This window comes from Psychrobacter sp. AntiMn-1 (assembly GCF_001854065.1).
In the GTDB taxonomy this organism is placed as follows: Bacteria; Pseudomonadota; Gammaproteobacteria; order Pseudomonadales; family Moraxellaceae; genus Psychrobacter; species Psychrobacter pacificensis.
The window spans coordinates 1,153,428-2,076,173 of sequence record NZ_CP012969.1 but is presented as its reverse complement, the minus strand read 5'-3'; the positions used below and the strand labels follow the sequence as shown (position 1 = coordinate 2,076,173).

General features: G+C 44.2%; 797 protein-coding genes, 20 tRNA genes, 1 other RNA gene, 11 pseudogenes and 1 riboswitch (2 of these 830 running past the window's edge). Of the genes and pseudogenes, 433 read left to right on the top strand and 396 right to left on the bottom strand.

Annotation, left to right across the window (positions count from 1 at the left end; translation table 11 throughout):
* The 5 genes from AOT82_RS08805 to AOT82_RS08785 form a co-directional block, all read left to right on the top strand.
* On the top strand, window positions 1–631 hold the 3' portion of the coding sequence (locus tag AOT82_RS08805) for an ABC transporter ATP-binding protein (RefSeq protein ID WP_071002697.1). The gene continues 86 nt to the left of window position 1, outside the view; only the last 631 of its 717 coding nucleotides appear in the window; its start codon lies off the left edge, out of view; it ends in the stop codon at window positions 629–631.
* Complete coding sequence (locus AOT82_RS08800) at window positions 628–3,255, top strand: ABC transporter permease (protein ID WP_083328909.1); 2,628 nt, start codon at window positions 628–630, stop codon at window positions 3,253–3,255. Before AOT82_RS08805 ends, AOT82_RS08800 begins: the two co-directional genes overlap by 4 nt.
* Before the next feature lie 143 nt (window positions 3,256–3,398).
* Window positions 3,399–4,349 carry a hypothetical protein gene (locus tag AOT82_RS08795; protein WP_083328908.1) on the top strand — a complete coding sequence of 317 codons (951 nt, stop codon included), beginning with the start codon at window positions 3,399–3,401 and terminating at the stop codon, window positions 4,347–4,349.
* Window positions 4,346–5,047 carry a hypothetical protein gene (locus AOT82_RS08790; protein ID WP_071002696.1) on the top strand — a complete coding sequence of 234 codons (702 nt, stop codon included), beginning with the start codon at window positions 4,346–4,348 and terminating at the stop codon, window positions 5,045–5,047. Before AOT82_RS08795 ends, AOT82_RS08790 begins: the two co-directional genes overlap by 4 nt.
* Window positions 5,048–5,393: 346 nt before the next feature.
* Window positions 5,394–6,710: a valine--pyruvate transaminase gene (locus AOT82_RS08785; protein ID WP_071002695.1), complete on the top strand. Its 1,317-nt coding sequence runs from the start codon at window positions 5,394–5,396 to the stop codon at window positions 6,708–6,710.
* Window positions 6,711–6,840: 130 nt separating this feature from the next.
* On the opposite strand, the gene AOT82_RS08780 is transcribed toward AOT82_RS08785, so the two are convergent.
* The 5 genes from AOT82_RS08780 to hisB all read right to left on the bottom strand — a co-directional run bounded on the left by AOT82_RS08780 (window position 6,841) and on the right by hisB (window position 11,091).
* Window positions 6,841–7,704 carry an ATP-dependent nuclease gene (locus AOT82_RS08780; protein ID WP_071002694.1) on the bottom strand — a complete coding sequence of 288 codons (864 nt, stop codon included), beginning with the start codon at window positions 7,702–7,704 and terminating at the stop codon, window positions 6,841–6,843.
* A gap of 325 nt (window positions 7,705–8,029) precedes the next feature.
* Window positions 8,030–8,962, bottom strand: coding sequence for a DJ-1/PfpI family protein (locus AOT82_RS08775; RefSeq protein WP_083328906.1), 933 nt, complete (start codon window positions 8,960–8,962; stop codon window positions 8,030–8,032).
* Window positions 8,963–9,114: 152 nt separating this feature from the next.
* On the bottom strand, window positions 9,115–9,492 hold the full coding sequence (locus tag AOT82_RS08770; protein WP_071002693.1) for a hypothetical protein: 378 nt from the start codon (window positions 9,490–9,492) through the stop codon (window positions 9,115–9,117).
* Window positions 9,493–9,663: 171 nt separating this feature from the next.
* Window positions 9,664–10,299, bottom strand: a complete 636-nt coding sequence (gene hisH / locus AOT82_RS08765) for an imidazole glycerol phosphate synthase subunit HisH (RefSeq protein WP_071002692.1) — start codon at window positions 10,297–10,299, stop codon at window positions 9,664–9,666.
* A 144-nt stretch (window positions 10,300–10,443) separates the two neighbouring features.
* On the bottom strand, window positions 10,444–11,091 hold the full coding sequence (gene hisB / locus AOT82_RS08760; RefSeq protein ID WP_071002691.1) for an imidazoleglycerol-phosphate dehydratase HisB: 648 nt from the start codon (window positions 11,089–11,091) through the stop codon (window positions 10,444–10,446).
* A 399-nt stretch (window positions 11,092–11,490) separates the two neighbouring features.
* Between hisB and AOT82_RS08755 the strand changes: the two genes are divergently transcribed.
* From AOT82_RS08755 to AOT82_RS08740, 4 genes are all read left to right on the top strand, one after another.
* Entirely contained in the window at window positions 11,491–11,913 is a 423-nt protein-coding gene (locus AOT82_RS08755) for a hypothetical protein (RefSeq protein WP_071002690.1), read from the top strand.
* Between the two features lie 122 nt (window positions 11,914–12,035).
* Window positions 12,036–12,111: transfer RNA gene (locus tag AOT82_RS08750), tRNA-Phe, on the top strand.
* Window positions 12,112–12,304: 193 nt separating this feature from the next.
* Entirely contained in the window at window positions 12,305–12,796 is a 492-nt protein-coding gene (locus tag AOT82_RS08745) for a DUF4385 domain-containing protein (RefSeq protein WP_071002689.1), read from the top strand.
* Window positions 12,797–13,036: 240 nt separating this feature from the next.
* Window positions 13,037–13,720, top strand: a complete 684-nt coding sequence (locus AOT82_RS08740) for a phosphoglycolate phosphatase (RefSeq protein WP_071002688.1) — start codon at window positions 13,037–13,039, stop codon at window positions 13,718–13,720.
* Between the two features lie 49 nt (window positions 13,721–13,769).
* Here the strand turns inward: AOT82_RS08740 and AOT82_RS08735 are convergent, their stop codons facing one another.
* On the bottom strand, window positions 13,770–15,356 hold the full coding sequence (locus tag AOT82_RS08735; RefSeq protein ID WP_071002687.1) for a YifB family Mg chelatase-like AAA ATPase: 1,587 nt from the start codon (window positions 15,354–15,356) through the stop codon (window positions 13,770–13,772).
* 375 nt (window positions 15,357–15,731) lie between these two features.
* Here AOT82_RS08735 and hemN point away from each other — a divergent pair, with 375 nt between their 5' ends.
* Window positions 15,732–17,225 (top strand): oxygen-independent coproporphyrinogen III oxidase, encoded by a 1,494-nt coding sequence (gene hemN, locus AOT82_RS08730; protein WP_071003728.1) that lies wholly within the window; start codon window positions 15,732–15,734, stop codon window positions 17,223–17,225.
* Window positions 17,226–17,302: 77 nt separating this feature from the next.
* On the opposite strand, the gene AOT82_RS08725 is transcribed toward hemN, so the two are convergent.
* The 4 genes from AOT82_RS08725 to AOT82_RS08710 form a co-directional block, all read right to left on the bottom strand.
* Window positions 17,303–18,184, bottom strand: a complete 882-nt coding sequence (locus tag AOT82_RS08725) for an SPFH domain-containing protein (RefSeq protein ID WP_071002686.1) — start codon at window positions 18,182–18,184, stop codon at window positions 17,303–17,305.
* 90 nt (window positions 18,185–18,274) lie between these two features.
* On the bottom strand, window positions 18,275–18,871 hold the full coding sequence (locus AOT82_RS08720) for an NfeD family protein (RefSeq protein WP_071002685.1): 597 nt from the start codon (window positions 18,869–18,871) through the stop codon (window positions 18,275–18,277).
* Between the two features lie 192 nt (window positions 18,872–19,063).
* A complete protein-coding gene (locus tag AOT82_RS08715; protein WP_071002684.1) occupies window positions 19,064–19,615 on the bottom strand; it encodes a porin family protein in 552 nt (183 codons plus the stop codon).
* Window positions 19,616–19,833: 218 nt separating this feature from the next.
* The gene (locus tag AOT82_RS08710) at window positions 19,834–20,373 is read right to left on the bottom strand and encodes a porin family protein (RefSeq protein ID WP_071002683.1); all 540 of its coding nucleotides are present in this window, start codon (window positions 20,371–20,373) and stop codon (window positions 19,834–19,836) included.
* A 283-nt stretch (window positions 20,374–20,656) separates the two neighbouring features.
* Between AOT82_RS08710 and AOT82_RS08705 the strand changes: the two genes are divergently transcribed.
* Together AOT82_RS08705 and AOT82_RS08700 are read left to right on the top strand one after the other, a co-directional pair.
* Entirely contained in the window at window positions 20,657–21,889 is a 1,233-nt protein-coding gene (locus AOT82_RS08705; protein ID WP_071002682.1) for an 8-amino-7-oxononanoate synthase, read from the top strand.
* A gap of 50 nt (window positions 21,890–21,939) precedes the next feature.
* On the top strand, window positions 21,940–22,797 hold the full coding sequence (locus AOT82_RS08700) for a methyltransferase domain-containing protein (protein ID WP_071002681.1): 858 nt from the start codon (window positions 21,940–21,942) through the stop codon (window positions 22,795–22,797).
* A gap of 128 nt (window positions 22,798–22,925) precedes the next feature.
* Here AOT82_RS08700 and dnaK read toward each other — a convergent pair whose 3' ends face one another.
* On the bottom strand, window positions 22,926–24,866 hold the full coding sequence (gene dnaK, locus AOT82_RS08695; protein WP_071002680.1) for a molecular chaperone DnaK: 1,941 nt from the start codon (window positions 24,864–24,866) through the stop codon (window positions 22,926–22,928).
* Window positions 24,867–25,050: 184 nt separating this feature from the next.
* Window positions 25,051–25,650 carry a nucleotide exchange factor GrpE gene (gene grpE, locus AOT82_RS08690; protein WP_071002679.1) on the bottom strand — a complete coding sequence of 200 codons (600 nt, stop codon included), beginning with the start codon at window positions 25,648–25,650 and terminating at the stop codon, window positions 25,051–25,053.
* 449 nt (window positions 25,651–26,099) lie between these two features.
* On the opposite strand from grpE, the gene AOT82_RS08685 reads away from it, so the two are divergent.
* Window positions 26,100–27,494 carry an alpha/beta hydrolase gene (locus tag AOT82_RS08685; RefSeq protein WP_071002678.1) on the top strand — a complete coding sequence of 465 codons (1,395 nt, stop codon included), beginning with the start codon at window positions 26,100–26,102 and terminating at the stop codon, window positions 27,492–27,494.
* Window positions 27,495–27,511: 17 nt separating this feature from the next.
* On the opposite strand, the gene AOT82_RS08680 is transcribed toward AOT82_RS08685, so the two are convergent.
* The 8 genes from AOT82_RS08680 to fmt form a co-directional block, all read right to left on the bottom strand.
* Window positions 27,512–28,648: a metallophosphoesterase gene (locus AOT82_RS08680; RefSeq protein WP_071002677.1), complete on the bottom strand. Its 1,137-nt coding sequence runs from the start codon at window positions 28,646–28,648 to the stop codon at window positions 27,512–27,514.
* An 87-nt stretch (window positions 28,649–28,735) separates the two neighbouring features.
* Window positions 28,736–29,707: an epimerase gene (locus AOT82_RS08675; protein ID WP_071002676.1), complete on the bottom strand. Its 972-nt coding sequence runs from the start codon at window positions 29,705–29,707 to the stop codon at window positions 28,736–28,738.
* Between the two features lie 327 nt (window positions 29,708–30,034).
* Window positions 30,035–30,664, bottom strand: a complete 630-nt coding sequence (locus AOT82_RS08670) for an L-threonylcarbamoyladenylate synthase (protein ID WP_071002675.1) — start codon at window positions 30,662–30,664, stop codon at window positions 30,035–30,037.
* 123 nt (window positions 30,665–30,787) lie between these two features.
* Entirely contained in the window at window positions 30,788–32,041 is a 1,254-nt protein-coding gene (gene dprA / locus AOT82_RS08665; protein WP_071003727.1) for a DNA-processing protein DprA, read from the bottom strand.
* 57 nt (window positions 32,042–32,098) lie between these two features.
* Complete coding sequence (locus AOT82_RS08660; RefSeq protein WP_071002674.1) at window positions 32,099–33,208, bottom strand: LysM peptidoglycan-binding domain-containing protein; 1,110 nt, start codon at window positions 33,206–33,208, stop codon at window positions 32,099–32,101.
* Between the two features lie 324 nt (window positions 33,209–33,532).
* Window positions 33,533–34,954, bottom strand: a complete 1,422-nt coding sequence (gene thrC, locus AOT82_RS08655) for a threonine synthase (protein ID WP_071002673.1) — start codon at window positions 34,952–34,954, stop codon at window positions 33,533–33,535.
* 46 nt (window positions 34,955–35,000) lie between these two features.
* Complete coding sequence (locus tag AOT82_RS08650) at window positions 35,001–36,584, bottom strand: transcription antitermination factor NusB (RefSeq protein WP_071002672.1); 1,584 nt, start codon at window positions 36,582–36,584, stop codon at window positions 35,001–35,003.
* A gap of 80 nt (window positions 36,585–36,664) precedes the next feature.
* The gene (fmt, locus tag AOT82_RS08645) at window positions 36,665–37,753 is read right to left on the bottom strand and encodes a methionyl-tRNA formyltransferase (protein ID WP_071002671.1); all 1,089 of its coding nucleotides are present in this window, start codon (window positions 37,751–37,753) and stop codon (window positions 36,665–36,667) included.
* 314 nt (window positions 37,754–38,067) lie between these two features.
* On the opposite strand from fmt, the gene AOT82_RS08640 reads away from it, so the two are divergent.
* Window positions 38,068–40,932: a response regulator gene (locus AOT82_RS08640; protein WP_071002670.1), complete on the top strand. Its 2,865-nt coding sequence runs from the start codon at window positions 38,068–38,070 to the stop codon at window positions 40,930–40,932.
* A gap of 196 nt (window positions 40,933–41,128) precedes the next feature.
* Here the strand turns inward: AOT82_RS08640 and AOT82_RS08635 are convergent, their stop codons facing one another.
* From AOT82_RS08635 to rpmH, 8 genes are all read right to left on the bottom strand, one after another.
* Window positions 41,129–41,803, bottom strand: coding sequence for a riboflavin synthase (locus AOT82_RS08635; protein ID WP_071002669.1), 675 nt, complete (start codon window positions 41,801–41,803; stop codon window positions 41,129–41,131).
* 437 nt (window positions 41,804–42,240) lie between these two features.
* Window positions 42,241–43,296 (bottom strand): bifunctional diaminohydroxyphosphoribosylaminopyrimidine deaminase/5-amino-6-(5-phosphoribosylamino)uracil reductase RibD, encoded by a 1,056-nt coding sequence (ribD, locus tag AOT82_RS08630; protein WP_071002668.1) that lies wholly within the window; start codon window positions 43,294–43,296, stop codon window positions 42,241–42,243.
* A gap of 113 nt (window positions 43,297–43,409) precedes the next feature.
* On the bottom strand, window positions 43,410–43,868 hold the full coding sequence (gene nrdR / locus AOT82_RS08625) for a transcriptional regulator NrdR (protein ID WP_071002667.1): 459 nt from the start codon (window positions 43,866–43,868) through the stop codon (window positions 43,410–43,412).
* Between the two features lie 87 nt (window positions 43,869–43,955).
* On the bottom strand, window positions 43,956–45,392 hold the full coding sequence (mnmE, locus tag AOT82_RS08620; protein ID WP_071002666.1) for a tRNA uridine-5-carboxymethylaminomethyl(34) synthesis GTPase MnmE: 1,437 nt from the start codon (window positions 45,390–45,392) through the stop codon (window positions 43,956–43,958).
* 207 nt (window positions 45,393–45,599) lie between these two features.
* On the bottom strand, window positions 45,600–47,282 hold the full coding sequence (yidC, locus tag AOT82_RS08615; RefSeq protein ID WP_071002665.1) for a membrane protein insertase YidC: 1,683 nt from the start codon (window positions 47,280–47,282) through the stop codon (window positions 45,600–45,602).
* Between the two features lie 215 nt (window positions 47,283–47,497).
* Complete coding sequence (gene yidD / locus AOT82_RS13670; protein WP_083328905.1) at window positions 47,498–47,866, bottom strand: membrane protein insertion efficiency factor YidD; 369 nt, start codon at window positions 47,864–47,866, stop codon at window positions 47,498–47,500.
* Window position 47,867: 1 nt separating this feature from the next.
* A complete protein-coding gene (gene rnpA / locus AOT82_RS08610; RefSeq protein ID WP_071002664.1) occupies window positions 47,868–48,239 on the bottom strand; it encodes a ribonuclease P protein component in 372 nt (123 codons plus the stop codon).
* A gap of 200 nt (window positions 48,240–48,439) precedes the next feature.
* A complete protein-coding gene (gene rpmH, locus AOT82_RS08605; protein WP_007394757.1) occupies window positions 48,440–48,574 on the bottom strand; it encodes a 50S ribosomal protein L34 in 135 nt (44 codons plus the stop codon).
* 590 nt (window positions 48,575–49,164) lie between these two features.
* On the opposite strand from rpmH, the gene dnaA reads away from it, so the two are divergent.
* From dnaA to AOT82_RS08580, 5 genes are all read left to right on the top strand, one after another.
* Window positions 49,165–50,610: a chromosomal replication initiator protein DnaA gene (dnaA, locus tag AOT82_RS08600; RefSeq protein ID WP_071002663.1), complete on the top strand. Its 1,446-nt coding sequence runs from the start codon at window positions 49,165–49,167 to the stop codon at window positions 50,608–50,610.
* A 159-nt stretch (window positions 50,611–50,769) separates the two neighbouring features.
* Window positions 50,770–51,945: a DNA polymerase III subunit beta gene (gene dnaN, locus AOT82_RS08595; protein WP_071002662.1), complete on the top strand. Its 1,176-nt coding sequence runs from the start codon at window positions 50,770–50,772 to the stop codon at window positions 51,943–51,945.
* Between the two features lie 129 nt (window positions 51,946–52,074).
* Window positions 52,075–53,325 (top strand): DNA replication/repair protein RecF, encoded by a 1,251-nt coding sequence (gene recF / locus AOT82_RS08590; RefSeq protein ID WP_071002661.1) that lies wholly within the window; start codon window positions 52,075–52,077, stop codon window positions 53,323–53,325.
* Between the two features lie 533 nt (window positions 53,326–53,858).
* The gene (gyrB, locus tag AOT82_RS08585) at window positions 53,859–56,489 is read left to right on the top strand and encodes a DNA topoisomerase (ATP-hydrolyzing) subunit B (protein WP_083328904.1); all 2,631 of its coding nucleotides are present in this window, start codon (window positions 53,859–53,861) and stop codon (window positions 56,487–56,489) included.
* A gap of 126 nt (window positions 56,490–56,615) precedes the next feature.
* Window positions 56,616–57,185: a manganese efflux pump MntP gene (locus tag AOT82_RS08580; RefSeq protein WP_058025216.1), complete on the top strand. Its 570-nt coding sequence runs from the start codon at window positions 56,616–56,618 to the stop codon at window positions 57,183–57,185.
* Window positions 57,186–57,291: 106 nt separating this feature from the next.
* Here AOT82_RS08580 and rlmF read toward each other — a convergent pair whose 3' ends face one another.
* Both rlmF and AOT82_RS08570 read right to left on the bottom strand, forming a co-directional pair.
* Window positions 57,292–58,329, bottom strand: coding sequence for a 23S rRNA (adenine(1618)-N(6))-methyltransferase RlmF (gene rlmF / locus AOT82_RS08575; protein WP_058025215.1), 1,038 nt, complete (start codon window positions 58,327–58,329; stop codon window positions 57,292–57,294).
* A gap of 76 nt (window positions 58,330–58,405) precedes the next feature.
* The gene (locus AOT82_RS08570; protein WP_071002660.1) at window positions 58,406–59,098 is read right to left on the bottom strand and encodes a LysE family translocator; all 693 of its coding nucleotides are present in this window, start codon (window positions 59,096–59,098) and stop codon (window positions 58,406–58,408) included.
* A 518-nt stretch (window positions 59,099–59,616) separates the two neighbouring features.
* On the opposite strand from AOT82_RS08570, the gene AOT82_RS08565 reads away from it, so the two are divergent.
* From AOT82_RS08565 to AOT82_RS08550, 4 genes are all read left to right on the top strand, one after another.
* Window positions 59,617–60,417: a crotonase/enoyl-CoA hydratase family protein gene (locus tag AOT82_RS08565; protein ID WP_071002659.1), complete on the top strand. Its 801-nt coding sequence runs from the start codon at window positions 59,617–59,619 to the stop codon at window positions 60,415–60,417.
* Between the two features lie 259 nt (window positions 60,418–60,676).
* Window positions 60,677–61,528: a sce7726 family protein gene (locus tag AOT82_RS08560; protein ID WP_071002658.1), complete on the top strand. Its 852-nt coding sequence runs from the start codon at window positions 60,677–60,679 to the stop codon at window positions 61,526–61,528.
* Window positions 61,529–62,467: a sce7725 family protein gene (locus AOT82_RS08555; protein WP_071002657.1), complete on the top strand. Its 939-nt coding sequence runs from the start codon at window positions 61,529–61,531 to the stop codon at window positions 62,465–62,467.
* Between the two features lie 35 nt (window positions 62,468–62,502).
* Window positions 62,503–63,480 carry an RES family NAD+ phosphorylase gene (locus AOT82_RS08550; protein WP_197496652.1) on the top strand — a complete coding sequence of 326 codons (978 nt, stop codon included), beginning with the start codon at window positions 62,503–62,505 and terminating at the stop codon, window positions 63,478–63,480.
* A gap of 198 nt (window positions 63,481–63,678) precedes the next feature.
* Here AOT82_RS08550 and AOT82_RS08545 read toward each other — a convergent pair whose 3' ends face one another.
* Window positions 63,679–64,173, bottom strand: a complete 495-nt coding sequence (locus tag AOT82_RS08545) for a cupin domain-containing protein (RefSeq protein ID WP_071002655.1) — start codon at window positions 64,171–64,173, stop codon at window positions 63,679–63,681.
* Between the two features lie 272 nt (window positions 64,174–64,445).
* Between AOT82_RS08545 and AOT82_RS08540 the strand changes: the two genes are divergently transcribed.
* Window positions 64,446–65,519 (top strand): MalY/PatB family protein, encoded by a 1,074-nt coding sequence (locus tag AOT82_RS08540; RefSeq protein ID WP_237182776.1) that lies wholly within the window; start codon window positions 64,446–64,448, stop codon window positions 65,517–65,519.
* Between the two features lie 181 nt (window positions 65,520–65,700).
* Complete coding sequence (locus tag AOT82_RS08535) at window positions 65,701–66,195, top strand: hypothetical protein (protein ID WP_083328902.1); 495 nt, start codon at window positions 65,701–65,703, stop codon at window positions 66,193–66,195.
* A 271-nt stretch (window positions 66,196–66,466) separates the two neighbouring features.
* Here AOT82_RS08535 and AOT82_RS08530 read toward each other — a convergent pair whose 3' ends face one another.
* The 4 genes from AOT82_RS08530 to AOT82_RS08515 form a co-directional block, all read right to left on the bottom strand.
* Window positions 66,467–67,426, bottom strand: a complete 960-nt coding sequence (locus AOT82_RS08530; protein WP_071002654.1) for a glycosyltransferase family 2 protein — start codon at window positions 67,424–67,426, stop codon at window positions 66,467–66,469.
* Window positions 67,427–67,457: 31 nt separating this feature from the next.
* Window positions 67,458–68,612 carry a hypothetical protein gene (locus AOT82_RS08525; protein WP_071002653.1) on the bottom strand — a complete coding sequence of 385 codons (1,155 nt, stop codon included), beginning with the start codon at window positions 68,610–68,612 and terminating at the stop codon, window positions 67,458–67,460.
* 3 nt (window positions 68,613–68,615) lie between these two features.
* On the bottom strand, window positions 68,616–69,887 hold the full coding sequence (locus AOT82_RS08520; protein WP_071002652.1) for a glycosyltransferase: 1,272 nt from the start codon (window positions 69,885–69,887) through the stop codon (window positions 68,616–68,618).
* Between the two features lie 122 nt (window positions 69,888–70,009).
* Window positions 70,010–71,617 carry a glycosyltransferase family 2 protein gene (locus AOT82_RS08515; protein ID WP_071002651.1) on the bottom strand — a complete coding sequence of 536 codons (1,608 nt, stop codon included), beginning with the start codon at window positions 71,615–71,617 and terminating at the stop codon, window positions 70,010–70,012.
* A 518-nt stretch (window positions 71,618–72,135) separates the two neighbouring features.
* Between AOT82_RS08515 and guaA the strand changes: the two genes are divergently transcribed.
* Window positions 72,136–73,746: a glutamine-hydrolyzing GMP synthase gene (guaA, locus tag AOT82_RS08510; protein WP_071002650.1), complete on the top strand. Its 1,611-nt coding sequence runs from the start codon at window positions 72,136–72,138 to the stop codon at window positions 73,744–73,746.
* A gap of 105 nt (window positions 73,747–73,851) precedes the next feature.
* The gene (locus tag AOT82_RS08505) at window positions 73,852–75,825 is read left to right on the top strand and encodes a DUF2075 domain-containing protein (RefSeq protein WP_071002649.1); all 1,974 of its coding nucleotides are present in this window, start codon (window positions 73,852–73,854) and stop codon (window positions 75,823–75,825) included.
* A gap of 72 nt (window positions 75,826–75,897) precedes the next feature.
* On the opposite strand, the gene AOT82_RS08500 is transcribed toward AOT82_RS08505, so the two are convergent.
* The 3 genes from AOT82_RS08500 to AOT82_RS08490 all read right to left on the bottom strand — a co-directional run bounded on the left by AOT82_RS08500 (window position 75,898) and on the right by AOT82_RS08490 (window position 78,711).
* Complete coding sequence (locus tag AOT82_RS08500; protein ID WP_071002648.1) at window positions 75,898–76,902, bottom strand: YhdH/YhfP family quinone oxidoreductase; 1,005 nt, start codon at window positions 76,900–76,902, stop codon at window positions 75,898–75,900.
* A 221-nt stretch (window positions 76,903–77,123) separates the two neighbouring features.
* Window positions 77,124–78,101 (bottom strand): zinc-binding dehydrogenase, encoded by a 978-nt coding sequence (locus tag AOT82_RS08495; protein WP_071002647.1) that lies wholly within the window; start codon window positions 78,099–78,101, stop codon window positions 77,124–77,126.
* Window positions 78,102–78,456: 355 nt separating this feature from the next.
* On the bottom strand, window positions 78,457–78,711 hold the full coding sequence (locus AOT82_RS08490; RefSeq protein ID WP_071002646.1) for a DUF2798 domain-containing protein: 255 nt from the start codon (window positions 78,709–78,711) through the stop codon (window positions 78,457–78,459).
* A gap of 200 nt (window positions 78,712–78,911) precedes the next feature.
* Here AOT82_RS08490 and AOT82_RS08485 point away from each other — a divergent pair, with 200 nt between their 5' ends.
* A complete protein-coding gene (locus tag AOT82_RS08485) occupies window positions 78,912–79,268 on the top strand; it encodes an aspartate/glutamate racemase family protein (protein ID WP_227517207.1) in 357 nt (118 codons plus the stop codon).
* Window positions 79,269–79,329: 61 nt separating this feature from the next.
* Here AOT82_RS08485 and AOT82_RS13850 read toward each other — a convergent pair whose 3' ends face one another.
* Window positions 79,330–79,488, bottom strand: coding sequence for a hypothetical protein (locus AOT82_RS13850; RefSeq protein WP_156770986.1), 159 nt, complete (start codon window positions 79,486–79,488; stop codon window positions 79,330–79,332).
* A 410-nt stretch (window positions 79,489–79,898) separates the two neighbouring features.
* On the opposite strand from AOT82_RS13850, the gene AOT82_RS08480 reads away from it, so the two are divergent.
* Complete coding sequence (locus AOT82_RS08480; RefSeq protein WP_071002645.1) at window positions 79,899–80,849, top strand: alpha/beta hydrolase; 951 nt, start codon at window positions 79,899–79,901, stop codon at window positions 80,847–80,849.
* Between the two features lies 1 nt (window position 80,850).
* Here AOT82_RS08480 and AOT82_RS08475 read toward each other — a convergent pair whose 3' ends face one another.
* Window positions 80,851–81,897, bottom strand: a complete 1,047-nt coding sequence (locus tag AOT82_RS08475) for an NAD(P)H-dependent flavin oxidoreductase (protein ID WP_071002644.1) — start codon at window positions 81,895–81,897, stop codon at window positions 80,851–80,853.
* 216 nt (window positions 81,898–82,113) lie between these two features.
* Here AOT82_RS08475 and AOT82_RS08470 point away from each other — a divergent pair, with 216 nt between their 5' ends.
* Window positions 82,114–83,022, top strand: coding sequence for an abortive infection family protein (locus AOT82_RS08470; protein WP_071002643.1), 909 nt, complete (start codon window positions 82,114–82,116; stop codon window positions 83,020–83,022).
* Window positions 83,023–83,121: 99 nt separating this feature from the next.
* On the opposite strand, the pseudogene AOT82_RS14330 reads toward AOT82_RS08470, so the two are convergent.
* The 5 genes and pseudogenes from AOT82_RS14330 to AOT82_RS08450 all read right to left on the bottom strand — a co-directional run.
* Window positions 83,122–83,265, bottom strand: a pseudogene (locus AOT82_RS14330) (hypothetical protein); the annotation flags it as partial.
* 91 nt (window positions 83,266–83,356) lie between these two features.
* A complete protein-coding gene (locus tag AOT82_RS13845) occupies window positions 83,357–83,503 on the bottom strand; it encodes a hypothetical protein (RefSeq protein ID WP_156770985.1) in 147 nt (48 codons plus the stop codon).
* Between the two features lie 18 nt (window positions 83,504–83,521).
* Window positions 83,522–84,064 carry an acyl-CoA thioesterase gene (locus tag AOT82_RS08460; protein ID WP_071002642.1) on the bottom strand — a complete coding sequence of 181 codons (543 nt, stop codon included), beginning with the start codon at window positions 84,062–84,064 and terminating at the stop codon, window positions 83,522–83,524.
* Between the two features lie 74 nt (window positions 84,065–84,138).
* On the bottom strand, window positions 84,139–85,188 hold the full coding sequence (locus AOT82_RS08455; protein WP_071002641.1) for a YheT family hydrolase: 1,050 nt from the start codon (window positions 85,186–85,188) through the stop codon (window positions 84,139–84,141).
* A gap of 335 nt (window positions 85,189–85,523) precedes the next feature.
* Window positions 85,524–86,126 (bottom strand): YigZ family protein, encoded by a 603-nt coding sequence (locus AOT82_RS08450; RefSeq protein ID WP_071002640.1) that lies wholly within the window; start codon window positions 86,124–86,126, stop codon window positions 85,524–85,526.
* 197 nt (window positions 86,127–86,323) lie between these two features.
* On the opposite strand from AOT82_RS08450, the gene AOT82_RS08445 reads away from it, so the two are divergent.
* Window positions 86,324–87,028, top strand: coding sequence for a pseudouridine synthase (locus AOT82_RS08445; protein WP_071002639.1), 705 nt, complete (start codon window positions 86,324–86,326; stop codon window positions 87,026–87,028).
* 270 nt (window positions 87,029–87,298) lie between these two features.
* Complete coding sequence (locus AOT82_RS08440) at window positions 87,299–88,360, top strand: disulfide isomerase DsbC N-terminal domain-containing protein (protein WP_227517132.1); 1,062 nt, start codon at window positions 87,299–87,301, stop codon at window positions 88,358–88,360.
* A 140-nt stretch (window positions 88,361–88,500) separates the two neighbouring features.
* Here AOT82_RS08440 and AOT82_RS08435 read toward each other — a convergent pair whose 3' ends face one another.
* The gene (locus AOT82_RS08435) at window positions 88,501–89,151 is read right to left on the bottom strand and encodes a DUF2939 domain-containing protein (protein ID WP_071002637.1); all 651 of its coding nucleotides are present in this window, start codon (window positions 89,149–89,151) and stop codon (window positions 88,501–88,503) included.
* A 414-nt stretch (window positions 89,152–89,565) separates the two neighbouring features.
* On the opposite strand from AOT82_RS08435, the gene dnaJ reads away from it, so the two are divergent.
* The 3 genes from dnaJ to AOT82_RS08420 all read left to right on the top strand — a co-directional run bounded on the left by dnaJ (window position 89,566) and on the right by AOT82_RS08420 (window position 92,639).
* Window positions 89,566–90,690, top strand: a complete 1,125-nt coding sequence (gene dnaJ / locus AOT82_RS08430) for a molecular chaperone DnaJ (RefSeq protein WP_071002636.1) — start codon at window positions 89,566–89,568, stop codon at window positions 90,688–90,690.
* A 184-nt stretch (window positions 90,691–90,874) separates the two neighbouring features.
* Window positions 90,875–91,705: a 4-hydroxy-tetrahydrodipicolinate reductase gene (dapB, locus tag AOT82_RS08425; protein WP_071002635.1), complete on the top strand. Its 831-nt coding sequence runs from the start codon at window positions 90,875–90,877 to the stop codon at window positions 91,703–91,705.
* A gap of 40 nt (window positions 91,706–91,745) precedes the next feature.
* Window positions 91,746–92,639 carry a type II and III secretion system protein gene (locus AOT82_RS08420; protein WP_227517131.1) on the top strand — a complete coding sequence of 298 codons (894 nt, stop codon included), beginning with the start codon at window positions 91,746–91,748 and terminating at the stop codon, window positions 92,637–92,639.
* Between the two features lie 82 nt (window positions 92,640–92,721).
* On the opposite strand, the gene AOT82_RS08415 is transcribed toward AOT82_RS08420, so the two are convergent.
* Together AOT82_RS08415 and def are read right to left on the bottom strand one after the other, a co-directional pair.
* A complete protein-coding gene (locus tag AOT82_RS08415) occupies window positions 92,722–93,897 on the bottom strand; it encodes a type III PLP-dependent enzyme (protein ID WP_058024748.1) in 1,176 nt (391 codons plus the stop codon).
* 114 nt (window positions 93,898–94,011) lie between these two features.
* Window positions 94,012–94,566, bottom strand: a complete 555-nt coding sequence (gene def, locus AOT82_RS08410) for a peptide deformylase (RefSeq protein ID WP_071002633.1) — start codon at window positions 94,564–94,566, stop codon at window positions 94,012–94,014.
* A gap of 202 nt (window positions 94,567–94,768) precedes the next feature.
* Between def and AOT82_RS08405 the strand changes: the two genes are divergently transcribed.
* The gene (locus AOT82_RS08405) at window positions 94,769–95,287 is read left to right on the top strand and encodes a helix-turn-helix domain-containing protein (RefSeq protein ID WP_071001283.1); all 519 of its coding nucleotides are present in this window, start codon (window positions 94,769–94,771) and stop codon (window positions 95,285–95,287) included.
* Window positions 95,275–96,114, top strand: coding sequence for an IS3 family transposase (locus AOT82_RS08400; RefSeq protein ID WP_227517198.1), 840 nt, complete (start codon window positions 95,275–95,277; stop codon window positions 96,112–96,114). Before AOT82_RS08405 ends, AOT82_RS08400 begins: the two co-directional genes overlap by 13 nt.
* Window positions 96,115–96,188: 74 nt before the next feature.
* Here the strand turns inward: AOT82_RS08400 and AOT82_RS08395 are convergent, their stop codons facing one another.
* The 6 genes from AOT82_RS08395 to erpA all read right to left on the bottom strand — a co-directional run bounded on the left by AOT82_RS08395 (window position 96,189) and on the right by erpA (window position 102,524).
* Window positions 96,189–96,443 (bottom strand): GlsB/YeaQ/YmgE family stress response membrane protein, encoded by a 255-nt coding sequence (locus AOT82_RS08395; RefSeq protein WP_058024727.1) that lies wholly within the window; start codon window positions 96,441–96,443, stop codon window positions 96,189–96,191.
* A 373-nt stretch (window positions 96,444–96,816) separates the two neighbouring features.
* The gene (gene mpl, locus AOT82_RS08390) at window positions 96,817–98,304 is read right to left on the bottom strand and encodes a UDP-N-acetylmuramate:L-alanyl-gamma-D-glutamyl-meso-diaminopimelate ligase (RefSeq protein ID WP_071002632.1); all 1,488 of its coding nucleotides are present in this window, start codon (window positions 98,302–98,304) and stop codon (window positions 96,817–96,819) included.
* 240 nt (window positions 98,305–98,544) lie between these two features.
* Window positions 98,545–99,057 (bottom strand): copper resistance protein NlpE N-terminal domain-containing protein, encoded by a 513-nt coding sequence (locus tag AOT82_RS08385; protein ID WP_227517130.1) that lies wholly within the window; start codon window positions 99,055–99,057, stop codon window positions 98,545–98,547.
* 585 nt (window positions 99,058–99,642) lie between these two features.
* Window positions 99,643–100,173, bottom strand: a complete 531-nt coding sequence (locus AOT82_RS08380) for a disulfide bond formation protein B (protein ID WP_071002630.1) — start codon at window positions 100,171–100,173, stop codon at window positions 99,643–99,645.
* A gap of 52 nt (window positions 100,174–100,225) precedes the next feature.
* Entirely contained in the window at window positions 100,226–101,800 is a 1,575-nt protein-coding gene (gene gshA, locus AOT82_RS08375) for a glutamate--cysteine ligase (RefSeq protein WP_083328986.1), read from the bottom strand.
* A gap of 343 nt (window positions 101,801–102,143) precedes the next feature.
* Entirely contained in the window at window positions 102,144–102,524 is a 381-nt protein-coding gene (gene erpA, locus AOT82_RS08370) for an iron-sulfur cluster insertion protein ErpA (RefSeq protein ID WP_058024722.1), read from the bottom strand.
* A 555-nt stretch (window positions 102,525–103,079) separates the two neighbouring features.
* Between erpA and AOT82_RS08365 the strand changes: the two genes are divergently transcribed.
* On the top strand, window positions 103,080–105,110 hold the full coding sequence (locus AOT82_RS08365; RefSeq protein ID WP_071002628.1) for an ATP-binding cassette domain-containing protein: 2,031 nt from the start codon (window positions 103,080–103,082) through the stop codon (window positions 105,108–105,110).
* 107 nt (window positions 105,111–105,217) lie between these two features.
* Here AOT82_RS08365 and AOT82_RS08360 read toward each other — a convergent pair whose 3' ends face one another.
* Both AOT82_RS08360 and AOT82_RS08355 read right to left on the bottom strand, forming a co-directional pair.
* Entirely contained in the window at window positions 105,218–105,580 is a 363-nt protein-coding gene (locus tag AOT82_RS08360) for a septal ring lytic transglycosylase RlpA family protein (protein WP_071002627.1), read from the bottom strand.
* Window positions 105,581–106,199: 619 nt separating this feature from the next.
* Complete coding sequence (locus tag AOT82_RS08355) at window positions 106,200–107,294, bottom strand: IS4 family transposase (RefSeq protein WP_071001282.1); 1,095 nt, start codon at window positions 107,292–107,294, stop codon at window positions 106,200–106,202.
* A 264-nt stretch (window positions 107,295–107,558) separates the two neighbouring features.
* Between AOT82_RS08355 and AOT82_RS08350 the strand changes: the two genes are divergently transcribed.
* The 4 genes from AOT82_RS08350 to AOT82_RS08335 all read left to right on the top strand — a co-directional run bounded on the left by AOT82_RS08350 (window position 107,559) and on the right by AOT82_RS08335 (window position 109,937).
* Window positions 107,559–107,858, top strand: a complete 300-nt coding sequence (locus AOT82_RS08350; RefSeq protein WP_071002626.1) for a Bor family protein — start codon at window positions 107,559–107,561, stop codon at window positions 107,856–107,858.
* 12 nt (window positions 107,859–107,870) lie between these two features.
* Window positions 107,871–108,164: a Bor family protein gene (locus tag AOT82_RS08345; RefSeq protein WP_071002625.1), complete on the top strand. Its 294-nt coding sequence runs from the start codon at window positions 107,871–107,873 to the stop codon at window positions 108,162–108,164.
* A gap of 332 nt (window positions 108,165–108,496) precedes the next feature.
* Window positions 108,497–109,513, top strand: a complete 1,017-nt coding sequence (locus AOT82_RS08340; RefSeq protein ID WP_071002624.1) for a DnaJ C-terminal domain-containing protein — start codon at window positions 108,497–108,499, stop codon at window positions 109,511–109,513.
* Between the two features lie 100 nt (window positions 109,514–109,613).
* Entirely contained in the window at window positions 109,614–109,937 is a 324-nt protein-coding gene (locus tag AOT82_RS08335) for a chaperone modulator CbpM (protein WP_071002623.1), read from the top strand.
* Window positions 109,938–110,014: 77 nt separating this feature from the next.
* Here AOT82_RS08335 and sstT read toward each other — a convergent pair whose 3' ends face one another.
* The 4 genes from sstT to AOT82_RS08315 form a co-directional block, all read right to left on the bottom strand.
* Window positions 110,015–111,217, bottom strand: coding sequence for a serine/threonine transporter SstT (sstT, locus tag AOT82_RS08330; RefSeq protein ID WP_071002622.1), 1,203 nt, complete (start codon window positions 111,215–111,217; stop codon window positions 110,015–110,017).
* Window positions 111,218–111,573: 356 nt separating this feature from the next.
* On the bottom strand, window positions 111,574–112,041 hold the full coding sequence (locus AOT82_RS08325) for a DNA polymerase III subunit chi (RefSeq protein ID WP_071002621.1): 468 nt from the start codon (window positions 112,039–112,041) through the stop codon (window positions 111,574–111,576).
* A 75-nt stretch (window positions 112,042–112,116) separates the two neighbouring features.
* Window positions 112,117–113,775: a leucyl aminopeptidase gene (locus tag AOT82_RS08320; protein ID WP_071002620.1), complete on the bottom strand. Its 1,659-nt coding sequence runs from the start codon at window positions 113,773–113,775 to the stop codon at window positions 112,117–112,119.
* Between the two features lie 180 nt (window positions 113,776–113,955).
* The gene (locus AOT82_RS08315; protein ID WP_071002619.1) at window positions 113,956–114,573 is read right to left on the bottom strand and encodes a cysteine hydrolase family protein; all 618 of its coding nucleotides are present in this window, start codon (window positions 114,571–114,573) and stop codon (window positions 113,956–113,958) included.
* A 484-nt stretch (window positions 114,574–115,057) separates the two neighbouring features.
* Here AOT82_RS08315 and AOT82_RS08310 point away from each other — a divergent pair, with 484 nt between their 5' ends.
* Window positions 115,058–116,347 (top strand): LPS export ABC transporter permease LptF, encoded by a 1,290-nt coding sequence (locus AOT82_RS08310; protein WP_071003725.1) that lies wholly within the window; start codon window positions 115,058–115,060, stop codon window positions 116,345–116,347.
* The gene (lptG, locus tag AOT82_RS08305; RefSeq protein ID WP_071002618.1) at window positions 116,347–117,555 is read left to right on the top strand and encodes an LPS export ABC transporter permease LptG; all 1,209 of its coding nucleotides are present in this window, start codon (window positions 116,347–116,349) and stop codon (window positions 117,553–117,555) included. Before AOT82_RS08310 ends, lptG begins: the two co-directional genes overlap by 1 nt.
* A 90-nt stretch (window positions 117,556–117,645) precedes the next feature.
* Here lptG and AOT82_RS08300 read toward each other — a convergent pair whose 3' ends face one another.
* A complete protein-coding gene (locus AOT82_RS08300) occupies window positions 117,646–118,266 on the bottom strand; it encodes a class I SAM-dependent methyltransferase (protein ID WP_071002617.1) in 621 nt (206 codons plus the stop codon).
* 205 nt (window positions 118,267–118,471) lie between these two features.
* Between AOT82_RS08300 and AOT82_RS08295 the strand changes: the two genes are divergently transcribed.
* Window positions 118,472–119,179 carry a hypothetical protein gene (locus AOT82_RS08295; protein ID WP_227517129.1) on the top strand — a complete coding sequence of 236 codons (708 nt, stop codon included), beginning with the start codon at window positions 118,472–118,474 and terminating at the stop codon, window positions 119,177–119,179.
* Window positions 119,180–119,858: 679 nt separating this feature from the next.
* Here AOT82_RS08295 and AOT82_RS08290 read toward each other — a convergent pair.
* The 7 genes from AOT82_RS08290 to recN all read right to left on the bottom strand — a co-directional run bounded on the left by AOT82_RS08290 (window position 119,859) and on the right by recN (window position 125,214).
* Window positions 119,859–120,197, bottom strand: a complete 339-nt coding sequence (locus AOT82_RS08290; protein WP_071002616.1) for a DUF3817 domain-containing protein — start codon at window positions 120,195–120,197, stop codon at window positions 119,859–119,861.
* 47 nt (window positions 120,198–120,244) lie between these two features.
* The gene (gene xerD / locus AOT82_RS08285) at window positions 120,245–121,183 is read right to left on the bottom strand and encodes a site-specific tyrosine recombinase XerD (protein ID WP_071002615.1); all 939 of its coding nucleotides are present in this window, start codon (window positions 121,181–121,183) and stop codon (window positions 120,245–120,247) included.
* A gap of 29 nt (window positions 121,184–121,212) precedes the next feature.
* Window positions 121,213–121,539 carry a sulfurtransferase TusA gene (tusA, locus tag AOT82_RS08280; protein WP_071002614.1) on the bottom strand — a complete coding sequence of 109 codons (327 nt, stop codon included), beginning with the start codon at window positions 121,537–121,539 and terminating at the stop codon, window positions 121,213–121,215.
* A gap of 57 nt (window positions 121,540–121,596) precedes the next feature.
* Window positions 121,597–122,100: a hypothetical protein gene (locus tag AOT82_RS08275; protein WP_071002613.1), complete on the bottom strand. Its 504-nt coding sequence runs from the start codon at window positions 122,098–122,100 to the stop codon at window positions 121,597–121,599.
* Between the two features lie 85 nt (window positions 122,101–122,185).
* The gene (gene ruvX, locus AOT82_RS08270) at window positions 122,186–122,686 is read right to left on the bottom strand and encodes a Holliday junction resolvase RuvX (protein ID WP_071003723.1); all 501 of its coding nucleotides are present in this window, start codon (window positions 122,684–122,686) and stop codon (window positions 122,186–122,188) included.
* A gap of 126 nt (window positions 122,687–122,812) precedes the next feature.
* Window positions 122,813–123,376 (bottom strand): YqgE/AlgH family protein, encoded by a 564-nt coding sequence (locus AOT82_RS08265; protein WP_071002612.1) that lies wholly within the window; start codon window positions 123,374–123,376, stop codon window positions 122,813–122,815.
* 158 nt (window positions 123,377–123,534) lie between these two features.
* Window positions 123,535–125,214 (bottom strand): DNA repair protein RecN, encoded by a 1,680-nt coding sequence (gene recN / locus AOT82_RS08260; protein WP_071002611.1) that lies wholly within the window; start codon window positions 125,212–125,214, stop codon window positions 123,535–123,537.
* Between the two features lie 719 nt (window positions 125,215–125,933).
* On the opposite strand from recN, the gene ppnP reads away from it, so the two are divergent.
* Together ppnP and rlmB are read left to right on the top strand one after the other, a co-directional pair.
* Window positions 125,934–126,269, top strand: coding sequence for a pyrimidine/purine nucleoside phosphorylase (ppnP, locus tag AOT82_RS08255; protein ID WP_058023616.1), 336 nt, complete (start codon window positions 125,934–125,936; stop codon window positions 126,267–126,269).
* A gap of 246 nt (window positions 126,270–126,515) precedes the next feature.
* Entirely contained in the window at window positions 126,516–127,286 is a 771-nt protein-coding gene (gene rlmB / locus AOT82_RS08250) for a 23S rRNA (guanosine(2251)-2'-O)-methyltransferase RlmB (RefSeq protein WP_071002610.1), read from the top strand.
* Here rlmB and coaE read toward each other — a convergent pair.
* From coaE to pilB, 4 genes are all read right to left on the bottom strand, one after another.
* Entirely contained in the window at window positions 127,249–127,935 is a 687-nt protein-coding gene (gene coaE, locus AOT82_RS08245; RefSeq protein ID WP_071002609.1) for a dephospho-CoA kinase, read from the bottom strand. The genes rlmB and coaE overlap by 38 nt on opposite strands.
* A 103-nt stretch (window positions 127,936–128,038) precedes the next feature.
* Complete coding sequence (locus AOT82_RS08240) at window positions 128,039–128,941, bottom strand: prepilin peptidase (protein ID WP_071002608.1); 903 nt, start codon at window positions 128,939–128,941, stop codon at window positions 128,039–128,041.
* A gap of 7 nt (window positions 128,942–128,948) precedes the next feature.
* Complete coding sequence (locus AOT82_RS08235) at window positions 128,949–130,172, bottom strand: type II secretion system F family protein (RefSeq protein ID WP_071002607.1); 1,224 nt, start codon at window positions 130,170–130,172, stop codon at window positions 128,949–128,951.
* A gap of 220 nt (window positions 130,173–130,392) precedes the next feature.
* Complete coding sequence (gene pilB, locus AOT82_RS08230; protein WP_071002606.1) at window positions 130,393–132,108, bottom strand: type IV-A pilus assembly ATPase PilB; 1,716 nt, start codon at window positions 132,106–132,108, stop codon at window positions 130,393–130,395.
* A 667-nt stretch (window positions 132,109–132,775) separates the two neighbouring features.
* Here pilB and tpiA point away from each other — a divergent pair.
* From tpiA to pnp, 14 genes are all read left to right on the top strand, one after another.
* On the top strand, window positions 132,776–133,588 hold the full coding sequence (tpiA, locus tag AOT82_RS08225; RefSeq protein WP_071002605.1) for a triose-phosphate isomerase: 813 nt from the start codon (window positions 132,776–132,778) through the stop codon (window positions 133,586–133,588).
* A 215-nt stretch (window positions 133,589–133,803) separates the two neighbouring features.
* A complete protein-coding gene (gene secG / locus AOT82_RS08220; RefSeq protein WP_021814138.1) occupies window positions 133,804–134,112 on the top strand; it encodes a preprotein translocase subunit SecG in 309 nt (102 codons plus the stop codon).
* 142 nt (window positions 134,113–134,254) lie between these two features.
* Window positions 134,255–134,338 (top strand) — tRNA-Leu (locus AOT82_RS08215).
* Between the two features lie 124 nt (window positions 134,339–134,462).
* Window positions 134,463–134,539 (top strand) — tRNA-Met (locus AOT82_RS08210).
* A gap of 443 nt (window positions 134,540–134,982) precedes the next feature.
* Window positions 134,983–135,483, top strand: a complete 501-nt coding sequence (gene rimP / locus AOT82_RS08205; RefSeq protein WP_058023609.1) for a ribosome maturation factor RimP — start codon at window positions 134,983–134,985, stop codon at window positions 135,481–135,483.
* Between the two features lie 137 nt (window positions 135,484–135,620).
* Window positions 135,621–137,105, top strand: coding sequence for a transcription termination factor NusA (nusA, locus tag AOT82_RS08200; protein ID WP_071002604.1), 1,485 nt, complete (start codon window positions 135,621–135,623; stop codon window positions 137,103–137,105).
* Between the two features lie 151 nt (window positions 137,106–137,256).
* Entirely contained in the window at window positions 137,257–139,992 is a 2,736-nt protein-coding gene (gene infB / locus AOT82_RS08195) for a translation initiation factor IF-2 (protein ID WP_071002603.1), read from the top strand.
* Between the two features lie 202 nt (window positions 139,993–140,194).
* Entirely contained in the window at window positions 140,195–140,584 is a 390-nt protein-coding gene (locus AOT82_RS08190) for a ribosome-binding factor A (protein WP_071002602.1), read from the top strand.
* Window positions 140,585–140,593: 9 nt separating this feature from the next.
* Complete coding sequence (gene truB / locus AOT82_RS08185; protein ID WP_071002601.1) at window positions 140,594–141,682, top strand: tRNA pseudouridine(55) synthase TruB; 1,089 nt, start codon at window positions 140,594–140,596, stop codon at window positions 141,680–141,682.
* Between the two features lie 335 nt (window positions 141,683–142,017).
* Window positions 142,018–142,542, top strand: a complete 525-nt coding sequence (locus AOT82_RS08180; protein ID WP_071002600.1) for a type 1 glutamine amidotransferase domain-containing protein — start codon at window positions 142,018–142,020, stop codon at window positions 142,540–142,542.
* A gap of 92 nt (window positions 142,543–142,634) precedes the next feature.
* Window positions 142,635–142,796, top strand: a complete 162-nt coding sequence (locus AOT82_RS13840) for a hypothetical protein (RefSeq protein ID WP_156770984.1) — start codon at window positions 142,635–142,637, stop codon at window positions 142,794–142,796.
* Window positions 142,797–142,922: 126 nt separating this feature from the next.
* The gene (locus AOT82_RS13945) at window positions 142,923–143,099 is read left to right on the top strand and encodes a hypothetical protein (RefSeq protein ID WP_167669387.1); all 177 of its coding nucleotides are present in this window, start codon (window positions 142,923–142,925) and stop codon (window positions 143,097–143,099) included.
* Between the two features lie 374 nt (window positions 143,100–143,473).
* The gene (gene rpsO, locus AOT82_RS08175) at window positions 143,474–143,740 is read left to right on the top strand and encodes a 30S ribosomal protein S15 (protein ID WP_058023603.1); all 267 of its coding nucleotides are present in this window, start codon (window positions 143,474–143,476) and stop codon (window positions 143,738–143,740) included.
* A 723-nt stretch (window positions 143,741–144,463) separates the two neighbouring features.
* A complete protein-coding gene (gene pnp / locus AOT82_RS08170; protein ID WP_071002599.1) occupies window positions 144,464–146,566 on the top strand; it encodes a polyribonucleotide nucleotidyltransferase in 2,103 nt (700 codons plus the stop codon).
* Window positions 146,567–146,679: 113 nt separating this feature from the next.
* On the opposite strand, the gene AOT82_RS08165 is transcribed toward pnp, so the two are convergent.
* The 4 genes from AOT82_RS08165 to AOT82_RS08150 form a co-directional block, all read right to left on the bottom strand.
* Window positions 146,680–147,243, bottom strand: coding sequence for a hypothetical protein (locus AOT82_RS08165; RefSeq protein WP_071002598.1), 564 nt, complete (start codon window positions 147,241–147,243; stop codon window positions 146,680–146,682).
* A gap of 28 nt (window positions 147,244–147,271) precedes the next feature.
* Complete coding sequence (locus tag AOT82_RS08160; protein ID WP_071002597.1) at window positions 147,272–147,820, bottom strand: hypothetical protein; 549 nt, start codon at window positions 147,818–147,820, stop codon at window positions 147,272–147,274.
* Between the two features lie 142 nt (window positions 147,821–147,962).
* Window positions 147,963–148,220 (bottom strand): YheV family putative zinc ribbon protein, encoded by a 258-nt coding sequence (locus AOT82_RS08155; RefSeq protein WP_071002596.1) that lies wholly within the window; start codon window positions 148,218–148,220, stop codon window positions 147,963–147,965.
* Complete coding sequence (locus AOT82_RS08150; protein WP_071002595.1) at window positions 148,221–150,422, bottom strand: M3 family metallopeptidase; 2,202 nt, start codon at window positions 150,420–150,422, stop codon at window positions 148,221–148,223.
* A gap of 704 nt (window positions 150,423–151,126) precedes the next feature.
* On the opposite strand from AOT82_RS08150, the gene AOT82_RS08145 reads away from it, so the two are divergent.
* The 5 genes from AOT82_RS08145 (at window position 151,127) to AOT82_RS08125 (ending at window position 155,451) form a co-directional block, all read left to right on the top strand.
* Window positions 151,127–152,239, top strand: a complete 1,113-nt coding sequence (locus AOT82_RS08145) for an AOC03_06830 family ribosome hibernation factor (protein WP_058023597.1) — start codon at window positions 151,127–151,129, stop codon at window positions 152,237–152,239.
* Between the two features lie 204 nt (window positions 152,240–152,443).
* Window positions 152,444–153,199, top strand: a complete 756-nt coding sequence (locus tag AOT82_RS08140) for an endonuclease/exonuclease/phosphatase family protein (RefSeq protein WP_071002594.1) — start codon at window positions 152,444–152,446, stop codon at window positions 153,197–153,199.
* A 178-nt stretch (window positions 153,200–153,377) separates the two neighbouring features.
* Window positions 153,378–154,403, top strand: coding sequence for an NADP-dependent oxidoreductase (locus AOT82_RS08135; RefSeq protein ID WP_071002593.1), 1,026 nt, complete (start codon window positions 153,378–153,380; stop codon window positions 154,401–154,403).
* Between the two features lie 226 nt (window positions 154,404–154,629).
* On the top strand, window positions 154,630–154,956 hold the full coding sequence (locus AOT82_RS08130) for a hypothetical protein (protein WP_071002592.1): 327 nt from the start codon (window positions 154,630–154,632) through the stop codon (window positions 154,954–154,956).
* 6 nt (window positions 154,957–154,962) lie between these two features.
* Window positions 154,963–155,451 carry an EcsC family protein gene (locus AOT82_RS08125; RefSeq protein WP_083328900.1) on the top strand — a complete coding sequence of 163 codons (489 nt, stop codon included), beginning with the start codon at window positions 154,963–154,965 and terminating at the stop codon, window positions 155,449–155,451.
* Window positions 155,452–155,483: 32 nt separating this feature from the next.
* On the opposite strand, the gene AOT82_RS08120 is transcribed toward AOT82_RS08125, so the two are convergent.
* From AOT82_RS08120 to AOT82_RS08110, 3 genes are read right to left on the bottom strand one after another with little or no spacing between them, the layout of a single operon-like run.
* Window positions 155,484–156,101, bottom strand: a complete 618-nt coding sequence (locus AOT82_RS08120) for an alpha-ketoglutarate-dependent dioxygenase AlkB family protein (protein ID WP_071002590.1) — start codon at window positions 156,099–156,101, stop codon at window positions 155,484–155,486.
* A 20-nt stretch (window positions 156,102–156,121) separates the two neighbouring features.
* Window positions 156,122–157,012 (bottom strand): alpha/beta fold hydrolase, encoded by an 891-nt coding sequence (locus AOT82_RS08115; protein WP_071002589.1) that lies wholly within the window; start codon window positions 157,010–157,012, stop codon window positions 156,122–156,124.
* A gap of 37 nt (window positions 157,013–157,049) precedes the next feature.
* Window positions 157,050–158,963: an ABC transporter ATP-binding protein gene (locus tag AOT82_RS08110; RefSeq protein ID WP_071002588.1), complete on the bottom strand. Its 1,914-nt coding sequence runs from the start codon at window positions 158,961–158,963 to the stop codon at window positions 157,050–157,052.
* Between the two features lie 361 nt (window positions 158,964–159,324).
* Here AOT82_RS08110 and AOT82_RS08105 point away from each other — a divergent pair, with 361 nt between their 5' ends.
* Entirely contained in the window at window positions 159,325–160,173 is an 849-nt protein-coding gene (locus tag AOT82_RS08105) for a hypothetical protein (protein ID WP_071002587.1), read from the top strand.
* Window positions 160,174–160,350: 177 nt separating this feature from the next.
* Window positions 160,351–161,241: a fructose bisphosphate aldolase gene (locus tag AOT82_RS08100; RefSeq protein ID WP_058023584.1), complete on the top strand. Its 891-nt coding sequence runs from the start codon at window positions 160,351–160,353 to the stop codon at window positions 161,239–161,241.
* A gap of 74 nt (window positions 161,242–161,315) precedes the next feature.
* On the opposite strand, the gene thiC is transcribed toward AOT82_RS08100, so the two are convergent.
* Entirely contained in the window at window positions 161,316–163,442 is a 2,127-nt protein-coding gene (gene thiC / locus AOT82_RS08095) for a phosphomethylpyrimidine synthase ThiC (RefSeq protein WP_227517128.1), read from the bottom strand.
* 246 nt (window positions 163,443–163,688) lie between these two features.
* Window positions 163,689–163,844, bottom strand: a riboswitch (TPP riboswitch).
* Window positions 163,845–164,136: 292 nt separating this feature from the next.
* Between thiC and pstS the strand changes: the two genes are divergently transcribed.
* The 5 genes from pstS to phoU all read left to right on the top strand — a co-directional run bounded on the left by pstS (window position 164,137) and on the right by phoU (window position 169,319).
* Window positions 164,137–165,309: a phosphate ABC transporter substrate-binding protein PstS gene (gene pstS / locus AOT82_RS08090; protein WP_071002586.1), complete on the top strand. Its 1,173-nt coding sequence runs from the start codon at window positions 164,137–164,139 to the stop codon at window positions 165,307–165,309.
* Between the two features lie 209 nt (window positions 165,310–165,518).
* On the top strand, window positions 165,519–166,472 hold the full coding sequence (gene pstC, locus AOT82_RS08085) for a phosphate ABC transporter permease subunit PstC (protein ID WP_071002585.1): 954 nt from the start codon (window positions 165,519–165,521) through the stop codon (window positions 166,470–166,472).
* A gap of 153 nt (window positions 166,473–166,625) precedes the next feature.
* The gene (gene pstA / locus AOT82_RS08080) at window positions 166,626–167,438 is read left to right on the top strand and encodes a phosphate ABC transporter permease PstA (RefSeq protein WP_392397101.1); all 813 of its coding nucleotides are present in this window, start codon (window positions 166,626–166,628) and stop codon (window positions 167,436–167,438) included.
* Between the two features lie 77 nt (window positions 167,439–167,515).
* On the top strand, window positions 167,516–168,436 hold the full coding sequence (gene pstB / locus AOT82_RS08075) for a phosphate ABC transporter ATP-binding protein PstB (RefSeq protein ID WP_071002584.1): 921 nt from the start codon (window positions 167,516–167,518) through the stop codon (window positions 168,434–168,436).
* A gap of 100 nt (window positions 168,437–168,536) precedes the next feature.
* Window positions 168,537–169,319 carry a phosphate signaling complex protein PhoU gene (phoU, locus tag AOT82_RS08070; RefSeq protein WP_058023580.1) on the top strand — a complete coding sequence of 261 codons (783 nt, stop codon included), beginning with the start codon at window positions 168,537–168,539 and terminating at the stop codon, window positions 169,317–169,319.
* An 83-nt stretch (window positions 169,320–169,402) separates the two neighbouring features.
* Here phoU and AOT82_RS08065 read toward each other — a convergent pair whose 3' ends face one another.
* Both AOT82_RS08065 and argH read right to left on the bottom strand, forming a co-directional pair.
* Window positions 169,403–169,693: an oxidative damage protection protein gene (locus AOT82_RS08065; protein ID WP_071002583.1), complete on the bottom strand. Its 291-nt coding sequence runs from the start codon at window positions 169,691–169,693 to the stop codon at window positions 169,403–169,405.
* 573 nt (window positions 169,694–170,266) lie between these two features.
* The gene (gene argH, locus AOT82_RS08060) at window positions 170,267–171,640 is read right to left on the bottom strand and encodes an argininosuccinate lyase (protein ID WP_071003720.1); all 1,374 of its coding nucleotides are present in this window, start codon (window positions 171,638–171,640) and stop codon (window positions 170,267–170,269) included.
* A gap of 239 nt (window positions 171,641–171,879) precedes the next feature.
* On the opposite strand from argH, the gene AOT82_RS08055 reads away from it, so the two are divergent.
* The 6 genes from AOT82_RS08055 (at window position 171,880) to AOT82_RS08030 (ending at window position 177,985) form a co-directional block, all read left to right on the top strand.
* The gene (locus AOT82_RS08055; protein WP_227517127.1) at window positions 171,880–172,905 is read left to right on the top strand and encodes a histidine kinase; all 1,026 of its coding nucleotides are present in this window, start codon (window positions 171,880–171,882) and stop codon (window positions 172,903–172,905) included.
* A 244-nt stretch (window positions 172,906–173,149) separates the two neighbouring features.
* Window positions 173,150–173,887 (top strand): LytR/AlgR family response regulator transcription factor, encoded by a 738-nt coding sequence (locus AOT82_RS08050; RefSeq protein WP_071002581.1) that lies wholly within the window; start codon window positions 173,150–173,152, stop codon window positions 173,885–173,887.
* A gap of 204 nt (window positions 173,888–174,091) precedes the next feature.
* Window positions 174,092–175,135, top strand: coding sequence for a hydroxymethylbilane synthase (gene hemC, locus AOT82_RS08045; protein WP_071002580.1), 1,044 nt, complete (start codon window positions 174,092–174,094; stop codon window positions 175,133–175,135).
* A 95-nt stretch (window positions 175,136–175,230) separates the two neighbouring features.
* Window positions 175,231–176,220, top strand: a complete 990-nt coding sequence (locus AOT82_RS08040) for a uroporphyrinogen-III synthase (RefSeq protein WP_071002579.1) — start codon at window positions 175,231–175,233, stop codon at window positions 176,218–176,220.
* A 185-nt stretch (window positions 176,221–176,405) separates the two neighbouring features.
* Window positions 176,406–177,443: a hypothetical protein gene (locus tag AOT82_RS08035; protein ID WP_071002578.1), complete on the top strand. Its 1,038-nt coding sequence runs from the start codon at window positions 176,406–176,408 to the stop codon at window positions 177,441–177,443.
* Window positions 177,444–177,496: 53 nt separating this feature from the next.
* A complete protein-coding gene (locus tag AOT82_RS08030; RefSeq protein WP_392397098.1) occupies window positions 177,497–177,985 on the top strand; it encodes an acyl-CoA thioesterase in 489 nt (162 codons plus the stop codon).
* Window positions 177,986–178,117: 132 nt separating this feature from the next.
* On the opposite strand, the gene ribBA is transcribed toward AOT82_RS08030, so the two are convergent.
* Window positions 178,118–179,230 (bottom strand): bifunctional 3,4-dihydroxy-2-butanone-4-phosphate synthase/GTP cyclohydrolase II, encoded by a 1,113-nt coding sequence (gene ribBA / locus AOT82_RS08025; RefSeq protein ID WP_071002577.1) that lies wholly within the window; start codon window positions 179,228–179,230, stop codon window positions 178,118–178,120.
* A gap of 310 nt (window positions 179,231–179,540) precedes the next feature.
* The gene (locus tag AOT82_RS08020) at window positions 179,541–180,830 is read right to left on the bottom strand and encodes a replication-associated recombination protein A (RefSeq protein WP_071002576.1); all 1,290 of its coding nucleotides are present in this window, start codon (window positions 180,828–180,830) and stop codon (window positions 179,541–179,543) included.
* Between the two features lie 418 nt (window positions 180,831–181,248).
* Between AOT82_RS08020 and AOT82_RS08015 the strand changes: the two genes are divergently transcribed.
* Together AOT82_RS08015 and AOT82_RS08010 are read left to right on the top strand one after the other, a co-directional pair.
* Window positions 181,249–181,779 (top strand): type IV secretion protein Rhs, encoded by a 531-nt coding sequence (locus tag AOT82_RS08015; RefSeq protein ID WP_392397100.1) that lies wholly within the window; start codon window positions 181,249–181,251, stop codon window positions 181,777–181,779.
* A gap of 84 nt (window positions 181,780–181,863) precedes the next feature.
* The gene (locus AOT82_RS08010) at window positions 181,864–182,760 is read left to right on the top strand and encodes a hypothetical protein (RefSeq protein WP_071002574.1); all 897 of its coding nucleotides are present in this window, start codon (window positions 181,864–181,866) and stop codon (window positions 182,758–182,760) included.
* Window positions 182,761–182,894: 134 nt separating this feature from the next.
* On the opposite strand, the gene gltA is transcribed toward AOT82_RS08010, so the two are convergent.
* Window positions 182,895–184,175: a citrate synthase gene (gene gltA / locus AOT82_RS08005; RefSeq protein ID WP_071002573.1), complete on the bottom strand. Its 1,281-nt coding sequence runs from the start codon at window positions 184,173–184,175 to the stop codon at window positions 182,895–182,897.
* Window positions 184,176–185,204: 1,029 nt separating this feature from the next.
* Between gltA and sdhC the strand changes: the two genes are divergently transcribed.
* The 12 genes from sdhC to AOT82_RS07945 all read left to right on the top strand — a co-directional run bounded on the left by sdhC (window position 185,205) and on the right by AOT82_RS07945 (window position 202,675).
* Window positions 185,205–185,591 (top strand): succinate dehydrogenase, cytochrome b556 subunit, encoded by a 387-nt coding sequence (gene sdhC, locus AOT82_RS08000; protein ID WP_083328899.1) that lies wholly within the window; start codon window positions 185,205–185,207, stop codon window positions 185,589–185,591.
* A 20-nt stretch (window positions 185,592–185,611) separates the two neighbouring features.
* Window positions 185,612–185,998, top strand: coding sequence for a succinate dehydrogenase, hydrophobic membrane anchor protein (gene sdhD / locus AOT82_RS07995; protein ID WP_227511562.1), 387 nt, complete (start codon window positions 185,612–185,614; stop codon window positions 185,996–185,998).
* A 354-nt stretch (window positions 185,999–186,352) separates the two neighbouring features.
* Entirely contained in the window at window positions 186,353–188,203 is a 1,851-nt protein-coding gene (gene sdhA / locus AOT82_RS07990; protein WP_071002571.1) for a succinate dehydrogenase flavoprotein subunit, read from the top strand.
* 206 nt (window positions 188,204–188,409) lie between these two features.
* The gene (locus AOT82_RS07985) at window positions 188,410–189,120 is read left to right on the top strand and encodes a succinate dehydrogenase iron-sulfur subunit (protein WP_058023969.1); all 711 of its coding nucleotides are present in this window, start codon (window positions 188,410–188,412) and stop codon (window positions 189,118–189,120) included.
* Between the two features lie 938 nt (window positions 189,121–190,058).
* A complete protein-coding gene (locus AOT82_RS07980; RefSeq protein ID WP_071002570.1) occupies window positions 190,059–192,944 on the top strand; it encodes a 2-oxoglutarate dehydrogenase E1 component in 2,886 nt (961 codons plus the stop codon).
* 153 nt (window positions 192,945–193,097) lie between these two features.
* Window positions 193,098–194,333 carry a 2-oxoglutarate dehydrogenase complex dihydrolipoyllysine-residue succinyltransferase gene (gene odhB, locus AOT82_RS07975; RefSeq protein WP_071002569.1) on the top strand — a complete coding sequence of 412 codons (1,236 nt, stop codon included), beginning with the start codon at window positions 193,098–193,100 and terminating at the stop codon, window positions 194,331–194,333.
* A 257-nt stretch (window positions 194,334–194,590) separates the two neighbouring features.
* The gene (gene lpdA / locus AOT82_RS07970; RefSeq protein ID WP_071002568.1) at window positions 194,591–196,045 is read left to right on the top strand and encodes a dihydrolipoyl dehydrogenase; all 1,455 of its coding nucleotides are present in this window, start codon (window positions 194,591–194,593) and stop codon (window positions 196,043–196,045) included.
* Window positions 196,046–196,203: 158 nt separating this feature from the next.
* Window positions 196,204–197,370 carry an ADP-forming succinate--CoA ligase subunit beta gene (gene sucC, locus AOT82_RS07965; protein WP_058023973.1) on the top strand — a complete coding sequence of 389 codons (1,167 nt, stop codon included), beginning with the start codon at window positions 196,204–196,206 and terminating at the stop codon, window positions 197,368–197,370.
* Between the two features lie 98 nt (window positions 197,371–197,468).
* Window positions 197,469–198,344: a succinate--CoA ligase subunit alpha gene (gene sucD / locus AOT82_RS07960; RefSeq protein WP_058023974.1), complete on the top strand. Its 876-nt coding sequence runs from the start codon at window positions 197,469–197,471 to the stop codon at window positions 198,342–198,344.
* A 335-nt stretch (window positions 198,345–198,679) separates the two neighbouring features.
* On the top strand, window positions 198,680–199,552 hold the full coding sequence (locus tag AOT82_RS07955) for a UTP--glucose-1-phosphate uridylyltransferase (RefSeq protein ID WP_071002567.1): 873 nt from the start codon (window positions 198,680–198,682) through the stop codon (window positions 199,550–199,552).
* Window positions 199,553–199,554: 2 nt separating this feature from the next.
* Window positions 199,555–201,231, top strand: a complete 1,677-nt coding sequence (gene pgi / locus AOT82_RS07950; protein ID WP_071002566.1) for a glucose-6-phosphate isomerase — start codon at window positions 199,555–199,557, stop codon at window positions 201,229–201,231.
* A 37-nt stretch (window positions 201,232–201,268) separates the two neighbouring features.
* Window positions 201,269–202,675, top strand: coding sequence for a UDP-glucose/GDP-mannose dehydrogenase family protein (locus AOT82_RS07945; protein ID WP_071002565.1), 1,407 nt, complete (start codon window positions 201,269–201,271; stop codon window positions 202,673–202,675).
* A 345-nt stretch (window positions 202,676–203,020) separates the two neighbouring features.
* On the opposite strand, the gene AOT82_RS07940 is transcribed toward AOT82_RS07945, so the two are convergent.
* Window positions 203,021–204,508, bottom strand: coding sequence for a phosphomannomutase (locus tag AOT82_RS07940; RefSeq protein WP_071002564.1), 1,488 nt, complete (start codon window positions 204,506–204,508; stop codon window positions 203,021–203,023).
* A 244-nt stretch (window positions 204,509–204,752) separates the two neighbouring features.
* Between AOT82_RS07940 and mazG the strand changes: the two genes are divergently transcribed.
* From mazG to yjgA, 8 genes are all read left to right on the top strand, one after another.
* A complete protein-coding gene (mazG, locus tag AOT82_RS07935) occupies window positions 204,753–205,619 on the top strand; it encodes a nucleoside triphosphate pyrophosphohydrolase (RefSeq protein ID WP_071002563.1) in 867 nt (288 codons plus the stop codon).
* Entirely contained in the window at window positions 205,603–205,995 is a 393-nt protein-coding gene (locus tag AOT82_RS07930; RefSeq protein WP_071002562.1) for a ComEA family DNA-binding protein, read from the top strand. The genes mazG and AOT82_RS07930 overlap by 17 nt, the downstream gene beginning before the upstream one ends.
* A gap of 166 nt (window positions 205,996–206,161) precedes the next feature.
* The gene (gene pcnB, locus AOT82_RS07925) at window positions 206,162–208,306 is read left to right on the top strand and encodes a polynucleotide adenylyltransferase PcnB (protein WP_071002561.1); all 2,145 of its coding nucleotides are present in this window, start codon (window positions 206,162–206,164) and stop codon (window positions 208,304–208,306) included.
* 13 nt (window positions 208,307–208,319) lie between these two features.
* The gene (gene folK, locus AOT82_RS07920) at window positions 208,320–208,829 is read left to right on the top strand and encodes a 2-amino-4-hydroxy-6-hydroxymethyldihydropteridine diphosphokinase (RefSeq protein ID WP_071002560.1); all 510 of its coding nucleotides are present in this window, start codon (window positions 208,320–208,322) and stop codon (window positions 208,827–208,829) included.
* 118 nt (window positions 208,830–208,947) lie between these two features.
* The gene (panB, locus tag AOT82_RS07915) at window positions 208,948–209,748 is read left to right on the top strand and encodes a 3-methyl-2-oxobutanoate hydroxymethyltransferase (protein WP_071002559.1); all 801 of its coding nucleotides are present in this window, start codon (window positions 208,948–208,950) and stop codon (window positions 209,746–209,748) included.
* 50 nt (window positions 209,749–209,798) lie between these two features.
* Window positions 209,799–210,701 (top strand): pantoate--beta-alanine ligase, encoded by a 903-nt coding sequence (gene panC / locus AOT82_RS07910; protein WP_083328898.1) that lies wholly within the window; start codon window positions 209,799–209,801, stop codon window positions 210,699–210,701.
* Window positions 210,702–210,751: 50 nt separating this feature from the next.
* Entirely contained in the window at window positions 210,752–211,732 is a 981-nt protein-coding gene (rapZ, locus tag AOT82_RS07905; RefSeq protein ID WP_071002558.1) for an RNase adapter RapZ, read from the top strand.
* A gap of 48 nt (window positions 211,733–211,780) precedes the next feature.
* Entirely contained in the window at window positions 211,781–212,293 is a 513-nt protein-coding gene (gene yjgA, locus AOT82_RS07900) for a ribosome biogenesis factor YjgA (RefSeq protein WP_071002557.1), read from the top strand.
* Window positions 212,294–212,392: 99 nt separating this feature from the next.
* On the opposite strand, the gene AOT82_RS07895 is transcribed toward yjgA, so the two are convergent.
* Window positions 212,393–213,013: a thiol:disulfide interchange protein DsbA/DsbL gene (locus AOT82_RS07895; RefSeq protein ID WP_071002556.1), complete on the bottom strand. Its 621-nt coding sequence runs from the start codon at window positions 213,011–213,013 to the stop codon at window positions 212,393–212,395.
* Between the two features lie 500 nt (window positions 213,014–213,513).
* Here AOT82_RS07895 and ubiG point away from each other — a divergent pair, with 500 nt between their 5' ends.
* From ubiG to AOT82_RS07870, 5 genes are all read left to right on the top strand, one after another.
* Window positions 213,514–214,362, top strand: a complete 849-nt coding sequence (gene ubiG, locus AOT82_RS07890; protein ID WP_071002555.1) for a bifunctional 2-polyprenyl-6-hydroxyphenol methylase/3-demethylubiquinol 3-O-methyltransferase UbiG — start codon at window positions 213,514–213,516, stop codon at window positions 214,360–214,362.
* Window positions 214,363–214,445: 83 nt separating this feature from the next.
* Window positions 214,446–215,156: an HAD family hydrolase gene (locus AOT82_RS07885; RefSeq protein WP_071002554.1), complete on the top strand. Its 711-nt coding sequence runs from the start codon at window positions 214,446–214,448 to the stop codon at window positions 215,154–215,156.
* 98 nt (window positions 215,157–215,254) lie between these two features.
* Window positions 215,255–216,091: a YciK family oxidoreductase gene (locus AOT82_RS07880; protein ID WP_071002553.1), complete on the top strand. Its 837-nt coding sequence runs from the start codon at window positions 215,255–215,257 to the stop codon at window positions 216,089–216,091.
* Window positions 216,092–216,333: 242 nt separating this feature from the next.
* Complete coding sequence (locus tag AOT82_RS07875) at window positions 216,334–217,128, top strand: substrate-binding domain-containing protein (RefSeq protein ID WP_025651116.1); 795 nt, start codon at window positions 216,334–216,336, stop codon at window positions 217,126–217,128.
* Between the two features lie 177 nt (window positions 217,129–217,305).
* A complete protein-coding gene (locus AOT82_RS07870) occupies window positions 217,306–217,572 on the top strand; it encodes a DksA/TraR family C4-type zinc finger protein (RefSeq protein ID WP_071002552.1) in 267 nt (88 codons plus the stop codon).
* A gap of 71 nt (window positions 217,573–217,643) precedes the next feature.
* Here the strand turns inward: AOT82_RS07870 and AOT82_RS07865 are convergent, their stop codons facing one another.
* Together AOT82_RS07865 and ompR are read right to left on the bottom strand one after the other, a co-directional pair.
* Window positions 217,644–218,855, bottom strand: coding sequence for a CobW family GTP-binding protein (locus tag AOT82_RS07865; protein ID WP_290127453.1), 1,212 nt, complete (start codon window positions 218,853–218,855; stop codon window positions 217,644–217,646).
* 67 nt (window positions 218,856–218,922) lie between these two features.
* Entirely contained in the window at window positions 218,923–219,681 is a 759-nt protein-coding gene (ompR, locus tag AOT82_RS07860; RefSeq protein WP_071002551.1) for an osmolarity response regulator transcription factor OmpR, read from the bottom strand.
* A 376-nt stretch (window positions 219,682–220,057) separates the two neighbouring features.
* Here ompR and AOT82_RS07855 point away from each other — a divergent pair, with 376 nt between their 5' ends.
* The gene (locus AOT82_RS07855) at window positions 220,058–222,601 is read left to right on the top strand and encodes a Tex family protein (RefSeq protein WP_071002550.1); all 2,544 of its coding nucleotides are present in this window, start codon (window positions 220,058–220,060) and stop codon (window positions 222,599–222,601) included.
* 115 nt (window positions 222,602–222,716) lie between these two features.
* Here AOT82_RS07855 and AOT82_RS07850 read toward each other — a convergent pair whose 3' ends face one another.
* Both AOT82_RS07850 and AOT82_RS07845 read right to left on the bottom strand, forming a co-directional pair.
* Window positions 222,717–223,310 carry a hypothetical protein gene (locus AOT82_RS07850; RefSeq protein WP_071002549.1) on the bottom strand — a complete coding sequence of 198 codons (594 nt, stop codon included), beginning with the start codon at window positions 223,308–223,310 and terminating at the stop codon, window positions 222,717–222,719.
* Window positions 223,311–224,032: 722 nt separating this feature from the next.
* On the bottom strand, window positions 224,033–225,319 hold the full coding sequence (locus AOT82_RS07845; RefSeq protein ID WP_071002548.1) for a saccharopine dehydrogenase family protein: 1,287 nt from the start codon (window positions 225,317–225,319) through the stop codon (window positions 224,033–224,035).
* A gap of 427 nt (window positions 225,320–225,746) precedes the next feature.
* On the opposite strand from AOT82_RS07845, the gene AOT82_RS07835 reads away from it, so the two are divergent.
* A complete protein-coding gene (locus tag AOT82_RS07835; protein ID WP_021814049.1) occupies window positions 225,747–225,902 on the top strand; it encodes a DUF1328 domain-containing protein in 156 nt (51 codons plus the stop codon).
* A gap of 107 nt (window positions 225,903–226,009) precedes the next feature.
* Here AOT82_RS07835 and AOT82_RS07830 read toward each other — a convergent pair whose 3' ends face one another.
* From AOT82_RS07830 to AOT82_RS07815, 4 genes are all read right to left on the bottom strand, one after another.
* A complete protein-coding gene (locus AOT82_RS07830) occupies window positions 226,010–226,303 on the bottom strand; it encodes a 4a-hydroxytetrahydrobiopterin dehydratase (protein ID WP_071002546.1) in 294 nt (97 codons plus the stop codon).
* A 109-nt stretch (window positions 226,304–226,412) separates the two neighbouring features.
* Window positions 226,413–226,706, bottom strand: a complete 294-nt coding sequence (locus AOT82_RS07825; RefSeq protein ID WP_071002545.1) for a GNAT family N-acetyltransferase — start codon at window positions 226,704–226,706, stop codon at window positions 226,413–226,415.
* 224 nt (window positions 226,707–226,930) lie between these two features.
* Window positions 226,931–228,298 carry a fatty acid desaturase family protein gene (locus tag AOT82_RS07820; protein WP_071002544.1) on the bottom strand — a complete coding sequence of 456 codons (1,368 nt, stop codon included), beginning with the start codon at window positions 228,296–228,298 and terminating at the stop codon, window positions 226,931–226,933.
* Window positions 228,299–228,458: 160 nt separating this feature from the next.
* On the bottom strand, window positions 228,459–228,836 hold the full coding sequence (locus AOT82_RS07815; RefSeq protein WP_227517125.1) for a 2Fe-2S iron-sulfur cluster-binding protein: 378 nt from the start codon (window positions 228,834–228,836) through the stop codon (window positions 228,459–228,461).
* Window positions 228,837–228,916: 80 nt separating this feature from the next.
* Between AOT82_RS07815 and AOT82_RS13665 the strand changes: the two genes are divergently transcribed.
* The gene (locus AOT82_RS13665; protein ID WP_071001282.1) at window positions 228,917–230,011 is read left to right on the top strand and encodes an IS4 family transposase; all 1,095 of its coding nucleotides are present in this window, start codon (window positions 228,917–228,919) and stop codon (window positions 230,009–230,011) included.
* On the opposite strand, the gene AOT82_RS07805 is transcribed toward AOT82_RS13665, so the two are convergent.
* On the bottom strand, window positions 229,921–230,865 hold the full coding sequence (locus AOT82_RS07805) for a hypothetical protein (protein ID WP_071002541.1): 945 nt from the start codon (window positions 230,863–230,865) through the stop codon (window positions 229,921–229,923). The genes AOT82_RS13665 and AOT82_RS07805 overlap by 91 nt on opposite strands.
* A 431-nt stretch (window positions 230,866–231,296) precedes the next feature.
* Here AOT82_RS07805 and ettA point away from each other — a divergent pair, with 431 nt between their 5' ends.
* A complete protein-coding gene (ettA, locus tag AOT82_RS07800; protein WP_071002540.1) occupies window positions 231,297–232,958 on the top strand; it encodes an energy-dependent translational throttle protein EttA in 1,662 nt (553 codons plus the stop codon).
* Between the two features lie 98 nt (window positions 232,959–233,056).
* Here ettA and plsB read toward each other — a convergent pair whose 3' ends face one another.
* Complete coding sequence (gene plsB, locus AOT82_RS07795; protein WP_083328896.1) at window positions 233,057–235,996, bottom strand: glycerol-3-phosphate 1-O-acyltransferase PlsB; 2,940 nt, start codon at window positions 235,994–235,996, stop codon at window positions 233,057–233,059.
* Between the two features lie 247 nt (window positions 235,997–236,243).
* Here plsB and ybaK point away from each other — a divergent pair, with 247 nt between their 5' ends.
* Complete coding sequence (ybaK, locus tag AOT82_RS07790) at window positions 236,244–236,732, top strand: Cys-tRNA(Pro) deacylase (RefSeq protein ID WP_071002539.1); 489 nt, start codon at window positions 236,244–236,246, stop codon at window positions 236,730–236,732.
* 88 nt (window positions 236,733–236,820) lie between these two features.
* Complete coding sequence (locus AOT82_RS07785) at window positions 236,821–237,195, top strand: 5-carboxymethyl-2-hydroxymuconate Delta-isomerase (RefSeq protein WP_071002538.1); 375 nt, start codon at window positions 236,821–236,823, stop codon at window positions 237,193–237,195.
* A 78-nt stretch (window positions 237,196–237,273) separates the two neighbouring features.
* On the opposite strand, the gene AOT82_RS07780 is transcribed toward AOT82_RS07785, so the two are convergent.
* On the bottom strand, window positions 237,274–237,750 hold the full coding sequence (locus AOT82_RS07780; RefSeq protein ID WP_071002537.1) for a hypothetical protein: 477 nt from the start codon (window positions 237,748–237,750) through the stop codon (window positions 237,274–237,276).
* Window positions 237,751–237,864: 114 nt separating this feature from the next.
* A complete protein-coding gene (locus AOT82_RS07775) occupies window positions 237,865–239,685 on the bottom strand; it encodes an acyl-CoA dehydrogenase C-terminal domain-containing protein (protein WP_071002536.1) in 1,821 nt (606 codons plus the stop codon).
* A gap of 498 nt (window positions 239,686–240,183) precedes the next feature.
* Between AOT82_RS07775 and AOT82_RS07770 the strand changes: the two genes are divergently transcribed.
* The gene (locus AOT82_RS07770; RefSeq protein ID WP_071002535.1) at window positions 240,184–241,308 is read left to right on the top strand and encodes an FUSC family protein; all 1,125 of its coding nucleotides are present in this window, start codon (window positions 240,184–240,186) and stop codon (window positions 241,306–241,308) included.
* A 36-nt stretch (window positions 241,309–241,344) separates the two neighbouring features.
* Here the strand turns inward: AOT82_RS07770 and aroE are convergent, their stop codons facing one another.
* Window positions 241,345–242,208 (bottom strand): shikimate dehydrogenase, encoded by an 864-nt coding sequence (gene aroE, locus AOT82_RS07765; protein ID WP_071002534.1) that lies wholly within the window; start codon window positions 242,206–242,208, stop codon window positions 241,345–241,347.
* 364 nt (window positions 242,209–242,572) lie between these two features.
* Between aroE and AOT82_RS07760 the strand changes: the two genes are divergently transcribed.
* Window positions 242,573–243,259, top strand: coding sequence for a hypothetical protein (locus AOT82_RS07760; RefSeq protein ID WP_227517124.1), 687 nt, complete (start codon window positions 242,573–242,575; stop codon window positions 243,257–243,259).
* A 12-nt stretch (window positions 243,260–243,271) separates the two neighbouring features.
* Window positions 243,272–244,249 (top strand): aminotransferase class IV, encoded by a 978-nt coding sequence (locus AOT82_RS07755; protein WP_071003716.1) that lies wholly within the window; start codon window positions 243,272–243,274, stop codon window positions 244,247–244,249.
* Here AOT82_RS07755 and AOT82_RS07750 read toward each other — a convergent pair.
* Both AOT82_RS07750 and AOT82_RS07745 read right to left on the bottom strand, forming a co-directional pair.
* Complete coding sequence (locus AOT82_RS07750; RefSeq protein WP_071002532.1) at window positions 244,246–244,959, bottom strand: DNA-methyltransferase; 714 nt, start codon at window positions 244,957–244,959, stop codon at window positions 244,246–244,248. The two genes, AOT82_RS07755 and AOT82_RS07750, sit on opposite strands and share 4 nt — an antisense overlap.
* A gap of 79 nt (window positions 244,960–245,038) precedes the next feature.
* Entirely contained in the window at window positions 245,039–245,239 is a 201-nt protein-coding gene (locus AOT82_RS07745) for a DpnD/PcfM family protein (RefSeq protein ID WP_071002531.1), read from the bottom strand.
* 171 nt (window positions 245,240–245,410) lie between these two features.
* Here AOT82_RS07745 and AOT82_RS07740 point away from each other — a divergent pair, with 171 nt between their 5' ends.
* Window positions 245,411–245,905 carry a hypothetical protein gene (locus tag AOT82_RS07740; RefSeq protein WP_071002530.1) on the top strand — a complete coding sequence of 165 codons (495 nt, stop codon included), beginning with the start codon at window positions 245,411–245,413 and terminating at the stop codon, window positions 245,903–245,905.
* Here the strand turns inward: AOT82_RS07740 and AOT82_RS07735 are convergent.
* Window positions 245,902–246,666 (bottom strand): DpnI domain-containing protein, encoded by a 765-nt coding sequence (locus AOT82_RS07735; RefSeq protein ID WP_071002529.1) that lies wholly within the window; start codon window positions 246,664–246,666, stop codon window positions 245,902–245,904. The two genes, AOT82_RS07740 and AOT82_RS07735, sit on opposite strands and share 4 nt — an antisense overlap.
* A 170-nt stretch (window positions 246,667–246,836) precedes the next feature.
* Here AOT82_RS07735 and mltG point away from each other — a divergent pair, with 170 nt between their 5' ends.
* Window positions 246,837–248,117 carry an endolytic transglycosylase MltG gene (gene mltG, locus AOT82_RS07730; protein ID WP_071002528.1) on the top strand — a complete coding sequence of 427 codons (1,281 nt, stop codon included), beginning with the start codon at window positions 246,837–246,839 and terminating at the stop codon, window positions 248,115–248,117.
* 185 nt (window positions 248,118–248,302) lie between these two features.
* Entirely contained in the window at window positions 248,303–248,935 is a 633-nt protein-coding gene (gene tmk, locus AOT82_RS07725) for a dTMP kinase (RefSeq protein WP_071003715.1), read from the top strand.
* A 155-nt stretch (window positions 248,936–249,090) separates the two neighbouring features.
* Here the strand turns inward: tmk and AOT82_RS07720 are convergent, their stop codons facing one another.
* Window positions 249,091–251,400, bottom strand: a complete 2,310-nt coding sequence (locus AOT82_RS07720) for a cation:proton antiporter domain-containing protein (RefSeq protein ID WP_227517123.1) — start codon at window positions 251,398–251,400, stop codon at window positions 249,091–249,093.
* 1,021 nt (window positions 251,401–252,421) lie between these two features.
* Here AOT82_RS07720 and AOT82_RS07715 point away from each other — a divergent pair.
* From AOT82_RS07715 to AOT82_RS07685, 7 genes are all read left to right on the top strand, one after another.
* The gene (locus AOT82_RS07715) at window positions 252,422–253,837 is read left to right on the top strand and encodes a Do family serine endopeptidase (protein ID WP_392397099.1); all 1,416 of its coding nucleotides are present in this window, start codon (window positions 252,422–252,424) and stop codon (window positions 253,835–253,837) included.
* A gap of 654 nt (window positions 253,838–254,491) precedes the next feature.
* Complete coding sequence (dapA, locus tag AOT82_RS07710; RefSeq protein WP_071002526.1) at window positions 254,492–255,397, top strand: 4-hydroxy-tetrahydrodipicolinate synthase; 906 nt, start codon at window positions 254,492–254,494, stop codon at window positions 255,395–255,397.
* Window positions 255,398–255,519: 122 nt separating this feature from the next.
* Window positions 255,520–255,834: a hypothetical protein gene (locus AOT82_RS07705; protein ID WP_227517122.1), complete on the top strand. Its 315-nt coding sequence runs from the start codon at window positions 255,520–255,522 to the stop codon at window positions 255,832–255,834.
* A gap of 209 nt (window positions 255,835–256,043) precedes the next feature.
* Entirely contained in the window at window positions 256,044–256,757 is a 714-nt protein-coding gene (gene purC, locus AOT82_RS07700; protein ID WP_071002524.1) for a phosphoribosylaminoimidazolesuccinocarboxamide synthase, read from the top strand.
* Window positions 256,758–257,153: 396 nt separating this feature from the next.
* Window positions 257,154–257,477, top strand: a complete 324-nt coding sequence (locus AOT82_RS13835) for a DUF600 family protein (protein ID WP_156770983.1) — start codon at window positions 257,154–257,156, stop codon at window positions 257,475–257,477.
* 285 nt (window positions 257,478–257,762) lie between these two features.
* Window positions 257,763–258,395: a DNA-3-methyladenine glycosylase gene (locus AOT82_RS07690; RefSeq protein ID WP_071002522.1), complete on the top strand. Its 633-nt coding sequence runs from the start codon at window positions 257,763–257,765 to the stop codon at window positions 258,393–258,395.
* 37 nt (window positions 258,396–258,432) lie between these two features.
* A complete protein-coding gene (locus AOT82_RS07685; protein ID WP_071002521.1) occupies window positions 258,433–258,744 on the top strand; it encodes an NGG1p interacting factor NIF3 in 312 nt (103 codons plus the stop codon).
* Window positions 258,745–258,914: 170 nt separating this feature from the next.
* Here the strand turns inward: AOT82_RS07685 and AOT82_RS07680 are convergent.
* The 4 genes from AOT82_RS07680 to AOT82_RS07660 form a co-directional block, all read right to left on the bottom strand.
* Window positions 258,915–259,990, bottom strand: a protein-coding gene (locus tag AOT82_RS07680) for an IS3 family transposase (protein WP_379542921.1) whose coding sequence is annotated in 2 segments (ribosomal slippage) — window positions 258,915–259,769 and window positions 259,772–259,990 — 1,074 coding nt in all. Because the reading frame shifts where the segments join, the coding sequence is not laid out codon by codon here.
* Window positions 259,991–260,106: 116 nt separating this feature from the next.
* A complete protein-coding gene (locus AOT82_RS07670; RefSeq protein ID WP_071002520.1) occupies window positions 260,107–260,487 on the bottom strand; it encodes a hypothetical protein in 381 nt (126 codons plus the stop codon).
* 187 nt (window positions 260,488–260,674) lie between these two features.
* Window positions 260,675–261,259, bottom strand: coding sequence for a hypothetical protein (locus AOT82_RS07665; protein WP_227517121.1), 585 nt, complete (start codon window positions 261,257–261,259; stop codon window positions 260,675–260,677).
* A gap of 930 nt (window positions 261,260–262,189) precedes the next feature.
* A complete protein-coding gene (locus AOT82_RS07660; RefSeq protein ID WP_071002519.1) occupies window positions 262,190–262,393 on the bottom strand; it encodes a CsbD family protein in 204 nt (67 codons plus the stop codon).
* Between the two features lie 685 nt (window positions 262,394–263,078).
* On the opposite strand from AOT82_RS07660, the gene AOT82_RS07655 reads away from it, so the two are divergent.
* Window positions 263,079–263,780 carry a TetR/AcrR family transcriptional regulator gene (locus AOT82_RS07655; protein ID WP_071002518.1) on the top strand — a complete coding sequence of 234 codons (702 nt, stop codon included), beginning with the start codon at window positions 263,079–263,081 and terminating at the stop codon, window positions 263,778–263,780.
* Window positions 263,781–263,829: 49 nt separating this feature from the next.
* Window positions 263,830–266,028 (top strand): molybdopterin oxidoreductase family protein, encoded by a 2,199-nt coding sequence (locus tag AOT82_RS07650; protein ID WP_071002517.1) that lies wholly within the window; start codon window positions 263,830–263,832, stop codon window positions 266,026–266,028.
* Between the two features lie 94 nt (window positions 266,029–266,122).
* Here AOT82_RS07650 and AOT82_RS07645 read toward each other — a convergent pair whose 3' ends face one another.
* On the bottom strand, window positions 266,123–267,448 hold the full coding sequence (locus tag AOT82_RS07645; RefSeq protein WP_071002516.1) for a D-amino acid dehydrogenase: 1,326 nt from the start codon (window positions 267,446–267,448) through the stop codon (window positions 266,123–266,125).
* A 91-nt stretch (window positions 267,449–267,539) separates the two neighbouring features.
* Complete coding sequence (gene ygfZ / locus AOT82_RS07640; protein WP_071002515.1) at window positions 267,540–268,292, bottom strand: CAF17-like 4Fe-4S cluster assembly/insertion protein YgfZ; 753 nt, start codon at window positions 268,290–268,292, stop codon at window positions 267,540–267,542.
* Between the two features lie 314 nt (window positions 268,293–268,606).
* Here ygfZ and AOT82_RS07635 point away from each other — a divergent pair, with 314 nt between their 5' ends.
* The 3 genes from AOT82_RS07635 (at window position 268,607) to AOT82_RS07625 (ending at window position 272,372) form a co-directional block, all read left to right on the top strand.
* On the top strand, window positions 268,607–268,960 hold the full coding sequence (locus AOT82_RS07635) for a zinc ribbon domain-containing protein YjdM (RefSeq protein ID WP_071002514.1): 354 nt from the start codon (window positions 268,607–268,609) through the stop codon (window positions 268,958–268,960).
* A 106-nt stretch (window positions 268,961–269,066) separates the two neighbouring features.
* The gene (gene hemL / locus AOT82_RS07630) at window positions 269,067–270,368 is read left to right on the top strand and encodes a glutamate-1-semialdehyde 2,1-aminomutase (protein ID WP_071002513.1); all 1,302 of its coding nucleotides are present in this window, start codon (window positions 269,067–269,069) and stop codon (window positions 270,366–270,368) included.
* A gap of 282 nt (window positions 270,369–270,650) precedes the next feature.
* Window positions 270,651–272,372 (top strand): AMP-binding protein, encoded by a 1,722-nt coding sequence (locus AOT82_RS07625; protein ID WP_071002512.1) that lies wholly within the window; start codon window positions 270,651–270,653, stop codon window positions 272,370–272,372.
* Between the two features lie 125 nt (window positions 272,373–272,497).
* Here the strand turns inward: AOT82_RS07625 and AOT82_RS07620 are convergent, their stop codons facing one another.
* Window positions 272,498–272,833 (bottom strand): Mpo1-like protein, encoded by a 336-nt coding sequence (locus AOT82_RS07620; protein ID WP_392397123.1) that lies wholly within the window; start codon window positions 272,831–272,833, stop codon window positions 272,498–272,500.
* Window positions 272,834–273,287: 454 nt separating this feature from the next.
* On the opposite strand from AOT82_RS07620, the gene ppx reads away from it, so the two are divergent.
* From ppx to AOT82_RS07595, 5 genes are all read left to right on the top strand, one after another.
* Entirely contained in the window at window positions 273,288–274,850 is a 1,563-nt protein-coding gene (ppx, locus tag AOT82_RS07615) for an exopolyphosphatase (RefSeq protein WP_071002510.1), read from the top strand.
* Window positions 274,851–275,015: 165 nt separating this feature from the next.
* The gene (locus AOT82_RS07610; RefSeq protein WP_071002508.1) at window positions 275,016–275,819 is read left to right on the top strand and encodes an acetyl-CoA carboxylase carboxyltransferase subunit alpha; all 804 of its coding nucleotides are present in this window, start codon (window positions 275,016–275,018) and stop codon (window positions 275,817–275,819) included.
* A gap of 134 nt (window positions 275,820–275,953) precedes the next feature.
* Complete coding sequence (tilS, locus tag AOT82_RS07605; RefSeq protein WP_071002506.1) at window positions 275,954–277,510, top strand: tRNA lysidine(34) synthetase TilS; 1,557 nt, start codon at window positions 275,954–275,956, stop codon at window positions 277,508–277,510.
* Window positions 277,511–277,833: 323 nt separating this feature from the next.
* A complete protein-coding gene (proC, locus tag AOT82_RS07600) occupies window positions 277,834–278,667 on the top strand; it encodes a pyrroline-5-carboxylate reductase (RefSeq protein ID WP_071002505.1) in 834 nt (277 codons plus the stop codon).
* A gap of 142 nt (window positions 278,668–278,809) precedes the next feature.
* A complete protein-coding gene (locus AOT82_RS07595) occupies window positions 278,810–279,379 on the top strand; it encodes a YggT family protein (RefSeq protein ID WP_071002503.1) in 570 nt (189 codons plus the stop codon).
* A 131-nt stretch (window positions 279,380–279,510) separates the two neighbouring features.
* Here AOT82_RS07595 and AOT82_RS07590 read toward each other — a convergent pair whose 3' ends face one another.
* Entirely contained in the window at window positions 279,511–280,305 is a 795-nt protein-coding gene (locus AOT82_RS07590; RefSeq protein ID WP_071002501.1) for a hydroxymethylpyrimidine/phosphomethylpyrimidine kinase, read from the bottom strand.
* A gap of 345 nt (window positions 280,306–280,650) precedes the next feature.
* On the opposite strand from AOT82_RS07590, the gene AOT82_RS07585 reads away from it, so the two are divergent.
* From AOT82_RS07585 to AOT82_RS07575, 3 genes are all read left to right on the top strand, one after another.
* Window positions 280,651–280,740, top strand: a tRNA-Ser gene (locus AOT82_RS07585).
* Between the two features lie 184 nt (window positions 280,741–280,924).
* Window positions 280,925–281,001: transfer RNA gene (locus AOT82_RS07580), tRNA-Arg, on the top strand.
* A gap of 244 nt (window positions 281,002–281,245) precedes the next feature.
* Window positions 281,246–281,956 carry an RDD family protein gene (locus AOT82_RS07575; protein ID WP_083328891.1) on the top strand — a complete coding sequence of 237 codons (711 nt, stop codon included), beginning with the start codon at window positions 281,246–281,248 and terminating at the stop codon, window positions 281,954–281,956.
* Between the two features lie 45 nt (window positions 281,957–282,001).
* Here the strand turns inward: AOT82_RS07575 and AOT82_RS07570 are convergent, their stop codons facing one another.
* From AOT82_RS07570 to AOT82_RS07520, 11 genes are all read right to left on the bottom strand, one after another.
* A complete protein-coding gene (locus AOT82_RS07570) occupies window positions 282,002–282,976 on the bottom strand; it encodes a calcium/sodium antiporter (RefSeq protein WP_071002499.1) in 975 nt (324 codons plus the stop codon).
* A 188-nt stretch (window positions 282,977–283,164) separates the two neighbouring features.
* Complete coding sequence (gene panD, locus AOT82_RS07565; RefSeq protein WP_010196068.1) at window positions 283,165–283,545, bottom strand: aspartate 1-decarboxylase; 381 nt, start codon at window positions 283,543–283,545, stop codon at window positions 283,165–283,167.
* A gap of 100 nt (window positions 283,546–283,645) precedes the next feature.
* Window positions 283,646–284,227 (bottom strand): aminoacyl-tRNA hydrolase, encoded by a 582-nt coding sequence (gene pth / locus AOT82_RS07560; RefSeq protein WP_071002498.1) that lies wholly within the window; start codon window positions 284,225–284,227, stop codon window positions 283,646–283,648.
* 457 nt (window positions 284,228–284,684) lie between these two features.
* Entirely contained in the window at window positions 284,685–285,374 is a 690-nt protein-coding gene (locus tag AOT82_RS07555; RefSeq protein WP_071002496.1) for a 50S ribosomal protein L25/general stress protein Ctc, read from the bottom strand.
* Between the two features lie 407 nt (window positions 285,375–285,781).
* Window positions 285,782–286,729, bottom strand: coding sequence for a ribose-phosphate pyrophosphokinase (locus AOT82_RS07550; protein ID WP_057758042.1), 948 nt, complete (start codon window positions 286,727–286,729; stop codon window positions 285,782–285,784).
* Between the two features lie 110 nt (window positions 286,730–286,839).
* Window positions 286,840–286,915: transfer RNA gene (locus AOT82_RS07545), tRNA-Gln, on the bottom strand.
* A gap of 240 nt (window positions 286,916–287,155) precedes the next feature.
* Window positions 287,156–287,231: transfer RNA gene (locus AOT82_RS07540), tRNA-Gln, on the bottom strand.
* A 167-nt stretch (window positions 287,232–287,398) separates the two neighbouring features.
* The gene (locus tag AOT82_RS07535) at window positions 287,399–287,983 is read right to left on the bottom strand and encodes a hypothetical protein (protein ID WP_143007399.1); all 585 of its coding nucleotides are present in this window, start codon (window positions 287,981–287,983) and stop codon (window positions 287,399–287,401) included.
* A gap of 1 nt (window position 287,984) precedes the next feature.
* Window positions 287,985–288,947, bottom strand: coding sequence for a 4-(cytidine 5'-diphospho)-2-C-methyl-D-erythritol kinase (gene ispE / locus AOT82_RS07530; protein WP_071002493.1), 963 nt, complete (start codon window positions 288,945–288,947; stop codon window positions 287,985–287,987).
* 90 nt (window positions 288,948–289,037) lie between these two features.
* Window positions 289,038–289,667: a lipoprotein insertase outer membrane protein LolB gene (gene lolB, locus AOT82_RS07525; RefSeq protein WP_071002491.1), complete on the bottom strand. Its 630-nt coding sequence runs from the start codon at window positions 289,665–289,667 to the stop codon at window positions 289,038–289,040.
* Between the two features lie 178 nt (window positions 289,668–289,845).
* Complete coding sequence (locus tag AOT82_RS07520; RefSeq protein WP_071002489.1) at window positions 289,846–291,783, bottom strand: tetratricopeptide repeat protein; 1,938 nt, start codon at window positions 291,781–291,783, stop codon at window positions 289,846–289,848.
* 551 nt (window positions 291,784–292,334) lie between these two features.
* Here AOT82_RS07520 and hemA point away from each other — a divergent pair.
* The 4 genes from hemA (at window position 292,335) to AOT82_RS07500 (ending at window position 296,537) form a co-directional block, all read left to right on the top strand.
* Window positions 292,335–293,726 carry a glutamyl-tRNA reductase gene (gene hemA / locus AOT82_RS07515; protein WP_071002488.1) on the top strand — a complete coding sequence of 464 codons (1,392 nt, stop codon included), beginning with the start codon at window positions 292,335–292,337 and terminating at the stop codon, window positions 293,724–293,726.
* Between the two features lie 516 nt (window positions 293,727–294,242).
* Entirely contained in the window at window positions 294,243–295,379 is a 1,137-nt protein-coding gene (locus AOT82_RS07510; RefSeq protein WP_071002487.1) for an aminotransferase class V-fold PLP-dependent enzyme, read from the top strand.
* 205 nt (window positions 295,380–295,584) lie between these two features.
* A complete protein-coding gene (locus AOT82_RS07505) occupies window positions 295,585–296,022 on the top strand; it encodes a YeeE/YedE family protein (RefSeq protein ID WP_071002485.1) in 438 nt (145 codons plus the stop codon).
* 95 nt (window positions 296,023–296,117) lie between these two features.
* Window positions 296,118–296,537 carry a DUF6691 family protein gene (locus AOT82_RS07500; protein WP_071002483.1) on the top strand — a complete coding sequence of 140 codons (420 nt, stop codon included), beginning with the start codon at window positions 296,118–296,120 and terminating at the stop codon, window positions 296,535–296,537.
* A gap of 96 nt (window positions 296,538–296,633) precedes the next feature.
* Here AOT82_RS07500 and AOT82_RS07495 read toward each other — a convergent pair whose 3' ends face one another.
* On the bottom strand, window positions 296,634–298,298 hold the full coding sequence (locus tag AOT82_RS07495; RefSeq protein ID WP_071002482.1) for an AMP-binding protein: 1,665 nt from the start codon (window positions 298,296–298,298) through the stop codon (window positions 296,634–296,636).
* Between the two features lie 399 nt (window positions 298,299–298,697).
* On the opposite strand from AOT82_RS07495, the gene AOT82_RS07490 reads away from it, so the two are divergent.
* Window positions 298,698–300,833, top strand: coding sequence for an NADPH-dependent 2,4-dienoyl-CoA reductase (locus AOT82_RS07490; protein WP_071002481.1), 2,136 nt, complete (start codon window positions 298,698–298,700; stop codon window positions 300,831–300,833).
* A 319-nt stretch (window positions 300,834–301,152) separates the two neighbouring features.
* Here the strand turns inward: AOT82_RS07490 and AOT82_RS07485 are convergent, their stop codons facing one another.
* Together AOT82_RS07485 and AOT82_RS07480 are read right to left on the bottom strand one after the other, a co-directional pair.
* Window positions 301,153–301,716: a hypothetical protein gene (locus tag AOT82_RS07485; RefSeq protein ID WP_071002480.1), complete on the bottom strand. Its 564-nt coding sequence runs from the start codon at window positions 301,714–301,716 to the stop codon at window positions 301,153–301,155.
* A gap of 104 nt (window positions 301,717–301,820) precedes the next feature.
* Window positions 301,821–302,825, bottom strand: a complete 1,005-nt coding sequence (locus AOT82_RS07480; protein ID WP_071002478.1) for a lipoate--protein ligase — start codon at window positions 302,823–302,825, stop codon at window positions 301,821–301,823.
* A gap of 238 nt (window positions 302,826–303,063) precedes the next feature.
* Between AOT82_RS07480 and AOT82_RS07475 the strand changes: the two genes are divergently transcribed.
* The gene (locus AOT82_RS07475; RefSeq protein ID WP_071002477.1) at window positions 303,064–303,870 is read left to right on the top strand and encodes a DUF2971 domain-containing protein; all 807 of its coding nucleotides are present in this window, start codon (window positions 303,064–303,066) and stop codon (window positions 303,868–303,870) included.
* 222 nt (window positions 303,871–304,092) lie between these two features.
* Here the strand turns inward: AOT82_RS07475 and AOT82_RS07470 are convergent, their stop codons facing one another.
* Window positions 304,093–304,347, bottom strand: a complete 255-nt coding sequence (locus tag AOT82_RS07470) for a hypothetical protein (protein ID WP_071002476.1) — start codon at window positions 304,345–304,347, stop codon at window positions 304,093–304,095.
* Window positions 304,348–304,973: 626 nt separating this feature from the next.
* Between AOT82_RS07470 and AOT82_RS07465 the strand changes: the two genes are divergently transcribed.
* Together AOT82_RS07465 and AOT82_RS07460 are read left to right on the top strand one after the other, a co-directional pair.
* Window positions 304,974–305,903 (top strand): DMT family transporter, encoded by a 930-nt coding sequence (locus AOT82_RS07465; RefSeq protein WP_071002474.1) that lies wholly within the window; start codon window positions 304,974–304,976, stop codon window positions 305,901–305,903.
* Between the two features lie 241 nt (window positions 305,904–306,144).
* Window positions 306,145–307,251, top strand: coding sequence for an alkene reductase (locus AOT82_RS07460; RefSeq protein WP_071002472.1), 1,107 nt, complete (start codon window positions 306,145–306,147; stop codon window positions 307,249–307,251).
* Between the two features lie 98 nt (window positions 307,252–307,349).
* On the opposite strand, the gene AOT82_RS07455 is transcribed toward AOT82_RS07460, so the two are convergent.
* A complete protein-coding gene (locus tag AOT82_RS07455; RefSeq protein ID WP_237182774.1) occupies window positions 307,350–308,315 on the bottom strand; it encodes a pirin family protein in 966 nt (321 codons plus the stop codon).
* Window positions 308,316–308,332: 17 nt separating this feature from the next.
* Here AOT82_RS07455 and AOT82_RS07450 point away from each other — a divergent pair.
* Window positions 308,333–308,548 (top strand): annotated as a pseudogene (locus tag AOT82_RS07450) (IS1595 family transposase); the annotation flags it as partial.
* Between the two features lie 29 nt (window positions 308,549–308,577).
* Here the strand turns inward: AOT82_RS07450 and AOT82_RS07445 are convergent.
* On the bottom strand, window positions 308,578–309,279 hold the full coding sequence (locus AOT82_RS07445) for an IS1 family transposase (protein WP_071001266.1): 702 nt from the start codon (window positions 309,277–309,279) through the stop codon (window positions 308,578–308,580).
* A 60-nt stretch (window positions 309,280–309,339) separates the two neighbouring features.
* Here AOT82_RS07445 and AOT82_RS07440 point away from each other — a divergent pair.
* A pseudogene (locus AOT82_RS07440) lies at window positions 309,340–309,786 on the top strand (IS1595 family transposase); the annotation flags it as partial.
* Between the two features lie 216 nt (window positions 309,787–310,002).
* Here AOT82_RS07440 and AOT82_RS07435 read toward each other — a convergent pair.
* A complete protein-coding gene (locus tag AOT82_RS07435; protein ID WP_071002468.1) occupies window positions 310,003–311,286 on the bottom strand; it encodes an NAD(P)/FAD-dependent oxidoreductase in 1,284 nt (427 codons plus the stop codon).
* A gap of 437 nt (window positions 311,287–311,723) precedes the next feature.
* On the opposite strand from AOT82_RS07435, the gene acs reads away from it, so the two are divergent.
* The 3 genes from acs (at window position 311,724) to pgsA (ending at window position 316,445) form a co-directional block, all read left to right on the top strand.
* Window positions 311,724–313,685: an acetate--CoA ligase gene (acs, locus tag AOT82_RS07430; RefSeq protein WP_071002467.1), complete on the top strand. Its 1,962-nt coding sequence runs from the start codon at window positions 311,724–311,726 to the stop codon at window positions 313,683–313,685.
* Between the two features lie 237 nt (window positions 313,686–313,922).
* Entirely contained in the window at window positions 313,923–315,086 is a 1,164-nt protein-coding gene (locus tag AOT82_RS07425; protein ID WP_071002466.1) for an NAD(P)/FAD-dependent oxidoreductase, read from the top strand.
* A gap of 678 nt (window positions 315,087–315,764) precedes the next feature.
* Window positions 315,765–316,445, top strand: a complete 681-nt coding sequence (gene pgsA / locus AOT82_RS07420) for a CDP-diacylglycerol--glycerol-3-phosphate 3-phosphatidyltransferase (protein WP_071003712.1) — start codon at window positions 315,765–315,767, stop codon at window positions 316,443–316,445.
* Window positions 316,446–316,543: 98 nt separating this feature from the next.
* Here pgsA and AOT82_RS07415 read toward each other — a convergent pair whose 3' ends face one another.
* The gene (locus AOT82_RS07415) at window positions 316,544–317,038 is read right to left on the bottom strand and encodes a pyridoxamine 5'-phosphate oxidase family protein (RefSeq protein WP_071002464.1); all 495 of its coding nucleotides are present in this window, start codon (window positions 317,036–317,038) and stop codon (window positions 316,544–316,546) included.
* Window positions 317,039–317,383: 345 nt separating this feature from the next.
* The gene (locus tag AOT82_RS07410) at window positions 317,384–317,878 is read right to left on the bottom strand and encodes a pyridoxamine 5'-phosphate oxidase family protein (RefSeq protein ID WP_071002462.1); all 495 of its coding nucleotides are present in this window, start codon (window positions 317,876–317,878) and stop codon (window positions 317,384–317,386) included.
* 438 nt (window positions 317,879–318,316) lie between these two features.
* Here AOT82_RS07410 and purL point away from each other — a divergent pair, with 438 nt between their 5' ends.
* The 5 genes from purL to AOT82_RS07385 all read left to right on the top strand — a co-directional run bounded on the left by purL (window position 318,317) and on the right by AOT82_RS07385 (window position 323,935).
* The gene (gene purL, locus AOT82_RS07405) at window positions 318,317–322,306 is read left to right on the top strand and encodes a phosphoribosylformylglycinamidine synthase (protein WP_071002460.1); all 3,990 of its coding nucleotides are present in this window, start codon (window positions 318,317–318,319) and stop codon (window positions 322,304–322,306) included.
* Window positions 322,307–322,457: 151 nt separating this feature from the next.
* The gene (locus AOT82_RS07400; RefSeq protein ID WP_025643795.1) at window positions 322,458–322,793 is read left to right on the top strand and encodes a type II toxin-antitoxin system RelE/ParE family toxin; all 336 of its coding nucleotides are present in this window, start codon (window positions 322,458–322,460) and stop codon (window positions 322,791–322,793) included.
* Window positions 322,783–323,064: a NadS family protein gene (gene nadS, locus AOT82_RS07395; RefSeq protein ID WP_025643793.1), complete on the top strand. Its 282-nt coding sequence runs from the start codon at window positions 322,783–322,785 to the stop codon at window positions 323,062–323,064. The genes AOT82_RS07400 and nadS overlap by 11 nt, the downstream gene beginning before the upstream one ends.
* A gap of 178 nt (window positions 323,065–323,242) precedes the next feature.
* Window positions 323,243–323,380, top strand: a complete 138-nt coding sequence (locus tag AOT82_RS13830) for a hypothetical protein (RefSeq protein ID WP_156770982.1) — start codon at window positions 323,243–323,245, stop codon at window positions 323,378–323,380.
* A 159-nt stretch (window positions 323,381–323,539) separates the two neighbouring features.
* The gene (locus tag AOT82_RS07385; RefSeq protein ID WP_071002456.1) at window positions 323,540–323,935 is read left to right on the top strand and encodes a hypothetical protein; all 396 of its coding nucleotides are present in this window, start codon (window positions 323,540–323,542) and stop codon (window positions 323,933–323,935) included.
* A gap of 201 nt (window positions 323,936–324,136) precedes the next feature.
* Here the strand turns inward: AOT82_RS07385 and AOT82_RS07380 are convergent, their stop codons facing one another.
* The 12 genes from AOT82_RS07380 to AOT82_RS07325 form a co-directional block, all read right to left on the bottom strand.
* Window positions 324,137–324,340 (bottom strand): hypothetical protein, encoded by a 204-nt coding sequence (locus tag AOT82_RS07380; protein ID WP_071002454.1) that lies wholly within the window; start codon window positions 324,338–324,340, stop codon window positions 324,137–324,139.
* Window positions 324,341–324,355: 15 nt separating this feature from the next.
* Window positions 324,356–325,105 (bottom strand): type 1 glutamine amidotransferase, encoded by a 750-nt coding sequence (locus AOT82_RS07375; RefSeq protein ID WP_071002452.1) that lies wholly within the window; start codon window positions 325,103–325,105, stop codon window positions 324,356–324,358.
* A 25-nt stretch (window positions 325,106–325,130) separates the two neighbouring features.
* A complete protein-coding gene (locus AOT82_RS07370) occupies window positions 325,131–325,877 on the bottom strand; it encodes a pyridoxine 5'-phosphate synthase (RefSeq protein ID WP_071002451.1) in 747 nt (248 codons plus the stop codon).
* A 171-nt stretch (window positions 325,878–326,048) separates the two neighbouring features.
* A complete protein-coding gene (locus AOT82_RS07365; RefSeq protein WP_071002450.1) occupies window positions 326,049–326,936 on the bottom strand; it encodes an N-acetylmuramoyl-L-alanine amidase in 888 nt (295 codons plus the stop codon).
* Between the two features lie 96 nt (window positions 326,937–327,032).
* Complete coding sequence (locus AOT82_RS07360; RefSeq protein WP_071002448.1) at window positions 327,033–327,281, bottom strand: hypothetical protein; 249 nt, start codon at window positions 327,279–327,281, stop codon at window positions 327,033–327,035.
* A 14-nt stretch (window positions 327,282–327,295) separates the two neighbouring features.
* Window positions 327,296–327,793 (bottom strand): type II toxin-antitoxin system HicB family antitoxin, encoded by a 498-nt coding sequence (locus AOT82_RS07355; RefSeq protein WP_071002446.1) that lies wholly within the window; start codon window positions 327,791–327,793, stop codon window positions 327,296–327,298.
* Window positions 327,786–328,046, bottom strand: a complete 261-nt coding sequence (locus tag AOT82_RS07350) for a type II toxin-antitoxin system HicA family toxin (protein ID WP_071002444.1) — start codon at window positions 328,044–328,046, stop codon at window positions 327,786–327,788. Before AOT82_RS07350 ends, AOT82_RS07355 begins: the two co-directional genes overlap by 8 nt.
* A 213-nt stretch (window positions 328,047–328,259) precedes the next feature.
* Window positions 328,260–328,988, bottom strand: a complete 729-nt coding sequence (locus AOT82_RS07345; protein ID WP_156770981.1) for an MOSC domain-containing protein — start codon at window positions 328,986–328,988, stop codon at window positions 328,260–328,262.
* Window positions 328,989–329,198: 210 nt separating this feature from the next.
* Window positions 329,199–329,612 (bottom strand): ribosome silencing factor, encoded by a 414-nt coding sequence (rsfS, locus tag AOT82_RS07340; protein ID WP_071002442.1) that lies wholly within the window; start codon window positions 329,610–329,612, stop codon window positions 329,199–329,201.
* A gap of 131 nt (window positions 329,613–329,743) precedes the next feature.
* Complete coding sequence (locus AOT82_RS07335) at window positions 329,744–330,664, bottom strand: nicotinate-nicotinamide nucleotide adenylyltransferase (RefSeq protein ID WP_071002440.1); 921 nt, start codon at window positions 330,662–330,664, stop codon at window positions 329,744–329,746.
* Between the two features lie 359 nt (window positions 330,665–331,023).
* Window positions 331,024–333,171, bottom strand: a complete 2,148-nt coding sequence (pta, locus tag AOT82_RS07330; RefSeq protein WP_071002438.1) for a phosphate acetyltransferase — start codon at window positions 333,169–333,171, stop codon at window positions 331,024–331,026.
* A gap of 134 nt (window positions 333,172–333,305) precedes the next feature.
* Window positions 333,306–334,538 carry an acetate/propionate family kinase gene (locus AOT82_RS07325; RefSeq protein WP_071002436.1) on the bottom strand — a complete coding sequence of 411 codons (1,233 nt, stop codon included), beginning with the start codon at window positions 334,536–334,538 and terminating at the stop codon, window positions 333,306–333,308.
* Window positions 334,539–335,260: 722 nt separating this feature from the next.
* Between AOT82_RS07325 and lptM the strand changes: the two genes are divergently transcribed.
* From lptM to AOT82_RS07300, 4 genes are all read left to right on the top strand, one after another.
* Complete coding sequence (lptM, locus tag AOT82_RS07315; RefSeq protein ID WP_071002432.1) at window positions 335,261–335,575, top strand: LPS translocon maturation chaperone LptM; 315 nt, start codon at window positions 335,261–335,263, stop codon at window positions 335,573–335,575.
* 46 nt (window positions 335,576–335,621) lie between these two features.
* On the top strand, window positions 335,622–336,998 hold the full coding sequence (lysA, locus tag AOT82_RS07310; protein ID WP_071002430.1) for a diaminopimelate decarboxylase: 1,377 nt from the start codon (window positions 335,622–335,624) through the stop codon (window positions 336,996–336,998).
* Between the two features lie 213 nt (window positions 336,999–337,211).
* Window positions 337,212–338,099, top strand: a complete 888-nt coding sequence (dapF, locus tag AOT82_RS07305; protein WP_071002428.1) for a diaminopimelate epimerase — start codon at window positions 337,212–337,214, stop codon at window positions 338,097–338,099.
* A 52-nt stretch (window positions 338,100–338,151) separates the two neighbouring features.
* Window positions 338,152–339,171 (top strand): tyrosine recombinase XerC, encoded by a 1,020-nt coding sequence (locus AOT82_RS07300; protein ID WP_227517120.1) that lies wholly within the window; start codon window positions 338,152–338,154, stop codon window positions 339,169–339,171.
* 42 nt (window positions 339,172–339,213) lie between these two features.
* Here AOT82_RS07300 and AOT82_RS07295 read toward each other — a convergent pair whose 3' ends face one another.
* On the bottom strand, window positions 339,214–340,113 hold the full coding sequence (locus AOT82_RS07295) for a nitrilase-related carbon-nitrogen hydrolase (protein ID WP_071002426.1): 900 nt from the start codon (window positions 340,111–340,113) through the stop codon (window positions 339,214–339,216).
* A gap of 298 nt (window positions 340,114–340,411) precedes the next feature.
* On the opposite strand from AOT82_RS07295, the gene rpoN reads away from it, so the two are divergent.
* Together rpoN and hpf are read left to right on the top strand one after the other, a co-directional pair.
* A complete protein-coding gene (rpoN, locus tag AOT82_RS07290; protein WP_071002424.1) occupies window positions 340,412–342,058 on the top strand; it encodes an RNA polymerase factor sigma-54 in 1,647 nt (548 codons plus the stop codon).
* Between the two features lie 359 nt (window positions 342,059–342,417).
* Entirely contained in the window at window positions 342,418–342,798 is a 381-nt protein-coding gene (hpf, locus tag AOT82_RS07285; protein ID WP_071002423.1) for a ribosome hibernation-promoting factor, HPF/YfiA family, read from the top strand.
* Between the two features lie 227 nt (window positions 342,799–343,025).
* Here hpf and thiS read toward each other — a convergent pair whose 3' ends face one another.
* The 4 genes from thiS to AOT82_RS07265 form a co-directional block, all read right to left on the bottom strand.
* Window positions 343,026–343,226 (bottom strand): sulfur carrier protein ThiS, encoded by a 201-nt coding sequence (gene thiS / locus AOT82_RS07280; protein WP_058025626.1) that lies wholly within the window; start codon window positions 343,224–343,226, stop codon window positions 343,026–343,028.
* Between the two features lie 148 nt (window positions 343,227–343,374).
* Window positions 343,375–343,749: a DUF423 domain-containing protein gene (locus AOT82_RS07275; RefSeq protein WP_071002422.1), complete on the bottom strand. Its 375-nt coding sequence runs from the start codon at window positions 343,747–343,749 to the stop codon at window positions 343,375–343,377.
* 24 nt (window positions 343,750–343,773) lie between these two features.
* Complete coding sequence (gene rpoH, locus AOT82_RS07270) at window positions 343,774–344,637, bottom strand: RNA polymerase sigma factor RpoH (protein ID WP_197496783.1); 864 nt, start codon at window positions 344,635–344,637, stop codon at window positions 343,774–343,776.
* A gap of 241 nt (window positions 344,638–344,878) precedes the next feature.
* Window positions 344,879–345,346, bottom strand: a complete 468-nt coding sequence (locus AOT82_RS07265) for a sulfurtransferase TusA family protein (protein WP_071002420.1) — start codon at window positions 345,344–345,346, stop codon at window positions 344,879–344,881.
* A 476-nt stretch (window positions 345,347–345,822) separates the two neighbouring features.
* Between AOT82_RS07265 and AOT82_RS07260 the strand changes: the two genes are divergently transcribed.
* Entirely contained in the window at window positions 345,823–347,361 is a 1,539-nt protein-coding gene (locus tag AOT82_RS07260; protein ID WP_227517119.1) for a M48 family metalloprotease, read from the top strand.
* Between the two features lie 104 nt (window positions 347,362–347,465).
* Here AOT82_RS07260 and AOT82_RS07255 read toward each other — a convergent pair whose 3' ends face one another.
* Both AOT82_RS07255 and rpsU read right to left on the bottom strand, forming a co-directional pair.
* Entirely contained in the window at window positions 347,466–347,915 is a 450-nt protein-coding gene (locus AOT82_RS07255; RefSeq protein ID WP_058025631.1) for a GatB/YqeY domain-containing protein, read from the bottom strand.
* Between the two features lie 205 nt (window positions 347,916–348,120).
* Complete coding sequence (rpsU, locus tag AOT82_RS07250) at window positions 348,121–348,336, bottom strand: 30S ribosomal protein S21 (RefSeq protein ID WP_010195908.1); 216 nt, start codon at window positions 348,334–348,336, stop codon at window positions 348,121–348,123.
* Between the two features lie 369 nt (window positions 348,337–348,705).
* On the opposite strand from rpsU, the gene AOT82_RS07245 reads away from it, so the two are divergent.
* The 4 genes from AOT82_RS07245 to crcB all read left to right on the top strand — a co-directional run bounded on the left by AOT82_RS07245 (window position 348,706) and on the right by crcB (window position 351,339).
* Window positions 348,706–349,071: a hypothetical protein gene (locus AOT82_RS07245; RefSeq protein ID WP_071002418.1), complete on the top strand. Its 366-nt coding sequence runs from the start codon at window positions 348,706–348,708 to the stop codon at window positions 349,069–349,071.
* A gap of 89 nt (window positions 349,072–349,160) precedes the next feature.
* Window positions 349,161–349,664 carry a c-type cytochrome gene (locus AOT82_RS07240; protein ID WP_071002417.1) on the top strand — a complete coding sequence of 168 codons (504 nt, stop codon included), beginning with the start codon at window positions 349,161–349,163 and terminating at the stop codon, window positions 349,662–349,664.
* Window positions 349,665–349,885: 221 nt separating this feature from the next.
* Window positions 349,886–350,923, top strand: coding sequence for a tRNA (adenosine(37)-N6)-threonylcarbamoyltransferase complex transferase subunit TsaD (gene tsaD, locus AOT82_RS07235; RefSeq protein ID WP_071002416.1), 1,038 nt, complete (start codon window positions 349,886–349,888; stop codon window positions 350,921–350,923).
* Between the two features lie 44 nt (window positions 350,924–350,967).
* On the top strand, window positions 350,968–351,339 hold the full coding sequence (gene crcB / locus AOT82_RS07230; RefSeq protein ID WP_071002415.1) for a fluoride efflux transporter CrcB: 372 nt from the start codon (window positions 350,968–350,970) through the stop codon (window positions 351,337–351,339).
* A gap of 200 nt (window positions 351,340–351,539) precedes the next feature.
* On the opposite strand, the gene AOT82_RS07225 is transcribed toward crcB, so the two are convergent.
* The 6 genes from AOT82_RS07225 to potA all read right to left on the bottom strand — a co-directional run bounded on the left by AOT82_RS07225 (window position 351,540) and on the right by potA (window position 356,718).
* Window positions 351,540–352,061 (bottom strand): DUF2247 family protein, encoded by a 522-nt coding sequence (locus AOT82_RS07225; protein ID WP_197496645.1) that lies wholly within the window; start codon window positions 352,059–352,061, stop codon window positions 351,540–351,542.
* Window positions 352,062–352,149: 88 nt separating this feature from the next.
* On the bottom strand, window positions 352,150–352,602 hold the full coding sequence (locus AOT82_RS07220) for a PH domain-containing protein (RefSeq protein ID WP_071002413.1): 453 nt from the start codon (window positions 352,600–352,602) through the stop codon (window positions 352,150–352,152).
* 226 nt (window positions 352,603–352,828) lie between these two features.
* Window positions 352,829–353,719: a LysR family transcriptional regulator gene (locus AOT82_RS07215; RefSeq protein WP_071002412.1), complete on the bottom strand. Its 891-nt coding sequence runs from the start codon at window positions 353,717–353,719 to the stop codon at window positions 352,829–352,831.
* 91 nt (window positions 353,720–353,810) lie between these two features.
* The gene (gene potC, locus AOT82_RS07210) at window positions 353,811–354,599 is read right to left on the bottom strand and encodes a spermidine/putrescine ABC transporter permease PotC (protein ID WP_071002411.1); all 789 of its coding nucleotides are present in this window, start codon (window positions 354,597–354,599) and stop codon (window positions 353,811–353,813) included.
* On the bottom strand, window positions 354,599–355,477 hold the full coding sequence (gene potB, locus AOT82_RS07205) for a spermidine/putrescine ABC transporter permease PotB (protein WP_071002410.1): 879 nt from the start codon (window positions 355,475–355,477) through the stop codon (window positions 354,599–354,601). The genes potC and potB overlap by 1 nt, the downstream gene beginning before the upstream one ends.
* Window positions 355,477–356,718: a spermidine/putrescine ABC transporter ATP-binding protein PotA gene (gene potA, locus AOT82_RS07200; protein ID WP_071002409.1), complete on the bottom strand. Its 1,242-nt coding sequence runs from the start codon at window positions 356,716–356,718 to the stop codon at window positions 355,477–355,479. Before potA ends, potB begins: the two co-directional genes overlap by 1 nt.
* A 431-nt stretch (window positions 356,719–357,149) precedes the next feature.
* Between potA and AOT82_RS07195 the strand changes: the two genes are divergently transcribed.
* From AOT82_RS07195 to AOT82_RS07185, 3 genes are all read left to right on the top strand, one after another.
* Window positions 357,150–357,788: a carbonic anhydrase gene (locus AOT82_RS07195; RefSeq protein WP_058025641.1), complete on the top strand. Its 639-nt coding sequence runs from the start codon at window positions 357,150–357,152 to the stop codon at window positions 357,786–357,788.
* A gap of 154 nt (window positions 357,789–357,942) precedes the next feature.
* A complete protein-coding gene (gene gloA, locus AOT82_RS07190) occupies window positions 357,943–358,500 on the top strand; it encodes a lactoylglutathione lyase (RefSeq protein WP_071002408.1) in 558 nt (185 codons plus the stop codon).
* A 77-nt stretch (window positions 358,501–358,577) separates the two neighbouring features.
* Window positions 358,578–359,549: a mechanosensitive ion channel family protein gene (locus tag AOT82_RS07185; protein ID WP_071002407.1), complete on the top strand. Its 972-nt coding sequence runs from the start codon at window positions 358,578–358,580 to the stop codon at window positions 359,547–359,549.
* 270 nt (window positions 359,550–359,819) lie between these two features.
* On the opposite strand, the gene AOT82_RS07180 is transcribed toward AOT82_RS07185, so the two are convergent.
* The 3 genes from AOT82_RS07180 to ribA all read right to left on the bottom strand — a co-directional run bounded on the left by AOT82_RS07180 (window position 359,820) and on the right by ribA (window position 362,249).
* A complete protein-coding gene (locus tag AOT82_RS07180) occupies window positions 359,820–360,293 on the bottom strand; it encodes a c-type cytochrome (RefSeq protein WP_058025644.1) in 474 nt (157 codons plus the stop codon).
* Window positions 360,294–360,583: 290 nt separating this feature from the next.
* Entirely contained in the window at window positions 360,584–361,582 is a 999-nt protein-coding gene (hemF, locus tag AOT82_RS07175) for an oxygen-dependent coproporphyrinogen oxidase (protein ID WP_071002406.1), read from the bottom strand.
* 7 nt (window positions 361,583–361,589) lie between these two features.
* Entirely contained in the window at window positions 361,590–362,249 is a 660-nt protein-coding gene (gene ribA / locus AOT82_RS07170; RefSeq protein ID WP_071002405.1) for a GTP cyclohydrolase II, read from the bottom strand.
* Between the two features lie 533 nt (window positions 362,250–362,782).
* Between ribA and dxs the strand changes: the two genes are divergently transcribed.
* Together dxs and AOT82_RS07160 are read left to right on the top strand one after the other, a co-directional pair.
* Window positions 362,783–364,840, top strand: a complete 2,058-nt coding sequence (gene dxs / locus AOT82_RS07165; protein ID WP_071002404.1) for a 1-deoxy-D-xylulose-5-phosphate synthase — start codon at window positions 362,783–362,785, stop codon at window positions 364,838–364,840.
* A gap of 353 nt (window positions 364,841–365,193) precedes the next feature.
* The gene (locus AOT82_RS07160) at window positions 365,194–366,021 is read left to right on the top strand and encodes an inositol monophosphatase family protein (RefSeq protein WP_071003709.1); all 828 of its coding nucleotides are present in this window, start codon (window positions 365,194–365,196) and stop codon (window positions 366,019–366,021) included.
* Window positions 366,022–366,078: 57 nt separating this feature from the next.
* Here AOT82_RS07160 and AOT82_RS07155 read toward each other — a convergent pair whose 3' ends face one another.
* Complete coding sequence (locus tag AOT82_RS07155) at window positions 366,079–367,506, bottom strand: WS/DGAT/MGAT family O-acyltransferase (RefSeq protein ID WP_071002403.1); 1,428 nt, start codon at window positions 367,504–367,506, stop codon at window positions 366,079–366,081.
* Window positions 367,507–367,640: 134 nt separating this feature from the next.
* Window positions 367,641–368,423: a thiazole synthase gene (locus tag AOT82_RS07150; RefSeq protein WP_197496782.1), complete on the bottom strand. Its 783-nt coding sequence runs from the start codon at window positions 368,421–368,423 to the stop codon at window positions 367,641–367,643.
* A 383-nt stretch (window positions 368,424–368,806) separates the two neighbouring features.
* Between AOT82_RS07150 and gspE the strand changes: the two genes are divergently transcribed.
* The gene (gene gspE / locus AOT82_RS07145) at window positions 368,807–370,360 is read left to right on the top strand and encodes a type II secretion system ATPase GspE (RefSeq protein ID WP_071002401.1); all 1,554 of its coding nucleotides are present in this window, start codon (window positions 368,807–368,809) and stop codon (window positions 370,358–370,360) included.
* 146 nt (window positions 370,361–370,506) lie between these two features.
* Here the strand turns inward: gspE and AOT82_RS07140 are convergent, their stop codons facing one another.
* Window positions 370,507–370,983 carry a RidA family protein gene (locus tag AOT82_RS07140; RefSeq protein ID WP_227517118.1) on the bottom strand — a complete coding sequence of 159 codons (477 nt, stop codon included), beginning with the start codon at window positions 370,981–370,983 and terminating at the stop codon, window positions 370,507–370,509.
* Between the two features lie 86 nt (window positions 370,984–371,069).
* Window positions 371,070–371,798 (bottom strand): DUF4442 domain-containing protein, encoded by a 729-nt coding sequence (locus tag AOT82_RS07135; protein ID WP_071002399.1) that lies wholly within the window; start codon window positions 371,796–371,798, stop codon window positions 371,070–371,072.
* 309 nt (window positions 371,799–372,107) lie between these two features.
* Here AOT82_RS07135 and AOT82_RS07130 point away from each other — a divergent pair, with 309 nt between their 5' ends.
* From AOT82_RS07130 to AOT82_RS07020, 22 genes are all read left to right on the top strand, one after another.
* Window positions 372,108–373,571, top strand: a complete 1,464-nt coding sequence (locus AOT82_RS07130; protein ID WP_071002398.1) for an McrB family protein — start codon at window positions 372,108–372,110, stop codon at window positions 373,569–373,571.
* Window positions 373,572–373,583: 12 nt separating this feature from the next.
* Window positions 373,584–375,128 (top strand): McrC family protein, encoded by a 1,545-nt coding sequence (locus AOT82_RS07125; protein ID WP_227517117.1) that lies wholly within the window; start codon window positions 373,584–373,586, stop codon window positions 375,126–375,128.
* A gap of 233 nt (window positions 375,129–375,361) precedes the next feature.
* Window positions 375,362–375,438, top strand: a tRNA-Pro gene (locus tag AOT82_RS07120).
* Window positions 375,439–375,546: 108 nt separating this feature from the next.
* Window positions 375,547–375,623, top strand: a tRNA-Arg gene (locus AOT82_RS07115).
* 42 nt (window positions 375,624–375,665) lie between these two features.
* Window positions 375,666–375,741: transfer RNA gene (locus AOT82_RS07110), tRNA-His, on the top strand.
* A gap of 434 nt (window positions 375,742–376,175) precedes the next feature.
* Complete coding sequence (locus AOT82_RS07105) at window positions 376,176–377,111, top strand: AraC family transcriptional regulator (RefSeq protein WP_071002397.1); 936 nt, start codon at window positions 376,176–376,178, stop codon at window positions 377,109–377,111.
* A 291-nt stretch (window positions 377,112–377,402) separates the two neighbouring features.
* Window positions 377,403–378,458 (top strand): hypothetical protein, encoded by a 1,056-nt coding sequence (locus AOT82_RS07100; RefSeq protein WP_071002396.1) that lies wholly within the window; start codon window positions 377,403–377,405, stop codon window positions 378,456–378,458.
* 228 nt (window positions 378,459–378,686) lie between these two features.
* Window positions 378,687–379,889, top strand: coding sequence for a type II secretion system inner membrane protein GspF (gspF, locus tag AOT82_RS07095; RefSeq protein ID WP_071002395.1), 1,203 nt, complete (start codon window positions 378,687–378,689; stop codon window positions 379,887–379,889).
* 558 nt (window positions 379,890–380,447) lie between these two features.
* A complete protein-coding gene (gene gspG, locus AOT82_RS07085; protein ID WP_058025683.1) occupies window positions 380,448–380,888 on the top strand; it encodes a type II secretion system major pseudopilin GspG in 441 nt (146 codons plus the stop codon).
* 241 nt (window positions 380,889–381,129) lie between these two features.
* Window positions 381,130–381,696, top strand: a complete 567-nt coding sequence (locus tag AOT82_RS07080) for a protein-disulfide reductase DsbD domain-containing protein (protein WP_071002393.1) — start codon at window positions 381,130–381,132, stop codon at window positions 381,694–381,696.
* A gap of 53 nt (window positions 381,697–381,749) precedes the next feature.
* Complete coding sequence (gene dsbD, locus AOT82_RS07075) at window positions 381,750–383,912, top strand: protein-disulfide reductase DsbD (protein ID WP_227517116.1); 2,163 nt, start codon at window positions 381,750–381,752, stop codon at window positions 383,910–383,912.
* Between the two features lie 369 nt (window positions 383,913–384,281).
* Window positions 384,282–385,694, top strand: a complete 1,413-nt coding sequence (locus tag AOT82_RS07070; protein WP_071002392.1) for a phospholipase A — start codon at window positions 384,282–384,284, stop codon at window positions 385,692–385,694.
* 52 nt (window positions 385,695–385,746) lie between these two features.
* On the top strand, window positions 385,747–386,571 hold the full coding sequence (locus AOT82_RS07065; RefSeq protein WP_227517115.1) for a ComF family protein: 825 nt from the start codon (window positions 385,747–385,749) through the stop codon (window positions 386,569–386,571).
* A gap of 268 nt (window positions 386,572–386,839) precedes the next feature.
* Complete coding sequence (locus AOT82_RS07060) at window positions 386,840–387,337, top strand: GspH/FimT family pseudopilin (protein WP_071002390.1); 498 nt, start codon at window positions 386,840–386,842, stop codon at window positions 387,335–387,337.
* The gene (gene pilV, locus AOT82_RS07055) at window positions 387,337–387,906 is read left to right on the top strand and encodes a type IV pilus modification protein PilV (protein ID WP_071002389.1); all 570 of its coding nucleotides are present in this window, start codon (window positions 387,337–387,339) and stop codon (window positions 387,904–387,906) included. Before AOT82_RS07060 ends, pilV begins: the two co-directional genes overlap by 1 nt.
* A complete protein-coding gene (locus AOT82_RS07050; RefSeq protein ID WP_071002388.1) occupies window positions 387,906–389,087 on the top strand; it encodes a PilW family protein in 1,182 nt (393 codons plus the stop codon). The genes pilV and AOT82_RS07050 overlap by 1 nt, the downstream gene beginning before the upstream one ends.
* A 40-nt stretch (window positions 389,088–389,127) precedes the next feature.
* Window positions 389,128–389,991: a PilX N-terminal domain-containing pilus assembly protein gene (locus tag AOT82_RS07045; protein WP_071002387.1), complete on the top strand. Its 864-nt coding sequence runs from the start codon at window positions 389,128–389,130 to the stop codon at window positions 389,989–389,991.
* A 65-nt stretch (window positions 389,992–390,056) separates the two neighbouring features.
* Window positions 390,057–394,193: a PilC/PilY family type IV pilus protein gene (locus AOT82_RS07040; RefSeq protein ID WP_071002386.1), complete on the top strand. Its 4,137-nt coding sequence runs from the start codon at window positions 390,057–390,059 to the stop codon at window positions 394,191–394,193.
* On the top strand, window positions 394,168–394,767 hold the full coding sequence (locus AOT82_RS07035; RefSeq protein WP_269466039.1) for a prepilin-type N-terminal cleavage/methylation domain-containing protein: 600 nt from the start codon (window positions 394,168–394,170) through the stop codon (window positions 394,765–394,767). Before AOT82_RS07040 ends, AOT82_RS07035 begins: the two co-directional genes overlap by 26 nt.
* On the top strand, window positions 394,767–395,207 hold the full coding sequence (locus tag AOT82_RS07030; RefSeq protein ID WP_071003705.1) for a prepilin-type N-terminal cleavage/methylation domain-containing protein: 441 nt from the start codon (window positions 394,767–394,769) through the stop codon (window positions 395,205–395,207). The genes AOT82_RS07035 and AOT82_RS07030 overlap by 1 nt, the downstream gene beginning before the upstream one ends.
* A gap of 399 nt (window positions 395,208–395,606) precedes the next feature.
* The gene (locus AOT82_RS07025) at window positions 395,607–396,116 is read left to right on the top strand and encodes a pilin (RefSeq protein WP_071002385.1); all 510 of its coding nucleotides are present in this window, start codon (window positions 395,607–395,609) and stop codon (window positions 396,114–396,116) included.
* 237 nt (window positions 396,117–396,353) lie between these two features.
* Entirely contained in the window at window positions 396,354–396,824 is a 471-nt protein-coding gene (locus tag AOT82_RS07020) for a pilin (protein ID WP_083328885.1), read from the top strand.
* 85 nt (window positions 396,825–396,909) lie between these two features.
* Here AOT82_RS07020 and fdxA read toward each other — a convergent pair whose 3' ends face one another.
* On the bottom strand, window positions 396,910–397,233 hold the full coding sequence (gene fdxA, locus AOT82_RS07015; protein ID WP_071002384.1) for a ferredoxin FdxA: 324 nt from the start codon (window positions 397,231–397,233) through the stop codon (window positions 396,910–396,912).
* Between the two features lie 97 nt (window positions 397,234–397,330).
* The gene (mutS, locus tag AOT82_RS07010) at window positions 397,331–400,435 is read right to left on the bottom strand and encodes a DNA mismatch repair protein MutS (RefSeq protein WP_083328884.1); all 3,105 of its coding nucleotides are present in this window, start codon (window positions 400,433–400,435) and stop codon (window positions 397,331–397,333) included.
* A gap of 459 nt (window positions 400,436–400,894) precedes the next feature.
* On the opposite strand from mutS, the gene secA reads away from it, so the two are divergent.
* Window positions 400,895–403,687, top strand: coding sequence for a preprotein translocase subunit SecA (gene secA, locus AOT82_RS07005; protein ID WP_071002383.1), 2,793 nt, complete (start codon window positions 400,895–400,897; stop codon window positions 403,685–403,687).
* A 232-nt stretch (window positions 403,688–403,919) separates the two neighbouring features.
* Entirely contained in the window at window positions 403,920–404,450 is a 531-nt protein-coding gene (locus tag AOT82_RS07000) for a hypothetical protein (RefSeq protein WP_071002382.1), read from the top strand.
* Between the two features lie 98 nt (window positions 404,451–404,548).
* Here AOT82_RS07000 and AOT82_RS06995 read toward each other — a convergent pair whose 3' ends face one another.
* From AOT82_RS06995 to AOT82_RS06975, 5 genes are all read right to left on the bottom strand, one after another.
* Window positions 404,549–405,115: a YsnF/AvaK domain-containing protein gene (locus AOT82_RS06995; protein WP_071002381.1), complete on the bottom strand. Its 567-nt coding sequence runs from the start codon at window positions 405,113–405,115 to the stop codon at window positions 404,549–404,551.
* A 242-nt stretch (window positions 405,116–405,357) separates the two neighbouring features.
* A complete protein-coding gene (locus tag AOT82_RS06990) occupies window positions 405,358–406,206 on the bottom strand; it encodes a DUF2382 domain-containing protein (RefSeq protein WP_071002380.1) in 849 nt (282 codons plus the stop codon).
* A gap of 456 nt (window positions 406,207–406,662) precedes the next feature.
* On the bottom strand, window positions 406,663–407,844 hold the full coding sequence (locus tag AOT82_RS06985; protein WP_071002379.1) for a thiolase family protein: 1,182 nt from the start codon (window positions 407,842–407,844) through the stop codon (window positions 406,663–406,665).
* A 143-nt stretch (window positions 407,845–407,987) separates the two neighbouring features.
* Window positions 407,988–409,346 (bottom strand): homoserine dehydrogenase, encoded by a 1,359-nt coding sequence (locus tag AOT82_RS06980; RefSeq protein WP_058025677.1) that lies wholly within the window; start codon window positions 409,344–409,346, stop codon window positions 407,988–407,990.
* Window positions 409,347–409,732: 386 nt separating this feature from the next.
* On the bottom strand, window positions 409,733–410,587 hold the full coding sequence (locus AOT82_RS06975; RefSeq protein ID WP_071002378.1) for a DsbC family protein: 855 nt from the start codon (window positions 410,585–410,587) through the stop codon (window positions 409,733–409,735).
* A 420-nt stretch (window positions 410,588–411,007) separates the two neighbouring features.
* Between AOT82_RS06975 and AOT82_RS06970 the strand changes: the two genes are divergently transcribed.
* Window positions 411,008–411,937, top strand: coding sequence for a DUF808 domain-containing protein (locus AOT82_RS06970; RefSeq protein WP_071002377.1), 930 nt, complete (start codon window positions 411,008–411,010; stop codon window positions 411,935–411,937).
* Between the two features lie 125 nt (window positions 411,938–412,062).
* Here AOT82_RS06970 and AOT82_RS06965 read toward each other — a convergent pair whose 3' ends face one another.
* Window positions 412,063–416,265: an Rne/Rng family ribonuclease gene (locus AOT82_RS06965; protein WP_071002376.1), complete on the bottom strand. Its 4,203-nt coding sequence runs from the start codon at window positions 416,263–416,265 to the stop codon at window positions 412,063–412,065.
* 1,200 nt (window positions 416,266–417,465) lie between these two features.
* On the opposite strand from AOT82_RS06965, the gene AOT82_RS06960 reads away from it, so the two are divergent.
* The gene (locus tag AOT82_RS06960) at window positions 417,466–418,476 is read left to right on the top strand and encodes an RluA family pseudouridine synthase (RefSeq protein WP_071002375.1); all 1,011 of its coding nucleotides are present in this window, start codon (window positions 417,466–417,468) and stop codon (window positions 418,474–418,476) included.
* A 139-nt stretch (window positions 418,477–418,615) separates the two neighbouring features.
* Window positions 418,616–419,329, top strand: coding sequence for an HAD family hydrolase (locus AOT82_RS06955; RefSeq protein ID WP_071002374.1), 714 nt, complete (start codon window positions 418,616–418,618; stop codon window positions 419,327–419,329).
* Window positions 419,330–419,414: 85 nt separating this feature from the next.
* Here the strand turns inward: AOT82_RS06955 and yihA are convergent, their stop codons facing one another.
* A complete protein-coding gene (gene yihA, locus AOT82_RS06950; protein WP_071002373.1) occupies window positions 419,415–420,182 on the bottom strand; it encodes a ribosome biogenesis GTP-binding protein YihA/YsxC in 768 nt (255 codons plus the stop codon).
* Between the two features lie 670 nt (window positions 420,183–420,852).
* Here yihA and AOT82_RS06945 point away from each other — a divergent pair.
* The 4 genes from AOT82_RS06945 (at window position 420,853) to AOT82_RS06930 (ending at window position 423,961) form a co-directional block, all read left to right on the top strand.
* Window positions 420,853–421,188, top strand: a complete 336-nt coding sequence (locus tag AOT82_RS06945) for a c-type cytochrome (RefSeq protein WP_058024226.1) — start codon at window positions 420,853–420,855, stop codon at window positions 421,186–421,188.
* 323 nt (window positions 421,189–421,511) lie between these two features.
* Complete coding sequence (locus AOT82_RS06940) at window positions 421,512–422,180, top strand: c-type cytochrome (protein ID WP_071002372.1); 669 nt, start codon at window positions 421,512–421,514, stop codon at window positions 422,178–422,180.
* Window positions 422,181–422,471: 291 nt separating this feature from the next.
* A complete protein-coding gene (locus AOT82_RS06935; protein WP_071002371.1) occupies window positions 422,472–423,602 on the top strand; it encodes a hypothetical protein in 1,131 nt (376 codons plus the stop codon).
* Entirely contained in the window at window positions 423,578–423,961 is a 384-nt protein-coding gene (locus AOT82_RS06930; protein ID WP_227517114.1) for an RnfH family protein, read from the top strand. Before AOT82_RS06935 ends, AOT82_RS06930 begins: the two co-directional genes overlap by 25 nt.
* A 50-nt stretch (window positions 423,962–424,011) precedes the next feature.
* Here the strand turns inward: AOT82_RS06930 and AOT82_RS06925 are convergent, their stop codons facing one another.
* On the bottom strand, window positions 424,012–424,431 hold the full coding sequence (locus tag AOT82_RS06925) for an outer membrane protein assembly factor BamE (protein WP_058024230.1): 420 nt from the start codon (window positions 424,429–424,431) through the stop codon (window positions 424,012–424,014).
* Window positions 424,432–424,758: 327 nt separating this feature from the next.
* On the opposite strand from AOT82_RS06925, the gene fur reads away from it, so the two are divergent.
* Window positions 424,759–425,193, top strand: a complete 435-nt coding sequence (fur, locus tag AOT82_RS06920; protein ID WP_058024231.1) for a ferric iron uptake transcriptional regulator — start codon at window positions 424,759–424,761, stop codon at window positions 425,191–425,193.
* Between the two features lie 136 nt (window positions 425,194–425,329).
* Here fur and AOT82_RS06915 read toward each other — a convergent pair whose 3' ends face one another.
* A complete protein-coding gene (locus AOT82_RS06915; protein WP_071002369.1) occupies window positions 425,330–426,451 on the bottom strand; it encodes a PilT/PilU family type 4a pilus ATPase in 1,122 nt (373 codons plus the stop codon).
* A gap of 119 nt (window positions 426,452–426,570) precedes the next feature.
* Entirely contained in the window at window positions 426,571–427,626 is a 1,056-nt protein-coding gene (locus AOT82_RS06910) for a type IV pilus twitching motility protein PilT (RefSeq protein WP_071002368.1), read from the bottom strand.
* Window positions 427,627–427,991: 365 nt separating this feature from the next.
* Between AOT82_RS06910 and AOT82_RS06905 the strand changes: the two genes are divergently transcribed.
* Complete coding sequence (locus tag AOT82_RS06905) at window positions 427,992–428,720, top strand: YggS family pyridoxal phosphate-dependent enzyme (protein ID WP_071003702.1); 729 nt, start codon at window positions 427,992–427,994, stop codon at window positions 428,718–428,720.
* Window positions 428,721–428,820: 100 nt separating this feature from the next.
* Here the strand turns inward: AOT82_RS06905 and AOT82_RS06900 are convergent, their stop codons facing one another.
* Window positions 428,821–430,095 carry a hemolysin family protein gene (locus tag AOT82_RS06900; protein ID WP_071002367.1) on the bottom strand — a complete coding sequence of 425 codons (1,275 nt, stop codon included), beginning with the start codon at window positions 430,093–430,095 and terminating at the stop codon, window positions 428,821–428,823.
* A gap of 502 nt (window positions 430,096–430,597) precedes the next feature.
* Window positions 430,598–432,289, bottom strand: coding sequence for an NAD+ synthase (locus tag AOT82_RS06895; RefSeq protein ID WP_071002366.1), 1,692 nt, complete (start codon window positions 432,287–432,289; stop codon window positions 430,598–430,600).
* An 825-nt stretch (window positions 432,290–433,114) separates the two neighbouring features.
* On the opposite strand from AOT82_RS06895, the gene AOT82_RS06890 reads away from it, so the two are divergent.
* From AOT82_RS06890 to epmA, 3 genes are all read left to right on the top strand, one after another.
* The gene (locus tag AOT82_RS06890) at window positions 433,115–434,272 is read left to right on the top strand and encodes an AI-2E family transporter (protein WP_071002365.1); all 1,158 of its coding nucleotides are present in this window, start codon (window positions 433,115–433,117) and stop codon (window positions 434,270–434,272) included.
* 77 nt (window positions 434,273–434,349) lie between these two features.
* The gene (locus tag AOT82_RS06885; protein ID WP_071003701.1) at window positions 434,350–435,468 is read left to right on the top strand and encodes a 4-phosphoerythronate dehydrogenase; all 1,119 of its coding nucleotides are present in this window, start codon (window positions 434,350–434,352) and stop codon (window positions 435,466–435,468) included.
* A gap of 86 nt (window positions 435,469–435,554) precedes the next feature.
* The gene (gene epmA / locus AOT82_RS06880; protein WP_071002364.1) at window positions 435,555–436,571 is read left to right on the top strand and encodes an EF-P lysine aminoacylase EpmA; all 1,017 of its coding nucleotides are present in this window, start codon (window positions 435,555–435,557) and stop codon (window positions 436,569–436,571) included.
* 160 nt (window positions 436,572–436,731) lie between these two features.
* Here epmA and AOT82_RS06875 read toward each other — a convergent pair whose 3' ends face one another.
* The 6 genes from AOT82_RS06875 to AOT82_RS06850 form a co-directional block, all read right to left on the bottom strand.
* Window positions 436,732–437,373, bottom strand: a complete 642-nt coding sequence (locus tag AOT82_RS06875; protein ID WP_071002363.1) for an NAD(P)H-binding protein — start codon at window positions 437,371–437,373, stop codon at window positions 436,732–436,734.
* Between the two features lie 231 nt (window positions 437,374–437,604).
* Complete coding sequence (locus AOT82_RS06870; RefSeq protein WP_071002362.1) at window positions 437,605–438,054, bottom strand: YaiI/YqxD family protein; 450 nt, start codon at window positions 438,052–438,054, stop codon at window positions 437,605–437,607.
* Window positions 438,054–439,382: a 5-(carboxyamino)imidazole ribonucleotide synthase gene (locus AOT82_RS06865; protein WP_071002361.1), complete on the bottom strand. Its 1,329-nt coding sequence runs from the start codon at window positions 439,380–439,382 to the stop codon at window positions 438,054–438,056. The genes AOT82_RS06870 and AOT82_RS06865 overlap by 1 nt, the downstream gene beginning before the upstream one ends.
* 197 nt (window positions 439,383–439,579) lie before the next feature.
* The gene (gene purE / locus AOT82_RS06860; protein ID WP_058024241.1) at window positions 439,580–440,131 is read right to left on the bottom strand and encodes a 5-(carboxyamino)imidazole ribonucleotide mutase; all 552 of its coding nucleotides are present in this window, start codon (window positions 440,129–440,131) and stop codon (window positions 439,580–439,582) included.
* A gap of 99 nt (window positions 440,132–440,230) precedes the next feature.
* Window positions 440,231–441,196: a metallophosphoesterase gene (locus AOT82_RS06855; RefSeq protein ID WP_071002360.1), complete on the bottom strand. Its 966-nt coding sequence runs from the start codon at window positions 441,194–441,196 to the stop codon at window positions 440,231–440,233.
* Window positions 441,197–441,279: 83 nt separating this feature from the next.
* Complete coding sequence (locus AOT82_RS06850; RefSeq protein ID WP_071002359.1) at window positions 441,280–441,888, bottom strand: rhomboid family intramembrane serine protease; 609 nt, start codon at window positions 441,886–441,888, stop codon at window positions 441,280–441,282.
* Between the two features lie 414 nt (window positions 441,889–442,302).
* Between AOT82_RS06850 and AOT82_RS06845 the strand changes: the two genes are divergently transcribed.
* Window positions 442,303–443,937, top strand: coding sequence for a hypothetical protein (locus AOT82_RS06845; protein ID WP_071002358.1), 1,635 nt, complete (start codon window positions 442,303–442,305; stop codon window positions 443,935–443,937).
* A 469-nt stretch (window positions 443,938–444,406) separates the two neighbouring features.
* Window positions 444,407–445,999 carry an OmpA family protein gene (locus AOT82_RS06840; RefSeq protein WP_071002357.1) on the top strand — a complete coding sequence of 531 codons (1,593 nt, stop codon included), beginning with the start codon at window positions 444,407–444,409 and terminating at the stop codon, window positions 445,997–445,999.
* A 133-nt stretch (window positions 446,000–446,132) separates the two neighbouring features.
* Here the strand turns inward: AOT82_RS06840 and nagZ are convergent, their stop codons facing one another.
* Window positions 446,133–447,218, bottom strand: coding sequence for a beta-N-acetylhexosaminidase (nagZ, locus tag AOT82_RS06835; protein WP_071002356.1), 1,086 nt, complete (start codon window positions 447,216–447,218; stop codon window positions 446,133–446,135).
* Between the two features lie 525 nt (window positions 447,219–447,743).
* On the opposite strand from nagZ, the gene AOT82_RS06830 reads away from it, so the two are divergent.
* Window positions 447,744–449,954, top strand: a complete 2,211-nt coding sequence (locus AOT82_RS06830; protein ID WP_071002355.1) for a carboxy terminal-processing peptidase — start codon at window positions 447,744–447,746, stop codon at window positions 449,952–449,954.
* A 558-nt stretch (window positions 449,955–450,512) separates the two neighbouring features.
* Here the strand turns inward: AOT82_RS06830 and AOT82_RS06825 are convergent.
* Window positions 450,513–450,998, bottom strand: a complete 486-nt coding sequence (locus AOT82_RS06825) for an FKBP-type peptidyl-prolyl cis-trans isomerase (protein ID WP_071002354.1) — start codon at window positions 450,996–450,998, stop codon at window positions 450,513–450,515.
* 323 nt (window positions 450,999–451,321) lie between these two features.
* On the opposite strand from AOT82_RS06825, the gene AOT82_RS06820 reads away from it, so the two are divergent.
* On the top strand, window positions 451,322–453,334 hold the full coding sequence (locus AOT82_RS06820) for a M61 family metallopeptidase (RefSeq protein WP_071002353.1): 2,013 nt from the start codon (window positions 451,322–451,324) through the stop codon (window positions 453,332–453,334).
* 128 nt (window positions 453,335–453,462) lie between these two features.
* On the opposite strand, the gene copM is transcribed toward AOT82_RS06820, so the two are convergent.
* Window positions 453,463–454,314, bottom strand: a complete 852-nt coding sequence (gene copM, locus AOT82_RS06815) for a CopM family metallochaperone (protein WP_071002352.1) — start codon at window positions 454,312–454,314, stop codon at window positions 453,463–453,465.
* 287 nt (window positions 454,315–454,601) lie between these two features.
* On the bottom strand, window positions 454,602–455,216 hold the full coding sequence (locus AOT82_RS06810; RefSeq protein ID WP_071002351.1) for a pseudouridine synthase: 615 nt from the start codon (window positions 455,214–455,216) through the stop codon (window positions 454,602–454,604).
* Between the two features lie 617 nt (window positions 455,217–455,833).
* Here AOT82_RS06810 and icd point away from each other — a divergent pair.
* Complete coding sequence (gene icd / locus AOT82_RS06800) at window positions 455,834–457,093, top strand: NADP-dependent isocitrate dehydrogenase (RefSeq protein ID WP_071002349.1); 1,260 nt, start codon at window positions 455,834–455,836, stop codon at window positions 457,091–457,093.
* A gap of 259 nt (window positions 457,094–457,352) precedes the next feature.
* Here icd and AOT82_RS06795 read toward each other — a convergent pair whose 3' ends face one another.
* Window positions 457,353–459,572, bottom strand: coding sequence for an NADP-dependent isocitrate dehydrogenase (locus AOT82_RS06795; RefSeq protein ID WP_071002348.1), 2,220 nt, complete (start codon window positions 459,570–459,572; stop codon window positions 457,353–457,355).
* A gap of 621 nt (window positions 459,573–460,193) precedes the next feature.
* On the opposite strand from AOT82_RS06795, the gene AOT82_RS06790 reads away from it, so the two are divergent.
* The 4 genes from AOT82_RS06790 (at window position 460,194) to AOT82_RS06775 (ending at window position 464,660) form a co-directional block, all read left to right on the top strand.
* Complete coding sequence (locus tag AOT82_RS06790) at window positions 460,194–461,543, top strand: GNAT family N-acetyltransferase (RefSeq protein WP_071002347.1); 1,350 nt, start codon at window positions 460,194–460,196, stop codon at window positions 461,541–461,543.
* Between the two features lie 76 nt (window positions 461,544–461,619).
* Window positions 461,620–462,123, top strand: coding sequence for a chorismate--pyruvate lyase family protein (locus AOT82_RS06785; protein WP_071002346.1), 504 nt, complete (start codon window positions 461,620–461,622; stop codon window positions 462,121–462,123).
* A 728-nt stretch (window positions 462,124–462,851) separates the two neighbouring features.
* The gene (gene glyA, locus AOT82_RS06780; RefSeq protein WP_071002345.1) at window positions 462,852–464,108 is read left to right on the top strand and encodes a serine hydroxymethyltransferase; all 1,257 of its coding nucleotides are present in this window, start codon (window positions 462,852–462,854) and stop codon (window positions 464,106–464,108) included.
* 93 nt (window positions 464,109–464,201) lie between these two features.
* Window positions 464,202–464,660 carry a hypothetical protein gene (locus AOT82_RS06775; RefSeq protein ID WP_071002344.1) on the top strand — a complete coding sequence of 153 codons (459 nt, stop codon included), beginning with the start codon at window positions 464,202–464,204 and terminating at the stop codon, window positions 464,658–464,660.
* Between the two features lie 175 nt (window positions 464,661–464,835).
* Here AOT82_RS06775 and AOT82_RS06770 read toward each other — a convergent pair whose 3' ends face one another.
* From AOT82_RS06770 to AOT82_RS06750, 5 genes and pseudogenes are all read right to left on the bottom strand, one after another.
* The gene (locus AOT82_RS06770; protein ID WP_071002343.1) at window positions 464,836–465,534 is read right to left on the bottom strand and encodes a ZIP family metal transporter; all 699 of its coding nucleotides are present in this window, start codon (window positions 465,532–465,534) and stop codon (window positions 464,836–464,838) included.
* Between the two features lie 180 nt (window positions 465,535–465,714).
* A pseudogene (locus tag AOT82_RS06765) lies at window positions 465,715–466,320 on the bottom strand (sodium/glutamate symporter); the annotation flags it as partial.
* A 33-nt stretch (window positions 466,321–466,353) separates the two neighbouring features.
* Window positions 466,354–466,758, bottom strand: a complete 405-nt coding sequence (locus AOT82_RS06760; RefSeq protein WP_227517113.1) for a barstar family protein — start codon at window positions 466,756–466,758, stop codon at window positions 466,354–466,356.
* A gap of 1 nt (window position 466,759) precedes the next feature.
* Window positions 466,760–467,503 carry a ribonuclease domain-containing protein gene (locus tag AOT82_RS14225; RefSeq protein WP_071002342.1) on the bottom strand — a complete coding sequence of 248 codons (744 nt, stop codon included), beginning with the start codon at window positions 467,501–467,503 and terminating at the stop codon, window positions 466,760–466,762.
* A gap of 122 nt (window positions 467,504–467,625) precedes the next feature.
* Window positions 467,626–468,927, bottom strand: coding sequence for a glutamate-5-semialdehyde dehydrogenase (locus tag AOT82_RS06750; RefSeq protein WP_071002341.1), 1,302 nt, complete (start codon window positions 468,925–468,927; stop codon window positions 467,626–467,628).
* A gap of 364 nt (window positions 468,928–469,291) precedes the next feature.
* Between AOT82_RS06750 and AOT82_RS06745 the strand changes: the two genes are divergently transcribed.
* From AOT82_RS06745 to AOT82_RS06700, 10 genes are all read left to right on the top strand, one after another.
* Window positions 469,292–469,597, top strand: a complete 306-nt coding sequence (locus AOT82_RS06745) for a hypothetical protein (RefSeq protein ID WP_071002340.1) — start codon at window positions 469,292–469,294, stop codon at window positions 469,595–469,597.
* Window positions 469,598–469,935: 338 nt separating this feature from the next.
* The gene (locus AOT82_RS06740) at window positions 469,936–470,733 is read left to right on the top strand and encodes an ABC transporter ATP-binding protein (protein ID WP_071002339.1); all 798 of its coding nucleotides are present in this window, start codon (window positions 469,936–469,938) and stop codon (window positions 470,731–470,733) included.
* 301 nt (window positions 470,734–471,034) lie between these two features.
* The gene (locus AOT82_RS06735) at window positions 471,035–471,835 is read left to right on the top strand and encodes a transporter substrate-binding domain-containing protein (RefSeq protein ID WP_227517112.1); all 801 of its coding nucleotides are present in this window, start codon (window positions 471,035–471,037) and stop codon (window positions 471,833–471,835) included.
* Between the two features lie 129 nt (window positions 471,836–471,964).
* Window positions 471,965–472,870 carry a transporter substrate-binding domain-containing protein gene (locus tag AOT82_RS06730; protein ID WP_071002337.1) on the top strand — a complete coding sequence of 302 codons (906 nt, stop codon included), beginning with the start codon at window positions 471,965–471,967 and terminating at the stop codon, window positions 472,868–472,870.
* A gap of 68 nt (window positions 472,871–472,938) precedes the next feature.
* On the top strand, window positions 472,939–473,895 hold the full coding sequence (locus AOT82_RS06725) for an ABC transporter substrate-binding protein (protein ID WP_071002336.1): 957 nt from the start codon (window positions 472,939–472,941) through the stop codon (window positions 473,893–473,895).
* A gap of 449 nt (window positions 473,896–474,344) precedes the next feature.
* Window positions 474,345–475,079, top strand: coding sequence for an ABC transporter permease (locus AOT82_RS06720; RefSeq protein WP_071002335.1), 735 nt, complete (start codon window positions 474,345–474,347; stop codon window positions 475,077–475,079).
* 12 nt (window positions 475,080–475,091) lie between these two features.
* Window positions 475,092–475,817: an ABC transporter permease gene (locus AOT82_RS06715; protein WP_071002334.1), complete on the top strand. Its 726-nt coding sequence runs from the start codon at window positions 475,092–475,094 to the stop codon at window positions 475,815–475,817.
* A gap of 105 nt (window positions 475,818–475,922) precedes the next feature.
* Entirely contained in the window at window positions 475,923–476,639 is a 717-nt protein-coding gene (locus tag AOT82_RS06710; RefSeq protein WP_083328883.1) for a fumarylacetoacetate hydrolase family protein, read from the top strand.
* 283 nt (window positions 476,640–476,922) lie between these two features.
* Window positions 476,923–479,148, top strand: a complete 2,226-nt coding sequence (locus tag AOT82_RS06705; RefSeq protein ID WP_071002333.1) for a PhoX family protein — start codon at window positions 476,923–476,925, stop codon at window positions 479,146–479,148.
* 259 nt (window positions 479,149–479,407) lie between these two features.
* Window positions 479,408–480,901 carry an alpha/beta fold hydrolase gene (locus AOT82_RS06700; RefSeq protein ID WP_083328882.1) on the top strand — a complete coding sequence of 498 codons (1,494 nt, stop codon included), beginning with the start codon at window positions 479,408–479,410 and terminating at the stop codon, window positions 480,899–480,901.
* Window positions 480,902–480,936: 35 nt separating this feature from the next.
* Here AOT82_RS06700 and AOT82_RS06695 read toward each other — a convergent pair whose 3' ends face one another.
* The 3 genes from AOT82_RS06695 to hslO form a co-directional block, all read right to left on the bottom strand.
* Window positions 480,937–481,368 (bottom strand): hypothetical protein, encoded by a 432-nt coding sequence (locus AOT82_RS06695; RefSeq protein WP_071002332.1) that lies wholly within the window; start codon window positions 481,366–481,368, stop codon window positions 480,937–480,939.
* Window positions 481,369–481,602: 234 nt separating this feature from the next.
* Window positions 481,603–481,824 (bottom strand): hypothetical protein, encoded by a 222-nt coding sequence (locus AOT82_RS06690; protein WP_071002331.1) that lies wholly within the window; start codon window positions 481,822–481,824, stop codon window positions 481,603–481,605.
* Window positions 481,825–481,928: 104 nt separating this feature from the next.
* The gene (gene hslO / locus AOT82_RS06685) at window positions 481,929–482,909 is read right to left on the bottom strand and encodes an Hsp33 family molecular chaperone HslO (RefSeq protein WP_071002330.1); all 981 of its coding nucleotides are present in this window, start codon (window positions 482,907–482,909) and stop codon (window positions 481,929–481,931) included.
* A 407-nt stretch (window positions 482,910–483,316) separates the two neighbouring features.
* Here hslO and AOT82_RS06680 point away from each other — a divergent pair, with 407 nt between their 5' ends.
* The 11 genes from AOT82_RS06680 (at window position 483,317) to AOT82_RS06630 (ending at window position 497,574) form a co-directional block, all read left to right on the top strand.
* Window positions 483,317–484,303: a glutamate/aspartate ABC transporter substrate-binding protein gene (locus AOT82_RS06680; RefSeq protein ID WP_156770980.1), complete on the top strand. Its 987-nt coding sequence runs from the start codon at window positions 483,317–483,319 to the stop codon at window positions 484,301–484,303.
* 89 nt (window positions 484,304–484,392) lie between these two features.
* Window positions 484,393–485,139 (top strand): amino acid ABC transporter permease, encoded by a 747-nt coding sequence (locus AOT82_RS06675; RefSeq protein WP_071002328.1) that lies wholly within the window; start codon window positions 484,393–484,395, stop codon window positions 485,137–485,139.
* Window positions 485,136–485,807, top strand: a complete 672-nt coding sequence (locus AOT82_RS06670; RefSeq protein ID WP_071002327.1) for an ABC transporter permease subunit — start codon at window positions 485,136–485,138, stop codon at window positions 485,805–485,807. Before AOT82_RS06675 ends, AOT82_RS06670 begins: the two co-directional genes overlap by 4 nt.
* Before the next feature lie 174 nt (window positions 485,808–485,981).
* Complete coding sequence (locus AOT82_RS06665; protein ID WP_071003697.1) at window positions 485,982–486,713, top strand: amino acid ABC transporter ATP-binding protein; 732 nt, start codon at window positions 485,982–485,984, stop codon at window positions 486,711–486,713.
* 330 nt (window positions 486,714–487,043) lie between these two features.
* Window positions 487,044–488,303: an FAD-dependent oxidoreductase gene (locus AOT82_RS06660; RefSeq protein WP_071002326.1), complete on the top strand. Its 1,260-nt coding sequence runs from the start codon at window positions 487,044–487,046 to the stop codon at window positions 488,301–488,303.
* 305 nt (window positions 488,304–488,608) lie between these two features.
* Window positions 488,609–490,387, top strand: a complete 1,779-nt coding sequence (locus AOT82_RS06655; RefSeq protein ID WP_071002325.1) for an AMP-binding protein — start codon at window positions 488,609–488,611, stop codon at window positions 490,385–490,387.
* A gap of 126 nt (window positions 490,388–490,513) precedes the next feature.
* A complete protein-coding gene (locus AOT82_RS06650; protein WP_071002324.1) occupies window positions 490,514–492,124 on the top strand; it encodes a carboxyl transferase domain-containing protein in 1,611 nt (536 codons plus the stop codon).
* 171 nt (window positions 492,125–492,295) lie between these two features.
* Window positions 492,296–493,114: an enoyl-CoA hydratase/isomerase family protein gene (locus AOT82_RS06645; protein ID WP_071002323.1), complete on the top strand. Its 819-nt coding sequence runs from the start codon at window positions 492,296–492,298 to the stop codon at window positions 493,112–493,114.
* Window positions 493,115–493,184: 70 nt separating this feature from the next.
* On the top strand, window positions 493,185–495,302 hold the full coding sequence (locus AOT82_RS06640) for an acetyl/propionyl/methylcrotonyl-CoA carboxylase subunit alpha (RefSeq protein WP_071002322.1): 2,118 nt from the start codon (window positions 493,185–493,187) through the stop codon (window positions 495,300–495,302).
* A gap of 15 nt (window positions 495,303–495,317) precedes the next feature.
* The gene (locus tag AOT82_RS06635; protein ID WP_071002321.1) at window positions 495,318–496,238 is read left to right on the top strand and encodes a hydroxymethylglutaryl-CoA lyase; all 921 of its coding nucleotides are present in this window, start codon (window positions 495,318–495,320) and stop codon (window positions 496,236–496,238) included.
* A gap of 148 nt (window positions 496,239–496,386) precedes the next feature.
* Window positions 496,387–497,574: an isovaleryl-CoA dehydrogenase gene (locus tag AOT82_RS06630; RefSeq protein ID WP_071002320.1), complete on the top strand. Its 1,188-nt coding sequence runs from the start codon at window positions 496,387–496,389 to the stop codon at window positions 497,572–497,574.
* 135 nt (window positions 497,575–497,709) lie between these two features.
* Here AOT82_RS06630 and AOT82_RS06625 read toward each other — a convergent pair whose 3' ends face one another.
* Together AOT82_RS06625 and AOT82_RS06620 are read right to left on the bottom strand one after the other, a co-directional pair.
* Window positions 497,710–498,438, bottom strand: coding sequence for a pantothenate kinase (locus AOT82_RS06625; protein WP_071002319.1), 729 nt, complete (start codon window positions 498,436–498,438; stop codon window positions 497,710–497,712).
* Window positions 498,439–498,509: 71 nt separating this feature from the next.
* Complete coding sequence (locus AOT82_RS06620) at window positions 498,510–499,481, bottom strand: biotin--[acetyl-CoA-carboxylase] ligase (RefSeq protein ID WP_071002318.1); 972 nt, start codon at window positions 499,479–499,481, stop codon at window positions 498,510–498,512.
* 180 nt (window positions 499,482–499,661) lie between these two features.
* On the opposite strand from AOT82_RS06620, the gene AOT82_RS06615 reads away from it, so the two are divergent.
* Complete coding sequence (locus AOT82_RS06615) at window positions 499,662–500,465, top strand: sulfite exporter TauE/SafE family protein (RefSeq protein WP_071003696.1); 804 nt, start codon at window positions 499,662–499,664, stop codon at window positions 500,463–500,465.
* Window positions 500,466–500,613: 148 nt separating this feature from the next.
* On the opposite strand, the gene AOT82_RS06610 is transcribed toward AOT82_RS06615, so the two are convergent.
* The gene (locus tag AOT82_RS06610; RefSeq protein ID WP_156770979.1) at window positions 500,614–501,186 is read right to left on the bottom strand and encodes an IS630 family transposase; all 573 of its coding nucleotides are present in this window, start codon (window positions 501,184–501,186) and stop codon (window positions 500,614–500,616) included.
* Complete coding sequence (locus AOT82_RS06605) at window positions 501,134–501,463, bottom strand: IS630 transposase-related protein (RefSeq protein WP_071002316.1); 330 nt, start codon at window positions 501,461–501,463, stop codon at window positions 501,134–501,136. The genes AOT82_RS06610 and AOT82_RS06605 overlap by 53 nt, the downstream gene beginning before the upstream one ends.
* A 56-nt stretch (window positions 501,464–501,519) precedes the next feature.
* Between AOT82_RS06605 and AOT82_RS06600 the strand changes: the two genes are divergently transcribed.
* The 7 genes from AOT82_RS06600 (at window position 501,520) to AOT82_RS06570 (ending at window position 513,263) form a co-directional block, all read left to right on the top strand.
* Window positions 501,520–502,395 (top strand): STM4504/CBY_0614 family protein, encoded by an 876-nt coding sequence (locus AOT82_RS06600; RefSeq protein ID WP_071002315.1) that lies wholly within the window; start codon window positions 501,520–501,522, stop codon window positions 502,393–502,395.
* 12 nt (window positions 502,396–502,407) lie between these two features.
* Entirely contained in the window at window positions 502,408–503,349 is a 942-nt protein-coding gene (locus AOT82_RS06595) for a hypothetical protein (RefSeq protein ID WP_071002314.1), read from the top strand.
* A gap of 66 nt (window positions 503,350–503,415) precedes the next feature.
* Window positions 503,416–507,339 (top strand): AAA family ATPase, encoded by a 3,924-nt coding sequence (locus AOT82_RS06590; protein WP_071002313.1) that lies wholly within the window; start codon window positions 503,416–503,418, stop codon window positions 507,337–507,339.
* 215 nt (window positions 507,340–507,554) lie between these two features.
* A complete protein-coding gene (locus AOT82_RS06585) occupies window positions 507,555–508,571 on the top strand; it encodes a cell division protein ZipA C-terminal FtsZ-binding domain-containing protein (RefSeq protein ID WP_071002312.1) in 1,017 nt (338 codons plus the stop codon).
* Between the two features lie 346 nt (window positions 508,572–508,917).
* Window positions 508,918–510,984, top strand: coding sequence for an NAD-dependent DNA ligase LigA (gene ligA / locus AOT82_RS06580; RefSeq protein ID WP_071003695.1), 2,067 nt, complete (start codon window positions 508,918–508,920; stop codon window positions 510,982–510,984).
* Window positions 510,985–511,184: 200 nt separating this feature from the next.
* Window positions 511,185–511,940 carry a hypothetical protein gene (locus tag AOT82_RS06575; protein WP_143007400.1) on the top strand — a complete coding sequence of 252 codons (756 nt, stop codon included), beginning with the start codon at window positions 511,185–511,187 and terminating at the stop codon, window positions 511,938–511,940.
* 465 nt (window positions 511,941–512,405) lie between these two features.
* Window positions 512,406–513,263 carry a MauE/DoxX family redox-associated membrane protein gene (locus AOT82_RS06570; RefSeq protein WP_156770978.1) on the top strand — a complete coding sequence of 286 codons (858 nt, stop codon included), beginning with the start codon at window positions 512,406–512,408 and terminating at the stop codon, window positions 513,261–513,263.
* Between the two features lie 36 nt (window positions 513,264–513,299).
* On the opposite strand, the gene AOT82_RS06565 is transcribed toward AOT82_RS06570, so the two are convergent.
* The 3 genes from AOT82_RS06565 to AOT82_RS06555 all read right to left on the bottom strand — a co-directional run bounded on the left by AOT82_RS06565 (window position 513,300) and on the right by AOT82_RS06555 (window position 517,263).
* On the bottom strand, window positions 513,300–513,836 hold the full coding sequence (locus AOT82_RS06565; RefSeq protein WP_071002310.1) for a hypothetical protein: 537 nt from the start codon (window positions 513,834–513,836) through the stop codon (window positions 513,300–513,302).
* A gap of 207 nt (window positions 513,837–514,043) precedes the next feature.
* A complete protein-coding gene (locus tag AOT82_RS06560; protein WP_071002309.1) occupies window positions 514,044–514,454 on the bottom strand; it encodes a hypothetical protein in 411 nt (136 codons plus the stop codon).
* Window positions 514,455–514,788: 334 nt separating this feature from the next.
* Window positions 514,789–517,263, bottom strand: coding sequence for a YgiQ family radical SAM protein (locus AOT82_RS06555; protein WP_071002308.1), 2,475 nt, complete (start codon window positions 517,261–517,263; stop codon window positions 514,789–514,791).
* A gap of 519 nt (window positions 517,264–517,782) precedes the next feature.
* Here AOT82_RS06555 and AOT82_RS06550 point away from each other — a divergent pair.
* Together AOT82_RS06550 and AOT82_RS06545 are read left to right on the top strand one after the other, a co-directional pair.
* Window positions 517,783–519,093: an ammonium transporter gene (locus AOT82_RS06550; protein ID WP_071002307.1), complete on the top strand. Its 1,311-nt coding sequence runs from the start codon at window positions 517,783–517,785 to the stop codon at window positions 519,091–519,093.
* Window positions 519,094–519,103: 10 nt separating this feature from the next.
* Window positions 519,104–519,736 (top strand): hypothetical protein, encoded by a 633-nt coding sequence (locus tag AOT82_RS06545; protein ID WP_071002306.1) that lies wholly within the window; start codon window positions 519,104–519,106, stop codon window positions 519,734–519,736.
* 92 nt (window positions 519,737–519,828) lie between these two features.
* On the opposite strand, the gene AOT82_RS06540 is transcribed toward AOT82_RS06545, so the two are convergent.
* Both AOT82_RS06540 and AOT82_RS06535 read right to left on the bottom strand, forming a co-directional pair.
* The gene (locus tag AOT82_RS06540) at window positions 519,829–520,584 is read right to left on the bottom strand and encodes a hypothetical protein (RefSeq protein WP_083328878.1); all 756 of its coding nucleotides are present in this window, start codon (window positions 520,582–520,584) and stop codon (window positions 519,829–519,831) included.
* A gap of 146 nt (window positions 520,585–520,730) precedes the next feature.
* On the bottom strand, window positions 520,731–521,198 hold the full coding sequence (locus tag AOT82_RS06535; RefSeq protein ID WP_071002305.1) for an Lrp/AsnC family transcriptional regulator: 468 nt from the start codon (window positions 521,196–521,198) through the stop codon (window positions 520,731–520,733).
* Window positions 521,199–521,442: 244 nt separating this feature from the next.
* Between AOT82_RS06535 and rarD the strand changes: the two genes are divergently transcribed.
* The gene (rarD, locus tag AOT82_RS06530; RefSeq protein WP_237182795.1) at window positions 521,443–522,462 is read left to right on the top strand and encodes an EamA family transporter RarD; all 1,020 of its coding nucleotides are present in this window, start codon (window positions 521,443–521,445) and stop codon (window positions 522,460–522,462) included.
* Window positions 522,463–522,734: 272 nt separating this feature from the next.
* Here the strand turns inward: rarD and smpB are convergent, their stop codons facing one another.
* The gene (gene smpB / locus AOT82_RS06525; protein WP_071002304.1) at window positions 522,735–523,211 is read right to left on the bottom strand and encodes an SsrA-binding protein SmpB; all 477 of its coding nucleotides are present in this window, start codon (window positions 523,209–523,211) and stop codon (window positions 522,735–522,737) included.
* Between the two features lie 252 nt (window positions 523,212–523,463).
* On the opposite strand from smpB, the gene coaD reads away from it, so the two are divergent.
* Window positions 523,464–523,982, top strand: a complete 519-nt coding sequence (gene coaD, locus AOT82_RS06520) for a pantetheine-phosphate adenylyltransferase (protein ID WP_071002303.1) — start codon at window positions 523,464–523,466, stop codon at window positions 523,980–523,982.
* 44 nt (window positions 523,983–524,026) lie between these two features.
* On the opposite strand, the pseudogene AOT82_RS14325 reads toward coaD, so the two are convergent.
* Window positions 524,027–524,077 (bottom strand): annotated as a pseudogene (locus tag AOT82_RS14325) (hypothetical protein); the annotation flags it as partial.
* Here AOT82_RS14325 and AOT82_RS06515 point away from each other — a divergent pair.
* From AOT82_RS06515 to recO, 11 genes are all read left to right on the top strand, one after another.
* Window positions 524,078–524,326 (top strand): YfhL family 4Fe-4S dicluster ferredoxin, encoded by a 249-nt coding sequence (locus AOT82_RS06515; RefSeq protein WP_058024492.1) that lies wholly within the window; start codon window positions 524,078–524,080, stop codon window positions 524,324–524,326. It abuts the pseudogene before it with no gap.
* A 55-nt stretch (window positions 524,327–524,381) separates the two neighbouring features.
* Window positions 524,382–525,701: an adenosylmethionine--8-amino-7-oxononanoate transaminase gene (bioA, locus tag AOT82_RS06510; protein ID WP_427593771.1), complete on the top strand. Its 1,320-nt coding sequence runs from the start codon at window positions 524,382–524,384 to the stop codon at window positions 525,699–525,701.
* A 2-nt stretch (window positions 525,702–525,703) separates the two neighbouring features.
* Window positions 525,704–526,420, top strand: coding sequence for a dethiobiotin synthase (gene bioD / locus AOT82_RS06505; RefSeq protein ID WP_071002302.1), 717 nt, complete (start codon window positions 525,704–525,706; stop codon window positions 526,418–526,420).
* Window positions 526,421–526,514: 94 nt separating this feature from the next.
* Window positions 526,515–526,897, top strand: an RNA gene (gene rnpB / locus AOT82_RS06500) — RNase P RNA component class A.
* Window positions 526,898–527,019: 122 nt separating this feature from the next.
* A tRNA-Met gene (locus AOT82_RS06495) sits at window positions 527,020–527,096 on the top strand.
* Between the two features lie 404 nt (window positions 527,097–527,500).
* Window positions 527,501–529,300, top strand: a complete 1,800-nt coding sequence (gene lepA, locus AOT82_RS06490; protein WP_071002301.1) for a translation elongation factor 4 — start codon at window positions 527,501–527,503, stop codon at window positions 529,298–529,300.
* A gap of 102 nt (window positions 529,301–529,402) precedes the next feature.
* The gene (gene lepB / locus AOT82_RS06485; RefSeq protein ID WP_071002300.1) at window positions 529,403–530,305 is read left to right on the top strand and encodes a signal peptidase I; all 903 of its coding nucleotides are present in this window, start codon (window positions 529,403–529,405) and stop codon (window positions 530,303–530,305) included.
* 143 nt (window positions 530,306–530,448) lie between these two features.
* A complete protein-coding gene (locus AOT82_RS06480) occupies window positions 530,449–530,841 on the top strand; it encodes a DUF4845 domain-containing protein (protein WP_223334848.1) in 393 nt (130 codons plus the stop codon).
* Window positions 530,842–530,944: 103 nt separating this feature from the next.
* Window positions 530,945–531,742, top strand: a complete 798-nt coding sequence (rnc, locus tag AOT82_RS06475) for a ribonuclease III (protein WP_071002298.1) — start codon at window positions 530,945–530,947, stop codon at window positions 531,740–531,742.
* 248 nt (window positions 531,743–531,990) lie between these two features.
* On the top strand, window positions 531,991–533,022 hold the full coding sequence (gene era / locus AOT82_RS06470; protein WP_083328981.1) for a GTPase Era: 1,032 nt from the start codon (window positions 531,991–531,993) through the stop codon (window positions 533,020–533,022).
* A gap of 62 nt (window positions 533,023–533,084) precedes the next feature.
* Window positions 533,085–533,861 carry a DNA repair protein RecO gene (recO, locus tag AOT82_RS06465; RefSeq protein WP_071002297.1) on the top strand — a complete coding sequence of 259 codons (777 nt, stop codon included), beginning with the start codon at window positions 533,085–533,087 and terminating at the stop codon, window positions 533,859–533,861.
* Between the two features lie 205 nt (window positions 533,862–534,066).
* Here recO and AOT82_RS06460 read toward each other — a convergent pair whose 3' ends face one another.
* Window positions 534,067–534,795 (bottom strand): GspH/FimT family pseudopilin, encoded by a 729-nt coding sequence (locus AOT82_RS06460; RefSeq protein ID WP_227517195.1) that lies wholly within the window; start codon window positions 534,793–534,795, stop codon window positions 534,067–534,069.
* A gap of 863 nt (window positions 534,796–535,658) precedes the next feature.
* Between AOT82_RS06460 and AOT82_RS06455 the strand changes: the two genes are divergently transcribed.
* The 3 genes from AOT82_RS06455 (at window position 535,659) to mscL (ending at window position 539,758) form a co-directional block, all read left to right on the top strand.
* On the top strand, window positions 535,659–536,843 hold the full coding sequence (locus AOT82_RS06455; protein WP_071002296.1) for an OmpA family protein: 1,185 nt from the start codon (window positions 535,659–535,661) through the stop codon (window positions 536,841–536,843).
* A gap of 348 nt (window positions 536,844–537,191) precedes the next feature.
* A complete protein-coding gene (gene typA, locus AOT82_RS06450; protein ID WP_071002295.1) occupies window positions 537,192–539,042 on the top strand; it encodes a translational GTPase TypA in 1,851 nt (616 codons plus the stop codon).
* Window positions 539,043–539,314: 272 nt separating this feature from the next.
* Window positions 539,315–539,758 carry a large conductance mechanosensitive channel protein MscL gene (gene mscL / locus AOT82_RS06445; protein WP_058025799.1) on the top strand — a complete coding sequence of 148 codons (444 nt, stop codon included), beginning with the start codon at window positions 539,315–539,317 and terminating at the stop codon, window positions 539,756–539,758.
* A 113-nt stretch (window positions 539,759–539,871) separates the two neighbouring features.
* On the opposite strand, the gene AOT82_RS06440 is transcribed toward mscL, so the two are convergent.
* From AOT82_RS06440 to cysM, 6 genes are all read right to left on the bottom strand, one after another.
* Complete coding sequence (locus AOT82_RS06440; RefSeq protein WP_071002294.1) at window positions 539,872–540,312, bottom strand: hypothetical protein; 441 nt, start codon at window positions 540,310–540,312, stop codon at window positions 539,872–539,874.
* Between the two features lie 290 nt (window positions 540,313–540,602).
* Window positions 540,603–541,532 carry a bifunctional DNA-formamidopyrimidine glycosylase/DNA-(apurinic or apyrimidinic site) lyase gene (mutM, locus tag AOT82_RS06435; RefSeq protein WP_071002293.1) on the bottom strand — a complete coding sequence of 310 codons (930 nt, stop codon included), beginning with the start codon at window positions 541,530–541,532 and terminating at the stop codon, window positions 540,603–540,605.
* 55 nt (window positions 541,533–541,587) lie between these two features.
* Window positions 541,588–544,125: a RelA/SpoT family protein gene (locus AOT82_RS06430; RefSeq protein WP_071002292.1), complete on the bottom strand. Its 2,538-nt coding sequence runs from the start codon at window positions 544,123–544,125 to the stop codon at window positions 541,588–541,590.
* A gap of 380 nt (window positions 544,126–544,505) precedes the next feature.
* Window positions 544,506–546,059, bottom strand: coding sequence for a 23S rRNA (uracil(1939)-C(5))-methyltransferase RlmD (gene rlmD / locus AOT82_RS06425; RefSeq protein WP_083328877.1), 1,554 nt, complete (start codon window positions 546,057–546,059; stop codon window positions 544,506–544,508).
* 62 nt (window positions 546,060–546,121) lie between these two features.
* Window positions 546,122–546,946 (bottom strand): 3'-5' exonuclease, encoded by an 825-nt coding sequence (locus AOT82_RS06420; protein WP_071002291.1) that lies wholly within the window; start codon window positions 546,944–546,946, stop codon window positions 546,122–546,124.
* Window positions 546,947–546,973: 27 nt separating this feature from the next.
* Window positions 546,974–547,930 (bottom strand): cysteine synthase CysM, encoded by a 957-nt coding sequence (gene cysM, locus AOT82_RS06415; protein WP_071003687.1) that lies wholly within the window; start codon window positions 547,928–547,930, stop codon window positions 546,974–546,976.
* A 573-nt stretch (window positions 547,931–548,503) separates the two neighbouring features.
* On the opposite strand from cysM, the gene AOT82_RS06410 reads away from it, so the two are divergent.
* The 10 genes from AOT82_RS06410 (at window position 548,504) to tsf (ending at window position 562,079) form a co-directional block, all read left to right on the top strand.
* The gene (locus AOT82_RS06410; RefSeq protein WP_071002290.1) at window positions 548,504–551,971 is read left to right on the top strand and encodes an ATP-binding protein; all 3,468 of its coding nucleotides are present in this window, start codon (window positions 548,504–548,506) and stop codon (window positions 551,969–551,971) included.
* A gap of 488 nt (window positions 551,972–552,459) precedes the next feature.
* Window positions 552,460–553,272, top strand: a complete 813-nt coding sequence (locus tag AOT82_RS06405; RefSeq protein WP_071002289.1) for a crotonase/enoyl-CoA hydratase family protein — start codon at window positions 552,460–552,462, stop codon at window positions 553,270–553,272.
* Between the two features lie 293 nt (window positions 553,273–553,565).
* Window positions 553,566–554,825, top strand: a complete 1,260-nt coding sequence (locus AOT82_RS06400) for a multidrug effflux MFS transporter (protein WP_071002288.1) — start codon at window positions 553,566–553,568, stop codon at window positions 554,823–554,825.
* A gap of 353 nt (window positions 554,826–555,178) precedes the next feature.
* Window positions 555,179–556,051, top strand: coding sequence for a substrate-binding periplasmic protein (locus AOT82_RS06395; RefSeq protein ID WP_058025791.1), 873 nt, complete (start codon window positions 555,179–555,181; stop codon window positions 556,049–556,051).
* 12 nt (window positions 556,052–556,063) lie between these two features.
* Complete coding sequence (locus tag AOT82_RS06390; RefSeq protein ID WP_071002287.1) at window positions 556,064–558,274, top strand: ATP-binding protein; 2,211 nt, start codon at window positions 556,064–556,066, stop codon at window positions 558,272–558,274.
* A 62-nt stretch (window positions 558,275–558,336) separates the two neighbouring features.
* Window positions 558,337–558,699: a response regulator gene (locus AOT82_RS06385; RefSeq protein ID WP_058025789.1), complete on the top strand. Its 363-nt coding sequence runs from the start codon at window positions 558,337–558,339 to the stop codon at window positions 558,697–558,699.
* A 30-nt stretch (window positions 558,700–558,729) separates the two neighbouring features.
* Window positions 558,730–559,179, top strand: a complete 450-nt coding sequence (locus AOT82_RS06380; protein WP_058025788.1) for a chemotaxis protein CheX — start codon at window positions 558,730–558,732, stop codon at window positions 559,177–559,179.
* A 38-nt stretch (window positions 559,180–559,217) separates the two neighbouring features.
* Entirely contained in the window at window positions 559,218–559,667 is a 450-nt protein-coding gene (locus tag AOT82_RS06375; RefSeq protein ID WP_071002286.1) for a chemotaxis protein CheX, read from the top strand.
* A gap of 394 nt (window positions 559,668–560,061) precedes the next feature.
* On the top strand, window positions 560,062–560,835 hold the full coding sequence (gene rpsB, locus AOT82_RS06370; protein WP_071002285.1) for a 30S ribosomal protein S2: 774 nt from the start codon (window positions 560,062–560,064) through the stop codon (window positions 560,833–560,835).
* Window positions 560,836–561,197: 362 nt separating this feature from the next.
* Window positions 561,198–562,079 (top strand): translation elongation factor Ts, encoded by an 882-nt coding sequence (tsf, locus tag AOT82_RS06365; RefSeq protein ID WP_071002284.1) that lies wholly within the window; start codon window positions 561,198–561,200, stop codon window positions 562,077–562,079.
* Between the two features lie 195 nt (window positions 562,080–562,274).
* On the opposite strand, the gene AOT82_RS06360 is transcribed toward tsf, so the two are convergent.
* The 4 genes from AOT82_RS06360 to hflX all read right to left on the bottom strand — a co-directional run bounded on the left by AOT82_RS06360 (window position 562,275) and on the right by hflX (window position 566,513).
* Complete coding sequence (locus AOT82_RS06360; RefSeq protein ID WP_071002283.1) at window positions 562,275–563,084, bottom strand: lytic transglycosylase domain-containing protein; 810 nt, start codon at window positions 563,082–563,084, stop codon at window positions 562,275–562,277.
* 505 nt (window positions 563,085–563,589) lie between these two features.
* Window positions 563,590–564,279 (bottom strand): LrgB family protein, encoded by a 690-nt coding sequence (locus tag AOT82_RS06355; protein ID WP_071002282.1) that lies wholly within the window; start codon window positions 564,277–564,279, stop codon window positions 563,590–563,592.
* Window positions 564,280–564,295: 16 nt separating this feature from the next.
* A complete protein-coding gene (locus AOT82_RS06350) occupies window positions 564,296–564,730 on the bottom strand; it encodes a CidA/LrgA family protein (RefSeq protein WP_071002281.1) in 435 nt (144 codons plus the stop codon).
* A gap of 349 nt (window positions 564,731–565,079) precedes the next feature.
* Entirely contained in the window at window positions 565,080–566,513 is a 1,434-nt protein-coding gene (gene hflX, locus AOT82_RS06345) for a ribosome rescue GTPase HflX (protein ID WP_071002280.1), read from the bottom strand.
* A gap of 307 nt (window positions 566,514–566,820) precedes the next feature.
* Here hflX and AOT82_RS06340 point away from each other — a divergent pair, with 307 nt between their 5' ends.
* Window positions 566,821–567,621, top strand: a complete 801-nt coding sequence (locus tag AOT82_RS06340) for a lysophospholipid acyltransferase family protein (protein WP_071002279.1) — start codon at window positions 566,821–566,823, stop codon at window positions 567,619–567,621.
* Between the two features lie 135 nt (window positions 567,622–567,756).
* Here the strand turns inward: AOT82_RS06340 and AOT82_RS06335 are convergent, their stop codons facing one another.
* Complete coding sequence (locus AOT82_RS06335) at window positions 567,757–568,797, bottom strand: aldo/keto reductase (protein ID WP_071002278.1); 1,041 nt, start codon at window positions 568,795–568,797, stop codon at window positions 567,757–567,759.
* Window positions 568,798–568,844: 47 nt separating this feature from the next.
* On the bottom strand, window positions 568,845–569,342 hold the full coding sequence (locus tag AOT82_RS06330) for an FKBP-type peptidyl-prolyl cis-trans isomerase (RefSeq protein WP_071002277.1): 498 nt from the start codon (window positions 569,340–569,342) through the stop codon (window positions 568,845–568,847).
* Window positions 569,343–569,503: 161 nt separating this feature from the next.
* Here AOT82_RS06330 and AOT82_RS06325 point away from each other — a divergent pair, with 161 nt between their 5' ends.
* Window positions 569,504–570,172, top strand: coding sequence for a DUF1294 domain-containing protein (locus AOT82_RS06325; RefSeq protein WP_227517194.1), 669 nt, complete (start codon window positions 569,504–569,506; stop codon window positions 570,170–570,172).
* Between the two features lie 20 nt (window positions 570,173–570,192).
* The gene (locus tag AOT82_RS06320) at window positions 570,193–571,005 is read left to right on the top strand and encodes a hypothetical protein (RefSeq protein ID WP_227517193.1); all 813 of its coding nucleotides are present in this window, start codon (window positions 570,193–570,195) and stop codon (window positions 571,003–571,005) included.
* 129 nt (window positions 571,006–571,134) lie between these two features.
* Here AOT82_RS06320 and lspA read toward each other — a convergent pair whose 3' ends face one another.
* The 4 genes from lspA to AOT82_RS06300 all read right to left on the bottom strand — a co-directional run bounded on the left by lspA (window position 571,135) and on the right by AOT82_RS06300 (window position 577,394).
* Window positions 571,135–571,785 carry a signal peptidase II gene (lspA, locus tag AOT82_RS06315; RefSeq protein ID WP_083328875.1) on the bottom strand — a complete coding sequence of 217 codons (651 nt, stop codon included), beginning with the start codon at window positions 571,783–571,785 and terminating at the stop codon, window positions 571,135–571,137.
* The gene (gene ileS, locus AOT82_RS06310; RefSeq protein ID WP_071002276.1) at window positions 571,778–574,639 is read right to left on the bottom strand and encodes an isoleucine--tRNA ligase; all 2,862 of its coding nucleotides are present in this window, start codon (window positions 574,637–574,639) and stop codon (window positions 571,778–571,780) included. The genes lspA and ileS overlap by 8 nt, the downstream gene beginning before the upstream one ends.
* A gap of 452 nt (window positions 574,640–575,091) precedes the next feature.
* Window positions 575,092–575,649, bottom strand: coding sequence for a protein disulfide oxidoreductase (locus AOT82_RS06305; RefSeq protein ID WP_071002275.1), 558 nt, complete (start codon window positions 575,647–575,649; stop codon window positions 575,092–575,094).
* Between the two features lie 107 nt (window positions 575,650–575,756).
* On the bottom strand, window positions 575,757–577,394 hold the full coding sequence (locus AOT82_RS06300) for a carbon-nitrogen hydrolase family protein (RefSeq protein ID WP_071002274.1): 1,638 nt from the start codon (window positions 577,392–577,394) through the stop codon (window positions 575,757–575,759).
* Between the two features lie 534 nt (window positions 577,395–577,928).
* Here AOT82_RS06300 and AOT82_RS06295 point away from each other — a divergent pair.
* Window positions 577,929–578,558 carry a BLUF domain-containing protein gene (locus tag AOT82_RS06295; RefSeq protein ID WP_071002273.1) on the top strand — a complete coding sequence of 210 codons (630 nt, stop codon included), beginning with the start codon at window positions 577,929–577,931 and terminating at the stop codon, window positions 578,556–578,558.
* Window positions 578,559–578,654: 96 nt separating this feature from the next.
* Here AOT82_RS06295 and AOT82_RS06290 read toward each other — a convergent pair whose 3' ends face one another.
* The gene (locus AOT82_RS06290; RefSeq protein ID WP_071002272.1) at window positions 578,655–580,097 is read right to left on the bottom strand and encodes an FAD-binding oxidoreductase; all 1,443 of its coding nucleotides are present in this window, start codon (window positions 580,095–580,097) and stop codon (window positions 578,655–578,657) included.
* A gap of 335 nt (window positions 580,098–580,432) precedes the next feature.
* Between AOT82_RS06290 and serA the strand changes: the two genes are divergently transcribed.
* Window positions 580,433–581,659 (top strand): phosphoglycerate dehydrogenase, encoded by a 1,227-nt coding sequence (gene serA, locus AOT82_RS06280; RefSeq protein ID WP_071002270.1) that lies wholly within the window; start codon window positions 580,433–580,435, stop codon window positions 581,657–581,659.
* A gap of 146 nt (window positions 581,660–581,805) precedes the next feature.
* On the opposite strand, the gene trhO is transcribed toward serA, so the two are convergent.
* A complete protein-coding gene (gene trhO, locus AOT82_RS06275; RefSeq protein ID WP_083328874.1) occupies window positions 581,806–582,879 on the bottom strand; it encodes an oxygen-dependent tRNA uridine(34) hydroxylase TrhO in 1,074 nt (357 codons plus the stop codon).
* A 293-nt stretch (window positions 582,880–583,172) separates the two neighbouring features.
* Between trhO and AOT82_RS06270 the strand changes: the two genes are divergently transcribed.
* Window positions 583,173–586,391, top strand: coding sequence for an Eco57I restriction-modification methylase domain-containing protein (locus tag AOT82_RS06270; RefSeq protein ID WP_071002269.1), 3,219 nt, complete (start codon window positions 583,173–583,175; stop codon window positions 586,389–586,391).
* 94 nt (window positions 586,392–586,485) lie between these two features.
* On the opposite strand, the gene AOT82_RS06265 is transcribed toward AOT82_RS06270, so the two are convergent.
* The 3 genes from AOT82_RS06265 to metX form a co-directional block, all read right to left on the bottom strand.
* Window positions 586,486–587,067 carry a tetratricopeptide repeat protein gene (locus AOT82_RS06265; RefSeq protein ID WP_071002268.1) on the bottom strand — a complete coding sequence of 194 codons (582 nt, stop codon included), beginning with the start codon at window positions 587,065–587,067 and terminating at the stop codon, window positions 586,486–586,488.
* A gap of 400 nt (window positions 587,068–587,467) precedes the next feature.
* Window positions 587,468–588,085, bottom strand: coding sequence for a methionine biosynthesis protein MetW (gene metW / locus AOT82_RS06260; protein ID WP_058025768.1), 618 nt, complete (start codon window positions 588,083–588,085; stop codon window positions 587,468–587,470).
* Complete coding sequence (gene metX / locus AOT82_RS06255; protein WP_071003682.1) at window positions 588,082–589,434, bottom strand: homoserine O-acetyltransferase MetX; 1,353 nt, start codon at window positions 589,432–589,434, stop codon at window positions 588,082–588,084. Before metX ends, metW begins: the two co-directional genes overlap by 4 nt.
* 443 nt (window positions 589,435–589,877) lie before the next feature.
* Here metX and hemH point away from each other — a divergent pair, with 443 nt between their 5' ends.
* The gene (hemH, locus tag AOT82_RS06250) at window positions 589,878–590,897 is read left to right on the top strand and encodes a ferrochelatase (protein WP_058025767.1); all 1,020 of its coding nucleotides are present in this window, start codon (window positions 589,878–589,880) and stop codon (window positions 590,895–590,897) included.
* Between the two features lie 115 nt (window positions 590,898–591,012).
* On the opposite strand, the gene AOT82_RS06245 is transcribed toward hemH, so the two are convergent.
* The 4 genes from AOT82_RS06245 to AOT82_RS06230 form a co-directional block, all read right to left on the bottom strand.
* Window positions 591,013–591,363 (bottom strand): hypothetical protein, encoded by a 351-nt coding sequence (locus AOT82_RS06245; protein ID WP_071002267.1) that lies wholly within the window; start codon window positions 591,361–591,363, stop codon window positions 591,013–591,015.
* Between the two features lie 267 nt (window positions 591,364–591,630).
* A complete protein-coding gene (locus tag AOT82_RS06240) occupies window positions 591,631–592,167 on the bottom strand; it encodes a hypothetical protein (protein ID WP_071003681.1) in 537 nt (178 codons plus the stop codon).
* A 265-nt stretch (window positions 592,168–592,432) separates the two neighbouring features.
* A complete protein-coding gene (gene polA / locus AOT82_RS06235; protein ID WP_071002266.1) occupies window positions 592,433–595,411 on the bottom strand; it encodes a DNA polymerase I in 2,979 nt (992 codons plus the stop codon).
* Window positions 595,412–595,634: 223 nt separating this feature from the next.
* Window positions 595,635–596,048, bottom strand: a complete 414-nt coding sequence (locus AOT82_RS06230) for an organic hydroperoxide resistance protein (protein WP_071002265.1) — start codon at window positions 596,046–596,048, stop codon at window positions 595,635–595,637.
* A 254-nt stretch (window positions 596,049–596,302) separates the two neighbouring features.
* Between AOT82_RS06230 and AOT82_RS06225 the strand changes: the two genes are divergently transcribed.
* The 13 genes from AOT82_RS06225 (at window position 596,303) to rimI (ending at window position 607,589) form a co-directional block, all read left to right on the top strand.
* The gene (locus AOT82_RS06225; RefSeq protein WP_071002264.1) at window positions 596,303–597,205 is read left to right on the top strand and encodes a hypothetical protein; all 903 of its coding nucleotides are present in this window, start codon (window positions 596,303–596,305) and stop codon (window positions 597,203–597,205) included.
* Window positions 597,206–597,386: 181 nt separating this feature from the next.
* Window positions 597,387–598,982: a peptide chain release factor 3 gene (locus AOT82_RS06220; protein ID WP_071003680.1), complete on the top strand. Its 1,596-nt coding sequence runs from the start codon at window positions 597,387–597,389 to the stop codon at window positions 598,980–598,982.
* A 362-nt stretch (window positions 598,983–599,344) separates the two neighbouring features.
* Complete coding sequence (locus tag AOT82_RS06215; protein ID WP_083328872.1) at window positions 599,345–600,199, top strand: DUF3298 and DUF4163 domain-containing protein; 855 nt, start codon at window positions 599,345–599,347, stop codon at window positions 600,197–600,199.
* 116 nt (window positions 600,200–600,315) lie between these two features.
* The gene (locus AOT82_RS06210; protein WP_071002263.1) at window positions 600,316–601,524 is read left to right on the top strand and encodes an FHA domain-containing protein; all 1,209 of its coding nucleotides are present in this window, start codon (window positions 600,316–600,318) and stop codon (window positions 601,522–601,524) included.
* A 237-nt stretch (window positions 601,525–601,761) separates the two neighbouring features.
* The gene (gene trpE, locus AOT82_RS06205) at window positions 601,762–603,258 is read left to right on the top strand and encodes an anthranilate synthase component I (RefSeq protein WP_071002262.1); all 1,497 of its coding nucleotides are present in this window, start codon (window positions 601,762–601,764) and stop codon (window positions 603,256–603,258) included.
* 194 nt (window positions 603,259–603,452) lie between these two features.
* Window positions 603,453–603,528, top strand: a tRNA-Thr gene (locus AOT82_RS06200).
* Window positions 603,529–603,595: 67 nt separating this feature from the next.
* Window positions 603,596–603,679: transfer RNA gene (locus tag AOT82_RS06195), tRNA-Tyr, on the top strand.
* A gap of 85 nt (window positions 603,680–603,764) precedes the next feature.
* A tRNA-Gly gene (locus tag AOT82_RS06190) sits at window positions 603,765–603,838 on the top strand.
* 103 nt (window positions 603,839–603,941) lie between these two features.
* Window positions 603,942–604,016, top strand: a tRNA-Thr gene (locus tag AOT82_RS06185).
* Between the two features lie 211 nt (window positions 604,017–604,227).
* Complete coding sequence (locus AOT82_RS14095; protein ID WP_071002261.1) at window positions 604,228–604,545, top strand: DUF6122 family protein; 318 nt, start codon at window positions 604,228–604,230, stop codon at window positions 604,543–604,545.
* Between the two features lie 275 nt (window positions 604,546–604,820).
* On the top strand, window positions 604,821–606,011 hold the full coding sequence (gene tuf / locus AOT82_RS06175; RefSeq protein ID WP_071002260.1) for an elongation factor Tu: 1,191 nt from the start codon (window positions 604,821–604,823) through the stop codon (window positions 606,009–606,011).
* 268 nt (window positions 606,012–606,279) lie between these two features.
* The gene (locus AOT82_RS06170) at window positions 606,280–606,807 is read left to right on the top strand and encodes a peroxiredoxin (RefSeq protein WP_071002259.1); all 528 of its coding nucleotides are present in this window, start codon (window positions 606,280–606,282) and stop codon (window positions 606,805–606,807) included.
* Between the two features lie 290 nt (window positions 606,808–607,097).
* Window positions 607,098–607,589 (top strand): ribosomal protein S18-alanine N-acetyltransferase, encoded by a 492-nt coding sequence (gene rimI / locus AOT82_RS06165; protein WP_071002258.1) that lies wholly within the window; start codon window positions 607,098–607,100, stop codon window positions 607,587–607,589.
* Window positions 607,590–607,668: 79 nt separating this feature from the next.
* Here rimI and AOT82_RS06160 read toward each other — a convergent pair whose 3' ends face one another.
* The 3 genes from AOT82_RS06160 to trxB are packed head-to-tail and all read right to left on the bottom strand — an operon-like array spanning window position 607,669 to window position 609,972.
* Window positions 607,669–608,103 carry a MerR family transcriptional regulator gene (locus tag AOT82_RS06160; RefSeq protein ID WP_058023725.1) on the bottom strand — a complete coding sequence of 145 codons (435 nt, stop codon included), beginning with the start codon at window positions 608,101–608,103 and terminating at the stop codon, window positions 607,669–607,671.
* A 33-nt stretch (window positions 608,104–608,136) separates the two neighbouring features.
* A complete protein-coding gene (gene aat / locus AOT82_RS06155) occupies window positions 608,137–608,949 on the bottom strand; it encodes a leucyl/phenylalanyl-tRNA--protein transferase (RefSeq protein ID WP_071002257.1) in 813 nt (270 codons plus the stop codon).
* The gene (gene trxB, locus AOT82_RS06150) at window positions 608,950–609,972 is read right to left on the bottom strand and encodes a thioredoxin-disulfide reductase (RefSeq protein WP_071002256.1); all 1,023 of its coding nucleotides are present in this window, start codon (window positions 609,970–609,972) and stop codon (window positions 608,950–608,952) included. It lies immediately after the preceding gene.
* Between the two features lie 837 nt (window positions 609,973–610,809).
* Here trxB and AOT82_RS06145 point away from each other — a divergent pair.
* Complete coding sequence (locus tag AOT82_RS06145) at window positions 610,810–614,139, top strand: DNA translocase FtsK (RefSeq protein WP_071002255.1); 3,330 nt, start codon at window positions 610,810–610,812, stop codon at window positions 614,137–614,139.
* A gap of 233 nt (window positions 614,140–614,372) precedes the next feature.
* Window positions 614,373–615,866 carry an amidase gene (locus AOT82_RS06140; protein ID WP_071002254.1) on the top strand — a complete coding sequence of 498 codons (1,494 nt, stop codon included), beginning with the start codon at window positions 614,373–614,375 and terminating at the stop codon, window positions 615,864–615,866.
* A gap of 49 nt (window positions 615,867–615,915) precedes the next feature.
* On the opposite strand, the gene AOT82_RS06135 is transcribed toward AOT82_RS06140, so the two are convergent.
* The 8 genes from AOT82_RS06135 to dapC form a co-directional block, all read right to left on the bottom strand.
* The gene (locus tag AOT82_RS06135; RefSeq protein WP_083328871.1) at window positions 615,916–616,809 is read right to left on the bottom strand and encodes a DODA-type extradiol aromatic ring-opening family dioxygenase; all 894 of its coding nucleotides are present in this window, start codon (window positions 616,807–616,809) and stop codon (window positions 615,916–615,918) included.
* Between the two features lie 82 nt (window positions 616,810–616,891).
* Entirely contained in the window at window positions 616,892–617,380 is a 489-nt protein-coding gene (gene rlmH / locus AOT82_RS06130; RefSeq protein WP_071002253.1) for a 23S rRNA (pseudouridine(1915)-N(3))-methyltransferase RlmH, read from the bottom strand.
* A gap of 89 nt (window positions 617,381–617,469) precedes the next feature.
* Window positions 617,470–618,018, bottom strand: a complete 549-nt coding sequence (locus tag AOT82_RS06125; protein WP_071002252.1) for a DUF421 domain-containing protein — start codon at window positions 618,016–618,018, stop codon at window positions 617,470–617,472.
* A gap of 149 nt (window positions 618,019–618,167) precedes the next feature.
* Entirely contained in the window at window positions 618,168–618,653 is a 486-nt protein-coding gene (locus AOT82_RS06120) for an ABZJ_00895 family protein (RefSeq protein ID WP_071002251.1), read from the bottom strand.
* Between the two features lie 149 nt (window positions 618,654–618,802).
* On the bottom strand, window positions 618,803–620,791 hold the full coding sequence (dacB, locus tag AOT82_RS06115; RefSeq protein WP_083328870.1) for a D-alanyl-D-alanine carboxypeptidase/D-alanyl-D-alanine endopeptidase: 1,989 nt from the start codon (window positions 620,789–620,791) through the stop codon (window positions 618,803–618,805).
* 99 nt (window positions 620,792–620,890) lie between these two features.
* Window positions 620,891–621,496: a 3'-5' exonuclease gene (locus AOT82_RS06110; protein WP_178379268.1), complete on the bottom strand. Its 606-nt coding sequence runs from the start codon at window positions 621,494–621,496 to the stop codon at window positions 620,891–620,893.
* A gap of 34 nt (window positions 621,497–621,530) precedes the next feature.
* Window positions 621,531–623,477, bottom strand: coding sequence for a DUF294 nucleotidyltransferase-like domain-containing protein (locus tag AOT82_RS06105; protein WP_071002250.1), 1,947 nt, complete (start codon window positions 623,475–623,477; stop codon window positions 621,531–621,533).
* Between the two features lie 142 nt (window positions 623,478–623,619).
* On the bottom strand, window positions 623,620–624,852 hold the full coding sequence (dapC, locus tag AOT82_RS06100; RefSeq protein WP_071002249.1) for a succinyldiaminopimelate transaminase: 1,233 nt from the start codon (window positions 624,850–624,852) through the stop codon (window positions 623,620–623,622).
* A 253-nt stretch (window positions 624,853–625,105) separates the two neighbouring features.
* Between dapC and AOT82_RS06095 the strand changes: the two genes are divergently transcribed.
* Window positions 625,106–625,777 carry a hypothetical protein gene (locus tag AOT82_RS06095; RefSeq protein ID WP_071002248.1) on the top strand — a complete coding sequence of 224 codons (672 nt, stop codon included), beginning with the start codon at window positions 625,106–625,108 and terminating at the stop codon, window positions 625,775–625,777.
* A gap of 35 nt (window positions 625,778–625,812) precedes the next feature.
* Here the strand turns inward: AOT82_RS06095 and glnD are convergent, their stop codons facing one another.
* Together glnD and map are read right to left on the bottom strand one after the other, a co-directional pair.
* Window positions 625,813–628,569, bottom strand: coding sequence for a [protein-PII] uridylyltransferase (gene glnD / locus AOT82_RS06090; protein ID WP_071002247.1), 2,757 nt, complete (start codon window positions 628,567–628,569; stop codon window positions 625,813–625,815).
* A gap of 241 nt (window positions 628,570–628,810) precedes the next feature.
* Window positions 628,811–629,602 (bottom strand): type I methionyl aminopeptidase, encoded by a 792-nt coding sequence (map, locus tag AOT82_RS06085; protein ID WP_392397124.1) that lies wholly within the window; start codon window positions 629,600–629,602, stop codon window positions 628,811–628,813.
* A gap of 299 nt (window positions 629,603–629,901) precedes the next feature.
* On the opposite strand from map, the gene AOT82_RS06080 reads away from it, so the two are divergent.
* The 8 genes from AOT82_RS06080 (at window position 629,902) to AOT82_RS06055 (ending at window position 635,897) form a co-directional block, all read left to right on the top strand.
* Window positions 629,902–630,978, top strand: a complete 1,077-nt coding sequence (locus tag AOT82_RS06080; protein ID WP_071002245.1) for an esterase/lipase family protein — start codon at window positions 629,902–629,904, stop codon at window positions 630,976–630,978.
* Between the two features lie 27 nt (window positions 630,979–631,005).
* Window positions 631,006–632,106, top strand: coding sequence for a lipase secretion chaperone (locus AOT82_RS06075; protein ID WP_071002244.1), 1,101 nt, complete (start codon window positions 631,006–631,008; stop codon window positions 632,104–632,106).
* A gap of 173 nt (window positions 632,107–632,279) precedes the next feature.
* The gene (locus AOT82_RS14255; RefSeq protein WP_257785223.1) at window positions 632,280–632,411 is read left to right on the top strand and encodes a hypothetical protein; all 132 of its coding nucleotides are present in this window, start codon (window positions 632,280–632,282) and stop codon (window positions 632,409–632,411) included.
* Between the two features lie 436 nt (window positions 632,412–632,847).
* Window positions 632,848–633,336, top strand: coding sequence for an META domain-containing protein (locus AOT82_RS06070; protein WP_071002243.1), 489 nt, complete (start codon window positions 632,848–632,850; stop codon window positions 633,334–633,336).
* Between the two features lie 156 nt (window positions 633,337–633,492).
* Window positions 633,493–634,512, top strand: a complete 1,020-nt coding sequence (locus AOT82_RS06065; RefSeq protein WP_071002242.1) for a PD40 domain-containing protein — start codon at window positions 633,493–633,495, stop codon at window positions 634,510–634,512.
* Between the two features lie 141 nt (window positions 634,513–634,653).
* The gene (locus tag AOT82_RS06060; RefSeq protein WP_071002241.1) at window positions 634,654–635,208 is read left to right on the top strand and encodes a hypothetical protein; all 555 of its coding nucleotides are present in this window, start codon (window positions 634,654–634,656) and stop codon (window positions 635,206–635,208) included.
* 15 nt (window positions 635,209–635,223) lie between these two features.
* Window positions 635,224–635,370, top strand: coding sequence for a DUF2256 domain-containing protein (locus AOT82_RS13660; RefSeq protein WP_083328869.1), 147 nt, complete (start codon window positions 635,224–635,226; stop codon window positions 635,368–635,370).
* Window positions 635,371–635,396: 26 nt separating this feature from the next.
* Window positions 635,397–635,897 carry a hypothetical protein gene (locus tag AOT82_RS06055; RefSeq protein WP_071002240.1) on the top strand — a complete coding sequence of 167 codons (501 nt, stop codon included), beginning with the start codon at window positions 635,397–635,399 and terminating at the stop codon, window positions 635,895–635,897.
* 2 nt (window positions 635,898–635,899) lie between these two features.
* On the opposite strand, the gene AOT82_RS06050 is transcribed toward AOT82_RS06055, so the two are convergent.
* Window positions 635,900–637,864 (bottom strand): AAA family ATPase, encoded by a 1,965-nt coding sequence (locus tag AOT82_RS06050; protein WP_083328868.1) that lies wholly within the window; start codon window positions 637,862–637,864, stop codon window positions 635,900–635,902.
* A gap of 19 nt (window positions 637,865–637,883) precedes the next feature.
* On the bottom strand, window positions 637,884–641,687 hold the full coding sequence (metH, locus tag AOT82_RS06045; RefSeq protein WP_071002239.1) for a methionine synthase: 3,804 nt from the start codon (window positions 641,685–641,687) through the stop codon (window positions 637,884–637,886).
* 570 nt (window positions 641,688–642,257) lie between these two features.
* Here metH and AOT82_RS06040 point away from each other — a divergent pair.
* Together AOT82_RS06040 and AOT82_RS06035 are read left to right on the top strand one after the other, a co-directional pair.
* Window positions 642,258–642,812, top strand: coding sequence for a fasciclin domain-containing protein (locus AOT82_RS06040; protein ID WP_071002238.1), 555 nt, complete (start codon window positions 642,258–642,260; stop codon window positions 642,810–642,812).
* Window positions 642,813–643,242: 430 nt separating this feature from the next.
* Window positions 643,243–643,863 carry a fasciclin domain-containing protein gene (locus AOT82_RS06035; protein WP_071002237.1) on the top strand — a complete coding sequence of 207 codons (621 nt, stop codon included), beginning with the start codon at window positions 643,243–643,245 and terminating at the stop codon, window positions 643,861–643,863.
* A 220-nt stretch (window positions 643,864–644,083) separates the two neighbouring features.
* On the opposite strand, the gene AOT82_RS06030 is transcribed toward AOT82_RS06035, so the two are convergent.
* On the bottom strand, window positions 644,084–645,622 hold the full coding sequence (locus tag AOT82_RS06030) for an alanine/glycine:cation symporter family protein (protein ID WP_071002236.1): 1,539 nt from the start codon (window positions 645,620–645,622) through the stop codon (window positions 644,084–644,086).
* A 1,018-nt stretch (window positions 645,623–646,640) separates the two neighbouring features.
* Here AOT82_RS06030 and AOT82_RS06025 point away from each other — a divergent pair.
* The 4 genes from AOT82_RS06025 to AOT82_RS06010 all read left to right on the top strand — a co-directional run bounded on the left by AOT82_RS06025 (window position 646,641) and on the right by AOT82_RS06010 (window position 650,358).
* A complete protein-coding gene (locus AOT82_RS06025) occupies window positions 646,641–647,267 on the top strand; it encodes a LemA family protein (protein WP_071002235.1) in 627 nt (208 codons plus the stop codon).
* Window positions 647,268–647,384: 117 nt separating this feature from the next.
* On the top strand, window positions 647,385–648,572 hold the full coding sequence (locus AOT82_RS06020; protein ID WP_071002234.1) for a TPM domain-containing protein: 1,188 nt from the start codon (window positions 647,385–647,387) through the stop codon (window positions 648,570–648,572).
* A gap of 98 nt (window positions 648,573–648,670) precedes the next feature.
* Window positions 648,671–649,195 (top strand): TPM domain-containing protein, encoded by a 525-nt coding sequence (locus AOT82_RS06015; RefSeq protein WP_071002233.1) that lies wholly within the window; start codon window positions 648,671–648,673, stop codon window positions 649,193–649,195.
* Between the two features lie 167 nt (window positions 649,196–649,362).
* Window positions 649,363–650,358 carry an adenosine deaminase gene (locus tag AOT82_RS06010; protein ID WP_071002232.1) on the top strand — a complete coding sequence of 332 codons (996 nt, stop codon included), beginning with the start codon at window positions 649,363–649,365 and terminating at the stop codon, window positions 650,356–650,358.
* Window positions 650,359–650,455: 97 nt separating this feature from the next.
* Here AOT82_RS06010 and AOT82_RS06005 read toward each other — a convergent pair whose 3' ends face one another.
* Window positions 650,456–651,256 carry an SIR2 family NAD-dependent protein deacylase gene (locus AOT82_RS06005; protein ID WP_071002231.1) on the bottom strand — a complete coding sequence of 267 codons (801 nt, stop codon included), beginning with the start codon at window positions 651,254–651,256 and terminating at the stop codon, window positions 650,456–650,458.
* A 35-nt stretch (window positions 651,257–651,291) separates the two neighbouring features.
* Here AOT82_RS06005 and AOT82_RS06000 point away from each other — a divergent pair, with 35 nt between their 5' ends.
* Window positions 651,292–651,654, top strand: coding sequence for a hypothetical protein (locus AOT82_RS06000; RefSeq protein ID WP_071002230.1), 363 nt, complete (start codon window positions 651,292–651,294; stop codon window positions 651,652–651,654).
* A gap of 269 nt (window positions 651,655–651,923) precedes the next feature.
* On the opposite strand, the gene AOT82_RS05995 is transcribed toward AOT82_RS06000, so the two are convergent.
* Window positions 651,924–652,000: transfer RNA gene (locus AOT82_RS05995), tRNA-Arg, on the bottom strand.
* Between the two features lie 352 nt (window positions 652,001–652,352).
* Between AOT82_RS05995 and AOT82_RS05990 the strand changes: the two genes are divergently transcribed.
* The 4 genes from AOT82_RS05990 (at window position 652,353) to queF (ending at window position 656,028) form a co-directional block, all read left to right on the top strand.
* Window positions 652,353–653,009, top strand: a complete 657-nt coding sequence (locus tag AOT82_RS05990; RefSeq protein WP_071002229.1) for a c-type cytochrome — start codon at window positions 652,353–652,355, stop codon at window positions 653,007–653,009.
* A gap of 299 nt (window positions 653,010–653,308) precedes the next feature.
* Window positions 653,309–654,271, top strand: a complete 963-nt coding sequence (locus AOT82_RS05985; protein WP_071002228.1) for an ABC transporter ATP-binding protein — start codon at window positions 653,309–653,311, stop codon at window positions 654,269–654,271.
* 29 nt (window positions 654,272–654,300) lie between these two features.
* Window positions 654,301–655,074 (top strand): ABC transporter permease, encoded by a 774-nt coding sequence (locus tag AOT82_RS05980; protein WP_071003675.1) that lies wholly within the window; start codon window positions 654,301–654,303, stop codon window positions 655,072–655,074.
* Window positions 655,075–655,158: 84 nt separating this feature from the next.
* Window positions 655,159–656,028, top strand: coding sequence for an NADPH-dependent 7-cyano-7-deazaguanine reductase QueF (gene queF / locus AOT82_RS05975; RefSeq protein ID WP_071002227.1), 870 nt, complete (start codon window positions 655,159–655,161; stop codon window positions 656,026–656,028).
* A gap of 117 nt (window positions 656,029–656,145) precedes the next feature.
* Here queF and AOT82_RS05970 read toward each other — a convergent pair whose 3' ends face one another.
* Window positions 656,146–657,864 carry a proline--tRNA ligase gene (locus AOT82_RS05970; protein WP_071002226.1) on the bottom strand — a complete coding sequence of 573 codons (1,719 nt, stop codon included), beginning with the start codon at window positions 657,862–657,864 and terminating at the stop codon, window positions 656,146–656,148.
* A 715-nt stretch (window positions 657,865–658,579) separates the two neighbouring features.
* On the opposite strand from AOT82_RS05970, the gene AOT82_RS05965 reads away from it, so the two are divergent.
* Window positions 658,580–659,323, top strand: coding sequence for a DUF4230 domain-containing protein (locus AOT82_RS05965; protein ID WP_083328867.1), 744 nt, complete (start codon window positions 658,580–658,582; stop codon window positions 659,321–659,323).
* Between the two features lies 1 nt (window position 659,324).
* Here AOT82_RS05965 and AOT82_RS05960 read toward each other — a convergent pair whose 3' ends face one another.
* Window positions 659,325–660,944: a cryptochrome/photolyase family protein gene (locus AOT82_RS05960; RefSeq protein WP_071002225.1), complete on the bottom strand. Its 1,620-nt coding sequence runs from the start codon at window positions 660,942–660,944 to the stop codon at window positions 659,325–659,327.
* Window positions 660,945–661,151: 207 nt separating this feature from the next.
* On the opposite strand from AOT82_RS05960, the gene AOT82_RS05955 reads away from it, so the two are divergent.
* The 7 genes from AOT82_RS05955 to AOT82_RS05925 all read left to right on the top strand — a co-directional run bounded on the left by AOT82_RS05955 (window position 661,152) and on the right by AOT82_RS05925 (window position 669,392).
* Window positions 661,152–661,823 (top strand): phosphoribosylanthranilate isomerase, encoded by a 672-nt coding sequence (locus tag AOT82_RS05955; protein ID WP_071002224.1) that lies wholly within the window; start codon window positions 661,152–661,154, stop codon window positions 661,821–661,823.
* A 135-nt stretch (window positions 661,824–661,958) separates the two neighbouring features.
* Window positions 661,959–663,233, top strand: a complete 1,275-nt coding sequence (trpB, locus tag AOT82_RS05950) for a tryptophan synthase subunit beta (protein WP_227517192.1) — start codon at window positions 661,959–661,961, stop codon at window positions 663,231–663,233.
* 140 nt (window positions 663,234–663,373) lie between these two features.
* Entirely contained in the window at window positions 663,374–664,198 is an 825-nt protein-coding gene (gene trpA, locus AOT82_RS05945; protein ID WP_071002223.1) for a tryptophan synthase subunit alpha, read from the top strand.
* Between the two features lie 484 nt (window positions 664,199–664,682).
* On the top strand, window positions 664,683–665,627 hold the full coding sequence (gene accD, locus AOT82_RS05940; RefSeq protein ID WP_197496777.1) for an acetyl-CoA carboxylase, carboxyltransferase subunit beta: 945 nt from the start codon (window positions 664,683–664,685) through the stop codon (window positions 665,625–665,627).
* A gap of 186 nt (window positions 665,628–665,813) precedes the next feature.
* Entirely contained in the window at window positions 665,814–667,172 is a 1,359-nt protein-coding gene (locus AOT82_RS05935) for a bifunctional folylpolyglutamate synthase/dihydrofolate synthase (protein WP_071002222.1), read from the top strand.
* 248 nt (window positions 667,173–667,420) lie between these two features.
* Window positions 667,421–668,563, top strand: coding sequence for an SPOR domain-containing protein (locus AOT82_RS05930; RefSeq protein WP_071002221.1), 1,143 nt, complete (start codon window positions 667,421–667,423; stop codon window positions 668,561–668,563).
* A 298-nt stretch (window positions 668,564–668,861) separates the two neighbouring features.
* Window positions 668,862–669,392, top strand: coding sequence for a DUF2726 domain-containing protein (locus AOT82_RS05925; RefSeq protein ID WP_071002220.1), 531 nt, complete (start codon window positions 668,862–668,864; stop codon window positions 669,390–669,392).
* A gap of 62 nt (window positions 669,393–669,454) precedes the next feature.
* On the opposite strand, the gene AOT82_RS05920 is transcribed toward AOT82_RS05925, so the two are convergent.
* From AOT82_RS05920 to uvrA, 16 genes and pseudogenes are all read right to left on the bottom strand, one after another.
* Window positions 669,455–670,423: a DUF1853 family protein gene (locus AOT82_RS05920; protein WP_071002219.1), complete on the bottom strand. Its 969-nt coding sequence runs from the start codon at window positions 670,421–670,423 to the stop codon at window positions 669,455–669,457.
* A gap of 797 nt (window positions 670,424–671,220) precedes the next feature.
* The gene (locus AOT82_RS05915; RefSeq protein WP_071002218.1) at window positions 671,221–671,532 is read right to left on the bottom strand and encodes an addiction module antidote protein; all 312 of its coding nucleotides are present in this window, start codon (window positions 671,530–671,532) and stop codon (window positions 671,221–671,223) included.
* On the bottom strand, window positions 671,525–671,851 hold the full coding sequence (locus AOT82_RS05910; protein ID WP_071002217.1) for a type II toxin-antitoxin system RelE/ParE family toxin: 327 nt from the start codon (window positions 671,849–671,851) through the stop codon (window positions 671,525–671,527). Before AOT82_RS05910 ends, AOT82_RS05915 begins: the two co-directional genes overlap by 8 nt.
* A 160-nt stretch (window positions 671,852–672,011) precedes the next feature.
* Window positions 672,012–675,275 carry a type ISP restriction/modification enzyme gene (locus tag AOT82_RS05905; RefSeq protein WP_071002216.1) on the bottom strand — a complete coding sequence of 1,088 codons (3,264 nt, stop codon included), beginning with the start codon at window positions 675,273–675,275 and terminating at the stop codon, window positions 672,012–672,014.
* 97 nt (window positions 675,276–675,372) lie between these two features.
* Window positions 675,373–675,672 carry a helix-turn-helix domain-containing protein gene (locus AOT82_RS05900; RefSeq protein WP_071002215.1) on the bottom strand — a complete coding sequence of 100 codons (300 nt, stop codon included), beginning with the start codon at window positions 675,670–675,672 and terminating at the stop codon, window positions 675,373–675,375.
* A 264-nt stretch (window positions 675,673–675,936) separates the two neighbouring features.
* Complete coding sequence (locus AOT82_RS05895; protein ID WP_071002214.1) at window positions 675,937–678,477, bottom strand: DUF927 domain-containing protein; 2,541 nt, start codon at window positions 678,475–678,477, stop codon at window positions 675,937–675,939.
* A 106-nt stretch (window positions 678,478–678,583) separates the two neighbouring features.
* Window positions 678,584–678,973 (bottom strand): hypothetical protein, encoded by a 390-nt coding sequence (locus tag AOT82_RS05890; RefSeq protein WP_071002213.1) that lies wholly within the window; start codon window positions 678,971–678,973, stop codon window positions 678,584–678,586.
* A complete protein-coding gene (locus AOT82_RS05885; RefSeq protein ID WP_071002212.1) occupies window positions 678,966–679,499 on the bottom strand; it encodes a hypothetical protein in 534 nt (177 codons plus the stop codon). The genes AOT82_RS05890 and AOT82_RS05885 overlap by 8 nt, the downstream gene beginning before the upstream one ends.
* Window positions 679,492–679,767: a hypothetical protein gene (locus AOT82_RS05880; protein ID WP_071002211.1), complete on the bottom strand. Its 276-nt coding sequence runs from the start codon at window positions 679,765–679,767 to the stop codon at window positions 679,492–679,494. The genes AOT82_RS05885 and AOT82_RS05880 overlap by 8 nt, the downstream gene beginning before the upstream one ends.
* Window positions 679,768–680,055 (bottom strand): helix-turn-helix domain-containing protein, encoded by a 288-nt coding sequence (locus AOT82_RS05875; protein WP_197496749.1) that lies wholly within the window; start codon window positions 680,053–680,055, stop codon window positions 679,768–679,770. It lies immediately after the preceding gene.
* A 4-nt stretch (window positions 680,056–680,059) separates the two neighbouring features.
* Entirely contained in the window at window positions 680,060–680,350 is a 291-nt protein-coding gene (locus AOT82_RS05870; protein ID WP_227517191.1) for a helix-turn-helix transcriptional regulator, read from the bottom strand.
* A gap of 222 nt (window positions 680,351–680,572) precedes the next feature.
* A complete protein-coding gene (locus AOT82_RS05865) occupies window positions 680,573–681,079 on the bottom strand; it encodes a hypothetical protein (protein WP_071002209.1) in 507 nt (168 codons plus the stop codon).
* Window positions 681,045–681,428, bottom strand: a pseudogene (locus AOT82_RS05860) (transposase family protein); the annotation flags it as partial. The gene AOT82_RS05865 and the pseudogene AOT82_RS05860, both read right to left, overlap by 35 nt.
* Window positions 681,429–681,436: 8 nt before the next feature.
* The gene (locus AOT82_RS05855) at window positions 681,437–681,877 is read right to left on the bottom strand and encodes an IS5/IS1182 family transposase (protein ID WP_071002207.1); all 441 of its coding nucleotides are present in this window, start codon (window positions 681,875–681,877) and stop codon (window positions 681,437–681,439) included.
* A gap of 46 nt (window positions 681,878–681,923) precedes the next feature.
* Window positions 681,924–682,136, bottom strand: coding sequence for a hypothetical protein (locus AOT82_RS05850; RefSeq protein ID WP_071002206.1), 213 nt, complete (start codon window positions 682,134–682,136; stop codon window positions 681,924–681,926).
* 211 nt (window positions 682,137–682,347) lie between these two features.
* Complete coding sequence (gene uvrA / locus AOT82_RS05845; RefSeq protein WP_071002205.1) at window positions 682,348–685,260, bottom strand: excinuclease ABC subunit UvrA; 2,913 nt, start codon at window positions 685,258–685,260, stop codon at window positions 682,348–682,350.
* A 671-nt stretch (window positions 685,261–685,931) separates the two neighbouring features.
* Between uvrA and AOT82_RS05840 the strand changes: the two genes are divergently transcribed.
* The 12 genes from AOT82_RS05840 to AOT82_RS05785 all read left to right on the top strand — a co-directional run bounded on the left by AOT82_RS05840 (window position 685,932) and on the right by AOT82_RS05785 (window position 699,919).
* On the top strand, window positions 685,932–687,296 hold the full coding sequence (locus AOT82_RS05840) for an MFS transporter (RefSeq protein ID WP_071002204.1): 1,365 nt from the start codon (window positions 685,932–685,934) through the stop codon (window positions 687,294–687,296).
* 86 nt (window positions 687,297–687,382) lie between these two features.
* Window positions 687,383–687,997: a single-stranded DNA-binding protein gene (gene ssb, locus AOT82_RS05835; RefSeq protein ID WP_071002203.1), complete on the top strand. Its 615-nt coding sequence runs from the start codon at window positions 687,383–687,385 to the stop codon at window positions 687,995–687,997.
* 817 nt (window positions 687,998–688,814) lie between these two features.
* Window positions 688,815–689,489 (top strand): hypothetical protein, encoded by a 675-nt coding sequence (locus tag AOT82_RS05830; RefSeq protein ID WP_071002202.1) that lies wholly within the window; start codon window positions 688,815–688,817, stop codon window positions 689,487–689,489.
* A 75-nt stretch (window positions 689,490–689,564) separates the two neighbouring features.
* Window positions 689,565–690,083 carry a BLUF domain-containing protein gene (locus AOT82_RS05825; protein WP_071002201.1) on the top strand — a complete coding sequence of 173 codons (519 nt, stop codon included), beginning with the start codon at window positions 689,565–689,567 and terminating at the stop codon, window positions 690,081–690,083.
* A gap of 57 nt (window positions 690,084–690,140) precedes the next feature.
* Window positions 690,141–690,578, top strand: a complete 438-nt coding sequence (locus AOT82_RS05820; protein ID WP_071002200.1) for a BLUF domain-containing protein — start codon at window positions 690,141–690,143, stop codon at window positions 690,576–690,578.
* Between the two features lie 454 nt (window positions 690,579–691,032).
* Entirely contained in the window at window positions 691,033–691,356 is a 324-nt protein-coding gene (locus tag AOT82_RS05815; protein WP_071002199.1) for an H-NS histone family protein, read from the top strand.
* A gap of 242 nt (window positions 691,357–691,598) precedes the next feature.
* Window positions 691,599–692,435: a type II secretion system protein N gene (gene gspN, locus AOT82_RS05810; RefSeq protein WP_083328865.1), complete on the top strand. Its 837-nt coding sequence runs from the start codon at window positions 691,599–691,601 to the stop codon at window positions 692,433–692,435.
* Complete coding sequence (locus AOT82_RS05805) at window positions 692,436–693,332, top strand: type II secretion system protein N (RefSeq protein WP_071002198.1); 897 nt, start codon at window positions 692,436–692,438, stop codon at window positions 693,330–693,332. It begins immediately after the preceding gene.
* A 78-nt stretch (window positions 693,333–693,410) separates the two neighbouring features.
* Window positions 693,411–695,669 (top strand): type II secretion system secretin GspD, encoded by a 2,259-nt coding sequence (gene gspD, locus AOT82_RS05800; RefSeq protein ID WP_071002197.1) that lies wholly within the window; start codon window positions 693,411–693,413, stop codon window positions 695,667–695,669.
* A gap of 512 nt (window positions 695,670–696,181) precedes the next feature.
* Entirely contained in the window at window positions 696,182–697,168 is a 987-nt protein-coding gene (locus tag AOT82_RS05795; protein ID WP_071002196.1) for a TatD family hydrolase, read from the top strand.
* Window positions 697,169–697,237: 69 nt separating this feature from the next.
* A complete protein-coding gene (locus AOT82_RS05790; RefSeq protein ID WP_071002195.1) occupies window positions 697,238–698,119 on the top strand; it encodes a tRNA threonylcarbamoyladenosine dehydratase in 882 nt (293 codons plus the stop codon).
* A 21-nt stretch (window positions 698,120–698,140) separates the two neighbouring features.
* A complete protein-coding gene (locus tag AOT82_RS05785; RefSeq protein ID WP_227517190.1) occupies window positions 698,141–699,919 on the top strand; it encodes a GAF domain-containing hybrid sensor histidine kinase/response regulator in 1,779 nt (592 codons plus the stop codon).
* 218 nt (window positions 699,920–700,137) lie between these two features.
* Here the strand turns inward: AOT82_RS05785 and efp are convergent, their stop codons facing one another.
* Window positions 700,138–700,710, bottom strand: coding sequence for an elongation factor P (gene efp / locus AOT82_RS05780; protein WP_058025610.1), 573 nt, complete (start codon window positions 700,708–700,710; stop codon window positions 700,138–700,140).
* A gap of 162 nt (window positions 700,711–700,872) precedes the next feature.
* Between efp and epmB the strand changes: the two genes are divergently transcribed.
* The 8 genes from epmB (at window position 700,873) to AOT82_RS05740 (ending at window position 711,841) form a co-directional block, all read left to right on the top strand.
* Window positions 700,873–701,880, top strand: coding sequence for an EF-P beta-lysylation protein EpmB (epmB, locus tag AOT82_RS05775; RefSeq protein WP_071002193.1), 1,008 nt, complete (start codon window positions 700,873–700,875; stop codon window positions 701,878–701,880).
* Window positions 701,881–702,171: 291 nt separating this feature from the next.
* Window positions 702,172–703,911, top strand: coding sequence for a hypothetical protein (locus AOT82_RS05770; protein ID WP_071002192.1), 1,740 nt, complete (start codon window positions 702,172–702,174; stop codon window positions 703,909–703,911).
* Between the two features lie 476 nt (window positions 703,912–704,387).
* Complete coding sequence (locus AOT82_RS05765; RefSeq protein ID WP_071002191.1) at window positions 704,388–706,475, top strand: EAL domain-containing protein; 2,088 nt, start codon at window positions 704,388–704,390, stop codon at window positions 706,473–706,475.
* 58 nt (window positions 706,476–706,533) lie between these two features.
* Window positions 706,534–706,992, top strand: coding sequence for a c-type cytochrome (locus tag AOT82_RS05760; protein ID WP_071002190.1), 459 nt, complete (start codon window positions 706,534–706,536; stop codon window positions 706,990–706,992).
* 48 nt (window positions 706,993–707,040) lie between these two features.
* The gene (locus AOT82_RS05755) at window positions 707,041–708,069 is read left to right on the top strand and encodes an AAA family ATPase (protein ID WP_071002189.1); all 1,029 of its coding nucleotides are present in this window, start codon (window positions 707,041–707,043) and stop codon (window positions 708,067–708,069) included.
* A 171-nt stretch (window positions 708,070–708,240) separates the two neighbouring features.
* Complete coding sequence (locus AOT82_RS05750) at window positions 708,241–709,212, top strand: DUF58 domain-containing protein (RefSeq protein ID WP_227517189.1); 972 nt, start codon at window positions 708,241–708,243, stop codon at window positions 709,210–709,212.
* A complete protein-coding gene (locus AOT82_RS05745; RefSeq protein WP_071002187.1) occupies window positions 709,209–711,440 on the top strand; it encodes a transglutaminase family protein in 2,232 nt (743 codons plus the stop codon). The genes AOT82_RS05750 and AOT82_RS05745 overlap by 4 nt, the downstream gene beginning before the upstream one ends.
* Window positions 711,441–711,553: 113 nt before the next feature.
* Complete coding sequence (locus AOT82_RS05740) at window positions 711,554–711,841, top strand: DUF4031 domain-containing protein (protein WP_071002186.1); 288 nt, start codon at window positions 711,554–711,556, stop codon at window positions 711,839–711,841.
* Window positions 711,842–711,932: 91 nt separating this feature from the next.
* Here AOT82_RS05740 and AOT82_RS05735 read toward each other — a convergent pair whose 3' ends face one another.
* Complete coding sequence (locus tag AOT82_RS05735; RefSeq protein ID WP_227517188.1) at window positions 711,933–712,130, bottom strand: DUF302 domain-containing protein; 198 nt, start codon at window positions 712,128–712,130, stop codon at window positions 711,933–711,935.
* Between the two features lie 110 nt (window positions 712,131–712,240).
* Window positions 712,241–713,107, bottom strand: a complete 867-nt coding sequence (locus AOT82_RS05730) for a LysR family transcriptional regulator (RefSeq protein WP_071002185.1) — start codon at window positions 713,105–713,107, stop codon at window positions 712,241–712,243.
* 311 nt (window positions 713,108–713,418) lie between these two features.
* On the opposite strand from AOT82_RS05730, the gene AOT82_RS05725 reads away from it, so the two are divergent.
* Window positions 713,419–714,528, top strand: a complete 1,110-nt coding sequence (locus AOT82_RS05725; RefSeq protein ID WP_197496776.1) for an S-(hydroxymethyl)glutathione dehydrogenase/class III alcohol dehydrogenase — start codon at window positions 713,419–713,421, stop codon at window positions 714,526–714,528.
* A gap of 118 nt (window positions 714,529–714,646) precedes the next feature.
* Here AOT82_RS05725 and AOT82_RS05720 read toward each other — a convergent pair whose 3' ends face one another.
* Complete coding sequence (locus tag AOT82_RS05720; protein ID WP_071002183.1) at window positions 714,647–715,300, bottom strand: DsbA family oxidoreductase; 654 nt, start codon at window positions 715,298–715,300, stop codon at window positions 714,647–714,649.
* 460 nt (window positions 715,301–715,760) lie between these two features.
* Between AOT82_RS05720 and AOT82_RS14220 the strand changes: the two genes are divergently transcribed.
* Both AOT82_RS14220 and AOT82_RS14215 read left to right on the top strand, forming a co-directional pair.
* Window positions 715,761–716,111 carry a nitroreductase family protein gene (locus AOT82_RS14220; protein ID WP_335725903.1) on the top strand — a complete coding sequence of 117 codons (351 nt, stop codon included), beginning with the start codon at window positions 715,761–715,763 and terminating at the stop codon, window positions 716,109–716,111.
* Between the two features lie 57 nt (window positions 716,112–716,168).
* Window positions 716,169–716,354 (top strand): hypothetical protein, encoded by a 186-nt coding sequence (locus tag AOT82_RS14215; RefSeq protein ID WP_237182793.1) that lies wholly within the window; start codon window positions 716,169–716,171, stop codon window positions 716,352–716,354.
* A 112-nt stretch (window positions 716,355–716,466) separates the two neighbouring features.
* Here AOT82_RS14215 and AOT82_RS05710 read toward each other — a convergent pair whose 3' ends face one another.
* Together AOT82_RS05710 and AOT82_RS05705 are read right to left on the bottom strand one after the other, a co-directional pair.
* The gene (locus tag AOT82_RS05710) at window positions 716,467–717,306 is read right to left on the bottom strand and encodes an IS3 family transposase (RefSeq protein ID WP_227517198.1); all 840 of its coding nucleotides are present in this window, start codon (window positions 717,304–717,306) and stop codon (window positions 716,467–716,469) included.
* The gene (locus AOT82_RS05705; protein ID WP_071001283.1) at window positions 717,294–717,812 is read right to left on the bottom strand and encodes a helix-turn-helix domain-containing protein; all 519 of its coding nucleotides are present in this window, start codon (window positions 717,810–717,812) and stop codon (window positions 717,294–717,296) included. The genes AOT82_RS05710 and AOT82_RS05705 overlap by 13 nt, the downstream gene beginning before the upstream one ends.
* 387 nt (window positions 717,813–718,199) lie before the next feature.
* Between AOT82_RS05705 and AOT82_RS05700 the strand changes: the two genes are divergently transcribed.
* The 6 genes from AOT82_RS05700 to AOT82_RS05675 all read left to right on the top strand — a co-directional run bounded on the left by AOT82_RS05700 (window position 718,200) and on the right by AOT82_RS05675 (window position 724,981).
* Window positions 718,200–718,856: a 2Fe-2S iron-sulfur cluster-binding protein gene (locus AOT82_RS05700; RefSeq protein WP_071002182.1), complete on the top strand. Its 657-nt coding sequence runs from the start codon at window positions 718,200–718,202 to the stop codon at window positions 718,854–718,856.
* A complete protein-coding gene (locus AOT82_RS05695) occupies window positions 718,853–719,845 on the top strand; it encodes an FAD binding domain-containing protein (RefSeq protein ID WP_071002181.1) in 993 nt (330 codons plus the stop codon). Before AOT82_RS05700 ends, AOT82_RS05695 begins: the two co-directional genes overlap by 4 nt.
* 2 nt (window positions 719,846–719,847) lie before the next feature.
* Entirely contained in the window at window positions 719,848–722,271 is a 2,424-nt protein-coding gene (locus tag AOT82_RS05690) for a xanthine dehydrogenase family protein molybdopterin-binding subunit (RefSeq protein ID WP_071002180.1), read from the top strand.
* A 124-nt stretch (window positions 722,272–722,395) separates the two neighbouring features.
* Window positions 722,396–723,688: an XdhC family protein gene (locus tag AOT82_RS05685; RefSeq protein WP_071002179.1), complete on the top strand. Its 1,293-nt coding sequence runs from the start codon at window positions 722,396–722,398 to the stop codon at window positions 723,686–723,688.
* Complete coding sequence (locus AOT82_RS05680; protein ID WP_071002178.1) at window positions 723,685–724,395, top strand: nucleotidyltransferase family protein; 711 nt, start codon at window positions 723,685–723,687, stop codon at window positions 724,393–724,395. The genes AOT82_RS05685 and AOT82_RS05680 overlap by 4 nt, the downstream gene beginning before the upstream one ends.
* Window positions 724,396–724,420: 25 nt before the next feature.
* A complete protein-coding gene (locus AOT82_RS05675; protein ID WP_414706386.1) occupies window positions 724,421–724,981 on the top strand; it encodes a GNAT family N-acetyltransferase in 561 nt (186 codons plus the stop codon).
* Between the two features lie 53 nt (window positions 724,982–725,034).
* Here the strand turns inward: AOT82_RS05675 and AOT82_RS05670 are convergent, their stop codons facing one another.
* The 10 genes from AOT82_RS05670 to hutU form a co-directional block, all read right to left on the bottom strand.
* Entirely contained in the window at window positions 725,035–725,670 is a 636-nt protein-coding gene (locus AOT82_RS05670; RefSeq protein WP_197496747.1) for a class I SAM-dependent methyltransferase, read from the bottom strand.
* A 376-nt stretch (window positions 725,671–726,046) separates the two neighbouring features.
* Window positions 726,047–726,661: a hypothetical protein gene (locus AOT82_RS05665; RefSeq protein ID WP_071002176.1), complete on the bottom strand. Its 615-nt coding sequence runs from the start codon at window positions 726,659–726,661 to the stop codon at window positions 726,047–726,049.
* 67 nt (window positions 726,662–726,728) lie between these two features.
* Window positions 726,729–727,358: a hypothetical protein gene (locus AOT82_RS05660; protein ID WP_071002175.1), complete on the bottom strand. Its 630-nt coding sequence runs from the start codon at window positions 727,356–727,358 to the stop codon at window positions 726,729–726,731.
* Window positions 727,359–727,457: 99 nt separating this feature from the next.
* The gene (locus tag AOT82_RS05655; protein ID WP_071002174.1) at window positions 727,458–728,207 is read right to left on the bottom strand and encodes a PhnD/SsuA/transferrin family substrate-binding protein; all 750 of its coding nucleotides are present in this window, start codon (window positions 728,205–728,207) and stop codon (window positions 727,458–727,460) included.
* 3 nt (window positions 728,208–728,210) lie between these two features.
* On the bottom strand, window positions 728,211–728,705 hold the full coding sequence (locus AOT82_RS05650) for a PAS domain-containing protein (RefSeq protein WP_071002173.1): 495 nt from the start codon (window positions 728,703–728,705) through the stop codon (window positions 728,211–728,213).
* 83 nt (window positions 728,706–728,788) lie between these two features.
* Window positions 728,789–729,151: a roadblock/LC7 domain-containing protein gene (locus AOT82_RS05645; RefSeq protein WP_071002172.1), complete on the bottom strand. Its 363-nt coding sequence runs from the start codon at window positions 729,149–729,151 to the stop codon at window positions 728,789–728,791.
* Window positions 729,152–729,394: 243 nt separating this feature from the next.
* Window positions 729,395–730,720 (bottom strand): imidazolonepropionase, encoded by a 1,326-nt coding sequence (gene hutI / locus AOT82_RS05640; protein ID WP_197496746.1) that lies wholly within the window; start codon window positions 730,718–730,720, stop codon window positions 729,395–729,397.
* Between the two features lie 62 nt (window positions 730,721–730,782).
* Window positions 730,783–731,814, bottom strand: a complete 1,032-nt coding sequence (gene hutG, locus AOT82_RS05635; protein WP_071003668.1) for a formimidoylglutamase — start codon at window positions 731,812–731,814, stop codon at window positions 730,783–730,785.
* Window positions 731,815–731,856: 42 nt separating this feature from the next.
* Window positions 731,857–733,419 carry a histidine ammonia-lyase gene (gene hutH / locus AOT82_RS05630; RefSeq protein ID WP_071002171.1) on the bottom strand — a complete coding sequence of 521 codons (1,563 nt, stop codon included), beginning with the start codon at window positions 733,417–733,419 and terminating at the stop codon, window positions 731,857–731,859.
* Window positions 733,420–733,482: 63 nt separating this feature from the next.
* Complete coding sequence (hutU, locus tag AOT82_RS05625) at window positions 733,483–735,195, bottom strand: urocanate hydratase (protein ID WP_071002170.1); 1,713 nt, start codon at window positions 735,193–735,195, stop codon at window positions 733,483–733,485.
* A gap of 296 nt (window positions 735,196–735,491) precedes the next feature.
* Here hutU and AOT82_RS05620 point away from each other — a divergent pair, with 296 nt between their 5' ends.
* From AOT82_RS05620 to AOT82_RS05605, 4 genes are all read left to right on the top strand, one after another.
* Window positions 735,492–736,244 (top strand): UTRA domain-containing protein, encoded by a 753-nt coding sequence (locus AOT82_RS05620; protein ID WP_071002169.1) that lies wholly within the window; start codon window positions 735,492–735,494, stop codon window positions 736,242–736,244.
* Window positions 736,245–736,593: 349 nt separating this feature from the next.
* Window positions 736,594–737,430 (top strand): amino acid ABC transporter substrate-binding protein, encoded by an 837-nt coding sequence (locus AOT82_RS05615; RefSeq protein WP_071002168.1) that lies wholly within the window; start codon window positions 736,594–736,596, stop codon window positions 737,428–737,430.
* Window positions 737,430–738,167: an amino acid ABC transporter permease gene (locus tag AOT82_RS05610; protein ID WP_071002167.1), complete on the top strand. Its 738-nt coding sequence runs from the start codon at window positions 737,430–737,432 to the stop codon at window positions 738,165–738,167. Before AOT82_RS05615 ends, AOT82_RS05610 begins: the two co-directional genes overlap by 1 nt.
* Before the next feature lie 76 nt (window positions 738,168–738,243).
* Window positions 738,244–738,987 (top strand): amino acid ABC transporter ATP-binding protein, encoded by a 744-nt coding sequence (locus tag AOT82_RS05605; protein WP_071002166.1) that lies wholly within the window; start codon window positions 738,244–738,246, stop codon window positions 738,985–738,987.
* Window positions 738,988–739,209: 222 nt separating this feature from the next.
* Here AOT82_RS05605 and AOT82_RS05600 read toward each other — a convergent pair whose 3' ends face one another.
* The 4 genes from AOT82_RS05600 to AOT82_RS05585 form a co-directional block, all read right to left on the bottom strand.
* On the bottom strand, window positions 739,210–740,163 hold the full coding sequence (locus AOT82_RS05600; RefSeq protein ID WP_071002165.1) for a DMT family transporter: 954 nt from the start codon (window positions 740,161–740,163) through the stop codon (window positions 739,210–739,212).
* A gap of 222 nt (window positions 740,164–740,385) precedes the next feature.
* Complete coding sequence (locus AOT82_RS05595; RefSeq protein WP_071002164.1) at window positions 740,386–741,033, bottom strand: anthranilate synthase component II; 648 nt, start codon at window positions 741,031–741,033, stop codon at window positions 740,386–740,388.
* Between the two features lie 33 nt (window positions 741,034–741,066).
* Window positions 741,067–742,485 (bottom strand): anthranilate synthase component I family protein, encoded by a 1,419-nt coding sequence (locus AOT82_RS05590; RefSeq protein ID WP_071002163.1) that lies wholly within the window; start codon window positions 742,483–742,485, stop codon window positions 741,067–741,069.
* Window positions 742,486–742,572: 87 nt separating this feature from the next.
* Window positions 742,573–742,848 carry a Trp family transcriptional regulator gene (locus AOT82_RS05585; protein WP_058024441.1) on the bottom strand — a complete coding sequence of 92 codons (276 nt, stop codon included), beginning with the start codon at window positions 742,846–742,848 and terminating at the stop codon, window positions 742,573–742,575.
* Between the two features lie 515 nt (window positions 742,849–743,363).
* Here AOT82_RS05585 and AOT82_RS05580 point away from each other — a divergent pair.
* Together AOT82_RS05580 and AOT82_RS05575 are read left to right on the top strand one after the other, a co-directional pair.
* Window positions 743,364–745,436 carry a TonB-dependent receptor domain-containing protein gene (locus AOT82_RS05580; protein WP_071002162.1) on the top strand — a complete coding sequence of 691 codons (2,073 nt, stop codon included), beginning with the start codon at window positions 743,364–743,366 and terminating at the stop codon, window positions 745,434–745,436.
* Between the two features lie 266 nt (window positions 745,437–745,702).
* The gene (locus AOT82_RS05575) at window positions 745,703–747,040 is read left to right on the top strand and encodes a PepSY-associated TM helix domain-containing protein (RefSeq protein WP_071002161.1); all 1,338 of its coding nucleotides are present in this window, start codon (window positions 745,703–745,705) and stop codon (window positions 747,038–747,040) included.
* Between the two features lie 93 nt (window positions 747,041–747,133).
* On the opposite strand, the gene AOT82_RS05570 is transcribed toward AOT82_RS05575, so the two are convergent.
* The 4 genes from AOT82_RS05570 to AOT82_RS05550 all read right to left on the bottom strand — a co-directional run bounded on the left by AOT82_RS05570 (window position 747,134) and on the right by AOT82_RS05550 (window position 751,394).
* Complete coding sequence (locus AOT82_RS05570; protein WP_071002160.1) at window positions 747,134–747,904, bottom strand: iron ABC transporter ATP-binding protein; 771 nt, start codon at window positions 747,902–747,904, stop codon at window positions 747,134–747,136.
* A 75-nt stretch (window positions 747,905–747,979) separates the two neighbouring features.
* The gene (locus AOT82_RS05565; protein WP_083328864.1) at window positions 747,980–749,065 is read right to left on the bottom strand and encodes an iron chelate uptake ABC transporter family permease subunit; all 1,086 of its coding nucleotides are present in this window, start codon (window positions 749,063–749,065) and stop codon (window positions 747,980–747,982) included.
* 114 nt (window positions 749,066–749,179) lie between these two features.
* The gene (locus AOT82_RS05560) at window positions 749,180–750,157 is read right to left on the bottom strand and encodes an ABC transporter permease (protein ID WP_071002159.1); all 978 of its coding nucleotides are present in this window, start codon (window positions 750,155–750,157) and stop codon (window positions 749,180–749,182) included.
* A gap of 199 nt (window positions 750,158–750,356) precedes the next feature.
* Window positions 750,357–751,394 (bottom strand): siderophore ABC transporter substrate-binding protein, encoded by a 1,038-nt coding sequence (locus AOT82_RS05550; protein WP_083328862.1) that lies wholly within the window; start codon window positions 751,392–751,394, stop codon window positions 750,357–750,359.
* Between the two features lie 511 nt (window positions 751,395–751,905).
* On the opposite strand from AOT82_RS05550, the gene AOT82_RS05545 reads away from it, so the two are divergent.
* The 3 genes from AOT82_RS05545 to AOT82_RS05535 all read left to right on the top strand — a co-directional run bounded on the left by AOT82_RS05545 (window position 751,906) and on the right by AOT82_RS05535 (window position 754,133).
* The gene (locus AOT82_RS05545; protein ID WP_071002157.1) at window positions 751,906–752,886 is read left to right on the top strand and encodes an energy transducer TonB; all 981 of its coding nucleotides are present in this window, start codon (window positions 751,906–751,908) and stop codon (window positions 752,884–752,886) included.
* Between the two features lie 108 nt (window positions 752,887–752,994).
* Window positions 752,995–753,681 (top strand): MotA/TolQ/ExbB proton channel family protein, encoded by a 687-nt coding sequence (locus tag AOT82_RS05540; RefSeq protein ID WP_071002156.1) that lies wholly within the window; start codon window positions 752,995–752,997, stop codon window positions 753,679–753,681.
* Between the two features lie 50 nt (window positions 753,682–753,731).
* On the top strand, window positions 753,732–754,133 hold the full coding sequence (locus AOT82_RS05535) for an ExbD/TolR family protein (RefSeq protein WP_071002155.1): 402 nt from the start codon (window positions 753,732–753,734) through the stop codon (window positions 754,131–754,133).
* Between the two features lie 200 nt (window positions 754,134–754,333).
* Here the strand turns inward: AOT82_RS05535 and AOT82_RS05530 are convergent, their stop codons facing one another.
* Window positions 754,334–754,867 carry a DUF2799 domain-containing protein gene (locus AOT82_RS05530; RefSeq protein ID WP_071002154.1) on the bottom strand — a complete coding sequence of 178 codons (534 nt, stop codon included), beginning with the start codon at window positions 754,865–754,867 and terminating at the stop codon, window positions 754,334–754,336.
* 400 nt (window positions 754,868–755,267) lie between these two features.
* Between AOT82_RS05530 and AOT82_RS05525 the strand changes: the two genes are divergently transcribed.
* Window positions 755,268–755,870: a hypothetical protein gene (locus AOT82_RS05525; protein ID WP_071002153.1), complete on the top strand. Its 603-nt coding sequence runs from the start codon at window positions 755,268–755,270 to the stop codon at window positions 755,868–755,870.
* A 293-nt stretch (window positions 755,871–756,163) separates the two neighbouring features.
* A complete protein-coding gene (topA, locus tag AOT82_RS05520) occupies window positions 756,164–758,830 on the top strand; it encodes a type I DNA topoisomerase (RefSeq protein ID WP_071002152.1) in 2,667 nt (888 codons plus the stop codon).
* 83 nt (window positions 758,831–758,913) lie between these two features.
* Here the strand turns inward: topA and AOT82_RS05515 are convergent, their stop codons facing one another.
* From AOT82_RS05515 to lon, 4 genes are all read right to left on the bottom strand, one after another.
* Entirely contained in the window at window positions 758,914–759,471 is a 558-nt protein-coding gene (locus AOT82_RS05515; protein WP_071002151.1) for a superoxide dismutase family protein, read from the bottom strand.
* 195 nt (window positions 759,472–759,666) lie between these two features.
* Window positions 759,667–760,701, bottom strand: a complete 1,035-nt coding sequence (locus tag AOT82_RS05510; RefSeq protein WP_071002150.1) for an META domain-containing protein — start codon at window positions 760,699–760,701, stop codon at window positions 759,667–759,669.
* Between the two features lie 30 nt (window positions 760,702–760,731).
* The gene (locus AOT82_RS05505) at window positions 760,732–761,856 is read right to left on the bottom strand and encodes an META domain-containing protein (RefSeq protein ID WP_071002149.1); all 1,125 of its coding nucleotides are present in this window, start codon (window positions 761,854–761,856) and stop codon (window positions 760,732–760,734) included.
* A 143-nt stretch (window positions 761,857–761,999) separates the two neighbouring features.
* Window positions 762,000–764,600, bottom strand: coding sequence for an endopeptidase La (gene lon, locus AOT82_RS05500; protein ID WP_227517187.1), 2,601 nt, complete (start codon window positions 764,598–764,600; stop codon window positions 762,000–762,002).
* A 425-nt stretch (window positions 764,601–765,025) separates the two neighbouring features.
* Here lon and AOT82_RS05495 point away from each other — a divergent pair, with 425 nt between their 5' ends.
* Window positions 765,026–766,387 (top strand): Na+/H+ antiporter family protein, encoded by a 1,362-nt coding sequence (locus AOT82_RS05495; protein ID WP_071002148.1) that lies wholly within the window; start codon window positions 765,026–765,028, stop codon window positions 766,385–766,387.
* 113 nt (window positions 766,388–766,500) lie between these two features.
* Here AOT82_RS05495 and AOT82_RS05490 read toward each other — a convergent pair whose 3' ends face one another.
* Complete coding sequence (locus AOT82_RS05490; protein ID WP_071002147.1) at window positions 766,501–766,755, bottom strand: hypothetical protein; 255 nt, start codon at window positions 766,753–766,755, stop codon at window positions 766,501–766,503.
* Window positions 766,755–767,471 carry a 5-formyltetrahydrofolate cyclo-ligase gene (locus AOT82_RS05485; protein WP_071002146.1) on the bottom strand — a complete coding sequence of 239 codons (717 nt, stop codon included), beginning with the start codon at window positions 767,469–767,471 and terminating at the stop codon, window positions 766,755–766,757. The genes AOT82_RS05490 and AOT82_RS05485 overlap by 1 nt, the downstream gene beginning before the upstream one ends.
* Window positions 767,472–767,627: 156 nt before the next feature.
* Between AOT82_RS05485 and fumC the strand changes: the two genes are divergently transcribed.
* Window positions 767,628–769,031, top strand: a complete 1,404-nt coding sequence (gene fumC, locus AOT82_RS05480; protein ID WP_071002145.1) for a class II fumarate hydratase — start codon at window positions 767,628–767,630, stop codon at window positions 769,029–769,031.
* Window positions 769,032–769,221: 190 nt separating this feature from the next.
* Window positions 769,222–770,313 carry a DUF4238 domain-containing protein gene (locus AOT82_RS05475; protein ID WP_071002144.1) on the top strand — a complete coding sequence of 364 codons (1,092 nt, stop codon included), beginning with the start codon at window positions 769,222–769,224 and terminating at the stop codon, window positions 770,311–770,313.
* 145 nt (window positions 770,314–770,458) lie between these two features.
* Here AOT82_RS05475 and AOT82_RS05470 read toward each other — a convergent pair whose 3' ends face one another.
* The 4 genes from AOT82_RS05470 to AOT82_RS05455 form a co-directional block, all read right to left on the bottom strand.
* Entirely contained in the window at window positions 770,459–771,274 is an 816-nt protein-coding gene (locus AOT82_RS05470) for a MipA/OmpV family protein (protein WP_071002143.1), read from the bottom strand.
* Window positions 771,275–771,414: 140 nt separating this feature from the next.
* Entirely contained in the window at window positions 771,415–772,437 is a 1,023-nt protein-coding gene (locus tag AOT82_RS05465; protein WP_071002142.1) for a rhomboid family intramembrane serine protease, read from the bottom strand.
* A 106-nt stretch (window positions 772,438–772,543) separates the two neighbouring features.
* Window positions 772,544–773,731, bottom strand: a complete 1,188-nt coding sequence (locus AOT82_RS05460; protein ID WP_071002141.1) for an alpha-hydroxy acid oxidase — start codon at window positions 773,729–773,731, stop codon at window positions 772,544–772,546.
* Window positions 773,732–773,769: 38 nt separating this feature from the next.
* Complete coding sequence (locus tag AOT82_RS05455; RefSeq protein WP_058024101.1) at window positions 773,770–774,081, bottom strand: glutaredoxin family protein; 312 nt, start codon at window positions 774,079–774,081, stop codon at window positions 773,770–773,772.
* A gap of 208 nt (window positions 774,082–774,289) precedes the next feature.
* On the opposite strand from AOT82_RS05455, the gene mtgA reads away from it, so the two are divergent.
* The 6 genes from mtgA to AOT82_RS05430 all read left to right on the top strand — a co-directional run bounded on the left by mtgA (window position 774,290) and on the right by AOT82_RS05430 (window position 779,068).
* Window positions 774,290–774,976, top strand: a complete 687-nt coding sequence (mtgA, locus tag AOT82_RS05450) for a monofunctional biosynthetic peptidoglycan transglycosylase (RefSeq protein ID WP_071002140.1) — start codon at window positions 774,290–774,292, stop codon at window positions 774,974–774,976.
* A gap of 357 nt (window positions 774,977–775,333) precedes the next feature.
* Window positions 775,334–777,478: a polyphosphate kinase 1 gene (gene ppk1 / locus AOT82_RS05445; RefSeq protein WP_071003664.1), complete on the top strand. Its 2,145-nt coding sequence runs from the start codon at window positions 775,334–775,336 to the stop codon at window positions 777,476–777,478.
* Between the two features lie 360 nt (window positions 777,479–777,838).
* Window positions 777,839–778,009 (top strand): hypothetical protein, encoded by a 171-nt coding sequence (locus AOT82_RS13940; protein WP_197496744.1) that lies wholly within the window; start codon window positions 777,839–777,841, stop codon window positions 778,007–778,009.
* Between the two features lie 69 nt (window positions 778,010–778,078).
* Entirely contained in the window at window positions 778,079–778,324 is a 246-nt protein-coding gene (locus AOT82_RS05440; RefSeq protein WP_071002139.1) for a hypothetical protein, read from the top strand.
* 58 nt (window positions 778,325–778,382) lie between these two features.
* The gene (locus AOT82_RS05435) at window positions 778,383–778,742 is read left to right on the top strand and encodes a hypothetical protein (RefSeq protein WP_071002138.1); all 360 of its coding nucleotides are present in this window, start codon (window positions 778,383–778,385) and stop codon (window positions 778,740–778,742) included.
* A gap of 131 nt (window positions 778,743–778,873) precedes the next feature.
* Window positions 778,874–779,068, top strand: a complete 195-nt coding sequence (locus AOT82_RS05430; protein ID WP_071002137.1) for a hypothetical protein — start codon at window positions 778,874–778,876, stop codon at window positions 779,066–779,068.
* A 173-nt stretch (window positions 779,069–779,241) separates the two neighbouring features.
* On the opposite strand, the gene AOT82_RS05425 is transcribed toward AOT82_RS05430, so the two are convergent.
* Window positions 779,242–779,898: a tRNA-(ms[2]io[6]A)-hydroxylase gene (locus tag AOT82_RS05425; protein WP_071003663.1), complete on the bottom strand. Its 657-nt coding sequence runs from the start codon at window positions 779,896–779,898 to the stop codon at window positions 779,242–779,244.
* An 872-nt stretch (window positions 779,899–780,770) separates the two neighbouring features.
* Here AOT82_RS05425 and AOT82_RS05420 point away from each other — a divergent pair.
* The 12 genes from AOT82_RS05420 to AOT82_RS05360 all read left to right on the top strand — a co-directional run bounded on the left by AOT82_RS05420 (window position 780,771) and on the right by AOT82_RS05360 (window position 796,370).
* Window positions 780,771–782,969, top strand: a complete 2,199-nt coding sequence (locus AOT82_RS05420; RefSeq protein ID WP_071002136.1) for a malate synthase G — start codon at window positions 780,771–780,773, stop codon at window positions 782,967–782,969.
* A gap of 610 nt (window positions 782,970–783,579) precedes the next feature.
* Window positions 783,580–784,689 (top strand): porin, encoded by a 1,110-nt coding sequence (locus AOT82_RS05415; RefSeq protein ID WP_071002135.1) that lies wholly within the window; start codon window positions 783,580–783,582, stop codon window positions 784,687–784,689.
* 297 nt (window positions 784,690–784,986) lie between these two features.
* Complete coding sequence (locus AOT82_RS05410; protein ID WP_071002134.1) at window positions 784,987–786,072, top strand: porin; 1,086 nt, start codon at window positions 784,987–784,989, stop codon at window positions 786,070–786,072.
* Window positions 786,073–786,262: 190 nt separating this feature from the next.
* Window positions 786,263–787,894 carry a CTP synthase gene (locus AOT82_RS05405; RefSeq protein ID WP_071002133.1) on the top strand — a complete coding sequence of 544 codons (1,632 nt, stop codon included), beginning with the start codon at window positions 786,263–786,265 and terminating at the stop codon, window positions 787,892–787,894.
* A gap of 222 nt (window positions 787,895–788,116) precedes the next feature.
* Window positions 788,117–788,992, top strand: coding sequence for a 3-deoxy-8-phosphooctulonate synthase (gene kdsA, locus AOT82_RS05395; RefSeq protein WP_071002131.1), 876 nt, complete (start codon window positions 788,117–788,119; stop codon window positions 788,990–788,992).
* 27 nt (window positions 788,993–789,019) lie between these two features.
* On the top strand, window positions 789,020–789,274 hold the full coding sequence (locus tag AOT82_RS05390; RefSeq protein WP_071002130.1) for a heavy-metal-associated domain-containing protein: 255 nt from the start codon (window positions 789,020–789,022) through the stop codon (window positions 789,272–789,274).
* Between the two features lie 232 nt (window positions 789,275–789,506).
* The gene (locus tag AOT82_RS05385; RefSeq protein ID WP_071002129.1) at window positions 789,507–789,731 is read left to right on the top strand and encodes a heavy-metal-associated domain-containing protein; all 225 of its coding nucleotides are present in this window, start codon (window positions 789,507–789,509) and stop codon (window positions 789,729–789,731) included.
* A gap of 345 nt (window positions 789,732–790,076) precedes the next feature.
* Window positions 790,077–792,434: a heavy metal translocating P-type ATPase gene (locus AOT82_RS05380; protein WP_071002128.1), complete on the top strand. Its 2,358-nt coding sequence runs from the start codon at window positions 790,077–790,079 to the stop codon at window positions 792,432–792,434.
* A 325-nt stretch (window positions 792,435–792,759) separates the two neighbouring features.
* Window positions 792,760–794,076, top strand: coding sequence for a phosphopyruvate hydratase (gene eno / locus AOT82_RS05375; RefSeq protein WP_058024089.1), 1,317 nt, complete (start codon window positions 792,760–792,762; stop codon window positions 794,074–794,076).
* Window positions 794,077–794,237: 161 nt separating this feature from the next.
* On the top strand, window positions 794,238–794,546 hold the full coding sequence (locus tag AOT82_RS05370) for a septum formation initiator family protein (protein WP_058024088.1): 309 nt from the start codon (window positions 794,238–794,240) through the stop codon (window positions 794,544–794,546).
* A 130-nt stretch (window positions 794,547–794,676) separates the two neighbouring features.
* Window positions 794,677–795,411: a 2-C-methyl-D-erythritol 4-phosphate cytidylyltransferase gene (ispD, locus tag AOT82_RS05365; protein WP_071002127.1), complete on the top strand. Its 735-nt coding sequence runs from the start codon at window positions 794,677–794,679 to the stop codon at window positions 795,409–795,411.
* A gap of 350 nt (window positions 795,412–795,761) precedes the next feature.
* Complete coding sequence (locus tag AOT82_RS05360; RefSeq protein ID WP_071002126.1) at window positions 795,762–796,370, top strand: BLUF domain-containing protein; 609 nt, start codon at window positions 795,762–795,764, stop codon at window positions 796,368–796,370.
* Window positions 796,371–796,645: 275 nt separating this feature from the next.
* Here AOT82_RS05360 and AOT82_RS05355 read toward each other — a convergent pair.
* The 3 genes from AOT82_RS05355 to pyrC form a co-directional block, all read right to left on the bottom strand.
* Window positions 796,646–796,721 (bottom strand) — tRNA-Glu (locus AOT82_RS05355).
* 531 nt (window positions 796,722–797,252) lie between these two features.
* A complete protein-coding gene (gene rnt, locus AOT82_RS05350; RefSeq protein ID WP_223333204.1) occupies window positions 797,253–798,032 on the bottom strand; it encodes a ribonuclease T in 780 nt (259 codons plus the stop codon).
* A gap of 164 nt (window positions 798,033–798,196) precedes the next feature.
* On the bottom strand, window positions 798,197–799,267 hold the full coding sequence (pyrC, locus tag AOT82_RS05345; protein ID WP_071002125.1) for a dihydroorotase: 1,071 nt from the start codon (window positions 799,265–799,267) through the stop codon (window positions 798,197–798,199).
* A gap of 293 nt (window positions 799,268–799,560) precedes the next feature.
* Here pyrC and AOT82_RS05340 point away from each other — a divergent pair, with 293 nt between their 5' ends.
* The 3 genes from AOT82_RS05340 to AOT82_RS05330 all read left to right on the top strand — a co-directional run bounded on the left by AOT82_RS05340 (window position 799,561) and on the right by AOT82_RS05330 (window position 801,808).
* A complete protein-coding gene (locus tag AOT82_RS05340) occupies window positions 799,561–800,799 on the top strand; it encodes an argininosuccinate synthase (protein ID WP_071002124.1) in 1,239 nt (412 codons plus the stop codon).
* A gap of 165 nt (window positions 800,800–800,964) precedes the next feature.
* On the top strand, window positions 800,965–801,270 hold the full coding sequence (locus AOT82_RS05335) for an IS630 transposase-related protein (RefSeq protein ID WP_071002123.1): 306 nt from the start codon (window positions 800,965–800,967) through the stop codon (window positions 801,268–801,270).
* On the top strand, window positions 801,245–801,808 hold the full coding sequence (locus AOT82_RS05330) for a transposase (protein WP_197496735.1): 564 nt from the start codon (window positions 801,245–801,247) through the stop codon (window positions 801,806–801,808). The genes AOT82_RS05335 and AOT82_RS05330 overlap by 26 nt, the downstream gene beginning before the upstream one ends.
* Before the next feature lie 49 nt (window positions 801,809–801,857).
* Here AOT82_RS05330 and AOT82_RS05325 read toward each other — a convergent pair whose 3' ends face one another.
* Complete coding sequence (locus tag AOT82_RS05325) at window positions 801,858–803,135, bottom strand: hypothetical protein (RefSeq protein ID WP_071002122.1); 1,278 nt, start codon at window positions 803,133–803,135, stop codon at window positions 801,858–801,860.
* Between the two features lie 141 nt (window positions 803,136–803,276).
* Here AOT82_RS05325 and AOT82_RS05320 point away from each other — a divergent pair, with 141 nt between their 5' ends.
* Window positions 803,277–803,792 (top strand): L,D-transpeptidase, encoded by a 516-nt coding sequence (locus tag AOT82_RS05320; protein WP_071002121.1) that lies wholly within the window; start codon window positions 803,277–803,279, stop codon window positions 803,790–803,792.
* Between the two features lie 252 nt (window positions 803,793–804,044).
* Here AOT82_RS05320 and AOT82_RS05315 read toward each other — a convergent pair whose 3' ends face one another.
* Window positions 804,045–805,631 carry a CYTH and CHAD domain-containing protein gene (locus tag AOT82_RS05315; protein WP_071002120.1) on the bottom strand — a complete coding sequence of 529 codons (1,587 nt, stop codon included), beginning with the start codon at window positions 805,629–805,631 and terminating at the stop codon, window positions 804,045–804,047.
* A 154-nt stretch (window positions 805,632–805,785) separates the two neighbouring features.
* Window positions 805,786–807,372 carry an isocitrate lyase gene (locus AOT82_RS05310; RefSeq protein WP_071002119.1) on the bottom strand — a complete coding sequence of 529 codons (1,587 nt, stop codon included), beginning with the start codon at window positions 807,370–807,372 and terminating at the stop codon, window positions 805,786–805,788.
* 653 nt (window positions 807,373–808,025) lie between these two features.
* Here AOT82_RS05310 and AOT82_RS05305 point away from each other — a divergent pair.
* Both AOT82_RS05305 and AOT82_RS05300 read left to right on the top strand, forming a co-directional pair.
* A complete protein-coding gene (locus AOT82_RS05305; RefSeq protein WP_071002118.1) occupies window positions 808,026–809,015 on the top strand; it encodes a LysR family transcriptional regulator in 990 nt (329 codons plus the stop codon).
* A gap of 366 nt (window positions 809,016–809,381) precedes the next feature.
* Entirely contained in the window at window positions 809,382–810,761 is a 1,380-nt protein-coding gene (locus AOT82_RS05300; protein WP_071002117.1) for an NAD-dependent succinate-semialdehyde dehydrogenase, read from the top strand.
* A 270-nt stretch (window positions 810,762–811,031) separates the two neighbouring features.
* On the opposite strand, the gene purN is transcribed toward AOT82_RS05300, so the two are convergent.
* Both purN and purM read right to left on the bottom strand, forming a co-directional pair.
* A complete protein-coding gene (gene purN, locus AOT82_RS05295; protein WP_071002116.1) occupies window positions 811,032–811,715 on the bottom strand; it encodes a phosphoribosylglycinamide formyltransferase in 684 nt (227 codons plus the stop codon).
* Window positions 811,715–812,764 carry a phosphoribosylformylglycinamidine cyclo-ligase gene (purM, locus tag AOT82_RS05290; RefSeq protein ID WP_071002115.1) on the bottom strand — a complete coding sequence of 350 codons (1,050 nt, stop codon included), beginning with the start codon at window positions 812,762–812,764 and terminating at the stop codon, window positions 811,715–811,717. Before purM ends, purN begins: the two co-directional genes overlap by 1 nt.
* A 323-nt stretch (window positions 812,765–813,087) precedes the next feature.
* Here purM and AOT82_RS05285 point away from each other — a divergent pair, with 323 nt between their 5' ends.
* The 3 genes from AOT82_RS05285 to AOT82_RS05275 all read left to right on the top strand — a co-directional run bounded on the left by AOT82_RS05285 (window position 813,088) and on the right by AOT82_RS05275 (window position 816,119).
* Window positions 813,088–814,194 (top strand): AI-2E family transporter, encoded by a 1,107-nt coding sequence (locus AOT82_RS05285; RefSeq protein ID WP_071002114.1) that lies wholly within the window; start codon window positions 813,088–813,090, stop codon window positions 814,192–814,194.
* Window positions 814,195–814,510: 316 nt separating this feature from the next.
* The gene (gene hda / locus AOT82_RS05280; RefSeq protein WP_071002113.1) at window positions 814,511–815,314 is read left to right on the top strand and encodes a DnaA regulatory inactivator Hda; all 804 of its coding nucleotides are present in this window, start codon (window positions 814,511–814,513) and stop codon (window positions 815,312–815,314) included.
* Between the two features lie 103 nt (window positions 815,315–815,417).
* A complete protein-coding gene (locus AOT82_RS05275; protein ID WP_071002112.1) occupies window positions 815,418–816,119 on the top strand; it encodes a DUF2057 family protein in 702 nt (233 codons plus the stop codon).
* Window positions 816,120–816,238: 119 nt separating this feature from the next.
* On the opposite strand, the gene AOT82_RS05270 is transcribed toward AOT82_RS05275, so the two are convergent.
* Window positions 816,239–816,724, bottom strand: a complete 486-nt coding sequence (locus tag AOT82_RS05270; RefSeq protein ID WP_071002111.1) for a Dps family protein — start codon at window positions 816,722–816,724, stop codon at window positions 816,239–816,241.
* Window positions 816,725–816,980: 256 nt separating this feature from the next.
* Window positions 816,981–817,640, bottom strand: coding sequence for a YcxB family protein (locus AOT82_RS05265; protein WP_071002110.1), 660 nt, complete (start codon window positions 817,638–817,640; stop codon window positions 816,981–816,983).
* Window positions 817,641–818,126: 486 nt separating this feature from the next.
* Between AOT82_RS05265 and serS the strand changes: the two genes are divergently transcribed.
* The 5 genes from serS to AOT82_RS05240 all read left to right on the top strand — a co-directional run bounded on the left by serS (window position 818,127) and on the right by AOT82_RS05240 (window position 825,415).
* Window positions 818,127–819,413, top strand: coding sequence for a serine--tRNA ligase (serS, locus tag AOT82_RS05260; protein WP_071002109.1), 1,287 nt, complete (start codon window positions 818,127–818,129; stop codon window positions 819,411–819,413).
* A 295-nt stretch (window positions 819,414–819,708) separates the two neighbouring features.
* Window positions 819,709–821,706 carry a transketolase gene (gene tkt / locus AOT82_RS05255; protein ID WP_071002108.1) on the top strand — a complete coding sequence of 666 codons (1,998 nt, stop codon included), beginning with the start codon at window positions 819,709–819,711 and terminating at the stop codon, window positions 821,704–821,706.
* Between the two features lie 83 nt (window positions 821,707–821,789).
* Window positions 821,790–822,797: a hypothetical protein gene (locus AOT82_RS05250; protein WP_071002107.1), complete on the top strand. Its 1,008-nt coding sequence runs from the start codon at window positions 821,790–821,792 to the stop codon at window positions 822,795–822,797.
* A gap of 64 nt (window positions 822,798–822,861) precedes the next feature.
* Window positions 822,862–824,379 carry a hypothetical protein gene (locus AOT82_RS05245; RefSeq protein ID WP_071002106.1) on the top strand — a complete coding sequence of 506 codons (1,518 nt, stop codon included), beginning with the start codon at window positions 822,862–822,864 and terminating at the stop codon, window positions 824,377–824,379.
* Window positions 824,380–824,419: 40 nt separating this feature from the next.
* Window positions 824,420–825,415, top strand: coding sequence for an NERD domain-containing protein (locus AOT82_RS05240; protein ID WP_071002105.1), 996 nt, complete (start codon window positions 824,420–824,422; stop codon window positions 825,413–825,415).
* A gap of 12 nt (window positions 825,416–825,427) precedes the next feature.
* On the opposite strand, the gene AOT82_RS05235 is transcribed toward AOT82_RS05240, so the two are convergent.
* The 9 genes from AOT82_RS05235 to exaC all read right to left on the bottom strand — a co-directional run bounded on the left by AOT82_RS05235 (window position 825,428) and on the right by exaC (window position 835,374).
* Window positions 825,428–826,399 (bottom strand): peptide ABC transporter ATP-binding protein, encoded by a 972-nt coding sequence (locus AOT82_RS05235; protein ID WP_071002104.1) that lies wholly within the window; start codon window positions 826,397–826,399, stop codon window positions 825,428–825,430.
* Window positions 826,396–826,689 carry an oligopeptide/dipeptide ABC transporter ATP-binding protein gene (locus tag AOT82_RS14210; protein WP_237182792.1) on the bottom strand — a complete coding sequence of 98 codons (294 nt, stop codon included), beginning with the start codon at window positions 826,687–826,689 and terminating at the stop codon, window positions 826,396–826,398. The genes AOT82_RS05235 and AOT82_RS14210 overlap by 4 nt, the downstream gene beginning before the upstream one ends.
* On the bottom strand, window positions 826,599–827,468 hold the full coding sequence (locus AOT82_RS05230) for an ABC transporter ATP-binding protein (RefSeq protein ID WP_237182791.1): 870 nt from the start codon (window positions 827,466–827,468) through the stop codon (window positions 826,599–826,601). Before AOT82_RS05230 ends, AOT82_RS14210 begins: the two co-directional genes overlap by 91 nt.
* Window position 827,469: 1 nt before the next feature.
* Window positions 827,470–828,384, bottom strand: a complete 915-nt coding sequence (locus AOT82_RS05225) for an ABC transporter permease (protein ID WP_058023779.1) — start codon at window positions 828,382–828,384, stop codon at window positions 827,470–827,472.
* Between the two features lie 151 nt (window positions 828,385–828,535).
* Window positions 828,536–829,552: an ABC transporter permease gene (locus tag AOT82_RS05220; protein WP_058023778.1), complete on the bottom strand. Its 1,017-nt coding sequence runs from the start codon at window positions 829,550–829,552 to the stop codon at window positions 828,536–828,538.
* Between the two features lie 242 nt (window positions 829,553–829,794).
* The gene (locus tag AOT82_RS05215; RefSeq protein ID WP_237182790.1) at window positions 829,795–831,366 is read right to left on the bottom strand and encodes an ABC transporter substrate-binding protein; all 1,572 of its coding nucleotides are present in this window, start codon (window positions 831,364–831,366) and stop codon (window positions 829,795–829,797) included.
* A gap of 688 nt (window positions 831,367–832,054) precedes the next feature.
* Entirely contained in the window at window positions 832,055–832,381 is a 327-nt protein-coding gene (locus tag AOT82_RS05210) for a DUF779 domain-containing protein (RefSeq protein WP_058023776.1), read from the bottom strand.
* Window positions 832,382–832,581: 200 nt separating this feature from the next.
* On the bottom strand, window positions 832,582–833,610 hold the full coding sequence (adhP, locus tag AOT82_RS05205; RefSeq protein WP_071002103.1) for an alcohol dehydrogenase AdhP: 1,029 nt from the start codon (window positions 833,608–833,610) through the stop codon (window positions 832,582–832,584).
* Between the two features lie 237 nt (window positions 833,611–833,847).
* A complete protein-coding gene (gene exaC / locus AOT82_RS05200) occupies window positions 833,848–835,374 on the bottom strand; it encodes an acetaldehyde dehydrogenase ExaC (RefSeq protein WP_071002102.1) in 1,527 nt (508 codons plus the stop codon).
* A gap of 326 nt (window positions 835,375–835,700) precedes the next feature.
* On the opposite strand from exaC, the gene AOT82_RS05195 reads away from it, so the two are divergent.
* The 3 genes from AOT82_RS05195 (at window position 835,701) to AOT82_RS05185 (ending at window position 839,096) form a co-directional block, all read left to right on the top strand.
* Window positions 835,701–837,638 (top strand): AAA family ATPase, encoded by a 1,938-nt coding sequence (locus AOT82_RS05195; protein ID WP_071002101.1) that lies wholly within the window; start codon window positions 835,701–835,703, stop codon window positions 837,636–837,638.
* A gap of 126 nt (window positions 837,639–837,764) precedes the next feature.
* The gene (locus AOT82_RS05190) at window positions 837,765–838,913 is read left to right on the top strand and encodes a type I glyceraldehyde-3-phosphate dehydrogenase (protein WP_071002100.1); all 1,149 of its coding nucleotides are present in this window, start codon (window positions 837,765–837,767) and stop codon (window positions 838,911–838,913) included.
* 92 nt (window positions 838,914–839,005) lie between these two features.
* A tRNA-Ser gene (locus tag AOT82_RS05185) sits at window positions 839,006–839,096 on the top strand.
* 233 nt (window positions 839,097–839,329) lie between these two features.
* On the opposite strand, the gene AOT82_RS05180 is transcribed toward AOT82_RS05185, so the two are convergent.
* The 10 genes from AOT82_RS05180 to AOT82_RS05140 form a co-directional block, all read right to left on the bottom strand.
* Window positions 839,330–839,860 carry a formyltransferase family protein gene (locus AOT82_RS05180; protein ID WP_071002099.1) on the bottom strand — a complete coding sequence of 177 codons (531 nt, stop codon included), beginning with the start codon at window positions 839,858–839,860 and terminating at the stop codon, window positions 839,330–839,332.
* Window positions 839,853–840,944, bottom strand: a complete 1,092-nt coding sequence (locus AOT82_RS05175; protein ID WP_071002098.1) for a GNAT family N-acetyltransferase — start codon at window positions 840,942–840,944, stop codon at window positions 839,853–839,855. The genes AOT82_RS05180 and AOT82_RS05175 overlap by 8 nt, the downstream gene beginning before the upstream one ends.
* A gap of 120 nt (window positions 840,945–841,064) precedes the next feature.
* Window positions 841,065–841,289 carry a Com family DNA-binding transcriptional regulator gene (locus AOT82_RS14320; protein ID WP_083328859.1) on the bottom strand — a complete coding sequence of 75 codons (225 nt, stop codon included), beginning with the start codon at window positions 841,287–841,289 and terminating at the stop codon, window positions 841,065–841,067.
* Window positions 841,290–841,444: 155 nt separating this feature from the next.
* Complete coding sequence (locus tag AOT82_RS05170; protein ID WP_071002097.1) at window positions 841,445–842,167, bottom strand: phage baseplate protein; 723 nt, start codon at window positions 842,165–842,167, stop codon at window positions 841,445–841,447.
* A 9-nt stretch (window positions 842,168–842,176) separates the two neighbouring features.
* Window positions 842,177–842,701, bottom strand: a complete 525-nt coding sequence (locus AOT82_RS05165) for a hypothetical protein (protein WP_071002096.1) — start codon at window positions 842,699–842,701, stop codon at window positions 842,177–842,179.
* Window positions 842,698–843,744, bottom strand: coding sequence for a baseplate J/gp47 family protein (locus AOT82_RS05160; RefSeq protein ID WP_071002095.1), 1,047 nt, complete (start codon window positions 843,742–843,744; stop codon window positions 842,698–842,700). Before AOT82_RS05160 ends, AOT82_RS05165 begins: the two co-directional genes overlap by 4 nt.
* Entirely contained in the window at window positions 843,744–844,115 is a 372-nt protein-coding gene (locus AOT82_RS05155; protein WP_071002094.1) for a phage GP46 family protein, read from the bottom strand. Before AOT82_RS05155 ends, AOT82_RS05160 begins: the two co-directional genes overlap by 1 nt.
* Window positions 844,105–844,584, bottom strand: coding sequence for a phage baseplate assembly protein domain-containing protein (locus AOT82_RS05150; RefSeq protein WP_071002093.1), 480 nt, complete (start codon window positions 844,582–844,584; stop codon window positions 844,105–844,107). Before AOT82_RS05150 ends, AOT82_RS05155 begins: the two co-directional genes overlap by 11 nt.
* A gap of 7 nt (window positions 844,585–844,591) precedes the next feature.
* The gene (locus AOT82_RS05145) at window positions 844,592–845,653 is read right to left on the bottom strand and encodes a phage baseplate assembly protein (protein ID WP_071002092.1); all 1,062 of its coding nucleotides are present in this window, start codon (window positions 845,651–845,653) and stop codon (window positions 844,592–844,594) included.
* The gene (locus AOT82_RS05140; protein ID WP_071002091.1) at window positions 845,643–846,854 is read right to left on the bottom strand and encodes a DNA circularization protein; all 1,212 of its coding nucleotides are present in this window, start codon (window positions 846,852–846,854) and stop codon (window positions 845,643–845,645) included. The genes AOT82_RS05145 and AOT82_RS05140 overlap by 11 nt, the downstream gene beginning before the upstream one ends.
* Before the next feature lie 156 nt (window positions 846,855–847,010).
* On the opposite strand from AOT82_RS05140, the gene AOT82_RS05135 reads away from it, so the two are divergent.
* Together AOT82_RS05135 and AOT82_RS05130 are read left to right on the top strand one after the other, a co-directional pair.
* Entirely contained in the window at window positions 847,011–847,364 is a 354-nt protein-coding gene (locus AOT82_RS05135; protein WP_071002090.1) for a DUF1889 family protein, read from the top strand.
* An 8-nt stretch (window positions 847,365–847,372) separates the two neighbouring features.
* A complete protein-coding gene (locus tag AOT82_RS05130) occupies window positions 847,373–847,978 on the top strand; it encodes a hypothetical protein (RefSeq protein WP_071002089.1) in 606 nt (201 codons plus the stop codon).
* On the opposite strand, the gene AOT82_RS05125 is transcribed toward AOT82_RS05130, so the two are convergent.
* From AOT82_RS05125 to AOT82_RS05065, 13 genes are all read right to left on the bottom strand, one after another.
* On the bottom strand, window positions 847,975–850,014 hold the full coding sequence (locus tag AOT82_RS05125) for a phage tail tape measure protein (RefSeq protein ID WP_071002088.1): 2,040 nt from the start codon (window positions 850,012–850,014) through the stop codon (window positions 847,975–847,977). The genes AOT82_RS05130 and AOT82_RS05125 overlap by 4 nt on opposite strands.
* Window positions 850,015–850,023: 9 nt before the next feature.
* Window positions 850,024–850,227, bottom strand: coding sequence for a hypothetical protein (locus AOT82_RS05120; RefSeq protein WP_071002087.1), 204 nt, complete (start codon window positions 850,225–850,227; stop codon window positions 850,024–850,026).
* 17 nt (window positions 850,228–850,244) lie between these two features.
* Entirely contained in the window at window positions 850,245–850,574 is a 330-nt protein-coding gene (locus AOT82_RS05115; protein WP_071002086.1) for a hypothetical protein, read from the bottom strand.
* A 37-nt stretch (window positions 850,575–850,611) separates the two neighbouring features.
* Window positions 850,612–850,992 (bottom strand): hypothetical protein, encoded by a 381-nt coding sequence (locus tag AOT82_RS05110; RefSeq protein ID WP_071002085.1) that lies wholly within the window; start codon window positions 850,990–850,992, stop codon window positions 850,612–850,614.
* Between the two features lie 139 nt (window positions 850,993–851,131).
* Entirely contained in the window at window positions 851,132–851,929 is a 798-nt protein-coding gene (locus AOT82_RS05105) for a phage tail protein (RefSeq protein ID WP_071002084.1), read from the bottom strand.
* A gap of 27 nt (window positions 851,930–851,956) precedes the next feature.
* Window positions 851,957–852,709, bottom strand: coding sequence for a BspA family leucine-rich repeat surface protein (locus AOT82_RS05100; RefSeq protein WP_156770974.1), 753 nt, complete (start codon window positions 852,707–852,709; stop codon window positions 851,957–851,959).
* A gap of 89 nt (window positions 852,710–852,798) precedes the next feature.
* The gene (locus AOT82_RS05095; protein WP_071002082.1) at window positions 852,799–853,038 is read right to left on the bottom strand and encodes a hypothetical protein; all 240 of its coding nucleotides are present in this window, start codon (window positions 853,036–853,038) and stop codon (window positions 852,799–852,801) included.
* Between the two features lie 9 nt (window positions 853,039–853,047).
* Complete coding sequence (locus AOT82_RS05090) at window positions 853,048–853,683, bottom strand: phage protein Gp37 (protein ID WP_071002081.1); 636 nt, start codon at window positions 853,681–853,683, stop codon at window positions 853,048–853,050.
* A gap of 8 nt (window positions 853,684–853,691) precedes the next feature.
* Complete coding sequence (locus AOT82_RS05085) at window positions 853,692–854,123, bottom strand: gp436 family protein (RefSeq protein WP_071002080.1); 432 nt, start codon at window positions 854,121–854,123, stop codon at window positions 853,692–853,694.
* Window positions 854,124–854,178: 55 nt separating this feature from the next.
* Entirely contained in the window at window positions 854,179–855,087 is a 909-nt protein-coding gene (locus AOT82_RS05080) for a Mu-like prophage major head subunit gpT family protein (protein WP_071002079.1), read from the bottom strand.
* A gap of 52 nt (window positions 855,088–855,139) precedes the next feature.
* Window positions 855,140–855,562 (bottom strand): hypothetical protein, encoded by a 423-nt coding sequence (locus AOT82_RS05075; protein ID WP_071002078.1) that lies wholly within the window; start codon window positions 855,560–855,562, stop codon window positions 855,140–855,142.
* Between the two features lie 45 nt (window positions 855,563–855,607).
* Window positions 855,608–856,705, bottom strand: a complete 1,098-nt coding sequence (locus AOT82_RS05070; RefSeq protein WP_071002077.1) for a phage protease — start codon at window positions 856,703–856,705, stop codon at window positions 855,608–855,610.
* A gap of 314 nt (window positions 856,706–857,019) precedes the next feature.
* Entirely contained in the window at window positions 857,020–857,502 is a 483-nt protein-coding gene (locus tag AOT82_RS05065; RefSeq protein WP_227517186.1) for a phage virion morphogenesis protein, read from the bottom strand.
* A gap of 52 nt (window positions 857,503–857,554) precedes the next feature.
* Here AOT82_RS05065 and AOT82_RS13825 point away from each other — a divergent pair.
* Window positions 857,555–857,650, top strand: a tRNA-OTHER gene (locus AOT82_RS13825).
* A 1-nt stretch (window position 857,651) separates the two neighbouring features.
* On the opposite strand, the gene AOT82_RS05060 is transcribed toward AOT82_RS13825, so the two are convergent.
* The 11 genes from AOT82_RS05060 to AOT82_RS05010 form a co-directional block, all read right to left on the bottom strand.
* The gene (locus AOT82_RS05060) at window positions 857,652–859,007 is read right to left on the bottom strand and encodes a phage head morphogenesis protein (protein WP_071002076.1); all 1,356 of its coding nucleotides are present in this window, start codon (window positions 859,005–859,007) and stop codon (window positions 857,652–857,654) included.
* Window positions 859,008–860,660 (bottom strand): DUF935 domain-containing protein, encoded by a 1,653-nt coding sequence (locus AOT82_RS05055; protein WP_071002075.1) that lies wholly within the window; start codon window positions 860,658–860,660, stop codon window positions 859,008–859,010.
* Between the two features lie 27 nt (window positions 860,661–860,687).
* On the bottom strand, window positions 860,688–862,280 hold the full coding sequence (locus AOT82_RS05050; RefSeq protein ID WP_071002074.1) for a hypothetical protein: 1,593 nt from the start codon (window positions 862,278–862,280) through the stop codon (window positions 860,688–860,690).
* A complete protein-coding gene (locus tag AOT82_RS05045) occupies window positions 862,280–862,825 on the bottom strand; it encodes a DUF3486 family protein (protein WP_071002073.1) in 546 nt (181 codons plus the stop codon). Before AOT82_RS05045 ends, AOT82_RS05050 begins: the two co-directional genes overlap by 1 nt.
* Window positions 862,826–862,828: 3 nt before the next feature.
* Entirely contained in the window at window positions 862,829–863,140 is a 312-nt protein-coding gene (locus AOT82_RS05040; RefSeq protein WP_071002072.1) for a hypothetical protein, read from the bottom strand.
* A 9-nt stretch (window positions 863,141–863,149) separates the two neighbouring features.
* On the bottom strand, window positions 863,150–863,473 hold the full coding sequence (locus tag AOT82_RS05035; protein ID WP_071002071.1) for a hypothetical protein: 324 nt from the start codon (window positions 863,471–863,473) through the stop codon (window positions 863,150–863,152).
* Entirely contained in the window at window positions 863,470–863,673 is a 204-nt protein-coding gene (locus tag AOT82_RS05030) for a TraR/DksA C4-type zinc finger protein (protein WP_071002070.1), read from the bottom strand. Before AOT82_RS05030 ends, AOT82_RS05035 begins: the two co-directional genes overlap by 4 nt.
* Entirely contained in the window at window positions 863,674–864,045 is a 372-nt protein-coding gene (locus AOT82_RS05025) for a hypothetical protein (RefSeq protein WP_071002069.1), read from the bottom strand. It lies immediately after the preceding gene.
* 99 nt (window positions 864,046–864,144) lie between these two features.
* Window positions 864,145–864,795 (bottom strand): lysozyme, encoded by a 651-nt coding sequence (locus AOT82_RS05020; protein WP_071002068.1) that lies wholly within the window; start codon window positions 864,793–864,795, stop codon window positions 864,145–864,147.
* A gap of 314 nt (window positions 864,796–865,109) precedes the next feature.
* Complete coding sequence (locus AOT82_RS05015; protein ID WP_071002067.1) at window positions 865,110–865,520, bottom strand: Mor transcription activator family protein; 411 nt, start codon at window positions 865,518–865,520, stop codon at window positions 865,110–865,112.
* Window positions 865,513–865,953, bottom strand: coding sequence for a gp16 family protein (locus AOT82_RS05010; RefSeq protein WP_071002066.1), 441 nt, complete (start codon window positions 865,951–865,953; stop codon window positions 865,513–865,515). Before AOT82_RS05010 ends, AOT82_RS05015 begins: the two co-directional genes overlap by 8 nt.
* A gap of 259 nt (window positions 865,954–866,212) precedes the next feature.
* On the opposite strand from AOT82_RS05010, the gene AOT82_RS14250 reads away from it, so the two are divergent.
* Window positions 866,213–866,347, top strand: coding sequence for a hypothetical protein (locus tag AOT82_RS14250; protein ID WP_257785222.1), 135 nt, complete (start codon window positions 866,213–866,215; stop codon window positions 866,345–866,347).
* A 68-nt stretch (window positions 866,348–866,415) separates the two neighbouring features.
* Window positions 866,416–866,571, top strand: a complete 156-nt coding sequence (locus AOT82_RS13820) for a hypothetical protein (RefSeq protein ID WP_156770973.1) — start codon at window positions 866,416–866,418, stop codon at window positions 866,569–866,571.
* Between the two features lie 5 nt (window positions 866,572–866,576).
* Here AOT82_RS13820 and AOT82_RS05005 read toward each other — a convergent pair whose 3' ends face one another.
* The 11 genes from AOT82_RS05005 to AOT82_RS04955 form a co-directional block, all read right to left on the bottom strand.
* On the bottom strand, window positions 866,577–867,173 hold the full coding sequence (locus AOT82_RS05005) for a hypothetical protein (RefSeq protein WP_071002065.1): 597 nt from the start codon (window positions 867,171–867,173) through the stop codon (window positions 866,577–866,579).
* Between the two features lie 126 nt (window positions 867,174–867,299).
* Window positions 867,300–867,662: a hypothetical protein gene (locus AOT82_RS05000; RefSeq protein ID WP_071002064.1), complete on the bottom strand. Its 363-nt coding sequence runs from the start codon at window positions 867,660–867,662 to the stop codon at window positions 867,300–867,302.
* A 13-nt stretch (window positions 867,663–867,675) separates the two neighbouring features.
* Window positions 867,676–868,311 (bottom strand): DUF3164 family protein, encoded by a 636-nt coding sequence (locus AOT82_RS04995; RefSeq protein ID WP_071002063.1) that lies wholly within the window; start codon window positions 868,309–868,311, stop codon window positions 867,676–867,678.
* A 32-nt stretch (window positions 868,312–868,343) separates the two neighbouring features.
* Window positions 868,344–868,631, bottom strand: coding sequence for a hypothetical protein (locus AOT82_RS04990; protein WP_071002062.1), 288 nt, complete (start codon window positions 868,629–868,631; stop codon window positions 868,344–868,346).
* A gap of 20 nt (window positions 868,632–868,651) precedes the next feature.
* Window positions 868,652–868,921, bottom strand: coding sequence for a hypothetical protein (locus AOT82_RS04985; RefSeq protein WP_071002061.1), 270 nt, complete (start codon window positions 868,919–868,921; stop codon window positions 868,652–868,654).
* Window positions 868,918–869,331 (bottom strand): hypothetical protein, encoded by a 414-nt coding sequence (locus AOT82_RS04980; protein WP_083328858.1) that lies wholly within the window; start codon window positions 869,329–869,331, stop codon window positions 868,918–868,920. The genes AOT82_RS04985 and AOT82_RS04980 overlap by 4 nt, the downstream gene beginning before the upstream one ends.
* Entirely contained in the window at window positions 869,319–869,567 is a 249-nt protein-coding gene (locus AOT82_RS04975) for a hypothetical protein (RefSeq protein WP_071002060.1), read from the bottom strand. The genes AOT82_RS04980 and AOT82_RS04975 overlap by 13 nt, the downstream gene beginning before the upstream one ends.
* A complete protein-coding gene (locus tag AOT82_RS04970) occupies window positions 869,560–870,234 on the bottom strand; it encodes a hypothetical protein (RefSeq protein WP_156770972.1) in 675 nt (224 codons plus the stop codon). The genes AOT82_RS04975 and AOT82_RS04970 overlap by 8 nt, the downstream gene beginning before the upstream one ends.
* A 103-nt stretch (window positions 870,235–870,337) precedes the next feature.
* Window positions 870,338–871,099: an AAA family ATPase gene (locus tag AOT82_RS04965; protein ID WP_071002058.1), complete on the bottom strand. Its 762-nt coding sequence runs from the start codon at window positions 871,097–871,099 to the stop codon at window positions 870,338–870,340.
* A 90-nt stretch (window positions 871,100–871,189) separates the two neighbouring features.
* Entirely contained in the window at window positions 871,190–873,460 is a 2,271-nt protein-coding gene (locus tag AOT82_RS04960; protein WP_197496733.1) for a Mu transposase C-terminal domain-containing protein, read from the bottom strand.
* Window positions 873,461–873,486: 26 nt separating this feature from the next.
* The gene (locus AOT82_RS04955) at window positions 873,487–873,810 is read right to left on the bottom strand and encodes a helix-turn-helix domain-containing protein (RefSeq protein ID WP_083328857.1); all 324 of its coding nucleotides are present in this window, start codon (window positions 873,808–873,810) and stop codon (window positions 873,487–873,489) included.
* A 203-nt stretch (window positions 873,811–874,013) separates the two neighbouring features.
* On the opposite strand from AOT82_RS04955, the gene AOT82_RS04950 reads away from it, so the two are divergent.
* Both AOT82_RS04950 and AOT82_RS04945 read left to right on the top strand, forming a co-directional pair.
* On the top strand, window positions 874,014–874,514 hold the full coding sequence (locus AOT82_RS04950) for a hypothetical protein (RefSeq protein WP_071002056.1): 501 nt from the start codon (window positions 874,014–874,016) through the stop codon (window positions 874,512–874,514).
* Window positions 874,515–874,612: 98 nt separating this feature from the next.
* Complete coding sequence (locus AOT82_RS04945; RefSeq protein ID WP_071002055.1) at window positions 874,613–874,834, top strand: hypothetical protein; 222 nt, start codon at window positions 874,613–874,615, stop codon at window positions 874,832–874,834.
* A 319-nt stretch (window positions 874,835–875,153) separates the two neighbouring features.
* Here the strand turns inward: AOT82_RS04945 and AOT82_RS04940 are convergent, their stop codons facing one another.
* The 3 genes from AOT82_RS04940 to AOT82_RS04930 form a co-directional block, all read right to left on the bottom strand.
* The gene (locus tag AOT82_RS04940; protein WP_227517185.1) at window positions 875,154–875,885 is read right to left on the bottom strand and encodes a hypothetical protein; all 732 of its coding nucleotides are present in this window, start codon (window positions 875,883–875,885) and stop codon (window positions 875,154–875,156) included.
* Window positions 875,886–876,237: 352 nt separating this feature from the next.
* On the bottom strand, window positions 876,238–876,570 hold the full coding sequence (locus AOT82_RS04935; RefSeq protein WP_071002054.1) for a CopG family transcriptional regulator: 333 nt from the start codon (window positions 876,568–876,570) through the stop codon (window positions 876,238–876,240).
* Window positions 876,571–876,759: 189 nt separating this feature from the next.
* Window positions 876,760–876,835: transfer RNA gene (locus AOT82_RS04930), tRNA-Asn, on the bottom strand.
* 492 nt (window positions 876,836–877,327) lie between these two features.
* Between AOT82_RS04930 and AOT82_RS04925 the strand changes: the two genes are divergently transcribed.
* From AOT82_RS04925 to AOT82_RS04875, 11 genes are all read left to right on the top strand, one after another.
* The gene (locus AOT82_RS04925; RefSeq protein WP_071002053.1) at window positions 877,328–877,672 is read left to right on the top strand and encodes a DMT family transporter; all 345 of its coding nucleotides are present in this window, start codon (window positions 877,328–877,330) and stop codon (window positions 877,670–877,672) included.
* Between the two features lies 1 nt (window position 877,673).
* Window positions 877,674–878,267 (top strand): TetR/AcrR family transcriptional regulator, encoded by a 594-nt coding sequence (locus tag AOT82_RS04920; protein WP_058023770.1) that lies wholly within the window; start codon window positions 877,674–877,676, stop codon window positions 878,265–878,267.
* A gap of 106 nt (window positions 878,268–878,373) precedes the next feature.
* Window positions 878,374–879,876 carry a betaine-aldehyde dehydrogenase gene (gene betB / locus AOT82_RS04915; RefSeq protein WP_071002052.1) on the top strand — a complete coding sequence of 501 codons (1,503 nt, stop codon included), beginning with the start codon at window positions 878,374–878,376 and terminating at the stop codon, window positions 879,874–879,876.
* A gap of 104 nt (window positions 879,877–879,980) precedes the next feature.
* Window positions 879,981–881,681, top strand: coding sequence for a choline dehydrogenase (gene betA / locus AOT82_RS04910; RefSeq protein ID WP_071002051.1), 1,701 nt, complete (start codon window positions 879,981–879,983; stop codon window positions 881,679–881,681).
* Window positions 881,682–881,958: 277 nt separating this feature from the next.
* Window positions 881,959–884,004, top strand: a complete 2,046-nt coding sequence (gene betT, locus AOT82_RS04905) for a choline BCCT transporter BetT (RefSeq protein WP_071002050.1) — start codon at window positions 881,959–881,961, stop codon at window positions 884,002–884,004.
* 242 nt (window positions 884,005–884,246) lie between these two features.
* A complete protein-coding gene (locus AOT82_RS04900) occupies window positions 884,247–884,735 on the top strand; it encodes a M48 family metallopeptidase (RefSeq protein WP_058023766.1) in 489 nt (162 codons plus the stop codon).
* Between the two features lie 387 nt (window positions 884,736–885,122).
* Window positions 885,123–886,061, top strand: a complete 939-nt coding sequence (locus AOT82_RS04895) for a DMT family transporter (RefSeq protein ID WP_071002049.1) — start codon at window positions 885,123–885,125, stop codon at window positions 886,059–886,061.
* 217 nt (window positions 886,062–886,278) lie between these two features.
* The gene (locus tag AOT82_RS04890; RefSeq protein ID WP_071002048.1) at window positions 886,279–888,039 is read left to right on the top strand and encodes a TrkH family potassium uptake protein; all 1,761 of its coding nucleotides are present in this window, start codon (window positions 886,279–886,281) and stop codon (window positions 888,037–888,039) included.
* A 78-nt stretch (window positions 888,040–888,117) separates the two neighbouring features.
* Complete coding sequence (locus AOT82_RS04885) at window positions 888,118–888,819, top strand: potassium channel family protein (RefSeq protein WP_058023762.1); 702 nt, start codon at window positions 888,118–888,120, stop codon at window positions 888,817–888,819.
* A 43-nt stretch (window positions 888,820–888,862) separates the two neighbouring features.
* Complete coding sequence (locus tag AOT82_RS04880; RefSeq protein WP_071002047.1) at window positions 888,863–889,405, top strand: DUF3124 domain-containing protein; 543 nt, start codon at window positions 888,863–888,865, stop codon at window positions 889,403–889,405.
* 62 nt (window positions 889,406–889,467) lie between these two features.
* A complete protein-coding gene (locus tag AOT82_RS04875) occupies window positions 889,468–889,881 on the top strand; it encodes a PaaI family thioesterase (RefSeq protein WP_058023760.1) in 414 nt (137 codons plus the stop codon).
* A 102-nt stretch (window positions 889,882–889,983) separates the two neighbouring features.
* Here AOT82_RS04875 and AOT82_RS04870 read toward each other — a convergent pair.
* The 9 genes and pseudogenes from AOT82_RS04870 to AOT82_RS04835 all read right to left on the bottom strand — a co-directional run.
* Window positions 889,984–890,295, bottom strand: a pseudogene (locus tag AOT82_RS04870) (c-type cytochrome); the annotation flags it as partial.
* A 58-nt stretch (window positions 890,296–890,353) separates the two neighbouring features.
* On the bottom strand, window positions 890,354–890,701 hold the full coding sequence (locus AOT82_RS14085; RefSeq protein WP_227517184.1) for a cytochrome c: 348 nt from the start codon (window positions 890,699–890,701) through the stop codon (window positions 890,354–890,356).
* Window positions 890,670–890,861, bottom strand: coding sequence for a hypothetical protein (locus AOT82_RS14080; protein WP_227517183.1), 192 nt, complete (start codon window positions 890,859–890,861; stop codon window positions 890,670–890,672). Before AOT82_RS14080 ends, AOT82_RS14085 begins: the two co-directional genes overlap by 32 nt.
* 104 nt (window positions 890,862–890,965) lie before the next feature.
* On the bottom strand, window positions 890,966–891,760 hold the full coding sequence (locus AOT82_RS04860) for a PAP2 family lipid A phosphatase (protein ID WP_071002045.1): 795 nt from the start codon (window positions 891,758–891,760) through the stop codon (window positions 890,966–890,968).
* 92 nt (window positions 891,761–891,852) lie between these two features.
* Entirely contained in the window at window positions 891,853–892,323 is a 471-nt protein-coding gene (locus AOT82_RS04855; protein ID WP_083328856.1) for a diacylglycerol kinase, read from the bottom strand.
* A gap of 239 nt (window positions 892,324–892,562) precedes the next feature.
* On the bottom strand, window positions 892,563–893,909 hold the full coding sequence (locus tag AOT82_RS04850; RefSeq protein WP_071002044.1) for a sensor histidine kinase: 1,347 nt from the start codon (window positions 893,907–893,909) through the stop codon (window positions 892,563–892,565).
* Window positions 893,910–894,036: 127 nt separating this feature from the next.
* Entirely contained in the window at window positions 894,037–894,732 is a 696-nt protein-coding gene (locus tag AOT82_RS04845) for a response regulator transcription factor (RefSeq protein WP_071002043.1), read from the bottom strand.
* A 74-nt stretch (window positions 894,733–894,806) separates the two neighbouring features.
* A complete protein-coding gene (locus AOT82_RS04840; protein WP_156770971.1) occupies window positions 894,807–896,510 on the bottom strand; it encodes a phosphoethanolamine transferase in 1,704 nt (567 codons plus the stop codon).
* A gap of 160 nt (window positions 896,511–896,670) precedes the next feature.
* Window positions 896,671–897,360 carry a Crp/Fnr family transcriptional regulator gene (locus AOT82_RS04835; RefSeq protein ID WP_071002042.1) on the bottom strand — a complete coding sequence of 230 codons (690 nt, stop codon included), beginning with the start codon at window positions 897,358–897,360 and terminating at the stop codon, window positions 896,671–896,673.
* 85 nt (window positions 897,361–897,445) lie between these two features.
* On the opposite strand from AOT82_RS04835, the gene AOT82_RS04830 reads away from it, so the two are divergent.
* The 3 genes from AOT82_RS04830 (at window position 897,446) to AOT82_RS04820 (ending at window position 901,977) form a co-directional block, all read left to right on the top strand.
* Window positions 897,446–898,237, top strand: coding sequence for a class II aldolase/adducin family protein (locus AOT82_RS04830; protein ID WP_071002041.1), 792 nt, complete (start codon window positions 897,446–897,448; stop codon window positions 898,235–898,237).
* Window positions 898,238–898,653: 416 nt separating this feature from the next.
* Complete coding sequence (locus AOT82_RS04825) at window positions 898,654–901,011, top strand: sensor histidine kinase (RefSeq protein WP_071002040.1); 2,358 nt, start codon at window positions 898,654–898,656, stop codon at window positions 901,009–901,011.
* A gap of 33 nt (window positions 901,012–901,044) precedes the next feature.
* Window positions 901,045–901,977 (top strand): response regulator, encoded by a 933-nt coding sequence (locus AOT82_RS04820; protein ID WP_071002039.1) that lies wholly within the window; start codon window positions 901,045–901,047, stop codon window positions 901,975–901,977.
* A 123-nt stretch (window positions 901,978–902,100) separates the two neighbouring features.
* Here the strand turns inward: AOT82_RS04820 and AOT82_RS04815 are convergent, their stop codons facing one another.
* Complete coding sequence (locus AOT82_RS04815; protein ID WP_237182789.1) at window positions 902,101–902,451, bottom strand: TSUP family transporter; 351 nt, start codon at window positions 902,449–902,451, stop codon at window positions 902,101–902,103.
* A 5-nt stretch (window positions 902,452–902,456) separates the two neighbouring features.
* Between AOT82_RS04815 and AOT82_RS13640 the strand changes: the two are divergent.
* A pseudogene (locus AOT82_RS13640) lies at window positions 902,457–902,672 on the top strand (GntR family transcriptional regulator); the annotation flags it as partial.
* A gap of 153 nt (window positions 902,673–902,825) precedes the next feature.
* Here the strand turns inward: AOT82_RS13640 and AOT82_RS04810 are convergent.
* Window positions 902,826–903,521, bottom strand: coding sequence for a hypothetical protein (locus AOT82_RS04810; protein ID WP_071002038.1), 696 nt, complete (start codon window positions 903,519–903,521; stop codon window positions 902,826–902,828).
* A gap of 179 nt (window positions 903,522–903,700) precedes the next feature.
* A pseudogene (locus tag AOT82_RS04805) lies at window positions 903,701–903,961 on the bottom strand (GntP family permease); the annotation flags it as partial.
* A gap of 542 nt (window positions 903,962–904,503) precedes the next feature.
* Between AOT82_RS04805 and AOT82_RS04800 the strand changes: the two are divergent.
* Entirely contained in the window at window positions 904,504–905,367 is an 864-nt protein-coding gene (locus tag AOT82_RS04800) for a LysR substrate-binding domain-containing protein (protein ID WP_071002036.1), read from the top strand.
* Window positions 905,368–905,763: 396 nt separating this feature from the next.
* Entirely contained in the window at window positions 905,764–907,167 is a 1,404-nt protein-coding gene (locus AOT82_RS04795; protein WP_237182799.1) for an aspartate ammonia-lyase, read from the top strand.
* Between the two features lie 136 nt (window positions 907,168–907,303).
* On the opposite strand, the gene rluF is transcribed toward AOT82_RS04795, so the two are convergent.
* The 5 genes from rluF to AOT82_RS04770 all read right to left on the bottom strand — a co-directional run bounded on the left by rluF (window position 907,304) and on the right by AOT82_RS04770 (window position 911,757).
* On the bottom strand, window positions 907,304–908,290 hold the full coding sequence (gene rluF, locus AOT82_RS04790) for a 23S rRNA pseudouridine(2604) synthase RluF (protein ID WP_071002034.1): 987 nt from the start codon (window positions 908,288–908,290) through the stop codon (window positions 907,304–907,306).
* 110 nt (window positions 908,291–908,400) lie between these two features.
* On the bottom strand, window positions 908,401–908,679 hold the full coding sequence (locus tag AOT82_RS04785) for a peptidylprolyl isomerase (RefSeq protein WP_071002033.1): 279 nt from the start codon (window positions 908,677–908,679) through the stop codon (window positions 908,401–908,403).
* A gap of 177 nt (window positions 908,680–908,856) precedes the next feature.
* Window positions 908,857–909,711 carry a patatin-like phospholipase family protein gene (locus tag AOT82_RS04780; RefSeq protein ID WP_071002032.1) on the bottom strand — a complete coding sequence of 285 codons (855 nt, stop codon included), beginning with the start codon at window positions 909,709–909,711 and terminating at the stop codon, window positions 908,857–908,859.
* Between the two features lie 147 nt (window positions 909,712–909,858).
* Window positions 909,859–910,332 carry a DDE-type integrase/transposase/recombinase gene (locus tag AOT82_RS04775; protein ID WP_083328853.1) on the bottom strand — a complete coding sequence of 158 codons (474 nt, stop codon included), beginning with the start codon at window positions 910,330–910,332 and terminating at the stop codon, window positions 909,859–909,861.
* Between the two features lie 723 nt (window positions 910,333–911,055).
* Complete coding sequence (locus AOT82_RS04770; protein WP_071001266.1) at window positions 911,056–911,757, bottom strand: IS1 family transposase; 702 nt, start codon at window positions 911,755–911,757, stop codon at window positions 911,056–911,058.
* A gap of 250 nt (window positions 911,758–912,007) precedes the next feature.
* On the opposite strand from AOT82_RS04770, the gene AOT82_RS04765 reads away from it, so the two are divergent.
* From AOT82_RS04765 to AOT82_RS14075, 4 genes and pseudogenes are all read left to right on the top strand, one after another.
* Window positions 912,008–913,171 (top strand): zinc-dependent alcohol dehydrogenase, encoded by a 1,164-nt coding sequence (locus tag AOT82_RS04765; RefSeq protein ID WP_071002031.1) that lies wholly within the window; start codon window positions 912,008–912,010, stop codon window positions 913,169–913,171.
* A gap of 544 nt (window positions 913,172–913,715) precedes the next feature.
* Window positions 913,716–914,315, top strand: coding sequence for a recombinase family protein (locus AOT82_RS04760; RefSeq protein ID WP_071002030.1), 600 nt, complete (start codon window positions 913,716–913,718; stop codon window positions 914,313–914,315).
* A gap of 167 nt (window positions 914,316–914,482) precedes the next feature.
* Entirely contained in the window at window positions 914,483–914,614 is a 132-nt protein-coding gene (locus AOT82_RS14245) for a hypothetical protein (protein ID WP_257785221.1), read from the top strand.
* Window positions 914,601–915,371: pseudogene (locus AOT82_RS14075) on the top strand (IS3 family transposase); the annotation flags it as partial. The gene AOT82_RS14245 and the pseudogene AOT82_RS14075, both read left to right, overlap by 14 nt.
* A gap of 291 nt (window positions 915,372–915,662) precedes the next feature.
* On the opposite strand, the gene AOT82_RS04750 reads toward AOT82_RS14075, so the two are convergent.
* The 3 genes from AOT82_RS04750 to AOT82_RS04740 all read right to left on the bottom strand — a co-directional run bounded on the left by AOT82_RS04750 (window position 915,663) and on the right by AOT82_RS04740 (window position 917,952).
* A complete protein-coding gene (locus AOT82_RS04750) occupies window positions 915,663–915,947 on the bottom strand; it encodes a putative quinol monooxygenase (protein ID WP_071002029.1) in 285 nt (94 codons plus the stop codon).
* A gap of 192 nt (window positions 915,948–916,139) precedes the next feature.
* Complete coding sequence (locus AOT82_RS04745; RefSeq protein WP_071002028.1) at window positions 916,140–917,138, bottom strand: zinc-binding alcohol dehydrogenase family protein; 999 nt, start codon at window positions 917,136–917,138, stop codon at window positions 916,140–916,142.
* Window positions 917,139–917,211: 73 nt separating this feature from the next.
* Window positions 917,212–917,952 (bottom strand): SDR family oxidoreductase, encoded by a 741-nt coding sequence (locus AOT82_RS04740; RefSeq protein WP_071002027.1) that lies wholly within the window; start codon window positions 917,950–917,952, stop codon window positions 917,212–917,214.
* 230 nt (window positions 917,953–918,182) lie between these two features.
* Here AOT82_RS04740 and AOT82_RS04730 point away from each other — a divergent pair.
* Both AOT82_RS04730 and AOT82_RS04725 read left to right on the top strand, forming a co-directional pair.
* Window positions 918,183–919,258, top strand: a protein-coding gene (locus tag AOT82_RS04730) for an IS3 family transposase (protein WP_379542921.1) whose coding sequence is annotated in 2 segments (ribosomal slippage) — window positions 918,183–918,401 and window positions 918,404–919,258 — 1,074 coding nt in all. Because the reading frame shifts where the segments join, the coding sequence is not laid out codon by codon here.
* Between the two features lie 41 nt (window positions 919,259–919,299).
* Window positions 919,300–920,178 carry a LysR family transcriptional regulator gene (locus AOT82_RS04725; protein WP_071002026.1) on the top strand — a complete coding sequence of 293 codons (879 nt, stop codon included), beginning with the start codon at window positions 919,300–919,302 and terminating at the stop codon, window positions 920,176–920,178.
* 296 nt (window positions 920,179–920,474) lie between these two features.
* Here the strand turns inward: AOT82_RS04725 and AOT82_RS04720 are convergent, their stop codons facing one another.
* From AOT82_RS04720 to AOT82_RS04710, 3 genes and pseudogenes are all read right to left on the bottom strand, one after another.
* Complete coding sequence (locus tag AOT82_RS04720; protein WP_071002025.1) at window positions 920,475–921,524, bottom strand: zinc-dependent alcohol dehydrogenase family protein; 1,050 nt, start codon at window positions 921,522–921,524, stop codon at window positions 920,475–920,477.
* Window positions 921,514–922,509: a zinc-dependent alcohol dehydrogenase family protein gene (locus AOT82_RS04715; RefSeq protein ID WP_071002024.1), complete on the bottom strand. Its 996-nt coding sequence runs from the start codon at window positions 922,507–922,509 to the stop codon at window positions 921,514–921,516. The genes AOT82_RS04720 and AOT82_RS04715 overlap by 11 nt, the downstream gene beginning before the upstream one ends.
* Before the next feature lie 203 nt (window positions 922,510–922,712).
* Window positions 922,713–922,746 (bottom strand): annotated as a pseudogene (locus tag AOT82_RS04710) (monovalent cation:proton antiporter-2 (CPA2) family protein) (it continues 1,780 nt past the right edge of the window).

Genomic DNA, 922,746 nt, shown 5'->3' with positions numbered 1-922,746 from the left:
TGTGCAAGTCGGTGAGCAAAAATTGTCTATCATTAAGGACGTAGATATTTATGTCAATGCTGGCGAGTTTGTGGTCATCATGGGCAAATCAGGCTCGGGTAAATCGACCTTGCTGGGCTTACTCGCAGCACTAGACTATCCTGATAGTGGTACAGTATCGCTGGCAGATCAAACGCTCAGCAGCTTGGATGAAGACTCACTTGCAGTTATTCGTCAACAGGACATGGGTTTTGTCTTTCAGTCATTTCATCTACTGCCGACCCTAACTGTCGCCGAAAACATCGCCTTTCCTCTTGATATCGCAAGGCATCCAAACCCAGCACGAGTCAACGAGCTGATTGATGCGGTTGATTTGGGTCATCGCCGTCACAGCTTACCCAATCAGTTATCAGGTGGTGAGCAGCAGCGTACGGCTGTGGCACGAGCGCTAGTATCGCATCCTAAAATTGTCTTTGCCGATGAGCCAACGGGTAACTTGGATGAGCAAAATGCCGATCAAGTTATGCAATTATTATTAGACTTACGCCAGCAGGTTGGCTCGGCACTGGTAGTCGTGACTCACGATCCTGCGCTTGCCGAGATGGCAGATCGCGTCATTACCATGCATGACGGCCGGATTGTACCGACATGAATGAAAAGCTGACAGACAACACATCGACTGATATAAAAAAGACTGATACCAGTATGCGTCAAGAGACCAGTTATTCTAGCGGTATCCTCAATCAACTTTTCACCAAAACACTAGGCTCGCAAGCACTCAGCCGTAGCTGGTGGCAGCGCTGGGTGTATCCAGTGTTGTTTCTACTCACATTGACCTTGTCACTTGCAACCTACCTGACCCTCGATTCTGTGCAGCAGTCTGTCGATCGTTATATCAATGACAATCAGCGCGCACTCGTTGGTGGGGATTTGATCTTAAACAGTAAGCAAGATTGGCCAAGCGAGGTATTGGCGCAAGTAGAAACCATCCCCGATACGCAGACCGTGTATGACTATCAGTTTAGCGCCATGCTCGTCACCGATGAGCAAACTTTGCTTGCCAGCGTCAAAGCCGTCACACCGTCTTATCCTTTGTACGGTACCGCTGAGCTTGCCTCAGGAAAGCCACTGTGGGAGCAACTAACCGCTGACAATATCGTCGTCGCCCCAGAAGTGCTCAGTAGCCTAAATGCTAGTGTCGGCGACCGTATCGATATTGGCGATGCGCAGTTTACGATCAGTGATGTGCTGACCAAAGAGCCTGATCGACCTTTGACCGCCTTTGGTTTTGGTGGGCGGGTCTTAATGAAACAAGATGCGTTAGAGGCGACCAATCTACTCGGTCAGCGCAGCCGCATCAATTACCGTATCGAGATAGCAGGTGATCCTGAACTGATAAGCACGCAGCGCAAAAAGCTCACAGGCATACTGACCAGCTATCCTGATATCGAGCTCTCTGATGCCGAGTCAGCAGATACTTCGGTCTCACGTATCTCTGATAATGTATTGATGTTTTTAAAGTTACTTGTCATCGCAGTGTTGCTACTCTCTGCGGTCGCCATGTACGGCGTCATTAGCGCGTTCGTTAGTAAGCAGCAGTCCAATAATGCCATTCGTTTGGCGTTAGGCGAGCCGCTTGGTTCACTCAAACGTAGCTATTATCAATTGCTTATCGTCACCACCGCCATTGCTTGTATTGCCGCGATTGTACTTAGTCTGGGTTTGCTTAAAATTGGTCAGCCGTATCTCGTGGCTATCTTACCTGCTGACGTGGGTCTATCTATCAATCCAATTAGCGCGATTAAGACCATTGTGATTGCCTTAGCCCTCACGTTGCTGATAGCGCAGCGTGGTTTAAGCGCGCTTAACACCACCAAACCCGCGACCCTACTCAATCAAGGGGCAAGTACGCAGTCGCAAAACTTGCCTTGGTATCGACGCGTGCCATTACTGTGGTATGGCTTGGTGATGACAGGGCTGTATGCCTTCTTTGCTTATGAAGTGGGCTCGCTGTCATTAGGCGCGCAATTATTGGGCGGCTTGATCGGCTTTGTGGCGATATTTTGGCTATTGGCGCGTGGGTGGCTGTGGTTGCTTAATAAGCTAGCGAGCAATGCCAAGGTCAGTTGGATGCAGCGTATCGCCATTCATAATCTGGCGCGCAAGGGCAATCAGTCCGCATTATTCTTTGTCACTTTATCGCTATCGGTTGCGGTGCTGACGCTCATCACCACACTCAATCACAGTATCAATGCGCAGTTTATCAATGCCTATCCTGAAGACGCGCCCAATCTGTTTTTGCTCGATGTGCAAAGCGATCAACATGACGATATTGATGCGATCATTGAGGCGCCTGTCACTTATTATCCGGTCATTCGTGCGCGTGTAGAGACGGCGAACGATGTACCGGCAAAAGATATCGAGCCTGAGGATGGCTTTGATGATCCCACGCGGGTGTTTAACTTAAGCTACGCCGATACGGTGATGGATACTGAGTACATCACTGAATCGCTCACAGACGATGCGCTATATACGCCTATCGATGCGACAAATGAACAAATCAAACCCCTATCTATCTTGGACACTGCCGCCAGTATGCTCAATGTCGGCATGGGCGATCAGGTGCGCTTTAACATTCAAGGTATCGAAATCGTCGGGCAGATCACCAGTATTCGCACGCGCTATGAGCGTGGCCCAAGTCCGTATTTTTACTTCTTGTTTGAGCCGTCGGTGCTGTCCGCTGCCCCGCAGATTCAGTTTGCTACCGCGCACGTATCAGAAGATACCATTCCAGAGCTACAAGGCAAACTGGTACGCCAGTTCCCTGCGGTCACGACCATCGATGGCACGGCTATTGCCAAGCAAATTCAAGAGCTGGTGGTACAAATGAGCCGCTTGGTCTATGTGTTTACTTTGCTTGCCCTACTCACTGGCGTCATGGTGCTGATCAGCTCGCTGCTGTCTACCTCGCAAGATCGTATGAAGGACAGCGCGTCATTTAGACTGCTCGGTATGCAAAAGCGCGATCTGTATATGCTCAATATTTTAGAGTTGGGTGTGCTTGGTATTAGCGCGGCAACCTTTGCCGTCGTTATCGCTAGCGTTGGCGCTTGGGCGGCTATCACGCAGTGGTTTAATCTGCGCTTTAGCGTGCCGTGGGCGAATCTGGCTATTGGTGGCGGATTGCTGCTTGCCTTACTGCTAGGTATTGCTATTATTTATGTACGCTTGGTGATTGGGCGTGGGATTATGGCTCGGGTACGGGCAATGATTTAGTGAAAACTCTAAGTCTTTTATAATTCAATCTTTAATATCAATACCTAGACAAATAGACCGACCCTATGTTACTCAACACTTGCTAGTAGAATAGCCATCATATATATTGACATACCAAAATATTTCTAGCGAACAGGGTTTTTATGGATATACCGAGTAAAGAGGAAGTTATAGATTTTGTGCACAAGAACTTCGGCCAAGAAAGCTCTAAGAATCTAAAAAACATCAGTAAAGGCGGAAATAACAATCAAAAAGGCAGAGACTACGAAAACCAATTCTTGCTTTATAAAACTTTTGAAATAGCTAATAAGTACCCTCATAGTTGTGCTAATCAAATCGTTGATTCTCAAGTCATTGGTTTTGTAGATGATATTTGTCATATTGACTATGAGGTAAGCACAAAGTACAATTTTCAAGCTAAAAATTCGTCTGGAGATGCGGCTAAATGGACAGATGAGATTAGCAATCGTTTCCGAAAACAAAGAAGTATTGATGCTAATCTTTTTAAGGTTGACACCACGGAGAACTGCTTATTAGTTTCGAGCAAAAAACATGCCTCAGAGAACCAAGAGAAAATCCCTATTGATTTAAAGAATAATGATACTTGTGAATACTTTGAGTTTTACCCAAACATATATGACCTAGTTCGCAATACTGACTTGTATCAATATATTGCCAAACTTATCGAACGTCCTTCTAGTTCTGAGTGTGATTATGCTGCTATCTTAATAAATGGCGTTTTGCAGGCTGGAAAGCATAAAACTATTGAAGATATTTTCAAGCAAGCAGAGTCTGATGCGAACCCAAATCCTTTCATAAAATTTCGTACCCATACTGCTCAAATTCCTAATTGGGTACAACAAATATTGACAAAATATTCACATTGTGTTGTGTATAGTTTAAACTATGACAAGTTGATCCTTGATGTAAACGGAATGAAGGTAACATGTAGTGTACAGTTTCTAAGAGAAGTTCCTGAATCCGTAATGAAGAGCACTACAAATATCCAAAAATTAGTGAGCTTGATGCTGTCGGTTACTGGTTATAATATTATGAAATCTCTAGAGTCCTCCAATATGGGAGAGATAAAATGAGTAGAATTTACACCTCTATTGCTACACCTGAAGCACAAAAGCAACTTAACTGTCTTTTGAAAAGCTCAGATGTGCCTAAATTATATCAGTCAGCTATGAAAGAGTTAGGTAGACTCCTAGCTGAAGCTATTTTACCTGATTTTATAAAACAGAAAAGTACTGAGGCTATTGTAGTTTCAACTGCCGAAGATGCTGATTATCTTCAGTATGGCGTATCAGCTACATTGAAAAGCAATAAGGTAAATACTAAGCTCGCTGTATTTTGGAATCATCATTACCAGTTACCTAGCCAAACTAGCGTAGCACCAATTCTTCATAGCTTTATTGAACCAAACTATGAAGATATAGATAATGTTATAATCGTTAAATCTGTTATGTCAGGTAGCTGTGTGGTTCGTACTAACCTTATTGAGATGTTAGACAAAATTAATAAGATTAATAAAATATATATTCTTTCACCTGTAGCTCATGAAAAATCTGAACAAAAATTAAAGGACGCTTTTCCAAAGGAAATTTCTAGTAAATTTGAGTTTATTTGTTTTGCTATAGACGATAGAAAAAATAAGGAAGGTGAAGTTGTTCCTGGCATAGGAGGCCAAATCTATAACTTATTAGGCTTAGATAACCAACCAGCTCTCACAGGATATATGCCTAATGTAGTTAAAGATCTTGCTTTTGCTGATTTAGAATATTCTTGAATAACGAGAAGCTTTGGAAGATACTACTATTTTAAATAAGTAGTTCTTTTTTCTTGCTTCGGAACAATTAATATTAAACTAGCACCTTACTTAATAAATAGAATTTAGTGAGTAGTTATTTACTTCTTTTCTAAACACCCTTACTAGAAATTTTCTTAGCCTCACAAACCCAAAACGCCTTCTACTCCCATAGAAGGCGTTTTTTTTGCTTCACAATCTGTATAGAAATATAAGTCAATATCTGCCCCGCACTTTGCTTATTTTATAGCCCTCATTTGCTATACTAGCCCCACTTTATCGGTTAAACACCCACTTATAACACCCTCCCAAACAGCATGGTAGCCTTATGAAATTCTCAAAGTTCGGTCAAAAATTTACCCAACCCACCGGCATCTCACAATTGATGGATGATCTGGGCGACGCGCTCAAAAGCGATCAGCCAGTCAACATGCTGGGCGGTGGTAACCCTGCCAAAATTGATGCCGTCAATGAGTTGTTTTTGGAGACCTATAAGGCGCTGGGCGTTGACAACGATGCAGACGTGCCCAACAGTAGCGCGATTATCAGCATGGCGAACTACTCCAATCCGCAAGGGGATGCTGGCTTTATCGATGCGTTGGTTGGCTTTTTTAACCGTCATTATGATTGGAGTCTCACGGCAGACAACATCGCTCTGACCAATGGCTCACAAAATGCGTTTTTCTATCTGTTTAATCTGTTTGGCGGTGCTTTCACTGATGAGCAGAACGAATCTGTCGACAAATCCATTCTACTGCCATTGACCCCTGAGTATATCGGCTATAGCGATGTGCATGTCGAAGGTCAGCATTTCACTGCCGTATTGCCGCATATCGATGAAGTGACGCATGATGGCGAAGCAGGCTTCTTTAAATATCGCGTGGATTTTGACGCGTTGGAGAACTTGCCCGCGTTAAAGAAAGGTCGTATCGGGGCGATTTGCTGCTCACGCCCGACCAACCCGACGGGCAACGTGCTGACCGATAACGAAATGGCGCATTTGTCCGAGATTGCTAAGCGTTATGACATTCCGCTGATTATTGATAACGCCTACGGTATGCCCTTCCCCAATATCATCTACTCTGATGTCAATTTGAACTGGGATAACAATACGATTCTGTGTTTTAGCCTGTCGAAGATTGGCTTGCCCGGTATGCGTACCGGTATTATCGTCGCTGATGCTAAAGTGATTGAGGCGGTCAGCGCGATGAATGCCGTGGTCAATCTAGCGCCGACACGTTTTGGAGCAGCGATTGCCACGCCACTGGTCGAAAACGACCGTATCAAGCAGTTATCTGATAATGGGATTAAGCCTTTTTATCAGCAGCAAGCGAAGACCGCAGTTACCTTACTTAAAAAAGAATTGGGCGATTACCCGCTAGTAATTCATAAACCCGAGGGCGCAATATTCTTGTGGCTGTGGTTTAAGGATTTACCGATTAGTACCTCTGAGCTGTATGAGACTTTGAAAGAAAAAGGGACGCTTATCGTACCGAGTGAATACTTCTTCCCCGGTGTGGATGTCAGTGACTATCAACACGCGCATGAGTGTATTCGCATGAGTATCGCGGCGGATGAGGACACGTTGGCCAAAGGCATTGCGGTGATTGGTGAGGTGGTGCGAAAGCTGTATGATGGTGAGTAGTCCGTTCTAAAAAACATGTTTTGAAAGTAAAAGGTAATAATGAATTATCACTACTACATTTTATTAAGCCTAGTAATAAACCTTCAAAATATATTTATGAATTGCAAGACACTGCTAATGTATTCTAAGACTAATTAGTTAAAAAAACTTCAAATTTATCACTTTTGATTATATCTATCATTTTCTTAGTAGATTCGTGGATTTCTTCTTCTGTATAAGGTTGATTGTACGTATTCTCTGGATGGTGAATACTGTGCCTTATATAAGACATAAGAGTAAGAAGATTCGTACTAGTATTGCCATTGCCATTATCTCTTATCCAGCTTTTACTTTTTTCTACACTGTGCTCTTCATGTAACCAGCTATCTAGTTTTTTAGAGTTATTTTTATTAGTGATAGAAGAGATATATCCATAAAGTTCATTATGAAAATCAGTTGAGCATATTTCGTAAGTAAAATAGTTTATTTCGGCTAATGTAGGCGAAAAAGAAAAAGTTCTCATTGTTTCAACCGCGATTGCATGGGCTGATTGATTAACCTTCTTAGTCATGTACGTGCAGATATCATCACTAGCAAAATGTTTTAAAAGAAAAGGGGAATGAGTAGTAATAAAAACCTGTTGGTGCCTTGAAATTGTGATTATAGATTCAATTAAAGTTTTTTGAGCTCTAGGGTGAAGAGAAATCTCAGGTTCATCAATAAAGAAGAATAAAGGTTTTTTCAAATCTGAATTGCTTGGATGTTTAATTAAAAAATCAGCATATACTTTCATTACAGCTAGTGCGAATGCTCTCTGCACTCCGCTACCTTTTTTGTAATCATCAATAGTTTTATCTTTTGAAACACCAGACCTTAAAAAATCTATCGCCTTAAAAACTGTAGTTTTACCTGTGTTATTCTCTCCAACTAAGCATACGACCGGCTTATTAGTATCAAAAACAATTGTCTCTGCAAAAGCTTTAAAGTTTTCTAAAATTAGCTTGCTAATTTTCATACTCATCCTTGGGTAATATTTTTACGAATTATCATAAGTTTAGAAAAGTTAAATTTTACGTAAAATATACACAACTACTGAAAATAAGTCTATATTTTTGTTTCTTCGACTGAAAACCGTTGTCCATTTGTTCAAAACATAAGTTTAAAAAGGTGGTAGCTAGGTGTTAACAGGGTTATACAAACTCTGACTGATGACATCCATGTGATTGGTGAAGTGGTGCGTGAGCTTTATGATGAAGCTAAGTAAAACCATCTCTTTTTGAATGTAAAAAACGGACTAATAAATAGTCCGTTTTTTTATATAATGACTTTATGAAAACGATCTAACCAAACTCTTTTAGTAAAGCTTTAGCACTCATTTTACCAAAGTCATTTGCCGCGAGTGGCCCATCGCCTGAGATAAGCTTTCTATCTTGATGCGTTTGTCCTGAGACCAGTTTATTATCAATAGTAACGCCTAAATCTTCTAACTTTTTACCAAAGTACCATGGCATCGTACCAGGCAGATAGCCAATTTTTGGCATTTGCTTATCCATAACCGTCGGGAAGGCTACCATCTTATAGCCTTTGAAAATAAAGTTTTTATTAGCGTTATCGTCTTGCTTAGAGCTATCAGGACTTTCTAAATTAGCTGCTAGTAGAGCAGCTGGTCCATGACAAATTGCCAAAGTAAAGAGGTCCTTTTTATGACCCCAGCGTAGCAATGCGCCAAGGTTTTTATCTTCCGGCAAGCCGAGCATCGCGCCATGACCACCGGGAATAAAGCTCGCCGCGTATTCAGTGCTGTCTGCCATATCGTTTTTGACGAAGTCAGCGATACTATTAGGATTGTTAAGCTTGGACTCGTACTCGCTATAGATTTTTTTGACGTCGTCATCGTCCTCTGGCATCGCCCACTGCTCGACCTTGACCGACTCGCCTGTTGGCGTAAACACATCCACGTCGAAGCCTGCTTTTTTAAAATGTAATAACGGCACCATCATCTCCACCGGATGATTACCGGTATCAAATCTATTGCCGTTCTCCATAGTCATATACTGCTCTTCGGTACAGACCATCATGATTTTCTTATCGCCCGTATATGGATTATCATAATTAGTATGATCGTAGTTGGTTTTATTCGGCGCAGCTATCTTTAGCGATGATGTTGAGGGAATATAAATGCCTGCTTCAGTTTCTTGCGGCTCTAAGCCTAGCGTATTGTTGGCGTTGTCTAAGGTGTCTTTGGCTTTATCTAATAGATCTTGCATATTCATAGTGGCTTCCTTTTTTATGATTTATATTTATTGAGTAGCTATTTATTAAGTAGCTAGAAATGATCAATCTAAGGTAACAAATGAAGACAGCATTAAATAGATGAGAATTTTTATGTTTCGTAAGCTTTGTAAAGCAGGATTGAAAAACTGTTTTAACGGGTTTTCTTTAGTAGCTTACTTGGTGAGCTGCTCGCTTGAAAAATCCTTGTCCACTTATTTAAAGCAAACAGCACGAAAGGCAGCAGGCAGGTATTAATGAGATCATGAATACTTGCTTTAATATCTGTACCTTTTAGAGCCAGAAGGCCTTTTGGCACGATGATGTGACGATTGTCGAAATATTCACCTAGCAGTGCTACGCTAATGACGACTAATAGTGCTAAAAAGGCTCTGATAGTCTGATTCTTAATGATAGGGCGTAAGATAAACATGCTGAGCAGATAGACGCCGACGCCGATGTAAATGTGTAACGCATCTTTGGCAAGGCCAGTTGTTTCAACAACGTTTATTTTAAAGGTGTTAAAGTCCACTAGAGTATTCCAAATATAAGCGAGCAGAAAATGATTGAGCGTATCACTAAACAATAATAACTAAAAATTGATAGTTAAGAATGACAATAGTGGAGAATAAAAAAGGTAGATTATACAAGCGATAATCTACCCTATTCTGAAGCAAATGTGCAATTTACGTTTACTGCCTATCTACACATTCCACTCGACAAAATTCTTTAGCAGTTGCAAGCCAGCGGTATGGCTCTTCTCAGGATGGAACTGAGTGGCAAATAGGTTGTCTTTGATGATACTGGCACAAAACGGCTGGCCATAATCACAGATAGCGGCGACTTGAGAGTTATCGTTAGGCGCGCAGTAGTAACTGTGCACAAAGTAAAAGTGCGCGTTGTCCTCGATACCGTGCCAAAGCGGATGGTCAAAATTCATACCACTAATCGTATTCCAGCCCATATGTGGTACTTTTATCGTTGCGCCTTGTTTGTCTTTCCACGTAGGGTCAAACGCTTCTACCGTACCGTTTAAGATGCCAAGGCAATCTGTACCACCATTTTCAGCCGATTGCTCAAATAACGCTTGCATCCCCACACAGATGGCCATCACGGGTTTGTTAAACACTGCATCGCGTACCACGTCATCAATGCCTGCCTCATGCATACCAGCGATACAATCACGCATCGCGCCAACGCCAGGGAAGACGATTTTATCAGCGGCAGCCACGACTTTGGGGTCGTTAGTGATGGATACCTCCGCGCCGACATTGGTGAGTGCCTTGCTAACCGAGTGCAAGTTACCCATGCCATAATCTAATAGTGCAATTTTGGTCATTGATTGGTTCTCGTTTTTGAATCGTTTTTATTATATTTGATAACAGCGGATGAGGTACAGATAAAATCCTGCGACGAGCAAAAGCGCCAACTGTACAAGCCGTGCAATAAGCGCGGCTGTGACCGTAGCAGCACCGCACTATCCTTAAAATGCCTCTTTGGTCGACGGTAAGGTATTTAGCGCTCGCTCATCATATTCACACGCCATACGCAGGGCGCGAGCAAAGGCTTTAAAGGTAGATTCGATTTGGTGATGGCTGTTTTTGCCTTTGAGGTTATCCAAATGTACGGTCATCCATGAATGATTGACGAAGCCGTAAAAGAATTCGCTAAACAGATCGACATCGAAGGTGCCGACATGCGAGCGCGTAAACGGAATATCCATGTGCAAGCCTGGACGCCCTGATAGATCGACGACCGCGCGCGTCAACGACTCATCAAGCGGCGCATAAAAATGTCCGTAACGGCGGATACCTTTTTTATCGCCCAAAGCTTTGTTAAACGCTTGGCCCAAAGTAATACCGGTATCCTCGACACTATGATGATCATCGATAAAAGTGTCGCCGACGCATTTGATATCTAAGTCAAATAAACCATGACGCTTGATCTGATCAATCATATGATCCAAAAACGGTACGCCCGTGTCTACCACGCCTGTGCCTGTACCATCGAGGTTGATGGTACAAGTGATTTGCGTTTCGGCAGTGATACGCTCAACGGTCGCGATGCGCTCAGGGCGACCATATAAATTTAGGTTTGTTGCTTGATTTTGCTCAGTTGCATTGGCTGTCATGGCTATTCTCTATCGGTTTTTTATCAGTGAAAAGCGGTCAATTATAAATAGGGTAAAACATCGCCCATTGCTGTCTGTTACATTGAGGCTAGCGCTGCCATCAGCGTCAGCAAAAAATGTATGAAAAAGTGATATATACAAAAGATATCAATATATTAGGGTTGATGTGTATCACATATGATTTAGCCTCATCATAGCAAACCCTAACATTTACTGCCACGACCAAGCGCTAAACCGCGCACAAATTTACGTCATTCTGCTAAAATAGTGTGTTCAGTATTATCAATCATGACTGGCGCGAACGTTGACAGTCTCACCTTTATGGCACTACTCTCTATGACATAGTGCGGTGTCATACTGACTTTATACTATAAAAACCCTCTGTTTATAGGAACTGCTATGCCTTTAGAAGCGATCGCCATTAATAGCTTGGATGCGCCACTTATCAAAAAACCTGCTCGCGATAATGAGCTAGCAGAACGCTTGCAGGCATTGTACGATAGTGATGATGCGCAGCCTGATGGTGCTGAGGTGTTAAGCATAGTGGCGCAAGGATTCAAACGCGGGCAATACCTCTATGTTGGTATGTTCAATGATAAGCCTATCGCTGCGGTAGCCTGTTTTGATGATGGGCAGACCGATGCCAAGCGTTTGCAATATCTGACGGTACATCCAGAGAACCGTAAACGCGCCATCGATGCCAAATTTATTAAACTGGTCTATGATGCCGAGGTCAAAAAAGGCGTGCGTGAATTTGTCCCTGCGGATGCTGATATTCACCGAATCATGAGCGAGTACGAACTCCTGCGCGTAAAAGACTAAATATCGAGTAAATAGGGTTTATTTCGCCAATATTTGATTATTTATCGACTTTTATGAGATATAACGCAAAAATCACTTGACAGCCGAGCCTATATTTAGTTTAATAGCGCCTCAACGAAGACGGCTCGATAGCTCAGTCGGTAGAGCAACGGATTGAAAATCCGTGTGTCGGCAGTTCGATCCTGCCTCGAGCCACCATTCGTTAATAGATTCTAAAAAGCCCCGAACAGCAATGTTTGGGGCTTTTTTTATGTCTGTTATTTATATCATCGCTCGCTTTACTCACGGTTGCATAACATTTTTGTGCTGTTTTCTACACCGCTTGGCTCAGTATACTCAGTAACTATGAATGAATAGATACCCATCATAGTACAGAGCCTAGGTGGCAGATATGAGAGAATTTGATTACGACTTGGATTATAAAAATCTTGATCTGCGCGCGCATCCTGAGTTATATCGTGTTGGTCGTGGTGAGCAAGGCGTATTACTTGTAGAGCCTTACAAGTCTGAAATCCTCCCGCATTGGCGTTTTGCCACGCCTGATATCGCCCGCGAGAGCAGTGAGACGATTTACCAGATGTTTTTGGATTATCTAGCTGACGATGATTTTGTCGGTGCAGATATGGCGCGCAAATTTATTCAAATGGGCTATACCCGCGCGCGTCGCTATGCCAATCACAAGGGCGGTAAAAAATATAAAGGGCCAGTACCTGATGACAAAAAAGGCCAAAGCGGCGCCCATGGTCGCGAAGAGTTACCACGACAAACCGAAGACCCGATCAAGGCAGAATCGGCGCGTATTTTTAAGCAAAAATGGGACCAGTGTCGTGAGAACGAAGATTATCTAAGAATGAAAAAAGAACACCGCGCGCGTTATAGTTGATCCAATTTAAGAGTGGTACAAGGCAACCGAGTGCAGATGTATACGTCATACTTCAAGCGAGGTTAACGCTGTAACGCTTTTTAGTGGATTGACTATATAAAGATGTCGAGTAACTGCTAATGCTCATAAACTTGAGAATATAACAACACTAAATTGACCAGTCTTAAAATACTACCGTGCCAAGGTATAACACGGAATATCTAACACAATAAATATAATGATTTTTAATAGTGAGGAACAATGAATAAGCAACTCTTAATTTTTGATTTTGATGGCACACTCATTGATAGCGTGCCCGATTTGGCCGATGCCACCAATGCAATGCTGACCACGCTTGGTAAAGACACCTACCCAATTGAGACGATACGCAATTGGATAGGCAATGGTTCACGAATGCTTGTAGAGCGTGCTTTGGTCGGTGATATCACTGTCCCAGAGGGCGCACTGACCAAAGCCGAGGCCGATCACGCAGAGCAGATATTTTTTGAAGCATATACTAAGATTGGTGGTAACAAAACCGTTGCTTATCCCGATGTCGATAGTGGCCTTAAACAACTTCACGCGGCTGGCTACACGCTCGCTCTAGTGACCAACAAACCGCTTCGTTTTGTCCCCAAAATATTGCAAACATTCGGCTGGCAAGATCTGTTTAGTGAAGTGATGGGCGGCGACAGTCTATCCACCAAAAAGCCAGATCCAGCGCCCCTACTGCATGTCTGTACTCAATTGGGGATTACTCCTGACCAAGCGATTATGATTGGCGATTCTAGAAACGACATCTTGGCGGGTCAAAACGCCAATATGGACACGCTTGGACTATCCTATGGTTATAACTACGGGCAAGACATTCGTGAGCTCGGCCCAACCGAGGCGTTTGATCATTTTACGGATTTGGTTACTTGGATTATGACAGATAACATCTAACCCATAAAAGCATCTATCAAACGGATGTGATAGTTGGCTCAAACGAAGACTACTCCTTACTACGATAGCTGAGCGCCTCTGACACATGGGCGCTATTAATATCTGTACTGTTGGCCAAGTCCGCGATAGTACGCGCGACTCGTAACACCCGATGGTAGCCGCGTGCGGATAAATTCAAGCGCTGCTGAGCAAGTTGCAATAGTTGTTTTTCGCTGTCGCCTAATTTGATATATTCATCGATTTCGCTCGGGCTTAGCTCATTATTGACTTTTTGTTGTCGTTTTAATTGATGCTGATGCGCGGCTGCTACTCGCTCGCGTACTTGTTTGGAAGTTTCGCCTGCCTGCGCGCTTTGCAAATCAGCAATCGGCAATGCTGGTACGGTAATATGCAAATCAATACGATCTAATAGTGGCCCTGAGAGTTTGTCTTGATAGCGTTTGATTTGCTCAGGTCGACAGCGGCAGCGCCCTGAGGTATCGCCATCATAACCACACGGGCACGGATTCATAGCAGCGACCAGTTGAAAGTTGGCTGGAAAGGTCATTTGCGAGTTAGCACGGCTAATAGTGATTTGCTTGGCTTCTAACGGCTGGCGCAATACCTCAAGCACGCTCCGATCAAACTCTGGCAATTCATCAAGGAATAACACGCCTTTATTGGCAAGCGTAATCTCGCCCGGTTTGGGCCGTGAACCGCCGCCAACCAACGCCACGGCTGATATGGTGTGATGCACTTGCCTAAAGGGACGTGTGCCGTAATCGTAATCACTGTCTGCCACTGAATACGTACTAGCTACCTCGAGCGCATCCTCATCACTGAGATCAGGCAATATCGTCGGCAAACGTGAGGCCATGAGCGTTTTGCCAGAACCCGGTGGCCCTGTAAACAATAACGAATGACCGCCAGCTGCTGCTATCTCTAGCGCGCGGCGGGCATGGTGCTGTCCTTTGACATCGGCTAAATCCACTTGATAGCCTACATGCTGCGGTGCTGGACTGGGTGTGACCACCTCCAAGCAGTCATAAGATCCGCTTGGATCCGCCAGTGACTGCAAGTGGTTACATACTGCTTTTAGACTCTTCGCTGCCAATATCGTCACACCATCAACGCGACTGGCCTCACGACCATTGTCAATCGGTACGATTAATTGTGGTGCGCTCTGTAAGGTAACATTTTGCTCATTTTTTACAGAGTCACTCGCCTTTGACAACGTTTTCGACAACGTTGATGTCAATCCTTCTGCCTTAATCGCGCGAGCGACAGCCAAGCTACCGGTCACCTGCCGCAGCTCACCGTTGAGTGCCAACTCGCCAATAAACTCAAACCCCGATAATACTTCTGGCTCAAGTTGTCCGCTTGCCGCCAATATCCCAATAGCGATTGGCAAGTCCAGACGCGCGCCATCTTTAGGTAAATCAGCAGGTGCTAAATTAATCGTTAGACGCCGATTGGGAAACTGAAAACCTGAATTAAGAATGGCAGAGCGTACTCTGTCTTTACTCTCGCGCACGGCCGCTTCAGGTAGACCAACGATGGTTAGTGCTGGTAACCCTTGCGATAAGTGAACTTCGATGATGACTTTAGGTGCATGCAAACCGACAACTGAGCGAGTATAGACTTGAGCAAACGACATCAGCGTTTCCTAATATTAGAGATTAATCGATGATAAAGTATTATTTATCAGCGTGCAAATGTCGTGTTTTATAAAAAATATAGGTAGGACATTAAAACAATCATCTCAAACCAAAGCCGTCAATATTAATGCTAAAAACCATCACGATATACCATACTAAAAGTAGGGATTTGGTATAATAATGACCATATTTTAAGACAGTTGCTATAATAGCCAAGCTGTTACTGCAAACGTTATCATCTGGCAGCACAAAAAAGCGACGCTATAGCCACTATGGGTCAAAACGAGGAATACCGCATGACAGATTATTCAGCACAAACTAACCCGCAGCCCTACAATGATGCGGAAGCGCCGCCGTCGACCACGCGTCCTGTTATGCAACCAGACAACCCTTATGCCAGTACCCGCGGTAGTATTACTAGTAAGCAGCTACCAGCATTCGATGAAGCCATCATCAATAAGTACAATCGTTCAGGTCCGCGTTATACCTCTTATCCAACTGCTCTAGAGTTCACGCCGATACCTGAGAATATTGGAGTAAATGGTTTTGAGGCAGTTGGTCTTGAGACGAAAATCTTGCAGAATCGTGAGTCACGCGCGCCGTTGTCTTTATACTTTCACATTCCGTTTTGCCGTCACCTTTGCTATTACTGCGCCTGCAATAAGATTATTACCAAAAAAAATAGCGACTCTGGTGATTATCTGCAGTATTTAATGGCTGAGATTGCCCTTAAACGCCGCTTGCTGTCTGTGCCAGAAGGTAGCGATAAGCCCTTGGTCAAGCAGCTGCATTTGGGCGGTGGTACGCCAACGTTTTTGCGTGATGAAGAGATGGTTAAGCTGTGGGAGTTTTTACAGACGCAGTTTGAGTTTTTGAGTGATGATGAAGGCGACTACTCTATCGAAATCGACCCGCGTGAGCTGAGTGATAATACGCTAAAGATATTACGAAACCTTGGTTTTAATCGTATCAGCTTAGGCGTGCAAGACTTAGATGAAACGGTACAAATCGCGGTCAATCGTGTGCACTCAGTAGAGCTTATTGAGAATGTATTAACAGAGGCGCGAGGGCTTGGTTTTCACTCCATCAATATCGATCTGATTTATGGTTTGCCGCATCAAACGCCTGACACGTTAGACAAAACGGTACAACGTATCATTGAAATGTCACCAGATCGTCTGTCTGTCTTTAACTATGCGCATCTACCTGAGCGTTTCAAAGCCCAACGTCAGATCAAAGATGAAGACCTACCTAGCCCAGCAGCTAAGCTCGCTATGCTCGGCAACACCGTTAACACGCTAACCGAAGCGGGCTATCAATATATCGGTATCGATCACTTTGCTAAGCCTGACGATGAGCTAGCGATCGCCCAGCGCGAAGGAAAATTACATCGTAATTTTCAGGGCTACACCATCATGGGCGATTGTGATTTATTGGGCTTTGGTGTCTCATCCATCAGTCAAATTGCCAATAGCAATACGCGCTATATCCTGCAAAATGATACTGATTTGCAAAACTATCAAGCTAAGATTGATGCTGCCAAAACCAATCCTATGGTCATGCCTGCGGTGAAATATATTAAAACGTCCATCAAAGATCGCTTACGTGAATATGTCATCATGAACCTGCTCTGCCACGACTATCTTGATTTTAAAGATGTGAATCAAAAATTCGGTATCGATGCGATTACCTACTTCATCAATGAGATTCAACAGCTGGGAGAGATGCAAGCAGATAGACTGATTGATATGGATGCTGCTGGCATTCGCGTCTTACCTAGGGGCCGCTTGCTTGGTCGCAATGTTGCCATGGTATTTGATGAATATTTAGAAAAAAAACACAAAAACCGCTTCTCAAAAGTTATCTGACATAACGATTTGGCAGCCAATTATTAGCCATTAAAAAGACCTCAAACGAGGTCTTTTTTAGAAATTTTTTGAAATATTTACAGCTTTAATTTATCGCCTACCATCCCTTTAACAGTGCTCAAGATATCGGCTGGCAACACCACCATTTTTGAATTGTCAGACTCCGCTAGTTGACGAATAGACTTGATGTACTGCTCGCCAAGTAAGTAGACAATCGGCATCTCTTCATCACCCATCGCCGCTGTGATAAGACGAATTGATTCCTCCGAGCCTTTGGCCAGTACTACTTGCGCTTCGGCATCGCGGCGTGAGGCTTCCAGACGTCCATCTGCTTCCAAAATAGCAGCTTGTTTTTGACCATCGGCACGAGTAACGGTCGCTCGGCGTAGACGCTCTGCTGCGGCCTGCTCTTCCATAGAGGCTTGCATGGTTTGCGAGGGATTAATGTCTTGAATCTCTACAGTTTTAAGCGTAATACCCCAATCTGCGATGTCTTCTGAGATCGCATGTTTGAGCAATGCTTTGATCTCATCACGACTCGATAAAGCATTATCTAGATCCATCTCGCCGATGATCGAGCGCAAAGAGGTTTGTACCAAATTGCGGATACCATGTTCATAATCTTCAATACCATAGACCGCTTTGTCTGGACGCAAGATGTTGATATAAGCCACAGCATTAGCGATGATCACGACGTTATCACGGGTGATGACTTCTTGAGATGGGATATCTAGTACGATGTCCTTTGTGGTGACTTTATAAGCGACTCTATCCACAAAAGGAATGATGATACTAAAGCCAGGCTCTAGTGTTTGCTGATATTTACCCAGCCGTTGCACGACCCACTTGTACCCTTGCGGGACAATACAAACGCCTTTAAAAACGGTAAAAATCACCAATGCTGCCAACACCAGCATCACGATACCGACGCCATTTAAACTACTCAAGATACTACCCATGTGATTCTCCTTGACCCTTGCTTTATTTGCCAGCGACGTGATTTATGTCCTTTTTTTCTTAATTTAAAAATCTTTAGTACCTGATAACGTTTATTTGCTAGTACCTGTCTCTTTGAGATCAGGTTTGTGCAAACTCAGTCTACTCGCTTTAGATTGTTTGGTCGGCACTTGACTGTTAATCGTCGGAGTAATGTTTGGCCGTATGGTTTTGGGTGCTTGGAGGCGCTGCGTGGGTGCAACCACCATCTCATCGCCGACCACCTTTATGACCACCACACGATCACCTGTCTCGACATTCACGCCTGCTGTGCGACATGGCCACTCATCTGCACCCCAAATAGGCACGTTAAAGCGCACCATACCTGAAATGCCTTTTTGCGGTTTGACCACGATCATGCCCGTCTCACCAATAATCAGATCGCTACTTTGCCCCATCTTTTTACGGCTCATTGACAGCGGCTTGATGTATTTGACCCAAACAAACATAAACAAAACCGATAGCGTAAGCCAGATCAGTACTTGAAATAATAATGGAATGGGGAGCAACCACGCTAAGGCAGCAACGATCACCGCAGCCGCACCAAACCAGAGGCTAGCAAAGGTCGGAATAAATATCTCAGCAATCATCAAAGAGAAGCCTAACACCAACCAATGCCAAGGTTCAATCATCCAGATAGTCTCAATCATCGCTGTCTACTCCTGTATCTGCCTACCTTCCAATGTAGCACAGTTTTGCAGATAATATTATCTTAAAAATCAATTACCTATTATTATTTATGGTGTGGTATTTTGATAAAACAAGCACAATGAATGCTAAAATTGACACAAAAAAACGACCACTTAAAGTGATCGCTTTTAGTCATCCACACGAATCAAAGCTTAGAATTTGTAATGTGCACCAAGAGTTAATAGCGTAAGGTCTTCAGCAACATAGTCATATTCAGCTTCAACACTCATATTAGGATTGAAGTTATAACCCAAGCCAATACCGCCAGCTACACCACTGTCGCTATCGCTGTCACTTCCAGAGTTTCCAAGAAAATCCTCAGCAGAAACTTCAATCTCAGCTTTAGCAAAGCCTAGTTTACCTTTCGCATATAAACCAGTATTTGGGAATGCATAACGGTAAGTACCATAAGCACCATAAGTTTTTAGATCAAATTCAGCGTCAATACCACTGATACCTGTATCAACATCAGCGTCATTAGAACCTACATACTCAATCTCAGCACCAAAGTTAGGATCGAAGTTATAACCAGCATAAACGCCATATGCGGTTGGATCATCTAAATCATCAGCATCTACCATGAATTGACCAGCTTTAATACCAACGTATGATTGGCCAGCACCATAAGAAATGGCTGCTTGTGCGCTCATGGTCATTACTGAGCCCGCGATTACTGCAAGTAACGTTTTTTGTAGATTTTTCATAAAGTATTTTCAACCTTGGATTCAATAAACAAATAATTTGTTTAATATCAAATACTACTCAACTATTTTCTACTTGTTATTAGTAGTGGCGGTATCATACCAAATTATTTGTCAAAGTAAACATGTGTTGCAAAAATATTTTACAGGCATAAAAAAACGACCATATAAAATGGTCGTTTCTTCGTTTTTGACTATAGGTACAAGTACGCTATATTATCTTAGAACTTTAAGTTAGCGCCTACAGTAAGCAGCTTAGTATCTGCATCACTATCCATCATGGCATATTCTGTTTCGACATTGAAGTTAGGATTCACTGCGTAACCAAGACCGATACCACCAGCAATGCCAGTATCACTGACTGAGTCATTGTTACCGTTATCAAAATCAGCTTCTAACTCTGTCTTAGCGATACCAAGTTTACCTTTGGCATATAGTGCAGTATTTGGGAACATATAACGGTAAGTACCGTACGCGCCATAAGTTTTGGTATCATAGTCGCCAGCATTGTTATCTAGGTCAGCATCATCTGAACCAACATATTCAACTTCCATACCAAAGTTAGGATCAAAGTTGTAACCAGCATATACACCATAAGCAGTTGGATCGTCACCGCTTACATCATTGTCAAATTGACCGATCTTGGCACCAACGTATGGTTGACCAGTGTAGCCGTTACCATAAGTGACAGCTGCATTTGCACCTACAGTAAGTAAAGAACCAGTTGCTAGTGCAAGTATAGTTTTTTGTAGAGTTTTCATTATTAGCTCCTTCAAGTAAATTTGGACAAACAAGTTATTTAGTTGTATTGACCATTTGGCCGTATCGCCTTGTTTGCTAACGATGGGTACATAGTAACAAACTATTTCAGACACTCTGTCAGTGTTTAATGGTATGAGAGTTAAGATTTGAAAGCATTTGTCAGTGCTCGGGTTACAAAGGCTGATATATGAAACTTTTTGTTACACATCCCGTTTTTGTGCAATAATCCCTACTCATTGTGTTCCGCATATACTGACGAATAAAGAAAAAGGACGGCTCTGCATGTCAGCTTTTATCGACGCGCAGCTACAAACTGCGCTCTTACAACTCAAAGACAAACAGCAGTATCGCAAATTACCAGATATCGAACACCACGGACGGTATGTAATCGCTGATGACAATACCCTATTAAATATCGCTAGCAACGATTATCTAGGTTTGGGCAGTGATGCTGAGTTGCAGCGTGAGTTTTTTGAATTTATTCAGCAATCAATGGACTGTTTGCCCAAAATGAGCGCAACATCATCGCGTCTGTTAACTGGCAATGATACACAGCTACAGGCGTTAGAGGATGAGCTACAAGCATGGTATGAAACCGCAGCTGGAATAAATCAAACCGCGACGAAATCTGCGTTGGTATTAAATAGTGGCTACCACGCCAATATCGGGATCTTACCTGCATTGACTGCACTACCAGTGAAGACGGTTATTTTGGCAGACAAACTGGTACATGCCAGTATGATTGATGGTATTAAACTCAGCGAAAGCAAACGCTGTCTGTATCGCCGCTATCGACACAATGATTATGCGCATTTGGCTACTATGCTTATGCAGGTTGAAGAGGATGTGGAGCGTATCATCATCGTCACCGAAAGTATTTTTAGCATGGACGGGGATCGTGCTGATCTACCCGCTTTAGTTAAGCTAAAAGCCATTGACAGTCGTATTGAGCTGTATGTCGATGAAGCCCATGCCGTCGGTGTGCTTGGCGCGCAAGGATTAGGGCTGGCTGAAGAAACAAACACCTTGGCTGATATTGACTACTTAGTAGGAACCTTTGGTAAAGCATTTGCCTCCGTTGGTGCTTATATTCTATGTGACAAGATCGTTAAGTCATGGCTGATTAATCAGATGCGTCCGCTGATTTTTAGTACCGCGTTGCCACCAATCAATCATGCTTGGACACGGTTTATTTTGGCAAAAATGCCACAGCTACAGACGCGGCGACAGCATTTGGCGCAGATTTCATTACAACTGAGCCAAGCCATTAGCCCTGAATATCGCGTGGCATCGGCAGCAAAAGATCCTATTTACGAGTCACCCATTGTGCCTTATATTTTAGGTGATAATGCTCGTACGATGACAAAGGCAAAACAACTCCAAGACGCTGGATTTTATGCGCTGCCTATCAGACCACCGACCGTTCCTACTAATACGTCACGTATTCGCTTGGTACTCAACGCAGCCATTACCCATGCTGAGTGCGAGCGCCTAATCATGCAATTATCCATATGACGGCAGCAGTTTTTGATGCTCATTATAAACTTTTATGTGAAAGAGCGATTATGGAACATCCCCTCACTACTTCCGAGCTGAGTGCCCGCAAGCAGAGCATTGCGCGGCATTTTTCTCAAGCCAGTCAGTACGATAAACATGCTTATATTCAGCAGCAGGTTTGTCAGCACTTATTAATGGCTATCGATAATACCCATCAAGACAGTGTGCTTGAGGTCGGTGCAGGCACGGGACAACTAACGCAGCTACTAGCAAAATATGTACAAAGTGAGCGATGGTCTATCAACGAGTTATGTGAGCAGCAAGCCACTCATTTACAGGAATTGTTGCCACAAGCACAAATCCTTATTGGCGATGCGGAAACCATGGATTTAGGCGGTGAGCATAGCTTAGTCATCAGTGCCAATGCGATTCAGTGGTTCGATAACCCACTGCATTTCATTGCACAGTCAGCCTCACGGCTAAAACCTAATGGACAATTATTACTAAGCACCTTTACCCCAGATAATTTCTTGCAAATAAAAACCCTAACAGGACAAGGATTGCATTATCCAGATATTAGTGAATGGCAATCAGCGCTAGATCAAGCGGAATTTCAACACATAAAGCTATCAACACAGCGTTTCAATGTGCCATTTGCCCAGCCTTATGATGTGCTCAAACATATGAAGATGACAGGTGTATCGACCAATCAAATAGATAGCAATCAAACCTGTGGCAAGCAAACCTATGACAAGCAAACGATTGGTAAGCAAACATCTAACACACAGCCTTTTGTCTGGACCAAAACCCGCTTGCAAGCATTCGAGCGCGATTATTGGCAGCAATTTTCGGGCATAGATGAGGACGGTCAACCTTGCGTGTATCTGACTTATGACGTACTAATCGTTGATGCGCATTTACCATAACGGCACGCTTGAAAATATATACTTAAATATCAGGCATAAAAAAACGCATCTCGAAAGATGCGTTTTTTTTGATCTAGCTAATTTAATCTAATTAACGATTAAATCAGCCTTGAACATCAAGTCATTGCTTACTTTTTGTCTTCGTCTACTTCAGTAAACTCAGCATCAACGACATCGTCATCCGCTTGGTTGCTACCAGTAGCGTCAGCACCTTGTTGGAACTGGCTTGGATCCATACCCTCGCTACCTGCGCCGCTGTCAGCATAAATCTTCTGGCTAACTGGCAAGAATGCATTGTCTAGCGCTTCAAGCTTGGCTTTGATTTCGTCATGGTCGTCTTCTTTCGCCGCCGCTTCAAGCTCAGTGATCGCAGACTCTACTGTTGATTTTTCTTCGTCAGTGACTTTATCTTCTGCTTCTTTCAGCGCTTTTTGTACGGCGTGGATACGACCATCTGCTTCGTTACGAACTTGCGCTAAGTTAGCGAACTTCTCATCTTCAGCAGCATTAGCCTCTGCATCACGAACCATTTGCTCGACTTCTTCGTCCGACAAGCCAGAATCCGCCTTGATCTGGATGCTCTGTGCTTTACCAGTACCTTTATCAGTTGCTGAGATGTTCATGATACCATCAGCGTTGATGTCAAAAGACACTTCGATTTGCGGTAAGCCACGTGGTGCTGGTGGGATATCCGTCAAGTCAAAACGACCAAGCAGTTTGTTTTGGTTAGCGATTTTACGCTCACCTTGATATACCTGAATCGTTACTGCTGGCTGGTTGTCTTCAGCGGTTGAGAATACCTGTGATTTCTTGGTAGGAATCATGGTGTTTTTCTCGATAACTGGCGTCATAACACCGCCCATCGTTTCGATACCTAGCGTCAATGGCGTTACATCAAGTAGCAATACGTCAGTTTTATCACCAGACAATACCGCACCTTGGATTGCCGCACCAGCTGCCACAGCTTCATCAGGGTTCACGTCTTTACGTGGCTCTTGACCAAAGAACTCTTGTACTTTTTGTTGTACAAGTGGCATACGAGTCTGACCACCAACCAAGATTACATCGTTGATATCGCCAATTTTTAGGCCAGCATCTTCAAGGGCAGTTTTACAAGGGTCCATGGTGCGCTGTACTAGATCTTCGGTTAGGCTTTCAAGCTTAGAGCGGCTGATAGTGATGACCAAGTGCTTAGGACCACTGCTGTCAGCAGTAATATAAGGCAAGTTCACTTCAGTGCTTTGTGCACTTGATAGCTCAATCTTCGCTTTTTCAGCTGCTTCTTTTAGACGTTGCATCGCAAGAGAGTCACCTTTTAGGTTAACATCTTGCTCTTTTTTGAACTCATCTACCAAATAATCGATCAACGCTGAGTCAAAGTCCTCACCACCTAGGAACGTATCACCGTTGGTCGCTAGTACTTCAAACTGTTGCTCGCCATCGACGTCTGCGATTTCGATAATTGAGATATCGAAAGTACCACCACCCAAGTCATATACAGCAACGGTGCTATCGCCTTGCTTTTTGTCCATACCGTAAGCAAGTGCCGCAGCAGTTGGCTCGTTGATGATACGTTTTACATCAAGACCTGCAATTTTACCCGCATCTTTGGTTGCTTGACGCTGTGAGTCATTGAAGTAAGCAGGTACGGTTACAACTGCCTCAGTCACGCTCTCACCAAGATAGTCTTCTGCTGTTTTTTTCATTTTTTTCAAGATTTCAGCAGAAACCTGTGGTGGCGCAAGCTTTTTACCGTTGATTTCTACCCACGCATCGCCGTTGTCTGCTTTAGCGATTTTGTAAGGTACCATACCGATATCTTTTTGCACGACTTTGTCATCAAAACGACGACCGATCAAACGCTTAATCGCAAACAAAGTGTTGCTTGGATTGGTGACCGCTTGACGCTTAGCTGACTGACCAACCAATGTTTCGTCATCTTTATAAGCGACGATTGATGGTGTGGTACGCGTACCTTCAGCATTTTCGATGACTTTAACCTTGTCACCTTCCATTACTGCTACACACGAGTTAGTCGTACCTAAATCAATACCAATTACTTTACCCATAATCAATTGCTCCTAATTTATTTTTAACTATAAATACTTATTTATCCAGACCGTAGTCGGTCACTTGTTGCTATATATCGGTTTGCTTGTTGTATTTTTCAAGGCGATAATCAAGCAAAAACAGTCTTTCATGTGATTTTTTGTGAAAAACCTTCATATTAGTAGGGTTTAACCCCAAAAAATATTATTGACCAACACGTACCATGGCTGGACGTAGTAGACGACCGTTTAAGCTATAGCCTTTTTGTAGGACTGTACCGACGGTGTCAGCTTCTGCTTCTGAATCGATACCCACTGCTTCATGGAAATCAGCGTTAAATTTCTCACCTTCTGGATCGACCACTTCTACGCCGTGACGTGTAAGTACAGAGACCAATGCTTTGTGGGTTAATTTCACCCCTTCAGCGACTGGGTCATTCGCGTCTGCGTTTTCGATAGCGCGCTCTAAGTTATCGACGATATCGAGTAGCTCTTTGGCAAATTTTTGAAGAGCGAATTTTTTACTCTTATCCGCTTCTTGCTCGGCGCGCTTTTGTGCATTGTAAGCTTCAGCGTTGGCGCGAGCAGTGCTTTCTTTGGCTTGCTTCACTTCACCTTCTAACTCAGCGATACGCGCTTTGAACGTATCAAGATCGATCTCGTTTTCGATAGTGGCTTCTTCACCTGAGTTGTTCTGTGGATCAAACTCGTTCATGGTTTCTTCTAAGATGCTGTCTTTGTGATCAACATTATCATGTGCCACTGTTTGATCAAAGTTTTCTTGGTTGGTATTTTGCTCGCTCATGATAGCTCCTTGGAATGTCAATAATAATTGAGATAAGACACAATAAATCAGCCAAACGCTGGCTGTATCATGCCTTTATCAGATACTTAACGGTTATCACTCATTTTTTTTATTAATACGCTCTAATAGCTGCTTGATAAAGGTAATAAGTATAAATTTCAAGCCTAAAGTAAAGGAATTTTTCGCATTTACGACAAATATGGTTAGATCTTTCTTTAAAACAAGTACTCAGCATTTCTGGGCTGTGTCAACTGGTCTCAACATACGTTAACAAAACGTACAAAAAACCGTCAATTACTCTAAATAGGTTACCGTTGCTACCCACGCCATTACTAAATAACACCCTGCTTTACGCACTACTGCCTTATTATTGCTACAAATATTATTCCTTATCTTAAAGTGTACGCTGATGTAACAGTAAACACTCAAAAACAGTTATGAGAGATATTATGTCTAATTTAACACTATCATCAATCAATACCTTACTGAACAAAACATTGATGACGCTGCATTTGGCGTCGAACGATGAGATGATTGGTGAAGTGAAAGACAACGGTGTACAAAAAAAGCGTTTGAGCGTGAAAGAAAAAATGCTCAGTTATAACCCAATGGCACATTGCCAACCACACACTCTGCACTATGCGATGAAAGGTCTTGGCTATCTACCAACACCAGTATTAGAAGGTTTGATTGGTTACTTAAAAGGGCCTCACTCAAAACAATATCAGCACGCCAATGCTCATTTGCGCCTGATCCTCGCGGTGAATAGTCATCTTAAGACGCCATTAGAGCTAACGCCCATGCATGAACTCCGTGAAAGGTTTGCTGCTGATGCGGTGGCGATGCAAGCACCAAGCGTATGGCACCAAGCAGGTGGCAGTATGCTAAGTAACATCAAACCTTTTATCAAAAAGGGTGAAACACCTGTCAATTGGGAAGATAAAACCATAGCCAACGCGGATGATGGCGATATGACCATTCGCTGCTATCAGGCAGGTACCAAGAGTATTGGCGCTAAAAAAAGACGTGCTCATAACCCTGACCAAACAGCCATGTTGTTTTTTCATGGTGGTGGTTTTTGTATCGGTAGTGTCGATACACATCACGAGTTCTGTCACGCAGTCTGTGAGCAGACTGGTTGGCCTGTGGTCAGTGTGGATTACCGCTTGGCTCCTGAGTGTCCTGCACCTGCAGCGTTAAAAGACTGTATCACCGCTTATGCTTGGTTGGCTGAGCATTGCCATACCTTAGGTGCCTTACCGTCACGCATCGTTCTTGCAGGCGATAGCGCAGGTGGTGGCCTTTCTACCTTGATTGCACAGCAACTCACCGCACCAAACGAAAACGCTTGGTTAGATTTGGGTGCAGATGGTCAGAAAATGTTTGATCTATTAAAGAAGCTGCCTGCGCCGCTAGCACAGATGCCGCTGTATCCTGTGACTGATATCGAGACAGATTATCCGAGTTGGGAGCTGTATGGTGAAGGCCTGCTATTGGATCATGCTGATGTGGCAGTATTTGATGCCGCTTGTCTTGAGAATAGTCCGTTGCCACGCATACATATACTCAATTCGCCAATGCTTGGTGATAATAGCAAAGTATGTCCCACCTATATCGTCGCTGCTGAACTCGATGTATTGCGTGATGAGGCATTTGCTTATGCCAAACAGCTAAAGAGTTATAAAGTTCCTGTTGAGACCCATACTGTGCTGGGCGCACCGCACGGCTTTATTCATTTTATGAGCGTGCATCAAGGACTTGGGCAGGAAACAAAAAATATTATTCATGGTTTTGGCGGCTTCGTCCGTGAGGTCATTAGTACAAAATCGCGGCTCGCGGCATAGCGGTTAACTGGAACTAGCTATTTATTAGTATGATCAGAAACGGTAATTAACCAAATCTCTGAGCGTGAGCCCAATCGAAACGGAATACCCCAAAAGCCATAACCCGAGGACACCACAAAATGTCCTCTGCCAATGGCCTCATACCCATAGCCTAATCGGTTGATGGCGCTCACGATAAAGTTGGCGGGGAATACTTGTCCATTGTGAGTGTGTCCTGATACCTGTAGATCGATTGGTAACTGGCTGTGCTCATCAATATCGCTTGGTCTATGATCCAGCAGTATCACTGGCTGTGAAGTATCAACGTTCGCGAGCAAATCCGTTGTCGCGACACGCTGGCGTTTATGATTATCAAAACGTCCAACCAGCCATATAGGCTGACCCTCATGTTCGATACCAAACACGTCATCATTTAATAAATGTACGCCTGCATCGACTAACGCTTGGCTGATTGGCTGTTCGTGCCCATACAAATCATGATTACCCAATGTTGCATAGACGCCGTATGGCAGGCTACTGCATAGCTCAGCTAAGTTTTTTGCCATATTATAGCTATTAAACGCATCTGTATTGTCATCCATGATATCGCCTGGCATAAGCAGCATATCAGCCTGCGAGTCAATCATTAGACAGTTCAACCTATCTATCGCTGCTACGCCAAATAGTCGTCCTAGATGAAGGTCACTCGCGACCGCAATGCGCAGTGGTTTAGCGAGCGGTTTGTTGATACTAATGGACAGCTTACGTACGACTGGCACATAAGCACTATATAATGCGAAACCGAACAACCCTAAGAATATCACCAATGCAAGCGCTCGTAGGCCAATAAAAATCATATTAGATTCATATGACGAGGCGCCTAAGAGTGGTGTTACTAGCCAGTATCCACCATAGAATAGGGTTATCAGCAATGCCGTGAGCAGCATAAAATGCATAACCAACATCCAACCGCTAACCCAGCGGTAGCTATTGGCAAATACTCTTTTGACACTTAATATCAACAATCCATTAGTAATAATAAATATAGCAGACCATATAGCGATCTGAAGCGTTGGCGTGATCCAAGGCTGTAACCACCACTGTAAGCTTAGAGCAGCACCCGCACTAAACAGCTGCAAGAGCAAAAAAATGATGATGAAAAATGCGTAACGCATGGATTGCCCTTAGACAGAAATACAATCTAGTGAATATTTAATATAAGCCGACCTTCTTATGTTTCACATGAAACAATCATGATGTAACTACTTTTGATCCTCTAATGCCTGTTTGAGTGTCACGTGCTTGAATGTGTAGCCTGCATCTGATAGCGCTTGTGGCAGCACCTTTTGACCATCTATTAGTAGCGTCGACATCTCACCAAACATCAGCTTAAGTAAAAACTCTGGCAAGGTAAAAAGTGTCGGCCGATGTAACCATGAGCCAAGCGTTTTAGTAAAAGTATGGTTACTCACAGGATTGGGCGCCGTGAGATTATAGACAAAGGCTGGCGTATCACTTCTTGTCTCTATGATATTATCGTTATGTGAAACTCTTTGTTTATGGCCAAATTGACTAGCAAGATGCTGCTCAATAATAAAAATCGCCGCCCCCACCCAATCGTCACGGCTAATCCAGCTCATGATTTGTTGACCATCACCCAACTGCCCGCCAACGCCAAACTTAAATGGCAGTAGTAATTTGGCCACCATACCACCTTCAGGATGTATCACAACGCCTGTTCGTATAATAGCGACAGGGACATCGTAACCAGTCGCTTTGAGCGCCAAGCTCTCCCACTCCTCACATAAGCGATGGGCAAAGTCTGTCTCAAAACTGCTGTGTTCAGTCAATGGCTTATCACCTTGCGTGCCGTACCAACCGATTGCTGAGCCGCTGACGACTAGTTTTGGCTTTGTTGCCGTACGTTCGATGAAGCTTAATATCGATTGAGTAGGCTTAATACGACTGGCTATTAATTGCTCTTTGCGCTCATCGCTCCAACGCGCGTCAGCAATACCTGCGCCAGCTAAGTTCATTATGACATCAAAGCTCATGTCAGACTTTTTAAGCTCGTCATAAGTCATCATATTAATGTCATCAGGATGAGCTTGATTGCTATCTCTGGTCAACCAAGTAATCATCACCTCTTTACCTTGTGTGCGATACCGTTCGATTAACTCTTGGCTAAATGCACTACCCAAAAACCCTGAGCCACCACTAATTAAAACCTTCATAGCCTACTCCCTATGTGTACCAAATATCGCAGCGATGACCTATTGCTGAAAGATTCATCGTTCAATAAAAATCAGCTCCTTTTAACTATCGTCTACTTTTTTGTCGTTTTTATCAAAATGACTTTTACATACTTTTAGTAAAGCAACGGGAACTAAGGAAGCGGCTTTAGCGATAGCTAGCGCTGAGACGGTATATTTTGCTATGGCTACAGAACGATAACCATAGTAATCTTCAGCTAGTGAAATATGGTTTATCGATGGCGACAGCACAAAAAAGACAGTACAAAAGACTAGGCTATAATGGTATGAAAGGTCGTTTATTGCCTACTAACGAATGACTGAGCCTGTCGTTGCATCACGGATTTGGCTGGGTAAGATATAACCTAGAGTATCAGCCTGAAAATAGCCAATCTGCTCACCGAAATAACCATAGGCAGTGTCAAAGGTGCTAGCAGGCGCTTGACCTGATGGGTTGCAGCTAGTCGAAACAATGAAGCCAAATGGGTTATTTTCGCTGACCATCTGTTGGCACAGTTCTCGTATGATAGGATGGGCGATGACCCTGACTGCAATGGTCTGATGCTCACCCATTATCCATGAGGGCATCGTGGTCGAAAGTGTCTGAGGAATGGGTAATAACCAAGTATGCGCTTGGCGATTGTGTAGCTCGCTGTCATTAACATCTGACTGCCAGCTATCGATAATTTGCTGGCGCTGGGCATTATTTAAAGACGCTAGTAGAGGTGACAAACGCTCTACGCTATCGGTAATGACGATCATGCCTTTGGCTTGCGGACGTTGTTTAATATCCAAGATACGCTGCACAGCGGCTTTGTTATAAGGGTCGCAACCAATACCCCAAACGCTTTCTGTTGGGTATGCAAGTAGCTTTGCTTCTTTAAGCCAGTTTGCAGCTTGTGTGGCAGAGTCAGTGATAAAAGGTATAGATTGGCTCATAGCTTACATGTTTCATGCTGGAATAGAGACACTAATAATAGCACAAGAGACAGTCTGACTAAGGTAGCGATATTTAGAACCCATTCTACTTATTCTTATGTGGCAGGTAGGAGTATCGATACGCTATACACGTAAATAGCGTCCGCCTTGCACACTGATGACGCCCATTAGTTCAAGTTCCATCAGCTGTCCAATGAGCTGTGGCGCGGATAGTTTGGTTGCGATAATCAGCGCATCTAAATCCTGTCCGTGCCAGTCAAGACGCTCATAAATGTCGGTCAAATGCTCAGGTACAATAACCTCACTACGGCTAGATTTTATATTAGAAGATTTTTGCTCACTATGCGCGGTAAGCGAGCGTTTGTCTATATTTGACACAGCGAAGGGATGGCGAATGTCCGACTGAGACTTATCAGAGCGCATCGTTGCCTCCTTTTGTATATACGATCGACGATCATAATCGAGTTGACCATTGACGTCCTCTAACACCTGCTGAGGATGATAAATCAGCGTTGCGCCTTCACGTATCAGATGATGACAACCCTCGGCATTGCTATTATCAATATGACTTGGAATGGCAAAGACTTGTTTGCCTTGCTCAGAGGTTAAACGGGCGGTAATGAGCGAGCCACTTTTGATCGTCGCTTCGGTCACAATCGTGGCTAGACTCAGCCCAGCAACCAGACGGTTACGGCGCGGAAAGGTATGTTTGTGCGGCTGAGTATGCGGTAATAGCTCACTAATAATACAGCCACCTTGCTCGATGATTTGAGCAAATAACTGGTCACGATGATTGGGATAATTCACATCAATCCCTGTCCCCATCACGCCGATAGTACGACCTTGATAGTCAAGATCAGTCTGCGCCAAAGCTCCTAGATGAGCCCGTTTGTCCACGCCTATCGCCAGACCACTGGTGATGACATACCCTGCCTGTGCCAGATATTGCGCCATATCGAACGTGATTTTTTGGGCATGGGCTGTTGGTTTTCGGCTGCCCACGATAGCAATTTGAGCCTGATGCAGACGCGCGCTATTTCCTCGAAAGAACAATAATGGCGGCGGATCATAAATATGAAGAAGCTGAGCAGGATAGTCGGGCTGACCGGCAAACAATAAACCATAGCGCCCGTCTGTAAGTGCTTGCTGTATCTTATCAATAGCAGCACGTGTCTGCTCTGGCTGCTCATGGCGTTTGAGATGGGTATGATGGAGTCCTAACTGCTTCCAAGCGCCTACTGTAGCCTGCCAAGCAAGCTGCGCATCACCATAAGTCGTTATGAGCTTATGATAAGCAGACAATGATGCATTCACCTCATACCATAGCGCCAATATGGCGCGCTGATCATCGGATAAAGAAGAGGTGACTGCGGTCATTGTCATCTGTCTCGTTTGGGCAAACTTAGTAAAATCGCTTCACAAAGCCTTATGTGCTTATAGATAAGGGGGTGGCAATAGTTGGTCGCCAACATTGAGTGGTAGTTCAGAGTCAAGTACGTAAGCATAGCTGATGTTGTCAAAGGTATTAAACACCATCACCATACCGCTTGGCTCATTGGGCAAGCGTACCGGCATGTCATTATCTCTTACGTCCCTGACCAGCGGGCCTTTTTGATAAACGGTCAGTACATCACCTGGTTTGGCACCATGCAAGCTGCCTAAATTGATCGCTACCACGCTGCCTTTAGCGGCAGAGCTGATTGAGTCCATCACCCGCACAATCATACCACCACGACTGACGCTGGCAGGCGTTGGATAAAAGACAGGTGGGATAGCGTTGTCCAACTCGACAAACACACGATCACCTTCACGTACTTCTTTGTCGTAACTGTCAGTAAGCTGTAAGCTGGTAATACCATTCGTTTCTGTCGATGTGACAAGACCAGTCGCGACTTGTGTGACTTCTAGGCCGATAACCTCTTGAGTTTTGGGATCCACATATAGGTCACCCTCACGGTATACCCCGTAGCGCTGACCCACGATAAGCGGGACGCCTTTGGCATAGACTTTATCCCCGCTTGCGGTGATTAGATTGCGATTTTTGGATGCCAAAATATACGGTGTGGTATTGAAATCTTCTGGATTTACAATGAGGGTTTTATCCAGCCAATGCTGAATAGCAGACCATGGTACAGGCGGGATACTATTAGCAGTCGAGGTGATCGCGACGGTGCTGGCAACCACATTACCTGTTAGCTGCTTTTCAATACCTGCACAGCCCTCACCAGTATCAACCCCTACCAAAGTCTTGCCCTGAATGACACACAGAATAAGAATATCATCAGGATAAATAAGGTTTGGATTTTTTATTTGCTTGTTGGTGGCCCAAATCTCTTTCCAGCGCCACGGACTGTCGAGGTAGCGACCTGCGATATCCCATAGCGTATCGCCTTTTTTGACGATATAGCGATTGGGTGCATCTGCTTTTATGGTAGGTGGTGGATTATTGGCGTGGGCTGTGGTCATCAACATGGCACTGCTAAATGTCGTAACTAATAATCCTTTTGCCAGTGCTTTTGCTGTCTTTTTTAAGCTCATCTTCATCGTTATATCCACAATAGGCACCACTGTTTCGGTCACAATAAACCACACTCGTTTTTTACCAAATCCATAAAATATTTTATAAAAATAATTTAGATTATCAGTAGTTTATAGGTGATTTTATCATAACAACGATAGGGCAGCTGTTCAGTATAATTGGCTAGAAATATTCCGAAAAAAGCGTCTAGCAGCATGATGGCTCGCCGACGCTGTTTCTAATACTACAATTATCTATACCATAACACAATCATAAACACTTTATTACAATGGTGTAACTTTTATACAAACGCTTCTATCTATAGAAGATGAACTCAAAACGTTTATCGCTTATGCTAGATTTGGTTCAACATGTTGACGAATTTGCTCAGCAACCAATTCAGCTTTGTTCTCTAGTACAGTCACATGTTGTGGCAGGCTTTCTAAACCTTCCGTGTGAGCTGGACGCTCGATGTCGATTTGCCCCACTGCTTCAATAATAGTGTCAGCAAATTTAACAGGCAAGGCCGTCTCTGCACAGATAATGACTTCGCCTTCACGCTGTAGCTCTTTGGCAACCTTTATCCCGTCAGCTGTATGCGGATCGACAAGTTCGCCATGCTGTTCATACAATGCTTTGATCGTGTTTAAGCGATCGCTATGGGTTGATTTGCCAGCAGCAAAGCCATAACGCGTATTGACCGCCTCCATCAAATCAGACAAGTCAAACCCTTGACCTGATTTTACACCGTCAAATAACTCATGAACGCGTGCGCTGTCTTTATCCAGCAACAAGTAAACAAAACGTTCAAAGTTTGAGGCTTTTGAGATATCCATTGATGGACTTGAAGTCACGTAAGTTTTGTCAGTGGGACGTGGCTGATAAGCACCTTGATTGAAAAAGTCATTGAGGACGTCGTTTTCGTTGGTGGCGACGATCAAACGCTCAACGGGCAAGCCCATTTCACGAGCGATGTGACCGGCACAAATATTACCAAAGTTACCTGAAGGCACGCTAAAGCTGACTTTTTCATCATTGCTTGTCGTCACCGCAAAATAGGCTTTAAAGTAATAAACGATCTGCGCGAGGATGCGTCCCCAGTTGATAGAGTTGACCGTGCCCAAGTCATACTGTGCTTTAAAATCAGCATCTTGTTGCAGCGCTTTGACGATATCCTGACAATCATCGAACATGCCATCGATCGCGATATTATGAATATTATCGTCGGTCAAGCTGTACATTTGTGCGCGCTGAAACTCACTCATTTTGCCATGCGGTGATAGCATAAAGACTTCGACGTTTTCTTTACCGCGCAATGCGTATTCCGCCGCACTACCCGTGTCGCCACTGGTCGCGCCGATAATGGTAATACGCGCCCCTTTTTGCTTGAGCACATATTCAAAAGCATTGCCCAAGAACTGCATGGCCACGTCTTTAAACGCCAGCGTTGGGCCGTTTGATAATCCTAAAATGTATAAGTTGTCTTCGAGCTTGCGGACAGGAACAATGTCATCAGAGCCAAATATATCAGCCGTATAAGTGCGATCAATAATGTCCTTTAGATCCGCATAAGGAATGTCTGTAGCAAAGCGCTGCATAATCGCAAGTGCCAGCTCTGGATAGCTCAGCGTACGCCACTCATCAAGGACAGCGCCGTCAACGGTCGGGTAATGCTCAGGCAGCATCAAGCCACCATCTGGCGCAAGCCCCATCAATAGTACGTCGCTAAAATCCATTGGCGCTGTCTGACCACGGGTACTAATATATTTCATTAGATTGTCCTGTCTACAATAATGTTATTCAATAGTTAAAAACGGTTTATTCAGCAGTCTTTTGCAATAACGCATAATAAAAACCATCGCCACTCTCGCTATCGATTGGCAAGCACTGGCGACCAATCGTTTGCGCGATACCCCAATTGCAAGCCTCGGTAAACTCAATCACTGCCGCATCATTATGATGAGTGATAAAGTCCTGCATTTGCTCGACGTTTTCTTGCTTTAAGATAGAGCACGTGACATACAGCAAATAACCGCCAGCTTTCAATTGTGGCCATAGGTTATGCAAAATATCGGCTTGCAGCAAGGCGGTTTGCTCGATGTCTTCTTCGGTACGCAAAATACTAATATCAGGATGACGGCGAATCACGCCCGTTGCGGTACAAGGAGAATCCAATAATATTGCATCGAATACTGGCTCATTTGTCGCAGCTTTTTTATTTTTGCCATGCTGCCATCTGGTGGCATCAGCGCAGACAACGTTAAGGGCGATATTTTTTTCAGCTTGCTCTAAGTCTTGCTGTTTTAGATTGAGACGCTGTAGATTGTCATAGATGCGTTCGATGCGCGGTGCTTCATTATCGATAGCGGTCAGCTTGAGTTTAGAAGCTAAAGGCTTTGCTTCCGCATCATCTTGTTTCACGTGAAACAACGATGAAGAGTCATTTGAGCTGAGCAACTCCAACCAGTGGGCAAGCTTGCCACCAGGCGCCGCGCAAGCATCTAAAATATGTATCTCGTTATTGGTATTTTCCGTATCAGATTTTTCAGCGTTGAGCTTTGCCATTAACGCTTTATTGATGATAGGTGCCGCAAGCTGAGCATGCATATCTTGCACGCTGGCAATGCCTTCGGAAAAATGAGGCAAAGCATTGACAGCGGTAGTCTGATGCAGTCTTAAGCCTTTGGTCGATAGTATTGTAGTAGTCTCTGACGAGTTTGCTACGTTAAAACCAGTCGTTAGCTCAACGATATCTGCATCAATTTCTGCGCCATACAGCGACTGTTGATAATCCTCTACTGAAGTAACTGCAGAGTTGACTCGCAAAAACATCGGTGCCACTTGGCGTAAGCCCTGGGTCAGCGCATCGTACTGCTCACTCCAATCTTGCTTAAGCTGATAGGCAAGCCAATTCGGTAAGCTGTGTTTTTTATCACACTTCTTACGGAATTTACTCGGGTTCTTAGCGACTTTGCGCAAAATAGCGTTGATTAAACCAGTTGCATGGGCAAACTCAATCTCTTTTGCCGCTTCAACCGTTTCATGAATCGCGGCATGATCTGCCACTTCCAAATACAGTAACTGCACCAAACCCACTTGAATTGTGGTACGAACTTCTACTTCGTCAATAGGGTTGTCCGCTAGCGTGTCGAGCAATCGTGCAAGGGCATGCCATTGACGTAATGTTGTGAGCAATAAAGCATGCGCAAAACCTTTATCACCATCGTGCAGACTGTTTAATAATGGGTCAAGCACGCTTGAGAGCGAATGACCATTTTGAATAGCAAGCAAGGTACGAATCACGCGAACGCGAACGCTGCCATTCATGATTAGATTGCTTGATGGCTTGAGCTTGTTGTTTCTAGGTGCATTGTTTTTAGACGCGCTATTGGTTTGTCTCATGAAGTTGTGTTTCCTTGACGTCTGATCGATCGCGTCTTGTGCTAGTAGGGTTAAATGTCATTAACGCTATTTAGATGAAGCTATTTTGATTCTGCTGTGAATTGATCACCGTCGTTTAGCTGATTACCATGACAAAGCTGTTCCGCGGTCATCGGCTTACCACCAGCAAACTGTAATTTAGTTATCGCCAATGTGTTGCTGAGTTGTACGTCATGAGCGGCATTATCGTTTGCTTGTTCAGCCTCTTGACCACAAGCGACTAAGATGGCTTTGCGTCCCACACTCACGACTGTACCCGCAGGCTTATCTGTTTTTTGTGTGGTATTGATGGGTAGTGCAGCGAGTATTTTGACGCGTTGCCCATTTAGAAAGGTATAAGCGCCTGGCCACGGTGTCAACCCACGAATTTGGCGCTCGATGGTAGCAGCGGGCTTTGTCCAGTCAACCTCGCCTTCGGTTTTTACGAGCTTTTCGGCATAGTTTGCCTGACTGTCATCTTGGGCAACGGCCTGTGCTTGGTAATGTGATAACTCTTTTAATACTGTAGCGATAGCCGTCGCCCCAAGCGCTGCCATCTTATCATGTAGGCTCGCTGCCGTCTCATCAGGCTCTATACTAGCGCTCACCTTATAGAGCATATCACCAGTATCAAGCCCTTTATCCATCTGCATGATGGTGATACCTGTCTCATCATCACCTGCTAATAATGCACGATGAATAGGTGCGGCACCGCGCCAACGTGGCAACAATGAGGCATGAATATTTAGACAACCATGCGTGGGTGTGGTCAATACACCAATAGGCAAAATCAAACCGTAGGCGGCGACAATCATAAGATCTGGCTGATACGTACGCAACGTCTGTCGTGCTGCCATGCCCTCTGTGCTGGATTTTTTGAAGGTGACTGGCTGCTCTACCGCAATATCGTTCGCTAATGCCACTTCTTTGACAGCAGAGGCTGATAGCTTTTGGCCGCGTCCTGCCTTGCGATCTGGCTGGGTATATACTGCGACAATATTGATATTGAGGGCGTCTTGCTGGCGAATGAGCGCTTCTAGACTAATGGCAGCAAACTCAGGCGTGCCTGCAAATACTACCCTTAGTCGCTCGGTAGATAGTTTATTATTGTTTATAGATGTATTAGACAGATCAAAAGTGGCAGTAGTCATAGTCTTGCATTATATAAGGTTAATTTGCCCATTATAGGTGAGTTTACGATGTTGTGCCATAATTGTGGTAGTCTCAATCCAGTATGACTAATGACGATTTTTGCCTTTATAATATAAAAAGTGTCATTGCTCTAGTTATCGACCTTTTTATAGAATAAAAATACTTCTTCAGCAATACTCTATAAATAACACACTATTATTCTGCTATAGATAATAAAAAGGTATCAGTACCAAGGTTTTGAATAAATCAATTACTATAACAAACGATGATGATTTCACTATATGTTTTTGTGTCGATATAGGGCCATGCTCTCATGCAACAGTTTAAGTCCTTACAGCGATTATTGATCTTCTATGCATCGACCTTGCTGGTCATGCTATTGCTGTACTATGTCACGTTTTTTGATGGGTTGAGACATCATAGCGAACAACACAGTATAGATACTTTTCATGCATTACAGTACAGTATTACTGAGCATGCCGCGCCTATCGATGTAGAAATAGAAAAAATCCTAAAACAGCCTGCTTTTGACCATATCAGTTATCAGCTTATTTTGATGATGCCATCTGGGCAAACCTATATCCATCGTAAGACTCGACCTAATGAATCAGCTTTTACGACAGTAACGTTTCCAACAGTCAATGCCGCCACTTTTTCTAAGGACAATCAAAGTGCTTATACAGTCAGTAGTAGTGCTTTAACAGGAACGATAAAGCTCGAAAGTGGTCATCAGGTTTATATTGTGTTGCGCTATGAGCCTTTGACTGTCGAATGGACCTCGTACCGTTATTGGCTACCATTAACGGTGGCTTTGATACTATTTTTTATTGCTTTATTTTACATGCTCCACCGTCGAACCAACTGGGAGCAGCTAATAGCTTACACTGATAATTTGAGTGTTCATGCAAAAGAGTCTTATACGCCGCCGCCCTTTTTACAAGAAAAGTCCACCACTGAGTTTTTGCTGCTAGGTCATGCACTGAGCCGTGTCAGTTATCAGCTACACAACGACTATCGACGTATCAAAACATTAAATCATCGTTTGGAGCGCTTGGTTGATCAGGCACCACTGCCAATGCTGATGAGCTTACGTCATGGTCAGATTAGTTTCTATAATCAACGCTTTGAAACAATATTTACACCCTCTACCAAAAACGGACACAGGCATATAATCACTGATTTCGTCATGGGCAAAGACGAGGCTACTCAGCACATACTTCAAACGCTAGCTGGTTTACAAGTCTCGCGTACATTGACCGTCTACGGAATACAAAACAAACAAAACTACCAGTTGCATGCCACTCCATGGTTCGGTGAGCATGGACAAGTTCATGGTTTTACGGTAATGCTTAATGATATCAATGAGCTGGTTAATCAGAACGAGCAGTTGCAACAGCAAAATAAACAGCTACAGCAAAAGGTTGATGAGTTCAATAAACTTAGGTTTGTCATCGGTCATAAGTTGCGCATACCGCTAGAAGCTATGATCGATATCCTTGAGCCAATCGATCCGAACACGTTGAATGCAAGACAAAACATAACATTAGATACTTTGATTACCACCAGTCAGAACATGCTCACCGCACTCAACGAGACGCTACATATAGGAAATATCGAGGTTAGAAAAACTCGCCTTAATATTGAGCCCGTCGATATTTATAAGCTTGGTCAGGAAGTTAATGAGCTAATCATAAATGATACGAGGCAAAGAGGGCTTGAGCTGATTTACTTTTTTGCCCCAGACTGTCCGCGCTCTATTGGTACTGATGACGTGCGTCTCCGGCAGATTTTGCTGAATCTACTGCATAATGCCGTAAAATTCACCCCCTCCGGACATGTCGCACTTATTATAGAACAAACTGACTACGAGCAAATGTCAGAGGCTAACAAAGAGACCTTACAGTCTATCAATAAAAACCTTACCGCAGATGCAGTGAGTTGCTGGGTGCGCTTTAGTGTGCAGGACACTGGTATCGGTATCACATCTGCCAAACAGCATCAGCTCTTGTCGTACTTAAATAAACCCCATAGCCAAGATATCAACCCAGTAGCGCAAAATGCTATCGATACAGGGTTGGGACTAAAAAACGTCAATAGCTTTGCGCGATTACTAGGCGGCTTTATAGAACTAACCAGTACCGTGAATGAAGGTAGCATGTTCAACCTTTATTTGCCTTGCCGACGCCCAAACTATCAGTCGGTATATCATCCTAGTCAGCACCTAAATCATATTTGCCTAATCGCGATCGTCCACCAGCCGCTTGTCGCGCAACATTTACAGCGGCTTTGTGAGCACTTAGCGATATCTAGCACTATTTATACTGCTGTAGACCTAGCGACTATAGAGCAATTAACAGAACGCCTAAGTCAAGATCAGCAAAGCTTGGCACCCATACTTCTACTAGATTATGAGTACTATGATACCAGCGCGATCTTAGTTGGTAATAAGCCCGATACTGACAGCTCAGCGAAATATCAAAACTCATTATCACAAGAGCAGGCTGACCTCACAAAACCCCATTTAACGCACAGCAATCACATAGTCACTAGCATCGATAGACGGCAGGCATTAAATAGCCTACTCGCTAATACATCCTTACCTAAAATACTATTTAGTATGAAACCTGAGCGCCGTATACCCTCTATGTTACTCGATCAATGCGATGGCTTTTTGGCAAAACCTTTAGATAGTGCGCTATTACTGTCTGAAATCCTGCGCTTGACAATGCCAGCTAGAAAAAAGCTAACACAAACACAAGATATTAAAGAGAACATTAGCGAGACAACTGCTCAAGAAGAAAGTTCGCAGCCATTATCACCCCTTATCTTAGTGGTGGAAGATAGCCCAACCAATCAAAAAATAGCCTGCAAAATGCTAAGTAAACTTGGCTATCGCAGTATCGTTGCAGAAGATGGTCAGCAAGCGCTTGATATATTAGCCAGCCAGCGTGAAGAGATCTCCCTCATTTTGATGGACTGCCGGATGCCAGTCATGGACGGTCTACAAGCTACTCAGGCAATCCGCGCACAAGACGACGATATACCTATTGTCGCACTAACGGCGAATAATACAGAAGAGGATCGCAAGGCGTGCATGCAAGTGGGAATGGATGAGTTTTTATCCAAGCCTATCCGTAAAGAGGATCTAGAAACCGTTCTACAAAGCTTTATACCCTAAACGTTAATAACAAAATCACCCTCTCAACATTATAGTTGAACCAATTTAAGAGCGGTACAAGGCAACCGAGTGCAGATGTATCTGTCATACTTCAAGCGAGGTTAACGATGTAACGCTTTTATAGTGGATTGACTATACTTTGATTTCGTAATATGGACAGGGTGAATATTTAAACAGGTAAGTACAGCCTCAAACGTTATTTCATAAAGCCATTATCTGCTAAAAAAGCTTCTGTAATTTGGCTTTGAGGATTTGCAGTATTCATACCACCAGATTGTGATTTATTTAGCAAACGCTCCAAATAGCGTGCAACGATATCCACCTCTATATTCACCTTACTGCCTACCAGCCAGTGTTTCGCAATATTAGTCACTTGTGCCGTATGCGGGATAATATTTAAAGAAACGATATTGTCACGTACCAGATTGGTAGTCAAACTAATCCCATCTACCGTGATAGAACCTTTGGTCGCTGTATAGTGCGCCAACTCTTGTGGTATCTCAATCTCAATATAAATAGAACGTGCGTCTTGCTGTAGTTTACTGACGACACCTACCCCATCCACGTGACCGGCAACAATATGGCCACCAAAACGAGTCGTTGGTAGCATCGCTTTTTCTAAATTGACCGTATGACCTGCTTTTAATGCTTCTAGCGCTGTTCGAGCAATAGTTTCACGTGAAACATCAACAGAGTAATGGTTATTACCTAGCTCTACAACAGTCAAACAGATACCGTTCGATGCAATAGAATCACCGAGCTTTACGTCGCTAAAATCTAGGTCGTTAGACTCTATTGTTAAGCGTATATCACCGCCCGTTGGTTGCATCGATTTTACGGTTCCAACGCTTTCTATAATTCCAGTAAACATATCATCCTCATCTCGTTATTATAATGCTGCTATAAACACATCACTTTATTTATCAAATACTTACCCAAATTTCTTAGTACTGTCTTTCTGAGTACACTTCGCAGTGAAACACACGGGAAATGAAGGCGGTCATAGGATAGATTGTGGATAAGTAAGTATAAGTCAATAGAATATTCTTAAAGTTTTTATTAATTATAGAGTTATCCACAATGATGCTAAATTTAGTTTAGCGCTCGCAACGTAAGATTTAAAAAAACATAAGTTATTGATTAGTATATAATTTATCATAAAAACTCAAAAATAATCAGCTTTTCATGTTTCATGTGGAACAAAGTTATACACAGTTTCATGTGGAACATTTAAAATAGTAACGTACTTATCCACATATAGTTCACATTATAAGCATTTTGCGGATAACAAAATCACAAATAAGCAACCTACAAAGGCAATAGCGTTAATTTAAGGTCAGAACCAAGTTTCTCATAATTATAAATATCGAAGCGCAACTGTTGAGCCAGTGAGATAGGATTGAAATTGACCATTGGTCGCGCTTGATCACCAAGGAGACAAGGCGCCTGATAAACAATCAATTCATCGACCAGCTGCTGACTCAAAAAACTTCCCGCAACGCCAGCACCCGCCTCCACCAAGACATCATAACACTGATGGTCTCTGACTAATGTTGCTAGTAAATCAGTGAGATCATCTGTGCGCCAATAAATCGTATCTGTACGGCGGCACAATTGATAATCAGACTGAGCACTGTGCTCTAAACGCTGACGTCTATCGAGCACTACAATCTGAGGTGATGGTATTTTTTCGGGTAATACGCCTAGTTTATTTGAACGCACGTTGAGCTGCGGATCATCAGCTATCACTGTCTCACTACCGGTTATGATTGCCCCACTTCGTGCGCGTATCTTTTGTACATCTTCGCGGGCTGCGTTTGATGTAATCCATTTTGACTCACCAGATGCCATCGCGGTGCGACCATCTAGGCTAGTCGCTATTTTTAATCTGACATATGGCATCTGAGTCCGCATGGCTTTTAAAAACCCGCGATTTAATGCTTCTGCCTGCTCCGTCAGTATGCCAACTGTCACTTCAATACCAGCTTGCTTAAGTAGCTTTACCCCGCGACCTGCCACCTGTGGATTGGGGTCTAGGCCGGCAATCACAACACGCTTTACATTAGCTTTAATAAGTGCCAACGCACACGGCGGTGTACGGCCTGTATGGCTGCATGGCTCTAGAGTCACATAAGCCGTTGCGCCCACTGCTCGATCGCCTGCTTCTTTTAATGCAAATACCTCTGCATGTGGCTCACCAGCTTTCGGATGAAACCCTTGACCGACCACTTCTTCAGTTTGGACGATGACACAACCTACTACTGGATTTGGCCTAGTAGTATATAAACCGAGCTTAGCTTGTTCGATAGCAAGCATCATAAAGTAGCGATCTTGCGCATCTTGAGAGTGATTTATAGTTGGCATAACAGTAGGCTTATGAATGATTGGTAATAATTACGGAGAATTTTATTTAATAATCTAGGCGCTTTGAACTCAAAATCAGTTTAATAGTTAGACATATTTATTGATGTACCAGCTTATTTGTCATTTGGACGGATATTGGCAATTTCCTGATGAAAAGCATCAATGTCTTGAAAGTCGCGATAGACGCTAGCAAAGCGCACATAGGCAACATCATCTAAAGTTTTTAGCTCACTCATGATGATTTCGCCCAAGACTTTACTACTGATTTCACGCTCACCCATCTGTCTGACGCGTTTTTCAACTCGGCTGATCATTGCTTCTTGCTCATCGATAGTGATGGGGCGCTTTTGCAAAGGCAATAAGATAGACCGACGCAGCTTTTCATTGTCGTAAGGTTCAATCTTGTTGCTGGATTTGATAATCCTTGGCATCACCACTTCTACCATCTCAAACGTTGTAAAACGCTCTTGGCAACTGTTGCATGAACGGCGGCGACGCACTTGCGCACCTTCTGCAGCAAGACGTGAGTCAATCACTTTTGTCTCTGATGCATTACAATACGGGCAGTGCATAGCAATTCCTTCTTTTATGACTAAGAATAAAAGCAAAACTTATGAGATAGACAAATGTATTGAGTAATAGATAGAGTTATTCAACCGTTATTTACCAATACAAAAACTACCAAATATTTTGCCAAGCAAATCATCAGCACTAAACTCACCTGTAATCTCACCCAAACTCTGCTGGGCCTGACGCAAGCTTTCAGCAACCAACTCACCTGCTTGGAATACCGTCAACTGCTCATGCGCCTCTGTTAAACAGTTGGCTGTCCGTTTGAGAGCATCTATATGACGAGTACGAGCGATTAAGCTATTTTCTGGTGGATGAAAACCTACCTTAGCGCATAGTGCTTCGACTAAATTATCGATACCAGCGCCTGTTTCACATGAAACATTAACTTGTTCGTAGCCTCTATCTTTGATTTCGGCTTGCATCGTAGAGGCAGATTTTTCGCTACTATCATCGCTCAGTAGATCACTTTTATTGGCAATGATGAGTAATCGTTTGGCATCTGGCAGCTCGCCGAATAACTGCTCAGCCAATTGCAACGGCGTGCTTTCTTCTTCAACATCGCGAGTCACATCGTAAACCATCAGCAGCATATCAGCTTGGGTAATGGCGGTACGGGCACGCTCAATGCCGATACGCTCTACGGTATCCTCTGTATCACGTAGGCCTGCCGTATCGGTAAGGTGAAGTGTCAAACCATTGAGCACGACCGTCTCTTGCAGCGTATCACGCGTGGTGCCAGCGACATCGGTCACGATAGCACGTTCTTGCCCTGCTAGACGATTTAGCAGGCTTGATTTACCAGCATTTGGCCTACCTGCTAGGACAACATGGATACCATCACGTAAGAGCTGACCTTGCTTTGCCGTGGCTAAGACTTGCTGTATCTTATCTTGCGTTTGCTCAAGTTTACTCTGTATCACGCCGTCAGATAAAAAATCGACATCTTCTTCATCAGGGAAATCAATGGCAGCTTCAACGTGCAAGCGCAAATGAATCAACTGTTCTAATAGCTGGTTTATTTTTTGGGAGAACTCACCACTTAGTGAACGAATCGCACTACTCGCGGCCGCCGCACTGGTCGCATCAATCGCATCAGCGATCGCCTCTGCCTGCACCAAATCCAACTTATCGTTATCAAAAGCGCGATAAGAAAACTCTCCGGCACTCGCTTGTTTGGCGCCTAATTCAAATACACGTGCAAGCAACTGGTTCTGCAAAATAACGCCGCCATGCCCTTGCAGCTCAATCACATCTTCACCCGTGAATGAGTGCGGACCTTTAAAGAACAGTACGAGCCCTTCATCAATAACGGTGCCATCCGCCTGATAAAAGCGGCAGAAGCTAGCCATACGCGGCGTAAAAGCAGTTTTACCCGTCAGCGCGCAGGCCATGGCATAAGCACGGCTACCTGACAGACGTATAACACCCACACCCCCTCGCCCAAGTGGCGTTGCAATCGCAGCAATCGTGGCGAGTTCCGATGTATTAGGTTTTTCAGAAGAATTAGGTGTGGCTAATGCCATCTCTAAGGAATCCACAATAACTCTCAATAACTAAAAATCCCATTATAGACGTCTGTGCTCATAGTGACAAAGCAAACTTTGAAACGCGGCCTAATCGTTGATATTTTCTCTTCAATGTTGATAAGCTGTGGATAACCTTTTAGCACTCATAAAAAAACCACCGCTTGCGCGATGGTATTTGTTTTTATCCTTCTGATAGAGCGTCAGTTAGTCAACTATTTTTACCGTGCGACGTTTCTGCTCTTCTTCGACTTTCTTATTTACAATATATTGCTGAGTCATACTGAACAAGTTGTTCACTGTCCAATATAGTACCAAACCTGCTGGGAAGAATAGCATGAATGCGGTAAAGATAATTGGCAAGAACTTCATGACTTTTGCTTGCATTGGATCTGCTGGCTGCGGGTTTAACTGTTGCTGGATGAACATGGAAACACCCATCAATAGCGGCAAGATGAACCAAGGATCCATGGCTGAAAGATCGCGAATCCACAGAATCCATGGCGCATGACGCAGCTCGACACTCTCTACGAGCACCCAATACAAAGCTAAGAAAATTGGCATCTGCATCAAGATAGGTAGACAACCCGCCATCGGATTGACATTCTCTTCTTTGTAGATGGCCATCATTTCTTGCGACATTTTCATGCGGTCGTCGCCATGCTCTTCTTTTAGCGTTTTTAGTCTCGGCGCAATAGCGCGCATTTTTGCCATTGAATAGTAGCTCTTATTAGAGAACCACATCAAAGCAATTTTGACTAGAATGGTGAGGATAATGATTGACCAACCCCAGTTACCCACAACTTTATGCACACCTTCCAAGATAGCAAACAAGACCTTTGATATTGGCCACAATAAGCCGTAATCAACCGTCTTATTCAGACCAACTGCCACATCTTTTAGCTCAGACTGTACTTTTGGACCTGCATATAGTGTGGCATCCAACGTCACTTGCTTGTTTGGTGCGACATTGACTGGCTGACTGTTAAAGCCAATAAAGTAGTCGTTACCAGTCTCGCGGGTAAAGAATTTACCCGTGAAGTTTTCAGGCGTCCATGCAGAGACAAAATAATGCTGTACGATGCCAACCCAACCTTTATCACTGGTCGTCGTCAACTCGCCATCGCTGAAGTCTTTAAACTTCAGTTTATTATAAGGATCATCTGGCGTACCCCATGCACCACCTAGATAAGTCGCCATGCTCAGCGCGCCTTTATCAGACATACCAGGATCTTTACTATCATCGCGTTTTAGCTGCGCAAACATCTGGCCTTGCCACGCATTGGTAGAGGCGTTTTGAATTTTGTAGCTAATATCGATCGGATATTTGTTTTCAGTAAAGGTGAATGTCTTGGTGATTGTCACGCCATCTTTTTTGTAAGTAAGCGGTACTGACAATGTCTGTTGCCCTGCTTCCATTACATAGTTATTAGTGGTGTGGCTATAAATCGCACGGCCTTCTGCCGTATCAATACCATTTTGACCAATCAAGCCAGACTGAGCCACGTATACACGGTTGCTGTTGTTTTCTAGCAATACGAAAGGCTTATCGCTATCGAGCGTTGCGTCATACTGCTTGAGCGCAGCATAGACAATATCACCGCCTTCTGGATTGATTTTAATATCATAGCGATCGGTCGTTACCGTGATTAATCCTGTGTCCTTTGCAGGGGCCGCTATCACAGCTGCGTTATCCACAGGTAGGGTCTGAACCGGAATATCACCTGCGGCACCAGTGGTAGAAGGAATGTCAGCACCTACTGAACTTGTAGTTTCTGGCACTGCTTCTACAGCTGGTGCATCGGCATAATCATCTCGCCATGCCAAAATCAGCAGATAAGCGGTAATTAACATCGCAATGATGATCATCACCCGAAATATCTTTTGCATAAACCTTTCCTAGATTAAAAATTAGGGAATGAAAAATTAGGGCATGTGTCATGACTATATTGCATAGTTATCATCATGATCGATAACCGCGTTGAGAGTCATTTACATAAAATGTGCATTATTTTACTAAAAATCTGCTTCAAATGATACCAAGAGTGTGGATAACTTGTGGGTAAGTCATTGAAGATGATATCTAAAGCCCGAAGTTATGATTTTTATGTTGTCTTCATTAAGTAGTTAAGACGTGGCACATACCCCTGACGATCTCGGTAAACACCCCATCCTCTACTATCGCTACTCGTTGTGGAAGGTATATATTGATACCGATAAGAAGATAAAGGGAGCGGGACAAAATCAATGCCGTGTCCACCAAGCGGATGACATTTACTAAGACGTTTTAACAGCAACCAACTACCTACACGAGTGCCATGCCACGCCAAAGCTTGTTTACCATAGTTTGAACAGCTGGGATAGTAACGGCAGCGAGCAGGTATGATAGGGCTAATTATTTTTTGATAAAATTTTATTATATTTAATATAAAAACAAAAATTATTTTATTTATCAAAACTAATAATTTTTTCATTTTATTTTTTTTCTATTTTTTTAAAAATATTATTTATTTCATTTTTCAATTCTTTATTATCAATATTCTTTATCGATTTTTTTACTATAAAAACAATATCTTTATTTTCTAATTTAAAAGCTTTTGTACGGAACTGCTCACGGATATGTCGTTTAATCAAATTTCGAACGACAGCAGTAGGCACTTTACGCTTAGTAATCGCCATACCGATACGTGGCTTGTCACAGGCACTGGGTCTCACAAACGCCATCAAGTGACTCTGATGTATCTTACGCTCAGGTGCGTCAAACACTTCACGAAACGCTGCTGGTGTCAGTAGGCGCTGCTCTTTAGTAAAATTGGCTGTAGGTGTAGCTAAAAGAGATTTGGGCATGGTATGACCTAATATGATAGGGAATGGCGATATTAAAGATAATAGCAAAATATAGAAACAAAAAAAGCGCCGATGCGGGCGCTTTTAATATATGGCTAAGTGTCAGTTGTGATGATTGACTATTGCAATCTATAAACAATAGGAGCACAACAAGCAATATTAGCCATGCTTATCGCTATCTACTGACTACTGACTACTGATTATACAGTTAGACGATGACGTCCTTTAGCACGGCGACGAGCTAAGACCTGACGGCCTTTTTTAGTTGCCATACGAGCACGGAAACCGTGAGTACGTTTACGCTTGATCACGCTTGGTTGGAATGTACGTTTCATAACTCACCTATCAAAATAATGGACTAAATTCGTAATAACGGAGGATTATACCATCCAGTATAGTTTTGGTCAATAAACTAATTTAGCCTGTTTTCAGAGATTTAGTTTCTGCTATCAGACTGCTAGATATTATTTGTTCAATACTTCCGTTTTGTTTAACCAGTGTTTTTAGTTGACAGTAAATAATTTCTGAAGTTATCCACAGTTTTGCATGAAATCTATAACAATAATTAATTAATATATATAGGTATTGTTGTTATTGGGACCTTGCTTATCTGTGGCTAACTCCACTTTATCGTTATTTATCAAAACACTAGGCTATGGGTAAGGTTGTGGATAACCTGTGGGCTAAATATGGATAACTTATCTTTTTGAGTTATCCACAAAAATATCCACAGTCTTATCCCCAAAAAACAAGGTTTTATCCACAGGGTATTTATGTTAGATTAGCCCCTACTTCGTGTGTGACTTCTCATAGCTTTCCAGTGTGACTTTTAACACAGTTAATCACTGTTGATACCAAGTATTTCTGTAGAAGGTCAGGCTATTAAAGTTAATTATTATTGCAAATTATAGGGTTAGTATTTTTCATGATAGACACAGCAAATATTTGGGATAAATGTCTGAACGATTTGCGCTATAACGTTAAAGACAACGTTTTTACCATGTGGCTGAGGCCTCTATCAGCTTATCAAGAAGCACAAACTCTGATCATTCTTGCGCCTAATGATTATTTTGTCACGTATATCAAAAAGAACCATCTTCAAGATATTCAGCAATTGGTTGCTAAGCACAGTCAAGGTAGCATTGAGGAGGTTGTTGTCCGTGTTGATAATGCTGGACGTGAGGTAGACGATAGTCAGCAGACAAAATCAGGCTCATTATTTTTGAAGGATAAGCCCTCCCCTACTCCATCTGAGCATAAATTTGAATCTATCCATCATAATAATTCAAAAGCAGATATCGACGCTAATATGCGTCAGGGAGAACTAAACGACTCGGCTGATGCTAAATCACTGAGCTATCTCAACCCTGACTTTACTTTTGAGACATTTGTCACTGGTAAGTCGAACAATCTGGCTTACAAGGCCTGCTATGAGCTTGGTAAAAAACAATCAAAAAATCGACACAACCCTTTATTTATATATGGACCTTCTGGATTAGGAAAAACGCATTTAATGCATTCTGTAGCACATCGATATCTAAAAAATAATCAAAGTTTTTATTATTTTACTTCTGAAAAATTTATAAACCAATTAGTTTATTCATTAAGAAATAATAAAATAGAAGATTTTAAAAAGAAAATAAAAAAAGTAGATTTATTAATTGTAGATGATATTCACGTCTTAGCAGGAAAGACCAAAAGCAGTAATGAATTTTTAACATTGTTTGCAGATTTTACCAGTGGTGACAAACAACTGATTTTGGCTTCTGATCGTCATCCATCACAAATGACGGAATTTGATGAGCGCTTTAGATCGCGATTTTCTTGGGGATTGACAGTCGCAGTTGACCCTCCTGAGATTGATACTCGCGTGCAAATTTTGCAGAAAAAAGCCGCTTCTTATGGCATGGTGCTGCCTAAAGAGTGTGCATTATTTATCGCTCAAAACGTGGTATCCAATGTCAGACGTTTGGAGGGTGCTCTCAATCAAGTTTTTGCAAATGCTAATTTGACAGGTGCACAGATTACTCTTGAGATGGTGCAATACGCGTTAAAAGACATCGTCGCTATGCGTGTACAAGCCGTAAATATGGATAATATCCGAAAAATAGTCGCTGAATACTATGATGTAACGGTGAAAGACATTATGGGGCGTAAACGTACGCGTAGCATCGCCAGACCTCGCCAAATAGCGATGGCCTTATCGCGTGAGTTAACAGGTGATAGTTTTCCTGAAATTGGTCAATCATTTGGTGGACGTGACCATACTACAGTGATGCACGCTTGCGATAAAGTAAATGAATTACGAGCAGCAGATCCGGCGTTTGACAAGGATTATAAGACGCTAGCGTTGATGTTACAGGCAGGTTAGTAGAGTAAGTCTTCACTGTATTTTAGGGAGAAAATATCGTTTATAATATTGAAAATATAAGCAGATAGATGCTCTGTAGATTATAGTCGGTAGACAAGGTATTATTAGACGATTACGTCAAATTTTTATAAAAAATCATTCAAATAAGAGTAACTAAGCATGCAATTATCGATCAATCGAGAATCGTTACTAAAAGCTATCAACTTGATCGCCAAAGCCGCTGATAAACGCCATAATATGGTGATATTGGGTAATATTAAGCTGCAGTTATCAGAGTCCGAGCTTATCTTGACAGCCTCAGATTTAGAAGTGGAGCTGACATCGACCTTGAAATTGCCTGCTGGTGCTTGTGTTGAAGCAGGAACAACGACGCTACCTGCAACAAAACTAAAAGATATTTGTAAGTCTTTACCTGCACAAGCCCAAGTTAACCTAGCGACTCAAGCGAATGAGCGTTGTTTGCTTACCAGTGGCAAGAGCCGTTTCACGCTAGGCACCTTACCAAGTGAAGACTATCCAAGCTTGGGCAATCCTGAAAATATCACGCCGTTGAACATCAGCCGTAGTCGATTGACAGATTTGATTCACAAAACTCAGTTTGCGATGGCAATTCAAGATGTACGTTATTATTTGACGGGTATGCTGTTTGATGTTTCACAGCAGCAGCTTACGACCGTTGCGACTGACGGACATAGATTGGCCTTGGCACGTAGCGTTATAGATGTGAGTGCTGATCTGAGCATGCAGGCTATCTTGCCACGTAAGGCAGTGATCGAGCTTGAGCGTTTGGCGACTGAGCTTGGCAAAATGCTAGGCGATAAGGACAATGCAGTTACGCTGAGTTTTGGGCGTGAGTTTTTGCAAGTGAGCTTACCATTTGGCGATGTAGATAGTGCAGGGCAAGTCAGCCAAAACCTAATGGTGACGTTTACTGCCCGTTTGATTGATGGCAAATTCCCTGATTATCGCCGCGTCATGCCAAGCAATACCGATAAGCTCGCGTTATTTAGTCAAGAAAAAATGACTGACGTATTACGCCGGGTTGCGATTTTAAGTAACGAGAAATCTCGCGGTGTGGTCTTTAATTTTGCCAGTGATGGTATGATAGAAGTACGTGCCAATAATGCTGAGCAAGATGAAGCCGTGGAGATGCTCCAAGCCAAATACCAAGGCGAACCAATGGAGTTATCATTCAATGCTGCGTATCTACAAGATGTGCTAAATGTTATTCAAGGTGATTTGCAGATGCATATGAGCCAATCGAATGCTTCAGTGTTGGTCAATCAGCTTAATGATGAGTTCCATCAATACGTCATCATGCCGATGCGTATATAGTCTGATTTTTTGCACATCATACAGCATTGAACCGCGCTAGCATCTTTTGAGTATTTACGCGGACAGCTTAAATTTAAATAAACTTTTGCTTGCTTTGAAAGCTGAAAATAATGGGCGGCTATCGATATCATGATTGAACGTCTACAAATATCAAATCTGCGCAACCTCACACAAGTTAATTTGCAGTCGACCGTTTGCAACGTTGTCATCGGTGCAAATGGTAGCGGCAAAACATCTTTACTTGAAGCGATATTCTTATTATCGAGAGGCAAAAGCTTTCGCCATCACCAGCCAAAACGTTATATACAGCACCATCAGAATAATACAACCGTATATGCTAGGCTCAATGATAGTCGTACGTTAGCCATTCAAAAACAAACAGATGCGACAACCATTCTGCGTCTTAATCAAGCTACTGTCTACAATCAAAGTATATTGACTGAGCAGCTGCCCACGCTACTGATAGATCCTTCAACGATGGATATGTTAGAGCAGGGTAGTGCCAGTCGTCGCCAGCTATTAGATTGGTTGGTGTTTCACATGAAACAAGGTTTTCACCCACAATGGGTCGCCTATCAACGCCTGTTAAAACAGCGCAATAGTTTACTAAAAAAGACTCGTCAATTGACTCAAGTCCAGCTAGCTGAGCTAAAGTCTTGGGATAAAGGACTAAGTAATCATGCGGCATTGATACATCATTATCGTGAGCAAGTATTTACTGAGTGGCAGCCTTATTTTGCCAAAAGTGTTCTGCAATTGTTGCCGTCTTATGCTGAGCAATTGAGCCTAAGTTATAACGCTGGCTATGACACTAATGTCGCGCTTGATGTACAGCTTAATGAGCGATTAGAGCAGGATTTACAGTTAGGATATACCCGTATAGGCAATCATCGCGCCGATATCCACGTACATTGGCGCTCTGATAATACTGTACGGTCTGATGATGTTATAGTACGGTCTGATGATGTTATAGATAGTCAGGCGACAAATACAAATACAGCGTCCTCAAACCATGAGGTAAATGCTAAATTACCAACTCTAAAAGAGCAGGCAGCAAATGTATTGTCTCGCGGCGAAAAAAAACTGTTGATTACGGCACTGCGACTGTCACAGCTGCCTTTATTGCTCAATGATAATAAAGATAGCGCTTCGTTCGATAATAACTCAACATCGAGAGCGACCCCTGTCGTGCTACTAGATGACATCACCGCAGAGCTAGACGATAGGGCGATAGGTATTCTTTTATCAACATTAGCGCAGCTGCCTTGTCAGGTGTTCATGACCAGCTTGACGGATGATATCGTACCTCTGGTTAATGAGTTGTGGTCAAAACCTAGATTGTTTCACGTGAAACAAGGCCAGATATTGTCTGTTGATTAATTCCTGTTGATTAATTCTTAGTTTCTTATCATCCCTTTAAGCCTTTTCCTGCCTACTTATAACTCCTTTATACGTCCTTTATTGAGTATCACAGTCACGACTATCACTCATACTAGCTATTAGGTAAAGACACTGACTCATAAGTCGTAAAACTCCCAGTAAACAGTGACTTACAGACAAAAAAATGCTAAAATAACCCTTTATTTTTGTCCTGTTCTCAGCAATTTATCTGATAGCATCATATAAAAGATTTCTATTTTTTGTTTCTTTGTAAGTAGTTGATAATTAAATATTTTATTTATTTCAATAGTTTTAACAATGGCTAGAAAAACAAAGACTATTACTAATAAGTAATTTGCCAATTTTATCTCTATGCAGCCTTTTTGAGGTTAACGGTGGTTAGTGGTTTAGCTGCTCACATGCACTCTAAGTTATGAATAATAGACGTTAATTTTAAGATGCCATTATGTAGCGGACTTTTTATAAGTGCGCTAACAATAAATGGCTGATTATGGCTAGATTAAGGAATGTACATGAGTGATTCATTACCTATTGACCACGAGCAATTGATAGACGACAGTGCTACTGAAGCCGCTGTGCCTACTGTAGTTTCAGAAGTATTACCTTCTGATTATAGTTCTAAGGATATCCGTGTACTACGTGGGCTAGAGGCTGTACGCGTGCGCCCTGGTATGTATATCGGTGACACTGACGATGGCACAGGCTTGCATCACATGGTCTTTGAGGTCGTGGATAACTCTATCGATGAGGCGCTGGCCGGTCACTGTGATCAGATCGATATCATCATTCACGAAGATGAGTCTGTCAGTGTGATGGACAATGGCCGCGGTGTGCCAGTCGATATTCATCCAGAAGAGGGTGTATCAGCAGCTCAGGTTATTATGACTGTCTTGCATGCAGGCGGTAAGTTCGATGATAATAGCTATAAAGTATCAGGTGGCCTGCATGGTGTTGGGGTGTCGGTCGTCAACGCGTTGTCTAAAAAGCTTGAGATGAATATCTGGCGTGAAGGCTATCATTACCATCAGACCTATACTGATGGCGTACCTGACGCTGATATTCAGCAGATGGAAGCGACCGATCAAACCGGTACGCAAATCCGCTTTTATCCAAGTAGCGACGTATTCACCGGCACAGTTTTTGAATATGATATTTTGGCAAAACGCCTACGTGAGCTGTCATTTTTGAACTCTGGTGTGCGTATCGTTCTGACCGATGAGCGCATTGATAAGCGTCATGAGTTTGAGCACAAAGGTGGCTTGCTAGAATTTGTCAGCTACATCAATGCAGGTAAAGACGGTATCAATGAAGTTTTTCATTTTACCAGTCAACAAGACGACGGTATCAGTGTCGAGGTTGCGCTGCAATGGACCGATACGTATAACGAAAAAGTGCTGTGCTTTACCAATAATATTCCGCAAAAAGATGGCGGTACGCATCTATCAGGTTTCCGCTCAGCACTCACACGCGGCCTAAATAGCTATATGGATCGCGAGAATTTATTCAAAAAAGAAAAGGTCGCGGCGACTGGTGATGATGCTCGTGAAGGCCTAACGGCTATTGTCTCGGTGAAAGTGCCGGATCCGAAATTCTCAAGCCAGACCAAAGACAAGCTGGTCTCAAGCGAAGTCAAGTCTGCCGTTGAATCAGCGATGCATGATAAGTTCAATGACTATCTGCTAGAGAATCCAACGGCGGGTAAAGCCATTGCTAATAAAATTATGGAAGCAGCACGGGCGCGTGACGCCGCTCGTAAAGCGCGAGAGATGACCCGCCGCAAGACGACTCTGGATATTGCAGGTCTACCGGGAAAATTGGCTGACTGCCAAGAAAAAGATCCAGTACTATCAGAGCTATATATCGTGGAGGGTGACTCTGCAGGTGGCTCAGCCAAACAAGGTCGTAGCCGTAAGACTCAAGCGATTTTGCCACTAAAAGGTAAAATTCTAAACGTTGAGCGTGCGCGCTTTGACAAAATGCTATCGTCCGCTGAAGTGGGTAACCTGATCACGGCACTTGGCTGCGGTATCGGCCCTGATGAGTATAATCCAGACAAAGTGCGCTACCATAAAATCATCATCATGACTGATGCCGATGTGGATGGCTCACACATTCGTACCCTGCTGCTGACGTTCTTCTTCCGTCAAACGCCTGAGCTGATCGAGCGTGGCTATGTATATATCGCCCAGCCGCCGCTATATAAAGTGAAAAAGGGTCGTCAAGAGCTATATCTAAAGGATGACGAAGCGCTAAAAGCGTATCTATTGTCATCAACCATTGATAGTACCAAGCTACATGTTAGCGCGGATGCGCCTGCTATTACAGGGCAAGCGCTTGAATCATTGCTGAATGATTATAACCAAACTCAGCTGATCAAAGCGCGTTTGCAGATCCGCTTCCCATTGGTCATCTTGGATGCGTTGACGCACACGCCAAAGCTATCCGTTGATATGACTTATGATGAGTCTGCGATGCAGGACTGGCAAAAAGCCATGCAGGCTCAGCTTGACGTCTTTGGTAGTGAGTTAAATCCTGAGATTGAATTGGTCAATATTCATGCACCGCAGCCACAAGATATGGATTCAGCGGCTGCCGATCTATTGGGTATGACACCTGCAATTGGCACTGAGGCCGCAAGCACGGCAGAAGGCGAAGCATCAGACAATGAGGCTTTATCTACTAAGGCGCAGTGGCTACCACGTGTCACAGTCTATGTGCATCAACTGGCACACCATTATCTGTTAGATGCTAGCTTCATCAACTCAAGTGAGTATGGCAAACTGTTACGTCTATCAAGCGAGTGGAACACCCTGCTTGAGGAAGACGCCTTTATTCGTCGTGAAGCAAGTGCGGGCACGACTAAAGATATTCCAGTACGTGACTTCGATTATCTCTGGCAGCAAATGATGCTCGACGCGCGTCGTGGTCTGGCTATCCAGCGCTATAAAGGTCTAGGTGAGATGAACGCTGACCAGCTATGGGATACCACGATGGATCCAGAAAACCGTCGTATGCTACGTGTCACTATCGAAGATGCGATTGCCGCTGATCATATGTTTACCTGCTTGATGGGTGATCATGTCGAGCCGCGTCGTGTCTTTATTGAAGAAAATGCGTTAACCGTCTCAAATCTAGATATCTAATTTTGAAACTGATCAGTAACAACGTATAAAAATACCGCGTCGTCTATCGAAGCGGTATTTTTGTTTCACATGAAACCTTTTTTATAAAGTTAATCATACCTGCTATTCGAGTTAAGAGAAAATACCATGATTGAAGTAGTGCTGCTCGCGATTGCACTCGCGATGGATGCGTTTGCAGTATCGATAGGAATGGGCGCAAAGTCACAGAAACAAAGCCAGCAATATGCACGTCATCTCGCTATTTATGCCGCATTATATTTCGGTATCGCGCAGGGTGTGATGCCGCTCATTGGGTATTTATTGGGTGCAGCGCTGTTGGGATGGTTGGCGGCGGCCGCGCCTTGGATCGGCGGTATCATCTTGATTGCTCTGGGTGGCAAGATGCTGTACGAAGTGCTCAGTGGTGAGGATGACGAAGAAGATATTGACGTGGGCGGTAGTGTCATTAGCCATCGCACCATGTTTACCCTTGCTATTGCTACCAGTATCGATGCCATGGCAGCAGGATTTACGCTCAATTTATTGGCGTTAAACGCATGGCTTGCCTGCTTGATTATCGCGGTTGTAACGGCTGTGTTTGGCTGGCTCGGGGTCTATTTGGGACGTCGCTCAGGCACATGGCTAGAGGATAAAGCCGAAGTATTGGGCGGTGTGGTACTGATTGCGATTGGTATCAAAGTCATGTTCTTTGGCTAATCTATTTAGAGTTTCACTTAGCCTTTATGCAAAAAGCACCGCCTTGAGTATCAAAGCGGTGCTTTTTTGTTTCACGTGAAACTTAGGCGTATTATGTATTCAACGACTACTCTTCGTCGGTATCAAAGCGCCACGCGAGTACACGAGTGCTCTTTTGACCTTGGCTCATCTCAATGATACGCATCTGCGCGACATTAAGCTGCTTTAATAGTAGTTGTAAAGGTTTCACATTTTCAGATTTTGATACTAACGTCGTGAACCAGCCAACATGCTCTGCAAAGCTTTGGCTTTCTTTTGCCATCTTGGTCAAAAACGCAATTTCGCCACCTTCACTCCACAATTCTTTATGCTGACCACCGAAGTTTAGGTTTTGCGCCGCGTTACCTGACTTGGTTGAATGACGGCTGATTTGCTCGCTTTCATTTTTACCGCGATGGCGTTGCAGGTTGTGCTGCTTGCGGCTATTGGCTTCCATCGCTTCTTCTAATGAGGCGTGAAACGGTGGGTTACACACCACCACATCGAAGTAATCTTGACGACCAATGATGTTTTTAAAGATGAACTTAGGCTCAGGCTGTAGCTTTACTTTGACCGCGCTTTTTAGCTTAGGATTGGCGTCACAAATGAGGGCGGCAGTATTGACCGAAACCGGATCAATATCGCTTGCGGTAAAGCGCCAACCATAGCTTTGACTACCGACAATCGGATAGATCGCACTGGCACCCGTACCGATATCTAGCGCGTGAATCTCTTTACCGGTTGGCGGTGTGTTGTCGGCATTCACGTGCGTGGTTTGCGCGAGTAAATCCGCAATATAGTGAATATAATCGGCACGGCCAGGAATTGGCGGACATAGATAGCCGTCAGGAATATCCCAAAACTTAACGCCGTAATAGTGCGCCAACAATGCTTTATTTAGCACACGAACTGCTTGATGATCCGAGAAATTAATCGTCGGCTCGCCTTTGGGGTTGGTGATGGTATGCTCAGCAAGCTCAGGCAACGCGCGAGTCAATACGGCAAAGTCGTAACGACCTTGATGTGGATTGCGCGGATGCAATTGACCGAGTTTTTTGGCGGTCGCAGGCGATCGGTTTCTGTGTTTACTATTGGCAGGATTACGGGTCATGGGCTTACTTGTCATAATGTCAGGCTACGATATATGGATATAAGTCAGCAGTGTAGCAGATTTCACCGCTCGCAAATGAGTTATCGATGGCCTATCGATGACGCAAGATCAGGTTGAGCCCCAATACGATCATCGCAGACCCCAACACACGGTCGATCCAATGCTCAAAACGCTGAAGTCGTCGATGAATTGCAGGGACAGAGAGTAGCATCACCACGGTGCTAAACCATGCCATCTGTAGCACCATCATCCAGACGCCATAAATCGCCAATTGCCAAAGTGGGATGGCTGGCGATAGCACAAGGGTAAAAATCGCCACAAAATAGACAGGCGCTTTTGGGTTGAAGACATTGCAGAAAAACCCGCGACGCAATGTGGTAAAAGTATCGTTAGGTGTTGTAAATTTGGTATGAGTAGAGGCGTCTTGCTTTGCTTGTAAATGATCAATAGGTGCGTTCTCTTGCGTTACTAACGCTGTTAGTTCTAATGGCTTTTTAGGTTTGGCCTGAATACCTTGCCACCCCAGATAGATCAGATAGCCACCGCCCAGCCATTTGATCGCGGTCAATAGCGGCTGCGAGTGGGCAATCACCGTTGCCAATCCTAGCACTGAATAGATAATGTGTACCGATAATCCTAAGGTAATACCCAAACTACAAATCAAACCAGTACGCCGACCTTTGGCTAATGTCTGCTGCGAGACCAACACAAAATCAGGCCCTGGTGAGGCGGCCGCCAGCAAGTGAACGCTCGTGATTAGCAAAAACCCATGCCAAAACTCCATAAAACCCTCTGTACCCTATCCAGTCTGAATCATAGTTGCACTTATCACAAATGAGGTCAACTTTTATCTATTATCGCGCCATTCGAGTCATTGCTATCGCTTGTGTTATGGCTATATGCTGTCTATATTAAATGAAGTATTAAAAATAGTCCTATCGACAAATCGCTATAAATAAGCGATCAAGATTCGACGATATAACTAGGGCGTGTTGAACATTCGCAAATAGGCACTGCTGATTGCTAAAATTGTTCCAGACAAGGCACAAAGCGACGATAATGCAGATGCCTTAACGAGATTTGTAACGCAGTATGGGGCAATTTTAGCATCAGCCCCAACGATAAAAGCAGGGGACAGGACTCTTTTTTGCCGCTTCATCGTTAAAAATAAGCGCTTAGAATGACTAAACTTATTATTTTTAACATCGAATCGCCTAAAAAATAGTCGCTGTCAGTGCCATGGTCGAATGTTTAACACGCCCTACTCACTTCATAAAAAATAACTTTGACAAGGACATCACCATGACGACGGACAGTACCACGCAAGACAACCGCATTACTTATGACACAGACGGCACTATTTGCCTGATTGGGCTAAACCGCGCCAATAAACGCAATGCTTTTGACAGTCATATGATTACCCAGCTATCTGATGCATTGACTCGATATGAAGACGATGAGCATCTACGCTGTGCGCTTATCTTTGCGCATGGCGATCACTTCACCGCTGGGCTCGATCTGGTCGAGCTACAAGATAAGCTAAACGATGGTGTGTTTGAGTTTGATGATAATCAAATTGATCCGTGGGGCATTAGTGGACGCTTACGTACCAAACCTGTGGTGGTGGCGGTCAAAGGCACGTGCTTTACCGTGGCTATCGAGTTGATGCTCAATTGTGATGTGGTCATCGCAAGCGACAACTGTAACTTTGCGCAAATGGAAGTCCAGCGCGGCATTATGCCATTTGGCGGAGCGACGGTACGCTTTGTCGCGGCGGCAGGCTGGCAAAAAGCCATGCCATATCTACTCACGGGCAAAGCGTTCGATGCGCAAACGGCTGATCGACTGAACTTGGTCAGTGAAGTGGTGGCAAATGGGTCTGAGTACGAGCGCGCATTAACACTGGCACAAGAGATCAGCAAAGCTGCGCCGCTGGGCGTTAGAGGCGCGCTGTCTTCCGCGCAAGATGCGAGCCGCAATGGTGCCGCGAAGGCACTGGCTAATATCCACAGCTATTTGCCGCCACTCTTTCATTCAGAGGATGCAAAAGAGGGCGTGATGGCGATGGTTGAGAGACGTGAGGCTGAGTTTAAGGGGATGTAAACTGAAAATTTAGACGATTTTTGATTAAATTGTCTAAGTTATAGATAACTGTGATAATTGAGTAAAGTTGCTTATATGAGTAGCATATTAACTAAATAATATTATGTAGCGTTGCTATATTAGAACCATATAATCTAATTCATATTTAGTATTATTATATTTATAGTAGATACGATATAATTGCTAGGTTAGCAGGCTTGATATTTAAGGTAAAAGATGGTAGGCGTGCAAAAAAATATTCAGTTATTCGGGAACTTAAATGTCTACAGATATTAATCAGCTTAGAGATTTATCAACACTTTTCACAAGAAGTGAAATACTTCGATTGTTGAAAAATGACTTTGGCTCAGTTGATAAAAAATTAATAAGATATGATTTGATAGATAAAAGAAGAGGAAGTACATATTTAAAAATATTTAAAGAAGAGTATAGAAAACTCCAAAAAAACTATCAAAATGAATATGTTGTAAAAAATGAGTTTCTAAATCAGAAATTGATAAAGGAAATAGGTAATAGACACTCAGTAATTTTTAATGAAATGAGACTGGGTGGTGCAACTGCTGATTTAGCTATTTTTAATGGGGTATCTAAGGTATTTGAAATAAAAACAATACTTGATAAAGAGTATAGATTATCAAAACAGTTAGAGGTTTATAAAAAAATATTCAATGAAGTTTATGTTATAGTTCCACAGGAAAATGTATTACAATATATGAAATACGACAGTAACGTAGCAATTATCTCTTATGATTCAGAAATGACAGAATTCAGAGTAGAAAGAGAGGCGATAAAAAATATTGATATTGATATTGATGTTCTGATGAATGTTCTGCATTCTAAAGAGTATCTTAATATTACATATGATTACTATGATGAATTACCTGAAATAAATGCTTTTAACCAATTTGAAGTATGTAAAAGTTTAATTTCGAAAATACCATACGAAAAGCTTAACTATTCATTTATAGAAGCTATGAAGAATAGAAAAGTATACAACTCATTTTTTAACAAGGTCAATAATGAATTTAATCAGGTTTGTCTTTCATTGAATTTGAAAGAAGAGCAAAGGAAGGATTTGATTAATAAGTTAAAGACTCATAAGGTGTGTTAAATGTACTATCCATACTTAAGAGGTAGACAGTTCGAATTAATAACAATTAGAGATTTAGCATTAGAGAATGCTTTAGAAAAAGTCACACCTGTCATTGAGCCTGTTAAAGAAAATTTTAATAGCTTAAGTCTTGCTAATAATATATTTCTTGAAAGTGGATTTAAGCCCTTCTTAATAGTAAATCCATCTGTAGGCGAAGTTGTAGGAGATAAAGAGCATTTCCTACAATATATTAGTAAGCTAGAAAGCTCAATGTATAAACCTGCTTTCCACTATTCTGATAATGCAGAATATATCTTGGAATGTATCCATAAGTACAACTTAGAAGACACTATGATTATTGGTCTAGATGACTTCACTAAAGAAGATAGTTTGATTGAACTTTGTAGTAATAATAGTATAAGTCACATCATGCTTTTAGAGCCTCACAGGTATAGGTCTTTAGATAGAAAGATTAAAGATTTAAATAAGATTTATATTAGATTAGATGATCTATTTGAACGTCAACAAAAAAATGCAGATTATCTCGAAATCCCTGCTCACAAATTTTCCGAAGAGCATTTGTACTATAAAGATGACCGATACCAAGGGTTTAGCGATTTTACTGTTTTATCTAAGGAGTATCTCGAAGGTGGAAGTGTCCCAAGAGCTGTTGTTATAAATCTGACTTATATTAATGAAGAGATGAATGATCAAATTTGGATAAGACATTTTACTTCTGATACAAATGATTCTATCTCCAATGTACAAGGAAAATTTGCCGAAGCTACCAAAAAAGCTATCAAGTTCTGTGAAGAGTTACCGCTAGAAAATTCAGGTACAGATGAGCTTAAAAAGTACTATGAAGAATTAAAGTATCCTGGTCTTGGTACTGTGAAAAAGATAACTATCAAAAACCATTTGCTAGTCGTTAAAAAGTATTTAGATAAAATATCATGAATAGTATATGTGAAAGTTGCTTCGAAGATAGAGAGTTGAAAGGTTTTATCCTCTCTCAAGGCGAGCGTGGGTCATGTTGTTTTTGTGGCACTGATGATAAAAATATAATAAAAATTGATGAGTTATTAGATTTTTTTGACGAGCTTTTAGGTAATTTCGAGACACATCCTGATGGTATTGGACTTCTAAGCCTCATTCAAGGTGATTGGAGCTTATTCCGTAACAACGAGACAGGTATTAAGTTTCTTAATATAATTATCGATAAGTTAGAAATAAGTTTTTTTCATGCAGATGTTCTAGTTAACTATAGCCAAGAAATTTTAAACAATGTAAATTACTGGTTTGATTTGAAAGAGCAGCTAAAATGGGAAAAGAGATACTTAATAGATGTTAACTATCTGACAGATGAGCTAGGATGGGACGGTTTTTTCGAAAGTAAGTTTGTAGTGAGTAAAGATGACGTCTTATATAGAGCTAGATTACATCATAGTACAAACGATGAGAAATTTTCTCCTGATAAAATGTTCTGTCCACCTAAAGAAATTAGTACAGCTGGTCGTGCTAATCCCATGGGTATTCCTTACCTATATTTATCAGATCATGAAGAAACTATACTATATGAGATTAGATCCACGTATTTAGATGAAGTTTCTGTAGGTAAGTTCTCAGTCAAAAATGACTTAGACAGAGATGTAGTAATTTCTGACTTTACTGAAGTTTCTACAATATATCATCCAAATGAGGTAAATAAAAAAATAAAGTCTAGACTATTAAAAAGACATATTAGTAGAGATTTATCTCAGCCTCTCAGGAGGTATGACTCAGAATTAGATTATATACCTACACAATTTATCTGTGAGTTTATTAAAATTTATACAGGTGTGGAAGGCTTGAAATTTACTAGTTCACTGCATAACATTGGTAATAACTATGTGATTTTTAATCAAAACTTATTTGACTGTTTTGAGGTTAAAAAGGTAAATATTTCAAAGGTGAAGATAGGGTATAATTGATTTCGACTAAAGAAAATGTTATTTCTATTAGACTTCTTGCATAAGTCATCGTCAGCCCTTGTAACTCCGTCAGTGGAAGTCAATGAACTGGTACTTTTGCAAGAGGTCTATTGAAAGCTATATTCTAATATTTTTCTGAATTTTGCTGCTTAATTCAAAAAATTTAAGAAAGGTGTCCAACTTTAAGTAGCCTTACCCTCAAACCTCACCCAAATCTTCCAAATCCACATACTCCTTTTTGCCATGTATCTTATACATCTTACGGTCGATCTCTGGATACAGGGTAATATCGATCGGTGGTCGGCTGCCGCCCATCAGGTAAGTGGCATCGGCATCGCTCTCATTGCGCATCGAATGCGCCGCGCCATGTGCAGGAAAGCCAACAAAATCTCCAGCACTCAGCTGATAATGCTCATCACCATAGCGCAGCGACAGCTCACCTGACAGCACATAAATGAACTCATCCGACTCTTCATGATAGTGATGGGTCGTCGTCTCATCTCCCGCTTCCACCCGTACGAGGTGCAAGCCAAACTTGGTCAGACCAACGATATCACTGAGCGATACCGTATGGCGGATAGCGTGCTCATTGAACTGGTGGATATGCTTAGTCTCAGGCGTGTTGTCGATATCGGATTTGGTCAAGACGTATGCTTGCGTGTCCTTAGGCGGCTTTTGTTCTGGTGTCGTCATCATCGGTCTCCTTGGTTGATGCTTTGAGTGTATACCACTATTAGCCAATAGTAACAGGTTTTAAAAGGGACGAGATAGGCGTGATGTTGATAATCAGACAGCGGCTTTATATATCCTGCATAAAGCGATTGTTGATGACGCCATTCCTGTTGTACCCTGAACCATTATTTTAAATGAAGGGGAATGCGGGTGTTGTATAACTTTGATGAGGCGATAGACGTGGTACGGGGTCGCTTAAATGGCACTATAGCGATGATACGATTCCGCTGTGGGTGGCGGATATGGATTTTAAGGCCGCACCGCCTATCTTAAACGCGATTGAGCAAGCCGTACAGCATGGCATATTGGGCTATACCAAACCTACTGAGGCGCTATATGACGCCATTATCGAGTGGCATGGCAGTCGCTATGAGTTACCGCTTGCTAAAGAAAATATTTTGTTTTCCCCGGGTGTCGTCCCAAGCTTAGCGCTGATGATGAACGTCTTTACCGAGGTAGGGGATGCGGTGCTGGTCCATGACCCTGTGTACACGCCCTTTATGAGCAAAGTCACGCAAAATAAGCGCACGCTGGTGCGCTCAGCGCTGGTGGAAGCGGACGACAAATACCGTCTGGATTTGGACGATATGGAAACCAAAATCATCAAGCACAATATCAAGCTGTACTTTCTGTGCAATCCCCACAATCCGGGCGGGCGCGTGTGGACGGCGGATGAGCTGAATGCGGTGCTAGACTTGTGCAAAAAGCATGATGTGGCGATTGTCAGTGATGAGATTCATCAGGATTTGACCTTGCGCGGGCATACCTTTACGCCGTTTTTAACGCTGGCACAAGGTTATGAGCACAAGGTGGTGAGTCTGACCTCGATGACCAAAACCTTTAATATCGCGGGGATCAAAGGCTCGCTGATTTTTGCTAAGGATGCCGCACTGATAGAAAAAATTGACGCCCAGCAGCATCTAAACGATGAGTATGAGCTCAACATGTTCGCCTATGCGGCGATGCACAGCGCCTATCGTGACGGCGGTGAATGGTTGGCGCAGCTGCTTGTCTATATTGAGGATAATATTGAGTTTACCTTAGATTTTTTGGCGGACAAGTTGCCCAAAATCAAAGTCATGCGCCCAGAAGCGTCCTATCTGATTTGGCTGGATTGCTCAGCATATAGTCAAGACGACGAGCAGCTTTATGATATTTTACGTGCGGCGAAAGTGGAGCTCAATGCTGGAATCAAATATGGTGAGGAAGGACATCTCAAAATGCGTATCAATGTTGCCTGTCCGCGTATGCTGTTAGAAGCGGGTTTGGCGCGGATGGTGATGGCGTTTGAGGGATTGGGTGGTTAAGGCATTATTGAGAAAATGGGCAATGCCTTATTGCTGACTTAGTGAAACAAGCAAACTATTGATTCTATTAATCGAGATCAAACATGGATGAAAAAGTTAAAGCATCATGGAAGCGTGTACTTCACCCCACGACGCTTAAAAAAATATCATTACAGCCTCTATATTTTCGATGGGCTTCGAAATGCTCAAGAATAGTATTGTTGAAAAGATAAAAGGCTTTTTTACTAATGGGTTCGATGAAAATGGAATGATTGTTAGCGCTGAGTATAAAGAAAAGGTGCTTGTCTTGAATAGAAGCCGACTCTATGCATCTTTAACGTGGCTACGAGATATGGGTGCCATTGATGATGAAGATTTAGAGAAATTTGAGTATATCAAAAGGTGCCGCAACACCTTAGCTCATGAAATGTTAACATTTGCTTCGTCTGGGATTGACTTTGATGTCACAGAAACTTTTGAAGAAATGGTCGGTTTATTGAGAAAGATAGAGATTTGGTGGTTTGTAAACCTAGATATGGTAATAGACCCAGAGGCTTATCCTGAAGATCTAGATTTAGAGCAGGTTACTCCAGGTCCAGTATGGGGTCTTCAAATGCTTATTGACGTTGCGTTAGGTTCAGAGGATGAAGCGCAAAAATACTATAATTACTTTGTCGCAAACTCGGACAAAGTTTAAGATGTGCATTTCCTCGGAATTTTTCAACTCTCCTACAACTAGCTGCGAATGTATGTTGAATTGTACAAAATAGTATGGTCTAAATTTTCAACCACTTCTAAGCTAAAAATACTTATCACACCAAAGCTCAATCGGTCATAACCATTGAGCCTTAATATCTATACAGTTACTCTATCGGAGATAGCTCACCATGCGCGCTTGAGCGCAGGTACTGTTTGGGCGCTTTCACTTTTGCACCAAGCTCGCTCGCCACATATCAGTAAAACCACCTCTAAACAAACGGTGCATCAGGACAATGCGCTTTTTCCAGCTCACTCTCCGTAGGCGCACGCAGCAGCGTAATCGGCGCTGTCTGCGCCGCTTGCCACTCAATCAAGCCAAGCTCGGCAAACTCACCCAGCCAGCCGCCCATAGGCCAATGTTGCCACTGATCATAAAAACGATTGGCATTGATAACGATGCTGTCCAAGTGATTCAGCGGCGGACGGCAAACGCCATGCTGCTGATGATAGACTAGCTCCCCAGTCAGATAAAACGGCATGCCGCACACGCGGGCGCGAAATGCAAAGTCGGTGTCCTCCGCGCCGTAGCCGACATAAGCGGTGTCAAAGCCGCCAAGCGCCTCAAACTGCTGGCGCGTGATGGCAAAGCATAAGCTCCAAAACGCGCCAAAGTCCTCGGTCTGCGTCATCGCGGCAGGCGCGAGTGAGTCTGTGGGCGCAAAGTTGGGACGGTAAGGGTTGTATACCGAGAGCGCATCTAGCGCGGCGTCATTCAGCATCCCTGCTGCCAGTGATGCCGACTCGGCGGCTGACAGCGGGCGCGTTAGATATTTGGGCTGCCCCATCAGCAGCGCGTTAGGATGCACCGTGAGCTTGCTATACAGTCCAGCGATGCTGTCCGCCGCAACCAGACAATCGACATCTAAGAATATCAGCGCATCATGGCTGGCGTGTGTGGCGCCGATATTGCGATTGTGCCCGATATCAAAGCGCGCTTGCTTATCGTTGCCATCATTCGTGGTCGGTATCTGTACGATGTTCAGCGCGTATTCGTTTAGGCGCTTGGGGTCGGCGTCGTTATTGACGATGATGACTTCGGCAGGTGGCGTACTGCTGTTGGCAAGGGCGGCAAGCAGATTGTATAAGTGCGTGTTGCGTCCATAACAGGTAGTGATGACGCTCACAGGCGCGGTCGGTCGCTTCGGGGAGATTGGGTCGTGATGCATCATAGGCTTAGTTTTTCTTATTATTAAATGAATATTAACGCTCAGGACGCAGCGCAAGTTTTGGCAACAGCCACTCATAAAACCATGCCTTGGTATCGTCATAGTCGCCAAAGCTGTGCATCAATGCGGCTGCCGAGGTGTCCAAATCAGGCACTGTTTGCAGGGTAGCGGTCGGCGTAGGCAACTGCCCGTTATCATTTTGCATTGTTTTACAAAAGTCATCCCAGCCCAGCGCCCGACCTTGCGCAATCAAGGCATTAGCGGTGGCGACTTGCTCGTCATGCGGGCGCGCATCAGGCTGTACGATAATGGGCGTCTGCTCGTAGTAGACCTGCGCGATGCTGTTTAGCCCGCACGCCATCAATATTGCATCGCTATGAACGATAAACGGGCGCACGTCTTTGACCTGCGTGGCAATATCGACCAAGTGGCGCATGTTATCACTAATAGGACCGAGCGAGATGATAAAGGCATCGGGCAATAGCTCACGCAGCTTGGGCAGGCGCGCATCAATCGCTTGGTGTCCGCCATAGCCTTTTATCACCGTGATGATGGGCGCGCCCTCACGATACGGCTGAGCATCATCTTTTAACTCATTGAGTAACGTCAAAAACTCGGAACGGGTCAAATCCGTACTGGGCGCTGTACCGATAAAATCCAAATATAGGCTTTTCTTTGGCATCCATTCTGGCGTGTCTATCGCTTCAAGGGCGCGCGGATACGGTGCGAGCATTGCCAGCGCCCCTTTAAAAGCCTCTACGTGCGGCATGTCATCCCGCACGCCAGTCAGGCGAACGTACAGGTAGGGCATACTGATCGTGCGACACAGCATGGCAATTTCCACACTAACATCAATGATCATCAGATCAATCTGCCGCGCGTCTAGCGCCTGTATCAGCTGATAGCTGCGCGCTTGAATGTCGCGATTGCCCACAGGCGAGTAGTGCAGGCTCTCAGGTTGCCAGTAGTGTCCCGCGCGACCTTTGAGTATATCGTCTGCGTGCTCATCTTCAGGCGCGAGGCGGACGACTTGCGCTTCACTGATATTGCTAAAGCTATAGTCCGCCGCAGACACGCTGGTAAAAACCGTGAACTGCGCGCGCACAGGCTCAGGCAGTAGCGCCGCCAGCTTGTCCGCCTGCCGACAATGCCCCGAGCCGTGATGATGGGCGTAATAACCGATGCGCACCCCTTAACCCTCAGCGTGCTGTGGTAAGGTGTCGAGACTTGACGTCGCTTGTGGTGGTGGCATCGAAGGTAAATGTTTGGGCGTGGCAGCACTGGGCTTTTGCGCTGTGGATAGCGATTGTTGTTCTGGTGTCAGCGTCTGATAATACAACTCCAAATAGCCATCGACCATCGTGGTATCAGCACAAAATAACTTGGCACGCGCACGGCACGCCGCCCGTGAGATGTTTTTGATGCTATAAAAGGCTTTGATAAAGGCGGCTTTGTCTTCTTTAGCGACCACAATGCCCGTTTCAGACGTGACAATCTCTGCGCACGCACCCACATCAAAGCCAATCACAGGCGTGCCGCAGGCGAGACTCTCTGCCAATATCAGCCCATACGGCTCATCCCACGTGCTGGTAAACAGCATCGCCGTCGCTTGACCTAAGTAGCGGTTAATCTCTGCTTTGGTTTTGTGACCGACATAGTCGAGCAAATCGCTGCCTTGCTGCTTGTCTTGGAGTAATAACGGCGCGACAGATTGTTCAAAATACTGCGCGTTGCTCTTAGGTCCTGCGATAATCAGGCGCTTGCCCGCCGCCAAGCAATATTGCATTGCCAAATGCGTGCCTTTTTCAGGACAAATACGCCCATACCACAGATACACCTCGTCATCGATGGCCTCAAGTTGCGCGTCAAAAGAGTCCACATCAATACCGTTATACACCACTTTAGATGGCACAAATTCGGCAAACAGTTTTTGCTGATAGGTACTAATCGAGGTGAATTGCGTATCGGTGCCCAGTTGTAGGGTCAATAATGCCAAGCGCAGCTGCGGAAAAATCGGCGTATGAAAGGTGGTAAAAAAGCGCTTGCCAAAGACCTGACCCATCATCATCGGAATGTGGTGCAAGCTGTGATTGTGTACCACATCAATCTCGCCGCGTCCGTCACGCTCGATAATATCGCGTAGCGCATGTTGATAGGCGAGGTACTGATACATCTCCTCGCGCCCCATCGCCACCGACTCATGCTCGTTTGGATAGACCATCGCCTCAAATTCTTGACGCGACAATAGCGGTACAAGGGTCGCCTTCGTCTGACTGTCAGCATGCGCGTAAAGCAGCACCTCGTGCCCCGCCGCGACCAGCTTATCACACAGCAGATGCGTAATCATCTCAAGCCCACCTGCGTAAGGCTCAGCAATCGGGTATAAAGAATGCGCAATGATAGCAATGCGTAAGGGTCGCTTCTGCGGCGTGACAGAAGCAGTGGGTAAAGATAAAGGGGGCATAATATTTCCTATGGCGGCGCTTATTCATCATCGTTATGGCCGCCGCTGTTATGTTGTTGTTATTGAAAATAAAGGTAAAAGTCAGGACAAAAATATGCGCAAAATAAAAAGTAAAATAAAGGTTAAAAGTTGATGGTCTGCTTATCTTGTACGCGATCAGTCGTCTCGATAAAGGGCATTTTTTGAATGTTTAGTGGTTTTACATATTCTGTATTTAATAAGGGAAAAGGTGCTGATGGTTCTGGTAAAGAAAGTAGGTACTCGGCTTCACTGGCCGCGCTGTAATTGGCTAAGGCAAGTCTTGCGGCAATGAGTTTTAAACCAAAGACGGTGAGCGCGCAGGCAAATAATATCGGGGAATAGGCCGCAGACAGCGGTGATACTAGTAGAGCAGTGAGTGCATTTAACATCAATAGTAATTTGGGTAAGGCACGGCGATTGGCGTGCTTTAGCGCTGATTGTGTGGCATCAGGAGCGATTTTTGGGGTACACACAAAGGGCTTTTGCCGTCCCCACAATACAGGCAACCAGCACAGCGCACCCACTTCCCAAAAGTTTAAATGCATCAGCCATGTGCGTAAGCGTTTGGCGATGGTGTGTCGATAGCCGCGCTGCATTTGCTGGGTGAGTGGGGCTTGGTCGCGTAAATATGCCCATAAGCGGCGCAGTAAAAATACGCCGTAACCTGTATAGACGACAGCCAAAATCGGTAACGCCCATGTGCTGTCATGGCCCACCATTAATGCAAACGCCATTACCATCACCGTGATAAGCTGAAGCAGGATTAAAATCCCTGTGCCATTGACCCATGCACTAAGCTGCGACAAGTGCGCGCGCTGATAACGGCGCTGCTCAGCTTTGCTGTGTTTGGTTGTCGCCATACTCGCGGCATACGTCGGATGCAGACGACGTAACAATGGCGCGGCAAGATAGCGACAAAAAATCTGCATATTGCCATATACCCAGCGCTGACGCTGTGCCAATAAATCACACAAGGTTGCGGGCAGCAGTCCTGTTGCAATCACTGTAGGAATAAAGGCGCTACGCATATCATGCTGATGCATGAGCACTCCCATCTGCGCGTCTTCGGTGATTGATGCGCCCGACCAGCCGCCCAGCTGCTGCAAATCACGACGCCGAATGACTGCATACGTGCCTGTCGATAAGGCGCGCATACGATTGCGCGGCTGATATAGGTGGTGGTTAAAGTAGTGATTCAGCTCGCTGTGAATGTCCTCAAGATGGGCGCTGCGATAAAACTGCGGAAACTGTAATAGTGTGTGCTCAGGATAGTCGTTAATGGCTTGTACCATCACCTCACGGGCATGCGGCAATGCTTCATAATCGCTATCCACCACCACGATATGACTACAGCGTCTATCCATCCATGCCAGCGCTAAGTTAAGCGCACCCGCTTTGTAGCCTGCAATCTCATCAATATGATAAAAGCGCACGTTGAGCGCGGCATCTAGCGATTCACAAAAGGCGGCCAGTGGTTGATAAAGAGATTTATCCGTATGGTTATTATCAATAATTAAGATTTCATCCACTGCCTGTTTGACAGCCAATAACGACTTAATGGTTGCAATCACAATCTCAGGTGGCTCCGCTCGTGTCATTAGCTGGAAGCTAAAGGCAATCGCGGCAGCAGTCGACTGAGATGATACGGGCGCAAAAACAGTATCTTGCACACCGTGCATCATACGAGACGCAGACGTTAAAGGAGTCATAATCTTTTATTCTTATCGTTATTAAGCTGTGGACGCTGGAAAAAGGGCCAGCAAATAGCGCTTTGGTTTTAATGAAATATTTAATTGGCGCTTGAGAGAACAATTTCATAGTAATACAAAGTTTGGTAACATATTGATTATTAAGTGTTAGTTTCTGCACTATCTCGTAATGTTACGTAAGTTTTTCAGTCATTAACTTAAGAAATTTAGTGAAGCATCGAAAATATAGAGACGAGGAGTCTGTATAAAAGAATAACTGGCGAAAAATAGTGAAATATAACCGCAAAAAAAATCCCGCCGTAGCGAGATTGTTTTGCTAGGGCGTGTCCCTATTTTAAAAATGGTGATAAAAAGGTTTATAGCGATAGGCGTTAAAAATCTGTCTTAGTCATGTCCTTATGTTGAGTGCGTCAACGCTTGAAAAAAATAGTTAAGAATAAAGCGCATATCAACCGCCATTCATGGCGCTAAACTTGTTAAAATAGGGCACCAATTTTTTATTGATGGATACTCACCTTATGACGACCGCATCATCGACGCCAACTATCAAGCAAGACCGCATTTTAATCCTCGATTTTGGCTCGCAATACAGTCAGTTAATCGCCCGCCGTGTGCGCGATTCTGGGGTATTTTGTGAGATGTTCCCTTATGACATCGACACTCAGCGTATCATCGATTTTGGTGCCAAGGGCATCATTTTATCGGGTGGCCCTGAGAGCGTCCATGCAGATAACAGCCCGCGTATCAATGACGCGGTGTTTGACCTAGGCGTGCCTGTATTGGGTATTTGCTACGGTATGCAAGCGATGGCAGATCGTTTTGGCGGGCAGGTTCATGCCAGTGATATCCATGAGTTTGGTGCGGCGACCATCGAAGTAAATGGTCACTCGCAGCTGACTGACGGTATCGAAGACAGCAAGACTGACGGCGCGGCTGCCAAGCTAAACGTTTGGATGAGCCATGGTGATAAAGTCATCGAAGCGCCTGAAGGCTTTGACATCGTTGCTAGTACGCCAAGCTGCCCGATTGCGATTATGGCTAATGATGACAAGCAATACTACGGTCTACAGTTCCACCCAGAAGTGACGCACACCCTACAAGGTCAAGCGCTGCTAGGTCGTTTTGTCCATCAGATTTGCGATTGTGCTGGTGAGTGGACGCCAGACAATATCGCTGATATGCGTATTGCGCAGCTCAAAGAGCAAATCGGTGACAAGCAAGTATTGCTCGGACTATCGGGCGGCGTGGACAGCTCAGTCGTTGCAGCACTACTGCACAAAGCCATTGGCGATCAGCTGACTTGTGTGTTTGTGGATAATGGTCTCTTGCGTCTGCATGAAGGCGATCAAGTGATGCAAGTGTTTGCCGAAAACATGGGCGTCAAAGTCATCCGTGTTGATGCCGAAGATCGTTTCTTAACCGCGCTGGCTGGCGAGTCGGATCCAGAGAAAAAACGCAAAATCATTGGTAAAACCTTCATCGACGTATTCGCTGATAGTGCGCGTCAAGTGAGCGAGCAGAGCGATGGTAAAGTTGTTGAGTTCTTAGCACAAGGGACGATTTACCCAGACGTGATCGAATCTGCTAAGTCACATCAAGGTAAAGCACACGTCATTAAGAGCCATCATAACGTTGGCGGTTTGCCAGATGACTTGGCGTTTGAATTGGTTGAGCCGTTACGCGATCTATTTAAAGATGAAGTGCGTAAACTTGGTATCACCCTTGGTCTACCAGAGAAGATGATTTACCGTCATCCGTTCCCAGGTCCAGGTCTAGGCGTGCGTATCTTGGGCGAAGTGAAAAAAGAATATGCTGATATCCTGCGCCTTGCCGATGCGATCTTTATGCAGGAGCTGGAGCGTTCGGGCTGGTATGACAAAACCGCGCAGGCCTTTGCGGTATTCCAGCCAATCAAATCAGTTGGCGTGGTCGGTGATGGCCGCCGTTATGCGTGGGTAATCGCGCTACGTGCAGTTGAGACCGTGGACTTTATGACCGCCCGCTTTGCGCATCTGCCGTATGATTTGATTGAAACGGTATCCAACCGCATCATGAACGAAATCAAAGACGTGTCGCGCGTGACTTATGATGTGTCGAGTAAGCCGCCTGCTACTATTGAATGGGAGTAGGGTTTATTTAGTACTTAAAAAGAAAAGAACGTAGCCTTGATGGTTGCGTTCTTTTTTTATAAATGCATCATTGAACTTAGACGATAACTAAGATAAGGATATTCTGTGCAACGCGCCTACTACTCAAACTCAATTCAAGAGTTTTTATTGAATTCCGAAGATAGCATTCTAGGTCAATTAACAGCAAATCATAGCAATAGAACACTTGAAGAATTACAGGTCACTGCGTGGCGAAAACAAATTAAAATTTTAAAAGACCAGCTTGCTTCATTTGAAGGGCAAATCTATTTTGAATTTGCCATACCTAGGATGGGTAAAAGAGTAGATAATATAATTATTATAAATAATGTCATCTTTATCGTCGAGTTTAAGGTTAGCGACGGAGGTTATTCAAAACATGCTATAGAACAAACTATTGACTATACCATTGATCTAAAGAATTTTCATGAAGGCAGTCATCATGCTAAATTAGTACCCATTTTGGTTGTAACAGAGGCTAAAACGTCTATCTTTGTTGAAGACAATATAACTATTATAAATCATCAAGATGTTGCTAAAACAAACCAATATGATTTAACTCAAACGCTTAGCCGTTTTATCAATGAGGATACTTCAGCTGTCGATGTACTACGTTGGGAAAACTCAATTTATAAACCTACTCCGACGATAGTTGAGGCTGCTCAGGCACTATATAAAGGTCATAATGTCAAAGAAATCACGCGATCAGACTCAGGTGCTATCAATCTCAGTAAAACGACAGATCAACTGAATCGAATTATTGAAGAATCAAAGCACAATGAAAAGAAATCTATTTGCTTTGTTACCGGTGTACCTGGTGCTGGGAAAACCTTGGCTGGTTTGAATATTGCCGTTCAAAGAATGAAAGCTGATGAAGATGAGCATGCTGTTTTTCTTTCTGGTAACAGTCCTTTAGTTGAGGTATTGCGAGAAGCTTTGACTAGAGATGCTGTAGATATATCTAAACAGACAGACGACAAGCTGACTAAAAAACAAGCTGCTATAAAAGCGAATGCGTTTATACAAAATATTCATCACTTTCGAGATGATAATCTGAAATCTGTAAAAGCGCCAACTGAGAAAGTAGTTGTTTTCGATGAAGCACAAAGAGCCTGGACTCAAGCACAAGCCAGCTCTTTTATGAAAAGAAAAAAGGGTCTTGAAAACTTTAATATGTCAGAACCTGAGTTCTTAATTGACGTTATGAATAGACATAATGAATGGTGTACCATTGTATGCTTGATCGGAGGTGGCCAAGAAATTAATACTGGTGAAGCCGGATTAGAAGAATGGATAAATTCTCTAGGCAAGAAATTTTCAAATTGGGATATTTACTACTCTGAACAAATTCTTGATAGCGACAACTATGTTAAGTCTCAAAGTGCTAAGAACTGGTTGATAGAGAATGGTCATAGTGAGTCCGAATTACATCTGGCTGTATCAGTTAGATCATTCCGGTCTGAGAAGCTATCTTATTTTATTCACGAGCTTTTAGACTTAAATTATAATGCCGCTAAAAATATTTATGCACAGATTAAAACGGATTATCCTATTTTCATTACAAGAGATATTGACGCTGCTAAAAAATGGTTACGAGATCAAGCAAAAGGAAGCGAGAGAATCGGGTTGATTAGTTCATCTGGTGCCAAAAGATTAAGACCTTTGGGTATAGACGTTAAAAATACTATTTCAGCACCTAGCTGGTTTTTAAATGGTAGTAGGGATATTCGTTCCTCTTACTTTTTAGAAGAGGTAGCGACAGAGTTTGATATACAAGGTCTAGAAATCGATTGGGCATGTGTGGCTTGGGGTGGTAATTTTCATTTAAAGGATGGTAGCTGGCAGTATTTAAACTTTAAAGGCACTAAATGGCAAATCATTGGTCAAGAGATAACCAAGGAATATTTAAAAAACACCTATCGCGTATTACTCACTAGAGCTAGACAAGGTATGATTATTTATATACCAAGAGGTGATACTCTTGATCATACAAGACCTAAAGAGTATTACGATGGCACTTGGAATTATTTAAAGTCAGTTGGAATTCAAGAATTGAAGTAGTTTATACAATAATAAGAACACCCACTGCTTGAGTGGGTGTTTGTGTATAAAAATAGACGAGTTATCAAAACCCTAACCCCGAACATTCACCACATAACGCCCAACCACCTTACTCGAAATAAAGCGATCTAAGTATTCAGGCGTTTGCTCAAGGGTAATTTCTTCAGCATAACCCTCAAGGTCAGGCAATTTCATATCGGTTGAAACGCGCTGCCAAATCGCTTTTTTGTCCTCAAGTGGGATAAGTACCGAGTCGATACCCAATAATGACACTGCTCTGGTGATAAATGGCATGACCGTCATCGAAAACTCCGCACCGCCCGCTAGGCCGCAACTGGTCACTGCGCCGCCCGCTTTGGTTTGCTTGAGCAAATTAGCTAGATAATCGCCACCGAGCGTATCAATGGCATTGGCCCACAGCTCACGGCCGATAGGTTTGCTACCGATTTCATTGATCGTATCGCGATGACGGACTTCGCTTGCGCCAAGATCTTTTAGATAATCGCTTTGTTCAGGCTTACCTGAGAAGGCGATAACCTCGTAGCCCAATTGACTTAATATAGCGATACTGATACTACCGACGCCGCCCGTTGCGCCCGTGACGGCGACTGGTCCGTCTTCAGGTTTTGCGCCCATTTTCTCAAGCTTTTGCACGCTTAAGGCTGCGGTTAGGCCGCCAGTACCATAAATCATTGCTTCTTTTAATGTTAATGATTTTGGACATTCTATCGCCCAATCAGCGGGTATCGAGATTATCTGGCCAAGCCCGCCTGCGGTGTCCATGCCGAGATCATAGCCGAATACCAATACTTCTTGCCCTGCGCTAAACGTGCCTGATTTGTCACTGACGACGACACCAGCCGCGTCAATACCAGGGGTATGCGGATAGTTTCTGGTGATTCTTTTATTGCCCGTGGCTGACATGGCATCTTTGTAGTTCAATGATGAATAATTCACTTCGATGAGCAAGTCATTCTCTGGTAAGTCACTGACTTTGCGCTCTTGAATGCTTTTTTTGAATTCGCCGTCGTTAGTTTCTTCAACGACTAAGGCTTTAAATGTTTTCTCGTTTGACATAGTGATATCCCTATTACGTTTTATTGTTTATGTTCATGAGTCATGGCTTAACTATCGCATGCTTCATTATCTCATGACTACAAAGTCACTAAAGCAAAAAAATCCCACTGTACTTCAGGATAAATACAAACGGGCTTCTTCTTATTTTATGCTACCTCTGATGATAATAGTCATTGAAAGGTTAGTGTGTAAATTATAGTTTTGACAATACTTTAAAGTTACTAAGGTTTTAATAGTACCTTACCTTTTTTGCCAGATTGCACATCACCTGAGGCGGCTTTGGTAATCTCATCAAGCCCATAAACCGCTTCAATTGGTAATTTTAGATTGCCGTTGGTCGCGCGCTCTAGTAGTTCATCAATCAGACGCTGTTTGTTGTCCAGATCCATTTCTTGGCTGGTTTTGCTGCCCCAGAAGCCTTTGACGATAGCTTGCTTAAAGATCAGGCTGCCAGCGTCTAGTTGCATTGGTTTACCTGACATAATACCAAACGAGACCAACGTGCCGTTGCTACCGAGTAACGATAGCAGCTCATTGCTTGATTCGCCACCGACGGAGTCCACAGCAGCGGTGATCTTGTCCTTACCGATGATAGCGCGGACTTGGTCTTGCCAGTCATCATCAGCGGTGACGACATTGTTTTTGATATCTAGCGCGGTCAGCTCTTCTAACGAGTCTTTGCTACGCACGAGATTAATGGTGTTCACACCGCGTGCCGCTGCCAGCATGGCTAGTGTTTTACCAACAGCACCATTAGCCGCATTATGGATGATCCATTGTCCACTATCTACTTCTAGGAATTCAAGCAGCATCAAGGCGGATAATGGCATAGCAATCAGCTGCGCGGCCAGTTCGTCTTCGATGCTATTAGGGATGACAAATACCATATTGGCAGGGGCGACAAAATACTCTGCCCACGTTTCGTGCACACTGGCACAGGCCACGCGCTGACCGATGCTTAAGTCTGTGACCTCATCACCGACCGCATCAATAATTCCTAACGCTTCACTACCGCCAACCGCTGGCATTTCTGGCTTGTAGCCGTATTGCCCGCTGACCGTTAGCATGTCGTGGTTATGAATGGGGGAAAAGATGGTTTTGATACGGACTTCGTTGGCAGCAGGCTGCGGCATAGGACGCTCGCCCACGCTCAGTACGTCGGAAGGTTTGCCAAAGTGATCATAAGTAGCAACGCGCATAAATCATCCTTAATCAATTATTTGTTGTTATGTGTGTGGGACCCAGACCATCACATTATGGTTATGGTGTAGCTATCGTACTGTGTGATCTGGTTTAAATATAATCAGTATGAGTCATACTATAGATAACAATAGACTGGTCGTCTAGTAAATAGATGATAACATTATGTATGGTTTTGTTTCAGGTGGATTAAATGCTCAGGCATTGTCTTGACAGCATAGATATTGATTGCTGCATTTGATAAAGATGAGCAGTCGCCATACTGATCATGTACAGACATAGTGCTTGAGACGTCAATGACACGGCGCTATATGGAAAGAGATTGACTATATAGAGGCTTAATAAAATAGGGACTTAATAAAACTCAATGCGACTAAGGATGTGCTCCTGCACCATATAAGCACAAAAATACGCGCTGGGCCACGCCACGATAAAGGCCAATCCCCACGAGTGCATCAGCTCGGTAAAAAAACCGTCAATATAGCCCACCTTTATAAGCAATAATACGGTTGAAATGATGAGTGACATCATCATCGCCATAAGACCGGTAAAGATCAGGCGATAGTATTTGCGGCGGGTGCGTATTCTGATGGTGGGAAAGTTGGCCATAGTTTCGATTGTCCTACAAGTGATAGCAGTGCTCATGATACTCCGTGATGACGGACTGGTAAAATCGTTATTATCAATCGTCAGGTTTGCTATAGATTCATAACCATCTTTTTATCTTGAGAAAAACAATATCTCTAGATAATGCGCTCTTCTAGAGAGCAACTTTTGCTACGATAATCTATGATAAGTAAGACTAAACGATAAATAGGAAAATAGCGCTATTGGATACGCAGTTTACGATGACGCAGGGTTTTTATAAGCAGCGTCTGATTGATGCAGGATTAAAAGTATTGATACCTGCCGAGGACGAGCGGGCAGAGGTACATCGTATCATCAAAAAAGAGCTGTGCGTCGGTAAGTTCAAAGACAGCTCACGCGAATATTATATCGATGTCATAACTAAGCTTGCTGAGCAAGGAGCAGAGGGGGTGATACTAGGCTGTACTGAGGTTGGCCTGTTGATCACGCAAGACGACAGTCTGATCCCTGTATTTGATACTACAGTGATTCATGCCGCCGCTGCGGTAAGGTTTTTAGTGGATAAGGATTTTACTTGAATAATGCAAAGAGTAAATAAACTGTGCTGCTAGCGCTTATCCTTATTAACTCAGGACAGATCTAACTACTACCATGAACCTTTTTGTACACTTTGATGATACGGCGCAGCGGTAACCGTCTCCATGGTGTCGTTGGCAAGGCAAATAGGAGCATGGTTTTGGCGATAGCCCCTTTGGTAAGGTCACGCGATTTACTGGAGGGCGTACTCGTGTCGCTCAAGGTGCATCCTTTTATGCCACTTTGATTGGGCTTTGATAAGTGTCAGTTGGGTTTATAGTCGAACCACTATTAAAGTGTTACAGCGTTAGACTCGTTTAGCCTACTACTGTAGTACTTGCACTCGTCTGCCTTGTACCACTTTTAATATTGATTGACTATAATTGAGAATAGATAGTGAGCTTAGGGTTGTAGTTATAACCACTACTGCTATAAAGCGCTCCTATTATAAATAACAATGCTTAAGCTATCTGGGCTAGAAAGGTAAACAAGAGCTAACGATAGTCTTGTATATGAACATAGAAGATAAGGTTTGACTAGAAGGTTATAAATTAAAAAATCTAGGCACAAGTTTAGCGCTAAAATCAAAGTCAGATTTTGTTTCCGCCTTAATTCTAAACAAGGATGTCTTTATGCTATTTAAACGCTTAGGCCTTGCCGCACTATTTAGTCTCTCTATCGTAGGCTGTACCACAGCGCCCAATACGCTTGCCATTAACACTACCCAAAAAATTATCCAATATGAGCGCAATAAGTCTGATCTGGATGTCAAATCATTCACGCTAACTTCTGGCGACAAGTTAGTTTATGCCGAAAATAACAATCTCACCGCCGAGCCACTACTTCTCATTCACGGTTTTGGCGGTAATAAGGACAACTTCACCCGTATCGCTGACGAGTTAGAGAACTATCATCTGATCATTCCTGATCTGCTGGGTTTTGGTGAGTCGAGCAAACCTATGAGCGCAGACTATCGCTCACAGGCACAGGCCATGCGCTTACATGAGCTGTTGCAAGCTAAAGGATTGGCAGGCAATATTCACATCGGCGGTAACTCGATGGGCGGCGCGATCAGTGTCGCGTATGCTGCAAAGTACCCAAAAGACGTCAAGAGTCTGTGGCTTGTCGATAGCGCAGGGTTTTGGTCAGCAGGCGTGCCAAAATCGCTTGAGGGCGCAACCCTTGAGAACAACCCATTGCTGATCAATAGCAAAGAGGACTTCTATAAGATGTACGATTTTGTCATGTATAAGCCGCCTTATTTGCCCAAGTCAGTCAAAGCGGTATTCGCGCAAGAGCGTATCAATAACAAGGAGTTGGACGCCAAAATCCTTGAGCAAATCGTCACTGATAATGTCGAGGAGCGCGCTCAAATCATCGCGAACTATCATATTCCAACGCTCGTGGTTTGGGGTGATAAAGATCAAGTCATCAAACCTGAAACGGTCAATGTGATCAAAGACATCATCCCGCAAGCGCAAGTCATTATGATGGAAGATATCGGTCACGTGCCGATGATAGAGGCGGTAGAGCAAACGGCGGAGGATTATAAAGGGTTTCGTGCAACGCTGAAGGGTCAGTAATTCACAAACCTTTTATTAATCGTGTCAGTAAGGCGTCTGTACTTTCGTTTTTGACTAACGTGACGCCTTGCCCTGCCCATAACGACAGATGCTCGGCGTCCAAACGCTTGGCCGCATCCGCTCGCATAAACTTGGTCATGGCGTTTAATTGTGGATAAGGCGGTAGCGCATCTGCACACTCAAACTGAGCAAAATCACGCAAATAGTTGTTTAATAATCCACGTGCAAGCTTGCCTGAGAACAATCTGGTTAAGCGCGTCTCAGTACTGCGTAACCCTTGACTGGCATCAATAAGCGCTTGTTTATACGTATCATTAATACCGCATTGATCTGTGGTCAAAAACGCCGTTCCCATTTGCACAAGCTCAGCGCCTGCCGCTTGTACTGCCTTGATATCCTGTCCCGTCATAATGCCACCTGCGGCAATCAACGGAATATCTGTGCAAGCGTGCGTTTGGCTAATCAGCGTCAATAATCCTAGAGGATCAGTTTCACTTTGTGGCAACCAGCCACCGCGATGACCGCCAGCTTCTACGCCTTGTACACAAACTGCGTCTGCCCCAATATCACTCCATGCTTTCGCTTCCAGTGGATGGTTTGCCGTACCGATGACGCGCGTACCGACACGTTGCAGACGCTGAACTTGCTCGGCACGGATAATACCAAAAGTAAAACTGGCGACAGGCACAGGGTTGTCATAGAGGACTTGCAACTGCTCAGCAAAGCTCTGTGCTGGACGCGTGGGTAGCGTAAATTCTATATTCTGCTCTTGGTAATAATTACTCAGCCAATTCGGCATGGCGGTGTCAAAGCTGCTCGACTCCTGCTCAGATAGCACCATCAGATTGACCATAAAAGGACGGTCGGTCAGGGTCTTAATCGTATCGATTTGGCTATTCAAAACGTCTGGCGCGGTCATGCCAGCGCCTAATGAACCCAGTCCACCAAAGTTACTGACACTCGCAATCAGCTTAGGGGTGGTGGCACCGCCTGCCATTGGCGCTTGGATAATCGGATAGGTGAGGTTAAGTGTATTGAGTAAGCTCATGAATGGCTCCTTTTTATTAGGATATTTGCATGACTTACTGTAACAGAGGTAGGCGGTGCGCGTGTTGGATAGTGTTTATTTAGTTGCTGAATAGGGTGGTGGGTTTTGGCTATAAATTCGTAGTTAAAATAGTTGACTATAAAACTGTAGTTAAAGCTTATTAATGCATATACTTGATATTACTAAATGTCTAGCCAAAGAAAGTTGAAATAAATAATGAATAAAATATCTCAAATTACTCGACGCAATATATTTGATATCTTAAAAATAGAAGAGATTTGGTGGGCAGGAAAGCTAAATGAAACAGAGTTTTTATCTAGAATTTATGATTTAGAGAGCATGCCTTCTACAGATTCTAGATACGAAAATGCCGCAGGTGATATATGGCAACACAGAATTAATAATTATGACTGGGAGGATGATTGGGTATTCAGTGATGCAAGATTTAACTTGCTAAATTGCGATGACGCCTCTCTTTTGAACTTTCTCTGTCTGATGATACATCCAATGGTAAGAACTGATCAAAAGGAAGTTGAAAGAATAACAAAGGTACTCAACGATAATTTGTATCATGATGAGTTCGAGATTGTTGAAACAACCAAAATATCTGGTAGACCAGTTTTTAGTGGAAAAATGAAGTTTACAGGAAAAACATCGATCGAAAGAAAAAGTAATGAAATCAAAGTTATTTTTAACGCTGAGTACGTTTCTCAGCAGATTAACTTAATGGAATCATCAATTGAAACTTCACCTTATCAAGCGATAGGAGTAGCGAAAGAGTTGATTGAAACTGCTTGTAAATCAATCTTTAAAAGTAGGCAAGAAGAATACAATAAAAACTGGGACTTATCTAAATTAATGAAAGAAACCACTAAGCTGCTCAAAATTACGCCTGACAATATATCTAATGAAGCAAAAGCAGCGAGTTCGATACGACAGATTCTAGGTAGCTTGTCTGCTGTTGTCCAAGGCATTGCAGAGGTTAGAAACGAATATGGTAGTGGTCATGGCAAAGATAGTGATTTCAAAGGTCTACAACCTAGGCACGCTAAGTTAGCAGTTGGAGCATCATCTACCTTAGCTATATATCTACTAGAAACACATGAAATGAGAAAAGATAGCTAAGAAAACTGACCCATTTTTATAACTCAGCAGCCCAACCACATCATCACCGCTAATCAGCAAATTCCAATGATACGCCCTAAACAGACTGAATCTAGTTCTCTATTTCAACAAATTTATCGTTAGTATGATGCCGAACCCGTCTGGATCAGTCAGCTCAATACCGTTTTCATTCCAATAAAGATTTTGTGAGGTAACTGCTAGTATCTCTGCCTGTTTCGTTCTCTCTATAATGGCTTGGATTTCCTCTTCACTATCTAACTAAGTAAAATACGATCAAATTGTCCTTGTCAGGATGATGGTTTGCTTTATCAGCGGAATAGGTAAACTCCATATGCTAATCCTGATCGGGAAATCCTAAAAAAACACCATCGTAACCATTATGATCTTTGAAGCCGCCCAGCTTTTCCAGTCCAATAATATTCTGATAAAAATCAATAAGGGTGCCCAAATTATTGGTGTGCCGTGCATATCGAAATTTCATAAGTATCCTTACTCAATCCTAGTACTGCGGTGGCCATGGACGATCACGATCGCTCTCTATCCATTCGGCGACATAGCCGGTTGGCGGCATATCCCAATCAGATTGTCCCAATACTGCCAGTACTTGTGCCGTGTCAATCACCCGACCGCCTTTGGTCACGCCCGTACGCAGTAGCGCAGATGAGCAAGGTTTGCCCTTGACCCACATGGATTGTTCAATATAGAGCCAACGCGCATCGATACCGACGATTTTGGTTTTTAGCGTGACCTTTTCAAACGCACGAATACGCTTGCGATATTGGATGGTACTGCCAGCGATGACCAGACCCCAACGCTGTTTTAGCAGCTGCGTGCCAAGTCCGCTACGCACCGCAAAGTCCATACGCCCCAAATCATACAGCGTGAATACGCGACCGTTATTCATCTCCAAGAAGTTATCGATATCCGTCAGGCGACAGCGAAACTGGATCTCGCTGGTTTCTTTTAGGGTCAAGGTATCGCCCTTTTTTGCTTTTAAGGCGGCATGAGCGATGGTGCTGGCATAACGGATAAATGGGTACATAAAGTCGTCTCGAAGGTTTAAAGGACAGTATTAAAAATCGTTAAATTAGGAGCTATTGTCAGGGCTACTTAGGCCTATTTTTTACGTGACTCGACCCCAATCCAATTGAAGTACGCACTCACCGTTTCGGGTATCCAGTTAATATCAAATTTTGAAGATTTGCCATTAGTATTATTTTTTGCTCGACCTTTATCTGAGCGATAACGCAAATAGCCGATATGTCCACCGTGCTCAGTATCTAAGATAGTGACGCTATCAGAGACATCGTTTGGTGTCGCGGTAAAGCCAATAAACGGATCGTCCTTTGCACTGATGAGTAATAAAGGCTTGGTCACTTTGATCAAATAGGGAAGGGCGGACGAGGCTTGATAGTAGTGGTTGTTAGAGCGGTAGCCATGACGCGGCGCGGTAAAGATATCATCAAAGTCACTGATGCGATTGACCGCTTTGATCGAGTCGATCTCCTCTTGAGTAATGTCATTGGCTAAGGCTTTTTTGATAATTGGGTTGAGCAAATAAGGCGTATAAATACGATGACTTAAAAAGCTATGCATACTAAGCGCCGCTGATGACATATCAACAGGGGCGGAGATAACTACGGCACCTTTACAAAGAACCTTGTCTTCGTATTCGCCCATATATTTTGCCAGTGCATTGCCACCTAAAGAGACACCGACTGCATAGATATTGGCGTATTTTTCGCTTAGGTTTTGCAGCATGTAGTGCACTTCGCCCGTATCACCTGCATTATAAAACACCCGTCCACTAGCTGGAATACCACCACAACTGCGGAAATGGGCGACCACAAAGTGCCAGCCTTGCGCGTACATCTGATAAGCCAGAGCGCGGGCATAATGGCTATCGCTACTGCCTTCCATACCGTGGAACAAAACGATTAATGGCGTTTGTTCAAGTTCACCATTTTCTGAATGTTCTATAGGATGCGCATCATAAAAATCGTAAGCAATATCGCTTTCGTCCAAAGAGTCTTTTTCGACTTCGCGGCGATAAGTTGGTGCTTTTGGCGCAAAGAACTTGGGCAAGATGCTTTGCAAGTGTGGATTGGTCAGCCAAAAGGGCGGCTTAAAAGGCGCTGGAGAAAAGGGTTTGGTTGAGGTTGACATATTTTGGTCTTATTTAATGATCGTGGAAAAGCAAAAAAGTAGCGTGGTGAGGTTTTTTATCATAACGCCAGCACTGACGAAATCCAATAATTTTCAGTGAACGCATGATTACTGAAATGGCTGACAAGCTAATAAATGGCGACTGAATACAACTATAGTAAAACCGTTATAAAAATGGTATAGCAAGATTAAACGCTATTTTTCGCAGCCTCTAGAGACGCAGTCACAGCAAGCAAGAAAAGTAGCATTTAATCGAGTGCGTTTTCTATGCTGTATCAATTTTATTGAGGTTCTACTATGTTTAAGCGGCTAATGAGAAAGGTTAATCAGGTTTTTTAGACTTCTGGCTGATCCAATACACGACCATCCATCGCCAGCCGCTCTTTTAGACTCTCGATATCTGCCTGTGCCAGTGTTGCGGTCAGCGTGACTTGTTTGCTATAGGCGACATCATCAATATGACCGCCCAAGCTCTCTATCATATAGCGGCATTGTGCCTCGGTCGCAAACTCTGCGAGTATCTGAATCTGTGTCATGGGTACATACGGGTTCAATGTCATCTCATCGACCGCGGCTTGGGCCGCGCCTGCATAAGCGCGCGTCAGACCACCAGCGCCCAGCTTGATACCACCGAAATACCGCACCACGATAATGATCACATTGCCGATGGACTTGTGCTGCAAGACATTTAATATTGGTCTGCCTGCGGTGCCGCTTGGCTCGCCGTCATCATCGAAACCTGCGCTGGTCGTATTGTCAGGGTCACCAATGATGTAGCCCCAACAAAAATGCCGTGCATCTGGATATTGTTCGCGCAGTTGTTCCACGTGAAACATGGCCTCTTCACGCGAGATCACCGGATACGCGTAAGCAATAAACTCAGATTTCTTAATTTCTAGGCGCGCGGTGACGGCGCGTTTTAGGGTTTGATAGCTCATATTTCATCAGGCTTAGGTTGGATATGGTAAACTTAGCTAACTGTCACTGTCGTCCATATTGGCCGCAGTATTCATTTTATTTTTCATTATAGTACCATTTCTAACCATCGAAGATAACGAGACGCTCATGGCTGAGTGCTGGTGTCGTTAGTTTCTGATTTAGGGCTGGTATCATAAAACCGATGGTAGTAAATAGTATGCGTTTAGATAAATTTATCAGTAAAGCCACCGAGCTGTCACGCAAAGAGTCCAAAAAAATCCTCCACGCCTCTGAGGTCACCGTCAATGATGAGGTGGTCAAAGACCCTGGCCTACATGTCGATATTATCAATGATGAAGTGCTGTGGGCAGGCGAGCCGCTCTCGGTGGCGACGGGTAATCGTTATATCTTGCTGCATAAGCCTGAAGGCTTTGAGTGTACGTTAAAGGCCAAAGAGTATCCTATCGTCACCGAATTGATTGCCGTACCAGAGCTAGGCAGTTTACGTATCGCAGGTCGCTTGGATGTCGATACCACAGGCGCACTGCTGCTTAGCGATGATGGCGGCTGGCTACACCGCGTCACAAGTCCCAAGCACGAGCACGCCAAAGTCTATGAGCTAACGCTTGCTGATCCTATGAATGAGGAGGAGCAAGCCCACGCAATCAAAAAGGTGGGCGAAGGTATCTTGTTAGAGGGCGATTATGAGCCGACCAAACCGGCTACCCTTGAGTTTATCGATGAGACGCATGCGCGGCTTACGCTTGAGCAAGGCAAATATCATCAGGTCAAACGTATGATGGGCTACTTCGGTAATAAAGTCGTCGAGCTGCATCGCGCTAGCATTGGCCATATTACTTTAGACGGGTTAGAGCGTGGCGATAGTCGCTTTTTAACGCCTGAGGAAGTTGAGAAGTTTTAGGGGTACTTACAAGTATATCTTTAGATTTACGGTAGGGTGCGCCTCGCGCACCTGACATCCAAGACATCCAAGTTGAGCTTTATAACTTGTTTTATCGGCCTCTATTGCGCCTCCCTTAAGCTCAAGTAGCGATTTGCAAAAGTAACTGGCAAACCCTCCGAAAACTTAGCTAATGTGCTAAAGTCCTGATATCTTTTCACTCTACTTTTTTAAATAGTGTTTTAAGACGAAATACTGATTGCTATTGGTATATAAACGCTACTTGCTAGGATGACTGCTGTGAAACTACCTCTACTTAAACCTATTAGTTTTATTAGTGCACTGCTATTAACGGCGACGGCTTGCGCCCAGCCTGCGACTTCAACCGATGAAAATACTAAGATGACACAAAGTGCGGCAGCAGACAAAGTCAGGGCTGACACTGATAACCATTTGCGCAAGGTATTGACCGAGGTTGGTATCAAAGCGCAAATCTTATCTATCGAACCCTCTAATTTACCTAATATGTATCAGGTCGATCTAGCAGGACAACCGCCGCTACATATCACCGCTGATGGCAAATACGTCATCCAAGGCGAGCTACAAAAAAACCCAAGCCCACGTAAAGTGAAGCAAACCCCAGCGCGAGCCACTAGCGCGCAAGCAGGCGAGTATGTCAGCGCGGCGGTGAAATCCTCACTACTAGAGAATATGAGTGCGCTGAAAAACATGAGCGCTAAAACGCCATTTTTTTATACCGCGGTACCGGGCGTGATTTGGGGCGCAACATTAGAAGGCGTGCCGTTTTTACTCTCAGATGATGCGCAATACATTACTGATGGCGAGATATCGGTGATAGAGAATGGTCAATTCACAGGACTTGATGAGACTTTTGAAGCGAATAAAAACAAATCTGTCTTTGCCTCACTAGATGAGTCGCAGCTGATTACTTATCCGGCAACGACTACCGAGCGCGCCGTTATTTATGTTGCAACTGATGTGAATTGCCCGTACTGCCGAATGCTACATAAGCAAATGGCAGATCTCAATGCCAAAGGCGTCACCGTCAAGACTATCGGTTATCCTATATATGAAGCGTCACCTGCGCAGATGCGCGGGATCTGGTGTCAAGCGGATGAGGGCAGTCGCCGTAACGCTCTAGACAAGGCAATGCTACAAGGCCAGATGACGCCAGCGCCTGCCAGTTGTAACACGGATTACGTGACACCTAATCGTGAAAGGGCGGCAGGACTTGCAGTGATAGCGACGCCTGCTATCTACCGTGAGGATGGCGTGCTGTATCAAGCAAGTTTTGAGAGTCCTGAGTTTTTAGAATTTTTGGGTATCGAATAATCACATTGGTGTCGTTCACATTTTAGTGAATAAAGATTTTAAATCACGCCACAAAAAACCGCTTTATGAGCTGATTCATAAAGCGGTTTTTATCGTTTGACTTATCAAAATGTTGAATATCAAAAGCGGTCTCAATTCGTCTATGGCAAAACAATATCGACGATCTTCCACTGAATCAAGCCTTGGCGCTGCATCTCTATCGTGAGCGGATAGCCTTTGACTTGACCGCTGATAGCAAAGCAATTGATACCGCAGTAGCTCAATGTTGGCTTGTCACTATCGTTGCCTTGTGCGGCTTGTTGCTCAAGCTCCGCGGCTTGTTTTTTCATGACTTGCTGGATTTGGCTCTTGACCACCGCATCGACGTCGCCGCGCTGGATGATCAAGCTTTGAATGAGGTTTCTGAGATCGACCTGATCGCTTGCGATGGCCCATGCCGCCGCCAGCTCTTTGGTTGCTGTATTGGCTTGACCCTGAGTGTTAATGACTTTTTCGATATTTTGCGGGGTGATGGCACCATCGACGGCCTTTGTGATAAAGCCGTTGGCTGCTTGGGTTAATGCGTCTCCGCCGAGCTCAGCGATTAATGGATACTTTGTCATGGTCGTGGCAAATTGATCAGTCAGCTGATGTTGAATGCTTGGACGCACTTGCTCGTAATCAATGGTCGCTGCGATAGCGGCACCGTCTTTGACCTCATAAGCATTTTTGAGCTGATACGCACTGTAATAAGGGGAGCCTGCATAGACGGCTACGGCAATGACAATCAATAAAACAATCAGCTTTTTCATAAGATGGGGAACCTTGTCGCAAACGTCATGGGTATAAATGACCGTAGATATGGCGATAAATACTAGCACGACTCGTCATTATTCAGGTATGAAAAGCTTTGTAATAATCTTAATAAATCGTGTATACCGCCGACTCAAGACCTCAACTATGAATTTCATGACTTAAGCGCTTGATAAATCAGCAGACCATCTCCATAAATAGCGCAAACTTTTTATAATTGATTTGGCTAAGTAGCCCCCACCGTATTTTTCGTTACATGCACATATTATCATCCTGTGACATTGTGGTTTGCCATGTTTCACATGAAACGTTGCTGTGTGATTGTGTATGAGATGAAGGCCGTTAATGGTAAAAGCTGATCAAAGCTAACGAACTGACGAGCTGGTGGTGCTACGAAGACGATAGGAGAAACCATGAGTAAACGCGATTTTTATGAAGTATTAGGTGTCAGCAAGACCGCTGACAGCAAGGAGATTAAGCGAGCCTACCGCAAGCTTGCCATGAAATATCATCCAGATCGCAACTCTGATGACCCTGATTCTGAAGACAAATTCAAAGAAGCCTCAATGGCTTATGAAGTACTGAGCGATGAAGAAAAGCGCTCAGCGTATGACCGCATGGGTCATGCTGCCTTTGAAAATGGCATGGGTGGCGGTGCAGGCGGCGGCAACTTCCAAGACATCTTTGGCGATATTTTTGGTAACTTTGGCGATATCTTCGGTCAATCACGTGGCGGTGGTGGTGGACGCACGCGTCGCGGCTCTGACTTGCGCTATGTGATCGAGCTGACATTAGAAGAAGCAGTACGCGGCTGCAAAAAAGAAATCAGCTTCACCGCGCCAGCGCCATGTGATACCTGTGATGGTAAAGGTGCCAAAGATGCCTCTGATGTCGTGACCTGTCAGATGTGTCATGGTCAGGGTCAAGTGCGCATGCAGCAAGGTTTCTTTGCCGTGCAGCAGACTTGCCCACAGTGTGGCGGCTCTGGTAAGCAAATCAAAAACCCTTGCCCTGACTGTCATGGTAATGGCGTCAAAGACAAATCACGCACGCTAGAAGTATCTATCCCAGCGGGCGTCGATGATGGTGATCGCGTCCGTCTGGCAGGTGAAGGCGAAGCTGGCGCCGCAGGCGTACAGAACGGCGACTTGTATGTCGAAGTACGTGTCAAACCGCACAACGTCTTTACTCGTCAAGGCGCGGACCTCTATATGGATGTACCAGTCAGTATCACGGATGCCGCACTTGGTAAAGAAGTTGAAATCCCAACCTTGGATGGTAAAGTAAAAATCAAAGTGGCAGAAGGGACGCAGAGTGGCAAACTGCTACGTGTACGCGGCAAAGGCGTGACGCCAGTACGCACCACGATGAAAGGCGACTTGATCTGCCGTGTGGTCATCGAAACCCCTGTCAATCTGACTCGTGAGCAAAAAGATCTATTGCGTCAGTTCCAAGATACGTTAGATGATGACAGTAAGCATCAGCAGTCGCCACATAAAAAATCATTCTTTAAAAAGATTGGCGATTTGTTTGACTGATTATTTAACTCAGACAGACTGTTGCTAGATAGCCATACTGAGAGTAAGCCCAAAGGTTTCACATGAAACCTTTGGGCTTTTTCTTGTGCTGATAAAAAACCACTCAGTTAACGATATTTGTTAAACTGACGATAAATGATATCCAAAAATAACCCACCAAATATAAAGTATGTAAGGTAGCGATATGAGTCAAGAAACAACAGAACAAACCATTAAAGTTGGTGTCATCGGTGCAGGTGGTCGTATGGGTCGTATGCTTATCGAAGCGGTACAAAATAATCCTAAGACCATCCTGAATGCAGCGATTGAGCGCCAAGGATCGAGTCTCGTCGGCGCGGATGCAGGCGAGGTGGCAGCTATCGGACGTTTAGAGGTGCAAATCGTTGACGAGCTAGAGGCTGTAATTAATGACATCGATGTGCTGATTGACTTTAGCTTGCCTGATGCGACTGAAAAAAACATGCAAGTTTGTGCCGAGCATAATGTCGCGATGGTCATTGGCACCACAGGATTTAATGAGGCGCAAGAGCAGGTATTGGCAAAAGCCAGTGGAAAAATCGCTATCGTCTACGCAGGTAACTATTCAACCGGCGTTAACCTGTCATTGAAACTACTTGGTATGGCAGCCACAGCATTTGGCAATGAGGCTGACGTAGAGATCATCGAAGCGCATCACAAACACAAAATCGATGCACCATCTGGCACGGCATATATGATGGCAGAAGCCGTCGCAGAGGCGCGCGGACAGAATCTAAAAGACGTCGCTATCTACGGACGCGAAGGACAAACGGGTGAGCGTGAGTCGGGCACAATTGGTATTCATGCCGTACGCGGTGGAGAGATCGTAGGCGACCATACCGTGATGTTTATCGCTGATGGTGAGGTGGTTGAGATCACTCACCGCGCACGAGAGCGCATGACTTTTGCCGCAGGTGCTGTACGTGCCGCAACTTGGGTGACCGAGCAAGCCGTTGGGCAATATGATATGCAAGATGTGCTGGGGTTGAATGATTAGAGCGCATTGACGATGACTTAAAAAAGGTGAGGAGATGCAGGTGAATCGTATAAAGCACGAATTGGCTAGTACCATTCTTAAGGTGAATATTACCAAAAATATAAGCTTGCCCGCGTTTGCCCTAAGTTTGGCTGTCCTACCAATCACCGTACAAGCCAGTAACGTCCAAACCTATGTGATTGACACTTATGGCGGTGTGTCGCTACTGCCAGTGGTAAGGCAACAACTCAATAATAGCGCTGATGGCGGCACTGTCAGCATCTACCAAGGTAAGCTAGTACTAATAACAACACCCCGCAATTATCAAATGATACAGCAGCTACTCACGCAGATTGACCGTCAGCCACAAGCGCTCACAGTCGCTGTGCGTGTTGGCAATAGCAGCAGCGTTCAGGATAATATTCGTCAGGGTCAGGTTATTATTACCAAGCGCAGTATTCAGGGATCGGGTGTTTGGAATCAAAGTAACGGCCAGAAGCAAAGCAGCAGTTTATATCAAGTACAGACGCTTTCTGGTAGTGCCGCTAGTATCAGTACAGGCACGCTCTATTCATTGACGCAGAACTATCGTGCCACTATTCAACCAAATTATCACTATCCCATTGACCGTCAGCCAAGCGCGCAGATTATTATTCAGCAGCAGGTACTACTGCCAACGACGCAAGGCATTGCTGTCACACCGCGTCTACTACCGAATGGTCAAGTCGAAGTGAGGTTGTCACAAGTTGAAGAGCGACTGGCGCGATCCAAATCATCCTACAATAGGTACGGCACGAGCAGTAATAGCATTCAAAGTCAAAGTCTGAACAATACAATCATTGTGCCGCGCGGACAATGGGTGACGATCGGTGAGATTTCACAACGCTCAACCAGCAGCGGCAGTCGAACGACCAATAGCATTAATAGTGTACCGATAGCTCTGCTGGTTCAATAGCTCATTGTGCAAATGGCTAAATACAAAAAAGCGCGGTGTTATTAATAGCACCGCGCTTCTCTATAAATGATAGGTTCAAACCCTAGTCAATATAAACCACTTCAAGCGGCGGGAAGCCATTGAACTCAACTGATGAATACGAGTTGGTATAAGCACCTGTGGTTAGCCAATAGATTTTGTCACCAATCTCAAGCTCTTCTGGCAGCTGATAACCTGCTTCTTCGTACATGATATCGGTTGAGTCACAGGTTGGTCCTGCCAGTACGACCGTCCCTTCACTGGTAGACGTTTCCATCTTGGGAGTATAAACAGGATATTTGATGGCTTCGCCGAGCGTCTCGATTAAGCCTTGGAATAAACCAACATCCGTATAGACCCAGCGCGCCAAATCTGTGTCTGACTTACGAGAGATCAGTACCACATCACTAACCAAGACACCTGAACCACCAACGAGGGAACGACCTGGTTCTAAAATAATCTCAGGCATCTCATCATCATTATAATCATCAGTCAAATAGCTGGTAATCTCTTCTGCATAGACCTTAATAGGATTGACTTCGCTGATGTAGTTGGTTGGGAAGCCGCCACCTAGATTGATCATTTGTAGCTTGATGCCTTCTTCGTTCTTCATCCAGTCAAACATATATTTAACTTTGGCTAATGCATCATCCCATGCCGCAACGTCTTTTTGCTGGCTACCCACATGGAACGAGATACCATAAGGTACCAAGCCAAGCTCGCGCGCCTGAATGAGTAAATCAATGGCCATATTAGGGTGACAGCCAAACTTACGAGATAATGGCCATTCTGCTGTCTCTGATCCTTGTACCAATATGCGCACAAATACTTTAGAACCAGGTGCGTGTTTGGCGATATTTTTAAGATCGGCTTCTGAATCAGTCGCGTACAGATCGATACCTTTTTCAAAAGCATACTTAACATGGTCGGCTTTTTTGATGGTGTTGCCATAAGAGATGCGTGATGGCTCAACACCGCAATCAAGCACACGATCCAGCTCATAGATAGAGGCACAGTCAAAGTTGGAGCCAAGCTTTGCCAGCAGATTGATGACTTCAACCGCAGGACTGGCTTTCATCGCATAATGCAGTTTGGCATTCGGGAACAGGCTGACCATCTCATGATATTTGGTCTCGATACGACTTAGGTCGACCACTAAAAACGGGGTCTCACGACCCTCAGCAGCTTTGGTAAATTTCTGCCAGCTGGCAGGGTCAAAATATTGGTCAATTTTGATCATGGTCATAGTAGTAAACCTTTGGTGAGAACAGTATCTGCTAAAAAATTGGCACCATCTAGTGGATATCAGAGAGTAACATCCACTATAGGCATCATTATGTAAAGGAGAAAGAGATTAAGAACTGATGGGTTGTGACTGCTGCTCAGCGGACTGGGCGCCTTGCTTTTCGCGTATCTTGAGGACTTTACGAACTTTATCACGGGCACGTGTCTGTTTCAAACGAGACAGATAATCGACGAATATCACGCCGTTGAGATGATCCATTTCGTGTTGGATACAGACGGCAAGCAAGCCTTCTACCACCTCATCAATGACGTCGCCGTTTTCGTCTAATGCTTCGATACGTACTTTCTTAGGGCGCTCGACTTTGTCGTAGACATCTGGGACCGAAAGACAGCCTTCTTCGTACGGTTGTTTTTCTTCTACCAATGGCGTGACCTTTGGATTAATAAACACTCTTGGCGCATTTTTGTCTTCGGACAAATCCATCACGATGAGCTGAATATGACGATCGACTTGGCTTGCAGCAAGGCCAATGCCTTGAGCATCATACATTGTCTCAATCATGTCTGAGATTAAGGTTTTGATTTCAGCAGTCACTTCCTTGACTGGCTTGGCAATCGTGCGCAAGCGAGGATCTGGGTAACTTAAGATAGGGAGTAGTGCCATAACGCTCACCTCAATGATAAGGACAAAATAGGGTTGATATTATAAGATAAATGGGGACAAAAGTAATGCTTATCAATACTTTCCCGTCTATATCAGGTCTCATGCATTCACAAATTAAAGACTTTGATAGGTATCTGGACACAAAAAAGCCTCACTTATGAACTGCCCCCCATAAGTTGGACACAACTTATGGGGTATTTTTATGCGCTACGATCTAGACTTTAAGCTTGAAGTCATCGCATACTATATGCAAGGACATACTGGTCGTGCTACAGCTGAGGAATTTAACCTAGATAATAAGATAGTTATCAAATGGGTTAAGCAATATCAAAGCGGTGGTATTGAAGCTATCAAACCAAAGACCAGCAAAGCTTACTATAGTCACGAGTTTAAACACAAAGTCATTACAACGATGCTTAGCCAAGGCTTAAGTCAATTGGAAGTTGCTTTAAGGTATAACATCAGCTCACCGGCGCTTATTAGTCACTGGCATAAAGCGTATCGACTAGAAGGCATATCTGGACTCATCTCCAAACCTAAAGGTAGAACCGTCATGAGCAAACCCTTCATTACAGACAAACCAGAGGATGAAAAAAGCTTAGCAGAATTGAAGCGTGAGAATGAGTACTTACGTGCAGAGGTTGCCTACCTAAAAAAGCTCGATGCCTTGCTCAAAGCGGAGGAAAAAGCAGGCAAAAAGCAAGGCTCATCGAAGGACTAAGAGAGCGCTGCTGTTTATCTGACTTACTTAAAGCCGCTGGTATGCCTAAAAGCGTCTTTTACTATCATAGAGAAAAGCTTGGTGATAAAGATAAACATGCTGACTTAAAACAGCGTATTACTAAGCTGTATCACCAGCATAAAGGCAGGTACGGCTATCGTAGAATAACGGCAGCGCTAAAGCAGTTAGGTAGCCATTACAATCACAAGCTCATCGCTAAGCTTATGCGTCATTTAAACTTAAGTGCACGGATTCGACGACAAAGATATCGCTCTTATAAAGGTGTACAAGGCAAAATTGCAAAGAATTATTTAAAGCGTCAGTTTCATGCAGATAGACCAAACACACGCTGGCTCACTGATATTACTGAGTTTAAGGTAGGTGATCATAAGCTATATTTATCACCGATACTCGATTGTTATAACAATGAGATCATCAGCTATACGCTCTCAAAGAGACCTACCTATGATTTGGTTAGCAAGATGCTAGATAAGGCGTTAGATAAGATAGATACGCACCAGAACAACCGTTTAATGCTGCATTCAGATCAAGGCTGGCATTATCAGATGAGACCGTTCAGTAAGGCGCTTAAACAGCACGGTATTAAGCAAAGCATGAGCAGAAAAGGCAACTGCTTGGATAATGCGCTGATGGAGGGGTTCTTTGGTACGCTGAAGTGCGAGACGATTTATATTGAGAAACCAAAATCGATTGAGCAGTTAGAACAACAGATTCATGAGTATATGCATTATTACAATAATGAGCGTATTCAACTCAAACTAAAAGGACTGAGCCCTGTGCAGTACAGAACTCAGTCCTTGGTATAAACTAAACCGTCCAAGTTTCGGGGGTCAGTTCATTAACGCAAGGCTTTTTTGTAGATATTCTATCTAGTCGGTAATTATGCACGGCGTTTGTTTACAATCATTTCATACAAAAATAGCAAAATGATCGCACCGATAACTGAGAAGATAAGACCAGTAAAACCGCCATCTGCGTTGATACCAATTAAGCTCGCTAAGAAGCCACCTAACATGGCACCGACGATACCCAATACGATCGTCATGATCCAGCCCATAGGGTCACTACCTGGCTTAATAGCACGTGCCAATAAACCTGCAACCAAACCGACGATAATCATCCAAATAAAGCTCATGTTATTCTCCTAAATTATGAATATTTATAATATGTTGCTAATTTAATAACTCCATTGTAAAGATTCCTCAAACGCAAGAGTAAGCAAAAAATGTTACCTGTGTAGGGCCTATGTGAGGAAAAAGTCAGATTTGCTATTACGTAGGTGCAATAGGTAAACGGAAGGTTACAAAGGTAGCCATGGTGCTAACAGAATGGCGTATCAATCATTTAGCCACGACAGAAGAATTTGATAAGGATAGGGAATTAAATAAAAAAAGCGTAGCCCGTCTATGAGACAGCCACGCTTTTGTTTAATACTAATTTTTTAGATACTAATTTTAGGGTTTAGGGTTTAGGGTTTAGGGTTTAGGGTTTAGGGTTAAATCAATCGTTTATTTATCACGCAATGCCGCTAATAGACGCTGATGAATCCCCTCAAAACCACCGTTGGACATCACGACTATTGCATCACCTGCTTGAGCATGACTACTGATATGTTCAATAATAGTATCGACACTAGACATTACGTGCTGGTTAATGATGGAGTCACTTGTAGCCGTGGCTTGTTCGATGACTTCTCTCAAACCCCATTCCAGTCCCGCTGGCTCATACCACAATGTATAGTCAGCGAGGGCAGCTGACTCAGCCAAGCTGTCTTGGTGAATACCCATTTTCATGGTATTACTGCGCGGCTCAATAATCGCCCAAATACGTCTGCCAGCCAGTTTCTTTTTGGCACCGTCTAATGTTGTGGTAATCGCAGTAGGGTGATGGGCAAAGTCATCAAAGACTAAGACATCGTTTACATCACCGATCAACTCCATCCGCCGTTTGATACCAGCAAAAGCCGATAATGCGGCGCAAGCGGTAGAGATGCTGACACCGACATCATAAGCGGCCGCGACGGCAACCAAGGCATTATTGACGTTATGAATACCACTCATGCCCCAGTCGATGACAGCTACTTCTTTATCAGCAGCAAAACTGACTTGAAATTGACTGCCATCTTCGCGAATGAGTTCCGCTTGCCAGTCGCTATTGTTTTTAAGCGTACGGTCGTTTTTACTGGTATTAGATGCGGTCGTATCGATGACAGCAGTACGCCAGATAGGGGTCCAAACGCCTTTTGCTAACGTATCTTCTAAGCTAATAGTTGCTGCAGGCATGATAATTTTTCCGGTACTTGGAATCATACGTACCATATGATGAAACTGCGTTTGGATCGCATTCAAGTCAGCAAAAATATCGGCGTGATCAAATTCTAGGTTGTTCAAGATAGCGGTGCGCGGACGATAATGAACGAATTTTGAACGTTTATCAAAAAACGCAGAATCGTACTCATCAGCTTCAATGACAAAATAACCAGAAGGGACTGTCGTATCATCGTCAGTTTTTTCTGCCCCTAGATAGCTGCTGTGTGCAAATACCTGCTGTAAGTGCTCATCAGTGGTATTGACCAGTGGCACACCGCCAATTAAAAACCCTGTATCGATACCAGCGTAATGCAATATCCAAGCAAGCATGGTTGTCGTTGTGGTCTTACCATGAGTACCAGCAACCGCTATCACGTGGCGCGATTGCAGCACTTGCTCTGACAAAAACTGCGGACCTGACGTGTAGCGCAGACCCGTATCTAGCATATATTCAATCACATCCATGCCACGCTTCATCGCATTACCAACAACGACCAAGTCTGGCGCTGGTTGCAAATGCTTTACGAGATAGCCTTCTTCAATAGTGACGCCCGCATTTTCAAGTTGGGTAGACATAGGAGGATATACGTTGGTATCTGAGCCAGTAACGGTATGCCCAAGTTCACGCGCTAATAATGCCAGCGAGCCCATAAAAGTACCACAAATACCAAGAATATGAATATGCATAGACGTTCCGTAAGAGCTTGAATAAGAGAAATAGAGAGAGTAAAAATAAAGTTTTGAGTGCTGAGCTGTTATCAATCGTGACTAACGTTTTAATCAGTCATTGCCATGGCAGTAGTCTGGCAGACAAGCGATCATTGTAAAGTAAACGCTGGTCGATGACCAACAAAAAACGCCTAACAAGTAGGCGTTATCTAGCTGATAAATGCTGTCTTATTTGGCAGCATACCAAGCACTTGCTGTCTATTTACGTGACAACGTATAGTCATTATTTAGGTTTTTTTGCTCATCTATCAAAATCAGATGATTGTCTTGAATATAATAAGACTCAATATGTTTGTCTTCATATACAATGGTAATTTTGTCTTTATCTTGACGATAGACGCCAGACTTAAGTAACGGTGCGCGCTGTTGTTCAGCATCGTGATGGGTGCTGGATTTTAGTACAGAGCCATCAGAAAATAGGTTCAAAGTGACATCGATACTATCGCAGTCTTCACAAGGTACCATACCACCATAATCACCCATTAGCGTGGCTTGTAGCGCACTACTGTTCGATTCTGAGTGTATAGTAGAAGGGTGCATATGCCCCTCATTACTGGACTGAGCAGCAGCAATAAGTGATTGCCCTTCTGTAGATTCATTCAAACTGTCATCAGGATTTGACTCAGACATACTGTTGCTTTCTATCTCTTCTGATGTGCTCTGCGGAGCAGACTCTGCTGATGCGTCGACAAATGAAGCTTTAGTCCTCATGTCTTGATCAGAATTCGAGGAGGCACTATCACAACCTATCAATAGCACACAGAGTGGTACCGCTAATAAGGACGGTCCCCAGCGTCTAATGACAGTAGATGTGGTAGAGCAAATAGGTGCAAGATATATCATGGTCATACCAAAAACAGTTTTTGAATAGCGTTTTTAAAAATCACCTATGCCACTGGCAACCGTTATCAAGATAATCTTGTTGCCAAAAAAGAGAGACAAGGGGTCGTATAAACGTTGCGATAATATAGATATTGGAATTTGAGAGCGTAGCTGATCTTTGAAATGTAGACAATTTATCGCTCAAAAGCGACGGCGCTCTCATAACTTCTCACTAAAACTACCCACTGAAAAAACAGGCTGTCTAAAGGTATCAAAGGGTTACAGATATATCTGTGGACTTTTTGTTGTGTTCAATATGCTTGGTATAGCAAAGTAGGCTCTATCAGTTTGTCTAACATAGGTAATAAAAGAGGTTTAACAGTCGCAGATAATAAAGCAGACATTGCATAGCAGAGTATGAATGTCTGTTTAGAAAGAAGTGATAACGGTAAAATATAAAGTGATTTTAATGAACTATCGAGCGATAGACTGGTTGGTGATAGGTCGCACGATACGCCACAGTATCACCCCATGCGCCACAAGAAGTACGCTAAATAGGATCAACGACAGCTCAGGGATACTAAGTCCGACAAACGTCCAATCGATAGAAGCACACTCACCAGAACCTGCAAATACTTCTTTGAGCACTTGCAACATAGGCAAGGTATCTAGCCAATAGTCCAAGCCTGGGCCGCATGACGGTACTTGATCGGCAGGTAGGTGCTGTAGCCAAACATGGCGTATAGCCACAGCAGTAGACCAGCCAATACCTGCCAAACTACCAAGCCATAATAGCAACTTCACCACTTTGGATTTTGGATTAAACAATGCTGATATCAGCGCAAAACCGCCCATGACTATTAGACCAATACGCTGAAAAATACAGAGCGGGCAAGGCGAAAGCCCTAGATGGCGCTGTAAATAAAACAGCGCAAAGCTCATGCCTATTATGGCCATCAATACTAAAAATATTTGTAAGTTACGGTAAGTGGTCAGCTGTCGCATGGTGCGTTACTCTTATGGTTTCATCTATACAGAGGTTAGGAGGCAATCAGGTTTAGCGATACTGCTGTAAAAAGTCCATAAAGTCTTCTGTCTCAGACTTCTCAATCTCAGCCTGCTGCAAGATAGACTTTTCTGCCAATACTTCGTATTTCGCTTGGGTGTTTGGACTGAGAGTCTGCTGCAATAATGACTCGCGATGCTGCTGCGCTAATGTAAAACCAAGCTGCCATAGACTACCTAAGCGTTTGCTATCAGAGTTTACTTGGGCGGAGATCGTCGACTCAGAATGTCCGGCTTTGCCTTGCATCAATGCCACTGCAGCACGGTAGTCATTGCCACCATAATGAGCGTCCAGCAATGCAGCAAGTGGCTGCATACGCTCCAGATGCATCAGCATCCAGCCCTCAAGCGATTGCTCTTGACCGTTATTGATGATGTGTAAACCTTCACGGCGACCTTCGTTGACCACACGCTCTAGATTAATAGCGAGTGCTTCTTCTTCTTCAGGCAGCAAATCAGGTGAATCGCTGAATAGACAGTAGAGCGCCATCACTTCTAAAAAGCAAGCACTAGAGAGACGAATACCAACATCGCTATAAGGATCGAGATCAATAGCACGAAACTCAACATAAGCAATACCGCGACGCTCAAGCGCTTCGGTTGGTGTCTCACCACTCATCGCAATTTGCTTAGGACGGATAGGGCTATAGTATTCATTTTCTATCTGAAGGATATGATTATTGATCTGAATTGGGTTGCCATCTTCATCTTCCAGACCAAGCTTGGCAAAGCTCTCATGCGGTGTTTGGATCGCGCGGCGTAGTCCAGCGACATACTCTGGCAAATAGTTATAACGAATATCTAGCTGCTCTTGCACGCTATTGGTATAGCCAAGTTTGCCCATACGCAGGCTGGTGGCAGTCGGTTTATAGTAGGTTGAGTCATTTAGACGCTCTAGATCATGCTCACGCCCAGCAACAAAACAAGGACATACGCTTGGACTTGCACCCAATAAATACAACACAATGCTGGTCAGTCGCTTAAAGTTGCGAATAAGCCCTAGGTATTTTTCGTTTTTGAATTCTGTTAGCGTCTGCTCTTGTGCCGTTGGGGTTTGCGCTTGCCACGTTTCAAAGAGCGTGTCACCAAAAGATAGATTGTAATGTAACCCTGCGATGGTCTGCATACGGCGACCATAACGGATACCAAGACCACTGCGATAAAGGGTTTTTAGCTTACCTGTATTAGAGCTACCATAATCAGCCAGTGGAATATCTTCATCTTTAGAAGACAACATACAAGGCATAGATAGTGGCCACATCAGCTCGCCTTCCGGCATGCCTTGATACACCAAGACATGCAATTGACGCAGCATATTGAGTGTCTCTTTTGGCGAAGCTTTTGGTTCGGTGATAAGCTCAAGTAGGCTTTCTGAATAATCGGTAGTAATAAAAGGATGGGTCAATTTTGATCCGAGTTTGGCTGGATGCGGCGTCTGTGCCAAAAAACCATCAGGCCTCACGCGCAGCCCTTCTTTTTCGATACCGCGGAGCATACCCGTTAAATGCTGGCTGTCAAACCAATTGGGAATGTCAAAATTAACAAAGCTACTCGCAAAATTACTCATAATAGTCATCTATTGTTATTCATTATGGCGGATCAAAGCACGATGGGCGTTTGTCCATAAAAGAGGTAAATGTTCGGTCAATAATTCCGTCAGTTTAGCTCAAAGCCGTATTGAAAACCACGAACAATTACAAATACGATAAGCTTTGAGCAGGACGTTTGGGCTAGATTTTTCTCAGTATTTTTGATGAAATTGGTCAGCACGGATACTTTGCGGATTCATCAATATTGGCAAAAAAGCATCTACCCAAGAGATAGATGCTTTGACAGTCATGCTATAAGCAATCAAACACAGTGCCAACGCACCATGGCATCATCCATACAGTCATGGCGTTGTCGTCAGTTTAAATAGAAAATGACGAGCCACAGCCGCAAGTGGTGGTGGCATTGGGGTTGGTCACGACAAAACGTGCGCCTTCTAACCCTTCAGTGTAGTCAACGGTAGAGCCTTGCAAATATTGATAGCTTAGCGAGTCAACAACCAAGGTCACATCACCATTATCAAAATTGGCATCGTCTTCATTTAAGTCGTTGGCAAAGTTAAAGCCATAAGAAAAACCTGAACAGCCGCCGCCCGTCACATAGACGCGTAGCATAAGTTCACTATCACCTTCTTCTTCGCGCAGACGGCGTACTTTTTGTGCCGCACTGTCGGTTAGGCTTAATACCGTAGGATCTACTGGCTGATTTGAGCTTGGATTAAATTGGTTGGCTGATTCGTTCATATCTACCTCAGTTGCTAGGATCAAATGCGGTCGTCGTCCTGTTTGGGTTTGCAACAAAATGATTGCAAATAAAGATACGCACGGCGTTTGATTTAATTGGGTGCTGTCGTTATGGCAAAGCTATTGGTGCATTATAAGCTGTTTGTGCAATATCAATACGGTGTTTGTGCCACCAAAGCACTTTATTGATGATAAGCACTTATCTTTAGCAGTATATCATAATGGGGGTAGCGATTCGCTTGTCAAGAGTCATCGTCCTTACCAAAACTGATGAATCAAAACTTTTATAGCTATCAAGGTTATACTCATTATGTGTGCGAGAGTATATGGCTGCCAAAGGCCTTATTATAGTCATTCGTATCGATAGGCTGACAAGGATTATATAATCTAGGGTCATTGGCATAAATACTTAATTTTAAAACACTTCGTTTTGAAATAGTTATTTAATAGTTTGCCTATGCGGCAAGCGTTTGAAATAATAGCCGCCAGTTGGCATACCCTATGTGTGTTTCTTATTGCCCTATATTTATATTATTGCTGAGATGAAGAAATTATATGATCGAATTTAAAGACGTTGGTGTTCGCCGTGATGGTCGTGAATTGTTTGCAGGTGCAAGCTTTCAGCTACATCCAGGTCACAAAGTTGGCTTAACAGGCAACAACGGCACCGGCAAATCGACTTTATTTGCCTTATTGTTGACGCAAATGGGCAAGGGCGATACCGAGGTCACGCTCGATAAAGGTGAGGTCAGTATTCCTGATAGCTGGCATGTCGCGCATATGGCGCAGGAAGTCGGAGCCAGTGATCAGACGGCAATTGATTACGTGTTGAGCGGTGATGAGCAGTGGTATGAGATCAATGCAGCGCTCAATGACTTAAGTAGCGTCAGTGATGAGCAAATTGGCGTCTTGCATCAGCAGTTCGATGAAATCGATGGCTACCGTACGCCAACCAAAGCGGCACAAATCATGGCAGGCCTTGGGTTTAACACCAGCCAGCACGAGCTGCCTGTCTCAGGGTTTTCAGGTGGCTGGCGCATGCGCTTAAACCTCGCCAAAACTTTGATGAGCCGCGCTGATCTGATGCTACTCGATGAGCCGACTAACCATTTAGACTTAGACGCCATTCTCTGGCTTGAGACTTGGATCAATGCTTATACTGGACTGGTCATCGTCATCTCGCATGACCAAGCGTTTTTGGATGCTACCGTCGGTCATATCTTGCACGTCGAACAACAAAAAATAACCCTTTATACGGGTAATTATCAACAGTTCATTCGCACCCGTCACGAGCGCATGGCGCAGCAGCAGCAAGCGTTTGAGAAGCAAGAAGCGACCAAGGCACATCTGGATGATTTCATTCGTCGTTTCCGTGCCAAAGCCAGTAAAGCCAAGCAAGCCCAAAGCCGTATCAAACAGCTAGAGCGCATGTCGGAGCTCTCACCAATGATGGCTGATAACCCATTCTCTTTTCGCTTTTATGAACCGGCAAACATGAGCTCACCGCTGATTGAGCTGACCCATGCAGATATTGGCTACAGCGAGACGCCGCTACTGCGTGATGCCAATGTGCAAGTGACGCCGGATACGCGTATTGGCCTATTGGGCATGAATGGCGCAGGTAAATCCACACTTATTAAGGCATTGGTCGGTGAGCTGAAAATTTTGTCAGGTACTTACCGCGTGTCAGACACCCTTAAGCTTGGCTACTTTAATCAGCATCAAATGGATATCTTGGATGCCAAAGCCACGCCGATAGAAATGCTGCGCCGCCTAGCAGGCAAGACCTCTGATGCCGTGTTACGCTCATTTTTGGGCAGCTTTGATTTTCGTGGTGATCGTATCGATACGCCAAGTGAGCTGTTTTCTGGTGGTGAGCGTGCACGCTTGACCTTAGCGTTGATCGTCTGGCAACGTCCCAACGTCCTTGTCCTCGATGAGCCAACCAACCATTTGGACTTACAAATGCGCCAAGCATTGACGATCGCCTTGCAAGGGTTTCAGGGCGCGGTGGTATTGGTGTCGCATGATCGTGAGCTAATTGCCAATGTCTGTGATGAACTGTATCTGGTACATGATGGTCAAATCGATGAGTTTGACGGTGACATCAGTGACTACGGCAAATGGCTGGCAGAAAAGCGTAAGCAAGAAAATTTACAAGACAAAAGTAGCAGTAAGAAGAAAAGCAAGAAAGAGAGTAAAAAATTCGTTTCACGTGAAACAGGCAATAGCCAAGTGACTAATCAAGTGAGCAATACAGCACCTGATAATACATCAAAAAGTAACACTGCGACCCCAGCGCTTAGTAAAGAAGAACAACGCAAATTAGCCGCTGAACAGCGTAAACGTACTGCACCTATCCGCCGCGAGATAGAAGAGACAGAAAAAGCACTTGCCAAGATTGAAGGGCAGCTTGCAACGCTTGAGGAAAAGCTAGCTGATACCAAGTTGTACGAAGAAAGCCGTAAGGCGGACTTACTGGTCTTATTGAATGAGCAAACCGCGCTACAGCAGCAGCACAGCGATAACGAAGAAAAATTGCTGCTATCGATGACGACGCTGGAAGAGATGGAAGCGGAATTTTAGTAGCAAGTTATATGAGATTTGGCTGTTAAGAGATTTTCGTCGTAAGTAATCAAACATAAAAAAGGGAGGGCATCAGCCCTCCCTTTTTTACATCGTTTTTTGCAACATTATTCTTTACGGTATTTACCATCACCGTAGGACAGTACTTTCATTGTGGTCGTACAAAGCTGGCAATCGATTTGACTAGCAGCAGCTTTCGATAAATCAAGAATACGGCCTCGAATATAGGGGCCTCGGTCTGTGATTTTGACCACGACACTTTTTTTTGTTTTTTGGTTGGTCACTTGAACTTTTGTGCCAAACGGTAACGTGCGATGGGCAGCGGTTAGTGAGTTCATGTTAAAGATACTACCACTTGCAGTGCGTTTACCATGAAACTTACTGCCGTAATAACTGGTATTGGCCGCAAAAACTGTGGTACTCAGTAATAGTGATAACGTGACAACCAAAGACTTAATTAAATGTGACATTCATGACCTATAAGCAATTTATGAAATAGACAGCGATGCTTGCCTATGTTGTCATACCCCTATGAGTATGAATAAGGAGGGGATTTTACAAGATATAGATTGTCAAACTATTACAGCCGTGTAAAAAACTCACGAGGTCAAACGCTTGTTTTTTAAGGAAAAAATATCATTTTTGACTAAAAATAATGGAGGGATGAGTACTGAAGATAGACTTATAGAGAATGGTTCTTATTAAGAAGTCAACAAGAAACCAGAAAGTAAATAACAAAATGTAAATAAGTGTTATATAAATACGAATACTATCGATATAGTAAGTTTTGACCGCGAAAAGCCTACCGAAAACAGTCTGTTTTATTGTAATAAAAAGTTTCTATTTTATTACTAAACTGTAAAAAAACCAAAATTATTGATTGCTTTGGGCTGTTTGAGAAAACTGGTCATATCGTATGGCGAGTCGTTAAGAAAAACATGGTGGTTCATGGCTGTTAAAAAACAGAGGTTGGAATATTTCAGTAAATATAAACAACAATCATTGAGTAAAAAAGACGATCTAATCACTTTTAGTAATCATTAGGCGGCTTTATTTTTGTCTTTATCTTCTCTGCACACGACAAAAAAATCATCCCCACCCGATTTTCATAGGTTTAGGGGTTAAAAAGCTAACTAACTGTCGAAATACAGTCTTATCATTGTTAAAGAACACCAAGTGAAGGCCCTCAATCAACACATCCAGGCCAAGCGCAAACAAACTGGCTTGAGGTCGAGCGTTTGACTTTAACTTGCGCTTTAACGGCTTATCTTTGTCTTTATAAATACCGACATGATAAGCCCAACAAAATGCTAAGGCGTTCACTGCGACTAATTTACTGACCCGATCAAGATGGGTTAAGTGGGTATCTTCAAGATTAAAGCCACGGCCCTTTAGACAAGCAAATAAAGTCTCAATCTCCCAACGCTTAGCATAGCTTGTCATCGCATCCACTGTTTCTAGTTGATTGGTTGCGACAATCACTAAACCATAGTCTTTATCACGCTTGGCAAATACTCGAACCAAACAACCATCGACAGTCAGTATTCGCCCATGTCGATATGTTTCTTGATGGCTAACATGGCGCAATAACTCTTTAATCTGTACCAACTTGCCATGATGATTCTTAACTTTACTGTTCTTCTTAATCCGTATGGCAAAGGGTATGTGATTATTGGTGAGCCAGTTAAACCATTTTTCGCCAACAAACTCTCTGTCTGCTACTATCATCTCAAGGTTATCTTTGCCAAATTGTTTGATAAACCGCTCAATAAGTTCACAGCGTTCAAGATGGTTTGTATTACCTCGCTTATCTAGCATTTGCCAGTATAAGGGGATGGCTATCCCTTTATATACCACCCCTAACATAAAGATGTTGAGGTTACTTTTACCCCATTTCCAGTTGGTGCGGTCAATGGTTAAGGTGACTTCGCCTAGCCCAAATAGTCGATATATCATTAAAGCCAGTTGATCGTAGTCTATCCTCGCTTCGGCAAAAAATCGCTGTAGTCTGCGATAGTGACTGTCGGTCTTGCCACCCTTAGGAAGGTGTCTTGCTGTTTTTTTAAGATTACTGCTTTGAGCAGTAATCAGGGCTATTATCATTAGGCTCAAACAATTGATTCTTGCCTTGTTCATGCTCAGGTTTTGGGTTAAAGTCTCACTAAGTCTGTTAAAGTTTGGCATGGTCTATTCGTCTTAAAAATTACTATTATGCCTTTGCTTTAACAGACTTTTTTGTTTTTTTGTCGTGTGCAGAGCTTTATCTTATATTTTTCAATTTTCGTTACATCAATAAAAGTCAGTGATATAAAGCATTCTAGGAAGTCATCTAGAGCAATATTTACTATAGAGATATATTTCTATAAGTTTTCTTACAAAACAGTTGCATAAATGAGACTTTAAGATTAGAGTTTTCGACCCAACAAATATTAACTAATGGAGTCACGTATGAAAAAAATTGTTGCTGTGGCATTGCTCGCTGTTTTGACACCAGGATGTGCGACGCAAAACTATCTTGTGTCTTCATCGACTGCACCGACAGCCGCTACAAAGGCTGATGCTGATAAAATGCAGACTTTCTTTGTCAGCGGTTTGGGTCAAGAGCAAGACATTGATGCGGCCGAAGTTTGCCAAGGCAAAGAGAATGTGGCTAGTATCCAAACGCAAAGCAACTTTATCAATATTGCGCTAGGTTTTATATCTTCAGGTATCTATACCCCACGCCAAGTCCGTGTTTACTGCAAGTAAGGAATAATGAATATGAAAAAACTACTAACAATGGCAGTGATGGGTTCAGTATTATTGGTATCAGGTTGTGCAACCCAAACAGGTCTTATTCAACCAACTCAAAATACCACTCCAGAATATACTAAGTCACAGACCTTCTTTATTGGTGGTATTGGGCAAGAACAGACTGTAAACGCTGCTGAAGTATGCGGCGGCGCACAAAATGTTGCCAAAGTTCAAACAGTACAAGAAGCCAAAGACATCGCACTAGGTTTGGTCACTTTTGGCATTTATACCCCTCGTACGGCTAAAGTTTTCTGTCGATAAGAAACGCTATCAATACCTCACATCATTTATTTTGACCATTAATTGATCGATGTTGAGCGCTGTATCTTAGAGCCGTTAAAAAAAGAGCAAACAGTCACTGTTTGCTCTTTTTTTTTGTGGTGAGTATTGGTCATCAGTGATGACAGAAATGCTGCAATGAATGGGTAAGATTACTGGTAATATTTTTATAACGGTGTTTATTTTGATTATTGCTATCATAAAGTATGGACTATAAAAAATGACTATACCGAACACTAATATTGATCGATATGATCCATTCTACAGTCGGCATTTCGGTATGACTGATATGTTTTTATGTTGAGGAAAATAACATGGCAGAAAAAAATTACTATGACATTTTAGGGGTCAAGAAAGACGCCACAGACGCCGAGATCAAAAAAAAATACCGTAAGCTTGTGCGTCAATTCCATCCTGATGTCAGTGATGATCCAGACGCGGATAGTAAGATTGCTGAGATTAATAACGCTTATGAAACCATTAGAGATAAAGACAAACGTGCCGAATACGATGCGATGTTGGACAACCCGTTCGCTGGACAAGGTGGTGCAGGCGGGTTTGGTGGTTTTGGCGGTCAGGCGGGAGCGTCGCAAGGCGGTTTTCGCTGGGAGGATATCAAAGGCCAGTTCGGCGATGGCGAAGCATTTGGCGATGGCGGCTTTCGTTTCGATGATATTTTTTCAGCGTTTGGTCGCGGGGCGCGTGGTTCATCCAGTGGTCGCTCTCAAAGCCAAGGGTTTGACCCTTTCGGTGGCGGTTTTGGGACGCAAGATAGTAAAGGTCAGGACCAGCATGCCGAGATTACGGTCGATCTGTCTTCGGTTTATCAAGGGGACAACTATAGCATCAAGTTAAACGTTCCTGTGCGTCAGCCTAATGGCGAGGTGAGCTACGACAACAAAACGCTCAAAATTAAAATTCCAAAAGGCATTACTGATGGCAAGCAAATTCGCTTGAGCGGGCAAGGTGCTGCTGGCAGTAGCAACGGCAAAAATGGTGATTTGTTCTTAAAAGTAAAAATCCGCCATGATGACAATATCCGTATCGAAGGTGCAGACGTTTACCAGACTGTCAATATCGCACCATGGGAAGCCGCATTGGGTGAAAAAATTAATGTCAGCACGCCAGCAGGTACGCTTGGAGTGACCATACCCAAAAACAGTAAATCAGGTAGCAATCTGCGTCTAAAGGGCAAAGGTATCCCTGCCAAGCAAGCGGGCGATTTATACTTGACCTTAAATATCATTAACCCTGATGTCAGTAGCGATGCGGCAAGACAGGCTTATGAGCAGCTCAAGCAAGCCTTTGCCGACACCACTATCAACCGTTAATCCATGCGCTTGATGGTCGACATTCATCATGATAGTCAATAGTGAGTCATCAAGATGAATGCACCAAGGATGAAATAAAGAGAAAACGAGGATAATAGCTATGAAACACTCGCCTGAATTTACCGATATCATTATGAGCTTAGATGAGCTTGTCTCTGCTTGTGGCCAAGAGCGCCAATGGGTCATCGAATTGATTGAAGAAAGTATTATTGAATACGATGTGCCAGAACGTGAGCAATTCACTGGCTATCAGCTGACCACCGTGCGCCGTGCCTCACGACTCAGCCGTGATTTTGATGCCAGCGTGCCTGCCATTGGCTTGATACTTGAGCTGTTAGATGAGGTTGAGCAGCTGCGTCAATTCAAACGTCAGTCTGAGCGCCAAACGCCTATCATAGAGGTTGAGATCGACAGTATAAAGTAGTTAAGACCTAAAAATACCGCACAAAAAAAGGCCTTTATTAGGCCTTTTTTTATCGACAGAAAATGCTTTGCTAAAAATTAACGTGAATAAGTAGGATCAGCTGCTGCGGTAAATAATACATCAGTTGACGAGTTCAGAGCCGTCTCTGCCGAGTCTTGAATCACACCGATGATAAAACCAATGGCAACCACTTGCATGGCGATGTCGTTCGGTATGCTAAATAAGCTCGCTGCCAAAGGAATGAGCAGCAACGAACCACCAGCAACACCAGAAGCACCGCAAGCACTAATCGTCGCCACCAAACTCAATAGAAGCGCTGAAGCAAAAGACACCTCAATGCCCAAGGTGTGAGCGGCAGCAAGGGTTAACACGTTGATGGTAATCGCCGCACCCGCCATGTTGATAGTTGCCCCTAGCGGGATGGTCACTGAGTAAGTATCTTCGTGCAATCCAAGCTTACGCGCTAGGTTCATATTCACAGGAATATTGGCAGCCGAACTGCGCGTAAAGAAGGCTGTAATTCCTGATTCGCGTAGACATCTGAACACAAGTGGATAAGGGTTTTTGCCCGTCTTAACAAACACGATAATAGGGTTTGCGACCAAAGCGATAAACAGCATACAGCTGATCAGTACCATCAAAATACGGGCATAGCCTGCTAGCGAGGCAAAGCCTGTCTCAGCGACCGTACTGGCAACCAGACCCAAAATACCAAAAGGCGCTAGGGCAATAATCCACTTGACCACTTGTGAGATAGCATCAGCAAAGTCACCAACGACATTGCGGGCTGTGTCGCTGGCTTGGCGTAGCGCAAAACCAATGATGATGGCCCATGCCAAGATACCGATATAATTGGCCTCAGCGATGGCATTGACCGGATTGGCAACCAAATTCATCAATAGGTTGGTCAATACTTCTTTTAGGTCGGCGGGGGGAACTTGCGCGATATCGGCGTTGACCAATACCAGATCAGTGGGGAACAAAAAGCTGGCACCAACGGCAGTTAAGGCAGCCAAAAAAGTGCCAAACATATACATGATGAGCACAGGCTTGACATAGACTTCATTGCCACTGCGATGTTGGCTAATCGCCGCCATGACCAAAATGAACACCAGTATAGGCGCTACGGCTTTTAGTGCACCAACAAACAATGTACCAAGTAGCCCTATGGCGATACCGATACTTGGTGCTAGCCAACCGATCAGCACCCCCAACACCAAACCAATAATAATGAGCGGCACCAGCCCGATACGCTGATACACCGCAATCAATGAACGCATTTGTACATCCTCGACATCTGTCAAAAGTAAATGAATTGTTTGAGCAAAAATTTATCGAGGGATGGTAGCATTTTTTGACATATTCGCATACCGCTCATATAGTCAATCAATATTAAAAGTGGTACAAGGCAGACGAGTGCAAGTACTACAGTAGTAGGCTAAACGAGTCTAACGCTGTAACGCTTTAATAGTGGTTCGACTATAGCAGTGGAGGCGACGTATAAAGTGAAAAGTAACAGGTAAAATATAACGAGTGTGCTCAAATGTGGAGCAAGTATAGACGAAGGCAAATTAGCAAAAATGCCTAGGGCGTGTTAAAAGTAGTGACAAGGTAAAGAGAGAAATAAACGGCAGCGCTATACCCTAAAGTGGGTCAACTCATAGCCTAATTGCTGATAGGCTTTATATTTGTGGCGACCTTCTTGGGTACTGGTAGCATCAGGTCGGATCAGCTCAAGGACGCGAGAGGGCTTGGCATTATTGGTCGTAGCCATAAAGCCAGTCACCGGACGTGTCGTTGTATTGAGCACGATACCATTAAAGTCTGCTGGCATATAACTGCCGAGCAATACGGGCGCTAAAGATTTGTCGGCGTCAGAGTCATCGGCTTTAGAATGAATATCCGACAGGCATTGATGCGGTATAAAGCTCGTGGCATCTTGTGCCCAAAGTGCTCTATCTAGCTCTGCTAGCAACGTTTCATCTTCGATCAAAATCAACAAAGACTGCGTGCTTTTGTTCAGCGCTGTTTGAGTCAACTGACAAATAAAGCCCAAGAAATCTTGGGCTTTACTCTCACTTAATACATAAAAACTGATCTTCATAGAATGGTTTTCATAAAGTATTTGATAAAATAGCATTTATCAATAGACGGTCGTTAATGCACTGCCATTGATCGATTAAGCCATATCCGCGCTGTTTTTCAGGTACTGCATAAATAGCGGTACTGGACGACCAGTTGCAGCTTTGTCTTTACCTGAGTTCCATGCGGTACCAGCAATGTCTAAATGCGCCCATGCCTGACCTTCTTCAATGAAGCGAGACAAGAAGCAAGCGGCAGTCACTGCGCCCGCACCTTTACCACCGATGTTTTGGATATCAGCAATTGGCGAGTCAATCAGTGCTTGATACTCATCATCAAGTGGCATGTGCCAGATAAGATCACCTGATAAGTTGCTCGCATTCTCGAGATCAAATAACACATCTTCATCATTACTAAAGACTGCCGAACGCACATGGCCCAATGCAACCACGCAAGCACCCGTCAATGTGGCGACATCGATGATGGCTTTTGGATTATAGCGCTGTACATAGCATAAAGTATCAGCCAGTACCAAGCGACCTTCGGCATCGGTGTTCAGAATTTCAACAGATTTACCATTCATGGCTTTGACAATATCGCCTGGGCGCGTGGCATCACCTGATGGCATGTTCTCAGCACAGGCGAGCGCACCGACCACGTTGATTGGTAGACGTGCTTCACATAAAGCTTTGATAGTACCAAGTACTGAGGCTGAACCACCCATGTCAAACTTCATCTCATCCATTGCCGCGCCTGGCTTGATTGAGATACCGCCTGAATCAAAGGTCACGCCTTTACCGACCAAGACGATAGGCGCATCATCATTTGTAGCTTGTGCATTATTGTCGCTAGCTTTGCCGGCTTTCTTAGCGGATTTTTTGGTTGGTAGTTTATCAGTGAGCGCTTTTTTTAGACCAGTCACTTTTGCGTTGCTAATCGTTTGCTCGGTGGTGCCAGCGTTTGCACTAAATGAGGATTTACCGCGGTACTCCATGATGACAAGCTGACCTTCTTTGGTAGAACCTTGAGCCACTGATAAGAAACAGTTCATACCCAGCGCTGACATCTCGTCTTCACCGAGTACCTTGACAGTCAATAGGTCAGGATAGGTTTTTGCAAGTTCTTGTGCTTGCTCTGCCATATATGCAGGGAAACAAATATTACCTGGCTCATTGGCGACGTCACGAGTGAGGCTTTGACCGGCGAATACTGCCTCAGCAAATGCGAGTGCAGGCTGTAGTGAGTTATCAGCTAACAGATAAACATCAGTCAATACAGGCGTTGCTTGCTCAGATTTATATTTGTCAAAGCGATAGCTGGCTGCCAATAGGTTTAGGGCAAATTGACCAAAATGGCTTTCTTCTAGCGCATCACCTAAGGCAACGGTAATAGACGATACACGCTTTTGCGTGCTGCTATAGATGGTCTTGGCAATTTTTTGCAGTACGGTATTGCTGAATTTGTCCGTGTTACCAACACCAACCAACAATAGCTGTACAGGGTTTTGTTTGGTGGTTTTTTTATCCCCTGCCAATGCATAATCAGCAACGGTCTCACAGGCTGTGCCCTTAAAATGAGAGACTTCAATCAATTGCTCAATACGAGCGGTATAGTCTGTCAGCATGGAGTTGGCAAGGATGTTTTTCTTATCATCGACCAAGACCACCAGACAAGCGTCGTCTTTACTTTTGGCTTCTTTTTTGAGGATTTTTTGCGTATGCGTCTTTGGCAGGTGCTGAGATAATTTGATATTCATATAGTTATCCTTATTAGAGTTATGAAAATGATGCAATTGCTGGTGCCTGTTAGATTATTGGATTATTTGGCTTGTAGAGCAATCACGATAGTGTAGCATATTGCGATGATGGTGCGCAGTTTGCACCGTTTAGGTAAAATGTCGGAACCGTTTTACTTGATCAGTGGTTAGGGATTCACGCTAACCTTTCACCAACTCATCAGTCGTTACTAACGCACTAAACCTGTCTTGTAGCGCTGCCATCGCGGTGTCATGCATGACCTCAGCACTGATGGTTTTTCTAGTAGCACTTGGGAGATCGCGAGTGGCACAGGCGTCGTGACAGACAAAATTGTCAAAACCCAGATCAAAGGCAGCTCTCACACTGGAACTTACGCACATGTGGCTCATAAAACCTGCAAAAATAATTTGTTGTTTGTTTGCAGACGAGAGTAGTGATTGTAGCTGCGTATCATAAAACGCATTGGGATGGTTTTTGACAATCACGGTTTCACCATCATGCGGCTGTAGCTCTTCGACGATCTCGACGTTAGATGATAAAGGATCAAAGACATTGCCATTTTCTGCACCGTGATGGGTGATGTGAAAGATAGGGACATCTTGCTTGCGGGCTTTATCCAGCAATAGTCGTGCGTTGTCGATGGCCTTAGCGCCTGCTTGACCTAATGGCATGGCACCATTGACATACTCGTTTTGATAATCGATAAATACGAGGGCGCAATTTGACCAATCAAGTGTATCGAACTCACCACCAGCAAGTTCAAGTAAGGTTGCGGGCGTAGATGTGGTATTAGTCATTGGTATTCTCCATCACATTAGATGACATAAAAATAGTTTTATCCGTCAGTCAGTTTAGCAATTAATAACAGAGATAGAGATTCGATGATACGAATGACAAACAAACCTTTCCAAACTAAATAAAAAACGTATTGGAGAAAACCCTGTTAAACCAATTCCATATAAGATTTCATTAACGATTTATCCGATATTTGATATGTTTATCGTCTACCGATAGTAATGCGCTATCAGTAAGGTGTACGTAATGTTTGCAAACACATTTCACAGCCATTTTTAGGCAAAACATGCTAGGATTAGCGGTTATATTTGTCGCTTGTGTTTGTTGAGTAGGACTAATCAGTCACTCAGTAATTGTCAATATTATTTGAACGTATATGATGCCCATGATGCATTGTTATTGTGCTCAAATATGACGATAGACCCCCCAATCCATCATGCGCATACCAACTGTTTAAGAGTACCCATTGTGATATTACGCCGCTATATGACTCGACAAGTTGCCTTGACCACTGCTTTGGTGCTGGGGTTTTTGGTAGTAATGATGCTAGGCGGTCGTTTGATACGTTATTTTGGCATTGCTGCTGAAGGCCGTTTGGATATTAGCCTGCTGTTTACGATCATCGGGTACAACCTGCCGTATTTTCTAGAATTGATATTACCGCTAGCCTTTTTTATCGCGTTGATGCTGGTGTTTGGTCGTTTATATGTCGATCAAGAAATGGCTGTCATCAATGCCAGCGGCGTGTCTCGCGGTAGGCTGGCGCGCCTGATGACACCATTGATATTAGCGTTGTTTGTCGGTGAGGCGGCGCTATCTATTGTAGGCAAACCATGGGGCGTACGCTCATCCGAGGCGGTGTGGCAGCAGCAAGCATTGACCAGTGCGTTTGATCTGATTCGTCCGAATGAGTTTATAAGCAGCGGTAACTACCATCTATACGTGGGTAGTCTCAGCGATGATAAGAAAAAACTACAAGATGTGATATTGATCCAATCTGAACCGACGCCAAAAGGCAATACTGGCAAAAGCGCTGATATGAATAATACGATTGATCAAGAAACCGCTGATCAAATGGGCATCTCTGATATGCCAAAAGATATTATAAATAGAGATGCAAAAGACATCAGTAAAGACACCATCACGCTCGCCAAGCGTGCTGAACAGGTCAATACGGGCAATAGTGGTGTGACCCAGTTGGATTTGTTTCAAGGTCGTCGTTACGAAGTGGGTGCAGGCAGCTTGAAATACAATCAAGTCGCCTTTGACCGTTATCGCATCACCCTCACCGAATCCTCACAAGAGGTCATCACTGAAGACAATATCGAGACCCAACCGATTGGACCTTTATGGCAGGCGGCAACAGGTGATGCACAAGCTGACACCAATAATGCGCTGCGTGCTGCTCAAGGTGAGCTTGGCTACCGTCTGGCACTGCCGTGGCTGATGATTATCGCACCGATGCTGGCTGTACCGCTTGCGCAAGTGCGTCCACGCCAAGGGCGTTGGTTGCGTCTATTTCCCTCTATCTTATTATTTGTCAGCTGTGCGCTAGGCATCATCTCGCTTAAGAACGCAGTGAGCAAAGGCAGTATTAGCGTATGGGCTTACGCATGGCTGGTATTAGGCTTTATGGCACTAGCGCTTTATTTGAATTGGGGTAGCCGTGTGCAACATCGTCTGCGCTTTCGTAAACAAGAAAATAGATTAGCCGCCGCCGCGCCTATCAGCAGTCTGGACAATCAACACAATAGCTCACAAGGAGGGCAGTCTTAATGCGCTCTTTATTTGCTAAGTCTGCAGGGGCTGGTCAGCTGGCCAAAAAACCTGCCAATTTAAAAGTCCTCAGCCGTTATGTCAAACTCAACGCCTTACTTGCTATTATCGCGGCCGTCGTTGGTTTATGGGCGTTACAGCTGGTCTTTTCTTACTTATCAGAGCTCGATTCGTTAGATGACAGTTATACGATGGGGCAGGCACTCAAGTATATCTTTTATCGCTCGCCTTACTTCTTAGAGCAATTCATCCCAACGGGTGCGCTACTCGGTGCCGTCATAGGATTGGGCTTACTTGCTAATAAAAGTGAGCTGGTCGTCATGCGTGCGGCTGGGGTCAGCATCTATCGTATCGTCGGCTGGGTGTTACAACCTGCCTTCATTTTTGTGCTACTGGCATTGGCGATTAATCAGTTCGTGCTACCGCATTCCAATCAATTGGCAAAGCAAATAAACGATGAGGACAACACATCGCTAGTCACTTCGGTGCGCGGCTATTGGACGGTGCAGCCACGCTTTGAAAATGCACAAGATGGCAGCGCGACACCTGATGGCAGTGATATTTTATATATCGATTATGCCGATGTTGCCGGTAATATCGGCGAGGTAAAACGTTGGCATTTAGATAACAACGGTAATCTGCAAACGGCCGTTCATGCTAATGGCGGAAAATATACGGGGCGTGAGCCTATCGATGTGACCAGTGACAAGCCAAGCGAGCAGTATCGCTACGAATGGCAGCTGAACGACATGGTCGAGCTTAGCATTAATCAGGGCTTTGAGAGTAGCCAAGCCGTTTCACCATCAGATACGCTCAGCTTACCATTCGCTCCAGAGTCGGTGTATCTACTGACGCGCAAGGCAGAGGATTTGTCTCTGACGCAACTATACGAGCATCGTCAGTTTATGCAAGAGCAGGGCAAGCGCTCCTTGGATCATGAAGTGGCGTTTTGGCAAAAGCTATTATCACCTTTATCAATATTGTCACTGGTCATTGTTGCTTGCTCATTCGTCTTTGGCTCGCTACGGACGCACAGTTTGGGCTTGCGTATCGTGGTGGCTTTGCTGTTTGGCTTGCTCTTTAGCTATATTCAGGACTTGGTCGGATTTATATCGCTTGCTACAGGATTTTCGCCCATGCTGATGGTGTTATTACCGATTATCGGTAGTGCGCTATTGGGTGGTTATTTGATAAAACGCCAGATGTAGAAAGACAGTTGGTCATACAAAACAAAAAGCACGCTAGATCTATTTTAGCGTGCTTTTTTATGACGATCTTTTATGGTTGGATGCTGAAGACTAATCTTTGGTCGCCATAGTAATCGTATAGGTTTTGCCCTGCTTGATTTTTTCGCTATTACCGAACACTTCGGTAAACGAGCGCTTCATAAACTGACGTAAGCCATTGATCGTCACCACATAAAAACGCCCACCTTGACGCATGCGGGCATAAGCATCGAGGAAATACAGATAATGCTGCTCTTTACCGACTTTGGCAGGCAAGTTTGACATCACAAGGCTAAAGTCTTTGTCGGCTGCCACATGATTAAAGCCATTGGATAAATGCACATCGACGTTTTTTAGACCATTTTTTTCGCAGTTACGGCGCGCATATTCTACCGCCATAAAATCTTTATCAATCAAAGTATGCTGACCGTTTGGACATTCGCGCGCCGCCGTCATGCCAAGCACACCATAGCCACAGCCCAAGTCGATTGAATCATCATCTTCTTGGAAATCTACATAATCAAGCAGCATCAAACTGCCATCATCGAGCTTTTGCGGTGAAAAAATACCCCACGTGGTTGCAAAATCAAACGGCTTACCTAGTACGTCATCCGTAAAATGTATATCTTCGCGCCAGTGTTTGGCTTTTTTGAGGAGGTCGGCAGGGGGACGGTGGTTTGTAGAGTGGCTCATGGGATTCTCAAATAATAGATAGGTAAAAGGTTAATAAGCTATGGCAGGTATTGTAGCGAGAAAAGGGTAGGTTTGCAGCTATGGATTACAAACGTTTTTCAGTCAAACTGCTAAAAAAATATTGATACTATTAAAAGATAAATTATGCTTTTATCAAAATAGGTAAGTGCACAAATCCTACAGCGGTGACTCAAAGGACAATAATGTGACAAATAATCTTAATAAAGATTGGACACCAACATTCGGTACCGTCTATACATGGTTTGCCATGGATAAAAATGGACGGATTGCCGTTCTGGTGAATAACTGCTGGGGTAACCTACCGCAGTCAGTTTTAAATATCCCTAACGCTGAGCTATTGTTAGATGACTTAAATGAATACATGTGGGAGGAGTCAAAAACATATACGAACTATCCGCAGGATAAAGCGGGAGAGCTAATAGTGGATCTATATTCTTATTGGAGTAATAAGGATAGGTACCGCAAAAAAGTTTCGATAAGCACTGTCGGTAAAATTGGAAAATGGCATGGATACATTATTGACTTGTACTGCTTTTTCGAAAACAAAATGATGAGTCGCAATAAGATTACTAAAGAATTAACTGCTGAGCTTAAGCGAATAAAAAATTACAGTGATGCGAATTTATCGGTAAATAAAGGTTGCTTTTTATATTTTGCAGTAGACGGGTACAATGAAGGTGATGACTATCCAGTAGGCTATGAGGGTGCGACCAAAATGGGCGATTATTACCGTTATCTTGTACCTACAATCTACGCATCTATTGAGGATTTTCCACAAGCGCTTTGGCACGGTATAGCCGTTTCAGACACCCTAGACTTTACCAAAGATAGAGTCCTTGATAATAATAAGATCAATACCTATTTTACTAGGAATTATCAAATCACTAACTAACTCATAACCCTTATTATGCGCTTAATGATAGTAATCCGAAGGCGACCAGTTTGTTATCGACCAAACCCAGACTGATACCATTATCAGTACTATAGTCGGTTCACTATAAAATCGATACAATAAGATTAAACGCTATTTTTCGCAGCCTCTGGAGACATAGTCACAGCAAGCAAGAAAAATAGCGTTTAATCAAATGAATTTATTATCCTGTATCGTTTTTATTTAGACTTAACTATAACAGTACTTCCATTATAGTTTCTTAATAATAAGCTTTCTGAATAATTAATTTTATGAATGTTGAGAGATGTGAAAATAATTTTTTGGTCTATAGGCGTATATTCAAAAGGCTCTCTGTAGTAATGAATCTTTTGATGGTCAAAAGTAAAACCTATCACTACACTGTTTAGAAGATAAAATTGTAAAACACCATAAGAGTATATTTCGTAATTTTTACCTTTCTGTGGCTCATATTCTATAGGCTCGCCAAAAATATTTATAACCTTACTCTTATTCGCTTTTAACGCTAAACCATTGAATTTTTTTTGTTACTAAGAATTCTTCAATATTTTGAAGCGATACTGTCACTACTCAACCTCATTGATCGCTTACTACACACAACGTCTACAAACTTGCTATTACCACATACGGATAAATTTCCGTAAATAAAATAATTTCTAGACTACTCCCCCAAACGTTTCTTTAACACATGATCAAACACAAACGGCCCAAAGGGTAAAAACGAGCCAAGCACACCAGCAGGGAGCGCCCACAGCGGCATTTTGATTTTATGTGCCGTGATAAAGAGCACCACAATATAAGCGATGAACAACACTCCATGCACAGGCCCGACGTAGCCCACCATTTCAGGCATATTCAGCATATATTTGAGTGGCATGGCGATACCCAGTAGCAGCAAAAAAGACGTGCCTTCCAAATAACCCATCACGGTCAGTTTTTTTAGCGCAAATGCTTGTGCGTTAGTGAGAGTGGGCTTGGATGATGGTTGAGATTGCGGCACAGTATGATCCTTTGCTGATGAGTCAATATATAAATTAAGCGCTCGCGCTAACCACGTGGATGATGCACCGCATGCAATTGCTGCAATCTTGCCGTCGCTACATGGGTATAAATCTGTGTGGTAGACAAATCACTATGACCAAGCAATAGCTGTACACTACGCAGATCGGCGCCATGATTGAGCAAATGCGTGGCAAAGGCATGGCGCAGCGTATGCGGTGATAGTTCCTTGTCGATACTGGCTACTTTGGCGTAACGCTTGATAAGATACCAAAAGTTCTGCCGCGTCATATAGCCGCCTTGCGCGGTCAAAAACACTGCTTGGCAATTGCCAGATTTTAGATGGGCAATCAGATCGCCGCGCCCATGAGACAGATAATCTTCTAGCGCATCGCTGGCGTATTCACCGAGTGGCACCAGTCGGGTTTTATTGCCTTTACCTGTGATTTGTAGCCAGCCTGCGTTTAGATTGACTTGTTCAAGTGACAGATTAATCAGCTCACTGACGCGCAAACCGCAGGCATAGAGCACTTCTAGCATCGCTTTGTCACGCAATCCAAGCGCCGTACTGGTATCAGGTGCGGCAAGGAGATTATCGACATCAGCCTCGGCCAAATCCTTTGGTAACGGGCGTCCAAGCTTTGGGCTTTTGATACGCTCGCAGGGATTGTCTTCGCGCAGATTGCTCGCTATCATCCATAAATAGAACTGACGCAGACTTGAGAGCATACGCGCTTGGGTGCGTGGGGTTTTACCATCTTGGGCAAGCAGCGAAAGGCAGTGCAGCACATCATCAGGCTGCCAGCGGGTCAGGGCGAGTGGGTTGGTCAACTCACAAGAACGCAAGTCGCGCACATACGCATTACGGGTACGCGTCGCCAAACCACGTGCTAGCATGGCTTGACGAAACTCAGTCATATAAGACGGTTCATCATCGACTGCCAGCGCTTTGGGCTGACGCTGTTGTACGGCGCGGTCACGACTCATAAGATGCTCGGATATAGGTCAGATATAAGTTAACCACTTTTTTTCTTCACCACATAACGATACAGCGTCGCGCTTGCTGGCATGGTGTCATCGCCATCAATAGTGATTTCATCAGGGTCAGCGTCTAGGTTGATGTTTTCTGCCAGTGTTTCTTGAGTCATCAGCTCATGACCCAGATGACGACAGAAATTTGGAATGTCGCGAGTGGTAGCAGGGTCAGTGGCCAGTATCTCAATCACCTCACCGCTATCTGCTTTTCGGATGACTCGGTGCAGCATCATCACAGGCTCAGGACAGATCAGCCCCTGCGTGTCTAGATGATGGTCGATGGTCGTATCTGGTATAGAAGTAGTCATAGTCATTATCGTAAAGCTAAGTAGGTAGGTTAAAGAATGGATCGTTTGTTTAATCACTTACTGAGGTGTACTGTCTAGATCGTCTACGGCTGTTGTCTCTTTGTCAGTATTTGCCACGTCTAAGAAGTTAAAAAAGCGCTTAAAACTGACTTTGAATAAAAATGCCACACCCAACCAACAGGACAGTCCTAACCATGCCGTATCAGCAAATAATAAGCCACCGATCAATATGATGGTCGATACGCCAATACTCATGGCAATCATCGAGGGTTGGTTTAAGCGATAACGATAAACCACAAAAGCATCATAAAGCGTAATGGGAATGGTCAATGCAACCAAGGCATAGGGCAGATTGTAAAACAGTTGATACAGTAGTTGATTATCATGAAATGTCTTGATACTGGCAATAGTACCAAAGACCGTAAATGCGAAAATAGCAGCATAAATCAGGTAAATCGCTATCTGATTTGCACGCTGCGCGCCTCTAATACGAGCAATAGCAAGCGGAGCAAAACCAGATTGCGACTTAGTATGCAAGTCTTGGTCTAGGGCAGTGGTCATAGTAATCAGTCATTTATCTGTGAGTAGGTACGATGTAGCAAAATGGTGCGACAGAAATAACAGTTTCTTCTACCTATCTGCCTAATTAGTCTGCTTTGACCGCATCAATAGCGATACTACTATTTGGATCCGCAAAGTAAGTCGACATCAGGATACAAGCAGAGATATCATCAATCGGATCACGTTCATGCTTGATCCAGCCGTTGTCCCATGCGATTTCTCTTGCTTCGATAGAGGTTAAACGCTCATCACATAATGATACGGTCACTGGCAGATGCTGCTCCATAATTCTATGCGCCAGCCGCCGCGCGAATTTATGTGCGCGTTTTGAGAGCATGGAGCTGCTACCATCCATATTAAGTGGCAGGCCGACCACGACTTGTGCCACGCCCCAGACTTTGATAATACCGATGAGGTTGTCCCAGTCGGGCTGACCATTATTCATCGCCAAGATGTCAAAAGCGCGTGCGGTTTGGGTCAAGCTATTACCGAGTGCCATGCCCATTTTTTTGACACCATAATCTAGCGCCAAAATAAGATGCGGTTTGATCTTTGGTTCAATGGCATCAATCTCAATGTCACTCATATTGCCACTAACCTTGCCATTAGTGTCAATGTCATCATCAATGGTATCTTCATCATTTGCTATAAAAGGGCTATATACCATATTAAAGGCTATCCTTTTTTATCTGTATTCATAGAGCATGTGCTATTAAGCATGACCGATGTCACTGCTAAGATAGTCAAAGTTGACGCCGATTTTGTCAGCGGCGATTTGCCAGCGCTCTTCGAACGGCGTATCAAACAATAAAGTCAGATCGGCAGGGCAGACGAGCCAATCACCATTACCCAGTTCTTGGTCTAACTGTTTTTTGCCCCAGCTGGCATGACCCAAGCACAGTTGATAGTGACCGACACCTTGACCTGCCGCGATACGCTTTAGAATATCTTGGCTGGTGGTGATGCAGACATTCTCTGAAATCGCAAAAGAAGACGCCCATTCAGGCTGACCTGTATGCAGCACAAAGCCCACCTCAGGATACATAGGGCCACCTTCTAACGCCACATCTTCCATCACTTGCGGATTAGTCACTTCAATATCTAAATCTTCTAGCAGTTTACCCACTCGCGCCTGCTCTAACGGACGATTGACCATTAGACCTAGCGCACCATGCTTATCATGGCGGCAGATATAAATGAGCGCCTGCTCAAACCTTGGGTCTGACAGCTCTGGCGCCGCAATTAAGAAGTGGTGAGTCAAATTGGTATTAGGCATAGAAACAAACACAACCGAATAATAAGGGTGAGAGACCACTATATGGTGATAACCAATAGAAAAGCAAGATTCGCGCCAATTGCTACTAACCGATACAGAGATTTAACAAGTGTCTTTATCTGTCGCACTGTTCAAATCTCTTAATCGTCTATTCGGCGTTATTTGACATCAGACAGCAAGCTACGAGCATGATCGCGAGTCACATCAGTGATCGTGACGCCACCAGACATACGCGCCAGCTCATCTACTTGCGCTTGATCGGTTAGGATTATCAGCTCACTTTCGGTCTGTTCTTGATGGTGCTTTTGTACCAAGATATGTTGGTGCGCTTGCGCCGCGACTTGTGCTTGGTGAGTGATCGCGAGCAATTGCTGCGTTTGCCCAAGCGCGCGTAGTAGCTCGCCGACCACCTGCGCCGTACCGCCGCTGATACCGACATCGACTTCATCGAATACGAGCATGGGTTTGGCAGCGTTGTTATCAGCGTTGGTTGCTTGCAAGACTTGCATGACCAGCGCCATTCGTGACAGCTCACCACCTGAGGCGATTTTATGCAGTGGCTGCATGGGCATACCGACATTGGCACTGAACAATAAATCAATATCGTAGCAGCCATGTGCATTGTACTGGCTAGGCTCTGTCTTTTTGGTAAAAACGAACTCGCAGCGCGCATTGGGTAAGGCAAGCGGTTGTAGTTGTTCTATAAGCTGTTTACTAATGGTTGGTGCCGCTTTTGTACGCTCTTGATTTAGCTGTGTGGCCAGTGCTAGATAATCCTGCCAAGCTTGCTCAATTTGCGCGGCCATCGCATCACTGCTCGGCTCGTTTTCTAACTGCTCTAATTGCTCTTGCCAAGCTTTTGCTTCATCAATCAAATCGCTCGCTGGCAAGTTGTACTTACGTGATAAGCGATGACCTAAACTGATGAGATTGTCTAATGCTTGTAAGCGCTCAGGGTCGGGCAGTTGCTGCTCGGCATAATCTGACAGTAGCGCCGTCACCTCGGTGATTTGTTGCTGCGCCAAATGCAGCTGCTCAGAGGCTTGCTCAAAGGTTTGGCTGACACCAACTTGATGATCGCAAAGTTTGATTACTTGCCCGAGCAAGGTCATTACATCTGGCTCATCGGTATCGTTGTCGAGCAGATGCAAGCCATGACTGGCTTCCATCATCAAAGCTTCAATATTAGAGAGCTCCTCGTGCTCAGATTCAACTTCTGCATAGTCCACAGCCAATAGAGGGGTGATGTCTGCCAGTTGGCTTTGTAAAAGTTGAATACGGTCTTGACGCTGAGCCTCGCGACTTGCAATATCATCAGCGCGACGCTTTAGCTGCTGATACTGCTGATAGCTACTGGCTGTCTGACGCGTGAGTGGCGTTATTTGTGCCATCTCATCGAGCCAATTCACCACAAACTGCGGCTTGAGTAAGGCTTGCTGAGCATGTTGGCTATGAATATTAACCAGTAATGCGCCCAAGCTTTTTAGCTCAGCCAAACTGGCAGGCGAACCATTCAACCATGCTTTTGAGCGACCAGTATTGCTCAGCTGCCGCCGAATAAGTACTTCAGGCTCGTCTAGCGCCCGATCATTCTTGGCAAACCATTCGGCAATGACGCTGTTGTTGTGTACATCAAACTGAGCATAAATTTCTGCGTTGTCTGCGCCATGTCTGACCATCGCGCTGTCTGCGCGTGCACCTACACACAAGGATAGTGCATCCAGCAATAACGACTTGCCAGCCCCTGTTTCACCAGTGATGACATTGAAGCCTTCCGCCATACTCAGCTCATGCTGAGCGATCAATGCAAACTGATGTAAAGTTAATGATACTAGCATCAACGCCTCTCATGACAGACAATGAACTTCATATAAATCTTAAGAAGCCATCTATAAAATAAGATAAATAAAGCAATGAATTTATCTATTTAACGACACTAAATAGATAAACATTGTAGGCAAACAGTATGGTGCTAAATGTTCTCAAATACAAACATTAAGGGAGTGTATAATCGAATTTGTGATTGGAAGATTACCACAAAATTATCAAAAACTGGCAATGAGTAATCGCTGTAATATCAATCATTAAGAGGGTTGATTATAGCAAAATTATGTCTATATACTAAGCGCGATTTCGGACAAAATTCATAAAAATAGACCCAGTATAATGATGTGTTAATGGCATAAAAGCAGATAAATAAGCCCATTTGAGCCCAGCATCAAATAGTATTTTCCTAGTCGCTTTAACAAACTTTATAGAGATAATGTGGTAGCATAATCTCACATAATGATAAAATCTTCTTGTTATATTGATGACATACGGTGCATGATAACGAGTCATGATTTTGTAAAATTACAGGCGTATAGTGAGAAGAGTATGCCAATCAGTCATTATTCCAAAGCGTTTTCATAGAACCTGTGGCTACTCTTAGCACGCAGATATCTAGTAGAGAAGGATACCGCACTCAGTGCAGAGAGGTGTGTTGATGACGCGGCTCTAGCGGTAACCAGTTACTTATTTTTTAGTTTTACCATAATTATTTGATAAGGAAGCCACTATGACAGCGGCGCAATTTACTAACGTAACAGTTAATGCCCAAGCGACAGTATCTTATGATGGTCGCTGTTCCAGCCATACCATTATGTTTGAAGACGGTCGTCACAAAACCTTGGGTGTGATCTTACCTTGTGATAACTTGGTCGAGCATTATCACTTTAGCACCAATACATCCGAGCGTATCGAAATCACCGGCGGCGAGTGTGAAGTGAAAATTAATGGTGATGACGAGTTTAGCTACTACCGTGCTGGTCAATCGTTTGTTGTCGAAGGCAATAGCGGTTTCAATCTACGTACCGAAGAAATCGTCCAGTATGTCTGCCATTTAGAAGGTTGATATTATCAACAATGCGATTAAGTTAATATTGGCTGCAATTAAGCTAGTATCATCAGTGAACAGCTAACGCCATCAAATATTAATGACCAAACAATAAACAATATCAGATTGGTATTGTTTATTTCTGTTTTTAGTGCTGACTTAATCGCTCCCTCATTGCCAACGAGTTGCAGTGCTCAATGCCAATGACATTCTTCTTATTCCATCGCTTAGCGCGATATCCACCTAATACTTAATAGGCCTGTTATGGCAAAACCCATTTATTTTTACGGCATTCATGCCATTGATGCGTTACTTAAACACCGCCCTTTGGATGGTCTTAGCTTGTTTGTGCAACAGGGACGCGAGAGTGACAGCCATGTACAAGCCATTATGGCTGAGGCGGAAGCTAATGGTATCAGTATCCAGCCGACCCGAAAAGATAAGCTGACACAGCTATGTGGTAGCCCGCAGCATCAAGGCGTGGTACTCAATGCTCGTCCGCTAGGTTTTGCTGATGAAGGTCTGCTTGATACCATTATTGGTCGCGAACAGTGCTTATTGTTAGTGCTAGATCAAATCACAGACGCACATAACTTTGGCGCTTGCTTGCGCACAGCCGTAGCAATGGGTGTGGACGCCGTGGTTTGTCCGAAGCACCATGCAGCAAGCCTGACGCCCACAGTCGCTAAAGTATCTGTTGGGGCCGCAGAGATGATGCCGATTATTAGTGTCACCAATTTGGCACGTACACTTTCGCACATCAAAAACGCAGGAGTATTTGTGTTTGGTACGGCGCTCAATGCCGATGCGAAGCCTATCCATGCCGCTGATCTGACTGGCAAAACAGCCATCATTATGGGGTCAGAAGGAGAGGGGATGCGCCGCCTGACAATGGAGAGCTGCGATGAGCTGGTTTATATTCCGATGTCAGGAAACGAGCATGGCAACCTACAAAGCTTAAACGTAAGCGTCGCTACTGGTATGGCACTGTATGAGGTTAATCGCCAGCGAACTTTAGCTGCTGGGCAAGCGTAAGGTACTCTTGGTGTAGGGGTTCTAGCTGTAAGTATAGAGAGGCAAGGTCGCTCTCGTTAAGTATGATATCGTCTGCATGACGATTGCGCTCTTCACGACTAAGCTGGTTGGTCATAATGGCTTTGATTTTTTGAATACTTTGATCATCACGCTGACTGGCACGCGCAAGCTGCGTGTCTTCGGTGGCATCCATCACAAGGATACGTTGGCATAAATTGGCAAGACCTGCTTCTGCTCCCTCAATGAGTAGAGGTGCGGACAATACCACATAAGCTGAGGTGCTAGACTCTAACTGTGCTTTGGCTGTCTCACGTATCGCTGGATGCGTGACCGCCTCAAGCTCAATAAGCGCTTCAGGGTTTGCAAATACGTGCGTGCGTACGGCCGCTCTATTCATTGATCCGTCATCATTTAATACCCAATCGCCAAATCTTTTTTGGATTTTGCGCAGAGTATCGCTGCCTTTAGTAACGATCTCATGAGCGATCACATCGGCATCGATAATATCGATCCCTTGCTCAGAAAACCAAGCACTAGCAGCGGATTTGCCACTACCGATCCCGCCTGTTAAACCAACGACGAGCGTCTTGTTTTTTGTCTGTAGATTCTGTGGTTGACGCGAATAAGATTGTGCGGCTTTATTTGACATAATGATGGCTTATTTGACAGAGGTAGTAAAAGCAGTGACTAATGAAGAAATTGCTTATCAATAATCGTTACTGTAGATTAGGGGAAAATTTTACTATCAAGACTCAGTAAGTATACATACCAAGATACCAGCTGACGATATCTGAGCCGTATAATAAAGCAACAATGCCTGCGACAGCAATGTAAGGACCAAAGGCAAAAGGCCTGCTCTCACCTTGTTTTTTCATCAAGATTATTCCGACGATCGACCCAAGCAAGGATGATAATAAAATAATTAATGGCAACATCATGGGCCCGAGCCAAGCACCTAATACTGCTAGTAATTTAAAATCACCTTGTCCCATCCCATGTTTCTTAGTGATTAAGTAGAATACTTTAACGACGATCCAGAGTGATAAAAATCCGAAGAGTAAACCCCATATCGACTGCGTTGGTGAGACAAACCAGCCTTGTGAGTTGACGGCCAATCCTAGACCTGCTAGTGGAAAAGTCAGGCGATCGGGTAGTAGCTGCGTATCAAAATCAATACCGGTTAGAGCCACTAGTGTCCACACTAAAACGAGCGCTGACAATCCAGTTGCATTGACACCGAATTTGTAGATCACGAGCACCGATAGTAAAGCGGTTACTAACTCAACTACAGGATAACGCAAACCAATCGCAGCTTTGCAGTTTGAGCAGCGCCCTTTTAGTGCCAGCCAGCTGATTAAGGGTATGTTTTCATACCATCTGATCTTATGAGCGCAATGGGGGCAGCGTGAGGCAGGTCGACTCAAAGTAATGGGTTGGTCAGTAGCCACGACATTCGCTATAGGTAACGTATGCTCGCGTGGCATATCTGCCTGTTCGCTCATAAATTGGCTACATTCTTGTCGCCAACCGTAAATCATCATAAGTGGGATACGATGAATCACAACATTTAAAAAACTGCCAACACAAAGACCTAACAAACCAAATACGACCAAGGCTAGAGCTATATTTTCTTGTAGTAACTGTATGAATTGCATTAAACCATTATCCTACGACTGAGCCCATTTGGAAGATTGGTAAGTACATCGCAATGACCAGACCACCAACTAATACACCCAGTACAGCCATGATCATAGGTTCCATTAAGCTGGTCAAACCATCAACGGCATTGTCGACTTCGTTTTCGTAGTATACAGCGACTTTATCTAGCATGTCTTCCAAGCTACCAGACTCTTCGCCGATACCCACCATTTGAATAACGAGACTTGGGAATAAATTGGTTGAACGTATGGAGAACTGTAGTTGCTGACCAGTAGAAACGTCATTTTTGACCTGTTGAGTGGCGTTATAAAACACGACATTGTTGGTCGCACCAGCAGTAGAATCTAGCGCATCAATGAGAGGTACACCAGCGGCAAAAGTCGTAGATAGCGTACGAGCAAAACGCGCAATAATTGCTTGATAAGCAATATTACCAAAAATTGGTGCTTTTAGTACCGCACGGTCTAAAAAGTCACGGAATTTTTTAGAGCGTTTTTTGGCTTCTGAAAATCCGATAATAGCCCCACCGATAAAAATAATTAAAATAAACCACCATGCTTTCATCCACTCAGACATACCCACTACCATTTGAGTAAAAGCAGGTAGCTCTGCGCCAAATGACTCAAATAGGTCTGAAAATACAGGCACGACTTTTATTAGTAGAATCATAGTAACGATAATGGCAACTACGATGACAGCAATCGGATATTTTATTGCTTTCTTAATCTTTGCTTTTAGTAGTTCGCTTTTTTCTTTGTAAGTCGCTACACGCTCAAGCATGGTCTCTAGCGCACCCGATTGTTCACCAGATTCGACGAGTGAGCAGAATAGATCATCAAAGTAACGAGGGTGTTTACGTAGGGCGGAAGCAAAGGTGCCACCTGCTTCGATATCAGCTTTGATTTGTAGCACCAAGTCTTTCATACTTGGATTATCAAGCGAATCTGCTACAATTTCAAAAGATTGAGTCAGCGGGACACCTGCTTTCATCATCGTTGCCAATTGTCGCGCAAAAATCGCAATATCAATGGCTTTAATTGGTTTTTTGAAGGTGTAGAGCGGTTTTGGTTTCTTCTTGATACCTTTAACCGTGATCCCTTGCTTGCGTAAAGTTGCTTTGGCTAACTCTAAGCTACGACTAGTGGTTTCGCCTTTCACCTTTTGTCCACGTCGGTTTACGCCATCATAGACAAAGTCCAACAGCATGTCAGTCTTAGCTTTTGCCATATTACTACCCTCGAAATTGTCTAATATAGATATTGCAAACATAAAGCAGAATACCAGACAAAATTATTGGCTGGTATACTTTATTTTAGCGCAAAAAACCAGTGCCTATCTGTTTTATTTTTAAGTATATCTATTAGATAGTATTTCTACGTTAGGAGCCTTTAGAAAGAAAAATACTAGAAGATTAATAGCTGCATATACGACTTAATGCTTATGCTACTTATTCAGAAGTAACGCGCATCATTTCTTGAATACTAGTGACACCTTGCAGAACTTTTAAAACCCCAGAACGGCGTAGATCTCGAAAACCATTTTTGAGCGCCGCATCTTTGATATCTATGGCATTGCCATCTTCCATAATGATACGTGAGATGTCGGGGCTGACCTTCATCACCTCATAAATACCTACACGGCCTTTATAACCTTCACGGCACTCATTGCAGCCCACTGGCTCATAAATCACGTTGTCTGGATTATCCAAATCTGCATCAGTAAAACCAATCTCTAGCAAACTTTGACGAGGGATATTGATCGGTTTTTTACAGTTCTTGCACAGTCGCCGTGCCAAACGCTGGGCAATGACTAGGTTAACTGAGGTTGCAATATTAAAAGAAGCCACACCCATATTACGCAAACGCGTCAAGGTTTCAGGTGCTGAGTTAGTATGCAAGGTTGAAAGCACCATGTGTCCTGTTTGTGCCGCTTTAATAGCGATCTCGGCAGTCTCCAAGTCACGAATCTCACCAACCATGACAATATCAGGATCTTGACGCAAAAAAGACTTGAGCGCATTAGCAAAGGTTAGGCCGACCTTAGCGTTGACATTGACCTGATTGATACCTTCAAGGTTAATCTCCACAGGGTCTTCGGCGGTTGAAATATTGGTGGCACCAGTGTTTAAGATATTGATACCTGTGTAAAGAGAGACTGTCTTACCAGAACCAGTAGGGCCAGTAATCAGTAGCATACCTTGCGGTTTGTGCAGCGCTTCTAAAAACATCTCCTGCTGATCGGGTTCATACCCTAGCGCATCAATACCAAGCATGGCTGATGAAGGATCTAGGATACGCAAAACGATTTTTTCACCGAATAAGGTCGGTAACGAGTTCACACGGAAATCAATAGCTTTAGTTTTAGAGATTTTGAGCTTGATACGTCCATCTTGCGGGACCCTACGCTCTGAGATGTCCATCTGTGACATGACTTTCAAACGCGCTGCGATTTTGTTGGCCAGTTGGACTGGCGGATTGGCTATCTTTTCCATCACGCCATCAACACGGAAACGTACTCGGAAGGATTTTTCGTAAGGTTCAAAATGCAAATCAGAGGCACCCATGCGAATGGCATCGACCAACATTTTATTAACGAATTTTACAACAGGTGCCTCATCGACCCCATCGCTAAGCTTCGTTTCACCGTCATCGTTACCTTCATCACCATCTTCAAAATCAACATTCAAGTCACTATTAGAAAAACTATCAAAGCTCTGCATCGTATCAGCGTAAACGCTTTCGATACGCTTTTTTAGCTTGTTTTCTTCAACAACAATCGTTTCAATAGACAAGCGAGAATTAAAGGCAATAGCATCAATAGCATCAACACGAGTTGGATCACTGAGCGCTACAAATAAGCGTTGGCCGCGCTTGAATAATGGCAATGCATTAAACTTACGGACGATTTTTTCATCGACTAAGTCCTTTGGAATGACATCAGTGCTGAGCGCATCGAGATCGAACAAGGGATCGCCAAAGGCTTGTGATAACATTTGAGCAAGGTCATAAGAATCAGCCAGTTTATTGTCTACAAGGTACGGCACCAATCCGATTTTCTGCTCCTGCGACTCAATCTGTGCCGTTTTCATATTTGCTTCGCTAACGACACCATCACTGATGAGCTGCTGCGCTAGACCACCATATTTACTGGTTGTAATAGACATTATGACCTCTCCTTGATAAAGGGTTTGCACACCGCTTTAGAATACAGGCTACTATATATGCTTTAATATATTTGCGGTAATGGATGCGTATTTTGATTCAGCAAGTTATTTCTACTTCTTTCGTAATAACTTAGAGAGCATTTAGGGCGTGTTGAACATTCGACCATGGCACTGACAGCGACTATTTTTTAGGCGATTCGATGTTAAAAATAATAAGTTTAGTCATTCTAAGCGCTTATTTTTAACGATGAAGCGGCAAAAAAGAGTCCTGTCCCCTGCTTTTATCGTTGGGGCTGATGCTAAAACTGCCCCATACTGCGTTACAAATCTCGCTAAGGCATCTGCATTATCGTCGCTTTGTGCCTTGTCTGGAACAATTTTAGCGATCAGCAGCGCCTATTTGCGAATGTTCAACACGGCCTAATAATTTTTAATTTCTGTTAGACACAATATACGACTTTACTTTATTTTAGTTTAAAGGCTTTCTACAAATGATTAAACAATCAATACGTCAAAATCTCTGTTTTTAGTTGTCATTTTTGAACATAGGTATTGAAAAGCACCGCTGCTTCTGGCAGCACACTACTATAGCACTTACGAATTATTTGTTATACTGGCGCGCATATGAGCCGAATTGGCGCGAATACATGAGACAAGGTAAATAAGTATGCAAGCTTGGGTGATCGGTAATTGGAAGCAGAATCCAGCAACTAGCCATGATGTTGATGCGCTGTTAAATGACCTGCTGACTAAGGTTGATGCTAAAAATCAAGCTAAAATGCCAACCTCTAGTAGTCAATGCAAATTGATGGTAGCACCAAGCTGTATTCATTTGGCCGCAGTCAGTGCACGCTTAGCAAATACTTCAATAATCAGCGCCGCTCAAGACGTGAGCGCTCATAGTGCAAGCACAGGCGCTTACACTGGAGACTGCTCAGCACAGCAAGTCGCAGATACAGGAGCTACTTGGACGATACTTGGTCACTCTGAGCGTCGCCAGTATCATAAAGAATCTCATGACTGTCTAATAAATAAACTGTCTCATGCGTTTTCTCAAAATCTTGGTGTGGTGTTCTGTATCGGCGAAACGCAAGAACAGTATGATAATGGTCAAACACTTGACGTTATCAATGAACAACTCTCAGTGATTAAAGATATGCTTGTTCAGCAACCAGATTTAGCAGCATCGTTATCTGAAAAGCTACTCGTCGCTTACGAACCTGTCTGGGCAATTGGTACAGGTAAAGTACCGACTGTGGCAGAGGTCAGTAAGACTCATCAACATATCAAGCAAACCGTTGCGGGCTTTGCTGACATAGCAGCTGCGATTACCGTACTGTATGGCGGTAGCGTTAATGCTGATAATGCTGATAGCTTTGCTTCTGACTCTATGATTGATGGCGCATTGGTTGGCGGTGCCTCATTGAAAGCAGATAGCTTCTTAGCGATCGCTGATGCTTTTAGTCAAGCGAATGCTTAATCGAATAAATAACGCTCAGATATCAGTATCATAGCTGATAGACAGTATGGTTTTATCAGTTGGTAAAAGTAGGTTTAACAGTACCCTTGCAATCGTGTACAATGCGCCTTATTTATATAATCGATTTGGTATCATCAGATGCTAGTCATTATTTTTATTAACCTTATGTTTTATTTTCCGTTATCAGTCGTCATTACGCGGCAAAAGAGGCCACCATGTTTACGTTTATATTAGCCCTGCATATTATCGTGGCCATTGCCATGATCGGCTTGATTTTGATACAGCATGGTAAAGGGGCAGATGCTGGGGCTTCTTTTGGTGCCGGCTCATCAGGTACCGTATTTGGCGCGGCGGGAACTGCTAACTTTTTGACGCGTGCGACTGCAGTATTGACGGTCATATTCTTTATTACCAGTATGACGTTGGCGGTGCATGCCCGTAAGCAGGCTGAAGATCAGTTTCGTCTAGATGCGCCAGTTTCAGCACCGCAAACGCCGCGTCCATTGACGCAAAATCCTGAATAAGTGGCTTTTGAGTAGTCAGCGCTTGCTATTTTGGTAGGTTACATTTACAATGCTTTTCTGTTTTCGCAAGTCCTTATCTATTAATGCCTACCTTACGCATTATATATAGTAGATAGGAAGTTAGAGAACAGGGTGGTAAAATGCGATTGTGGTGGAATGGTAGACACGCCATCTTGAGGGGGTGGTGGCGAAAGCTGTGGGGGTTCAAGTCCCCCCAATCGCACCAAGTTTCACAGACGCCGCATAGCGTCAGGTTGGATTTTTTAGTAGCAACCACTTAATTTATAATTATTTTAAATAAAGTGTTGACACTTCTACATTATCTCCCTATAATATGCGTTCTAGATTGATGCGGGGTGGAGCAGTCTGGTAGCTCGTCGGGCTCATAACCCGAAGGTCGTTGGTTCAAATCCAGCCCCCGCTACCACTTTTTATACTGATGTCTTGTACACTAAATTTGTCAGTACCGATTAACCCACCATAATGTTTGTGGGTTTTTTTGTATCTGAAGGTCAGTGTTATCGCGGTATCTATCCTACTTATGCTAAGCTCTAGGTCTATAGAGTACGATATTACTCGTCACTGGTCATCATCGGCCGCCACTGGCACGATGCTCCTTAAGCAACACTATCTTTTATTCCTCACGCTTTTATCGATAGTAGTGCTTTATAACTAATAAAAGCATTGTTTGGCTGAGCTTGATGTTTTTTAGGCTCGTCCCTATATAAACGCACAACATCTGTTATATGTTTGTGGTTTACCATTATATAATGACCGTAATTCTTACTATATATAAGTACGAAAAGAGCAAAGCTTTGATACGGTTTACTAAGTACGATAGATAAGCGAATAGGAAAATACAAAGAGATTATGAAGCTTTCGACTAAAGTTGCAGAACTGACTAATATTATTGCCCCTGCTGTGGCCGCTTGCGATGTGTCGCTATGGGGTATAGAATTTGCGCCACAAGGCCGTCGCTCTTTATTGCGTATTTATATTGAGGCATTGCCAGAAGAGCAAGCCCAAGATAAGCACGTTACTATCGAAGACTGTGCCGCAGTGAACCATCAAGTAAGCGGTATCTTAGAAGTTCATGATCCTATCGCTGGTGAATATATTTTAGAAGTGTCTTCACCTGGTTTTGACCGTGCATTTTTCTCAGATGAGCAGATGCATGCCTATGTGGGTCAAACAGTAAGCTTACGTTTGATTCAAGCTATCGGCACAGGTGATCAAAAACGTCGTAAAGCAACAGGTACATTAGATAGTATCGATGATAAAGTTTTAAAACTGACGTCAAGCGATGGTGAGCAGTTTGAGATTGCATTAAGTAATATTGATAAAGCCAACTTAGTTTACGAAGATGCCTAACGACATATTATTAGGCAGCTGCTCATAGATCAGCAGTGTCATCTTCAAATAGCTTATGTGGCTTATAGTAACTATATGATAGCAACACCCAAATTATAAAATTTAAGTCAATCAAAAAATGATAGGACAGGTATAGCATGAGTCGTGAAATCTTAACGGTAGTAGAAACTGTCAGTAATGAAAAGGGCTTAAATCCTGAAGACATCTTTGAAGCCATAGAAGACGCTTTGGTGGTATCGACCAAGAAAAAAGTATATACTGAGCAGCCAGAAGTGGCTGTGCGAGTAGCTATTGACCGTGCAACTGGCGATTATGACACTTATCGTTATTGGACCGTGGTTGCAGATGAAGACCATGAAATGCCTGCTTGTCAGCTTGCTATCACAGATCTTGATCAAGAAGAATGGTCAATTGGTGATATCAAAGAAGAGCAAATCGAATCGATTGAATTTGGTCGTATTGCAGCCACTCAAGCAAAGCAGGTCATCATCCAAAAAATCCGTGAAGCTGAGCGCGCACTTGTGGCAGACGCTTTTGAGCCGCGTGTTGGTGAAATGATGTATGGCGAAGTCAAGAAACAGACACGTGATGGCTATATCATCGACTTAGGCGACAATGCTGAAGGCTACTTGTCACGCGATCAAATGTTGCCACGTGAGCAGCTACGTCCAAAATCACGTATCAACGCCATCTTATATCATGTAAACCGTGAAAACCGCGGTGCACAGCTATTGTTATCTCGCACGCATCCTGAAATGCTATCAGCATTGATGCAAAAAGAAGTACCTGAGATTGCAGAACAAATTATCGAAATCCGTAACGTCGCTCGCTTGCCGGGCACCCGTGCTAAAATAGCCGTGAAGACCAACGATCATCGGATTGATCCTGTTGGGGCTTGTATTGGTATGCGTGGTACACGTATCCAAGCAGTACAGCAAGAGCTAGATGGTGAGCGTATCGATGTTGTGGTTTGGTCAGATGATCCAGCTCAGTTCATCATCAGCTCTTTAGAACCAGCTGATGTCAGCAGCATCATCTTAGATGAAGACACTCAAACAGCAGATATTATCTTTAGCACCAACGATCAACTGGCACGCGCGATTGGCTCACAAGGCCAAAACGTACGCTTGGCCTCTGAGTTGACTGGCTATAAGCTGAATATGATGCTCGAAGAAGAGTACAAACAGCGTCAAGAAAACGAATCAAAAGCATTTATTGAATTATTTTATGATCGCCTAGAAGTTGATCAAGATCTAGCGCAGGCGCTGGTTGATATTGGTTTTACCAGTATCGAAGAAGTGGCCTATGTGCCAGTCGATACCTTCTATGACATTGAAGGGTTAGACGATGAAGCAATCGACATGATTCAAGAACGTGCTAAAGACGTCGTCATTGCTGATGAGCTGGTCAAACAACAGAACATGAAAGAGCCAAGTCAAGAGCTTCAAGAGCTTGAAGGTATGACAGTCAGCTGGGCCTATAAAATGGCACAAAAAGATATTATTACCGTGGATGATTTGGCAGAACAAGCCGTCTTCGATCTAGAAGATATCGAAGGATTAGACTCCGAAACTGCAGGAAAACTCATCATGAAAGCTCGGGAATCTTGGTTCGATGAATAAGCGGTAACTGCATATCGCTGTCTTTTGGTGATATGCTATTGAGAATAAAGTGCTGGTGTCTACATACTGTAAATACTGGCCTTAACCCAATCATTTGTAGCCAACAACTGAATTGAACATATAGCAAATAATAGACAGTAGGTGATAATAAATGGCAGATAAGACCGTCAAAGAACTGGCAGAAATGGTAGGCAAAACTACAAGTGCTGTAAAGCAGCAACTGGTAGATGCTGGCCTGCCTGCTCGCGCAGAGGATGACCTAGTCACCGAGTTTGAGCAAGAGAAGTTGGTGACGTATTTAAAACAAAGTCATGGTCAAAACGAAAAGCGTCGTATTAGTCTCAAATCTAAGACAACGAGTACCGCTCGTGTGACTGGCTCTTCGGGTAAATCTAAGAGCGTTAATGTTGAAGTACGCAAAAAGAAAGTATTTGAGAAGCCGGATCCAAAGAAAATAGCTGAAGAATTAGCCGCGCGAGAGCAGGCTCTCATTGAATCTCAAGAGCGTGCTGCTAAAGAAGCAGAAGAACGTGCTGCGACCAAGAAAAAAGCAGAAGAGCGCCAAGCGGCAACTTTAGCTGCAATGCGTGCAAGCTTAGGCTCTAGCAAAAAATCAGACGACAAAAACGATGATATTTCTACGTCAGTTGTCGTCAAAAAAGGCGGTAAAGCGAGCAAAGCCACCGTTGAAGTCAAGCCTAAAGAGCAGCCGAAGAAAAAGGTTGCTGCTACTAAACCTAAAGTTGAGACAGCTGCTGAGCGTAAAGCTCGTGAAGCACGCGAAGCCGAGGAAGCACGTTTACGTGAAATTGAGGCAGAAACACGCCGCAAGCAAGCAGAAGAAGCGCAAAAGCGTACGCTTGAGCAAATGCGTAAAATGGCTGGTAAATATACCGATCGTGAGCCTGTGGCAGAAGTGCGTAAAGATGAACCATTGGCTGAAGGCCTGGTCGGTGATGCATTAGAAGAGTCATTTGAAAAAGAACGTCGCGAAATCAAACGCGGTGCAAACAGCACGGGTGCTCGTGGTCGTCGTCGTAAGAATCAAGATGAGCGTGAAATCAAAAACCGTAAAAACGGTTTGCGTTCAACACAAGCCTCACAGCACAAGTTTGAAAAACCTGTCGAAAAAATCGTCTATGATGTTGAGATTGGTGAGCAAATTTCAGTTGCAGATCTTGCACAGCGTATGGCAGTCAAGGCTCGTGAAGTCATTAAATTACTGATGAAAATGGGTGAAATCGCTCGCGAATCAGATACCATCGATCAAGCGACAGCAAGTCTGATCGTTGAAGAGATGGGTCACAACCCTGTCCTTGTCAGTGATACCAAGGTCGAAGACGATCTACAAGATGCTGTCGATGAGCGCAGCAGTAACGTGCAAACCCGTCCACCTGTCGTCACTATCATGGGTCACGTTGACCATGGTAAGACCTCATTGCTTGATAAGATTCGCGAGACCAAAGTAGCGACTGGCGAAGCAGGTGGTATTACTCAGCATATCGGTGCTTATCACGTAGAAACCGATCGTGGTGTTATCACTTTCCTTGATACTCCCGGTCACGCAGCGTTTAGCGCAATGCGCTCACGCGGTGCTCAGGCAACTGATATTGTTGTACTTGTCGTCGCAGCTGATGATGGCATGATGCCACAAACGGCAGAAGCGATTGATCATGCACGTGCTGCTGGTACGCCAATCATTGTTGCTATTAATAAAATGGATAAGCCAAATGCTGATCCTGACCGTGTTCTCAATGAATTGACAACGAAAGAAGTCGTCACAGAAGAATGGGGCGGCGACACACCAATGGCCCGTATTTCAGCTAAGACAGGCGAAGGTATCGACGACTTACTAGAGTTTATTAGCTTGCAAGCTGAGTTAATGGAGTTAGAGGCGCCACTAGACGGTGCTGCACAGGGTGTGGTTATTGAATCAAGACTGGAAAAAGGTCGTGGCCCTGTGGTTAGTGTTCTAGTTAAGAAAGGCACGTTGAAACAAGGCGACTTGGTTCTAGCTGGTGAGCACTACGGTAAAGTACGTGCACTAACGGATGAGAATGGTCAACGTGTTAAATCAGCTGGCCCTTCTATTCCTGTAGAGATTTTAGGTCTGCCTGAAACACCTGCGGCTGGTAGTGAATTCTTAGTAGTAACGGACGAGAAAAAAGCGCGCGAAGTTGCGGCCTTTAGAACCAACCGTGAGCGTGAGCGTCAACTTGAGCGTCAAAATGCCATGCGTTTAGAAAGCATGTTCGATCAGATGGGTCAAGGCGATGTGTCATTCTTGAACATTGTATTGAAGACAGACGTACGTGGTTCACTTGAAGCACTACTAGCTGCCCTAAATGAATTGTCTACTGATGAAGTAAAAGTCAGAGTTATCAGTTCAGGTGTTGGTCCTATCTCTGAGTCTGACGTAACACTTGCAGAATCTAGCGAAGCGGTATTGTTAGGCTTTAACGTCCGTGCAGATGCCACCGCACGCCGTAAAGCAGATACAGCTAACATGGATATTCGTTACTATAGTGTCATCTATGGTTTGATTGATGATGTGAAATCTGCAATGAGTGGTATGCTTGCTCCTGAACATCGTGAGAAAATCCTTGGTGTTGCAGAAGTTCGTGAAGTATTCCGCTCTAGTAAGTTTGGTGCGGCTGCTGGTTGTATGGTGGTTGAAGGTACAATCTATCGCAACAAACCTATCCGCGTATTACGTGATGACCAAGTTATCTTTACTGGTCAATTGCAATCATTACGTCGTTATAAAGAAGACGTCAATGAAGTACGTACTGGTATGGAATGTGGTCTGGCCGTTCGTGGCTATGATGTCGAAGCTGGCGATAAGATCGAAGTCTTTGAAATTCAAGAGTTCGCCCGTACTATCTAAAGCCGCTGTTCGATAACAGAGTATGTAGCAATGCAATATGCCAAATGTGCTGAGCATGCTAGATACTCTGTCGATATTCAGCGGTACTTAGGCCTATCAGGTACACCCTGCTAGGCCTTTTTTAGCAAATATCATTACTACATTTTTTAGCAAACAGTTCTATATATTAATAACAATAAGCCCATTAAAGTAAGGTAACAACATGAACCAACGTCTACAACGCTTATCCGATCAGATCCAGCGTGAGCTTGCTGTTCTTATTCGTGATGAAGTCAATGATCCTCGTCTAACAGGCTTTGTCACAATTTCCAGTGTCAAAGTGAGCCCAGATTTAGGCTATGCAGATATCTATGTCACTATCATGGAGCCTGAGCTCAATGATGCCATGACTAAGACCAATCACGAAGAAAGCGTCAAAGTATTAAATAAAGCAGCAGGGTTTTTGCGTACTGAGCTGAGCCATAGCCTAAAAACACGTACTACGCCGCGCCTACGCTTTCACTATGATGAAGTGACTGCTCGTGGTAACTACATGATGGACTTGATTAATAAAGCCGTCAACAAAACTGAGCAAAACGAGAATGACGAGTAAGTTATTATTATGTCTATAACGTCTAAGCAACCTGATAAAAAAGCCAGCAAAGCACCTGAAAAAATAAAAGTTTCAGGGGTTATCTTGGTGGACAAACCCAAAGGTATGACTTCACAGCAAGTTGTGTCGAAAGTGAAGTATTTGTTTAAGTCACCGATACACGATAGCAAAAAGGCTGGTCATACTGGTACGCTTGATCCGATGGCAACTGGTTTATTGCCGATTTGCCTAGGCGAAGCGACCAAGTTTAGTCATTATCAACTGGATGCTGACAAGTCTTATCAAGCAACGATTTTGCTTGGTAGTCAAACCGATACGGGTGATGCAGACGGTCAAGTGGTGGCACAATCATCTATTCCAACATTTGATGATGTTTCATTGGCTACTATCGCACAGCAATTTCTGGGCCCTCAGCAGCAGATACCACCGATGTATTCAGCATTAAAAAAAGATGGCAAAAAACTGTATGAGTATGCCCGCGCTGGTATTGAAATTGATAGGCCACCGAGAGATATCATTATTAAGGCGATTGAGCTGCATGCGATTGATGATATACAGATTTGTTTGACAGTCACTTGTACCAAAGGGACTTACGTACGCGTATTAGCAGAGGATATTGCAAAAAAGCTAGGAACGCTTGGACATTTAACGGCATTGCGTCGCACGCAAGTCGGTAATTTTAGTATTGATGATTCTATTGCACTATCGGCTTTAGAAGACAAAGACTTAGATAGCCGACACTCTCAGTTATTGCCTGTCGATGCGTGTATTGATATCGATGCTGAGTTGGTACTGACCGAAGAACAGTGCGCGCGCGTACATATGGGACAGCGCTTAAACGTATCCGATAGCTTGATAGGTAAGCTTAGAGATTATGTTGCAAGCAATGCTGCTCATCAAATATCCCATGCCAGTGAAGCAGAAACCAATATTGCTGGTTCTGATATCGGTACTGAAGACAGCATGGACATCTCGCAGCCTTTACAGCACGAGTTAGCTGTTGATATACGCTTGCTAAATGAGCAAGGAGCATTTCTTGGATTGGGCGCCATTAGCCTCAATGGACGCTTACAGCCCAAAAAGCTTATCCAACGTTGAGGCTGTATTAATAAATGCTGATCAGTAGGCAACGGTTTTTGTCTGCTTTACTAATGGTTTACACTAATCACATACCGTCACATTTTATTGCAGGTTTCGCCTATGGTGAAACCTGTTTTTTTTATACAGTGTATATACCAGTTAAGGACAGCTGCATAAAATGAAAATGGACGACAATAATAACCAAAAAATAGAATTATAACCAAGGACATTTTCTAATAAGTATAAAACCAGTCAAGGGAAGACTATTAACGATGTATAACATTAATGAATGATAAAAATATTAAAACAAATGAATTAATACAAACTCAATGCTAAATACAAAAGGAAATATTATGAAAACGATCGCTTTTTTACTACACAATAACTTCGAGCAAGCAGAATATGAAGATGTGAATAACCAGCTAAAAAACAAAGGTTATAAGACGCTACTGATCACTACGAACGATGCTAAAGAAGTCCAAGCCATGCAGCAGGATGTAAATAAAGGTGATACCTTTACTGCTGATATCTTCGTAAAAGATGCAAATGTTTCCGATTATGATGCATTGGTATTGCCAGGTGGTACAGTGAACGCTGATACTATTCGTGGTAACAAAGACGCTCATAAGGTTATCAATGCCATTAACGACGCAGGTAAACCATTAGCTGTGATTTGTCATGCACCTTGGGCACTTATCAACACGGGCATTGCTAAAGGCAAAACACTAACCGCCTATCATACGCTGCAAACCGATCTAGAAAATGCTGGTGCGACGTACGTCGATAAGACTGTACAAGTCGATGGCAATTTAATTACTTCACGTAATCCAGATGATATCAGTAATTTTGTCGATGCTATCGACAAAGCATTGTCTTAAATTTTGCTTTATTTATTGAAAGATGAAAAATTAAAAATTCTCAACTATTTATAATTACAATTAAAGATATAATTACAATTAAGGAAAATATTATGTCTAACTCTAACCCAAATGATACTGAACTTGAGCAACAACGTGCTGAATCGGCAACGGCCGCTCTTAAGAGTCAAACTGAAGACAACCATACTGAAAACAGCGAAGCAGCAGCAGACCGCATTGCTAGTAATGTAAAAGATGCTAAAGAAGACAAATAGTATCTTTGTGTGTCATTCAGCCTAGAATGGTACAGCTGCATTTGGCTTTAGCTTAGTAGCAATAATTATCTTAGTATTGGTAACTGTAAAATAGATATTTTGAAAAATAATAATGTAGGAGCTAACATGAGTAACTCAACAGATAATATGGATGCGCAAGAAAAAAAAATTCAGCAATTATCAGAAGACATTGATCCTGGTGAGGATGCTACTCCTGATAGTTTGGCAGAAGCCACCACAGCGTCACCACTTGACGATGACGAGCTAGGTGGCAATGCAACACAAGATGATATTAACAAATAAGCAAACATTGTCATCTGTTGATAAACTGTCCTCCCATTAAGGCCAGATCTAAATTTACAAGTTTTATGAAAAACTGCTGATAGTTCAGCAGTTTTTTGTTATAATTGCCCTCACATTTAAATCAGGTTTTGAATAATGTATGTTAGTTAGATCCACACCTTAACTAGGTGTTGACGTTGATAAATATAATGCATACGTTCAAACGTGTTAAATGGTCGTTATCTTTAACTGAATTTGTCGTACACTAGGTCAACTCTAGTAATGCAGGGTTGTCCTGAATGGCGCGCAAGTTATTTTATTTACTATTCTACTGCTTTTAATCTGACTCAAATTGTAGTCCGTTTTTAAAGTTTTTAGCATTGCCGGAGATATTTATGCTAACTAATACCGATCGTGAACAAATCATCGCTCAATACCAACGTGGCGAAAACGACACTGGCTCCCCAGAAGTTCAAGTAGCTTTGTTGAGCGCTCGTATCAACGATTTGCAGAATCATTTCAAAGAACATAAAGCTGACCATCATAGCCGTCGCGGTCTTATCCGTATGGTTAACACGCGTCGCAAATTGCTTGATTACCTAAAAGGTAAAGATCTTGGTCGCTACACCACTCTTATCAGTCAGTTAGGTCTACGTCGCTAATCTAACGACAATAATACGAGTGGGTGGTAAAACAAAGGACGCCATTATATGGCAGAATCTTAAAATTTTTGCTAACCGCTTGGAACTTGTTTGTTGTTATCGATAAAATAGATTTTTCTAAAAACGGTGTGGAATAGTTTCACGCCGTTTTTTTATGCTTATTCATTTTGAAAGCTATGTTTAGATAGCACCATTTGTCTAAAACACATCAATGTCGACAAACATCAGCTACCAAAAATAATGATAATGATGCTGATTGGGCGTTAAAATCAGTATTTTCTATCGATAACGGCTCTGTTCTGCAATTAATTGGTCAATGGCTATAAATCACTGTAAAATAATGCCTTGTGAGTTCGATAGTATATCTACTGAATATATAGCGACTACTGATAAAGTACTTGTCTCTTAGCTTACTGCGTAAATAGCTGATTCTTGAGAGCGTAGACATAGCCTGGACGGTCTTTAGCGCCGAAGTCTTTTGACTTAATGTCTGTTTGATAGTATTTATAGTAAAGCCAAAATTGAACGACCAAATATACATAATAGTACGATGTCTAGCACGAAAAGATATATGAAATAATTAGGTAAAGTTATTGGCATTGATTGAGATGATTTCTAATAGAGAGATTGTCAGTTAATGACCATATACACAGAATTTTAATGACAGATATCAGGTTTTTCAAAGCTGATATCACTTTTGTCAGTCAACATTAGGAAGATTATATGACAATGTTTAATACCATTAAGCGTGAATTTCAGTACGGCGATCAGCAGGTCGTTATCGAGACAGGCCGAATTGCCCGTCAAGCAAACTCTGTATTAGTACATATGGGTGGCGTGACCGTACTTGTCGCAGCAGTCGTAAAATCAGAAGCCAAAGAAGGTCAAAACTTCTTTCCATTGACCGTAAACTATCAAGAAAAAATGTACGCTGCGGGTAAAATCCCAGGTGCTTACGGCAAACGTGAAGGCCGTGCGAGCGAGTTTGAAACGCTGACCTCTCGCTTAATCGACCGTCCGATTCGTCCGTTATTTCCTGAAGGTTATGTAAACGAGATTCAAATTACTGCCACCGTCGTGTCATCAGACAAGACGCAGCACGCAGACATCGCCGCGATGATTGGTGCATCAGCGGCATTGGCAATCTCAGATGCGCCGTTTAACGGTCCTATCGCTGGCGCACGCGTTGGCTTTATCGATGGCGAATACGTGCTAAACCCAACGCTTGAGCAGCTAGAAACCAGTGACCTTGACCTTGTGGTTGCGGGCACCAAATCAGCAGTATTGATGGTTGAATCAGAAGCAGCAGAGCTGTCAGAAGACCAAATGTTAGGCGCAGTCTTGTACGGTCACGAGCAGCAACAAATCGTCATCGACAACATCGTTGCCCTTGCTGAAGAAGTGGGCACACAAAAGCAAGAATTCACCGCGCCTGCTGCCAATGCTGAGCTAGAGTCTGCGGTAAAAGAACAGTTCGGCGACAAAATCGCTGAAGCCTACACCATCACTGAAAAGCAAGAGCGTTACGCGGCCCTTGATGAGATTAAGCAAGCCATCATTGAGAGCCTAGCAGGTGATGCTGAAGCGGACGACTACAGTGACAAAGTGTCTGAGCTCAAAGACATCTATGAAGAACAAAAATACCGCACCGTGCGTGACAATATCTTGTCAGGTAAGCCGCGTATTGATGGTCGTGATCTTGAGACGGTTCGTGCACTTGACGTACAAGTGGGTGTTCTACCATATACACATGGTTCAGCACTGTTTACCCGCGGTGAGACGCAAGCATTGGTGACAACCACGCTTGGTAACACCCGTGATGTCAATATGATTGACTCACTAGGTGGCACGATTCGCGACCATTTCATGCTGCATTACAACTTCCCACACTTTTCAGTAGGTGAGACGGGTCGTGAAGGCGCGCCAAAGCGTCGTGAAATCGGCCATGGTCGCCTTGCACGCCGCGGTGTACAAGCGATGCTTCCAGATAGCGAACGCTTCCCATACGTCATCCGTGTGGTATCAGAAATCACTGAATCAAACGGTTCATCTTCTATGGCGTCTGTTTGCGGTGCAAGCTTGGCGTTGATGGATGCAGGCGTACCATTAAAAGCACCAGTTGCTGGTATCGCGATGGGTCTGGTTAAAGAAGGCGAGCGTTTTGCTGTCTTGTCAGATATCTTAGGTGACGAAGATCATCTAGGTGATATGGACTTTAAAGTAGCCGGTTCTAAAAACGGTATCACTGCACTACAGATGGATATCAAGATTGAAGGTATTACCCCTGACATCATGGAGCAAGCGCTTAAGCAAGCCCACGCTGGTCGTATCCATATCTTGGACGCAATGAACCAAGTATTGCCTGAGAGCCGTACTGAAATCAACGCTCATGCACCAAACTATGCCGTTATCGAAATCAACCCAGACAAAATTCGTGACGTTATCGGTAAAGGCGGCGCAACTATCCGTCAGCTAACCGAAGAGACTGGTGCGGTTATCGATATCGATGACGCTGGTACGATTCGTATCTTTGGTGAAAACAAAGCAGCGACTAAAGCCGCTATCGGTAAAATCGAAGCAATAACTGCTGAAGTTGAAGTTGGCAAAACTTATGAAGGTACGGTTGCTCGTATCGTCGACTTTGGTGCGTTTGTTAACCTATTACCAAACACTGATGGCCTAGTGCACATCTCACAAATCGCAGAAGAGCGCGTAGAAAATGTATCTGATTATCTGAAAGAAGGTCAGGTCGTTAAAGTGCTTGTGCAAGACGTTGATAACCGCGGCCGTATCAAACTGACGATGAAAGGTGTTGAGCAGAACTAAGGCTCAGTATTTGATGTAGTTTGATTCATAAAAACCGCCTTGGGATGCTCTTATGAGTGCCCAAGGCGGTTTTTTTATGGGCGCAAAAAAGTGATGACTGGCTAGAGAGCCATTTATAAATCAATGCTTTTGGGCATATGTATATCGATACGCAGTTTTGGTAGGTCTTGTAAATACGTGGTCAATAATGGCAACGTATCAGTCTGCCAATCTAGAGGTAGCGAATTTATACTCCCATTTTTATTAGATATAGGATCGCGAGGATTATCGGAGATAAGCGGACGAGCGAGTAGCGCAACCCTACGGATACCCTGATAGCGTATGAGCGGAATTAATTTCTGCTGTAGGTCAATCAAAGCCGCGATGAGCCAACGCGACCGCGCAGGATGGTATGGGTGGTTTGATACAGCAAGGTTGGCGATATAACTTGGTTGATTGCCGTTACTACTGATGCCAAGACCAGATTGCTCACGTGTGCGCTTATACAGTAAGCAGCTGCCAACACTCAGACTGCCATCACGGCACACGCTATGATAATGATGATAGTTATCAGGAAACAATGTTTTGGCTCGCGTGAGCACAGGGTCTAGAATGACACCAGCGTTATTGACAGGTAAAACAAGCAGCTGTGCATTGCTATTTAAAATAGAGGCATGCGTAAGTTGCAGAATCGCCATTATAGACCTCTTTGTGAAAATCCTACGTTTATTGTGTCTCTGTACTAGTAGAGCTATCCGCTTCTAATTGTGCTATTTGCTGTTCAAGTAGAGCGATTTGTTCTGCTTTCATATCGGTTAGCTGTTTATTCATTGCCAATTGCTCAGCAGCCAACTTTTCTTGTTCAGCTAAGCGTTTACGTTCATCTTCTAAACGATCAATTTCTTCTTTGGCTAAGCTGTCCGTCTTTGGCAGCGGTGCATTTAAGATAGCTTTAGGGTTTCGCGTTTCAACACCCTTATTGTCGTCTGCACTGGCGCTTTCATCAGTGAAACTGCTGTCAGTGAGTACAGTGTCAGGCTCATCAGTTATGATGTGTGGAGTCGAAGCCGCTTGAGCAGCCTCGGTTTGCTTATTCATCGTAGTTGATTGAATGATAGGTGAAACCACTTCTGGCTCGGGTTTTACCCAAAGTAAGTAACCAACAGCAATGAGTATCACCGCAAAAATAAGGATAATCCAAACTCGTCGGCCAGCTGTCGCAGATGTTGCCCTAGAAGGCTTGGTCGATAAAGGGCGCATTTTTTTACGGTTCATATTATGATCGATTTGTGTCAAGAATATAAGTAGACCTACTATAGCAAACTCAAAATAAAAAGCCTATCTATTGATAGATAGGCTTAAGTCAGTATGAAATAGTGAGTTGCTTAGGTGGTAGTCTAGAAACAACACTGGATAACTAGGGTTTGAACTTGACTGTACCACTGGTGCCTGTTGTCATGGCATCGCGAGCAAGCTGATCCTCAAGATGGTTTTTGGCGCTGATGGCATCAGGGTCAGGGCGATGTTCCGAATGTCCGCATTTTGTGCATTCGATGTATTCATCTGGCGTTGGCGTAACAATATTTATCTGTACCACAGCGTCCATCTCCTGGCATTTTGGACAGCGCACTCCTGCTAAAAATCGACGTTTAGGGCTTGATGACTGATAGCGCATTTAGATAGCCTCGCGTGTTGTTTGAGCATTTGCAGCATCAGTATTCTTTGCATCAGTGAAACCGTTATGGCGTAGCAAGGCATCTATGTTCGCACTACGGCCACGGAAGTTTTCGAAATTGGTTTTGGCTGGAAAACTACCTCCAACAGACAGGATCGACTCACGAAAAGCTTTACCTGTTGCTGGGTTAAAAATGCCCTCTTCTTCAAACTTACTAAACGCATCTGCCGAGAGCAGCTCAGCCCATTTATACGAGTAATAACCTGCAGCATAGCCACCTGCGAATATATGGCTGAAGCCATTGGCAAAGCGGTTATAGTCAGGTGTTTGCATGATAGCGATATCGCTACGCACGGCATTTAAAGTCGCTAAGATACCCTCATAATTAAGTGCTGGTGTATGGGCATGAATCAGCAAATCAAACAGCGCAAACTCAATCTGGCGCAGCGTTTGTAGGCCGCTTTGGAAGTTTTTGACAGCCAATAGTGCATCAAGTTTGTCTTTAGGCAGTGGCTCGCCAGTGTCGACATGACTGCTAATAAGGGCAATGCCTTCAGCATCCCAAGCCCAGTTTTCCATAAACTGACTAGGAAGCTCGACGGCATCCCATTCGACGCCATTGACACCCGCGACATCACCAACGGTCACTTGAGTTAACAAATGATGTAAGCCGTGACCAAATTCGTGGAATAAGGTCAGCACCTCATCATGGGTCAATAAGCTTGGCTTGCCATCAAGTGCGGGCGTAAAATTGCCAACCATGAAGCAAACAGGTAGCTGCTGATGGTTTTGTTCCTCGTAACTGTAACGAGATTGAAAACCACTCATCCAAGCACCGCCGCGCTTGCCGCTACGAGCAAACAAATCAAAATAAAATCCGCCAATCAATTGATCATCAGCATCAAACAGTTGGTAAAAACGTACGTCATCGTGCCAGCGTGATACAGAATGATCATCTGCACCCTCATAGCTTTGCTCTTGTACTGTAATACCATATAGACGTTCGACAATGGCAAACAAACCGCTCGTCACTTTTGGCAATGGAAAGTACGGACGAATCTCTTCTTGTGACAAGCTAAATTCACTTTGTTTTACTTTCTCAGCGATGTAGGCGCTATCCCAAGGTTGCAATTCATCAATGCCATAATCCTGCGCATACCTCTGTAACTTTGCTAAATCTTTCTGCGCGGCTGGGGTCGCTTGAGTGGCCAAGTCACGCAGGAACGTTTCTACCTCTGAGACACTGTCTGCCATCTTAGTCGATAGGGATACTTCAGCATAATTATCAAAGCCTAATAACTTGGCCTTTTGTTCACGTAAGGTGAGAATTTGGCTCATGATGTCAGCATTATTTAATGACTCACCTTTAGCATTGGTATGCGTATCAAATTCAGAGGCGCGCGTGACATAAGCGCGATACAGCGTTTCCCGTAAGCTGCGGTCATCAGCGTGGGTCATAACCGCTAGATATATAGGAATGTTCAAGCTTGCGACATAATAAGGCGTCGGAAGCGCGTCTATATCTGTTTGACTCAGGGTGCCATTAGCAAGCTCACGAGTCTTGAACTGTTCACCTGCATCTGCCAATAGCGCCAAACCGCTCTCTGTTAAGCCTTTTAGCTGATTTGGTTGTAGAGGCAATGCAAAGGCTTGGGTTGCATCCAAGATACGATCTGAGAATGTCGCAGATAAGGTAGATAGCTCACTTTGAATAGCAGCAAATTTATCTTGCTCAGTCTTAGGTAATGCCACCCCTGATAACTCAAAGCTACGTAGTGCCAGCTCGATCGCCCGCGCACGTGCCGGCTCAAGTGCCGCAAAAAACTCGGTATCATCGACGATCGTTTGATAGCGGGTAAAAAGTGGCTGATGTTGACCAACCCGCGTCCCGTAAGCCGATAACTTGGGCAGTAGCTCGTGGTGGACATGACGAATCTCATCGTTACTCATCACGCCATTGAGATGAGACAAGATTCCCCAGCTACGATCCAGCGCTAGATTGATATGATCAAACTGCATCACATCTGCCAGTGCTTGCTCAGCGCTTAATTTTGCAATGCCAGTACTATTGTCAGCCCCCGCCGTCAAGTTATCTAAGAAACTATTGGCATCGTCGATAGCATTGATGACTTGGGTTTGTAATGTACTTGGCGCAGCATTGGTAAAATCAACAAGGCGCAAATCTGAAGAAGGAAGAGACATAAAGGTATCCGATATTAATGATTATTATGAAAGAAAGATTAGGCAAACGTAGCTTTTAAATCGCGCTTGATACGAGCTAACTTTGCGATGTACTACGACTCGCGCCATTTAAAATTTATATTTAGTTATATAAAAGATGGGTTCATTTAGTCAAAATACAACCTGAGTACTTATAAACTAAGAGTGAATGCTTAAACTAAAAGTGAATGCTCAAAGGAAACGACAAATAATAAATAATATAGTAAGTTGAGATATAGTGAATTCAGTATAAAAACGATACAGTGGGACTGGGATAAGTTTTTCGCAGCCTCTGTCTGCGTAGGCACAGCACGCAAGGAAAATTTAGACCAGTTCCACCTAGATATATAATGTATCTGTTTTATTTAGGACTGACTATAGTAGAAATCTTTAACAATACAGAGTGCTCTACTTACAAAGGGCTATCATTTGCTTGCAAATTAACCCTATAGCGAGCTTAGGGTAGCTGTTAGCATCAATATAAAGGAATTTAAAAATTGTACGCCGATCAGGCGTACAGATAGACAATGGATAAAAAATATTGATGAATTGACAGTATAATTCGTTGTTTACCGACAATGATTAGAGCTGCTATTAATAATAAATAAGGCAAGATGCCCTGACATTGTACTCATAAAAGAATGTATAAAATCGAAAGTAAATGATAATAAAACAAGGAGCAATATATGAAAGCGACTCTTAAAAGCTTACGTGAAACCAAAGCCAATCCAGCGGTAAGTATCTTTGTTAAGACCCACCGAGCACATCCGGCGAACGAGCAAGATCCTATCGCTCTAAAAAATCAGTTGAAAGTTGTCGAAGACCGCCTAAATAAAGAATATGATAAGAGTACAGCGACGACTATTTTAGATAATATTCATGCAAAGACCAAAGAATTAAATCATAACTATAATCTCGATACTTTAGCGATATTTGCTAGTACAGATGATGTGCAAATCGTCCGTATGCCAATCGATACGACCGAGCGCGTTGTCATATCAGACAGCTTTGCCACTCGTGATTTGGTGCGTGATATGGCCAGTGCGGTACATTACTATACGGTTGTCCTAACCCGCGATAATTCTCGTCTGATTGAAGCATCAAATGATCGCGTCATTAGAGAGTTTGATAAAGATGACGACATACAAAATAACATGGAAAATATCCAGTTTCCTGTTGAAAATAACGGGCTATATACCACAGGTGACGGTGGGTCAGATCGCTCATCAAATAATGAAAGCAGCCACTTAAAAGAATACTTTAATCAAGTCGATAAAAGCGTACAAGAGCTATGGGGTGAGCACAAAATGCCACTCGTGATCGTTGGTGACGCCAAAAACATCGGTTACTATAAAGAAGTCTGCGACCGTCCAGACAACATCATTGCTACCGTGTCAAATGTTACTAATTTAGAAGATGGCAGCGCTCAGCATATCGTTGATAGTGTACAAGAAGCGGTAGAAGAATACCGTACATCATTACATCATGCTGCTTTGGGCGAAATCGATAAAGCCCGCGGTGCAAATATGCTGCAAACTGATCTGCAGGAAGTATACCGTAGTGCATTCCAAGGCGCCGGCGAGACCCTTTACGTACGTCGTGGCTATATCCAATCTGCCAAAATTGATGAAAAAGCGCAAACTCTAAGCCTTGTAAGCGACGCTAGCGCAGAAGGCGTGACTGATGATGCGATCGGTGAAATCATCGAGCATGTCATCCATAATGGTGGTAAAGCTGTATTTATGCCACAAGATATCATGGGTGAAGATCAACCAATCGCGTTAGTTACTCGTTACTAATTTAACGATGATCTAACAATGACACCTACGTGCGATATTCATTTATGAATTAGCCATTAATAATGGATAGGTGTAATATGAGAGCATTGGTTCGATATGAGCCAGTGCTCTTTTTATTTCTTTCATTACTATCACTCTGGGTGTTATCGTAGCTGAGCTATTGATTTTTACTCCATAAATATTGAGCGTACAATTAATCAAATTATGACTACCACCTCTTTTGTTTTAACCAGCTACAACATTCATAAAGGCATGTCACCACTAAACCGTCAGGTGAAAATGCAAGGTATTGCTCAAGCGTTAGAAGCGGTGGGCTCCGACATCTTATGTTTGCAAGAGGTACAAGGGCAAAACCTTAAACGCAATATGCAATATAACGAATATCCCAATCAGTCTCAGCATGAATGGTTTGGCGAATTTTTGGATTTAGAAAATAGCTATGGCAAAAACTCAGAATACGAGAATGGTCATCACGGCAATGCCGTATTAAGCCGGTTCCCATTAGACCCAAAGCACAATGTCAATATTACCGTCAATAGGCTAGAGCAGCGCGGCGTCCTGCATTGTGAAGTGCAGCCTATCGGTTGGGACAGACCAGTTGTTGTACTGTGCGCGCATCTAAATCTGTTTGAGCGTGACCGTATTAAGCAGTATCAGGCTATCAGCGATTATGTAAGAAATGAGATTGCACCTGATCAACCGCTCATCTTGGCAGGCGATTTTAACGATTGGAAAAAGATGTCTTGCGACAAACTGGCAACTGAGCTTGGTATGATAGAAGCATTTAGACATTGTCATGGCAAATTGCTACCGACATTCCCCGCAAAACTGCCAGTGCTCAGTTTAGATCGTATCTATCTGCGTAATTTGGTTGTCAAAGACGCATGGGTACATGGTGGAAAGCCGTGGTCATCATTGTCGGATCATTTGCCGATTAGTGCAAAGCTGATGCTGCCCTAATACTTTCTTAATACTTGGTGGTGATGTGCTCGGATGCACTGCCTTGATAATCTATCGAGACTAAAACATCTTTTTAGCAAAAATACTATCGACTAAAATCGCCCCTTATGAAATAGTCATCTAACTTGAAATAAATAGTAAGCACTAACTAATAAACAAAATATAAGGATATATCACTATGGCAACGCCATCTACTAACGACAATAACCAACAACCTCAACTCCCCAATACCCAGCACGCTGCCCTGATACGTGAATTCGGTGAACCAGAAGTAATGATATATCAGGATGGTGTCGACATCCCTGAATTACAGGACGATCAGGTATTGGTCAAAGTCGCCTATGCCGGTATCAACCCTGTCGATTATAAAACCCGCCAAGGCAAAGGGTGGGGCGCAGAAAATATACAAAAACAAAAATTCGACAATAACCAGCCTGCTATTTTAGGGTTTGACGTATCAGGTACAGTGGTTGATAGCAGCAGCGATGAGTTCGCTATTGGAGATCGCGTTGCCGCCTTGACCTTTACTGGTGGTTGCTATGCGCAGTACGTGGCGGTAGACACCAAAATGCTTGCCAAAGTGCCAGAGAATGTGACATTAGAGCAGGCAGGGGCATTGCCGTGCATTGGGCAAACAGCGCTACAGTTTGTGGAATTTGCAGATATCAAAGAGGGTGAGCATGTCGTAATCAATGCACCAGCAGGCGGCGTCGGTCACTTATTAATACAGCTATTAATGGACAAAGTAAGCCGTGATGATATTAAGGTCACAGTTATTTGCTCACCAGAAAAATATGCCAAGCTCGGTGAGCTTATCGATACTGACAAGCTGGCAGGCTGGATTGATTATACCAAAGACGAAGCGTTCCCTGACTTGCAAGCCGACGTACTACTTGACTTAGTTGGCGATGATGCTGGCGTGCGCGCCCTGAGTGTGCTCAAATCGGGCGCGCGCGTGAATGTGTTGCCAACCATTTGGGTCGATAAACTCAAAGAAGCAGGCGAGCAAAAAAGCTTAGAAGTATCAGGGTATAAAGCGCAGCGTAGTGGTGATGATATGGCGCGTGTTTTACAGCAAGTCGCTGATGGTCAATTAACCTTAAAAATCCAAAAAATCTATCCTTTATCAGAAGTGGTAGCCGCGCACCATGAGCTACAAAAGGGCGATGCATTCGGAAAAATTGTCCTTGCTGCTTCTGAATAAGGGGCGCTAACCAGTTTTTTAAAAATCATAGGATCCTTTACGTACTTCATAAAGCTCTACAAGAATGGTGTCTCTGACAACACAACAGGCCTACTCTCTAATGTTGTCTGCTGTAGGATAGTGAGAGACACGCTGATAAATGAAGTAATAACAAAGGATGTTCTATGACTATGAATAAAGACATTGAAAATAAAGTTACAGAGAATAAAAAACAGACAAAAAAGTCATGGATCATGTCGCCTATGAAGCGCAAGTGCGTGAAGAAATAGAAGCATGGAAAAACCCTGATAAAGGCGTTTTGGACAAAGCTTTTGTGGTCCTTAATACGCCTATTGTCGCGGCAGGTGATGCATTAATGGATGTGCCGCAATTCGGCGATGCCTTAAAAAAAGCAACTGAGCAAACCATCAGTACTTTGAGTAATGCCGCCAATTGGACATTGAACACTCAAGGCGTTATCGAGAGCTATCAAGAGGAGCCTGATTTTGAAGGCTCGTCAATCAAGACGCTTTCTGATATTAAACATCTACCAATTGCGGTTGTCGATAAATAAGTCAAGCTGCTCAAAAGTAAATATGTCGCGCTCACCAGTGTGCAAGGCGTGACGACAGGGGTGGTTGGCTGGGTAGGTATTCCAGCCGATGTGGTGGGTCTTATCACTACCAATCTACGCGCTATCGGAGAGTATGCGACTTACTATGGCTTTGACATGAATGATAAAGGCGAGCAGTTGTTTGCCATGTCTTTGTTGGCGGTGGCTACTTCTGCCTCTGCTGAAGCGCGCAAAGCAGCACTGGATGATACCCGTGCGATGATTAAAGATCCAGAAACGCAGACATTTAATCAGATTAATGAAGAGGTCATGTCGCGGGTACTGCGTCAGACAGCAACCAAAGTGGCCACCAATATGGTCAAAACGAAAGCCGCGCAAATCATTCCTGCGGTGGGTGCAGTAGTGGCAGGTGGCGTCAATGCCAACTATACGGCCAATGTCTGTGAAGCGGCGTATCAATGCTACCGTGAACGTTTTTTAGATCGCATTGCATAGGTAATCGTTTACTCAACCTGACCATGGCAATTTTAGTTTGCAAGCATTTGACGAAATGTCAGGCTAATCCGTCCAGTATCGACTGTTTTTGTTTTCGTGATTGTATGCTTCCAAAAGCGCTGTGTGTCCCCATGCATGACAATTAATTGTCCAGACTCAAGATAAAGCGCGACTTTTTCTTGAGTTTTTTTGTGCTTAAAGACAAATTTGCGGGTGGCACCAAGGGAGAGAGATGCAATGATTGGTTGATGACCGAGCTCTTTTTCATCATCGGCATGATAGCCCATGCCATCAGTGCCAGTTGGATAATAGTTGAGCAAGCAGGTGTTGAAATGTGCTGCAATACCGATGTCTGCCAACGCTTTTTCTATATATTGTTTCACGTGGAACACTATATCTGACCATGGTATTGTCTGTCGCGTATGCCCTGAATACTGGTAATCTGCATCCGTGTCTCCCATCCAGACAATTTGGCGAGTCGTCACATGAGTTTTACCAAATAACGTCACTATATCCGATTGCCAAGGCAACCCATTTAGCAACGTATTATAGAGGACATTGGCATCGTTTATGACTATGCCTAGATCGTTTACATTACCATCATAGGGCAATAAATTATCTGTAGGTGTTGGGGCAAAAAGGTCAGTCATAGATCAATAGTTATCTCTCATTATTTGCTGCGTTGATAGTGCTCTTGAATGATCTGAGCACACAGTTTGGGCGCTTCCATTGGCAGTAGGTGACCATAGTCTAGCAATGAGATGATGCTGCTATCAGGCACAAATTTTTGCCATTGTTGTCGTACCTTATCATTGATGAATAAAGTAGGCTTACCGGTAATCAGCGTATAGGGGCAGCGTAGTTTTTTGAGCGCGGCATCGATATGAGGTGCGCTAAAATAGTTGGCCAGCTCTTGCTCTGGAGCAAACATCAAGCTGTAACTTCCATTTGGATTTTTGCTCAAGCTCTGTTCGGCAAATATCTGCAAGTGTTCATCACTGATGCGTCTATAAGCACGCTGCGCACGCAAGTTGTCATAATAAGCATCGACACTCGGCCACGTAGATTGCCGATTTACTGTGCTTTTGAAAGGCTCACGACTCAGCAGGATAGAGCGCGGTAACAGATTATACAAAATAGCTTGGTTTTTGGTGAATGTGACAGGCTCTATCAGATATAGCTGCGAAAACAGCTCTGGACGTTTGGCTGCTGCCATGGCTGTGGCGGTTGCGCCTTGTGAATGTCCGATACCGACGACAGGCTTATCTTGTGTTTTTTCTAAAAACTCAATAAGCAGGTCAGCATCTTGCTCACGCGTTAGACGACGGCTGTGCGGTTTGTCATACCAATAGCCACGCAGGGCAAGTGAGCTGATATCAAACTCAGTTGCCAGCTCATTTAGCAATGGCGTATAGGTACCAACGGTGAAACTATTACCACCATAAAAATGCGCGGGTGTGCGGCGATGGTTATCTGTTTGAACTGACTGATTGAGCTGGCTAAGATGATAGTAACGTGCTTTTTTACCATCAAGATTGATGCTGTTTGTAAATGCTTCCATAAAATAAACACTTCCTTGTGATTTATTTTGATGGGTCTTAGTTGTCTTCACCTAAGAAACCACCGCTTTGACGTTGCCATAATTTAGCATAGACGCCATCGCGTGCGAGCAGCGCCTCGTGACTGCCTTGTTCAATAATACGCCCTTTGTCCATCACTACTAGTCGATCCAGTGCCGCAATGGTTGATAAACGGTGGGCAATGGCAATCACGGTTTTGCCAGTCATCATGTCGTTTAAGCTTTCAGTAATAGCAAATTCGATTTCAGAGTCAAGGGCACTCGTGGCTTCATCAAGCAGCAAAATTGGTGCGTTTTTCAGCATTACGCGGGAGATGGCGATACGCTGGCGCTGACCACCTGAGAGTTTGACGCCGCGCTCACCGACCTGGGTATCAAGGGCGGTGTTGCCTTTGTCATCGCTTAAGTCTTTGATAAAGTCCCATGCTTGGGCTTGCTTAGTGGCTTCAATAATTTCAGCATCGGTGGCATCTGGACGACCATAAGCAATGTTTTCACGGATGGTACGATGCAATAATGAGGTATCTTGGGTCACCATACCAATTTGCTGGCGCAGTGACTCTTGAGTGACCTCATCAATTGCCTGTCCATCAATAAAGATTTTGCCACTATCGACATCAAAGAAGCGTAGTAGTAAATTCACCAAGGTTGATTTGCCTGCCCCAGAGCGTCCGACCAGACCGATTTTTTCACCTGGTTTGATGTCCAAATAAAAGTCATCTAGCAGCTTCACACGGTTGCTCGCCAGTGCGGTACCTGCATTGTGCGCCTCATCGACGCGCGCGCCTTCATCATCGGCAGCGATCATATCCTCTTCGTAACCAAAATCAATATGATCAAAGACAATACGACCATCAGTGACCGTTAGTGTTTGCGCATTAGGTTTATCGACGATTTTTTGCGGGGCTGATAGAGTACGCATACCATCTTGTACCGTACCAATACTCTCAAACAAACTGGTGGTCTGCCACATAATCCAGTGGGTCAAACCGTTTAAGCGCAGTGCCATAGCAGTCGCTGCGGCAATCGCACCAACACCAACATCACCTTGTTGCCACAAATATACACCGATAGCTGCAGTCGAGCCAATCAAAGTCACACTGATGGCATGGTTGACGACCTCAAGATAGCTGACCCAGCGCATCTGTGCGTGTACCGTACCCAAAAACTGATTCATCGCGTATTTGGCATAACCCAATTCGCGCTGCGAGTGGCTAAACAGCTTGACGGTCATGATATTGGCATAAGCATCGGTGATGCGTCCTGTCATCAACGCACGGGCATCCGCTTGGACAATGGCCGTACGTTTGAGGCGCGGAATAAAGTACCACATGGAAAGCCCAAACAGTACAAACCAAACCGCAAATGGAATGAGCAGCAAGCTGTCTAGATTAAACAAAATCACCCCAGTAGTGACAAAATACACCACCACATACATCATCATATCGGTGATGGTCATCACTGTATCACGCACGGCCAATGCCGTTTGCATCACCTTTGCTGAGACACGTCCTGAAAACTCATCTTGATAAAACTGCATCGACTGCCCAAGCATTCGGCGGTGAAAACGCCAGCGCATCTGCATCGGAAACACGCCTTGGATCACTTGAAAATGTACCAATGACGATAAGGCAATCCAAAATGGGCTGAGGATTAACACAGCAAACATCAGCAGTAGCATGTCGCTTTTTTCTGCCCACAGTGTCTGCGGGGTATAAGCACCCAGCCAATCCACCAAGTTACCAATCCATGCAAACAACATGGCCTCATAGACCCCAACACCTGCGGAGAGGATCATAAATAAGAACAGCCAGCCACGTAAACCATGAGTACAGGCCCACAAAAACTTCAACAACCCCTTACGAGGCAATGGCATGGGCGTTTCTGGGAAGGCAGGAAGACGGGATTCAAAAAAACGAAAGAGAGCGTTCATAGGCGGCAATAATACGTCAAAACAGAGCGGTTTTGAGTCGTTACTTATGTTAATAAAATAGCAGGGTATTTTATCAAAACTTGGCAATCAGGCGTGCAGTAAATTGTAATTGATCCATGCATAGTGCTTTTGGTTGATACGTTATTGCCAATAACGCGCGTGGAAATACGGATAAATAGATTGCTGTCAAAAATATATTTTGCTACCTTCTAGACCGCAACTGGCTTAGTTGATCGAATGATGAGCGTTGTAATCATATTTTTTAATGAAATCAGTTGAATACAAAGCGGCTTACTTGATGCTGCGCCACCAGTGTATGGATAATAAATACCCAGTACTAGGGTTCAAAAGGTAGGCCTTAATGATGTATCTAACCATTGCGGTGCTGTGTAGCGTCGCTGTTTCAGTGCTTTTAAAAATACTACGCCAAAAGAAAATGGATATTCGTCAGACCATTGTCGCAGGTTATCCCGTCGCTTTTTTACTGACTTGGCTTTTATTAAAGCCCGATGTCGGCGCCATACATGCGCTAGACAGTGCTTGGGGCATCATCATCGCGCTTGGGATCTTGCTACCGGCCGTGTTTATTATCCTTGGACGTGCTATTGAGGCGGTGGGTATGGTGGCAACGGATGCCTCCCAGCGCTTATCATTGATTATTCCGATCATTGCCGCTTTTTTGCTATTTGGTGAGGTGCTGACAGGTACGCGTGTGCTGGGATTGGCACTTGGCTTTTTGGCACTAGGAGCACTGGTTTATCGACCACAGCAGACAGATACCCCTAAGCAAACAAAATACACACCGCTGTGGTTATTCGGTGTATGGGCGGGTTACGGCATCATCGATATCTTGTTTAAGCAGGTTGCCAAGCAGGGTACTGCTTTTCCGTTGACACTGTTTGTGAGCTTTGGAGTCGCAGGTTTATTATTACTCGTCTATCTGCTCGTCACTCGGGTGCGCTGGCAGGCAGACGCCCTTGTCGCTGGATTGCTACTTGGCGCGCTCAACATGGGTAATATTTATGCTTATGTCAGAGCCCATCAAGTGCTCTCCGATTCATCCAGTATTGTGTTTACGGGGATGAACGTGGGTGTCATCGCAGTCGCCACATTGATCGGAGTGGGCGCGTTTAAAGAACGACTCAATCGCATCAATTTGGTGGGGTTGCTACTTGCAGTATGCTGTGTGGGCGTCTTATTTTTGGCGTGAGATAAGTTGTCCAAGGAAGGATAAAGTAGAATTTTTAGCAAAGTTGTCACGTTTTCTATATAGGCATACTTATCATCCTATGATAAGGTCATCTACAAATAGCAGACCTTATATAGGTGATAGAAAGCTTGATTTATAATGTTTAATTTCACTCAATAAAAATAGGATGTACTTTCAATGGAATACGACAATCAGTTGCAGCGCATAAAAGACGGTTCAGGGTTTATCGCTGCGCTCGACCAAAGTGGTGGCAGCACACCAAAGGCTTTAGAGAATTACGGCATCAGCGGCGATGAGTATGAGAATGATGAGGCCATGTTTGATTTGGTGCATGAGATGCGTGCCCGTATCATGACGTGCGACTGTTTTGACAATGAGCGTGTGCTTGGTGCGATCTTATTTGAAGATACCATGGAGCGTGACGTCAATGGTAAGTCGACCGCCAACTATTTGTGGGAAGACAAGCAAATCGTTCCATTCTTGAAGGTAGATAAAGGTTTGGCGGAGCAGATGAGCGGCGTCCAAGTCATGAAGCCGATGCCTAATCTAGATCTGTTGCTAGATAAAGCCAAGAACTATCCAGTATTTGGTACCAAGATGCGCTCAGTCATTTATGAGCCAAATGTCGATGGTATTGAGCTCGTTGTACAGCAGCAATTTGATGTGGCCAAGCAAATCATCTCAAAAGGCTTGATGCCAATCGTTGAACCAGAGGTCAATATTGATAGTGCCCAAAAGCATGATTGCGAAGTGCTATTAAAAGCCAATATTTTGCGTAATCTGGAACGCTTAAATGACGAACAGCAAGTAATGCTCAAGCTGACATTGCCCGAAGAAGCAGGATTTTATCAGGAACTGGTCGACCATCCAAAAGTGCTCAAAGTCGTGGCGCTATCTGGTGGTTATAGCCGCACTGATGCGTGCGCGAAGCTCAAACAAAACCCCGGTATGATTGCCAGCTTCTCGCGCGCCTTTACCGAAGGGTTGAGTAAGCAGCAAAGCGATGAAGAGTTTGCCGATACCATCAATACGTCGATTGAGGAGATTTATCAGGCGTCGAAGGTTTGATATTACTAAATACATAAACTAAAAAAGCCCAAACCTGATAGTCAGGTTTGGGCTTTTTTATTATAGTAAAAAGCTTATACCTCTTTGTATAACTGGCGTCCTTCCTTGTTGTATTTTTCCATCATCTCAGCCATGCCTTGACGGACTTCTTCAGCACTGGCTTCGCCTACTTGTCCGACCAGTTCTGTATCGACTTTTTTGATCAAATGATCATCATCGCTTAAGTCGCCTGATTGCGGCGTTACCTTTTTATTGGCGGCATCTTTGTCCAGTCCTGCTGCATACTCACGCACGTTTTGCGTAATTTTCATGGAGCAAAACTTCGGACCACACATAGAGCAAAAGTGTGCCGATTTATGCGCATCTTTTGGCAAGGTCTCATCGTGATATTCGCGCGCGGTATCAGGGTCGAGCGCCAGATTGAACTGATCATCCCAGCGGAATTCAAAGCGCGCTTTGGATAGCGCATTATCACGCGCCTGTGCACCAGGGTGACCTTTGGCAAGGTCGGCGGCGTGTGCAGCGATTTTATAGGTAATAATGCCGTCTTTGACGTCTTTTTTGTTTGGTAGCCCTAAGTGCTCTTTTGGTGTGACATAGCATAGCATCGCGGTACCAAACCAGCCAATCATCGCCGCACCAATCGCACTGGTGATATGGTCATAACCCGGGGCGATGTCAGTCGTTAATGGGCCCAAGGTATAGAAAGGCGCGTCCGCACACAGATCAAGCTGCAAGTCCATGTTTTCTTTGATACGGTTCATCGCCACGTGTCCAGGGCCTTCAATCATCACCTGTACGTCGTGCTCCCATGCCACTTTGGTCAATTCACCAAGCGTACGTAGTTCGCCAAACTGCGCCTCATCATTGGCATCTTGCAAGCAGCCGGGGCGTAGGCCATCACCTAGACTGAACGCCACATCGTATTGCTTCATAATCTCGCAGATATCTTCAAAATGCGTGTATAAAAAGCTCTCTTTGTGATGCGCCAGACACCACTGCGCCATGATAGAGCCGCCGCGTGAGACGATACCTGTCAAACGCTTTGCGGTGAGCGGTACATAGCGGAGCAGGACGCCTGCGTGAATGGTAAAGTAATCCACACCTTGCTCGGCTTGCTCAATCAAGGTATCACGGAATATCTCCCACGTCAGATCTTCAGCGACGCCATCGACTTTTTCTAAGGCTTGATAAATCGGTACGGTACCAATCGGCACAGGAGAGTTGCGGATTAGCCATTCACGAGTTTCATGAATGTGATTGCCCGTCGATAAATCCATGATGGTATCCGCGCCCCAACGCGTGGCCCATGTCATTTTGGAGACTTCTTCATCAATCGATGAGCCGAGCGCTGAGTTGCCGATATTGGCATTGATTTTTACCAAAAAGTTGCGCCCGATAATCATTGGCTCAGATTCAGGGTGGTTGATGTTGTTGGGGATAATTGCACGTCCAGCGGCTACTTCATCACGGACAAACTCAGGGGTGATAATTTTGGGCATATTGGCACCGAAGCTCTCACCCTCATGTTGACGCATGTCAGTCAGTTCATGCTGCTTTTGCGTCTCACGTATCGCAATATATTCCATCTCAGGGGTAATGATGCCGCGACGCGCGTAGTACATCTGAGTGACGTTTTTCCCTGCTTTGGCACGGCGCGGTTTGTCAATATGAGCAAACCTGAGGTTGGCAGTGCTGATATCACGAGCACGTGCTTGCCCGTATGAGCTAGACAGACCGCTTAGTTGCTCGGTATCACCGCGCTCGGCGATCCAGTTTTCACGCAGTTTGGGTAGACCGCGGGTCAGATCAATCTCGACATTGGGGTCAGTGTACACGCCTGAAGTATCGTACACATAAAAAGGCGGATTGTGCTCGCCATCCTTATCACCCGTACCGCCAACTGGCGTATCCGTTAAGCTGATTTCACGCATCGGTACTTGAATATCAGGCCGTGAGCCTTCGATATAGACTTTGCGCGAGGCGGGTAGGATACGGTGTAAGTCGCGCGCGTCTTCTTCAAAGCGTGCATCACTGGCGGCGCGGTGGGCAGGTGTCTTTAGCGCGTCGGCTTTTTTATCGGCTTTGGTGTCTGATACGAGAGGTATGTTATCGGCTGGGTTGTGCGTTTGGACTTGTGATGGCGCTGAGGCACTGTCTAAAGAGGCATTGTCAAAAGAGCTGCTGTTTGAAATAGTCATATGCTGTCCTAGCGTGTTGGTTTTTGAATAAAAGCAACACCGCCAGTAGCTGCGGGGCAAACACTCGTCATTCAGACAAATTTATATTATCAACACCTAACAGCGAGCAAAGAAATTGTCGCGGTTAATGGTCATCAAATAGTGGACGCCGCTTTCTATCTTCTCTCGTTATCTACGTATGCGGCGTGCATCGTTAGACAATAGCGATGATAAAAAAGTATTTTTACGCGTCCGTTGTCATCAATAACAACGTGCTTAAGACTTCCCTGCGTCGGTACTAACCGCATCAGGTTCGGCGGGTGATCTCTCAGCGAATGTAGATAGGTGGCTACTTTTATCAATGTTTAACTATAAACGTTTAATAAAGTAGGCCAATGCTACATCGCACCCCGAGTCTGTCAGTGTTGTAAATCTTCTTCATACTAACAAAATTCTGCGTTAACGGCTAATGGAATTTGGATGAAAATATCAGGCGCTTATTTTGCTATTTAGCATGGATACAAAGAACAGGAGTTATTGATAGTAATTAAAATTCCTTGATATTACTGATACTTAGAGGCGATTGCTAAATATTGTGTAAAGCGAATGCAGGATTTGAGAGGTTGTCATTAAACTGTCATAAAGATTTGGCAAGATAACGCTCATATCACAAACAATGCTTTTTTATATCGTTGTTAAATTTCAGGAGTCCTACATGCGTTATTCGTTATTAGCAGTGGCCGTTAGTTGTACATTAATGCTTACGGCGTGTAATAAGTCAACAGAAACGGCAGAACCAGCTGCTGATACGACCAGTAGCGCCGCTACCACGGCTGAAACCACCACGCAGACTCAGGCAACGCCTTCTGCTGACACGGGTTTCAAATCTGCTGAAAACATTGCCATGAATATCACAGGTGCAGGCGCATCATTCCCGCAGCCGATCTATGCCAAATGGTCTTCTGACTATAACGCTGCCACAGGTGGCCAAGTCAACTATCAATCTATTGGCTCATCTGGTGGTATCAAACAAATCCAATCAAAAACCGTCGATTTTGGTGCTTCTGATGCGCCATTAACACCTGAAGAGCTTGAAGAGTCTGGTCTTATCCAGTTCCCAACCGTGATTGGTGGCGTTGTGCCAATCGTTAACATCGATGGCGTTGAGCCAGGTCAGTTGAAGCTAGATGGTGAAACCTTAGCCAATATCTATCTGGGTAAAATCAATAACTGGAATGATCCTGCGATCAAAGCCTTGAACCCAGATTTGACTTTGCCAGATGCCGCCATCACCACAGTATTCCGCTCAGATGGTTCAGGTACGACGTTTAACTTTACCGATTATCTCGCCAAGGTATCACCAGATTGGAAAGACAGCGTTGGGGTTGATAAAACGGTCAAGTGGCCAACCTCTGCGACTGGTGCAGGTGGTAAAGGTAATGAGGGCGTCTCAAGCTACGTCAACCGCATGAAAAACTCTATCGGCTATGTGGAGTATGCCTACGCCAAGCAAAACAACATGTCACATGCCGCGCTTAAAAATGCCGCGGGCAATATCGTGCAGCCATCTGCTGAAACCTTTGCCGCCGCTGGTGACATCGATTGGTCACAACAAGAAGGCTTTTATAAAGTCATCACCAACTCTGAGACGGATCAAGCATGGCCAATCGCTGCTGCTACTTTCATCTTAGTACACAAGCAACCAGAGAATCCTCAGCAAGTCGCTGGCGTGTTGAACTTCTTTGACTGGGCGTATACCCAAGGTGATGATGATGCCATGGCGCTAGACTATGTCCCATTCTCTGATACAGCAGTGGCTCTATTCAAAGAGAAATGGAATGAGGTCAAAGGTAGCGATGGACAGCCTGTTTATAAGCCAGCGCAATAAACGATCTGTACAAGCTGCTTAATGACTTTTTGATTTCCTCTTAAGCCACTATTCTCCGGTAGTGGTTTGAGAGGTTTTATCACAGCAAATTTGACCAAAACACTAATCGCTATATTTCACGATAATCATTAGTCAAGTTGCGTTTGCTGTCATAAAACGAAATGAACACCCTGATTTTTTGAATTCACCCATTCAATGCTGAGACACTTATGACAGACTTAAGGTCCCAACTGGCTAAACAAAAACGTTACGACGCTTTATTTGTCAATTCTACCAAAGCGTTTGCCATACTCGTCCTCCTATCGTTAGGGGGCATTTTGGTGTCTCTGATTGTTGGGGCGTGGCCGAGTATCCAAGAGTTTGGTCTGGGGTTTTATAGCAGTAATAATTGGGATACGGTTTCCAATGAGTACGGGGCACTCGCGCCTATTTATGGCACCTTGGTGACGTCATTTATCGCGATTGTTATCGCTGTACCAGTCAGTTTTGGTATTGCGATATTTTTGACCGAAATGTGTCCAAAGTTCCTCAAAAAACCGCTTGGCATTGCCATTGAGCTGTTGGCAGGTATTCCTTCTATCATTTATGGGATGTGGGGCTTGTTTGTCTTTGCGCCTTTCTTTGGTGAGCATATTCAGCCATGGTTTATTGAGCATGTGGGCCCGCTACCTATCATCGGTAAGCTGTTTACAGGCGCACCCATGGGACTAGGGATGTTTACCGCGTCCTTGGTACTTGCCATCATGATTATCCCTTTTATCGCTGCCACCATGCGTGATGTTTTCTCTGTGGTGCCAGATCTACTCAAAGAGTCGGCCTACGGTATGGGTGCGACGACGTGGGAAGTGATGTTCAAGATTATCTTGCCTTATACCAAAGCGGGTGTCGTTGGCGGCGTGATTTTGGGACTGGGTCGTGCGCTCGGTGAGACCATGGCAGTGACTTTCTTGATCGGTAATGCGTTCAATATCAGCCCAAGTCTATTTACTTCTGGTGTGACCATCACCTCAGCATTGGCCAATGAGTTTGCCGAAGCGTCAAGTGAGCTGCATCTAGCATCTTTACTACATCTGGGCTTAATCTTGTTTATTATCACCTTCATCGTGCTGTCGTTGGCCAAACTGATGCTCATGCGCATGGATCACAAAGCAGGTAACCGATAAGCCTAAGCATGGTTATTGGATCTCGATTGATATTGATAAAAGATATGGGAAATAAATAGTATGGCTGCTAACAATGCGATGAATGCGCCCATGACCACCAAGCCAAGCAGCGTGGGGCGTTACAACAAGAGTCTGTACAACAAACGTCGCTGGATGAATAAGCTGGGTTTGGGGTTTGCCATGTCAGCCATGGTGTTTGGCTTATTTTGGTTATCATGGATCTTGGTGACGCTGTTTATTGAAGGCTTCCAAGGCATGGTGCAGCTGCCAATTTTTACCGCTGACACGCCACCGCCGATGAGTCCAGGTGGTTTGCGCAATGCGATCGTGGGTTCTGCCATGCTGGCGTTTTCAGGGTTGTTCATCGGCGCACCCATCGGGCTTATGACTGGTATTTATTTGTCTGAGTTTTCTAGAGGCAGTATGCTTGGCCAAGTGACGCGCTTTTTGAACGATATTTTATTATCGGCACCATCCATTGTCATTGGTCTGTTTATATATGCTTTAATGGTCAAAGGTCAAAGTTTCTCTGGTTGGGCAGGCGCATTGGCATTGGCATTGATTGTCATTCCAGTCGTCGTACGTACCACAGAGAATATGCTGAATCTGGTACCCAATAGCTTGCGCGAAGCGGCTTATGCACTTGGCACGCCCAAGTGGAAAATGGTGACGCAAGTGACTATCAAGGCTGCCAAAGCGGGACTGACGACAGGGGTACTTTTGGCTTTTGCTCGTATCACTGGTGAGACGGCGCCATTACTATTTACCGCCCTCAATAATCAGTATTTCAGTACCGATATGGGTCAGCCAATTGCCAACTTACCCAATACCATCTATCAGTTTGCGATGAGTCCTTATGATAATTGGCACACACTGGCATGGTCAGCCGCGCTGCTGATCACAGCGTCGGTCTTGGTATTGAATATTTTGGCAAGATTTATTGGCAATCGCGGTCAGGTCAAATAAAGACAGATATCGCTGCAAAGATACCAAGTATTTACTTATATTTATACGAAATACACTAAGCTAGGTTGGATAATATTATGAATGATGTCGTAAGCAAAGCCCGCACAGAAACAACGGCTGATCGCTTTAACAGTACAACAGACAGCTTGTTAAATAGAACCACGTCTCATAGTGCGCAATCGCAGCAACCCAATACTGCTGACTTCACCAAGCAAAGTATTCATGATATGCCCAAAAACATGCCCAAAGCAAAAATGGAAGTCCGCGATCTTAACTTTTACTACGATGATTTTCAGGCATTAAAAAACATCAATATCGATATCGCAGAAAAGAAAGTAACGGCGTTCATTGGTCCGTCAGGTTGCGGCAAATCGACGCTGCTACGTACCTTTAACCGCATGTATGATCTGTATCCAGGAATGCGTGCAGAGGGCGCTATCAACCTTGATGGGCGCAATATTTTGGGCAAAGACATCGATGTCAACTTGCTACGCGCGCAGGTCGGTATGGTATTTCAAAAGCCAACCCCGTTTCCCATGTCGATCTATGACAATGTTGCCTTTGGTGTCAAACTCTATGAGAAGCTCAGCAAAGACGAGCTAGATAATCGCGTGGAGTGGGCACTAAAAAAATCGGCGCTATGGCCAGAAGTGAAAGATAAGCTAAAAGCATCCGGCCTGTCGCTATCAGGTGGTCAGCAGCAGCGTCTGTGTATTGCCCGTAGTGTCGCAACCAAGCCTGAAATATTGCTGCTCGATGAACCAACCTCTGCGCTTGACCCTATCTCGACGGGCGCTATCGAAGATCTGATAGAAGATCTCAAAAATGACTATACCATCGCCATTGTTACCCACAACATGCAGCAAGCGGCGCGGGTATCAGACTATACCGTCTATATGTATCTAGGCGATATGATCGAGATGGGTGAGACCGATCAGATCTTTACCAAACCTACCCAAACTGCGACAGAAGATTATATTACTGGTCGCTATGGCTAGGGCCGATTAATTAGTACTGAAGAGCTAATACTGAAGTTGGGTCGTTTCACTCAATCAGCATATCGCGCTACTAAAATATAGATTTCAGGGAATACCTCTTATGCAAAGTGATAAGCATATCTCCAAAAGTTTTGACCAAGATCTTGATGAAGCCATCCGTTTGTTCTTATACATGGGTGATAGTGCTGCCAACCAAGTGGCCAAAGCGATTCATGCACTTATTGATAGAGACGAGACACTGGCGCAAGAGGTCATCGAGATGGACTTTGATATCAACCGCATGGAGGTTGAGCTCGATGAACATATTTTATTGTTGGTTGCCAAGCGTCAACCTGCCGCAGGAGATTTGCGTCTGGTTATGTCGATCAGTAAAGGCGTGGTAGATTTGGAACGTATTGGCGATGAGGCGGTAAAAATCGCGAAAATGGCCAGCAGAATTGCCGCACAAGGCAAATCGTCTTACGGCTATGCTGAAGTGCAGCATTTGAGCAATCAGGTAAGACTGATGCTTAACAACGCACTAGAAGCCTTTAGTCAATCAAATGCTGAGCAGGCGTTTGAGGTCATGCGCAATGACAGTGTGGTCAATAACGAATATCAATCTGCCATTCGCGCGTTGATGACCTATATCATGGAAGACTCAAGACAAGTCTCAAAGGTTATCAATATCATGTGGATTTTGCGCTCGCTTGAACGTATCGGCGATCATGCGCAAAACGTGGCGGAGCTGGTCATCAACTATATCAGTGGTCAAGATGTACGCCATTCAGACTATGCCATGGTCGAAAAAGCAGTGCAAGAAGCCAATGATCGTCTGGCTGCTCGTCAAGTGAGCACGATGTCAGTCGACGACTACGAAGCTTTAGAAAGTAATGACGACTAATAACGCAGGCAAAATAGTCTTCTTACGTAAAAAACGCGCTTACTATAGCGCGTTTTTTATGGGCGTAATGCAGTGGTCTCAGCCTAGCTTTCTGGCGTCCAGCCTTGAGCGCGCTCATAGTCTTCATTATCCAAGAACTTATCACGTTGCTCGGTCAAGAATTTTTTAGCTTCAGGATCCATCATGCTCAAATGATTCTCATTGATAAGCATGGTTTGATGTTCTAGCCACTCTTTCCATGCCTTGTCAGAGACTGTGTCTTGTAGCTCTTGGCCTTTTTTGTTAGGGAAGGGCGGATGCGGCATTTTTGGTAGTTCTTGCTTGTATTTGCGGCAAAACACGGTATTGTCTTGGGGATTAAAAGTCTCAGTCATCAGGTGTTCCTTATTTATCATATTAGGCCATGCCATCAATTAGCCCATTAAATCATTTAGCGGTCTTAAAATGGCTACATCTTGTCAAACATCGTCAAAAACTTTGTGAATATACCGATATTCTCTGCAGTTTTTTCCTTGTTTGACTACCATTTATCTTATTTTAAGCCTCGCTATCTAAATGATGATATGCCCTAGCAGGCAAATTAAATAATCATATGAGCCTATGATAACGCTCTTGGTCAATTTAGCAAAGGGTATCTCGTGTCTGTTATTAAACAGACACAAATCTATAAGGTGTTATCAGCACGTCTTGCCTTTATTCTGATTTATCGTTTCATATCAGATAGACAAAGAAAGCGCGAAAAAAGGGCGGGTAGCTGATAGTAAGTTATAGTTAATTCAGTTTAAAAGAGATATAAGACAACCGAGCGCAGATGTAACTGTGATACTGCAAGTGAGGTTAACGCTATAGCTCTTTTATAGGGGATTGACTATAAATAAAAAACACCCGCATCAATAGCGGGTGTCAGATGTAGCGCGGTCAGTTCACTTATGCTTAAAACGATATGATCAAGCAAAGGCTTTTAAACGAGCGCGGCCATTGATTACGGCTTGCTTGACTTGATTTGGCGCAGTACCGCCCAGATGGTCACGAGCTGCTAGTGAGCCCTCTAGCGTGAGATAGTCAAAGACATCCTCACCGATGGCATCGCTGAATTGCTGTAGTTGTGCCAAGGATAAGTCACTGAGATCAACGCCTTCTTTAATGCCTAGTGCAACCGCATTACCCACGACTTCATGCGCATCACGGAATGCAACGCCTTGACGGACCAGATAATCTGCCAAGTCAGTGGCAGTAGCATAGCCTTTCATTGTCGCAGCACGCATACTTTCTTTGTTGGGGACGATGTTGGGCAGCATATCAGCAAAGGCAAGTAGTGAGCCTGTTAGCGTGTCAACACAATCAAACAAAGGCTCTTTGTCTTCTTGGTTGTCTTTGTTGTAGGCGAGTGGCTGGCTTTTCATCAGGCTGAGTAATGTCATCAGCTGACCAAAGACACGTGCCGCTTTACCGCGTACCAATTCTGGCACGTCAGGGTTTTTCTTCTGCGGCATGATTGATGAGCCAGTACAGAAACGATCTGGTATCTGCACAAAGTTAAACTGCGCTGACATCCACAGAATAATCTCTTCGCTCATACGTGACATGTGCATCATCAGAATCGAGGCGGCGGAGGTGAACTCAATCGCAAAATCACGATCTGAGACGGCATCGAGCGAATTTTGACAAATACCTTCAAAACCCAATAGCTCAGCGGTGATTGTACGATCAATCGGGAACGTCGTGCCAGCGAGTGCGGCGCTACCAAGTGGCATCTGATTGATACGGCGGCGGGCGTCAATCAAACGCTCAGTATCGCGATACAACATCTCAAACCACGCCATTACATGGTGACCAAAGCTGACAGGCTGAGCGGTTTGTAAATGCGTAAAACCAGGCATAATGGTATCGGTATGTTGATCAGCCAGATCAAGCAAGCCACTTTGTAAGCGTATGAGCAGCTCGATAATATTATCGATCTCTTCACGTAACCACAAACGAATGTCGGTCGCGACCTGATCGTTACGGCTACGACCCGTGTGTAGTTTTTTGCCAACAGCGCCTATAATATCAGTGAGGCGTGATTCGACATTCATGTGCACGTCTTCGAGGGCGATTGACCAGCTAAACTCACCTGCTTCGATCTCACGTAATACTTGATGAAGACCGTCGATAATGGTGGCCACTTCATCAGCAGTCAAGATATCGCATTCTTTGAGCATCGTTGCATGGGCAATCGATCCTTGAATATCGTGACGAGCAAAGCGTTGGTCGAAGCCGACAGAGGCGGTAAAGGCAGCCACGAAGCTGTCCGTCGCTTCACTGAAGCGTCCACCCCACATCTGCTGGCCCTGAGTACTGGTAGGGCTGTTTTGTGCATCTTTGTTTGTTACTGAGACATTCGTGCTAGAATCAGAAGCAGATGAATTTTTACTTGATTCAGGATTAGTAAGGTTTGAAGAATTGGCGTTCATATTGGTACAAGACAAGTCAAGAGAGTAAGAACTCAAGTATAGCAAATGATGAGGTTGCCTTACTAGCTACGCGCTTAGAGTTTTTTATTCCAAAACTCATGGAGATCATGAGGCCTTTGCAGTGGCTGACATATATTGCTCTTTGGTCACTGTTTCTCACAGTGATTGAGCGGCATGGTCTGTCCAGTTGGTCGGACTTTATCATCAAGCTTGTTGCGCGAACCATACAAAACGGTTTGACCGTTATACCTGCATTATATTTGGTAGATTATCTGCGCCCTGTCTTCAAAAATGCCAGCATTCCGAGTGTGAGTGTGCGTATCGTCATGCTGATGATGTTTGCCGCGACGGTTTCTATGGCTTTAGTCGTTTTGGTTTTGATTAATATGGGTTTGATGGAATATGATCGTCAAGCTTTTATGACCAATCTGTTTTTCAATACCGTACTGACGGGCGGTTTTACCATTGTATTTTTATTATACTTTTTGCGTAGCTACCGTGAGCTTAATGCGCTCAAGCTATCGTTTGAATACAAATTGACTGCACAGAATGACTTAATAAAAGCCCGCACCGCGCCTCACTTCTTCTTTAATACCATCAACACACTGGTCTCACTCATTGAGTCCAATCCGTCAAAAGCCTCTGCTTTATTACAAAACGTTTCGGTCTTATATCGTGCCAGTTTTAGCGGCGAACGTGAGATTAGCTTTGAAGAAGAAGTGGCGCTGTGTGAGCATTATCTAGCGATCGAGTCTAGCCGTTTGGCAGACAAACTCGAGGTCCATTGGGATTTGCCTGATGAAGATATTATGTATGATATGGTGATTACAGCGTTAACCTTACAAAGCGTACTGGAGAAAATGCTACTCAATGTGGTTGAGATGACCACTGAAACCATCCATTTTAATATTAAAGTCACTTGGGAGCAGCACAGAGTAGCTATTCAGATCGACGTCGAACTTCCCACAAAGACCTTAATCATTAACCATAATTTGCGTCAGCATATGGATTTTTATATTCAAGCGGATCGATTACGTGCGTACTTTGGTCAAAGCGCTGATATCCAAAGCACAGTTACTGGTAACCACATCACTACCATTATTGACTATCCCTTACAAGACGTCAGTTTATAACTTTTCCTCTTTTACCGTTTTTTATGATGTTCTCAGACACTATATTCTTATTATAAGATGTTGTGGCATATTTATTGCATCGTCTTTTATATCTATATGGTTATTGCGATTTTTATCTGGCAATTATTGACAATGAATGGTTACTATCAAAAATATGATGCAGAAAATTTCACCATATTGAACTGGTCAGTACATTCGTCATACCATCGAAACATATTCAGTAGAGTTTGGGGTGGGAGCTTACATGCGTATTGTAGTTTGTGATGATGAGCCTTTAGCGCGTGAGCGTTTGGTCAGAATCGTACAGGAGTCAGGTCATGAGGTGGTTGCTCAAGCTACCACAGGGGCAGAAGCGATTGTCGCCGTAAAAACTCAGCAGCCTGACATTATATTATTAGACATTCGTATGCCTGAGATGGATGGGGTGCGCTGTGCTCAAGAGCTGGACAAACTTAATCATCCACCAGCCATTATATTTGTCACCGCTTACGATCATTATGCGATAGCGGCACTAAAAGCCAATGCAATTGGTTATCTGTTGAAACCGGCAAACAAAGACGAGCTATTAGAAGCACTGAACAAAGCAAAAAACCTAAACGCGGCGCAATTGAACGAAATTCGCAAGCTTGCAAATCCAGCGGCGCGTCCGATACGCGAGCATATTGCTGCTCGTACCCATCGCGGGGTCGAATTGATTAAGCTCAAAGATATCTATTATTTTGCGGCAGATCAAAAATACGTCAAAGTACGTCACAAAGATGGTATGGTATTGATTGATGAGACCCTAAAAGAGCTAGAGCGAGAGTTTGATGATCGTTTGTTCCGTGTGCATCGCAACGCTATTATCAATCTGAATTTTTTAGACTTTTTAGAAACCCTAGACGCTGGACAATATCAGATACGTTTTAAAGGAATCGATGAGACGTTAGCCGTGAGTCGTCGTCATCTGCCAGCCTTACGTGACAAAATCCAAAGCATGTAATAGGATGTTTTCAGAGCGACATAATCATCCCATATCATCAAACCCTTATTTATGCTTAAATAGGGGTATTTTTTTGCGCCAGCATTTACTATCTCTGATGTGAGTCGATCATTTTTTGTGGCAAGTTTTCCTAATCGCTTAGCACCAACTTAGCACTGACATTGTAGCATTTAGATTATAGTACCGAATTTATTGAGGCCCTTTATGAGCAATCTGCAGCAACCTGCTTTGACTACCTTAACCATCGCCACGCGACAGAGTCCTTTGGCTCTATGGCAAGCGGAGCATATTCGTGATCGCTTACTGGCGCTCTATCCTGAGTTGACAGTTGAGTTACTAAAAATTGTCACTAAGGGTGACAAGATTTTGGACACACCTTTGGCCAAAATTGGCGGTAAGGGTTTATTTGTCAAAGAGCTCGAGCAAGCATTGTATAACAAGCAAGCAGATATTGCGGTACATTCGCTAAAGGACGTACCGATGCAGCTGCCTGAAGGCTTGACACTAGGTGTCTATTGCAAGCGTGCTTCACCAACTGATGCTTTTGTCTCAAATACTTATAATAGTATTGATGAATTGCCGCAAGGTGCAGTTGTTGGGACTTCAAGTTTGCGCCGTCAATGTCAGATCAAAGCCTACCGCCCAGATCTACAGATCAAAACCTTGCGCGGCAATGTCGGTACGCGTTTGGGAAAATTAGATGCAGGCGAGTATGATGCCATTATCTTGGCGACCAGTGGCTTGCAGCGTATTGAATTAGATGAGCGGATACGTGGGCAGCTAGATATTGATGCCTGCTTGCCTGCCGTTGGTCAAGGTGCGTTAGCCATTGAATGCCGTGAAGGTGATGACGAGGTGTTGAAATTACTAGCGCCATTGAACGATGATAAAGCGCGTATTCGCCTTATCGCTGAGCGTGCGCTTAACCGTCACTTGGAGGGTGGCTGCCAAGTCCCGATTGCAGCCTACGCAGTGTTGCAGATGGCGGATGAAACCAGTGCGAATAACGATGACAATGGTGAAAACGGCAACAACGATAACAACGATAACGGTAATGTATTGTGGTTACGTGGTCGAGTGGGTAAAGCGGATGGTAGTAAGCTGTTAAAAGCAGAAAAGCGAGTGACATTGGTTGGTACACAAGACGAGCAAGAGTCGCAGGCAAATCAGCTCGGTATTGATGTTGCCAATATACTACTTGCTGATGGTGCAGGGGCTATCTTGTCAGCGATTTATCACGCTGAATAGCGTATTCACTTTGTCATACTGAGTCATTGATCCACATATCCACTGTTTGGTCGATGATTCAGTCCATTCTACAAGCCTTTTGTCGTGGTACATCTATGTCATCAACGTCAACTAAAGCTAGGTCTACTCATAAAAATCAATCCACTGATGGGTCGGTGCCAAAAATTGTCATCAATACGCGGCCGATAGCACGCGCTGCGCCATTGACGAATCATTTGCGAGCAGCAGGGTTCACGGTGGTTGAGATACCGATGTTGACGTTGCAGCCGCGCCCAACGACTGGCGATGACCTAGCATTGATGCGTGCGTGGCTAGCAGGTGAATATAAGGCTCTGGTCATCATAAGCCCAACGGCGGCCACTTCTGGGTTGAATGTTTGGCAGTCGCTTGTGTACAGTGAGCATGACGATAGTAGTTATGCGCAACCGGACAATAAAGCAGCCAACATAGCTTCTGAAGCTTTGGTAGCCCCAAGTCAAATCATTGCAGTGGGTCAAGCAACCGCTACGGCATTGACCCAATCCAATATAGACTCGGCAAACTACCAAGTACGACAGCCTGAAGTTGCCAATAATGAAGGTATGCTAGCAATGCCTGAGATAGAGCGTTTACAGGCGGGTGATAAGCTTTTGATATGGCGCGGACTGGGCGGGCGACGATTATTGGTCGATACTTTACAAGCACGCGGTGTACATATCGATAGTATTGCGTGGTATAAGCGTACAATGCCTACCGAGGCAATGACTCAGTATCAGCAGTGGCAAAAAGATTTTTTTGTATGTAATCAAACGACAAATACAACACCAAAGCAAGCAAAACCTATCGTCGTCGTGAGTAGTGGCGTTGCTTTTGAGCATTGGACGAGCATCGTCCAAGGTGCAAGAGAAAAAATGTCAGAACCAAAACGTAGTAATGACATAATGACTGATGCAAGAGATAATTTGCCACTCACGCTAGCAGACTTTTCTTATGTCGTATTGGGTGAGCGCTTAGCAAATATGGTTGCAGCGCAGCGCTTGAGCTATTGGCGCGTAGAGGATTTGGCGCCAGACACCATTCTTTCAGCCATCACTACCAATACTTAGACTTAGGGCGTGTCCCTATTTTAAAAATGGTGATAAAAATGAGATAAATCACAGGCAAACAGCGTCAAAGATTTAGCCATTTTTAGTCCATTTAGTGACAAACGTTTGAATTGGGGACATGCCCTAATTTTATAATTTCTATTTGATTTAAATATGTTTATACCTACCCATCACGGTACTGTCTTATGCCAATGAATTCTGAGTCTTTATCTAAGGATCCTTCTGCTATACAGCAGCGTCGGCAAGCAAATATCTTGCTGCTGCGGATGCAGTGGTTGGTCATTTTGCTGCTTATCGCGGCATTACTCTGGCTCTATATTAGTCAGCAGCGTTTTCAGCACAGTGTCAATGAGCGGTTGCAGAGCAATGAGCAGGTTGTCAGTCGTCTAAATGAGATGGACGATCGTTTATTTGCCATGAGTCAGCAGACATTGCCAGAGCCTAGAATCAAAGCCAGTAGCCAAGCGCAAAACCAGCTGGATTTACTACGTATTCAAATAAAAGCCGCTGACAGATTGCTAGCAGACAACAATGATAGTGCCGCGATCGAGTTGTTGCGAGGTTTGCATTGGCAATTGGCACAAAGTAGCAACGAGATTGCACCTGCATTGACCGTCGTAATCAAGCAAAGTTTGCTTAAAGACATCGAGCGATTACAAGCGCAAAGCTCACAACCTAGCCCCTGGCAAATACAAAATCTTGCGATTCAAAACATCCAAGAGTTTTTGCACAGTCATGAGCGCCTTGGGAGTTACGAGGGTACTGATATCCAGCGCCGAGAGCTTGTCGATGCAGCAACCAAAGATGCGTCATCGCAATCAGCAACGACTGGGTCTGCTGATAAGTCATCTCGTAACGAGGTGACATTGACGCGTAGACAACTGACGATTCATGAAGTCATCATGACGTTGAATCTGGCGAGCCAAGCGAGCAATATGCGCGAGCAGGATCAACTGATCAATTATTTGACCCAAGCGCGCAAACAGCTAAAAACCTTACTACCTAAATCATCGGTTAGCAATGGCAAAAACTCCGCGCAAGTTGGCGCCATTGGCATTGCTCCATCCGACAAAAAGCCAAAGGGTACGGACAACAACCTAGAGACCATGCAGTCGCCAAATGATATACCAGAGGTCATTGCCTGGTTTGACCAACTGATTGTCAATGCTCCTAAGCCAACACCCTTGTTAACCACACAGATTTTGGATAAGCCACAACCTTAATCGATACGGTTCGAAACAGCTATATATAGACAACATGAGACACAAGGTAAGTTATGACCAATATGAGTGAAAAGCCAGATTTTATGTCTGAGGTAGCAAGTGATCGACCTGAAGTACTGGCGCATTACCCAGTGATTCATTATCAGCCGATTCATTGGGGTGAGATGGATGCCTTTAACCATTTAAATAACGTGGTGTATTATCGTTATTCTGAGTCAGCGCGCATTGGCTATTTACATGCGTTAGATATGTTCGATGGCAGTATGGTCACCGTCTTAGCACAGTCGAGCTGCCAGTATTTGCACCCAGTGACCTATCCTGATACTTTGTTATTGGGCGTTCGCTGTCAGCGTCTGGGCAATACCAGTATTGCGATGGAATATAGCTACTATAGTACAGCACAAAACAAAATCGTTGCGACCGCTGATGCCGTCGTAGTGCGTCTCGATAGTGATGGGAAAGGTAAGTTACCGTGGACAGCAGAAGAACGTGCGCGCTTACTGGCATTAGAGGCAAAATTTGGTCATACCCCTGAATATTAGAATAGGCTTTAGCTGCGTTGATGACCTATCTCGGATAGTGTTATATAACCATCAAAAATAAAAAAGGCGCGCTAACATTATCGTAGCGTGCCTTTTTTCATGACTTTTCTCAGGCCATTTTCCAAGTAGATTTTAGCTCTCTTGCGGGGCGTGCACAAAATCCACCACATTGAGATCAAAACCTGATAACGCATAAAACTTCATGGGCGATGACAGTAGACGCATATCACGGACGCCTAAATGACGTAATATCTGTGCACCAACGCCGATACTGCGATAAGGCTGCTGGGTGATGGTCGATTGTGACTCATTGTCCAAGGCTTTATCTAATGCATCTCCTAGATCGACCGGCTGATGATTGCCGACCCAAACCAACACACCGCGCTCTGAGGCGCTAATCTCTTCTAGCGCTGATTGGACGCTCCAGCCACTACGACCAGTCATATCATTTTTGGCGGCAAATAAATCACGCAGCGGGTGGAAACCGTGGACACGTACGGTACTCACGCCTTCGCTCACATCTCCTTTTACCAAGGCGATATGAGTTTCTTCAGCGCCGAACTCGCGGAAACGGTGCAAGGTAAAAGTGCCATGTTCTGTTTCAAAAGGACGAGTTTCGATTTCCTCTACCGTTTGCTCATTGGCGATGCGGTAGTTGATGAGATCAGCAATGGTGCCCATCTTGATGTTATGCTCTTTGGCAAATATCTCAAGATCATCGCGACGTGCCATGGTGCCATCAGCGTTGATGATTTCTACAATCACCGCTGCAGGCTCCAGTCCCGCTAGGCGAGCCAAGTCGCACCCTGCTTCTGTGTGGCCTGCACGGTGTAGAACGCCGCCGTTTTGTGCCATGATAGGGAAAATATGCCCAGGCTGCACGATGTCTTCTGGTTTGGCTGCCGAAGATACAGCGGCTTGAATAGTGCGAGCACGGTCAGCCGCTGAGATACCTGTGGTCACGCCTTCAGCCGCCTCAATCGATACTGTAAAGTTGGTGCTAAATTTTGCCTCGTTGCGATCTGACATCAGCGGCAATGCCAATTGCTGGCAACGCGCTTGTGATAGCGTCAGACACACCAAGCCGCGCGCGTGGGTAATCATAAAGTTAATGTCTTCAGGACGAACATGGGTCGCCGCCATGATGATATCGCCTTCGTTTTCGCGGTCTTCATCATCCATCAAGATGACCATTTTTCCAGCACGAATGTCTTCGATAATCTCAGGAATCGTATTTAAACTCATAGTAAATCTCAATATTTTATTATTAATAAATATGTGTGGTTTGTAATATAAAGGGTTGTCGGCTCATTGTAGCAGTAGTTGGTAACACGTGCTGTTGCCGTTGAGCAAATCGTTTGATCATCGTAGCAACCAAATATGAAAATGTTTCATGATTCTTATTCATCATGACGATAGGTATTTTAACGGTTTTTGCCTCAGCGTGCTGACCCAAAGCTGAACTATAACGCTTAGTCTTTTAAAAACAGGGTTCAGTTTTACCAATAGTATATGCAACTAACTTTCAAACCTTTTGATCCAGTGGGTCAATAGATCAGTCGTTACTGGCCGCTTGGCTTTTTAGCCACGCCATAAACTGCTTGCTATGCTGTTCTCGCTGGTTATCGGCAAACTCATAAAAGCTCGTGCCTGCTAAGTTTTCTGGCAAATAGCTTTGAGGGTAGTAGTGATTGGGATAATCATGCGGGTAAGCATAACCTTGACCATAGCCTTGATTGCGCATCAGTTTGGTCACGCCATTACGTAGATGTAGTGGTACTGGCGAGGCGTCTTTTTCTGCTAACGCCATCGCTGCATTGATCGCTTTATACGTGCTGTTACTCTTTGCACTGGTGGCTAAATAGACCACCACTTGCCCTAGGATAATACGCGCTTCTGGCATACCGATGGATTGCACACTGCGCAGGGCTGCATCAGCGAGGAGTAGGGCGTTTGGGTTGGCATTGCCGATATCTTCACTGGCTAAGATTACCAATCTGCGCGCGATAAATTCAGCTGGCTCTCCGCCCACCAGCATTCGCGCCATCCAGTACAGCGCCGCGTCAGGATCTGAGCCACGCACTGATTTGATCATGGCTGAGATAATATCGTAATGTTGCTCGCCATCTTTGTCATAACGTACCAATGCCGTCTGCGCCACTCGGCTGACCAGTTCGTCATCGATGACAATCGGTGATTGCTTGGCATCCGCTGTTTGAATCGCCAGCTCTAACAAGTTTAGTGCTTTTCTGGCATCGCCGTGGGCCAGTTGGCTGATGGTGTCTTGTGCCTGCAAGTCGATGGTGAGCTTTTTGAGTATATGGTCTTCCGAGAGTGCCCGCCGTAATACCGCACTGATTTGCTCAGGCGTTAATGGCTCTAAACGATACACTTGGCAACGTGACAACAGCGCGTTATTCACACTAAACGACGGATTCTCTGTCGTGGCGCCAATCAGTGTAATATCACCAGACTCTACCGCGCCCAATAATGCATCTTGCTGCGCCTTATTAAACCGATGAATCTCATCGATAAAGACCACTGGTGACTCAAATGCCAGTGAGTCTTTGCTATCGAGCACCTCGCGCAACTGCTTGACCCCAGTATTCAATGCAGAAAGCGCATGAAAAGGTCGATTGACCGCATCAGCCAATAGCATTGCGATGGTCGTCTTACCGATACCTGCTTCGCCGTGCAAAATAATAGAGGGCAGATGCCCTTGTTCGACCAAACGCTGTAAAGGTGCGCCAGTGGCCAAAAGATGCTCTTGGCCAATAATAGCCGCGAGAGAAGCAGGGCGCATACGCTGAGCAAGAGGGGTGTCGGCATGAAAGTTAGGCGGCATAAGGTTCTCTATTGAAAAATTAAAAAACGGTCTATTGGCTAAAGTGGCGGCCATTGAGAGATTTTATAGTCAAATCTAAATAACGACATACTCGTCTATAGTTATCATTTCTATTGAAGTGAAAAGCGTTTGTTTGCTTGGCATGATTCTCGCAGCAACTTTACTATGACAATGAGTATTAGACATCAGCAGTCAAAGTAGGCTACTTTATAAGTATGGTACTTGCTATAAGCAATACACGCTAGGCTAACGCAAAAACATGTTAATGAAAGCTAACGAAGCGTATAGCTTATGTCCCCAGCACTTTATTTTTAATCATTCATCCTTACTAACGGTTCAATGGTAACGATCAGAATGATTGACCAAACACCATTTATTATCACTGGCCTATCAACGATAAGGTATTGCACTGACTATGATGAGACCACCTCTCAAGCGTTTATTGAACCGATACTCACGTAATATTGCAAAAAAGCAGCAGTCGCGTTGTCTGACAGTTGGTGAGATCGCGTTGGCACGCTCAGTGTTCGGTGACAGTATCAGATTAGATGAAGTGCGACTAAAAACCACTTGGTGGGTTCTCAAAAGTTATGCGGTGAGTCCGAATGGTAATGTTTACTTTAATCCCGCCGATTGGATCACAGATTTTAGTGTGGCCTCGTTAGGCAAGCAAAGCTGGCTCATCCATGAGCTCACCCATGTGTGGCAGTTACAGCAAGGCTTGAAAGTGGTACGCGGTGCCCTTATCGATCGGCGATATGATTATGTGCTAGAGACGGGTAAGTCCTTTTTTAAATACGGTATCGAGCAGCAGGCGCGAATGGTTCAAGATTATTTTGTGCGCCGTCAAAAAGGACAGGATTGTCAGGATTTAGAAGCCTGTATACCATTTTTGACAGTAAACGACATGACTGACAAAAAACGCGCCAACAGCAATTTTACTATTTAAACTGCCTCATAGTAAGCGAAAAGCCTACGTGCATCACCATTTTAGCTTTTTATATTTTAGCCTTATTAAAGGATATTTACGCTTATGTTTCGACTTTTGCCAGTAAAGCCTAATGTTGATACTTCTGCTAGCTCAGCTCTGGCCGCAGTAGCGCTAACGGGCGTGCTATTTCTGACCGGCTGTCAGCAGCAAGCTGACGCACCGCCTGTATCAGATGAGGCTCAGACAACTGAAAAAACAAGTGAGGAAGACAGTCAACCTATGCAGCAAAGTGATTCTGCTGCGGCGCGTATAGAGCAGTTTCAGCCTATATACGTTGCGCAAGCGCAAGGGCTACAGCGTCGACTACAAGCAGAGTATGAGTCACTGGAAGCGGCAGATACTTCAGATAGCGAAGAGTCGCTATTACTCAATGGAGCGACTAACGATTCAGCTACTCTTACAGAAAATGCGAATAGCGCCAATTCCGAACCATTACCAGCTGATAGTCCAGTAGAAGCTAACGCTACCAGTGAGGAAGGTTCGGATACAGAGATGAATACAAGTACGGAAGTTGGAGAGCGTGACTTAACGGTATTAAAACGTATTAGCCTTGAGCCGCGCAAACCGATTATATTGACGGAAGAGCAGATCATCGAGCGATATCAGCAAACGATGGCAGCGTTATATCAGCCTGTGACCACGCCCCTTAGTGCAGAAGATGCGGATACGCTAATCAACATAGCGACCTTAGTTCCTCAGTTATTTGAGCATGCAGAGATTGCAGGAAGGGTCAGTGCAAAAAGCCCTGCGCTGGCTCGGTTGATTATTCAGCACCAAGTATGGGAGCAAATAGAAGCGCAGCAAGTGGTTGATATGCAGCAAATGAAGCAACAACAGCAGCAAGAATTTGAAACGCTCATGGCCAAATTCAACGATACGATTAAAGGATATGACGAGCAGATTGCTAAATATGAGCAGACGTTAAAAGAGTTTCAATAACGGTTTAAATGATACACATAGTAACGAGTTTGCCAATAATTGGATGAAGTATATCCAATAGTATCTATCCCATCATAGCAATAAAAAATCCCGCACGATGGCGGGATTTTTTATTGTAAAGATACTATTTTTGATTACTTACGGTCTTCAACCTTGACAAAGTCACGGCGCGTTTCACCAGTATATAACTGACGTGGACGACCGATCTTGTATGGGGCGCTGTGCATCTCTAACAAATGGCTGATCCAACCTGAAGTACGAGCCAGTGCAAAGATTACCGTAAACATTGATGTTGGGATACCGATGGCTTTTAAGATAATACCAGAGTAAAAATCAACGTTTGGATATAGGTTACGCTCGATGAAGAACGGGTCTTCTAGTGCAATTTTTTCGAGTGCCATTGCCAATTCAAGTTTAGGATCGTTGACACCAAGTGCTTCTAATACTTCATCACAAGTCTCTTTCATGACTTTCGCACGTGGATCGAAGTTTTTGTAGACACGGTGACCAAAGCCCATTAGCTTCACTTCACGGCTTTTCACTTTTTCCATAAATGCTGGCACGTTTTCAACCGTACCGATTTCATCAAGCATTTCTAGTACAGCTTCGTTGGCGCCGCCATGCGATGGACCCCAAAGAGCTGCGATACCAGCAGCGATACAGGCATAAGGGTTGGCACCCGTTGAGCCGGCTAGGCGCACAGTAGAAGTCGAGGCGTTTTGCTCGTGGTCTGCGTGCAAGGTGAAGATTTTGTCCATGGCGCGGGTGACGACGTCGTTTGGCTCATAGTCCACATCAGCAGGAGTCGCAAACATCATGTACAAGAAGTTCTCAGCGTAGCTAAAGTCGTTACGTGGATACATGAACGGTTCGCCCTGCGAGTATTTATAGCTCATCGCCGCAAGCGTAGGCATCTTAGCAATCAAACGAATAGCTGTGATTTCACGATGCTCTTCGTTGCTTAGGTCTAGGTTGTCATGATAGAACGCTGATAACGCACCAACGACACCAACCATAATGGCCATTGGATGCGCGTCACGGCGGAAACCTTCAAAGAATTTACGCAATTGATCATGAACAGCCGTATGTTCACGAATTTTTTCAAAGAAATCTGCCTTTTGCTCAGCGTTAGGTAGCTCGCCATTTAGCAACGCATATGCCACTTCTAGATATTCAGCATGGTTTGCTAACTCGTCGATAGGGTAGCCGCGGTGTAATAATTCGCCTTTGCCACCATCGATATAAGTAATTTTTGATTCAACGGGAGCAGTTACTTTAAAACCAGGGTCATAAGACCAAAATCCTGATTCTTGCAAAGCAGCAACATCGATAACTGGGCGCCCTAAAGTACCTTCAATAATAGGAAGTTCGTATTCTTCACCATTCACGGTTAGTTTGGCATTAGTGTCAGCCATAAATTGCTCTCCATTGTTTTTGATTCGTTAGAATAAAATTACTACAGACGCATACCTCACGTCGTTATCTGTCAAACGGCAAAATCCGTTTCACTCATTTAATACGCAAGGTATATTAGCAGCAATTACTTGTGATTTGAAAAAACTTTTATTGACCGTGGGTCCAATTGGCACGGCCTAGCGGTGGTTGTTCGCTGTAATTTTTGTATCAAAATATGTCTGATTGGTTATTTTGCGCCAAACTTTCTGTTTATTAAACATGTTTACAACGTCAATATTGACGTTATATTTTGGGGTTTGTCGCAAAAACGCAGCAGGATTTTCGCAAAAAACGAGGCTACAAACAGACAGGGCATGAGCAGTAGACAAGTTAAGTGTCGATCATAATTGTCAAAGGTAAGCGTTTTCCACATTCAGTATTGCATATATCTATTCGTTTGTTAATTAAGTGTGTGACTTTATTACTTTAGGGATAAATTTGTAATTATCGCCCAGTCATTTTATAATTGCAGGAATTGACTGGCACTAGCTTTGTGCGAATTGATAAGTGGTCATGATATAGTGTCGCCTAGAGCTTACTTTATACATGCTTATTTACGATTGTCTGGTATTTTGATAAACCAAACCGAATTCTGTGGTTTAAATGTTCTTGTTAACTGCTCTATTTTTAGATGCTCAGCACCAGTATTTAGTGCTCAGTACAAGGTTTATTTTGATAGAGAAGACATATTAACGTTGTCTGGCTATTCATACGACCAATAAAAATAGACTGGTTAGTCGATCTTACTCATGTTTATTTTCTTTGTTGTATAATAGATAGGTTGTTTTGTAGGCCTGTCAGCTCGACAAGCGACACTAAACAGCTTATCAATACCTTATATACATGATTCTTTCTTCATATTTAGCACAAACTAAAAGAAGTCAGCTAGCTCTTCCTTACTTTATTCGTCTCGTGTGTTGCTCGATGCTCAACTGATACCATTTTTGTCAAGCGTTGATAGCAGATACAGGAGTATAACCGCAAAAAGGATGCCCGCTGTGAAAAGCAACCGACCTATTGATCTGCCTCTAAGCCAAGTGATTAGCGTTAATCGCTCACCGATCGCAATCGCCTCTATTTTGCATCGTATCTCTGGCATTATTTTATTCTTATTAATTCCTGTTATGCTGTGGCTATTACAGAACTCATTGGCGTCGCCTGAGAGTTTTGAGACCGTATTTGACAACGTACTTGTGCGCTTTTTGGCATGGATATTTGTTGCCGCCATTGCATATCACTTCGTGATGGGTATCAAACATTTATTTGCTGATATGGGCATGAACGAAGAGCTAAAATCTGGCCGCGCTGCCTCTATGGTCAGTTTTGTAATTGCAGCGATTTTAGTTGTCGCGTCATTTATATGGGTGATGTTCTAATGATTAAAAATGATTCAGGAATCAAAAGTGCTACTGGTCTGACAGGTTCAGGCTCACGCGATTGGATTATTCAGCGTATTAGTGCTGTTGTTTTAGCCGTTTATAGTGTGGTGTTGCTGGGTTTCTTTTTGACCCACGGCGATGTCACGTATCTTGAGTGGTCATCATTCATGACTAGCCTGCCAATGCGTTTATTTAGCTTAGTTGCTGTACTTGCATTAGCTGGCCATGCTTGGGTGGGAATGTGGACAGTATTTACTGACTATATTACGACAGGCAAACTGGGCTCAAGCGCAGCAGGTTTACGTTTAGTGCTACAGTCATTGATGATTATCGCTATTTTAGTATTTCTATTTTGGGGCATCATGATTTTTTGGGGTAACGGCTTTAGTGTCGTTGCTGTTTAATGATTGAGTGACCAGCTTTAGTATTGATATAAGCATCTATATATAACGGATGCGCGCAGCTGGTATGTCAGCTGATAGAGTAGTTTAAAAGTATCCGTTGATAGCCAAAAATAGTCATAGCATTGGACCAACAGCGCCCACTATTTAGATTGTCGCTGAATGAGCAACAAGGTTGAGCAGGTTTGGTTCAGTATAACGATAGATATGCAAATTAAGTGGTCAAAGACTGTTATATCCTCTTCTTTAATAAGTGCATGTAATGGCCAAATAAAAGCCCTTAAACCTGCAATAAGAAGATTTTAAAACACGCTTTTCATTTACTTATAAGCATTAATAGGCATTAGGAAAACCGTAATGGCAACTAGACAAGACAATACCATTAGTAATATTAAGACCCTAAACTACGATGCAGTTATCGTTGGTGGCGGTGGTTCAGGTATGCGCGCTTCATTGCACTTAGCGGAAGCGGGTATGAAGGTTGCAGTCCTGACCAAAGTATTCCCAACACGTTCGCACACGGTTGCCGCTCAGGGTGGTATCGGTGCAAGTTTGGGCAACATGAGTAACGACAACTGGCACTTCCATTTTTATGACACCGTAAAAGGGTCAGATTGGTTAGGTGACCAAGACGCTATCGAGTATATGTGCCGTGAAGCACCAAAGGTAGTCTATGAGCTTGAGCACATGGGCATGCCGTTTGACCGTAACGAAGATGGTACGATTTATCAGCGTCCATTCGGCGGTCATACGTCAAACTATGGCGAAAAAGCGGTACAACGTGCGTGCGCTGCTGCTGACCGTACAGGTCACGCATTGCTACACACGCTGTATCAGAAAAACTTACAGCAAGGCACTGAGTTCTTTATCGAGTGGATTGCGCTTGATTTGATCAAAGACGAAGCGGGTAACATCAACGGTGTTATCGCTCTTGAGCAAGAGACAGGTACTGTTGCGGTATTCCAAGCACCAGTTACTGTTCTAGCAACAGGTGGTGCAGGTCGTATCTTTGCCGCTTCTACCAACGCTTATATCAACACTGGTGATGGTATTGGTATGGCAGTTCGCGCTGGTATCCCACTACAGGATATGGAGTTCTGGCAGTTCCATCCAACGGGCGTTCATGGTGCAGGTGTACTATTGACCGAAGGGTGCCGCGGCGAAGGTGCTATCTTGCGTAACAAGGATGGCGAAGCTTTCATGGAGCGTTATGCCCCAACCGTTAAAGATTTGGCACCACGTGATCTCGTATCGCGCTCTATGGACCAAGAAATTAAAGAAGGTCGTGGTTGTGGCCCTAATGCTGACCATATCGTCATGGACATGACCCATTTGGGTGTCGACACTATCATGAAGCGTCTACCGTCAGTATTTGAGATCGGTAAAAACTTCGCCAACGTTGACATTACTAAAGAACCTATTCCAGTTATCCCAACCATTCACTACATGATGGGTGGTATTCCAACCACTATCCATGGTCAGGTAATCGTGCCGGATCTAGAGGCAGGTACAGATGAAGACGGTTTATATGCTAATGGTAACGTCGTTAAAGGACTATACGCTATTGGTGAGTGCGCTTGTGTGAGTGTACACGGTGCCAACCGTTTAGGTACCAACTCACTACTTGATTTGGTTGTGTTTGGTCGTGCTGCTGGTAAGCACATTGTTGATGAGTTCCATCAAAATGATCATAACTACAAACCACTTGATCCGCATGTACTTGATATCACGGTTGGTCGTTTAAACAAATTGCAGCAATCAACATCAGGCTACAATGCACAAGACGTGGCTGATGAGATTCGTGCGACGATGCAGAAACACGCCAGTGTATTCCGTACGCAAGCCATGATGGATGAAGGCGTTGAGAAAATTTTAGCGCTGGGTGAGAAAGTCGAACAAATCCATTTGGGTGATAAATCACAAGTCTTCAACACTGCTCGTATCGAAGCGTTTGAAGTGGCAAACCTATACGAAGTAGCAAAAGCGACGATGGTATCAGCCGCGAGCCGCCACGAAAGCCGCGGCGCGCATAGTGTCTCTGATTATGATCGTCCAGAAGATGATGACTATGCACCAAACGGCCGTAATGACCACGATTGGATGAAGCATACTTTATGGTATTCTGAAGGCAACCGTATCATTTACAAACCAGTTCGCAAAGTGCCACTGACTGTTGACTATATCGAACCAAAAGTTCGCGTCTATTAATCCTAGACTATGCGCTCGATATAAACAGAAAGCTTAAACGTTTTATCCCTTATTCATTTATTAAAAAGGTGACCGCCAGCTACATGCTCATAGGAGTGCTGCTAGGCTATTAATTGATATTCAATTATCAGTAGTGATTAGTAGCCAGCACTCATATGTTGCAATCTTTGTATGCCCGCCATCACCTACGTGTGGAGTTTAGCATTATGAGCCGAGGTACTCGCACCATCGAAATCTATCGCTACGATCCTGATGTGGACGCAGCCCCACGCATGCAAACTTATACGATTGAATTACTTGATTCAGATCGTATGTTGCTTGACGTGTTATTACGCCTAAAGAAAGAAGATGAAACAATCACTTTCCGCCGCTCTTGCCGTGAAGGTATTTGTGGTTCTGATGGCATGAACATCAATGGTAAAAATGGTCTAGCATGTCTAATCAACATGAACACGCTACCAGAAAAAGTAACCGTTCGTCCGTTACCTGGTTTGCCAGTGGTTCGTGACTTGGTTGTTGATATGAACCAATTCTACGAGCAATACGAAAAAGTACATCCGTACTTAATCAATGATCAGCCAGCACCCCCAACTGAGCGTCTGCAGTCTCCTGCTGAGCGTGAAAAGTTAAATGGTCTGTATGAGTGTATTCTGTGTGCATGCTGCTCAACGAGCTGCCCATCTTTTTGGTGGAACCCTGATAAGTTCTTAGGTCCATCAGCGTTGCTACATGCGTATCGCTTTGTGGCTGACAGCCGTGACGGTGACACGCAAGCACGTTTGGCGCGTTTAGACGATCCGTTCAGTTTATTCCGTTGCCGCGGTATCATGAACTGTGTGTCAGTTTGTCCAAAAGGCTTGAACCCAACCAAAGCAATCGGTCATTTACGTAATATGTTGATTGATCAAGCTGGTTAATTGTTTTGATTATTATTGACTAACAAAAACACCACCTATTCATTAGGTGGTGTTTTTGTTAGTCAAAATCACTGATTATAGTAGTATTAATTTTCTGATTACTATTGTTTGAAGTGGGCTTCTATTGGTAGCGATGAATAATCCTGCCGGATAGGTAGAACAAGAAGCCTAGTACACTGGTGAATAATAGAACGTTAGTCTATCCGTAAATCCGTACGGGCGATACGTTAGTCATATGCAAGAAGACATATTGTATAAACAGTCAATCTATACAATCAGATACACGTAAAGTTTGGTATAATTACATCCTGAACTTGATCAAACATTGCGAAGTTTGTTTCCAATGCATTAAAAGTAGCATTTATACGGGCTATTGCATTAATACAATAAAACGTTATGTATACAATAACGATGCTTCTATAATTGATAATAGATATTCATTACGTAAATACTTAGTATTGAACAAACAAACTATATCGCAAAAAACGCTCATGATATGCTATACAGCAATGCATGTTTATCTGAAACAATAAGATTTGTTAGCAAATAGCGGATATTTCAGCGATAATAGCCAGTTTATAGGCTAGCTGAAAGATTGACCATTTATTAATAATTTATCATTGATGAATTGGTTATGGCTAAAAGAAGTATATATAAATTAATGTTGTGAAACGAGCCAGATCAGAAAACTGAGTGTTCACAAATAAATTTATTTTTAACATAGGTGTTGCAATAAGACTTGTTATCACTATTTAGCATTACTTGCTCTTTTAGACAATGACAGCAATATTCTATAGTGACGGCAATACTTAGGGATAAAGGGTTTTATCGAACTGTATTCAATGGGGTATGACGAATTGTCTAAACGCCTAGCATACAACGACTGACACCATAATAAGCACGATTCCATTCATTTATCTATCAAATAGACGATTATTATGAATAGTATAACCAAAGAAAAAGCGGGCCAAGGACATACTGAACTGGCCGCCGATAATGCCAGCTATATAGAAGCTCTTTATGAGCAATACCTAACGGACCCTGATAGTGTTGACACAGATTGGCAAGCGTACTTCGAACAGTACAAATCGTCAAATGATGCTCAGCATAATGCTATTAAAGACCAATTTTTGTTACTTGCCCGCAATCAAACGGCGAACAAATCGAGTAACGAAAGTACCGGTACAAGTAGTAGTAATTCAGACAACTGTACTGATCCAAAGCAAATGGGTGTACAGCAACTCATCTCCGCATACCGCCGCCGTGGTCACCGCCGCGCCAAGCTAGATCCATTGAACTTACATCCACGTGCAGAAGTGGAAGATCTGACCCTAGCTTATCACAACCTATCAGAAGCCGACCTTGATACTGTATTCCCAACCAATGATTTAGTGATCGGTAAAGACGAAGCGCCATTGCGTGAAATTATCGAGATCATGGAGCGTGTTTACTGCCGCCATATCGGTATTGAGTATATGCATGTGACCACCAGCACTGAAAAACGCTGGATGGAAGAGTATGTAGAAAGCAATCTAGGCTATATCAAGTTTGACAAAGAAAAGCGTTTGTCTATTCTTGAGCGTCTAACAGCGGCCGAAGGTCTAGAAAAATATTTGGCGCGTAAATATACAGGCGTTAAGCGTTTTGGTCTAGAAGGTGGTGAGAGTTTCATACCTGCAGTCAATGAAATCATCCAACGTGCTGGTGGCTATGGTACAAAAGAGATGGTCATTGGTATGGCTCACCGTGGACGTCTAAACGTGTTGGTCAATATTTTGGGCAAAAACCCTGCAGACTTATTTGATGAGTTTGACGGTAAAGTGCAGCCAGAAAAAGGCTCAGGCGACGTTAAGTATCACAATGGTTTTTCATCTAACGTGATGACCCCAGGTGGTGAAGCGCATTTAGCCTTAGCATTTAACCCATCGCATCTTGAAATCGTTGCACCAGTACTACAAGGCTCAGTACGTGCACGTCAAGTGCGCCGTAATGATCAGCCGTCATTAGATAATACTGGTGGCAACTCAGTGTTACCTATCGTTATCCATGGTGATGCGGCTTTTGCTGGACAGGGTGTGGTTCAAGAAACCTTCCAAATGTCACAGACCCGTGCTTATACCACTGGCGGTACTGTACATATCGTTATCAATAACCAAGTTGGCTTTACCACTAGCCGTCAAGAAGATGTTCGTTCAACCGAATATTGTACTGATGTCGCAAAAATGGTACATGCACCAATCCTACACGTGAATGGTGATGATCCTGAATCAGTCGTTTTCGCGGCTCAATTAGCCTTAGACTATCGTCATCAGTTTGATAAAGACATCATTATTGACTTGTTCTGCTACCGTCGCAACGGTCACAACGAGGCAGATGAGCCTTCAGCCACTCAGCCATTGATGTATGCAGTTATTAAGAAGCTGCCAACGACACGTACCCTTTATGCACAAAAGCTCATCGCAGAAGGTATCTTAAATACTGAAGAAGAAAAACAGTATGAAGATAATTATCGTGAATCTTTAGACCGTGGCGATTACGTTGTCAGCTCACTGGTTCAAGAGCCTAACGAGCAGCTATTTGTAGACTGGAAGCCTTATCTAGGTCATGACTTGGTTGACGATTGGGATACCAGTGTTGATATCGAAAAGCTCAAAGGTTATGGACGCCGTATGGCTGAGATGCCAGAAGGCTACAAGCTACAGCGTCAGGTTCAAAAGGTTGTTGAGCAGCGTCTAGCCATGCAAACAGGCGAAGAGCCTCTCAACTGGGGTGCCGCTGAGACATTAGCCTATGCATCATTAGTTGATAACGATGATGTCTTGGTACGTATTACTGGTGAAGATGTCGGCCGTGGTACATTCTCACATCGTCATACTGAAATCTACAATGTTAATGATGGCAGCATGTATGTGCCACTTGCTCATTTGAGCGAGAAACAAGCACGCTTTGCAACTTATAACTCGTTATTATCAGAAGAAGCTGTATTGGCCTTTGAATATGGCTATGCAACCACCGTACCGAATGCTTTGATCGTTTGGGAAGCGCAGTTTGGCGATTTCGTTAACGGTGCTCAAGTTGTCATTGATCAGTTCATCTCAAGCGGCGAGACCAAATGGCAACGCGTTTGTGGTTTGACCATGTTGTTACCACATGGCTTTGAAGGTCAAGGCCCTGAGCATTCATCTGCTCGCCTTGAGCGCTTCTTACAGCTATGTGCTGAAGACAATATGCAAGTCATCACACCAACGACGCCCGCGCAAATTTTCCATGCCTTACGTCGTCAGGCGATACGCCCAATTCGTAAGCCTTTGATCGTTATGTCACCAAAGAGCTTATTGCGTCATAAGCTAGCAACTTCTCATTTAGAAGAGCTTGCTAACGGTAAGTTCGAAACGGTATTGCCAGAGATGGACGATCACAACGCAGACAAAGTGACTCGTATGGTGCTATGCGGTGGTAAGGTTTATTATGATCTACTAGAACAGCGTCGCGCATTGGGTCTTGATCATGTTGCGATCGTCCGTATCGAACAGCTCTACCCATTGCCAGAGCAACGTTTGGTCGCTGAGATTGAAAAATACAGCAACTTGACCGAGATTGTATGGACGCAAGAAGAGCCATTGAATCAGGGCGCTTGGTACTACTTAGCACCGCATATGTTCCGTATTGTTGTACCACATCCAACAAAAGCAAAAGTGATGGAGCCCGTGGCACGTCCTGCTAGTGCAGCACCTGCAACAGGATCTCCAAAACTGCATGCACAGCAACAACAAGCACTGATTGCTGGTGGCCTTGGTGTAAGTGTTGATGAATTAGCTCAATAATAGATTGTCTATTAAGATTATAGAAGATAAATGAATCAGGCGATGACAGTCAGTATGTTTTAATATTCCGCCAAATAGCATTATTAAAACGATACTGATTGCCTATCACGACTTAATAATAAGTATGAATATCCAAATCTAAGGAGTATATCGATGGCTGACATCAAAGCCCCCGTTTTTCCAGAATCGGTTGCCGATGGCACAATCGTTGAATGGCACGTCACTGAAGGTCAACAAGTAAGTCGTGACGACCTACTAGCTGAAATCGAAACTGATAAAGTGGTACTAGAAGTCGTTGCACCAGATGACGGTGTATTGACCAAAATCGTCAAAAACGTTGATGATACTGTATTGTCCGACGAGCTGATTGCTGAATTTGAAGCAGGCGCAAGTGCTGGTGAAGCACCAGCGGTAGAGACAGATCAACCCGCTGCGCCAGTACAGCCAAAACAAGCTACTGATGGCGGTGAACCAGTACAAGCTACTGACAAAAAAGACGAAGCAGAGCACAAAGATCAAAGCCCAGCCGTCCGTAAAGCGGCAAAAGAGTCTGGCGTTGATCCTAAAGATGTGGAAGGTAGTGGCCGCGGTGGTCGTGTCACCAAAACAGATATGGCAAACCCAACACTAAAATCAGACAGCAGCATCAAATCAGACAGCGGTCGTCCTGTAGCAGAATCAACGGGCGAGCGTACTGAAAAACGCGTTCCAATGACGCGCTTGCGTAAACGTGTTGCTGAGCGTCTATTATCAGCATCACAAGATACCGCGATGTTGACGACGTTTAATGAAGTGAACATGAAGCCATTGATGGACATGCGCGCTAAGTACAAAGAGAAGTTCGAAAAACGTCATGGCGTACGTTTAGGCTTTATGTCGTTGTTTGTAAAAGCGGCAACTGAAGCGCTAAAACGCTTCCCAGCAGTCAATGCTTCACTAGATGGTGATGACATTGTTTATCATGGTTTTTATGATATCGGTGTAGCCGTATCATCAGATCGTGGTCTGGTCGTTCCTGTACTGCGTGATACTGACCGTATGGGTATGGCGGACATCGAAGCCAAAATCCGTGAATATGGTAGCAAGGCGCAAGAAGGCAAGCTTGGTCTAGACGAGATGACGGGTGGTACATTCACTATCTCGAACGGCGGTGTATTTGGGTCATTGATGTCAACCCCTATCTTGAACCCACCGCAAACTGCCATCCTAGGTATGCATGCGATCAACGAGCGCCCAATGGCGGTCGACGGTAAAGTTGAGATTTTACCAATGATGTACCTAGCGCTGTCTTATGACCATCGCATGATCGATGGTAAAGAAGCGGTACAGTTCCTAGTAACTATCAAAGAGTTGGTCGAAGACCCAGCTATGTTGTTACTAGACTTGTAAGCTTCTAAGCTTGTATTGGCAACCGCTGATACAAGCTTTTTAGCTTTGGTACAGATAATAGCTCTACTTGATAAGCAGCAATTGATTTGCTGCTAATTATATTCAAAGAATTTAATAATGGTGACTGATGCTCAGTGATCGATAAGTTAGTCTTTCTCACGGACATAGCGTATTAGCTATCAAGTGTAGACAATGCTGAGCGTTTGGTAAAAAAAAACAGTTTAAATAACACATAAAATTAAAAATAGGAACGTACTATGAAAGACAATTATGATTTAGTCGTCATCGGCGGCGGTCCTGGTGGTTACGAAGCAGCGATTCGTGCAGGCCAGCTCGGTATGAGTGTTGCTTGTATCGAAAAGCGCGTTTATAAAGGCGAGCCAGCACTTGGCGGTACTTGCTTAAATGTCGGTTGTATCCCATCAAAAGCCTTGCTTGACAGCTCACATCGTTATGAAGCAACTAAGCATGACCTTGATGAGCACGGTATCAGCACTGGTGATGTGGCTATCGATATCGAGCAGATGATTGCTCGTAAAGAAGGCATCGTAAAACAGTTGACTGGCGGTGTTGCTGCACTACTAAAAGGCAACGGCGTAGACTGGCTACAAGGCTGGGGTACTCTTGTTGACGGTAAAGGCGCGGACAAGCAAATCAAATTCACCGCCCTAAGCGATGACAGTGAAACCACCATCACTGCCAAAAACGTCATCCTAGCGGCAGGCTCAGTGCCTATCGAGATTCCAGTAGCGAAGACTGACGGTGACCGTATTGTTGATTCAACTGGCGCGCTTGATTTCACTGAAGTACCTAAGCGTCTAGGCGTTATCGGTGCTGGTGTTATCGGTCTTGAGCTTGGTTCAGTATGGCGTCGTCTGGGTAGCGAGGTCGTCGTATATGAAGCACTTCCTAGTTTCCTAGCTGCTGCTGACAAAGACATCTCAAAAGAAGCCGGCAAAATGTTCAAAAAGCAAGGTCTTGATATCCGCGTTGATACCAAAGTCACCAATGCTGAAGTACAAGGTGATCAAGTTGTCGTCACTAGCGAAAGCAATGGCGAATCGAGCGAGGAGAGCTTTGACAAGCTAATCGTTTGTGTTGGTCGCCGTGCTTATTCTGAAAAGCTACTTGGTGAGGACAGCGGTATCACGTTGACCGAACGTGGTCTTATCGATGTCAATGATCAGTGCAAAACCAACCTTGATGGCGTTTATGCGATCGGTGATTTGGTCCGTGGTCCTATGCTTGCGCATAAAGCGATGGAAGAAGGCATGATGGCCGTTGAGCGTATTCATGGCGAAAAATCTCAAGTTAACTATGACACTATCATCAATGTCATTTATACTCACCCAGAAATTGCATGGGTAGGTCTGACTGAGCAAGAAGCTGAGGAAGCTGGCTACGAAGTGAAGACCGGCTCTTTCAACTTAGCTGCTAACGGTCGTGCATTAGCGCAAAGTGAAGGCCAAGGCTCTATCAAAGTCGTCGCCGATGCGAAAACAGATCGTTTGTTAGGTATGCATGCGATCTCTGCTGGCGCTGGCGATATCGTCCATCAAGGTATGATCGCAATGGAATTTGTCTCTAGTATTGAAGACTTGCAGCTGATGACATTTGCGCATCCAACGATTTCAGAAGCAGTGCATGAAGCGGCGCTATCTGCAGATGGCCGTGCTATCCACGCTATCCAGCGCAAAAAGCGTAAGAAATAACTAGTTGCTCGTTTAATTATTATCGATTTACAACCTGATTGGGGTATCGCTATTTTGGCGATGCCACAATCATGAGTGCGTCAGACGTATGATTCATATGTATATGTGCGCACTTGATTTCACTTTTTATTAATTGTAAAAAATAAAGGATACAATCAATGAATTTACATGAGTATCAAGCAAAAGAGCTATTAAAAAGCTACGGATTGCCAATTCAAGAAGGCATCATCGCCCATAACGGCGACGAAGCTGCTGCAGCTTTTGATAAAACCCCAACGGATATCGCGGTAATTAAAGCGCAAGTACATGCTGGTGGCCGTGGTAAAGCGGGTGGCGTAAAACTTGTCAAAACTCGCGAAGAAGCCAAGCAAGTTGCTGAAGAGCTGATCGGTACTAACCTAGTAACGTTCCAAACTGATGCTGATGGTCAGCCAGTCAACTTCGTATTGGTTGCAGAAGATATGTATCCAGTACAAACTGAGCTATATCTTGGCGCTGTTGTTGACCGTGCGACTCGTCGTGTGACGTTCATGGCCTCTACCGAAGGCGGCGTAGATATCGAAGAAGTAGCACACAACACACCAGAAAAAATCTTCAAAGTACACGTTGATCCTTTAGTTGGTTTAATGCCTTTCCAAGCGCGTGACGTTGCGTTCAAACTTGGCCTTGAAGGCAAGCAAATCAATCAATTTGTTAAATTGATGACTGGCGCCTATAAGGCATTTGTTGAAAATGACTTTGCATTGATGGAAATCAACCCATTAGCCGTTCGTGAAAACGGCGAAATCGTTTGTGTTGATGGCAAAATTGGCATCGACTCAAACGCCCTATATCGTCTGCCAAAAATCGCAGCACTACAGGATAAAACTCAAGAAAACGAGCGTGAGCTTAAAGCCGCTGAGTTTGACCTAAACTATGTTGCTCTAGAAGGTAACATCGGTTGTATGGTTAACGGTGCTGGTCTTGCCATGGCGACCATGGACATCATCAAATTGTATGGCGGCAAGCCTGCTAACTTCTTGGACGTTGGCGGCGGCGCAACCAAAGATCGCGTTGTTGAAGCGTTCAAAATTATCCTTGAAGACAGCAGTGTTGAAGGCGTACTAATCAACATTTTCGGCGGCATCGTACGCTGTGACATGATTGCAGAAGCGATTATTGCTGCAGTAAAAGAAGTTGATGTACAAGTTCCTGTGGTCGTGCGTTTAGAAGGTAACAATGCTGAGAAAGGCGCGCAGATCTTAGAAGAGTCTGGTCTGAAATTAATTTCAGCTCAAGGTCTTTCTGACGCCGCGCAAAAAATTGTCGACGCTGTTAAAGCGTAATAGCCAAAGCGTAATGACGGCAGTGGCATATTGAAATGCTAATGACAGCTGAAGCCTGCTGCCATCATTACAAGACAACCGAATACAAGGAAAATATAATGAGTGTATTAATCGATAAAGATACCAAAGTATTGGTACAAGGTTTTACTGGTAAAAACGGTACGTTCCATTCAGAACAAGCCATCGAATACGGCACCAAAGTAGTTGGCGGCGTAACCCCAGGTAAAGGCGGTCAAACGCACCTAGGCTTACCAGTGTTTAACACAATGGCGGAAGCCATGGAAGCGACTCAAGCTGACGCTTCTGTTATTTATGTACCAGCACCATTTGTACTAGATTCTATTGTTGAAGCCATCGATGCTGGCGTTAAGTTGATCGTTGTGATCACTGAAGGCGTACCAACTATCGATATGCTAAAAGCAAAACGCTATCTCGAAGAAGCTGGCGACGTGCGTTTGGTTGGTCCTAACTGCCCAGGTGTTATCACGCCAGGCGAATGTAAAATTGGTATCATGCCAGGCCACATCCATCAGCCAGGTAAAGTGGGCATTATCTCACGTTCTGGTACGTTGACTTATGAAGCGGTTGCTCAGACAACTAAGCTTGGTTTTGGTCAGTCAACGTGTATCGGTATCGGTGGTGACCCTATCCCTGGTATGAACCAGATTGACGCGCTAAAACTGTTCGAAGCAGATCCACAAACTGAAGCAATCATCCTAATTGGTGAGATCGGTGGTACTGCTGAAGAGGAAGCTGCTGCTTACATCAAAGACCATGTAACTAAGCCAGTTGTTGGTTATATCGCTGGTGTTACCGCTCCTGAAGGCAAGCGTATGGGCCATGCTGGTGCTATTATCTCTGGTGGTCAAGGTACTGCTGAAGAGAAATTCAAAGCGTTTGAAGATGCTGGCATCGCGTACACACGTGACCCATCTAAACTTGGCGACAAACTAAAAGAAGTTACTGGCTGGTAAGATAGACATTAGTCTATAGTGAAACTACTAAAACTATATTGAAATGTTAAGAAGACACCCCTACAATGGGGTGTTTTTTTATATCTGAAAATCCTATGAAAAGCGAGATATTGGCCATTACTTATAAAGATTGTATCAGTTTTCATAAACATGTTATTTTGAATGATATGGCTCGTAATTTTTGATTCAGGGTTCTTGAACTGATAATTTCTGTATATCTGCTGAGACGTTTGATATTAGCAAGGTACAAATCCAAATCGCTATAATATCTACTAAGTATTTGCTAAGTTAGCATTATTTTACCTAACCTACTTTCTTAAAACAGTCCTCTTATTATGAAAAAAATTACTCATGCTGTTATCCCTGTCGCAGGCTTTGGTACGCGTATGCTGCCATTGTCTAAATCTGTGCCAAAAGAATTGTTACCGCTTGGCAATCGTCCTGCTATCCATTATGTGGTCGAAGAGGCTATCGCTGCGGGTATCAAGCATATTGTCTTGGTCGGTCATGCACAAAAAAGCGCGATTGAAAACTACTTCGATATCAATGCTGAGCTAGATAATCAATTACGTCATAAAGGTAAAGATGAGCTGGCTGATAGTTTAAATTGGCTACCAGAGGATGTAACGGTATCAATGATACGTCAAGGTAAGGCCTTAGGTTTGGGGCATGCAGTACTAGCTGCGCGTCCTATCATTGGCGAGCATGATTTTGCTGTATTGCTCCCTGATGTCGTTCTCGATCCGTTTACTACTGATATGGCTGCTGATAATTTGGCCTTTATGATTGATGCTTTTAGTCATGACGGCCATTCGCAAATATTGGTAAATGAAGTTGCTGACGAAGATGTGCACAAATACGGTATCGCCAAACTTATCGATACCAGTCATATAGATGAGTTTGGCGACGTTAATGCCAGCTTTGGCGTGGCAGGTTTTGTAGAAAAGCCAAGCTTAGCAGAAGCACCATCAAACCTAGCTGTCGTAGGGCGTTATGTTTTTAGCAATCATATTTTTAATTACCTCGCAAACACTAAAGCCTCAGTCGGTGGTGAGATTCAACTGACTGATGCTATCGATGCGCTTATTAACGAATATGGTGTGAATGTGACAACGATGCGCGGTGCCAGTTATGATGCCGGTGACATGCGCTCGTATATGCAAGCGTTTATCTATTTTGCCGAGCAGCAATTAGCAGATGAAAAATAGCGATGGATAAGATAAAGGACGATAAGAAGTATCATAGCGCTCGCCGTTCCAAATACTGGGAGCAGTTGCAAACGCTTGCGGCGCAGCCATGGTCGCTGGCAAGTTTATTTGCGCAAGATGACAGTCGTGCGACACGCTTTAGTGCGCAAGCTGGCGCGCTGTACATGGACTATAGCAAGCAGTGTATCGATGAGCGAGTTATGGGTGCTTTATTGCGGCTAGCAGATAGCTGTGAGCTGTCCGCTCGAATTGATGCATTGATGCAAGGCGCGATGGTCAACAATAGTGAAGAACGTGCGGCCCTACATACAGCACTACGTCTGCCTGAGAATGCAGAGCTACAAGTTGGTAAGCAAGATGTGGTTGCCGATGTACATCATAGTTTGGCACAGGTAGCGAGATTATCCGAGCGTGTCCGTAGTGGCACATGGCGAGGGTTCTCAGGTAAGGCCATCACCGATGTGGTTAATATTGGCGTTGGCGGTTCTGATCTTGGGCCGCTCATGGCGACTGCTGCGCTTGACGAATGGGCAGATACGGAAATCGGTGTACATTTCGTCTCTAATATGGACGGCACTCAGCTTGATAATCTACTAAAGCACCTCAATCCTGAAACCACATTATTTATTATCTCTTCCAAATCCTTCGGTACGGTTGATACCTTATCTAATGCCAAAACCGCACTGTCTTGGTTACTTGCGACGGCGACGCTGCGCGCTGGTACTGAAGACAGTGTGTTGCGTCGGCACTTTATTGGAATATCAGCCAATAGTGAAAAGATGAGGGTTTGGGGGATACATCCTGAGCATCAATTAGAGCTTTGGGAGTGGGTTGGAGGCCGGTTTTCTTTGTGGTCAGCGATTGGGCTAGCCATTGCTATTCGTGTTGGTATGAATAGGTTTAGGGAGCTACTAAGTGGTGCTCACAGTATGGATGAGCATTTTGCACAGGCGCATTTTACAGATAACTTACCAGTATTGCTAGGGCTGCTAGCTATATGGAACAGTACGTTTTTGAGGGTGAATGCCCATACCGTATTGCCTTATGATGGACGGTTGGGCTATCTGCCTAGCTACTTGACCCAGCTTGAAATGGAAAGTAATGGCAAGTCGGTCACTCAGCACGGCGACCATATTGATTATGATACTTGCCCAATTCTGTGGGGCGAGATTGGTTCAAACGCTCAGCATGCCTTTTATCAGCTACTGCATCAAGGCACGCAGCAAGTCTCCTGTGATTTTATCGCTTGTGTACGCCGTTATAGTGGCGAGGTGCAAAACGCCTCGTTGCAACAACAGCATGAGCTATCTTTAGCAAACTGCTTAGCGCAAAGTCGAGTCTTGGCATTTGGCAATGCTGCTGTCACAGAGGCATCGAATAGTGATGCAAAAACGGTATCCAGTGCAGATAAATACAAATATTACCGTGGTAATCAACCATCGACTACCTTGCTTATCGATGAGCTTACGCCTCATAGTTTGGGTGCGCTGGTTGCGCTCTACGAGCACAAAGTCTACGTGATGGCCAGTATTTGGGATATCAATCCGTTTGATCAATGGGGGGTTGAGATGGGCAAGCAAATGGCAGAGTCTGTGCATGACGCTATGCAGCAAGAGGCTCACAGCCAATTTGACACTTCTACCGACCAGTTATTACAGCATATCAAAAAACTGTCTTAGTAATACTGATCAATCAATAATGTAAAAAGGTACACTCATGGGGACTGCTACAAACGATCAATGTATGCCTTATAATGGATTTGCATCAAACCCATTGACCAGTTCCAATGTGTGTGTGCTGGTTGGCCATAGTATCGAAGCGATTACCAGTGCCGTGGTGCTGGCAAGTTTAGGTCAACGCGTTCATCTGTATGCAGATATAGATCTATTGGCTCAGCAGATACAGCAATATAGCTTTGAGCATCATCTGCAAGCGCTATGGCAAATGTATGTACAGCAGCGAGTTATTACAAGTCAAGCATTGCCAGATAGTGCAGAGACGTTAATACAATATTATGAAACGGCAAATCATGATGACAGCCACGTCGTCAGTCAGAGCATTCATAGTGATGATCAAAATAAAGTGGCGCTTTACTGGTTGTTTTTAGACAGTATTAAGTCTGCGTGGACAGAAGATGGTTGGATTCGGGCTTTTAATCAAAGCCATCAGCAGGCATTACCTGTAATAATGAGCGGAATTAAGGAATTAGGCGCTGTATCAGCACTATCTGAGCGTCTACAGCGAGCGTGGGTCTATTATATACCGTTTGTTTTTTTGCAAGATGGTGATGCTTATAACTCCATGTTGAACCCTGCATTATGGTTGCTGGGTGAAAAAACAGCAGACAGCAACCAACATTTAGAGATGTTACAGCCGTTAATGCAGCATGCTCGCGCCGCTCATCATGCCGATATCGCAACGATAGAGTTTGCGCGTAGTAGTATCATGGCGATGCTCGCGACCCGGGTGAGCTTTATGAATGAGATGTCACGCTTGGCGGATAGCCAGCAGGTGGATATCAGTCAGGTGAGTCGTATTATGGGGTTGGATGAGCGCGTAGGCAGTAGCTATCTACAGGCAGGATGGGGGTTTGGCGGTAATACACTACCTACCGAGCTGGCTAAGTTACAGCAGTCGAGCAAAATGCATAGTTTAGACATGCCTCTTTTACAGTCTGTCGTGCATATTAATGAGGACCAAAAAGAGCTGATATTTCGCAAGTTTTGGCAGTATTTTGATGGTTTCATTGACAATAAAACCGTCATGATCTGGGGTGGCAGTTATAAAGCAGGCTCAGGCCGTACCGCAGGCTCAGCCATTCATCCATTGTTAGCATTACTGTGGTCTTATGGTATCCGTACACTGGTTTATAGTGATAAAGCACAGGGTGAGCTTGCTGCACTGTACGAACAACAACCATTGCTTGAATTGATTAGTAGTCCTTATCAGAGAATCAATGATGCTCAGGCCGTTTTTTTGATCAGCTGGTCGCCACGAGAGCGATTGGATATTGATAAAATCAATCAGCAAGCCATGCCAGTATTTGATGCGCAAAATACATTTACTCGATCGCAAATTGATCGCTTAGTAGGCGACTATGTGGGCATTGGTCGAGCTAAATAGTTTTATTTAACATTAGGGCGTGTTGAACATTCGACCATGGCACTGACAGCGACTATTTTTTAGGCGATTCGATGTTAAAAATAATAAGTTTAGTCACTCTAAGCGCTTATTTTTAACGATGAAGCGGCAAAAAAGAGTCCTGTCCCCTGCTTTTATCGTTGGGGCTGATGCTAAAATTGCCCCATACTGCGTTACAAATCTCGCTAAGGCATCTGCATTATCATCGCTTTGTGCCTTGTCTGGAACAATTTTAGCGATCAGCAGTGCCTATTTGCGAATGTTCAACACGCCCTATTCATTATCAAAAAAGCTCGCTAACCATGATTAGCGAGCTTTTTTATGATTTTATGCTGGTACTGCTCCTTGTACCGCTAGCCATTGCTGAATTTCTTGCGTTTTACTAGCCAATAACGAGTGATCGCCGCGACTTTCGATATTCAATCTAATCAGTGGTTCAGTATTTGAAGCACGCAAATTGAAGCGCCATTCGCCAAAATTTAGGCTTAAGCCATCAAGCAGAGATTTAGTTGGATTGTCGATACTAAATTTTTCTTCAATGGCACTGATGATGGTTGGGGCATCATGAGTCGTGAGGCGGAAGTTTAGTTCGCCTGAGCTGGGATAAGATTGAATATAACCTGTGACCAATTCTGATAAGGTCTTACCTGTGATAGACAGCAGCTCAATGGTGAGTAACCAAGGAATCATACCGCTGTCGCAATAGAAAAAATCACGGAAGTAATGATGGGCCGACATCTCGCCACCATAGACCGCACCTGACTCGCGCATGATTTGCTTGATAAAAGAATGTCCAGATTTACTGATTACAGCATTGCCATTATGCGCTTCGATAACCGCTTCAGTATTATATATCACTCGTGGATCATAGACGATTGACTCACTCGGGTATTTGTTCAAAAATGCTTGAGCGAGCATACCGACGATGTAGCTACCATCAATGAACACGCCATTTTCGTCAAACAAAAAGCAGCGATCAAAGTCACCGTCAAAAGCAATACCAAGATCCGCTTTGTTTTCTAGTACGGCTTGCTGAGTCGCCAGTCTATTGGCTTCAATCATTGGATTGGGAATACCGTTAGGGAAGCTACCATCAGGCGTATGATGCAACGTGATAATTTCAATGGGTGCACCAGCTTGCGTCAGTCTATTGATTAACAAGTCAACGACTGGACCTGCACTGCCATTGCCGGAGTTAATAATCAGTTTAAGGGGCTTTAATTTATCAATATCGATAAAAGTCATGACATGATCGATATAAGCACTTTTATCAGTCAATAATTGCAACTGTCCTGATTGATTGTCAGTGGTAAATTGTCCTGATTCTGCCAATGCCTGAATCTCTGCCAAACCGTCATCCGCACTGATAGGTTTTGAATGTTCTTTGACCAGTTTGAGGCCATTATAGTTGATAGGGTTGTGACTGGCAGTCACCTCAATACCGCCTAGCGCCTGATAATAACTGGTGGCAAAATACACCTCTTCTGTCCCTGTCATACCTAGGTCAATCACATCAATCCCTGCATCCATGATACCTTTGATAGCCGCTTGTTTTAATTGCTCACTAGAGTGGCGAATATCACTACCAATGACAATAGCTGGTTTTAGATCTGCCATATCATTGGTTTTATTTTCAATGGCTGCCTGATAGCGCTGATACAAAATCTGAGCAAAAGCCCGACCAATACGGTAGGCGATGTCTTCATCGAGATTGACGCCAAGCTCACCGCGTATATCATAGGCTTTAAACGAGTTGATGGTGATAGCATTGAATTCCATGGCTGGCTGATAGCTGGTGGTCGCAGAAGTCGACATAATGATAAAATTCCTTGCGCGTGAGCAATGATAAAATAAGAAAGTAGATAGCATAATTATAAGCCAATCAGGGTTCAATGATACATTAACTACTCAATGAGTTAGACACATGTCGATATGTATGACGCAGATTTATGCTGATCGATCACTAAGCCTCGTACTACACTGACATACGAGAATGATAAACTATACGCTATACCAAACCAAAAAATGGCATGATAAATAAGATATAAGAGTATTTCCTATGAGTATTTTAGACAATAAAATTACCGTACCTAAGCCCGTGCAAGGAACGCCAGACGCTACTGGAAAGCTTGATGATCTGCTGGCTTTGATGGCTCGTCTACGAGCAGATTGTCCGTGGGATAGGAAACAGACCAACCATAGCCTTATTCCGTATGCCATTGAAGAAGCCTATGAGCTGGGCGAAGCAGTGCAAAGCGATGATGATGAAGATATCAAAGGTGAGCTGGGTGATGTCCTATTACAAGTCATCTTTCATTGTCAGATGTACGCTGAACAAGGGCGTTTTGATATGAGTGATGTCATTACGACTTTACAAGAAAAGCTGGTTCGCCGTCACCCTCATGTATTTGAAGCCGAAACGCTCAAGGACGATGCCGCAGTAAAAATACGCTGGGATGAAATTAAAGCGGAAGAGCAACAGGCACGCGAAGCACGAGGTAAGTCAAAACGTCGCTTAGATAACGTAAAAGCCGGTAGTGCTCTCATGCAGGCACAAAATGTACAAAAACAAGCGTCAACGCTGGGTTTTGATTGGGACGGTGTTACTGGTGCCGTCGAAAAGCTAGACGAAGAGATTGCCGAGCTAAAGCATGAGCTAACAGATAAATCTATAGTCGAGATCAAAGCCAATATCAGAGAGGTAGAAAAGGAATTAGGCGATTGCATGTTTGCGCTCGTCAATGTCGCACGTAAACTAAACCTTGATGCAGAAGCCGCTACCTTAACCTGCGTACATAAATTTAAATCACGTTTTGGTTATATTGAGGAGCAATTAGCATTAAGTGGTAAGCGTTTGGAGGACAGCGATATAACCGAAATGGATGCATTGTGGGAAGCGGCGAAACAACATGAACGCTCATCATAAAATTTCGTCTCACAGTTATATTTCGCCCAGCAGCTACACAGCAATGTCTATTGTTAGTCTTTTATGCGCTCTGCTGATGCTTAATAATGCCCACGCTGCTCCCTGTTTTGAGAACCCTCAGCGCGCTTACAATTATCTGTTGGCACAAGAAAATGCCAAAATACAGGCACGAGATGAAGCCACCGTAAATATCAATCGTGCCAGTGAAGGCGAGCTGGTATCGCTGAATGGTATTGGCAGCAGTAAAGCCCAGGCGATTATTTTATATCGTGAAATGTTTGGTGAATTCAAAACAGTAGATGAGTTGGCAAAGGTGAAAGGTATTGGTGCAAAAACGCTTGAGAAAAATCGAAGACGCTTAAGTGTGCAAGATTAATAGCGGTATTTTGCATTAATCAATCCCAATATTGACAAAATAGCATGTAAGTAAATGTCATAACACACCCAGCACGTGCAAAATTTGTTAAACTAGCGGGTACATCCGCCTGATAAACGCTGTGTTATTCAGGGGTGGTTAAAGAATACCGGCGAGGAGTAGATGCATGGCCGAGCGTGCCGCCAAGCAGTTAGAACTGAACAAATCTGAATTACCCAATTCCATTACTGAAGTGATTGCCACATTGACCCGAGCTGGGTTTGATGCGTATATTGTTGGTGGCGGTGTGCGCGATACCTTATTGGGTCTGCGCCCAAAAGACTTTGACGCCGTGACTGATGCCAAGCCGCACGAGATTAAAGACGTCTTTGGCAAGCGTTGCCGTATCATCGGTCGCCGCTTCCAATTGGCACATGTATATTCAGGTCGCGAGTTAATCGAAGTGGCGACGTTTCGTGGTCCACCAACGAGCAATGCCAATACCAATCAGGACGGTATGATCCTGCGCGACAATGTGTGGGGCGATATCAAGCAAGACTTTGCCCGTCGTGACTTTTCTATCAACGCGCTTTATTATCAGCCGCTCAAAGGCGTGGTTCATGATTTCTGCGGTGCGCTTGATGATATTGATAATAGAATCATTCGTCTATTGGGTCATGCGCCAGTGCGTATCGAAGAAGATCCAGTAAGACTATTACGTGCGCTGCGATTTAAAGCCAAATTGGGCTTTGAGTTTGATGATGCGTTATCCGATCAGTTTCATGATGGTAATTGGGCGCTGCTTGAGCAGATATCGCCACATCGTCTCTACGATGAAACACAGAAGATGTTTACCGGTGGCTATCTAGTGCCACTGTTGCCACTATTGTTTGAGTCTGGCGCGATCGATAGCCTCATCATTTATCCACCAGCCGAGCCAAGCGCCTTAGTCAATCAAGTGGCCATCAATACCGACAAGCGTATTGCGGCAGGCAAAAGCATCAATCCAGCGTTCTTTTATGCAGCGCTATTGTGGGAAAACTATTTGCATCAATTGGCAAAAGCTAAAAAGCGCAATATGCCGTTTGCTGAAGCACAAATGCATGCCGCTGGTAAAGTCATTGACCGTCAACGCATCAAAACCGCTATTCCAAAATTTGCTGAGCAGTTTATCCGTGATATTTGGATATTGCAGCCAAAACTTGCGGCTCCGCGTAGCAAGCAAATCGTTCAGCTCTCTGAGCATCCGCGCTTTCGTGCGGGTTTTGACTTCTTATTATTGCGTGAGCAATGCGGTGATGCTGAGCATCCATTGTCAGAGTCGACGAATGGCATGGGCGAGTGGTGGCAGACGTATCAGACATTGTCTGAGCGAGAGCAGCAGCAAGCGATTGAAGCGTTCGACGAAAATATTCGCCGCGGTGCCTATAAAAAAGGGCAACGTAGCCGCGGACGCAACCGCCAAAAACCAGAAGCAAATATCACTGATCACTCACCATCTAATCAGAACAGTGCAAAACAAAGTAAAGCCAATACTAGTACTGATAAAGGTAGGAATGATCAGACAATGGTAAATGACCCATCAAATATCCCAGCACGTCGTCGTCGCGCTGCCAGTCAGACCAAAAACACTGGTAAAGAATATGATACGCAGCAAGTCAAGCAAGACAGTAATGAGCTTGCTCAGCTACAGCAGCTATCGCTTGCCAGTAATAACCAAGCGACAAACAAAGGCCATCACTCTAAACCTGCGCCACTGTTCGTTATAGAGCACGAAAAAGTTGTGCCACCGCTACAAAAGCAACTATTAGATGAGCAAGCATCGCAGCCGAAGCGCAAGAATGCACCTGTGCAAACGGATAAAGCTGATCATTCAGATAGTACTCAGTTGTCTAAAGCTAATTCGTCAGAGGTTAAGGCAACATCTGATCAGGTAAAACCAACTCGCTCAATCGCCAGATCGCCAGCGCTTGTCAGTATGAATAACGAGCCGATTCCGCACAAGCGTCGCCGTCGTCAGCCTACTGTTGATAGTACAAATAGTGTCGAGTTGCAAAGCAAAGCTGATAAAGAACAATCAACAGCGAAGTATGCGAGAAAAGCACTTAAGTCAGTAGCGTCATCAGCTAGTCCAGCTGATACTACAGAAGCAAAAACTGTAGCGCGTGAAGGGACAAAGAAAGCGGCTACACCAACAAAGGTCAAGAAACCAGTCAAAGCAAAGACTGAGCAAGTTAATAGTAATCAAGCGCCTGCTGTTAAAGTGACCGATGATAAAGGCCCTGTGCCATCAAAACGCCGTCGCCGTCAGCCTAGTACTGACAGTGCCTGATATGAATAACAGTATGAATGATAGTCACTGGGTTACCTGTTATGTGGGCCTAGGTAGCAATCTATCTAATGAGTTGGGCTCGCCTATAGACCATTTGCAGCAAGCGCTTGAAAGCATGAAAAAGAGTGAGAAAATACGCGAAATTAGCGTGTCTTCTTTTTATGCGTCAGCGCCAATGGGTCCACAAGACCAGCCAGACTTTATCAATGCGGTTGCTGGGTTTGAAACGGTAATGACGCCTTTTGAGCTGCTTAGTTTTTGTCAGCAGTTAGAAAGCATGGCCAAGCGGGCACGTTTGCGCCGCTGGGGTGAGCGTAGTCTAGATGTCGATATTTTACTATATGGTGATATGCAGATTGCCGAACCACAGCTAACGGTTCCGCACGTTGGACTATGCGAGCGTAATTTTGTATTAATACCACTGCGAGAGTTAGCGCCACATTTGACTATCGTAGAAACACCAATAGCTGATTACCCACAAAGTCATGATTGGACAGGCTTAAAATTATTATCAAACGACTGATCTGCAGTGGCTTATCATAACTGATTAAGTATCAGATACTTTTTATGATAGCTCACTAACGCTCGCTAAAATGATAGACATTGATAATTAAAGGCATTGCAAGTTAATTGAGGGTCATATGACAACATTATCTACGTTGAATAAATTTAAAAAAGAGGGTACTAAGTTTACTTGCTTGACGTGCTATGACTCAATGTTTGCACGGATGATGGATAAGGCACAGATCGATACGATTTTGATTGGTGATAGTCTAGGTATGGTCGTGCAAGGCCATGACTCAACACTACCTGTAACCGTCAATGATATGGCCTATCACACAGCCAATATCGCTCGTAGTAATAAACACGCTTTGATATTGGCTGACCTGCCGTTCATGAGTTATGTGACGTTGCCAGAAGCCATTGCCAATAGCCGCCAATTGATGCAAGCAGGGGCGCATGTGATTAAGGTCGAAGGCGGTAGTGAGCTCTGTGAATTGGTGACGACTTTAGCGCAAGCAGGAACGCCTACTTGTGTACATCTTGGTTTGACTCCGCAATCGGTCAATGTCTTTGGCGGCTATAAGATTCAAGGCCGCGGTGACGAAGCGGCTGACAAATTGCTCGCTGATGCTAAGGCAGTGGTTGATGCTGGTGCAGCGCTTTTGGTGCTAGAGTGTGTGCCGGCAGCACTTGCCAAAACAGTGACAGATGCTGTTGCTGTACCAGTCATTGGCATCGGTGCAGGCGCAGATACTGATGGTCAGGTACTGGTGATGCATGACATGTTGGGCATGGTACACGGTCGTGTGCCACGTTTTGTACATGACTTTTTGACCGATGAGCGCAATCATGCACGCAGTATTGAAGGGGCTTTTGCGTTATATCAGCAATCAGTACGTGAGGGCAGCTTTCCAACTGAACAGCATCAATTTAGCTAATCTATTTGAGCTTTCAAATATCAGAATATTGAAATATAAGAAAAACTACCATGTCTCCAATTATTTATCATGATATCCCATCACTACGTGCAGCGCTTCAGCCTTATCGTGGTCACCAAATTGACAAACAAGACCGTCAGCAGCGTATTGCGTTAGTACCAACAATGGGTAATCTGCATCAGGGTCATATAGAGCTGGTAAAAATTGCTAAACAGCATGCGGATATCATCGTCGTTAGTATTTTTGTCAATCCTACTCAGTTCGGTGTGGGCGAGGATTTTGATAGTTATCCGCGTACACTAGACGAGGATGTGGCTAAGCTTGCCACTGTTGGTGCAGATTATGTGTTTGCGCCAAGCGTTGATGCGATGTACCCAGTATTACCACCACCGACTACTGTATTAGCTGGCGCTATTAGTAGCCAACTATGTGGTCAATCACGTCCTGGTCATTTTGATGGCGTTGGTATCGTTGTCTCTAAGCTTTTCAACATTGTGCAACCAGATGTGGCGATATTTGGCCAAAAAGACTATCAGCAGCTGGCTATTATTAAGCAGTTGGTGCGTGATTTGAGCTACCCAATTGAGATTATTGGTGCACCTATTATTCGTGCTGATGATGGGCTAGCGCTCTCCTCACGTAATCAATACTTAACCGAATCTGAGCGACAAGTTGCGCCTATACTGCATCGAGAGCTACAAGATTTGGCAGAGCAGTTGAAAGGTGGTGGTATTAGTCAGCAAGCGTTTGAATCATTACTAAAAGACAAGCGTACACGCATTAGTGATGCAGGTTTCACGATCGATTATCTAGAAGTAAAAACTGAAGCGCTGGGTTCTGTCGTAAGTGACTCTACAACTTTCAATATAGAAAATAAAAACATTGTTATTTTGGTTGCAGCATGGCTGGGACGCGCACGTTTATTGGATAATCAGTTAGTAGTGGTGGGGTAAACCCTTCGGTACATATTGTATCGGATGCAATGAACTAGAATGGGTAGATCATGAATATGAATCAGGATCAAAGCGAGAATCAAGCTGCATCGACAACGCCAAAAATATCAGCGTCAAAAATATCAACGGATAAACTCAGTATCTTAGTGGTATCAGGACGTTCAGGCTCAGGAAAAACCTCAGTACTGAATATCTTAGAGGATTTAGGTTACTACTCTATTGATAATCTACCGTTGTCTTTATTGCCGAGCGCCGCGCACAAGCTGGTAAAAGAGAGCGGTATCAATCGCATTGCCCTTGGCGTTGATATTCGAACGCCGCGCGCGGATCTGTCCAATTTTGCAGCAACCTATGCAGCATTAAAAGACACTTACGGCAGACAAGCTGTTCAAGTATTATATGTGACCGCGCAGGAGAGCACCCTGATAGCGCGTTTCAATGCGACGCGCCGTGTACATCCACTCATGTCTCAGGATGTCGATAGTGACAATGCAAACCATGTCGTATTCAATCTACCTGCCGCGATCAAAAAAGAAGTTGAGCTGTTAAAGCCCATCTCTAGTCAAGCAGATATCAAGATCGATACAACGACTTTAAATATTCATCAGTTAAAAGACAGGTTACGCGAACACATTGGCATGGACAATCAGATTGTGATCAATCTGTTATCCTTTGGCTTTAAGCATGGCAGTCCGATTGATGCTGATTTTGTATTCGATGTCAGGATTTTGCCTAATCCACATTGGAATCCTGAGCTGCGTGCCTCGACAGGGCTCGATGCTGAAGTCAGCACGTTTTTTGCAGAGTATCCTGAAGTGGCTGAAATGCTAGATGATATCGATAAGTTTTTGACACGTTGGCTACCAGAGTTTTTGCACAATAATCGTCATACAGTGACGGTTGCGATCGGTTGTACCGGCGGTAAGCATCGTTCAGTATTTATCACCGATCATCTACAGCGTCGCCTCGCTGATACGATGCCAGAAGGTGTAAAGGTACTGGCAAAGCACCGTGAAAAAAGTCGTTGGTAGTTATATTCAGCACTATTAATTTATTACTTATTATTTTGGAAAGCTTTTATGATTGACTGGTCAGAACAAGATATGCGTGTCTCGCGCACAGAGCTCAAAAAAGCCCACGAGCGCTTACAGCAGTTATCCATACCACTCGCTAGCCTCTCAAAAAAGCAGTTAAAAACGTTGCCAGCTAGTGATTATTTTATGGCTGAACTCATGGCATTGGCCGATATTACCAGCGCCAATGCTCGTAACCGTCAGACCAAACGCGTCGGTAAGCTCATCAGCGAAGAAAATCGCCACGAGTTGGTCAAGGCATTGTTTGATGCATTTTTCCCCAAAGAGCAGGTGTCTAAAATTGAAAGTTGGTATGATCGTCTAAATATCAATGATGAGGGCACGCTCAAGCAATTTGTCAAACAATACAAAGCCTCTGAACACAACAGTATGTATCAATTACTACTATGGATTGAGTACGCCAAACATATGCAAGACGACGAGCTAATGGCAGAATCCAAAGCAGACTTGGCAAGCTATATTCGCGAAGTGGCGATCTTGTCGCAATTGAAAAAATAGATATACGATAGTAATATCGACTAGATTTTAGAACGCAAAAAAGCCAATCAATGACTGATTGGCTTTCTTGTATGCGCTGTATAAGCTTGTATATAGAGGCTATTTTTTCTCAGCGCGAGCTTTATCGACTAGATATTCAACCACTTTAGGCACCTTAGCATCTTCACCTGTGACTACATATTTGCCTTGTACGACTACAGCAGGTACGCCAGTAAGCTGATAGCGCTTAGCGCCTTCTTGTGAGCGACCAATTTTTGTGCCAACAGCAAATGAGTTGTAAAGACTGTTGAATTTCTTCTCATTCACGCCTTTTGATGCGTACCATTTACTCAATGATGATTGATCAAACAGTTTTTTGCCATCTTTGTGGATCGCGTCAAACAAGGCAGAATGGGTTTTGTCTTCGAACCCTAAAAGCTGAGCCGCATAAAAACCACGAGCATTGGCTTCCCAAACAGGGTTTAGTGCTGCTGGTGTTTTAAAGAATACGACATCTTTGTCTTTAGTCTTTGCCCATTTCTCCATATGTGGATCAAGCACATTACAGTGCGGGCAGCCATACCAGAAAAACTCACGAACAATAATAGCATCACCGCTGATGGTCTCTGGATTGTCTAGCACACGATAATCTTTTCCAGCGACATAGTCTGCAGCTTGTGCGCCCATAGAAGCAAGTCCAATGGCCATTGCCAGACCAGTCAATGTAATGACACGTTTCATACTTTATCCTTAAGATGTAGGGATTTAGAGTTTGTTAAAGGGTTTGTGTATCTATGGCGCTTATAATACATGATATCTGAGCGAGAAGAATTTCAATATACTTAAGTGACATAATATTGAGGTATCGACTATGATAACGTAAAACGTGGGCGCTTGTGAATCGGATTCTTAACCGACAGTTGTAAAGCTGTTAGCTATTATTTAAGGTATCTTACTTACGCTGCTTTGTATTTTTATCAATATTATCCGCTCATTTATATTTTTAGATCAGATCTCTCTATACTAGGAGTAATTGTCGATAATATGAATGAGTATTTTTATAATAGGCCGTATAACGGCGCTATTACAAAGCAGCTAGCACACAAACTTAGGTGTTTGCCCAGTCTATTCACAATCAGTGACGATGTACTTACGACAAAGAAGCTGCGCTCATGATAATATTGAACACATAATCGTGCACCTTCTACGATAATAATGATAACGACAACAAAGGAAATACTATGAGCTCAGCCTTATCTTCTTCGCCAACATCGAGCGATACAACCAAAAACCGCTTCGATGATACAGTAACGAATACGATAAACGTCGATCCCAGCGAAGTCGAAAAATTTAACAACTTGGCGAGTGAATGGTGGAGCAATACAGGTGCATTTGCAACCTTACATGAAATCAATCCATTACGCTTAAATTGGATAGAAGAAAACGTCAAACGGGGTTATCAAAACGACGCTAACAATGGCAACAACACTGGCGCGATCAAAACAGCAGAGCAAGGGCTCTCTGGTAAAAAGGTACTGGATGTCGGCTGCGGCGGTGGCATATTATCGGAATCTATGGCGCGCCGCGGTGCGGATGTGACAGGGATTGATTTGGGCGCTGAAAACCTCAAGGCCGCAACCGTACATGCCTCACAGAGCGGGTTAGAGAACACATTGCGCTATCAGCATATTCCAGTTGAAGAGCTAGCAAAAACGCATGCAGGTCAGTTCGATGTGGTGACCTGTATGGAGATGCTGGAGCATGTGCCTGATCCTAGCTCAATTGTACAAGCGTGTTATGAGCTACTAGCGCCTGGCGGCGTCTGCGTGCTCTCAACCATCAATCGCAACCCAAAATCGTATTTGTTTGCCATCGTTGGGGCAGAGTATGTATTGCGATTGCTCGACCGCGGCACGCATGATTATGCCAAATTTATCACGCCAGCTGAGCTAGACAAAATGGCCATCAATACAGGATTTGCACGCCAAGATATCATCGGTTTGCATTACAATCCCTTGACCAAGCGTTATTGGCTTGCTCAAAATGTCGATGTCAATTATATGATCGCCGTTCAAAAGCCATTGGTTTAACGCGGTAGATTTGACACTGTAGACGGCTTTCTTTATCCATTGTAATTTTACTAAACACGTTATCAATCTCAAGAGCATTCACTATGAGCCAATTTGTAAAAGCTGTTTTATTTGACCTTGATGGCACGTTAATCGATACTGCCGCGGACTTTGTGCGTATGATTGGTAAAATGAGCCTTGAAAATAATTGGCAAGCGCCGTCCGAGACAGATATTCGTGAGCAAGTTTCTGCGGGTGCATCCGCTATGGTGCAATTGATGCTCAGACATAACGATCAGCTAGAGGTTGGCGAGGACGAGTTACTTAATTTTCGTCAACAGTTCCTAGATGACTATGAGGCCGACATCTGTGTCGATAGCTGCTTGTTTGATAGCCTTGACGCGGTGCTGGCAGATCTAGAGAGCAAAGGCGTACCGTGGGGTATTGTCACCAACAAGCCCCGCTATCTGGCAGAAAAACTGCTCAATAAAATGCAACTTGATGAGCGCTGTGCCGCTTTGGTCTGTCCAGACGATGTATCACGCTCAAAACCGGATCCTGAGCCGATGTATATGGCCCTAGAGAAACTGGGCATCCCTCGCGGTGCCGCTGGCTCTGTGCTCTATGTGGGCGATCATATCCGTGATATTGAAGCGGGCAACGCCGCTGGCATGCCAACCATTTTGGCCGCTTATGGTTATATTCCGCCTGAAGATCAAAAGACGCTAAAGAAGTGGGGAGCTGACTATATTGTTGAGACCCCTGAGCAGTTGAAAAAATTGCTGCTTTCTTCTGGCAAATTTGAGTATTTATAGACTGGTTTTTGGGTAGTAAATCGTCAGTATGAGTCATCTTGAGTTCATACTGATAAGCATATATTTTAATGATTCAACGATAAGTAGTGAGTAATACCATGAGTGACAATATCAATCAGCCAGCTAATCAGACAAACAACCAAAAAAACGTTCAAAGTCTTACTCAACCTTTGACTCATGACGATATTCGCAATTTTGTGCCACCTACTCATTGTCTAGATGGAAAAACTATCTTAGTGACAGGTGCAGGGGATGGCATTGGCCGTGTTGCAGCATTAACCTATGCTCGCTATGGCGCTACAGTATTACTACTAGGTCGTACCAGCAGCAAGCTCGAGTATGTCTATGACGAGATTGAGAGCCTTGGCGGTAAACAGCCTGCTATGTTGCCGATGAATCTAGAAGGGGCGACCTATGCTGAAATGCAGCAGCTAGAAGGATTGATTGATAAAGAAGTTGGTCAGCTGGATGGTATTTTGCATAATGCGGGTGTGCTTGGGCAATTGACGCCACTTGAGATGTATGACGTTGATACATTCGCTCAAGTCATGAAGGTTAACTTTACAGCGACCTTTATGCTCACCCAAGCATTGCTACCACTGCTAAAAGATGCCGATCATGGCTCTATCGTCTTTACGTCTAGCACTGTAGGTACGCATCCTCGTGCGTTTTGGGGCGCTTATGCGCTCTCTAAGCAAGCGGTTGAAGGTATGAGTGATATCTTTACTCAAGAAACTCAAAACACCACCAACCTGCGCTTTAACTGTGTCAATCCGGGTGCTACTCGCACCAATATGCGCGCTCATGCTTATCCAGGGGAGAACCCTATGAGCTTAAAAACACCTGAAGATATTATGGCAGGCTACGTCTGTTTGATGAGTGATGCCAGTATTGGGGTGCGCGGGCAAGTTGTTGAGTTGCAGCCAAAAGATTAAGAGGTGTTACTTAAACTTGCATGAATACAAAGCGTAAAAGTAATTTGGGTAGCTATAGTTGATACTAAATGAAATAGATGCGTCGTACTAGGATGCGAAACTGGTATAAATTTTCTTTAGTTGCTTGATGTGCTAATAGAAGCTACAAAAAATATATACCAACAGCAAGATATCTGTTTTATAGTAAATACGACTCTGTTTTTTGTCAAAACTACCAATGATTTTTACTTAGGATAATACTTATGAATAAGTCCATTGCTGCTGCATGTGTGCTGCTAAGTTGTACTTCAGCTTTTGCGCAAACCACGCTTTTTGATCCTTCCATCGAGCACAATCCTCAGGATGGTGTCATAAAGCTGTATGGAGCAGGTGGCCCACATACCGCTTTAAGAAAAGTGGCAGATGTCTGGGAAAAGCAAGGTGGTACCAAGGTAGAATTAATAGCAGGACCTGAAGACAAATGGTCGGCTGACGCTCAAGCTGATGCCGATGCTCTGTGGGGAACTTCTGAGCAATCAATGACTGCATTTCTTGAGACATACGAAACTTTTGATCATGAAAAAGTTGAACCCATTTATATCCGACCAGCAATCATAGCTGTACAAAAAGGAAATCCTAAAAATATACGTAGCTTTGATGATTTATTAGCTAAGGGGATTAAAATAGTTGTGACCGAAGGTAAAGGAACATATAACACTTCGGGTACTGGAGTTTGGGAGGATCTCGCAGGACGCAAAGGAAGCTTAAACGATATTGCTCGTTTTCGAGATAATATAGTAGCGTATTCTTTAGGATCTGGAGCCAGTTTTAAAGCATTTAAAGATGAAAAAGCAGATGCTTGGATAACTTGGCCGAATTGGCCGCTTAATAATTCCAAAGATATGGACATGGTTAGTATAGATAAGGATCGAGCTATCTGGCGTGATTTAAACATCGTTGTATCACCAAAAGCTGATCCTCAAACAAAAGATTTTCTTAACTTTTTAATCACTAAAAAAGGACAAAAAATCATGAAAACAGAAGGGTGGCAACGCTGAGTAGAAGGTTTTAGGCATACACTCTTAAAAAGTAAATACCCTAAATATAATTCTCACTAATCGTTCAAACACATTTGTTATTTGCATATTGTAATTAGCAATAACCACCCCATCTATTTGTTATTAAAGAATTTATCTATAAAGCAATGATCATTAAAAAATAAATAGGATGGGATTATGGCAGGTGGCTGGTCAAGAGATGGTGCTGAGCATGAGCAAATGGATGCAACGGTTAATGATGCGTTAGAGCGCGCAAGACGCTCATTGCCAACAGGTGTGAGTGCAGAGTTTTGTGACGAATGCGGTAATTCTATTCCGGAGGCGCGGCGACTAGCGTTGCCTGGTATCCAGCATTGCGTCAGTTGTCAGACAGCGCTTGAGCAAGAGGCAAAGGCGGTGGAGCTATTTAATCGTCGCGGCAGTAAAGACAGCCAATTGCGCTAAAAGGAAGAAGAAAGCAAAAGGGTGGGCATTGCTAGATAACATAGCAATGCCCGCCCTTTTTCTGTCTGTTGCTATATAACCATTGCCATCAGTTCACGATCGCAATCCTCCCAATTTATAGAAGCTGCTGACGCTTTGGCATCATGTTCAGTTTCTGTTTTTTCTGTAGCTGTATCGACAGCATTGCCTAGTTGCAAAATGATTTCTAGCCGACTATCAGTCTGTGGATCGATTGTTTTGGTGGTTAGACTACCAGGGTTAAAATTGATCTGCAGCCAGCCATCAGAAGTATGAACCACGCCTTTGATACGTTGCCAATTTGGCAAATTCAATAACCAATTCTGTAAATCGTCAGCGTTTAGTATGTAGTGTGCAGGTAATCGCCATCCAGCCAACTGAAAATCCTGCTGCTCTTCATGATAGCGATAGGGCAGATCACTATTAGCACTAGCCTGAGCTTCTGTCTCATCGGTAGATGAACTCGATGATGGTACAGTTGCTAAAGAATGGGTTTGAGACTGCAAGCCGATCATCGGTTTGTGAAGATGAGTGATACTGATTTTACGTTGATTTGCGATGATATGGCTGGGCTTGTCGAGTTGGTAGTTTAGACCTGCTATGTATTCCTTGGTTAATGGGGTGTTTGATGCGTCTGTTGTCTCAGTTATTAGTTCGGATACTGCCCAAATGATTTTCACTTGTGAATTTAGCTTGGCTATCCACTCTATCAAGGTGTGTTTTTCGCTACTACTTAGTTGATCATAACGATTGACGATCAGCACATCGGAATCACGAACATGCGCTTGAAAACCCTCATGATCACGATATTTAATCTGTTGCCACTGCTCGCCACTCAGTACAGTTATCAACGTATTCATCTGTAGTGCGGTTTGCCAATGCGGCGCACTGAGCTGTAATATCAGCTCGCGTGGATGTGCCAATCCTGTGGGTTCAATAAGCAGTCTTCGCGGGTGATGGTCATTAAGCAGTCGACTGATCGCAATTTGTAAGGGCAGTTGACTGGTACAGCAAATACAGCCGCCACTGACTTCACGCATGGCGATATTCTGTTGCTCAAGATCGTTATCTTGAGAGCTTGCCAATAGTGCACCATCAATACCGATACGGCCAAACTCATTGATTAATAGCGCCCAGCGCTCGTCATTAGGTTTTGTGGCAAGTAGCTGATTGATGACGGTGGTTTTGCCAGCACCTAAAAACCCTGTCACTAATGTGCAGGGTATGTTTTGAAAAATAATAGGGTTTTTCACAGATATGCTCATCATATCGGCACGTGTTTATGAATGACCAAACACGGCCTATATTAAAAGAAATGTCATCAGTCAAAGGTTATTCACTCTTGACGGTTTCTACCTCAGCTTCATCAGGAACGAACACATAGCCCACGCCCCATACGGTCTGAATGTAGCGAGCTTGTGAAGGGTTGTCTTCAATCAAGCGACGCAAGCGTGATACTTGCACATCGATAGAGCGCTCCATCGCACCCCACTCACGACCACGAGCAAGGTTCATCAACTTGTCACGGGTCAACGGCTCACGTGGATGCTGAACTAAAGCCTTTAACACCGAAAACTCACCTGTCGTCAAAGTGACGACATTCCCATCACGTTTGAGCGTGCGAGTCGATAGATCTAATGTCCATGGACCAAATTCAACCACTTCTAATTGGTGACTTGGTGCCCCTGGAAGCTCACGGTTCTGACGACGCAACACGGCTTTGATACGCGCCAATAGCTCTTTTGGGTTAAACGGCTTAGGCAGGTAATCATCTGCACCCGCTTCCAAACCTGCGATACGGTCAGCATCGCCACCTTTAGCAGTCAGCATAATGATCGGAATATCCGCATTGTCCGCACGTAGGCGCTTACAGATGCTAATACCGTCTTCGCCCGGTAGCATCAAATCTAACACAACCAAAGAGAAGAGCTCACGTTGCATGAGTTTGTCCATCTGACTACCATCATGGGCAGTACGAACGACGAAACCATCGTCTTCTAAGAAGCGCTGTAGCAAAGAGCGCAGGCGAGCGTCATCATCGACAACTAAAATACGCTGAGTCAAAGTATCGGGGCTGTTGTTATCAGTCATACAGGCATCCTCTTATAAAAATTATTGTTAGCAGAAATGACGAGTAAAAAGCGATGAGTAAAGCACTGCCATTAATTATCGTTATTTAATGATGGATCAAAACAAGCACGTCATAAAACCAAAAACTATTGTTCAATATATCAGCACATCTCAATATTTGTGCTATGGATACTTTAGTGTATAAGATTGCACTGCGAATTGCATCACTCATAAGAATAAATGCTGTATGCGTTTGTTTAACAAGGCTACAGAACGTTTGATATAAAACGTTTTATGCCGCAAAACAGGCGATAATTAACGAAAAGATAAAAAGGATTTTTATTCATGCAGCTTTTGCTATAATGCAAAACTACATTTCTCAACGATTGATACGTATATGAGTAGCACTGATACCTTAACGTCATCTCAAACCTCGACAAATGCACAGGTTTTGGATGCAACCACACACGCGAATATTCACGACAAGCTTGCTCGCGCGCTTGGCATTAAGACTGCTCAAGTCAATGCGTTTGTGAAGCTTTATGATGAAGGCGCAACGGTTCCTTTCATTGCGCGTTACCGCAAAGAAAAAACGCAAAACCTTGATGACGCGCAGCTGCGTGCTCTCGAGAAGTCTCTGAATTATGAGCGTGACATGGCCACCCGACGCCTCAAAATCACTGAGCTACTGAGCACGCAAGGCAATTTGACCGATGAGCTGCAGACGCGTATCGATAATGCGACGTCAAAGCTTGAGCTTGAAGACATCTATCTGCCATATCGTCCGCGTCGTCGTTCACCGGCTGCCAAAGCACGTGCCGCTGGACTCGATGCTGCTGCGCAAGCTGTCTTGACGCAAGAAATCACCCCGACAGAGGCGCTGGCTGATTATCAAGTTCAGTCAAGTATCACTGATGATAGTGGTAATGAGATCGACGTTGACTTTAGCGATATCGACAAGCAGCTTGCTGGTGTGCAAGCCATTATCGTTGATGAGTGGACGCAAGCATTGGGGTTGTTGGACAACTTACGCAATGGTTTTGCCAAAACTGCCAGTATCGTATCGAGCGTTGCGAGCGAAGAAAAGCGTGAAGTTGGCGAAAAGTTCAAAGACTACTTTGAGCATAGCGAAAGCCTGGCTCGACTGCCAAACCATCGCCTATTAGCGATGTTACGTGGTCGTCAAGAAAACGTCTTGGGTCTAAAAATCGAAGGCGAAGACGCACCATTTATCGAAAAAATTATCAATCATTTCGATGTCGATGCCAAAGCGCCAGCAGCACGCCGTGAGTTTTTGACAGAGGCGGCCAGTAGTTTGTGGAAAGACAAATGGCGTCCACATATCGAGCACCGCTTACTGACCGAAAAGCGCCTAGCTGCAGAAGCAGATGCGATTGATGTGTTCGCTAGTAACTTACAGCATTTATTGATGGCTGCACCAGCAGGCCCTAAAGTGATCTTAGGTGTCGATCCTGGTATCCGTCATGGCGTAAAAATGGCTATTGTGGATGCGCAAGGTCATGTCATGTCAGATAGCGAAGAAAAACCTGTCATCGCGACGGTTTATCCGTTTGCCCCTGACAACAAAATGGATGAAGCCAAAAAAGTCATTGATGAGCTATTAAGTACTTATGATGTTGATTTGGTCGCGATCGGTAATGGTACGGCAAGTCGCGAAACCGATGCGATGATTAAAGAGATTTTGGCCGCGAACGCTGCACTTAAAGCCAAAGCTGTCATCGTCAATGAATCAGGCGCTTCCGTCTATTCGGCGAGCGAGCTTGCTAGTGATGAGCTTGCCAATTTAGACGTGTCGGTGCGCGGTGCTGTGTCTATCGCACGTCGCTTGCAAGATCCGTTATCAGAGCTTGTCAAAGTCGATCCAAAAGCCATCGGTGTAGGTCAGTATCAGCACGATGTGAACCAAAACCAGCTCGCAGATAGTCTTGATAAAGTGACTCAAGATAGCGTGAATGCGGTTGGTGTTGATGTGAATACAGCGAGTCCTGCTATTTTGGCACATATCGCGGGTCTGAACCGTAATGTGGCGCAGCAAATCGTGACTTATCGCCGCGAGCACGGGGCATTTGATAGCCGTGAAGCACTCAAAAATGTTCCACGTCTAGGCGCTAAGACCTTTGAGCAAGCAGCAGGTTTCTTACGCATCCATAATGGCAGCAATCCACTAGATGCGACAGGCGTGCATCCAGAGAGCTATGCCTTGGTTGATAGCTTACTCGCACAAGCCGGCAAGCCTTTATCAGAAGTCATCGGTAACGATGGTGTACTGAATGCTATCGATACGACTGCGCTGGCTGCTAACGATGATAATGTCAGCGTAAAAGCGATTATCGAAGAGCTTGCTAAACCTGCACGCGATCCACGTCCTGAGTTTAAAACGGCTAACTTCCGTGATGATGTCAATAGTATCAAAGATTTGAGCGAAGGTATGCAGCTTGAAGGTGTGGTCACTAACGTAACGGCCTTTGGCTGTTTCGTTGATGTCGGTGTACATCAGGATGGTTTGGTCCATATCTCTCAGATGGCCAATGACTTTGTCGCAGATCCCATGAACCGCGTCAAACCTGGTGATATCGTATCGGTTCGTGTTATTTCTATCGATGAAAAACGTGGTCGTATCGGATTTAGTATGAAGCCTGAGTCTGAAAAACCTGTCCGTACGGCTGCTAAGTCTACTGCAACCAGTACAGATGGTGAAAAAGTGAGCCGTCCACGCAGTAATCAGGCGAATAGTGACCGTCCAAATAATAGTCGTTCTGCTGCTGATAAGCGTTCGTCTAAGCCACGTGGTAAACGTCAGGACAATACGAATAGTAACCGTAGCAAACCGATCAAAAACGATAAAGCGCAAGCACCTAGTAAAATGGGTACACTTGGCGCCTTGTTACAAGAAGCTGGCGTGACTAAAACTAAGAAATAGCCAAAATTTATAGCCGTGTGCAACAAAAAAGGCAGCCAATTGGCTGCCTTTTTATATGTCACTTATTGATAGTAGTAAACTGTTAATCATACTATTCAATCAAGCACTGTCATTATTAACGAATGGTGAAACGACGGTTTTCGTTAAATTCCACTTGACCAGGCTGAGTCGCTAAAAGCTCACCACGACGGTCTTTTTTCTTTTCTTGTAAGGTACTAGTAGCATTTGCCGTTTTATTGTTAGAAGCGGCTTCACCTGCAATTAATGGCTGATAGTTTGAATTACTGTGCTGCATATTTGGCGTTTGTGTACGTTGGGTAGACTGTGAAGAAGCTGCACCCGTTGTCGCTGGCATATTGCCGTTCATTGTAGGCATATTACTATTGCTCATAGTGCCAGACTTATCATTCATCTTGTTATTCGATTCGTTCATTCTGTTGTCAGAGTTGTTCATACCCTTGTTCGAATCATTCATCTCGCTACGAGAGTCATTCATCTTATTGCTAGAGTTATTGATGTTGACCTGACTAGACTGTGCAGCTCCCAATTTACCAGTTGGTCCTTCTACACCGACTTGTACATTGCTTTTAACAGAGCTACTTGGCATACGTGATTGCATAGAATCACTGCTGTTGGTCGGCATAGCCATTGCAAGTGTAGGCAATGCAAGTGTAGTACCTAAAATTAACGATAAAATATTCTTTTTCATTATAAAACTCCAAATTCGATAAATGAACAATGATTAAAAACAGCTGCCATATCTATATATAATTATGTCTAAAATGCAGATAATTGAGGACAGCCTAATTTTGGTTAGACCTTACTATAATTTGTAAAAACAAAGTACCAGTTATATAACAGACATTTCAGTAGTAAACTCATTAAGGTTCTAACAGCTTGGTGTATTGTTGTGACGTTATGAAACTATTAAGCCCACATCTCATTTAAGAAATGAAGTAAGCATTTGGATCTATTTTATTCAACAATGATATATTTACCAGTATTTGTATCGATAACAGGCTGCTAAAAACCTTTATCTGGCACACGAACTACTGGAAAATTTTGACTAATATCAATTCGATCAATAACATTGTTTTAGAGAAATATTTTTACTAGATGATGTTTTTTGAAGTGAACTTTGATTAAAATTTTTAAATGAATATTCTCTATAACAATCAAACCGTAATGTATTTTGTCCTAGCGTATTGAGGAGAATATGGCTGTGCCATTAGACTAAAAATCTGTAGCATAATGTACTAAAAAATCGAAAAACCGCAACATTGATTACCAAAAAATACGCTATTAGTATTCGCTAATATGATAGCTGAGCGCTATAAAATTTGCGTATTAAAAAACCGCACCTTGTTATCAAGATACGGTCATGAAAATCATCAGCATTAATAAATCATTATTTAAATGTTTTACATTCGGTTAACCATCGATAACTTCAAAGCTTAGACCTGAATGTTCTTCTAAACGGGCTATGAGCTTATCACCCATCGCAGAGGCAGGCGTCCAGAATCCGCCACCAACGTCTTCTTTACTGATATCTTGTGCCAGACATAATGCTGCCTGCGCGAGCATACGAGAAGTGCTACCGTAACCAGGATCTTTATCGCCGGTAACTTTGACCGTGATGGTGTCGTTTTTAGCTGTTTGACCGAAATGGCGAATATCAAAGTAGCCATTTTCCTGCTCATCCTTAGAAGGGCCTGTGCCTGCTTTAGGCAGAACATGCTTGGACAATAACTCACGGCTTGGTTTAATCATCATGGCAGTGGCAAATCCTAGTAGACCCGCGCTCATCGCGTAGCTTGATAACTTACCTTTGACACCATCTTTCATCCACATGGCTTCGTCATATTTAAAATCGCGACCGTATTCGTAACCGAGTAGCTGGTTACTGCGATGGACAATACGTGTGTTGATACTCGCCATCACAAAGGGCGCCAACCAACGTTTATGGGTGCTGTCGTATTCTGGTTTGCTGACATTGTCTTGACGTACATTGGGCACATCTGTGTCATCGTTTAGTAGATAAGGGTTGGCTACTTGCTTACGGCGTGATTTATCTTCACCAACTTCTTCGAATATCGTCGCCATCGAGGCAATCGTACCACCAGAGATGCCGCCTTTTGCCGCCTTTACGCGCATGTGAATCACATTACAAGCTTCTCCGAACTTCTCTTCTGCTTTGGTTTGCGTAAAGTAAACGCCCAAATCTGATGGGATAGAATCAAAGCCGCAAGAGTTGACAATCCGTGCGCCGCTTTGTTTGGCAGTCTCTTGATATTTGTCCATCATGTCTTTGATAAAGATCGCTTCACCAGTAAGATCGACGTAATCGGTACCGTTTTCGGCACAAGATTTAATAAGAGGTTCGCCATATTTGAGGTAAGGGCCGACGGTTGAGATGATGACTTGTGTCTGTTTGGTCATTTCATCAAGGCTGGCAGAGTCTTTACTATTGGCAATGACGATATCTACTTTGCTCTCAAGTTTCGACTGTAGCTCATTGAGTTTTTCTTCATCACGTCCTGCAATTGCCCAAGTGACATTAGAGCCATCTTTCTTTTTAGCATTGGATAAAAAATTGGTTAAATAGTGAGCGGTTATTTGTCCGACAAAGCTTGTTGCGCCATATAAGATGACGGCATAAGGGCGGTTGTCGCTAGTATCTTGTTGTGCGGGTTTTGCGGTATCCGTCTCGGTACTCATAAGTATTGTCCTTAATATATTGGATGATAATGTGACTTTAAACTATAAACCAAGTGGTGTGAATAAGTTAGAAGTTTATGGGGTCGCGACAGTTTTCATTGCCAAATCTCTTTTTCAGAAATTTTTGATGTTATTTATATGCAACCATAAGACAATCAATAATTTAGCAAATAAGGTGCTCATCATCCTAAATAATATGTTTATAGACACAAGAAAAAAATAAAAGGTGTTAACACTTGCTACAAACTTTACATAATCTACTGACATCATTACTAAAATGCACGTTGTTTAAAGAGAAATATTGCTAGTCTATGTTTGTAAGCAGATATGACTGGTATTAGAAAAAAAAGTTAAATCAATACTATATTAAATCAATACTATATAAAATTTACTATCTGATTTTTAACAATTATTTGAGGAGAATATTATGTTTCGTTGGGCTATTATCTTTGCGGTAATCGCACTGCTAGCAAGTTTATTAGGATTTGGCGGCGTCGCAGGACTGTCTGCTAATCTGGCATACATCTTCTTAGCAGTCGCTGTGATTTTATTTATTGTGGCGTTTGTTAGTCGCAAAATGTAAACACAGCTTATTACTATAAAAATCCAATAAAAAAAGACCCTCAATTGAGGGTCTTTTTTTATATTCAACTAAAGTACATCATTTACTCATTTAACAGAAATATAAGGCTATAGACGTTTGGGTTGCACGATATGCTCCATGCGTTTAGCAAGGCGAATGTCTAAACTAGAAACGCCGCCGGTGTCCTGATTGGTTAGGCGTACCTCGACTATATTGTATATATTACGCCATTCCGGATGATGTTCGAGTGCTTCAGCATAGAATGCCGCTTGGTTCATAAAACTCATCGCCTCAATAAAATCGCTGAAGTGATAGGTCTTGACGATACTATTGCCATCACGCTGCCAACCAGCAAGCTCTTCTAACTGTAGATCAATTTGCTTGTCAGATAAACTACTCATATTAATAACCTTTATTGTTATACGGATTGGTTTATTAAAAGTTATATTGGGATGGATCTCCTAATCTAAAATTGCTGCATACCAGTTGTTTGGGATAAAGGGCGGTAAGCTATACCAAATCTTGGTACTCAGGGTGCTTGCTGATATATGAGGCCACAAACGAGCATTGCGGCACAACCTTTTTATCATGTTCACGGGCGTAATCTAGCGCATGTTTGACTAGCGCTGAACCGACACCTTGACCGCCTAACTGTCGCGGAACGATCGTGTGGTCATAGACGAGGGTGTCATCACGGTCTTGATAGCTGATATAGCCCGTCTGACCATCGACGGTAGTCTCAAAACGATTCGCTGCTTGGTTATGTGTGATATCTAGTGCTGATTTAGTGGTTTGGTTACTCATGATACAACTCCATTTATTATTATCGAATTTTTAATAACTGCCATATTTTCTAAGGATGAATGAAGAAGGCAGATTTATTAAATACTATGTCATCAGTAAATATTTTGTGCTTGGTTGAGTATGTATGATTGATATCAAACAATCTAGTCGCTTACCGTAATAGTCGTTATGACGATTGTTAATAGTATTAATGTCTTTTAATCTGCGTTAAAAATGTGAATATATCACCATATATAAGCTATCGCTTTACGAACGACGGGTGGTAAGAATCGACTAAGTCCCTTTGCTGTCTCGCTCTCTGGTGTCGACTTATGTGAATGAGTGGTAGTATCCGCAGCCGATACCGACTGGTAGGCTTGCCACTCTTGCTCGCTGGGCTTACTAAAGTGATGAATACGTCCTATTACTTGTCGTAGCTGTGTGCTAAAACGCCCAGTGTTGTAAGGCAAATCATATTTATGACAGATGGCTTTTACTTGCGGGGCAATACTGGCATAGTGGCTAGCTGGCATATCAGGAAAGATATGATGCTCAATCTGATGAGACAAATTGCCAGTCAAAATGTGAAACCATTTATTCCCTTTGATATTGCTAGAACCCAAAATCTGACGCACATACCAGTCGCCTTTGCTCTCATCAGTATCGAGATGGGTATAGATATGCGCTTGCTCAGTGAAATGACCACAGAAAATCACCGCCCACGTCCACAGGTTACGAACCGTATTGGCTACTATGTTGCCACTCAGTGTACTCATAGCGCTACGACAACCTAGGGTCAAGGCGGCTATGGCTGGCAAGGCAATATAGTCTTTGCCTACTTGTCGGCCAATTTTGGCAAATAGTGCACGAGATTTTTGTTGCATGATTTTATGCAAGTCAGGGGAGTCGGCGTATTCATCGACACTGATCTGAATATCATGAAAGGCAACTGCCCATTCAAAGCCAAACGCCAGCACCGCTGTACTAAACATATTGTAGCGATCTTCTGGCGTCCAAGGCTGCTCATCAGTGACCCGAATCAAATGATAGCCAACGTCATGATCTCGACCAACAATATTGGTAAACGTATGATGTAAGTAGTTATGCGAGTGTTGCCACAATGGCGCAGGGCAAACAATGTCCCAGTCAAACTTTTGACTGTTCAGATGCGGGTGCTGCATCCAGTCGTATTGACCATGCATGACATTATGTCCAAGCTCCATATTGTTGAGTATCTTGCTAAAACTAAGCATTGACGTACCCAATAGCCAAGTACCTATCTGCGAGCGGCGTGATGACATGCGTCCTGCGACAGCCAGTAAACCACGGGCGACAAGCTCACTATAAACCACAGTCGCATAAATCCGCTGAATGTATTTGGCGTCATCGCTACCTAATGAGTCCATCACACCTTTATATAGCGCATTTAATTCTACTGCCAAGGCATCACTTTGTGCTTTTGTTAAGGGTGCATGGGTCACTGTTGGATAGCGAATTTGCTGTGTTGATATAGTTGGCTGCTCGCTACTATCTCTTGCTAACGGTGCATCGGACAACGGCGTCAAGATAGGTACGGCAGAATGTGCGGTGTTAACAGGTGGTAATAAGCGCATATATAATCCTTAACCGAAACGGCACGAATAAGCAGCACTGGGTTCGGTTTGATGAGTCATCTGAGTTTTAGCATACAATATGAGTTAACATCAGTCTATTTTTTGGTTTTAATAGGTCGATAGTAAGGGGTTGGTGGTCGTATTTTTAATTTCAGCAGTGCTAGATGTCTAACACCACGTCTGTCATAGCGATATTGATGCAGGTTTGGATAGACTCGTAGCCATCACTACTTATCTTGCCAGTTTGGATGTTTTTGACCACGCCGCTCACTTTATTGCAGCGGCACAACTGGCAAATTCCTTGCCTACAACCATGCGCTAGGCGTATACCTGCATTTCCGGCAGCGACCAATAATGTGGTGTCGCTATCGAACTGCCGTTGCCGTGAGCGTAAGTACACCGTATGCGACTCTGTCTGTAGTGCATTATCTAGTACTTGATTACCACCGCTATCAAAATCAGGCAGTGCGCTACCGAAATTCTCTATAATAATATTGTCACGTAGCTGATTGCCCTGCGGTAAAATGATTTCTGACACTGCTTTCTCTGCACACGACAAAAAAACAAAAAAGTCTGTTAAAGCAAAGGCATAATAGTAATTTTTAAGACGAATAGACCATGCCAAACTTTAACAGACTTAGTGAGACTTTAACCCAAAACCTGAGCATGAACAAGGCAAGAATCAATTGTTTGAGCCTAATGATAATAGCCCTGATTACTGCTCAAAGCAGTAATCTTAAAAAAACAGCAAGACACCTTCCTAAGGGTGGCAAGACCGACAGTCACTATCGCAGACTACAGCGATTTTTTGCCGAAGCGAGGATAGACTACGATCAACTGGCTTTAATGATATATCGACTATTTGGGCTAGGCGAAGTCACCTTAACCATTGACCGCACCAACTGGAAATGGGGTAAAAGTAACCTCAACATCTTTATGTTAGGGGTGGTATATAAAGGGATAGCCATCCCCTTATACTGGCAAATGCTAGATAAGCGAGGTAATACAAACCATCTTGAACGCTGTGAACTTATTGAGCGGTTTATCAAACAATTTGGCAAAGATAACCTTGAGATGATAGTAGCAGACAGAGAGTTTGTTGGCGAAAAATGGTTTAACTGGCTCACCAATAATCACATACCCTTTGCCATACGGATTAAGAAGAACAGTAAAGTTAAGAATCATCATGGCAAGTTGGTACAGATTAAAGAGTTATTGCGCCATGTTAGCCATCAAGAAACATATCGACATGGGCGAATACTGACTGTCGATGGTTGTTTGGTTCGAGTATTTGCCAAGCGTGATAAAGACTATGGTTTAGTGATTGTCGCAACCAATCAACTAGAAACAGTGGATGCGATGACAAGCTATGCTAAGCGTTGGGAGATTGAGACTTTATTTGCTTGTCTAAAGGGCCGTGGCTTTAATCTTGAAGATACCCACTTAACCCATCTTGATCGGGTCAGTAAATTAGTCGCAGTGAACGCCTTAGCATTTTGTTGGGCTTATCATGTCGGTATTTATAAAGACAAAGATAAGCCGTTAAAGCGCAAGTTAAAGTCAAACGCTCGACCTCAAGCCAGTTTGTTTGCGCTTGGCCTGGATGTGTTGATTGAGGGCCTTCACTTGGTGTTCTTTAACAATGATAAGACTGTATTTCGACAGTTAGTTAGCTTTTTAACCCCTAAACCTATGAAAATCGGGTGGGGATGATTTTTTTGTCGTGTGCAGAGCACTGCTTTATATAAGCCGGCTAATAACGCTTGTGAACCGCAGGCAAATATCTGCGTATCTGCCAAAGGTAGATTAAGTGATAATAAACCCTCTGCACTTAAGTATCGTTCGCCAGCCAGATAAGTAGCAGGATTATCTGTATGAATCAGATGATAGCTGAAGGCTGGATAGGTATCGCTCAGTTGTTGCCACTGATGTTGAAACTGGGCAAGTTTCGTTCGATTATAATGTAGCAACGCCACCTGATGTCCGTCTGCTAGTGCTTGCGTAATAAGTCCTAGCATAGGCGTGATACCGCTACCGCCAGCGACAAATAACAAAGGGTGCAGTTTTTGGTTATTTGGTTCTCTATTATCTAAACTTGTCTTTGCCTGTGCCAAAGTAAAATGACCCAGTGGCATACTGGTATCAACGATGCTAGATAGCGACAGTTGCTTGGTCAAATAGTCAGATACTAACCCTTGCGGTTTAACAGCAATAGTAACCGTATGACGTTGGCTTTTTGCTGACTTAGTAATGACGGCATCATCTTGCCACCACAATGGTTGATTCGCCAATCCTACGATTGAATAGCTGCGCTGATGATAAACCCCATCGATAAAAACACGTAAATCAAGATACTGACCGCCTTGCCAATCATCTGTCCCTTTGGATATCTGCTGCCTAAACGCTTGATTGGTCTCAAATTGCAGTGCGATCAAATCCTCACTCATCTCATATCGAGCAATAAGGCGTAGCTTGGGTGTCGTCAATGACCAAAACGGATGTAAGCGCGACCCGATAAAATCGACAAACGCACGTTGAACTATTTCAGGGCGATAGCCGTTGGCCATTAATCAGTACCTGTATAAATATTATTAAAAATATATGAGAAATAATGACTCAGCTTATAGCCAGTTTCATTAATGGCATACTAAACCATTATTTTTTGCGCTGTTAAGCCACTCTAATATGTTAACGGCTATTGATTAACTTTGCGAAAGTTTTGATGCTATTTTTTGTGGTTTTTATCAAACAGCAATGAATCAGAATGTTAAGCTCGTAACCTCAGAAAAATATTTTTGCCCGCTTTTATCCAGAAACAGCGATACTCTATGACAAAAGCTGCAAAACAAGGGGTAAAACAACCTGTTAGCTTGCAGGGTATGCGCCACAATGCGATAATGAACGATAATTTGTAACCCTGATTTTGAGTTACGGCACGCTTGGCAGCAGCGCTGAGTGGTATTTGCTGTTCTCTTCTATGCAGTCTATCGGAGTGTTAATGGCTCAATATATTTACACGATGAACAACGTGTCAAAACTTGTTCCCCCTAAGCGTGAAATCTTAAAAAATATCAATCTGTCCTTTTTCCCGGGTGCCAAAATTGGTGTCTTAGGCATCAATGGGGCAGGTAAGTCGACCTTGCTACGTATTATGGCGGGTGTGGATACTGAGTTCAGCGGTGAAGCACGTGCGCAAACAGGAACCAAAGTTGGTTACTTGCCGCAGGAGCCACAACTCGATGACAGCAAAGATGTGCGCGGCAACGTCGAGGACGGCATGCGTGAGGCGTTAGATGCGTTAGCGCGCTTAGACCAAATCTATGCTGAGTATGCCGAACCGGATGCTGATTTTGACAAACTTGCTGAAGAGCAGGGCAAAATGGAAGACATTATCCAGTCATGGGATGCACACAATCTAAATAACCAGTTAGAGAAAGCCGCCGATGCGCTACGTCTGCCACCATGGGACGCGGACGTGAGTAAACTGTCAGGTGGTGAAAAACGCCGTGTTGCTTTATGTCGCCTGCTACTATCACGTCCCGATATGCTGCTACTCGATGAGCCTACTAACCATCTGGACGCCGAATCAGTCGCTTGGCTTGAGCAATTCTTGCAAAACTATAGCGGCACTATCGTTGCCATTACCCATGATCGTTATTTCTTGGATAATGTGGCGCAGTGGATTTTGGAGCTTGACCGAGGCTATGGCTACCCGTATGAAGGTAACTATACTGAATGGTTAGAGCAAAAAAACAAGCGCTTAGAGGAACAACAGAAGCAAGAAGAGTCGTTTGCCAAAGCGCTGAAAAAAGAGCTTGAGTGGATTCGTAAAAATCAAAAGGGTCAGCAAGCGAAGTCTAAGTCGCGCGTACAGCGTTTTGAAGAGCTGAACTCAAAAGAATTCCAGCAGCGAAATGAGACCTCAGAGATTTATATTCCGCCCGGTCCGCGTCTAGGTAATAAAGTTATCGAGGTCAATAACATCTCCAAGTCGTTTGGCGATCGTTTATTGTATGAAAACCTAAGCTTCAATGTCCCAGCGGGTGCTATCGTTGGTATCATCGGTCCAAATGGTGCGGGTAAAACCACGCTATTTAACATGATTACTGAGCGTGATACCCCAGATACTGGTTCGGTTGATTTGGGCGAAAGTGTCAAGGTTGCCTATGTCGGTCAGGTGCGTGACAACCTAGACGACAAAAAGACCGTCTGGGAAGAAGTATCAGACGGTCTTGACATGATTACTGTCGGTGACTACACCACGCCAAGCCGTGCGTACATCGGCCGCTTTAATTTCAAAGGCTCAGACCAGCAGAAACATGTCGGTCAATTATCAGGTGGTGAGCGTAACCGCTTGCAATTGGCAAAAACCCTAAAGCAGGGCGCAAACGTACTGCTACTCGATGAACCCTCGAACGACTTGGACGTTGAAACCTTACGTGCGCTAGAGGATGCGATTCAAGTATTCCCAGGTACGGTCATGGTCGTCTCGCATGATCGCTGGTTCCTTGACCGTATCGCCACCCACATCTTGGCGTTTGAAGAAGAAGGCCCAGTGTGGTTCGATGGCAACTACAGTGAGTTTGAAGCCTATCGTAAAAAGACAATGGGTGATGACGCCACGCCTAAGCGTGCTAAGTATAAGAAAATCACCAACTAATACCATTGTTTGGTATATTGGAACTGCATAAAAAAAGACCGCTAATCAATAGCGGTCTTTTTTGTTTAGCTTAATTGTTTAAAAGTCATGACTAACGATTAACGCTTACGCCCAAATTTACGCTGCTTTTTATTACTAATCTCAGTAATAGCACGAGTGATTTCTTCTTCGTTTAAACTTGCGACTTGCTGCAAGATTTGCATCATATCAGGCGTCAGCACATATTTGGCATGACTGGCGATGTCATTGATACGATGGTCAAAGGTCAATATGCCCGTTTCATCATCTTTTTGTAGATAATCAAGACGAGTCAAAGCGCTGATAAAGCTAGTAAATAATGCGCGATCAAAGAAGTCAGGAATATCATCGGCATACAGTACAGACAAGCGTTGTCCAAGCAAATGGCACAGGTCAACGACTTCGCTTTCGGTCAGATTACCAGAGCCCTGCTGAGCGAGTAGGGCAAGCGTCATAAAATAACGCTCAAGACTTTGCCCAACGGGTGTCGCCAGTACTTGTAGCTGTTGATAGCGCTTGCTATTAGACTCAGGAACACTAAGCGTGTCATCACCCAACTCAACAATCAACCCATGAGAGAGTAAACTATCGACTTTTTTGTTGAGCGTCTCCGCCAAACCATGCGCTGGGTAGTATAAGAACAGCTCACCTTGCAAGAATGGGTATAACTGCTCAGCGATACTATCTAAACGACTGCGTTTGATACGGCCGTTACGTGCCACTAGCGCTGATAAGAAAGACAGCAAGATAAAGACGTGTAGAATGTTATTGCGGAAATAGCTGAGCAATGCCGCTTGCTTGCCAGCGACCTGAATGATATCGCCCAAGATGTGCGGCGTACGCTCTATGAGTTTTAGCTTGATGCCATAATCAATGATTTCTTGCGGGCTCATATCTGTGATGACAGTGTCATCTGCATAAGGAAGCTGTTGCGCAAGGCCTTGGTACAAAGCGATTTGCTCACGGCAACTGTTTTCATCCAGTGCCGCTTTCGGTGCGGATAGTAGTACCAATGATAGCAGCGACACAGGCGTTATCACGGCAGCTTTATTGATGTGCTGCATGACTTTTACACCGATATTATCGACCATGGCACTGGCTTTTTCATCGAGTGGGGAGTCGGTGCGATCGGACGGTAAGCTGTTGGCTGGAACATCGAACTTTGTCATAAAATCGCTAAGATGCAGCGGTGTACCAAAACTTAGATGTACATTACCAAAAATACGCTCAATTTTACGACCCACTTTGAGTAGCCCAATCAACGATTCTGATTCTTTTGGTTTGCCCTTTAACTCACCGATATAAGTGCCGCCTTCCATAATACGCTCATAACCAATATAAGTTGGGATGAACACCACAGGCTTATTGGTTTGACGTAACTGGCTATGTACCGTCATCGCCAGCATACCCATTTTGGGCGGTAGTAGGCGACCTGAACGTGAGCGACCACCTTCAATGAAGTACTCGATCGGCGTATTACGCGTGATAAGGGTATGCATATATTCACGCAATACGGCGGTATAAAGGGCATTGCCACGGAAGCTACGACGAATATAAAAAGCGACAGCGCCGCGCAATAACGGTCCCAATACTGGCACATCTAAGTTATCACCTGCTGCGATATAAGGGATACTCAAACCGCGTTTATAGATGACATAAGACAACAATAGATAATCAACATGGCTGCGATGGCACGGCACATAAATCAGCTCATAATCGGTCGCAAGGTCACGTACTCGCTCAAAGTGATGGACTTCGACACCGTCATATAACTGTGTCCATAACCACGTTAAAAACTTATAAAACCCACGAATAATGGAATGAGAATAGTCATTCACCATCTCATTGGCGTATCCTCGCGCTTGACTACGAGCGTCGCGTACGCTGGTGCCTTTTTCGGCAGCTTCCAGCTCTATTGCGTGCTTAATCGCTGGCGAGTAGACCAGTTTATCGACCAAATTACGTCTATCCGACAAATCAGGGCCCAGCATACTGGCGCGCTGCTTGTCTAAATAAATCGTCAATTGCTGCTGTAGCATCCGCACGAGTTCACGATTGCCATCAGCAGCCGCCACGAGCGTATAGCTAGGTGATTTTTCAGCATCAGTTTTGACATCATTATCCGTCGTTGCTGATTCAGTATCTTGTGAGTCTGTAGCAGGTGAGCTTTTAGTACTTGAATCCTCAGAAACCAAATCTTTAGAAACCAAATCTTTAGAAACCAAGTCTTTAGAAGCTAAGTCTTTAGAAACTGAGTCTTTAGAAACTGAGTCTTTAGAAACTGAGTCTTTAGAAACTGAGTCTTTAGAAACTGAGTCTTTAGAAACTGAGTCTTTAGAAACTGAGTCAAAAACGTTAGGGCCCGCGCTTTCACCTTTGAGGCTATCATTGATGATAGTACGCAAATCTTGGGGTGGGTGGAATTGTACAAAGGTATCACGGCCCATCACGCCGATATTAAATAACTGCTTGCTGATACTCGGGTCTTGCCAATTGTCAGCGGTTAATAGTTTAAATAGCGAGTCTTCTTTTTCAGGGGCGCGTCCCCACAGGATAGATACGGGTACTAGGCGCACCTTTAGCTCTGGATATTGCAATACCGCAGAGACTAAGCGAGAAAGGCGCGGAGACAACTGATTGTCTTTGGCACTTGGGTGATTCAAAAATATGATGGCTGCATTTTCTTTGATATTGTGAGCCGCGTCATTGACCCCAACCAATGCAGGCGGCAAGTTATGCTCTTGCGTCTGCAAATCGATCAAAATACTGTTGGAGCGAGAATAATCCTGTAGCACATAAAATCTAAGTACCTGCTCGTCGCTATCAAAATCAGGCAATTCACCCAATAATTTCGGTTTGACAGCAACATCGAGTAGCTGTCCCGATAGTTTACGATACAGCTGATTGATCGGCGCGTTAGCGTAAGGCTTGGTGACGATTGGACTCGCGTCAGTTTCAGAAGTGCGGTCAGTGCTGACTGGCGCTTTAAAAATCCGTTTTTTTAGGAACTTCGGTATCATAATCAGTATCAAAAATAGTCAAATATGTTGCGCTTATGATGCCATAAAAGCCACTAAAGCGATATATAGTGTCTGTATATACTGCTAATATTAATACTATTGGGTTACTCACTAGTAAGCGAGCAGTGATATAAAACGGTCAAGTATTTGAAAGTTACGATATTTGGCGTAATAATATATTGATGCCATGTCTATTTAATCCGTATGACGCCTATTCTTTAGTTCTATTTTATTAAGCCGAAATATTATGACGCCAGCTATCGATCTTGCCAAAAAACGCGGTCTTGATTACCGCATACACGAATACACGCATGACAGTCATGCGGCCTCTTTTGGTTTAGAAGCCGCAGAAAAGCTTGGCATGGCGGCAGTGCAAGTGTTCAAAACTTTGGTGGTATCGACCGATACTGGCGACCTTGCAGTTGCGATATTGCCAGTAGATAAAACCCTCAATTTTAAAAAAATGGCCAAAGCCTTATCCGCGAATAAATTGCTGTCCTGCAAAAAAGTACAAATGGCAGATCCCAAGCAAGTAGAGCGTAGTACCGGCTATGTGTTGGGCGGCGTCAGTCCACTCGGGCAAAAAAAGCGCCTAAAAACAGTCATAGATAGTAGTGCTCAAGATCAGACAACGGTCTATGTCAGTGGCGGTCGTCGCGGTTTGGAGATTGAGTTACCACCAGCGCAATTAGCCAACACACTTGATGCGCATTTTAGTGCGATTACTGATGAATAATACAAATAGACGTTTTACGGCGATGAGGCAGAGCGCGTAAACTTATCAGCCAGATCTTCTATTACTTTTTATATTTAAGGACATAATCATGCCGCATTTAACCATTCAAGCCACGCCCAATGTCAGTATCCCTCACGAAGAATCATTGCTAAAGTCGCTCAACAAAGCATTATGGGACAGTGGATATTTTGGTAAGCCGACAGATATCAAAACACGTATCTTACCTATTGAGACGTTTTTGGTGGGTGTGGAAGATGATGAGCAAGCGAATGGGTTTATCTATGCCAATCTAAAACTGATGAGCGGCCGCGATATAGAGACTCGTAATCAGCTGGCTGAGCTCTTGGTCTCTACCATCGAAGAAAAGATCGGAGACGAGCAGTCAGGTCGTGCGGCACTGCAAATATGCGTAGAAGTCGAAGAGATTAGTGCGGTATATCATAAGAAGATGCTAGGTAGTTAATGTTGAACGCTCTAACCTTTTCCAAAGCGACTTATTCTATTTTGAATGTTATAGTTTGGAGGTGTTAAAGATCTATAGTTAAGCGGGCTTGCACAAAGACTGACTAGCAACCTTTGGTAGTATCATGACCTCAACTTTATAGCCTGCTGTTTTGCCATGAGTGGCCATAAGATTACGTGCGATACGCAAACGGTATTTTCCCGTTTTAGGTAAGCAGCCTTGATAAATGATACCGCCTTTGGTGCCATCTTGGGTACCATCCGGCATATGCAATACACCAACGTTAGCAGTCTCGGGCGTACCTGCAAGTGGTGCAATGTTAATAACGGCATATTGCTGACTGGCAGCATCGAAACGATACCACTGTTCATCGGTATGAGGAGCGAGTTTATCAGTGACGACGCTAGTAACAGCGCCTTTTGCAAAATGTAGAGTACTATCGCTACTTTTGGCCGCTGCACTGCTGATGCCAATACTGACGAGCGTGGTGCTAATGACCAATGCTCGTATATATCGAGCAGCTAAAGCCGCGTTTTTATCGTTAGGTAAAACCATTATTTGCTCCTAAATTACAGGTTGCTTTTGATAGTCTTTAATCATAATACGGTCAGTTAAACACAAAAAAGCGCCTAAATGATAGGCGCTTTTTTGTGGATTATGAATACAGTGTTAGTCTAGAAAAGCAAAGTTTTCGCTGTCCATCTCTGTCATGCTATTGCTTGGTGCGACCATGGATTCAGCATGTCCAGAGGTACGTGGTAGCAGCTTGTCAAAATAGAATTCGGCTGTTTGAATTTTCGCTTTATAGAATTCTGGTGCTTCTGTGCCACCATTTTCAAGCTTGTCATAAGCGACCGCTGCCATACGTGCCCAGTGGTAGCCCATCATGACGTAACCTGAGTACATCAAGAAGTCATCTGATGCGGCTGAGATGATTTCACGGTCTTTACGAGCCATTAGCATCAAGCGTACTGTCAAGGTGTTCCACTCAGCGCACAGCTTGGTAAGTGCCCAAACAAATTTACGCATGTCTTTATCAAGGGCATACTCGCCGCACCATTTCATGATGCTTGAGGTATAGTCACGGATGATTTTACCTTTAGATTGCAAGATGACCTTACGGCCTAATAGATCCAATGCCTGTACGCCAGTCGTACCTTCGTACATGGTTGCAATACGGGCATCACGAGCAATCAGCTCCATGCCCCATTCTTTGATATAGCCGTGACCGCCATAGATTTGCTGACCATGTTTGGCCGCTTCGATACCAAGCTCAGTCAAGAAGCCTTTTAGGATGGGGGTATAAAAACCTAGCTTGTCATCCCATTTTTCAAACTCTTCTTCATCGCCATTGGCGATGCCTTGTGACATTTTGTCCGCATAGCGTGCTGAATGATAAAGCATTGAGCGACCGCCTTCAGCAAAGGCTTTTTGCGTCAATAGCATACGGCGTACGTCAGCGTGGTGGATGATCGCATCAGCTACTTTTTCAGGATCTTTGGTACCAGAAAGGGTGCGCATAGAGCGGCGTTCTTTGGCATAGGGCAATGCATTTTGGAAAGATAGCTCCGTATGTGCCAAACCTTGGATACCTGTACCGATACGAGCAGTATTCATAAAGGTAAACATCGCTTTTAGGCCTTTGTGCGGTTCGCCAATTAGGTAGCCAGTAGCACCATCGAAGTTCAACACACAGGTAGAAGACGAGTTGATACCCATTTTGTGCTCGATTGAACCGCAAACAACAGCATTGCGCTCGCCAGATTCGCCTTCAGCATTCGGCGTGAATTTTGGTACGATAAATAGCGAGATACCGCGTGTACCCTCTGGCGCATTTGGTAGGCGTGCTAAAACAATATGAATGATATTGTCCGTTAGATCATGCTCACCACTTGAGATGAAGATTTTGGTGCCACTGATTTTGTAGGTACCGTCATCCTGCGGGGTGGCTTTTGACTTTACCTGACCCAAGTCGGTACCACATTGAGGCTCGGTCAAACACATCGTACCTGACCATGAGCCTTCGACCAGCTTTGGTAGATAAAGGTCTTTTTGCTCATCTGTACCATACTGAAGCAGCGTGTTGATACAACCAGTTGAGAGGCCAGAGTACATCGCCCACGGCCAGTTGGCAGTACCGATCATTTCAGCTTTGATTAAGTTGATTGATGTGGGTAGGTTCATTCCGCCGTACTGTTCAGGATACGAGATACCTTGCCAGCCGCCTTCTACAAATTGGTCATAAGCTTCTTTAAAGCCTTTTGGTGTGGTGACTTCGCCATTTTCAAAATGACAGCCTTCTTCATCGCCTGATTGATAGATAGGAGCAAGGACGTTTTCAGCAAAATCTGCCATACCCTGTAGGATCATATCTATGGTTTCAGGATCCGCGTTTTCGCCATTGTCTAGGCTTTTATAATGCGTTTGGTAATCAAATACATCATTAATCAAAAATTTGATGTCACGTAAAGGTGCTTTGTAAGTTAACATAATCGCTCTCTTTGGTTGGTTCGCTATCATGGACTTACGACGCAGTATTTGAGTCAAAAGTCATGTCAGCGATGTGTCATTATTTTAATCGAGATAGATACTATATCTGTTGTTATGAGTGCTAGTAATAAACAGCGAGTCCATTGTGAAGGGCTTTAGGACGTCCTTGTTGAGCGTCAGCTATTATTGCGTTGATATGATTATAAATCTTATAGACCAATAAATATACAATTCATAACTATTATTCATGACTTTTACCTTAATTAATTAATTTTAGTTTTATGAAGTGGCTGATATATGTGCTGGATATGCTCAAAGATCATCTGTTATAGATGATTGATGATAAGCAGAAGACCGAAGAGTAATAGACATAATATAGTCGAACCACTATTAAAGTGTTACAGCGTTAGACTCGTTTAGCCTACTACTGTAGTACTTGCACTCGTCTGCCTTGTACCACTTTTAATATTGATTGACTATAAATAAGGCAGACCCTCTATGAGTGAGTCAAAATTACACAAACAAACCTCTTGGTTGACCGCGCTATTCACGCGTATTAAGGGGCTCATTGATGGTGAGCTTGGGCATTTACTAACCGTCAATCGTAGCCGAAGACCCTGGCATATGCCTATTGTTGCTGCGATTGCGATCAGTTTTCCAGTATTTGTGGGCGCTTACTTTGGTGACTTATCTGCTGGAATCAAAGCGTCGCTAGGGTCAATGATTATTTTAAACCTGCCATTGGTGGGCGGATTACCTTATCGGCTAGTGACAGTGATGGCTTGGGGGTTTGCCATGATACTCAGCTTTGCGCTGGGTTTGATGGCGCAGCAATTACCTATACTCAGGCTGCCTGTCTTTATGCTTGTTGCGCTTAGCGTGGTGATGTTGGGTCGTTATTATAAGCAGCCACCACCAGCAGGGCTATTTACATTGATGGCTGGGGCAATCGCGCTGTTTATTCCTGTCCCGTTAGATCGAGTGCTCTCAGCGATAGGGCTTGTGTTATTGGGTAGCGGATCTTCGATGTTGCTCGCGCTACTGTATACACTGTTTTTGCTCGCCACACGTCCTATTGCCCCTGCGCCTAGTTATCATTATGAGCCAGATATGATCAGTGATAGCCTCATTGTCGTAAGTTTCATCAGTCTGGCGTTGGTAATAGCAGTTTTATTAGACATGCCTTATCCATATTGGGTGGCAATGAGCTGCTTTATTATTATTCAAGGCATCCAGCTGCGAACCATGTGGATCAAGCAATTGCATCGTATATTGGGTACGTTGGTTGGTATGGTGGTTGCCAGTTGGATGCTGTCTTGGGGGCTATCGAGATGGGGTGTCGCCGTGGCTATATTATGTATGATGCTATTGATTGAGTCGTTTGTCGACCGGCATTATGGGCTGGCGGTGATTTTTATTACACCCTTGACGATATTTATCGCAGAGTACGGCAGCACGATGCCGGTGCCGCCAGTGGCAGGAGATGTCATTCATACACGCATGATTGATACGGCACTTGGCTGTGTGATTGGTCTGAGCGGTGGTTTGGCCATCCACTCTACACGATTGCGTGAGCCACTGCGGCGTTTGGAGGATTGGCTGCTGCTGCGCTTTAGTGAATAAAAAGCAGCAGTTTGATGCTGCTGATTAAGAGTTCCATTAAGTATTTTGATTCAGTGCTTCTGTTGCTTTTGAGACATCAACTGTATGACCAGTCCAGCGCTCAAAACTCAATGCTGCTTGTCCGATGAGCATGCCGTAACCTTCAGACGTTTGGGCATCACGCGCCGCGAAATGCTGCAAAAAGGGTAGGTCGCGCCCATACATCATGTCATAAGCGTATTGACAGTGTAGAGCATCATCCAGCGGCAGTTTATCGCCTGATAAGCCAATAGATGTGGCATTGATAATCATATCAAACGTGCCGCTCAAATCCTTGGTGGCACAGGTCTGAATCTGCTGCGCTGCAATCACCGAACTTGCTGCGCTCAGCTCGTCCACCAAATCTACCGCTTTACTCACGGTGCGATTGGCAATAGTCAGTGAGCCAATACCTGCTTCAATCAGCGGTAGTATGACACCGCGTGCCGCGCCGCCTGCGCCAATCAGGGCAACGCGAGCACCGTCCAGTGGCCAACCTAAGCGTGTTATGTGATTGACGAGCCCTTGTCCGTCCGTATTATCGCCGTATATGGCCTCTTTTATCGACGCGCCTTGTTGTAGTAGCGCCTCATTTATCATGAGGGTATTGACCGCGCCTGCTGTTTTGGCATGCTCTGACAAGCCGCCGCGCGCCGCACAGCAGTCATAAGCGACTTGCTTAAAGGGTACGGTCACATTAGCACCCATACCGCCACCATGAAAAAACGCCTCAATGACCGCTGTAAAACTGGCAGCATCGTCAGGGCAATACTGGCGCTGATAGCGAATATCAATACCAGCCTGTAAGGCAAACTGCGCATGAATTTCAGGGGATTTGCTGTGGGCAATCGGGTTGCCAATAACGATGAAGTGTTGGGTCATAAAGGGTCCATTGGCTAAAATAAACAAGGCATCGTCAACATGCCTCGTTGATGATTAATTATCATAAGCGATAACCTAATAATTGACAAACCAATGGCTCACTTCATAAGCCTTATATCGGGCAGAGTTTGATGAGTGATATATTTAACAAATATGTACCCTCTTGGAACGTTATGTGTAACCTAAAAGGTAGTCAAGCGCTGAGCAGTTGGGTAAACTATCGATTATATGTTAATTAGTATAATATGCTCTAATGACTGTTAGGTTATAACTTTTATTACATACATTCTTTATTAAAAAATCCTTTGTTATCGGTGGCTTGTGGGCCAGCTCGTTAATATTCTTTTAAGATCAATCTAAAAGTGTGAGTAAATTATCTATGTGGAACCATAACCTTCAGACTCTTCTAGTCGGTACGATAATGGCAGTTAGTGTGACGCTTGGCGGCTGTGATAGCACCAAAGAGGATGCTCAAAATCCAGAGACAAACGCTGAGAGCAGCGAGCAGGCTGTGGCTGAGGCTCCTGTAGAGAACAGCGCGGTAGACAATCCTGATCTAGATGGCGCGACCGCCCAACAAGGTACACCAGTAAAATACGATGTCTCGGCATGGAACGCTGACAAGGGCGAGCCCCTTGGCACCGATGAGTTAGATAGTATCAAGTCAGCATTTGGTAAAGTAATAAGTACGGATGAAAATAGCCTAGACTATGCCAGTAATCCTGCCACCAAATATCGCTTTATGAAGACGGACGCGCCTTATCTAGATATTATCGACTCCGAAAAATACCTTGAGCTTGGCTGGTATTATGCCAATCCGACCGATTCTGATAAAGAAAAAGAGTTGAGCCAAGACCATGCCAAAAAAGCCTACCAACTATCGCGCCGACTGATGGGTGATGAGGGTGGCAAAATGGTCGCTGATATGCTCAGTAATCAAATCATCAAAAACAGAGTCATTGGCGGACAGAAAGTGGAACTGGCAAAATGTGAGTTTTATAGCTGTATGCTAGTCATCAATAAATCCGCTGCCCAAACAGACAATAGCTAAGCGATGCTAGACATGACGTCACTGCCCAACAGCTGGGTATGTCTATATCCACAAGACGATACGGCAACTAGCAAAGCGGTGACACTGTCGCCAGACAACCGCGGCCTAGCATATGCGGATGGATTTTTTACGACCATGGGTGTGATGGACGGACTCATCCTATGGGCAGACTACCATCATCAGCGGCTCATCTCCCATGCCGACGCCTTGCAGTTAGATATAGACTGCGAGGAATTACTGGCAGTATTAAAAATATATGCCCAGCAGCTAGAGCAGGGTATGCTCAAGCTCGTGGTGACTCGCGCCGCACAAGACATTCGCGGTTATGGCTATGTACCAAGTGAATCAGGAAGTGCTTGTGAGATCTGGCTAAAACCGGCTGTTATGAGAGTCTCCACGGCTGTGGTACTGTCATTACCTGATGGCAATCTAGTACCCATGCAGCCGAATGCCTCGGCGATATGTTTATCTTCACAGATTGCCTGCCTGCCGCCATCGCTGGCAGGACTCAAAAGCCTGAGCCGCCTAGATAATGTCCTTGCCAGTGGCGAGCTACAGCGTATAAAAGCTGAACCACTGGCGGCTAACGTTACAAAGAGCCTCAGTGAAGGACTGCTACGTGATATGAGTGGTCATTGGGTTGAAGGTACGATGAGCAATGTGTTCTATCAGTTAGCAGATGAGCCTTTATGCGAATCTGAAACGCACCCTAGTGGCCACGAAGGTGTTGAGAACAAGCATGAGAGCTATCTAACAACAGGTCAATGGTACACCCCTTCCATGGAACAATCGGGCGTTGCTGGTGTGATGCGGCAAGTGCTCATTGATGCTTTGTCCACGACAAAATATCCAGTGGTGATACGGTCGTTATCAGATGAGGACTTGCCTAGGTTGACGCGGTTATTCTTTTGCAATGCGCTGCGCGGCATCATGCCTATTAGCAGTTTGACGTTATTGTCAGGTGATATTGTGGATTTTAAATCTGTTTAGCTGTTATTTTCTTTATTTAATAAACGATAGAAATGTTGTTTAAAAAACTCTTTTCTCCCTTCATGTTGTAGGTCTTCATAGCGCGCTTGGCTAAGCTGTAAATATACAGTTTCCTGCTCAATACCAATAAAACGTCTTTCTAAGACATTACCTGCGATACCTGTTGTTGAAGATCCAGCGAAAGGGTCAAGTATCAAAGCATTTTTTTTAGTAGAGGCTAAAATCATCTGTGCCAATAATGCCAAAGGTTTTTGCGTAGGGTGCTTACCACAAGATTTTTCCCATTTAGCAATTGCTGGCAAGCGCCACACATCTTTCATTTGCTTATCGTTATTGAGTCGTTTCATCAAGTCGTAATCGAAATAATGTGGCACTTTAGGATGTTTTCTCGCCCAAATAATGAACTCTGTAGAATGAGTGAAAAACCGACAAGAAAAATTAGGCGGTGGGTTGGTTTTTTCCCAAGTTATAACATTAAGTATTTTAAAACCAAGCTGCGGCAAAATACGACCCAGAGTAAAAATATTGTGATGTGTACCACTGACCCATAATGTCGCATTATCTGCCATTTTCTCTCGGACAGCAAAAAGCCATTCATAGGTGAATAAATAAGCATCATTGTCACTGACAAGCTTGTCCCACTGACCTTTATTGACTGACTGGACTTTACCGTTTTTGACTGTTAAACCATCATGGAATGTACTGGTCAAGAGAAAGCGCTCTACTATTATCTATACGCTTATACATTAATGTTCACAAGGACTGAGAGCTACTTTTGGTTTGAGCTAGCTACTCATCCTCTTCTACGCCAAAGATAATAAATTCAGTATCAAGCATATCATCAGGTTCTAAAATAATATCCTCGCTTCTATACATTTCTCGCGCTTTTAGTAGAGCAATTTCACCATCTTCTGCAACCACTTCTATAAGTGCACTCATCGTTTCGATTACTTCTATTTGATAAGTATTTGAACCGCCTGTCTTTATCATAAATATCCTCAAGAATTAAAGTCTCTCATATATCACTTCAGTCATTTATACCAATTAGATTAGCAAAAGCCCTCAAAAGAAGTGATCGTCTTTTGTTACGCAGACTTGTGGCATAAAGCAAATCGATCAATGATCCTTTTTTAATGGAAATGTTTAAAAGGACAATATCGCATGCGTTCGGTATATAAAGATCAACGTATTCCGCTACAAGTTCGTAGATTGATGATATTTAATAAAGTTTGCTGTGTAGCAAAAGAAAATCCTGATGAAGTAATTCACTTACCTTGCTATTCACAGATAGTATTTAGTATTGTCTATTCTAAGAAAGATAAAAAATACACAGCGTTTGGAAGTGTGTTTAAGTATGCGCATACCCGTCAAGAAGTCATTGAACAAGGTTTAGATAAGCAGTTTCATGAAGATACTGTGATGTGTGCAATCACAACCGAAAGACAAGCTTTTACTAAAGCTTCTCGCACTCCGTTAGGGCTGTTAATGAGCTGGAATAAACAGGTAAAAAATCGAGCTTATACCTGTCTCGATGGCAATGTGAAGCACTTTTTCAAAGTAAATGATGAGCTAGAGCTAGATTATCCTCCTCACAAGTTTTACGGTCGTTTGGTTGCTGCCAAAGGTTTGCCATTATGGGATGATAAGTGTTCTTAGTATAACTTTCGATAGTGACCACGACTGACAAACTCAATCATGCCTTTATCTCGTAATACCTGTAACTGTTGGCGAATTTTATCTTTTACGTGGTTGTTTTCAGGATGTTTGAGCTGTAACTCATCAGCAAAAGCATAAACTTGATTGAGAGAGAAGTGAGCATCAAGTCGATCGATACATTGCCAAACATCTAATGTCCAGCCACGCGACTCTATAGATTGCGTGCGTAAAAATAAGGTCTTTTGGAATTGCTGGGTAACCGACTCTTTATCTATGATTTTTTGGTCTTTGACCAAAAATACTTTGCCTGATTCTGGCACTTTTCGTAAGTCGATATTACAACCCACCCAACCTGCTCGTTTTGCCGTCACTGATAAGGGTTTACGCTTAACAATAATATCGGGGGTAAAAAACTGCTTGGGAATAATCAGAAAGTTATTAACGGCGTATGCTTTTGAGTAGGTCAAAAAGAAAAAACTGGGATTATCCTTACTATTGATACGCTCAACCATCGTCTTATAAGCGCCATCATTAACGATGTTGCTTAACTTGGCTTTTTTACTTTTTAGCTCATATTGCTCATTACAATGCGCGCAGTAAAAATCAGCGACAGGTTGACCGTTAGCAAATTCAGTCAAAGGCTGCTCGCTACAATTAGGACAGTAACCATTTTCTGTTACCCATGTTTCACTGAGAACACGAATAATCTGTGATTTAGAGTGATAGTTTTTGGCGAGTCTTTGGTCAAAATATAGATTCATAATAGAGTGTCAGCATCGATGGACAGTGATAAAAATACCAGTAAAAGGTGGGAATGTTGAGCCATATAAATCAGTGTATAGACCAAGTTAATGCATAAGCTAAGCAAATACCATTGAAAATCGTACGGTTCAGTGCTAAATTCTAGCAAACATCTGCCTCGCGAGTTGCCATGAGCAAGCCCACACCCAATACACCACCTGAACGTCCCAATGAGTCGCCGTCAAACAAGCAAGATGGCACAGTCGAGGAGCGTGTAGACACCACGCTACCGGACGCGCAACCAGTGGTAGATGGGGTGCAAGACACGCCAGCAACCAATGTCTCACTGATCAGTGGCAACAGCAAACCGCGTCAATATAAAGTCAACAATCCCTCGTTTTTTATGCAGCGCGGTTATCAAATATTGCTAGTGCTAGGGCTCATTGCTGCATTTTTCTTAGTCATGGTATATCAGACCTTATTTGGCCGTATCGAGCAGCCGCAGCAAATGGTCACGATTGAGCAAGGTCAGACGTATTATGGCCTATTGCCGCAGTGGCAAAATCAGATTCCGCTATTTTCGGCCAGCGTAGCCAAGCTATATATCAAGTCGCAAGTTGATGCGCCTTTGCATGCAGGTATCTATCAATTACCTGAAAATCCAACCATTGCTGAGGCATTGCAAATATTAGAGCAGGGCGCAAAAGCAGCCATGGTAAAGGTGCAAATCATCGAAGGCAAAACATCAAAAGACCTCTATCAAGCGCTGCGTGATAATGACAATATCGAAAAAGAAGTGCTGACCGCAGGCAGTGATAATGCCAGCATTGCACAAGCGTTAGATTTGGCTGGTATATTGCCAGATAACGTGACTAACAGTAGTGATCCTATCGTCAATCATAATCTTGAAGGGTGGTTTGCGCCCGATACCTATTATTATGGTGAAGGAACGAGCGATAAAAAAGTGCTCACGGACCTATATAAACGCCAGCAAAAAGCGCTGACTGATGCGTGGGAAAACCGTGCGCCTGACCTACCTTATAATAGCCCTTACGAAGCACTAGTAATGGCATCTATCATCGAAAAAGAAACTAGCGTACCAGAAGAGCGTCCGCTAGTCTCTGCCGTATTTAGAAATCGCTTGGTTAAAAATATGCGTATGCAGACCGATCCGACCATCATTTATGGTATGGGTAGCCGTTATGATGGTAATATCCGCCGCAAAGATATCGATGAAAAAACGTCTTATAATACCTATCAGATTGATGGCTTACCGCCAACGCCAATCGCGCTGCCATCTGCCGCATCTATCGAAGCAACCTTGCATCCTGCCGATAGCGACGCGTTATATTTTGTGGCAACTGGTAACGGCGGACACAAATTTACCAATAGCTTGGCTGAGCACAACCAAGCGGTAAAAGACTATCTGAGCGTCATGCGTGAGAAAAAATCTCAAACACCGCCGCAATAAAGCACTTCTTTATCTCTTATAAAACGTATCGTTTATTGAGCGCTATAATCTAACGATAGCGCTCACCGATGACATAAGGTCATATCATGTCAGTATCTATACAGACCAACGCGCCATCCGCACAGACGAGTACAGCATCGTCCACGCTACCGGAATCAAATGCTTCACAAACGACGACCGCACCTATTGTAGGGCGGTTTATTAGTTTTGAAGGAACGGAAGGCGTCGGGAAAACCACGGCGATTGAACAGCTCTGCTTGCAACTAGAGAAAAACGGTATTCAATACCTTCGTACGCGCGAGCCGGGTGGTAGTCCGTTTGCTGAGCGACTGCGCGATATATTGCTAGACCCTGCAACTGAAATTGAGGATGATACAGAGCTTTTATTATTATTTGCAGCACGCTGTGATCATATGCAGCAAGTCATCCTGCCTGCGCTACAACGTGGCACATGGGTCGTTTGTGACAGGTTTACGGACTCTACTATTGCGTATCAGGGTTTTGGACGCGGACATGGTGATAAAGCGATACTGACCAAAATTGAGACGCTGATCGAGCAGTTTGTGATCCAGTTGCCTGAGCTGACTTTATGGCTTGATTTACCTGTAGCAGAGGGCATGGCACGCGCCAATAAGCGCAGCGCAGCAGATCGCTTTGAGCAGCAAGCAATGGCGTTTTTTACTTGGGTACATACCGGTTTTAGTCAACTTGCAAGCTCGCATCCTGAACGTATCCAGCGTATTGATGCGTCAGGCAGTACTGATGAGGTGAGCGCGCGGATATGGCAGGCAGTCGTAGACAGATTTGATGTTGAATAATCATATTTGAGTGAGCATGTTTATCTTGTAAGTAGATTTAATAATCAAGCAGATATGATAAAAATAAAAAGCCCCAGCATGTCGCTGGGGCTTTTTATTGATGACAGTTTGTTATTTAACCAATTATGACGTTAGCGGGTAAATAACGATAGAGTTTATTTATCACTATTTTTGTCATTCAGCTTACTCTGCTTGGCTTCTTTCTCAGCCGCACCAGAAGCGTCGGTGTCAGTTTTGGCAGTCGAATGAGTAGCACTGTCTTGACCAGAGTCAGGGAGACGATTGGGATCAAGCGCTCCTTTTTTATTTTTAGGCGCGTTGCCATTACCATTGGCATTACTATTACTAGACGGCTTAGTCTTTGAGGTCGCGGTCGAGTTTGCTGTCATCACACCTGTGTTCGCTGTGTTGGTAGCCTCTGTTTTTGGTGCTACTGCCTTATCATCGGCCGCGACTGTCGCAGTATTGGACTTATCTATGGCGCTGTTCGCATTAGGGGCACTGGCGACGCTTTGCTCAGTATTTTGAGCCGTATTAGTTGGTGCCTCTGGCGCTGGTTTTTGTAGGTTATCGCTGCCCAGCTCTTTTTCTTTACGCTTTTCAGGCGCTTTTGAGCTGGACTCAAAGTTGGCATCGGCGACCATACGCGCTTGCTCTTGTTTTGGTGTTACGTCCACTGGTTTTGGCTGTACTTCATCATCCACAACTAAGGAGATAAGCTTGCGATCGCGAGGCACCGTACCTTCGAACTTATCAGTGATGACGTGCAGCTTGCCTTCTTTGTCTATGGTATATAGTGGCACAAACTGCTTGTTATCCGCTTTATACTGCTCAAAGCTATAGCTGTCAGTAATGTTGGTGATTTTGATGCGGGCTTTTTTGGACAGCATACTAGCAAGCTTGGTATATGTCACATCTTTGCCAAACAGCCACTGTGAATGGAAGTTTGACTGTTTATCGTCGCGCTCACTTTTGACTTTTTCATCACTGAACTTGAGACGGTATAGCTTACGCTCGCCAAATTCATGACGATAATGAATCTCAGACAAGGTATTCATCTCTTTGTCCATACTCATGGCAAACAAACGCCCAATACCAATCAGATCAAGATGGTGATCAGCGTGATCAGAGATTGGGTTGCCAAAATAAGTACGCAATCCACTCATGCGTGCGCGCGCGATATTGGTATAGTTATTATGCGCGACGATGACATCGAAGCCTTGCTCTTTAAGAGAGGTAGCGATGAGTAGGGCAATCGGGTTTGAACCGACGATAAGAATACCGTTGGTCTCAGGCTCACGTACGCCCAGCAAGTTGCCGACCATCTTTGCGCCCAGACCCTGAATCATTACCGTACCGATGATGACCATAAATACCAATGGTACAAGCAGCTCAACGCCTTGAATATCATACTCTTGCAAACGAATCGCAAACAGGGATGAGATAGCAGCAGCGACGATACCGCGAGGGCCAATCCAGCTGATCATCAGCTTTTCATTGGTTTTGAGGTTGGAGCCGATGGAGGACGCCCATACTGATAATGGACGCGCCACAAACATGACAATAGCAAGGAGCACCAGACCTACAAATCCTACGCTCAATAAACTTGCCAGCTCTACACGAGCGGCCAAAATAATAAATAGCACAGAGATCAGTAGAACGGTTAAAGACTCATTGAACTCTAGAATCGTCTCGCGTGGGAATTTTGGCCAGTTTGCCAAAGCCACACCCAGTACGGTCACAGTCAATAATCCTGATTCATGCTCCAAGTGATTTGATACCGAAAACAAGACCAAGACGAATGCAAGGGTAAAAACATTGCGCAAAAACTCAGGCACCATATGACGACGCATGAGGAAAGCAAGCAACCAAGCGCCTGCCATACCAAGGGCGGTTGCCAATACGACAATTTTGGCAAATAGCAAGATACTACTGGCTTCACCGCCTGAGATGATATATTCATAGACCAATACCACGGCAATTGCACCGATTGGATCAATGATAATACCTTCCCATTTGAGGATATTAGAGATGGTTTTATTGGGGCGCACGCTACGCAACAGCGGCATAATGACTGTCGGACCGGTCACGCAGACCAGCGCACCAAACAGCAATGCAATCAATGGGTCGACATCGAATAGCAAATAAGTCGACAGCGCCACGATAGCGATGGTGATGAGTACACCAATCGAGACCAGCATTTGCACCACAGTACCATGCTGCTTGATCTCATCAAACTCTAGCGTTAGCGAGCCCTCAAATAGAATAATTGCCACGCCCAAAGAGATAAAGGGGAACATCAGCTCACCTAATACCAAATCAGGGTCAAATACCCCCAGGACTGGTCCGATGATAATGCCAATGAGCAATAAAAATAAAATGGACGGTTGCTTCAAATACCAAGCCAGCCATTGGGCGGCAATGCCAATCCCAACCACGCCGGATAGCAATAGGGCGGTATCCATAAATTAATCCTTTTGTAATCTTGTCATATTTTATATCTATCCATAGCTGCTATAAGATAGTCGCTACCGTTCGTTTATGATCAATTGTTATCATTACTGATTGTATCTGGGTCATCACATTGATAGCCATCATGAATCGCAACATGAGCTTGAGATGATATATACACTATAAAGTAGCAAGGGCAAAAGCATTCTTAGACAAATAACAGTGGTCTAAAAATGCAAAAGATGGAAAACAGGGATGATGATAGCCAGCTTGATAAACGAGTAGTCGATAGCATTTTTACTAATTGACTTTTGTTTGTTTTATGATTTGTTTTGCTTGCTATCATAACATGATTTGATTCATATACATGTATACAAAGCCTGCCACGATATCAGCGCGCAGCCACAAAATTGTACAAAGTCAGTATGAAATAACCATGCCTTGGGTTATCCTGCATTATGGAAATGATGGCAAGATAACGTTTTGTCCATCATACAGTAGCTACGTTGGTCATGCACGCCGTCAAAACAACAATAATATGACGTCAATCAGAGACCGGCTATTGGCGCTGAGGGTTTATGTTTACTAAAGCCAACAACCCTGGTTTTGATTAAAATAAATATAAAAACGGGGCTGACATGATCGTTACTATATCAGCCTAGCGATAAAACATATATGAAATCGATGCATAGCACGAATACCATCGTGTAATATGAGTATAACGATAACGATATAGTCAATCCTAAATAAAACAGATACATTATATATCAAGGTGGAACTGGTCTAAATTTTCCTTGCGTGCTGTGCCTACGCTGCTCGATGCTGCGAAAAATTTATCCCAGTCCTACTGTATCGTTTTTATACTGAATTCACTATATAAGCAAATATAAGAACGCTGACCAATAACGATTGGGGTTATGTGCGTCAGGCAAGACGTTATCGAGTACCATCATCTAATTACCAACAATAATAATGACCATTCATATGGAGGACAATATGCCTATCAATATGTTTAAATCACGAACCACTGTCGATATGCGACTTTGGTTACAGCGCAGTGCGCTGGCGCTCGCTGTGAGTACGGCGATGGTGGCTAGTATTAACGTCACCACAATGAGCAATGCACATGCGGCTGTAACCACGGCTGATTTCTCTGGCCTAGTTCAACAAGTGACACCCGCAGTGGCGCGCGTCAACGTCACCAAGACAGTCAGTGAGGCTGAGCTTGCTAAGGCGCAAACGGCTGAAGTGTTGCGGCAGTTTTTTGGCGATCGGGTGCGCATTCCTGATCGAGCAGTCACGCCAGCGATAGAGCATGCTTATGGTACAGGCTTTTTTGTCACATCTAACGGCTACATGCTGACCAATCATCACGTCATCGAGGGCGCTGACAAAATCACCGTCACACTTAATGATAGAACCGAGCTTGATGCAACCTTGATTGGTAGCGACGAGCGCTCAGATGTGGCTGTACTAAAAGTTGAAGGCACTCAGTTCCCCGCGCTACCGATTGGCGACTCAAACAGCTTAAAAGTAGGGGAGCCCGTACTAGCCATTGGTTCACCATTTGGTTTTGATTATTCAGCCTCCGCTGGCATCGTCAGTGCCAAATCACGCAGCTTCTCACGCGAAACCAGTGTGCCGTTTATACAAACCGATGTGGCGCTAAACCCTGGCAACTCAGGTGGCCCTCTATTCAATCAGCGCGGTGAGGTGATTGGTATCAACTCGCGTATCTTTAGTGGGACGGGCGGCTACATGGGGCTATCATTCTCTATCCCAATTGACGCTGCTATGGATATCTATGAGCAATTAAAGACCAGCGGTGAAGTCGCTCGCGCATATTTGGGTATCTATCCGCAAGATATTGACCGTAATCTGGCCGAAGCTTATAAATTGGATAAACCACAAGGCGCTTTGCTGACCCGCGTTTCTCCAGACTCGCCAGCACAAAAAGCAGGTCTAAAACCTGGTGACATTATCTTGCAGTACAATAATGTACAAATCATGCGAGCATCCGACTTATTGAATCTGCTCAACCGAGCAAAGCCAAGCGATCCATTTCGCGCACAGATTCAGCGCAATGGTAAGCAGATGATCATTAGCGGTAAACTTGCTTATGCACCTAATGATGTCAGAGCCCAAAGTGGGGATCAGCAAAGTGATGATGTCCAACTGGGCCTACGTTTGCGCGATTTGACCAAAGATGAACAAGCAGAGATTGCTACAGACAATAAAACGGGGGTGTTGGTCACGACGGTTGATCCGACAGGGTTAGCCGCGCGCTCGGGGATTTTGGCAGGTGATGTCATTACCAATTTTCACCAAAAGCCTATTAAGAAAGTAACGGATTTCTCTGACGCCATCTCATCCCTACCCAAAAAGGGCGTTGTCACGATAGAAATTATTCGACAAGGCATCCCTGCTATTATTGGTCTGCGTATTGAATAGATAAAACCATAAGGAAGTGATTTGGACAGCAGCATACCGAAAAACACCGAAAAGTATAATTGCTCATCATAAATACCGCTCGCTATAAGAGATACGCAAACGGATACTGCATCAGTCTGCAAATAATGTATTTAAATATTCGTCAGCAGCGGTATAGGCACGCGAGGCCTGCCTTTTCGCTTATATCGTCCCACCATCGATGTGTTGACCATTCGCTAGTATTGGCAAAACCATTCAGCAGTGTTGATACGTTGCTGAGTGCTTTAGTTATCGGTATATTATTAATAAAGACTTGAAGCAATATTTATTGTTTCTAGCAATAAAAAAAGCTTTTTTCGTCTTTGATTTGTGCTTGAATCATCAATTGATTGATAGCGGTCAAATCAAAATATGCTACACTAGCAGGCGTTTTTATTATTATATTTTATGGCGCAACAGGTATTTGCGGTCACTGGCATCGATAATGCCAATACTCACTTTAATACGCAGTAATTTATAATGTAAACGTTATGATAATAAATAAAATTTCAGCATTAACATCAAGCAAGGGTTGGTCATTAGCGTTTATCAACGTATATAAATTTTTGGCACTTGCAAACGACCTATCATGTGACAGCTTTGATAAAAGCTAGGATAATACAGTAAGGCACGGTTATGAGCACAGCATACGACGAGATCAAAACCCGATTACAAGGCTCAATGGTAGCCTTGGTAACGCCCATGCACCCTGACGGTACAGTTGATTATAAACGTCTGGCTGACCTCATAGACTGGCAGATCGAGCAGGGCACGCATTGCCTCGTTGCTGTCGGCACCACTGGCGAGTCGGCAACCCTATCGATGCAAGAGCATAGCGATGTCATTCGCTATTTTGTCCAGCATGTTAAAGGTCGCGTACCAGTCATCGCAGGTACTGGTGCAAACAACACCATAGAAGCGATTAAACTGACTCAAGACGCAGCAGATGCTGGTGCAGACTGTGCGTTATTGGTTGCTCCTTATTACAATAAGCCGCCACAAGAAGGCTTATATCAACATTACCAAGCCATTGCTAAAGCCGTCAATATTCCTCAGATGCTCTATAATGTACCGGGTCGCACGGTCGTCGATATTGCCCAAGAGACGGTCGAACGTCTTGCTGATATCGACAATATCGTTGCTATCAAAGATGCGACAGGCTCTGTTGGTCGCGGTGAGCAATTGATTAAAGCTGTTGGTGACAGAATGGTCGTATTGTCTGGTGATGATGGTACAGCGCTTGATCTACTAAAAGTAGGTGGTAAAGGCAATATCTCGGTGACTGCCAACGTGGCGCCAAAAGCCATGAGCGAGACTTTCGCTGCTGGCTTGCGTGGTGATTTTGAAACGGCTAGTCAGATTCATGACGTAGTCAAACATCTACATCGTGACTTATTCATCGAGTCAAGTCCTATTCCAGCTAAGTATGCGCTACATAAAATGGGCATGATCGATAAAGGGATACGCTTACCACTCGTTTGGTTGGCAGAGCAACATCATGCGACTATTGATGAAGCGTTGGTTCGAGCAAACATACTATAACCTGATCTTCAGCGATTTAAGACTTGTTGCTTGACGATTAATATTCAAGCGAGCAACAAGTCAACTTATCATGATAAGCCAATCGCCTAAATGAGCAATAACTGCTAACTCAGAGAGACAACATGATGACAGTAGCATCAAAAACGACAAAACTACTTCCTGCAATGCTGACCTTAGTTTTGGGTAGTACGTTGGTATTGAGCGGCTGCCAAGCGACCAAGAGCCTGCTTGGAAAGCGCGACAATGGCAGCTTAGACTATCAACAAAGCAAAAAGCTTGCACCGATAGAGCTGCCGGCTGCTCAAGAAACAGCGCCTTTCGTGCCTTTGTACCCAACACCGAATGTGGGCGCGAACACGCTTAAATTACAGAATGAGTCAGGTAATCAGTATCAGTTGCCAAAGCCTCAGCGTGCTGTTAGTAGCCCTTCAAACTAATTTCTTTCTTCATTTGTACCGCCGATCTTTATGATTATTGATTAAAATAATAGACTTCTTGCATAAGTCATCGTCAGCCCTTGTAACTCCGTCAGTGGAAGTCAATGAACTGGTACTTTTGCAAGAGATCTAATATCGATATTGTAATAAAAGTCAGCGGTCGCTGCGCGTTTTTACCACATAAGCTTGAACGAACAGGAACCCCCATAATGCAAAAGCAACAACTGCTGTATAAAGGCAAAGCCAAATCTGTCTACGAAACAGAAGACAATGATCTTCTGATTTTACACTTCCGTGATGATACCTCAGCGCTCGATGGTAAGCGTATCGAACAATTGGCGCGTAAAGGCGTGGTGAATAACCGCTTTAATGCTTTTATCATGCAAAAATTGTCTGATGCTGGTATCGAGACGCATTTTGAAGAGCAATTGTCTGACGACGAAGTATTGGTCAAGCGCTTGGATATGATTCCTGTAGAGTGCGTGGTGCGTAACTTTGCCGCTGGTAGTTTGGTACGTCGTTTGGGCTTAGAAGAAGGGCAAGCATTGACACCGCCAACGTATGAGCTTTTTTATAAAGATGATGCGCTAGGTGATCCGATGGTCAATGAGTCGCTCTCTGTATCTCTTGGCTGGGCAACCAAAGAACAATTGGCTAAGATGGAAGAGCTGACCTATCAAGTCAACGATGTACTCAAAGCATTGTTTGATGCGGGTGATTTGATTTTAGTTGATTTCAAACTAGAATTTGGCGTATTCCATGACCGTATCGTATTAGGTGATGAGTTCTCACCAGATGGCTGCCGTATCTGGGATAAGAACACCAAGAAGAAACTTGATAAAGACCGTTTCCGTCAGTCATTAGGTGATGTGATTGAAGCTTATGAAGAAGTGGCTGACCGTATCGGTGTACCATTAAAATAAGTATCTGATACTTAGCATAAAATAAAAAACTGAGCCATGTGCTCAGTTTTTTTTATGGCATTATATTTATGATGGTTCCTTAGTGAGTATTTAAATCTTTGGCTGTGGGCTAAGAGTATTAAGGTTTTAACTCAATGAGATAGGCGCGGTATACTTCATGGTGTACTTACCATACATATTCTATTAGTGATCGGTGCGCTATACAGGCATCGAACTGTTAGAAACCTTTACAGAATTCTTTATACCTACTCGTCCAGTGTACATAAAGCAATCAAGCCGTTTGTTTTTAATCAATATTTAGGGAATTTAGATATAAAAATAGATGATGAAAATAAAGCATATAGGATTTTTGCAAATGGTCTTATGGCTCATTTAGGGAACGAGTATTGGAAGCAAATGTCTAATCATGTCGATATCTATGAGGGAATGACACAGTCTTCTAAGGTTATAATTACTATCAAGGGAGATAAGATAGATGAATATAGAGAACTATCTAACGAACTGCTTTTCCTTGAACATGAGGCCTCATTATTTCTCAGAAACCATATTTTTAACCTTACAGGAGAAAAAATATGGGGCTTAACCTTTAATCTATACCCTAATGGTAAGTTTGAAATAGAGTATGACTACGATAAATCAAAAGATTATGAAGAAACTAATGAAGTTATCACTGGAGGTGAAATAAATTGGACTTTTAAAAGTGATAGTCTAAAGTCATGAATAGTAATTGAAAGCATACCCTAACGAAACCAGTTATTTTACACCAAAAACCTATTAACAGACCACTTAAAATAGACTGCTATAATGGAATCACTTATAACAGACTATAATTCCTATCCATTTATCAACAGTATCACCCTTTCAGCCATAGACTTATCACTTAATTCGTATAAAAAATCAAACATAGCGCCAACACTGTACTCCATACCTTATCTGACTTTTATGCTAATTTGTTAGTACTTACTCATATCAATTAGACCATAAAAATAAGAAAAGGTTTCGCTAATGTCTACTGCTTCATCAACTGTTTTAGAGTCTGACTGGTTCACTCGTCCGACCTGTGTGGTCGCTGCTGACTTGATTGGTAAAGTTATATGTCGACAGCTAACCGATAGTGATGGACAGCAAAAAACACTACGTATGCGTATTTCTGAGACCGAAGCCTATATTGGTCAAGACGATCCCGCTTGCCATTCACATGCAGGTACTCGAACAGCGCGCACAGAGATTATGTATGAGCAAGGCGGTGTGTTTTATGTCTATCTGACCTATGGCGTGCATCATATGCTAAATTTGATTAGCGGCTCTATAGAGTCACCTGAATCGGTGCTGATTCGCGCTGGATTTTTGACTGAGGGTAGTGACCGTCTGATTGAAGAGCAACAATTCAGTCCAGATAAGCAATTTACTCACCCCAAGCAGTTTGCAGGGCCAGGTAAACTGACCAAACGCTTGCAGATAACTCGCGATTTATATGGCAAACCTATCTCGCCAGACTCAAGCGTTTGGGTTGAAGATGATGGTTGCCAGCCACCTGTATCAGTGCGTCCGCGTATCGGTATTGATTATGCCGGTGATGCTAAAGACTGGCTGTTACGTTATATATGGACTGATCATCCTTCTTTATCTAAGAACTAGTAGATTGAGATTTAAATCTATTTTGTGAGGTAAGTTCATGTATAAGTTGACGGTTTTTATTCCTGATGAGGCCTTAGAGCAAGTAAAGTCCGCTTTATTTGCCGCTGGTGCTGGGAGTATTGGCGATTACGAGCAGTGCTGTTGGCAAGTGCAAGGAACAGGGCAGTTTATGCCGTTAGCAGGTAGCGCGCCGCATATCGGTAAGCAAGATAGTTTAGAAACGGTCGATGAATGGCGAGTAGAGATGGTCGTCGATGACGCATTTATTACTGCTGCTGTCATCGCGTTAAAAGAGGCGCACCCGTATGAAACGCCAGCGTATGATGTGATAAAAGTCTTGGATTTTTAGTTTTATCTAGAAAAATATTAGCTTGTTGAGTGTAAGAATTCTCACAAAAAAACCAAATAAGCCACTTGATGACTTATTTGGTTATAAATTTTTGGTTATAAATTTTTTGTTATAAATTTTTTGTTATTTTGTAAATACCCCATTCTTAACACAACATCATCGTAGAATTGTTAAGCCACCTGCCTGTACTCAGCAGGTGTCATATCATTAAGTGAATCATGGGGTCTTTCGTTGTTATAAACCTTGATCCAGTCTTCAGTCAGCATATTGACCTCGTTTAAATTGTTGAAAAGGTAGCAATCTAAAACCTCATTGCGATAACTGCGATTAAACCGTTCAATATAAGCGTTCTGATAAGGACAGCCAGGCTCGATATAATCAATATAGATGCCATGAGCTGATGCCCAATCAGTGAATACCCTGGATGTAAACTCACTGCCGTTATCCACACGAATTTGCTTAGGATAACCATGCCACTCAGCCAGCTGATCAAGGTAGCGAATCACTCGGAGTGAGGGAATACTGGTACCAATATCAATGCCTAATACCTCACGGTTATAATCATCAATCACATTAAAGGTTCGAAAGCGAATATTGTTGTGTAGTCTGTCGCTCATGAAGTCCATTGACCATGTATGCCCCAATGCATTTGGCACACTTAGCGGCTGAGGGTTACGTGTTGGTAAGCGTTTTTTAGACTTGCGGCGTAGGTTTAAGTTTAACGCTGTATAAACTCGATGTACGCGCTTATGATTCCATGAATAGCCAAGCTTACGTATACGTTTAAAGCACTTTGGAAAGCCCCAGCGATTGTGCTTGTCAGTAAGCTCATTTAAGACATCAACAATCTCACTATCATCAAATAGCTTAGGCTTATAGTAGTAAGCGGTTCGACTCATGCAGACCACCTGACAACTCACTGCAATGCTGACATCATACTGCGCCTGTAATTCTTGCGCCCAGACTTTGCGCTCGGGTACAGGCGCTATAGCTTTTTTATGATCTCTTCCTGCATTTGCGCTTTGAGGCTTAAATCAGCATACATCTGTTTGAGCCTACGGTTTTCTTCTTCAAGCTCTTTTAATCGCTTAACATCAGAAGCTTCCATACCACCGTACTTGGAGCGCCATTTATAGAAAGTCGAGCTAGCAATCCCGTATTTACGGCACAGCTCTTTAGCAGGTATTCCAGCTTCTGCTTCTTTTAAAATGGATACTATTTGGGTCTCAGTCATTCGTTTGCTCATATCAAAACTCCTTATGGGTATTTTATAAGAAATTCTACGTTTGAGCTGTGTTATTTTAGGGGATAGTTACAATTTCAACTGAGTATTAATAGTGAATATCAGACCCTAATAATCGATTAATCCTTTTTAATCTTAATGACATTGTAGCTTGGATAGCTCAGTTCGATTTTATAATCGTCGCGACCACGTTCAGCTTTGACCTTGATTTTACGGTCGCCCTTTTTATATTTAACACCTTTGACACGGTATCCCATGCTGCTAACTTTGTTGGCAGCTCGACGCTCGATAGCAGCTGAGTAGACGTTTTTATCCGCTTTTTTATGCTTGTCTTTGTGTTTTTTATGCTCTTTGTTATCTTTGTAGACGTCTTCATAGATATCGTCATATACACTATAGCCGCCAGGTGTGGTGACACAGCCAGTAGTTACCGCTAATAAAGTGGCGACAATACTGCCAGACACTACATTCTTTAGTGTTGAAGATGATAAAGCTTTCATAAAAATGTCCTCATAATCTATTATCGTTGGATAAAGATAGTTTTCTAATATTTCAGTAAAGGGGCGTGTAGAACTGCTCTATTGACAGTAGTGTCAGCGTCATCAGTCTTTTTTAACGTTAATAACGTCTAAATTTGGATAGCTAAGCAATATCTCATACTCCTGCGAGCCGCGTCTGGCCTCAATGTCAAAGACACCACGCTTGTTTTTTTTCTTCAAGATCGATATCTTCGACACGGTAACCCATAGATCTTACTTTATTGATGGCACGGCGCTTGATCGCTGGGTAACGTGACTCTCTTTTAATGCTGTCCTCTATATCACCTTTTTTATAGCACTTGTCGTTCTTATATTTACCATTATCTTTATGTTTATCTTTTTTATGGCGGTCATTGTCTTTTTGATACTTGTTATCTCCCCAATTGTTCGACCATAATCTTTTATTTGAGCTGATGAGTCTTAGAGAAGGATAAGTATATGTTAGCTCATAGAGCTGATTATTCTTTTTGGCAAAAGCTGTCATTGCGCGATCGCCACGATAGCTATCAGAGCGAATGTCTATGACTTGATAGCCTTTGCGGCGTAAGTCTTGACGGAGCTGCTGGCTGACACGGTTGAAGCTATCGTTCTGCCGATTATTATCACCACGATATATGGGCTGGTTATCATAGCCAGGACCAACGACAGCACAACCGACAGTGGTAACCAATAGAGCAACGATAAAAACAGTAGATATGGTTGTCTTAAAGGAAAACGGTTTTAGAGTTTTCATGATGCAATATCCTATAAGGTTTCAGAGAGCTTGCAATAAGAATGCTTATATAAGTCAAAGGTAGAAGGTTCTAAAATATGTTGATACAGCCATACTCAGATAGGTGTTAAGAGCTACTATCACTAAAAAAACTATTTTTAGAAATGTTTTCTTACATTATCTATCATAGGATACAAAGCTTTATATTAAGTGTCATTTGCGTTAATAAGTTGTAATTATTGAGAATGATTAAATCGTTGTAAGCATATGCTTACATACAATGACGTTTACGCGACTTAACATGAGAGTGAGAGTTAGGCATTATGGTTACACGGCATTAGGGAGTGTGACTTAAGGATTGAGTTAGCCGCATTAAGGATAATGATTCAATTATTAGCATCAGGATGATAATAATAGTTGAAGTAAGGACACATACCCATTGCTGATAGCAGCAGTTAAGATTAGATGCTGTATGCAGTAACAAGGGTAGGATGCCCAGTATCACAGTCACTGAATATTTGTGCAAGGATGCATAGAAAGCAGTCGTGATAGGTAACATGGACAGTTAACGATAAAACCGCATAACAATTTATTGCTATGCGGTCTTATCGTGTCTGGACGATACTAATTATTCTTGTCAGTTGATATTCGCTTTTAGCTGATACAAAATATGAAATAAGAATTATAAAATACTGCGTCTTTAATTTATGATTTGTCTAATACAAAAAAACCGCATAAACTTCTATGCGGTTTTTATTTTATTTATAGTCAAGTCTAAATAAAAACAATACAAGACAATAAATTCATTTGATTTAACGCTATTTTTGTTGCTTGCTGTGACTGCGCCTCCAGAGGCTGCGAAAAATAACGTTGAATCTTATTGTATCGATTTTATAGTAATCTAACTATACTTTGAAAAAGACACTACTTATATTTCTCAAAAAAAATTTATTAGTAATTGTTTTCGCGGCGCCAGTCATCTACTTCGCGCTCAGCGTGATCTTGAGCATGGCCATAACGCTCTTGTATACGGCCAACCAGCTTATCACGGCTACCTTCAACTTGATCTAAATCATCATCAGTCAGCTCGCCCCATTTTTGTTTTACTGAGCCTTTTAGCTGCTTCCATTCACCTTTTAGAGTATTCTCGTTCATAGTTGTATTCCTTTTTCTTTAATTAATATGTGTAATATAATTTTTAATTGCTTTTCATGGTAGTTCTGTTTACCAATTAACAAACCTATCTATTTATTGATTTTCTTATTTTAGTAGTTCACAAGTATCATTGGTTGCTACCAAATATCTTGTGATAATTAATATAGGGCTTTTCAATTCAGCTGTCTGTATACGCTATGTTTATAGTGTTACTTAATTATAGTGAGCGTGAATCGTGTGTTATCTGCTCACCGACTGTATTAATGATGCGTAAATTGCGTCTATTGTACGTAATGTACATCGAATTGAGACCGATATCTAGAGGTAAGTGTCACATGGGGAACTATGAATATACGGGCTAGGTAACTGCGCAATCTCGTAGCGTATGTCAACTGGGAAAGGGGGTGGGGTATTTATAGTAGACAAACATTCTGATCTTATGAAGCATTAATCTGTTTTGTGAAGCACGAGTCCTACTATATGTTTGGCTATAGACTTATGGTTTAAATAACTATAACCTTATAGTCGAAACATAATTAGTAAAAGTTATTGTGGGTTTAAAAATGACGAGTCTAAAAATAGTAATCAATATGTGACTATCATCACACTTTTTTAGCACAATAGCACTTCAGGTAAATTACTGGCGTGTTGACATAATCATTTATCGAGTAGGGATACCTCTATATTGAATGCATTAGCGCAAAATGAAGCAGCACCTATAGAGTCAAAACGTGAGCTGGCAAAAGCCAAGACGCGGCGTGCCTTATTAAAAAGCGCGTTACGGCTCTATAGTCTAGAAGGCGCTCAGGGCATGAGTATGAATAAAATTGCCAAAGGCGCTGGCATTGCGCAGCCCAGTTTTTATAATCATTTTGAGAGCTTGGATGCGCTACAGAACGAGCTCAGCGCTCAGTTAAAAGACCACTATCTATCGCCAATGCGGCTGGCATGGGTTAATATGCTCAAGGACTATGATGTACTGACTAAGGATGAGTTTAATCAGCAGTGTCAGCAATGTCTGATAATGATTTTTGATTCTGCCTTCCAGAATATTGCGCTATTTCAGCACTTACTCGAAGATCGTCCGAGATTTACTGCCGATATAGAGAACCAATCCTCACTCAATAATGGACTGGGTAATCTGGTCGCAGACATACAAGAGGAGTGGACGGAGATATTTATTCAAGGATTGCAGCTATCCAATCGTTCTTGTGAACGCAGTGCGGTGAGTCTCTGTGTGGATATGGCAGCCGCGCAAGTACATGAGCTGATACTAGGCTGTCATCAGCAGCGCTACTCGAGGGAGCAAGCGATTGCGACATTGAATATCAGCTTTGATACCCTATTTGCCAATTTTTTGCAAGGAAGCAACCATAGCGGCTCATGATATATCTCATGAAAGCTAGGATTTATAAAACATAAAAGGGAGTATGACTATGGGCACTACAGCGGCTAGCGCGACGGACAACGAACAAATCCACTTTAGAACCTGTACTTTATGCGAGGCGATGTGCGGCATCGAGATCAAGCACGATGGCGAAAAAGTCTTATCGATCAAAGGGGATAAAAACGATCCTTTTTCTCAAGGCTACATTTGCCCAAAAGCCACTGCTTTGCAGGATTTGTACGAAGATCCTGATCGTTTACGAGGGCCTGTTGAAAGAACGGCGGACGGTTGGAAATCGATCAGTTGGATTGAGGCGTTAGATAAAGTCGCTGCAGGTATCCAGTCTGTTCAGCAAAAATATGGTCAAAACGCATTTGGGGTGTATTTAGGTAACCCGAATGTCCATAACATGGGCGGTATGCTGACCATCAAGCAGCTACTGACTAGCCTAAAGACGCGTAGTCGCTTTTCTGCGACTTCAATTGACCAATTGCCACACCATATCGTCAGCATGCATCTGTTCGGTCATATGCTCCGCATCCCTGTTCCGGATGTGAATCGCACGCAGTATATGCTCATCATCGGCGGTAACCCGCTAGCCTCTAATGGCAGTATCATGACTGCGCCCAACATGCGTCAAAAGCTCAAAGACATCAAAGCACGTGATGGCAAAGTGGTGGTGATCGATCCAAGGCGTACCGAAACCGCAGATATCGCCAGTGAACATCACTTTATTCGTCCAGCGACAGACGTATTATTGCTATTGGCCATGCTCAATGAAATCTACGCCCAAGGCTACGCCAAGGTAGATAGCCGAGTGGCAGCGCTGGCACCAGAGATTGATCGTATTGCATCATTTGCAGAAGGATTCACCCCTGAGTCAGTGGCAAATATTACAGGTATTACCGCCACTGAAATCAAACGTATCGTCAAAGAGTTTTGTGAAGCCGAAAGCTCAGTCTGTTATGGCCGTATGGGTATCTCGGTCCAAGAGTTTGGCTTGCTCAGCCAATATCTGTCCATGGTCATCAATATCGTCACAGGACGCTTAGATGAAGTGGGCGGACTCATGTTCCCCAATCCTGCTGTCGATGTGGTCAATAGCTCGGGCCCAGGTTATTTGGGCAAACGCCACAGCCGCGTGAGCAATCTACCTGACTTTAATGGCGAATATCCAGTGGTTGCGATGGCGGATGAGATGTTGGTAAAAGGAGAAGGGCAGTTAAAAGGCTTTATGAGTGTCGCGGGAAACCCTGTCCTTAGCACGCCAAATGGCGAAAAGCTAGATGAGGCCTTATCAGGGCTTGAGTTTATGGTGTCGCTCGATTACTTTGTGAACGAGACCAGTCGCCATGCCAACATTATCCTGCCGCCTGTCTCGCCACTCGAGCGTGATCACTATGACATTACGTTTAATGGTTTTGCTGTACACAATGTTGCCAAATACTCGCCTGCCTTATTTAGCAAAACAGAGAATGAGAAGCATGACTGGGAGATTTATCTAGAGCTTGCCGATCGCTTGGATAAAGACGCGCCAGAAGCGGTACAAAAAGAGCGTGCCGCGACAAAAGCGTTTGGACCGAAATTCTTGCTTGAGCAAGCTCTCAAGTACGGACCTTATAAAGACGTCACATTGGATGCGCTGATAGACAACCCACACGGTATTGATTTAGGACCATTGCATCGTATGTTGCCGGAGGCGATCAAGCATGCCGATAAGCAAATCAATCTCAATGTTGATTTTTATCAGGCAGATTTGGCACGGGTCAAAGAAATGATGCAGCAGTATGATAATCAGGAGATTTTGCTCATCGGACGTCGCCATGTACGTAGCAATAACTCATGGCTGCACAATAGTTATCGATTGGTGAAAGGTAAATCTCGTTGTACACTAATGCTGCATCCAGAAACGGCAGAGCAGCACGGTATTGAAGACGGACAAGACGTGAGAGTGACCTCTCGCGTAGGTAGTGTGGTCATCGCAGCAGAGGTGACTGATGAGCTTATGCCAGGCGTGGTCAGTATTCCGCATGGCTTTGGTCATGGTCGTAAAGGGGTGAAGCAGAAGATTGCGCAAGCGCATGCCGGTGTCAGTGTCAATGACTTAACAGACGATACTTTGATTGATCAGTTGAGTGGTAATGCCGCCGTCAATGGCGTGCCAGTGCAATTAGAGGCGTTGGGTGCTAACGCAGACAGTGTGGCTAATGCGGTATTAGAAAACTCAATAGATAGTGCAATCGCATAAGTTCAATTTTTTTAAAGTAAAAAGCAGGCGCTTACACGATGTAAGTGCCTGCTTTTTTATGGAGATAGTTTTTTTATAGTGTCTAGAGATTAAGTCAGCTGTTTGTACCCACAAAATCAAAATCAACGTTGGGCGTTTCACCTTGTATCAATAAGCTGATGGCTTTTGCAGAGCCGCAAGCATGCGTCCAGCCTAACGTGCCGTGCCCTGTATTTAGCCATAGATTGTCAAAAGTGGCTGATGCGTTATGGCTACCATGTTTGACTTGACCGCAATGCGCGCGCCCAATCAAAGGTACGTTTGACGGGGTCATGGGGCGCAGTCCTGTCCAATATTGAACCGAATTTGCGATGATACCTTTTGGAAATAATTGCTGCACGCGGCGCGTAATGGCCTCACAGCGCGTGGCATTTAGGTCCAAATTATAACCATTAAATTCTGCGGTGCCTGCCACTCGCAACTTATCACCCAAACGTGAAGTCACCAGCTTAAACTCATCATCAATCAAGCTGACAAAGGGCGCTAAATGCGGCGCTCGTGGATTGACCGTATAGGTGGCTGAATAGCCCTTTGCTGGAAAAATAGGCACGCGAATATCCAATGGTTTTAACAGAGGAACGCTATAGCTGCCTAGCGCGATCACATGACTATCAGCCGTGAAAGTCTGTACGTTTTCGCCTTTTGGGCGAATGGTAATACTATGCACATGCGGACGCGCAGAGTGAGCGTCAGTATTAAGCGCTAAGATCTCAGTATCATATAAAAACTGTACACCCGCATCAATGCAGCGCTGTGCGAGTCTTTGCGTAAATAGGTGCGCATTACCAGATTCGTCACGGCTGGTGTAGGTTGCACCAGTGAGTTTATGCGCAATCGGATAGAGCGCAGGTTCCAAGTTAACGGCATTATTGATGTCAATCACTTGGCGCTCACAACCAAGCGCTTGCATGCGCTCAGTGGGTTCAATCGCCGCATCAAACTCAGCTTGGCTGGTATAAAAATGCATGATACCGCGTGTTTGCTGCTCATAATTGATACCGATATCGGCGCGTAGCTGTTGTAAGGCGTCGCGAGAATATAACCCTAAGCGTACCATTTGCACCAGATTGGCATCGGCACGATCAGCGCGGCACTCTTGCAAAAACTGCATCGCCCATTTGAGCTGATCCTTATCCGCACGCAGACGGAACAATAGCGGGGCATCCTCTTTAAACAACCATTTGAGCGCTTTCATCGGGGTGGCAGGATTGGCCCACGGCGTCGCATGAGAGACCGATATTTGACCACCATTGGCAAAAGACGTCTGCATCCCTGCCGCCGATTCGCGCTCGATCACAGTCACATCATAGCCTGCTTGACGTAGATACCATGCGGTGGTTACGCCCACCACGCCTGCTCCGAGTACCGCAATATGTGTCATGGGATTCTCTATGCTCATGTTAATTATGACGGCAGCCGTATATTAGCTTGCCATCACCGTTGCTACGCCGCCTATTTGTTTCAGCTTGATTTTACTTTGGGCGCGCAACATCCACCTGCAGTGCGGCTGGCAAGTCCAATATATTCAAATCGCTTTCTGCCAAGTGTTCAGGACGAGCAACGACCAGTGCAGTAAAGCCATTGTCATTTTCTATCACATTCACCACTTGGATTTTATCGAGTTTGTCGCCTGCTGCGGGGAGCGCGCCTGTGCCTTTGACATAATGCAAAAACGCTTTGGGCGCAGATTTAAAGTAGATGCGAGCGATGACTTCTTGACCCAAGTAGCAGCCTTTATCATAGTCCATACCGCCGCGTTGATGTAAGCGCAGCTCTTGCGGTTGAAACTCGCCTTGAGTCGCCGCGACAATCCAATAGTTACCAGTGGCTAGGCTGCATGCCATCCAAGCCTGCGTCTCCTCAGCGGTATTATGATCGTCTTTATGGCTAAAAGTTGGCTCATCTGCTAACACGCAAGGATAAATAGCAGCTGGTGCACTGGTTTCAAACTTTGAAAACGCGCCAAACTTTTTTAAATGAGCTTGTAAGGCATCTGCACAATCGCTGCTGATGACCACATCATAGTGCTTCTCGGCTTGTTTTTTGATCCAAATACCAAATTCAATACGACCTTTTAAGTTGCAGATTGCAGCGGCTTGATAGCTAAGCCCAAGTTTGGTGACATCACAAGTCAATTGCCCTTGCAAGAATTTTTCGGCATCCTCGCCTTGAATGGTCAACTGCGAAAACTGCGGCAATGCTGAGGGGTTTGGAGATTGTGTCATTGTTATTATCCTTCTGCTTAATAATTAAGATATATAGATGAAATCGAAGCGATAAAAGTTATAGGTGCGCTTTAATATAGACGCTGTTGTTACTGACAGAACGTGTCAGCAAAAATGTCAATAGGGTTAAGAAGAGTACCACAAAAATGGTGTCACAAAAACGTCATCAATAAGTGGGGCGCTCCAGTGTGGGTTAAGCATTAAATTGGGTGTAGTGCGCCATTTTCAACGGTACAAATTGGTTAAAAATGGCGAGTTACGGTACAATGTCCGCTCTACAATAAACCCAACGTCTGATGACTGCCGAGGATATGATGAGCTTACCAAATTGCCCGAAATGTGATGCTGAATATACGTATGAAGATGGTGCGTTACTGGTATGTCCGATGTGCGCTCACGAGTGGACGGCGGCTGAGACGGATGCGGCACAAACGGAAGAGCAAGATGCCGTCATTCGTGATGCGGTTGGCAATGAGTTACAGGACGGCGATGCCGTTACGGTCATTAAAGACCTAAAGGTCAAAGGCTCTTCACTTGTCATTAAAGTTGGAACTAAAGCGAAAAGTATTCGCCTATTGCCAGACGCAACCGATGGTCACGATATTGATTGTAAACTTGACGGTTATGGCCCAATGAAGCTGAAATCTTCTGTCGTCAAAAAAGCGTAAATTGTAAAAATGTCTTGAAAGATTCGATAATAAACAAATATAAGACTGACGACATTTAGAAAATACAGAACTGACAGAATATAAAACCTATAAATAGAGAATAGCTATGAGTACTAAAAACGAACAGCTTTTTGCGCAAGCCCGCAAACATATTCCAGGCGGCGTTAATTCACCCGTCCGTGCCTTTGCAGGGGTCGGCGGTACGCCAATTTTTATGCACCGCGCCAATGGCAGCAAGATTTATGACACCGAAGACAATGCCTATATTGATTATGTGGGTTCTTGGGGCCCAATGATTTTGGGTCACGCGCATCCAAAAGTCATCGACGCTGTCAAACAAGCCGCCGATGATGGTTTGAGCTTTGGAACACCAACGCCGTTTGAAACCACGGTCGCTGATAAAATCTGTGAGCTCGTTCCGAGCGTTGAGATGATTCGCATGACCAGCTCGGGGACTGAGGCGACCATGAGTGCGATTCGTTTGGCACGCGGTTATACTCAGCGTGACAAAATCGTCAAGTTCGAAGGCTGCTATCATGGCCATTCAGACAGTCTGCTTGTCAAAGCAGGCTCAGGCATGCTTGATATCGGTGAACCAACGTCTAAAGGCGTACCAGCCGATTTTGCGAAGCACACGATCACGATTCCTTATAATGATCCGCAAGCGATCAAAGACTGCTTTGAAAAATGGGGCGACGAGATTGCTTGCGTGATTTTAGAGCCGATCGCTGGCAACATGAATATGGTAATCCCAACACAAGAGTTTCATGATACGTTGCGTGCCCAGTGTACGGACAATGGCGCAGTATTGATTTTTGATGAAGTGATGACAGGATTCCGCGTGGGTCTGGGCGGTGCGCAGGCACATTTCGGTATCACGCCTGATTTGACCTGTTTTGGTAAAATCATCGGTGCAGGTCTACCAGTTGGTGCGTTTGGCGGTAAAGAAGAAATCATGTCGTGCATCGCGCCCATTGGTGGCGTTTATCAAGCGGGCACGCTATCAGGTAACCCACTCGCCATGCGTGCCGGTATTGCGATGTTTGAAGACCTAACGGCAGAAGGTTTTTACGAAGACTTAGCTGCCAAAGTCGATCATCTGGTCGATGGCTTCCAAGCGGCGGCGGATAAGCATGGCATCAATCTGCGCACAAATAAATTGGGCGGTATGTTTGGTATGTTCTTTGTCAAAGATGCTGATACCAAAACCCCAAGTAATTTTGATGATGTGACAGAGTGCGATATGGAGGTGTTCAATACCTTCTTCCACGGTATGTTAGATCGCGGTATCTACCTAGCGCCGTCTGCGTATGAAGCAGGCTTTATGTCAATCAAGCACAGCAATGAAGATATCGAGGCATCGATTACTGCTGCTGATGAGATATTTGCAGAGATGGCAACAGCGTAGTTTAGCCATTTAAGCGATTGACTCGTTAAGAATAAGCGACTGACGCGTTAAAAAGTGGCAGTCTAAAAAACCAGCAAGATCATTCTGTGATTTTTGCTGGTTTTTTTATGGATATATTATTTATGATACTTTTGCGAATAATATAATGTATTCCTGAAAATCGTTTTTATGGTGGATAGCGTGACTGAGGCTTATACATTTCTTACCTGAGCGTCCAAAAAATAGACAATGAGTTATGATATTCTGAGGCAAACCTGAATAATCAAGCAAGGATGCAAACGAATGAGTACCAGCCCTTCTAGCCACACTGCACCACTATGGCAAGCTACTTATGACCAATACGGATTAGAGAATCATTTGGATGTATTGGAAGATAAGCAAAATCTGATGGACTTACTACAACCAAAAATTGAAAAGCATAGTGAGTTGCCAGCTTTTAGTATGGGGGCGGCCACGCTCACTTTTGGGCAGCTAGATATAGCCAGTCGACGTTTCGCGGCTTTTTTACAAGCGCAAGGTGTCGAGAAAGGCGACCGTATTGCAGTACAACTACCAAATATATTGCAGTATGCCGTGGTATTGCTGGGTTGCCTACGTGCCGGTGTGGTACTGGTCAATGTCAATCCCATGTACACCCAATATGAATTGGCGCATCAGCTCACAGATGCTCAAGCCTGTGGTCTAATCGTGCTAGATGGCATGAGCACGGCTTATGAGCAATTAGAGGACACCGTCAAAGCGCAGTTAGCGTGGGTGGTCAGATGTTCTATAGATCCTAGCATTGCTGATAATGATATTGCCTTGCTCAGTCAAATTGGCTCAGTACAATCTTCGAACACAGATGAGCAGATACATGCCTCGACCGAGTCATCACTTGAGTCATCTCAGCACAGCATAACGTTTGCCCATATTATGCAAACCTATGATGCAAAAGGGTTCAAAGCCGTTACGATTGAACGTGAAGATTTGGCGCTACTGCAATATACAGGCGGTACGACGGGCAAGCCAAAAGGCGCCATGCTGACTCATTACAATGTCATGGCCAATGTCTGCCAGTGCTATGCAATGTTTGGCAAGACGATTGAAGCCAATTGTAGCGAGCAGATTAAAATGCTCAATCCTTTACCGCTTTATCATATTTTTTCGTTTACAGTCTGCGGCTTGCTTTGTCTTTATGGCGGCTGGGAAGATATATTGGTCACCAATCCACGTGATATCGATGGTTTAGTAAATACCATTGAACAGCATCGACCTCACGTTATCCCTTCTGTGAATACCTTATTCATTGGTATGCTGCATCATCCAAAATTCGCCAATCTTGATTTTAGTCGTCTGGCGCTATCTATCGGTGGCGGTACAGCGATTATTAAAGCCGTCTCGGATCAGTGGCAGCAAGTCACGGGTATGATTATTAGTGAAGGCTATGGTATGTCTGAGACGTCGCCCGTTATTTCTTTCAATCCGTCTGCCATTACAGCGTTCAATGGTAGCGTTGGATTGCCGCTGGCTTTGACAGATATCCAGATTATTGATGAAAATGGGAACATATGCCCAGTAGGTACAAGAGGAGAGGTCTGTATCAAAGGGCCCCAGGTCATGCGCGGTTATTGGCAGCGAGACAATGCCGATACTTTTACCTCAAATGGCTACTTTAGGTCAGGTGATATTGGCGTTATGAATGATGAGGGGTTTTTGACGCTCGTCGACCGTAAAAAGGACATGATACTGGTATCAGGATTTAACGTATATCCTAACGAAGTAGAGGCTGCACTGACTGAACACCCTAAAGTGCTCGAAGTCGCGGTAGTCGGGGTGGCAGATGATCATAGCGGAGAAGTACCAAAAGCATTTGTGGTCAAAAAAGATACAAATCTCACCGTAGAGGAACTACAAGACTTTGCGAGCAAGCGTCTAACTGGTTATAAGCGTCCACAGTCCTATGAGTTCATCGATGAGTTGCCTAAGACGGCGGTCGGCAAAATATTACGTAAATCCTTACGATAAAAAATGTGGCATGTCGCTCATAGAAATGAGCTGACATCAACGACGCTATCCATATCAGTAAAAACTGGGCGGCTCAAAATAATCGTCCAGTTTTTTTATTATTCAACTTATATGACGACTACATTTTATCGTGCTTTATCAAACTTACGATCTTTTAGGCTTAAATTGCCACACAGGACATCGCCATACATACGAAAATCACTAGCAAAACTTTTTAGCGGAAATTTAAACGAGGCGGGTTTGTTTTTTTCAAAGAAAAAATGCCCGACCCAAGCGCAGGCATATCCTGCTGCGACACCTCTTGCGAGAGGCTTTACCGAGCCAGTTTTGATTGACTTTGCCAATCCTAACAAACCAAAACTGCTACCTGCAAAATGGAGACGGCGACAAGCCATGTTTTGATGCTCGTCTAAATAAAAATCATAAAACGCCTGTTTGGGTGACGCTTCAGTTTTTATCATATCCGTTCTGGTACTGTTATGGGTATTAGCGGTTTCGGTCGCATTTTTTTCGGTTGTTTGATTCATGCGGTTAGCGTCCTTGCTGGCGGGTTTATCGACTATCCATTGTCGGCAGTTTTTAGGTAAATAATTGATGGATTTCGATGTGATTTATACCGATGTAAAAGCAGTAAATAACGGTTTTTTATCACAATATTATGAGCTTTCAATGTAGCAAACCGATATTGCTAACACAAGCGTTAGATGTAGGCTTGGTCATTAGCCTTTGATAGAGTGGTTTTACACTTTTGCTATGATTTTGCGGCGCTTGCGCGTATTTAGGATAAATGCTTTAATGGCAAAATGGCCCAGATTTGTGTGGCGGCTGCTTTTTCTATACCTATGATTTTATATCTATGTCGTACCTGATTTTGTTAAACTACACACTCTCTCTAATACGGTGACAACTTGCCTTATGCCTACTGACTATCTTACAAACCCGCCACTCGGCGATGATGAAATGATGGCAGCCATTGATATTGGTTCCAACAGTTTCCACTTAGCCATTGCCCGTCTTGATCATGGGGAAGTGCGCAAAGTAGTCTCTATGTCTGAAAAGGTACAGCTCGCTGCTGGACTGGATGAGCATAAAATCTTGAGCGAGACAGCTGCACAGCGTGGTCTGGATTGTTTGAGTCGGTTTGTGGCGCGTCTGGATTCTGTACCGCCAGAGCGTATTCGTGTGGTTGCGACCAACGCCTTGCGCCAAGCCAAAAATGCCAATGATTTTATTGCAAAAGCCAATAAGATTTTGCCCAAGCCCATTGAGATTATCGCTGGTCGCGAAGAGGCACGCTTGATTTATTTGGGCGTCTCGCATACCAATGAGAGTAGCGACAAGCGCTTGGTTATTGATATTGGTGGTGGCTCGACGGAATTTATTATCGGTCAAGAGTTTGATCCTTTATTGACTGAAAGCTTACAAATGGGCTGCGTCGCATTCACACAGAAGTACTTTTCTGATGGCCTCATTACCAAAGAGGCTTTTAACAATGCGATTTCAGGCGCGCGCAAGGAAGTACTGGCAATCAATGGTCGTTACCAAAAGACTGGTTGGAGCAGCGTGGTCGGCTCAAGTGGGACGATCAAAGCGGTGCGTAATGTCCTTGTGTCCAAAGGCTGGGCCGATGAGCAAGAACGCATTACTTATAAAGGCGTTAAAAAACTAGAGCGATTGCTGCTTAAGATTGGCAATATTGATGATATCGAGCTAGAAGGCGTCAAAGACCACCGTAAAGCGGTATTTCCGGCAGGTGTGGCAGTGTTGCGTGCGGTGATGAAGGTACTAGGCGTTGAGACCATTACCTACTCAGATGGGGCATTACGTGAAGGCGTGATGTATGACATGCTGGGGCGTTTTGCGAGCGAAGATGTGCGTGACCGCAGTGTGCTCGCGCTTATCAAGCGTTATTCAGGCGACAAAAAGCAAGCCAAGCAAGTGGTAAAAACCAGTCGTAACCTGTTCGAGCAAGTAAAAGATAAGCTTGCCCTAACAAGCGATGACTGTGACTTACTCAGACGTGCCGCGTTTTTGCATGAGATTGGCCTTGCAATCAGTCATAGCAGTTATCATAAGCACAGCGCCTATTTGCTTGAGTATTCTGATATTCCAGGGTTCTCACAAGTGGATCAAAAGCGTATGGCGCAGTTGATGCTCAACCATCGCCGTAAGCTCAAAGCCGATATGTTCGAGCAGACCTGTCAGATCGGGGGAAACCAGCTCGTTTATCTGTGCTTGCTATTGCGTCTTGCGGTACTCGCGCATCATAGCCGTAGTGATTATAAACTGCCAGAATTAGAATTAAAGGTCATCAGTGATAGCGACTGGCAAATCACGGTGGCTGATAGCAGCGAGCATTATGCGTTTTTGGTTGCTGATTTGCGCACAGAGATTGAGCAGTTTGCCAAATGGGGCGTACAGCTTAGTGTGGTAGAGGCGCAAGCAACTGAACCGTTACCATTGTCCGTATCGAGTTAAAGACTAACGTAACAAAAGCAGTGCTGTCGATAATGTCATGCTATATAAGATGTGCTACTATAGCTTCTACTCAGTTTACAACTGTACTTTCATTATCTGAACACCGATAACGATATTATTCTTAAACATAAATACATTAAGTATAATGATTAAAGGGAAGCGTCTATGAGCACTGTCTGGGATAGTGTGCAGCTTGCACGACATGCCAAGCGTCCATTATTTATGGACTATGTTAATCAGCTTTTTACTGAATTTGATGAGTTGCACGGCGATCGTGCTTTTGCCGATGACAAAGCCATTTTGGGCGGTCTGGCACGGTTCAATGATCAACCTGTAATGGTCATCGGTCAGCATCGTGGTCGCAGTACTCGTGAGCGTATCGAGCATAATTTTGGTATGGCCAACCCTGAAGGCTATCGCAAAGTGATTCGCTTGGTCAAAATGGCAGAGCGCTTCAATATTCCTGTGATGACCTTTGTCGATACTCAAGGTGCCTATCCTGGTGTTGGCGCAGAAGAGCGCGGTCAAGCGCAAGCGATTGCAGAGAGTATCGCGGTATTCTCTAGCCTAAAAGTGCCTATCATCGTGACCATTATCGGTGAAGGTGGTTCAGGTGGTGCATTGGCAATTGGCGTTGGCGACAAAGTCAACATGCTGCAAAACAGCATCTATTCGGTCATTTCTCCTGAAGGCTGTGCATCTATCTTATGGAAAACCGCTGAAAAAGCACCAGATGCCAGTGAAGCTCTGAAATTAAATGCCATCAACCTTTACCAGCTAGGTTTGGTTGATGCCGTCATCGATGAAGGTGAGGGCGCACATGTGCAGCCACAACCCGTTATGGAAGCTCTAAAATCACTGATCACTGAGCAGCTTGATGAAATCAGAGATTTGGATCCTCAAGCGCGTTGTGAGCTCCGCTACGAAAAATTAAAGACGTTTAACTCAGAAGTGATGCTGCCTGCTTAATGCAAAGCATGTGCTAAGCTTTTCATATTAGAGACTGAGTCTTAATGCTAAAATAAAACGTGTCATTCAATGGCGCGTTTTTTTATGTCTATTAATTTGCTCATGAATTTATCTATCTAAAACTAAGGCTGATTATGACCAGCAGTGCCATCCTCACGCATCCTATTAGACCAATCAATGATTTGCCAATTGATGAGACATTGGCAGATGCATTATTGGGCAGTATAAATGACTATAGGGAGCAGCTGCATGGTCGTCGCCTATGGCTAGCCTGTAGTGGTGGGCGTGATTCATTGGCGCTTGCAGCGTTATGTGTGCAGCTCTATCGGCAAGGCAGATTGCCATGTTTGCCGCAGCTGTTACATGTTGATCATGGTTTGCAAGCCGATAGTCAGCATTGGGCAACGCATGTCGCGAATTGGGCTAAGATGCAGCAGATACCTTGTCATATCCTAAGAGCACAAGTGACAGGTCGTGATGAGCAAGCCGCGCGGCAAGCCCGCTATAACGCCATGCGTGCGCATATCAACCAAGATGATGTACTGCTACTAGGACATCACGCCGACGACCAAGCCGAAACGGTACTGATGCGCTTGATCCAAGGCGCTGGGGTCAATGGTCTATCAGGTATGCAGCCATGGCGAGTACAAACGCAGCATGGACGACGCCATGCATTATGGCGACCTTGGCTTACGGTGAGGCGCGCCACGATTAGTAATTATGCCAAGCGCTTAGCGTTGCCTTATATCGATGACCCGACCAACGAGACGGGTGATAATGTCCGTAGCGGACTGCGCCGCGATATCATGCCAGTACTAGCAACTTATAACCCCAATGTCATTGATAATATTGCTCGCAGTGCGCAGCTATTAGGCGATGCGCAAGCCACTGTCAATGTTCAGGCTGAGCAAGATATGCAGCAGACAGCTGATGAAAGCCTACAGCTACCAGCAGCACAGCGCGTGCTCAATATCGATACATTGCAAGTATTGCCCATTTATCGCCAGCGGCAACTACTGCATCATTGGCTGGGTCAAGATGAGCCATTACCGCCTGCTAAGCAGCTCGTCGATGACGTATGGAATCTTACTCAGCGCAGCGACCATGATCACCAAACTGAGCTGTTTTGGCAAGCTCGTACGCAATCCTATGTTGTTCGCCGCTATCGCCAGCAGCTCTACCGGCTAAGCAATGAATGGTTGTCTTGGTTAGATAGACCACTAATGGTACAAGCGCAGCCATTATCGAGTTTGGATTTGACAACAAATGAATCAGCAGAGAGTGATTTTGCACTACTGACTGTTCGTCGCAGTGAAGACTATATCTGGCAGTTGCAAGTGTATCCAGATGCGCTGGCAAGATTGATAGAAAGTCATATAGGTGCACTCAATGCAGTATTAAATATAAAGCCATTAGATCGCAAACAGCGTGTGCAGACGGCGTTGGCGACACTTCCACAGTCAGGCAAAAAACTGTATCAAACGCTGGGTATTCCATTGTGGCTGCGAGAAAGCTTGGTTGTGGTCAGTGTCGTACTCTTAGATAAAGAACACGCTAAAAATGAGATTCCTATCTTATTATTATCGCCTTTTGATAGGTGGATATTGAAAAATGACTTTTCGATCAATACCAAAAATCTAGGTAGTGATATCGACGATGTTTTTAAGAATGTTATAAGCGTAGTTGAGTAGATGAAACAAAACTATAGCGGCTGTTATATCTTGCAATGAGGCTTTCATAAGTGTGCTGCCCATACCTTGAAGTCTTTTTGAACGGCCTTACGAATAAAAAACATATTTGACACCTCAAAATATTTTATAAAAATTATTTCTCAATCTAACAGCTAAACCATGTCATAGTCGATGTCAGTTGCGTGTTTTAACTAGGTTTACTGCCGTTGTAGACGGCAGGAATTTATCAAACGATACTAGGAGCAGTATGATAAACTGAGTGTCGTTTTATATATCAGTATGTTACGTTGAATACTTTTAAATGTTGTGACTAGGAGACAAGTATGTCGGTATTAGATAATAAGAAAATCAGTTTTATTGGTGGTGGAAACATGGCACAAGCGCTTATCAGCGGTCTTGTGGGCTGCGGCATCAAACCAAGTCTAATCACGGTCGCCGATCCTAGCGGCGATATCCGTGAGCAACTAGCGGCTAAAGGTCTAAACACCGTTGACCCAATGGCGGATGCCAAAGCAGCTGTGGTCAATGCTGATATCGTGGTACTGGCAGTAAAACCACAAATGATGAAAGTGGTGGTTAGTGCTTTTGCTGATGCATTGGACAATCAGTTGGTCATCTCGGTTGCCGCAGGTCTGTCAACTGACCTATTGTCTAGCATGCTGGGCGGCTATAGTAATATCGTCCGTGCCATGCCAAACACGCCTTCGATGATTCAGATGGGTGCAACCGGTCTCTACGGTACAGATAATATCTCAGCCGAACAAAAAGAGCTGGCAACGGCGGTGATGGAAGCCTCAGGACTGGTCATGTGGGTTGATGATGAAGAACACATGCATGCTGTGACTGCCGTGTCAGGCTCAGCGCCAGCGTACATGTTTTACTTTATCGAATCGATGGTCGATGGCGCAGTGGCATTAGGGCTTGATAAAGAACAAGCCTCAGCACTTGCCATGCAAACCATGCTTGGTGCGGCAAAAATGGCCATGAATAGTGAGGATGCGCCTGCTGAGCTGCGCCGCAAAGTGACGTCTCCAAACGGTACCACTCAAGCCGCTGTTGAGTCTATGCAAGCCAACGAGATTGGTCGCCAAATCGGTGAAGCCATGCAAGCGTGCTATGATCGTAGCCAAGCGCTTAGTGAAGAGATGAGTAAATAGTTATTGATTAGCAATTGAGTAAGCAACGACCCAAAAAGTAGGTCAGGCTCAACAGCTGACCTGTATTGTATGATGATTCGCATCTGATAATGACAGTTGTCATCCTAAAATCTGTCAACAATGTCCCATTGAGTAGCCCTTCATGAACAACGTATTATTTCAAGTTTTTGATCTGGTCACCACATTCGCTATGATGCTGGTGTTTATTCGTTTTATGCTGCAATTTGCAGGGATGGATGCGCGCAACCCGATGATTGCACCTGCCTATAAAGCGACCCATATCGTCGATGTGTTTGGGCGTATCTTCCCAACGGTCGGACAGGGACGTATTAGCATTGCGGCTATCGTCTTAATGTTTTTGATTCGTCTGATTGATATCTCTGGAAAAGCGGCCTTGACGCATCAAGGGATTGCTCCTGTGCCGCTATTTTTCACGGGTACGATTAGCCTAGTGTTAGATTTTTTACGTATGTGTCGTTACCTAGTGATTGGGTCTATTATCGTCAGCTGGATCGTGGTGTTTACCCAATCCCAGCATCCTATTATTGGTATCATCATTCAGCTAGCAGAACCGATTTTGGCACCGTTCCGTCGTATTACGCCAAACTTAGGCATGCTTGATTTATCACCGATGATTGCTTTTTTTGTATTCTATCTGCTTGAGATCTTCATCGGCGGCTTGTCGGCAAACTTTATGCCAATGCTAGGATAATTGGTGTCTCTAAATCACAGAGAATAAATAACGCATCCCATGCCAAAAGACGCACTATAAAATATAGAGCGCCTTTTTTATGTCTGCTATTGATGAACGTTAATACTTTATGTTGTTACTTTATAAAGACATTAAGAGTGGATAAAGCGATTGGGTATTAATTGCGCCTGAGCATCATCAGGGTGCGGGTCGTCAGCCGCGCGCAATGTCTGGGTAATCCAATTATCTGCGGATTTTACCGCATCAATCAAATCATCTTCCATCGCCAAACGCCCAGCAATAAAGCTGGCAAGCGAACATCCTGAGCCATGAAATTCACCCTCTAAGCGCGGTAAGATGCTCTTATGTACCATCTCGCCCTCTATATATAAATACTGCTCGATATCACCGCTATCAAAATCATGAGAGGTTTTTACCAACACCGCATGAACGCCTTGCGCGCATAGTTTTTTCGCACCACTGTGCAAATCCTGCTCGCCGCTCAGCGCGCGCAGTTCATGCGTATTGGGTGTAATCAAGGTGGCATAGGGTAGCAGCTGCCTAAAAGCACTGACCAGCGTTTTCTCATCGCCCAAACTGCCACCGCTATTGGCGACTAATACAGGGTCTAATACAAACGGGGTATCAGGGCTTATTATTTGCTCAGCAAACAACTGGGTTAGCATGGCGATATTGTCAGTGGTACCCAGCATACCTGACTTGATGGCTTTGACAGGTAAATCGTCAAGCACCGCAGTGGCCTGTGCTTGCACTAAGGAGGCAGCGCACGCCTCAAAGCCAAATACCTGCTGTGAGCTTTGAATCGTGACTGCCGTACAAGCAATAGCCGCATGCGCACCAGATTGACCGATGGCTTCAATGTCCGCTTGTAATCCAGCACCGCCTGAGGGATCCAGTCCAGAAAAACACAGTACGACAGGTCGCATAACCGCTCCTTTTAGGTATTTTATAATCAGTGATAAACACTATAGCCACCTACTGCCAAAAAATCTATCTTAGTCTAGCACCTATAGATTAAGTATAAAGTATCAAAACAAATGAGACTGTTCTGAATCATCAATTTAGCAGTGGTATTTTTTTGCAATATGGCGTAATTTTAAGTATTAAAAGGCGAGAAAAGCATTTATATCGATAATTATGAGAAAAGCCTCATTAAATCGGTAGACAAGGCTTGCAATTCGTTTTGGCTTTGTTATAATACTCGCCCACGACATAAGACGTATTGTTAGCATCAATACTGTGTTTATTTTTATAAATGTCTTAAATCGTTAGGTGAAGTGGGTGAGTGGCTGAAACCAGTTCCCTGCTAAGGAACCATACGTGTAAGCGTATCGAGGGTTCGAATCCCTCCTTCACCGCCATTTATTCAGTTATTATTAGAGTAGTAACGCAGTATATTGCGTTAAACATTCTTAATAATTAAATCAAAAAATATTTTGTTTTTAATTAAAAAAGATGTTGACACAAGCGATATTATCTATATAATAGCCAACCTGATTTACTGCAATTGTTATTAAACACTGTAGTGAATGATATGCAAAATACGCGCCTGTAGCTCAGTTGGATAGAGCACTTGGCTACGAACTAAGGGGTCGGGAGTTCGAATCTCTCCAGGCGCACCATTTGCATACTAGCTTACCTTTTTAAAGTTTAAGCAAAACCTAAAATAATCGCGTGTCTTATGACATTTTGGCGATTTTTTTGTGTCTGTTGTTTTTATAAAATGCGTTGTTGCTCTTCTGATTTTCTTCTAAATGTAAATTTTCTGCCCTTATATCAAAAATCTTGTCTTACCATAAGGTACGCTAAGTACTTAAATTACGGTACAATAGTACTACTATTCACTGCTTGCTATGAGCTTATAAGATGCGGAAAAGTAAGTTAAAAGTTGATGTTAAGTTAAATGTTTCTATTGAGTCGAATGCTAAGCGTAAAAGCCCATTAATTCGTGACGAAAAGGTAATTCGTCATATTAAAGAGGATGAAAGGCTAACAGTTGCCCAAGAGGCGGTGATTGCCAAACCCTTAACTCGGGTGGTGGCGATTTTGTATGATGGTATGCTGATTTTGGCGCTGTTGTTTTTGGTGGGTACGATATTGACCGTAGTTGGCACGCTGCTAACGATGGAGACGGGTACCGAGTCTTCACAGGCCCAGTCACTACCGCTTTGGTATCAAAACGCTATTATGACGCCGTCGTTTGTTCTGACACTGGTGGCCTTCTACGGCATATTTTGGCGCCGTGGTGGTCAGACATTGGGGATGCAAACGTGGCGATTGAAAACCATCAATGATGCTGGTCAGTGGCTCACGTGGGGACAGTCATTTAAGCGTATCTTGGCGGCGTGTTTGATGCCGCTGATTTTTGGTATTATTGGTAGTCTGATCGATGGGTCACGCGCCGCCTTATTAGCCAGCGCGTTTTTGGGATTGGTATTCAACTATGTTTTTTGTCTGTTTAACCCTCGCGGTCTGGCAGTACAAGATATGCTATCCAATACCATTACCCTAAAAATGCCAAAAGTGGCACATGAAGGGTTATGGCGCGGTTTTAGAAATCGTAAGAAAAAGTCTTAGGATTATAAAATGGCCAGCAAGGCTCAAAACATACAAAAGTGAAAGTTATATATTAACGCTTTGAATCAGCCATGCAGTATAACCGACAAAGAAAAGCACCAACGTAGCGCCCGACGTACGACCGAACTGGCGCTTTGTTACAAAGGCAAACATACATAGTGCAACGAGTAATACCGTCAGTAGCCCCATAGTCATCACATCACGTGACAAAATCACTGGATCAGCAGCAATCGGGGCAATCACCGTAGCTAGGCCTACGACCGCTAACGTATTAAAAACATTCGAACCAATGATATTACCTAGTGCCATATCGTGTTCGCCTTTACGCGCTGCTGACAAGCTTGATACCAGCTCAGGCAGTGATGTACCAACCGCCACAATCGTCAAGCCAATGATGAGCTCACTCAGCCCCCATAGCGTTGCCAATTCGACCGCTCCCCAAACGATCGCCCGCGAGCTAAGTACCAGCATCAGCATACCGAGCAGTAAGCTACCAAGTCCACGCGCTACGCTTGGCTCTGTCGCATCTGAATCTGCATTATCAATGTCCTCTTCATGCTCATGATAGCCCTCACGAATGCTCAATACGATCTGTAATCCCAATACCGCAATCAACAATACAAGCAATATCAGACCATCCACTTGGCTCAATATGCCGTCACGTAGCTGCCATGCAGCGATGGCGGTGATTAGCAGTAGCAGCGGCAGGTCACGCTTTACGATACCTTTACGGATGATGATAGGGCTAATCAGTACGGTTGCACCCAGTACTAAGGCAATATTGATAATATTTGAGCCGTAAGCATTGCCTAAAGCCAGCTCAGGACTGCCTTCTAACGCTGCTAATACTGACACGACCATCTCAGGTGCTGATGTGCCGATGCCCAATATTAATACCCCAATTAAGAAGCTTGGCACACTAAACTTCTTTGCCAGTGCTGTTGCTCCGTCAATAAAAACATCAGCACTCCAAACCAAAATTGCTAACCCAATCAGTATTGCAATCACCGCCAACCACATCGGTATGTTTCCTTATATATGATGAAAAACATGAGTTTAATAGAGAAAAATGGCATAAAAAAAGCCGAATCTTGATTTAGATTCAGCTTTCCTCATAGCATCGAGATTTTTAGTAATAATAGCAGGTAATTCAAAAATGCAACTTTGTGTTTATCTTAAATTTACCAAAACCTCACCATCCTGTCATATTAAGCAACTTGTACAGGAATGATATTTGCTGTGTCTTTAACTGTGTTGTCTTCGTTGCAATAGACCAGTTTTGGCTGATACGTCGATGCTTCAACTTCATCGAAATGCGCGTAAGCACAGATGATCACGATGTCGCCTAGGTCTGCCATGTGTGCTGCTGCACCGTTTAGCGAGATAATACCAGAGCCTGCCTCAGCACGGATAGCATAGGTACGAAAGCGCTTGCCATTGGTCACATTATAGATATCGATAGATTCGTTTTCACGTAGACCAGCTAGGTCTAGTAGATCACCATCGATACCGCATGAGCCTTCATAGTGAAGCTCAGCATGGGTAACGCGAGCACGGTGTAATTTGCATTTAAGCATATTAAGTAGCATAGGTTGCTTCCTTAGCGTAACTGATATTAAATAACTAAATCAAAAGGTTAATGGGGACAAACCTACCAAAATAAAAGGCTATTACTATAGAGGTAATATTTTATTCAGGCAATTTAAAGCCATTAATTTGTGAACGTGCTTTTTCGATATCACCATCTAGCAATAGTGGTAGCGCGTCAAAAGCCGCCGTCAATGCGCTGTCAATGGCGATTTGCTCATCGGGAGACGCTTTTGAGAGCACATGTCCACTGACTTTAGATTTGTGACCAGGATGGCCGATACCCACACGCAGACGATGAAAGTCATTACCGATATGCGGCGTAATATCACGCAAGCCATTGTGACCACCGTGACCACCGTCGGTTTTGAGTTTGATGCTGCCAGCTGGAATATCGAGCTCATCATGAACAATCAATAACTCGTCGTTTTTGATGCCATAAAAATTTACCATAGGCACGACTGACTGACCAGATTTATTCATAAACGTGAGCGGCATAAGTAAGCGCACATCAGAGCCATGAATGTGCCCACGTCCTGTCACCCCGTGGAATTTTTTGTCAGGGGAGAGCGTGATGTTGAATTGTTGCGCCAAGTGATGGACAAACCAAAATCCGGCATTATGACGCGTAAACATATACTGCTGACCAGGATTACCAAGACCGACAATAAGCTTTATGGCCATAAAAACACCCTGCTTAAATTTGATAAATAAGGATAAGGTTTGAAATGTTGATAGACAGTATATTCTCAAACCTTAGGGCGTGTTGAACATTCGCAAATAGGCACTGCTGATCGCTAAAATTGTTCCAGACAAGGCACAAAGCGACGATAATGCAGATGCCTTAGCGAGATTTGTAACGCAGTATGGGGCAATTTTAGCATCAGCCCTAACGATAAAAAGCAGGGGACAGGACTCTTTTTTGCCGCTTCATCGTTAAAAATAAGCGCTTAGAGTGACTAAGCTTATTATTTTTAACATCGAATCGCCTAAAAAATAGTCGCTGTCAGTGCCATGGTCGAATGTTCAACACGCCCTACTTACAAAAACAGCAGGAGATTTCAAATCGCCTGCTGTCTTCTTAACTAAACGAGTCTGTTACTAAGTAGCACAAAATAAAATGCTACCTAGACATAGTATATTACTCGTCGTCGTTGCTTTCTTCAGCATCAGCGCCGTCGTTTTGCTCAGTTGCTGGTACTTCATCAGCATCAACGTCGTCAGCATCTTCGTCAACTTCTTCAACCGTTGGTGGCTGCATGTTAACGATAGTACGGTCATGGCCGTCTTCTAGCTCAAGCTCATGAATCACAACGCCTTCAGGAAGTTTGATGTCTGATAGACGGAACAAATCACCGATTTCCATACCAGATACATCTACTTCTAGATATTCAGGAAGTTGTGATGGTAGGCAGATCACTTCGATATCAGATACTAAAGTAGACAATACGCCACCAGCAGCAGTACCTGGCGCTTCTTCACGACCAACAAAATGCACAGGAACGTTCATGTGGATTTTTTGACCTTTTACAACGCGCTGGAAGTCAGCATGCATTGGGAAGCCTTTAGCAGGATGACGCTGCAAGTCTTTGATAACAGCTTGATGCTCGGTACCGTCAACATTGATGGTCAAGATGTGTGAAAAGAATGCTTCAAACTCAAGTGCTTTTACTAGCTCGTTGATTTTGATAGAGATCGCTGTTGGCTGCTCACCACCACCATAGATGATAGCAGGAACTAGGTTCTGCTTACGTAGGCGGCGGCTCGCACCTTTACCTTGTAGGTCAGCAGAACGATCAGTAGCGTTTAGTTCAAAATGATTATTGCTCATGGATATAATCCTATAAAAAGAATGATGAAGTGTCTGGTCATAAAAAAGTGGATTTGCGACCAATCCACTAATACGTGATGAGAGCTAATATCTATCGTTGCGTATAAATGACACAACTATCGATGTTAGCCATTTGCTTATAACAATGATTTTTATAGTAAAAATTACCAAAATAGCCATTATTATTCAGCATGATCAGCACTTTTGATAATGCTAGCCTGATTAAATAAAACAAACGGTCAGCACAGGCGCGCATTATACGGGATTTTGTAGTAATAATAAAGACCTACGCAAAGTACGTACATAAAAATAGCGTCAAGTACTGATACTTGACGCTATTATTTTTATGACTAAATTTTTATTGTCACTACAATGTTATTAAAATTTATAGCAATGACTGTCTCATATTAAGCATCAAACATCGCACTAATAGATTCTTCATTATTAATGCGGCGTAAGCTCTCAGCAAGCATTGGCGCGATACTGACCTGACGGATTTTGCTACAGGCTTTTGCTTCGGCAGATAATGGAATCGTATCAGTCACGACGACTTCGTCTAGCGCAGATTCGCTGATGTTTTTGAGTGCATTACCTGATAGGACAGGGTGAGTGATATAAGCTAAGACGCGGCGTGCACCATTCTCTTTTAGTGCTTCAGCGGCTTTACATAATGTACCAGCCGTATCGACCATATCATCAACGATGACGCAATCACGGTCACGAACATCACCGATGATGTGCATCACTTGTGACTCATTGGCACGAGCACGGCGCTTGTCGATAATCGCCATGTCGGTATCGCCTAACTGCTTGGCCATTGCACGGGCACGAACCACACCGCCAACATCAGGTGAAACCACCATGATGTTGTCATAATCTTGTTTTTGTAGGTCGTTTAGGAGTACTGGCGTACCATAGATATTGTCTACAGGAATGTCAAAGAAACCCTGAATCTGATCTGAGTGCAAATCAACTGTCATCACGCGATCGATACTAACGATGTTCAGCATGTCAGCGACGACTTTTGCTGAGATAGGTACACGCGCTGAGCGCGGGCGACGATCCTGACGCGCATAACCAAAATATGGCATGACAGCTGTGATACGACCAGCACTAGAGCGACGCAAAGCGTCAGCCATCATCATGATTTCCATCAAGTTGTCGTTGGTCGGTGCACAAGTCGGCTGCATGATAAACACATCTTTACCGCGTACGTGTTCTTTGATTTCCACGGCAATTTCGCCATCAGAAAAACGCGTGATGTCAGCTTTACCAAGAGGTATGTGAAGATGATCGGCTACGGTTTTTGCTAATTCTGGGTGGGCATTGCCCGTAAAAATCGCCAAATAAGGCATGACAGAAGTCCTATTGATTGACTCAAGCAGCGACCGCTAAGCAGTGACAAACTGCTCAAATTAAGAAAAGAGTGGTGAAAAAGATTGAAGACTACTATTACAGTAAAAAATGGCAGGGGTAGCTGGACTCGAACCAACGGATGTCAGGATCAAAACCTGATGCCTTACCAACTTGGCTATACCCCTGTAATGTCTAGGCTACGAACAACCGAAAGCTAATAGCGACTAATTCGTCATTCTTAGAATGGTGTCATGACCTGTCAGTTATGTTATAAACGATTGAGCCGCCTAAAACATAACCTTTCCCTAGCGGTGTTCATTGCGAACTATACCGAAACTGGGATAACGTTGTCAATGACAATAGCATAAGAGGTTATGTATAAACCGCTTATACTCAATGTATGTCTAACGCTTCGTACTAAAAAATGGCAGGGGTAGCTGGACTCGAACCAACGGATGTCAGGATCAAAACCTGATGCCTTACCAACTTGGCTATACCCCTATTGTGGCGACCTATTATAAGTAAATTTTCAGATTTTGCAAGTCATTTGCGCCTTTTTCTGGGATTTATTCGAAACTAAGTGAATTAGCCTGAGTTGCATCGCTACTATTGTAGTGAATAGGGGTCTTTTTATTAAGCCTGTCAATCGTAAGCTAATGCTGTGCGAGTTACTTTTGTACGAGAGGATTGACCACTCTACCACTCATAAATATTGCAGGTTCCGTCAAACAAGCTGTATTCTCTGGGTCTTCAATGACAATATCACCTTTTCGTAAATAGTAACTACCTATACGCTCTTTAATTATACCGCTAGTGACAACCTCCTCACCGAGCTTAACTTTGGTTCCATTTACAGAAATGGCTTGTTCATTCTCAAAAAGAATGGCTCTATCGGGATAAAAAATAGGACTAAGATACTTATCATCGTTCTGAACAAAGTATAAGCAGTTATCTTTTATAACGTATTTGCCTTTCAAAACAAAATTGATTTCGCGCATTGAAAGAGCCGGTGCGTAAGTAAATAGTTCAGCAGGTGAACTGGTTTTACGGTGCTGCTCAGAAGTAGATATATTCTGAGAGTTAGCTTGTAATTCAATTCCTAGCTGCGGTGGTAAAATTACATTATCAGACAAACGCTTGGAATTAGGTTCATCATAAGACTTAGGTAGCGATGTACACCCAGTTAGACTTAATGATAAGCAAACAAAAACCATACTTGTTATTGAGCATTTTTTTAGATATAAAGCATTCACGTTACAAACTCCCCACCACATACCCCGAACAAGGCGCACTTTCAATCCATGTTACCAACAGCGCTTTATCAGAGGCAATACTCGCATCTAACGGCAAGAATACCGCGCTACCAGAGCCAGTCATGCGTGCTGTACCCAGTGCTTGCGATTCTAACCCTTTTAAGTAATCTAAAGCCTCTGCAACAGCAGGAGCGAAGCTTGTCACTACTGGTGTAAAGACATTATGATAGGGCGTATTCAAATTTTGAACATAATCATTGGACTGGTTTTTGATGGTTTTAATCGATAGAGGGGTGATATCTCGATGTAGCTTAGGATGAGCAAATAGGGTAGCGGTATTGATATGCGCCTCAGGCGTTAAGACTAAATACTGCTGGTCAGGTAAATTGATGGCAGTTAATTGCTCGCCAATACCCATGGCAATGGCATCTTGACCAAAGATAAAGATTGGCACGTCTGCACCTACCTTTGCACCGATTTTTATCAGCGCATCACAAGTAACGTTAAGCTGCCAAAGCTCATTAAGTGCCAGCATAGTCGTTGCGGCATTGGATGAGCCACCACCCAATCCTGCGCCCATAGGCAAATGCTTGTCTAACCTGATAGTAATTGGTGCTAACTGCTCGGGCAGCGTGTTTGACTGTATGGCAAACGCGAGCAATGCGCGCGCCGCTTTGAAGATTAAGTTGTCTTCTATATTGGCAGTTATCGCCTCTGCACCAGCTAATACTAATAGCTGATGACAGAGCGTGTTGGCATCTGCTTTATTATCAGCCGTTTGTATCACAACATCATCCATGAGTGAAAAATGCAAATAATCGCCCCAATCGAGCAGGCGAAACACCGTTTGCAAATTATGATAACCATCAGCACGCTTGCCTGTAATATGCAAAAATAGATTGATTTTTGCAGGGGATAAACGCGTAACAGTAGAGTCAGATGCTTCGGCTATGTTTTCAATCATGTTTTTTCATCATAAAGTACGGACATAAACGACTATGGTAATGAGCAATAGGGGCTGATTTTTCAGTGGTGATACACTAGTAATGACGGACTAGTGATTAATCGTCATCACCACTTTATTGCCCTGTGGTTGTACAGCGCTGATTTTACTAGGGAGCTTGTCATTCCCTTTATAAGTAAAGCTGGCACTCCAGTCGCCATTGACTGAGCTGATCAATCGGTTTTGAGCATCTAGCTGCGGAGCGCTATCTGAGGGCGCGGGGCGACCAAAAATCCAGTAAGGCATTTGCGAGATAGGCGCTTGCCAGCCAGTGGCTTTTTGTAATAGTTCCTCAGGGTCATCAGCGGTCAATGTACCTGTCTTTTCACTGACTAGCGTCGCGGTTTGACCATTGTACTCGATGTTGGTTTTACCAATACCAAGCGCGCCGATGAGTTCAATAGCAAAACGATCGTTTTCTTGTCCCCATGCATAAAACGCACTACCACCTTGGGTACCTGAGGTGTCATTAGCAGGTATGGTCACCCCAATTTTACCCGTGATATTAAAGCTCTCTAGCTTTTTGGGCTGATCTGCGTTTTGAGCTTGCATCGTGGTTGGTTGATTGGTCGCGTTGGCTGTTTTTAGTGACTGACAGCCAGAGGTAATAACCATTGTAGTCGCTATCGCAGTAAGCAAAGCCAGTTTATTTGGTTTATAAGACATCGTTGATGCTGACATAATGTGCTCTCAAAATGGGAAAATGGACAGGTTAACAAAGATATTAGCTTAAGGGCTATTTGTTGCTCAGTTATGCACGGCTGTTAGCTTCTTATACGTCCCTTGTAATTGATAAGTGCTTTGTGACGTGTCAAGCCTAATGGCATCATGCCGCAACAGTTATTTTGAAAAACCACTATCAATATAGCTGTATGCTGTCATTGATATTGTGTTGTCCAAAGGAGAAGCGCTGTTGCAAATCTGCGAGTAGTGCTTCGACTTTTTCGTTATTGCCAAGACCTTGATAAGCACGCAGTAATAGAGTGCCTGAGCGCAGGGTTGGGAGCACATCGTAAGGCGTTTGCAGATAATCGATGACTTGCTTATAGTTTTCTTTGGCCAGTGCATTACCCGCCAGTACGTTTAGGGCCTGTAGATGAAGGTCATTATCGTAGCGCGGATCATCATAGCGAATCTGGATAATTGCTGTGGCGAGTGCCAGACCTTGCTCAGAGCTACGCTCGTTGGCCAATAGCAACTGTGCATAACTGAGCTGATAGGATAAATTGGTAGGATCGAGCGCCTGCAAATGATTAAGGAGTGTACGTTTGACGACATAGTCGCTTTTGTCATCTAACAGTTGGACACGGGCAAAGAGTAACATCTCATTATCAGGATATTTACGAGCGGCCCGCGTCAATAGACGTAAGGCTTCTTCTGATTCATTTTGCTGCCACAAAATATCGGCTTGCATCACAAAGGTGTCAGGGGCGAACACCGTAAAGTCTTTGCGTAGCTTTTCTAAAGTAGCAATGGCGGCGTCGACGTCGTCATTGAGCAATTCATATGCGACCACTTTTCGACGTGCTTCTAATACTAAGTCTTCTTGCATCACGGCATTGAGATAGTATTTGGCTTTATCAAACTGCTGCTGGCGCTCAGCACTGATACCGAGATAGTAATAAGCTTGGTCAAGGTAAGCGGGGTTTTTGGCAAGCATATTGAGTAGATCATCCGCACTCGCATATTCTTCGATATCCAAGCTCACTAGTGCTGCTAACAAGGTAATCTCAGCATCGTCGTTAAAGCGGCTGTGGGCTTCGAGCAATAGTTTCCAAGCTTGCTCGCTTTGTTTTAAGTCTAATAAGTAGCGAATCTCGTACAGGTACAAACTTTTGCTATCAGGATTGCGCAAGCGTGCTTGGCTTATATAGTTGACCACAGTTTCAGAGGTGACGATTTTGCGCAAGATGTCAGCCTTTAGGGTGATAAAAGGCACATAATCAGGCTGGCGCTCTAGCGCACGGTTGATATGCACGATAGCGATTTCGGGCTCATTAAATTGGTAAAGTAAACCAGCTTTTAATACGGACAGTGAAGCATTTTGCTCACTATCTAGTGGCTGCAAAGCGGCAAGCAGCTCGCGTTTGTCATCGTCATTATTGGGATAAATACCGATAAGGATTTCGCTCAAATCTGCACGCGGATCGTAACGCAAGATGCGGTTTAAGGTCTCGCCAGCTAAGATATAGTCGTGTGCCCGTAGTGCCAAATGCGCCACATAAAACCAAGCAGGTACATGATCAGGATTCTGGTCTTGCCATGATTTCGCAAAGGCTAATGAATCCTCAACCCTTTCATTACGCAATGATAGAGTTAGCGCCCTCTCAAATACCGCTGTGGCATCTTCTTTAAAAGATTGTTGCTTATAGATCGTCATCGCACGTTGTTTGTCATCACGATCCGCAGCAAACTCTGCATCTAATAGAGCATATAAACTGGGTTCGTTGAGTTCAGGCTGCCATAGGCTGGCTGGCGCTAGACCATCAATGTTGGTTACGCTATCTGTCATTTGGCTGTTTTTATGAACAGTCGTGCTGATAGAGGTGCTAGAAGTAGCATTATTATTTGCCCTGTTATCGCTAGTAATGACTGCTACTGGTGGCGTTTTTGCGGCCAATTCTGTATCAGCATGGCTGGCATGTGCAGGTACGGCAAGGCATAAACAGACGGCCAATGACAACGCTAGCTTATAACGCTGGCACAAACGATCAATAACGACTTGCAATAAAGCGCGGAGGCTAGATTGCTCGTTATAAAGAGGTTGTGATCTAGATAATGATCCAAAAAACATCATAGATAGTCGTGTTCGCCCATGGTTTACCTACATAGCTGAGGCAATTTTATTTTAATCATTTCAAATCAAATAGTGGTAAAGAGTACCCATGACAAATATTATAAGAGCAGATGAACAGTATAAACAATAGCATCCGTGTTACTCATATCTGAGCAATCATCATTCTATTGATAGGCTATGACTCATACTTGTTTTAAGCATGAGTTATTTTGCTAGTACTTTTATACAAATAGCTATGCTGACCAGAATACTGTGGAAATATAACAAGTTAGGCGACACTAAGCGAATGATTTATGGCGATCTTAGCGACTATTTGCCAAAACACATCCATTGATTTTATCAATCATATCGGTAGTTGATTTGTTACATTTGCGACCAGATACAGAGATATCGCTATCATAGATGGGTGAGTGTTAATTAACGCCAGCAATAATGATATAATAAGCGGTTTTTAGGGTCTTCCTTTCAGCGCTGTCGTCAAAAACTGTCTTTTAAAAATAATAAGATAGCGTGAGTGAGCAGCTAGGCGTCATGTTTATGGTCTATCGATAATGAGATTAGTGGTCATTGGGGTCAATCACAAAACTGCACCAGTCGCTCTGCGAGAGCGCTTGGCGCTGGTGGGTGACGATGTGAATGTCGCGCTTGAGCAAATAGAATCCTTCACGGATGGCAGTGTGATTGTCTCCACTTGCAATCGAACTGAGATCTACGCGCTTGTGCCCCATACGTTGACCCCGCACCACTCACACTCATCAAGCTCGGCAGTCAATGAGCAGACAGATCACGCCATCTCTCATAATGATTTTAGTAGCAGTGCTCATGTCACATCAAGCATGATCAGCGCTCATATCCTCAAGATTAAGACGTGGCTTGCTGAATTCAAACAGCTGCCACTCGTAGATATCGATCCTTATCTCTATGTGCACCGCGACACGCACGCATTGACCCACTGGCTAAGAGTCGCAGCGGGGCTGGATTCTATGATACTGGGTGAGCCGCAAATACTTGGTCAAATCAAGCGCTCTGTGCATTTGGCACAAGAGCAAAAAGTATTGAGCAATCAGCTCGGTTGGATCGTTGATCAAGTATTTGCCGCTGCCAAACGAGTACGTAACGAGACGCAAGTTGGGGCGCAAGCGGTATCGCTGAGTTTTGCGGCGGCCAAATTGGTCACGCAGATATTTGATGACTTGCCGAGTCGTACGCTATTGGTCGTCGCGGCAGGTGAGATGAATCGCTTGGTTGCCACCCATATCGCAGGACTTGGCGTTGGGCGAGTGATTATTTGTAATCGCAATCCTGAGCGTGCTGAGGCATTGGCGGCTGAGTTACGTAGTCCCAATCGCCGTATAGACGTCAGACCCTTGCAAGATTTGCCGCAAGTATTGGCAGACGCCGATATTGTCAGCAGCTGTAGTGGCAGCATGGATTTATTGATTGATAAAACCATGACCATGCAAGCGCTTAAGCGTCGCCGTTATCAGCCGATGCTAATGATAGATTTGGCCGTACCACGTGATATTGACTCAACCATCAGTCGTATGGATGATGTCTATCTGTATTCTGTCGATGATTTGCAGCATGTGATTGCTGGCAACATCGAGCAGCGTCGGCAAGCGGCGGTCGATGCAGAACTTTTAGTCAGTCAATTGGTCGTTGAAATAGATCGTCGCTTCCAAGTTCGCCAAGTGGGTAAAGACATCCAGCAGTATCGTACCTGTACTCAAAATCAAGTAGATAAGCTACTGCATGAGTCCATTGCCAAGCTGCAACAAAAAGATATCAGTCCAGAAGATATTCTCATTGAGCTGTCACGGCGCCTGACTCAAACACTGACGCACGCACCATCCAAGCTCATGCGTAAAGCGGCCCGCGAAGGTGATAGCGATTTGCTAGATTTTGTGGTGTCTGGGCTACAGGATGCCCATCGCGGGCGCTGATGTTCTCACAGTGTCGATCAACGAACACTTACCAATAAAACTCTAATCGCGCAAGCCATATCAGTGCCTGAGCGTATCGTTGTCAACCTCTAGCATCAGTGCTACTATCAAATCTTATGGATGATTTGGGTCAAGACAGTTTGGCTTAACATAGGGTGATGAGACTCGCTCATGTCGTGACTATAATGTGACTAGAAATAGTTTCGCCCCATGTTTATAGCCCTCATTAATGTGTATTAGAGTCAGTGCGTTTGCATATCATGAATCTGAAGCATTGATATCAAAACAACACATGACCTCATCATTAAAGACAGTAGCGCTGGGTTAAAGGGTTATCTTGTCTATCCTATATCTTCTTCATTTTTGTTCGATATGAGTATTCGGTTGATACCAATCATCTATGGTACTTAACGATATTAGTATCTATATTATTTCCTATCCCCATATTATGGTATAAAAATAAGGTCCAAAAAATTAAGAAACAGTCATCATCTAATCATATACTAGGAGTGTTCCATGCCTGCATTACGTCAAGATATCGATCCAAACGGCTTATTAGAGTATTCAGTGGTCTACACTGATCGTGCGCTAAACCATATGTCAAAAGCCTTTCAGCAAGTGATGAATGACTTATCTAGTGATCTAAAATCTGTCTACAACGCGGATGCCGTGACGATCGTACCGGGTTCTGGTACTTATGGTATGGAAGCGGTCGCGCGTCAACTGGCAAATGACGAAGATTGCCTCATCATTCGTAATGGTTGGTTTAGTTATCGTTGGACGCAGATTTTAGAAAAAGGCAAAATTGCCAAATCGTCTACCGTACTCACTGCCAATCGTGCAGATGATAGCGAGTTACCAAAGCCGTTTGCACCTGTGGATATCGACACGGCGGTAGCTAAAATCAAAGAAGAGCAGCCAGCAGTGGTATTTGCGCCGCACGTCGAGACTTCGTCTGGCATGATTTTGTCAGATGACTATATCAAAGCGTTGAGCGCGGCTGTGCATAGCGTCGGTGGATTGTTGGTTATCGACTGTATCGCGTCAGGCTGTGTCTGGTTAGACATGAAAAACTTGGGTATCGATGTGCTTATCAGCGCGCCGCAAAAAGGCTGGAGCAGTACACCAGGCGCTGGTCTTGTCATGCTAAGCGAGGCGGCGGTCAAAAAAGTAGACAGCACAGAGTCTGATAGCTTCAGTATTGATCTAAAGCAATGGCTAAATATCATGCGCGCTTACGAAAACGGCGGTCATGCCTACCACGCGACGATGCCGACAGACAGCTTACGCCAGTTCCGTGATGCGGTGAATGAAGCCAAAGCGGTTGGTTTTGATAAGCTATGTGAGGCGCAGTGGTCGCTTGGCAAACGTATTCGTGAAGTACTAGAAGCCAAAGGCATCGAGAGCGTTGCGGCTGAAGGCTTTCAAGCGCCTGGCGTTGTCGTATCTTATACCGATCGTGATGATATGCATAAAGGCAGCGCTTTTGCGGCAGCGGGTGTGCAAATCGCCGCTGGCGTACCCTTAAAAGTAGGTGAGCCTGACAGCTTCAAGACGTTCCGTTTGGGTCTGTTTGGCTTGGATAAATTAACCGATATCGATGGTACGGTCACGCGTTTTGAGTCCGCACTGGATGAAGTACTAAGCCAGTAGTTATGATTGAGAAACCTTTTAAAATGATACCGCTAACTTTATAAGTACTTCTGAAGACGCTTTTATCATCATAAAATACTGAGCCGTTATTATCATCATACGTGCTCAGTATTTTTTTACCCTTTTATTATATTTTATAATATAATGTATTTATATAAATCGAACGTTAAGCAAATACTTAATAAACCTAAATGGGTAGTCCGTTATGAGTATACAAATAGACTGGCAAGCATTTACACCGATATCTCTAGTAGGTGGTCTGATGCTAGGGGTAGCGACAGTTATTTTGCTGCTCGGTATCGGCCGTATAGCGGGTATCAGTGGCATTTTTTCAAGCTTGCTAAAACCCAAGCGTGTAGAGATGTGGCAGATACTGTTTATACTGGGTTTGGTCATATCGCCCGTGCTGTACAGGCTGGCAAGACCGCTACCTAACGTAGAGATTAGCACTTCTTTGCCACTGTTAATTGCCGCAGGGTTACTGGTCGGATTTGGCACGCGTCTTGGCTCAGGCTGTACCAGTGGGCATGGTATTTGTGGTAATGCACGTCTATCTCCACGCTCACTGGCCGCGACCGTCACCTTTATGCTGTTGGGTATTGTGACCGTGTATATCGGTCGTCATGTCCTAGGGCTACTATAAATGCTCAATGGCAGATTGCCATGAGATTGCTAGTAGGACTAAAGCACGCACGACATATGATAGTTAATAGAAGATAATAATAGCGAGATACGACGATGCTAAAAAATATAATCGGATTGCTGGCAGGGTTACTGTTTGGGTTTGGGCTGCTGGTGTCAGGTATGACGGACCCTGTAAAAGTACAAGGGTTCTTGGATGTGTTTGGCGCATGGGATATCTCCCTTGCCCTGGTGATGGGTGGTGGGTTGTTCGTTGCATTTTTTGGTGTGCTGTTGGCCAAGCGTCAAGAGAATAGCTGGATTGGCACGCCCATTGACATGCCAAGCAAAACCGTCATCACCAAACAACTGATTATCGGTGCCATGTTGTTTGGTATCGGCTGGGGGCTGGTGGGTATTTGCCCGGGGCCAGGCATTGTCTTGCTCGGGACGGGTCAGTGGCAAGCGTATGTGTTTATCCCTGCGATGGTCGTAGGAATGCTGGTCTATCAGTGGTTTGAGCCAAAAATTGGCTAATTAAATAATGTGAACATTAAAAAAGGTCAGCCACGTATATGTGATTGACCTTTTTTATGAATGTTAGTTGATGACAGGATTTAATGTATTGTCAGATCACTTAGCACTCGCAGTGACTTTTGACGTTTCGTGCGCCAACGATTTGGCTGCTTGGCGTAGCTCAAACTTTTGTACTTTACCCGTACTGGTTTTTGGGATTTCGGCAAAGACGATATATTTGGGCACTTTAAAGCCTGCCAAGTGCTGACTACAATGCGCTATTACCGTATCGCGTTGCAAGGTGCTGCCCTCATGAATCTCGATAAAGGCGACGGGCACTTCGCCCCATTTATCATGTGGCGCGGCGACGACCGCACAGCTCTCAATGGCAGGGAGCTTGTATAAGACATTTTCGACCTCGATACTAGAGATGTTCTCACCGCCTGAGATGATGATATCCTTGAGTCTGTCCATGATTTTGATATAGCCATCAGGGTATTTGACACCCAAATCCCCCGTGCGGAACCAGCCATCAGTGAATGCTTCTTCAGTGGCTTTGCGGCTTTTTAGATAGCCTTTCATCACCATATTGCCACGTAGTGCCAGCTCACCCATCTCTTCGCCATCGGCGGCGACTGGCTCAGTCGTGCCTTGTTTAAATACCTCAAACCCTGTCATTAAGTGTGAGGTCACGCCTTGACGTGATTTCTTTTGGGCGCGGGTGGCGACATCAAGATCATTCCATTCTTCTTGCTCAGCGCAAACGGTCACTGGCCCATAGACCTCAGTGAGACCGTAGACGTGAGAGATATCAAAGCCCATCGCTTCCATTGCTGCCAGCATGGTTTCAGATGGCGGTGCCCCAGCGACCCAGCCTTTGACGGTATGCGTAATGGCTTCCTTATACTCAGGTTTGCCGCCAGCAATCATGTTATGGACGACGGGCGCAGAGCAGTAATGGGTCACTTGATGCTTGGCAATTAGCTGCAATATCAAATCCGCATCAATCTTACGCAAGCAGACATTGACCCCAGCGCGCTCAGCGATGCTCCACGGGAAGCACCAACCGTTACAATGGAACAGCGGCAACGTCCACAAGTAGGTCGGATGCTTTGGCATATCCCAATCCAAAATATTCGACACCGCATTGAGCGTAGTACCGCGATGATGATAAACGACGCCTTTTGGTTTGCCTGTTGTGCCAGAGGTGTAGTTCAGGGCAATGGCATCCCATTCATCCGCTGGCATCTCCCAATTATCCAAGCTGTCTGAACTGGCAACCAATGCTTCATAGCTCATCTGTCCAAACGGCTCGACATCGATAGCATGATCGGTCGCGTGAATGACAATGAGGTTTGGGAAGGTCTCATTGATGATCTCAGCGTGCTCCGCAAACTCGCTATCCAAGATCAGCACCTTGGCCTCTGAATGCTGCAAACAAAAGGTCAGGGCGTTGATATCAAGGCGCGTGTTCAACGTGCAGAGTACGCCGCCTGACATGGGTACGCCAAAGGCGCATTCGACCATCGCTGGCGTGTTTGGTAGCATGACGGCGACCGTATCGTTTTTATCAATACCCAGTTTGCGTAAGCCATCCGCCAATTGACGGCAGCGCGTATAAGTCTGTTGCCATGTCTGAGTGAGATTGTTGTGTGCAAGGTCATCATAAATGATCGCAGTCTTATCGGGATAAACCTGAGCGCTACGGATAATAAAATCAATAGGGGTGAGTGGTTGATAATTGGCAGCGTTTTTGCCGAGGCCAGTATGAAAATCTGTCATGATGATAATCCTTTATCGTATTTTTATAACGCGTCAATAGGGTAACGCAGCACCGTAATTTAACATAGAAAGGTGTTAAATTAGAATAGTCGATGTTTATCGATTAGTCTAATGGGCGGTGAGGAGGAAGTGATAAAATAGTTGTCTGATTATAAAAAAACATTGTCAACACTGGAGCGGGTTTTATCGTAATAACCTAACGATACGCCACAAGTTCGTGTGATAATTGGCACACTTCACGATCGTATTCTGATCGTCGCTAAATAGTGCTCACTCATCAGTCGTTTGTCTGCATAGCTAGTGATAATAGCGGTGTGTTACGATACTGATAACGCTACATCTTATAGTATGTCTGTTCTGCAAAAATAGTCCAAAAAAACCATTCATAAGGAAAATGATATGACCGCCAGCCGTTCTGCCAATACGATCGATTCCGCCAGCACTAATGAATATTATCCACATTTATTTGAGCCATTAGATTTGGGTTTTACCACGCTAAAAAACCGCTTGGTCATGGGCTCTATGCATACAGGGCTTGAAGACCGTTTTTATAATTATGGTAAGCTGGCGGCGTATTTTGCAGAACGTGCCAAAGGCGGCGTGGCAATGATGATCACAGGCGGCATCTCACCCAATCGCGAAGGTTGGTTGTTGCCTGCTGGCGGTACGATGAATACCAAAGCTGACGTCATCAATCACCAACGCCTCACTCGTGCTGTGCATAAGCATGACAGTAAAATCATCATGCAGATATTGCACAGTGGTCGCTATGGCTATCACCCTTTTGCGGTGTCATCTAGCCCAATCAAATCCCCAATCTCGCCGTTTAAACCGCGCAAGATGAGCATAAAAAATATCGAGCAGACAGTCAAAGACTATGCTCGTTCAGCGCGTCTTGCCAAACAAGCAGGCTATGACGGCGTCGAAATCATGGGCTCTGAGGGCTACTTACTCAATCAGTTTTTATCGCGCCACGTCAATCAGCGTAGTGATCAATACGGCGGCGATATCAATGGCCGGATGAAGTTTGCCGTCGATGTGGTCAAAGCTGTTCGCGAAGCCGTGGGTGAAGATTTTATTATCCTATTCCGCTTGTCAGTGATTGATTTGGTCAAAGATGGCAACGTCATGGATGAAGTCATCACCGTGGCAAAAGCGCTAGAAGAAGCGGGCGTGACGATCATGAATACGGGCATCGGCTGGCATGAAGCGCGTGTCCCGACGATCGTCACCAGCGTACCACGCGCCGCTTTCGTTGATTTCACCGCTGAGATCAAAAAACACATCAGCATCCCGATGATGGCGGCCAACCGCATCAACATGCCAGATACCGCAGAAAAAATCATCGCTGATGGTCAGGCAGATGTGATTCAAATGGCGCGTCCATTCTTGGCGGATGCAAACTGGGTCAACAAAGCTAAAAACGGTCAGACAGATCGTATCAATACCTGTATCGCCTGTAACCAAGCGTGTCTCGATCATACGTTTGAAAACAAACGCTCGACTTGTTTGGTCAATCCACAAGCCTGTTATGAGACTGAGCTGGTCTACAAAAAAACCAAGAAACCGAAAAAAGTCGCCGTTATCGGTGGCGGGGTCGCTGGTATGTCAGCCGCTCATGTCGCCGCCTTACGTGGTCATGAAGTGACCTTGTTTGAAGCCAAAGATGTGTTGGGTGGACAGTTCAACTACGCCAAAGTCATCCCGGGTAAAGAAGAGTTCTTTGAGACTGTTCGCTACTATATCAACGAGCTTGAGCACTTAGGCGTCGAGATTAAACTTAATACTTTTGTAGATAAAGACATGTTGGAAAAAGCCAAGTTCCATCATGTTATCGTCGCCACTGGCGTTGTACCTAGAAGTCTCGCAGGTAAGCTTGAAGGGGCTGATCTGCCACAAGTCATCAGCTACGCTGAATTGCTCTCTGGTGAAAAAGCCGTGGGCAACACCGTGGCGGTCATCGGTGCTGGCGGTATTGGCTTTGATGTTAGTGAATATCTGACTGCCAATCACGGACAATCGCTGGATGAGATCGGCCCTGAAGGTCTAAAAGATCCAGATTATCGCCCTGAACCTCAGTCCATCAGCGAGTGGCGCGAGGAATGGGGCGTGACCAACGATACCGATTATCAAAGTGATGGCGGACTGGTCAGACCTAAAGCGATTAAGCCCATTCGCCAAGTCTATCTGATGCAGCGTAGCAAAGGCCGTTTGGGTAGTGGTCTGAACAAAACCTCAGGCTGGGTACATCGCGCGCATATCAAATCGCATGGCGTCATCCAAGTCGCTGGCGTGCAGTACGACAAAATCACCAACGAAGGTATTTGGGTCACCAACGCCCAAGGTCAAAGCCAGCTACTCCGTGTCGATAGCGTCGTCGTCTGTGCTGGTCAAGAGTCAGTCGCCAGTCTGATGCCAAATGTCGGTGATGCACCAGACGCGCAATATCATCTCATCGGCGGTGCTAAGCTCGCCGCTGAGCTAGATGCCAAACGTGCGATTCGTGATGGTGCTGAAGTCGCGGCAGAAATCTAAAAGTTAGATAGCTTGAGTTAAATGTAAAAGCAGCAAGATAGATTATCTGGCTGCTTTTTTTGCTTTGGAAAATGTGGTTGTTAGTGCGTTATTTATTTAGTTTTATTTTTCAGTCTAGTATAGTCAAGTCTAAATAAAAACAATACAGGACAATAAATTCATTTGATTCAACGCTATTTTTCTTGCTTGCTGTGACTGCGTCTCCAGAGGCTGCGAAAAATAACGTTGAATCTTATTGTATCGATTTTATAGTAATCTAACTATATCGTAATTATTTTAATGAAAAAGGCTTTAAGTGTAGAGCGATGTTAGTGAGAGGCTATTGTACTAGATCATCGTCTTCAGCCAGTATTTGTGTTAACGGTTGTTTAAGATTCTGGTATACCTGAGGTAGCGCTTTGAACGGCTCAAGGGTAAAGCTAAAAGGCTGATCTGCGTTAAACACCCAATATTTTCCTATTAATTCACCCTCTGTCGTTTGCAGATTATCTTGGGGTACATGGTTGATAGAGAAATGATTTTTATCAGCGTTATACCAGATACCCATCGCACGCAAATCTTTCTCATCGTTATAACTTAGCGTTAGCTGTGGCTGAACTTGGTTATTAACCGTTACTAGCGTTATCGTTTTACTCGGGAAAGGCGCTAATGCTTTTGCCCAGCCAGTACCTTGCTGTGAGTGAGCCGATACGCTAGCCCACTGTCGTTTGACGTAGGTTGCATCTGTATCCGAGTGGACAATAGCAAATAAGTCTTGTTGAGTGATTTCTATTATTTGGCGTCGAGGGTATACCGTCACAGTCGTTTTATCGGCTGAAATAGTATTGTCTTCCATCCCCAAAAAAGAATTCAGTGCAAAGAAAATAATGGCGATTTGTTCCATGAGTCACTCCACCTTTTTTAACGGATTAACTTTAAATAGCTACCTCTAAAATGCTAAGTGAGATGCAAAGACATATAAGATCAAGATATCAGCAGACTACAAGCTCAAGCATTCATCTCACCAACCAACCACCCTTCAAAATCACTAACTTGCGTCGCTAGTTCAGGTTGCGCTTTTGCTAGCTCGGCAAGCGCATCTTGAATCTCATGCTTATTATATTTCACACCAGTCAATGTCTCTTTGAGCAAATCAATCAGCTCAATATTTAACGCATCAGAGAAGATAACAACCTCCGTAATCACAGCCTGCTTGACATCCATATGCACATCCATCATGCCCCAATCAAAGCGCGTCTCGATATGATGGCTAAACTCAGGCGTCTTGCCAAAGCGCCAATCCCAGTCAGCCATCTGCTGGTAGTAAGCGTTTAGAGCCGGCTGCTGGGAAAGGCTGGCTTCATCCAACTGCTCAACTGGCGCAGTCTCTCCGTAATACTCACAAAACGCCTCGATAATCGCATCAGACAAGGTCTCATGATTGATGGCATCATTGAACTCTACCAAGTTTGCCACGCGCGCACGTACCGATTTGATGCCTTTTGCTTTGAGCTTTAAGGGATGCGGATTGAGATAGTCGCCAAGCTTTTGCATATTGGCATTGACTAGCAGTGTCCCGTGATGAAAGCTGCGATCGGCGGCGTGTTTGAAGGCGCTGCCTGATATTTTTCTATCGCCGACTTGCATGTCATTACGACCAGATAAGGTGGCATCTATACCCAGTTTTTTTAGCGCATTGATGATAATGGTAAAGTTGGCCGTTTGGTCGTACGCGTGTTTTGGGGATAAAAAAGTAAAATTGGTATTGCCCAAGTCATGAAATACCGCACCGCCACCACTTTGACGCCGCGCCAAAAAGACATCGTCTGCTGCCATCTTATCCGTCTTGCATTCTACCCATGGGTTTTGTGAGCGACCAATGACCACGGTCTCAGAGTTGCGCCATAAGAAAAGCGTGTGTGAGTCGGGATTGAGCGTATTAAATATCCAATCCTCGGTGGCAAGATTGAACCACGGATTGGTCACCGCAGACTTTAAGATGCGTAGTTTCATGATAGATCCTTCTTTCAGATAGTTTTTATAGAGTGAGCGTTATAAATAGGCACTGACATTCTTACCGATGCGGCGTTAGAATTCAATGTCGTTGTAATAAGAAGAATAATTTAGAAAAGCCTAATATGTTTATAAAATTTTTTAAGAAAGTGATCTAAAGTGATCTGTAGCCAAGACCTAATTAATATAAAAGGTTAAGCTTACAGAAGTAATCTACTTTTAGCATAGAAGGGGTTTTATGATTTTATACAAATACATGTCATTATCAGGCGCGATGAAAGCTATTGAAACTTCATCCATTGGTTTTACTCATCTAGAGGATTTCAATGATCCTTTCGAATGTACTGCTTTGGGTTTTAAAGCACAATCAAATTCTTTCACAACATCCAAAATTGCTCAAAATGCTTGTAGAAATAGATTTTCTCGAGGATACGTTGTTCTATCTTTAACTAGACAACCACTAAATCCTTTGATGTGGGCTCATTATGGAGATTCTCATCAGGGAGTTGTTATTGGAATTGATGTTGAAGAAGCTAACTTGCATTCACTTTCTGATAATTTTATTCCGTATCAGCTTGGTGAGGTAATATATACAAAAACTAAACTGCACAATGACTTAGATCTAATAAGTGAAGATGAGTTAATGGATATTGGTCAAAATATTCTATTTGAAGGAAATATATTTAATCTTGCAAAAAGAGCTTTTTTATATAAATCATTAGACTGGGCTTACGAAGAAGAGGTGAGAGTAGTAAAAGAAGTTAAAAGCCTTAAAGCTAGTTATCACAGCGGGAAAGGAGTTTTTGGAGACTTCAATAAAATCACAATAGCAGGTCGACCGCTATACTGTTTTTCTATCCCTAAAAGCTCAATAAAAGAAGTATATTTAGGCAAAAATGTTTATAAAAATATATCGAGAGCAGCAACAGTCTCACAAGATGAGTACGCATTATTAATTCAGAGCTGGAAAAAACAAGGTATTGAAGTTTACCACTGTGAATGTGACTTAAATTCTTGGGATTTGAAGAAGAGAATTAGCAATTAACTAGGCAGTTACAGTGAATGATCAATAGTACAATTGAACCTACGTCAAAATGTCTCAATTCAAACTATTATATTCTTCTCTTCTCATATTATCCAAAAAAATACGAATGGCTTCTGTGTTTGATTGCCACTTACTATCTATTAATATTAAATGGCAATCTCGAGCATCGTAGCTATAAGTGAGTTTACAGAGATATAACCCAAGCCTAAAGAGCATTCAACTTTATTCAGCACAAATCTCCCACTGCGACTTGGTACTAAGATAACACTGCATCACCGCTTTGCCAGACTGCGCATAGGCATCACTGACGATACGCTGATTGCTTGGCAAACGATATCTGATAATGGCTGGCTCATCATTGACGGTGGTCGTCCATCCAGTGATCTCATTACGGTCATTGTAGTTTGCTTGATTAGATGTGGCCATTTTGCCAAGTCCTGGCAGGTTATAAGAGACCTGCCTAAAGCTATAACTCATCGCTGCACCTTCAGCGCCCTCATACTGACAGTTTAGCTTTTTGTGTAATTTGTCATCTATTTTTGTATCGCCAGATACGAGCCAATACCTCTTAGATAGTAAATAGATAGTAAAAAATTAGCAAACAAATATCAATTATTATATTTTTAAGGAAACCTCCTACTGATTAGATGGCATTGCTTATACTTTGATATTATTAAGATTGTCTATCGATGAGTCTTATTGTTAGAAAGCTTCGATATCAAGATAGGTTCTATTCTTATACATACTGATGAGGGTAATGACTCAAGAGTGACTTTGGAGTTTGCCAGTATATAAATAATAAAGCGCTGAAATAGGCTAAAGTAGAAAAATTGTAGGGTAGCAGCGTCTACTGGCTTTTCGCTCGATAAAGTATTTTACCCAGTTATCTAAGATATAGAAAAGCTAGACATCGTGAAATGGCTTTAAATAAGACAGGTTAATCCATAAGAATGTGCGATGACACCTATAAAAAGCAATATACAAGGTGGTTATAGATTTACCATCATAGTGCCTTATTAGCACATTAACCTCCACCACATATCAGACGGTTATGACCGACACGAGTTGGCAAATGCAGTCTACGTGCTTAATAGGATTATCCGATGACCAACCGTGATCTCATCATCTTTGTGACCCTCTCTTTTATGTGGTCACTCTCTTTTGTGTTTTATCGGGTTGGCGTGCCTGAATTTGGTTCGTTGGCATTTGCCAGTTTGCGGGTGATTTTTGCAGGATTGGTCATGCTCGTATTTGTACTGCTAAAAAAGAAAAACAGAGTTGGTATCAAACAGCACTGGAAAATGCTGTCGCTGGTTGGCTTATTCTCTGCCGCATTGCCATTTGTGTTGTTTTCTTTTTCTGCGCAGTCAGTGAATGCAGGCGTACTCGCCGTACTAAACGCTTCCGTACCGATGATGAGCGGCTTTATCGCTCGCGTCTTCTTTAAAGACAGACTGTCCAAAAAACAAGCGCTTGGATTGGTGATTGGGGTAGTTGGGGTGATTATATTGATGAGCGAAAGCTTATTTGGTGGTGGCGATCAGGGTAAAGGCTTGGTCGAGGGATTATTACCGATGGGCTACGCGCTATTCGCTTGTGTGGGTTATGCGCTTGGCGCAAACATCACCAAAAACTACTTATACGATGTCTCGCCAGTTGCGATCACGGCAGGTTCACTCATCATCGGTAGCCTTATCATGCTGCCGGTGACTTTTACAGAGTTCCCTTATGGCAAAGCGATCAGCATAAAGGCATGGGTATCTGTAATATGTATCGGTGTGTTTTCAACCGCCATTGCCCTTATTTTTATGAATCAGTTGATCAAAAATATTGGGCCAACGCGTGCCACGAGTATCACGTTAGTCATTCCAATTTTTGCGATTATTTTGGGCTATCTATTGCTTGGCGAGGCGCTAAATATACAAGCCATCATTGGTTCGATTGTGATATTAATCGGCACATATCTGTCATTAGAGCTATCAATTAAGAAAATGCTAAAGCCAAAAGACAAGGCCCAGATGAACAGTATTTAAGGCTTAGTAAACAGTCTTCGTAGTAAACAAATACGAAGATTTGTATAGGTGAATATTGTTGTATCTGTTTGTAAATATTGCTTGGAATAATGAAATCTATCCCCTATAAATGTAGGCGCTAAACGTAGATTTACTAATGATATTATAAGTTTTTCTAAACAGCATTCGATAATAATCAGTATGAATGATGGTTGCTATAACTAAAGATCATAAATAGCGACAATAACCAATAGGACAGATTATGGCACACGATATTTTATTTGAGCCTGTAAAAATGGGCACACAAACGCTAAAAAACCGCATTATGATGGCTCCACTGACACGTCTGCGTGCCGTTGAGCCAGGCGATGTCCCTATCACATGGGCAGCAGAGTACTACTCGCAGCGTGCAGGGGCGGGCCTTGTCATCACTGAAGCGACGCAAGTATCGTTTCAAGCAAAAGGCTATGCAGGCGCACCAGGGCTACATACTCAAGATCAAGTCACTGCATGGAAAGCCATCGTTGACAATGTCCATGCCAAAGGTGGCAAGATTGTCGTCCAGCTATGGCACACAGGACTTGTCTCACATGAAAGCGTACAACCTGAGCGCCGTGCGCCAATTTCAGCCTCAGATGTCGATGTAGGTATCCGTACCTCATTGCGTGATAGTGACAACCAAGCCATTCGCGCGGATGCCACGCCGCCGCGCCCAGCCAGTCTTGATGAGATTCAGCAAGTGGTTACTGACTTTGCACATGCAACCAAGTGCGCGCAGGAAGCGGGGTTTGATGGTATTGAGATTCATGGCGCGCATGGTTATTTGCTGCATCAGTTTTGGGCCAAGCATACCAATCAGCGTGACGATGAGTACGGTGGCAGCCGCGAAAACCGCGCGCGTCTGACCTTGGACGTGATTGATGCTTGCGCAGAGGCATGGGATGCTGATCACGTGGGTATTCGTATTTCACCACTTGGCACGTTCAACAATGTTGAGGGAGGCTACGAAGAAGACGATAACATTTGGCTGATTGAGCAAATCAACAAGCGTGGTCTAATGTATTTGCATCTGTCAGAGCCAGACTGGGCAGGGGGTACGCCGTATAGCGATGAGTTCCGTCAGCGTGTCCGTGATGCGTTCGATCAGACCATCATCGCGGCGGGAGGCTATGATGCGGACAAAGCAGAAAAAAATATCAAGGCAGGTTATATCGACGCAGTAGCATTCGGTCGTGATTATCTTGCCAATCCTGATCTCGCTGAACGTATTCAAGAGGGTGCACCGCTCAACGAGCAGCATCCAGAGAGCTTCTATGGTGGCAGCACGGTTGGCTACACTGATTATCCGTTTATGGATCAGGCGCAATAGTTTATTTGTCGGTTCTGCTGACTAAATAGCTAAATTATGCTTCATAAAAGCCCTCTGACTATCGGTAGTCAGAGGGCTTTTTTGTGCTTCTATTTTCATTATGTACCAAAATTGCCTGTTTGATAATCACGGAACGTTTGTCGTAGCTCATCTTGGGTATTCATTACAAAGGGGCCGTGACCTGCGATAGGCTCACCGATAGGTTCACCACTTAACAACAGTAGTTTGGCAGGAGTGTGTTCATCGTTATCGGTAGAATAGGTGAGCTCAATAGTATCGGTAGCAGCATCAGATAAAGGTACAGGTTGAGAATCTACAGATGGTTCAATCGGCGCTGCAAACTGAATCAGATTGCCTGCACTGATAGATGTGCCATTGACCAGTACTCGGCCTTCTTGTACGAGAAGCAGGGTATTGTGCGTGCTAGGTACTTCGAGTATCGTTGTGCCTGCGGTATGCAGCGCGATATCCCATAGGTTAATGGGCGTAAAGGTTACCGCATTACCTGTGACGCCATGCCAGTCACCTGCAATGATGGCAACTTGACCGATGACCGTTTGTTTGTCAGCGCTTTGAGCAACAGCATCTTTAGTAAGATTATCTTGAGAGTCGGCATCGCGACTGTCCACCAATTCTATGATAGGCATCTCAGCACGTTTGATAAATTGATATTTAGGATCAGTCAGCTTGTGCGCGCTTGGCAGATTGACCCACATTTGCACCATACTAAACACACCACCGCGCTGCCCAAACGCCTCAGAATGGAACTCTTCGTGTAGAATGCCGCGACCAGCGGTCATCCATTGCACATCGCCTTCCAAAATCTCCCCACGCCCACCGATTGAGTCAGCATGACTGATCTCACCTGAGTACGCGAGGGTGACGGTCTCAAAACCTTTATGAGGGTGTTTGCCAATGCCATGTGGCTGCGTCTGATAATCAGGATTTGGTGCAAACGTCGTCGGCTCGCCATAATCAAATAGTAAAAATGGATCGGTATGACTGTAATTGAAGTCTGGTTGGTCATCGACATAATTGATCAAGGGGCTGTAGTAGATAAGCACTATGCTAGACTACTTTTATGAAGATAACCCATTGTAAACTAAGTAAAAAAATACAGCGAAGGCTGTTAGAGTTTTTTACGGCTGAAGTGACTGCTAGAACAGCCGCAGATTTGCTTAATATCCAGCCTAACAGTGCTGCACTTTTTTATCATAAAATAAGACTTGTGATAGATTACCATCTCTCATTACAAGCTGATGAGCTTTTTGATGGTGAGGTCGAATTAGATGAAAGTTAGGTGATGGTTCAAAAAGTAGGCTAACATTAGACATACCCATGATTGATGTAAAAGAAAGCTAAATCAAAGGCTTTAAAGTGATTTTCCAGCTTTTTAGAAAAGTTACAACTTCGCCTAAATGCTCGCCTTACTCGATGTCTGATAGTGCAATTATTACCTTCAATACCGACCGTGAAAAACTTGCCAATGACTTGGGTAAAGCCCTTAAAACCAGTAACAAAGCTATCCCAGGTATCACTAGCGATTTTAGCACAACTTACGCCTAAAGCTTTCAGCTTAGCTTTAAGCTTTTTGACAGTGTTAAGGTCTCGTTTTCCCCACACATAGGCAACAATTTCACCTGTGTCACGGTGATAGGCATAAATTAGCCATTGTTTGTTGGTCTTTTTACCTACGAATGTCCAAAGCTCATCTACTTCAAGACAGTCATATTGCCTTTGCTTGGGGGTTATTTGGTAGTGACACTTTTTTAGGGTGGCTAGTACTTTGCCTTTGCTAATTTTTTCAACGCAAGCGATGTCTTTTATGCCACTGCCTCGAACCATAAGATGGCGTATTTTGCTATCTTTTTGGGAGTGACAGCCTTGGTACGTTAAGGCATGGTCGCCAATAAACTGCCGTTTGCAGTCTTTGCATTTATAGTTTTGTTTACCATAGCTTTTGAAGCCATTTTTCTTTATACTGTCACTTAGACAGGCTGGGCATTTGATGTATAGTGTGATTTGCATTTCACTATTTTATCAATTTCTCAGCCTGTTTTTTTTCAGCCTACTTTTTGAACCACCACCGAAAGTTACTTTGGCGGTGTACGCAAAGGCAAAAGAGGTCGCGGGGCTGCTGGTAAAACCGCTGTATTTGGGATTCTAAAACGAAACGGTAAGGTGTATACCATTGTCGTAGCAGACACCAAACAGACTACTCTAATGCCTGTTATTAAGCGTAAAATCAAGCCTGACAGCTTTGTTTATACGGATAGCTATCGAAGTTACAATGCACTGGATGTGAGCGAGTTTAAACATTTCAGAGTCAATCACTCTAAAGAGTTCACTTGCGGTAAAAACAATCACATCAATGGCATTGAGAACTTCTGGAATCAGTCTAAACGAACACTCAGAAAGTATAATGGAATCGATAAGAAGAACTTCCATTTATTTTTAAAAGAATGTGAGTTTAGATTTAACTATGGTTCACCATCTAATCAGCTAAAATTCCTGAGAAAATGGTGTGATATTTAATCCTTATCTACTACAGCCCCTTGATCAATGTTTTCACAAAAAATCCGTCACCGACCCAATGCGGTGCTTTATCACCATGAATCTGTTTGATTGGGCGCATCGAGTACCTCGCAATTCTATCTAGCATAAATAACAGTAAGTGAATATTATACTATAATTCTATAGTGTAATGAACTTATGTCGTGTTTATTTTATGCTATCAAATGCGACTGCTTCTTAAACCACCTCGCCACTCACAAAGCCACTGGCCCAAGCCCATTGGAAGTTATAACCACCAAGCCAGCCTGTTACATCGAGCACTTCGCCGATGAAGTACAAGCCCTCTTGCAAATTGCTTTGCATGGTCTTTGAGGATACTTCGTCAGTTTTTATGCCGCCGCGTGTGACCTCAGCCGTACGGTAGCCTTCAGTACCAGAGGGCTTGAGCTGCCAGCCATTGAGAGTAGCGCCAAGCTCACTCAGTCGCTCATCTTTGATATTGGCAAGCTCAGTATCTTTGATATCGTCCCAAAGCTGGGTTTGTAGTGCTGCCAATAGTTTTTTGGGTAGTGCGTTGTCTGTGTTTTCTGCCAATACAGTACGGATCAGTTGGCGTGGGTGTGACTTTTTGCGGGTGAGTAAAATATCGGTGACATCTACATCGGGCAGTAGGTTAATGCTGATCGTCTCACCACTGTGCCAATAGTTCGATAGCTGGAGCATGGCAGGGCCAGAAAGCCCGCGATGGGTAAACAGTACAGGCAGTTTAAAAGAGATACGCTCATTGCTGGCAATGACTGGTAGGCTGATGCCTGCTAAGCTACGAATCAGCTTGCCTGTTTTGTCCGTGAAGGTAAATGGTACGAGACTGGCATCGGTTGCTATCAGTGTATGCCCAAACTGCTGCGCTAGCTCGTAGCCAATGCCGCTTGCGCCCATCGTTGGAATAGACAAACCACCAGTGGCTACCACTAACGACTCACAACGATAGCGCGTCTGTGACGATTGACTCTCGCTTGCGACGTCTTTTTTGCCAAGCTTTTTGCTGGTTATTAGCTCAAACCGTTTTGCTTTATCATGGTCAGTCGTCTGTACATGATTGATTTGGGTATTGAGCTTGATTTGCACACTGACAGCCGTACATTCATCAAGGAGCATAGTGAGGATATCTTGGGCAGAATCATCACAAAATAGCTGTCCGTGTTCACGCTCATGGTAGGGAATCTGATGCGCCTCTACCATGCCGATAAACTCCCAGCTTGGATAGCGACTCAGTGCCGACTTACAAAAGTGAGGATTGGCACCGATAAAATGCTCAGGCTCCACAAAGTAATTGGTAAAGTTGCAGCGGCCACCACCTGACATCAAAATCTTTTTGCCTGCTTTATTGGCGTGATCTATGACCAAAACGCGACGACCACGGCGACCTGCGGTGAGCGCACAATATAATCCTGAAGCGCCAGCGCCGACGATGATGACGTCATAGTGAGTAGAGGGTTGTGCATTGTGGTGATTAGTCATTGCGGTCTCGTAAAACAATCATTTAAAAAAAGGTGATAACAAAACCAATTGTATGTGTTAATAATACAGATCGGCGGTGTTGTCTAAAGCAGTATCGGTAGGGCAGCTATTGTCCATATTTCATTTGAGGTTACAAGGATTAAATGTGATATCCGATGAGCTGTGACATGGCATCTGCATATCAAGCGCACTCTTGATTGTGATGTTGCAATAATCCTTACTAATAATTCTTCAATAACCGCTGCTATCAATCACCAAGTATACAGATGTACAGCGAAATTGTTATGATTGACTGATGATGTCTTGCAACCGACACGCTTATTTGTCAAACTATCGCTGAGTGTCACGCATTATGGAAGATGACTCTTATTGCCTGCATGGGTAGTCGTTATAGACGACTTTCTATGTAAGTCATGATAATTAAAAGGACCAATACTATGACCCAGAAATCATTTCCAATCTCAGCCGAGTTTATGGCTGCTGCCAATACCACCCCTGAAAAGTATCTCGAAGACTACAATCAATCTATCGAATCAACCGAAGCAAATGATGCGTTTTGGGCGAAGCGTGCTGAGCTGATCGACTGGATAAAAAAACCGACCAAAGTCAGCAATGTCAATTATGACTTAGACGATTTCAGTATTAAATGGTTTGAAGATGGTGAGCTGAATATCTCCGTCAACTGTCTTGATCGTCACCTCGAAAAAGATCCATACAAGCCAGCTATTATTTGGGAAGGGGATCACCCTTCACTACACAAGATTATTTCTTTTAAAGAATTACATGAAGCAGTCTGTCGTCTAGGCAACTCGCTACGCAAGCTTGGCGTTGGCAAAGGGGATCGGGTCACGTTGTATATGCCGATGATACCAGAAGCCATGGTCTCGATGCTGGCATGTGCGCGTATTGGTGCGGTGCATTCTGTGGTATTTGGTGGGTTTTCTGCTGAGAGTCTGGGCAATCGTTTGATAGACAGCCGCTCAAAAGTTGTGATTACGGCTGATGAAGGTTTACGTGGCGGCAAGCACACACCGCTCAAGGCCAATGTCGATCATGCTCTTGAGATGGATGGCACAGACAGTGTCGAAAAAGTCATCGTCGTCCACCGCACAGGCAACTCTATACCGATGAGCGGTCGCCGCGATGTTTGGTATCACAATCTCGTTGATGGACAATCAGAGATCTGTGAGCCTGAAGTGATGAATGCCGAAGATCCATTATTCTTACTGTATACCTCTGGCTCAACGGGTAAGCCAAAAGGCGTTGTGCATACCACAGGGGGTTATATCACTTATGCCTTGTCTACCTTCCGTGATGTCTTTGATGTCAAAGAAGATGACGTTTATTGGTGTACCGCAGATGTGGGCTGGATCACAGGTCATACCTACTCAACATATGCACCGCTCGCCAATGGCACCACGACAGTCATTTTTGAAGGGGTGCCAGAGTATCCAACATGGGCACGTATCGGACACATCATCGACAAGCACGACGTGACCATTTTATACACCGCCCCAACGGCGATTCGAGCGATGATGAAAGAGGGTGATGCCTTTGTACGTGAGTCGGATCGCTCAAGCCTGCGTTTGCTGGGTTCAGTCGGTGAGCCAATCAACCCAGAAGCGTGGGATTGGTACTATCATGTCGTTGGTGACAGCAAGTGTCCCATTGTCGATACGTGGTGGCAGACCGAGACAGGCGGTATTTTGATGGCACCGATTCCGGGAGCGGTCGATCTTAAGCCAGGTGCCGCGATGACGCCGCTGTATGGTATTAAACCTGAAGTCGTCAATGCTGAAGGCGCAATCATGGAAGGCGCTGCCGAAGGTAATTTGGTCATCAGTACTGGTTGGCCTGGGCAAATGCGTACGATCTACAATGACCATCCGCGCTTTTTGAAAACCTATTTTAGCGATTATCCCGGCTATTACTTCACAGGTGATGGTGCGCAGCGTGATGAAGACGGACATTATTGGATCACAGGCCGCGTGGATGACGTGCTAAACGTCTCAGGGCATCGCTTGGGTACGGCAGAGATTGAGAGTGCATTGGTTGCTCATCCGGCTACTGCCGAGGCCGCGATTGTTGGTATGCCGCATGAGATTCGCGGGACAGGTATCTGTGCCTTTATCATTCTAAAGTCTGGCGAAGAAAAAACAGACGATCTAAAAGCGGAGCTAAAACGTCATGTGCGTGCCGAGATTGGGCCGATTGCGACCTTAGATGCTATTTATATGGTGGATGCGCTGCCAAAGACTCGCTCAGGAAAGATTATGCGTCGCATCCTGCGTAAGCTGGCAGAAGGTCAGTATGTCGGATTGGGCGACTTATCTACACTGGCGGACAGCTCAGTGATCAATGATTTGGTAGAAGAAGTCAAAGCGAGCCGCGGAGAGTAGTTGCGTTAGCCCGTCTATCGGGCACGCGAACGGTGCTATTTCAACTTTGATATCCGTTCAGCAACGTCAAATAAAAGCCATGTTATCGTGAATAGCATGGCTTTTTTACGCAGACGATATTGATATTGCGGCGTTTTGACGATTCAATATCAATGGTCAACGAACATTGCTACCTACTAGTTGCCCGCCATATAAGAGATCGTTTTGCCATAATACTCGATAAGGTTTCCTGTCATTATGACTGATCATACTTTGCTTTCAACGGATAAATCTTCACCAAAAATCGCGATCATCGGTGGTGGTCTGACAGGGCTACTGACTGCCACATTGCTAGAGCGTATCTTGGACACTGACAATGTGTGCTCAAATGCACCGCACATCACGATATTTGAAAAGTCACGCAGTGTGGGCCGTCTAGCAACGCGCTATCGCACTGACAGTGAGACGGGCCGCAACTGGCAATGGGCGTTTGGGGCACAGTTCTTTACGGCAAAAACCGCTGAGTTCCAGCAATTTATTGCCCCTTGGCTAAAGACAGGGCTGCTACAGCCATGGTGTGCCCGAGTGGTTGAGCTGACACCCGCAAATGATAATGGTCAATCGCCTGATATCCAAAGTAAAGAGCAGTGGGATACCGTGCACGCGCGCTATATCAGCACGCCAAAAATGACCAGTTGGGGACGTGAATTGGCCGCTGGGCTCAAGCACACAAACATAGTGTTTAAGACGCGTGTGGCTCCGCTTGGTAGGCATACCACTCACTCAGATGATAAAAAAACTGAGCTATTTGATGAGACAGGGGAGAGCCTCGGTTGGTTTGACTGGGTCATTTGTACTGCACCAAACGGTCAGGCAGTAGAGCTGATGGCAGACAGTGGATTTAGTCAGCAAGTTAACATCACCCAGCCGCAGATGCAGGCCTGCTATACGTTGATGCTCGGTTGGGACAATGCCCAAGAATTACCTGAAACATTGAACTCTCAAACAGCACCGCAATGGGATGTTGCTTATTTAAATAGTGAGGTACTCGATAGAATATTTATTGAGCATCATAAACCCGTTCGTGATGAGCTATTACCAAGCATCACCATTCATGCGCGTAATGACTGGTCACAAGTCCACGTCGATGATGATTTGGAGACAGTCAAAGCCACGTTATTAATGGCAGCGCAGCAAGCCTTAAACTGGGACAAAGATAGTGCTCCAAGCCAAACAGATTGTCATCGCTGGCGCTATGCGGCTACTATAATAGATACAGATACTAAAGAGCTAGGTATCTTAGTCGATGAAACCAGACAGTGGATTGTCAGTGGTGACTGGTGCGCACGCGGCAATATCGAAAGCTGCTATCAGGTAGCTCGGCAGACAGTAGAGGCAGTCTGTAGGGCACGATCTATATGAGTTGATTGCTGGCTGGCTGAATCTATCGGCTGCCAGTCCCTAGAAAGGTTTTTACGTATTTATAGCGATAGGTATCGAGATTTGAGCCTGTTATAAATAGCGAGGCAAAAAAAAGCCCACAGAGGAGGTGCTGTGGGCTGAGGAAAACGGGCTGTGCAGATTGATCACAAGTTCCGTGGTCGTGATTTATTATAGTTATCGGCTTTCTATACACTCATTTATTAGGGCAATAATAACCAATACAATAGGTACATATATTTGCTTACATATTTAAGTGTACAAGTGTTTTGTGACAGTTGCTATCATAACCCGACTGACTCCTATTTGGCTGTTTTGGTTACAGTATATTACTTTGTAAAAATACTCGGCTGCACGATCACAGCATAGACTCTGTCATTGGGAAGTAAGAAGAAAGACGCAGATAAGTAAATAGCCTGTGACCAACTATCGAGCCCTATACATAATAGGACGTTACATTAAGTAGCAGATTGTTTTTAAGAATTTTATGATGCTTTTAATAAAAGATACAAATGATTTCAATGGGTTATATCATTATGAAACGAATGACTCGATGTTGATGGTTTGAATCATTTAATCATTAAAGAGATGGCATGACGGCATGACGGAAAAATGCTAAGCTATCTGCCATTATTATGTCGATATTACACTGGGTTTGCCATGACTGAGAGCACGCATTTGCATACGCAGGAGCCGTCAAGTTCGCAAAATACTAAAAGTATTTTTAACTTGCCCAACAATCTTACGATTGCTCGTATCTTGATGATTCCGTTGTTTGTTGCGATTGCGTACTGGCCACCTGCTATGGGCATCGGTATGCCTGCAATCTCAGACAACGTCATTGCGCGAGTGGGGATGAGTGAGTTTAGCGATAGCCTATTGCGCCATTTATTATTAACCAGCGTTTTTATTATTGCAGCAATTACCGATTGGCTAGATGGTTACTTTGCTCGTAAGCTGAATGTCATGTCAGCGTTTGGGCGCTTTTTGGACCCAGTTGCTGACAAGCTGATGGTGGCGGCGGCCTTGATCGTTTTGGTGCAATGGCATCCCAATATTATTATGGCAATCGCTGCGATCGTCATCATCTCACGTGAGATCGCTGTATCCGCATTGCGCGAGTGGATGGCAGAGCTTGGCAACCGAACCAGTGTCGCTGTGTCCTATGTGGGCAAATTAAAAACGACCTTTCAGATGATAGCGATTACAGTACTGTTATTAAACTGGGAGTCGCTTGAGACGGTCGGTTATGCGCTGATGGTCGCCGCTGTTATATTGACGCTTTGGTCAATGATGATCTATCTCAAAGCTGCGTGGCCTTATTTGAAGCAAAGCGGCTAATAGTAAGACAAACAATCGTAACCTGCATAAAAAACGCCAGTGGCTCATGCGACTGGCGTTTTTATTTGTCTATTCTTACTGTTTTAAAGATTGAAACATTACAGCTCTATCGAAAAATTCTCACCCAAGCTTTTTTCAATGGCAGTGTCAGTGACTGCCGCCGCCGCCATTTTGACAGCACTAGTGATGGCATTACCATTTGCCCAGTACTCAGCGCCATGTGGGGTGACTTTGATTAGCTGAACGCGTGGGTCCTCTTTGCCTTTTTCAAAATACGCATTGTACATAGGCGACCACAGCTCATCTAACTTGTCTTTATCATCTACCAGCTCGGCTGTACCAGCGATAGACAGATATTGTTTGTTGTCTTGGCTGACATAGGCCAAATTGACTTGTGGATCGTTTTTAATGTTATCGATGGTCTCACAAGGGCTGTGACCGATAAACCAAATTTCTTTGGCACCAATACTGGTCTCGGTGGTATTCATGGGGCATGAGTGGAGATGGTTCTCACTGGTGCGCGTGGTCATCATCGTATATTTGATGTCTTTTACCATTTCTTGGATGGTGTCCATTTGTTGTTGCTTGCTCATCGTAGTTATCCTTTACTATTTAAAATTTGGAGTAAAAATTATTATTCGGTAAGAGTGATCTAGAGTACTGATAAGGTGGTCAATGACGCCTATTAACAGTTATCAATATAGCGATATCACCTAATAGAACGATACAGCTGGTCTGTAATACCCTGTGAAAGTTTGTAATTATCTGCGTGATTTTATTCAGTAGACGATTTATCAATCAAAAAATACTGTCTAAAAACAACCTTACCAAAAATAAGGCAATAAAAAACGCCAATAAACCGAGGCATATTGACGTTTTGGGCGACTCAGTAACCGTAGGCTTATCTGAGCCAAATGAAGTTATATATGGCTTCTAAACTATAGCGATATTTCAAACTGCTCGCCGATATCTTCTGCGGTTTTGCCATCTTGTAGGGCTGCTGCTGCCATTTTGAACATATTAATAGTAGAGCTGCCACCTAACCAGCACTCAACGCCATGTGGAACGACCTTGATTAACTGTACGTTTGGATCTTCTTTACCATGTTCAAAAAACGCATTGTAGACTGGTGACCACAGTTCTTCTAATTTGTTTTTATCCGTTGGTAACTCAGCATTGGCGCTGACAGAGACATAGTCTTTTTCATCTTTAGAAGCATAAGACAAGCCAATTTTTTGGTTGTTCTGAATGTCTTTGACCACATCTGAGGTTTTATCACCGATGAACCAGATCTCTTTACCACCGATACTCGCTTCGCTGGTTGTCATTGGCCACGCATGTACGTCACCTTTACTATTGACGGTGCTTAACATTGCAAATTTTACATCTTTAATAACGTCTTGGATTTTGTCGATTTGTTCTTGTTTGTTCATAGAGGATTCCCTTTTCTTTATAGTGATTAGATGATTCATTGTTTGTAGTAATCATTTTTATTCAAGGTAGATGTAATTCATCTTTTAAAAACACCCCCTTAACAACTGGAACTAGAATACCGAGTAGCAGCCCTACATTTATATAGGTGCCCAGTAATGCGATGTGAGTGTTTGTAAGGAGTATGAGGGTTAGGTAAAAATTGCGACGCCGAGTGTCGTCACTGTATTTGAATGCTATCTAAACATTCATGGGCTAAACACTCATGGGCGGATTATTGAATTGATTGTGTTATTGAGCATGTAGTTAGCGGCGACACCGTATCAGTTATCAGCAATTTATCTTGGTTTAGACCTGCTTATTATAGGTCTTCTTGTTATAATACCCAGACCATTTACTTAGCATGGCAGAGATGCCTTGATCTTACGGATTATGCCTTTATGATGACCATCGCCGGACAGCCGTTTTTGACCGATTTTCAGACCCAGCAATTGATCAATCAGTTTGCCCAAAAAACCGATCTAAACGTGACCCAAATCAGTACTCAGCAGGTTTTTGTACTCTCAAGAGAGCTCTTAGGTGAAGAGCAAAAAAAGGCTTTGGATCTTTTAGGGGTAAAAGAGCAAACCTCGCTAGAAGCTGCGACAGAGCGTCAAATCCAAGTCATCGTCAGTCCGCGTTTTGGCACGATATCGCCATGGGCGAGTAAAGCCACCGATATTTTTAATAACTGCGAGCTGAAGATCAATCGTATTGAGCGGGTGATTGTTTATACGCTGACGCTAGAAGGTGCTACCGAAGACAAGCTGCCAACGGCGGCTGAGCGTTTACTCTATGACCGTATGACCCAAAGCTTGGTTTATGATTTAAACGACGTGAATAAACTGTTTGACGATGAACCGCCAGCATCACTGAATCATATCGATGTCATCGGACAAGGTCAGTCAGCGCTAGAGTCGGCCAATACCGAGTTCGGTTTTGCGTTATCCAGCGAAGATATCGACTATCTGATGAATGCGTATGTCAATGAATTAGGTCGCAATCCAACGGACGTTGAGCTGATGATGTTTGCACAGGCGAACTCAGAGCATTGCCGTCATAAGATCTTTAATGCCCAGTGGACCGTTGATGGTGAGGTGCAGCCAAAATCACTATTCCAAATGATCAAAAACACCTATCAGTCGAACCCACAAGGCATCTTATCAGCCTATAAAGATAACGCCGCTGTGATGGCTGGGTCTGATGGCATGCGTTTTTATCCTATCCCAACGGACGCGATGGATGCCAATTCAATCCATCCTTATGGATTCCATCAAGAAGACATCGATATCTTGATGAAAGTTGAGACGCACAATCACCCAACGGCAATTGCTCCGTATTCAGGTGCGGCAACGGGTTCTGGCGGTGAGATTCGTGATGAAGGTGCGACAGGTCGTGGCGGTAAGCCAAAAGCGGGTCTAGCAGGATTCCATGTGTCACACTTGCATATCCCAGAGCTGTCCGAGAAATGGGAGCAGTCAGGCCAACTGAGCACGCAAGCCTACGGTACGCCAGATCGTATGGCAACTAGCCTTGAGATTATGCTTGATGCCCCATTAGGTAGCGCCAACTTCTCAAACGAGTTTGGTCGTCCAAACCTATGCGGTTACTTCCGCAGCTTTCAGCTAGATACCTCTGCGGCAAAAGACGGTAGCGAGATGCGCGGCTATCATAAGCCCATCATGCTGGCAGGTGGTTATGGCAACATCAAACGCAATCTGATTGAAAAAAATGCGATTAAAAAAGGTGATTTGCTCATCGTCTTGGGTGGCCCTGCAATGCAAATCGGTCTGGGCGGCGGCGCGGCCTCATCGGTCGATAGTGGCGAGCTTGATGAAGGCTTGGACTTTGCTTCAGTCCAGCGCGATAACGCCGAGATGGAGCGTCGCTGTCAAGAAGTCATCGATCGCTGCTGGGCCTTAGCTGGTAACGATATTGACGCTAGTAATGCCAGTAAAGACGGCAACCCAATCGTCTCGATCCATGATGTTGGTGCAGGCGGCCTGTCAAACGCCATGCCTGAGCTGGTCAACGACCATGAGATGGGCGCGCATCTGAACTTGCGTAAGATCCCATCGTTAGAAGCGGGCATGTCGCCAATGGCCATCTGGTCTAATGAGGCGCAAGAGCGTTATGTGCTGGCGATTCGCCCAGAGAGCAAAGATCAGTTCGATGCAATCTGTGCCCGTGAGCGCTGTCCATATGCCATCTTAGGCGCGGCGACGGATATCCGTCAGCTCATCGTTGATGACGAGCTATTAGCTGAGCAACCAGTCGATATGCCGATGCAAGTACTGCTCGGCGGTACACCAAAAATGCAGCGCAGCTTTGAGCGTACTGATAGCACGTTACCAGCATTAGAACTGGGTGATGTTAATCTAGCCGAGTCAATTACCGATGTATTGCGTCACCCAACCGTGGCGAGCAAATCATTCTTGATTAGCATTGGTGACCGTTCTATCACCGGTATGGTCGTGCGTGATCAGTATGTGGGTCGCTATCAAGTGCCTGTATCAGATTGTGCGGTGACGGCGTCAGGCTTAGTGGCGCTAGATGGTCAGCCGATGACTGGTGAAGCCATGAGTGTCGGCGAGCGTACGCCTGTTGCCCTTATCAATCCAAAAGCCTCTGCGCGTCTAGCGGTCGGCGAAGCGATTACTAACATCGCGGGCGCGCGTATCGCTCAGTTGTCTGACATCACCATGTCAGCGAACTGGATGGCAGCATGCGGTGATGATGCAGAAGATGCGGCACTATTCGATGCAGTACATGCAATCGGTGAAGAGCTGTGCCCAGCACTCGGTATCGCTATCCCTGTTGGTAAAGACTCGCTATCGATGCGTGCTAACTGGACTGATGAAGAGGGCGCTGACAAATCAGTCGTCTCGCCAATGAGTTTGGTTGTGACTGCGTTTGCTCCTGTCGTTGACGTCGCAAAAACGCTAACCCCTGAGCTAATCAATGGTGACAGCGCGTTCTACCGTATTGACCTATCTAAAGGTAAATTGCGTCTAGGCGGTTCGATCCTTGCGCAAACGCTTAGCCAACTCGGTAACGACTGCCCAGATCTAGCGCAGCCAAGTGATTTGATCGACTTCTTTAACTTTGTGCAAGCGGGCAACGCGCAAGGCGTCATCAGTGCTTATCACGATATCGGTGATGGCGGTCTATTAGCGACCATCGCAGAGATGCAGTTCACCAGCCGTCAAGGTATCAAGCTGTCATTAGATGATGACAACTTACTCGGTCAACTGTTCAGTGAGGAGCTGGGCGCAGTCATCCAAGTATTGCCAGAAAACGTCGCAGCGCTCATGCAGTTGGCAGAAGAATTTAACGTCAGCGATATGCTCAGCCTTGTTGGTCAAAGCTCAGAAGAAGACAACCTATTAATCCAAACGCCTTTGTACATGGGTGATGACACGCTACGCTTTAGCCGTACGAAATTGCAGCAAGCATGGACACAGGTCAGCTATCAAATCGCCCGCCTGCGTGACAACCCAGCCTGCGTGCAACAAGAGTATGACTTGATTGCCGATACTAATCATAAAGGTCTTATCGCTGCGCCAAACTTCGATCTCAATCAAAAGATCGAGACGCCATATCTGAACAGTCGTGAAGATAAGCCAAGAGTCGCAATCCTCCGCGAGCAAGGTGTCAATGGTCAGACGGAAATGGCAGCAGGCTTTACCCAAGCGGGCTTTGAAGCGGTCGATGTGCACATGAGCGACTTACTAGAAGGCCGTATCAATCTACGTGACTTCGATGGTCTGGTCGCTTGTGGCGGCTTTAGTTACGGTGACGTACTGGGCGCAGGCTCTGGCTGGGCGAACTCTATCTTGTTCCATGATGAGCTACGCATGCAGTTCGTCCGCTTCTTCGCCCGTCCGAATACGTTCTCACTTGGCGTCTGTAATGGCTGTCAGATGATGGCGCAGCTTAAAGACCTCATTCCAGGTGCAGAAAACTTTCCACGCTTTATCGCAAATGAGTCGGCACGATTCGAAGCGCGTACGGTCAACGTCAAAGTTGAGCGCACCAAGTCCATCTTATTCAAAGGCATGCAAGACAGCATCTTACCTATCGCTGTCGCGCATGGTGAGGGTCTTGCCACCCTAAACGCTACTGAGATCGATGGTATGGCGAAGCACGGTCAGTTGGCGATGCGTTATGTCGATAGTCAAGGTCATCCGACCGAGACTTATCCATTGAATCCTAATGGCTCAGTCGGCGGCGTCACGGGTCTATGTAGTACCGATGGCCGCGTCACTATTATGATGCCGCATCCTGAGCGTAACCTAAAAGCCTACAATCATAGCTGGAAACCTGAGCAGTGGGATGAAGATGGTGCATGGATGCGTATGTTCCGTAACGCCCGTGCTTGGTTGCGTTAAGATAATTTGAATTAGTTTAGATAATAAGAAAGGTGGGCTTTGGCTCACCTTTTTTGTGTTTATGATATTTAGCTTAATTAGATCCAGAAAAAACATATAGATAAGTACTTCAATGACGTATATAATAAGACATAAAGATAAAGGATATTGAATGTTACATTTCATCGAAACGCCAATATTTACTAAGCAAGTACTGAAACTATTAGATGATGAAGCTTATAAAGAGCTACAGGAAAATCTAATCAATAATCCAGAACAAGGTGATTTGATTCAAGGTACAGGGGGCGTTCGAAAAACCAGATGGGCACTTAACCAAGGTAAGAGTGGCGGTATTCGGATTATCTATTATTTTGTGAATAGTCAAGGCATATTTTTTATGCTGCTCGCTTATCCGAAGAATAAACAAGCCTCTCTATCAAGCGAAGAGAAGTCTGGTTTATACAAACTGACTCAACAAATTAAAGAGGTGTATAGCCATGAGCAATGAATTTTACGATGATTTATCTACATCACTAAATCAAGCATTGGCGATTGCTAAAGGACAGGCTCAGCCTAGCCGTCAGTTTACCCATGACGTGCCTAGTATTAAGGAAATAAGAACTAAGACAGGGCTATCGCAACAGCAGTTTGCCGATAAACTTAATATCAGTTCGCGTACCTTACAAAATTGGGAGCAAGGTACTAGAAACCCAACAGGGGCTGCCGTCACATTAATGCGCTTATTGAATAAAAAGCCTGAGTTAATTGCCGAAGCTTAATTGATCAAAGACAGTCAATCTTATCTTGGTCACGCACTCGGTGGGATTATGGATGTGTGTGAAAGCGATGACGCATGGATGCGTATGTTCCGTAACGCTTGTGCTTGGTTTAGATAGGCTAAGTTGGTTTAGAATATTATTGTAGATAACTGTTTTTTAGAATGAAAAGGTGGGCGTAATGCTCACCTTTTTTGTGTTTGGGTTTTGGTTCTATTGGGAGCTATTTCCCGCCTTCCGCTTGTATCTGCCAGTCTGGGCGTGGCGTTGGCTACGGTTTGGGTCGTCGCTTGCTTCGCGTCGACACCCCAAAACCTAGCCATCACAACTCGCCCAAACCAGCAGGTTACCGCTACAGTCGGGGCTAAAACGCGCTCCTGAATGACCGTTTTATGATAAATTAGTCTAAACTTTAATTTTAGTATTATTGGTGCGCTGGACGCACCCCACGAACTCATTGTTTTCTTTGGAGATTAGAATGGACAACCAATCTGAACCGAATAAAGTCGAAAACAAGCCACACGAAAAATCAGATGATAATTTACCGAAAAAATGTGGCATTGTAATGCCTATTGCAAGTATGGAAGGCTATCCTGAATCTCATTGGAAAGATGTCAAAAGGATAATAGAATCTGCTATTAAAGAAGCTAATTTTGAAGCTAGATTGGTGAGTGATGCGGATGATATAGGCGTTATTCACAAACGTATTGTTCAGAACTTATATGATAATCCGATGATAGTTTGCGATATAAGCGGTAGAAATCCAAATGTCATGTTTGAGCTAGGATTACGTCTAGCTTTCGACAAACCAGCAATCATTATAAAAGACGAAATAACACCTTATTCTTTTGATACATCAGCAGGATTAGGCTAATCTATAGAAGAGTTTGACCAGAGCTATTATAGATTACATGAAGATTTTTGAGAAATAAGTGATACTAAAGTAGCTCGAACAGATAGTTAGTCGTATAATTTATTAACTACAATGGGTTATTATGGGTATGAAGAAAAGTTGATTTATGTTGAATAAATATGCTTCAATCAGAGTTTTGATTCAAAGCATTATGTTATATGATTATCTATCTTCTGACAGCTCTCTACCCTTTCTCTGAGCCTCAGCAATCAACTCCTTTACCCGAGCACTCTCCCTAAGCACACAAGCCTCATATTCAGACAGCGATTCACCTTCTTGTTGTTGCTGATTTTCCTGCTCTTCTTTAGCTTTGGCTTCTAGATACTCTTCAAGTTTTTGTTGTTCATCTTGCTGTGAATGACTCATGACTGACTCCTTATACTATTTATTTGCTGACGATGCTATTCGATTAAACATAGTGGCAAGTCTGGCGTTATTTTCTTCGATATATTTATCGCCTAGTGCTAATATCTCATCCGGTGCTTGTACCGTTTCGGGATAGTCTTTCAGTCCACTTTGAATAGCCGCATTACCATTGGATACCATCTTCGGTAAGCTCTCTCTGGTGACTTCAAAGTGACATTGCCAAGCGAATACCCAAGTGCCACGCGCTTTGTGTTTTGGCGTTTGATAGATAAAGCCCTGATTCGGCCAAGCGTCCGTCTCAGCAATAATGCTTGCGCCTTTGGGACAGTCAAAACCTTCGCCGTGCCAGTGAAACACCGTAAAGTCTTTGGGTAGATCTTGTAATAATGGATGCGCTTGACCTGCTTCGGTCAATTGCATCGGTAACCAGCCAATCTCTTTGACTGCAGACGGTTTCACCTCAGCGCCCAAACAATGCGCGATGATTTGCGCGCCTAAGCAAATGCCAATGACTGTTTTACCGGCATCAACAGCTTGTTTTATCAGCCGCTTTTCTTTAATGAGCCAAGAATATTTATCCTCATCATGAACGCTCATTGGCCCACCCATCACGATGAGCCAATCAAAGCTATCCAGCGTTGGCAGGTTGTCGTTATCGTAGGAGCGACTAACGGTGATCGGATGGTTATGCGCGCGCGCCCACTGTTTGATAAAGCTTAGATCCGCATAATCGGTATGAAATAGCGCGTGAATACGTAAGCTCATAACGTACCTGTTTTATCAAAACGTTCTATCTACAAATCTGCAAATACTGACGCACGACGTTATCCATGCCTTGCTCTAGCGATTCAATAGTAAAGGCATGACCAATCGACACCTCCGCGATATCACCAAGGCTTAGCAAATCGGCTAAATTGTCTAAATTCAAATCATGACCAGCATTGACGCGAATGCCGTTATCACTGGCGAGGGTAATACAATCGCTAAAGCGTTGCTTGACCTCGTCGAAATCAATATTGCAATCGTTCTTACCATTATTGTAGGCGCGCGCCCATTCTTCGGTATACATCTCTATCGTTTGCACATCGCTAGCGATGACGGCTTTAATCTGCTCGATATCAGGGTCGATAAATACGGCGCAGCGTGTGCCAAAGCCTTCAAGCTCATGGCTGAGTTTGGACAGCATGTCGCTATATTTGATAATATCAAAGCCGTGGTCAGAGGTCAGCTGGTCTTCACTATCGGGTACGAGGGTGCATTGATGCGGTTTGACCTCGCGAATGAGTTTTAAAAATTGTTCATTCGGATTGCCTTCGATATTAAATTCGATATCTTGATAATCTTTGAGATACTCACTGATATCATAGACATCTTGGTATCTGATATGACGTTCATCAGGTCGCGGATGCACGGTAAAGCCTTTAACTCCTAGATCAATCAGCTTTTTTACAAAGTACAGCAGATTGGGATAATCTGTGCCACGAGAGTTTCTGATTAAGGCGAGTTTGTTTAAATTGACACTAAATAGGGTGCTCATAATATGTCCTTTTTCATTGTTGTTATGTCCGATAATAAAACATAGACCTTATGTTATCACGCTTGACTGGTATGAGTTTTCTGGTGTGCTGTGTCTACGCTGACAGAGGCTGCGAAAAATTCATGCCAGTCGCGCCAGTTATCTTTTTAAACTGCCTATATTTGTATCGCTTCAATAAAAATCATCCCGACTAGCATACTTCATATTGAGCGCCTGCAATATCGCATAGGTCTCGATATCCATGATGCCTGTTGGCTTTAGCGGCCGGAAATGCAATTGAAACGCATAGATGACATCGCGGCTGGGCTTGTCCCACTCGTCGCTATTATTGATTTGATAGCCGTATTTGCGAAAAGCTTGCTTGATCTCCTGCACGCTTGGCGCGACCAAGGTACGCCGATTCATAATTTCTTGCTTATCGGCTTCATCATACCAAGCGCCAATACCGTAATCATCATGCAATCGCTGCCAAGGGAACTTCGCACCGGGGTCGATCTTGCGCGAGGGGGCAAGGTCCGCGTGACCGATGATGTTTTTGGGAGAGATGTCATACCGCTGCGCAATATCTTGCACCAATTGCGCGACTTTTTTGATTTGTAGCTCATCAAATTCGACGAAATGCGAGTAGGGATGATAGTCAAGCTCGCTATTTTTGAGGACGTTTCGATATTGAGGTTTGATACCTTTATTGACGATCTCAATACCGATAGACGTGTCATTCAGGATCGTTCGACCGGCAAAACCGCCGTCGCCGGCATGCCAAGCGCGCTCGCTCTCAGGTACGAGGTTATAGATTTTGTCATCGTCATTGTCTAAGACCAGATAGTGCGCGCTGACATTGCCTGTGGTCAAAGTCTTTATCGAGCGCTCATTGTCTGAGACGGTGTAGTGTAGGACGATGGTTTTGATGCGCTGGCTTTTGCCAGTCGATTGATAAGTGTCGCTATCGATAACGAAGGATTCGGTCGTCGCCATCTGCGCTTTGGGAGTGGTGATACAGCCTATCAAAGGTAGCGATAAGAAGGTCGCTAATGCTAAAGCGGTAAAGTTTTTTGCCATGACATGCTCTTTTCTGAAACATATAATGTATTAAATACAAAAAAGGTGAACTAAAAAGTTCACCTTCTATTTACTAAAAATTTTTCAAGCTTTCTATTATGTTAAACAACTAGCATCAACAGCATTTTCAGTATTCTCGTTTACTTTTATTAGATTTATAGCATTAAATTCAATTATTAATCCTTGGGTAGATTTGTCTTCAGTATTTGATTTTATCTGTCCACCCGTTATATCTGGAACTATAACTGCTAAATAATGTCCTTCAGTAATTTCTTCATTTCTTAAAATAAGTTCTGTTAACTCAGTCATTGTATATAAAGCTTTAGCATTGCTATCTTTAGTCATAACTTTTACCTCTATTACTGTATGGCTTGTGAAACAGTAAATGTTTTAGGCTCAATTGAATATTCGTAATCGAAATCAATTTCTGAACCTACTGTAGAGTAACTTTTAGGATGAGTGAATTGTTCTATAAACGTATCTTTATCGACAAATATATAACTATCTTTTAGAGTATTCTCTTCAAAATAGTTTGTCACACATTTGGAAATGAAACTATTTAAAGTAATACCTAAAATATTAGATTCATGAATACTTTTTCGATGCATACTTTCTGACATACGAACATTGAAGGTACCGCTACAAGGTTTATCAGGACATTTATTTTCTTCTGCGCACATCTCTAAATATTCATCGACAGCAGACTCAAAAGATAATTTTAACTCTTCTAAATTTTCACCATCGTACATAACAAGGTCTTGAATCATTTGAATTTTGCCAAAAAGGCATAAATCTTCTGTACTGACCTCTATTGAACCAGTATAACCTTTATAAGAGAAGTATTGTTTATTAGCCATTATTTGACCATACCTTATTATCATCAAAGTGCTGAATAACTTGACGTATATAGCACCTCTTCATGATCGATTGTGGATGAGGTTCATGGAAACTCATAGATAAGCCAGTTCTTTTATTAATGAACTTTCTTCTAGAACCGCTACCTTTCGCTAACTGATAATCATGCAAAGACAACAGCTTAACAAATTCATCCCATGTGAAATCTGTAGGAACAGTTCTAAAGCGTTTTATAAGTTTTTCTGACTTAGACATATAGTACCTAACTGCACACGAGTTTTGCAACTACTTTATAGTTGCGTTTTAAGATAAAGAGAGCGTTTACAATATATTGTATTTAAGAACCTTATAAGCACAATATATGGATTATTGATAATAGTTTACAAAATTCGATCTTAAAATACTATATTGATTTTCGAAATATAATGTGCATTAAAATGGCTTAGTGATATATTTTTTCTTAGTTGTTCAAATCTTTTTCCGAAGCACAGACTTCCAACTCTCCTCCAAACACTCAATAGCTAGCCAAGGCTCAATCACTTCAGCGTCATGTTTTTCTTTTGAATTAGCCAGTTGCCATAGCGCCTCTAGCGTGGCAAACGGATAGGGACGCTCTACCAAATAGACCGGTAAATCCGCGTTAATGATGCCATCACGCACTACTTCAAAATACCAGCCTGAGATACCTTGCTTGCTGACCCATGCTGCAATATTGGGCACTTTGGTAAATTGGCCGATTTGGTCGTTGATTTTGTAGCACGGGCGGCGTGGTTGGACGATGCGCAGCTGCACGCTACCTTCACCGTTTATTTTGTCGTCGCCATACTGATAAACGTCGCCAATACAGACGTTAGACTCATCCATCTCAGGCAAGCCATTAACAGTTTCAGTGGTGAGGTTTTCTCCGAGCGTACCGATACGTACTTTTAGGTCAAACTCTGTATTGATTTTTTCATAAGTGGCCATTGGCAGTTGATGCACGGCTTTGAGCGGGCCGCCATGATGTTTGCGATCGGCTTGCTCGTCAGTGGTCAATCCCATAAAATTGACGGCGACGGGTGCTGTAATGGGCGCTTTATCAATGGCGCTCATCTCATCACGGGTAAAGGGCATGGCTTTGCCTGCGCGGACACATACTACGTTTGCCACATGCAAGGGTAGGTTAATCTCAGGGTTTGAGCGGTGAGTAGAAGACATGGACAATCCTTAATGAGCATTGAGATCAAAACAAAAATTGGGCAATGGTGATTGATAAAGATGATAGCAACCTCTGCAGCAATTATCTATTTAATCAGGCATTATCATGACGCGTATCCCCAAATATCGGCACAAAAAAAGACCAAAATAACGATTCTGGTCTTTTGGTCTTATGCTTTTAGTATGACGCGATTATTGTACTCAATAATCTTATTTGTTTTTGTTGCGACGACCAGCGGTTTTCTTTTCACGCGGTGTGGCGACCAGCTCAGCCAACTGATCCGGTGATGACCATAGGCCTTCTAAGTCATAGAACTCACGCGCTTGTGGGGTCATGATATGAACGACAACCGCGCCCAAGTCAATCAGTGTCCAGTCAGAGTCGATACCGCCTTCGCGGCCAAGCGGCATAAAGCCCGCTTGTTTGACTTCAGCGCCGACGCTATCCGCCATCGCGCGTACATGACGTTTTGAGGTACCATCAGCGATGACGATACGCTCGGTGACGTCAGTTAAGTCTTCTACATTCATTACAGTGATGTTCTTTGCTTTCATATCATCTAGCGCGCTTTGTACAATGTTCAAGCACACGGTTAAGCGTTCTTCGGTCATGGTGTTGATCATAAATTTTAATCTCTTCAATCGTAACTATTAAAAATAAAGGGGTAAAACGTCAATTTGTCTGATTCGACTGATCATATGTCGTCAGTCACGTATAGAGACAGGATAGGCAAAATGACATAGATAAGGCGATTTTAACGGAATTGAGCAGCAGAATATAGCTGATGGGCGATAATATAGTGATAAACGGCAGGATTGAGCCATTTAGCTAATGAATTGGGGTGAGTATTGCTCATAATATCATTTATTGCTGCGATAGATGCGATTTGCCTGTCAGTGCCGGGCATTTTATTTGTTTCAGTCGCCAATATGTGTAGTTGTTCGCGTATTTGCGTGCTTGATACGGCAGTGATCGGTCGCGTATCTATATAAATGCGTCCTTTCATAGCGCTTTTCAAGTCAGTGCCATCTGTTTCTAAGCTATCTACCAAGCATCGAGCAATTGGAGTGAATAGCTCAATCGGTGAGTCGATTACATGTGATTGTAAAGGTGGCGGCAGTTGCGATTGCAAGGTAGCAAGATATTGCGAGGTCGATATAGGGTTTTCAAATGATGTCGCCCTGTCAGAAACTCCACCATTAATATGATCGCTATCCTCACGATTAAACACCCACAGATTGACATAATCAGTGAGTCCTAACCCGTCTTTCCATTTATCCAAACTGCGCGCGCTGTCCATACCCATGATAAATATCAAACTATCATGAGGGTACTGCTGTCTGAGTGCGCGTACAGTGTCGATTGTATAGACAGGCGGCGCTTGCCATAGCTCAAGCTCATTGATTTGTATCGGTGTGTCTTGCGTTGCGAGCTGCAACATGGCTAAGCGGTGTTTAGGGTCAGTGCTCTGCGTTTTAAATGGCGAGCGCGCATTGGATAATAATGAAACGTGCAAGGGGCGGTTTTGCTGCTTTGCGATTGGCAACAAGTCCTGATAGACGTGTAGAGCCACTTCTAGGTGACCATTATGTACCGGATCAAACGAGCCGCCAAGATAGGCACGGATGGCAGGGGCAGAGATCTTTTCGTGAGAGTTATTGCTCGTATTTGACATAAATAAATGCAAATAAAAGAATGAGGTGCACGCTGTTTTTGGTACCTCTCATTCTTTTATTAGCTAACCTTTTTATATTAACTGAATCATAGCGCTATTGTAGAGGGCGGGCGAGTATCTGTCACCACTATCTATCACCACCTATAGTCAGTGAAAATTAATACCACTACATTAGGCACTGTTAAATCAATTTTTTTGCTTGCTGTGCTTGCGCAGACAGAGGCTGCAAAAATTGATATTAGCAGTACCTTATCGTTTTTGAGATACTTTGACTATACCACCACAGCACCAATAAAAAACCGACCATCATGATGATAGTCGGTGGTATAACGGACTTTGATTGGCAAATCGTATAGCGATTAAATCAGGTCGCTATACGCTTGGATAGCGGTCAGCGCGATGGTATAGACGATATCATCAACGAGTGCGCCACGCGATAAGTCATTGACTGGCTTATTCAAACCTTGCAGCATCGGTCCAACGCTGATGACATTGGCGCTACGCTGCACCGCTTTATACGTGGTGTTACCAGTATTGAGATCAGGGAAAATAAAGACGTTGGCTTGACCTGCGACAGGAGAGTCAGGCGCTTTTTGTTTGCCCACACTCATGACCGAGGCGGCATCATATTGTAGTGGGCCATCGACTTTGAGGTTCGGCGCACGCTCACGGACGATTTGGGTGGCACGAGCGACTTTTTCGACATCCGCGCCTGCGCCTGATGAGCCCGTAGAATAGCTGATCATCGCGACTTTTGGATCGATACCAAAGGCAGCAGCAGACTGTGCCGATTGAATGGCAATTTCTGCCAACTCTTCAGCATTCGGATCAGGATTGATCGCACAGTCACCATAGACAACCACTTGCTCAGGCAACAGCATAAAGAACACGGACGATACGAGCGAGTACTGCGGCGCGGTTTTGATTAATTGAAATGCTGGGCGTACGGTATTGGCAGTGGTATGAATCGCACCTGAAACCAGACCGTCGACCTCATCTAGCTGTAGCATGATGGTGCCAAGATACACCGTATCTTTTAGATATTCAGCGGCGACGTCTGCGCCAGTCTTGCCTTTACGGCGCTCAACAACAGCAGCGATATATTTGCTCATATCAAGGGTGTCAGGGTCGATGATTTCTAGACCTTCTGGCAACGTCAAATCGCGATTTTTGGCGACTTGTTCGACATCGCTGCGTTTTGCGAGCAGTACGCAATCAGCGATACCGCGGCTCTGACAGATACAGGCTGCTTCGACGGTACGTGGTTCAGAACCTTCTGGCAATACGATACGTTTTTTAGCGTGCTGTGATTTTTTGACCAACTGATGGCGAAACGCCGATGGGGACAAGCGCGGTTCATGATTACGGCTAAAGTATTCTTTAATCCAGCTCAAATCCAAATGGGCAGCGACATAACGCGCCACTTCTTCAGCGCGATCGGTGTCATCACTTGGAATCTCTGAACTCATATGGACAAGGCTCTGTACCGTTTGATAGCTGTCACTCTCGACGCTCATGATAGGGATGCCCGTTTTGAGCGCCGACTGCCACAGCTCCGTTACGGTCTCGCTTGGTAGGATACCACCTGTCAAGACCAATCCTGCCAGCGGAATACCATTGATACAGGCCAATCCTGCGGCCAATAGCAAGTCATCGCGGTCACCAGGGACCACCATCAACGTACCACGTTTGAACACTTGATTGACACGAGCGACTGAGCGCGCCGTTAGACTGATGCGATTGATACGACGTGTTTTTGCTTCACCAACGTTAAGCCAAGTGGCATCAAGCTCGGTGGCAATGTCCCAAGTGCGCGGTACAGACAACGAATCGCTAAAGGGAACGACACCGATGAGGCGAAACGCGTCGGTATTGAACGAAGGCGATAGACGCTGCACTTCTTGCAAAAAGGTTGGATCTAAGCTGACGACCGCCTCACCCGGAGCGACTGGTTGATTTTCAAAGGTATTAGGCACGTCTTGTACCCGCATCAATATTACGCCTAATGTACGCGCATCCATGACACCGCCGAACTCGCGCGCATGCACATCAAGCTTGTCCGCCAACGCCGCTGGTTGACTGATATCAGCGGCACCAACAAATATGATCTTGGCATCTAAAGCATGGGCGAGGGCGCGGTTGATTTGTGAAGCGTAAGAGGTCTCAGTGGTCGGCACCAGACCTTCACAGATGATGACGTCAGGGCCATCATCTATTGTGTGATAATTGGCAATCACTTCTTCCATCAAATCATCAAGGTTGCCATCGCCCAACATCCGCTCGACGTGCTGACGACTGATCGATTTGGGCGGCTTTAGACCAAAGGCATGCATGGTCAATGCGCTTGAGCTGTCTAAGCTGTGCTGCTTATCTAGGGTATCGTCTTGCAAAAACGGCTTCATAAAGCCCGCTTTGATACCGTTATAATCAAAGGCGCGAATCAGTCCAAGCGCGGCTGATGTCACACCGATACCGCGGCTAATGGGAACAAGTAAAATGGTCTGCATAGTGTATCCTACGGTTTATTTTATTATTAAGTTCAATTCATCCTTGGCAGAATGAGCAATGTGCTGAGTATGTACGCCATAGCCTTATAGCAAATGTTAATTATATAGATATGGCGTATCAAACACGCTCACGCTTATATTAAATTCAATGCCTGACGAGTCTCTTGAGCAATACGGCACTCTTCATCAGTTGGGACGACCCATAACTCGATACTGCTGTCATCTGCGTGGAAGCTGCCTTCTTTACCACGAACCAAACTGGCATTTTTGTCAGCATCTATTTTGATACCGAAATGACGCATCACTGCCAGGATTTTGGTACGTGTAATGTTGGAGTTCTCACCGATACCGCCAGTAAAGACAATACCGGTAAACTCTGGTAGCGCACAGCTAAGGCTGGCCAGATATTTACCAGCACGATAGCAGAACATCTCGATAGCGAGCTTGGCATCTTCGTGACCTTCACTGGCTGCTTGCTCGATGGTACGCAAGTCGTTAGACAGTCCTGAGATACCAAGTAGACCGCTGTCATTATTAAGCATTTTGTCGGTTTCTTCTAAGCTCATACCGAGCTGACGCTTCAGGTGCATGTGCAAGCTAGGATCCACATCGCCACTACGCGTACCCATCATAAGGCCCTCAAGTGGGGTCAGACCCATGCTGGTATCGAGACTTTTGCCATCGTATACTGCGGCGGTTGAGCAACCATTGCCTAGATGTGCTGTTAGCCAGCCATGCGGGCCTTTTGCGTCAGTGATTTGGCTGGTGCGTTCTGAGACGTAAGCATGTGATGTGCCATGGAAGCCATAGCGACGGATTTTATGCTCTTCGTATAGATATTTGGGTAGCGCATAGCGAAAAGCAACGGGCGGCATGGTTTGGTGAAAAGCGGTGTCAAACACCACCACTTGCGGCATATCAGGATAGATCGCCTGAACCGCTTCGATACCCAGTGCGTTTGCAGGGTTGTGTAGCGGAGCTAATATTTTGAGACGCTTCACTTCTTCTAACGCATGCTCATCAACGCGAACGGCTTTGGAATATTCGCGGCCACCATGTACCACGCGGTGCCCAACGGCGATGAAGTGGTACTGCTCTAGTAGCTCAAGGATTTTTTGTAGCGCCAGCTTATGGCGACCACCAGGAATAGAGATTTCAAGTTTTTCACCGTTTAAGGTCGTGTGCTTAATACGGGCGGTATCGAGACCTAGGTTTTCGGCAAGACCGGTGATACGAGTAGAGTTGTCATCACTAATCAACGCGTATTTGATGGAAGACGAGCCGCAGTTTAAAACCAAGGTTGGGCTGGTCAGGGTTGATGTTTCAGAGTTCTTATCATCAAAAGTGGTGGTTAGGCTGTCGCTCATACTCTATCCTTAGATTGGTTTTTATAGGTGGGTTTTTGTAGGTTGAAAATCATCATATCGTCAGATTACTATGATAAAAACGACACTGACATCGCATCGTGTTCATATTAAGGTGATGATAGATTGATCGTATTTAACACAAGATTAGCCATATCCATGCTGATCTATCAAACAAGTATATGATCGATCTTAGTCATACTGAGGCTGATGGTTGTATCTTATTACTATATAGCAGTACCGCTGAATCGTAGGCCTGAGCCTCAGCATAGCCGTAAGGCCGCGGTATAATGTAACATATTTTTGTAGCTATACCGCGATAATGGTAAGGTTTAAAATTGGTGTCTATCAAGCGTTCAAAATATTGGTACATCTGTTATAGCTAGTGGCTCTTAGGTACTTTAGCCATTGATTATTGGCTGTTGTAGAGCTGCCTTATGAATATCAAAAATTGTAAGAAATATTGTCCAAATTCCTATCAGACATGTTTTTATGCGCAAATTATCAAGCGACACCGTCAGTAAATTATGATGAAAGCATCAAATCAATCCCCACTATGAGCCAAATTTATTGGCCAATGCTGTTCAGTATGCGTACAGCTTTGTGTCATAATGCTATGATTAAAACTTTGATATTGGCCATTTTTGGGCTGCCTTTTTCGATCTTTATTTATTACGATTTTTAATCGCACTTACACCGCTACACGCTCACAGGTGATCCACTCCATGTCTACTATACTTCGCTCATCAGAAACTGGGTATATCGCCTTATGGAGACTTGCCAGTCGCCGCGCCATTATTACTTTAGTCATTGGCAGTGCGATGATGGTAGGGTTGTCAGGCTGCGGGCAAAAAGGCGCTTTGTACTTACCAAAGTCCAGTAGCCAAACGGTAAAGGGTAGCCCATCTGTACTAAATAGTACGAGCCATCCACAAGATGCCGCTTTTGCTGGTATTGATGATGATACCTATCAAAAAAATGACTATCTAGATGAACAGCAAATACTGCCCGAGCCGAGTACAGATCCTAACGATTATTAATGTTTATTCTTACCCTTGATACCCTGATTATATTAGAGATGTTTATATGAGTTATTCTGAACTACCTGCTGACGTAACCGATGTTGCTACTGGCGAATCTGTCACTATCCAAACTGAGCACGGTCTATATGTTGATCCTAAAGCGTTGAGCGCTCATCTGCCCGCGCTAAGCTATCGCGACGACGCGCTATATATGGAGCAGGTTAGTGTTGATGAGTTGGCAAAACAATATGGTACGCCATGCTATGTCTACTCAAAGCAGGCGATACTGGATGTTTATCAAGCCTATACCGATAGCTTTGCCAGTCTCGATCATCAGGTATGCTACGCGGTAAAAGCAAACTCGAATCTTGCAGTGCTTGGGGTGCTTGCGCAGGCAGGTGCTGGGTTTGACATCGTCTCTCATGGTGAGCTGATGCGCGTACTGGCTGCAGGCGGCGCCGCGTCGCGCGTTGTCTTCTCAGGTGTTGGCAAAACTTACGGCGATATCGAATACGCACTGACCCAAGGTATTGGCTGCTTTAACGTCGAGTCGATCAGTGAGCTGACCTTGATCAACGAGGTAGCGGCAGCACTGAATAAACGCGCGCCAATCTCATTACGCGTCAATCCAAATGTCGATGCCAAGACGCATCCGTATATCTCAACAGGTCTTAAAGACAACAAGTTTGGTATTACCCACGAAGACGCCTTAGCGGTCTATCAGCAAGCGGCGGATTTATCACATATTGATATCGTTGGTATTGATTGTCACATTGGCTCGCAGTTGACGGAAGTCGCGCCGTTTGTCGCCGCACTAGATAAAGTCATTGAGCTGATACATAGCCTGTGCGATCATGGTATTGAGCTGCGTCATATTGATTTGGGTGGCGGTCTAGGCGTGCGTTATATTGATGAGACGCCCGTGTCTATCGATGAGTTTGCCGAGGCTTTATTACCAAAGCTTAGCGAGCTTGGTTTGACCGTATTCTTTGAGCCAGGTCGTAGTATCGTTGCCAATGCTGGTGTGCTATTGACGCAAGTCGATGTACTTAAGCCGACTGAGCATAAGAACTTTGCGATTGTCGATGCTGCGATGAATGACCTGATTCGTCCTGCTTTATATCAAGCTGAAATGGCCGTGATTCCAAGTACATTACCGAGCGATGGTATTGATACAAATGGTACAAAGCCGTGGGACATCGTTGGCGCGATTTGTGAGACAGGGGATTTTTTAGCAAAAGATCGCTTACTGTCATTAGAGGCAGGAGCTGTCTTGGCAGTGACGGGCGCAGGGGCTTATGGCTTTACTATGAGTAGTAATTACAACTCGCGTCCGCGTGCCAGCGAAGTGATGGTATCAGGCAATAACCATCAGCTCATCCGCAAACGTGAAACGGTTGAAGTATTGTATGCTGACGAAATACTGTGGCAGGATAAATAAAGCCGCCAACACGCCAACACTGACACTGTTTTTGCATAATAAATAAAACCCACTGTGATAATAACGGTGGGTTTTTTATGGCAAACTCGAATGGGGTATATCGAGTTTGAGGTATAACGATAAGTTAGTATTTGATAGCGGTGATAATTATGATTGTATCTGACAGCGTGCTAATATAAGCCATACATAAAAATAGGATAGGACATCAAAGATATGCTAATAGAATTTACTAAAATGCATGGGCTGGGCAATGATTTTATGGTTATCGATTTGGTGACCCAGCGCTTAGATTTGACCAAGGAGTTGGTAGCGTTATTGGGAGATCGCCACCTAGGTATTGGCTTTGATCAACTGCTTGTGGTCGAGCCACCGATGCGCCCCGATGTTGATTTTAGTTACCGTATTTTTAACACGGATGGCACCGAGGTGGAGCAATGCGGCAATGGTGCGCGCTGTTTCGCCCGTTTTGTCCAAGCACGTAAACTGTCATTTAAGCAGCGGCTACGGGTTGAGACGGCGAGCGGCATTATCTCTTTGACCACTGATCGGTTTGGTTGGGTAGAAGTCGATATGGGTAAGCCCAAGTTTGAGCCAAATGAGATTCCCTTTAGCCCAAGAGCCACGACCAAAATCCAAAACACTTATCACCTCGATGTCAATGGCACACCTGTACAGCTATATGTCGCTAATATGGGCAACCCACATGCCGTTATCAAAGTTGATGACGTGCTTGACGCTGAGGTTGAGACGTTAGGCAAGGCCATTGAGTCCCATCCAGCGTTCCCAGATCGCGTCAACGTGGGCTTTATGCAAGTGATGAACCAGCGTCATATTCGTCTGCGTGTGTATGAGCGCGGCGTGGGCGAGACGCAAGCTTGCGGCACGGGCGCCTGTGCAGCAGTTGCAGTCGGTATAAGAGAGGGCTGGCTCGATGAAGGCGAAGAAGTGCGCGCGCAGCTCTATGGTGGCAGCTTGATCATCAAGTGGCAGCCTGGCTATTCAGTTATGATGACAGGTCCGACTGCTTTTGTTTATGAAGGAGTCTTTAGTCCAGATGGTTTGATGGCGCAAGCAGGTATTAAGCCAAGTTCTGAAGGCTGATATCTGTCTTTAGAAAAATGATATCAATAACATGGGTGCTTCTGATATGGTTATGTCCACTCATCAAGACGGTCAGACAACGCAAACGGCACCTTGGCTATCAGCTGAGCTGGCGGCGAATATAGAGTCAGATGCTGCGCTACGAGCGTTATTAGCACCTGTCCATCGTTGGCTCAATACGCTGTCTGTGCGTAATCACTCGCCGCATACGCTGACCGCTTATTTTGCTGGCTTAAACCAACTGGCACTGTTCTTACGCGGTAAGCGTCTGACGTGGACGCGTTGTGATAAGCGCCAACTGGCTCAGCATATTAGTCAGCGTCTCGATGAAGACAAGCTTGCGCTTGCTAGCGTTCAGCAAGAGCTGTCAGCGATTCGGCATTTTTATGGTTGGCTCATAGAGGAGGATTTGGCGCGTATCAATCCAACGACCGGCTATCAGCTCAAGCGTAGCCCTAGACCATTACCCTCTATCGCTGATGTGGATTTATTGACGCAGTTACTCGATCAACAAATCCCTGATACGCCAGAGCAGGCGCGTTTGTGGTTGCGTGATAAAGCCATGTTTGAGCTGCTCTATAGTAGTGGTCTACGTGTTGGCGAGTTGGTCGCACTCGATATGGCTGATGTGGACTTGTCTGATTTACGGGTGCGAGTCACTGGTAAGGGTAATAAAACCCGCTTAGTACCATTAGGTGCAAAGGCAGCAGAGGCGATGACACGCTATCTACAGCATCGCAATCTATGGGTCGAACAGATGGACAGCGCCTTGTTCATTAGCGAAAAACTCGGCACCAGACTATCGACGCGAGCAGTACAGCAGCGTCTAAAAGTTGCGGCGACTCGCGCAGGTATTGCGCAAAACATGTATCCACATCTACTGCGTCATTGCTTTGCCTCACACATGCTGTCAGGTAGTGGTGACTTGCGTGCCGTGCAGGAGATGTTAGGACATAGCGATATCAGTACCACGCAAATTTACACCCACGTTGATTTTGCCAAATTAACACAAGTCTATGATCGCGCCCATCCACGAGCCACCCACACTCAAAATGATGAAAATCCTACCTAATTGAGTAATCTATGGTTTAAGCAATCTACGGGACTTCTTAAGTTATGCCAAACGATGACAATCAAAGATAGGTAATTTCTGTCGACCTTGCACTTGAGCTTGCTTGTCTAATGATGCCATGACGATGGCGTATCCTTTATCTATGTCAGATGTCGTAGACAGATTTAGCTCACTGCTATCATGGCTCGCAATAACGCTGCCATCAAAAGCAGTAATGGTAGTATGTCCCCACGTCTGGCGAGTATTGCCATCTTTATATGCATGATCGCCGCCCTGTGCTGCACCGATCACCATGCACTGACTGTCCAAAGCACGTGCCTGTAACAATAGCGACCAATGCGCTTGTCCAGTCAGATAAGTAAAAGCAGACGGTGCACTTAATATATCAGCACCTGCTTGACGTAAGCGCTGCGCTAAAGCAGGAAAGCGCAAATCAAAACAGACCATCATACCCAACTGATAGACAGAGCCTTCTGACTCAAGAGGCGCAACCACGGTCTGCGTGCCCGGCTCAAACGTCGCCGCTTCATTGTAGCTGCCTTGCTTATCAGCCACAGTCGCGGTAAACAGATGAATTTTATCGTATCGTGCCACTCGCGACCCGTCTGGCGCAAACAACTGACTGACTTGACGCAGCCGACCATCAGGAACGATCATGCCATCAGGCCGATAAGGGCAAGGCAGTGAGCCTGCCAGTAGATATATATTATGAGTGCGGGCATACTCTGCCATCGTCGCTGATAGCGCGTCAAAACGCTCTGCAGTCGCAAACTGCTGGCCCATGCTACAGCAGTTTTCAGGTACGACAACGAGTTTAGCACCTTGCGATTTGGCATCAATGATCGCCGCTTTTATATTCGCTAAATTGCTATCGATGTCTTGCTGGCTGTTCATTTGAATGGCAGCTGTGCTAAATTGAGAGGGCATTGTTGTGTCAGTCATGACAATATTCTCCGTGACGGGTAAGTCTTGATGGCTGCTCATGACAATTTTTTATGACGTTTTTTATTATAAAATGTTGATGACGCTGAACAAACCATTCATAGTTATCGGTTGGTTATTAAGGCAAACATGCTAAATTTGTATCACAAACATACCAATCGTATCTGGATAGGATATAAATTAACGTAGCAAAATTGTGATAAAAAATGCTATCGTCATGTCCTGTTAAGGTGACATCATCGCCTTAATTGGCAAAATAAATACAATATGACCAAGACTGGAGTGTAATAAGCCGCCCATGAGTATGTCGTTCGGATTGGCGAGCACGCTAAGTACCTCACAAAAACTGACACCGCAAATGCAGCAAGCCATTAAATTGCTGCAGCTCTCTAGTCTTGAGCTTGCACAAGAGGTTCAAGCCAAACTGGATAGTAATCCGCTGCTTGAACGTATCGAAGAGGATGATGACGAGTACGAGAATAACCGTGACGATAGAGCAGATGAGCTAAGCGAGTCATTAACACTTGATAGCTGGAACCAAAGCAGCAGTGACGCATCTAGCGCAGGATCTGATAACCATACAGACTATGGTGACGATAGCACTGACAGCTGGGAGAAACTGCAGCAATCTCGTATTGATGATGGAGCGATGGATAGTGATAGCAGTTTTGACACTGATAGCTTCGATGCTAGCAGCTTTGATAAAGAGAATTACGCTTCGACATCAACAGGCGCAGGCAATAATAGAGGCGATGAGGATTTTGATAGTTATCAGGGCGGTACTTCGTCGACTATCAAAGATCACGTACGTTGGCAGCTCAACTTTAAGCGCCTATCAGAGACGGACACATTGATTGCAGAGTATTTGATGGACTCTATGGACGACATGGGATTCATACGAATTGATATCGATGAGCTGCTACAGAGCTTTGATACCATGGCCAACTTTTATCAGTGGGATGAACGCGTTGAGTACGACGAGGTCATGGCCGTATTGCGTATGATCCAATCTTGCGATCCGATTGGCGTTGGCGCACGTCATTTGAGTGAGTGCCTAGCGATTCAGTTATCCAAGCTAGATGCCAATACTGCATATCTCAAAGAAGCAAAAGCGTTGCTAACAGCCGGCGAGCTTTTGGTGAGTAACAATATCAAAGCGCTGACTGAACGGACAGGCCTTGCCCCTGAGAACATCACCCCTGCGCTTAACTTACTGCGCACCTTAAACCCTTCACCCGGATTACTCTTTCAGATCAACCAGCCTGATTATACCCAGCAGCCCGACAGTTACGACATTCCAGATGTATTAGTCACACCCATTAGGAGTCGTAAAGCCACTGCCAATACTGAGGCATTAGAAGACGGTTGGCATGTACGCCTCAATCCTGACACCTTGCCGAAGCTGCGAGTAAACCAAGAATATGCCAATTTAGTCAAACGCGGTGATGACAGTCCGGACAACCAATATCTGCGTGAAAACCTCACCGATGCGCGCCTCTTTATCCGCAGTATTGAGGAGCGCAATCAAAACCTATTAAAAGTAGCAACCAGTATTGTGCGTTATCAGCAGGAGTTTTTGCAGCACGGTGCAACGGCCATGCAACCACTTATTCTAAAGGCAATCGCAGAAGAAGTAAATCTACACGAGTCCACCGTTTCACGTCTCACGACCAGTAAGACGATTTTGACACCGCAAGGACTATTTTCACTAAAGCACTTTTTTTCTTCTCACGTCAGCAGTTCGGATGGCGATATCTCATCAACGGCCATCAGTGCCATGATTAAAAAGCTCATCGCTGATGAAGATCCCAAAAAACCGCTATCGGATAGCCGTATTCAAAAAGAATTATTGGCAGACGGTATCGATATTGCCAGAAGAACTGTTGCCAAATATCGTGAAGCCATGAATATTGGCTCATCTACTCAGCGCAAACAGAAGTATTAATCGTTTAAATACAGCCATCTGCAACAATTTTGAGTAATCATTGATATTTCTGTGGCAAGATATAAAAAATAAAATTTTTTGATTATATAGAAACATGATGGAAACAACAGCTATTGTTACACTTAATTACAATTTAACGTCTTGCTACTATCCCTCTTTCATGACAAATTAGAGTCATACCAACAACGAAATCTAAGTGCCAATCTATAGTATTTACTTGTAATGAATAAAGGAGACGATAAAAGGATACGTCGAAATCTTACTAGAGGCATTAGATAGATTATTGGTAAGGCAGGATGATAAGAGCAGGAATGCGACTTCATCTGTTGAATGTAAGTTACAAATACAAGGACAATAATATGAATGTTTCTATCAGTGGTCACCATATCAGTGTTACCGAAGCTATGGACACAGCAGTTCGTGAAAAGCTTGAAAAAGTAGAGCGACACTTTGATCAGATACAGAGTATTAAAGTGATATTATCGTTAGACAATAGTGGCGCAAGTGATGGCGGTAAAAAAAGTCATAAAGCTGAAGCAATTATGCGCGTCTCAGGTCAAGAAATGTTTGTCCAAGCCTTAGAAGATGATATGTATAAAGCCATTAATGAGATGGCAGACAAACTTGATAGACAAGTACGTAAGTACAAGACCCGTCAAGAGCGCAAAAAGACTCAGGGTGCTGGGCGTGATGAGCGCTATCAAGACACCACGCCTGCTGAAGCAGTGCCAGCAGCTTAATCATAGGTTTGAATAACGTTGATTAAGTGGGCAATCAGATCATCAAGAGCGTCTGAACGAGCTAAAAAATAAGAAATTTGACAAACAGCTATTTCATTCATTGGTGATCTATAAAAGAAAAAAGACCTCGAACGTTTGACACGTTGAGGTCTTTTTTAGTACGTCTCTAATGATGCGGTTAAGAGTTCATAATTAATAAAAACTAATGACAGACTGAAATATAAAAATTAGCCTCCGCCCACAGCCTGTACGACTTCTATATTCATACCTTCTACAATACGCAATTGAGCCAGCTCACTCTTTGGTGTTAGCTCACCATCTACTTCAACGGCATAGCGTCCTTGACTGAGTCCAAGTTCATTGATGACTAATTGCACTGTCTGATGAGTGGTTTGTAAGTTTTTACCATTAACACTAATGGTGCTCATATAAAATCCTCCTTAATAATTTGAGATTCCTTGTAGTAACGGTCCTATAAGTATTAGTCGCAATATAGGTGCTTTGAATCTTATAGGCGACTATTTGTATCTATACTCATAATATCAATCAATCTTCGGCAGGTATGAGTAGAATGGATTAATCCATTGAGTTCTCAAGTCGAAATGCAGAGATAGCAAGCCATAACCAACCTGCAATCATAAGAACCCCGCCAATGGGCGTAATCGCGCCAAACCAGCGCGGTGCTCCAAGCGTCATGGCATATAGACTACCGGCAAATATAATAATACCGGTTTGCAATAACCAAGCCGTAGCTTGAGTGGTATATTTTAAGCGTATCAGTAAGCCCACAACTAATAGACCCAGCGCATGTATGAACAAATACAGCGTCGCAGTATGCCACCATTCAAGTTGTTGCACATTTACGACGCCCTTCAAACCATGCGCACCAAATGCACCCAAAGCGACAGCGATGGCCATATTAATCGCGGCAATACCGATCCAATTTAACATGACAACACTCGTCTTTTTTTGATGCTATTGAATATCATCAGGTAAAATCACGCTATCAATGGTCATGGCATCGCGGATTTTGTCCATCGCGTTTTTTTCGATCTGACGGACACGTTCAGCGGATATAGAATAAACCGCGGCCAGCTCGTGCAAAGTGGATTTTTGCTCAGAGAGCCAGCGCTGCTCGACGATATCACGTGAGCGATCGTCCAATGTTCCCATAGCCGCGATGAGGGCAGACGAGTTATTTTCTTCCCAGTCTTCTTCTTCTAGCTGCTGAGCTGGGTCAATGCCATCTTCCAAAAACAGCTGCGGTGCATAGCGACCGTCATCATCGTCGCTGGATTGCGCTTCAAATGAGGCGTCATAAGAGGTCAGACGCGACTCCATCTCGAGCACTTGCTTGCGCGTGACATTCAAATCTTTGGCAATCGCGTCTGCTTCTTCTAGCGTGAGCTGATTATTGGTTTTCTTTAAACTACGTAAATTAAAGAATAACTTGCGATGTGCTTTGGTGGTCGCGACTTTTACGATACGCCAGTTACGGATGACAAATTCGTGAATTTCAGCTTTGATCCAATGTACGGCAAAAGACACTAAGCGCACGCCTTTATTCGGATCAAACCGTTTGACCGCCTTCATTAATCCCAAATTGCCTTCTTGAATTAAGTCGGCTTGAGGCAAACCATAACCTGAGTAGCTACGTGCAATATGAATGACAAAGCGCAGATGCGACATCACCAGCAGACGCGCTGCCTCAACATCGCCCTCATCATAATAGCGATGGGCCAATTCTTGCTCTTGTACAGGCGTTAAGATCGGAATTTGATGCACAGTATTGATGTAGGCGCCCAGATTAACCCCCGGCGCTGCCAAATGGGTTGGCATTGCTGGCACCAAATCGCGCGTACTGGTATTGCCTAATGTACTGGCATCATAAGGTGGGCGCTGAGCTGCGGCTTTTAGTGCCGCATCGCGCGCATCGTTTTTTATAGGAGCTGTGCTGTCTTTTTTATTCGCATTCGCAGCATCAGAAGTAGTAGTAGCCATATTCTTGACCTTGGTTAAATAGTTAAGCAAATAGTCAGATAAAAATCTCTATAGTTGTAATTGTAAAGGACAGCAGCGTTTAGTTGCTATCAGTTTTGGTAATGATGAAGTGATATATTGTAGCGAAACGCTGCAATGATGTGCTATTGCCTGACAAATCAGTAACTTCGTTGACGATTAACGCTAAGTAGTCGCCCGTTTGTGTTTGCTGACTCTGACGACAAAACGCTGTGATATCAGCTTGTGAGTTGGGATCCGTCGCGACCACATATAATGAGTCACCAGCGGCTACATCGCGTAACGCAACCTTGGTTTTCAGCAGTGGCATTGGGCATGCAAGCCCGCGACCGTCGACGAAACGCTTGATATTTAGTAAAGGTTGCTCTTCATCTATTTTCGTCTCAGTGCCAACATCTGGGCCACCATTCTCTACTGGCAACAAGTCTAACAGATGATTGATCTCTTGCTGTTCTGGATCGGATAAGCTCGCTGATAAGTAAATAGAGTGTGATGCACGTTTGATGGGTAATTGGCTATCAGCGGACATAATACAAACCTTACAAGTATCAGTATTTCGGTTTCTTTATCAAAAAAGGCTCTAACAATTATTTTTGAATATCGTCAATCTATTTACGGCAACCATGAGCTTACTATTATTGTGTTTAACCATTATACCAAATAGCCGATGTATAATTGCATTTGAATATAATCAACGCCATGTTCGGTTCATTAGAATCACACAGTCATGTTGCACAATCGTGACGGGTGGCTGAGTGATTGGTAGCTAAGCACATAGTAGAATTGACCTTATACAAACAAGCTCGTATAGTCGAAAAGACGTCGTCAACAATCTGATAGGATACGAATTTGTACCACGCTAATAGACCGCCACGACTTATTAAAGCCACCAGCCATTCGATGAATAAGCTGTCGGAAAGCTCGCTATCTAAACTATTTGGGCAAACAGATAGCCGCAACTCTGTGGTTTTATCTTTTTCAAATAGTATCAAAATCGGACTGTCAGTGACATTTCTGGTAATTGCTACAAGTGCTCATAGCAAGGATGGTGATGATAGCCAAGCTATGCCATTTGCCAATCATTCATGGCAAACAGTAGAGTCACAATCGTTAGAGCTACCCAATTTGCGCGGGCAAGGACTGAGCTTTGCTGAGCAGTATCAAAATAAAATGCTGGGTGAGTGGTCATTACAGAACATCAATGGTCGGGTCAAAATGGAGCACGACCCTTGGGTGCAAGAAACGGTAAAAGACATGACATGGCGATTGAATGCGCAAGCCCGTCAGCAAGCACCACTTGGCTTAGTTATTCTTGATAATCCCAGCATCAATGCTTTTGCGGCACCTGGTGGAGTCATCGGGATCAATACAGGGACGATATTGGCCGCCAAAAGTATGGATGAGCTGGCAAGTGTCATCGCCCATGAAGTCGCGCACATCAGTCAACGTCACTATGAGCACAGCGCAGACGAGCGCAAAAAAGCCTTACTGATGCAAGTAGGCGGTATGTTGGCTGCGATTGCCGCATCAGCAGTCGATGGTGATGCGGCGGCGGCTGTAATGGCGGGTAGCCAGACAGCTTCTATGAATAGCAGCATGGCTTTTAGCCGTAACAATGAGCGCGAGGCCGACCGAGTAGGGATGCAAATCATGACTCAGGCAGGCTATGACCCTCGGGCAATGCCACGGTTTTTTGCCACGATGAATCAACAAAGCCAGCTCAATCAGGTTGAAAATCGCTTTTTACCAAGCTTTGTGCGCTCACACCCGCTCAGTGATGAGCGACTGAGTGAGTCGCAGAGCCGTGCTGGGCAGTATCCCACACTGTCATTGAGCCAGCAGCAGCGCCATCAAGCCTTGTTTGATTTGCTCTATTGGCGTGTACAAGCTACTGGCAAACATGCTTCTGAAGTGACGCTCACAACCGCTGCTAAAAATAGTCTGGGTGCCAAACTTGCCTTAGTGAGTTGGTACGGAGAACAGCAGCGCATCGAAGAGGCTAATGAGGTATTGGCACAGATTAATAAACTCCCAAATACGCAGCGTCAAAGCCTAGAACCTTTACTATCGATTACTTATAGTCAGCTTTTAAGCGAACAAGGCAAATGGCAACAAGCTGCAGATATTTTAGAGAGTCAGCAGCGTCTGTATCCTGAGCGCCGTGACTTGCGTCTGTATTTGGCGGAAGCACTGACCAATAGCAATCAGCCATTAAGGGCACAAGTACTGCTAAAACCACTCACAGAGCAACAACCAAGCGATCACTATGCATGGCAAAGTCTGCAGCTTGCTAATGAAAAGCTCGCTAAAACCGCAACGTCACCACAACTGGCTAATATTGCAACGATCAACGCATTGCGTTATCGCAGTTATGATCAACTTTGGAATGGGCGCTATGAGAGTGCGTTGACATCACTGACGCAGGCCAAGCAATTGACTGAAAACCTGCAAGCCACAGCACAAAGCAATAGTGCGCGCCCATTGCTAGCCAATATCAATGCAGAAATCAAAGCAATAAAAACCGCCAAAGACTTTGAGCCTTAGGCGGTTTGTAAATAGTCAGTTTTTTGTACAACAACAGGTGCGCTCGACAACATCATTTTCAGTAATAGCAGCTCATATGCCGGCTTGCTACCCAAAACGAAAAATTAGCCTTGTAGCGCATCTTTAACCATTTTAGAGATCAACGCAGGATCAGCACGACCAGCGGTCTTGTTTTTCAGTACACCCATCACGCTGCCCATATCACGCATAGAAGTGGCACCTTGCTCTGCGATTTCCGCGTTGACCAATGCCATGATTTCATCTTGATTCATTTGCTGTGGCATAAACTCATTGATAATATCAATCTCAAACTGCTCTTTGGCCGCCAAATCATCACGACCATTTTCTGTAAAAATAGTGAGCGACTCTTGACGTTGTTTGAGCTGCTTTTGTAGCACTTCTAATACTTGCGCGTCATCAAGCTCTGTCTGACGATCGATCTCGATCTGTTTGACGACTGATTGTACGTTGCGCAGTATTTTGACACGCTCAAGCTCACGAGCTTTCATAGAAGTTTTGATGTTGTCTGATAACGTCTGTTTAAGTTGGCTCACTGCTATTATCCTTATTCGTTTGTTAAATGCTATTTGTTGGGTACTGTTTAATAAGTTTTTTTGGGTAAAACCTGCTGAGAGCGGGCTTTGATAAAAAATTGCGTCAGCAGTAACAACGAAAATTGTAGCATAAAAAACGCCACTGATATCGATGGATAACAGTGGCGTTAGTGTAGCACTTGTACTTAACTAATCAGATTATTGATTAGTACATACGAGTAGTACGAATAGTTTCGCGTTGTAACTTCTTCTTATAACGCTTTACGGCAGCAGCTTTTTTGCGCTTACGTACTTGCGTTGGTTTTTCATAAAACTCACGCTTACGTACGTCTGATAATACACCAGCTTTTTCACAAGCGCGCTTGAAACGACGGATAGCGATATCAACTGGTTCGTTTTCTTTAACCTTAACTGCAGGCATGAAGACTCCTCGATTAGGATGAGATATAAGGGCATTAGTTTGGCTGTGTATTAGTATTTAGCCGTAATATCTCAAGATTACAGGCATCAGCTCAAACTAGGACAATTCTCACGCATTGGCGCAAGGGCAGGTATTTTAATAAAAAATATCAACAAAGTCAATGATTTTAACAGTTTATTGTCTATTTATACTTTGTTTAAAATGTATCGAGGCTGAGCTGTCAGGTTTTAGGTGAGTTAGAGCACAAAGTTTAGTGTTAATAAAAAATCCCTACGGTCTATAACGGTTTAGTGGGAGTTTATGCTATGATATTTCCCATATTGTAGGGTCTATGAACCGTTTTGTGCGTATTTTATTGAGGATGTTGGAATGAAAAAAACAGTATTAAACACAGCGTTGAGCACAGCTTTTATCGTAGCTTTGGGTGCGGGCGTGAGTGCTTGTAGCGGCGGCGAAGAGCACGAAGAAGTATTGGCGATCGATATGGTAGATGAAGCGGCTGAGCTGGCACGCGCAAACGCCCCTGAAGCAGAAGACATGGAGTTTCCAGAGGCGGCACCGATGCCAGCGGCGGATGCAACAGCTGCAGATGGGACAGAAGCTGATGCCACTGCTGAAGCAGGTACGGCGGATACAAGCATGGCAGACGCGACAACCCCAGCCACAGAGAGTGCTGATACCGCGGCTGCGCCTGCTGCCACTGACAGCGCCGATATGGCAACACCTGCTGAATAAGCTTTTAATTAGACTCGTAATATAATATTGTGAGTCTATGAACTGCTACAAAAAATTTGGCCACAGACGCATCAAATAAAGGTAAGGTCATGATCGATATACAGCAGCATATAAAAAGACTGAGTTTATCTGTTATCAGTCTAAGTGCGTTATTAGTATTGAGCGCTTGTAGTAGTGATAACGCGACTACGGAAGCGTCCAGCGCAGCCAACGAACCTGCTGCTACGAGTGTTGAAGAAACAGTTGCAACAGAATCTGAAACTACGGTGCCTGAGCCTATGGCTGAATCTGAGACTACCGACATGGTGGTTGAAGAAAAGACTGCTGTTGTCGCTGAGCCTGAAGTGCTCGCTGCAGATGCTGGTGCTAAACTTTACGAGTCAAACTGTAAAGTCTGCCATACAGCGGGTTTATTGAATGCACCGAAATATGGTGACACAGCCGCTTGGGCGACTCGTCTGACCAAAGATAAAGAGACTCTATACATGCACTCCGCTAAGGGCTTTAATAAAATGCCAGCACAAGCGGTAAATGGTGTCAGTGAGGCACAAGTCAAAGCCGCTGTTGATTATATGCTCGCGTCAGTAAGCTGATATAGTATATATAGAGTATACCAGTCATTGAAATTTGTTAAACTGACCGTCATTGTGACTGACAATGGCGGTTTTTTTATGCGCGTTTTCTATTACTATCGATTTTAACAACATGACTGGCTGTGCGAAGCGGATTTGATTCGCTATTCAAAATTTTAAAGCGATATACAATAAAAACGCGGCAAAAAATAGTCCGAAAACAAAAGCATAAAGGCAAAAGTATGAAGGTATTGGGTTTAGAGACGTCTTGTGATGAAACTGGGCTGGCGATCTTTGATAGCGAGCAGATCAATAATGACAATCAAGGGTTGGTCGGGCAAGTACTGTACTCACAGATTGAGCTACATGCGCTCTATGGCGGCGTTGTACCTGAGCTTGCCAGTCGTGATCATATTCGTAAGCTCGTGCCCTTACTCAACGAGCTGCTTGAGCAGTGTGATATGAGTAAAAACGACATCGATGCGATTGCCTATACTAAAGGGCCAGGGCTGATCGGTGCGTTGATGACCGGCGCATTATTTGGCCGCAGTCTGGCGTATGGTTTGGATATTCCTGCCATTGGTATTCATCATATGGAAGGGCATTTGCTCGCGCCGCTTATGGGTGCCAATCCGCCCGCTTTTCCTTTTGTTTCGCTGTTGGTCTCTGGTGGTCACACGTTACTTATAGCCGCTCATGGTGTGGGACAGTATGAAATCTTGGGTGAGTCGATCGATGACGCGGCGGGTGAGTGCTTTGATAAAGTGGCTAAGATGCTAGGCTTACCTTATCCCGGTGGGCCTAATGTTGCCAAACTGGCAGAAGCTGGCAACCCTGATGCTTACGCACTGCCAAGACCGATGCTACATCGAGGTTTGGACTTTTCGTTTAGTGGTATGAAAACAGCGGTACATAACCTGATTAAAGACACTGCTGGCTCTGATAGTGATCCGCACATTCGCGCGGATATCGCCGCGAGCTTCCAATATGCAGTGGTCGATACGCTAGTAAAAAAATGCGTCAAAGCACTCAAGCAAGCAGGTATGAGCCGTCTGGTCATTGCAGGCGGCGTCAGTGCCAACATACATCTGCGCGAGATGCTAGAGGCAGAGCTGGCTAAGATCAATGCAACGGTCCACTATGCACCGCCCGCGCTGTGTACGGACAATGGTGCGATGATTGCTTATGCCGGATTTGAGCGCCTGCAAGCTGGGCAATCTGATGATCTGGCGGTTAGCTGTATTCCGCGCTGGCCAATGACAGAGTTGCCAGCCGTATAATTGAGCCTTTTGTCCACCAAACCTATTTGAACTAAGGACAGTCTATGCAGTGGCTAGCAATCGGCTTAGGAGCAGCATTAGGCGCATGTTTACGTGGCTATTTAGCGCGCTTTAATCCACTGCATCATTGGATACCACTTGGCACGCTTGGCGCAAATGTCTTGGGCGGCCTGCTGATTGGCCTTGCGCTGGTGTGGTTCGAGCGTATGGGTAGCAACTTATCTGATCATGTGCGCGTGTTTGTGATTACCGGATTTTTGGGCGGGTTAACTACCTTTAGTACGTTTAGTGCAGAAGTATTTGGTTTTATTCATGATGGGCGGCTGCTAGCAGGCTTAGCGCTCGTTGGTTTGCATGTTGGACTGACATTATTAGCAACCGCGCTTGGCTTTTATTTCTTTAAGTGCGTACTTTGAGCTTGTATCGATATCACCTGCTTAATGAGTGGTCTGATTTAAGTGGTTATCGAAATACAGTCTGTTTTAAATGGTCTGTTAATGAGTCTAGAGGGCATAATGACTGGTTCCGCTGGGGTATACCGCAACATTACAAGATGACTAGGTAACTAGGTTATATCTCTAGTTTTGACGGCATAGTTTGTGTCAATATGACAGTGTCAGGTTTTTAACAGATAGCTATACGTCTCTAGATAGCTCTGCCAGTGATTATATATTAGGTTGCTCCTTCCTTTATCGCCACTTTCTTTAGTAGGCATATAACTGATAAACCCTACCATATCAGAAGGATAGCCAAAATCATCATAAACGCTGTTTACCTTATTAAAGTCAGCATCACTGTTAAGTCTGTTCTTAAATAACCAAAGTAAGATAATATATCGCAATCTATCATTTACACGTTCATCATCTATAGTTATGGTGCCATTCTCTCTACTTACACCACTGTCATCTATCTCTAAATATTGAACATGAGGGTTCAGATAGCTGCCGTTCAATAAAATATCAAGAGCAATTTCAAGTAAGTATTTACTGTCAGGGTAGTTAATTAGGGAAACGTCAACTATCTTTCCTAAGTCTTGTAAATCTATTATCTTGCGACTGATAGCAAAATCGACTTCCTTCTCAGATAAGACAATATCGTTTTCTTTTAAAAAAGAAAATGGAATACTAATATTTTTCACGTTTAGTTTCTCTATATCTTGAATGATACTGGTTACGGCTGCCAGTGCGATGCCTGTATAGCGCACCGAACTATAGGCTAATTCTTTATTAATTCTTTATTAATCCATCATTACCATCATTCTTTAATGTAGGAACACGTTCTTGTATTGCATGATAAAACCCATCTTTGTCTTTTGGTGATATCACTATGCTACCCCCTTTATATATTATCTCAATCCTATCTAAGGACAGTGCTGGAGCAGATAACGTACTGTTGGTAGGAGTGATTTGGGTAATATCTTTCAATGAAATGCTTCGAGTAGAAAAACCATAATTCACTAACAGTTCGTCATCTGACAAACTGTACTTTACGCTGAAAAATATTAATAAGAGTAATATTGCACCTGGCATAGTAAAAAGACTAATAAATATTGTTCTTTTAATTGAACTATTGTTGTATATCCATTCTCCTACAGGCACCAAAATGAGTAATAAGCTAAAACCTAATATTAAAAAAGCTAACCAGAGATCGATCTTTGATGCAAATACAGTATTTATCATAATTTATTAGCAGAAAGCCCTTAGTTAATTTTATATTCGAAAAGCTCAGTTCATGTACACCATGAAGTACATTGTGACTGTTTCAGCGAGATAAAACATTGATACCAGTAGCCCACAGCCAAATATTTAAGTCCTCGCTAGGGAACCATTATTTACCATAACATTCATTACGATATGAAAAGGTGAATAATATTTCATCACTATAAAAAAGTAATTAGTAATGAAACTACAACGGCTTCACAATTCCATCAAGTAAACTCGCAAACCCCTGCATATAAGCCATATCTTGGCTCGCCGTGCGCGTTGCGGCATAAAGCTGACAATACACGCCGTCCCCCAATGGACGGGAGACCACCCAGCCTTTTTTCTCATATTCAGCCACCACCCAATCAGGCAATGCCGCTACGCCACGTTCACTGGCGACCAACTGAATCAGCATCGCGGTCAGTTCTGTGGTACGAACACTCTCAAAGCTCACTTGTGCTGGCGTCATAAAGTTGGCAATGATATCGAGGCGTTTGGCTTCTACCGGATAGGCAATCAATGTCTCGTTAACCAAATCATTAGGTTCAATAAATTCTTGCGTCGCTAAATCATGCGTTGGTGACAGCACCAAGCGACTCTCATACTCAAACAATGGCTGATAGCTAATACCGTCGAGCGGTAAATCACTGGTGGTAATAAGCAAATCGATATCGCCTTCCATCAAGAGATGATGCGGCTCAGGCTCAAAGCCCGTGGCAAAATCAAGCTCGACATCCGACCATTCACGGCGATAGTGATTGAGTATCGGCATGAGCCAATCAAAGCAGCTGTGACACTCTGATGCCAGTCGTAACCTGCCCGCTTGACCATGTGCCAAGCGCTTTAGATCGTTTTTGGTACGCGTGACTTGCGGCATGATATTATCCGCTAAGGCTAGCACGGCCTTGCCCGCTGGTGTAAAGCTAAGCGGGCGCGTGCGGCGATTGACGAGGCTGACGTCGTAATAGTTTTCTAGCTCTTTGAGCTGATGCGAGACTGCAGACGCCGTGACATGTAGCTCATCGGCCGCTGCCGCAAGTGAACCATGCGCCCGTAGCGCAGTTAAGGTATTAAGATGACGAAGCTCAAGCATGATAAGACCTAACCGCTAAAGTGAGAAGAACTCATTATAGTGGATACTGTGTTGATTTTCACTCATAGATGTTGTCAATGAGTGATTGCTGCTAGCGTCGCCGTAATAATAGCTGTGAGATGACCACCAATACTAGCGAGGCGACCAGCAATAACGTACCTATCGCATTGACTTCTGGTTTGAGACCCACCCGCACCATAGAATAAATACGCAGCGGCAAAATCTCATAACTGGGGCCTGTGACAAAGGTCGATACCACCACATCATCGAGCGATAAGGTAAAAGCCAATAACCAACCGGCCATTACCGCAGGCAAGATAACGGGGATCAATACCGTACGTATCATCGTCGACTCAGATGCGCCCAAATCGCGCGCTGCCTCCATTAGCCGCTCATCTAAGCTGCTCAGACGCGCAAAAACAGTAATGACCACGAACGGTAGGCAAAAAGTGATATGCGCTATCAGTAAAGACACAAAGCCTAGCTGTAAACCTATCAATAAAAACAGTGCCAGTAGTGAGATAGCCAGTACAATCTCAGGCGACATCATCAGCACAAATAGCAGCCCGTTTAGCAAGCCTTTACCACGAAAGTTATAGCGATGTAGTGCGAGCGCAGTGAGCGTACCAATCAAAGTCGAAACCGTAGCGGCGACCAAACCCAAGACAATAGAGTGCCAAAATGCATCGAGCATCGCTTGGTTATTAAATAATGACTCGTACCACTTTAGGCTAAAGCCGCCCCAGTTATAGCCAATTTTTGATTTGTTAAATGACATCACCACCAAAACAATGATGGGTAGATATAACAAAGTATAAATAAGACCGAGATAGCCTTTGGCAGCGATACTGCCAATCTTGAGCTTACGTGAATAAGACATTAGGCCACCTCGTTAAAGTCAGTCTTGCCAATGCGGCGACTACTGGCGCGATAAGCCAGTAATAATACCGCCATTGCCACTGTCAATAACACGCTAGCAGCAGCACCAAACGGCCAGTCACGGGCGTCTAAGAATTGGTTTTTGATGATATTACCGACGAGTAGGTTGCGAGAGCCGCCCAAAATATCCGCCACATAAAACATACCCATCGCAGGCAACAGCACGAGCAGTACGCCAGAGATAATCCCTGGCGTCGTCAGTGGTAGTACCACATGCCAGAAGGTCTGTGTTTTTGATGCACCCAAATCCTGAGAAGCCAATAGCATGTCATTGCGTAAATCGGCAAACACGGCATATAGCGGTAATACCATAAATGGGAATAATAAGTAAGTTAGACCAGCAATGACCGCGCCTTGCGTATATAAAATATCGATAGGAGCATCAATGGCACCGATTGCCAGCAGTGACTTATTAATCAAGCCATTATTCGCAAAGAGCAGCTTTAACGCATAGGTGCGTACCAGAGAGTTGGTCCAAAAGGGCAGGATCAACAGCAGCATCAGTAACGGCTGCCATCGCACTCTTACCTTGGACACGAGCCATGCAAAAGGATAGCCCAGCAGTAGACAGATAACCGTCGTGATACCTGCCATCCACAATGAATGAACAAAGACCTCAAAATACAACGGATCAACCATGCGCACATAGCTGTCAATACTGACAGGCAAGCTAATAAAGGCGCTGCTATCTCGGGTTAAAAAACTGACCGCGATGACCAATATATTTGGTAATAGCGCAAATATCAGTAGCCAACCCCAGATCAGCCAGAGCGTTGCCGTACGAAACGGACTTTTGCTGCCTAAGTGGTTGCGGGCCATCAGCTACCATCCTTTTGTGCAGTCGCCTTGTTTGTATGGTCAGCGTCTTCTGGCAATACCCACTCCCAGCCATCGACCCATGAGACTTTGACGCCTTCGTTGAGTTTGTAATCAAAGCTTGGGTCGTCTTCATCAAAAAACTCAGAGGCCTTAATGATATGGCCATTTGCCAATTCAATAATCGAGTCTAACGTACTGCCTTTATAGTTACTTTCGATGACGCGCCCCAGTAGTCCGCTATGCTCATTATCTTTTGGATCATATATTCGTAGATCTTCGGGGCGAAGTAGTAAATTAACGATATCGCCCACTTGCACATCATTGGCAAAATTGGGTCGACGCAAATTACGTAGCGTTGTTGGCCCTTCTTGCGCCTGAGCTTCACAGACTTCAACTTCGATGCGTCCATTGGTCACGTTGCCATCGCGATCGGGAAAGTTTGGATAGACACCCTTGACCTCAGCTCTAAACAGATTGGTCTCACCGATAAACTTGGCAGTAAACAAGTTGGCAGGAGTTTCATAAATCTCAATAGGCGTGCCGATTTGCTGGAACATGCCGTCTTTCATCACGGCAATGCGGTCTGACATCGACAGCGCTTCTTCTTGATCATGCGTGACAAATACAAAGGTAATGCCCAGCTCACGTTGCAGACGCTTGAGCTCAGATTGCATTTGCAAACGCAGTTTGTGATCAAGCGCGGATAGTGGCTCATCGAGTAGTAATAGCTTGGGGCGATTGATCACCGCACGGGCGATCGCCACGCGCTGCTGCTGCCCACCAGATAAATCTTGCGGTTTGCGATTGGCCAAATGCTCCAACTGCACCATGGCCAGCATCTCGCTGACGCGAGCTTGAATCTCAGCTTTTGGCACTTTTTTTAGCTTCAATCCATACGCGACATTTTGGGCGACGCTCATATGTGGAAACAAAGCGTACTGCTGAAAGACGGTATTGACCGGACGTTTATCAGCGGATAAGCCTGCCATCTGTACGCCATCTAGATAGATTGTCCCCGCATTGGGCTGCTCAAAACCTGCAATCAAGCGCAGTAATGTCGTTTTGCCACAGCCTGAGGGCCCAAGCAGGGTCAAAAACTCGCCGTGCTTGATATCAAGGTTGATGTCTTTTAGAACCTCGGTTTGATCGTAGGTTTTTTTGATACCATTTAATTGCAGCAACGTCTTGTCATTTTGAGGTGACGCAGAGGTTTTGTGCGTGCTTGGCGATGGGTCGGTCATAATATCTGTTCCTAAGCGTCCAATAGATCAGAGCAGTAAATCAATGCAGCCATCAAGGTATCTCGATGTCATCAAAAAACTGGCAAGAGCGTAAGCACGATTTGATTGCTGCCTGATAGCTGTCTGATTGCTGCGTATTATAACAAACCCGTGATATAAATCAGTGCAAGTTCGTTATAAGTTACGCGAGTCGTACCGTCATAGCAGCGATGGTTACGGCTATATTTTTACAGTTATAAGTTGGCGTATAACGACATTTAAACAAAATTTTTTACCGTTTTTTGGCGTCTATTCCTATACAATCACGGTATGGCTGACAAACATAAGGCATCTGATGGGTGAGTATGAATAGTCATCTGCCCATTTATGTTTGCATACAAGTATATAAAGCCGTTTATAACTCTCATATTATTGATAATAAAGGATCTCTCATGCCTACTGATATACGTCCAACAACAGGTCAAGAAGCCCTTGAGCTTTTAAAAGAAGGTAATGCCCGTTACGTGGATAGTCTCACCAGTACCGATGAATATATGCAGCGTCGCCCAGAATTGGTCAAGGATCAAAATCCATTGGCCATTATTTTGGGCTGCTCGGATGCACGAGTACCTGTTGAGATTGTCTTTGATCAAGGCTTGGGAGATTTGTTTGTCATACGTGTGGCCGGCAACGTGGTGGCGCCATCACAGATTGGCTCAATCGAATTTGCCGCTGAAGCCTTTGGCACACAGTTGGTGGTAGTCCTTGGACATTCAAAATGCGGCGCGGTCACGGCCTGCGTTGAGACCTTGATCAATCCTGATCAGAACTATTCTCCTAATTTGCAATCGATCGTTGATCGCATTCGCCCAAGTGTTTATAACTTGCATGAGCTGGCAACGGCCAATGGTCAAGACGTCGATGCCGATGAGCTGGTTGATCGCTCTATCCGTGCCAATGTGCGCATGTCAGTGAGTCAGCTCAGACATGGATCGCGGGCACTAGAGGACTTGACCAATAGTGGTCAACTGCTTGTTGTGGGCGCTGAGTATGACCTAGAGACAGGTAAGGTGAGGTTCTTAGACAGCTAATATATATCTAAACATGAACATACTTTGTTCATATTCTTACAAAACCCTATCAATTATTTTGCCATTTTTTATTATGATGAGAAACAGCAGTGAATCATGACAGTCGTGATTCGCTTATTTATAATACTCTTTTTTGAATAACCTTAGGATAACTATGTCTACTAACGATAATAATGCGACCATCGCACAGCCTGCGAGCAGTATCAGTACAGATGGCGTCCAGTCAATCTCTACGCAAACGACAGGTTTTACGTTTAACCACACCATGCTACGCGTCAAAGATCCTGCCAAGTCATTGGCGTTTTATACTGGCGTGTTGGGTATGACGTTGCTTGCGGTCAAAAAATTCCCTGATATGGAGTTTGATCTGTATTTCTTGGCGAAGCTAACTGAAAGCGAGCGCGACAACCTGCCTGCTGGTGATGATTTAGAAATTTTTGCATTCCGTCAGCGCGGTATCTTAGAGCTGACCCATAATTATGGCACTGAGACAAAAGCTGACTTTAGCTATCATGATGGCAACCAAGACCCTCAAGGCTTTGGACACATTTGTTTTAGCGTACCGAACCTAGATGAAGCCATCGCTTGGTTTGATAAGAACGATGTTGAGTTCAAAAAACGTCCAGAAGACGGCAGCATGAAAAACATTGCCTTTATCAAGGATGTTGATGGCTACTGGATTGAAATCGTACAAGCTGATTTGATGTCATAACTGGCAAAACAGCAGTGAGATGTTCATTTATTTATCCCCTTAAACGCGCGCTAAAACAGCAATAGGAGCAACCCTTTATGCCCACCCCCGACGTGAGTCGCCTATCGAACACGCTAACCGATGGTGTGACCGTCTATCAACAAGTGGTCTATACCACGCAAGACTTGGCAAGTGGCTTTATCGAGCGCATTCCATATTTTATAGCGGCGCTCATTGTGTTGGGGATTTTTTGGCTGTTGTCGATTATTTTCAAAAAAGTCGTGCATAAAACCTTAGGCGCGCGCGTGCGTCATCAAAACTTGGTGAAGGTGTTTCAGCGCATAGGCGGGGCGCTTATTCTGTTTATTGGCTTTATGATCGCCATGGTTGTCGCTATTCCAGGATTTACACCAGCCAAATTAATCGGCGCGCTGGGTATTGGTTCGGTTGCGATTGGTTTTGCTTTTAAAGATATTTTTCAAAACTTGCTCTCTGGTATTTTGTTGCTGATTTCAGAACCGTTTCGTATCGGCGATCAAATCGTCTCAGGGGACTACGAAGGAACGGTAGAAGATATCAAAATCCGTGCAACGACCATCAAGACTTATGATGGTAGGCAAGTGGTTATTCCAAACTCGGAGCTATATACCTCGGCATTGACGGTCAATACCGCTTATAAGCAGCGCCGCTTACAAGTGGCGGTGGGCATTGGTTATGAAGACGATATCGAAACAGCAAAGGCTGAGATTCTACAAGCTTTGGATAAAGTTGAAAGCGTATCGAAAAAAGCGACACCAAGCGTGATTGCGACAGGGTTTGGCGGCTCTTCTATGGATCTGACAGTACGTTGGTTTATTGATAACGGCACTCAGGCTAATAAAGTCGCTTCTATTCATCAAGTCATCGTAGAAGTCAAAAAAGCGCTGGATGCAGCAGATATCAATATTCCATTCCCAATACGTACGATAGATCTAAGCGATCCTTCGGTGAAATCTATTGTTCAGCAGATAAATAAGCAGCAAGATGAGGACGTTAATGATGATAATGCCAAAAAAGCAGAGACAGAGTAATTTGCTTAGAGCGTTATTTCAAAGAGCTGTCTTCACGTGATGTTTTTTGAGCAATAAAAAACCGCCATATCATTGAATATGGCGGTTTTTTTGTCTTTCTACAAACTATAGTGAACTCAGTATAAAAACGATACAGTGGGACTGGGACAAATTTTTCGCAGCATCGAGCAGCGTAGGCACAGCGCGCAAGGAAAATTTAGACCAGTTCCACCTTGATATATAATGTAGCTGTTTTATTTAGGATTGATTATACTAGGCCAGTACAAAAAGTTAGTCATTCTTTGCTCTAAATTCGGTATGGCACGATTTACAACTTGCGCCCACTTCACCAAAGGCAGGCTGGACGTCTTCGACACTAGTAGCCGACTGTGCAGCAGCATTTAGCTCAGCCGTCACTTTTTGAAAGTTGTCCGCTTCAGCACTGAAACCATCAGCATTTGACCATACGGCTTCAGTCGCGTTGCCCATGGCTTCTTGGTTTTCAAAGTGACTCCAGGGGTTTGCCGCATCTTCTGCCAAGAATGATGCTTGCTCTTTGAAAACCGCCGCATCAAAGGTATCAGGGGCTTTGACCATATCACCCATGACGCCCATCGCATCGCCCCAGCTTTTCATGCTGTCTTGGCGCGCTTTGATATCAGGATCGTCGCCTGCACCGCTACACGCTGTCAAACCCAGCGCCGCTGCCATTAAGGTGATGCTAAAAAAAGATTTCAAAGATTTTTTGGTATAAACCTGTGCCATATGACTTACTCCTTTAAACGTGGCTAATAGTAGGCATCGCTATCACGCTTGCCTTACCTCAAATATTATTATAAGAATATTTCTTAAGATTCTTTTGCGCACAGTGGCTGCGAAAGAGTCTCTACTATTGTAGCGTTTATCGGCAGAATGGGAGCAATATAATGTTATATCCTCGTAATCATCGGATGATATAAAACCCCTTTAGCAAATCGTTTGTTAGATATAAAAAAGGCCAACGATAATCGCTGACCTACACTCTCAAACCTAACATTCTTGAGCTTTAAAAAAGCTTAGAGAGCCAACCAATCACGCGGCTTGAGATAATAATCAGTCAACTCAAACTCAGGTGTGCCCTCAGGCGGCTCAAACCGATAATGCCAGCTGGCAAGAGGTGGCATACTGACTAGGATAGACTCGATACGGCCGTTACTTTGTAAGCCAAATAAAGTCCCACGATCGTAGACCAGATTGTACTCTACATAACGGCCACGGCGATAGAGCTGAAACTCACGCTGTGCTTCGGTATAAGGCATATCTTTACGCTGCTCAAAAATCGGCATGATACCGTCAAGGTAACCATTGCCAACGGCCTTCATAAAGTTAAAGCAAGTCTCAAAATCCCAGCCGCGACTCTCTGTACTGACGTCGTCATAAAACAAACCACCGATACCACGCTGCTCATCGCGGTGACGCAGATGAAAATACTCATCACACCACTGTTTAAAGTCAGCATAAATATGGTCACCGAAAGGCGCGCACAGATCGTGACAGACTTGATGCCAATGCACACAATCAGCGAGTACGGGATAAAAGGGCGTCAAATCAAAGCCGCCGCCAAACCACCAAATCGGCGCTTCGCCTTCTGCTTCTGCCACGAACAAACGTACGTTGGCGTGGCTGGTTGGAACATTTGGATTTTTAGGATGTACCACTAAGGACACACCCATGGCTTGCGCTTTGCGACCAGCGATATTGGGGTGGCGTGCAGTGGCAGAAGCAGGCAAATTGTGGACATGGATATGACTGAACATCACGCCTGCTTTTTCGATGACCGTGCCATCTGTCAATACGCACGAACGACCGCCGCCACCCTCTTTGCGCTCCCAATCGTCAGGGACGAAAGTTGCATTGCCGCCGCCATCGCGTTCTTGTGCCTCTAAGGCGTCGCAGATACGAGCCTGCAGGTCCACCAAAAACGCCCGTACGCGCAGGATGTCTTGATTGGTTGGCGTGGTCTCTGACGCTACGGTTGATAGGTCTGCTTGGTTATCTATATTTGAAATACTCATAAGACATCTATTTATTTAGGTGTATGGCTGTATTAAAATCTTTATCGAGCATGTGCCCCATACGATCGCGTTTGGTCGCTAGGTACTCAGCGTTCATATCGTTGACACCGACCAACAATGGCACCCGTTCGACAACGTCAATACCGTGCTCCGTCAAATAAGCAACTTTGTTTGGATTGTTAGTGATGAGTCTGACAGCGTTGACACCGATATGAGCAAGCATCGGACCACACATATCATAGATACGCGCATCAGCAGGCAAGCCTAACATGAGATTGGCATCCAGCGTGTCGTGTCCCTGATCTTGGAGGGCATAAGCGCGAATCTTGTTGGTTAGACCGATACCGCGACCTTCTTGACGCAAATACAAAATCGCACCGCAACCTGACTCTTGGATGGCTTGCATGGCAGTATTGAGCTGTGGTCCGCAGTCACACTTTAATGAGCTAAACGCATCGCCTGTTAGGCACTCAGAATGAATCCGAACCAGCGGAATTGGTCTTTGCGACGACGTGTCATCTGAGCTAGGTGCTGTCGTTTGATCGACCACAGACAGACCGACGGTCAGCATAACATGCTCTTGGCCTTCGTCGTTTTCAAAGATATGAATATCAAACTCGCCATGACGAGTGGGTAGTTTGGCACTAGTGATAAATTGATATGACATTACTGTCCTGCATAAGCCTAAAGTCGTGGCGGTGAAGGGTTTGTGATAATGCTATTAAACCCGCGATAACATTCTAGCCTGAACGGTAAGGCCAAGATGATAGCAGTATAACCTTTTCATAAAGAACGCGTGCTTATTGTATTTATTATAAAAACACACAAAGTTCACAGACGACGCACGATGATTAAAGCGACAATTAAAAAAAAATGCTATTATGCCATACTATTTTGGTGGATACAGTGACAAGTCTTTATCCTTACATTACTATGTCGTCACTAACATCCGATATTGATGCAAAATAATAGGGCATAATAATAGTCCTTGGTATTAAAGCACGTAGTTTTGAGGCACGATCTACTGTGGTAGCGTGTTCATATGATACGTAGCGCAGCTATATACACGTAAAGTTGCATGAATAATTATATGGTCGATTACATCAATAATGATGTAGATATTATTGACGTCTCTCAATTGTAGCTATTGCTATATTGGAGACACGTCTTGTCAGCAGATTGGTAGGTATCGTACGGTTTATGCAGCAGTCACTTCATTCCCCAAAGTCTCAGTCCTCATCTGCATCAGTATCTGATTCTGCCGCCCAGCTATCGAGCTTACAGCAGACTTATACTGTGATTCCTCGCGTGCGTCCGCATACGCCATTGCTTGATGCCATTAACACACCTTCTGATATGAATACGCTTTCAACCACTCAGCTGATTGCGCTGGCTGATGAACTGCGTCTTTTTTTGCTGTATTCAGCAGGACAAAGCGGTGGGCATTTTGGCGCCAATTTGGGTGTGATTGAGCTGACGATTGTATTGCATTACCTACTTGATGCTCCGCAGGATCAGATTGTATGGGATGTGGGTCATCAGGCCTATGCACACAAAGTCCTGACCGGTCGCCGTGAGCAGCTGGCAACGATCAGATCAAAAGATGGTCTGACTGCATTCCCAGAGCGTGCAGAGTCTATCTACGATACATTTGGCGTTGGGCATTCATCAACCTCTATCTCAGCCGGTTTGGGCATGAGCTTGGCGCTGCGCTATCAAGGCCTCGCGCAAACGGTTGCTTGTATCATTGGTGATGGTGCGATGACTGGTGGTATGGCTTTTGAGGCCATGAACGATGCAGTCCAACAAGATGCCGATCTACTAGTCATTTTGAACGACAACGATATGTCGATTTCTTGTTCTATCGGTGGTTTTTCGCGGCATTTAGCGATGCTTTGGGAGTCGGGCTACCAAGTCGATATCTCTGAGTCAGGTGAGCCTGTGCTTTGCCAGCGTCCTGATATGCAAGCATTTGATCGCCGCAAACGTCACAAAGAGATGCGTGATGTACCGCAATTAGAAGATAACTTATTTAAAGCGATTGGCTTTACCTATTTTGGTCCGTTTGATGGACACAATATCCCTGAGCTACTACGTGTGTTGTCAATTGCCAAGCAAGTCAAAGGGCCTGTTTTGGTACATATCTATACCACCAAAGGCAAAGGCTTTGCACCAGCAGAACTAGATCCGGTCGGCTATCACGCGATTAGTAAGCTACCAGCAGAGATTCATAATGAGTCTCAGAGCATATCTGCAGAAGCATTAAAGCAAAACACAAAACCTGCGCTAAAATACTCGCAAGTATTTGGTAATTTTTTATGCGATAAAGCGGCTGAAGACGATAAGTTGCTCGCGATTACCCCTGCTATGGAAGAAGGCTCGGGCATGATTGACTTTGCTCGTCATTTTCCAACACGCTTTTTTGATGTGGCTATTGCCGAACAACATGCGGTTACGCTAGCGGCCGGTATGGCAACGCAAGGTGTCAAACCTATTGTGGCGATTTACTCGACGTTCTTACAGCGCGGATACGATCAGCTGATTCATGACGTGGCGCTACAGAATCTCGATGTCATGTTTGCAATTGACCGTGCAGGCCTCGTTGGTGAAGATGGTGCCACGCATGCAGGCGTGTTTGATTTTAGCTTTTTACGTTGTATCCCGAATATAGTGATTGCTGCGCCAAAAGATGAAAACGAATGCTATCATCTGCTCAATACTTGCTATGAGTATCAAGGATGTACGGCAGTTCGTTATCCGCGTGGTACCGGTACAGGCGCCGTTATCGAGCAGCCAGCACAGACTTATAAAATCGGTGAAGCCGTTATTGAGTCAGTATTGGGCAGCAATGATGCGCCTTATAAGCTAGCACTATTGGCTTTTGGTACGATGGTTGCGACTGCTCAGCAAGCGGCCGAGAGCTTAACCAGTGATGATACAGCGTTAGAGTGTCAGGTACATGTGGTCAATATGCGCTGGGTAAAACCGTTAGATACAGCTATGCTTGAGAGTTTACTGGCGCAAGGGGTGACGCATATCGCAACCATAGAAGAGCATATGATTATGGGTGGCGCTGGTAGTGCAGTGAATGAATACTTGCTCAATGAATCGGCTGCTTTTAAACGTCAGCGTCCAGCTGTTAACAACATCGGTATTCCTGATCGCTTTATCGCGCATGGCTCACAGGCAGAGCAGTGGGCTGATTGTGGTTTAGATGTGATAGGTGTTATTAAGCAGCTTAAGCAACTGTTGTCGTAAATTTTACTTTTTAGATTTGCAGTATTATTTACAAATTATTGTTTTAAAAGCTATTACTGTAAACAGATACTCGCTCTTTAAACAGAGCAAACGCCTGCTAGCCGTAGGTGCCAACTTTTTTACAACTTGCGCAGTTTGTATGACCACCAAAATATTGGCTTGGTCAGCGTGACGGTTTTTTCGTTTTTATCGAACAATTTTAGTATAATGCGGGTGTCGTTTATAAGTTTTTATTTATAAAAGATACGTTTTTAATCGCATAGATGTGGTGTGATGCGGCGGCTGTTTGGCATGTTGTGGGCACAGAGTTGGTTTTATTTTTTATATTCATTCATCAAGCAAATAGGTTATTTATGGAACCCATGGTCGTCATCGCAGCGCGTACTGCTGAAAAAGTTGGTAAAGAGATTTTATATGCGCATCAAAACCGTCACAAAATCGAGTTAGATATCGAGTCTAAAGGACTTGATGGTCTGGTGACGCGCATCGATCGCTTTAGCGAAGAGCTCACGATTGAAACGCTAAAAGCCAGCTATCCGAATCATTCATTTTTGGGTGAAGAGTTTGGTATGCAAGAAGGTCGCGGCGAAGACGCCGACTGGTGCTGGATTATCGATCCGCTAGACGGTACTAAGAACTTCGTTCATGGTGTACCGCAGTTCTGCGTATCTATCGCTGTACAGCACAAAGGCGTGACGCAGCACGGTGTCATTTATGACCCAGTCCGTGATGAGATGTTCTCTGCTAGCCGTGGTAAAGGCGCACGTTTGAACCAACGCCGCATTAACGTCAGCGAACGCAAAACCATCGATGGTGGGTTTTTTACCACAGGTCATCCGCTTGAGCGTAAGCGTAATGGCGAAGTGATCTCTTATGCCAAGCAGCATTTTGAGAGCTTACAAAAGATCTCTGAAGCTGGTGGTCAGGTACGTCGTCTGGGTTCAGCGGCGCTTGATTTGTGTTATGTTGCTGCTGGACGCTTTGATGGCTATTTTGAGATGTCGATTAAGCCTTGGGACATCGCCGCAGGTGAGCTTATCGTCACTGAAGCACGCGGCGTGGTGGTCGATCACACGGGCGCGCACAACTCTATGACCTCAGGCTCTATCTTTGCTTGTAACGTCAAACTGCTCAAGCCATTGATGCAAACCGTCGTGCCAATTTGGGGCGATGTGCTCTAATTATAAAATAAGCAGGCTTAAACGCTGAGCGAGTCAAACATAAAAAAGCTGGTTCCGTTAAGGAGCCAGCTTTTTTGCTTTTTTAGCGCGTTTGTCTTCGACCGTAATACCTTGAAACGCCAACTCTTGACTGACAGTTTCTAACAACTGTAGCTCTTCTTCTATCAGCATGAGCATGTCTTGGACACGCGGTAATGCTTTACTGCAAGCAGTGATGCCAAACTCAATTCTATCTAAATAACTGGCCAAAGTAATATTCATGGCTTGTCCGTTGAATACGATAGAAGCGGGATACAGTGATTGTAAGCGCGCGCCATTCCAATATAGCGGCTTCTCAGAACCAGGAACGTGAGAGATGATAAGGTTGAAGGCTTGTTTTTTGGGAAAGATACCAGTCGCCAAGTTGATACCTTGCCATGCATAGGCGATGACGCTGTAATTAATGACTTGCGCTTGATTCATACGGCGAAAGCGGCGTTTGCCATTATTCATACTACGATGGATCAGCTCCAATCTGCGTAATGGGTTGTCCAAATGTGTGCCCAAATTCGCTAGTACAAATGACAGCTGATTGCCCGATATACTATCATCAGTACGCAGTGACATCGGTACAAACGCAATCAGCGGCTTGCTGGGTAGCGCATCCATTGAGATCAAATAACGACGAATAGCGCCAGCACAGACGGCTAATACCACATCGTTTCTACTGATTTTTAATCTTTCGGCAATTTTATTAAAGCGCTGTATGTCATAAGACTGCGCCGAGATACGACGTGATGCGGAAATGCGCCTGTTCAAAATACTCATCGGCGCGTCAAACGTACCGACATAGCCTTCATCACCATGGTTTTTCAGATTGTCTATCAGTTCTGTAAATACCGGTTTGATGGTAGATATCTGCTCTTTCATGATGCGCCTGATAGATCTTTCGGCAGGCAAAATAGCATTCATTTGATTACGGTGACGCGCCATCAGTGACCATACTGGTAGCGAGACGGGTTCGGTAGGGGATTGTGATAAGGATTTTTTTACCAAACGCATGGCAGCGATACCATCAACGAGCGAGTGATGAATCTTAAAATACCAAGCAAAACGTTCAGGCCCACCTTCTACTTCTGGCTCAATTCCTTCTATGACATGGCATTCCCAGAGAGGCATCGCACGATCCAGCAGTCGCCCATGCTCTCTTGAGACATACATCAACAGCTCACGAATACGCCCAGGACTCGGTAGCGCCACATGATGTAAATGATGCTCAACATCAAAATCTTTGTCTTTTTTCCAAAACACCAAATGCTCTAGCACCTGATTGAACGGAAAGCTCGGCGGTACATCAGATTCTTGCATTTGTTTTATTAGCTGATAAACAAAGTCGCTATCAGCGCCCTCGGGTAATTCAAATAAAAACAATCCGCCAACGTGCATTGGTTGTTTACGCGACTCAAGAAGTAAGAACAACTGGTCGACTGCTGTGAGAAGTCGCATAATAAATCCTTTTATGACGATAATGAATAAACGATAATGAATAAAAATGATAGCTGACGGCGTGCTGACCCAATCAGATTTCCGTCTTATTATTTTATAATCGGTTTTTTGTTAGGGGTGACCCGAGCAAGCGCTTACTGGAAAAAATAGCCCGTCTGCGGTGAGCTGGCAGTTGCCATCTTACGCATTGGCATACGACCTGCCAAAAATGCGGCGCGACCTGCCCATACGGCATGTTTCATGGCATGTGCCATCATCACAGGGTTTTGTGCATGGGCAATTGCTGAATTCATCAGAACGCCATCACAGCCAAGCTCCATGGCAATCGCAGCATCAGAGGCCGTGCCAACACCCGCGTCAACCAACACAGGTACTTTGGCGTTTTCGATGATGAGGCTGAGGGTGTGGCGATTAAGCAAACCAAGTCCCGAGCCAATCAAGCTACCAAGTGGCATAATAGCGACGCAGCCCATGCTCTCTAACTCTTGGGCGACGATAGGATCATCTGAGCTATAGACCATGACTTCAAAGCCATCATCGACCAGTACTTGAGCCGCTTTTAAGGTCTCAGTGATATTAGGATAAAGGGTTTTTTCATCGCCCAATACTTCAAGCTTAACCAGATTGTGCCCGTCCAATAACTCGCGCGCAAGTTTGCACGTACGAATGGCAGTTTCGGCATCAAAGCAGCCAGCCGTGTTCGGCAAAATCGTGTATTTGTCAGGGTAGATGACATCGAGCAAGTTTGGCTCGTCGCTGTTTTGTCCGATATTGGTACGGCGAATAGCGACGGTCACGATTTCTGCTGCCGAAGCGGCAATGGCTTCTCCAGTCTCGCTCAGGTCTTTATATTTGCCTGTACCGACCAGCAGGCGAGAGGAAAAGGTACGACTACCAACGGTAAAGGTATCTTGCAAAAGTGGTGTCGGGTGAGTAGCAGTGCTAACGGTCTCTGACATAACTAAAAATCCTAATGGCGAGCGGGCAAGGTGGACAGAAAAAATATAACGAGATTTCTAAGTAATATTAAAAAAGTGCAGTAGACAATAATAGCGCACTGTTAGCAAAATAAAAATCGCATGATAAGTTGGCTATATATACCGTAAAAATAGGCGAGTGGCGATACATAAAAAACGCCGACCACATAAAATAATACGCGTCTAAAACAAAATGTTATTATAACAAACTCATGCAATCTTACTTGCAATCTTTTTGGGCTTGGTCAGTCAAGCTCAGTGTATTTACAGTGCTTTGGTGTGATTGTCTATTTGACACTATCTCTATTTATTAGGTTGTCTTTATGATGCAGTTGCCGTACAGCTTTGCGAAACGCCATCAGATTTTGGCCATACTCGCCATTGACCCTGAGTTGCCGCCAACTTTGGTATTGACGAAAGCCACCCCACTGTCTGCGATTAATGAAGCGGTGCGGTTTTTGCAGCAGCAAGGCAGTCGCGGCGTACCAACTTACGAAAGTGTCAGCTCGGATGATTTTGAAAAACGTATGAACGCGGCTTACGCTGGGAATACCGGAGAGTCGCAGCATATCGCTGCTGGGCTTGAGGATCATCCGGATCTTGATAGTTTAGCAGATAGCGTCCCTGAGACTGAAGACTTGATGGATCAGCAAGATGATGCGCCGATTATTCGTCTGATTAATGCGCTGTTGTCAGAAGCCATTCGCCTAAACGCTTCGGACGTTCATATCGAAACTTTTGAAAAACGCTTGGTGGTTCGCTTTCGAGTCGATGGCGAGCTTAAAGAAATCATCACGCCAAAACGCCAACTGGCGCCATTATTAGTCTCGCGTATCAAAGTCATGGCCAAGCTGGATATCGCTGAAAAGCGTGTACCGCAAGATGGGCGTATTAGCTTACGACTGGCAGGGCGAGAAGTCGATGTGCGTGTATCGACACTGCCGTCGAGCTTTGGCGAGCGCGTGGTGATGCGTCTACTAGACAAGCAAGCGGGACGTCTTAACATGACGTATTTGGGACTATCTGATAATGACTATACCGAGCTGAAGCGCTTGATTCATCGTCCGCATGGGATTATTTTGGTCACAGGGCCGACGGGGTCAGGTAAGACCACCACGCTATATTCGGCATTGACTGATTTGAATGACCAAACGCGCAATATCTTGACCGCCGAAGATCCCATTGAGTTCCAGCTCGACGGTATCGGACAGACACAGGTTAATAATAAGGTGGATATGACCTTTGCCAAAAGTCTGCGTGCGATGTTGCGTCAAGATCCAGATGTGGTGATGGTGGGTGAGATTCGCGATTTAGAGACGGCAGAGATCGCTGTACAGGCGTCTTTGACAGGGCATTTGGTTTTATCAACGCTGCATACCAATACCGCGATTGGCGCGGTCACTCGCTTGCAAGATATGGGTGTTGAGCCATTTTTATTATCGTCGTCACTGATCGGCGTGGTAGCACAGCGCTTGGTGCGTACTTTATGCTCACATTGTCATGGCTGGCAGGCAGCGGACACCGAACAAGCCAAACTTTTTACCGAAATTGGTATTGAGAAAGTATTGGACAGCGATATTGAAAATGCAGAAAGTAAGGCGATTCGTCTACCCAAGCCAGTAGGCTGCGATAAATGCAATCAGTCAGGGTTTAAAGGACGTACGGCGATATATGAAGTCGTACCAGTTGATGATACGCTGCGCCGTATGATTCATAGTAATACCGCTGAGTATGAGTTAGAAGCGTATGCTCGCCAGCAGACACCATCGATTCGCGCGGATGGTCTACGTAAAGTGATAGAAGGGCGGACGACACTAGAAGAAGTACTGCGAGTGACGAAAGAAAGCGCCCTAACGGATGATACGATACTGGTATAAATGCTTAGCTATAAATAATGAGAAAAAGTATTTGGAGAACAGTGTCTAGAGAGCAATGTCTGAAAAGCAGAAAAAGATAACTGAGCGAAATAGCCAGTTATCTGATCTTTTTTTCGAAATTAACAGGGTAACGTTTTCAACTGCTATTACTTGGCAGCGATGCACTCAATCTCAACGCTCGCTCCTGCCGCCAACTCCGATACGCCAAACGCTGAGCGTGCAGGATAAGGTTTGGACAGCTCCATCTTATAGGCTTTATTAAAGTCATCGAAGTCATCCATATCAGTCAGCATGGCCATACATTTGACGATATCAGATTTTCGGTAGCCGTATTTGGATAGCGTGTTCTGGATATTATCTAGTGTTTGTTTGGTTTCAGCGTCGATACCGCCTTTGACCAACTTGCCGTCTTTAACACCAATTTGTCCCGACATATATAATGTATTGCCAACACGTACGACTTCTGAGAAAGGGTAGGGACCGCCATCACCCAAAAAAGTTGGGCTAGATTTAATATTAGCGGCAGGAGCTGTCGCCGGATTGGCGTTAGCACCAACAGCCAAGCCTAATGAGCACATAGCAACCAGTGGTACGATAGGTAAATAGGTGCTAAGTTTGGACATCCTTGTTTCCTTATTAAGTTGATTGATCATAAACATGCTAGTGCGCCACAAAATGCAGATAGCAAATGTTATGTCGGTTTAATCGATTATTTGTTATTAATAGTCTCGTCATCTGCAGAGAGTGCGTCGTCTTGCTCCTTATCTACTGTAGTATCCGTATTATTTTCTGAGGCATTTTCATGTACTTTGCCTTGGCGGCGCGCCTCTAGTTCAGATTTTGGAATCCAAGCCCAAGTCATCTCCACTACAATCGGGTCGCGGTCACTATCAGATTCACGGTCATCAATGACGCAAGGGATAACCATTTCACCTTTTGGCGTATTTAAAATCTGCAAGCGCTGCTCATCAGATAGGCTGGCTACGGCTGCAATTTGACCTTTTTTGATCGGGCGATAAAAATTAACGGAATAAGATTTAATCAGTAGTACGCGATCAGAGGGTAAGTTTAATCCCAGAATGAAGCCTGTTGCCGTTTCAGCCAGTAAAGTAATGGCTACCGCATGGATTGAACCAATATGATTCTGCACTGCTTTGACATTGTTTAGACTGACGATGACTTGATTGGGCTCAACCATTTCATAGTAAACGCCTGTTGTCCCTACGTAGGGTACAACTTTGCCAAAGGCTTTTGAGAGAATACTTGAGCGTGCACTGGCAGGTAGATATTTGGTCACAGACAACAGTTTGGTAAATTGATTACTAATTGGTTTTAGCGTGCTGCTAGGTTTTTCGATGGATGATCTTGTGCTGTCAGAGACTTTGGCTGGTTTTTTATTGGTCAGCTTGACGGGCAGTTTTTTTAATAATCCTGACATACAAATTTCCTTAACGTAGATAAATCGAATGTTGTTTTTGATAGTGGCAAGCAGTCACTGTTAGCAAAGCCATTACAAACACTATGGTACATTAACCGCTGCTTTCCTACTATTATTAGCATGAACTGCTGCGCTTATAAAACAGCAGTCATCTATATTGTGTTGCTAGGATATAGTTTTAAATAATTAAAATCGCTCAATGGTGATGCACGGATCTGCTTAGTAGACAATCTCTTACGAGACCACCGCGCTATAATAGCGTGATGTTGGTACGTCTTATTTCATAAATTTTCAATACTGGATGATGCTATGTCTGATATGTCTACTCACGAGCCGACCAATATTATTTATACTGGCGTCGCGGGTACTGGCAAAACCTATCGATTGCTCCAAATCGCGAAGCAATATACTGATTGTCTGCCTGAGACAAATAATGAAGCGCTACTTGGGCAGCTGTTGCAAAGCCTAAGCTGGCGCGAAGTTGTATGCTTGATATTTTTAGATCTTCAGTCAAAAAAGCAAGATTTGGTAAAAGTACCTGAATTGGTTAATCATATATTCTTTGCTACAAAAGCACTGCAAAACGATCGAGAGAAAAACCTAAGCAATACCGCTTGGTCTGTATTGCAAATGCACAGTCCTACGACGTCAGACACAGTGAGTTATAAAAACCGTGCCAGCCAAGCATATTTTGATAAAGATAACAGCGGCGCATGGTATTTACTGCCTGAGAGTATGGTGTTGCTAACAGAGTTGTCACAGCAATTGGCGGAGTTTCAGCAGGCACAGCATGATAACCAGTCCAATCAAAACCAAAACTCTGGTCAGCAGCGTTTTAGTATGGTGAGCTTTCATCAGGCTTACGGTTATGAAGAGTTTGTCGAAGGTATTCGTCCTGTTATGAGCGGCTCTATCCACGCAAATAACAGTCACTCGAGTAATACCCAGATGAGCTACGCCGTTCAAGATGGAGCGTTTTTAAAGCTATGTCAGCGTGCCGCGCGTGACCCTCAGCATCGTTACGCGATGTTGATTGATGAGATCAATCGTGCCAATGTGTCACGAGTCTTTGGCGAGCTGCTCAGTTTGATCGAGCCAGACAAGCGCGCTGGCAAACCAAATGCGATGACGATTCATTTGGCGTATTCTGGGCGTGCGTTTAGTGTGCCTGCCAATGTTGATATCTACGCCACCATGAACACACAAGATCACTCCCTTGCGCCCCTTGATATGGCATTGCGTCGACGTTTCCGCTTTATTGATTGTCCGCCGCAGCCTGAATTATTACCGATAATTGGTGATATCGCTAGCGCGACTGATCGTGCACAAGCAGACACGGTAGATTTAAGCAAATTGCTAACAGGCTTAAACATGCGTATCACACAGACGCTAGGAGCCGAGGCGCAGTTGGGGCATGCTTTTTTATTTTCAGTCGATGATTTAGCTCAATTACAAATGGTGTTGGTCGAACAGATCATTCCGCAGTTGGCGCAAGCTGCGGGCGGTCAAGTGGTTATATTGCAGTATATTTTTAGAGATGAGCAGCAGCCGTTAAGCACCCAGTTTATCCACGATAGCCAAACAATGATAAATAATGATTTGTATGATCCGATGAGTAAGAACCATGCAACGACGCAACATCAAATGTTTGCAGAACAAGGCGCCTTTCTTGGTCAATCGATGAACGTAGGTGGCTATATGATGAATCCTGACCTTATTGCTAAGACTGGTGAGTTTGGCAAGCCCGCTATCTATCAGCGTTTGTACGAGTAAGGTGGCTGTTTAGTGAGAACTCATAATCAATATTATGCGCAAGGAAACTATATTAATGTAGATAATATTAATGCAGGCGGTTTTTATGCTCGTATGCCTAACAGTAAGGCTCTCGTAACAAATGTTATCACGGTATTTGAACATCAACGCCTCACAGCGCACGATTTCGCGCATGTCTCTGACTTTCATTGGCTAATGGCGCAAGAATTTGCCGTGTTTACCATCAAGCGTAAACAAGGACAGTGGCAACTCAAGGTTGGGCATCATATAGGAATTATCCTTTTGCCTAGTGGTATGACACTTGAGCTATTGCCAAAACTGAATCAATCCACTCAATATAATAATATTGCTCAGACTCGTCACTGGGTACAAGGCATGTTATCTGACTTAACTCGTCTTGATGCGCGTCAAAGTCGTAAGCTACCTAGCATGAAAAACCTAGGTCAATTTAGTGATCAGTCAATGCCATTATCTGTAGAGGCTCCGCCATTGTCAGACTGGCTATTAGAGCAGTTTTTGCAGCGCTTGGTTCACTATCAGCCAACCCAGCACTATCAGGCGCATACTCAAAACCAGTCAGCCATACAAGGTCGATTGCTCATTAAAGAGCAGCTTCGCTACAATAGTATGCAGCCGCATAAGTTTGTCTGTGAGCGTAGTGTGCTGAGCCAAGATATGTTGGCCAATCGCTTGATTAAAAGTGCGTTACTCTACTTGATGCCGCTATTGTCTCAGTCGTCTCAGTCGATGTGCTCAACTCTTTTGCAGCCATGGCGGCCGTTATCTGGGCTAAGTCGACAGGAAAGGCTGCGACTCTCCTCTATTTATACCCAAGCAAAGCGGCAACTAGATATTCAGCCACTTCAAAAACAAAAACTGCACGCCGCTCAGCAATTAGTAGATTTGGCTTATTGGCTATTACAGCAATCGGAGGCGGCGACAGGTTACGGCATTGATCCTGCCAAACCAAACCGATCTCAGCTACGCTTATGTGTATTAATCGATATGAATCAGGCGTTTGAACAGTGGGCGAGTCAGCGTATCGCATCGATGTTTCAGCAAGTGAGTAGCCATTATCGTGCTTTTTATCAAACCCAAAGTGTCTGGCTCAATGATAGTGAGGGTCAAGCATGCGTATCGATACGACCAGATTTGCTGATATATAAAACGGCTGATAATGATAATAACCAAAATCAGAGTGACACCGCGGTTAGTAAAGAGACAGTAAACGGTTGCTATAGCCACGTCATCGATATCAAATGGAAATATCTGCCTCATGCTGGTGCCATTACTGCCAGTGATGCCTATCAGTTGACCAGTTATGCACAAGCTTATCAAGCGGGTCAAGGTTGGATGGTATATCCTGTATTAGGAGACAAGAGACGACCAGTGGCGCTTAAGCAGCAGATTTATCGTGACAATGGCGATAATAAAAGTAACATTAACAATGGTACTAAAAGTAACCACTCAAACCATGCGGATTTATGGCTAATACCGTTTGATGTGCTGACAGGTATGGTCAACGGTGATTTGCCTGCGAATTTGAATGAGGAATAATGATTCCATCAATCATAAGAATCATAATTAACGAAGGTTTTTAAAGAGACTGTTTTTATAAGAATGCCTTTTTTGAAAGAATTTAGAGATTATTTAAAATTAATCGAAAATAGGTGTTGACACAATCGCCTTTACCCCTTAATATGTGCACCTCGATAGCGAGGAACATTAACAAGTTAGCGGCATTGCCAACAACGAGTTAATTAACACACTATCGTGATAATAGAGAATTTCGGAGTGTGGCGCAGTTTGGTAGCGCATCTGGTTTGGGACCAGAGGGTCGTAGGTTCGAATCCTATCACTCCGACCATCTATTTTAAGAGCCTTACAGGCTTTTTTTTATGTATAATGATTTAGTTTCTGATATAGTAAATATTGTATGGGAAGTCTAAATTAAGTATATAAAAGTCCTCTAAGAGCGCCTGTAGCTCAGCTGGATAGAGCATCTCCCTTCTAAGGAGGTGGTCGCAGGTTCGAATCCTGCCAGGCGCGCCATTTAGCCTGCAAATCTTGCCTATTCTTTTGGCAGTAGTTATGGCGGTTGTAGCTCAGTTGGTAGAGCCCCGGGTTGTGATCTCGGTTGTCGTGGGTTCGAGTCCCATCAGTCGCCCCATTTTATTCTGCATTATCTGTATATAAATCCTATCTTTATACTAAACCTTATCGAATAAATAGCACTCGCCACTGTTGGCGTTTTTTTGTGCCTGCTTGATTTCTATTTCTCTGTATTATCCTATAATATTAAACGGTTAAAGCTTTCTGAACTTTTGATTGTTTAACGATTCACTGACTTCTTATTCATATCAATTTTGCGATAGGTTTTTCTTCAAAAACCTAAACTGACTGTGTCTACTCTACTATTTATTAGTACTGCTTATGAGTAAATAGACATCATGTTTTAAATCGGGCATTATGCTTAGGTCTTGATGCATCCTGCTGATTGAGACATCGTATTGGCTAGATCGAAAAAATTTAAAGCATTTTGGATACACACCCGCCTTTTTAAGATTTGTTGTTATTGACCCTGTATTATTGAGGAACTGATTGATGGACGCATTGAGCGTATTGCTACAGAATGTGCACCTATTTGAGACCAAGTATTATCGTTTGAATGGTGCTGGCAATTGGTCTTATTCTATGAGTAGAAAAGACACCATTTTATTTTACTTGGTGATGTCTGGTGGTTTTTGTATAGACGTTGGCAATGGCCTACGCGAAGCTCGTGCTGGTGATATGATTATGATCCCGAACGCGCATAAGCACGTAAGCTATGCACTCAATCATCATGGTGACGTGGCTGAACCCCTCGATGAATTACTGACCAATTGTCAAGATCGCACGCTTGAGATTGATGGCAATGGCGATCCTAATTCCTCATTGATTTTGATTGAATGTAAATACGATAAAGAGATGATTAGCCCTCTACTATCTGTGTTACCACCGATATTGCCTGAGCTCAATGATGCGGCTGATGGTCGGTTTGAGGTGATTGATGTGGAAATCAAGCTTTTGACCTTGGAGTCTGAGCGCGAACGCATGGGCAAAACGGCTGTGATCAATCATTGGGCAAGCATCATGATGATTGAATGTTTGCGCGTTTATATTGAAAGCTTACCTGAGGCGACTGAGAATTGGCTAAAGGCCATGAAAGATCCGTTTTTGACCAAGGCGCTTGCAGCGATGCATGAGGCACCAAGTCAAAGCTGGACCATTCATAAGCTTGCAGAGGTGGCAGGTATGTCGCGCTCGAGCTTTGCCCAGCGCTTTAAAGATACGGTAGGGATGCCGCCGCTCACTTATTTGATTGATTATCGCTTGCGTTTGGCAGCACGTTATTTGCGCTTACAGCAAAATAGTATCAGCCGTATCAGTGATATGGTGGGCTATGCGTCAGATTCAACTTTTAGTCAGGCGTTCAAACGCGTTTATGGTGTCTCACCAAAAGCGTACCGTAAACAGTATCAACAACAAAAGCTTGCATAAGCTATTATTTTAACGTCCTCAGTGTTCATTTATTAAAAGCGTTAAGGCGACCAAGGTATCCTTAACGCTTTTTTTGATTGATATATATCTAGCATTTGTCTAGGTAAAATACTTGGCAGTCAACTGGCGCTATTTTGGCTAGGCAAGGCTGACAATACGCTTGTGTTCAGGTACTATGGAATAATGAGTCGTCGAGGTGTGAGCGTTCATATTTGACGCATGATATGTGACTGTATATCCGTTGCATAAAAGGATCGAGACGATGTTTATTTTTGCTGCTGATGGTATGTTATGACTGAACCGACCGCAAAGCCAAGTACAGAAGCCAATAGCCACCAAGGTACTACTGCAACTGCTAAAAAAGAACAGAAATCTGATAAAGCTAATGCGCAAGATAACGTGCATGCTAGCAAAATAGCGTCTGCTAATACGGCTGAGATGCCTGATAAAGCGGCATTATTAACGCTATTTACTTTGTCAGATACCAAGGAGAGCATTGATGAAGTAGGCGCTAGCGAACAGCCTGACACCGATACATCAACCATACAGCCTACTGCCAATGAGTCAAACGTGGCTGCGCAGCGTGTGGCTCTTTATCATACCCAGCACGAGCGCACTCGACTGCTATATATGGCATCCGCCAATACGCGCCCCACGTATTTAGTACAAACCCTCAAATCACAATTTGCAGAATATCAGCAGTATTTGCTTGCTCAGCAGCTTGATAAGCGTGGTTTGATGGATACAGAAATGCTTGAACGACTTTGGCAGCAGCTGCATGTGGTCGATGATATTATTGCAGATATCGTGCATCATATGCCCGCTCAGCAGCCAGCAGGTTGGCAGCTTACCACGCAGGATGGGCGCAACCCGCTGTGTTTTGCCACTGTCGGTAAGCTAAAACATGGCAAGCCAATCCGCGATCAAGGCAGTCTCAACAGCTACGTGCTAGGTCACTTTGGCGTGAGCAGCTTTACCTATGATCGGGGGTATTATATCGGTCACGTGGTTGGGTATTTATTCAGCTGTTATTTCTGCGCGCACTTATCTATCAGTTATGGTGTGGCAGCGCTCGGTCAGCAAGTCGTTGCTGATTATGACTATGCTAGTCTTGAGACGCCGCACATGGTCAGGCTGTTACAGGGTCTGGATGGGTATTGTAAAAAACGTGTCTATCAATTGGCAGTGATTTGTGCGCGCTTGAGTGTGTTTGCAAGTGATAAACGCATTGAGAGAATGCTGATCGCTGAGGTCAATGACTTTGATAAAAAGTTACAGCAGCAGCATTTGGATGTTTTATTATTACAAGGCTTGATGCCTGACAGTAATGACTCAACGCCGCTTTGATATAGTCAATCCTAAATAAAACAGATACATTATATATCAAGGTGGAACTGGTCTAAATTTTCCTTGCGCGCTGTGCCTACGCTGCTCGATGCTGCGAAAAATTTATCCCAGTCCCACTGTATCGTTTTTATACTGAATTCACTATAGATAGTTTTTATAGACATTACCCTTTTTGTTAAGCCATACATCCAAACCCCTACCTGTGACTTTTTTAGGATATCTGCCGCTATGCCCGCTTATCATTTTAAAGCGCTTGACGACCAAGGTAGTGTCCAAAAAGGCTTACTAGAAGGGGATTCTGCTCGGCAAGTTCGGCAGCAGCTGCGCGATAAGCAGTGGACACCAGTCGAAGTCAGTGCGGTCAATGACAGACAAAGCCAAAACAAAAGCCGCTATAAAAAACCATCTGCTTATGAGCTTGCATTACTCACACGCCAGTTATCTGTGTTACTAGCGGCCGGTATTCCACTTGAAGAAACTTTGGCTGCTGTCGCTAAACAATCGCCAAAGACGCATATCAAATCTCTGATGCTGGCGGTACGCTCACATGTCCTCGAAGGTTTAAGCTTAGCACGAGCATTACAACAGGCCGCGAGCTTCCCACCGTTATATATTGCCACGATTGCCGCAGGCGAAAAATCTGGTCACTTGGATTTAATCCTTAATCAGCTAGCCGACTACACTGAAAACCGCTTTGCCCTTCAAAAGAAAATCCAAGGGGCGATGGTCTATCCGATTGTACTGATGGTTATGGCAATTGGCGTGATCATGGGGCTGATGAGTTTTGTGGTGCCCAAAATTGTCAAAGTCTTTGAGCAGTCCGAACAGGCCTTGCCATTGATTACTCAAGTCGTTCTGACGTTATCAAATATCATTACGCAGTGGTGGTGGTTAATGCTACTGGTATTGGCAGGTACTGCGTTTTTGTTTTATCGTTTTGCCCAAACGCAGGCTGGGAAACTGGCAATAGATAGTATGGTACTCAGGCTACCGATATTAGCCAGATTGTCTAAGGGATTGAATGCGGCGCGTTTTGCTAGTACGCTTGCGATTTTGGTGCGTTCAGGGGTGCCGTTGATTGAGGCGCTACATATTGGTGCGGCAGTGACGACCAATCTGCACATCAAGCAAACGATCATGAGCGCTGCTGATAGGGTCACAGAAGGCTCAAGTTTATCCAGCCAACTCGAAAAATCCACTTACTTTCCGCCCATGATGGTACAAATGATCAAAAGTGGGGAGAACTCAGGCGAGCTTGAAAGTATGCTCAGTCGTGCCGCCACAATGCAGGAGGCGGAGGCCACCAATTTTATCAGTACCTTGCTATCATTACTTGAGCCTTTGATGCTGGTCTTGATGGGTGTGGTGGTGATGATTATCGTGATGGCAGTGATGCTACCAATCGTTAATATGAATGACTTGGCAGGCTAGTCAATAGTTAACTGACTAGCTGAAAAACAGCCGATATGCTCTTCTCAAATTATCAACTATCTGCATTTTTATCCTCTATTAATTACCTATCTTACTAAACCCTACGTTAGCTTTCTTAAGATTTGCTTACTGTTGTATATTGTTGACCAAGCAAGATTTTTGCTATGGTAAACCTAAGCACCACGTTATAGTGAAAGCGGGTCAAAACGATAGTGATAAATGTCGATGATTATTTGGTGACGGCTACTTGCTGCTGATTACTTGTTGCTGATGGTTACTTGGTATTGACTGTAATGACAATCTGAGCACAGCGCTGGATAAAAATAAAACCATGGTTTATAGTGACAATGATTTAGGGTTTTATTGATAAGCCCATAGACGCATGAGTGCTACTAGAACGCCACTTTTACTATTTACATAACTGTGATGACCAAAGCGATGACTATGACTGACACCCTTCAAGTAAATATTAGCCCAAAAAGTGCCAATACCAAAGATGACAATAATAATACTCAAGCCCATGGTGGCATTGTAAATGACCATCAGAGAGTCCATTCAATGACACATCGCAGCTTGATAGGTAAGTCTAGACAATCGGGATTTACGCTTATTGAGATTATGGTGGTTATCGTTATCTTGGCTATTCTTGCAGGCTTGGTCGTCCCAAAAGTAGTCGGGCAAAGTGACAAAGCGCGTGTCAAAACCACTGAAACCGCGCTCGCTACCGTTTCCAACGCGTTAGATATGTATAAAGTCGACAATTCACGCTATCCGACGACAGCGCAAGGGTTAGAGGCGCTTACCACACCGCCAAGTGACGCCAAAAACTATCCTGAAGGCGGCTATATAAAAGGTGGCTATCCTACTGATGGTTGGGAGAATGAATTGCAATATGTGTCGCCAGGTAGTGAAGGGCGAGCTTATGACTTGTTTTCTTTAGGTGCAGATGGACAGCAAGGTGGTGAAGGTCAGGATGCGGATCTTTATGCTCAGCTATAGAATTTAGCTTTGTCTGCATCTAAAAAATCTATACCAATAAAATATCGTTAAACGCACTTGCTATCGTGCAATTAACGACCTATCAATATCAACCAATATCTTTTTATTGGTTGATATTTTTTATCGATACGTAAAATAAATACCATCTGATATGACCTTTGTATTGAGGGTCAGTAGTTTTATCAGTAGGTGTATGTCCGTACTGCCAGTCACTGGAAGCTAACATCAAAGGTAATAACTTATGTCAATAAAAATACCAACACTACAATCAGTCGCTATCAATAAACGCGCTACTAAGTTCCATGTGCTTGCGTTTACTGTTGCAACCACCTCGTTGATGACAGCTTTATCAATGACATCAATCAGCGCACAGGCGGCAGGCTTGAACGACTTATTTAATAGTAGTAGCGCATCCCAATCAAAATTTTTACCAGTGGATAAAGCTTTCCAAGTGACTAGCAGCACCAAAGCCACATCTAAGGGCACGCGTTTATCCATCACGTTTGATATCACGCCAGGACATTATGTCTATAAAGAGCAGCTCGCGTTAAGCTTTCCCAAAGGAATAAATGCGACACCATTTACCTTTAATCAGGCACCAGTGTCCATTGATGATCCAACCTTTGGTAAAGTTCCTGTATTTACGCAAAGGAGTGTTGTTGCCACCACGATGCTGACGACCAATAATGGTAAAGGTGCAAAAAATGCCCCGATTATCATTGGTTGGCAAGGTTGTGCAAAAGCTGGGCTATGCTACCCACCCGAAAAGATCAAAACTAAGGTAAATATTGCTGCGACACGTAGATAAGTATTGAGAAGTTTGATTCAAATATTGGTAATGACAGGTAGCTATTCATGCTCATGAAGACATCACAACAATCGGCATCATTGACTGCAAATACACATGCAAAAAAAGCGTATGTCTTAGCATGTGTGATTGCTAGCGGCTCGCTATTGACAGGGTTGTTAGCGACCTCAACGACGGCGCAAGCGGCAGGATTGGGTGATCTATTCGGCAGCAGTCAAAATACAGCGCAATCGAAATTTTTGCCAGTAGATGAAGCCTTTCAGGTGAGTAGCAGTAGTGCCTCTACCAAGTCAGGTACGCGTTTATCCATCGCGTTTGATATCACGCCTGAGCATTATGTCTATAAAAATCAAATCAAACTGACGCTACCTGCGGGCGTGACGGCGGCACCTTTTACCTTTAACCAAAAGCCATATTCAATCGACGATCCGACATTTGGTAAGGTATTGGTGTTTGATCAAGCCAATATGGTCGCAACTACCACATTGACCAGTAACAACGGCAAAAACATCGATGAAGCAGCAGTTGTCATTGGTTGGCAAGGTTGCGCCAAAGCGGGATTGTGCTATCCCCCTGAAAAAATCAAAACCACTGTCAATATCACAGCAGCATCGTCACAGAGCGCGACAAGTAATGCCAACACTGAGGCAGAACGTGCGTCTGTTGGCGAGACGGCCGCGAGCGACAATCTGACTGATGCGACGATATCTGCTGGGAATACTGAGACGACATCTATAACAACCAGTAGCACCACGGCGCAAGCAGAACAAGCGCTGATGGATGATGAGGTTATTGATTATGATCTAATCGATGATAGTACTTTGGAGTACGACTCTTTAGATGGTAGCACTGCAACGACCACGATTTCTGGAGCAAACGCCAATGTATCAAGTGACGCGACCAATAGCGAGAATGTAAATGCTAGCAACCTTGTTGATGGTGATCCCTTTGGTTTGGCGTCTCATCCTTGGCTCGCATTGGTATTGCTATTTTTAGCAGGTCTAGGTTTGGCCTTGACGCCGTGTGTCCTACCGATGCTGCCCATCGTTTCCAATATTGTCGCCCGCGAGCAAGACCCAACGGTCAAACGCGGCGTCATCCTAACCACCAGTTACGCGATTGGTGTGGCGACTGCCTATGGTATTTTGGGCGCTGTGATTGCGGTATTTGGCGAGTCATTAGGTATTATTGGCTGGTTACAAAATCCTATTATTTTGATTGGCTTTGCGATTGTTTTTGTCTTGTTAGCACTATACATGCTAGATGCTTTTACTGTACGTTTACCGCAAGCACTCAGCCGAAAAATGCAAGGGCTTAGCCAAGCAGGCGATAGCAAGCTTGGTAGCACAGGTGGTAGTTTGATTGCTGGATTTTTATCTGCATTAGTCGTATCTCCTTGCGTCTCTGCGCCATTATTCGGTGCGCTACTGGCAGTCTCTACCATTGGTAGTCCGCTCTTGGGTTTCGCCGCCTTATTTATGCTGGGTTTTGGTTTGTCAGCACCGCTTATTTTAATTGGTGCTACTCAGGGCAAAATCATGCCGAAGGCAGGAGAGTGGATGAACTGGGTCAAGCAAGGTTTTGCCTTATTGCTCTTTGCCGTTGCTTTATTATTAATTGAGCGTGTCTTTATCTCACCCGTGATGCTAATGGTATGGGCATTATGGTTTATGGTGGTGGCGACATGGGCGTGGAGCTGGATTGGCAAAAGACGCATGTTAACCCAAGCCATGAGTCTGATCGCTGGTATTTGGGCGGCTTGTTTGATAGTGGGTGCAGCACTAGGAAACGATGACAGCTTGCATCCATTAGCCTCGCTAAGCGCTGCGCCGATGATGGTACCATCCACGGCTGGTCAGCCATTGGGTAACGATAATATGGCGACAGATGAGACCATTACTACATTGGCAGAGCTAGACGCCATTGTCGCTGACAACTCTAAAGTGATTGTCGATTTAACAGCAGACTGGTGCGTTGAGTGCCGTATCATGGACAAAAATTTATTTCATAATCGCCCAGCACAGATGCAAGACTGGCAGTTGGTGAGACTTGATATCACGGATACTACAGAAGACTCCAAAGCCGTTTTGTCACGCTACAAGCTGTTTGGCCCGCCAGCATTACTCTATTATCAAGGTGGTCAATTGGTTAATCAACAAGTGGGCGAAATCGGTCGCGTGGAGTTTGAGCAAACCTTAACGACGCTAAACAACTGATGGCTCACAACCCGTACTTAATAACCTGAGTAATTCTTTTGCTAAAGCTTAATAATGAAAAAAAGCCAGCGTACGCCAATAATGGTACGCTGGCTTTTTTTATGCCATAAAATTATTTTAATAATATCTTCTAAACGTTTGGTTTTACACACAATATGTCTTTTTAAGCAGATTTAATATATCGATAACGCTAGTATAATGATTATATTTTCATTACAATAAAGTAACAATACTGAAGGGGTATATCAGTTTGTCATAACTGCTTCTGATGTTCTCATTTTTTCTAGTTTTTTAGCGGCGACGCTAACAGTTATATTAATTAACTCACATAATCTGCTGGCGATAATGCTGGTTAGATAAAGGACATTTATGTTTGCCCACATCACCACTCAGCGTCAATTACAACGTACTCATGTAATCAGTCGTAACGCCAGTAGTCGCACGATACATACTCATTTGAGTATTGCGGTTGCTATCGCGTTGAGTTGTACGGCGGTACAAGTACAAGCAGCTGACAATAGTCAAACTTATAACGAACTGCCAGTACCAGAAGCGGCGCTTGAATATGAAACCGTTGAGATGCCGCAGAGCGTAACCACACAGAGCGGTAAAGTAATCAGCAAAGAATTTATTGCGCAACAAGCGAAGCTGTTTTCTGAATGTACGCAAGTGCAGAGCAGTGCCGCTCGTTTGGCTTGTTTTGATAAGGTAGCTGAACAAGGTAAAACACCAAGCTACACCACGTCCAAACAACCAGTTGATTTGGCAAAAACATTCAAGACGACTATTTCGGGTAATCCACAAGTTGTTTTTGTGGAAGAGAACTCGACCAATACTTTCAGTGATGAGAGCGCGACTGCTAATCAACAGTCTGCTACTAATAGTTTGGATACGGTCACAGACAATCAGCAAGAGGCTCAAGTTCTAGAAAGTGTGGGTGTCACTCAAGCAGATATTGAAAAATACACACCACTCAGTTTGGCATATGATCTCGATCAAAACAGTGAGCGCGGTACTTGGACGGTAAGACCATACCGTCCGACTTATCTGCTGCCATTGTTTTACACTTTTGATCCTAATTTAAGCCCAAGCACCCCTTCTCAAGAAATTGAACCTTTTGACTCTAATGACATACGTGAGACGGAGCTAAAATTTCAGTTGTCTCTAAAGAGTAAAGTCGCAGAGGATTTATTCGATACCAGCGCTGATCTGTGGTTTGGTTATACCCAAGAGTCACATTGGCAGGTGTATAACGAAGACAATTCACGACCATTTCGTGCTACCGACTATCAACCTGAAATATTTTTGACTCAGCCTGTGACGGCAGATCTACCTTTCGGTGGACGTTTACGCATGTTAGGTGCGGGCGCTGTGCACCATTCTAATGGACAGGATGATCCATTATCACGTTCGTGGAACCGTGCTTATTTAATGGCAGGGGCCGAGTGGGGTAAGCTGTCAGTCATACCGCGTCTATGGGCTCGAGTAAATGGTAATAGCAGTAGCGACGATGACAACCCAGATATCGAAGATTACATGGGTTATGGCGATATCAAGTTCTTATATGATTTGCCTGCTGAGCAGAGCATTAGCGGTACCTTGCGCTACAATCCAAGCACCAATAAAGGCGCTGCCCAAATCGACTATATCTATCCATTGTCAGAAAACGTCAATGGTATGGTGCAGCTATTCCAAGGTTATGGCGAGTCCATTGTTGATTATAATCATGAGAATACCTCTATTGGTTTCGGTATCGTGCTGAATGACTGGAAAGGCCTCTAATATAAGCGAGTCTTACCATATTTATGATAATCAATAGTCTATGCACCGCTTAGTGCCTTATCAAACCGGACTGTGGCTGGCAGAGTATTTAAATGTACGCTGCCAGCTGTGTCGTATGTATAGAAGTACATCACAATCTCAGCTATTGATGCAGCATTCACAGGCTAATAGTAATGACGCATCGAGCGAACATTCTGAATTTTCCCTTTCAAGCAATCCATCCTCGTTTGCTCATATTTTTCATCAAATCAATCACCGCTTAAATAGAGGTCTACTCTGCACTTATTGTCACAATAGTATCGCATGGCTGCCACAGCCTTTTGATGTTGACATTGCTGCTGGCAGGTCCTTATCTATCCAAGTATCTACCTATTATGAATATCCAATCCGTCAAGCGATTCGGGCGTTTAAGCATCATGAAGACATGACAAAATTGCCATTGTTGTTACATGCATTACGCCAGCTACCACGGCCACATGGCTGTCATCGTAATAATAGCGTGATTGTTGCCATGCCAACGACCAATCAGCGGCTAGTAAAACGAGGGTTTGATCCTGTCAGTATTTTATCAGCACAACTGTCAAAGCATTGGCAAATTCCTCTATGGCACGGTGTGGAGCGCATTGATGATACGGTCAGTCAGCAAGGGCTCACACGCGCTGAACGTCTAAGCAACCTAGATAACGCTTTTGCACTGACCGAAAAGCCTCCGGTAAAACGCTTACTATTGTTCGATGATGTCTCTACGACAGGCGCAAGCTTGCAAGCATTGGCACGTGCATTCATCTCATCTGAGCAAACAGTGACCATAAATGCTCAAAGCCATAACAATTATCATATTTCTGCCTATGCGTTAGCTCATGGCAGTCAGTCCTAAAAATCATCTATCTAATTGAAATTGTTAATATATTGCTAATATATCATCGTAACGCTATATTATTAAATACATATATATTTACTGGTCTATCAAGTATGTATTATTGTTCATCCGTATATAACATGAACAGAATGTTGTGGAACAAAAATTGCATATTATTAGTTAAGCTAACTATAAAATTATTAGCAAAACTGACACCAGATTTTAGTTATTTTAAAACAAAAACTGATCAGAGACAGACATTAGCAGTGCTAAATAGGGATTTGATGTGAACGCATCTATGAATAGTCTACCGACCTCGCTAAGAACAGCCAGTTTAGGGTTTACCTTGATTGAGCTCATGGTAACGATTGCTGTGCTAGCTATTATTGTGAGTATTGCTGCACCCAGTATCAGCACACAGCTTGCTAATCAGCGTGTTAAGTCGACGGCTGCGACGCTTGAAAATGCGTTAAAAGAGGCAAAAGTCGAAAGTGTTATTCGTCGTCAAGATATTCGAGTCGTATATAATAATAGTGCCAAAACCATTGTCTTGCAGAACACTAGTGGAACTGTGTTGGCGACTTATAATGTTAATTCTACAAGCACAGTATCTATCAATCCTAATACAGTAACTGCGGTGACTTTTCAACCAAATAAAGTGACATCTAACGTTGGCAAAGTTACTTATACTATTTGTGATAGCAGTTCAGTAGTAACACCACGACAAATTGAAGTTAACACAGTAGCAAGCATTAGTAACAAGAAGTTAGGAGGTACTTGCTAATGAAAAACATCAAGAACCAGTATGGAGTGGGCTTAGTAGAGGTGCTAGTGGCACTGTTACTATTAGCAGTTGCAGTGCTAGGCTTTAGTGCACTGAACATGGTATCCATAAAGGCAACAGATGATAGTGTATTGATTGCGAACGCCAACACGGTAATGCGCGGTTTATCTGAAGACCTAAGGCTCAATTCCAATAATATACTGGAATACCAAAAAAATATTCAGGGTGTATTAAGTAGTGTATCTGATTCAACAAGTTATTGTGAAGCAGTAGAAAGCTACAAAACAAGTAATGTCACTAAAAACTGTGATAGCGATGCCTGCACTGAAGAGCAGTTAGGTCAATACAATAGCTGGAATACAATGAAACAGGCCTGTGATAATGACGTTTTACTGAATATGATTACTTGTCCTGGCACTGCGGACAAACAATTACGCCAGTGCATTATAACCTCATGGAATGGCACACAGCCAGTGTTTGATACCAGTTCAGCCAATAATAAAGCTTGTGCAAGTACGCTTGGAATATATCATGCAGGTTCTGACTGCTTGATTATGGAGTCTTATTGATGAAGATTAAACATACCCAAAACGGTTTTTCTTTAATTGAGCTTATGATAGCTCTTACATTGGGTCTTTTGATCTCAGCAGCAGTGATGCAAGTCTATCTAACCAGTATCAAGACCAGTAGCGTTCAGTCTGGTGGTACAAATATATTAGAAGCCAGTATTTTTGGTATTCAAAATATAGAAAAAAGCGTAAGACTCAGCAATCTAGGAATGGCAGATACTAACAATCCTTTTACACCTTTAGCTGGTTTAGTCATGACTAGTGACAGCAGTTTGGTTAGTGATACTCAGACAGATACTTCCAAAAACAACATGAATGGTATCAAAATGGGAGGAACGAAATCGAGTGCTGGTGGTGCAGATATCACAGATGGCTATCTAACTAGAAGCGGCAACCAGAGTACCAGCAGTGATAATAATGCTTGGAAAGCAGAAAATAGTAATGTTGCAGGCCTGAAAAGTTCACAACTGACGATACAGTATGAAGCGCCGCAAAACATGTACGATTGTGAAGGTTCTTTAGTTCGAGGGCCTGTAGAGATAGATCGTAGCGGACGTTTGACGATGATACCAGGACAAGTCGTTATTGAGAGATACTTCCTAAGTGAAGTGGCTCAAAATAATAAATCTAACTATGAATCAAATATAAAGAGTTATGAACTACGGTGTGATGCTGGACGCTATGTCAAAGAGGATCTAACGGTAGCCGAACTTGATGCCCAAAAGATTAAAGATGAAGACAGCACTATACTAGTAGCAGCTAGAAATATCAGGGATTTTGGAGATATTGGAGAAGTAGTTATTCCAAGAGCTGATTATTTTGGAATCTCTTTGGGAGTAGAGGTGGTGGAATCTACTAGCCCGTCTAATGTTTCAGTTTCCTTGAGATATTTCACGCCTGAGGAGTATATGAGTTTTTTAAAAACAGTTGAACAAGCAGAATCATCAGGCAGCGCTTCTACGACAACCACGACAGACGTTATATCTGTAAAACTCTCAGTTTTAGTGCGAGCTGATCGTCCGCTTACAGGAGAAGATGGGGCAACCAAATTCATAGTTTTTGGAGAAGAAGAGGAGCTATCTTCAGATACTTCTAGTGCATTTATTCGTAGGGTTTATGAGTCGAATATAATGTTGAGAAACTCAAGAGCCATTAAAGAAAGTTCTATACCTAATATCTAGCGGATTAGGCATACGGATTTGCTAAAAGAGGATAAATAAGATGACTAAAAAATCACAGGAAGGCGTTACTCTTATCGTCGTATTATTGTTTTTACTGCTAATTACTTTGATAGGTATTATGGCGGTTAAAAGAAGTACAACTGACTTAAGAGTAGCTACTGCTGATCAAATAGATACATTTTTATTAAACTCTTCAGACAATGCAAATAAACGTATTGAAAAAGTATTCGATAACGATACAGATCAAGACTACATAAGTGCGGTGATGGAAGGGACAGGAATGTTTGGCTATTATCTTTCTCAAGCAGGTAATAGCAATCGTGATGATCAATATATATTTTGCTATAACCCAAGGCTAGATAGCTTTGCTAAATTGAGTTATGCCAGTATCGTAAAACCAAATGGTGGAACTGTGATGACATCAGATAGTGGCTATTGTGATATATCAAATACCAACAGCTACTCTAGCGCTCGTAGTAATTCAGTTACCCAAATAAATATCACGCGGCCATCAACTGCAACAGTAGGGCAAGGGGATTTTAAGTCAGTGACACAAGGGTCAGGGGTACAAGCTGGTGAAACAAGTAACGAATCTGCTGTGTTTAACATTCGATCGACTTCTATATTACCCAGCCTATCAAATGCCAGCAAACAAGAAATCAATGACTGTCTGAAAAAACCTATCGCGCCCAATGATGGTGGAAGCACTAAATCTCTAGATGAATGTATGAAAGATGAAGGGGTTGCGACCAAAACATTGGTACAGCAAGCTTATGTTAAAAACGTTGTAGAAGGTACAGCATGTTACGGATTTGGTGTAGGCGATGGCAAAATAGATGAAGGTTGTCAAAACTTACTTGGTATTGATGCCACCGGTAATCGTAGTGCGGCTACTGGTGATTAGACAATGAGTAGAAAAGCATACTCATTAACCCCTTTAACAGCGGTAATTGAAGAAGAGTACTCATCATGATTTTAAAAAAACTCATACCCAATCAGTTACGACACTCTAAGCTTGACCAGACTGTTAAGCCTTTGTGCTATGCCATTGCCCTTTGTATGGTTGCTCTACCTGTCAATGCCGGTAGAAATGATTTAGGCGATCTAGAGATTTATAAAGCTGCAGAATCGGGCGGCGCGGTACTGACACTAATGTTAGATACCTCGGGCTCTATGGGTACGAGTACTATTAGGGATTATGAAGTTGATAGTATGGTAGAGGATTATGGGTTCAGCTGTGTTTGGGATACAAGTGGACGGGGTTGGTCTTACAAAAATGATAACGCTTATAAAGTTCACGGGTCAGCAGATAATAAAAGCATAACAATCGGTAATACAACTATTCAGTATGACTTGAAGAGTTGTAAAAAAGGTAGATGGAGCGGTAACACTTGGATAGAGAATAATAATAGTATTAACTATTACAGCCGCCTGACCATGTTGCAAGATGCGCTAATTACACTATTTTCACAAAAAGACAGCAGTGGCAATTATATTTTATCAGAGAAAAATATAATTGGTCTGGGGAATTATTCCGTGGACAAAGATGGAGACGGAATTGCTGATAACAAAGCAGGACGAATCATTGTCCCTGCTAGAAAGCTAGACAATACACAGCGTATAGCGCTTATAAACGCGGTAAAGGCATTAACGGCTTATAATGGTACGCCAGCAGCTAATGCTTATGCGGAAGCTGGTGCCTATATGATGGGTACAACAACAGTATCGGCAACGAACCAAACGGCATTTAAAGTTCTTGGAAGAATAACCAAAAATAGTCGTGGAAACTTTGTTTTAGAAAAGTGTGTCAATAATGCTGCGACTGCTAGTACTTTGACCTCTCAAAGCACCACGAAAACTATTCAAATATTAGACTGTAAACCCGGTAGGTATAATCAGCTAGCTATTGGACTAACTAATAGTCTAACTGGTAATGATGAGATAGCTAAAAACGTACTAGTAGGAGTAGATGACTTTTGGACAGAAAACTCAAACACACGTTACTATCTTAAAAAAAATCAGAAAGTGTTAAATGATACTGATCAAAGTGGTTACACGACTTCAGTTGAAGACGCTAAAGATCAGAACAATGATTACCTGACTTATAACGCACCAGTTTCTGACTCACAGTGTAGTGGCTACGGTGTCTATTTCCTAACAGATGGCGAGCCTAATAATTCTTCTAACTCTATTGCCTCTGACTTAATGAACTTAAGCCTTAAAGGTAATAGCTCTTTGAGCTTGAACAGCAGTTGCTCTGGTGGATTAGAAAATACGAGTGAAGATAGTGGCTGGGCCTGTATGAGTGTATATGCTAAAAAACTGCGAGATATAACCAATCCTGCTAAGCGCTCGATATTAACTGCGACAGTTGGCTTTGGGAAGAGCTTTGCTGGCATTAAAAATTCAATAGATAGTGCAGGTAACACAGTATACCATTGTGATGAAGATGACCCTAACTCCTCAGTCAAACCTTCTAAAGATGCAAAAAACTTATGTAAGTTAGGTAGTGAAGCCTACGGTGGTGGCGGCTTTTATTATACGACAGATGCGTCCAGTATTGCGGCTAGTGTCTCTAGCTTTACTGCAAAGCTCACTCAAATTATTGAGACTGCGCCATCAGGTACTATTACTATTCCTAATGATCCTTTAAGCTCTACTAACTTACAGCCATTCGCCTACCTGCCAATGCTTGAGCCAAAAATTGCTGATTCAAAGTTTGTTTGGCCCGGTAATTTGAAGAAATACAATGTCTATCAAGGTACTTTATATGGTAAATCTTCATTTCCATTTGCAGAGTCCTCTAGACTATATGTCGATGATGATAATGACGGCTTTCCAGATGATCTGAGCAAAACTACTCAGGATTTGTGGAGCGACAAAGATTACAAAAACGATAAAGGCGCTAGCGTTAATAATGCGATTTATGCTGGTGGTGCCTACGCGCGATTGAAAGCGCCAACTGCAGGCACTAATGCGAGTACCACTCGCAATGTCTTTGTTGAAAGTGAAACTGATAACAGTGCTAAACTTGTAAACATTAAAGTCGAGGAAGGCAAAGTTATCGGGTTTGATCAACTAGATAGTGATTATGGTGTTAAAGAAAAATTATATTTATTATCGTTTCTAGGATATAGCGCGCCTGTCAATGATGCCGATTATATTGCAAACTTGGATACAGCTGCTAAACAAACCGCCGCCTTTAACGCTATAGTAAAAAATCCTCCAACTCAAGAAGTAAGAGTATTAGGAGGCGTCGTACACTCTAAACCAAAGCAAGTGTCCTACGGTGCAGACTTTACAACCGATGGTGAGATATCTAACGATGAGTCTGATCGTGATGATTATATTATGTTTGGTTCAATGGATGGTGCGTTACACTTAGTATCAGCAGAAAAAGGCGAAGAAGCATTTGCCTTTATTCCTAAAACTATTATCAAACAGCAATTAAAAGCGCTAAAAGCAGACAGTGAAGGCGCTGTAGGCAGAACTGTATTCGGTGTTGACGCACCATGGACGAGTAGTTCAGTACTAGAATATGACTTTTCAGGAACGCCCAAAAAAGTAAAGGCGACGTCAGTAAAAGCATATGGTGGTCTACGAATGGGTGGTAAAGGCATATATGGCCTAGATCTCACAACTGCTACCACACCTAAGTTTTTATTTTCTAAGACATCAAACGATGCTGGTTTCTCTCGTTTAGGACAAGTTTGGAGTGAACCTACAGTCGCAAAAATTAGAATGAAGAAAGGAACAAAATACGAGTCTAAAGATGTGATTATCGTTGCTGGTGGTTATGATACTTGCTATGAGAATCCAAGTTTCAAATTACAAACTAGTGGTGACAATAAAAGTTGCGATAAAAAAACGCAGGCAGAAGGTAATGCGGTTTATATATTAGATGCTAGTGATGGTAGTATTATCTCGTCTATATCTGGTAGCGATAGTGATAGTGGTACAAACCACACTCAGGTTACAAGCATGAAGCATAGTGTTGTAGGCGGGGTAACTGCTTTAGATCGGGATGATGATGGTAATATTGATCATCTTTATTACGCAGATTTAGGCGGTAGCGTGTACCGCGCGGATCTGAACTCAGGTGCTACAAATGCCAGTTTAGTGAAGCGAGTGGTTAGAGTGTTAGACGCCAGCTCTGGGCAGACATTGCCTTATCGATTCTACGAAAGACCTATTGTTAGTTTTTACACCAGTCCTTATCAAGAGATATTTGCTTCGGTGACTATTGCGTCGGGAGATCGTAGCACACCACTATCTATGCTCAGGGATACGGACAACCCTAACTATCTATTTAATGTTTTTGACTATGACATTGCTCAGCCGAGCATCTTTAGCTATGCAGACACAAGTTTGACTACAGTAGACAAAAAGATTAATGACTTAGTTAGTTTACCGTTTAACCAAAACAATGCGTTAAAAAATCTAACTAACCGTAAAACTGTGCTAGAGACGATAGCGAAAGGCGCTTACGATGATACCAAGAAACGCTATATATATGATTATGCAGGGTGGCGTTATCCACTCAGCTATTTTGATGGATATAGTGGTGTAGAAGGAGTGAAATCAGTAGGCGAACCTCTGGTGTACGGTAGCAGACTATATACGACTGTCTATAGTCCAGAGATGGTCTATGATCAGGCAGGTAATTGCTCCGCTAGAGTGGTAGGGGGGTCTGAGAGACAAATATACTGTATGCCTTACGGTATATGTAAGGATACAGAATCGCTTGATGGGACTGCAGGATATACTCGCGCTGGTAAAGGAATACAAGAGTTGACGTTGGGGGCATACAGCAAAGATCAGCGAAACGTCAAACTGCTTATAGGTCCGCAATCATTGGCTGACCAAGTTAAAATTGCAAATAGGAATAATAGTAATACTGGCTCAGGTGGGTTAAATCAAACGACTGAAGCTGGTCTACAGGTAACAAACAATACCGTAGTAAATGATGGTACTAGCGGGTATGGTGGCAAGTCTGACAGTGTAGTTGAGACAAATGGTAGACAAACCGCTGATAGTAATCTTGGATTTGAAAAGTATAAATTCATACCAAAGAGATGGTATGAGCTCTATGAAGAGGATAAGTAGAGTGACTGTCTTGGCTAAACGTCTAAAGAGTAAGCTTGCTGTAAGCTCAGCGGGTTTTACTCTGATTGAGCTGATGATTGTAGTAGTGATTATCGCTATATTGGCTGCTATCGCAATCCCAAGCTATCGTCAGTATCTGATTATGAATGCAGAGCGCGATGTACAAGCGAAAATGCTACAGCTTGAGATACAGTTAGAACGATGGCGAGCATCGGCATTAACCTATAAAGGATTTATGCCAAAGGTAGTTACGGGCAATAGTACGGTGACCTATACCTATGATGCTGGTAATACAACCATCTATGTACCTCAAGGTAGTGATGCTACCAATTATCGTTATCAGATCACACTAGTAGATGGAGTAAATACGAACAGCTCATTAGTGCCAGCTACTACTACAGGTATTGACAATACCACTGGCAGAAGCTGGAAAATGCTAGCTGAACCCAGAGATTCAGGCATTACCAAAAGTGCGAGTTATTTTATGTTGTCAAGTGCAGGATTGAGCTGTCAGAACAAAAGTAAAGTAAAAGTAGGTGATAGTGACTGTGGAAAGGGCGCGCAAGTATGGTAATGGTAACAAGCACACATAGGCAGAATAGACAGATAAGTCATGAGCAAGGCTTCACCCTAATAGAGCTGATGATCGTCGTCGCCATCATCGGTGTGCTTGCTGCAATCGCTTATCCGAGCTACCAGCAATATGTCATCAAGACCAAACGCACCGATATGATGAGTGAGATGCAAAATATAGCAGCGCAAATAGAAAGTCGTAAATTGGCTCAGGGTAGTTATTCTAACGCGTTGCTAACAGGTTTGGGCGGCGATTATCCTAGACAAGGTCCAGCATTATATGACGTCACATTCACACCAACTACACTAACGAGAAAATGGGAAATAAAATCTGAACCGAAAACTGGGATGCAAATGGCAGGTGACGGTATTCTTACCTTGAATTATCAAGGGGTCAAATGTCGTGGCAGTGTTTGTGGTATGGGAGATGAATGGAAGTAAAGGGTTGCCTATCAATTTTTTTCGTTCAAATAGTAGCTATATTTGATATGAACTGACAAAAATTGTCAGACAAATTACAGAAAAACATCTAAAGGACGATGACTGACAATTTTTAGTAAATGATTAGTAACACTAAATTATAAATAGTAATAATAAAGCAAGTGAATCCACTATATCGAATATTTGTTAGTGATTGCCAGTAGTATTAAAGTATATAGGTATCAAAACCTTCACTTTTAGCATAACGAGCAATGTCTTTTAGAAGAAATAAATGTTATTAGCGTTTAATAATAAAAAGTTGGCATAGTATCTGCAGCAGTTATAATAAGAGAAACATTATATTTATAGCTGGCAGTTAGATAATAATTCTATTGCCATATTATCCAAAAGGACATGTCTATGAACGCTCAAAAAGGTTTTACCCTAATCGAACTAATGATCGTTATCGCTATTATCGGTATTCTAGCTGCGATTGCTTTACCTGCATATCAGAATTACACGGCTCGTGCGCAAGCAGCAGAAGCGATTACTTTACTAGGTGGTCTAAAAACACGTATTGTTGATATTGCGGCTACTTCTGGTATAGATACAGCTTGTAGTACAGCTGCTGCTGAACCAGCAAAAGGAACCGAAGGTCAGTCCGGATATGTACCAGCAAAGCCAGCTGGTGCGTTAGCAGCAGCAAATGGCTTTACTTTAAGCGGCAAATACGTAAATACCATTACAGGCTCAGTTGATAATAACATCTGTACTTTAACTGCTAAATTTAAAGCTAAAGGTGAAGGTCTAAACGATAGAATCGCTGAAAAAGAAGTTGATTTTATCTATAACCCAGATTCTGGTTCTTGGGACTGTAAATCAAACCTAGTAGATGCTGTACGTCCGAATACTTGTAGTCTAAGAAGCTAATACCTTATTACAAGGATAGTCGTAGTATAGTAAGTCTATTATAGGCTCTTAACTTAGCTCATATCATACAAGACAAAATGCTAAACGAAATGTCCAGTGTATGCAAAGTCTGATTTAACCGAAAAAGCCAAACGTACTGTTTGGCTTTTTTGCGTTTAACAACTGGCTAATCGCCGCAAACCTAACTGGCACACTCTCTGCACCATAGCAATTATCACATTAATTGATAATAATGCTATGAAGTATCAACATAATACTGCCGCAAATCGTCACCTGACACAATCAGGCAGCGCACAATCTGGCTATACCTTGATAGAGTTAATGATCGCCGTCGCTATCATCGGTATCTTGGCAGCGACGGCGACCGTCAGCTATCAGACGCAGGTCAGAAAGACCCAGATCCTGACTATTTATAAAGAAATAAATCACTTTCGTCTGCCATATCGCACACTGATTGACAATGGTGCAGGGGTGACAGGTTTTAGTCCTCGTGGGCTAAATATGCCAGCTCAGACTAAATATTGTCAGTTTACCGTCACAGCACCGCTGGCCGGCAGTACGACAGCAAATGCTATTATTTGTCGTATTCACAACCTGCCTTATTTGCAAGCGCAGACGCTCAGCCTTGATTATTTAGCGGATGGGACATGGCAATGTCAGGCAAGTGCGGGTATCAAAGACGTATATCTACCACAAGCTTGTCAGTAGTTATGATAAAAAAACCACCGAACAGCAGTTGCCGCTCGGTGGTTTTTTATAGGCTCAATGTATTGAGAAACTCTTAAAGAGCTAATTACTTCTCTAAATACTGAATCTTACCTTGCACGCCGTCCCATTTGGCAGCTTCTGGCATTTGCTCTTTCATCTCTGTGATGTTTGGCCATTTTTGCGCCAGCTCTTCGTTTAGCTGGGTGAACATCTCTTGCCCCTTTGGTACTTCATCTTCTGAGAAGATCGCATTGGCTGGACACTCAGGCTCGCATAGTGCGCAGTCGATACACTCATCAGGATCGATGACAAGAAAGTTTGGGCCTTCATAAAAGCAGTCCACAGGACAGACTTCTACACAGTCGGTGTATTTGCAAAGAATGCAGTTATCTGTAACGACAAAGGTCATAGTGATGTCTACCTGTTATTGATTTGGCTTTTGGCTAAATAGAATAGTCGAAAATAAAGCGTATTTTAGCGCCTTTACCACTATTTGACAATTCCCTTTAATGACCAATGATTTTTTTCAAATGATAGATCAAATCATGCGCTTGCTTGGGGGTCAGGCTATCAGGATCAATGGCGCTTAGTTCGTCTTCTACGCTAAACAACTGATTTTGCTTTAGATTATCTACTATATTTGGTGATTGTATCGCGTAACTACTTTGTGGTTCTAGAGCAACATCGTTGTTAGACTCCCGCTGTTTATCCGTTACTGAATTAGCTAAGTCGTTTTTATCATCAACTTCATTAATAGCAACTTTTTCATTTTCTGCTTTTAGATTGTCTATTAAGTAACGTTTGGCATCATTTAATACTTGAGTGGGGATACCTGCCATTTTGGCGACATGTAAACCAAAGCTTGAGCTTGCAGCGCCCTCACAGATCTGATGAAGAAGGAGCAGCTGACCATCAACTTCACTGGCGGCGACGTGGACGTTACGAATCTCGTCACTTGTCTGTCCCAATTGCGTCAGTTCAAAATAATGAGTGGCAAATAACGTCAGGCAGCCAATATCGACTAGACGGTTGACACAAGCATGAGCGATTGCCAAACCATCAGTGGTGGCGGTGCCGCGTCCGACTTCATCCATCAATACCAGTGATTTATGGGTCGCTTGATTTAATATATTGGCCGTCTCTATCATTTCCACCATAAAGGTAGATTTACCACCAGCCAGATCGTCCGCTGAGCCTATACGAGTAAATATTCGGTCAATATCACCAATATGTGCATGCTCGGCGGGCACAAAGCTGCCGCAATGCGCGAGTATAACAATCAGCGCCGCTTGGCGCATATAGGTAGACTTACCACCCATGTTAGGGCCAGTGATGAGGAGCAGTCTTTCAGGATGTCCTTTTTCAGCGTCATCAACATGGGCACTACCCAGCACGCAGTCGTTCGCGACAAAATAATTTGTACTTGATGCAGCACCGTTTCGATTGTTCGCGTTCGCTTGATTTAACGCCGCTTCGACCACGACATGACGACCTTGGCGGATATCAATATGGGTCTGATTTTTGGCTATAGATTTATTTTGATTTTCTGAAACTCCTCCCATAACTGGGCGTTGCCAATGGTAAGTCGTCGCAAGCTGCCCCCAATTACTGAGGACATCTATTTGGGCAATAGCAGCGCTCAGTTGTTGTAGCTCAGCCAAGTTCTCGTTTAGTTGGTTGAGCAGCACTTGGTACAGCGTTTTCTCACGAGCCAATGCCAAAGATTGCGCACTCAGATATTCTGTCTCGACCTCTTTTAACTCATCAGTGATAAAGCGCTCACTACTCTTGAGCGTTTGCCGACGAATAAAGTGAGCAGGGGCATTTTTCGCCTGCATCTTGGGTAGTTCAAAGTAAAAGCCACTGACTTTATTAAAGCCGACTTTTAGACTCGGTAATTGATTGTCTTGACGCGCTCGCTCTACCATGTCGTCCAATGTCACTTGGATATTGTCGTGAAGATGGGTGAGGCGATCGAACTCTTCATCATAACCGGCAGCTATCATACCGCCATCACGGATATGTGCAGGTGGTTCAATAACAATAGCGCGCTCGATTAACTCAGCCACCGCTTGAACGGCTGGCAGCCTGGCAGGCAATTGCTGCATCAACATCGGCAATAGACCAGCGTCTTCATGGCTGATACCTGACGCTGTCAGTAGAGTGGTAATCTGGGCGCTGCTAGCGATACCATCGGCGAGCTTGCGTAAATCACGAGGTTTGGCACTCATCAGCCCGATGCGACTGCTGATTCGCTCAATATCGCCAATGGTATTCAGTGTTTCTCGTAAACGTGTCACCAGTGAGCTATTTTCTGAATTTTGATTCGAATTACCATCCGCATTCAATAGGGAAGTTATCGCGTCTAGACGCATATTGATACGCGCATGCTGACGCAGTGGACGCTTCATTTGCTGTACGAGCAGTCGCTTGCCCATTGGCGTTTGACAATGGTTAAGGACGGATATTAGGGAAGTACCGCTACTACTGACTGGACTAAATAACTCAAGGTTTTGCTGACTGTTGGCATCAATAATCAAATAATCGTCACTGTATTCAACGATCAGCTGATTGACTTGTGGCACATGGCGCTGCTGAGTTTGCCGTGCATAATGAATAAGCGCCGCACAGCTAGTTTGCGCCAGTACGTTATCTGCAATACCCAAACCATCGAGACGTTGCACCTCAAACTGCTGACAAAGCGTGTCGCTCGCGTGCGTACGGTGAAAGTCATTGGCCGCGACTTCTATAATAGGGCAGTCCAGATGTTGCCGTAACCACAGCATCCACTGTGCATCAGTGCCATCAGTGCCGCCAATGCTATCGCTGAGTGCTTCACTAATGATACATTCACTAGGCGCAAAACGAGCAAGTACCGTCAGCATTTGAGTTTGCAATCCATCTATATCGTTTTTATCTGCTATTAGCGTCTGAGTAGTCAATGTACCTGCAGCTAGATCCATTTGGCTAACAGCTGCTTGTAACGTCTGGCTATTATCTTGCGTTTTTAAATGAGCAATATCGATGGCGACGACAGTCGGTGTATGGTTTGGTGCAATGAGTGCATCATCAGTAATAGTACCTGCTGTCAGCGTTTTGACCACTTCACGGCGCATGATGCTACCAGCCGCCGATTTACTTTTGTCTTTTTTTTGCTTGTCGCCCATCGCAGGGATATTGGCCTTATTGTTAGCGCTGCCAGCATTGGTCGTTGTCGACTCGTCAATTTGCTCACACACGACGACCGTTTGCCCAGCCGCGATGAGGCGTGCCATGTAGCTATCGGCTGCATGAAAAGGAACGCCCGCCATCGCTATCGGGTTGCCCGCTTTATCCGTACCACGACGCGTCAGAGTGATGTCTAATATTTGCGCCGCCCGCTTAGCATCATCAAAGAACAGCTCATAAAAATCCCCCATCCGGTATAGCAGCAATGCTTGTGGATAGTTGGCTTTCATGGTTAGATATTGCACCATCATTGGCGTATGATCTGCTAAGTTATAGACGGTATCGCCGATGCTTAAACAGTCAGATGTATTTGGTTTTGATAAGGCATTATCTGATTGAGTAGAAATAGATGAATGATTTTGGACGGACGGCTTTACGGTCATGCAGAGTCTCTTATTATGTTTCGATAGATTTTTATTAAATAGCATTTGCGGCAGCTGGTTTCGGATTAGCGCCAGTTTTATAGATTGTTTTGGTACGATAGAGTTGATATAACAAATGCGCCTGGTACGTACCGAAGAAGGATATAACGATTAGATTTAGGCTAGATTATATCGACAGCGCCATATGACAGTTACCTCATAGCTATCACATACAGGCGCCAAAAAAGCTAAGAAATTTAATAAAGTAAGCGCTATTTTAACACGTCCTGCTCGGTTTTTGCCTTGGCAAATATCTACTCACCGCCCTTGTATCCATCAGCGCCATAACCATATATAATGACGGCACACTTAATTGGGCGATACTAAATTAGGTAGTACTTAGTCGGGTAATGACAAGGCCACGAGCTAAGCTTTGGCTAATGCGCACTAATTATCGAATATTCCATAGGTCAAAAAATTATGTTATCAAAGATTGTAGGCAGTGTGGTTGGCACCAAAAATGACCGCGAACTAAAACGCATGCGTAAAGTGGTCAGCAAGATCAACGCACAAGAGGCTGAAATACAAGCCCTGTCTGATGAGCAACTACAACAAAAAACGGCAGAGTTCAAAGCACGTCATCAAAAAGGCGAAAGCTTAGATGCACTATTGCCAGAGGCATTTGCCGTCTGCCGCGAAGCCTCATTGCGTGTCAATGGTATGCGTCACTATGATGTGCAGCTGATCGGTGGTATCACCTTGCACGAAGGCAAAATCGCTGAGATGAAAACGGGCGAAGGTAAAACCCTAATGGGCACCTTGGCCATGTATCTCAATGCCATCAGTGGTAAAGGCGTGCATTTGGTCACGGTCAACGACTATCTAGCCGCTCGTGATGCTGAGTTGAATCGCCCGTTGTTTAGTTTTTTAGGTATGACAGTTGGCGTGATTTACTCACAGCAGCCGCCACAAGAAAAAATCGACGCCTATCAAGCTGATATCACGTACGGTACCAACAACGAGTACGGTTTTGATTATCTGCGCGACAACATGGTGTTTAGCTTAAAAGAGAAAAAACAGCGCCCGCTAAACTTCTGTATTATCGATGAAATCGACTCGATCTTGATTGATGAAGCTCGTACACCGCTGATCATCTCCGGTCAAGCCGAAGATTCATCACGCATGTATGCGCTGATTAACACCATCATTCCACGGCTTAAGCGCTCAAAAGACGAAGAAGCCAATAAAAATAACGAAGAAGAAGATTTCTGGATTGATGAAAAAAATCGCCAGATTGAAATCAGTGAAAAGGGTTACGAAAAAATTGAGCGCTTCTTAGTCGAAGTGGGCGAGCTGGGTGAAAACGAAAGCTTATATAGCCCAAGCCGCTTGCCGTTATTGGCTCACGTTCAAGCTGCCATTCGTGCGCATCATGTATTTGTCAAAAATGTTCACTATATCGTCGATGAAGGCGAAGTGGTCATCGTTGATGAAAACACAGGTCGTACTATGCCTGGTCGCCGCTGGTCAGAAGGGCTGCATCAAGCAGTAGAAGCCAAAGAAAACGTTGAAATCCAAGCAGAAAACCAAACGCTTGCGACCACGACATTCCAGAACTACTTCCGTCTATATGACAAATTGTCTGGTATGACGGGTACTGCTGATACCGAAGCAGCCGAGTTCAAATCTACTTATGATCTAGATGTCATCGTCATTCCAACGCATGAGCCGATTGCTCGTATCGATATGGATGATCAGATTTTCTTAACCAAGTTAGGCAAATACAAGGGCATTATCCGCGAGATTAAAGACATTCAAGCCAAAGGTGCACCTGTGCTGGTCGGTACAGCGACCATTGAAGCCAGTGAAGAGCTGTCTTACCTGCTCGATCAAGAAGGCGTGAAGCATAACGTCCTAAACGCCAAGCAGCATGAGCGTGAAGCTGAGATTATCGCACAGGCTGGTAGCCCAAAATCAGTGACGATCGCCACCAACATGGCAGGTCGTGGTACGGATATTATCCTTGGTGGTAATTGGCAGTCGTTTATTGAAGATGTCGATTCGGTCAGTCCGGAGGAGATGCAGCGCCTAAAGTCTCAGTGGCAAGTGAAGCACGATCAAGTGGTGGCGGCGGGCGGTCTACATATCATTGGCTCTGAGCGTCATGAATCACGTCGTATCGATAACCAGTTACGTGGCCGTGCTGGTCGTCAGGGTGATCCTGGGATGTCGCGCTTTTTCTTATCGCTCGAAGATGATTTGATGCGTATCTTCGCAGGCGATCGCGTGGTCAATATGATGCGTGCCATGGGTCTAAAAGAAGACGAAGCCATCGAGCATAAGATGGTGTCAAAATCGATCGAAAACGCGCAAGGTAAAGTTGAGAGCCGCGATTTTGATGCACGTAAGAATCTGTTGAAATACGATGACGTTGCCAACGAGCAGCGTAAAGTTATCTATGGTCAGCGCGATGATTTGCTTGCCGAAATGGACTTATTAGAAGCCATTGAAGTGATGCATCATGAAGTCTATAATGCCATGATCAACCAGTTCATTCCGCCTGGCTCTATCGACGATCAGTGGAACATTGACGGATTAGAAGATGAGCTTGAGGACGAGTTCAAAATTACGATGCCGATCAATGATTGGCTAGATGAAGACCGCCGTCTAGATGAAGAAGGACTGCGTGCCAAGATTATCCAAACAGCCATAGACCGTTATCACAGCCGCCGTGAGCAAATGGGTGAGCAAGACGCCGCCCAGCTTGAGCGTCATTTTATGCTACAGAGTCTAGACAAGCACTGGAAAGAGCATTTGACACAGATGGATCAGCTGCGTAAAGGTATCCATCTACGCGGCTATGCGCAGAAAAACCCTGAGCAGGAATACAAGCGTGAATCATTTGAATTGTTCCAAATGATGCTTGGGGCGATTAAGTCTGAAACGGTACAAGATTTATCACGTGTTCATATCCCAACCAAAGAAGAGCTAGAGGCGTTGGAAGCTCAGCAGCGTGAGAATGCTGCGCATATGCAAATGCAGTTTGAACATGATGACGTAGATAATTTAGATAGCAACGTAAACAGTGCAGCCGCTCAGCCGCAACCACAAAACCGCAGCCTTAGTGGTACGGCAGCAGCGGGCGCTGCTATGGCAGCCAGTGGTAGCAACGCCAATGAGCCAAACCCGTATGCTGGTATGAATATCAGTCGTAATGCCCCTTGTCCTTGTGGTTCAGGGTTCAAGTACAAACAGTGCCACGGCAAAATCTAATCAGTATGGTCTTTTAATCATTAGCAACTATGATTAAAGTCTGTAGACTGCTAAATAGTAAGCCCTTATCTCAACCAGATAGGGGCTTTTTTATATCTTATAAAGGCTGCTTGTTCTATAATTTACCGTTCTATAGCAGATGAACACTTTGTATTGATTGCTTACAAATTCAGCATAGGCGTGAATTTATGGACACGCTATAGTGTTCAGCATATCTATTTGGGAGAGCGTTATGAGTTTAGAATTATTAAAAAAATTGCGTACCTCAGTCGCATTGACGGGGTTGCTCGCTGGTGCATTAACGATCAGTGCCTGTCAGCAACAATCAGAGCCAGAGTCAAGTATGGAAGATGGTGTCAATGCTGAAGAATCTGTACCAATGTCAGCTGAGCCTGCTGAGCCAAGTGATGTCGTTGTAAATACTGAAGATGCCTCACTTAATGAAGTAGAAGGTGATACGGTCGCATCGGTAAACAGCAGCGTGACGCAGGTATCGTATCTGTGCTCACCTGAGCTAAAAGTTGAAGCGACTTATAAAGAAGATGCCAATCAAGTGGTCGTTGCCACTGATATGGGAACAGTAACACTGAATCAGACCAATGAAGGCAGTAATCCAGAAGTGTTTGAAGTTGCCACAGGGTTAGATGGCGGTCAAGGGTTTACTCAGTGGCGTGTGGCGCATGAAGAACGCGAAACTGGTGTCATGCGTACGGCGGGTGCAGATGAGTCAACCGTGAATACGTTTGAATGTAATAAAGTATAAAAGCTTGATTACTACGTACCACACAAAAAAAGCAACGCTGGTTTGGCATTGCTTTTTTTTGTCAGTGATTTATATGCTTGCTATCAACGCCAAAGGGTTTATTTTGGTCGAGTAGCATTGGCTTCATGTGCCAAAAACCCTTCTTCAGTCACATCGAGCTCTTCATGTTTCAACTCTACTGAGATACTATCGGTATGAATATGGGTACTCTTATTGACATCAATTTCTTGGACGGCATAAGTGTCTTTGGTAATAGTCGCTACTTGGCGTGATAAAACGATTTCAATCGGCTCGTTACCAACCTCTATTTGTTTACCATTGACGGTCACCACGGCTTTACTATCTAGTGAGGGTTCAACATGACGCAATATGTCTTTTTCGTCGTAATGGCCAGACAGTAAATCTTGACTCTCTGCATCATGGTATTCAGTACGAATCGTGATGTACTCTTCTACTAATTCGATAGGCACTTCAATGGTCTTGGTGCGGGCATGCTTGGTAACAGTCACTTTACCAACGTCTAGGCGCTCTTTATTGATGACAGGACGCTCTTCTAATAGCTCCAAATGCCCAACATTGACGATATTGGAGGTTTCATCAGCTAGTGTGCTTTTTTGGCTTTCCAAATCGTCTTGGTATAAGTTTTTTGTATGGTCAGTAGTCATTTTTATTTCCTTATAATTATAAAATGATGAATCGGGCAAAATGCAATGTTAACGAATGATATTGAATTTATTACTATCATTAATCATTACTATAATAACTCACGTCCCCATATTATCGATACAAAAAAGACCAGAGACATGCTCTGGCCTTAATCTGCTAAGTCAAAATGCTTAGCTACCTGTTATTATCACATCTCATAATGAAATCACAATGTCATTAAAAGACGCAAAGTATCAGGGTATTACATTCCACGAGCGCGGCGTACATCATCTGCTGTGATGTCATCACGGTTAACTAAGTTGCCTTCACGGTCGACCACATTACCGTCATTATTAACGTCTAGCTCTTCGCGCTGGATAGTCTCAACGATAGTTTCAGTATGACGCTCTGTTGTTTTACCAACATTAACTTCTTCAGACACATAAGTATCTTTACCAACACGAGCACGTTCTGCTTCTAGCTCAACTTCAACGGTATCATTAACGTCCATATCACCGATGCGGCGGTCTGTTGGGCGATCAACGCTAGTGCGCTGAATATCAGCATGTTCTTCTTCTAGCTCAACCTCGACATTGCGCTCTTCAGTCACAACATGTTTGCCAACTTTTACAAGACCTGCAACGATACGGTCTTTATTGACAGTCAAACGCTCTTCTAAAAGCTCTAGTGTGTTTGGTGCATCATAAGAATGGTCTGCGATGTCTACGCGCTCTTCAGCTGGAACGGTATCAGCAGTAAACGCTTGACGATCTTTTTCGTATTGCTCTTTATAGCTGTACTGATAGTCGTGGTCATATACTTCCATGGCTTCTACTTGAGACTTGGTCAAGCTATCGAAGAAAACATCATCACCAACAATACGAGCAAGACCCGCTGGTACTAATACCTCTTTTGAGCTAAACCAGCCACCTGCATCAACGATTAGGTAACGAATACGGCCAGTAGTGTCTTCTACTAATGCACCTTCGATTTTACCAATTTTTTCTTCATTAACGCCGTAAGCAGTTTTGTCTGTTGGATCATAATAGTCATCACCGATTAGGTCACGATGAGTGGCTTGAATATCTTTTAAACGGATTAGTTGGCTCATTATTGTCTTCCTTTTTTATGAGTTAGTATTTGTAAAAATTATTTTATAAATGGATATTCTTAAAATTGCTGATGAATACTTATTTTAAATTCTAGGCAAAAATTACTTCAATAATCGAATTTCAATAAGTAAGTTAAGAGATATATCACAACATCTCTGCATCAACTTGTAGCCATCCTAACACTATGATTTTGGATGAAATACATGAGCAAGGTAGCAAAATGTGCGCTTGGGGTAATTACATGTAATAGGCTGTAAGTGGTATAACATAGGTGGGGTACAACTTAACGAGTCTTAACACAAAGAAATGTTTGAAGTTAACGTTGAATCAATAGACACAAAAAAACCGCAGAGCAATGAGCAATGCGGTTCTTGAACAAAAAATAAATACCAATAAATGCGTGAAGTTAAATGTTACGTATTATCTGAACAAAGACACGCTAGTATTACTTTTACTTAAGGAAGCTCAATAGCAACGGCAACTGCTTCGCCGCCACCAATACAAAGTGTCGCAACGCCTTTTTTGCCGCCGGTACGCTTGAGAGAATTGATGAGTGTCACTAGGATTCGTGCACCTGAACAGCCTACTGGATGACCAAGCGCACAAGCGCCGCCTTCAACGTTAACTTTGGCGTGGTCGATGTTTAGCTCGTCCATAGCCGCCATAGTGACCATCGCAAAAGCTTCGTTAATTTCCCATAGATCCACATCAGCGACTGACCAGCCAGCATTTGCTAGTACTTTTTCGATGGCACCGATCGGAGCGATGGTGAATTCGCTTGGGTGACGAGAGTTTGAAGCAGTGGCAACGATGCGAGCTTGATAATCCAGACCTTCAGCCTTTGCTTGTGACTCTTTCATGACGACGACAGCAGCAGCACCGTCTGAGATTGAGCTGGCATTGGCTGCAGTGATCGTACCGTCTTTTGCAAATGCTGGGCGTAAGCTTGGGATACGATCAGCATTCGCTAGGCCTGGTTGCTCATCAGTATCGACCGTTTGCTCGCCTTTACGAGTTTCAAACGTCACAGGCTCAATTTCATCTTTGAAGTGATTGTCTTTGATAGCGGTTAGCGCGCGACTGAGTGATTCGATGGCAAACTCATCCATCTTTTCACGTGTATAGCCTTTTTTATCCGCCATTTCTTGAGCGAACATACCCATGAGCTTACCAGTCTCAGCATCTTCTAGGCCGTCTAAGAACATATGATCTTTGACTTCTTTGTGACCCATGCGGTAGCCACCACGCGACCCTGGCATCAGATACGGTGCATTGGTCATTGACTCCATACCACCAGCTACAGCAACATTGAAGCTACCAGCTTTGATGCCATCATGTGCTTGCATGACGGCTTTTAGACCTGAGCCGCATAGCTTGTTAATGGTGACCGCGCCAGTCGCGTCAGACAATCCAGCTTTGCGCATGGCTTGACGGGCAGGGCCTTGACCCAAACCTGCAGTCAAGATACAACCCATGATTACTTCATCAATATCATCGACACTAACGCCTGAGCGTTCGACAGCGGCTTTAATTGCAGCAGCGCCCAAATCGCTAGCACTCATGTCTTTTAGTACGCCTTGGAAGCCGCCCATTGGTGTACGTGCGCCGTTTAAGATTACAATTGCATCATTTGACATCGTTATTATTCCTTATTTACGTATTTTAAATGAAAGTGCCTCATAGAGAGGTAAGGGCTGGTTCGCTGTTACTCTTTATCAGTTAGCATTTGCCTGGCTCACTGATAAAGGGGGTGATAAGCGTGGCTTGCTAAAATTATGTTTTAAGCCAGCTCATCTAAGCGAATGCGTACTACTTTATCAGTAATGGTCTCTAATTTTTCAATTTTTTCGATAGCGAGATTCATCTGGCTCTCGACCACAGGTAGGGTTAAGATAATGACAGGTACTTGACCCACTTTATGCGCAGGTTTCTGCAGAATGGCATCGATATTGATACCTGCATCGCTTAGGATGCGAGTGATGTCCGCTAAAACACCTGGGCTATCATAAGCATGTACACGTAAGTAGTAACCAGTAATCATCTGTTCAGCACGTAATATTGGTGTGTCTGAGAGTTGCTCAGGGATAAATGCTAAGTGCGGTACATGGTGTCCACGATTGTTTTGCTCGCTGCTGTTTTGCTCGTCGCCACTTTTGCTACCTAATACACGGACGAGATCCATGACGTCGGCCATCACTGCCGAAGCAGTAGCACCAGCACCAGCGCCATCACCGCAGTAGAGTGTTTGCCCAAGTGGATGTGAGTTGACCAATACCGCGTTTTTGACGCCATTGACATTGGCAAGCAACGCATCTTGTGGAATAAGCGTTGGATGTACACGCAACTCAACGCCAGCATCATCACTGTTGCCTTGACCATCACGGCGTACTGCAAATCCTAAATGTTTGATACGATAGCCAAGCTCTTCGGCGTAGTTGACATCTTGTAGTGTGATACCAGTGATGCCTTCACAGTAGACTTTGTCAAACTGTAGCGGGATACCAAAGGCAATCGAGGCAAGCAAGGCTAGTTTGTGCGCCGCATCGATGCCTTCCACATCAAAAGTTGGATCTGCTTCTGCATAACCCAGCTCTTGCGCCTCCTCTAGTACGTCGGCAAATGGGCGACCTTTGTCACGCATTTCGGTCATGATAAAGTTGCCAGTACCGTTAATGATACCTGCGAGCCAATCAATTTTATTGGCAGCAAGCGCTTCGCGCATCACTTTGATAATTGGGATGCCGCCTGCCACCGCTGCTTCATAAGCAACATGGACATTATTCTCTTCAGCAAAGGCAAAAATCTCATTGCCGTGTTCAGCCAATAGCGCTTTATTTGCAGTTACGACATGCTTACCGTTTTTAATAGCTTGCATGATGACGTCTTTAGCCAAGGTCGTACCACCAATCACTTCGATAACGATATCGACATTGTCGCTTGCCGCAATTGCCATCAAGTCACTGTTTTGCATGATGCTGGTATCAATATCATCACGCTGACGGCGCGTACCCACTTCGGTAATAATAATATCGCGTCCACTACGGCGTTTTAGCTCATCTAAATTGTCATTGATTAGGTTGATCACACCTGTTCCGACGGTGCCTAAACCAAGTATCGCTAGTTTGATGGAATTGCTCACAGTATCCTCAAGAGGTTAAATATAATGAAGCGGGCATAACGCTGGGGCAATAGCAAATGAGTCTGCGGCATAACACCGGCAGTCTATAGGCATTTTCTAGTGCTACTTTGCATACATACTTCATTATAGTTGAATAAAAAATGCTCAGATAAAAGGGTATTGCTAATTTTGCATCGCGCTTTATCGTATCATACCGACAAGCAGTTGTGACGTCTACACAATGTCGATAAGGTTATATAGGGTATAGATTATAGAATAACTATCGTGCTCATCTGTACTTGGCATACTCAGATATTGCTCAAGCGGTGCTGTCTTATATTTAAATCCATTCATATAAACGGTAGATATTAGAATATATTAAAAATATCACATGTTAGGATTAAGTATTAGTTTGCACCGACAGCTTGCGCCAGTTGTGCTGCAGGTAAATAGCCACCTACTTGCTCGCCTGCTTCAGTAAAGATGGCAGGGGTACCGCGTACACCCAGTCTTGATCCTAGAGCCATATGCGCTTGCACAGGGGTAGCACAGCTAGGCGCTTGCACATTGGCACCCATTTTTGCTTGATCCATCGCTGCGTTACGATCCTGACTACACCAAATCGCTTCCATCTTTGGCACAGACTCTTGACTGCGTGGCCATGCGAGATATCGCACTTCGATACCGCGCGCATTGATATCATCCATTTCTGAATGTAGTTTACGGCAGTAGCCACAGTCGGCATCAGTAAAGGCATAGACGACCGCTTTGGTCTCACCTTTTGCTGGATAAATGATCATCTCTTTTTTATCAACAGCTTGTAACGCTTCTTGCGCGGTACTGGCCGCCAAAGCAGCACTGATATCAACTGGCGTATCACCACCAACGGCAACGATCTGTCCTTGGATAATATGCTTACCCGACTTATCGGTAAAGAAAGAGGGTAGCCCTTCAGCAGTCACCCAATAAATACCGTCCATATCTGTTGGTACCGCTGAGACGATCGTTTCTTCGATACCAGAGGCCTTTAGGTTTGCTTGTAATGCACTAACTACTGCAGAGTCATTATCAGCTGACGCTTTGGCTGGTGCATCCTTGGTCTGCGCCGCGTTGACAACACTGGTATTACCGGTTGCATCCGCTGCATTGTTTGAGCAGCCAGCAGCAACACCTACTAGCAAGGCACTCATCACAAAACGAGATAGGGTAGTACGAGAGAAAAAATTATTCGTCGTGGTATTTTTGCTAATGGATGACGGCATATGGATTTCCTATAGGCATCGCGCCTAGACATGAGTTCGTTATATACAAAGCGTTGTGGATTACAATATATAGTAAGGTGTCTGTATAGTGTTTTAAAGGTTTAATTTTACAGAAGTTTTTATAAATGATTGATAGTAAAGATAAGCGGTAAAATCGCTATATTAGCATATTTATGGATAATGACAGCTCAAATGCACTGTCTAATAAATGCAAATAATCCCAACTTTTAAGAATAGCTGACAACACAAATTCAAAAAATAAGATACATTTGTACTATGTAATATATGGACGTGCCCTTGTAGTCTACTGCTAACAGCATTGTTATTATAAGAATTGTTTTTATAAGAACTCTAATAAAAAACTTTGTTTTAATGATTTCAGTAGTACTTACTTCAACAAATTTGCTTTAAGGAGCACACATGGCAGGTGCCAGTTTATTAACCTTACTTGATGATATCAGTGTGATATTGGATGACGTCTCCGTCATGACCAAAGTCGCTGCCAAAAAAACCGCTGGGGTATTGGGCGATGATTTGGCGTTGAATGCTGAGCAAGTTACTGGTGTCAAAGCCAACCGCGAACTACCTGTTGTCTGGGCAGTTGCTAAGGGCTCGTTCATCAATAAGCTCATTTTGGTACCAGCAGCGTTATTGATTAGTGCGATTTATCCACCGCTTGTCACGTTTTTATTGATGTGTGGCGGTCTGTTCTTGGTTTATGAGGGGGCTGAAAAAGTCATACATCGGTTTTGGCCACATGCATTGCCACATGATGAAGAACAAAATGCTCGCCGAAAAGCCAATGCCGATGAAACAGTCGATTTAGTGGCATTTGAAAAAGAAAAAATCAAAGGGGCCATACGTACAGATTTTATCTTATCCGCTGAGATTATCGTGATTGCACTAGGCGCAACGGCAAGTGCTACTTTGCTAGAACGCAGTTTAGTATTGTCCATCTTGGCAATTGGTATTACGATTGGTATTTATGGTTTGGTCGCTGGTATTGTCAAAATAGATGATGCAGGCCTACATCTGATGGAGCAAGAAAGCACGTTTAAGAAGAAATTAGGTAAGGTGATGTTTGCCGCCGCGCCAAAGCTCATGAAGTTTTTATCCATTGCAGGGACGTTGGCTATGTTCTTAGTGGGTGGCGGTATCTTAGTACATGGTATTGGCTTTTTGCATCACGGTGTAGAGGATATCGCACATCTCACTGGTATTTTTGAAGGAGTAACAACCACCGTATTAAATGGTGTTATTGGTTTTATTATCGGTGTGGCAGTTGTGGCATTGCTTACCATTATTGATAAAGTTCGCGGCAAAGATGATAAGGCTTCTTCTACTCATTAAGCTGGTTTGTGGTTTTATCTTATGTCCAATTTTATTCTAAATAGATAATTAAACAAAAACCTATTAAAGCAAAAGCCCCAAAGCTATTAGTAGCTTTGGGGCTTTTATATTTCTGCTTCTATATATTAGCTTTCGCTATCGGTATCATCAGACGCAAGCTTCTCAGCTTGGGTCGGTTTTTTATGATCCGTTTTGGGCTTGCGACTGCGTGCCTTTGGAACCTTCGGCGTCGTCAGGTTAAACATGCCGGTCTGTGGCAGCAATTGCTCAGCCACATTCTCGATCATGTTTTTATAGCTGGCGATGGTGGTCTTAGATTTAGCTGCTTGACTGTCATCTTTGCTCGTCTCTTTAGCAGATTCTTCTACTTTAGATTCGGTTGTTTGCTCAGCCTCTTCTGCATCAGACTTTTCTACATCTGCCTGTGTTGCATCAGCTTCCGTCGTATTGACTCCTTGTGCTTCACTGGCTTGAGCTTCTACACGGTTAGCAGCTGATTGCGCTTGCTCGACTTCTAGCAATTTCTCACTATCAGTGCTGACATGGTCAGCCTGAGCTTGATTGGCCAGTGCTGTCGCTTCAACGTTATGTGCATCCACTTCGCTATTGTTTTGCTTAGTATTTACTAGCGATGCTTCATTGCTCGAAGTCTGCTTTGTAGGAACACTCAACACAGCTGGCTCTTGGTAGTCAGGATGCTGACCGCGTGGATCATTGCTGGCACGCTTGCCAATGGCACGTGGTTCAACGGCGGTTTTGCCTTGAGCTACTGCAAATTGACTGACTGCTTGAGTCATCGCTGCGAAGCGTGCCAAGTAATCGGCTGCTAATGGCTGGTAGCCATAGTTGCTAAAGTCAAAGCGCTGACTGGCCATATTGTTGCTATGGTTGTCATCGACAGCATTCTCAACGTTGGTGCTATTATCTGCAGATTGCGCTTGCTCGTTATACAAGGCAATTGTCTCGATAAAGCAGCTGATAACGCCATTTTCTGCTAAGCGAGTTTGCGCGTCTGGCAGCGTCGCACGAATAAACTCACCAACGGTGCCACGTATCGCTGCTACACTTACAGTAGTAGCTTCGACCTGAGGTGTTGCTTTTGCTTGCTGAGCACGTACCACACGTGGGTCGTTGCTAGCTTGACCAAACTTCTCAGCAGTCACGTAACGTTCACCAAACAGTGATTCGTGTGTTAACTCAAGTGCTGAGTTACTCATGCCTTTATCATTGGCACCACTGTCATTAGCTGGAACTTTTTTAGCTTCTTCAGCTTTACTGACATTATCAGTGGTACCAGTATCAGTGGTCTCAGCTTTCTGATGCTCGGGCTTGGTTTTGGCCTGTTCTGCATCAGCCGTTTTTGTACTAACTGACTGACTGTCTACGTCGCCAGCAGAGGCTGGTTGGTCGCTAGAAGAGGTTGGTTGCGCTTGTTCTGACTGATTTTTATTATCAGTGCTCTGCTTACGATCAGGTGCATTGTTTTGCACCTTAGCGTTAGTAGTCGCCTCTTGGTTGTTTTGAGTCTGATTCTCAGACGTCTCTACCGTACCCTTTTTATTGTCACCTTTTTGGTCAGTATTTTTCTCACTGTTACTAGGCTTGTTGGCAGCTTGCTGAGTAGCGTGATCTTTTGTGCTCTCGTTCTTTGCCGTGCCGTTTGTTGAGCGTTGTTTATCGCTAGATTGAGGCTTAGCAGGCGTGGACTTGCTATCATCTAAAGATAAGTGTACAACTTCTGACGCCTTTAGCTTGGTCGGTGCTTCATTGACTTGTAGCACGACTTCATTAGGGTCCTGACTACGACGTGTGCCAGATTGGTTTTTACCATTGGCATCGTCGCTATTTTTACCATTTTGCTGCTTGTTTTGCTTAACATCGTCAGCCGTTAGCGTCTCACCGCGCTCTAGCTTTCCGCGTGAGCCACGTTGGCTATGCGATTTACGCTTAGCGCGCACTTGCTCATCAGCTTTTTGGCCAGTTACGTTGTCTGCGTCATTACGATCGTTTGCTTTTTGGTTATTGTCTTGACGATTGCTGTTGTCTTGACGGTTATTACGATTGCGATCGTTCGTACGTCTGTTTTCCTGTTGACGCTTGTCTTGCTGTTGTTGGCCTTGCGTGTCAGACGATTTCTCATCAGCACCGCTATTGGTATGGTCAGTCGTCTCGTCAGTCGCTTCTTTTCTTTGACGCGGCTTTGAGTTTCTTGACTTACGCGGCTTACGTCTTCTTCTGTCTTCGTTATTGCTGTCATCAGTATCGCTGTCGTTAGTACGGCGTGTCTGTTGACGATTAGCGTTGCTATCTGATGGTTGGTTGTCGTTTTTCTGATGATTGTTTTGTTGAGTTGGCTGCTCACTATTTGAAGCGCCACTATTCAATGCATTGCTATCAACTTGGCCAAATGAGCCTAAGCTTTGTGCGCCAGTATTTACCAAGGCCTCGATCGCTTCAGCGGCATCGCGACTACTGACACTAGGTGTGGTGGTGGCTTGCGGTGCTTGCGCAAACAGATTTGATAACCAAGCGACTGCTTTTGGTTGAGCAGTGGCTTCCACATTTTGAGCTTGCGCTGCGACTGGCGCTACAACGTTTTTAGGTTGACTGGCTTGTGGTGCGCGCGCTGGCGCAGCGTCATTAGCATTTTTATGATTACGGCGATCATTGCTATGATTGACGGTATCGTTCTGCGATTGCGTGGCTGTGCTCTGCTTGTTGTTATCATTTGACGGTTTACGAGGCTGGCGAGTAGGCTGCTGCTCAGGGCGCTCTTTTTCAGCCGTTTGCCAGTCGACATTGTAGCCAAGGTCACTGTGCTCTTGTTGCTGGGTATCAGTGATACGCTCGTAGCTCGATGGGGCAAATCCGTCGCGGTTAAAGTGCAGCTTAAAGTTTGGTGACTCTAAATGGGCGTGCGGCAAAATCGTGATACGAGTGCCACTATCTTGCTCAAGATAAACCAAGCTGTCACGCTTTTCATTTAGCAAAAATGCTGCGATGTCGGTTGGAACTTCCGCTTGTACTTCACCTTGGCGTTCTTTGAGCGCAATTTGTTCAATTTGACGCATGATAGAGAGCGACAATGAACGCAGGTCACGAATCATACCGTTACCATGGCAACGTGGGCAGATATAACCAGTTGATTCTTCTAATGATGGACGTAGACGCTGACGGCTCATTTCCATCAGACCAAATTTAGAGATATCACCAAACTGGACGCGAGCACGATCGTATTTGGTCGCATCAATTAGACGCTTTTCGACTTCTTTTTGATGCTTATTGTCATTCATGTCAATAAAGTCAATAACGATCAAACCACCCATATCACGCAAACGCAGCTGACGGGCAATCTCGTCGGCCGCTTCTAGGTTGGTATGATAAGCAGTCTCAGCAACGTCTGAACCTTTAGTCGACTTAGCTGAGTTGATGTCGATAGAGACCAAGGCTTCTGTTTGGTCGATGACGATTGAGCCACCTGATGGTAGACGTACCTCACGCTGATAGGCCGTTTCGATTTGTTTTTCGATATTAAAGCGCGAAAACATTGGTTCATAATCGGTATATTTGCGTAGCTTTTCGGCTTGTTTTGGCATCACTGCATCAATAAAGCCTGCTGCTTCAATATAAGCGTTTTCGTTATCAATCCAAATCTCAGCGATATCATCACGCAAATAGTCACGGACAGCACGGGTAACGACACCTGCTTCTTGATGGACAAGGCGCGGTGACGGATATTTTTGGTTTTGTTCTTGGATGGCCTGCCAGATATTAAGCAAATGGTTAAGGTCATGTTGCAAGTCTTCTTGCGTCTTGCCGATACCCGCGGTACGAATGATAACACTCATGCCTTTTGGCAAATCAAGATTGCTCAGCATACGTTTCATGTCTTCGCGCAGCTTGCCTGAGATTTGACGTGAGATACCGCCGCCACGAGGGTTATTTGGCATGAGTACCAGATAGCGACCAGCCAAAGAGACATACGTCGATAGGGCAGCGCCTTTGTTACCGCGCTCTTCTTTTTCGACTTGGACGATTAGCTCGTCGCCTTCTTTAATCAGTTTTTTGATGTTTTCATCACGTGGGTTACCGCTTAGGTATTCGGCAGAGATTTCACGAATCGGCAAAAATCCTTGGCGCTGAGAGCCGTACTCGACAAATACCGCTTCAAGCGATGGCTCAACACGGGTTACATGGCCTTTATAAATGTTAGATTTTTTTTGCTCGCGGGTACGATTTTCTAGGTCGAAATCGTATAGATGATTGCCTGTACATAAGGCGACACGAATCTCTTCGTTTTGAGTTGCGTTGATCAAAATGCGTTTCATATTTATATCCTATGAGTACGCATAACAACGATAAGACAGTCTTTAAAAGATAGTGGCAAGTGTGGCTAATATGACATTAGCATTTGTAGATATCAGTGAACAGTAGAACGTAAATCGTGGGTTTCGTAAAGCACGTAGGCTTTTTCAATGGCTCTTTTACCTGAACTTATGAGCGGTGCTCACATTAATATAAATAAAATAGGGTGTAAGGCTATGATACTTATATTCTATTATCAATAAACTTGGTACATATATGAATATGTCAGCGAATAAAAACTCTCTTAATGTCAGTACGTTCTATTGGTAGTGATGTTGGCGCACGTTGTAAGCGTGGGCGACGGACAGCTACGGGTCTAAAAAATACTGATATTAAAAAGGCATATTGCGGTAGCCATTCATCCTTCAAAGTCTAACAATAATATCGCGGTCGTGATTGCTACTATATATCGTAGCGTCATCAGTCAGCGGTTATCTATTCAGGCAAAGCGATTGGTTACTCTTTATTTATCGTTCTTTATATATCGTCAATAATATCTTGGGTGTCTCAAGGTTAGGTATCACAGCTTTGGTTATCAGCGGGGCGTACTTGGCAAACAGAGTAATGGACCAGCTTGTCAGCATGGTATCGTATTTACCTCTTTATCGTCATCTGTTTGACCACCAATACTCAGGCAGCTATCGAACTATTTTTCGATCCTAACGCTAACCGACCCATACTTGCTCAACTATGCTGTCATAAATGACCATCAGATAAGTAATCATTAAATAATAAATAGTTATCAAAAAAAGTCGTTGTCATGCAGTTAGTGAGTCAATGTGGTGTTGTCATCCGTTAATAAATAGACTGATCGTCAAAGTTATTAACGCGATGGTATTTAGTGTCACTATTTGTTTTATGGTACCGAGTAAAATTCGATACAGTGTTTTAATTTATAGGGCTGTGTTTGGTAACGAATACCTTTAAATGCTAATGCCTCTAAACGACTGGCCCTACAATTAGATGAAACGTTTCATAGCAGCAGGGTAAATAGCATTGACCTCTTTACTAACAATCAGTAAACACTGGAAAGTAATAAAACAGTGACCAGCTATCTGAAACAACAATGATTATTGCTGTCGCCTCTGCTTAATTGTCGCTCAACATGCTAAACTATAACAAATCTTTGTGTAAATACCTAACTAAAAATGACAAACTCAAAAATGACTGACGACGCTCCTACCCATGAAGCGCCTGCTATTTTCAATAGTAAAACCCGCCCACAAAGCGCTGACGATGAGATTAGCAACTTCGGCAAGGTAAACTACCTTGAAGTAACACGCCATCAGCACGACCAGCGTTTGGATAACTTTTTGCTCAATCGCTTGAAGGGTTTGCCAAAATCGCACATCTATAAAATGATTCGCTCAGATGAAGTGCGCGTCAACAATAAACGCTGTAAGGCACATGATAGATTGCAGCGTGAAGACGTCGTGCGTATCGCACCTGTGGAGTTGGCAACACGTGACAAACCTATCATCAGTACTGAGTTTGCCAAAAGCTTGCTCGCTCGCGTGGTCTATGAAGATGAAGGCTTGATCGTACTAAACAAGCCTTTTGGTATTGCAGTGCATGGCGGTAGCGGCTTGGACTTCGGCGTCATCGAAGCCATGCGTGAAGTGACGGGCAAAAAGTATCTAGAGCTGATTCACCGCATCGACAAAGATACCTCAGGGCTGTTGATGATCTCCAAAAAACGCTCAACACTCAAAGTATTGCAGCAGCATTTGGTAGACAAGACTATTCAAAAGCACTATCTATGTCTGGCCAAAGGACAGCCTGCGCTGAATGAGCAACGTATCAATGCACCATTGTTACGCTATACGCTTGCTAATGGTGAGCGCCGTGTCAAGGTAGATAGCCAAGACCCGCAAGCCAAAGACAGCCAAACCGATATTATCATTCATGAGCGTTTTATGATTAATAGTCAGCCAGTTAGCCTCATCGAAGCCAAGCCACTAACTGGCCGTACGCATCAAATCCGTGTGCATTTGGCTCATATTGGTCATGCCATTTTGGGTGATGATAAGTATAACGTGCATGATAAATCAGGCGTTCATCGTCTGTGTCTCCACGCGTGGCGCTTAGATATTCCGGGTTATGACGCTATTACCGCACCATTGCCAGACGACATGGCGGATTGGCTACCAGAGACAGCCAAGTTGCCTGAATAAGTCTAAATATAATCATTTTGGTCTAAAAATGTAGACCTTTATAGAAACATGAAAACGTCACGATACCTTATTTAATCAATAAGCCGCCGTGACGTTTTCGTATCTGCTACTTACTATTGTTATTCGTTAAGGTGAATCCATGACTGCATTATTTACCACTGATACGCCAGAACTTACTCAACACTCTCAGCTAGCAGATGAGCACCGTCTATCTGATAAGACACTAATTATTTTTGACTGGGACGGTACGCTGATGGATTCTATCGGCTTAATTGTGGATTCTATGCATGTGGCTGGAGAGGCACATGGATTTAAGACGACTGATAAAGCGGTGAAAGACATCATTGGTCTGAGTTTAATGAATGGTATCGAGATTTTATATCCTTATGCAGATGAGTCGCAGACGCTCGCCATTCAGCAGACTTATGCAGAGTACTATATTGCTAATAGCCACTGCACGCCACTCTTTGAGCCGATAGAGGATATGTTGCAGACTCTGCAGGTGCAGGGCAAAAAGCTTGCTGTTGCAACTGGTAAAAAAAGAAAAGGGCTCGATCGTGTATTGGATGCCTCTGACAGTCGCGATTATTTTGTCATGACACGCTGTACTGATGAGTCAGGCTCAAAGCCTGATCCGCAGATGTTAACCGATATTTTGGCGTATACACAAAAAAAGGTTTCTGATGCCGTGTTTATCGGAGACAGTATCTATGATATTCAAATGGCAACCAAGCTTGGCATGACCAGTATCGCGGTCAACTATGGCACAGCAACAAGTGCAGAGCTTGCCGCTCAGCAGCCGACATATCAGGTTGATACGCCGCAAGCATTGGCTAAGCTATTGTGTGCTTAAATAAAAGCCTTTTTAACTTACATAAAAAAAGGGTTTATCGTTAATATCGACAAACCCCTTTTTTGATGCCTGGCAAAGACAATATTTATTCAGCATCTTTTGGTGCGTCTGTCACTGAGTTAGCTACCAGTTGTTCACTAGCATCATTAGCAGTATCATTTTGTGTCAGATTACTCTCAATGATTTTGTCATTATCAAGCTGGTAGTCGTACCATCTACCCATGACACCAGCCAGCTCATCCAGACCTTCTTTTCTCAAGGCTGAAAATAACTGGATAGTACAGTTTAAGCCGAGTTTTTTGAGTCTTTTGCGGGTATTGAGTAGGGCATTTTTGGACGCGCCATATTTTAGCTTGTCAGCTTTGGTGAGCAAAATATGGACAGGTAGCTCGCCATCTTTTGCCCAATGCAGCATCTGCTCGTCAAAAAACTTGAGTGGGTGACGAATGTCCGTCATCAGCACTAGGCCAGCAAGACTTGAGCGCGATACTAGATACTCTTCTAGCTCGACCTGCCATTCTTTTTTCATCTCAAGTGGTACAGCGGCATAGCCGTAACCTGGCAAATCAACCAGTCGTCTATCAGTGTTACCGATACTAAAAAAGTTAATCATCTGCGTGCGCCCAGGCGTTTTGGACGAGCGTGCAAGCTGGCGCTGATTGGTCAAAGCGTTGATAGCTGAGGATTTACCAGCGTTTGAGCGTCCTGCAAAGGCAACTTCTAATCCCATATCAGGTGGGCAAAGCTTAAAGGTGGGCGCTGAGGTCATAAATTCAGTCTGCTGAATTTTCTGACGAGATTTGGTGTTGAACAGCGCATGTTCGGCAGCAACATCGGTAAACGGGGTATTCATAAATGGCTCATTAATCTTAAAAAATTAGATACGGGTATAAAATTCTGGTTAGCTGGTGGTTGGTTTAAGCCATGACTTCAATTTAGCAAATATGCAAAAAGTGGAAAGAGGCTCTTCTTTATCAGCGCTTACACCTTGTAAAGTTAGCGATTTGATATTATCCGCTATTCTATACTATTACCTGTCTTACTTATTGAAATAACTGCGATTAGCATCATATAAATAGTAGGATAACATTAAAGTTAATTGTTGATTAGAATAAGTTTTTAGTGTTAACAAAGCTGAATATAATTTATCTATGTTTGCATGACATATATTGTTACAATGTTTAATAAAAGACATTTAGGACGTATTGAACATTCGACCATGGCACTGACAGCGACTATTTTTTAGGCGATTCGATGTTAAAAATAATAAGTTTAGTCACTCTAAGCGCTTATTTTTAACGATGAAGCGGCAAAAAAGAGTCCTGTCCCCTGCTTTTATCTTTGGGGCTGATGCTAAAATTGCCCCATACTGCGTTACAAATCTCGCTAAGGCATCTGCATTATCGTCGCTTTGTGCCTTGTCTGGAACCATTTTAGCGATCAGCAGTGCCTATTTGCGAATGTTCGACACGCCCTAATAGAACGATTGATGTGATACGTGAAATCTCACGAGGAGGTGCTCTATGTTTTCAATCAATAGACTTCTTAGTAAGGGCTATCATGCTCTAACAGTTGGCAGTGCTGCCTTATTGCTAAGTGGCATCATGATCAGTAGCGCAGGTGCGGCTGATATTGCTACTACTTATGATAACTCATGTGCAGCCTGTCATGATAGTGGCGCACTAAATGCTATCAAAAAAGGCGATAGTGCCAAATGGCAGAAACTTATTGAGCAAAAGGGCATGCCGACACTCATTAAATCTGTCAAAAGTGGCATGATTCAAATGCCAGCAGGCGGTCTTTGTAACACCTGTAGTGATGATGACTACCGTAAGCTTATCGAGTATATGAGCAAGTAGTCCATTTAGAAATGAAGCTTGAAGCGATAAGTAAGATAGAGCGCTGGGTTTACAACCTGAATGCGCTTTTTATTTTTGCCCTATACTTTAGGCTATGCTCATCAGAAAACTGATGAATACTACGATTAAGTAGGCAAATGATACAAAGTCTTGCTATAATAATCGAAAATAAACCCTGATGTTAGTAAGTACTTTCAGACTGCTTGTGTCCAAGACCTCAAAATATATGCCACGCCTATGATTAAAGAGGCGACTATATTAGGTATCTTATCCGTGCAATCACTCTAAATAATGCTTACGCCGAGCTAGTAGGATTTGTATCAATGAAAAAGTTAATCGCTGCTGCCAGCTTATGCGTTGCAAGTTTCAGCGTACAAGCTGCTATTATTGTTCCTGAGTATGACGTCGATGCAGGTCAGAAAATTGCAGAAACCGTTTGTGCTGCTTGTCATGGTCTTAATGGGGTCAGTATTGTTCCTGCGCAGCCAAACCTTGGCGGCCAAAATGTAAAATATCTTTATAAACAGTTAGTTAACTTTAAAGCAGGCTATCGCAAAAACGGTGTCATGCAGTCACAGGTTGCTAACTTGTCTCAGCAAGATCTAGCCAACGTGGCAGGTTACTACTCTAGCCAAGCGCCTTGGGGTGTTGGATACGGCAACCCTGCAACGAACCAAGAAGCCACCAAACTATTCTTGGGTGGCGATAAATCACGCGGTGTGATTGGTTGTGCTGGTTGTCATGGTCCGGATGGTGCAGGTAACCCTTGGGCAGCGTTTCCAAAATTAGGCGGGCAGCATGCTCAATACATTGCCACTCAGCTAAAACTATTCCGCGCCGCTGGACGTGCTGATGATATCGATAGCGATGATCAAAAACGTGTCAATGATGCTGCGAAAGAAGGTGAGATGGGTATGATGCAAACCGTTGCATCGAAATTATCAGATCGTGACATTCGTATCTTGTCAGACTATGTGAGTGCTATTCACTAATTAAACGGCACTGATGATCACTATCTGATACGCACGTTGTAGATAGAATTATTGATCATGTCTGAATTACTAAACCCCGATTTCGGGGTTTTTTTATAACTGTTTGTCCCTTATATTGAAAAGACAATGTACAGCTGAATTGCTTTACAGAGGCAACTCATTGCTCTGTATAATTATAAATTACCGTTATTCACTTTATACCATACTCAAAAATGCGATTAGCTGTATCGAACTCGTTTTGCTTGCTACTGTCGTTTTTGTGAATGGTATTAGATCGTTTGGATTGAGATTATGATGATCCGTTATGCTTCTTATTTTATCGCGGTATTGTTACCGCTGTTATTATTTCGCTGGTTTGCCCCTGCGTCAATCGGTGAGATCGATTTTTGGTTATTATGGCTGCTAGCAATGGTGTTGGTCGCGTTGCCAGTTGTTTATGCTGAGATAGCTTTGGCTTATCGTAGTGTCGAGGGACCTTTGGCCGGTATGCAAAAGCTCACTCGCGAATCAGATGCAAGCCCAATATGGCGAAGCTTTGGTTGGCTGGCTGCATTGGTTTCTATTGTGATTGCAGCATTGATCATATCAGGTGCCAGTACAGGGATATTAACCGCTTTGACTGAGCTTAATAGTACCCCTGATGTACCAAGTTTTGCGGTTGCCGCAGGGTTGATGGTTATTACTGTGCTATTAAGTCTGCTTGGGACCGCGCCTTTGCCTATTGGCCTCGGATTGATGGTCGTTGGATTAATACTGAGCATCGCAAATGGTGTGCCTAATATTAGTTTTGCTATGACCGATATTAGCTTGGTTGAATGGGCACGGGCAGTGGCGCTAGCATTGGTCAGTGTTGGTGCGGGTACAGGGTTGTACTGGTTCGGGCAAAACTTGGTCAGTAAGCAGACGGTCACTGCCGTGGAAGCAAGCAGCCAACAAGCACAAAGTAGGGCTGCTCGTGATTATCGTGCCACTAAATTGGTATTACCAATTTGGATTTTGCAGGTATTGGTAGGGGTTGTCGCGTTATTTATTAGTGGTATGTCGTTACCACCGATCGGGCAGCTACTCTATTGGGCTGGCGTACTATTCGTCGTTAGCTATTTGCTGCATTACAGTACTCAGCAGTTAGCGCATAAGTTTGGGCTGTTAGTTAGCTTGATAATAACTTTTGTTTTAGCATTGCTACTAGTGGTTGCGATTCCGACGACTTGGCTGGTAGGCATTCTAGTTATAGTGAGTAGCATAGCGGTACTACTATTATCGGTATTTGCAGGATGGCAGATGAAGATCAGTCATTTACGCAAATCATTGAACTTTAGCAGCGAAGCATTCTATAACTTATGGCGAGTCGCGATACGTCTTGTCGTACCGCTGGCATTGCTATTGGCGTTAATAGGTTGGGTAATACAGTGGTTGAGCTAACAGGTGATGTCAGTAAGCATAGTAATAGTAATGCACTGCAATCGGAGTTAATGACAGTCTATCTGGCGTATGCGGAAGATGAGCAGCGCCAGCATTATCTGGTGTTAGAGGTTAGCCAAGGTACGAGTCTGTATGAGGCACTAGGCAAAGCTGGCTGGCTTGAAAGGTTTGCAGCGCTGGCAAAATGGTGTGAGCAAGCAGTAAACGTTACAACGCCAACCGCTAAACGTTGGCATGTGGGCATCTATGCACAAAAACAGCCGCTGAATTATCTATTGCAGCCTTTTGACCGTATCGAGGTATATCGCAGTTTAAGCGCTGATCCAATGTCTCAGCGCAAAAATAAATCTCGCGGTTAAGTTATTATTAATTTTAACTGTTAGTCATTCGAGCTGATAAATCGTACGGATTACGATGCTGGCAAGCTCTCGATACCTTCGATGCGAGTGACCAAACCATTATCATCAAAGTAAACGACTAAGTGTTGGCTTGCATTTTTGACATCAGCAATGCCTTTACGGCGGCCTTCGGTGCCTGCTTGGTAATCGTAAATGTAATCCCAGCGCTTAGGTTCAAGGGTATCTCTAATCGCAGGACTGCCAAGGATATAAAGTACTTGGTTCTGATTCATCCCTACTTTTAGTTTTTGTGCTTGGGTTTGAGTAATCGCTGTGCCTTGAGGCAAATCAATCTTATAAACGCTCAATAGTGAGCAGCCAGACATAGCGACAGTAGCGCTCAGCATACTGGTGATAACAATGTTACGTAGTACGCTGGCATGGCTTAACGGACGAAAATTTAATGTCTTTATCATGGTAAGATGACTCATAAGAAATGAATTAGGCGCGGCCAAAGTTAGATGGTGCGAGTCTGACCGACAATCTTGGACAAATGATACGTCATTTACTTGCAATTGCCTACCACTTACGACATTATTTACCAAACACCACCTGAATGGTTTTATTATTTATATTTTAAATTCATAGGCTTGCACTGCGGTTATTCAGGGAATTATAAAGCAGTCCGTCACCTCATCAGCACTGTTTTGAGGGTGTTAAAACCACTTATATTTAATAAAGAATAATCAGCAACGATTATTTATCTCATATTTTTTAGTTTTTCATTTGCTAAGACTGTCACAGTCAGAAGGGATATTATGGCTTCTTTTACCAATCAAGATTTACGTAGAGCAGGATTGAAAGTTACGTTGCCTCGTATTAAGATTTTAGAGCTGCTAGAAAGCGCCGAGTTACACCACATGAGTGCAGAAGAAATATACAAGGCGCTCATCGAACAAGGTGAAGATGTTGGTCTTGCCACGGTCTATCGTGTACTCACCCAATTTGAGCAGGCGGGCATTGTAGAGCGTCATAACTTTGAAAATAACTTGTCAGTGTTTGAAATTACCCAAGAAGAGCATCACGATCACTTGGTTTGCGATGTTTGTGGCAAAATCATTGAATTCCATAATGAGATGATCGAGGAAGAGCAGCTGAAAGTCGCAGAAAAGCACGGCTTTAAACTATCGGGTCACTCGTTAGTCTTATATGGTATCTGTGCTGACCAAGCTTGCAGAGACAGTGCCAAGTAAAGACCTTGGTTATCAATTAAAGCTTTATTTTTATAAATGACTCTAAGATCTCTTATATTAAAAAGCCCTTATTATTGATAATGAGGGCTTTTTTGAGTTTAATTTTTCAGTATGTACTGACATCACTCTCAATAGCTTAACTGATGTCTAAAGATAAACTATCCGCACCTTCATCTAAATTAGCCTTACCGTTTTTGCTACTGAGCTTAATTTTTAGGCGTAAGTCGTTAGGGGAGTCAGCATGCAAAATTGCCTCTTTATAAGTGATCTCTCCTTGTTCATACAAGTCAAAAAGCGCTTGATCAAAGGTTTGCATACCGCTGTCTCGAGAGCGTGTCATGACGTCTTTGATTTCATGCACCTCACCTTTACGGATATAGTCGCTAATTAGCTGTGAGTTTAATAAAATCTCAATAGCAGCACGGCGTCCTTTGCCATCAGGGGTTGGAATGAGCTGCTGAGCGATAATGGCCTGCAAGTTCAGTGACAAATCCATAAATAGCTGATTATGACGACTGGTTTCAAAGAAATGAATAATACGGTCAATCGCTTGGTTGGCATTATTGGCATGCAAGGTTGCAAATACCAGATGCCCTGTCTCAGCGTACTGGATAGCGTAGCTCATGACCTCACGGTTACGAATCTCACCAATCAAAATGACATCTGGTGCTTGGCGCAACGTATTTTTTAGTCCTGCTTCAAATGAATGAGTGTCGATACCGACTTCACGCTGAGTGATGATACAACCACGATGTTTATGGACAAACTCGATAGGGTCTTCTATGGTAATGATATGCCCATGAGAGTTTTGGTTACGATGTCCAATCATAGCCGCGAGCGTAGAGGATTTACCTGTGCCGGTCGCGCCGACCAGCAAGATAATGCCGCGCTTTTTCATGGCCAGTTCTTTGAGCGCTGGCGGCAAGCGTAGTTCCTCAACAGTTGGGATCTTATTCTCAATTTTCCGTAAAATCATTCCTGCCATATCGCGCTGTATGAATGCACTGACCCGAAAGCGTGCTTGCTGTGCTTCATCAGATATAGCAAATTGACACTCGTTCGTCTCTTTAAATTCTTTTTGCTGGCTAGGGGTCATCACTCCTTTGACTAACATCATGGTTTGATCAGCGGTCAAAGGGGTTTTACCGACAGGTAAAATTTTTCCATTTACTTTCATGGAAGGCGCTACATCAGCAGTAATAAAAAGGTCAGAGCCATTTTTATTAATCATCAACTGCAATAATTTATCAATGTCCATATCGTACCTGCATTCGATGTAAGTCGATTAAAAGTTATTTAGAGTAGTGTATTAAAGGTCATTCATAGAGACCAATAACAATTTAGCACCATTCACGCTTTTTTGTGATTTGGCTGAGACTATAAAAATGCCTCAGGTTGCTTGGCATAAGGACGAGCCACATCTTTACTGATGGTGCCTTTTGCAACCAAGTTCTTTAAGGTTTGATCAAGCGTAATCATGCCTTCGCCTGCACCCGTTTGGATGGCAGAATACATCTGAGCAATTTTGTTTTCACGTATTAAGTTACGGATAGCGGGTGTGCCTAGCATGATTTCATGAGCTGCCACACGTCCACCAGCTTGACGACGCAATAGGGTTTGTGAAATAACGGCTTGTAGTGACTCCGATAGCATGGCACGAATCATATCTTTTTCGGCGGCAGGGAATACGTCGATGACACGGTCAATCGTCTTAGCGGCTGAGCTAGTATGCAGAGTGCCGAATACTAAATGTCCTGTTTCGGCCGCAGTCAGTGCCAAACGAATGGTCTCAAGGTCACGTAACTCACCAACCAAGATGACATCTGGATCTTCTCGCAATGCCGAACGTAATGCAGGCTCAAAACCTAAGGTATCGCGGTGCACTTCACGCTGGTTAATCAGGCTTTTTTTCGATTCATGGACAAATTCAATCGGATCTTCAATCGTTAAAATATGCTCTTTACGACTTTCGTTAATATAATTAATCATGGCCGCTAGCGTCGTCGATTTACCCGAACCAGTTGGGCCGGTAACTAACACCACGCCACGTTTGAAGTCTGAGACACGTTTGAACACGTCGCCCATCCCTAAGTCTTCCATGGTCAATACTTTAGAAGGGATGGTACGAAATACCGCGCCTGCGCCGCGATTTTGATTGAATGCATTGACTCGAAAACGTGCCAAATTTGGAATCTCAAAAGAAAAATCTGTCTCAAAGAACTCTTCAAAATCAGCGCGCTGCTTGTCGTTCATAATGTCATAAATGAGCTGATGAACCACTTGGTGCGTCATCGCAGGCATATTGATGCGTGTCATCTCACCATCGGTACGAATCATCGCAGGCATGCCAGCTGAAATATGTAAATCCGATGCTTTATGTTTGACCGTAAAACGTAGCAAGTCTTCGATACTTAAGGTGTTTTTTTCAGCCATAATCCGATATTCCTATCAATTAGTCAGGGTAAGACAAAAGAGCATAAAGGCACGTGGTAAACTATCCATCAATCGCTTTGTTCAAGCGTAAAATATTGAAGAGTGAACCAGCATGCCGTCTTTACCACCGCTATCATATTCAGTAGCATATGTTAAAGCATGTAACAATATCATAACAAGACTGTGAGTATTTAACCATCTACTCCTTTAAGAAAATATGAAATTAGTCATTTTTCAGCTAATTTCATATATGAGCGATAAATAATTTTTATTAAAAATATTTAAATTAAGCAGTCTCAGCCATAAACTTTTTATAAAACCTATTAAAAATTAAGTAAATTTTGAGAGCCTTATATATGACTGATATGAAAGAGACAAATCAAAGTGTTGATAATCAGACGCTTGTCGCTAATTGGCAGCAAGTCAAAGAGCAAATGACCCAAGCCTATGAACAGGCATCTGAACGAGATAGTAGATCTGCCAATACTACCATTTTGCTAGCCGTGTCAAAAACCAAGCCTGCCAATATGATTGCTACTTTGGCGAATGAGGGACAGCAGCACTTTGGCGAGAACTATCTACAAGAAGCCATTGAAAAAATAAATACGCTAAAATCGAATCCTGCATGCGCGGATATCGTCTGGCATTATATCGGCAGTATTCAGCGTAATAAAACACGCGATATTGCCGAGCATTTTGATTGGGTGCAAACCCTTGAGCGCGATATCATTGCCAAACGTTTAAACGATCAACGCCCAGATGAGCTCCCAGCATTGAACGTATTAATTCAGGTAAATATTGATAACGAAGACAGCAAGTCAGGTTGCCTACCAGCAGAACTGCCAGCATTGATCATAGCGATTAAAGGCTATGAGCGCTTGCAACTGCGCGGGTTGATGATTATCCCTGCAAAGGCAGATACAAACGCTTTTGCACGAACCAAGGCATTGTTTGACGATATAAAAGCCAGCCATCCAGAGTTGAATGCTTGGGATACACTTAGTATGGGGATGAGTGGTGATATGGCAGAGGCGATAGACAACGGCTCTACCATGGTACGTGTTGGTACGGCTATCTTTGGTGCGCGAGACTAAATCATGTCCCTAATGCAAACGTTTATCACCATTCTGAAAATACGAACACGCCCTAGAATCCTGCGTACTAGGCCAATCGAATGAGTCACTAATTGACCGATCAAGTCGTCTCTTCTAATCTGGTCACTAGCATTTGCGTGATTTTTAGATTGTCTGTTGCAATGATTTCAAACCGATAATTGGCATACTCGATCGTATCAGTCTTCTTAGGAATTTTGCGCAGCATATACATCATAAAGCCACTGATGGTCTCATAGTTCTCACTGCGCGGTAAATCGACGATATCTAATGCACGAATGACATCTTCAATAGGGGTCATACCATCGATCAACCATGAGTTGTCTGTGCGCTGAACAATAGGCTGCTCCTCAAGCGTCACAAGCTCGCCCATCACAATGCTCATCACGTCTTTGAGTGTGATAACACCAACCACAAGCCCATATTCATTCACGATGACAGCGAAGTCTGCGCCAGTCGATTTGAACATCTCTAATACTTCAAACAAAGACAACGTATCAGGTACAAATAGTGCCGGTTTTAATAGAGATTTGTCTGTCAGATTGACCTCTTGCTGATTTAAAACCAAGGCCAGAAAGCTACGAGACTCTACATAACCCACGATATGTTCTAGGTCGTCATCATGGCAGACCAAAAACTTATTGTGCGGCTGCTCAATCATGATATTTACGACTTCTTCGGTACTGGTTTTGGTATCAAAATAAACGATATTTTCGCGTGGGTTCATCACTGAGGTGACGGTACGCTCCTGCATATCAAAGATATTTTCTATCAGATGATGTTCTTGCTTTTTTAGCACGCCTGCTTCAGCGCCTGCATCCATGACGGCATAGATATCTTCTGGGGTCATATCATCTTGGCGGATGGTTGAGATACCAAAGGATTTAAAAAGGATATTTGCAGCGCCATCGAACACCCAGATAATGGGTTTTAATACAAAAATCAAGAGAATCATTGGGCGTACAAGGCGGACCGCTATCGCCTCAGCACTCGACATTGCCAAGCGTCTGGGCATGAGATCGGCAAGTAATGAAAACAGACTGGTGATGAGTACAAACGATATCACTGAAGCCACCGCTTCACTATTAAACATCTGCTCTAGATAAGGACTAATGGCTGACTCGCCTACAGCACCCGCCGAGATAGCAACCGCGTTGAGTACTATCTGTACGACCGTGATAAAGCTCCCAGGGTGATCCTGCATATTGAGGACATCAAGTGCGCGAACATCGCCTTCTTTGGCCATGATTTGCAATTTGATTTTGCGCCCTGCGGCAATCGCAATTTCAGCAGCAGAGACAAAGGTACTCAAGGCAAGTAGAAGGAGAAGAAAAACACTGGCAGTTAGCAAGCTCATGACATACTCGAAAAGAAGTAAAGAGGAATTGGGTCAAAAATAATCAGTAGTTAAAGGGAGAAAATCAGAAGGTGAACGGTAAATTTGTTCATGTATAAAAACCAAAAAAGCTGGGCAAGCACCCAGCTAATAGGAAAAATTCGACGTTTTGTCAAACGATCTGACTTGCACCTTTCAACTCATAAATTCGTAAATCATATAGGGCGTGTTGAACATTCGCAAATAGGCACTGCTGATCGCTAAAATTGTTCCAGACAAGGCACAAAGCGACGATAATGCAGATGCCTTAGCGAGATTTGTAACGCAGTATGGGGCAATTTTAGCATCAGCCCTAACGATAAAAAGCAGGGGACAGGACTCTTTTTTGCCGCTTCATCGTTAAAAATAAGCGCTTAGAATGACTAAACTTATTATTTTTAACATCGAATCGCCTAAAAAATAGTCGCTGTCAGTGCCATGGTCGAAATGTTCAACACGCCCTAAGCTGAAAGGCAAGTGCGATTTAGCCTTTAATGGACCACTTATTGACCAACGGATAGCGGCGTTCACGTCCAAAAGCTTTGTGGCTGATCTTTGTACCGATGGGCGATTGCAAGCGTTTATACTCGCTGTTGTCTACCATTTTGATGACTTTTGCGACCATCTCAGCATCAAAGCCTTTATCGATAATTTCCTGATAGCCCATGTCTTCATCGATATAAGACATCAAGATACCGTCCAATACATCATAGTCAGGCAAGCTGTCTTGATCTTTTTGATCTGGACGTAGCTCAGCAGATGGCGGACGAGTAATAACGCGCTCAGGGATGACAGGCGTGTCTTCTAGGCGATTGCGGTAGCTTGCCAATTTATAGACTTGTGATTTATACACGTCTTTTAGTACATCAAAGCCGCCAGCCATATCGCCATACAAGGTTGAGTAACCAACCGCTAATTCTGATTTGTTACCTGTCGTGATCACCAAATGACCAAACTTGTTGGACAGTGCCATCAAGACAACACCGCGAGCACGGGCTTGTATGTTCTCTTCGGTTGTATCCGCTGGTGACTTGTTAAATAGAGGCGCTAACGTATGACGGATACCTTCGACGGCGTCGAAAATAGGACACACGGTATAAGAGACATTTAAGCGACGTGCCTGAGCCTGTGCATCTTCTAGACTGATTTGAGAGGTATATTCGTACGGCATCATGACGGCATAGACCTTGTCAGCGCCCAACGCATCAACCGCGATACAGAGTGTCAGTGCTGAATCAATACCACCTGATAGTCCAACAATAATGCCAGAGAATCCTGAGTGATTGACATAGTCGCGTAGACCGACGACCAATGCCTGATACATCTCAGACTCACGGCTTAGAGACAAAGGTGCTTTGGCTTGATTGTTGAATTTAGCCGTTTTGACATCTAAAGTGGCCAATAATAACTGATTCATGAAGCGCGGTGCTTCATGGGCCACGCTGCCATCGGCTTGCACAGCCATAGAGCCGCCATCAAATACAAGATCGTCTTGACCGCCAACTGCATTGACATAGACGATAGGCAAGTTGTTTTCACGGCTGCGCTTGGCAAGCATGGCTTTGCGGTTGTTTTGTTTTTCAATCTCAAAAGGTGAGGCGTTTAAGCTAACAATGAGGTCAGCACCTTGTTTTTTGAGTTCAGCAATCGGGTTTTTGTCCCACAAATCTTCACAAATGAGCAGGCCAATCGTAATGCCTTTATAGTCAAATAAGACTTGATTGCGACCTTTATCAAAATAACGGCGCTCATCAAATACACCATAGTTTGGCAACATCTGCTTGTGATAGAAGCCCTTTTGATGACCATTATGTAAGATAGCAGCGGAGTTAAAAGTACCGTGATGATCGACATGCGGATAGCCGACAATCATGACGATATCGTCGATATCACTCAAGGTAGATAAGGCGCTTTTGACACGGCCTGATAGGCTTGGGCGTAGCAATAAATCTTGCGGAGGATAGCCTAGTAGCGCCAGCTCTGGAAATACGATAACGTCAGCACCTTGTTCGCGTGCTTGTAATGCAAGCGTGCGCATTTTTTCAACGTTGGTTGCGATATCGCCTACCAAAAAATGTGACTGCGCTAAAGCAAAAGTGACCGTATCTTGTGGTTTGTTGGTCTTGCTGGCTTCATGTGAGGGGTTAAGATTGGGATTATCAGTGTCTTTTGACATTGTTATTGTTCCTATCGATATATTATTAAAATTTGGTGAGTCTGTATTGATTTAAAATAAAATCAAAGTAAGTCCGAAATTCATTCAAAACTGCGTGCTTGCTTATCAAGCTCGAATGTTGAGTTGATATGACAAGCCTAAATCCTACATAATTGCTTAGACAATGCTTAAAAGCATAATTGCTTATGCCTCCTATCCCAAATGATCGTGCCATCCTAAAATGAGATCTTATGATAGTCTAGAAGAAGACGATACAAGAGGGTCTGGAATCTGCTTTGATAGATGCGATGTTTATGCAACGACAAAAATAAAAGCGTACAAATGCACTTAACTATATTGAAAAGCTTAAAATAATTGCTTTAGTATAACATCAATTGTCGTGACAAATAGAACGCACCAGTGAATTCCCTGATAAGATTGCAGTTTAATAGCTGAATATAAAAGCAGCTGCGATGGCACTGTTTTTCACAGTAAATCCATGCATTATGCGCTAGTCATTCCGGTCATCATCTAGTAAGCTTGCATAGACAAAGTTGTAAGTAAAGATTACAACATAGCGTTATATAATTATCATAATCTATTGCATAATGGAGCGTAATAGCTGCGTTTTTCGCGATGTTATTTATCAGAGTGATAGTTTGTAAATACGCAGTATTGCCATGTGATTTAATGGGTTTGACACCGTTTTTTCTTTATATACTTATAATCTACCATCCTCGCTAATGGATACAGTTTATGGACAGCGTCTATAAGCTGATGTTTATCACACATTTATAAACTTGCCAGCAAAGTTATCGTTTGCTGTCCGCTCTTGGTTTATACGCTATGATTGAAAATTGGACAAAAGAATTTATTATCCAGCGCTTGCTTGCGATTACTTTGCTGGTTGCGCTGTTCGTATTATGCTTTAAAGTGGTGCAGTTTTTTATTGTACCGGCATTGTGGGCGGCAATTTTGGCGTATGTGACGTTCCCTGTTTATGAGTTTTTTCACGAAAAAGTTAAACTGAGTCCAGATTTTAGCGCTGCCATTATGACCGTGAGCATCTCCTTGATAATAGGTGTGCCATTGGTTATTGGTGTGTTTATTTTGCAGCAAGAAGCGTTGAGCTTAATCAGTAATTTGGTCTATCGTATTAAAGTGGGCTATTTGGATGTGCCTGACTCATTTAAAGACTTGCCGATTATCGGTCAGCAAATCAAAGACGTACTGTGGCGAATCAATAAAAACCCAGAAGGCACGCTAGAAGCCTTCCGTCTTTGGGTTCAGTCGCACTTGTATTATGGCAAGGTAGCATTTGACGTGGTGTTCAGTGGTCTGGCTAAGCTGGGTATGGCGCTGATGACACTATTCTTTTTTTATCGTGATGGCACCAGTCTGGTTCGTCAGATTCGCCAAGCGCTGCGTAACATCATCGGCAATCGCATCGACGGTTATATTGACTCTGTAGGTACAACCACGCGTGCGGTGGTATACGGCATCGGGCTGACGGCATTGGCTCAGGCGCTATTGGCTGGTATCGGCTATTACTTCGCTGGTGCGCCAAGCCCTATTTTATTGACCATTGTTACATTTATTATTGCGTTGATTCCCTTTGGTACGCCATTTGTTTGGGGCGGTGTATCTGTCTGGCTCTTGAGCCAAGGACATACTGCAGAAGGGATTGGTTTGGCACTATGGGGCGTGTTTGTTATTAGCTGGGTGGATAATCTCATTCGACCTATTGTTATTAGCGGCGCGACCAAAATCCCATTTATTATTATTTTTATCGGTGTGTTGGGCGGTCTAACCGCATTTGGGTTTGTTGGATTGTTCATCGGCCCTGTGGTACTGGCTATCGGTCTTGCCGTATGGCGCGAGTGGATATCGCAGCACAAAAATGAGATATTTGCGCCGCAAGACGTCACGCTCTCTGACTCAAATGCCATAGCGCCAGTACATAATCCAGCACAAGACACAGTCAGTGGAAATGAGTCTACATAGAAAACCCTTATCGATAGAGAAAATTGCCAATGACAAACAATGATATTGCAGATGCTATGGACAATAAGATAAACCAGATGGCCAAAGGTATCACGATCGTTGCTGATAGCAATATCGCTAGCCTGAATGATTTTTTTAATCACGCTACATTAGGTCAGTTGTCTGGGCAAACAGTCAAAATTATACCGGTCGCTGGTCGTGATATTGACGCAAAGCTGCTGTCTGAAGTACAGCCAGATATTTTGTTAATACGCTCGGTCACGCAAGTCAATGAGGCGCTGTTGGCTGAAAATCACAGTGTGCAATTTGTTGGCTCAGCGACTATCGGTACAGATCATGTCGACCAAGACTATTTAGCGATGCGCGATATTACTTTTGCCAATGCCGCTGGTTGTAGCAAGCACTCGGTGGCTCAGTATGTACTGACGGCTATCTTGACCATACGTCCAAACTACTGGCAGCAGCCTGTGACACTCGGTATCATCGGCCTTGGCAATATTGGCAGTACGCTTGCTCAGTATGCCAATGACTTGGGCTGGCAGGTGCTTGGATACGATCCATTATTACCAAGCTCTACTATTAATAATGCCAGCCTTGAGCAGGTGCTTTCTCAAAGTAACGCGGTGAGTTTGCATGTGCCTTTGACAAGTGAGAAAGTTGATAGTGATGCTAAAGGCAGTGACTATCCAACGCGTCATCTCATCAATGCAGAGACATTGGCCATGATGCCTGCTGATACCATATTGATTAATAGCGCGCGCGGCCCTGTGATTCATGAAAATGATCTCAAGAACGATATTGCTCATACTGGGCGGCAAGTGGTTTTGGATGTGTTTGAGCATGAGCCAACGGTTGCTGATAGCCTACTAGCTAAGCTCACAATCGCCACACCGCATATCGCTGGCTATACATTAGAGGGCAAGCTACGTGGTACGCAAATCATCTATGATGCCTTGTGTGAGAAGCTAGCGATCATACCTGCCCAGTCGATGTCTAACCTGCTACCACTTAACTTGTTTTTGTGGTCTGAGCTAAAAGCACACCCAGACAGATTGCCAAAATTTTATGACATTATGCAAGATGATGCCTCATTGCGAAGCAAAATATCTGGTGGAAACTCTGATAAACAAGTGAATGGCGCAGATTTTGACGGTCTGAGGCGTGATTACCACTTGCGCCGTGAGTGGCAATCCTAATCTAGCAACTTAAAAATACTATTCTTAAAAACATAAATAATCTACGTCATTGAAGCATTATTATTTATGAATCACGGTAGACAGTCATGAGCCAATCAAGCAGTACCTCTAGTCATCAACCTAACTACGCACCCACCATAACACTGGCAATGGCACAACAACGCGCCAAGTTTATCGGTGATATTCGCCAGTTTTTTATCAGTCGTCAGGTACTGGAAGTACAGACGCCGCTTTTATCGCAAGCAGGTAACACCGACACTTTTTTGCAATCAGTGGCAGCGCACGTAACCTATCAAGATCGTCCTCGTACCTATTATTTGCATACGTCTCCTGAGTTTGCGATGAAGCGTTTATTGGCTAGCTGGCAAGTGCCTATTTATCAGATTTGTCCTGTGTTTAGGGATAATGAGATAGGCGTGCGTCATAATATCGAATTTACGATGCTAGAGTGGTATCAGCCCAATTACAGCCTCGATGATATGGCAGGTGAGCTTAATGAGTTGCTTACGGCGCTTTATGGTCATCCAATGGTGATGAGCCATTATCGCTATGTCGATGCTTTTATGGATTTTGTCGGTATACATCCACTGACAGCGAGCCTATCTGCGCTCCAAGCGGTAGCAGAAGATAGAGGGTTGATAGGATTTGATTTTAATGATGCTGATGATAGCGAAGCAAATCGTCGCCAGAACTGGTTAGATTTACTATTTAGTCATGCAGTAGAGCCAAATTTGGGACATGATTTGCCGACACTGATCATAGAATATCCACCTGCGACAGCTGCATTGGCAAAGACAGCGCTAGATAAAGAAGGCAATAAAATAGCGAAACGCTTTGAGCTTTATATCAATGGCATTGAGATTGCCAACGCTTATGATGAGCTGGCAGATGGTCCAGCATTGCGAGCACGTTTTGAGCAAGACAATCAATTACGTCATCGTCATGGGTTGCCGAAAATGCCCATTGATGAGCATTTAGTTGCTGCATCTGATGATTTGATTCCTTGTAGTGGTATTGCGGTCGGTGTTGATCGATTGCTCATGGTGATAACGGGCGCAAAAACTTTAGAGGAAGTGATTGCTTTTCCGAGTGGTCAAGCATAACCAACAGGTAGTTTTTATTCATAGCAGCAAGAAAAAAGGTCGTTACCGATTTACCAATTAAATATTGGCGAATCGATAACGACCTTTTTTATAATCTGATTCAGTGATTTGAATTACGTAGTTATAGCTTGGCAGTCAGATCTATCTAAATAGTGACAGTTTATACTGTAGCAATGGCTTCATTGATGTCGATATCACCATTGTGCAAGTTGAATACTTTTCCAATAGTATTATCGGCGGTTAGGACAGCCGCCAGCGTCGTTGCGACATCTTCAATAGCATTTTCACCAGAGCTGGTATCATTGATAGTGATTTTGCCTGTACCGTCACGTTCTTTCAGTGCACCCGGCTGTACGATTGTATAGTCGAGTGAGCTATTATTCACGAGCCAATGATCAGCGTAATGCTTAGAGATATAGTAGTCTTTTAGATCTGCAATGTTAGGGTTGTTATCCCATTTCTCAGTCTCTAGCGAAAAGACAGAGCTAAGCATAATATAGCGTTTGATACCTTTGTCTTGCGCGGCTTGCATGGTCTTTACTGCACCGTGTAAGTCGACTTCTAGTACATTTTTACCACCAGATCCTGCGACAAAATAGACAGCATCAATATCTTGATCCAGTTGTTTCTTGATAGACTCTTTGCTGGCGGTAATATCCAAATCTAGCTGAGTATAGTTGTCATTGTCAAACAGCTTTTTTTCTTGGCGAGTCGTACCAATTACTTGGTGTTCGTCAGCTAATAATTGCTTAACCAATTCACCACCGACACGGCCACTGGCACCAATGACTAAAATCTTCATAATCATTCCTATTTTTATTTGAGTTCTGTTATTTGAGGCATTTAGTGAATGTGTTTATCTCAAAAACTGACTGTATCGTAACAAAAATAATCCGCACGCTTCGTTATAAAGCGTGCGGATTGGATAGGAGTTGGTTATAGAGTGTATACGGTTTGCAAGAAAGCAATATTTGCCAAGCAAGATTCGCTATCTAGAGGATAGTACTTTAATGAGATTAGAAGGGTAACAGCGCTAACGTACTAAGCGATTCAGACCGTCGGCAAAAGCTTTTTTATCGCGGTCGCCGTAGGGTTTTTGACCGCTCATCTCTTGCAGCTCTAGGACACCAGTACCGCGCATGGTGTCCATAAAATCGCGCATATTAAGCTTTTGCTTGATGTTATTTTTGTCATAGACCACGCCGCGTGTGGTTAGCACCAAGCCGCCTTTGTCCAAAATATCATTGGCTAAAGGTATGTCGCTTGTAATCGCCAAGTCGCCTGCCTGTATTTGCTCGACGATATAATCATCAGCCTTGTCAAACCCTGATGACACAACCGTCATGACGAGCAGAGGAGATTTGCGTAGTTTGATTGGCTGGTTGGCGACGAATATCGCCATCGTTTTGGTACGTTCAGCCGTTTTGATAATCAAATCTTTGGCAATCAATGGTACGGAGTCGGCATCCACCCAAATTTGCATTATTTCTTCGCCTTTTCTGTCTTTGGCGACAATTCTGCCAGACTGTCTGCTTCACCACTGTTATCTTCTAAGACGTCGTTTTTAGTTTTGGCATCTGCGGTATTAGAGTGAGTATCGATATTCGCGTATTCTTTGTCCAAACCTACTTTATTTGGCAATACGGCAACCAGCTTTGCCATAGCGGATTCTAAGTCAGTCACGTCATTGGGCATCAAGGTAATATGAGCAATCTTGCGATCATCACGCTCAGCTTTATGATAGCTATGATAGTGAGCGCCATCGATATTTAGCACGGCACTGATATCAGGATATTGGCCGAGTACGTTGACCATAATCGCTGGATGGACGTTGTCCGTATCACCGAGTGGTAAGTTGACCACAGCACGGATATGGTTTTCAAACTGGCTAGTAACCGCGCCTTCGATGCTCCAGTGGCCAGAGTTGTGTACACGCGGGGCAATCTCATTGGCCAGTATCGTGGTATGACCGCGAGCATCTTTGGTGACAAACAATTCAAGTGCCATGACGCCCACATAGTCTAGATGGTTCATGATCTTTGTGATGGCGTCTGTTGCCTGCTGGAGCAGGTGGCTGGTACCGACCGCAGGTGCTTGAGTTTTTGCCAAAATACCGTGATGATGATGGTTTTCGACCAAATCATAACAGCGTATCTGACCATTTTGCGCTCTTGCGGCAATGATAGAGACTTCACGATTAAAGTTAATGAAACCTTCAGCAATCAGTGGCGCAGGTGTTGGCGTGAGTGACCCTTTGCCACTAACAGCGTCTTTTAGCGCAAGCCAAGCAGTTTTAATGTCACTCTCTTGTTTGATAACAAACTGACCTTTGCCATCGTAGCCACCGCGGCTGGTTTTCAAAACGATAGGCAGGCCTAACGCTTCACAAGCTTGTTTTAACTCAGCTTCAGAATGAACAGCCATAAATGGCACGGTGGCAATATCGAGCGTATTGAACATCTGCTTTTCTTTTAGACGGTCTTGGGCGATATCAAGCGCAATCAGTGGTGGGAACATACCTTGCTTGCTGCCAGATTTTGACACGCTCGTTAATTGCTCGACCGTAGACGTTGGTGTGTTCTCGAACTCTAAGGTAAAGACATCAGCGGCTGCCATAAAGTCGACTAATTGATCGCTATGAAACACGTGACCGTATAGGCTGGCAGGGCATTCTGGATTGTCTTCTAAAAACACGCATTGGTAACCGAGTGGCATCGCGGCTTCGGCAAGCATCATACCAAGCTGACCACCGCCTAAAATACCGATGGTACGAATGGTTTGGGTAACAGGATAAGCGTTTGCTGTAGTCATGAAAGGCTCTTTGAATAAAAGTGAATGAGGTCTGTGTTGTATTAAAATTTAAAACGCAATGGGTGAAAATAGGAAAAGGTGCACTATAGGCACCTTATATCTAGTATGACGTACTGAAAAATAAAATGTGGTAGCTCTTGTTTTTAGGCGATCAATACAAAATACTATGCTAAAAAAGCTAGTCACTCTATATTTATTTAAGAATTAATAATACCGGGTGTTGGGCTAGCGAGAATGGTCTCGGTTTGCGTCTGACGCATCTCATCCAGCTTAGTAGCAATCGTTTCATCATGCAAGGCTAAGACTTGAATCGCAAGTAGGGCAGCGTTATAAGCGCCAGCGGTACCAATCGCCAATGTCCCAACAGCAACGCCTTTGGGCATTTGCACGATAGACAACAGACTGTCCCAACCACTTAGCATAGAGGATTTTACAGGGACGCCAAATACAGGTAGTGGTGTTTGGCTCGCACACATACCAGGCAGATGAGCGGCACCGCCTGCACCCGCGATAATCACTTGTAGACCATTGTCTTTTGCGCTTTTGGCGTAATCAAATAGCCTGTCAGGTGTACGGTGAGCAGAAACCACTTCACACTCAAAGGCAACATCAAAGTCTGCTAGCAATTGTGCTGCGGCACTCATGGTCGCCCAATCAGATTGCGAACCCATAATAATGCCGACTTTTGGTTGACCAGCAGGGGAGGTGATTGGACCGTTCTGGTTAGCCGCAGTATTGGTGGTGCTCATGATTGGATATCCTCAAAAAGACCATCATACAAAAATTTTGCTACACTCGTAAAGCCAAGTTTGACTTTTAATAATGATATGGTGTTAATAGCATTTATATCACTGGTTTATCTCTATTCTTTTGTCGTGATAATGCTGCACAAAGCGAGAAGCTGTCAGTGGTAATGGCTGTTCGGTATCCAGCTGATAGCAAGTCAAGTAGCCACTATCTACCGCTGCCGAATAATCAGTACAGGCGACTTGTGGACTGAGTGGCTCAGGTGTACCAGTGAGCCAATAGTGACCGACAAAAACAGGTTTATGTGTTTGAATCGCAAAGTCAATATTTTCAGCCAGTGCATCAGGCGGTATTTGTGCCAATGCGGAGGACGGTGCACGAGCGACCTCACGAAGCGTGCGCTGATTCAACGCATCAAGCCACCAACGCACCCGTACTCGTCTGCGTTCAGTGCCTTCTTTATCTACCATCACAATACCATCAGGCAAGCCCGTCTCGACCCCTTTTAGTACACGCTCTAAGGCATCAAAAGCGATAGTATCTTCTTTAGCGGTTGCGATTAGACCTTCAGAGGTTAGGCAGTTATTATCCGTCAGCAGGGGCTCTAGAACCGCCATGCTATCTACATCCCAGCAAGCATGGACGAAACAGGCATAATCTGTCTCAATCCACAGAGGTATCTCGTACAAGCGCTGCAACCAGTATTCGTGCTGCTCTGAGCCGAAAGGTATCTCTGCCAAGAATGCTTCATGTTGGCGTTTATGTACCGCATTATGTGAGCGCAGATACTGGCTAGAATCCTCAGGATCGAGCGTAGCATAAGCCAAGGCATTATATTCATGATTGCCCATCACCGCATCGGCCACGTCCGCGTCTAACATCGCAAAGACAATCTCTAATGTGGCCAGTTGCTGCGACCCACGGTCAATCAAATCGCCAATGAATAATGCCCTGTGACCTGCCGGTGGCACAAAATGCTGACCGTTATGCTCGTATCCTAATTGGTTTAACAAACCAACGAGCTTGTCTGCATAACCATGAATATCACCGATAATATCTATAATCATAATGAAATATTAAATCTCAAACGTAAAAGTAAGCAACTTGCTTAATTGTCCTGATTCAAAGAATTTCTATTTGAGAAAACAGTTTAAAAACCAGGCGACAATAAAGCATTTATAAAATGGGGTAGTACTTTAGGCTCTAAAATAATCGTAGCAATGACGCCAAATGCGCCGCCCCACATATGTGCCATATGATTGATTTTTGAGCCACCGCGTTTGTCCGCGTAAATACTATAAAATACATAAGCGACGGCAAACAGTATCGCAGGAATAGGAACAATGGCAAATAAGTAAATTCGCTCCCACGGTGCTAGCAAAATAAAGGCAAATAAGACTGCCGACACACCGCCTGATGCCCCAAGACTTAAGTAACTGGCATTGTCTTTATTTTTAAGGTAGCTTGGAATCATGGCAACAACAATAGCCAACACATAAAAAACCACAAAACCATAGCCGAACAAAAATGAACGATATAGCCCTTCAATAGCTCGGCCAAAAAAGTATAACGTAAACATGTTGAATAGCAGATGCATACTGTCGGCATGAATAAAGCCATGCGTGACAAAACGATCCCATTGTCCGTTATTTACAGCGGGTGGATAAAAGATAAGACGGTTGAGTAATTTCTTGTTTTGCCATGCTAATAAGCTGACAATAACAGTAATGATGATAATAAGGGTCGTATGGTTTAACAAAGGAAAATCCTTAGGCCGCGCCTGATAGGTGACAATGCAATAAATGGCAATGCGATAAATGACAATGTTCAAAGCCTAAGCGTTAGGGCTGAGTAAAAACAAATATGACCATTAATTAATATATTCATACTAAGTTAAGATATTGATACTAAGTTCAAGTTGCTCGTAACGTAATTAGTTAATACTAACAGCAGTTATGCTGATACAAATATCTATTATGTGACAAAACGATGCATTTTTATGCTTTTATAGTGAGTAATGTAGCAGTGTATCATGTGAGATAAGTGAAACCGCTATATAGACGTCGATGCCGCTAAAGAACGCTTGACAGTTTCAGGGTAAGTAGCCGTATATACAACGAACAATAAGTGCTTAATTTTTGCGGATTCAAAAAGTCGAGAGAGGCAGTGATCCATGAGTATTATCGATCAATTAGAACAGACCGTCACCCCCGCTATATTGGGCGAGCATAATCGCAGTGATAGCGTGGCTTATATCAGCTTGCTTGAGCAGTTTTATGCCATTTTAGCCACGCGCTTAGCGGTGCCACAGGTCTACTCACAACTACTTCGTAACGATCAGGTGATGGCTAATGACAGTATTGCCGAGCGGCCTTTATTTGAGCAGCTATGGCAAGACCAAGTACTACAAAAAACGGTTATCCAAGAGCTGTCAGCCGCGCATCATATTGATGAGTCGATCACTGCTCAATTGCTAATTAATGCAGCATCCTTAGCCTATCGTGAGCTAAAGGTTTTGGCCAATGGACAGTTTTTGCCAGCATTCTTGCAAGGAGAGCAGTCGACGCTGCGCCCATATTTACCTATATGGTCAGCGTCCGTTATCACTGCTACTCAAGGCGCTGGACACGAATCAATGTCAAACTTTGTCGCAGATGTCGCAGATAATGGTATCGCGCCATCAAGTGATACCTTACCGAATAAATTTAGTGAGCCTGATCTAAGTACTGACGCAGTCGCTGCAACGACAGCTACTACAGCCGCTTATGTGGAAAACGCTAATATAAGCGCTACTGACGCATTAAATGACGATGAGCATTTTGGTGACAGTAATGACGCTATCCATGCCAGTCCAGCAGCTCATCACTTGGCAGAAAATAGCAACGTCAAGCGAGAGCGCGTGCGCACTCGCAATCAGCGAAACGACCTACTGATGCGAGTATTTTTATTGATAGTAGCACTGGCTGCGATGGCACTGGCTGCTTGGGCATTATTAATAAAACCCAAAAGCGACCTACCAGTAGAACCGGTTGCTGTCGCGCCTGTGGTTACTCCAGCACCGCCACCAGCACCAACGATGACTCCCATCGATTTCATCGTTGGCGTAGATGATAGTGGCAACCTCTATACTTGTAGCGCGACGGTCGGTGATGCAGCGCTACAAAGCTCTTTACAACAGGCACTCAATACGAGCTTTGGCGAGCAGGCGAGTATATGTGAATTTACCGTACAGAATGGAATAGCAACTACTATCGCAAACATGCCTGCGGAGATATTGCCCAATGTTCTGACCATGCTCAGATCGACACCGTTCGCCCGTCTACACTTACAAAACGATCGTCTGACAGTAGAGGCGCCGGATGACATGCTACTACAACAATTGGTCACAAACGTACGTAGTTTAGCACCAACCATGGCAGTCGATAGTACTGCGCCATTGCCACTGCCTAACAACAGTAATGGTGATACGACATATGGTATGGCTGGCACTAATGGCGTAAACAATCAACTCGGCGATGGAATAGGCGCTAATAACCAATACAGTAATGACGGCATGAGCAATGGTACTGGAGAATATCAAGCCGCTGATGATGACACAGGTGATCGCGTGATACCTGCGCCACTACCTAACAATAATGATGGATTTAATAATAATTCCAACAACGTACCTGCCAATGTTCCAAGTAATATTCCTAGCAGCGTCCCTTCTGGTAATAGACCGAGCAGACCGTCAGGCCCTATTTCTGAGTCAGAAGTAGATGACATGGCGAGCAGTGTCATCGTTGCTGAACCAGCACAAGTCAGGTAGTGAGTCGTATAAAGTACATTTAAATCGACTCAGTTCGAATGTACTTTCAGAACTTTTAGAAATAGTTCAAAAGTTAAGCAAGGGAGCGGTATGAATTTGTCATACCGCTTTTTTGATTTTAACTGTTGCTTAGCGTACGTATTTAAGATCTGGGCATCAAAAATGGTGCTACTTCACCAAAAAAGCAGATTCGCGGAACTGAGTATCGCATTCTCTTAATTTGTACTCAAATGCCTGTTGGGTTATGAATGTATAGTTACGCGCACCAATTAAAACATTACTTAACGTATCATTTGCACAACAACGTATCGACTGTGAAAACACCTTTAACAATTCTATAATATCCAAAATCAATCATAGTGGCCTGATAAATCTGACTTGACAGAGTAAACAGCCGCCACGTTATTAGATGATTTTATGCTTTAGAGAATCGAACAATATAAATAAAAATTAAGGGGAGAGTTGTATTATGGATATTATCAGTCATTTGACACGCACAGTCAGCCCAGCCGTATTAGCAGATGATCATAGTCCTGCTAAGCAAAATCTACTTGAGCAATTTTATGCAATTTTTGCTGCTCGCCTCGCGAATAATGATACCTATAGCCGTTTTGCTAATGAGAATATCGCTCGTGATGATAGTGCTTTTTATGATCGTGTATGGACAGAAGGGGCTCACCGTGACCAAATCTCTCGTGAGCTCGCTAATGCACATGGTGTCGATGAGACAGCTTCTCGTGGTCTGATTGCTATGGCAGCGCCGCTTGCTTTTCACGAAATCGAAAGCTTGGCTGGTACTACCCCTGTACCGCAATTTCTCAATGACAATCTCAACAGTTATCAGCATCATATCCCTACATGGGCAGGGGCTGTCTTACCTGCGAGCGCGATAGCAGCGAAGCCTGCTGCGGCGCCTATATCCGATACGGTCAGTACCGCGCCACTACAGAAAGAAAAAGAGCCACAAGGCAGCTTTATGAAAGCCCTATTACCGATTATCGGTTTGATTATTTTGGGTGCATTGGCTTGGGCTTTATTAAGAGGCTGTCAGGAGAACCCTGAGCCTGTTGCTACGCCGATAGCTACCGCGCAGCAAGACGAGCAAGGTAATGAGCAAGCAGTAGTAGCAACTGACATCGAGCCTGCCTCACTCCGTATCGCCACTGGCGAAAATGGTGAGCTATACGCTTGCCGCATGAGCGTAGGCAACGAGACGCTACAGACCAATGTAATGAATGCACTAACTGGTGCATTCGGCGATGAAGCCAATAAGTGCCGCGCTGATGTCGATGATAATTTTGCCATAGATATGGCAGCTGCTGCACAGCTTACTACGATATTGCCGATCGTTAAAAATGTACCGAATGCTAGCATGGTGATTAAAGGAGATACCATCACGGTCAATGCACCTGATGATGCGGTATTAGCCCAATTGGTGTCTGATCTACAAGCCGCTGCACCAGCGATGATGGTAGAAGCTGAAGGGCCGCTCGATCTGCAAGGTGAGATTGACGAGAGTGTGGCTGCTGCAGATGCTGCAATGACCAATCTTGGAGAAAATCCAGACCCACGTGATGTTGCACGTGCTTTGAGTATTCAGGTGATCAATTTCCAAGTAGATGAAGCTGTCATCCCTGAGGTCAATAAAGCCATTTTAGATCGCGCGGCAAAAATTATCGATGATGTGCCTGACTTGAACCTAATGATCATCGGTCATACTGATAGTCAAGCGTCTGATTCTTACAACATGGAATTGTCTCAAGAGCGTGCTGAGTCGGTAAAAGAGTACCTAGTAGGTCAAGGTGTTGACGCGAGCAAGCTCAGCACCAAAGGTATGGGTGAAACAGACCCTATCGCGGATAACTCAACCGAGCAAGGTCGTTTCCGCAATCGCCGAATTGAGTTTGTGGTTAATGATGAGATGGTCGATTTAAATGATGGCATGATCATCAACAGCGACTCGCTTGACCCAGATTTGAATCCGCTAGACAGTAATAATGATGATCTGCTATCTGATGGTGATGATGCGACGCAAGGTACTGCGGTAGATCCAACGAATTAAGCAAAAATCATCTAATTTGGTAGTAGTTAAGTCTAAAAAACCGCACCTTAACGTGAACCGACCCCCGTAAGTTGTGTCCAACTTACGGGGACGGTTCAGCCAAATTTTTCAACGGTTTCGTATGAATACAAGGCTACTTATAATCAGTAGGGTCTTTTGATTCATTGGCAGGTTTATCAGCTTGTGTATCAGACTCAACGTTAAAAAAGCTCTGAGTAACATTGTTCTTTGCTTGTTGCCAATAATCAAACTGCTGGCAAGTAGACTCAAGATCACCTTGCCACTTTGGTATATTGCCGCACATGGTTTTGATACGCCTCTGGTTAGGATAGGGTAGTTCTTGCGCCGCCGCCGCCGCTTCATGCGCGGCAACACGATCGTTACACACCAGTGCAATATCGCAACCAGCTTCAATGGCAGCTTTTACGCGCGCGCTGACATCGCCAGCGGCCTTTGCCCCTGCCATTGATAAATCATCAGAGAAAAGCACACCATCGAACGCGAGCTGATCACGAATGATATCTTTTAGCCAAATTTTAGAAAATCCTGCGGGTTTGTTATCTACTTGCGAAAAAATCACATGGGCTGGCATCAAAGCATCAAGCAGTGACAACGTTTGCGCAAAAGGTTGCATGTCACTATTGATGATCTCGTCCAAGCTACGTGTATCGATGGCCTCTGATACATGAGAGTCAGGAGCGATAGCGCCATGACCAGGGAAATGCTTGCCAGTGGTGGCCATGCCAGCCGCTTTCATGCCGCGCATAAACTGCGTGGCTAGGGCAACGATTGCTTGTGGCTCCTGATGAAAGCTACGGTCACCGATAACTTGGCTGATACCATCTCTATCCAGCACGGGCGCAAAGCTCAAATCAATACCTACTGCCATCACTTCGGCTGCCATCAGATAGCCACAGTCGTATGCGCAGCTGAGCGCACGGCTTGGATCGTGATTGAATAACTCACCAAGCCTACCCATAGCAGGTAGCGGTGTGAACCCTTCACGCAGCCGTGCGACTCGTCCGCCTTCTTGATCGACACCGATTAATATATCTGGGTTGTGGTACCGGATATCGTCACATAATGCGCGTACTTGGGCCGCATCAGCGACGTTGCGTCCAAACAATATGACCCCGCCAATCTGTGCTTGTTTGATCAAGCTGACGTCTTCTGCGGTCAGTGCGGTATTATCGATATCAATCATTAAAACGCCGTACATTGCGTCATCCTTATTTTTTTGTGTATTGTTATATTATGGGGTTGACCGATCATCGATGTCCAATCGCTTAGCAGTCATTACTCATGCACTTTATTATGACAGTTATTATCAATTGAGCCTAATGTGGCAGATTATTGGCATCAAATCAATTTGTGGGTAGTCGGCGAATTAATGCTAATAGCCTTAAGTCGCTATGTGTGATAAAAGTGAGAGAAAGTTTGGTATGTGCAGGCGTTGCGTGTAAGATTGCTTATACAGTTTGAGACAGTTCAGTATTTATGCACATGATAATATTGATTTTTGACTATATATCAGGATTCGATAATAAGCGTCAGAATCTATATATAAAGGCGACGGAATAATAAAGCTATAGCGTTGTAAGCTCATAGTAATAAGTAAGCTAAGGCAAAGTAAGACAGACATTGAGCAAAAACAGACGACAGTCATGGGCAATAATACATTCAGCAGTTTTTAATTTTTATAACACAAATAATATCACTAACTTCAAATAACTAGGTACATATGATGAAAAAACAACCAGCACAGTGGTTACTCAGTGCAGCGTCAGTGGGCATCGCCGGTATTATCCTGACACAAAGCTACGGTACTGCCGTAGCAGAAACCAATACGGGAAGTTTTGTTCAGACACCTGAGCAAAAGGTCACTACTCGCCAAGTTGCCGCTTTGCTGGATCGCAGTCATTACCTTAATCAGCCATTAGATAGTAAAAAAGGTCGCGAAATCTTATCAATGTATATTGATAGTCTCGATCCAAACCATACCTTATTTTTGCAATCTGATGTCGATGAGCTGAAGAAAAAGCACGCCGATGATTTTGGCACGCGCCTCAAGCAAGGCGACCTATCTGCAGGGGTAGAAGTCTTTGATCGTTATCGCAAACGCTCAAACGAATACTTTGCCATGGCAACCAAGATGCTCAAGAAAGATATTGATTTGACCGGTGATGACACTATCATTCTTGATCGTGAAAATCTCGGACATTTCAAAACCAAAAAAGAGCAGCGTGACTATTGGGAACGTCAGCTAAAGTTTCAGCTGATGAGTATTACGCTGGGACAAGAAGACGAAAAAGCCAAAGAAAAAGTGTTTTTGAGCAATCCAGATATCACTCGTGGACAGGACTTGGTACGCAACGATGAACGTACGCCAAATGAGATTTTGCAAAATCGTTTGTCGCGTCAGCAAGAGCAGTTTAAGCGTCTCAAAGATGATGAAATCATGGAGACGATTCTAAACACCGCCATGCTGACCTATGATCCGCACAGTAACTACTATGCGCCGATTCAGGCAACTGAGCTGCAGATTCAGTCGAGTTTGCAGCTAGAGGGTATCGGTGTTTCTATCCGTCCTGATCGTAAAAATCCAGATTACACCCGTATCGTGACCTTAGTCGATGGTGGTCCAGCGGCCAAATCTGGCCAAATCAAGCCCAATGACTTGATCGTGGGTATCGCAAAAGATGGCGAAACCATGACGGACGTGGTTGGCTGGTCAACGCGTGAGATCGTCAGCTTGATTCGCGGTAAGCGCGGTACGTCTGTCACGCTCAAGCTGCGTCAGCCTAATACGCCAGATGCCAGTGCCCGTACAGTCACCGTTGTGCGTGATATTATCCAGCAAGAAGAGTCAGGCGTGACTCAGCGAGTGGTCGAGGTGCAGCGTCCTAATATCGACAAAACACCAAAACGCATTGGCGTTCTTGAGATACCGAGCTTTTATCTGAACTATCGTGCCCGCCGTAATGGCGAGGACTACCGTAGTGTCAGTATCGATACTGAAAAAGCGTTAAAAAAATTGAACGAAGAAAATATCGATGGGCTCGTGGTGGATTTGCGCAACAACCCTGGTGGCTCGTTAGATGAAGTTGCCAAAATGCTAGGATTCTTTATTAAAAGCGGTCCATTGGTACAGATTCGTGATAACCGCGGCAATGTCCAAGTGTACCGCGATAATGATGGCGGCGAGCAGCTCTATGACGGCAAAATGGTCGTCCTAACCAACCTAGCATCGGCCTCAGCCAGTGAAATTTTTGCCGCTGCTATTCAGGATTATGGTCGTGGATTGGTGGTTGGTAGCACAACGACAGGTAAAGGCTCTGCGCAGATTCAACTGGATAGCTTGGCGTTAGGCTCTGCAACTTTAACTCAGCGTAAGTTCTACCGTATCACAGGTGGTAGTACGCAGAATAAAGGCGTGGTACCTGATGTTGAATTGGTCAATATCTATGATGATGCGACCTTTGGCGAACGCGCCCAGAAAAAAGCCTTGCCTTGGGATACCATCAGAACGGCGCCTTATAAGCCTGAAGGGAAGTTTACCAATGACACTTTAGCGACGCTCAATCAGCAGTCTAAAATTCGCCAAGAGAAAAATCCGCAGTTTGTGTATCTATCAACGCTGAATGATATTCGTAATATGGATGATGAGAAAAAACCAGTTCGTTTAGATATTAACAGCCGCCGAGCCAAAATGCAGCTGATTGAAAAGCGTTCGCTAGAAGCCGAAAACAGACGTCTGATCGCTACTGGTGAACGCCCCTATTCTAATTGGAATACGTATCAGGCCGCGATGGATGCAAAGTTTGAAGAGCGTAGCCGTATGAAAGCTGCTGAGCGTCCAGAGCTGCCAGAAGATGAAGCCTTTATTAATGAAGCGGCCTACCTAATGCTAAGTGCTGAACCCAAGACCTTACTCAGTCCTGAAGAGAAACTATAAGGGGTTAGGGGTTATACGATAGCTAGTATTACCATGTAAGCATATGCTTACATGGATTGACGTTTAGACCACTTACTAGTGATAGGACAATCTGCGATTATAACTGTACGGCACGATTCATTGATACTAGGGATTGGTATCTTAAGGTCGCATCAGGGATAAGTGGTTTGCTGATTAGGGATGATAAGGCTGGATGCCTGTCAGTTATGAGATACCCCGGGATTAGGTATCACATAACGCTAACATGGATGGTTGGTAATAAAAGCCGCATGACGCTTGTCGTTATGCGGCTTTGTTATGTCTGGATCTAAGAATTATTTCTGGCGCTAGCTTACGCTTCTTTGATAGATTTGTGAGAATGGCTATTGAGCTTAAGGATGCTCACAGAAGCGCAATGAATGCTTCATTGTTAGAACGCTCTTTTATCTACATCTAATCAATCAGCACTTATGACAGACATAAAAAAAGGCCAGTAGACAGTGCTACTGGCCTTTTTGATGAGAAGATAAGCTCAAATATAACCTATTCTCTAACCGTCTCACGATACTCTAGGAGAGATTAGTGCTCAACGCCACCTGCGCCATGTATATGGCCGTGGTTTAGTTCGTCTTCAGTTGCTGCACGTACTTCTTGAATTTCAACATCAAACGTCAAACGCTTCCCAGCCAACGGATGGTTGGCATCAACAGTTACTTCTTGGTCGTTTACGTCAGTGACTGTCACTAGCATCACTTGGCCACCAGCTTCTGACTGGAACTGCATACCAGGCTGGATATCATCAACGCCTTGGAAGTTTTCGCGTGGTACGCGCTGTACCGCTTGCTTTTGATACTCGCCATAGCCATCAGCAGGCTCAACCACTGCGTTGACTTTTTCGCCAGCAGATTTGCCTTCTAATTGTGATTCTAGGCCTGGGATGATGTTGCTGTGACCGTGTAGATAAGCAAGTGGCTGACCTTCTGGAGACTGGTCAAGGATATTGCCTTCGTCGTCTTTTAATGTGTAATTGAATTTGACGGCAGTGTCTTTTGCGATAGTAGTCATAAAATATCCTAAGTATATCTATGTAAAAAATTAAATACGGTTGCAATAAACCTAAAAAAGCCAATCAGCAAGCCAAATAGCCACAGTATTAGTCAATTATCATCAGTTTATTAAAGTAACTTTAGCAGTTAGCATCTTTAATTGAGATGGCGTATATAAGTTTCAAGGCAAAAAACATAAAAAATGCCAATTAATGCCACAATTTATCATAATAACTGCTATTTTCTATAGTTAATCGATAACTACTGGCCACTCAGGGTTTGGGAGTTGCGTTTTTTGGGAAGGACTCCTAACATAACAATAAAATAAGGATGAGAGATACTATGACTGCATTTGCCGATAATACTAATAACCAGCTAACGAGCGACGTTTCAATCAGCCATGATGATATCAATAATACGGCTGATATCAGCTACCAATTCGATTTTGCCCGTTTTTCTGAGCATTTGGTGGATGTGTCACTGTCCTTTACGGCAACAGCTAATACCCCTCAGCTCTGGCTACCAGCATGGATACCAGGCAGTTATCTGATGCGCGAGTTTGCTCGCAATATCACCGCTGTACATTATCGAGTAACAGACAGCCAAATAAAAGAAGGTGACGATTTTTCTGAAACTTATCGTGCACAAAAGGTAGATAAACATACGTGGCAACTCCCCACTATCACAGCAGGACAAAGGGTAGTCGTCGAATACGAAGTCTACTGCTACGACCTATCGGTACGTACTGCCTATGTCGATCAGCAGCGTCTGTATGGTAATTTTACCTCACTTGCACTCGCGGTCGACGGGCAAGAGCAGATTCCTGTACAAGTCAGCTTGATTGTTCCGGAGTCGTTTTTGTTAGATAAAGAAGAAAGTCATGTAATCTTGGCATGTGGTTTGGCATCTACGCATCTGCGCGTTGATGGTCAGAGCGAAGATAAACGGCACTGTTATCAATTACGGGCAGATAATTATCATGAGCTGATTGATTACCCTTTTGAGATTGCAGCACAGAATAAATTTGATTTTATTATTCATGACAGTCAGCATCAGACGCTTCATCACAGTTTTTATCTCTCAGGCAAGCATAGTGCCAATATGGGCAGGCTACAGCAAGACGTCACTCAGATTTGTCAGACTTATCTAGACTGGCTGGGGGATGCACCCTTTCATGATTACACCTTTATGACGTTTGCCAGTGGTCAGGATTACGGCGGACTTGAGCATATCAATTCTACTAGTCTGATTACCCCGCGCCGTGACTTACCAAATGCTGATGAGCCAAAAATACCGAGCACGGATTATCAGCGGTTTTTGGGCTTGTGCAGTCATGAGTACTTTCACTCGTGGTGGGTCAAAACCGTGCGCCCTGATGTCATGGTTGATGTTGATCTACGCCGTGAAGCGTTCACGCCGATGCTTTGGGTATTTGAAGGATTTACGTCTTATATCGATGATTTTATGCTGCAAGCATCTGGCGTGATCGATAAGTCAGACTATCTCAGGTTACTAGCGGAACAAATCAATCGCTACTATCAAACGCCTGGACGCGATAACCAAAGTGTCGCAGAGTCAAGCTTTGATGCGTGGATTAAGCTGTACCGTAGCGATGAAAATACGGGCAATGCTGGTATCAGTTACTACAATAAAGGCGCATTGGTGGCCTTGTGTCTGGATTTGATATTGCTAAAAAATACCAATAATCGCTATCGTCTATTCGATGTGGTCAAAGCGTTCTATACCCAAGCAAAGCAAAATGACAGCAAGCGTATCGGCATCAATAGCGCGGATATGGGCGACGTGATTGGGCAGTTTATGCCGATAGCGGAATGGGAGGATTTTGAACGCCGTTACGTCAACGGCGTAGAGGAACTGCCAATTGAGGCGCTGCTGCTCGCAAACGGTATCAAAATGCAGGTCAATACCAAAGAGACTGCGGATAAGCATGTCCCATGGGGTATGCGCTGCAATGAGACACCCGCTGGACTCAAAATCAATCGGGTGAACCGCGGTAGTGTGGCTGCCAAAGCAGGTATCTCAGCCCATGACATCATTATCGCGATTGATGGCATCAAGGCGGATAGTAAGCAGCTAGCATCGCTGAGTAATGCAGCGCGCACTGTTGAGTGTCATCTGTTTCGCCGCGATGAGCTGATGTGTGTGCAAGTGCAACCTGAGGCACTGCCACAAGCTGACGGGGATGACAGTGATATGCCTGAAAAAGCATTTCCTCATAAGGTCAGTCTGCGCTTAGTAAAAGGTGCTCCAACGTTAGCAGATCATAGCGATCCTAAGCAAGCAGAATCCGCTTGGGAGCCATGGCTGGATGTGATGAAGCGTCAGTCAGCATAGTGACATCGAGAGATAGTAGTGACATCGAGAGATATAAGTAAGCAAAGCAAAACCCCCTAATAAGCAAATATGGTTATTAGGGGGTTCAAGTAATAGCTGAAAGGTTTTTTGGTATGCTGAATGGCTAGCTACTCTTCCTTGGTTTTAGTATCAGGGTCCTCACTGGCAGACTTCTCGTTTGCAGTAGTGTCGCCGTTAGGCTCGCCAACCTCAGCATTATCGTTTTCAACATCGCTCGTCGCTTTAAGCGCGACAATCCAGTTTTGCATGAGCTCAATATCTACTTGCTGAGTATCGATGATATGCTGTGCCAATTGACGCATTTCTTCATCAGTACCGTATTCGAGCTCGATTTTTGCCATATCTACGGCGCCAATATGGTGTGGTAGCATGCCACGTGCAAATGCCATATCCGGCATAGGATCAGCAATACCCAATGTCATCTCACCATGCATGCTTTCCATGCCCTTAGCGTAGGCCTGTTGCATAGCAGCGGTATTGGGCTTAGGTTTGGCTGCGTCAGGATGGCTGGCAAGCCATTTGTTTAGGATATCAATCTCAGCTTGCTGCGCCGTGATGATATCTTGAGCAAGCTGGCGCATGGCATCATCTGTACCGTACTTTAGCTGAATTTTTGCCATATCTATCGCGCCGCGATGATGCCCAAGCATGCCTTTGGCAAACGCGGTATCAGGATCGTTATAACCCATACCGATCATCATCTCATCATGCATACTGGTCATGGACTTTGTGTAGTCTTTGAGCATATCCGTCATCTGAGTGTCATCTGTGGCGTTTTCGCTATCTACCGATGTATCGTGGCTCATATTCTCATGCTCAGCATGAGTCATGTCAGTCATTGGCGGGGTGGCTTCTTCTACAGGCGCTGATTGACTATCTGCTGCTGGCTGACACGCACCTAATAGCAGTGCAGTAGAAATGCTGGTGGCCAACAGAACAAAACGATGAGAAGCAATCATGATATATCCCTACTATAAGAAGACCAAATGATAAATAAATGAGGTCTATTTTACATAAATAATGACGTGCTGAATCTTAACAGATAAACCTTACCCATTCGAGACGCTATGTTTAACAAGAAGTAATATATTTACTTTAAATGAAAATATATGTCGGTATAGTCGAACCACTATTAAAGTGTTACAGCGTTAGACTCGTTTAGCCTACTACTGTAGTACTTGCAATCGTCTGCCTTGTACCACTTTTAATATTGATTGACTATAGCTAAGCGTTTAGACGGGACAAATTAATAGCTGATACCCAATTGCTGATAGTGCTGACTAGTTAAGTGAATGCGCACAAACTCGCCAACTGCTATGTCACCTAATTCAAACCCTGCCACCGACCAACGTATCAAACGTAGGCAGGGCAGACCAACATGCGCGGTCATTCGTCTGACTTGACGGTTTTTACCTTCATAAATTGTCAGCATCAACCATGAGTCCGGTACGCTTTTACGCTCACGTATCGGCGGATGACGTTGCCAGAGCGCCATCGGTAGCTCATCTTCACTGACGTGTTTAACCTCAGCAGGCAGAGTTTTGCCATCTTTGAGCGTCACGCCACGTTTGAGCTGATTGAGTTGCTCAGCAGTAGGAATGCCCTCAACCTGTACCAAATAAGTCTTACCTTGCTTACGTCCAGCATTGGCTTTTGGCGGATGGGTAATTGCTTTATTGACTCGGCCATCATCGGTCAGAATAAGTAACCCTTCGGACGTTGCATCAAGCCTACCAGCAACTCGCAAAGACTTATCAGTAAAGTACTGCGATAGGGTGACATGGTCATTGTTACTATCGTCTCTGAACTGACTTTGCACCCCATAAGGCTTATTGAACAAGATGAGACTAGAAGTCGGCATAAAGTGATATTTCCTGAAGGTAAATGAGTGATTAGCAGTCTTGGCTTATGTTTAATCAAGCAAAGTCAGTACTAAAAAATAAGAACAGAGGTATTGTGTTTGATATACGCTGTGCGATGTATTTTGCTACAAAAGTAGGACAGCAACCACGCAAATTTACTGCTATTCTAAATCCATATTTTTATAGGGGTATTTATATTTTTGATAGTAATAAACCTATCACCTACAAGATAAAATGATTGTCCAGCTCTTTGTTCTATTACTATCAACAAGATAATGTATTATAACCCTTTAAAGATTATAAATTTATAGATGCTGCATTTTATTAATAATTTATAAATTGTATATGTGATATTTCTTATTAATTAGCCAATAACACTGAATTTAATGATAAGCAGTTTCTATGCACAGTTTTAGTTTGTATTTACATCAATGCATATATGTTTAATTTGAAGCTATTTTTTAGTATCGTTCAATCCAATGCCGCAAGTATCTCATACATCAGACTTTGTTTAGCTAATAAGCGTCTAGAGCGCAACCATTATAATAGAAAAGCCAGCATAACAACGTGTTCAGTTCGCTTGCGATGTATAACTTACCACTAAGGAGTTTTATCCATGTCATATGATAAGGTCATCGTACCAAGAGACGGCGAAAAAGTAACCGTGAATGCTGATTTGTCGCTAAATGTGCCCAATCATCCGATTATTCCGTTCATTGAAGGTGACGGTATTGGGGTGGATATCACACCTGTCATGATAAAGGTGGTCAATGCAGCGGTCGATAAAGCCTACCACGGTAAAAAATCAATTATCTGGATGGAAGCTTACTTGGGCGAAAAAGCGGCCAAAATATATGACGGTGAATATTTACCCAGTGAGACATTAGAGATTTTAAAAGACTACGTCATCAGTATCAAGGGACCGTTGACCACGCCGGTGGGTGGTGGCTTTAGTTCGTTGAATGTGGCTGTACGTCAAAATCTTGATCTGTATGTCTGTCAGCGACCAGTACGCTGGTTTAAAGGCGTGCCAAGCCCAGTACAGCATCCTGAGCTGACCAATATGGTGATCTTTCGTGAAAATACAGAAGATATCTATACAGGTATCGAGTGGAAGGCAGGCAGTGATGATGCCAAAAAAGTCATCAATTTCTTAAGAGAAGAGATGGGTGTGACCAGCATTCGCTTCCCTGAAGACTGCGGCATCGGTATCAAGCCTGTCTCAAAAGAAGGCTCGCAGCGCCTAGTACGTAAAGCCATTCAGCATGCTATCGATAATGACTTGCCAAACGTGACCCTCGTGCATAAAGGCAATATCATGAAATTTACGGAAGGCGCGTTTAAAGATTGGGGGTATGAGCTGGCAGCAGAGCGTTTTGATGCTAAGCCATTAGATGGTGGTCCATGGATGACGATGAAAAATCCCAAAACGGGTAATGACATCATCATCAAAGATGTGATCGCTGATGCATTCTTGCAGCAGATTTTGATGCGTCCGGCAGATTACTCCGTAGTGGCAACACTCAACCTGAACGGTGACTATATCTCTGACGCGCTAGCGGCGGAAGTAGGCGGTATCGGTATTGCCCCAGGTGCCAACAAAGGCGGCGCAATCGCTGTCTATGAAGCGACGCACGGTACTGCGCCTAAGTATGCTGGTCAGAATAAAGTAAACCCAGGCTCATTGATATTGTCTGCGGAAATGATGCTGCGTGATATGGGTTGGTGTGAGGCGGCGGATCTCATCATCAGTGGTATCCAAGGCGCGATCGCCAATAAGACGGTTACTTATGACTTTGAGCGTTTGATGCCAGATGCTATCTTGCTCAGTACTTCTGAGTTTGGCAAAGCCATTATCAAGCACATGGATGCGTAATCGCATTAATGCCTAGAGCGTTAAACTCTATTATATTTATTCAAGGCCACTTACTGATGTAGGTGGTTTTTTTATGTGTTTGAAATGGATAGACATAGGCAAGTTGTTTATTATCATTTTGAGATAGGCACAAAAAAACACCTCAACGTTCTAAGACGGCTGAGGTGTTTTGTTTGCTAATACTTAAACTTACCTAATCGATCTGTGTATAAAAACCAGAGCGATTAGGATTAATGTTTCAAGATCAATTGCTTATTACTTATAGCGATGCCAAGGCTTCGTTAAACAAAGCGCTTGGACGCATGGCTTTTTTCGCAAGCTCCTCATCAGCATAGTAGTAGCCTTTGATATCGACTGGCTTACCTTGAACGTCGTTAAGTTCTTTGACAATCGCGTCTTCGTTTTCTGCCAGCTTTTGCGCCAATGGCGTGAACTGTGCTTTTAACTCGCTATCTTGATCCTGCGCCGCCAGCTCTTCAGCCCAATATAGCGCTAGATAGAAGTGACTACCACGGTTATCAAGCTCACCAGTTTTACGTGATGGTGATTTGTCATTCAGCAGCAGTTTTTCGGTCGCGGTATCGAGCGTGTCCGCCAAGACTTGAGCTTTAGCATTGTTGTCGTTGCTTGCCAAATGCTCCAAAGAGACATTCAAGGCCAAGAACTCACCAAGTGAATCCCAACGTAGATGGTTTTCTTCGGTGAGCTGCTCGACATGCTTTGGTGCAGAACCGCCAGCACCTGTCTCGAACAAGCCGCCGCCTTTCATGAGTGGCACAACCGATAGCATCTTAGCACTGGTACCAAGCTCTAGGATTGGGAATAAGTCAGTTAAGTAATCACGTAAGATGTTACCAGTCGCAGAGATCGTATCGAGGCCACGAGCGACACGCTCTAGGGTATAACGCATGGCGCGAACCTGAGACATGATTTCGATGTGTAAACCGTCAGTATCATGATCTTTTAGATACATTTTAACTTTTTTGATGAGCTCGTTCTCATGTGGACGGTATGGGTCGAGCCAGAAGATAACAGGCGTATTTGATTCACGGGCACGGCGTACAGCAAGCTTGACCCAATCTTGGATCGGGGCATCTTTGGTCTGACACATGCGCCAGATATCGCCTTTTTCAACGCGTTTTTCGAGCAAGACTTCATCGGTTTCCACGTCGACGATACGCGCAATACCAGCATCGCTAGATTCAAAGGTCTTGTCATGAGAGCCGTATTCTTCTGCTTTTTGTGCCATTAGGCCAACATTTGGTACGGTACCCATGGTCGTTGGATCAAAGTTGCCATGCCATTTGCAGAAGTTAATCATTTCTTGATAAATACGAGCAAAGGTAGACTCTGGCATGACGGCTTTACAGTCATACATTTTGCCATCAGCGCCCCACATTTTACCGCCTGAACGAATCATCGCAGGCATTGAGGCATCCACGATCACATCACTTGGTGAATGGAAGTTGGTGATACCTTTGGCCGAATCAACCATGGCCAGACGTGGACGATGCTCCTGACAAGCATGTAGGTCGCGCTCAATTTCTTCACGCGTTGAGGTTGGCAAAGTAGCAATCTTATCGTATAAATCTGCCATACCGTTGTTGACGTTGATGCCAAGCTCATCAAAGAGTTCGCCGTGTTTTTCAAACGCATCTTTGTAGTAAATGCGGACCGCATGACCAAACACGATGGGGTGTGAGACTTTCATCATGGTGGCTTTGACGTGTAGTGAGAACAAGATACCCGCTTCGCGGCAATCTTCCATTTCACGCTCATAGAATTCAAGCAAGGCTTTTTTGCTCATGACCATCAAATCGATAACTTCTTTGTCTAGTAGGTCGATTTTAGGTTTCAATACTTTTTTGGTGCCGTCGTCTAGCAATAGCTCCATGCGAACCGTGCGCGCCTTATCTAGGGTCATAGATTGCTCGCCATCATAGAAGTCGCCGCCATGCATGTGCGATACATGTGTGCTTGACCATTGTTTCCATTCACCCATTGAATGTGGATGCTTGCGTGCATAGTTTTTGACGGCTTTTGGTGCGCGGCGGTCTGAGTTACCTTCACGTAGTACAGGGTTTACGGCACTGCCTAAGCTCTTACCATAGCGCTTACGTAGCTCTTTTTCTTCATCCGTTTGTGGATCATCTGGAAAGTCAGGGATGGCATAGCCTTTACCTTGCAGCTCTTTGATGGCTGCTTTGAGCTGCTGTACAGAGGCACTGATATTTGGCAGTTTGATGATGTTGGTGTTGGGGTCTTGAGTCAGGCGACCAAGCTCAGCTAGGTTGTCAGGAACACGTTGCTCTTCGGTCAAGTATTCAGGGAATTCAGCCAATATACGTGCCGCAACAGAGATGTCACTAGTTTCAACTTCGACACCTGCGGTCTTAGTGAACGCTTCTACAATAGGTAAAAAAGATAGTGTCGCAAGCGCTGGGGCTTCGTCAGTTTTTGTATAAATAATTTTTGACATTTTATTTGAATCTTCCTTTAGTTGTCGTTAATAATAAAGCTCGAATATAATGTTGAATATGGGTCAATGATACTATGCAATGCTCAATAATATAGTTCGAACAAGTACGTCGTATGTAGCTGCTTAGCAATATTTAAGTTAGAGATATTCAAGTTTGATAAAACATTTTCTTTTACTGATGTTCACTACAAGGGCGTTCTCAGATGGCACGTTGACTGCCCCGTAAAACTGCCAGACAGCAAGTCGCTGACGGTATATTATAATAAACCCACTATAAATTCGAGAGGATGTCAATCACATACCATGAACTAAGTATACTGTTTTCGCTCATATCTTAGGGTTTCAAATTATACTAAGCTGGTAGTAACCTTATTCTAACAGTCATTTGTTGCGATATCATCTTTTCAATAATATGGACGGTGTTTTATTGACCTTTATATTATTCTTGAGAGGACATAAGGATAATCCTAAAAACCACCAATGTCACGATTGGTGGTTTTTTATTGCGTCTCAAAAAAACTTTGCAAATTGTGACAGCAAAACCGCAAAAATTTGCTAGGCTAGGTCATCAACAGATTGGTTATCTATAAATATATAGCGATTATAAGAGTGACGGTGAGTATGAGTTTAGAGTATGCGCTGATGAATGATACTAGCTGGCAGAGCCAGACCGATTGGCAAACGCCAGACACGCCTTTTATGTCATTTGCTTTTTGGCAGGCGCTTGCTGAGACAGGCGCGATTGGCGAGCGGGCAGGGTGGCTACCGATATTTATTTTGGTGCATCGTGTCAATGATGATACTAAGGATGCCGCTCTGCAACCAGTCGCGGTGCTGCCAGTCTTTATAAAAAGCCATCATCGCGGTGAGTTCGTGTTCGATCATTCATGGGCAGAGGCGTATGCGCGCTATGGTCTCGACTATTATCCAAGATTGGTCACTAGTGTGCCGTATACGCCGATTACGGGTCAGCGGCTTTGGCTGGCAAAAGGGGAAAGGCTCAATGAAGAGATAATCAAAACAGCCATCGCAGGTGTCGATGATATCGCTCAGCAAGTCGGCGCCTCAAGCTGGCATGGGCTATTTGTGACGCCTAATTTAGCCTCTATTGCGACCACGTCTATGCCGACCGAAATTGATATAGAGCGTGCGCTAGCAGCACAAGAGCGTGGCGTAGAGTCCGCGCCGATTGCGATGCCGATATTCGAGCGCCAAGGTTGTCAGTTCTTATGGCAAAACAAAGATTTGCTCAATGACAGTCAGCCCTTTGCAGACTTTGATGCGTTTTTGATGACGCTAAAAGCTAAAAAGCGCAAAACCATCCGTGCGGAGCGTCGTAAAGTGGCTGAGCAAGGTATCATCTGCCAGCGAAAAATCGGCGATGCTATCAGCGATGCAGATTGGAAGGCTTTTTATCACTGTTACGTGATGACTTATGCGGTACGCGGACAGCAGCCTTATCTGACGATAGACTTTTTTATGGCATTGGCAGCGAGTATGTCTGAACATATTATGCTCGCGCAAGCACTCGATGCCAGTGGTGAGATTATCGCCAGTAGCCTATTCTTATATGACACACCTGATAGTAATAGCAACAACGACGACAGTGTTGATGGCGATGTTAATAATGATGTTGATAATAATGCAACCTTGTACGGTCGATACTGGGGTGCGCTTGGTGAGTATGACAGCTTGCATTTTGAGCTGTGCTATTACCAAGGCATTGAGTTTGCCATCGAGCAAGGGCTAGCGTCCTTTGATCCGGGTACGCAAGGGGAGCATAAGCTGGTTCGTGGATTTATCCCAACGACCACGCACTCGCTTCACCGTATTTATGATCCGCGTTTTGTCCCTGCGATTGGCGATTTTTGTGCCAGAGATCGGATGCATATGGCACAATATCGCAAGCAAGCCCATGAGGCACTACCATTTAACGCGGACAATATGCCAGCCTTTGATACGCTTCATTGATATACACCACTAATATCCACTATTAATAATAGCCTGCAGGCCTTTACTTTACACATTTCATGATTAGCCGTTAACTATGCCCACAAACTCTATTGCTAGTATTGCTACCTCTCTGCCTCCTATTGAACTCGTATCGTGGCTCAATGCCGAAGGTTCGCTCACAGCCATGCTAGAAGAGAAGGCAGGGCAGCCGTTACGAGTGGAGCGCACCTTTGAAGGCTATCGGCTATTGACGCTGCAACAAAAGCGACAATTGGGTCTGCAAGGCTCAGCGCTGAATCGTCCACTGCTGGCGTGGATACGTGAAGTACTGCTATACGGCAATGACGAGCAGCCATGGGTCGGTGCGCAAAGCATCTTTCCGCTATCAAGCCTAAAAGGTAAGGCGCGACGCTTGCAGCAGCTAAAAGGTACGCCCATCGGTTATGTGTTATTTAAACGTCGGCGCACAGTGCCAAACCAGCGATTTGTGCGACAGACGAGCGAGGGCTGGCAGCGGCAAACGCGCTATGACTGGTATGGTCGCTTACTACTTATCAGCGAAACCTTTTTGCCGGCATTTTTGTCCAGTGATACTTAAAAACGTTTTATTCTTATATACACAAAGAAAAAACTAGGGTCAAAAATTTGCATTGAGTAAAACCTTTAGGGCGTGTTGAACATTCGCAAATAGGCACTGCTGATCGCTAAAATGGTTCCAGACAAGGCACAAAGCGACGATAATGCAGATGCCTTAGCGAGATTTGTAACGCAGTATGGGGCAATTTTAGCATCAGCCCCAACGATAAAAAGCAGGGGACAGGACTCTTTTTTGCCGCTTCATCGTTAAAAATAAGCACTTAGAATGACTAAACTTATTATTTTTAACATCGAATCGCCTAAAAAATAGTCGCTGTCAGTGCCATGGTCGAATGTTCAACACGCCCTATTTAATTGGCTATTTATCTGTGTTATATCGCCATTTAATTTGCTCATCTTCAGGCAGGCTTTTTTGCGCTCATCGCACAATTTTTCATGTTACACTTACGCTTTCGCAATGCTATCGATGCCGCTGTATATCGATTTTATTGACGGATCGGTCAAGTTAATGCAGGCCAACTGCCTGTGTTTATTCTTATGTTAATTTTTACTGATAGTCGCCATTTACAATCATGGTCGTACCATAAAACAGCTGGCAAAAGAGCAGCGTGCACAAGTACCTAGCATACTTTGAGCAACGTCGATGCAGTGTTCGTTTGATTGTGGGCAAGCTATCAGCTTCTTTTCAATGATACTTTTTCAATGACAGTCACTACTTAGGACATTATTATGTTTAAAGACATTTCTATCAAAGAGTTTGATCCGACCCTTGCTGAAGCGATGGCCGCAGAAAGCGTTCGTCAAGAAAATCACATCGAGTTGATTGCCTCTGAAAACTACTGCTCACAAGCAGTGATGGAAGCACAAGGCACTGATTTGACCAATAAATACGCTGAAGGCTATCCTGGTAAGCGTTATTATGGTGGCTGTGAGCATGTCGATGTCATTGAACAATTGGCCATTGACCGTGCAAAAGAGCTGTTCGGTGCTGAATACGTCAACGTCCAGCCACATTCAGGCAGCCAAGCAAACGCTGCCGTATTTTTAGCATTGCTAGAAGCCAATGACACGGTACTTGGCATGAGTCTAGACGCTGGTGGTCACTTAACGCATGGCGCGCACATCAACTTCTCAGGCCTGAACTACAACGCCGTACAGTATGGATTGGTCGATGGCACTGGCCTTATTGACTATGATCAAGTAGAAGCATTAGCGCGTGAGCACAAGCCAAAGATGATCATCGCAGGCTTCTCAGCGTATTCACAAGTCGTTGATTGGCAGCGTTTCCGTGACATCGCTGACGAGGTAGGCGCGTATCTATTGGTAGACATGGCACACGTTGCTGGTCTTGTTGCGGGCGGCGTCTATCCAAGCCCAATACCTTTTGCTGATGTGGCCACTACCACCACACACAAAACCCTACGTGGCCCGCGTTCAGGTATGATCTTGTCGCGTGATGAGAAACTTGCTAAAAAGCTAAACTCTGCCGTATTCCCAGGCAACCAAGGTGGCCCGCTCATGCACGTCATCGCGGCAAAAGCGGTTTGCTTTAAAGAAGCGCTGGAAGACAACTTCAAAACCTATCAGCAGCAAGTTGTGAAAAACGCACAAGCCATGGCAAAAGTCATTCAAGAGCGTGGCTATGAGATCATCTCTGGTGGTACTGAAAACCATCTCATGCTGATTAGCCTAGTGAAGCAAGAAATGACCGGTAAAGAAGCCGACAAATGGCTTGGTGATGCACATATCACGGTCAACAAAAACGCCGTACCAAATGATCCAAAATCACCATTTGTCACCTCTGGTATCCGTATCGGTACCCCAGCCATTACTACTCGCGGCTTCAACGAAGCGCAAGCGGGTGATTTGGCAGGCTGGATCTGTGACGTGCTAGACAGCCGCGGTGATGAAGCGGTTGCAGCTGAAGTACGCGGTAAAGTAGAAGCCATCTGCAAAGAGCTACCAGTGTACGAAAAAAACCAGTAAGTATTAACTGACTCTATTTGAGAGTTGTATAACAAAAAACCGCTTAGCGTTTGCTAGGCGGTTTTATTTTTAATCACAGTTAAGGAAGATACGATGTCTATTTCAACAACTATGTCATTTTGCTTTTGTAGTGTTCGCGAGGAAAATTTAACCAGCATACTTGTTGGTGATATGACACTGGATGAGCTAAGAGAAAATCGCGACAACCAATACTTAGATGTGAGACAAGCGTCTCTTGAACATTATACGGAAGAACTGGTTGAGTTATTGGGAGAGGGGCATTATGCCTTGTGCGATTTGTTGTTTTTGGCAAACAATAGCACCCCGCTGCATGAGCAGCATGACGGTTTATTATACAATGTGGCCGTCGTACCTGAGATCGTCAAAGCGTTTGCCGCGACAGACTTAAAAAAATTGGTACACGATATCGGCTACCACGAAGCAGAGAGTCAAGAAGGTTTGAATACATTTCGTGAGAATTTAAATCACGTTCACGAGTTATTTAAGTTTGCAGAAGAGAACAAGCTCAATGTGATTGGGTTTACGCTTTAGTGAGTCGATCATGTTGCTGCATGACGCCGCACCTAGACATATTTGAACCGAATGTCAGATAAATAAAAACCGCCCAACATTATTGCTGGGCGGTTTTATTCATTCAAATAATTGTGCGATAAGAGCATGCTCATGCAATAAGGGGCAAATTTAAACCCTACGAATATTTATAATCTCAGCCACCGAGTTGATTGAGTCCTAATGCCAGCACCAAACCAATAGCAGTGCTGATACCCGCCCAATGGTTGCCATCTTTAAATGCAGAAGGAAAAACTTCTGTCGCTAATGAAGCAATCACCGCCCCTGCGGCAAAACAGTCAATTGCACTAATTACTGCATCATCGACATCTTTGAGAAGCATTTTGCCAATAATAGCTGCTAATGATAATAAAATAGCTGCACCAATCCATAGCATGAGTATTTTTTTGTGACTGCTACCACCATCGCGCATTTGTTTGGCACCGCCTGCGGCTTCTGGGAGGTTTGATAATAAAATAGACCCTGCTAGTGCCGCGACTTGTAAAGCGTTACCACCAATCAGCGCGACGCCAAGCGCTAAGTTTTCTGGGATACCATCAAGCGTAATAGCAGCAAGCAAACCTGCCCCGCCTTTGTTTTGCATTTTTTCATCAATCAGATAGTCAATACCCGTAAAGACCACTGCGCCTAACACGGTAAAGGCGACAGTCGTCCACAAACCACTCTCGCCAATCGCAGGTTGAATCATCTCAAGTACCACTGAGATCACGAGTGCACCACCTGCCAGCGCAAGCAGATTGCCTTGTATCCAGTCAGGCATATAGCCGTATAGACCCCATAATGCACCAATAATGAGTGCGCCTGAAACCACAAGAATAATGGCAAATACCAACATAAAATGCCTCGATACTTTTAATAAGTTTTAATAATTCTGAGTAATGTCTATTGATACGACGAATGGCGGTGAGATCACATCGTATTTGATAATAATGCTATCACGTGATGTGACTCATGCAATCTCCTCAAGATTAATCACGGTTTAAATACGCTCAGACGTAGTATTACATAAGCAGTATTACATAAACGGCAACTTGGTGAATATTTGCAATATCGTGGCATTGACGATATCGACAAAGAACGCACCTACCATTGGCACGATTAAGAAGGCTTTCGGCGAGGGGAGATAGCGATCCGTGACTGCTTGCATATTGGCAATCGCTGTCGGGGTAGCTCCCATACCAAAACCGCAATGTCCTGCTGAGAGTACTGCCGCGTCATAGTCTTTGCCCATGACTTTAAAGGTAATGAGGTAGACGTAGATAATCATGATGATGGTCTGTACGATCAATATGACCAATACAGGCCCTGCCAAATCCGTCAACTGCCAAAGCTTCAATGACAGTAACGCCATTGCCAAAAACAGAATCAAAGACGCATTACCAAGTACATCAATCGAGCGATCAAACATCTCAAAATTGAAGACCATCGTTAACACATTGCGAATGATAACGCCTCCTGCCAGTGCCCAGACAAACGTCGGTAGCTCAAACCATGTGCCCTCAGCCACGAGCGTCATCCCATCGGCAAAAGCCAATGCCCCTGCAAATAGCGCTAATGTCTCGATAGTAGAGGATGCCGTGATAAAGCGCATGCTATCGGGTCTCTCAAAGATGTCTTTATTACTCCCTGCAGTCTCCTCGTCATTTTTTTACCGTTAAGTGTCATTCTTAAAGGGCACAATAATCCACAGTTGCGGCTTACCAAAGTCGCTATAAGCATCTTCGATAATGCTTTTAAAAATAGTGAAGTCTTCGGTGTTTATCTTTTTTATTACCGTCAAATCAAGCACTAAGTGCTGCACATCGCTGTCTGTCAGACAGTCCCATGCACTGTCCCAATTGTGTGAAAAATAGCTGGGGAAGTGGCAGGCACGCGCCAGACTCGTCAATAGCGTGGTTTTGTCCAGTGTGTCACACGCAGGTATGGTAACAGCCTGAGTAGGAATGACGGCAGATAGCGCTGTACCGTTTTGGTTAATGGGGTCTTGACTGACATAGTGGATGGCTTGGCTCGTATCTTTCTGATTCATGGCTTTTTGACTAATATCCTTTGGTTTCATATTAGGGTACCTCAAGCTTTTGAAAACTGTCATAATGATCGACGGTTAAGTAATAAACAGTGGGCGGGCGACCACCTGTGACGATACGCCTTGCACCGCGATGGGAGACGCCAGGGGTGGGTACGGTGTATTCACGGTAATAGCCTTGCGATTGTGCTGGCAGTCTGCCTTCACGGTTATAAAACGTCGTGCCGTCCTTATTGGGATAAGGGTATGGCCCGCCTTGTTGAATCAGCGCAATCGTCTTATCGACTTGTGCATCGCCTGTGATGCTAGTGGTCGCTGTGTCAGTTGTGGCGACTTGACTGGTATTGTCAGACGTATACTGAGATAACGTCGAGCCTAAATCGCCAAAGAAGTAGACAGCGACAGCGATAATGGCAATGAGGCTAAATAGGGTACTGCCTAGGCTTCTCTTGTTGCGAGAGCTATTTTGACGAGTGTTTTGATGGTTGCGATTTGAGGGCCGGCTGTGATTATCTCGTTTGCTATTATTGGGCATCTGCCTTGGTGTATTTGGTGCAGTATCTGGTTCAATGCTGAGTACGGCTGACGTCACTTTGGTGGCACGCAATTGGTTTTTATCATTACGACTACTCGTGAAATAGACACGTCGACCAACCGCTATCGGCTCCGCCAAACTTACTTTGCTAATATGAAAAAACACGTCTTCATCTTGATCATCGACATCGATAAAGCCATAGCCTTTTTCGTGATTCCAATGTTTAATCTTGCCGCTTTGCATGGTGGCACCGCTCCTTATTGTTTAGATGTCCGTAATATAGATAGCTATGATTATCATAAAAAAACGCCAGCACAATGGCCGACGTTCTCAAACGCTCGATTCAATCATGAATACAGATTTAGTTATGCACGTACTTCACCATGACCATAGACGATCCATTTTTGCGAGGTCAGTCCTTCAAGACCCACTGGGCCACGCGCATGGATTTTGTCCGTTGAAATACCAATCTCAGCACCAAGACCATATTCAAAGCCATCAGCAAAACGGCTAGAAGCGTTAATCATCACGCTTGCTGAGTCCACTTCACGAATGAAGCGTTGCGACTTGGTATAGTTGTCCGTGATGATGACATCGGTATGATGGCTGCCATGTGTATTGATATGTTCAATCGCCTCATCGATACCGTCGACGACTTTTACCGCAAGAATAGGGGCAAGATATTCTGTATCCCAGTCCTCAGAGGTAGCAGCAGACAAGTGACCGTTTAAGGTGATCACATCGGCCAAGATACTCTCAGCACTTTCGTCAACACGCAGTTGCATGGCATCATCGGCCTCGATAATGGCAGTGGCAATCTTTGGTAATAAATCTTTGGCGATAGAGGCATCAATCAGCAGCGTCTCCATCGTGTTGCACGTACCATAACGATGGGTTTTGGCATTGACACTGACTTTGATGGCAATCTCAGGATCCGCATCGCTATCGATAAAGGTATGGCAGTTACCATCTAGATGCTTGATCACAGGGACGCGGGCGTCGTTGCTAATACGCTCAATCAGACCTTTGCCGCCACGCGGTACGATGACGTCCACATATTCAGTCATGGTGATCAGCTCACCAACGGCAGCTCGATCGGTCGTTTGCAATACTTGAACGCTGTGCTCAGAGAGATCCGTCTGACTGAGACCTTTTATGATGCATTTGGCAATCGCTTGATTGGATTCAAACGCTTCAGAGCCACCGCGTAAGATGATGGCGTTGCCTGATTTTAGTGCCAGTGAAGCAGCTTCTAAGGTTACGTTAGGACGCGATTCATAAATCATGCCAACGACGCCCAGTGGCACACGCATTTTGCCCAAATGAATCCCTGATGGCTGATAAGTCATATCCGTCACTTCGCCGATTGGATCAGGCAGGCTCGCCACGTCTTTTAGGCCTTGGAGCATAGCGTTGAATCGTGCTTCGTTTAATTCCAAGCGATCGAGCAGAGCGCTATCAAGCTCGTTTTTGTGACCGTTGTCCATATCGATTTTATTGGCTGCCAAAATATCTGGCTTGGCATTGACTAGCTCATCATGAATGGCCATGAGTGCTGAGTTTTTGTCGCCTGTGTTGGCTGCCGCGAGCGCACGAGAAGCGGCTCTGGCTTGCTTGCCAACAGACTGCATGTAGGTGGTAATATCCGTCGTATTTGCTTGACTCATCAATTATTCTCCTTATGTGATATCAGTTTTATATAAATAAAAGCGCCTAAAAAGGCGAAAATTTAGCAAAAAATCAGTTTTGAATGCCTATTTAGCGGTCCATAGGTCATTATGCTATTTAACATAGAGGAGATTGCGGCGATAGTAAAGATGATTTTGTGAACAGAACCCGCTTTACAAAGCATCAAAGTGACTTTACAAAGGGTTGCTTCAAATATTTTGTGAGCTGTGTTTACGTGCCTTTAACAGAACTGCGCTGTAAATACTAAGGTAGCTGCGATGTATCATCAGTATAGTAGGCACTAAGAAAACGGCACTATCAATAAATGACGCTGAATCATATGACAAGTAATGGAGAATAACGATGACGATTAAAAACACGACATACAAAAACTGGATGACGGTTGGCTTGGTTGCAGGGGTGCTTGCGCTCAGTGCTTGTAGCAAAGACGAGACACCAATGGAGACGCAAGCGGATACAAGCGTTGACGCTCAAACCAGCGTTGAAGAGAATGCAACCGCAACTGCGAGTAGCTCTGATGACATCGCCGTTGCTAGCGCCGATGACGGTATGGCTGTCAGTACAGGGGATGATGTGGCTGTGGCAACCGCAGATGATGCAGAAGTACTGGATGGCACCGAAGATTCAGAGCATGTATCGACGTACTAAGTTTTATGGCGCGCCAAACGCTATGATAGTGTGTTGGTCAATATAGCATTATCAGATAAAACAACGCCTGGCACGCGAAAGTGATAAAATAAAGCCCAGAGCGATAAATATGGTCTGGGCTTTTTTGTGCCAGTCAGTTATCCAGTACTGATTAACTGACTGGTTAAACACAAGATTTGCCTTTTTACTGTGTAATAAGAGACAATATGGCATTTTTCTCTTGGCCTGCTCAGGCGTAGCATTAGCATAATAATGCTATAGATACTTATACTATATATACGGCTCTTATTTATTTTTATTCGTGTTTTCACTCATATTTATTGGAAGTCTGCTGAACCATGCTTGATACTGCAAAAAAACCAACTCGGCCTATCGCCCTAGACTTACAAGACATCCATAAAAGTTATGGCTCATTAGAGGTGCTCAAGGGAGTGTCTCTGACGGCCTATGATGGTGATGTCATCTCTATTTTGGGCTCATCTGGCTCAGGTAAATCGACATTGCTGCGCTGTATTAACTTGCTCGAAAATCCCAATCAAGGTCGTATCCTGATCGGTAACGAAGAGCTGATGCTAAAACCTGCCAGATCAGGTGAGCTGCAAGCGGCGGATGTGAAGCAGTTAGAGAGCTTGCGTGCTCGCGTTGGGTTCGTCTTCCAAAACTTTAATTTGTGGCCACATAAGACGATCCTACAAAACATTATTGAGGGGCCAACGCAGGTTCTCAAGATCAAAAAAGCCCAAGCGATCAGTGATGCCGAAAAACTGCTCGACAAAGTCGGTTTGCTCGATAAAAAAGACGCTTATCCAGCGAACTTATCTGGTGGTCAGCGTCAGCGGGTTGCCATTGCGCGCGCGCTTGCCATGCAGCCGCAAGTGCTATTATTTGATGAGCCAACCTCGGCGCTAGACCCTGAGTTGGTCAATGAAGTACTGGCTGTGATGCGAGAGCTGGCAGAAGAGGGTCGCACTATGCTGATCGTCACTCATGAAATGCGCTTTGCCCGTGAAGTATCAAGCAAAGTGGTCTTCCTGCACCAAGGGGTGGTTGAGGAGATCGGCACACCTGAGCAAGTCTTTGACAATCCTACCTCCGAGCGCGTCAAAGATTTTATGGCCTCGCATCGTCCGCACTAATCCTGTCCAAGCTATAAATCAGATGGTGGTAGCGCCCTACCGACTTTACCGCCATCGAATCCTATTAAATATAAAAATCACTATACCGTAACTATTGTTTATCCTTTATTGCCCAATAGTCACGGTGAGTATGCAAAACGTTTGTTTTTGATTTTTTACTCAGGTATTATCAAAAGGTTTATAGTCGGTCAATTTTAACGGCTGTCCATTATTCTGCTATCTATATTGCTTGTCTGTCAGGGACGTCAGAGAACAAAGTATCAGAACCCCATATCCATACCCATCAGAATTTAAGGAACATATGATGTCGAACGCTCGTCTATTTTGGTCATCGATGACCGTCTCTGCTGCGCTCATGCTAAGCGCTTGTAGCCAACCTGCCGATGAAACTACCGAAGCCAATGCCGATGCACCTGCCGCAGAAACGACTGGCAAAACCATCCGCATTGCAACCGAAGGCGCTTATCCTCCGTTTAACTATACCAATGCTGATGGTAGCTTGAGCGGTTTTGATGTCGATGTTGCCAATGCCTTGTGTGAGCAGATGCAAGCCAACTGTGAAATCGTAGCGCAGGATTGGGACGGTATTATCCCGGGTCTATTGGCACAAAAATATGATGCCGTTATCGCAGGTATGTCAATCACTGCTGAGCGCCAAGAAAAAGTCGATTTCAGCGAACCGTATTTTGCCAATACGATGGTATGGCTCACCAACACTGATGGCAGCTTTGATCCAATGGCGATCCAAAATGTCACGCTTGGTGGACAGCGTTCTACCACGCCAGGCGCTTATCTACAAGATAACTACGAAGGCAAAGATGGCAATACCGTTCAGCTATATGACAACTACGACAATGCCTACTTGGATCTAAAGTCTGGTCGTAGCGATGCAGTATTGGCCGAAAAAGTCTCTGCCAAATCATGGCTCGCTGACAATAAAGAAGGCTTCGGTATCGTTGGTGATGAGATTGATAATGATGACAATATTGCTATTGCCGTGCGTAAAGGTGATGGACTCAAAGCGGAATTTGATAAAGCATTGAGCGAGATCCGTAGTAATGGTGAGCTTGCCCGTCTTGAGCAGCAAAACTTTGGTCAATAATGACTCACTAAAGATTGCTGCGAATACGCGCGCCACTGACAAGTACTGAGTAAGTGTCGCTCAATAAGGCATCAAGCAGCACGTAATAAGTGACGATATGGCTGGTAACTATATTAAGGAATAATAGGTATGACACTTTCAATAACATCATCAATGAGCAAAAAAGCCTTGTGGATTGCGCCATTCAGCGCCGCGATGCTAATGCTAGCAGGTTGTAACAACAGCTCAGCACCAGCAGAAAGCGCTGAAGCTGATACCGCGTCTGAAGCACCTATGAACATCAAAATCGCGACAGAATCAAGCTACAAGCCTTTTAGCTACACAGATGCTGATGGCAAACTGATCGGCTACGAGATTGAGTTGGTTGACGCATTATGTGCACAAATGAAAGCAGAATGTGAAGTCATTTCTCAAGATTGGGATGGTTTGATTCCAGGGCTTAACGCACAGAAATTTGATGCCGCCATCGCTGGTATGTCAATCACCCCTGAACGTAAAGAAGTGGTCGACTTCAGTGACCCTTACTTCCATAGTGGTATCATCTTGATTGGTAAAAAAGGCGACGATATCAGCATCGATTCGCTCAAAGGTCAACCAATCGCTTCACAGCGCTCTACCGTGGCCTCACAGTATCTACAGGACGAGCACGCGGATGCTGATATCAAGCTATATGATACTCAAGACAATGCCTATTTAGATCTAACCTCAGGTCGTGTGCGCGGTATGATGTCTGATAAAGTCACTGGCACTGATTGGCTAAAAACAGAAGCGGGTAGCGGCTACGAGATTAAAGGTCAAGAAATCAGCAGCGACGACGATGCAATGGGTATTGCATTCCGTAAAGGCGATCCATTGGTTGCTAAATTTAATGCGGCATTGGCTGAGCTAAAAGACAACGGCACTTATGATCAAATCACAGGCAGTTACTTTGGTACCAGCTCGACCGCTGCGGCACAAAAAGCAGTCGTGACTGATGGCGTTGATGAAGTCATAGTCGTTGAAGAAGACGCACCAGCTGAAGCGGCAACGAACTAAGACGACGTCTTCTGCATAGACCGTTATTTTGAAAAGTGTTGTTTACCCAAGAAAACCCAAGGATGATCATGAGCAATCACTGTGTTCCAGTCCGTGCTACGACTGGCAAATCTATTATTAGCGCTATGACGAGCAGTCGTCTATCTGTGCCATTGCTCGCACTGGCGACTATTTTTACCATCTCTGGCTGTAGCAATAGCCAAGAGAATGCGGCCGATACCAGTTCTGATACGACCGAAACAAAGGCAACTAAGGATGACGTACTTCGTATTGGTACGGAAGGGGCGTATGCACCTTTTAACTATACCAATGCGGATGGGACACTGGGTGGTTTTGACGTTGAGATAGCCAATGCCATCTGTGCCGATATGCAGGTGACTTGTGAGATTATGGCGCAAGATTGGGACGGTATTATTCCTGGTCTAAAAGCCGGTAAGTATGATGCGATTGTCGCGGCGATGTCCGTTACGCCAGAGCGTGCAGAGCAGGTTAGCTTCACTGATCCATACTTTAGCAATACCTTGGTTTTTTTGGCCAAAAAAGACAGCAGTTTTGACCCTAGTAACCAAAGCGACATCGACGCTCACTCGATTGCCGCGCAGCGCTCGACCATCTCATCACAGTGGTTCGAAGACAAGTATCCAAACGCTGACATGAAGCTTTATGATACGCTGAGCAATGCGTTTTTGGATCTAGGATCAAACCGCGTCGATGCGATGATCTCTGATAAGTTGCCTGCGATAGAGTGGCTGAGCTCTCCTGCTGGTAGTAAATATGCACTAAAAGGCGACGAGATTGATATCAATGATAACTTTGCAATAGCAGTACGCCCAGGCGATCCGCTACAAGCAAAGATCAATCAATCTTTAGCCAATATTAAAGCCAACGGTACTTACGATAAAATCAATCAAAAGTACTTTGCGGTGCCAGTATCTGCAACGAGTACAGTTAATGAGGACGCAAATACAGGCGAAGATACAGATGCAGATATTAGCAAGCAACCAGCGACAGAAAACGTTAGTTAATAGCTAACAGTAGTTAAAGATAGCAGTCAAAAATATTGTTTTGATTAATAAAAGGATATTGCCATGATGGTGATGTCCTTTTTTATTATTCCATAAACGTATCGTATGGTCATGGCATAGTCATCGTTATTCACCATTCGCTTTACTCAAATTTAGTCAGTTCGTTTCACGCGTATTTGCCCAAGTGTCTGTTTAAGTACGGTTTAGACACAGCTTTTACGCGTCAGGATTAACATCACGGCGAGCGAATATGATAAAATCAGCGCTCATTTCTACTGTGTCAATTATCGCAGCGCCAACCGTATTGCTCTGACGTCATTTTTTTTGACGACGACCATCTGTATTAAGGTGGTATAAAATACGGTGATGGACTGCGTTCAGCTATTGATGCTGATTCTTTTAACTCATATTTTGCAAATTGCTAATATAAAGAGACTGAGTGGATAATCGTGTTTGACTTACAAGGATTTGGCGCGCTTTTATTAAGCGGCGCTACCGTCACCATACAGCTTGCCGTGACCAGTTTAATCATTGGTCTGGCCTTAGGCTTGCTCGGCGCAACCGCAAAGATGTCCAATATCTGGTTGTTGCGTAAGCTTGCGACTGTCTATACTGCGACGATGCGTGGTATTCCTGAGTTGCTATTGGTGCTCTTTATTTATTATGGCGGCTCAATCTTATTGATGAGCATCCTCAAAAAGTTCGGCTACAACGACTATGTCGAGATTAGCGCTTTTTGGGGCGGTGTTATGGCGCTGTCGATCGCGTTTGGGGCGTATGCGACTGAGATTTTTCGCATGTCGATTCAAGAGATTCCGATAGGGCAACGAGAAGCGTCGCAAGCGATTGGTATGCGTCCTTTTCAGACCTTTTATCGCATTACGTTGCCGCAAGTATGGCAGATTGCATTACCAGGTTTGGGCAATTTATTTTTGGTACTGCTCAAAGACACGGCGCTGGTGTCTGTGGTGGGTCTCAAAGACATCATGTATCAGTCGTCGCGTGCTGCGCAGTCAACACAGCAGCCGTTTACCTTTTATATGGCAGCCGCGATTATTTATTTGGGTCTGACCATGTTGATTACTGGCTTTATGATGTGGCTTGAGTGGCGCGCCAATCCAGCGGCACGCTATGCCAAAAAGATAAGCCGTCAATCCACTCACAGTCAATCGACCATAGGATAGAGGAGAGATACTATGGATTGGAATTGGCAGGTCATTTTTGATCATATACCTGATTTACTGGGCGGTGCGGTACTGACTATACAGCTGGTCGTGATCTCAGGTATTGTCGGATTGTTTTTTGGTTTGATTCTAGCGCTGCTGCGCTTGTCGAAGAGCTGGTTAGTACAGATATTGCCATTTCTTTATATTTTCTTTTTCCGCGGTACGCCGCTGCTGGTGCAGATATTCCTGATTTACTATGGTCTTGGTCAGTTCGGGGCGGTGCGTGAGTCGTTTTTATGGGAGCCGGTGCTCAGTCAAGCATACTGGTGTGCGATCATCGCCTTTACCCTAAATACCAGTGCATATCTGGCAGAGATTATACGCGGTGCGATTCAGACGATACCTGTCGGTGAGCTTGAGGCGGCCGATGCGCTTGGCATGTCAAAATGGCAGAAGCTGACACGTGTAACGTTGCCGCGTGCGTTTGGTATTGTGATCCCAGCCTACAGTAATGAAGTTATCTTTATGCTAAAGGGCAGTGCGCTCGCATCGACCATCGCGTTGATGGATATTACGGGGGTGGCTCGTACGATCAGTGCGCGTACCTATACGCTGATGGAGCTGTTCTTTGCCGCGGGTATCGTTTATCTTGTGCTGTCATGGGTTATCTTGTTTAGCTTTAGACTGTTTGAAAAACGTATGAACCGACACGCCAGCTATGTGCCACCAGATGTGGTGACCAACACGATTCCATAGAGAGTCACTGGTCATGAATGGTCGCCAAGATGACAATAAAGGTGACGGTAGACAATATAGTAGGGATTGCTGAAAAATATTTATCATTTATAGGGAGAGTCTCGTATGAGTCAATCGCCACATATGTCATTAGCAAATGCCATCACCGCTGGTGTCAATGAAGAACAGAGCATTGATAACCACAATGAGCGTCTGCGTAGCTCTATTGGCAAAGTCGTCTGCGTGGGGCGTAACTATGCGGCGCATGCAGAGGAGCTCGGCAATGAGGTGCCATCATCACCCATATTGTTTATGAAGCCCGCCTCTTCTGTGGTATCTACTCGCCATGATGTGATCCGTCCCAATCCAGAGATATTTGGCGGGACGCATTACGAGGCTGAGCTATGTATTCAGCTGTCAGCTGACCTGTCGATGGCAACGATTGAAGAGGCACAGCAGGCGATTGGCGGGGTGACCTTGGGGCTGGATTTGACCTTGCGTGATTTGCAGAGCACCCTTAAAGAAAAAGGTCATCCATGGGAGCGTGCCAAGTGTTTTGATGGGGCCTGTGTGCTTGCTGACTGGATCGACCCACAAGCCTTTGGCAATCTTCAGAATGTACATTATCAGCTCACCATCAATGATAAGCTGGCGCAAGACGGTGATAGTGCTTTGATGCTGTTCCCTGTCTATGAGCTGCTGGTCAACATCAGCCATGCTTTTAGCTTACAGGCAGGTGATGTGATTATGACTGGCACACCAAGCGGCGTGGGTGTACTACAAGCAGGCGATAAGCTCAAACTAACATTGGGTGCTCATGAATGGGTAACACAAGTGAAGTAAGCTTGCTAAATGAACCAGTACTAGTCGTCATAAATATCAAAAAGCCTTGAGCCATTGCTTGGGGCTTTTATTTTTTAGACTTTATATATTTTTTCAAAATTTTTTAATACTTATATCTCTCAATAATTGTTTGTACAGTTATTTGTCATGAGTTTGTCATCTATCGTTCAGCGTGCTGTCATAAAGAGTCAGTAGACTTAAGCGGAATTCGTATTTTTGTGGTTGTAATGTGACGCCGCGACCCACTCTCCGCCAATCTAGCCCAATAGCAAGGTGACTGATAATGACATTATTGAATAAAGAACTAAAGCTTGCTCACGAAATCGTTGAAGATTCAAACCCTACTAATAATACTGATTTTCAGACAGTTATTAATCGCCGTCTGAATCGCCGTAGTATTCTAAAAGGTGGTACAGGGTTGACGGCAGCAGCATTTTTTGGCGCGCTACCTTTGGTTGGTTGTAGTGATGACGATGACAATATCAGCAGTCCTATTATCGAAGATGGCAATGATGCTGCTATTCCGGCGCAGGGTGATTTGAAGCGTCCTGAAACCTTAAAGTTTAAGGCCGTAGCGCACTCAACTGCTGAGACGATGACGGTGGCAGAAGGTTACAAGGCAGAGATGATACTGCCGCTTGGCACACCGCTGATGCCTGGCCTTGACGACTGGAAAGACAATCGTGAGCAGTCGGCAGAATCATTTGAATGGCGCATGGGCGATAACCATGATGGCATGTGGTTTTTTGGCAAAAACGGTAATGCCTACGATGCCAAAGCCTCAGAGAATGGCCTACTGGTTATGAATCACGAATACGTCAATAGTGAGGAGCTAAGCCCGTTTGGCTATTATGTCATCGAAGATAAAGATGCTGCGCCTTTATTCCAACGCCGCCGCCTTGCCAGCGATGTGCGCCGTGAAGTCAACTGCCATGGTGTGGCCGTGGTTGAGATGAAGCGCCGCGCAAATGGCATGGGCTATGAGATGGTGCCAAACTCCAAATACAATCGACGCATCACCAGTAGTACGACCGCACAGTTGGCAGGCCCTGTGGCAGGTTCTGATTTGGTCAAAACCAAGTTTGACCCAACAGGTTTTCAGACGCGCGGCATTAATAATAACTGCGGTGCAGGCTTGTCACCTTGGGGCACTTACCTGACCACAGAAGAGAACTTCTTGGGTGTGTTTGCGCGCGGACAAGATGCCAGTCAGTTAAGCGCCAGTGATAACTATGGTCGCGAGCGTTACGGTGCACCAGAAAACTCTCCAGGCTCTCGATATCTATGGCACACGCCTGACGCCAAAGACGCCATCATCACAGACGAGTTTTCACGTTGGGATATGACCGCTGTTGGTGCTAGTGCTGCTGATGATTATCGTAATGGTTTCAATACCTTTGGCTATATCACTGAGATTGATCCGTTTGACCAAAACTCTACACCGCAAAAACGTACCGCCATGGGTCGATTTGCCCATGAAAACTGTGCCTATGCACCCGTTAAGCAAGGCAAACCTGTGGTATTTTATATGGGTGATGACGCTCGAGGCGAGTATATTTATAAGTTCGTCTCCAAAGCGATGTGGTCAAATGCGGATATCGGTGGCGGGCTCAAAGCTGGTGACAAATACCTGAATGATGGTACGCTATATGTTGCCATATTTAATGAAGATGGCAGCGGTGAGTGGAAAGCACTTGTTCAAGGTCAAAATGGACTAGATGCCTTCAATAGTGCGTTACCATTTAATAGCCAAGATGAAGTGCTGGTCTATGCTCGCGCTGCTGGCGATGCCGCTGGCGCCACCAAGATGGATCGACCAGAATGGGTATCGGTCAGTCCTATGACGGGCGATGTCTATGTGACATTGACCAACAATAAATATCGCGGTGTGCGTGAGGACCAACCTTTATCAGCTGCTAACCCGCGTAGCTATCAAGTCAATGGCAAACCAAGTGGTAATGACAACGGTCATATCATTCGCTGGGCAGAGACGGGCGGCGATCATGCCGCAACCAGTTTTGAGTGGGATATCTATCTGTTTGGTGCACCAAGTAACTTGTCCGCAGAGAATTTATCGCAGTTAAGTGCTAGCAATGATCTGTCTTCTCCTGATGGTTTGTATTTTGATCCACGTGGTGTGTTATGGATTCAAACGGATGATGGTGCGTATACCGACACTACCAGCTGTATGCTGCTTGCGGCATTACCGGGCAAAGTCAGCGATGGTACTACCATCACGACGTCAGCAGGACAGCAAACACGCATTGGCATGCCGGCTAGTAACGACAATATCAAACGCTTCTTTGTCGGCCCTGAAGGCTGCGAAGTCACCGGTATTACCATGACACCAGATTTCAAAACACTGTTTATCAACATTCAGCATCCAGGTAATACATGGGGTGCGGTCGCTGGCGGTAGTACTCCGCGCTCAGCAACAGTCATGATTACCAAAGAAGACGGCGATGTCATATTGGCGGAATCATTTGAGTCGGCAGCCAGTCCGGCATAGCTCGGTAAGCGCTAGATGACAAAATAGTAGAAATGGCAGAAAGGCGTATTCACTAAATAAAAATCCCAAGTTTCGGCTTGGGATTTTTTCTTTTGATGCATGTAGTAGTTAATGCTTTAACAATAATAAAGATACCGTTTATCATCCATACATCTCTTTTGGTCACAAACGAACGCTAAAACTAAATTATTCGCTTCTATTTGCGACTGTTAAAGGATAGTATAGAAAAACACCCTTTTTCGCTAAACGTGCCAATACTATGAGCAGTCAAAATTTGTTTTATAACAACCGTATTAGTGACAGTAGCGCTCAGAATGATAGCAGTTATACGCGTAATCGCCATGAGCTTGATGCCCATTTTTTCTCAGCTGATAGCGTGCCACGGCATGGTGATTTGTATGAGCAGATAGATCAACTCGAAGCCATCGATATGGATGAGCTGGTCAAATTATTGGCAGACGCAGAAGACAATGAGGAAGCGACCAAAACCCCTGTCTCTTTGGCGGATTTTTTTGAAGGGTTGGCGCAGCTTGCGACCATGGGAGTGGTTGAGATGACTGAAATCGTCGAGTCCATTCATCGTGAAGTCATCTTGCGTCCCTTAGGCCGGTTCAATGATAAGCACCTAAATAAATGGCAGCGCGGTTTCACTGGGCGCACCTATGGTACGATACGTCATATCATGCTCATGGTCGGTAACAATCTGGCCTCGGTACTACGAATATACAAAAACTTCATCGTGCAAAAAACAGCTCAGCCACTACCTGACTCACTAAAAAAGCTGGTCAACGTCATCAATGGTGTCATGGGTGATCATCTGGTCAACAATCAAAATGCGCTCGCAATTCCGATGATGTTATACACCAAAGAAGGCAAGCCCCAAAATGAGCGGCTATCAGGGCGGATTGTCATTTTGTGCCATGGCTTGTGCATGAGTCACTTAAGCTGGCAGTCGCAAGAAGGCAATAATCTGGGCGAGGCGATTCATATCAGCCAGCCTGATACCACCGTTCTGTACTTAGATTACAATACAGGTCGACGTATCTCACGCAGTGGTCGTAAATTCTCTCAATTACTACAGGACGTGGTCGATAATAACCCAAATATTACTCAGATAGATTTGGTGGGTCATAGCATGGGCGGCTTGGTGGCGCGCAGTGCGCTGTTTTATGGTGAGCAAGAGCGCCTAGATTGGATAAAGCGCGTGGGCAATCTCATCACCTTAGGTTCACCGCATCATGGGGCAGTGCTTGAGCGTATCGGTAATTATGTGCAAGACATCATCGCCAAGTTGCCATTTGCAGGCTCACTTGCAAAGCTCGGTGATATGAGGAGTGCGGGTATCATTGATCTGCGTCATGGCAGTATTCGTGACGCTGACTGGAAAGCCTTAGAGGGACGCAGCGTATTACCACAAGACTTTCGTCATCCTGCGCGCCTGCCAAGTGGTATCAAAACTTACTTTGTCGCCAGTGCATTGATTGAGACACATTACGAATCTAAGATGACGGATTTGCTAGGAGACAGCTTGGTATCGGTCGCATCCGCGTTAGGTGAAGATGATGCCGAGCATGCGTTGTTTGTACCAGATGGTCATAAAGCGGTGTTTTATGGCGTCAATCATCTTAACTTAATCTATAGCAGACGAGTGCGTGAGCAAGTCGTTGAATGGCTGCTCGATAATGGTCTAAGCGACTATGCTGGACGTCCGCGCATACATTCTTACCCTAGAAGTTTGTCTGTGGCGGTGTAAGCTGGTGTTATTTAGCATTAAATGTATTAGTAGTTTTAAAGGTAAGTATGGTTGATTTTCTTATTAAGCTTTAAGGAGTCACTTTTTATTTGCTCTAAAACCTCATTTAACTGGTCTATATTCTTTAGAAGCAAGTTACCTTGAATATTTTGCAGCCCTGTCTTTTCTTTATATGAATTTTTCTCACTTTCTGCAAGAAGATTTTTGATTTGCCCATTATTGTTGGTAGCTTGCGATAAAAAGGCTTCTCCCATAATATTGAGAGTTTTGTCTAAATTTTCTTTATTATATAAATCAAATTCTGTTCTGTAATGTACAAGCCAAATTAGAAATTTTTTGGAAAGGTCTGGGCTTATGACCGTAATATTTTTTGAAATGCTTTTATCTATAGCCAAATATGTTGTAGATAACTCAGTATAAAGCCCTGACATTAAAAACCAATGACCTATCTTACTTTCTGTAGTCATTTCATTCCAGTTAGGAAATTTTGGGTGAGTTAGCTTTTCAAATGTAATAGTTAAGCTTAATAGTTCATCATAAACTGCTATTTTTCGATCAAATAACTTTTAATATAGTGAATTCAGTATAAAAACGATACAGTGGGACTGGGATAAATTTTTCGCAGCATCGAGCAGCGTAGGCACAGCACGCAAGGAAGATTTAGACCAGTTCCACCTTGATATATAATGTATCTGTTTTATTTAGGATTGACTATATGTTTGCTGTGATATTTGATGAAAATGCTCATTTTTAGTGAGTAGTTTTTCATGATCTTGTTCAAGTCGTTTTAAACGCTCATCAATAGCTGCTTGCTCTTTTCGTCCAATTCTTTCAAGGTAAATTTTACCGAGGTAGATTATAAGCCCACCTAAAACAGCATTGCCACCCAAATTGATAATCAATTCTTGCCAAAAACTACTCATAGCAACTACCCATACTTTAAAGACTTAGTATAGAACAAAAAACCCCCCAAGCATCACACTTGAGGGTTTTTTTATGAACAATGGCTTACGGTGACAAAGCAAAACTACTCAGCAAATACCGCTGCTACGTCGTCTTTGTTGAATTTATAGACTTCACCGCAGAATCCGCAGTCCATCTCAAACGTACCGCCTTGCTCTTCGACGATATCTAACGCTTCTGCTTCGCCGATTTGTTCGATGGCCATCTCACATTTCTCGCGTGAGCACGTGCAACCAAACGTTAGGGGAACAGGCTCAGGGGCGACAACGTTTTCTTCGTGATACAAGCGATACAGAATCTCATTGGCATCCAATGTCGTCAGCTCTTCTGCCTTGACCGTGCGCGTCAACACGCTTAGACGTGTCCATAGATCATCGTCGATACCTGCATCTTGGTTTTGCTCAACTTCAGACGTTTCTTCTGCAGTACGCGGTAACATCTGTACCAAGATACCACCCGCTTGCAAGCCATCAGATGCTAGGTTAATGAGCGTTGGAATCTGTGCTGATTGCTTTTGATAATGCGCCAAGCAATCTGCCAGATTGTCATGGCTACGCTCAACGATACCTTGGTACGCTTCGCCACCTTCAGGGTGAATATTAATGAACAATACCCCTTGTCCCATAGCACCCAGCTCAGCAAAGGCATCTTTGGCATGGATCATATTGTCCCAAGCCTGCACTTGCTCGTCCGTCTCGCCTTTCCAGCTGGCAAGCGCACGGATGATACCGTCTTGATCGCATTCTGCCATCGCCCAATTCAGCAAGCTATCGCTGTCTGATGACTGCAATTGGATAGAGAGACGACCGTTAATTTTGACGGTACTGATAAGTAAACTCGCTGCCGTCAGCATCTCGCCCAATAAGCGTTTGATGGCTTCAGGGTAGGGCTTTTGCGCAATCGTACTGGCGTAACTGCGTGATAGGCGCACCACATCGCCGCGCACGGGCGAGTCTTCAATAAAAAAACGTTGGCGTATGTCGTTGTCGCTATGAGTGCCAGCAGTTTGGCTGTCCGTGTTAGGGACTTGAGTATCTTGTGTCATAAGTCATTTGTAGTATTAAGAAGTTGTTAGCTTTATGGGGACTATGGCCAATTTATCAATCGTAGCAACCACAATATTATGGTCACAATGTTTTCTTGATTATATGTACCAATGAGGGACAAATCTAGGTATGAATGAGTCAGCTATCTGTCTATTTCTATAGTGATGCAGTAATTGGGAACCAGCGGCTTTTAGGTAAAAAATAAATATATTCCAAAATATCACCTCCTTCAAAAAAAACTTACCATCTAACACAAATTTGTTGTACAGTAACATTGAGTTGCATTGTGACAAACAACAGCAACAACTGTACGGATGCGGGGCAATGAGATCGGTCAATCAGACTCGTGTCTTCAAAGCACTCATTCAATCTTGTGTTAAAAGCTTGTGATAAAAGGATGTATTCCATGACCCACTTATTTTCTAAACCGTTGACTTTGGCGGCCTTTATGGCGTTGGGCTTAGTTGGTTGTAACAACAGTAGCCAGACCACAGCCGAAGCGCCAGCTGCAGATGATGCCACCACGACAGAAGCTGCTGCCACGGATACCAACGGCACGCTACAAAAAATCAAAGACTCTGGCACCATCGTCGTCGGTCACCGTGACTCCTCTATTCCATTTTCTTATATCGCTGATGATCCTAATCAGCCTATCGGCTATGCCCACGATTTAGAAATGAAAGTCGTTGAAGCCGTTAAGCAAAAGCTAAACATGCCAGATCTCAACGTCCGTTATAACTTAATCACCTCACAAACGCGTATCCCATTGGTACAAAACGGCACGGTGGATTTTGAGTGTGGCTCAACCACCAACAACGAAGAGCGCCAAAAACAGGTGGCATTCTCTAATGGTTTCTTTGAGATTGGTACGCGTCTATTGACCAACAAAGACTCTGGTATTCAGAATTTTGAAGACCTAAAAGGTAAAACCCTTGTCACCACGGCAGGTACGACCTCAGAGCGTTATATCCGTCAGTACAATGATGACAACAAAATGGATATGAACATCATCTCAGCAAAAGACCACGGCGAAGCCTTTTTGATGTTAGAAAATGGTCGTGCTGATGCCTTTATGATGGATGATGTGTTGCTCGCGGGCGAAAAAGCCAAAGCAAAAAATCCTGATGAATGGGTTATCGTTGGTGAGCCACAATCGTTTGAGATTTATGGCTGTATGATGCGTAAAGACGATCCTGAATTCAAAGCTGTGGTCAATGAAGCGTTAAATAATGTCTTTAGCTCAGGCGAAATCAATAGCATTTATGACAAATGGTTCTTGAACCCAGTCCCACCGAAAAACGTCAATCTAAACTTTGAGATGTCTGACAACTTAAAAGCGTTGATTGCCGATCCGCATGACGGTGCTCAGCCAAAAGCGGCGACCGCTCAATAAGCTCTTTGTCCCTCAATATGGCTTGTCTATAGGTCAGATATTATGTTTCTGACCTATAGGCTTATGAATCGCTGCTCGGAGAGACAACCATGAATTATAGCTGGAACTGGGGTGTGCTCTTTGAGCAAACTGGTATCGGTAACGAGCTTTATATCCATTGGATGATTACAGGTCTTGGCTGGCTGCTATTGATCGGCAGTATCGCATGGGCCATCGCCATGGTCGTCGGTACCATCTTAGGCATCATGCGCACGCTGCCGAGCAAGACGGCGCGAGCGATTGGTACGGCTTATGTGACATTCTTTCGCAATATTCCACTGCTAGTACAATTGTTTTTTTGGTTTTACATCGCACCCGGCTGGCTGACGCCAGCAATACAGGAGTGGTGGTATAAGGACTTGTCGCCGAATACCTCAGCAATGCTATCGGCAAGTATCGGTCTTGGCTTATTTACTGCTGCTCGTATCGTTGAGCAAGTTCGTACAGGGATTGAATCCCTACCTGATGGGCAGACCAATGCCGCATATGCACTGGGTTTTAGTATTCCGCAAGTCTACAAAGAAGTGCTGCTACCACAAGCCTTTCGTATTATCTTGCCGCCGCTTAGCTCGGAGCTGACCAACTGTTTTAAAAACGCCTCTGTGGCTTCCTTGGTCGGGGTGATGGAACTGATCAGTCAAACCAAAACTATCAGTGAATACACGCAGAACAGTATTGAGATTTATACCTACGCGACGATTATTTACCTCGTTTTCAATTTATCATTGATTGCTCTGATGGGGCTTATCGAGCGTAAATTGCGTGTGCCTGGGCTTATTGCGGGAGGTCAGAAATGAGTATGATGACCGAATTGGCAACAGCCTATCCTGGTTTGATGGGCGGTATGATCACCACCTTAAAAGTGCTGTTCTTGGCAATTATTGGTGGTATCAGCCTAGGCACGATACTAGCATTGATGCGCTTGTCTGGTATCAAAGCGCTTGAGGTACCTTCTAGGCTATACGTCAACTATTTCCGCTCAGTGCCGCTGCTCTTGGTACTACTGTGGTTTTATTTTGCTGTACCGATGATTTATTTTTGGATAGCAGGTAAGTATCTACAAATCAATGCCGCTTTTGCCTCTTGTGTGGTGGCCTTCATGATGTTTGAGGCCGCTTACTTCTCAGAAGTGGTGCGTGCAGGTATTCAATCGATCGGTAGCGGTCAGGTCAATGCTGCCAAAGCGCTTGGCATGACTTACGGGCAGACCATGCGTCTGGTCATCTTGCCGCAAGCCTTTCGCAAAATGCTACCGCTAATTTTGCAGCAGTGTATTATTTTATTCCAAGATACGACGTTGGTGTTTGCTATTGGTTTGACGGATTTTTTCCGCGCCGCCTACGTCCGCGGTGAGCTCATGGGCTTACTTACCCCTTATATCTTAGGGGCGGGTGCTATCTACTTTGTGATTAGCTTAAGTGCGTCTATGGGCGTGCAGCAGCTACAAAAACGCTTGCGGTTTTAATAGATGTCTCGCTTAGGATTTTGAGCGTTAAGATTGTGGTTTGGTATTTTGATTTAATTTTTAAACGACGGTTATCGATAATAATGTGGTTAGGAGCCAGTGATGAGCAATGCTGATACATACATAAATTCCTTTGGTGGACTGGTGACTAACAATGGCCATGCGACGGATGAAATGGTCATTCAAATGTCCAATGTCAGCAAATGGTACGGCGACTTTCAAGTACTAACTGATTGTACTGCCCACGTGCATAAAGGGGATGTGGTCGTCGTTTGTGGCCCTTCAGGTAGTGGTAAATCGACGCTGATTAAGACCGTTAATGGGCTTGAGCCTTTTCAAAAAGGTGAGATCATGGTCAACGGCATCTCTGTCGGTGATTCAAAGACAAATCTGCCTAAACTACGTAGCCGTGTTGGAATGGTGTTTCAGCATTTTGAATTATTTCCGCATTTGACCATTATTGATAATTTAACGGTTGCCCAAATCAAAGTATTGGGGCGTAAAGAAAGTGAGGCGAAGCAAAAGGCCATGGCGTATCTAGACCGCGTTGGTCTGACGGTACAAGCGGCAAAATACCCAGCCGAGCTCTCTGGCGGTCAGCAGCAGCGTGTGGCGATTGCACGCGCGCTTGCCATGGATCCTGTGGCGATGCTGTTTGATGAGCCAACCTCAGCGCTCGATCCTGAGATGATTCAAGAGGTGCTTGACGTCATGGTCGAGCTGGCGCGTGAGGGCATGACCATGATGTGCGTGACCCATGAGATGGGTTTTGCCAGTCAGGTTGCCAATCGCATTATCTTTATGGATGAAGGGCATATCGTTGAGAACTGTAGTAAAGACGAATTCTTTGAAGGGGCAAAAAGCGATCGTGCGCAGATGTTCTTATCGAAGATTTTGAATCATTAACCATCTTGGCTGTATTTACGCTAGTGCTTAAAATATAAATGAAATCATCAATAAAGAGCGTCTATTAATAGGCGCTTTTTTATGGGCGTTAATCTAGCAATTTGGTTTATAGTCAATCAATATTAAAAGTGGTACAAGGCAGACGAGTGCAAGCACTACAGTAGTAGGCTAAACGAGTCTAACGCTGTAACGCTTTAATAGTGGTTCGACTATAGATGAATATGTGATTGGTTATACGGTTAGATAGGTGAGTGCATGTCTGTTTACTGATACAATGGCGCTCATACTTGTTGATAATTAGAATAATTCATAAACCATATTGGAGTTTTTATGAGCGTAGACAATCTATCTGTAGCATCGGCAACCTCATCAAAAAACGGCGTTGTCATCATTGGCGCAGGCTTGGCAGGCTGGCATGTGATTGATGCGATTCGTGCAAAAGATGCAGATATTCCGATTACCTTGATCACCTCCGATAGTGGCGATCGTTATCACAAGCCGATGCTGACCATGGCGATCAGCCAAAACAAGCGCGCATCAGACTTGGTACGAGCAACAGGTAGCGACGCGGCAAAAGCCGCAGGCGTGACCTTGCTTGCCAATACACAAGTCACAGATATCGATACAGCCACCCAGCAGTTACAGCTTATCTCTGCTAATAGGCCAAATCCCGCCCACACGGATTATGCGACGATCAGCTATGGTAAGTTGGTGCTGGCGATGGGTGCGCATCCTATTTTCCCCAAAAGCTTGCCAGAGGATTTGGTCTGGCATGTCAATCATATCAAGCAGTTCGGTCAGCTACAAGAAAAGCTGGCAACTGGTAGCCAGCATGTCGCCATCGTTGGCGCTGGTATGGTCGGGACAGAAATCGCGGAAGACTTGCTAAAAGCAGGTCATCAAGTGACCTTGATTGATTTGAACGATGCGCCATTATCACAAATGCTACCAGCCAAAGCGACGGCACGTATTGCCAAAGCAATTGAGTCACAAGGTATTCAGTTTTTGGGCGGCTCTCAAGTCTCTGCTGTTACCCGCGTGAGTGGCAATGAAGACGGCAGCGATAGCGAAAAGCTAAGAGTAGACTACGCAGCGCTCGCCTCAACTGAAGATAATGCAGATGTAGAGCAACCTGAGCCGTTGATCGTAGACCATGTGATTGCCAGTACAGGTCTGACCGTCGATGGGCAGCTGCCAGCAGCGGCGGGCGTTACGTTTGACCGTCGTACGGGTATTGTGGTTGATGAATCGACATTGCGCACCGACACTGCACACATCTATGCCATTGGTGATTGTATGTCTATCAATGGGGTTGCTTGTCGTTATGTGGCGCCATTACGCGCACAGGCTGCGACCATCGCTGATGATATCTTAGGGCACGAGCACAGCGGTTATGATCATAAACCACCGATGATTCGTCTAAAGAACAAAGCGATTTCGGTGATGGTAACGGGTGTGCCAAACGCGGCTGGTAATTGGCAAGTGAAGACGGAAAGCGATGATGAACTCATCATGGACTTGCTAGATGACACTGATGCAGTGAGCGCGACCGTGACAATCAAAGCGCCTGCCACTCCCAAAGCCTCCTGATAGACTTGTTTAAAAAGCAAGTTTAAAAGATCACGTTACTGGTTGAGCCAGCCCATTCCTTATGATGGGGCTGGCTTTTTTATGTCAAAAACCTGCCATGATTTTATGTTACTTTTTACTAAGCATGAATATCGAATATCCAATTAAATGATACATACCGTATTGATATTGTTGACATGCTTTCATTTATAGCGTTATAGTAGTTGAATGCTATATCAAACCGAATCAAGGAAGAAGGTTTGCTCGCCAGCGATTAATCAGCACTATCTATAAATACTATAAAAAGTAAAACGAAAGGACTCGTTATGACTCAAAACTCTAATTTCGATGAGACTCACGTTGATTTTGACGCTATTTTGGATAATATCCCTAGTATCAATATGGGCGCACGCTCAGCAAATGCGCCGCTCACCCAAAGCTATGATAAAGGTCCTGATGTACCGCTGATTGAAGCGACCATCGGTGACTTTTTTGATGCTATTGTGTCCAAATATCCTGAGCGCGAAGCGCTGGTCGTCTGTCATCAAAATATTCGCTGGACATATCGTGAGCTACAGCAGCAGGTCAATCAGCTATCCAGTAGCATGATTGAGATGGGGCTTGAGATTGGTGATCGCATCGGGATTTGGTCACACAACAATGCTGAATGGTTGCTGATGCAACTCGCCACCGCAAAAGTCGGCGTTATTCTTGTCAATATCAATCCTGCCTACCGTACCTTTGAGCTGCAATATGCCCTGAACAAACTCGGCTGCTCAGCACTGGTGCTTATGCGCCATTTTAAAACCAGTGACTATGCCAGCTTGATTCGTGAGCTCTGTCCTGAGATTTACCATAAAGATTATACCCAGCTTGATTTGGTTGAGATTCCAACGATTGAACGTATCATTTGGATTGATGAGCCAGACTCTGATGAGGTCTTTGGTTTTATGCAAAAGTTCTCTGCATGGATGGCGGAAGGCGACGCCAACGATCCACGCGTGGCCGAGCGTCAAGCCCAGCTCAAAAATACTGATGCCATCAACGTGCAGTTCACCAGTGGCACGACAGGCACACCAAAAGGCGCAACCTTAAGCCATCGCAATATTCTTAATAACGGCTACTTCATTGGTGAGGCCATGAATCTCACGGAAGCCGACAGACTGTGCATTCCAGTACCGTTGTATCATTGCTTTGGCATGGTGCTTGGTAACCTCGCGATTCTCACGCACGGTGGTTGTATTGTCTATCCAAACGATGGCTTTGAGCCGTTGACGGTATTAAAAGCGGTTGAAGAAGAGAAATGTACGGGTCTACATGGCGTACCGACGATGTTTATCGCGGAGCTTGATCATCCTGAGTTTGAAAACTTTGATTTATCCACTTTGCGTACAGGTATCATGGCAGGCTCTAGTTGTCCGATTGAGGTCATGCGCCGCGTCATCGACAAGATGCACATGAGTGAAGTCACCATTGCCTATGGTATGACAGAGACCAGTCCAGTCTCTTGCCAGACCAATGAGTACACCCCTCTTGAGAAGCAAGTCTCGACCGTAGGATTGGTACAGCCTGCACTTGAGGTAAAAGTGATCGACACCGAGACGGGCGAGATTGTGCCTATCGGAGAGACTGGCGAGCTACTCACGCGTGGTTATTCCGTGATGAAGGGCTATTGGGGTAGCCGTTTTAAAACGCGAGAAGCCATTCAAGATGGTTGGATGCACACGGGTGATTTGGCAACGATGGATGAAGACGGCTATGTGAAAATCGTCGGCCGGAGTAAAGACATGGTGATTCGCGGTGGTGAAAACATCTATCCGGTTGAGATCGAAAACTACCTTTATCGTCATCCCAAGATTCGCGATGTGCAAATCGTTGGCATACCCGACGAGCGTTATGGTGAAGTGCTCGCAGCATGGATTATTCCTAAAGAGCCGGGCTGCTTGACGGAAGAGGAAGTCCGTGAATTCTGCAGCGAGCACATCGCTCATTATAAAGTGCCTGCTTACTATCGCTTTGTCACTGAGTATCCAATGACCATCACGGGCAAGATTCAAAAGTATAAAATTATTGAGCAAATGAAAGAAGAGTTGGGTTTGTCGTAAGCTTATTTATCAGCTCTAAAACACTAAAGATGAACTATGTGGGTCATACTTAAAAAATAGCAGTTGGATCATTCATATAAAAGCTACTCGCATTTACGTATCTATGTATCAAAGAAAAGGGACATCATGAGCGCTATCATAACCAGTAAACTGAGTCCAAACTCAAGCGACTTTCAGCAAAACAGTGCGGCGATGCAAGCGATCGTCGATGATTTGTATGTACACTTGCGTAAAGTCGCCCAAGGTGGCTCAGAGCGCGCCCGTGCCAAGCATCTAGCACGTGGCAAGCTACTACCACGCGAGCGAGTTGAGCGTTTGCTTGATGTGGGTACGCCGTTTTTGGAAGTAGCACCGATGGCAGCGCATGACATGTATGGCGAAGAGATTCCAGCGGCTGGCGTGATTGCCGGTATTGGTCGTATCAATGGTATTGAGTGTATGATTGTCTGTAATGATGCCACGGTAAAAGGCGGCACCTACTACCCAATGACAGTCAAAAAGCATTTGCGCGCTCAAGAGATTGCGCAAGAAAATCATTTGCCGTGTGTTTATTTGGTTGATTCAGGTGGTGCTAATTTACCCAACCAAGATGACGTATTCCCTGATAAAGAGCACTTTGGCCGTATCTTTTTTAACCAAGCAAACCTCAGTGCGGCAGGTATTCCGCAAATCGCGGTGGTCATGGGTAGCTGTACGGCTGGTGGTGCGTACGTGCCTGCCATGAGCGATGAATCTATCATTGTCAAAGAGCAAGGCACGATATTTTTGGGTGGTCCGCCACTGGTAAAAGCTGCAACGGGTGAAGAGGTGAGTGCAGAGGATTTGGGCGGCGGTGATGTGCATACGCGGCTATCAGGCGTGGTCGATCACTTAGCGCAAAACGACACGCATGCGTTATCAATCGCCCGTAACATCGTCAGTCATTTGAATCGCCCTGCCAAACACATTCCTAATCAAATCACACCGCGACCACCACGTTATGACGCCAAAGAGCTGTACGGCGTTATTCCAACGGACAAGCGCAAGCCATTTGATATCAAAGAAATCATCGCCCGTATCGTTGATGACAGTGCCTTTGATGAATTCAAAGCGCGCTTTGGCACGACATTGGTTTGTGGATTTGCTCATATCGAAGGGATGCCTGTGGGTATCATTGCTAATAACGGCATTCTATTTAGTGAGTCGGCGCAAAAAGGCACGCATTTCATCGAGCTGTGCTGTAAGCGCAAAATTCCATTGGTATTTTTGCAGAATATCACAGGCTTTATGGTTGGGCGCAAATACGAAAACGAAGGCATTGCCCGCCACGGTGCCAAGATGGTGATGGCGGTGGCCAATGCCAAAGTACCGAAATTCACCGTCATCGTTGGTGGCTCGTTTGGCGCGGGTAACTACGGTATGTGTGGTCGTGCTTACAGTCCGCGCTTTTTGTGGATGTGGCCAAATGCCCGTATCTCTGTCATGGGCGGTGAGCAAGCAGCCTCGGTCTTGGCAACGGTCAAGCGTGATAACTTTGATCGCAAGGGTGAGGCGTGGAGTGAGGAAGATGAAGCGGCATTTAAAGCGCCAATTCGTGAAATGTATGAAGCGCAAGGTCATCCGTATTATGCCACCGCGCGCCTGTGGGACGATGGCGTGATTGATCCTGCGGATACCCGTCATGTATTGGCATTGGGACTGAGCGCTGCCTATAACGCCCCGATTGAAGAGACGACCTTTGGTGTCTTTAGAATGTAAGCGCTAAGGTCTGCTCGTGATGAGAGAGTGGTGCGACAATCTTTTTAAATACGATTCTACCGCAACATCGGGTTTTGACATCTTACTTTCTTATATGAGCATTATGATGGATGACCCAAACGTTGGGCTAAGTATTTACATAGACATATAAATAGGAACATAGAGAAAGTTATGAAAGAAGCAAAATCAAAAAATAGTAATAATTATAAAAGTCTATTAGTCGATATAAAACAACACGTCGCTACCGTGACGTTAAATCGTCCCGAGATACGCAATGCCTTTAATGACGAGATGATCGCCGAGCTGACAGAGGCTTTCACCACCCTTGGTGCGGATGACGAGGTGCGTGTCATTGTGTTAGCCGCTGCTGGCAAAGCGTTCTGTGCAGGCGCTGATCTTAATTGGATGCGTGCCATGGCGGACTATAGCTATGAAGAAAATCTAGCGGATGCGGATAAATTGGCGCAAATGCTCAAGACAATTTATGAGTGTTCCAAGCCGACGATTGCGGCAATCCAAGGCGATGTCTATGCAGGTGGTATGGGTCTCGTTGCCGTCTGTGATGTGGCCATCGCTGTGAAGATTGCCAACTTTTGTCTCAGCGAAGTGCGTTTGGGATTGGCACCTGCGACCATCAGTCCTTATGTCATCCGAGCGATGGGCGCTAGAGCTGCGCAGCGTTACTTCTTAAGTGCTGAGGTGTTTGATGCCAAAAAAGCACGTCAGCTTGGCTTTATCCATGAGCGCGTGAGCGAAGAATGGTTAGATGATGAGGTCACGACACTTTGTGCCAAAATGGTTAAAAACAGCCCCGATGCGGTCAAAACCTGCAAGCAGCTATTACACGATGTTGCTGGCGCGCCCATCACTGATGAGCTGATTGCTGATACGGTAAAAGGTATTGCGGATATTCGCGCATCAACACAAGGAAAGGAGGGCGTGCAAGCATTTTTGCAAAAGCGCAAGCCTGATTGGTTGACAGCAAACTAACGATAAACGAATAGATAAACGGACAAATAGACAAGACGTCAAATAATAATGACAAGATACAGGGATAGTTATGTTTTCTAAAATTCTAATTGCCAACCGTGGTGAAATTGCTTGCCGAGTGGCCGCAACTGCCAAGCGTCTTGGCGTCAGTACCGTCGCGGTGTATTCTGATGCTGATCGCGAAGCCAAGCACGTGGCGGTTTGTGATGAAGCGATCTATCTAGGCGGTTCGGCACCGAAAGACAGCTATCTCAAAGGTGATGCCATTATTGCCATCGCCAAGCAAACAGGTGCTGAGGCCATCCACCCAGGCTATGGGTTTTTGAGTGAAAACGCCGATTTTGCACAGGCCTGCCAAGAGGCTGGTTTGGTGTTTATCGGACCCTCTGCTGAGGCGATTCGCGCCATGGGCGGCAAATCTGAGTCTAAGCGCTTGATGGAGGCCGCTGGCGTGCCGCTGATACCCGGCTATCATGGTGACAATCAAGACGCCCAGTTTTTGCAGCAGCAAGCAGATGATATTGGCTATCCTGTCTTAATCAAAGCGAGTGCAGGCGGCGGCGGCAAAGGCATGCGTATCGTTGAGCAAAGCAGTGATTTTATTGACTTGCTTGACTCGTGCCGCCGTGAAGCAATTACCAGTTTTGGCAATGATCAAGTGTTGATCGAAAAATATGCGCTCAAACCACGCCATATCGAAATCCAAGTATTTGGCGATACGCATGGCAATTATGTGCATCTGTTTGAGCGGGATTGCTCCGTGCAGCGTCGCCATCAAAAAGTATTGGAAGAAGCGCCAGCACCGGGTGTCGATAGGGCCATGCGTGAAGCGATGGGTACGGCTGCAATTGAGGCGGCGCGTGCGGTTAATTATGTCGGCGCTGGCACGGTTGAGTTTATTGTGGAGCAGCGCGAAGGCACGATGAATTTTTATTTCATGGAGATGAACACGCGCTTGCAAGTTGAACATCCGGTCAGCGAAGCCATTACTGGTGTGGATTTGGTCGAGTGGCAACTGTTGGTCGCTGCGGGTCAGCCATTGCCAAAATCGCAAGACGATTTGACGATCAATGGTCATGCGATCGAAGCGCGTATCTGTGCTGAAAACCCTGACAATAATTTTTTACCAGCGACGGGAACGTTGTTTACCTATCAGAAGCCTGAGCACAGCACCTTTGTCATTGATAAAAACGGCGCTGATGTGCGTATCGATGATGGCGTACGCGAGGGTGATGTCATCAGTCCCTTCTACGATTCTATGATTGCCAAGCTTATCGTCCACGCACCCACACGCGAGCAAGCGTTGGCGAGACTCGATCGTGCATTGGCGCAGACGCGTATCGTCGGTCTACCAAATAATGTGGCATTTTTGCGTTATATCTTAAATACCGACTCATTTAACAACGCCAATCTTGATACGGCGCTGATAGAGCGCGAGCAGGACAAGCTATTTGATCAGCATCCGCTTGGATTATCGACGCTTGTGGTGACGGCTATTACGCAGCAGCTTGCGAGTGAAGCCGTATTACAAAAGATCGACAACGACCCCTTTAGCAAACCGACAGGATTCCGTGCTTATAGCGATTACACTCGCTCATTTAGCCTCATTTATAATGAGCAGTCCTATTATGCTCGTATCAGTAACTGGCACAATGTGAGTGGCGCTGAACGCAAAAAGGGCGGTGACAATCTCAGTAGCTTTGCGCTTGTCATTGGTAAAGAAGTCGCGAACACGCAGGATGATAGCAATATCAATGTCGCCGCTCAGACTGAAACGGTTTATGAAGGCCAAGTCAGCTATGATAGCAGTGATGCGCACAATCATACCTTATGGTTAGAGGGTGGACGTATCAGTGCGCAGAGCTGGGTTAGTAATGAGACAGTTTATGTGTTCACAGATAGCGGATGCGATGAGATTACCTTAATTGATGTGATGGCGCATGTGGGTGAAGACACAGCAGCAGTCGGCAGCCTAAAATCACCGATGCCAGGGCAAGTCGTTGCATTCAAAGTAGCTGTTGGCGATACTGTGAAAAAAGGCGAACCACTTGCGGTCATCGAAGCCATGAAGATCGAACATACCATTACCGCACCAAATGATGGTGTGGTAGCAGAACTATTATTTGCAGCAGGTGATTTGGTCGCTGATGGTGATGAGCTACTGCGTATCGATAGTGAAAGCGAATAGAAAAGGACAATAAGCATGAGCCACTCGTATCCAAGCCATGTCACCATCGTCGATGTCAGTCCGCGTGATGGATTGCAAAACGAATCCATGACGGTACCGACCGAGGTTAAACAAGCCTTAATCAATGATTTAATTGACGCAGGGATTAAAAAACTGGAGGTGACCAGTTTTGTCTCGCCAAAGTGGGTGCCACAAATGGGCGATAACAGCGCATTGCTTGATGCGCTTGCGCCAACGCGGCAGAAGGACGTTTGTTACTCAGTACTCGTGCCCAATATGCGCGGCTTTGACAATGCGATTGCCTACCGTCCTGATGAAATTGTTATTTTTGGTTCAGCCAGCGAAACCTTTAGCCAAAAAAATATCAATTGCAGTATCGATGAGAGTATTGAGCGTTTCACGCCCGTTGCCGCTGCGGCAAAAGCGCAAGGTATCAAAGTACGCGGCGTTATCTCTTGTACCGTTGGTTGTCCTTATGAAGGCGAGATTGACCCTAGCCAAGTCGCTTACGTGACCAAGCGGTTGATTGAGATTGGTTCAGAGCAGATTGGCATTGCCGATACGATCGGTGTGGGTACGCCGCTCAAAGTACAGCGTGCCCTACAAGCAGCGCTTGAGTATGCTGATATTGCCATGTTATCAGGTCACTTTCATGATACTTACGGTCAAGCACTCAGCAATACCCTAGCGGCATTACAAATGGGTGTCAGCGAATTTGATACCTCAGTCGCAGGCCTCGGTGGCTGTCCGTATGCCAAAGGCGCAACGGGCAATGTCGCGACCGAAGATGTGGTATATATGCTGCATGGCATGGGTATCAGCACGGGTATCGATTTGGAAAAATTGGTCGTGGCAGGCGAGCGTATTAGTGGGTTTTTAAAGCGTCCAAATGGCTCAAACGTGGCACGGGCTTTGATTAATAAATGTCAGTCTTAAAAAATTATCGTAAAAATGAAATATAGTCGAACCACTATTAAAGTGTTACAGCGTTAGACTCGTTTAGCCTACTACTGTAGTACTTACACTCGTCTGCCTTGTACCACTTTTAATATTGATTGACTATACTAAAAAACAAGGAATGGTCATGAGTTTACCTGGATTGAATTTTCAGCTTGGCGAAGATATTGACGCGCTACGTGCTGTCGTACAGCAGTTTGCGGCCAATGAGATTGCCCCGCGTGCAAGCGAGATCGACAGCAGTGATGAGTTCCCTATGGATCTGTGGCAAAAGATGGGCGATCTGGGTCTACATGGCATTACCGTCCCTGAAGAGTATGGCGGCTCCAACATGGGCTATGTCGCTCATATGGTGGCGATGGAAGAGATTAGCCGAGCGTCGGCATCGGTGGCGCTTAGCTATGGTGCGCATTCTAACTTGTGCATTAACCAAATCAAACGCAACGGCTCTGAAGCACAGAAACAAAAATATTTGCCAAAACTCATCAGCGGCGAGTTCATCGGTGCATTAGCAATGAGTGAGACCGGTGCTGGTTCAGATGTCGTCAGCATGAAGCTCAAAGCCGAAGAAAAAGACGGTAATTACATCTTGAACGGTAGCAAAATGTGGATCACCAATGGCCCTGATGCGGATGTGATGGTGGTCTATGCCAAGACCAATCCTGAAATGGGTGCCAAAGGTATGACCGCCTTTATCGTAGAAAAAGGTATGGAAGGGTTTGGTACCGCGCAAAAGCTCGATAAGCTTGGCATGCGTGGTAGCCATACGGGTGAGATGACTTTTAACAATGTCATCGTACCAAGCGACAATATCTTGGGCGGTCTCAATGAAGGCGTTAAGGTACTCATGAGTGGCCTAGATTATGAGCGTGCCGTATTAGCCGCAGGTCCTATTGGCATCATGCAGGCGGTGATGGACAATGTCGTCCCTTATATCCATGAGCGCAAGCAGTTTGGTCAAGCAATTGGTGAGTTTCAATTAATCCAAGGCAAAGCGGCTGATATGTATACTATTTTGCAGGCAGGTCGTAGCTTCTTATACACCGTTGGTAAAAACCTCGATATGCTAGACGCGCACGGCGCAGGACACAGCCGAGAAGTGCGAAAAGACTGTGCTAGTGTGATTTTATGGTGTGCCGAAAAAGCCACATGGATGGCAGGTGAGGGCATTCAGATATTTGGCGGTAATGGGTATACCAACGAGTATCCACTCGGTCGCTACTGGCGCGATGCTAAGCTGTATGAGATTGGCGCAGGTACTAGCGAGATTCGTCGTATGCTGGTCGGTCGTGAGCTGTTTAACGAGACCAAATAAAAAAGGGTTAGAACAGTAGCTAGCAAAGCTTTGACCTTATAAAAGAGAAAAGTATCTAATAAAAAAGCAGCACGCTTTAAACGTGCTGCTTTTTTTGTCAGTGTGACAGTATGATATTGGCTTATCTATGACGGATTATGACTTATTACGATAATCAAAATACCGTGCCAGACCATTTAATAATAAATCATCGCGCAAGCGTACGGGGCGATTGACATGCTGCGAGATAGTGGCCGCATCGCCGCCTGTCATGATCACTTCAAAGTTTGGGTGACGACGACTAATCTCATTGATTGCACCAACGATAGAGAGCAAGATGCCACGGTGCACCGCGTCTTGGGTGGTCATGCCTTGGCTAACACTATCAAACGTGCCGTTAGAGATGGTGATTTGCTTGGTTCCAGAAAACAGAGACTCGCGTTGTAGGTAAATACTGGGGAAGATATAACCACCCAAATGCTCAGCGTGATCAATCAAGTCAATGGTCACTGCCGTACCGCAGCCGATCACGCATTGGCGTTTTTTCTTATCGACGGCTCCTAGCATCTGTAGCCAGCGATCACAGCCGAGCTGCTGGTCATTATAAGCACTTTTCATAAGCGCATGCGCGGCATCAACATGGACAAACTCAAATGGAATGTTCAAACGACTGAGCGTCTCTGATACTTGGGCATTGAGCGCATCGCCCAGTACGGATGAGATACCAATAAAATCGGGCGCATAACGCTCAAAGCGGTCAGTCAGACCCATGAGTAATTCAGCGGGTGCTTGCAGATGCTGCTTGGCATCATGTGAGACTATCTGCCCGATATCGTCGGTTAGCCAGTATTTTAGGCGGGTATTGCCAAGATCAAGCCAGAGCATAAAAATCCCTTTATATAGCGCTCGTTAATGATGGTGCTCGTCAGTGTTATGATTAAGCCTAGGGCGTGTCCCTAATAAATAACGTCAATACGTCCAGTAAAAAGCGTAGAAATCTTACCGTTATCTTGCTGTAATTGCAAACACCCATGAGTGTCGACACCGCAAGCGACTCCCGTCATGACTTTTTTCTCATTATTATAGTCTTGGGTAACACGTAAACGCAGACCGGCTAGCGCATCCATCGCAGCAAACTGCTGCAAAAATCCATCTAAATAATAGGTATGCCCCGTTGGTTTTTCGATGGCCAAATGCTCAAAGCGAGTCATCGCTGCCATCAGTGCCGTCGTCATTTGCTGATACAATGTTTGTAAGTCTGGCAGGCGAGTGGCTTGTGTTGCTGGCTGCAGCACTGCATAGATATCTTGGAGGCTGATGGCCTGATAACTCATCCCCTCAGAGGTTTGAGCGGTGAGTGTTGGCGCAGCTTTTACATTTAACCCAATGCCTAGCACCACACCAACCAGCTTACCTGATTTGGTCACAGGTTCTATCAAGATGCCAGCGAGCTTTTGAAAGGGCAATGTGCGCTGAAGTGAGATGGCGCTGTCTAAAGCTGAACCATCGGGTGCAGAGTGCGCCAATTCAGAATGATGACTGGCTTGATTCTGATAAAACCCCAAATCATTTGCCCATTTCACCCCAATTGGCGTCAGACCTTGCGCTTGTAGTTGCCCATTTACGGTTTGGATAACAGGCATTTTTGCCAGCTCAAGACCAATAATCAAAGACAGTAGCCCACTAACTGGCATATGTACGGGGTGATATAGCGACAGGTAGACATTGCCGCGTGGTGACTGCCACGAGCGCCCATGTTGACCACGTCCCGCGCTCTGAGTCTCTGCGGTCAAGACGTGTACGGTAGTAGCATCTAGCGTGCCATCTTGCAGCGCTGCGATCAGCTCGCTATTGGTCGAGGCGCTACTGGCAACGTGACGGTGGTTAAGCTCGGATAAAGCGGGAGAGAAATTGGTGAGTGGTGGCATAAGTTTAATCGATGTGGTTAAAGGAAACTTTGATATACTAAGCGGTTACCAAAGACAGCATACCAAAGACAGAATAAAGGTCGCGTTGAGATTTGGCAAATACAGTTAAGTGCGCTAAGAAACCAGTAAGTAGGCAATAAAATTAATACTAGGCCAGTATTATAAAAGGCTTGTTCTATGATGTTATATGTGTGGTTTGTGATTGCAGGGGCGTTTGCAGGTGTCAGTGCAGGCTTGTTTGGCGTGGGCGGCGGCATGATTATCGTTCCTGCACTGGTCTGGATTTTTACCGCGTATGACTTTTCGCCAGAGGTGGTGACACACCTAGCTATTGGTACGTCTCTTGCGACCATTGTTGTGACCTCGATCAGCTCACTGACGGCTCACAATAAACGCGGCGGTGTCCGCTGGGAAGTATGGCGCAAGATGGCGCTTGGTTTGGTTGTGGGGAGTTTGGTCGGCGCTGGTATCGCAGATATGATTGATGGTCAGGCGCTACAAGCCATCATTGGGGTCGGTGCGCTATTGGTTGCGCTAAAAATGCTGTTCTTTTCTAACAAAGAGCAAGTGGGTAAGCCGCTGCCACCTGCTGGGGTACAGTTTGGCGCTGGTACGGGCATTGGCATGGCGTCCTCTATCTTTGGGATTGGCGGTGGCAGTTTGACCGTACCGTTTTTGAACTGGGCGGGGCTGCCGATGAAGCAATCGGTCGGTACGTCAGCGGCGTGCGGTCTGCCCATTGCTCTGGCTGGCGCGGCTGGATTTGCCTGGTTTGGTCAAGATGTGGTCAATCTGCCTGAGGGCACCATCGGATTTGTCCATGTCATAGGATTTTTGTGTATTTCGGTGGCGAGCTTTGCAATGGCAAAAGTGGGTGCCAAACTTGCTCATGTATTGCCTGCCTTGATGCTCAAGCGCGCGTTTGGCGTATTATTGATATTTGCAGGAGGGCAGTTGTTATTAAGTGGATTGGGTGTGATTTAGTTTTGGTGTAGTGAATTAGTTACTAATAATAAATTGAGGGTTCAATATGGCTATTACCGAATTATTCCATAAAAGACAGAAAAGAATTCGAGGCGAATATCCTGACGTTTACCAGTACGAAGAATTGCCTAACAAATTAAAAGTATAGTCAGTTCAAAATAAAATTGTTATGGTTAGGACAAACATCATAAAACAACTTGGATAAGTCGTTTTCCAACCAGCCTTGGCGTAGAAACTTTACTTGTGCCCATTTCTTTTCAATAGGGTTCAAATCAGGGCTGTACGGTGGCAGCCATAGAATACGATGACCATGCCTATTCAGTAGCTTTTGAATGCGCTTCTTCTTATGAAATCGAGCGTTATCCATCACAATCACGCATTTGGTTTTAAGACTTGGGATTAGGGTTTGTTTGCACCAGTTGTAGAATATGCTGCTGTTAATGTTGTGCTTAAAGTAATCTAGTGCAAACAGCATCTTTTCATAGAGAGCACCGATAACGTTGGTTCGCTTTTTACCTTGCCAATTGTAGCTATCAATACAAGGTGTACCAATTAATGTGTACCCATGAGAGCGAATAGTCTCGTACTCAAAGCCGCTTTCATCCATGTAAACAATGGGATAGCCTTGTTGTTTAAAGATATCAAGCTTACTGTGATATATCGCTCTTTTAATCGGACAGGCTTTTGGATGTTCTAAGGTCTTTTTTTTGACTGATACCAAGCCGTTTTAGGGCATGATGAATGCCTGTTTTACTACAGTTCAAACGACGTGCTCGCTCATACTGGTAATCGTCGGGATGTTCTTTGACATCATTAAGTAGCACGTCATCTGGTATTTTATAGGGTTTGGTTTGCCTGGTTGTTTTGCTATGAATACGCCGCTTCCAGTTCTGTATGGTGGTTGGGCTCAGATTATAAAACTCAGCCGCCTCGGCAAAGGTCATACCCTCGTCTAAGCTTTTTAGTACTTGCATACGAAAATCTAGTGAGTAAGTCATGGTCTTTATAATAACAATTGAATTTGATAATTAGTTTATAACACTTTTAGGTGGAATTGACTATACAAATTGTTCATATTTGGAACGAAACAATAGGTCAAGATCAATCTGGTATTAATTGGAGTCAATTAACCCTAAATCGTGAATACTTAAAAAATTGCTACAAAATATTATGCAAGGAAACTGGTGTTTTTAAGTTGAATGAAGATGATAGCAACGTAGAAGGGCTGATTATTTATTTTGAAAGTATTTATAAATATTTTTTGGAGGAAGAGTGTGCGGAAAAGGCATTAAGTGTAGTAGAACTGATGATGAAAACAATATCAAAATTCTCTAAAGAAAATAGACGTGAAGTCAACATAAATTTAGATGACACTATAAATGAATTAAATCATAGATTTCTTGAAAACGGTGTAGGTTATCAATATGAAAACGGTCAAATCGTTAGAGTGGACTCTGAGTTTATTCATGCTGAAGCGGTCAAACCCGCTTTACAGTTATTAAGTAACCCTACATACAGAGGTGCTCAAGAAGAGTTTTTAAACGCCCACGAACATTATCGTCATGGTCGTTACGATGCCGCTCTAACAGATTGTCTTAAAGCATTTGAAAGTACCATGAAAATCATACTAGATAAACATGATTGGGAATATGGCAAAAAAGATACTTCAAAGAGGCTTATTGATTGTTGTCTAGCTAATGAACTGATACCAAAATTTTGGACTGATCATTTTAATTCATTAGGTAATATGCTTATCTCAAGCATAGGTACACCTCGAAATAAACTTAGTGGTCATGGCAAAGGTAATGATGAGATAGAAGTTCCTGAACACCTTATTCAGTATGTGCTACACATGACAGCGTCTACGATTGTATTTTTAATCAAAGCAGAAGAAAGGTTAAATAGAATAAACCTAGTATGTAAACCATGAGACATTATTAGTATGAAAGCAGCAGAAAAATATCGCCGTGTCTTTGGCTCGGTGAGGCACTTGAAAGATCAGCTATCATGGACGACTGGTCTTACCAATATGGTAGAGTTTTTGGCGTGGGAGCCCAAGCAAATTCTTGGTATCACCAAAAAGCAATATGTACGCCAAATCATTGAGTGGGCTACCCAGCCTGAGCTAGCAGGCAAAAGTGTAGAAGAGATTGAACACGCCATTATCAAAAAGCTCAACGCAAAAATGCATGACACGGAGCAATTAGAAACCTATTCATCCCAAAGGGTCGGTATCTGTCATCCGAGAGAGGCCACCCGCCGTGTCATGTTTTTTTCTGAAGAGTATCTCAACAAAGAGTTCGATATCTTTTTAAGTTTATGTAGTGATGTCTACTTAGACTCATTTTATCAGCAATTCATCACCTTTGAGCCAAATGGGTCGTGGTCAACCCATGGCAACAGTGGATTGTTTGAGGCCAGCACAGAGCTAAAAGCAATGTATATGGACAATTTGGCCTACAACCATCAGGCGAATATGCTGGTAGCCAATGAATTGAAATTTAATGGTCGAAAAAACCCAGATCAGCTGCTCAAGTACTGCGTGATGTATGAGCATTTACTTGATAAAGGCTTTATTGATAAAGGGGCTAAGTTTTTGTTGTTGTTCATCGGCGGCAGTGAGCTAGAGCACAACAAGCAGCGCTTAGCCGACCGAGAGCTGGCGCTGTGTCACAAAAGACCCAAAAAATATCAGCATCTATTAAGACCAGAGCTGTTAGACATCGTCGATCATCTGCAAGTGGCCAGTATCACGTGGTCAGCATTGATTGCGTTCAATCAACGCTACTTAGCAGAAAACGAGGTCAGCCAAGTGGAGCAAAAACTATTACGAGGGTTTCATCAAAGCCTGAAGTCAAAATCGTTTATGCACTTAGACGTTTAACCCTAAAAACTTACAACAATTTCAGGTAGAATAGCCGCCTGTTTTCGCCATATCAACTGACTATTCATGCGCTTAAAATCCCTAAAGCTGGCAGGCTTCAAATCTTTTGCCAACCCAACGACCTTTACCTTTCGCCATGGTATCACCGCCATTGTCGGGCCAAACGGCTGCGGCAAATCCAATGTGATTGATGCCATACGCTGGGTGCTGGGTGAGACCTCTGCCAAGCAGCTGCGCGGCGGGGCGATGAGCGATGTTATCTTTGCTGGTACGCAAGACAAAACGGCTAAGAGTGTGGCGAGTGTCGAGCTGACCTTTGAGCATACCCAAGATGAGCAAACGGGCATTCGCCATGAGCTTAACTTGTACCAAGAGCTGTCCGTTCGCCGTCAGGTCAATAAAGACGGCCGCTCAGATTACTTTATCAATGGTACGCGCTGTCGTCGCCGCGATGTGGTCGATGTGTTCTTGGGAACAGGGTTGGGCGCGCGTAGTTATGCGGTCATTGAGCAAGGTATGATTGGGCGGATTGTTGAGTCAAGTCCTTTGCAGCTGCGTGAGTTTATCGAAGAAGCGGCTGGGGTGTCGCGCTATCAGGCGCGGCGTGAAGAAACGCAAAAAAAGCTTGAGAAGACAAGAGACAATCTGGCGCGTCTGCACGATATGCAAAGCGAGCTGCTCCGCCAACAAAAGACACTGTCCAAACAGGCAGCGAGCGCGCAGCGTTATGAGGAAATCTCACTAAGCTTGGCTGATATTGAGCAGCAGCTTGCCATTCAGCAGCTCTACCAAGCCAAGCACAATCAGCAGCAGCAAAAAATCATACATGAGCGCAGTACGGCTGAAGTATCGACATTGCAAGCGGATTATGACACGCTAAAAGCGCAACAAGACAAGCTCACCGCTCGTATTAACCAAGAGCAATGGCTCAAAGATGATGCCCAAAGCGCGCATTACGAGCAGCAGCTGAGTTACCAAACTGCCGAGCATCAACTGAGTGATGCCACTGCACAGCTGGCAGCCATTGAGCAGCAACTGTCTCACTTAGCGCAGCAGCGTGAGCAATCACTCGCTGATATCGAGCGGCTTAACACTGAACAAGCTGAGCAGCAGCAAGCATTAGAGAGGTTACGCCCACAGCTCGCTGAGCTGAGCGACAAGCGTGATAACCACAAGCGTCATGAGCAGCCATTGCAGCGCGCGTGGCATGATGCGCAAAACCAGCTGTCACGCTTGCAAGATAAGGCTCGGACGCTTGAGCAGCAGCAGGCGATTAATACCCAAGCACAAAAGCGTCACCAGCAAAGCGATGATAAGTGGCAACGCCGCGCGCAAAATTGGCAAAACCTCTGGCAGCAATTACAGCAGTCTATAGCCCCATCTGCCAGTGCTGTTAGTGCCAGTGCTGATGCAAGTCAGGCAGCGGACGAGCAAGACTTGCATCAGGTGCTAGAAGAGCAAGTCGCTAAGCTGAGCAAACAGCTACAGCAGATTGAGCGTCAGCAAGAAGGGGTGGATGAACGTCTGTCTGAGATACAGCCGCAAGCGCATCATTTGCAGCAGCGACTGAACACGCAGCAACGCGAGCTGAGCGATGATGAAAAACGTCATGCGTTACTGGCAGGTGAATACGACACTTTGCATCAGATATTGCATCCAAAACCTATATCAAACTCTCAAAACAAAGCAGCTGCAACAAATAACACCGATAGTGGCGCTGTAAATACGCAGCAATTGGCTATTACGACGCTGCGTGAACAGATTGAGCTGAGCGCGACAGGCCAAGCGCACGCACAGCTACTCGATAGTGTTTTAGCGTTATGGCTAGATAGCCATGTATTAATTGCAAGCCGTGCTGACCATGTGAATGATGCGGATCAAAAAGCCAATAGTTTGAGTTCGTGGCAAGCACTTGAAGATGACATTACTGATTTAATTACTTATCAAACCATACAAAACACCTCAGCCAGTACAAAAGAAAAAACACTAGCAACGGGTCATAGCCTATGGTTGCCTGCGAAGCAAAATAAAACCAGAGACAGTGCCTTTATCAGCGATTTGCCAGAGAGCTTAACTGATAAAGTATTGCCATTATCACAGCTGATTGCGCAGCCTGTGCTTGCGCTATGGCAGCAGTGTTATCTATACACAGCGCAGTTTGAGTCTACTAGTGAGCATGATATTAACGTGTTTGCCGATGTCTTAAAGTCATTACCGTCATCAGCGCTTCTACTGACTGCTGATGGTTGGGTCATTAGTTGTCAAGGCACGCTTAATTTGAGTAAGCTTGCGGGCGCGCAAGACGATCAAAGCGAGGGCAGCAGTCAGTTTCTCACCCAGCGTTTGGCGCAGCGCACGCGTTTGCAAACGCTAGAGGACCTGCTCGGTGAGCTAGAGTTGAGCATCGACAATCAGCAAAAATCCATCGCAAAACACCAGCGCGATTATGATGCGTTGATAGTCAGTTTGGAAGAAACGCGCGCCCAAGCTGAGCAATTAACCCGTGATAAGCATAAATACCAGCAGCAACTGACGACCGATCGCGCCAACGCTGAGCGCTTGCAAGCAGACAGCCAACGCCTAAATGCTGACAAAGTGACGCTTGAGCAAGAAAAGCAAGAGCTTGCGCATGAGGCGCAGACACTTCTTCATGAGCAGCAGGATATCGAACGCGAGATCGCCACACTCACGCCGCAAATAGTAGAAGCACGAGCGACCAATCAGCAATTACAATCTGAGCGCAGCGAGCTACACCGCGCACGTCAAGCCGATGATGAGGCTTGGCAGGCACTGCAGCTACGTATTCAGCAGCATGAGATGCGCCTAGAGCATAGCGTTAGCAGTCTGGCTCGTGCAACCGAGCAATATGACAAGTCATTAGAGAATGAGCAGAGTCTACAGGCGCGCCATGATAAGCAGCAGAGCACATTACCAACGTTGCAAGCCGCATTGCATAGCGCACAGACAACGCGCGATGAGCAGCAAGCGTTATTGAGTGAGCGTGATAGCGCGCTCACGGCACTAAAACAAGCGTATGCTGAGCAGCAGACGGCATTTGATACGTTGCAAAATACCTTGCAGAAGCAGCAAAGCGAACTTGCACAGCATGCAACTGAGTTAGCATTAAGTGCCGCGCGTTTGGAGGATGCCAGTTCACATACACAAAGCGCTCTAGATGCTTATACTCAAGTGAGTGAGAAGTACAAAACGAAAGCAGAACAGCCTCAACAAACCATGAGTGTCTCAAACTTGCTGGCAGACTTTATCGCTCATGATCGCCGTGTGCGCCCAGACAAAATCGCTGAGCTTGCGTCCGAGCGCGCCAAGCTTGCGCAGCAATTAAGTAAGATTGGCGCTGTCAATCTTGCTGCTGTCGCGGAGTTGGCCGAGGTCAATGAGCGCTTGGAGCCACTTGCGCAGCAGACCACTGATATCGCCGCCAGTATGCAGACATTGACTGAAGCGATTGCTTCGATCGATGAGACGACCAAGACGCTATTTATGCAGACGCTCGATGCGGTCAATAATGAGCTGGCCAATTTGTTTGCTAAAGTATTTGGCGGCGGGCAAGCCAGTCTGACACTGAACACAGACGAGATGCCAGCCAATACGCCAAAGTCGGAGCAATGGCGGGCAGGGCTTACCTTGATGGCGCAGCCAAAAGGCAAGCGCAATAGCCGCCTAGCCGTACTCTCGGGCGGTGAAAAAACGCTGACCGCATTGAGTTTGATTTTTGCGATATTTAAGCAGCATCCCGCACCGTTTTGTGTGCTTGATGAGGTCGATGCGCCGCTCGATGATGCCAATGTTGCGCGTTTTACTAGCCTCATTCATGAGTTGGCAGATGACTTGCAGTTTATCTTTATCAGTCATAATAAACTGACGATGCAGATTGCCGATGAGCTAAAAGGCATCACCATGCCAAGCGCAGGTATTTCTACCCTAGTCAGTGTGTCGCTTGATGAAGCCGCGCGTTATGTAGAGAGCTAAGACCAAAAAAGCCAAAATTAAAAGCGCTATGAGAATCAAAGCGATGCAAATATAATCAATCCATCGGCATAAATACAAATAAGCTTGACCTCAGTCCAGCATACTGGTTATAAAGTACACAATGTGGTGACGACATGGGTCAGCCATGCTAGAATATTGCCATTTATGCTCGTTTGTGTATTCCCTTTTGTTATATATACTAGGATGTATTTATCATGACCGCTATTCAGTTTGTATTGATTGCCATTGCCGCGTTTATCGTGCTCGCAGGGCTGTTTATGGTCATTCGCAGTTTTAAGCGCCGTAATGGTGCTGAAGCTGCTGCGGTCAATTATGATAAAAACGGTATTCCCATCATACCGCGTCATGAGCGCAATATCGTTGATCAGCCAGACTTTGATGATACGGTTGCTGGCGAGACGAGCATTGGCCCTGACCGCACTTATCTGAATGCGGTCGTTGAAGAAGAGCCATTGACGCAGACTCATACTAACGTCGATCCCCAGCTGACTGCTGAGCGTGACACTATGGCAGATGAAGATCATGACGTCGTCGACAATGAGGACTATGCGCGCTGGCAAGAAGAGCAACGTCGCGCTGATAACGCTGAGTTTTTAGAGGCGGCTGAGCAGATGCATATCGAGCAAGAGCCTGATGCATTCTCTAGCCTCATGTCGGCAACAGATAGCTTGATGCCATCGATTGACACGGCAGAAGAGCCAAGCTTCGACAACAACAGCCCGATACTGGATCAGCATTTATCAGAGTCAGGCGATGATGCGCAAAACGGCCCCTTGATCAATGCCAAAGACAACATCAATATCACCATCTTGCCGCACCAATATCGCGATCGTCCAACCGCGATTATCCGTGGTCATGATCTGCTAGCATTGATTGATAAATATGGTCTACGCTATGGCGCGATGAATATGTTCCATCGCTACGAGCAAAAAGACGGCACGGGTATGCTGTGGTTTAGTATGATGGGTATCACCGACAGTGGTATCGCGCCCTTTGATCCGCATAGTGTCGCGACCAACACGTATAACGGCATCGTTATGTTTTTATCATTGCCACATCCTCAAGCCGTGCGCAGCTTCGATAGCATGATGAGCATTGCTTATATGATGGCAAGCGATCTTGACGCGATTATGCTCGATGAAGAGAACCAACCAATCACGTCTGAATACAAGCAGCAGCTACGTAATCAAGTTCGTGATTATGAAGGCTAAAAGCTTAAAGGCGAATAGCTCGAAGGCTAAGTAAATCAACTGCTAAAAACAATTATAGAGTGTTAAAAAGGCAAATAGCGATTCATGTTATTTGCCTTTTTTAATGGGCTATAGTTTCTGAAAAAATTTAGAGTCGGTTCAAGATAATTTAGATACAAGGAAGGCGGGGGAAAGTACTACACATAGTAGACTGAGCGAGCCTGACACAGTAGCTGATTTATATAGGATTGGCTATATCCGAGTATCCTGTAAACTTGTTATCATATCGTCATCTTGAATGACAAAAAAGACCCCGACTATGACTGACGCTACCTTATCAAATAATTCTAAAAACCTATCTGCTCAAGTGCAAAGTGCAACATCTAATATAGCCAGTTCGGCCAATGACGGCACCAATAATAATGCAGAAATTGTCTCGCAAATGCGCACGCTTATCGAGTCTCTCAAACAGCACAACTACGCCTACTATGTGCTAGATAATCCAATCTTAGAAGACAGTGAATACGATCAATTGCGCCGCTCGTTGCTTGAGATTGAAGAAGAATATCCGGACTTAGTGCAGCCAGATAGCCCAATCAATCAAGTCGGCGATATGCCGCTATCGGCCTTTACCCAAGTCACGCATGATATTCCAATGTTGTCCTTGGGTAATGTCTTTGAGTATGATGATTTGCGCGATTTTATGCGCCGCGTCAATGATCGCCTGAGCGACTCGCAGCAAAACCCTGAATACGAGATGGAGCTAAAGCTTGATGGATTGGCCGTTTCATTAAAATATGAGCATGGCAAATTTGTCCAAGCGGTCACGCGCGGTGATGGGCAGACGGGTGAGGACATTACCCAAAATGCCAAAACCATTCGCAATTTACCACTATGGATCGCCGATGCGGCTGATATCGAGCTGTTAGAAGTGCGCGGTGAAGTGCTGATGCCAAAAGCAGGGTTTGAGCGTCTCAATCGACTTAGCGAGGCGAGCGAAGGTAAAACCTTTGCCAATCCACGCAATGCCGCTGCTGGTAGCTTACGTCAGCTTGATCCCGCCATAGCCGCTAGTCGTCCACTCGCATTTTATGGCTATTCGGTCAATCAAGGACTGCCTGAAAGTATAGACACCCAGTCAGGGGCGCTGGCATGGCTCACCGAGCTTGGCTTCACCGTCAGCGCTGTAGAAGTGGTCGCCAATCCACGCGCCGCGCAGACTTATTATGAGTCAGTGATAGAAAGTCGTGCCGATTTGCCATTTGAAATCGATGGTATGGTGATTAAGGTGAATAGCCTTGCCTTGCAGCAGCAGCTCGGCTTTTTATCCCGTGAGCCGCGCTGGGCGACGGCCTATAAATTTCCTGCTGAAACCGTCATGACGCGTCTCAACGATATCGAATGGCAAGTCGGACGGACAGGGCAAATCACCCCAGTCGGTAAGCTCGAACCCGTCAAAGTCGGCGGCGTCACCGTCAGCAATGTCACCTTGCATAACTTTGGTGAGATTCAGCGTCTGGACGTGCGCGCAGGCGATATGGTTAGCGTGCACCGTGCAGGTGATGTCATCCCCAAGGTCACCCGCGTTTGGCACGAGCAGCGCCCAGCCGACTCTGAACCTGTGACCCTACCTTCGACTTGTCCTGTCTGTGATTCGCCTGTCATCCTACCAGAAGATGAGGCATTGGCACGCTGCACAGGCGGACTGTATTGCCCAGCGCAGCAGACTGAGGCGCTGATTCACTTTGTCTCACGTCGTGCTATGGATATTGATGGGCTTGGTGAGCGCTGGCTGATTAGCTTCTTTGAGCATGGCCTTATCAAAACGGTTGCTGATATCTATCAGTTGCACAATCATGCGGATGAGATGGTCACCTTTGAAAAACTGGGTGAAAAATCGGTCCAGAATATCATTAATGCTATCGAAGCCAGCAAGCACACGACATTGGCGCGCTTTATCTATGCGCTGGGTATTCGCGGTGTGGGTGAAGGCACAGCACAGAACTTTGCGCAGCAATTTGGTGATTTAGATAGTCTGATGGCCGCCAGTATTGAGACCTTGATAAAAACGCCCGATGTTGGCGAAATCACCGCTGAGCTGACCTATGAGTTCTTCCGCGCGCCGCACAATATCGAAGTCATCACCGCATTACGCGCGGCTGGCGTGCATTGGGATAAAGTCGAGCAGGTCGCCTCAGAAGGGCTACCACTCGATGGGCAAACATGGGTCATCACGGGTGCGCTCGATAGCATGGCGCGTGATGAAGCCAAAGCCAAACTGCAAGCACTAGGCGCAAAAGTCTCAGGCAGCATCTCGGCAAAAACCACTGCGCTACTGGCAGGTGATAAGGCAGGCTCTAAGCTAACCAAAGCAGAGAAACTAGGCATTAAGATAGTGGGTGAGGAAGAGTTTTTGGCGTTGGTTGAGGGCTGAGGTTAGCGGTAGGGTGCGCCCAGCGCACCATTTAAAAATTTGATTTAGGAATTAAAAGTATTATTCAATAAATAGCTGAACGTTGAATCATTTTCATAGATAAGTGTTTTTCAATATATTGTTTCCTATTTATGCGTTGGTGCGAAAGGCGTACCCTACGACTTAAATTACTAACACCTTTATCAAAATTTCGGAAGGCCATGACATACTACACTTATACTCAATTAATGCGTCACATAGCTGTCATCGCCTGCATAAGTGTGGGCGTCGAATATTTAACCGGAAGTATTAGCTTATCGTTTTTACTACTACTTATCTTAGTCATGAGTTATTTGAAATGGTTAGGTATATTTAAGTCAGTCAACTCTCAAAAAATAGACATCAGTGCTAGCATGCAACACTTAAAAAGTGCTAATACTCAGGCTGAATCGAGATTACCAAGTTTCGAATTTGTAGCGAAAAAGTACAACTCTGGACTTTTATTGACGATAGCTATCTTTGCATCGATGATATGGTTGAGCACAAAACTAATTATCGCATGGCTAATGCCCTTGTTCACAAATCAACCATTTGCTCCTTCTGACATTATATGGACAGTGATACCGATTGGCATAGCAATACTCAGCTATCTAGTAGGCAAAGATGAAGAAAAAAACAAAATACCATTAGTATCAATATCTACTCTTAGGTTTTTACCAGAAAAACTACAAATTATTAAATCCAATCAAACGTTAGATATACCATGGCAGTCGATTGAAGATATTCATGAAAAACGGACACTTTCACATGCTCTATTGAAGATAGTAGTGAACGAAGAGAGTAGTGGAATTAAATCAAACTATGGAGAGTATTCATTTGATATTTATGATGTTTGCTATAGTGCAGCAGATATTGAACAGCTTGCTATTATTTACTGGGCAAAAGCCATAGGTAAAGAGATCAAAACAGTCGAGTAGGGTGCACTCCGCGTACCATTTAAGAACTTTATTTAGGAATTAAAAGTATTATTCAATAAATCGCTGAACGTTAAATCATTTGCATAGATAAAGGTTTTTAATCTATTGTTTCCTATTTATGCTTTGGTGCGCGAGGCGCACCCTACAAATTACTAATTTTCCACACCCATAATCTCATATACTTAAAAACCTACTCCACCAATTCCTCATGCGGATTAACTTTAGACTCACCTTTCTTACCATCAGGCTTGATCTCAATGGGTAATACCAGTCCTTTGGCAAAGTCAGTATTCAACTATAGTCTGAACACCAGCCTACCTCCGAAAAACCCACCACTTATCATTAAACCTAACAAAGTTAACAAGACTGATTCAGATCGCGCTTACCGATGCTTATAAGATAATAGTCACAGTCATAAAAGAACTATGATCAAGCAGCGAATAAGCAAAACGTAAGGAGCGCGTTATGGCAGACAATACTAATAATAAATCTAATACCGACACTATAGATAGTAGCCAAAGTCCGCAAGTACAGCATCTCATCGACACTCTACAAGGCGAGCATATCGGCAAAGAAGGCGGGCAGTCTGCCGTCATCTTTCGGATGGTGATGCCAGACCACCTATGTCCGTTTGGCCTCAAATCAATCGATGCGCTCAAGCACGCAGGCTACGATATCATCGATCGCCATATCACGACCCAAGATGAGAATACATTGGTCAAAGACACGCTTGGGGTCAAGACCACGCCGCAGACCTTTATCGATGGCAAGAGTGTTGGCGGCAATGATGATCTGCAAGTATTTTTGGGTAATCACGAACCCGAGACAGACGACACCACTTACGCGCCCATTATTGCGATATTTGCTGTTACCGCACTCATGACACTGGCATTATGCTGGGCTTTTGCTGTTAGTGTCTTTTCGATACAAGCGCTTATGTGGTTTGTCGCGCTCTCCATGTGTGTATTGGCGATTAAAAAGCTTGAGGATTTAGAAGGGTTTACCACTGGGTTTTTGGGTTATGATTTGATAGCACGCCGCGTGGTACGCTACGCCTACGTGTATCCGTTTTTAGAAGCGTTTGCCGGTATCGCTATGCTTGCCGATCAGCCTTGGCTCAATCCGATTGCGGGTCTGGTCGCTTTTATCATTGGTTTGATAGGCGGGGTATCAGTTATTAAAGCCGTCTATATCGATAAGCGTGAGCTAAAATGCGCCTGCGTCGGCGGCGATAGTAATGTCCCACTGGGCGCGATCTCTTTAACCGAAAACGTCATGATGTTCGGTATGGGTGGTTATATGCTGATTCGCGCTTTATTATAATCAAATGGTTTGATGATGCATAATAAATACATCGAGCTACTCCGTCATTTCCCCATGCGCCTTAGCATCCCCTTTTTTGCCATCTGGTTTGATCACGATAGGTAATATCAACCCTTTGGCAAAGTCGTCTGATAACACATAGTCATAGCGACTGGCAGCGACATTGGGTGTGGTATGAATGACCAGTGTCATCTCGTTACCATCGGTCAGTTCATGTGAGACATAGGTTTCGCTCAGCTGATCCAAGGCTTTGGATAGCGCTTCGTTACTTGCCATACTGATAGTGAGGTTGTGCTGCGCTGTCGCCGCGTCCACATCGAAGTACTCTGCATAGTCACGGACGTTTTGACTATCGATTGCAAATGGATACTTATAGTTGGTGGGATCGGCAGGCTTTGTCCCGCTATCGACTAGCGACCAGTCTATCTCATCGGCTGCTGGTATTGACGAGTCTGATGCGGTCGCCGCTGTTTTAGATGCTTGGTTAGGGGTTTCGGTGTTATTATCGCAGCCTGTTAGCGTCCATACACTCGCAGCTGCCATTACCATCATCGTTATCAGACGCGTCGCCATCGGGTTATCCTTTTTACTATTGATCATCATTAATGTGTACTAAAGGCTATTTTGACAGCTTTCCTGATAGTTCTCTAGCAAAACAAACCAGCACTGATGATATTCATAATCATCAGAGAGAAGATGTGTAAAAAGAACACGCATAAAAAACAGCCGCTCAAGGGCGACTGTTTTATTTTTGATAAATCTCTGCTTATCTTTGATTGATTAGAGTTGGCAGTTTACTTTATATTCTTGACCGCTTGCCCATTTCATTGCAAAGATTCCTTTGTCACCTTTCATGTGCCACGCATAGACCGCTTTTGGATTTGAGTCGTTGACATAGCTTGCGACGTCGCCTTTTACATCGCCGTTTAAGACGAGCTTTTGCTCTGTCCATTTTACTTTAGGTAAGGTGGCATTGAGTATGACTTGTTTTTTGTTAATAGACTGTTTTGCCATGATGGTGCTGCCATCGGTACAGGTATATGGGGCTGCTGCCATACGGTCATAAGCGGCAGTGACTTTTTCTGGCGCAGGGGTATCAGTCGTCTCTGGCGTGGTGGGAGTAGTCGTGGCACAAGCGCTCAGTAAGGCAAGTGCAGGTAGGGCAGTTGCAATTTTAGTGATGGTATTCATCATTCTCTCCAAAGTATTACTGGTGTCATTTACTTGTTCTTAATAATGCGTTTAGCATATGAGGCTTATAGTAGCGAAAACGAAGTATTGCCGTGTTAGAAATTGTTCATTACCTATTAGCTTCGTTACCCAATCGCTGACTAATGTAACTTACCATCGCCAGCCTATTGAAAGATAAACGATAATCATTTGACTATTTATTCACTAATGAGTGAGACAGAAAAAGCACCCATCAACTGAGCGCTGATAGGTGCTTTTTTTATGAGTTTAATACGGCCTACGTTTAGTTCATGTTTCTATACTATTCATATTATTAAAACTACTTCTTATCAAGCTATTTGGTTTTGCGCGGTGGCAGACCTGTATGCTGAGTTTGGAAATTGCCTTTGCTGACTTTTTTCTTGGTATTTTTGCCGACCGTATTTTTGCTTGTGCCAGCACGGTTTGCAGCGTTGTTTTTTGACGAGTTGTTGCTACGCTTCACTGAGTCATTTCCTAGGCGACTGTTCTTTTTGCGTGCTGACTGATAGCTGTCTTGCGCCGCATCACGCCCCTCTAAGTGTGCATTGAATGGCGGAATCAAGCAGCCACGGTTTTTGCCAATCAGATCACTACGGCCCATGTCTTGTAGCGCTTTACGTAGTAGTGCCCAGTTTTTTGGATCATGATAACGCAGGAACGCTTTGTGCAGTTTGCGCTGCTTGCCAGATTTGACAATATCCATATCACCTTCACTACGGCTGATCTTATGTAGTGGGTCTTTGTGGGTGTGATACATGGTGGTCGCGGTCGCCATCGGGCTTGGATAAAACGCCTGTACTTGGTCAGCGCGAAAGCCATTGCGTTTGAGCCACAGCGCAAGGTTCATCATATCTTCATCGGTGGTGCCAGGGTGCGCGGCGATAAAGTAAGGGATGAGGTACTGCTCTTTGCCCGCCTCGGCACTAAAGCGCTCGAACATGGCTTTGAACTCATCATACGTGCCCATGCCAGGCTTCATCATTTTTGACAATACGTTGTCTTCTGAGTGTTCAGGGGCGATTTTTAGATAGCCACCGACGTGGTGCGTGACCAGCTCTTTGACGTATTCAGGATCTTTAACCGCCAAATCATAACGCAGACCAGACGCGATAAGGATTTTTTTCACGCCTTTGATATCACGGGCTTTGCGATACAGTTTGGTCAAATTACTGTGATCGGTCAGCAGGTTTTCGCAGACATCAGGATAGACGCAAGACGGTTTACGGCAGTTTTTCTCAATCGTCTCGTCTTTACAGCTCAGACGATACATATTGGCCGTTGGCCCACCAAGATCAGAGATCACGCCAGTGTAGTTGGGTGCAGTATCACGAATCGCTTCGACTTCACGCAAGATTGAGTCTTCTGAACGGTTTTGGATGATACGGCCTTCGTGCTCGGTGATCGAGCAGAAGGTACAACCACCAAAACAGCCGCGCATGATATTGACCGAAAACTTGATCATGTCATAAGCAGGGATACGCGCATCGCCATAGCTTGGGTGCGGCAGACGGGCATAGGGCAGGTCAAACACATAATCCATCTCTTCTGTCGAGAGTGGAATCGGTGGTGGGTTCAGCCAGACATCGATAGAAGTATGCGAGTTACCTGCACCGCTACTATGACGCTGCACCAGCGCGCGAGCGTTACCCGGATTGGTCTCTAAATGTAAGATACGGTTGGCATGCGCATAAAGCACAGGGTCAGATTTGACATGCTCATAGTCAGGCAGACGAATCACCGTTTGCTCACGTGGGGGCATTTTGATTTTATGCTTGCGGGCGGTTTTTGGCTTATTAAACGCACTGTCAAAGCCGCGCATCTGTACCACTTGGGTATCAGTGTCCACTTGGTCGGCATTAATGATTTTGTCAGTGACGGGTTCAGCGACAAAACCTTGATACTGTGACGACATTGATGACGGCATGGCTTGCCCGACAGGCGAGTCCGATGGTTTGTTCTGCTCAATTGAGCAGCTATCAACGTCTTCGGTCATGACATACGGGTTGATGATCGGATCGACACGGCCAACGGTATCGACATCGTTACTGGCGACCTCAGTCATATCCGCTTGCCAATGACGACGCGTTGGGGTCAATAAATACGCTGTACCACGTAGCTTACTCATTTGCTCAAAGCTATAGCCTTTCGACAGACCATGTACCACATCGACGATGGCGCGCTCAGCATTACCATACAATAAGACATCCGCACGCGCATCGAGCAAAATACTACGGCGCACTTTGTCTGACCAATAGTCATAATGCGCGATACGGCGTAAGCTGCCCTCAATACCGCCCAAGATAATCGGGACATCAGGATAGGCTTCACGGCAGCGCTGGCTATAGACGATAGCCGCGCGGTCAGGGCGCTTATTAGCGACGTTGCCAGGAGAGTAGGCATCATCACTACGGATTTTACGATCGGCGGTATAGCGGTTGATCATACTATCCATATTGCCAGCGGTCACGCCGTACGCATAGACAGGTTTGCCAAGCTCCATAAAGGCGTCTTTGCTCTTCCAATCAGGCTGCGCGATAATACCGACGCGAAAGCCTTGTGACTCAAGCAAGCGACCGATAATCGCCATACCAAAGCTTGGGTGATCGACATAGGCATCGCCTGAGACGATGATAACATCGCAAGCATCCCAGCCCAAATCGTCCATTTCTTTGCGGCTCATCGGCAGATAAGGCGCAGGCTCGTAGCAGCTCGCCCAGTGTTTGTCATAATCATAAAGTGGCTTGGTGCCTTGTTTAAAGGCAGTGCGGGCGATGGTATCGGCAGACATGGGCGGACCTGTTAATTAGAAAATGGTACTAGAAATACAACCTTTATTCATTATTGATGATAAAGGCTGATTTAAAAGCGCTCATTTTAACATGAATCATCTTCACTATGCGACCTATTCTATGGGTGGCGATTGCCGATAAGTTATTGATAGCGCGAGATAAACTGCTTATGCAAAGTGAGCGACTAGCCCAGCCAAACAATGGTAAAAATGGTTTCAGCAGAACCGTCACATTGTCGCAAGCATGGTTGTTAAAGTGCAGTTATCAAAGTATGGGTTCGGTCAGTACTAATCATTTGTTTTCTCATGTTTGTTAGCCGTTCTGATTTTCATCCATAACTTTTGGCATAGCTTTTGCTCCAACCCCGTTAGGGCTTATTTGTGTGCATTCATGAGTGAAAATGGTGCACCGATAAAAATTGAACGGATAGATAAGTGTTTGGAGATAAAATGAGAACATCATCTGTTGGGCTGGATGCGATAAAAGGGCTACTAAGAACATTACTGCACAAGATACTTATGCTGGGGACGCTATTGTTTGGCACGATCGCCAGTGCACAAGCTGCGGAGGCAGACACATTGACGGTGGCACAGCTACTCGAATATCAAAACATCGCTTGGATTATTTGGGGCGGGGTTTTGGTGTTCTTTATGCAGGCAGGTTTTGCGCTACTTGAGAGCGGCTCCGTGCGTGCCAAGAACGCGGTAAACGTAATGATGAAAAACTATACCGATATGTGTATAGGGGGCCTAGCGTTTTATTTGGTAGGTTTTGGGCTAATGATGGGTACTAATCATTCGGGGTTTGTCGGTACCGATCATTTTATGCCAGTCAATCTGTCCAATATGGACTGGGCACTGATGTTCTTTCAGATGATGTTTGCGGCGACAGCGGTGACCATCGCGAGTGGTGCCATGGCAGAGCGTGTCTCGTTTATCGGCTATGCAGTCGCCGCTTGCTTGATCTGTTTATTTATCTATCCTGTGTTTGCCAGTTGGGTCTGGGGTGGGTATTTCGGCGGGTCAGGCTGGCTAGCTGAGCTTGGTTTTATCGATTTTGCTGGGTCGACCGTGGTGCATTCTATCGGGGGCTGGTTGGCACTGGCAGGCATCTTAATCATTGGGCCAAGACTGGGCCGCTTTGCCCCTGATGGTACGCCAAGACTCATCGCAGGTCACAACATGACGCTATTGGCGCTTGGCGGGTTTATCTTATGGTTTGGTTGGTTTGGCTTCAATGCTGGATCGACATTATCTATCACTGGAAATATTGGCTTGATTGCCGTCAATACTTTTATCGCTGCGGTCAGTGCGGTGGTGAGCTACATGCTGATTGCTCGGACAATGAGCAAAGCCATTTTGCTCAGTGATAGTGTCAATGCCAGTTTGATTGGTCTGGTGTCTATCACGGCAGGATGTGCCACAACAACGCCTGTTTTCGCCGTTGTCATCGGTGCCATCGCCTCTGTGGTCTATATTTTATCCACGCAAGCATTATTGAAGCTCAAAATAGACGACGTGGTATCAGCGGTGGCAGTGCATGGATTCGGCGGTGCATGGGGTACACTCGCGGCTGGATTGTTTTATACAGGGGACTTATTTAACTTATCACGGCTGGGCGTACAAGCGCTAGGCGTGGGCGTGGCGTTAGCTTGGGGACTGGGGTTGGGTCTTGTGATGTATAAGCTGATTGATCTAAGCTTTGGGTTAAAGGCCAGCCGCTTACATGAGCAGCGTGGCCTTGATTATACCGAGCATGCCGAGCTCGGCTATCCTGAATTTCAAAAGCAGATGTTCGATGCGAAAAGCCTAACAGAGCGGCATTTATAGGAGAGAACTGATGAATATTGATACTCAATCCGTCGACCAAACCGTGTCTGCGATGGCAGAGGTGCTGTCAGAGTATTTACATCCTGAAGAGGTGCGCCTGCTCAAGAGGCAGTGGCAACAGTACTCAACTGTCTCTGTCAAAATGATGCAGCAGTGTGTGTTGGATGCGACAAGGCGCTATCCTGAACTACAAGATCACAAATCTAAAATTCGTAAAGGCTTTTGGGCTACGTTGCAAGTGGATAGTCAGCAGTCAGTGGAGTCTGACAGTCACAATGGCCATAACGAGACAATCAATGCACCCGTACCTATCTCTGAGCCCGTTCTCGCATTTTATACCGTGATAGAAGCGCTGCGCAGTCAGCTAACGGTAGCAGACAGTCGCAGCTTTTTTCATAGTATGCACCAAACTGTTTCGCAAGAACGCACCTTCAAAGGGCACCACATCAATATCAATCAATTTTTGGAAGGTAATCGTCCACCTGTACCGGACAATGAGCACCTGTTAAATAATCTGATGCAGCTTGCCTACGTGTGCTTGTGCGATATTACTGGTCCTGTAGAGGCAGATGAGATACTGTTTCAAGCGGCACAAACGGCCAAGCAAAGTTATCCAAAAGCCATTGTTGAAAAGTTATTTTAACCTATCAAGTGAGCACGTTACGAGCAAGTACGGATATCGCCTCGTAACGTACCTTATGGTTTCAGGTGAGTCAGTGCGCTGTCTGATAGCTTTTAATTATCTAATAATTGAAGCGGGAAAGTCACCACATCAAATGCAAGGGCAAAGGGCAGCAGCACCAGTTTTTGTGCGCTATTTGGTCCATGACGGTTTGTGTTTTTTTGCTGCGTTTGAGTATAAAAGCTTACCGTATAAGGCTTGGTTAGAGCGCGATAATTTGACTGAATCAAGCTTAAATTACTCACTTGCGGATATATGGCACCTTTCACGGGGACATTAAAACAAAAACGCTGGGCACCAATACGTTGATCACTGGCTGAGGTACACTCTCGGGCATTATTTTGTAAAAAGAACTGATAATCTGAGCGTCCAAACTCGTCTTTTAATTTGGCGTAAGAAAGCTTCATCTCCCCTTGGAAATATCCATCGTTATTGGGGACATAAAAACTCATGTCATTGTCAACGTGGATGTCTTTTTGTGTCAGATTGCTGAGCAAACTGATCATCTCAGTCCCACCTTGGGTAAGTACGTAGCTGTTTTTTTCACCAACGATAACCATCGTCGCATTTGGCGTTTTTGGTAATGCCTGCGCCGGACGGCCAAAAGCGATCACTTGATCTTCTGACAATGTCTGCTTGGTCGTGATGATATGGTCATTACTTTCTAGCAATGAGCTGGTCGCGCAGCCTGATATTGCAAGCATTGAAGAAGTCAGCAAAGTCCCTTTTACCAAAGCTTTTGGGCTTATATGCTTTAGTATGTTATACCTGCTGTTTATTTTATGAGGGTAGTCTGGTTGATAGGTCATGATCAGGCTTCCTTGTCTACTTCGATGAATAAAAATTGCTAATATTATCCAACTTATGTTAGTTTTTTACAAGTTTTGAATGCAGTTTAAACACTAATTATTAATAAAAAAGCTGATACCAACTCAACTAATACAGGTAGATGTATTTAGTCTAAGGTAATCTTGGTTCCACTCTTGGTAAAGTTCATCACAAACTGACTTTTAAAATTGCGTACATTATTTTCGTAAGTCAGCAAGCTACGGGTGAACTGGTGGTAGTCGCTCATGTTTTTGGCATTGACCATCAGCATAAAATCAAAATCGCCCGAGACTTCATAACAGCTCATCACCTGTGTTTGCGAATCCATCAAACGCTCAAACCGGCGCTGCATTGATGTGTTGGAGCGCTCCATTTCTATCATCACCACTGCGGTCAGACCGTAACCCACTTTATTAGGATTAACGATGGCGACTTGCTTGGTAATCACGCCGCTATCTATCAATGCTTGAATGCGACGCTGAGCCGTCGCAACAGACACATGCACTCGTTCTGCGACAGTTTTAAGCGGTAATGTCGCATCGTCTTGCAATAAATTCAAAATAGCTTTATCAGTGCTGTCTAGGATATGGCTCATGATAATGTACCCTCATTAATTATGATTATTAGGTTTTCGATTATAAATATTATCACTAATAATTTAAATTTAAGAAAATAGTTATTTATATGACATTATTTTGATAAATTTATCCATAAATACATTTTTATAGAGATAATATATCAAAGCACTCTAGTAAAATAGACCGTACCAATCAGAGCTGCTTTAAAAAAAGAGCGAGTAATTGTTTTTTTATCATCTACTAATAACTACGGTGCTTATCATGTCTATCTCAATGCTCTCCAATGTATTCGCTAATGCGCTAGCAACCACTACTTCACGTTTGCCATTGCCTGCGATTTGGACGACTGGTAACACGCAGCAGCGCACGCTGATGTTGGGAGTGTCATTTGCCATCTTATCCAATATTTTGTTTGGTGTACTCTATGCGTATAGCAGCTTTCTGACGCCTTTGTCAGGCACACAAGTGTTTATCTGGCGTATGCTGTCAATGTGGGCGGTGTTGGTTGGCTACTTATTGATAAGTGGACGGCTAGGCATGCACATCGATAAATTGCGTGCTTTGCACTCGATCAAACAGTGGGTTTGGCTGCTACTACCTACGCCGATATTTTTGAGTCAGCTTTGGCTATTTATGTGGGCACCGGTCAATGGGCAAGGTGTACAAACCGCCATGGGCTATTTTTTGTTTCCACTCATGATGGTGGTGTTCGGTTGCCTGCTGTTTGGCGAAAAGCTCAGTCGTCTACAGTGGCTTGCGGTCGCATTTGCGGCGGTAGGGGTGTTTAGTGAAATCATTCGTACGCAGAGTGTTTCTTGGGCGACATTGTGGGTGTGTGGTACTTATCCGATATATTATATCGTGCGTAGACTCCAAGGCATTGACGCCATCACTGGTATGCTGGTCGATCTGACATTGTTTGCCCCATTTGCGCTTGGTTACTTGTACTTTTTTGCATCTAGCAATTTGGTGATGGTAGCAGGGTCTGGATTTTTGATCATGATGTTAGTTGGTCTTGGCGTTTTGAGCATCTTAGCAATGAAAACCAATATTGATGCCAGCCAAATGCTACCCGTCAATGTCTATGGCATGATGAGTTATATAGAACCTGCTTTGCTATTTATATTGGCGGTGACGGTGCTCGGTAATCCGTTTGAATCAGCGATGATCTATAGTTATGGGTTGATCTGGTTAGGTATTGCTTGTTTGATTGCTCATGGGATAAAGCAGCTTCGCACTCGTAAAAGTGTGCCGTCATCAATCAAGGGGCAGGTCGCGTAAGCGGCTAGTAGGGTAGTTAATGAGTATTGTCAGTCACGGGTATTAACAGTTGATAAGTATAGTGGAACCAATTTAAAAATGTTATAGCGTTACTGGTATAAATTTTCCTTGCGTGCTGTATATACAGAGGCTGTGAAAAATTCATCCAGTAGCGCTTTGGAACTTATGACAGTTTTGTTTTGAACTGACTATATAAGCATTAATAAGGTACAAAAAAGGACGGCTCTATATTTACTGAGCCGTCCTTTTTTGACATTTAGATTAAATAACACTTAATCTAAGTGTTGTTTAAAGCCACGCTGCTTATCACGTTCCCAATCGCGATCTTTTAACGTCTTACGTTTGTCATGCAGCTTTTTACCTAATGCGAGGCCAATTTGGCATTTCACCAGCGAGTTTTTCCAGTAGCAAGACAGCGGTACGCAAGCGTAGCCTTTTTGATTGATTGCTCCAGACAGTTTTTCGATTTCACGACGATTGAGCAGCAGTTTACGGGTACGAATACTGTCTGGACTAACGTGCGTAGAGCTCGATAGTAATGGCTGAATGTGCGCACCAAATAAGAAAGCTTCGTTATTGCGAAATATGACGTACGCTTCAGTGATGGTCATTTTTCCTGCACGAATGGCTTTGACTTCCCAGCCTTGCAATGCCAATCCCGCTTCAAAGGTTTCTTCGATAAAATATTCATGACGCGCTTTTTTATTGGCGCAAATCTGATTATCAGGTTTTTTTGATTTTTTTGACATAATTTCTCCATAAGGATTGCCTAAAAACACAGGCGCCTTATTTGACCAGTCCTACTAATTCCTCATCTTAACCCATTCAATGGTATTGAATTTTATTTGGATTATAAGTCAGATGAGTCGAACCGCCTATTGTATCAAAGCCTCTGGTGAAAAGGTAAATCGGCTGTTAGGACAAATGTAGCAGATAAGTATTAAGTTTGAGCAAAATTTGCTAGCATATGGCCTAATATTACCGATTATATTAGCCATGCTATGAGCCATTCTATTTCTCCCAACTCCTCAAAGCTACACACCAAAATTCTATATCCTGGTACGTTTGATCCCATTACCAATGGTCATGTGGATTTGGTGACACGCGCAACCAAGCTCTTTGATGAGGTTGTGATTGCGGTTGCCTCGGGGCATCATAAAAAACCTCTATTTAATTTTGAAGAGCGCGTTGCTTTAGTCGAAACCGTATTTGCCGATTTGCCGCAAGTCTCGGTGATTGGCTTTGAAGGGTTGCTCGTTGATTTTATGCGCGAAAAACACGCCACCGCCGTGCTGCGCGGGCTGCGAGCGATGTCCGATTTTGAGTACGAGTTTCAACTGGCCAATATGAACCGCGAGCTTGATGAAAACTTTGAAGCCGTATTTTTGACCCCCTCTCAGAACTATTCATTCATCTCATCGACCATGATTCGTGAAATTGCCAAACTCGGTGGCGATGTCAGTAAATTTGTCCCACCTGGTGTGTTGCAAGCTTTTGACAAAAAGTTAAATAGTAACTAAAAGATGCTGCATCAAAAATACTCTGCTAGCACTTGCTAAAACAGTCAAGCGCAGCCAGATAGGGCTAATATGAGCAAAAATATAAGGAGCAGTTTATGGCGCTATTAATCACTGATGAGTGCATTAACTGTGATGTGTGTGAGCCTGCTTGCCCCAATGAGGCCATCTCAGAAGGCGATGATATTTATGTCATTGATCCAGATCTATGCACAGAATGTGTCGGGCATTTTGACGAGCCACAATGCGTGGTGATTTGTCCAGTCGACTGTATCCCTCATGACCCCAACCATGTCGAGACAGAAAATGATTTATTAGCCAAATACAAGCGTATTACAGGTCAATAAAATCTTGATAAGCGATTGATGACGTTTGGGTTTACAACGTTTTAGGGACAATATAATGACCAGCAATACAATGACAACCAAATCCATGCAAGTAGCCAGTGAGTTCGATCAACGGCACTTATGGCATCCATATGCCAGCCTGCCGCCCACCTATTCCAATATCGTTATCGATCGCGCTGAAGGGATTTATATCATTACTGAAGACGGCACGCGCTTAATTGATGGTATGTCGTCATGGTGGGCGAGCGTCCATGGCTACAATCATCCTAAGTTAAACGACGCGCTGACTCAGCAGCTAGGTAAAATGGCGCATGTGATGTTTGGTGGCTTGACCCACCAGCCAGCAATAGATTTGGGCAAAAAATTGCTTGGCATTGTGCCTTTTGGTCTCGATGCGATTTTTTATGCGGACAGTGGCAGTATCGCCGTAGAAGTGGCACTAAAAATGGCGCTGCAATATCAAGTGGCTGCCAAGCGCCCAAACAAGCAACAGTTTGCCTCGACCCATTCAGGCTATTACGGAGATACTTGGCATGCCATGAGTGTCTGTGATCCTATCAATGGCATGCACAGTCTGTATGGCAAGCAATTACCGATGCAACATTTCGTTCCTGCGCCGCCACTTGGGTTTGATCGCGTATTGACAGTAGATGATCGTGAAACATTAGCTCAGTTTTTTGCAGAGTATGGCGCGCAGCTGGCAGGATTTATTATCGAGCCGATTATTCAGGGCGCAGGTGGTATGCGTTTTTATAACCCTGAATACTTGCGGCTATTACGCGCACTTTGTGATAAGTACGATGTACTCTTGATAGCGGATGAGATTGCTACTGGGTTTGGGCGTAGTGGCAAACTATTTGCGTGTGAACATGCTGGCATCAGCCCTGATATCATGACCATTGGCAAGGCGCTGACCGGCGGCTACATGACTTTTGCCGCAACGCTATGTACCCGCAAAATTGCCGATACCATTCACAATAGCGACTATCCAGCGCTGATGCATGGTCCGACCTTTATGGGTAATCCGCTCGCCTGTGCGGTCGCCTGTGCATCGATTGATTTGATCCTGTCTTATGATATCGAAACGCGTACTGCCAGTATGCAACGTACGATGGAGCAAGCCCTGACGCCAGCTGCGCAGCTGGCAGGTGTAGCCGAGGTACGTTGTTTGGGGGCAGTGGCGGTGATTGAGTTGTATGAAGCGGTTGATATGCCCATTTTTCAATCCTTATTGATTGATAATGGTATCTGGGTCAGACCCTTTGGTAAGTTGGTGTATATCATGCCGCCTTACATTATTACTGATGATGAGCTGACCACCTTATGCCAAGCGCTGCTAAAAGTAGTACGTAAATATTTAGAACATCGAGGTTAACCATGAGCGTGCTATTTGTATCCGGCATTGATACCGATATTGGCAAAACCTATGCCACGGGTCTGCTTGCCAAATCATTAATGCAGCAAGGCGTCAACGTTATCACGCAAAAGTTGGTACAAACAGGCATCAGTAAACAAGCAGATGGCGAACTAGGCATTGCGGATGATATTTTAAGTCACCGTCAATTGATGCAGATGCCACTACAGCCATGCGATTTGGACTTTACCACCTGTCCTTATCGCTATGAGAAGCCTGCGTCACCGCATCTGTCCGCAGCATTGGCCAATCAGCCTCTTAACATCAATGTGATTACCGATGCCACCAACGCATTGCAAGCCGATTATGAGTTGGTGTTGCTTGAAGGGGCAGGCGGGCTACTGGTACCGATAAATGAGCAACTATTAACCTTGGACTATATTGCCAAGCAAGGCTATCCTATCGTCTTGGTCACCTCTGGCCGACTGGGCAGCATCAATCATACGTTGCTTAGTTTGGAGGCGATAAAATCGCGCGGCTTAATGATCCATAGTGTGATTTACAACCATATCCATGATGATGCTGAACAAACGGATGCTGAGATTGCAAATAGTACCATTGATTTTTTGCAGGCGTATTTGGCTTGCCATTACCCCAAAGCGCACTGGCTGGTCTTAGCCAAACAAGCAAATGAACATTCAGATGATGCTGACATAGCCTTGCCAACAGCGTTTATCTAAGTTTTTAAGGTGTCTTTTAGGTAGTCATAGTCATTCTAAAAATAAGCCGAAAAGACATTCCCATACAGGCGTTAGTTTTGCTATACTAGCGCGCTTGGTAGACTAGGCGATCGCCGCTGTACACTGGCAACAGATGAGCAGGGGAGGAAAGTCCGGGCTACATAGGGCAGCGTGCCAGCTAACGGCTGGGCAGAGTAATCTGACGACCAGTGCAGCAGAGAGTAGACCGCCTTTGACTTAGTTGATTGTCGCAAGACACCAATGTCATCGGTAAGGGTGAAAGGGTGCGGTAAGAGCGCACCGCGTGAATGGCAACATCTCACGGCATGGTAAACTCCACGCGTAGCAAGACCAAATAGGCATCGGCATGGCGCGGCCCGCGTTCGATGCGGGTAGGTTGCTTGAGCGTATCAGCGATGATACGCCTAGAGGAATGATCGTCCACGACAGAACCCGGCTTATCGGTTTACCAAACCTTTTTTATCATTTGTTGTAGTAAGTAAGTGCAGTTAATTTGAATGACATTCATTTTTTTGCAAAAAATGCCCATTAGGGGTTGACGGCGGTCAGCAGCTTGGGCATAATGTGCAGCCTAAAACGGCGATGTAGCTCAGCTGGTTAGAGCGCACGACTCATAATCGTGAGGTCGAGAGTTCAAGTCTCTCCATCGCCACCATATATAGCAGTATTAAAAAGCCAATCTCTCTGGGATTGGCTTTTTTTTGCCTGAAATAATCTTTCATTTACAAGGTTTGTATGTGCTATTGCTTAGTCAAATACTCCTTGTTAGATGTCTGTCAGTCTCGCTTACTTGATAAATACTTTCTCTGCTACTAAAATCGCCTTACTTTGCAGTAGAAAACTGCTAGAATACTCTTTGGTATGTGCGTACAAAAGCGCAGCAGAGTTACCGTACTAAGTACTGGGCTTTAGGCGAGGTTATCCATTCTAAGGATTACGATCGACACAACAGCTGACCTGTAGCATACGTTTTAACGAAGCATACCTATCTTATCAAGTGTACTTGACCATATTTATCTCTTATCTTTATTCTATCACCTTTAATTTAGTAGGCGCTTTGTGACTGCATTAGCCAATATTCGTAACTTTTCAATCATTGCCCACATTGATCATGGTAAGTCGACCCTTGCCGATCGTTTTATTCAGATGTGCGGTGCCTTGCAAGATCGCGAGATGCAGGCGCAGGTGCTCGACTCGATGGATATTGAGCGTGAGCGCGGTATCACTATTAAAGCGCAGTCGGTCACGCTATATTATGACCATCCTAATGGTGAGCGCTATCAGCTTAACTTTATTGATACGCCAGGTCACGTTGATTTCTCGTATGAGGTGTCACGCTCATTGGCCGCTTGCGAAGGCGCGCTATTGGTGGTCGATGCCGCGCAAGGCGTAGAAGCACAGTCGGTTGCCAACTGTTATACCGCAGTCGATCAGGGCCTAGAAGTCATGGCTGTCCTTAACAAGATTGATCTACCGCAAGTGGAGCCTGAGCGCGTCATTCAAGAGATTGAAGATATTATCGGAATAGAAGCCATTGATGCCCCTCGTGTTTCAGCGAAATCTGGTCTGGGTGTCGATAAATTGTTGGAAGCGTTGGTTGAATTCATTCCAGCACCGACTGGCGACCGTGAAGCACCCTTACAAGCACTTATCATTGATTCATGGTTTGACAGTTATCTGGGTGTGGTCTCACTGGTTCGCGTACGTGAAGGGACGGTAAAAAAAGGCGATAAGATCTATATCAAATCAACGGGCGATGCTCATCCAGTAAGCTCTATCGGTGTATTCACGCCAAAACCTGTCGATACGGGTATTTTAGAAGCGGGTGAAGTAGGCTTTGTTATCGCTGGTATCAAAGATATTGCAGGCGCGCCAGTTGGCGATACGATTACGCATGCCAGTACGCCTGATGTTGAACGTATTCCAGGTTTTAAACAGATCACGCCACAAGTATATGCAGGAATGTTCCCAGTCGATTCGAGTGATTTTGAAAAATTCCGTGAAGCGCTGCAGAAATTGCAAATCAACGATGCGTCATTATTTTTTGAGCCTGATACTTCAGACGCGTTAGGCTTTGGCTTTCGTTGTGGCTTCTTAGGCATGCTACACATGGAGATTATCCAAGAGCGCTTAGAGCGTGAGTATGACTTGGATTTGATCACCACTGCGCCTTCAGTTATCTATGAGATTGAAAAGAAAGGCGGTGAAGTCATCTATGTTGATAATCCATCAAGACTGCCTGAGCCTAACAATATTGAAGAGTTCCGTGAGCCAATTGCCCGCTGTCAGATTTTAGTACCGCAAGATTACTTGGGTAACGTCATGACCCTATGTATTGAGCGCCGCGGTGTGCAGGTTGATATGCGCTTTATGGGTAAGCAAGTTCAGGTTATCTTTGATATTCCGATGGGTGAGGTGGTCATGGATTTCTTTGACCGTCTAAAATCAGTCTCGCGTGGTTTTGCATCACTGGACTATAATTTTGATCGTTATCAAGTGGACAAATTGGTTAAAGTCGACGTGCTAATCAACGGTGAAAAGGTGGATGCCTTGGCAATGATTGTGCATCAAGACCAAGCACGTTTCCGCGGTAATCAGCTAGTGACCAAGATGAAAGAGCTGATTCCACGTCAAATGTTCGATGTGGCGATTCAAGCCGCAATTGGTAGTCAGATCATTGGACGTAGTACGGTAAAAGCCATGCGTAAAGATGTCTTGGCCAAATGCTATGGCGGTGACGTATCGCGTAAGAAAAAGCTCTTGTCTAAGCAAAAAGCAGGTAAAAAACGTATGAAACAAGTGGGTAGTGTGGAGATTCCACAAGAAGCCTTCTTGGCTGTTTTACAAGTGGACAGTTAATACATCGCTTTATCTGAGAAAGTTCTGGTACATAACAGTTGAATATCGTCAGTTTTTTGATTAAAGCAACTAGACAAACAGCACGTTAATAGGCAATTTGGTATGGATTTTGATTTCAATTTAATTTTAGTGCCGTTGACCATAGGCTTAGGAATTGTCTGGCTGCTAGATAAGCTGGCACTCAAGCAGCGCAAAACTCGCGGTCGAGGTCAAGAAAGTCTGCTAGTGCGATGGGCCTATGATTTTTTTCCTGTGTTGGCTGTCGTATTGATCGTACGCTCGTTTTTGATTGAGCCTTTCAATATTCCATCTTCTTCCATGGTGCCAACGCTATATACGGGCGATTTCATTGCAGTCAATAAATATGCTTATGGCGTCCGCTTACCGCTGACTTACAATAAGGTGTTGGATACAGGATCACCTGAGCCTGGTGATGTGGTGGTATTTCGCTATCCTGAAAACCCAAGCATTTACTATATTAAACGCTTGATTGGCTTGCCAGGCGATACGGTGAGCTACAGTCAAGGCAAGCTCTCTATTAACGATGTACCCGTAAAAACAACGCCTATCGATTTTTCAGCCAATGCTGAATTGACATCACAGCTTTATCTGCCAGGACAGATGGGTCCAGGCGAGGTGCTGACAGAAGAAAGCGCGGCTGCGATGGGTCAGCAAGAAGAAGGCGCCGCGCAGTACTTCCAAGAAACGCAGGGTGAGAACCAGCACTTGGTTCGCTATCTAAAAGGGATGAACAGTGCCCAATATGCGCCTTTTTTACAGCAAGAGTCGCCAGAAGTGGTAAGCTCAGAGGGGACAGAGTGGCGCATTAAAGTACCAGAAGGTCATTATTTTGTGATGGGTGACAACCGTGATCGCAGTGCAGATGGCAGGTTCTGGGGATTTGTTCCTGATGAAAATTTAGCGGGTAAAGCGGTCTATATTTGGATGCATAAACCACCAGGATTAAACTTACCAACTTTCGAGCGTAATGGTACCATTGATTAATACCATGAGTACTCTATTGATTGAGTTATCGATAATAGTTTTATGCTAATATCGTTACTATTCAATAAATAGCGTTTTACTATCTAAGTCATAGGTATAGAACGCTATTAAAAATAGTCATCTATCTGTAGAGGGATATCATAATGCAGCAGTTATCTGGTCTTGCCACGCAGCGCGGTGCTAGTGTGACAAACATCGTTCTCATTATTATGATGTTGGGGATCGCGGTTAAACTCCTAGTGGCCATTGTGCCTGCTCAAATTGGTGACTATCAGCTCACGAAACTTTTGAGTGCAGAGCTTAAAGTAGCCAATGACAATAACGAGACAGCCAAGCAATTCGTTGAGCGTGTTAATAAACAGCTATCCATCAATGCTGACTATGACACCAAGGCAGAAGATGTATTCACTTTTACCAATAAAAAAACGGGCCAATTGGCCATTCATAAAGAATATGCAGTAACCAATACGTTCTTTAGCAATGTCGATATTGTGAATCGTTTCGAAGGAGACATCGATATGGCTACAGCAGAATAAATAATTATAAGATAGGACAGCGCTTTAGTGTCCTCAACAAAATCCAATATAGACTCTTATTAAACTGAATCTGTAAAACAGAAGGGATAACCACAAGCCACGCATGAAACCAACTTCGCAACATTCCCAAGCGGTTCTTACTTCCAAAAAAAATAGCACGTCTGTCGACACGCTTGTTGTTAGCTCAGAATTTACTCAGCGCTTAGCAGTCTTAACGCGCAAGTTAGGCTATGTATTTAATGATTTGAGCCTGCCAAAGCTTGCATTGACGCACCGCTCATTTGACAGCAAAAAAAACTATGAGCGTCTAGAGTTTTTGGGTGATGCGCTTTTGGGCATGATTGTGGGTGAGGCTTTATACCATCGTTATCCTAATCAAAACGAAGGGCGTCTAACCCGTATGCGTGCAACTTTGGTCCGCCAAGAATCATTGGTTATTATCGCGCAAAATCTAGAGCTGTCTAACCATCTGATATTAGGCGTGGGTGAGCGTAAGGGTGGCGGCCGTAATCGTGCTTCTATATTGGCGGATGCGGTAGAGTCTTTGATTGGAGCCATCTATTTAGACAGTCAAGATATGGAGATTACTCGTCATTGCGTACTCTCTTGGTATGGAGACTTGATTGACAACGTCAATGACCAAAAAGCACTAAAAGATGCGAAGAGCCGTTTGCAAGAGTGGTTACAGTCTAAGCAATTTGATTTGCCAAGCTACGAGCTTATGGAAACACGTGGCAACGCTCCCCATCAAATTTTCGTAGTACGCTGTCACGTGAATATTCAAAACTGCTCTGATATTACTGAATCTGGTGAAAGTCGCCGCATCGCTGAGCAAAAAGCAGCAGAACTTATGATTAATCAGCTGCACAAACTTCCAGGATCCGCTAAAAAACGCTCTTAGCGAATATTCGCAGGTGATTATAGGCATATTTCTGAGTCAACAATGCCGCTTTTGCGTGATAAGACCTGAAGCGGCATAGACCTAATTTACCTTGTATACTACTTATTTCAAATATTACCAGCTGATATCCAATAGTAACTACACCGACAAACTATTAAGTCATATTTGGCTGGATATAAACCCTATAGGATCAACTTATGAGCAATCACCCTGATGTGCCATCGAATAATGAAGATAGTACTCAAAATATGATTGAAAATACAGATGTCGATACGAATGCAGATAGCGTAGAAGATATCACACTAGAAAACGATCTGGCGATTGAAGAGTTTTTTGCACCAAGTGGTAGTGCCCAGTTGGCTGATGATTTTAGATCAGGCTATGTGGCTATCGTTGGACGCCCAAACGTCGGTAAGTCAACGTTGATGAACCACTTATTGGGTCAAAAATTATCAATTACCTCACGTAAGCCGCAAACGACGCGCCACCGTATTCATGGCATTTTGTCCAATCACGAGATGCAGGCGGTGTTTGTCGATACGCCAGGCATCCATCGCAATGAAGTACGGGCTATTAATGAGCGTATGAATAAAGCGGCAGTATCCGCTCTAGTAGATGTTGATCTGGTATTGTTCGTTGTTGACTCAGATCAATGGCGTGATGATGATCTATTGACGCTGCAAAAGCTTGGTGAGACCGATTTAACGATCGTACTGGTCATTAATAAATCAGATACTTTAAAAGATAAAGGCAGCGTATTGCCGCTTATTGAAACCTTTAATGAAAGTTTTGACTTTGCTGATATCGTGCCAGTATCGGCGCTCAAGAACCAAAACTTAGATCGTTTGCAAGAAGTGATTGCCTCACATTTACCAGTTGCTGCACCTATTTATGATACAGAGCAAATCACTGACCGTTCAGAGCGATTCTTAGCGAGCGAAATCATTCGTGAAAAAATCATGCGTAGTGCTGGTGATGAAGTGCCATACGACTTGACTGTACAGATCGACGCGTTTAAAGACGAGCCTGCGCATACAGATCCAAAGACAGGGCGTCCACGTAAAGCCTGTACCTTTATTGATGCAACTATCTATGTTGAGCGTAATGGTCAAAAAGCCATTGTCATTGGTGATAAAGGCCAGCGCATCAAGCAAGTCGGTATGGAAGCTCGTAAAGACATGGAGCAGCTATTTGACAAAAAGATTATGCTAACGCTATGGGTCAAAGTCAAACGTGGCTGGTCTGATGACGAACGTGCATTAACCAGTTTGGGATATTGATAGCAATCACGCATAGTGCGGTTATATTGCTATCCATATGTTAAATGCTGAGGTAATAAACGATGCGTAACGAAGCGTTAATTGGCTACTTATTACATCAGCGTCCTTATCAAGAAAAGCGTGCGTTGTATTATCTTTTTTCTCAGCAGCATGGTGTGATACATGGTGTTGGGAAAAAAGGTGCACCGTTATTTATGCCTTTACAGCTATTTGCCACTGGCAAACGCGACTTAAAGACATTCACTCAAATCCAGATTACTTCGCAAACCACTCTCCAAACAAGTAACGAGCAAAAAGAAGGTACCTCTGCCACACTATCTACTGTACCTTATAGTAATATCAATGGACAGCACCAATATGCGGCGTTGTACCTTAATGAGATACTGTGGCGATTGTTACCGACCGAAGATCCAATGCCGGTATTGTGGCAACATTATCAGGACAGTTTACAGCAGCTGAAGCAACCTTTAGATAACACTGAGCTTCGTTTATGTTTGCGCCAATTTGAGCAGCACCTATTCAATGAGTTAGGTTTCACCTTAACGCTAACGCATGATAACATCGAACATACTATCGAACCTAATTGTGTATATCGCTTTTTACCTGATGTGGGGTTACTGCCAATCATGCAGAATGCTATAGAGTCCGAGCATTTAGAGAGTAGTACCGGACAGACTATATTTAAGGGTATCGATATTATCGAGATGGCCTACCTAGGTATCACTAAAGCAACGCTGAATAATTGGTCAAAGCTACATCGGCATCTGATAGATCATCTACTTGATTATCAACCATTACAAAGTCGGCTGCTATGGCAACAGCAACAACGTTATCAATAAAGAGATTATCATTTTTAAATCTATTGAGTTTAGGCCATGGCTTAACTTGTGGGAATATCGATACTGTTGCCTAGGCCGATGGTGTTGATGAGTTAAATATAGAACACGCTATGATTTAGGATTATAGCAAGCTGTTGTTATGGTAAAAAATGCGATGTATTAAAATGCTTAAAGGTAATGTACTTGCTACTTTGTCCGCATTCAATTACCCATCACAATCGGTAGGGTGGTCTTGATTAAGCTTCTGACTGACTCGACCGTTTTGATTGAAAGAAATTTGGTACATTGCATCATTATAGGTAGATGTGGGGCAGTACTTGATATGGCCAAAATGCCCCCGAGGTTTGCCACTATCCCCCCAAAATTTGATGTAATGGCGACCCGCTCCGACTCTGAGTTTCAGTGTACTATATTTTAAATTAAAATATTGATTGAGTACTAGAGTATCAGCATTTGTATCGAAGTTTTTGTTACCGTTTTTGTCTACGAATAATATAAGCATGTTGTCACTATTGCGGTCGCATTGTATACCGTCATTCGATAAACAAACCAATACATCTTGTCTAGTGATATAGCTTTCAGCTTTTGCCAAAGCGAGGGCGTTCTCTAATTGGGTTTTGACGCGTTTGGCTTCCATACGCGTTAATTGCGTCAATATGCTTGGCGTTGCAATCGCTACTATGATAGCAAGCACCGTTACAGTAACAATCAGCTCGACAAGAGTGAAGCCATTCCTACCTTTAGCTCTTAAAGCTTGCAAATGCATTGCAGAACGTTTATTACATATAGTTAACTGGTGTAGTGGAGCGTACAACTGATTTATTCGAAATATTAGCCTATCATGACTAAGCATTCCCTTCATCAAAGTAGATACAGGTAAAACCACTATCAGTAATCTGCGATAATTTGATGATGTTTTATAAAGCGATTTCATAGATTGCTACATCCTATGGCTTCAGACTTTCCAAATAGAATAATCGCGCCTATTTGCAACATCTAGCTAATCCATTATGTAGAAAAAATACTTGATGAAGATTAGGGCGTGTTGAACATTCGACCATGGCACTGACAGCGACTATTTTTTAGGCGATTCGATGTTAAAAATAATAAGTTTAGTCACTCTAAGCGCTTATTTTTAACGATGAAGCGGCAAAAAAGAGTCCTGTCCCCTGCTTTTATCGTTGGGGCTGATGCTAAAATTACCCCATACTGCGTTACAAATCTCGCTAAGGCATCTGCATTATCGTCGCTTTGTGCCTTGTCTGGAACCATTTTAGCGATCAGCAGTGCCTATTTGCAAATGTTCAACACGCCCTAGTATTTTGGTTTGTTGGCAGTATACAAAATTATTACTTTTTTATAAGTTACTTCGAATATCAAATAAAGTCGACTATTTTAATATAAACAGAATATATGTCTATTGTCAAAAAATGTTTCAATTAGTGAATAATGTGCATTAGGAATAGAGAAAAATTATTAATTGTAATAAAATATGTTCAAACGATAGGTGCTAGTTGATTTAGCATCTATCGTGAACTGACATACAAAAGATAAAAAGCGTAAGGTGTGTTAGTTCTAAGTAACTTAGAATGGCTATTGTGTTTTAGTTACAACATTATCGTGTAATAATGTGTAGCTCGTTAACGAAAAAAGTTGTAAACTGAATGGATAATCGCTAAGCTACTTCTTAATTGGTTTTGCTTTGTACCTAAAATGCGTAAAAGATGTCTAATTTAGAGCGTCTTGAAAATCGGTTTTGCTTAATGCATCACTAAAATTATCCTTTGGAGGAAGTCCATGAAACTGAATAAAATTGCTTTAGCACTGTTCGCTGTAACAGCTGTACCTCTAGCAGCTAATGCTGGTGTTACTATTAGCCCACTATTATTAGGTTATCACTACAGCGAAGGCGCTGATGATGATCAAGCTGAATTACTAGGCGACTATAGTGGTAGTGGTGATAGCTACTATAAAGAAGACGGTCTATATACTGGTGCCGCTTTAGGTATCGAACTTACTCCTTCTACTCAGTTCCAAGTAGAGTATGGTGTATCAGATACTGATGCTATCCGCCAAGACGGTTCTGATAACTTCGATGCAGAGCAAGAAATGATCTCTGGTAACTTCTTAGTTGGTACCGAAGAGTTCACTGGTTATACTGATAGCGCTCTTAAGCCATATGTGTTAGTTGGTGCTGGCCAATCTAAACTTGAGATTAAAGACTCTTCAGGTGACAAAGTTTCAGGCACTAAAGATACTATCGGTAACCTAGGTCTAGGTGCTATGTATCGTATCAACGATGCACTAAGCCTACGTGGTGAAGCTCGTGCGATTCATAACTTTGATAACAACTGGTGGGAAGGCATGGCCTTGGCCGGTCTAGAAGTTGTACTTGGTGGCCATCTAGCACCTACAGTAGCAGTACCACCAATGGAAGAGCCAATGGTTGACAACACTCCAGTAGTTGTTGTTGAAGCTGACCTTGATTCTGACGGTGATGGCGTACCTGATAGCATGGATGCATGCCCAGGCACTCCAATGAATGTGGTGGTTGATGAGCGTGGTTGCCCAGTACCAGTAGATATTACTGATGAGCTAAAAATGGAACTACGTGTATTCTTTGATAACGATAAATCAGCTATCAAAAACCAATACAAGCCAGAAATCGCTAAAGTAGCAGAAAAAATGCGTGAGTATCCAAACTCTACAGCTCGTGTAGAAGGTCATGCATCTAAAACTGGTCCTTCAGCACGTTATAACCAACGTCTATCTGAAGCTCGTGCCGTTGCTGTTAAATCTATGCTAACTAACGAATTCGGTATTGCTCCAAACCGTCTATCAACTGTTGGTTATGGTTATGACCAACCAATCGCATCAAACGATACTGAAGAAGGTCGTGCTATGAACCGTCGTGTTTATGCCATCATCACTGGTGACAAAACTATGACTGTTGAACAAACTAAAGATATGGTTGTTCAGTAAGTATTAGATAAATAATCGTATAGTTAGATATATGGTTACAAAAAAAGCCACCCAATCGGGTGGCTTTTTTTATTTATGTATTGAGAAAAGTAAGTTATTTCATAAATTTATGAATCAATAATGTTATACTAGCCACCCAAACATTCTGTAAATTGACAGAATGTACATTAGCATAGCTATCTGTACGATGAATTTATCGGCATAGATATTTGATTATATTGAGATTTTCTGAGTGATAGCATTTATTGTGTATCATCTAAAATTCAATATTTATCTTATTGATGATAAAAGTTTATCCAGCGGCGCTTATTGCTACTGCATTTTTTTAAGACGACACGAGCATTTTATATGGCGAACGATATCAAACACCTGCGTAACATTGCAATTATTGCCCACGTTGACCACGGTAAAACAACTTTGGTTGATAAATTATTACATCAATCTGGTACTTTTGGCGATCGTGCAAATATTGCTGAACGTGCAATGGATTCAGGTGATATTGAGCAAGAACGTGGTATTACTATTTTGGCTAAAAATACAGCCATTCGTTGGACAGATCAGACTTCAGGAACTGAATACCGTATTAATATCGTTGATACCCCAGGTCACGCCGATTTCGGTGGTGAAGTTGAGCGTGTGATGTCAATGGTTGATTGCGTACTTTTGGTTGTTGATGCTGTCGATGGTCCGATGCCTCAGACTCGTTTTGTAACGCAAAAAGCATTTGAACAAGGTCTAAAGCCGATTGTTGTTATCAATAAAATTGACCGTCCTGGCTCACGCCCTGATTGGGTAATGGATCAAATTTTTGATTTGTTCGATAATCTAGGTGCAACTGATGAGCAGCTTGATTTTCCAGTGGTTTATGCATCAGCGTTAAATGGTATTGCAGGTTTGGAAGCAGATGATTTAGCTGATGACATGACGCCACTATTTAAAACTATTGTTGATGTTGTACAGGCGCCGCAAGTTGATGCAGACGCACCATTCCGTATGCAGATCTCAAGCCTTGATTACAATAGCTTCGTTGGTGTGATTGGTATTGGTCGTATCCAGCGTGGTAAGGTTAAAACCAATACACCAGTTACTGTCATTGATAAACATGGTAAGACACGTAACGGCCGTATCTTAAAAATTATGGGCTACCATGGCCTTGATCGTATTGATGTTGAAGAGGCACAGGCTGGTGATATCGTTTGTATCACAGGTATCGATGCGCTTAATATCTCAGATACGATTTGTGATCCTAATAAAGTTGAAGCATTACCAGCATTAACAGTTGATCAGCCTACCGTATCAATGAATTTCCAAGTAAATAACTCACCATTTGCTGGTCGTGAGGGTAAGTTTGTCACTTCACGTAATATTCGTGAGCGTCTTGAGCGTGAATTGATTCATAACGTTGCACTACGTGTAGAAGACACTGAATCTCCAGATAAATTTAAAGTCTCTGGTCGTGGTGAGCTTCATCTATCTGTACTTATCGAGAACATGCGCCGTGAAGGCTTTGAGATGGGTGTTTCAGGCCCAGAGGTTATCGTAAAAGAAGTTGATGGTGAGCTACAAGAGCCGTATGAAAACGTTGTCTTCGATATCGAAGAAGAGCATCAGGGTTCTATTATGGAGCAGGTTGGTCTACGCAAAGGCGAGATGACCAATATGGAGCTTGATGGTAAAGGTCGTATGCGTATTGAAGCGACAGTACCAGCTCGTGGTTTGATCGGTTTCCGTTCTGAGTTTTTAACATTGACTTCAGGTAGTGGTATCATGACGTCAAGCTTCTCGCATTACGGTCCACAAAAAATCGGTGATGTGGGTGGTCGTTCAAACGGCGTATTGGTTTCTATGGCAAACGGTACTTGCCTAGGCTTTGCACTGTTTAACCTACAAAAACGTGGTAAGTTATTTGCTGAGCCACAGCTTGAAGTTTATGAAGGTATGATTATTGGTCTTAACTCTCGTAACGATGATATGACGGTTAACCCAACAACCGGTAAGCAGTTAACCAACGTACGTGCTAGTGGTACTGATGAAGCGTTGACGTTGACGCCAGCAGTTAAGTTCACGCTTGAGCAAGCGCTTGAGTTCATTCAAGATGATGAGTTGGTTGAAGTCACGCCAAAAGCGATTCGTCTACGTAAACGTTATTTGACTGAAAGTGAGCGTAAGCGTCACAGCCGTAGTAAGAAAAATGCATAATATCGACAGTATAAACTATTCAATCTTTTAGAGCGTTGATTTTCAACACCAAAATTTAATGTCTTTTAGACATCGGAGTAGTTAAAGAATTAGCAGTATAGGGTGAGCTATAGTGGTTCACTTTATACTGCTTTTTTTTGTTGTAATTTTGAAGAAATAAATACAAAATGAACATTAGTTTTGATGTGTTCAATGATTAACGTTAGAGTGAAGTATGATACTGATTATATAAAATATCTATACGCCTATAGATAATTTTTGAGGAGAATACAATGAGTATGGTTTCAGAATTTAAAGAATTTGCTCTAAAAGGCAATGTGATGGACTTAGCAGTTGGTGTTATCATTGGTGGGGCTTTTGCTACCATCACTAAATCATTGGTAGATGATATCATTATGCCAATTGTCGCTTTCATTGTAGGGGGCGAGATTAACTTTAAAAATATGCTTTTGGTATTGGGTGATGTGCCTAATGGGGTTGCTATGACCTACGATGCACTCAAAGAAGCTGGCGTTCCTGTATTAGCATATGGTAGCTTCATCACTGTACTCATTAATTTTCTAATTTTAGCTTTTATTATTTTTATGATGGTGAGAGTAGTAAATAAAATGCGTCGTACGGAAGCTGTAGAGGAAGCTGTAGTAGAGCCATCAGAAGAAGTACAGTTACTGCGTGAAATCAGTGCTAAATTAAGTAATACTCATATTGTAAAATAATAACGTACGGTTTAGTGGTAACAAAAAAGGCTAACTTTATGTTAGCCTTTTCTATTGTCTATTCATAAAGTCATATTTTTTGATTTATGCTAAAAACGATCAAACACAGTAGCTTATGGCGTGACAACCACGTAATCGTTAGTATTAATCAAAATCTCTGATGGTTGGTCAACGACAATACGCACAGTATTATTGTCAATAACTTGTGATTTATAATAGTTGTCTTCAGCAACTGTACAGCCTAAACATCTTCCCATAGCATCCCAAGGCTCAACAAATAATTTTTGCTGCGCTTGATCGGCATTTCCACCGATAAGAGAGAAGGGTAGGCTCACGATATAGGCGGCGGTACCAGCCACAGCATTGACCAGTTGTAATGGTTTACCAACAATCGTATCTACTACCATCGTCTCATACGAAGGGCCAAAGTCAGTTTCGTCTATTTCTATGGCTGCAAGAGTAGGTTGCATACTAGCAGCCATTAACGCTAAGGAAGTAAAGACAGGAAACAACTTTTGCTTAACTGCGCGTTTGTTTGTGGCTTTAACCGTCATAACGATATCCTAAAATTTACAATTAGTATGATTAATGGCTGCTGCTGTCTCCATATAGGAATATCGCGGCAACGACAGGTAGGGTAAGTATTACAGAAGAATAAATAGTGCGCACTATTTTTGTAAGCGCTAGCACTATTAAAGCAAGATGTACGCCAATAAGCAACAAGAATACATGGGATATTCTTATGTGAGTAAAAAAATATATCAAACTAGATTGTATTTATTTTGAAAATAGTAGCAGATTTGTCTTTAGTCAAGGTAAGAAATCATATGAGCACTAATTAAGCTTAAGCTAACGGCTGACAATTTGGACAATAAACGCTGGCTCTACCATTGAGCTTAACATTTTCTAGAATGGTATCGCATTTTAGGCAATGCTCTCCTTGCCTACCATAAACATTTAAAGTCTGCTGAAAATAACCCGTTTGACCACTCGCGACTGTAAAATCTCGTAGCGTTGAGCCGCCAAGTTTGATAGCCTTTTTTAATATATCTTTAATATTGTCAACTAAAATTATCAGCTGCTCAAGTGACAGTTGATTGGCTGGGGTAGCAGGGTGAATACCTGATAGGTAGAGGCTTTCCGTCGCATAGATATTACCGACACCTACCACGACTTTTTGTTCCATAATGACAGATTTGATAGCTCGTGCGATGGACTGTGTTCGTTTGGTCGATGGTTTTTTGTTAGAGCCTGTATTGTTATGATCTTTATCGGATAAGTTATTACGTTGAATAACGTTATAAAGATATTCTGCGGTAAAATCTTCCGAGAGTGGCTCAGGGCCCAAGTGGTCCAGTAATTTGCTACCGTAATCTTCATACCATAATACTGAGCCAAATCGTCTTGGATCGTAATAATGTAGCTGAGACTTTGCATTTTCAGAATCCCTAAATACTACTATTAGATGATCATGTTTACGTTTGTCAGTGCCATAACTGTGCTGCTGTAAACTACCTGACATGCCTAAATGAATCAAAAGCTTAAGTGGTGCTACCATGGCATCATTATCATTAAGCACTGTGGGCAAAAATTTAAGAACAAGATATTTTGCTCGGCGTTCAACGCTATCTAACGTGTAGTCAGCCAGACTACTTAAGTCATCTGGCATCGCCCAACGTAGTTTGGGTTGAAAGACCTTTATGTCAATCACCTGTTGTCCTAATAATGGTGCAAGGCTAGTCTTGGTGGTTTCTACTTCTGGCAATTCGGGCATGATGTTTTATGACAACTCTATTTTTGAGTGAATAATTGGTAGCTTAGCATGTCAACTAAGCCACAGCGCGACGAGCATGTAAGACACCGTGCTGTTGCTCTAGTTTCGCCAGTAACTTAGATAGATGCGCTAGCCCTGAAACTTCGATATGAAATTTCAAAAAGGCGATATTGTCATCGTTACTAAGCGTTTCAACTTTGCGGATATTGACGTTCTCTTTATCAATAATCTGTGTCAAATCACGCAACAGGCCGCGTCTGTCATACGCCTCTACGTGGATATCGACAGGCTGGTAGCGACCAGATTGTACTTGCCAAGCTGCCTCTATTTTGCGCTCAGGATCACGCTCGACCAAACGCAAATACTCAGGGCAACCGCGGTTATGAACGCTGACACCTCGCGATAAGGTAATGTATCCGGCAATTGGCTCACCATGTACAGGATGGCAGCAGCCTGCTAAATTGATTTCAATATTATCCAGACCGTCGATACGGATTTTGTAGGCATCGAGCTTGCTCGCATCTCTAGTATCGACGTGCGGTGCAAAGTTCTCTGGTGGTATCTCGGGTTCTAGATGCAGCTGCCGAGAAATATGGCTGGTTAGCTGGTTGAGACCGATATCACCTGTGACGAGCCCCACGATAATATCATCGGTCGTATTGACGTGGAAATGCTGGATATAGTCATTTAAGTCAATGCTATTGGGATGCACGGATAGGCGCTCAAGCTCTTTGCTAAGCATCTGACGACCTATTTCAATATTCTTATCACGGTCTTGTTTGTTGAACCATTGACGCAGTTTTGAGCGTGCGCGATTGGTATGAATATAGCCCAGTGAGGCGACTAGCCAATCACGATTGGGCTCACGCGATGCCTTAGTGATGATCTCAACTTGTTCCCCTGTTTTTAGCTGATAAGTCAATGGCACATAGCGCTGATTAACTCGGGCTGCCTGTGCACGGTTACCAACTTGGGTATGCACATAATAGGCAAAATCGAGAACGGTTGCACCTTTTGGTAGCTCGGTGATGTCGCCGTCACGGCTGAAAATATAGATACGCTCGAGCTCATCAAAATCAACGAGTTGTTCTTCTTCGTCAAGCTCCATGTCATCTAGCTCTTCGCCTGTCATGACAGCTGAGCGCGGCTGGTTACGGGTCTCGTTGTTAATAGACAGTAGCTGACGTAGCGAGCTGATTCTTTGATTTAAGTAATTGTCTTTTTTATTCTTCAGGCCTTCTTTGTAATTGACATGTGCGCACATGCCAAGTTCCGCCTCAAAATGCATCTCCTGAGTACGAATCTGCACTTCAAGCGATTTGTTTTCGGCAATGACGGCGGTATGTAGTGAGCGGTAGCCGTTTGACTTTGGGTTGGTAATATAATCGTCAAATTGCTCAGGAATATAACGCCACAAACCATGTACCAAGCCTAAGACGTGATAACAGTCTGAAGGATTATTGACCAATACTCGTAATGCACGAATATCATAAAGCTGGTCAAAGGATAAACCTTTGAGCTTCATTTTGCGGTAAATAGAATAGATATGCTTGACGCGTCCGGATACTTCGCCCTCAATGCCAGCATTCGCTAATGCCTCATTGAGCTTGTCTTCTACACGCTGAATATAAGACTCGCGTTCGCTTCGCTTTTCGGACAGTAGCTTGGCAATCTCTTTGTACCTATCGGGCGCAAGGTAGCGAAACGCCAGATCCTCAAGCTCCCATTTAAGCTGCGCGATACCTAGGCGATGCGCTAATGGGGCGTAAATAGTCATGACCTCACGCGCGACACGAGTTTGACGCTCTGGCCTAGAAAACGTCAACTCACGCATGGCAAAGGTACGCTCTGCCAACTTAATGAGTACCACACGCACGTCGTTGGTGACAGAAATGAGCATGCTATAAATATTTGATAGCTGGTCACGCTGATTATTGACGAAATGATCTTCTAAGCGTTTATTGCTCTCAATAATCTCTGAGAGTTTCCCCATTGCTAAAGTGTCTTTAACAAGGGCTAGGATATCCGCACCAAAATTTTTCTCAACTTCAGCAAGACTAATGATGGATTTGCGGGCACTGCGATATAGCATGGCAGCAACAAGCGCATCTTCATCTTGATAGAGATAGGTCAATATGTCTGTCATGCCAATACCAGTGACGTAAGCACCTGAGCGCTCAGATTCGCTAGTATTCATGTGACTACGGATAAACTCACAAGCAGCACTCAGATGAGGTACAGACTCTTGTCCGATACGCTTCGCCACATTGTCGAGCCAAGTGGGTACATCGATATTGGCTTGATCTAAATCAATGGATTCGAGCTCTTCATCTGAGAGCGTATAGGTGTTGTCCAGATACTCGTTTTCAAGCGCGGGATCGAGGCCATCATAAGTATGTGCCGCTGATCGATCAAACGTAGTATGTAGTTTGTGAGTTGACAGCTGGTATTTGATATCGAGAGGAATCTGGGCGTAGCTGTTGGCAGATTGGTGAGAGCGTTGGCTCGCTACCAATTGCGCCGCCAGTGTGGCACTGTCGGCCTGCGTGGTTTGTCCATCCACCAACGGCAACCCCTCACGAATTTTTACCATAGCCGACTCCTCTTAGCTATTTTGAATTGATTATAACCTCATCTACTATGCACACACTCTGAATGAACGATTCATAAAGTGCCAGCTATAAACCAATACAACTGCTAAAAATCTGATTTTTAGCAGCCATAAAATGCGCGTAAAATATATAAAGCTACGAGTACAAGTGCTGCTTATACGGCGATATACAGTATAAGAAGATTGTTTACTATTATCTCACTTTGAAAGGACAAATCAAGCTAGGCTCTGTAATGACTTTGGTTAATTATGTGAAATAGTCGTGAGCTATGGGCAAAATATTATCCAAGCTTGGTTTCAGTGTTGCGGTCATAATACGGCTACTTAAGAGGTTATTACGAATCATAAGATACGTATAAAAATCAGCTGTCTACTTTTTCAAAACGAGCGATAGACTCGACGTGTCCAGTATGGCAGAACATATCCATGACACCCGCATGCGTCAAGCGATACCCTTGCTCTAGTAATGCTTTGGTATCGCGGGCGAGGGTTGCTGGATTACAAGAAACGTAGACGATACGCTCAGCGTTGAATTTTGGCAAATACTGCATAATCTCCCAAGCACCAGAGCGCGGGGGGTCGATGAGTAAGGCGTCAAAACCCTGATTGGCCCAAGGTTTGTCAGTGCAATCTTTTGTCAAATCTTGACTATAAAATTCAGTATTGCTGATACCGTTACGACGAGCATTGTCAGCCGCACGCTTGGTCATGGCCTCACTACCTTCGACACCCACCACAGAACCTGTTTCACCAACGAGACGTGCTAGCGGCAGGCTAAAATTACCCAAACCACTAAACAGATCCAGTACTCGCTCACCTGCTTTTAAATCTAATAAGTCGCAAGCCAGCTTGGTCATTTGGCGATTGACAGATAAATTGACTTGGGTAAAGTCAGTAGGAATAAATTCAAAGGTCAAATCATATTCTGGCAGTTGATAATATAGGCGACCAAACTGCTCGCTTAGATCATCTGCCTCTGTCAAAGCGATACGTTCAATACTATCAGCGCCTTTTGACTGTAGATATAGCTGCCAATTGCGCGCTGCAAAGAATGCTTTTAATTTGTCTATATCAGCCTCTGACAGCGGCTCTAAGTGACGCACGATTAGTGCAACAGGTTGATTGCCGTCAGGCAATTCTGGCAATTGCTCACCCATCGCAAGCTCAAGCTGAGCAATCTTGTCACGGCTCTCTAACGTGCTGATGAGCGTCTTTAAGTTCTCAATTTCAAAACCGATGCGTGGGTCTAAGATATGGCATTCATTGAGCTCTGCCAAAAAGTTACTTGAGCGCTCACGAAAGCCGACCAGCGCGGTTTCTTTTTTGACGACATAGCGCACGCCTAGACGAGCCTTGGTGCGATAGCCAAGACGATCACCTACGACAGGTGCCAGCCAGTTATCAGGTTCTACATTGGCTTGATGCATGAGCATCTCAGCAAGTACGGACTGCTTAAAATTTATCTGCCCATCTGGCTGCCAGTGTTGTAAGTTGCAGCCACCGCAAACACCAAAATGTGGGCAAGGCGGCACAGCACGTTCAGGATTTGGATTGGCAGTGATGCTGATTGCATCGCCTTCTTCAAAGCTGGCACGGCTATTGGTGATTTTTACCAGTGCGCTTTCACCCGGTAGAGCAAAGCTTACAAATATTTTTTTGCCATGCTTATCTTCAGCATGGCCATCATCTACACCAAAACCATTGCCATAGATGGCAACACCGCGACCATCATGTGACAAACCATCAATGTTAAATGGAATCGGCTCTGCATCTTTTAGACGACGGCGCGTTTTTGATGATGGCTTAGATTTTTTCTTGCTGGGTGGAATGGCAATCTTTTGGCTATCATTCGTTTGAGTAACACCGTTCTGCGGAGCAGAATTGGCTATTGAGGTTTTGGAGTCGGTGGGTTGCATAAACCTGCCTTAATAATAAATAACTATAAGAGGAGAATAACAAACTGCTAATAATACGGTTTCTATAATTTGGGTGCCGATGACCAGTCAGCGATGAACTCTTGATGTCTTGGGCTACCATCGGCTTGGGTATATTGTGCTAGATAGTCGTAGCTCTGCTGTTGCCAAGCATCAAAGTCTGGTGAGGACAGCTTTCCTGTCAGACGTAGCCAACGAAGATAGATGAGCCAAGTGTTCATCACATCAGACTCACAATAGATGGAGAGTGTCTGCCAATCACCACTACTGACGAGCGCGCCCACCATGCTACCATCAACGTCAGTTTTGCCCGGTAATCCATATAAACTGGCGACGATATCCATGGCTTCGCGGCGACTGGCACCGTACTGACTAAATCTGTCCATCAAATCAAGATGACGCGTATGGAAACGATTGACGTAGTTATCAAAGCGCATATTTTTGATACGTTCACCTTCTTCAAACAGCCATGGCGCTGATAAATCATATTGCATAGCGCGATATATCAGTACAGGTATGTCAAAACCTGAACCATTCCAACTGATGAGCTGTGGCAAGGTTTCAAGATCACTGAATGCCCGAAAAAACTTGGTAAGAATGTCTTTTTCGCTAAACTTATCCGCGGTCAACGAAAACAACGATAACTTGCCATCTTTGATATATAAAGCGGAAATACAGACAATGCGCTGCAATGGCAAGCGCATAAAATCGTGTCCTGCTTCTTGGGTGCGTATCGCCGTTAACGCGCTCAACGTATCTGCATCATTAAGATCGGCCAATTGTGGATAGATACGGCGAGCTGCATCGATATCGGCGACCGTCTCGATATCAAAAACTAGTATAGGGTCGGACGGTAGAGCTTGTGACATAAAGAATCCTGCATTTTTATAAGCTTACTATGCTGCGTTATCTGCATCATTATCGATATGACTGTCATCAACATTGTATAAACCTGTCGATAAATAACGGTCTCCACGATCACAGACGATAAAGGCAATGACGGCATCGGGATTATTTTTGGCGACTTGCGTTGCTGCCCAAGCCGCTGCACCTGAGGATACTCCAGCAAAAATACCTTCAGTTTTTGCCAGTTTGCGCATGTAGACTTCAGCGATACGCTGATCGACATCCATGATCTCATCGACCAAGTCTGCGTCAAAAATACCCGGCATATATGCAGCAGGCCAACGGCGAATACCAGCGATAGAAGCGTCTTCATCAGGCTGCAAACCAATGATTTTGACGTCTGGATTTTGTTCTTTTAGATAACGTGAGACACCAGTGATGGTGCCAGTGGTGCCCATGGAGCTAATAAAATGGGTGATCTTACCGTCAGTTTGCGCCCACAGCTCAGGCCCTGTAGTCAGGTAATGCGCTTGGCTATTGTCAGGATTATTAAACTGATCCAGTACGATGCCTTTACCATCGGCTTGCATCTGCAATGCCAAATCGCGTGCCGCTTCCATGCCTTCATCGACTTCAATCAACGTCGCGCCGTAAGCAATCATGGCATCTTTACGCTCTTGAGTAGAGTTGGTTGGCATCAGTAATGTCATTGGATAACCGCGCATCGCCGCGACCATGGCTAATGCAATGCCAGTATTGCCGCTAGTGGCTTCAATCAACGTGTCGCCGGGTTTGATATCACCGCGCTGCTCTGCTTGATAAATCATATTAAAAGCAGGGCGATCCTTTACAGAGCCTGCGGGATTATTGCCTTCTAATTTGGCTAATAATGTGGCGCCATTTTCGATATGCTCTTGTTCAGGTAGGCGCTGCAATTTAACCAATGGCGTTTGACCGACACAATCGGCAAGCGTGGTCACGTGAGTGATAAAGTTAGCGTTTGACATGGCCGTTGCGGACATAAGAAATCCTTATTTATTTTCTAAAATATTTTTTGGGCGATAGGCTGTGATCGAATCACTATTTTTTATTGTCTGATCATCATTTGAGACAAGCGTTTTGTGTATTGGCTTATAGTGACAGATAAACCAAAACTTAACGGCAGTAGCATACGCTCTCATTCATCATGAGGGTAAACCATCTATTGTGGCAAATAAAAAGTTGCGTCATTATATCATTTTGTTGCTAGCTGCGCTTATTGCATAAAAGAATAATACTTGATGAAAGCGCCTTTTATTGGCAATTTTTTTAGGGACAAAAGCAGGTTTTATGGTGCCGCAACCATGCCGTTTAGTAACGTATGTATATTTGCTAGGTTTGCTTAAAGCCATATTGGTCAAAGTTTGTGTTTCATTCACCTTGAATGGGTAAACGCGATTTATAGAATCCTGTTAAGATAATCTTGAGCCATAAAAGGCGTATCTTTAAAAAACAAGCTAGCAAGCTTAAGCATTTTTTATGGTAGCGTAGAGACCGTAACAAAATTCACAGACAGCATTTTCGTAGAGAGTAGAGCGAGCATGGCATATAAAAAACGTTTCAATACCAGTAGCGCTTATGGGCAGCTGATCCTATTGGTGTTTTTACCCATCTGCGTGTTGGCGGCGGTAGGGGGTATTTTGGTATTTCACGAAACCATGCGTGCGAGCGATTCAGAGCAAGAGGCACTGGCTGAGGCGGTATTGATTCGTTATACACCAGTCATTGCAGAGCTGATTCCTGATTTGTTGGAGCAAGAACGTCAGCAAGCAAAAAGCAACACAGATGAGGCATCACAAAGTGCGATGACAACGCTCGAAAGCATACAGGATAAACTCGGGCGTATGCAGTCTGAGCAGCATGTACAGCGTATTGCTGTTATCAATGAAGGCAATCAAGTGTTGGCAACCGTAGGCTATGGTCTGAACGAGAAATGGCCGCTAATCAGTGACTCAGCAAAGTTTTTATCGCAAAAACCAACGCCTGTAGGCACGGCATATGGCAGCGTGTTGGGTGAGTTTGAGGGGCAGACGTTGTGGCTACTGGTCGATATGGACAACGAGCCACTTTATATCGCCCGTTATCGTATCGCGATGGCGCTGGTGATTACCGGTCTGTTTACCATTCTGATTTTATTACTCAGCTTAAATATTTACTCAAAGCGTTGGATTGCACCTATCTATGAGCTGCGTTTGCAATTACAACGTACCCATGTTGATAACTTATATCAGCCTGTACCAGTAGAGTCAGATGGTGAGCTTAATTTATTACAGCAAGATTTGGTCAAGACATTTCGTCGCCTCCATAGAAGTTTTCAGGAGCTCAAGGATCATGCCGAGCAAACCGAAGACGATCTGCGTTTGGCATTTGATGAGATGGAAATGCAAAACATCTCTATTCGAAATGCGCGTGATGCTGCCATCTCAACCAGCCAAGCCAAATCCGCATTTTTGGCCAACATCAGCCACGAGCTGCGCACGCCGTTGAACAGTATCGATGGCTTTATTAACTTATTAGCGCGTCACGGTGAGCTCAATCCTGAACAGGATTTATACGTACAGACTATCCGCAAATCCTCAGCTCACCTACTTGCTTTGGTCAATGATGTTTTGGATTTTTCTAAGATTGAGGCGGGCAAGTTGGTGCTTGATCGTCATGAGTTTGATTTGTATGACACCATTTATGATGTGGTTGATATGCTCTCTCCTGTCTCTGCCGAGAAAGGGCTGCGCATGGCTGTCTTGTTCTATAACGATGTGCCAATGCGTATCAATGGCGATGCGCTGCGCCTCAAGCAGGTATTGACCAATATCGTTGGTAATGCCATCAAGTTCACAGATAGTGGCGATGTGGTCGTACGGGTCAGCTTGGATGATCACCGTGATAACTATCTAATGATTAGCGTGCAAGACAGTGGTAAAGGCATCTCGCTTGCTGATCAAAAAATGCTGTTTCAGAGCTTTAGCCAAGGCGATCCGTCAATCACGCGCCAGTATGGTGGTACGGGGTTGGGTCTGGTTATCTCCAAGCAATTAACGCGTCTGATGGGCGGCGATATCGGCTTTCATGACAATGCTCAAGAGAACATCGCCAACCAAGGCGCGACGTTTTGGTTCCGTATGCCAGCCCATGTCGATGTGCTAGAGGCACCAACTGGTCAGACCATTGAGCTGCCAGTATTGGCACCGCTTGCGAGCGAGACAGATGAGTTCAACGTCTTGGTTTGGATCAGTCATACGGCCTCAATACAAGTGTTGAAGGCCAGCTTGCAGTACTTGCCGATTAAGCTCACCCAAGCCAATTCATTGCCAGGGGTGCTTGAGTCACTCAAAGAGCATGGCAACTTTTGGGATTGGGTCATCGTCGATGATGACACGCAAGACGATATGATGGCGTTACTCAAGCAAATCCGTCTCCATTATCAAGGCAAACTTGCTGTGTTTGGCTATCAAGTGGCAGCTGACCAAACACTGCTAAACCGCTATCAAGCCAATATCTTGTATGAGCCATTGGACAAAAGACAGCTATATGCAATGCTTGATACACAAAACCGTAGCATGCCAAAGAGCTTACAAGAGCCGCGCTGGAAAGGGATTACCGTGCTGGCAGTTGATGATCATCTACCAAATTTGTTGGTGCTTGATGCGCTATTGAGCGAGCTTGGCATACAAGTCATTACAGCGAGTAGCGGCTTTGATGCCATAGAAATTATCAGTAAACAGCAAACCAAAAATGTCAAATCTGCTAAAAACGATAAGCAGAGTCTGTCGAATAAAACGCAACTCTCAAAAGCCGAGACACGCGATGATGTCAATAAAAAATCCAGCACCTCCCTGTATGCTGAAGAGAGTGCAAATGACGATAAAACAGCTACTCAAGATAAAAATCATATCGATTTGATATTTATGGATATCCAAATGCCGCGTATGTCAGGTCATGAAGCAGCGAAGCAAATTCGGAGCATTGAAGCGGCTGATAGCCGTATTCCTATTATTGCTCTCACCGCACATGGCTTAGCGGATGAGCGCGACAAGCTGATCGCCAGCGGTATCAATGACTACGTTGGCAAACCAATTAGCCAACCTCAGTTATTGCAAGTACTCCAAAAGTGGCTAGGCCGGAAAAGCATCACACCGCAAATAACGGCATTGGCTGATACTGATCTGCAAGCTTCTAATTTGCAAAGCATCGATTTACAAAATACCGACTCCGAAAATATACACCTCACAGAACAATCGACGCCGCTCTCGGATCAAAAGACCCCAATTTATCCGATGGTCAAAGACAACGAACGCGTTCGTAATAGGACTGAAATCACAGAACCGCCAAAAGTCACTCGACCATTATCACTGAAAAAAATCCGTGATGACTACTTGCGTGACAGTCAGCCACGTGACGATTATAGACGAGAGACCACCCGTGAGAACCAGCCTCGCTATGAGAGCCTACGTTTATACAAGCAAGGGCAAGAATCATTATTATATCCACCAAAAGAACCGACAGATAATTCTGCTGAAGACATAACAGCGAATATGGACAAAAGGCTATATGAGCAAACGGATCACAACCTCCATCAAAAAAACCTCAGTACAATGGATACGTCTGATATTTTAGACTGGCAAGATGCGCTTACTCGCTCAGCAAACAAACCTGATTTAGCAGCCAAGCTCATCATTATGATGCTCGATACGATTAACGAGGAAAAGCAAGCACTGACTCAAGCATGGGAAGCTCGTGATCGTAACTTATTGGCACAAATCGCCCATCGCATATTGGGCGGCAGCCGTTATACAGGAGTGCCGCAGCTACGTCAGGCCAGCCAAGATTTGGAAGATAAGTGTCTGCTGAATGTACAGCATACGACACCTGTGCAATTTGCAATGATTGAGCCTTATTATGAGGCATTATTAACGGCGCTAGACAACCTGCAAAAGGTAGATTTATCATCTTATCCGCAGCTTAATTATCATCGTTTGAGCGAAAATGACATGACGTGGAAAATGATTTAGAGCAGGTAATCGGACCGTTATTATGCGATGTAATAAGTGAATTGCATACGATACCGATCACTAGCGGTCAGATAATGTGCGAATATTAAAAGGCAGACGCTTGATACAGTATCGTAGCAGTCAGTTATTGCTACGGTAGAGTAGGGTTAAGCCTGCTAATATTGTGACCATCATTACTAGGGCGTGTTGAACATTCGCAAATAGGCACTGCTGATCGCTAAAATGGTTCCAGACAAGGCACAAAGCGACGATAATGCAGATGCCTTAGCGAGATTTGCAACGCAGTATGGGGCAATTTTAGCATCAGCCCCAACGATAAAAGCAGGGGACAGGACTCTTTTTTGCCGTTTCATCGTTAAAAATAAGCGCTTAGAATGACTAAACTTATTATTTTTAACATCGAATCGCCTAAAAAATAGTCGCTGTCAGTGCCATGGTCGAATGTTCAACACGCCCTATAGTTATTTTATTCATTAATAAGGATTATTATGAACGTGGTTGCCAGTTACCAGTATGAAACATTACAAGTGCATGTCGTAGACAATATATTAACGGTCACCTTAAATCGTCCAAATAAAAAAAATGCCATGAGCTTTCAAGTCATAGATGAGCTGATTATGGTGGCAGAGCGCATTAGCAAAGACAAAACGATACGCGCGGTTATTTTAAATGGTGCAGAAGGCACATTCTGTGCAGGTATTGATTTAGGGGATTTAAACCATCCCAAAAACCAAGCCTTTGCTATTTGGGAGCTGATTAAGCCTTGGCAAAGCTCATTCCAACGTGTCTGCTTGGTGTGGCGTGATCTACCAGTACCTGTCATCGCGGTACTAGAAGGCTACTGTATTGGCGCTGGGCTACAGCTAGCATTGGCTTGCGATGTGCGTATTAGTCATCCGGATTGCCAGCTGTCTATTATGGAAGCCAAATGGGGTTTGGTACCGGACATGGGATTGACGCAATCGGCATTTGGGGTGGTACGAGAAGACGTTCTCAAAGAGCTTGCCATGACGGCGCGCATCATCAATGCCAATGACGGCAAAGAATTAGGATTAATCAGTCATTGTAGTGAGACGCCGCTTGAGCAAGCACAGCAGCTGGCGGCTGAGTTTGCTGAGCGTTCTCCTGATGCTGTGCTAGCGAGCAAACGCGTAATCAATGCGATGTATGAGCAGCCTGCAACTACCTTATATAAAGAAAAAATCTGGCAAATTAAGATGATGCTTGGACGCAATCGTAAACTTGCTCTGAGAAAAGCAAAGCAAGCTAGCACGGTGTTTAGCAAACGTCAGTTCCGCTAACGTTCTTTAATTTTGGTAGATATTGTCTTAAGGATTTTATCTGAGACAATTTCGGCCTCAGTACTTAGATTAAAAGTACGCCAGACATATTTTGATAAATTACGTTGATTGTTTTTAGTTGTTAAGGCTTGTTTCATTAGTCCCTTATGGCTATTGAAATCCGAGTGGACAGCACGATATAACACTGTTTGCTTGCACAGATTTAGATAAAGATGCACTATTGTCGTTAAAAATATCTATTTCATGCATCTTACAAGCGCTTAAGTAATCATCACTATATAAATGGTCTAACTATGTCTGCCCCAAAGTCCTCTCTACCAAATAAACCTATCGCCTCTGAACGAGTACGTTCTGCTGATCTGCCTGTTGCATGGATTATGATGCTAGGATTAATGGTTGCGGTAGGGCCTTTATCCATTGATATGTATCTGCCTGCGCTACCATCAATGGCAGATGATTTTGGCGTATCTACGGCATTTATGGCCAACTCTGTGCCAGCGTATTTTTTGGGTTTGGTATTCGGGCAGTTATTTTATGGCCCTTTTAGTGATCGTGTCGGCCGTGTTAAGCCTTTATACATAGGCATGACACTATATGTGATTGCGTCCATTCTTTGTGCGACCACTGACAATGAATATGTATTATTTGTAGGGCGAACGATGCAGGCATTAGGCGCTTGTGTAGGGGCAGTGGTGACTCGCGCTGCTATTAGAGATCGCCTAACCGCCAAGCAAACCGCAAAAGCTTTTTCGATTATGATTTTGGTCATGGGTCTGGCACCCATACTAGCGCCGTCGCTTGGTGCACTATTTTTACAGTTTTTTGATTGGCATTCCATTTTCTGGTTTTTGGCCGCTTTTGGTGCCCTAAATTTATTGCTTACTAAGTTTTTCTTTTTTGAGACATTGACCGAAGAAAATCGTAATGTGCGTCCTGCAAAAGAAGTGCTTAGTCAGTATTGGGATTTATTAAAAGATCCAACCTTCAACTATCCAGCGATTGGTGGCGGGTTGTTGATGGGTGCGATGTTTGTCTATATCAGCTCAGCTTCTGAATTAATCATGGACACTTATGGCGTCTCGGCCACGCACTTTGGCTGGTTGTTTGGGATGAATGCGGCGGGCTTTGTGGGTTTGACTCAGCTGAATCAGTGGTTGACCAATCGCTTTCGTATCTTGAGCATATTACGCTTTGGGACGATGATGCAGGTGCTCTCTGCAGGCACATTGTTTGTTGTCGGTATATTTTTGGGGACCGATGCTTGGTTGCCACTGGTGCTGGCGTGTATTTTCTTTTGTATTGCAGGCTTGGGATTGACCCAGCCAAACGCCTCAGCGATTGCGCTGGCTTTTCAAAAGCAGCGTGCGGGTATGGCAAGCGCGCTGCAAGGCTCGCTGATGTTTTCAGTGGGTATTTTTGGTGGTTTATTATTAAACTTATTCCCTCTTAATCCAGTGTTAAAAATCGGTATTGCACTTTTTGTCCTGATGAGCTTGGGTGCGTTTTTAATCTGGCAGATAGACCGTAACCTAAATCTTGACGATGCAGAGTAAGTATAAGGTTTCATCGTAAATTAAGTACTTATAAAAAGCACCCATACGTTTAGAGCGTATGGGTGCTTTTTTATGTCTGCTATTAATTTGTGTATAAGATTTTCTTTTTGATAAAGCTTTTTCTACAAGTTCTATAAATATTAATAATATATATATTGTATAGATATATATGAATTATTATGTATGTATAACTAATTGTATATAACTGCCAAACATTATTATTGCAATTGTAAAGTTAGGTAAGTATTATCTAACGTAACTTTCTGTAAGTAAATATTATAGGAATATTGCTTAACCTCTCTAGATTGTCATTCATTAAATTGCATAACCACATTAATTCTCAAGGATAGATTATGAAGCAGCTATACCGAATATTACCAGTCGTTTTAAGCGTAGGTATCTTTGGATGCAGCAACTCTAGTACACCAGAAAGTACTGCTGCTGAGAACACACCTGCAGAAGGGCAGGAGGAGTTTGTCAGTAGCCTTCCAGATTCAGCGCCAGTTTTAAAAGTAGCAACCACAGGGACCATGCCTCCTTTCTCATTTCAAGATGACTATGGCAATATGCAGGGCATTGACATTGACTCTATTCGCGCGCTTGGCGAAGAAGAAGGGTTCAAAGTTGAGTTTTATAAAGAAACCTGGCAAAACATGTTCGATACAGTAGAGTCGGGCAGTCGTGATTTGGCGATTTCAGGCATCTCTTATAAAGATGAGCGTGATGCTAAATACGGGTTGTCTCAGCCTTACTTCTTTAACCCTGCCGCCATCATGTATGCAAAACCAGAACTAAATATTAACAGCCTAGATGATTTGCAAGGCAAAAACATCTCTGCAATGGAAGGCTCTAAGCAGGTCGATCAAGCACAGCAAATGGGTAAGTACAACAACTTCTCGACCAGAACGACTGCCTTTTTATTGTATGAAGATTTAATGCAAGGCAAAGTAGATGCGATTTTGCATGATCTACCTATCTTGCAATATACGGCAAAAAACCATCCTGAGCAAAAAGTAACCATCGTTCCTTATGAAGGGCAAGACAATCCATCAGCACAGCAGGTTATTTTGATGGCAAAAGGTAATACTGAGCTCATTAACAAAATCAATGACGGTATTACCAAGCTAAAAGCGGAAGGTAAGTTTAAAGAGATTGAAGCTCGCTGGCTTGGTGAGACTACGAGTCCAACGGCTAGTGCTTCTGCCACCACTGAACAAGCAAACTAAGGGACGTTTGATATGGCTACAATAAATAATGGAGATAACAAACGTTATCGCGGCTTGATTATTTCGATTGCACTGTTTTTGTCTTTGATCGGAGCTTTGCTTGTATTTACTTTCTATACCTCAAGCTTGCTTGAAAGAAACACGGTATTGATTGATCAGACCAACCAAGTAGCAAACAGCGCACAGTCAGTAATTAAAGATCTGTTCGATTTGGATAGCAGTTACGGTGAAGATACCAGCTCGCCGCACATTCAGCGTGTATTGGAGCGTTTGGAACAGAATACAGCACTGATTAACAATACGTTGACGGCTATCGGAGAAGGCGGCACGATTACCGACGATGCTGACGGCAAAACGTACAAATTACCGAGCGTTAGCGGTAGTGCGCAAGAAAATGTACAAGCGGCAAACGAGCAATGGCAGCTACTTGAGCCTAGAATTGAAACTTACTTAAAAGATGCTGATAACGTACTGGTCGATTCATCAGATGATTTGACTCAGGCGGTAGAGCAGGCAAAAACCTCAAGTTTGCTAATGAACGAATCATTAGATGATTTGACCAACGAAGTGTTTGATGATGCAGAACGCCAAGCCAATACCATTCGTCTAATTCAGGCACTTGGGGTTGTTGCGATTTTTGCTTACTTCTTGATCTTCGTATTCTTCTTTGTACGCCGCTTACGTGAGACCGATGCTGAGGCATTTGCTGCTCGTCGCGAAACGCAAGAGATTATGGAAACGGTAAATACGGGCCTATTCCTACTGGACAAAGACTTAAATATTGGTCAGCAGCACTCGCGCGCGCTAAACAGTATCGTTGGTTCTGATAGGCTAGCAGGAGAAAACTTTACCAACGTCTTGCGTGGTCGTATTTCTGACAAAGATCTTAAGACCACTCAGCAGTTCATTGAGCAGCTTTATAATCCTCGAGTTAAAGAAAAATTGGTAGATTCTCTAAATCCTTTGCACAAAGTGATGCTACATAACAGCTCTGATGATAAAGGACTTAACAATCGCTTCTTAGACTTTAAATTCTCACGTGTTTATGAAGACAAAGACATCGCACGTATCTTGGTCAACGTCAATGACGTGTCAGATGCTGTTTACTTAGAGCAGCGTTTAGAAAAAGAACGCTCGCAAAACGATATGCAGATTGAGATGTTAACCACTATCTTGAATGTAAATCCAAAGATCATTAATGAGTTCATTAGCAACACCCAAGCGCATATCGAGCGTATGAACAACATCTTGAAAAATCCTGGTAGCTCACAATACGAGCTTGAAGGCAAACTAAATGCGATCTATCGTGAAATGCACAGCTTGAAAGGTGAGGCATCGGCACTAAAACTGCATAGCTTTACTAAAATTGCGTCAGAAGCAGAAGACAAATTGCATGCCTTGCAAAATCAAGGCCAGCTATCGGGTAATGATTTCTTACAGTTGGCAGTACACTTAGATGACTTACTAAGTCTATCAAATACCATTGCGACCTTGGGTGAACGTATTAACCGCTCAGCACCGCCTAAAGCGGCGACAGCCAATACGCAAGCCCCATTAAGCGATTCTGCTTTAAAAGACAGCGTGGCAAAAACAGCTGCGGTAAATAGTCAGCCAGCGAGTAGCATCAGCACTGATGGCGGTTTAGATATTGATCTAGACGGTGAAAGCAATGATGATCGACTGTCTTTTTACAATGACTTTGCAAAAGAGATTGCCGCTAGACAAGGCAAGCAAGTACAGCTAAAAAGCACGACACTGGCGCAAACTCACATACCAGAGCATCTTGCCAAGCCAATTAAAGAAATCAGTATCCAGTTACTACGAAACGCAGTTGTGCACGGTATCGAAGCACCAAGTGTTCGTCATTCGGCTGGTAAGCCTGAAGTCGGTACGATTGACTTAGAAGTACAAGATAACGGTTCAGATTTCATACTAGTAGTGCAAGATGATGGCCAAGGTATCGATTATGACAGCATCCGTAATAAGCTAAGCAAAGAAGGTCGCTTTAGTGAGGAAGAAGCAAGCCAGCTCAGTCAAGGCGATTTACTCAAGCAGTTATTTTCTTCTGGCTTCTCAACCAAAGAAAACGCAGATGAAGATGGTGGACGCGGCGTTGGACTGGATATCATCAAAGCGCAAGTAAAAGACTACAATGGTAAGCTGAACGTAAATAGTGAGCTGGGTCAAATGACACGGTTTGTCATTACTTTACCAAAAGCTTAATTAAAAACAGTAACGATATTGTCAGGGACGACAAGCATTTCATTAAAGGTAATAGACAAGTTATGCATAAATTAATGATTGTTGATGATTCAAATATTATCAGAAACCGTATTCAGCGCGCATACGATTCAGGAAAGTTCATGCTGGTTGCTACCGCAACTAGTGGCGTTCAAGCCATTGAAAAATTTAACATCCATCGTCCTAACGTGATCACCATGGACTTGACCATGCCACAAATGGATGGTCTTGAATGTATCGAAAAAATCATTGCGATTGATCCTGATGTGCGTATTTTGGTCGTGTCAGCGTTGTCTGATAAGGCCACTGGCATCGAAGCTTTATCACTAGGTGCCAGCGGTTTCTTGTGCAAGCCTTTCTCAGAAGAGGAGCTCGTGGAGTCTTTGTATGAGCTGATGCAAGACTAATACCATTCATCGATTAAAGCAGATGTCATTATGAAAGAACAAAAGCTACAGATTTTTTTGAGTATTATTAGTAACTATTTTAATCAGTTTGGTGGCGAAGAGCTAATTGCTGACACCCCTTACTTATTAGAAAACAAACAGCCAAAAGTCCACGATTATACAGGCGTTATTGGTATATCAGGTGGACAAAAAGGCGTGGTGTATTTTTCGGCAACTCGTCAATTACTGTCTTCAATATTGGATAGCATGGGTGAAGCTGATAAGAGTGAGGAAAACTACATCGATTTGGCTGGTGAAGTTGCCAACACGATTTCGGGTAATGCGCGTAAAGAGTTCGGCTCTGAATTTCATATCTCTGTGCCGTTTGTGTTCAAAGGCGCACCGCAAAGTATTGTGTTGCCGAACGATGAGCGTTCTTTTATCATTCCCATCACTTGGCACTCACAAGTTGGCGAGATTGTGGTTTGTTTGCAGGACTAATGCTGCTGTCACGTAATACAGATGGATATTAATATATTATGTTTAAAGTAGAAAAGTTGGGTGTGTTTCTAAGCTCGATCAATTCATTTTTTGCGCAGATCGACGGCTCAGAAGTATCTATCGATACCCCTTATTTGAACAACAATAAAACGGCGATTGGTTTTGATTATAGTGGTGTCATTAAGATCTCAGGGCCTCTTGAAGGCTGTGTCTATGTCAGTGCACCAAGCGTAATGTTGCGAGAAGTGATAAATGTGATGGGTGAGCCTGACTCTTCGATCACGATGATGAAAGACTTGCTGGGTGAAATGGCCAATACTATCTCTGGTAATGCCCGTACAGAATTTGGTTCTGAATTCATTATCTCTACGCCGCAGATTGTTGAAAGCGCACCAAGTGTGTCTTACTTACCTAGAGATCGCCAAAGCTATATCACGCCATTCACATGGCGCGGTTACAAGGCTGTGATTGGTATCTGTATTGCATAATCTAATATGAAACCATTCATATAAAGTCTAAAGCCAGAAATAAAAAGCGATACGAATGTGTCGCTTTTTTTATTGCACTACCGATCTACTGTGTCTGTAACGCATTGAGGCACTATGAATAAACTGCTGGAGACTTTAAGGTATTATGTGATAAAATACAGCGCAGCTATTTTTATAGTTTAGATATAATTAGTTTAAACGCACAATGGCTTATTTTTGAAACCAACCAATGACACACACATCATGGCAAAAAATTGCTGGGTGTTTGGCGACTTGATTAATTTGCGAACCATTAGGGCTTTAGTAATAAAGACTAGTTAGTAGCAGATGCGTGTCGCCAAATAGGCTGTTTTTGTGATGTGGAGGCATAACCCAACCAATAGGATATATTATCATGGCTACAAAGAATCCAACCAAAATCGAAATGCGCGACTTACTACAAGCTGGCGCTCACTTTGGTCACCAAACACGTTTTTGGAACCCAAAAATGGGTCCATACATCTTTGGCGCACGTAACAAAATCCATATCATCAACTTAGAGCACACCGTAAAAGCGTTCAACGAAGCGTTGACTTACGTAAACGGCCTAGCTGCTAAGAAAAACAAAGTATTGTTTGTTGGTACTAAGCGTGCTGCAAGCGGTATCGTACGTGAGCAAGCGGCTCGTGCTGGTATGCCATACGTTGACCATCGCTGGTTAGGTGGTATGTTGACTAACTGGAAAACACTACGCCAGTCAATCAACCGTCTAAAAGAGTTAGAGAAGCAATCAGAAGACGGTACTTTTGCGAAGCTAACCAAGCGTGAAGCGCTAGAGCGTACCCGCGATATGGAAAAACTTGAGCGTTCACTAGGCGGTATCAAAGACATGGGCGGCCTACCTGATGCTATCTTCGTTGTAGACGTAGATCACGAAGCCATCGCGATTAAAGAAGCTAAAAACCTAGGTATCCCAGTTATCGGTATCGTTGATACCAACTCTAGCCCAGACAACGTTGACTACATCATCCCAGCTAACGATGATGCTATCCGTGCTGTGACTTTGTACGTAACTTCTATGGCTGATGCTATCATCGCTGGTAAAGAATACGCACAAACTCAAGCTGGCGGTAAAGCTGAGCAAGAACCTGCTACTGAAGAAGCACCAGCTGCAACTCCAGCAGAGTAAATAGCTGAGTTAAAAAGTTTAACTTTGTAAGGATATCTTGATAGTGTGGCTATCAGCATCCATATAATGTTATAAACAGCGTATAAGCTCATAATAGGCATGATGTAGTTTTACTCGTCATGCCTTGTTATTGAATAGAGCATTATTAATGAGGCCGTTATACATAACCGAGTAGCTAATGGGCGAGTATTATCGTTCGTACTGGCTATAGCACTATGTTTTTAAGATGTTATCTTTTTGACATCATTGATGGCTATATTGGTAATGACTCAAAATGAGCGGTCTTGCTAGATTTAAAGCAACATTAAGATATCGAATAGACATTAATTCCTCTTATACATAACTATACTAAGGTGACTCTTATGACAGAAGTAAAAGTATCTGCCAAAATGGTAAAAGAACTGCGTGACCGTACTGGTCTTGGCATGATGGAATGTAAAAAAGCGTTAGAAGAATCAAACGGTGATGTTGAAGTTGCCATTGATAACCTACGTAAATCTGGTCAAGCAAAAGCAGCTAAAAAAGCGGGTAACATCGCAGCTGATGGCGCTATCATCATCGCTCAAGGCGAAAACAAAGCATTCTTGTTAGAAGTTAACTGCCAAACTGACTTCGTTGCAAAAGACGACAGCTTCACTGCTTTTGCAGAAAAAGTGGCTAACGTTGCACTAGAAAACAACGTCACTGATGTTGCTGCTATCTCTGAATTGCCTTATGGTGATGGTCAGACGGTTGAAGAAGCACGTGTATCTTTGGTACAAAAAATCGGTGAGAACATTCAGGTTCGCCGTGTTGAAGTACTTGAAGGCGCTAACATCGCTGCATACCGTCATGGTCTACGTATCGGTGTAGTGGTTTCTTATGAAGGTGGCGACGCTGACACTGGCAAAAATCTTGCCATGCACATTGCAGCATTCAACCCTGTGGCTGTCGATGATGAAGACGTTGCTGCTGATGTATTGGCACGCGAAAAAGACATCATCGAAGCCAAAGCAAAAGAGTCTGGCAAGCCTGACAACATCGTTGAAAAAATGATCGAAGGTGGCCTACGTAAGTACCTAGACGAAGTAACTTTGCTACGTCAGCCATACGTTATGGACAACGACAAAAAAGTTGGTGATGTCCTAAAAGCTGAAGGCGTAAAAGTACTTGGTTTCAAACGTCTAGAAGTTGGTGAAGGCATTGAGAAGAAGCAAGAAGACTTCGCTGCTGAGGTTGCTGCAACTCAGGCTGCTAACAAGTAAGCACCAAGTAATAACTAAGTCATATTGGAAAATACTGTGAGTGCTGATTTAGCGCTCACAGTTTATCTTTATAACTGATGACCTATCAAAATATAAAGCGTCCAAGCACAAAAAAGCCCGTTAAGAAATTAACGGGCTTTTTTGCGTCTGGCTTTTTAGGTCGCCGGTCTATTTCATTTCTAGCTTAGCTCTGGCTTAGCGTAAAGCATCATAAGCTGAGTTAGCATAGCTGGCACTATTCACATTATTGCTAGTGCCGTAACTGACGTTGCGCAATCCACTGTTAATGGTGCTACTCGTTTGATTGCTGGCACTCATACTGGCGCCAGATAGCCCAGCATCATTCTTATACAAGCTATGATAACGGCTCATGACTCTTTGCACATAGTTACGGGTTTCTTTAAAAGGAGGAATACCGCCGTATTTATCGACATTACCTTCACCTGCATTGTAGCCTGCGACGGCATGTTCGACATTGTTATTGAAACGGCGCATGAGCCAAGCGATATATTTGGCTGAGCCTTCAATATTATCTGCAGGGTTCCAAGGGTTACTCACATTAAAGCGACGAGCCGTCGCTGGCATTAACTGCATGAGGCCTTGCGCACCGACAGGTGAGCGAGCATTGGGATTGAAAGCAGATTCGGTATGCATCATTGCTTTCATAAGGGCAGGATCTACGCCATGACGTTCAGCAGAGGCGCGAATGTAGCTGTCGTAAGCATTGCGGCTACCACTCTTGCTAGCGGCACTGCTACCATAGCCATTGCTACTATTAATGCCGTCATACATTTTAGAGTCTTTATAATAAGTGACTTTAACTTTCTTAGTGAATTTATCAAAATTGCCACTAGGATTGACGTTGGTCAGTAGTACTTGTCCAGCTTTGTCTTTATAGATATACATATTGCCAGCGTTGGCAGCAGTAGAAAAAGTAGAGAGAGCAATCGCACTTAATAAAATAGGAGACAAACAGCGAGTAATCAAAGTAGCAGTATTTATCATAGTGTTATCACTTTTTATCGAATAATAGCAAATTGTTTTGCCTATAGACGCGTCATTTTACGCGCTTAAGCGGTCATCGGGGTTGCAGGATTTTATAGCTCGTTATCGATATAGCCACCTAGCAAATACCACGTTTAACAAGAACCACTTGCAATAGATACAAAAAATAATAGTTGCTTACTATAACATATAATAACTTTTTACCGTATCAGATTGACAAAATAAGTTGTAAAATCAAATTTTTATCGTTAAACAAACTTAAATAAATCAAAATGCTATATTTTTGAAGATTGTTAAATATCTGTTTATATTGGATTACAGGCAAGCACTTTTTTGATGCATACCTTATTTTAACTCTCTAAAATGCAAAGGTGATGACAACGGTTGGATGAGCCAAATGTCATGTCTATTAGTCTCGTTACTGAGTAAGCAATAACAATAAAAATAATGATTGAAATGATGAAACAGTGCTCAGTCATCTGTCAAAGCGGTAAGCAAAGTCAGTCTAGATGCCTAACGCACTGATAAATACAGGCACCCAAATGGCGGTCACTAAACCATTGACTGCCAGTCCAAATGCCGCATATCGTCCTGCCGTATGGCTGATTTGCCACGCTTCTACTGTACCAAATGCGTGAGCCGCCAGTCCAAGTGCAAGACCTTTAGCTCGATCATCATTGATACCGCGAAACAAAAAACGGGCGACAGCGCCGCCAATGAGACCTGAGACGATGATGATCAGGTTTGCCAGTGCTAATGGCGCATTGATTAAATCGGCAACACTGAGGCCAATGGGAGTAGTCACAGAACGGGTAGCAAAAGCAAGTATGCTGTCGTGACTCAATGAAAATAGATAAGCCAATGACATGGGCAGTAGGGCACCAATGACACTAGCAATAGCAACGATCAAAGAGAGCTTTTTGACAGGCAGTCCCTTAAAGTTCATTGCGGCTAGTGGCACCGCCAAAAGTACTGTGACATATCCTAATAGATGATCGAATATAGGCTTTGCCGCGCTGTAGTAGTTGTCATACTCCCATTGCAATAAAAATAAGAAGACCAGTACCAAAACGAGCGCGGTAATTACCATCGGTAACCATGATAATTTACGCGCTAACATACGTGCAATGACGTGTGCCGCCAAGGTTAGAAGTACGGCTGCTAAGGTCGCCATAAATACGCTGTCAAAAGTCATAATATCTCTCCGCAGCTCACGGCTGTTCCTTTTGCTGATTCGTCGTGCCGCTGTCGGCATTGGCATCTTGATTCAACCAGCGATTGGCCAGTAGCGCGAGTCCCCACATCGGTATGAGCGTGCTTACTATCATTGTGACCATCACGCCCAACAGCTCATCTCCTAGCGCGAATAGCAGTAAGCCTGCACCCGCTGAGACGGGCAGAAATGCAAAACCACTATCGACGAGGAGGGTGTTACTGGCTTGAGTGAGCCAGTTAGGCAACCCTTTGAGCAATCGCCATATCATCAAGATAACAAACATCGCCACCAAGCCGACAATATTGGCGGCTTTTGCGATACCTGCCAACTGACAAAGAACCACAGCCGTCTCTCGGACAACGATAACCATGGTCAACGTTAAAATTAACGAAATCCATAGCGGGAGATGGGAGGAGTGAGCAGGCTTCATAAGCAGTGTGGCCAAGTCAGATATAGGTGATGAGTTTATAAAAACGAGCGGGCGATGGTATCAATAATATAACGTGAAAAATAATATTATGAACGCTGATAATAGACACTAGTGACATTTCAACTTTTGAGTGGCGAGTATTACCTATCAATATTTGTTGAATGTATAACCGTTGATTATATAGAGAATAAGCTTACTAATAAAGCTTGTAGACACATTCAAAAAAATAGACGATATCGATTGATACCGTCTATGCTATTTTAACCTACTGTATAAAAGATTGCTGTCTAACAGTATGAATCAAAGGTTTACTTATCTATTAACGTCAACAATCGTTTTTCAGCAGCGACTATTTTTCAGAATCAGCGGTTTGTGAATTGAGCGCATTAAATTCGTCAAATGCTCTTTCTTCTTCTGCTGTCATCGTCGGCTCTTCAACTTCATGTTCGTCGGGCTGCTCAAATTCCTCAAGTACTGGCATCAGCAATGTCGCTTGTGCAAGCGGTAATACATCGGTGGGCTTGAGATTGGCTTGTCCGAGTAGTTGTCTTAGTCTATCGCTTGGTAAGCGAATCGTCAAGCACTCATGGCCGCTATCATCATAGCTTTCTTCTTCAATAACACCAAGCTCGTACAAGGTGTTTTTTAACTGTCCTGCATGATAGGGTAGCGTCAAATCAAAAGTGGTCAATGTGCCAGTTAGTAGCTGCTGCACGGCGAATGACAACTCTTCTATGCCTAAGTTCTCTCTAGAAGACACATAGACACGATTAGGTTGACCTTCGCTAGCATAACCAATATGTGCAGGCTCGTCAGTCAAATCAATCTTATTATAAACATTGAGTACCGGCACATCGTTATCAATCTCAGCCAGTACCTCTTTGACCGCCTGAATTTGCTCATGCATATCTTCACTAGAAGAATCGATGACGTGTAATAATAAGTCCGCCTCTAGCGTCTCTTCTAGCGTTGCATGAAAGGATTCAACCAATTCATGCGGCAGATGACGAACGAAACCGACGGTATCAACCAAGACTACACGTCCCACACCTTGCCAGTCTAAGCGGCGTAGCGTTGGATCGAGTGTCGCAAATAGCTTATCAGCTGCATATATATTTTCATCGACTAAGCGATTAAATAAAGTGGATTTGCCCGCATTGGTATAACCAACCAGTGAGATAGTCGGTACGTCTGATTTTTGGCGACGTGCCCGGCCCTGAGCACGAGTCTGTCTGACCTTCTCAATTCTACTTTTGAGCTGCATGACGCGCACTTGTAGCAAGCGACGATCGGTCTCAAGCTGGGTTTCGCCGGGGCCACGTAAGCCAATACCCCCTTTTTGACGTTCCAAATGCGTCCAACCACGGACCAAACGTGTCGATAAATGGTTTAGCTGAGCCAGCTCTACTTGTAGCTTACCTTCGTAAGTACGAGCCCGCTGAGCGAAAATGTCTAAAATCAAACCAGTACGATCCAAGACGCGGCATTTCACCAGCGCTTCGATGTTACGCTCTTGTGAAGGCGACAAGCTGTGGTTAAACAGTACAATATCCGCATCATGCTCGCGCACCAGTTCTGCAATTTCCTCCGCTTTACCGCTACCAACGAAATACTTGGCGTCAGGGCGTGCACGTGAGCCTGTGACCAGTGCCAAGCGATCGGCACCTGCTGAATCCGCCAACAATTCAAACTCATTGAGATCATCAGGATCTTGAATTTGGCGAATGTCTAAATGTACTAAAATGGCGCGCTCGCCACCTTCATGTCTTTCAAAATAATCCAAAGAGTATCACCTATTTAATAAAGTAAATATATCGCTATTATCAGTTCAGTATACTTTGATATAGCGTTCATATGATTGTCTATATGTGGTCTTATCACTTGATATTAAAGGGTATGAGCACAATTAGCGATGGTTTTATGTTACAGCGATGACTGGGATTAATTTTTTATAAATCTGCTTTATTGCGCGTTTGTATAAAAGTGAGCAGCCACTGAATGGACACCCTATCACTGAGCGTATGAACTTTGTTATACTGGGCTCGTTTTTTTGACTATTAAACACCCATTATTTAATCATGAGGGCGAAGATGAGCCAAGCTAAATCAAGCTTTTCACTCAGACGACAGTTGGGACGCGGTAAGCAAATTGCTGGCATGACCACCACCATCGCTGGTGGTATGCGTGCCGCTCAACGCATTGGGGCATTTAAGCAGCCACCACGCGAAAAACTACCACGCTACATCCAAACGTTTTGTCGCAAGATGGCAGGCTCATTTGGGGTCAAGGTCGTTGAGGTGGAACCTGTAGAGCAGCATCACGGCTTGTGGGTGTCAAACCATGTGTCATGGATGGATATTCCTGTCGTTGGTACCGTGAGTCCAGCGTTTTTTTTATCCAAAGCTGAGATTGGTGAGTGGCCTGTGTTTGGCAAGCTCGCGCATGCGGCAGGCACGCTTTTCATCGAGCGTGGCTCCGGTGATGCAGGCTCAGTGTCATCGCAAATAGCTGATTTCTTAGCCAAAGGTTTTTCGGTGATTTTCTTCCCTGAGGCGACCACCACCAGTGGCAAAAAAATCAAGCGTATTCATGGGACATTGCTCCAGTCAGCGATAGATGCTGATGTGCCTATCAGACCCATTGTTATCGCTTATGTCGATAAAGATGGCACGCTTAGCGACGCGCTGCCATACTATGGCAAGATGACAATGACCGACAGCATGAAAAAAGTGCTCGATAGCAAAGATGTCACCGCGTATGTATTGCCATTGGCACCGATAGATCCAAAAGGCTGTACCAAAAGCGAGCTGACCAATTTGTTGCAAGCACGTATGCAAGAAGGGTTGGCAGAACTGCATTCACGAGTACTTCGTGTACCCGTTGAAGATTGATTATTTATAGCTAAACTAGCTTAGTTAATAAAAAGGCGCAAATCGCGAGTTATATATATGACTGCGATTTGCGCCTTTTTTGTGTCTATAATAAATGCAGGTGTAGCAATTTATAGACCGCTGATCTAGATCGAACTAAGGGGATGGATTGGGATGCTGCGCGTGTACCGCTTCAATCGCTTCCAATACATCTGCTGTTAGCTCCACATTGACACTATCAATGTTTGATTTGAGCTGTTCGGTTGTCGTCGCGCCAATGATATTGCTGGTGACAAAGTGACGTGAATTGACAAAAGCCAATGACATTTGCGCCATGTCCAACCCAGCATCAGCGGCGATCTTTGCATATTGCTCGGTCGCTGATACCGCTTGCTCATTGGTATAACGGGCATAGCGATCATACATCGTCAAGCGTGCGCCATCTGGACGCTTGCCATCGAGATATTTACCAGACAATACGCCAAAACCAAGTGGCGAGTAAGCAAGTAGCCCCACGTTTTCGCGATGGGCAATCTCAGCCATACCAACTTCGTATAAACGGTTTAATAGGCTATATGGGTTTTGCACCGTGATAGGCGCGATCAAGCCATTTTTGTCCGCTTCCCATAGATAGCGCATGAGTCCCCATGCCGTATCGTTTGATAAACCATAAGCACGAATGCGACCTTTTTTGATTTCATCATTTAATGCTTGAATGGTCTCTAAAAATGGCGTTAAGTCATCTAATGACTGTGCTGCCATGTCCTCTGTATAGCCGCGCTGACCAAAAAAGTTCGCTTGACGTTCAGGCCAATGCAGCTGATAAATATCGATATAATCGGTTTGCAAGCGCTCAAGATTGCCGTCAATAGCGCTGCTGATATGCTGCGCGTTAAAGCGTGTTTGACCATCACGCAAAAAATCCATTGGTGATATTTTGCTGGCAAGGATGACTTTGTCACGCTGTTTGGTTTTATCAAACCAAGTACCCATGAATCGTTCGGTATCACCTTGTCTGTCTTTATCTGGTGGTGATGGATACATCTCTGCTGTATCCCAAAAGTTGACGCCTTCACTCAGTGCCATATCCATCTGGGCGTGTGCCTCAGCCTTGGTGTTTTGCTGTCCCCAAGTCATCGTACCTAGACAGATCTTAGATACTTTTTCATCGAATTGCGGTAACGTTGTATATTGCATTCGATTGTCCTTTCTCGTTTTTTATTGTGGATTGTGCGTTTGGACAACTACATAAGTTGTATACCAGTGACGCCAGGTGGTGTGACCTTAAAGATTTTTACTTTAAATAATACGTCTTGCCCAGCCAGCGGATGATTGAAGTCCACTTCGACTTGGTCATCATCAATGGCGCTGATCGTACCGGGCAAGGTATTTTTGCCTTTGTCTTCGAATTCAACCATCATACCGACTTCTGGATTGTCAGCGACGAGCGCAAATTGAGTACGGCTAAAATGTTGGATGTTTTCAGGATTCCAGTCACCAAATGCTTGCTCTGGCTCAAGGTGAGCTGTGCGCGTGTCGCCTGCGCGTAGATTCATAAGTACCTGCTCAAACCCTGGCAACAAGCTTTCATCGCCGATAGTCAAAGAGACGGGCGCATCACGACTAAACGTTGAGTCAATGACCGTGCCGTTTTCTAGTGATACTTCAAAGTGTAGGCTAACAAGGCTACCAAAGGTGATGCGCGTGTCTTCATTTGGATTAATAAATTGAGATTGAGTCATAATAAAAAGCCATCGGTTGCTGGAATAAAAGAATAAGGAATCTGGATGCCGTATTATAGTGTAAGAAATAATAAGCCATCTAAGGCCAGATGTAAGCGTCAATAATGTAACGTAGATGAGGTACTATAATTGGCAATTCTAAAAGATATGAGGTGTCGGTGGTGAATAAACAACAAGGCACTGTCAAAAAATGGCAGGACGATAAAGGGTTTGGCTTTATCGAAACCGAAGCAGGGGATTCAATCTTCTTTCACGTGAGTGAGTTTAGAGCAAAGCGCCGTCCCAATGTTGGCGAGCAAGTCGTCTTTAGTATCGGACAAGACGATCAAGGGCGCTTGCGGGCAACAGAAGTACAAGAGTTGCACTTTGTACAACAAAAAATGGCACAAAAAAATCAGCAAATCCGTCAGCGCAACCAAAAACGCAGTCAGCAAGCAGAGTTTGAAGCAGAACAAAAGAAACGCTCGTTTCTTGGACTGGCTTTTTATGGTGTTTTAGCTCTATTAGCAGCGACAGGTAAACTAAGCTGGCTGGTGGTGGTTTGGTACGCAGCGTTGGGCGTGATCACTTACGCCATGTATGCCAAAGACAAAGCTGCTGCTCAAAGTGGCGACTGGCGTACACCTGAGTTTACATTACACGTGCTGAGTGCGCTTGGCGGTTGGGTAGGGGCGTTATTGGCTCAGACGTATCTGCGGCACAAATCACAAAAGCCTGAGTTTCGAGTGACTTATTATTTGACCGTTGTCATTAATATGGCAGGGTTGCTGTTTTTATTGGCAGGTGGTGGGTTAGGGGCTTTAACTGATGTATTATCAGCGTTGCTATAAATGAGAACTAAGACACACATATGGATAACGTGATTATGAATACGTCAGGCTTCGTTGGTGGCACCTTAGTACATACTGAAAAAGGTTTAGCACCAATAGAACAACTAAAAATTGGCGATAAAGTGTTGTCTAAGGCAGCTGATGGTTTGGGTGATCTGGTTTACAAGAGGATAACTCGGACGACAACTAATGATGCATCAATTTTCATGATGTATTTTAATACTTATGTAAATCCACAATTGAATTTGGCAGATAGAGTTAATCTAAGACGTAAGTTAAAGAAACAACAGATATTGCCTGAACCTCTATTAATGACAGCAGATCATCCCTTTTGGACACAAAACAGAGGTTGGGTGAGAGCAGATAAATTGAATGCTCAAGATATCTTAGTGACTAAGGATAATACTTATTTTACAACTGATAGTGGAGGTGGGTATGACTATAGATATGAAGGCATAATACCTATGTATCATGCAAATAAAAAAGGATATGCTTATCAGGTAAGCTTTGGTGATGAAACAGGCGAACTCAAAGGATCATACGTTAATTTATTAACAGGAAGGTATGAACTTTATACGGATCCAGCACCAACATGGATAAATAAATTGTGGCAAGCTGACTCAGAATGGGAGCAACGCCTATTAGAACAAACACCTAAAGATAAACGTGAACATGCTAAGTTCTTTGGTTTTCGTCAAGGTGAATGGAAAGATCCTGATACTATAGATTGGGTAGAGGGCGAAGGTCCTCTTACTATGACGGTATATAACATTGAGGTAGCAGATACTCATACTTACTTTGTCGGTGAGCAGGGGTTGTGGGTGCATGAATAGAGATTGTGCAGATAGGTCAAATTAACATATATATTCAATCGTCAAAAATAGACAAAAAAAGGTGGGTCACGACTGCGTAACCCACCTTTTTTATTTATCAATTAAATTAATATCTTTAGCTATAGACGGTTATGATCGTGGCATTTCACGCTTCTTTTCCAAAAACAGCATATCGATGACAATCAGTACAACACCGAGAGAAATCCCAATATCTGCAATATTAAAAATCGGATAATGCCAAACATCAGCATAGTGCACATGGATAAAGTCAATCACATGACCATGTAGTAAGCGGTCGATCAAATTACCAAGCGCACCGCCTAGTACCATGGCAAGTCCAAGCGAGAGTAGCGTGGCTTTGCGAGGTGCTTTGAGTAAATAGATGATCAGAAACAGTGACATGAGTAATGCCAGTCCTGAAAAAAACCACTTCTGCCAACCGCCAGCATCTGCCAAAAAGCTAAATGCTGCGCCGTAATTATAAGCAAGTGTCCAGTTGAGAAATGGCTCAATCACGGGCACTGGATCATGAAAGGTCAGCTTGGTTTCTGCCAGCCATTTGGTCCATTGATCGATGATAATGATAACCAATGCCAGCCCATACCACATAAAAGCGCGACTGCCATTGGCCACCAGTTTTGGTGCCTTCTTTGTTGATTTGGTCAGGCGGCCTCTAGGCGTGGTTGAGCTACCTGTGGTCGCATGAGCAGGCTTAGGCGAATGATCAACCTCAACCTGCGAGTCATGCGGGCTTTCAGATGAATCCGTTGGGTTAGGCATAATGACGTACCTCGCCGTCACCACTGACATTGGTCACGCAGCGACCGCATAGCTCAGGATGGGCGCTATCTGTGCCGATATCATCACGGATGTGCCAGCAACGTACGCATTTAGTACCAGTGGCAGCGCTAACTTGTACCACTAGATCTACAGCCTCTTCTGTATTCGTTTCGGTTGCTTCATCTACCTGTAAGATGCTATCAGTAGGTGCTTCGCTCATTGGCTTTAGTTCTGCGTTGCTAGTGATGAGTACAAAACGAAGCTCTTCATCAAGCTTGGCTAGACTTTCATACATGGCACCGTCAGCGTATAGGCTCACATCGGCAGATAAGTTGGCATTGATAATTTTTTCACCACGTGCGGTTTCGATGTGCTTGTTTACCATGTCTTTGGCAAACATAATACGCTGCCAGTCATCATTGCTGATAGCACTTAGCTCAAACGCTGGGAACTCGTACCACTCTTGGGTAAACACGTAGCCGCCTTTATCAGCCTCACGTTGGTTCAGCACTTCCCACGCTTCTTGCGCCGTGAATGATAAGATCGGTGTGATCCAGCGAATCAGCGCATGAGCAATATGGTAGATTGCCGTCTGGGCAGAGCGGCGCGGCTGACCGTCTTTTTGGGTGGTGTACTGACGGTCTTTGATGATGTCTAAATAAAAACTGCCCAAGTCCTGCGAGCAAAACGCGGTCACGTGCTGGGTGACTTGGTGAAAGTCCATTGCATCATAGGCACTGATGATTTGCGCTTGTACGGTTTGCGCGCGCTCAATGATGAATTTATCAAGACTGACCAGCTCGTCCATCGGTACACTGTCGGTTGCAGGATTGAAGTCATCAGTATTGGCCAGTAAGAAGCGCAAGGTGTTACGAATACGGCGATACATATCGATCGCGCCTTTAAACACCGTCTTACCTGCGCTCATCTCATAACGATAGTCGCTAGACGCAATCCACAGACGCAACATGTCCGCGCCCGTTTTGTTGATCTCTTCTTGCGGCGTGATGATATTACCCAATGACTTACTCATCTTACGACCGTTTTCATCGACCACAAAACCATGGGTCAGTACTTGCTTAAACGGTGGGCGCTCATACATGGCCTCTGACGTCAGTAATGACGTTTGGAACCAGCCGCGATGTTGATCAGAACCTTCTAAATACATGTCAGCTGGGTTGGTCAATTCATCGCGTTGCTCAAGTACGGCGAAATGCGTCGTGCCTGAGTCAAACCACACGTCCAATGTGTCCGTTGCTTTGTCATAATCAGCCGCTTCGCTACCTAAGAAGTCCTCGCAGCTGGCGTCAAACCACGCTTCAACACCGCCCTCAGCGATTTTTTGCGCCGCAGTTTCCATCAGCTCAAGCGTATTTGGATGCAGCTCGCCTGTTTCTTTGTGCGTAAAGAACGTAATCGGCACGCCCCACGTACGCTGACGTGAGATACACCAGTCAGGGCGACCATTCATCATCGCTTCGATTCTATTCTGCCCCCATGCAGGTGTCCAGTTGACCGATGGAATATCAGCAAGGGCGCGAGCACGTAGACCTTGGGTTTCCATATTGATAAACCACTGCGGGGTCGCACGGAAAATAATCGGTGACTTGTGACGCCAGCAATGTGGATAGCTGTGTTCAATTTTGGTATGGCTGATTAGATGGCCATTGTCATGTAGGGCAGCGATGATTTTTGGATTGGCTTTATATATGTGCTCGCCTGCAAATACTGCCGCGCTATCTAGATAAACGCCCGTACCGCTCACTGGGTTTTCCACTGGTAAGTTGTATTTTAGACCAACGATATAATCGTCGAGACCATGACCGGGTGCAGTATGTACCAAACCAGTACCACTATCGGTGGTCACATGATCGCCCAAGATGAGCGGCACTTGGCGGTCTTCAATCAATGGATGCTGAGCGCTCAATCCTTCAAGCTCACTGCCTGATACGGTCGCGAGGACGCCTTTATTCTCAAGTTTGAGTTCACTTAGCGCAGTTTCAATAAGATCAGCTGCTAGTAGCAGGTTGCCTTTTTTGGTCGCAACCACGCTATAGTTATGCTCAGGATGGACTGAGATGGCTTGGTTAGCAGGCAGTGTCCACGGCGTGGTCGTCCAGATAACCGCAGCGATGTTGTCTGCGATACCTGCCAATGCGGTCACTTTATCCGTGCCAAGTACATCAAAGCTGACATAGATCGCGTCAGAGACTTTGTCTTGATACTCTACTTCAGCTTCCGCGAGAGCTGAGCTACAGTCCAAGCACCAGTTGACTGGCTTCATACCACGAGTCACATGACCATTGTCATAGATTTTGGCAAGCGCGCGCACGATGTTGGCTTCCTGCGCAAAGTTCATAGTCAGATAAGGATTGTCCCAATCACCGAATACGCCTAGACGCTTGAAATCTGCCTTTTGTAGTTCAATCTGAGTGTTGGCGTATTCGCGGCATAGACCACGGAATTCGGTAGCAGACACTTTTTGACCGACTTTGCCGACTTTGGCTTCGACTTTTTGTTCGATTGGCAGACCATGACAATCCCAACCAGGGACATAAGGCGCATCAAATCCTGATAAGGTTTTTGATTTGACAATAATGTCTTTTAGTACTTTGTTGACCGCGTGACCCAAGTGAATCTGACCGTTGGCGTATGGAGGGCCATCGTGCAAAATATACTTAGTCGCACCAGCACGCGCCTGACGAATTTTACCGTACACGTCATCTGCTTCCCAAGCAGCTAACCAATCTGGCTCGCGCTTGGCAAGGTTTGCGCGCATCGCAAATGGCGTATCCGCAAGGTTCAGCGTGTCTTTGTAATCTTGGCTTGGTGTGTCAGTGCTTTTATCAGTCATAGAAGGTATCTTTTTAAAAGGTAGGTTTGTGTGTCGGTTAAAACCGGCTACAAGGCTCGATGTTCAACGTATTTCAATATAGTGCTGAGGTTAATGCTGTGTCGATAATACTTAATTACTAATAATAGTAGGTATATTGCTCATCATAGTCGGTTTATCAACCGCCATGTCAATAAATACCCATTGTTGCTCATTAGTCCGCAAATAGTTACGTCAATAATAAATGGTAACGAGACGATTGCAACATAAAATATGCTAGTAAAAATAATTCAAAAAAATATTTAGATCGGCAGCTATTATATGACAAAAAGAGTAGGGTAAAAAGAGCTGAGCAATTTCATCCTCATTTTGACCAATATCAACTGTTTATCTACGTTGCATGTCGTTGATTAAAGTATAACGATGACCTCTTCGCAAGATAATTTATTAAAAAATAAAGTCAGGTTCAGCCGCTAAAAAACCGATGCTAACCATAAGCGCAGTTTTAACGACCATAGTGGCTGAATACCTGTTAGCCCTTGTGTCATCTTGCCATTCTCTAATACCACATAGGATGGTGTGACTTGTCCTTGCCAATCCGCAAAGATATCACCTTCTTGGTCGTTTATGGTGGTGAAGTCAAACTGATGCTGATCGAGGTAGCTGCGTAGCTCTTGATTTGAGCCTGACTGCACAGCGATAGTGATGACAGCATGATCGTTTGTCGCTGCTAGCCTATTTATCGTTGGCGATGTGACGCTACAGACCGAGCACCATGTCCCCCAAAAATATATCAGTGTTGGCTGCTGGCGACTCAGATCGGCCAAATCCACCGGTTGCCCTTGATAGTCCATTAATTGCAATTGCGGATCGGCTGGCATGACAGGCTGTCGCCACCAGTTGACCACACTATAAATCACCAAAAATATCACCCCATAGAGCAGTGCTGTCTTAAGCACAGACAGGATGCGCTGTTTGGGTGTTTTTTTCGGTTTTTCGAGGGTTTTGTTGATGCCAATATCAGTCGTCATAGGGGCTGCTTTTATACTTTTATGTGTTGATAGATAAAAATAAACGGCTGATGATGCAGCCGTTTATTGGATTAAAAAGTCAGTGGGGAGTTATAGCAGATACGTTATTATGGCTTTTGCGCACGATTCTGCAATGGATCACCAGTAAGCACACTGCCTGAGTTTTCGCGGCGTTCGGCATCGCTTAATTTACTGGCCGATACTTTGGACTTTTTCTTCCATTTTAAACTAAATAAGTCATCACGGCGGTCAATCAGGTTGTGCACTGAGCCTTCGTGACGAACGTGAGTCAGCTTATCTAAGTTGACATCAGAGAAGAAAATCATCTCGGTATTGGGCGTGGTCTCTGCCATGATGGCATCATGTGGGAATGCAAAATCTGACGGTGAGAAGATAGACGACTGTGCGTACTGAATATCCAAGCTTTCGACTTGTGGTAAGTTACCTACCGAGCCGCAGATCATGACATAGCATTCGTTTTCAATGGCACGTGCTTGAGCACAATGGCGTACACGCAAATAGCCGTTTTTGGTATCTGTCCAGAAAGGCACGAACAAAATATCCATATCATCAAGTGCTAACAGGCGTGCAAGTTCAGGGAACTCAACGTCATAACAGATCAAAATACCAATACGCCCCGCATCGGTGTCAAAGACCTGTACTTTATCGCCACCTTCAATGACCCACGCGCTACGCTCATGCGGGGTGATATGAATTTTGCGTTGCTCTTCAACCGTACCATCACGGCGGCACAGATAGCTGACATTGTACAAAGTATCGTCTTCGTCTAATAAAGGCATAGAGCCTGTAATGACATTGACGTTGTAACTGACGGCCAAATGCGAAATTTCATTTTTAAACCATTCGGTGTAATCGGCCAAAAAGCGAATGGCGATGTTTTGGTCAGTAGACTCGCACAAGCCCATCAGCGGCGCATTAAAGAACTCAGGCAAACAAGCAAAGTCAGAGTTATAATCGGCCATCACATCGACAAAGAACTCCACTTGCTGGAGCAGTTCTTCTGGCGACTCGACCTCACGCATCTGCCACTGAATACCACCGATACGCACCTCAGATTTACGCGTATTGGGCTTATAATCTTTTGGCTCATAATAGATATTTGACCACTCAAGCAAGGTGGCAAAGCCTTTCGACTGTTTGTCATCTGGTAGGTAAGCGGTCAAGATACGCTTGACGATAAACCCGTTTGATAACTGAAAAGACAATGCAGGGTCGTGAATTTCGCGGCTCTCAACAGCGTCAATATATTCGCCTGGGCTTAAGTCTTGGTGGTTATGGTAGTTAGGAATGCGGCCACCCGCTAAAATCGCGCGGAAGTTGAGCTGACGGCACAGCTCTTTGCGTGCGTCATAGAGACGGCGACCGAGACGGTAGCCACGATAATCAGGGTCAATCAATGCGTCTAGACCATAGATGGCATCGCCTTCAGGATTGTCTCTAATGATTTCTTTTTGCCCGATCAAATCATCATAGGTATGCGGGTTAGAAAATTTGGCATAATCAACACGCATGGACAGTACAATACCAATTAATTGATCATGGTCAAACAGCGCAATCTGCCCTTCAGGAAAGGCGTCTATGAGCGTATGAATGGTGTTTTTTGACCACGCGCCGCCTAGGTTGACGTAGACGCGATCCATCAAGGCTTTTAACTGGGGGTAGTCTTTTTTCTTGATCTCAGCGATCGTGAGATGAAAGTCATCTGTTTTTTCGATTTTACTCATGATATTCCTATATTAAATCTCTACTAAATTTGAGTATGCGTAATGCAATGATCCTAAGCACTCGATTTTGTCAATTTTTATGAAAAAAAACCAATAAGAATATTCCAGTAGTCAGATATAGCCTTTACAATAATTATTACCCTATTTACAATGGGTTATAGCAATATTTTATGCCATGTTGCTCAGTGTATTTGAGGTTTATTCTGACTGATATAGAGGAATAAACCTTAGTAATCATTGCCTGCCCTATCACTTGGTTTTTTATTGGATTGTTAATAACGAAATACAGGGTTGTCCAATGCCTTTACAACGGCGACTGTTTTGCTATTTATTATCTAAATATAAAATCTAAGTAATATCTATCAGTATCATTCATTTTGCTTGCTATGATAGCAAGCTATATAAGTAATAATAGTCTCACGTAGTAACTATTTGCTACGTTTTTGTGAGTCTGCAGCTTTATCTACTTCAGGCATAGTATCGTCTTGCTTGTTTCATTTGGCCGGCATTATCGGCTTTTAGGATTATTTTATTATGCCCTTAACTCGTAGTAATAGAATCAAGCAATGGGATGCAATACAAGAATCAGCACTGGTTCAATTGGTCTATGTCAGTACGTTGACCATTGCGTCACGCCTAAATACCTCTATATTTGAGGATATAGAGGCCCATGCTCGCGATTATAATGAGCAGCATGGTATTACTGGTACATTATGTTATGGCAATGGTCAGTTTTTGCAGTGCATCGAAGGCGAAAAAAGACATGTCTTTGCGCTACAAGAACGTATCTTTGCTGATAGTCGTCACAAAAATATCGAAGTGCTTTTACTACAAGAGATTAATCATCGCAGCTTCTCAGACTGGCGCATGCGTCTGCTGTTTTTGGAGCGCTGGCTATGGTCGCCTGCAACCAAAGAGCAAGCAGCGCAGTTGTCACTATTTCTACCATTTGCGCCGCACGGTTGGTCACCTGATCGTACTGAGCAATTTTTGCAAATTATCAAAAATTTCGACACCCAGCCACATATCAAAGCAGCGGGCATTACTTATAATGCGCTAGGCAATATGTTCCGCCATATGGCGGCACCGCATCAAGCTTTTTTGATTGTCCAAGGGTTTCTTAGTATCTTGCTGGTAGTGGGGTTGATGTTGCTGTACTGGTAAACCATGTACCTTTACAAACGATGATCTGATGAATAAAAAAAGACGCTAGCCTATGGGTTAGCGTCTTTTTTTTGAGATAAATCGTTAGCCTACCAATCACATATCAAAAATCTTACCACGATTCATAATATTATTAGGGTCAAAAACTTTCTTGACCTCTCGCAAGTAATCGATCTCCGTCTCACTGCGGCTGTATTGCAAATACGGCTTCTTCGTCATACCCACCCCATGCTCAGCCGAGACCGACCCACCATATTTTTGTACCGTCTCAAACACGTATTTATTGACAATTTGACACTCGGCAAAGAAATCATCCTTACTCATGTTCTCAGGCTTTAAGATATTCAAATGCAAATTACCATCACCGATATGACCAAACCAGCACACCTCAAAGTCAGGATAATTGCTACTGACAATCGCATCAATCTCAGCGATAAACTCCGGTACATAGCTGATGAGTACCGACACGTCGTTCTTATAAGGGGTAAAGGCTGAGATCGTCTCTGAGATGTACTCGCGCAGCTTCCACAGCTCTTCAGCCTGTGTGAGATTTTGACTCATCACCCCATCAACCACCCAGCCCTCTTCCATGCACTGCTCAAAGATGGCCATGGCTTTTTCCATGATTGGCTCATAGGGGGCTTCAAACTCTAATAAGGTATAAAACTTGGTACGTGATTCAAACGGCTCTTGTACTTGACCATGTGCCATGAGCTTATCAACCGCTACATCATCAAAGAATTCAAAGGCAGTCAAATCAATCTGGGCTTGAAAGGCAGAGAGCACATTCATGACGTCACTAAAGCTGTCCATACCCAGAACCATGACATTTAAGTCTTGTGGCTGACGCTCAAGTTTGATTTGCGCGTGAGTGACAAGACCTAAGGTTCCCTCAGCCCCGATAAACAGTTGACGCAAGTCGTAACCCGTGGCGTTTTTGACCATACCGCGGTTGAGGTGCAAGATATCCCCTTTACCCGTAACGACCGTTAGTCCCATGATCCATTGACGGGTCATGCCATAGCGGATGACTTTGATGCCGCCCGCATTGGTACCGATGTTACCACCCATTTGACTAGAGCCTGCTGAGGCAAAGTCGACAGGATAGTAGAGATCTTTTGATTCGGCGAACTGTTGTAGCTGTTCGGTGACAACGCCTGCTTCAATCTCGACCATGCGGTCAGCTGGATAGAACTGTCCAATCTGGTTCATTTTATCCATGCTGACGACGATCTCGCCATTGGCAGCAACCGCGCCTGCTGAGAGTCCGGTACGACCACCACTAGGGGTGAGGACGACGTTGTGTTCATTAGCCAGTAGGACAATGGCTTGGACTTGTTCGGTGGTCTTCGGAAAGACGATGGCGGCGGCGGCGGGGGCGAAGTGTTTGGTCCAGTCTTTGCCCCAGTGCTCTAAGCTCTCTGCGTCGGTCTTTATTTGGCTGGGGTCGAATTGATGGGTGTCAGTCAGTGAGCTTAGGATCGTTTGCACAGCGTTGGTATGGGCTTGGGAGGTGGACTGTTCGGTAGTTAGCGTCATGGTCAAATCTCAATATTAGCGTAAGCACGATGTTGGGACTGTTTATTATATAGCGAAATGACTATAAATTCAGCGAGGAGTCGGCTCGTGATGGCAATAAGTGGGTGATAGTTTCTAAATAAAAAATGAGACAAATAATAAAAAGTGGTTTGTTTGATTTCAAACCGAATGATTCACTATAGCATAAAAATTTTTCAGGCTTGATAATCAATAATTCATCTAATCTGCTAACATCGGCGTCAAATTTTGTGTAAGATATCTGGACTGTTTTCGTTTCATCCATCACAGATTATCCGACAGATAATCTTATAAAACAAATATAGGACAGTTCTCATATGGCGTTATCACTACAAAAAGACAAAATCCGGTTTTTATTGCTTGAAGGTCTACATGACAATGCCCTAAAAGTATTGGAGGGTGCTGGTTATCACAACATCGAGAATATCAGTCACGCGTTAGACAAAGAAGAGCTGATCGAAAAGATCAAAGATGCTCACTTTATCGGTATTCGTTCGCGTACTCAATTGACGCGCGATGTACTTGAGCATGCAAACAAACTTATCGGCATTGGGTGCTTTTGTATTGGTACCAACCAAGTCGATCTAGATGCCGCTCGTGACTTAGGTATTCCTGTCTTTAACGCGCCATTCTCGAACACCCGTTCGGTAGCTGAGCTGGTATTGGCTGAAGCGATTATGCTGTATCGCGGTATTCCTGAAAAGAACGCAACCGTACATCGCGGCGGCTGGGGTAAGTCTGCGACTAACTCACATGAAGTGCGCGGCAAGACTATCGGTATCGTCGGTTATGGTTCTATCGGCTCGCAGTTGTCTGTGCTCGCAGAAAGCTTTGGCATGAAAGTCATCTATCATGATGCTGTGACCAAATTGCCACTAGGTAATGCGGTACAAGTTGGTAGCCTAGAAGAGTTACTATCAATGGCTGATATCGTGACGTTGCATGTGCCTGATGTGCCAAGCACGCGCTATATGATGAAAGCTGAGCAGTTCGCTCAGATGAAAGAAGGCAGCTACTTTATCAATGCGGCTCGCGGTACGTGTGTTGAGATTGATGATCTGGCGGATGCGCTTGAGTCTGGTAAAATTTTGGGCGCGGCTATCGATGTGTTCCCAAAAGAGCCAAAATCAGCTGACGAAGAGTTTGAATCACCACTACGTAAGTTTGATAATGTGATTTTGACGCCGCATATCGGTGGGTCAACGCAAGAAGCGCAAGCTAATATCGGCCTTGAAGTCGCTGATAAGTTTGTCAGATACTCTGACCAAGGTGATACGGCGACGGCGGTGAACTTCCCAGAAGTTTCTATTCCGTTCAAAGAAAACTCGCATCGTCTGCTACACATTCATAGAAACGTACCAGGCGTACTGTCTCAGATCAACCGTCTGTTTGCTGAAGCAGGGATTAACATCCTAGCACAGAGCCTGATGACAGAAGGCGATGTCGGTTATCTAGTCATGGACGTTGACTACAACGATTCGACTGCTGCACTCGATCAATTAAAAGATGTAGAAGAGACTATCCGCGTACGTATCTTATTCTAATATAATCAATCTGCTTTTAAATTGGATTAACTATATCAGTGCTAATAGTTTTGATACGCATTGAAGATGTATCACAAAAAAAGAGAAGCTCTATTGATTAGAGCCTCTCTTTTTTTTACTTCTGTTTTATTGTACTAATGCTAGGTTTAATTGGCTTTAGCGTTGTTTACCGCTTCTGCTTGCAGACGTGCTTCAATCTTGGCCGCTTTGCGTTTTTCTATGACATCTATCACGTCACTACCAATATGGGCTTCACCGCGTTTTTTGGCCAGTTGCATTTGGTGCTCGCGCTCACGGAATCTAGCTTTTTGCTCATCGGTCGCTTTGTCGATGCAATGAGGGCATGATTCACCTTTTACATAAGCAGGGCTCTGCATGTCATCGCTAGTGATGGGCATACGGCAGGCAAAACACTGCTCATAATTACCTTTTTCTAAGTTGTGATTGACCGATACACGGTTGTCAAAGACAAAGCAATCACCTTGCCACATAGAGTCACTGGCTGGGATTTCTTCTAGGTATTTTAGAATACCACCTTCTAAATGGTAGACCTCTTCAAACCCTTGCTCTCGCAAATAGGCAGTTGACTTCTCGCAGCGGATACCACCTGTACAAAACATGGCGACTTTTTTATGCTTGGCTGGATCGAGCTCTTTTGATACGTATTCTGGAAACTCGCGGAAGGTTTCAGTGTTTGGATTGACGGCATTTTGGAACGTACCGATTTGCACTTCATAATCGTTACGTGTATCGATGAGAGTCACTTCAGGATCTGAGATCAGTGCATTCCATTCGCTAGGCTTTACATAGCGACCGACCGATTGTAGTGGGTCGATGTTTTCTACGCCCATGGTGACGATTTCTTTTTTTAGCTTTACCTTAGTGCGATAAAACGGCTGCGCATCGGTATAAGACTCTTTAAAGGTAAAAGTACCAATCGCTTCGATATTGCGTAGGTAGTCAAGGATGGTATCGATACCCTGACGCGTACCAGAAATCGTACCGTTAATGCCTTCGCTTGCCAGCAATAAAGTGCCTTTGACATCGTTATCTAGCATGGTATTCAAAATCGGCTCGCGATACTGCTCAAAGTCAGTAAAGCGTGTGAATTTATAAAGTGCGGCAACAACGATATTGTTGGTTTCACTGTCGTAGGTGGGGGCTGATTGATTGTCAGTTATCACGGTTTCTTTGATATTACTATCTTGAGTGGTGCTCATGTGTTTCTCCTGCTGGCTAGGTCGCAAACCTAGTGCGTTGGGTTTGAAGTATCTTTTTAGTTTAAAGCATTAACAAAATTGTGGGATTGATGAATGCGCGCGTAGTGTAGCAAATTTTGGCAGGGTTTTGAATGATTTAATAACTGCTAGTGTCTTTAAATATAGGTATGACTCATTAAGTAGTCTTATTTAATAGATAATAGCCTTCAATCATTTATCCCATGAGTATAGCTTGCTATAGTAGACGTTTGCTCACCATTCAGTTTTTTCTCTTCCATTGTAAAGGCGTTCATATGTCTCTGTTCCAATCTATCGTAATCGAAAAATATGTCCGTGAGCTTGATAGCACTCAGCTAGAAGTAGCATGGAAGCGTTATGCTAATTGCTTCTTAGATATAACCAAACAGGACAATATACGTCTCAGTAAAGAAGAACAGTATCAAGAGGGCTTTTTGCGTGATTTATTCGTTGATATATTCGGCTATACGCTTAACCCTAATCCCAATTATAACCTTACTACTGAGTTTAAAAATAAGACGAGCAGTAAGAAGGCCGATGGGGCAATACTTAAGGATGGTTATGCTATAGGCGTCATTGAACTCAAAGGCATGAATACGACCGACATGAGTAAAATCGAGGCGCAAGCATTCGGTTACAAGAATAACCAGCCCAAATGTCGCTACGTAATCACTTCTAACTTTCAAAAGCTACGGCTTTATATCGATAATGCAGTTGAGTATGAAGAGTTTGACTTATTCACAATGAGTCAAGATAGATTTGCATTACTCTACTTGCTATTGCGTCAGACAAGCATGCTCGCAGATTTACCTGCTAAAATTAAGTCTGAATCACTATCACAAGAAGAAGCGATCACCAAGCAGCTCTATAAAGATTACTCAGTGTTTAAGCGCGAGTTATTCGCCGACTTGACTGCTAACAACCCGGATATCGATGCGTTAATATTATTTCAAAAGTCACAAAAACTACTCGATAGATTACTATTTATTTTCTTCGCGGAAGATAGTCATCTGCTCCCTGCCAACTTTGCAAAGGGAATCATCGATGATTGGCAGCAGCTCAAGAAACTTAAAAAAAATGACCCACTATACGATCAAATAAAGCAGTACTTTACCTTTTTGGATACGGGCTATAAAGACGATTATAGCGAGATATTCGCCTACAACGGCGGACTGTTTCGCACAGATAGCTTGCTCGATAGCGTTATTATCAGTGATGAAATACTACGCAGCCATATTCTTACATTGTCAGAATATGACTTTGATAGTGAGGTAGACGTCAACATCTTAGGTCATATCTTTGAAAACTCATTATCAGAGCTTGATGAGGTAAAGGCACAGCTGGCAGGTGAGGCGGTCGATAAGTCGCAGACCAAACGCAAAAAAGATGGGGTGTTTTATACGCCCAAATATATCACTAAATATATCGTTGAAAATACAGTCGGTAAGCTGTGCGAAGATAAGAAGTCTGAGCTTGCAATCAACGATGAGGACTATCAGCAAGACGTTACAATCAATAAAGACGGCACCAAAAAGAAAAAATCAGCCAAACAACTCGCTATAGAGACGCAAGCCCTAGAGCGTCTGCACGCTTATCGCGATTGGCTACTAGAAATCACGATATGCGATCCCGCTTGTGGTAGTGGAGCGTTCTTAAATGAGGCGCTAAACTTCTTAATCGCTGAGCATGAATATATCGTCGAGCTAGAGACCAAACTATTCGGTAGCGGTCTGGCTTATCCTGATATAGAAAACAGTATTTTAGAAAACAACTTGTTCGGTGTCGATATTAATGAAGAAAGTGTCGAGATTGCCAAGCTGTCGCTGTGGTTACGGACAGCGCAGCCACGACGTAAGCTCAATAATCTCAATGACAATATCCAATGTGGTAATTCGTTAATTGATGATCCAGCAGTCGCAGGCGATAAAGCCTTTAATTGGCAAACGGCGTTCCCAAAAGTTTTTGCAAAAGGTGGTTTCGATGTGGTGATTGGTAATCCGCCTTATTTACGCATTCAAGGACTTCAAAGTGCTTATCCTGAAATGGTTAGCTATTATGAAAAGCAATTTGAATCTGCAATGGGGAATTATGATATTTATGTTTTATTTATTGAACGCTCTTTAGATTTGATTAAAAAGACTGGACAAGTTTCACTTATTTTACCGCATAAGTTCCTTATTTCTGAATTTGGAGAGGGCGTTCGTAAATTATTGGCAGAGAATAAGCTTGTTGCAAGTTTATTGCATTTTGAGGAACATCTAGTCTTTGAAGTGACCACTTATACTTGTATTTTAACTTTAGATAAAAAGCCGAAAACCGACTTGCAATTTAACTTTATGAATCCTCAAAAGATCCAAGAACCCTTTGAATGGACGAGTTTGTCTTATGACGAATTGACCCATGATAAATGGAACTTGTTATCCAACACTGAAATCAAACTTTTTGAAAAATTGCATAAACAACCCTTAACCGCAAAAGATGTATTTTCCAAAATATTTGTTGGATTACAAACCAGTGCTGATAAAATTTATTTAATTGATGGTTGTATTGAAGGAGATGTCGTTAAAGGTTACTCAAAATCCTTAGGCTGTGAGGTTGAAATTGAAACGGGTCTTATGAAACCTATGTTAAAAGGGCAAGACGTCTCAAGATATAATTCTCTAATAAATGAAAACTTTGTCTTATTTCCTTATAGTATTGATTCTGACGGTAAAGCAAAACCAATGACTGAAAATGAAATAGCCCAAAATTTTCCTTTGGGCTATAAATATCTCAAAGCCAATGAAGCAGAGTTAAGAGGACGTGAAAAAGGTCGCTTTAATGAACCAAATCAATGGTATTTATTTGGTAGAAAGCAAGGTATAAACGAGGTGGAACAGTCTAAAATTATTACTCCAGAGATATCTTTGGGCTGTAATATGAGTTTTGATGTTGGGTCTATGTATCATAATACTAAGTGTTATTCTTTTATATTAGATAAGCCGTCAGATTTGGCCTATAAGTTTTATCTCTCAGTTTTGAATTCAAAAATATTATGGTTTTTTCTATCTAATACTGGCTATGTTTTACGTGGGGGGTACTTTACTTTTAAAACAAATTATTTATATCCTTTTCCTTTACCTAAATTACCTAATAATGCTAAAGATTTTGTTGAAAAAGTAGATCTAATGCTATCGCTAAATGAGCAGTTGCAGGACTCAACTGGTAAGTTTATTCGTACCTTGCAGCGTAAATTTGATATCGATAAGCTGAGTAAAAAACTAGAAAGCTGGCATGAGCTAACTTACGCAGATTTCATCAAAGAGCTAGGTAAAAAGAAAATAAAAATGAGCTTGAGCGATGAAGCCGAGTGGGAAGAATATTTCTTGGCTGAGCAAACTAAAGCTAAGCAATTGATGGCAGATATTAAACGTACCGACCGTGAGATAGATCAAATGGTCTATAAGCTTTACGACTTAACGGATGATGAGATTGCCATTATCGAAGCCAGTTAGTTTAACTATCGATTATAATCCAAACACAAAAAATCCAGCTCAAAGGCTGGATTTCTTATTATCAACTTAATCTTTTTTGAGGTTCGTTTAGAGTTTACTTACTCTGGAACCAGCGATCCGCTTGGTTGCGTGCATTGGCGATGTCTGAGCTTGATAAGTTCAATGCCAACTGTCCAATCTTGCCGCGCGCCTTGTTACGGACTTTTTCGTCGAGCATGCCATCACGGGCAGCCAAGTCATACCATTTATAGGCATCTACCAGATTTTTTTGTTTTTCATCTAACAATGCAAGTGTATAGCTGGCACGGTTGTCGCCACGCATCGCGGCTTTCTCTAGCCAAAGACGCGCTTGCTGCAAGTTAGGTTGTACGCCTTCACCGCGTAAATACATAATAGCAAGGTTTAACTGAGCAGGAGCAACGCCTTGTTGAGCGGCTTTGGTGTACCACTGGATAGCTTGCTGGGTGTTTTGAGCGATACCTTCGCCTTTTTGCAAACGCTTGGCTAGATAAAACTGAGCATGATCGTTACCTTGGGCAGCACGGTTAGACAGCTCGCTCACAGGCATCAGCTCAAAGCGTGAAGTATCAAGCGGTACGTTTGATATTAACTCAGCATTGGCCAAACCAGCACAAGAAAATAAGGCAGTAAACAATGCGGCTTTTAATAATTTCATAGCAGCTCCAAAATTAGGCAGTTAATACGCAAGAAAATTGTACCGCTAAACATCGTCTCGCTAAAGACAGTTAGACGGCGATAATAATTAGGTGATATCTTGCGATATGAATTACCTAATCATCAGCAATAGAGTTTTTAATTTTGTATCATCGATTTAACCCAACTAATTAGACAAACGGTCGTAATAGTGGGATAACTGACAACATTTTGCTAGCTTAACACCCAAACTTACGAAACTCAAATACTAATTACAAGATTTAATAGCTGCTTGTACCTGATTGTCCTCAGTAAAATCATAGAGTTACTATAAGACAATCATTAGTTAACAATTTGCTAAGATAAAAGGTTCAGCAATAACGGTCATTTTATCCTTTTGAGCAAAAATTAAATATCTGACATTACTTCGTTTTTTTCTTTGTCACTCGATAGATAGCGACATCTGCGAGTAGATTGGGTGCCTGTCTAATTAATGCCGTCATCAGTGGGGAATGACCTTTATCAGAGTCGCTTACCGCAAAGCGATTAACGATATGAATATCATGCTGCGCACATAGTTGCTCAAAGTCTTTAAACGTACATAGATGAATATTGGGGGTGTTGTACCATTCATAAGGCAGTGCCTCAGACACCGGCATCATCCCTTTAAGCCCTAAATGAAGACGGTTTTGCCAATGGGCAAAGTTAGGGAATGTGATGATCGCCTCTCGGGCGACGCGTAGCATATCGAGCAGCAGCACATCAGGCGCTTTTACCGCTTGTAGCGCGCGTGCCATAACCACGGTATCAAAGCTGTTATCGGCAAAGCGTGCCAAGCCATCGTTTAGGTCTTGCTCAACAATCGATAAGCCGTTGCCAATGGCTTCGTTGATTTTGTCCTCATCAATCTCAAGCCCGTATCCAGTGACGCCTAACTTCTGCTGTAAGTGCGCGAGCAGCTCGCCATTACCGCAGCCCAAATCAAGTACATGTGCTTGCGGTGCGATCCAGCGCTCTGCCAGTTGGTGATCCATTCTCATGAGCGCTCTCCTGTGGCTGGGCGGCTAGGGTTAATAAATGGCGCTGTCAAAAATCCTCTAACAGCACCCATGTAGCGAGGAATATCAAATAAAAAAGAGTCATGGCCATGCGGCGCATCAATATTAATATAGCTAACAGGTTTGCCAGTAGCCATCAGCGCATCGACAATTTCTTGCGAGCGTTCTGGGGCAAAGCGCCAATCGGTGGTGAATGACACAACCAAGTACTGGCATTGTGTATGGGCGAATGCCGCTTTGAGCGCAGAAAGCTCTTGCTGTCGATCAGACTCAATGTCTTCAATCGTCGCTACCGCATCTTCTAACTCATTCTGCGCACTGGCTTTGCTAGACTCGACTGACGCCGCGATAGAGTTTTCTAATGGGACGGCCGACTCTGTATTGTCTTTTGCTACCGCTGATGAGTAGTCACGTGTCGGGTCGAAATAATCTAATGCCTTGGTCATGAGCAGATAAGTATTGGCATCAAAGTTTTCACTAAAGCGCTCACCTTGATAGCGCAGATAGCTCTCAACCTGAAACTCGACATCGTAGCCGTACATAAACTTGCCAGATTTTAAGTCACGACCAAACTTGGCTTTCATCGCGTCATCAGTCAAATAGGTAATATGACCGACCATCCGTGCCAAGATCAGGCCGCGACGAGGGTAGGTACCAGCTTGTATGTAGCGTCCATCCTTAAAATCAGGATCGGACAATATCGATTGGCGTGCGACTTCGTTAAAAGCAATATTTTGCGCAGATAGCTTCGGTGTACTCGCAATCACCACACAGCGTTTTAGCCTGTCTGGATAATCGACAGACCATTGCAGCGCTTGCATACCGCCCATCGAGCCGCCAACGATAGCATGCCATACGTCAATGCCCAGACGATCTGAGAGCATGGCTTGGGTTTTTACCCAGTCTTTAATCGTGATGAGCGGAAAGTCAGGGCCATAGACTTGTGGCTCATTACTGTTATTTGCACTGCTATCGCTTGAATCGATACTGTCATCCGAACTAATGCTATCGGGATTAATAGTTGTTGGCCCTGTTGAGCCAAAACAGCTACCGATATTGTTGACGCACACCACATAAAAGCGATTGGTATCGATGGCTTTGTTCGGACCAATCATATTGTCCCACCAGCCCGCTTTTTTGTCATCAACGCTATGAAACCCTGCCGCGTGATGGTTACCCGATAACGCATGACAAATCAAAATCGCATTTGATTTATCGCTATTGAGCGTGCCGTAAGTCTCTACCATCAAGTCAAACGAGGGCAGAGTACGGTTACATTCCAAGGTCAATGGCTCGGCAAAATGGAATTTCTGTGGCGTAACCACACCCACAGATCCAGCAGCAGTATTGGCTGAGCTGTTTACGTGAGTTTGAGAATTAGGGGACTGGTCACTGGTATTATCAGAGCGTGCGTTCAAAGCTACCTCGCAAGACAACAATCATCAATAAAATAAAAGTAAAATGGCAAAATTTTAATGGGCTACTTTACTTACACCATTTTTATAAACTGGGCTTGCCTATTGTATGGTGATGCGCGTAGGAGTACAACCGCCGAGCAGGTCTTTTAAACGCCGTTTTATCGCGTTAAATAATAAAGGGTAAATGATAGAAGGCTGGCGACTGCGTAGCAAATTGTACAAGTGCGCTTTTGCCATGCGTGATTCATGGATAAAATGCTACACTAATGCGGTGTTTGCACAAAGGTGTATGAGCAATCTGGTACCTTTATGATGACACGACTTCTAATAACTTACTGCTGATAAATAGTGCTGCTATGAAACCTGAATTGCCTCCACGTATTGCTGTCCTGTTAGTCAACCTTGGTACGCCAGATGAGCCGACGGCACCTGCCGTACGACGTTATCTCAAACAGTTTTTGTCAGATCCGCGAGTGATCGAGATTCCCAAGTTTTTGTGGGCCATTATCTTAAATTTGTTTGTCCTGCCAAGTCGTCCTAAGCGCGTGGCAAAGGCTTACGCGAGCATTTGGGAAGGGGATTCACCGATTCGTAAGATATTAAAAAGCCAAGTTGAGCTATTAGAGCCGCGTTTGGCCAATAGCGTGGCGCCATTTCGCGTCTCTGTGCATCCTGCGATGAGCTATGGTAATCCTGGATTGCCTGATGTGATGGATGCACTGCGCGCAGAAGGCGTGGATCACTTTGTCATTCTGCCTTTGTTCCCGCAGTACTCAGCCTCTTCAGGTGGCGCGGTATATGATGCGCTGACAAAATGGACACTTAAGCAGCGCAACTTGCCAAACTATACCATTGTTAAAGACTACTTTGCCCATCCGCTATACATTCAGGCGCTAGCCAATTCTATCCGCCGTTTCCAAGAGAAACATGGTAAGCCTGAGAAGTTAATGTTCAGCTTTCACGGCATTCCGCAGCCTTATGCAGATAAAGGCGACCCCTATCCTAAGCGTTGCAAATGTACCGCTGCGCAAGTGGCACATGCACTTGGTTTAAAAGACGATGAATGGATCATCAGCTTCCAGTCGCGCTTTGGTAAGCAAGAGTGGGTAAAGCCGTATACTGATGTGGTATTAGAAGATTGGGGCAAATCTGGTGTGCGCTCAGTACAAGTGATTAGCCCTGCATTCTCAGCGGATTGTCTTGAGACGCTAGAGGAGTTGGCCATTGAAAACCGCGATAATTTTTTGGAGGCAGGCGGGCAAGAGTATCACTATATCCCTGCGCTAAACCTCGATGAGACACACATTGAATTGCTCGAAGCGTTGAGCTTGCCTCTTGTAAAAGGCTGGGCTGGCACACTTGATGGATGGGTTTAATCGGCTGAAAATATCTATTACTGTTAGTTAAATGATAAGTCATAAAAAAGCACGCTTAACGATATTAAGCGTGCTTTTTCGCTCTAAAGGGCTATATTAGCCGCGGTGCTAATTTCTAAAAATCATCGTCATTGCTGCGTTCTGCGGCATCTCTATCAGCAATATCCATTGTATCTGGATAATCATTATCATCAAGATTGTCTTGCACCAAAATCTCATCCACACGCGACTCATCAAGGTTTTGACGATGCATAGGTGTTAATCCTTGCGTAGCAGCACTACCGACTTCTGAATTATCAAACCCTGCACTATTATCAATCACATCATCATTGTCGATAGTGTGCAGCATCGGATTGTCTAAATCGACCAACTGATTGTCTTGGTTATCGGTGCTGTCATTATTGTCGCGGCGATTGCCATCGATATGATCCATCTCTTCTGGTAGTGGATTCTTTGTGTTTTCCATAAGTCATTCCTTGTTGTAATTATTAGCAGTAAAGTCATTATAAGGGCTTATAAAAGCGCTGCTTATAGCGACATTGATAATCTGTCCATAAGTTTGTACGGTTATCGGGATTTTCACTAGTAGTAAGGTGTGACAGGATGTTCAAAAAATGTAAGGCGATTGCCAAAATGCAAAACGGCCACTCATATGGAGCAGCCGCTTGTCATTATAAGGTCGTTTATAGTTTTCTTATGATGTCAGTATAGAGAGAGCATGATAATGATTGTACTAATGATTGACATGCTTGAGCTCATAGTTTAATTTCTGCACAAGACATGATTCATAATCAGCCAGTTTGAATCGCCATAAATACGTCAAGGCAATACCATAGATGACAGTCTCAGCCAACTCTTCGACAACTTCACCAAATGTAGGCGGGAACATAATGGCGTTCTCGCCCATATATTGAATGATTGCCAGCGCGGTAACGATGAGGTAGAGCGAGACCGGCACATTCTTTAATACTGCCCATAGGTAGTGCCTCGAATAAGCTAATAGGCCAAGCGCGACGAGATAGATAACGGTCAGCACACTGTCTTCCCACCAATCATAAGAGTGATTTAAAAACGAGAAATCGCTCGGAACCAACAAATCTGGTAGATAGTTTAGCTCGCGACGAATGACGGTAAAAAATACAAGTGCGGCTGCCAACCAAAAGGCCTGAATGTGTTTGATATGACTTTTTATCATGTACTGTGTGCAACGCAGTAAACAGACAAATAGCAAGATCATACCAGGAATTTCAATAATGCCATCTGAACTCAAAATAACTGGCTCCTGCGTATCAAAAAAATGTGTCAAAAACAAAAAAGTGAGCCCGTAGGCTCACTCTAAACCAAAAAACATCTAACGAAATATGCATAATCTACTATGACGCTATTATAACCCAATATGGTAATAATAACGTCATAGAATATAACCAAGTAGTCATAAGTGGTTGTTTATATAGATGATACAGTGGGTTTCAAAACCCATCATAACCCATAATATCTTTAAGCTCGCTAGCGTTCTAAGTTGACCAAATCAATGATTAATGCGCCTCATCCCAGTTTTGACCGCTATCAGTCTCAACCAGTAACGGTACAGCAAAGTCGACATGCCAGCCTTTATCTACGGCCGTAGTCGTCAAGACATCTTGCATGGCATCGGTAATCAATTGGCTAACCGCGTCTACCTTATCGGCATCCACTTCAAACACCAGTTCATCATGGACTTGCAGCAGCATTTTGGCTTGATCTTTTGGCAATACCTTATCAACGGCAATCATGGCAAGCTTAATCAAATCAGCGGCAGATCCTTGTAGCGGCGCGTTGATTGCGGCACGCTCAGCGCCTTGCTTGACCATACGATTGCTATGATTGATATCAGGGGTATAGAGTTTACGGCCTAATATCGTCTCGACATAGCCTTGCTCGTACGCGCTAGCACGCGTATTAATCATATAGTTTTTGACACCCGGATAGCGCTCAAAGTACATATCGATATAGTCTTGCGCTTCACCGCGGCTCATCTGTAATTGCTTGGCAAGTCCAAAGGCACTCATCCCGTATAGCAGACCAAAGTTAATGGCTTTGGCATTACGGCGTTCAGTTGGGGTAACGTCCGCAACATCCTTGCCAAGCACTTCAGCAGCAGTCGAAGCATGAATATCTAGGCCTTCGTTAAAGGCATGCGTCAAGTTCTTATCACCTGAGAAATGCGCCATGAGACGAAGCTCGATTTGTGAATAATCCGCGGCCAAGATTACGCGACCTTCTGGGGCGATAAAGGCTTGGCGAATCAGGCGGCCAGTCGCCGTACGAATGGGAATATTTTGTAAGTTAGGATCAGTTGATGACAGACGGCCAGTACTGGTCAGTGCTTGATGGTAACTGGTATGCACGCGGTCGGTCTCAGCATCTGCAACATTATCGAGTGCATCGGTATAAGTGCTTTTTAGCTTAGACAGCCCGCGATACTCTAAGGTGATATCGACTAATGGGTGATCGATTTTTGATAGGACGGCTTCACCAGTCGAGTATTGACCAGATTTGGTTTTTTTGCCGCCCGGCACGCCAAGCTTGTCAAACAGCATCTCACCAAGCTGCTTCGGTGATCCTAAGTTAAACTCTTCGCCAGCCACTTCATAAGCACGTTTTTCTAGGGCGATGATTTCTTCATCAAAGCGTTTTGATAGCTCGTTTAAGAAAGAGCGTTTGATGAGAATACCATGTGCCTCCATTTGGCAAAGTATCTCTGCCGTTGGAATCTCGAGCTCGTGTAGCAATTTGGCATTATTGGTATCATTTGCCAGCTCAACGCTGAACACGTCAAATAACTGATAAGTAATATCAGCGTCTTCACAAGCATAGTCACTGGCGATATCGATAGCCACTTGGTCAAAGGTGACTTGCTTCGCGCCTTTACCTGCGACTTCCTCAAAGCTAATGGTCTGCGTTTGCAGATAATGGCGTGCCAAATCGTCCATACCGTGTCGAGTCGCTGCCGCATTGATGACGTAGCTTGCCAGCATGGTATCCATCGCCCAGTTATTTGGCTGCTCATGTATCGCACCGACTAAGTCAATATCATAGTGAGCAAGGATATGCGCATCATACTTTAGATGCTGTCCGATTTTACCGATATTTGGATTCTCTAACACAGGCTTTAAGCGCGCCAGTACGGTATCGCGGTCGAGTTGTTTCGCTGTTAGCTCATCACCTTCTAAGCGGTGGGTGAGCGGAATATAATAGGCTTCATGCGCTTGCACCGCAAAAGACAGCCCGACGATTTGCGCCTCGCGCCAATGAACACTGGTGGTTTCGGTATCAATGACAAAGTGCGGCGCTGCTTCTAATAATTCGACCAAGCTATCAAATGCTGGCTCATCGAGCACAGTGTGCCACGCTTTATCTTGATGGTTACTGCCCGTCATATTATCAGTGTTGGTCGATTGCAGTGATTTGGCAACTTGCGCTTGTGACTCAGCATTGGCTTGGCTATCAGCGACACTTTGCGCGCCATTCGCAGGGTGGTTTGGATGATCAAGAGATGCCAGCTCATTTCTAAATTCAAGCTCGGTATATAGGGCGCGAAGCTCCTCTATATGCGCACAAGGGTCGGTATTTATTTTTAAGTCGTTCCAGTCTTGGCCGATTTCCAAATTGGTGACGATGGTAGCAAGCTTTCTGTTAAAAGGAATGTCATCGGCATGTTCGATCAAACCTTTTGCGCCGCGGCCTTTGATAAAGCCAATGTGCTTGAGCATGTTGTCGATGTCACCATACTCAACCAACAAGTCTTTGGCGGTCTTTTTACCGATACCTGGCACGCCTTTGATACCGTCAGAGCTGTCGCCCATAAGCGTCAAAAAATCAATCATTTGGTTTGGGTTAATGCCGAACTTATCGATTACCGCTGGTGTATCCGTGACTTTACCAGTAAAGCTGTCTTCTAAGATGACGCAATCATTAACCAACTGCATCATGTCTTTATCACCCGTTGAGATGACCACATGGTGACCTTGCTCGACAGCACGATAGGCAAGTGTACCGATGATATCATCGGCCTCTGCACCCTCAATACGTAATAGCGGAATACCCAAGGCGCTAACCAAACGATGAATATAAGGAATTTGCTCTACCAGTTCTATATCGATAGGCGGACGAGCGGCCTTATAGTCAGACGACATATGATGGCGAAAAGTCGGTGACTTGGTATCGAAGCATACAGCCATATGAGTAGGGTGATAACGACGCATCAGTTTTAGCAGCGCATTCAAGGTACCGCGAATCGCATTGGTGATTAGACCCTGCGAGTTTTGCATGGTCTTTGGGAGGGCATGATAGGTGCGAAACAGATAATACGAGCCGTCGACTAAGATAAAGGGCGGCTGATCTTTGTCTACATGACTGGTATCCATCAGCGCGACGTTAGGCATGTCGTCAAAATTCGGTAAGGTTTTAGGATCGAGTGCTTGATGGGAGTTGTGGTCGTGATCGGCGGTATTGTCAGCTATATTATCAGTCATAAAAGTCACTTATCAGCTATTAGATAAAAATATGTCCTTATTATAACGATAAAAACAGTGCGTGCCGAACTGCTTAACCGTTACGAGATGTTCTGGCAGTTTTATTTTTACACCAAAATTTCAAACAAAAAAAGAACCCAGACCAGCTGAGTTCTTCTATAATTAACGTATTTTTAATTAACTACTTTCTTAATTAATCATTGATAATGAGTCTCATAATGCGTTACTTTACTTCTGAGGTGACTTCAACATCGATATTGCCGCGTGTGGCTTTAGAATATGGGCACACTTGGTGCGCTTTCTCGACCAACTGTTGAAACTCGTCAGCTGACAATTCTGTATTTTCACCAATGACATGAATTTTAGCAGCCAGTTTATAGTCATGGCCTTCGCCTTGAAGCAAATCTACTTCAATTGAAGTGGTTGAATCAAACTTTGCTTTTTCCATTTGCTTAACAGCTGCAAGGGCGCCATCAAAGCAGGCACTGTATCCCATGGCAAATAGCTGTTCTGGGTTATTGCCCTCTTTTCCAGAGCCTGGTGGTACCATGTTTATAGTCAGGTCATTGTCACTTAAGCTTGCTGAACCTGCACGGCCGCCAGTAACAGTCGCTTTGGTTGAATATAAAGTTTTCATAACACATCCTTTGTTTTGGTTTTTAGATTTTCGTGGTAAAGCCAAATAACCAACCTAGGATAACAAATCATTAAAACAGCTCAGTAAGTCGGTAGTAAATCTTTACGACAAGTTTGTAAATATGACTTTTGGAGCTCTCTACAGTAGCAATACCTGCTGGTGCTAATAAACAAAATGACCAAAGCCATGTGGTTGGTCATATTAATATCATCAAATTGGGTGATAAAAAATCTAAATCATAAGGACATTGTTCGATGAATAGAGTGGTTGCGATATCTGGTGTTTTCTTCTGGACAATGCTTGCGCTCATAGGCTGTGAAGTAGATGACGCCAGTTATGGTTCTGATAGCAACAATATTACGTTGACGAGCTTTGCCAATAGTTACGATAGTAAGGCCAACGATACTGCCATTGCACGCATCGATGAGACCTATCGTACAGGCGCACGCGAGATCAAAACCACCAATCTCATCAACAGTTATAGCAACCAGAGTCTCAATGATTTAGACAGAACCATATTGGCAGATAATTTCGAAGGTCGACTCGAAAACAAAGACATCGAAGTCAATGGTCGCACGGTCAAGCGTCCTATTTATGAAAAAAACAGTAATAACAAACTGGACTATCAAACCACCTATCAAACACTGAACTTGTCGGGCTTAACGACCCGCAGTTATAGCGCGGGCACGAGTATTGAAGAGCGCCGCGGTATTCTCACCGATTTGAGCAACTACTCAGAAATTCCATCCGATGTTGCTTTCCCTGAAGGCTCCGTTTGTTACATTCCAGTCGTGACAAGCGAGCGCTCATTTTTGGCTTTCAATGACAAAAATAAGACAGGCTATTCGTCATTGGAGAAATGGATCGAAGCTGCTAAACAACGCTTTAGTGACGACAGAGATCATATGACCTCTCAGTTTGGTGTTGGTATAGCAAATAAGCAAAAAGCGGCGCAAGTGATGTTCTTTGCATACAAAAATCAACCTGCCTATGAATATAGTGGTGTTGAATATGGGAAGGATATTTATGAGGCAAATTATGTTGCCAAAGGTAGCACCGATCCAAATATAGATAGCCGCTTTGGCGTGGTGGATTGTACGCTTGTCAATGAGGTCGCAGGAGACTTCTTAGCGGAGCAAATCAAGCGCTATTATTAAAATCAAGCAAGCCCTACGCTGACGGTTAAAAATTTTGTTAACACGCTTTGTCTGACTGATAGAGCGTGTTTTTTGTGCGTGAACTCTGCACCCTAACGCGAAATCGGCTACAATACGCTCATTATTGATTCTATTTATTTAGATTAACTTCTAAATGACACAACTGTTGAAGCTGAAAACTATGAGCGTAGATCCAAAAAAACTCAACAAAGAAGTGGCCAAGCGCCGCACCTTTGCCATTATCTCGCATCCCGATGCTGGTAAAACCACCATGACCGAAAAGCTGCTGTTATGGGGACAAGCGATTCAGGTAGTGGGCGAAGTCAAAGGCCGTAAGACCGATCGTCATGCCACTTCAGATTGGATGAGTATGGAGCAAGAGCGTGGTATCTCAATCACCACCTCTGTCATGCAGTTCCCGTACAAAGACCACATGGTCAACCTACTAGACACCCCAGGTCACGCCGACTTTAGTGAAGATACCTATCGTACCTTGACTGCCGTGGATAGCGCACTGATGATGGTCGATGGCGCAAAAGGTGTCGAAGAACGAACCATCAAGCTGATGGAAGTTTGTCGCATGCGCGATACGCCAATCATTTCGTTCGTCAACAAGCTCGATCGCCAGATTCGTGAGCCGCTTGAGCTACTGAGTGAAATTGAAGCGGTACTAAAGATTAAATGCGTGCCCGTCACATGGCCGATTGGCATGGGACAGGATTTTGTTGGGGTGTATCACCTTGCAGAAGACAAAACCTACTTATACGAGAAAGGCAATGGCGGCAAGATGACCGTCTCTGAAACGCGTGAAGGCTATGATTATCCTGATATCCGCGAGCGTCTAGGTCAGCTGATGTTTGACGCTTTTGAAGAGTCACTCGAGCTGGTACAGATGGCGCTAGAAGAGTTCGATGTAGAGGCGTTTTTGGCAGGTGAGATGACGCCAGTTTTATTTGGTACGGCATTGGGTAACTTTGGTGTCAATATGGTACTCGATACCTTGGTCAAATACGCGCCACCACCAAAAGCCCATCCAACGACTGAGCGTAAAGTATCAGCAACCGAGACCGATTTCACAGGTTTTGTTTTTAAGATCCAGGCAAATATGGATCCACGTCACCGTGACCGCATCGCCTTCTTGCGCGTGTGCTCTGGCAAGTACGAGAAGGGCATGAAAATGAAGCACGTGCGTCTGGGTAAAGACGTTCGTATTGCCGATGCCTTGACCTTTTTGGCAGGCGACCGTGAAGCATTAGAAGAGGCGTATCCGGGCGATATTATTGGTTTGCATAACCACGGAACGATCTCTATCGGTGATAGCTTCACTGAAGGCGAGGAGCTGAGCTTTACCGGTATTCCTCATTTTGCTCCTGAATTGTTCCGCCGCGTGGTACTAAAAGATCCGCTTAAATCAAAAGCCCTGCAAAAAGGACTACAGCAATTAAGTGAAGAGGGTGCCACGCAGGTATTTATGCCGCAAATCAATAATGATTTGGTCTTGGGCGCGGTTGGGGTGCTACAGTTTGAAGTGGTCGCGCATCGTCTCAAAGAAGAATACAAAGTGCAATGTACCTTTGAGCCAGTATCGATTGCCACTGTACGCTGGATTCACTGCGATGATGACGTGGCTTTGGCAAAGTTCAAGAAAAAAGCCCATGACCAGTTATCAATCGATGGTGGTGGTTATCTGACTTATCTTGCGCCATCACGGGTCAACTTACAATTGATGCAAGATCGTTATCCAGAGATCACCTTTAGCAGCACGCGTGAGCATTAAGATTATTTGTATCAAATATACCTGCATCGCTTATTGTTCAATGATTAAGACACGCTAGCCGTGTCTTTTTTATTGTCCGTTATTTATGCGGCAAATGAGTCAAGAGAGGTTTTGAGTGATTATAGTTAAGTCTAAATAAAAACGATACAGGATAATAAATTCATTTGATTAAACGCTATTTTTCTTGCTTGCTGTGACTACGTCTCCAGAGGCTGCGCAAAATAGCGTGTAATCTTATTGTATCGATTTTATAGTGAACCGACTATAGCAACACTTCAAAAACACAAACAGTGTTCCTACAATACAGCGTCATTGTTACGGTAGAATGTATTACAACATTTTATATTTATAAAAGAGGATGCATGAAAGCTATGGTTCAATCTCATCTTAATAGGTTCACGCTGACGCATATTTCTTTAGGCAGAGTAGGGCGTACACGGCGAATTGGTCTCTTAGCAAGCGGTTTACTGATGGGTGCCGCTAGTCTGTCCGCAAATGCAGGTAGCCTTATCAGCTCAGCAGAGTATCTCGATTATCAGTTACCAGAAAAAATTCAAAAGATGTGTACTGAGCGTGATAATTGCCCAGAAATTGAGATTAAATACCTTAAGACAAATCATGGTTGGATAGATAAGACAGTCAATGCACGTATTGATAATTTGGTGGTGAATAGCAAGCCAACTGAGTCAGCACCTATTAAGACGAAAAGCAGCCAGGAAGACGTAACTGCTGCGATTAATGACTTTGCGACATCGCAGTTTCAAGATATGCCTGAAGAGGTTTCGTGGGCTTATAGCTTGATGGTGACGCCTGATTACTTGGGTCACGTCAATAACTTTGAGCTGTTCGAAATCAACTCCTACGTCTTTACTGGTGGTGCACACGGCATGCCTTATAGCGAGTATCTAACGTTTGATCTGACCACCAAAAAACAAGTCACTCTTGATGACATGCTGATCAAAGGCAAAAAGCCTCGTTTTGAAGCACTCGCGCATGATGCGTATAAAGCATGGGTAAAGACCGTCGCTGATGATGTCAGTAGCTATGAGAAAAGCTGGCCGTTTATGTTGAGCGACAATGTGACCTTGACAGAGACAGGGATTAACATTCGGTATCAGCACTATTCTATCGGTCCATACGCCTACGGTATGCCGGTATTGAGCATTCCGTATAGCCAGCTTGATAAGGTCATCAAGCCTCACTTTATACCAAAATAGATCAAGCACATGACCACTAATTATGCTCTCTATCATAGAGTGATCAGTGAATAAAAATTGACAGTAATTTGCTTAAAATCGTTTGAAAATTAATAGAAAAAATAAGGAGTAACAAGATGACGGATAATACAGATAGTGTGAGCACGGCAGCACAAGCCAGCACATGGCAATTAAATGCATTAACAGAGGCACTGGGCGATCTGACACTGACAGTCGAGGATAGCTTGTCTGTAGGTCGCGGCGGTGACAATGATGTGGTACTCGGCAGCAAGCAAGTATCTCGCAATCATGCCATTCTAAGCATACTTGATGGTCAGTTATACGTAAAAGACTTAGACTCTTCTAACGGTACCTTTATCAATGATCGACGTATCGCGGGCAACGAATCAAACCTTCTACAGGCTGAGGATACGCTTGGATTTGCAAGCTTTAGCTTTCAGGTACAAGCGCCTGTCGCTGCTACAGCAGATGGGACACTAGAGCCAGTCATAAAGGACGATACAGTAAGTAGTGTCAGTGATGAGACTGCCCCAGCAGAAACTACTGAGAATTTGCATGATGAATATATCATCGAAGAGCATATCGTCAGCGAGCCAATCGTAAAGCAAACGAATATTGAAGAGATTTTACCCACTGCAGAGGATGCAGAGAGTCCATCTGTCGATACTACTTCAAACACCGTAGTAGATTCAGCAAGTGCGCCTGTAGTTGACAGAGCGGAAGTGGCTGAACCAGTGCCTCAAGAGCCAGTAGTTAAAGAGACTGGTATTGAGGATGTCTTGTCGGCTGCACAAAGTGCTACGCCTGCATCGATTGAAACAGCACCAGAAGAGTCAGAGCCTGTATCTGAAACGCCTGTATCTGAAACGCCTGTATCTGAAACGCCTGTATCAGCGGCGACTGAGTCAACTGTAACGGAGTCAGAAGCTGTGACGACTGCAGAGCCGTTGACCCCAACAGTATCTACTGATGATGAACCATCAGTATCGCAGCCAACAGTAAGTGAAGAACCTGTAGTAAATGAAAAACCAGTAGTAAGTGAAGAGCACGACAAAACGACAAAGACTGAATTACAAGAAGAAGCCGATCCTGATGTCTTAAAAGCCAAGCAAGCAGCGACCGCGCAGTTTTCGGGTACGGCAAATTTAGGGCGGGATCATGATCTTGGCACCCAAGGCAATAATGCCATGGATCAAGAAATCAGTAATCCAGCTCATACAGGACAAGTAGAGAAAAAATCTAGCGGTGGTTGGTTTATATGGGTATTTGCTGTCATTTTGATTATTGGCTTGGCATTATGGCTATTTAACATGGGCGTTATGTAGGGACATCGATCCGTAGTTTGAATACGAGCGTTTATCCATAGCTATCCTGATTGATAAGCAGTCCGTTAGCTCAGTTAGTTTATGAAGGTTGAGGCCTGAACTTAACTGCTGTATGAATCGTCATTCAGACAAACTGCTTTTTATAGCGCTAACATTCAAATACGGTGTTGGCGCTATATTTTATGGTTCAGTCCACTGTTTTATTTTTTGCCATTCTGCTGCTAAGAGAGCGTTACTATGATGACTTTCCAAGAATATCAAGCGTTTAAAGATCGGGGTTTTAGTCATGCACCCTTAGTCAAAAAACGTTTGATGGATGCACAGACGCCAGTGTCTGTGTTTTCCAAAGTACGTGATTTAAACGGCTCTGCATATTTGTTTGAGTCTGTGGTAGGCGGTGAGCGCTGGGCAAGATACTCGATGATCGGCTTGGGTAGTGATCTTATTTTACAGTACGCTGATGGCAATATGACTACCAAGCGGAACGATCATATCGATACAGCAGCAGTAGAGAATCCTTTTGATTATATCCGTCAGTTGATGGTGCAGTATCGAATGCCGACTTCTGAAGATGTGCCCACCATGCCAAGTTTTAGCGGCGGCCTAGTCGGTTACTTTGGTTACGACATGGTACGTATCATTGAGCCTAGTGTGGGCCTATCTGACGCACCCAATCCAATGTCAATGCCAGATATGTGGCTGATGCTTTCCATGAGTGTCATTGTTTTTGATAATTTAGAAAATACCTTATCGATCATCGTCTATGCTGACTGTCAAACCGAGGAGGGCTACAGCTTAGCTATCCGTGAGTTGGAAAAAATCGAAGAGAAGTTGGCAGAACCGTCCAATTTGTCCGCGCCAGTGATGCCCACACCAAAATTTATCTCGCAAACCGGTATGGAAAAGTACTGCAGCGACGTTAAGAAAATAAAAGACTATATCGCAGCAGGCGACGTCATGCAGGTGGTTCCAGCACAGCGGTTGACGGCAGATTACACAGGCGACTCTCTAGCCGTCTATCGTGCATTACGCTATCTAAATCCATCGCCGTATCTGTTTTTGGTGCATGGCTATACGCTTGATGATCACAAACGCTTTGATATCATTGGCGCTTCTCCTGAAATCCTGTCCCGTATCGAAAACGGTAAAGTCACCGTACGGCCACTAGCAGGGACGCGCAAGCGTGGTCAGAATGAAGCGGAGGATCTGGCACTTGAACAAGAGCTGCTCACTGATGAAAAAGAGACTGCCGAGCACTTAATGCTTATTGATTTGGGTCGCAATGATATCGGCCGTGTTTGTGAATATGGCAGTGTCAAAGTTACAGACAAGATGTTTATTGAGCGCTACTCACAAGTCATGCACATCGCGTCCAATGTGGAGGGTATGATAAGGTCTGATAAAGACGCGCTAGATGTATTTTGTGCCACGTTTCCAGCGGGTACACTATCAGGCGCGCCCAAGATTCGCGCGATGCAAATCATTGATGAGATAGAGCCAGTACGTCGGACAGTATTTGGTGGTTCAGTGGGCTATCTAGGTTGGAATGGCAATATGGATACCGCCATTGCTATTCGTACAGCAGTGATGCGCCGCGGTGAAATCCATATCCAAGCAGGCGCAGGTGTTGTTGCTGATTCTGTGCCAGAAGCGGAGTGGGATGAAACCAATAAAAAAGCATTGGCGTTGGTCAAAGCGGTAAAAATGGCCTGTAATGGACTACGCATTCGCTAGTTATATAGCCAGCTATGCAGCGCATATAATCACAACAGATCAGAAGAGCAATTACGTTGTTATTTTTCTATCAAAAAAATAACAACGTAATCAGTAGCTTGAATATTATTATTAAAATAATAAAAAAAAAGATAAAAAAGGGCTTGCGCATCTCAAAATATTTGATAGAATAGCCACCACTTTAGAGAGAACAAGCCGACTTAGCTCAGTTGGTAGAGCAACTGACTTGTAATCAGTAGGTCGCCAGTTCGATCCCGGCAGTCGGCACCATCTCTTTTAAAGTAGCTTTTTATGAATTTGTCTTAAATGAGAGTCATTTTTGTTCAAAGCACCCTTAGGTGGGATTGGGGAGCGGTCAAACCCAACAGACTGTAAATCTGTCGCGAAAGCTTCGAAGGTTCGAATCCTTCTCCCACCACCATATTTTTTTAAAAGTTTGTTATAGCGCCAAGCATGCTCTATATAGTTTCTAACTCTCAACTAGAGTTATTAAGATTAGAGTAAATGCGGGTGTGGTATAATGGTAACACCTTAGCCTTCCAAGCTAATGACGCGGGTTCGATTCCCGCCACCCGCTCCATATATACACCATCGCAAAGCCTATTAATTATTCATCACGACATCAGTTATTACTACTGTATCGTGATATTTTTTTTAGTGCAGCTCAAAGGTTTACACTATACGCTCATATAGCTCAGCGGTAGAGCACTCCCTTGGTAAGGGAGAGGTCTCGAGTTCAATTCTCGATATGAGCTCCATTTATTATGTAAATCCTCTATGCTTGTTTTGCTATTTATATATAGCTTTGCGTCGATATCGAAAATATAAAATATTGAAACATATAAAATTAGTACGACAGGTAACGATTTAAAGGTGACACTGAGGTGTTGCCTTTTAGTGCTGTCAGCATATTAATAAATATTGCTTTTGATGATTCGATATCAACAGAATTAAAACTGGTAAACGAGTATGCAAACGTTTATACATTACTTTTTGCATTTTGGTTTCCCTCTCGTTATCGCAGTTGTATTTTTTAAGAAAGAGTGGAAAAAAGCATATCTGATATTGCTTGCGACTATGTTAGTTGATTTGGATCACTTAGTAGCAGACCCGATCTTTCAGGCTAATAGATGTAGCATTAATTTTCATCCGCTACATACGTATTATGCGATGCTGGTATATGTTGCTTTGCTCTTTTTTCGTAAGCCTTTTAACATCATTGGGATTGGATTGCTTTTTCATATGTTAACGGATTTTACGGATTGTTTGATGATGTCATCTAGCTGATATAATAGCTTTGCACATCGAGCCGTTAAACGGTTATAAGCAGTAGCATATTTAAGACCTCTTTAGATAATAGAAAAATAGGTTTCGAGCAAGAGATGTATGACTATTGAGGATAAGCCGGCGTATAATAACGGATACAAAAATTAGTTCGAAGTGCTGTTTGATAAGAAGCAGTGGTTCGTGCGGTTGATAGCTAGGTTTATGATGAGTTAGTTTTATTATGAGCCATTAAACAGCTTTTTATTGATCATTCACCAAAAAAAGAGGAAATACCCATGGCAAAGGCCAAGTTTGAACGTAGCAAGCCACACGTCAACGTCGGTACCATCGGACACGTTGACCATGGTAAAACCACCCTTACCGCTGCAATCGCAACCGTAGCTGCAATCACTTCTGGTGGCGAAGCAAAAGACTACGCGTCTATTGACTCAGCACCAGAAGAAAAAGCACGTGGTATCACCATCAACACCTCACACGTAGAATATGACACAGACACACGTCACTACGCACACGTAGACTGCCCAGGTCACGCCGATTATGTTAAAAACATGATCACAGGTGCCGCTCAGATGGACGGCGCAATCTTAGTTGTATCAGCAACTGACGGCCCAATGCCACAGACTCGTGAGCACATCTTGCTATCACGTCAGGTTGGCGTACCATACATCATCGTATTCATGAACAAATGTGACATGGTAGATGACGAAGAACTACTAGAACTAGTAGAAATGGAAGTTCGTGAACTATTGAACGACTATGACTTCCCAGGTGATGACACCCCAATCATCCACGGTTCTGCTACTGAAGCCCTAAAAGGCTCACAAGAAAAATACGGCCAACCAGCCGTTGTAGAACTACTAAACGTACTAGACACCTACATCCCAGAGCCAGAGCGTGACGTTGACAAAGCATTCCTAATGCCAATCGAAGACGTATTCTCAATCTCAGGTCGTGGTACCGTAGTAACTGGCCGTGTTGAATCTGGTATCGTAAAAGTTGGTGACGAAATCGAAATCGTTGGTATCCGTGACACTCAAAAAACCACCTGTACTGGTGTAGAGATGTTCCGTAAAATGCTTGACGAAGGTCGTGCTGGCGAAAACTGTGGCGTACTACTACGTGGTACTAAGCGTGAAGACGTACAACGTGGCCAAGTACTAGCGAAGCCAGGTTCAATCACGCCTCACACCAAATTTGACGCTGAAGTATATGTACTGTCAAAAGAAGAGGGTGGTCGTCACACACCATTCCTAAACGGCTATCGTCCACAGTTCTACTTCCGTACCACTGACGTAACTGGCGCAATCCAATTACAAGACGGTACTGAAATGGTCATGCCTGGTGATAACGTTGAGATGGGCGTAGAGCTTATCCACCCAATTGCTATGGACAAAGGTCTACGCTTCGCTATTCGTGAAGGTGGCCGTACTGTAGGCGCTGGTGTTGTTGCTAACGTATTGAACTAAGACTTAAGTCTCAGTAATGAGATTATGAATTAGTCATAAAAAAGCCACCCTATCTAGGGTGGCTTTTTTTTTGGGGGTGTGAATGAGGAGAAGGAGTTAAATACTAGGGTTTTTCTCTCATTTGAAAAAATAAATTCTAAAGCTATAAGTTACAAGGACTGCTTCATATACAGTAGATTAAAGATTTGCTTATAGATAGCTATAACCCTTATTATATAATGGCAGGATTTTAAAAATAAAAACACAATAACTTAAATCGGAGTAAATAATGATTACCCATGTACCTGATGTAACTTTTAAAACTCGTGTTCGTGATGAATCTATCGGTGGTGAAAACCCATTCAAATGGTATGATCTAACCACAGACGAGTTATTTGCCAATAAAAAAGTAGTGGTATTCTCACTACCTGGCGCCTTTACACCAACCTGTTCAACCAGTCATTTGCCTCGCTATGAAGAGCTTTACAATGAGTTTAAAGCGCTAGGTGTTGATGAAGTTGTTTGTGTTTCTGTTAACGATGCCTTTGTTATGTACCAGTGGGGCCTGAAGCAAAACCGTGAAAACGTTTTCTTACTTCCTGACGGTAACGGTGAGTTCACTCGTAAGATGGGTATGCTGGTGGATAAGAGCAATCTTGGCTTTGGCATGCGTTCATGGCGATATTCGATGTATGTGGATAATAAAGAAATCAAAAAGGTGTTCAAAGAACCTAACTTCGGTGACAACTGCTCAACAGACCCATTTGAAGTGTCAGATGCAGATACCATGTTAGAATATCTGAAAAGTAATGCTTAATCACAATTCTTAAGTGTGTTGACGTTTGACTGGTATCATCAGGCGTCGATAAATACTTGAATGCTGAAGCTCAAATACTGTTGAACTGCTTAATCCTTAAGTATAAGGGCTAAGCAGTTTTTTTATGTTTTCTACAAAAACTTTGGCAATATTAAAAGAAATACCTAAGATAGTGTTAAATATGAGGCGCGAAAGCGGGTATTTATGACATAAATAATGTCATTTCTGAGTAATTATAAAAATGACGATAAGATAGCGTTTATTGCATAAGAAAAATAAAGGGAGAAGCGGTGTTTATTATAAAGAAATTAGCAATCAATACATCAGAGCGGCAACAAGCGCTTCAAGCCGTTGCAAATATCGAAGCGCTCGTACAGCCGCACGACGCATGGACTGAGCAGTCGTTGGCTGAGATGCTCGCGCAAGATAGTATGCATATGCTCATAGTTTATAAACAAGAAGATAAAGCCGATAATAATAAAGTCATTGGCTACTGCCTCTATCAAGTGATTTTTGAGCAAGCAGAGATTTTGCGTATTGGCACGCATCCTGATTATCAACGACAAGGCATTGCTTCACAAATTATTGATAAGTTGCATGAAGTATTGCAGAGTAATCAGGTGGAAAATTTGTTATTAGAAGTACGAGCAGACAATCATGCTGCGATAGCGTTATATGAAAAGCAAGCATTTGCAATCATTCATAGACGCAAAGGCTATTATAAGTCACCGAATCAGTCCGCAATTGATGCGTTAATCATGCAACATGTCTATGGTGAGTGAAGAGAGTAAATTCTCATTAGGAGTTATAAGCGTGGTTTCTTTAAAGATAAATTATTTATCTCAACCAACGTTATCGTGTTTAACTTGATGGTATTTTCTTCTTACAGATATTAGTGTCTAACTGATAATTGCTGTCTGCTTTCATCCGTGCAAGAACATCTATACGCTCGCTCAATAATTCTACCATCACGCTTATATTGGCTTGCTGTTTCCTGACTTGTTCTAGCTTTTGCTGAGTCAGCATGAGCTGCAAATCAATATCCAATTGGCCATCATAGTAATCGTTTAAGCTGTTTTTGATTTCAGTAAGGGTGAAACCAATGGCTTGCGCGCTTTTGATTAGCTCAATACGCTCGACGCACTCGGGATGAAACTCAGTATATAAACGTGAGCCTGCTTGACGCTTACGCGACCTTAATAGGCCCAACTGTTCATAGTGACGCACGGTGTCTTTGGTTGTATTGGCTTTTGCTGCCAGCTCTCCGATTAGCAGAAATGAGGTATCAAGCGCCATAAAATTCTCTTAACTCTTTAGCTTTTGTAGATTTCATGATTGATGCTGCCAAGGATTTGCTGTATCGAGAAGGGATACGGCCAATGGCTGATGAAAATTATTGTGCCAATTGATGGAGCGACTGCTTATTAAGCGATCTAATTGAGCAAGAAAGTCAGGACGCGGTAGAGTAGTGGCACCCAAGCTCATGAGATGATCATTAGGTAACTGGCAGTCGACAAGTGCAACATGACTTTGCTCACATAAGCGCATCAACCCCCAAAACGCGAGTTTTGACGCATTAGAGGCACGATGAAACATGGATTCACCAAAATAGATGCCGTTGATCTTTAGCCCATATAATCCACCAATGAGCTGACCTGTCTCGTCCCACACCTCAATGCTATGGGCAAATCCTTGCGCATGCAGTTTGGTATAAGCCTCAATCATCTCTTCATGAATCCAAGTGTGTTCGCGTTCGGGCAGGTCATTATTAAGACCATCGCTACGCGGCAGACTACAGGCATGTATGACGTCATCAAAAGCTTGATTGAGTGTTAGTTGCCAACGCGTGCGACTTGCTTGCTTGCGCAGTGACTTACTCGGTTGATAATCAGATGGGACGATCACACAACGCGGCTCAGGACACCACCAAGCGATAGGCTCATCTTCATTGAACCATGGAAACAGTCCTTGTGCATAAGCAGATATTAATGTATCGGGTGCAAGATCGCCACCCATCGCGACAATACCAATGCCCTCAGGATCGATAGAAATAGGATCAGGAAAGTCATAACGCCCAAGACTTTGTAAAGTCTCAGGCGTGATGTATTGATCATGATCGCCGTGCTGCGCAAAGTTATTCATTTAGTCTTCTTGATCAGCAGTCAGCGTTGACGCATAGGTATGGTCTTTCGCCGTTGTCTCACCGATAGCATCCAAATATTTCTCAGCATCCAGCGCTGCCATACAGCCAGTACCAGCAGAGGTAATGGCTTGACGATAGACATGATCAGCCACGTCACCTGCGGCAAACACCCCTTCGATACTGGTCTGCGTGGCATTACCATTCAAGCCACTATTGACGACCAGATAGCCATCTTTCATATCCAATTGACCTTTGAATAGGTCGGTATTAGGCTTATGACCGATGGCGACAAACATACCCATTGCATCCAGTTGTTTGGTGCTGCCATCAATCATTGATTCGATAACGACACCATTGACGCCCATGTCATCACCGACAACTTCTTTGACTTGATGGTTCCACTCAATTTTGACATTACCGTTTTTGGCTTTTTCAAACAGCTTGTCTTGTAGGATTTTTTCAGAGCGCAGGCTATCACGGCGATGCACTAAAGTGACTTCAGAAGCAATGTTAGAGAGGTATAAGGCTTCTTCAACGGCTGTATTACCACCGCCAATCACAGCGACTTTTTGATCTTTATAAAAGAAACCGTCACAAGTGGCACAAGCGGATACGCCAAGCCCTTTAAATTTGGTTTCTGATTCTAGACCTAGGTACTGAGCAGAGGCACCTGTTGAGATAATCAGGGCATCACAAGTATAGGTGCCGTTGTTACCTGACAGCTCAAAAGGTCGTACATTCAAGTTAACATCATTGATATGATCATAAACCAATTCTGTACCGAAACGCTCAGCATGTGCTTTCATACGCTCCATTAATGCAGGACCGGTCAAATCATGCGCATCGCCTGGCCAGTTATCGACTTCGGTGGTGGTGGTTAATTGGCCACCCACTTCAATACCCGTTACCATAACAGGTTTAAGGTTGGCGCGTGCCGCATAGACCGCAGCCGAATAACCGGCAGGACCTGAGCCTAAAATGATGAGCTTTTCGTGACGTGAAGCAGTAGTGTCAGTTGCCATAAGTGGTTCCTTTCTAAATATACGAACTAAATATACGAATGAAAAATATGAGTTATAAATCTAATAAAAAACGTCAAGCGTTGCTACTAATATGGTTTTTCTAATTGCTGTGTGATAATAACATAAGGGTAGATAGCAAAAAGTGCAAGTTTGCTAAAACAAACACAGCTATCATTAGAATCAAAGCATGATAACCTTGAAATACTCGTGCTAGAAACAGCTGGTATTTTATGGGGTCTATACAAAATTGTTAGCAGTATTCTGTTAGGGCGTGTTGAACATTCGCAAATAGGCACTGCTGATCGCTAAAATGGTTCCAGACAAGGCACAAAGCGACGATAATGCAGATGCCTTAGCGAGATTTGTAACGCAGTATGGGGCAATTTTAGCATCAGCCCCAACGATAAAAGCAGGGGACAGGACTCTTTTTTGCCACTTCATCGTTAAAAATAAGCGCTTAGAGTGACTAAACTTATTATTTTTAACATCGAATCGCCTAAAAAATAGTCGCTGTCAGTGCCATGGTCGAATGTTCAATACGCCCTAGTAACTTTTGGATTATTCGCAGATTTTTTGCGCAAATCGTACATTGATTTACTTTCTTGCACGCTTTCTTTATAAGAGTGTCGCCACTGTACCTATGTATTTGTTATTATAAGAAGTTATGCCAAGTGTGATAGAGCTTAAGCGATGACTGCTATGCTCAGGCCTTTTGAGAGGTGAATCTCAACCAAACACTTTGCTAGGTACCTTTATATGTCAGCACTTTATGTCAGCATGATTAGACTTAGTCATGCACTGGCGACCATTTAGTATTAACAACAAGGCAGATTTTACGTGATATCAGCACCGCTTATTGAGTATTTAAAAAAGGGAATATTTACCCTCCTTGGGCTAATACTGGCTGTTTATTTGTTTGTTATTTTAATGACTTACACAGGCAATGATCCTAGCTGGTCGCATATCAGTAGTGATATGACGACTATTAACAATATGGGTGGCCAGACGGGCGCTTGGTTGTCCGACTTGCTCTATAGCTTTTTTGGCTATGGTGCATGGTGGTTTTTAGCGTTTGTGGTTTATGAGTCTATCCTTATTTGGTGGGACAATAAGCCGACGTTTTGGCTCATGCGACTGGTCGCTTATGTGTTTTTGCTGTTGAGCGCCAGTGCATTATTTGCACAACTGGTTGCCTTAATTCAGCAAGTAGCCAATCCTGCATCAACGGGACTTGAAGGCGTGGCTGGTGGTATCATCGGTCTTGAGTTGCAGCAACGTTTGGCACAGTTGCTATCGCAGTGGGGCAGTGTGGTTTTCTTGGCGGTGTTCGTTGTGATTACCGCGACCTTTGCCTTTAACATCCATTGGCTCTCTATATATCAGAAGATTACAGCACTATCTTGGCTTGGCTCAGGGTTAAAAAATAAAGAAGATGCTGCCGAGTTGGATGAGCAAAGTGAGGTGTCGCAAGACCGTGACAGTATCAAAGAGGGAAATCCCAATCAAACAGCCGAGTATGAGCAGCTGCCACTTGAGTTGCAATCAGCTGACGATGCGAATAGTGTTCACGCAGTAGATAATAGTGGCAGATTCAGCAATGTATTATCAGATTTTTTGTCGACGTCCGGATTGGCTGATAGTGTGAAAGCATCTATGGCGACAGCAAAAGCAGCAGCAACGTCTAGCGATGAGAAAAGTGAGTCACCATACGCGGTCGCAGCGACCGCTAATGCTACGGTTGGCAGTACAGTCAGTGACACCAACACATCAACGATACCAAACCCTATCGCAGCGCCTGTTCGCAAAGTCGAGCCAAGCTTTGCATGGAATGATGCAAATACGGTTGATAATTTGCTCGCGCGTGAACAGATGGCTTATAGCACTAACAGCATAGATAATTCTACTGTGCCTAACTATGCACAGAGTGAAGTCGTCACTGACGTGTCACTAGAAGAAGCAGTACAAACCTCTGTGGCAGCACCGATGGTAGAAACCGAAACTCAATCAGATTTATCTAATCAAGAGCTAGCTACTCAATCCTCAATGGATGAATCAACGAATGCTCAAGCTGTCAATCAGGCTATTACTGAGCCGGAAGACTCTCACCCAGATGATATAACGGAGAATGTCGATAAGTTGGCAGAAGCATGGTTGGCGGAGCATGGCAATATATCAGAACCTGTTGCAAAATCGTCGGTTGCTACTGCTGAGGAAACTAATGTCACTAATCAAATTCCGCAAGAAGAGCTATCAAGGCCTACGTCAGACGCCACTAATAGCATTCTAAGTGACGACTCTTATGGGCTCTCTGCTGCACAGTCCGAACTATTACAACGTAATGAGTCATCGCCTGTACCTGAGGTCACAGTGGCTCAGCCATCAGTAGAGGTGGCCGCATCAGTATCAGAAATTTCGGATATGACACCGACCAATACGCCGCCTGCCAATCCAAAAGCGGCGCCAACTGTGGAAGCGGTCAGTTCGGCCTCAAATACGCAGCCTGTAGCCCCAGCTAAACCTTCTGTCAGCTTTGCGGTACCAGAAGGTGATAGTAGCAACCATATCACTGACATGATGCCGGAGGAGGATAGTACTGACGATAGTGCACCCGTTATGCCGCATATCAGTGACGATGCGGCGTTCAGTCAAAAATCACGCTCGATGCAGACGGCTGCCTATCGCAGTAGCCTAACCCCTATTCCAGAAGTGTCTATATTGGACAAGCCTGATCCTGACCGTAAGCCTAGCTATACCGTTGCTGAGCTTGAACAATTATCTGAGCTGCTTGAGATCAAACTACAAGAGTTCAATGTAAAAGCCTCTGTAGTTAATGCCATACCAGGGCCTGTGGTGACTCGTTTTGAAGTGGAGCTGGCGGCTGGTGTCAAAGCCAGCAAAGTTACTGGTATTTCACGTGACTTGGCGCGCTCACTATCGATGGCCTCTTTGCGTGTGGTCGAGGTCATCCCTGGTAAGCCGTATATTGGTATCGAAGTGCCCAATAAAAAACGTGAAATGGTGCGCTTAATCGAGCTACTTAGTACCGAGATGTTCAAAGACCCTAAAGCACAAATCAGCATGGCGATGGGTAAAGACATTGGCGGTAACCCCATTATTACTGATCTGGCGCGTGCCCCGCATATGCTGGTCGCTGGTACCACAGGCTCTGGTAAATCGGTATTGGTCAACTCAATGCTATTATCGATGTTACTCAAGTACACACCCAATCAATTGCGACTCATCTTGATTGATCCAAAGCAGCTGGAGCTTGCCAACTATAATGACATTCCGCATCTGCTTACCCCAGTTGTTACTGACATGACCGAGGCCGCTAGCAGCTTGTCATGGTGTGTGGCCGAAATGGAGCGTCGCTATCAGCTAATGAGCTTACTCAAGGTTCGTAAGCTCAACGAGTTTAATAAAAAAGTCATCGCGGCAGAGAAATCAGGCAAGCCAATGCTCGATCCGTTATGGCGACCAAATGATAGCGTGAGTATTAGCCAAGCGCCAAAGCTCAAAACGCTGCCCATGATTGTCATCGTCGCGGATGAGTTTGCCGATATGATTATGCAGGTGGGCAAGCAAGCCGAAGAGCTTATCACGCGCTTGGCACAAAAATCACGTGCGGCTGGTATTCACTTAATGCTAGCTACTCAGCGCCCATCAGTCGATGTCATTACGGGTTTGATTAAAGCCAATATCCCAGTACGGGCAGCACTACGTGTCAACTCAAAAGTCGATTCGCGTACGATTCTGGATAGTGGCGGTGCTGAGGACATGCTCGGTAACGGTGATATGTTGTTCTTGGGGCCAGGTCAGATTGAACCAGATCGTGTGCACGGTGCTTATGTCAGTGATGAAGAGGTCAACCGTGTCTGTGACGCATGGCGTGAGCGCGGTGCGCCCGATTATATTGACAACATGGCAGGAAATTTTGAGCTATCTAGTCCGGGCGGTGGTAGCACGGCTAATGCCTCTGGTGAAGATGATGATCTATATAATGACGCCGTCGCCTTTATTATGGAAACGCGTAAGGTCTCAGCTTCTAGTATCCAGCGTAAGTTCAGTATCGGATATAACCGTGCAGCGCGCATTGTCGACTCAATGGAAGACGCTGGACTGGTCAGCTCGATGGGCAAAAGTGGTAAGCGCGAACTGTTAATGTAGTGCTTAGTATTGAATGAATAATGAAAAAACGAGTCATGAAAATGGCTCGTTTTTTTTGTGAAAGAGATTCAAGATTAATTCACTCATAAGCGAATAAGCTACCAAAACTTTCAAATGACCAGTGAGTTTGTTTATCAACCATAAGTCGTGGTTTTTTATAATAAACTGACAGTTACTGATGAAATAGATATTTAAAAATTCTTACTACAATTACTCTCCAAGGAAGGTTGGTTATGTTTAAAGAATATACCCAGTACGATGCACTCGCCTTAGCGGCACTGGTTAACTCAGGTGAGGTCAGTGCAAAGGAGCTATTAGACGCCGCCGTTTATCAGGCCAATAAACTCAATCCCAAGCTAAATGCCATTATTCACCGCTTCGATGAGCGCGCTTACAACGCGGCGCAGGCAGGACTGCCTTCTGGCGTATTTACTGGCGTGCCGTATTTGCTAAAAGATTTATCATTTAGCTTCGCAGGTGAGCCTATTACGATGGGCAGCCGCAGCGTCAATATCCTCTCAGAAAAAGACAGCGAAATCGTCAAACGCATGAAAGCGACAGGCGTCAATACCTTTGGCAAAACCAATACGCCAGAGTTTGGCTTGATTATCACCACTGAGCCAAAAGCCCATGGCGCCACTCACAACCCGTTTAAAAAAGGCTATAGCTCTGGTGGCTCGTCAGGTGGTAGTGCCGCGGCAGTGGCGAGCGGTATCGTACCGATGGCAGGCGGCGGTGATGGTGGCGGTTCGATACGGTTTCCATCTGCCTGGTGCGGTGCGTTTGGCTTAAAACCAAGCCGTGGTCGCAATCCACTTGGCCCTAATCTTGGTGAAGGGTGGGATGGGGCAGTGGCCGATCATGTGATTACGCGTTCGGTACGTGATAGTGCCGCGATGCTCGATGCCACCAGTGGTGCAGAGATTGGCGCGCCTTATGTCATTGCGCCGCCAGACGGCACGTTTTTGCAGGCGGCGATGCGCGCGCCAAGGCCATTGAAAATCGCGTTACAGCAGCAGCCATTGATTGCCAATACCGTAGTGGACAAAGAAGTACTTGCTGTACTGGAGCAAACCGCTAAGCAGCTAGAATCGATGGGGCATCAAGTGATACCCGCTGAGCCAAATATTAATATCGAGCAGTTTTGGCATGACTTTATCGTCGTGGTCTGCGCGCATACCGCCTTTACGATTGATAATATCGAGCGCGAGTTTGGGCCCGCCCATATCAAAAACCTAGAGCCGCAAACCTACAATATGGCGCTACTCGGACGTTCGCTATCAGCAGTGGACTTGGTTCATGCCAAACACGGTTGGCATAACAGTCAGTATCAGACGGGACTGTTATTAGAAACCTACGATATGATTTTGTCCCCAACGGTACCGACGCCTGCGGTCAAACACGGCGTGCTACCACCCAGCCGCATGGATGAGATGATGATGCGTAGCGCTGGGGTGCTCAATAAAGGGTTTGCCATGGGTAGATATGCCTTTAAGTCAGGCATGATCGAAAAGCTAAGCGCCCCTGTGCTAGGAAAAATGGGCTTTACGTTATTGGGCAATGTCACAGGATTGCCAGCAATGTCAGTGCCGGTCGGTATGAGTAAAAAAGGCTTACCAATTGGCATGCAGCTGATTGGGCGTATGAATGATGAGGCGACGCTATTTAGTCTGGCAGGTGAGATGGAGCGTGCGGGTTTATTTACCAAACCTGCCTTTGAGAAGTAGGTTTGGTTTGTGTGCTTTAATTAGATAAGTAGGAAATAGTAAATAGAAGCTAATCAAAGCGGTAAATATCCATACCCAAACTATGATGGGCCATACTCTGGTGAACAACCGAGACGCGCTGACCGGCACCTAACGCAAAAAACAATGGCAGCAAATGCTCGTCACTTGGATGAATGTCTTTGTACTCTGGATATTGTTGCCAGTCGAGGGCAGTGGGTATGTCTATCTTAAGCTGCTGGAGCAACCACTGTTTAAAGGATTTGGCAGCTTGGTCAATGCTATCGGCATCCCAGCGTAGCGCTTGCAAGTTGTGGGTGATATTGCCTGAGCCAATAACAAGAATTTTCTCATCACGTAGATGCGCGAGCTGCGCGCCCAATTGATAGCAAGCAATGCTATCGTAATGCTGCGGCAGTGACACTTGAACGATAGGCACATCTGCCTCTGGGTACAGGTGTCTGAGCGGTGCCCAAACGCCATGATCACAGACACGTACAGGATTGACGCTACATGTGATACCGCGTGCGGTGAGCTGCTGAGCAAGTGTCTCAGCCAGCGCTGGTTGACCTGATGCAGGATACTGAAGATCGTAAAGCTCAGGCGCAAAACCCGAAAAATCATGCCACGTTTTTGGCTGCGGGTTACTGCTAATCTCAAGCTTTGCTGATTGCCAATGCGCCGACATAATGACGATAGCACGTGGCTTAGGTAAGTTTTGCCCGATACGTGCCAATGCACTGGTCGTGGCAGATTGCTCAATCGCAAGCGTGGGTGCCCCGTGCGAGATAAACAACGCAGGTAGTTTGGATGCATTAGGCATTATAGCAGACGCACTTTCCCATGCCGCAGCAGAGGTAATAGGTGTCTGTACAGTGTCGTGATGATGGTCACGCTGATGCGTAGTCTGAGAGGCTTTGGATGTCGCGCGTTTTGGATATGTCATGTTCCATTTATTAGGGCGTACGCCAGTTTTTCAATCTATTTTGGGATTGACGTTTTAAATCAAAAAAAAGCTTGGGGTTTGGTTAATTACCGCGATGATAAGGGTGGTTATTGTTGATACTCATCGCGCGGTATAGCTGCTCCATTAGTACAACGCGTACCAGCGGATGCGGCAATGTCAGTGCTGATAATGATAACTTTGCGTCGGCTTTTGCTAACACTGCTGGTGATACGCCATCTGCACCGCCGATGACCAACGCAATATCATCACCTTGCTGCATGCCATCAGCGAGTTTATCAGCCAATCCTTCCGTTGAAATCATCTTACCTTTGACGTCTAGTACCCATAATTGCTCACGGCTCGCGGTATTATGAGCGGCCAATATCGCTTGGCCTTCTTGCTCACGGTACTGTGCTAGATTGGCATCTGATGGGTTTTTTGCCCGTTTTGCAGCGGCAATCTCTATAATCTCTGTGCTCAGCATGGGCTGAATACGCTTAAAATACTCATCAAAACCTGTTTGCACCCAGCTAGGCATCTTATTGCCAACGCTCAAAATTCTTACCTTCATAGTACGTACCATTTTTTAAATTGAAAAATTTTTACATTCGAGCACTGAATCTGGGTATTGATAGCCATCAGTGCTCAAGTATCTAATCACTACATCAAAGGGGTAATGGTCTCTGACACGCTGTGATCTACATCCTGCTCATCATCACTCGTATCGGCTTGGCGTTGTTTTGGAATCACGCTGAGTTTGGCATCAGACTCGAAGACAATGGCTTCGATATCATCAAAATTATTGACCCCTTCAGCGCGCATCGCACATTCGATTTCTTGACGAGTCAGGCGCTCGGCACGCATCGCTTCTGGCAAAAACTGCCCTTGATAAAAGACAATACGTGGATCAGACAGAATAACACTGCTAAATTGCGGTGAGATAGAGGCGTATTTGGTTATCAAAAACTGTAAGAGATAGAGTACCAATATCGACGAAGCCCCTTCGATGAAAGGGATGTTTTTGAGCAAAATGGTACTGGCACCCAATGAGCCAATCATGACGGTCACGATCCAGTCAAAGTTATTGAGCTGTGACGTCGAGCGTTTACCAGAGGCTTTGGTCACCAACACAATCAACACGTAGACCATAACAGTCGTTAAAACAATGCGACCGAGCTTATCTATGTTGTCAAAAAAAACCATTTCCATGATGTCTGCTCCTATTATAAAGTAAAACAAATAATCGCTAAAATTTGACTGCTCAAAGTTAGCCTAACGGATTTTACCTATGATTAGGAGAAAACTTTGTATTACCTTGTAGGTGGTCGGTTATGCTCGTTGTAGATAGTTGGCTGTGTTCATACTGTTTTGGGAGCAGGGTTCAAGAAATGGTTGATGGCCCATAGGCTGATACGCGTACTGACCAAGGTGAATACCAGCATCAGCACCAATGAAGAAAGCAAGGGCAAAGGCCGCGCCATAGCCATCTCGAGTAATACCTCACGGCTAACCCCATCAAATAACCAAAACCATATGGCCAAAAAATAAAGGACCGTCAATAACCAAACCACCGCTACACCGCCAAACATGAGCCGGTTGATTTCATGTTTAGCCAAAGCACGCTGCTGATGCTTGATGAATTTGCTGACCGCAATATAAGCACCGACGATGATAGAGACGACCATGACCAGTTGCGAATTAAGCGCAATCTTGGTCTGAATCATCATAAATATGGCGCTGGCAAGGATGTAACCAATGGCGAAAAACCCAATATATTGCGCCAGTTTAGGCTGACTTGACGCAAGCGTGCGAGGCTTACTGAGATTGGTTGTCTGGCGTGACATAAGCTTGCCTTTATAAAGGTAAAAATAAAAGTTTTAAAAATGTATTCATAAACATAGCAGTCATAATTGCTGTGCAAATAATCATACCACTTGCGTCAAAATATCTGCTGCTTTACTACTGCTTACTAAGCATCGCTTTAGCAAAACCATTAGCGCTGAGCGGTCCAGTCAAGTACTGCATCTAATACAGGTCTTGCCGTATAAGGATTGAGCGCTTGATCTGTATTAATCATACCCACAACGACATAGTCTTGACCTGATAATCCTTTGACATAGCCTGCCATTGAGGTGACGTTATTTAGTGTGCCTGTTTTTATCCACGCTCGGCCAATCGCTGCTGAGTCAGGTAGTCGCTCACTATGAGCGGCAATGGTGCCACTGACTCCAGCGATACCTAACGAGTCTACATACGCATCAAAGCTTGGGTGATTATAAGCGTAAGTCAACAGCTCGCTTAGATTGGCAGCGGTGATGGTGCAGTCGCGGCAGAGTCCCGAGCCATTGGTCAAATAAGGTGGCGGTGTGCTTAGGTTGGTTTGCCACCATTGGCTGATGTGTGTTAGCGCTGCAAGATAGTCAGTATGCATCGGCTGATACTGGTACAAGCTGGCGGCCTTTTGCGTGCTGTTTTTAGCAGGCATATTGGCGCGCTCAGTTGTGTCATAAGCGCCGATGGATAAGGCAACTTGCTCTGTCATGACATTGTTTGAAAAATGATTGATGTCATAAATTTGCTGCGTTAAGTCCAATGAAGGATAGCTGACCATAGGCAAAGGCGACATGGTAATAGCCGTGAGACCATGTACTAATTTTGAAGTATTTTTGGCATCGTAAGGGGTTTCTTGTGAGATCACTTGTCCGCTCAGTGTATTGCCTAGTGCTTGCCATTTTGCAGCAATGACGTGTGCGGCAAACGTTTTGGCATCAGGATACGCCACATAAAACACATGCTCACCGCAGCTTTTTGGCAGGCTAGCATTGAGTGCTAGCCGCTCCGCTTGCCACTGCGGCGATAGGCTGTAGCTTACCTGTCCGCAAGCCGCGTCGCGTGTGCGGATCTTATTAGGGAGTTGATAGTTAGCCAGTCGCGGCTTATAAGTCAAGCTTGCGTGGTCGTTGTCCAAAGGGTGAGTCTTGATACCGACGGTGCTAAAGTTCACCAAAAACCCATCTGGACTGGCGTTGTAAGGACGCAGTGGCGCATTGTCAAAGGCGGCAGGATCTTTGCTCACCGACTCAAAAATGCTGCTATCAACGATGATATCGCCATTGATATGGCGAATACCCGCCGCTTGCACTTGATAAAGGAGCTGCTTTAATCGCTCATGAGTCATCTTAGGGTCGCCGCTGCCTTGAATGATCAAGTCGCCCATCAAGGTATCACCGACTTGTATACCCGTATGATAAACCCGCGTGTGCCATACAAAACCTGCCCCCAATGTATCAAGCGCGATAAAAGTGGGTACCAACTTCATGGTACTGGCAGGCGTGCGCGGTACATCAGGCTGATGATTCAATAGTGGTGAAAAGGAGATTTTTACCGAGGCATTATCCGTGCTCACTGCGCTATTGTCATCATTAGTAAGGGAGGGGTTCTCATCAGGTACAACCGTCGGTATGCTCTCTACACTCTGATACGTATAAGGATCATTAGTATACGTATGTATTTTTCGCTCATGCTGTTCAATCGTACGCTGTTCAATAGTGATTAGCGCGCTTTGTGAGTCAGTATGAGTGGTGATGTTGGTCGCTAGGTTATCTGTCTTTGTCACATTTTGGCTGCTATTGTTTTCATTAGCAGTCACAGCGTTATAGTCAGAGGGTCGCGTCGATTGGCGATCTGTATCACGGCTATCAATCACTTGCACAGACGCGGGCAGTCGACTGGCATTTTTGTTACCCACAGGCGTTACGATAAGACTGATATCAGACGCTGTCAGATTGGCACGTGACAATGATGCTTCAATGGGGGCTGGTAGAGCCGCCTGTGCATAAGCAGGCGCTATGATCATCGTGGCGAATAGCGTGAGGGTAGCCAGACGTTTATTAGATAAGTGAAAGGGTAATACACGGCTACAGATTGCGGCAGTTTTGGCAGTAATGGGCGACTGATGGTCGCGCTTTGAACGGTATCGCATGAGCATCTTTCATCAGGTGGCAAAAACTGCTTATGGTAACATGAGTTGCTGTTTTCGCATATGCTCTCAGAAGCTCAATTTTATCGTCAATAATAAAGGCTAGCGTACATGCAAAAATGCCATCGCCGTCATTATTGCATCGTTATAAGCGTCATGCGCGCCAAGCTCAGGAATACCATAATGCGCCAGAATATTAGTCAAATGCTGCGTTTGATTGGGAATACCTTGCGTACGGTCGCCCATACGTCGACTGTATAATTGACGCACATCGATGACTTTGTTGGGCAGGGTCGTTCCCATATAGCGTTTGACCAAAGGGTTTAAAAATACCATGTCGAGCTGTGTGCAGAACCCGACGATGGGTCGGTTATCAATAAAAGGTAACAAGAGAGCCAGCATCTCGTCATAACTCATGCCATGCTCGACATCAGCAGTACGCAGACCATGAATGACAATTGTATCCCGATCTGGCATTACAGGCGGTCTGCAAACTAAGTGCATGCCATTACCCGTATCGATCGTATTGCCATTGATATGTATCGCTGCCACGGATAATAAATGGTGCTTTTTGGGGTTCAGGCCAGTCATTTCACAGTCAATCGCTACCCACTGCTCAGCCGACGGTGTGGTGAACATTGATGCCAGCTCCGGACGCTGTAGCTGCGTCTTTTGCCAAGCGCAAGATAACTGCTGTAACCAGCTCATGTTGATCATCCATTTATTTATTCTATTGCTATATTTATGCTATTTCTAACTGATAGTGTTGACGCAGCTGATTTTTAAAACTTTTTACCACGGCCAGACATTCTTTGAGCAGGTCGCGTTCTAGTGCGGTTAGTGTCGTTGGATCGACTTGCCTTGCCTGTTTGTCATCGGTTGACAGTGCGACTGATAAACGCTGCGCCATAAAAAACTCTAGCGCCTCCAATAATGTATCGGCGCGCTCTTGGGTCAGGGCATGAGACTGCACCAATGCCTTTAGGCGATCTTTACTGCTAGGCACATCGAGCACATCATTTTCTAATGCCAACGTACGAATACCATGAACCAATGGGAAGATGCCTGCTTTTTTTAGATCGATATCTGCTGATATAGATTTACCCCCTATCAAAGGCACAAACTTTTGCCACCACTGATTGACATCGCCAAACTGCAATGCTGCACGGGCAAATTGCCGGACAAACATTGGATCGGCTTGTCTGTGAGCCATTCTTAAATGCTGACGTACCTGTGTAAGTAGGGTTTCATCACCGCAGACGTATTCACCATCCATTATGGCGGACAAGTAGATGCCATGCATGGGGTCAGTGTTTTTAAACCATGAGCCAATCTGCGCGGTAAACTGCTTGAGCGGTTGTCGCCACATAGGATTGGTCATCATAATATTGCCATCACACAGCGGATAGCCAAGCATCGCCAAACGAGTATTAAAGGTATCGGCAAACTGTGCCAAATCCGGATGCGTATAGCCATCACGAATGATTAGTGCGTTATCTTGATCGGTACGCATGATTTGCTCGCCGCGACCTTCTGAGCCCATGACGATGAGACAAGTATTGCTTATCACTTCATCAGGTATGATCAGCTGCCAGAGCTTGGTAAATACTTGCGCATTCAACGTCTGTACCATGCGGCTGATATTACCGATTTTGACACCGTTTTGATGCTGCGCACGAATATAGCGACCGATAAGCTCGACTGCGGTATCTAGGCTTGATAGATCGGTTGCTTGCTCGATTTGAATACTAATGAGCTGTGAGTGATGACCAATGTGGGCGAGCATATCGTTTTGTCCAAGCACGCCGACGACATCACCACTGCTATCAATGACTGGCAGCCTGTGAATGCGATAGCGAGTCATAGTGAGCAACGCATCGCCAATCTCGTCAGTGGCCTTGATCGTACGCAGGTTAAAATTGGTATAGCGCTGGCAAAGCGTAATAGCGGGATCTTGTCTGTCACTCACAGCGCGACAAATATCCGTATCGGTGAGAATGCCTAACAGCAGTTTTGGCTGCTCAGTGTCTCGTATATTTTCTACATAGTTCAGCGGTCGTACCAGTACGTGTTTTAGCCCAGCCTCGGTCATGATACGCGCAGCTTCGTACAAGCTGTTATTGGCATCGACAATATGTACTGGCAATAAATGGACGTCGATGACAGGTTGCAGCATGATTTGCTGCACTTCTTGTTGATGGGTATAGCCAGCAGGGTTTAGGGCTTTGTTGCTACGGCGCTGTCGCAATGCCTTTAGTCTTTCGGGTAGCTTGTCTGATAGCATTTGGCGTACCAGATGATTTTGCGCGCTGATTTTATCGACAGTGGCACCATCGACTTGTAGCAGCAATGTCTCCTCACTGGCCCGAAACTGGTACGGCTGTATAGGCGTGTTTTTACTTTCTGGCACACCATTTTTTATGAGTGACTCAGGTAAGCGGCGACTATCAAACCAGTCATTATTGTTTGGCTCATCAGAATGGTTGCTGCCCAAATAAGAGGCGACAAATTCACCACCCAGTGATTGCTCAATTTGTCCTTTGATGACCACATATAGATACTGCAAGTCTGCTGCGGGTAGGATCTCATCTCTAGCAAGATAGCGGATCTTCGTGTTTTTTCTGATGCTTTGACGTTCAGCTAGACTCAGTACGTCAAAGGGCGGCTGGGTAAAGTCAAGATGGGGCATGGCATCATCCTTGATGGTATATTTTGCAGTAGAGACTTTACTATAGCACTATTCATGCAAAAAGCCTCTAATAACCCTATTTATATTGTGGTTATTAGAGGCTGCTTTATTAGCTCAAGATAAAAGCTTTTTGAGTGGCTGTTTATGCCGCCAGCAACTTTCGAATACGACTGATTGCTTCGCGGCTCTCCTCGACACTCGCGACCAAAGCAACACGGACATAGCCTTTTCCAGGATTATTCCCATCAACCTCGCGTGACAAGTAGCGTCCTGCCAATGCGTGGATATTGGCCTGCTCGTATAATGCTTTGACAAATACTTCATCATCGCCATCGAACGGTTCAGGTACTTTTATCCAAAAATAAAATCCAGCTTCTGGCATGCGCAAATCTAGCAACTCGCCAAGCTCTGACATCCATAGCGCGAACTTTTCTTGATAAAGGGCGCGATTGTGTGCGACATGCTTTTCATCTTGCCACGCAGCGATAGAGGCAAGCTGATGCGGTATCGGCATCGCACAGCCTTGGTAAGTACGATATTGCAAATAAGACTGCAAAATCTTGGCATCGCCCGCCACAAACCCAGAGCGTAAACCAGGTAGGTTCGAGCGTTTGGATAACGAATGGAATACGATACAGTTTTTGAAATTACGGCGACCCAGATTCGCGCAAGCTTGCAGTAAGCCAATCGGAGCAGTATCAAAATACAGCTCGCTATAGCACTCGTCGCTGGCAATAACAAAACCGTATTGGTCTGATAAACGAATGAGATATTCCCAATCCTCCATAGTCATAACCGAACCCGTTGGGTTATTCGGACTACAGACAAATACAAGCTGCGTGCGTGCCCAAACGTCTTTTGGCACCGCGCGATAATCCCCCTTAAAGTCATTGTCTAACGTACAGGGAACAAAATGGGGCGTCGCTTGTGCCAATATTGCTGCACCTTCATATATCTGATAGAACGGATTGGGCATAACAACCAAAGACGACGCATTAGAGGCTGAAGAGGACGTGCTTTCGTTATCAGCGGTATCATGATTTATGACGGCTTGTACAAAGCTAAAAATGGCCTCGCGAGTACCCATTACTGGCAAAACTTGGGTGTTGGCATCGACATGGCTAAGAAAAAAACGCTTCTCTAACCAGTGCGCAATCGTCTGACGTAACTCAAACATACCATTGGTGGTCGGATAACGACTTATTTTGTCCAAGTTTTCGCGTAGTACGTCCAGTACAAATGCTGGTGGCTCATGTTTTGGCTCACCAATACCCAGCTTGATTTCGCTGTAACCGTCGGCAGGTATACTGTCAGCGAGTAAGGTTGCCATCTTGGCAAAGGGATAAGGATGTAGATGCTTTAAGTTGTGATTCATAAGTGTGATAACTATAATAGACAATTAATAATAAAGTTATAAAGAAAATTTACATTAGAGCAGTGTAATACCTCTTTTGCCTTTTTCTTCTCATAACGTGAATGCGAATTTATTGTGCTTGAACGGCTGACCTTATCATAGCCCATTCAGTCGTACTTAAAAAGCGCATTGAACGCTTCGCGTCTGATAACTTATAACAATATAAAAGATGACTGTCAGTGCCAGAGACAGATCATTTTAAGGACAGTTTGATATGCCTAGTGTACTAAATCATAATAACTTCATCGCTAAAAATATCAATAATGACACTCCTGATGCAGGTGCGCATCCTATTAACGTATATGCGCTGCTAAAAGAACGTGAAGCGTGCTGGTGGCAGGCGAGGCAGCAATTGATTGAGCATCAAGAGAAGAAAATCTTTTGGTATGGCGAAAATAGCTTAATCATGTGGTTACTATGGCAGTTGGTTGGTTACGTGGTTGTCGCCATGGCGCTGATGCTGCTAAATAATATGTTGAATCTATCGTTATCTTTGTGGCAATACATTGCTTTATTTATCTTACAGACTATATTTTTTGTTGGTATTCTTGCAGCGAAAGGCCGTCTGGCGAATAAGTTGCAGGATGAGATAGACAATGATGAACTGATGCGTGAAGAGACGTTCAATGAAATGATTATTTTGGCAGAGGATAGTCTGTATCCTGACGTGCATGCCAAGTCGCCCATTTCCTTGAGGCAGCTGGGTGACTATCTTAATGGCGAGTTTCATTTATCAAGCTTGCATTGCTTATTACAAAAAGAAATCAAGGCTGGACGATTAATCATGGAGCAGCAGCTACTTGAAGTAGGTGTTTTACCACCAGAGCTTGCTGATGTAGAGCTGATAGAACATGCTGACAATATAATATACAAGAGCACGCTGTAAAGCGCGCTCTTGTCATCAAAGATGTTGTCATTCAATTAATAGCTATAAACCACGTTGTTTTCTCTTTTGGTCGCTAGGCTGGCGAGCAGTGCTGATTTTAACGCATCAAGTCGTTCAGCAGATAAGGGCTTATCATTTTGGTCACTGATATAAAACATATCTTCTGCGCGCTCGCCTAAGGTCGTAATACGAGCCGCATGAACCTCAATTTGCTCCTGCAAAAATATCTGTCCAACCCGAGCCAAGAGTCCTGGCTGATCCAATGTCTCTAAGCTCATGATATGCTGGTCAGATGCCTCATTAAACTCAAAGTTAATCACCGTAGCCACTTCAAAATGCCTGAGCTGACGTGGCATACGTTTGTTGGTGAGCTTTAGTACTGTTGGATCTTTAAAGGCATCAATCAGGCGCTGTTTAAGTTCTTGTTGACTGTCTTCATCGACCAACAGCGTACCACTAGGATCTAGCAGCACATAAGAATCCAAGGCAAAGTCGCGGGTAGCAGTAATAATACGGGCATCTAATACATCAAGATTCATCTGATCGAACACCGCCATCGTAACGGCAAACAGATTCATCTGATCTTGGGTATAGACAAATACCTGTACGGCATCCAGTGCCAGCTCGCGATGCTCACGCAAAACCACCAGTGGCGGACTATCCGCATTAGAAGCAAGCCCAATCGGTGGATGGTTTAAGATGGCTTCGGTGTGCCACAAGATGTCTTCTGCAATCTCTCGTAAAAAGTACTCATCGCCCAAATCGTCCCATAGTCGCAATACTTCCTCGCGATTCATGTGCTGATTATTGACATTGTCTAGCATCGCGAGCGCCTGCGCACGAGTGGCGCTGATCATATCTTGGCGATTGGTCGGCGCATCAATATCGGCGCGCAAAATGCGCCGTGTCTGCGAGTAGAGTTGTTTCATCAGCGTTGCCCGCCAGCTGTTCCATAGCTGTGGGTTGGTTGCATTCATATCAGCAACGGTGAGTACGTACAGATGATTCAAGTGCGTCACATTACCGATAAGGTCTGCAAAGACAGTCACCACCTCAGGGTCTGAGATGTCTTTTTTCTGTGCGGTAATCGACATTAATAGATGGTAGCGAGTCAGCCAGCCAACCAAATTGGCGTCGGCTAAGCTCATGCCATGTGACAGACAAAACTCAATGGACTCTGTCTGACCAAGCTCGCTATGGTCGCCGCCACGACCTTTGGCGATATCATGGAACATCGCGGCCAGTACCAAAATTTCTTTGCGTTCGATGCGCTGAAAAATAGTGCTGACCAGTGGAAACTCTTCAGAAAACATAGGATCGGTAAAGCGGTGCAAAATTCGAATCAAAAATAACGTATGCGCGTCCACCGTATAGCGATGGAACAAATCATATTGCATCAGACCCGTGACTTGCGCAAAAGCAGGAATATAGTTGCCCAATACCCCATAGCGATTCATGGTGCGCAAACGATGGAACAGATAGTTTTGCTCTTTTAGATTAGATAAAAATAAAGCTTTGTGAACAGGGTTGTCTCTATAGGTCTGGTCAATGCCGCGTGCTGCAATTTTTAGCGCCCGCAAGGTATGGGTGCGAACCTTGTCGATACCGTGCTGACCCATTAATAAGAACATCTCTAAAATAGATTCAGGATGCTGAGCAAAAACCCGATGGTGCGCTATAGCAATATGATCACCAACACGGTTGAATCTTGCATTGATCGGCTGTTTTTTGGGGCGCTCATCATCAGGCAGGCTGGGCTCTATGATGGTCTCATAATAGTGGTTGGTCAGCATCTCAGACAGCGTTGATATTTGCATGGCACAGCGATAGTAATCACGCATAAAGCGTTCAACGGCCGCATTGGGCTGGTCATCTGGCTGGGTCTCGTAACCCATTAATTGAGCAATCTCACGCTGATAATCAAACAACAGCTTGTTTTCGTTACGTCCGGTCAGCACATGCAGATAATGCCGTATCTGCCATAGATAGCCTTCTGCAAAGCTTAACTCATCAAACTCTTTTTCGGTCAAAAAGTTTTGTTGTACCAAGTCATAGAGCTTGCCCACACGAAAATAGCGTTTGGTCACCCAGCCGATGATATGAATGTCACGCAAACCACCTGGGGCCGTTTTGATATTGGGTTCAAGATTATACTCAGTTGCATTATGTTGTAGATAACGGGCCTTGGACTCTTCCATTTTTACATCAAAAAAGGCACGAGGAGACCACTGCTTGTTAACGATTTGGATGGGCATATCTCGCAGTGCTTCATTGCCGATTAACAATCGAGCTTCGAGCTGGGCACTGGCTATCGTATGGTCAAGTGCAGCTTCTAACGCATCGTTGACGCTACGTACAGACAGCGCAGGCTCCAACCCGATATCCCACAGCAATGCGACCAATTTATCAATCTTACTACTGGCATCAGCGCCAATTTCGTCAGGAGATAACAGCAGGATATCAATATCTGAATAAAGCGACAGCTCACCGCGTCCATAGCCACCCGTTGCAAACAATGCCAAATCCGTCTTATCTAGCTCAAACCATTTGAATAGCGCAATGAGTAAGCTATCAATCGCGCAGGCACGTGCTTCGACCAATTGACGGATATTGGCACCACGCTCAAGGGCACGGCTGATATCCTCATTGATTTGTGCCAGCCATTCAGGAATGCCAAGCAGCGCTTTATCTGTCGTATTTTGCTCTGACAACAGCGAGTTATCTGTCGCCGTATCATTTGATAGTAGCGGTAGGGGCGTTAGATCAATAGAAGCGACATCACAAGTAAACATGAGCGTTATCCAGTTAAGAGTTTAAAAATAAAACGTTTGGGCTAAAAAGCGGCGCACCAACAGCATACTGAATGCTGATAAAAGTCTCAAATAGCATGCATGAATAAAGGCACCACAATAAGGGATTACATCATCGAGTATAAAGACAAAAAGCCAGTAAGCACAATACTCAATCTGTCCTAACTCGATACACGCTAACCATCGGCCAAAAAAAAGACCGCCTAGGCGATCTTTTATGGTCTTACTGTGTCAAAAAACTCAAATCTTCTTCAGGGCGCGTGGTAAATACTTCACAGCCATTGTCGGTTACGACCATCGTATGCTCCCACTGAGCGGACAGTTTGCGGTCTTTGGTAATCGCTGTCCACTCATCTGGCAAAATCTTAGTCTGCCACGTGCCTTGGTTAATCATCGGCTCAATGGTAAAGGTCATGCCCGTTTTTAGCTCAAAGCCTGTGCCTTTTTTGCCGTAGTGCATGACTTGTGGCTCGTGGTGGAATTCATCACTGATGCCATGACCACAAAACTCACGAACGATACTAAAGCGCTCAGGCTCGACCACTGCTTGAATCGCTGCACCGACATCGCCGAGACGCGCGCCGTTTTTGACCACGCTCATACCCGCATAAAGCGCGTCTTGTGCGACTTTGCAGATACGCTGCGCCATGATAGAGCCGTTACCAACGATCCACATTTTTGAGGTGTCGCCGTAGTAGCCGTCTTTGATCACGGTCACATCAATATTGATGATATCACCATCTTTGAGTAGCTTGCTTTCGGTTGGGATGCCGTGACAGACCACGTGGTTGACGGATGTACAAATAGACTTAGGAAAGCCATTGTAGTTCAGCGGCGCAGGAATGGCTTTTTGCACATTGACGATATAGTCATGAGCGATTTGGTTGAGGGCTTCGGTACTGACGCCAACTTTGACATGTTCGTCGAGCATGACAAGGACGTCGCTGGCAAGTTTGCCGGCCACACGCATTTTTTCTATGGCCTCTGGGGACTGGATAAGGGATTTTTTAGTCATCATCATCTGTCTTATAATTATGAGTTTAATGTGGATAGATTATACCATAAATGGATGAATGGCAGTTTCATGTTAAGTGATAGTGAACCTATCATTATTATTGATAATAATTGCTTTACCGCGTGGTAGAGACGGTTGTGACTCTTTAGTCACGATAATATATTCATATTTTGAAAATTTAGTTGAATCTTGCAGAATATATAAGTAATGTAATTTTGCATGCTAAAGGGATTAGCTGCCATCTTTGCCGATACTATGAGGTAAAGATAATCACAATTAATGATAACAAGGATGTTGTTATGACGCTTTCCTCATCTATTCGCGCCGCGCTCACGCCAAGAGCATTTTTACCAATACTGGGTTCTATCAGTACTGGTGTACTGTTAATGACAATGCAAACCACCTCAGCGCAAGCGGCAGGCCAATACTATAATTGTGCCAACGCCAATGGCTGTACGCTAGTCGACAGCAAGTATTTTACCTCTAATTATACCAAAACTCAGTATCCAGTGGTCATGGCGCATGGACTTTTCGGCTTTACCAAATTATTTGGCGTCATTGATTATTTCAACGGGATTCCTAGTGAGCTGATGAAAGGTGGATCAGAGGTGTACACCACCAAAACATCAGCGGTGAATAATAGTGAAGTCCGCGGCGAGCAGCTATTACAGCAAGTCAAAACCATCACTGCCATTTCAGGCGATCCAAAAGTCAATTTGTTTGGGCACAGTCAAGGCGGTATAGACATCCGCTATGTCGCTGGCGTTGCGCCAAAATACGTCGCCTCGGTCACCGCCGTATCAAGCCCAGAGCAAGGCTCAAAAACAGCCGATTTTGTCAAAAACGTCCTTGAACCAAACAATGACACAGGTGAGCCATCAAACGTTACGACACAGCTAGTATCAGGGGTGTTTAATTTGATTGGCGGCTTTACAGATGTGGGATCAGGCATCAGTTTTAAAGAGATACAAGCGCAAGATGGCTGGCAAGCACTCATGGCGCTATCAACCGATGGTGCGGCCAAATTCAATGCCAAATTCCCCGCAGCAATGCCAACAAGTTACTGTGGTCAGCCAACCAGTACCTCTGCAAACGGTATCAAATATTATTCATTTAGTGGCGTTGGGCAAGTCACAAGCGTCCTTGACCCTAGTGATTATCTGCTTGCAGTAACAGGCGTACCGTTTTTATCTGATGCCAATGATGGTCTGGTCTCTGTCTGCTCAAGCCGACTTGGGTATGTGATTCGTGACAACTACATCATGAACCATCTAGATTCAGCCGATCAGGTATTAGGTTTGACCGCATGGGGCGAGTCTGAGCCAAAATCTATCTATCGTACTCAGGTCAATCGCCTAAAAAACGCCAACCTTTAAGCTGACTTGTAAAAAGAACTCTCATCTATGTCGAATAATCGTCGTCCAGCCTATTTACCAATCGCTATCATCGCTGTGGTCATCATAGTCATCGCGGCGGCGGTGATTGTGTGGTTTAAACCAGATAATAAACCGATGGCGACTCAGCAGTCGCTATCTGCTTCACCCACTGATAAGTCTGAGAGTACACTGTCCACGGCGCAAAGCAATACTCAAGCTGAGGCACCATTTGCTCAAAGCGATGCTTTATTTGTCACTGGATTGGAGCGTTTGCCAGCCTCATTAAAGGGCACGCAAGTGGACGGCGAAATCATCATCGATGAAAACAAGCAGTTGGTCGTCACTGAAGGTCTGCGGCGTTTATTCGATTATTTTTTATCAGCAATAGGAGAGGAGGACGAAGCCGTTATTTTTGCGCGTGTCGAGAGTTATATCCGTCACCACACGCCAGAGCCAGCTGCCAGCCAAGCGGTCGCTATCTTTGGCAAATATGTGGCGTATCTCAAAGCGCTTCCTGAGATAGAAAAGCGTTATGGCAATCTGCAACTGCAAGCGACCAAAAATGGTGAGCTAGATTTGAATGCCATTGCTCAGCAAAAGCAGGATGTGGCGAGTTTACGTCAGCAGTATTTTGACAAAACCACCATCGAAGCCTTCTTTGGTGCTAGCGATAGTTATGATGACTATAGTATGGAGATGGTCAGAATCAATCAAAATGAGCAAATGAGTGAGGCACAGAAACAGGCTGCCAGACAAGATTATGTGAGCCGTCTACCAGATGGTGCGATCAAAACCAATATCATGCAGCAAGCCAATCTTAATGAGCTTATGGCTCGTACTGAACAGATGAAAGCGCAAGGAGCGTCACCTGAAGCCTTGTATAACATGCGTCGTGAACTTGTTGGCGAGGCCGCAGCGGCGAGGCTAGCCCAAGTCGATCAAGAAGATGCCAATTTTGATCAGCGCTTTACTCAGTATGAAGCACAAAAGGGGCAGCTATTGAGTCAAAGTGCCAATCCAGCAGAGGCGCAAATTCAGATAGACCAACTTGAGCAGCAGTTGTTTGATGCTGCTGAGCGCAAGCGTTTATCCGGTTATGCAGCGTTGCAGGAAACCAAAACCCAGTAAGCATATTTCCTTAACATTAATTAACTTACAGCAATATGAGAGATGGGTATGCTAAAAGTGTGAATAAGCTATGATCATTGGGAGAAGTACGGCCTGATATTTATAGCCTTAGTAAAATGACAGTAATCTTTCAATTGAACCAACAGTCTATTAAAACGATTCTAGGAGCTTATATGAAAAACTTAACCAAAGCATTGATGACTGGTATTGTCATGGTAACGGTACTCGTCGGTTGCCAGTCGATGTCAAGTATGACAGCGCCTGCGACTGAAGAGCCAAATATTACTGGTACAGATGTGATCTAAAGCAGTTGCTAATACGTGTACTGAGACCTATATGTATTACTTAAGGTTTCGATAAACGATATCAGTCATCAGATGCGATAGTCGCACGATAAACACACTTCACTATTTAGTGGAGTGTTTTTGTATCAGCTGACATCTGCCAAGAGAAGGTTTAAATAAAACCTCATCAAGAAAAGTGACATTATCACTGGGAAATAGCGTCAATAGTAAATATCAGTAGTCAGTAGTATGTATGAGGCAAAAAATATCCGCTAAATACTTACTCAATTGATAATGACAGTCACTGGTGAGTCAAACAAAATATCGCTACTGTCTGAAACAGTGAATAAGACAATTACCATAATAAATCAAAATTCTGAATGCGCTTGTTGGGTCTTGTGTCAAGTATGACCTTATGCTCGGCAAGGTTTTTGGATTCAATAAAAAAGGAATGTATATGAAAAATATGACTAAAGTGATGATGGCAGCTACCTTTTCAGTTAGTGCTCTTGCCGCTGGTTGCCAGACAACGGCTACCTTGCCTGCGCCAGTCAGTCAGCCCGTCACTGTAGAGGCATTACAAGCGCACAATTGGCAATTGGTTGATGCCAAACGTAGCAACGGTGAACAGGTGTCTCAGCTGTTCTTTGATCCAGCCAAGCCGCTCACTTTGAGCTTCATGAACGACAATGGTAGAAACTACGTGGCATTTATGAACACGTGCAACAATATGAGCGCGGGCTACAGTGTCGTCAATGGTGATGTGCAGATCAAAAACGGCATCAGCACAATGATGGCCTGTCCTGAGCCGAAAGCCAGTTTTGATAAAGCTGCATTAGCAACCGTACAAGGCAAATACAGCCTCAGTAAAAATGCCAAAAATGTCCCTGTCTTAACCATCAAAAATGACAATCAAGTGGCTTACTTTAAAGCTGTCTCTAAATAACTTGGTGATTGAGTAAAGCGATATAGACATTCTGGTTAGATTTGATAAGGTCTCACTAATATGTGGGGCTTTTTTTCGTCCAAAGTTTGTCGAATTTTGCGCTACACTAGCGTAAAGCTGCTGTTACACCTTAGCGATTTTATTGGATACTATTTTATGTTTAAAACTATTATGTCAAAACCAACCACGAATAACATCACGATAAAAGGGGCGACGACGATCGCTATATTGGTGGCTCTCACTGGCTGTCAGACACTGCCTAGTGCTGAAATGAAAAAGCCGACCAGCACAGTGGATAGCAATCCACTGACCGCTGCTATGCCTGCCATTGATCGTCAAGGACACATTGCTTATGTGGAAGAGCAAGGGTCAGGGAGCGCAAAAGTATCGACACTCTATAGCATCCGTCCTGATGGCAGTGATCGTCAGCTCATCGATCAGATCACAGGCTATATCTATGCGCCAGCGTGGTCGGCTGATGGTCAATTGCTTGCTTATAGCAAACAAGCCCCGCGCGAGCATCCTAAAATATATATTTATGATAAAAGCAGCAAAACGCGCAATCTGGTCGTCAATGCTGAAGGCAGTAATATGTCAGCGTCATTTTCACCTGATGGTCAATATCTGCTCTATAGCTCTACGGTCGGCGGCAATGCTGATATTTATAAGATGCGCCTAAGTGATGGGAAAACTGAGCAATTAACGACACTACCGAGCACTGAGGTACAGCCCAGCTATGCCGCTGACGGCAAAAGCTTTGTTTATACCAGTGACAAAGTCCGTGCTGGGCGCCCACGTATCTATCGTTATCACTTCGCGACTGGTAAAGCCGTACCTGTACCGACAAATGGCTATGTCGCCAGTCCTCAGCTCAGTGTAGATGGTCAGCGCATGGCTTACCTAAATGGTCGTAAGGCGGCTGTCATGACACTAGCGACTGGACAAGTAGTTAGTCTGGCAGAAACTGGACTCGATGAACCGGCACGTCTATCTCCTTCTGGAAATTATGCGGTCTACCCAACGCGTTTTTCAAAAGTCAGCGGGCAAGTAGGCGGTCAAAGTTTAGGACGTCAAAAAGGTGGCGATTTGGTCATTCATTCGCTCTTAGGGAACACAAGTTACGCCATTAATAGCCAAAATGGTGGCGTCGTACGCTCACCGATATGGGGTCGTTAATAGCCACAGCTATATATTATGTAATGAAATGTATATATAATCATTAATAAAGAAACATAAGTCGTTTCTAAAAATAGAAATATAACGGCATCAAGTCGAGCAATCGTCATTCATGTCATACCAAACTATGTAACTGAGTGATTGAAAACCAAAAACGATCCAGAGCAAATCGCGCGCTTACGAGAAGCAGAGCGTCAGGCTCAGTTAGAGACTCAGATGGAGGCGCAGCTCGCCTCACAAAAAATCCTCGCCGATAGCGTGATCAATAATGCCAAAGTCGTCAGCGATAGTATCGATAATGGCTTTGAGAAAAGCGTGAGCCAATTGCTACAGATATATAAGCACGATCATAAAGCGGAAGGCGAATATCTCAAGCAAAACCAAGACGTGCAAAAAGCGCTGATGATACAGCTGGTCGACGCCGTGGAGCAGCTGGCACACAATATGGCAGATGGCTTGTCTCGTAGCTTAGCCGAAAGCTTGATGAAAAATGATGACAGTAAAGCCGTAGAGCACGATGCGCCTGATATTCATGAGCAGACCACACTGATGGCCAATGCCCTCAAGCAAGCGCTGGCACCACTGACGATGCGCATGGATGAGAAGCTCGCGATTGATAGTAGTACTGATCAATCTGGTAAGCTGATCGTCAATAGCCTAAATAGGCTGAACAAAATATTTGACGATTATGAGTAATCGGTAAGGGTCATCATGGCACATAAAAAAGTAAACTTACCGCAAAAAACCTGCCCGGTTTGCCAACGCCCTTTTACCTGGCGCAAGAAGTGGGAAAAGGATTGGGAGCAGGTCGTGTATTGTTCTGAGCGGTGTCGGCGGGGGAAGAGTAAAGCGGATTGAGTTACTACAAAGTATTAAGGTAAATTATGAGCAAGCATTATGAACATTCAAGCTTCCGAGAAAAGCTTATTGAACATTTATTTGTTGGTGAAATGCTTAAACTTTCGTGGCAAAAAGATGACTGTCAATTGGAGGTCATGAAACCTGAAGTCGATAACGCAGGTTGCGATGTTGTTCTCGAAGAAAACAGTGTTATTCGCCATATTCAACTGAAAACCTCAAAATTTGGTGCTAAAAAATCAGGTCAAAACGTTAATATACGCTTAGCTAATAAACCTTCAGGATGTATCGTTTGGATAGAATTTGATGAAGATACTTTGGAGCTGCGCTCGTTTTACTTTTTTGGTGCAGAGGCTGGAAAACCACTAACTGGGCTAGAGAATGCTAAAATTGCAAAACATACTAAAGCTAATGCGGATGGTATAAAAGCTGAACGGCCTAATATCCGCACTATCAATAAAGGACAGTTTATTCATTACGACAGTATTGAGGCTTTATATGACGTTTTGTTCGTTCCAAAGAGTTAAGGTTAGTCATTATTTCTTTTGATATGCTGGAATATTGACTCACATAGCTCTATAGCAGGCTCAGTTAGTTGCCAGTCCTCTGTTTGCATTAGTTCAACGATAGCATGACAAAAATCAGTTTTACCTTTGACTGTGCCCTGTGCTCCTTTATCAGAGAAAGTAAAAGACTCTTGTTCTCCTTCAAGAGAAGGAAAAATATTGTTTGTACGCATTTCTGTTATGACATTATCAAGATATGTACCCACACCTTTATCTGATTCGAGATAACTATCATTAAAATAATTGTCATGCTCGTCTTTATAGGATATTTTTGTAGTATTCCCCTTCGTAGAGACAGCGTTTTGAGGACATTTTTGGTAAAAACGTTTTATCAGTAGTTCTCTGGGTAATGTATTCTCAGTTTCTTTGCCTAAAGTAATAATCATATTATCGCCCAACTGTTCTTTCAGTTCATTAAACCTAGGTTTTCCTTGTAAGTCGGAATCAGCAACAACTAAAGCATTTGAGGTAATAAGTAGTGCGCTTAGTCCTTTGTTCTGACTGCTATCAACACTTGCTGGCGACTCAATACTAAAATCCCAATGGTCAAGATTGGAGCCTTGATACTCTACAAATGCATAATGATAACCATCGATGAAACGTGAATAATCTTGCCATTTCTCTTCATCAGTCGTCTTTAGCTCTTCCAAATATTTCTTTAAATATTGAACAAAATATAGACGGTCAGTGATACCTTCTATCCAAATTGTACAATTAGCTAAAAAAACTGAAGAAGGCGATACGCCAAGTGTTTGCAATATAGTACGGTCACCATCACAGCGCTTAATTACAGTTTCGTATTTGTTCTCTTCGTCGTCTATTTGTTCTTTATCTACACGATACAAAGCAATACGTTTGTCTTCGTTAATCATATCAAGTAAATAATTTGAATGACTGGTCGCCATGTAGTAATGGTCAGTTTCATTTAATAAAAACTTCATCAACTGCTTAACGTAGCCAGCATGCAAATGCATTTCTGGTTCTTCAATAAAAAAGAAAGAAGGTTCGGTAGTTAAGAAAGCTTTATAAGTAAGGATGATAATTTGTTGTAAGCCATCACCAAGTTTTGAGATAGGAAACTGTTCTGCTTCACCTATTTTAATTTCTATACTGTCAGTCCTCAAATGAGGAATAATAGTTATAACTTCATTATTAAAAAAATAATGAGACAGTTTTTCTTGATAGCTTTGAATTCTTTGGCGCTCATCAGGTTTACCTAACAGTGAGTCAGTTAATAAGCCAAAAAAATATTCGCCTGAGATTATTTCATCTTTCTCAAAACTATAGTCAGTAAGTGTTCTAGAAAGTAAAGGGTAATGTTCTGATTCAGCATCAATAGAGATTATTTGTGAATTCAACTTTCGTAAGCTTCTCAAGCTATCAATGTAGTAAAACTTTAAAGCTTTAAAACTTAAAGAGTCTAAAGTATTTTTAATATTACTCAGACCTTCTATCAGTTGATCTATATCATCGATAAGTTTACGTACTTCATGAGAAAGCTTTCCTGTAACTATTGCATATTCTAAAGTATCATATTTTATTGAGCTAGTGCTATATGTGATATGAGCTTCAATAGCTTTTCTTGTATCTGTTAGAAAAGAGCCGGTATTTTGCCATTGTCTTAAGATATCTTCTAAGCTACATAAAGAGTTGTCAGGTATTTCTAACTGATGCTTTGAAGAGTGGTTGCAAATAAAGCTATTAATGATGGAGATATAATCTTTATAAGCTTGAGGATACTTAAAATCTACACTATTTACTTTTAATTTGAATATAAATTCGCGCATGAATCTACTTTTACCAGCATTGTTTGCGCCTACAATAATATTTAAACGTTTTAACTCAAAGGGACTATTTCGATTCAAACCGTTGCCTGAATTGAAATCTGTATATCCTTCTTTAAACCAAAGCTTTATAGTTTCTTCCATATCTAAAACCTAAATATTCCTACAAATTCGGATTCAACCACTTCTCAGCCGTCTTTATATCCCAGTCTTTCCGCTTGGCATAATCCTCCAACTGATCACGCCCAATCTTTCCGACGTTAAAGTACTCACTATCAGGATGCGAGTAGTAGAAACCACTGACTGAAGACGCCGGCCACATTGCATAGCTTTCAGTTAGCGTTGTGCCGATAGCGTCCACTGTACCAAGCCAATCAAACAATTTGCCTTTTTCGGTATGCTCAGGACAGGCAGGGTAGCCCGGCGCTGGGCGGATACCGACGTATTTTTCTTTGATCAGCTCATCATTGGTGAGGGTCTCATCAGCCTGATAGCCCCAATATTCTTTACGAATCAGCTCATGCAGATGCTCGGCAAAGGCTTCGGCGAGGCGATCAGACAGCGCTTGTACCATGATGGCATTATAATCGTCGCCTGCCGCTTTGTACTGCTCAGCGAGGTCTTCTGTGCCGACGATGGAGACGGTAAAGCCGCCTAGATAATCAGTGTGCGTGTCCGACGGTGAGATAAAGTCGGCCAAGCTAAAGTTTGGCTTGCCGCTGGCTTTGTCCGACTGCTGGCGCAGATGCTCAAAGGTATGCGTAGGTTGGCCACCATCTGTAGGCGATTTGTCATAAACGCTAATCGTATCTGCGCCGGTGCGTTTGGCTGGAACAATTTTAAACACCCCTTTAGCGATGATTAACTTTTCATCAATCATTTTTTGCATCAGGTTCTTGGCGTTATCGAACAGATCACGCGCCGCTTCACCAACGACCTCATCTTGCAAAATTTTTGGGTATTTACCCGTTAGACCCCAAGAAATAAAGAACGGCGTCCAGTCAATATAAGGGAGCAGCTTATCGATAGGGTAGTCGTCCAATATGACCTGACCAAATGTATTCGGCACAGGCGGGGTATAGTGGTCCCAATCGTATTGAAAACCACCTTCAACTGATTCAGCATAAGTCAGCTTCGCCGCTTTGGGTTGACGCTTCGCGAGACGCTCGCGCACTTTGATATACTCTTCGCGGGTCTCATCGATGAGACTTTGACGGTTGTCTTTGGAGAGCAGCTTAGTCACCACGCCAACCGAGCGCGAGGCATCCGCCACATAGATGACTGCATCATTACTATATTGCGGCTCGACTTTTACCGCGGTATGCGCTTTAGATGTGGTGGCACCGCCGATCATCAGTGGCAGGGTCATGCCGCGCTCTTGCATTTGCTTGGCGACATACACCATCTCATCGAGGCTCGGGGTAATCAGTCCCGATAGGCCGATGATATCGACTTTCTCTTTGATAGCTGTATCGAGAATCGTCTCGCACGGCACCATTACGCCCAGATCAAGGATGTCGTAGCCATTACAGCCGAGGACCACGCCGACGATGTTTTTGCCGATATCATGGACGTCGCCCTTGACCGTTGCCATAAGAACTTTACCTTTGACTTCGCCCTCGACTTTTTCTGCTTCGATATAGGGGTTGAGCCAAGCGACCGATTGTTTCATGACGCGCGCCGACTTGACCACTTGCGGCAAAAACATTTTACCCGAGCCAAATAAGTCACCGACGATATTCATGCCATCCATCAAAGGCCCTTCGATAACGTCGAGTGGTTTGGGGTATTTCTCCCATGCTTCTTTGGTATCAGCTTCGATAAAGGTGGTGATACCTTTGACCAGTGCATGGGCAATGCGCTCTTCTACCGTGCCCTCGCGCCAGCTCATATCGACGGTGCTGTCTTTTTTCTTACCGCCATCTTGATAGCTCTCAGCAATGGTCATCAAGCGTTCGGTGGCATCCTGTCCACTCTCGCCTTGATTGCGATTGAGCATGACATCCTCAATCGCCTCGCGTGCCTCGACAGGGATGTCGTCATAGACTTCTAGCATCGACGGGTTGACGATACCCATGGTCAAGCCGTTTTTGATCGCATGATAAAGGAATACTGAGTTAATCGCTTCACGAATCGGGTTGCCACGGAAGCTAAATGAGACGTTGGAGACGCCGCCTGATACCATCGCATTGGGCAGGTTGTCCGTGATCCATTTCGTCGCATTAATAAAGTCAGCGCCGTAATTATTGTGCTCGGTGATACCGGTGGCGACCGCAAAGATATTGGGGTCAAAGATAATGTCTTCGCTAGGGAAGCCCACTTCGTTGACCAGTACGTCGTAGCTACGCTTTGATATCTCGATTTTGCGCTCGTAAGTGTCAGCCTGTCCGTCTTCATCGAATGCCATGACGATAATGGCAGCGCCGTAGCGCATACATAATTTGGCGCGCTCAACGAACTCAGCATGACCTTCTTTTAGCGAGATGGAGTTGACGACAGATTTACCTTGCGTACGCTTGAGGCCTTCTTCGATGATGTCCCATTTGGACGAGTCAATCATGAGGGGCACACGGCTGATATCTGGCTCGCCTGAGACGAGGTTGACGAAGTGAATCATGGCCTGCTTGGAGTCGAGCATGCCTTCGTCCATATTGATATCGACGATCTGCGCACCGCCCTCGACTTGATCGCGCGCGACATCGAGCGCCTCGGTATAGGCTTCGGTCTTAATTAGGCGCAAAAACTTCTTGGAGCCTGTGACGTTGGTACGCTCACCGACGTTGACGAACAAGCTATCAGGCGTGATATTAAATGGCTCAAGCCCTGAGAGTCGGCAGGCAGGCGCAATCTCTGGGATGGCGCGCGGCGGATAGTTCGCCACCATATCTGCAATGTGGCGGATATGCTCAGGCGTCGTCCCGCAGCAGCCACCAACGATATTTAGGATTCCTGCTTTGGCAAAGCCTTCGAGTAGGGCGGCGGTCTCTTCAGCGGTCTCATCGTATTCACCAAACTCATTGGGCAGCCCCGCATTAGGATGCGCAGAGACATAGGTATCAGCAATGTTCGATAGCGTTTGAATGTGCGGACGCAGCGCATCCGCGCCAAGCGCACAGTTAAAGCCAACGGACAATGGCTTGGCATGGCGGATCGAATTATAAAACGCCTCTGCCGTTTGACCAGATAATGTACGACCTGACGCATCAGTAATCGTACCAGAAATCATAATAGGCAGCTCAAAGCCAATATCATCAAACACACCCGTGATAGCAAATATCGCCGCCTTGGCATTGAGCGTATCAAAGATTGTCTCAATCAAAATAAGATCGACGCCGCCTTCTATCAAGCATAAGGTTGCTTCACGGTAGTTTAGGACCAACTCATCAAAGGTAATGTTACGAAAGGCAGGATCATTGACATCAGGTGATATCGAGCACGTGCGTGAGGTTGGCCCCACCACACCGGCGACAAACCGCGGCTTCTCAGGCGTCTTGGCGGTAAATTCATCGGCCGCCTCGCGCGCAATCTTGGCTGCTGTTTTATTGAGCTCAGGCACCAAGTACTGCATGTCATAGTCAGCCATCGACAGACGCGTACCATTAAAAGTGTTGGTCTCGATGATATCCGCACCAGCCAACAGATGATCGTGATGAATGTCTTTAATCATCTGCGGCTGTGTCAGTACTAGCAAATCATTATTGCCGCGCACATCTTGGTCGATATCGGCAAAACGCTCACCACGATAATCTGACTCTTCTAGTTTATAGGTCTGAATCTGCGTACCCATTGCACCGTCCAACATCAAGATGCGTGAAGCCATCTGCTCAGTGATACGGGCGCGCGCGGTGAGCTGCTGTTCCTTATAAGGAAAGACAGCAGGTGGCGTCAAAATAAAGTCATCAGCGGATGATGCATCAGAAGTAGTATCAGATTGAGAAGAGGTCGGTGAGGTCATCGTTTGAGTCATAGGTGCGCTGCTTATCTCGTCAATATTATAAAAGGAAGGAATAACAAACCAATAGAGTACAAAGTCTTATAAAGGAAATCATCAAATTTGAATTATTCTAGCATGAAAAATATAGCACACATGGATACTGTTCATTCTACTTTTACCCTAGACAAGCAGATACCTATTCATTGAACTGCTGAGCATAGCATTAAATGCTGTTTCATAAAGAATATGTGCACAAATGAATATCATTTCGTTTATGGATTACATAAAGCTTTGCTTATGCAAATGAAAGCCAACGCTTGTGCTTAAAAGTCCGACAGAGTTTACACCGGTACTACAAAAAGTTGCGTAAAGGCAGGTTGATAAAGGTTTTATACATGTTAATTTTATTTCAGGATAATTAGGTCTTTGTAAGTTTTGCTTATAAGTCACTTATGGGCAAAAAGTTACTATTGTTCTGTTGGTCTATCTAGATTTTGCTTATTAAGAAATAAGCGTTTGAATAGCACGAGCAACTGATATCAGAAGACAATCTAACCTGTAAGACAATAAGCGAATACATACTCAATCATTAAGGATAATGTTATGAAACTGACTAAAATTGCAACTATCGGTACGCTAGTTATTTCTATCGCTGGCCTAAGCGCTTGTAACAATATGATGCCAGCAAAGAGCGAAGATATGAAGCCGCCAATGCATAGCCAACAAATGGCAAAAATGAACGTGGTACAAGTTGCTCAAAGTAATTCTGATTTTTCAGTCTTAGTAGAAGCGGTACAAGCAGCAGGTCTAACGGGTATGCTCACTGATCCTAACGCTCACTACACCATATTTGCCCCAACCAATGAGGCGTTTATGCAGGCAATGAAAGAGACTGGCATGACCAAAGCGCAACTGTTTGCTGATAAAGCAATGCTAAGAAAAGTACTAGGTTATCATGTCATCAGCGGTGATATGGCTATGTATGCCAAAAACGTGAAGCCTGGTAACGTCATGACCGCAAGCAAAGACACGCTAATGGTGACGAATCAAGGTAAGTTGATGGATGAAAACGGCCGCACTGCCAATATCGTAAAAACAGATATTCCAGCGACCAATGGCGTTGTCCATGTCATCGATAGAGTGCTATTACCTAAATAAGCTTCATTAAAAAATAATTATTTTTTGTATTGTGAAGATTTAGTGAGCAGCCATTATTTGATGAATTTTTCATTAGATAACGGCTGTTTTAGTATTTAATTGGCATGATTTAGATATAAATAACGCCTATTTTAATGAGTGAGCATGACCAATGAGCGCGATCCTTCATATATTCCAATAAACCGATATACAAGTGAACAATGGTATATACGTGATTGATACAGTGATACTACTTAAGTAAGTATCAATTAAAAATTAAATCGTTAGAATTGAAACTATTGATATAGCGAATATCATTTTACTTACAGCAAATTGTCTATAGCTAAAAAATGTCAATTATTGATATACGTATTAGCGTCAGCTATTCATGTAGTAAAGACAGTTATTCGCTAGACAAACCAGATATCCAATTATTAAAAAGGAATGACCCATGTTAAAGAAGAATTTATTATCGATCGCAGTAGTAACAGCAGCGATGTCATTAGCAGCATGTAACGATACTGAAACAGTCGCAGATCCAGCTGAGCCTGAGGCTACCACTGAAGAAGTGGTGGTTGAGCCAGTAGCAGAGACCGAAGCCGAGCCAATGGTTGAAGCCGAGCCAATGGCAGATGACATGGATATGGAAGCGACTCAAACCATCGCAGAAATCGCTGCAAACAACGACAATCTTACTATTCTGACAGCGGCACTACAATCAGCGGGTCTTGACACCATGTTGATGGAAGACACCAAATATACTGTATTTGCACCAACTGATGATGCATTTGCCCCTGTATTAGAAAAATTAGGCGTGACCAAAGACGAGCTATTGGCTAATAAAGACTTATTAAAAACCGTATTGCTTTATCACGTTGTTCCGATGGAAGTGAAAGCAGCTGACATCCCTTATGGTACCGATATCGAAACGGCGAACGGCAAAACCATCTCAATCAGCGAAGACAATGTTATTACTGATGCGACTGGTAACACAGCCAACATCACAGGTACTGATATCATGGCAAGCAACGGCGTGATTCATACAATCGACACAGTATTGATGCCTGAGTAAGATTAATAGTTAGTTAAGTCACTCTGAGACTTAACAAGAGTAAAAGAGCCTAGCTATAATGCTGGGCTTTTTTGTGTCTATAAGATGGTGGCGCGTAGCAGCGTTATCTTAAAAATCTGCGTTATTTATTTGTAATAAAAAAGCCCGAGACCATTGCCTCGGGCTTTTAGGAAGACTGAATAAGATTGAGCAGTAGCTACGTTAGCGCATATTATCTATATTACTTACGTAGTGGGTCTACATTCGTTCTTTTTTGGTCTGCTAGATGACGCTCTTCCCAATAAGGTGCGTTTTTGATACCGAATTTTGCCGGATCAAAACTATAGCGTGCCACACCAGCTTTACGTTGTGCTTCGTAGTCTTTAAGCATGGTAAGCGTTGGACGAGCCACGATAAAGATAACAAGGATACCAACAATGTTGAGCCAAGCCATAAGACCAACACCGATATCGCCGATGGCCCAGATATAACCAGCTGAGTTAAGACCACCATAAGCAACCATCGCCATGATCAATACTTTAACGAGGAATAGACCAGTTTTGTTTGCGTTACGACCAAGGAAGCGTGTCAAGTAAGCGACGTTTACTTCAGCGATGTAGTAATACGCTAAGATAGTTGTAAAGGCAAAGAAGAATACAGCAATTGCGATAAACGCGTTACCAAATGTACCGTATACCGATTCCATTGCCATCTGCGTAAACGCAGGCGCATTGATTTCAGTCGTAGCGGCAACGTTCTGAACGATGAACTGACCATCTGGTAGTGTACCTTGGATGTTGTACATGCCAGTAGATAAGATCATGAATGCAGTCGCAGAACAAACCAACAATGTATCAACATATACTGAGAATGCCTGAACAAGACCTTGCTGTGATGGATGCTCAACTTCAGCAGCTGCGGCAGCGTGAGGACCTGTACCCTGACCGGCTTCGTTAGAGTAAATACCACGCTTAACACCCCAACCGATTGCTGCACCAAAACCTGCTTGTGCAGTGAATGCATCGCCAATGATCATGCCAAACACATCTGGAATCAGGCTGAAGTTGCTGAGCATGATGATTAAGGCGAGGACGATGTAACCAAGTGCCATAAATGGAACGGCAAACTCAGTAAAGGTTGCAATACGCTTAATACCACCGAAAATGATGACACCTAAGACGACTAAGATAATGGCCAAGCCAACCAAGCGCATAGAGCCAACTTCTAGGCCTGCAACGTTCATGATTGTACCTTCGCCCATTAACTGTGCGAATGCACTGATAACACCGTTGGCCTGTACGCCAGGTAAGAACATACCGCATGATAAAATAGAAGCGATGGCGAAGAGGATGCCGTACCATTTTTGACCAAGGGCACGCTCAAAGTAATAAGCAGGGCCACCGCGATATTCGCCAGTTACCACATCTTTTTCTTTGTAAATCTGTGCAAGGGTAGACTCGACATAGGCAGTAGACGCGCCTAAGAACGCCACGATCCACATCCAAAATACAGCACCTGGACCACCGAAGCCGATAGCAGCAGCTACCCCAGCGATGTTACCCATACCCACACGTCCTGCGAGGGAAACGGCTAGTGCCTGAAATGACGAAATACCATCAGTACTGGACTTACCAGTGAATAGTAGTTTGATCATTTCACCGAATAGACGTACTTGTACGAAGCGCGTCATGATGGAATAGAACAGACCAGCGCCCAAGCACAGATAGATCAGTGCTGGGCTCCAGATAATTCCGTTTACCAAGTTAACTAAACCTTCCATATGTATATTCCTAGTACTGTCTCAAGGTGGCTCTGTATGCTAGGAGTAAATTAACTGGTTAACTTACTTATTTAAGTTAAGCAGTTAAATTATCTGCATCGACTCATATCTATATTAGTTTAAGTCTCATACGTGCTTAGCCACCAAGAATGGACTGTAGTTGTCTGTATTTATCCGCTTGGCTTTATCAGTGACACAGACTATTTTTATAGCGCTTGTCATTGATAGCATTAATATCAGCTGTGTGTTTGATTGTTCTACAGCCTCAACTACTGCGGTGTCCTATCATCACGTTATGAATGAGATGAATTATAAGTCCGCGGATAAAACAGGCGGTTATATAATTAAATACTCTTCATGATAAGGGTATTTAATTTGCTATGAGCCGTCCCGATTGGCTACACTGTTGGTAGGGCGAATTGATGGTATTGGTGGAGTATTCGTAAGTTGAATAATGTCTTCTTTACACATCGATCAACTCGCTAATACGTATCAAGCTATAAGTCCACTACCAAATGTATTCAAACCATACGGCTACGTAACTGCAATTTGCCATATTTTTGTCCTAATTACTAGAAATTTCTTTGTGTATGGACGGATGAGTTTTATTTTTGGACCATCGATTTATGCATCATTAGCCTTGATAAAGAAGCGAATTTATGAACTGGCAATCCATTTAATAAACTTTAGTCTATCTAAAAAGTAATAGCATCACATAAAGGTATAACCAAAAAAATGACACCCAGTTATTGCGGTTGTGTTTTGGTAACGGTCAATTGTAAAAGCATCATGATAGCGTCATTATGAGCAGTATATCTTGTAGCTTATAAGACTGAGCAATATGCATGAGTGGTTTTTCATGTTGTGTCTGTAGATATAAAAGCTACAAGCACGTGCCTTTATACAAAATATAGAACGCATATGACCGTTAGATGATTGTGAAGGCATAAACGCAAAAAAATTATTAAAAAACGTGTTACCAGATATTTGTTATTTATCATTATTAGGAGAAACAACGATGACGCGTAAATCTATTATGAAGCCGATGTTGCTAGCAGCACTATTGACGACTTCTACTGTCGGTCTGAGCGGCTGTGGTTATAACAATCTGCAGGCGCAAGACGAGCAAGTAACGGCTTCGTGGTCAGAAGTGGTCAACCAATATCAGCGCCGCAGCGATTTGGTACCAAACTTGGTCAAAGTCGTACAGCAGTATGCTGAACAAGAGCAAGAGGTGTTCACCCAAGTGGCACAAGCGCGCTCGCGTGCGGGCGGCATCACGGTGACGCCTGAAGTGCTCAATGACCCAGAAGCAATGGAGCGTTATGCTGCTGCGCAAGATCAGATGACAGGCGCATTATCACGCCTGATGGCAGTGTCTGAGCGTTACCCTGAGCTAAAATCAGATGCGCTGTTCCAAGATCTGCAAGCGCAGCTAGAAGGCACCGAAAACCGTATTGCGGTCGCTCGTAACCGCTATATCCAAGAAGTGCAAGGCTACAACACCACCGTGCGCCAGTTCCCAACCAATATCACCGCAAAAGTATTTGGCATGGATGCCAAACCAAACTTTACCGTTGCTAATGAAGATGCAATTTCGACAGCGCCAAGTGTTGATTTTGGCGATTCTGCAAAAGCAGAGTAGGAAGTATTAGAAATATACAAAAATAGAGCGGTGTATGCCGCTCTATTTATTTAGCTGATGACTATTAGTTAATGTCTATTAATTTATAAAGATGTCATTTGAGGTGGTAGAGATTAGATGAATAATTCAAAAGCAATCTTATCAGCATTACTGTTTACACTGAGCGTCAGCGGTGCATCAGTGCTGCATGCTGCGCCTGGTGACGATGTTGGCACGGCTGTAGCGACAGATAGCCCCTCAAATCTGCAAAATCGTAGTGTTGAAGACTTGGTAGCCATTGCCAAAGCTGGTGAATCCAATGAAGCGATCAATGATGCGGTATTAAATAATGATGCCATCAATGGCGCGGTGCTTGGTAATGACGCTATTAATCAAAGCGCAGCAAATGATGAGGCAACCGCTAGTGCGCAAGCGCCAGCTCAGCCACCAGTAACCTCAAGTGCCCAGAGCGTTGATGCTGACAAACTCATACTGAATGAACCAGTCGTTGATCAAGCCAATATCTTAAATCCGCAAGAAAAACAGCGTCTAGAGGCGCAGCTAAGAAATATTTATCAGCAGGGTTTGGCACAAGCAGCAGTGGTCATCGTACCAACAACCAATGGTTTGCCTATATTTGACTATGCTTTACAGGTTGCAGAAAAATGGCAATTGGGTGACAAAGATATTGACGATGGTCTGCTCATCGTCGTAGCAGTCAATGACCGTGACATGTATATCCTCACAGGCTATGGGTTAGAGGGTGTATTGCCAGATGCTGCGGTCAATCGTATTATCCGTGAGGACATCACACCATTATTTAAGCAAAACAACTATGGTGCTGGAATACTGGCTGGCGTGGATGCACTTAAGACACGCCTAACGGCTGATCCTGAGGTATTGGCACGTGCTGATGCCCAAGCTGCTGAGCGTAGTGCCGTGCAAGGCTCAGATGAGCTACCATCACCTATTTTCTTATTTATTATGGCGATGATATTTGGCAGTTTTATTACCAACATCTTAGGCCGAGTATTTGGTTCTATTATCACGGCAGGCGGCTTTTTCGCCGGTTCATTAGCGCTTGGCGGCGGCTTTTTTATGACATTGATCATGGCGATATTTATATGGATGTTCTTGATTTCCCGTGGCGGCGGTGGTGGCAAAGGCGGCGGCGGTAAAGGTGGGCGTAGAGGCGGTGGCATGATTTTCTTACCCGGTATGGGTGGGGGTAGTGGTGGCGGCTTTGGCGGTGGTGGTTTCGGTGGCGGCGGCTTTGGTGGTGGTGGCGGCGGTTTTGGTGGTGGCGGTGCTGGTGGCTCGTGGTAACGGTCTACTTCGTAAAAGCTTAGAGTCTTAATAAGAACGTTTGCAACTATCCAAACACCAGTAATCATCAACAATGACGTATTTTAGGAAACAAAATAATGGCAGAAAACCATGCTTCAACTTCTAGCTTTGCTCGATGGTGGCGTCAGGTCTTGTTTGTCCCTTTGCTGCATAGCAAGTGGCTGACGGCAGACGCTCGCGCGCGTCTAACAGATCAAGTGACACGTGCTGAGCGTGGACATCGTGGTGAAGTGTTTTTGATTGTAGAGAATCATTTACCGATTCAAGACGCTTATCATATGGATTGCCGCGAGCGAGCAATTGATCTGTTTAGTGAATATCGAGTTTGGGATACCGAAGAGAACACAGGCGTTCTCATCTATGTCAATATCTGCGAGCATCAGTTAGAGATTGTGGCGGATCGCGGTATCAGCACGCATGTAAGCCCAACCGTCTGGCGTGCTATGTGCGAAAAAGCAGTATCAGGTATCAGCAACAAGAAGACAGAAGAGAGCTTGGCCCAATTGTTGGATGAAGTGGGACAAGTGCTGCGCCAGTACTATCAGCTTGAGCACAATCCAGCAGGCAATGAGCTGTCTGATACCGTGGTATTTTTAAAATAGTAATACGGCCTCTTGAAGCGCATTATTGATAGAGTCGAAGGTGACTGTTCTCGTCTCTAGGGTTTTGATGCTAAAATATCGCACGCAAAATGTTCGTACCGTTTAAAGACGGTACAAATATATAAATTGTCCACGGCTCGTCTCGATGACACCATTATTGGAATACTATGATTGATTTAATACAGAAACTACCAAAAGCGGAACTTCATTTACATATCGAAGGGTCATTAGAGCCTGAGCTGATGTTTAGACTGGCAAGAAAGAACAACGTAGAGATCCCTTATGACAGCGTAGAAGACGTGCGCGCCGCCTATAACTTTAATAATCTGCAAAGTTTTTTAGATATCTACTATGCTGGCGCAAATGTCTTACTCACCCAAGACGACTTTTATGATTTGACGTGGGAATATATTCTGAAGTGTGTTGAAGACAATGTCATCCACACAGAAATATTCTTCGACCCGCAGACGCATACCGAACGCGGCGTGGCTTTTGAAGCGGTCATCACAGGTATCAAAGATGCGCTTGCCGATGCCAAAGAAAAGTACGGCATCACCTCTTGTATCATCATGTGTTTTTTACGCCATTTATCGCAAGAAGCAGCGTTTGAAACATTAGAGCAAGCAATGGCATTTAAAGATGACATCATCGGTGTTGGTCTGGACTCATCAGAGCTTGGTAACCCACCATCGAAGTTCAAAGACGTATTCAAAAAGGCCAAAGAAGCAGGCTTTAAACTGGTCGCTCATGCAGGCGAAGAAGCGGACTTTTCATATATCTACGAAGCGCTAGACTTACTGAATATCAATCGAATCGATCATGGTGTGCAGTCTATAAAAAGCCCAGAGCTGATGCAGAGACTCAAAGACGAGCAAATGCCACTAACCGTTTGCCCGAACTCAAATATCGAACTGCGAGTTTTTGATAATTACAAAGAGCATAATATCAAAGCGCTTTTAGACTATGGGCTTAATATCAGCGTCAATTCAGACGATCCTGCCTATTTCAAGGGCTATGTGAACCAAAATTTTATCAACTTATATGAGAATCTACCGATAACAGAAGAGGATATTATTACGTTAGTAAAAAACTCATTTAGATCGGCATTTATCAGTGACGAGCTAAAAGAAGCTTACTTAGCGAAAGTGGACGCGGCATTGTAATAAAGGCGGATTACTTTGATCGCGAAGGCTTAACGATTGCTATCAATCGTTAAGCCTTTTTTATTGTTTATCAGGTAATGACATGAAGCAGTCGCAGTTATAACGCAGTAATCTCTTCTATAAGTAACGGCAAAATCACTCCAGCTTTTTCTATTAGCGTGATATCGACGATGGTATTCGGTGTTGGGTCAGGGTTTATCTCGATAACTTGCGCACCATTTTGCTTGGCTAGCTGTGAGAGTCCGGCCGCAGGATAGACCAAGCTTGAGGTACCGATACTGATAAACACATCACAGTTAGCCGCAGCCTCTTCGGCAGTCTGCCATGCTTGTACAGGTAGTGCTTCGCCAAACCACACAATATCTGGTCTGATGTAACCGTCGCAATGCGGGCAAGTAATCAGCTTATCATCAAAACGTATCGTATCTTGCTTAATATAGGCGGCTCTTGATTGTTCTGGATAAGGTATCTCACACTGACCACAGCGATCACGCCACAGATGACCGTGCAAATGAGTCACTGCGCTTCCAGCCTGCTCATGTAGGTCATCGACATTTTGCGTGATGAGTGTCACTGTTTGATCGGAGGTTTGCGCATGATACTGCCACTGAGCCAATGCATGATGGGCTGGATTTGGTACTTTATCTGCGACCATCTGCCTGCGCCACTGATACCACGACCATACAAGCTTTGGATCACGAGTAAAGGCCTCAGGGGTTGCCAAATCCTCGACGCCGTAGTTTTCCCATAACCCTGTTTGCTTATCTCGAAACGTTGGGATGCCGCTTTCTGCAGAAATACCTGCCCCTGTCAAAATGCAAATGCGCTCTTTCGATGCCAACAATGTTGCCGCAAGTTTTACTTCTGCTATTACCGCTGGTGATAATTCTGCTAACATGAGCCAACCTTTGTTAGTAATGGATATTTTTACTTATGATAGACGGAATTTGGTGGCTTGTCATATTAATCGCCATCATCGTAATTTTATGGTTGGTAGCGAAATCGCGCGGGGCAAAAGCAGGCGAAAAGCACGGTAGTGCCAAGTCAAAAAATACAGTACCGAATGATGCCCTGCAAAAAACATCCGCATTATTAAAGCAGTATTTTCCTGATTATCGAGTCACGCGTAAAGCCAAGCATTTGCTCATCTATAAACACAATAAAAAAGTGGCGATGATTACCATTGATAAAAAAATTGCTGAAGGTAAGCGTCGTTTGGGTGAGGTGCCAGTGATTAATTATCACCGCGTGCCCAGCCGCGCCCAGCTTGCTACTCATTTGCAAGAGGCAGAGTAGGCGGTGCTTGTATCAGTGGATAAAGAGCAAGTGGGTATTTTAAGAGAAAGTTTTTTTAGAGCTGGTCATTTAACAAGCTGGCCGTTTAAAAGAAGCGGCTCAATTAAATAGTCACGTGACGAATAACAAGTCAGAGGCTGCGAGTAAATTTAACAACACTTGATAGAGGCTACTAGGTCATGACAAGTAATATTAAAAGATTTGAATTTTTGATATTAAAGAGCTTTAGAGGTTTTAGGTAATGCTGAGGAAGGGTGAAATACGATGATTGGTGCGCCCGGCGGGAATCGAACCCACGACCCTCGGCTTCGGAAACCGATACTCTATCCAACTGAGCTACGAGCGCATATGATAACGATATGTCTGACTGTCACGCTTAGATGCGCATGATAACCAGCATAAGATGCCTAGAAATAAAGACCGCTTAGTCTAACAAATAAAACGCATAAAGCCAATAAATGACAGTCGTGATTGAGGTTTTTTAAGAAAAAACAGCCAAGTCATTAAACAAGCATGGCAATTTACCTGCCTTTTCCCTTATAATGTTGGGGAGAATTCATATTTATAATCACCGATTGCAAGTGCGCTGGCACGCGGGATGGCTGTCTGCTATTGAGGACTTAGAGGTCGTCAAAGGAGGACAGACGGAATGTCCGTGCCGTGCTAGTCCTTGTATACGTAATAAGAGAACGTGACGAATGAGAAAAGTAGTTATGTTATCGGCAGCTGCCATTCTAGGAATCGCTAGTATCGCGGTGAGCCAAGCTGAAGATATTGTCGACACGCCTGTAACTGTGACTGACGTCGCAGAAGGCCAAGAAGTCGTAGAAGAGGCGCCTCAAACGCTAGGTGGCGAGCCCCAAGCTGCTGCAGACACAACAGATGGCGCTGCACCTGCTGATGGTGCCGCTCCAGCAGAAGGTGAAGAGACCGCCGCTGCAGCGCCTGCCGCTGACGAAGAGCCGATTCCGCAAGATACGCCGCAAGTACAAAAGCTGATTGCTTTGTATCCTAATCTGATTGCGCGTATTCAACCTGTTGCAACTGTATGTTTTGAAGACGATGAAGTGTGTGACGTAACAGCACGCTCATCTGGCCCATCTGCTGGCGACGGTCCTCGTGATGGTAAAGCAGTATACAATGCGGTATGCCATACTTGTCACACCACTGGTTTGTTAGGTTCACCTATCTTTGGTGATGCTGGCGCTTGGGGACCACGTATCGCGAAAGGTAAAGATACGCTATATACCCATGCTATCAATGGTTTCAATGCGATGCCTGCCAAAGGCGGCGCGGACATTCCTGATGAAGAAGTCCAAAACGCTGTAGATTATATGGTTGCAGAAGCCAGCTAATTTTTGCTAGCGGCTTTGCTGGCCCTTACAACAGTTATCGATAAAGCGCCTATTTCAGTAATGAGATAGGCGCTTTTTTATAATAAGTATTATTAATACGGTACTTCAAATATAAAGCAGTTGAAATTTGCGATTAGCAGCCTCATTTTATGAGATTACACCGTGTCTTCTAGATAGTAGAGCGTGTTGAACATTTTTATATGGCCTCGGTCAGTATGATAATGACAGTCGAATGTTCAACACGGCCTATTATTCTAAAATCGTGTTTTATACAAATTGATAAAAAACAAGAGGTCTTCATGTCTGATGTACCAGCACTTTCTATCCAAGGCTTATCCAAAACCTATGACAATGGGTTTTCGGCGTTAAAAGGGGTTGATTTAACCGTACCACAAGGTGGGTTCTTTGCACTGCTTGGCCCAAATGGCGCAGGTAAGTCCACCATGATTGGCATTATCAGTTCACTATTTAAGCCAACAACGGGTAGTGTCCATATTTTTGGAACAGATTTATTAGAGAACCCTTCGATTGCCAAACAGTACCTTGGCGTAGTACCGCAAGAATTTAATTTCAATATGTTTGAGAAAGTCGAAGATATCTTGATTACGCAAGCAGGTTACTTTGGTATTCCAGCAAAAGAAGCCAGACCTCGCGCAAAAAGCCTGCTGACAGCACTGGGGCTATGGGACAAGCGTGACAGCAAATCGCGTGATTTATCTGGCGGTATGAAACGCCGTCTGATGATCGCGCGCGCCTTGATTCATAAACCAAAATTACTGATTCTCGATGAGCCCACAGCAGGGGTGGATATTGAGCTGCGCCGCTCGATGTGGGAGTTTATGCAGCAGATCAATATCGAAGAAAACACCACGATTATATTGACCACCCATTATCTCGAAGAAGCCGAGCAGTTGTGTAAACGTATTGCGATCTTGGATCACGGTGAGATTCGTATCAATACAGAAATGAAAGATTTATTGGCGCAGTTATCTGTAGAGACGTTTGTCTTTGATTTAGAGACGCCGCTCAATGAGCAATTGGCTCTGACTGGAGTGACAGACATCTCCCAGCCAGATAAGCAGACGCTAGAAGTCACCCTGACAGAAGGCGAGTCATTAAATGGTGTCTTTGATCAGTTATCCGATAAAGGCATCAAAGTCGGCAGTATGCGTAATAAAGCCAACCGTCTAGAAGAGTTGTTTATGCGCTTGGTTGACAAAAATATTGAAAGTGCAAACAGCATGAAGGAGGCGGGATTATGAGTCAGGAACTAATCGATCATAATAAAACGATGTCACTGAGTAAAAAGTGGATTGCGTTTCGTACTATTTGGTTCAAAGAAGTGCGCCGTATTCTGCGTATTTGGCCGCAGACGCTATTACCGCCAGTGATTACGATGAGCTTGTACTTTGTCATTTTTGGTAAGATGATTGGCTCGCGCGTAGGTGAGATGGGCGGCGTGCCCTACATGCAATTCATCGTACCAGGTTTGATCATGATGTCGATCATTACCAACAGTTACTCGAACGTGGTTTCGAGCTTTTTTAGTGCCAAATTCACGTCTAGTATCGAGGAGCTGCTCGTTTCACCCGTCTCCAAGCATGCAATTTTGATGGGTTATGTCAGCGGTGGTATCTTCCGTGGACTGGCCATCGGTGTCATTGTTTCGATTGTCGCGTTATTCTTTACTGACCTTGGTATTGAGCATTTATTTGTCACTGTATTTACGGTACTTGGCACGTCTACCTTGTTTTCATTAGGCGGTTTTATCAATGCGGTGTTTGCGCGATCATTTGATGATATCTCTATCATTCCAAGCTTTGTATTGACGCCGCTGACCTATCTTGGCGGCGTGTTCTATTCGATGGAAAATTTATCACCATTTTGGCAAAACATCTCGCTATTAAATCCTATCGTGTATATGGTCAACTCATTCCGTTACGGTATTCTTGGCTACTCTGATGTCAACGTTTGGTATTCGATGGCAGCGATTTTTGTGTTCTGTGCAATATTTTATACCATTGCTTATCGCTTGCTCAGTAACGGTTCGCGCGTGCGCTTGTGATGGTCAGCGTGTGAAGCGATAGCGATGCCCAAAGCGCTGTCGGTTGAGCAGTTAGGGTTTAACGATTAAATAGTAGGAAAGTAAATGAGTATTCATGGTATTTTAGGAGAACAAACCACCGATTATCCGACTGAGTATAGCCCAGAGACGCTATATCCTATTGCACGTAGTATGGGACGTGATGTGATTGGCTGGCACGCTGACAAATTAACGGTCGGCGTAGATTGGTGGCAGGCATTCGAGATCTCTTGGTTAAATCTACAAGGTATTTCGCAAGTGGCGATGGCGCGGTTTAGTATTCCTGCCAGCTCGCCCTTTATTGTCGAGTCAAAATCGCTCAAGCTATATTTGAACAGTATCAATTTTACTGAGTTCGCCAGTTGGAATGACGTTCAAGCGTTGATCGCTAAAGACCTGTCAGCCTGTTTGCAAGCGGAAGTACAGGTGGAGTTATTTACGCTGAATGATGCAGCAAGCCTGCTGGTTGCCCAGCCAACAGGTATTTGTATTGATGACACATTGGCAGGTAGCACGGGAAAAATCGCGTTAACTGAGCATCCTGATGCATCACTGTTGAGTAATGATGTAACAGAAGCGAGCAGTGAACGTGTGGCAAATAACAGCAATCAGCCTTATGTTTTTTATTCTAATCTGCTGCGTAGTAATTGCCCTGTGACCAATCAGCCAGATTGGGGCACACTAGCCGTGTCGATAACGACTGACAAGACTTTTAACAACGCAAATATGCTACGTTATATATTAAGTTTTCGTCAGCATAACGGCTTTCATGAGCAGTGTGTTGAGCAGATATTTGCAGATTTGAGCGAGCATTATCAGCCAAGTGAGTTGATGGTACGCGCATGGTACACGCGCCGCGGCGGTATCGATATCAATCCTTGCCGTGTTAGCGATATGGCACTATTGCCTGCGCCGAGTCGCCTGATTCGCCAATAATTTATAAGTCGTACAAAAAAGCGCCTATCTCATTTAATGGGATAGGCGCTTTTCTTGTGTCTCAAATCAAACATATCTGACGTTCAATTTACTGACGCTGTATGCTTGGACTACGATTTATTCACAGCCCAATTTTGCCAGTAGCTCGTCACGGCTAAGCAACTCTTTTTCACCGTCACGACGATTGACATATTCGTATTTGTCTTCAGCGATGTTACGATCAGACACGACGATACGGTGTGGAATACCAATCAATTCTAAATCAGCAAACTTCACCCCTGGGCGTTCGTTACGATCGTCCAGTAGGATGTTGACACCTTTGGCCTTTAGCATCTCATAAAGCTCAGTGGCAGTCTGCATGACCGTCTCTTCTTTTGACTTCATCGGTACGATAGCCACTTCAAAAGGCGCAAGTGAGTCTTTTACATCAGGCGTTTGTGGCCATATGATACCGTTATCATCGTGATTTTGCTCGATGGCAGCAGCGATGATGCGGCTGACGCCGATACCATAGCAGCCCATCATCAAGGTTACAGGCTTGCCAGCTTCGCCTGAGACGCTGCAGCCAAGTGCTTGTGAGTACTTATCACCCAACTGGAAGATATGACCAACTTCGATACCGCGTTTAATTTGTAGGGTTCCCTGACCATCAGGTGAGGCGTCGCCTTCGAGTACGTTGCGGATATCAACGATGCGTGTTATGTGCGCGTCACGATCCCAATTGACTCCGGTTGCGTGTTTGTTGACTTCGTTGGCACCAGCGACAAAGTCAGAGAGAATAGCCGCTGCGCGATCGACGAACACAGGAATATCTAGATCGACACCGATATAGCCTTTGAGCAGTCCTGCGGCTTTTAGCTCCTCTTCACTCGCCATAGTCAGCGGCGTGTTTACTTCTTCGATTTTTTCCGCTTTGATGTCGTTGAGCGTATGATCGCCGCGCAGTACCAGCGCAACCAACTGCTCTTCGCCTTCTGGCGTATGACCTTTGACAATCAAGGTTTTCACGGTGGTGGCAAGTGGAATGTCTAAATGCTCAGCAACTGCTTCGCAGGTTGGCATATTAACGGTATCAACGTTGGTCAGTTCTTGGGTCGCAGGCTGACGCTCGCCTGTGCTAATGGCTTCAGCAAGCTCAATATTGGCCGCATAGTCAGAGATGGTGGAGAAGGCAATGTCATCTTCGCCGCTGTCTGCCAAAACATGAAACTCATGTGAGGCAAAGCCGCCGATAGAGCCTGAATCCGCTTGTACCGCGCGAAAGTCAAAACCCAAACGGCTAAAGATACGAGTATAGGCGTCGTACATATCTTGATAAGTCTCAGCAAGTGAGGCTTGATCGATATGGAACGAGTAAGCATCTTTCATGGTAAATTCGCGTGCGCGCATCACACCAAAGCGTGGACGAATCTCGTCACGGAATTTGCTTTGAATCTGAAAGAAAGTAATCGGTAGTTGCTTATAACTACGTAGCTCGCCTTTTGCCAGATTGGTGATGACTTCTTCATGCGTTGGGCCCAGCACAAAGTCACGATCATGACGGTCTTTGAAACGCAGTAGCTCAGGGCCGTAGTCTTCAAAGCGTCCGCTGGTCTGCCATAGCTCAGCAGGCTGCGTCATCGGCATCAGCAACTCTTGTGCGCCGATGTTTTGCATCTCTTCACGAACGATGCGCTCAACCTTTTGCAAAATACGCAGACCCATGGGCAACCAAATATACAATCCAGAAGCGATCTTGCGGATAAGACCAGCACGCACCATCAATTGGCTTGAGGCGATGTCGGCATCACTTGGGGTTTCTTTTAGTGTGGCAAATAAAAATTGACTGGCTTTCATAAATAAAGCGTAACCTTATCTTTGATAAAAAAATAAGAAATAGTAGGATGTTGAGCGTATGGCTAATCGTTTCATTGCCGCCGCAAGCTTACCTTTATCACTTAGCAATATTCTAGGGTATTTCCTAGTTACTCACATGCTGGTATAAAAAAGCACATCAGTAAGAACCCCTCTTATAAGAGTAAACAAGAGAGGCAAATTTGATTTAAGGTATGAATATGCCGAAATGCAATATATTCAGGGCAAGAGCCTGATAATGCTAAAAGACTGACATTTTATACATACAATCTGACTATGTTAGGTAAAGTTCGCCTAAGACGCAATGACTTTTTATCTTTTCAGACCGAACGTTATACAAAGGCTGAGATGAGACTCGAATAATTGAGTTATAGTCAATCCTAAATAAAACAGATACATTATATATCAAGGTGGAACTGGTCTAAATTTTCCTTGCGTGCTGTGCCTACGCTGCTCGATGCTGCGAAAAATTTATCCCAGTCCCACTGTGTCGTTTTTATACTGAATTCACTATATTTATAAGATTTTAAGATGAACACAATTTACGTATTATGTAGAAGATTGGTAGCCACTACTTGAATTAACTGCACAATAGTCGCATTTACAGGTTAAGTATTTGTTTTAATTATATAAAACCGTTGGTCATCTGAAAAACGATGCACTCTTATAACGATGCACCTTTATAAAGGTAACTTCTATGAGTAGTCCTGATATGAACAATACCAATGGCACCCACAAGCCAGCGAAGCAGCCTATTGCCATGATGTCTTGGGTAATATTACTCATTGGCTTAGCAGCCATCGTTTTTGCTATTTATAGCGCGCAAAAAATCACAGAAGAAGAACCGATAGAAACCATCACTCGAGAAGGCGTGGTCACGCAAATCCAGCAATTAAACAGACTCCATACCGTCGCGTTTAGTGTTGATACGGTGATTACGAGTGAGCGTCCAGGGAGTTGGATGAAGTTGTGGCAAGATGAACAAAAAGCGCTGTTCATTGCTCATGGCCGCGTCGAAGCAGGGGTTGATCTGAGTGCTTTGACGCCTGAGATGGTGCAGGTCATTCAGCCTACTCAGACTATAACTGATGCAGAGGATGAGCAAGCAGCGAATAATGCACCTGCCTCAGCCATGCCACAAATCAATATTACCTTACCACCTACAGAGATATTTTCAGTATATTTAGATGATATCGAGATTTATGACTGGCAGACAGGCGCTTTTGGCATGATGCAAGTTGATCCTAAGATATTGGCGCAAGCACAAACCATGGCAAAAAAAGAAGTGCTAGAGCGTGCCTGCCGAGGAGATGTCATGAATATGGCGCTGCAAAATGCTCAAACGCAATTGCAGCAGCTGTTTGCTTTAACGGGTGCTGTCGTGACGGTCAACACGCAGGGTGCAGGCGCATGTCAGTTGCCAGCAGTCACTAATAGCTAGTTTACTCTTTTTTAAATTCAGCAATGGCGAGCTTACGTGCTGATTTATGTTCGACCATCGGCACAGGGTAGTCGATATCAGCAAACTTGCCGCCCTTCGCCAGTGCTTTACGCATTTTATCCTCACTATGCAAAGTGCTCGCGGGGATGTCTTTTAGTTCTGGTAGCCACGTTTTGATAAATATCGCTTTTTTATCATGAGTGCTGCCTTGGCTAAAGGGGTTCATAATACGGAAGTAGGGTGCTGAGTCAGTACCTGTTGATGCGCTCCATTGCCAGCCGCCATTATTGGAGGCAAAATCCCCATCGATGAGCTGCTGCATAAAGTAGCGCTCACCCAAGCGCCAATCAATCAACAAGTCTTTGGTCAAAAACATTGCTGTGACCATGCGCAGTCGATTGTGCATAAATCCAGTAGCGTTTAGACAGCGCATCGCCGCATCAACGAGTGGTACGCCTGTTTTGCCCGTGCACCATGCTTGAAAATCCTCTTCATCGTATGACCAACTCACTTTGGTGTCAGTGTCCTCTTTATACGCTTTATGGCGAATCAGGTTTGGCTTATCGATCAGCACATGACGATAAAAATCTCGCCAAGCAAGCTCGCTTATCCAGCGGTCGATATCTTCATTATCGCCATCATTACCGTGTAGCTTTTCTTGTACTTTGCTGGCTTGTAAATAACAGAGCCGAGGGCTGATAGTGCCTATAGTGAGATAAGCGGATAGCTGACTGGTGGCATGCAGGTGCGGCACATCGCGGCTGACATCATAGTCATTGATATCATCAGCGACAAACTCATCTAAGCGCTGGCAAGCAGCAGACTCCCCTGCAGGATAGGCGTCCCTTGCGGCAGTGAGTTGGGCTTTTATATCGATATGCTGTAACGAGTCCTCTTTTTGCAGCGTCTTTTGATAATCACCAAGTATTTCTTCACTGAGGGCTTTGATATCGTCAGCTGTATAGGCACTATTTTTCGATGATTTTAGCTCGATTTTATCATCGCAGTCGACTGCTGGCGCGTCATGCATTTGAATGGTGCTAACGTCTAGCGTATGTCGCCATTTCTTATAAAACGGCGTGAAGACTTTATACATACTATCGCCGTCATTTGTCGTGATACTCAGCGGTGGCAAGATACATTGGTCATGCCAGCGGACAAACTCGATGTCGTCTTTTGCAAGCTGCTCACTCAATGCCTCATCACGATCAATCTCATTGCCTTCGTATTCATGGTTAGCCATGACGCAGCTGATGTCGTTGTCCTTACATAAGCTCGCTAGAGACTCTATACAGTCAGAAAAGCTTGGACAGAGCTGTACTGTTAAAGTGATATTCAGTTGTGATTTCAAATCCTTTGCTAGTATAGGTAACGTACGGGCAATATGGTCGACTTGCACCAGAGAGGTGTCATGCTGTTGCCACTGCTCGGGCGTCAAAAAGAATATGGCGGATACCGATGCATTGTCTTCATTAGCCCGCTCGCACAGTGCTGCCAATGCAGTATTATCATGAATGCGCAAATCTCGACGAAACCACATCAAATAATGCAACGGACTGTCGCTATCGCTACTGTCATTGTTTTTATTATTGCTACCATTGTTGTTAGTAGTCTTTGACATCAAAGTATCCCTATATGAATCAATCGCAATCATAAACAAAACTCGGCATAAAAGTATGCTAGGATAAGTTTTTGGATGCAATGGCTTTGCCGTTTGCGTAACAAATTCTCATCATATCTCACGATTTATCTTTAGTCTGACGCTATCTGATGCCGCTATAATCTATATCTATGTCAGATTTATGTATATAAAATCCAAGGTCACAAAATGCACGTTAAGTTTTGCGGATTTACTCAGCTTAGTGATATACAGACTGCGGCACAGTTAGGTGCAGACGCAGTCGGTTTGGTGTTTTATCCGCCAAGTCCGCGTGCGGTCACGATAGAGCAAGCACAGACATTGAGTGCTGCCGTGCCTGCTTTTGTGAGCGTGGTGGCGTTAGTGGTCAATATGCCTAAAGATGAGCTGGTCAAATTAGCAAACGATGTACCTTTTGATATCCTTCAGTTTCACGGTGATGAAACGCCCGAACAATGCGAGCAGCTGGCAAGCCTTGTCAATAAACGCTGGATCAAAGCATTGCGTATCAATGCAGAGCAAGACACGCCCGATAGCGTTCGTGCTCAGATTGCACAGTTTGCTGACGCAGGTGCCAGTAGTATTTTGCTGGATGCGTATCATCAAGCGGCATATGGCGGGACAGGGCAGCGCTTTGACTGGAGTCTCATTCCCCATGACAGCGCGCTACCAATTGTATTGGCTGGTGGTCTTGATGCGCAAAATGTCGCAGAGACATCAAATCTGCCCATCTACGGCGTCGATGTCAGTGGTGGTATCGAGGTTGATAAAGGCAAAAAAGATGCTGCCAAGATGCGTGCCTTTATGAAAGCGGTCAAGCGTGACCGATGGCAAAACGCTACGGTCACTGACGCCATTTAAGTTTGTTATCGTAGGTTATTTTCTATATATAATAGGCTTATTTGGTCGTTATTCCGATTTTTCCGTTCCAATCTTATTTCATTTTTCTCTTTATATTTATTCTAAAAAATACCACTTATTACAGTAGGAATTACCATGAGTCATGTCGCGAACAAAGATTTATCTACTACAGCACAATCTGTAAACACCTTTACCAATCCTGAAAACGTGCAAGATTTTAACCAATACCCTGATGCACGCGGCCATTTCGGTGTACATGGTGGACGCTTTGTCTCTGAGACGCTGATGGCCGCATTAGAAGAGCTTGAGACGCTTTATACCAAAGTCAAAGCAGATCCAGCATTCTGGGAAGAGTATCATAACGATTTGGTCAATTATGTCGGTCGTCCAACGCCGCTGTATCATGCCAAACGCTTGAGTGATGAGATCGGCGGCGCGCAAATTTACTTTAAGCGTGAAGACCTGAACCATACTGGCGCGCACAAAGTAAACAACACCATTGGTCAGGCATTGCTTGCCAAGATGTGTGGCAAAAAACGTATCATCGCCGAAACTGGCGCAGGACAGCATGGTGTCGCGACCGCAACGATTGCTGCGCGCTTGGGCCTAGAATGTATCGTCTATATGGGTGCTGACGATGTTGAACGTCAAAAAATGAACGTTTATCGTATGCGTTTGCTTGGTGCCACTGTCGTGCCGGTTACTTCTGGCTCACGTACGCTCAAAGACGCGATGAATGAGGCCATGCGTGATTGGGTGACCAATGTTGATAGCACGTATTATATTATTGGTACGGTTGCAGGGCCGCATCCTTATCCGCTATTGGTTCGTGATTTCCAAGCGATTATTGGGAAAGAAGCACGCATTCAGCATTTAGAAAAAACAGGCAAGCTTCCTGATGCATTGGTCGCTTGTGTCGGTGGTGGTTCAAATGCTATTGGTCTATTCTTTGATTTCCTAAACGATACCGATGTCAAAATGTATGGCGTCGAAGCAACAGGTGACGGTATCGAGTCAGGTCGTCATTCTGCGCCATTGGCTGCAGGTCGTATTGGCGTGCTGCATGGTAACCGTACTTACCTCATGGCAGATGATGATGGTCAGATTCAAGAGACGCATTCTATCTCAGCCGGTCTTGATTATCCTGGTGTTGGCCCTGAGCACAGCTTCCTAAAAGACATGAAACGCGTTGAGTATGTCGGCTGTACTGACAAAGAGGCGCTAGAAGGTTTCCATGAAGCCACGCGCAAAGAAGGTATCATCCCTGCGCTTGAGACTTCTCATGCTATCGCTTATGCCTTAAAACTGGCGAAAACCATGACGCCTGATCAGACAATCATCGTTAATATGTCAGGTCGCGGTGACAAGGATCTGCATTCAGTAATGAAGGCAGAAGGGATTGAGATGTAGTAACAAGTCATTTGATGAATGATCAATTTATAAGTTGCTAAACTCTCCTTCATAAAGAAAATTGCCTAATGCCCTTTACCTAATATAGCTTGTTAGATAAAGGGTTAAGTAAGCCAGTTTATAATAATTAAGAGACCACTATGACCAGAATTGAAAGCACCTTTGACACTTTAAAATCACAAAACAAAAAAGCCCTGATTCCTTATGTCATGGCAGGCGATCCTAATCCTGCAACCACTGTCGGTCTATTGCATGACTTAGTCAAGCACGGTGCAGATATGATCGAAGTCGGTCTGCCGTTCTCTGACCCGATGGCAGATGGTCCAGTCGTATCGCTGGCAGGTGAGCGTGCCTTAGCCGCAGGTACAAGCACACGTGATGCGCTAAAGATGGTGGCAGAGTTTCGCCAAACCGATACCCAGACGCCAATCATCTTAATGGGTTATCTCAATCCTGTTGAAATCATCGGCTACGATAATTTTGTGGATCTATGCGAGCAGTCAGGCGTTGATGGTTTATTGATGGTAGATTTGCCACCAGCAGAGGCGGGCAGCTTTACGCAGCATTTGACCGACCATTCGATGAATGAGATTTTCTTGCTGTCGCCGACCACTTTGCCTGAGCGCCGTGAGCAAGTATTGACCCATTGCGGTGGTTATATTTACTATGTATCGTTAAAAGGCGTGACGGGTTCAGCTACGCTCGATACCGATGATGTGGCGACGCAAGTGCAAGCGATCAAAGCAGAGACAGACCTGCCTGTGTGTGTAGGCTTCGGTATCCGTGATGGCGCTTCTGCAAAAGCAATTGGTACTCATGCTGATGGCGTTATCGTGGGTAGTGCATTGGTACAGAATTTTGCAGATATTGATGCCAATGATACTGCGGCTGTGGCCAAGGCTCAGCAAAACATCATGGCAAAAATGGATGAGCTGCGTGCAGCATTAGACAGTCTGAGTGCTTAATATTCATTATCCTAGTATCGCTTTTATTAATCTAACAGCGGCATGATGTTTTAAGTATCTCATTGAGGCGATTTGATAAAGGCGATAGCTGGTTTGAAGGGGTTATTTTGAGTAGTTGGCCTTGAATCGCGAAGTTAAATAATGGCAATCAATGACTCAAAAACGTTACTGAAAGATGACGTTAAATGACTTTGCTAAATTTAGTTTACGAGTGTAAACTAACATGACTATTATATGGCGTCTGATAGCCGTGGTTTGTCAGTGACTAGTTTCAAAAAGCATTTGCCAAAAAGCATTTGCCAAAAAGTCTCAACAAGCACATCATCTATCAACAAGCACCTAACCAAATGATCGACACGTAAGATTGATACATCAGCGTGTCGCATAATTGCTCATGTTATGACTGGGTTTGACGCTTTGTTTAGACAACCATTAAACTCTCAATGACAAGCGAATGAGCCAACTTGTCAATAAGCCTTTTATGATGGCAAATAATATGACTGATACAGCAACAAAACTCGATAATAATACTGCTAAAGCCGAGCCAAACAGCAACGCGGATAGGCAGTCATGGTTTAACCGTCCTATACCAGGTATCAAGCAGCAATTAACTGCGCAACTGACCGCGGTAGAGACTGAACCGTCGACCAAATGCAGCAATTGTCATTCTGTGATTACCAACACCGCACTGATTTTTAACTGCTATGTGTGCCCGCATTGTGATCATCATTTACCAATGAGTGCTCGTGAGCGCTTAAATTGGTTGCTTGATCAAGTAGACGGTGAGACAGGGCAAGAATTCACTGCCAAAGATCCGCTGAGCTTTGTGGATAGCAAGCCATATCCTGCGCGTATGAGCGAAGCACAAGAAAAGACGGGCGAGAGTGAAGCGCTGGTTGCCATGTACGGTAAACTGCGTAACCTTGATATTGTCGCTTGTGCCTTTGATTTCCGCTTTATGGGCGGCTCGATGGGGTCAGTGGTTGGCGACCGTTTTGTACAGGCCGCTGAAAGAGCGCTTGAGCAAAAAGTACCGTTAGTGTGCTTTGCTGCTTCTGGTGGCGCACGTATGCAAGAAGGTCTGTTATCATTGATGCAAATGGCACGCACGGCGGCAGCGATTGAGCGTTTAAGAATTGCTGGCATTCCTTACATCGTGGTATTGACCAACCCTGTCTATGGCGGTGTGACGGCGTCATTGGCCATGCTGGGTGATATTCATTTGGCAGAACCAAAAGCGATGATTGGCTTCGCGGGTAAGCGCGTGATTGAGCAGACCGTGCGTGAGACATTAGAAGAGCCGTTCCAACGTGCAGAGTTCTTATTAGAGCATGGCGTCGTAGATGAAGTGGTGCATCGTCATCAACTGATTGATACCATCTATCGTTTGCTTGCAAAACTGTGCCGCGTACCTAATGTAGATGCTTAATAAGATGTATGGCTCAGTATCATGAGTCAATTATTGAGTGCATAAACGTCTAGCCGCGTGCTAACATCTACTGCATATGCAAGACCCTCTAATAGCATTTATCGTCATTGCACGGTAAATGCTATTTTTGGTTTTAGCCAACACATATATTTCTACCTTTTATTAAATTTCATATAGGTTTTATTCATGTCTGACCTTTTAGCATCTGACCTCAAAAGCCCCAGTGATAACGCTGGTTTGGTCAGCTTGACCGAATGGCTAAATTATATGCAGCAAATACATGTGTCTGCAATAGATATGGGACTATCGCGTGTATTGCCTGTTGCCGAAGCGCTAGGAGTAGTAAAGTCAGCTAAAGATGACGCTTATGTCTTCACTGTGGCAGGCACCAATGGTAAAGGCTCTACGACCGCTGTTATCGCCGAAATGTGTAAAGCCGCAGGTTATAAGACGGCACTATATCAATCGCCACACTTGAGCGTATTTAATGAGCGCGTGCGTATCAATGGCGAGATGGTCAGCGATGAGACGCTGATTGATGCTTTTAGCAAAGTCGAAGCAGCACGTTTAGAGTGCGATTTGACCTTGTCATTCTTTGAGATGACAACGCTGGCAGCATTACTCATATTTGCTGAGGCAGACTGTGATGTATGGGTGTTAGAAGTTGGATTAGGCGGACGGTTAGATGTGGTCAATATTATTGATCCTGATATGGCAGTGATTACCAATATCGGTATCGATCATGTCGACTGGCTAGGTGACAATGTTGAAGACATCGGTCGCGAGAAAGCAGGTATATTGCGCCAAGGTATTTCTTTAGTTTATGGTGCTATTGAAATGCCATTTAGCGTGCAGCACGCTATCGATAATAAGCAAGCAACTTGTTATCAAATTGGGCAAGATTTTAGCTACCGCGATATTGACTCAATGATTTGGCAATACAGTAATGCGGCAGTTACCTTGCAACTACCACGCCCTGCGCTATCCTTGACCAATACTGCTAATGCACTATCGGCGGTACTTGCAAGCCCGTTGAAAGTCGATGTAAGTGCCATCGAGCAGGCATTGCAAACTGTCAAACTGGCAGGGCGCTTTGATTATCGTGAAAGCCATCATCGCCATTGGTTGTTTGATGTGGCGCACAACGAGCAAGGTGTGGAATTTTTATTAGCGCAGTTATTGCCATTTTGGCATCAGCATTTGAGTAAACACGGCAGCCAAGCTGATAGAGACCTTCCAAAAATCAAAATGTTGTTCTCTATGTTGGGTGATAAAGATATCGACAAAGTAGTACAGCGTCTGACTCAAGCAGGCTTGCCGATTAGTGATTGGTTCATTGCTGAGATTGATTATCCTCGTGCCGCGAGTAACGAGCAGCTACAAGGCGTCTTAACTCAATATGTGGATAGCGCCAACATATATCAATTCGATGGTTTGCATGCAGCGACGTATGCGGTAATAGCTGATAGTCAACCACAAGATCTAATCGTCGTATGTGGTTCGTTTCATACGATTGGCGAAGCGCTTGCTGCACTCGCCGTATGATCATTTAAGTTAAAGTGGCGCCTGTTTAGTGTTAATCTTAGTACTTGCCTGATAGCAGACAGCACGAAAAATATGCTTTATAATCAAAATGATTTGCAAGACTGGCATAAATGGGTCGGCATAGATTTTGAACACTGATGGCAGTAACTGGCGGTACGAGGTATTTATTAGCGCAATTATCTATATTGCTGTAAGACAGTCCCTGCGCCGCTCAATCAACCTTATCACCAACTAAGAGACGTAAACGGATGAACTTTTCGAGACAAGCCTTATTGGGCATTGGGATGATTCTAGGCGGTAGCGTGATGTTATACGCCATGGTGCAGCAGATTGGCGAGAGCAACCAGCCACAGCCAACATCAGCGATGATAGAGAAACCAACGACCGAGCAAGAATCTCCGCAACCGCTAACGACTGACATTGAGACAGAAAAACGTATCCTTGCGCAAAAGCAAAAAGAACGTGCTGCTCGTGTTGCCGAGCAGGAGAGACGCGCACAGGAGTTTTTGACAGAACAAGAAGTGGCTGAAGCAGAAGCGTTGGCCAAAGCCCGTGCTGAAAGCCAGCAGTATGTCAAAAATATCGCGGCGACAAATGAACAGAGTGAGAGTTTAGAAGACGTAAAAGACACAGAAAAAAGTGTCAAAAGTAAGGAAGTGCAAGATGCTGAAAAATTGGTCAAGGCAGCCGATGATGCAGTGAATGAAGCCAAAGCAAAAAAGCAGGCGGAAGATGAGCAGCAACAAGCCAAAGCAAAACAAGAAAAAGCCGCTGCTGAAAAACTAGCAGAAAGTAAAAAAGAAGCAGAAGCGAAAAGACAAGCGGACGCTCAAGCTGTGGCCGAAAAAAAGAGAGAGGCAGCTGAAGCGGCTAAAAATGAACCACCAAAAACGCCCTCTGATTATCAAGTCAAAAAAGGCGATGGGCTGATTAAGCTTGCAAGACAGTACAATATGCCTGTCGAAGTCTTGGCTCAAGCAAATAACATCTCACCATCGACCTCATTACAGTTGGGTCAAAACATTACCATACCTTCGCGCAGTCAAGTGCAACGTCTGGAGCGAGAAGCCGCTGCTGCCGAAAAAGCGGCTGAGGCTAAGCGAGACGCTCAACAAAAGCTTCGTGAGGCTCGTCAAGAAGTCAAAGAAACCGATGCGAAAGGCAGCTTTGGGGTGCAAGTAGCGCTCGCGGATAATCAGGCCAAAGCGGATCAACTAGCGAAAAAATTCAAAGAGGCTGGATATCAAGTGAAGACCAGTCCGACCAGTCGCGGTGTACGCGTCATTGTTGGTCCTGAACGTGGAAAGGTCGCCGCATTGGCACTAAAAGATAAGATCAATAGCGATTCTAACGTCAATACGACCGGTGCTTGGGTGCTTTACTGGCGTTAAGCTATAACTATAGACTCAGCGACTGTCGTCAGAGATTGATGAGTAGATAAGTGAGATATTTTCTTTAGTACTGACTTGAATTATTATTTAATGATCAAAACACGACATTCGCTGTCGTGTTTTTTGTTTTATCGTTTGCCGATTGGCGCAAGCTTGGTTACGATGAGCACCATTTTTATTACTCATTTTTGTATAACCTGTCAGCCTATAAAGGTTGCCCTGTGGTGATCAGCCGATCATTGACTCTTCAGAGTCTTGAACGATAGCCGGTCACTGTTATATTGTATAAGGTAAAACCATGTCATTTGGCGCTATATTTTTAATCTTGGCCGTTGGGTTTTTAGGGCTGATTACGTTACCAAAGCTATTGGCCAGACGTCCAGTCGCAGAGCCAGACCCAAAGCCTGTACGCGGTGATGAGCTGGCTATCTGGCCATTTGCGCCGATGCCAATCATGACCGATACTGAAGTGATTTTTTTTAATAAGTTAAAAAATGCGCTGCCAGAGTATCATATCTTTGTGCAAGTTCAGCTGTCACGAATCATTGAAGCCAATAGTGATGAGACGTCAGAGCGCAGTTTTTGGTTTAATCGTATCTGTCGCCAGAGCGTGGATTATGTGATCGTGGATGTCGATGCACAGACTACCCTGCTGGCGATCGAGCTTGATGACTGGACGCATAGCAGCAAAGCGCGGCAAAAGGCTGATGATAAAAAAGACAAAGCGCTTGCGAGTGCAGGTATAGCTATCGTTCGTTTTCACGCTGAGCGTATGCCTAGTGCCGATATGCTGAGATACGAGCTAATGCAGGTGATTGAGAGTTATTAAATGGTTCACTAAGCTTCTTTGGTTGTTAAAATGAGATAGCTATTCAAGCTATCTAGCTTAGACTATTCTTTTATTTGGCTTAACTGCCTTGGATAAATGACAATCAGTCGCTCACCTTCGAAGTACAATCCTGTTCTGAGGTTTGGCGTGTCAGGGTAGGTAAGGGGCGGCTGAAACCGACCATAGCGGTCATAAAAGTCGCGCTTAGTGAACCATTCAATATAATGCGCGGCTCGCAATGAAGTGGTGTCAATCGTCGCAAGAGCGGCTTTATCTCTCTTATCACACCATTCATGTATCGGAAAGCTGGGTGTTAGCCAATGAGGCCAATCATAATCACCAAGGTTGGTTGTGTTAATCGGTAAAAAGAATCGCCCTTTGATTACACCATAGCGCTTGTCTATTTTGACCTGCCCGTGATCTTCTGTATCTACCCAGACGGCTCGAAACTGCTTGGTTTGCATGTGCGTCATCTTACGCTGTAGATTATCATTGGAGTTAATCCCTACCCAGTTCACAGGCTCAAAAGGCGCTGATCCCATAAAAAATTTAATGGCTAGTTCCCAATGCTCCACCAGATCCTCTTCATGATTATACAAAATCAAATCAAGCTCACCGACAGTCTGCTTACCATTGTACAGCTGTACATTATTAGCTAGTGTCTCATACGGATGCAGATTACGCGCAAACCCATCCTCTAACCAAAACGATAGCAGTCCCTCAAAGTGAAACCCCAATCGATTGGGACTAGGACGCTTAAGTAAATAGCGGGTCAGCTTCTGATAGGCGGTAGTGGTGTCTAGCTCTGTTAATCGTTGCTCATACGCTTCAAACTGTGTCTGCCAAAATTGTGCACTATGCACAGCAACGGTATGTGTGCTCTGATGCGGTGCAAAGTCTAGCCACGTGGTCAAGACATTAGGACATGCCAGTACATACGCCAAATCACGCACGTAGGGCCGGCGGAAACGCTCCCAAGGAGCATCATCTATGAGGCGATTATGTGTGGGCTGATTGACAGGATCGGACATAGGATACACCAGTGTGAAGAGGTAGCATTTACCCTAATGGCTCGCTCTATAAAAGTCTATAGGATACGAGTATCGGCTATGGCAGTGCTAAGCTTTTTGGCTTCAAAATATGATATTAATGTGATGGATATCAATACTGATATCAGTAAAATTTAGCACAAAAAAAAGCCAACCATTGAAAACAATGATTGGCTTTTTTCTTTACTGTTATGTTTGGTCGGAACGGCAGGAAGTAAAGTAAACTCTTTATGCCTTGTAATATATAGGTTTTGCTATTTTATATATAAACAATACCAACAATAATACCAACAATCGTTTTTGATAATGCCCTTTTTTGGCTGTTTACTGCTTCACTCAATATTATTTTGTAATTATTTTTACTGTTTGCCGTTTCAACCTTTTTCAACATGCCAGCAACTTAGGAATACTTTTTTATACTTGCACTTTGTTTGCATGGGGTTAAATTGCTAATCACTGCACGCGCTCAATAATGGCGCTAAAATGTGTGCGTTTTTAATGCATTTATGTGCATTTTGATATTCCCACCGATGGCGATTATCTCTAAGCCGTAGATTTTGTTTAACTTCCGTCATTGGCGGTTATGACCAGCTTGTCTATAGATACGCGCTGATTTGCTCATATATCCATTTTTGGATAGATACCCCTAAAGCTGGGGGCATCTGCTAATTCACCCCATTGGGGGTTTTCTCGTCAGTAGGTTTTTACGCATTATAAAAAAGGCAGACGCGAACGCCTGCCCCCTTGTTTTAATCGCGCCTTTGCTGTTTTATTGCCGTTTACGCTTCTGCCAGTGGCTCATGGCTGGCTTTAGGGGTCAGAGTGACTTGCAAGCCCATACCATCAATAATTTTTAGCATGGTGTCAAAACGTGGCTTTTCGGACTGTAGGGTTTTATAAAGACTTTCACGTCTTATGCCTGTCTTTTCTGCCAGCTCATTCATGCCTTTTGCTCGTGCAACATCGTTTAACGCTTGAATAAAGTCACTAGGTGAGCCATCGCTCAATGCTTCATTTAAGTAAGCATTTATAAGAGTTTCATCTGTTAGGTACTCTGCTACATCAAAGCGGCTAGTTTTAACATTAGTCATTAGGTCGCTCCTTTTCTTGATCCTTAACCTGCTGCCATAAAGTGCAAGCCTTAGAAATGTCGCTTGTTTGGCTGTCTTTACTACCTCCTATCAACAATAGATAAAGGGTATCGCCTTGCTTGGCATAATAGACGCGGTAACCGTTACCTTTAAAGATGCGCATCTCATAGATACCGTTTGTGTTGGCTAATGGCTTATGGTCACCAAAGTTACCGCCTTGTGCTCGCTTGATACGTGCCAATATGCCAACTTTGCCTAAAGGGTCTTTGAGCTTGTGCAACCAGCGTCTAAATTGTTCGGTTTGGTTAATATCAATCATAGGGGTAAATTATAAGAATACTTATAATTAATTGTAAACTTTTGGATAATAGATAACAAGTTAAGATTGTATGTGGCATATATAGAAATGTAGGCAAAACAAAAAGGCAGACGTTTAACGCCTACCTTTTATTGTTTTGTCTTAATGTGATTGTGCGGACTTAACCCACCACGTTGATGTCATCAATCTGCTGCATCAGCTCATTGGTTAGGCTAAGCGCTGCGATGATATTCATATAGTGCTTAACATCACTTATATCAAGCGTTCGACCTTGACGATCTTTGAGCCACTTTTGCGCTGGCTGGTAACCTCCGATATAGAACTCCCATGCGATTAGCGGTACATTGGTAAAATACTGAGTATCGTTAAGCCAAACTTTACCAATGCTGCTATCTACTTCGTCAGGCTCAAAGCCAACGCTGGTCTTAGTCATTTTACGAGTAACGGCATTATCACCTCCTACGGGATAACCTATACCAAGCGCTTTAGTTTGTGCGGCAAGCTTTGGTGATTCTAATAAGTGAATTCGACGTAACTCGCCACCGAGTGCCACCAACTGCCAAAAGATATCGACATCGCTAGGATAGGGCACGCGTGGGAAGTCAATTTTCAGGAACTCTTTATAAGTCTCACGGTATGTTGGGCTGTGCAATACGGCATAGATATAATCGAGAATATCTATGGGGGCAAACGTGCCAGCAATTTCTTCTTTTTCATTGGTAAAGGTTAAGCCAATACCCTTGGCGATATCGGCCACAATTTCAGGATCGAGATTTGGTGTTCGTACTGGCGTTTCTTGATACTTAGAATCTGAATTTAGCAACTTCGACTGAGTTAAAGAATCTTGGTTGTAGAGGTATAAAGGCATAAAATAACCACTACCAAACCTTCCAGCAGTTCCTGTTAAATTAAAATCTCCTATCAAATTAGAAATGAAAATGTATCTCCAATTCGATACACACTGCCTAGATACAACTAGTGCATAGTTTTCTTTAAGAAATAAGTGCTGCATTACTTCATTGACGGGACGTGCATATAAACCTCCTGAATTTCCAGTATATAAAGAATACCTTATATCAAAAGGCTTGTATGAAACTGGAATAATAGGAAGATGCTTATTTTTTGCCGCATCTTGCTTTGCCCATATATACTTCCAAGATTGAGCATCTTTCATTCTATTGTATTTTACACGCCATTCTTTCTCGTCTAGTGTAAGTATGTCTTCAATTTTATTTTTTTGTTCTATCTCATCAAACGAAATATTCAAGTTGTTATTAGCTGAAACAAAACCTATGGAGTTTATTTTAACTAACTCATCTACTTTAAATCCAGTTGAATAATTCTCTACTCCCATATTATTTCTTGGCTTAAAAAAGAAATAAGGCCTATCACTAAGTAACTCATCGAAACTTATTTTACCAATATGTTTTTTACTCAAAAAATTGTATTTAGCATCTCTCTTACCAAATAAATCATAGTGAAAGACCTTACCTAGCTCCCCTTGCTTTTTCTTTCCGGTTTTTATAAAAAAGTTGATAGACACACCTTGCATAATATCAAATACATTTTCATCTTTACTACCATCAGGTGCTGCTTCTTTTTTCTTAGTATTACCATGCAAATCAATGGTGAAAATTTTGTCATAAGTATTGAGCAGGTGCCAACGCATACCGCGGAAGGTTGGATTATCCAAAAATCCATGTGGATTAATAAAAGCTAAAATACCCTCACCGTTCTTTTCAATAAAATGTTGTCCATAGCGTATAAATTTTACGTAATCATCGTTTAACCAATGTTTACGTTCATTAAAATGCTCTCCATCTACATATTTATAATCCTCTATTAAATCAGATATCCACTTCCCATTGTTTTGAGATACACCACTATACGGCGGATTCCCAATCACTACCATCACGGGTGCATCACGCTTAATGGCGTTAGCCTCATTTGCCTCAGCAGACAGCCAGCCAGCAAATAGCGTTCCTGTATCGGGGTTATGTTCTTCTAGTGAGTTGGTCAGATAGACCTGCATACGTTTAGGCTTAATAGGCTCATAGCCTGTATCAGCAAGTAGCATATCAAGCTTTAAATGCGCCATTGCATAGCTTGCCATCAATAGCTCAAAACCATGTAAGCGTGGTAATAGGTCTTGCTCAACGTAGCTGCTCCAAATGCCGCCCATGTTTTCAAACTGACTGTGAAAGATATGCTGAATAATGGCTGCAAGGAATGTCCCTGTACCAGTCGCTGGATCAAGAATTTGCACCTTATGTACCAACTCTTTAACCATCTTATAGCCTGTCTTAGTACGACTATCAGGGGTTTGTGTCTGTTTTTCTATTTCTATCTTACTGGTATCTGCTATACCGTCTGCCAAATCAAACTCAGACTTCAAAATATCATCTACAGCGCGGACAATAAACTTAACCACTGGCTCAGGGGTGTACCATACACCGCGCTGCTTACGAAGTTTAGGGTTGTACTCTGCAAGGAAAGTCTCGTAGAAGTGAATGATAGGGTCTTGTGTTTGAGTAGTCTTACCAAAATTTTTGAGTATAGCTGCTACATCGGTGGCGCGAAATACATCAGCAAGGTTATCTACCGTAGTTTTAATACGTGGGTCAATATCAATACCAGCCACATGAGAGAACAACTTTCTTAAGAATGGATTGGTTTTAGGGATAAGCTCAGCTGCCTCTTGACGACTAAAAGTGTCTAGGGTGTCATCATGCAAACGTGCGGCAAACATACCATAGGCGAGTGTTTGCGCGTAAATATCAGCAAAGTCTGCTGGGGTTAAGTCATGTATAAGTACGCCCTTAAAAGTTTCAAACTGGGCACGTAGGTCTGAATTATCGTCTGAATGTTCATCGCTGATTAGTGCCTGATAAAGCGTATGTTCAAGTAATCGCGCTTTACCCGCCATCAAGACTGCAAGACGTTGAGCAGATTTAATCGTTTGTCCGACATACACGCAGAAATCACGCAATAGCTCAGCTAAGCGCTTAAACTCACTGTCGTGTGTCTTCACCGTGCCAGCGATCAACTCACCGACACAGACCTGATGAACGCGCTCGCCATTGACATAAAACTCAAAGCGTAGATAGTCCGTAATAATCAGGTTGTCTAAGGCTGCTTTATATCTATCAAACTGTTCTTTATAAAGTTTAGAGCTTAAATCCTTGCCTACGTCTTTAGCTTCGATAAAGCCAATCGGAATCTCTTTTTTACTTATTAAAAAATCAGGGTTACCGCAGTCCGTTACTTGGCTTGGTTCATTGGTGACCATCACATCAGGCACTAGGTTGTTTATCAAATCCTCTAAATCTTTACGGAAAGTATGTTCTGAGCTATGACCTAACTTAACTCTTGAGGCTACTTTATTGACGTAATCGCTAACGTATTGATGATTGCTATCTGACATAGATATCCCTAAGTGGTATTGATGAATAAATGGGCTGGATTATAAAATTTAAAATAAGGTATGAAAGTTGTGAGGGTTCGCCTATAGGGCGCGGGTGCTATATCAATATAACGTCACTGTTTGGCATCTTAGCGATAATGCTTACCTCACCACCTAACGCTCTAACATAGTTTTGCAAAGTCGATAGCTGAATGTCTTTACCGCTTTCTACCTTTGATATGCTGGCTTGTGACACACCCATAATGACGGCAAGCTCAGTCTGCTTTAGCTGTTTGCTTTTGCGTATTTTGGCAAGCTCAATAGACTGGCTTAATATCTTAGATTTATTATTGATCGCTTGTTGTCTATCGGCTGGCAAGTCTGCTACATAGTCATTTAGTGCGCTAAAATGTGTCATAGATTAAACCTCGGTTTTTATATTCCCTCATAATACAACAATACAGTTATATTTTGTCGGGTTTTGAGCTATTGGCTTTAGCCTACTACTATAAAAATGAAAGTATCAGCCATAAAAAAAGGCAGACGCTAACGCCTACCTTATATTATTTTTGCCTGCATCTACTTTTTTGCTTGGGACACTTGGGACAACGGGACAGCGCCCGTACTTACTGGCTTTCAGCTGTCCCAGCCCTTTTTTAGCCTTTGGGACACTTGGGACAGATTAACAGATTGCGCTATTTTGTCCCAGCTGTCCCAATGGTGTTTTAACGCTTGGGACAGGCTCTAACCCTTGCTGTGTATGGGTTGTCCCAGCTGTCCCAGTGCTTTTTGTAGTTTCACAACTTAATATCTCACCTTTGACCGCATAAACACGCTGGCGGTTCTTTTTGAATGGTAAAGGCACTTTGCACGTTTTACGATTACTCTCAGTCACATTTAAAAATCCTGCTTCATCTAACACTTGTAAGACTTTGCTTTTGTTAAATGGTGAACAGACTTCATCAAAGGTACTGGTAGAGAAATAATATTCCCCTGTGTCGTAGTTATGATAGCCAGCACGGTTTGTTATCTTAGTTTCAAAGTCTTGGTACGTGTGAATATGGCAAGGCTGAAAACGGCTTGATCCGTGCTGTTCAATAAATGCCTTAATATGCTCTATGATTTGGCGCTGCTCATGCTCACCATCACGCCCGTAGTTATCGAGCCAGTTATCTAAGCAAATCATTACAGCTGTAGTTGCTTGTCCTACTTGCCAGCCCGTTATACCTGCCTGTGTTGCCAGTTCTCCAGCTGCGCTCACGATAGCGAACCGTTTAGCAACTCTATGCGCCTGTGCTGTCAGGTCGCTGTACTGACTCATGAAGTCATCTACAAGCTGCTTAGCGGTGGCGGTGGTCGCTGCCTTGTCACTGGTGATATGTTCTAGCCATGCAATGCCAGCTGATCCATAGTAAGCGTGTGATAGCTCTTTAATCCTATCGGCTTGTGCTTCGCTTGTTTCTGCCAGTACCAAACTATCAAAGGTTTTTAACCCTTTGCCAGCATCAGCATCAATATGCGCTACTCGAACCTCGATACCTACATTGGTTTTTTGTCCTGCTTGCGCCATGAAGTTTTGTAGCGACTCCTCACCATTAGACAAAAAGATAATGCGCCATGTTTTGGCTATACGATTGTGTCCCGTGGTGGTACTACGTCCTTTACCTTGACCATTAGCCAGCATATAAACGGTTTTGCCTACTATTTTGGGATCACATTCGCTGATCTCATCAAGTGGTAAAAAACTGTCGTTGTGCTCGCTTGCTGTGCCTTCTAGAGCGTTATCAGTGCTGCGCCATGTCTTAACGTACCTGTCAGGATTGCCCCATACACTAGCAGCCACCTTGAGCGATAATGACTTACCCATGCTTGATGATCCTAAAAGGTGAAAACCGCCCCCGTCATACTCTAATAGCTCCAGTAATTGACCTGCGAACGCGCAAGCAATAGAGAACACAAAACGGCTTTGCTCTGCTAGTGGCTTGCATAAGTTATCGCGCCACTGTGCTAGCTCTCCTTGCTGGGTTAGGGTGCTGTTGATACTGTTTGCAGACTGATAGACAATAAGCTGCTTACCATCGCTGCCTATGGCTCTGTCAGGTAATATATATTGCTTATCGTGCCAGCCTAACTTATCCACGCATAACGCCCGTTTGTGAATAGGGTATTTTTGAATATAGGTGTCTAAGTAGCTGCGCTGTTTGGGGTTGGTGGTAATGTTTAGTCCTTGACTGGCAAGCTCCTTGCGGTATTCCCTTGCATCACCTTGCAGTAGCGATAACGGCATTGACCACGTATGCAATACGCTGTCATCATCGCGCCATTGCAGTAACCGCCCCCATGTAGTGCTGCCTGTGTCCCGTGTCTTAGCGATAACTTCTATAGGTGAACAAACAAACGCCTTAGACTTAAAGGTAATGTTTGCTGGGTCATCATCGTTATACTTTACGAAAAACAATCCATCGTGATATAGCTCAAAACGCCCATCACTATAGATCATCGGTTCATTCAGCTGGGGATCATCGCGCCATTCAGGATAATAGGCAGTATCTTGTAAGTTGATTAGCTGGGTGTCATCAGCTGCTAGTATCGCTTTGTAGCTGTCATGCTGCAGCATAGTGACGATATGAGCCACAGTAACCAATGCTTGAGCCTTTACACCTGCTAATAGGTTTATTAAGCCCTTGTCATCAAGCGTCATAGGTACGGTAACAAGTGAACCGCTGCTCCAGTGCTGCACCATCTTTTTAAGGCATTGCTTTGTTTTGTGAGGGCTGACAATGATTGTTTTATCACTGCTCATCAGGTAGCTGTAAACATCAATACCGCTATCAAGGTCATTAAAAGCTATGACCTCATGGGCTTTGTTTGGCTCACCAATGACGATAGCGCCATAACCTGTAGGATCAATGACAATGGGCTTTGCTTTGCTGTTTGGTGTGTAGAATACCGCGCCTACAATATCGCCTTGTTTATCGGTCAATGCTAAGCCTATAGTGTTGGCTGTTGGTTCGGTTTTGCCAATTTGTTCACCATAATATATAGTAGTATTACCTGTAACGAATAGCAGCCGTTCAGGTTCTAGCATGTCATTAAGTTTGATTAAAAACGGATCGTTTGCCAGCTGTTCCTCTGTAGCTGGCTTGCAATCTTGTAAGAGAGTATGAGCGCCCATGTTGTCCGCATGGGCTTTTTCTTGGCTGTTTGTTGGTGTGGTGGTCATCTGTTCCCCCTTGCCTGCGTGTGGTTCGGCTTGCGCTCGGCTCTATATTTCTTGTAGTAGCTTTTGCGCTTGGCGTGCTTACGGCTCTGCTTTGGTGGGTAGGTTTTCATTCTGCACCTACCTTGCTATGGCCATTCATCACTAGGGATTCGTTGAGGGTGTCTAATTGCGTGTGCAGTATCTCTGCCCATGTGCAAGTAGCATCATGTGCTAAACGCGCTAATGCTTCGGCTGTATGAGCCTGTATCTTGTCATAGTGAATAAGTGCCAGTAACTGACCAACATCATGTAGAGCGCCAGCTGCACCGCTAATATCACAAGCAAGGTTTGATAAATCATGTGACGATATGATAATGACATCGGTATCGTTAGGACTAGTTAAGTCGATAACTTTACGCTGGTTAATTTGGGCAATAGACAAGCCGTCATCTAAGCCCTCAGGGGCTTGATTAGCTAGTGTTGTAGTGTTTGAAGTCGTGCTGATTGATTTACCCATGATGGATAACTCCTTGTAGTTTTTGAGTGTATGCCACGCTATACGGTAAAAGTATAGGGTGACGGGTCTTACTCTCGGTTCTACAAGAAACCGCCCCGCATATTCGCCTTACGGCTGTTTTATTTTGCAGCGTCAACCCGTCATAGTCGGTCGGTGAGGTGTTCACCTTAGATATGATGGTTTGCCCCCTTGTGGCGCATGTGTGCGCTTGTGAGGCTGTGCTAGATTGTATAGTAACAGCTTGAGAGGCTGCGCTATTATCAGGCACAAAAAAAGCCAAAATGCCACGGCTGGCTTGTCCGCTTGTAGATTTTGAGAGGCCTATATAGTAACCGCTGCTATCATCGGTTGCAATCTGTTTTGGTTGTACTTGCTGGCAAGCTACCAGTGAGAGTAGCAAGCCAATACCTGCCACCCATGCCATAAAGATAGTAAATCTTAGCAGTAAGCCACGTTTACCCGTCTGTTTGCGATTGTGCGCCCCGTGTTGGGCTTTTAGATTGGGTTTGGTATGGTTATCACTCATGATCTGTTACCTCCAGCTCAGGCAGTAAGATAAGCCCGTCCATCTGTTCGCTTAAAATGGTTGCCAGCTCACTATTAGCGAGTAGGGCAGACCTTACAGCGACTATTACGCCCTTACTGGTATCATCATCGGTACTGATCGCACTAAGCGCCATTGCTAGGCTCTCAGCATCGTTTGATAGGTCTTGTATGCGGTCATTAATGACAGACAGATAATAGCTATCTACTGCCACTAGGCGCGGTTCTAATATGTCGTTTGATTGGCTCACTTAGTTCACCTCACTGTTAGATAGTTCGCTTTCAAGCAAAGTCTGCTCATCAAGCCAATAGACAGAAAAACGCTTGTCATTGTGCGTAACTATTTCGCTTTGAATGGTTAGCCCTGCGGTTCTTAGGTCATGTATGCGCTGTGCTAGGCATGTGATTTGATAAAGGCGGTATGCGTCCCATGTGGTGATAGTTGCCCCTGTCATCAGGTGCTCTCTAACAGTGTCAATCTGTGTCTTAGGTGCTGGCTGGTCGGTCACTGGGGCGTTACTGGTGGCTGTGGTCATCATGGCTCTATATCTCGCTAGTGGTTGAGGTGTGAGAGTTAAGCCATTCGTGAACGTCTGCATAGCTCCATGCTGTCATAGTTGGTGATAGCTTTCTGCCAGCTGGGAAACGTCCATCTTTTGACCATTCAAACAAGGTGGTTTTGCTAAAAGGTAGGAACGGCAAAATGTCCTTAGCTCTGCCCATGCCAGTAGTAGGCAGTTGCATAGCTGGACTGTTTGCGCTGGTTGGTTCGGTGTCGTGAGGGGTGTTGTCAGTAAAAGGAATTACTGGGGTGTCTTGGGTTGGGTGTGTCATTGTGTATAGCTCCATGTAGTGTATTGAGCCGTAACGGACGCTACGGCTTACATGGTCTATGTTAGGGGGTAAGCATAGGTGTCAGAAAAGGGTGTCACCTCAATAAAATGGTGTCGGTAAGTGGTGTCACCTCCAAACGATAAAGGTTTGAAGCCAATTTTAAATTAGGGTGACACGTTGAGGTGTCATCTTATCAGTATGGGATAATAGGCAAGCAAATTGCTATTTAAAAAAACCACTCCAGTTATAGTTTTTCTGCTCTCTAGGTGTGGTAATAGCTGTAATTCTGTCTATAAACCTTTGGTCTTTAGGCAAATCTTTAAAATGCTTCAAGACTAGAGGAACTTTTGATGAATGAGATAGGTTTTGGTTTAAATCGTTATCTTCTAAATAAATATAGTTCCAGACATAGTGAGCAACTATTAGTTCAGGTGCTATATTCGCTTGACTAGAATCAATGAATGCTAGTTTATTATTTCTAAAGCTCAACTCTTTCTGCATCTTATAGAAGTCAAAACCTAAGTCAACATTTATATTATCAAGAGTCTTTATGCGACTTATAAAAACTTCAGCCAAATCCTTCAATCTCAAAAACATTTCCAAAGCTCTATTGTCCGCTAAGAATTTATAAAATTCATTCTGCCATTCTTCTGCTTCCTTATAGCTTGTAAATTTAATAGACCTCTTGCAAAAGTCATAATTTAAGCTCGGAATTAATGATACCAGCAAACAGCTTCATTCTAAGATCATAGCGCTGACGACGGTTGCGATATTTATGAGCCACGATTTTAAACAACTTGATTAAGCCTATTTTGTGCTCAACCACAATACGGAACTTTGCCAGATAGTGATTGGCCTGTTTGCATATCTCCAATAACTGACCACCACGAGGTTTCTTAAATGGTGTGAAAGTTTGGTTATGTAGCTTTGCTAACCCTTGATAACCACTGTCTGCTAGATAGTTAGTGTTCTCAGGTAACCAATCAGGACAAGTATCTTTATACAGCTTAAAATCGTGGATTGACCCTTTACAGGTTTGCACATCAAGTATCAAACCGGTTTGCCAATGAACGATAACCTGCGCTTTTAAGGTGTGTTGTTTTTTCTTACCGCTGTAGTAGTCTCTTTGGTTTTTTTTGGACGCTCAATTGGGGTTTCGGTGGCATCGACAATGACGACGCTCCAATTGATGTCCTCATCGACACGACTAGGCAGCTTTTTAGGCAATTCAAACTTGCCAGAGTCAATCAGTGTGTCTTCTACTTTACGAATGATACGGCTAGCAGAAGACTCATGAATACCAAAGTCCATACTGATATGATAAAGCGTGCGGTATTCACGCCAATAAGTCAGGGCTAGTAGTATCTGCTCCTTAAGACTGAGCACACTTGGTCTGCCTGATTTGGTCTTAGATGCTTCATGCTCTTGCATGGCCTCAAGCATGTCATAAAAGGTGGCTTTATGAATGCCAGTGTAGCGTTTAAAACCAGCGTCACTTTGTTTGAGTAGCTTATCTATGTTTGGCATGGTTCTTAGACAACGATGAATGTTCTTCTTATTTTAATTCCCTCTGCTACTTTTGCAAGAGGTCTATTACTTCCCATTGAGCATAAGTTTGAACCATTTTATTATATAGTTGAACTATAGATTCATTATTCACCTCGTAATTATCAGAGTAACTCCTTGATAAGCTTTCAGTTTTTCCAGTTACGGTATTATATAGAGCTTGTGCCAATTTATATGCGTTATCATCTTTAATTATTAGTTGCGTAGTGTCTTGAGTCATTATTAGTTATCCTACTAATTAATTATGATAACTCATCGTCTCCTAAGAGTTTGCTCTGAGTATTTTTTTAGCTCTTAGATTAACACACCAAGTGCAACGCTAATTAATAGAAAGATTATAGTGTTTTCTATAAATACTTTCAATCCATATAAAAACAAAAAAAGCCACCCCCTAAAGAGTAGCCTTTTCATCAATTATTACCTAAGTTCTACTAACTCACTTCTTTCATCGCTTGCTTAAGCATCGGCTTTAAAAACTCACCCGTGTGTGAGCCTTCGACCTCTGCGACCTCTTCTGGCGTACCCTCAGCGATGATCATACCGCCGCCTTTACCGCCTTCAGGGCCAAGATCAATCACCCAATCCGCGGTTTTGATAACATCCAAGTTATGCTCAATGACCACGATGGTGTTACCTTTATCGCGTAGCGCATGCAAGATGTTGAGCAGCTTATCGATATCATGGAAATGCAAACCTGTGGTTGGCTCATCCAAGATATAAAGCGTCTGTCCCGTGTCGCGTTTGGCAAGCTCGCGTGCCAGTTTCACCCGCTGCGCTTCACCGCCAGATAGTGTCGATGCAGACTGACCCAAGCGAATGTAGCTCAGCCCCACATCCATCAACGCTTGCAGGCGACGATAGATCGCTGGAATCGCCGAGAAGAACTCAGTGGCGTCCTCTACCGTCATCTCGAGCACGTCAGCGATGGTTTTGCCTTTATAGTGAATCTCTAAGGTCTCGCGGTTATAACGCTTGCCTTCACAGGTGTCACACGGCACATACATATCCGGTAAAAAATGCATCTCAACTTTGATGAGACCATCGCCTTGGCACATCTCACAGCGTCCGCCTTTGACGTTGAAGCTAAAGCGCCCAGCTTTATAACCACGTGCGCGGGCTTCTGGTGTCTGGGCGAACATCTCACGCACGGGAGTGAAGACGCCAGTATAAGTCGCAGGATTGGAGCGCGGGGTACGACCAATTGGGCTTTGATCGATATCGACCATTTTATCCAAATGCTCAAGACCGCTAATGCTGTCATGCTTATCCGCGATTAGCGTTGAGGCATTGTTTAATTGTGTGGCGGCGATAGGCATAAGCGTACGGTTAATCAGCGTTGATTTACCAGAACCCGATACACCCGTGACACAAGTCATCACCCCAACGGGCAGGCTCAGATCGACGTCTTTTAGGTTGTTGCCTGAGGCGCCTTTGAGCTCGATAGTCATCGGTACCTTTTTTGTTTTGGCTTTCGCTTTACCTTTAACCTCGACCTCTACGGTTTTGGCTTTATGCCGCACTTTTGGTATCTCAATGCGTTTTTCGCCCGACATATATTGTCCGGTGAGCGAGTCTGGCGTTGCCATCACTTCATCCACCGTGCCCTCGGCGATGATATGACCACCGTGTACGCCAGCCCCAATACCGATATCGATGACGTGATCCGCTTGACGAATCGCATCTTCATCGTGCTCAACGACCAGTACGGTATTACCTAAATCACGCAAGCGTGTTAAAGTTTTAAGCAAGCGGTCGTTATCACGCTGATGCAAGCCAATGGACGGCTCATCAAGGACATACATGACGCCCATCAGACCGGCACCAATTTGACTGGCCAAACGAATACGCTGCGCTTCACCGCCGGATAGGGTTTCGGCAGAGCGTGCTAGGGTTAGATAATCGAGGCCAACGCTAACGAGGAAGTTTAAGCGCTCGTTAATCTCTTTAAAGATCTTCTCTGCCACTTCACCTTTATGACCGTCAATCTTTAGAGTCTTATAATAGTCCGCCGCGTCGCCAATAGAGAGCTTGACGATGTCAGCGATGGTTTGTTCATCGACACGCACATTGCGCGAAATCTCGTTCAGACGCGCGCCATCACAGACATTACACGTGGTATCAGCTAAGTATTTAGCCAGCTCATCGCGGACGAGGTTACTTTGCGTTTTGGCATAACGGCGCTCAAGATAGGGTAGTACGCCTTCAAAAGGAACGGTTTTATTGGTTTTACGTCCGCGCTCATCGGTAAAGTTAAAGGTGAGCTTTTCTTTACCTGAGCCGTGCATGATCAGCTCTTGCTGCTTTTTGGGCAGCTCCGTCCACGGTGTATCCATATCGATTTTAAAATGCTTACAAACGGTAGTTAGCAGCCCAAAATAGTACGAGTGGCGCTTATCCCAACCGTTAATCGCGCCTTGATTGAGCGTCTTATCAACATGAGTAATGAGCTTTTCAGCAGCGAAATACTGACGCTTACCGAGTCCATCACAAGTTGGGCAAGCACCGTAGGGGTTGTTAAAACTAAACATGCGCGGCTCAAGCTCAGGTACAGCGCGATCACAAATCGGACAGCTGTGCTTGGCAGACATCACTTGATTATCAGAGCCGCCCTCAGTAGGGTTACCATCCATAAAGTGCAGCGTCACTAGACCTTGTCCCAAACGTAGCGCGGTCTCCAAGCTCTCAGCGACACGGTTGCCCAAGTCATCACGTACTTTAAAGCGATCAACCACCACTTCGATGGTGTGTTTTTTCTTTTTATCGAGTGTCGGTAGCTCGTCAGTATCATAGACATGACCATCGACGCGTACGCGTACAAACCCTTGACCGATCAATTGCTCAAGCAGCACTGTATGCTCTCCTTTACGCTCACGCACTACTGGCGCAAGAATCATAAGCTTGGTCTCATCGGGGAGTGCCATAACCTGATCAACCATCTCGGTCACCGACTGCGCCACCATAGGTTCGCCATGCTCTGGGCAATAAGGCGTACCGATACGCGCGTATAATAGACGCAGGTAATCATAAATCTCAGTGATCGTACCGACCGTTGAGCGTGGATTATGGTTGGTCGATTTTTGCTCAATAGCAATTGCCGGTGACAAGCCTTCGATGCTATCGACTTCCGGCTTTTCCATCTGCGATAAGAACTGGCGCGCATATGCTGACAAACTCTCGACATAGCGACGTTGCCCTTCAGCATATAGCGTATCAAAAGCCAAGGACGATTTACCAGAACCGGATAAACCAGTGATTACCACGAATTTATCTCGTGGAATGTCTAAATCAATGTTTTTTAAATTATGAGTACGTGCGCCGCGTATTGCGATATGGTCATGTGCCATCGTTTATGGGTTTCCTATTTGCTAAAAGAGTATTGGGAAATATCTCAAATGAAAAGGTAAATACGGATCAGTAAAATTATGGGTTAAAAACGCGAATGATTTCTAAATTTATAATGTCGTTATAAATAGCTCTGTTATAAAAAATATGGTTATAAATAGTGCTTTTATAAAGTGTTCATACGTTCGTGAAGTAAGGGCTATACATGCCAATTTACTGTTTTCTTATTTTGCAGTCTTTGATGCGATTGATTTCTGTTCGACTAAGCAAATCTAAATCAAACCCCTGTTAAGTAACAGGCATCGTTTGTTATGGTTTTGACCAAAAATGTCATTTTACAGAGGAGTTTGTCGTTTGAACTGTCGTTCGAGCTAATGAATAATAATGTTTATAATGCCTTACTTTATTGTTATGGCGACCGCATTATTCAAGGTGTGATTGCGCATCTGACGCAGTTGGTAACAAAATAATTGCGTAGTATGAATGGCTTGGGTTGATGCGCTATAGGCGGGGGCGTCAGTAAGACAAAAGTCTCGGCAACCAAACGGCGAATGTCTTATACTAGAGGGCTTGATTTATAGGCCAGTGTCTTGATAAACCAGTAGTGATAAATCATGGTGCAGTACAAGTACCAGCAGTGAAAAAACAGCAATGATCAATCAGTGAGGCAAGTATGAATAGCGTAGAGAAACGGGCAATCCTCGGAGTCGGTGGCATCTTTGCCTTGCGTATGATTGGCTTGTTTATGATTGTGCCGGTGTTTTCTGTTTATGGTGACAATTATGCACACGCGACGCCGTTTTTGATTGGTCTGGCAGTTGGTATTTATGGACTAGGACAAGCGATCTTTCAGATACCGATGAGCCTTGCCGCTGATAAATTCCCACGTAAACCGATTATATTTTTGGGATTGATACTGTTTGCAGTCGGCGGCATGATTGCAGCAAATGCGACGGATATTTATCAGGTCATCATCGGGCGCGCGCTGGCAGGAAGCGGTGCGGTTTCTGCGGTGCTCATGGCATTGCTTGCCGACGTCACCCGCGAGGAGATGCGCACCAAGGCAATGGCGACGATGGGCTTGACCATTGCCACCTCTATTATGTTGGCCTTTGCCTTTGGGCCGTTATTAGTAGGCTCGCTTGGTATCTCAGGATTGTTTTGGCTGACGGCAGCATTTGCTATTTTAGCGATGCTGCTACTTTTTGTCGTACCCACGCCAATGCGCGTGCTCAAGCACAATCTGGATAACAAATCGATCGGTGAGCAACTCGCTACTGTGCTCAAAATCGGCGACTTAAACCGTTTGCACTTTGGAATTTTTGCGCTGCATTTGACCATGACAGCGATATTTGTAATCTTGCCGCATCAGCTCACAGAGGTGATGGGTCTATCGGTACGTCAGCAAGGCTTGGTCTACTTGCCGCTATTGTTTGTCGGCTTTGCCGTCGCCATTCCCTTTATTATCATCGCTGAAAAGAAGCGTAAAATGCGCCAAGTCTTTCTAGCTGCTATCGCCTTAATGACTGCAGCCTTGGCATTTCTTGCTTTTGGTAGTCAGGTTGGTGTTGGTATTATTTTTGGATTGCTACTGTACTTTATGGGTTTTAATTTGCTTGAGGCGACGATTCCATCTTGGATATCTAAGCGTGCACCAGTCGCCAATAAAGCAACCGCGATGGGGCTTAATTCATCGAGCCAGTTTTTAGGTGCGTTCGTTGGTGGCGCGATGGGCGGGCTGCTATTGAATCAGTCTAACTTGCTGGCATGGGGGCTGTTGTCACTTGTCATGGGCATCGCATTGCTGCTGATTACACCCATTGCCCAGCCACCTTATCTGTCGAGCACGACAGTAACCATTCCTAAAAACATCAATATCCAAGATTGGTCTCGGCAGATGCTAGCAGTCGATGGCGTGGATGAACTGGTCGTTATGGCAAAGGAGCAAGTCGCTTATTTAAAATTAGACAAGACCCAACTGACGGATGATTCGCGACAAGCACTGTCGCATCTGGCACAAAGCCCACTAGATATTTAAACAAAAATTGGTTAAAGTAAAATCATATCATTGATAGGAATCATTTTTTCTATCGAATAATTATTCATAAGTAAAAGGACGGTATCATGCGCGGAGTTAATAAAGTTATCATCATCGGTAACCTTGGAGCAGATCCTGAGGCACGCCAGTTCAATAATGGCGGTAGCGTGACTAATATCTCGGTTGCGACATCTGAGCAGTGGACGGATAAACAAAGCGGTGAAAAAAGAGAAGCGACAGAGTGGCATCGTATCTCACTGTTTAATCGTTTGGGTGAAATCGCTGCACAGTATCTGCGTAAAGGCAGCAAGGTCTATATTGAAGGTAGCTTGCGTACGCGTAAGTACCAAGACCAGAACGGTCAAGATCGTTATATTACGGAGATTCGAGCTGAGCAAATGCAGATGCTTGATGGTATGAGTGGTGGCCAAAGCGATAATGGAGGCTTTAGTAACAATCAAGGTGGCCAGAACTCAAACAGTTACGGCAACCAAGGCGGTCAAAGCAACCAAAATAATTTCGGTCAGCAAGCAGGTGGCCAGCCAGCACAGCGAGGCGGCTACAATAACCAACCGAGTGGCGGTCAGAACAGCTTTAATAACCAAAATGCACCTGCGCCGCAAAATCAGTTTAATCAACCCGCGCAATCTAAGCCTACGGCAATGTCAGATGGCCCTGTAGACGATGATATCCCGTTTTAGGAATACAATAACCTGATAGTGTAGAGAAAAGTCATTAGAGCCTATATTTATAGGCTCTTTTTTTGTTTAAAAGATAAAGATTTGAACAAGTATCTTTGAATTAAAAATCCCGTTAATAGCGGGGTTTTTTAGTTTTTATGAATAAATTATTAGAAAATTACCTATATGTTTATATTCACGCGATATCAGAGATTAAGTATCAAATAATAGACTTGCTTATTGTTATTTTGCTAATAAAAAACAAAACTTATGTTTATTTTTCATTCTGCTATTAAAGGCTGGAAATATATGCGATTACTATTGAGTGGTTTATCAAGGAAGTGTGGTTATTCACTGTTGTATATATAGTGAATTCAGTATAAAAACGATACAGTGGGACTGGGATAAATTTTTCGCAGCCTCTGTCTGCGTAGGCACAGCACGCGAGGAAAATTTAGACCAGTTCCACCTTGATATATAATGTATCTGTTTTATTTAGGATTGACTATAACCGTTATTTTTTAAAAGCGTTGTTGCCATTATTTTTATTTTCAATTTTTATATTGAAATTTATAAAAACTACCTTCCATACCTTATATAAACCGTTTGTGCTATCCAATTCAATTAGTGCTAACAGTCTATTAATGACATTGATATACTCTATTTAATTAAATAGTATAGCTGATTTTAAGCGCCAAGGTTGCATGTAAAGCATCAGTTAACAATAAATTCAAATCTATCAGAGTTTGGCCATTCATGGCTGAAAAGAACAAAAATTAACTGGGTCGGCGTCTTATCGGTAAGATGCCTATCTTGCTGTCAATACTGAGTATAAAGCATGAACTACGGTGACGTGTTTCGCAAAAGCGATTTAGGTAGAGCAGAAATAAAATCTCAAAGTCTCGGTATATTGCCGCGAGAAGCGAGAACATTGCTGATTATGATTGATGGCAAGCGCACGTATCAAAACTACCTTGATACGCTTGATAATAGCAAAATGTTTGCTGATTTTGGCGGTGTTGGGCCTTTATTTGAATTACTTTTAGAGCTTGAGTGTATTGAACTGATTGGTGCTGCTAACGCTAGTTCGCAAATCCAAACAGCGCCTCAGGTATCTACTGTAAACGAAGCACCTACTGTTCCTCAAGTACCAGTCGCTAAGCAACCTCAATCTACAGACAACTCATTTGATATCAGTACTGAGATAGAGTTCGATCGTACTTTTAATAGCAAACCGCCAAGCAAAATTGCAGAGACTGGCAAAAAGTCTATCGGTATTATGTTTAAGGCAAAAGTTGCTGGTGCCAACTATGGAACCCTTAAATCTGACTTGGCGACCTACATTGAAAAAAATGCACTACCTGCAGAAGCTTGGGGCTATTTACTGAGTCTAGAGCAGTGTGAGGACAGCGCGCAATTATTACTGTTGGCACAAGAAGTACAAAAGAGCAGTAACGCGAATCTAGCACGTGGTATGAGCAAATTTATCAAAAAAATTCAACAGTCACGTTAGTACGGCCATTGATGAGTGATTAGCAATACCTGCACCGCCTTTTTTATAAATCTAGCAAATTAATTGGAAAAAATTATGGAGTCAGTCGATCTCTCAGAGTCAAATAGTCTAAAAATGCGGCAGGGTGAGCATATCATTTTGCGTCTGACTTATATCAGTCGTTATAACAACGATAACCTCAACGGTGAGGTAACTCGTATCCTTGAGCAAGCTCAGCAAAATAACGAGCGCAATGGTATCACTGGTGCGTTGGTGTTTAACCATAACTACTTTTTACAAAGTATCGAAGGGGCTAGGCCGGTTATCAATGGCTTGCTTAGAAAGCTTGTGCAAGATGAGCGTCATCATTCCCTGCAAGTCATAGAATGCTGTGAGGTTGAGCAGCGTCATTGGAACAAATGGTCAATGAAGTATTTGATTCCAAGCGATGAGAACAAGGGGCTTGCACTGAAGTTTTCGACAGGTAACGAATTCAATCCTTATTTGATGAGCACCAATCAGATTATGATGTTGATTGACACCTTATCAGAGCTTCAAGAGCAAGAAGAGCAGCGTGCCTCTCAAAAGAAAAAACCGTGGTATGCCCTTGGTTAATTGAGTAATGTCTATAAATGCGATCCGCTTTCATAATATTTGTATAAGAGAACAAACATGACATCAACACACGCAGATGCCCATATCTTAGTGAGCATGACCTATGCCAGCCGCGCAAACCCAAATGTATCAGCGACCGATTTCAATGAAATATTACAGCAAGCACAGATAAATAACGCTGCTAATAGTATCACTGGGATGCTAACGTTCAATAAAGATTATTTTTTGCAGACGATAGAAGGCCCAAGAGCGCAAATTAATCGATTGCTATACAGTCTCATTTCCGATGAGCGTCATCACGACCTACAGATTATTGACACACGTGAGCTAAAGCATAGGGAGTGGGCGAAATGGTCAATGAACTATGCGTCTCCGACCGAAGAGAACGCCGCAATCTATTTAAAGTACTCTACGACTATTGGTTTTAACCCTTACCTGCTAAATGCTGAATCTGCTCATGGGTTGATGAATGAGCTGAATGCACAAAAAGGCTAAATAAAAGTCGTTAGGGTTTAGACAAGCATTCGTTCGCAAGCTCATATGCTTTTGCTACAGCGCCTAGTTATCAGATGCTAATAAATCAGATTTATTAATATAGTGTATTAATGAATATTATTTTATTAAAAAATGAAAAAGTACTAATATTCAGGGAATACCGCATTTAAGAAACACTATAGAAAATAGAAATTTGTTGAGCTAAGTTTCGATAAGTAATTATTGTCGATAGCCATTTGCTATATAAGGTATAATGAATGCTTGTGTTTGCCAGCAATATTTTTATTATTCATGTTTATTAAAATAATTATGAATAATCTTTGATTAATCAAAAATCAAATTAACCCTTAAAAACTATTAATTTTTGAATAATGAATGAGTCATCATTCAGGTATCCCAATAGGCACAATGTCTCTATTGAGGTGATATTTTTTATCCGACAGTTGGACTTACTATGAGTAAAAATAACGCAATTGATTTAGATAACTTAAACGTAGATGAACTACGTGCCATCAGCGAAAATGCCCAGCAGCTTATTGCCAAAAAACAGCATCAGCGTTTGTATGATGCTTATATTCAGTTTGAGCAAATTGCAGAAGACAGCAACGCTACGATTGAAGAGATCTTAAAAGCTGGTGAAAAACTAGAGAAAAAACGCAGTATTAAGTATCGCAATACTGATAACAAGGAAGAAACTTGGACTGGTCGTGGACGTAAACCAACGTGGTTGGTTGAAGCACTAGCAGCAGGTCGTGGCCTTGAAGATTTTGCTATCTAATTAGGCTATCCAATTAGATAGTTTCGAGTCGTAACACAGTACGGGACGGAGCTTATCAGTCTTATGGATAATGGTTTATTTACAATCATTTAGTCATAAGCACTGAGGCTTTGCAAAATAAAAAAGCCAGTATCTTTATTGCCAATATTTTGGTAAAAAGATACTGGCTTTTTTTCTGTCATCTATAGGTCATTGTTTGTTATGATAATGACGTTTTTGTCTTATATAAGAGTTGTGCAACCGTGGCCCAAGTATCTGAGTTGTCTCATAAGCGTCCCCGCAAGCTTTGGTGGCTGATCGGATTTGTATTGTTTGCCTTATTTGCCCTATTGCAAATGCCAGCGGCATGGCTAATCCAAAAGTATGCACCCAATACGCCTTATGTGCAGCATGTGTCTGGCAATGTATGGCAGGGCTCTGCCATTTGGCAAATTCCTCTATCATCGACACCGCTCACAGGGATGGCCAAATGGTCATGGCAGCCATGGCAACTGCTCACAGGCAAGCTTGGTGCCGATGTGACTATCAACTCAGAGCAAACGAGGTTGAACGGACAGGTAAAGCTGGGTTTAAACTCATGGCAAGTTGATGATATGAGCGGAAAGATTGCTCCTGAGACTTTGGCAAGTGTGGTTGATTGGCAACTGCCTAACACACCCATTCAAGTCAATGGCGTTTCGTTAAAGCGTCAGTCTAGCGACAATGCATCATCGGAATCCGCTGAGAATGAGTCTGCTAAAAATGCGGCGGGATTTAGTGAAGCTGATGGTCAGTTGACCTGGGTTGGCGGTGAAGTCGGTTATCCGAGTGGTGGTAAGGTTTTTTATATCACTATGCCTGCATTGCGAGCTGAGCTGAGTGCTGAGCAAAAGAACAATAAAAATCTGCTGCATATCAATCTATTGAATAATCAAGATAAGCGCTTAGGCGATCTGTATATAGACGGGGATAACATGCTAGATGTCAGTCTGACTCAGCGCTTACTAGAAAACATGCCTGAATATAAAGGGCAAGCACCGCAGGATACACCAGTCGTTAGTTTGCGCCAGCCGCTGCTAGCTGGTCTGGGGGCGCCCTAAATGTCAAATATTGCTGCCAGCTTAAAGCCTGTCGTAAATACTCTCAATCGTTTTTCAGGGTGGTTGTTGCTACTGGCAATTGCTTGGCTATGTTGGACAGCGGCGCGTCTTTTGTGGTTACTATTAGCAGCGCCCTTAGCACCAGCATTGCCGCTAGCCCCTTTGCAAAACAATACAAAGTCTGCCAATGACTATAGTGGTTTGTTTGCGATATTTGCGGACCCTGACCCTATTGCAGCGGCAGTCCAGCCACCACCCAATGTTGAGCTTAAAGGCGTACTACTCGCTATACCGGAGAGCATGTCTTCAGCGTTGCTTAACATTAATGGTGAGGTGAAAAATTACCGAATTGGTGATGGACTAAAAGACAGCGACTATATTCTTGTCGCTGTTGACTGGAATTCGGTTATTATCGCGGATGCCAATGATAAAGAAACAGTGATTAGCATGCCAGATGCTATGTCGCTAGATCAAAGTGATATGCTGGCAGGCGGCGTCAGTAATCAGCGTCTGCCAGACAATAGTATGTTACCGACTGCGCCTCAGACACTACAAGATACGCCGCCTGAACCGACAGAGACGAATGGTGAAAGCAGTCCGCAAACGGCGATTGAAGAGGCGGTCACCGCGCTGCAAGAAAATCCTGCCAGTTATTTGAGTAGAATGGGGGTGATGGCCTCAGGTGAAAGCTATCAAGTCACCGCAGCGATGCCATCGAAGTTGCGCAATCGACTCGGACTGGAGCCAGGCGACAAAGTGTTGACAGTAAACGGACAAAACGTGGGCAATAATCCTGCTCAGGATGCAAGCGTATTGCAGCAAGTACAGCAAGCAGGCGAAGCACAAATCGAGGTTCAACGTGGTGAGCAAGTTATTACTATCCGCCAGCAGTTCTAATAAGACGGACTTTTAGCAAAGAGTGCTCGTTAAACACTCAGTACATATGACGCAATATCACTGTAGGTAATTATCAATATGGTAAGTTTTCATCAATTTTCAGCCACACCGTTACACCGTATCCTGCCGCGTTTGATGCGCCTGTGTCGTCCTCTTTGCCTAGCGGTACCCTTATGGGCTGCTAGCATGGGCCTAGCGAGTGCTGAGAGCTGGAAGGTAAACCTACAAGATGCCGATATCAAAGCTTTTATTAATGAGGTGGCAACCATCACTGATCAAAACTTTGTCCTTGATCCTCGTATCAATGGCAATGTGACGGTCATCTCAAACAAAGCCTTATCGCGTGATGAGATTTATCAGCTGTTCTTAAGTGTCATGCAGGTCAATGGGATTGCAGCGATAGAGGCAGGTACGACAATCAAACTGGTGCCAGATAATGTCGCCAAGCAGTCTGGTGTCGCCGTTGATTTGCGCGGCAATAGTGTCGGTGAGTCGCTTGCAACCCGAGTGATTTATTTGACGAATACTCAAGCAGCAGAAGTATTGGGCGTTATAAGACCTTTAATGCCGCAGTCTGCACATGCCGCCGCTGTGCCTGGTGTGAACGCGCTGGTGCTATCAGATCGCGCGGATAGCCTGAACCAACTCACGGCCCTTATCCGTGACTTGGATAGCAATATTAATGATAGTCTGCAAGTGATACCACTACGCCACGTCGATGCCGAACGTATGATGGAGCTAATCAGTGCCTTGGTGGCAAGCGCTGGTAGCGGACAAGCACAAGGTGGTAATAATCAACTCAAAGTGATCGCTGATTCATCAAGTGATCGATTGCTGGTCAAAGGCAGCCCTGAGATGATTGCCAAAGTTCAGGAGATGGTTAATCAACTAGATACCACACCGACAAGAAGACTGAGCGGTTTACGTGTCTTTCGCCTAAAGTATGCCAGCGCCAGTCATATTGCTGATATGCTACGAGGCCTTTTGGCCAATCAATCGATTAATAGCGCTGGAGCCACCTCAACGTTAGAGTCCGCTTCTTTAAATGATGCAAGCAGTACAGGGGCAACCATTAACAGTGCGGCGAGTGAGAGTATTGGCAGTAGCAGTAGTACATCAGTTGTGCCTACTAGCAATACAAGTGGAAGCGGTACAGGCGTTGGTGGAAAACCCTTTAGTATCATCGCTGACGAGACACAAAATGCCGTTATCGTCAATGCTGCCCCTGAGCTGATGTTTGAGATTGAAGATGCGGTCAATCAATTGGACAGTCGCCGCGCACAAGTCTTGATTCAAGCTGCTATCGTCGAAGTTTCAGGTGATGATGCAACCCAGCTAGGCGTTCAGTGGGCGCTTGGTAATGCCAATAGTGGCTATGGTGTCGTCAACTTCAATAATGTCGGTGCTAGTGCGACCACCTTGGCCGCTGCCGCATTGGGTGGTAGTGCTGCTGCGGGCGCCGCAGGTATTAGCTCCGCTGCCAGCTCTATCGTTGGTGCTTTGGTTGGGATTGGCGATAGCCGAAAAGACAGTCAGGGTAATACGGAATTTTATGGTGCCATTTTGCAGGCACTCGACTCTTCTACCAGTGCCAATCTATTGTCCATGCCGTCTATTTTGACATTGGATAATGAAAAGGCCAGTATCTTGGTTGGTCAAAACGTACCTTTTGTCACAGGTTCTTATACTACCAGTGGTAACAACTCAAACAACCCTTTTCAGACCATTGATCGTCAAGATATTGGTATCAATCTTAACGTTATCCCTCATATTGGTGATAATGGCACCGTACGTTTGGAGGTCTCACAAGAAGTATCTTCCGTCGTACCAGGTACTACTGGCAATGCTAGTGGTTTGACTACCAATAAAAGTCTCATTAATACAACGATTTTAGCCGATGATCAGCAGACCATCGCCCTAGGTGGTTTGATGCGTGACAATAGCACCACACGCCAGCAAAAAGTTCCGGGCTTAGGAAATGTACCAGTGATTGGCAGGTTGTTCCGCTCTGACAATGACAGTACTCAAAAGAGTAACTTGATTATATTTTTACAACCAACCATCTTACGTGATGGTGGCGCGGTTGCCAGTGTGACCGAGCGTAAATTTAACCAGATGCGTGTACTGCAATTGGTCATCGATAAAAATGGTACGATCAAACAGCTCCCGTTGAGCGGAACACAGGGCTGGGATGGTAATGTCGATGCAGACTATGAATTGATGCCGCTCAACCCCCTTATTCCTAAGCGCGATCAAACCCCGCGGTCAACCCCTCAAGGTTTCACTAAGGTAGATAGTCCCAACGATGGTATAACGACATATCCTCTCAATCGTTAAAGCAGCTATTAACCACCACTTTAAACAACTGATATATTAAATCAGCACAAGCCAATGTACGATGTAATAAACAAAAATTACATCATACATTGGCTTGCGTATTCGTAACACAGCTAAACAGAGCGACCGTCGTATTTTACGTATACTAAACTTTAGTGAGATAAAAATAGGTATGCACATTTATATCCATAAAATTGGTGCTGTATCAATAGGTAGAGACAATCATGGCAAATCATAAAAGGGGTAAAAGTTGGCTGGTCTTGGGTGCTGTGGCCACCGCCTTATTGATTATTCCTCGGCGTAGTAGTCGAAAATCCGATAAGGTGACTGACACTAATATCGCAAATTTAAAAAATAAGAATGCTCATCACGGGGATAAGGATACCCAGTAGGGGCGCATAGCGCTTTATAGTGAACGCGGCATCGCTTGAATAGGCTGTTACTACAACCATGTGTATAATATGATGGTTGATAAGGTATTTTGCTAAACACGTTGTTTTTGGAGTGTATTTATGTCTGGTCCTGAGTCATCAAATAGGGTAAATCAAGCCTTGAGCAATTGTTATCCGCTCATTGATACCCATACACATTTTGATGCGCCAGTATTTGATAATGATCGAGAGCAACAGGTGCAAAAAGCTTACCATCAAGGTATACGTCATCTTGTGCTGGTTGGTTATCTTTATCAGCATTTTGAGCGTATGTATGACACTAAGCAGTTGATCGATAAGTTATCAAAGCGTTTTGGCATAGACACTGGCGAGCATAACGAGTCTGATTTCTGTACCCATATTGCGCTAGGCTTACATCCTTTTTATATCGAGCAGCATACTGATGCTCATTTGACAGAATTGGCACAAATGGTTGCTGCCTGTCGACCATTAGCCATTGGTGAAATTGGCTTGGATACCTTTACTGACGCAATGAAAGAGCCTGATGTTTTTGATAAACAAAAGCGGTTCTTTAAGGCGCAGCTAGATATCGCTGTGACCTATCAGTTGCCAGTGATGCTTCATATTCGTAAGGCGCATGCCGAAGCGCTTGCTATATTAAAAGCGCATGAATACGATGCTCATACATTGGGCGGTATTGCGCATAGTTTTAGTGGTGGTGAACAAGAAGCCAAGGCATTTGTGAAACTAGGGTTTAAGCTGGGTGTTACAGGTCAGGTGACCAATCCGAACGCCAAAAAACTGCGCCGTGCTATTCAGGCCGCTGTGGATACATATGGTATTGAGTGCTTGGTGATTGAGACAGACTGTCCGGATATGACGCCGATTATGTGTCAAAATTCAAATAGTCAGCATTCAGCCGTTGGACAAAGCCTAGACAATGAATGGGAGGCAGCCCACGCACATGATAGGAATATTCCTGCTAATTTGCCTTGGGTATTGTCGAGTTTAAGTGAATTATTGGGTGTCTCACAGGATAAACTTGCTAAGCAGTTATGGCAAAATAGCTGCGATGCTCTAAAAGTAAACTGGGCCTACCCAACATAATTATTAAACTTATACTTAAAAGATGAAGTAAGCACAGTCAAAATATTTAAAAAGAGTATTTAAAAAGCTATGAATGAAACCAGACAAATTGAGCACCCAGTCGTAGAGCCAGTCACTACCGAATATGATAATGTACAAGCTAGCGTAGATGAAAAAAATGAGCAGTATGACCGCCGCTTCCAAGGTACGCGTACGCTTTATGGCACATCAGCTGTCAATACGTTTGCAGCGTCGCATGTTTATATCATTGGGGTAGGCGGTGTTGGTTCTTGGGCGGCAGAAGCGCTGGCACGTACGGCAGTCGGTATGATTACCTTGATTGATTTGGACGTTTTGGTGGCCTCTAATGTCAATCGGCAGCTACCGGCGTTAGACAGTACGTTTGGTCAAAGCAAAATTGAGGCAATGGCGGCACGTATTAAGGAGATCAACCCTCAAGTCACCTTAAATCTCGTTGATGATTTCTTGACCGTCGAAAACGTCGCAGCGCTACTGCCGAGTCGCCACGAAGCGAAAGCAGCTGCCGATCAAGGTAGGCCTACTGTAATTTTAGATTGCGTGGATGATATGAATGCCAAGCTGGCGATTGCCCTACATTGCCGTTTTAATAAATTAAAGCTGGTCTGTGCAGGTGGTGCAGGTGGTAAGATAGATCCAAGTCAAATAAGAGTGAGCGACTTGCGTGATAGCTATCAAGATCCATTGCTTGCCAAATTGCGTAACAAGCTGCGCCACGAAAAAGGCATCAATAGCGCGCTAAAAGAGAAGTTCGGTATCAAATGTGTTTATTCTACCGAGCCACCACATGTGGATAAGAGCTGCCAAGCAGGCGGATTACAATGTGGTGGTTATGGGTCGGCAGTGGTCGTCACATCGGTGGTCGCAATGATTATGGTCAATGAAGCGTTACAATTATTGATAAAGCAGACGAGTCACCAATCGAGCGTCTGATATTATTTAATGGAGTCGATCTTGTCTATATCTAACTCACCTAAAAGCAGCTACCCAGTAGCGGTAGATGAAGTAGAGCGTATCAACAAGTTGAAAAAATATCAGGTACTCAATGAAGATGAGGAGCCTGCATTTGATCGACTCGTTGCACTCGTAAAGCTGTTTTTTGATGTGCCGGTGGTAACGATCACTTTTATGGATGAGGAAACGCAATATTTAAAAACAGCCTGCAAATTCAACAGTGAGACTGAGAGTGTACGTACCACAACACGTGAAGTAGCCTTTTGTAATTATACGGTTTTATCTAACGAAGTCTTTGTGGTGCCAGATGCATTGGAGGACAGTCGCTTTCGTCAGAACCCATTAGTTACTGGCTTGTCTCATTTGCGGTTTTATGCGGGTGCACCGATCATTTTGCATGAGGGCAATAAAAGTTACCGGTTAGGTTCATTATGCCTGATGGATACCAAGCCCAACCATAGCTTTAGTGACCAACAAAAAGAGGTATTGGCGCAGTTTGCGATGATGGCAGCAGATGCGTTGAAGCTACAGGATAAAGAACGTGATGCCAAACACGCCAATGAGATGAAATCTAACTTTTTGGCCAATATGAGTCACGAAATACGAACACCAATGAACGGTATCATTGGTATGGTAGAGATGCTAGGTGACACCGAGCTTAGCGCTGAACAGCGAGAGTATGTAGATAACATCAAAGTCTCTAATGAGCATTTGATGGTGATTATTAATGGGATTTTGGACTTATCGAAAGTTGAGTCTGGAAAAATGACTATCGATTCTATCCCACTCAATTTATCTACATTATGTAATGAAGTGGTCAGCCTATTTTCTATTAAGGCACGTCAACGAGGTTTGACGCTAGATTATCATTATACCGAGTCATTATCACCTTATGTGAAAGGGGATCCAGTACGCCTCAAACAAATCATCGCAAATCTTGTGAATAACGCGATTAAGTTTACCCGTGAAGGCGGGAGAGTGAGTATTGATGTCAAGCATATGAATAATTGCTATCGCGAAAATATTGACAAAAATAGCATGAGGCAGGAGACGTTAGAACGTAAGGCGGATAAAAATATGACCTTATGTATTGAGGTCACAGATACAGGTGTCGGTATAAAAGCTGAGTCATTAGAGGCAATATTTGATGCTTATGATCAAGCCAATAAATTCACGCATCGCCTTTATGGTGGTACAGGTCTTGGGCTCTCCGTCTGCAAATCTCTTGTCGATCTGATGGGTGGGTATATTTGTGTCGATAGTACCGTAGGCGTTGGTACTACATTTCGAGTGTTATTGCCGCTACCGACTATTGATGAAGAGAAATACGAAACATGGCAAGACTCTCATGATCTCACAATGGCAGAGCCTAGCCACGAGCGTGCAGGTCATATCTTATTGGTAGAAGATGATACCGTCAATGCCATTATTGCCAGAAAGGCATTGACCAATAGCGGTCATACCGTCACTCATGTGACTGATGGTCAACAAGCGATTGAAGCTTTTGCCTTGTTTCCCAAACGTTATGATGTCATCTTGATGGATCATCACATGCCGATTTTGGATGGTGTACAGGCCACTATTAAGCTGCATGAGCTTTATGACCCTCAAGACCTACCACCTATTATCGCTTTGACTGCCAATGCCATGGATGGAGAGCGCGAAAAGTACTTAAAAGTGGGTATGCAAGATTATTGCACCAAACCTTTTAAAAAGGAGCAGCTAAATGCTTTAGTACAATATTGGTTGATACAAAAGCAGCTATCAGAAGAGGAGTAAGTCACAGGTCGTTATCATGATAATTGCCATGACAATGACTATTAAATATTAGGCGCGACTAACTAAATACTAGGCGCTACCAAACGTTAAAGGCGACTATGCGACAATGAATACAGCCGCTGTAAACACAAAAAAGCTTAACCGTTTATATAGCGGTTAAGCTTTTTTATTAGTGATCAACACAACAATCTCAGCGATCAATCATGCTTATTGCGCTATTAGTTTACACGAGTTTGGTAGTCACCCGTACGCGTATCAACACGGACGATTTCACCTTGCTGTACAAATAGCGGTACACGTACCACGGCACCAGTTTCTAGCTTAGCCGGCTTGCCGCCGCCACCTGAGGTGTCACCGCGTACACCAGGATCGGTTTCTGTGATTTGTAATTCAACAAAGTTAGGCGGCGTTACTGATAAAGGTGTGCCATTGAACAAAGTAATGGTGCATAGAGCATTGCTGTTCTCTTTTAACCACTGTATCGCGTCGCCCATCGCGTTTTTGTCAGCTTGAATTTGCTCAAAGCTTTCAGGGTGCATAAAGTGCCAAAACTCACCATCATTGTATAGATAGTTCATTTCCGTATCCATCACATCAGCCGCTTCTAAGCTGTCGCCTGATTTGAATGTTTGCTCCAGTACTTTACCACTACGAAGATTACGCAGCTTAACGCGGTTAAAGGCTTGACCTTTACCGGGTTTGACAAATTCGTTTTCAAGAATGGCACAAGGGTTGCCATCCAGCATGACTTTTAGACCAGCTTTAAATTCATTAGTAGAAAAACTTGCCACAAGAGACTCCTAGGGGTTGTAGATATGGTAGTAGATAGATATGAGGCTGACTGTACCAAAAGTTGCTGCCAAGCCAAGTGCTTACGTATTAGCGATATACTTTGATAGGGTAGACACTAAGGGCGTATAATATCCGATTTTGGGCACAGGTAGTAGGCTGTCATGATAAACCATTTAATCACACAAAAAAACTGGCAAACGCAATTATCGGAAGCCATTACCTCTGTTGACGAGTTGCTCAGTCTCCTAAAACTCGACTCACTACGTGCAGAGGTCTATGTGCCGAAGCATTTTGAGCTGCGTGTGCCGCGCGGCTTTGTGGCAAAAATGACTGTGGGCGACCGTGATGATCCGCTATTAAGACAAATACTGCCAGACCAACAAGAGCAAATCAACGTCACAGGCTATGTAGCAGATCCTTTAAGCGAAAACAGCCAAAACCCTGTCAAAGGAATGCTGCACAAGTACCAATCAAGAGTATTACTGACGATTACTGGGGCGTGCGCGATTCATTGTCGCTACTGTTTCCGTCAGCATTTCGACTATAGCGCCAATATGCCAACTGCTGATGCAAAAGAAAATATCATCAACTATATCAGCGCGCATCCTGAAATCAATGAAGTGATTTTGAGCGGGGGTGATCCTTTAAATGTGACCAATAGACGTCTGTTTGCATGGTTAGATACTTTGGAATCTATTCCGCAGCTGACGACAATTCGACTGCATACTCGTCTACCGCTGGTTATTCCAGCCCGATTGGATGACGCACTATTAGACAGACTGTCTCAAAGTCGTTGCCGTATCGTGATGGTCATTCATTGTAATCATGCCAACGAGATTGATGATCTGACAGCAGAGTACCTTCAACGTGCTCGCGCAGCTGGCGTGACGATGCTAAATCAAGCAGTACTATTAAAAGATGTTAACGATAATATCGATGCTCAGACAGAATTAAGCCAGCGTTTGTTTGCTTGTGGCGTACTACCGTATTATCTATATGTTTTAGATAAGGTGGCTGGTGCCGCACACTTTGATAATGACGAGCGGTCGTCAATTGAGCTTTACTGGTCGTTATTGGCAGCATTACCGGGATATTTGGTACCCAAGTTGGTCAGAGAACTGCCGAATAGGCCATTTAAGGTGCCGATTGATATTTACAAACATATTTAATGCAGGCAATATAGGGGTGCAGAAAAAACCTGTTAAAAAGAGACGATTGTTGATAAAAATTGGTCAGTGACTGATTTTTTATAAGAAGGGGGTCACGGTATCAGACATTATATTGATAGAACGCCTAAAATATATTGTCTAACAATAAAACGTCTATCGTTCATACCCATAGTCTCTTTAAAACAATACACAGTTTGCATGCTTTTTACCTGATATTGCTCTACTTTGTGTGGTTGCATACTTGCCTCTTGTCAACTTACTCAGAGTGACCAACAGTGAGTAGGAATACTGATGATAACTTTATCTAAGTTTCAAGAAGCCCTTTCTTCCAAAGAGCCACTAACAACGCCAAACCAATCAGTGAGCGGCCAAGAGCATCATTTGCTCAAACTATTGACAACGCTATCTTCACAAACCCAAGAGCAGCAAGCTGAGCACTTAGAAAAAGTTCTCTCCGTATTATGCGAGGCCAATATAGATGAGCTTCAATGCCTTAAACTGATGACGGCTGTGAGCGATGCTTCAGATCGGTTGATTGCCACGTTACGACAGCAGTATATTTATGAAACAGGCGCGCTGAGTGAGGTGCAGTTGGGTTATGTGGCTCAAGTAAAATCCTTGCATTATTTAATTATTTTGGCTTATGACAAGGTTGTACGTCGTCAAGAATTAATATCAAACAGTCCGCCAAAAAATATTTTAAAGAAAGGTTTTCCACGCTATTTTAATACCAATAAAAAGCGCGCCAATACGCTTACGGTTGCCATTTATCAGTCGTTACTGAGGTACCACAAGCTATTGTGTGAAGAGGCACTTTGCTATCGCAAGCCATCAGATTATCTCTGGTTCAGAATTAATCAGTTGTACCACCTCGCTTATCAACAGCGTGTGTCTCATCTCGAGTTGAATCGAGAAACAGTGACACCCTACACAAATAGTATTCATCAGCTTTATTGCCAAATATGTTTGCATAGTTTATTGAATGTATGTGCCATGCGTCGTCCTAATGTTCTATTGGTACAACGTTTATTGCCTGAATGGTCTTATTATATTGTTGCGACAATAGAACCAACGACGGAAACACGCGTGTTCGTAGATTTACAGAGTGATAAACCACCAACGTATCTAACGCCCAACTCTGAGATAAATCCCTATGAAGATCGCTATGACTGTTTGTTTTTAGAGCTGACTCCTATGGTGCAGTATTTTAATTCACGTAGGCAGCTATCCACTGAGAGCAGTAATGTGGGGATAGGACACGGTCTGTTGAATACAATATCAATGACAGTCAGTTATCGTTATCTACAACCACAGCTCACGCTGCCTACTAAATATAGTCTCAAACACCGTGCGAGTTTAATCGCTGGTTTTAACAGTATCCATCACCATGTTGGTGACTCAAGCAGCTTTGCTAGCTTGATAGCAATAGATGAGTTATCCATAGATGAGCGCCCTCGTTATGACACGGTTAATGCAGAGCAAAACAGTAATAGCGTATTAGACATAGAGGTGTTTGACAGCCATGACAGTTTGTCATTATTTCGTACACTGCGATTGGTGCCAACAGTAGATGTCTTGAATGAAGAGCATGTTGAAGAGGAGGCTCTTGATATGGATATGATAGATGGCGAGCTTGTTGCAACCACACCGCCATCATTACATATCATGAGTTTGTTCTTACTCTGTCAACCTGATGTGACAGAGCAGCCTGATCGGTCAATAGGGGTGGTGCGCTGGCGACATTTTGATACCAAAGACAAAGAGGTTGAATGGCAATTGCTTGGTCATCAGATTGTGGCATGCGGGTTGCGCTTGGAAGGGAGGGACCCACAGAAGCATTGTTTTGTGCCAGCGCTGATTCTGGGTAAGGATGAGCAGCTGCAAACCATGAGTTCGCTGATTGTACCTTCGTCTTACTTTCAGCCTGATGATAGAGTCATCATGCGTATCAGCAGTAAACAAACCTATCTACGTTTGGGTCGTAGATTGATGATAACTGAAGGGTTTAGTCAATACGAAATAGCAAAATAATGTCTATTTATGTATTTATAGTGAAACCATTATAAAAATGGTATAGCAAGATTAAACGCTATTTTTCGCAGCCTCTGGAGACGCAGTCACAGCAAGCAAGAAAAGTAGCGTTTAATCGAGCGCGTTTCCTATGCTGTATCAATTTTATTGAGGTTCTACTATATTGAAAGAAAGAGGGGTTGCACCGTATAAGAAAAAAGGCTGATGTTTTTTTTGATAATGATATTAAACAAACAAGGTCATAAGTTAACCTGCAGTCAATCAAATTATTGTCTATAATGAGCGATATTGTTACTCTAATTTATAAGATGCCTCGGGCGCTAGAATATATTACGCCAACTAAAACTCAGCTACTATCACAATACTTACTGAGCCTACTCTCTATAATGTTTTCTAAGCCAGATTAATTTTTGGAAACAGTATAAGGTGTCAAAAATAAGAGATAAAGATACAACCATAAGATTAAAAGGCCACCTATGCGCATTCAGTCCACCTTAAATCTATTAGTGATTAACGATGATCAGCTCTATGCTGAGCGTCTTGTACATCTACTGAGTGATTATTATGACAGCGTGAATTTAGGATTTTTGGATGATAAAGAAGAGCTACTAAAAGTACTGCGCCAGTCGTGGGATGTGCTGGTATTCGTTAGTGCTTATGATATGAGCTTTACGGATGTGGTTGGCATCATTCAAGAGCAGAGCATTGATTTGCCGATGATTTATTTGATGAAGGATGAGGCAATATCGACCGCGTGTAATGATGAGGGGTTGCCTGCGGTGATGAGCGGAACCATGGTCAAAGCACTCAAGGCTGATCAAGAGATGGCTATCGTTATGGCTATCTGCTTACAGCATGACAGCTTGCGTAGTCGCCGTGAGCTCAAGAAACTACGCCATGTCCTATCAGAAGCAGAGCAACGTGCCAATGTGCTGATTAAAAACTCGAAAAGTGCAGTTGCCTATATCGATGAAGGTATCCATATCTTTGCCAATGATCCCTATCTTCAACTGTTTGGCTTTCGGTCAATGAATGATGTCATAGGGGTACCTGTGATTGATTTGATTTCAGGTGGCGATAGTGTCAAGGACTTCAAGCAATTTCTACGTCAGTTCGATAAAGGTAGCCGTGACGAAGTCGAGTTTAACTTTGAAAGCGTGCGTACGGATGGCAGTACTTTTGAGGCAAAATTACAGTTGGCATCTGCGACTTTAGATGGCGAACCCGTTACTCAGATTATCATACAACAAAATGCTAGCAACAGCGCAGAGGTTGCCAAACGCTTGGCTGAAGCAGAGCGTAAAGATAACCTGACAGGTGTGAATAATCGCCACGGCTTTGAAGAGCAAATGGCGATAGTGCACCAGCAAGCAACTCAAGGCGTGCTGACAGCAGCATTGCTCTATGTACAGCTCGATAACATTGGAAAAACAAGAAGTAGCCTCGGTCTGCAAGGAGTAGATACGACTGTCAAACAGGTTGCCTATGCACTAGATGAACTCGTATCGGATGGACATGTCAGCCGCTTTAGTGATACCGCATTTATGATACTTGTCAAAAACAAAACTACCTCAGAGCTCGAAGAGCTGGCTGAGAACATCGGTTCGCGTATCAGTGAGATGCTCATTGAGGTAGATAAGCGTACGACGAGTACCACGGTAAGTATCGCAATCGTCAAAATCGAAAAAAATACCGCAGAGCCCGCTATAATAATAGAGCGTGCTATGGATGCTATTAGCCAGATCATGGTCGAAACCTCTAACCATGGTGGTACTTATCATCTATATGATCCAAGTGAGCATGCCAATAGTGATGATCAGGCGCTTGCTGAGTCTCTGATTAATGCTATTACAAACAGTCGATTTGAGCTGTCATTTCAACCGATATACGATATCAATCAAGATCGTAGTGACTTTTTTGAAGTGTATCTACGTCTGCCATTGGCCGATGCCGATAACACGGTATTGACTCCTGATCAGTTTATGGCTGTGGCCAGAAAACACAAGCTACTTGAAAAGATAGATCGCTGGGTACTCATTAATGCGTGCAAAAAAATCAATGATGTTCGTAAAGAGCATCCTGAAGCCAGACTATTGGTGCAGCTAACCAGTGCCTCATTAATTGATAAGAAACTGCCTAATGTTGCAAGCCAACTGATCAAGGCAGTAGGCGGCGCCGCTGGTGTCTTAACGTTGCAATTTAACGAAAAAGACATCTCGGATCATTTAACTGTGGCAAAATCTCAGTTTTCGGCCCTTAACGAAGTCAACTGTCAAATGGGCATTACTAATTTTGGTTCTTCTGCCAAATCTATCGAAATTGCCAATTTAGTGCAGCCGAACGTCGTGCGTTTGGCGCGTAACTATGTACAAGATATCAATTCAGCAGATAACTTAGACACGGTTAAATCACTTATCATGCGCATCAATGAGGTAAATGTTGATGTGCTAATGCCGTATATTGAAGATGCAGCGACTATGTCAGTCGCATGGAGTGTGGGGGCGCGCTATCTGCAAGGATACTATTTAGAAAAGCCTAGCAAAACGCTAAAGATTGCCAGTTAACATATTGCGATGCTACAAAATCTTTATCGCTAATGCTCACCAACCAAAGATTGCCAAAATGTCTATTATTAGTAAATATCAAATAAGCAGTCTTTTTGCCGCTGTTTTATTGCTCACTGCTTGTGAGCATACCCCGCCTGATCATCGCGACCCTGTGACACTACCACTATATGTCAATGGAGATGCAGATAATGGCTCGTTAATTTATCAAGATGCTTGCAGTCAATGCCACCAGCTCAACGTTGGTCTCAATAAAAAGGGCCCGCAATTAATGAATATATACGGCGCACCAGCTGCTGAGCTAAAAGATTACACTTATAGCGAAGGGCTCACAAAGTCAGGATGGGTATGGGACGCCAAAACACTCGATCCCTATATCGCGGATGCACAAAAAGCCATGCCAGATTCAAAGATGCTATCAGACCCTATGCCAGATGCTAAAGAGCGCGCGGATGTTATAGCGTATTTATCAACCCTCCGCGCTGATGCGCCGATCGTCGTAGATGATGCGAACTGACCTTACTGGTTGATCGTTATGACCCAAAAAATGAGCCGATAATTTACTATGACCCATGCCCCTAACGATAGAGCACCATCACCTACATATCAAAAAATATCCAAAACGCTTGGTCAATCCGCTCCCAGTGGCACCGATTTGCAACGCAATCAGCAGAAAATTGCACAATTGATGGCGCAATTGAACCAAATTGTATTGGACAAACCGCAAGCAGTTAAATTGGCACTCAGTGGCATACTAGCAGGTGGGCATTTATTGCTACAAGATTTACCTGGTATGGGTAAGACAACTCTGGCTCAAGGTTTGGCTAAGCTGTTAGGCCTGAGTTTTAGCCGAGTGCAGTTCACCAATGACATGCTCCCTGCCGATATCTTAGGCATGAGTATCTATGACCAAAGTAAACTGCGTTTTGAATTTCGTCCCGGTCCTATTTTTACTCAACTGCTACTTGCTGACGAAATCAACCGCTCCAGCCCCAAGACGCAAAGCGCACTCCTTGAAGCAATGGAAGAGCGACAAGTGACGCAAGATGGACAAACTTATTCTTTGCCGCAGCCGTTCTTTGTTATTGCAACCCAAAACCCACTGCAACAAGCTGGCGTCTATCCGTTACCTGAATCACAGTTAGATAGGTTCTTGCTGTGTCTGTCATTGGGCTATCCATCACCTATGGCAGAGCGTGAACTACTAAAAGGTCAAGATCGCCGTGAGCTATTAAAGGATCTAGATACGGTGCTTGATACTGAGGCTGTGCTATTGGCACAACAAGGCGTAAAACAAGTTTATGTGGCGGACGTGGTATTGGATTATCTACAAAGACTCGTTGCAAAGACTCGAGCAAGCCAAGAGTATCATGGGTTATCACCACGTGGCGTGCTATCGCTACAGCGTGCTGCACAGGCTTATGCTTATGTGTCGGGGCATATGGAGGTGACGCCTGAAGATATCCAAGCGGTCTTCGCTGCCGTGGCTGATCATCGTCTCGGGCAGCGTTTTGCCCCTGCACAAGTGGTAGGTGGGCAAGCACCGCAGACCATCGCCCAACGCATTTTAGCAGACGTGCCTGTCATCGTTTAGCTGTCTATATTTTTAGTTATCTATATTGAAGTACGAGCAGGTTTAATAATACATGGCTATATCATCGAGTCCGTTAGTCTGAGGACTAGCGACTAGAGTCAATTACATGGTAAGAATAGGGTAGTCATGAGCTTTTTACCAAAAGCCTTAACCGCGTCAATCAGGTCAGCAATGAGCCGTTGGTTTGCCTCGCGCGCACCCAAAAATGATAGCGCGACGCTCAATCTACGCAACGTCTATATTTTTTTTAGTCGTGAGGGTATGCTATTTGCTGTGCTATTAGTGATTACCTTTATCGCGGGTATCAATTATGGCAATAACTTGGTACTTGGCTTGTGCTTTTATCTGGTCAGCGTTTGGTTGATTAGTTTTCATGTGACTTTTGCGCACATATCGGGTCTGCAAATGCGTCTGCTAGAAGTGACTATGACAGAGGCCGGTACTCCTGCTTGGGTGACACTGCAACTCAAAAGTGAGAGCCGTCAGCCACGGCGGCAGTTATTATTTGAGTTTGAGCAAGTAGCTGACAAGAAGGATAAAAGTGGCACGAATCGGCAAAGCTCCATACTCGTGACGAGTCTACAAAGTGAGCAAACTATTCGCTTACCTGTTCAAACCTACAATCGCGGTCCTCTTGAGCTGCCACGACTAATAATTAAAACCGTTTATCCTTTGGGTATTATGCGTGCTTGGTCTTATGTCTATTTTGCGCGTAAGACTTGGGTGTATCCCAAACCTGAAGCATTTGACTGGCAGGTGCAGTATTCAGTTGCAAGCTCGGAGGATCTGCCAATTGGCGGACAATATCGACAAGGGCAAGACGACTTTGAGCGACTGGATAATTATGTCGAAGGGGAGTCGCTGGCCCGTGTCTCTTGGGGCCATGTGGCACGGGGTCAAGGCATGTTTACCAAGCACTTTGCAGACCCTGTCGGTCATGAGCAAACGCTTGATTATGCAGATATGCCAGGTGCTCATCATGAACAGAAGCTTGCGCAATTGGCTCATGGGGCGTTGACATTGGGTCAATTAGACGTGCCCTTTCAAATGCGTTTACCCAATGATACGCCTACTAGCGCAGCGGTGGGTGATGGCGAGACTTTTGCGCAAGCGTGCTTGCTAAGGCTGGCGAAAGCACCATGAATGAACCCAAACAGTTTTCTGCAACCGATGCCACAAAAACGGCAAGATTTGAGCAGTTAGCACTCGGTCAAAATATACAAGCGAAAAGTGGCATAGCAGCTGATAATAAATGGTATCGGCGACTACTGGCTCTACCAGCTTACTACTGGGTGCTAATTGCTCAAATAGCAGTCGTGTTGCCACATGCTGCTCACTTGCCAATATGGTTAATCGGGTTTGCGGCGATTAGTATTATTGCCCAACTACCGCGTCTCAAGAGTCGGCTAAAAAAACTCTCGCATTTAAAACGTGTCTATCAAAGCATGCAGATGCTGGGTTTTTTATTAGGCCTAGTAGGTCTGTGGCTAACGTATAACACAGCATTTGGGCTGGACATGGGCGTGGCATTTTTGGTGCTATGTCTCGCTAGTAAGCTTTGGGAGCTGTACAAGCGGCGCGATGCTTATGTGGTATTGAATCTATCGTTATTTGTACTTGCTGCATTGTTTTTAATGGATCAAGGGTTGCTGACAACTTTAGAGGTGGTACTGGGCGCTGTTATTGTCCTGCTGGCGTTTATTGCCCTAAACGACGATAGTAATGATGACGGTGATGGACGCCTGCGTACTTTAGGGGTGTTAGGGATTGGGGCACTGCCATTGTTGGTGGTGCTGTTTCTATTTTTCCCAAGACTGCCGCCACTGTGGTCTGTACAACTATCAGGTCAGCAAGCGACCACAGGTGTGTCTGATAGTATGTCACCCGGTGATTTTGCCAATTTAGGCCAGTCAACTGAGCTGGCTTTTCGCGTAGAGTTTGGCGATGAGCGTCCACCGCAACAGCAACTATATTGGCGCGGACTCGTGTTTAGTGATTTTGACGGAGTTACCTGGCGACCAAGCAATCAGGTAAGCCAATGGTCGACTAGATCGCAAGCCCCTACATGGATTCAAAATGCCTTTGCTACCGTTCCTGAGCAAGTGCAAGCCGCACCTACTCGCTATCAAATTATCCTAGAACCTACTCAGCAGAACTGGTTATTCGGGCTCGATTATCCTTTTTCTCAGCAGCCAGATATCAACATTACTTCCAACTTTACATTATCAAAAGATCAGCCTGTTACGCAGCAGCTGCGTTATGATGTATTGCAGTTTGCGCCGATGCGTATTGACCCTGTGCTGACAGAGGCATCAAGACGCCTAAATCTGGCACTACCAGCAGAGGGTAATCCGCAAGCACGCGCGCTTGCTCAGCAGTTATTTGTACAATCAGGCTCAGATCCCGTGCGCTACATGGCTGCTATCGAGCGCTGGATCAATCAAACAGAGTTTCGCTATACGTTGTCACCGCCACGACTCAATACTGATCGTATCGATGAGTTTTTGTTTCAGACCAAAGCAGGATTTTGTGAGCATTACTCTTCAAGCTTTACTTTTATGATGCGCGCAGCTGGTATTCCAGCGCGGGTAGTAGCGGGCTATCAAGGTGGTGAGCTGAGTCAAGGTGGTGATGTTTGGGAAGTGCGTCAAAAAGATGCGCATGCATGGACTGAAGTTTGGCTCGAAGGCCAAGGCTGGGTACGTGTCGATCCTACGTCATTTGTGGCGCCTGAGCGCGTTGAGCAGGGTATGAATGCGATGACCCAGCAGCAAGGCGCAGCCATGTTTGGCAGTGGTGCCAGTGCGCAAATCAGCTATCAGCAGTATCAAATGCTGCAAACACTACGTCGCTTATCTGACCAAGCCAGTTACTATTGGCAAAAAGACGTGGTTGGTTATGACCAAGACAAACAAGCAGATTCGCTACTAAAGTGGTTCAACATCAGCTCCATCATGCAGCAAATCATCTGGTTAGCGGCCAGTGCTGTTATTATTATGACTACCTTAGTATTCATCATTTGGCGCCGCCGGCGCAAACGCTGGCATCCAGCAGATTTGCCGCTTGCCCAGCTCTCAAAACATATCGGCAAGCGCGATAAATTATTGGCTCGAGAGGATCATGAAGGGCAGTTGGCATGGCTTGAGCGTTTAGCATCTGCTATCGATAGTCGCCTAGATGACGATACTCGCCGTCATGCAAGTCATTTAACAGACAGTGAAAACCCGATAGCGATTCAGACAAAGCTGGTTGAAATTAGACAAGATTACCGTCAGCTACGTTACGGGCGCCTGAGTAACTTGGATACTAACCATAGTGAATATCAAAAACTACTTAAGCAGCTGAAAAAAAATGTACGCGAATTATTGTAACGTTTTAATGGATGGCGTTGATAATTTGAGTGAGATTAAAGATGCTGACGCATGGATATGTAGCAAATATCAGTAAAGGTTGTTTTGAGAAGATAAGTAAGAGAGAGTGTCTCATGGCGGTATATGTAGATTTTGTGCAGATAAAATTCAAAGGCTATAAATGGTGTCATATGCTTGCGGATAGTTTGCAAGAGCTGCATGATTTTGCAGCATTGATTGAGGTAGATCCACGTTTATTCCACCGCACCGCAAGCTACCCGCATTATGATATTACCGTGCAAATGCGCGAAACAGCCCTTGAGAATGGGGCGCTGCCTGCCGACAGGAAAAAAATTATTGAATGTGCCAAGAAGTTAAAAGTAGAGTTGCAGTCTGAAATGTCGTTATCTGATAGTGACTGATGCAGCTTATAAGTTACACAAAGAAAAAGGTGGGTAGAGATTTTGCTCACCCACCTTTTTTTTGCTTAGATGATACTTTTCTCGTTTGGTATTATTTGGCAACTGCCGCCGTGCTGATTGCGTTGAGCGCTTTTGAGACATTATCAATAACGGTATCGCAACCTTTGATATTATGGCGTGTTTTTAGATATTCAGGATTGTTGTATGAGAGCCATACCTTTTTATTGGCATCTTCGCTAATGAGGATTTTTTGTGGTAAATCAATGGCGACGGTTTGCTCGCAATTCATCAGAGACGATCTTAATTATGGCGATATCCTTGAGCGATTCATTAGTGAGTCATGGCGAATATCCATTGTGCGTCATCAGGCAGGGGATGGCAATATATTCCAATCGATCGTTACACCAAGCGCTCTGCCAAATAGTCGACCAGTAGTCTGATTTTTGGCGATAGTTGACGGTTGTGTGGGTAGATGGCCCAAATGCTTTCTTTGGGTTCTCTATAGTTGTCGAGTACGCTCACCAACGCACCCGATGCCAGATGTTTTTGTACGTAGTAATCGGGCAGTTGTACGATACCCAGCCCTTTTAGCGCCGCATCAACCAGACTATAGCCGCTGTTGTACTGTATGGAACCAGAGACGCGCAGGTTTTTTTCTATGCCTTTTTCGACAAAATGCCAATAGTCGCGTGTACCTAGTAAGCAGTTGTGCTGGCTGAGATCGTCAAGCGTGCGCGGTACCCCGTATTGATTGAGATAAGCTGGTGTCGCACAGACAAAATTGGTGCGCAGGCTAAGCTTTTTTGCCATCATCGTAGAGTCGCGCAACTTACCAATACGAATGGCCAAATCGTAGCCACCCTCGATTAAATCAATTTTTTGGTTACTCAAAAAAGCGGTTACCTCAATGTCCCGATATTGCACCATAAAATCATTGATTAAGGGCAGCAATTGTTGCTCGCCATAAGTCACAGGCGCAGTCAGTTTGATTCTGCCTTGAGGTTTTGATTGCAAATTGCTCACCGCTTGCTCAGCCGCGTTCAAACCATCGAGCACACTGCGGCAATGCTGATAAAACACGCGGCCCTCTTCGGTGAGTGAGACTTTACGCGTTGTACGATATAGCAGCTTGATCTTCAGTCGCTGCTCTAACGCACTAATCTGACGGCTGACTTGCGCAGTCGAGATACCAAGCGCTTTTGCAGCGCGCGTAAAGCTCCCGTACTCTGCCACACAGACAAACTCACTAATCCCTTCCCAGCGCATGATTATTACCAATATGTAAAAGATATTTGCAAATATAGCATATTGTTATCTTCTCAGAAATAAATATAATGGTTAGTATCAATGTAAATAGACGGTGTTTTACTGTCATCGATGCTTGCCTATATAGGGCAGGCAAGATAAGCTCAGTCTGTCTTTATCTGTTTTAGTCACAGAAATCGTGACGATTAAAACGAGCAGATAGCCTTATTGAACAAAAATAATGATTGGGCGTGAATGACGTTTTAAGTTTACGCTACGTTACAGTCCATCAATAACAATCAAAAAGAGAGATTCCTATGTCAGATAAATTTATCAAATCAAAAGCCGCCGTCGCTTGGGGCCCAAAGCAGCCATTGTCTATCGAAGAAGTAGACGTCATGCTACCACGTAAAGGCGAAGTACTGGTAAAAATCGTGGCCAGTGGTGTCTGTCACACAGATGCGTTTACCTTATCTGGTGAAGACCCAGAAGGCGTATTCCCAGCGATTTTGGGTCATGAAGGTGGCGGTATCGTTGAGCAAGTCGGCGAAGGCGTAACCAGCGTTCAGGTCGGTGATCATGTCATTCCGTTATACACGGCAGAGTGCGGCGTTTGTAAAATGTGCCGCTCAGGCAAAACCAATCTTTGCTCAGCAGTACGCGAGACGCAAGGTAAAGGCTTGATGCCAGATGGCACGACACGTTTTTACAAAGACGGCGAGCCTATCTATCACTATATGGGTTGCTCAACGTTTTCTGAGTACACGGTTTTACCAGAGATTTCTTTGGCTAAAGTCAATAAAGAGGCCCCACTAGAAGAAGTTTGTTTGCTTGGTTGCGGTGTTACCACAGGCATGGGTGCGGTCATGAATACGGCTAAAGTCGAAGAGGGCGCTACCGTTGCCATCTTTGGTCTAGGCGGTATCGGCCTGTCAGCAGTGATTGGCGCTGCGATGGCAAAAGCCCAACGTATCATTGTGATTGATATTAACGAGAGCAAGTTTGAGTTGGCTAAAAAACTAGGTGCAACCGATTGCATCAATCCAAAAGACTACGACAAACCGATTCAAGAAGTTATTGTTGAGCTAACCGATGGCGGTGTGGATTATTCGTTTGAATGTATCGGTAACGTTGACGTCATGCGTTCAGCGCTAGAGTGCTGCCACAAAGGTTGGGGCGAGTCAGTCATCATCGGTGTCGCTGGTGCTGGACAAGAAATCTCAACTCGTCCATTCCAGTTAGTGACGGGTCGCGTCTGGAAAGGTTCAGCATTTGGTGGTGTAAAAGGCCGTACGGAGCTACCAGGTTATGTCGAGCGCTATCTGGCAGGTGAGATTCCTTTACAAGACTTTATCACCCACACGATGCCAATAGAAGACGTGAACGAAGCGTTTGACTTAATGCACAAAGGCGAGAGCATTCGTACGGTTGTCAATTTCTAAGCGTCGTTACTGACAGTAATATCAAAATCACAGTTTTAACCTGATGACGCTACAATAAAAAAGCTGCTTCAATTTTAAAGCAGCTTTTTTTATTTTATTTTTTACAATAACAGACGGTTTAGTTAGTCATATTCGCCAATTGTTCTAATATGCTGACGTAATTTTCAACCCCTTGCGCACCGCTGACCAAATGACGCTCGTTGAAGATAATCGCCGGCACACTTTGAATGCCTTGCTGCTGCCAATGCTGTTCTTCTGCTCGCACTTCTTTTGCAAAGAACTGACCCTCTAGCACTGCCAGTGCCTCACTACGATCCAGTCCAGTCTCAGCTGCAATGTCAGCAAGCACATTGATATCGGAGATGTTTCTGTTATCGGTAAAATGTGCCGCAAATAACGCTTGTTTTAACTCATGCATATATCCTTGCTGGTCTGCAAAATGCAGCAGCTGATGCAGATTAAATGTATTGTGCATGCGAGTGTCATCATTGAAATTAAATTCAAAGCCAACTTCCTGTCCAGCTTCAGTCATTCTGACTCGGCTAGCATCTGACTCTTCTTTAGTCGAGCCATACTTTTCGATAATGTGCTCACGCAAGTTTTGTCCCTCGCTTGGCATATTGGGGTTTAACTCAAACGGATGCCAATGAATGGTGTGTGCGGTATTGGTTTGCTCAAGTGCTGCTGCCAGTTGGCGATAGCCGATGACGCACCAAGGGCATACAACGTCTGAGACGATGTCTATTCGGAGTGGTTTTTCTGATGTGCTCATATATCCTCGCAGGCATTATTGTTTATTTTTTATGACGGTATTTTATAGCTAGACATATCAGCCAAAGCGACTTGGTTGAATCAGCTTTGGATAATATCACTCAGTCAATATTAAGAGAATGAGGGAGCGATTACAATGTAGTCTGCACAGTCTGCGTTATCACTTAGGTAGCTCAATTGTAACTATTATCAGTAGGATAGCCGAAATTTTTGCAAAAACGGTCTAACAACTGACGCACTGATAACAAAACCCATGACTACTTAACCAATCTGCCGTGGTCACAAAACAGGTTTTATTTAAAGTTGCTCCATTGAAATTAGCGATGATTATTTATAAATAACGCTAATAATAATTCAATAAACAATAAGAACTTAACACTCACTATGGTGTCATATATGAAAAATATTACTGAAGCAATGAAATGGCGTTACAGCACCAAAGACTTTGACACCAACAAAAAATATCAGCAGAAGACTTTCAGAGTCTAAAAAATATCTTACGTCTCAGTCCGTCGAGCACCAATATTCAACCTTGGCATTTTGTGATTGCTGATGATGAAGCGGGTAAAGCTCGAATTGCAAAAGGCACTGAGGGCATGTATGAATTCAATGATGCCAAAGTAAAAGATGCCTCGCATGTCATTGTATTCTGTAGTCGTGTCTATGCCGATGACGAGTTTTTAGAAGGCTTGCTCGACAAAGAAGATGCCGATGGTCGCTTTGCAGAACCAAAACTCAAAGAGCAAATGCATCAAACGCGCAAAATATTCTTGGACATTCGTCGTTACGAGCAAAAAGACGAGGCGCATTAGTTGATAGAGCAGTTGTATCTCAATATGGGCGCTTTGTTGCTCCTAGGCGCTGCTACTTTGAGTATTGATACTGTGCCGATGGAAGGCGCAGATTTAAAAGCACTTGATGAAGAGTTTGAGTTACGTAGTAAGGGCTATACCGCTGTTGCCGTGATATCGCTTGGTTACCGTAGCGAAGATGATTTCAATGCTGAGTTGCCCAAATCTCGCTTTGCCGAAGAGACGATTATCACAAAAGCTTAATTCAGTCATCGCTAAGAAAGCCACAAAAAATGTCTACTTGAATCAACGGACTGATAAAAAGCCCTGCAAACCATCGGTTTTGAACTGACCCCCGAAACTTGGACGGTTTAGTTTATACCAAGGACTGAGTTCTGTACTGCACAGGGCTCAGTCCTTTTAGTTTGAGTTGAATACGCTCATTATTGTAATAATGCATATACTCATGAATCTGTTGTTCTAACTGCTCAATCGATTTTGGTTTCTCAATATAAATCGTCTCGCACTTCAGCGTACCAAAGAACCCCTCCATCAGCGCATTATCCAAGCAGTTGCCTTTTCTGCTCATGCTTTGCTTAATACCGTGCTGTTTAAGCGCCTTACTGAACGGTCTCATCTGATAATGCCAGCCTTGATCTGAATGCAGCATTAAACGGTTGTTCTGGTGCGTATCTATCTTATCTAACGCCTTATCTAGCATCTTGCTAACCAAATCATAGGTAGGTCTCTTTGAGAGCGTATAGCTGATGATCTCATTGTTATAACAATCGAGTATCGGTGATAAATATAGCTTATGATCACCTACCTTAAACTCAGTAATATCAGTGAGCCAGCGTGTGTTTGGTCTATCTGCATGAAACTGACGCTTTAAATAATTCTTTGCAATTTTGCCTTGTACACCTTTATAAGAGCGATATCTTTGTCGTCGAATCCGTGCACTTAAGTTTAAATGACGCATAAGCTTAGCGATGAGCTTGTGATTGTAATGGCTACCTAACTGCTTTAGCGCTGCCGTTATTCTACGATAGCCGTACCTGCCTTTATGCTGGTGATACAGCTTAGTAATACGCTGTTTTAAGTCAGCATGTTTATCTTTATCACCAAGCTTTTCTCTATGATAGTAAAAGACGCTTTTAGGCATACCAGCGGCTTTAAGTAAGTCAGATAAACAGCAGCGCTCTCTTAGTCCTTCGATGAGCCTTGCTTTTTGCCTGCTTTTTCCTCCGCTTTGAGCAAGGCATCGAGCTTTTTTAGGTAGGCAACCTCTGCACGTAAGTACTCATTCTCACGCTTCAATTCTGCTAAGCTTTTTTCATCCTCTGGTTTGTCTGTAATGAAGGGTTTGCTCATGACGGTTCTACCTTTAGGTTTGGAGATGAGTCCAGATATGCCTTCTAGTCGATACGCTTTATGCCAGTGACTAATAAGCGCCGGTGAGCTGATGTTATACCTTAAAGCAACTTCCAATTGACTTAAGCCTTGGCTAAGCATCGTTGTAATGACTTTGTGTTTAAACTCGTGACTATAGTAAGCTTTGCTGGTCTTTGGTTTGATAGCTTCAATACCACCGCTTTGATATTGCTTAACCCATTTGATAACTATCTTATTATCTAGGTTAAATTCCTCAGCTGTAGCACGACCAGTATGTCCTTGCATATAGTATGCGATGACTTCAAGCTTAAAGTCTAGATCGTAGCGCATAAAAATACCCCATAAGTTGTGTCCAACTTATGGGGGGCAGTTCATTTGTGGGGTTTTTTTATGCCAAAAATGCTTTTGATTTATCCTCTCAGCGTATCAATGATGCTGCAGTATATAAAGGTCTATATTTAGGAGTTTGGTCAGTGATATCTAGTGATTATAAATCAATGAGCAGTATTGAGGTTTAGATAGGTAAATGATTATCAATAACTATTCAGCCATTGCCGCCGCTCACATCTAATATGCGAGTGGATTAGAAACTACACTCTAACCACTACAAAATTAACACAACATATCACCCTCGATAAGACATAATAATTTTACTGACGCCTTATCACTGAGGCATTTTATCATTCCTTTATATTCATCTGCCAGCGAGAAGCCAGCATGTCTACCTTGACGTTAACAATCAATAAGCAGGATTATCAGCTCGAGAATCTTGACGCCCGTACGACACTGCTCGACGTCTGTCGTCAGCATCTACAAATTACTGGACCCAAAAAAGGCTGTGATCACGGTCAATGCGGTGCTTGTACCATGCTTATAAATGGTCGCCGTGTCAACTCTTGTCTTACACTGGCCATCATGCATGATGGCGATGACATTACGACGATCGAAGGTATTGGGATGCCAGACTCGCTCTCGGCGTTGCAGCAAGCCTTTAAAGATAACGATGCCTTTCAGTGCGGATATTGCACCCCAGGTCAAATTTGTTCAGCGACTGCCTTAATAGAAGAAGTAAAACAAAATTGGCCAAGTCATGTGAGCACAGACTTACAACATCCTGATAGCCTTCTAGTACAAGAAATCGCTGAGCGCATGAGTGGTAATGTCTGTCGCTGCTCCGCTTATCCCAATATCATCAAAGCCATCTCACAAGTGCTTGAGAATGAAGCGTCAGCGTCTACTTCTAAAACAGTTGACAACGCTGCGCAAAACTCAAGCGTAACAGGTATTTGGTCGCCGCCGTCAAGCGAGGCTCAGTTCCATAAAGCCTCAGCGAATAACAAAACAATAACAGGCAAGGCAGGAGACCACTCATGAAACGTTTTGAATATAGCCGCGCTGATGCACCTAAGCAAGCCGCAACCTCTGCTAGCAGCAAAGACGCTTCTTTTATCGCAGGTGGTACTAACTTATTAGATCTCATGAAACTAGAGATCGAAACCCCAATCAAACTGGTCGATATCACTCGTTTAGAATTAGAGCAAGTAGAAACGACTGCCGATGGTGGTTTACGTATTGGAACACTGGTGACCAATAGCGATTTGGCCGCGCATCCTGAGGTGATTGCAAACTATCCGGTATTGTCCCGAGCCATCTTGGCAGGAGCGACTGGTCAGCTACGTAACAGAGCGACAACGGGCGGCAACTTTTTACAGCGTACTCGTTGCTATTATTTTTATCAAACAGACAGCGCTTGTAATAAACGTGAACCGGGCACAGGATGTCCTGCTATCAACGGGGAGAACCGTACCCTAGCTGTCTTAGGTACCAGTGATTCATGTATTGCTCAGCACCCATCCGATATGGCAGTGGCAATGCGCTTACTGGATGCCACGATAGAGACAGTTAAAGCAGATGGCTCGACTCGCGCTATCGATGTGAAAGATTTTTATTGTTTGCCAAAAGACACGCCGCATATCGAAAATGTGCTAGAAGCAGGCGAGCTGATTACTCATGTTGTATTACCTGCCCCTATTAAGGGCATGCATACCTATGACAAAGTGCGTGATCGCGCTTCTTATGCCTTTGCACTGGTATCTTGTGCCGCAGTCATCGATGCTGACGACAATGGCAACCTAAAGACAGTACGATTGGCGTTCGGCGGCATCGGTACCAAGCCATGGCGTAATGAAGAGGTTGAGGCACTATTAATGGATACCGATGGCAATAGCGACGTTATCACGCAGGCCGCTGATCTATTATTGCATGATGCCAAAGGTAATGGTCAGAACGACTTTAAAATACCGTTGACGCGTCGCCTACTAAAACAAGTTATTCAGCGCGCATTAGCGGGCGAGGGAGCATAATCATGGCACTATTAGAATCAATCACCCAGTCAGAACCAACCAAAAAACTGACCATGGATGAGCCTGTTGAAACGCTATTTAGCACAACGGCAAGCAAGCTAGTTGGTAAGCCAATCAACCGTGTTGATGGTTCCCTAAAGGTTAGCGGTCAAGCGAAATACAGTGCCGAAATACACTTGGACAATCAAGCCTATGGTGTATTGGTAGGCGCGACCATTGCGAAAGGTCAAGTTGAGAGTATCGATAGTGACTCTCTAAAAGGCATTCCTAATATTATTAAAGTCGTGACCGATCCTGAGCACTTTTTGCGTAACTCTCAACAAGGGACAAAAACTAAAGCACCCAAGCAAGGGGTTAGCGAGATTTTTTATCATGGTCAGCCTATTGCTGTCGTGGTTGCTGAGACTTTTGAGGCGGCAAGAGAAGGCGCTAAAGCGCTGAAAGTGACTTATAAGGATGAGACTGACCAAGCGGCACTGAACTTTACCCAAGAGCTCTCTAACGCACATGCGGTAGATGAAAAAAAAGGCTCTGATAAAAATAATGTCCAAGGCGATCCAGACCAAGGCTTAGCTGATGCGGCAGTGACCGTTGATCGCTTTTATCATACCCCAAGTCAAAGCAACTCTCCGATGGAGCCCCATGCAACGTTGGCTCATTGGGAAGGCGATAAGCTCGTTCTGTATACTTCCAATCAGATGCTCGCTTCTTGCAAACAGCAAGTCATGGATGCTCTGGACCTAAATAAAGATCAAGTACAACTGATCGCATACTATGTGGGTGGTGGGTTCGGTAGTAAGCTCGGTATTGCTCCTGAATCTATTGCAGCGGCGATTGCTGCAAAAGATCTTGGCCGTCCGGTATTGATTACCATGACGCGTTCACAAGTGATGGAAGCAACGGTCAGACGCTCAAACACGCGTCAGCGTATCGCAATCGGCGCGAACAATGACGGCGTGATCGATACATTGATTCACGATACGATCTCTAGTAATTTGCCAGGTGAGGCTTTCTTTGAGCCAACTGCTCTATCTACGCACCATCTATATAGCGGCAAAAACCGCCGTGTGAATTATGAGATGGTAGACATGAACCAAGTGTTGTCAGGTTCTATGCGTGCGCCTGGCGAAGCGGTAGGTATGATCGCGCTTGAATGTGCCATGGATGAGCTTGCCACACAGTTGGAGATTGATCCGGTTGAACTACGCCGTCGTAATGAGCCAGAGCAAGATCCGAGTCAAAATATTCCTTTCTCAACGCGCCAATTGATTGCCTGTATGGAACAAGGTGCCAAGCATTTTGGTTGGAGTGAGCGAAACGCCAAGCCTGCCAGTCAATTAGAAGGTGACTGGTGGATAGGTACAGGCATGGCGGCGGCTGCCCGTGGTAACCAATTACAGCCATCTGAAGCACGTGCAACCCTACAGGTAGATAAGTCAAAAGCACTTGGTATCAAAGCAGTTATCGAGACAGACATGACAGACATCGGTACAGGGTCTTATACGGTGTTTTCTCAGGTAGCGGCAGACCTGTTAGGACTACCTATCGACCATGTTGAGATGAAACTAGGTGACAGTGCATTGCCACCAGCATCAGGCTCAGGTGGCAGTTTTGGTGCTGCGAGTGCGGGTAGTGGTGTCTATCTTGCTTGTGAGCAGCTGCGTGAAATGCTAGCAGAAAAAGTTGGTCTGTATCCTGACAACATTCAGTTAGACAATGGTCAAATCAAGAAAACAGGCGAGCATGCTTTAACGGCAATGGAAGCTGCCAAAAAGAGTGGCCAATCATTTGCTGACAGCACTATTGATAAGCTATCGCAAACCACAGGGCTTTCGCTATCAGGACAGTCAGCATCACAAGAGTATGATTTTGATAATACAGAGTATTATGCGCTTGCGGATGTGGTCGCTGACTATGATGAGCAAAAAATCACTGCCAAAGGCCAGATAAAACCGGGTAAGAACGGTAAGAGCCATCGCCAAGCCTCTTTTGGTGCGAACTTCGCTGAAGTGGCGGTTCATAAAGTCACTGGTGAGATTCGGGTGAAACGTATGACAGGTGCATTTGCCGCTGGTCGTATTCTGAACCACAAAACTGCAACGTCGCAATGCTATGGCGGTATGGTGTTCGGTATTGGCTCAGCGTTGATGGAAGAAGTGATTCATGACAAACGTGACGGTCGTCTCTGTAACCATGACCTTGCCGAGTATCATGTGCCAGTTAATGCGGACGTACCGCAGTTAGATGTCATATTGGTAGAAGAAGATGATCCTTATACCAATCCAATGCACATCAAAGGTATCGGTGAGACGGCTATTTCAGGTGCTGCTGCCGCGATTGCCAATGCTATCTATAATGCGGTCGGTGTGCGTGTTTATGACTTCCCGATTACCCTCGACAAGCTGCTTTATGAGATGCCAGAGTAGTTTTATCAGCTTATGTATGACAAGAACCCGCTTACTGAGCGGGTTTTTGTAACTGAGTCGGTAGTATATTTTATTACTAGCAAAAAATTCACTAACAAAAAACAATTATTAAATAAGAGGCATTATGAATCAAGTCGCTGACATTCTGAAGCTGGCAAGCGAGGCTCAGCAGCAAGGTGTTGATGCTGTATTGGCCACTGTCGTTCATACAGAAGGCTCAGCGTATCGCCGCGCTGGTGCCATGATGCTCATCTGTGAAGATGGTCGTTCGGTCGGAATGATCAGCGGTGGCTGCTTGGAGCCTCACATCATCAAACGTGCCTTTTGGCTCACGCGTGACGGTGCCAATGTGCAGGTTTATCAGACAGGTGATGACATTGAGTACGCTGATAATGGTCAAGCGCAGGTAGCGATCAACAAAGAAGCTGGCGATACAGACGATCTAGACGACTTGGATGGCCTAGATGACATGGACTTTGATGAGTTGAATTTTGGGCTTGGCTGTAATGGACGTGTGCATGTGCTGTTTGAGCGTCTGGCAACAGCCGCACCATTTTTAGAGTCAGTTCGTCAGGTGCGACGTCATCAGCAGCCAGTTATGGTCGCTACTTTGATTCGCAACAACGGTTGTCAGAATACCGAGTTGCAAGTTGGCCTGCGTATCAATCTAGACGAATATCACAATTCGGAAAATTCACTAGAACAAGAGATAATAAACCCTTCGAATATAATTGCCGATATTGTAGAAAAGTTAGCAGAGTACGAGCTGTCTGAGAGCAATACTGAATACGTGACCATAAAAACGGACGAGGCAACCACCGAGTGGCTCGTACAACGCCTGCAACCACAAGTGCGCCTGCTCGTTTGCGGGGCAGGTAATGATGTGATGCCATTGGTGACCATGGCCAAGCTACAAGATTGGCATGTCACGGTCATAGACAGTCGCGCGCAATATGCGACTCGTATGCGCTTTCCTCAGGCAGATGCAGTGATGTCATTATCTTTAGAGGATAGTGATACCCTGCTAAAGCTGAGTAATAACGCAGCGGTCGCTCTTATGTCACATAGTCTGACCCAAGACCGCGCTCGCTTGGCGATATTGCTAGCACATGCGCAAAACTATAGATACTTAGGACAGTTAGGGCCGCGCTATCGTACCGAACGCTTAATCAATGAGATAAGCGCTAACATGGATCATCCTGCTATCTTGGATACTGGCGTTCAAAAACTGCATTATCCGATTGGCTATAAGCTAGGAGGAGATGGTCCAGAGGCACTCGCACTGGGTATCATGGCACAGATAAATGCAGTCATGCACGATCAAACTGCATCAGTAGAAGGCTCCTACAGTAGGGTCTCGAATTCAGAAGCAAGCGTTGGTAATACGGATGCTGATATTGTGCCGAGTACCGTATGAGTAGTATCGTCTTAGAAGACAAGGACAGACAGGTGCAAAATCATGCGGTCATCATATTGGCAAGTGGCCTCAGTCAGCGCCTTGGCCAACCTAAGCAGCTGCTCGTTAAGAATGGCGAGCTATTAATCGTGCACATGATCCGATCGGCAGTGAGCACCAATCCGCAAGCCGTTATCGTTGTGATTCCTGATAAGCATCCTGCAGTTGCTAGTGTAGTTACAGAGTTGGCTGTGCAATATCCAGCGGTTCAAGCGGTAGTAAACCCAAAACCTGAAACTGGTATGGCGGACAGTTTGCGTTTGGGTATTGAGAGTATTGCGAGTCTTGGAAATTCGTCAATCGAGCGCGTGCTTATCATAGGGGTTGATCAGGTTCTATTAGATCAGTCGCATTTAATGGCTTTGCTGGCTGGTGAACAGTCTGTGGTAGCCAGCAGTTATCATAGCTGGACGTATTCAGATGAATTAAGCGCTACAGAGCAAAAAAATATCATCGGCTTACCGCTAGTGATTGATACAGGTTTACTCAGACAATGGCAAACTGAATTGACAGGTGATAAAGGCTTGCGTCATTTAATCAGAGCATTACCGCCAAGCCAAATACATACAGTGATCAATAAGCAGCTCAGTTATGATATCGATACACCAGCACAGCTAGCGTTTGCTCAAAAAAAAGGCTGGCTTGATCAGCACTCTGAACGAATATGAATAGTAAGCGACTGACATGACAAGCATGATAGCAACCAAGCGTCTCTACCTAAGACAGTGGCAAGCAAGTGATCGTGCGCGGTTTGCCGAGATGAATGCTGATCCTAAAGTGATGGCATATTTTCCTAAACTATTAACCCCTGCATTGAGTAATACCATTGCCAATAAGTGTCAAAAATTAATTGAAGAGCATGGCTGGGGATTTTGGGTGGTGGCTCGTAAAGATGGCGCAGATAAAAGTGATGACTTTATCGGTATGGTTGGGTTAAATAACGCGCATGCTGATATGCCCTTTGCCCCTGCTGTCGAGATTGGTTGGCGTTTGCACAAGGATTATTGGGGGCTAGGCTATGCCACCGAGGCGGCGCGTGCAGCGCTGGATTTTGCGTTTACCGAGCTGGCACTTGAGGACGTGGTGTCATTTACGGCGGTCATCAATCAGCGCTCGCAAAAGCTTATGCAGCGTCTTGGTATGACTGATACGCAGGACAACTTCTCTCATCCGATGCTCGATGCTGATCATCGACTGGCTGAGCATGTTCTATATAAAATCACGCGTCAGCAGTGGCAAGCCCTTATAGTATAACGGACTCTATTTATATCATACGGCCGATCTTGAAAGCGTCAAAATATGCCCCCTTAAACAAACGGCAACGCTAGATAAGCGGTGTTTTGAGGTTTGACGTGCTGACTGCTAAAGCCAAACTCAATCATCTTATTGGTTAGCTTGTTTTTACGCCCGCGTCCAGGGTCAACGACGATGACTTCACAGGTTGGCAGCGCATGACGTTCGATAAACCCAGCCAATATCCCAATATGTTGGTCTACGTAGAGCAAGTCACTGCCGATAATGATATCAAACCTACCAAGATGGCTGTTATCCTCTGACCAGTCTAAACGCTCAAAATTGATGCCTCTGTTATTATTTAGCGTGGTATTTCTATCAAGGAAATACTCAACGGTCGGATGATAGTCGGTCGCTGTGATGTCAGCATGTCTATGATTGAGCAGCAAACTTGATAGCGCCATGCCGCAGCCCACTTCCAATATCCGTTTGTCCTTAATATCATATTCCAGCATATGATTGGCTAGTACCAAGCTTGACGGCCAGATTACCCCAAACATCGGCCAAGAAGCGGAGCAAATACCCAAGTTTAATGCCTCATCATCGGGGTCACTAAATTGTTGGTTGTCACGCAGGGTGCAGAGGTGAATGTCGGTGTTGCCAATTTCAATCGTTTGATAGCGCACGCGCACAGTGGTCAGCGAAGTCATAAACTGTCCTAAAAAATAAGCAAAAGTGCAAAGGTTGGCAAAGATTGCCACTGTCGATGAGGTAGGACGTTGGAATAGGGTATCTAAATCTTAGAAATAGTAGAAAATGAGCGTTTGTAGAAGTTATTGTTTTAGAAAAGACTAGGCAGCGCCAAGAAAAGCGTCTTACAAGTGTGAGGAGAGTATGACCTAAATGATGACAAGTTATTGTTAATTCTGAAGGTATTGTTATTGCTGGATAAAAGGGCTGGTAAAAGCGGACGGTAAAAGAAGCGTATGAGAGATGTTGAATGGCTTTTATGCTGGCATGATAGGCTTGTCGTTTATTTTGACAAGCCCATACAAGAGAGGATTAAAGCTGGCGTGTGCTGCTGAATCAATTTAGAAATTTGAGTCCAGAGGTCTTAAGTGCCCAGACCAGCTCTACAAAGGCGCGACTGTTGGTCAAGGGTTCGCCATCGATGATGAGCACATAACCTGCGCCATCGATCCATAAAAACACAAAGCTGGTCTCAGGTATGAGCAAGTCAACTTGCTGAAAAAACGAGATCGCTTGACTCTCTACTGCCCAGCCGCGTTGTTTTTGACGAAGCATAAACCCTGAAAAGTCAGCGGCGGCAACACTGAGCATGTCCGCTTCTTCTTGACTATAACCAATCCGAGCCAGACAAAACCCTTCATCAGAGCCAATTGCGGCACGGCGTTTGCCAGATAAGCTCGCGACTACGTAAGGCAAAAACTGATCCAATGGTAGATTGGGCGCTGGCAAAAGCAAAGACAGTTTTTCGATCCAGCCGTGTTCTATAAAGCGCTGTAGCCATATATCAGAATAGCGCTGCAACCAATCAGCGGCGAGTAGTGTCTGTCCATAAGACAACAAGTCTTGTAGCGCCAATTGCTCATCAGTCGGCTCATTCTGTGAAAACGCCTCAAAAATACCAGCAGGCGTTAAGGTTAGATAGGTCTTATCGGCATTCAAATAAGAAGACATAGCGGCTACCTTAGCGATGAAAAAGTGGTAAAAAGTGATAGAAGTTAAGTTATAAACGCATGACAGTTTATGATGTCGTGGTAGGCTTGATGGTCTGATCCAAATGCTGTTGGCAGTTATCCCAGCGTTGATCAAATTGCCAATCACTTTTGCCTAAGCTAAACCAAACTAAGGAAAACGCCAGACGATCATTACGCACAGTACAATAGGCAAAAAACTCATTTTCAATTTGCTCAATGGTGCCCCAGTCTTGGCTAGCACGTGTTTGCAGCAGCTCAGCGGTGATGTCTCTTGCGATCTCTCTGGCGTCATCACTACTGATACGCAAGCGTTGCTTTTGCTCATTGAGCGAAGGCGATATAAGGACACTCCAGCGAGTGGCCAGCATGCTGTTACGCTGAATATAGCTTTTTTTGTCAATACACTCGCGAAACCCTTGCTTGGCCTCAGGGGTCAAACGGTCTTTGATACGCGTAAACAAATTATTGACATCGTATGGAATGTCAAACCAGCACCCATAGAAAAAATCTGCTACCGCGCCCTGTAGGGGTTCTTTTTCGGTGAGTAATAAGGCGGCGTTGATGCGCTGCTCATGAAAGTGACGGTTGTTGGGTGCCAAAAACACTTTGCGTGAATAAAACCGAAAGACTCGGTGCGCCACTTTCTCGTTTTCTTTGATCAGGTCTGAGTCAGACATAATGGTCTCCTTGTGTCATAGCCGTGACGACAACCAGCGCCTCAGGCTATGAGATCATTCAGCAAAACAACCTCTGATAATATGAGTGTCAATGAGCCATCAATCCAGCAATGTCTGCATCAAATCAATCATAAATTCAGCATCCTCTTCACTCATTGCCTCAAACCCTTCAGGCACACCAAGCTCAGTTAAGGCTTCTTTTCCATCATCATCGCTATGCAAATCCAGGATGGCTTCTATAAAAATTTGCGCATCTGGAAAGTCGTCTTTGATGAGAAGGACGTGGCTTATGTCTGCCAGATCACTTTCAATCAATACTGAGAGCTGAGCTTTGGTCAAGCGTGAGAAGCTGTGAAAGATCTCCGCCAAGAAAAACGCCGCTTGGGCATCGCCTTTGATGACTTTGCGAGCAGCTGCTTGATAGGTCTCAGTGATATCCCAGTTGAGGTCAGATTCTTCTATATCGACAGCTTCGAGCAAACGCAAACCGATCAGCTTGACGTCTCGATTGTCTGCCATCGCAACGGTTGCGCCTTTATGGATATCTTCTAAGTGATTGATGTCGCTATTGGCCGCCGCGGCAATGACCATCTCATCAGATTTGCCAATGGGACGAGCAACTGCACGGTAGCCTTGCTCACGGATGAGGGCAGCGGCATCAAAAGGGTTGGCGTAGATAATTTGAATAACACCTGCCTCAATCAAGGTCTCTTGCTCAGCATGTGAGGCTGGGATATTGAGGTGCATGTTTAGGTTGGCACGTTTTTGAATCAGCGTATTGAACATGTGCCAGCCAGCAAAGCGCTCAGGCGAAAAATCAGGGGCGATTAACATATTGTGTGTCGTCATGATTTAGCCTTCCTCATCTTGTTTCATTTGGGCGTACTGAGCCATTGCCGCTTCGATTTTACTGCGTGATGGCTTACGGCGTACTGAAGTGTATCCTACAGTTTCGCCGCGGCGAACATTGGGCACGACCGTGGCATATACCCAGTAGTGACTGCCGTCTTTGCATAAATTTTTGACATAGCCATGCCACTTCTTTCCAGCTTTTGCTGTGTCCCACAAGTCTTGATAAGCCGCTTTTGGCATATCAGGATGACGCAGAATATAGTGCTGTTGACCGATGAGCTCATCGACGTGGTAGCCACTAATCTCAACAAAGGCGTCGTTGACGTGAGTGATAATACCGTCTAAATCGGTACGCGAGACAATGAGCTTACCATCTGGGTAGGGACGCTCTACACCTGTATCATAGACAGTTCGAGAGGTGCCATCATGATAGGTCAGGGTGATTTGCTCAGCAGGCAGGTCAGGCTTGTGTGCATCAGGGATTGGAGAACCCATGGTCATCTCCTTCGTTGGTCGTTATATTTATAATGAGTAAAATCGAGTACATAGGGCACTCGTCAAAAAGCCAAAGCCACCAATCAAATGAGTTTTGCTAGGGCTTCTGAGGCGCGCTTGATGTCCAAGAATATCAAACCAAGCTTGGCATTGGGTTTTGCCATGATAGTGAGTACCGCTTCATCGCCTGATGACGTCATGATTACGTAGCCCATCTCGCCTTGAATCATGATGCGATCGATACTACCGCGTGCCAATTCGCGGCCTGCACGGTCGCCTAATGATAGCAGTGCTGCTGACATCGCACCCACACGATCTTCATCAACGCCAGTTGGTAGAGCTGAGGCAATCATCAGACCATCGTTAGAGATTAGGGCAGATGCTTCAACATCTGCTGATGAGCTGTTTAAGTCTTCCAATATCTGTTGAAATGAATCTGTACGCATATCGCTTTCTCTATACTGTGTGTTAATTTTTATTTATGAACTATAGTTAGCCAAAAATAACCCTGTTTGAAAAAGGGTATTATAAATCCTTACTAAAAATATTGATATAGTAAATCCCTATTTAAACTAAGGTTATGATAAGTTTTTTCTGCTATTTCATAAAACTTGCAATGTAACGACCAAAAAGCCCCCATCATTCAATGATAGGGGCTTTTTTAGTGACGATAAATCAAGGCGTATTCGTTAAGCTTTATTACGCCATTGACCTTGAAACATAGTGCCTGCAATAGGGTTCAGTCCCATCTGATAGGCCAAATCAGCAGGGCGGGCGATGTCCCATAGTGCTAAATCAGCATCACAGCCCACTTCTATTTTGCCTTTATTAGATAGACCCAAAGCCTTGGCTGCATAAACGGTTGATCCTGCCAATACCTCTTCAGGCGTGAGGTAAAACAGCGTACAGCCCATATTCATTGCCAACAACAGCGATGTCAAAGGTGATGTACCGGGGTTGCAATCGGTTGAAATCGCTATAGGAACTTGATGCTTGCGAAGTGCCTCAATCGGTGGCAGCTTGGTGTCACGCAAGGTATAAAACGCTCCGGGCAATATCACCGCAACCGTGTTGCTAGCAGCCATTTTCTCTATGTCAGTTTCTGATAAATGTTCTAAATGGTCGCTAGATAGCCCTTTGTATTCGGCAACTAAAGCGCTACCGCCGATGTCAGATAACTGCTCAGCGTGTAGTTTGACCGGCAGGTCTAAGGAGCGTGCAACCTCAAAAACGTGTCTAATCTGATCGCTACTAAACGCAATGTTTTCACAAAAGCCATCGACCGCATCAACCAAGCCTTCTGCATGCAGGATTGGTAGCCACTCACAGACTTGCTCGATATAGTCGTCCGCACGGTCCTGCATATGGGACTTATATTCAGGTGGTAAGGCGTGCGCTGCAAGATACGTGGTGCTGACGTGGATGTCGTATTTTTCGCCAAGCTGGCGTGCGACGGTGAGCATTTTGCGCTCAGTATCTAAGTCAAGACCATAACCTGATTTGATTTCGATGCTGGTGACGCCTTCTTTCATCAGCGCAAGTAGGCGCTTTTCACTTTGGGTAAATAGCGATTCAATACTGGCCGTGCGGGTGGCACTCACGGTTGCGACAATACCGCCGCCTTGTGCTGCGATGTCTTGGTAACTGGCCCCTTGCAAACGCGCTTCGAATTCATTGCTGCGGTTGCCACCATAGACAATGTGCGTATGACAATCGATAAGCCCAGGCGTTAGCCATTTGCCATCGGCGTCTGTGATTTGGTTCTCGTGATAATGTGGCAGATGCGTCGTGATTTGCTCTTGTGCCCCAATCCATGCAATCTTGCCGTCTTTAATACCGATAGCCGCGCTCTCTAGCTGACCGTATGGGACGTTATTAGTATCTGAATTTTCATAAAGATTAAAACCATAGTGCGCTGAAAACGTCGCAATATTGGCATTGATAATAAGGTGGTCAAACGATGTCATAGTAGATTCGTCGAGCGTCTGCTCTTTAAAATTTTCTGATTCATTCATAGTATGCTCCTAATAATTGGGAGGCGAGCGATCTTTGTTTGCAAGACCTTTGCTTGTAAGATCTAAGTGACAAGTAAGTGCTGTTCTACAATCGTTGCCAGCAATCGAGCAGCGACTTTGCAGCTACGACTATCCACATCAAAGGTTGGGTTGATCTCAGCAATATCTGCCATTTTTACTTTGCCTGATGACACAATCAGCTTGACCATACGCTCAACAAAACCAAGCTCAATACCAAAAGCAGCAGGCGCACTGACACCCGGAACGATACTAGAGGGGAGACAGTCCATATCAATAGTGAGATAAATAATATCAACCTGATCTATGAAGCTTTTGACCTGCTCGGCAATGGTGTCCCAAGGCTTATAATGACAGTCTTCATCACTAATAACCTGTACGCCAAGTTGCTCAGCGCGATCAAAGAGCGCGGCGGTATTAGAAAAGCGACTGACGCCAATACAGCAATAATGAAAGGGCTGATCGTGTGCGTCAAGATGCTCGGCAATCTGGCGAAACGGTGTACCAGAAGTCGCCACATCAGACTGACGAATATCAAGATGGGCATCGAAATTAATAATCCCGATAGTAGGCGCTGTGTTTGTGCTGATAGTTGTATCGTTTGCCTTTTCTAAGGCCTGCCATAATCCCAAAAAGCTACCATAAGCAATGGCATGACCACCGCCAAGCCCGATGGGTAATCCACCTTGCTTGACGATAGTGCTCACTGCATCGGCATATTTGATCTGAGCTTGCTCAAGAATACTGTCGGCAAAGCCATCATTGTCATCACAATGAATGTCGCCAGCATCACCCAATAAGGTTGATAATTGACTATCAAAGCGTTGTTGCAAATCAGCGATGACTGGCAGCGTAGCAAAAGCTCGACGAATCAATGGCGGGGCAGCTCTAGCACCCACGCGTCCTTGATTGCGTCTGACGCCTTGATCACAGGCAAAGCCAATTAGCCCAATATGTTGAGCCTCATAAGGCTGAGCAAGCTGATACCAATAACGGGCGCGTGCAGTCTCAAACGGCTCTGCGCGTCCTGTCCACTGAGTCATATCAGCAGGTGTATGGCAAATGGGTGTGGTCATGTTTGTGACTGCCATCATGGCTCTCCTTTTACCAGCCAATGCTTATTTAGACTCGTACCAGTTCTGACGTAGTTCTTGCCAATGCTCAGCAAGTGTACCGTCTAGTACTAACTGCTTGGCCGCTTCGATATCAGGGGCGAGGTAGCGATCTTTATCATAGAACGTCACTTTCTCACGTAGTTTTTGATGTGCCACAGTCAACGGCTCTGATGTCTCGAGTCCTCGATGAAAATCAATACCTTGACCAGCAGCCAGTAGCTCAATACCTATGATAGTCGCAGTGTTTTGCGCCATCTCATATAGGCGGCGTGCGCAATAGGTAGCCATGGATACATGGTCTTCTTGGTTGGCAGAGGTTGGGATGCTATCGACGCTACCTGGATGGGCGATAGATTTGTTTTCTGAAGCCAGTGCAGCAGCGGTCACATGCGCAATCATAAAGCCTGAGTTGACCCCAGCGTTATCGACTAGGAATGGTGGCAGACCACCTGACAAAGTTGCATCGATCAGCAAAGCGACACGGCGCTCAGACATCGAGCCAATCTCAGCGATAGCCAATGCTAAAATATCCGCGGCAAAAGCGACTGGCTCAGCATGGAAGTTACCACCTGATATGGCGACCGGACCATCTTCATTATTAAAGATAAGCGGATTGTCTGTTACCGCATTAGATTCGATGAGCAGCGTTTTCCCTGCTTGGTTGATAATATCAAGACAAGCACCCATGACTTGTGGCTGACAGCGTAAGCAATAAGGGTCTTGAACGCGATCATCTTGTTCGCCATCGTGCGAGGCACGGATAGCACTGCCTTTGATCAGTTGACGGTGTGCTTTGGCGATCTCTATCTGACCATGATGACCGCGTACTTCGTGAATACGCGCATCAAATGGTGAATCTGAGCCTTTGGCGGCATCAATTGACAGTGAGCCGACGATAGTAGCAGTCTCAAGTAAATCACGCGCTAAGAAATAACCACGTAATGCTAGCGCAGTTGAGACTTGCGTACCGTTGATAAGCGCAAGGCCTTCTTTGGCTGCCAATGTGATTGGCTCAAGTCCATGCTTTGCTAGGGCATCAGCAGCTGGCACTTTTTTACCAGCGACAAACACATCACCTTCACCCATCATCGCAAGTGTCATATGTGATAGTGGCGCTAAGTCACCAGAGGCACCAACTGAGCCTTTGGCTGGGATATTTGGGGTGATTTGATTGTTGATTAAACCAAGTAAACTATCTACCACCTCGCGACGTACGCCAGACACACCTTGTGCTAGGCTAGCAACTTTCATCACCATAATCAGGCGCACCACGCCCTCTGGTAGCGCGTCACCTGTACCTACCGAGTGAGAAATGATTAGGTTACGCTGTAGCAGCTCAAGCTGGTCATCACTGATGCGGGTTTTGGCAAGCAGACCAAAGCCGGTGTTAATGCCGTAGGCGCTCTTATCACGCTCAATAATGGTTTTGACATTGTTATGCGAGGCGTCAATCGCCTCATACGCACTCTCAGGCAAGCTCAATACCACGGGCTGATCGTAGATGTCGCGTAGCATCTTGAAGCTAAGCTGGCGTGGATGTAGGGTAAGTTGTTTGATGTTGCTCATAAGGGTAATCCTAGTTGCATAGACATATAAGTGTTTGTCTTTATAATATTAAGGTAGTTCAAACTATTTGATCATTGGCAGATTTAAACCATAATCTTGCGCTGTCTTAATCGCCAACTCATAACCTGCATCGGCATGACGCATGACGCCTGAGCCGCAGTCATTGACCAGTACGCGTGACAAGCGTTTGGCTGCGGCATCTGTACCGTCCGCCACGATGACCATGCCTGAATGCTGCGAGTAGCCCATGCCGACACCGCCGCCATGATGTAGTGATACCCACGTTGCGCCGCCTGCTACGTTTAGCATACCGTTCAACAGTGCCCAATCAGATACCGCATCTGAGCCGTCTTTCATGCTTTCGGTCTCGCGGTTGGGGCTGGCGACCGAGCCCGTGTCGAGGTGGTCACGACCGATAACGATTGGGCCTTTTAGCTCACCGTTTTTGACCATTTCATTAAATGCCAAACCTGCTTTATCACGTTCGCCAAGACCCAACCAGCAGATACGTGCAGGCAAGCCTTGGAACTGAATACGCTCTTTTGCCATATCGAGCCAGCGGTGGACGTGGGTGTTTTCTGGGAACAGCTCTTTGATTTTTTGATCGGTCTTATAGATGTCTTCTGGATCACCTGAGAGCGCTACCCAGCGGAATGGGCCTTTGCCTTGGCAAAACAGCGGACGAATATAAGCAGGGACAAAACCGGGGAAATTAAAGGCATCTTTGACGCCTTCATCAAACGCCACCTGACGGATATTATTACCGTAATCGGTCGCTGGAATATCCATCGCTTGCAAGTCTAAAATCGCTTGGACGTGTACGGCACAAGATTGAGCAGCGGCTTTGGTGAGAGCTGCATGTTGCTCTGGATCTTCTTGAGCGGACCTCCATTCTTCGACCGTCCAGCCGCTTGGTAGATAGCCATTGATCAGGTCATGCGCTGAGGTTTGATCGGTCACCAAATCAGGTTTGATGTCTCCTTCACGAGCGCGCTTAACGATTTCAGGCAAGATATCTGCAGCGTTACCAAGTAGCGCGATAGAGATCGCCTCGCCTGCTTTGGTATGCTGCTCAATCAATTCATAAGCATGGTCAAGATCGCGCGCTTGCTTATCGACATAACCCGTGCGCAAACGGAAATCGATACTAGACTGCTGGCATTCGATGTTCAATGAGGTTGCGCCTGCAAAGGTTGCGGCCAGTGGCTGCGCCCCACCCATACCGCCAAGACCTGCGGTCAAAATCCAACGACCCGCCCAGCTGCCATTATAATGCTGACGACCTGCTTCAACAAAAGTCTCGTATGTGCCTTGCACGATGCCTTGCGTACCGATATAAATCCAGCTACCTGCGGTCATCTGTCCGTACATAAATAAGTCTTTGCGATCGAGCTCATTGAAGTGCTCCCACGTTGCCCAGCGTGGCACAAGGTTTGAGTTGGCAATCAATACGCGCGGTGCGTTCTCATGAGTTTGAAACACGCCCACAGGCTTGCCTGATTGTACGAGTAAGGTTTCGTCATCTTCTAATTCTTTGAGCGACTCTAGGATTTGATCATAGCTCTCCCAGTTACGCGCGGCGCGTCCAATACCACCGTATACTACAAGACTTTTTGGGTTTTCTGCCACATCAGGATGTAGATTGTTTTGTAGCATGCGATACGGCGCTTCGGTCAGCCAGCTTTTACAGTGCAACGTGCTGCCAGTAGGGGCGGCGATATCGCGAGACTCATCACGGCGGGTAAGTTTTTTGTTGGTTCCGTTTTCAGTAGTCATGGTCATATCCTTGTGGTAGCTCATAGGGCGATAAAATAATAAGAGTAAGTGTTTTATAGGCAGTCTATAAAGGCATCGAAATATAGAGTAGCTAGATCAAGATTTTTAGACTTGCTATAAATTGTATATACAAATTATCAAAGATGCTTTTTTCATGCAAGGATTTTTGATAAAAATTAGAATTAATGAAAAAAAGAGCATAACTGATAGAATGATATGAATAAAAGTTCGCATGATTGTCGTGATATTATGGCGCTACTCTTATTTATTAGCGGAACTGACGGTTTAAAACAAATATGACAAAAACGATTCCGGCGTATCAGCGGATTAAAAATGCGATATTAGACAATATTCACTCTGGCAAATGGCAAGCGGGCAGTGCGATCACTACAGAAATGGCACTGGCGACAGAGTTTGGTGTCTCACGGATGACGGTGAATCGCGCGCTCAAAGAGCTAAGCGAAGAGCGTGTATTGGAGCGGCGTCAAGGCTCAGGAACCTTTGTCGCGCAGCAGCAATTCAACCATACCTTTGTAGAAGTGCGTAATATCGCAGAGGATCTCAAATCTGCCAATCGCGATTATGAAGCAAAAGTGGTGAGTAAGCGCGCGGTGACTGCTGCTATGCTCGATGATGAGTTGCGCCGTAAGTTTGGTATTGAAGAGACGACCAATACGCCCGATACAACGCTAGATAACCGCAGTGATACGCCCGTTTTATATGAGGTGAAAATCATTCACGTTGCAGATGGTCAGCCTATACAATTCGAAGAGCGCTGGGTCGATGCCAAAAAAGTGCCACATTTTATTGATCAGGATTTTACCGTGGTTAATACCAGTGATTATCTGGTCGCCAAAATACCGCTAGAGAGTGGCAGCTACACCATACGTGCGCTAGCGGCGCCAAACGAGGTGGCAGATGCGTTGCAGATTGCGCCGCAGTCGCCGACATTGGTATTGCGTCGCCAGACTTATTCAGCTGGTCAAGTCGTCACTTTTGTGAAGATGTGGCATGCAGGAGATCGCTATCAATTCTCGGGTGAGCTGTAGTTTTGCGCTAATGGCGGTCATTACCTGACGCACGCTCACGGAGTTTGTACGCTTTTTTATCTAAAGTAAGATATTATATTTATGAGCAGCGATTGATCCAGTAGCAACTATGAACGTTTGATCGGCTGCCTATTGAATGATCATACGCTATAAAAATTCGAAAATAATAGGGTCGCCGCATTGAAAAATATGCTGACTAACCTCAAATCGAGCAACCAAAGCCGAATTTTGCAGGGCGATTATTATATTGCCCTCTTGTATCAGCTTTTCCCTATTTATTGGCGCTAACTGTTTTCATGTAAACCCTTTTATCTCATTTATCTACTTTTATATTTTATAAGGACGTCTTATGAAACGTCGTACTCTTTTAGCCCTTGCTGCTAGTACTGTGTTACTTGCTGCTTGTGGTCAGTCTAATACTAATGAAGCTGACACTACTGCCACTGACACCACCTCGACTGGCGGTTCTGATTTGCTGCAACGTATCAATAACGGTGGTACGATTAACGTCGGTACAGAGGGTACGTACCCTCCATTTACCTATCATGATGAGAGTGGCAAGCTGACAGGCTATGACGTCGAAGTGACTCGTGCGGTCGCTGACAAGCTAGGCGTTGATGTTGAGTTTAAAGAGACTCAGTGGGATGCGATGCTAGCAGGTTTGGATTCAAAACGCTTTGATATGGTGGCCAACCAAGTCAGCTTAACGACGCCTGAGCGTCAAGCCAAATATGACAAATCTATGGCTTATAGCTGGTCAGGCGCGGTTGCATTGGCACCGACTGATGACAACCGTTATAGCTCTTGGGATGACCTAAAAGGTTTACGTACGGCTCAATCACTCAGCAGTAACTACGGCGAGCTGGCAGAAAAATACGGCGCAGAAATCGTCCCTGTCGATGGTATGGCACAAGCGATCCAATTGGTCAAGCAAGACCGCGCTGACTTCACGATGAATGACAATCTAGCCGTACTCGATTATCTCAAAAAATTCCCAGATTCTGATCTTGAGATCAAATTGACAGCCCCACCAAGTGAACAAACAGGCTCAGGTCTCGTGCTCATCAAAGGCAACGATGAAGTGGTGGCAAAACTGGATGAAGCAATGGCCGCACTCGCCGCTGATGGTACACTCACCAAACTTAGTAAAGAGTTCTTTGGTGCTGATGTAAGTCAACAAAAGTAATGTTGGCTTCTATCACATCTGTGCTCGCAGAACTATTGGCATTATTGCCATTTATGAGTCCTGATCGAGCACAGATCGTCATCTCGTCGTTTTGGCCAATGCTCAAAGGCGGTATCTATTATTCGATACCGCTGGCATTGATCTCGTTTTCTATCGGTATGGCGATTGCCCTGACCGTTGCTTTGATTCGAATTGTACCGCGTACTGGTTGGTTCCATGAGATCATTTATCGATTGGCTCGTATCTATGTATCCGCGATTCGGGGTACACCGATGCTGGTTCAGCTGTTTATTATTTTCTACGGTTTACCAAGTGTGGGCGTCAAGCTCGACCCGTTTCCCTCAGCGATCATTGCATTCTCGCTCAATATTGGTGCTTATGCATCAGAGACGGTGCGCGCCTCGATTTTGTCGATTCCAAAAGGGCAATGGGAAGCGGGTTCAACTGTCGGCTTGACGTATTTACAGACATTTCGTCATGTGATTTTACCGCAAGCGCTGCGCGTGTCAGTGCCGCCATTGTCTAATACCTTTATCAGCTTGGTAAAAGACACTTCACTTGCATCACTGGTATTGGTCACTGAGCTGTTTAAACAAGCGCAGATCATCACAGCTCGTAACTATGAATTTATGCTGGTGTATACCGAAGCGGCGATTATTTATTGGGGTATCTGTCTGTTCTTGACCTTTATCCAAGGCAAGCTTGAGACTCGATTAGACCGTTACGTGGCAAAGTAAGTCATAGCTGAGCTGCTTGACAAGAGCGCTTAGCAACCGACCATCGTACATATAGACCAGTACAATAGGAATTTTTATGATCAAAGTCACTAATATTCATAAAGCCTTTGGTGGCAATCAGGTGCTAAAAGGCATCGACTTGACCATCAATAAAGGTAAAGTGGTCGTCATATTAGGACCTTCAGGCTCGGGTAAAACCACGTTTTTGCGCTGTCTCAATGCGCTGGAGATTCCTGATAAAGGTGTCATTGCATTTGATGATGACAGCTTAAAAGTTGACTTTGCAACTAAGCCAAGCAAAAAAACGCTGCTCGCTTTGCAGCGCAAATCAGGTATGGTATTTCAGTCTTATAATTTGTTTCCGCACAAGACTGCGATCGAAAATCTCATGCTCGGCCCGATAGTGGTACAAGGTAAAAACAAGGCTGAGATGCGTAAAGACGCGCTGGTATTGCTTGAAAAAGTCGGACTGGCGGACAAAGCTGAGCTGTACCCGTTCCAGCTATCGGGTGGTCAGCAGCAGCGTATTGGCATCGCCCGTGCGCTGGCGATTGAGCCTGATCTGCTATTGTTTGATGAGCCAACGTCTGCACTAGATCCAGAGCTGGTACAAGATGTGCTTGAGACGATGAAGCAGTTGGCGTCAGAAGGCTGGACGATGGTGGTGGTCACTCACGAAATCAACTTTGCCCGTGATGTGGCAGATCACGTGGTCTTGATCGAAGACGGTGTCGTTGTCGAAGAGGGCAGCGCTAAGCAGCTGTTTGAAGACTCAACGCATCCGCGGACGCAGGCATTTTTGCAGCGTATCGAGCAGTAAGCGATTTATATCGTTGCAATATGTTTAGTTGGAAAGAAGCCCATTGAGGGCTTTTTTTGTGTGTATAATTTGAGTTTGACGGTTTGGGGTAAATTTTACGTAGCCTCTGTCAGCGGAGATACAGCAAGCGAGAAAAATACCTTTTAATAAAGTTTATCTATTGCGTCGTTTTTTTAATCTAGATTTAGTTATCGCGCCCTACCAGACAACCAAATAACAAGGCTAGACCGTTTGCCGTCTTTTAAGCCAGCGAGGGACGCGCGTGGTCGTGCCATTAACCACTGCATTTAACAACGCCGCCAGCAAAATCAGTGTCACGCCCAGATATTGAATCCAAGACAGAGCTTGATGTAGCAGTATCATTGCCAGCGCAATCGCCGTCAACGGCTCAAAAATCGTAAACACAGATGCACGCGAGGCAGGCAATTTCTCCAGCGCTTTCATATACAGGCCAAAGGGCACGACAGTACCCAAGAGCGACAGCCCTAACACATAGCCCCAAGTCAGTAGTGGTAACGACATTAGCTGCTCATAGGTGTGATACGTTTCGGGTAGTAGTAGCAGCCCGCCCGCGCTGATGATCACAGAGGTAAAAAACACCAAAGGAGCTGGATGCGCGTCATGCATCGCGCGCTTACCGAGCACGCCGTATAAGGAGTAGCACATCCCTGCTGCCAACCCGAGCAAAACACCCCAATTGACCTCTGCTTGCTCACCCAGCATCGTCAACCCAACCCCAAAAACCGCCATGAATGCCAGCGCGATAGATTTTCGCGTGACGGACTCACTGAGCAAAAACTTTGAGAATAGCAGGCTAAACACAGGCGCGGTATACAGCAAAGCCACCGCAGGGCCCGCGCCAACATAACTGACAGCAAAAAAATAGCAGACGGACATCCCCAGTACACCAATCAAGGACTGAAGTGCCAAGCCAAACCACTGCTTGGGTCGTAGTTTGATCAGCTGTGGCCATAGGGTCGGTAACATGGCTAGCACAATCACTGCCGCTGTCACGATGCGTAATATCGTGACTTGCCAACCACTAAAGCCCATTTGATTGAGGTAGGTTGAGAATATTCCAAGCGTCCCCCAGCAGGTTGCCGCGGTAATGATTTGGACAATGCCTATCCATGACTGATGCGAGTGTATCGCCGCTGTACTGTCGATATTTGCCATAGTGGTTTCTTCTTACGATCTAAATGACATTGGGCTATTGCCAGAGCGCCTGTGATGTAAAAGCACCAAGCCATATTGCAATAAGAAAAGACAACCGGTTCAAGGGCTGTCTTTTGTTTGTTCTTTTAGTCTATCATTAAAAGATTATAAACTGCTACTAGGGCGTGGTCTAAATTCAATCGACTATTATTTAAAATGGAAGACGTGGCTGGATAGTAGCATTTACACCTGCAGTAAAAAGTTACTCAGCAACCGCTTAGCACCTTCAGTGGCAAAGGACTCAGGGTGAAATTGCACGCCTTGGATTGGGTATTCTTTGTGCTTTAGTCCCATAATCTCATCGCCCGTCAGCGCAGCTTCATCAAAGCTTGATGTCGCTCGCTCGTCATTGGCGACAACTGAGGTGATCGTTAGGCAGCTTGGGATCGTATCGGCTTTTACCACCAGTGAATGATAGCGCATGATTTCAAGCGCTTGCGGCAAGCCTTTATAGATACCCTTACCATCATGGCGAATCGATGAGACCTTGCCATGCATCGGCACACTGGCACGTACCACATCACCGCCGAACACATGCGCGATGCCCTGCATACCGAGGCACACGCCGAGTAGTGGCACAGTTTTGCCCAGTTTCTCGATGACCTCGCTACATATACCAAAGTAAGCGGGATCATCAGGGGAGCCAGGGCCAGGTGAAATGATGATTCTATCAAGATTCATTGCTTCTACCTCTGCGAGGGTAATCTCATTATTGCGCTTTACGGTGACGCGGCTCTGTGTTTCATCGCTCAATGTTTGCAAAATCTCGCCGATATATTGGTACAGATTGAAGGTAAACGAGTCGTAGTTATCGATAATTAAAACATTCATGGGTCATAAACTCTTTGATAAAAATAGGGGTAATTATGGTTGCATAAAGCTGTCTAATACGACTTTCATCGCCGACAGCTTACGCTGAATCTCTAGATACTCATCGGCTGGGTTTGAGTCATAGACATTGCCGCCGCACGTTTGCGCGTAGGCTGACTCGCCGCTGATAAACAGGCTACGAATTGGAATGGCAAAAATACAATCACCATTGAAGTTAAATGAACCCAGCGCGCCGCCATAAGCACCGCGCCCATCGGGCTCCAGCTCGTTAATCACCTTAATAGCCTCTACCTTAGGAGCGCCTGATAACGTACCAGCGGGGAAGTTGCTAGCAAGGGCACTGAACATATCTTCGTCAGGGTGCAGGATGCCGACGATCTCAGAGGAGATATGCTGTACGTGCGAGAAGCGCTTGATGTCCATCAAACTACGCACTTTTACCGTGCCAAATCGCGCCACTCGGCCAATATCATTACGATGCAAATCAACCAGCATATTGTGCTCGGCAATTTCTTTGTCATCGTTAAGTAGAGCACGGGCAAGTTTGCGATCTTCTGCTACATCGACGCCGCGCTTGGCAGTACCTGCGAGTGGGTAAGTTTCCATCTCGCCTTGACGCAAGCGAAACAGTAGCTCAGGGGAAGCACCAATAATGCACTGCTGAGCAAATTTCATAAAATACATGTGCGGCGAGGGGTTCACGGTACGCAATTTTTCGTAGATGGGCATTTTGTCGCCAGCAATACGATATTTGGACTTAAACCCAACCTCACACTGAAAGATACGACCAGAGATGATGTCTTCTTTGACCTGCATCACTACCTTGGCATGCTCCTCTTGACTCATACCATCGCCCAAAAATTCAACGGTGGGCGCTTCGTAGCTGGGAACTGGCTCATCAAGTAGGGCTTTGATTTGCTCGATACGATTATTCTGCTGAGCGGTTGGATAATAAAAGTAGAAAATCTCACCCGTCATTTTATCGAGCGTCAATCCATCTAAATAGACGCCAAATTTAAATGGCTCAAAGTCGTCACTGGCTTTGGCTGTCAGGCTTGGCTCAAAAAAATTGACGCAGTCATAGCCCAAATAACCGACGAGACCGCCACTTTGATCACGGGCAATGACGTGCTGCGGCGTGATGGCGCGGAGCAATTGATAAGGATTGTCAGTTTGATAACGAGTCGTTTCAGCCGTTTTATTGTCCGTGATAGCGAGCGTATTACGGTCAATAGCAGCGATGGTGGTCACAGGATCAAAGCCGATGGCATGGTGGCGTGAGATGTGACTGTCTTCGCCCAATGATTCGAGCAAATAACAGGTGTCAAAAGCGCTCTCGATACGTTTGAATAATGCAAAAAAATCGATATCTTGCGTGAGCTTGATACGTTGTGGTTTGCTCGGGATATCGATAGGTGCAGGTTGGATATGTATGGGCGTACTAGCAGTCATAATAAAGTCCAAAATGGTTCAAATATGTGTCAATCAACAATTAATAAAGTAATGAGGAAAAGGGTAAACGGTATTGGGATCGGTGGTTTAAGACCGTTCTCTATGAGTCGCAAGTAATGCACTCACATCATGGCTGTGCATGGCTCTAGCACCGCGTGAGACAGTCGCAATACCCACGCCCAGTTGCTCAGAGATGTCACGCTGTGTGATACCACGATCAAGCAAGTCAAAGATACGAATGCGGTTAGCAATATCATGCTGCTCTTTATCTGTCAGCAGGGCACTGAGTAGCTTTTCAATCTCTGCGCTATCAGTACAGTTTGCCAGATGACTCAGTAAGCTGTGATAAGGGTCGGTACTCATAATCGTGGTCTTAATCAAATAAAGTTTTCATCAAAAAACAGTCAGGATAGCCATGATACTTTTGGCTTGTATCAGCATTCTAGTACAGTAGTACAAGAAATACAAGTGATGAGCTAAGTTAATAGCAGGCTGCTATAGACGTGATGATAGACGTGATGATTTTTAAGATTTGTTTATATAGATTCAACTCGTCGTCATTGTCATATTTGATAGCATATTTATAGTTGGTACCAAGCGTTGCTGCGTTGTATTGCTACGTCCACCTGGAGTACTAAGTACTAGAATTGAGAACTTATTATATTAATTATTGCCAAATTGTTAATACTTAGTTATTATGCCTCTCATTATTTAAACGCTAATCATTATCATTAGTATTAATAGTGTTATTTGCACGACATGATTGAGTGTTTTTAAGGTAATGAATCTTCTGATAGGCGTTATTTTCAGGACTATTCGATGATAGGTTTTAAAAATAATTCTAATTTTTGACAGTAAATAAAGTGAGTAGATGTGTTATGCGCGAAGTAAAGTTATCTAGCAGATTGACTGTGCTATCTATGGGTGTAGCAGCGGCATTGTGTGCACAAGCTGCCAGTGCTGCAACGGCAGCAGATATGCCAAATACGACGTTGCAAACGATTACCGTGACAGCAAATAGCTCTGTCCGCGATAGTGTACAAGAAGACTCTGTCTATATAGATGACTATACGCCAGCAGCTCAAGCAAGCCATCTGAGCGATTTTCTGGACGTCGTACCGGGGGTAAGCGTAGGCGGTACCTCATCGGTCAACCAACGTATTCGTGTACGTGGTCTTGATGATACCAACCTAAAAGTAACGATTGATGGCGCACGTCAAGAAGGCGCGTTGTTCTACCACATGGGTGATGTCACGATTGATCCAGATCTGCTAAAACAAGCAGAGGTGTCAGTGGGCAATAACTCAGTGACGCTCGGTAATGATGCTATCGGCGGTGCGGTTGCTTTTGAGACAGTCGACGCGGCAGATTTACTTAAGCCTGGTCAAAAAGTAGGTGCTAAGCTGCATGCAGGCTACGGCAGCAACAATGATGAACTGCTAACCTCAGCTACTGTATATGGTACGCCAACAGAAAATATTGATTTACTGGCTTATTATGGCAAACGCGATGCTAATGCTGGTGAAGATGGTAAAGGCCGTAAAATCCAAACGGAAGATAGCGAAGGCGAAAACATCTTATTAAAAGCGGGTGCGTATGTCGGTAGTGATCATCATGTAGGCGCTAGCTTTAGCCGTACCGAAAACAAAGGCAAGTTCCCATTACGCCCAGATTTTCCTGCTGGGGGTTGGAACCCAATCATCCCGCAGGAAGTCAAACGCGATACCTATGCGCTTGACTACGCATACAGTCCTGCCAACCAGTTGGTCAATGTAGACGCCAATGTATATCAGACCAGCACACAGATTTTGCGTAACTCTGATGGCGTACCTGGGTTTGAGTTTGATGCGGAGGTCAAAACCACAGGCGGCAAAATACAGAACACCAGTATCGTTGATAGCAGTATCATCAATGGTTTGCCAGGGGCTCATAAGTTAATCGCTGGGGTTGAGCATTACAAAAAAGAATCTGAGATGACACGCGATTTTGGCAAAGCGAGCACTGATGAGGCAACCAATACCTCAGTCTATCTAGAAGACCAATGGCAAATGGGTAAGCTTAGTTTAACGCCAGGCGTCCGCTATGACCGTTATGAATCTCCAGAGTACGTATCGGCTGGCAAGACTTACGACAATGTTGTTGGCGCATTGGCCGCCAGTTACGAGATTGCACCGCGTACCCAGCTATTTGCTAGCTACACGCAGTTATTTAATGGCCCAGATCTTAGCCAAACGATTTTTAATTCCGACGGTGTTGATACCTATGTGAATAATGATCTAAAAGCAGAAGAAGGTGACAATGCAGAAATCGGTATTGCGACAACGCTGCGTGGTTTGACCATGGCTGACGACTCTTTAAAACTGAGTGCTAAGTACTTTGAAACCAATATCGAAAACTATATTGAGTTCGTACGTGCAGGTAATGGTAGAGTTGGTTTAGATTGTGCGACTGGACAATTAAACGGTAGCTGCCAAGGTGTCATTAATAATGACGAAGATTTTAAGATCAAAGGCGTAGAGTTATCAGCTGATTATCGCGCAGATAATTTCAACATGGGTCTAAGCTATGCTCGTGCACGTAGCAAAGGCGAAGATACGGGTTACAATATCTCTTCTGTCAGCGGCAGTGGCTCAGAGTCTGGTGGCAAGTACATGGTCAATCTTGGTTACGCTCCAACCAGTACCACCGAGCTTGGCTGGCGCAGTACTTATGTCGCCGATGTGACACCAAATACCGCTGGTGATGACAACGAAAAACCAGGCTATGACGTGCATGATATCTTTATGACTTATGCACCAACTCAAATCGAAGGTCTAAAGGCCACGCTAGGTGTTTACAATATCTTTGATGAGACTTATGCAAGTCATGCATCTCGCAACTCTATCGATGATGCTTATACTGATTTTGAGATGGGACGTAATATCAAAACGTCTTTAACGTATCAGTTCTAATATATAGTCAATCAATATTAAAAGTGGTACAAGGCAGACGATTGCAAGTACTACAGTAGTAGGCTAAACGAGTCTAACGCTGTAACACTTTAATAGTGGTTCGACTATAGCTTATCTGGTTTGAGTCTAATCGTACTTATAGAGTCAGCTGTCTGTACATGGGAGCTGGCTTTTTATTGCCTACTGGCTTTTGGATTGGCTATAGCAGCAATGACGCTAACGGATAAATACCTACCCAAACAACATATAATAAAGAACCAAGACCAATGATTACATTCAATCCTCGTCAAGCCTGCTTGTGGATTCACCGTTATACTGGGCTTGCTATGGCAGCCTTTTTAATCATTGCCAGTCTCACGGGTGCGCTGCTCGCTTTTCATCATGAGTTAGATGACTTGTTTAACCATAAACTGGCGCGTGTCGAGGCACAAAACACGCCGATACAGTCTGTCGCTGCGCTGCATGATAGTGTGATCCGTACCTATCCACAGTATGGTTTTTCAAGTTTGCCGACGACCATTGAGGCGGGCAAGTCAGCGGTGTTTTCGGTAGATAGATGGCGCGGCGGCAAGCCTACCACGCCTGAGCCTGCTTTTAATGAGGTTTATGTCAACCCTTATACCGGCGCGATTATCGGTACGCGTGATAAGGAGGCATGGGCATGGCATAATACCATGTGGAAGGTGTTTTGGTTGCACCGCGACTTATTGCTTGGTGATATTGGTAAATGGGTCTTGGGTATTGTCTCGCTAGTTTGGACGATTAATTGCTTTATTGGCTTTTACTTAACGTTTCCTCGAGCAGTCAAATCGAGTCAGTCAAAACAAGTCTCTAGCAAAAAACGCGCCTCGCTGTTTAAGCGCTGGCTACCTGCATGGAAAATCCGTACTAAGACCAATACCTTTAAGCTTAACTATGATTTGCATCATGCTTTTGGTCTGTGGCTATGGGTGATGCTGTTTGTCATCGCTTGGTCGAGCGTTGGGTTTAATCTAAAACCCGTCTATCAGCCTGTGATGCAGGCAGTGGTCGGACTGATGCCAAGAGAAAGAGGGCGACCGCCAACCAAGCCTGAACCGAATAAAACAGTAGAAAATCAGGGTAGGGCAGATAAGTCTATAAATTCAAATACGACTGTTAACGATAGCCGCAATACAGCGGATGCCATTGCTCAAGCAGTCAATAAGAGCAACAGCATTGCCTATCTGAGTGCCCAAGCCGATATTGCGGCGCGGCAGAATGGCACGGCTGTACAGCAGTTATTGGGTATCCGCTGGGTTGCAGAGGACGAGCAATGGCAAATGCGTTTCAAAACAGATAGAGATATTGGTACACACAGCGGCGCGTCATCTATTACGGTTGATGCTGCCACAGGAGAGGTTGCGCGTGTTAGTTTTGGTTATCAAAGCGGTTTTGGTAACAAAGTAGACCAATGGCTGTCAACGCTGCATATGGGACATGTCGGTCAAGGTTGGAGCCATCGACTGTATCAAGCATTTTTGGCAATGATTGGACTGGCAGTTGCGGTGCTATCAGGGACAGGTGTGTATCTATGGTGGAAAGGCCGACAGCAGCGTTTAAAGGCGTTGCAAAAGCTCAAATAGATATTAAAACATGAAATTGATGTGCTCAATATAGTGCTAGTACCAATGTACTAGCATTATATTGAGCTTTTTTACATAAGAAGAAGTGGGGTTTTACACCGTATCAACAATCACAGGACGACCCTGATGATTGAGCACAGTCACATCGACATTGTATAAATCTTTCATTGTCTCTTGAGTAATAACATCAGCAGGGCGACCAACAGCCATCACTTCTCCTGCTTTCATTGTAACGACCGTATCGGCAAATTGTGCTGCTTGATTGATATCATGTAGGACGATCACCACGGTTTTTTGCTGGCTGTGGCTAAGCGTACGTAGCTCACGCATGAGTCGACCAGCATGATACATATCTAGGTTATTGAGTGGCTCATCAAGCAATAGAAAGGGCGTATCTTGGCAGACAATCATCGCAATCAGCACGCGCTGACGCTGTCCACCTGATAGCGTTGACAAGAAACGCTCGGCAAGTGGCTCCAGCTCAAAGCGTTCAAGGATTTCTTGTACTTTTTGCTGATCTTCTGCGGTTGGTTGTCCTTGATGATAAGGGTAACGACCAAACATCAGCAGCTCATGCACGCGTAGTCGTCCTTGTACATGGTTGTCTTGTCCGAGCATCGCGACCGTCTTGGCAAGTGTGCGCGCCTGACAACTGACAATATCACGTTCCTCATTATCTACAGCGAAGCTTATTTGTCCAGATTGTAGCGGCTGCAAGCGAGCCATGACAGAAAACAACGTCGATTTTCCAGCGCCGTTAGGCCCAATCAAAGCAATGACCTGCGCCGTTGGTAGGGACAACGTAATGTCATGCAAGATTTGTTGTTTGCCAATATGGTGAGAGATATTATTCAGTTTAATCATAATCGTCTTATTTAAAAAGTCTTAGGGCTTTCTTTATCAACAGCATCAGCTAAATAAACAATGTCGGCTAAGTCGTTATAACGAACGGCGCTGGGACATAAATATCAATGCCAAGAACACGAGGCCACCTGCGAGCTCTATCACAACGGACAATACGCCTGCCATATCTAGCACTTGCTCAAAGAGTGTCTGACCCAACACCAAGCAAATCATAGCGACCAAACTGACCAATATCAGCCGCTCAGTATGATACATGTGTCGAGCGATACGATTGGTCAATGCACAAACCAATAGACCAAAGAAAGTCACTGGACCGACCAGTGCCGTGGCTGTGGCGACTAGCACTGCGATAACAGTTAATAGGCCAAATGCCAGACGTTGATAATTGATACCAAGGTTAATGGCTTGGGCTTGTCCGAGCATCAGCACATCGCATTGGTAGCGCCAGCGCCAGACAAACACCGCAGTGATGATACAGATAAATAGGCTAATGCCTAATAGCTGAGGATTGACCGTATTGAACTGCGCGTAGCTAGCGGACTGTACGACCACAAAATCATCGGGGTTAATCAGCCGTGCAATGAGTGCTGATAAGCTGCGAAACAACACACCAAAGATAACGCCTACCAATATCAAGCGTGTCAGATCCTGACTGCTTTTAGAAAATAATAGCTTAAATAATAACAAAGATGCCCCAAACATCAGGACAATCTCTAGCGTGAACTTGGCAATAGGATCGAGACTGGTAAAACTAATCGCCCCTAAAAAGAAAACCAGTAAGCTTTGTAGCAAAACATAGAGGGAATCAAATCCGAGTAGGGAGGGCGTTAGAATTGGATTGTGAGTCAACGTTTGAAACAATAACGTCGACACGCCAATCGCATAGCCAACCACCATCAGTGCGAGCAGTTTTTTGCCGCGTAGCGGTAGCGCAAAGTCCCAATAGCCATTGACATTGAGTGTCATAAACAAGGTTATCGAGATCAGTAGAATAATAGCTGCAATGGATTTCGGATGCGCAGCTATCCATGCCCAAAGCTTTGCCAACTGACCTTGGGCAGCAGCTGAATACTGACCATCTGCTGCAGATGAGTTATCTATCGCTGTGTTGGTTTCCGTAGAACGAGCCTTTGTGGCACTAAGCTTAGTTGATGAGAACATAAATAAATCCTATGATGCCAAGCTTAGCTAAATAAGGCAAAAAATGAACGACGGTAAGTGAGTGGTTAATCGATTAAAGATTGCTGTTTTATTATTCAGCTTTACTGCTTAGTCTTATTGCTCAGCTGGCGCGCGCAGTAATAGCCATAAAAACAGCACTGTACCGACCACGCCAAATATGGTGGCAACAGGCACTTCAAATGGATAGCGAATCGAGCGACCGATAATATCGCACAGCAATACTGCCGAAGCACCAAGTAGCGCGACTGCAGGCAAGCTACGACGCAACTTATCTCCCATCAGTCGGCTCACAATGTTTGGCACGACGAGGCCAATAAAAGGAATCATACCGACCGTCACGACGACAACGGCACTCATCATGGCCACCATCCCCACACCAATCCACGTCACTTGGCGTTTACTAATACCTAAGTTCAAGGCGATATTGTCACCCAAACCAACGATGGTTAGCTTATCGGCGATGATATAGGCGAGTACACACAGCGCGCCCGTGAGCCACAAAAGCTCATAACGACCTGCCAAGACGCCTGAGAAATCCCCAAACTGCCACACGCTGAGCATCTGTAGCGATTCGGTTTGATAGGCGATAAAGGTAGTGACTGCTTCGATAATGCCGCCGAAGACAATACCAATCAGTGGAACCATCAAAAAATCAGTCGGCGGAATACGGTGAATCAATAGCATAAATAGCATCATGCCGAATACAGCGGCGATGGTCGCTACGCTCATCTTCACAATGAGCGCACTGGCAGGAAATAGCAGACTGACTACCAGCAAACCGAGTGCGGCGCTTTGGGTAGCACCGACCATGGACGGCTCTACAAAGCGGTTTTTTAGCACCACTTGGATGATCATTCCCGCCACTGCCATCGCAATGCCCGTCAAAATAATCGCAACGGTGCGCGGGATACGGCTGACCAGTAGTAGCGAGCTATCAGAGTTTGCACTATGACTAATGATACTTTGTAAGATACCCGACCACGAAAAGTCAGCCACACCAATAGATAAGCTCAATAACACCAAAAGCCCCATGATAATGAGGCTTGCGGTGTTGATTAACCACGGTGGCATGGCAGCACGTCGATATTTCGAGCCTAAAGTATGGCTAGCGCTTCCTTGCCAATTTGATACTGGCAGAGAAGCGTTAGGTTTGAGCCTAGCACGAGCACGGTGTGAAAATAACGACATAATCTTTATTGGCTTAAAAATGAGCAAGGTTAACGGTAATAATTACCTACTTGTGCAATAATCGTTTGTATAGAGAACGACGTTATTTAGCGTTAGCAAAGGCATCTTTAATCGTTGTGAGATCCTGTATCCATTGGTAATAGCCACCAAACGCTAGGTAAGAGTCTGGGCTTAGATAAACCACTTGCTGCTTGCTCCAAGCGTTGGTTTGCGCGACCAGCGGATTGTCCAATACGGCTTTGGCACCGATACCATCTTCACCAATCGCGGCGCTGCGATCGATAACAAACAACCAATCTGGGTTGGCTTTTTGGATATATTCAAAAGAGACCGGCTGTCCATGAGGGGCATCGGCAATTTGCTTATCTGCCATTGGCACATCTAGCACTGTATGGATAAACCCGTAACGAGATTTATCGCCATACGCTGACATTTTATTGCCATTAACCATAACGACCAGACCAGTGCCTTTATCTTTAGTGACACCCTTTGTCTCGTCAATCAGCGTATCTATGTCTTGTTGCAATCTAGCGGCCTGATCGCTTTTGCCAAACAACGCACCCAAATCATGCAAACGCTGCTTACTCGACTCATAAATATTAGCCGTGTCGATAGACATATCCAACGTCGGCGCGATGTTTGACAGCTCATTATACTTTTCTGCCATGCGTGAGCCCACCAATATTGCTTGTGGTTGCATGGCGTTTAATGCTTCAAGATCTGGCTCAAACACAGTGCCGACCGCTTTTGGTTCAGGCTGCGTTTTTGAGTGTAAATTGTCCAACAGCAAACTGCCTGGCATACCGTCAACAGCCACGTCTAGTGCTGCCAAGTCTTGCATCAAGGTCATGTCATAAACCACCAACGGTGAGGGACTCATTGCCAATTCAACATCACCCTTAACCGTATTCACCGTGATTTTTTCAGCAGAGACGGCATCGTTATTGGCCACGTTTGACGACTCATTGGCCGTTTGATTGGTAGCTGTAGCATCAGCGGTGTCAGTCTCAGGCGAGCTACAACCTGTCACACTGATAGCAGTGACTAGAGCTGTCATCATCAATAATGGACGTTTAAAAATAGGATTAGTACGACGGTGTGATAATGGGGTAGTAGACATAAGGGACTCGGTATATCAGGATGTTTAAGCAGTCTGTTAATAAGACAACTGCACAGGTAGCACAATAGAAATAGAAAATGATGAGAGCAGCTGGGCAGAGTAATGCTCATATCAAAGGGGTGCCGATAGAGCGCCTGTCAGTTTTACTCTCTAGCCTTATTCTTTTGGGTTGAGCGTTTTATGGTTTGGATATTTTTATGGGTATCAGTTTTTGATCATGATACGGAAAAACCAAACAGCCGTTATGATAAAGTAGTTGAGACTCATTATCAATAATAATAATGATAATGATTTTTATTGACGATAAGTATTTATCTAAAAGACTTATTAAAAAAGCGAGCTAAATACGGGCGAGATGGCAGTAATGCTCAATAGTTATAGGACATCTGTCAGAGATAAGAGGCAATGAGTTCACAAAGCAAAAAAAATATTATAAATTATTATTGATAATAATTATCGTTTGCATTATTATCAACGCCATTCCACCTCGGATAATAAACATTAGGCTGTTATGAGTTCAACGGATTTAGAGACACCACCAACCAGATTGATACTGCTATCTCTTCTCGTAGTAGTAGGGCTGCATGTACTCACCGCAGTCGCCTTGGCGGTGATCGAAACGCCCAAACCAAAGCCTGTGCCAAAAGAAGATATCACGCCTGTCGAAATAGAGTTTGTGACGTTACCTGCTAATAATGCAGTAGCGAAAGTAGAAACGAAAGAACCGGTTCAGCAGGTCAAGAAGGTCACCGTCAAAAAAGAAGTGCAACCTAAGCCTGTACAAAAGCCAAAAGCAGAGCCACCGCCTAAGAAGCGTGTCGAAACACCTATAGAACCAGCGAAGCCTGTGGTGAAAAAAGTATCTGAAACACCGCCAATCATCGCAACCGAAAAAACATCTACTGAGAGTAGTCAAAAGCCTGTACCAAAAGAAGCAGCACCCAAAAAGATCAGCCCAGAACCGATAGTCGATACATCGGCTGCTGATGAACAGCGCAAAGAGGCTGCTGCTCGAGCCAAAAAAGCCGCTCAAGAAGCACAAGACAGAGCAGCGCAAGAAGCTAAAAGAGTCGCGGATGCTAAGGCTGCGGCACAAGCAAAAGCTGCTAGAGAAGCAGAAGCCGCCGCCCAAGCACAAGCCGCTAGAGAAGCAGCTGAGGCAGCTGCAGAAGCTGCTGCTCGAGCACAGAGTAATGAGCCTGTGAGCTTTACTGCGAGCGCTGCCAATTGGGCCTCTGCGCCAAACTTTAGCTTTCCTGATCGTGCGGCACGTAGAGCGCGTTCAGGTGATACGCTCAACGTGGTATTGGTATTGCGTGTCAATAAACAAGGTGGTATCGATAGCGTGCGAGTGGCGCAGTCTTCAGGCAATACTTTGCTGGATAAAGAAGCCCAGCGTCAAGTACGCTCTGGCAAGTTCAAACCCTTTACCAAGAATGGCGCACCAGTGGTGGGCAATGTGACCTTGCCGATCAGCTATGTAGTTCCTTAAGTATTTATATTATATAACAACGTATTTATTGATAATTTTTCATAATAAGACAAGGCATGATACTCATTTTAGTAGCATGTGATGGCATAAAACATTAAGGAGTCTGATATGGACTTTATGCAATACTGGCAGATCAGCGACATGGTGACAAAGACGTTATTCTTTTTGTTACTTGCGTTATCTATTCTCTCTTGGGTGACAGGTATCGTCCGCGTATTGCAAAGTCGCAAACTGGCGACCAGTGTGGCAGATGACTTGAGTCAACAACTACAAGCAAAGCAGGCCGATTTGGTCGGCTCCGATGCTGCCGCTCGTCGTTTGGTCACTGAACAGACGTTACTCAAGCACATAGGGCGCTACCGTTTTGCGAGCGAGCGCGGCTTACCTATTCTTGGCACGACAGCCGCCATCGCGCCATTTATCGGCTTATTTGGCACGGTGTGGGGCATTTTCCACGCGCTGCATAATATTGGTATGAGTGGACAGGCAGGATTGGGACAAGTGGCAGGCCCCGTTGGTGAGGCACTAATTATGACGGGTCTTGGTATCGCTGTGGCTATTCCAGCTGTGGTGTTTTACAACCTAGCAGTACGTATCAATCGCCGTGTGATGTATCAAGCCAATGATAGAGCACATGATCTGTTGTCCGGGTCTGCTGAGCCTGTGCCATCGTCTACTAGCCCGAATGCGGGCGCAACATCGGTGCAGGCGGTTAAAGGCAATCGCTCAAATACTATCGATGCAGCAGTAGACACGCAGCAAGCGCGCCACTACAGCAGCTCTGTGGCAGAATAAAAAAGCACCTCTTGGCGGCATGACAATAAACACAAGTATTGAGAATAATTATGGCATTTCAACTGGGTGATGATGACGTTCAAGGTATGAATGAGATGAACCTCATTCCGCTTATCGATATCATGCTGGTATTGATGATTATCTTTTTATTGACAGCGACCGTGCTCAATCCGACGGTTCCTTTAGATTTGCCAAAGACCAGTGCTGAGGTCAATCAAACGCCGCCAGAAGCCATTCAAATCAGTATTGATAAAGACGCGGGGATATTTTGGGACAGCGATCCCATCAGCATGGAAGCGCTAGAGGCGCGTCTGCAAGAGCAAGGCGCAACCGGCAAAGATCCTTCAGTACAACTGCGCGCCGATAAAGAAGGTAAGTATGATACGGTCGCTCAGGTCTTGGCGGCTGCCAGTCAAGCAGGACTTACCAAGATTGCCTTTGTCAATGAATAATAGCAGCGATAAACGGTAGTAAGTAGTAATAAGCAGCGAAATGCAACGTCCGTTACAGCAAAAAATTGGCGATATAAATCAACAAGCCAATGAATAGCACGAGCGTCATAACAATAATAAGAACGATCAAAATAATAAGCTTCTCTCCGACCTCAGTGACGACTTAAACCTCAAATTAAGTCATCACTGAGGTTTTCTTTTTACCAGCCATAGCCAAATGGACGGTAGCCAAAGCCCAGATGTCCATAACCAAACGGATAAGGCGAGCGCAAGTAATCCAGATCGCGCTGACGGATATAGTAGTAGCGTCCTTGAGAGTAAGCTTCTTCTAATTTCTCAATACCTTCTAATGGACAGACTGGCTGCCAGTCATAGCCTTCGCGACCGAGCTTATAAGCGTTCAGCTCGGTACAGTAGTTTTTGAGACCTTGCTGTCGTCCTTGCTCCCACTGTATGCGGTTGGGACTTGCGCCGCCAACACTGGCGCAGCTGTTGGTATAGTGCCCGAAGTAAGCCCCTGAACGACCTTGTAGACCATCGGCATAACCGACTTCTTGCCAGTTACTGCTTTGACATTGCTGCGGGGTCAGGCTTTGGGTGGTGGCACAGCCTGACACTGTTAGCACGATTGCGCCAAGTAATGATAAGCTTATGACAGTGTTGCTCAGGAGTTTACCTGTCAGCTTGCTAGCGATATAAGCGCTTGACGAGTTTGACTTAATAAGATAATTCATAATAAACCTGCGCGCGTTTAAAATTATGGTTTATCATAGCACTTTTTTACGCCGACCACTTTTTGTATCTGGTTTTTGTATGTGGCTATGCTACTGATGATTAGGCACGCTAAATGTCTGATTTAACAGTATAACTGACAAATAAAGAGTGAGCCATATAGCCAGTTTTTGAATAGTAGTTGAGTGGCAGTGCTTGATTTTTGCGGGTTCGAGCTCATTATAAGTCTTGCTATATCGTTATCTGTCATGTGAGTAGCAGCCAGTTCACGTTAACGATTTATAGGATAGTTATTTATAAAGCCGTTATTTTTACTGTTGGCGTAGACAGCGGTTATCAGCCGTGGCAGTTATATTGATATTGTTTAGCATCATTTTTATTTAGTTAAAAGGCCAGAGCATCATGGGAACATTGATTGGCGTTATCATTGTACTATTCGTCTTAGGGAGTATGATGGCGCTCAAACCGAATGGTATCGATCAGCGTTTAGACAAGCTGCGTATGACCGCACGCCGTTTGCAGCTTAATCCAAAGCTCGTTGCTTGCCCTGATTGGATCAAAGGTCGTGATAATGAATATGGCCGCGGTATGCTTGGACAGTATTGTCTGATATTAGAAGAGACCAAACTGCCGCACACACGCTATCAAGTGATCGATGGACAATGGCGACCAGATAGCAGTTTTGTTGATACCAGCGATGATGCAAAAACACTCCATATTCCAAGTGCCATTCGCTCTACGCAAAGCAGCAATAATGTGACGGTGAAAAAAACCGATTTTAGTTTGGACAAAGCACCATTAGAGCTACCAGTGAGCATTGAGCCGTTTGTTAAAGGGCTGATGACCAAGGCCAATAGCATTATCATTTATTGGGAAGACATTGCTTACGTGCGCCCAAACTCTAATCCCACGTATCATCAGCAACGGATTGAGGCAGATCTGTTAGTGCTCAAAGCCAATCTTGAGAAATGGGCGATACAAATGCAAAAAGACGCGAGAGGCTAGTAAAGCGCTTTTTTGTCTCCATTAAAGGGCGATATGCAAGTAGTTTTTCATATTCAGTTTATTTAAAGTTGACAGTTTATCGCTTAGCAGTGTAACGTCTTTATAACTATATCTTTATTTTATGGTTATAATTTGTTTTATAACCTTTTTTATCAGCAGCTACTATTACTATAAATCGCTGAGTCATGGCTAACCCCTGATCATCAGTACCCATAAATTACTCTGCTACTGACTGTAATGTTACTTTCAATCTACTTATACTTTTAATCACTTATATTATGGTGTCGTCAAATATGGCAAAAACCACAACCAAAAAAACCGCAGCATCAGCTGCTGACAGCCCAAAGGGCAAGTCTTTGGTGATTGTAGAATCACCAGCCAAAGCAAAAACCATTAATAAATATCTTGGCGATGATTTTATCGTACGCTCGAGCATCGGTCATGTCCGTGATTTACCAGTTAGTGCAAATAAAAGCGCAAAAAAAGCAACCACGACCAAAAAAGATGACAGTCTGACCAAAGAAGAAAAAGCACAGCAAGCACTGGTACGCCGCATGGGCGTAGATCCAGAGCATGATTGGGCGGCGGTCTATGAAGTATTGCCAAACAAAACCAAGGTCATCAAAGAGCTCAAAGCACTGGCCAAAGACGCTGACAAAATCTATCTGGCAACGGATATGGATAGAGAAGGGGAGGCGATCGCTTGGCATCTAAAAGAAGTTATCGGTGGGCCTGATAGCAAGTATCAACGTGTGGTCTTTAACGAGATTACCAAATCAGCCATCCAAAATGCCTTTAAACAACCCTCAAAGCTTGATATCGATCGCGTCAATGCTCAGCAAGCGCGCAGATTCTTGGACCGTGTCGTTGGCTTTATGGTATCGCCACTATTATGGCAAAAGATTGCTCGCGGACTATCAGCAGGCCGTGTGCAGTCAGTTGCTATGCGCTTGGTTGTTGAGCGTGAGCATGAAATTCGCGCGTTCATTCCAGAAGAATACTGGCAAATCCATGCAGATACACATGTCGCTCATGATAAAACCAAAAAAGCCTCAGATGCGGAGCAAATCGGTATCCGTTTAGAGGCTACCAAACAAGGCGGTAAAACGCTAAAGCTTGGCAATAAAGAGCAAACCGATAAAGTGCTTGAGATACTCAAGGCAAGCGATTTTATCGTTAAAGAGCGTGAAGAGAAGCCAACCCAGTCACGTCCAAGTGCGCCTTTTATCACCTCGACTTTGCAGCAAGCCGCCAGTACACGTTTGGGATTTTCTGTTAAAAAGACCATGATTTTGGCGCAGCGTCTATATGAGGCGGGTCACATCACTTATATGCGTACCGACTCGACGTTCTTGTCTGGTGATGCGCTCGCGGCTGTCCGTGGTCATATCGAAGACAACTATGGCGCAAAATACGTGCCAGAAAAGCCAAATTTTTATGGCAATAAGCAAGGCGCTCAAGAGGCGCATGAAGCGATTCGTCCTTCTAATGTCAACTTAAAGTCAACGCAAATGAAAGGCGTTGAGCGTGATGCCATACGTCTATACGAGCTAATCTGGCGTCAGTTTGTGGCTTGTCAGATGACGCCTGCCAAATATCTATCAGTCAATCTTTTGGTAGAGGCGGGTAATGTCGAGCTAAAAGCGCGCGGCCGTACGATGACTTTTGATGGCTATACTCGTGTTATGCCGCCGGCCAAAACTGATGATACGCTGCTCCCTGATGTCAAAAAAGGCGATAAGCTCACCCTAGATAAGCTCGATCCAAGCCAACACTTTACCAAGCCGCCACCGCGCTATACTGAGGCAAGTCTTGTCAAAGAGCTTGAGAAAAAAGGTATTGGTCGTCCCTCGACTTATGCCTCAATTATCTCGACCATTCAAGACCGCGGCTATGTCAAGCTCGAAAACAAGCGCTTGTTTGCCGAAAAAATGGGCGATATCGTCACCGATAGATTGACCGCAAGCTTCCCAGATTTGATGGATTATACCTTTACTGCTGCGCTTGAAGACAAGCTCGATCATGTCGCCGAGGGTGAGCAAGATTGGAAAGACGTGCTCGATAATTTCTATGGTGAGTTCAAAACCACCCTTGAGCATGCCAAAGGCAAAGATGGCATGCGTCCGAATGATCCAACCGACGTGCCAGATGTGCATTGCGATATTTGCGATCGTCCGATGCAGCTGCGTACAGGCTCAACAGGCGTATTCTTGGGCTGTACTGGCTATAACTTGCCGCCAAAAGAGCGCTGTAAAGGCACCAAAAATCTAATGCCAGTTGAAGCATTTGCCAATCTAGATGATCCAGAGGGGGGTGATGAAACGGCAGAAGTCAAAGATTTGATGGAGAAAAAACGCTGTCCGAAATGCGGCACCGCAATGAATGGTTATATCGTTGATGGTGGTCTCAAGCTACACATCTGCGGTAATAACCCTGATTGTGACGGTTATATTCTAGAAGAAGGTAAGTTTGAAGTACCAGGCTCAGATGCGCCAACCATCGACTGTGACAAGTGTGATGGTCAGATGGAGCTAAAGACAGGTCGCTTTGGTCCGTATTTTGCTTGTCAGAAATGTGATAACACCCGCAAGGTACTAAAAACAGGCGAAGCAGCACCGCCGCGTATGGATCCTATTCATCTACCAGAGCTAAAATCGACCAAACATGATGATTACTTCATCTTGCGTGAAGGGGCGGCTGGCATGTTCCTTGCGGCCTCTAAATTTCCAAAGGTGCGTGAGACTCGTGCGCCCAAGCTCGCTGAGCTACGGGAAATAAAAGACAAGGTGGAAGACAAGTTCCAATATCTGTTTGAGGGACCAGATGAAGATCCAGATGGTAACCCAACTATATTACGTTGGTCACGTAAGAAAAAAGAGCAGTACATCGGCTCTGAGAAAAATGGCAAGGCCACCCGTTGGGGTGTGTACTGGCGTAAAGGCGAGTGGGTAGAAGAGTAACCACTTTTCTACCGGTCATAAAAAAACCTCTTAACCATATACAATATAGTTAAGAGGTTTTTTTATGGCTAATATATATAGTATTAGTTCATCTCGATAATACCGCAAGCAACACGGTCGCCTGATGCGCCTGATGGCTGGCTGGTGTAGTCGTCAGCGCCAGCATGTACAATAAAGGCGCGGCGATTCACGCTATACTTACCTGCTTTATCGGCCGTGATTTTCTTGTTCACATAGTTGATAGTAGCGACGCCATCTTCATTGGCTGTCAGGTTAGGTAGGTCACCTGCATGACCATTCATGTCATCAGGATTAGAGTGTGGTTTGTTGTCAGGATTGAAGTGACCGCCTGCCGCTTTACCCATATCAGCACAGCTACCTGTCTCATGAATATGTAGTGCAACCGTTTGGCCTGGCTGTAGATTCATGAGCTTACCGTAGACTTGTACACCGCCATCGACAGGACGCAGGAACATCTGTCCGACTTCATTCTTATCACCGCTCACCGCTTTGATGGTAGATTTTAGTGCTGGCTGATTGACAGGATTGCCTGTTTGCATTTGACCTTCGACCGTTTGGCAACCAGTCATGGCTAACGCTGATCCGCATAGTAGGGCACTTGCAAGCATTGTCTTATTCATTATTATCTCCAGTTATTTTATTCATTATTTAGAACGTAGTTAAAGTCACAAATATCTGTATTTATTGTTCTGTTAGAGCGCGTATCGATATTCGTTAACATCATCGTCAGTATAGCCAAGCAAACCCTATAGTTATTCATTAAATGCGCAACAATCGGTTAATAAATGTAAGTAACGTATGGGTTTGAAAATGTATTAAGGGATTTTCTTTGGCTCATTTTTCCAAATTAACGTTTCGCCTGTTGCCATGGTTTGCAGTAGGTTATAACGTGGATAATCGCCTGTATTACCTGTTGCTGATTGTAGCTGCATACTTAACGTCAGGGTGCTGCTGCTTTCCTGCATAAAATTAAATAGCGTGGTTTCAATGCGATTGCCTGTTTCGCCGCAGCCCATCATTGTGCTGATAATCATGCCAACCTTTAGCGTATTATCGTCAAGTAGAAAATAAGGTGCACCAGAGCCATTGCAATTCGAACCAAAAGAGATGATTGAATTTTCAGATTGACTAAAAATCTCGAATGAAATGGGATAATCAGGATGATAAAAATCACTAATCGGTTCTCTATTCATCAGCTTTCCTTGCTCGTCATAATGATTGGCAACCGCGCTTTCCAAATGCCACTTATAGTTCGCTAGCAGTTTAGTACTGATTGGTAACCCTATCGGTGGTGAAAGTAGCGGTTTTGCTATCCCTGTAAAGATAAGTTGGTTGCCATTTTCCATAGTCAGTGCAAGGCGCTTTGGCGAGGCTGTGGTATCGTCCTGTGCTGTTAGGGATGTTGTAGGTAGTAACTTAATCCCAAACATATACGTACCATAGTCCTCAAACAACGTGCGAATATTATAGTCATCAGTACTGCTGTTCGTGCAGGTCGCAGGTAGCTGTACAATATAGCTGCTATAACTGAATGGGGGTGCACCAGAGAATAGGTCGATTTTATCGTGCGTACAGCCCTGATAAAAATGCAGTCTACCTGGATCAATAGCCAAACGTATGGGGTTCGTACTTTGGATAGGGATAAGCTGACCATCATCTCGCGTCACTTCTGACAGTTGCCAGTTGTAGCCACTACTCCATTGCATGACTTGATTCTTTGGAATATCGAGCGTACCGGCTTGTGTGGTACTGTACGCTACGGATACGGTATTTTTACTCATCGACTGACAGCCTGATATGGCAAGCACAGTACTGCAAAATAACGCGCTGGCGAGCATCAGTTTTTTCATGAGTGTGTCCTTTTTTCAGTGTTGAATGGCTTATTTATTTTTTTTGATATTTTTCCAAACCAACATCTCGCCAGAATCTAGCGTTTGGGTGAGTAAGTAGTTTTGCTCTGACTGCTCTATAGTTGCCTTTGCCTTATTATCCGCGTGCGTTAAGATCAGTCGACTCGTGCTATAGGCCATCATACGTCGAAGCCGTGACTCAATGTCATCAATAGCGTCACCGCAGCTCATCATTGTGGAAGGAAAACCGCCAGTGAGTAAATTCTGATTGACAGAAAGGGCATAAGGCCCACTAACGCCGTTGCAGCCAACAGAGATACCAAAGCTTTGACCATATATACCTGACTCAAAACCATTTTTTTCGTCACTTTCATCGCCACCATAGTTATCCAAACCGTAGGAAAGGGTGATGGGCTTTTCTGTCTGCGTAAATTCGCTCATGACGGCGCCTGTTTGGTCCGTCACTTGTAACAGTTGCCAACGATAGCCCTCTAATAATTCATTGGTGAGTAGTATGCCAGCTACGGAGCGTTCAGGTTTAGGCGTGCCCGTAAAGATTAGGGTTTTGCCCTTATCCGTTCTTAAAGCCAGCTGTTTTTCTAAGGTTTTGGTAGCACGTACTGACTGAGGCAGCGCGGGAACAAATGTAAAATTCGTTCCTGCATAAGGCTTAAAAGTTGCGTTTAATAGATGTGCTGTATCGCTAGGGATGATTGTATTACCGCGCCAATCTTGGGTAGTTGCTTGATATATCGCAGTGCAATCAGCAGCCGTGACTGGTGATTTAGTTGTATCTTGTATTGATGCTTGTGTATAAGGATAAGGTAGAGGCAGCCACATATCAAAGGACACGATGTATCGGTAACAGCCGTCATCAAAAGTTAACAGGTCTGGGCGAACGTCCATCATTAGCGGCGGCTGAAGGTTGAGGCGTGTGAGTTTGCCTTTATCATCACTAATCTGTGTTAATTGCCAGTTATAGCCTGTAATGGTTTGAAACAGTCTGGGTTTGAGGGTAGCCGCTGACCAGTTTTTATCGTCAATGACGGTACTGGTTTGCGCTGAATGATTGAGGTTGTTTGTTTGGCAACCTAGTAGGGCGAGAGGTAATAAGGCGCTTATTATCGCTAAAGGCATCCGTAAATTATTTGACATTATAACTTTCCAACAAATAAACATTTGTCTAAAATATATCACAAGGCTCTAGAGAGATTGTTGTTTATTATTGCCAAAAAAAAGCCGCCCATCATAGTGATGAGCGGCTTTTATGTTTTAAGCATTGACTAACGAATACTCAATTAGTTGTGTAGCGCTTTGCCTGCCGTTTTATCAACCGTTACTTTTGCAGGCTTGAGCGGTTTTGGCATATCTACCAAAGCAACCTTTAAAATCTCTTCAATCGTCGCAACTGGCTGAATGGTCAAGCCTTCTTTGACATTATCAGGGATATCAGCCAAATCACGCTCATTACTTTCTGGAATCAAGACATGCTTGATGCCGCCGCGATGCGCTGCCAGTAGCTTCTCTTTGAGACCACCGATACGTAGGATTTTGCCGCGCAAGGTAATCTCACCTGTCATGGCGATATCTGGACGAATGGCAATACCTGTCAAGGCAGAGACCAGTGCAGTCGTCAATGCACCACCAGCAGAAGGACCGTCTTTTGGCGTGGCGCCTTCTGGCATGTGCACATGGATATCCGTGATTTTGACTGTCTCATAGTCAATGCCAAGACTGTCACCGCGAGCACGCACCACACTCATCGCCGCACGAATCGACTCTTTCATCACATCGCCAAGTGAGCCGGTGAAGCTAAGCTCACCTTTACCTTTCATAGCGACCGCTTCAATAGTAAGCAGCTCGCCGCCCACTTGTGTCCACGCAAGACCAGTGACACGACCAATCTCAGGCTCTTCTTCCGCCAGACCGTAGTCATACTGGTGCACACCTAGATAGTCATCGATGTTCTTGTCATCGACAGTCACTAGCTGACGTTCCGCTTTTTTCGGAGCGCGCGCGCCATGAGTTTCAACCGAATCGCGAACGACTTTGCGGCAGATTTTATTGACTTCACGCTCAAGGTTACGCACACCTGCTTCACGGGTATAGCTTCGTACGATACTGTGTAGGGCCGCTTCAACGATTTCAATTTCACCTTCTTTAAGGCCATTATTCTTGATCGCTTTTGGTACGAGGTATTTCTGTGCGATATTGACCTTTTCTTCTTCGGTATAACCCGGCAGACGAATGACTTCCATACGGTCAAGTAGCGCAGGTGGAATATCCATGCTGTTGGCAGTACAGATAAACATCACTTGCGACAAATCTAAGTCCATATCTAAATAATGGTCGTTAAAGGTGTCGTTCTGTGATGGGTCTAATACTTCAAGCAATGCTGATGCTGGATCGCCGCGGAAGTCTTGCGCCATCTTATCGATTTCATCCAATAAGAATAGTGGGTTTTTCACTTCGACTTTTGCCAGTGACTGCACGATTTTACCCGGCATCGCACCGATATAAGTACGGCGATGACCGCGGATTTCCGCTTCATCACGTACGCCGCCTAGTGCCATACGGACAAATTTACGACCCGTTGCGCGCGCAATCGACTCACCCAACGAGGTTTTACCAACACCTGGAGGACCGACGAGACATAGAATCGGGCCACGCAGTTTTTTCACGCGTGATTGTACGGCGAGATATTCTAAGATGCGATCTTTGACATCTTGTAAGCCATAGTGATCTTCGTCTAAGACCGTTTTTGCCTTGTCTAGATTGATTGAGACTTTGGTCGTCGCATTCCACGGCGTATCCAAAATCCACTCAATGTAGTTGCGTACCACTGACGATTCGCTTGATGCAGGTGGCATCATTTTAAGCTTTTTAAACTCTTGCTCCGCTTTTTTGCGCACATCGTCTGGCAAGTCAGCATCTTCTAGACGCTGCTCTAGCTCAGCGACATCATCTTCGCCATCAAACGCGCCATCATTGAGATCTGATAGCTCGTTTTTGATCGCTTTCATCTTCTCATTTAAGAAGTACTCGCGCTGATTGTCTTCCATCTGCTGACGGACCGCATCTTGAATATCTTGCTCGATATTTTGCTCAGCACTTTGCTTGACCAGATATTCCGTCAAGGTGTTGATATGCGTTTTGATATTATTTTCTTCTAAGAACGACTGTTTAACATCCAAATCCATTGACACGCGGGTTGAGATGAAATAAACCAGTTCAAGCAAATCATCGATGCGTTTGGCCACGCGAGTTAGCTCACGGGCATTACGCAGACGCGCATCCGCATAGCCTTCAAACAGGGTGGTCAACGCCTGAATAGTGTTTTTCTTCTGGCTCTCATCCATGCTGACATCAAGATCAGCACGCTCAAATCTCGCCATCAATAAGTCGTCATGACTTTCGATATTGTCGACACGGGCGCGATATTGACCTTCGATGAGTACTTTGATGCAGTTCTCATCGCTATCGTGCGGCATGGTGCTGACGATGCGGCACACCGTACCGTATTGATACAAGTTGTCTTGATCAATGTCTTCGGTCAATGAGTCTTTTTGGGCGACGACCAGTACTTTGTTGCCATACTCAGCTTGTGCCAGCTCAACGGCTTTCACCGATGGCGCACGTCCCACAAACAAGGCAATCTGCATGTGCGGGTAGACAACCACATCTCGCAATGCCAAGAGTGGCAAGTAGCTTTCATCTTGGTTGTCGTTTACATCTTTATTATTAGAGTCAGTGTTATCAAGACCAGTGTCTGTCTCATTGGTTGACGCCGCTTTTTGTGCTGCATTCGACAAGGCCTCTGCCTCATTGTTGTTTGTAGCAGTAGATGAAGCGTCGACATCAATGTCGATATTGTCTTGGGTAATTTTATGTTCACTCATATATTTTTCCTCTTTCCCCGGACTTGTAAAGTCAAGTTCGTGGTTCATGTCTAGATAAATGGTGTCCACAGATAAAATTGCAAGTCTCATTGGCAAAGATGCACAGTTATCTTTGTTAAATAGTGCGACAAACACCGACGTTTCAATGCGGTTATTGGATTAAAAAGTTGGATTAAAAATGCTGTGTCTGCATTAAATAAGTAAAATCTCACCATTAGATAGCGAGAGCGTGTGTGAGATGCGGGTGTCTAATTCGGTTCTATGCATGGGCTTTATATCCAAAATAAGGTAAACTGGCGCCCGTCTAAAAACGCGTCTGAGAAACGAGCCGACATTAAGACGTTTTAGACAGCACAGCGATATTCATCAGTGTTACTATTCATCGGTCTCAATGAGACCAAGTTATAAAGAGCAAGGGGCAATACATGGCCATCAATGCGGTACTGCTGGCAGTTATTATTATGCTAGGACTGTCACTTTCGCGCGTGCACGTGGTGCTCAGTTTATTAATCGGGGCGCTAGCAGGTGGATTGTTAGCAGGTCTGGGTATTACCGATACGCTCAATGCTTTTCAAGAAGGTATCCGTAATGGCGCACAGATTGCGCTATCGTATGCCTTGCTAGGGGCGTTTGCCGTGGCGATCGCGCACTCGGGATTGCCGCAGTCATTGGCAGGGGCGGTGATTAGACGCATTGATGCTGCGGGCACGAGTGGCATGATTAAATATATGCTGTTTGCAGGCCTCATTACCATGAGCTGCTTTAGCCAAAACCTAATCCCTATTCATATTGCCTTTATTCCACTGCTGGTACCGCCGCTGCTTTTGGCGTTCAACCGTATGCAGATAGATCGCCGCCTGATTGCCTGTCTGATTACCTTTGGACTGGTCACCACCTATATGTTTATACCGTATGGGTTCGGTGATATTTACCTCAATCAAATTATGCTAAAAAACGTCGGTGAAGCGGGCATTGATGTTGCCAATATTTCTGTGGTGAAAGCCATGGCAATTCCTGCGCTTGGCATGCTCATTGGTCTGCTGGTCGCGGTATTTATCAGTTACCGTAAGCCGCGCGAGTATCAGCAGATTGCGATAGATCAGCAAGCGCATGATGCCGTCGTAGAAGGCGATGCATTAAGTAAAACAGCCGCTGGCGCTCAGTCGCAAAGCAAGCTAAAGACGCTGGTTGCATTGGCTGCTATCGTGACGGCTTTCGTCGTGCAGCTATACACTGATTCGCTACTACTTGGCTCGATGTTTGGCTTTGGCGTGTTTATGGCGACAGGCGTGGTGAAATGGCGTGATGCTGATGGTGTCTTTAATGATGGTATCAAATTGATGGCGATGATTGGCTTTATTATGATTACCGCGCAAGGTTTTGCTGAAGTCATGAAAGCGACAGAGCAGATTCAGCCACTCGTTGATGGGGCGGCGTCACTGTTCGGTGGTAATAAAGCGATGGCAGCATTTATCATGCTCTTGATCGGTTTGATTGTGACTATGGGTATCGGCTCGTCCTTCTCGACCATTCCTATTTTGGCCGCGATCTATGTGCCGCTATGTATCTCTTTAGAGTTTTCGCCATTAGCAACGGTTGCAATTATCGGTACAGCTGGCGCGCTGGGTGATGCCGGTTCTCCTGCGTCAGATTCGACATTGGGTCCCACATCGGGTCTTAACATCGATGGACAGCACGACCATATCAAAGACAGTGTGGTGCCAACCTTTATTCACTACAATATTCCGCTACTGGCATTTGGCTGGATTGCGGCGATGGTGCTTTAGTAAATGATTTGAATGATTGGGTTTGATATAAAAGGTGGGTATAGCAACTAGCATAAAGAGTTACTATACTCGCCTTTTTTCGTTTCTATTAATTGCTCAAACTGCCTATATTTTTAACAATCTTCATCAAAATCCTCAATCTCACCGTTCAAACTGCTCAAAAACGCATCACTTTGCGCGAGCAGCTCATTTAAGCGTTCTTCATTGACTAATCGTGTCATCTCATCAGTGCTAAACGGCTGCTCTTGACTGTAATAACGTTGCTCTCTAGCGTCCTCATTGCCTAATGTTTGCAAATATTCATCCACACTGTCTGCACTGGAAACAGCAGCGCTAGAGTCTTTTTCAAATTGTTCATCGTCTTTCATTAAAACCACCTTAAGCCACTTGGCGTAATTAAGCCATCTAATGGCACATCCCACGGCTGACGCGCTAATTGTTCAACCACTTGAAAGTCATAACACCAGCCAATTTTTAATGGTTTCTTGGCCCCTGAGCGATAGCTTTTGCCAAGCGTCGTATCATAAAAACCGCCACCCATGCCCATACGATTGCCGTGTTTATCTACCGCGACTAACGGACAGATGATCATATCTAATTCTGACGCCCAGAGCAGAGCGCGGCTATGATTTTGTTTCATGCCGAGCTGATGAATGCGAGTGGGGAGGTTGATTAGTTTTGAGTGGTAAACAGGTACAAAACGCAACCGTTTATCATCACTGCCATTACTAGTACGACCGAGAGAACCAACGACAGGTAAATAAGGAGAATAGCCTAAGCATATGCACCAATCCAGCAGTGGCTGAGTGGGTAGCTCGCCAAATCCATCATAATATAGCCCAATACGTGCATTTTTTGATAGCCGCTGCTGTAATTTGCTCAAATGCAAGCTCGCTGCTTGCGCCATATTCCTACGCGCGCCATCACTTAATTGACGACGCTGGCGAGTGAAGTGCCGTCTGGGTGGATTACTTAGCGTAGGTTCTTGTGAGTTAAGCATTTTTGACTCAGTGGGCATGGTTTCAGAGTGCATAGGTATCTTATCCAATGACATATCAGATTGATGAGGGGCGCTTTTAGACATTCGTTTTTAGGCATTGACCAAAGCGATTTGTGAATATTCAACACGTCCTAGTCATGCTATCATAATGCCACTTTATATCGTATTCTCCTTTATGTGCAGCGGATGTTGCATTTTTTAGAGCAGTCATAAAACAACAAACCATCAAAGAGGGTAGTTATGTCGACACAGAATCAGGCAACTCGTACCGAAAAAGACACCATGGGTAACGTAGAAGTCCCAGCTGATGCCTATTGGGGCGCGCAAACACAGCGTAGCCGCGAAAACTTCAAAATCGGTGGCGAGACTTTGCCGCGTCCAATGATTGAAGCGATGGCACTGGTCAAAAAAGCCGCTGCGATTACCAATGCAAGCCTAGAGCGTATCGAAGGTGACAAGCGTGATCTTATCGTACAAGCCGCTGACGAAATCATCAATGGTGGTCTGGTTGATCAGTTCCCATTGGTCGTATGGCAGACGGGTTCAGGTACACAGTCAAACATGAACATGAACGAAGTGCTTGCTAACCGTGCTAACGAAATCGCGGGTTCTGAGCGTGGCAGCTACACGCCAATTCACCCAAATGACCATGTGAACCATGCACAGTCTACCAACGACAGCTTCCCAACGGCGATTCGTGTCGCTGCTGCGCGTCAGATCAATAGCCTACTTATCCCAGCGGTCAAAGCGCTACGTGATACCTTAGATAAAAAGTCCAAAGAATTCGATAGCATTGTTAAAATTGGTCGTACACATTTGCAGGACGCTACACCTTTGACCTTAGGTCAAGAGTTCAGCGGTTATGTCAGCCAACTTGACCATGCATTGACTCGCATCGACAATGCGCTACAAGGTCTATATGAATTGCCACTAGGCGGTACTGCGGTTGGTACTGGTCTAAACGCCCATCCTGACTATGCAGTAAAAGCAGCTGAGCAACTAGCGACTTTGACGGGCTTGCCATTTGTCACATCCCCAAATAAATTTGAAGCACTAGCCGCTCGTGATGCAGAAGTATTTGCATCAGGCGCACTCAAAACACTAGCCGCTAGCTTAAACAAAATCGCTAACGACGTACGTTGGTTGGCATCAGGTCCTCGTTGTGGTTTGGGTGAGTTGACGATTCCTGAAAATGAGCCAGGCTCTTCTATCATGCCAGGCAAAGTAAACCCAACGCAGTCAGAAGCAATGACTATGGTTGTCGCTCAGGTCATGGGTAACGATACGACTATCAGCATGGCGGGCGCGTCAGGTAACTTTGAGCTAAACGTGTATAAGCCAGTGATCGCCTTTAACCTATTACAGTCTATCAAGCTACTGGGCGATGCGTGCAACAGTTTCAACGAAAACTGTGCGGTTGGTATCGAGCCAGTCAAAGAAAAAATCGATGACTTCTTGCATAACTCATTGATGCTAGTGACGTCATTGAACCGTCATGTTGGTTATGAAAACGCGGCAAAAATCGCTAAGACGGCTTATAAAGAAAACAAAACGTTGAAGCAGGTGGCGGTTGAGCTGGAGCTATTAACTGAAGCGCAGTTTGATGAGTGGGTCATTCCTGCTGATATGGTACATCCTAAGTAAGCTATCTAATAGTTTTTTAGAATAGTAAAAAGACCTTGTCGTATGGCAAGGTCTTTTTTTTGTTTTCGATTTTGGATCTGATACTACTTTTAACTATTAGTTGTTTCATTTGCTATAGAGATAATACGATTTACTTATTATCGTATTAAGTTTACTCTCAATATCAAAATTACATTCAATGAGGCAAAAAATGGCTTCCAATAAGAACCAACATTATGTACCTCAGTGTTATCTAAAAAATTTCTCCATAGATGAATCAAAAGCGGCCATCTGTGTTTATAACTTGGACAGAAAAAAGCTAATTAAAAATGCACCTATAAAAAATCAATGTTCGAGGAACTATTTCTATGGTGAAGATCTTGCATTGGAAAAAGCGTTACAGCCGATTGAAGGTCAGTTCTCTGAAATAGTTCGCAATCTTGAAAACATAAATCACGTTCTGACAGACAATGACAAGCTATTTCTCATAGAATTTTGGCTACTTCAACGTGCAAGAACTGAGGAGTTCGCTAAGTCTACTGCTGAATCAACTGAACAAGATATAAAAACCTTGCTTTCTATTGACATTAAAATGGAAGTTAAAAAAGTTGTTCACAAAGTAATACAGTCGATCTTAAAAAATAGGCATTTAATTCATGACTTAAAGGTTTGTATTTTAAAGAACAATACTAAAACTGATTTCATAACCTCAGACCATCCAGCAGTACTCACAAATCGATGGTATTTTCTCAATAAAAAAGTGCAATTTAGGTCTTTTGGATTACAGTCATCAGGAGCACTATTTATTTTACCTCTTACTCCTAGAATTCTTATGTTGGCCTATGATAAAGATGTTTATAGTATTGCTAATATAAAAGGGTGGGTTCAGCTTAAAAATAGGTATGATATAGATGCTTTTAACTATCTTCAGTTACTGAATTGTCGAGCTAATATATACACAGCAAATCCAGATAGTGCCCTATATATAGAGAGTCTTCATAACGAAGTAGAGTATTCAAAATCTTTGCAAGGTCATAAAACAGAATTTTACATTTCAGATAATTCTGATGGCAAGATAAAAGATGAAAATCGAATTGACGTTTCTGAAATTAAAGTGAACCAAAAATTCTTCAAAGTCTCTCAAACTGTTTACGCTGCACCACCAATATGGCCTAGAGTAATAAATTGGAAGCCAAATGGGTTTATAATGACAAATGACACGTATGATGATTTTGTTCGTCAAGCAGTAGTAAAAAAAACAGGGCGAAGTGATTTTTATAAAATGTCGATCCGCAAAGGCTAGCTAGAGTCAGTAAAAGTAATCTTATTCGAACAACTAAACTAAATTTCTCTGATTTCTTAAAACTCAAAATATGTTTTTATCTAAACTACCTACAAAAAAGCCAAGCAAAATGCTCGGCTTTTTCATATCAAAAATCTAATCTCAATTAAAACTTATAAAGCAATCCAAGCGTGGTCGTAGCATCAGTACGCGAGTCAACCATTGGGCTATCGTATTGCTCATTAGGTACATAGCTCACGCTTTGATTGGCAAACCCTGCCCATTTATCGTTAAAGTCGTAGTTGGCACTAACGCTGACATACGGATTCAAGCTCGAGTTAGATTTATAAGCGGCAACGCCTGTCTCCGCTGACTCTTCTTCACTGACGCCATAGTAGTATTCATTGTAGGCCGCGTCATGATACTCAAAGCCGATGCTTGGATAGACCGTCAGCTTGTTTCTAGTAATTTTGGCAAGGTAAGTTAAGCGACCAGTATTACCGCCACTTTCGTCCAACACATCGGTCGCAAACTGACCACGAAACGCACCGATAGGCGTGCGACGCTGGTAGCTTATACCTGCTTCTGCAGATAGTTTACGCTCATCGAGACCTTGCAGGGCACCATTAGCATCATCAGGATCAAACGAATTCCCTGCGAGCTGCGCGTAAGCAGAGAGCTGATTGACACCATCATTGATCAAGTACGCACCCGCTTGAGCACCGCGCGCATAGATCCTATTATTGTCATAAAAAATGCCCGGTAGCACACGCACTTCAGTGCTGTCTTCGAGATCATAGGCGGATTTTACCGCCATGACATTGACCCCAACGCTCAATTCGGCGTCTTTGTCAGTCGGTAGGTTTTTATTAAGAAAAGGGATGGCACTAGACAGGCTAGACACACTGAGTAATGCCGTAGCAGTTAACGTGCTCAGCATGGCTCGCGTAGAGAAGTGAGGTTGCGCTGCAAGTTTTAACATAATTGGGTCTCGTAAGTGAGTATAAATAACGGGGTAGTAAGATCAGGTAAAAAACGAGCAAAAAGCGAATAAGAATAAATGGTCTAAATAATTCGGCTGTTATTGGTAGTTATTTAGCAATGATAGATAAATACGCGCATTTACTCAATGGCTTTTAGCACTTGTAGGATTTGCTGATGAATATCTTGCCACCACCAGACAAAGCCAATACTAATAATCAGCATCGCAAGCCATGGCAATAGTTGCCAGATTATGCTCACGTTAACAGGCTCTGGTGCAAATTTCTTGGGATCAATATAAGTGGGGTAGTTATTTATATAGCCACCACTTTGGTCGAAATCGGCAGTATCTGCGGTGTTGTTTAAGTCTACAGGGGTTTGGATATTATTATCAGCAAATATATTGGTAAGCGGCGGATTACCGCGCTGATTATCGTGTAAGCTCGTTTGATAGCTTGGCTGATGATTGCTTGCATAGTTCGCTTGGACCGCGTTTTGATAAGCTTGCTGAGCTTGCGCCATAGCTGCTTGCTGTGCCAGCTCTCGCTTACGATAAACGAGAGCAATAGGCAAGGCGATAAGCAAGCCAGTAATCGCGCCGCCGATGTGACCGGCATTATCGATACCCGGTACGGCAAAGCCATAAACCAAATTAATCGCCATGATGATGATCAAGCTCTTGAGATTGAGTACCATGCCATTGACCGATATTTTAAACAGGGCAGCGATCAGTAACGCCGCACCGATACCCATGATACCACCAGAAGCTCCCGCTGATAGGCCGGGCTGTCCTGTTCCTTCTATGATACTTTGCCATGTGACATAGTTATTGAGCAAGTTACCACCGATGGCTGCTAGTAAAAACAATGCCAAAAACTTGGCTGAGCCAAATATCGGCTCGGCAATCTGCCCAAAAAAATACATGGCAAAGCCGTTAAATAGGAGATGCATGAGACCAATGTGCAAAAACGCACTACTCACCAAGCGCCATGGATCATCCATCATCGTTAAGGGTAAGGCGTTGGCACCCCATTTAACTAACGCTTCAGTTGACGGGTTATTGGCATCGACGCCCGTGACTAGCTGCATGACAAATAGCCCGATAAAGCTGGCTAATAGCAGGGTAGTGACGGGCGCTGTTTTTAATAATTGTTGAATGGTCATAAAGGCTAACTGTCATCAAAAAGTTATAGAGACAGTATAAAGGGTATGAGCAAATTATGTTATGTATAGCCAGTTTTAAACGTCGATCGCTAGACATTAAGCCGCTCTAAAAACGACCCACTTTGAGGTTTTCATACGTGCCTTTTACCAAGATATTATCCGTGACAGTATTGATATCGGTATGACCACAGAATGCCATAGATATATCACACTCTTTATAGATAATCTCAAGCGCGCGGCGCACCCCGTCTTCACCATACGCTCCCAATCCGTAGAGAAAAGCGCGACCGATCATCGTGCCTTTTGCGCCCAATGCGATAGCCTTTAGTACATCTTGACCTGAGCGAATCCCGCTATCGAGCCACACCTCGATGTCGCTGTTTTCGGCATGGACTGCCTGTACGATGTCTGCGAGGGCAGAGATAGAAGATAACGCGCCATCCAACTGACGACCGCCATGGTTTGAGACGACTAGGGCATCCGCGCCACTGCGAGCCGCCATAATAGCATCTTCAGGCTCCATGATACCTTTTATGATAAGTTTACCGCCCCACATGTCTTTGATACGCGCTACATCGTCCCAGCTCAGACGTGGATCGAATTGCTCTGCCGTCCAAGCAGAGAGTGATGACAGATCCTCAACATTTTGTGCATGACCGACGATATTACCAAACGTGCGACGTTTGGTGCCCAGCATATTCATACACCATTGCGGCTTGGTCATGAGGTTGATGATATTGGTTAATGTGGGTTTGGGCGGTGCGGATAGACCATTTTTGATGTCTTTGTGACGTTGTCCAAGCACTTGTAAGTCGGCGGTCAAGATAAGTGCTGAGCAATTGGCATCTCTGGCACGGCGAATCAGATTGGCCATAAAGTCTTGATCGCGCATGACATAGAGCTGAAACCAAAACGGCTTACTAGTATGAGTGGCGACATCTTCGATAGAGCAAATGCTCATGGTTGAGAGTGAAAAGGGCACGCCGAATTTTTCAGCGGCGCGTGCGGCATGTATCTCACCATCTGCCCACATCATGCCGGTAAATCCCGTTGGGGCGATGGCTACAGGCATCTTGACTGGCTCACCGATCATACTCGTTGCCAGACTGCGGTTATCCATATCGACCAATACGCGCTGGCGCAGCTTGATACGGTCAAAGTCAGTCTCGTTATTACGATAGGTGGTCTCAGTCCACGAGCCTGAATCGACATAGTCATAGAACATACGCGGCACTTTACGCTCAGCGACACGGCGCAGATCTTCAATATCGGTCATTTTTTCTAGATTTATCATAGGATCCTCACTACAAATAATGTATAGACGGTTTGATGTTATGACGTAAGCAGTTGCTGCAAATCCATCACTGAAAACGGATAATTTAATCGCTGTGATGGAGTCAAAATCACAGGGATAGACGTGGCAAAATCCATCATAAGCGCCTCATCAAAGTCTGCAATATCGACATTTTGGTAAGTGATTGGTTGTACCGACTGAAACTGTGCAAGTATTTGCTCAGCGATATCACATAAATGACAGCCAGAGGTCCCTAGTAGCCACCATTGATTGCTATTCTCAGTAGTATTGAGGTTTGGGCTTGCGGCAATAACACGCGCTCGTAATACTTCTATACTATTATTATGCATGGTGAGATCTCTGAGCTTAAAGTATGCCAAAAAATGCTGATTATTAGGCTATTTTGATAAAAAGTAAAAAATAGTTGGTTCATTATTACATCATAAAGAAGTGGTGTAAATAATGACAGCGATTGTGAGATTAGGTAAGATGAGTTCCTGTCTAAGATTATTCATTTTCTCTCAGCTTATTACTTTTTTAATCACTCGGATATCACGCATGACAAGTTTTGGTAAGTTCATAAAACGTCTGTTGTTGGCAATTGTATTATTGGTTGTGGCATTCCATATTTTGGTCACCGGACTACTGTTAATTTGGAAAACACAGCCAATCAACAATAGCATGTTTATGTTAACCCATCGTCTAACGGGCGGTACCGTTACGCAGACATGGGCTGAGTACGATGCCATCGCCAAGTCTGTCAAACAAGCAGCGATCGTGAGTGAAGATTCCACGTTTAGCCAGCACAATGGCTTCGATATCGACGGTATCAAAGCGGCACAAAAGAAAAATGAAGAAACGGGCAAAATGTCCGCTGGTGGTTCAACCATCACCCAACAGCTGGCAAAAAACCTGTTTTTGACCTCGCATCGCTCTTATGTACGTAAGGCAGAAGAAGCTGTCATTACTGTCATGATAGAAACACTGTGGGACAAGGAGCGTATCTTGACCGCTTATCTTAATGTGGCAGAATTTGGTAATGGTATCTATGGTATCGATGCCGCCGCGCACCATTATTTTGATAAATCTGCGGCCAATCTGAACCGAGACGAATCAGCGCTCCTCATTGGGATGCTTACCAATCCGAAGTATTACGAAGACAATCAAGGTGACAGAGGCTTGCGCAACAAGCAACGTATTATCAAAAAACGCATGAAAAACGCCGTATTACCGCAAGCGTCTTAATCTTTTAAAAGAAGCCTTAACAACAAGAATAACGGGAAAGAATAATATAGTTAAGTCTAAATAAAAACGATACAGGATAATAAATTCATTTGATTAAACGCTATTTTTCGCAGCCTCTGGAGACATAGTCACAGCAAGCAAGAAAAATAGCGTTTAATCTTATTGTATCGATTTTATAGTGAACCGACTATAGTTAATAACCTTTAAGACGATAGTATAAAGACGACGGCGCATCGATAACGCAAAAGGAGTAGTAACGTGGTAGAGATAAATAATAATCAGAACAGCGGTGATATGAACGAGATTATCGACGTTAATAGTGTGAGTGAAGATGGCAACGAAAACGTTGATAAAAATATGAGCGTAAGCAGTAACTATAATGATCTGACCGACATCGACTGGCAACGCTCAGAAGACGGCAGCTATTCACCCAGCAGTTATATCAATCGAGATTTGTCTTTATTACAGTTTCATCTGCGTGTATTGGCGCAGGCAGCCAGTCCTCGTCACCCACTGCTTGAGCGCTTGTTTTTTCTCATTATTTTTTCATCGAATCTCGATGAATTCTTTGAGATTCGTGTTGCAGGTATCATGCAAAAGCTCAATATCGGTGACGTATCGACCAGTGCGCATGGTATGCGCCCAAGCGAGGTGTTAAACGAGATCTCTGCGATCACTCACGACGCTATCAATGAGCAATATCGCATTCTGAATGAAGATATTTTGCCCGCTCTTGCGCTCGAGGATATCCGCTACCTAAAACGTGATGAGCTCAATGCCGAGCAGTCTGCTTGGATGAAGCGTTATTTTACCGAGCAAGTCGTGCCAGTATTGACGCCGATAAGCATTGATCCTGCGCATCCATTCCCGCGATTGGTCAATAAAAGCCTGAACTTTATTGCCACATTAGAAGGCAAAGATGCTTTTGGTCGCGACATCAACTTGGCGATTGTACCAGCGCCGCGCAGTCTGCCGCGTGTGATTCGTCTGCCAGATGAGCTAACGGGTGGTAAAGAGCATCATGTGATGCTATCAGCCATCATTCATGAGCATATCGGTGAGCTGTTCCCTGGTATGAGTGTGACGGGTTGTCATCAGTTCAGGCTCACGCGTAATGCAGATTTAGATCTGGCGGATGATGTAGAAGATATCGCCAAGGCACTCGAGGGCGAGCTTGAAAACCGCCGTTTCGGTGACAAAGTCCGTCTTGAGGTCACAACCGACTGCCCAGCGCACATCAGTGAGTATCTGCTCAATGAGTTTGAGTTGCATGACAATCAGCTGTATCGTGTCAATGGCCCTGTGAATCTGACGCGCTTATTGTTTGATTTTAATATTCCGGGACTGCGTTATCAGCCATTTACTTATGCCGTGCCAAAAGCCTTTCGCCGAGATATGGATAAATCAGATAAATCATCCAGTATGTTTGCCGCTATGCGTAAAAGCGATGTACTGGTGCATCATCCGTTTCATGCATTTTTACCCATTATTAATCTGCTTTGGCAGGCAGCTAGCGATCCCAAAGTGTTGGCGATCAAGCAGACATTATACCGCTCAGGTACCAACTCAGAGATCGTCAAAGCGCTTGCCGCTGCCGCTCGAAATGGCAAAGAAGTCACTGCCGTCATTGAGTTGCGTGCGCGTTTCGATGAAGCTTCCAATATTGCTGTCGCCAACTATTTACAAGAAGCAGGTGCGGTTGTGGTTTATGGCATCGTCGGCTACAAGACCCATGCCAAGCTCATGCTCATCGTGCGCCGTGAAGAAGATCGAATCCGCCGCTATGTCCACCTAGGCACAGGCAACTATCATGCGGCCAATGCCAAGGTCTATACAGATTATGGTTTATTCAGTGCCGATCCTGATATCTCAGAAGATGTGCATAAGATATTTCAAGAGCTCACTGGTATGGGCAAACCTGCCAATCTCAAAAAACTGCTACATGCCCCTTTTACGTTGCACGAAAAACTAATGAGCTTTATCGATGATGAGATTGCCCATGCTAAAACAGGCAAGCGCGCTCATATTATCGTCAAAGCCAATGCGCTCACTGAGCGTCGCCTGATTGACAAATTGTATGATGCGTCGCAGGTAGGCGTCAAAATTGAGCTGATCCTGCGCTCTATGTGTTGCTTGCGTCCGCAAGTAAAAGGCCTATCTGAAAACATCACTGTACGCTCTATTATTGGCCGATTTTTGGAGCATACCCGTATTTATTATTTCTATAATAATGGGGATGAGCGTTTGTATTGTGGCAGCGCAGACTGGATGGATCGTAACCTGTTCCACCGCGTTGAGGTGGCCTTTCCAATCGAAAATAAGAAGCTTTTTAAGCAGATATATCAAGATGGTTTGATCAATTACTTACAAGACAACACGCAAGCGTGGACACTGGATGGCACAGGCGTTTGGCAGCAGCTTCAGCCAGCAGCAGGGGAGACGCCACACGTTGCTCAAGAACACTTATTGAAAGTGATTAATGGTGTTGAAGAGTCCAGCTAACTGATTGAGTGCTATCTTCATCATTTGACCAAGCACTATTTAGTCAAACACTATTTAACCAAGTATTGGTACATACCAGTGCTTGGTTTTTCTGGTTAATGCGCTGTAAAAGTTACAAACTGTGTTGTAACCTCACATTTATTCACATATTGATACGGCAGTACACTGGTGAATCTCACAGTATCCTACCTATAATTAACATCAGTTCTGGTGCAGTTTATTATTTTTATCAAAAACCTCATCACTCATCTATCTAAAAGTAACTGAACAAAAGCAACTGACTAAAAGTGGCTGAGTACATAATGATGCCGCACCGGAGAAATTCTAAATTCAGTCAACAATAAAAATAGGAAATACATCATGAGTACGACGAACAATGATACCTCAGACATCAAAAAAGCAGCAGAGCAAGCAAACGGTCAAGAGATTGAGAAAAATCTAAAAGACAATAAAAAAGTCGATGCGCCTGAATCACTAAGCGAAGAAGAGCAAACAGCGTTCATTGAGGATGACCTACGCACTGACAAATAAGAGTGTGTTTGCAGCATACGTCCAAAGCACTAATCAGATAACGATAATAAATAATGCGAGGGAGACGCCATGACCATGCCAGAAAAAAACAATACTGAAGAAAAATTCCTTGTAGAGGATCCCGCCGTTACGACGCAAGAAAATCCTCAAGGCAGCTACGAAGGCCGAAAGTACCAGCCAAATATAGATGGGCCGGAACAAGCCTCACAGGAGACAGACGAGGTCTATGTCGACCCGCGCAAAGAAGAAAATCTGCCTGCGGGTGGCAAAAACGTATCGGACCTAAATGCTTATGATCTGAGTCGAGACGACTAACAAATGATAAGCACAATATGTTATCGATACGAACAATAATTATAATAAGGACAAAACAATGGAAACCAGAGATCCTGCTTTAAGTAAAACTCGAATCGCAGAAACGGACACGCATGAAACTTTAGACAGTGCTCAAACGGTGAAAAACCATGAGAAGCTCGAAGAAAACGTCAATGAAAATAAAGGTACCGACACTTTTGAAGAGGGTGTAGTGGAGTCTGAGCACGTCAATGATGGTGATAACCCAGCGCGCCAGCCCGACCGCCGCGATCAACCAGGTAATGGTTTTGATGATAATATCAATGAAAGCACCGTTGCAAGCGAAGGGCCTGATAGCCAAAAAATTAACAACATGAATCGCTATGCTAATGTTGATAATGCTCAGACTCGCACCTTAAATCCTGATGATAAAGATTAGACCGACAATAGAAAGCTGAGCAGAAGACTATGATATTTGCGTAATTATCGACTGATATCTATATTATTTAGATAACAGTTAAAGGCGCTTACAATATTGGATGAATAGTTATAATAGGGAGTAAGACAAATATGCCAAATGACAAGCCCGTCACTGATGAGTATAGTCTAAAAGATGCAGATGACAACAACGGTATCGTACCAGACGACGCTCTACAAAAAGTAAATCCAGCGGCAGCAGACAAAGCAGCAGGCGATCATGATCCGCATAATGTGGCTAAGAGTGCCAAGCAGTACGACAGCCCATTGATGGAAGATGATAAGTAATACTATTTATATACCAGTATCTCTGATCCATAAAAGTATCGCTGATCGTCAGAAAATAATCAGCATAAATAAAGAGGCATTACCGTTGTTCAAATATAACCCGAATAACGGTAATGCCTTTTTTGTGTCTATAACCTATAGATTTCAAAGTACAAATGAATGATGCCTGTCTATTAAGCAGGCGTACCACTATGAAAGCGTAGCTCCGCATCAGGACTGTCTATTAATTCTGCTTCTACTTCTTTAAAAAACGCAACGCGCTCATCGATATTATCATCTGATAATGACTGGGCAAGCGCAAGGTAATCTTCAAAATGGCGGCTCTCTGACTTTAGTAGATAGCGATAGTATTTTGCTAAACGCGCATCATCAATGACTTCCGCCAACGCTGCAAAACGTTCACAAGAGCGCGCTTCAATGAACGCCCCAATGATCAGTACATCGACCATCGCTGCTGGCTCATAAGTACGCTTATGTTTCAGCATACCCTTGGCATAGCGACCTGCACTCAAATACTTCCAGTCCTGGCCGCGTTCGTTCATGATGCCAAGCACCTGCTCGTAATGTAGCATCTCTTCACGTATGAGCTGTGCCAATTTACGTTGCAAATCATAAGAGAACTCATACCGAAATATCAAATTCATCGCAGTGCCAGCGGCTTTTTTTTCGCAATTGGCATGATCCTGAATGATAAATGGTAGGTTATCTATAGCCGCATCGACCCAAGCTTGCGTCGTGCGCGCCCCCAAAAAATTATAAATAGGGGATAGATCAACTTTTATAGGTGTGCGCAGGTGAGTGATATCGACACTGTCTTCCCCTACGTCCATACTGCTTTCGTCAACGACATTTACTGGTGAAAGGGGCGCTTCTTTTTCGAGGTTATCCTTATGAATATCGTAGTGATCAGTACCATGCGCTGATGATTGTAAGGACGAGAGGTCGGGCTGGTTTATAGTCATAATCTAAAAGGGCTTTTTTATAAATGAGAGTTTAAAGCAGCTAATTTATAGATGCTTTCAAAATAATGGGCTACAGTTACTACGGCTAAGTAAGTTGTCTAGATCATGGACAGTATTTAAGTATAGTAGAACCTCAATAAAATTGATACAGCATAGAAAACGCGCTCGATTAAATGCTACTTTTCTTGCTTGCTGTGACTGCGTCTCCAGAGGCTACGAAAAATAGCGTTTAATCTTGCTATACCATTTTTATAATGGTTTCACTATATAACTATAGATGGTAATGATTACTTACAGTTTAGTCTCAACTGAGCATTCATTAATTTCTAGATAGTATTCATGGTCTGTGAGGCTTACATCTTATACGATATCATTATTATACAACCCCAATATTTATTTTCTAAATGGCGTTTGCTTGTTTATTTTATTATTTGATAGTAGGATGGGATTTTGCTCTTTAGTCACAGTGTCTTGCTATCAATAGCACTTAGTAGAGAATGGCAAGCATTATACCAATGACAATTCTTGTATCAAAACAGAAGATTTATACAGTCTATTTTAGGGCTGATGAAAAACTCTTTAATGAATAATTATTTATCAGCATTAAATACCATAGGTTGTCGTAGGTAGCAATGATATCTTTCATTGTATAAATAATTGTTGATAAAAATAACGAGTCTCAAATAGTCGCTGTAGCAATTTAGTATTACCAATACTCACCAATAGATAAGGATAACGACATGGGCCAGTCTTCTAACGCCAATCGCATTCAAAAAGGCATTCTTGCCATCGACCAACAGTTGTATGACTTTATTGAAAACGAAGTGCTGCCAAAAGTTGGTGTTGATTCAGACAGTTATTGGTCAGGTTTTGAGAAGGTTATCAAGGAATTTACGCCACGTAATAAAGCGTTGCTAGAAACTCGAGACAAGATTCAAGCACAGATTGATGAGTGGCACCTACAACACCCTGCAAAAGATGGCGAAATCGATTATCCAGCTTATAAGACATTCTTGCAAGAGATTGGTTATCTGCTGCCAGAAGGTGATGACTTTACGGTCAGTACAGAAAATGTCGATGACGAAATCGCGCACATCGCAGGGCCGCAGCTGGTCGTACCAGTACGTAACGCTCGTTATGCATTAAATGCGACCAACGCACGTTGGGGTAGCCTATATGATGCGTTGTATGGCACCGATGTTATCAGTAGTGACAATGGTCAAGAAGCGGGTGGTAGCTATAATCCTACTCGCGGTGCTGCTGTTGTCGCTTATGCCAAAGCATTTTTAGATGAGCATTTCACACTAGCATCAGGCTCTTACAATGATGTGACCAGTTTTAAAGTGATCGATGGCAAGCTTGAAGTCGTACAGGGTGATAGCAGTACCGAGCTAAAAGATACGGCTAAGTTCGTCGGTTATGTCGGCGAGGCAGATAGCCCCTCTGGTATTTTGCTCAAAAACAATGGCTTGCATGCTGAGATTCAGATCGATAGTAATCATCCAGTTGGCAAAGATGACCCAGCAAATATCAAAGACGTGCTACTTGAGTCAGCCATGACTGCGATTCAAGATTGTGAAGATTCGGTCGCTGCTGTAGATGCAGAAGAAAAAGTGGAAGTCTATCGCAATTGGCTTGGCTTGATGAACGGCGATCTACAAGAGACCTTTGAAAAAGGTGGCAAAACCCGTACTCGCAAACAAAACCCAGATCGTGAATATAATACACCTGATGGCGGTAAGCTGATTTTGCCAGGTCGTTCGCTACTCTTGATTCGTAACGTGGGTCATCTCATGCAGAACCCCGCAATTTTGGTTGATTTAGGCAATGGCCAAGAGCAAATATTTGAAGGCTTAATGGATGGTTTAATCACGCCACTATTGTCACTCAATGATATCAAAGGCAAAAACGAGCTATCAAACTCACGCCAAGGCTCTATGTATATTGTGAAGCCAAAAATGCATGGCCCTGAAGAAGTTAAAATGGCCAATGATTTGTTCAACGCATCAGAGGACTTATTGGGTCTAGAGCGTAATACGCTCAAAATCGGTATCATGGACGAAGAGCGCCGTACCACAGTCAATCTGAAAGAAGCGATTCGCCAAGCAAAAGAGCGTGTTATCTTTATTAATACAGGTTTCTTAGATCGTACGGGTGATGAGATGCATACCAGTATGAATGCCGGTCCGTTCGTGCCAAAAGGCGACATGAAGTCGCAAGCATGGCTACCTGCGTATGAGCAGTGGAACGTTGATATCGGTCTAGAGACTGGTCTGCAAGGTCATGCTCAAATTGGTAAAGGTATGTGGGCAAAACCTGATGAGATGAAAGAGATGATGGACACCAAAGCGGCTCATCCGAAATCTGGTGCCAGTACGGCTTGGGTACCCTCACCAACGGGCGCTACCTTGCACAGCATACACTATCATCAAGTTAGCGTGGCCGATGTACAAGATACGCTTAAATCACGTGAGCGTGCGAGCTTAGATGATATTTTGACCATTCCATTGGCAAAAAATACCAATTGGACAGAAGAAGAGAAGCAGCAAGAGCTTGAAAATAATGCTCAAGGTATCTTAGGGTATGTGGTACGTTGGGTAAACCAAGGCGTAGGCTGTTCCAAAGTACCTGATATCAATGATGTTGGCTTGATGGAAGATCGTGCTACCTTACGTATCTCTAGCCAGCATATTGCCAATTGGTTACATCATGATGTGGTAAGCGAGCAGCAAGTGATGGACACAATGAAACGTATGGCAAAAGTCGTCGATGAGCAAAATGCAGGCGATAGTGATTACCAGCCAATGGCAGATAACTTTGATAACTCTTATGCATTTAAAGCAGCCTGTGATTTGGTCTTTAAAGGACGCGCGCAACCTAGCGGCTATACTGAACCATTGTTGCATCAAGCGCGCCTTGATCTAAAAGCCAATGCTTAGAGAGGCCGGCTTAGCAATGGGTATTTTAGCGTATGCTGAAGTCTAAGGTGTAGTATCTAATCTTGCTCGTTTGTAACGCTAAATATGTCATAAATACGTTGGTCGATTCTTCATAAGCGCTATTTATTTATCAATGGATAGCGCTATTTCTTGGGCAATTATTTTGTTTTTATTAAAATATTTTAATACTATAAGTAATGATATTAATCAATAAAAGCGCTATCTGCTTGAGTAGATAGTGCTTTTTTTTGTAGCTATTTGGATTTTATAGGTGACTTGTCATTTGATACTGGGGGTATCGAAAAAGCGAAAAAATATGTTGCAAATTATGTCAAAGTTGTTATGCTTGTACTCGAAGTATGAGTTTGGTAACGGATGTTACGCAGTAGGACGCATAAGACTTAAGTTTACATGGCAGTTACGTTTTTAATCCCAGTTATGTGAGTCATGGTTTTTTATCTTAACTGTAATAGAAATTCGCCATACTTGTTTCTGACTAAACTTGGTAGCCAGTTACACATTATATCTTTGAGGATTTGTGACGATACCATTATGGGCGCCAGCTAATAATGGCTTGCTCATTACTACAATTGTAAAGTGGAGATACCCCATGAAAAAGTTACTTTTAGCTACAGCAATCGCAGCCCTATCTGTATCTGCCGCACAGGCAGCACCTACCGTTTATGGTAAAGTATTCGTTACTACTGATTACGTTAATGCTGAAATTGATGGTCAGAATATGGATAATAATAACAGAATTAATGAAGACAACGGTTCATTACAAGTTAATTCTAATATTTCACGTTTAGGCTTCAGAGGCTCTGAAGCGATAACGGCCAACACTGACGTAATTTACCAATTAGAGTACGGCGTTAAAGTTGATGATAGTGGTAGCGATAACATTGGCTTCAAAAGCCGTGACACTTATCTTGGTCTAGTAAACAAAGACTTCGGTCAGTTCCGTTTTGGTCGTAACTACACAGTCATTGACTATATCAATAACGTATCAGTTAATGAAGGTTATTGGGATAATCTTGGCTCTAGTACTCTGAACAACAACGACAGCTTTGCTAATATTTTGACCCCGACCGTTGGTAACCGTATCAACAACTCTATCATCTGGTTTGCTCCTAAATACAACGATCTACCATTAGCGCTTGCGCTGATGTATGGTGCTGATGAAGACTTTATATCTGAGAGTGGTCGTGACGCAGGCTATGGTGCCTCATTGATGTTTGATCCAGGTACAGGCATTACCGCTGGTATTGCTTATGAGCAAGACATGAGTGTTAGTGGTGATATTATCCGTGGCAGTGCTAGCGTCGATTTAGGTAAATATATCGCAGCTCCTGTAAAGTTAGGCGTTCTATATCAAGAAGCTGACTATGCCGGTACTACTACTGCAACAGAGGACGGTTTAGTGGTGAGTGCTGAAATGGGTCTTTCGAATTTTGCCCGTCCAGCCTCTGTTTATATTCAGTATGACAAAACCGACAATATCAGTGGTCTTGAGAATAATGACTCAAATCAAGTCGTTGTAGGTGGCAAATATGCGTTTAAAAATAATATGATCGCTCATGCCTATGCTGGTCTAAATTCAGCGGAATTAAACAATGGTCGTTTTGGTTCGAGAGACGAAGACGGCAATGTTAATGAAATCGACTTACGTGGTGATATTGATGTACTCGCTATCGGTGGCGGTCTAGAATACTTATTCTAGTCTAACCATTAGAATCTAAATAAAAAACTCATCCTTCGGGGTGGGTTTTTTTGTTTTGTAATCAATACTGTGTCTTGAACAACAGCGTGTCTTAAATAACAGAATCCGTAAAATTAATAATAACATTTGTGTAAATTTTGGTTTTTTCACCTTACTGTAATATTTGGTTGGTAAAGTTGTGTCTAAGTAATGCTTCTAGCTCATATATATAAATGTTCTATAGGGTAGTCACCCTGCCATTATATATCTAATGATCTTAGACCATTTATCACTCAAATCGTAAAGTGGAGATATCCTTTGAAAAAATTACTTTTAGCCACAGCCGTCGCTGCACTTTCAGTTTCTGCTGCCCATGCTGCTCCAACTGTATATGGTAAAGCATTTTTAACCTTAGATTATGTTAGTACAGACTACGATGCAGCTAACAAGACAGATGAAGATACATTTAAACTTAACTCTAATCAATCACGTATCGGTTTTAAAGGTGAAGATGATCTTACTGATACCACTAAATTAGTCTATCAATTGGAATATGGTATTGATGTTGATGACGATAGCCAACAGTTTAGATCACGTAATACTTATGTAGGCTTAGCCCACAACACTTTAGGTACTGTACTAGCGGGACGCCATGATACCCCATTGAAAATTGCACAACACAAAGTTGACGTGTTTAATGATAGCTTATTTGATATGAAAAATGCGGGTGTTTCAGGTGAATACCGTGCTAACAATATGGTGGCTTATAAATCACCGACCATTGTTGGTATGCCAGTGAGTTTTATGGCAGCTACCGCATTATCAGAAACTGATGCCGACGGTGATGTTCTCGTTTCCGCAGCATCTGATACGAAGCCTGCAGTCTATCGTGATAGAAAAGTAAAAGATAACGGTTATTCTGCTTTATTAACCTATGACAAAAATGGTGTTTATCTAGCCGGTGCTTATGACAAAGACATGGGTGCTAACAATGTAAATACTGGCGTGATTGATAATGCGTGGCGTTTGGTTGCTGGTTTAGATATGGGCAAAATGAATATGGTTCCTGGCCTAGCTTTAGGTGCTCTATACCAACAAAGCCAATACTACGATAACTATAGCATCGTTAACAACAACCGTGTTAACAATGACAGTGAAGTTGAAAAATCATGGCTGATTAGTGGTAAATATAAAGTTGGTGCAACACCTTGGGCAGTTAAAGCACAGTATGTTAATACCACTGACGAGAAAGGCGTAAAAGATGCTGATGTAAATGAAATCGCAGTTGGTGGAGAATATGCATTCAATAAAGCGACCACGGGTCATATTTATGCAGGGCAAATCAGCCGTGACAATAACAAAGATGAGACTATCGTAGGTACGGGTATTGAATACAAATTCTAATCTAAACATTAGAAAACGTATTATAAAAAACTCATCCTTCGGGGTGAGTTTTTTTGTTGTATGTATTATTTGTGACAAAAGTCTACCGCTGAGGTAGAAAACAAGAGTTTCAGACAGTTTGCATTTTTGCCCTATATTTTGTGGCGTATTTTTAGTAAAATCCTTCTTTACCAATTACCGACAGAGTACTATGACCAAGTTTATATTTGTGACCGGTGGGGTAGTGTCCTCACTAGGAAAAGGTATCACCGCAGCCTCTCTTGCAGCGGTCTTAGAAGCACGTGGCGTGACTGTCACGATGACCAAAATGGATCCGTATATTAACGTCGATCCAGGTACGATGAGTCCGTTTCAGCATGGTGAGGTGTTCGTCACCGAAGATGGCGCAGAGACAGATTTGGATTTGGGTTATTATGAGCGTTTTTTACGTCACTCAAAAATGAGTAAAAGTAATAACTTCACCAGTGGCCGTATTTATCAAAATGTTTTAAATAAAGAACGTCGCGGTGAATACCTTGGCGGTACGGTACAGGTTATTCCGCATATTACCGATGAAATCAAAAACAAAATCCTCGCGAGCGGCGAAGGATATGATATTGCTATTATTGAGATTGGCGGTACCGTCGGTGATATCGAATCCCTTCCTTTTATGGAAGCTGTCCGTCAGATGCAAGTAGAGCTGGGGCGCAATCGTGCCATGCTGATGCATCTTACTTTAGTACCTTATATTGCCAGTGCCGGTGAGACCAAAACCAAGCCGACACAGCACTCTGTAAAAGAGCTACGCTCAATCGGTCTACAGCCTGACATCTTAATCTGCCGCTCTGATCATCATATCTCACAAGATAACCGTCGCAAGATTGCGCTATTCACCAATGTAGAAGAGCGTGCCGTTATCATGTGTGAAGATGCACAAAGTATCTATCAGATCCCGCGCACGCTACATGAGCAAGACCTTGATGATCTCATCTGTGAGCGTTTCGGTCTTGATGTGCCCGAAGCGGATTTGAGCGATTGGGATAAAGTGGTTGAAGCCCAGCTAAATCCTGAAGGAACAGTGACAGTTGCGATGGTTGGCAAATACGTTGAGCTACCAGATGCTTATAAGTCGATCAACGAAGCATTGCTACACGCAGGTATCACGCATAAAGTCGATGTCAAAATCGACTACATCGATGCTGAGCGTTTAGAAGATGACGACACTCTACTAGCGCAGCTAAAAGAAGCCAATGCTATCTTAGTACCAGGCGGTTTTGGTGAGCGCGGTACGATGGGTAAAATAAAAGCCATCACCTATGCTCGTGAAAATAATGTGCCGTATCTAGGTATTTGCCTTGGTATGCAGCTGGCCGTGATAGAGTATGCGCGCAATGTACTGAATATCAATGCCAACTCTTCTGAGTTTGATCGTAAGACAGCTGAGCCTATCATTGGGCTTATCACCGAATGGTTAGATGAGCGCGGCGAGCTACAGATTCGTAGCGATGACTCAGACCTCGGCGGTACCATGCGCCTAGGCGCGCAGCAAGCAGAGCTGGTTTCTGGTAGCAAGCTTGCTCAGATTTATGGTGCTAACAATATCACTGAGCGCCATCGCCATCGTTATGAGATGAATAACCGTTATATTGAGCCATTAGAGCAAGCGGGTATGACTATATCTGGTTATTCTGCCAAGCAGCATTTGGTAGAGTCGGTAGAGATTAGCGAGCATCCATGGTTTGTTGCTGTACAGTTCCATCCTGAATTTACTAGCTCACCACGCGGTGGTCATCCACTGTTTAATAGTTTTGTCAAAGCGGCAAAAAATCATAGCGAAACATAGTAATCACTAAAGCATTTGTTGTTATGTGAGAGCATGATGTTTGCTAAAAAGACTGATCTTCGGATTGGTCTTTTTTTTGCTCAACTCAGGTTGTTTGTTGTTATTAACGAGTCAATATCCTCATTAATAATCTCTAATTACGCTTGCATACTTTTTTTAATCAGGCTATCGGTTACAATATGGGATAGAGATATTAATAACAAAATAAGAGGTAGTGGCTAAATGGAAAACCTATTAACGGCGCAATCACACATTGCACTTAACACGCCTAATAATAAGACGATCAACATTGGTAATGATCAACCCTTTGTATTATTTGGTGGGATGAACGTCTTAGAATCTAAAGAGTTGGCGTTTGAGATTGCTGAGCAATACGTTGAGATATGTGAGCGCTTGGGTATCGGCTATGTGTTTAAAGCGAGTTTTGATAAAGCCAACCGCTCAAGCCTGCATTCATACCGAGGGCCGGGACTCGCGCAAGGTATCGATTGGCTCGGGCGAATCAAAGAAAAATTCCAAGTACCGATTATCACTGATGTACATGAACCTCATCAAGCAGCACCAGTCGCTGAAGTTGCTGATATTATCCAGTTGCCAGCTTTTTTGTCACGTCAGACGGACTTGGTTCATGCGATGGCAAAGACGGACGCGATTATCAATATCAAAAAGGCACAGTTTTTGGCGCCGCATGAGATGCGTCATATCGTCAATAAGTGTCTAGAAGGCGGTAATGATAAGCTGATACTTTGTGAGCGTGGTAGTGCCTTTGGTTATAACAACTTAGTCGTTGATATGCTTGGATTTGATACCATGAAGCAGATGGATATCCCCGTATTTTTTGATGTGACACATAGCTTGCAGCAGCCAGGCGCGCGTAGTGACAGTGCAGGTGGGCGCCGTGAGCAGATTACGACACTGGCACGTGCTGGTATGGCGACAGGGTTGGCAGGGTTGTTTTTAGAAGCACATCCAAATCCAGAAACGGCGAAATGTGATGGGCCATGTGCGCTGCGCATGAGCCAGCTAGAGCCGTTTTTGCGTCAGCTTAAGCAGATTGATGATCTGGTCAAAGGCTTTGAGACATTAGATACTCATTGATATTATAAATGATAAGAGGGTGATGCAATGGCGATTCAAACCGCACAAGTCAGTATAGAAAATATCGACGATCAAGATGGTCTAGATAGTGTAATGACCGCTCTTAAAAATATCTCAGGCGTGACTGCTATCGATCTAGATCCTGTGCATGATGTTGCAACGGTCAGTTATGATGATACGGATACGAGTATTCATGCTTTGACGGCGGCGATTAGTATGGTTGATTATGTGACTCAGCCATTTCCTATTGATGCGCCGCAAAATCCGCATCATAAAGACTAAGATATATGGACGATCTGAATGCTACATAAGCAATGAGTAGCGTTCAGGTTTTTATTAAGAAGTTCCTGTCTTATTAATAGCATCTCGTTAATAAAGTAACAACCAAAGTGTCTTGCTGTCGCTGATGATAGGGCTTATGCTTGTTTAGTGGTACTTTGATAGGTTTTGAGAAGTAAATATTGAAGAACAGCTATCAAGGCTACTTTTCACTAATAAAAATAAGGAGCTAACCATGGCAAGCCAAACACGTATTATTCAAATTGATGGCATGACTTGCAGCGGCTGTGTGGCAAGTGTACATACTGCTACTGCCGACATCGACGGTTTAGATACGATCACCGTTGATCTAGCTGACAATCTAGCGACGGTCACCTTTGATGATAGCAAAACCAGTGCAGAAGCGATTGCTTCGGCCATTGATGAGGCTGGATTTGAGGCGACTGTCGCTAATTCATAAATGTCGTCATCTATCTACAAAACCAGCTACCATGTTATTACTGGCATGTTAGCTGGTTTTTTAATGGTTAAAAATTCTGACTATAGATTACGTCCATGGCTGTCCTAGTTTGCTGCTATTTACTAAATGATTGAGGCTTACTTGAATAGATGATGGTTGTGACCATCTAATAGGTGCTACCTGAATATATTGCAATATGTCTGTCTATAATAACTGGGTAGCCTAAACAGCGTATTCATACTGATTGTTATCGTGTTTTACTTGTTTCATTTGATTTTTTTGTCAATCCACTGATATTTTATTATGGCTTCTATGAGTATATAGACGCTATAAAGAGTTATTTTTATGAATGATACTACCCGTACCACTAGTGATGGATCCTACGATGTCGAGACTGACATTCAATCAAATACGCCACTTGCACCGCAACGTGCGCATCTGCAATTGGCGATTGATGGCATGACGTGTCAGGCCTGTGCTTCACGAATCGAAAAGGTGCTGAATAAAAAGCCTTCGGTGTATGAAGTGAGTGTGAATTTTGCTGGTGAGACGGCAAATGTAGATTATGATCCGACGCAAACGACGCCAGAACAGGTCACAGAATGGGTAAACAAGACGGGTTTTGTTGCCAATCTACAAGCCAGCGACAGTTTATTTGCAAAAACAGATGAAGACACAGTCACCCAATATCCATGGCGATTGATTGGTTTATGGCTGTGTTTGGTGCCATTTTTGGTGGGTATGGCAGGCATGTTGGTGGGTACTGGGATGGCGTGGATGCCGCCCATTTGGATTCAGTTTATTTTAGCGACGATTGTACAGTTTGGCTTTGCGTTACCATTCTATAAGAGCGCATGGGCATCCATCAAAGGCGGTCTTGCCAATATGGATGTACTGGTGGTGATTGGTACCGTGACGATATGGGCATATTCGGCTTATCTATGGCTTACTCATGGCGATGGCACTTTGGGGAGCCTCTTGCAAAGTGGACACATGGGCGGACACGGTGCTAGTAATAGCCCAGCCGTATATTTTGAAGCAGGGGTGATGGTCATTGCGTTTGTGCGGACTGGTAAATACTTAGAGGAACGTACCAAGAAGCATAGCCTCAACAGCATTGATTTATTATTGTCATTAACGCCAGATGAAGTCGAGCAGCAGCAGCCAAATGGTGATTTTCACTCTATTGCACTGTCTGATGTACAAGTAGGTGACATCCTACGTGCCAAGCAAGGCAGCCGTATCGCGACCGATGGCATCGTCACAGATGGTAGCGGCTGGTGCGTGGAGAGTCACTTAACAGGTGAGTCAATTGCCCTTAAAAAAGAAGTGGGCGATGGATTACTGGCAGGTGCTTTGGTGGAGAATGGTAGTTTGCTCTATCGCGTCAGTGCCAAGGGTAGTGACACCAAGCTGGGCGATATGGTGCAAGCATTGAGTGATGCGCAAGGCTCAAAAGCTAACTTGGCGAGGCTGGCGGATAGAGTGACTGCTGTGTTTGTGCCAATCGTGGTCACTATTGCGTTGGTTACTTTTGGTTTGACATGGTGGCTGACTGGTATGGTCGATACGGCCTTAATGCATGCCGTATCAGTATTGGTCATTGCATGCCCTTGTGCCCTTGGTTTGGCCACGCCAGCAGCTATCATGGCGGGTATGGGGGTTGCGGCGCGTCATGGCGTGTGGTTCAAAGACGCGCAAAGTCTCGAGGCGGCAGGGAATATTGACACGGTGGTGCTCGATAAAACAGGCACGCTGACCATTGGCAGACCCACTATCGTCGATCATGTCATGGTGGATAAGTCGATCGCTGTTAATGATGTATTGCAAATTGTAGCCAGTATCGAAGCACATGCCAGTCATCCATTGGCAACTGCTTTGACCAACGCGGCTAAGGAGCGTCAACTGTCTTTGTTCGATGTGACTGATATCAGTGTGATAAAAGGATCTGGTATACAGGCAAACATCGAAGGACTTGGACGAGTAAACGTCGGGACGGCTGAATTTGCTAATATGACGTTACCTAAGCTGATGCCAAAAGTATGGCAAATTGCCAGTACCGTTGCCATTAGTATCAATGATGAGCCACTAGGCGCATTTGCCTTAGCAGATGACTTGAAAGCGGATACCCCGCAAGCAATCACTGCGCTACAAAATGCGGGTATTAATGTGATCTTGATGAGTGGTGATAAGCAGTCGGTCGTCGATCATGTGGCAGGGCAGCTGGGTATTGAAAAAGCTTACGGCAAAATGAGTCCACGCGATAAGGCCAGTCAAATTGCACGGCTGCAAACTGCTGGTCATAAAGTGGCGATGGCAGGAGACGGGGTCAATGATGCGCCAGCGATGGCCACTGCCGATGCCAGCTTTGCAATGTTTGAAGGAACAGATGTCGCGCAGCACAGCGCTTCTGCCCGTCTAATGGGCGAGTCGCTCATGCATATTGATGCGGCGCAGAAGATTGCCCAAGCAACGCTACGCAATATCAAGCAAAATTTGTTTTTTGCCTTTATTTATAACTGCCTTGGTATCCCGCTTGCCGCTTTGGGGTTCTTAAATCCAATGATTGCAGCAGCAGCGATGGCACTCAGCTCTATCTCAGTTTTGATGAATGCATTACGCTTGACACGATTTAAGACAGAGGTTGCGCTAGATAATACGGTATCTGTCCCTCACACCAATGAAACGCGTTTAGCGAAATAATAATTGCTGTATTAGCACTGATATTTCATCAACGCAGACCAAACGAGTATTTGAGATATACCTATCTATGATGATATTTATGACCGCAAGTCAGTGTAAGATAAGGGAAGTTTGGTAAAATATATGCTATGATGCCAAGCACGATAGCCAACCGTTAATCTGTTCAATAAGCCTTTCTTCATATGCAAATACCGCCATATGGCAGAAAGGCTTGAAGGGATTCTAGGTATATTGGCTATATGATATTTTTCTTTATCTTTTTTGTATGCTAGCTGCCGTTATTTATCTCACAAACTTGGCATGACCAAAGGAATTAACAGACATTATGTACGCTGAAGAAACCAACAACGTCACCGCAATTAAAGACATTCGCGCTCGTGAAATTTTAGACTCGCGCGGCAACCCAACTATCGAAGCTGATGTGATCTTAGCTGATGGCACTGTCGGCCGTGCTGCGGCGCCAAGTGGCGCATCCACAGGCTCACGTGAAGCGCTTGAGTTACGTGATGGCGACAAATCTCGCTATATGGGTAAAGGCGTCAAAAAAGCCGTTTCCAACGTCAACAGTCAGATTCGCAGTGCTTTGATTGATAAAGATGTGACTGAACAGCAGGGTATTGATGATGCCATGATTGCGCTAGACGGCACAGAAAACAAAGAGAGCCTTGGTGCGAATGCCATGCTAGCGGTGTCACTTGCGACGGCCAAAGCGGCTGCCAAGTCACAGAATCTGCCATTGCATCAGTATATTGCTAACTTGCGTAATCAGACGTCATTGACCATGCCTGTGCCAATGATGAACATCCTAAATGGTGGCGAGCACGCGGACAATACCGTTGATATTCAAGAGTTTATGATTGAGCCAGTTGGCTTTACCAGCTTTTCAGAAGCGCTACGTGCTGGTACAGAGATTTTCCACAGCTTAAAGTCTGTATTGAAATCACAAGGCTTAAATACCGCTGTTGGTGATGAAGGTGGTTTTGCACCAAATCTACGTAGCAACGAAGAAGCCATCACGGTTATTATGCAGGCGATCGAACAAGTCGGCTACAAAGCGGGTGAAGATATTCATCTTGCGCTAGACTGTGCGGCTAGTGAGTTTTACAAGAACGGTCAATACGTATTGGCAGGCGAAGGCAACAAAGCTTTCGATAGCCAAGGGTTCTCAGACTATCTCGTTGGGCTCACGCGTCAGTATCCTATTATCTCTATCGAAGACGGTCTTGATGAGTCAGATTGGGATGGTTGGAAGTATCTGACCGAGCAGATTGGTGATAAAGTCCAGTTGGTCGGTGATGATCTATTTGTGACCAATCCTACAATCTTGCAAGAAGGCATTGATAAGCATATTGCCAATGCCATTTTGATTAAGTTCAACCAAATCGGTACATTGTCAGAGACGCTAGATGCGATTTATATGGCGAAGAAAAATGGCTATGCAACCATCATCTCGCATCGTTCAGGCGAAACCGAAGACAGCACCATTGCAGATTTAGCAGTTGGTACCGCTGCCGGTCAGATCAAAACAGGCTCACTATGCCGCTCAGACCGCGTTGCTAAGTACAACCAATTGCTACGCATCGAGCAGCAAGTACGTGCAAGCTACCGTGGCCGTGAAGAGTTTATCGGTCTACGTGGTTAACAGACTGACTTGGCTTTTTAACGCGTAATATACGTCAAAAAGTCTAAGCTCAAAAGCCGAACTTATCATTGAATCTAGGCGATATATAATCATTTGTGTATCGCCTAATCATCTTAAAACTCTTATATCATTTTTTCTATGTTGTTTGGCGTTGTCACCTTATGAAATATTTTAGCCAATTTATACTACTTGCTCTAGCCGTTGCAGTGCTTTTGGGATTGCAATATCAGTATTGGCTGGGGGAAAATGGCCATTTTGAACATAACAAGTTGACGGCTCAAATTGAAGAGCAACAACGCTTAAATGATAACCAAGTGGCAGCAAACAATCTATTACGTACCGATGTGCAAGATCTAAAAACTGGACTTGAGGCGGTAGAAGAGCACGCTCGCTTAGATTTGGGCTTAATCAAACCAAATGAAACTTTTGTCCAAGTATCAACTGCACCAACGACGCATAGTAGCTATTAAGCTATAGCTATCGGTCTGTATGATGTGATATCAAGCATTATCATTTATTATAAAGCCATCCGTCATTCTTATCATTTTCACTATCTCTCTTTAAATATATCGTCATGGGTTCAACCATGAGTATCACACTATGAATAAAACCCCTAATATACACGCCATGATCGTCGCAGCTGGTCGCGGCAGCCGTTTTGGTGCATCCATTGCCAAACAGTACACAACGCTACAAGAGCAGACTTTGTTGCAGCACAGCGTGGCTAGGCTTGGTCATAGCGATTATATTAATAAATGCCTATTGGTCGTAGCAGCAGACGACAGCACAGCGCAGGAGCTAGAGTTTGAGCTTCCTATATATTACGCAGTTGGTGGGGCCGAGCGTTGGCAATCAGTGCAGGCAGGGGTAGAGGCCATCAGTGAGTCAGGCGCCGATGATACGGATTTAGTACTCATTCATGATGCGGCACGTCCCGCTGTACCGAGTGTGGATATCGATCAAGTTATTAAAGCGGCGATGAGGGAGCCTTATGGTGCTATCTTAGCGACACCGGTGGCCGATACGTTGAAGAGCTCCTATCAGAAAATCACACCTACTGAGGAAGATAGACTCATTCCTTATGCGAAATGCACTATTGACCGTAGCAACATATGGCAAGCCCAAACCCCGCAAGTTTTTCGTTTAGGTCAGCTGAAACGCGTCCTACGCTATGTATCTGAACATCAGCTCAGTATTACAGACGAAGCCAGTGCTTTTGAGCACTTAGAGCTACCTATACGTTTGGTGCCGGGTAGTCGACAAAACATCAAGCTTACGTATCCTGATGATGCTATATTACTGGCAGCAATTCTTGATATCCAATTCTCACATTAATCAAATTTATAGATTTGCTTCGTATTTATATCAGATAGCTCAAGGTAATGACTGTCAATATCGCATCAATTTCACGGCAAGTTTTAGATTCAATAAAAGTTAATATATATTAATTTAATATATATTTAAAACATGTTTTTTGTATATAAGCAAGACTATTAATTAATAAAAGGTTGCTTTGATGACCAATCTAAACTATGATGTAACTAACTTAATACAATTAATATAAAAACTTATAAAATCAATAATATATCAGGCCGATTTATTACGCTTAGTTATGTTGTCTCTATATTTTCTGAAGTTAGTATGATTGTTTTAGCGACATTTACCTGATAATAGGGAGAAGCTGATTGTCAACAATCAACGATTCAACAAATCCAGTAACGACAGATCTCTGCCAGCTTGTATATATAAGCCGGATTACCTCTACTGGTCTTTCAAGTCCTAGCACGCTTAATGACATCTCAGAGACCTCGGTCGAACGCAATCAAATAGATAATATCACGGGTATTCTTTGCTATGGCAATGGCTACTTTTTGCAGTGTGTCGAAGGCTCAGAGCAGGCACTAACCAACCTAAAAAATCGTTTGTTGATAGATGATCGACATAAAGAATTGAAGGTTTTAGATTTTTCTGAGATTACCAAACGTCGTTTTGCCAGTTGGTCATTACGTTCAATTACCCTTGAGCGTTGGATGACTAAAGAGCCTGAACTTAAAAAGTTAATGCCATTTAAGCCGTATGAGTGGGATTCTAATGAGTGGCAGAAGTTCTTGGACATATTGCAGGGCTACTATGAAGAGCAAACGAGAACAGGTAACGTTGATACGCCTCCTGTCAAATACAGTACGCTAGGGGTGACGTTGAGTAAGGTCGTTGGTCAACACCAAGCATTCTTTTTAATTCAGACGGTACTCGGCTTGATGATAGCTGCCACATTGCTATGGCTAATACTGTAATCGATAAATAATATAGTTATAGGCGTTAATTCTCTTATGATTTTAAGTATGTTCATACGATTGCTCATCGAGCTAAATACTAATTATATCTAGTTGAGCAGACAAACAAGAAAAAGCCAGCATTGATTCAATGCTGGCTTTTTCTAATTAAACAACTAGCTTGGATATTAAGAAAGAGCAGACATAAAAAACCCCAACTCATAACATATTATGAGTTGGGGTTTCGGTGGTACCATTGTTAGTCTTATTGGATGCTAACAAGTGACGCCAAATAGTGGCGTCCCCAGGGGGATTCGAACCCCCGTTACCGCCGTGAAAGGGCGGTGTCCTAGGCCTCTAGACGATGGGGACTAGTAACAACACTTCAACTGCTTTCACCATTTATGCTGAAGTGGTGCGTATTTTAGTAGCGTCTGCGTTTCCTGTCAAGCCTTTTTCTACGTCTTTTTAAAATTAAATATCTTTTTTTAATTGCACGGCGAGGATGGAGATCATTGCGCTTTAAATGATACCGAATCCATAGGGAAGTACAAACACTAATAGTTAAAGCGAGCAACATATAGCCTAGGATGGTTCCCCATAACTTAAGTTGTGGATCCATAATAAAGTCCCTCCTATTAGGCCTCGATAGTATTCGCTAACAAGGCAAAGTGAGCAACTTGAACTATCTATAGGATATAACTGCATCGCTTAGGCGCGACATTCATCATAAGTAGTCATATTAGTCGTCCAAAAATATGACATTTATTATTATACAAAATAATTCCATCTGCTTATCGTGATATCAATCATATCCCTATTGATTATCAAATCAAGATGTCAAAGTCATCAAATATTACAAATAGCACTATTATGTATGATTGGCAATATATGATATGTGACTTATTCACTATCGTTATCAGCTGATGCTTCTGTAGCTTCTTCATTGTGCATCGCATTAGCGAGCATAGGATAATTATTGAGTATGTGACAGAACAGCTCGGCTGTCTTTTGAGTGTCATACAGTGCTGAGTGAGCATTTTTACCATCAAACTCGAGTCCTGCTGCCTTACATGCCCGTGCTAGTACAGTTTGTCCAAATGCCAGTGCAGACAAAGTCACGGTATCAAACACTGAAAAATTGTGAAAAGGATTGTGATTCTTACTATTGGTACGTAGCACAGCTGCATTTAGAAATGCCAAATCGAAATGCGCGTTGTGTCCAATCAGAACACATTGACGGCACTCTTCTTCGCGGCGTACTTCTTTTAAGCCTTTGAAGATACGGCGAAGGGCCGTTTTTTCATCTTCAGCAATGGCTTTGCGCATTGGGTTGTTAGGATCGATGCCAGTAAAGGCAAGGGCACTGGGCTCTAAATTCGCCCCTTCAAACGGTTCAATATGCGCATTGAATGCCTCACCTGGGTAAAATACGCCATGCTCATCAAGTAGTACAGGGATACAGGCGATTTCTAATAGCGCATCAGTCTGAGAGTTAAAACCCGCTGTCTCGACATCGACGACGACAGGCAAAAACTTACGAAATCGGTCTTTTAGACTCAAGGGTGTTTGCTCATCGTCGCCCTTGTCTTCAGTAGCAGCACTTGGAATTACGTTCAGGTCGTCATCCGTGGAATTTGAGACATCTGCGTCAGGCAAGGTTGCTGTATTTTGATTGGTCATATCAAGTTCAATCACTTTTATCAGTCGTGCTGGTATATGGAATTGCACATCATTATTTCATAACATCGATAACGCCTTTGCACTAATGAGGTTTAGTACAAAGGTATCATTGGCATTATAGAAAAAATAATAGGTTGCTTTGTTAGTGCTAGGCTGTGTGGCTACTAAATCTTAAGCGACCAAGGTAACGTTTCACCTGCCATGAGCGGCGTTAATGATGCACCATCAAAGTAAGGGTAGTCGTTTGGTACTTGCATAGGCGTGTTGACAAGCGTAATGGTACTCTCGTTTAGAGGTAGACCGTAGAACTGCGCGCCAAAGCGACTGGCAAAGCCTTCTAGCTTATCTATTTTGCCAACGCTATCAAACGCAGTGGCATATAACGGCAGGGCAGTTGCTGAACTATAGCAACCAGCACAGCCGCAAGCGGCTTCTTTCTTGTCGGTAGCATGTGGCGCAGAGTCGGTACCCAAGAAGAATTTTGGATTACCACTCGTGGCCACATCCAACAGGACTTTTTGATGGCTTTCACGCTTCAAGATAGGTAAGCAATAAAAGTGCGGTTTGATACCACCAACTAATAGATGGTTGCGATTAAACATTAAATGCTGCGGCGTAATAGTAGCAGCAACATGGTTGCCTTGAGCCAATACAAAATCTGCTGCATCGCTGGTCGTTATATGCTCTACCACGATTTTTAATGTTGGAAATTTGACGATGATTTGCGCCAGCACTTCATCTAAAAAGCGTTTTTCGCGATCAAAGATATCTATATGGTCTTGCGTCACTTCACCATGTATCAATAGTGGTAAATTGTGCTTTTCTAGTGCTTCAAATACATCGACACAGGCATTGATATTGGTAACACCATCGGCAGAGTTGGTGGTCGCTCCAGCAGGATAAAGTTTGACCGCTTGTACGATGCCTGACTGAGCGGCCAATTCGATATCTTGAGCGGTGGTATTGTCCGTTAAGTACAGAGTCATACGTGGATCAAAGGCTGATTTTCGCTCAAGACTTAAATTGCTTGCTGCCAAAGTTTTCATGATACGCGCGCGATAGGCCTGCGCATCATGTGCATTTTTGACTGGTGGCACAAGGTTTGGCATACAGATCACACGGTTAAAGCTACCTGCTGCGTGTGGCACAGTGGTGCTCAAAGCCTGATCGTCGCGCAAGTGAATATGCCAATCATCTGGCTGAAGGATGGTTAATTCTCTAATCGAATCAGTCATAGTGTCAAAGCGCTCTATATCGTCAAATAAAGGAAAAAAAGAGGATAATACTGTGCGACTATCATAACAGATTTACCCAGTTGACTAAATATAAGGCGAAATATCTGTACATAATTCATTGAGTACTATTTAACCCTTTTTAAGATTTAAGCCAAAAGCACACGCCTTATGGCAGTTAGACTTTTGCCTATAGTAAATATGATGTACACTGAGCAGGTAATTTCTTTTTAACTTGCTTACGATTTGATCTTAGCGCGTTTACTAAAACTAAATTCTCATAACAGGAGTTTTTCATGGCTCAACTTGATCCAAAAAATATTAATAAAATCGTATTGGCATACTCAGGTGGTCTTGATACCTCAATCATCGCTAAATGGCTGCAAGAAACCTATGATGCGGAAGTGATCACCTTTACCGCTGATATCGGTCAAGGCGAAGAAGTTGAGCCAGCAAGAGCCAAAGCTCAAGCAATGGGTATCAAGCACATCCATATCGAAGATTTGCGCGAAGAGTTTGCCCGTGATTACGTATTCCCGATGTTCCGTGCCAATGCCATTTATGAAGGTGAGTACTTACTTGGCACATCGATTGCACGTCCACTGATTGCCAAGCGTTTGGTTGAGATTGCTAAAGAACACAATGCCGATGCCATCAGTCATGGCGCAACTGGTAAAGGGAATGACCAAGTTCGTTTTGAGCTAGGTGCTGTCGCTTTGTCACCAGACGTGGTAACGATTGCTCCTTGGCGTGAGTGGGATTTATCAAGCCGTGAAAGCTTAATGCAATATGCCAAAGAGCATGACATCGCTATTGATTATGCAGGCAATAAGAAAAAATCTCCTTATTCAATGGATGCCAACTTGCTACATATCTCTTATGAAGGTGGCGTTCTAGAAGAGCCGTACACTGAAGCAGAAGAAGACATGTGGCGCTGGTCTGTCAGTCCAGAAGACGCGCCTGATGAAGCGCAATATCTAGAACTAGAATACAAGAAAGGCGATATCGTTGCTATCGATGGCGAAGCCCTAAAGCCTTATGAAGTCATGATTAAGCTGAATGAAATCGGCGGTAAACATGGTATCGGCCGTTTAGATATCGTTGAGAACCGTTATGTTGGCATGAAGTCACGTGGTTGCTACGAGACGCCAGCTGGCACAATTATGCTAAAAGCCCATCGCGGTATCGAGTCACTAACGCTTGATCGTGAAGCTGCCCACCTAAAAGATGAGCTCATGCCACGCTATGCAAAAATCATCTACAATGGCTATTGGTTCAGCCCTGAGCGTATGATGCTACAGGCATTGATTGACAAATCACAAGAATACGTCAACGGTACGGTACGTGTAAAATTATACAAAGGTGCTGTGAGCGTCGTCGGTCGCAAGTCAGATGATTCGTTATTTGACGAAAAAATTGCAACTTTCGAAGATGATGCAGGTGCTTACGATCAAAAAGACGCAGAAGGTTTTATCCGTCTAAATGGTCTGCGTTTGGCTATCGAAGCTAGCCGTGGTCGCGATTTGTCTAAATAAGCGTTTCGATTATACATAGTTAACTAAGTATTTAGCTCAACAGCAATAAAAAAGAGGCCTATATAAATAGCGCCTCTTTTTTTATGGCTGATGCGTTTCTATAGTCAGATGACCACAAAAATGTTATAAAATAAATCAACTAAACGATTACCACAATAAATAACCATGACTTACTCCCTAGATTATCGCAAACAAGTCTTAAAAAGCTTAGATGAGGGCATGACCTTTGCTGAAGCTGCTGTTTTCTATGATATCAGTCCAACGACTATCCAGAAGTGGAAAAAGCGTCTTCATAGTAAAACCACTCGATATATTAAGCCCTACAAAATAGAGGATGAAGCCTTAGCTCAAGATGTCAAAGACCACCCTGACGATTATCACTATGAGCGAGCACAGCGTTTTAATTGTAGCCCAACAGGCATCAGTAAAGCCTTAAAGCGTATTGGTGTTAGCAAAAAAAAAGACACTTGAGCATCCCAAAGCCTGTCCTGTGAAAAGAGCGACTTATCTAGCCAAGCTTAACCACTACATTGCTCAAGGCTTTGCTATTGTCTATATGGACGAAAGTGGGTTTGAGAGTGAAACGATGCGTCCTTGTGGTTATGCACCCATTGGTAGCCCCTGCATTGGCAGTTACAATTGGCAAGCCAAAGATCGAACCAACGTCATTGGTGCACTATATGGCAAAACGCTGTTTGCACTCGATTGCTTAAAGACCAACATTAATAAAAAGATTTTCTATCACTGGTGCAAGTTCACGCTGATACCAAAGCTTAAGAGAAAATGTGTGATCGTTATGGATAATGCAGCCTTTCATAAGCGCGTTCAAAAGCTGCTTAACAGGCATGGTCACAGGCTTCTATTCTTACCACCTTATAGTCCTGACTTAAATCCCATCGAGAAAAAGTGGGCTCAAGTGAAGTTTTTACGCCAAGATTGGATGGAAAATGACTTATCTAAATTGTTTTATGATATTCATCCAAAACATAACTCTTTTGTAGTGCAGTGACTATATCAAGACTCTGTTTTGAACATTAGTTTATTGAAAGCACATGTCTTTATTGAGCTTGTGCTGTCTCTGCCGTATCAGACTCTTCATCGTCCACTCTCACAATAGCGACATCTTGTTGCTGCCGCTCATCAGTGATATCTTGGGCTAATATTTCTTCGGTGGCGAGCACGACGCCATCAGACTTTTGCGATTGATATTTGAGCGTAGCGAGCGCCCCCAGTACACCGATGACAAGTATAATAATAAGAATGACAGGGTTTTTCCAAAGCGGTGTGGAAGCGTCATATTCTATCGGCTTTTCGCTCGTTGTCGCTGGCGTGTTGTCATTATTGCCACCGATCAATCCTAAGCTTACCAACGGCGGCTTTGGCGGGGTGGTCGGTTCAGAATTGATACGCAGACGGTTTCTGCTGAGATAGATGTCAGAGATTTTTGCCAACTGCAGTAACCAGCGCTGATGTGGCAAGGCAATAGCATGCATCTCTTCAAATACTAGCATGTCGTTATGACGACCCTGCGGCAAGTTCTCCGGTGAGCGTCCAATAGCTTTTAAGTAATTACCCGTTGCCAATTGCATGTCTTGTACAGGTTCATGGTTTTTAGGCTCGAACCCTGTCAACTCGTACCAGTGGCTATCAAAAGGTGGCGGGGTGCTTGATAACTGCTCAGCGTGTAATAGCTTGAGTTCTACACTCTGCGCATGATTTTCCAAAGACTCTTTGTCTTCTACAGACTCTGTCAGTGTGGCCGGCTCGCTGTTAGCACGCTCTGACTCAAGAGTAGGCACTGCTTGCGTTTGTACATTGTTAAAGCGTGCTGCGGACAAAAACTGTGGCTGTAGGGCAAACCATTTATTCATCTCGTCACTATCGAGTTGACTGTATTCTGCCAAGATAGCCAATTCTCGAAGGACAATCACGCACAAAGAGGTGAGTAAGATTTGAACTTGCTGCGTTTTTGCATGAATATCTTCAGCAATATGATCACTGATTTTTATCACACGGGCGCTGTTATTAAAAACGGCATCTGCTGCATCGTTTCGGTGATATAACGTCGCCTTAAGAGTCGCAAAATTCATGGAGTTGTATTGTCGTAACTCTTTGACAGCAGCACGTCCAAATAGTCTTTTGCTGAGTGCTTGTTCTTGATGTTGCTGCTGATAGGCAAGAAGCGCGCTCACAATAGCTTGTAGACTGGCATCCATCGCCAGCCTCGCTTGTGGCAATGAGAGCTGTGCGGCATCAGCCAAAAGTGGCAGCATAGGCTTGGTATCATGATATAAAAAATCATACATCGACACACGTGTCGGTGAAATAGTCGTCATAATCTGCTAGCATCAAAAAGTGTGCCTCTATATTACGGTGCCAAAAGCATTGACACAATCCCTTGATAATAGAAATTTTGAATCAGTTTTACTAATTACCTTAACAGTTATCTTATGGATGATTGATAGCGGGAAGCATTTATGACGAATAATGAAACTTTTAATAAACATCTAGTGATTAATATTGCTAAGCAGACATTAACAATGCATAAGCAGCAAGCTGAGGTCACTGAATATACCGTCTCTACGGCAAAAAATGGCTTCGGTAGTCAGCAAGATAGTGGTTGCACGCCACTTGGTCAGCATATCATTGCAAAAAAAATAGGCGGCAGTGAGCCTATGAATGCTGTGTTTGTGGGCCGTGTGCCGACTGGCGAGGTGTATGATGCCGCTCTTAGCACGTTACATCCCAAGCGTGATTGGATACTGAGCCGTATTCTTTGGTTGAGCGGTTTGGAAGAAGGCTCGAATAAAGGTAGCAACAGTCAAGGCGGCTGTGATACTTATGAGCGCTACATCTATATCCACGGCACACCAGATACTGAGCCGATGGGTATACCGCTTTCACATGGCTGTATACGTATGCGTAATACAGATATCGTGGAATTATTTGAGCAAGTCGAAGAGGGTATGCCGGTAATGATCGTTGCAGATTAACTAAGATTAATTGTGCTTATTATTTCTATATTTCTATAGCATATTTATTTATCGGTATTTGAGCCAAAAAATCCGATGACGGCTAAGGATGGTAGTGAAAGGTATAAATATTGAACGATAAGATCAGAGAAAAAAATAAAATGGTTTATCTATAAAAAAGGACAGCTTTATTGATAAAAGCTGTCCTTTTTACTAAGCGATGTATTTTTACCGAGGTATCTTTATCGAGGTATCTTTACCGAGTAATACGTTTTACCAAAATGTTGAGCTGTCTTTAAATTTAGCCAAACGCGTTTCGATATAAATTGGGTCATCGGTGAGCATGGCAGCAAACCAACCTGCACCATATAGTGCATTAATATCTGTGGTCGATTTTAGCGCGTAAAACTGTTGATATTGATTGTCATCATTGCGTTGCTCTAACGCTATGTGCGCTTTTATCAGACGCTTTAACCAACGCTTGGTTTTCTTCTTGGCTTTTTTCTTACTTAACAAAGGCGCAGAGAACTCACTTATATAGCGTAACGCTTTTAGGTGATCGCATAGTAGCGCTTCGTCTTGATTATCCTCAGAGATATCCGTATCAACATTTACATCATTGCTCACAATCTCGGTACTGCTTACTTCATCAGTTTCTTTATCTGCTTTGAGGCACTTGTTATATTGTTTCGATAGAATTTTTGCTAGCTTGTCGAGAGCAAGTTTATCCGTTTGAGGCTCAATACTAGGGTCACTCATGGTAAAGGCAATCAGCTCTAGCAAGGTTAGCTGAAAGTCATTGGCTTGCAGTGTATTGATCGGTGTGATTTTTATGTTCTCGATATCTGTCGTCCAATCAACAGCAGGGGCTCCGAGTGCCTGTAGCTCAGGCTCGATATAGGCTTTGATATGAGCGAGTTGGTAATAATTGTCAAGCAAGGTCGAGGTTTGCTTTAGTATCGTTAGCCATTCAGGGTTAATCTCATCAGAGAATTCAGCAAATGCGGTTAATGCAGCTTGCATACGATCAATACCGATGCGTGTTTGCAAAATATGCTCGTGATCAATGCTTCCAGCGACGATAGCACTGCTATTTGGCAGTATCTGCAATAAACAGTTGTGTACGACCGCACGTATAAAGGCGGGCATGCTACTGTCTTTGTTCACATCCAGTGGGCTTAGGTCAGCGCCAACCGCTGGACTGTGGTTCTGTTCATTGATGAGCAAGCCACCGTTCTCAGCTTTGGTCACGGTAGATAGACACAGCTTGTAGCGTTTGCACCATGTTTTGGCTGTCGTAAACAAAAAATCTAAATCTCCTGACACCAACTCGAACTCTATCTCCTGAATGGTTTTTCGCTGAGAGTCATCAGTACCATGGACAATTTCTCCATGATCGTAAGCCATCTCGATACAACTATCAGTTTCGTCACCATTATCTTCTGTCAGTAAGCGCGTGGTGCGCTCGACGTCAGTGACGTACAGTCGGGTCAGGTTTTTTGCTAACTTTTCGAGTTTAAAGTCAGCCAGTGCCTCAGCGATTGGAGTGTCTTCATATATCGTCAAATCAGGTATCAGCTCGTTATTATCAAGCATTTCCTGCACTTGCTTGTCATCTAACACAGCGTTGTGCTCCAAACGAGCGGCAATGCCATCGCCACCAGCTTTGATGGTTTGTACCCAAGTATCGCCTTCTTTGCGAATACGCAGACCGATACCTGCCTGTGCAAGCTGCTGGTCAGGAGTATCGTAGTAATGTGCAGCCAGTTGCGTCACTTGGGAAGATTTAACTTTTACTTGCCGCATTAAACCCTTTAGACGTGACTCTGGTACCAAAAACTTCAGCTCTATCTCTTGCATATTGGCTCCTAATAATTCTGACTGATGGCTTTGATTGACGGTTTTGCTTGATAATTATTAGTCTACCACTCTCTGATTATTTAAACCGCAATAAAAAACCGCCCTACATGATATAGGGCGGTTTTTTAAGTACGTACTGCTAGTCTAGGGTTTATTAGAACTGGTTCATCGTGTTTTTGCCACCACCAGCTTTTAGTGCGTTGTCACCTGAGAAGATTTCTTTGTGGTCATCGCCAAGGTCAGAACCAGCCATTGCTTGGTGCTTAACACAAGAGATGCCTTCGCGGATTTCTTTACGTTGTACGCCAGCTGCATAAGCAAGCATGCCTTCTTCACCGAAGTAACCTTTAGCAAGTTCATGAACGCTAAGAGCAGTCGTGTGGTAAGTCGGTAGCGTGATTAGATGATGGAATACACCAGCTTCACGTGACGCATCACGTTGGAAGTTCTTAGCGGCAACGTCAGCTGCTGCATCAAGCTCAGTACCATCGTAGTCAGCACTCATCAAGTCATCTTTATTGTATGCAGAGATGTCTTTACCTTCTTCTTCCCATTTCGCGATGACTTGCTTACGGAAGTTAAGCGTCCAGTTGAATGATGGGCTGTTGTTGTATACAAGCTTGGCTTTAGGCTGTTGCTCTTTGATACGGTCAACCATTGATTTGATGTGCGCAACATCTGGCGTTGGCGTCTCAATCCATAGTAAGTCAGCACCGTTTTCAAGAGCTGTTACACAGTCAAGTACAACGCGGTCGATGTTGGTGTCTTCGCGGAATTGGTACAGACCGTTTGCTAGGCGTACTGGGCGTACCAATTTGCCATCACGTTTGAGCAGCATGTCATTTTCTTTTGCTTCGTCGATTTCAATCTCTTCAACTTCAAGGAAGTCGATGTACTTAGAAGCAAGATCACCTGGTTCGTTTGATACTGGGATTTTTTGCGTCAACGATGCGCCTTCAGAGTCAGTACGAGCAACGATAACACCGTCTTCGACACCAAGCTCTAAGAATGCATAGCGGATGGCGTTTAGTTTGGCGATAAAGTCTTCGTGCGGTACAGTCACTTTACCCGCTTGGTGACCACACTGCTTCACATCAGATACTTGGTTTTCGATCTGAATGGCACAAGCACCAGCTTCGATCATTTGCTTGGTTAGCAAGTAAGTCGCTTCTTCGTTACCGAAACCTGCATCGATATCAGCGATGATTGGCACAACATGTGAATCAAAGTTTTCGATTTTTTCTAGGATAGCTGAGGTGTCTTGACCCGCTTCTTCAGCAGCATTTAGCTCACGGAAGTAGTCGTTCAATACTTTAGCGTCAGCTTGACGCAAAAACGTGTAGATTTCTTCGATTAGCTTAGGTACTGATGTTTTTTCGTGCATAGATTGGTCAGGTAATGGGCCAAACTCGGAGCGTAACGCCGCTACCATCCAACCTGAAAGATAGATATAAGTTTTAGAGGTCGTACCGAAGTACTTTTTCTTAGCATACATGGTTTGCTGTGCCACAAAACCATGCCATGCACCTAGAGACTGTGTATACTGAGACGTATCATTGTCATAATCTTCCATGTCTTGACGCATGATTTTTGCAGTATACTTTGCGATATCCAAGCCCGTTTTAAAACGGTTTTGTGACATCATACGTGCGGCATCAGTCTCGCTAATGTTCTGCCAGTTGCCGTGCTTTTGCTTTAATTCACGTACTAGGTCGATCGCTGATTTATATGCAGTTGACATCTATAGTCTCCTTGGTAGGGTGTAAAAAATAATAAATTGAGCGTTAAAGTAATAATTTGCGTTATCAATAAATTTGGTAGTGGTGCTATCAATACCTCGTAAAGGTCTTCTTTACCCTAAACAAACCTGTGCATGAATACAAGAAGATTGCTGAACTCAGCAGTTGACAAATAATTACTGATGTATAGTGTTGATTCAGCTTGTCCATGTCTATCAAAGGTGTTTGAGCATTTAATAAACAGCGTTGTCATAATTAGCAACAAGAGATGTTACAATTATACTGACACTTGGTAGTGTTTCACTGTCGAGATAAACCGTTACTATGCTATTTAACTAGGTTGTTTTTTGGACGATAACCCGTTCGTAAAACTCAGGTTTGTAGTCTGTACCGCAAATCCTTTATGGAACTCACTATAACTGCCTTACCAAGATTTATCTAATTTATGATACTTATCTTTAGTATTTTTATAGGTTATAATGTAGTTATAACAGTATCTTATGGTGATGAAATTGAGTTGTGCTGAGTATCTTTTGCGGTAAAACCAATAAAAATTCGCAAAATTATGCGGTCCTAGATCGAAAATCACAATTTCAGTACTGATAACACCAAGCATGCCGTGGTGCTTATCTTTTAAAAGCTAAGAGAAATACATATGAATTTGCAGCGGGTTGATTTAAATTTATTAGTCCATCTAGATGTGTTGCTACGAGAAAAAAACGTCACTCGCGCAGCTGAGCAGCTTGGTATCACCCAGCCTGCCATGAGCAATATCTTGCGCCGTTTGCGTAAGTTATTTAATGATCCATTGCTTGTGCGCTCCTCTGAAGGGATGACACCGACTGAGCGCGCCCTTGAGTTGCAGCCACGCATCCGTGAGATACTTGCAGATTTGACTCAAGTACTAGAGCCGCGTACCGAATTCCGTCCTTATAGTACCTCTCGTGTTTTTCGAATCATGACATCAGATTATGCTGAGGCGACTTTGGTACCGAGGCTAGTGAAGGCACTACGTTCGGAAGCACCCAACGTCATTTTGGATTTTTTGACACCCTCAGATGTCTCTTATCGAGACATGGAGCAGGGACGTGTTGATTTGGCGATTAATCGTTTTAATGAGATACCACAGAGCTTTCATCAAGTATTGGTATGGCGTGATACGTTTAGTTGCCTGCTATCGTCTGAAAGCCCTTATGCCAACCGCTTTAATCTGAAAAACTACCTAAAAGCGCAACATGTTTGGGTATCTAAAACAGGGATGGGCGTGGGATTTGGGGTTAATCCAGAAAAATCAGGTGGCCTAGGATCTATTGATCAGGCATTGCAACGTTTGGGCCAAAAACGCCAAATTAGCGTCTTCACTCGTCATTATCAGATGCCAGCCATGCTTGCCGCAAATAAAGACTTGATAGCGACATTGCCAACCCGTGTGGCTCGTATGCAGGCTAATAACGACAGTATTATTATGGAAGAACCGCCTTTTTTTATTCCTGAGTTTGAGCTGACCATGGCATGGTCACCATTGCTACAGCACCATCCTGCTCACCGTTGGTTGCGTCAATTAATCATGCATGTGGCACGGCAAGTAGTGGCTGAGGAAGAAAATCCACCACAAGAAATACCTGTCATTAATCACTTGTTTTAATGAGACTTTTTACAAAGTAGTAAGTATCTTATAGTAAGTAATCAACTCATTTTGAATATTATTGTTTAACCTATATTTGGTATATTCAACGAACCAAACCAGCCACTAGGCTGGTTTTTTTGTTTAGTGTTGCTATGTAGTCTTATTCAATATTTAGCTATTCTTAATAAGAGGGTTACACTGTTAACATCTTCAACACACTTCACAATATATTGTAAAACTCTTCGCCAAATACCTTGTTATGATAAGCACAGATAGAAAACGACTTATCGATTCATTTATTGAGTTATCCTATCAACGCAATACCAAACAATTAAAAGTGCCAATAATACTGAATATATAAAATCAAATAATAAGGACATCTACATGTCAGATATTACTACTGTTAACCCAGCAACGGGTGAAGACATTAAAAATTATGACTATATGACCAACGACGAAGTTAACAAAATCGTTGATGCGTCACATAATGCATTTTTAGAGTGGCGTACGGTGAGCCATGAAGAGCGTGGCCGTATCATTCAATCTATCGGTGACAAGCTGATGGAATATAAAGAAGAGCTTTCTCGCCTTATGACCGAAGAGCGCGGTAAGCTCTATGGGCAAAGCCAGCAAGAAGTTGATCTATGTAAAGCAATTTGTGATTACACTGCTGAAAATGGTGTTGCTGCGCTTGCCGATGATGAGCGAGATATCGAAAGCATGAAAAAAGGTATCGTGACTTATCAGCCAATCGGTGTTATCTATGGTATGCAGCCATGGAATTTCCCAGCGTACCAAGTCTTTCGCTATGCCATTGCTAACTTGATGGCAGGTAACAGCGTGCTACTTAAGCATGCAGCAAACGTCACAGGTTCTGGCTTATTGATCGAAAAAATATTCCACGAGTCTGAACTGCCAAATGATTTATTCCGTACAATTTTGATTGACCATGACCAATCAGAAAAATTGATTGAAAATGACAAAGTACGTGGCGTAACGCTCACAGGTAGTGATGCTGCTGGTCGTATCGTTGGTCAACAAGCGGCCAAAGCAATCAAAAAATCAGTACTAGAGCTCGGTTCAAATGACGCCTTTATCGTACTAGAAGACGCCGATATAGAAACCGCTGTAGAGACCTGTACCCAAGCCCGTTTAGTCAATAACGGTGAAACTTGCGTAGCAGCGAAACGCTTCATCGTGGTCGATAGCGTGTATGATGAATTCCGCAAGCGTATCGTAGAAAAATTTGAAGGTACAAAATCTGGCGACCCAATGGATGACAGCTCAGACATCGGTCCATTGGCGCGTGCAGACTTACGAGATCAGTTGCATGAGCAAGTAGAACAAAGCGTAGCAAAAGGTGCAACGATTGCTGTTGGCGGTAAAGTACCAGAAGGTAAAGGCAGTTTCTATCCAGCAACTATCTTAGAAAATGTCGAGAAAGGTCAACCTGCCTACGACGATGAATTGTTTGGCCCAGTGGCGTCATTGATTCGCGCCAAAGATGACGACGATGCAATGCGCATTGCAAATGACAGTCGTTACGGCCTAGGCGGCGCTATCTTCTCAAAAGATGAAGAAAAAGCCATTCGCTTAGCCAGTGAGCAATTCGATACTGGTATGGTCTATATCAATGGTTACGGTCTTGCCAATCCTGCACTGCCATTTGGTGGTGTGAAGAACTCAGGCTATGGTCGCGAGCACGGCGGCTTTGGTATTAAAGAGTTTGTCAACATCAAAGCAGTACACGTATTTGGAAAATAACAGAGAATAATACGTAAAACTGTTAAAGACTAAAAAGAAAAACCCAGCTACTTAATAGCTGGGTTTTTTGTGCGGTTGAAAATAGGGCGTGTCCCTATTTTAAAAATGGTGATAAAAATGAGATAAATCATAGGCAAACAAGGAAAATAACGCAGGTAATATCAAGATATTGACCAGCTATTTGACACCGTTTGCCAAAGATTTAGCCATTTTTAGCCCATTTAGTCATAAACACTTGAATTAGGCGCACGCTCTAATATCTTAAAACAACTAAGCGTCAATCAATAGACGTAAGGGCAGGGCCGGCAAGATGCTAGAGGCTTGCTCACTTGGCGTTAATGACACGCCGCCAATAGCGATTTGTAATATCGTCCACGGCAATAGTTGATGCTCCAGCACTTGTACGCGCTTTTGCAAACTATCAGGCGTGTCGGTATGACGAATAAGCAAGACCCCTTGGCTTAACACTTGTCCTGCATCCAGCTCGGCGGTGACCACATGGATACTACAGCCGTGCTCACGCTCACCTGAGCAGAGTACACGGGTATGCGTATCTAGCCCTTTATAAGCGGGAAGTAGCGATGGGTGCAGGTTAATCATCGGTGCAGGCGCGTTATCAATAAAGTCTGCACTCAATACCCGCATAAAGCCTGCCAAAACGACCAAGTCAGGCTGCCACGCTTCAAGCTGTGCGGTGGCGTGCTTTTCAAAGGTTTTGATGCCCATGCGCTTGCCGCTCTCTACGTGCGAGAGTACGGCGACCTCGATGCCTGAGTCTTTGGCGCGGGTGACGGCATAAGCGTCGTCGCGATTACTAATGACACCAACGATTTCAATCGGTAGCGCACCTGCTTGCATGGCGTCTATGAGGACTTGTAGATTACTGCCACTTCCTGATACCAAAACCGCAATGCGTAATGGTTTGACAGGTTGGCTTGTCTGATCAATTGACATTAACGGTATACCACGGCATCGGCTTCACGTTTGACCATTTCGCCAAGTTGCCAAGCGTTTTCACCAGCGTCAGTCAACGTCTTGATCGTTGCTTCAGCTTTGTCTTTAGGCACCACGATGACAAAACCAACGCCGCAGTTAAAGGTGCGGTACATCTCACTTTGCTCAATATTGCCTTGGGTCTGTAACCAAGTGAATAACTCTGAGAACTGCCAGCTGCTGGTATCGATGCTAGCCGCTAGGTCATCAGGGAGCACTCGTGGCAAGTTGTCAGTGAGACCGCCACCTGTGATGTGTGACATGGCATGAAGCGCTGAGCTACCAAGGGTATCCTGCAATGCCTTGATTGCTTTGACATAGATACGAGTAGGGGCCATCAAGGCATCTTGAATAGGTTGACCATCTAGTTGCTCATCGCTAGTAGCCACGTCAACACCGCTAACTTCGATGACTTTACGCACTAGTGAGTAGCCGTTTGAGTGTGCCCCACTTGAGGCAAGTGCAATCAGAACATCGCCTTCGGTAACGTTGTCACCAGTCACGACCTCGCTTTCTTCAACCACGCCCACGCAGAATCCAGCGAGGTCATAATCGTCGTCTTGATACATACCTGGCATTTCAGCAGTTTCACCACCGATAAGCGCGCAGTTGGCAAGTTTACAACCATCGCCGATACCAGTGACCACAGTCGCAGCTACATCAACATCAAGCTTGCCTGTTGCGTAATAATCTAAGAAAAATAGTGGCTCTGCACCGCAAACCAACAAATCATTGACACACATCGCGACCAAATCAATACCGATGGTATCGTGACGATTGAGCTGTAATGCCAATTTTAGTTTGGTGCCCACACCATCAGTACCAGACACCAATAACGGAGAAGTGTAGCCTGTTGGGATACGGCATAACGCACCAAAACCGCCAAGTCCACCCACGACTTCAGGACGAGTAGTGGCTTTTGCAACGGACTTGATTCGCTGAACCAAAGCATCGCCTGCATCGATATCAACGCCGGCGTCTTTGTAGCTTAAAGAAGGCTTGTCACTCATAGTCATCTCACAGTTGGGGATAGATAATTGGAATTAAAAAGTAAGGGAGTCAATCACGCTACAATCAGCGAGATAAAGTTTAAAGGCAAAGTTTAAAGATAGTGCGCGCATTATACCCAAAAACTGACCACACTCGCAAAGCAACTTACCGATATTTGGCTAAGTTTTGCATTAAATGGCAAATAAGCGATTAAGAAACAAAAAATGACTGATTTTTTGTTGTACTCTGCGATAATAAAACACTAGATTTACGACTCCTGACGGCTCAAGTACCGCAATTTTTGTCACTATCTCAAATCAGCCCACATATAGGATTACTTATCATGATAAACCAACCAATCGACCCTTTTTTCAGACGTTTATTTATCGTCGTCGTTTTGGTTGTGGCGCTATTCCTTCTCTACCTGATGATACCAGTCATTGTGCCGTTTATATTTGCTTTTATGCTGGCCTACTTGTTCAATCCTTTGGTAAAGCGATTGTCAAAACATCTCAAACGTTGGATCGCAATTATTATTGTGTACTCTACCATCACTGTAGGGATGGCGCTGTTGCTCTGGTGGTTGGTACCGACATTGTGGCATCAGCTGCAAGCCGCTTGGGAGTATCTACCTAAGATATCTAGTTGGTATAATCAAGTGGTACGAGAGTGGTTCAACAGTAATACTCGTTTTCAATTGCCTGTCTTAGAGTCGAAGGATTTTTCTGAGACGCTGGTCGAGTATATGCAAACGAATTATAAGTTTGCTGATGCCAGTACCATGATGAGCCAAGTACTGACTTCAAGTATGAACTTTATTAACAGTGCAGGACTGATCGTGTTGGTGCCAATTTTAACGTTTTATTTTTTGTTCAATTGGGATCAGCGTTTACAGACGTGGAAGATGGCGATACCAGGAGCATACTGCAAACAAGTCATTGGCATCGCCAAAGAGTGCGATCAGGCTTTAATGGCGTTTATTAAAGGCCAGCTGTTGGTGATGGTGCTACTGGGTGCTATTTATGCAATACAGCTGCAGCTTATTGGTCTAGAGCTTGGACTTATCATCGGTATGGTAGCGGGTATTGCAAGCTTTGTACCTTACTTGGGTTTTGGCATTGGATTTGTGGCCGCTATCATCGCTTGCTTGTTTCAGTTTGGGTTGGATTGGACCTATTTGTTATTGGTTGTTGGGGCGTTTTTGGTCGGGCAAGCTGCAGAAGGTTATATTCTGCAGCCGCTACTATTAGGTGATAAAATTGGTTTATCACCATTATGGGTTATCTTTGCGGTATTAGCAGGCGCCAGTCTATTGGGTTTTGTGGGTATGTTAATTGCGCTACCAGTCTCTGCTGTCTTAAATGTATTGTTCCGCCACCTATATGCGTATTATCTTACGACAGATTTTTATAAAGGTCGTAAGCAATTGCTACTGTTTGAGAAGAAGTAAATATTTTATTATTGAATATAGTGAGCGGATAGCGTACAAATGGGAAGAAAAAAGCAAATGGTTGATCAGGCTTAGTAGGTAAAAGACTTGTCAGTCATTTTGCAAATATGTTATATATAGTCGCAGTGTTGATCGTATCAGCCGTTGCTATATTTTTTATCAAGATTAGCCTAATTAGGGCAATTCATCCATCATAAAAAAGCTATATATCCACTGCACATATTTTTATCAGGTAGTATGGATAGTACTGAATAGCAATTTATTCCTTTTTCTACTGCACTTTTATATTGCACTACGCAACACGAGTTGATGATCCATGGCAGAAGCACAGCTAAGTCTCAATCTGGACATTAAGCATGATGCAAGTCTTAGTGACTTTGCCGGTCCTGGTTGGATGTCTATTATTGATGCAGTGCGGCAATTACATGTCGGCCTGATTGGTCAGTTATACCTGTTTGGTAGCCCTGCGACGGGTAAGTCTCACTTGCTCTCCGCTATTTGTGAGTCATTTATTGAAATGGACAAATCAGCCATTTGCTTGTCGCTCAATGAATTGATCCATACCGACGTCCATGTATTATCTTCTTTAGAAAACTTTGATCTGATCGCTATCGATGATTTAGAAGTGCTTGAGCAAAGTAGTCAGTGGCAAGAAGCGCTGTTTCATCTAATCAATCGTAGCCGCGAAGGGCAGCGCCAGCTTTTATTTGCAGCCAATAAGCCGGCTGGCGACTTACCGTTTCAATTGAGAGATTTATTAACGCGCCTAGCACAAGCACCAGCTTTTAAGGTGCCTACTGGTCATGATTTAGCAGACCGTCAAGCACTGCTTCAGTCCATTTTGCGTCGGCGCGGCTGGCAGTTTGATGATCGAATTATTAATCATTTATTGACTGAAGGGCCACATCGTATCGGTGCAATGATGGAAGTGCTCAATTATATACAGCCAATGTTTTCTAACCTTGGCCGCAGTAATATATCAAAAGCGGTGATCAGTGACGCGCTGCGTACCATTGATGAGCAAACGCTTGCAGCAGAGCTGGCTGATATAGCCCAAGAGACGCAAGTAGACAATGTGACGACGGATCAAGACCAACATACGATGCCACTTGATTTTTAGTCGTAAAATTTTTAATTGTAAGACTTTTAGCAGCAAAAATACAAATAACAGTAAGAATACGAACTTTTTATCCAACCTGCTTTCACTATTAATGGAATAACCTATGAAATCGAATGCTTCTTTGCTAAAAAAATTGACTATTGGACTGTTGTTTGTGGGTGCGACCTCAGTCTCTGTGATGTCACAAGCCGCTGTGACGCTATTGGTTGATGACCATATCAAAGTGACTGCCATCAATGGACAAGAAGTTCAGCAAAGTCTATTTCAACCACTAACTAAAAAGTTTACCCTTGAGCCAGGTCAACACGCTATCACTGCTAAGTATGACCGCTTATATAACTTGCAGCGTGATGAGCATGATTACCTGCGTTCAGGTAACGTCAGCGTGACGGCGGAATTGGCAGATAACCAAACGTATCGTTTGACGATGCCGAACCAGCCAGAAGATTACGAAGCCGCTAAAGATTATGCTAAGCAGCCAACACTCGCTATTCAGCAGAACAATACAGTTATCGCAAGTCAACAGGGTATGGCTGGTAATCAAGGTGGACTGCTTTCAGGACTTGGTAAGGCGCTAGGTGGTGTGTTTGGTGGGGCGGGCGATGCAGAATTACAAAACCAACGTGCGATAGCAGCATTAGATCAACCAGCAGCAATGCCAAACAATACTAATGTTGGTACGACCAATATCAAGCAAACCACGAGTGTGAATACCTCTACCAATACCTTAGATTCATTTATGCAGATTTGGCTACAAGCAACACCTGCTGAGCGTGAAAAGATGCGTCAATGGATTCAACAGTAAATCAATCTGTTACAGATCGCTGAGCATAAAAAAGCACCCAGCTGGGTGCTTTTTTATGGTTCTAAGTTTTACTGTTATTTGGATTTATTTAAGCTAAGTGTGATCAGCTTAGTAAAGTATTAACCCAAAAAGGCATTGTACATCCATACCAGCTTTTCTTGCTCTTGTACGTATTCATCAACCAGATCAGCGGTACCCTGATCGTCGCTTTCTGCTGCTAATGACGATACTTGACGCTGCTCGGCAATGAGCGCTTGTAAACCAGTTACTACGCCTTTAACGCAAGATGTACCATCTTTGACGTTTTTGTCTTCGCTGATGCTCGTGTGTTGTGCAAAATCGCTGTAAGCGTGAAGTGGTGTACCACCCAGCGTTAAAATACGCTCAGCGATCTCATCAATCTGTAACTGTAGCGATGTGTATAATTCTTCAAACTTTGGATGCAAAGTAAAGAAGTGCTCACCTTTTACATTCCAATGATAGCCACGTACATTTAAGTAAAACACATGGTACGTTGATAGCAGATTGTTTAATTGAGCGATAACTTCGCTCATGTCAGCTTTTTCTAAACCGATCTGGTTAGTAGCGTTATTAGTATTACTCATAATATTGTCCTTATAGTGTGAGTGTTGTTATATAAAATTGAAGAAAGACGAGTAGTAGTTAATTAGCATAAAAATAAAAATATCTTAACTTTTATTAATATCTATATAAGCTCTAGCTCTTCCTTTGATGCTTATAATAATAGCAAACTATCATTAGTAAGTTAAAGATAATAAATTTACTTTTACAATTGGTTTTATAAAACTATAATTGAGTCTCTCTATCGCTTTTCTAAACGATAGAGAGAGCTGATAACCTTTATGCTGGCGGCTGCAAGTTTTCAGGATTTAAGCCTTTGACCGGAACCACTTCTTGTAGATGTTGACGTACCGTATCGATAGGGAATTTTTGCGCTTGCAAACGTTTCGGAAGAATTTGGCTACCTTGCTGGCCTTTCATCTCAAACATCATAAAGATATAGTCGTTAGTCTCGTCCCAGCTCTTGATAGCAGTCCACGGAATAACCGCTTGCTGGGTCGCACCTGCACGCATTTGCATACCGCGCATTTGCGAGTTTTTCATCATCTCAGGCTGGTTGCTTGGCATTGCCATGACCAGACCATGTTTTTGTACACCAAGCTTCATTTGACGCATTTCATCTGGCATCTCTTGATCAGCAATTTGTTTTTCAAACTCTCTTTTTACATACCATCTAAAGCCTAAAGTACGCGCCAATAGATAAATCACCACACCAACGAGCATCAACCAAAAAATGATGGTTGAGTAGCCTGTTACAAAGATCAGTCCTGCAATAGCGAGTACCACAACCACAGCCATAATGATCCATTCTTTGGTCTTAAAGCTTGACAGACCAAAAGAGGGGCTGGCACTGGCAAACAGTTCATATTGGGCTTGAAGGAATTCAGCTTCAGTTAGGTTTAAGGCGACAGGTTGGAGCGTGTAAGGATACAGGGCCATAAAGGTTTCTCAGATGCTTATGTTAAAAGTTTTGGGTTTACATCGCCAAAGCCAAGTCATGATGTACTACTTGGCTGTAGGTAAATAAAGGTATGCGCTTATCTTACCGAAAAGTACTCTTAAATGAAACATATAAGCGGATCTGTTCACTGATAGCGGCGATATTAATGGCTTTAATAAAGGTAGATGATCCTTATTAAAGTAAGTTGAACATATAGGATATGCATTTCGGGTAAGTATGACTGGCTATGAATAATGAAAGTAGTAGCCCAAAATCACGCTAAAAGCGCTCAAAAAAGCTCAAAGCATGGTCAAATCTGCTGGGTCTTGGTATGATAGCGGCACCCATATAGTTTGATAAAAAATATGGCAGCATGGCAAGGTAGTTATTGAGTTATGAAGCTTTGCAATAAGTATAAGCTGACCAATAATCATACTAATAATGTTTAAACTTCTTATTCACTTTTAGTGTTACAGGCAACGATTATGATTGATCCAAAACTCTTACGCGGCGATTTAAGCGATTTACAGCAACGACTGGCCACTCGTGGCTATACGCTTGATATGGAGTTTTGGCAGTCGATTGAATCCGAGCGTAAGTCTCTACAAGTCAAAACAGAAGAATTGCAATCGCGTCGTAACGCTGGGGCTAAGCAAGTCGGTGCTCTAAAAAAATCAGGCGAAGATGCCAGTGAGCTATTGGCTGAAATGCAAAGCGTTAGCGGTGAGATTAAAGCTGCTGAAGACGAGCTACGTACTCTGCAAGAGCGGCTGACTCAAGCAGCGCTGCAGATTCCAAATATTCCAGCGGCAGATGTACCAGTGGGTACGTCAGAAGACGATAACGTAGAAGTGCGTAAGTGGGGCACGCCGCGTACGTTTGATTTTGAAATTCAAGATCACACGCATATCGGTGAGACGCTTGGTATGCTCGACTTTGAGGCCGCAACCAAACTGACAGGCAGCCGTTTTAACGTGCTAAAAGGCCAATTGGCGCAGCTGCATCGTGCACTGATCCAGTTTATGCTCAACACCCATACCATAAAATACGGCTATCTTGAGACCTATGTGCCTTATATTGTCAATAGCGATAGTCTAAAAGGGACGGGTCAGTTGCCTAAGTTTGAAGAGGATTTGTTTAAGCTAAGCAATCACACGAATAACGATGAGATGGATTTTTATCTGATTCCAACAGCAGAAGTGCCAATGACCAACTTGGTACGCGGAGAGCGTTTGGATATCAAAGAGCTACCGCTAAAATTCACCGCCCATACGCCATGCTTCCGTAGTGAAGCGGGCTCGCATGGCCGTGATACCCGTGGTCTGATCCGCCAGCATCAGTTTGAAAAAGTCGAAATGGTCAATGTTGGCACCAGCGATCAGTCTGATGACTTGCTAGAGGCAATGACAGGGCAGGCCGAATATATCTTGCAGCAGCTTGAGTTGCCATACCGCACGGTACAGCTATGTACGGGCGATATGGGTTTTGCCGCACAAAAAACCTATGACATCGAAGTATGGCTACCAAGCCAAGATACCTACCGCGAAATCTCTAGCTGCTCTAACTGTGGCGATTTCCAAGCGCGCCGTATGGGTACGCGCGTCAAAGATGGCAAGCAAACTAGCTTAGCTCATACTTTGAACGGTTCAGGATTGGCGGTTGGTCGTACGCTACTAGCAGTGATGGAAAATCATCAAAACGCTGATGGTAGCATTACGATTCCAGAAGTATTGCGTCCATTTATGGGCGGTGCTGAGACTATTTCAGTTTAATAAATGGACTATAAGTAATGAGCTGCTTGTCACTTAGGTCACTTGTAGCTTGTTACTGATAGCTTAAATTAAAATCTATGACTGTCTATCGTTTAACAAAACTGATGTGAGTCATTGCTAAATAGAAACGGTATTGTCACCGCATTTTTGGCTAGGCTCATAGCAAATATGTTAATATTGCATTTTTATTTTATAGCCTATCCACTGAGGACGCACGCCGCGTTTTTGATGGATCATCCTCTGAGTAAACTCTCCTCTTATCTTTATACGACTCATTCGAATATTAGGACACTCTATGCCAGCTCCAATTAGCGAACGTAAACTAGCCAATGCCATCCGTGTACTGTCGTTTGACGCGGTTCAAAAAGCCAACTCTGGACATCCGGGTGCGCCAATGGGTATGGCTGATATTGCCGAAGTTTTGTGGCGCAAATTTTTGAAGCACAATCCAGCTGATCCTAATTGGCACAACCGTGACCGCTTTGTACTGTCAAACGGTCATGGCTCGATGCTTATTTATTCATTGCTACATTTATCAGGTTATGATGTCAGCGTTGATGACCTCAAAGGTTTCCGTCAGCTGCATTCAAAAACCCCAGGTCACCCTGAGTATGGCTATACCCCTGGTGTTGAGACGACGACTGGTCCTCTAGGCCAAGGTATTGCCAATGCTGTTGGTTTTGCGATTGCAGAGAAGACACTCGCAGCGCAGTTCAACCGCGACGGTCATAATATCGTTGATCATCATACCTATGCGTTCTTAGGCGATGGCTGCTTGATGGAAGGCATCAGTCATGAAGTGTGCTCGCTCGCTGGCACATTAGGTCTTGGCAAATTGGTATTCTTCTATGATGACAATGGCATCTCAATCGATGGTAATGTTGAAGGTTGGTTCACTGATGATACCGAAGCGCGCTTTGAGTCGTACGGCTGGCAAGTGATCAAAGTCGATGGTCATGATACTGATGCGATCACGCAGGCAACTGAGCAAGCAATTGCAGAAACTGCTAAGCCAAGCCTAATTATTTGCAAAACGACTATCGGTGCTGGTAGCCCAAACAAACAAGGCCTTGCGGCAAGTCATGGCGCGCCACTTGGTGATGACGAAATCGCCTTGACGCGTGATGCGCTGTCTTGGAAGCATGCCCCATTTGAATTAGATGACGAAATCTATGAAGCGTGGGATGCCAAAGCCAAAGGCGATGTGCAGCAAAAGAACTGGGATGCTGAATTTGAAGCGTACAAAAAAGCCTATCCAGAGCTTGCAGCAGAACTATCACGTCGTCTAAATGGTGAGTTGCCTGCTGACTTTGCTAGCCAAGCGAGAGCCTACATTCAGCAAACGCAAGAAGCGGGCGGTGATGTTGCTAGTCGTAAAGCCAGCCAAAACGCGATCAACAGCTTGCAGCCATTACTGCCAGAACTACTAGGCGGCTCAGCAGATTTAGCGGGCTCAAACCTCACGTTATTCAAAGGCGCTAAAGGCATCGAGAAAGACGCTGACGGCAACTATATCTATTATGGTGTGCGCGAGTTCGGTATGACCGCGATTGCCAATGGTATTGCATTGCATGGCGGCTTTATCCCTTACGTAGCGACGTTCCTGATGTTTATGGAATACGCACGTAACGCGGTACGCATGGGCGCACTGATGAAGCAGCGCGTCATCCACGTCTATACGCATGACTCTATCGGTCTGGGTGAAGACGGCCCAACGCATCAGCCAGTTGAGCAATTGACGAGCCTACGTACCACGCCAAACCTACGTACATGGCGTCCTTGTGATGCGACTGAATCTGCAAGCGCTTGGGTAGAAGCAATCAAATCAGAAAGCAACCCATCCGCATTGATCTTTAGCCGTCAAAGCTTGCCACATCAAGCACGTGATAGCGAGCAAGTCGCGAACATCACCAAAGGTGGTTATGTACTGGCAAAAGAACAAGGCGAGCTACAAGCCATCATTATCGCCACCGGTTCAGAAGTTGGCCTAGCGATGGAAGCGCACAAGACGCTTAGCGAAAATGGTGTTGGCGTCCGTGTGGTGTCTATGCCATGTGCTGAGATTTTCGTTGAGCAAGAGGCGAGCTATCGCGAAGCGGTATTGCCTGCCAATATCCGTGCTCGCGTCGCAGTGGAAGCCGCGCATGTGGACTACTGGTATAAGTTCGTTGGTCTAGATGGCAAAGTCATTGGTATGACCACTTACGGCGAATCTGCACCTGCCAGTGATTTGTATAAAGAGTTTGGTATTACAACTGACGCGGTGGTTGATGCGGTAAATAGTTTGGTGTAATTTTGAACTAAAAACCGTTTGTAAGACAGCACATATAAGATAGACTGAATGCGTTCAGTCTATCTTTTTTTTTGGGTAAAATTATGAGTGTAGCTCTATATCTCGACTTAGCAAATTATGAAGGGAAAGATGTCTATCAAGAAGTCTTAGCTGCACATATTGAGGATATTAGACGCATACTAAAAGACTGCGAGGCTTTAAAAAATTATGATGCTAATTTAACTAAAGTAATATCTACAGACATAGAAGAGCCTATAAAGAATACAGAAGATGGTCTACTCAAATCAGTATTTACTAAATTAAGTATTAAGAATAATAAGCTAAACTTTACTTTCGTAAAAGAGCGTATAGAAGAATGTAACGAGGTTGACATCCATGAAAGGCTGACATCTAAACTATGGAGTCTTTTTGCTCTCAGCGTTTGTAATGATCATCTATTGTGGTTATTGAATCGAGGGGAATTAACAGTAGCTGAATATCGTTCTTTTTTTACAGAGATAGGGATGCAAGTGTCATCTATAGACCAACCTTACTATCATCCTTTTTACCATGAAATATATTATGTTGATGACGTAGTAAGAGTAGGTGAGCATGAGCAAATAATTATCAAAGAGCAGCTGTATCCGACTATTATGTTTGGTGCATTACAGTTTTCGAGGGGTGGAGTAATTATCTACAATCATCCATGCGTAGATAAAAGCTTGGCTGAAAAAAGTGATATGTATTTCACCAATCATAGAGATAACCGATTATGTCATGACTTATCTCATGGCTGGGGACATAATTCGCGCTGGCGAACAGACTTTGTTAGAAACTACGAGACAGAAAAAGAATGGAAATTCAACGTAGATGGAGAAGAAGATCTTTCAAGTGCTGAAAGCTATAAACAACATTATCAGCAATATAATGATGAAATACCAGTATCGGTACCAGCTGCGAAAGAGTTATTAGTTAATCGGTGTTTTATACATAAAAATAGTATTCCACAAGAAATACAATCAGACTTATTTCCTTATGATTGGCATATAGACATTGCTAAAGACAACTTTAATTATGTGCAATGGAAGAAGAAACATTTAGTAGACAGGTAGTCATCGGTAGCTAACTATTAAACGACATAAACTAAAATTCAATATTTTCTAAGATGATAAAATCATGACAAGTTGCACGACTTCTATTAACTCGCAAAAGCCATTCCTTACGTCTAATCAACCGACTGTTGAAACGGTAAACGTGCTCTTAACGTTAGATGATTTTTTCTCCGATAGGTCAGAACAGGCGAATCCTGATGAGTTAGATGGTTTGACCAGACATCAGGACTTTAAATATGAAAGAGAGCTTCGTAACTGTAATCTTGATTATTCGATAAACAGTCTTAAGCGAGTTGATGATTGGTTGCTAACGGTTAAAAATAGACTGCCTGAATTTACAGAACATCGAATCTTTTCTTTAGAATACCCGCTGCACAATAGCTCGACTATTGAGATATTGAGCTATTATTTAGGTGAAGTCATTGGGCGAGCTCGTAGAGAAGTCCCAGTTTGGTACTCTGATGCAAGCGATCATTGTATAGGAGATCAGGCCGCACTGGCTGAAAACATGTTTGTCGATTTTGATAGTGATATCCAAGATTTGTGTGATTTTTTCGTTCCTAAGCAAGTGATTTACCAAGCATTGATAATAGCTAGTGACGATGGGGCATTACAAGACCAAACAATTTGGCAAAGTGTGTTGGAGCTAGTTCCATCTACTATATTAAGCAATACTGATTTCAACCAGCCTTTGCCACCCGTATCCACTATGGAGTTGAAGTTTGACAGGGAGATTGAATTTGCTAATTTAGATCGAGCGGATTTAGCTTACTTACAAATGATGCCTCCAAAATGGATGAAAGACGACGTCTTGTATGAACAAATGAATCAATTGGCTAAGCTATATAAAACAGGCAAAGTAGTATGGGCTCATGTCGTCCAAGCAAATAAAATGCTATGGTCTTTTGATCAGACATATTCTTGTCCTGCTGAAGTCTTATACGATCCAACAGGGCGAACACCAGTTTCTTATCTAGCAGAAATTGCACATGAACTTTATACTTTTAAAAATACCATTCCTGATACGGATGATATAGAAATATCAAAGTATGCCGAGCACATAACTGACGAACATACTAGAATGCATGGTTTTGACATTCCTAATAGCATCACGCCTTTACCATTAAAGTCTACCAGTATATTCGTTTGGCGGTTACATTTACCCAATGGTATTTTACAAAGCTCATTCCCTATTTTAATCAGTGATGAAACAGCTGAGGTTACTGTACTTCCTGCCAAATTTTGGGACCCAGCTTATTACGATCAATGGATTCAAGACAGTTATTTTGAAGAAGATATGTATTATGGCGTACGAAAACTTTATGAGAGTGATAATCCTTGGAAAGGATATGAGAAGCACCTTCGGCCACAAGTGACTGAGCTTATTGATGACATTCCAAGCTTAGCTAATGAAGTCACCTTCAACAGCTATAAGCCTACTTCAACCGATATAGCCTTCGTTACAGCTTCAATTCAGCAGAATTTTGCAGAAGCAAAACAAGAAAGTACAAGCTTCATGAAAATTGTCATTGGTGTAATCATATTTATAAATATCTTATATGGGCTTAAATCTTTTGTTTAGTAGATGTCAACCTAATAAGCCATGCTTTGAGAAATCCACCATGTCCCTAAAATCTAGCTTTAAAGGTTTCCTCGGTGAAACCGTCATCAACGTCGCCATGTGGCTCAAGCTTGAAAAAGACATCTATCACCGTCTAAACAATGTCACTTTGCCATTAGCCAATGGTGGTAGTACGCAAATCGATCATGTTATCGTCTCCGTATACGGCATCTTTGTGATTGAAACCAAAAACTATAAAGGTTGGATATACGGTAGCGAGAAGCAAAAGCAGTGGACACAAGTTTTCCAAAATGGAAGTAAATTCAAATTCCAAAATCCATTGCGTCAGAACTACTTGCACATAAAGACGCTCGCTGATTTATTAGACTTGGAGCTGAGCTACTTTCATTCGATGATTGCTTTTATCGGTGAGTGCGAGCTAAAAACCCGTGATGAGCTACCCGAACACGTGTTAACAGGTGGTATGGTATCTTATGTGAAGAAGAAGCAAGATAAAATACTCACCGAAGACGAGGTCACATCTATCGTCGAGCAGATCGAGAGCAATAAATTTAGCAAGTCATGGCGCACCAATCGCCAACACAAAGCCTATCTAAAAGACAAGCATAGCAATGCTAGCAAGAATACTGATAACCCTACACCTGAGTCTATAATAAAAGAAACCGTTGATAGAACTATCCTAAAGAGTAGAGAAGTGCATCGATGGTCTGGTCAAACTGAGATTGAATCTAGCGAGTTACCGATCGATAGTTTGAATACTCAGCAGACCATCACACCGCCTACCAGTATGTCGCATGACATGGCCAATAAACTGTTTATGACGCCGTTTGAGATTGTAGAATCTGAGCCAAAAGTGAATAAACCTGAGATACTTAAAGCGACAGATCATGACGCTAATATCGATCAAGCGCCAATCTGCCCAAGATGCAACGGCGAGATGATTAAGAGAGTAGCAAAAAAAGGCCAGAATCAAAGTCAGACCTTTTTTGGTTGTATCCAATTTCCTAAATGCCGCGGCGTAGTAAATATTGATTAACTACTAGTCACATTACCCGTATATCTCTTCCAAGCGCAGACAAGCCACCAATCGACCATCCCATTCGCGCAGTTGTGGCTCGATTTCGCTGCACTGCGAGGTCGCATATGGACAGCGTTTATGTAGAGCGCACCCGCTTGGCGGATTAAGCGGGCTTGGTAGCTCACCTTGTAGCGTCAAATCTTTCTTTTGGCCATTTACTGTTGGTGCGGCCGCCAGTAATGCGATGGTATACGGATGTTTTGGCGCATTATAGATCGCTTCTTTGGGCCCGTGCTCGACCGCTTGACCCAAATACATCACCATCACATCATCAGCGACATGACGTACGACTGACAAGTTGTGTGAGATAAAGACGTAAGCGGTACGATACTCATCCTGCAAATCCATAAACAGATTTAAGACCTGCGCCTGAATCGATACGTCGAGCGCGGAGGTCGGCTCATCAGCGACGACAATTTTTGGATTGAGCATCATGGCACGGGCAAGGGCAATCCGCTGGCGCTGACCACCCGAAAACATATGTGGGAAACGCCCAGCATGTTCAGGACGTAGACCCACGTTTCTCATCATCTCATTGATTTTGTCACGCTTTTCTTCTTTCGACAGGTTGGTATGAATATTCAACGGCTCTGTCAATTGATAGGCGATAGTATGGCGCGGATTCAAGCTACCATAAGGGTTTTGGAAGACCATTTGAATTTCGGTACGTAAGTTTTTGAGCGCCTTTCTACTATAGCCAGTGGTGCCTTCATCGTTGATAAAAAGCTCGCCCTGCGTCGGCTGCTCAATGAGTGTCAGCTGGCGGGCAAGGGTAGATTTGCCGCAGCCAGATTCACCAACGACTGCCAATGTCTTGCCAGCCTCAAGCTCAAAAGAGATACCGTTCAGCGCTTTGACGTGCGCTTTTGGTTTGCCCAATCCTTGTGATACCGGATAGTGCTTATGTAGATTGTCTGCTTTTAAAACCACTTTATTACTCATACTTGTGACTCCAAAATAGCAGCGTGAGAGATAGGGGTGCGAGCAGTAGGATCGGCATAAATGCAGCGCACTTTGCCATTTGGTGTGTCCAAAATAGGCGGCGGCACGTCACAAGCAGGCTCTTTATATGGGCAGCGAGGAGATAATAAGCACCCGCTTGGGCGATCATATTGACTTGGTACGACCCCAGGCAAGCTATTTAATCGTTCTTGTCCGATAGCCAGCTCAGGAATGGCTTGTAAAAGGGCCTCTGTATAAGGGTGTGCAGGATGTTGGAAAACCTCTGGCACGGTACTGTTTCAACCACTTGTCCAGCATACATGACCGCGACATCACGCGAGTTTTGTGCAACAAGGCCCAAATCATGGGTAATCAAAACCATCGCCATTTGTTTTTCGCGTTGCAATCGACCGAGCAAGTCCATAATCTGCGCTTGTACGGTGACATCAAGTGCGGTGGTCGGTTCATCGGCGATGAGCAGTTTTGGTTCACACGCAAGCGCCATCGCAATCATAACGCGCTGGCTCATACCGCCTGAGAGTTGATGTGGATACACTTTGAGTCGGTTTTTGGCGTCAGGCATTTCGACCAACTCTAACAGCTCTAATATGCGTGCCTGTACTGCCGAACCGCGCAAGCCTAAATGCTTGCGCAGTACTTCACCTAACTGCATCTCAACGGTAAAGCTTGGATTGAGGCAAGACATCGCGTTTTGAAAGATCATGGAGATGTCTTTGCCAATGATGCCGCGTTTTTCTTTGGCAGGCATACTGATCATATCTTTATTATCAAACATCACACGCTTTGCGCGGACGGTGGCAGACGGCGGCAGTAGCCCCATTAGCGCCATCATCGTGACTGACTTACCTGAGCCGGATTCACCAACGACAGCGATGACTTCACCTTGTGTGATTTTTAAAGACACATCATCGACAGCACGAAAGGCACGCTTTCCTTGACCAAAAGTGACCGACAGATTTTCGATGTCCAATAACAGCGGCGCGTCTGTTGTTGATGCACCATTCATAGAAGTATGAGCGGTAGGCGTTTTAATTAAAGTATCAGTCATCTTAGGTCACCTGCTTTAATTTGGGATCGAGCGCGTCACGCAGGCCATCACCCGTCAAGTTAATCGACAATGCAGCCAAGAAGATAGCGACACCTGGCCAAATAGCGAGCCAAACGTTACTTTGAATGTATTGACGAGCCGTACCGAGCATCGCGCCCCATTCAGCATCAGGTGGCTGTACCCCAAAGCCTAAGAAACCAATCGCACCCGCTTCTAAAATAGCAGAGGAAAAAATCATCGTTGCTTGTACGATGAGCGGTGCCATGCAGTTGGGTAGAATCGTGATAAATAATAAACGCAGCACACCAGCACCCATCACCTGCGAAGCGATAAAGTACTCACGTTGCAACTCCACCATCGCGGTGGCGCGAGTCAGACGAATAAAAGGCGGCGTACAGACCAGTGCAATCGTAATAATCGTATTGGTCATAGAGGGCCCTAAGATAGCGGCAATGATGATCGCTAGTAGTAAGCTTGGGTATGACATCAAAATATCATTGACCAGCATGACCGCTTTGCCCCAAACTTTGGGCCAAAAGGCAGCACTAAGTCCTAAAGAGATGCCGACCAACATCGCAAGGGTCGTCGCGCTCAGACCGATAAACAGAGAGTAACGCGCGCCATACATCACCCGAGACAAGGTATCTCGTCCAGCATCATCCGTGCCTAGCCAAAACATCGCATCACCACCACTTAAAAAGGCTGGCGGCAGCTGCTCTTGACCCGTAAACAACTCGTAAGGGTCATGGGGGGCAATTGCGGGCGCGAGTATGGCAACAATAACCATTAGCATGAGAATAATAAAACCCAACACCGCGCCCTTGTTTCGGCAAAAGGTCGATAAAAATAGCTGCCAAGACGATGGCGGTGTGGCAGCCATCAGATTGACATCAGAGGGGAGAACAGAAGGCTTCATGAGCAGTTCCTATAGTGGCTAGCGCAGTGACATTTTTTAGAATTTTGTTCCTAAAAAAGTACTAAGCATTGCTAAAACATCACTTCAGCGCCAATCATCACTATTTATAATATAAGTATTTATCAATGTGACATTGTGTGACATTGCAACATTAAGAGGTATGTCGAATACGCGGATTGATCAGACCATACAAAATATCAATAAATAAACTGACCAAAATCAAGGCAGTGGCGACCAACAAAATGCCGTTTTGCACAATGGGGTAATCACGAGTGAAAAAGCCATCGAGAAGCCAATTACCAACACCCGGCCAGCTAAAGATAGTCTCGGTAATAATCGCGCCTGCAAGCAAGGTTGCCATTTGTAAGCCAACCACAGTGACGACAGTGATTAGCGCGTTACGCATCACGTGTACCATGATCACGCGGCGTGGCGATAAGCCCTTGGCGCGAGCCGTACGCACATAGTCTTCATCCAACACTTCCAACATCGCAGAGCGTGTCATCCGCGCGATCATCGCGAGTGGAATGGTCGATAAGGCAATCGATGGCAAGATAAAGTGTTTGACCACATTCCAAAAAGCGCCTGGTTCCCCTGATGTGAGAGAGCCAAGCAACCATGAGCCGTACAAGGGATGGACATCCAAGAACTGTGCGACAGAGATCACACCAGCAACGGGTAAAAGGCCAAGATAGTGAGCGAATATACCTGTCAGAATAGGGCCTAGTAAGTAGATCGGCATCGAGTATCCTGCCAGCGCCCCTGACATCAGAGTATAGTCAATCCAAGTACCACGGCGTAGCGCGGCAAAGATACCCAAGCTCACACCAATCACACTAGCAATGACAATCGCACATAGCGCCAACTCTAACGTTGGAACGAAGTGCGCAAAAAAGTCTTGTAACACAGGAGAGCGAGTACGAAAGGATTGACCAAAGTCACCCGTCAATATACCCGTCAAGTAATCCCAGTATTGAACGATAAGGGGTTTGTCTAATCCCAGTCTTTCTAGGGCGCGAGCATGTAGCTCTGGATCCACCATACGCTCACCCATCATGATCTCGACTGCATCGCCTGGTACGAGACGGATCAGAGTAAAAGTCGATAGCGTGAGGCCAAGATAGACAGGAATAAGAATGGCGATACGGCGCAGAATATAAAGTAGCATGGGCTGCTCAATAGTTGTGATTCAATGAGTGGAGTAGTAGCAATGAATGAGGTCGTCCGTGACCATGACCTTAAATGACCAAGCACTTAAATCAAAAGTACTCAAGTGAAAGGTGCTCAAATGAAAAGTATGTGAGTCAAAAAGCAATCAACCCATATAAATACGGCTGGAACAGAGATTCTGAGCCAGCCGAATACAAATCAAATAATAGTGCATGTCGTACCGGACGTAATTAGCTAAGGTTATTCAACGTTCACGCCATCGAAGCGTACAGCACCAAGTGGACTGATTTTGAAATCCACAACGTTTGGTGCAGTGAATACGGTGACTACCGAATGCGCCATAGTCGTCCAAGGAAGCTGCTCTTTGAAGATCTGCTGAGCTTGTACATAGTCATCCACACGCTCATCTTGATTGGTGACCTGACGTCCTTTCATGACTAAATTATCAAAGTCTTTATTACACCAACGTGAGTAGTTATTACCACCGACCGCGTCACAAGACAGTAATGAGCCCAACCAGTTATCCGGATCACCATTATCACCCGTCCAACCTGCCAAGATCACATCAGGCTCGCCTTTCGCCGCGCGTTTTAGGTATTCGCCCCACTCATAAGTAACCAGTTTGGCATTGACGCCAATCTTCGCCCAATCTGCTTGGAGCATTTCAGCCATGAGTTTGGCATTAGGGTTATATGGACGTTGAACAGGCATGTACCATAAGTCGATGTTCATATTGTCCGCGCCAGCTTCTTTAATCAGCGCTTTTGCTTTTTCAACATCATAAGGTGCATCTTTTAAAGAGTCGTCGTAGCCCCACTGCGTAGGCGGCATTGGGTTGGTTGCCTTGAGACCTTCGCTTTGATAGACAGCATTGATGATCGCGTCTTTATTGATCGCCATATCCAATGCTTGACGTACTTTAAGATCACTTAGCTTCGGCTTTTCAACGTTGTAGCCCACATAACCGACGTTAAAACCTGGTTGATCAAGAACGGTGGCTTTACCAGATTTTTTGACCGATTCAATTTCGGCAGGCTTTGGATATGCCGATACATGACATTCACCCGCTTGAACTTTTTGCGCACGAACGGCTGAATCTTTAGTAATAACAAACACAAGGTTGTTGATGTAGATGTTGTCTTTGTCCCAATAGTCTGGGTTTTTGGTATAACGGATTTGCGCGTCTTTTTGATAGGACGTAAAGACGAAAGGCCCAGTACCAACAGGTTTGTTATTGATATCAGGCTCATTACCAGAGGCCATCAACTGATCTGCATATTCAGCAGAGTTGATATAAGCAAATGGCATCGCTAGGTTTTGTAAAAATGGGGCATTGACTTCGTTAAGCGTGACTTTGACAGTATAGTCGTCGACCTTTTCGATATTTGAGATGATATCAGGTAATCCCATGCCAACTGAATAGGGGAATTCTGCAGGGTAAGCTTTGTTAAATTCAAAGTCTGGGTTGGTGAGACGTTTTAATGTAAAAATCAGATCGTCTGCGTTGAAATCGCGACTTGGTGTGAAATAATCGGTTTTACCGAACTTGACGCCTTTACGTAGATTAAAGGTGTAAGTCTTACCATCTTCGCTAATATCCCAGCTTTCAGCGAGTCCTGGCTGAATTTCAGTCCCATCTCTTTTAAACTGTACCAAACCGTTATAGATAGGATAAGCACTCGCATCAAAATCGGTGCCGGCGGTGTACTGTGCGGGATCGAAACCAGCTGGGCTGCCTTCTGAACAATAAAGTAGGGTTTTAGCGGCTTTTGCATCTGAGCTGGCAGCAGACTCGTCAGTGGTTGTCGCCACTACAAGCACTCATACCCAAGATAAGCGTGGTCAACAGCGTCAGTTTAAAGAATGATTTTTGCATTATTACGTCCCATGTAATGATAGGTAGTTGCTTATAAATTGCTATGCCTGTCTGAGGAATTAGCAAACTTTCAACTGCTTTTGGTATATTTATTTTGAAGATATATTATTTACAAAAAGATACATATATAAAGTTGAGAAAGATTTAATTTATATAATGTAGAACATATCGTTATAAATAAGTCGTTTGAATATACTCTCATAAATACCGATAATGCAAGAAATCTTTGAAATAATTTAATAAAAAAGACGATTTCTATTATTTTAGAGAGCTAATACAACCAAAAAAGGTAACTTTTACGAATTTCGACAGTAAAATTCATAATAAAAAGTTATTAACGTACATGTATATTAATAAATTAGTTACTTTTCGGATACAAATATTTTTATTGTTGTGATGATAGACAAACGTATAAATGACAATGATTTGTGAAAATCAGTGGATTATTGAGCAGCTACTGACTATTTGGTGCGGTAGCTATTAGATGCTGTGGTTATTAGGTGCTGCTATGATTTGTTTTTATTAAATCAGCCAGTTTTTCCCCAATATCATAGGACAAGTTAAGACTGTCATATGGGGTACATTATTTAAGATTAATGCTACCTAGTTTTGCGTCAAACGTGCTTATATCGTACAGATTTCTGAGCGTACGATAAAGCGTTTGCCTTCAGGGATTTCTAACGAAAAACTCGCACCGCGACCATTGACGACATCAATGGTCAAATCGGTATGCTGCCATAGATTGTATTGTGCGCGTCCCATATAAAATGGACAGCCAACAAGCTCACCAACCAGCACATCCTGACCGCCTACTTTAAACTCTCCTAATGGATAGCACATCGGCGAGCTACCATCACAGCAGCCACCTGACTGATGAAACATCAGCTTTCCATGCTTGGACTTTAGTAGCTCAATCAACGCTTTACACGACTCTGTTGCTGCCAGTTTCATATCGTACTCCTTCTTATGGCCCATCCATGGTTTATATAATTGCTCTCTAGTATCAGTATGCCACAGTCAAATCAAAAAGGTCGCATCATCTTCAGACACATCACAACTGGCATATGACTAAAAAGATACGACCTTCGGCTGATAATTGACAGTTGGAATAACTATGTAATAAGCTTATAACACTGTCATTTTACTATCCGTTATTGATTATAGTCGATGACGATACGACCTTCGATTTTGCCATTACGCATCCGCTCAAAAATATCATTGATGTTCTCTAACGGCTCAGCTTTGACGGTCGCTTTGACTTTGCCTGCTGCTGCCATGTCTAGCGACTCTTGTAAGTCTAGGCGCGTACCGACGATAGAGCCACGAATGGTAATGCCATTTAGCACGGTATCAAAGATAGAGACAGGGAAGTCGCCAGTGGGGAGCCCGTTACATACTAAAGTACCACCGCGACGTAACATGCTTAAGGCTTGATCAAAAGCTTTTGATGATACTGCAGTGACTAACACGCCATGAGCACCGCCGATCTGCTCTTGGAGATACTCGCCAGGATCGGTGTCTTTGGCGTTGACGATGACTTTGGCGCCCAGCTTTTTGGCGAATTCAAGCTTCTCATCGTCGATATCGACCGCCGCGACATTAAGGCCCATGGCAATGGCGTACTGAACGGCCATGTGCCCAAGTCCGCCGATACCTGAAATCACTACCCAATCACCAGGCTTGGTATCCGTCATTTTTAGGCCTTTATAGACAGTGACACCTGCGCATAAGACAGGGGCAATCTCTACAGAGTCGACGCTTTCTGGGATAATGCCTACATAGTCGGCGTCCGCCAGGACATACTCTGCAAAGCTACCATTCACCGAATAACCTGAATTTTCTTGCTTTAGGCACAACGTCTCCCAGCCACCCAGGCAATGTGTACAGTGACCACAAGCAGAGTAGAGCCAGGGCACACCGACTCGGTCGCCTTCTTTGACGTGATGGACGTTGTCACCGACCGCCGTGATCACGCCAACACCTTCATGGCCTGGGATAAATGGCGGGTTTGGCTTAACAGGCCAGTCCCCCTCAACCGCATGTAAATCAGTATGACAGACGCCTGAGGCCTCCATTTTTACTAAAATCTGACCGGCACCTACGGTTGGGATGTCGACTTCTTCGATTTTTAAGTCTTGACCGAACTCATGTAATACAGCGGCTTTCATTTTGTTAGTCATGATAAGTTCTCTTTTATGGGTGATTGATAGATGTCGATATACAAAGTTGTTGCGATATTGCATTCAAAATATGCAAACACCTTATTTTGAACGCAAGACTGCTACAAATTTTTCCTGCTGTGCGCCTAAGCGCATTAGAGGATATAAAAATTCGTTTCAGTTTTTTTATTTAGATCGTTGTAGCGAGCGGGCTATGTAACACTGGTGATAACCCGCTCCATGATTAGAAATGATGGTTTAGAAGAAGCCCATTTTTTTAGGGCTGTACGACACCAGCATGTTTTTGGTTTGCTGATAATGGTCGAGCATCATTAAGTGGTTTTCGCGTCCAATACCGGATTGCTTATAACCGCCGAATGCAGAATGCGCAGGGTAAATGTGATAGCAGTTGGTCCATACGCGGCCTGCTTGGATACCACGTCCGAAGCGATATGCCTTGTGTACACTACGCGTCCAAACGCCCGCGCCTAAACCATACAAGGTGTCATTGGCAGTCTGCATGGCTTCGTCATCGTCTTTAAAAGTAGTCACGGCAAGGACAGGTCCAAAGATCTCTTCTTGGAACACGCGCATATCGTTGGTGCCTTCAAAGATAGTTGGTTTGACGTAGTAACCGTCTGTCAAGTCGCCATCGTGCTTGGCTTGTTCACCGCCGACGAGCACTTTTGCGCCTTCTTTTTTACCGATATCAAGATAAGATAGGATTTTCTCTAATTGATCTGAGCTGGCTTGCGCGCCAATCATGGTGTCGGTATCTAATGGGTTGCCCATCTTGATGGCTTCAACGCGGGCGATACAGCGTTTGATGAACTCATCATAGATGCTCTCATGAACGAGTGCCCGCGATGGACAGGTGCAGATTTCACCTTGGTTCAGTGCAAACATCACTAGACCTTCGACAGCTTTGTCCAAGAAGTCATCGTCCTCATCCATAACATCGGCAAAGAAGATGTTAGGGCTTTTGCCACCAAGCTCTAACGTCACTGGAATGATGTTTTCGCTCGCGTACTGCATAATGAGGCGGCCAGTGGTAGTCTCACCTGTAAAGGCAACTTTATTGATACGAGGGTTTGAGGCAAGTGGTTTACCCGCTTCGACACCAAAGCCATTGACGACGTTTAGCACGCCTTTTGGCAAGATATCAGCGATGCCGATGGTCTCTAACATGAACAGAATAGAAACTGGCGTTTGTTCGGCTGGCTTTAGAACGACACAGTTACCAGCAGCAAGGGCAGGTGCTAGCTTCCATACGGCCATTAGGATAGGAAAGTTCCAAGGAATGATTTGACCGACGACACCAAGTGGCTCATGAAAATGATAAGCCACAGTGTCTTCGTCAATCTGACTGATACCGCCTTCTTGTGCGCGAATGGCGCTGGCAAAATAACGGAAGTGATCAATGGCTAGAGGGATGTCGGCTGCGAGTGTCTCACGAACAGGCTTGCCGTTTTCGTAACATTCGGCAATCGCAATCGCTTCTAGGTTGGCTTCCATGCTGTCAGCTATTTTGAGTAACAAGTTGGCACGTTCAGTAACACTGGTTTTGCCCCATGCGTCTTTGGCAGCATGCGCCGCGTCTAGGGCTTTTTCGATATCGGCTTCTTTTGAGCGGGCGACTTGGCAAATAGTTTTACCATCGATGGGGCTTGTGTTATCAAAATACTCTCCATCGACAGGAGCGGTCCACTCACCATTAATAAAGTTATCGTATTTTTTGCGGAATTGGACCGGACTGTTTTCAGTGTTGGGATAAGCGTATAACATTAACCACTCCTTGTTGTGTATGATGGTTATTTAAAATATGACTATTTAGAGATAGCCATTGAAAAATAAACCCTTGGTATTCCTAACCAATTTATTATTCTATCGTACTGAACTTTTGTACAGGACGATAATGACTTTTTATAATGATATAATTTGTATCACAAAACTTTCGGTTATACGATATAGGGCGGTTAAAGTGGTTCGCAAAGCGGATGCAGCTGTTATAATTGTGAGCATCTACTTTGGCTTGCTGTGGTCAATTAATTAACCAGGGCGGCTTTCTTTTTTATACTATTTCTTTTCATAATATTGGTTGGTTTGGGTCTATGCGTCAATCTTCTGCTCTTGATATTCTAAAAACAGGTCAAAACGTCTTTTTGACTGGCTCAGCAGGTTCAGGTAAGACGTATACCCTCAATCAATACATCGATTATCTACGCGCTCGCCGTGTACCTGTTGCGGTGACGGCCAGTACTGGTATTGCCGCCACGCATATGAATGGCACAACGATTCATAGTTGGTCGGGTATTGGTATCAAAGATGAGCTGTCTGATCGCGATTTGACCAATTTATCTCGTAAGCAGTTTTTGGCAGACAGATTGAAAGACACGGCAGTACTGGTCATCGATGAGATATCGATGCTACATGCCAAGCAGCTCAATTTGGTCAGCCAAGTGCTCAAGCATGTCCGCAAAAACGACAAAGCCTTTGGCGGCATCCAAGTCGTGGTCGCAGGAGATTTTTTTCAGTTGCCACCGATTGGTAGTAAAGGCGAGAGCAATCGTGAAAAGTTCGCCTTTATGTCTGAGGCGTGGCTCGATGCCAAATTTCATATTTGCTATCTGTCAGAGCAGCATCGACAGGTTAGCGAAGCGGCAAATGGTGGTTTAGACTTAGATGATATTCTCAACCAAATCCGTCGTCAGGAAGTGACCTTTGAGGCGATTGCCGCTTTAGAGAATACTTACGATCAAAGCGTCGATATCAAGCGTACTCGCCTGTACACGCACAATCTCAATGTCAATAAGATTAATGACAAGGAGCTGGCACTGTTAGACGGTGAGATGATGCGTTTTGAAGCCACAACCACGGGCGATAGTAAGCTGGTTGAAACCTTAAAAAAGACCGTACGTACTCAAGACGAGTTGGTTCTCAAGGTGGGCGCCAAGGTCATGTTTATCAAAAACAATGCCGAGCTTGGGGTGTCCAACGGGACGATGGGTGAGCTGATTGGTTTTGCTGCGGTCAAAATAGAGGATAAGGAAAGTAGTGACGCGTTAATCGAAGACGATAGCAGCGATGACATTGATGAGGAAGCTGCTGGCGAAAAAACGGCAAAAGCTAAGAAGTCCGCTGCTAAAAAAGACAAAGAAAAGCCAAAGTCGAAGAAACCAACGACCCAGAAAATGCCTGTCGTGCGGCTTAATTCAGGACGAGAAGTCATCGCTGAGCCTGAGGAGTGGATCATCGAAGATGAGACGGGTGAGGTGCTAGCAAGTTACTTACAAGTACCGCTGTGTCTGGCATGGGCGATCACCATTCACAAGTCGCAAGGCATGACCCTCGATGCCGCTGAGATTGATTTATCGCGTACCTTTGAGTTGGGACAAGGTTATGTGGCCTTATCACGTCTCAAATCGCTGGCAGGATTGCAGCTACTGGGTATGAATGACATGAGCTTGCAACTTGATCCACTGGCACGCGGCGCAGACAAGCGGTTTTTGGTCCTGTCTGAAGAGGCTGATGCCAACTATGCGATGCTGGATGAAGAAAGTATGCAGCAGGCGCATGAGAAGTTTGTTTTAAAGTCAGGTGGTACGCTCAGTCAATCCGTGATTGACGCCTATGCCGCGCTGCAAAAAAAGCGCCGCGAACAGCAACAAGCGCAAATCGATAAAAAACAGAAATTAGGCAATCAAGTCTCTGACAAATCAGAGAGCACTTTGCTTGCAACCAGAGTGCTATTAGAAGAGAGCTTGACTATTGCGGAAATCTCACAAGCGCGTCAACTATCACAGTCCACCATCATGCGCCACATCGGCGAGCTAAAATCACAAGATCCAAGCCTTGCCTGCGATCATCTACGTCCAGAGGATGAGGTCATGACAGCGGTTGGCAACGCTTATGTCGCCATCAAAGTTGCCAATAACCCCAATGACTTCAATGATGATGGCAGTATCAAACTGCGTCCGATATTCGATCATCTCAAGCAAAGCATTGACTACAACACCATTCGTTTGGCATTGATTTTTATCACGCCATAGTTTGTTATGACAAGATAGATTTTACGACACTGTCGGTTTTTTGAACAAAAAATATTGAACCAACTGTTAGAGCACGTCTAAAGCGACAACGCCCATTCTTTATATCCCTTTATAGCGATATCTTTTATGCCTGATTTTTCTAGCGCCACTTATCAATTGACCTCTGACCCGATAGCGGCGACCTATCGTACCACTGGGGAGCACTCACAGCCATTGAGAGTGGCTATTAATGGTTTTGGTCGTATCGGGCGCAATGTACTGCGCGCCTTGCTAGAGCGCTTTGAAGTATTAGGACGTGCAATCCATGTCGTCGCAATTAATGATTTGGCACCAGCAGATATTTTGTTGCATTTATTAAAATTTGATAGCACGCACGGTCGCTTAAGCCGCTTGGGGGTCAGTGCTGATATTATCGAGAGCGGGGCCGATAACGAGCATAAAACTCAGCTCTGTCTCACCAAAAACACTTTGACTTATTGTATCAATATGCTTTCAGAACCCAATCCACAAAACCTACCTTGGCAGTCGCTAGGGGTCGATGTGGTACTAGAGTGCACCGGTCACTTTCGCTCGTATGAGCAAGCGATGCTGCACATCCATGCAGGCGCACAGCAGGTGATCATCGGTGCAGCGCCATTCGATAATGTGGATGCTTGTATCGTTATGGGGGTCAATACAGATGCGCTCATGCTTGATTTACCGATTATCTCCAGCGTTTCTTGTACCACGCAGGCATTGGTGCCGCTGATTGACACATTGGATAAAGCGTTCGGCGTCAAGTCCGCTATGATGACAGAGATTCATGCGGTTACCGCCGATCAGACGGTGCTCGATCAAGCGCATCGAGATCCCAGACGGGCGCGTGCTTCTGGCTACAATATTATCCCAACGACCTCGAGTAGTATTGCTGCGACGGAGCGGGTATTGCCAGCGATGGCGGGCAAAATAAATGGACATTCAATACGGGTGCCCACCATCGATGTGGCAGCGATTGATGTGACCTTTGTATTTGATACGCCAGAGGTCAGCGTTGATATTATCCGTGACGTCCTTCAATCTGCCAGTCAGACGCATTTACGTGACATCATGGCTTATACGGATGAGCCATTGGTCTCTAGTGATTTTATTCATCAAACTGAATCGCTTATCATAGATGGTCAGCAGCTCATGCAGGTAGGCGAGCAGTACAAGGTTTTTGCGTGGTACGATAATGAATGGGGTTATGCCAACAGACTGCTCGATATGTGCCTGCATCTGGCCTCAAGCAAGCGATAAACCAGTGGTTCAAAGGTATTTGCAAATTAATTGAATTTTTTTAGATTAGGGGCTTGCATTATAAAAGTATATCTATATAATGATGCACCAATGGAGACGTGGCAGAGCGGTTGAATGCACCGGTCTTGAAAACCGGCAAGGGTTCATAGCCCTTCGAGAGTTCGAATCTCTCCGTCTCCGCCAAATGCTAAAAAGCCCCAATCAGTGATGATTGGGGCTTTTTTTATGGTATATTTTATAAATACTGGACGACAGGCTCTATAAACCTCATAAAAGTGTAATTTGCGAATTTATTTTGCACTAATTTGTAGTTCATTCTGCACTAGGTTTTTATAAATTATTCTGCACTAGGTGTTCCATTCAAAAAAATAGTGCGATGACATAAATGCCTCGCACCACTACTATATAGTTAATAACTATAGCTCATGCCTGATACTCTTTAAATAATTCTCAAAAAGCAGCAAACCCAACGGCGCTAATTTATCCTGCCAAAGTGATTTGATAGTATCGTTATTATCTATCTTTACACTAGCTTGATCAACAACCACACCCGTGTCCCACCCATCATCTAACTGGTATAAAGAGCCACCTGTCACAACTTCACCTGCATTAAAGGCATCGGCGATAGCATTTTTCCCTTTATAAGCTGGCAAGAGACTTGGATGATAGCCTACAGCACCAAGTCTAGCCTTAGCTCGAGCATCAGCATCCACAAAGCAGTAAGCATGTGCCATTAGTATCACGTCGATGCCATCTGGTACTGCGTTTGTCATCAACGTTTTACCATGAGTAGCCACGGGAATAGCTAACCTATCAGCCAGTATCGCCGTTCTATCGTCAATACACGGTACTGATACCAATATAACCTCAATATCACCCATATCAATACAACGCTTAAGCAGCTGCTCAGCTAGCCATTTTTGACCAACTATCATCACTTTAATCATAGTCAGCCCCTAAATAACGAAATCCTTGTACGGCGCGAAAGTGGCCGCCGTATTTACCACCAGCAGTGAGCGCGCGGGAAGCTCTACCACCATGTAGCTGCCCGCTAATCTGTGTCCATTTAGGATTGCGTCTTAGAGCAGTCGCCAAGTTTGGATGGCTAGTGTGAAATATAGTACGCAATGGCTTGTTATAACGATTTTCAGCATTTAACCAGTGTTCACATACCTGATTAAGAAAACGCATACCGATGCCTGCACCTTGCCACTCAGGCATTACTACCAGTCGACATGCTCGTGCTTCGATGAGACCAGGGCGCGTTGAGACTGCAAGATGAGCAACTAGCTCTCCATCGACTACAGCCACATAGTTGGTAGCAGCAATCATAAGTGGCATTTTTAGATAGTGATGCGGCTCAAACAAGTGCCAAAACTGCCAGTTGGTTTGATAGATTTCGAATGTAATAGATGGGCGTTGCCAAAGACGCCCCCGTATAAATTCATTCTTGGAAGTGTCATATACCCAGTCAGGTTGTAGCCAGTCCAGTACGTCGTAGTGACAAGTTAAAAGTACCGCCTGTTTGCCCTTTGTGCGCCGCCAAGACTTAGCAAAAGCATTAGCACCAATGCAAGCAATTTGACGATCAACGACACTACTAAACTCGTCTATGATCAATCGCTCAGGCTCATCAGCTAATGCACGGGCAAGGTTAGCGCGAAATTGCTCACCATTACTTAACACATGGTATGGTCTTAGCCAAGCTGGTACAGTACCTAGACCGACCGCTGATAGACACGCGGTGGCATCATCAATACTGCCATCGACGGCTATCTGATCAATGATAGGTTTAGTTTTGTCCCATTTAGGATTATGGATAGATGTACCGCGCCATAGCTTCTTACCAATACTGGTTTTACCAGTACCAGAGCCACCGACAATGACGCCAATCTGCCAATCATTGTCTTCAATGGGTAGGTCGGCAGTGATATGGACGTTTGCGCCTTGCTCAACATTGAACAGGCTTTTAATACGAGCGGCTCGATAGCTATCGTGATCAGTACACTGATGATGGATATCAATCTTCATACGACCACCACCTTAAGGCTATAGCCTTGCGTGTTTAGCTGGTCGTAAACATTTTTTTGATGAGATTCATCATCACAATTTACGATGACACCAAACTTAGGCTTATATTTAAAGCCATTTTTAGCAGGTGCTTTTGGGTCGACCTTTGGAGTCTTTTTGCGTGTGGCCACGAGATATTCCTTGTTTAGTTTGAGACTCGTGGTCTTCTGTTTTGCTGAAATTAGCGGCGTTCTCGACGCTCAAGAGATTAATAGTTTTACAACGGCTACATTTGATAGATAGTTTGTCAAAATTGCCGATTTTGAGTAGTTTTTTGCCACACTCTTGGCATGAAATAAACTGCATAATTTTTCCTGTGCTTAGCGTTAGAATCGCGTTAGATTCTGTGTTAAACTCCGCTCGCTGTGTACACGGCGGCGGAGCCTCGGCTTTGCGACAGGTACTGTCTGTCAAAGAGTGGTAATATAATGCTCCAACATTTTATTACCGCTCCGTTTTCTTTATTCAATCCGTTCCCAGCAATCAAGTGTCTTAGATGGTTGCATGTTATTGTGAGCTTTATTGCCGCCAGTATCACCTATATAACCTTCCTCCTTATCACCTGTATTGTCTACAGCTCTATCGCTTTCTTGTGAATCATCATGAGCAATCTTAGTTCTAGCAGATATACCCAACGGGTGGGAATGGCTTGGCATTTCTTCTGTAGTTAACTGATGCTCACGCTCACCATATAGCTTGCCATGTGTTCTAAAGTCGACATGGTCTTCGGGATCGTCAGAAAAACCAACCGCCACACGCCCTTGTAATGCGCGCTGCCATGTGCCATAGCCCTTATATTCCGCGACTTCCGCTGCTGTAGCGAAATGCTTAGACGTCCAAAACAGTTCACCAATTTGCGTATCTTCATACTTACGGGCTTCTAGCTTATCTAAGCGATCACGGTCTGCTTTAATCAGCTTTTTATAGTCTTCGATAGCGTCCTCAAGCACTTTCTTCTCACCGAACTCCTGCACTAGCGCTTTTAAAAGCTGCCCGTTATCAGACTTATCTAATGTCAGCCCTAAGCCTTCAATAACATTGGCGACCTCTTCTTGCAGTGCATTTGACCACTCAGGCGTGAAGTAAGTAGCGTCTTGATTTGACAGATCAGCATTGTCAGAGAATCCTGTTTTACCGTCACCATTGGCGTTTTCACGCGCGGTGGCAGAGTCGATACGATGCATAATTTGTCCTTATTTAATATCAAGTCTGAGAGAGGCGGGTAAGTAGTTTTTTGATAAACAGCTCATATCTGCCTTGATCGGTTTGGCAAGTGTCAATGTCACACGAAATCGCAGCCGTGCAGTATTTAATGGATCAACACATGACCCTAAACATTGCATAGGCACGTAAGTTTGCACTGCAAGCACGGTCTGATTGTAGCGCGCAAATAGCTTGTAGAGACCCGCTAAATTAAGCAGTACGTGCCCTTCACGTTTGACACGCTCAATCTCGGCGCGTCGATCATCGATTGTATTGCCGACATCACTTTGACCACACAATAATGGCAATCCGTACTCACGCTCAAACTCATCAATCAGCTCATCTGGTATGCCATTTAATACCGCAAAAATACGCCCAGCTGACACCTTGACCAACTCTAACGCTTTACTATGTGCTACTATATCTTTATATATAACTGTGTTATGGCTGTGGTCATAAGCACCAAATGGTAGATGCTGCATCAGCACATCTGCTATTTTTTTTGTCTCACTCATAGCGTCACCGTGATGTTAGCGGGGCGTATCCAGCCGACTTGCTCCATACTGACGGTGGGATTAACATTAACGTTTGGCGTTAACTGTACGTCAATCATGCCCTCTACAGCCATAATGAGGCTGTACAGTACAGCGGCTTTGTAGCTCTCAGCGGGTATCATCGCCTTCAAATAATCATTGATAATCGCGCTAATCTCACCCGTATTAACATTAACGCCTGTGATTTTAGCGGTAACATCAAACGCAATGATGGTGGGCTTAAAAGTGCGCACGTCTTCCCAAAATGCGGTAGTGTCTTTTAAAACTTGCTCAGATTGAGCCAGTAAGCTATCACTTGGTAAAGTTGCTCCATTAGCGCCTTGTGCCGTGATAGCAACATCAACGCTGCCAGCGCCGCGCCGTAAGGGGTAAACGTAGGCGCTAGCGATACCAGATACACCCAATACTGCTTGGCGCAAGTCCTCAGTACGTGACAAACTTTTACCTAACTTTTTCTTGTTCCAGAGTCTTGAGCGCCACCGCTCAAGGCTTTCGCCGTCTGAGCCACCGCTGATTACATCTACACCCGCTACACTTTGTAGCCCTGCGACTGGGGATACCCACCTTAGCGTGCCAGTGACATTAAAGGCCGCGCCGTTATTGCTTGCTTGCACTGGTACGGCCACCTGTTTTTTAGCAGATAGAGTGATATTTGTTGTGGTTTGCCAATAGTGTCCAAAGCCATCAGTCAGTTTGCTACCAACAGGCAAGATGACCCCATCAGTGTTACCTGAAGCCCATACTTGCCCTGTCGCTGTCGAGCCACCAAGACGAGGCAAATCCAGCTCATCAGCGTGTATATAAAGGTAAGGCTCATCTGCTGTCTGAATAAAAAGCTGCTTTAAAATATATTCTTGATGACTGTATAAGCCCTCAGCAACTGCCGCTGTGCCTGATGCGCGCACGTCTGCATCGGAATCACGCTGGGGCAGTGTGCCAGTTTGATTGACATACTCTTGCATAATGACGGCTTTGATATCGCTATATTTAAGGGTCTGATACATTATCCAGCTACCTGTACGTTAATAGATGTTGTGGTCTGGCTGCCATTAGCTTGTACCAGATCAGCTTTTATCAATAAATGGCCTGACTTAACATTGCCCGCAGTCACAATAATATCGTTTAGATAATATGGTGCGCGTAATGGTTCTAACGCTTGTTTTGCCCATGCAAGCGCTTGTCTACGCATACGTGGTACATCTTTGCTACGTTTGAGCTTATACAACTCGCTGCCGAGCTGACTATCACTAAAACATGATCCTTTTGGCGTTAATAAGCGCAAATAGGCCGCTTCTGCTAGTGCTTGAGTACCTGTAAATGGTGGCAAGTTAATACCATCCAGTGTGTAGTCATTAGTGGTTTGGTCAAAGCGCATCAGCAGCTCCCATTAGTACCGTTGGTGGTGACGTACCTTCAGCTGTATGACCGTGAATATTGTATGCCCCGCGCATGATTTGCATAGAGCCAGCTTTGTCTGATACATCGCCTGTGGCTTTGATATTGCCATCAACTTCTAAGCTGACATTGCTTTTTATTTTGTCTTTAAGCAGTCTTAGTTCCACACCGTGCTGGTTGTAGACTACCGTTTCCCCCTCTTTTAGCTCAATTGCTACCGCGTCTTGACCAGCGACGATGACAAAATTACGCGCGCGACCTTGCATTGGTAGCATGACCACCTCAGCATCTTCAGGTAGCCAACTGGCAAACCCTACCTGCTGATACAGCGGTACATCATCGACCAGTTCACCGCTCAAGCCAAGCACCTGCAACGCTTTATGACCAGTACGCTTGATCGTACCAATAATTGCCTGACGGACGATTGGTGCTTGTTTAAATGGGTTCATGCCTTACTCACTTTTTAATCAGATCAGCGTACTTGACTGGTTGCATCCAGTCATCCGTGCGTTTGAGCCGCAGCTCAGTAGTTTTGCCATTGGCGCGTGACAACTGTAATGTACGCCCATAAATTACCCAGTCGCCAACAGCGCGCGTCAGAACATTACTATCAAAGCTTACTTCCCACCCTGTTTGCCACGGCTGACCGTTGTGCGTCCAACCTGATACTGGTAGCGTTAAGTCCGTCGCATCCAGCCAAGCATCAGCCATTGCTTTAGCAGCAAATTTCTCCGCTTCGGCTTGTGTATCCGAGCGACTATCGTTAATGATGCGGTGGCGTTTGAGCGCCATGCGGTCACTTGTCACTTTTGCTTTAAAGTTTTTGCCCTTGTCATTTTGACCTACGATCTCAATTGTGCTGAATGCGTTTGAGATGTCATATTGATAGTCAGCATCGAGTACGTTGTTTTGCTCATATCTATCGTCGTTGTACAGATAAAATTTAGGCTTAACGGCTGGCTGTGGTACATCAAATGGATTGCCGATCATCAACTGACCATCAGCCGATAGCCATACATACTGACCACTTGCTTGTGCCGCTGCTGTTAGTACATCCCATACGGACTCGCCAACGTTTACACCCGTCTTACTTTTGAGCCAGTCCTGTTGCACCTTGCCAATAGTGATAGGCAAATTTGCCAAATCACCGCCTGTCACATAGCGTTTTATTAGCTCAGACAGACTAAGATTGGCAGCGGCATCGATGGGTGCGTGGCAGTCGATCAGTTGCCCTGCTAGGTCACGCCCTGATAGATTTGTGCTAAGTCCATTACGGCCAACACGCTGACCAATTCGGTCTAAGATGCCTGTTAATACCGTCTCACCATTACAGCTCACTGTGCAGCTTGAACCTGCTTTCACATAATCAGGTAATACGTCTTGCTCAGCATCAAACCAACTAAAACTAAACGCATCAGCAGGTACGCCAATATCACTATCGACACTTAGATCATCCCATGTCGAACACACCACGCCGTCGATATGTAGTGCCATTTTTTCTGTGTCGTTATCGGGCATAGCATGACACCTGTATGCCTGCGTCAATGACAGATGCATCAACCAGTCCACGATTGAGCCGCGACAGCTCATCCGCGTGCGTATGGTCAGCGTATAGTAGATGAGCCAATAGACGCCAAGTACACGGCGCTGTGACTGTGTGCTTAGTTAGTGGCGGACGACTATTAATCGTAGCGTCAGTCAATGCTTGCAGCTGCGCCGCCGCTTTTTTTAAGTCACGAATGATAGGCGTAATATCTGTATTGACGACCGGCAACGATTGGTCATTTTGTGTATTATCATCAGCACGCACCTGATCGATTGCCTCTTGTATTTGTTGGCGCGCCTCATCATTGATTGCAATCAAATCACTTGGCGTTAGGGTAGGGTTGCGCTGTTCTTCCTTTAGTATTTCAATGACACCGCGACTAGTCATTGCAGCTGGTAGTACTTGCCCTGTTCTGCGTAGCGGTGGTACATCACTGTCACCAAACACATCGCCAATGGCTTTGATACGGTTAAACAGACGACGCCAGTTATTCATTGGATCATAGTCCAGCGGTAGCATCTTAACGATACCGTCCACATCACCGACGATACTGCCTAACCACACTGGTGGATTAAGTAAATCATCTACACGTACCAGATTTGTGCCAAGATTCGTCCGTACCTCACGCAGTTTGCTACGTATGGTTTCAGGGATACTACGAGATTGCGCAATAGCCGCCTCAGTGCCAATAGCATCAAGCTGCTCTTGATAAATAGCCAGCTCCTCCGCTGGCGCTGACAAGATAATGCTGTCCGCTGCTTGGCTAGGGGCGGGCATTGGTTCAGGGGTGAAGTGCTGAATATTCCGTTTTGAGCCACTTACAATAAACTGTAGCTCAATCGTACAGCCGTCTACGATGTCACTATCGTGCTTGACTCTATAACTTGCGCAAATAGCCTCTTGTGCCCCAAATACTGGATGTATTAGTTCACCGTTGCCTTTAGCATCTAGCGCGTTAAGTAAGTTTTCTAACGCTTGCTCATAGTCCGCGCCATCTATGATGGCGGTCATATTTATGTTTTTAGGGTTATTACCCATATCAAAAATATCGGCATCATTGGCATACGGTGCTTGATGAGTCGCCAGCGCCTTATCTTGGCTGTCATCAACGCCAAAATATTCAAACTCGACACCGCGAAAGGATGCGTCATATAAATTTTCTTGCCATGCCATTTATGCGCTCGCAATACTTGTCAGAAAGTAAGTTCATTATGGAACAATGGGGCAGGGGCTTATAGGTGACAAAGTTCCGAGAAACCTAGTTTTTTGTTTTATAGTTTGGGGTTGATGCGGTAGGATAAACAATTATCTGTTAAAGAGAGCGTAAATATGTCAATTGAACAATACGATCATCAAGAAGTAGTAAGACAGACTGTAGCTAAATTATCTTTGCGCTTAGCGAAGGGCGCTGATAGAGCTGGTTTGAGTCATCCCTTAGACGAAGCTAGCGCCAAAGGTTTACTAAAAGCCATGGTAGAGCGAGGCGTGATTTATTCAGCTGATGAAGTGTCTCATATTGCCCAGTATGAATTTCAATGGAATAAGAAACACGCTGATAAACTTGGCAATTTTGCAGAAAAAATTAGCAATGGTGGTAGAGTCCAAGGTGCTGATACTGAGTTAGGAAAGAGCATGGCAGCTCAAATTTTTCAAAAGCTAGATGATTTATCAGCACCTAAATAGGATTAAAGATGAATATATATGTACTTTTAGGAATTTGGTTGGTACTTTGGATCGGTGGATGGTGGATAGCAAAAAATAAAATTAAGGCTAAACAGCCGATAGGTATGGGTTGGTTAATCAGTTTGCCTTTTCTGATAGTTTGGATGTTAGTTGCAGGATATTTTCAAACAGAACAAACGTTACCAGTAGAGCCAGTTAGCGCAGCAGTCGTAGAGCCTGTGGCGAAAGAACCTGCGCCCGCTACAATCCCCACCATCCATACAGACCCAAAAATGGCACTCAATTATGCAAATAATCGTTTAGTTAGTTTGAAGAGTGATTACGCCAAAAATGCAGCGCTTTATCAAAATAAAGACGCTCAAGGCTTACTTAGTATTCGCGGTGAGTTAATAGACGCTATGAATGCCAATGAATATGAATACCCTTCTGAGATGCGCTATTTTATGGGTTGTGACCAAGCTTACCAGTCTTTAGTTTCTCTAAATCATTACTACCGAGGCGAATCTATACATCAAGACGGTCATGATTTAGAGACGATAGCAGACCATGAAAAAGACTATGAATACTGGTTAGGCTTGTGTGAAGATAACATCCAATCCAGCTCAGAGCTTTAACGATAAGGTCCAAACTTACCGCGCTTGGTTTGCTTACCAATCTCATCCATCATATTCATGGCGGTGCTGTGCCCACCAATAGTGATCGTTGGGTTAAAGGTCGGTACAGGTTTAGCGGCGATGTTAGATAAATGAGCAGTCATAATTCCTAGCTGCGTAGACATTTGCGATTGTATTTGCTTAGTTTGTGCTTGCTCATTGACCATTTGCTCTTGCTTTTGTTTTGTCTGCTGCTGCTCAGCGATCATCTGATCGTATTTAGCATTGGCATCAATAGCCGCCTGTGCCTCGTTATTACCAGCTGCTGCTAATACATGAGCGATAGCCGCTCCTATTTTATCAGCGACGACAGTGCCCTCAATGAATGTCTCATTGATACCCGTGCCAGCCGCATAACCCACAGCCCCAGCGGCAGCAACAGCTCCGCCGACTTTTGCAAATTTAGCCGCTCCAGCAAGGCCACCAGCCACGCCACCACCGCCTGCCATTCCCAATGCACCGCCTACCGTGCCAGCAGCCCCAATCGCCGCTAGTGCAAGACCTGCACCATAGGCGGCTGTCGCTAGTCCTTCATGCTTTTCCATAAAGCCGCCAAGCGATTGGTTAAAACCGCTTAGCTGCTCATTGACCTGTTTATATAAACCATAGTTGATATTAAGCTGCTCTTGCTGGCGTTCCATTGCCGTTGCCCACTCATCACCTTTAAACAGTTCATGAAGTCCATCAACTGTACCACCTGCGTTATCTAAGCCAGACTTAATACGTTCATTCTCTGAGCCGTTAGTACTGATCGCAAGCGCTGCCATTAGTGCCTGTCTATCAGCGATGACCTCACCTAAATTTGAGCCTTCCAGCATTGTGCTCATCTGTTCATAGAGCGCTTTAGCTTCTTGCCCTTTTGCATTACCCGCTTGCTTCTTAAGCGCTTGATATTGCGAGTCGCCAGCCAGTTGGCGTTCAAGTAAGCTGACAAACGCATCAATCTGGTCCACACCTTGTAATTTTTGCTGGCGTGCGTACGCCGACCAGTCGAGTCCTCCGCCTTGTGATTTTGGTAGTTGTGGGTCACCAGCCTGTGGTTCAATTTGCTTATTTATTTGCTTACTAAATTCACGCGAGCTTATTTTCTGCAATAGATTAACGACATTGTTACCTGCCTCATCTTGATTACCAGCCGTATTGATAGCAACCTGATTAAGCGCTACAATCTTTTTTAGACCATCAACTCCCCCATAACCCGCAGCCTTAGCAAGCGGTAATTGGCGGCTGAGGTACTGCGCCATAGTGTCATACTCAAACCCACCCAATTGTCCACCAGCCACAGCGATATCTTGTCCAAGCGATATCTGATTAGGGTCTAATCCAAAGTTTTTGAGCTGTAAAGTCACAGCGGCAGCGTCTGCCGCGGTCGCACCCGATACAAACGACGCACGTTGTGTGACACCCAGCACTTGTTTGACTGATGCCAAATCATACGCACCGCTTGCGATAAGCGTATCTGCCGCCTCAAGTGCGCCTTCACGTGTACCACCGCCACCGCGCACGGCTGACATAACGGTTTTGTCCAGCTCAACCTTGACTAGCTTGCGATCTGCCACCGTCATACCTTTGCCATAGGTAGCAGTACCTGAGGTACGTGCAAGCTGCTCATCATACGTGCGTGCAGGCTTAATTTGACTATTAACGATAGCGCCCGCCGCGACAGCACCGCCGACCACCGCGCCTGCTGTCTGCATCTTACCCATCAATGTCGATGACGTGCGCAGCTCACCATTAAGCCTGCGTACTTCCTCGCGCATCCGTTGGTGTGCTCGGCGAATGTCATTAGCTGATGCTGTGCCCGACGTGCGCAAGCGCCGATAAGCGCGCTCTTGATTGCGTATCTCATCGCGTATTTGTTGCTGTGTACGCAATCCCATGCGCTGCATATCATTAATCGTGCGCGTGTCACGGCGCTGCTGCGCGGCAATACGCCCCAGCTCACCCGCCGCATTACCAGTCAGCAATAATCGTAAACTAACGGTTTGAGTAGACATAAAAACGCCCTATGTAGTGGTTTTTGATTTACGACGAGCAGCAACCAATTTACGTGGTGCGGCATTGGATGCAGGAGGCGGTGGTGGTGTGGACACAGGATTCGCTAGATTGTTTGCTGGTTGTTTAGACTTAGTGACATTAGGCGATAATCCGAGCATATCTAACGCCATATCGACGGGCATACCCCACGCTTGATCGTAGGGCACGCCCATTTTGACCAGTAGCCCGACTAGGCGGACTTGGTTGCTTGCTCGCGCTCTTTTTTTTCCAGTGCTATGCGCGCAATTTCCAATCGCTGTCCGTCTTGACGGCTGGCGCTATCCAGCTCATCATATGTGAGCGCACGACCCAGCGCAGGTACGTGTGTCATTGTGGCGAGATCGACCAGCACTTGTAAGTCTGTCTCACGAGCATTCATAGACGCCGCATAGCTTTGTCCGACGGTAATAGGTGTTAGCTCAATATCGTGATAACGCTTGCCATCGACTAGGATGCCGACAGGCAGTTTGACAAACTCACACAAAGTGGTCGCGGACTGAGTTTCTTTTTCTGCTGACATGATTTATCCTTGATTTTATTAACGTTTAGACCAGCGCTTACGCCGCGCCCTCAGTGATTTTATCCATCGCGAACATCTCAATTGAGCGCATTGCTTCACCGTCAAGCTTATAACTCTCTGATACGTCCGTTGCCTCACAGCCTGTGTAAGTCGTGCGGTGACCACCGTCCAGCGACTCAATCGTAATGCGTCCGTCTTCAATATTTGCCCAATTGATATCACCTGATTCGGGGATGATGACTTCTACTGACAGCGTAATAGAGCTTGTCGTTTTGGTTTTTTTGCGGGTGCGGCCTTGACGGTTCATCGTTGCAACAGGCTTCTTACCCGTCACAAACTTAGGGCTGACACTCGCACAGTCAAACTCTCTACCGTCGACTGTGAGCACGATTGTGCCGACTACATCTGCTTCACTCATGGGTTATCCTTAAATTAATAAACGTCTAGCGTAGTGTTAATAACGTGCATACCGCGTACCTGAGGAGCGTTTAAAAAAAGCATTGCTTTTTTAGCTCCGCAAGGGAAATCCTTTAAATAGGATTTCCAAGCGCGTGAATTTAGTACACGTCCAATGTCGTGTTAATAACGTGCATACCGCGCACCCAATGCGACGGAATACGCGCATCTACCGCTGTTTTATCAGTAGTGCTTTGCATCACAGTCAGCTCATTTTTGGTAGCGGCCACGTGCTCGAGTATTTCAGCATCATCCATCTTTAGACAACGGTCAAGAAATAGGCTGCGTAAATCCCGACGAGACGCATCAGTATTTTTGCGGCGTGGATTTGCTGCTACTGCTGCATGTAGGTCACGGCGTACATAACGCAGTACGAGCGCGCCATTAATATCAAGTAGTAAGTCATCCGCTTGACCAGTCACTGGATTGGTGCGGTATGTACTGATTAATCGCACAATCTCAGGCTTGCTGTCATGACCGACGTTGACCATCGCCACACCGTCGTTTAAAGCTTGCTCGATGCGGGTTTTCGTTAAACGTAGACTGCCATCGACCACAGGCAGCGCGGGCAGTTTGCAGCCGTTAAACGGTAAAGCGGGGTCAGACTCTGCCGCGATGGTCGCGGCGATACTGGCTGCCAGCTCAGGCTCAAAGCCAATCGCACCGTGATAGCAAACCGCAATGATGCGGTAGCAGCTCGCAACCGCAGGATAAGCCGCAAAAGCGGTGGCCGCGTCTACATCATCAAACGGCACGATAAGAATGGCATCATTTTGCTCAGTTTTTGATGATACAAAATCTAAGTGTTCAACCCATGCATTTGCTGTCGCTTCGTCTATGATTGGGCTATCTAACGCAATGATTGAGTGCCCGTGTGGGGCTAGAGTTTGGTTTGGCATTAGGTTCCTCTCGGTTTATAAATACAGTTAAGTGGTAGTTATGTTTTCCCCGCGTGGGCAGGTGCCCCAAACGGGATATTTGAAGGGTGAGCTAGGTGGGTTATTACCAAGAAAAGCAACTGGTGTAGTAGTTATATTGGTTACGCACCATAGTGACAAATCGCTCTTGAGGTTGGCGCAGTCAAAAAGCATTGATGTCATGTCGGTTACTTTGCTGACGTTCCACCCTCCAATGTCTTGGTTAAATAAATGACAGCGTGCAAGCATTGATGACATATTGGTTACATTGCTAACATCCCATCCACTAATATCTTGATTAAAAAGCTCACAACCTTGCAACATGGATGACATATTGGTTACATTGCTAACATCCCATCCACTAATATCTTGGTTAAATAAATTGCTTTTATAAAACATAGAAGATAACGAGGTTACATAATCAGGCAAAGTGCTAGGTACAACCAAATTGGTATTATGTAAATTAAACCTATTATCAATAACATCGCTTGAAAAACTAACAACTTTCACGCTACCATCCACAGTGGTAGGATCTGCTGTGCGTCTTAATGTCACTGAATACGCGCCACCAGAAAACTCGTACGTCTTATTAAGCCCTGCACTTGCTAAGGTTATTTTGTGTGAGATGTTTAAAGGGTCTTCGTTATTTGTAATTAAACTTATTCCTGTAGATATAAAACCGCTAGAATCAACAACTTTAATACCCGACTCCTTGATCTCCCATTCACCGCTGGGTTTATATATAACAATATCTATCGGCAACTCATTACTGCCTGAATTTCTTGTAGTGGTAAATGCAAGCGGTACACCGACAGCCTCCTGAGGTGGGGTGATATTCTCAGGAGGCGCTACTACTTTCCCACAACCTCAACGCCCACCCCCTGCGATACGCTTAGCGCCGCGTCCATCATTCGCCCTGCATTAGAGCTATCGCCACATAGCGCGTCTGCTGATGCCGTATCGTAAATAGGTGTGGGATTTGAAGGCGCAGCAGTGTCGCCAGTAACAAAAACAATGCGATGATCTTGCGTTGGCAGACCCGTCCGCTGCGTCTGCGTATTGATGTCGGTATAGATACCAGGCGTTTTCATAGTTATTCCTTAAGCTCTTAAATTTAAAGGGGTTAAATCAATTTGGTCAGACGCTAGTACACGAGGGTCATCAGCTGCATTGCCGTTCTTATCAAAATAAATGTAGTCCATATTGATCGTTTCTATGTATGGCACATCGGCATCACGGTCTGGGTCTGAGACGGTGGTGCTCGTATGCCAGTCATACGCCAAGACACTAACCACTTGATTACTGGTCTTAGCATTAAACAGTGACGTAATTTCGCCCGCGTCCAACGGATCAATCTTAAGTCCCATACGATTGCCCAGCAGCGCATTTTCGACCAGCTCAATAAGTTGATAGCTGCCAATATTAAGCATTGTCCCATCAGCCTTAAATGCGCCCTGACGACTCGTTTCCTCACGTCGTCCAGAATTAGCAGCGACAAGCACCGTAAAGACATAATCACGCTCTCGCTTTTTTGCGCCCAGCTTTTTAGGTTTGGATGAGGATTTGAACGTTACCCAGATCGCAGGGAACGAGGCAACGACTTGCGCAAACTCATCAGGTGACTCAGCATCAAAATCGCCCGCGTAGCTCTTAATACCACGCACAAACCCACCGCCATGCGCCTTGTTATAGGCGTGTAGCGTGTCTTTGATCGCCTGTTCTATTTGAGACAGCATAATTTTCCTTAGTACAGACCATTACCAAACACACTTGGACGTCCGCTGGTCATCTGTGCAAGATTAATACTCGGTGCTGCGTTGACCTCGTTTGTGCTAGCGCCAATACCAATCTTGCCGTCATTGACGGCTTTTAGGTTTTTTACCGCCAAGTCATAACGCTTTTCATCGCGCTCGCTGACCCGTGCGTTACCTAGTGCCACGTGATAGCGCGCGACATCGCACGCCATCATTTGCACAAAGGGTGAGCCTAGCACCGTAGGTACGTTCATTTGCTTGGCAAGGTAGGCATCTACTTCTGAATTGGCAGAGACAATGGCCGCTTGTAGCTTTGACTCATTGATTTCGCCCGTGTAAGGCACTTCGGTGTCGGTGATTTCGACTAAGTCTTCTTTGCCAAAGCGCGTAATCATTGACTCTATTGTTGCGTAAGTAGACATCGTTACCTCTTAGTTAATAGCTATCCAGCGTTAAGCTCATGTTATAGGTCAGCGTTTATGCGTAGCCTTTTAACATCAACTGCCAAAAACCATAACCCGCGCCGTAGCGAGCCTCAGCCCCAAACTTATAGACAGCACGCGAAAATACATCAGGCGCGTTCAAATCAGTTTGAGAAACAAATACAGGCTTCTTACGCTCTTGAATAATCAGAGCCTTGACGGGCATAGAAGTGTCTTCTAAATACCAAGTACCAGCTTTTAAATCATCAATGACCAGCAATTCAGCCGTGTTTTTGTAGATATTTTGATCACCATTTTCTAATTTATCGGCAGTGAGCAAGGTGCGCGCAGTATCTTCAAGGTCAGGTCCGACAATCAGCAGGTTTGGTTTAACCTTTAAATTGCGGCCTTCATAATCTGTAAGCGAACGCATCTTAGTACGACCAATACCATAGCTGGCTTTTGCAGCAGCAGCAGACTCAGCAGACAGCGCTTTGTTATGTACGTTACTCATGGTCTTTTCTTGACCGTTTACAGTGACAGGATGAGCACTCGAAAAGAACGGCTTGCCGTCATAACATAGACTGGTTTGACCTTGATTGATTAACTCAGAGGTTAGCTCATCAGGCAGCTGCTTGGCAGACCAGCCTGCTTGCTGGCTCATATTGTTATACTGACCAATATTGTCGTCTTCGATATCATTACGTTTGACTTCGACTGTTACTTCAAAGTCATCATTGACGATGCTATAGCCTTGCTTGGACAATTTATTGATGACTTTGTCGCCGACCCATTTACGCATACGCGGCATATTTTGTAGCCACGCATAGGTCTCTTGTGAGTTAGAGCTTGGCACGACCATTGCCACTTTCTTGTGAAAGCTCTCAGTCTTATTAAACGTATCGTTATAGACTTTCTTAAGCCCAGCCGCGATAGCATTTAGCGTTTGTGCATTGACGTTCATAGTGTGTCCTTGATGTTAGTATTAATTTGATTCATTCGTATCGCGGTGTGGATTAAGCGCCGAGTATACCCACAGGTGCACCGCCAATCTCGACCCACACCTTACCGCTATAATCGACACCCATCAGCGTACCGACACCCAATGCCGCAGGATCACCATCAGTAAATTTGCCAACGGTATTTTTTGCGGTCAGCACCACAGTAGTACCGATATCAGCGGCAGTGACTGGATTTGTCGCATCGTTACTTAGTAAAAACTGACGATTACGCGTGATCACGATTGTATTATTGGACGCTGGTGCTTCAGGGCTAGCAGTCGTTTCAGATCGACCCATCAAGTATTTGGCCTCTGCATCAGTCGCAGGCACTGCCTCTCCCGTACTATTAACCGCTACCAGCTCACCCTCAGTGATAGTGGTGATAGCAGCAATCATTAAGGGCAATGAGATACCATCGCGGTATGGTGTATTTAGCATGATTTGTCCTTTTAATAAATTAAGTTAGCAATTTGGAATAACTACTTAAGCGTTAAGCTCCGCAATCATATCGGCGTGCGAGATACCCATACCGTTTGCAACTTCGATTTGCTCAGCGGATAGTGCCGTGATCTTGCCACCCGCGACAGGATCAGGTTTGCCAGTTGTTTGCTTTTGATTAAGTGCAGCGATGACAGGCGCGTTATCTAAAAACGCTTTAAAGCCAGCAGGATCAGATGCGGCATATGACTGTGCCCATTTTTCTTGTGCAGGCAATAAACGCCCATCAGACAGCGCAGCGGTCAATAGCTCAGCAGTAGGGTCAACTTGATTACCTTGCAGCTCGGTAATTTGTGCATTGAGCGCTGCGACGGTTTCAGTCATCGTCTTAACTGGCACATACTTAGCTGGGTCAGGCTCAGCAACGTTAGTAAACACACTAGACAATGCCGCGAGTGGCTTGTCCGCATCGATGGTGACTTTGGCATCAGTCGCTTTATTTTTAAAGTCGTCGACTTGCGCGGATAGGGCGGTCACGGCTTCATCTTCAGTCGTTGACTCTTTGAGTCCAAGCGCAGCAATAACATAAGCAAGTAAAGGGTTCATAGGTTTGTCCTGATCTTGTTTTGGGGTAAATTTGGCAGACAGTGCAGTCAGCTCATCGAGTGTTAACAGTGCGGGTTGATTAGTGATAGCGACGTTCATTACGTTTGTGACATTACCGTCCGTATCGTAAGCAATGACTGGTGATTTATAGCGGTACTCACGACCAGCGATCGCTTTTGTCGCTTTGGTTGTCCAGCTTGGTGCGCGGTTGCATAGCCCCACGCCGTCGATATACTCAAACTGTCCCGCTGCCAACCACCCCGCAGCGGGCGCAGGCTGTCCGTTTGATTGGGCGTGTAGCGTCTGATGCTCATAGTCGATGACCATATCAGTCGGGCGCGCGTTTAGCATCTGTGCCAAAACGCGACCAGACGTGCTGTTCAATTTCCAGCTATCACACTCGTGTGGTCGCCCGCTGCCATCGCCGCTTCTCGTTTCCCCATCAGGGAATACTAAAAAATATCCTTCAGGCGTACCAGTAGCGCTGGCAATAGTCAGTGATAGTGCGGCGATGTATGGCGGGGCTGTTTTTGACATAGTGTTCCATTCTTTGTTTGTCTTAATTAATCTCAGTCGTTTTTAGATGATGACGGCACTACATAACGCCTCCTGAGGCGCGTTTAAAAAAAGTACTACTTTTTTAGCGCCGTTGTCTTAAAGTCTTATCATCGCAAATTAATATCTGATTTCTCAGGGGATACAGTTCCGAGTTTTTGAGTGGACACAAAAAAACGCCCTCTTAGGAGCGTTTAATTTATAAGTAGAGTAATCACCGCGTTTTATCTTTTGCGCCTGACAGTCGTAAATCTAACGACCCTCTAACGCTATTCAATTGCTATATGTTTGATGCACTATCTGAAACTACGACGTAAATGTGCCATCAGCACCTGATTGACGCCCGTTTCTGCTTCAGGCTGCAAATAGCCATTGATATCAATCGGTATGTAAGGACGTGCTGGTATCTTAACTTTGCGGCCACGGCCTGCCATGCCACCCCATTGTTGTATAGCAGCATACGCGCCTGATTGGTTACCACCGCCCGCACTGATCGTCGCGCTCGTTGCATCGCTAAAAGTCTGTATGCTGTTGTATAGCGAATCAGAGCGCCTAAGTAGCCCCGCTGTACTAACACCCAAGCGCTCATAGTTTTTAATTGTTACCTCAGATAGGGCAGGCCACTTTGGTCGCCCTTGCATCCGAAAGTTTTGCTGCGTCTGACTGAGCATTTGCGCGCGTATAGTCCGCATCAGCGGTGCAGTATTGCTGGTTTGCCGAGCTGCTTGGTTGAGTACCCGTTGTAGCTCATCTGTAATTAATATCGTTGATATTGTCATATATCGCTCTAAGTTGTTGATATTGACAGCGATTGACGTTACGCTAGCAATAGCATTGGTACTCATAATGGTACGAGGACGGTTGCATTAGTGATTATCAGCATAATCACCAAGCCGTGTGTAGTGGGTTCAATTCCCACCCAATGCCCCTAATCATTTAGTACAGTGTCTAATAGCTTTGTATAGTTATTGCCATTATTGAGGTTATTGGCTGTATCTACAGTGATTGTGCGTATGACATTGCCCACAAAGTTTTGCTTAGCATCAATCACGTCGCGCCCTTTAATGCGCTCATTCAAATGTACAATCAACTTGTACTTGTCCAGCGCGACATCAAAGACCAGTACAGGCGATTGCTTGTTATTGTCCCAATAGAGGCTATGCGGCGCGTTTAAGTGCTGCACAATATTAGCAACCCAGCTGGGATCATGCCGTTTATGTGCCCGATCCAAATGCTGTAACGTAATACGATCATGCAGAGTAATAACCGCGTTTTCTAGCGCCAATCCTTTATCAAATGCCAGTTTTTGTACAAACTCAGGACGTACTACGCCAACGTGCCGAAACTCACCCTTTGGTCGTGTTGGATCAACACTATCGACCCATGTTTTTACATCGTCATTAAATCGGCTAAGCACTGACGCGCGTCCAAGTACAGCTTGCATACTGTTAGCGCCCAGCAAAGCAGGTACTTGACCTGCTTTATCGAGCATTGGCTGCATCGGTAGCGCATCACCTGTATGTACCCAGCCCGCGTCTGTGCGGTATACAGGCATATTAGGCAAGCGCATGACATTGACAGGGGCAGTGTAAGCCCCATAAGTACCCTGTACGATGACAGATTCAGTGGTCACATACTGGCTGATATCGTCGTATATCGTATAGCCGTCAAGCGCACCGTACTGCGCGGCTTGCTCAGCAGTCAGTAATATCTCATCACAGCGGCAGCCGTAAGCACAGCGCGGACGAATAGACTGATAGTAAGGGTCATCGCGGCGAAATATTTGCCCATTGAGTGATTGATGACTTGGACGCACGCGGTTATCGCCGCGTGATACCCACATCGCATAGGGGTATATATCGTAGTCACCATCGTGGCGGCGTGCTTTGTGATACGCTTGATTGATATTGGTTTCATAAATACGCTTTAGACGGTAGTCACTACCCAGCTGTACAGGTTTGACACTACCATCAGGTAGCGTCATATCTTTTTTACCCCACCAGCCTTTTTCCTTAAGCATCGGCTCGATAGATGCTTGCCATTGCTTAAATGACATATCACCTTCCATGGCTTCGACCAGTGACTGCTGCACTTGCTTTAGCATATCCATGTCAGTCATCTTAGCAACGACAAAGGCGTGATCGTGCGCACGCCCCTGTACTTCTAGATAATCAATACTGGCACGAGGCTTTTTGTCTTGTAGATACTGGATAGCATCATCAGGACGGCGATTAAACAGGCTTTGCAGATTAATATTATTAGAGGCAGCGTTAGAATCAGGCATTTATACATCCCCAGCGGGCAATTCTAACGGTTGCAGCTCTGATTGACGGTGCAACTTACCCCAGAGACCAGCGGCACATAGGTATTGTTCAAGATTGGCTGCCAACTCATCGACCGCCTGATTTGGCTCAGCATTGGACAGTAGCGCCAGCGCTTCGTCATAACTTGTTGCAGCCGATAGTTTATCGACCATCGCTTGTCCCAGCTTGGCACTCATATCAGCAATATTATTGTCCCAGTCGTCACCCGTAGTGGCCTTATCGATCCCGCGCTCTGCTGTATCAATATTTGCGTGCTCACGTTTGACAGGGTCAGCTTGCGCAGCTAGTACAGCTCGATGCGCAGCTAGTGCAGCAGTAAGGGCGGTAGGGGTGGCATTACTACCCACGCTTAAGATCGCCTCATCATCACCAGCCATCGGGATACTTAGCTTAGTGTGCAGCCATTCAGCACCAATCCGCATACCGTTAATACCAGCCAGTTTAGGGATTGCTTCACTGAATGTTGTGATATCTTCAGGCTCAGATAGATCAAACGCAAACTTAGGGTAGCGGCGTGGATGGACGCTCGGATAATTTAACCGCATCATTGATGCTACGATATCGCGGCTGATAGACGCTGCGAGCTGCTTAGCATCACTATCTCGTATTTCAATTCGCGCCACTTCGTGAATATTGCCAAGTGCATTGGTGCTAGATTTACCATCGCTTTGAGTGGTCAGCGTACCGCCCAGGATCGCTTTAGACTGTGACAGCTCACACCACTTAATCATTGACTCAAACGGATCACTATTGCCTTTCGCGGCTTCTTTAAAGTCGATCTTCATACCTTCTGGCACGATACCTGCCGCGCGGTGTCCGATCTCCATTACTGCGCGTAACAAGGTAAACTTCTCAGATTCGGTAGCGCCAGCAGGATACGTTCCCAGACGCATTGGCAGTCCGTAAATCTCCAAAAACTCAGCCAAATCACGCACTGAGTAATTTTTAAATACATATGGCCACGCAAGTATTCGATGCAGTCCACCACGTACCAGATAACCGCTCTTAGCTTTGTGCGTGTGCATCAAAAACGCATGATCCCACAGCGCCTCTGGCGCATCGATGCCGTTACCTAGCATCAGCGTTTTATTGTCTGGTGCAATGACAAACTTTTGCGGTATGACAAACTCAAGCGACTCGACATACCATGTGCTGCCATCGCGTATCCAGTTGATTTCTTGTCCGCTAAAGCCTTTGCCAATGGCATCCAGCGCGTCTTTAATGACAATATCAAAATCATTGATCGCGTGCATGAGCGTTTGGATAGTCGCTGCTTGTTCTTTTTCTGCTGCCGTTGCACCTTCAGGCGGTTTGATGTACCAATCAAGCGACAGGAGGCTACGCTTACGCTTATCCAACTCAGCAAAGATATGAGCGTCACGCTCTTCCATATCTTCAAACAGAGCCAACATATCATTCATATTGCCTGACTCTGCACCAGTCAATAGTTGATGCAACTTAGCAGGCGTTAGTCCTACCGCTGGGTGCGTCAACTCTGGACGCTCCCATACATGGGCGCGGTCGTCAGCTGCTTGCACTTGTGAGCCGAGCAAGCGCCTAATCTGCTTTTGGGCGATGGGTGCAGCTTGTTTTAGCGCTGAATAAAACGACATTAAAAGTCCTTAAAATAAAGTGTTCATTTAAAAGCAGCCACTGCCCAAAAAGCCACTAAGCGATACAAGCTTTTCGAACATATCACGCATACCTCGCGGCACCTCTGATCTATCGACAGGCACAGGCGTCCAATCCAGCTCAGGCGTAGGAAATTTACTGGCATAGTCACAGAGCAAATGAGCAATACCACTATCACCGTGGCGCTTACTGCCTGTACTACTGGTAGTACGCTCCGCTGGTATCCGTGCCACGCCTTTGATTTTTTTAAACAATAAATGATCGTCACGGATATCACGATCAGCGGGCATATCCTCAATCGTCCCATCCGTTAAGCACTTACCGAAATGCGGCGTATGCTCGGCATACCAACCTTCAGACATATTGACAGCATCAATACGATGCGCCCCAAATTTGATTTGTAGCTGTTCAGCTAAGAAGCCACCGTTACCCGTCGCATCATTAGCGCCCTTGCTAAATCGCGGCGTGCGCTCAATCACATGGATGCAGATGCGTTTTTGTTGATTGTATGGCGTCTTTTCCATCTCAAGTACGTACGGACAGTAGCGGCTCATATTCAAGCGCTCCGCCTGCCACCACATCGAGCTGGCATCGCGTTTACGCGCAAAATCAAGTCCATAGTAATGCGGGTGTGTCTTATCAAGCGTTAGTAATACAGGGTCGGCAACTTCTTCTAACCACTTATCTACATGGTTGTTGCGGGCGTCCTCAGTCCACAGCTCAAAGCCTTTAGGCGCGATAAAGCGGATGACCTTACTGTCTTCATTTTGCAGCTTTTCTAGCTGCCCCATTGTCAGCCAGCGTCCTGAGCCTTGCGCGGGTATCACGTCTAGTTCTTCTTCGGCATCATCACCATAGAATTTATAGACCTCAGCCATCCACGCCGCTTCCTCAGCCGCGTCATAGTCACGACCCAAGCGCAGACAGACACGCTTATATAAGCCTTGCTCGACAGCTTCCTTAAACGTGGTTTTGTGTACTGTGCCACTACGTTTCAGTGCCCGTACTTCTTGGATTAGATCATTAAAAGCATTCTCATCACCGTTATGTGTTGAGATAATGCGAACCTTACCGCCCCAGATGAGTAGTGCCAGTGCCGCTTTGATGAGTCCTGCCAAGTCTTCATGGAATGCTGCCTCATCGATGACAACCACGCCTTGCTTACCACGTAAGTTAGATGGGCGAGAGGATAGGGCAGTGATGCGGTTTTTGGCTTTTGGGAATCGGATCGTATAAGTTTTGATTTCTTTATCGCCATCTTCATCGACAAAGATACCTTCCTCAATTTCGCTTGCAGCATAGTTAAACGAGCGCGCCCACATCGCACAGGCTTCGACAAACTCCATCGTCATGTCTTGGTTATAGCCGACATAGTAGACATTTTGCCCACCAGACTTTTTATCAGATGCCGCAACCAAAGCACAGTCCGCAGCCTCTGCCCACGTAAGGCCAATACGCCGTGATTTTTCAGCGATCTTAAGTTGTGACTCGTCTGCTATCCATTTTTGCTGATACGGTAGCAGTACTGCTGGTGCTTCGATGTCAAAATTAGCACCCAGTAGCGGCGGCGCTTTAGGTTTTTTAGTCAGCGTATCAGTCATCAGTCTGCAATCCCTAGTATCGCTTTACGTATTTCTTGTACCGCCTTGCCACTCAGACCACCTTTACTTGCTAGCTGCTCAACCTTGTCAGCAGCAGCATTGGCTTTGTCACGTACTTCAATCTGATGCTTTTTTTGATTGACCGTTGCTTTGGACAGCTCAGCGACACCTTTACTAATTTTAGACAACATACCCATGCGCACCATCGGGTCAGTATCGGTATCATCTAAACTTTGCAGTTGTACCAATGCGTTAAAAAACTCTGACTGCATCATGGTAATAACGGTAGACGATAGCGCTCCCGCATCATCAGGATTGCGCTCAGCCATATAGATGGCGGCTTGCGTAGACAGTGACACGGCTTGCATCTTTTGCTCATGCTTTTTGCCAAAGCGGTGCACAGACGATTTGCTGATCTGATAGCCAAGCTCTGTCAGCCAGTCTGTTAGCTGCTGATAGTCTTGAAATCCTGAATCCTCAAGGCGTACTTTTAATAGTTCCAAATGCTCAGGACTTAGCTGATCTACTGCGCTTTCACGTGCCATAGCTTAGCTCCAGTATTTAGTAGGGCGAGCGATACCAGCGCGGCATTCCACGGTATAGTCAACGATATCGATACCAAGTGCTGTACAGCGCCCGTGCCAATGCCCATCAGGTTTTTTAGTAATTTCTACCATCTTGCGCTTTTCTAAATAGCTAAGCTGCTGGTGTAGCTCGCTTGGTGTTACCTCACCATAGATATCATCCATGATGGTCTTTAGCATCGCATCAGCACAGCCGAGCGGTTCAGCACGGTTCATAGCAACCAACAGATACCAGCGCATACCTTCGCGGCGGCTCTTTTCAATATCAATAGGCATTGTTATTCCTTATTTTTGCTGATTGTTCAGCGCGTATAGTCGATCAAGCTTGGCATCGATAACCGTAAAGGTACGGTTAAAATCCATGCGGGTCAGATACTTTTCAGGCAGCTCTGCTTTTAACATCAAAAAGTCTCTTTCAATCTGCCGCACTTCATTGGTTTGTTGCTGCACCTGTTTTGCCACATTACTGATTGATAATTCTAACGAGTCATCACGCTCACGTAAGGCCGCATCAAAACGGGCAAAAAACGCCTTTCCCGCGCCCCAAATCGACCCTGCCACCGTTAGCAGTAGCCCAATCGCTTGATAAGCTTCTAGCTCTAATATCATCGTGAGTCCTTATCATGGTAGTCTTGACACTCAGCACAACGTATGGCGTGAGGGGCCGCAGCTTTACGCACCGCCCCAATATCATCACTGCAGTCAATACAGACCATAATATTGTTGGCAGCGCGGCGCTTAATGTGCGATAGGGCCGCGCCCAGATGCACCGCCGCCGCTTTGTTGGCATGGTCTATGATATCGCCCACTTACACACCGCCTGACTTAATAGGCTGCCCAGTGACTAGCCTTAGCACCGCATTGATAAAAGCGACAAACGTAGCAATCACGCCGTACATCTCAGCACTCATATACTGCTCAAGCGCAGGCGTTGCCGAGGTTGCTAGCCCCACCGCGATGACAATGGCGTTAAACCAAATGACCTTTGATTCGTACCAGTGCTTTTCTGGCGGGGTCGAGCCGTAATCCGAATCTGACAAAAACTTAGTCATATCAAAAGACTTGTAGCCATTATCATGCTTAGGCAGATCATCGATAGTTAATACATGGCTCTCATCTGCGCCGCTTGCCTCATCTGTCCCAAAGTGGCGCGGCGGATACTGCTCGTAGTTATCAATCATGATTTATCTCTATTTAGTTTGGCCAAACGCACTAGTAGTCTGATAAACCATCTAACTACCAACAGCGCGTTTTTGAATTTTTTATATAGACTCATAGTATTACGCCAAAAACAGCGCGCGCTCTTTATGACGTCGCGTGACCAAGCCGTCGATGACTTCCAAGCGACCATTGATACGCCCTTTGTTATACAAGAGGAAGCTATCAGCAGCAGCGCTATAGCGACCCGCCTTAATGTTGCGATAAATGCTTGACGCTTTTAGCCCCATCACCCCGATGTTATAGACGAGCGAGATCAACGCATCAAACATATTTTGTGTGATTTCCCCGCGCTCAATCTCATCAGCAAACATCATATTCACCGCCGGGCTAAAGTCTTGGTTAAGTACCGCCTGCTTGATACGTGCAGCCTCTTTACGAGTCACAGGCTTATCACTCATGCGCACAGGCGTACCATCGGGGTAATAAGTCGTGCCCCAACCGATAGTTGGTTTACCGACAGAGTCGCGGTACGGCTTAGACCGAAAACCCTCAAACTCATTGAGCAGCGCCATACCTGCCTCAGATAGCTGCATCTCTTTGCTATCTGACCAGCCATTAACTTTGATTAGCACCGCTTTTAACTCATCAGGTTCGATCAGTGCGAGCAACTCATTAGCACCATTAACTTCGGTTTGACTCAAGCGCCCATCATCTTGTTGCGAGCGCATCCAATCAAAGAACGCTTTTTCGGTTAGTCTAGTCTCAGTCATAGTCAGCTCATCAGATTAATAATAGATAAAGTTATGCAATATCCCTATCATCTCAAAGCCAGTGCCCAAAACACGGGGGTAATAGTTCCGAGTTTTTTAATTATTTGCAGACACAAAAAAGCCGTTAGATACGCCAATATCTAACGGCTTTTTCTAAGCGTCTCGTGCTCTACTCGGTCATCTCACGTGATGGAGATCAGCTTGGAAGCTTGTCACGCAACGACTGCCAGTGTTTTTTATATGCAGCGCACCGCTGGTCTGACGCTGTCCGTCTTCTCTGCATAGCAGCCCTAACGGCAGGGTAGTAACTTATATTAGCAATCAAACAGCTTGTACTGCCTACGGGCATACGCTTCTTTAGCTTGCGCATCATTATGCTGTTGCACAATCTTACGTACATGACGACTTGTAATAGAATACCTTGCCGCCAACTGATTACTAGTTGCTCCTGCTTTATACTTCTCTACAATGCTTGCATTGCGCTGCTTAATTTTTTTCGTTAGCTGCATCGGTAGCGTTAAAGTAGTGTTACCCCAGTAATGGCATAAGCGGCGAGCAACATCATCACCTAGCAGCAGCACTAACCTATGATTATTTGTTAGTTTTTTTATGGGAGGAATATGCAACTCTTGACCACGGTACGCTGTCACCAGTTGATCAGCAGTCTCTTGGCCGAGCAGCATTGCTAGTTCCTGATAAGTTTTAGTATGATGACGATCAGGCATCAGCTTGCACCTCCGTAAGCTTAGCCATTTTTTGATTGTGCTTGGTCAAAGCCGTGATGATACCGCGCAGCTGACGGGGTGTACAAAACGTCAGCGCATCGACTTTGTACATATGTTTTGCCATTGACTCAGCATATTCCCACGGTTTAGCGCCATCTGTCAGTAACGCTTCAATCTTATCTACCAATGCTTTTTTGGCAGCTGCTGCGTCTGGCTTTTTGGCCTGATGTTTTTTGGCGGGTGTCACGGTAAATCCGTGCTGCTCCATGTGATCAACGACCTTACGTAGCGCCGCTGCTGTGCAGTCTTTGCTTGAGTTCTTACCTGTCACTTGATACAGCATCTCGCGATATGTGCCGTCATCCAGCCCCAGCTTATTTTTGCCGATATGCACCAGTTGCATCATCTTCTTTTTTTGGGGGGAGTACGCCATCGTAGACCTCACATAAGCACATGATTTATTAGATATTTGTCATTATATCCAAAAGGGAGTGTTTAGAGTTATGAGGCAAAATTATTTTAAACATTAGTTCTAAACACAAAAAAACCGCTATCAGGTGCGTGATAGCGGGTGCTTATGTTTATGTAGTAGGCGTAAGTTAAGTCTTTACATTCAGTAGCTTATAACCTAAATTAAGTATGAAGTGTCTCGCATGGCTAACATTTAATTTTATTGACCAATAGGACTTACTATGAGTGATGAAAACAAAAATAACCCAAATCGTGAGATTAGATCTGACAAAGGTTCGTGGCCATTAAGCAATAAGGGACAGCAACCACCGCCTCCTTCTAGTGAAATGCCAAAACTTAAAAAACCTAAAAAATAGGGTACTTACATTACTAGTAGTAAACTTAGCTATTATTATAAACTCATTAAAACTAATAGGACAAAACTATGGGCAATTCAAGTAATAATAGTTCTGATTCAGACCGCAAAATAAAATCTGATCGAGGAGGTTCTATTGGCAGACCTTTAGGGGATGCGGCGATTGGACAAAGACCAGCCCCGCCAACCAGCGCGCTACCACCCCTTAAAAAACCAAAAAAATAATACTTTTAAGCTGTTTTAACATAGCGCATTTCTAAGAGTTTGATGTCCTCTCTAGGGAAGTAAGTAACCATACTACCAAGATCATCTGCTAGCTTGACATCATCCTCTTCTACCCAATCTTCATCTTTTTTTGCAATATGCGTTACATAAAAGGCAATTCCATCGTCATCCATAGTAAAGGGTGCAAATGGCTCACCTGAAAAATCAACTGTGTTGTTACAGGCATAACAAGTGCCATCTTTATGGTATAGCTTGATTTGTAGAGCCCCTACTTTTTTATGTGAAGATAGCGTTTTCCATACGTCTCCTAAACTTAGAGTGTTACTCAAATTTCTTTTATATAAAAAATCTCTCCACTTTTCTTCACCCCATGTCAGCCATAAGTATGCAATCAACAGCCCTGAAGGTATGACAAAATAAGCGTATGGTGAATCCCATAGCTGAATTGTTAGAGCAGTTGGCAGACCCAGTACTAGTATAAGCATCCACACATCGACTAGCTTTTCAGTTTTCCTATGGTCGCGCCTAAGTAAGGCATAGCCTATATAACCAGCAACAAGCGTGGCTTGTACTTGTAGTGGTAACTGTAGTAACTCTTGCATAAGCATCCCCTAATAGTTGACTAGTATTATTGCACATACTGAGAACACAGTTTAAACAATGAGACGCAATAAAAAACCCGCTAATAGTCATCTATTAGCGGGTTTTAATACATTGGGCTAAGTGCTCTAGTCTTCTTCAACTATACTCACATTGTCACAGACTTTGTTTAGATGACGCAGTGCTTGACCGATACTAGCAAAGTCAGGTCTACGCATACCTAGATCGACTTTCTCTTTCTTCTTACTGCGTGGACTTTTTTTCACGTATCGAACAAAAGGCATATAAAACTTACTTTCAGGGTGTACATCTGGCTCAATAAGCCATTCCCCCTTAAGCCATCCATTAACCGACAGTTCTGTTCTAACTCTCCGTTTGTATATTCCGTCTCGCAAAGTGATGATGTAGCCATCGCATTTAAGCTTGAGACAACCTAATACAAACTCCTTATTACTCAACGTCTTAATCTGCTCTTTATTTAACTTACCCATAATCTTTGCCCTCCTAGACATTACTAAAATCAAGCGAGATTTGATGATAAGCGCCTTTTTCATCACGCTCATAAAAGCGGATATACTCTTTGGTGTCCGTCACTTGAATAGCGTCACTGATGGCATCCATCGCACGATCCCATTTCGCATCGTTGATATCTAGACTACGCAGAGCAAGCACGCGGCCAGTCGAAACCTTACCTTCTTTATCGACCTGAAACGCCTGATTAATCAGCGCTTTGATGTTGGCGTTGCTATCTTGTGTCCAATCTGTGAGACATTCATCAATCAGCTTTTTGGCTACTTGTAGACGCTCATCAAACACAATATTTTCAGAGACGGCGACTTGTACTTTATATTTGCCGTCGTAGCTCATCAAAGTCGTATTACCTTTTTTTCCGCCCAGCTGCACGTCATACTCTTGAGCAGACAGTGCGACAAAATCATTAAAGCTATCAAATAGCTTATTTTTAGCCGTACGCATGACAGCACGGACATCGCAAGCAGTAGCGATCATGTCTTTGACAACTTCGTCACGCAATTTATCGACGGGTTTAACTTTGTCGATGGGGATTAGATGACCTTTCGCGTTTTGGACATAGCCTTCAGGTACGACACAATCGGTAATGGTTTGGGTTTGATTACTCATAATTAGATTCCTTTTGATTATTTGTCTTGTATTTAGTGAACAGTCGGAGCGTTTGATTGCATGTGCTTAATAGCATCGAGCACATAGCTCTCCACATCTTCTATTTGTCGTCTCTTACCTATAGTGATGTTTGATTGTCTAAGTAGTAGCTGATGTCGAGCGCGCATGACACGCTCTTTGGCATCAGGTACATCAGCAAGCGCAATTGCCATCATGTTTGACGCTAGCGCAAAAATCATGGCCTCGTCTGGCGATATTTGATCTGCACTGCGCCCACCCATGACAGCGCCTAAAGTCTTACTATTTTTATTTTTTGTCATAACCATTAGTCCTTTTTTAATCAGTTTGTTTGAGTAATTGTTAGCATCACTATCAGACCTAACACCAGCCACACCATCACCTTATTCATATCAGAAAGACGGCTGACCTCGTGTTTTAGCTCAGCAATATCAGACGCCGTTTGCGCTTCAAAGTCTGGATAGCGCTCAAGCATATTTTTCTGATATTGCTGTTTTAGGGTGTCATCTGGTGGCACATCATTTGAGCTATCAACACTCAAATCTATTTCGCGTAGCTCTTTTGCGATTGCCTCAGTATTAGCTGACTTCACGGCTGTCCTCCTTTCTCACTATCAGGCTTATACGCGCAGCCTTGACAAGCGCGCCAGTGGCGCAGAGCCGCAGGGTTATGCGTCGGCGCATCAGCAAGAGCGTGCTCCGTGCAGTACTGGCGGCTGACTGTCTCAGCGGCATAAGGACACGCGACCTGCTTGCGGTACGTGACATACGCATCAGCGATAGTCTTTGTATTACCCGTATAGTTGCCCGAGAGTGCCAGTGACAGGCTAGGGCGCGCGTATTTGATACGCCTTGCAATTTCAGCGTACGAGATACCGAGCTTTTCTTTTTCCTCGTGACAGGCATCGATCCAGTTAGCAGCCGTCACTGGATAATGTTTCCAGTCTTGCGGATTTTGAGCGTCAGCAGCGGTATCAATGGTTGTAGTCTTTATAGTAGACATAGCGCACCTCCTAGTACTGCGATAGCGAGTAGGATTACCATGACAAGCAATATAAGGCGGTGTAAGCTACCAACTGCTTTACGCAACTGCTCTATGTCATCAGTAGTCGTTTTCTCAAAAGTCGGCAAACGAGTCAGAGCAGCGCGTTGACGTGCTTGCGTCAGATAGTGAGCAGCGGTTTTGTCTGCCGCGACGGCATCGGCTTTGACGGTATCAAACAGTGATTGATTAGACATGACTCGCTCCCTTTTTAGCGTGTTTAGAGTTATTTTTTTCGGCTTCATGTGAGGGCGGTAATGGCTTGGCGGGGTCGTATACGACTAACCCCAAATTACCGTCATAGACTTTTTTGCCACGTTGTATTTCAGGCGCTTTTGGTCCCGTATTATGTATGAGCTGATAAATAGCCAGTTGCTTGGCTTGTCCCGCTTGGCGTACTTGTAAATACCCCGCGCTATGCAGATGACGCAGGTACTGGCGCACACTGGCGACATTCAGTACCAGCTCAGGTGTTGAACCACTAGCAATGATTTGATTAGCATTAAATGTTCTTAGGATGCGGATGGTACGCCAGATGGCCTCATTGACAGAGGGTGGCTTTGGTGCGCCTTTACTGTCAATACGTGGTGGCTTTTGACCGATATCACGTATTAGCTGATAGCGGTAGGTTGGTAGATTGCGCGTGAGGCTAATTTGCTCACGTGAGACATAGCCTGCGCTGTTTAACGCACCAAGCCATGCCTTAGCTTTACCATAATTGATACTAGGTATCGTGCGTGGCACATCACGGATGGTCACACCATCAGTGGATGCGCGCAGCATGTCCCATAGTTGTTCATAATCGCTGCGCACGATAGGACGCGGATTTGAGACAGAGAGTAGTGGGTTTGAATGGATAGTCATACCGTTTTGACAGTTACTTTTTTTAGAGTGGCTGTTTTGACACGTATGGTTTTGACAGTTACTTTCGAGTGAGTTTTGACAACGACAACACATAAAATATCTCCTAAAATGAACGTGGTTTGGGTGATTGACCAGTGATAAAGCCATTAGGTAGTAGCTGCTCGAGATCATCCATCGTCACAGAGCGCATACCGCATTCCAGAGCGCGCTGTCCTAGCATCTCAATGTTTGTGCAAGTACGGCGTGTTGAGCCACGTACTGCACCGACCAACTGCTTAAGTACTTGATCCTCAATAGTGATTTTTGGCGCATAGACTTTTGCCAGTAGTGCTGCATCATTCGCCGTCGCAGGCTGCGCGGGCACCCAGCTATGTACCCGACCATGAAAACGCTCCCAGCGTTCAAGTTTTTTGGGTAGCATCTCCTCGCCGATGATCAGTATCGTCCCTTGTGATGACTCGTAGATATCCCGTATCATCTCGATTTTGTTCCCTTTTACCAGATGATCTGCTTCATCAACGATTAACGGGCGGCCACTTTTTGCCAGCTCCTCCGCGATTTGACCGAGCATCTCAGCAGCCGTTTTGTAAGCTGGGATGGTCATCTCACGTAGCACCGACTCAAGGAAGCTCTTTTTCGTCGCAATACTAGTCGCCTGCACGTAATAGGCATTGAGTCTGTTAGCGATATAGCTGGCAGCCGAGGACTTACCATCGCCGCTTCGACCATAAAAAACCCCGATTCCTGGCAAGCTTGGATGGCGGCTCTGTATGCGTTCTATTGCCTCAAAGCACACCGCCACGTTCGTGACTTGCGCCACTCCCACCGCCGTAGGCGTATTGACATTGTTCATTACTTCACGCATGATTTAATCTCCTATGATTGAGTATGCGTACTTGATCAGGCGGTAGTCATCGCAGTGACTACCGCCACCTTTTTAGGGCTACCTAAGTAGCTAACCCCACTTAAAAAATACTTTAGTACCGTGCTGCTCCTCATGAGCGGCTTGATACGCCTTCATTTTTATTCCAAATATTTTCGACTCTGGGTACAGCTCATAAAAATCTTGGTCGCCAGCGTCCAGCTCATTGCCAGCTTTGACTTGCTCATACAGACCCAGCCATCGCTCAAACTTCTCATCTTGTGTCATATCCGTATTGCTTTTAGGCTGTGGGATGACGACCGCTTGCGGCGATGCGAAAGTCCTTAGTTCTTTATTGTCATTATTTATGCTATTTAGCTTGTCAAACGTGGCTTGCATAGCAGTCATATCAGTCGCTTGACTCTCCACTGTGACTGCATCTTTAGCCAACCGCTCATTGAGTAAGTTTTGCGCCCGCTTAATATCAGCACTTGGCATCATCTGATCTTGCACATGCTCTAGTACGCGGTGCGGTCTCATATTTTCAAGCGCCGCATCAACATGCACTTTCGCCCGTTTCACTTGACCTTGAGCACGTTTTTCTCTCGCATCGCCCAGCGCAGATTGAGCAAAGTAGCCTTTCTTATTCGCCTCAAACTCAGCGATACAGATCAGTCGATGGGTGAGGTCACGTACCCAGACCTTAGAGCCGTCATGGATGTCATAACCGACCAGCATGGTCTCGCCGTGATATTGTGTTAAGTCCGTACTAAAGTACTTATTACTAAACAAATTGATCTCACCGCGCAGACATTTACGCTGTACATAAGGTCGATACAAGTCGTCGCGCTCAGCATCTGATACCACAACCAACCCAGTGCCAGCTTTGGTCATAGCGTCAACTTGCTCATCCCACATTTTTTGTGGCGTCAGGTGCTCACGGCGTCCTGTGGTTTGGTTGTAGCGGCGGGGCAGACCAGTGTGCGGCTCATTGTTATAAGCCATGACTGCATCACTTGCGATTTGCAAAAACTCATTCCAGCCGATTAAGGCTTTTGACTCACCAAACGTCTTAATATCTTTGCGTGTTTTCTTAAACACCGCTTGCTTAGCTTGGCTGTCCATATCGTCACCTATATAAGTAGGCAGTTTTTTGGCAAGCCGTATCCAAATTGTTTGATGCACACGCTCGATAGTCCCGCGTGCTTGTGAGTTATAGGCGATAGAGTGTTTAACCTCGACACCCATACGTGTCATCAGACCCGTTGACTCATCTTTCATCATCGTATTTTTATAGCCTGATCCGTTGTCCACATAGAATATGGCAGGTATACCGTAATCACTTGCTGCGCTGGATATCGCGTCCAGTACGGCAAGGCCAGATTCTGCCAAATCAATGCTATAGCCCACCACCATACGAGTATGTACATCCAATACAGTGGTGATCTCAGGGCGAAACGGCTTGCCAGTATCAGGGTGTGCCACCTCAGCATCGAACGTATGGCCATCAGCGGTATACACATCGGTGGGCAGCAACACACTGGCGTCACGGCGCACAAACGGCTTGATATTCTTAATCTCACGACTACCCATACGCCCGCGCTCACGCTCGACATTACCGATATGTGTTTCTAAAAAGTATCGTGCCTGATGGTAGCTTGGCATCTCGACATCACTATCAGCGTAAGCCGTTTCAATACGGCGCATGACTTCGGCAAGCTCAGGCTTAGCAGGGTCGCTCCACAGTTTTAGCAGTATCCCAGCCCACGGCGGTATTTCAGTCGTGCGGGCTTTTGGCGCTAGTAATGCGACAGCGCTGGCATTGGCATCCGCCTCGCTAGTCTCAAACGCTTTTACCCAATCAAACAAGGTACGACGACTCACATTACCGCGACCCTCTTTAACGCCGCTTTTAGCCCCACTTTTAGAATTGGCACGTTTAATAGTGGCGATAAGCGTCTCGTCTAAACGCTTCTCTTTACTGGCTTTTGCAAACGCCTCTATGGCTTTGGTTTTACCCGTCAGCTCAGCGGCTTTTAGTACATAGCGCACCACAGCAATGCGAGCAATAGCACAATCCCGTTGCCAGTCGGCAAGCACTGCCGCGCTAGCAACGACGTTATTATTAGTGGTCGCCAATTCAGTAGATGAGGTTTGAGCCACATCGCTAATATCCGCATCGTGAGCTAGTGTCGCTAACGCTTGTAGTTTCACCTCTTCAAATAAAGCCTCAGGTAAAACATACTCACGGCGTACACCGCCACGACCTGAGCTAGGAACTTCTACGTACTGCCAGCCATTTTTTTCTGCATATTTATCCATGCCTCGCCGCGATTTTGGCAAGCCAGATAGTTCGTAGTTCATAATTTCTGTCATTGCGAACTGATTTTTCATGACAATAGCTCCGCAACCGTGGTATATTTAGCGGCATACCGTGGTCTAACGCGTTCTTGACCCAATGTCCAACGTGTGGGGAAAAGCAGCTGCACAGGTACATCAAGGTATTGAGCAATAGCCAGCTCCCCTTGCGTAAATGGCTCAGCTAAGGCTTTACTAGCAGAACTTTTTGGCACACCCATCTGCGTGCATAGCTCGGCCAACGTCACACCGCGCTTACGAATAGCGGCCTTGATATCTTCAGGATGCCAGCTACCATCGGGCAGCCGCTCCAGTTGGGCAAACAATGGATACGCATCAAAGGCATAAGGTTGCATAGTAATAACTCCGATCAGCCCCGCTGATTTATTTTTTAATGGTTAGATTTAGAGTTAAGCGGCTTAACTTGTAAACATAATAGTTCATAAATAGTTCTATGTAAATAGTTCATAATGAATAAATAGAACTATTTTTAAAATAATTTACTTTCACTATTAATATCAAACACTTATAAATATGGCACTAAATAGGAGAGCCTGGCATGAGTTCCGAATTGACCGAAAATAATATGGAACTGGATACACCACTCAAAAAACGGCTTTACCAGTTAATGACTGAAGATGAAAAACAGTATCCTTTCTCATTTGCTAATCGTGTAGATATAAGCAAATCCACTTTTCACAGCATTTGGACAAAAGGCAGTACCAGTATTCATAAAGGTACAGCCAAAAAAATAGCCGACGCCACAGGTGTGAACGTCGACTGGTTACATAAAGGGATTGGTGAGCCGTACAGTGTCGCAGAGCAGCAGGTAAGTACAGAGAAGGAGAGAGAGCAGATTAAAGAAACAGCAGACGCTGGTAATATTGATATGGCAATAATGATAGAAGCCCTGACCATCGTAGATAACTATTTGACGAATTATGATAAGCGCATGGACAGCGACAAAAAGGCCGAATTGGTCGTCAGTATTTACGATTTACTGTGTAAAAGCCCAGAGGCAGGTAGTACCATTACCGCCATGCTAAAGCTTGCTGTATAGCGCGACATACATTGTCGCTTTGGTTTTAAAATACTATTGTCGATAGTCATGCTAGCGCGTAAGATAGCCCTGCCATCAACGATAAGGAGCAGGAATATATGAAGACTTTAGCATTCCCAAAGCCAAGCCAGCAGGGTGATACAAGGGATCTACAGGCACAAAAAAAGGACATAGCCGCGTTATTAAGCAACCATGTCCATCCCAACCCATCTACCAGTGTTACCTTGACTGATGCGACGGGTAAAACGGTGAGTATAAACTGCAATACTGCCAATGCCGCTGAACTGTTAGACCTCGCCATAGCCTTCTTAAATAGATAATCACTCAAAGCAATAACGCAATATAGTGTAGATACACAATAATCCTAATAGGTAAGTCTATACTATATTGTCGTAGTGCCCATTTAGTGCAGAATAACTTACAATTATCATCGCAACTCAATTCGCACCACCTATTTAGTGCAGAATAACTTATAAACGCTCTCAATTGAGATCATCAGATAAAACCTAGCCAGCTGCGACTGAATGCCCCATAACTAATAGCTTCTATCCCACTTCAACCCAACTCATCCCATCTAGTCCCACTACTTATCTAGTGCAATATAAAGTACTAACTCACATCAAATGATGCGCAGTCCCACTATTTAGCTAATGAATTGCCAAACTCAATGCTTTGATCATCTGCCAATATAAGTGTGCCTTCTTTAATCTCGATCGTCATATCCTTCGTGTTTTTAATGGCACGCATGACATTGATGTCTTCAATACTACTCTCGATAATGATCTTGCCAGATTGTTCTGGCTCGATGGCTGGATCAAATTGTATGAGAGGAACATTGAAGTCTTTGCCTTGTTTCAGGTTGGCGTCTTTCATCGTTAGTGTGCCTTTAAAACTTTGTATTGCAACGTCTCCATGGTTGGATAGCATAAACTGCATTTTGACTTGGTTTAAGCTATCGCTATCACTGGTCTTAATCGGTAGGAGAGCGACAGGATACGTCTGTGCCGTCGCATTTGCTGTTTGACCTGTCACAATAGGACTTTTCTTGCCTGTTGGATTATTAGGATGCAGCCGCTCGTACTCACGCTGTTGTATGAGGGCCTGCTTGATAGTGGTACGCGGCATGGCGCCCGATTCATACGCATCGCTAAGCTTCATGCGTAGCATATATCGACTGAGTAGCTGCTGATCGTCGGCAGGTAATTGCTCAAAAGTCTGTCCCAGTTTTTTTTGCCATTGATCAGAGTCAGTCGGTATGGTTTTTTGGTCTGGATCCGTTTGTGGTGACGAGCAACCCGGTGCTATCGCTAGCATGGCGACTGCCATAGTCAGACACAACGTTTTATAAAAATGCTGCTGTAACCCCATCATCGTACCTCTCCTTATACATTTTCATCCTCATATTGAAATTGAGGATGCACCCCAATCATTGCGACTATTTTCTTAATATACCGTGTTTGGGAACAGGTTTTGTTTAGTTATCGCTAACCACAGTCGCAAACGTACGATAAGGTCAAAGAGTACATGCGTGTCGGTATGAGGCAAAAAAGAGTTCAGAGAGCAAGGTTAATCTATAAATTGTAATCTCACCTTTATAATAGCCACAAAAAAGACCAAGCTTGCGTGAGCAGACTTGGTCTTTTTGATAAAAATAGTGACAACGTTTTAGAGTCTCAGTCAATCTCAGCCAGATCGTTATGATTAATACGACTGATGAAGGATATTATTGATCGCTGTCTTGCAATTCAGATAAAGAGTGAGAGATATTGTTGTTATGGGTCACAACGATTGCCTCATCGATGATGCGCTGGCTCACACCGCGCTTACGTAACGTCTCAATAAATACTTCGTCATGAGCGAGCGTATAATCTTGATGGTCACGATCGAGTCCTTGACGAATATAAAGACGGATAAGCCCTTGAATGCGCTTAAAACCCAATTCTGAGCTGGTTGTTTCTAATAGGGCAATCATTTCTTCAGACAACCGAATACTGATCGGGCGCATGATTTTTTGCGGATGATCAGAGAACTTATTTTTTACACGTGCAGGTATCATAATAAACCATTATTTTTAGTGAGTAGGGGTAAAACACTCAAACAAAACGAACCCAATCAAAACTAATCTTACCATACAACAAAAATGCCAAAAAGAACACCGCTGCCATGCGAATATTATGATCAGTCAATATGAAAACGGCAACAATAAAAAAACCTTCATCAAATAGTGATGAAGGTTTTTAGTATATGGCTCTCCAACCTGGGCTCGAACCAGGGACACACGGATTAACAGTCCGTTGCTCTACCAACTGAGCTATTGGAGAATAAGCTGTCATAACTGCAAGTGTTTCAAGCTTTATAAAACAGTCATTACTTGGCTTGTTCGCGTTATGTGGGGCACATTTTAGCCAAGTCGTTAAAGGCTGTCAACCTTATTCTGAGATAAATTATAAATATTATCGCAATTATTATAAATAGGCGTTTATCCCTTATCAGATAGGACGTTTCAGAGCCTCTGCTCGTTCAATAGGGGCGTAAATAGGCCGATTTGCTCACAATGATACGTACGCTTATAAAAATAAAAGACGTTACGTAGAAGAATGCGCAAAAAGCGCACGCGAGTATTTAGATCGTAAGACAAAGCAGGTAATAAAAACAGTTCTATCTTGAAATAAAAGCCATTACGACATGCTTTGTCACAATAAAGTTGCAAGACAGCCCTTCACATTGGTAACAGAACTCTATAAAATACCGACCATTTGGTTTCTTTGCTATGTTTTATTAGCAGTTGCTTAAATAAAGGCGGTGCGCAAAAGATGAGTTCTACGACGATTGCCTACGGTTGCCTAACCATTGCCATTATATGTGAGGTGGTAGGGACGACATTTTTGGTGAAATCAGAGCAGTTTACCCGTTTAGGGCCGACGCTGATGATGGGGGCGCTGTATGCGCTCTCATTTTATTTATTGGCACAGACACTCAAGGTGATACCGCTAGGCATTGCTTATGCGTTATGGGGCGGGTTGGGCATTGTGCTCACATCGCTTGCAGGTTTGGTGCTATTTAAGCAAACCCTTGATACGGCAGCAGTGGTTGGCATTGCCATGATCGTTGGCGGTGTCGTTGTAATGAATTTATTGTCTAATTCTGTGGTGCATTGATATGAGTGTAGAAATAGAAAATCCTTATAAGCGTAAAAAACAGCCAGAAGTGGTTCGCCGTGCTCTGCTCGATCAAGCAGCACGGATCACGCTTGAGCAAGGGCTATCTAAAGTAACGTTTCAGGCAGTCGCTGATGCGGCAGGCGTGACAAAGGGCGGTGTGATGCATCATTTTGCAACAAAAAATGCCCTTGTGCTTGAAGTGTTTGATGATGCTATGGCGAAATTTGAGGCAGAAGTTGAGGCCGCTATGGCAAAAGATCCTGTGAGTCATGGCGCTTTTACCCGTGCTTATATCGATGCCACCATCAGTCTGGGCGAAAAAGCGCAAGAAGAATACGACAATCAAGCCACCTTATATGTATTGATGCTAGGTGATAGTGAGCTACGTGAGCTGTGGGCCAAATGGGCCAACACGCAGTTAGAAAAACATGCCGCCACTGACGATACTGAAACCCTATGTATGGCTCGTCTGGTCGCTGATGGAATTTGGCTCTCCGACTTTTCAGGTATCAACATATCAGATAAAAAATCGCTACATGATCGATTGATAAAAATGACGCAACCTGACTTTGACAATCGTTCGGGTCAATAAATATCCGGATTGCTAACCATCCAACTTTAGAATTTTAACAATGACGATATGATTTGGTAAAACGGCGTTTTGTTGCCGCTTTTATCAATCCTCTCAAGGAGTATTTATGACAGATATCAACAATTTGACAGACATTATCGATTTAGAACAAGTGCAAACTGCCTATATTAATGGTCGCTACTTAGCGGTCGATGACACGCTCGCCACTTTTGAAGACATCAATCCAGCGACAGGTGAAGTGCTGGCAACCATTCAGCAAACCACCAATGAGCAGATTGATGATGCGGTCAAAGCGGCTCATAAAGGTCAAAAAATCTGGGCGGCGATGACCACCGTTGAGCGTGGTCGTATTCTCTCAAAAGCTGTTGAGATATTACGCTCGCGCAACGATGTGCTCGCATTACTTGAGACCAAAGACACGGGCAAAGCCTACTCTGAGACAAAGTATGTCGATATCGTCACGGGTGCTGATGTGGTTGAGTACTATGCAGGACTTGCGCCCATGATTGAAGGTCGTCAGATTCCACTGCGTGACACGAGCTTTGTCTATACTCGCCGCGAGCCGCTGGGTGTGGTCGCAGGTATTGGCGCATGGAACTATCCGATTCAGATTGCGATGTGGAAAGCCGCGCCTGCATTGGCTGCTGGTAATGCGATGATCTTTAAACCATCAGAAGTCACGCCGTTGACCGCCTTAAAACTGGCAGAAATCCTGACAGAAGCGGGACTACCAGATGGTGTGTTCAATGTCGTGCAAGGCAACTACGAAGTAGGCCAAGCACTGACCAATCATCCAGATATCGCCAAGGTATCATTCACTGGTGGTGTGCCGACGGGTAAAAAGGTCATGTCGAGCGCGGCAAGCTCATCGCTAAAAGATGTGACCTTAGAGCTTGGCGGTAAGTCACCATTGATCATATTTGATGATGCTGATATCGATACCGCGGCTGATATCGCTATGATGGCGAATTTTTATAGTACCGGTCAGGTATGTACCAACGGCACGAGAGTATTTGTCCCAAAAGCGCTACAAGCCAAGTTTGAGCAAGCCATCTTAACGCGTGTTAATCGTATCAAACTGGGTGATCCAATGGACGAGAACATCAACATGGGTCCATTGGTCAGCTTCCCGCATATGGAGCGCGTACTTGGCTATATCGAGCAAGGGAAAGAGAGTGGCGCGCGTCTGCTAACGGGCGGCGCACGCGTCACAACAGACGCATTGGCTAATGGTGCTTTTGTTGAGCCGACCGTATTTACAGATTGTAGCGATGATATGACCATCGTCCGTGAGGAAATCTTTGGTCCAGTCATGTCAATATTGACTTATGAGAGCGAAGAAGAAGTCATCCGCCGCGCCAATGACACCGATTATGGCTTAGCAGCTGGATTGGTGACGACTGATTTAAAGCGTGCGCATCGCGTCATTGCTCAGATCGAAGCGGGTATTTGCTGGTTGAACACGTGGGGTGAGTCAGCGGCACAGATGCCAGTGGGTGGCTACAAGCACTCAGGCGTTGGCCGTGAAAATGGTATCGAGGCGCTTGAGCATTATACTCAGACCAAATCTATCCAAGTAGAGTTGGGTGCGTTTGAATCGGTCTTTTAACGAGTGGTATTGAGAAAGTGAGCGCAGTTTGGGCCTGATAACGCTGTGCATTTGACCTTGCTGCTACCAAGTGATTTATATTTTTCCATATTATGGAGCATGTTATGACATCAACCACCCCTGAGTACGATTATATTATTGTTGGTGCAGGGTCAGCAGGTAATGTGCTGGCCACGCGTCTGACCGAAGACGCCAATATAAAAGTATTGCTACTAGAAGCTGGTCGTCCAGACTATCGATTGGATTTTCGTACCCAAATGCCAGCGGCGCTTGCAATGCCGCTGCAAGGAACGACCTATAACTGGGGCTACAAGACAGATCCTGAGCCATATATGAACAACCGTGTCATGGACTGTGGTCGCGGTAAAGGGCTGGGCGGTTCATCGCTTATCAACGGTATGTGCTATATACGTGGCAATGCGCTCGATTTTGACGACTGGGCAAAGATAAAAGGCTTAGAAGACTGGACGTATCTCGACTGCTTGCCGTACTTTAAAAAGTCAGAAAACCGCGATGTTGGCGAAAACGACTATCATGGCGTCGGTGGTCCTGTCGAGATGACCACCTCAAAACCAGGGGTGAATCCGCTGTTTCAAGCCATGATTGAAGCTGGGGTACAAGCAGGCTATCCGCGTACCGAAGATTTGAACGGCTATCAGCAAGAAGGTTTTGGTCCGATGGATCGTTTTGTGACGCCTAATGGTCGCCGCGCATCTACGGCTCGAGGCTATCTAGATCGTGCCAAGCCACGTGACAATATCACGATTTTGACAGGGGCACTCACCGATGTGATCTTATTTGATGGTAAGCGTGCGATCGGTGTTAAAGTTGAGCATCAAGGTCAAAGCAAAAAATTCTATGCCGCTCGTGAAGTGATCGTCTCATCAGGTGCTATCGCTTCGCCGCAATTATTGCAGCGCTCAGGTATCGGCCCTGGTCAGTGGCTAAAAGACGCTGGCGTGACAGAAATACTAGATTTACCGGGTGTGGGCAATAACTTGCAGGATCATTTAGAGCTGTATATGCAGTACGAATGTAAGCTGCCAGTGTCGATTGCGCCTGCCAATAAGTGGTGGAATAAACCTGCTATTGGAGCTGAGTGGTTGTTCAATGGCACAGGCCTTGGGGCCTCCAACCAGTTTGAAGGTGGCGGTTTTATCCGTACGGATGAGACATTCACCCACCCAAATATTCAGTATCATTTCTTGCCGCTTGCCGTGCGTTACGATGGCCGTAGTGCCAGTGATTCGCACAGTTTTCAAGCCCACGTCGGTTCATTGCGTTCGCCAAGTCGTGGTCGCGTCAAGCTGACCTCAAAAGACCCCAGTGCGCATCCAAGTATTTTATTTAACTATATGTCACATGAGCAAGATTGGCAGGAGTTCCGCGCGGCGATGCGTATCACTCGTGAGATTATGCATCAACCTGCGCTGGACCCTTATCGCGGTGCTGCCATCTCACCCACCGAAGACTTGGTGACCGATCAGCAGCTAGATGACTATGTGCGCGAGCATGGCGAGACGGCTTACCATCCCTCATGTACCTGTGCGATGGGCGAAGATAATGATTCGGTCGTCAATGGTCAAGGGCTGGTACATGGTATTGATGGCTTGCGAGTCGTCGATGCATCTATCATGCCAAATATCATTAGTGGTAATCTCAACGCCACCACCATCATGCTGGCCGAAAAAATCGTTGATAAAATGAAAGGCGTACAATTGCCGCGCTCTACGGCAGATTATTATGTGGCCAATGGAGCGCCGCTACGCGCTGAGCCAATGCGCGATTATCTCTCAACGGTGTAAATGACAAGTCAGCATAAAATATGCTGCTAAATAAAGAACGATATCAGATAACTCCAAAATAATGGCCTTTCAACGTAAAGGCCTTTTTTATCAGCGTCAATATATGAGCGCAATGTATGTCATATATGGGTGCTATTTATCATTTTATTCGCTTTTATTCATTGGTACTGCTTTGTGCGTCATGCGGTTAAGTATACGTTATGTGGTCAAAAGTCATAATACTATGCCGGACAAAGCAATATCGGACACTGTTTAATTTACTTATTTGAGGTCTTTTATGTACAGTTCGCCATCAAAAGAGGTGACGAAACCGTTGAGCCTAAACAAAACTGTGTTTTTAGGTTCGGCTATTATTTCTATTTTATTGATCATCTGGACCATTGCTTTTCCAGATTATAGTGAGACCTTACTTGGTGCAAGTATGGCGTGGGTATCAGACAAGTTTGGCTGGTACTATATGTTGGTGGTTGCTGCTTATAGTATTTTTGCTTTGTTCGTTGGTTTTTCTAAATATGGCGATATTAAGCTGGGTCAAGACCACGAAAAAGCGCAGTTTCCGTTTTTAGCGTGGGCGGCCATGCTGTTTTCAGCGGGTATTGGTATTGATCTGCTATTTTTTGGGGCATCAGAGCCATTGATGCATTATTTAACGCCGCATACTGGCCTAGAGCCTGCGAGCGCCGAGGCCATGCGTCAAGCGCTTGCTCAGACTTTTTTGCATTGGGGTCTGCATGGCTGGGGTATTTATGCGCTGATTGGTATGGCACTGGCTTACTTTGCTTACCGCAAAAACATGCCACTTGCGCTACGCTCACCGCTCACGCCAATATTTGGTGAACGCTTGATCAAAGGCTGGCTAGGTGATGGGATTGATACTTTCGGTGTTGTCTGTACGTTGATGGGTATTGCGACGAGCCTAGGTATTGGGGTGCTACAAGCCAATGCTGGCTTGACCCATGTCTTTGGTATTGAATCTAGCAAGATGGTTCAGGCGCTGATCATTGTCGGTGTGGTCGTCGCTGCCGCTGTCTCTGCGATGACAGGTGTTGAAAAAGGCGTACGTCGTCTGTCTGAATTCAATATGTTGTCGTCAATATTGCTATTGCTTGCCATCCTCGTGATGGGTAATACCGTCTATTTATTAAACACCTTTACGCAAAATATTGGTCAATATTTCCAAACCATTATCTATAAAACCTTTGATGTTTATGCCTATGACGGTACTGCCGGTGCCGACTGGAAATCAGGTTGGACGATATTTTTCTGGGCATGGTGGGTGGCTTGGGCACCGTTTGTTGGTCTGTTTATCGCGCGTATCAGCCGTGGCCGTACGCTACGTGAATTTGTCTTTGGCGTGATGTTCATTCCATTGGGCTTTATTTTTGCATGGTTCTCTATCTTTGGTAACACTGCGATAGATCTGGTTGCCAATGGCGCAACGGCGCTTGGTGAAACTGCCGTCAATGATGCCGCCATGGGCATGTTTGCGCTATTTGAATATTTCCCCTATAGCGAAGTGCTTTCATTTGCAGGTGTGATCATTGGTCTGGTGTTCTTTGTCACCTCTGCGGACTCAGGCGCGTTGGTACTTGCCAATCTGAGCTCAAAAGGCATGACTAATGACACGGATGCACCGGTTTGGTTGCGTTTGTTTTGGGCGGTGGCAACAGGTCTTATCACACTAGGATTATTGTTTGCGGGCGGTTTTGCCTCATTACAATCGGTCTCTGTGATTGCAGGTTTGCCGTTCTCTTTGATTCTGGTGCTCTACATGATGTCCATGTGGAAGTCACTGAAAGAAGAGGGCAATAAGCGCAAAGCCAGCACGATTGGTACTGCCAATGTGCTCGACAGCGGTAAGAGCTGGAGAGCACGTTTGCAGCGTATTGTGAGCTTCCCAGGTCACGCGCAAGTCGAAAAGTTCTTAAAAACGGTGGTGATGCCAGCGATGACTGAGGTCGAAAAAGAGTTCAAAGCAGGTGGTCTCAAAACCTCTTTAGATGCGCATAATCTTGCCAGTATCGGTGAAGATATCGATGCAGGCATGGGCCAAGACAGTGCTCAGGTCGACGGTCTAAAACTGCGCGTCGGTCATGGTGATGAAGATGACTTTGTTTATGAAGTTAACTTGATCAAAGCTGAACGTCCAAACTTTACCTTAAACACCTCAACCAAGCATGCTGAGTTTTACTACCGTGCTGAGGTGTTTTTAAGCGATGGCTCGCAGGAGTACGACTTGGTGGGCTACACCAAAGAGCAAGTGCTGGTCGATATTCTGCATCAGTATGAGCGCCATTTGCAGTATCTACATTTAGAGCGTTAATGGTCTAGATTATCGTGCTATATCGCGCTATCAATCTATATGTACGATAGCCGATAAGTGACCGTCTTTATAAGAAAGTGTTATAAGCAATGACCCCATAAGTTGACTACCGCTTATGGGGTTTTTTGTGGCAAATAAGGTAAATGGGAAGTAGAACAAGCCTGAGATAACATATAGCCAATATAAGGTAAAATCCATCAAACAAGCGGACAGCTTTTAACACATAGACAAAGGATATCGTTGTGAGCAGATTAAAATACATAGCGCATTACTCAGAGCAGATTCAAACGCAAGCGGCGCAAATGATAAGCGACGGTCGGATGGGTGAGTATTTGGATAAAAAATATCCCACCCAGCACCAAGTGCAAAGTGATAAGGCGCTTTATCACTATGTCAATGAGATAAAAAACCAATACATGCGCAAGATTGGCCCGCTATCAAGCGTCAGCTATAGCAGTAAGTTAAAGGTACTAAAGCATGCGCTAGGTATCCATACTACCCAGTCTCGCGTGCAAGGCAGCAAGCTTAAATCCCATAACAGTATCACGGTTGCCAGTCTATTCAAAGACGCACCGCCAGAGTTTTTACGGATGATTGTGGTACATGAGCTGGCGCATTTTAAAGAACATGATCATAACAAGGCGTTTTATCAACTGTGTTGTCATATGGAACCTGAGTATCATCAGCTCGAATTAGATATGCGTTTATGGTTGCACTGGCAAGAGCAATGATTGGACAGCAATATAAAGTCAAAACATCTCTTTGCCACCGTCTGAAAACGCTCAACGTTATCGCTAACCGTGCTAAGCTTGCCTCTACTAAAAATTTAACTGCCAAATCATAAATTGAGACACAATTTTTTTGTTATCTCACGAAAAATAGAGAAAAAAATGATCAATACTAGGGCGTGTTGAATATTCGACCATGGCACTGACAGCGACTATTTTTTAGGCGATTCGATGTTAAAAATAATAAGTTTAGTCACTCTAAGCGCCAACATCTACAAAATGCCAAAGTTGCAGCCAACAAAATCGAAGACAAAGAATTTAAGGTTGAGATAGATGAGCTGCTTGCGAAACTGGTGACTGAATGATCGACCTTGTCCAATAGGATAATGGATGAATGACTTACTCAATAAAAATACTCACAAAAACACGTGGATAGTGCCTGTTGCTTGCCTATTAGCAGGGGGTGCGCTTACTGGTATCTCGACCAACTTGGCAAAATATGCTGTCAATATCGGTCTAACACCACTCGCGTTTTTGTTTTGGTCGATCACTGGCGCGGCCATTATTTTACTAATCGTTGCTCTTATCAAACAAGAGATACCGCCTATTAGTGCCCGTAGTATCGAGTATTATTTTGTTGCCGCCTTTGTTAGCGTGGCGGCTGCCAATTTACTGCTCTTTTCGGCCATTCCTCATGTTGGGGCAGGGTTTGTTGCCCTCATTATTTCCTTACCCCCACTGCTAACGTATCTTGGCGCACTGCTGCTACGTATGGAGCGTTTTTATCTCATTCGTGCGCTTGGCGTAGTGGCGGCGCTTCTTGGCGCAGGGGTGTTGGCTATTCATAAGCTTTCTGCACCAGAATCTAGTGTCTTCTGGATTTTAATCGCGCTGTGCGGGCCAGTGCTACTCGCCATTGGTAATATCTATCGGACATTACGCTGGCCTGACAATGCTTCATCTAGTGCGATTGCACCCGGCATGCTAGTTGCGGCGGCGCTGTTGTTAGGTTTGTTTAGTGCGTTCTCTGATTTTTCTGTCGCGATATCTTTGGATGCTTGGCTGCTGCTAGGATTGATAGTCGTACAAGCGTGGGTGTTTGCTGGTCAGTTTTTCTTATTATTTCTTTTGCAAAAAACAGGTGGGCCTGTATTGCTCAGTTTGCTAGGGGCGGTTGGGGCTGTCGTTGGTGTACCGATTGCGATATTTTTGCAGGGAGAGCGTCCACCTGAGGGGTTGTTTTTGGGGGCATCTTTGATAGCTATCGGCGTGGTGCTGGTGACATGGGGCGGCGTAAAAATGGCGATAATAATAACAAAAGAAGAATGAGAGACAGCTTAGCAAGTGGGGGCTTAGCAAGTGGGAAAAAGGAGTCAGTACGTCAGTCAGTATTGTATGATCTTGCAAGTATTTGATATCTCATCTGAATGACTCTTAGGATCTATATTGATTCAATAATTGGTTACGATTCTCTCAAATCAGTTTTTGTGAATAGGGCAAAAAAGGAGTATAAGTATCGTGGTTATTGTTGTCATGGGTTCAAGCTATGAATGCAGCCGCACGTTATCGATTATTGAATAATGTTACGATTCTGATTAGTGTCATCGCGGTAGCTATTGTCTTATTGGATAGTGGCTTTACGTTGCCCATTTGGCTGCAACAAGTGTTTCATATTTTTTACTTGGTCGTTATTTTGCTCAGCTTTGTGGTGACGGTTGGCCGTTATCTCTACACAAACAAACCGCGAACGCTCAATAAAGTTGCTATTTTTGATGCTTTTACCAGTATCGCGATTGTCATTTTACTTACCGCGCATTTCACTGATTTGGTGCGTTCTGGCTTGGACGCCGCCGTTGATGGTTTTGTCGCGATAAAAATCGCCGTGTTTGTCACCTTTATCCGTGAACTCTCTGATCATAATTTCAATCTCAATCGCACCTTTTTGCATCCTGCACAGTTTTTTATTTTAAGTTTCTTAGCCGTTGTGCTGGTTGGTGCTTTGCTCCTAATGATGCCCAATGCGACAACGCAGCCGCTGTCCTTTATTGATGCGCTCTTTACCGCGACTAGTGCCGTTTGTGTGACTGGGCTTATTGTCGTGGATACGGCAACCTATTTTACGACGTTTGGCCAAGTCATTATTATGGGACTGATACAAATCGGCGGCCTAGGTATTTTGACGTTCGTGACCTATTTTAGTTACTTCTTTAAGGGCGGCGTCAGCTACGAGACGCAAGCGAGTATTAGCGAGATGTCTTATATGCGCGGCATGGGTGATGTGGTGTCGACACTTAAGTCTATTTTATATGTGACATTCGCCGTTGAGGCGGTGGCGGCGGCACTCATTTATATCAGCATTTATGATATGCCTGATATGAACTGGTCTGAGCAATTGTTTTTTTCGGTCTTTCATGCGATATCCGCTTTTTGTAATGCTGGGTTTTCTACCTTTAGTGCTGGCATGTATGACGATTCGCTACGTTTTAATTATCCATTGCAGCTTATCATTGCGATGACCTTTATCTTTGGCGGTATGGGCTTCACCATTGTGGTCAATGTGCTGCGGTATTTGCGTCATCGCGCTGAGCGACTGATATATCGCAATGACCGGCACCATATTTATCAGCCTTGGTTGCTGAATATCAACAGCCGTATTACCTTGATTACGACTGGGGCGTTATTGTTGACTGGTCTGGTTGGGGTGATGGTATTTGAATACAACAATGTACTCGCTGACCATACCGGTTTCTTTGACAAGCTTATCACAGGGTTTTTTACGGCTGCCACGCCGCGAACCGCAGGGTTCAATGTCATTGATATGGGTGAGCTGACTTTTCCAACGGTCATGCTAACGATATTTTTGATGTGGATTGGGGCGTCGCCCAACTCAACGGGTGGTGGTATCAAGACCAGTACCTTTGCGATTGCGCTATTAAATACACTGAGTCTAGCCCGTGGGCAAACAAAGATAGAAGTCTTCAAGCGTCAGATTGCGGAGATTTCAGTCCGCCGCGCGTTCTCTATTATGTGGTTGTCATTATTGGTCATCGGTACGGGTGTGACGCTGATTAGTTATGATCAGCCAGAGCTTGATTTGATCAAAGTGGTATTTGAATGTTTCTCAGCTTATAGCACGGTGGGGCTAAGTTTAAACCTGACAGCAGACTTATCGGATTTTAGTAAAGTGGTGGTGTCGGTCATCATGTTTGTTGGACGGGTCAGTATGCTGACGATATTTATTGCGCTACTCAAAAACATGCGCCAACGCAATTATCGCTATCCGACTGAGGAAATCACGATTAACTAACTTGTGATAAATAGACGGTTTTATGTGCAAAAACAGGGAAACTTAGAGTAAAAGATACTAAAAAAGGTCATTAAGGTTATGAAATATATCATCGTAGGGTTGGGGAATTTTGGTGCGTCACTGGGAGCAGCATTGACCCGCCAAGGTCACGAAGTGATTGCCATTGACAGCAGCATGCAACGAGTAGAAGCCTATAAGGAGGTCATCTCTCATACGCTCTGTATGGATGCCACGGATGAGTATACCGTGAGCGGATTACCGATTGTCGATACCGATACCGTCATTGTTGCTATTGGGGAGGATCAAGGCGCCAACGTGATGGCAACGGCGCTGTTTAAAACCCTAAAAGCAAAACGTTTGATCAGCCGTAGCATCAATCCACTGCATAAAAAAGTTTTGCAGGCCATTGGTGTCGATGACATTATTTACCCTGAAAAAGAAGCAGCCAATCGCTGGGCCAAACGACTGTCACTAAGCCATTTTGTTGATTCGTTTGAGTTAAGCGATAACTTTAGTATGGTAGAAATCAAGATTCCAAATGTGTTGATCGGCAAGACGGTTGAGGAGTTGCGGTTGGAGCAAAAATTCAATATCCGATTGCTTAGTACCTTGCGCTATGAGTATTATGAAGACAGCTTTGGTCGTACCCAGACCAAACCTAGCGTGCAAGGTCTGGCCACGCCTGAACAAATATTGCAAGACCGTGATGTATTGGTCATTTATGGCGCAAACAAACACATCAACCATTTCTTACGTAGCGTGGGTGTGAAAATCAAATAACAGCTTGCAATCGCAGTGACATGAAAAGGGACAGGGGAAGTTTATGAATAAGCGCAGTATATCCGTTCTATTGGTCGCTGTTATCGTGTTGCTGTCAGGCTGTGATCCGTCTGCGCAAGATCCGAATGTTCTTCTGTCCGAGCACCAACAAGATCCGATTGAAGCGTTAGAGGTGACATCCGATGTAGATCGCAGTCAGTTCAGTTATAAAGAAACCTTTTATGTACCGATTTATTCTGATATCTATACTGATAGAGACAATCGCAAAGTACTATTGTCAGCGACGCTGAGTGTGCGCAATACCACGCTGAAAAAATCACTGTATATTAATAAAATTGATTATTATGATACGGATGGGGCACTGGTAAAGTCGTATCTAAGCAAACCCATTGAGCTATCAGCGATGGCCACGCTAAACTACATCGTCGAAAAAGAAGAAGATAAAGGCGGGTCGGGTGCTAACTTCATTATCGAGGTCGAAGGTGTCGATGAAACCGTCAGACCAGTTATCGAAGCGGTCATGATTGGGAATTTTAGTAATAAAGGATTTGCCTTTAGTACAGAAGGTACGCCAGTAATACATTAAAGGAATGTATTCAGTGAAGTAATAAATAACAAGGAAAGTTTAATTTAATTCAAGGAAGCGTTATGTCTGCAACCAAAGAAGAAATCAGCGCCTTTATGGCGTTAGAGTTTCCACAAACCAAATGTATCGTCGAAGCAGTCAGTGAAAATGGTGCGACTTTATCACACGAGATTGGCATCGATGAGCTACGTCCTGGTGGCACAGTGTCAGGACCTGTCATGATGGCCGTCGCTGACGTCGCCATCTATGTTGCGATACTCGGGAAAATCGGTATCGTGCCATTGACAGTGACGACGAGTCTGACTATCAATTTTTTGCGTAAACCATCAGCAGATGCACGTATTATCGCTGAATGCACCTTACTCAAAGTAGGGCGAGCCTTAATAGTGGGCGAGGTATCTCTATATTCAGAAGGCTCAGACGATGTCGTGGCTCATGTCGTCGGCACCTATTCTGTACCGCCAAAGCGTATCTAAAATGCTACGTAAGCGCTTGGATACCTCATCAAAAGAGCAGCTATGTTAAGAGGTTGCTCTTATTTTATCGGTCAATGTGCTTTATAAGATAGCGAGTCTCATCTATTCACTCGGGTCTGACCCTGGTGGAAAGTCATGGCGTAATTGTAATTGCGCAACATTAGCAGTAGTGACCGTGTCAGTGAAATTGTTCAAATCGCTATGTACGTACTGTGTAACGGCTGCTATTTGCGCATCATTCATCATGCTATGGAACGATGGCATCCCGCGCAGACCATTTATTAACACCCTAATGATATAGTATTTCGATTGCATTTTACTGTTGTTGGCCAGCGGTGGATAGTAGCCAGCGCCGTATGCACTGTCACCTTTTTGCATATGGCAACCTGCACAAGAGTCGTCATAGAGTTTTTTGAGTCCTGCGCGGTTTTCGGTAGAAGGCACATTGATGACATTCCATGCCAGCATTAAGCTACGGATATTCAACGGGAAAGGCAGGTGTGTGGTTTTTTTCAGGGGGTTTGTCTACGATAGGGATGGTCTGAAAATAAGCAAACAAGGCACTGACATCGTCATCTGTTAGGCCATGATAGGACGGGTAAGGCATCGCAGGATAAATCTGATGATTTGGCGCCCGACCTTTGTGTAAGGCTTTTTTTAAATCGGCCTCAGTATAGTTGCCAATACCATAGCGCGTCGATGGTGTGATATTGGTTGAGTAGATATTGCCAATCGGCGTATCAATCGGCACGCCGCCACTATAGTCTTCACGGTAGCAGGCCATACAGTCAGCGGTAAGCGCCGCGGTTGGCAAGCGCACTATTGGCTGGGCTAACATTTGGTAGGGTTATTCTGTTAGGCAAAGTGTCTATTGGCAGGCTGACTGTATCTGCTATCGCAGCGGTAGAGAGTACGCCGAAACCGATTGTCGTGGTTAAGCAAAACAACAGCGCTGGCATAACGGCACAAAGTGGTTTCATAACGTCCTTATAGTGCTGATAAATCATCTTTAATCCCTCATCCTAATATGCCTGCAGTTCGCTAGTCGTGTCTAGCAAAATAACGCAACGTGATAACTATCATTCTAAGTGCTTGAGGTTTCAGTACCAAGCAAGCTAGTGGCTGTGTCGGCATGTTTTTTACTGGCGCTTTTGGCCTTTGCCTTTATCGAATCTTTAAAGAATAGCGTCGCAAGCGCACACGCTATCGTCAGTGATAGCAGCATCGAGACCAAAGTATGACTAAAAAAATGATCGCCAAATAGCATCTTATACAGCCCCATGCTCCAGCCTAAGAGCGTAACTATTTTTAGTATTTGATAACGGTGCTTTTTGAGTGTTGGCAAAAAAGCCAATCCATATAAGGAGAATCCTGCGCTGGCGTGAGCCGCTGGGAAGCATCTGGCAGGCGTTGCGGCAACCATGTTTTGCCACAGATTTAGATAAGGCAACTCACCGCCAAAAATTGCCAAGTCATTCGGGCAGCTCACATGGGTGACGCCTTTTAATGTGGTAATGGTAGCCGGTACAATCGCTAATACCAGCAGTAGATAGCCGATCTCCCGAATTGGTAAAGGAAACAGAAATTTATCGAATTTACAGCGATGCTGTGAGGCAAGATCCGGCAAAGGCTGTCTATATTTTATAATTAACACTGCTATGAGGTAGACCGCCAGTAGGATCAGTAGGGCTTTGGGCAAATCATAAAAGATAAACGCATAAGGCTGCGCACCTTTTTCTAGTAGCCAGTGTCCATGGCTATAAAAAAGCTCACTGATGCGTATGTCTAACTGACTATGTTCAAACACCAACGTAGCGAGGATGGTCAAACACAGTAATTTTAGCCAGTCCCAAGCCATTGAGTGGTTTTCTAAAGTCATGGATACCTCTGGCAATGTATAGTAAGTAAGAACGTATAATAAATAGGATAGCTTCTAGCTTGATTATTGATCAGTGCCTGTGATAGATGTCTTTATAAAAAGACAGACAACGCCATGAGCCATAAAATTGTTAATAGACATAACGACACGAACTGCGCCGCCGAGCCAACATCTTTTGCGATTTTTGCGAGTGGATGCTTGGCGGTTGATGTGTGGTCGACGCAAGCTTCGATACCCGTGTTAATCAGCTCAACAATTAAAGATAAAAAAGACGCGAGCACTAGCATCATTTTTATACCAAGCGTAAAAGGCATCATAATGACAGCGGCAAGCAGGACAACATTGAGCCACACGACTTGTCGAAAAGCCGCCTCAAATTTGTATGCTGCCTTAAATCCGTCCATTGAATAGCCAGCAGCTTTTATAATTCGGTAAAAGCCCGTTTTGCCTTTTGCGCTTTCTGCAAAGCTATCAGGCGTGAGCGCACTGTGATGTGCTGCCTGCTTGATAGAGCAATGCTCGGCTGACTCGTCTTCAAGATTAATAGGAGTAATTTTATTCATATAGAATTCTTAATGATCTATTAATATCAAGATGCGCTTTCGGTTTTGCGTGACCAAAAAAACAGTCAAGCAAAGTCGATATATCCTAAGTATAAGACGAGCGAGATTAAGAAAACGTTAAGAGCGTAAGCAGGAATGAGAATAAAGAATGATTCGGACAAATGGCACAAATGGCATTGCCCGCCAGTTCAGTGGGCAATGGTTAAATAGAAATTGTGGTGATAGTAAGCAAAGTACGGTTATTTATAATAAATAATAAAAGTGCTGCCGCCAGACGGATTGGCTTGATGAGTCAGCTGCCAGCCCATATGAGACATGATGCGTTGTACGATACTCAGTCCCAAACCTGAGCCTTCAACCTTGTGATTGATATCATTTTCTGGTGACAAGGCTATGCCTGTACCCTCGTCTTGATAGTCATGAGTTAGGCGCTCAAAGCGCTCATACAGCAGCGGCATCATCGCCTCAGGAATACCAAGACCAGTATCAGTTACCATGATTTTTTCGTCATCGATAGTGATGGTGACTTCGCCATCATCGGTATACTGAAACGCATTTTTTATGAGATTGCCTAGTGCCATTTTTAGTAGTTCGGGACGTACGTAAGCGCTATATTCCTGCTCAGCAATTATCTGACAAGTGACAGATTTATACCGCAGCAAATACTTCAGGCGCTGCATTTCTGCTAAGGCGATACTGTTGATAGAGGTTTGCGGTGCGTCTAACTTTTCAGGCGCGCGCGATAGTAGGAGCAGGGCGGTGATAATCTCGGAAGTTTCTTTTGCCGTGGTACTGATACGATTGGTAAACTCATTTAAGTGGCTGTCAGGGTCTAGTTGCGAGGCCAAGACCTCGGAAGCCCCCATGATAATAGTCAACGGCGTACGCAGCTCATGGCTGACATCACCAGTAAACAGTTGCTCGCGCTTGAGATATTGCTCTAACTTGTGGTTTTTCTCATCGATGGCCCGTGCCAAGACACCAACCTCAGATGGCAAGTGTGTCAAATCGCTTAAGTTATGATGATCGGTCTCGATGGCTTGCTTCAAATCCAATAAAGGCTTGATGATCTGTTTGGAAGATAACTGAGAGAAGATAGCGGCGATAAGTAAGCTTAGAATCACGGCTACTTTTAGCGTATCTGCAAATATGTCTTCTAGGTGCTCAAATATCGCCAAGACTGGGTAATTTCCCATCACCATTTCGGTGTTTTCTAGGTAAGTCAAAATATAGGTTTGACCATCTTGAGTATAGGCGAAAAGATGCAGGTTGGCATGACCTGCTCCAGAGGTTTTACTAACAGTGACAGAAGTCTCTTGTACCGTGTCATTGGCTATCGCTTGCAAACTGGCAGGTGCTTTGTCATAGCGATAAATCTTGATACCTGGTTCGGCGACATAAATAGGTTGGTCACCATACTTTTCTTGACTGAGTTCTAGCTGCTGCAATAGGCGAGCCTTGACCAAATCTTGCTCTATTCGGCTCTCCGCGTACAAGAAAATACTGACAAAAGCTGCGCACAGTAATAACGCGAATATGAAGTAAGACAGTCTGAACTTATTGGCTATCGAGTCTATATTGAGCATGGCATGGGACAACCTAATAGAAGAAGGCGATATATAACAGGGCTATATATAATAGAGCGATAAATACGATACGGTCAGTCGATTAGTAAATTGGATAAGGTTTATTCAATTCATGCTGCAATCACAACTACGCGCTTGCTGATTTGTTAGGGTCAACAACTTGGTAACCTACACCAGGTACTGTGACTATCATGGGTGTGTTAAATGGCTTATCAACCTGTGCGCGCACGCTATGCATATGGGTGCGCAGTGCATCACTACTCGGTATATCTAGCCCCCATACTTTTTCTTCAATCTCAGTTTTACTGACGACTCTAGGCGCTGCGCTCATTAGGATGTGCAATATTTTAAAGCCAGTAGGGGTGAGCTTTAGTGATTGTCCGTCGCGCATAATGGTATGCTCACTATTGTTTAAGGACAATGCTCCGACAGCAATACTGTGGGCAAAATGATCGTCCTCGGTGCGACGTATGAGCGCTTTGATACGACATTCCAACTCAACCAACGAAAACGGCTTGACCAAATAATCATCAGCACCGCTATCAAACCCAGCGACTTTATCTAAGATTGTATCGCGAGCCGTGAGCATTAGCACGGGAGTCTTGTCATGCAACTCTTCCCTGAGTTTTTTGCACAGCTGCGTGCCATCCATACCCGGTAACATCACATCGAGCAATATCACATCATAATGATTGCTTGCGGCGAGCGTTAGCCCACTGTAGCCATTATGTGCGTTGTCCAGCTCAAAGCCTTTTGGCTCAAAAAACGCATAAATATTGGCCACGATATCGGGGTTGTCTTCAATAACGAGTATCTTATACATGATGTTAACCTAAAAAATAGTGGCTACCTAAAAGATAGTGATGGCTTAAAGGATGGAGCAATATAAAAACAGATTTAGTTATTCACTTTAAAAAAGGTTGGCGCGCCTTTGACCGCATCAGTCGTGATGCCAAAAAAGCTAAGCAACGTCGGCGTAATAAAATCATGTGACACGGGCTGACTGCTCATACTAGAGATACTATCCGCATCGATGTTATTGCTGTCTGGTGACCAAATGACTGCGGGCACGTGCTTTTGAGTATCCGGGGCAAACTTATAGGGCAGACCATGCAAATAAATATTATTTTCACCAAGACTCTCGCCATGATCGCTCATATAAACCATGACTACATCATAATCTTGTTCGTAAGTTTTTAGGGTATCGATCACGTTATTCAAAAAATAGTCGGTATAAAGAATCGCATTATCATAGCCATTGATTACAGACTGGGCGTCACATTTCGATAGCTCATTGGTCATACAGACAGGTTTATACGTTTCAAATTTTTTAGGGTATCGCTGGTAATAAGCGGGGCCATGATTACCCATTTGGTGTAACAAAATAAGCGTGTCTTTAGGCGTATCTTTCGGTGAGCTGCCTGACTTTACAAGTTCATCAAAACCATCAAGCATACCGATATCTCGGCATTCGACATCACAGTTCGGATTGGTATCAGCCGTTTTGTAGTCTTCAAAAGTAACACGATCAGCCACGCCTTTAGAGCTAGAGTTGTTGTCTCGCCAAATGACATTGATCCCTTGCTTGCTTAGCGTATCGAGTACGTTTTCATTGTACTTGGCGGTATCGATATCATAATTTTCCCGATTTGCATAGCTGAACATGCAGGGTACGGAGTAGGCCGTAGAGGTGCCGCAAGAGACAGCATTCTGAAAACTATAGAGGTCTGATTGTTTTGAGAGCAGCGGTGTGGTGTTGCGTGTATAGCCATTTAAACCGAAGTGATCAGCGCGAGCCGTTTCCCCAACGACGAACACCATGAGCTTGGGTTTTGCAGTGCTGCTGTTTGTAGTGCTACTGGTAGGAGCGACGCGCTTTGCATCTGTCGCATGTAGGGTGAAAGTATCAGGACGGCGCAGCTCATTGACATAGTTTTCGACAAGTTTGATCGTAGAGTAAATAGGCGTGATTGGGTTGGCATAAGAGCGCACCTCTTTATGCTGACGAAAGAAGCTGGCGTACTGGTCACCAAAGGGTAAAAGACACGCTGCGATCAATGCGATAGACAATATCAACGTGGCTGTTTTTTGTAGAATACTGCGTTGCCAAGTAAAGCGTTTTAGACGAATTTTGCTAATGATAAATGCTGGCAACACGCCTAATATCAGCAGTCGAATGACCATGCTGGGGGCAAACAATCCCATCGCCTCTGCTTGATCGGTCTCCAGACTGTTAATCAGCATGTTGGTGTCAAATATCGTCCCATAAGCATCGGTAAAATAACCGCAAATGGCAGCAATGATCAGTAGCGCAATCAACACTGGTTTGGCAATAGGGCGATAGCAAAGCAGCTGTAACACCAGCCACATCAATCCAAACAACAAGCCTGTAATAGACAGTATAAAGCCGACGTTTTTGCTAAATGGATAGACATCTAGCACCTGCTCAAAAAAGCCAATATTGGCAGTCGCCACCAAATATAAGGCAACAATGATAATAAGATAACTGAGATTTACCTCATGATCGTAGAGCTGACTCAGATAGCTGTTTTTTTTATTGGCTTTAGGCGCATCGATTTTGGCGGCTTGAGATATGGACATATAAATACTTCTCAACAGAATGGTAGGAAACGTCATTCCTTACCATAACAAGTGTGCTGTTAAGAAGATGTTAAGGTGGCAGCTTTGATGCTGATGCTAGTTTGCGAGGTGTTGAGTGGTTTATATAAAACTTTATGGAAAGATTTCATAGATATTCAAATTATTCAGGATTCATGATTGCTTTTAACTCAGACTGATTCTTTATGGTCATAAAACCATAGTGCATATCTATGAATTCCTGTTTTTGCCAAGACTGAATGATTTTATTGATGGTTTGTCGGGTGGTACCGAGCATAAAGCCAAGCTCTTCTTGCGACAAGCGTAAGTCTATTTTGATATCGCCATTCACTTGCTTACCATAAGTACCGATGAATCCCATGAGCATGCTCGCCAGTCGCGCCGATGTATTGAGTGAGGTGGCATCATCAATCCAATCAAAGGCTCTACGAATACGCGCACAAGTGATGAGCGCGAGGTGCTTGTATAAAATTGGATACTGTTGCGCCGTTTCAATCACCACCTTTCTGGGGATAGAAATCAACGTAACCTTATTAATCGTCCATGCATCGTGGGTGCGAGGATTATCATCTATGATAGAGATCTCACCAAACCACTCGCCACTAGATAGGTGAGCGAGGGTCATGGCATTGCCGCTAGCGCTCACATTGCAGACTCTAATCGTACCCGATACGACAAAGTGCAGCGCCGCATCATCATTGTCACCAATAGCATGAATCATTTGGCTTTTTTGGTATACCTTTAGCACAGCGTTATACGCTAGTAGCGCTTGCACGTCGGTTGGCAAGTCAGCAAACCAAGGGTCGTTATTTAAATGATGATTGATATTCATAAGTGTCATGTTTTTGACAGATTTGGGTTTGAAGAATGGTGTAGAGTAATTATTCGGACTATTCACAACTGTAAAGGACTATACAATGCAAACAGCGATAAAAACGACCACACAAACTGATTCAACATCGAGTGTACACCATAATATGAGCGAACAAGAGTGGCAGATGCGAGTAAATCTTGCTGCTTGTTATCGCTTGATTGCGTCCTATGGCTGGGATGATCTGGTATTTACCCATATCTCAGCCCGCGTACCAGGGACAGAAGATGAGTTTTTAATCAATCCTTATGGCATGCTATTTGAAGAGATCACCGCTTCCAGCCTAGTCAAAGTCAACAAAGCGGGCGAAAAGGTCTCGCCATCAGCGTTCAATGTCAATCCAGCCGGGTTTATTATTCATAGTGCCGTACACGAAGCCCGTGATGATGCGCACTGCGTGATTCATCTGCATACTAGCGATGGCGTAGCGGTCTCGGCGCAAGAGCAAGGCCTACTACCCATCTCGCAGCAGTCATTATTTCCGTTATCTAACTTGGCATATCACGATTACGAGGGCGTTGCACTTAACCCAGAAGAAAAAGTCCGCTTGGTCGCTGATTTAGGCAAGGCTAACTTTATGATCTTGCGCAATCACGGTCTGCTCACTTGTGCCGACACCGTCGCTGATGCGTTTTTGAATATGTATATTTTACAAAACGCCTGCGAGATTCAAATCAAGGCGCAAAGCGGTGGCAGCGCATTGACGCCGATACCAGCACAAATATTGGCTGGTATTCAAGCGGCATCGAAGCAGGTGACCAGAGGAGCGAATGGTGATATCGCATGGCCTGCCTTATTAAGAAAGCTACGCCGTACTGACCCATCGTTTGAGGAGTGATTACATATGGGCAGCGTTAGGTGAGTATTACCATCAAGAGCGTGGTCAGTATGAGTATATAAAAGACGCTCAGGTAAGGTTTATTATCTAGTGTTTGCAATCTATACGCCATCAACAACCGTCGCACCAAAAAAAAGCAGCACATCGTTTGATGCGCTGCTTTTTTGTTTCCTGTTTTTACCTCCCTATAAGCATTCTATCTGTCAGGGTCTTATTTTGACTCCTCATTCCCTTTGTGTGCTATCACCGGTTTTTAAATTAATCCGCCTCTATCAACTTGTATTTTTTTGTCATCATATGTTCATAAATGAGCCGTATTCTTATGCCCATTATAAATAGTTGCTGTGTGTCACAGAGATTGATATCCATTAAGAGATTCATTGATAGCAGTTGATGCGTAGATAAAAGGTGTGTGTATGAGCGTTGCTGGCAGGCTTGGTAGTATCTCTACCCGTATGCTGATTATTTTAGCGTTGGCTTTTTTGCTGATTATCCTCATGGTGTACTTGGTCATTGAAACCCAAGGCAAGCCGCGCATTATGGAGATGACATCAGAGACTGTGGTTGAAACAGGTAACGAAGTCATCAACAGTATCATGGTGAGTATCAACCATGTCGATGGGCTGGCAAAAGCAAGCAGTACGATGGCGGGCGGTCTACCTAAAGAGGATGCACTTTACCAAGAAACCTTTGGCAATCTCATGCAACAAATGGATCAAAGAATCGTGGGTGGCGGGGTATGGTTTGACCCAAATATGTATGCCCAAGGTCAAGAGCGTCAGTCGTTTGTATGGGCGCGCGATGAGACAGGCAGCATGCAGTCAGTGACGCGCTATGACCAAGTAAGTCAAACGCCCAATGCTTATTATCGAGACTGGTGGTATATTCCAGCGTTGTACGCCAATCATGATCACTGCGTCTGGAGTCGGGCATACATCGATCCCACCAGCAATCAGCCGATGATGACTTGTGCTAAAGCATTGTACAACAGTACTAATCAAGCGTTTGATGGCGTGGTGAGTTTTAACTTATTATTGGACAATCTTGATGCCGCCATGAAGAGGTGGCAAGAAAAAATAGGCGGCTATGTCTTTTTGGTTGACTTGGACAATCGATTCCTAACTTTTCCTGATCAGTCGCTCGTCACTCAAACCACCGCCAACAATCCACAAGGTGAGATGATGAACGCCAGTCAGTTGGCGGCTATCAATCCGAGTTTTGCGCCTATCGCGGACAGTTTGGGTCGCATTAACGATACGCTCATTGATGATGCTACTGCCAAAGATGAAAGCCGTTTTACCTTGGCGGCGCGTAGTATTTTGAGTACGACCAATCTGGGCAAAATAAGTGAGCAAGAGTCTGAGCTACTCTCGGCGTTGCTGTTATTAAATATCGATCAAACTTTCAATTTAGTCGACAGCCATCTGGTCGATACCATCGACGTACCCAATGATTTTGTCTTGCAGCAGCCAGCCACAGCCTTCGTCTTTCGCATGCCATTTACTTACTGGAAAATGGTGATCGTCAAACCCAATAGTGATCTGCTCAGTGTTGCCAATGCGCTATCGAACCAGCTGATTCAAGCCATGCTACTGGGCTTTATCCCTATTTTATTATTAACGGCATGGGTGTTCCGTCAGTATTTTACTCGTCCATTACAACGTATGTCGCTTTTGGTGGCTGAGATGGGCGCTTTGATTGAACAAAAACAATATCAGAAACTGCTCGCACATAAGCTGCCCAGCTCAAGCGTGAGCGAAATTCAGATCATCAGTGAGCAGACCAACCAACTGATTGATCGTGTCGTCGAAAACGAAGGCGCGCTTGCCGAGATCAACGTCCATCTAGAAAAACAAGTTGCTGCCCGTACCCAAGATCTACAGCAAGCGATGGATGAGCTAAAAGCCTCACAAGTACAATTAGTGCGCTCCGAAAAAATGGCAACCTTGGGTCAAATGGTGGCAGGCGTGGCGCACGAGGTCAACACACCACTGGGCTATGTACGCAGTAATATCGAACTGGTCGGTGATAACTTGACGCGTTTCGATGAGCTGATCAGCCAGACTGACCAGCTATTGCAGGCGCTAAAAGACTCTAGTGCTGACCAAGCGCAAGTAGCACAATTGACGGCTCAAACTCTACAATGCTGTGAAGAGATCAAAGAAGATGAAGTCAGTGAGGACTTGGCCGATTTGATCAAAGACAGCTTGTACGGGGTCGATCAGATAGCTGAGTTGGTGGTAAGTTTGCGCGACTTTTCTAGAATTGATGAATCAAAAGTAAAAGACGTCGATATCAATGACTGTATCACCACCTCGCTGGTCATGGCGCGCAATAACCTCAAAACCCTAGATATTACGACCAACCTAGCGACACTGCCGCTGACTCAATGTAACCCCTCGCAAATCAATCAAGTGCTATTAAATTTATTCAATAATGCCGCTCAAGCCATAGCGCCTGATCAAAAAGGCGAGTTGCATATCACATCAGCTGTCGATGAGACGCAGTCGCAGGTAGTGGTGCAGGTCACAGATAATGGTATCGGTATCAACGAGCAGGCTTTAGAGCGTATCTTTGAGCCGTTTTTTACCACCAAAAAAGCAGGCGATGGAACGGGTTTAGGGCTGGCGATCAGCACGCAAATTATTGAGCAGCATGGCGGCAGTATTGCAGCGAGCTCAATCGTCGGCGAGGGCACAACTTTTACCATTATGCTGCCAATACAGTCAAAAACTTATGAAAATAAACCCTCCAAAGCCTTATTTGAAGGTTGAAATACTTCTCACCACTCACCTAAAGAGAGCCTCATGCAAAAACCAAAAATTGCCTTTATCGATGATGAGCCGCGCATTTTACGCAGTCTAAAAATGCATTTTCGCCAGTCGCACGATGTATTTACCACCACCGATGCCACTGAGCTTATGAAATATGTCAGCGAGCACGATGTACAAGTGGTCATCAGTGACCAACGTATGCCTGATAAGCAAGGGACGGAAGTCTTGCGTGATATTAAAGAAGCGTCACCCAATACCATTCGTATCTTGCTAACAGGCTATGCGGATCTCAATGCGGTGATTGACTCGGTCAATGACGGAGAGATTTACCGTTATATCACCAAGCCTTGGCAAAATGATGAGCTCAAAAAGATCGTAAATAAAGCCACAGAGATTGCTCAGCAAACGCAAGATATTACCCAAAATATGAAGCAAGGTGATGAATCTCAGAGTTTTATGAATGCTAGTAGCAAAAGGAATATACTGGTATTAGATGATGATGAGAGTATTTATCAAGAAATAAAAAATCAGTTTAAAAGTACTTATACAGTGAGCTGGGCAAGCAACCTCGAGCAGGCTGCGAAGTTACTACAAAAAAAGAAGTTTGGTGTCACCATCACGGATGCGACGCTCAACGAAGAAAATATTACTCCTATTGTCTACGCTCTAAAAAATATCCAGCCCGATCTGATGGTGCTGATGTTGACTGAATTTAAAGACGCTCACATGGTGATTGATCTCATCAATAAAGGGCAGGTATATCGCTGTCTGCCACGTCCTACCAACTTCTCTATTATGAGTATCAGTCTGGACCGCGCGTTTGAGCATCACGAAAGACTGGTACAGCAGCCGATATTAGCAACGCGTCATCATGTTGAAGAAGTACCAGAAGCTGAGACTTTTAATTTTTCTGAAAGATTGAAGGGTTTCTTTGCCAAGTTTAGAGGCTGGCGCATGATGATGTAAAGTATTCTGATTAAGATGCTATATCAAGTCAGCATATGATTGAGCATTATCTTTAATAAAGAATAAATAGCCGTATTTATAAGAATTTGCGTGACATAATTACGGTATCGAGTGATAGGCTTATTAAAACAGTACGTTTATGTTTCTTATAATCATTATTAGACCACTCATCACCATTAGTATCAGCAGCATTATTCTAAACTGACTAATACTGATGCCAGCCAAAAAGTGTTTGCCAATGACGTTGCCAATAACGGCACCCAGTCCTAATACCAGACCATACACACAGATCTTGACTGTGAGTATGCCAAAAAAGGCGTAGCTGACGACTTGCACAATACCGACAAAAAAAGAATTCGCCGTTTTGGTCGCAATAAGATTCTCTTTTTCTAGACCTGCGTTCATATAAAAAGGGTTAAGAATGGGACCTAGGCCACCCACCAACGTGCTCATAAAGGCAATGAAAAAGCCCACAGGATCCTTTTTATTACAAAAAGTGCGGTCAGTTTGTCTCATCTGCCGTAGAAATGCTGTTTTTTATCTCCAATCATATAGACCCTTATCTGGACAATACCGAACAAGAAAACTTGGTAAAAGTATGCCGCGTTGCTAAAAACCTAGAAGGGGACCCTATCGAATATAGAGAATCTTATGGATTGGCAGAAAAATTTAGTTATGAGGTCAATATTATTTAACCATTGGCCATTTCACCATTAGCGAGGGCAGTGGTTAAGTTATGCTCAATAAGCTATAAAAAAGGAGCTGATAATTCAGCTCCTTTTTTCATACTTTTTATCACCTGACTCTATGAACGACCAATGAAAGAAATGGTTGATACATAGAACTGCTTACTGGCTGTTAAACGTAATCGTCTGTCCGCCATTACCAGCTGGCGGTACGATAGTGACTTTGCTCGCAAGTATGTCGCCTTTGGCATTGATTTTGTAGCATTCTTTTGAGCTGCCTTCAGAGGTGCCACCAGCAAGCATGTTGTCTGAGGTTTCGATACAGAACCATGCGGTCTGATTGCTGTCTCGCGTTAGGGACCAGTTTTGGTTATAGGTGCCGATTTTTTGGCGCATACGACTGTCCGTATAGACATTTTCAGTAATCAATTTGTTTGAGTCGCCCACCGTCGCCATTTTGGGGATAGTGGTCGTTTGATTTGAGACTGAGTATTTGCCTGTGCTGTCTGTAAAACCGTGAAATACCAAAGGGTTCAAGGTGAAGTAATTGATAGCGACTGAATGGTTAGTGATTTGATTGTTCACTTTATTGATCGTGTTGATCTCAGTACCTTGTACCTTTTTATTATTGAAAACCATGTTGCCTTTAGGCGTGACTTGAATATCTGCTGAGGCCGTTTGATTGCCGATAGTGGCAACCAAATTTTCACTACGTTGTTTGGTATAGATATTGAGCATGGCGGTCTCAACAGGGTACTCGGTCACTATGTTGTTTGGGTTGGTGTTACCCATCGTTCCACCGCTCGCACAAGCGCTTAAGCCCAGTCCTGCGGCAATACATAATCCTAATGTTTTCATGATTTAATCCCTCAGTCTATGTGGATGAATGCTATTAGTAGCTACTGTAAGTAGCAGTTATTATAAGGAATATCTACTATAATCGAATTTTTTAGCAATGACATCTGCTAACCATCCTAGACCTTCTATTATTACATCACTATAACAACCAGTAATTTTCTAGTGCGTTAAGAATTGCGGGCGACGCTACAGGCGTAACCAGAATCTTCCATCAATTTGCCAAAAATAGCCCCCAAGATAAATAGGGGGAAGTATTTGACAGCAAAGCCGCCAAGACCTTGCATAAAGACTTCAGTATAGATCACCATCGTTTGGCTGCTCTGCCCACTTAATACCACTGCCAAGATAGCGAGTAGAGGTGCCAAAACTAAGACGCTCACGCCTCGATAGGCAAAATACATTAAGAGGGACAAAGACAACAAAATAGCAAAAATGCTCATGATTTTGATTTCCTTCCATGGAAAATAGGCGGTGAACTATAATGGTTGCGGCTCATTATTCTTCTTATAAAAAGACATTTTATAAAAAGGTATTGATCCATCGATGAAAACGATGGGCTGTTTTTGTAATCTTTATTTGGGTGATAGAATTAGGCCTTTAACAGTCCATGCTTTTCATAGTGGTTTTTGGATGGTAACTCCTGCTCCACGAAAAATCTAATAGACGGTTGTTCATAATAGCTATCCTTAGCATGAACTCAATATCACCAGTCCAACGATGAAAAAGAGTGATGAGAAAAGTATAGTGATAGGGTAATCACGTAGAGATAACGGCTTACTTAAATCAAACTTAGGTCAAATAAAATGATACATTATGTATCATTTTAAAATCTAACAGAGGAGTAAACAAAGGTCAACTAGTAGACCTTGAGAGTCACGGTACTGGTGTAATGGTCCATTTTTAATGAAGAGATACTAACCACTTTGAGATAAATTAGACCGTATTCAAATGTCAGACATAACTTATAAGTGTGGTGATATCAATGATAAGAGAGCTTAAAACCTTTGTGGCCGTTTGCGAGTTAGACAGCTTTGCTGCCGCTGCTCGGCACATCAACTTGACCCAGTCTGCGGTCAGCGCCCAAATAAAAACCTTGGAAGACAATCTAGGGTTATCTTTATTTACCCGCTCTGCTCGTGCCATTACGCTCAATCCGCAAGGCACGCGCGTATTACCGATCGCCAAAGAGATTTTGGCGCTTTATTCAACAATGCAGTTGTCCACAGATACCGATATTGCCAGCTATTACGGGCAGCTTAGGATTGGCTCGATCAATTCCGTGCAAGTGGGTATCTTGCCAGAGGCACTAAAAGCGATTACGTTACTTGCCCCCTTAATGCAGACGGAAATTGTCCCCGGGCGTGCTGTAGAGTTATTTGAGAAACTAGAAGTTGGGGAGATAGATGCGGCAATTACCATACAGCCAGCATTTGCCTTGCCAAAAGATATTGTGACGCAGTCCATTATGACCGAACCCTACGTGCTCATTAGCCCTAAAAAATGGCCCTTTCATAGCCTCAGACAAACGCTTGAGCAGCATCCTTTTATCCATTACACCTTACAGTCCTCAGCAGGCGCAAAGATAAACAAGTTCTTTAAACAACAGGACATCAAGGTAAATACGATCATGGAGATTAATGATCTGGATGCGATCGTTCGGATGGTGGAGTCGGGGCTGGGGGTGGCTTTGATTCCGTATGCTGGGCTATGGATTAGAAGTACGCCGCCCGTTCAAATTCACCATTTAGGGGATAACAGTTTGGTGCGCGAGGTTGTATTGGCATATCGTTATACCGATCGTCAGCAGCCACAAATCAATGCTCTAAAGCAGGTGTTGGGGCTGTAAGTGAGTCAAGAGTCTTATCAACCCTAGCTTTTCTCACTGAGGCTAGGTGTTTGCTTGTACCACTTATAATTAACAATCAATCTATTTTTTCAATCGATAAGCTTTCTCATAAAATCTTTCTTGCCATATAAATTTTTTCCAAAAAAACTACTGTAAAAGTGCTCATTCTTTTTTATAGAACAACCTAATCTGTCATATTTTTTATTAAGCAGCAAAATTTTTGGGGCTGAGAGCGAAATATTTGCGTTTTTCTTGTGCTAAATTCTCGGTTACGATGGCGCTCATATTGAGTAGCGTCAAGACAAAACACTTAACAGAGTCATTTTTGTCGGCCTACTTCTTAAATCTCTCTTATGTCTAAGAAGTGATAAAAATATGAAAAATATAGATAACCTTATCGATAATAAAGCCCATACTCGCATCGAAAAAGATTTATTGGGTGAGCAAGCCGTACCAGCCACTGTCTTATATGGTATTCAAACGCAACGCGCCGCGCAAAATTTTGACATTACCGGCGTGTCAATCAGCCATTTTCCTGATTTGATCAAAGCACTGGCAATGGTGAAAGCGGCTGCTGCCAAAGCCAATTATCAACACGGTCTACTCAGTCAAGAGAAGCTTAGCGCCATTACTGATGCGTGTAGCGATCTGATTAGTGGTGAGCATCATGAGCAGTTTATTGTGGATCTCATCCAAGGCGGGGCGGGCACGTCAACCAACATGAATGCCAATGAAGTGATTGCCAATATTGGCTTAAAAAAGATGGGGTTTGAGTATGGTCAGTATAGTCATCTCCATCCCAACAATGACGTCAATCGCTCTCAGTCGACCAATGATGTCTATCCAAGCGCGGCACGTTTGGCGATGGTATTTGCGGCAAAACCACTGCAAGAGGCCATTATCAAGCTACAAAACAGCTTAGCTATCAAAGGCAAAGAATTTAGCGGTATTCTAAAAATGGGTCGTACTCAATTGCAAGACGCAGTACCGATGACGTTGGGGCAAGAGTTTAACGCTTTCGCCAGTGATCTAGGCAGTGAAACGGCGCGAATCGAAGATGCTTGTTTACAGTTATGTGAGTTGAACTTGGGCGGTACGGCGATTGGTACGGGCATCAATGCGCCCAAAGGTTATGCCCGCTTAGCGATTAGTGAGCTCGCGGATATCAGTGGTCTGCCAGTGACGCTCTCTGAGGATTTGATCGCCGCCAGTGCCGATATGGGTGCGTTTATTACGTTTTCGAGTGCGCTCAAACGCCTAGCTATTAAACTGTCTAAATTGAGCAACGATTTACGTCTACTGTCGAGTGGACCGCGTACGGGCTTGGGCGAGATTAATTTACCAGCGATGCAACCTGGCTCGTCTATTATGCCGGGTAAAGTCAACCCTGTGATTCCTGAAGCCATGACCCAAGCTGCCTTTCAGGTAATGGGTAAAGATATGACGATTACCATGGCGGCAGAAGCAGGGCAACTGCAACTCAATGCAATGGAGCCGCTGATTGTTTATAACCTACTAAACAATGCGCGCCTGCTAGAGAAGTCGATTCGTATGCTCGATGAGCGCTGTATTCAAGGCATAACCGCCAATAAAGCTCGCTGTGCGCAGCATGTCGAAAACAGTATCGGTATCGTGACAGCACTGGTACCACATATCGGTTATGAAAACGCCAGTCGTATCGCAGGAAATGCGTTGCTGAGTGGGTCAGGCGTGGCGGAGCTGGTCAAACAAGAAAAGCTGCTCAGTGATGAGGAACTTGCAGCGATTTTATCACCTGATACGATGGTCAGTAGTATATAGATTGTGCACATAAACTGGATTGAACAAAGCAAAAAAGAGCGATATCTATCAACGGATATCGCCCTAATTCTTTTAAAGTGTCGTATCTTCATCGTTTTGATCACTATGACAGCGATGTGATGAAATTAGACAATTATTATCGCTTAGACCCTCGACCTTTTGAGGGACGTCTGCCGTTTGTAGTAGGTTTACCATTGCCTGCAGCATTCTTGCCACGACTGGACGGACGCCCATCTCTACCTTTAGAACCTGCTGGTTTTCTAGCATCATCCTTGGCGTACTTATTGCGCCCCTTTGCAGTACCTGCTGATTTTGCAGAGGGTTTTGACTTTGATTGAGCGTCAGTACGCGGTTTTTTTCGTGGTGCATTGCGCGATTTTTTGCCCGAATGATTGTCTTGCGACGAGGATTTTTCGACAGCTTTAAGCAGGACAGACAGCTCTGTTGGTGTCAGGTCTCGCCAGTCGCCGACAGGAAGCCCCTTAAGGCTTACATTCATAATCCGCGTACGCTCAAGCTTGACGACCTCATAACCAAAATGCTCACACATACGGCGGATTTGACGGTTCAAACCTTGAATGAGTGTGATGTTAAAGACGTTGGGTGCTACCTTAGTAACGGGACATTTTTTTGTCATCTTGCCCAGCATTGGCACGCCACTCGCCATACCCTCAATAAAGCTATCCGTGATTGGCTTATTTACCGTCACGAGATACTCTTTTTCGTGGTTATTGCCAGCACGCAATACTTTATTGACCAGATCGCCATTATTGGTCAAAAAAATCAATCCTTGAGAGTCTTTGTCCAAACGCCCAATCGGAAAAATACGTACCGAATGTCTCACAAAATCGACAATGTTGTTTTTTTCAGAGCTTTCCGTGGTGCTGACAATGCCCACTGGCTTATTTAAGGCAATAAAAATAAAATCATCAGGCTCGCGTGGCTCAATCAGCTGTCCGTTGACTTTTACTACGTCTCCAGCAGCCACTTGATCACCCACCGATGCACGCTTGCCATTGATGTATACATTACCTTGTTCAACAAAGCGGTCAGCATCGCGTCTGGAACAAATCCCACTTTCGCTGATGTATTTATTGAGACGAGTCGAGGAATTGTTATACATAAAGCACCGTTTTACCTGATAAAAAGCTTTTTTGCTAAGAAAAAAGCCTAAATTGAATGGTTCAGTCGTCTTGTCATTAAAGCGGCGACTTGCGTTTTACAGTCTAACGCTTACGTTCTGTAAAGCACTTTGACTACATGCCAGCCAAATTTGGTTTTTACCAAATGAGGGGTGAAAAGCTCACCGTTGAAGCAGATTTTATCAAAAGGTCCTACCATTTGGCCTTTTTCGAACTCACCTAAATGACCGCCTTTTTTGCCTGATGGACAGGTTGAGTATCGTTTGGCCAGCACATCAAATGCTGCGCCTTTTTTGAGCTTGGCCATAATATCTTCTGCCAACTCTTTTTGTTTGACTAAAATGTGCAATGCGCTAGCGGTACGAGCCATCGTATAAACCTTTCATAGAGTATCAATTATCGGGTCATTATATCATTACTTATCTTGTTTTAGCTTAGTTACTAACCTTTGTGATTCAAAGGTTAACTAAGGCAAGATTTAAGCCAATTTCTTATATTAGAGGCCCGTGTTTTCTCTTTAATATCTCTTCTTTGCAAGATAAGGAGGTTAAAGCTGATGCCAATCTTCAATCGCCTTGTGTCCAATTTCTAGTCCCACATCATAGCTATAACGGATTTTGGCTTTATTTTTGGACAATCGACTCGCCATGTTTTTTAAGTCGGGTGGACAAATCTCTAAAATTTTCTGTGATGATGGAGTCTGTAAAAATTGTACCGAGTCGTTGTAGCGTTGGGTTCGCGTCAACAAGCTTTGGGCAAAACCATATCGTTGCTTAGTATAATATTTAGCCAATAGCTGATCGCCTTTACTGCTTGTTTTAGCGTAGTTTTGCGGGCGAGTACGTATGACCATGAGCTTATCAATATTCTCTTGCTCAGCCGCCCACTGTACGGGCAAAGCATCTGCCACACCACCATCAAAATAAGGCTCACCAAATATCTCGACCGCTTGGCGGGTCAGCACTGGGATAGAGCTTGATGCCCTTAATCCATCGAAAATATTGTCTTTAGCCGCTTTGATGTAGATCGCTTCTCCTGAAATAGCATGTGTTAACACCATGTAAAACTCAGCATGATTGGCAAATAACTTTGCCTGATCCAGTGGATATTCTTGCTCCACTATATCCCACATCCACTTTAGATCCAGTAAGTCACCGCCTCTAAGGAAACGGCCATAATGAATAAATTCAGATCGAAGGGAATGATCCAAGTAAATATGTAGGGTACGGCCTTGTTGTGCGGCCAAATAGTTAGCAACGTTAGTTGAACCTGAAGAGACGCCCACACAAAGATCAAAAGGATTGAATTGTTGTTGTAAAAAGGCGTCTAAGACACCACTGCTAAATGCGCCACGCATGCCGCCGCCTTCAACCACCAGTGCTTGTCGATGTTGTTTAACCATTGAAAACCTCGAATGACGCTCGCAAAGTATACCTACAAGTACACAAAACGAGGGGATAAAAAATGTTTATAAATATAGTCGATACTAGGGAATTATATTTTTAAGCCGTTCTAAACCTATTTCTTGGATATAGACTGTAGTAGTCAACTAATTTAGGACTAATAAGAGGTTTTGATTAAAGTAGCGTCTCTCTGTCTCTAATGGTGTTAAAGAGTTGTTGAAGCTGTGCGGTATCACAGCTTGATAATAGCCCCAAATATAGTTAGTGATAGCACTTGATGCTTCAGCAATCTCTTCGTAGCCGCCCTTTAGCATCCACTGCGTCTTAAAGCTTCTAAAGAAGCGTTCAGTTGGGGCGTTATCCCAACAATTTCCCTTTCGGCTCATACTTTGAACCATGCCATGACAACTTGCGACTGACTCAGCGAATTTCTGACTGGTATAATGCGTGCCTTGATCAGAGTGAAACAGCACTCCATTAGGCTTGAGTCTAGTCTGATACGCCATCTGTAGCGCTTTGGCAGTCAAAAAGCTATCAGGAGAGTCTGAGACACTAAAGCCCACCACGCGCCGTGCAAACAGGTCTAGAACGACAGCCAAGTAACACCAACCGCCTTTGATACCGACATAGGTTCATCACCTGTCCAGACTTGATTAGGCGCTTTTGGGCTAAAGTTGCGATCTAAGATATTGTCATGGGTTTTGTGTTCTTGATCAGCTTGCTGTTATTTATGCGTCTTGAGCTGACAGCTCATTAGTCCCATGCCTTTCATAAACTTAGACGCTAGGTAGCGCGTCAACCGAATCCATGTTCATTCCACAGTATGGCGATAATGGTACGAGCGCCAGCCGATTGCTTTGAATCGTTGAATATCTGGCGTATCAGGGCTTTTAACTTAACGAGTTTATATCTATAGGCTTAGATCGTATACCATATAGTTAGATTACTATAAAATCGATACAATAAGATTCAACGTTATTTTTCGCAGCCTCTGGAGACGCAGTCACAGCAAGCAAGAAAAGTAGCGTTGAATCGAGCGCGTTTCCTATGCTGTATCAATTTTATTGAGGTTCTACTATAACTTGAATTCTCGGGTATATGCGCGGCGTTTGGTCGTCATACTAATTATCCTCTTTCGGATAGTATAACCTCTTAAACATGGGCCGATTTAATTATGCCACTACAAGATCTTGGCGGTCATAACAGTTGCCCCAACGCTTATAATTATTATCCGTTCTCGACTTAGGGTTATAAGGAATGGCGATGTATGTTTGAATTTTATTAGTGTCCTAAATTAGTTGACCACTACAATTTTTGGTGATGGTTCAAAAAGTAGGCTAACATTAGACATACCCATGATTGATGTAAAAGAAAGCTAAATCAAAGGCTTTAAAGTGATTTTCCAGCTTTTTAGAAAAGTTACAACTTCGCCTAAATGCTCGCCTTACTCGATGTCTGATAGTGCAATTATTACCTTCAATACCGACCGTGAAAAACTTGCCAATGACTTGGGTAAAGCCCTTAAAACCAGTAACAAAGCTATCCCAGGTATCACTAGCGATTTTAGCACAACTTACGCCTAAAGCTTTCAGCTTAGCTTTAAGCTTTTTGACAGTGTTAAGGTCTCGTTTTCCCCACACATAGGCAACAATTTCACCTGTGTCACGGTGATAGGCATAAATTAGCCATTGTTTGTTGGTCTTTTTACCTACGAATGTCCAAAGCTCATCTACTTCAAGACAGTCATATTGCCTTTGCTTGGGGGTTATTTGGTAGTGACACTTTTTTAGGGTGGCTAGTACTTTGCCTTTGCTAATTTTTTCAACGCAAGCGATGTCTTTTATGCCACTGCCTCGAACCATAAGATGGCGTATTTTGCTATCTTTTTGGGAGTGACAGCCTTGGTACGTTAAGGCATGGTCGCCAATAAACTGCCGTTTGCAGTCTTTGCATTTATAGTTTTGTTTACCATAGCTTTTGAAGCCATTTTTCTTTATACTGTCACTTAGACAGGCTGGGCATTTGATGTATAGTGTGATTTGCATTTCACTATTTTATCAATTTCTCAGCCTGTTTTTTTTCAGCCTACTTTTTGAACCACCACCCAATTTTTTACTTACAACACGCAACCTTTTTAACACACGTTGATTATAAATCTTTTTTTCAAGGTGCTAATATAATTGAGTAATACTTAACTTAGATAACATAAACCATTGTTTCTAATAACTTTCATCTTGTATTATCACAGATTATTGTTTATCGAGATTTTGCAAGCTTTACTTAACTGGAGAAATTATGCGTGCTTTAACTTACCACGGTGCTAAAGATGTGCGAGTGGACAATGTCCCAGAACCTAAACTGCAAGAAAAAGATGATGTTATTTTACGTGTGACTGCAACTGCAATTTGTGGCTCAGATTTACACTTATATCGTGGCAAAATGCCTGCAACCGAGGAAGGCGATATCTTCGGTCATGAGTTTATGGGTGTGGTTGAAGAAGTAGGCTCTGAAGTCACTGCTGTTAAAAAAGGCGATAGAGTTGTTATTCCTTTTGTTATTGCATGTGGTAACTGCTTTTTCTGTCAGCATGACCTAATGTCCGCTTGTGAGACTACAAATACAGGCCCAGGCGCTGCTATTAATAAAAAAATAATTCCGCCACCGGCTGCTTTATTTGGTTTTAGCCATTTATATGGTGGGATTCCTGGTGGACAAGCAGAATTTGTACGGGTTCCTAAAGGTAATTTTGGTCCGTTCAAAGTAAATGGCTCACTGTCAGATGAGAAGGTTTTATTTTTATCAGATATTTTACCAACTGCTTGGCAGGCCGTGACTAATGCCAATATTACTAAAGGTTCAACCGTAGCTATTTATGGAGCGGGCCCTGTGGGGTTGTTATCAGCCGCTTGTGCCAAAATGTTAGGCGCTGAGCAGATCTTCGTGGTAGATCATAATGACTATCGTTTGCAGTATGCCAAAGATACGTACGGGGCTATTCCGGTTAATTTCGATAAGGTAGATGCTGCTGAATTCATCATTGAACAGACCAAAGGACATCGCGGCGTTGACGGAGTTATTGATGCGATTGGCTTTGAAGCCAAGGGCAGTATGCTAGAAACAATAATGACCAATTTGAAAATTGAAGGGTCAAGTGGTGCAGCTTTACGTCAATGTATTGCAGCTGTGCGTCGTGGCGGGGTCGTTAGTGTTCCTGGTGTGTATGCAGGACCCATTCATGGTTTCTTATTTGGTGACGCTTTTGATAAAGGGCTTACTTTCAAAATGGGCCAAACCCATGTACACAAGTATTTACCACAATTATTAGAGTATATTGAAAATGGTGATTTATCACCTGAAGCTATTATTACTCACCGTATGAATTTGTCTGACGCTGCTAAAGGTTATGAAATTTTCGAAAAGCGTGAAGAAGAATGTCGTAAAGTCATTTTAACTCCTTAATTTTTCAAATTTACCCTTTACTTTTAACATTTAAAGATTAGGTCATAGCTGCTTTAACGAGATTGTCTTAAATAATGGTTATCGCTAAAGCAGCTAGTAAAAAAATCTTTGACTTGCTTTTCTCTGCACACGGCAAAAAAATCATTCCCCAACCGATTTTCATGGGTTTAGGGATTAAAAAAACTAACTAACTGTCTTAGATGGTCTTAAAGCTTAGAAGTGTAAAGCACAATAAACTTTCTTATATTTATCAGGATCATCTTTATTAGCTACAAACCCTTTGCTAACCAACTTTACCGAGTTAAATGTTTCACCTTCATCATTAGTTATCATAACAATCAAGTTTTGTTACCCAAAACTTTGGAGTTCTTTAATCAGCTCTTTAATTGTCTTAGTTCTATCTTCCCATTGCACTACACCCAAAACATAAAACCTCTAAACGATAACCTATCTATCATTTGACTTTTTTTGATCTTAAATGATAGTAATATCTTGCTATTATCAATGAACATCAATTATTAAGTCTAAGTAATAGAGGGGCATTATGTCCGTTCGTATTTATGTGAGAGCCAGCACTAAGGACCAAGACGCTACTACTAGAGCATTAGTAGATTTGGTTGCCTTCAGTAGCCGCTATGGTGATAGCTATGTTGATTACGTTGAGCACTTCAGTGGTACAAAGCTCGATAGACCAATCTTAGCTAAGTTGCTAAAGGACGCCGAGCAAGGCGATATTTTATTGGTTGAAAGCGTGGATAGATTAAGCAGGCTATCTCAAGATGGTTTTGCGATTCTAAAGCAGCGTATTAAAGATAAAGGCTTACGATTGGTGGTGGCTGATCTACCAACCACTCATACGATGAGTGACGGTATGACAGGTGAGATCCTAAAAGTGATTAACGATATGCTGATCGATTTATTAGCGACCATGGCAAAGCTTGATAATGACAAGCGTAGAGAGCGCATTAAACAAGGATTGGCCAACAGTGGCTATAAACCCACTGGTAAGAAAACCAATACCGCAAAACACAATCGTATTAGAGCATTGGCCAGTCAAAACAATATGACAAAAGAAGAGATCGCTAAGGCGGTTGGTGTTGGCGTAGCTACCGTTTATCGTGTCTTAAAGCAGGTTAATAGCTGAGGTGTTTTAAATATCGACTCAACGTGACCTTTGGGCTTTATCTAAAGGCATCACAACGTCATATAAAAATCGTTTTAATGCAATAATGCCTCATTATAATCATTATATTGCATTCATAATTGTTTTTACGCAAAATGGCTTATCTATAATCGATTGAGCCACTCATAATGAATACCCCCATCTCAGATCCTATTGGCGCAGCATGGCTTATCCGTTATGCCAGCATCGAGCTGGTTTCCCCTTTATATGTCAGCAGTAGTATCGGTGGACGCAGACAAACCTATCTATCAGCGGGCTAAAGAGCTAGGAGAAACGCCTGAAAAACGTTCACAGCGTAGTCAGCATGACGATTTCTACCTTAATGAGACTAAACGTATTTGGCAGGACAGCAAATGCCGTTACGGTGCGTGTAAAGTCTGGCAGCAGATGAAAGCTGACGAGTTAAAGGTTGCTCGGTGTACCGTAGAGCGATTAATGAAGCAGTATGGCCTACAAGGCATCTGGCGTGGCAAAGGCAAGATTACCACCAACAGCCGTGACGACCAAAAACGCGCTGATGACTTAGTCAATCGCAACTTTAGCGCTTATCGTCTTAACTAGTTGTGGGTTGCTGACTTTACTTATATCAAAACAACGTGCGGCTGGGTCTATACCGCTTTTATCATTGATGTGTTTGCCCGCGCTATTGTGGGCTGGAATGTCTCTAATCGTATGAATACTGATATGGTAATGGCGGCATTAAATCAAGCAATAGCAGATAGAAACCATCCTAAAGATGTCATTCATCATAGTGATCGCGGGACTCAGTACTTATCCATTCGCTATACTTCTAGGATGACGGATTCTGGCGTCATTGCCTCTGTTGGTACCAAAGGTGATTCATACGACAATGCGTTGGCTGAAAAGGTTAACGGGCTGTATAAAACCGAGGTGATTCATTATTTAAAGCAAAACTGGACTGGTGGGAACGATGTTGAACTGGCAACCCTTGAATGGGTCGATTGGTTTAACAAAACCCGTTTGCATAGTAAAATTGGTTATGTGTCGCCTTTTTAGTTTGAGAGACGATACTATGATAGTCTTAGTGAGTCAGACAAAGCTGACTGACTCAGGCAATCCACTCTCCGATATAGTCGGGGCGTTTCACTCAAAAAATAGGAGCTTATAGCTCCCATTTTTATGTTAGCTTGCTAAGTCTCTATGTTAATTTGAAGAATACTTCATCATAATGTCCAAATATAGTTAATCCAATTTGAGAGTGGTACAAGGCAGCCGAGTGCAGATGTATCTGTCATACTTCAAGCAAGGTTAACGCTGTAACGCTTTTATAGTGGATTGACTATACAGCTATATTTTTTTGATTTCTACAATATCACTTGATTCAATGAGCGATTGGACATTACCAAATAAACTTTGAATATAATCAGTGGCCATATGGATATCTAAATCCTCCCTGCTACGCCATTCTTCTAAGAAGAAATATCTACTCGAGTCATTTTCGCTAATATAAAGCTCATATTTCAAGCACCCTTCTTCTTGAAGCGTAGGCTCTATTACACTTTTTAAAAGCGCTTCTAACGTCTCTTTTTGATCTGATTTTGCCTTAAAGTTCGCAACTATTGAAATAGTCATTATTTCACCTTGAATTTGTTTTAGGGCTTGTCCCTATTTTAAAAATGATGATAAAAATGAGATAAATTAAAGGCAAACAAGGAAAATAGCGCAGGTAATATCAAGATATTGGCCAGCTATTTGACACCGTTTGCCAAAGATTTAGCCATTTTTAGCCCATTTAGTCATAAACGCTTGAATTAGGGACACGCTCTAGAAGTTTTCTAGTACAATTTTGCCTTTTGACTTGCCTGATTCAAGCAGCTTATGTGCCTTCTCCAAGTTTGCAGCGTTAATTTTGCCTAGATTTTGGTTGAGGGTACTTCTAATTTTTTGCTGGTCAACTAATTGGGCAACCTGTTGCAATAGATCACCTTGCTTTTCAATATCATCGGTTTCATACATTGAACGGGTGAACATCAACTCCCAATGGATAGAAATAGATTTAGTCTTAAACGGCATAATATCAAAGGTTTGTGGATCATCGATCAATCCAAGCTTGCCTTGTGGTGCAATCAGAGAAACTATTTGCTCGATATAGGTGTCTGTATGATTGGTAGAGAATACGTATTTTGGTTTTGCAATGCCTAGTGTCTCGATTTGTTCGTTTAAATCTTTGCTATGATCAATGACATGGTCAGCACCAAGTGATTCCACCCAAGATTTTGTTTCTTCACGTGACGCTGTTGCTATAACGGTCAGATTTGTTTTTGCTTTTAAAAGTTGGATAGCGATTGATCCTACACCACCTGCACCACCAATAATTAAAATACTGCCAACTTCTGTTTCTGAAATTTGAAGCCGATCAAACAGCATTTCCCATGCCGTTATTGCAGTTAATGGCAATGCTGCTGCTTCTGCATTAGATACTGTAGTTGGTTTAAGACTGATAATTCGTTCATCGACGGCTTGATACTCAGCATTACTACCATCTCGGGTTAAATCGCCAGCATACCAAACAGAGTCTCCTACTTTAAACGAGGTAACTTTTGAGCCAACTTCAATAATTTCCCCAACGGCATCCCAACCTAAAATACGATTATTTGCTTCAGACGAATTTTTTCTCACTTTGGTATCAACTGGATTCACAGAGATTGTCTGAACTTTTACCAGTACATCACGCTCTTTAAGCGTAGGCTTCGCTTTTTCAATATCTACCAATGAATTTTTAAAATCATCATGGTTGTTTATAACATACGATACGGCTTTCATAGATTTGTCCTCAGCTTTAAAAAAATAGAGTAAAAATGGGAGCGAAGTGCTCCCATTTTATATTATTCAATCATTAAAACTCTTGGCTCGTTGGGCGTAAAACAATTTCATTAATATCTACATCCGCAGGCTGTTCAATTGCATAAGCAATTGCTCGAGCGACTGAGTCAGATGGTATGGCTTGTTTGTAGAAATCAGTAACAAACTCTGAACTTTCTTTATGAGAAGAACCGAATTTTAGTTCTGACTCAATTGCACCAGGCTCAATAGTAGTCGTTCTAATTGTTTCTCCAACTTCATGACGAAGGCCGTCTGAGATGGCTCTTACAGCAAACTTAGTACCGCTATAAACAGTACCTCCTGGACTAAATACTTTTACCCCTGCAACAGATGAGAGGTTAATAAAGTGTCCAAAGTTTTGTTTTTGGAAAACAGGTAGGGCAGCTGCTATTCCATAAAGAACACCTTTAATATTAATGTCGATCATACGATCCCATTCATCAACTTTTAGCTCACTTAATGGTGCAATAGACATTAATCCAGCATTGTTTACCAATACATCGATTTGACCAAATGCGCTTAATGCCTTTTCAATAAGTGCTTGCACTTCATGTGGCTTGGTTACATCCACACCAATAAATTCAGCTTGACCACCTTCAGCACGAATGTCTTGAACAATAGCCTCTAATTTTTCAGTACGTCTAGCACCAATGACAACCTTTGCACCTTTTTTAGCAAGTAAGCGAGCAGTAGCTTCACCTAAACCACTACTTGCACCAGTGATAACAATAACTTTATTTTCTATATTATTCATACAAGTAACCTTTAACCTATCTGTCAATCATATTTGAGGGTTAAGTATTACAGCCTTGCTAGGTATAATAAATGAATAATATTATCTTTCAGAATTCCTATTTACGGAATAATTACCATAACACAGGTTTGGACATGCAGAACAAATTAGAAATGATGCTGTAACTATCCCCTAAAATAACACAGCTCAAACGTAGAATTTCTTATAAAATACCCATAAGGAGTTTTGATATGAGCAAACGAATGACTGAGACCCAAATAGTATCCATTTTAAAAGAAGCAGAAGCTGGAATACCTGCTAAAGAGCTGTGCCGTAAATACGGGATTGCTAGCTCGACTTTCTATAAATGGCGCTCCAAGTACGGTGGTATGGAAGCTTCTGATGTTAAGCGATTAAAAGAGCTTGAAGAAGAAAACCGTAGGCTCAAACAGATGTATGCTGATTTAAGCCTCAAAGCGCAAATGCAGGAAGAGATCATAAAAAAGCTATAGCGCCTGTACCCGAGCGCAAAGTCTGGGCGCAAGAATTACAGGCGCAGTATGATGTCAGCATTGCAGTGAGTTGTCAGGTGGTCTGCATGAGTCGAACCGCTTACTACTATAAGCCTAAGCTATTTGATGATAGTGAGATTGTTGATGTCTTAAATGAGCTTACTGACAAGCACAATCGCTGGGGCTTTCCAAAGTGCTTTAAACGTATACGTAAGCTTGGCTATTCATGGAATCATAAGCGCGTACATCGAGTTTATACAGCGTTAAACTTAAACCTACGCCGCAAGTCTAAAAAACGCTTACCAACACGTAACCCTCAGCCGCTAAGTGTGCCAAATGCATTGGGGCATACATGGTCAATGGACTTCATGAGCGACAGACTACACAACAATATTCGCTTTCGAACCTTTAATGTGATTGATGATTATAACCGTGAGGTATTAGGCATTGATATTGGTACCAGTATTCCCTCACTCCGAGTGATTCGCTACCTTGATCAGCTGGCTGAGTGGCATGGTTATCCTAAGCAAATTCGTGTGGATAACGGCAGTGAGTTTACATCCAGGGTATTCACTGATTGGGCATCAGCTCATGGCATCTATATTGATTATATCGAGCCTGGCTGTCCTTATCAGAACGCTTATATTGAACGGTTTAATCGCAGTTATCGCAATGAGGTTTTAGATTGCTACCTTTTCAACAATTTAAACGAGGTCAATATGCTGACTGAAGACTGGATCAAGGTTTATAACAACGAAAGACCCCATGATTCACTTAATGATATGACACCTGCTGAGTACAGGCAGGTGGCTTAACAATTCTACGATGATGTTGTGTTAAGAATGGGGTATTTACAATGCGTATCTTTTGTGTCGCAGCAGAGTCTCGAAATTTTAAAGAGGCAGCAACTCAGCTAGGGATTTCCCCGCAGGTAGTGACACGAGCAATAAAAGAGCTAGAAGAGCAGCGCGGAGAGATTCTGTTCTACAGGAGTACTCGACAAATTAAAATTACCGCTGATGGAGAGCGTCTGGCAAAGCAAGCACGTTTTGCGGTGGGATCGATCGATGCTTTGTTTGTAAAAGACACCAAGGAAAAACGAGATGAAATGCGCGGGACTGTGCGTCTTACTGTGTCGTCTGTGTTAGGGCGTAAATTGGTCGTACCTGCACTAGCAGAATTTGCCACACGTTATCCAGATATTGTCGTGGATTGTGTGCTCACAGATTCACATTCGGATGTGATCGATGAGCGGATAGATATCGGGATCAGATTTGGATTTTTGCCGGACAATCGATATGTAGCAAGGGAATTGGCGAAAGTGAACTTTTATTCTGTGGGTACGCCAGAGTTAATTGATAAGGTTGGAATGCCCAAAAAAATTATTGACCTTGATAAATACCCTCTAACAGCACTATTCGATCATAAAACAGGGCGTTACTGGCCATGGACATTCACCGAAAGTCGAAGCTTCACGCCATCAAAGCCTCGTTTTATTACAGATGATCTAGAAGCTGAATTTCAAGCGATTCTCGCTGGCGTTGGATTCGGACACATGCCTGGATTTCTAGTTTTGCCGTGGCTTAGGAGTGGTAAGCTCATTCAGATACTTCATGAGGAAAGCTCTCCCGTTTGGCGCCTGTATTTATATCGTCCACAACGGGGCCCGACACCTTTGCGAATCCGAGCATTGTTTGATTACTTAGTGGAAGTGCTGGGCCATATAGAAACCTGAATCAGATGGAACTAACCTTTTTTCTAGACAGTAGAAGTCAGATAAGACCATCATGTATCTAGGGCGTGTTGAACATTCGACCATGGCACTGACAGCGACTATTTTTTAGGCGATTCGATGTTAAAAATAATAAGTTTAGTCATTCTAAGCGCTTATTTTTAACGATGAAGCGGCAAAAAAGAGTCCTGTCCCCTGCTTTTATCGTTGGGGCTGATGCTAAAATTGCCCCATACTGCGTTACAAATCTCGCTAAGGCATCTGCATTATCGTCGCTTTGTGCCTTGTCTGGAACAATTTTAGCAATCAGCAGTGCCTATTTGCGAATGTTCAACACGCCCTAGAGTAACTACAATTTTTCCTATTTGCTGATTTGATTCAAGATAGCGCTGAGCGTTATGCATGTCCTCAAAGTTAAAGCAACGGTCGATCACTGGACGAAGATATCCTGCACCTATACTGCTAAGAATAAATCGTCTGGCTTGCTCCCTTAGAACAGGGTCATGCAGAACCTCAAGGAACAAAAAACCTCGCATGGTTAAGCTCTTGCGTAATGCAATTTTAAGGGGAAATGGTGTGATCTCAGGGCTAAGTGCACCATGCATAACCATCGTTCCTCCTACAGACATCGCTTTGGCAATCTGTTCAATATGAGGTCCTCCTACAGCATCGAAGGCGACATCAAGATGTTCTTCACCCAAACGTGAAACAAGCGCCTCATACAAATCTGGTTCATCTTCACTGGCTATAACATCTTTAACACCGAGATCCAGTAAACGTTGCTTTTTCTCTATCGTCTGTGTACTTGCAATGACCTTAGCACCCGCTGCTTCAGCTATCTGTATCGCAGCTAGTCCTACGCTACTTGAAGCTGCTGTGATCAAGATCGTTTTTCCTTTTGATAATCCACCAGCATGGATTACACCACCCCAAGCCGTCAAATACTGCATCCAGATTGAAGAAGCTTCTTCCCAGCTTAAGCTATCGGGTTTGTGAACTAAAAAATTTTCTGGAATCAGAAGCTTGTCCGCATATGTCCCATATTTGGCTAGATTGTCAGTCGGAAGAATCGATACTGCATCTCCTGGAGAAAATTGGCGTACACCTTCGCCTACCGCAAGAACTATGCCTGCTCCCTCATATCCCAGACGAGAAGGGAATACGGCCTTTTGAATATAAGTACCACGCCGAAACATTACATCAGCTCGGTTGAGTCCGATCGTTTTAATCTGTATTAGAACTTCTCCTGCGGCTGGTAAAGCAACAGGAAGTGTTTCTAATGTCAGAACATCTGTATCTCCAATACAATTGAAGCGCCAAGTCTTGGCCTGAAGTGCGTTAAATGACATCGATAACTACCTTAATATTGGCAGAGCGATCTTGAACAGCATCATGAGCCTCAATCGCTTGGTCTAGAGTAAAATGACGAGGATCAACAATAGCACGCAGTTTACCTTCCTCAACGAGACGAGTCGCGGTCTTAAGGACATCACCATGATGAGCACGGCGATTGCCTGTTAACGTCGGCATTAGGACGAATACGCCAGACACTGTGGCACTCCGTAGAGATGAATTCGCTAAATTATGATTGCCAAATGCAGCACAGCTGGTGATGTGGCCATAGTGAGTCGTCATGGAAAGTGACGCTTCGAGTACTGGACCACCCACAGTGTCATAAACAATGTTAAAACCTTGACCCTCAGGGCTTGCAGCAATAATGTCATCGGAAGATGCTGTTGTGTAATCGAGAGGTGTTGCACCGAGTTCTGAAATCAGTGATTGATCAGCTGTACGACCAGTCGCCCAAACATTTGCATCAAGTGCTTTTGCAAGCTGAACCGCCATATAACCAACGCCACCAGCACCACCTTGAACCAGTACAGTTTGCCCTGGTTGGACCTTCGCATTATCCACCAAACCTTCCCAAGCGGTGAGGAACGTCAATGGTAGTACTGCTGCCTCGCGCATAGAGATATTGCGTGGCTTTAATGCGATCAGATCAGCATCTACTGCAACATATTCTGCTAAAGATCCTTGAAGACCACGAACGCCACCAATCAGACCGTAAACTTCATCTCCGACGTTGAAGTGAGTGACACCTTCACCCACAGCAGTTACAACCCCAGCCATATCCGTTCCCAACACGGCAGGAAGCTCTGGCATAGCATATGGTGCTTCACCAAGACGAATTTTATAATCAATAGGGTTTACACCACTCGCATGAATACGTACTAGAACTTGCCCAGCCTCTGGCTGAGGTATAGGGAGCTCTACACGTTTAAATTCATGATCACCAAAATTTTCTAGGATAAGCGCATTCATCATCTTACTCATAGTTGTTCCTTATTCTTAACTGGGGGATGATATGCACAATACCAAAGTAAATTAATCCAATAAATGATATTTATAGGATTTAATAATTCCTAAATAATGAATAATAAATATTATCCGCTCACTAAAGAAGTAGGGTTCAGCAGATGCTTACCAAAAAAGAGATCTACACAGACCTCTTTTTTATTTGGGTTTAATACGTGAAATTATTGCTGAGTGCCATCTTCATTTAGAATTTGC

What these genes read in the sequence shown, in the direction of transcription:
- AOT82_RS06340 (WP_071002279.1), top strand. Translation starts at nt 566,821, where the DNA reads ATGAGCCAAGCTAAATCAAGCTTTTCACTCAGACGACAGTTGGGACGC.
- AOT82_RS06290 (WP_071002272.1), bottom strand. Translation starts at nt 580,097, where the DNA reads ATGACGCTAACTACCGAACAGTCCACCTCCCAAGCCCATACCAACGCT.
- hemC (WP_071002580.1), top strand. Translation starts at nt 174,092, where the DNA reads ATGAGCAATCTGCAGCAACCTGCTTTGACTACCTTAACCATCGCCACG.
- AOT82_RS05735 (WP_227517188.1), bottom strand. Translation starts at nt 712,130, where the DNA reads ATGAATTGCGAGCAAACCGTCGCCATTGATTTACCACAAAAAATCCTC.
- purL (WP_071002460.1), top strand. Translation starts at nt 318,317, where the DNA reads ATGATGACCATCGCCGGACAGCCGTTTTTGACCGATTTTCAGACCCAG.
- AOT82_RS08735 (WP_071002687.1), bottom strand. Translation starts at nt 15,356, where the DNA reads ATGTCGTTTGCTCAAGTCTATACTCGCTCAGTTGTCGGTTTGCATGCA.
- AOT82_RS06295 (WP_071002273.1), top strand. Translation starts at nt 577,929, where the DNA reads ATGCCCTTAACTCGTAGTAATAGAATCAAGCAATGGGATGCAATACAA.
- AOT82_RS08475 (WP_071002644.1), bottom strand. Translation starts at nt 81,897, where the DNA reads ATGAGCTTACTCAATACACTTAACCTCACCTATCCGATTATCCAAGCG.
- tsaD (WP_071002416.1), top strand. Translation starts at nt 349,886, where the DNA reads ATGAAGGTATTGGGTTTAGAGACGTCTTGTGATGAAACTGGGCTGGCG.
- AOT82_RS06210 (WP_071002263.1), top strand. Translation starts at nt 600,316, where the DNA reads ATGACGGATAATACAGATAGTGTGAGCACGGCAGCACAAGCCAGCACA.
- AOT82_RS07715 (WP_392397099.1), top strand. Translation starts at nt 252,422, where the DNA reads ATGCGACTTTGGTTACAGCGCAGTGCGCTGGCGCTCGCTGTGAGTACG.
- AOT82_RS05425 (WP_071003663.1), bottom strand. Translation starts at nt 779,898, where the DNA reads ATGGACGTAGGGGAAGACAGTGTCGATATCACTCACCTGCGCACACCT.
- AOT82_RS07135 (WP_071002399.1), bottom strand. Translation starts at nt 371,798, where the DNA reads ATGTCAGGATTATTAAAAAAACTGCCCGTCAAGCTGACCAATAAAAAA.
- AOT82_RS05705 (WP_071001283.1), bottom strand. Translation starts at nt 717,812, where the DNA reads ATGCGCTACGATCTAGACTTTAAGCTTGAAGTCATCGCATACTATATG.
- tsf (WP_071002284.1), top strand. Translation starts at nt 561,198, where the DNA reads ATGACAGAAGTAAAAGTATCTGCCAAAATGGTAAAAGAACTGCGTGAC.
- AOT82_RS06220 (WP_071003680.1), top strand. Translation starts at nt 597,387, where the DNA reads ATGAGCGTAGATCCAAAAAAACTCAACAAAGAAGTGGCCAAGCGCCGC.
- xerD (WP_071002615.1), bottom strand. Translation starts at nt 121,183, where the DNA reads ATGAGTCGTGACCGCGCCGTACAACAGCGTCAGCCCAAAGCGCTGGCA.
- AOT82_RS05570 (WP_071002160.1), bottom strand. Translation starts at nt 747,904, where the DNA reads ATGATTAAACTGAATAATATCTCTCACCATATTGGCAAACAACAAATC.
- AOT82_RS07415 (WP_071002464.1), bottom strand. Translation starts at nt 317,038, where the DNA reads ATGAGCAAGCAACAACAAATGGACACCATCCAAGAAATGGTAAAAGAC.
- AOT82_RS08320 (WP_071002620.1), bottom strand. Translation starts at nt 113,775, where the DNA reads ATGAATATCAAATTATCTCAGCACCTGCCAAAGACGCATACGCAAAAA.
- tusA (WP_071002614.1), bottom strand. Translation starts at nt 121,539, where the DNA reads ATGACTACTTCTATACCAGATACGACCATCGACCATCATCTAGACACG.
- AOT82_RS08490 (WP_071002646.1), bottom strand. Translation starts at nt 78,711, where the DNA reads ATGGCCAACTTTCCCACCATCAGAATACGCACCCGCCGCAAATACTAT.
- AOT82_RS07610 (WP_071002508.1), top strand. Translation starts at nt 275,016, where the DNA reads ATGAGCACTGTCTGGGATAGTGTGCAGCTTGCACGACATGCCAAGCGT.
- panD (WP_010196068.1), bottom strand. Translation starts at nt 283,545, where the DNA reads ATGCTACTTAATATGCTTAAATGCAAATTACACCGTGCTCGCGTTACC.
- AOT82_RS07445 (WP_071001266.1), bottom strand. Translation starts at nt 309,279, where the DNA reads ATGCAAATCACACTATACATCAAATGCCCAGCCTGTCTAAGTGACAGT.
- AOT82_RS05960 (WP_071002225.1), bottom strand. Translation starts at nt 660,944, where the DNA reads ATGTCAAAGACTACTAACAACAATGGTAGCAATAATAAAAACAATGAC.
- AOT82_RS08065 (WP_071002583.1), bottom strand. Translation starts at nt 169,693, where the DNA reads ATGACTGAGACTTTTAATCCCCAAGACAATACCGTGTTTTGCCGCAAA.
- exaC (WP_071002102.1), bottom strand. Translation starts at nt 835,374, where the DNA reads ATGTTATACGCTTATCCCAACACTGAAAACAGTCCGGTCCAATTCCGC.
- AOT82_RS06870 (WP_071002362.1), bottom strand. Translation starts at nt 438,054, where the DNA reads ATGCAAATTTGGGTGGATGCCGACTCCGTACCATTGATTGCCAAAGAT.
- proC (WP_071002505.1), top strand. Translation starts at nt 277,834, where the DNA reads ATGTCGGTATTAGATAATAAGAAAATCAGTTTTATTGGTGGTGGAAAC.
- rsfS (WP_071002442.1), bottom strand. Translation starts at nt 329,612, where the DNA reads ATGATCAACACCATGACCGAAGAACGCTTAACCGTGTGCTTGAACATT.
- AOT82_RS07625 (WP_071002512.1), top strand. Translation starts at nt 270,651, where the DNA reads ATGAGTACCAGCCCTTCTAGCCACACTGCACCACTATGGCAAGCTACT.
- AOT82_RS06680 (WP_156770980.1), top strand. Translation starts at nt 483,317, where the DNA reads ATGACCCACTTATTTTCTAAACCGTTGACTTTGGCGGCCTTTATGGCG.
- AOT82_RS08650 (WP_071002672.1), bottom strand. Translation starts at nt 36,584, where the DNA reads ATGAGACAAACCAATAGCGCGTCTAAAAACAATGCACCTAGAAACAAC.
- pnp (WP_071002599.1), top strand. Translation starts at nt 144,464, where the DNA reads ATGACAATGTTTAATACCATTAAGCGTGAATTTCAGTACGGCGATCAG.
- AOT82_RS08145 (WP_058023597.1), top strand. Translation starts at nt 151,127, where the DNA reads ATGAAAGCGACTCTTAAAAGCTTACGTGAAACCAAAGCCAATCCAGCG.
- purC (WP_071002524.1), top strand. Translation starts at nt 256,044, where the DNA reads ATGCAAAAGCAACAACTGCTGTATAAAGGCAAAGCCAAATCTGTCTAC.
- AOT82_RS06595 (WP_071002314.1), top strand. Translation starts at nt 502,408, where the DNA reads ATGAAAGCAGCAGAAAAATATCGCCGTGTCTTTGGCTCGGTGAGGCAC.
- AOT82_RS06170 (WP_071002259.1), top strand. Translation starts at nt 606,280, where the DNA reads ATGATTACCCATGTACCTGATGTAACTTTTAAAACTCGTGTTCGTGAT.
- AOT82_RS07345 (WP_156770981.1), bottom strand. Translation starts at nt 328,988, where the DNA reads ATGTCTTCTACTCACCGCTCAAACCCTGAGATTAACCTACCCTTGCAT.
- AOT82_RS04715 (WP_071002024.1), bottom strand. Translation starts at nt 922,509, where the DNA reads ATGAGTAAGATGATGAATGCGCTTATCCTAGAAAATTTTGGTGATCAT.
- AOT82_RS05660 (WP_071002175.1), bottom strand. Translation starts at nt 727,358, where the DNA reads ATGTCTGACTCAGACCTGATCAAAGAAAACGAGAAAGTGGCGCACCGA.
- AOT82_RS06705 (WP_071002333.1), top strand. Translation starts at nt 476,923, where the DNA reads ATGACATTATTGAATAAAGAACTAAAGCTTGCTCACGAAATCGTTGAA.
- AOT82_RS08115 (WP_071002589.1), bottom strand. Translation starts at nt 157,012, where the DNA reads ATGGAAGCATTTACAAACAGCATCAATCTTGATGGTAAAAAAGCACGT.
- AOT82_RS04980 (WP_083328858.1), bottom strand. Translation starts at nt 869,331, where the DNA reads ATGTCTACTATAAAGACTACAACCATTGATACCGCTGCTGACGCTCAA.
- AOT82_RS08035 (WP_071002578.1), top strand. Translation starts at nt 176,406, where the DNA reads ATGCCAATGAATTCTGAGTCTTTATCTAAGGATCCTTCTGCTATACAG.
- AOT82_RS08050 (WP_071002581.1), top strand. Translation starts at nt 173,150, where the DNA reads ATGCGTATTGTAGTTTGTGATGATGAGCCTTTAGCGCGTGAGCGTTTG.
- AOT82_RS07050 (WP_071002388.1), top strand. Translation starts at nt 387,906, where the DNA reads ATGAAGATTAAACATACCCAAAACGGTTTTTCTTTAATTGAGCTTATG.
- AOT82_RS05675 (WP_414706386.1), top strand. Translation starts at nt 724,421, where the DNA reads ATGATAGCAACCAAGCGTCTCTACCTAAGACAGTGGCAAGCAAGTGAT.
- yidC (WP_071002665.1), bottom strand. Translation starts at nt 47,282, where the DNA reads ATGCAAAAGATATTTCGGGTGATGATCATCATTGCGATGTTAATTACC.
- AOT82_RS07355 (WP_071002446.1), bottom strand. Translation starts at nt 327,793, where the DNA reads ATGGCTAATAAACAATACTTCTCTTATAAAGGTTATACTGGTTCAATA.
- AOT82_RS08445 (WP_071002639.1), top strand. Translation starts at nt 86,324, where the DNA reads ATGCGTTTAGATAAATTTATCAGTAAAGCCACCGAGCTGTCACGCAAA.
- AOT82_RS06550 (WP_071002307.1), top strand. Translation starts at nt 517,783, where the DNA reads ATGCTGGGGACGCTATTGTTTGGCACGATCGCCAGTGCACAAGCTGCG.
- AOT82_RS07490 (WP_071002481.1), top strand. Translation starts at nt 298,698, where the DNA reads ATGACCGCCAGCCGTTCTGCCAATACGATCGATTCCGCCAGCACTAAT.
- AOT82_RS08745 (WP_071002689.1), top strand. Translation starts at nt 12,305, where the DNA reads ATGAGAGAATTTGATTACGACTTGGATTATAAAAATCTTGATCTGCGC.
- AOT82_RS14245 (WP_257785221.1), top strand. Translation starts at nt 914,483, where the DNA reads ATGAATACCCCCATCTCAGATCCTATTGGCGCAGCATGGCTTATCCGT.
- AOT82_RS05470 (WP_071002143.1), bottom strand. Translation starts at nt 771,274, where the DNA reads ATGTTAAAACTTGCAGCGCAACCTCACTTCTCTACGCGAGCCATGCTG.
- rnc (WP_071002298.1), top strand. Translation starts at nt 530,945, where the DNA reads ATGAAACCAACTTCGCAACATTCCCAAGCGGTTCTTACTTCCAAAAAA.
- AOT82_RS08715 (WP_071002684.1), bottom strand. Translation starts at nt 19,615, where the DNA reads ATGAAAAATCTACAAAAAACGTTACTTGCAGTAATCGCGGGCTCAGTA.
- sdhA (WP_071002571.1), top strand. Translation starts at nt 186,353, where the DNA reads ATGGCAACTAGACAAGACAATACCATTAGTAATATTAAGACCCTAAAC.
- mutS (WP_083328884.1), bottom strand. Translation starts at nt 400,435, where the DNA reads ATGACCGTAAAGCCGTCCGTCCAAAATCATTCATCTATTTCTACTCAA.
- AOT82_RS05105 (WP_071002084.1), bottom strand. Translation starts at nt 851,929, where the DNA reads ATGCCAAACCAAACTCTAGCCCCACACGGGCACTCAATCATTGCGTTA.
- yidD (WP_083328905.1), bottom strand. Translation starts at nt 47,866, where the DNA reads ATGAAAAAATTATTAGTTTTGATAAATAAAATAATTTTTGTTTTTATA.
- AOT82_RS05335 (WP_071002123.1), top strand. Translation starts at nt 800,965, where the DNA reads ATGACTTACTCCCTAGATTATCGCAAACAAGTCTTAAAAAGCTTAGAT.
- AOT82_RS05540 (WP_071002156.1), top strand. Translation starts at nt 752,995, where the DNA reads ATGGACTTTATGCAATACTGGCAGATCAGCGACATGGTGACAAAGACG.
- rapZ (WP_071002558.1), top strand. Translation starts at nt 210,752, where the DNA reads ATGAATATGAATCAGGATCAAAGCGAGAATCAAGCTGCATCGACAACG.
- AOT82_RS08315 (WP_071002619.1), bottom strand. Translation starts at nt 114,573, where the DNA reads ATGACTAATACCACATCTACGCCCGCAACCTTACTTGAACTTGCTGGT.
- AOT82_RS08300 (WP_071002617.1), bottom strand. Translation starts at nt 118,266, where the DNA reads ATGAGCCACTCTACAAACCACCGTCCCCCTGCCGACCTCCTCAAAAAA.
- AOT82_RS07595 (WP_071002503.1), top strand. Translation starts at nt 278,810, where the DNA reads ATGAACAACGTATTATTTCAAGTTTTTGATCTGGTCACCACATTCGCT.
- AOT82_RS08455 (WP_071002641.1), bottom strand. Translation starts at nt 85,188, where the DNA reads ATGTCAACCTCAACCAAACCCTTTTCTCCAGCGCCTTTTAAGCCGCCC.
- AOT82_RS08450 (WP_071002640.1), bottom strand. Translation starts at nt 86,126, where the DNA reads ATGAGCTATCAAACCCTAAAACGCGCCGTCACCGCGCGCCTAGAAATT.
- AOT82_RS08015 (WP_392397100.1), top strand. Translation starts at nt 181,249, where the DNA reads ATGAGACCACCTCTCAAGCGTTTATTGAACCGATACTCACGTAATATT.
- AOT82_RS05340 (WP_071002124.1), top strand. Translation starts at nt 799,561, where the DNA reads ATGGCTCAACTTGATCCAAAAAATATTAATAAAATCGTATTGGCATAC.
- mscL (WP_058025799.1), top strand. Translation starts at nt 539,315, where the DNA reads ATGAGTATGGTTTCAGAATTTAAAGAATTTGCTCTAAAAGGCAATGTG.
- AOT82_RS07185 (WP_071002407.1), top strand. Translation starts at nt 358,578, where the DNA reads ATGCCCACCCCCGACGTGAGTCGCCTATCGAACACGCTAACCGATGGT.
- AOT82_RS05905 (WP_071002216.1), bottom strand. Translation starts at nt 675,275, where the DNA reads ATGTCAGATAGCAATCATCAATACGTTAGCGATTACGTCAATAAAGTA.
- AOT82_RS05595 (WP_071002164.1), bottom strand. Translation starts at nt 741,033, where the DNA reads ATGAATGTTTTAATTATCGATAACTACGACTCGTTTACCTTCAATCTG.
- AOT82_RS07425 (WP_071002466.1), top strand. Translation starts at nt 313,923, where the DNA reads ATGACTGATCATACTTTGCTTTCAACGGATAAATCTTCACCAAAAATC.
- AOT82_RS05220 (WP_058023778.1), bottom strand. Translation starts at nt 829,552, where the DNA reads ATGCTACTTTATATTCTGCGCCGTATCGCCATTCTTATTCCTGTCTAT.
- hpf (WP_071002423.1), top strand. Translation starts at nt 342,418, where the DNA reads ATGAATGTTTCTATCAGTGGTCACCATATCAGTGTTACCGAAGCTATG.
- ppnP (WP_058023616.1), top strand. Translation starts at nt 125,934, where the DNA reads ATGACAGCGGCGCAATTTACTAACGTAACAGTTAATGCCCAAGCGACA.
- AOT82_RS06400 (WP_071002288.1), top strand. Translation starts at nt 553,566, where the DNA reads ATGTCTGCCCCAAAGTCCTCTCTACCAAATAAACCTATCGCCTCTGAA.
- ileS (WP_071002276.1), bottom strand. Translation starts at nt 574,639, where the DNA reads ATGACTGATAAAAGCACTGACACACCAAGCCAAGATTACAAAGACACG.
- tpiA (WP_071002605.1), top strand. Translation starts at nt 132,776, where the DNA reads ATGCAAGCTTGGGTGATCGGTAATTGGAAGCAGAATCCAGCAACTAGC.
- AOT82_RS05490 (WP_071002147.1), bottom strand. Translation starts at nt 766,755, where the DNA reads ATGAAAGACGATGAACAATTTGAAAAAGACTCTAGCGCTGCTGTTTCC.
- era (WP_083328981.1), top strand. Translation starts at nt 531,991, where the DNA reads ATGATTGAAAATACAGATGTCGATACGAATGCAGATAGCGTAGAAGAT.
- AOT82_RS07650 (WP_071002517.1), top strand. Translation starts at nt 263,830, where the DNA reads ATGGGCACTACAGCGGCTAGCGCGACGGACAACGAACAAATCCACTTT.
- AOT82_RS08800 (WP_083328909.1), top strand. Translation starts at nt 628, where the DNA reads ATGAATGAAAAGCTGACAGACAACACATCGACTGATATAAAAAAGACT.
- AOT82_RS05245 (WP_071002106.1), top strand. Translation starts at nt 822,862, where the DNA reads ATGACAAGTTGCACGACTTCTATTAACTCGCAAAAGCCATTCCTTACG.
- AOT82_RS04840 (WP_156770971.1), bottom strand. Translation starts at nt 896,510, where the DNA reads ATGTCCATATCTCAAGCCGCCAAAATCGATGCGCCTAAAGCCAATAAA.
- AOT82_RS07985 (WP_058023969.1), top strand. Translation starts at nt 188,410, where the DNA reads ATGAGCCGAGGTACTCGCACCATCGAAATCTATCGCTACGATCCTGAT.
- AOT82_RS05175 (WP_071002098.1), bottom strand. Translation starts at nt 840,944, where the DNA reads ATGAAGATTGATATCCATCATCAGTGTACTGATCACGATAGCTATCGA.
- AOT82_RS07180 (WP_058025644.1), bottom strand. Translation starts at nt 360,293, where the DNA reads ATGGCACAGGTTTATACCAAAAAATCTTTGAAATCTTTTTTTAGCATC.
- AOT82_RS06585 (WP_071002312.1), top strand. Translation starts at nt 507,555, where the DNA reads ATGACCGCTATTCAGTTTGTATTGATTGCCATTGCCGCGTTTATCGTG.
- pyrC (WP_071002125.1), bottom strand. Translation starts at nt 799,267, where the DNA reads ATGACTGATTCGATTAGAGAATTAACCATCCTTCAGCCAGATGATTGG.
- AOT82_RS07865 (WP_290127453.1), bottom strand. Translation starts at nt 218,855, where the DNA reads ATGAGCATATCTGTGAAAAACCCTATTATTTTTCAAAACATACCCTGC.
- AOT82_RS05305 (WP_071002118.1), top strand. Translation starts at nt 808,026, where the DNA reads ATGAATTTGCAGCGGGTTGATTTAAATTTATTAGTCCATCTAGATGTG.
- AOT82_RS04855 (WP_083328856.1), bottom strand. Translation starts at nt 892,323, where the DNA reads ATGAATAAAATTACTCCTATTAATCTTGAAGACGAGTCAGCCGAGCAT.
- AOT82_RS06790 (WP_071002347.1), top strand. Translation starts at nt 460,194, where the DNA reads ATGAGTTTAGAGTATGCGCTGATGAATGATACTAGCTGGCAGAGCCAG.
- metH (WP_071002239.1), bottom strand. Translation starts at nt 641,687, where the DNA reads ATGACTCAAACGATGACCTCACCGACCTCTTCTCAATCTGATACTACT.
- AOT82_RS05615 (WP_071002168.1), top strand. Translation starts at nt 736,594, where the DNA reads ATGAAACGTCGTACTCTTTTAGCCCTTGCTGCTAGTACTGTGTTACTT.
- AOT82_RS05770 (WP_071002192.1), top strand. Translation starts at nt 702,172, where the DNA reads ATGATAACTTTATCTAAGTTTCAAGAAGCCCTTTCTTCCAAAGAGCCA.
- gyrB (WP_083328904.1), top strand. Translation starts at nt 53,859, where the DNA reads ATGAGTGATTCATTACCTATTGACCACGAGCAATTGATAGACGACAGT.
- AOT82_RS14255 (WP_257785223.1), top strand. Translation starts at nt 632,280, where the DNA reads ATGAAAAACTTAACCAAAGCATTGATGACTGGTATTGTCATGGTAACG.
- AOT82_RS05955 (WP_071002224.1), top strand. Translation starts at nt 661,152, where the DNA reads ATGCACGTTAAGTTTTGCGGATTTACTCAGCTTAGTGATATACAGACT.
- bioD (WP_071002302.1), top strand. Translation starts at nt 525,704, where the DNA reads ATGAGCGTGCTATTTGTATCCGGCATTGATACCGATATTGGCAAAACC.
- AOT82_RS08335 (WP_071002623.1), top strand. Translation starts at nt 109,614, where the DNA reads ATGAAACACTCGCCTGAATTTACCGATATCATTATGAGCTTAGATGAG.
- AOT82_RS08265 (WP_071002612.1), bottom strand. Translation starts at nt 123,376, where the DNA reads ATGCCTAATACCAATTTGACTCACCACTTCTTAATTGCGGCGCCAGAG.
- AOT82_RS06455 (WP_071002296.1), top strand. Translation starts at nt 535,659, where the DNA reads ATGAAACTGAATAAAATTGCTTTAGCACTGTTCGCTGTAACAGCTGTA.
- AOT82_RS07645 (WP_071002516.1), bottom strand. Translation starts at nt 267,448, where the DNA reads ATGACACATATTGCGGTACTCGGAGCAGGCGTGGTGGGCGTAACCACC.
- AOT82_RS06770 (WP_071002343.1), bottom strand. Translation starts at nt 465,534, where the DNA reads ATGTTGGTATTTGCCATTATTCTTGTGGTTTCAGGCGCACTCATTATT.
- plsB (WP_083328896.1), bottom strand. Translation starts at nt 235,996, where the DNA reads ATGATACCGAAGTTCCTAAAAAAACGGATTTTTAAAGCGCCAGTCAGC.
- AOT82_RS08030 (WP_392397098.1), top strand. Translation starts at nt 177,497, where the DNA reads ATGACCAATATGAGTGAAAAGCCAGATTTTATGTCTGAGGTAGCAAGT.
- rpsO (WP_058023603.1), top strand. Translation starts at nt 143,474, where the DNA reads ATGCTAACTAATACCGATCGTGAACAAATCATCGCTCAATACCAACGT.
- AOT82_RS04765 (WP_071002031.1), top strand. Translation starts at nt 912,008, where the DNA reads ATGCGTGCTTTAACTTACCACGGTGCTAAAGATGTGCGAGTGGACAAT.
- AOT82_RS05600 (WP_071002165.1), bottom strand. Translation starts at nt 740,163, where the DNA reads ATGGCAAATATCGACAGTACAGCGGCGATACACTCGCATCAGTCATGG.
- AOT82_RS06055 (WP_071002240.1), top strand. Translation starts at nt 635,397, where the DNA reads ATGAGCAAGCATTATGAACATTCAAGCTTCCGAGAAAAGCTTATTGAA.
- AOT82_RS05790 (WP_071002195.1), top strand. Translation starts at nt 697,238, where the DNA reads ATGAATGAAACCAGACAAATTGAGCACCCAGTCGTAGAGCCAGTCACT.
- coaE (WP_071002609.1), bottom strand. Translation starts at nt 127,935, where the DNA reads ATGTCAAATAAAGCCGCACAATCTTATTCGCGTCAACCACAGAATCTA.
- panC (WP_083328898.1), top strand. Translation starts at nt 209,799, where the DNA reads ATGTCTCCAATTATTTATCATGATATCCCATCACTACGTGCAGCGCTT.
- ispE (WP_071002493.1), bottom strand. Translation starts at nt 288,947, where the DNA reads ATGATTGAAAACATAGCCGAAGCATCTGACTCTACTGTTACGCGTTTA.
- AOT82_RS05250 (WP_071002107.1), top strand. Translation starts at nt 821,790, where the DNA reads ATGAGTGTAGCTCTATATCTCGACTTAGCAAATTATGAAGGGAAAGAT.
- glyA (WP_071002345.1), top strand. Translation starts at nt 462,852, where the DNA reads ATGTTTAAAGACATTTCTATCAAAGAGTTTGATCCGACCCTTGCTGAA.
- AOT82_RS14250 (WP_257785222.1), top strand. Translation starts at nt 866,213, where the DNA reads ATGAGTGATGAAAACAAAAATAACCCAAATCGTGAGATTAGATCTGAC.
- secA (WP_071002383.1), top strand. Translation starts at nt 400,895, where the DNA reads ATGTTATCAAAGATTGTAGGCAGTGTGGTTGGCACCAAAAATGACCGC.
- lptM (WP_071002432.1), top strand. Translation starts at nt 335,261, where the DNA reads ATGTCTACTATACTTCGCTCATCAGAAACTGGGTATATCGCCTTATGG.
- AOT82_RS05925 (WP_071002220.1), top strand. Translation starts at nt 668,862, where the DNA reads ATGTCATTTGGCGCTATATTTTTAATCTTGGCCGTTGGGTTTTTAGGG.
- typA (WP_071002295.1), top strand. Translation starts at nt 537,192, where the DNA reads ATGGCGAACGATATCAAACACCTGCGTAACATTGCAATTATTGCCCAC.
- AOT82_RS07505 (WP_071002485.1), top strand. Translation starts at nt 295,585, where the DNA reads ATGAGTATACAAATAGACTGGCAAGCATTTACACCGATATCTCTAGTA.
- AOT82_RS05565 (WP_083328864.1), bottom strand. Translation starts at nt 749,065, where the DNA reads ATGTTCTCATCAACTAAGCTTAGTGCCACAAAGGCTCGTTCTACGGAA.
- AOT82_RS06605 (WP_071002316.1), bottom strand. Translation starts at nt 501,463, where the DNA reads ATGACTTACTCACTAGATTTTCGTATGCAAGTACTAAAAAGCTTAGAC.
- AOT82_RS08235 (WP_071002607.1), bottom strand. Translation starts at nt 130,172, where the DNA reads ATGGCAAAAGCTAAGACTGACATGCTGTTGGACTTTGTCTATGATGGC.
- secG (WP_021814138.1), top strand. Translation starts at nt 133,804, where the DNA reads ATGTTTACGTTTATATTAGCCCTGCATATTATCGTGGCCATTGCCATG.
- AOT82_RS07460 (WP_071002472.1), top strand. Translation starts at nt 306,145, where the DNA reads ATGGCACACGATATTTTATTTGAGCCTGTAAAAATGGGCACACAAACG.
- AOT82_RS07520 (WP_071002489.1), bottom strand. Translation starts at nt 291,783, where the DNA reads ATGATGTTTTTTGGATCATTATCTAGATCACAACCTCTTTATAACGAG.
- AOT82_RS04740 (WP_071002027.1), bottom strand. Translation starts at nt 917,952, where the DNA reads ATGAATAATATAGAAAATAAAGTTATTGTTATCACTGGTGCAAGTAGT.
- AOT82_RS13830 (WP_156770982.1), top strand. Translation starts at nt 323,243, where the DNA reads ATGCTCACCTTTTTTGTGTTTGGGTTTTGGTTCTATTGGGAGCTATTT.
- AOT82_RS06070 (WP_071002243.1), top strand. Translation starts at nt 632,848, where the DNA reads ATGAAAAATATGACTAAAGTGATGATGGCAGCTACCTTTTCAGTTAGT.
- gspE (WP_071002401.1), top strand. Translation starts at nt 368,807, where the DNA reads ATGATGCAGTTGCCGTACAGCTTTGCGAAACGCCATCAGATTTTGGCC.
- hutH (WP_071002171.1), bottom strand. Translation starts at nt 733,419, where the DNA reads ATGAGCAACATCAAACAACTTACCCTACATCCACGCCAGCTTAGCTTC.
- AOT82_RS04725 (WP_071002026.1), top strand. Translation starts at nt 919,300, where the DNA reads ATGCGTATCTTTTGTGTCGCAGCAGAGTCTCGAAATTTTAAAGAGGCA.
- AOT82_RS07705 (WP_227517122.1), top strand. Translation starts at nt 255,520, where the DNA reads ATGATGACAGTAGCATCAAAAACGACAAAACTACTTCCTGCAATGCTG.
- ubiG (WP_071002555.1), top strand. Translation starts at nt 213,514, where the DNA reads ATGAGCTCAGCCTTATCTTCTTCGCCAACATCGAGCGATACAACCAAA.
- mazG (WP_071002563.1), top strand. Translation starts at nt 204,753, where the DNA reads ATGAGTATTTTAGACAATAAAATTACCGTACCTAAGCCCGTGCAAGGA.
- AOT82_RS05000 (WP_071002064.1), bottom strand. Translation starts at nt 867,662, where the DNA reads ATGGGTAAGTTAAATAAAGAGCAGATTAAGACGTTGAGTAATAAGGAG.
- AOT82_RS05900 (WP_071002215.1), bottom strand. Translation starts at nt 675,672, where the DNA reads ATGACACATTTTAGCGCACTAAATGACTATGTAGCAGACTTGCCAGCC.
- AOT82_RS04810 (WP_071002038.1), bottom strand. Translation starts at nt 903,521, where the DNA reads ATGAAAACATTAGGATTATGTATTGCCGCAGGACTGGGCTTAAGCGCT.
- AOT82_RS06535 (WP_071002305.1), bottom strand. Translation starts at nt 521,198, where the DNA reads ATGAGCCATATCCTAGACAGCACTGATAAAGCTATTTTGAATTTATTG.
- copM (WP_071002352.1), bottom strand. Translation starts at nt 454,314, where the DNA reads ATGATTGCTTCTCATCGTTTTGTTCTGTTGGCCACCAGCATTTCTACT.
- AOT82_RS06945 (WP_058024226.1), top strand. Translation starts at nt 420,853, where the DNA reads ATGTTTTCAATCAATAGACTTCTTAGTAAGGGCTATCATGCTCTAACA.
- AOT82_RS06120 (WP_071002251.1), bottom strand. Translation starts at nt 618,653, where the DNA reads ATGTCACGCCAGACAACCAATCTCAGTAAGCCTCGCACGCTTGCGTCA.
- AOT82_RS08405 (WP_071001283.1), top strand. Translation starts at nt 94,769, where the DNA reads ATGCGCTACGATCTAGACTTTAAGCTTGAAGTCATCGCATACTATATG.
- AOT82_RS08680 (WP_071002677.1), bottom strand. Translation starts at nt 28,648, where the DNA reads ATGCGTTACGCATTTTTCATCATCATTTTTTTGCTCTTGCAGCTGTTT.
- uvrA (WP_071002205.1), bottom strand. Translation starts at nt 685,260, where the DNA reads ATGGCACATGACCATATCGCAATACGCGGCGCACGTACTCATAATTTA.
- AOT82_RS07100 (WP_071002396.1), top strand. Translation starts at nt 377,403, where the DNA reads ATGACTGAACCGACCGCAAAGCCAAGTACAGAAGCCAATAGCCACCAA.
- AOT82_RS06655 (WP_071002325.1), top strand. Translation starts at nt 488,609, where the DNA reads ATGACTCAAAACTCTAATTTCGATGAGACTCACGTTGATTTTGACGCT.
- recF (WP_071002661.1), top strand. Translation starts at nt 52,075, where the DNA reads ATGATTGAACGTCTACAAATATCAAATCTGCGCAACCTCACACAAGTT.
- AOT82_RS06215 (WP_083328872.1), top strand. Translation starts at nt 599,345, where the DNA reads ATGAAAGCTATGGTTCAATCTCATCTTAATAGGTTCACGCTGACGCAT.
- AOT82_RS07690 (WP_071002522.1), top strand. Translation starts at nt 257,763, where the DNA reads ATGTCTACTGCTTCATCAACTGTTTTAGAGTCTGACTGGTTCACTCGT.
- lolB (WP_071002491.1), bottom strand. Translation starts at nt 289,667, where the DNA reads ATGTCAGCATCAACGATGTCTTATAAACCAAATAAACTGGCTTTGCTT.
- erpA (WP_058024722.1), bottom strand. Translation starts at nt 102,524, where the DNA reads ATGAACGAATCAGCCAACCAATTTAATCCAAGCTCAAATCAGCCAGTA.
- AOT82_RS08130 (WP_071002592.1), top strand. Translation starts at nt 154,630, where the DNA reads ATGGATCATGTCGCCTATGAAGCGCAAGTGCGTGAAGAAATAGAAGCA.
- metW (WP_058025768.1), bottom strand. Translation starts at nt 588,085, where the DNA reads ATGAGAATGGATCACCAACTGGCAGAGCGCTGGATCGCACCGCAAGCA.
- ygfZ (WP_071002515.1), bottom strand. Translation starts at nt 268,292, where the DNA reads ATGACACAATCTCCAAACCCCTCAGCATTGCCGCAGTTTTCGCAGTTG.
- aat (WP_071002257.1), bottom strand. Translation starts at nt 608,949, where the DNA reads ATGAATAACTTTGCGCAGCACGGCGATCATGATCAATACATCACGCCT.
- AOT82_RS05575 (WP_071002161.1), top strand. Translation starts at nt 745,703, where the DNA reads ATGATTACATTCAATCCTCGTCAAGCCTGCTTGTGGATTCACCGTTAT.
- AOT82_RS13660 (WP_083328869.1), top strand. Translation starts at nt 635,224, where the DNA reads ATGGCACATAAAAAAGTAAACTTACCGCAAAAAACCTGCCCGGTTTGC.
- thiC (WP_227517128.1), bottom strand. Translation starts at nt 163,442, where the DNA reads ATGACTATTTCAAACAGCAGCTCTTTTGACAATGCCTCTTTAGACAGT.
- AOT82_RS05665 (WP_071002176.1), bottom strand. Translation starts at nt 726,661, where the DNA reads ATGTCTTCTTATTTGAATGCCGATAAGACCTATCTAACCTTAACGCCT.
- AOT82_RS06670 (WP_071002327.1), top strand. Translation starts at nt 485,136, where the DNA reads ATGAGTATGATGACCGAATTGGCAACAGCCTATCCTGGTTTGATGGGC.
- grpE (WP_071002679.1), bottom strand. Translation starts at nt 25,650, where the DNA reads ATGAGCGAGCAAAATACCAACCAAGAAAACTTTGATCAAACAGTGGCA.
- nadS (WP_025643793.1), top strand. Translation starts at nt 322,783, where the DNA reads ATGAGCAATGAATTTTACGATGATTTATCTACATCACTAAATCAAGCA.
- AOT82_RS07745 (WP_071002531.1), bottom strand. Translation starts at nt 245,239, where the DNA reads ATGATAAAGACAGGCGGTTCAAATACTTATCAAATAGAAGTAATCGAA.
- dnaN (WP_071002662.1), top strand. Translation starts at nt 50,770, where the DNA reads ATGCAATTATCGATCAATCGAGAATCGTTACTAAAAGCTATCAACTTG.
- AOT82_RS06380 (WP_058025788.1), top strand. Translation starts at nt 558,730, where the DNA reads ATGAAAGAACAAAAGCTACAGATTTTTTTGAGTATTATTAGTAACTAT.
- AOT82_RS05690 (WP_071002180.1), top strand. Translation starts at nt 719,848, where the DNA reads ATGGCACTATTAGAATCAATCACCCAGTCAGAACCAACCAAAAAACTG.
- AOT82_RS06620 (WP_071002318.1), bottom strand. Translation starts at nt 499,481, where the DNA reads ATGCCACCACTCACCAATTTCTCTCCCGCTTTATCCGAGCTTAACCAC.
- potA (WP_071002409.1), bottom strand. Translation starts at nt 356,718, where the DNA reads ATGACCGACCCATCGCCAAGCACGCACAAAACCTCTGCGTCACCTCAA.
- AOT82_RS05300 (WP_071002117.1), top strand. Translation starts at nt 809,382, where the DNA reads ATGTCAGATATTACTACTGTTAACCCAGCAACGGGTGAAGACATTAAA.
- AOT82_RS06395 (WP_058025791.1), top strand. Translation starts at nt 555,179, where the DNA reads ATGAAGCAGCTATACCGAATATTACCAGTCGTTTTAAGCGTAGGTATC.
- AOT82_RS05525 (WP_071002153.1), top strand. Translation starts at nt 755,268, where the DNA reads ATGGGAACATTGATTGGCGTTATCATTGTACTATTCGTCTTAGGGAGT.
- AOT82_RS05045 (WP_071002073.1), bottom strand. Translation starts at nt 862,825, where the DNA reads ATGGCACGTGAAAGCGCAGTAGATCAGCTAAGTCCTGAGCATTTGGAA.
- AOT82_RS05990 (WP_071002229.1), top strand. Translation starts at nt 652,353, where the DNA reads ATGAGAAAAGTAGTTATGTTATCGGCAGCTGCCATTCTAGGAATCGCT.
- ribA (WP_071002405.1), bottom strand. Translation starts at nt 362,249, where the DNA reads ATGTCATATCAATTTATCACTAGTGCCAAACTACCCACTCGTCATGGC.
- AOT82_RS07350 (WP_071002444.1), bottom strand. Translation starts at nt 328,046, where the DNA reads ATGTCTAAGTCAGAAAAACTTATAAAACGCTTTAGAACTGTTCCTACA.
- AOT82_RS06650 (WP_071002324.1), top strand. Translation starts at nt 490,514, where the DNA reads ATGAGCGCTATCATAACCAGTAAACTGAGTCCAAACTCAAGCGACTTT.
- AOT82_RS05075 (WP_071002078.1), bottom strand. Translation starts at nt 855,562, where the DNA reads ATGCTAAATACACCATACCGCGATGGTATCTCATTGCCCTTAATGATT.
- AOT82_RS05060 (WP_071002076.1), bottom strand. Translation starts at nt 859,007, where the DNA reads ATGCCTGATTCTAACGCTGCCTCTAATAATATTAATCTGCAAAGCCTG.
- AOT82_RS05655 (WP_071002174.1), bottom strand. Translation starts at nt 728,207, where the DNA reads ATGACGACACACAATATGTTAATCGCCCCTGATTTTTCGCCTGAGCGC.
- AOT82_RS05825 (WP_071002201.1), top strand. Translation starts at nt 689,565, where the DNA reads ATGGAGTCAGTCGATCTCTCAGAGTCAAATAGTCTAAAAATGCGGCAG.
- AOT82_RS08110 (WP_071002588.1), bottom strand. Translation starts at nt 158,963, where the DNA reads ATGAACGCTCTCTTTCGTTTTTTTGAATCCCGTCTTCCTGCCTTCCCA.
- AOT82_RS05130 (WP_071002089.1), top strand. Translation starts at nt 847,373, where the DNA reads ATGAATATATATGTACTTTTAGGAATTTGGTTGGTACTTTGGATCGGT.
- AOT82_RS04780 (WP_071002032.1), bottom strand. Translation starts at nt 909,711, where the DNA reads ATGGTTAAACAACATCGACAAGCACTGGTGGTTGAAGGCGGCGGCATG.
- def (WP_071002633.1), bottom strand. Translation starts at nt 94,566, where the DNA reads ATGGCACTACTCCCTATCTTAAGTTACCCAGATCCTCGCTTGCGCACG.
- AOT82_RS06710 (WP_083328883.1), top strand. Translation starts at nt 475,923, where the DNA reads ATGAGTCAATCGCCACATATGTCATTAGCAAATGCCATCACCGCTGGT.
- AOT82_RS08240 (WP_071002608.1), bottom strand. Translation starts at nt 128,941, where the DNA reads ATGCAATTCATACAGTTACTACAAGAAAATATAGCTCTAGCCTTGGTC.
- pcnB (WP_071002561.1), top strand. Translation starts at nt 206,162, where the DNA reads ATGGCCGAGCGTGCCGCCAAGCAGTTAGAACTGAACAAATCTGAATTA.
- AOT82_RS05465 (WP_071002142.1), bottom strand. Translation starts at nt 772,437, where the DNA reads ATGACCATTCAACAATTATTAAAAACAGCGCCCGTCACTACCCTGCTA.
- AOT82_RS05605 (WP_071002166.1), top strand. Translation starts at nt 738,244, where the DNA reads ATGATCAAAGTCACTAATATTCATAAAGCCTTTGGTGGCAATCAGGTG.
- AOT82_RS04970 (WP_156770972.1), bottom strand. Translation starts at nt 870,234, where the DNA reads ATGACTATCCATTCAAACCCACTACTCTCTGTCTCAAATCCGCGTCCT.
- pstA (WP_392397101.1), top strand. Translation starts at nt 166,626, where the DNA reads ATGAATAAGCTGGGTTTGGGGTTTGCCATGTCAGCCATGGTGTTTGGC.
- mtgA (WP_071002140.1), top strand. Translation starts at nt 774,290, where the DNA reads ATGACAAGTTTTGGTAAGTTCATAAAACGTCTGTTGTTGGCAATTGTA.
- AOT82_RS05750 (WP_227517189.1), top strand. Translation starts at nt 708,241, where the DNA reads ATGAGCCGTTGGTTTGCCTCGCGCGCACCCAAAAATGATAGCGCGACG.
- AOT82_RS06975 (WP_071002378.1), bottom strand. Translation starts at nt 410,587, where the DNA reads ATGCCGTCATCCATTAGCAAAAATACCACGACGAATAATTTTTTCTCT.
- AOT82_RS07575 (WP_083328891.1), top strand. Translation starts at nt 281,246, where the DNA reads ATGCGGAAAAGTAAGTTAAAAGTTGATGTTAAGTTAAATGTTTCTATT.
- AOT82_RS06660 (WP_071002326.1), top strand. Translation starts at nt 487,044, where the DNA reads ATGAGCGTAGACAATCTATCTGTAGCATCGGCAACCTCATCAAAAAAC.
- AOT82_RS05025 (WP_071002069.1), bottom strand. Translation starts at nt 864,045, where the DNA reads ATGATTGATAACTACGAGCAGTATCCGCCGCGCCACTTTGGGACAGAT.
- AOT82_RS13835 (WP_156770983.1), top strand. Translation starts at nt 257,154, where the DNA reads ATGTCTAATCATGTCGATATCTATGAGGGAATGACACAGTCTTCTAAG.
- tkt (WP_071002108.1), top strand. Translation starts at nt 819,709, where the DNA reads ATGCCAGCTCCAATTAGCGAACGTAAACTAGCCAATGCCATCCGTGTA.
- AOT82_RS08740 (WP_071002688.1), top strand. Translation starts at nt 13,037, where the DNA reads ATGAATAAGCAACTCTTAATTTTTGATTTTGATGGCACACTCATTGAT.
- AOT82_RS07265 (WP_071002420.1), bottom strand. Translation starts at nt 345,346, where the DNA reads ATGTCCGCTGATAGCCAATTACCCATCAAACGTGCATCACACTCTATT.
- AOT82_RS05815 (WP_071002199.1), top strand. Translation starts at nt 691,033, where the DNA reads ATGAGTAAAAATAACGCAATTGATTTAGATAACTTAAACGTAGATGAA.
- AOT82_RS06740 (WP_071002339.1), top strand. Translation starts at nt 469,936, where the DNA reads ATGCTTGATACTGCAAAAAAACCAACTCGGCCTATCGCCCTAGACTTA.
- AOT82_RS07955 (WP_071002567.1), top strand. Translation starts at nt 198,680, where the DNA reads ATGAAAAAAATTACTCATGCTGTTATCCCTGTCGCAGGCTTTGGTACG.
- AOT82_RS06635 (WP_071002321.1), top strand. Translation starts at nt 495,318, where the DNA reads ATGAGCCACTCGTATCCAAGCCATGTCACCATCGTCGATGTCAGTCCG.
- AOT82_RS04820 (WP_071002039.1), top strand. Translation starts at nt 901,045, where the DNA reads ATGCAAAAACCAAAAATTGCCTTTATCGATGATGAGCCGCGCATTTTA.
- AOT82_RS07805 (WP_071002541.1), bottom strand. Translation starts at nt 230,865, where the DNA reads ATGGCCAACGGCTATCGCCCTGAAATAGTTCAACGTGCGTTTGTCGAT.
- AOT82_RS08360 (WP_071002627.1), bottom strand. Translation starts at nt 105,580, where the DNA reads ATGTCACATTTAATTAAGTCTTTGGTTGTCACGTTATCACTATTACTG.
- AOT82_RS07880 (WP_071002553.1), top strand. Translation starts at nt 215,255, where the DNA reads ATGAGTGACAATATCAATCAGCCAGCTAATCAGACAAACAACCAAAAA.
- AOT82_RS05405 (WP_071002133.1), top strand. Translation starts at nt 786,263, where the DNA reads ATGACCAAGTTTATATTTGTGACCGGTGGGGTAGTGTCCTCACTAGGA.
- infB (WP_071002603.1), top strand. Translation starts at nt 137,257, where the DNA reads ATGGCAGATAAGACCGTCAAAGAACTGGCAGAAATGGTAGGCAAAACT.
- AOT82_RS06795 (WP_071002348.1), bottom strand. Translation starts at nt 459,572, where the DNA reads ATGTCAAAAATTATTTATACAAAAACTGACGAAGCCCCAGCGCTTGCG.
- AOT82_RS14320 (WP_083328859.1), bottom strand. Translation starts at nt 841,289, where the DNA reads ATGCAGTTTATTTCATGCCAAGAGTGTGGCAAAAAACTACTCAAAATC.
- AOT82_RS06420 (WP_071002291.1), bottom strand. Translation starts at nt 546,946, where the DNA reads ATGTCACAAGCTCTACCGTCCGACCCTATACTAGTTTTTGATATCGAG.
- AOT82_RS07850 (WP_071002549.1), bottom strand. Translation starts at nt 223,310, where the DNA reads ATGAAAAAGAATATTTTATCGTTAATTTTAGGTACTACACTTGCATTG.
- AOT82_RS04940 (WP_227517185.1), bottom strand. Translation starts at nt 875,885, where the DNA reads ATGATGGGGTTACAGCAGCATTTTTATAAAACGTTGTGTCTGACTATG.
- AOT82_RS07495 (WP_071002482.1), bottom strand. Translation starts at nt 298,298, where the DNA reads ATGACAGATTTTCATACTGGCCTCGGCAAAAACGCTGCCAATTATCAA.
- AOT82_RS13940 (WP_197496744.1), top strand. Translation starts at nt 777,839, where the DNA reads ATGAGTACGACGAACAATGATACCTCAGACATCAAAAAAGCAGCAGAG.
- AOT82_RS05265 (WP_071002110.1), bottom strand. Translation starts at nt 817,640, where the DNA reads ATGGCCCTGTATCCTTACACGCTCCAACCTGTCGCCTTAAACCTAACT.
- AOT82_RS06875 (WP_071002363.1), bottom strand. Translation starts at nt 437,373, where the DNA reads ATGAAGATTTTAGTCATTGGTGCCAGTGGCCGTGTCGGTGGTGAATTG.
- AOT82_RS08120 (WP_071002590.1), bottom strand. Translation starts at nt 156,101, where the DNA reads ATGACTGACCTTTTTGCCCCAACACCTACAGATAATTTATTGCCCTAT.
- AOT82_RS04920 (WP_058023770.1), top strand. Translation starts at nt 877,674, where the DNA reads ATGAGTGTAGAAATAGAAAATCCTTATAAGCGTAAAAAACAGCCAGAA.
- kdsA (WP_071002131.1), top strand. Translation starts at nt 788,117, where the DNA reads ATGGAAAACCTATTAACGGCGCAATCACACATTGCACTTAACACGCCT.
- yihA (WP_071002373.1), bottom strand. Translation starts at nt 420,182, where the DNA reads ATGAATACCCCGTTTACCGATGTTGCTGCCGAACATGCGCTGTTCAAC.
- AOT82_RS06355 (WP_071002282.1), bottom strand. Translation starts at nt 564,279, where the DNA reads ATGACTTTTGACAGCGTATTTATGGCGACCTTAGCAGCCGTACTTCTA.
- AOT82_RS06985 (WP_071002379.1), bottom strand. Translation starts at nt 407,844, where the DNA reads ATGTCAAATGATGCAATTGTAATCTTAAACGGCGCACGTACACCAATG.
- trxB (WP_071002256.1), bottom strand. Translation starts at nt 609,972, where the DNA reads ATGGCAACTGACACTACTGCTTCACGTCACGAAAAGCTCATCATTTTA.
- AOT82_RS13820 (WP_156770973.1), top strand. Translation starts at nt 866,416, where the DNA reads ATGGGCAATTCAAGTAATAATAGTTCTGATTCAGACCGCAAAATAAAA.
- AOT82_RS05720 (WP_071002183.1), bottom strand. Translation starts at nt 715,300, where the DNA reads ATGAGCACATCAGAAAAACCACTCCGAATAGACATCGTCTCAGACGTT.
- AOT82_RS05235 (WP_071002104.1), bottom strand. Translation starts at nt 826,399, where the DNA reads ATGAGTAATAAAGTGGTTTTAAAAGCAGACAATCTACATAAGCACTAT.
- rlmH (WP_071002253.1), bottom strand. Translation starts at nt 617,380, where the DNA reads ATGAAGGTAAGAATTTTGAGCGTTGGCAATAAGATGCCTAGCTGGGTG.
- AOT82_RS04975 (WP_071002060.1), bottom strand. Translation starts at nt 869,567, where the DNA reads ATGTCTAATCAATCACTGTTTGATACCGTCAAAGCCGATGCCGTCGCG.
- AOT82_RS08495 (WP_071002647.1), bottom strand. Translation starts at nt 78,101, where the DNA reads ATGCGCGTTGCTACTTATGATCACTTTGGCAAACCTTCCGACGTACTG.
- AOT82_RS07385 (WP_071002456.1), top strand. Translation starts at nt 323,540, where the DNA reads ATGGACAACCAATCTGAACCGAATAAAGTCGAAAACAAGCCACACGAA.
- AOT82_RS07895 (WP_071002556.1), bottom strand. Translation starts at nt 213,013, where the DNA reads ATGAAACGTGTCATTACATTGACTGGTCTGGCAATGGCCATTGGACTT.
- AOT82_RS05440 (WP_071002139.1), top strand. Translation starts at nt 778,079, where the DNA reads ATGACCATGCCAGAAAAAAACAATACTGAAGAAAAATTCCTTGTAGAG.
- AOT82_RS07770 (WP_071002535.1), top strand. Translation starts at nt 240,184, where the DNA reads ATGAGTGAGTCAAAATTACACAAACAAACCTCTTGGTTGACCGCGCTA.
- AOT82_RS04745 (WP_071002028.1), bottom strand. Translation starts at nt 917,138, where the DNA reads ATGAAAGCCGTATCGTATGTTATAAACAACCATGATGATTTTAAAAAT.
- AOT82_RS08570 (WP_071002660.1), bottom strand. Translation starts at nt 59,098, where the DNA reads ATGGAGTTTTGGCATGGGTTTTTGCTAATCACGAGCGTTCACTTGCTG.
- ribBA (WP_071002577.1), bottom strand. Translation starts at nt 179,230, where the DNA reads ATGAGTTTAAATACGATTCCTGAGATTATCGAAGACATTCGTGCTGGA.
- AOT82_RS06555 (WP_071002308.1), bottom strand. Translation starts at nt 517,263, where the DNA reads ATGTCTGCCGATACCATCGCCCGCACTGCCTTTAAACAAGGCACCAAG.
- map (WP_392397124.1), bottom strand. Translation starts at nt 629,602, where the DNA reads ATGACTAAAAAATCCCTTATCCAGTCCCCAGAGGCCATAGAAAAAATG.
- AOT82_RS13945 (WP_167669387.1), top strand. Translation starts at nt 142,923, where the DNA reads ATGAGTAACTCAACAGATAATATGGATGCGCAAGAAAAAAAAATTCAG.
- AOT82_RS06735 (WP_227517112.1), top strand. Translation starts at nt 471,035, where the DNA reads ATGATGTCGAACGCTCGTCTATTTTGGTCATCGATGACCGTCTCTGCT.
- AOT82_RS04995 (WP_071002063.1), bottom strand. Translation starts at nt 868,311, where the DNA reads ATGAGTAATCAAACCCAAACCATTACCGATTGTGTCGTACCTGAAGGC.
- thiS (WP_058025626.1), bottom strand. Translation starts at nt 343,226, where the DNA reads ATGAGCACCATTAGTGTTAATGGTAAAAACTTACAAACCACTCATCAG.
- betA (WP_071002051.1), top strand. Translation starts at nt 879,981, where the DNA reads ATGACATCAACCACCCCTGAGTACGATTATATTATTGTTGGTGCAGGG.
- AOT82_RS05765 (WP_071002191.1), top strand. Translation starts at nt 704,388, where the DNA reads ATGCGCATTCAGTCCACCTTAAATCTATTAGTGATTAACGATGATCAG.
- AOT82_RS07245 (WP_071002418.1), top strand. Translation starts at nt 348,706, where the DNA reads ATGAAAAAAACAGTATTAAACACAGCGTTGAGCACAGCTTTTATCGTA.
- dacB (WP_083328870.1), bottom strand. Translation starts at nt 620,791, where the DNA reads ATGCGATACCGTTCAAAGCGCGACCATCAGTCGCCCATTACTGCCAAA.
- AOT82_RS05515 (WP_071002151.1), bottom strand. Translation starts at nt 759,471, where the DNA reads ATGAATAAGACAATGCTTGCAAGTGCCCTACTATGCGGATCAGCGTTA.
- rpoN (WP_071002424.1), top strand. Translation starts at nt 340,412, where the DNA reads ATGAGTATGTCGTTCGGATTGGCGAGCACGCTAAGTACCTCACAAAAA.
- ribD (WP_071002668.1), bottom strand. Translation starts at nt 43,296, where the DNA reads ATGCCAACTATAAATCACTCTCAAGATGCGCAAGATCGCTACTTTATG.
- dapB (WP_071002635.1), top strand. Translation starts at nt 90,875, where the DNA reads ATGAGTCAAGAAACAACAGAACAAACCATTAAAGTTGGTGTCATCGGT.
- AOT82_RS05415 (WP_071002135.1), top strand. Translation starts at nt 783,580, where the DNA reads ATGAAAAAGTTACTTTTAGCTACAGCAATCGCAGCCCTATCTGTATCT.
- AOT82_RS06565 (WP_071002310.1), bottom strand. Translation starts at nt 513,836, where the DNA reads ATGGCGACGCGTCTGATAACGATGATGGTAATGGCAGCTGCGAGTGTA.
- AOT82_RS05320 (WP_071002121.1), top strand. Translation starts at nt 803,277, where the DNA reads ATGACGAATAATGAAACTTTTAATAAACATCTAGTGATTAATATTGCT.
- AOT82_RS07465 (WP_071002474.1), top strand. Translation starts at nt 304,974, where the DNA reads ATGACCAACCGTGATCTCATCATCTTTGTGACCCTCTCTTTTATGTGG.
- ppk1 (WP_071003664.1), top strand. Translation starts at nt 775,334, where the DNA reads ATGAGCGTAAGCAGTAACTATAATGATCTGACCGACATCGACTGGCAA.
- gltA (WP_071002573.1), bottom strand. Translation starts at nt 184,175, where the DNA reads ATGGCTGACACTAATGCCAAACTAACCGTGAATGGTGAAGAATACGAA.
- AOT82_RS08350 (WP_071002626.1), top strand. Translation starts at nt 107,559, where the DNA reads ATGAAAAAAATTGTTGCTGTGGCATTGCTCGCTGTTTTGACACCAGGA.
- AOT82_RS06430 (WP_071002292.1), bottom strand. Translation starts at nt 544,125, where the DNA reads ATGGTAAAAATTCGTGAGGGGTTGCCGTTGGTGGATGGACAAACCACG.
- AOT82_RS08325 (WP_071002621.1), bottom strand. Translation starts at nt 112,041, where the DNA reads ATGAAGATCAGTTTTTATGTATTAAGTGAGAGTAAAGCCCAAGATTTC.
- AOT82_RS06405 (WP_071002289.1), top strand. Translation starts at nt 552,460, where the DNA reads ATGAACGTGGTTGCCAGTTACCAGTATGAAACATTACAAGTGCATGTC.
- AOT82_RS05935 (WP_071002222.1), top strand. Translation starts at nt 665,814, where the DNA reads ATGTCTGACCTTTTAGCATCTGACCTCAAAAGCCCCAGTGATAACGCT.
- AOT82_RS05390 (WP_071002130.1), top strand. Translation starts at nt 789,020, where the DNA reads ATGGCGATTCAAACCGCACAAGTCAGTATAGAAAATATCGACGATCAA.
- AOT82_RS04965 (WP_071002058.1), bottom strand. Translation starts at nt 871,099, where the DNA reads ATGCGTGAAGTAATGAACAATGTCAATACGCCTACGGCGGTGGGAGTG.
- AOT82_RS06715 (WP_071002334.1), top strand. Translation starts at nt 475,092, where the DNA reads ATGGATTGGAATTGGCAGGTCATTTTTGATCATATACCTGATTTACTG.
- AOT82_RS05740 (WP_071002186.1), top strand. Translation starts at nt 711,554, where the DNA reads ATGGCGGTATATGTAGATTTTGTGCAGATAAAATTCAAAGGCTATAAA.
- AOT82_RS05930 (WP_071002221.1), top strand. Translation starts at nt 667,421, where the DNA reads ATGAACTTTTCGAGACAAGCCTTATTGGGCATTGGGATGATTCTAGGC.
- AOT82_RS05885 (WP_071002212.1), bottom strand. Translation starts at nt 679,499, where the DNA reads ATGAGTGATAACCATACCAAACCCAATCTAAAAGCCCAACACGGGGCG.
- AOT82_RS06030 (WP_071002236.1), bottom strand. Translation starts at nt 645,622, where the DNA reads ATGGAAGGTTTAGTTAACTTGGTAAACGGAATTATCTGGAGCCCAGCA.
- AOT82_RS08385 (WP_227517130.1), bottom strand. Translation starts at nt 99,057, where the DNA reads ATGAGGACTAAAGCTTCATTTGTCGACGCATCAGCAGAGTCTGCTCCG.
- glnD (WP_071002247.1), bottom strand. Translation starts at nt 628,569, where the DNA reads ATGTTTACTTGTGATGTCGCTTCTATTGATCTAACGCCCCTACCGCTA.
- AOT82_RS06360 (WP_071002283.1), bottom strand. Translation starts at nt 563,084, where the DNA reads ATGATAAATACTGCTACTTTGATTACTCGCTGTTTGTCTCCTATTTTA.
- AOT82_RS07360 (WP_071002448.1), bottom strand. Translation starts at nt 327,281, where the DNA reads ATGACTAAAGATAGCAATGCTAAAGCTTTATATACAATGACTGAGTTA.
- odhB (WP_071002569.1), top strand. Translation starts at nt 193,098, where the DNA reads ATGGCTGACATCAAAGCCCCCGTTTTTCCAGAATCGGTTGCCGATGGC.
- AOT82_RS06050 (WP_083328868.1), bottom strand. Translation starts at nt 637,864, where the DNA reads ATGGAAGAAACTATAAAGCTTTGGTTTAAAGAAGGATATACAGATTTC.
- AOT82_RS05065 (WP_227517186.1), bottom strand. Translation starts at nt 857,502, where the DNA reads ATGACAATATCAACGATATTAATTACAGATGAGCTACAACGGGTACTC.
- AOT82_RS06625 (WP_071002319.1), bottom strand. Translation starts at nt 498,438, where the DNA reads ATGCTCTGGCTTGATCTTGGCAATACCCGCCTAAAATACTGGCTAACC.
- AOT82_RS07375 (WP_071002452.1), bottom strand. Translation starts at nt 325,105, where the DNA reads ATGAGCTTACGTATTCACGCGCTATTTCATACCGATTATGCGGATCTA.
- dapA (WP_071002526.1), top strand. Translation starts at nt 254,492, where the DNA reads ATGAGCACAGCATACGACGAGATCAAAACCCGATTACAAGGCTCAATG.
- AOT82_RS05830 (WP_071002202.1), top strand. Translation starts at nt 688,815, where the DNA reads ATGAACTACGGTGACGTGTTTCGCAAAAGCGATTTAGGTAGAGCAGAA.
- AOT82_RS06830 (WP_071002355.1), top strand. Translation starts at nt 447,744, where the DNA reads ATGAAAAAACAACCAGCACAGTGGTTACTCAGTGCAGCGTCAGTGGGC.
- rpsU (WP_010195908.1), bottom strand. Translation starts at nt 348,336, where the DNA reads ATGCCTGCAGTTAAGGTTAAAGAAAACGAACCAGTTGATATCGCTATC.
- AOT82_RS05170 (WP_071002097.1), bottom strand. Translation starts at nt 842,167, where the DNA reads ATGCATCGTATCGACTCTGCCACCGCGCGTGAAAACGCCAATGGTGAC.
- AOT82_RS05460 (WP_071002141.1), bottom strand. Translation starts at nt 773,731, where the DNA reads ATGATAAATCTAGAAAAAATGACCGATATTGAAGATCTGCGCCGTGTC.
- AOT82_RS06320 (WP_227517193.1), top strand. Translation starts at nt 570,193, where the DNA reads ATGGATAACGTGATTATGAATACGTCAGGCTTCGTTGGTGGCACCTTA.
- AOT82_RS04955 (WP_083328857.1), bottom strand. Translation starts at nt 873,810, where the DNA reads ATGCAACCTTATGCCTTTGATGCGTATCCATTGTTTGCCCAACTGGAG.
- purM (WP_071002115.1), bottom strand. Translation starts at nt 812,764, where the DNA reads ATGAGTGACAAGCCTTCTTTAAGCTACAAAGACGCCGGCGTTGATATC.
- crcB (WP_071002415.1), top strand. Translation starts at nt 350,968, where the DNA reads ATGCAGTGGCTAGCAATCGGCTTAGGAGCAGCATTAGGCGCATGTTTA.
- potB (WP_071002410.1), bottom strand. Translation starts at nt 355,477, where the DNA reads ATGGCCCGCAACCACTTAGGCAGCAAAAGTCCGTTTCGTACGGCAACG.
- gshA (WP_083328986.1), bottom strand. Translation starts at nt 101,800, where the DNA reads ATGAGTAATTTTGCGAGTAGCTTTGTTAATTTTGACATTCCCAATTGG.
- sucD (WP_058023974.1), top strand. Translation starts at nt 197,469, where the DNA reads ATGAGTGTATTAATCGATAAAGATACCAAAGTATTGGTACAAGGTTTT.
- AOT82_RS06570 (WP_156770978.1), top strand. Translation starts at nt 512,406, where the DNA reads ATGGCAGACAATACTAATAATAAATCTAATACCGACACTATAGATAGT.
- pgi (WP_071002566.1), top strand. Translation starts at nt 199,555, where the DNA reads ATGGATAAGATAAAGGACGATAAGAAGTATCATAGCGCTCGCCGTTCC.
- recO (WP_071002297.1), top strand. Translation starts at nt 533,085, where the DNA reads ATGCGTAACGAAGCGTTAATTGGCTACTTATTACATCAGCGTCCTTAT.
- queF (WP_071002227.1), top strand. Translation starts at nt 655,159, where the DNA reads ATGAGTATTCATGGTATTTTAGGAGAACAAACCACCGATTATCCGACT.
- epmA (WP_071002364.1), top strand. Translation starts at nt 435,555, where the DNA reads ATGAGCCAATCAAGCAGTACCTCTAGTCATCAACCTAACTACGCACCC.
- AOT82_RS04880 (WP_071002047.1), top strand. Translation starts at nt 888,863, where the DNA reads ATGAATAAGCGCAGTATATCCGTTCTATTGGTCGCTGTTATCGTGTTG.
- AOT82_RS06135 (WP_083328871.1), bottom strand. Translation starts at nt 616,809, where the DNA reads ATGACATATCCAAAACGCGCGACATCCAAAGCCTCTCAGACTACGCAT.
- AOT82_RS07665 (WP_227517121.1), bottom strand. Translation starts at nt 261,259, where the DNA reads ATGAAAACTCTAAAACCGTTTTCCTTTAAGACAACCATATCTACTGTT.
- AOT82_RS05435 (WP_071002138.1), top strand. Translation starts at nt 778,383, where the DNA reads ATGGAAACCAGAGATCCTGCTTTAAGTAAAACTCGAATCGCAGAAACG.
- hutI (WP_197496746.1), bottom strand. Translation starts at nt 730,720, where the DNA reads ATGAATGAATCAGAAAATTTTAAAGAGCAGACGCTCGACGAATCTACT.
- AOT82_RS05485 (WP_071002146.1), bottom strand. Translation starts at nt 767,471, where the DNA reads ATGTCTAAAAGCGCCCCTCATCAATCTGATATGTCATTGGATAAGATA.
- AOT82_RS05380 (WP_071002128.1), top strand. Translation starts at nt 790,077, where the DNA reads ATGAATGATACTACCCGTACCACTAGTGATGGATCCTACGATGTCGAG.
- AOT82_RS07380 (WP_071002454.1), bottom strand. Translation starts at nt 324,340, where the DNA reads ATGAGTCATTCACAGCAAGATGAACAACAAAAACTTGAAGAGTATCTA.
- AOT82_RS08795 (WP_083328908.1), top strand. Translation starts at nt 3,399, where the DNA reads ATGGATATACCGAGTAAAGAGGAAGTTATAGATTTTGTGCACAAGAAC.
- betT (WP_071002050.1), top strand. Translation starts at nt 881,959, where the DNA reads ATGTACAGTTCGCCATCAAAAGAGGTGACGAAACCGTTGAGCCTAAAC.
- gloA (WP_071002408.1), top strand. Translation starts at nt 357,943, where the DNA reads ATGTCTACTAACGATAATAATGCGACCATCGCACAGCCTGCGAGCAGT.
- AOT82_RS07275 (WP_071002422.1), bottom strand. Translation starts at nt 343,749, where the DNA reads ATGTTAAATTGGATCGGTATTGCCGCGATTAATATGGCCATCGCTGTC.
- AOT82_RS06035 (WP_071002237.1), top strand. Translation starts at nt 643,243, where the DNA reads ATGTTAAAGAAGAATTTATTATCGATCGCAGTAGTAACAGCAGCGATG.
- AOT82_RS06630 (WP_071002320.1), top strand. Translation starts at nt 496,387, where the DNA reads ATGAGTTTACCTGGATTGAATTTTCAGCTTGGCGAAGATATTGACGCG.
- AOT82_RS05965 (WP_083328867.1), top strand. Translation starts at nt 658,580, where the DNA reads ATGAGTAGTCCTGATATGAACAATACCAATGGCACCCACAAGCCAGCG.
- AOT82_RS07670 (WP_071002520.1), bottom strand. Translation starts at nt 260,487, where the DNA reads ATGAAAGCTTTATCATCTTCAACACTAAAGAATGTAGTGTCTGGCAGT.
- AOT82_RS05160 (WP_071002095.1), bottom strand. Translation starts at nt 843,744, where the DNA reads ATGTATCAGACCCTTAAATATAGCGATATCAAAGCCGTCATTATGCAA.
- AOT82_RS05820 (WP_071002200.1), top strand. Translation starts at nt 690,141, where the DNA reads ATGACATCAACACACGCAGATGCCCATATCTTAGTGAGCATGACCTAT.
- AOT82_RS06440 (WP_071002294.1), bottom strand. Translation starts at nt 540,312, where the DNA reads ATGACGGTTAAAGCCACAAACAAACGCGCAGTTAAGCAAAAGTTGTTT.
- pstB (WP_071002584.1), top strand. Translation starts at nt 167,516, where the DNA reads ATGAATGATGTCGTAAGCAAAGCCCGCACAGAAACAACGGCTGATCGC.
- epmB (WP_071002193.1), top strand. Translation starts at nt 700,873, where the DNA reads ATGATAAACCATTTAATCACACAAAAAAACTGGCAAACGCAATTATCG.
- AOT82_RS05910 (WP_071002217.1), bottom strand. Translation starts at nt 671,851, where the DNA reads ATGATTGATATTAACCAAACCGAACAATTTAGACGCTGGTTGCACAAG.
- dapC (WP_071002249.1), bottom strand. Translation starts at nt 624,852, where the DNA reads ATGAATCACAACTTAAAGCATCTACATCCTTATCCCTTTGCCAAGATG.
- AOT82_RS05420 (WP_071002136.1), top strand. Translation starts at nt 780,771, where the DNA reads ATGGGCCAGTCTTCTAACGCCAATCGCATTCAAAAAGGCATTCTTGCC.
- AOT82_RS05590 (WP_071002163.1), bottom strand. Translation starts at nt 742,485, where the DNA reads ATGACTGCTAGTACGCCCATACATATCCAACCTGCACCTATCGATATC.
- AOT82_RS08725 (WP_071002686.1), bottom strand. Translation starts at nt 18,184, where the DNA reads ATGGGTAGTATCTTGAGTAGTTTAAATGGCGTCGGTATCGTGATGCTG.
- AOT82_RS07485 (WP_071002480.1), bottom strand. Translation starts at nt 301,716, where the DNA reads ATGGAACAAATCGCCATTATTTTCTTTGCACTGAATTCTTTTTTGGGG.
- lysA (WP_071002430.1), top strand. Translation starts at nt 335,622, where the DNA reads ATGAGTTATTCTGAACTACCTGCTGACGTAACCGATGTTGCTACTGGC.
- AOT82_RS08275 (WP_071002613.1), bottom strand. Translation starts at nt 122,100, where the DNA reads ATGACCACTGCCCTAGACCAAGACTTGCATACTAAGTCGCAATCTGGT.
- AOT82_RS06480 (WP_223334848.1), top strand. Translation starts at nt 530,449, where the DNA reads ATGCAGCAGTTATCTGGTCTTGCCACGCAGCGCGGTGCTAGTGTGACA.
- AOT82_RS08470 (WP_071002643.1), top strand. Translation starts at nt 82,114, where the DNA reads ATGAATAAAATATCTCAAATTACTCGACGCAATATATTTGATATCTTA.
- AOT82_RS06025 (WP_071002235.1), top strand. Translation starts at nt 646,641, where the DNA reads ATGACGCGTAAATCTATTATGAAGCCGATGTTGCTAGCAGCACTATTG.
- pth (WP_071002498.1), bottom strand. Translation starts at nt 284,227, where the DNA reads ATGGCCATAAAGCTTATTGTCGGTCTTGGTAATCCTGGTCAGCAGTAT.
- AOT82_RS08500 (WP_071002648.1), bottom strand. Translation starts at nt 76,902, where the DNA reads ATGTCAAACGAGAAAACATTTAAAGCCTTAGTCGTTGAAGAAACTAAC.
- AOT82_RS06695 (WP_071002332.1), bottom strand. Translation starts at nt 481,368, where the DNA reads ATGACTACAGAAAGTAAGATAGGTCATTGGTTTTTAATGTCAGGGCTT.
- rnt (WP_223333204.1), bottom strand. Translation starts at nt 798,032, where the DNA reads ATGACCAATCAAAATACAGCAACCTTGCCTGACGCAGATGTCTCAAAT.
- AOT82_RS06000 (WP_071002230.1), top strand. Translation starts at nt 651,292, where the DNA reads ATGATAGACGGAATTTGGTGGCTTGTCATATTAATCGCCATCATCGTA.
- AOT82_RS07855 (WP_071002550.1), top strand. Translation starts at nt 220,058, where the DNA reads ATGAGTAGCACTGATACCTTAACGTCATCTCAAACCTCGACAAATGCA.
- pilV (WP_071002389.1), top strand. Translation starts at nt 387,337, where the DNA reads ATGAAAAACATCAAGAACCAGTATGGAGTGGGCTTAGTAGAGGTGCTA.
- AOT82_RS07740 (WP_071002530.1), top strand. Translation starts at nt 245,411, where the DNA reads ATGCGTTCGGTATATAAAGATCAACGTATTCCGCTACAAGTTCGTAGA.
- AOT82_RS07435 (WP_071002468.1), bottom strand. Translation starts at nt 311,286, where the DNA reads ATGACTAATCACCACAATGCACAACCCTCTACTCACTATGACGTCATC.
- tuf (WP_071002260.1), top strand. Translation starts at nt 604,821, where the DNA reads ATGGCAAAGGCCAAGTTTGAACGTAGCAAGCCACACGTCAACGTCGGT.
- AOT82_RS07930 (WP_071002562.1), top strand. Translation starts at nt 205,603, where the DNA reads ATGAACGCTCATCATAAAATTTCGTCTCACAGTTATATTTCGCCCAGC.
- AOT82_RS06385 (WP_058025789.1), top strand. Translation starts at nt 558,337, where the DNA reads ATGCATAAATTAATGATTGTTGATGATTCAAATATTATCAGAAACCGT.
- gspF (WP_071002395.1), top strand. Translation starts at nt 378,687, where the DNA reads ATGCCCGCTTATCATTTTAAAGCGCTTGACGACCAAGGTAGTGTCCAA.
- AOT82_RS05700 (WP_071002182.1), top strand. Translation starts at nt 718,200, where the DNA reads ATGTCTACCTTGACGTTAACAATCAATAAGCAGGATTATCAGCTCGAG.
- AOT82_RS06460 (WP_227517195.1), bottom strand. Translation starts at nt 534,795, where the DNA reads ATGAAATCGCTTTATAAAACATCATCAAATTATCGCAGATTACTGATA.
- mpl (WP_071002632.1), bottom strand. Translation starts at nt 98,304, where the DNA reads ATGCATATTCATATTCTTGGTATTTGTGGTACTTTTATGGGCTCGCTG.
- AOT82_RS05165 (WP_071002096.1), bottom strand. Translation starts at nt 842,701, where the DNA reads ATGAGTGAGACAAAAAAAATAGCAGATGTGCTGATGCAGCATCTACCA.
- dprA (WP_071003727.1), bottom strand. Translation starts at nt 32,041, where the DNA reads ATGACCGCAGTCACCTCTTCTTTATCCGATGATCAGCGCGCCATATTG.
- AOT82_RS06990 (WP_071002380.1), bottom strand. Translation starts at nt 406,206, where the DNA reads ATGAGCCAACTAATCCGTTTAAAAGATATTCAAGCCACTCATCGTGAC.
- AOT82_RS05795 (WP_071002196.1), top strand. Translation starts at nt 696,182, where the DNA reads ATGTCTGGTCCTGAGTCATCAAATAGGGTAAATCAAGCCTTGAGCAAT.
- gspG (WP_058025683.1), top strand. Translation starts at nt 380,448, where the DNA reads ATGACACATCGCAGCTTGATAGGTAAGTCTAGACAATCGGGATTTACG.
- AOT82_RS04825 (WP_071002040.1), top strand. Translation starts at nt 898,654, where the DNA reads ATGAGCGTTGCTGGCAGGCTTGGTAGTATCTCTACCCGTATGCTGATT.
- AOT82_RS07780 (WP_071002537.1), bottom strand. Translation starts at nt 237,750, where the DNA reads ATGGTTTTACCTAACGATAAAAACGCGGCTTTAGCTGCTCGATATATA.
- AOT82_RS06935 (WP_071002371.1), top strand. Translation starts at nt 422,472, where the DNA reads ATGATGATCCGTTATGCTTCTTATTTTATCGCGGTATTGTTACCGCTG.
- rpoH (WP_197496783.1), bottom strand. Translation starts at nt 344,637, where the DNA reads ATGCCAACCCATTTGGCAGCGCCGGGGGTTAATCTGGGCGCCTACATC.
- hemH (WP_058025767.1), top strand. Translation starts at nt 589,878, where the DNA reads ATGAAACCTGAATTGCCTCCACGTATTGCTGTCCTGTTAGTCAACCTT.
- AOT82_RS06645 (WP_071002323.1), top strand. Translation starts at nt 492,296, where the DNA reads ATGAAAGAAGCAAAATCAAAAAATAGTAATAATTATAAAAGTCTATTA.
- AOT82_RS05385 (WP_071002129.1), top strand. Translation starts at nt 789,507, where the DNA reads ATGGCAAGCCAAACACGTATTATTCAAATTGATGGCATGACTTGCAGC.
- fmt (WP_071002671.1), bottom strand. Translation starts at nt 37,753, where the DNA reads ATGACTACTGCCACTTTTGATCTGTCTAATACATCTATAAACAATAAT.
- rlmB (WP_071002610.1), top strand. Translation starts at nt 126,516, where the DNA reads ATGGCAAAACCCATTTATTTTTACGGCATTCATGCCATTGATGCGTTA.
- rnpA (WP_071002664.1), bottom strand. Translation starts at nt 48,239, where the DNA reads ATGCCCAAATCTCTTTTAGCTACACCTACAGCCAATTTTACTAAAGAG.
- AOT82_RS07040 (WP_071002386.1), top strand. Translation starts at nt 390,057, where the DNA reads ATGATTTTAAAAAAACTCATACCCAATCAGTTACGACACTCTAAGCTT.
- AOT82_RS08020 (WP_071002576.1), bottom strand. Translation starts at nt 180,830, where the DNA reads ATGCCGCCTAACTTTCATGCCGACACCCCTCTTGCTCAGCGTATGCGC.
- AOT82_RS05695 (WP_071002181.1), top strand. Translation starts at nt 718,853, where the DNA reads ATGAAACGTTTTGAATATAGCCGCGCTGATGCACCTAAGCAAGCCGCA.
- AOT82_RS05915 (WP_071002218.1), bottom strand. Translation starts at nt 671,532, where the DNA reads ATGACTAATGTTAAAACTAGCCGCTTTGATGTAGCAGAGTACCTAACA.
- AOT82_RS05805 (WP_071002198.1), top strand. Translation starts at nt 692,436, where the DNA reads ATGTCAAATATTGCTGCCAGCTTAAAGCCTGTCGTAAATACTCTCAAT.
- AOT82_RS06905 (WP_071003702.1), top strand. Translation starts at nt 427,992, where the DNA reads ATGAAAGAGACAAATCAAAGTGTTGATAATCAGACGCTTGTCGCTAAT.
- AOT82_RS07475 (WP_071002477.1), top strand. Translation starts at nt 303,064, where the DNA reads ATGATTTTATACAAATACATGTCATTATCAGGCGCGATGAAAGCTATT.
- sstT (WP_071002622.1), bottom strand. Translation starts at nt 111,217, where the DNA reads ATGCGTTCATTGATTGCGGTGTATCAGCGTATCGGGCTGGTGCCGCTC.
- AOT82_RS07980 (WP_071002570.1), top strand. Translation starts at nt 190,059, where the DNA reads ATGAATAGTATAACCAAAGAAAAAGCGGGCCAAGGACATACTGAACTG.
- AOT82_RS05010 (WP_071002066.1), bottom strand. Translation starts at nt 865,953, where the DNA reads ATGGCGTACTCCCCCCAAAAAAAGAAGATGATGCAACTGGTGCATATC.
- AOT82_RS06105 (WP_071002250.1), bottom strand. Translation starts at nt 623,477, where the DNA reads ATGCCCCATCTTGACTTTACCCAGCCGCCCTTTGACGTACTGAGTCTA.
- AOT82_RS05430 (WP_071002137.1), top strand. Translation starts at nt 778,874, where the DNA reads ATGCCAAATGACAAGCCCGTCACTGATGAGTATAGTCTAAAAGATGCA.
- AOT82_RS08785 (WP_071002695.1), top strand. Translation starts at nt 5,394, where the DNA reads ATGAAATTCTCAAAGTTCGGTCAAAAATTTACCCAACCCACCGGCATC.
- AOT82_RS06840 (WP_071002357.1), top strand. Translation starts at nt 444,407, where the DNA reads ATGGATATTATCAGTCATTTGACACGCACAGTCAGCCCAGCCGTATTA.
- recN (WP_071002611.1), bottom strand. Translation starts at nt 125,214, where the DNA reads ATGCTAGTATCATTAACTTTACATCAGTTTGCATTGATCGCTCAGCAT.
- dxs (WP_071002404.1), top strand. Translation starts at nt 362,783, where the DNA reads ATGCAGCAGTCACTTCATTCCCCAAAGTCTCAGTCCTCATCTGCATCA.
- AOT82_RS06845 (WP_071002358.1), top strand. Translation starts at nt 442,303, where the DNA reads ATGAGTATTATCGATCAATTAGAACAGACCGTCACCCCCGCTATATTG.
- argH (WP_071003720.1), bottom strand. Translation starts at nt 171,640, where the DNA reads ATGTGGGGTGGACGCTTCAGTGAAGCGACGGACAGCTTCGTGGCTGCC.
- trhO (WP_083328874.1), bottom strand. Translation starts at nt 582,879, where the DNA reads ATGAGCACCACTCAAGATAGTAATATCAAAGAAACCGTGATAACTGAC.
- AOT82_RS13665 (WP_071001282.1), top strand. Translation starts at nt 228,917, where the DNA reads ATGCCAAACTTTAACAGACTTAGTGAGACTTTAACCCAAAACCTGAGC.
- AOT82_RS07835 (WP_021814049.1), top strand. Translation starts at nt 225,747, where the DNA reads ATGTTTCGTTGGGCTATTATCTTTGCGGTAATCGCACTGCTAGCAAGT.
- AOT82_RS08775 (WP_083328906.1), bottom strand. Translation starts at nt 8,962, where the DNA reads ATGAATATGCAAGATCTATTAGATAAAGCCAAAGACACCTTAGACAAC.
- AOT82_RS04850 (WP_071002044.1), bottom strand. Translation starts at nt 893,909, where the DNA reads ATGCTCAATATAGACTCGATAGCCAATAAGTTCAGACTGTCTTACTTC.
- AOT82_RS06040 (WP_071002238.1), top strand. Translation starts at nt 642,258, where the DNA reads ATGAAACTGACTAAAATTGCAACTATCGGTACGCTAGTTATTTCTATC.
- thrC (WP_071002673.1), bottom strand. Translation starts at nt 34,954, where the DNA reads ATGAAATATATTAGTACCCGTGGTCAGACAGCGCCAATGGATTTTAGC.
- AOT82_RS05680 (WP_071002178.1), top strand. Translation starts at nt 723,685, where the DNA reads ATGAGTAGTATCGTCTTAGAAGACAAGGACAGACAGGTGCAAAATCAT.
- AOT82_RS06675 (WP_071002328.1), top strand. Translation starts at nt 484,393, where the DNA reads ATGAATTATAGCTGGAACTGGGGTGTGCTCTTTGAGCAAACTGGTATC.
- AOT82_RS06515 (WP_058024492.1), top strand. Translation starts at nt 524,078, where the DNA reads ATGGCGCTATTAATCACTGATGAGTGCATTAACTGTGATGTGTGTGAG.
- AOT82_RS05015 (WP_071002067.1), bottom strand. Translation starts at nt 865,520, where the DNA reads ATGCCTGATCGTCATCATACTAAAACTTATCAGGAACTAGCAATGCTG.
- AOT82_RS05135 (WP_071002090.1), top strand. Translation starts at nt 847,011, where the DNA reads ATGTCAATTGAACAATACGATCATCAAGAAGTAGTAAGACAGACTGTA.
- AOT82_RS05210 (WP_058023776.1), bottom strand. Translation starts at nt 832,381, where the DNA reads ATGAAACTGGCAGCAACAGAGTCGTGTAAAGCGTTGATTGAGCTACTA.
- AOT82_RS05455 (WP_058024101.1), bottom strand. Translation starts at nt 774,081, where the DNA reads ATGCATAATAATAGTATAGAAGTATTACGAGCGCGTGTTATTGCCGCA.
- AOT82_RS08700 (WP_071002681.1), top strand. Translation starts at nt 21,940, where the DNA reads ATGGAACATCCCCTCACTACTTCCGAGCTGAGTGCCCGCAAGCAGAGC.
- AOT82_RS05095 (WP_071002082.1), bottom strand. Translation starts at nt 853,038, where the DNA reads ATGAAAACGCCTGGTATCTATACCGACATCAATACGCAGACGCAGCGG.
- AOT82_RS07295 (WP_071002426.1), bottom strand. Translation starts at nt 340,113, where the DNA reads ATGACTGACACAACAATGCCCTCTCAATTTAGCACAGCTGCCATTCAA.
- AOT82_RS05285 (WP_071002114.1), top strand. Translation starts at nt 813,088, where the DNA reads ATGATAAACCAACCAATCGACCCTTTTTTCAGACGTTTATTTATCGTC.
- AOT82_RS06855 (WP_071002360.1), bottom strand. Translation starts at nt 441,196, where the DNA reads ATGATTATAGATATTATCGGTGATATTCATGGTTATGCAGACAAGCTC.
- AOT82_RS06825 (WP_071002354.1), bottom strand. Translation starts at nt 450,998, where the DNA reads ATGACTACTATCGCAAAAGACACTGCCGTCAAATTCAATTACACATTA.
- AOT82_RS05585 (WP_058024441.1), bottom strand. Translation starts at nt 742,848, where the DNA reads ATGAGTACCGACCCTTATCACAGCTTACTGAGTCATCTGGCAAACTGT.
- fumC (WP_071002145.1), top strand. Translation starts at nt 767,628, where the DNA reads ATGTCGACACAGAATCAGGCAACTCGTACCGAAAAAGACACCATGGGT.
- AOT82_RS07025 (WP_071002385.1), top strand. Translation starts at nt 395,607, where the DNA reads ATGAACGCTCAAAAAGGTTTTACCCTAATCGAACTAATGATCGTTATC.
- purE (WP_058024241.1), bottom strand. Translation starts at nt 440,131, where the DNA reads ATGAGCACCACCAATACTGCGGCTAACCAGAACGGTCCAATCACCTCC.
- AOT82_RS07020 (WP_083328885.1), top strand. Translation starts at nt 396,354, where the DNA reads ATGAAGTATCAACATAATACTGCCGCAAATCGTCACCTGACACAATCA.
- lptG (WP_071002618.1), top strand. Translation starts at nt 116,347, where the DNA reads ATGCGCTCTTTATTTGCTAAGTCTGCAGGGGCTGGTCAGCTGGCCAAA.
- AOT82_RS07875 (WP_025651116.1), top strand. Translation starts at nt 216,334, where the DNA reads ATGAATAAGTCCATTGCTGCTGCATGTGTGCTGCTAAGTTGTACTTCA.
- AOT82_RS08685 (WP_071002678.1), top strand. Translation starts at nt 26,100, where the DNA reads ATGTCTAATTTAACACTATCATCAATCAATACCTTACTGAACAAAACA.
- AOT82_RS07500 (WP_071002483.1), top strand. Translation starts at nt 296,118, where the DNA reads ATGCTAAAAAATATAATCGGATTGCTGGCAGGGTTACTGTTTGGGTTT.
- AOT82_RS07000 (WP_071002382.1), top strand. Translation starts at nt 403,920, where the DNA reads ATGAGTTTAGAATTATTAAAAAAATTGCGTACCTCAGTCGCATTGACG.
- AOT82_RS05190 (WP_071002100.1), top strand. Translation starts at nt 837,765, where the DNA reads ATGCCTGATTTTTCTAGCGCCACTTATCAATTGACCTCTGACCCGATA.
- AOT82_RS06140 (WP_071002254.1), top strand. Translation starts at nt 614,373, where the DNA reads ATGTTTAAAGAATATACCCAGTACGATGCACTCGCCTTAGCGGCACTG.
- pta (WP_071002438.1), bottom strand. Translation starts at nt 333,171, where the DNA reads ATGCAGACCATTTTACTTGTTCCCATTAGCCGCGGTATCGGTGTGACA.
- AOT82_RS05145 (WP_071002092.1), bottom strand. Translation starts at nt 845,653, where the DNA reads ATGCCCGATAACGACACAGAAAAAATGGCACTACATATCGACGGCGTG.
- hisH (WP_071002692.1), bottom strand. Translation starts at nt 10,299, where the DNA reads ATGACCAAAATTGCACTATTAGATTATGGCATGGGTAACTTGCACTCG.
- AOT82_RS05315 (WP_071002120.1), bottom strand. Translation starts at nt 805,631, where the DNA reads ATGCAAGAGATAGAGCTGAAGTTTTTGGTACCAGAGTCACGTCTAAAG.
- potC (WP_071002411.1), bottom strand. Translation starts at nt 354,599, where the DNA reads ATGTCTTATTCACGTAAGCTCAAGATTGGCAGTATCGCTGCCAAAGGC.
- AOT82_RS06955 (WP_071002374.1), top strand. Translation starts at nt 418,616, where the DNA reads ATGACTGCATTATTTACCACTGATACGCCAGAACTTACTCAACACTCT.
- AOT82_RS05855 (WP_071002207.1), bottom strand. Translation starts at nt 681,877, where the DNA reads ATGCCAAACATAGATAAGCTACTCAAACAAAGTGACGCTGGTTTTAAA.
- AOT82_RS05140 (WP_071002091.1), bottom strand. Translation starts at nt 846,854, where the DNA reads ATGGCATGGCAAGAAAATTTATATGACGCATCCTTTCGCGGTGTCGAG.
- AOT82_RS07870 (WP_071002552.1), top strand. Translation starts at nt 217,306, where the DNA reads ATGGCAGGTGGCTGGTCAAGAGATGGTGCTGAGCATGAGCAAATGGAT.
- AOT82_RS06065 (WP_071002242.1), top strand. Translation starts at nt 633,493, where the DNA reads ATGTTTAAAACTATTATGTCAAAACCAACCACGAATAACATCACGATA.
- polA (WP_071002266.1), bottom strand. Translation starts at nt 595,411, where the DNA reads ATGACTGATAATATAGCTGACAATACCGCCGATCACGACCACAACTCC.
- AOT82_RS06095 (WP_071002248.1), top strand. Translation starts at nt 625,106, where the DNA reads ATGCCTAGTGTACTAAATCATAATAACTTCATCGCTAAAAATATCAAT.
- AOT82_RS05755 (WP_071002189.1), top strand. Translation starts at nt 707,041, where the DNA reads ATGACCCATGCCCCTAACGATAGAGCACCATCACCTACATATCAAAAA.
- AOT82_RS07785 (WP_071002538.1), top strand. Translation starts at nt 236,821, where the DNA reads ATGCCGCATTTAACCATTCAAGCCACGCCCAATGTCAGTATCCCTCAC.
- AOT82_RS07510 (WP_071002487.1), top strand. Translation starts at nt 294,243, where the DNA reads ATGCCTGCATTACGTCAAGATATCGATCCAAACGGCTTATTAGAGTAT.
- AOT82_RS05005 (WP_071002065.1), bottom strand. Translation starts at nt 867,173, where the DNA reads ATGCAAGAGTTACTACAGTTACCACTACAAGTACAAGCCACGCTTGTT.
- AOT82_RS04950 (WP_071002056.1), top strand. Translation starts at nt 874,014, where the DNA reads ATGAGTTCCGAATTGACCGAAAATAATATGGAACTGGATACACCACTC.
- dnaK (WP_071002680.1), bottom strand. Translation starts at nt 24,866, where the DNA reads ATGGGTAAAGTAATTGGTATTGATTTAGGTACGACTAACTCGTGTGTA.
- AOT82_RS07155 (WP_071002403.1), bottom strand. Translation starts at nt 367,506, where the DNA reads ATGCGACTTCTCACAGCAGTCGACCAGTTGTTCTTACTTCTTGAGTCG.
- AOT82_RS07400 (WP_025643795.1), top strand. Translation starts at nt 322,458, where the DNA reads ATGTTACATTTCATCGAAACGCCAATATTTACTAAGCAAGTACTGAAA.
- AOT82_RS05980 (WP_071003675.1), top strand. Translation starts at nt 654,301, where the DNA reads ATGTCACTGAGTAAAAAGTGGATTGCGTTTCGTACTATTTGGTTCAAA.
- AOT82_RS04830 (WP_071002041.1), top strand. Translation starts at nt 897,446, where the DNA reads ATGCAAACAGCGATAAAAACGACCACACAAACTGATTCAACATCGAGT.
- dsbD (WP_227517116.1), top strand. Translation starts at nt 381,750, where the DNA reads ATGAAGACATCACAACAATCGGCATCATTGACTGCAAATACACATGCA.
- AOT82_RS05560 (WP_071002159.1), bottom strand. Translation starts at nt 750,157, where the DNA reads ATGCCACCGTGGTTAATCAACACCGCAAGCCTCATTATCATGGGGCTT.
- AOT82_RS06075 (WP_071002244.1), top strand. Translation starts at nt 631,006, where the DNA reads ATGTCGAATAATCGTCGTCCAGCCTATTTACCAATCGCTATCATCGCT.
- AOT82_RS06900 (WP_071002367.1), bottom strand. Translation starts at nt 430,095, where the DNA reads ATGAGCTTGCTAACTGCCAGTGTTTTTCTTCTCCTTCTACTTGCCTTG.
- AOT82_RS06330 (WP_071002277.1), bottom strand. Translation starts at nt 569,342, where the DNA reads ATGACTCAATCTCAATTTATTAATCCAAATGAAGACACGCGCATCACC.
- AOT82_RS06960 (WP_071002375.1), top strand. Translation starts at nt 417,466, where the DNA reads ATGACTGACGACGCTCCTACCCATGAAGCGCCTGCTATTTTCAATAGT.
- AOT82_RS04750 (WP_071002029.1), bottom strand. Translation starts at nt 915,947, where the DNA reads ATGACTATTTCAATAGTTGCGAACTTTAAGGCAAAATCAGATCAAAAA.
- AOT82_RS13845 (WP_156770985.1), bottom strand. Translation starts at nt 83,503, where the DNA reads ATGAAATTTCGATATGCACGGCACACCAATAATTTGGGCACCCTTATT.
- AOT82_RS05110 (WP_071002085.1), bottom strand. Translation starts at nt 850,992, where the DNA reads ATGAGTGAAGCAGATGTAGTCGGCACAATCGTGCTCACAGTCGACGGT.
- lon (WP_227517187.1), bottom strand. Translation starts at nt 764,600, where the DNA reads ATGAGTGAACATAAAATTACCCAAGACAATATCGACATTGATGTCGAC.
- ruvX (WP_071003723.1), bottom strand. Translation starts at nt 122,686, where the DNA reads ATGAGTGACATTGAGATTGATGCCATTGAACCAAAGATCAAACCGCAT.
- AOT82_RS05080 (WP_071002079.1), bottom strand. Translation starts at nt 855,087, where the DNA reads ATGAACGTCAATGCACAAACGCTAAATGCTATCGCGGCTGGGCTTAAG.
- AOT82_RS05580 (WP_071002162.1), top strand. Translation starts at nt 743,364, where the DNA reads ATGCGCGAAGTAAAGTTATCTAGCAGATTGACTGTGCTATCTATGGGT.
- ybaK (WP_071002539.1), top strand. Translation starts at nt 236,244, where the DNA reads ATGACGCCAGCTATCGATCTTGCCAAAAAACGCGGTCTTGATTACCGC.
- serA (WP_071002270.1), top strand. Translation starts at nt 580,433, where the DNA reads ATGGCGTTATCACTACAAAAAGACAAAATCCGGTTTTTATTGCTTGAA.
- folK (WP_071002560.1), top strand. Translation starts at nt 208,320, where the DNA reads ATGAATGATAGTCACTGGGTTACCTGTTATGTGGGCCTAGGTAGCAAT.
- AOT82_RS06970 (WP_071002377.1), top strand. Translation starts at nt 411,008, where the DNA reads ATGGCAGGTGCCAGTTTATTAACCTTACTTGATGATATCAGTGTGATA.
- purN (WP_071002116.1), bottom strand. Translation starts at nt 811,715, where the DNA reads ATGTCAATTGATCAGACAAGCCAACCTGTCAAACCATTACGCATTGCG.
- hda (WP_071002113.1), top strand. Translation starts at nt 814,511, where the DNA reads ATGGCAGAAGCACAGCTAAGTCTCAATCTGGACATTAAGCATGATGCA.
- trpE (WP_071002262.1), top strand. Translation starts at nt 601,762, where the DNA reads ATGATGACTTTCCAAGAATATCAAGCGTTTAAAGATCGGGGTTTTAGT.
- AOT82_RS07080 (WP_071002393.1), top strand. Translation starts at nt 381,130, where the DNA reads ATGTCAATAAAAATACCAACACTACAATCAGTCGCTATCAATAAACGC.
- serS (WP_071002109.1), top strand. Translation starts at nt 818,127, where the DNA reads ATGATTGATCCAAAACTCTTACGCGGCGATTTAAGCGATTTACAGCAA.
- mutM (WP_071002293.1), bottom strand. Translation starts at nt 541,532, where the DNA reads ATGCCCGAATTGCCAGAAGTAGAAACCACCAAGACTAGCCTTGCACCA.
- hemN (WP_071003728.1), top strand. Translation starts at nt 15,732, where the DNA reads ATGCAACCAGACAACCCTTATGCCAGTACCCGCGGTAGTATTACTAGT.
- AOT82_RS08675 (WP_071002676.1), bottom strand. Translation starts at nt 29,707, where the DNA reads ATGAAGGTTTTAATTAGTGGTGGCTCAGGGTTTTTGGGTAGTGCATTT.
- AOT82_RS05645 (WP_071002172.1), bottom strand. Translation starts at nt 729,151, where the DNA reads ATGCGTACAGATTCATTTCAACAGATATTGGAAGACTTAAACAGCTCA.
- AOT82_RS08135 (WP_071002593.1), top strand. Translation starts at nt 153,378, where the DNA reads ATGGCAACGCCATCTACTAACGACAATAACCAACAACCTCAACTCCCC.
- AOT82_RS07105 (WP_071002397.1), top strand. Translation starts at nt 376,176, where the DNA reads ATGGACGCATTGAGCGTATTGCTACAGAATGTGCACCTATTTGAGACC.
- AOT82_RS05020 (WP_071002068.1), bottom strand. Translation starts at nt 864,795, where the DNA reads ATGACTGAGACTAGACTAACCGAAAAAGCGTTCTTTGATTGGATGCGC.
- AOT82_RS08365 (WP_071002628.1), top strand. Translation starts at nt 103,080, where the DNA reads ATGATCGAATTTAAAGACGTTGGTGTTCGCCGTGATGGTCGTGAATTG.
- AOT82_RS04935 (WP_071002054.1), bottom strand. Translation starts at nt 876,570, where the DNA reads ATGATACCTGCACGTGTAAAAAATAAGTTCTCTGATCATCCGCAAAAA.
- AOT82_RS05070 (WP_071002077.1), bottom strand. Translation starts at nt 856,705, where the DNA reads ATGTCAAAAACAGCCCCGCCATACATCGCCGCACTATCACTGACTATT.
- AOT82_RS07070 (WP_071002392.1), top strand. Translation starts at nt 384,282, where the DNA reads ATGTTTGCCCACATCACCACTCAGCGTCAATTACAACGTACTCATGTA.
- AOT82_RS07160 (WP_071003709.1), top strand. Translation starts at nt 365,194, where the DNA reads ATGGAACCCATGGTCGTCATCGCAGCGCGTACTGCTGAAAAAGTTGGT.
- AOT82_RS06080 (WP_071002245.1), top strand. Translation starts at nt 629,902, where the DNA reads ATGACGCTTTCCTCATCTATTCGCGCCGCGCTCACGCCAAGAGCATTT.
- smpB (WP_071002304.1), bottom strand. Translation starts at nt 523,211, where the DNA reads ATGTCAAAAAAATCAAAAAAACCTGATAATCAGATTTGCGCCAATAAA.
- AOT82_RS07830 (WP_071002546.1), bottom strand. Translation starts at nt 226,303, where the DNA reads ATGAGTAGTTTATCTGACAAGCAAATTGATCTACAGTTAGAAGAGCTT.
- AOT82_RS07825 (WP_071002545.1), bottom strand. Translation starts at nt 226,706, where the DNA reads ATGAGTAACCAAACCACTAAATCAGCACTAGATATCACACATAACCAA.
- sdhC (WP_083328899.1), top strand. Translation starts at nt 185,205, where the DNA reads ATGCCCGCTGTGAAAAGCAACCGACCTATTGATCTGCCTCTAAGCCAA.
- AOT82_RS08515 (WP_071002651.1), bottom strand. Translation starts at nt 71,617, where the DNA reads ATGACTCCTTTAACGTCTGCGTCTCGTATGATGCACGGTGTGCAAGAT.
- AOT82_RS06940 (WP_071002372.1), top strand. Translation starts at nt 421,512, where the DNA reads ATGAAAAAGTTAATCGCTGCTGCCAGCTTATGCGTTGCAAGTTTCAGC.
- AOT82_RS06910 (WP_071002368.1), bottom strand. Translation starts at nt 427,626, where the DNA reads ATGGCTGAAAAAAACACCTTAAGTATCGAAGACTTGCTACGTTTTACG.
- AOT82_RS08150 (WP_071002595.1), bottom strand. Translation starts at nt 150,422, where the DNA reads ATGTCTCTTCCTTCTTCAGATTTGCGCCTTGTTGATTTTACCAATGCT.
- AOT82_RS04925 (WP_071002053.1), top strand. Translation starts at nt 877,328, where the DNA reads ATGAGTTCTACGACGATTGCCTACGGTTGCCTAACCATTGCCATTATA.
- topA (WP_071002152.1), top strand. Translation starts at nt 756,164, where the DNA reads ATGGCAAAAACCACAACCAAAAAAACCGCAGCATCAGCTGCTGACAGC.
- AOT82_RS06785 (WP_071002346.1), top strand. Translation starts at nt 461,620, where the DNA reads ATGCCCACAAACTCTATTGCTAGTATTGCTACCTCTCTGCCTCCTATT.
- fdxA (WP_071002384.1), bottom strand. Translation starts at nt 397,233, where the DNA reads ATGACCTTTGTCGTTACAGATAACTGCATTCTTTGCAAATACACCGAC.
- AOT82_RS04835 (WP_071002042.1), bottom strand. Translation starts at nt 897,360, where the DNA reads ATGAATATCAATCATCATTTAAATAACGACCCTTGGTTTGCTGACTTG.
- AOT82_RS05085 (WP_071002080.1), bottom strand. Translation starts at nt 854,123, where the DNA reads ATGTCTACTTACGCAACAATAGAGTCAATGATTACGCGCTTTGGCAAA.
- AOT82_RS08755 (WP_071002690.1), top strand. Translation starts at nt 11,491, where the DNA reads ATGCCTTTAGAAGCGATCGCCATTAATAGCTTGGATGCGCCACTTATC.
- pgsA (WP_071003712.1), top strand. Translation starts at nt 315,765, where the DNA reads ATGACTGAGAGCACGCATTTGCATACGCAGGAGCCGTCAAGTTCGCAA.
- AOT82_RS06810 (WP_071002351.1), bottom strand. Translation starts at nt 455,216, where the DNA reads ATGCCGACTTCTAGTCTCATCTTGTTCAATAAGCCTTATGGGGTGCAA.
- AOT82_RS07550 (WP_057758042.1), bottom strand. Translation starts at nt 286,729, where the DNA reads ATGCCTTATTTGGCGATTTTTACGGGCAATGCCCACCCAGAATTAGCA.
- AOT82_RS05650 (WP_071002173.1), bottom strand. Translation starts at nt 728,705, where the DNA reads ATGGGTTCTCCAATCCCTGATGCACACAAGCCTGACCTGCCTGCTGAG.
- AOT82_RS05510 (WP_071002150.1), bottom strand. Translation starts at nt 760,701, where the DNA reads ATGAAAAAACTGATGCTCGCCAGCGCGTTATTTTGCAGTACTGTGCTT.
- AOT82_RS05150 (WP_071002093.1), bottom strand. Translation starts at nt 844,584, where the DNA reads ATGAACCCATTTAAACAAGCACCAATCGTCCGTCAGGCAATTATTGGT.
- hisB (WP_071002691.1), bottom strand. Translation starts at nt 11,091, where the DNA reads ATGACAGCCAATGCAACTGAGCAAAATCAAGCAACAAACCTAAATTTA.
- AOT82_RS08380 (WP_071002630.1), bottom strand. Translation starts at nt 100,173, where the DNA reads ATGCGACAGCTGACCACTTACCGTAACTTACAAATATTTTTAGTATTG.
- AOT82_RS07370 (WP_071002451.1), bottom strand. Translation starts at nt 325,877, where the DNA reads ATGAGCACCCTATTTAGTGTCAATTTAAACAAACTCGCCTTAATCAGA.
- AOT82_RS06225 (WP_071002264.1), top strand. Translation starts at nt 596,303, where the DNA reads ATGAATAGAGTGGTTGCGATATCTGGTGTTTTCTTCTGGACAATGCTT.
- AOT82_RS04800 (WP_071002036.1), top strand. Translation starts at nt 904,504, where the DNA reads ATGATAAGAGAGCTTAAAACCTTTGTGGCCGTTTGCGAGTTAGACAGC.
- AOT82_RS06305 (WP_071002275.1), bottom strand. Translation starts at nt 575,649, where the DNA reads ATGACGACTGATATTGGCATCAACAAAACCCTCGAAAAACCGAAAAAA.
- AOT82_RS07570 (WP_071002499.1), bottom strand. Translation starts at nt 282,976, where the DNA reads ATGTGGTTGGCGGTGATTGCAATACTGATTGGGTTAGCAATTTTGGTT.
- AOT82_RS08435 (WP_071002637.1), bottom strand. Translation starts at nt 89,151, where the DNA reads ATGAAAAAGCTGATTGTTTTATTGATTGTCATTGCCGTAGCCGTCTAT.
- AOT82_RS04895 (WP_071002049.1), top strand. Translation starts at nt 885,123, where the DNA reads ATGAATGACTTACTCAATAAAAATACTCACAAAAACACGTGGATAGTG.
- AOT82_RS05530 (WP_071002154.1), bottom strand. Translation starts at nt 754,867, where the DNA reads ATGAATTATCTTATTAAGTCAAACTCGTCAAGCGCTTATATCGCTAGC.
- AOT82_RS07885 (WP_071002554.1), top strand. Translation starts at nt 214,446, where the DNA reads ATGAGCCAATTTGTAAAAGCTGTTTTATTTGACCTTGATGGCACGTTA.
- hutG (WP_071003668.1), bottom strand. Translation starts at nt 731,814, where the DNA reads ATGACCACACCCATTTGCCATACACCTGCTGATATGACTCAGTGGACA.
- AOT82_RS06730 (WP_071002337.1), top strand. Translation starts at nt 471,965, where the DNA reads ATGACACTTTCAATAACATCATCAATGAGCAAAAAAGCCTTGTGGATT.
- AOT82_RS05535 (WP_071002155.1), top strand. Translation starts at nt 753,732, where the DNA reads ATGGCATTTCAACTGGGTGATGATGACGTTCAAGGTATGAATGAGATG.
- AOT82_RS07030 (WP_071003705.1), top strand. Translation starts at nt 394,767, where the DNA reads ATGGTAACAAGCACACATAGGCAGAATAGACAGATAAGTCATGAGCAA.
- AOT82_RS08580 (WP_058025216.1), top strand. Translation starts at nt 56,616, where the DNA reads ATGATTGAAGTAGTGCTGCTCGCGATTGCACTCGCGATGGATGCGTTT.
- AOT82_RS06230 (WP_071002265.1), bottom strand. Translation starts at nt 596,048, where the DNA reads ATGAAAACTTTATATTCAACCAAAGCGACTGTTACTGGCGGCCGTGCA.
- AOT82_RS08660 (WP_071002674.1), bottom strand. Translation starts at nt 33,208, where the DNA reads ATGAAGATGAGCTTAAAAAAGACAGCAAAAGCACTGGCAAAAGGATTA.
- mnmE (WP_071002666.1), bottom strand. Translation starts at nt 45,392, where the DNA reads ATGGCATTAGCCACACCTAATTCTTCTGAAAAACCTAATACATCGGAA.
- ssb (WP_071002203.1), top strand. Translation starts at nt 687,383, where the DNA reads ATGCGCGGAGTTAATAAAGTTATCATCATCGGTAACCTTGGAGCAGAT.
- gspD (WP_071002197.1), top strand. Translation starts at nt 693,411, where the DNA reads ATGGTAAGTTTTCATCAATTTTCAGCCACACCGTTACACCGTATCCTG.
- AOT82_RS05505 (WP_071002149.1), bottom strand. Translation starts at nt 761,856, where the DNA reads ATGTCAAATAATTTACGGATGCCTTTAGCGATAATAAGCGCCTTATTA.
- AOT82_RS05275 (WP_071002112.1), top strand. Translation starts at nt 815,418, where the DNA reads ATGAAATCGAATGCTTCTTTGCTAAAAAAATTGACTATTGGACTGTTG.
- AOT82_RS05195 (WP_071002101.1), top strand. Translation starts at nt 835,701, where the DNA reads ATGCGTCAATCTTCTGCTCTTGATATTCTAAAAACAGGTCAAAACGTC.
- AOT82_RS05670 (WP_197496747.1), bottom strand. Translation starts at nt 725,670, where the DNA reads ATGACTTCGCTGACCACTGTGCGCGTGCGCTATCAAACGATTGAAATT.
- bioA (WP_427593771.1), top strand. Translation starts at nt 524,382, where the DNA reads ATGACCAGCAATACAATGACAACCAAATCCATGCAAGTAGCCAGTGAG.
- rlmF (WP_058025215.1), bottom strand. Translation starts at nt 58,329, where the DNA reads ATGACAAGTAAGCCCATGACCCGTAATCCTGCCAATAGTAAACACAGA.
- ispD (WP_071002127.1), top strand. Translation starts at nt 794,677, where the DNA reads ATGAATAAAACCCCTAATATACACGCCATGATCGTCGCAGCTGGTCGC.
- AOT82_RS04945 (WP_071002055.1), top strand. Translation starts at nt 874,613, where the DNA reads ATGAAGACTTTAGCATTCCCAAAGCCAAGCCAGCAGGGTGATACAAGG.
- AOT82_RS05310 (WP_071002119.1), bottom strand. Translation starts at nt 807,372, where the DNA reads ATGTCAACTGCATATAAATCAGCGATCGACCTAGTACGTGAATTAAAG.
- AOT82_RS08460 (WP_071002642.1), bottom strand. Translation starts at nt 84,064, where the DNA reads ATGTACCCATTTATCCGTTATGCCAGCACCATCGCTCATGCCGCCTTA.
- guaA (WP_071002650.1), top strand. Translation starts at nt 72,136, where the DNA reads ATGACGACCGCATCATCGACGCCAACTATCAAGCAAGACCGCATTTTA.
- AOT82_RS06335 (WP_071002278.1), bottom strand. Translation starts at nt 568,797, where the DNA reads ATGCAATATACAACGTTACCGCAATTCGATGAAAAAGTATCTAAGATC.
- AOT82_RS08010 (WP_071002574.1), top strand. Translation starts at nt 181,864, where the DNA reads ATGTTTCGACTTTTGCCAGTAAAGCCTAATGTTGATACTTCTGCTAGC.
- AOT82_RS08640 (WP_071002670.1), top strand. Translation starts at nt 38,068, where the DNA reads ATGCAACAGTTTAAGTCCTTACAGCGATTATTGATCTTCTATGCATCG.
- acs (WP_071002467.1), top strand. Translation starts at nt 311,724, where the DNA reads ATGACCCAGAAATCATTTCCAATCTCAGCCGAGTTTATGGCTGCTGCC.
- AOT82_RS08155 (WP_071002596.1), bottom strand. Translation starts at nt 148,220, where the DNA reads ATGCGCTATCAGTCATCAAGCCCTAAACGTCGATTTTTAGCAGGAGTG.
- dapF (WP_071002428.1), top strand. Translation starts at nt 337,212, where the DNA reads ATGCTAATAGAATTTACTAAAATGCATGGGCTGGGCAATGATTTTATG.
- AOT82_RS06760 (WP_227517113.1), bottom strand. Translation starts at nt 466,758, where the DNA reads ATGAAACCAAAGGATATTAGTCAAAAAGCCATGAATCAGAAAGATACG.
- AOT82_RS05325 (WP_071002122.1), bottom strand. Translation starts at nt 803,135, where the DNA reads ATGACGACTATTTCACCGACACGTGTGTCGATGTATGATTTTTTATAT.
- rarD (WP_237182795.1), top strand. Translation starts at nt 521,443, where the DNA reads ATGTCTATCTCAATGCTCTCCAATGTATTCGCTAATGCGCTAGCAACC.
- AOT82_RS05550 (WP_083328862.1), bottom strand. Translation starts at nt 751,394, where the DNA reads ATGTCTACTACCCCATTATCACACCGTCGTACTAATCCTATTTTTAAA.
- AOT82_RS07470 (WP_071002476.1), bottom strand. Translation starts at nt 304,347, where the DNA reads ATGAGTTATAGCTTTAGGCAGGTCTCTTATAACCTGCCAGGACTTGGC.
- AOT82_RS05270 (WP_071002111.1), bottom strand. Translation starts at nt 816,724, where the DNA reads ATGAGTAATACTAATAACGCTACTAACCAGATCGGTTTAGAAAAAGCT.
- AOT82_RS06615 (WP_071003696.1), top strand. Translation starts at nt 499,662, where the DNA reads ATGTTATATGTGTGGTTTGTGATTGCAGGGGCGTTTGCAGGTGTCAGT.
- AOT82_RS05180 (WP_071002099.1), bottom strand. Translation starts at nt 839,860, where the DNA reads ATGATTAAAGTGATGATAGTTGGTCAAAAATGGCTAGCTGAGCAGCTG.
- AOT82_RS07755 (WP_071003716.1), top strand. Translation starts at nt 243,272, where the DNA reads ATGACGTCACTGCCCAACAGCTGGGTATGTCTATATCCACAAGACGAT.
- AOT82_RS05985 (WP_071002228.1), top strand. Translation starts at nt 653,309, where the DNA reads ATGTCTGATGTACCAGCACTTTCTATCCAAGGCTTATCCAAAACCTAT.
- AOT82_RS07660 (WP_071002519.1), bottom strand. Translation starts at nt 262,393, where the DNA reads ATGAACGAGAATACTCTAAAAGGTGAATGGAAGCAGCTAAAAGGCTCA.
- AOT82_RS04990 (WP_071002062.1), bottom strand. Translation starts at nt 868,631, where the DNA reads ATGACAAAAAATAAAAATAGTAAGACTTTAGGCGCTGTCATGGGTGGG.
- AOT82_RS14225 (WP_071002342.1), bottom strand. Translation starts at nt 467,503, where the DNA reads ATGCAAAGCGGCAAGATTAAACATTGGAATCACGAAAAAGGCTATGGC.
- AOT82_RS04875 (WP_058023760.1), top strand. Translation starts at nt 889,468, where the DNA reads ATGTCTGCAACCAAAGAAGAAATCAGCGCCTTTATGGCGTTAGAGTTT.
- AOT82_RS06410 (WP_071002290.1), top strand. Translation starts at nt 548,504, where the DNA reads ATGGCATATAAAAAACGTTTCAATACCAGTAGCGCTTATGGGCAGCTG.
- AOT82_RS08055 (WP_227517127.1), top strand. Translation starts at nt 171,880, where the DNA reads ATGAGGCCTTTGCAGTGGCTGACATATATTGCTCTTTGGTCACTGTTT.
- AOT82_RS07240 (WP_071002417.1), top strand. Translation starts at nt 349,161, where the DNA reads ATGATCGATATACAGCAGCATATAAAAAGACTGAGTTTATCTGTTATC.
- lepB (WP_071002300.1), top strand. Translation starts at nt 529,403, where the DNA reads ATGGATTTTGATTTCAATTTAATTTTAGTGCCGTTGACCATAGGCTTA.
- AOT82_RS05730 (WP_071002185.1), bottom strand. Translation starts at nt 713,107, where the DNA reads ATGCGCTGGGAAGGGATTAGTGAGTTTGTCTGTGTGGCAGAGTACGGG.
- AOT82_RS05035 (WP_071002071.1), bottom strand. Translation starts at nt 863,473, where the DNA reads ATGATATTAGAGCTAGAAGCTTATCAAGCGATTGGGCTACTGCTAACG.
- AOT82_RS05125 (WP_071002088.1), bottom strand. Translation starts at nt 850,014, where the DNA reads ATGTCTACTCAAACCGTTAGTTTACGATTATTGCTGACTGGTAATGCG.
- AOT82_RS14080 (WP_227517183.1), bottom strand. Translation starts at nt 890,861, where the DNA reads ATGAAACCACTTTGTGCCGTTATGCCAGCGCTGTTGTTTTGCTTAACC.
- AOT82_RS07335 (WP_071002440.1), bottom strand. Translation starts at nt 330,664, where the DNA reads ATGTCAAATACGAGCAATAACTCTCACGAAAAGATCTCTGCCCCTGCC.
- AOT82_RS08440 (WP_227517132.1), top strand. Translation starts at nt 87,299, where the DNA reads ATGACTGCTGTGAAACTACCTCTACTTAAACCTATTAGTTTTATTAGT.
- AOT82_RS05155 (WP_071002094.1), bottom strand. Translation starts at nt 844,115, where the DNA reads ATGCGCTTTGACCAAACCACTAATGACTACACACTGGATGGTATTAAC.
- AOT82_RS07410 (WP_071002462.1), bottom strand. Translation starts at nt 317,878, where the DNA reads ATGAACAAACAAGAACAAATCGACAAAATCCAAGACGTTATTAAAGAT.
- AOT82_RS07130 (WP_071002398.1), top strand. Translation starts at nt 372,108, where the DNA reads ATGTCTGATATGTCTACTCACGAGCCGACCAATATTATTTATACTGGC.
- AOT82_RS08565 (WP_071002659.1), top strand. Translation starts at nt 59,617, where the DNA reads ATGACGACGGACAGTACCACGCAAGACAACCGCATTACTTATGACACA.
- pilB (WP_071002606.1), bottom strand. Translation starts at nt 132,108, where the DNA reads ATGTCTATTACAACCAGTAAATATGGTGGTCTAGCGCAGCAGCTCATC.
- yjgA (WP_071002557.1), top strand. Translation starts at nt 211,781, where the DNA reads ATGATTGACTGGTCAGAACAAGATATGCGTGTCTCGCGCACAGAGCTC.
- AOT82_RS07720 (WP_227517123.1), bottom strand. Translation starts at nt 251,400, where the DNA reads ATGGATACCGCCCTATTGCTATCCGGCGTGGTTGGGATTGGCATTGCC.
- AOT82_RS07620 (WP_392397123.1), bottom strand. Translation starts at nt 272,833, where the DNA reads ATGATAAAAACTGAAGCGTCACCCAAACAGGCGTTTTATGATTTTTAT.
- ompR (WP_071002551.1), bottom strand. Translation starts at nt 219,681, where the DNA reads ATGACTGATAACAACAGCCCCGATACTTTGACTCAGCGTATTTTAGTT.
- AOT82_RS07045 (WP_071002387.1), top strand. Translation starts at nt 389,128, where the DNA reads ATGACTAAAAAATCACAGGAAGGCGTTACTCTTATCGTCGTATTATTG.
- hutU (WP_071002170.1), bottom strand. Translation starts at nt 735,195, where the DNA reads ATGACTACTGAAAACGGAACCAACAAAAAACTTACCCGCCGTGATGAG.
- AOT82_RS04845 (WP_071002043.1), bottom strand. Translation starts at nt 894,732, where the DNA reads ATGTATAAGATACTCGTTATTGAAGACAACCCCGATATCGTGGCCAAT.
- AOT82_RS08705 (WP_071002682.1), top strand. Translation starts at nt 20,657, where the DNA reads ATGTCAGCTTTTATCGACGCGCAGCTACAAACTGCGCTCTTACAACTC.
- ettA (WP_071002540.1), top strand. Translation starts at nt 231,297, where the DNA reads ATGGCTCAATATATTTACACGATGAACAACGTGTCAAAACTTGTTCCC.
- icd (WP_071002349.1), top strand. Translation starts at nt 455,834, where the DNA reads ATGTCATATGATAAGGTCATCGTACCAAGAGACGGCGAAAAAGTAACC.
- AOT82_RS04760 (WP_071002030.1), top strand. Translation starts at nt 913,716, where the DNA reads ATGTCCGTTCGTATTTATGTGAGAGCCAGCACTAAGGACCAAGACGCT.
- AOT82_RS06300 (WP_071002274.1), bottom strand. Translation starts at nt 577,394, where the DNA reads ATGAGTAAAATCGAAAAAACAGATGACTTTCATCTCACGATCGCTGAG.
- AOT82_RS05685 (WP_071002179.1), top strand. Translation starts at nt 722,396, where the DNA reads ATGAATCAAGTCGCTGACATTCTGAAGCTGGCAAGCGAGGCTCAGCAG.
- trpB (WP_227517192.1), top strand. Translation starts at nt 661,959, where the DNA reads ATGAGTCATGTCGCGAACAAAGATTTATCTACTACAGCACAATCTGTA.
- AOT82_RS04720 (WP_071002025.1), bottom strand. Translation starts at nt 921,524, where the DNA reads ATGTCATTTAACGCACTTCAGGCCAAGACTTGGCGCTTCAATTGTATT.
- eno (WP_058024089.1), top strand. Translation starts at nt 792,760, where the DNA reads ATGTACGCTGAAGAAACCAACAACGTCACCGCAATTAAAGACATTCGC.
- AOT82_RS05370 (WP_058024088.1), top strand. Translation starts at nt 794,238, where the DNA reads ATGAAATATTTTAGCCAATTTATACTACTTGCTCTAGCCGTTGCAGTG.
- AOT82_RS08530 (WP_071002654.1), bottom strand. Translation starts at nt 67,426, where the DNA reads ATGATGCATCACGACCCAATCTCCCCGAAGCGACCGACCGCGCCTGTG.
- lpdA (WP_071002568.1), top strand. Translation starts at nt 194,591, where the DNA reads ATGAAAGACAATTATGATTTAGTCGTCATCGGCGGCGGTCCTGGTGGT.
- adhP (WP_071002103.1), bottom strand. Translation starts at nt 833,610, where the DNA reads ATGACTAACAAAATGAAAGCCGCTGTATTACATGAGTTCGGTCAAGAC.
- AOT82_RS04860 (WP_071002045.1), bottom strand. Translation starts at nt 891,760, where the DNA reads ATGACTTTAGAAAACCACTCAATGGCTTGGGACTGGCTAAAATTACTG.
- AOT82_RS06590 (WP_071002313.1), top strand. Translation starts at nt 503,416, where the DNA reads ATGCGCTTAAAATCCCTAAAGCTGGCAGGCTTCAAATCTTTTGCCAAC.
- dnaA (WP_071002663.1), top strand. Translation starts at nt 49,165, where the DNA reads ATGATAGACACAGCAAATATTTGGGATAAATGTCTGAACGATTTGCGC.
- AOT82_RS08635 (WP_071002669.1), bottom strand. Translation starts at nt 41,803, where the DNA reads ATGTTTACTGGAATTATAGAAAGCGTTGGAACCGTAAAATCGATGCAA.
- AOT82_RS07325 (WP_071002436.1), bottom strand. Translation starts at nt 334,538, where the DNA reads ATGAGCGACAGCCTAACCACCACTTTTGATGATAAGAACTCTGAAACA.
- AOT82_RS04785 (WP_071002033.1), bottom strand. Translation starts at nt 908,679, where the DNA reads ATGGCTCGTACCGCTAGCGCATTGCACATTTTAGTCAAACAAAAAGAG.
- hemL (WP_071002513.1), top strand. Translation starts at nt 269,067, where the DNA reads ATGAGTACTAAAAACGAACAGCTTTTTGCGCAAGCCCGCAAACATATT.
- AOT82_RS07480 (WP_071002478.1), bottom strand. Translation starts at nt 302,825, where the DNA reads ATGAAACTACGCATCTTAAAGTCTGCGGTGACCAATCCGTGGTTCAAT.
- AOT82_RS08480 (WP_071002645.1), top strand. Translation starts at nt 79,899, where the DNA reads ATGCTATTTAAACGCTTAGGCCTTGCCGCACTATTTAGTCTCTCTATC.
- AOT82_RS08545 (WP_071002655.1), bottom strand. Translation starts at nt 64,173, where the DNA reads ATGACGACACCAGAACAAAAGCCGCCTAAGGACACGCAAGCATACGTC.
- AOT82_RS07845 (WP_071002548.1), bottom strand. Translation starts at nt 225,319, where the DNA reads ATGAGTACCGAGACGGATACCGCAAAACCCGCACAACAAGATACTAGC.
- AOT82_RS07940 (WP_071002564.1), bottom strand. Translation starts at nt 204,508, where the DNA reads ATGTCGACTTCTGCGACCACCAGCTATCAGCCAGCCATGGAATTCAAT.
- AOT82_RS05120 (WP_071002087.1), bottom strand. Translation starts at nt 850,227, where the DNA reads ATGGGCGTGCCCTACGATCAAGCGTGGGGTATGCCCGTCGATATGGCG.
- hemF (WP_071002406.1), bottom strand. Translation starts at nt 361,582, where the DNA reads ATGAGTATTTCAAATATAGATAACCAAGCAGACCTATCAACCGTAGCG.
- AOT82_RS06390 (WP_071002287.1), top strand. Translation starts at nt 556,064, where the DNA reads ATGGCTACAATAAATAATGGAGATAACAAACGTTATCGCGGCTTGATT.
- AOT82_RS05115 (WP_071002086.1), bottom strand. Translation starts at nt 850,574, where the DNA reads ATGTCAGCAGAAAAAGAAACTCAGTCCGCGACCACTTTGTGTGAGTTT.
- AOT82_RS08355 (WP_071001282.1), bottom strand. Translation starts at nt 107,294, where the DNA reads ATGCCAAACTTTAACAGACTTAGTGAGACTTTAACCCAAAACCTGAGC.
- nrdR (WP_071002667.1), bottom strand. Translation starts at nt 43,868, where the DNA reads ATGCACTGCCCGTATTGTAATGCATCAGAGACAAAAGTGATTGACTCA.
- rpmH (WP_007394757.1), bottom strand. Translation starts at nt 48,574, where the DNA reads ATGAAACGTACATTCCAACCAAGCGTGATCAAGCGTAAACGTACTCAC.
- AOT82_RS08100 (WP_058023584.1), top strand. Translation starts at nt 160,351, where the DNA reads ATGGAATACGACAATCAGTTGCAGCGCATAAAAGACGGTTCAGGGTTT.
- AOT82_RS05090 (WP_071002081.1), bottom strand. Translation starts at nt 853,683, where the DNA reads ATGCTGTCTCAAATAGAACAGGCGATCAAAGACACGCTACACGCCTAT.
- AOT82_RS06915 (WP_071002369.1), bottom strand. Translation starts at nt 426,451, where the DNA reads ATGGACATTGATAAATTATTGCAGTTGATGATTAATAAAAATGGCTCT.
- AOT82_RS08535 (WP_083328902.1), top strand. Translation starts at nt 65,701, where the DNA reads ATGCTCAAGAATAGTATTGTTGAAAAGATAAAAGGCTTTTTTACTAAT.
- AOT82_RS08560 (WP_071002658.1), top strand. Translation starts at nt 60,677, where the DNA reads ATGTCTACAGATATTAATCAGCTTAGAGATTTATCAACACTTTTCACA.
- AOT82_RS05920 (WP_071002219.1), bottom strand. Translation starts at nt 670,423, where the DNA reads ATGTCCGATCCTGTCAATCAGCCCACACATAATCGCCTCATAGATGAT.
- AOT82_RS07555 (WP_071002496.1), bottom strand. Translation starts at nt 285,374, where the DNA reads ATGAGCAATAATCATTTTGAACTAAACGCTACTGATCGTTCTGCTGAC.
- AOT82_RS06865 (WP_071002361.1), bottom strand. Translation starts at nt 439,382, where the DNA reads ATGACTACAGCAAACGCTTATCCTGTTACCCAAACCATTCGTACCATC.
- AOT82_RS08670 (WP_071002675.1), bottom strand. Translation starts at nt 30,664, where the DNA reads ATGAGCCAATCTATACCTTTTATCACTGACTCTGCCACACAAGCTGCA.
- AOT82_RS06745 (WP_071002340.1), top strand. Translation starts at nt 469,292, where the DNA reads ATGACGATTAAAAACACGACATACAAAAACTGGATGACGGTTGGCTTG.
- AOT82_RS07735 (WP_071002529.1), bottom strand. Translation starts at nt 246,666, where the DNA reads ATGAATCTATATTTTGACCAAAGACTCGCCAAAAACTATCACTCTAAA.
- AOT82_RS06885 (WP_071003701.1), top strand. Translation starts at nt 434,350, where the DNA reads ATGGCCAAAGGTATCACGATCGTTGCTGATAGCAATATCGCTAGCCTG.
- AOT82_RS07820 (WP_071002544.1), bottom strand. Translation starts at nt 228,298, where the DNA reads ATGCGCTTATTACCACCTGTTAACACCGCACATTCTGCCGTACCTATC.
- AOT82_RS14095 (WP_071002261.1), top strand. Translation starts at nt 604,228, where the DNA reads ATGCAAACGTTTATACATTACTTTTTGCATTTTGGTTTCCCTCTCGTT.
- coaD (WP_071002303.1), top strand. Translation starts at nt 523,464, where the DNA reads ATGAGCCATTCTATTTCTCCCAACTCCTCAAAGCTACACACCAAAATT.
- AOT82_RS06925 (WP_058024230.1), bottom strand. Translation starts at nt 424,431, where the DNA reads ATGAGTCATCTTACCATGATAAAGACATTAAATTTTCGTCCGTTAAGC.
- mltG (WP_071002528.1), top strand. Translation starts at nt 246,837, where the DNA reads ATGAGCAAGCCCACACCCAATACACCACCTGAACGTCCCAATGAGTCG.
- AOT82_RS06375 (WP_071002286.1), top strand. Translation starts at nt 559,218, where the DNA reads ATGTTTAAAGTAGAAAAGTTGGGTGTGTTTCTAAGCTCGATCAATTCA.
- AOT82_RS06010 (WP_071002232.1), top strand. Translation starts at nt 649,363, where the DNA reads ATGATTGATTTAATACAGAAACTACCAAAAGCGGAACTTCATTTACAT.
- AOT82_RS05620 (WP_071002169.1), top strand. Translation starts at nt 735,492, where the DNA reads ATGACAAAAACGATTCCGGCGTATCAGCGGATTAAAAATGCGATATTA.
- AOT82_RS05055 (WP_071002075.1), bottom strand. Translation starts at nt 860,660, where the DNA reads ATGTCGTTTTATTCAGCGCTAAAACAAGCTGCACCCATCGCCCAAAAG.
- AOT82_RS05850 (WP_071002206.1), bottom strand. Translation starts at nt 682,136, where the DNA reads ATGACTCAAGACACTACGCAACTAATAATTAAAGATGATAACGCATAT.
- AOT82_RS07215 (WP_071002412.1), bottom strand. Translation starts at nt 353,719, where the DNA reads ATGCTTGAGCTTCGTCATCTTAATACCTTAACTGCGCTACGGGCGCAT.
- aroE (WP_071002534.1), bottom strand. Translation starts at nt 242,208, where the DNA reads ATGACCCAACACTTCATCGTTATTGGCAACCCGATTGCCCACAGCAAA.
- AOT82_RS05970 (WP_071002226.1), bottom strand. Translation starts at nt 657,864, where the DNA reads ATGAAAGCCAGTCAATTTTTATTTGCCACACTAAAAGAAACCCCAAGT.
- rpsB (WP_071002285.1), top strand. Translation starts at nt 560,062, where the DNA reads ATGGCTACAAAGAATCCAACCAAAATCGAAATGCGCGACTTACTACAA.
- AOT82_RS05890 (WP_071002213.1), bottom strand. Translation starts at nt 678,973, where the DNA reads ATGGGTAAATCAATCAGCACGACTTCAAACACTACAACACTAGCTAAT.
- AOT82_RS08345 (WP_071002625.1), top strand. Translation starts at nt 107,871, where the DNA reads ATGAAAAAACTACTAACAATGGCAGTGATGGGTTCAGTATTATTGGTA.
- AOT82_RS07300 (WP_227517120.1), top strand. Translation starts at nt 338,152, where the DNA reads ATGTCCACTCATCAAGACGGTCAGACAACGCAAACGGCACCTTGGCTA.
- AOT82_RS05545 (WP_071002157.1), top strand. Translation starts at nt 751,906, where the DNA reads ATGAGTTCAACGGATTTAGAGACACCACCAACCAGATTGATACTGCTA.
- AOT82_RS07685 (WP_071002521.1), top strand. Translation starts at nt 258,433, where the DNA reads ATGTATAAGTTGACGGTTTTTATTCCTGATGAGGCCTTAGAGCAAGTA.
- betB (WP_071002052.1), top strand. Translation starts at nt 878,374, where the DNA reads ATGACAGATATCAACAATTTGACAGACATTATCGATTTAGAACAAGTG.
- AOT82_RS07775 (WP_071002536.1), bottom strand. Translation starts at nt 239,685, where the DNA reads ATGTTAACTTACAAAGCACCTTTACGTGACATCAAATTTTTGATTAAT.
- AOT82_RS08310 (WP_071003725.1), top strand. Translation starts at nt 115,058, where the DNA reads ATGACTCGACAAGTTGCCTTGACCACTGCTTTGGTGCTGGGGTTTTTG.
- AOT82_RS06020 (WP_071002234.1), top strand. Translation starts at nt 647,385, where the DNA reads ATGAATAATTCAAAAGCAATCTTATCAGCATTACTGTTTACACTGAGC.
- AOT82_RS08520 (WP_071002652.1), bottom strand. Translation starts at nt 69,887, where the DNA reads ATGCCCCCTTTATCTTTACCCACTGCTTCTGTCACGCCGCAGAAGCGA.
- AOT82_RS05475 (WP_071002144.1), top strand. Translation starts at nt 769,222, where the DNA reads ATGGCTTCCAATAAGAACCAACATTATGTACCTCAGTGTTATCTAAAA.
- AOT82_RS08040 (WP_071002579.1), top strand. Translation starts at nt 175,231, where the DNA reads ATGTCATCAACGTCAACTAAAGCTAGGTCTACTCATAAAAATCAATCC.
- trpA (WP_071002223.1), top strand. Translation starts at nt 663,374, where the DNA reads ATGACCAGAATTGAAAGCACCTTTGACACTTTAAAATCACAAAACAAA.
- AOT82_RS06995 (WP_071002381.1), bottom strand. Translation starts at nt 405,115, where the DNA reads ATGACTACTGACCATACAAAAAACTTATACCAAGACGATTTGGAAAGC.
- AOT82_RS06965 (WP_071002376.1), bottom strand. Translation starts at nt 416,265, where the DNA reads ATGAAACGCATTTTGATCAACGCAACTCAAAACGAAGAGATTCGTGTC.
- AOT82_RS05840 (WP_071002204.1), top strand. Translation starts at nt 685,932, where the DNA reads ATGAATAGCGTAGAGAAACGGGCAATCCTCGGAGTCGGTGGCATCTTT.
- AOT82_RS05610 (WP_071002167.1), top strand. Translation starts at nt 737,430, where the DNA reads ATGTTGGCTTCTATCACATCTGTGCTCGCAGAACTATTGGCATTATTG.
- AOT82_RS07365 (WP_071002450.1), bottom strand. Translation starts at nt 326,936, where the DNA reads ATGGCAAAAAACTTTACCGCTTTAGCATTAGCGACCTTCTTATCGCTA.
- AOT82_RS08415 (WP_058024748.1), bottom strand. Translation starts at nt 93,897, where the DNA reads ATGATCAAAATTGACCAATATTTTGACCCTGCCAGCTGGCAGAAATTT.
- AOT82_RS04770 (WP_071001266.1), bottom strand. Translation starts at nt 911,757, where the DNA reads ATGCAAATCACACTATACATCAAATGCCCAGCCTGTCTAAGTGACAGT.
- AOT82_RS07590 (WP_071002501.1), bottom strand. Translation starts at nt 280,305, where the DNA reads ATGCGACCTGTCGTACTGTGTTTTTCTGGACTGGATCCCTCAGGCGGT.
- AOT82_RS06160 (WP_058023725.1), bottom strand. Translation starts at nt 608,103, where the DNA reads ATGGCGCTTGATACCTCATTTCTGCTAATCGGAGAGCTGGCAGCAAAA.
- AOT82_RS07195 (WP_058025641.1), top strand. Translation starts at nt 357,150, where the DNA reads ATGCCTACTGATATACGTCCAACAACAGGTCAAGAAGCCCTTGAGCTT.
- AOT82_RS05225 (WP_058023779.1), bottom strand. Translation starts at nt 828,384, where the DNA reads ATGAAGCCTTCTGTTCTCCCCTCTGATGTCAATCTGATGGCTGCCACA.
- pstC (WP_071002585.1), top strand. Translation starts at nt 165,519, where the DNA reads ATGACAGACTTAAGGTCCCAACTGGCTAAACAAAAACGTTACGACGCT.
- AOT82_RS08340 (WP_071002624.1), top strand. Translation starts at nt 108,497, where the DNA reads ATGGCAGAAAAAAATTACTATGACATTTTAGGGGTCAAGAAAGACGCC.
- AOT82_RS08105 (WP_071002587.1), top strand. Translation starts at nt 159,325, where the DNA reads ATGATGTATCTAACCATTGCGGTGCTGTGTAGCGTCGCTGTTTCAGTG.
- AOT82_RS04960 (WP_197496733.1), bottom strand. Translation starts at nt 873,460, where the DNA reads ATGAACTACGAACTATCTGGCTTGCCAAAATCGCGGCGAGGCATGGAT.
- AOT82_RS07635 (WP_071002514.1), top strand. Translation starts at nt 268,607, where the DNA reads ATGAGCTTACCAAATTGCCCGAAATGTGATGCTGAATATACGTATGAA.
- AOT82_RS08780 (WP_071002694.1), bottom strand. Translation starts at nt 7,704, where the DNA reads ATGAAAATTAGCAAGCTAATTTTAGAAAACTTTAAAGCTTTTGCAGAG.
- AOT82_RS06110 (WP_178379268.1), bottom strand. Translation starts at nt 621,496, where the DNA reads ATGAGCTGGTTACAGCAGTTATCTTGCGCTTGGCAAAAGACGCAGCTA.
- hslO (WP_071002330.1), bottom strand. Translation starts at nt 482,909, where the DNA reads ATGACACAAGATACTCAAGTCCCTAACACGGACAGCCAAACTGCTGGC.
- AOT82_RS06005 (WP_071002231.1), bottom strand. Translation starts at nt 651,256, where the DNA reads ATGTTAGCAGAATTATCACCAGCGGTAATAGCAGAAGTAAAACTTGCG.
- AOT82_RS05870 (WP_227517191.1), bottom strand. Translation starts at nt 680,350, where the DNA reads ATGACACACCCAACCCAAGACACCCCAGTAATTCCTTTTACTGACAAC.
- AOT82_RS06665 (WP_071003697.1), top strand. Translation starts at nt 485,982, where the DNA reads ATGGTCATTCAAATGTCCAATGTCAGCAAATGGTACGGCGACTTTCAA.
- AOT82_RS05495 (WP_071002148.1), top strand. Translation starts at nt 765,026, where the DNA reads ATGGCCATCAATGCGGTACTGCTGGCAGTTATTATTATGCTAGGACTG.
- AOT82_RS05875 (WP_197496749.1), bottom strand. Translation starts at nt 680,055, where the DNA reads ATGATGACCACAGCCACCAGTAACGCCCCAGTGACCGACCAGCCAGCA.
- AOT82_RS08720 (WP_071002685.1), bottom strand. Translation starts at nt 18,871, where the DNA reads ATGATTGAGACTATCTGGATGATTGAACCTTGGCATTGGTTGGTGTTA.
- AOT82_RS06890 (WP_071002365.1), top strand. Translation starts at nt 433,115, where the DNA reads ATGATTGAAAATTGGACAAAAGAATTTATTATCCAGCGCTTGCTTGCG.
- AOT82_RS07140 (WP_227517118.1), bottom strand. Translation starts at nt 370,983, where the DNA reads ATGTCCAAACTTAGCACCTATTTACCTATCGTACCACTGGTTGCTATG.
- pstS (WP_071002586.1), top strand. Translation starts at nt 164,137, where the DNA reads ATGCGTTATTCGTTATTAGCAGTGGCCGTTAGTTGTACATTAATGCTT.
- AOT82_RS05050 (WP_071002074.1), bottom strand. Translation starts at nt 862,280, where the DNA reads ATGACTGATACGCTGACTAAAAAACCTAAAGCGCCGCCGCTACTGGGT.
- AOT82_RS06245 (WP_071002267.1), bottom strand. Translation starts at nt 591,363, where the DNA reads ATGGAAAACACAAAGAATCCACTACCAGAAGAGATGGATCATATCGAT.
- panB (WP_071002559.1), top strand. Translation starts at nt 208,948, where the DNA reads ATGACAACATTATCTACGTTGAATAAATTTAAAAAAGAGGGTACTAAG.
- cysM (WP_071003687.1), bottom strand. Translation starts at nt 547,930, where the DNA reads ATGTCAAACGCTAACTTTATCACTCACGTGACCACGCTTGCCGATTGT.
- AOT82_RS06265 (WP_071002268.1), bottom strand. Translation starts at nt 587,067, where the DNA reads ATGAAATTATTAAAAGCCGCATTGTTTACTGCCTTATTTTCTTGTGCT.
- AOT82_RS08555 (WP_071002657.1), top strand. Translation starts at nt 61,529, where the DNA reads ATGTACTATCCATACTTAAGAGGTAGACAGTTCGAATTAATAACAATT.
- AOT82_RS05895 (WP_071002214.1), bottom strand. Translation starts at nt 678,477, where the DNA reads ATGACCACCACACCAACAAACAGCCAAGAAAAAGCCCATGCGGACAAC.
- accD (WP_197496777.1), top strand. Translation starts at nt 664,683, where the DNA reads ATGGCAAATAATATGACTGATACAGCAACAAAACTCGATAATAATACT.
- AOT82_RS04885 (WP_058023762.1), top strand. Translation starts at nt 888,118, where the DNA reads ATGAAATATATCATCGTAGGGTTGGGGAATTTTGGTGCGTCACTGGGA.
- AOT82_RS06270 (WP_071002269.1), top strand. Translation starts at nt 583,173, where the DNA reads ATGTCTCTGTTCCAATCTATCGTAATCGAAAAATATGTCCGTGAGCTT.
- AOT82_RS05240 (WP_071002105.1), top strand. Translation starts at nt 824,420, where the DNA reads ATGTCCCTAAAATCTAGCTTTAAAGGTTTCCTCGGTGAAACCGTCATC.
- AOT82_RS06540 (WP_083328878.1), bottom strand. Translation starts at nt 520,584, where the DNA reads ATGACCTATCAACCAGACTACCCTCATAAAATAAACAGCAGGTATAAC.
- AOT82_RS05040 (WP_071002072.1), bottom strand. Translation starts at nt 863,140, where the DNA reads ATGCCTATTGATATTGAAAAGAGCCGCCGCGAAGGTATGCGCTGGTAT.
- AOT82_RS05760 (WP_071002190.1), top strand. Translation starts at nt 706,534, where the DNA reads ATGTCTATTATTAGTAAATATCAAATAAGCAGTCTTTTTGCCGCTGTT.
- AOT82_RS08395 (WP_058024727.1), bottom strand. Translation starts at nt 96,443, where the DNA reads ATGAGCTTTATTTGGATGATTATCGTCGGTTTGGTTGCAGGTTTATTG.
- nusA (WP_071002604.1), top strand. Translation starts at nt 135,621, where the DNA reads ATGAGTCGTGAAATCTTAACGGTAGTAGAAACTGTCAGTAATGAAAAG.
- AOT82_RS06125 (WP_071002252.1), bottom strand. Translation starts at nt 618,018, where the DNA reads ATGGAAATGGTTTTTTTTGACAACATAGATAAGCTCGGTCGCATTGTT.
- AOT82_RS08790 (WP_071002696.1), top strand. Translation starts at nt 4,346, where the DNA reads ATGAGTAGAATTTACACCTCTATTGCTACACCTGAAGCACAAAAGCAA.
- AOT82_RS06640 (WP_071002322.1), top strand. Translation starts at nt 493,185, where the DNA reads ATGTTTTCTAAAATTCTAATTGCCAACCGTGGTGAAATTGCTTGCCGA.
- AOT82_RS07220 (WP_071002413.1), bottom strand. Translation starts at nt 352,602, where the DNA reads ATGATAAATACTGTATTTGCATCAAAGATCGATCTCTGGTTAGCTTTT.
- AOT82_RS13840 (WP_156770984.1), top strand. Translation starts at nt 142,635, where the DNA reads ATGTCTAACTCTAACCCAAATGATACTGAACTTGAGCAACAACGTGCT.
- AOT82_RS08180 (WP_071002600.1), top strand. Translation starts at nt 142,018, where the DNA reads ATGAAAACGATCGCTTTTTTACTACACAATAACTTCGAGCAAGCAGAA.
- AOT82_RS07945 (WP_071002565.1), top strand. Translation starts at nt 201,269, where the DNA reads ATGGGGACTGCTACAAACGATCAATGTATGCCTTATAATGGATTTGCA.
- AOT82_RS06575 (WP_143007400.1), top strand. Translation starts at nt 511,185, where the DNA reads ATGACATACTACACTTATACTCAATTAATGCGTCACATAGCTGTCATC.
- phoU (WP_058023580.1), top strand. Translation starts at nt 168,537, where the DNA reads ATGCAAAGTGATAAGCATATCTCCAAAAGTTTTGACCAAGATCTTGAT.
- dnaJ (WP_071002636.1), top strand. Translation starts at nt 89,566, where the DNA reads ATGAGTAAACGCGATTTTTATGAAGTATTAGGTGTCAGCAAGACCGCT.
- AOT82_RS08140 (WP_071002594.1), top strand. Translation starts at nt 152,444, where the DNA reads ATGACTACCACCTCTTTTGTTTTAACCAGCTACAACATTCATAAAGGC.
- AOT82_RS08710 (WP_071002683.1), bottom strand. Translation starts at nt 20,373, where the DNA reads ATGAAAACTCTACAAAAAACTATACTTGCACTAGCAACTGGTTCTTTA.
- AOT82_RS06560 (WP_071002309.1), bottom strand. Translation starts at nt 514,454, where the DNA reads ATGAATACCATCACTAAAATTGCAACTGCCCTACCTGCACTTGCCTTA.
- lspA (WP_083328875.1), bottom strand. Translation starts at nt 571,785, where the DNA reads ATGCCTAACCCAACGGATTCATCTGAAAGCCCGCATGACTCGCAGGTT.
- AOT82_RS06690 (WP_071002331.1), bottom strand. Translation starts at nt 481,824, where the DNA reads ATGAGTAGTTTTTGGCAAGAATTGATTATCAATTTGGGTGGCAATGCT.
- AOT82_RS06750 (WP_071002341.1), bottom strand. Translation starts at nt 468,927, where the DNA reads ATGAGTCAAGCAAATACGACGGATATTACCACCTACATGCAGTCTGTT.
- rimP (WP_058023609.1), top strand. Translation starts at nt 134,983, where the DNA reads ATGAAGCTTTCGACTAAAGTTGCAGAACTGACTAATATTATTGCCCCT.
- ppx (WP_071002510.1), top strand. Translation starts at nt 273,288, where the DNA reads ATGCCTACTGACTATCTTACAAACCCGCCACTCGGCGATGATGAAATG.
- AOT82_RS08165 (WP_071002598.1), bottom strand. Translation starts at nt 147,243, where the DNA reads ATGGCGATTCTGCAACTTACGCATGCCTCTATTTTAAATAGCAATGCA.
- AOT82_RS06775 (WP_071002344.1), top strand. Translation starts at nt 464,202, where the DNA reads ATGTCTATTTCAACAACTATGTCATTTTGCTTTTGTAGTGTTCGCGAG.
- AOT82_RS04890 (WP_071002048.1), top strand. Translation starts at nt 886,279, where the DNA reads ATGAATGCAGCCGCACGTTATCGATTATTGAATAATGTTACGATTCTG.
- rluF (WP_071002034.1), bottom strand. Translation starts at nt 908,290, where the DNA reads ATGTATAACAATTCCTCGACTCGTCTCAATAAATACATCAGCGAAAGT.
- tilS (WP_071002506.1), top strand. Translation starts at nt 275,954, where the DNA reads ATGACCAGCAGTGCCATCCTCACGCATCCTATTAGACCAATCAATGAT.
- fur (WP_058024231.1), top strand. Translation starts at nt 424,759, where the DNA reads ATGGCTTCTTTTACCAATCAAGATTTACGTAGAGCAGGATTGAAAGTT.
- AOT82_RS06700 (WP_083328882.1), top strand. Translation starts at nt 479,408, where the DNA reads ATGAGCAGTCAAAATTTGTTTTATAACAACCGTATTAGTGACAGTAGC.
- truB (WP_071002601.1), top strand. Translation starts at nt 140,594, where the DNA reads ATGTCTATAACGTCTAAGCAACCTGATAAAAAAGCCAGCAAAGCACCT.
- AOT82_RS08190 (WP_071002602.1), top strand. Translation starts at nt 140,195, where the DNA reads ATGAACCAACGTCTACAACGCTTATCCGATCAGATCCAGCGTGAGCTT.
- rlmD (WP_083328877.1), bottom strand. Translation starts at nt 546,059, where the DNA reads ATGCAACCCACCGACTCCAAAACCTCAATAGCCAATTCTGCTCCGCAG.
- AOT82_RS05745 (WP_071002187.1), top strand. Translation starts at nt 709,209, where the DNA reads ATGAATGAACCCAAACAGTTTTCTGCAACCGATGCCACAAAAACGGCA.
- AOT82_RS06350 (WP_071002281.1), bottom strand. Translation starts at nt 564,730, where the DNA reads ATGAAGCCTGCTCACTCCTCCCATCTCCCGCTATGGATTTCGTTAATT.
- AOT82_RS06820 (WP_071002353.1), top strand. Translation starts at nt 451,322, where the DNA reads ATGACTGCATTTGCCGATAATACTAATAACCAGCTAACGAGCGACGTT.
- AOT82_RS07035 (WP_269466039.1), top strand. Translation starts at nt 394,168, where the DNA reads ATGAGCTCTATGAAGAGGATAAGTAGAGTGACTGTCTTGGCTAAACGT.
- AOT82_RS06015 (WP_071002233.1), top strand. Translation starts at nt 648,671, where the DNA reads ATGGCAGAAAACCATGCTTCAACTTCTAGCTTTGCTCGATGGTGGCGT.
- AOT82_RS05230 (WP_237182791.1), bottom strand. Translation starts at nt 827,468, where the DNA reads ATGACTGATACTTTAATTAAAACGCCTACCGCTCATACTTCTATGAAT.
- sucC (WP_058023973.1), top strand. Translation starts at nt 196,204, where the DNA reads ATGAATTTACATGAGTATCAAGCAAAAGAGCTATTAAAAAGCTACGGA.
- nagZ (WP_071002356.1), bottom strand. Translation starts at nt 447,218, where the DNA reads ATGTACGGCGTTTTAATGATTGATATCGATAATACCGCACTGACCGCA.
- AOT82_RS06725 (WP_071002336.1), top strand. Translation starts at nt 472,939, where the DNA reads ATGAGCAATCACTGTGTTCCAGTCCGTGCTACGACTGGCAAATCTATT.
- hemA (WP_071002488.1), top strand. Translation starts at nt 292,335, where the DNA reads ATGAGATTAGTGGTCATTGGGGTCAATCACAAAACTGCACCAGTCGCT.
- AOT82_RS06895 (WP_071002366.1), bottom strand. Translation starts at nt 432,289, where the DNA reads ATGTCAAAAGACACTGATAATCCCAATCTTAACCCCTCACATGAAGCC.
- AOT82_RS06545 (WP_071002306.1), top strand. Translation starts at nt 519,104, where the DNA reads ATGAATATTGATACTCAATCCGTCGACCAAACCGTGTCTGCGATGGCA.
- AOT82_RS08160 (WP_071002597.1), bottom strand. Translation starts at nt 147,820, where the DNA reads ATGAACCGTAAAAAAATGCGCCCTTTATCGACCAAGCCTTCTAGGGCA.